Origin of the sequence: Pseudomonas sp. 7-41 (genome assembly GCF_021233075.1) — a bacterium.
In the GTDB taxonomy this organism is placed as follows: Bacteria; Pseudomonadota; Gammaproteobacteria; order Pseudomonadales; family Pseudomonadaceae; genus Aquipseudomonas; species Aquipseudomonas veronii.
Genome location: NZ_CP089551.1, coordinates 5,488,467 through 6,200,000, shown reverse-complemented (window position 1 = coordinate 6,200,000; position 711,534 = coordinate 5,488,467). Strand labels below are relative to the sequence as shown.

Sequence of the window (711,534 nt, the reverse complement as noted above, 5' to 3'; positions counted from 1 at the left end):
GCTGGAGGTATCAGAAGTGCGAATGCTGACATGAGTAACGATAATGGGTGTGAAAAACACCCACGCCGAAAGACCAAGGTTTCCTGCGCAACGTTAATCGACGCAGGGTTAGTCGGTCCCTAAGGCGAGGCTGAAAAGCGTAGTCGATGGAAAACAGGTTAATATTCCTGTACTTCTGGTTATTGCGATGGAGGGACGGAGAAGGCTAGGCCAGCTTGGCGTTGGTTGTCCAAGTTTAAGGTGGTAGGCTGGAATCTTAGGTAAATCCGGGATTCTAAGGCCGAGAGCTGATGACGAGTCATCTTTTAGATGACGAAGTGGTTGATGCCATGCTTCCAAGAAAAGCTTCTAAGCTTCAGGTAACCAGGAACCGTACCCCAAACCGACACAGGTGGTTGGGTAGAGAATACCAAGGCGCTTGAGAGAACTCGGGTGAAGGAACTAGGCAAAATGGCACCGTAACTTCGGGAGAAGGTGCGCCGGTGAGGGTGAAGGACTTGCTCCGTAAGCTCATGCCGGTCGAAGATACCAGGCCGCTGCGACTGTTTATTAAAAACACAGCACTCTGCAAACACGAAAGTGGACGTATAGGGTGTGACGCCTGCCCGGTGCCGGAAGGTTAATTGATGGGGTTAGCTAACGCGAAGCTCTTGATCGAAGCCCCGGTAAACGGCGGCCGTAACTATAACGGTCCTAAGGTAGCGAAATTCCTTGTCGGGTAAGTTCCGACCTGCACGAATGGCGTAACGATGGCGGCGCTGTCTCCACCCGAGACTCAGTGAAATTGAAATCGCTGTGAAGATGCAGTGTATCCGCGGCTAGACGGAAAGACCCCGTGAACCTTTACTATAGCTTTGCACTGGACTTTGAATTTGCTTGTGTAGGATAGGTGGGAGGCTTTGAAGCGTGGACGCCAGTTCGCGTGGAGCCAACCTTGAAATACCACCCTGGCAACTTTGAGGTTCTAACTCAGGTCCGTTATCCGGATCGAGGACAGTGTATGGTGGGTAGTTTGACTGGGGCGGTCTCCTCCTAAAGAGTAACGGAGGAGTACGAAGGTGCGCTCAGACCGGTCGGAAATCGGTCGTAGAGTATAAAGGCAAAAGCGCGCTTGACTGCGAGACAGACACGTCGAGCAGGTACGAAAGTAGGTCTTAGTGATCCGGTGGTTCTGTATGGAAGGGCCATCGCTCAACGGATAAAAGGTACTCCGGGGATAACAGGCTGATACCGCCCAAGAGTTCATATCGACGGCGGTGTTTGGCACCTCGATGTCGGCTCATCACATCCTGGGGCTGAAGCCGGTCCCAAGGGTATGGCTGTTCGCCATTTAAAGTGGTACGCGAGCTGGGTTTAGAACGTCGTGAGACAGTTCGGTCCCTATCTGCCGTGGACGTTTGAGATTTGAGAGGGGCTGCTCCTAGTACGAGAGGACCGGAGTGGACGAACCTCTGGTGTTCCGGTTGTCACGCCAGTGGCATTGCCGGGTAGCTATGTTCGGAATAGATAACCGCTGAAAGCATCTAAGCGGGAAACTAGCCTCAAGATGAGATCTCACTGGGACCTTGAGTCCCCTGAAGGGCCGTCGAAGACTACGACGTTGATAGGTTGGGTGTGTAAGCGCTGTGAGGCGTTGAGCTAACCAATACTAATTGCCCGTGAGGCTTGACCATATAACACCCAAGCAATTTGCGAACTCGAAAGAGACCAGATTGCGGTGTGTGAAGACGAAACGAACCGAAAGTTCGACTCTTACAAAACACCGAAAGCTATCACATACCCAATTTGCTGAAGCGAGGCCAACAGGCCACGACTCAGTACCCGAATTTCTTGACGACCATAGAGCATTGGAACCACCTGATCCCATCCCGAACTCAGCAGTGAAACGATGCATCGCCGATGGTAGTGTGGGGTTTCCCCATGTGAGAGTAGGTCATCGTCAAGATTAAATTCCGAAACCCCTGTTTGCTCGCGCAGACAGGGGTTTTGTTTTGGGCGGTCGAAAAGGTCAAGTGGCTCTTTGCGACGGACGTCAGTGCTAAGGCCCGGCCTTTCTATGCAATGACCCTGCGCATGGCTATCATGCGTGCCTCATTGTGAGGCGATACTTGCATGCTGACGTTGTTAAAACTTCTGAAAGATGGTCGATTCCACTCCGGGGAAGCGCTGGGCGCTGCCCTGGGCGTCAGTCGCAGTGCTGTATGGAAGCAGCTTCAGCATCTTGAGGCTGAGTTAAACCTGCCCATCCACAAAGTGCGTGGCAGGGGGTACCAGTTGGCATCGCCGCTGGTGTTCTTGAATGCCGAAGACATCGCGCTGAAGGCGCCTTCTCTGGCATGGCCCGTCCACATATCCGATTCTATTGACTCCACCAATGCTGAAGCCTTGCGCCTTGTCGATGCGGGTTGCGCGGCACCATTCCTGGTGCTCGCCGAGCAGCAGAGCGCCGGGCGAGGTCGACGGGGGCGCAAGTGGGTCAGCCCGTTCGCTCAGAATGTGTATTACAGCCTCGTGCTGCGCATCGAGGGCGGTCTGCGGCAGCTAGAGGGGTTGAGCCTGGTTGTGGGGCTTGCGGTCATGCAGGCCTTGCGCGAGTCGGGCGTGCAAGGAGCCGCCTTGAAATGGCCAAACGATGTCTTGGTGGGGCAGAAGAAAATTGCCGGTATCCTGCTGGAGTTGGTCGGCGATCCTGCTGATATCTGTCACGTTGTGCTCGGGATCGGCATCAACGTAAATATGCAGAAAGTCGCGGCAATCGATCAGCAGTGGACGTCGGTGCAGCTTGAAACGGGCTCTCCCGTAGATCGCAATCTACTGGTGGCGCGGCTGGGGCTGCAGCTGCAACGTTACTTGGAGCGACACGCCGCCTCCGGCTTTGCGGCGCTTCAGGAGGAGTGGGAGCAGAATCACTTGTGGCAGGGCAGGGTGGTGTCCCTCATTGCTGGAGTCAATCAGGTTGACGGGGTGGTTCTGGGGGTCGACCGCCAGGGTGCGTTGCGTTTGAGCGTCGATGGTGTTGAAAAAATATACAGCGGTGGTGAGCTAAGCCTGAGGTTGCGTGATGATTCTTGAGCTCGACTGTGGGAATAGCTTTATCAAATGGCGCGTACTTGAATCGGATCAGGCGAAAGCTTGCGCCGAAGGTGTTGTGGGGTCGGACCTCGCATTGATTGAAAGCCTGGCAGCGCTACCAGGCCTGTCGTTGGCGCGTTGCCGATTGGTGAGTGTTCGGGCTTCAGAAGAGACCAATAAGCTGGTCGAGGCTTTGCAAGGGGCTTTCGGTGTTGTCGTCTCCTGTGCTGTCCCCGCGCGTGAGATGGCTGGCGTGCGCAATGGCTACCAAGACTTCGAACGCCTTGGTCTTGATCGCTGGCTGGCGATGCTGGGCGGCTTCAAGTTGGCTCCGGGCGCGTGCCTGGTACTCGATTTTGGTACCGCAGCCACCGCCGATTTCATCGCGGCAGACGGCCAGCACCTGGGCGGCTTCATTTGCCCCGGCATGCCATTGATGCGCAACCAGTTGCGCACGCACACCCGCAAGATACGCTACGACGACGCGGCGGCTGAGCGTGCCCTGGAGCGGCTCTCCCCCGGGCGCACGACCGCGGAGGCTGTCGAGCGTGGTTGTACGCTGATGCTCAGGGGGTTCGTGTTGACCCAGCTCGAGTTGGCCCGCAGCTACTGGGGTGATGATTTCACCGTATTCCTGACGGGTGGGGATGCTGATCTGGTCTCGGACGCCGTGCCGCAGGCGCGGTTGATCCCGGACCTGGTTTTCGTTGGTCTGGCCATGGCGTGTCCATTGTCCTGAGGTGTTTATGCGTTGGCTGTTTTTGCTTTTACTCGTTCTTAATGCCTTCTATTACGTTTGGCATCAGCAAGAGGCGCCGTTGCGCGCCAAGGATGTCACGCCCCTGAGTCTGTATCGTGGCCCTCAGCAGGATATTCGGCTGCTAAGCGAGTCCTCGGACTCGGTGTCCCGGCGTGACCGAGCAAAAGCGCCCGAGGCGCAGAATACCTGCTTATACATCGGCGGCTTTGCCGACCAGCGCCAGGCGCAGTCGCTTGAGCAGCGCCTCACGAGCCTGGATATAAAGGTCAAGGTTCAACTGTTGAGCACATCTGAGGCGTCCGGTTACTGGCTTCGTGTGGCCCCTGAAAGCCGGCGTCTGGCTGAGGATCTGCCGTTTGAAAACCTTGCTAAGGAATTCAATGAGTTAAAACATAAAATAATGCTGTGCGAAGGCATTGCAACTCTCGAATAGTTTGCATAGAATGGCGCCCGCTTCGCAGTGAAGACCTTTAAGGCCTACAGTGTGAAGCGAAGGTCAATGCAGCTAACCTCATATTTTTAATGAGAAAATGCTTGACAGAAGGCTGGCATGATGTAGAATGCCGGCTCGCTTAGGAGGGGTTCCCGAGCGGCCAAAGGGATCAGACTGTAAATCTGACGTCTACGACTTCGAAGGTTCGAATCCTTCCCCCTCCACCATTTTTAGCGTGAGCTGCAGGCTCCGCGGGTATAGTTTAGTGGTAGAACCTCAGCCTTCCAAGCTGATGATGCGGGTTCGATTCCCGCTACCCGCTCCAAGTTTGCAGGTTGTGCAGCGTGTTTTGCTCTTGTAGCTCAGTTGGTAGAGCACACCCTTGGTAAGGGTGAGGTCAGCGGTTCAAATCCGCTCAAGAGCTCCATATAACAAGGCAGATATGAAAATATCTGCCTTTGTTTTAACGGCTATCTCGGCTTGATTCTGTTGTAACGGGCGTTTTCGCCGGTTGGTTTCAAGTCTCTAGGGGTTGGCTGTTGTAAAGTCTTTTTCAGGCCTGCATAATGGTCGGCCTGATTTTGTTTTAGGTCAGTAGCTCAATTGGCAGAGCGACGGTCTCCAAAACCGTAGGTTGGGGGTTCGATTCCCTCCTGACCTGCCAGATTCACGTGGTGTATCTGGCTTTCTTTTCACAGGATCTTCATAGATGACTCCTAAGGCTGAAGCTCAAAGCTCTCGTTTCGATCTGGTCAAGTGGCTCGCCGTAGTCGCATTGGTGGTCGTAGGCGTTGTTGGCAATCAGTACTATTCTGCTTCGCCGATCCTGTACCGCGTACTCGCTTTGCTCGCCCTCGCTGCTGTAGCTGCCTTTGTAGGCCTGCAGACTGCCAAAGGCAAGTCTTTCGCGGTCCTGGTAAAGGAAGCTCGCACCGAAATTCGTAAAGTCGTTTGGCCGACTCGCCAAGAAACCACGCAGACCACGTTGATTGTTGTGGCTGTTGTTCTGGTTATGGCGTTGCTGTTGTGGGGGCTTGATTCCCTGCTCGGCTGGCTTGTTTCCTTGATTGTTGGCTAAGGGTGTCCCGTGGCTAAGCGTTGGTACGTTGTGCATGCTTACTCGGGTTACGAGAAGCATGTTATGCGCTCTTTGCTGGAGCGCGTAAAGCTGGCAGGCATGGAAGATGGCTTCGGCGAAATTCTGGTTCCCACTGAAGAAGTGGTTGAAATGCGGAATGGGCAGAAGCGCAAGAGTGAACGCAAGTTCTTCCCAGGCTACGTGCTGGTTCAGATGGACATGAATGAAGGTACTTGGCACTTGGTCAAGGATACCCCTCGTGTCATGGGCTTCATTGGCGGTACTGCCGATAAGCCTGCTCCGATCACCGACAAAGAAGCAGAAGCGATTCTGCGTCGTGTTGCTGACGGTAGCGACAAGCCTAAGCCGAAGACGTTGTTCGAGCCAGGTGAGGTTGTTCGTGTCACCGATGGTCCGTTTGCTGATTTCAACGGCACCGTCGAAGAAGTTAACTACGAAAAGAGCCGGATCCAAGTGGCAGTGCTCATTTTCGGACGCTCTACTCCGGTAGAGTTGGAGTTCAGTCAGGTCGAAAAGGTCTAACTGAGCAAGCATCCCAACCCCGCAGCCTAGGCTGTGGGGTTTTGTCGTCACTGGGATAAACGCGCAAGTAACCGGGGAGCCTTTCGAGGCGTTCGAACCCGTAATTGGAGTGCCTCATGGCCAAGAAGATTACCGCTTACATCAAGCTGCAAGTGAAGGCCGCTCAGGCCAACCCTAGCCCACCCGTCGGTCCAGCTCTGGGTCAGCACGGCGTGAACATCATGGAATTCTGCAAGGCCTTCAACGCCCGTACTCAGGGTCTTGAGCCAGGTCTGCCGACTCCAGTGATCATCACTGTATACAGCGACCGTAGCTTCACCTTCGAAACCAAGTCGACCCCGGCTTCGGTTCTGTTGAAGAAAGCTGCTGGTCTGACTAGCGGTTCCGCTCGTCCTAACACCGTTAAGGTTGGCACCGTGACTCGTGCTCAGCTGGAAGAAATCGCGAAAACCAAAAACGCGGATCTGACTGCAGCTGATATGGATGCAGCCGTGCGTACCATCGCCGGTTCTGCTCGTAGCATGGGCCTTAACGTGGAGGGTGTGTAATGGCTAAGCTGACCAAGCGCCAAAAGGCTATCGCCGGCAAAATCGAAGCAGGCAAGGCCTACAACTTTGTAGACGCTGCTGCCCTGCTGACCGAGCTGTCGACTGTCAAGTTCAGCGAGTCGGTTGACGTTGCTGTGAACCTGGGTGTTGACCCACGTAAATCCGACCAGGTCGTTCGTAGCGCTACTGTGCTGCCACACGGTACTGGCAAGACTGTACGTGTTGCTGTCTTCACCCAAGGTCCAGCAGCTGAAGCTGCTCTGGCCGCCGGCGCCGATCGCGTTGGCATGGACGACCTGGCTGCCGAAATGAAAGGCGGCGACCTGAACTATGACGTCGTTATTGCTTCCCCGGATGCAATGCGCGTTGTAGGTCAGTTGGGTCAGATCCTTGGTCCACGTGGCCTGATGCCTAACCCAAAAGTCGGCACCGTAACCCCAGACGTCGCTACCGCGGTTAAAAACGCCAAGGCTGGTCAGGTTCGTTATCGCACCGACAAAAACGGCATCATTCACACTTCCGTTGGCAAAGTCGGCTTCGATGCCGTCAAGCTGAAGGAAAACGTTGAAGCCCTGATCGCTGATCTGAAGCGTATCAAACCAGCTTCCTCGAAAGGCATCTACGTCAAGCGCGTTACCCTGAGCACCACTATGGGCCCAGGTCTGGTCATCGACCAAGGCTCGCTGGACGTATAAGACACAAGTTGGCGTGAGCGATCGCGCCAATTGAAAAAATTGGGGTCCCTGCCTGGCGGGGGCTATCCAAGACCGTAGGCGACGCAAGTCTTAAACCTCAAGCCTACGCAGATGGTGCTCCCGGTTCCTTACCGAATCAGACACCAAAACGACATCCGGCTTCGGCCAGATGAAACGGTAACAAGCAGGAGTTAAACCCGTGGCAATTAATCTCGAAGACAAGAAGGCCATCGTCGCTGAAGTCAACGAGGCTGCCAAAGCTGCTCTGTCCGCTGTCGTGGCTGATGCCCGTGGTGTGACAGTAGGCGCTATGACCGGACTCCGTAAAGAGGCTCGTGAAGCTGGCGTATACGTACGTGTTGTACGTAACACCCTGCTCAAGCGCGCTGTTGCTGACACTGAATACAGTGTCCTCAACGACGTGTTCACCGGCCCGACTCTGATCGCGTTCTCCAAAGAACATCCAGGCGCTGCTGCCCGTTTGTTCAAGGAATTCGCCAAGAGTCAGGACAAGTTCGAGATCAAGGCAGCTGCGTTCGAGGGCAAGTTCCTCGCAGCTAACCAAATCGACGTACTGGCAACACTGCCGACCCGTGACGAAGCTATTTCGCAACTGATGAGCGTGATTCAAGGCGCTACCAGCAAGCTGGCTCGTACTCTGGCTGCAGTTCGCGAGCAAAAAGAAGCTGCCGCAGCCTAAGGCTGAGCATTTTCTCTCGCGTATTTTTGTTTATTTCGATGGCCGCGTAGGCCGTCCCCCAATTCAGGAAATACAGTAATGTCTATCTCCCAAGAAGATATCCTCAACGCCGTAGCTGAAATGTCGGTTCTGCAGGTTGTTGAGCTGATCAAAGCTTTCGAAGAAAAATTCGGCGTTTCTGCTGCCGCTGCTTCCGCTGGCCCAGCCGCTGTTGCTGCTGTTGCTGAAGAGCAAACCGAATTCAACGTCATGCTGCTGGAAGCTGGCGAGAAGAAAGTAAACGTGATCAAGGCAGTTCGTGAACTGACCGGTCTGGGCCTGAAAGAAGCCAAGGCTGTAGTTGACGGCGCTCCTGCCTTGGTTCTGGAAGCTGTTGCCAAAGACGCAGCTGACAAAGCCAAAGCATCTCTGGAAGAAGCAGGCGCTAAAGTCGAGCTGAAGTAAGCATCGACCTTGCGTCTCCAGCCCAAGCGTTAAGCTGAAGGCTGATGGCTGGTGGCTCTTGCCACCGGCCTTTTTCCGTTCTTGGCTGTCGACTCGGTCGCCGCCATTAACGTGCTGTAGCCACCCGGTGCGGTGGTGCAAACCAAGGGGTTTGCAAGATTTTCTGGCTGCTCCCGTCGGGAGGGCCAAACAAGCAGGTGACCAAGCTGGGGAACGCTGATGGCTTACTCATATACTGAGAAAAAACGTATCCGCAAGGACTTTAGCAAGTTGCCGGACGTCATGGATGTCCCGTACCTTCTGGCTATCCAGCTGGATTCGTATCGTGAATTCTTGCAGGCGGGAGCGACCAAAGATCAGTTCCGCGACGTGGGCCTGCATGCGGCCTTCAAATCCGTTTTCCCGATCATCAGCTACTCCGGCAATGCTGCGCTGGAGTACGTCGGTTATCGCCTGGGCGAACCGGCATTTGATGTCAAAGAATGCGTGTTGCGCGGTGTTACGTACGCCGTACCTTTGCGGGTAAAAGTCCGTCTGATCATTTTCGACAAAGAATCGTCGAACAAAGCGATCAAGGACATCAAAGAGCAAGAAGTCTACATGGGCGAAATCCCATTGATGACTGAAAACGGTACCTTCGTTATCAACGGTACCGAGCGTGTTATCGTTTCCCAGCTGCACCGTTCCCCGGGCGTGTTCTTCGACCACGACCGCGGCAAGACGCACAGCTCCGGTAAGCTCCTGTACTCCGCGCGGATCATTCCGTACCGTGGTTCGTGGTTGGACTTCGAGTTCGACCCGAAAGACTGCGTGTTCGTGCGTATCGACCGTCGTCGCAAGCTGCCGGCCTCGGTACTGCTGCGCGCGCTCGGCTATACCACTGAGCAAGTGCTTGATGCTTTCTACACCACCAACGTGTTCAGCCTGAAGGACGAAACCCTCAGCCTGGAACTGATCGCTTCGCGTCTGCGTGGTGAAATTGCTGTCCTGGATATCCAGGACGAAAATGGCAAGGTCATCGTTGAAGCCGGCCGCCGTATCACTGCGCGCCACATCAACCAGATCGAAAAAGCCGGTATCAAGTCGCTGGAAGTGCCTCTGGACTACGTCCTGGGTCGCACGACCGCCAAGGTCATCGTTCACCCGGCCACAGGCGAAATCCTGGCTGAGTGCAACACCGAGCTGAACACCGAGATCCTGGCAAAAATCGCCAAGGCCCAGGTTGTTCGCATCGAGACCTTGTACACCAACGATATCGACTGCGGTCCGTTCGTCTCCGACACCCTGAAGATCGACTCCACCAGCAACCAATTGGAAGCGCTGGTCGAGATCTATCGCATGATGCGTCCTGGCGAGCCACCGACCAAAGACGCTGCCGAAACCCTGTTCAACAACCTGTTCTTCAGCCCTGAGCGCTATGACCTGTCTGCGGTCGGCCGGATGAAGTTCAACCGTCGTATCGGTCGTACCGAGATCGAAGGTTCGGGCGTGCTGTGCAAGGAAGACATCGTTGCGGTCCTGAAGACTCTGGTCGACATCCGTAACGGCAAAGGCATCGTCGATGACATCGACCACCTGGGTAACCGTCGTGTTCGCTGCGTAGGCGAAATGGCCGAGAACCAGTTCCGCGTTGGCCTGGTACGTGTTGAGCGTGCGGTCAAAGAGCGTCTGTCGATGGCTGAAAGCGAAGGCCTGATGCCGCAAGACCTGATCAACGCCAAGCCAGTGGCTGCGGCGGTGAAAGAGTTCTTCGGTTCCAGCCAGCTCTCGCAGTTCATGGACCAGAACAACCCGCTCTCCGAGATCACCCACAAGCGCCGTGTATCTGCACTGGGCCCGGGCGGTCTGACCCGTGAGCGTGCTGGCTTCGAAGTTCGTGACGTACACCCGACGCACTACGGTCGTGTTTGCCCGATCGAAACGCCGGAAGGTCCGAACATCGGTCTGATCAACTCCCTGGCCGCCTATGCGCGCACCAACCAGTACGGCTTCCTTGAGAGCCCGTACCGTGTGGTGAAAGACGCTCTGGTCACCGACGAGATCGTATTCCTGTCCGCCATCGAAGAAGCCGATCACGTGATCGCTCAGGCTTCGGCCACGATGAACGAGAAGAAGGTCCTGGTCGACGAGCTGGTAGCTGTTCGTCACTTGAACGAGTTCACCGTCAAGGCGCCGGAAGACGTCACCTTGATGGACGTATCGCCCAAGCAGGTAGTTTCGGTCGCCGCGTCGCTGATCCCGTTCCTGGAACACGATGACGCCAACCGTGCGTTGATGGGTTCCAACATGCAGCGTCAAGCTGTACCGACCCTGCGTGCTGACAAGCCGCTGGTAGGTACCGGCATGGAGCGTAACGTAGCCCGTGACTCCGGCGTTTGCGTCGTGGCTCGTCGTGGCGGCGTGATCGACTCCGTTGATGCCAGCCGTATCGTGGTGCGTGTTGCCGATGACGAAGTTGAAACTGGCGAAGCCGGTGTCGACATCTACAACCTGACCAAATACACCCGCTCGAACCAGAACACCTGCATCAACCAGCGTCCGCTGGTGCGTAAGGGTGATCGCGTTCAGCGCAGCGACATCATGGCTGACGGCCCGTCCACCGACATGGGTGAACTGGCGTTGGGCCAGAACATGCGTATCGCGTTCATGGCGTGGAACGGCTTCAACTTCGAAGACTCCATCTGCCTGTCCGAGCGTGTGGTTCAAGAAGACCGCTTCACCACGATCCACATCCAGGAACTGACCTGTGTGGCGCGTGATACCAAGCTTGGGCCAGAGGAAATCACTGCAGACATCCCGAACGTGGGTGAAGCTGCACTGAACAAGCTGGACGAAGCCGGTATCGTTTACGTAGGTGCTGAAGTTGGCGCAGGCGACATCCTGGTCGGTAAGGTCACTCCGAAAGGCGAGACCCAACTGACTCCGGAAGAGAAGCTGTTGCGTGCCATCTTCGGTGAAAAAGCCAGCGACGTTAAAGACACCTCCCTGCGCGTACCGACCGGTACCAAAGGTACTGTCATCGACGTACAGGTCTTCACCCGCGACGGCGTTGAGCGTGATGCTCGTGCACTGTCCATCGAGAAGACCCAGCTCGACGAGATCCGCAAGGACCTGAACGAAGAGTTCCGTATCGTTGAAGGCGCGACCTTCGAACGTCTGCGTTCCGCTCTGGTAGGCCACAAGGCCGAAGGCGGCGCGGGCCTGAAGAAAGGTCAGGACATCACCGACGAAGTCCTCGACGGTCTTGAGCACGGCCAGTGGTTCAAACTGCGCATGGCTGAAGACGCTCTGAACGAGCAGCTCGAGAAGGCCCAGGCCTACATCGTCGATCGCCGCCGTCTGCTGGACGACAAGTTCGAAGACAAGAAGCGCAAACTGCAGCAGGGCGATGACCTGGCTCCAGGCGTGCTGAAAATCGTCAAGGTTTACCTGGCAATCCGTCGCCGCATCCAACCGGGCGACAAGATGGCCGGTCGTCACGGTAACAAGGGTGTGGTCTCCGTGATCATGCCGGTTGAAGACATGCCGCACGATGCCAATGGCACCCCGGTCGACGTCGTCCTCAACCCGTTGGGCGTACCTTCGCGTATGAACGTTGGTCAGATCCTCGAAACCCACCTGGGCCTCGCGGCCAAAGGTCTGGGCGAGAAGATCAACCGTATGATCGAAGAGCAGCGCAAGGTTGCTGACCTGCGCAAGTTCCTGCACGAGATCTACAACGAGATCGGCGGCCGCAAAGAAGAGCTGGATACCTTCTCCGACCAGGAAATCCTGGATCTGGCGAAGAACCTGCGCGGCGGCGTTCCAATGGCTACCCCGGTGTTCGACGGTGCCAAGGAAAGCGAAATCAAGGCCATGCTGAAACTGGCAGACCTGCCCGAAAGCGGCCAGATGCAGCTGTTCGACGGCCGCACCGGCAACAAGTTCGAGCGCCCGGTTACTGTTGGCTACATGTACATGCTGAAGCTGAACCACTTGGTAGACGACAAGATGCACGCTCGTTCTACCGGTTCGTACAGCCTGGTTACCCAGCAGCCGCTGGGTGGTAAGGCTCAGTTCGGTGGTCAGCGTTTCGGGGAGATGGAGGTCTGGGCACTGGAAGCATACGGTGCTGCTTACACTCTGCAAGAAATGCTCACAGTGAAGTCGGACGATGTGAACGGTCGGACCAAGATGTACAAAAACATCGTGGACGGCGATCACCGTATGGAGCCGGGCATGCCCGAGTCCTTCAACGTGTTGATCAAAGAAATTCGTTCCCTCGGCATCGATATCGATCTGGAAACCGAATAACACGTGACGCGAATCGAGAGCGGGGCTATTTGGCCCGCTCTCTGCTCCGCCAGGAGGAAAGGCCTTGAAAGACCTACTGAATTTGCTGAAAAACCAGGGTCAAGTCGAAGAGTTCGACGCCATCCGTATTGGACTGGCATCGCCTGAGATGATCCGTTCGTGGTCGTTCGGTGAAGTTAAAAAGCCGGAAACCATCAACTACCGTACGTTCAAACCCGAGCGTGACGGCCTGTTCTGCGCCAAGATCTTTGGCCCGGTAAAGGATTACGAGTGCCTGTGCGGTAAGTACAAGCGCTTGAAGCACCGTGGTGTGATCTGCGAGAAGTGCGGCGTTGAAGTTGCACTGGCCAAGGTTCGTCGTGAGCGCATGGCGCACATCGAACTGGCTTCGCCGGTTGCCCATATCTGGTTCCTGAAATCGCTGCCGTCCCGTATCGGCTTGCTGATGGACATGACCCTGCGTGATATCGAACGCGTTCTCTACTTCGAGAGCTATGTCGTTATCGATCCAGGCATGACCACCCTTGAAAAAGGTCAGCTGCTGAACGACGAGCAGTACTTCGAAGCGCTGGAAGAGTTCGGCGACGATTTCGATGCCCGCATGGGTGCCGAAGCTGTCCGCGAACTGCTGCACGCTATCGACCTGGAACACGAGATTGGCCGTCTGCGTGAAGAAATTCCGCAAACCAACTCCGAAACCAAAATCAAGAAGCTGTCCAAGCGTCTGAAGTTGATGGAAGCCTTCCAGGGTTCCGGCAACTTGCCAGAGTGGATGGTGCTGACCGTTCTGCCGGTTCTGCCGCCAGACCTGCGTCCGCTGGTACCGTTGGACGGTGGTCGTTTCGCGACGTCCGACCTCAACGACCTGTACCGCCGCGTGATCAACCGTAACAACCGCTTGAAGCGCCTGCTCGATCTGTCCGCTCCGGACATCATCGTGCGCAACGAAAAGCGTATGTTGCAAGAAGCCGTCGATGCCCTGCTCGACAACGGTCGTCGTGGCCGCGCTATCACCGGTTCGAACAAGCGTCCTCTGAAATCCCTGGCTGACATGATCAAGGGTAAGCAAGGTCGTTTCCGTCAGAACTTGCTCGGTAAGCGTGTTGACTACTCCGGTCGTTCGGTAATTACCGTAGGCCCGACCCTGCGTCTGCATCAGTGCGGTCTGCCTAAGAAGATGGCCCTTGAGCTGTTCAAGCCGTTCATCTTCGGCAAGCTGGAAATGCGCGGTCTCGCGACCACGATCAAAGCGGCCAAGAAAATGGTCGAGCGCGAACTGCCAGAGGTTTGGGACGTTCTCGCTGAAGTGATCCGCGAACACCCGGTTCTCCTCAACCGTGCACCGACCCTTCACCGTCTGGGTATCCAGGCGTTTGAACCGGTACTGATCGAAGGTAAGGCTATCCAGCTGCACCCTCTGGTCTGTGCTGCGTACAACGCCGACTTCGACGGCGACCAAATGGCCGTGCACGTACCGCTGACACTGGAAGCCCAGTTGGAAGCGCGTGCGTTGATGATGTCGACCAACAACATCCTGTCGCCAGCCAACGGTGAGCCAATCATCGTTCCGTCGCAGGACGTTGTACTGGGTCTGTACTACATGACCCGTGAAGCGATCAACGCCAAGGGCGAAGGTCGTGTGTTCGCTGACCTGCAGGAAGTTGACCGTGTGTTCCGTGCCGGCGAAGCCGCACTGCACGCCAAGGTCAAAGTGCGGATTCACGAAACCGTGAACGACCGTGACGGCGGCAGCGTGAGCAATGTCCGTATCGTCGACACCACTGTCGGCCGTGCGCTGTTGTACCAGGTTGTGCCAAAAGGTTTGTCTTACGACGTCGTCAACCTGCCGATGAAGAAAAAGGCGATCTCCAAGCTGATCAACCAGTGCTACCGCGTGGTTGGTCTGAAAGAGACCGTGATCTTCGCTGACCAGTTGATGTACACCGGTTTTGCCTATTCGACCATTTCCGGCGTTTCCATCGGTGTTAACGACTTCGTTATCCCGGATGAAAAAGCCCGCATCATCAGTGCTGCCACCGATGAAGTGAAAGAGATCGAAAGCCAGTACGCCTCCGGCCTGGTAACCCAGGGCGAGAAGTACAACAAAGTGATCGACCTTTGGTCCAAGGCCAACGATGAAGTGTCGAAGGCGATGATGGCTAACCTCTCGAAAGAGAAGGTTATCGACCGTCATGGCGTAGAAGTCGATCAAGAGTCTTTCAACTCGATGTACATGATGGCCGACTCGGGCGCACGGGGTTCTGCTGCGCAGATCCGTCAGCTCGCCGGTATGCGTGGCCTGATGGCCAAGCCGGACGGTTCCATCATCGAAACGCCGATTACTGCGAACTTCCGTGAAGGTTTGAGCGTACTTCAGTACTTCATCTCTACTCACGGTGCTCGTAAAGGTCTGGCGGATACCGCGTTGAAAACCGCTAACTCCGGTTACCTGACTCGTCGTCTGGTAGACGTTGCACAAGATCTGGTTGTAACCGAGATCGATTGCGGCACCGAGCACGGCCTGCTGATGACACCGCACATTGAAGGCGGTGACGTTGTAGAGCCGCTGGGTGAGCGCGTATTGGGCCGTGTTATTGCCCGTGACGTATTCAAGCCGGGTACCGAGGAAATTATCGTTCCTGCCGGCACCCTGGTTGACGAGAAGTGGGTCGAGTTCATCGAACTCAACAGCATCGACGAAGTGATCGTTCGTTCGCCGATCAGCTGCGAAACCCGCTTCGGCATTTGCGCCAAGTGCTATGGCCGTGACTTGGCTCGTGGTCACCAGGTGAACATCGGTGAAGCGGTCGGCGTTATCGCTGCCCAGTCCATCGGTGAGCCGGGTACCCAGCTGACCATGCGTACATTCCACATCGGTGGTGCGGCAAGCCGGACCTCCGCAGCCGACAGCGTTCAGGTGAAGAACGGCGGTACCGTCCGCCTGCACAACCTGAAGCACGTTGAGCGAGTGGATGGTTGCCTGGTTGCGGTGTCCCGTTCCGGTGAGCTGGCAATCGCTGATGACTACGGTCGTGAGCGTGAGCGCTACAAGCTGCCGTATGGTGCTGTGATTTCGGTTAAAGAAGGTGACAAGGTCGACGCTGGCGCAATCGTGGCCAAGTGGGATCCGCACACTCACCCAATCGTTACCGAAATGAAAGGTACCGTGACCTACGTGGGCATGGAAGAAGGCATCACGATCAAGCGTCAGACTGACGAATTGACCGGTATGACCAACATTGAAGTCCTCGACGCGAAAGATCGTCCAGCTGCCGGTAAAGACATCCGTCCTGCCGTGAAGATGGTCGATGACAACGGCAAGGATCTGTTGCTGCCAGGCACTGACGTAATCGCTCAGTACTTCCTGCCAGCCAACGCCCTGGTCGGTGTAGCGGATGGTGCGAAGATCGCGATCGGTGACGTTATCGCGCGTATCCCGCAAGAGACTTCGAAGACCCGTGACATCACCGGTGGTCTGCCGCGTGTTGCCGACTTGTTCGAAGCTCGTCGTCCGAAAGAAGCGTCGATTCTGGCTGAAGTCAGCGGCACCATCGCGTTCGGTAAAGAGACCAAGGGCAAGCGCCGTCTGGTCATTACCCCGAACGACGGTAGCGATCCGTATGAAGAGCTGATTCCGAAGTGGCGTCACCTGAACGTGTTCGAAGGCGAACAGGTAAACCGCGGCGAAGTTATCTCCGACGGTCCGAGCGATCCACACGACATCCTGCGTCTGCTGGGTGTGAGTGCGCTGGCCAAGTACATCGTTAACGAGATCCAGGACGTTTACCGTCTGCAAGGCGTGAAGATCAACGATAAGCACATCGAGACCATCCTGCGTCAGATGCTGCGTAAAGTTGAAATCGCTGAATCCGGCGATTCCAGTTTCATCAAGGGCGACCAGATGGAACTGACTCACGTACTGGTAGAAAACGAACGTCTGGCAGCCGACGAGAAATTTGTTTCCAAATTTACTCGTGTACTGCTGGGTATCACCAAGGCGTCGTTGTCCACTGAGTCGTTCATCTCGGCGGCCTCCTTCCAGGAGACCACTCGCGTACTGACCGAAGCAGCGGTAACCGGCAAGCGCGATTACCTGCGCGGCCTGAAAGAAAACGTGGTTGTGGGTCGTCTGATCCCAGCCGGTACCGGTTTGGCTTACCACAGCGAGCGCAAGCGCCGCCGTGATGCTGACAAGCCGTTGCGCGTAAGCGCCAGTGAAGTGGAAGCTGCACTGACCGAAGCGCTGAACTCAAGCGGTAACTGAGTTCTGCGATAAATAAGTCTGGGCCCTGGCAGCCCCCATTCGTCGGATCGAGGCAGTTTTGCCCCGGTTCGTTGAGAGGGGAGGTCGGGGCCTTGCCTTGACTGGGGGCAAGATCCTCTTTAGACTCTTGTACCCCTAAATTTGGCGGGAATTCGTTCCTGCCATTTTGCTTTTCTTGCAAGACAATAGCGTCGCAAGACAACAGTGGAGCTAGTAGATGGCAACTATCAACCAGCTGGTACGTCAGCCGCGTAAGCGTATCGTCGAGAAATCCGACGTACCTGCGCTGCAGAACTGCCCGCAACGTCGTGGCGTATGCACTCGCGTGTATACCACTACGCCGAAAAAACCTAACTCGGCACTGCGTAAAGTATGCCGTGTGCGTCTGACCAACGGTTTCGAGGTTTCCTCGTACATCGGCGGTGAAGGCCACAACCTGCAAGAGCACAGCGTGGTACTGATCCGCGGCGGTCGTGTAAAAGACTTGCCAGGTGTTCGTTACCACACCGTACGCGGCTCCTTGGATACTTCCGGCGTTAAAGGTCGTAACCAGGGTCGTTCGAAGTACGGTACCAAGAAGCCTAAGTAGTAGCGGCTTTTTGTAAAACTGAATCATCTTATTTTCTGAGTCGATAAGAGTAAGGTCGGAGGCGTCCCGAAAGGGCACCGATTCCGAGCGAACCTGAAGACCGTTTGAGGGCTTATCCATGCCAAGAAGACGCGTAGCAGCCAAGCGCGAAGTGCTTGACGATCCAAAATACGGAAGCCAAATCCTGGCCAAGTTCATGAACCACGTGATGGAAAGCGGCAAGAAAGCCGTTGCCGAGCGTATCGTTTATGGCGCGCTGGAAAAGGTTAAAGAACGCAAGAACAGCGACCCCCTGGAAATCTTCGAGAAAGCTCTCGACGCCATCGCTCCGCTGGTCGAAGTGAAGTCGCGCCGTGTAGGCGGTGCTACTTACCAGGTTCCGGTTGAAGTTCGTCCGTCCCGTCGTAACGCCCTGGCAATGCGCTGGTTGGTAGACTTCGCCCGTAAGCGTGGCGAGAAGTCTATGGCTCTGCGTTTGGCTGGCGAACTGTTGGACGCTGCTGAAGGTAAAGGCGCTGCTGTTAAGAAGCGTGAAGACGTGCACCGTATGGCTGAAGCTAACAAGGCTTTCTCGCACTACCGCTTCTAAATCCAGCGTCACTCAATTTGCGAGGGCTTTATGGCTCGTACTACACCGATTAATCGCTACCGTAACATTGGTATCGTTGCTCACGTGGATGCTGGTAAAACCACCACCACCGAGCGCGTCCTTTTTTACACCGGCAAAAGTCACAAGATGGGCGAGGTGCATGACGGCGCCGCGACCACAGACTGGATGGTTCAGGAGCAGGAGCGTGGTATTACCATTACTTCTGCTGCTATTACCGCCTTCTGGAAAGGTTCCGAGAAGCAGTACAAAGACGAGCACCGCTTCAACGTTATCGATACCCCAGGCCACGTAGACTTCACTATTGAAGTTGAGCGTTCCCTGCGTGTACTCGACGGCGCTGTCGTTGTGTTCTGCGGTACCTCGGGTGTTGAGCCTCAGTCGGAAACCGTATGGCGTCAAGCCAACAAATACGGCGTTCCACGTCTTGTTTACGTAAACAAGATGGACCGTGCTGGTGCCAACTTCCTGCGCGTGATCGGTCAGATCAAGCAGCGTCTGGGTCACACTCCGGTGCCAATTCAATTGGCAATCGGTTCCGAAGATAACTTCCAGGGCCAGATCGATCTGATCGCCATGGAAGCCGTCTACTGGAATGACGCCGACAAAGGTATGGTTCCTGTTCGTAAGCCTATCCCTGCTGAACTGCAGGAGCTGGCTGACGAATGGCGTAACAACATGGTTGAGGCTGCTGCCGAAGCCAGCGAAGAGCTGATGAACAAGTACCTCGAAGGTGAAGAACTCACCAACGCGGAAATCAAGGCCGCTCTGCGTCAGCGTACTATCGCTGGTGAGATCGTCTTGGCTGTTTGTGGTTCTTCCTTCAAGAACAAGGGTGTTCCCCTGGTTCTCGACGCCGTTATCGACTACCTGCCTGCTCCAACCGACATTCCTGCTATCAAGGGTACCAACCCTGATAACGAGGAAGAAGAGATGGAGCGTCACGCCGATGACAGCGAGCCGTTCTCGGCTCTGGCGTTCAAGATCGCAACCGACCCATTCGTGGGTACCTTGACTTTCGTCCGCGTTTACTCGGGCGTGTTGGCCTCCGGCGACGGCGTGATCAACTCGGTTAAAGGTAAGAAAGAGCGCGTGGGTCGTATGGTGCAAATGCACGCAAACGCCCGTGAAGAGATCAAGGAAGTGCGCGCTGGTGACATCGCGGCCCTGATCGGCATGAAGGACGTCACCACTGGTGAAACTTTGTGCGACGCTGCTAAGCCAATCATCCTGGTTCGTATGGACTTCCCGGAGCCGGTTATTTCGGTTGCCGTAGAGCCTAAGACCAAGGATGACCAGGAAAAAATGGGTATCGCTCTGGGCAAACTTGCTCAGGAAGATCCATCTTTCCGCGTCAAGACTGATGAAGAGACTGGTCAAACGATCATCTCCGGCATGGGCGAGTTGCACCTGGACATCCTGGTTGACCGGATGCGCCGTGAGTTCAACGTCGAAGCCAACATCGGTAAGCCTCAGGTTTCCTATCGTGAGCGCATCACGAAGAACTGTGAAATCGAAGGCAAGTTCGTTCGTCAGTCCGGCGGTCGTGGTCAGTTCGGTCACTGCTGGATCCGTTTTGCTCCTGCTGACGAAGGTCAGGAAGGTCTGCAATTCGTGAACGAAGTAGTAGGTGGTGTTGTTCCTAAGGAATACATCCCTGCTATCCAGAAGGGTATCGAAGAGCAGATGAAGAACGGTGTTGTCGCCGGCTATCCGCTGATCGGCCTGAAAGCAACCGTTTTTGACGGTTCTTACCACGACGTCGACTCCAACGAGATGGCGTTCAAGGTGGCTGCTTCCATGGCAACCAAGCAACTGGCCCAGAAGGGCGGTGGTGAGTTGCTTGAGCCAATCATGGCGGTAGAAGTTGTTACACCTGAAGACTATATGGGTGATGTCATGGGCGACCTTAACCGTCGTCGCGGCATGATCTTGGGTATGGAAGACACGGTTTCCGGCAAAGTGATTCGCGCCGAGGTTCCGTTGGGTGAGATGTTCGGTTATGCGACCGACGTTCGCTCCATGTCCCAGGGTCGCGCAAGCTACTCTATGGAATTCAAAAAATACAACACAGCTCCGGCGCACATCGCTGAAACTGTATCCAAAAAACAAGGCTGATTCAGTCCTTTAGGCAAGGAGTTAATTGTCGTGGCTAAAGAAAAATTTGATCGTTCCCTACCGCACGTCAACGTTGGCACCATCGGTCACGTTGACCACGGTAAAACCACTCTGACTGCTGCTCTGACTCGCGTTTGCTCCGAAGTATTCGGTTCCGCAATCGTTGATTTCGATAAAATCGACAGCGCACCAGAAGAAAAAGCTCGTGGTATCACCATCAACACCGCGCACGTCGAGTACAACTCGAAGATTCGTCACTACGCTCACGTTGACTGCCCAGGTCACGCTGACTATGTGAAGAACATGATCACTGGTGCTGCCCAGATGGACGGCGCGATCCTGGTTTGCTCGGCCGCTGATGGTCCGATGCCACAAACCCGTGAGCACATCCTGCTGTCCCGTCAGGTAGGCGTTCCGTACATCGTGGTTTTCCTGAACAAGGCTGACCTGGTAGACGACGCTGAGCTGCTGGAACTGGTTGAGATGGAAGTGCGCGATCTGCTGAGCACTTACGACTTCCCAGGCGACGACACTCCGATCATCATCGGTTCTGCTCGTATGGCGCTGGAAGGCAAAGACGACAACGAAATGGGCACCACTGCCGTTCGTAAACTGGTTGAAACTCTGGACAGCTACATCCCAGAACCAGTTCGTCTGACCGACAAGCCATTCCTGATGCCAATCGAAGACGTATTCTCGATCTCGGGTCGCGGTACTGTTGTGACTGGTCGTATCGAGCGTGGTATCGTTCGCGTTCAAGACCCACTGGAAATCGTTGGTCTGCGTGACACCACCGTTACCACTTGCACCGGTGTTGAAATGTTCCGCAAGCTGCTCGACGAAGGTCGTGCTGGCGAGAACTGCGGCGTACTGCTGCGCGGCACCAAGCGTGATGACGTTGAACGTGGTCAGGTTCTGGTTAAGCCAGGTACCGTTAAGCCGCACACCAAGTTCACCGCAGAAGTTTACGTTCTGAGCAAGGAAGAAGGCGGTCGTCACACTCCGTTCTTCAAAGGCTACCGTCCACAGTTCTACTTCCGTACTACTGACGTGACTGGTAACTGCGAACTGCCAGAAGGCGTTGAAATGGTAATGCCAGGCGATAACATTCAAATGACTGTTACCCTGATCAAAACCATCGCAATGGAAGACGGTCTGCGCTTCGCTATCCGTGAAGGCGGCCGTACCGTTGGTGCTGGCGTTGTAGCTAAAATCATCGAGTAAGCTCTTTTTTGAGTTAGCTTCGAGGTTTTGAAAAAGCCCCCGCTCAGCGGGGGCTTTTTTTATTGGGTTGACACCTATCTGGGGCGTCTATAGAATTGCGCCTCCTTTTAACGGGCGTATTGCGCTCGCTGGGAATAGCAGCCGGAGTCTGAAATCCAATGCAAAATCAGCAAATCCGTATCAGGTTGAAGGCTTTTGACCATCGCCTGATCGACCAATCCACCCAGGAAATCGTGGAAACCGCGAAACGTACTGGTGCTCAAGTGCGTGGTCCAATTCCACTGCCTACCCGTAAAGAGCGGTTCACCGTTCTGGTCTCCCCGCACGTCAACAAAGACGCGCGTGACCAGTACGAGATCCGTACTCATAAGCGCGTACTGGACATCGTCCAGCCAACGGATAAAACCGTTGATGCACTTATGAAGCTTGATCTGGCGGCCGGTGTGGAAGTACAGATCAGCCTCGGCTAAGACTTGGGTCTTAGTCGTGTAACGCTCTGAAATGGGCGGCCATAGCGGGTGAAAGCCCCGTACACTCATGAGGTTTACAACATGACTATTGGTGTAGTCGGTCGTAAATGCGGTATGACCCGTATTTTCACCGAAGAAGGTGTCTCCATTCCGGTCACGGTCATTGAGATCGAACCGAATCGCGTCACCCAGTTCAAAACTGAAGAAACCGATGGCTATCGTGCAGTGCAAGTCACTGTCGGCGAGCGTCGTGCTTCGCGCGTGACTGCTGCTCAAGCAGGTCACTTCGCTAAAGCAAACGTTGCAGCTGGTCGCACTGTTATGGAGTTCCGTCTTGAAGAAGGCGACTACCAGGCTGGCGATCTGATCAACGCTGAAATCTTCGCCGCTGGTCAACTGGTTGATGTAACCGGTCAGTCCAAGGGTAAAGGCTTCCAGGGTACGATCAAGCGTTGGAATTTCCGTGGCCAAGACAACACTCACGGTAACTCCGTTTCCCACCGCGTCCCGGGCTCTATTGGCCAGTGCCAGACTCCTGGTCGTGTATTCAAGGGCAAAAAAATGTCCGGTCATATGGGCGCTGAGCGCGTGACCGTGCAGTCCCTCGAAGTAGTGCGCGTCGACGCTGAACGCAATCTGTTGTTGGTCAAGGGTGCTGTTCCTGGCGCTACTGGCGGCAACCTGGTTGTACGTCCAGCGGCCAAGGCTCGCGGTTAAGGGGAAGCTGACATGCAATTAAATGTAAATGACGCTCAAGCGATCGAAGTTTCCGAACTGACATTTGGCGGCGAATTCAACGAGACGCTCGTTCACCAAGCAGTCGTGGCCTACATGGCCGGCGGCCGTCAAGGTAGCAAGCAGCAAAAGACCCGTTCCGACGTTCGTGGTGGCGGTAAGCGCCCTTGGCGTCAGAAAGGTACTGGCCGTGCTCGTGCCGGTACTATCCGTAGCCCAATCTGGCGCGGCGGCGGTACCACTTTCGCAGCTCGTCCGCAGGATCACACTCAGAAGCTCAACAAGAAGATGTACCGCGCAGCACTGCGCTCCATCCTTGCTGAACTCGTGCGTACTGATCGTCTGGTCGTGGTTCAGGACTTCGCTGTTGAAGCACCGAAAACCAAAGATCTGCTGAACAAGCTGAACGGCATGGGCCTGACTGACGTCTTGATCGTGTCTGAAGCTGTTGATCAGAACCTGTACCTGGCTGCTCGCAACCTGCCACACGTTGATGTACGTGACGTGCAAGGTTCCGATCCAGTTAGTCTGATCGCATACGACAAGGTGTTGATCACCGTGTCGGCCGTGAAGAAATTCGAGGAGCTGCTGGGATGAACCAGGAACGCGTATTTAAAGTTCTGCTTGGCCCGCACGTTTCCGAAAAGGCTACGGTTCTGGCTGACAAGAAAGGCCAGTTCGTTTTCAAGGTTGCAACTGACGCAACCAAGCTGGAAATCAAGAAGGCCGTCGAAAGCCTGTTCAGCGTGAAAGTAGAGCGTGTTACTACCCTGAATGTTCTGGGTAAGAGCAAGCGCACTGCTCGCGGTCTGGGCAAGCGTAATGACTGGAAGAAGGCAGTTATCTCCCTTCAGCCAGGCCAAGATCTCGATTTCAGCAGCAGTGCTGAGTAAGGAAGGGGTGCATCATGGCAATCGTTAAATGCAAACCGACTTCCCCTGGCCGCCGTTTTGTGGTCAAGGTGGTCAACCAGGAGCTGCATAAAGGCGCTCCTCACGCACCGCTGCTCGAGAAGAAATCGAAGACTGGTGGTCGTAACAACAATGGTCGCATTACCACTCGTCACATCGGTGGTGGCCATAAACAGCATTATCGTCTGGTCGACTTCCGTCGCAACGACAAAGATGGCATCGCTGCCACTGTCGAGCGTATCGAATACGATCCAAACCGTACTGCTCACATCGCTCTGCTGCTGTACGCAGATGGCGAGCGTCGCTACATCATCGCCCCTAAAGGCGTGAGTGCTGGTGACCAGCTGATCGCAGGTGCTCTGGCACCGATCAAGCCGGGCAACGCTCTGCAACTGCGTAACATTCCAGTTGGTAGCACCGTACACGGCATCGAATTGAAGCCAGGTAAAGGCGCGCAAATCGCTCGTTCCGCTGGTGCTTCGGCTCAGCTGATCGCTCGTGAAGGTGTCTACGTGACCCTGCGTCTGCGTTCTGGTGAGATGCGTAAAGTGCTGGCTGAATGCCGCGCGACCCTGGGTGAAGTCTCGAACTCCGAGCACAGCCTGCGTTCGCTGGGTAAAGCTGGTGCCAAACGCTGGCGTGGCGTTCGCCCAACCGTTCGTGGTGTTGCCATGAACCCGGTTGACCACCCACACGGTGGTGGTGAAGGTCGTACCTCTGGTGGTCGTCATCCGGTATCGCCATGGGGCTTCCCGACTAAGGGCGCGAAGACTCGTGGTAATAAGCGTACCGACAAAATGATCGTCCGTCGTCGCAAGTAAATAGAGGGATACGACAGTGCCACGTTCTCTGAAAAAAGGTCCTTTTATTGATCTTCACCTACTGAAGAAGATCGAAGTGGCGGCGGAAAAGAACGATCGCAAACCAGTTAAGACCTGGTCGCGTCGTTCGATGATCCTGCCACAAATGGTCGGTCTGACCATCGCAGTACACAACGGTCGTCAACACGTCCCAGTTCTCGTTAACGAAGACATGGTCGGCCACAAACTAGGCGAGTTTGCCGGTACCCGCACTTATCGTGGGCACGTGGCAGACAAGAAAGCCAAGCGTTAAGGGGTAAGGAAATGGAAGTAGCCGCTAAGTTGTCGGGCGCTCGAATCTCCGCCCAGAAAGCCCGCTTGGTCGCCGACCAGATCCGCGGGAAGAAGGTGGGCGAAGCGCTCAACCTGTTGGCTTTCAGCAGTAAGAAAGCCGCCGAGATCATGAAGAAAGTGCTGGAGTCGGCCGTAGCCAACGCCGAGCATAACGAAGGCGCAGACGTTGATGACCTGAAGGTCAGCACCGTTTTCGTCAACGAAGGGCGTTCGCTGAAGCGTATCATGCCGCGTGCCAAAGGCCGTGCTGATCGCATCGTCAAGCGGTCTTGCCATATCACTGTCAAGGTTGCTGACAAGTAACGGAGTCGAAGAGATGGGTCAGAAAGTACATCCCATTGGCATTCGCCTGGGAATCGTCAAGGAGCACACCTCCGTCTGGTACGCAGACGGTCGGACTTATGCGGACTATTTGTTCGCTGATCTGAAGGTGCGTGAGTATCTCCAAGACAAACTAAAAAGCGCGTCCGTAAGCCGTATCGATATCCATCGTCCGGCACAAACTGCACGTATCACCATCCACACCGCTCGTCCAGGTATCGTTATCGGGAAGAAAGGTGAAGATGTTGAGAAACTGCGTCAGGACCTGACCAAGCAAATGGGTGTGCCTGTGCACATCAATATCGAAGAGATCCGCAAGCCGGAGCTCGACGGTATGCTGGTTGCGCAGAGCGTAGCTCAGCAGCTGGAGCGTCGCGTCATGTTCCGTCGCGCTATGAAGCGCGCCGTACAGAACGCCATGCGTATTGGTGCCAAAGGCATCAAAATCCAAGTGAGCGGTCGTCTCGGCGGTGCTGAAATCGCACGTACTGAATGGTATCGCGAAGGTCGTGTGCCACTGCACACCCTGCGTGCCGACATCGACTATGCCAACTACGAAGCTCACACCACTTATGGTGTGATCGGTGTAAAGGTTTGGATCTTCAAAGGCGAAGTAATTGGTGGTCGCCAAGAAGAACTGAAACCACAAGCACCAGCGCCTCGTAAAAAAGCTGCTAAGTAAGGGGTACGCCAAATGTTGCAACCAAAGCGTACGAAGTTCCGCAAGCAGATGACAGGCCACAACCGTGGTCTGGCTCAGCGCGGTAGCAAAGTCAGCTTCGGCGAATTCGCGCTGAAGTCTGTAGCTCGTGGTCGTCTCACCGCTCGTCAGATCGAGTCAGCGCGTCGTGCTCTGACCCGTCACGTAAAACGTGGCGGCAAGATCTGGATCCGTGTATTCCCGGACAAGCCGATCTCCAAAAAGCCCCTCGAAGTTCGGATGGGTAAAGGTAAGGGTAACGTGGAATACTGGGTAGCCCAGATTCAGCCAGGCAAAGTCCTGTATGAAATCGAGGGTGTAACTGAAGAGCTGGCGCGTGAGGCTTTTGCCCTGGCTGCTGCAAAGCTGCCGCTCGCCACCGCCTTTGTTAAACGGACGGTGATGTGATGAAAGCGAATGAACTTCGTGAAAAATCCGCACAGCAGCTGAACGAGCAACTGCTCGGCCTGCTGCGCGACCAGTTCAATCTGCGCATGCAGAAAGCAACTGGCCAGTTGGGGCAGTCTCATCTGCTCTCGCAAGTTAAGCGTGACATCGCTCGCGTGAAGACTGTGCTCAACCAGCAGGCAGGTAAGTGATCATGGCTGAAGCCGAAAAGACTGTCCGTACGCTGACTGGCCGTGTTGTCAGCGACAAGATGGACAAAACCATCACCGTTTTGATCGAGCGTCGCGTTAAGCACCCGATCTACGGTAAATATGTTAAGCGTTCGACTAAGCTGCACGCGCACGACGAAACCAACCAGTGCCACATCGGCGACAAAGTCACTATTCGTGAAACTCGTCCGCTGGCCAAGACCAAGTCTTGGGCACTGGTTGATGTTCTCGAACGCGCTGTGGAAGTCTAAGGACTAGGGGTCGGAGAAATTATATGATTCAGACTCAATCCATGCTCGATGTGGCCGATAACAGCGGCGCTCGCCGTGTTATGTGCATCAAGGTGCTGGGTGGCTCCCATCGTCGTTACGCTGGTATCGGTGACATCATCAAAGTTACCGTGAAGGAAGCAATTCCTCGCGGTAAAGTGAAAAAAGGCCAAGTGATGACTGCTGTTGTAGTCCGCACTCGTCACGGCGTTCGCCGTGCAGATGGCTCCATTATCCGCTTTGATGGCAACGCTGCTGTTCTTCTGAACAACAAGCAAGAGCCGATCGGCACCCGTATCTTTGGGCCAGTGACGCGTGAACTTCGTACTGAGAAGTTCATGAAGATCGTCTCGCTCGCCCCAGAAGTGCTGTAAGGAGATCCGACATGCAAAAGATTCGTCGTGACGACGAGATCATCGTGATCGCCGGCAAAGACAAAGGTAAGCGCGGTAAGGTGCTGAAGGTTCTCGCTGACGACCGTCTGGTCGTCGGTGGTCTGAACCTGGTCAAGCGTCATACCAAGCCTAACCCTATGTCGGGCGTACAAGGCGGTATCGTCGAGAAAGAAGCGCCACTGCACGCTTCTAACGTCGCCATCTTCAACGGCGAAACCAACAAGGCTGACCGCGTTGGTTTCAAAGTAGAAGACGGTAAGAAAATTCGTGTCTTCAAGTCGACCCAAAAAGCGGTTGATGCTTGAACACTGCTAGGTAGATAAGACCATGGCACGACTACAAGAGATTTACCGGAAGGAAATCGCCCCCAAGCTTAAGGAAGAACTTAAGCTCGGGAACGTGATGGAAGTTCCGCGCGTTACCAAAATCACCCTGAACATGGGTCTGGGCGAAGCGATCGGCGACAAAAAAGTCATCGAGCACGCTGTTGCTGACCTGGAAAAGATCACCGGTCAAAAAGTCGTTGTGACTTACGCTCGGAAATCCATCGCTGGCTTTAAAGTCCGTGAAGGTTGGCCGATCGGCGTCAAAGTGACTCTGCGCCGTGAGCGTATGTACGAATTCCTGGATCGTCTGCTGTCGATCTCCCTGCCTCGGGTCCGCGACTTCCGCGGCCTGAATGCCAAGTCCTTCGATGGTCGTGGTAACTACAGCATGGGCGTGAAAGAGCAGATCATCTTCCCGGAAATCGACTACGACAAGATCGATGCTCTCCGCGGTCTGGACATCACCCTGACCACCACTGCCAAGAACGATGATGAAGGTCGCGCCCTGTTGCGTGCTTTCAAATTCCCGTTCCGCAACTGATTGGAGTAGGACCATGGCCAAGATGAGCATGAAAAACCGCGAGCTGAAACGTCAGCTCACGGTTGCCAAGTACGCCAAGAAGCGTGCAGCACTGAAAGCAATCATCGTTGATCTGAACGCAAGTCCAGAAGCACGTTGGGAAGCCACAGTAGCTCTGCAGAAGCAGCCACGTGACGCAAGCGCCTCGCGCATGCGTAACCGCTGCCGCCTGACCGGTCGTCCACACGGCGTTTACCGCAAGTTCGGCCTCGGCCGTAACAAACTGCGTGAAGCGGCAATGCGTGGTGACGTACCAGGTCTGGTTAAAGCCAGCTGGTAAGTACTTTCAAAGTCCGGACGGTCTGAATCGCAAGATACTGACCGCCGGTACCTTGAATCTGGAACAAGCCCCTTTTGGGGCTTGTTTCATTTCCGGAGTGTGTCTAGAATACCCGGCTCGCCTGAGCCCGTGTTTTCTATGCCCGGAGATACTCAGCGACATATGTAGCCGCAAGGCTAATTTTTTTGTATTAGGAGCGTCTAGCCCATGAGTATGCAGGACCCGTTAGCGGACATGCTAACTCGTATCCGTAATGCCCAGATGGCTGAAAAGTCCGTCGTAAGCATGCCATCTTCCACGTTGAAGGTAGCTGTTGCCAAAGTCCTGAAAGACGAAGGCTACATTGCGGGTTATCAGATCAGCAGCGAAATCAAACCACTGCTGTCCATCGAGCTGAAGTACTTCGAAGGCCGTCCGGTCATCGAGGAAGTGAAGCGCGTTAGCCGTCCAGGCCTGCGTCAGTACAAGTCCGTTGAAGATCTGCCGAAAGTTCGTGGCGGTCTTGGCGTGTCTATCGTCTCCACCAACAAAGGTGTGATGACGGATCGTGCTGCGCGCGCTGCCGGTGTCGGCGGCGAAGTTCTTTGCACTGTGTTCTAAGGGGGGATAAGCATGTCTCGCGTCGCTAAGAACCCCGTTAAGCTGCCAGCCGGTGTCGAAGTAAAATTCGCAGGCCAACAGCTTTCGGTGAAGGGTGCCAAGGGTACTCTTGAACTGAACATCCATTCGTCCGTTGAGATCGTTGAAGAAGCTGGTGAGCTGCGTTTCGCTGCTCGCAATGGCGATCAACAAACTCGCGCAATGGCCGGTACCACGCGTGCGTTGGTAAACAACATGGTCCAAGGCGTAAGCCAAGGCTTCGAGCGTAAGCTCCAGCTGGTCGGTGTTGGTTACAAAGCGCAAGCAAAAGGCACGGTTTTGAACCTGGCCCTTGGCTTCTCGCACCCAGTGGATTACGAACTGCCGGAAGGCATCACCGCTGAGACCCCTAGCCAAACCGATATCCTGATCAAGGGCATCGATAAGCAGCTGGTAGGTCAGGTGGCCGCTGAGATCCGCGACTTCCGTCCACCAGAGCCGTACAAAGGCAAAGGTGTGCGCTACGCGGACGAAGTCGTCCGTCGTAAAGAAGCCAAGAAGAAGTAGGGCATAGCAAATGACCGACAAAAAAGTTACTCGACTGCGTCGCGCTCGCAAAGCACGCCTGAAAATGCACGAACTCGAAGTCGTGCGTCTCTGCGTGTTCCGCTCGTCGCAGCACATCTACGCCCAGGTCATCTCGGCCGACGGCAACAAAGTCCTGGCAAGCGCCTCGACTTTGGATAAAGAACTGCGTGATGGTGCCACCGGCAACATCGACGCGGCCACTAAGGTTGGCCAGCTGGTCGCTACGCGTGCTAAAGCCGCTGGCGTCTCGCAGGTGGCTTTCGACCGCTCTGGCTTCAAGTATCACGGTCGCGTCAAGGCGCTGGCTGATGCTGCTCGTGAAGCTGGGCTGGAGTTCTAAGTTATGTCAAATAACGACCAAAAGCGCGACGAAGGCTACATTGAGAAGCTGGTTCAAGTTAACCGCGTAGCCAAAACCGTTAAAGGCGGCCGTATCTTCACTTTCACCGCGTTGACCGTGGTGGGTGATGGTAAAGGGCGCGTTGGCTTCGGCCGTGGCAAGTCACGTGAAGTGCCTGCTGCGATCCAGAAGGCAATGGAAGCTGCTCGTCGCAACATGATCCAAGTTGATCTGAACGGCACCACTCTGCAGTACGCAATGAAGTCCGCCCATGGCGCTTCGAAGGTGTACATGCAGCCTGCTTCTGAAGGTACCGGTATCATCGCTGGCGGCGCTATGCGTGCTGTCCTCGAAGTTGCTGGCGTTCAGAACGTTCTGGCCAAGTGCTACGGCTCGACTAACCCAGTAAACGTGGTTCACGCCACTTTCAAGGGTTTGAAAGCAATGCAGTCTCCTGAATCCATTGCCGCCAAGCGTGGCAAAAGCGTCAAGGAGATCTTCTGATCATGGCTACCGTTAAAGTAACGCTGATCAAAAGCATGACCGGCCGCATCCCTAACCACAAATTGTGCGTTAAGGGTTTGGGTCTGCGTCGCATCGGTCACACTGTAGAAGTCCAGGATACTCCCGAGAATCGCGGGATGATCAACAAGGCTTACTACATGCTGCGTGTCGAGGGTTAATCGATGAAACTCAATGATCTGAGTCCAGCGCCGGGTTCCCGTCGCGAAAAGCATCGTCCGGGCCGTGGTATCGGTAGCGGTTTGGGTAAGACTGGTGGCCGTGGCCACAAAGGTCAAACCTCCCGCTCCGGTGGCACCATTGCTCCAGGCTTTGAAGGCGGTCAACAGCCGCTGCATCGTCGCCTGCCTAAGTTCGGTTTCGTATCCCTGAAAGCCATGGACCGCGCAGAAGTGCGTCTGTCCGAGCTGGCTAAAGTGGAAGGCGACATCGTTACTGTGCAGACCCTGAAAGATGCCAACGTGATCAACGTCAACGTACAGCGTGTGAAAATCATGCTGTCCGGTGAAGTGACTCGCGCTGTCACTATCGGCAAGGGAATCGGCGCCACCAAAGGTGCGCGTTCGGCTATCGAAGCAGCTGGCGGCAAGTTCGAGGAATAAATGGCTAAGCAAGGTGCTCTCTCAGCGCTCGGCAAAGGCGGTATGTCTGAACTTTGGGCTCGTCTGCGTTTTCTGTTCCTGGCGATTATCGTCTACCGAATAGGCGCACACATCCCGGTTCCAGGTATCAACCCGGACCGACTCGCAGACCTGTTTCGACAGAATGAGGGGACCATTCTTAGCTTGTTCAACATGTTTTCCGGCGGCGCGCTGGAACGGATGAGCATCTTTGCACTGGGGATCATGCCGTACATTTCGGCATCGATCATCATGCAACTGATGACCGCCGTCAGCCCGCAGCTGGAGCAGTTGAAGAAGGAAGGTGAAGCTGGCCGTCGCAAGATTAGCCAGTACACCCGCTACGGCACTGTCATCCTCGCCCTGGTTCAAGCTATCGGCATGTCCGTTGGCCTGGCGGGGCAGGGTGTTGCGTTCACTGGTGACTTTGGCTTCCATTTCGTCGCGGTATCCACGTTTGTGGCTGGTGCGATGTTCATGATGTGGCTGGGTGAGCAGATTACTGAGCGTGGTGTTGGTAACGGTATCTCGATGTTGATTTTCGCAGGTATCGTCGCCGGTCTTCCGAGAGCGATCGGGCAGTCTTTCGAGTCTGCACGTCAGGGTGATATCAACATTTTCGCCCTGGTCGCCATCGGTTTGCTGGCAGTAGCGATTATCGGTTTTGTGGTGTTCATTGAGCGTGGCCAGCGTCGTATTGCTGTTCACTACGCCAAGCGTCAGCAGGGCCGCAAGGTCTTTGCCGCGCAGACCAGCCACTTGCCGCTGAAAGTGAATATGGCCGGTGTTATTCCGGCGATTTTCGCGAGCAGCATCTTGCTGTTTCCGGCTTCGTTGGGTACCTGGTTTGGTCAGTCTGAAAACATGGGCTGGCTGCAGGACCTCTCTCAGTCGATCGCTCCTGGTCAGCCGTTGAATATTCTGCTGTTTAGTGCAGGGATTATTTTCTTCTGCTTCTTCTATACGGCGTTGATGTTCAATCCGAAAGACGTAGCGGAAAACCTGAAGAAGTCCGGTGCCTTTATTCCGGGCATCCGTCCAGGTGAGCAGTCTGCACGCTACATTGATGGCGTTCTGACTCGTTTGACCCTGTTCGGTGCTCTATATATGACGGCCGTGTGCTTGTTGCCCCAGTTCCTGGTGGTTGCAGCAAACGTTCCGTTCTACCTTGGCGGGACCTCGTTGCTGATCGTGGTCGTGGTTGTGATGGACTTCATGTCCCAAGTACAATCGCACCTCGTTTCGCACCAGTACGAATCCCTGATGAAGAAAGCCAACCTGAAGGGTTACGGCAGCGGCATGTTGCGCTGAGTACCCATAAGGTTCGAGGAGTTGGTGATGAAAGTTCGTGCATCGGTGAAAAAGCTGTGCCGTAACTGCAAGATTATTCGCCGCGAAGGTGTTGTTCGAGTAATTTGCAGCGCGGAACCGCGTCACAAACAGCGCCAAGGCTGAGTGTGATCCGCTTGAAGCCCGGCAGCTAGTGCGCTGCCGGGTTGATTATTTGTTATTACAGCGATATTATCTCGCGCCCTATTTCTTGGCTTCCGGGGCGTAGGTAGCTGTCAATTGGAGTCCCACTGAATGGCCCGTATTGCAGGCGTTAACATTCCAGATAACAAGCACACTGTTATCTCGCTGACCTACATCTATGGTGTTGGTCGCACTACTGCGCAGAAAATTTGCGCGGTCGCTGGGGTAAACCCAGCCGCTAAGATCAAGGATCTGAGCGACGAGCAGGTTGAATTGCTGCGTGGCGAAGTGGCGAAGTTCACCACTGAAGGTGACCTGCGTCGCGAAATCAACATGAAAATCAAGCGTTTGATGGACCTCGGTTGCTATCGCGGTCTGCGTCATCGTCGTGGTCTTCCAGTACGCGGTCAGCGTACCAAGACTAACGCGCGTACCCGTAAAGGTCCGCGTAAGCCGATCCGCAAGTAATCGCCCCCGCGAATCGACAGGAAAATTATCATGGCAAAACCTGCTGCTCGTCCTCGTAAAAAAGTTAAAAAGACAGTGGTTGATGGCATCGCCCACATCCATGCTTCTTTTAACAACACCATCGTGACCATCACCGACCGTCAAGGTAACGCGCTTTCTTGGGCTACCTCCGGTGGTTCGGGTTTCCGCGGTTCCCGCAAGTCCACCCCGTTCGCTGCTCAAGTAGCTGCTGAACGTGCTGGTCAAGCTGCGCTGGAATACGGCCTGAAAAACCTCGACGTTAACGTCAAAGGTCCAGGTCCAGGTCGTGAGTCCGCTGTCCGTGCTTTGAACGGCTGTGGCTATAAGATCGCCAGCATCACCGACGTGACGCCAATCCCGCACAACGGGTGCCGTCCGCCGAAGAAGCGCCGCGTGTAATCCAGGAGATTGTAAAGAATGGCTCGTTACATTGGTCCAAAATGCAAACTCGCTCGTCGCGAAGGCACCGATCTCTTCCTGAAGAGCGGCGTGCGCGCGATCGAATCGAAGTGCAACATTGAAGCAGCACCTGGTATCCACGGCCAACGCCGCGGTCGCCAGTCCGATTACGGCACCCAACTGCGTGAAAAGCAGAAGGTCCGTCGTATCTACGGCGTTCTCGAGCGTCAGTTCAGCGGCTACTACAAAGAAGCTGCTGGCAAGAAAGGTGCAACCGGTGAAAACCTGCTGCAACTGCTCGAATGCCGTCTGGACAACGTTGTATACCGTATGGGCTTTGGTTCTACTCGTGCCGAATCCCGTCAGCTGGTATCGCACAAGTCGATCAGCGTTAACGGCCAGACCGTAAACGTTCCGTCCTACCAGGTTCGTGCTGGTGACGTGGTCGCTGTTCGCGAGAAAGCAAAAAACCAACTTCGCATTGTCCAAGCTCTCGATCTGTGTGCCCAACGTGGCCGCGTAGAATGGGTAGAAGTAGACACTGAGAAGAAGTCGGGCGTTTTCAAGAACGTTCCAGCTCGCAGTGATCTGTCCGCCGACATCAACGAAAGCCTGATTGTCGAGCTCTACTCCAAGTAAGGGCTAGAAAATAGGTGCATCCATGCAGATTTCGGTAAATGAGTTCCTGACACCCCGCCACATTGATGTGCAGGTTGTCAGTCCAACCCGCGCCAAAATCACACTCGAGCCTCTCGAGCGTGGTTTTGGCCACACCCTGGGCAACGCGCTGCGCCGCATCCTGTTGTCCTCAATGCCCGGCTGTGCAGTAGTCGAGGCCGAGATTGACGGTGTGCTCCACGAGTACAGCGCCATCGAAGGTGTACAGGAAGACGTAATTGAAATCCTGTTGAACCTTAAAGGTCTGGCTATCAAGCTGCACGGCCGTGACGAAGTTACGCTGACCTTGTCGAAGAAGGGTTCGGGGGTGGTTACCGCTGCCGATATTCAGCTGGATCATGATGTCGAGATCGTTAACCCCGATCACGTAATCGCTAACCTGGCGTCTAACGGCGCCCTGAACATGAAGCTCACTGTAGCTCGTGGTCGTGGTTATGAACCGGCCGACTCGCGTCAGAGCGATGAAGACGAAAGCCGCAGCATTGGTCGCTTGCAGCTTGACTCTTCGTTCAGCCCGGTTCGCCGTATCGCATACGTGGTGGAAAACGCCCGTGTCGAGCAGCGTACTAACCTGGACAAGCTGGTTATTGATCTGGAAACCAACGGTACTCTGGACCCTGAAGAGGCTATCCGTCGCGCTGCAACCATTCTGCAACAGCAGTTGGCTGCGTTCGTCGACCTCAAAGGCGACAGCGAACCAGTGGTAATCGAGCAGGAAGACGAGATCGATCCGATCCTGCTTCGCCCGGTTGACGATCTGGAACTGACTGTACGTTCGGCTAACTGCCTTAAGGCGGAAAACATTTACTACATCGGCGACCTGATTCAGCGTACCGAAGTAGAACTGTTGAAGACTCCGAACCTGGGCAAGAAATCCTTGACTGAAATCAAGGACGTTCTGGCCTCCCGCGGTCTGTCCCTCGGCATGCGCCTCGACAACTGGCCGCCTGCAAGTCTTAAGAAGGACGACAAGGCGACTGCCTGATCGTCGTAATCACCGAACGTGAGTTTGGTAAGGAATGAACCATGCGTCATCGTAAAAGTGGACGTCACCTGAGCCGTACCAGCTCGCACCGTAAGGCCATGTTCCAAAACATGGCGGTGTCGCTGTTCGAGCACGAGCTGATCAAAACTACACTGCCGAAAGCTAAAGAACTGCGTCGCGTTGCTGAGCCGCTGATCACTTTGGCTAAGACAGACAGCCTGGCTAACCGCCGTCTGGCCTTCGACCGTACTCGTTCGAAAGCTATCGTTGGTAAGCTCTTCAACGACCTGGGCAAGCGTTACGCTACCCGTGAGGGTGGCTACCTGCGCATCCTCAAGTGCGGTTTCCGCGCTGGCGACAACGCGCCTATGGCGTATGTCGAGTTGGTTGATCGTGCTACTGCCGGCGAAGCTGTAAGCGCCGAGTAAGACGACAGTCTGTAACGAAGAACCGGGCCTAGCGCCCGGTTTTTTGTGCGCGTAAGAAAAGCGCCATGGATACAAGCGTGCATCGATCTGGCCGCGGCATTATGGGCGTCGGGTGTATTGGTAGTAATTTTCTATTGATGTCCACAATTTAATGAATTTGTAGACGTCATGTTGATGATCAATACTCACTGCAAGCCGATTAGCCGGCAGTTCCAAGTCCGACCTGAGGAAGATTGAACATGAGCCAGAACAAAATTCTTACCACCGCCAGCGGCGCTCCCGTGGCGGACAACCAGAACTCCCGTTCCGCCGGCCCGCGTGGCCCGTTGTTGCTCGATGATTTTCACCTGATCGAGAAGCTCGCTCACTTCAACCGCGAAAACATCCCTGAGCGTCGCGTACACGCCAAAGGTTCGGGTGCTTACGGCACGTTCACCGTCACCCGGGACATTACTCAGTACACCAGCGCCAAGCTGTTCGAGGCCGTTGGTAAACAAACGCCGACCTTTCTGCGTTTCTCCACGGTCGGTGGCGAACGTGGTTCGGCGGATACCGAGCGCGACCCTCGTGGCTTTGCCTTGAAGTTCTACACCGAAGAAGGCAACTGGGACATCGTCGGTAACAACACCCCGGTGTTCTTCATCCGCGACCCACTCAAGTTCCCTGATTTCATCCACACTCAAAAACGCCTGCCGCAAAGCAATCTGAAAAGCGCGCAGATGATGTGGGATTTCTGGTCGCACTCCCCGGAGGCGCTGCACCAGGTCACCATCCTGTTTTCCGATCGTGGTATCCCTGACGGTTACCGCCACATGCACGGCTTCGGTAGCCACACCTACAGCTTGATCAACGCCAAGGGCGAGCGGCACTGGGTGAAGTGGCACTACAAGACCAAGCAAGGCATCAAGAACCTGGCACCGGCCGAGGCGGCACGTTTGGCCGGTACCGACCCTGATTACGCACAGCGCGATCTGTTTGGTGCGATCGAGCGCGGGGATTTCCCGAAATGGCGCGTCTGCATTCAGATCATGACCGAGGCCCAGGCCAACGCACATTACGAGAACCCCTTTGACGTGACCAAAACCTGGTCGCAGAAGGAGTTCCCGCTGATCGAAGTCGGTGAACTGGAGCTCAACCGTAATCCGCAGAACTACTTCGCCGAAGTGGAACAAGCGGCGTTCGGCCCGAGCAACATGGTCCCGGGTGTTGGCCTGTCGCCGGACCGCATGCTGCAAGGTCGCGTCTTCGCTTACGCAGATGCCCACCGCTACCGTATCGGCACCAACCACCAGCAATTGCCGGTGAATGCCCCACGTAGCCCGGTCAACAGCTACCAGCGTGATGGCTCGATGGCCTTCGGCAGCAACGGCGGTGGGGCGCCCAACTATGAGCCAAACAGCTACGCCGACGCGCCGAAACAAGCGCCACAGTACGCCGAGCCCGCATTGGCCCTGAGCGGTGCCGCGGATCGTTACGATCACCGCGAAGACACCGACTATTACAGCCACGCCGGTGCGCTGTTCCGCCTGATGAACGATGAGCAGAAAGCCTTGCTCACCGGCAACATCGCCGGCGCCATGGCGGGGGTTTCCAGTGATGTGGTCCAGCGTCAGTTGCAGCACTTCTTCAAAGCCGATCCGGCTTATGGAGAAGCAATCGCAAAGGCGCTGGGTGTATCGATTAACTGACTCTAAACGATAAGTAGAACCGCCCTCATTTGGGCGGTTTTTGCGTTAATTCAGCCGCTTTTCTCAGGAAATCTTCACTTTTCTGCCGTTGGCTCCGTGACCTATGGGTCAGCATGGTTCAAACTAAAGACTTTCAAGCAGGGAGATGTAGGGCGATGCAAGGTCACCCCGACGTAATCGATTACCTCAACACGTTGCTGACGGGCGAACTCGCGGCTCGTGACCAATATTTCATCCATTCGCGTATGTACGAAGACTGGGGCTTTACCGAGCTCTACGAGCGTATCAACCACGAGATGGAAGAAGAGACCCAGCACGCCGACGCACTGATGCGCCGTATCCTGATGCTCGAAGGCACGCCACGCATGCGTCCCGACGACTTGGACGTAGGCACAACGGTGCCTGAGATGCTCGCCGCTGACCTGCGCCTCGAGAACAAGGTCCGTGCCGCGCTGTGCAAGGGCATCGAGCTGTGCGAGCAGCACAACGACTATGTCACCCGTGAAATTCTGCGCGTGCAGTTGGCCGACACCGAAGAAGATCACACCTACTGGCTGGAAAAGCAGCTGGGCCTGATCAAGCTGGTCGGCCTGGAGAATTACCTGCAATCGCAGTTCTGATTCCCGGCTGTAAAAAAGCCCCTGTCACCGTTGAAGTGACAGGGGCTTTTTATTGGGCCGGATAAATCAGGCCCGGTCGCGCGCGAGCAACGGTTTCAAGTAGTAACCCGTGTGCGATTGCGGCATCTCGGAGACCTGCTCCGGTGTACCTACCGCGATGATCTGACCGCCCTTGGAACCGCCTTCCGGCCCGAGGTCGACCAGCCAGTCGGCGGTCTTGATCACATCCAGGTTGTGCTCGATCACCACCACGGTGTTGCCGTGGTCACGCAGGCGGTGCAACACATCCAGCAATTGCTGAATGTCCGCGAAGTGCAGGCCCGTGGTCGGCTCATCGAGGATATACAGGGTTTTACCGGTATCGCGCTTGGACAGCTCACGGGACAGCTTGACCCGTTGCGCTTCACCACCGGACAGCGTGGTCGCCGATTGCCCCAGCTTGATGTACGACAAGCCCACATCCATCAGCGTCTGCAGCTTGCGCGCCAACGCCGGAACCGCGTCGAAGAACACCCGCGCTTCCTCGATGGTCATCTCCAGGGTTTCGTGGATGTTCTTGCCCTTGTATTTGATCTCAAGGGTTTCGCGGTTGTAGCGCTTGCTCTTGCACACATCGCACGGCACGTAGATGTCCGGCAGGAAGTGCATCTCCACCTTGATCAAGCCATCGCCCTGGCACGCTTCGCAGCGCCCGCCCTTGACGTTGAACGAGAACCGGCCCGGCCCGTAGCCCCGCGAGCGGGATTCCGGCACGCCGGCGAACAACTCGCGAATGGGCGTGAACAGCCCGGTATAGGTCGCCGGGTTGGAGCGGGGGGTACGGCCAATCGGGCTCTGGTCGATATCGACCACTTTGTCGAGGAGCTCCAGGCCCTTTATGCTGTCATGTGCTGCCGCTTCCAGCGTGGTCGCGCCGTTCAGGGCGGTGGCGCTCAACGGGAACAGCGTGTTGTTGATCAGCGTCGACTTGCCCGAGCCGGAAACACCCGTCACGCAGGTCAGCAGACCCAGCGGAATTTCCAGGTCGACATTGCGCAGGTTGTTGCCGCGCGCGCCCTTGAGGTGCAACGCCATCTTCTTGTTGCGTGGCGTGCGCTTGGACGGCACTTCAATCCTCACGCGCCCGGACAGGTACTTGCCGGTCAGCGAGTCTGGATGAGCCATCACCTCGGCAGGCGTGCCTTGGGCGACGATATGCCCACCATGCACGCCAGCGCCCGGGCCGATATCGACCACATAATCGGCCAGGCGAATCGCGTCTTCGTCGTGCTCGACCACGATCACCGTGTTGCCGATGTCCCGCAGGTGTTTCAGCGTGCCCAGGAGGCGATCGTTATCGCGCTGGTGCAAGCCAATCGACGGCTCATCGAGGATATACAACACGCCCACCAGACCGGCGCCGATCTGGCTGGCCAGGCGGATGCGCTGGGCTTCACCGCCCGACAAGGTATCGGCGCTGCGGTCCAGCGACAGGTAATCCAGGCCGACGTTGACCAGGAACTGCAGGCGCTCGCGAATCTCCTTGAGGATCTTGTCGGCAATCTCCCCACGGCGTCCGGTCAGCTTGAGTACGCCGAAATATTCACAGGCGTCGCCAATCGGCAGGTTGGTCACCGCCGGCAGGGTCTTCTCGCCAACCCATACGTGCCGCGCCTCACGGCGCAGGCGGGTGCCTCGGCAATCCGGGCAGGGCTGGGTGCTGAGGAACTTGGCCAGTTCTTCCCGCACGCTCGCCGACTCGGTCTCGCGGTAGCGGCGTTCGAGGTTGGGCACGATGCCTTCGAACGGATGCGAGCGCTTGACGATATCGCCACGGTCGTTGAGGTATTTGAAGTCGACGTTCTGCGAACCGCTGCCGTTGAGAATGACCTTCTGCTGATCCGCCGGCAGTTGGTTGAACGGTACTTCCAGGCTGAACTTATAGTGCGAGGCCAATGAGCCGAGCATCTGGAAGTAATAGACGTTACGCCTGTCCCAGCCGCGTATCGCACCTTCCGCCAGCGTCAGCTCGCCATTGACCAGGCGCTTGATGTCGAAAAACTGCTTCACGCCCAGGCCATCGCAGGTCGGGCAGGCGCCGGCCGGGTTGTTGAAGGAAAACAGCTTGGGTTCCAGCTCGCTGATGGCGTGGCCACAGATCGGGCAGGCAAAGCGTGCGGAGAAGATGATCTCTTCGCCCGGTTCGTCGTCCATCGGCGCGACCAGGGCGATACCGTCCGCCAGCTTCAGGGCTGTCTCGAAGGATTCCGCCAGGCGCTGCTGCAAGTCGGCGCGTACTTTGAAGCGGTCGACCACGACATCGATCGAGTGCTTCTTCTGCTTGTCGAGCTTCGGCGCTTCGTCCAGCTCGTACAGCTTGCCGTTGATCCGCGCACGCACGAAACCTTGCGCGCGCAGTTCTTCAAACACTGAAAGGTGTTCACCCTTGCGCTCGCGAATCACCGGCGCCAGCAGCATCAGCTTGGCGCCTTCCGGCTGGGCCAGCACCAGGTCGACCATCTGGCTGACGGTCTGGGCTTCCAGCGGGATGTCGTGGTCCGGGCAGCGCGGGATACCGACGCGCGCATACAGCAGGCGCAGGTAGTCGTAGATCTCGGTGATGGTGCCCACGGTGGAGCGCGGGTTGTGGGAAGTCGACTTCTGCTCGATGGAAATTGCCGGCGACAGGCCTTCGATGGTGTCGACGTCGGGCTTTTCCATCATCGACAGAAACTGGCGGGCATAGGCCGACAGCGACTCGACATAGCGCCGCTGGCCTTCGGCGTACAGCGTGTCGAACGCCAGCGACGATTTGCCGGACCCGGACAAACCGGTGATGACGATCAGTTTGTCCCGGGGCAGGGTCAGGTCGATGTTCTTCAGGTTGTGGGTTCTAGCCCCACGAATCAGGATCTTGTCCAAGATGGCCTCGCACGGCGGGCGTAAATAATGCCGGAGTATACGGCTAAAGACTGGATGAATATACACTGTCAAGGTGCCAGGTGCAGCCTTACATGAAACCTGCGCGGCAAACCGCCGCATATACCCTCTCAATCGATGGGACTGGTAGAATCGCCGCCGGTTCACACGAGGTTTTTCCATGCACGATCCCCACAGCGAACGCATGAGTAGCGGCGAGACCCGAGCAGCAAGCGGTCTGGCCCTGGTGTTCGCCTTCCGTATGCTTGGCATGTTCATGGTGTTGCCGGTGCTGGCGACCTACGGGATGGATCTCGCAGGCGCGACCCCCGCCCTGATCGGCCTGGCCATTGGCGCTTATGGCCTGACCCAGGCAATTTTCCAGATTCCGTTCGGGATCATTTCCGACCGCATCGGCCGCCGCCCGGTGATCTACCTCGGGTTGATCGTGTTTGCCCTCGGCAGCGTACTCGCGGCCCAGTCCGATTCGATCTGGGGCGTGATTGCCGGGCGTGTCCTACAGGGCGCCGGCGCGATTTCCGCAGCGGTCATGGCCTTGCTGTCGGACCTGACCCGCGAACAACACCGCACCAAGGCCATGGCCATGATCGGCATGACCATCGGCCTGTCGTTCGCCGTCGCGATGGTGGTCGGCCCGTTGCTGACCCGCGCCTTCGGTTTGCACGGGCTGTTCCTGGCCACCGGCGGCATGGCGTTGTTCGGTATCGTGATCGTGGCCTTCATGGTGCCGCGTTCCACCGGCACTCTGCAGCACCGTGAATCCGGCGTCGCGCGCCAGGCGCTGCTGCCGACCCTCAAGCACCCGGACCTGCTGCGCCTGGATTTGGGTATCTTCGTGTTGCACGCGATGCTGATGTGCAGCTTCGTGGCCTTGCCCCTGGCCCTGGTGCAAAAAGCCGGGTTGCCCAAGGAACAACACTGGTGGGTCTACCTGACCGCGCTGCTGATTTCATTCTTCGCCATGATCCCGTTCATCATCTATGGCGAGAAGAAACGCAAAATGAAACGAATTTTGCTCGGCGCCGTCGTGACGCTGATGCTCACTGAGCTATTCTTCTGGCAGTTCGGCGACAGCCTGCGGGCGCTGGTAATCGGTACGGTGGTGTTCTTCACCGCGTTCAACCTGCTGGAGGCTTCGCTGCCTTCGCTGATCAGTAAAGTTTCACCGGCCGGCGGCAAGGGCACGGCGATGGGGGTGTATTCCACCAGCCAGTTCCTGGGCTCTGCACTGGGCGGCATCATGGGTGGCTGGATGTTCCAGCACGGCGGTTTGTCGGTTGTGTTCCTCGGATGCGCAGGTCTGGCTGCCCTCTGGCTAGCCTTTGCTGTTACCATGCGCGAACCTCCCTATGTGACGAGTCTGCGCTTGCCGTTATCGCCTGAAGCGATACGCGAAGCTGGCTTGGCCGAGCGCCTTAAGGCCGTTACAGGGGTTACCGATGCTGTGGTTATTGCTGAAGAAGCCGCCATCTACATCAAATTGGACACCGAATTATTGGATCGCGCGACGCTCGAGCAACTGGTCAACCCAGTGCCGACAGCGCGCCCAGCTTAGGAGAACGTTATGGCCCGTGGGGTTAACAAAGTCATATTGGTCGGTACATGCGGCCAGGATCCCGAAGTTCGCTACTTGCCTAACGGTAACGCCGTGACCAACCTGAGTCTGGCGACCAGCGAACAGTGGACCGACAAGCAGACCGGCCAGAAGGTCGAGAAAACCGAATGGCACCGTGTGTCGATGTTCGGCAAAGTGGCAGAGATCGCCGGTGAATACCTGCGCAAAGGTTCGCAGGTCTACATCGAAGGCAAACTGCAGACCCGCGAGTGGGAAAAAGACGGCATCAAGCGTTACACCACTGAAATCGTGGTCGACATGCAAGGCACCATGCAACTGCTCGGCGGCCGTCCACAGGGCGACCAACAGGGCCAGGGCGGCATGTCCAACTCGGCACCGCGTCCACAGCAGTCGCGTCCGCAGCCAAGCCAGCAACCACAGCGTGAGTCGCGCCCAGCGCCACAGCAGGCCGCTCCGCAACCGGCTGCGGATTTCGACAGCTTTGATGACGATATTCCGTTCTAGGCCATACCAACGCACCCCGCAGCAAACTAAAAAAACCGCGCCGCCGACAAGGCCGCGCGGTTTTTTATGCGCCTTACATCGTCTAAAACTGCGCGAAGCGCAACATATCGGCGTTGACCCGCTGCTTGTGAGTGTCGGTCAACCCATGAGGGGCGCCTGAATACACCAACAACTGGGCGTCTGGAATGAGGCGTTTGCTTTCCAAGGCTGACGCCTGGATCGGCACGATCTGATCGTCGCCCCCATGGATAATGAGCGTGGGGATATTGAAATGCTTCAGGTCATCCCGAAAGTCGGTTTCAGAAAATGCCTTGATGCTGTCGAAGGTATTTTTGTGCCCTCCCATTACACCCTGCATCCAGAATGAATTGATCAAGCCTTGCGAGGGTTTGACGCCTACCCGGTTGAATCCATAGAAAGGGCCGCTGGCCAGATCAAGGTAGAGCTGCGAACGGTTGGCAATAGAGTCGGCACGCATCCCGTCAAAAACTTCGATCGGCGTCCCTTGGGGGTTACTGGGGGTTTTCAGCATCAATGGCGTTACCGCGCAGATCAAGCCGGCTTTGGCCACGCGCGAAGTGCCATGACGAGCGATATAGCGTGCAACTTCACCGCCTCCGGTGGAAAAACCGAAGAGGATCACGTTGCTCAGATTCAGGTGCTCAATCAGTTCCGCCAGGTCGTCCGCGTAGTGGTCCATGTCATTGCCGCCCCACGGCTGGCTTGAGCGGCCATGCCCTCGGCGGTCATGCGCGATGGCGCGAAAACCGTTGTTGGCGAAATGCAGCATTTGCGATTCCCAGCTGTCGCTGTTCAGTGGCCAGCCGTGGCAGAACATAACAGGCTGGCCGCTGCCCCAGTCCTTATAGTAAAGCTCGTTGCCTTCGCGAGTTGTCAGATAAGTCATGGCGTAGCTCCATTGACGTGTACAGACTTGGCGGTGAAGGCCAGAAAACCGTCCGTAGACACTACGCTGGCATGGGTATTAACGACCCGCAGAGGACTTGGCTCGTGCAGGTCTAATCTGATCTTAGTTCGGTTTTGCGCGCGCTGCGTAAGGGCGTTGGCATCTTCCGATGGTAAGGTGATCCCTGGCGTTTGTTCTCGCGGCTCACACGATTTAGGCTGTGGCCAACCTTTAAACACAAGGAACGCCGCGATGACCTGGTCCGCCAAGCAATACACGCTGTTCGAACAACAGCGCACACGCCCCGTCCGTGATCTGGTCGCGGCCATTCCCAATACCGCGGTGCAAACCGCCGTCGACCTGGGCTGCGGCCCCGGTAATTCCACGCAAGTGTTGGCCGAGCGTTTTCCGCAGGCTCGCGTCACCGGCATGGACAGCTCCGACGACATGCTGGCCGACGCCCGCAAGCGCCTGCCGACGCTGAACTTCGAACGGGCGGATATCGGCGCCTGGAGCCCGGCGCAACCGTTCGATGTGATCCTGGCGAATGCTTCCCTGCAATGGCTGCCGGACCACGCCACGCTTTACCCGCACCTGGTCAGCCAGTTGACCTCCGGCGGAACCCTGGCGGTGCAAACCCCGGACAACCTCGACGAGCCCGCCCATCGGCTGGCGCGTGAAGTCGCCGCCGATGGCCCATGGTCCGCCAGGATCGGCGCGGTCAAACACAATGAACGGCACACGGCGAGCTATTACTACGAACTGCTGAGCAAACACTGCAGCGCCGTCGACGTGTGGCGCACCACCTACCTGCACCCGCTGGCGGATCACGCGGCTGTGGTGGAGTGGTTCAAGGCCTCGGCATTGCGGCCGTTCCTCGCACCGTTGAGTGACGACGAAAAAGCCGCTTTCCTGCAGGACTATCAGGCGCGAATTACCCAGGCTTATCCGGCCCTGGCTGATGGCACCGTGCTGCTGCCTTTCCCGCGCCTGTTCATCATCGCAACCCGCTAGCCCCACGCCCGCACGTGGCGGTCAGGCCGCCGCTTGCGCCTGCAAGTATTCCTGCGTCGACACCACGCTCGCATACCCAAATGCCAGCGATGCCATATACGCCCCATGCACCTGCGCCGCCGGAATCACTTGCCCGTTGAACTCCTGATCCCGCGTGGCGCAGGCGTCATGGAGCACGGTGACCTTGTAACCGAGGTCCGCCGCCGCCCGTACCACGGCGTCGATGCACATATGGCTCATGCTGCCGACCACCACCAGGTCAGTGATGCTGCGTTGTTCCAGCACGGTGCGCAGTTGGGTTTCGCGAAACGCATTCACGAAATGTTTAAGCACCACCGGCTCACTGCCTTCGTTCAGCACCTTGGGGTGCAGATGCGCGCCTTCGGAGCCTGGGGTGAAGAACGGTGCACCTTCCGAGGTGAACTCATGGCGCACATGAATCACTGCATCGCCCGCCTGGCGAAATGCCTGCAGCGCCTGCGCGGCCTTGTCTGCCGCGGCTTCCACGCCGTCGAGCGGCCACTTGCCGTGGGGGAAGTAGTCATTCTGGATATCGATTAGGATGAGCGCTTGCTTGGCCATGTGTGTTGCCTCGTGATGGGTTGATGGGCGCCAGTATCGTAGCTGGCGCACCGACCGGGGATTGGCTGCACCGACAATAGCAGGGGGAAAACTGACAATGGCCGTGGAACGCTCGATCATCGAGTTGGGTGTGTTGATCTATCAGGGCGCGCAACTGGCGGCGGTGCATGGCCTGACCGATCTGTTCGGGGTGGCCAACCGGATCGCTGCCGCGCACCAATCCGCGCAATTGCCGCTGCTGCGGGTCAGCCATTGGCAGGTGGCGGCAGATGGTACGCCCGCGCGCGTATTCGCCAGCCATCCCGGCCCCGGCCAACCGCTGATGGCTGTGCTGGTGCCACCGTCGATTGGCGAATTCACCGAGCAACAGACGCCACCCGCGTTGTTGCAATGGCTACGCCAACAACACGCGGCGGGCACCGTGCTCGGTGGCGTGTGCATCGGCTCGATCATGCTGGCGCGCAGTGGTTTGCTGGACGGGCGCAGCGCCACCACCCATTGGTCTTCCGCCAGTACGTTCGCAGAGCATTACCCTGCGGTGCGTCTGGAAGCGGATAAGCCGATCGTCGATGACGGCGACCTGATCACCACCGCCGGGCTGATGGCGTGGTCCGAACTGGGCCTGCGCCTGGTCGACCGCCTCATGGGGCCGAGCGTTGCGGCGGACACGGCGCGCTTTCTGGTGATCGAACACAGCGACAGCGCCAGCCAGTGCGGCAGCAACTTTGCGCCGATTCTCGGGCATGGCGACGGCGCGATCCTGAAAGTGCAGCACTGGTTGCAAGCCAGTGGCGCGGTGGATGTCTCGGTGGCGGCGATGGCGCAGGAAGCCGGCCTCGAAGAACGCACGTTCCTGCGGCGCTTTCGCGGCGCGACGGGTTTGAAACCCACCGAATACTGCCAGCACCTGCGAGTGGGCAAAGCCCGGCAAATGCTCGAGTTCACCAACGGCACCATCGACCATATCGCCTGGACCGTGGGCTATCAGGACCCCAGCGCGTTTCGCGCCACCTTCAAGAAAATCACCGGCCTAGCGCCCAGCGAGTATCGCAGCCGGTTTGGTGTGTGAAGAATGTTTCGTCGTCACCGCCCTCGCTCGCCTCGTCAGCTTCCTATAGGCCTGATAATGGACGGGGCTCTGATCCTGGAAAATAAAGAGTTACAAACAGTGTTGAAATGCCACTACTGACGTGATCAAATTCCGCGCGCTCTGATTTTCAATTAGAAGTGAGTGCAGGGCCTGTTCATGGATGATGCCGCTGACGCCTTTCTGGCGTTGGCAGTGGGTCGGCGGCTCTTTTTTTATAAAGGCCGGAACCCATCACGTGAAGACTTCCATTACTCGAAGAATCAGTCTGCTTGCCGGTGCTGTTGCGCTGAGTGGCTGTGCAACGCTCAACGACGCCGGCAAAAACTATGGCACGGCGATCGGCTGTGCCGGTGGTGCGCTGATCGGTGCGGGCCTGACGTATGCGATTACGGGCGATGCGAAAAAAGCCCTCGTGGGGGGCGGTGTCGGCGGCGCCGCTGGCTGTGTGGCGGGCAACCTGTGGCAGAACCGTTTGCAGGAGCTGGAGCGAGTCGCCCGGGAAGAAAACCTGAATATCCAGGTGCAAACGCTACAGAGCCAAGAAGTGGCCACCGGCACTGCCCGCGCGCCGGCACCGACAGCAGCGGGCATCGTCGCCCAGGTGCAGGACGAAGGCATGTTCGCCACCGGCAGCGCCCAGTTGAGCGCGGATGGCCAGCGGCAGGTGCGAAAGCTGGCGGCAGCCTTTGCGCCTAAGCCTGGGCAGAATACCCAGGCGGCGATTCTGGTCGTGGGGCACACCGATGCCACTGGCAGCGCCACCACCAATCAACGGCTTTCCGAGCAGCGCGCCCGCGCCGTGGCATCCATTCTCGCCGAGCAAGGTATCGCCCCACAGCGCATGTTTTTCCAGGGCGCGGGCGCTTCCCGGCCCGTCGCCGACAACAGCGACAGCCAGCAACGCGGCAAGAACCGTCGGGTTGAAATTGTCGAAGTGACCGACCGCAACATGCTGGTCAAGCGTGTCAATGCCGAACAAAACAACACCAAGTACCTGGCGCACGGCACCTCGACCGAGCCTGCCCGCACCGTCGCCAGCGTGCGCAAAACAAAACCCAGCATCGCGGCCAAATCCACCGAGCAGAGCAAACCTGCCGAGGTGGGAACCGCCCTGGTCGATTTCGGCGGCCAACCGGCCAGCGAATCCCGCTGGACCCTGGGGCAAACCATTGCGCCGAAAAAAGCCGGCTTTGCCCTGGTGACCAGCGCTCACGCCAGTGACCTGCCGTCCAGCAGTTGCGAGGCGGACCGGCCGCGGGAAGGCGGCAAGGTGTTCAACCTCGCCAGCGGTCAGGCGCTGGATACGCAAGTCACCACCGAATACCTGCCGGGTTACAACAACCGGGTGTGGGCCAATGTGGTCAACGGTCACCTGGTTACGTTGTCGCCGGTGTCGATCCTGCGGGACGGCGCCAGCGTCGACCGCCAACCCTTCATCGAAGTGGTCAAGGGGTACGACCAAGGCAATCGCAAGTCGATCAAAAGCAAAGCCGTGGCCAACACATACGAAGGCGAGGACCTGGTGCTCTATCGGGTCTTCACCCAGGACCCCAAAGCGCCGGTTTCGTGCATTGACGTGGTGTTCAGCAAGAAAAATTCCGAAGCCACCGACGGTGCGTTGTTCTATTCCCGCAGCCGTGAAGCCTTCACCACTCGTTTCGTGCCGATTCGCGCGTAAGACTCAAGGAACTACACCATGGAAGAGTTCAGCTTCAATGCGCTGACAGCCCTGCTCTGGGCAAACAAGGTGATCACCGGATTGGTGATCTCCACGCTGCTGGCAGCCATCCTGATTCAAGCGTATTGGGACAAAGTGGGTTATTTCATGATGCGCGTGTGGCATGGCGTGCCCCTGATCGGCAAGGTGGCGCGCTTGTCCAAGCAAAGCTTGATGCTCGACGCCCATGGCTGGCCGAAATCGGAAAGCGAATTGTGCGACGCCTACTACTCACGCTACGAAAAGATCGGCGCGAAAAACGTCGATTTCTTCAATAAAAGCGAATCCTACCTGCGCACCATCGGTGAGCGCGGTCGCCGCGAGCGGCCGTTCTGGGTGTTTGCCCTGATTTTCATGCTGATCATGTTCGAGGCCGTGGGTTTTGCGTATGTGCTGGTGCCGTTCATCAACCAGAACCTGTCGGCCAACGATCAAAGCTGGATGGGTTGGTTGTTCGCCTTCCTGCTGGCCGTCGCCTCGGCGATCCTTGCCGAAGTGACCGGTCGGACAGTGCATAAGAACGCGCTGATCAGCAAGGCTCGCCACTGGTGGGAAAACGATCCCGAAAGCGATCGTCCGTCCCAGCTCAAGGAATTGCCCGGCATCGGCATCAAAGACACCGACAGCGATAAGGACGGTAAGGATTACAGCCGCATTCTGGCGCGTATCAACACCAACCACACCGTGACGCCGAGCCATGGCTGGATGATCACCACGGGGATCTGGATTGCGATTATCGCGGTCGCGGCGTTCGGTATCCGCACCATGCAGCTCAAAAGCATCGAGACCGAAATGGTCGGCAGCCCCCATGCGTTTGCCCAGCAGAATTACGATTCCGCCAGTCCGTTTGAGTTGCCTGCCGATTCGGCGGCGCTCAACGATCAAGCGGACAAACAAACCCTCACGGACAAGATGGACGCGATTCGCAAGGCCTCGCTGATTACCTTCATCGTACTGTCGGTGATCTACATCGCGATTCAGATCACCAGCATCTGGTTGGCGTCGATCTTCGGCTTTGCCGGGGTGGAGTCCAAGACCGCCTGGGAGCACACCCATAAATTCTCCAGTGGCCAGGCCCTGGAAAACTGGATGCAGAGCCAGCGCGTGGAAATCGCCTCCCATGCCGATCACAAATTGAGCAAATTACAGCTCAAGCTGGCCGGGCGCACGACCACCAACGCCCAGCAACAGGCCGCGTTGACCAGCGCGCACAATCGCAACTTCGAGACTTTCCTGGCCCGTAAACAGGCGCTGCCGGCGACCACCGAAGCCCTGGTCAAACCGCTCGGCGCCCCGGCTGTCGCGGTGGTGACTGAAGCGGCGGCCCCTGTTCAGGCCCCGGCTCCCGTTCCGGCCTCCCAGCCGGCGCCTTTGGCCGTACCCGTGAGTATCGACGCCCTGCGCGGCAAGGACCTGACGGCCTACAGTGAAGAGCAATTGGCGACCATCAGCCGTGCCAAGGGCCATGCGCTGGAAGACGTGTTGGCGCTACGGGCCGAACAGCAGTTGCTTAAAGACTTTGACGCCACAGGTGCCTGAATGAATATCCTGCGGTTTTTCCCTGCTCTGTTGCTGGCACCGTTGCTGGCGGTGGCCGGTGAGCGTAACGACATCCCGGATTGCTATGCCTACGCCAAGGTCGGGGAGTTTCGTCCGGTCGAAGCCGGCAGAGAGTTAACGGTGATCATCGACCAGACGATCCCGATGCCCGAGGCCATTCAGAAGGCGACCTGGGCCCAGGTGCAGCGCTTCGTGCAGCCGGGCGACAAGGTGCGGCTGTATAGTTTTTCAGCGTTTTTGCCGGGCCAATTCATGCAAGTGCGCTTTGCCGGTGAGCTGAATCGGGGCATCGATGAACACGTGCGTGACCGGGTCGGCATGCAATCGCTGCGCGCCTTCGAATCCTGCCTTGGCGAACAGCGCAGCTACTTCAACAAGACCTTGGGCAAGGTGTTCGTGACGACGTTGCGTGAGGCGTCCGAGGATATCGCGCGCAGCGAAATCTTCCACTCGTTGCGCGAGATCGGCAAGGACCTGGGCCAACAGCCGGCCCAGGAACGAGTGGTGTTGTTGATCTCCGACATGCTTGAAAACAGCGACTTCGGCAGCTTCTACGCGAACAACCGGATTCGTGACCTGCAGCCGGAGGCCGAGCTGAAGCGCGTGGCGCAAAAGGGCCTGTTCGCAGACTTGCAGGGCGCGCGGGTGTACGTCACCGGCGCGGCCTTGGTGACCAAGGACGTCAAGCAGGCCTACCGCTCCGGCAAGACCATTCAAGCGCTGGAAGAATTCTGGAAAGGCTATTTCGCCGGTTCCAACGCGCAATTGGTGGCGTTTGGTGCGCCCAGCCTGAATGTCGACTTGAAGTAAAGCGCCCCGGCGGCCGTAAAGGGTGAACGATCGCACCTGAAACCCGTCAGTTCCTTACAGAACCTTCTGAAGGAGCCGGTGTTTTGCTGAATCTCAAGACTGCATTATCGGGCGGCGGATGAAGTCGGCCGTCTGGTCGACCAGACGGCCCAGCGTTCGCCGTGGAGCGTGGCCGGGGACTTCCTGCTGCTGTCCGCGGTATGGATCGGCGCTTTTGCGCTGCTGACGGTGCTCGGGCGCTTTATCGTGCAGCGCCTGAGCCGACGATCATTGATCAAGCCGCGCAAACGCCTGCAAGGGGGGCTGGGGTATGTGCTGCCCTATACGCTCCCCACGCTGATCTGCCTGCCGCTGACCCTGTATGCCAGCCACTTTTTACCCACGTCCATAGGCCGCGCGCTGGTGGTGCGCCTGCGCCGCCCGGTCGCGCACCTGATCCGCAATCGGCCGTTGGCCCAGCGCCTCAAGCACACGGCGTTGCAGCAGTCGCTGCGGGTGTTTCCGGGCTGTGGTACTGGCCGATTCTATTGATGAGGATGCTGGCTGTTCTGGCCTCATCGGGGGCAAGCCCCCTCCCACATTTGATTGTGTTCACAGATCAACGTGTGGGAGGGGGCTTGCCCCCGATGAGGCCTTCAAAGTCACCCCGACTCAATGCCTGATCAGCCTCTCCTGCACCGCCTGCTGATCCACATCCAGCAGTATCTGTTGCTTGCCAGCCACCATCACCGCCGCCGGCAGCCCATCGCGATACACAATCCGGTTACCACTCACCGCCGGCACCTTGCTGCCCGGTAGCAGCGTGCCCACCAGGTTCAGCGGATCAGCCCCGCACACCGCGATCAGGCTTCCATCATGGGCCCGCCGCCGCACCTCACGCAGCAGCGGGATCGCTTCCGGCAACGCAAACTGCTCGCCCGCCAACCCGCTGACGAACCGCCCGCCGCGAATCTCCCCGCGTGCCTCCAGGCGGTGAAAGGTGCGCAACAGTTCGCGCCAGTTTGGCAGCCAATCCGCCTCGCGCTCCAGCAGTCGCCAGAACACCACGCCGTAGCGACGCAGCAAGGTCATCGCCACATGCTCCAGGGTTTCGGCCGAGTGCGGGCCGGCGGCGGTCGACGGGCGCCGGATCAGCGCCCAGCGCCCGGCATCGTCCATGCCGCCGACGAATGCACCGCGCCCGCGCCGGCTGCTGCGCGCCTGGCGTTTACTCGCGGGTGTGGTCAGCGCACGCAGCCCGGCGAAGCTGTCGGCGTTCACCAGGCCGGCGCCGACCAGTTCCTGCAGCGCCGTTTCCAGCTCGCTGCGCAGCAGATGGGCTTCGTGGGCCAGTTCATCGAAAAACAACGCGCCGTGCTCGCGCAGGGTCTGGTGGACTTTCTGCGCCTTGGGCGACAACGTCGTGCTGTCGGTCTGTTCGGTCAGCCCGCTCCACAACGGCACCTGGCTGCGCGGCAGCAGCACCACGGGCGTGCTGCGCAGGGCGGTGGCGCCGGGCTTGTTGCTCAGGCGTGTCCACACCAGCTTGCCGCTGCGGCACAGGTCGTCGAGCCAGGTTGATGTGTAATCCTTGAGCCGCGCGCTGAGCAAGTCACTGTCCCAGGCCGAGGTGGCCGCCGCGTAGCCTTCGAACTGGGCGACGATCTGCGGCAACATCGCGCTGCCCTGGCCACGCGTACCGTCGGACAGGTGCTGCCAATCGAACAGAAAGCGCATGAAGTCCTGCAACGCCACAGGCTCGATTTCCCGGCGCAGGCGCTTGACCGTGTAGCGATGAATCCGCGCCAGCAGGTGCCGTTCGCACCATTGTTCCTCGCGGGCGCCGGGGCTGAAACGCCCGCGCAACACATAGCCTTCCTGCTCCAGGCGGGCCAGGGCCTGGGCGATGTCGGTCACCGGCAGCCCAAGGGGCGCGGCGATTTCGATCAGGCTCAGCGGGCCGAACCCCCCGAGGCGCGCGCGCAGCACTTCCACCAGCGCGTCATCGAAGGTCCAGGGCTCATCGAAGCCGGGCAACAGCGGCAAGTCGTTGGGGTAAATCGCCCGCAAGCAACTCAGGCGTTCCACCGCCACCCACTGGCCTTGGGGCAGAGGACAGGCGCGTCCGCCCTTGGCCAGCGTTTGCAACCACTGCCGCCATTGCGGCGTGACCTCGCTGTCGACGATGCACGCCAGGCTCATCAACGCCTCATGCATTTCATCCAGGCCATGGGGCGCCGGCCAGGCCTCTTCGCGCACGCCGGCGATGGCGTCGGCGTCCAGCGCGCCAAGGTCGTCGGTGCTCTGCGGGTCGCTCCAGCGCCGGTTGAGCACGGCCTGGGTGCGGCGTTCTTCCAGCGGCGCGTCGTCGAGAAAGGTGTAGGGCCGCGCGCTGAGAATTTCCGCGGCCATGGGCGAGGGCGCCGGCAGGTCGCGGCTGATCAGGCGTACCTCGCCGCGCTCGATGCGCCGCAACAGGGCCAGCCAGGCGTCGCTGTCCATCGCTTCGTGCAGGCAGTCATCCAGGGTTTGTTCGACCAGCGGGTGGTCGGGTACTTCGCGCTCGCCGGCGAGGTTTTCCAGGCACGCGATCTGGTCGGGAAACACGCTGGCGATCAGGTCTTCGCTTTTCATTCGCTGGATCTGCGGCGCCACCTTGCGCCCGCCGGTAAAACGCGGCAACGCCAGGGCCACCCCGGCGTTCCAGCGCCAGCGCACGCCGAACAGCGGCGCGTCGAGCACGGCCTGGATCAGCAGGTGCTCGGCGGTCTGGCTGTTGAGATAACGCCACACCTCATCCAGCGCGAAACTGTGGCTGGTGGACAGCGACAGCACGATCGCATTCTCGCTGGCCGCCGCTTGCAGTTCGAAGTTGAAGGTGCGGCAGAAACGCTTGCGCAGCGCCAGGCCCCAGGCGCGGTTGATGCGGCTGCCGAACGGCGTGTGGATGATCAGTTGGGTGCCGCCGGACTCGTCGAAAAACCGCTCCATGATCAGCGTGTCTTGGGACGGCAGCGCGCTGAGCGCCAGGCGCGCGCGGGCCAGGTAATCCACGATCTGCTCGGCGCTGGCGCGGTTCAGGCCCAGGGTGTCGGTGAGCCAGGCGAGGGTGGGCTGCAGATCGCCGGGCGTGGCGCCGAGCAGTTCGTCCAACTGGCCCTGCAAACGCGCGACCGCCGCCGACAGTTCGCGGCTGCGCCCCGGCGCTTCGCCGAGCCAGAACGGGATGGTCGGCGGCTGGCCATGGGCGTCCTCGACCCGCACCTTGCCGGCTTCGACCCGCAAGATCCGGTAGGACGTATTACCGAGCTGGAAGACATCCCCGGCGATGCTTTCCACCGCGAAGTCTTCGTTGACGCTGCCGATGTTCAGGCCCTGAGGCTCGAGCAACACGCTGTAGTCGGCGTTGTCGGGGATGGTGCCGCCGCTGGTCACGGCGGTCAGCCTGGCGCCCCGACGGCCGCGCAGGGTGCCGGTCACGGCGTCGCGGTGCAGGTAGGCGCTGCGGATGCCCTGGCGGCCGTTGTAGCCGTCGCAGAGCATCTGCACCAGCGCCTGGTAATGGCGTTCATCCAGCTCGGCATAGGGCGCGGCGCGGTGGATAAGTTCGAGCAGCGCCTGTTCCGGCCATTCCCGTGCGCTGACTTCGGCGACGATTTGCTGGGCCAGTACGTCCAGCGGCGCGACCGGAATGTGCAAGGTGTCCAACTCGCCCCGGCGCACGCAGTCGAGCAGGGCGGCGCATTCGATCAGGTCATCGCGGGTGGTAGCGAACAGGCGCCCCTTGGGCGTGCCGCCGACCTGGTGCCCGGAGCGGCCGACTCTTTGCAGAAACCCATTGATGGAACCGGGCGAGCCGATCTGGCACACCAGGTCGACCTCGCCGATATCGATCCCCAACTCCAGGGATGCGGTGGCGATCAGCACTTGCAGCGCGCCGGCCTTGAGCCGTTGTTCGGCGTCCAGGCGCAACTCCTTGGCCAGGCTGCCGTGGTGCGCGGCCACGGCGGACTTGCCCAGGCGCTCGCTTAAATGCCGCGCCAGGCGTTCGGCCAGGCGCCGGGTGTTGACGAAAATCAGCGTGGTGCGGTGTTCGCGGGCGAGGGCGGCGAGGCGGTCGTAGACCAATTCCCACACGTCGTTGGCCATTACCGCTGACAGCGGCACCGGCGGCACTTCGATATCCAGGTCACGCGGGCGCGCATGGCCGATGTCGACGATCGCGCACGGACGTGCCGTGCCCACCAGAAAACGCGACACCGCCTCGATGGGTTTTTGCGTGGCCGACAGACCGATGCGTATCAACGGCTCGGCGCACAAGCCTTGCAGGCGTTCGAGGCTCAGGGCCAGGTGACTGCCGCGTTTGCTCGCCGCGATCGCATGGATCTCATCGACGATCACCGTGCGCGTGCTGGCGAGCATCTGCCGGCCGGAGTCCGAGCCCAGCAGCACGTAGAGCGATTCCGGCGTGGTCACCAGAATATGCGGCGCACGCTTGCGCATCAGCACGCGGTCTTTTTGCGGCGTGTCGCCGGTACGCACGGCGGTGCGGATCGCCAGCGGTGGCAGGCCCAACTGCTGTAAATGCGCGGTGATCCCGGTCAGCGGGGTTTGCAGGTTGATCTGGATGTCGTTGGACAGCGCCTTGAGCGGCGACACATACACCACCTGGGTTTCATCCGGCAGTTGCCCGCCGTTGGCCAGGCCTTGATGAACCAGGTCATCGAGCACCGCGAGGAAGGCCGTCAGCGTCTTGCCGGAGCCGGTGGGCGCGGCGATCAGCGTCGAGCGGCGCTGGCGGATCAGCGGCCACGCCTGGGCCTGGGCGTGGGTCACCGAGGGGAAGGTGCTGCGGAACCAGGCGCTGACGGCGGGGTGAAAGCCGTTCAAGACCGTATTGGTTGTTTCAGGAAGGTTCATGATCCCTATATGCAACCGCCCGGGCCAAGTTGCAAGCCCGCACTTTGTCCGTGACGGTTGCGCTACAAACCCGCAAAATGCAACGATTCTGGCAAATACCCACGGCAAGGCTCAAACGCCTGTCGATACTAGCCATCGTTCCAAACAGACCGGGCCAGCTCAATCTATGCGAATGCGCCTTATGTTGTTGGGCGGCGGGAATGCCCTCGGGCAGGCGCTGATTCGCCTCGGTGCAGAGGAAGACATCGGTTTCCTCGCCCCCAAACCGCCCCAAGACGGCTGGGATGCCGCGAGCCTTACCCAATTGCTCGACGACACCCGTCCCGATGCGTTGATCAACCTCGCCTACTATTTCGATTGGTTCCAGGCCGAAACGGTCAGCGAAAGCCGTCTGGCCGCCCAGGAGTCGGCGATCGAACGCCTGGCCGAACTGTGTCAGCACCACAGCATCACCTTGCTGCAACCGTCCAGCTACCGCGTGTTCGATGGCTCCCGCGCCACTGCCTACAGCGAAAAGGACGAGCCGGTGCCCCTGGGCCTGCGCGGCCAGGCGTTGTGGCGTATCGAACAGAGCGTGCGCGCCACCTGCCCGCAGCATGTGTTGCTGCGCTTTGGCTGGCTGCTGGATGACAGTGTCGACGGCACCCTCGGGCGTTTCCTGGCGCGGGCCGAGCAGACTGAAGAACTGTTGATGGCGGACGACCGTCGCGGCAATCCGACGCCGGTGGACGATGCGGCGCGGGTGATCATCTCCGTGCTCAAGCAACTCGACTGCGCGGCGCCGCTGTGGGGCACTTATCACTACGCCGGTCACGAGGCGACCACGCCGTTGGCGCTGGGCCAGGCGATCCTCACCGAAGCGCGCAGTTTCCGTGCGCTGGTGATCGAAGCCCCCACCGCCCAGGCCCATGCGGCTCGGCCGGATGCCGGTGAAGAACCACAACACGCGGTGCTGGCCTGCAAGAAAATCCTCCACACCTTCGGCATCAAGCCGCGGGCGTGGCGAGCAGGGTTGCCGGCGTTGCTGGATCGGTTCTACCGCCGTAGCTGAAACACCCCAAAGCAAAATGTGGGAGGGGGCTTGCTCCCGATAGCGGTGGCTCAGTCAATGAATCTGTTGACTGACGCCGCGCTATCGGGGGCAAGCCCCCTCCCACATTGGTTTTGCGGTGTTTGTTAAATATCGCTTAGAACTTGTAGCCAGCACCGATCATGACAACCAGCGGATCAACGTCCACATTGACCTTGGCGCGGGTGCCTTGGCCCAGGGCGTTGTTGTCCACGGTGGCCGTGGTGCTGATGTCGATATAACGTACCTGGCCGTTGATCATCCATTTGTCGTTGATCATGTAGTCGGCGCCGATCTGCGCGGCCCAGCCCCAGGAGTTATCAGCCTTGAAGTTGCTGAAACCGTTTTGTTTCGCGGTGCCGCTGAGGCTCTCGTCATAGATCCAGGTGTAGTTGATACCGGCACCTACATACGGTTGGAACTTCGACGCGCTGTCCAGCGGGTAGTACACGACGCTCAGGGTTGGCGGCAGTTGTTTCAGGGAGCCGAGCTTACCGTTGGCTGCGCCTACGGAAGTGCCCTTGAGTTTCACGTCATGCGAGAACGGGGTGGCCGCCAGCAGTTCGATACCCCAGTGGCTGCTGAACATGTAGGCGAAGTTCAGACCCAGTTGCGTGTCGCTGCTCAAGGTCGCCTTGCCGCCCAGGTTGGCGCCGGTCGATGGGCCCTGGTCAACTTTGACGTTACCGCTGTCTGTGTTCGGGTTCACGGTAATCGCACCGGCACGAATCAGGATGTCACCGGCCTCGTAAGCGTGGGCAACGGGGGCGGCGAGGGCGAGCGCGAAGAGTGACGCGCCGAGCAGAGACTTATTGTTCATGGGAGCTCCAGAGGACGTTTAAAGGTTGTACATCCAATGGTAAAGATCGTTCCGTTCGGTCTTTTGACGCAGCTCAATGAATGGGTGATAAGCGCTATTCCGGCAATTCGTAGACGTAAATCTTCTCGGCATCCATCTGATAGCCGGCGTCGGCCAGCTCACTGGAGGACGGTTTGACCTGCATCACGCCCTCGATCCAATACGGCTGATACAGCTCGTCGAGCTTCACGCCGACTTCGCTTTTCACATGCACGATCTGGTTCGACGGCGGCGGCGGTACGTGAATGCACGCGCCGAAATACGGCACCAACAGAAACTCGGTGGTACGGCCTTCTTCACTGACTTCCAGCGGCACGATATAGCCCGGCAGGCGGATATGCCGGCCGTCGAGGCTTGGCACCACCGGTGCGTTGGGCAAGTCCTGCTTGGCCGCTGGCGCGGCCTCCACCGACAACGCATCGGCCATTTTCGACAGGTCGTGCAGCGGTTTCATATTGGGGATTTCCGGCGGCGCGTCCGCCGGGATCATTTCCTGCCAGGACAAATCCTTGGGCTGATCCTCCGCCCAGGCGGGCGCGGCCAGCAACAACAACAGGGCAAACAGGGCACGACGCATCGAAGCCTTCCTCATAAACGTATGGACAGGCCATCGGCCAAGGATTGTCGATAGGCCCGCCACGCCGGCACGCTGCCCATCAACAGCGCCGCCGCGAGGATACCGGCGAGCAAGCTCCATTCATACTCGCTGGGCCAGGCCATCGGCAGGTCCAGGCCGTAGTTGGCCTGCAGGTACCCGCGTGAAGCGGCGATGCACACGTACAGCAGACCCACGCCGGCGATCACACCGGACAGCGCCAGGGCGAAGGCTTCGAAGATCAGCAACGTCGCGATATGCCACGGCCGCGCGCCCACCGAACGCAGGATCGCCATTTCGCGACGGCGCTCGTTGAGGCTGGTGAGGATCGCGGTGAGCATGCCGATCAAACCGGTCAGCACCACGAACAGCGAGATCACGAACAGCGCTTTTTCGGCGGTGCCCATCATGCTCCACAGCTCTTGCAGCGCCACGCCGGGCAGGATCGCCAGCATTGGTTCGCCACGGAATTCATTGATCTCGCGTTGCAGGGCGAAGGTGGAGATCTTGTTGTTCAAGCCGAGCATGAAGGCGGTGATCGCCTGCGGGGTCAGGTCCATGTTGCGCGCCTGATCGGCACTGATGCGGCCTTTGCCCTGGGCCGGCACGCCGTTGTGCCAGTCGATATGGATCGCCTCCATGCCGCCGAGGCTGATATGCAGTGTGCGGTCCACCGGGGTGCCGGTGCGCTTGAGGATGCCGACCACGGTGAACGGTTTGTCATCGTGCTTGACCAGGCTCACCACGGCCACGCCATGGGCCAGCACCAACTGATCGCCGAGCTTGTAGTGCAGCGCTTCGGCCACTTCGGCGCCGAGTACCACTTCGAACGGATCGGTGGCGAAGGCGCGGCCGCTGGCCAGTTCGAGGTGTTGCTTGCGGCCGTACTGGTAGTGCTCGAAATAGGATTCGTTGGTGCCCATCACCCGGTAGCCGCGATGGGAGTCGCCGAGGGAGATCGGAATCGCCCATTTCACCTGCGGGTTGGCGGCGAAGTGTTCGTAGCTGTCCCAACGGATATTGTTGGTGGCGTTGCCGATGCGGAACACCGAATACAGCAGCAGGTTGACCGAGCCGGAGCGCGCGCCGACGATCAGGTCGGTGCCGCTGATGGTGCTGGCGAAACTGTTGCGCGCTTCAACACGTACCCGCTCCACCGCCAGCAGCAGGCACACCGAAAGGGCGATGGCGAAGGCGGTGAGGATCGCGGTAAAGCGGCGGTTAGCCAGGCTGGCCATGGCTAGACGGAACAGATACATCTCAAACCTCTGCGGGCGTGGCGGCGCGATTGAGTTCGGCCAGCGACAGGTGACGGTCGAACAGCGGAGCCAGGCTCTGGTCATGGCTGACAAACAACAGGCTGGCGTCGGCCTCGCGGCATTCGGCGAACAACAGTTGCAGGAAGGCTTCACGGGCGTCGTAGTCCAGCGCCGAGGTGGGTTCGTCGGCGATCACCAGCTCCGGCTGGCCGATCAGCGCACGGGCGGCGGCCACCCGTTGTTGCTGGCCGATCGACAGCGAGTCGGCGCGGCGCTCCAGCAGGGCGCTGTCCTTCAACCCCAGGTGCGCCAGCAACGCCGCGGCGGCCTGGTCGACACTGCCGTGGCGCTGCTTGGCCCGCTGCGCGCGCAGCTTGGAAAAGTGGCACGGCAACTCGACGTTTTCGCGCACCGACAGGAACGGCAGCAGGTTGAACTGCTGGAAGATGTAGCCGGTGTGGTCGACGCGAAAACGGTCGCGGGCACCGGCCGAGAGGTCGGTCAGTTCCTGGCCGAGCAGACGGATGCTGCCTCGGCCGGGTGTCTGCACGCCGCCCAGCAGGCCGAGCAGGGTGGTCTTGCCACTGCCGCTGGGGCCCTTGAGAAACAGGGTCTCCCCCGGTTCCAGGCGGAACGCGGGGATGTCCAGCAACGGCGGGTGTCCGGGCCAGTTGAAGCCCAGGTCGGACAGTTCGATCAATGCGTGGCTCATGGCTACTCAGAACTTCAGGGTGGCTGCTGTGACCGTCGCTTCCACACCTTGCTGGCCGCTCGGGCCGATCAGTTGTACCTGAATTTTCTGGGTGGCGGGGAAGGTCTTGAACACCTGGCTCAGGTCGAGGTTGCTCAAGGCCGTCGGCGTGGCGCAGGTGAACTGGTAGTGGGCGTGGATTTCGCTGTGGTCGTGATGATGCTCGTGGGCGGCCGCGTCTTTGTCGGCGGTGGCGTGGTCGTCATCGTCGTCATCATGCTCGGCTTCGGGCTTGTCGCCGAACAGCGGGCTGTTGAGTTCCTGGGTGCTGACCACGCAACCGGCGGCCTTGGGCAGGTTGAACAGGGCGGCTGGGTTTTCCAGCTGTTTGCGCACGGCGGCGACCTTGGCTTTGTCGGCGGCGCTGGTGGCCGGGTGTTCGAACCCCACCAGGTTCATCGCCGGGCTGTCCAGCTCAAGCTCCAGGGCCTGGCCGTCGAGCACTGCGTTGAGACGGCCGACCCCGTGTTCATGGGCTCCCAGACTGGCATGCTCATGATCATGCTCGTCAGCGGCGTGGGCGATAGCCAGTGGCAGCAGGGCAAACGGCAAAGCAAGCAGCAGACGGCGCATGGGGAAGCTCCAGAACATGAAATTTATGTTATGTGATCTTATAACAATAGTGTCGAGAGTTTGACCGTCCGCTTGGCGTTGCGCAAGCCGCATGGGAGCATGCCCGTCGGAAAAAATGCAGGAGTAGGGACGATGTTGCGGATTCGTGGAACTGTCGGCGACCTGCCGGTGGACTTGACCCTGGAGCTGGATGACGCTGATTGGGCACGCCTGCGCGCGCAGTTGCAGACGACGCCGGTGCCCAGTGCCACCGCTGCGCCGGTTGTTGCGGTCAAGCAGAACGATGACCTGTGGCAGAACGCCCAGGACCTGTTGCGCGCCGCCGGCCAGCTCAACGGGCTGGAATTGCTCGATCAACTGGAAGGACTGGCCGGCGACGCCGCGGCGGGCAAGCGCCTGCTGGTGCGCCTGCGCCATAGCGGCCAGGTCAAGGTCAGCAGCGGCGGTGATACGCCGCTCTATACCTGGATTGACCCGTTGTAGGAGCGAGCTTGCTTGCGAAGAGCGTCAACCACAACGCGCCCATCCTGAATGAATGCGGTGTCCTTGAGTTTTTCGCGAGCAAGCTCGCTCCTACAGGGCGATTAGTACAGCGCGGCGAACAGCTTGCGGCGGTACGCGGTCACCAGCGGGTGATCGTTGCCCAGCAGTTCGAACACCTGCAGCAAGGTCTTGTGCGGTAAGCCTTCGCTGTAGCTGCGGTTGCGGATGAACAGTTTGAGCAAGCCTTCCAGCGCGGCATCGTACTGCTGGCGTGCCAGTTGCTGAATGGCCAACTGATAGGCCGCTTCGTCGTCCTGCGGGTTTTGCGCCAGGCGGCTTTTCAGGTCGGCGGGGTCGGGCAGGTCGGCGGCCTGGCGCAGGAAGGTGATTTGCGCCTTGGCGCCAGCGAGGGCGGCCTTGTGCTCGTCGCTCTTGACGGCGTCGAGAACGGCCTGGGCTTCGCCCAATTCACCGCGTTCGGCCAGGCAGCGCGCGTACAGAATCAGCGCGCCGGCGTTGCTGTTGTCTTCGCCCAGCAGCGCGACCAGCACGGCTTCGGCTTCACTGATACGGCCCTCGGCAAACAGCGCCTGAGCCTGCTCCAGCGGGTCCGCCGCAGCCGGCGGCGGCATCTGCACGTGAGGTTCGAGCATCGCCCGCACCGCCGACTCCGGCTGCGCCCCGGCAAACCCGTCCACCGGTTGGCCGTCCTTGAACAGCACCACCGTCGGCAGGTTGCGAATACCAAAGCGCGCAACGATGTCCTGCTCGGCCTCGCAATCGACCTTGGCCAGCAGCAATTGGCCCTGATAACTCTCGGCGATCTTCGCCAGCATCGGCATCAACGCCTTGCACGGCGCGCACCACTCGGCCCAGAAGTCCACGAGCACGGGCTTTTCGAAGGAGTTCTGGATCACCGCCTGGTCGAACGTGGCGGTGGTGGCGTCGAAGATATACGGCGTGGGCTCACTCATGGGGCGTCTCGAATAAAGCGGGAATGGGGCAACTATAAGGGCTGGCGCCGCGAATGGTACAGGCTCACCTTGCGAAACTCCCAAGGCTCGGCCAAGTCCGGCAATGTCAGGGCATCGAGTATCGCCAGGCGCTGATAATCCGGATGCTGAAAGTCCCGCACCCGTGAGTCCGCCACCAGTGCTTTACGCCCGCGCGTGAGGAATTGGTCGAGCAGCGGCAGGTTGGCGCGGTCGTAGAGCACGTCGGCCACCAGGATCAGGTCGAAGCGGTCGGCCTCGGCGAAAAAGTCCGTCGAATAGCCCAGTTCAACCCCGTTGAGTTCGGCATTCGCACGGCAGGACGCCAATGCCAGTGGGTCCAGGTCGCAGGCCACCACTTCCAGCGCGCCGGCCTTGACCGCGGCAATCCCGGCGACGCCGGAGCCGGCGCCGAAATCCAGCACGCGCTTGCCCGCGACCCATTCCGGGTTCGCCGCCAGGTAGCGTGCGAGTGCCAGGCCGCTGGCCCAGCAAAAACTCCAGTAGGGCGGCTCATGCAGGATGCGCCGGGTTTCTTCGGGGCTGAAGGCGCGGTCCATGTTGTCGGCGTCGAGCAGCCACAACGCCAGGTCGGTGCCCGGCAACGGGCAGGGCACCAGCTGTGCGTCGCCGATCAGGGCGCTCAGCGCCCGTTGCAGGTCGAGCGGTGGCGTCATGGTGCCTTGACGAGTTGCAGGGGGCCGGTGGTCTGGGTGATGGCCTGGGTGATGCGTACTGCGGGCAGGTGCAGGATCAGTTGGCCGGACTGGCTGGCGCGCCCGCGCAGTTCGACCCGCGCACCGGCCGGGAACGCGTCGGGGCTGAAGCGCAGGCGGAAGGCCAGGGGCTTGCCGTTGCCGCTCAGCACGCTGCTGGCGAGCAGTTGTTGCGGGCGGCTGCGGTCGTCGATCACCAACAGCGCCATTTCGACTTCGGCGCCGGCGGGCACGTTGGTCAGGCTGCCGTTGATCTCACGCTGGTAGGCCGGCAGCGGGCCGAGGTCTTCGATGCCGGGGACTTTTTTCTCTTGCGCCGGCTGAGGCTGCGGCGTCGAAGGTTTTGGGGCTTCGCTGCTGCAGGCGACCAGAAAACCGAACAAGGTGAGTAAAACGAGTGGTCGTAACTGCATGTACGGCTCCAGAAAGGACAAAATCCGTGGCTTAAAAAACACGAAACATAATCGTCAGCCTATATACCGTAAAGGCTATGGCTTGTCTTGCCACGGGGATGCGCTACCATGGCCCTCCCTTTTTTTGTTGCCTGCCACCATGCACTGTCCCTTCTGCGGTGCCAACGACACCAAGGTCATTGACTCGCGTCTGGTCGCCGAGGGCGATCAAGTGCGTCGCCGGCGCGAATGCCTGGCCTGCGGTGAACGTTTCACCACCTTCGAAACCGCCGAACTGGTATTGCCGCGCCTGATCAAGTCCGACGGCAGCCGCCAGCCTTTCGACGAAGACAAATTGCGCGCCGGTATGCAGCGCGCCCTGGAAAAACGCCCGGTGAGTGTCGAGCGGCTGGAGGCGGCGCTGGCGCATATCAAGCACAAGTTGCGCGCGACCGGCGAGCGCGAGGTCAAGTCCCTGGTGGTTGGAGAGCTGGTGATGGGCGAGCTGCAAAAGCTCGACGAAGTCGCCTATATCCGTTTCGCTTCGGTGTATCGACGTTTCCAGGACCTCAATGAGTTCCGCGAAGAGATCGACCGCCTGGCCCGTGAGCCGATCAAAAAATGAACCCACCGTCTGCTGAACAGGCCATCCTCGACGCCCATTACATGGCCCGCGCCCTCGAACTGGCGCGCAACGGCCTGTACACCACCCATCCCAACCCGCGTGTGGGGTGTGTGATTGTGCGCGATGGGCAGATCGTCGGCGAAGGTTGGCATGTACGTACCGGCGAGCCCCATGCAGAAGTGCATGCCTTGCGCGCAGCCGCTGACAAAGCCCGTGGCGCCACGGCCTACGTCACCCTGGAACCCTGCAGCCATTACGGCCATACCCCGCCGTGCGCCGATGCGCTGGTGAGTGCCGGGGTGGCGCGGGTGGTCGCGGCGATGCAGGACCCCAACCCGGACGTCGCCGGGCGCGGTATGCAGCGTTTGGCCCAGGCCGGCATCGAAGTGCGCAGCGGTGTGCTCGAAGTGGAAGCGCGGGCGCTCAATAAAGGTTTCCTCAAGCGCATGGAACACGGCCTGCCGTTTGTGCGGGTCAAGCTGGCGATGAGCCTGGACGGCCGCACCGCGATGGCCAGTGGCGAGAGCCAATGGATCACCGGCCCCGCCGCCCGCGCCGCCGTGCAGCGCCTGCGCGCCGAGGCCAGCGTAGTGCTGACCGGCGCCGACACCGTGCTGGCCGATGGTGCGCGCCTGACCGTGCGCGCCGCCGAACTCGGCCTGGACGCAGAAACCACCGCGCTGGCCATGTCGCGTCCGCCGCTGCGCGTATTGATCGACGGCCGCCTGCGGGTGCCGCTCAATGCGCCGTTCTTCAAGGCCGGCCCGGCGCTGGTCATCACCTGTGTCACTGCGGAAAACCAGTTCCCCCGTGGCCCCGAGTGCCTGGTGGTGCCCGGTGTCGATGGTCAGGTCGACCTGCGCTCGGCGCTGGTGGCGTTGGCGGCCCGTGGCGTCAACGACGTGCTGGTGGAAGCCGGGCCAAGCCTGGCGGGCGCGTTCGCCCAGCAGGGCCTGGTGGACGAATACGTGATTTTCGTCGCCGGCAAGTTCCTCGGCTCCGCAGCCCGGCCTTTGCTGGACTGGCCGCTTGAGAAACTGGCCGACGCGCCCCAACTCAAGATCACTGAAATGCGCGCTGTGGGCGATGACTGGCGAGTCACTGCCATCCCTGTGCCAGCAGCGAGCGTATAATTCTGACCGGGCGCTCAAACGCCCGCACCGTTTTCCAGGAGAAGGCCATGTTCACCGGCATTATCGAATCCATCGGCAGCATCCGTGCCATGACCCCCAAGGGCGGCGACGTGCGCCTGCTGGTTGACACCGGCAAGCTCGACCTGGGCGACGTCAAGCTGGGCGACAGCATCGCCGTCAGCGGCGTGTGCCTGACCGTCGTCGACTTGCCGGGCAACGGCTTTGCCGCCGATGTCAGCCGCGAAACCCTGGACTGCACGGCGATGAGCGACCTCAAGGCCGGCAGCCCGGTCAACCTGGAAAAAGCCCTGACCCCGACCACGCGCCTGGGCGGTCATCTGGTCAGCGGCCATGTCGACGGCGTCGGCGAAGTAGTGGCGCGCAGCGAAAACGCCCGCGCCGTGGAGTTCCGCATCCGCGCGCCCAAGGAGTTGGCCAAATACATCGCCCACAAAGGCTCGATCACCGTCGATGGCACCAGCCTGACCGTGAACGCCGTGGATGGCGCCGAATTCGCACTGACCATCATTCCCCACACCCTGAGCGAAACCATCATGGCGTCGTACCAGCCAGGTCGCCGGGTGAACCTGGAAGTCGACTTGCTTGCCCGTTACCTGGAGCGCCTGCTTATGGGCGATAAGGCCGCAGAGTCTGACTCTCGACAAAAGCCTGCCAGTAACATCACCGAAAGTTTTCTGGCCGCTAACGGCTACCTGAAATCCTGACCAAGGGGGTGCCCTGTGGCGCTCAATAGCATCGAAGAACTGGTTGAAGATATCCGCCAAGGCAAGATGGTCATCCTGATGGATGACGAAGACCGTGAGAACGAAGGCGACATCATCATGGCCGCCGAGGCGTGCAAGCCGGAGCACATCAACTTCATGGCCAAGCACGCCCGTGGGTTGATCTGCATGCCCATGAGCCGCGAACGCTGCGAGTTGCTCAAGCTGCCGCTGATGGCGCCGCGCAACGGTTCCGGGTTTGGCACCAAGTTCACCGTATCGATCGAGGCCACCACCGGCGTGACCACCGGGATCTCCGCCGCCGACCGTGCGCGCACCGTGCAAGCGGCCGCCGCGAAAGACGCCAAGGCCGAAGACATCGTCAGCCCGGGCCACATCTTCCCGCTGATGGCCCAGCCGGGCGGCACCCTGGCCCGCGCCGGCCACACCGAAGCCGCCTGCGACCTGGCGCGCATGGCCGGTTTCGAGCCGAGCGGGGTGATTTGCGAAGTGATGAACGACGACGGCACCATGGCCCGTCGTAGCGAACTCGAAACCTTTGCCGCCCAACACAACCTCAAGATCGGCACGATTGCCGACCTGATTCACTACCGGATGATCCACGAACGTACCGTTCAGCGGATTGCCGAGCAGCCGCTGGACAGCGAACTGGGCCAATTCAACCTGGTGACCTACCGTGATTCGGTGGAGGGCGACGTTCACATGGCGCTGACCCTGGGCACCATCTGCGCCGACGAACCGACCCTGGTGCGCGTGCATAACATGGACCCGCTGCGCGACCTGTTGATGGTCAAGCAACCCGGGCGCTGGAGCCTGCGCGCCGCGATGGCCGCGGTGTCCGAGGCCGGCAGCGGGGTGGTATTGCTGTTGGGCAACCCGGTGGATGGCGACGTATTGCTCGCGCATATTCGTGAGTCCGCCGAGCAAACCCAGGTCAAAACGCCGACCACCTACAGCATCGTCGGTGCCGGTTCGCAGATCCTGCGTGACCTCGGCGTGCGCAAAATGCGCCTGATGAGCGCACCGATGAAATTTAATGCGATATCCGGTTTCGACCTGGAAGTTGTAGAATACGTGCCCTCCGAATAAAGGCTGGCGATTTTCGCCCCTTGTTCGCGGTTAAATCATCACTGAGGGACGCACTTTTCGCGTCCCGGCTCTTTAAGAGATTTGTCGAATGACCCTGAAGACCATCGAAGGTACCTTCATCGCCCCCAAAGGCCGCTATGCCCTGGTGGTTGGCCGCTTCAACAGCTTCGTGGTTGAAAGCCTGGTAAGCGGTGCCGTGGACGCCCTGGTTCGCCACGGTGTGAGCGAGAGCGACATCACCATCATCCGTGCCCCTGGCGCCTTCGAAATTCCACTGGTTGCGCAAAAAGTTGCGCAACGGGGTGAATACGCGGCGATCGTCGCCCTGGGCGCGGTCATTCGTGGCGGTACGCCGCACTTCGAATACGTGGCTGGCGAATGCACCAAGGGCCTGGCCCAGGTGTCCATGGAGTTCGGCGTACCGGTTGCATTCGGCGTGCTGACCGTGGATTCGATCGAACAAGCCATCGAACGTTCCGGCACCAAGGCCGGTAACAAAGGTGCTGAAGCTGCCCTGTCCGCCCTGGAAATGGTCAGCCTGCTGGCGCAGTTGGAGGCCAAGTGATTTCCGACGAGAGCGATCGTTTCAACCCGCGCGACCCACGCCCAGCCGACGCCGGCAAGCCGTCCAAGAGCGTCAAGCGTCGCGAAGCGCGTCAACTTGCGACCCAGGCGCTGTATCAGTGGCACATGGCGAAAACCTCGCTGAACGAAATCGAAGCGCAATTTCGCGTCGATAACGATTTCAGTGACGTCGATGCCAGCTACTTCCACGACATCCTGCACGGCGTCCCGGCCAATAAGACCGAGATCGACATCGCGCTGGCACCGTGCCTGGACCTGACCCTCGACGAGCTGGACCCGGTTGAACTGGCCGTACTGCGCCTGTCCACCTGGGAGCTGCTCAAGCGCGTCGACGTGCCGTACCGCGTGGTGATCAACGAAGGCATCGAACTGGCGAAAGTCTACGGTTCGACCGACGGTCACAAGTTCGTCAACGGCGTGCTCGACAAGCTGGCCCCGCGCCTGCGCGAAGCCGAAGTGAAGGAACACAAGCGCTGATCCGCGCTTGAGTTCTCGATGGGCGAGTTTGAGCTGATCCGCAAATACTTCGCCGCCGCGCCTTGTGCGCAGGGCGGCGAGGGCATTGCCCTGGGGATCGGCGATGACTGCGCCTTGCTGGCGCTCCCCGCCGGGGAGCAGTTGGCAATCTCCACCGATACCTTGGTGGCCGGCGTGCATTTCGCCGACCCCTGTGATCCGTTCCTGCTCGGCCAGCGCTCGCTGGCCGTGGCGGTGAGCGATCTGGCCGCCATGGGCGCCGACCCCATCGCGTTTACCCTGGCCCTCACAACCCCCACCGTCGATGCCGATTGGCTGCAACGCTATGCCCAGGGTTTGAACGCCATGGCGCAGAGCTGTCGGGTGGGCCTGGTCGGCGGCGACACCACGCGCGGGCCGCTGAGCCTGACCATGACCGTGTTCGGCCGTGTGCCGGCCGGGCAAGCGTTGACCCGCAGCGGTGCGCGGCCGGGTGACTTGCTGTGTGTGGGCGGGGAATTGGGCAACGCGGCGGGAGCGCTGCCGTTGGTGCTGGGCCAGCGCAGCGCCGAGGCCGGCATCGCCGACCCGCTGCTGGCGCATTACTGGTCGCCGCAACCGCAGTTGGCCCTGGGCGTTGCCCTTCGGGGCAAGGCGACGTCTGCAATGGATATTTCCGACGGGCTCCTGGCCGATTGTGGGCATATCGCTAAGGCATCGGCTGTCAGCCTGCTGGTCGAGCGCCAGCGACTGCCGTTATCCAAGGCCTTGCTCGCGTTTGTCGGCGATGACGCGGCGCGGGTGGCGGCCTTGAGTGGCGGCGACGACTATGTGTTGGTGTTCACCCTGCCACCGGCCGCGCTGGCACCGTTGCTGGCGGGCGGCTGGCCGGTGCATGTGATCGGCCGGGTCGAGGCGGGGCAGGGCGTGACGCTGCTCGACGCGAACGGGCGCGACATCACCCCGGCCGTTCGCGGTTATCAACATTTTCGCGAGACGCCCTGAGTCAGCATTCAGACCTGCATAGAACCGAGACGAAGGCCAATCGAGCCGATTGATCTTTATCAACGATAATTCAGCTTAAGCGTCTGTAGGAACGTGCTGTTACAATGCCCGCCTCTGTGAAATCTGAAATCAGGAGCACACGGTGCCCGTCGTTTTCGTCGCTGCTTCCAAGCTGCCTACCCCTTTTGCCATGTTCACCATGCATGGCTTCCTCGAAGAAGCCAACGGGCGCGAGCACGTCGTGCTCAGCCTGGGCGATATCGCCGATGGCGCGCCGGTACTGGGCCGCATCCACTCCGAGTGCCTGACCGGCGACGCGCTGTTCAGCCAGCGCTGCGACTGTGGTTCGCAACTGGAAGCGGCGATGCGCGCCATCGCCCATGAAGGCCGCGGCATCTTGCTGTACTTGCGCCAGGAAGGTCGTGGCATTGGCCTGCTGAATAAAATCCGCGCCTACGAGTTGCAGGACGGCGGCGCGGACACCGTTGAAGCCAACGAGCGCCTGGGCTTTGCCGCCGACCAGCGTGACTACGGCATCTGCCTGCCGATGCTGGAGCACCTGGGCGTGAAATCCCTGCGCCTGATGACCAACAACCCGCGCAAGGTCAAAGCCTTGACCGAGATGGGCATCACCGTCGCCGAGCGCGTGCCGCTGCACACCGGGCACAACCCGCACAACAAGCTCTACCTGGCGACCAAAGCCAGCAAGCTCGACCACATGATGGGTAACGAGCACCAGGGCGAGGTCGACCGCGCGTGACTCGAGGCCAGGTGAAACGGCGACTGTCCTTCAATTGGTGGCAGTACCTGGCGCTGGCGTTGCTGCCATTGTTCGTGATCAACCTGGTGTTCGCTCAGGCCGAACCGCTGTTGCCGGTGCTGGCCATGCCGTTCTTCATTGCCGGCGTGGCCTCGATGTTTCTCAGCCTGCGCTATTTTCATGGTTATAAACATGCGTTGATCGCCACCTCTAAAGCCCTCGATACCGCAGAAGAGCCGGCGGCCTGGATCACCCTCGCCGCCCGTCGGCGCACGGCGTTGCTGATTGCCTCCGTGCCGGCCTGGGTCGGTGCGCTGGCGGTATTCGTCGGCCTGGAAGCGGTGCCGTTGTTCCTGCTGGCATTGTCGACCCTGGTGTTGTTTTACCTCTACCGCATCCCGCGTCAATTGGGATGAAGCCTCGCTGGCTGGCGCTCCTGCTGCTGGCGTTCGCTGCCCAGGCCCTGGCGGTCGAGCGGGTGGTCAGCCTGGCGCCGTCGCTGTCGGAAATCGTGGTTGAACTGGGCGCTGCCGACCTGTTGGTGGGCGTGCTCGACGGCGGCGAGCGGCCAGCGGCGCTGGCGAAGGTCGCGTCGGTCGGGCGCTATGGGCAATTGAACATCGAGCGCTTGCTCAGCCTCAAGCCCGACCTGATCCTGCTCTGGCCCGGCAGCATCGACCCGGCCCAGCGTGAACAGTTGCAGCGCCTGAATATCCCGGTCTACGTCGCCGAACCCCATAACCTCGAACAACTGACCCAGCAGGTCCAGGCCATCGCCGAGCAACTGGGGCGCGCCGACGCCGGCCGGCAATTGTCTGCGCAGTTGCGCCAACGCCTGGCCGGGTTGCGCCAGCGCTATCAGCGTGCCGAACCCCTGCGGGTGTTTTACCAAGTGTGGAGCCCGCCTTTGTACACCGTGGGCGGTGGGCAGATCATCAGCGATGCGCTGAGTGTGTGCGGCGCGCGCAATGTGTTCGACGACCTCACGCTGCCCGCGCCGCAGGTCAGCGTCGAGGCGGTGCTGCAGCGCAACCCCGGGGTGATTCTGGCGGCGGATCAACCGCAGTTGGATGCCTGGAAAGCCTGGCCGCAGCTGGCGGCGGTGGCGCAGGGGCGTTTGCTGTTGGTGCCGGACAAAGGCCTGGAACGGCCGAGCGGGCAGATGTTGGAAGCCTTGGCGCGGTTGTGTCAGGTGATTGCGCCGAACCGCTGACGCAATCGCAGGCACGCCGACGTTTCTATCAGAGCGTCGGCGTCCAGGTCACGCCAACCCTCCACACCCGACCTTCTTCCCGATAGTCCTGATTGTTCAGGAACGCCGGATCGTCATAGCTGTAACGTGCCCGAGCGTAAGTCTTGTCCAGCACGTTATCGACTTTCAGCGACAGCGCCACTTCCCGGCTGAGCGCCCAACTGCTGCGCAGCCCGAGCAAGGCATAACCGCTCAGGCGATTGCGATTGGCTTCGTCGTCGTAGCTGCTGCTAATCGCCTGCCAGCTCGCACCGACGCCGAGTTGATCGAATTGCCGATCCAGGTCCAGGTTCAGGGTGCGCCGCGCACGGCGGGCGAGGGTGTGGCCGCTGTCGCGGTCGCGCGGGTCGATCAGCGAAACGCCCAGGTTGCCCTGCCAGCCGAACAGCTCGTGCTTGAGCGCGGCTTCAAAACCATTGATCCGCGCCGCTGCGACGTTCTGCGGTTTGCCGCCGTCGAGAATGATCGCGTCGCTCAAGTCGGTGCGGTACAGCGAGGTTTCCAGGCGCGTGTGGTCGCCGAGCTGGCTGCGCCATTGCAGTTCGTAACTCTTCGACGTCTCGGGCTGAAGGTTGGGGTTGCTGTTGCTGTACTGCGTTTCCGGGTAATAGAGGTCATTGAAGGTCGGCGCACGGAAGCCTTCGCTGTAGCTCAGCAGCACATCATTGTCGGGATTGATCGGCACGGTGAGGGTGCCGCTCCAGCTGTTCTGGCTACCGAACTGTTGGTTCTGGTCATGGCGCAGGCCCAGTTCGGTGGAAAACCATTCGCTGTGGAAACGATGCTGCACAAACGCGGCGCGGTTCCAGCGGCTGTTTTCGGTGAAGGTGGTGGAGCCGTGGAAGCGGTCTTCGTACCAGTCACCGCCGAGGATCAGGCTGTTGCGGTCATTTAGCGTCAGGTCGTTCTGCCAGTTGAGCGAGTCGCGGTAGGTGTTGAACACGCTGAACTCATCGCTGAGCGTATCGCGCTTGGTATCGCGGTTCTCGCTGTGGCCCAGCTCCAGGCGCGATTGCCAGCGCTCGGTGAGGCTCGCGTCGACATAGCTGCTGGCGCTGCTCACGGCGTAGTCGGTGTAGGGTTTCTGGCCGAAGCTGACGTCGTACTCCGACTTGCCGCGGCTATCCAACAGATTGAAACCGGCTTCGAGCTCGTCACTGAAACTGTGGCTGAGGTTCAGGCTAACGGACTGGTTGCGGTAGGCATCATGGTCGCCATCGCTGGGAAACGAGGTGTGTGTCGAGTTGATGCCGGCGCTTTCATCCAGGCTCGCGCCCAGGTTGAAGCGCGTGTGTTCGTCGCCGCCGGACAGCCCGAGGCTACGCTCCCAGCTCTGGTGGCTGCCGAAGCCCAACCGCAGGCGCGGTTGCAGGCCCTGTTCGGCGTTGCGCCGGGTAAACACCTGGATCACCCCGCCAATTGCATCGCTGCCGTAGATCACCGAGCGCGAGCCGCGCAGCACTTCGACGCGCTCGATCTGGTCCACATTCAGGTATTGCAGGCCGCTGTCGCCGGAGGTGGCGTTGGCGATGCGCTGGCCGTCCACCAGCACCAGGCTTTGCGCGGACTTGGTACCGCGCAGGTAGATGCCCGGCAAACTGCCACGGCCGCCGGTGGGCGCCACTTGCACGCCGGGCACGCGGCTGAGCAGGTCGGTCAGGCTGGTGGGTTGCAGGCGGTCGATGTCGTCGCGGGTGAAGACGGTGTTGGCGGCGCTGCTGTCGTTGCGCGCCTGGACCTGGCGGTTGGCGCTGATGACCACGTCGGGGAGTTTCAGCGCGGCGTCGCGGCTGTCGGCGAGCAGGTCGTGGGCTGGCAGAAGCAGCAAGGGCAGGGCAAGGCGCAGGTGATTCATAGAGCGGTCCATAGCTTTTTGTAGGAGCGAGCTTGCTCGCGAAAAACCTGAGGACGCCGCGTGCATACAGAGTGCACGCGTCATCGTTGACGTTTTTCGCGAGCAAGCTCGCTCCTGCAGAAGTCTCGGGGGGTTATAAACCCAGGAGTGTCATGCGTTCGCGGACCGACGCCTCGATACCCGCCTCGTCGAGCCCGCACTCGGCGAGCATCTGCGCCGGCTTGGCGTGTTCGACGTACACATCCGGCAAGCCCAGGTGCAGCACCGACTTGAGGATGTTCTCGCGCGCCAGGAACTCGCTGACCGCCGCACCGGCACCGCCCATGATGGCGTTTTCTTCGACCGTCACCAGCAGTTCGTGGCCGGCGGCGATCTCGCGCACCAGCGCTTCATCCAGCGGTTTGACGAAACGCATGTCGACCACGGTGGCGTCGATCTTCTCGGCGACTTTCAGCGCTTCGGCCAGTTGCACGCCGAACACCAGGAACGCGGTCTTGCTGCCTTGGCGTCGCACAATGCCCTTGCCGATTTCGATCGGCGCCAGGTCTTTTTCGATCACTGCGTTCGGGCCGGTGCCGCGCGGGTAGCGCACGGCGGCCGGGCCGTTGTAGAGGTGGCCGGTGCTGAGCATCTTGCGCAGTTCGTTTTCGTCGCTCGGCGTCATCACCAGCATGCCGGGGATGCAACGCAGGTAGGACAGGTCGAAGCTGCCGGCGTGGGTCGGGCCGTCTTCGCCGACCAGGCCGGCGCGGTCGATGGCGAACAGCACGTCGAGGTGCTGCACCGCGACGTCATGCACCAACTGGTCATAAGCGCGCTGCAGGAAGGTGGAATAGATCGCCACCACCGGCTTGGCGCCTTCGCAGGCCATGCCTGCGGCGAATGTCACCGCGTGCTGCTCAGCGATGGCGACGTCGAAGTAGCGCAGCGGGAAACGCTCGCTGAACGCCACCAGGTCGGAACCTTCCTTCATCGCCGGGGTAATCCCCACCAGGCGCGGGTCGGCGGCGGCCATGTCGCACAGCCATTCGCCGAACACACCGGAGTACTTTGGCCCGCTGGCTTTTTTCGGCGCGGCGGCGGGGGCGTCCAGGGGGTCGAGCTTGGTGATCGCGTGGTAACCGATCGGGTCGACTTCCGCCGGGGCGAAGCCTTTGCCTTTCTTGGTGACGATGTGCAGGAACTGCGGGCCTTTGAGGTCACGCATGTTGCGCAGCGTGGCGATCAGGGTCGGCAGGTCGTGGCCGTCGATGGGGCCGATGTAGTTCCAGCCCAGCTCTTCGAACAGCGTGCCGGGCACCAGCATGCCTTTGGCATATTCTTCGGTGCGGCGGGCGATTTCCCACGCGCCGGGCAAGCGCGACAGCACTTTCTTACTGCCTTCGCGCATGCTGGCGTAGGTCCGGCTGGAAAGGATCTTCGCCAGGTAGTTGGACAGGCCGCCGACATTGCGCGAGATCGACATGTCGTTGTCGTTGAGGATCACCAGCATGTTGGCGTCCACTTCCGGCGCATGGTTCAGCGCCTCGAAGGCCATGCCGGCGGTCAGCGCGCCGTCACCGATCACCGCAATCGCCTTGCGATCGCTGCCTTGCAGGCGCGAGGCAATCGCCATGCCCAGCGCGGCACTGATCGAGGTGCTGGAGTGGCCGACGCCAAAGGTGTCGTACTCGCTCTCCGAGCGACGCGGGAAGGCGGCGATGCCGTCCTTCTGGCGCAGGGTGCTCATGCGCTCGCGACGGCCGGTGAGGATTTTATGCGGATACGCCTGATGGCCTACGTCCCACACCAGCCGGTCGTCCGGGGTGTCGAACACGTAATGCAGCGCGATGGTCAGCTCGATGACGCCCAGGCCGGCACCGAAATGCCCACCGGTCTGGCCGACCGTGTAGAGCAATTCCAGGCGCAATTCATCGGCCAGGGTTACCAGCTCGGCTTCACCCAGACGACGCAGGCCGTCCGGCGTGACAGCACGGTCGAGCAGAGGCGTGGACGGGCGTTTGCGGGGAATCTCTTGAAACGTCGTGGGCATCAGGCGAATCGTTATAGGTATAGAAGAGGCGGCAGTTTACCTCAAGCATCGCAAACTGCCCACGCAGAGCACCGAACTTGACCGATATGTGGCTGTAATGGCCGCGGTTATCAGTGACGACGTTCGACGATGTACCGCGCCAGGTCTCGCAGGGGCTCGGCTGCTGCGTCGAAAGGTAGCAGGGCGGCCAGGGCCTGGTCGCGCAGTTCCAGGGCATAGGCCTTGGCGGCATCCAGCCCGAGCAGCGCAGGATAAGTCGGTTTGTCCCGTGCGATATCGGCGCCCTGGCGTTTGCCCAGGGTGGCGGTGTCACTTTCTACGTCGAGAATGTCGTCCTGCACCTGGAACGCCAGGCCGATGGCCCCGGAGTAAACCTGCAAGGCCGCCAATTGCGCGGCTTCGGCACGCCCACTGGCCAGGGCGCCCAGGTGGACGGCGGCTTCGATCAGGGCGCCGGTCTTGTGCCGATGCATGTGTTCGAGGGCCTGTTGATCGAGCTTCTGGCCCACCGAGCCGAGATCGATGGCCTGGCCACCGACCATCCCGGCGGGGCCTGCGGCGACCGCCAGGGTGGTGACCATGCGCAAGCGGATCTCGGCATTCACGCTGCTCAAACTCGGGTCGAGCAATGCGCTGAACGCCAGGCTTTGCAGGCCATCGCCGGCGAGGATCGCGCAGGCTTCGTCAAAGGCTTTATGGGTGGTCGGCTGGCCGCGACGCAGGTCATCGTCGTCCATCGCCGGCAAATCGTCATGCACCAGGGAATAGGCGTGAATCAACTCCACCGCGCAGGCCGCGCCGTTGGCCTGTTCGGCAGGCGCGCCGAGGGCTTCGCAGGCCGCATAGGCCAGCAACGGGCGCACCCGCTTGCCGCCATTCATCACGCTGTAGCGCATGGCCTCGTAGAGCCGTTTCATTTCCGGGCTTGGCGCAACAAACAAGGGCTCCAGCGCCGCATTGACCCGGGCTTGGCTACTGGCCTGATACGCGTCGATCATTCGGGCTGTTCCGCATCGAAAGGTTCTTCGGCCAACTCCCCGTCGCGTTCGAGCAACACCTGGACCTTCTGCTCCGCCTGCGCCAACGCGCTCTGGCAGTCGCGGGTCAGGCCGATGCCTTGTTCAAACGCCGTCAGCGAGTCTTCCAGCGACAACTCGCCGTTCTCCAGACGCTCGACCAGGGTTTGCAGGTCGGCGAGGGATTGTTCGAAATCGAGTGCAACTTTTTTGCGGGCCATGGCGGCTATTCCGGTAGACGGTAAACCGGCGCGACACTAGCAGACATGGGGGATGGGGGCAAATGAACGGGGCGACTGAGCCGATTGCGCGGTCGCCTGTTACTGCGCCGCCGCGGCGCGCAAATAGTTATACACACTGGCCCGGGAAATCTTGAAGTAGTCGCCGACGTAGTCGACAAAGTTACGCACATCCAGCAGGCCGTGCTCCCGCGCCTGCACCAGCACCTGGATGATTTCGCCACGGCCGAAATCGGCGGGTTTCAAATGATTTTCGGCGGCGAGGGTTTCGATGATCTCATTGAGTTTTTCCCGCCAATCGCCGCTGAACAGCGATTCTGGGCGCCCCTGGGACTGCTGGCCTACGGCAAAGCCGCTGATCAGTTTCTGCACTTGGGCCAGGGCGGTCACATCGAAGTTCAGGCACAGCAAGGCGCAGGGTTCACCGTTGGCGGCACGGGCGACGAGGGAGATCGAACGCAACTGACGGCTGTTGATCCCGGTCTTTTCATACGGCCCGACGGTGTCGGGTCCGGCAGCCAACTCAGCCAGGTCAGTGATCAGCGATTCATCCCCGACCTGACGTCGGGAAAAGCCATTGGCGATGTGGGCAATGCGCCCGGTGTACAGGTCGTGTACCACGGCTTCCAGGTCCGGATAGAGCAGGGCGGCGATGCCGTCGGCGGTTGCCTTGATGAATGCGATATCGACCATGGGTTAACCGGGCACAGGAAAAAGGAACGGTGATTGTACGCAGGCGTCCGAACAGTTGTCAGTCCACGGCCTGCATGCGCTGCACCGCGAGAGTCGCCAGTGCGATGTCCTGAGCGGCCAGCCCGGTCAGGTCGGCGATGGTCAGGTCATCGTCGCGGAAACGCCCGCGTGCCTTACCGGCCAGCACATGGCCGAGGGAAACGTCGGCCTGGTCGCTGATCAAATGGGCCCGTACTGCGTGGCTCATTTCGCCATGGTCCAGGCATTGGGCACGGTCATCGGTCATGAGCACCCGTGCCCTCTGCAGCAGCAACGGGTCCAGTTCCTGTTTGCCTGGGCTGTCTGCGCCCAGGGCGACAATATGAGTGCCTGTACGCACCACGTCGGCCGGTACGATTGCCTGGGTCGACGGCGTGCAGGTAATCACCAGATTGCACTGTGCGAAAACAGCCTCAACGCTGTCGGCTGCTTGGGCTTTCAACCCAGCTTGCTGCAGTGCGTTGGCGAGGTGTTGTGCCCGCTCGGGAGAGCGTCCCCAGATCACCACACGCTCGATTCCCAGCAGTTCGCAGGTCCAGCGCGCCTGCAGTTGCGCCTGATGCCCGCTGCCGAGAATGCCTAGCGCGCTCACCCGTGCGGGCGCCCCGGCCCGTGCGGCCAAGGCACCGGCGGCGGCAGTGCGGCAACTGGTCAGCCAGCCTTCGTCGTTGAGGATGGCGCGGGTCTTGCCGGTGTGAGAATCGAACACCAGCACCAGGCCATTATTGGTCTCCAGGCCGCGGGAAGGATTCTCATAAAAGCCCATGGCCAGCTTGACCACAAACACCGAACCGTCTTTCGCGTAGCCGGACTTGATATGACAGTCCCCCGGCGGGTTTTCAAACAACAACACCCCCGGCGGCGGGGCCACGATGCGGCCGTCGGAGTGACTGATCAATGCCTGTTCCACCGCGTGCAGCATGTCTTGGCGCGACAGCGTGGCGCGCAATGCGCTGAGTTCGTAAACCGCCAGTGGCACCGCGCTCATCACGCACGCTCCTGCAGGGGAACGCAGGTTTTAAGCTTGAAGTCCGAGAGTGTGGTCATGGCGCGCTCCTGAATATCAACGGGACGAAAGCGCGACACTAACCTGATTTATATTTATTGTCTAATTTGTACTTATCGTGCAATTCTGGTTTGAGTGTTTAAGCATCGCGTCAAACTCGACCAGCCCGGCCTGCATCTTCTGCAGTGCCGCCATCTGCAGCGCCAGCTCCTCCTGCTTGCGGGCAATCGCCTGGCTCGCGCGCGCCCAGGGCAGCGCGTCGCCCTGGTGCCCGTGCAAAATGGCCTGTAGCTCCTTGAGCTTGAAACCCAGTTGCTGAGCACACTTGATCAACATCAGCAGCTCGACACTCTGCGCCGAATAGACCCGATACCGCCCCGCTCTCTGCGGGCTGGGAAGCAGGCCGATCGCTTCATAGTGACGAATCGCCTTGATGGTCGTGCCCGACAGTTGCGCCGCTTTGCCGATGAACATGAAAACGCCCTTTTCCAAATAATCCGCCGGCCCGCGTCAGCCAACGAGCGCGTTGCGCGGGCGTGGAACCCAGCACCGGCCCGAGCAACAAGGTCTTGGTCACCGTTATGCCGCAAAACGCCAGCGTCGTCTTGCGCATCTGATGAATACCCGGCATGCGGTAGAACCAGCGGTAATACCATGGCGGCGTATCGAGCGTCACCAGCAAGTGCGCGGTTCGGCCATGCAGCAGCTTGTCAGGAAATGCCTTGCCTGCACGGTACTTGAAGGCGAAGCCGGGTAGGAAAACTCTATCGATAAAGCCCTTCATCAACGCCGGAATACCACCCCACCAAATCGGCAAGACAAACGCCAAATGGGTGGCCCACAGGATATCTGCCTGGGCACCGAGCAAATCGGCTTCCAGGGCTTGAATGTCGGTGTAACCGTGATGCAGCACCGGGTCGAAAGCCAGCGTGCCCAGCCGTAGGACGCGTACTTCATGGTCGGCGTTTTTGGCCGATTGGATGTAGGTGTCCGCCAGTGCCGAACAGAAACTGGTGCTGGAGGGATGGCCGAGGATGACCAGAATGCGCTGAGCCATGGGGATGAGTCCTGAAACGGGGTTGCAGGGTAGGGGCTGCCGTATAGGGGAGAGTCAAGGGCAATAGCGCGATGCGGCTTGCCCCACGTTTTGCCCGGTTACTCATAAAACCCCGGTCTCAAGTGCTTGAGATTCGTCACCGATGAACAGCGGCTGGAACGTTTTGCTTGGCACGTAGCCGGTTATTTTTTTGTCATGTGTAAGGTTTTGAGGCGCATGTTCGGTGATGTGCATATTGATGTCGTTGGCGGCCTGCCGGCGTTTGCTACCAACGCTCTGGATCAAGTGCCCCGTGGTCTGCCGGCCCTCCTGCCGGGCGCCAATCTCGATCAAGCAGTGGCGAAGTGCCAGTCCCGAGCAAACCTGTTCAATGGAATGCATGCGTTCCATCCCCTCGTGACGTGTGCGAATACTTTACCTGTATAAGTCTACATTCTAGACCTGTCGTCTATTGCTACATATCGTGTGGCTGTCGTTTAAACAAATCGAGTACACGCAAGGAAGTACGCATGACTATGGCAGAAGCAGTGTCGACAGGGGCATTGGTAGTGTTGGGGAGCATCCTGCTGGTGCTCCTGTTGCAATACTTGAGGCTGCGTGAACTCTGGAAAATGGCGCTTACCTGCCGCCGGAACGCGCGCTGGGGGCGGATCTATGAGGCTGAGAACCGGGAGTTGCGTTCTGCGCTGCGCGCTGAGAAGGCGCATATCAAGCAGTTGCAGAGGAAGGTGGGGATTTTGCAGGGGATGATTGCGCAGGAAGAGTAGGCTGGGAACGTCTTAGCCGGACCGCCGCTAATTGGATCTTGCAGTGTACTGCCGATCAACTTGACACCGATGATGGCAAAATGCAACTTAGCCACCTGAAGCGTAGTACACCTGGATACATTATTAAGGGACGATATGAGTAAGGCTCAGGATTTCTCCAAGCTGTATGCGCGTGTGGCGAGTGATATCGCCACTGCACTGGAAGACGTTTCCAGGCTTGATGTCAGTAACGACAAGGGCAATGCCCACCTCGCCAGCGTTAAAGAAAAACTCGGCGAAATGAAGTTGCGGTTCGACTCCGAGATTACCTATCTCGAGAAACATGCCGAGTGGGACAACTTCACCATCGCCTTCTTCGGCGAAACAAACGCTGGGAAAAGCACGATCATTGAAAGCCTGCGCATTCTGTTTGAAGAAAAGAAACGCCAGGCGCTGATCAAAAGAAACCAGGCCACCGTCAGTGATATCCAGGCGGTGTTCTCGGAGAAAAGCGACGCGCTTATTGACGAACTCAGTACGCGTTATGTCAGCTTCTGCGAAGACGTTGCCGCGCTGGGGGACGACATTGGCGCCCTGGTCAACCAGACCCAGCGCGACCTGTTAAGCACCCGCCAGCAACTTGAGCATACCCAGCAGGATTACACCTTCTGCAAAGAGCGGCTTAATCATGCCCAGAGCGATTTGGATAACACGCGCCAAGCGCTGCAAGGCACCGAAACGCGCCTGAGTGAAAGCCAGAGCATGCTGGGCCAGGTCCGGGGTGAACTGCAACAGGTTGGTCAGCAGTTACAAGGCGCACGCAGCGACTGCCAGCGCAGTCAGCAGCAACTGACGGAGCAAAGTGCTCAGTTGCAAGCCAGCCAATCGCAATTGCTCGAAAGTCAGCGCCAGGCTGAGGTTGCGCGCATTGCTTCAGAGCGGCGTGCAACAGTGAAACTGGTGATCGGTCTGGCCGTGGGTTTGGCGTTCGGTGTCATCGCGGGAGTCTTGGGTTACGCCCAATTGCTTTAAGGTCGGCGTCTTTTTGCCCGGCACTTATTTCTCATTCGTCGACTCCCGGACACCACCATGCGCGAACAACATTCCTTGAGCGAGTTGGTCAGCGACAGGCTGCCGACCCTGCTGAAACAGCAGAAAGAACTGGAGCGCCTGCAGCGCTGTGCCGAACAGATCGACGGTGAAATCGTCGGGACTGGTCGTGCGGATTTCACCCAGGATAATGTGATCTACGAGTTCAACCATCAGGGCAAGAGCTTCCACCTGATCGACGTTCCCGGTATCGAGGGTAACGAAAGCAAGTATGAAAAGATGGTCCAGGCGGCTATCGCCAAGGCCCACCTGGTGTTTTACGTCAACGGTACCAATAAGAAACCGGAGGCCGAGACGGCCCAAAAGATCAAACACTACCTCAACCGTGACGCCAAGGTTTACGCCATCTGCAACCTGCGCGGCAAGGCGGACTCCTATGAGTTCGACACCGATCGCGAGTCGCTGGAGCGTACCCACAAGGACGCACTCGCAACCCGCCAGCAGACCCGCGAGGTGCTCGAAGACATTCTCGGCGCCGAATTGGTCAGTGGTTGCCAGAGTCTGCAAGGGTTGCTCGGCCTGACCGGCGTAGCATTTGATGAGCGCGGCCTGACCAGTATCCACCCCAGCCGTACTGACCTGCTGAAGTCGCAACGAGCCTATCAGCAGGACTTCTCCAGCCGCCAAGCTATGCGCAGTTTCAGCCAGCTGGACCAGTTGCACGAAGTCATCGGCCAGGCGTGCGCCAACTTTGAGGTTGATATCGTTGAAAGCAACAAGCGCAAAGTGCTGCGTTTGCTGCAAGACACCGTGAATGATCTGAAGAAACAACGGGATGAGCACCAGGCATTTTCCGACAAGATCAGTGCGGAAATCCTAGAGTGTCAGAAATCCATTCGGCTCAGTTTTGAAGAGCTGAAAACCAGCTTCACCAAACGCCGCAGCAATGCCCTCGGTATTTTTTTCAATGACCTGAGTAGTGCCGCACGTGCAGCGGTCGAAGAGCACTTCAGTGATAAGGATGAAGTAGAGCGGGTGATCCAGGTACACGTCAGTGCGGGCCAAGAACAGCTTGCCAAACGTCTGGAAGAGAGCCAGGAAGAGGTTCTGCAGCAACTGTCACAAAATATTGAGCGGGCACTCAAGCGTCTGCAAGAGAACGCGGAGCGGGTTAGTTTTCAACAACGCTTGAACACCGCGGCCAGTAGTTCAATTTCGCTATCCAGCGCGATGGATGCAATCGACTTCAACTTTTCCGACTTCGGCGGCTTCCTACTGAGTATCGGAGGGTATGCCGCGAGTGGTTTCACGATCGGTACGTTCTTCTTCCCTGGGGTGGGTAACATCATTGGCGCCGTGATCGGCGGTGTCGTCGGAATCCTTGCCGCAGGGTTGAGTTACCTCTTCGGCGGACGCAACAAGAAGATCACCGAAGCACAAGCCAATATCACCGAAGCCATCAAGAAAGAACGCGTTGCGAGCGAAAAGACGTTCGAACGGGATACCCAGGCCATGCTGGAGCAAATCAAGACCCAGATTGAAGGCTCAACCCTGAGCCCGCTGGATGATGAGCGTCGCAAAATGGCTGACGTCGGCGCCTTGTTCGACGAAAAAATTGCCTCTATCCAGGCGTTGAAAAATCAAGTGGAAGCTAAGCCCCATGGAACAATTTAAGCAGTTCAACGCCAGCAAGACCGAGGTGATTCACTCGCTCGACAACCTCCAGAACCTGGTAGGTGAGCTGGAGAAACTGGGGTTGGACGTGGCCCAGGATATCGACAAGATCAAAAAAGCCATTGGTGATGTCCAGGCCGATACGCTGCGCATCGCCCTGCTGGGCGCGTTCTCCGATGGCAAGACCAGTGTAGTTGCCGGCTGGTTGGGCCAGGTGATGAAGGACATGAAGATCGACACAAACGAGTCTTCGGACGCGCTCGCGATCTACCGGCCCGAAAACCTGCAAGACCGCTGCGAAATCGTCGATACCCCCGGTCTTTTTGGTGACAAGGAAAAAACCGCGGAAAACGGTGCTCTGATCCAGTACGGCGATATCACCAAGAACTACATCTCCGAAGCACATCTGATTTTCTACGTGGTCGATGCGACGAACCCACTCAAGGAAAGCCACCAGGACATCGTCCGCTGGGTATTGCGTGACCTCAATAAATTGAGCTCGACCATCTTCATCATTAATAAGATGGATGAAGTGGCCGACTTGCGCGACGCTGAAGAATTTCAGCAACAAAGCACCATCAAGAAGACCAACCTACTCGACAAACTACAGCGTTTTGTTGACTTGACACCCGCCGAGCGCAAAGCTGTCAACGTGGTCTGCGTCGCGTCCAACCCCAACAGTCGTGGTCTGGAGTTTTGGCTGGAACAAAAGGATCTGTATGACCAGCGTTCGCGGATCAACGAGCTTAAACGAGTGACCCAACACGTTCTTGACGGCAGCGGGCGTGAAACCCTGATCAAGAAAACCGGAATCGATGTGGTCCGTGATGTGCTGGGCAAAAAAATCAGTGTCGCCAAGGATGAACTGATCAGGTTCGAACTTCTTGCTGCCAACCAGCGTCGTGACTCGGCACGTATTCAGGAAGATATTGACGAAGGCAAACGCAAAGTCCTGGCCACCGTCGGTAATCTTTACCAGGAGCTCAGTAACCTGGAAAAAGACCTGCTCAACAGCATTCGCACCTTGCCGCGTGATCAGGTTCATGCCTTTCTTGAAGCGGAAATCGGCTTCACCAAGAACGACATCGGAGAGAAGTTGCGATTCCGCATCGACCTCCTGTTCAGCACTGCATTCAACCAGTCCTCGACCATCATGAATGGCATCAGTGCCAGCATCGAACATCAGTTGGACTGCTCGTCGGACTTTGCCGACAGCATCACTGCATCGGCCTTATCTGCCTCTAGCAGGGCGTTGAGTGCTGTCTCGAAGATCCCGGTCGAAAGCATTAAGAACGGCGTGTTCCTTGCCCGTGAAACCCTCAAGAACCTCACCGGATATGTCTACAAGTTCAAACCCTGGGAAGCCACCAAACTGGCCGCCAACATCAGCCGCTGGGCGGGGCCCATCGGCGCGGGCATCCAGGTACTGACCGACGTCATCAGCGTTGCCCAGCAGCAGCGCGCGGAAACCGAACTCAAACAACTGCAGAATGACCTTGCCGAAGTGGTCAAGAGCCACTTCGCTGAACCCATGAAACTGCTCAAAGACCACGACAAGGTGATGGAAATCTTTGCACCGCAGATCAAGGGGTTCGAGAAGATTCTAGTGGAACAAGAAGGCAACCTTGAGCATTTGCGCAAACGTCAAGCGCAACTGACAGAGGTGGAAACGCACCTGAGCCAAGCGTTTGGTTCAAGTGAGGTGATTGAAGGGGAGTATCGGGTGATTTGACGACATGAGCCTGGCCAGCGGTGCTGGTCAGGCTTGTCCTGACAGGCGGCCTTACTGAGCCTGCTGCGCCGTCAGCGCCGCATAACCATTCATCAAGTTGCGATAGTTCGGAATACGCTGGGACAACAGATTGCCCAGGCCTTCGATATCGTTGCGCCAGTCGCGATGCAGCTCACACGCCACCGAAAACCAGTTCATCATCTGCGCACCGGCCTGCGTCATCCGGCTCCACGCCGCCTGTTGCACCGTGGCATTGAAGGTGCCCGAAGCATCCGTCACCACAAATACATCAAACCCCTCCGCCAGCGCCGACAACGTCGGGAACGCCACGCACACGTCCGTCACCACACCGGCAATGATGATCTGCTTACGCCCGGTGGCCTTGATCGCCTTGACGAAGTCTTCGTTGTCCCACGCATTGATCTGGCCAGGGCGAGCGATGTACGGCGCGTCCGGGAACATCTCCTTCAACTCCGGCACCAGCGGGCCGTTAGGGCCTTGCTCGAAGCTGGTGGTGAGGATCGTCGGCAGGTTGAAGAACTTGGCCAGGTCCGCCAGGGCCAGCACGTTGTTCTTGAACTCGTTGGGCGAGAAGTCCTGCACCAGGGAGATCAGGCCGGTCTGGTGGTCGACCAGCAGGACTACGGCGTCGTCTTTGTTCAAGCGGTTGTAGGTTGGCGTGCTCATGGTTGAATCCTTTTTTGTTTAAGTGGGTTGGGCGTTGCGTTCAACATGGGCACAGATTAATGGGCGGGACGTGGGGGATAAATCGGCTGGGAGGCGTCTTACTGTCAACTTAAAAGGGACAATTGGTTGAGCTACCCGCAGTATCGGTCCTTTTCACTTGCGGGATGTTTCCTAGAGAACTCCAGGAGCGGTATGAGGGTGTTCTTCAAAAGAGCGGGCGTCAGTGCTCTGCGTGATTAACGGTGTTCTATTCGAGCTCCACCTTTTTCAGGTGAAGCCAGGCTGTACTCACCTTCATCACAATGACCCCCAACAGCAGCAAGCCGGTGAGCGTCATGGCGAGCCCTTGCAGCAAGATGTTTGCCGGTACCTTATCGGCCACGACGCCTGTCAGCATGACCGAAACAAGAAAGGCCGCGCCTGTGCCGGTATCCAGCAATGCAATCACACGGGCATAGAAATCCCCAGCAACCTGCTGATAGATGCGCAACAGGCTCAGGGTAATGACCAGCCCCTCCGCCAGCCCCGTCACAGCCACCAACGGCAATGCCAAACCGAGGCTGTCGACTTTCGATACAACCCAGATAGAGGCACATATCAGGGTCAGACTGATCAACATCCATGCGCCATATTGCTGCCCGACACGGGGCCATGACGACAAAGCAAGTCCAGCCAGCATGCCGACACCATAGGCGCCGAACAGCAACCCGACATCGGCCGGTGGACGCTCCAGCACCTGGACCACATAGACAAGCGCAAGAATCTCAAAACTGCCAAGGGCCAGCATCACCAGCATACTGGCCGTCATGGGCAGTATCAGGCTGGTTCCATAGCGTGAAACCGCCGTGCGCAAATCGCGCCAGATACCTACTTCATCGGCCTGCTCCCGCTTGACATGGGACGAGGGCAACAACACACACAAGACACTGGCGATGAGCAGCAGCACGCCAATTACCACAACCGCCACCCCATGCCCGTAGTGGCTGGCCAGCACGCCAGCCAACAGCGTACCGATGGCCATCCCTGACATGCGCGCGGCCATGATGATGGCGTTGGCAGCGGGTAGCCTATCTGCCGAAACCAGGCTGGGTAACAAGGCACTGGCACCCGGCACGAAGAACCGGTTGCATGTCGCCGCCAGGGCAGCAATGGCAAGGATCGGGATAAGCTGCCCACGCATCGCCGGCAGCAAGAGTGCCAGGATGATGAACAGACGCGCCACACAGGCCCAGACCAGTACCCGTTTGAGATCGGTGCGATCGGCCACTGCACCGGCCCATGCGCCGAACAGCAGCATCGGGATCAACTCGCATATGACCAGCAACATGATGTTGAACGCCGACTGGGTCAGATCGAATACCACGATCTGCAGCAGTACGATCAGCATCCAATCCGCCACCGAAATCACCCATTGCAGACCGGTCAAGAGCAAAAGACCGGCGCCATGTTTGTGTAGCAGCCGCTTCACCGCTGGTCTTCCACAGTCAGGTTTTCCTGCGCGAGCTTGTCCTGGTCGTGCTTGAGCACAAATCGATGCAGGATCATGCGAAGCAGTCGTCCGAGCCACTTGGGATTGGCTTGCATCCAGGCGTAACAGGCTTGCAGGCGACAGCCCATTTCGACTTTGCCCTGCTCGTTGGAAATACCAAAGTTAATGCTGCGCAGTCCTTTGCCGATGGCGTGGCGAACGATGTGGTAGCCCATTGCGCGGTGGATGGACAGGCGACTCGTTGCCTCCAGATCCACGCCGCAATAGGTGGATTCCAGATGGTCGCCCAGAACAAAACAGAGGTCGAACGCATCAATGCGTCCTTCCTTGCGCAGCAGCAACCACACCGCATGGTCGAGCTGGCTCATTTGCAGAAAGAAATCTTCGGTGACCATGATCTGGTCAGGCGAGTGATGTTTGCGATACAGCTGTAACCATAAGGCGTGCAAGCGCTGCGCTTCATCAGTCGACAGTGCCTGACCCTCGCGAATGTCGAGACAGTAGCCTGCCTTTTCAAGCGACCGCAGATCACGGCGTATGCTTTTGCGCTTGGGGTGCTGCTCCAGATACTGCTCAAAGTCTGTCCAGGGCAGCTCCAAATGCGCGCAGCTGTAGAGCTTGTCGAGCGCCTGCTTGTGGAGGTAATCGGATGTCGGAAAATCCCGCCCGACGAACAGTCGGACGCCGCGCTTGATTGACGCCCGCTCCAGCGCAGCCACCAGACCATATCGCAGGCTTATGGAATTCGCAGTCACCGCTAACATCAGCGGCAACCCCGTATTGACCGGCGTTCCCAGGGTTGTGACGCGCAATGACATCCCATATGGCAGATGAATCCGCCATAGGGTGGCTACAGCAGCGCCGACCAGTTCACCGTTTGAAATGGCCAGCGCATAAAGGTACTGGCATTCCAGGCCGCTGGCCTCCAGGGCAGCCATATACTCATGGCTGCAAAACTGATGAGGCTTGCACAGTTGATTCCAGGACGTTCGGTCAATCGTCGCAATCGAGTCCTTGATTTCAATATGTTCCGCCGCCCAAGTGGTGTCATTTGTGCTGGCCGGCAAGCCGACCCGCACCACCTGTTCCATGCGTGTCATATGCGACTTCCTGACCTAGTTCGCTGCCGCTAGCAGGCTCTCGCCCAATCGACTGGATGAATCATCGCAACCGAGCAGATTTTCCAGGCTTTGGGCAAACCTCTCGATTTCCGCGTCGGTGTGGTGCCGGTGCAGGATCAGCCGTATCAGTGCCTGATTGGGCTTGACCGCCGGATAGCGGAAGATCGGTACGCAGAAGCCTTGTTGCTCCAACTGCTCCCGAACTTGCTCGGCCTTGCTGTCCTTGCCGATCAACACGGAGGTGATGTAAGACGGTGTGCTATTGAGCTGCAGGCCACCGTCAAGCAATCGCAGGCGAAACGCCAGGCTTCTGCGCAGGAAGTCATCCATGATGGAAGGGTCGCGCTTGAGGCGCTCGATGATGGATGCCGCTGCGTCTGCCGTTGGCGGTTGAATGGCGGCTGTGAAGATCGACGTTCCACTCAGTACTTCAAAGGCGTCGATGTACTCCGCGTTGGCGCTGATCGCACCGCCTTCCAGGCCAACTGATTTCGATAATGAGATCATGATGAAATCGGCGCGGCGAAGGTGCTGGAACTCTTCGTAGAAATTGCGCTGCGGCTCGCCATACACCATGAAGCCATTGGCGTCGTCGATATAGCTCAGGGCATTGAATCGTTCACACAGATCCAGGATCGTACCGATAGGCGCCACGCTCCCGTCGGAGGAGTAGACACTTTCGAAAACCACAATGGCCTTTCGATCTCCGATATTTTGCAGAACACGTTCAAGGTCGGCCACATCGTTATGCTTGAACGACAGCAGCGATTCGCCGTACTTAAGGTGCGCGGCGGCTTTCCAGAGACTCCAGTGGCAATCACGGTCAAAGATCAGCACGGCATCGCGGTTGTCAATGCCGCTGCTGGGGGAGAAATTGAACTTCGCTGTCATGGCATTGATGAAGCCAAGGTTGGCCAGCATGCCTGAGGCAAACGTGAGTGTTTTGTCTTTGCCATGATGCTCGCTGAGCAACGTTTCCAATCGGAAATGTGGCTCGCAGACACCCTGCGTCGCCCGCGACCCACCGGTGGAAAGCCCATAGCGTTTGACCGACTCACAGAACGCATCGAGCACTTGCGGGTCCTGTTGCCAGCCGAGGTAGTTGATCCCCGAAAAATTCACATACGGCAGGCCATTGCGCGTGATGCGCGAACCAGACATTCCTTCCATCAGGACCGGCTCGCGCAGGAACCCTTCTGACACCGACGACTCAACGAAGCGCTGAAAACCCCAGCGATCCACATTTGGTGATATTTCCATATGTCCCTCCTCCATTCATCCTGATTGCCAACACTTGATAGAACTTGACAAATTTCAAAAAATAAGCTTGTCGATTTTGTTTCAAGTGGTAGCGTTTAGTCGTCTCAACGATTTACGGCCGCATTCAGAAGCGCAATTATCGTTGCACCGAAATATCAAGTAACGATCAACAAGCCATCAAGATCGCATGAAGGAGTGACCTGTGAGTTTAGGACGAGTACTGATCGTCGAGGATGATTTCGATGGGGCTGAAGTACTGGAGGCCTATCTTGGCCGGGATGGATTCCAGACGCGACATGCAGCAGATGGCCATAAAGCCTTGGACTACCACGCGCGTTGGCGGCCGGATCTGGTGCTGCTGGACATCATGTTGCCGGGACTCAGCGGCAACGAGGTTTTGACTGCCATTCGCCAACACTCAGCGACCCCAGTCATTATGGTGACCGCTGTTGGGCACGAACCCAGCCGCATCAACTCCCTGCTGTACGGTGCTGATGACTATGTGGTCAAACCCTACAACCCAGGGGAAGTGGTTGCTCGCGTGCATGCGGTGCTGCGGCGTTGGCGTGGGGGTGGTCAGGGTCAGTCGACCTTGCTACGGCATAATCACTTGGTCATTGATTTGAATGCGGCACTGGCGACCATTGAAATCAATGGCACCAATCAACCCCTGGAGTTGACGCGCACCGAGTTCAATCTACTGTCCATGATGATGGCCGCGCCATCGCGCATGTACACACGTGCCGAGCTGCTCGCCAACTGTCTGCCCGAAAGTGATGCGATGGAGCGAGTGGTCGATGCCCACCTGTACAACCTGCGACGCAAGCTGGAGCGAGTAGGCATTCACGATGTCGTTCTGACGGTGCGGGGGCTGGGGTATCGCTTCAGCAATCCGGCATGAGCACGGCAAAGAACGGACTCTCCCGCCAACTCTGGTACTGGATCAGCCTGCGCATGATCGGCCTGGCACTGGCGGCCATGCTGGTGGTGGGGGCTGGCATGTGGTTACGCTTCTTCTCGTGGGAAACCAAACTGCGAAACGCACTGCCCGAGGCCGTGCGCCAGGAACTCAAGGTCCTGGAAGTCGACCATGCCGCCAATGCCGAGCGCCTGCGTGAAATCTATGGGCAATACCTCTATGGCGATTACTTCACGCCAGAGGTCCTCCGGGCGGACCTGCTGTGGTTCAGCGGGCTGGCGCTGATTGCGCTCCCCCTGATTATCGGCGGCGGCATCTGGGTCTCGTTGCGCCTGTCGCGCCAACTCAGCGCCGTTGCGATCTCGGCAATGCACATCGCTGGCGGAGACTTCCGGTCACGAGCAGGCAACGTGCGCGATGCCCCCGCAGCGCTGTATAGCCTGATGGCCGATTTCAACCACATGGCTGAGCGCCTGGAGCGGCAGGAGCGGGAATTACAGGCATCCAGCGCCGCCATCGCCCACGAGCTGCGCACGCCCCTCACCGCTGCCAAGGGGCGGCTACAGGGTCTGATCGATGGCGTATTCGAGGCCTCGCCGCAACAGTTGGTCATGATCATGCGACAGCTTGATCAGCTCAATCGGCTCATTGATGATCTGTACTTATTGTCGCTGGCCACAGCCGACCAGTTGCAACTGATGCCCTCAAGCTTCGCACTCAAGTCCCTGATGGAAGAGCGAGTGGCTTGGGCGGCGCCACGCTTGCAACAGCAACCGGTGAACATCGTCCTCGACTGTCCGGACGGTTTGATGTTGATCGCCGATCGCGACCGCTTAGGCCAGGTACTGTCGATCCTGCTCGACAATGCCCTGTGCTACGCAGCATCCGGGGGGTATCTGGCGCTGCGGGCCAGCAAGCGGCAAGACCGGGTGCTGCTCGACGTCGAGGATGCTGGCCCGGGCTTCGCACCGGAGCATATCGAGCGCTCGTGCGACCGTTTCTGGCGTGCCGAACATTCGCGCTCTCGCCATGCAGGCGGCAGCGGGCTGGGGCTGTCGGTGGCAGTCGCTATCTGCCAAGCCCATAGTGGCAAGTTGAGTGTCCATAATCGTGCCGAGGGCGGCGGTCGCATCCATATCGAGTTGCCAGGCTGACTCAAGGCGAAGGCTGCGCCAGCCTGAAAGCGGGCGCAGGCAAAACCTGGTCCGTTGTCCTTGACGAAGTCTTCACCGTTTCTTGGCGCGACCTTGAATCGAAGGCGGCTCACTACCGGGGTACTGAACCTCAAAGGATGAACCGCCATGAGCAAGCCCGTTTCTCGATACAAACACAAGCAACACATGACCAGCGCTGTCTCGGTTTTCATTACCGGCAGCCTCTGCTTGCTGATGCCGCTGAAAAGCCAGGCCCAGCAGCAAGTCGCTGACGTATCCACCCGCTTGTTTGGCGAAAAAACCGAGGTCACGGTGGGACTGGGTGCCGCCTATACCCCTCGCTATCTGGGCGCAAAACAATCGCGAGCCATGCTGGTGCCGACACTGAGTATTTATCGCGGCATTTTCTTTGCCGATTCCATGCGCGGCCTTGGCGCGGAATACCTGACTCAGAGCGGGTTTTACTCCAGCGTGGCAATCGGCTACGACTTTGGCCGTACTGATGAAGACAGCGTTTGGCGCCCTGGCTCCAAGCGACTCCAGGGGATGGGTGAAGTCACAGGCGCGACCACTGCCACGTTTCAGCTGGCACAGGATCTGACCTCCTGGCTGTCGATCAAGGGTGAAGCAGAGCTGCGCGTTGCTGGTTATAAGCGTGGTAATCGTTACCGGTTGGGCCTGGAAAGCACCGTACTGAAAACGGCAGGTGATGTGATTACCCTTGGCATGAACGTGCATGCCGGGGATAAGCGCTACAACCGCACCTACTTCGGGGTGAGCGATGCCCAGGCCCAGGCTTCCCGGTTCTCTCGTTTCGATGCCGACTCCGGCGTCTATGCCTACTCGTTGTCAGCGGACTGGCAACATAAATTCAATCAGCATTGGGCGATGTTGGTCGGGTTGAATGTCATGGAGTTCCGCGAAGAGGCGAACAAAAGTCCTGTGGTGGAAGAAAAAACCGGCGTCACCAGTTTTGCCTCATTGCACTATTCATTCTGAGGCGAATAGACATCCACCGTGCGCTTACGTAGACAGCTCATCCCGGCGCGGAGGCCAGGGTGCCGGAAACTGATTTGGTTGGCCTGCACCGTGGCGGCAGTCTTGTTATTGGTGGCGGGCGCTTGGCTGCTCATGAGCGAGCCGCCCATTTCAGTGCTGACGACACCGCTACAGCCTCCAAAATAATCTCAGACGCTCAAGGCGAGGTTGCGCCGTGGGCGTCTGTTCCGCAGACCGGTATTTGGCCGCACTTGATGAAATCTTGATTAAACCTTGAAAGACGATTGACGCGTGAAGAGCACACTTCCCTCCATGCCTCCTCTGGATCGGAAACTTCACGCCATGTCACGACAGTGCAATGCAGCATTTGTGGTGGTGCTGCTATCAGGCTGCACTACGCTAATACCGCCGTATACAACCCCCGACAACAGCACCTTGCCTGCGCATTACCAGCAAAGGAGCGGTAAAAAATCCGAGGATGCCGCACTAACCTCGGCGGCCGATAAAACCTGGCAGAGCTATTTTCCAGATCCTCATCTACAGGCTTTGATCCGCCAGGCGCTGCTTCACAACCACGACCTGCGCAGTGCCGCTTTGCGGGTTCGGCAAGCACAGGCGGCCTACCGCATCGAGCGCAGCGCCCTGACGCCCACGGTTGCCCTGGGAGTCGATGCGAAACGCTCGCGCACGCCTGCAGATCTGACGGAAATCGGTCAGACCTCGACGGGCAACGAATTCAAGGCAGGTGTGGGTATCAGCAGTTGGGAGATCGACTTCTGGGGACGTATCACCAGCCTGAACGAAGAAGCCTTGCAGCAATTCCTGGCGACCCAGGCCGGGCATCAGGCAGTGACGATCAGCCTGGTGGCGCAGGTGGCCGACGCCTGGATTAGCCTTCGCGAGCTGGATAAGCGCCTGCACCTGGCTAATGTCGCTCAGGCCAACCAGAGCGAATCGCTGCGCATCTTCACACGTCGGTTCGAGATGGGGTCAGTGACCAAGCTGGAACTGACCCAGGTGCAGACGCTGCTGACCCAGGCCGAGGCATTGACGCTGCAACTGCAACAGCAACGTGACCTGCAACACAATGCCGTGAATCTGCTGGTCGGACAGGTTGACCTCGTCGATGCCAACTACAGGCCTGTCGCCGATCAGACCCTGGTCCAGCCCCTGGATGCCGGCCTGCCATCCGACCTGCTGATCAACCGCCCGGACATCGTCGCAGCAGAGCATCGCCTGCGTGCCGCCAATGCCCATATCGGCGCGGCCCGCGCGGCCTTCTTCCCGCGCATTAGCTTGACCGCTTTCGGCGGCCTGGCCAGCGCAGAACTGAGTGACTTATTCAGCGCAAGCAGCCGTGCCTGGAACTTCGCGCCAAGCCTGTCGTTGCCGGTCTTCGATGGCGGACTGAACCAGGCCAACCTGGATTTGGCGAATGTGCGCAAACACCTTGCCGTCGTTGAGTACGAGCAAACCATCCAGAGCGCCTTTCGTGACGTAGCGGATGCCCTGGCCAACCAGCACTGGCTGCAACAGCAACTATCAGTGCAGCAGCAAGCCGTCGAGATCCAGGAGGAACGCAGTCGGCTGGCGCTCCTGAGCCATGACCGTGGCCGCTCCAGTTTCCTGGAGGTGCTTGACGCCGAACGTGATCGTCTGCAGGCCCAGCAACAAGAGGTACAAGCGCAACACGCACTGCTACGCAACCGGGTGGCGCTGTATGCCGCACTGGGTGGCGGCTCACGGCATGTGCCGAACGCCCCGTTACTCGACCAGCCGTCATCCACCCTGTTTTCAGATATTGCAGAGGAATAACCCAGCCATGAGCGCCTCCATCAAGAAGAAAATCACCGCAGTTGCCATCGTGGCGGCCATTGCCGGTGCGACCTGGATCGGCTGGGACTGGTTCGATCAACGCGCTGTGCCGGACGGTCTGATGGTCAGCAATGGACGCATTGAAGCCACGGAGGTGGACGTGGCCGCCAAATTTAGTGGTCGCGTCGCGCAGATCCTGGCCGATGAAGGTGACGAGGTGCAGGCTGGGCAGGTGTTGGCACACATGCATATCGATTCGCTGCTGGCCCAGATGCGCGAGGCCCAGGCGCAATTGCAACGGGCAGAACATGCCGTGAAGGCCACTCAGGCGCAGGTGAGCATGCGCCGCAGCGAGCAGGCCGCCGCCGAGGCTGTCGTGGTTCAGCGCCATACGGAACTGAATGCCGCCCAGCGTCGACTGGTACGCACCGAGGTATTGGTCAAGGACGGCGCCACAACAGGCCAGGAGTTGGACGATGACCGCGCCAGAGTGGCGAATACCGGCGCTGCGCTCAATGCCGCGCGCGCGCAGGCTAACGCCGCCAGATCGGCCATCGAAGCCAGCGACGCCGAAGTCACCGGCGCAACATCGACCGTCGCGGCAGCGCAGGCCACGGTCGAGCGCATCCAGTCCGAGTTGGACGACAGCACTCTCAAGGCCCCGCGCAGTGGCCGCGTGCAGTATCGCCTGGCCCAGCCCGGCGAAATGCTCAGCGATGGCGGCAAGGTGCTTAACCTGATCGACCTGTCAGATGTCTACATGAGCTTCTTCTTGCCCACCGAAGCCGCCGGGCAAGTGGCCCTGGGCAGTGAAGTGCGCGTCGTGCTGGACACCGCGCCGCACTTGCCGATACCCGCCACGGTCACCTTTGTCTCGCGCCAGGCCCAGTTCACCCCCAAATTCGTGGAGACAGCCAATGAGCGGCAGAAGCTGATGTTCCGGGTCAAGGCTCGGATCGACAAAGCATTGCTGAGCAAGTACCAGGATTATGTAAAGTCCGGCCTGCCCGGCGTTGCCTGGATCAGGACCGATCCTCAGGCCCAATGGCCTGAAGCCTTGCAGCTTAGGGACTTGCCATGAACAGCCTCGCTGAGCCCGTGGTTCGCCTGCGGGACGTAAGCCTGCACTACGGCAAGACCCAGGCGCTGTCGGGCATCACCCAGGACATCCCTGGCGGTTGCATGGTAGGGCTGATCGGCCCGGATGGCGTAGGGAAGTCCAGTCTGCTGTCGTTGCTCTCCGGCGCGCGTCGGGTACAGCAAGGCACAGTAGAGGTGCTGGGCGCCGACATCGCCAGCAAGGCCCACCGCGACCAGATCTGCCCGCGTATTGCCTACATGCCCCAAGGCCTGGGCAAGAACCTGTACCCCACACTGTCAGTGGAAGAAAACCTGCAGTTCATCGCACGGTTGTTCAGTCAAAACGCCAGCGAACGGCGCCGACGCATCGACGATTTGACCCGTAGCACCGGCATGTATCCATTTCTTGCGCGACCCGCCGGGAAGCTTTCGGGGGGCATGAAGCAGAAACTGAGCCTGTGCTGCGCTCTGATCCATGATCCCGACCTGCTGATCCTCGACGAACCCACTACGGGTGTCGATCCGCTGGCGCGCGCGCAGTTCTGGGAACTGATCGCCCGTATCCGTCGCCAGCGAGTCGGCATGAGCGTGATCGTCGCCACCGCCTACATGGATGAAGCTCAAGGCTTTGACTGGCTGGCAGTCATGGATGAAGGTCGGGTGCGGGCCACCGGCACGCCTGCCGAACTGCTCGCACGCACCCATTGCGATTCGTTGGAATCGGCCTTCATCAGTTTGCTGCCGGACGAGAAAAAGCAAGACCATGAGCCCGTGGTCATTCCTCCCTTGCAGACCGACCCGGATGATATCGCCATCCAAGCCCAGGGGCTGACAATGCGCTTCGGCGACTTCACGGCCGTGGATCACGTGAGCTTTCGCATCCGTCGCGGAGAAATCTTCGGGTTTCTCGGCTCCAACGGCTGCGGCAAGAGCACTACGATGAAAATGCTCACCGGCTTGCTACCCGCCAGCGAAGGCCGTGCCTGGCTGTTCGGCAAGGAGATCGACTCTCACGACCTTGCCACACGCAGTCGCGTAGGCTACATGTCGCAATCGTTCTCGCTCTATAACGAATTGACGGTAAAGCAGAACCTGGTCCTGCATGCCAAACTATTCCATGTGCCCGCCACAGAGATCGACGCTCGCGTGCAGCAAATGGCCGGGCGTTTTGAATTGCTGGACGTCATGGATAGCCTGCCGCCTAGCATCCCCATGGGCATGCGCCAGCGCCTATCGCTGGCCGTGGCGATGGTTCACAAGCCCGAACTGCTTATTCTGGACGAGCCGACTTCGGGCGTCGATCCGGTGGCGCGCGACAAGTTCTGGCGCTTGTTGGTGCAACTGTCGCGGCGCGACCATGTGACCATCTTCATCTCCACCCACTTCATGAACGAGGCCGAGCGCTGCGACCGCATGTCGATGATGCATGCGGGCAAGGTGCTCGACAGTGATGCGCCAATGCAGTTGGTGGAAAAACGCGGTGCCGCCAGCCTGGAAGAGGCCTTTATCGGTTATCTGATCGAGGCCGATAACAATGCCGCGCATGTGCCGGATGAGAGCGCTCCCACACAGCACGGCACGGCCGCAACAGCAGCCGAACAGGCTCAGTCGTTCAGCCTGCAGCGTCTACTCAGCTACGCCTGGCGCGAGTCGCTGGAACTGCGGCGCGATCCGGTACGCGCCACACTGGCGCTACTGGGATCGCTGCTGCTGATGTTTGTTATCGGCTATGGCATCAGCACTGACGTCAATGACCTGCGCTACGCCGTGCTTGACCGTGATCAGACCGGCCTGAGCCATGACTACACCCTGGCGCTCTCCGGTTCGCCGTATTTTCTTGAGCGCCCGCCGTTGCACAGTTACGCAGAGCTGGACCGACGCATGCAGACCGGCGAACTGAGTCTGGTCATCGAGATCCCGTCCGGCTTTGCCCGCGACGCGACGCTGGGGCACAACGCCCAGGTCGGTGCCTGGATCAACGGCGCCATGCCCAGCCGCGCCGAAACCGTGCAAGGCTATGTGCAGGGCATGCACCTGCTCTGGCTGACGCAAAAATCCCAGCGATTGAACGGCGAAACCTACACCAACCCGGTCGAAGTGCAGACGCGCTTTCGCTACAACCCGGACATCAAGAGCCTGCCCGCCATCGTCCCGGCGGTGGTGCCATTGCTGCTGTTGATGCTGCCGGCGATGCTGACCGCGCTAGCCGTGGTGCGCGAGAAGGAACTGGGCGCAATCATCAACTTCTACGTCACCCCTGTCACCCGCACCGAGTTCCTGCTTGGCAAGCAACTGCCCTATGTGGCGCTGGGAATGCTGAACTTCCTGTTGATGAGCGTGCTGGCGGTGACCGTACTGGACGTGCCCATGAAGGGCAGCTTTGCCACCCTGGCGCTGGCCACCCTGGTGTTTCTGGTGATCTCCACCGGCATGGGGCTGGTCGCATCGGCCGTCACGCGCAGTCAGATCGCCGCGATGTTCGCTGCGCTGATCGGCACGCTGGTGCCTGCCACCCAGTTCGCCGGACTGACTACACCCGTTTCCTCGTTGGAGGGCATCGGCAAGCTGATCGGCGAAGCCTACCCGGCCACCCACATGTTTCTCATCAGCCGTGGCGTATTCGCGAAGGCTTTGGGGCTGGCTGATCTGCAGCAGTCCTTCATTGCCTTGTTGGTGGCCCTACCGCTGGTGATGGGTCTGGCGATTGCGATGCTGCACAAACAGGAGCGCTGAGATGAAACGCACTTTTTCCAATATCTGGCAACTGGGCGTCAAGGAGCTTCGCAGTCTGTGGCGCGATCCGGTCATGCTGCTGCTGATCGTCTTCAGCTTCACGGCGATGGTCTACACGGCCGCCTCGGCCATTCCAGATACCCTGAACAACGCACCGATCGCCTTCGTCGACGAAGATGATTCGCCCCTGTCGCAGCGCATCGCCACCGCTTTCTACCCGCCTCAGTTCACGCAACCAGAGCACATCAGTGTTGCCGAGATGGACGCCGGTCTGGACTCCGGCCGCTATACCTTCGTGCTGTACATGCCGCCCAACCTACAGCGCGATGTTCTGGCGGGTCGTCCCGCGCAGGTGCAGCTCAACGTCGATGCCACACGCATGGATCAAGCCTTCAGCGGCAGCGCCTATGTCGAGCAGATCGTTACCGATGAGGTCAAGACCTTCGTGCAGCGTTATCGCGGCAATTCGGCCCCGTCGGTGGAACTGGCGCTGCGCGCACGCTTCAACCCGGCGTTGGACAAGACTTGGTTCAGCAGCCTGCTGCAGATCATCGACAACATCACCATGCTGGCGATCATTCTGACCGGAGCCGCGCTGATCCGCGAACGTGAGCACGGCACTATCGAACACCTGTTGGTGATGCCGGTCACCCCCACGCAGATCATGCTGGCCAAGGTCCTGGCGATGGGCACGGTGGTGCTGGTGGCGGCGGCGTTGTCGTTGCAGTTCGTGGTACGCGGGTTGCTCGCCGTACCCATCGAAGGCTCGATCTGGCTGTTCCTGGTCGGCGCCGCGCTGAGCTTGTTCGCCAACACCGCCCTGGGCATCTATCTGGCCACCGTGGCCCGCAGCATGCCGCAGTTCGGCCTGTTGCTGATGCTGGTGCTGTTGCCGTTGATCCTGCTCTCCGGCGGCGCCACTCCGCGCGAAAGCATGCCCACGCTGGTGCAGTACCTGATGCTGGCCGCACCCACCACCCACTTGGTGCAGTTGGGAGAAGGCGTGCTGTACCGCGGCGCGGGGCTGGACGTGGTGTGGGTTCAACTTCTTGCGCTACTACTCATCGGCAGCGTGCTGTTCGCACTTTCGTTGCAGCGTTTTCGCCGGATGCTTGCGCAGATGGATGGAGGCTGATTGATGCCTCGCCCATCACATCGCCGGATGAGGTTAGGTGGCGTTAAACCCCATTGGACAGAGAAATACCTTATGGCCTCTGAATAGAGACGCTATCAGTTGATTTCTCAGAATGGATAGGCTTGTTTCGGACAATTAAAAAGCCGGCTTGTGGCCGGCTTCTCGGGGACCGCCTCAGCTTGTTTTTGACAAACCTCACCAGCCTTCAAATCGCTCAGCCAACATCGCGTCTGGCTGAATAGTCAGGGCATCCGCGGGAGTTTTTCCGCATCGCCTGGCAGGGTGAATGGCCTAAAACCAGCCCCTGCCAAATGTGCGGCGCATGATACCCACATTCACCTCAGTTGCCCACCTCCGTATCCGATTTAGAGCCTTCCCAGCCCAGCAGGTGTTCATCCAGCGGCACGGGTGGGCGGCGGTTGTTGAGGGTGGACCACCAGAACACCCAGCCGACGATCTGGAAGTTCTGTTCGAAGCGTTGATCGAAGGTCAGGTATTCGTCGGGGTGTTCGCCGGCGTTGTGGCTGCGCATGCGCAGGCCGCCGCCGGGGCGGTTGTAGAGGTATTTGATGCGCAGCATGTCGTCGTGTTCGACGGCGTAGATTTCGCCGTCGATGATTTGGGTGCGGCCGCGGTCGATGGCGAGCGTGGCGCCTTGTTGGATGATGTCGACCATGCTGTTATCGACCATGTAGGCGCCGAGGGCGCGGTCGGGGTTTACGTTTAAGGTCTCGAGGGTGTGACGGGAGAGGCGGATGCGTTCGGTTGAGGTGAAGGACGGATGGAGGGTGATCTCCACATCGATTGTTTCCGGGGAACGGGCCGGGCCTGTGAGGTATTTGCCGCTTTCTTCGCGGGTGGGCAATGCTTTCCTTGCATCTTGAGCGTCCAACAGGAAGTTGGCCGGTGGGTGTTTAGGGCCTACACCGGCGTGCAGCCAGCGGCTGGAGACGCACAGCAGTTCTGCGATTTCGTTGAGTCGGCCCATGGGAACACCGCGTTTGAACCAGTTGTTCACGTGCTGAGGCGTGACGCCGCGGTTCTTGGCGAAGTCGGAAGCGGAAAGATGAACTTCCCGTAATAGCGCTTTTAAGCGATCACCTGATGTATTCATAAACGCTGAGTTTACTGGCCGGGAAAATAGATCAAATAAACTATGCGTTCAATTGCCGGTGTAGGTTTTTACTTAGTTGTGGCCTGATCTTTCGTTGGCGCTGCTTAGTTCAACATAGAGTGTTAATAATTGAACTTGGCGTTTAATTTTTTCCACAAAAAAAGCCCCGAATGATCGGGGCTTTTTGATTGCCGCAGCAATGAGGAGCCGGTATCAGCCTTTGTAGGCGGCGACCGACTTCATGATCTCGGCGCGGGCGGCGTCTGCGTTGCCCCAACCGTCGATCTTCACCCATTTGCCTTTTTCGAGGTCTTTGTAGTTCTCGAAGAAGTGCTTGATCTGTTCCAGCAGCAGTGGCGGCAGATCGGTGTATTCCTTCACGTCCACGTACAGCTGGGACAGCTTGTCGTGGGGCACTGCGATGACTTTGGCATCGCCGCCGCCGTCGTCGGTCATGTTCAGGATGCCGACTGGACGCGCGCGGATAACCGAGCCTGGAGTAACCGGGTAAGGGGTTACGACCAGCACGTCGAGGGGGTCTCCGTCGTCAGCCAGGGTGTTGGGGATGAAACCGTAGTTGGCCGGGTAGAACATCGGGGTGGCCATGAACCGGTCAACGAACAGGCAGTCGCTGTCTTTGTCGATTTCGTATTTGATCGGCGCGTGGTTGGCCGGAATCTCGATGGCGACGTAGATGTCGTTCGGCAGGTCTTTGCCAGCCGGAATCTTGCTGTAGCTCATTGGGCGTTGCCCCCGTAGTTGGCCATGTACATGGCCGGATTGGCCTAAAAGTGGCGGCGATTATAGGCATATTCTGACGCCGATGCCATGCACCAGACGTCGTACAGTCATTCGCCTTGTGGCTGATAACGCGGGTCGTGCGCTTGCAGCTGCGCGAGGCGGGCCAGAGGGTCCTGGCGGTAAAAATGACTGAGTTGGGCGTACACCTGTGGATAACTTTCCACCAATAAATCTGGCGCGCTGAAAAAATATTCGCTGGTGACCGCGAAAAATTCCGCCGGGTTTTCGGCGGCGTAGGGGTCGATGGCGGTTTCGGCGTCGGGGTTGGCGTCCAGTTGACGGTTAAGCTCATCGTAGGCGCCTTGCATCACGCGGGCCCAGTCTTGCACGCGCATGTCGTGGTGCAAGGGCGGCAGGCCGTTGGCGTCGCCGTTGAGCATGTCGAGCTTGTGCGCCAGTTCGTGGATCACCAGGTTGTAGCCTTCCCAGTTGCCGCTGGCCAGCACGCCGGGCCAGGCGAGGATCACCGGGCCTTGTTGCCAGGCTTCGCCGCTGTGCTCGCCGTCCCACTCGTGCTCGACGCCACTGGCATCGCGATGACGTTGCGGGCTGAGGAAGTCGTCGGGGTACAGCACGATCTCGTGGAAGCCCTGATACCAGTCGAGGTCGCCGAGGTTCATCAGTGGCAGTTGCGCCTGGGCGGCGAGCAGCAGGCGTTGTTCCTGGTGCAGCTCGACGCCGGGCAGGGCGGTGAGGTGTTTTTCGGCGAGAAACACCACGCAGGCTTCGCGCAGCCACTGGTCTTGCTCGGCGCTGATGCCGTCGAGGAAGGTCAGGTGCTCGCGCACCCGCTGCCAGGTGTCATCGGCAATCGGGTGCTTGGTCAGCAGGCGCCGGCGACGCCAGGCGCTGAGGGACCACATCGCAGGTTACTGCGGCTTGGCTTCGGAAGATGCGCGACCAAAGCGGCTGCGGAACACGCTGATGATCATCGGCACCAGCGACAGCAGGATGATGAACACCACCAGCAGCGAGAGGTTTTTCTTGATGAACGGCACGTTGCCGAAGAAGTAGCCCAGGGTTACCAGGCCGCCGACCCAGAAGACGGTGCCCAGCACGCTGAAGCCGAAGAAGCGCGGGTAGGGCATTTTCGCGATACCGGCGACGAACGGCGCAAAGGTGCGCAGGATCGGCAGGAAGCGCGCCAGGGTCACGGTTTTGCCGCCGTGCTTGTCGTAGAAGTCGTGGGTTTTTTGCAGGTAGTCGCGGCGGAAGATTTTCGAGTTCGGGTTGCTGAACAGGCGTTCGCCGGCTGTTCGCCCGATCACGTAGTTGGTGCTGTCGCCGAGGATCGCCGCCAACATCAATAGACCGGCGAGCAAGACCGGGTCCATGCCGCCACCCGCCGCCACCGCGCCGGCAATGAACAGTAATGAATCACCCGGCAGGAACGGCATGACCACCAGGCCAGTTTCGCAAAAGATTACAAGGAACAGAATGGCGTAGATCCACAGACCGTAATTTTTTACCAGCAGGTCGAGGTAGACGTCGAGATGCAGGATAAGGTCAAGCGGGTTGAAATCCATGGATGGCACCTGTGTGAATGGCCCGACTCAGCAGGCCTGTGCGGAGGCTCGGGTAATAAGGCTACAAGTATTTGTCGCGCTTCTTACAACCCTGAAAGGTCGGCATTATACGGATTGAGAAGTGAAAAGAGTGTGTGGGTTTTGTAGCGGGGGATGTCATGGCACTCTGCTCCCAGAGCACCACAGAACCAAATGTGGGAGGGGGCTTGCCCCCGATGGGCGCGTGTCAGTTATAAATAGTCTGACGGGTCCACGGCTATCGGGAGCAAGCTCCTCCCACAGGAATTTTGGGGGGCTTGGGGGATGGGGTCAGTCTTCGCTGATCGGCAACACGTAGTTCTTGAACTCGCTGTCTTCGCGAAAACCCATCGACTCATACGTCTTCTGCGCCACGTTATTGTTGCTGCTGGTCGACACCCGCAGCCGCACTGCATGGGTTTCCTTGGCCATCTTCTTCGCTGCGCGCATCAGGTTGTCCGCCACCAGTTGCCGGCGCGCGTCTTCGGCGACATAGATGTCGTTGAGGATCCACACCCGTTTGAGCGACAACGAAGAAAAGCTCGGGTACAGCTGACAGAACCCGAGCAAGCGTTTGTCGTCGTCATCGGCCAGGGCCAGGTAGATCACCGATTCCTTGCGGCGCAGGCGTTTTTCCAGGAAGGCCCGCGAAGAGTCCGGGAACGGCAGCGCCCCATAGAACTCGCGGTATTTGACGAATAACGGGGTCAACAGGTCCAGGTGTTCCAGGGTCGCTTGAGTGATCCGCATGCCAGGCCTCAACTTCCAGATGGTATATGACCACGCGAGCGGCCGTGACTCGATGCTGCCTAAAGACGTGAAAAAGCGCAATCGTGCGGGGATCAGTCGGTGGGCGGGCTGAGCAGGAAATTGCCTTTCACCAAGTCCGGGTCATCTGACTCGATGGTCTGAACCTGCGCCTCATCCTTGAGGTTGACCCCCGACAACTGCCGACGGCAGGCCTCCCGCATCAAGTACAGCAGGCGATGGGCCGCCATGCCATAACTCAAACCCTCCAGGCGCACGTTGGAGATGCAGTTGCGGTACGCGTCGGTGAGGCCAACCTTGGGGTTGTAGGTGAAATACAGGCCCAGGCTGTCCGGCGAACTGAGCCCCGGTCGTTCACCGATGAGGATCACCACCATCTTGGCGCCGAGTAACTGGCCAATCTCATCGGCCACCGCGACGCGGCCCTGTTCCACCAGGATCACCGGTGACAAGGACCAGCCTTCGGCGTGGGTCTGTTCCTCCATGCGCGTGAGAAACGGCAACGTGTGTTTATGCACCGCCAACGCCGACAAACCATCGGCCACCACCACGGCCAGGTCGATACCGCCGGGGTTGGCCGCCGCATGGTCGCGCAGCGCCTGGGCTGACTCATCGCTCAGACGCCGCCCCAGGTCCGGGCGTTGCAGGTAGCTGTGGCGGTCGACGGCGGCGCTGTGCAGCAACAGGCTGTCACGCCCGCGTTCGGCGAGCTGAGTGCTGAGGCCGACGTGGTCGAAGGGCAGGTGGACCGCGTCCCGCGCCTGGGCGTGGGCGAATTGGAAGTCCAACTGTGCGCTGGTGGGGATGCTGGTGCCAGTACGGCCCAGGGCGATGCGCGCCGGGGTCAGGCGACGCAGTTCCAGCCACGGGTTTTCGGGTAAGTCTGGTTGCACGGGCGGCTCCTTCATCCCAATTGCGCCAAGGCGTGGCGAAATGCCGGTGGCAGGCTGTTGCCGAAGCGCACTTTGCCGTCGGCTTGCGTGAAAATGCCCATGTTCGCCAGCCACTGTTCAAACTCCGGCGCCGGCTTTAGACCCAATGTCTGGCGGGCGTACAGGGCGTCGTGGAACGAGGTGGTCTGGTAGTTGAGCATGATGTCGTCGGAACCGGGAATGCCCATGATGAAGTTGATCCCGGCCACGCCCAGCAGGGTCAGCAGGGTGTCCATGTCGTCCTGGTCGGCTTCGGCGTGGTTGGTGTAGCAGATGTCGCAACCCATCGGCACCCCCAGCAGCTTGCCGCAGAAGTGGTCTTCGAGGCCGGCGCGGATGATCTGTTTGCCGTTGTACAGGTACTCGGGGCCGATAAAACCGACCACGGTGTTCACCAGGAACGGCTTGAAGTGCCGGGCCACGGCGTAGGCGCGGGTTTCACAGGTTTGCTGGTCGACGCCGAAGTGCGCGTTGGCCGACAAGGCGCTGCCCTGGCCGGTTTCGAAATACATCAGGTTCTGCCCGAGGGTGCCACGGTTCAGGCTCAGGCCTGCTTCGTAGCCCTCCTGCAGCACGCTCAGGCTGATGCCGAAACTGGCGTTGGCCGCCTCGGTGCCGGCGATCGACTGGAACACCAGGTCCAGCGGCACGCCACGGTTGATGGCTTCGATGGAGGTGGTGACGTGGGTCAGCACGCAGGCCTGGGTGGGGATTTCGTAACGCTGGATGATCGCGTCGAGCATCTCCAGCATGGCGCAGATCGAGGCGATGCTGTCGGTGGCCGGGTTGATGCCGATCATGGCGTCGCCGTTGCCGTACAACAGGCCGTCGAGAATGCTCGCCGCGATGCCCGCCGGTTCGTCGGTGGGGTGGTTGGGTTGCAGGCGGGTCGACAAGCGGCCGCGCAGGCCCATGGTGCCGCGAAACCGGGTGACCACGCGGATCTTCTGCGCGACCAGCACCAGGTCTTGCACGCGCATGATCTTCGACACGGCGGCGGCCATTTCTGGTGTCAGCCCTGGCGCCAAGGCGCGTAGGGATTGTTCATCGGCTGCGTCACTGAGCAGCCAGTCGCGCAGGCCGCCGACGGTCAGGTGGCTGACGGCGGTAAACGCCTGTTTATCGTGGGTGTCGATGATCAGTCGGGTGACTTCGTCGCTTTCATAGGGAATCAGCGCCTCTTGCAGGAAGTGCTTCAGCGGGATATTCGCCAAGGCCATTTGCGCCGCCACCCGCTCGCCATCGTTCTGTGCGGCGACGCCAGCGAGGAAGTCGCCTGAACGGGCGGGGCTGGCCTTGGCCATCACGTCCTTGAGGCTGTCGAAGCGGTAGGTCGATGCACCCACCGCGTGGGAAAAACTTGCCATACAGTGTCTCCTTGATGACGCGGGCAAATATGGGTAAGGCGCCCGCGTCGAGGTTTACGGCAGTCAGTGCAAGGCGGCCTCTGCGGCCTGGATCGCCGCGAACTCTTCTTCCGGCGTGCCTGCTACCAAGTGATGCCGGCTGTAGAAAGCAAAGTAAGCAATTAATACTCCATAGATGATTGCAGCGCCAATCACCACTCGCGGGTCGACCAGAAAGCCCGCCACCACGGCCACGCAGGCCAGTACCAGGGCCACGCCGGAGGTAAAGATGCCGCCTGGCGTGCGGTACGGACGATCCATTTTGGGGCGACGGATGCGCAGGGTGATGTGCGCGGCCATCATCAGCACGTAGGAAATGGTCGCGCCAAACACCGCCACCAGAATCAGCAGGTCGCCCTGGCCGGTCAGCGACAGGCCGAAACCGATAATGCCGGGGATCACCAGCGCCAGGACCGGCGCCTTGCTTTTGTTGGTCTGGGACAGTTTGCGCGGCAGGTAGCCGGCGCGGGACAACGCGAAGATCTGCCGCGAATAGGCGTAAATAATCGAGAAAAAGCTGGCGATCAAGCCCGCCAGGCCGACCAGGTTGACGAAGCTGCCCATCCAGGTCGAGCCGCCATACGACAGCGCCAACGCTTCAACCAGCGGGTTGCCGGACTTGATCAGCGCGTAGGTGCCAGCGCCGCCCGGTGCAATCACCAGGATCAGCAGGGCAAAACTGGTCAGCACCACAATGGCGCCGATCAGGCCGCGGGGCAGGTCGCGCTTCGGGTTCTTGGTTTCTTCGGCGGCCAACGGTACGCCTTCGACTGCCAGGAAGAACCAGATCGCATACGGAATCGCCGCCCACACGCCGACGTAGCCGAATGGCAGGAAGGTGCTGGCGCCCTTGGCGTCGGTCACCGGGATGTCGAGCAGGTTGGCGACGTTGAAGTGCGGCACCATCGAGACCAGGAACACGCCCAGTGCAATGGCGGCGACGGCGGTGATGACAAACATCAGCTTCAAGGCTTCACCCACGCCAAAGATATGGATGCCGATGAAGATGATGTAGAACGCCAGGTAAATCATCCAGCCGCCGATGCCGAACAACGACTCGCAATAGGCGCCGATGAACACCGCGATGGCGGCGGGGGCGATGGCGTATTCGATCAGGATCGCGGTGCCCGTCAGGAACCCGCCCCAAGGGCCAAAGGCGCTGCGGGCAAAACCGTAGCCACCGCCGGCAGTAGGAATCATGGAAGACAGTTCGGCCAGGGAAAAGCACATGCACAGGTACATGGTGGCCATCAGCAATGTGGCGAGGAACATGCCGCCCCAGCCACCCTGGGCCAGGCCGAAGTTCCAGCCGGCGTAGTCGCCGGAGATCACGTAGGCAACGCCAAGGCCGACCAGCAGCACCCAGCCGGCGGCGCCTTTTTTCAGTTCGCGTTGTTGGAAGTATTGGGAATCGACTTTTTCGAAGTCGACGGAGGATCCAGTGGGTTCGCTAGGCATGGGAAAGTACCTTTCATTCTTATTGTTTTGGTCCCGACAAGTTGTCGCCGGGTAATGTAGGAGCGAGCTTGCTCGCGAAAAACTTCAGAGCACCGCGCAGAGCCAGGCTATCCGCGTAATCGTTGAGGTTCTTCGCGAGCAAGCTCGCTCCTACGGGGGCGGTTATCGCCCCGGCGGTGTTGGGTTAGAAGAAGCCCAATGGATTGATGTCGTAGCTCACCAGCAGGTTCTTGGTCTGCTGGTAGTGATCCAACATCATCTTGTGGGTTTCACGACCGACGCCGGACTTCTTGTAACCGCCAAACGCGGCATGCGCCGGGTACAGGTGGTAGCAGTTGGTCCACACGCGGCCCGCCTTGATCGCCCGGCCCATGCGGTAGGCGCGGTTGATGTCGCGGGTCCACAGGCCGGCGCCGAGGCCGAACTCGGTGTCGTTGGCGATCGCCAGGGCTTCGGCTTCATCCTTGAAGGTGGTGATGCTCACCACCGGGCCGAAGATTTCTTCCTGGAACACCCGCATCTTGTTGGTGCCCTTGAGCAGGGTCGGCTGGATGTAATAGCCGGTGGCCAGATCACCTGTCAGCTTCTCGACCTTGCCGCCGGCCAGCAACTCGGCGCCTTCGCCCTTGGCGATTTCCAGGTACGACAGGATCTTGTCGAACTGCTGCTCGGACGCCTGGGCGCCGACCATGGTGTCGGTGTCCAGCGGGTCGCCACGCTTGATCGACGCGACCTTCTTCATCACCACTTTCATGAAGTCGTCGTAGATCGACTCTTCCACCAGCGCGCGGGATGGGCAGGTACACACTTCGCCCTGGTTGAAGAACGCCAGCACCAAGCCTTCGGCGGCTTTCTCGATGAATTGCGGTTCGGCTTTCATGATGTCGGCGAAGAAGATGTTCGGCGACTTGCCACCCAGTTCAACGGTGGACGGAATAATGTTCTCGGCCGCGCAATGCATGATGTGCGCGCCCACCGGGGTAGAGCCGGTGAAGGCGATCTTGGCGATGCGCTTGCTGGTGGCCAGGGCTTCGCCGGCTTCTTTGCCGAAACCGTGGACCACGTTCAGCACGCCCGGCGGCAGCAGGTCGCCGATGACTTCCATCAGCACGTTGATGCCCAGCGGGGTTTGCTCGGCCGGCTTGAGCACCACGCAGTTGCCGGCGGCCAGGGCCGGGGCGAGTTTCCAGGCGGCCATCAGCAGCGGGAAGTTCCACGGGATGATCTGGCCGACCACGCCCAGGGGCTCATGGAAGTGATAGGCGGCGGTGTGTTCGTTGATTTCGGCGCTGCTGCCTTCCTGGGCGCGGATGCAACCGGCGAAGTAGCGGAAGTGGTCGGCGGCCAGCGGGATGTCGGCGTTGAGGGTTTCACGCACGGCCTTGCCGTTGTCCCAGGTTTCGGTGATGGCAAGCAGTTCGAGGTTCTGTTCGATACGGTCGGCGATCTTCAGCAGCACCAGCGAGCGGTCCTGGGCAGAGGTTTTGCCCCAGGCGTCGGCGGCGGCATGCGCGGCGTCCAGCGCCTTGTCGATGTCTTTGGCGGTGGAACGTGGGAATTCGGCGATGGGCTTGCCGTTGACCGGGGAAGTGTTGGTGAAGTAGTTGCCATCGATCGGCGCCACGAATTCGCCGCCGATGTAGTTGCCGTACTTGGCCTTGAACGAAACGATGGCGCCTTCAGTACCGGGGTGTGCGTAACGCATGGTGGGTATCTCCTGGCTTTTTATGTTTATTGGAGTGCAGCGCGGCAAGCGCTTGATAAAGCGTAGAGCAAAGGTCGGGCCACTGCCTTGCAAGCCAGTTAAATCAGGGGGTTGGCGAGAGCCAAAAAGTGCGGCTGTGCCAGCCTTGGTACAGTTTGTGTGACAGTTTGTGCCATGCACGGTACAACCTGTGACCGGTGGGGCGGCGCGGGATTGCAATGGCCGGGTGGCTGGGGGATGCTGGACGTTCTCACGCAGGGAGAATAATAAGAACATGCATCACGATCATTTCAGTCGCCATGCCCAGCAAGTCTTGACCGTGACCCGTGGGCAAGACCTTTCCCAGGGCCCCGGCAGCGACCCGTCCATCGCCCGCTCCTGGCTGCGTTGCCTGGAGGATTATCACCTCGACCCTGCGCTGAGCATCGCCCCCACCGTGCTCGAACATGGCCGTCTGCTGGAAAGCCGCGAGCGCCTGCAGCAGGTGCTGCACATCGCTGGCGGCGAGATGAACAGCCTGCATCAGCAACTTTCGGGCGCCGGTCACGCCGTGTTGCTCACCGACGCGCGCGGGGTGATCCTCAACTGCGTCACCGCGCCGTCCGAGCGCAAGATTTTCGAGCGCGCCGGGTTGTGGCTCGGCGCCGACTGGAGCGAGGCCTGCGAAGGCACCAATGGCATCGGCACCTGCCTGGTGGAGCGCCAGTCGTTGACCATTCACCGCGATGAGCATTTTCGCGGGCGCCACACCGGGCTGACCTGTTCGGCGAGCCCGGTGTTCGATCCCCATGGTGAGTTGCTGGCGGTGCTGGACGTGTCGTCGGCGCGGGAAGCGGTGTCGCGTCAGAGCCAGTTCCACACCATGGCGCTGGTCAACCTGTCGGCGAAGATGATCGAGAGTTGTTACTTCCTGCGTCACTTTGAACACCACTGGCTGCTGCGTTTTCACTTGCAGGCGGAGTCCGTGGGCTTGTTCAGTGAAGGGCTGCTGGCGTTCGACGGCGAAGGGCGCATTTGCGCAGTCAACCAAAGTGCCCTGAACCTGTTGGGGCAGATGCGTGGTGGCTTGCTGGGGCAGCCTGTGGAAGCGCTTTTCGAATGCACCCTGGATCAACTGCTGGGCCGCGCCAGCGCCAATGCCACAGCGAGTTGGCCGCTGCGGACGCGGGACGGTCGACATCTGTTTGCCGCGTTGCGCGGCCAGCCGCGCAGTGTGCCGGTGCCCGTACCGCCGCAGCCGGTGGTTGCCGCCAAGCCCGAGCGTCTGCTCGGTATCTGCTTGGGCGATTCCGCGTTGCAAAGCGATTTTCGCAAGGCGTTGCGCGTGTTCGAGCGTGATGTGCCGCTGCTGGTCAACGGTGAAACCGGTTCCGGCAAAGAGGCCTTCGCCAAGGCCGTACACCAGGCCAGCCAGCGTGCGGACAAGGCTTTTGTTGCGCTCAACTGCGCCGCCATCCCGGAAAGCCTGATCGAAAGCGAACTGTTCGGCTATCGCGGCGGCAGTTTCACCGGTGCCCGCAAGGAAGGCATGCGCGGCAAGCTGCAACAGGCAGATGGGGGCACGTTGTTCCTGGATGAAATCGGCGACATGCCCCTGGCTTTGCAAACCCGGCTCTTGAGGGTGCTGGAGGATCGCCTGGTAGTGCCCATCGGCGGCGAGCCCCAGGCGGTAAACGTTAGAGTCATCAGCGCCACCCACCGTGATTTGTTGCAGCGTGTGCAGGCCGGCAGCTTTCGTGAAGATTTGTACTACCGACTCAATGGCCTCGAAATCGGCTTGCCGCCGTTGCGCGAGCGCAGTGATAAGCCGCAATTGCTGGATTTTCTGCTGGCCCAGGAAGCCGGGGAGCAGACGATAACGCTCGATGCCGGCGCGCGTCAGGCATTGCTGGCGTTCGCTTGGCCGGGCAATGTGCGGCAGTTGCGCACGGTGTTGCGTACCCTGGTTGCACTGTGTGACGGCGCGTTGATCGGTGTCGATGATTTGCCGCCGATGATCCGCCCGGCGTCCTTGACTACGCCTGCTGCGGATGTCCCCCCGCTGTCGCTGCTTGAGGATGCCGAGCGCCTGGCATTGTTGAAGGTCCTGACGCAGCAGCGCTGGCATATGACCCTTGTGGCTGAACGGTTGGGGGTGAGCCGCAACACGTTATATCGAAAGTTACGCAAACATGGCATTGAACTGCGTTCGGCGTTGTAATTCGTAAGTTGTTGTCGAATGTGTGGGGGCGGTTTTTAATTGTTGGTTGTAGGGGGATTTACTGTTTTTGCTTTTGTGGGTTAATTGTTGAAAAAGTATGTCCTGGCTGGCGCGGAAGTAAATGCATGTAATGTTGTTTCGGTGGAACTGAGATAGATATTTTTGTCACCCAGTGAATGCAAGTTTTTATTGACTGACTAAGGTGATGATTATGAATGTTACAGGTGTTCCAACTTATACTACAGTACCGTCCAGTGACGTTTCAGCTGATGTTACTCAAGCTGCCAATAATACTGGATCGACCGGTAACCCGCGCAACGCCGCTTCGGCTACTTGGCAAAATGATCGCTCCGAGCTTACTTATGATGCTGAACGTTTGAACTCGGACACGCAGGTTCGTAGCAAAAGGGGAATTGATTTCGGACGTTTTTTCCGCAGGCCGACGCATAGCACTTCCCGCGTGCCGTCTGGGACGCCCGGTCAATATACTCAGGTTAATAAGGGACCGTTTTTCTCAAACCCACCTTCCACTCATGCATCTAATAAGCCCTTTCGAGATCTGATTAATAACAACCGGTTCGGGGGCTCTACCCTTCCTTCCAGGTCTCACCCCGTTCCCAAGACGTTTGGCGAGGTGGCGCAAAACCTCGTCACTGCCGATCGCCTGGTCAAGGCTGGCGTGTTCAAGACCGGGCCAGATCTGAAAACCGTGACACGGGACGCTTTCGTGAATGCCGCAGTCAACGGCTTGGTCAGTACGCCATTGAGTATTGGTACTTACGCAGGCTCCGTATGGAGTGGCGAGCAGATCAAGGGGGCGTTCAGCGCCAATACCCCCTTACTTCCTCCCGCGCACCAGCCCGCGCCGAGTCAACAGAACGGTGTGGCGGGATCGGCGCCGAGTCCTTCATCGCCGCAAGACCTGGCGTTGCACTTGGACAATGCGGAATTAAAACTGCTCTTGGTCAGTAATACGATCCAGGCCTATACCGAAGGGAGCGAGGGTCAAGCCTTGGATAAAAGCCCCGATTGGCCAACCGAGACAACTGCCCGACTTGATATGTTGGAAAAGCAATACGACACCGTCGAGTCGAACTTGGAATTAATCTCTAAGGAAAATGATTTTATATTCAGGCCTTTTAAAAGTGATACCGCCGCCACCGAGAAAGACCCTGTGCGCCGCCTTGAAACATTGGATCGACGCAATCAGGCTGTTTTAAACCAGATCTCCCGTATCAATACGGTGTTGGAGCCGAAGGGGCCGCCATCCTCGATGCAGTTTGTCTGATGCGGGTTATTAATTGACACCCCATAATGACCCCTCGTATACGCTGAGTCCGGTGCAGTCACGGCGGGTGACGGCACCGGGCTCAACGACCGCACTGCCGGCCGAATTCAGACGATTGAGCTGGCGTGTACCGCTAAAAGAGTGCGATTTCCCCCTCCCTGCGCTAACCTGCCTCGATGTTTTACGAGGTCGACCATGCACATTCATATTCTCGGTATTTGCGGTACTTTCATGGGCTCGATGGCGGTTCTGGCCAAGGAGTTGGGCCACCATGTGACGGGTTCCGATGCCAACGTCTATCCGCCCATGAGTACGCAACTGCAAGCCCAGGGCATCGAATTGACCCAGGGCTATGATCCATCCCAATTCGATCCGGTCCCCGACCTGGTGGTGATCGGCAACGCCATGTCTCGGGGCAACCCGGCGGTCGAGTACGTACTGAACAAAGGTTTGCCGTATGTGTCCGGCCCCCAATGGCTGGCCGACCATGTGCTGCAAGGCCGTTGGGTACTCGCGGTAGCCGGCACCCATGGCAAGACCACCACCAGCAGCATGCTGGCCTGGGTGCTGGAGCACGCGGGCATGAGCCCGGGTTTTCTGATCGGCGGCGTACCGCAGAACTTCTCGGTGTCGGCGCGCCTGGGCGATACGCCGTTCTTCGTGATCGAAGCCGATGAATACGACAGCGCGTTCTTCGACAAACGCTCCAAGTTTGTCCACTACCGCCCGCGCACGGCGATCCTGAATAACCTGGAGTTCGATCACGCGGATATCTTCCCCGATCTGGCAGCCATCGAGCGGCAGTTCCACCATTTGGTACGCACCATCCCGAGTGAGGGCCTGGTGATCCACCCGACCACCGAGCCGGCCTTGCAGCGCGTCATCGACATGGGCTGCTGGACGCCGGTGCAAACCACCGGCGCGGGCGGGCAGTGGCAGGTCAGGTTGCTCAGTGAAGACGGTTCGACATTTGAAGTGCTGTTCGAAGGCGAGGCCCAGGGTGTGGTCGACTGGGACATGACCGGCCAGCACAACGTTGCCAACGCCTTGGTCACCCTGGCGGCGGCACGGCATGTTGGCGTGGTGCCTTCCATGGGCATCGCGGCCTTGAGTGCGTTCAAAAGTGTGAAACGACGCATGGAAAAGGTTGCCGATGTGAATGGGATTACCATCTACGACGACTTTGCCCACCACCCGACGGCGATTGCCACCACCCTTGATGGCCTGCGCAAGCGGGTCGGTGATGCGCCGATCATTGCCATTATCGAACCGCGCTCCAACTCCATGAAGCTCGGCGCGCACCGCGATGGCTTGCCGGAGAGCGTCAATGATGCGGACCAAGTGGTCTGGTACGCACCGGCCAACCTCGGCTGGGACCTGCCCGCCATTGCGGCGCTGTGTCACGTGCCGTCGACGGTCTGCGATTCGATCGAAGGCATCATTGAACACGTCAAGCAACAGGCCACGCCCGGCACCCACGTGGTGGTCATGAGTAACGGCGGCTTCGGCGGCCTGCACGGCAAATTGGCCGAGGCCCTGAAATGAGCGGGCCCGAGCGCGTGACGCTGGCGATGACCGGCGCATCCGGCGCGCCCTATGGCTTGCGCCTGCTCGACTGCCTGGTGCGCGAGGAGCGTGAAGTTCATTTCCTGATCTCCAAGGCCGCGCAACTGGTGATGGCCACCGAGACCGATGTCGCGCTGCCGCCCAAGGTGCAGATGATGCAGGCGTTCCTCACCGAGTACACCGGTGCGGCGGCGGGGCAGATCAAGGTTTACGGTAAAGAGGATTGGATGTCTCCGGTGGCCTCCGGCTCCGGCGCGCCGGCGGCGATGGTGGTGGTGCCGTGTTCCACCGGTACGTTGTCGGCGATTGCCACGGGCGCCTGCAACAATTTGATCGAACGGGCCGCCGATGTGACGTTGAAAGAGCGGCGCCAGCTGATTTTGGTGCCGCGTGAGGCGCCGTATTCGAGCATTCACCTGGAGCACATGCTCAAGTTGTCGAACATGGGCGTGACCATCTTGCCGGCGTCGCCCGGTTTCTATCACCAGCCGCAGACCATCGATGACCTGGTGGATTTTGTGGTGGCGCGGATTCTCAACCTGCTGAACATTCCCCAGGACATGCTCCCGCGTTGGGGTGAGCACCATTTGAGCAGCGATGAATAAGGCGCTGTTGGTGTTGCTGGCGTTGCAACTGGCGGGCTGCGCCACCGCGCGCACGCTGGATGCGGCGAAGCCTGGCGCGCCGGTGGTGTATGCCGGCACGCGGCTGGACCTGTATGCGATGAACGGCGGCTGTTGCGCGATGGACCGTTTTGGCGCCGAGGCGCCGAGCTATCCCGGCGTCGACCTGCCAGCCAGCGCGTTGCTCGATACCCTGCTGTTGCCGCTGTCGGTGTTGACGGTGTTGGGGGTAGGGTTCAACGCCACGGGTGGGCTGTGACTCCGCGCTCAGGCCCCATCTGAACCCACATGTTGAGCTGGCAGCTCGGTTGGCAGGGTTTATTTACCCAGCTTGCGCAACTCGTCCGATTCGACCACGCGCACACCATCTTGCTCTTCCAGCGCCAGGCGCCACATGGCGCGTGCCAGTTCGCACACTTCGATGCCGTGGTACTTGCCTGGAATCAGCCGTGACAACGGCCCGGCCAATTGCTCGGCCAGGCGCGGTTCGAGGCGCTCCCCCAGCAACAGCGACGGCCGCACGATGGTCAGTTGCGGCCAACCCTGGGCTTTCAAGGCGTCTTCCATTTGCCCTTTGATCCGGTTGTAGAAGATCGAGGATTTCGGGTCGGCGCCAATCGCGCTGATGACAATCAGGTGCCGCGCGCCCATTTCCCGTGCGCGCTTGGCAAAGGCCACGACCAGGTCCAGGTCGATCGCGCGAAAGGCTTCCTCGGAGCCGGCTTGCTTGATCGTGGTGCCCAGGCAGCAGAAGGCGATATCGACCTGGCCACGCAGTTGCGGCAGGACCACCGCCGGGTCGCCCACTGGGTTTTCCAGGCGTGGATGTTCGGCCAACGGCTTGCGGCTGGGCGCCAGCACACGGGTCACGGTGGGTTCGTTGAGCAGGCGATCGAGCAGGTGTTCGCCGGTCAGGCCAGAGGCTCCTGCGAGCAAAATATGCTGAGGCGTCAGGTACATGGTGTTTCCCCCTTTGTTACACGTTACAGCTTAGTTGCCTTTAGCTTCCTTGCTATTCATTGAGACGCTTTCGAGCGCCTTTCGTGCTTGCTGCTTGCGTAATAGTTGCCAATGGGCGATCACGCCTTTGGGGGCCCAGATCTGCGGTTCGGAGGCTTCGAAGTTGTCCGCCTGTTCGCGTTCGGTCACGTGCAGTTGCGCCAGCTTGAAGGCTTGCTGCAAGTCGTCGGTCTGGTTGAAGGCTTGGGCGAAAAGGGCATCGCCGAAGTAGGTGAAGTCGGCTTCCTCGGAACAGCCAAACGACACGCGGTCGGCGCGGGAAGCGGTCATGATCAAGGTGTGCTCGTCTTTCAGCGCGGGAATGAAACCGCCGGAGTAGCACGCGGAAATCACCACGACCTTGTCGCGGTTCTTCAACGGCGTGAGTACTGCGGCGAGCTCATCGGCCGGCAGGTCGGCCAGCTCCATGCGCGGCTGATCGAGCACCAGTTCGCTTTCGTGGGTGCCGTGGCTGGTCAGGTAGATAAACACCAGGTCCTCCGGCCCGCTGCGTTCGGCCAGGGTCTGCACCGCACGGCGCAGGCTTTCGCGGGTAGCCAGGGGGCGGTCGGCGATATGGTCGCGGTGGTTGACCAGGCGAATCTGCCCGCGCGCACCGAAGCGGCTGGCGAGCATATTGCTGACGTAATCGGCTTCGCGCAGGAACACGCTCTGTTTGCCGTCGCCCGCGAGTACCAGGGTGTACAGTTCCACGGCTGGGGTCGAGGGCGGCACGGCGGCGAGGGCAGCATCGAGCAGGCGGCCCTGGGCCAGCACGCCGATTTCCAACGGGTCGGGCAACAGCTTGCCGTCGGCGTCGCGCACGCGCATGCCGTTGACCCAGGTGCCGGCTTGCACGGTGCCGTCGGCGAGCACCAGGGTGCCGCGGCCCTGGTAGTTGTCGCTGTCGAAACCGCCGATATAGAAGCTGCCGTCGGTGAGGTTCAGGCGGCCTTCGCCGCTGAAGCGCCAATCGCTGAACTGGCCAATGTAGTGGCTGCCATCGACGCCGATCAACTCGCCCTTGCCGCCGAGGGCGCCTTCCTTGAACTGGCCGATCCACACGTCGCCGTCGGCGTTTTCGTAGCGACCCTTGCCGTTCAATTGGTTCTGTTTGAACTGGCCGACGTAGATGTCGCCGTCAGCGCTGTTGAAGGTGCCGTTGCCTTCCAGCTGGCCATCGACGAAGTGGCCGCTGAACTGGTTGCCGCTGTCGTCGTTGCGCTGGCCTTCGCCGTTGGGCTTGCCGTGGGCGAACTGGCCCTGGTATTGGCTGCCGTCGGCCAGCTCCAGGCGCCCGAGGCCGGAATACTGGTCGTCCTTGAATTCGCCGCGATAGGTCATTTGCCCCTCTTTGAGGGTGCCTTCGCCGTTGCGCCGGCCTTGCTTGAAGCCACCGACATAGTGGCTGCCCGCAGTGGTCAGGCTGCCCTGGCCGTCAAACAGGCCTTGCTGGAACTGGCCTTTATAGACTTCGCCGTTGCTGCCATGCCATTCGCCCTGGCCGTGCCACAGGCCTTTGTCGAACTGGCCGGCGTACCAACTGCCGTTGGGGTAGTCCACGCGGCCCTGGCCTTGCAGCAAGCCATTGACCACATCACCCCGGTAACGGCCGCCGTCGGGCAGGCGCGCATCGGGCGGCAACAGCGATTCGCCGTCTCCGCAAGCGGTGAGCAACAGGACAAGGGCAAGGGGAGCGAGTGGGCGCATAGCGGGATCCGGATAATTGAGCGCCGAGTATGCCGCAGCGAAGGAGCCATACCTAGTGGTCTGTTGGGGAATGATGACCTGTAGGAGCCGGCTTGCCGGCGAAGGTGGTCAACGAAAACGCGAGCATTCAGGGGGAATGTGGCGTCTGGGGGCTTTTCGCTGGCAAGCCAGCTCCTACAGGGAACAAGGAGGCGGTTACACGAAGCAGAGCGACAACGACTCGGCAATGTAAGCGGGTTTCTCCTGGCCTTCGATTTCCAGGGTGGCGGTGGCCTTGAACAGCCATTGGCCGGGTTTTTTCTCGGTGACGTCGGTGAGGGTCACGTTCAGGCGGACCTTGGAATTGACCTTCACCGGCTGGATAAAGCGCACGCTGTCCAAGCCGTAGTTGACCGCCATTTTCAGGCCTTCGGGCATGATCAGGATGTCTTCCATCAACTTGGGCATCAGCGACAGCGACAGGAAACCGTGGGCGATGGTGCTGCCGAACGGGGTTTGCGCGGCCTTGACCGGGTCGACGTGGATGAACTGATGGTCGCCAGTGGCTTCTGCGAACAGGTTGATGCGGGCCTGGTCGATGGTGAGCCAGTCGGAACGTCCCAGTTCCTTGCCGACATAATCTTTGAGCTGCGCTACGGGTACATAGGGCATTGCGTCTCTCCTTGGTTCATCGGTTTTTATTGATGTGCGAGAACCATGTTAGATCATCATGGGCAACCAGCCCGGTCAACCCACCATGCTTATGGCGAATGCCGGAGCATAGCGCGGGCATGCTTATAATGCGGGTGGGTCTTGAGGGGGGAAGGACGGATGCTGTTACGCGGTCTGACATGGCTGGTGCTGTTTCAATTGATCGGCACGGCGATCAACCATTTGCTGCTGCCGGTGTTGCCGGGGCCGATCATTGGTCTGCTGCTGATGCTGGGTTACCTGGTGTGGCGCGGCGAAGTCGGCGAGCCGCTGAGCCTGGCGGCCAGCAGCCTGCTGCGTTACTTGCCCTTGCTGCTGGTGCCGCCGGCGGTCGGGGTGATGGTGTATGCCAAGGACATCGCCGCAGACTTCTGGGCCATCGTCGGCGCCTTGGTGTTGTCGCTGGTGATCGCCATGGGGTTCGTCGGCGTGCTGATGCAAAAACTGGTCAAGCGCCAGGCGCAGCAGGAGGAGCAATCATGACCTTCGACTGGCAAGGCGCATGGGCGGCGGTGATTCATCATCCGCTGTTCGGCATCGGCATCACCCTCGGTGCCTATCAACTGGTGCTCGCGGGCTTCGAGAAAACCCGCTGGATCTTCCTGCAGCCGGTGCTGGTGTCCATGCTGCTGGTGATCGGCGTGCTGCTCACCTGTGGCCTGAGTTACGCCGAGTACCGCAAGAGCACCGAGATCATGAGCATCCTGCTGGGCCCGGCGACTGTGGCCCTGGCGGTGCCGCTCTATCTGAACCTGCGTCGGATTCGTCAATTGTTCTGGCCGATTTTTACTACGCTGGTGATAGGTGGTGTGTTGGCCACCGGCCTGTGTGTGTTGCTGGGCTGGTGGTTCGGTGCCGAACACAGGATGTTGATGACCATGGCACCCAAGTCGGTGACCTCGCCGATTGCCATGCTGGTGGCCGAGCAGATCGGCGGCGTGGCCGCGTTGGCCGCGGTGTTCGTGCTGATCACCGGCGTGATCGGGGCGATGATCGGCCCGGCGTACTTGTCGCGCCTGGGCGTCCACAGCCCCGAGGCGCGCGGTATGGCGCTGGGCATGACCGCTCACGCCGTCGGCACGTCGGTGGCCCTGCAGGAAAGCGAAGAGTGCGGCGCCTTTGCGGCGCTGGCCATGAGTCTGATGGGCGTGGCGACGGCGGTGTTCCTGCCGCTGGCCGTGTCGGTGATTGTTTGAACCAGGGTTAAGGAAACCTTTATGAGTCTGGCGCTGTTCCCGCTCAACACCGTGCTGTTCCCTGGCTGCACCCTCGACCTGCAATTGTTCGAGGCGCGCTACCTGGACATGATCAGCCGCTGCATGAAAAAGGGCGAAAGTTTCGGCGTGGTGTGCATCTTCGACGGCAAAGAGGTGGGCGCGGCCCCGGATGGCTACGCGCTGATCGGCTGTGAAGCGCTGATTCGCGACTTCAAACAGCAGGATAACGGCCTGCTGGGCATTCGTGTCGAGGGCGGGCGGCGCTTCCGTGTCCGCGATGCCGAGGTGCAGAAGGACCAGTTGCTGGTGGCCGAGGTGCAATGGCTGGAAGAGCGGCCGGACCACGCGCTGGAAGAGGCGGACGCCGACCTGCAGGCCTTGCTCCAGGCCCTGGCCGAACACCCGATGGTGGCCTCGCTGGACATGGGCGCCGATGCCGACGGCCAGCAGGCCCTGGGCAATCAATTGGCGTATTTGCTGCCGTTCACCGAGGCCGACAAGATCGACCTGCTGCAACTCGACGATCCGCAACAACGGCTGGATGCGATCCAGAGGCTGCTGGATGAACTGCAAGGTGAGCTGTTCACCTGATCTTCAGAATTGTCTGGTGCTGCTTTCAGACATTTCTGCGTTGCTCCCATCGCGCGGGCTGAAATAGTTTCCGATCACACAACCACTGATCAGGGGATGAACATGATTCGGCTAGCGCAATCGGAGCAGGCGGCCTGGGACGCTTTTTTTGTCAGCATTACCTCACAACTGCTCGCGCAGGATGCACAGCGCGGCCCGGAATACATCGCCGAGCGTGCCGCAGAAATTGCCGATGAAATGCTGCTGGAGCGGCGCGAACGTTGCGTTGAGCGCCGAACCGCGCCAATCGATTGGATCGGCCCGGCCAAGGGTCAGTAGGCATACCTGAGCAGGGCGTGCGAGGTGCCGCTGAAGGCGATGAAGCCGAGCACCGCCACCACGGCAGGCAATACCAGCCACCAGGCTTTCTGCGACATCGGCGGCAGCGGGCTGCGGTATTGGATTGCGCTCAGGCTCAATGCACACACGCTCATCGCCAGCAGCATTCCGGCGAGGATGTCGGTGGGCCAGTGGGCACCCAAGTAAACCCGCGACAACGCGATGAATGCCGCGGGGATGCAGCCCAGCAGCAGCCAGGTCAGGCGCAGGCGCGTGGGCTGTCCGCGCCCGGCCAATACCGCCAGCGCCAGGAAAAACGCGAATGCGCCGGAGGCGTGGCCGCTGGGCATGCTGAAGCTGGTCAGCGGGTCGGTGAGGATTTCCGGGCGACCGCGGGCAAAAAACAGCTTGGTGGCGGTATTGATCACCGCGGCCACGCCCAGCGTGATGCCGACAAACAGCGCGTGGCGCCATTGGCGTGCGAGTAACAACAGGCCGGTGAACAGGGCGCTGGCGACAAACATCTTCTTGAACTCGCCCAGTTGGGTGAGCCTCACCATGGTCTCGTCCAGCCAGGCGCTGCGATGCTCCTGCACCAGGGCGCTCAGCCCCTGGTCGAAGTCGTTGAGGTGCGGGTAGCCGATAAACAGGGCGATCAACAGGGTCAGGCTGGCGCAACCTATCCACCCTGTGACACGGCGATGGCCGCGCAGGCTGCTGTTCAAGCTCAGCCCCAGCAACACCGCCAGGCATGCCGCGACAATTCCCGCCTCGGGCCAGAACCCCGCCGGCAATGGCAGGCGGAAAGCCGCGCCGGTCGCCCAGCCCGGCAGCAGGTACGCGACTGTCCAGCCGGCCGCCGCGAGAATGCTGACCAGGGCAAAGCGTGGGAACGGCATGTCGCACATGCCAGCCACCATCGGCAGCATGGGGCGCAACGGGCCGATGAAACGTCCGACCAGCAGGCTGGCGATGCCATACTTGTGGAAGTAGGTCTCGGCGCCGTTCATCCATTCAGGGTGATGCCGCAGGCCGGGCAGGCGCCGGATGTTCTGGTGGAAATGGCGTCCAAGGAAGTAGGACACCCCATCGCCCACCAGGCCGCCGAGAAAACCCAGCAGCAGGGTTTCACTCAGCGACAGCGCACCGTTGCCGGCCAGCACGGCAATGGCGAACAGCAGCACGGTGCCGGGCACGATCAAACCGGCAATGGCCAGGCATTCCACGCACGCCACGATAAACACCGCCGCCGCCAGCCATTGGGGGTTCAGGGTCAGCCAGCCGGTGATGCTATCGAGCCATTGGCCCATGATTCTTCACTCCCTCGTCACCGTTTCAAATCAAAAAATAGTCGCGGCCTTCGACCTGGCCCCGGCGCAGCGGGTTCCGCGTGCAATAAGGCGCATAGCCTGCATCGACGAAGCGGTACATCAAGTGTTCGTCCCGGCCGCCGGGAATGCCCAGGCGGGTGGTCTGGATAATGTGCGTCGGCACCTGGCCGACGTCTTCTACATAGAGCCGCTCCTGGTCGAAGCGCTTGGCATCCCACATCGGCACTTTCAGGCCCAGCGCCTTGCACAATAAGGTCTGGCCGGCGCAGAGCTTCTGCGAGGCGCGTGGCCTGCCATTGGCGTCCGGGTTGTTCAGCAGCATCTGCGCCAAACTGGCCGGGCCGGAGGTCTCATCGACCCAGGGATAGGCGGATTTGATCAATACTGCATTGCCCGGGCCCTGGGCGCTGAAGTTCAGCGAATCGCCGCCACGGGCGTAGTACATATAGATATGACCGCCATCCAGAAACAAAGCCTTACGTTTTTCTGTGTAGCCCAGTGAGGCATGGCTGCCTTTTTCGGCCACGTAATACGCTTCGGTTTCAATAATCCGCGCCGAAAGCCAGAGATCGCCGACCCGATGACGAATGATTTTGCCGAGCAATTCCCGCGCAAGCAGTTGCGCGTCGCGGTCGAAGAAGCGGTCGGGCAGGGCGCTGGCGGGGAGTTGGGGGGGGAAACTCGACATGGCCTTCAGGGTTAATACGGCTAAATGTGACGGAATAATAACAACTCCCACCTTAATTACGGCTGAACCCCAGGTTTTTACAGTTCATTTCGACCATCCGCCCCTCACCGCTGTCAGTCGGGCGGCGTCACAGCTATAATCTGCCGCTTTCCTCTTTGCCAAGACTCCCTGACCATGACTGAGTCCGTTCTTGACTACATGACCCGCCTGGGTCGCGCTGCCCGTCAGGCCTCGCGGTTGATCGCCCGTGCGAGCACCGCGCAGAAAAACCGTGCCTTGCTGGCCGCCGCCGATGCTCTGGATGCTTCGCGCTCCGAGTTGACCGCCGCCAACGAACTGGACCTGGCCAACGGCCGCGCCAATGGCCTGGAACCGGCGTTGCTCGACCGCCTGGCGCTGACCCCGGCGCGTATCGACGACATGATCGAAGGCCTGCGTCAGGTGGCCAAGCTGCCTGACCCCATCGGTGAAATCCGCGATATGCGTTACCTGCCGTCCGGCATCCAGGTCGGCAAGATGCGCGTGCCCCTGGGCGTGATCGGCATCATCTATGAGTCGCGCCCGAACGTGACCATCGACGCCGCGAGCCTGTGCCTCAAGTCTGGCAACGCCACCATCCTGCGCGGCGGTTCCGAGGCGATCCACTCCAACCGTGCGATTGCCGCCTGCATCCAGCAGGGCCTGGCCGTGGCCGAATTGCCGGCCGAAGTGGTGCAAGTGGTGGAAACCACCGACCGCGCCGCCGTCGGCGCGCTGATCACCATGCCGGAATTCGTCGACGTGATCGTGCCGCGCGGTGGCAAGAGCCTGATCGAACGCGTCAGCCGTGATGCCAAGGTGCCAGTGATCAAGCACCTGGACGGCGTCTGCCACGTTTACATCGACATCGCCGCCGACATCGACAAGGCGATCCGCATCGCCGACAACGCCAAGACCCACCGTTACGCGCCGTGCAACACCATGGAAACCCTGCTGGTGCACGCCGGCATTGCCGATCGCGTGCTGCCGCCGCTGGCTGCCATCTACCGCGACAAGGGCGTTGAGCTGCGCGGTTGCGAGCGCACCCGTGCGCTGCTCGGCGCGGACGTGATCGAAGCCACCGAGCAAGACTGGTACACCGAGTACACGGCGCCGATCCTGTCGATCCGCATCGTCGACGACCTGGATCAGGCCATCGAGCACATCAACAAATACGGCTCCAAGCACACCGATGCCATTGTTACCGAGCATTTCAGCGATGCCCGGCGTTTCCTCACCGAAGTGGACTCCGCTTCGGTGATGGTCAACGCCTCGACGCGTTTTGCCGACGGCTTCGAGTATGGCCTGGGCGCGGAGATCGGTATCTCCACCGACAAGCTCCACGCACGTGGCCCGGTTGGCCTGGAAGGCCTGACCAGCGAGAAGTACGTAGTGTTCGGCGACGGGCATGTGCGCGCTTGATGGGTAAACGCATCGGGTTGCTCGGCGGCACCTTTGACCCCGTGCATATCGGCCATTTGCGCAGTGCCCTGGAAGTCGCGGATGCCCTCGCGCTGGATGAATTGCGCCTGACCCCCAATGCCCGGCCGCCGCACCGCGATACGCCGCAGGTGTCAGCGCAGCAGCGCCTGGAAATGGTGCGCCTTGCCGTAGCTGGCATACCGCCGCTGGTGGTGGACGACCGCGAGCTCAAGCGCGATAAACCGTCCTACACTGTCGACACCCTGGAACTGATGCGTGCCGAGTTGGCCGCGGACGACCAGTTGTTTCTGCTTTTGGGCTGGGACGCATTTTGCGGCCTGCCCTCTTGGCATCGCTGGGAGGAACTCCTCCAGCATTGCCACATCCTGGTTTTGCAACGCCCGGATGCCGACAGCGAACCGCCGGATGCCTTGCGCAACCTGCTGGCCGCGCGGTCGGTAAGTGACCCCTTGGCCCTGACCGGGCCGAACGGGAATATTGCATTCGTCTGGCAGACCCCGCTTGCGGTGTCCGCCACCCAGATCCGTCAACTGCTGGCCAGCGGGAAGTCGGTACGTTTCCTGGTGCCTGACGCGGTCCTGGCCTACATCGATGCGCACGGGCTTTACCGTGCGTCGAACTGAAAAGGCGCGCTTGAACGCACGAACAGTCGTGCAGCGAGCGCCCGAACATACGAGCAAAACGAGTTTTATATGACGAACAAAGACGTAAGCAAAGTTAAGCGCAAAGGCACCTTCAAGAGCGCGCCACTGCCGGTTGAAGCCCACGTTGGCCCGGAACTGGCTGGCGAAGAACTGGTGAAAGTCGCCGTGGCGGCCCTGGAAGACGTCAAGGCCCAGGACATCCAGGTGCTGGACGTGCGCGACAAGCAGAGCATCACCGACTTCATGATCATCGCCACCGGTACCTCCAACCGCCAGATCGGCGCGATGCTCGACAAAGTGCGCGAAGCCGTCAAAGCCCAGGGCGTTAAGCCGCTGGGTGAAGAAGGCAAGGGCGACAGCGACTGGGTGCTGCTGGACATGGACGACGTGATCGTTCACATGATGACCTCCAACGCCCGTCAGTTCTACGACCTGGAGCGTCTGTGGAAAGGCGCCGAACAGAGCCGTGCCGCTGATGGCAAGCACCACAGTCCGGAAGTGGGCCACGCGCACTTCGACAAGCTCAACAAAGACCAGGAATAAGGAACGGCTGTGCGCCTGCGTCTGATCGCTGTCGGTTCACGCATGCCCAAGTGGGTGGAAGAAGGCTGGCATGAATATGCCAAGCGTCTGCCCGCCGAGCTGTCGCTTGAGCTGGTGGAAATTCCGCTCAATACCCGGGGCAAGAACGCCGACGTGGCGCGCTTTATCCGTCAGGAAGGCGAAGCCATGCTGGCCAAGGTCGGTCCCAACGAGCGCATCGTCACCCTCGAAGTCCACGGCAAACCCTGGAGCACCGAGCAATTGGCGGTGGAACTGGATCGCTGGCGCCTGGACTCGCGCACCGTCAACTTCATGGTCGGCGGCCCCGAGGGGCTGGCGCCGGAGGTCTGCGCGCGGGCGGACCAACGCTGGTCGCTGTCGGCGCTGACGTTGCCGCACCCGTTGGTAAGGATCCTGATCGGTGAACAGCTGTATCGCGCCTGGACAGTTCTGTCCGGGCACCCTTACCACAAATAGTCTGCGCCCCTCCCGATGACTCAGCCGATCCGCATCAAGGACCACGAGAAAGACGCACGTCTGGTGCGCTCGCGCGTGGTTTTTGGCGCGATCATGGTGGTGACGTTGATCGGGGTGTTGATCGCGCGCCTGTATTTCCTGCAGGTGATCCAGTACGACTATCACTCCACTCTGTCGGAAAACAACCGGGTGCATGTGCAGCCGATTCCGCCGACCCGTGGCCTGATTTTCGACCGCAACGGCGTGGTGGTCGCGGATAACCGGCCCAGCTTCAGCCTGAGCATGACCCGCGAACGCTCCGGCGACTGGCAGCAGGTTCTCGATGTGATCGTCGACGTGCTGCAACTGACCCCGGAAGACCGGGCGATCTTCGAAAAGCGCATGAAACAGGGGCGTCGGCCGTTTGAGCCGGTACCGATCCTGTTCGAGCTGACCGAAGAGCAGATCGCCCGGATCGCGGTGAACCAGTTCCGCCTGCCGGGCGTGGAAGTGGTGGCGCAGTTGGTGCGGCATTACCCGCAAGGGCCGCACTTCGCGCACTCCGTCGGTTATATGGGGCGGATCAACGAGAAAGAGCTGAAAAGCCTCGATCCGGTCAATTACAGCGGCACCCACCATATCGGCAAGACCGGCATCGAGCGTTTCTACGAGCCCGAGCTGCACGGCCAGGTGGGTTACGAAGAGGTCGAGACCAACGCCCGCGGCCGCGTGTTGCGGGTGCTCAAGCGTACCGATCCGGTGCCGGGCAAGGACATTGTGCTGAGCCTGGACATCAAGTTGCAGGAAGCGGCCGAGATGGCCTTGGGCGGGCGCCGTGGCGCGGTGGTGGCGCTGGACCCGAGTACCGGCGAAGTCCTGGCCATGGTCAGCCAGCCCAGTTTCGACCCCAACCTGTTCGTGACCGGGATCAGCTTCAAGGCCTACGCCGAGCTGCGCGATTCCATCGACCGGCCGCTGTTCAACCGGGTGTTGCGCGGCCTGTATCCGCCGGGTTCGACGATCAAGCCGGCGGTAGCGATTGCCGGCCTGGACGCGGGCGTGGTCACGGCGTCGAGTCGCGTGTTCGACCCCGGCTACTACATGCTGCCTAATTACGATCACAAATACCGTAACTGGAACCGCACCGGTGACGGCTATGTCGACCTGGACACCGCGATCATGCGGTCCAACGACACCTATTTTTACGACCTGGCCCACAAGCTGGGGATCGATCGCCTGTCGGCCTACATGGGCAAGTTCGGGCTGGGTCAGAAAGTCTCCCTGGACATGTTCGAAGAATCCCCAGGCCTGATGCCGTCGCGCGAATGGAAGCGTGCGACCCGCCGCCAGGCGTGGTTCCCCGGCGAGACTCTGATCCTGGGCATCGGCCAGGGCTATATGCAGGCGACACCGCTGCAACTGGCCCAGGCCACGGCGTTGGTGGCCAACAAAGGCATCTGGAACCGTCCGCACCTGGCCCGCACCATCGAAGGCGAAAAGCCGGTGGATGAAAACCCGATCCCGGACATTGTGCTGCGTGACCCGTCGGACTGGACCAAGGTCAACCACGGCATGCAGCAGGTGATGCACGGCGCCCGGGGCACGGCGCGCAAGGCGGCGATCGGCGCGCAATATCGCATTGCCGGCAAGAGCGGTACGGCCCAGGTGGTCGCGATCAAGCAAGGCGAAAAATATGATCGTTCCAAAGTCCAGGAGCGCCACCGCGACCACGCCCTGTTTGTCGGCTTCGCTCCGGCGGACGACCCGAAGATCGTGGTCGCCGTGATGGTCGAGAACGGCGAGTCCGGTTCGGGCGTCGCCGCGCCGGTGGTCCGTCAAGTGATGGATGCCTGGCTGTTGACCGATGACGGCAAGCTCAAGCCCGAATATGGCGGCCCCCCTTCAAGCACCGAGGTTACGGCCAGTGAAGAGTAATTTTGACCGCATCCTCTCCAGTGAGGATGTGATGCGTCGCCGCGCGACGTTGCTGCAGCGCATGCACATTGATGGCCCGTTGTTGATCCTGCTGCTGACCCTGGCGGCCGGCAGTCTGTTCGTGCTGTATTCGGCCAGCGGCAAGAACTGGGACCTGCTGATCAAGCAAGCGTCGTCGTTCGGCCTGGGCCTGTTGTCGATGGTGGTGATTGCCCAGCTGGAGCCGCGTTTCATGGCGCGCTGGGTGCCGCTGGGGTACGTCGCCGGCGTGTTGTTGCTGGTGGTGGTGGACGTGATGGGCCACAACGCCATGGGCGCGACCCGCTGGATCAACATTCCGGGGGTGATTCGCTTCCAGCCGTCGGAATTCATGAAGATCCTGATGCCGGCGACCATCGCCTGGTACCTGTCCAAGCGCACCTTGCCGCCGCAACTCAAGCATGTGGGGATCAGCCTGATCCTGATCGGCGTGCCGTTCATCCTCATCGTGCGCCAGCCGGACCTCGGTACATCGCTGCTGATCCTGGCGGGCGGTGCGTTCGTGCTGTTCATGGGTGGCTTGCGCTGGCGCTGGATTCTCAGCGTGCTCGCCGCTGCCGTGCCGGTGGCCGTGGCCATGTGGTTCTTCTTTATGCATGACTACCAGAAGCAGCGGATTCTCACGTTCCTCGACCCGGAGAGCGACCCGCTGGGCACCGGCTGGAACATCATCCAGTCGAAGGCGGCCATCGGTTCCGGCGGTGTCTTTGGCAAGGGCTGGCTGATGGGTACCCAGTCGCACCTGGACTTTTTGCCCGAGAGCCACACCGACTTCATTATTGCGGTGATGGGCGAAGAGTTCGGCCTGGTGGGTATTTGCGCGTTGCTGCTGATCTATTTACTGTTGATTGGGCGTGGCCTGGTGATCACCGCGCAGGCGCAGACGTTGTTCGGCAAATTGCTGGCGGGCTCGTTGACCATGACTTTTTTTGTTTACGTTTTCGTCAACATCGGTATGGTCAGTGGCCTCTTGCCGGTGGTTGGGGTGCCGTTGCCGTTCATTAGCTACGGCGGAACTTCGCTGGTGACATTGATGTCAGCGTTTGGGGTTTTGATGTCGATTCACACGCATCGCAAATGGATCGCACAGGTTTGAATAAGGTGAAGATGTCAATGCAAGTATTGCGCGGCTGGGCGACTCGGCATGCGTCCTGGATGAGCCTGATCGGGCTGCTGGGCGCCATGCACGAAGCGCAGGCCGGTGACTACGATGGCTCACCTCAGGTCGCCGAATTCGTCGGTGAGATGACCCGTGACTATGGCTTCGCCGGTGAACAGCTGATGGGCGTGTTCCGCGAGGCCCAGCGCAAGCAGGCGATCCTCGATGCCATCTCCCGCCCGGCCGAGCGCGTGAAGCAGTGGAAGGACTATCGCCCGATGTTCCTGACCGACGCCCGCGTGGCCCGGGGCGTGGACTTCTGGCGCCAGCACGAAGCCGCGTTGGCTCGCGCCGAGCAGGAGTACGGCGTGCCTGCCCAGGTGATTGTCGCGATCATTGGCATTGAAACCTTCTACGGGCGCAACACCGGCAGTTACCGGGTGATCGATGCCTTGTCGACCTTGAGCTTCGATTACCCGCCCCGCGCTGAATTCTTCCGTAAGGAACTGCGTGAATTCCTGCTGCTGGCCCGCGAAGAGCAGGTCGACCCGCTGACCCTCAAAGGCTCCTACGCCGGTGCGATGGGTTTGCCGCAGTTCATGCCGAGCAGTTTTCGCGCCTACGCGGTGGATTTTGACGGCGACGGCCATATCAATATCTGGAGCAACCCGGACGATGCCATCGGCAGCGTGGCCAGCTACTTCAAGCGCCATGGCTGGGTGAGCGGCGAACCAGTCGTCAGCCGTGCCGACGTGAGCGGCGAGCGCGCCGATGAAGGCCTGACCCAGGGCATCGAGCCGGCCAAGACGGTCGGGGAGTTGCGGGCGCTGGGCTGGTCAAGTCATGATGCGCTGCGCGATGATATGCCGGTCACGGCTTTCCGCCTGGAAGGCGAAAACGGCCCTGAATACTGGATGGGCCTGAAGAATTTCTACGCAATCACGCGTTATAACCGCAGTGTGATGTACGCCATGGCCGTGCATCAACTGTCTGACATGCTGGTCCAAGCACGGGGCAACAAGTAATGCGGGCATCGCCGTTGAAAAAACCGCTCAAGCTGGTGGCGTTTGCCGCGTTGTCCTTGCTGGTTGTCAGTTGCTCCACCAGTCGCGCGCCGACGCAAAAGTCCGGCGGCACCGCTATTCGTTCCCAGCCGGGGCTGGACATCAACCGCGCGCATAAAGACGGTGCGCCGTGGTGGGACGTCGACGTGTCGAAAATCCCGGATGCCACGCCGACCCTGCACACCGGCCCGTACAAGGCCAACCCCTATACCGTGCTGGGCAAGAGCTACTTTCCGCTGCAGGACTCCAAGACCTACGTGCAGTCGGGCACGGCGTCGTGGTACGGGACCAAGTTCCATGGCCAGAACACCGCCAATGGCGAGGTCTACGACCTGTACGGCATGAGCGCGGCCCACAAGACCCTGCCGCTGCCCAGCTATGTGCGCGTGACCAACCTGGACAACAACCGCACGGTGATCCTGCGGGTCAACGATCGCGGGCCGTTCTATTCGGACCGGATCATCGACTTGTCCTACGCCGCCGCGAAGAAACTCGGTTATGCCGAAACCGGCACCGCGCGGGTCAAGGTCGAAGGGATCGACCCCGCGCAATACTGGGCCCAGCGTGGCAAACCGGCACCGTTGATGCTCAACGAGCCGCAAGCCGCGCAACCGCAAGTCACAGCCTCGACCGGCAAGATCGAGCAGTGGACGCCACCCGCGCAACAGCACGCGCCCGACACGGTCGTGGTGCCTCGCGCCGCACCGGGTGCTTCGGCTGCCGGTGGGCAATACCTGCAGGTGGGCGCTTTCGCCAACCCGGATGCGGCAGAGCTGTTAAGGTCCAAGCTGAGCAGTATGGTCAATGCGCCGGTCTTCATCAGTTCCATCGTGCGTAATCAACAGACCCTGCACCGTGTGCGTATGGGCCCGATCGGTTCGCCGAGCGAGGTCGCGCAAGTGCAGAACAGCGTGCGCCTGGCCAACCTGGGGCAACCCAGCGTGGTCAGCGCCGAATAAACCGTAAAGGATTGATGGTTCAGGTCCGTGCGCGGGCCTGGGCCCTGGTTGTTGGCTCGTTGAACAATAAAACCCAGGGGCAAGGGGTGAGCAGGCAACCGAACACGCGACAGACCGGTAACGGGCTGTCTGAATAAGTTTTGCCCGCGAGGGCAAGTTTCCATACGTAATTTCGAGAGACGGATGAACATCATCACCTTAGCCAAACGCACGTGCCTGCTTATCTCGCTGATCATCACCCCGGCCGCCTGGGCGGTTGAAATGGTGCCGGCTTCACCGCAACTGGCCGCCAAGGCCTGGGTCCTCATGGATGCCGCCAGTGGCAACGTGCTGGTGGAAAACAACGGTGACCAGCGCCTGCCGCCCGCCAGCTTGACCAAGCTGATGACAGCCTATATCGCGACCCTGGAAATCCGTCGCGGCCAGATCGGCGAAAACGACCCGGTGACCGTCAGCGAAAACGCCTGGCGCACCGGTGGTTCGCGGATGTTCATCAAGGTCGGCTCGCAGGTGACGGTCAGCGACCTGCTGCACGGCATCATCATCCAGTCCGGTAACGACGCCAGCGTCGCCCTGTCCGAGCACATCGCCGGCAGCGAAGACGCGTTCGCCGACATGATGAACAAAACCGTGGCCGACCTGGGCATGACCAACAGTCACTTCATGAACCCGACCGGTCTGCCGAACCCAGAGCACTACTCGTCGGCTCACGACATGGCGATCCTGGCGCGCGCGATCATTCGTGTCGACCCGGTCCACTACGCGATCTACTCCCAGAAGGAATTCTTCTGGAACAACATCAAGCAGCCTAACCGCAACCTGTTGCTGTGGCGCGACAAGACCGTCGACGGTCTGAAAACCGGCCACACCGAAGAAGCCGGCTACTGCATGGTGTCGTCCGCCGTGCGTGATGGCCAGCGCCTGATCGCCGTGGTCTTCGGCACCAACAGCGAGCAGGCCCGTGCGGCCGAGACGCAAAAACTGCTGACCTACGGTTTCCGCTTCTTCGAAACCCAGACCTTCTATCAGAAGGGTGCTGAACTGGCGACCGCGCCGGTATGGAAAGGCGCAACCTCGCAAGTCAAGGCCGGCCTGGCTGAAGACCTGACCCTGACCATGCCTAAAGGCCAGCTGAAAAAGCTCGCGGCCAGCATGACCATGAACCCGCACCTGGTTGCGCCAATCGCCAAGGGCGACGTGATCGGCAAGGTCGAAGTGAAGCTGGACGATAAAGTGGTACACAGTGCCGACCTGATCGCCCTGGATGCCGTCGACGAGGGTGGTATCTTCCGCCGCGTGTGGGATAGCATCCGCCTGTTCTTCTACAGCTTGTTCAACTGATAAGTGTGCACCTGCAAAGCCCCGTGTTGATCCGACGCGGGGCTTTGCCCGTCGCCACGGCTTACGCTTACGAGGCCGTTACGCCATGACCGATAAAGAAGTAAAGGCGCCAAAGATCGAATTCCCGGTGACGGATTATCCCGTCAAGGTGATCAGCGATACCGGTGTGGGCAACAAGGACAAGATTCTCGACATCGTGCGTAAACACGCGACGATCAACGACAACCGTGTGGATGAGCGTTCGAGCACCAACGGTAAGTACACCACGATCCAGTTGCACATCGTTGCGACCGGTCAAGACCAGCTTTACGACATCAACAGCGAACTGCGGGCCACCGGCTTCGTACATATGGTGCTGTGATGCCACAGGTCCTGGGCTTTCGCGAGCTCGGCCGGATGGACTACGAGCCCGTCTGGCACGCGATGCAGCGCTTCACCAACGAGCGCGGCACCTCGGCACCCGATGAGATCTGGCTGGTGGAACACCCGCCGGTGTTCACCCAGGGCCAGGCCGGCAAGGCCGAGCATCTGCTACTTCCGGGTGATATTCCGGTGGTGCAGGTCGACCGAGGGGGTCAAGTGACTTACCATGGGCCCGGTCAACTGGTGGCGTATCTGCTGCTGGATGTGCGCAAGCTGGGGTTTGGCGTGCGCGACCTGGTGAACCGTATGGAGGCTTGCCTGATCGAGCTGTTGGCCAGTTACGGCGTGAGCGCCGTGGCCAAGCCCGATGCACCCGGTGTGTATGTGGATGGTGCGAAAATCGCTTCCCTGGGGCTGCGCATTCGCCACGGTTGTTCGTTTCATGGTCTGGCGTTGAACGTGGACATGGACCTGGCGCCGTTCCGGCGCATCAACCCGTGCGGTTATGCCGGGTTGGCGATGACCCAGTTGAGCGACCACGCCACACCGATTAAATTTGCCGAGGTAAGTGCCCGGCTGCGTGCGCAGCTCGTCAAACACCTCGACTATGCTGAGCAGACGACCCTTACGGGCGGAATCGACTGATTATGACTACTGATGCAGTGCAAACCATGATCCCGACGCTGGACGTCACCGAACGTCCGGCCCAGGCCCCGCGTGCCAAGGTGGAAGCCGGCGTCAAGCTGCGCGGCGCCGAGAAGGTTGCACGCATCCCGGTCAAGATCATCCCGACCACCGAACTGCCGAAAAAACCTGACTGGATTCGCGTGCGTATCCCGGTCTCGCCGGAAGTCGACCGTATCAAGGCGTTGCTGCGCAAGCACAAGCTGCACAGCGTGTGCGAAGAAGCGTCCTGCCCGAACCTGGGCGAATGCTTCTCCGGCGGCACTGCCACGTTCATGATCATGGGTGACATCTGCACCCGTCGCTGCCCGTTCTGCGACGTCGGCCACGGCCGGCCGAAGCCACTGGACGTCAACGAGCCGGAAAGCCTGGCCATCGCCATCGCCGACCTGAAACTCAAGTACGTGGTAATCACTTCTGTCGACCGCGACGACCTGCGTGACGGCGGTGCCCAGCACTTTGCCGACTGCATCCGCGAAATCCGCAAGCTGTCGCCGGACGTGATGCTCGAAACCCTGGTGCCGGACTACCGTGGCCGCATGGACGTCGCGCTGGAAATCACCGCCGCCGAGCCGCCGGATGTGTTCAACCACAACCTGGAAACCGTGCCACGCCTGTACAAGGCGGCGCGTCCAGGTTCGGACTACCAGTGGTCGCTGACCCTGCTGCAGAAATTCAAGCAGATGATGCCGCACATCCCGACCAAATCCGGCCTGATGCTCGGCCTGGGCGAAACCGACGAGGAAGTGATCGAAGTCATGCAGCGCATGCGCGAACACGACATCGACATGCTGACCCTCGGCCAATACCTGCAACCATCGCGCAGCCACTTGCCGGTACAGCGTTTTGTTCACCCGGACACCTTCGCCTGGTTCGCCGAGGAAGGTTACAAGATGGGCTTCAAGAACGTCGCGTCGGGCCCGCTGGTACGTTCCTCGTACCACGCCGATGAGCAGGCCAAGCTGGTCAAGGCTAGCCTGATTTCGTAATACAGATCTGCGCAACACCGCAGATCCAATGTGGGAGGGGGCTTGCCCCCGATGGCAGTGTGTCAGTCGCTACAGGTACTGGCTGATTCAGTGCTATCGGGGGCAAGCCCCCTCCCACATTTCGTTCCGCGTCATATAGGGAGAATCAGGGATGACCAGTCGACTAGCCGCCGCCGTACCTGCATTGCGTTCTGAAGCCACCATCGGCCTGATCGCACCCGCCGGCCCTGCCGCGCTGGACGTGGAAAAAGCCGGGCAGTGGATGCGCGCCCGTGGCTATGAGCTACGCATCTTCCCCGGAGTATATGAACGCGACGGCTACCTGGCCGGCAGCGATGACGTGCGCTTGCGCGACCTGCACGCCGCCTTCGCCAACCCTGATATCGATGCGATCTTCTGCCTGCGCGGCGGCTACGGCACGCCCCGCCTGCTGGACCGCCTGGACTTCGACCTGCTGCGCGCCAACCCCAAGCCTTTCGTGGGTTACAGTGATATCACTGCGTTGCACCTGGCAATCAACCGCTATGCCGGTTTTGTGACCTTCCACGGCCCGATGCTGAATGCCGACCTGCTCGGCGACAAGCAGCCCCCCACCGAGTCGTCGTTGTTCAACATGCTGCGTGGCCAGGTGGGTGCAGGCAGCGTGCTGGCGCACCCGGTGGCCTACCCATTGACCACGATCGAGCCCGGTATCGCCTGTGGGCGCTTGCTCGGCGGCAACCTGTCGATGATCGCGGCCATGATGGGGACGTCCTACGAAATCGATGCCGAGGGCATCATCCTGTTTATCGAAGACGTCAACGAGCCGATCTACCGCATCGACCGCTTGCTGACGCATCTGCGCCTGACCGGCAAGCTGGCTCAGGTAGCGGGTGTGTTGGTGGGGGACGTGGCGGGGGTGGATAGCACCGCGCTGGAGCGGCTGCTGAAGCAGACCTTCGAACCGCTGTGCATTCCGGTGCTGTCTGGCTGGCGCAGTGGGCATTGCGATCCGAACGTGACGCTGCCGATGGGCGCGCGGGTGCGGTTGGATGCGGGGGAGCAGCGGGTGGTGTTGGAGCAGGATGTGGTGTTCAACCGCTGAATCTGTCGTCTGCTAAACCGCTATCGGGAGCAAGCTCCCTCCCACATTTTGACCGCATTTCAAAGGATGTACGCGGTCAAAATGTGGGAGGGGGCTTGCCCCCGATAGCGGTAGTCGCCATAAGCCGATCTAACGGTTCTGCAACGACTCCAGCAACTTCACCGTCGGATAACCATCCGCCGGCCAGCCCAGTGACTGTTGCGCCGCACGGATCGCCTTGCGCGTGTTGGCGCCGATAATCCCGTCCGGGTTGCCCGCGTCATAGCCATTGCTGCTGAGTACGGTCTGCAGGTCGATGCGCTGGGAACGACTCAGCGGCAGTTCATCTTTCGGCCAATCGCCACGAATCACACCACTTCCGCCGAACCGTTCCGACAGCAGGCCCACGGCCAGTGCGTAGGACGACGAGTTGTTGTACTTGAGGATTGCGCGGAAGTTATCCAGCACCAGGAACGCCGGGCCACGGTAACCCGCTGGCAGCAGCAGGGCGGCGGAGAGCTGGTCGACGTTAGGCGGCATGCTCGCTCCCGGTGGCAGCTGGATGCCCAGCTTCAGCCAGTCGGCGACGGTCTTGCGCACGCCACCGTCGGCCAGGGTGTAATCGAAGTTGGCCGGCAGTTGTTTGACTTCGAAACCCCACGGCTGGCCTTTCTGCCAGCCGGAGCTTTGCAGGTAATGCGCAGTGGAGGCGAGGGCGTCGGCCGGGCTGTTCCAGATGTCGCGGCGACCGTCGCCGTCGAAGTCCACGGCGTGGGTGTTGTAGGTGGTCGGGATGAACTGGGTCTGGCCCATGGCGCCGGCCCACGAACCGCGCATCTGGTCGGCCTGGATATCGCCGTGCTGGATGATTTGCAGCGCCGCAAGCAATTGCGCCTGGGCAAAGGCCGGGCGCCGGCCTTCGTAGGCCAGGGTCGCGAGGGAACGGATCACCGAGTTATTGCCCTGGAACTGACCGAAGTTACTTTCCATGCCCCACACCGAGACCAGCGCCTGGCGGTCGACGCCATAACGTTGCTCGATGCTTTGCAGGATGTCGGCGTACTTGACCAATAGTGCCTGGCCATTACGCACACGTACTGGCGACAGGGCGCCGTCGAGGTATTCCCACACCGGGCGGGAAAATTCCGGTTGGCTGCGGTCGGCGCGGATCACCGCCATGTCCGGGGTGACGTTGGCGAAGGCGATATCAAACACGGCTGGGGTAATGCCGGCCTTCAAGGCTTGCGCACGGAAACCGGCCTGCCATTCGGCAAAGGTCTGGGTGGGCTGGATGTCCAGGTTATCCACAGCCAGCGGGGCCACGACAGCGGGCGCTACGACCGGTGCGGTCGACAGTGTCGGCAAGGGTTGAGCATCTGCGGCGGTAGGTTTTTCCGCGCAGGCGACAAGCAGAATGAGGCTGGAGGCAGCGATCAATTGGCGAAGGTGCCAACGACGGGAAAGACTAGAGGGCATGCACAGGTCCAGGGATTACAAATCAAGTGCTGACCTTATCATGCCGGAGGGGCGCTTGCCTTCAGGCGGCCAGAAAGTAAGAAGCCTCCCAGCTATTAGACTGGAAGGCTTCGCGGCGGTAGCTGCCTTTGCCCTTGCCGGCGCGTTCCTGACGGCTGCGGAACAGTGGCTGGGCGATGATGGATTTGGCCTTGTTGGGGCCATGCTTAGATGGCTTTTTGCTCATGGTCGTTACTCTCTTCAGGTGGGATGCAGCGGTGCAAATCATCTGCCGAAGTCTGGCCGCTGTAAAGCCCGGCAAGTTTTTTGAAATAAAAATGCAGCCAACATGTGGGAGGGGGCTTGCCCCATTCCACATTGGTTTTGCGGTGTTTTTAAGCGGGGGGTTATTCGGCAGGTAATGTCAGGCGCTGGCCAGACATCAGCAGTGACAAACGGCTCAGGCTCATCCACGGCGAACCCGCTGCCTGGCCCTTGATTTGCGCATCGATGCGCTGGGCTTCGAGCAACAGTTGCGCCCAGCGTTGCGCCGAGTGCCGCTGCAGGGCTTTGCTCATCAGCGGTTTGCGCTTGTCCCAGACCGGCGGTCTGGCTTGGCTGAAGCATTTGTCCAACGGCGTGCCCTGGCTGTATTGCAGCGCAATATTGGCCAGTACCCGCAACTCGCGAGCCAGCGCCCAGAGAATCACCGGCGGTTCCACGCCTTCACCGCGCAACCCTTCGAGCATGCGCAGGGCGTGTGCAGGCTCGCCGTTGAGGATGGCGTCCACCAGCCCGAACACGTCAAAACGCGCGCTGTCAGCCACCGCGCCTTGCACGGTTTCGACGGTGATCTGCCCGTCTTCGGCCATCAGCTTGAGCTTTTCGATCTCTTGGGCGGCGGCAAGCAGGTTGCCTTCGACCCGGGCGGCGATCAGTTCCACGGCGTCCTGCGTGGCCGACAGCCCCGATTGGGACAGGCGCTGACGAATCCACTGCGGCAACTGATTGCTGTCCACCGGCCAGATCTGGATGAACTGGGTCTGTGCCCCTTCCACCAGCGCTTTGCCCCACTTGGTTTTCTGCGCGCTGCCGTCGAGCTTGGGCAGGCTGATCAGCAACACCGTGTCTTCGGCAGGCCGCGAACAGTACTCGATGAAGGCCGCCGCGCCCTTGTCGCCGGGCTTGCCCGACGGCAGGCGCAGTTCCAGCAGGCGTTTTTCGGCAAACAGCGACATGCTCGCGCCGGCTTGCAGCAGCGTGCCCCAGTCGAAACTGGCGTCGGCGCTGAACACCTGGCGTTCGTCGAAGCCTTGCTGGCGCGCGGCGGTGCGAATGGCGTCTGCCGCTTCCTGGCACAGCAACGGGTCATCGCCGCTGACGATATAGACAGGCGCGAGAGCACCTTGCAGGTGTTTGGCGAGTTGGGCGGGGGCGAGTTTCATAGGCGCGATGAACGGGGCGCCTGGGGCGCCCCGTCTGGCTTAGTCTACAGGGACTTCAACAGGCGATTGTTTCGGCGTGTTGTTTTCGTACTCTTGCGCGGCTTTCAGGGCGTCGGCGTCAGCCTTGGCCTTGTTGTCGGCGGTCTGTTGCAGCAGTTCCAGTTTTTCCGGCGTCAGCTGTTGCAGGCGCAGCATCACGCGTTGGACCAGCTCACGACGCATTTCTTTGCGCACCTGGGTCATTTCCGAGTCCGAGCCCACCAGGTTGTTGCCATCGTGGCTCACGACCTTTTGCACTTCGATCTTGTCACCCATCAACGGCAGATGGTCGCGGCCCTGCATTTCAAACGTCAACGAAGTGATCAGCTCGATATCGGACGCACGGCCAGCGCTGGCGTAGCTGAGGTTACGCTGGGTTTCTTTCTCGTCGGCCAGGAACAGCTTGTAGGTCGCGCCGGTGTAGACGTGTACGCCACTGTTTTTCAGGGTGTCGCGCAGTTGCACAACGGTTTCGCCGTAGGCGTTGCGGGCGCTGACGTCCAATTCCTTGATGGTCAGTTCATTGGTGCCGGTACCGCGCAGCTGGAAGCCGCAAGCGCTCAGCAGCACAGCAAGGCCCATCACCAGCAAATTGCGTTTGATCATTTTATTGCTCCCCTTGAAACCATGCGGGCCTTATCGAGGCCCTGAAGGTTTAGTTCGGCGCAGCGCTCAAGCCCTGCGCCCGATCCGATTTAGCTGGCGACGATGTTGACCAGTTTACCCGGCACGACGATCACTTTGCGGATCGTCAGGCCTTCGGTAAAGCGCAGCACGTTCTCGTTGCAGCGCGCGGCCGCTTCGACGTCTTCGCGGCTGGCGCTGGCCGGCATGTCGATCTGGCCACGCAGTTTGCCGTTGACCTGAATTACCAGTTGCAGCGTGTCCTGAACCAGCGCGCTGTCATCCTGCACCGGCCAGCGGGCGTCAATGACGGCTTCGCTGTGGCCCAGGCGGTGCCACAGTTCGTGGCTGATGTGCGGCGTGATCGGGGCCAGCAGCAGGGTGACCGTCTCGAGGCCTTCGTGAACCAGCGCACGCTCCTGTTCGGTGGCTTGCGGGGCTTTTTCCAGCACGTTCATCAGTGTCATCACCTGGGCGATGGCGGTGTTGAACTTGTGGTTCTGGCCCACATCCTGGCTGGCTTGCTTGATGGCCAGGTGGGTGCTGCGGCGAATGGCTTTCTGCTCGTCGCTCAAGGCGGCCACATCCAGCTTGCCCGGCAGGCCCTGGCTGACATGGGCATGGGCCAGGCGCCAGACGCGCTTGAGGAAACGGTGCGAACCTTCGACGCCGGAGTCGGACCATTCGGCGCTCATGTCCGGCGGCGAGGCGAACATCATGAACAGGCGGCAGGTGTCGGCGCCGAACTGGTCGATCATCGACTGTGGGTCGACGCCGTTGTTCTTCGACTTGGCCATCTTCTCGGTGCCACCGATTTCCACCGGCAGGCCGTCGGCGATCAGCTTGGCACTGATGACCTTGGCTTTGCTGTCGCGCTCGAGCTCGACATCCGCCGGGTTGAACCAGGTGTAGCTGCCATTGGCTTCGCGACGGTAATACGTCTCGGCGATCACCATGCCCTGGGTCAGCAGGTTCTTGAACGGCTCGTTGGAACTGACCAGGCCTTCGTCGCGCATCAGCTTGTGGAAGAAGCGCGCGTACAGCAGGTGAAGAATGGCGTGTTCGATACCGCCGATGTACTGATCCACCGGCAACCAGTGGTCGGCCGCCGATTTCTCGACCAGGCCACCCTCGTAGTGCGGCGAGGCATAACGGGCGTAGTACCACGAGGACTCGACGAAAGTGTCCATGGTGTCGGTTTCGCGCTTGGCTGGCTGGCCGCATTTCGGGCAGCTGCACTCGTAGAACTCAGGCATGCGCGCCAAAGGCGAACCGGCGCCGTCCGGCACCACGTCTTCCGGCAGGACCACCGGCAACTGGTCTTCCGGCACCGGCACGTCACCGCAGGTTTCGCAGTGGATGATCGGGATCGGGCAGCCCCAGTAACGCTGGCGGCTGATGCCCCAGTCGCGCAGGCGGAACTGGGTGCGCGAGGCACCGAGGTTTTTCTTGATCAGCGCGACTTCGATGGCGTCGAAGGCGCCGGCGAAGTCCAGGCCGTCGAACTCGCCGGAGTTGATCAGTTCACCGTGCTCGCCGTAGGCGTCTTGCCACGGGGCCGGGTTGGTGTCGCCCGAGCTGGTGCGTACCACGGATTTGATCGGCAGGTTGTACTGGGTGGCGAATTCGAAATCGCGTTCGTCGTGGGCCGGCACAGCCATTACTGCGCCATCGCCGTAGTGCATCAGCACGTAGTTGGCGACCCATACCGGCAATTTTTCGCCGGTCAGCGGGTGCTCGACGAACAGCCCGGTCGGCAGGCCTTTTTTCTCCTGGGTGGCGACGTCGGCTTCCGCCACGCTGCCGCCTTTGCATTCGGCGATGAACGCCTGCAGCTCAGGGTTGTTCTGCGCGGCCTGGCTGGCCAGCGGGTGTTCCGCGGCCACGGCGACGTAAGTCGCGCCCATCAGGGTGTCCGGACGGGTGGTGAAGACTTTGAGGGTGCCCGCTTCGCCGATCGAATCGACGTTGTACGGGAACTGCACTTCCATGCCCTTGGACTTGCCGATCCAGTTGCGTTGCATGGTCTTGACCTGTTCAGGCCAGCCCGGCAGGTCGTCGAGGCTCGACAAGAGTTCATCCGCGTAGGCGGTGATCTTGAAGTAGTACATCGGGATTTCGCGCTTTTCGATCAGCGCGCCGGAACGCCAGCCGCGACCGTCGATCACCTGCTCGTTGGCGAGCACGGTCTGGTCGACCGGGTCCCAGTTCACGGTACCGTTCTTGCGGTAGATCACGCCTTTTTCGAACAGGCGGGTGAACAGCCATTGTTCCCAGCGATAGTAGTCCGGCTTGCAGGTGGTCACTTCGCGGGACCAGTCCACCGCCAGGCCCAGGCTGCGCAGCTGGGTCTTCATGTAGGCGATGTTTTCGTAGGTCCACTTGGCGGGCGCTACGTTGTTCTTCATCGCGGCGTTTTCCGCCGGCATGCCGAAGGCGTCCCAACCCATGGGTTGCAGGACATTCTTGCCTTGCATGCGCTGGTAACGGGAAATCACGTCGCCGATGGTGTAGTTACGCACGTGCCCCATGTGTAGCTTGCCGCTGGGGTAAGGGAACATCGATAGGCAATAGAACGTCTCCTTGCCCGGCTGTTCACTGACTTCAAAGGACTTTTGCTCGTCCCAGAAGGTTTGGGCGGCATTTTCTATTTCACGGGGCTGATATTGTTCGTGCATGGCTACTTTTGAACTGAATAGGGGTGGCCTAATCCTCTTCGGTGCATTGTCCGAGCTGGCCGACACCATAAAGCGCCGCGTCCGTGCCCAAACCCTGCGGGAAGTGGAGTTACAGGAAGCGCCGTAGCATACATGACCCCACTCTATCGAGGGAAACCCTGATTGCGCGGTCGAGGCCGTCTGTCGCGGCGCCGGGCAGGCGCAGCCATGGGGGCTACGCTGTTTATTGGGGAGTGAGTCTTATCTTCAATGAGGTGAGGGGATGGTGGAATCGCAGCGAATGTTATCTAAACCGGATGTGTACCAAGGACTCATCGACCGTTTGGGTCGTGCATTGGATGCAGCAAGTACGGCGGGTCGATTGCGTGATGAGCAGCCCGTCGAGTTGGAACTGCGAGGCTTGAGCCACGCGGAGCTGGAACTGATCAAGGCTTACCTGGCAAGGAACGAGCGTTCGGCTTTTACCGGCGTGGCGAGCACGCCGCCCAACGAGCCCGTGCGGTCGGCCAAGGTGGTGTGGCTCAAGGATGTGTCAGCCGCTCGCGGCCCGGAAAAACATCGGTCCGTGCGGTTCAAGTAATACATGCCCCTTAGTTTCCTGATCATCGCTGACACTGCTTCGTTCTTGTAAAGATTGTCGCTAAACCCCGTTACACCTTAGGCTTCGGGCATCTATGGAGATGCTCGATGCCTATTCGTTATTTCATCAAACAACTGCTGTTGCCGCCCGGCATTCTCTTGCTGTTGCTGGCCCTTGCCTGGTGGTTTCGCCGCAGCCGCCCGCGCCTGGCCGGCTGCTGCTTTGCCCTCGGCCTGGGCGGGATGTGGCTGATGAGCCTGCCGATCATCGTGGAGTGGGGCGCGCGCGCCCTGGAGACGGCGCCGCCGTTGGCCCGGGAGGACTGGTCGAGCCTGGCCCGGCGCGCCGATGCCATTGTGGTGCTGGGTTCGGGGCGCGAGCGTGGCGACCCGGCCTGGGGTTCGGACCAGCCAACCGGCATCGGGCTGGAGCGTCAGCGCTACGCCGCGCGATTGGCCAAGGCCTCCGGGCTGCCGGTGCTGACCAGCGGCGGTTTGCATTATGGCACACCGCCCAGCGAAGCTGAGTTGATGGCGGTGTCGATGCGGGACGACTTCGATGTGGCGGTGCGCTGGAAGGAAGAGCGCAGCCGCACCACCTGGGAAAATGCGCAGATGAGTGCCGAGATTCTGTTGCCCGAGGGGGTCAAGCGCGTCGTGGTGGTGACCCAGGCCTGGCATATGCCGCGTGCGGTCTGGAGCTTTGAAAAAGCCGGTTTCAGCGTGGTGCCGGCGCCGGTCGGCTTCCTCGGCGAGGATAACGCGCGGCCGCTGGGCGGTTGGATGCCGGAGTTCAAGTCGGTGTGGCAGAGCGGGCAGTTGCTCAATGAGGCGGTGGGGCAGGTGGGGTATCGGTTGTTCTACCGATAGCACCGCAAATCAAAATGTGGGAGGGGGCTTGCCCCCGATTGCGGTGTATCAGTATCAAATGTACTGACTGACACACTGCTATCGGGGGCAAGCCCCCTCCCACATTTGATTCTGTTAGACGGTTTTGGACATTCGGCCGGCCAGCAGCGCCCAACCAAACAACACCAGGCACACCACGATCAGCGGCCACGAACGCCATTGCAGGTACGGCGTGAGGTTGTGCATCGGCACCACTTCGCCATAGAGGATGCCGCGCTCGAACTGCGGGATCTGCGCGGTGATCTGCCCATACGGGTTGATCAGCCCGGTCACGCCGTTGTTGGTGGCGCGGATCATCCAGCGACCGGCTTCCAGCGCACGCATCTGCGCCATTTGCAGGTGCTGCAAGGGGCCGATGGAGGTGCCGAACCAGGTGTCGTTGCTGATGGTCAGCAGCAAGTCGCTCTGGGCCGAGAGGCTGGCGGCGAATTCCGGGTAGACCACTTCATAGCAAATGAACGGCGCAATCTGATAGCCCTTGGCCTGTAGCATCGCCTGGTCGGACGGGCCGCGGGCGAAGTCCGACATGGGCAGGTCGAAGAAGGCAATCAAGCCGCGCAGCATGTCCTGCAGCGGCACGTACTCGCCGAAGGGCACCAGCTTCTGCTTGAGGTAGGTGCCGTCACCTTCGCCCACGACGGTGATGCCGTTGTAGTAGCGCTTCTGGTGATGCACTTCCTGGCGAATCGGCACGCCGGTAATCAGCGCGGTGTGCCGTTCGGCGGCGAACTTGCCCATCATCCCGAGGTAGCCCTCGACGGACTCCTTGAGCACCGGCACGGCCGTTTCCGGCCATATCAGCAGGTCGACCCGCTTGGAGCTGAAGCTCATGTCGCGGTACAGCGCCAGTTGTGCATTGAGCTGCTCGGGGTCCCACTTCATGCTTTGTTCGACGTTACCCTGGATCGCCGCCACGCTCAGCGGGTCGCCGGACGGTGAGGTCCAGGCGTGATGCTTGAGGGCCAGGCCGATGGCCCAGGGCGCCACCAGCAGCAACAGGCCAGCGCCGATGAAGGCGTTGCGCTGGGTCGCCAGCAGGCGCGGCAGGTTGCACAGCAGGGCGGCGGTCAAGGCCAGGGCGAAGGAAATCAGCCACATCCCACCCAGCGGCGCGAGGCCGGTGAGGGGGCCGTCAAGTTGGCTGTAACCGGAGTACAACCAGGGAAAACCGGTCAGGAACCAGCCCCGGAACGCTTCCTGGCCGACCCACAGCGCCGCAAACGTCAGGGCATCGGCCAGTGGCGCTTCATTGCGCCGCAGCCAGCGCGCCCACAACCAGGCGGGCAGGGCGAAGAACAAGGCAATGGCGGCGGTGAACGCCAGCATCAGCAAGCCAGCCAGCAACACCGAAGCGCCGCCGAAGTGGTGGATGCTGTAGTAGATCCAGCTGGTGCCGGCGCCAAACAGGCCGAAACCGAAACACCAGCCACGGCCGAGGGCCTGGCGTGGGGACAACTCGCGCAGCCCGATATAGAACAATCCGGCCGCGACCAGCGCAAGCGGCCACAGATCGAATGGCGCCAGCGCCAGGGTGGTGATGGCGCCAGCCACCACGGCCAACAAGTTGCCGGGCCAGCCGGGAGCGATGAAACGGCGCATGTCAGTCCTTAACGGGCAATAGGTGTCAGGCGAATCAGATGAATCCGGCGGCTATCGGCATTCAGGATGCGGAAGCGATAAGCGCCGATCTCGGTGGTCTCGTTACGCTTGGGCAAGTGCCCGAACGCACTCATCACCAGGCCGCCGACGGTGTCGAACTCGTCGTCGGAAAATTCGCTGTCGAAGAACTCGTTGAAGTTCTCGATCGGCGTCAACGCCTTGATCAGGAAGTCACCGCTCGGCAGCGGCTTGATGTAGCTGTCTTCTTCGACGTCGTGCTCGTCTTCGATATCGCCGACGATCTGTTCCAGCACGTCTTCGATGGTCACCAGGCCGGCGACGCCGCCGTATTCGTCAATCACGATGGCCATGTGGTTGTGGTTGGCGCGAAACTCGCGCAGCAGCACATTCAGGCGCTTGGATTCGGGGACGAAGGTGGCCGGACGCAGCAGGTCCTTGATGTTGAAGCTGTCGCCGTTCTCCTTGAGGATCAGCGGCAGCAAGTCCTTGGCCAACAGGACACCCATGACGTCGTCATGGCTTTCGCCGATCACCGGGTAGCGCGAGTGCGCCGAGTCGATCACGGCCGGGAGGAATTCCCGTGGGGTCTGGGGCGCCTTGATGCTGATCATCTGCGAACGCGGGACCATGATGTCCCGAACTTGCAGGTCAGCCACCTGGATGGCGCCTTCGACGATGGCCAGCGCTTCGCTGTCCAGCAACTTGTTCTGATGGGCCTCGCGCAGCAGCTCCAGCAGCTCCTGGCGGTTTTTCGGCTCGTGGGCAAAAGCCTGGGTCAGTTTACCCAGCCATGACTTTTGCCCGTTGCTCGATCGGTCTTCGCTCATAGCGATTACTCTAAATCCTTTGATGTTTCAGTTGAGTGTTGATCAGTTTTCGTCATCTGCATACGGATCAGGGTGACCCAATTCTGCAAGCAACGATCGTTCCAGTGCTTCCATTTCTTCGGCTTCGTCATCGTCTATATGGTCGTAACCCAACAGATGCAAGCAGCCGTGGATGACCAGATGAGCCCAATGGGCTTCAAGGGCCTTGCCTTGTTCCTGCGCCTCACGCTCGACGACTTCGACGCAGATCACCAGGTCGCCCAGCAACGGGATATCCAGCAGTTCGTCGGGTACGTCGGCGGGGAAGGACAGCACGTTGGTCGCGTAATCCTTCTGGCGCCAGGTGTGATTCAGTTCGCGGCCTTCGGGTTCGTCCACCAGGCGGATGGTCAGCTCCGAGTCGGCGGTGCGCTGGCGTAGGGCCAGGGCGCACCATTGACGGAACTGCTCTTCACTGGGGGCGGGCGCGTCGGTTGCCAGTTGCAGGTCAAGCTCAAGCATCGCGGCGGGTGTCCTTGGCCGGGGCGTCGTCGCGGTGCTCGAAGCGCTCGTAGGCTTCGACAATGCGCTGGACCAGCGGGTGGCGGACGACGTCCTTGGGCATGAAGTGCGTGAAGCTGATCCCCGGCACGTCTTTGAGCACCTCGATCACCTGGGCCAGGCCCGACTTGGTGCCCTTGGGCAGGTCGACCTGGGTGACGTCGCCGGTGATCACGGCGGTGGAGCCGAAACCGATACGGGTGAGGAACATTTTCATCTGTTCGACGGTGGTGTTCTGGCTTTCGTCGAGAATGATGAAGCTGTTGTTCAGCGTCCGGCCGCGCATGTAGGCCAGCGGGGCGATCTCGATCACCTGGCGCTCGATGAGCTTGGCCACGTATTCAAAGCCGAGCATCTCGTAGAGCGCGTCGTAGAGCGGGCGCAGGTACGGGTCGATTTTCTGTGCCAGGTCGCCGGGCAGGAAGCCGAGCTTTTCGCCGGCCTCGACCGCCGGGCGCACCAGCAGGATGCGGCGCACTTGCTCGCGCTCCAGGGCGTCGACGGCACAGGCCACGGCCAGGTAGGTCTTGCCGGTACCGGCGGGGCCGATGCCGAAGTTGATATCGTTACCGAGGATTTCTTTGACGTAGCGCTGCTGATTCAAGCCGCGTGGGCGAATCATGCCCTTTTTGGTGCGCAAGGCCACGCTGGCTTCGGCCACCGGGTTGTTGGCCAGGTCTTCCACGGCCGATTCCTGCAGGTACAGGTGGACCGTTTCCGGCGACAGCTCACTACCCTTGGTTTCGCGGTAGAGGCGGCGGAGCAGGTTTTCTGCAGACGTGGTGTGCTGGGGTTCACCAATCAGCTCGAATTGATTGCCGCGGTTGCGGATCTCGATGCTCAGGCGTTGTTCGATCAGGCGCAGGTGCTCGTCGAACTGTCCGCACAAATTGGCGAAACGGCGAGCCTCAAACGGCTCGAGGAGAAAACGATGGGGTTCGATGGGTGCGTTCAAGGTCGCTTTTAGCCGCCCTTTGGCTGTTGAGGTGAAAGAGAGGATAACGCCACGCGCCAGTGTGCGAAAGCACTTATCCAACCCGATCCAGTGTGGGAGGGAGCTTGCCCCCGATAGCGGAGTGTCAGGCAGCTCATGTGCTGCTGATGTACCGCAATCGGGGGCAAGCCCCCTCGCACATTTATTACACCAGAGAGCCGCGCAACGAGTGCGGTTGCGCCGCATCGATGTGGACATCGGCGAACTGGCCGATCAGGGTCGGGTTGTCGCAACGGAAGTTGACGATGCGGTTGTTCTCGGTGCGCCCTTGCAGTTCGCCCGGGTCTTTTTTCGAGTAGTCGGTGACCAGGATGCGCTGGGTGGACCCGACCATTTGTCGACTGATCTCGAACCCCTGCTGGTTCAGGCGATGTTGCAGGGCGTTCAGGCGCTCTTTTTTCAGCTCTTCCGGGGTCTCGTCCAGCAGGTCGGCGGCAGGCGTGCCGGGGCGCTGGCTGTAGACAAACGAGTAGGAAAAGTCGAAACCGACGTCTTCAATCAGCTTCATGGTCTGCTGGAAGTCTTTCTCGGTCTCGCCGGGGAAGCCGACGATAAAGTCCGAACTGATGCAGATGCCCGGCACTGCCGCGCGTAACTTGCGCAGTTTGGATTTGTATTCCAGGGCGGTGTGGTTGCGTTTCATCGCCGACAGGATGCGGTCCGAACCCGATTGCACCGGCAAGTGCAGGTGCTTGACCAGCTCCGGCACTTCGGCGTGGGCCTGGATCAGGCTGTCGGAGAACTCCAGCGGGTGCGAGGTGGTGTAGCGAATGCGCTCGATGCCATCCACCGCGGCGACAACCCGGATCAGCTCCGCGAGGTCGGCCAGGCGCCCGTCGTGGGTCTGGCCGCGATAGCCGTTGACGTTCTGGCCCAGCAGGGTCACTTCACGCACGCCGTTTTCGGCCAGGTGGATGATTTCTGACATTACATCGTCAAACGGCCGGCTGACTTCTTCACCACGGGTGTAGGGCACCACGCAGAAGGTGCAGTACTTGCTGCAACCTTCCATCACCGACACGTAGGCGCTCGGCCCATCGATGCGCGGCTCGGGCAGATGGTCGAATTTTTCGATTTCCGGGAACGAGACGTCGACCTGGGGCAGCTTGGTGAGGCGTGCGGCGTCGATCATTTCCGGCAGGCGGTGCAAGGTTTGCGGGCCGAAGACCACGTCCACGTAGGGCGCGCGGTCGCGGATGGCTGCGCCTTCCTGGCTGGCGACGCAGCCGCCGACGGCAATCACCATCTCCGGGTTGGCCAGTTTCAATTCACGCCAGCGGCCCAGCTGCGAATACACGCGGTCCTGTGCCCGTTCGCGGATCGAGCAGGTATTGAGCAGGATTACGTCGGCATCTTCGGCGCGGGCGGTGACTTCCAGAGCCTGATGTTCACCCAGCAGATCGACCATGCGCGAGCTGTCGTACTCGTTCATCTGGCAACCGTGGGTTTCAATGTAGAGCTTCTTGGCCATGGGAATCGTCAACTGGTGGTAAAGAACCGCGCATTATAGGGGTCATGTCCATCGGTTCCTAGCACTGTGCATCGGGTGCCATGCTATAGTTCGCGCCCTCTTTTATATCCCCGATGTGTTCCCCGCCCACCATGACCAAACGTGAAGCTCCAATCTATAAGGTGATTTTCCTCAACCAGGGCCAGGTGTTCGAAATGTACGCCAAGCAGATCTATCAAAGTGATCTGTGGGGCTTCCTGGAAGTGGAAGAGTTCGTCTTTGGCGAGCGCACACAGCTGGTCGTCGACCCGGGCGAGGAAAAACTCAAGGCCCAGTTCGAAGGCGTGGTGCGCAGTTTTGTGCCGATGCATTCGATCGTGCGTATCGATGAAGTCGAGCGCCTGGGCACGCCGAAGATCAGCGAAGCGCGTGGCACGAGCAATGTCATGCCGTTTCCGATGCCGATGCCTGAGAAGTAGGGCGTTTGTAGCGAGGGCGCTGGCTCCCTCGTCACCGGTCGATCAGGGCAGGGGCGAGAACGGTGAGCGCCCATCCGCACTCTGCAGTTCCTGCAGATAATTGCGGAAGATCTGGCCCAGCACCTGGGTCGCCAGTTCCAGTTCATCGCGCTGCATGTGTTCGGCAACTTCGTCGGCGGTGTCCAGCGCGTCTTCGGCGCCGTTGACCGCGGCCATTTTCAGCACGATATACGCCTGGACGTTATTGGCCGGCACCCCTTCGCCTTTGAAGAACATGGTGCCCAGCTGGAATTGCGCCTGGGCGTGGCCCTGCAGCGAGGCTTTTTCGAAGTAGTTCAACGCTTTGTTGAGGTCGCGCGCGGGGTTCTTGCCGTCGTGGTAGTACTCGCCCAACTCGTATTGCGCCTGCGCATCCCCGCCGTCGGCCTGTTTCTGGCACGCGCTCAGGGCTTCGGCCTGGCTGTCTGGCTGGGTATTGAGGGTGCAACGACCCATCGCTGGGATTAACAACGAGTTGCCGCCTGCTTGTGCATGTGCCAGCAGCGGCTGAAGGAGCAACAGGCAGCCCAGGACCAGGGTGCGGCCGGTGCGTTTCATGGGAATCGACTTACCTCTGACGGGGCACGCGGACCCTCGGGGGTCCAATAAGCGCGCATTATGAAATAAGCAGACCTCTGCTTACAAAGTCTTTACTCGTTTTTCTGCCGGTTGGGCAAGTTATCTGCCGGATTGCAGGTGATTTCTCGAGAAAACCAGGAAAAGTCTGTAAGCAAAGTAGCAAATCTGACGCCGCCGGGGGCGACGTCAGAATGCTGTGCCGGTTATTTCAGGGCGGCGAAGGCGCGCTCGGCAGCATCCAGGGTCAGTTTCAACTCGGCGTCGCCATGGGCGATCGAGGTGAAGCCGGCTTCAAAGGCGCTCGGTGCCAGGTACACGCCGCCGTCCAGCATCAGGTGGAAGAAGCGCTTGAACAGGCCGGCGTCGCTGCCCATCACGTCCTCAAAGGTGACGATATCGTCGGCGCCGCTGAAATACAGGCCGAACATGCCGCCTGCTTGCGTGGTGACAAACGGAATGCCAGCGGCATCGGCGCGCTGTTGCAGGCCGTCGAGCAGGCGGGAGGTGTAGTCGGTCAGCTCGGCATGGAAGCCCGGGCGGCTGATCAGGCGCAGGGTGGTCAGGCCGGCGGCCATGGCCAGCGGGTTACCGGACAGGGTGCCCGCCTGGTACACCGGGCCCAGCGGCGCGATGTATTGCATGATTTCGCGCTTGCCGCCGAAGCAGCCCACCGGCATGCCGCCACCGATGATCTTGCCGAAGGTGCTCAGGTCCGGCGTTACGCCGTAATGCGCCTGGGCGCCACCGAGGGCCACGCGGAAGCCGGTCATCACTTCGTCGAAAATCAGCACCACGCCATGCTTGTCGCACTGTGCGCGCAGGCCTTCGAGGAAGCCCGGGGCCGGCGGTACGCAGTTCATGTTGCCAGCGACCGGCTCGACGATGATGCACGCCACCTCCTGGCCCACTTCATTGAGCATCTGCTCGACGGCGGCGATGTTGTTGAACGGCAGGGTCAGGGTGTGTTTGGCGAAGTCTGCCGGCACACCGGCCGAGCTTGGCACGCCCTGGGTCAGCGCGCCGGACCCGGCCTTGACCAGCAGGCTGTCGGAGTGACCGTGGTAGCAGCCTTCGAACTTGATGATGCTGTCGCGGCCGGTGAAACCGCGGGCCAGGCGAATCGCGCTCATGGTGGCTTCGGTGCCGGAGCTGACCATCCGCACCATCTCCATCGACGGCACGATCGAGCAGACCAGATCGGCCATCTCGGTTTCCATCGAGGTCGGGGCGCCGTAGGACAGGCCGTGTTGCAACTGCTGGCGCACGGCGTCGAGTACGTCCGGGTGGCTGTGGCCGAGGATCATCGGGCCCCAGGAGCCGACGTAGTCCACATAGCGCTTGTCGTCTTCGTCGGTGACGTAGGCGCCTTCGGCATGCTTGAAGAACAGCGGCGTGCCGCCGACGCTCTTGAACGCACGCACGGGGGAGTTCACACCGCCGGGGATGTGTTTCTGGGCATCGGCAAACAGGGTTTCGGAACGGGACATGATCGGGCTCTCTAAACTGAAGATTTAAGAAGATCGTTGAAAGCGCGGGCGCGGCGCGTGACTTCCTGGGTGCTGTCGGCACCAAACAGGCCGTGTACCACGGCGAGCAAGTCGGCCCCGTGGGCTACCAGCGGTTCGGCATTCTCCAGGGTGACGCCGCCGATCACGCAGATCGGCAACTGCAGGCGCGCGCGGGCCTGGGCCAGCATTTCGAGGCTGGCGGCGGGGGCGCCGGGCTTGGTGCTGGAGTTGAAGAAGCGGCCGAAGGCGACGTAGCTGGCGCCTTCTTTCGCGGCCTGTTCGGCCAGTTCGATCTGGCTGTGGCAGGTGGCGCCGATGATCGCCTTGGAGCCCAGCAACGCACGCGCCGTGGTCAGGGGGCCATCGGTCTGGCCCAGGTGGACGCCGACGCCCAGGCGCGCGGCCAGTTCGGCGTCATCGTTGATGATCAGTTGGGTCTTGTAGCGCGAGCACAATTCGCGGAGTTTTTCCGCTTCACGTAGGCGCCGGGCCTCGTCGCTGCTTTTGTCACGGTACTGCAGCAGGGTCACGCCGCCATCCAGCGCCGCTTCGACGTAGGCGAGGAATTTGCCGGCCAATAATTGGCTGTCGGTAATGGCATAAAGGCCACGTAGTTTCATCGGGCAGGCCTCTTGGTGTTACGAGCAGAAATCCAGCGGCAGCCGGCGAGGCACGAACTGGCCCTGGCCGAGTTGTTCGGCGTCACGCAGGGTGCGCCAAGTGTAGTTGAGGGCCGATTGCACGGCGCTGACCAGGCCTTCACCCTGGGCGATCCGGCCCGCCAGCGCGCTGGCCAGCGTACACCCCGAACCGTGATAGCTGCCGGGCAGGCGCTGGCAGGTAAAGGTCTGGCGCGTGCCGTCGCGGCTGTACAGGCGGTTGTGGACTTGGTGCTCATCGCCATGGCCGCCGGTAATCAGCAGGTGCTTGATAAACGGCAACAGCTTTTCCGCGCATTCGTCCGCCGTGCCCTCAGGCAGTTCGGCAAGGATGCGTGCTTCAGGCAGGTTGGGCGTGGCGATCAGCGACAACGGCAACAGCCGCTCGCGCATGGCGTAGCCGACTTCGTCCTTGCCCAGGCTGCCGCCGCCGCCGGCGCGCAGCACGGGGTCGCACACCACCGGCAGGTGCGGGTGCGCCTGCAGCAGTTCGACCACGGTGTCGACCATCGCGGTGGAGCCGAGCATGCCCAGCTTGACCGCCGCCACTGGCGAATCGCTGAGCACGGCGTTGGCCTGGGCCAGCACCCACTCGCGGTCGAGCACGCGGAAATCACTGACGTTGACGGTGTTCTGCACCGTCAGCGCGGTAACGGCCGGGGCCGCATGGCAACCCTGGGCGAGCAGGGCTTCGATATCTGCCTGCAAGCCGGCGCCACCACTGGGATCATGGCCGGAGAGACAGAGGACAACGGGGCGAGAGCTGTAGATATTCATGGTGCGCGAGCTTACCACCAAACGCTTTTGGCGTGGCCGTCTGGCGATGGCTGAATTTTGCCCGGATCCATGGGCGGTTATGGCTGTTTGCTAGTATCGGATTTTAGTTGTGAAGTCTGCTGAAAGCCTTGTTCTAGAGCCTTTAGAAAAATTATATCAATGGTGTCTAATGGCCTTTAGCAGCTATGCTAAAGTGATTCGAAACAACTTACTGTATCGCCGGTATACGTCTTCTCAAAAGGAATGGGGGGCTTTTTGACATGACCGGACAGGTCACGCTGGGGCTCTATGCGTTATTTGCTGATTTTATTATTGTGCGGGCTACCGCTGCTCGCCGACGCCATTGAGTTCACCCAAGACACTCGAAGCCTGCCGCTGGGCCGGGCCATGCAAGTGCTCGAAGACCCGACCAACACCCTGACCATCGCTGATGTGAGCGCTCCCGCCGCTGCCACACAGTTCAAGCCCCACGACAAAGACACCCTCAACGCCGGCTATTCGCGCTCGGTGTTCTGGCTCAAGGTCAACCTGCGTTACCAGCCCAAGCCGCCTGAAACCCAGCGCACCTGGCTGCTGGAGTTGGCCTATCCGCCCCTCGACCACCTTGACCTGTACTTGCCCGACAGCACCGGCAACTATCGCCTGGCCGGTCGCACCGGGGACGCCTTGGCGTTCTCCAGCCGCGAGATTCGCCAGAACAACTATTTGTTCAAGGTCGACTTCACGCCGGGCGAAACCAAGACCGTCTACCTGCGCCTGCAAAGCGAAGGTTCGATCCAGGCGCCGCTGACGCTGTGGTCCAGCACTGCCTACCTGGAACAACAACCGCTGCGCCTATATGTATTGGGCCTGATCTATGGCGTGTTGCTGGGGATGCTGGTGTACAACCTGTTCATCTACCTCAGCGTGCGCGACACCAGCTACCTTTATTACATCTTCTATATCGCCTCGTTCGGTCTGTACCAGCTGTCGGTGAACGGTGCGGCGGTGGAGTATTTCTGGCCGAACAACCCCTGGTGGGCGAATGCCGCGACGCCGTTCATGATCGGCTCGGCGGCGTTGTTCGGCAGCTTGTTCGCCCGCAGCTTCCTGCACACCGCCCAGCACAGCCGCTGGATCAATCGCCTGTTGCTGGCGCTGGTGGCCTGTGGCGCGGTGGTGATGCTGCTCTCACTGATGACCAGCTACGCCCTCGCGCTGCGCCTGGCCACCGGCCTGGCGCTGGTGTTCACCGTGACTATCTTCGTCGCCGCCATCAAGGCCTGGTACTGCGGCCAGCGGGTGGCGCGTTATTTCATCATCGCCTGGTCGGCGTTCCTGCTGGGCGGCGTGGTCAACACCTTGATGGTGCTGGGTTACCTGCCGAATGTGTTCCTCACCATGTACGCCAGCCAGATCGGCTCGGCGATCGAAGTGGCGCTGTTGTCCCTGGCCCTGGCGGACCGCATCAACGCCATGCGCGAGCAACAGGCGCAGATCCTCTACGATGCGAGCCAGAAGCTCGAAGTGCTCAACCAGCAGTTGGCCCGCAGTAACCGGCTCAAGGACGAATTCCTCGCCACCCTGACCCACGAACTGCGCACGCCGATGAATGGGGTGATCGGCTCCCTGGAGTTGATGCAGACCGTGCCCCTGGACGACGACCTGGCGAACTACCAACAAACCGCCGCCGGCTCGGCGCGGGACATGATGCGGATGGTCAATGGCATCCTCACCCTCACCGAGTTGCAGGCCGGGCGCCTGAGTGCCCAGCCCAGGGTGTTCAGCCTGCGCGGCGTGCTCGACACCTTGCGCCAGCAGTTCAGCGCCAGCGCCCAGAGCAAAGGCCTGGCCTTTTCCATCGATATCGCCGACGACTTGCCCGATCGCCTGCGCGGCGATGCCGACAAACTCAGCCAGTGCCTGGATTGCCTGTTGGACAACGCCTTCAAGTTCACCCACGAAGGCGTCGTGCGTCTGCGGGTGGTCGGCGTGCCCCTGAGCGATGGCACCGTGCGCCTGAGTTTTATCGTCACCGACACGGGCATCGGCTTTGCGTTCCTCGACGAGGCCACCCTGTACCAGCGGTTCTTCCAGCTCGATGGCTCGACGACCCGCGAATACGGCGGCCTGGGGATTGGTCTGGCGATCTGCCGGCAACTAATCGAATTACTCGGCGGGCGCCTCACCCATCATTCCGAACCGCGCAAGGGCAGTCGTTTTCAGCTGGAGCTGGCGGTCACCCCGCTGCAGCCCGAGCCACGCCCGGCAAGCCCCGCGCACGCACGCACGCCTGCGCAGTGTGCGGTGCTGCTGGTGGACGACAACAGCGTCGGCCAGTTGGTGGTGCGCGGCATGTTGCTCAAGCTCGGTTATCGGGTGAAAACCGTCGACAGCGGGCCGGCGGCGTTGGCGGCGTTGCAGGGGGAAACCTTCGACGCAGTGTTGCTGGATATACCGGAAGGCGGTTTCTCGTTGTGCTGTCAGATTCGCGCGTTGCCCGGCTGCGGCGAGTTACCGGTGATCGCCCTGAGCACCACGTTGAATGTGTCCGAACGCGAGCGCTGCCATGGCATCGGCATCACCGAGCGCCTGGTCAAGCCGGTACGTTTCGACGCGCTGCAAGCGCTGCTGGAACGTCGGCTGCTGTGTCCGTCAGAGGGCGAAAGCGCCGGACATTCGGCGCGTATGCCACTTTTTTAAGCGAGATGACGGTGCTTAACTGAAATTCGGGCCGCAACTCCAGGTGGCCTTTTTTCCAGGAGGCCCGTCATGAACCTGCACCAGTTCGCCGAAACCCACGACGTCACCAACCAGCCGCCCTCCCTGGACGGCATCAACCTGTACCGCATCGATGTGCCGCTGCAAGACTGGTCGCACCGCTTCGGTGCCGGCTGGGCAGCACCGCGCTTCGATGCCTATGGCGCGTTGGCCGGTGGGCCGCTGATGGCGGCGGGGTTCTTGGCGAACCAGAACAAGCCGCAGTTCAGCAGCCATGACCGCTATGGTCACCGTGTCGACCTGGTGGAGTTTCACCCGGCCTACCATGAGCTGATGCACACCGCCGTCGAGCATGGCCTGCCGTCGCTGCCGTGGGCTCATCCACAATCCGGCGCCCATGTGGCCCGCGCTGCCCTGACGTACCTGCACAGCCAGGCCGAGGCCGGCACCGGCTGTCCGTTGACCATGACCTTCGCCTGCGTCCCGGCCCTGCGCCTGCAACCGGACCTGGCGCAGACCTGGCTGCCGAAAATCCTCAGCACCGACTACGACCCGCGCAACGTCGGCATCGCCCACAAGGCCGGTGCCACCATCGGCATGGCGATGACCGAGAAACAGGGCGGCACCGACGTGCGCGCCAACACCACCCGTGCTTACCCCGTGGGCGCGGGCGGTCCCGGCCAAGCCTATGAACTGGTGGGGCACAAGTGGTTCTGCTCGGCGCCGATGTGCGATGCGTTCCTCACTCTGGCCCAGACCGACAAGGGCCTCACCTGTTTCCTGCTGCCTCGGCACCGTCCGGACGACACGCGCAACCAGTTCTATATCCAGCGTCTGAAAAACAAACTCGGCAATTGCTCCAACGCGTCCAGCGAAGTGGAGTTCCGCGGCGCCCTGGCCTGGATGGTCGGCGAAGAAGGCCGTGGCGTGCCGACCATCATCGAGATGGTCGCCATGACCCGCTTCGATTGCATGGTCGGCTCCAGCGCCTTGATGCGCCAGGCGCTGACCCAGGCCAGCCATCATTGCGCCCATCGTTCGGTCGGCGGTCGCGTACTCAGCGAGCAGCCGCTGATGCAAAACGTGCTGGCCGACCTGGCGCTGGAAAGCGAGGCCTCGCTGGCCTTGAGCCTGCGCATGGGCCGCGCCCTCGATCATTTGGGCGATGAGCAGGAAGCCAAGTTCTCCCGGCTGGTGACGGCGGTGGGCAAGTATTGGATCTGCAAGCGCGCGCCGGCGATGATCAACGAAGCCGCCGAGTGCATGGGCGGTGCCGGTTATGTGGAGGACAGTATCCTGCCGCGCTTGTATCGTGAGGCGCCGGTGAATTCGACGTGGGAAGGTTCCGGCAATGTGCAGTGCCTGGACGTGCTGCGCGCCTTGTCCAAAGAACCGGGCGTGCTGGAAGCGCTGTTCGTCGAACTGGGCGACGGGCATGGCGACAGGCAGTTGGCGCGGCATGTCGAGCAACTGAAATCGGCGTTCATGGACACCCAGGATATCCAGTACCGCGCGCGGCAACTGACCGAGGATATTGCCGTAGCGTTGCAGGCCAAGTTGTTGCTGGAGGCCGGGAACGCGGCGGTCAGCGATGGGTTTATCGCCAGCCGTTTGGGCCAGTCGTCGGGACGGGTGTATGGCACCTTGCCGCGTGGCGTGGATGTTGAGGCGATTGTCGCGCGGTCCACGCCACAGGCCCTTTGAATACACGCGGTCAACATGTGGGAGCTGGCTTGCCTGCGATCGCGGTGTGCCAGCCTCCCGATATGGCAATGACCCACCGCTATCGCGGGCAAGCCCGACTCCCACAGGGACTGAGCTCTTCTTGAGTAGGAATGCCAATTCAAAGTTTGCGTCTGGCCGGGATACAGGCAAGATAAAGGTCTGCAAGTCAGCACACAGGATGCTTACCGTGACCGAAGCTTTTGTTGTCGTTCAAACCGCCGAAGAAGCCGTGGACCGGCTGGCGGCTCTGCATGAGCGTGCTACCGGCGCGCTCAATCAGGCCCTCAAGCAATACCTCAAGGACCGCGTCGAGCCCGACGCCGAACAACGCGCGATGTTTCGTTACCCGGAGCTGCGCCTGACTTACCAATGCCATGGCGAAGTCCCACAGACCACCCGGGCGTATGCCAAGGTCCAACTGCCGGGGACTTACAGCGTCACCGTCACCCATCCGTCGGCATTCCGTAAATACCTGCTGGAGCAATTGGTGCCGCTGATGCACGACTTCACCGTGACGGTGGAAGTCGGCGTCAGCCAGCAGAATATTCCTTACCCGTATGTGGTCGAGCAGGGCGACGAACTGGCCGGCTCCGGCGTGACCGCCGCGACCCTGGCGCGGGTGTTCCCCAGCACCGACCTGTCGGCCGCCACCGATGGCATCGCCGACGGCCTGTACGACTGGGAAAACACCGACCCGCTGCCCCTGGCCCTGTTCGATGCGGCCCGCGTGGACTTTTCCCTGCGCCGCCTGGTGCATTACACCGGCAGCGATTGGCGCCATGTACAGCCGTGGATCCTGCTGACCAACTACCACCGTTATGTCGACCAGTTCATCGTGCATGGCCTGGAGCAACTGCGCAGCGACCCGCGTTTTATCCGCATGGTGTTGCCGGGCAACGTGATCATCGACAAGAGCATGGACCACGGCGAAGCGTCCGCCATTGCCGCAGGCGTGGTCTGGCACCGTTACCAGATGCCGGCCTACCACCTGCAGGCCAGTGACGGCCACGGGGTGACGCTGGTGAACATCGGCGTCGGCCCGTCCAACGCCAAGAACATCACCGACCACCTGGCCGTGCTGCGTCCGCATTGCTGGCTGATGATCGGCCACTGCGGCGGCCTGCGCCAATCCCAGACCATCGGCGACTATGTCCTGGCTCACGCCTATATGCGCCGTGACGGCATTCTCGACCGCGTAGTGCCGCCGAACATCCCGATCCCGGCCCTGGCCGAAGTGCAGATGGCCTTGCAGCAAGCAGCGGCCAATGTCACCGGCGAAAAAGGCGAAGAGCTGAAAAAGCGCCTGCGCACCGGCACCGTGCTGACCTACGATGACCGCAACTGGGAACTGCGCTGGGCCCAGGAACGGCCGCTGATCAACCTGTCCCGCGCCGTCGCGGTGGACATGGAGAGCGGCACCATCGCCGCCCAAGGCTACCGTTTGCGCGTGCCTTACGGCACGTTGCTGTGTGTCTCGGACAAGCCGTTGCACAGTGAGATCAAGCTGCCGGGCTCGGCCAACGCGTTCTATGAGCGGGCGGTCAGCCAGCACTTGAAGATCGGCATCGAGGCGGTCGACCTGTTGCGCACCGAGCTCAACTCGCTGCACTCGCGCAAACTGCGCAGCTTCGACGAGCCGCCGTTCCGCTAAGCGGTTGGGATGGTCATTTAGCGGTCAGGCCACTAGCATTGTCGGTCCTGACCGTTAGATGTTCCTTCGCCATGTCCCGTCCCAGCCGTCCCGATTCGCGTCGCCCTGGCGTGAAAGCCCCGTATTCCGCAGCCCGTCGCGTCGCCAAGGCGCCACCGGCCGAGCCGAAGCTGATCCTGTTCAATAAACCGTTCGACGTGCTGACCCAGTTCAGCGACGAAGGCGGGCGGGCGACCCTCAAGGATTTTATCGACATCCCCGGCATCTACCCGGCGGGCCGCCTGGACCGTGACAGCGAAGGCCTGCTGCTGTTGACCAACGACGGTCAATTGCAGGCGCGGATTGCCGACCCCAAGCACAAGCTGGCGAAAACCTACTGGGTGCAGGTGGAAGGCGAACCTACCGAAGAACAACTGCAACGCCTGCGCGACGGGGTGGAGCTCAACGACGGCATGACCTTGCCCGCCGAAGCCCGGCAACTGGACGAGCCTGAGTTATGGCCACGCAACCCGCCGGTGCGTTTTCGCAAAAGCGTGCCGACCCACTGGCTGGAGTTGGTGATTCGTGAGGGGCGAAACCGCCAGGTGCGGCGCATGACCGCGGCGGTGGGGTTGCCCACCTTGCGCCTGGTGCGCGTGCGGATTGGCGATTGGTCCATCGACGGCCTGGAGCAGGGCCAATGGAAGGCCGTGCCGGCGCGCTTATAAGGCGCCGGACTCGATCAGGCCGATCACCACGCTCTTGATGACGAACGCGGCCACGCCCAGGCCCAGCACGAAAAACAGAATGAACGAGCCGAAACGCCCGGCCTTGGATTTCTTCGCCAGGTCCCAGACGATGAAGCCCATGAAAATGATCAGAATCGTGACCAGGCCGGTCATCATCCATTCTTCGAATAGTGCGGGGTCAATCGAGTTCATTGGTTTCTTCCGACAGGGCAGGCGGCAAGTATACGGCAGTGCTCGGGCTGGGCATTGACCTGCGTCGGTGCGTCGCAGGCAGACTTCACGGTTGAAACACAGGCTGAATGTGGGAGGGAGCAAGCCCCCTCCCACCTTTGACCGTCACCGATCTCAAGTACGCAGGTGGGTCAGCGGCAGCTCGGTGCTGTTCAATACCTGGTTCAGCACAAAGCTCGAGCGCACGCTGGTCACGCCTTCGATCCGAGTGAGGTGGCCCAGCAGCAGCTTCTGGTAGTGATCCATGTCGGGCACCACCACTTTCAACTGATAGTCGGCATCCATTCCGGTCACCAGGCTGCATTCCAGCACCTGCGGCAGGGTGCGGATGGCGGCTTCGAAGTTCTCGAAGCGCTCGGGGGTGTGGCGGTCCATGCCGATCAGCACGTAGGCGGTGAGGCTCAGGCCGAGCATCTTGCGGTCGAGCAGCGCGACCTGGCGGGCGATGTAGCCGTCGTCCTCCAATTGCTTGACCCGGCGCGAGCAGGGCGACGGCGACAGCCCGATACGCTCGGCCAACTCCTGGTTGGAGATCCTCGCGTCGCGCTGCAATTCCGCCAAAATACTCAGGTCGTATCGGTCAAGTTTGCTCATGGGGCTGGCCTTTGTCGTAACTATTGCGGTGAATTATCCCTTAAGGGTTAAAAATTGCGCAAGCACTGTTTATTGACGCAATCTTCGCAATCATCTGCCGGGGCGCTGCGCCTATGATTACCAACAGAATCACCGCCTGGACATAGTCCACTGCAGCTCGCCCAATCAGGCCCGCTGCGGCCGCCACCCCAGCAGGGTTGAGCCGGCCTCCAGGCTGCACACTGTCCACAAGACGGCGTGAGGTGAGCCAACGTCATAAGCGTTGAGCCAGGACGAAGTTCTCAAGGGGCGGCCGACGGGCTGCCCCTTTCTTTTTGCCTTAAGAAAATAGTTCTCGTGACTGATAACCTGTTCCAGAACCGGGCGAGGCTTTTCCAGTCTCATTGATAAGCCCTAAACCGCAGTGAGGAAGAGCATGAAGCGCATCTGGCGAATGGCAGGTGTTGGTTTGTTGGTGGTCAGCGTCAGCGCGCAGGTAACAGCGGACGAGCGCGATAATTCACCCGAACGGCCGCAGGGCGGCGGGCAGCATGAACGCGGCCCTGAAGGTGGCGGGCGGCCCGAGAATAATCAGCCGCGCCCGCAGAGCCCGCCGTCACGGCCCGAGAATAATCAGCCGCGCCCGCAGATCGCGCCGCCTCGGCCTGAGAACAATCAGCCACGCCCGGAGAACCCGCATTTTGATCGCGGCGGCCCGAACGGCGGCGGTCAGGGGCAAGGCCGGCCCCAGGGCAATGAGCCGGGTCGCCCGGCACCGCAGCCACAACCGTCGAACAGCCTGCCGATCCAGGGGCGGCCCGATACGGTGCGCCAGACCCAGGAACCGCGTGAGGGTTACTACCGCGATATCCCGCGCCGCAACGACGGCAATCAACATTGGGAGGCCGGTGGCCCCGGTTCACGTCCAGGCAACGACGGCGGTTACCACAATGGGCGTCCCGGTGATAATCGCTGGCCAGGTCGCCCCGATGGGCACGGCAACGGCTGGGGCCCCGGCCCGCAGTATCGCCCGGGGTATATGGTGGATCGTTTTCCCGAGCGGAATTACCGAGTGCCTTACCGTGGCCAGGATTATTTCTTCTCCGGCGGCTACTGGTATCGCCCGCAAGGCCCGCGCTATGTAGTGGTGGCGCCGCCGTATGGCATCCGCGTGCATTACTTGCCGGACTACGCGCGCGAAGTGTGGGTGGGCGGTGCGCTGTTCTTCCTCGCGGCGGGTGCCTATTACACCTACGAAAACAGTACCCAGCAGTACGTGGTGGTGGAACCGCCGACCGCCGTACCGGCACCGCAGCCAGCACCCCAGGGTAACGGTTATGACGTGGTGGCCTATCCCGCCAACGGCCAGTCACCGGCGCAGGTGCAGCAGGATGGTTACGACTGTTATCGCTGGGCCGTGCAGCAAAGTGGCTTTGACCCGCAAGCGGTCACCTACGCTCCGGCCCCGGCAGTGGTGCAAGCCTACCGCCAGGCCCAGGGCAACTGCCTGAGCAGTCGCGGCTATCAGGTGCAGTACTAGGCCTGGGCGCCACTCACCACATCCAACGGGTCGGCGTGTACCAGCACTTCGGCCCGCGGGTAGGCTTTGTGAATGGCATCGGCGGCCTGGTCGCTGATGCCGTGGGCGACAGACAACGTCAATTCCCCCGGCAATTCCAGGTGCAGCTGCACAAACCAGTGGTTGCCGGAAATCCGCGTGCGCAAGTCGTGTGCGCCCAGCACGCCGGGTACGCCACGCGCCAATTCCAGCATGTGCTGGCTGACGTCCGGCGGCAGTTCTTCGTCCATCAGCACGGCAAAGCTTTCCCGGGCGATCTGGATCGCGCTCCACAGAATGTAGGCCGCGATGCCCAGGCCAAACCAGGCGTCGATCTGATGGAAGCCGAAACCGGCCAGGATCAGCGCAATCAAGATACTGCCATTGAGCAGCAGGTCCGAGCGGTAGTGCAGCGAGTCGGCGCGCACGGCGCTTGAGCCGGTTTCCCGCACCACGTGGTGTTGCAGGACCAGCAGGGCCACGGTCAGCGCCAGGGACAAGATAATCACGCCAATGCTCAGCCACGGCGCGCCCACCGGTTCGGGATGCTTGATCCGTTCGAATGCCTGCAACGCAATCAGCACCGCACTGCCGGCGATAAACAGCGCCTGCGCCATCCCGGCCAGCGACTCGGCCTTGCCATGCCCGTAACGGTGATCGTCATCGGCCGGGCGCAGGGCGTAATGCACCGCCAGCAGATTGAGCAGCGAGGTGACACCATCGAGTAGCGAATCGGTCAACCCGGCGAGCATGCTCACCGAGCCGCTGAGCCACCAGGCGATGGCCTTGGTCACAATCAGCACAGAGGCCACGCCCACCGAGGCGCGCGTGGCCAGGCGCAAGAGCCGGGCGTGTTCGGGACTGCTGGTCATAAGCGGGTCAGATCCTTAGGCGGACGGTTGTAAGCCGAGGGCCGCCAGTTGTTGCACGCTGCCCTTGAACTGGATCATGCGCGGGTCGTCCAGCGGCAGCGTGCGACCGGTTTCCTGCTGGATGATGGTCTGCAGCTTGGCAGTGTCGACCTTGCCGTCGGCACCGATGGCTTGCTGCAGTTTCTCCGGGGCGACTTGTGCGGTCTTGCCCGGTTCGAAGTAGATCGCGCCGGTGGCGAAGTCGACGCCGAAGGCGATCAGGCCAGGGATCACGTAGAACAGCAGGCCCACGGCATCGAGCACGGCAATCGTCGGGTCGATCTTGCCGTCGATCTGGCCGCGGCGATCGGGATAGAAAATCGAACCGCAGGCCGTCAGTTGGCTCAGCAGAGTGACGGCGAGGACACCGCCGATGACCCGGGAAGCGATACGCATGGAAAATCTCCTGTCAGTCACTGTAGGAGCGAGCTTGCTCGCGAAAGACGTTAACGATACCGCGTGCTGCCTGAATGTGCGTGGTGCTCTGTGATTTTTCGCGAGCAGGCTCGCGCCTACGGGAGACCACCACCGGTATCCGACAGTTCGCCGTTATACTCGCCGCTCTGCTTTGGAGCCAGTATGAATTCGTTGCCGATCGATGATGTTTTACCCGCCCTGCGTGACGCCTTGGCGAATCGCCATGAAGCCGTGCTGGAAGCACCGCCCGGCGCCGGTAAAACCACCCGCGTACCCTTGGCCTTGTTGAATGAGCCTTGGCTGGCCGGGCAGACCATCCTGATGCTCGAACCCCGACGCCTGGCCGCGCGCGCCGCCGCCGAGCGCCTGGCCAGCGAGCTGGGGGAAAAGGTCGGTGAAACCGTCGGCTATCGCATCCGCCTCGACAGTAAAGTGGGGCCCAACACGCGCATCGAAGTGGTCACCGAAGGCATCCTCACCCGCCGCCTGCAGGACGACCCGGCGCTGGACGGCGTGGGGCTGCTGATCTTCGACGAATTCCACGAACGCAGCCTCGACGCCGACCTGGCGCTGGCCCTGAGCCTGAATGGCCGCGACCTGTTTCGCGACGAGCAGCCGCTGAAAATCCTGCTGATGTCCGCCACCCTCGAAGGCGAGCGCCTGGCCGCGCTGCTGGACAACGCGCCGATCCTGCGCAGCGAAGGGCGTATGTTCCCGGTGCAGATGCGCTGGGGGCGGCCGTACCAGGCCGGTGAATTCATCGAGCCGCGCCTGGTGCAGACCATCCTCGACGCTTTGCATGACGAAACCGGCAGCGTGCTGGTGTTCCTGCCCGGCCAGGCGGAGATCCGCCGGGTCAACCAGCAACTGGCGGACGCGCTCGGTGATCGCCGCGATGTGCTGCTCTGCCCGCTGCATGGCGAACTCGACCTGAACGCCCAGCGTGCCGCCATCGACCCGGCGCCCGCCGGCAAGCGCAAAGTGGTGCTGGCCACCAACATCGCCGAGACCAGCCTGACCATCGATGGCGTGCGCGTGGTGATCGACGCCGGGTTGGCGCGTGTGCCGCGTTTCGACCCCGGCAGCGGCATGACCCGCCTCGACACCCAGCGCATCTCCCGCGCCAGCGCCACTCAGCGTGCCGGCCGGGCCGGGCGCCTGGAACCGGGCGTGTGCTATCGCTTGTGGTCCGAGGACCAGCACGAAGGCCTGGCCGCCTATGGCAGCGCGGAAATCCTCGCCGCCGACCTCGCCGGGCTGGCCTTGCAACTGGCGCGTTGGGGCGTTGCGCCCGCGCAGTTGGTGTGGCTCGACATGCCGCCCGCTGCCGCGTATGCCCAGGCCCAGGACCTGCTGCAACGCCTCGGCGCCTTGAATGACGACAAACTGACCGCCCACGGCCAGAAGATGGCCGAGCTGCCGGCCCATCCGCGCATCGCCCATCTGCTGCTGCGCGGGCAGGATCTGGGGCTGGCGGCCACTGCGTGTGATGTCGCCGCGCTGCTGGGTGAGCGCGACATCCTGCGCGGGGGCGGCGCGGATCTGCACAGTCGCCTGGCGTTATTGTCCGGTGAAGAACGCGCGCGGGGCACTCAGGGTGGTGTTCAGCGCGCCAAGCAGTTGGCCCGGCAATATCGCGGCTATTTGCGCGGCCAGGCGACCAGGCCGGTGGCCGACCCCGATCACCCGCGTTGGCTCGGCGCGCTGCTGGCGTTGGCGTATCCCGACCGCGTGGCCCAACAACGCCGCCCCGGCGGCGCCGAATACCGCCTGGCCAATGGCCGCGCCGCCTTGTTCGCCGAGGCCGATAGCCTGATGAAACAAGCCTGGCTGGTGATTGCCGACCTGGGCAGCCGCCAGGGCCAGCGCGAAGAACGCATCTACCTGGCGGCGGATTTTGATCCGGCGCTGTTCGACACGGTCCTCGCCGAACAAGTACGCACCGTCGACCAATTGGATTGGGACGAGCGCGAAGGCGTGCTGCGCGCCGAACGCCAGCGCAAAGTCGGCGAACTGGTGCTCAGCCGCGAACCCCTCAGCGGCCTCGACGAAAACGCTCGCAGCCAGGCGCTGGTCAACCTGGTTCGGCGCAAAGGCCTGGAGCTGTTGCCCTGGACGCCGGAACTGCGCCAATGGCAGGCTCGCGTGATGTTGCTGCGCCAGCTGGACACCGGCACCACCAGCGAATGGCCCGACGTCAGCGACAGCGCCTTGCTCGCCAGCCTGGAGCACTGGCTGATGCCTTACCTGGGCAAGGTTTCGCGCCTCAGTCATTTCGCCAACCTGGATATTTCCAGCTACCTGCACAACCTGTTGCCCTGGCCGTTGCCCCAACGCCTGGACGAACTGGCACCGCACCATTTGAAAGTGCCTTCGGGTTCGTCGGTGCGCTTGGACTACAGCGAGCATCCGCCGATTCTGGCGGTGCGCCTGCAGGAATTGTTCGGCCTGGCGGATACACCGCGCATTGCCGGCGGGCGCCAGGTGGTCAAGTTGCACCTGCTGTCCCCGGCGCGACGGCCGGTGCAGGTGACCCAGGATCTGGCGAACTTCTGGCGCAGTACCTACGCCGAGGTGAAGAAAGATCTGAAAGGGCGCTATCCCAAGCATTACTGGCCGGATGACCCGTTGGTGGCCGAGGCCACCGCCCGAATCAAACCACGCAAGTAAGCGTGACCGCGATTCAAATGTGGGAGGGGCGGTTATTGCGCGGCGGGCAGCAGGAAGCGCGCGATGACCGGCAAATGGTTGGAAATGCGCAACGTATCCGCCTGGCGCACCTTGGCTTCTACACGCTTGATCCGCGAGCTGTAGAACAGGTAATCGACGGTGCGATCCGGCCCGTCCAGGCTCGGGTCATTCGGAAAGTGCGTCAGCCACTGCTCACGATCAATCCCGCTGGATTCGCTGTTGCTCGGGATCATCGGGTATTTGTCCCACAGCAGATGCAGTTCGCTGTCCGGTGAATATTGCCCGCGTTTACCGGCATCCAGGCGCAGGAATTGCCCCAGCGGCAGCAAATTGAAATCCCCACCGATCAACCACGGCGTACCGCGGCTTTCGAACTTATCCAGCAGTTTCACCGTGGCCTGGACTTGTGCTTGCACCGCACTGCGCCCGGGTGCGTCGCCCTCCAGGCGAGTGTTGAGCACCGCCAGTTGGCCGCCGTCGCTCAAGGGCAGATAGGTCAGCAGCAACGCCGGTTTGGGTTGGAACTGACGGCTGATGAAATCAGCGGGCGGTACGGGCAGTTGCAGGCGTTCGGCGTGTTCGATCTGGTAGCGGCTCAGGGTCACCAGCTTGCGGCCGACGCTGCCGAAAATATGCAGGTTGGGGATAAAGTCGGCTTTCCAGTCGAAGGCCTGGGCGCTGCAGGGGTAGAGATCGACGAGCCGCTCTTGCAGCAGCGCCACCTGATCCTGGTAGTGGGAGGGCTTGGCGCCTTCGTCGAGTTCCTGCAACAGCAGGATGTCGGGCTGTTCGTCGCGAATCACCCGGGCCACTTCGTCGAGGCTGAAGGCCATGTCTTCGACGGTGGGGCGGTCGTCCGGGCCGCTGCCGTCGGCGGTGTCGTACCAGAACACGTAGTTCTTGCCGGCCAGGTACTGCACGTTCCAGGTCATCACCTTGAGCGCCTGCCCGGGCAGCAGGGTCGGTGCACGGGGCGCGATGCAGCTCACGGGAAGGGTTTGCTTGTCGGCGGGGCGCCAGGTCAGGCTGTAGATCAGGGCCGTCAGCAGGCCCGCGATGATCAGCAGGCCCAGCAAGGTGATGCGCAATAAACGGGTCATCGGCTCGGCTTATAGCGTGTCAGGGGTGACACGGAGCATATCACCGCACGTCGGCGTCGCCACCGATCAGCATAAATAAACGGAACAGCACCACACTGGTAAACAGCTGCAGGAAGCTGTGCGCGCTGTCGATCAGCACGCCCAGCAAAGGCGCGGGCTCGGGATACGCCGCCATGCTGGCGCCTTTGAGCAGCCACAGTGGCGTCATTACGCACAGCAGGCACACCAGGATTCGCCAGAAATGCCCGCGGGTCAGGCGCAAACTTTCCTTCATCGCCGCCAGTGCAGGCATGCCGCGCAGCACCAGCAGGTATTCGGCGAACGCCAGCACCACCATCAGCCACAGGCCCGGCAGGAAATACAGCGACAGCCCGAGCAGTATCAGCAGGGTGCTCATCGCCGTCAGCAGGGCGAAGCGCGGCCACAGCGTCAGGGCCATGGCCCACACATCCTTGGTGCGCGGCGATTCGCCACGGGTGCGGGCGTCGAGAAACAGGATCAGCGCCCCGGTGTACAGCGGATACACCAGCAACCCCACCACCACGCTGTAGCCGGGGAAGGCATCCGGGCCGAGCGTGTGGTCGAGCACCTGTTGCAGCAGGGCTTCGAGGATCACCAGCGGCAGGCACAGCTGGACGATGGCGCCCAGGTTGCGCTGGGTGAAACGGAGGGAGTCGCGCAGCACATCTAACGGATTCATCAGAGTCATCACAGGCCGAAAAAAAGCAGGGGCACACTTTAACCGATAGGTGCCGTGAGCAAGCAAACGTAAACCTTGAGTAAAGACCATTGAAACAACTGGTAACACCCCCATAACTAGCAGGACCGAGCCTGATCACAGGCCGGACCATGATTTCTACCGGCAATCTAACGAGGTCGCCATGAACAGCGAAGAGCAAACCCTGATCGATGGACTGTTTTCACGGCTGCAACAGGCCGAAACGGACTCAGCCCCCCGCGACGCGCAGGCCGAAGCGCGGATCAAGGAGCATATGACGCGCCAACCGGCGGCCGGGTACTACATGACCCAGTCAATCCTGGTGCAGGAACACGCGCTCAAGAACCTCGACGCGCAGAACAAGCAGCAGGCGCAACAGATCCAGCAATTGCAGGACGAGCTGCAGCGGGCCAAGTCCCAGGCGGCACAACCGGCGCCGAGCAGCGGTGGCTTTCTGTCGAGCATTTTCGGCGGCGGTTCCCGTGACGCGCAACCGCCACAGAGCGCTCCGGCCTCATCCGGCGGCGGTTGGCGTGAACCGGCTCGGCCGTCTTTCGGTCAACCTGCGCCGCAACAAAACTACGCCGCCCCACAGCAGAATTACCAACAGCCGCAACAACCCGCCGCCGCCCCCATCGGCAGTGGCTTTCTCGGTGGCGCCCTGAAAACCGCAGCGGGTGTGGCCGGTGGTGTGATGCTGGCGGAAGGTATCAGCAGCCTGTTCAACCACAACTCGCAACAGCCGCAAGTGGTGGAAGAAATCATCCGTGAAGTGCCCGCGCCTGCCAGTGACAACAGCAACTGGGGCAACGATGACCAGAAGTTTGCGGGCAATGACAACTGGGGCAGCAACAATTCCGACAGCTTCGCGGACAGTGATTATTCCGACAACTCGTCCTCCTTCGACGACGACGATTCCTTCGTCTGACGCATCCAGGCCGGGGCGCTTTGCCGCCCCGGGCTGATTTTTCCCGGAAACTTTCCCGTGGCTGGCATACTGGCAACCTTTGCGGACCTTCGCGTCCGGGGTCCAAGCGGCAGTCATGGGGAAGTGCGGTGAAGAAAATTGCAGTGTTCGCCGATGTACAAAACCTCTACTACACCGTGCGCCAGGCGTATGGCTGCCATTTCAACTACGCCGCCTTGTGGGCTGACATCAGCTCGCGCGGGCAGATCGTCGAGGCGTATGCCTATGCCATCGACCGTGGTGACAGCAAGCAGCAGCAATTCCAGCAGATCCTGCGCAACCTGGGCTTTACCGTGAAGCTCAAACCCTACATCCAGCGCAGCGACGGCTCGGCCAAGGGCGACTGGGACGTGGGCATCACCATCGACATCATGGACGCCGCCGCTAACGTCGACGAAGTGGTGTTGGCTTCCGGCGACGGTGATTTCGACATGCTGCTCGACCGCATCATCCACAAGCATGGCGTCGAAGCCGTGGCCTACGGCGTGCCGGGGCTGACGGCCAACTCACTGATACGCGCCGCCAGCCGCTACGTGCCGATCGAAGGCGCGTTGCTGCTCAAATAAGCGCTGCGGTTCAATAGATAAATGCTTAGACGGAGTTGGAACAGGTTTGGAACGTATAGCGGTCATCGACTTTGAAACCACCGGCATCACCCCGAGCAGCCACTGCCGGGCCACGGAAATCGCGGTGGTCATCCTCGAACGTGGCCAGATCGTGGACCGCTACCAGAGCCTGATGAACGCCGGCGTGCGCGTGCCGGGCTTTATCGAACAGCTCACCGGCATCAGCAACGCCATGCTGCGCAGCGCGCCGCCGGCCGAGCGGGTGATGAACGAAGTCAACGAGTTCGTCGGCACCACACCGCTGCTGGCGCACAACGCCGCGTTCGACCAGAAGTTCTGGGACTTCGAACTGGGCCTGATCCGCCGCACCCGCCTGCAAAAATTCGCCTGCTCGCTGCTATTGGCCCGCCGCCTCATGCCTGCTGCACCCAACCATAAACTCGGCACCCTCAACAGCTATGCCCAACTGCCCCACACCGGCCAGGCTCACCGGGCCATGGCCGATGCGGAGATGGCGGCTAACCTGACGGCGCACCTGGCCGAGCAACTGCGACGGACCCATGGCTTGCGCGAGCTGTCCCACGACCTGCTGTGTACCTTGCAGAAAGTCCCGGCGGCGAAGATCAATGAGCATTTGAAGAAGCATCGCGGGTTCTGATAGAACAACGCCGTTCAAAATGTGGGAGGGGGCTTGCCCCCGATAGCAGTGGATCAGTCAGCTTATGTGTAGCTGACCCACCGCAATCGGGGGCAAGCCCCCTCCCACATTCGTTATGTGTGGTTCAACGAGGTTGCACACACTCCAGCGCCCGATCCACCACTCCCTTCGCCATTTCCACCAAATGCATCACCGCCCGTTGCTGCGCGTTCATCGCCTCACCCGGCAAGTGCGCAGTTTTCACCGCGCAATGCAGCAAGTCCGCCGCATGGGCGAGGGCATCTTCGAGGCTCAGGTTGTCATTCAGGATGAAGGTGGGCGCATCCGGGGCGGACGCTTTGAGGTAGTAGTCGATGGCGCTGCGGTTGAGCAGGGCGTCTTCGCTCAAGAAGTCTGGTGGATCGGGGGTGACTTTGACCATGGTGTAATTCCTCTGAAGTAAGAGGCCGTCACCGTTCGCTTGCACGCGAATGAGGGTGGCAGCTGTACGCAGGTGTGCAAGACCGGGGCAAAGGAAACCCGGCAGACCCCGAAGGTCTCCAGCGCACAGCCGCCATAACAGATAAACGCCGACCACTAAAAACCAGGCGTTGAGATGTAGGGCGCTAGTGCACCTTTGCGAACCGGACTTGCACGTCCGATCATCGATGATTCGATGACGAGGCGAGACTAGCTACCTGATCCGAGGGGCGCAAGGCCGTGGAATTCTCTAGGAAACGTCCCGCAAATGAAAGGGATTGGTCTTGCTTGCCACTAAAACATCAGTTCTTTGTGGAGGCTTTTAGCGGTCTTCTGAAACGTCAGTAGGCTAAGCGCTACTGCTTCGTCGGACCTTTCTGGTTTTTCCCGCCAACCACCAATCGCCCTTTGCTGAAACTTACTATCCGCCTGTCATTTACGTACAGGGACTACGGCATGCAGGAAAGCGATCTTCATACAGCAATCATGCGAAGCAAGTTTGAGCTCGAAAGCAAGGGCATCGATTTCGGCTCAACTTCAAGCATGGCGTTTCATATGGGAAACACAATGACAAGCTGCCCGGCAGTCATGGCTTTGCCTAATTCGCCAGGCTGGACCCATGGCACCAGTTATCAGTTACTCAAGCCCATTCATGCGGAATCCTCGGTGCCGAGCACTACTTTTGACGAACTCTGGAAGTGTACAAAGCAACACTACGGCTTGACGACTGCAACGCTTCTCACTGGTGCGGCGGGCATACCGATAAGCAAAATTGCCGTGGGCACTTGGGTTCAAGTCGGCTCCAGCAAAACGACGAACCTGGCTAGCCTCATCGGAATGCGCTTCTTCCCTCGTACATTGATCAGGCAGCCAACCGTGGCCAGAATGGCGAAAGCAACATTTGGAACTGTCAGGGTATTTGGCATTATCGGGCGAGGCATTCCCTTCGTGGCTGCGGGGTTGGCTGTCTTTGATCTAATCAGTATTGGTAAGTGTGCCTACGAGGCAAGAAATGGAAAGTAATCTGACCCGAGCCGAGATCAGCGAAAAGGTCATTCAACTGTTCGTCGATATCATCGGCTTCATCGACCGCAGCCAGGTGACGGAACAAACGGATTTCATCCATGACTTCAAGATCATCGATGACGATTTGACTTGCTTTGTCATGCAGATCAAGTGGCAATTCAAACTGCGCGCGACGCAGGCAGATTGGGATCACATCACCACCCTTGAGCAAATTGTCGACTTGATCGTTCAGCGTTCAAATCTGCAGTGCGGGCTCTGACGCCATCGGGGGCAAGTCGAATCGTCGCACCGCCCCTCCCACATTTTGATGTGTGAATACATGCAAACTGTGGGAGGGGGCTTGCCCCCGATGGCGCTGGATCAGCCACCACTTTTCCCATTCCCCTCCAACTGCCCCAACGGCACCCGCCGCTCTATCGCGCTCGACAAAATGATCGAGGTCTTGCTGAACCCGAACTTCGCTATCCGATTAATCAAACTCTCCAGCTCCGGCATGGTGCCTACCGCCGCTTGCATGATCACGCACGGATCGCCCGTGACCCGGTGGCATTCGGTCAGTTCGGGGATTTCGGCCAGGGCGTCGTACACCTTCTGGCTGCCATGGTTGGTCAGGCGCAGTTCGATCACGCACTGGATCGGCAAACCCACTTTGGACAGGTCCACCTTGGCCTGGTAGCCGGTGATCACGCCGCTGGCTTCCAGCTTGGCCACGCGCTCGGCCACGGCGGGGGCGGAGAGGTTGACCGTGCGCGCGAGTTGCGCGTAGGACGCGCGGCCGTCTTCGAGCAGGGCGCTGAGGAGCATGCGGTCGTATTTGTCCATGAAAAGGCTCCAGCGTCAGGTGGCTTTCGAAAGCATGGTTTATAGCCCTCATAACCATGCTTTGAAAAGTGTATGGGCGGTTTAAACAGGTTTTGTAACTTATGTTTATGCACCTGTCTTTTTAGAATAAGCCTCTCTTTTTCTGCCGCAGAGCTGCCCAATGCCTGGCCCACGTCGCTTTCCCTTACCGTTGATCGCCGCCTTTTTTGCGTTGTATGTGATTTGGGGGTCTACCTACCTGGTGATCCGGATCGGTGTGGAGTACTGGCCACCGCTGTTGCTGGCGGGGATTCGGTTCTGTACGGCGGGGGCGCTGATGTACGCGTTTTTGCGCTGGCGTGGAGTGCCGGCGCCGACGTGGGTGCAATGGAAGTCTGCCGGGATGATCGGGATTTTGCTGCTCACTTTCGGTAATGGCGGCGTCACGTTGGCGGAGCACGCGGGGGTGTCGTCCGGTGTCGCTGCGCTGGCCGTGGCGACCGTGCCGCTGTTCACCTTGCTGTGCGGTTACTTCTGGGGCGCGCGTAATACCCGTCTGGAGTGGGCGGGGGTGATCCTGGGCATTATCGGCATTGCCATGCTCAACATGGGCAGCACCTTGCAATCGAGCCCGATCGGCGCGGCTTTACTGCTGTTCGCCGCCGCTTCGTGGGCGTTCGGTTCGGTGTGGAGCCGGCAACTGCCGCTGCCCCAGGGCGCGATGGCCAGTGCGGCGGAGATGCTGGTGGCCGGTGCGGCCCTGTTGCTCGGCAGCGCGGTGTCCGGTGAGCACCTGCAAGCCATGCCGCCGCTGGAGGGCTGGCTGGCCCTGGCCTACCTGACGGTGTTCGGTTCGATCATCGCCTTCAACGCGTATATGTACCTGCTCAAGCACGTGCGTCCGGCTGCCGCGACCAGCTATGCCTATGTGAACCCAGCGGTGGCGGTGTTGTTGGGGATCGTGTTTGTCGGCGAGTCCATCGGCATCGAAGAGGCACTGGCCATGTTGGTGATCATCAGCGCCGTGCTGTTGATCAGCCTGCCCCAGTGGCGAAAGCCTGGGCCGAAAATAAGGTAAACTGCCGCGCATAACGCCTTTTTACCCGCTTAGGCGCTGAATTTCCCCTACGGTAACCACATGACTTTCGCCACACTTGGCCTGATCGAACCCTTGCAGCGCGCCCTTGAGACGCTCGGCTACCAGACCCCGACGCCGGTGCAGGCGCAAGCCATTCCGGCGGTGCTGGCCGGCCGCGACCTGATGGCCGCTGCCCAGACCGGCACCGGCAAGACCGCCGCTTTCGCCGTGCCGCTCCTGCAACTGCTGACCATGGAAGGGCCGAAAGTCGCCGCCAACTCGGCGCGCGCGCTGATCCTGTGCCCGACCCGCGAGCTGGCCGAGCAGGTTCACGCCAGCGTTGCTGAGTATGCCCAGCACCTGCCACTCACCACCTACGCGGTGTACGGCGGCGTGAGCATCAACCCGCAGATGATGAAGCTGCGCAAAGGCGTCGACGTGTTGGTCGCCACGCCTGGCCGCCTGATCGACCTGTTTCGCCAGAACGCGCTGAAACTCAATCAGCTGCAAACCCTGGTGCTCGACGAAGCCGACCGCATGCTCGACCTGGGCTTCTCCGAGGAGCTGGCGAATATTTACCGCATGCTGCCGAAAAAGCGCCAGACCCTGCTGTTCTCCGCGACCTTCTCCGATGAAATCCGCACGCTCGCCGGGCAAATGCTCAACGACCCGCTGAGCATCGAAGTCAGCCCGCGCAACGTCGCCGCCAATACCGTCAAGCAATGGGTGGTGCCGGTGGACAAGAAGCGCAAGCCGGAGCTGTTTGTCCACCTGATGCGCAAGGGCCGCTGGAAGCAGGTGCTGGTGTTCGCCAAGACCCGTAACGGCGTGGACGCGTTGGTGGATAAGCTGCAGGGCCTGGGCATCAATGCCGACGGCATCCACGGCGACAAGCCGCAGGCGACCCGTCAACGCGCGCTGGACCGCTTCAAGTCGAGCGACGTGCAGATCCTGGTGGCCACCGACGTGGCGGCCCGTGGCCTGGATATCGAAGACCTGCCGCTGGTGGTCAACTTCGACCTGCCGATTGTGGCTGAAGACTACATCCACCGTATCGGCCGCACCGGCCGCGCGGGCAACACCGGCGAGGCGATTTCCCTGGTGTGCGCCGATGAAGTGAACATGCTGTCGGCCATCGAGATGCTCACGCGTCAGACCTTGACCCGCAAGATGGAGCAAGACTTCGAGCCGGAACACCGCGTGCCGGACACCGATGCCAGTGGGCAAGTGGTGAAGAAACCGAAAAAGCCGAAGAAGCCCAAGGCTTCCGGTGGTGGCGGCAAGCGCAACCTGGGCAAGTGGGTGGACAGTGGCGAGGTCGCGCCTGCCGAGCCGTCGATCAAGCCGGTGCGCAAGGTGCCGGTGTTCAACACCGGGCCGCGTAAGAAGAAGTGATTTTGCGGCGCTGCTGATGGCCTCATCGAGGGCAAGTCGAATCGTCGCACCGCCCCTCCCACATATTGATCGGGTTCACATAGTCAAAATGTGGGAGGGGGCTTGCCCCCGATGACGGCTTTGAATTCACCGCAGATCTCAGCGCTTAAGCCACTCCAACATCCCCCGCCCGGCCGCTCTGCCACTGGCAAAACACCCCGTCAGCAGATACCCGCCGGTCGGCGCCTCCCAGTCCAGCATCTCCCCCGCACAAAACACCCCTGGTAATTGCTTGAGCATCAACCGCTCATCCAGCGCCTCAAACGGCACACCGCCCGCCGTACTGATCGCTTCATCCATCGGCCGGGTTTTCACCAGGCTCAGGGGCAATGCCTTGATAGCCACAGCCAATTGCGCCGGGTCGTTGAAATGTTCGGCGGGTGCCAGCTCACGCAACAACGCCGCCTTGACCCCATCCAACCCCAACTGACTGTGCAGATGCTTGCTCATCGAGCGCGACCCACGCGGCTTGGCCAAGGCGGCCTGGACCTTGTCCAGCGGCTTGCTCGGCAGCAGGTCGATGTGCACCGTGGCGGCGCCATTGCGATTGATCGCCTCACGAATCGGTGCCGACAGCGCATAGATCAGGCTGCCCTCGATACCGCTGGCGGTGATCACGCATTCGCCGAGGCGCGGCTTGTCATCTCCCAGGCCGATAGCGACGTTTTTCAACGGTGCGCCAGCGAATTTGCTGACCATCAGTTCGCTCCAGGCCGACACCTCGAAGCCACAATTACTCGGCTGTAACGGCGCGCAGGGCACGCCTTTAGCTTCCAGCCGCTTGAGCCAGGTGCCGTCGGAGCCCAGGCGCGACCAACTGCCGCCGCCAAGGGCGAGCAGCACGGCGTCGCTGTGGATGGTTTTTTCGCCGTCCGGGCTGTGGATAAGTAAACCGCCGTCCGCGCTCCAGCCCAGCCAGCGATGGCGGGTGTGGATAACCACGCCGTGGTCGCGTAGGCGCTTGAGCCAGGCACGCAACAGCGGGGCGGCTTTCATGTCTGTGGGAAACACCCGGCCGGAGGTGCCGACAAAGGTATCGATACCCAGACCATGAATCCATTCGCACAGTGCTTGCGCACCGAACGCACGCAGCAACGGCGCCATCTGCGGCGCACGTTCGGCATAGCGTGACAGGAACGCCGGGTAAGCCTCGGAATGGGTGATGTTCATGCCGCCCACGCCGGCCAGCAGGAACTTGCGCCCCACCGAGGGCATGCCGTCGTACACCTCCACCCGCAGGCCCGCCTGGCTCAGGATTTCAGCGGCCATCAGGCCGGCAGGGCCGCCGCCGATAATGGTGACGTGTTGGGCAGGGGTGTGAGGCATGGGCAGGGCTACGGTCGCGTGAATAGGTCGAGCATTCTACCCGAGGACGGCGCAAGTTCCTGATCAAAAAACGTACAGCTTCCTACAGGCTATGCGGTTACTGGCTTTCAGACGTTTACGCTCAAGTTATCCACAGGCCGTTCCACAGGCATTGTGGGTAACGCCCATATTTCAATGACAACCTGATGACGTCCACACCCGTTGCGCGCTGTGGTGCAGGATGCCGTGGCGGCGGGCCAAGGCCACACGGTCTTTGCTGTAGCCGCCGCCGATCACGCCCATCACCGGAATGTCGCGGCCCAGGCAATGGCGCATCACGCTCTCATCGCGGGCGGCGACGCCCTCGTCCGTCAGCTTGAGGTAGCCGAGGGCGTCGTCCTTATGCACGTCGACGCCTGCGTCGTACAGCACCAGGTCCGGTTGGTACAGCGGCAGCAGGTAGTTGAGCGCGTCGTCCACCACCTTGAGGTAATCGGCGTCGCCCATGCCCATGGGCAGCGGGATGTCCCAGTCGCTCTGGGCCTTGCGCGCCGGGAAGTTCTTTTCGCAGTGCAGCGACACGGTGATCGCGTCCGGCGTGTCGTGGAGGATGCGCGCGGTGCCGTCGCCCTGGTGGACGTCGCAGTCGAAGATCAGCACGCGGTTGACCCGGCCGCTGGCCAGCAGGTAATGGCTGATCACGGCCAGGTCATTGAAGATGCAAAAGCCCGCCGGGTAATCGTAGTGGGCGTGATGGGTGCCGCCGGCCAGGTGGCAGGCCAGGCCGTGCTCCAGCGCCTGCTCCGCCGCCAGGATCGAACCGCCCACCGCACGCACGGTACGCCGCGCCAGGGCTTCGCTCCAGGGCAGGCCGAGGCGCCGTTGGTCTTCGCGGGACAACTCGCCGCTCATGTAGCGTTCGATATACCCAGGTTCATGGGCCAGGGCCAGAATGTCCGCCGGGCACAGCGGTGGGCGCAGTAATTGGCTGTCCTGGGTCAGCCCGGTGGACACCAAGTGGTCACGCAACAGGCGGAACTTGTCCATCGGGAAGCGGTGGTCCGCCGGGAACTCGGGGCTGTAATCATCGTGGTAGATCAATGGCAAAGGCATGGGATTTTCTGACGGGAACCTGCGACGGATCTTAACAGCGCGGTACACTCACGCACATGGCAAGGGAGGGGGACCCATGGAGCCGATACTGGAATTGCACAGCGCACGCCTGGTGCTGCGCCAATGGCGCGATGCCGACCTGCCGGCGTTTGCGCACATGTGCGCCGACCCGCAGGTGATGCGTTATTTCCCGGCCCGATTGGACCGCCTGGAAAGCGCCGCGTTGATCGGCCGGATTCGTGGGCATTTCGCCGAATACGGCTTCGGCCTGTGGGCCTTGCAGCGCAAGGACAGCGGCGAGTTCATCGGCCTGACCGGGTTGCAGAATGTCAGCTTTGAAACCGCCTTCACCCCTGCGGTGGAAATTGGCTGGCGCCTGGCGCGTGAGCATTGGGGCCTGGGGTATGCCAGCGAGGCGGCATGGACCGCGTTGCGTTGTGGTTTCGACCGCCTGCAGTTGGACGAAATCGTCGCCTTCACCACCCAAACCAATCTGCCATCACAAAAAGTCATGCAAGCCATCGGGATGCATTACGATCCCCAGGCAGATTTTGAACACCCCAAGGTCGCGGCCGATGACCCGCTGCGCCCGCATGTTTTGTACCGCATCACCCGCGCCCAATGGTTGGACACGCTGCACGGATAAGCAGCCCGGAATGCCCCATAGATTGTAGGAGTTGCTCTATGAGCCAAGTATTGGAAGATCTGGTGGACTTGCTGACCCTGGAGCCGATCGAGGAAAACCTCTTTCGCGGCCGCAGCCAGGACCTGGGTTTTCGCCAACTGTTCGGCGGGCAAGTGCTCGGCCAGTCGCTGTCGGCTGCCAGCCAGACCGTAGAAGCCGAGCGGCACGTGCATTCTTTGCACGGTTACTTTCTGCGCCCCGGCGATGCCGCATTGCCGGTGGTGTATTCGGTGGACCGCGTGCGCGATGGCGGCAGCTTCAGCACACGCCGCGTGACGGCGATCCAGAAGGGCCACCCGATTTTTACCTGCAGCGCGTCGTTCCAGTACGACGAAGCCGGCTTCGAGCACCAGACCAGTATGCCTGCGGTGGTCGGCCCGGAAAACCTGCCGTCGGAGCTGGAGCTGACCAAGCAGCGCGTCCACCTGATCCCCGAGCACATGCGCGACAAGTTGCTGTGCCCCAAGCCGATCGAAGTGCGCCCGGTGACCGAAAAAGACCCGTTCAACCCGCAGCCGTCCGACCCGGTCAAGTACGTGTGGTTCCGCGCCGATGGCGCCCTGGCCGACACGCCGGCGCTGCATAAGTACCTGCTGGCCTACGCCTCGGACTTCGGCTTGCTGACCACGTCGCTGCTGCCCCATGGCAAGACCGTGTGGCAGAAAGACATGCAGGTCGCCAGCCTTGACCACGCGCTGTGGTTCCACGCCGACCTGCGCGCCGATGACTGGTTGCTCTATGCCATGGACAGCCCGTGGGCCGGCAATTCCCGTGGTTTTTCGCGGGGCAGCGTGTACAACCGCGCTGGGCAACTGGTGGCCTCGGTCACTCAGGAAGGCCTGATCCGCCACCGTAAGGACTGGGCATGAGCCTGGCGCAGATTAAACATTGGGTGTTCGACATGGACGGCACCCTCACGGTGGCCGTGCATGATTTCGCGGCCATTCGCGTAGCGCTGGATATTCCGCCCGAGGATGACATCCTCACCCACCTCGCAGCATTGCCGGCGGATGTCGCGGCGGCCAAACATGCCTGGTTGCTGGAGCATGAGCGCGAGCTGGCGCTGGGTTCGGTCGCGGCGCAAGGCTCGGTGGAACTGGTGCGGGAATTGGCCGGGCGGGGTTGTCGCCTGGGCATCCTGACCCGCAACGCGCGGGAGCTGGCGCATGTGACGTTGGAAGCGATTGGCCTGGCGGACTGCTTTGCCGTCGAGGATGTACTGGGGCGCGATGATGCGCCGCCCAAGCCCGACCCAGGCGGCCTGCTGAAACTGGCGGCGGCCTGGGATGTATCGCCCAGTGCGATGGTGATGGTGGGGGATTACCGCTTTGACCTGGATTGCGGCCGGGCGGCGGGGACCAGAACGGTGTTGGTCAACCTGCCGGAGAACCCGTGGCCCGAGCTGGCTGATTGGCATGCCGCAGACTGCGCGGTACTGCGCCGGATGATCCAGCCCGGGCAATAGAGATCAAATGTGGGAGGGGGCTTGCCCCCTCCCACAGGTTGAGCCGGTTTCTGCAGGTATTACTGAGAGAACAGTGCCTTCTGCCCTTCAGGCGAAGTGAAGATCCCATCGCCGTTATGCCCAACCCCCGGCACTTCCACCAGCTTCTGGGTCAGTTGCGGGTGGCGCTGCTTGAGGTAGTCGAAATAGTTGTGCCCGCGAATCAGGCGGTACGCGCCCTGGGTCTCGGCTTCGCAGCTTTTATCCAGCGCCGGGTGGTTCGGGTCGGTGTCTTGCCGGCCCAACAGGTAGGTGATGTCACGCGACACATAGGCCTGTTCCAGTTGCTCGGCGCTTTGCCCCTTGGCATAGGCGGGCAGGTGTTGCATGCCGTACTTCCAGTCATTGAAGCCAGGGCAGTCGGCGACCTTGAACGGCACTGGGCGCTGCGGGCTGAAGTAGGCGTAGGACGACGGGTTGGCCACCACATAGCGCAGGCGGATGCCCGCGCTTTGCAGGCTCGGTTGAGCCTGGCCGGTGAGCGCGAAGCGCTGCACCACCTGGCCGCCGCCGGAATGGCCGGCCACCACAATCTCTTTCAGTGCCGGGAACACGGTGCGGTTGCCCAGGTGCTCGATAATCTGGTCCAGGGCGCCGTAGGAACTGACCTGGCCGGGGCCCGTGGAGGGCTCGCCGGCCATCCAGTCATTGCCGTTCCAGCGCAGCACTTGCGGGGCCAGGTGATGGCGTTTCACGTCCGAGTCATTGAGAAACTGCGGCGCGACCACCAGCGTCGTGCCGCCAACCCCGGCATGTTCGGCGGCGTCTTCAGCGCTCTGCAGGTAGGTCTGTGCGTTGCGCAGGCGACCATGCACGATGATCAACGCACGGGTGACGTTGGGCAGGGGTTTACTCCAGTCCTGGCTCAAGCCGAGGCTGAGGTCGCCGGCCGTCAGGTGAAAGCGCTCGGAGCTGACCGCCTTGACCCCCTGCTCGGCGGCCCAGGTGGAGGCGCTGCAGGCGACCAGCACACCCAGCAGCATTCGCAATCGCGTATGCATTTAAAGACTCTTGGCCGCGAAGGTGTCGCATTGAGTGATCTGGCCTTGGGCAAAGCCGGTCTTGAACCAACGCACGCGCTGCGCCGAGGTGCCGTGGGTGAACGAGTCTGGCACGACACGGCCCTGGCCCTGTTGCTGCAAACGGTCATCGCCAATCGCGTTGGCCGCATTCAGCGCTTCTTCGATATCGCCGGGTTCCAGCCAGTTCAGGCGTTTTTGCGCGCGGTTGGCCCACACGCCGGCAAAGCAGTCGGCCTGTAGCTCCTGACGCACCAGCAGGCCGCCGTCGCCTTGCATCTGCCGGCCTTGCTGGCGCGCAGCCTGGATCTTCGACGAGATGCCTAGCAAGGTCTGCACGTGGTGCCCGACTTCGTGGGCGATCACGTAGGCCTGGGCAAAATCGCCGGCGGCCTGGAAGCGTTGCGACATTTCCCGGAAGAAATCCAGGTCCAGGTACACCTGCTGATCCGCTGGGCAATAGAACGGGCCGCTGGCGGACGTGGCGCCACCGCAGGCGGAATTGACCCGGCCACGGAACAGAATCAGTTTCGGGTTCTTGTAGGCCAAGCCGTTTTCCTGGAACACCTGGGCCCAGGTGTCTTCGGTATCGCCGAGCACTGCACGGACAAAGTCGGTTTGCTCATCATTGGCCGGCGGCGCCTGGCGCGACGGGGTGCTCACCGAGGGCGCCTGCTCCAACTGGCCGGTCAATTGGCCGAGGATCTGCAGCGGGTCCTGGCCGGTCAGCCAGCCGATGCCGACGATCAACACAATCGCGGTCAGGCTCAGGCCCTTGCCGCCGCCAAAACGCATGCCGCCACCACCACCGCCACTGTCATCGCGGGCATCCACCACGTTGTCGCTGCGTCGGCCTTTTTTCCATAGCATGGGGCAATCCTCTGTGTGCTAAGCGTGATTGATTATGGTCGTGATTAACGGCAATAGCCTTCGCCGGTGGCGACGATCAGGCAGTTCTTTTTATCCGCCAGCCATTTCAACCCGGTTGCCGCACCGTCACCGGCGCGCAGCTGTTGCGGGCCATCGGGGCGGGTGAAGGCGATGCCGTCTTCGGCCGCTTCACCTTTGAAGGTGCCGGCGGCGTCGGCGTCGAGGCCGTATTGCATGGTAAGAAGGTAGTGGCCACGGCCGATGCTGTCGTCCTTGGCGATGGTCAGGTGCAAGCCTTCGACGCCGATCCATTTGCCAACCCAGCTGTCGGTGGGTGGGGTTTGCGGCACCAGGGTCGCTTGCACGGAAGGCGGCGCCGGTTTGGCGGGCGCCTTGGACTCTTGGTTGCACGCGGCGAGCAGGGCAAGGGTAGACAGAAGAAAGACAGTTTTTTTCATAGCGGCAAGGCCTTGGTTAAAAAGTGTGCAACGCCGGGGCGAACGTGCAGCGTTGGACTCGATTGCAGTGATTTAGTGCGCTGTTCGCACTGTGTTTGGTTATGCTCTTGGGGCAGACGCATGCCCGACTGCTAGATTAACGGGTTGAGTACCACCGCGTTCAGCCCGCCACGCAAGAGAATTCAATGACTGTCAGCACCCCACTTTCCGGCGTCAACCATCCCTTCAAAGGCATTCTGCTGATTGTGGTGGCGACTTTTCTGTTCTCCAGCCACGACGCCTTGTCCAAATTCCTGGCCGGGTTCTACCCGATCGTGATGGTGGTGTGGGCGCGTTACCTGGTGCATACCTTGTTGATGGCCGGGATTTTCCTGCCGCAATCGGGCCTGCGCGTGCTGCGCAGCAAACGGCCGGGGATGCAGGTGGTGCGGGCCTTGTGCCTGTTGGGCACCAGCCTGTTTTTTACCGCCGCGCTGCATTACATCCCGCTGGCGGAAGCCACCGCAGTGAACTTCCTCGCACCGATCCTGGTGACGGCGCTGTCGGTGCCCCTGCTCGGTGAACACGTGACGCGTGGCCAATGGCTGGCGGTGATCTGCGGGTTTGTCGGGGTGCTGGTGATCATCCACCCGGGCGGTGAACTGTTCACCCCGGCGGTGCTGCTGCCGCTGTGCTCGGCATTGTTCTTCTGCTTCTACCAACTGCTCACGCGCATCCTCAGCCAATACGACACGCCCACCACCAGTAACTTCTTCGCCGGCCTGTGCAATACCTTGGTGATGAGTGCGATGGTGCCGTTCTTCTGGCAAGTGCCAACCCTGTGGCACAGCGTGTTGATGCTGGCGTTGGGCACCTGCGGGATGACTGCGCACTTGCTGCTGACCCAGGCCTTCCGCTTCGCGGCGCCGGCCTTGCTGGCGCCGTTCGGCTATTGCCAGATCGTGTTTGCGGGCGTGTTGGGCTGGCTGGTGTTTGCGCATACCCCCGACTTGACCACGGTGGTCGGCATCGGGGTGATCTGCATGAGCGGGTTGGCCGCTGCCTGGCAGCAGCGGCGGCGCTGAATCAGGCGTCGACCCTGGGAATCTTGCGCGGTGCCATGAAGTACATCCAGGTCAGCGCGATGAAGTACATCGCCGGGATCAGGGTGAACAGCACGGTGTAGTTGTTGTTCGTCACGGTCAGGATGTGGCCGACAATCTGGGTCATGAACATGCCGCCGATGGCCGCGCACATGCCGCCGAAGCCGAATACCGTACTCATCATGTGCTTGGGCGTGTAGTCCATCACCAGGCTCCAGATGTTGGCGGTCCAGGCCTGGTGTGCGCCAATCGCCAGGGAGATGGCGAACACCGCGACCCACAACTGGCTGGAACCGGCGGCCATGATCACCCCGATGATGCAGCAGGCGAACAGCAGCATCGACAGCAGCCGCGCCTTGATCGAATTCATCCCGCGGCCGATCAGGAACGACGACAGAATCCCACCGCCCACGCTGCCGAAGTCGGCGGTCAGGTAAATGATGATCAGCGGGATACCCATCTGCGTGACGTTGATGCCCAGGTTGTATTGCTGGTTCAAGAACGGCGGCAGCCAGTACAGGTAGAACCAGAACACCGGTGCGGTCAGCGAGTAGGCGATGGCGAAGGCCCAAGTGCCGCGCATGCGCAGGATACGGCTGAAGGGGACGCGGGGCTGTTCCGGTTCGACTTCCCGTTGGATGTAGTCCAGTTCGGACTGCTTAACCGTCGGATGCTCTTCCGGGTTGTAGTACTTCAAGCCCCAGAACAGCAGCCAGATCCCACCGAGTGCCGACATGCACAGGAACGCCGCTTGCCAGCCCCACACATGCAGAATCAACGGCAGCAGCATCGGCGTCATCATCGCGCCGACGTTGGTGCCGGCGTTGAAGATGCCGGTGGCCACTGCGCGCTCGCCGGCAGGGAACCACAGGCGGGTGGTCTTGACGCAGGCCGGGTAGTTGGCGGCCTCGGTCAGCCCGAGGATAAAGCGGCAAACCATGAAGCCGACGGCCGAGGTGGCCAGGCCGTGGGCGCCGGTAGCCACGCTCCACAGCAGCACCGCGCAGAAGAACACGCGCTTGACACCTACGCGGTCGATCAGCCGGCCTTGCAGCACAAAGCCAATCGCGTAGCCGACCTGGAACCAGAAGTTGATGTTGGCGTAGTCCATCGCCGTCCAGCTCATTTCTTTGGCCAGGATCGGTTGCATCACGCCGAGGGCGGCGCGGTCGATGTAGTTGAGTGTGGTCGCGAAGAACACCAGGGCCAGCATGCCCCAGCGAGTTTTACCGACGGCCATTGCACCGCGGATCTTGTCGCCGATGCCGGCGTGCGGGTTGGCCGGGCGCGCAGCCAGGACTGAGTTTTGCGAAGGCATGAGGGTTTACCCGTTTTTGAAATTTTTATGGTGTGTTCTGGGTTTTGTTACGGAATCGATGGTGCGCAGTGGCTAAAAAATCGTCAATTCGCCAATGCCCATTGTGTTCGATAATCGCCCTGAAAACTAACTGGTTCGTACATTTCAATTGCTGCATTAGGCTAGGGGGCGAATAATTTACTGTAAATAACAATTGCCGGGAGTCGCCCCATGCAACGTTCCATCGCCACTGTTTCCTTGAGCGGCACCCTGCCGGAAAAGCTCGAAGCCATTGCTGCCGCCGGGTTTGATGGGGTCGAGATCTTCGAGAACGACCTGTTGTATTACGACGGCAGCCCGCGGGAAGTCAGGCAAATATGCACTGACTTGGGTCTGGCTATCACCTTGTTTCAGCCATTCCGCGACTTTGAAGGCTGCCGCCGCGACCGTCTGACGCGCAACCTGGAGCGCGCCGAGCGTAAATTCGACCTGATGCACGAGCTGGGCACCGACCTGGTGCTGGTGTGCAGCAACGCCTCGGCCGATTGCGTGGGCGATGAACGTATTCTACTCGATGACCTCAGCCTGCTCGCCGAACGCGCCGGCAGCCGTGGCTTGCGCATCGGCTATGAAGCGCTGGCCTGGGGCCGGCATGTGAACACCTGGCAGCAGGTGTGGAACCTGGTGCGTCAGGTCGATCACCCGAGCCTCGGGGTGTTGCTCGACAGCTTCCACACCCTGTCGCTCAAGGGCGACCCGAGCGCCATCGCCGAGATCCCCGGCGACAAGATCTTCTTTGTGCAGATGGCCGATGCACCGATCCTGGCCATGGATGTGCTGGAGTGGAGCCGACACTTCCGTTGCTTCCCCGGCCAAGGCGAATTCGACCTGGCGGGTTTTCTCGCGCCGATCATCAAGAGCGGCTATACCGGGCCGCTGTCCCTGGAAATCTTCAACGACGGCTTCCGCGCCGCGCCAACCCGAGCCAACGCGGCGGACGGCCTGCGCTCGCTGCTCTACCTCGAAGAGAAAACCCGCCAACGCCTGGCGCAGGAACGCCCTGCCGCACCGCTGGATATTCTCTTCGAAACCCCGCCCGCCAGCGAATACGACGGCATCGAGTTCCTTGAGTTTGCCGTGGACGAAGACCTCGGCGCCAAGCTCACCCAATGGCTGGAGCGCCTGGGCTTCGTCAAGGCCGGCCAGCATCGCTCCAAGAGCGTCAGCCTGCTGCGTCAGGGCGATATCAACCTGATCCTCAACTGCGAGCCCTACTCCTTCGCCCACAACTTTTTCGAGGCGCATGGGCCGTCGCTGTGCGCCACCGCGATTCGGGTCAAGGACAGCGCCAAGGCCCTGGAGCGGGCGGTGGCCTACAAGGGCCAGCCGTATCGTGGCCTGGTCGGGCCGAATGAGCTGGAATTGGCGGCGGTGCGCGCGCCGGACGGTAGCCTGATTTACCTGGTGGACCCAAGCGAAGGCGTATACGACACCGATTTCAATCTGCAACCGGCCGCTGCCACCAGCGGCGGGCTTTTGCGCATCGACCACATGGCGATGGCCTTGCCTGCCGACAGCCTCGACAGCTGGGTGCTGTTCTACAAGAGCTTGCTGGATTTCGAGGCCGATGACGAAGTGGTGCTGCCTGATCCGTATGGCCTGGTGAAAAGCCGTGCGCTGCGCAGCCGTTGCAGCTCGATTCGTTTGCCGCTGAATATTTCCGAAAACCGCAATACCGCGATTTCCCACGCGCTGTCGAGCTATCGCGGCTCGGGTGTGCATCACATTGCCTTCGACTGCACGGATATTTTCGCCGAAGTGCGCCGGGCCAAGGAGGCGGGTGTGCCGCTGCTGGATATCCCGCTCAACTACTACGACGACCTGGCGGCGCGCTTTGATTTCGACGACGAGTTCCTCAGCGAGCTGGCGTACTACAACGTGCTGTACGACCGCGACGCCCAGGGCGGTGAGTTGTTTCATGTGTACACCGAGCCGTTCGAAGGGCGGTTTTTCTTCGAGATCATCCAGCGCAAGCATGGCTACGCCGGCTACGGTGCGGCCAATGTGGCGGTGCGTCTGGCGGCGATGGCCAAGTCGCGCAGTGGTGCGGTACGCCAGGCACGGTTGTGACGGCAGGGCCGGTGCTTCCTTCGGGGCGCGCCGCGGCCCATAATCGCGGCCTGCACAATAAAAAACGGCCGTGAGCGCACCATGACCTTGACTCCCGATCTCTCCGCAGTGTCAGACGCACCGCGCAAGAGTCGCAAGAACAACCCGGAAAAGACCCGCGAAAACATACTGCAAGAAGCCATTGTCGAGTTTGTTCAGCAGGGCCTGTCCGGCGCTCGCGTGGATGCGATCGCCGAGCGTATCCACACCTCCAAACGCATGATCTATTACTACTTCGGCAGCAAGGAGCAGTTGTACGTCGAGGTGCTGGAGAAGCTCTACGGCGATATCCGCAACACCGAATCACGCATGAACCTCACGGCCCTGGAACCGCGCGAAGCGATCAGTCGGCTGGTGGAATTCACCTTCGATCACCACGACCGGAACGTGGATTTCGTGCGTATCGTTTGCATCGAAAATATCCACAATGCCGAGTACGTGAAGCGCTCCGATTCAATCAAGGCGATGAACAGCAACATCCTGGATGCGCTGGGCACGACCTTGCGCCGTGGCGCCGAAATGGGGCTGTTCCGCGAGGGGCTGGAGCCGCTGGACGTTCACCTGCTGATCAACTCATTCTGTTTTTATCGCGTATCCAACCGCCATACGTTCAGTGAGATTTTTCAGATCGAACTGTCGGACAAGGCCGTTAAGCAGCGGCATCGACAGATGATTTGCGAGTCGGTGCTGCGTTACCTGCAAACCTGAGGTTGGCGCGGATTCACGGTGGGAGGGGCAAACTCCCTCCCACATTTGGATGCGGTTTCGGCCGTCAGCTCTTCATGCTCTGGAAGTGCGCCAACATCCTGTGTGCATCCGGCACTACGCCACTGAACAATTCGAACGCCTTCACCGCCTGAAATACTGCCATGTTGCCGCCATCCAGAGTGCGGCAACCCAAGGCGCGGGCGTTGCGCAGCAGTTCGGTTTCCAGTGGGAAATACACGATTTCCGCGACCCACAATTGCGCGTGCAGCAAGGCCGGCGGCACGGGCGTGCCGGGCAGTTTGGCCATGCCCATCGGCGTGGTGTTCACTAACCCGTCGGCCTCGGCCATGGCGTTTTCCAGATGGGTGCCGACCTGGGCCCGTCCCGGGCCGAAACAGTGTGCGAGGTTATCCGCCAGGTCCTGGGCACGGCTGGCGTCCACGTCGAAAATGCTCAAGTGCTCAACGCCTTCCGCCAGCAGCGCATGGGCCACCGCCGCGCCTGCGCCGCCGGCACCCATCTGGACCACGCGTCGCCGAACGACATCCTGCAAGTTGCGTCGGAAACCTTCGGCGAACCCCAGGCAGTCGGTGTTATGGCCGATGCGTTTGCCCGCTTTGAACACCACGGTGTTGACCGCCCCAATGCCCCGGGCCTCGTCGGACAATTCATCGAGTAAAGGCAGGATCGCCTGCTTGCACGGGTAGGTAATGTTCAACCCGGTGAAGTTCATCTGCTCGGCGGCCTGCAGCAGGTCGGGCAGGGCATTGATGTCCAGCTGCAGCGGTTCCAGGTCGATCAGGCGATACAGGTAGCGCAGGCCTTGGGCGTCACCTTCCTGTTCATGCAGGGCGGGCGTGCGGGAGGCCTGGATGCCGGCGCCGATCAGGCCGGCGAGGACGCGCGGTTTCATCAGGCTCATCCTTTCACCGTGCGGCTGAAATGTTCCAGGGCCAGGTGATAGCCGTGGCTGCCAAACCCGGCGAGTACCGCCTTGGCGATGGGCGACACGAACGAGTGATGACGAAACGGCTCGCGCGCATGCACGTTGGATAAATGCACCTCGATCACCGGCACTTCACTGGCCACCAGCGCATCGCGAATCGCCACCGAGGTGTGGGTCCAGGCCGCCGGGTTGATCACGATACCGGCGCAACGGGCGCGGGCGCCGTGAATCCAGTCGAGCAATTCGCCTTCGTGGTTGGTTTGGCGAAATTCGATGGTCAGCCCCAGTTGCTCGGCACTGCGGCCACACAGCGTGGCGATGTCGGCCAGGGTTTCATGGCCATAGGTGGCGGGCTCACGGGTGCCGAGCAGGTTGAGGTTGGGGCCGTTGAGCACCAGCACGATGGGCGGCATAAGGGGATCTCCACAGTTATTGTTCGTTGTGCGGATAAAATGTACTGAATGGTTAATTTGGTCAATCGATGGCGGTAGATGTGTTCGATTATCGAACCGTTAATCAGTGAGACCGGGCATTTCCAGGTGCTGCCATGAGTCGTTACAAGACCGTATTCGACGGTTTGCCCGCTGTTACTACGCTGTGAAAAACGCCCTGATCAAGGAGCCGGTTGTCGGGTGATGTATGGAAAAGTGTTACCCGGCGGAAAATAACCTAACGGATGGGTTACGATGAAAGTAGGCACTTACAAAGGACATGTGATTGCGGTGTTTCTCAGGGATGAGCATTGCCCGCCTCACGTGCATGTCAGGGGAAAGCAATGGGATGCGCGTTTTCGTTTCAGCTTTCTGGATGGGCGAGTGGAGCTTTGGGATGTAGACCCCGAACGGCGGCGGCCACCCCCCGGGATTCTGGAGGGCATTCGCCAGACGTTGATGCAGCGACACGTCCTGGCTCGTGTACGAAGGATCTGGTGGGAAAAACTGCAAACGGTTTGCCTGGAGAACCATTCCTGGGATTGGGACGCCGACGAGGTGGTGCCGGGGTTGATCATTCGGCGTGGCGTCTATGTGATTGCAAACGCCCGACACGATGTGGCGGGGCAGCGAACCCTTTTGAATCTGGTCAGGGCGCCAGATTGTGTGGAGATTGATCTATGAAAATCGTAAAAGCCAAAACCTTGCCCGATGTACCGATCACTGAGGCCGATATCGATAAGGCCATAGTGCGGGGGCGCAAACTGAAGCGTGTGTACGCCAATGCCTGCTCGGTGCGTTACGAGGATGACTGCATCTCCATCGGCTTCAGCGATGGCAGTCGCATCATGTTGCCGGTGGCCGGTCTTCCGGAGTTCGAAGGGTTTTCCGCGCAGGACTTCGAGCAATTGGAGGTCGGCTTTGGCGGCAAGGCGCTGTGCTGTGAAGCCCGCGACCTGCATGTTTCCATCACCGGCCTGATTGCGACCAGCCAGCCCTTGATGGATCTGGCCGTGAGCCTGGTGGCGTCGCACAACGGCCGTAAAAGCAGCGCGGCCAAATCCGCCGCCGCCCGAGCCAATGGCAAGAAGGGCGGTCGGCCGCGCAAGGAACCGTAAGGGAGGTTATCGACGGGTCAACAGCACCCCGGACTCCATATGGTGCGTCCATGGGAACTGGTCGAACATCGCGCATTGGGTAATCCGGTGCGTGTCATGCAGTTGCGCAATGTTCGCCGCCAGGGTTTCCGGGTTGCAGGAGATGTAGAGGATGTTGTCGAAGCGCCGGGTCAGTTCGCAGGTGTCCGGGTCCATGCCGGCGCGCGGCGGGTCGACGAAGACGCTGCCGAATTCGTAGCTTTTCAGGTCGATGCCGTGCAGGCGTCGGAACGGGCGCACGTCGTTCAGCGCTTCGGTGAGTTCTTCGGCGGAGAGGCGCACCAGGGTGACGTTATCCACTGCGTTTTCATCGAGGTTGCTCAAGGCTGCGTTCACCGAGGTCTTGCTGATTTCGGTGGCGAGCACGTTGCGCACGCGGGTGGCCAGCGGCAGGGTGAAGTTGCCGTTGCCGCAGTACAGCTCCAGCAGATCGTCCGGGCGATCGCCAAGTGCGTCGTATGCCCAGTTGAGCATCTTCTGGTTCACCGTGCCGTTGGGCTGGGTGAAGGCGCCTTCGGGTTGGCGATAGCTGAAGGTGCGGCCACCGACGTCGAGTTTTTCCACCACGTAGTCATGGCCGATCACATCGCGTTTGCCCTTGGAGCGGCCGATGATGCTCACGTTCAAGTCGGCGGCCAACTGGTTCGCGGCGGTGTGCCAGTGCTCGTCCAGCGGGCGGTGATAGCACAGGGTGATCATCGCGTCGCCGGCCAGGGTGGTCAGGAACTCCACCTGGAACAGCTTGTGGCTCAGGGCGGCGCTGGCTTGCCAGGCGGCCTTGAGCTGCGGCATCAACTGGTTGATGCGCTGGCTGGCGATGGGGAACTCGTCGATCAGGATCGGCGTGCGCTTGTCGTCCTGGGAGAACATTGCGTAGTGGCGTTCCCCCGCTTCGCGCCACAGGCGGAATTCCGCGCGCAGGCGGAAGTTCTGCAGGGGCGAGTCGAAGACCTGAGGCTGTGGTGCGTCGAACGGTGCCAGCAGGTCACGCAAGCGCGTGACCTTGTCTTGCAGTTGAACGGTGTAGCTTGCGGCGTCAAAAGTCATGCGTTGAACCAGCCCAGCTTGATCACAAACAGAATCGACAGAATCACCAGCGCCGGGTTCAGCTCACGGTAGCGGCCCGAAAGCAGCTTGATGGCGGTCCAGGCGATGAAACCGAAGGCGATGCCGTTGGCGATGGAGTAAGTGAAGGGCATCGCCAGGGCGGTGATCACCACCGGCGCTGCAACAGTGATGTCATCCCAGTCGATTTCCGCCAGGCCCGAGGTCATCAGCACGGCCACGAACAGCAACGCCGGTGCAGTGGCGAAGGCCGGTACGCTGGAGGCCAGTGGCGAGAAGAACAGCGCCAGCAGGAACAGGATCGCGACCACGACCGCGGTCAAACCGGTGCGGCCACCGGCACTCACGCCCGCGGCGGATTCGATGTAGCTGGTGGTGGTCGAGGTGCCCAGCAGCGAACCGGCCATGGCGGCGGTGCTGTCGGCGATCAGCGCACGGCCCATTTTCGGCATGTGGCCATCCTTGTCCATCAACCCGGCGCGCTTGGCCACGCCGATCAGGGTGCCGGAGTTGTCGAACAGGTCGACGAACAGGAACGCGAAGATCACGCTGACCAGGCCGATGTCCAGCGCGCCCTTGATATCCAGCTGCAGGAAGGTCGGGGCCAGGGACGGTGGCATCGAGGTCACGCCGCCGAACGGGGTCACGCCGAGCAGAATGGAGACAATGGTCACCGCCAGGATGCCGATCAGCACCGCGCCGCGTACCGCCAGGGCTTCCAGCGCGACGATCAGCGCGAAACCGAGGGCGGCGAGGATCGGTGCCGGTTGTTTCAGGTCGCCCAGGCCGACCATGGTGGCCGAGTTGCTCACCACGATCCCGGCGTTGTGCAGGGCGATCAGCGCCAGGAACAGGCCGATACCGGCAGCAATCGCCGAGCGCAGGGGCAGGGGGATGCTGTTGATGATCCATTCACGGATGCGGAAGATCGACAGCATGAAGAACAGCACCGCCGAAATGAACACCGCCCCCAGCGCCACTTGCCAGGTATGGCCCATGTGCAGGACCACGGTGTAGGTAAAGAAGGCATTGAGGCCCATGCCCGGCGCCAGCGCGATCGGGTAGTTGGCGATCAAGCCCATCACGGTCGAACCGATGGCCGCTGCCAGGCAGGTGGCGACGAACACTGCGCCCTTGTCCATGCCGGTTTCGCCGAGGATGCTCGGGTTCACGAACAAAATGTAGGCCATGGCCAGGAATGTCGTGATGCCCGCGAGGATCTCGGTTCGCACGTTCGTGTTGTGTGCTTTGAGTTGAAACAGCTTTTCCAGCATGCCTGCTCCCTGTGACGCTATGTTGCGTCGTTATTTGTTGACCTCTAAGTCAAAGCACAAATTGCGCCAAGCGCCTGTGGTTTCAGAGAGGATCGGAAAAAGCGGCGCATCATACCAGCAGCCGAGGCCGTGTGGCGCACGGGCTTGGCTTTGTGGCGCATGGCTGTGAATCATGGCCTTGAGGCATACTGCGCCGATGTTTAATTCAGGGTCATCGACAGCATGAAAAAAGCCAACCGGTGGAGTCTAGCTCTGATCGCTTGTATCAGCGCGTGGTTAGGCGCGGCACCGGCGTGGGGCGCGACTGCACCGGCCTTGAGCGAGGTGCGGGTGTTCAAGGTCGAGTCGGCCGGGTGTGTGGAAACGATTCCGGAGCGCTCCCAGAGCACACAGATGTGTACGCACCGTGGGCCCACCCAGGTGTCGGTGATGGAGGTTGGCCTGGGCAACAACCCGATGGGTCGCTTCAATGGCGCAGTACTCAACGGGCAACGCACCGCGGTGTGCCAGGTCGGCAACGTCAGCCAGGCCTGCAATGGCGCGGGCACGTTGATGGGCTACATCTATGTGTTCGACCTGAACGTCGAAGCCCAAGGCTGGTTCGAATACAGCAACACGTCGATCAACGCGCCGCGAAATACCTTGAATACCCAGCTCAATATCCGCTGATCAATGGCCCTGAACGTCACGGATATCCGCACCGGCTGGTGGTGAGGTTCAGCCCTTGGCTTCGTCCAGCGGCACATGCATGCGGTCGCGGTGAGCCAGGGTCGGGAACAGTTTGATCCACGTCCCGGTCACCACCAACGTGCCGATCCCGCCCATGACCACGGCGGGCACGGTGCCGAACCAGTGGGCGGTGATCCCGGATTCGAACTCGCCCAGTTGATTCGACGCGCCGATAAACAGGCCGTTGACCGCACTGACCCGCCCGCGCATGTCGTCCGGGGTTTCCAATTGCACGAAGGATGCGCGGATCACCATGCTGATCATGTCGGCGGCGCCCAGCACCACCAGCACCGCCAGGGAAAACCAGAACGAGGTGGACAGGCCGAAAGCGATGGTCGCCACCCCGAACACCCCGACGGCGGTAAACATCACACGGCCCACGTGTCGGTCGACCGAGAAGCGCGCCAACCACAACGACATCAACAGCGCGCCCACCGCCGGGGCCGAACGCAGCAGGCCCAGGCCCCAGGCGCCGGTCAGCAGGATGTCCTTGGCGAACACCGGCAGCAACGCGGTGGCACCGCCGAGCAGCACGGCGAACAGGTCGAGGGAAATCGCCCCGAGGATGTCCGGGCGGCTGCGGATAAAGCGAATCCCGGCCAGCAGCGAGTCCATCGTGGCCTTGGCCTTGTTCAGCGGCGTCTGGCGCGCGGGCAGGTTGAGGGTCAGCGTGCAGGCAATGAGGTACAGCACCACGGTCGGGCCATACACCCACACGCTGCCGAACGCATAGAGCAAACCGCCGAGGGCCGGGGCGACGATGGTTGCCAGTTGCTGGGCCGATTGCGACGAGGCCACGGCGCGCGGGAACAGCGTGCTGGGCACGATGCTCGGGAGCAGCGCTTGGGTGGTGGGCATTTCAAAGGAGCGCGCGGCGCCGAGCAGGAAGGCGAGGATAAAGATCATCTCGCGGGTCACATTGCCGGTCAGGCCGCCAATGGCCAGGGACACGGCAATCAGCGCCTGCACGGTCTGACAGATAGCCGCCACCTTGCGCCGATCATAGCGGTCGGCCACATGCCCGGTGTGCAGCATGAACAGCACGCGGGGAACGAATTCCACCAGGCCGACCAGGCCAAGGTCCAGCACGTTGCCGGTCAGTTGATAGAGGTTCCAGCCGATGGCCACGGTGAGCATTTGGAAGCCGCTGGCGGTGAAGATCCGCGCCAGCCAGAACGCGATGAAAGGGCGGTGGTGACGCAACAGCAACGCGGGTTCATTGGGCATCGGGAGTTCGGGCCAGCGCGGTAGGGAAACCCGAGATTAGCATCAAGCTGTAACAAACAGTTGCAGAAACTGCGCTGAGGCAAGCTGTCACGCGGCAAAAGACCACACAGGCCAATTACCAAAATGGGACTACTCTTTTGACTGTGATTGATCCAGATCAAAGCTATTTCAGGATTTGTTCTGGCGGCCGCAAGGCCTGACTCCCTACGTGGTTGGTAAAAAAAGAAACGAATTGAAATTCGCCACACTCCATATCCGTGGGGGCAGTGGATGCGGCCTCCAGCCAGCATTCGGTATTACCTGACAGAGGAAGACTTATGTTCGGTTTGGAGGCGCTAGATCTCGCCCGAATTCAGTTCGCGTTTACTATCTCGTTCCACATCCTGTTCCCGGCGATCACCATCGGCCTGGCGAGTTACCTTGCGGTGCTGGAAGGCTTGTGGCTCAAGACCCATAACGATACCTACCGTGACCTCTACCATTTCTGGTCGAAGGTCTTTGCCGTCAACTTCGGCATGGGTGTGGTCTCCGGCTTGGTCATGGCGTACCAGTTCGGCACTAACTGGAGCCGCTTCTCGGACTTCGCCGGCTCCGTCACCGGGCCGCTGCTGACGTATGAAGTGCTCACGGCCTTCTTCCTCGAGGCCGGTTTCCTCGGCGTGATGCTGTTCGGCTGGAACAAGGTGGGGCGCAAGCTGCACTTCTTCGCGACCGTGATGGTGGCCGTAGGCACGCTGATTTCGACCTTCTGGATTCTCGCCTCCAACAGTTGGATGCAGACTCCCCAGGGCTTTGAAATCATCGACGGCCGCGTGATCCCCACGGACTGGCTGGCCGTGATCTTCAACCCCTCGTTCCCCTACCGCCTGATGCACATGGCCACGGCGGCGTTTGTGGCGACGGCGTTCTTCGTCGGTTCTTCGGCGGCCTGGCATTTGCTGCGTGGCAAGGACAACCCGGCGATCCGCAAGATGCTGTCGATGGCCATGTGGATGGCGCTGATCGTCGCGCCGATCCAGGCAGTGATCGGTGACTTCCACGGCCTCAACACCCTGCAGCACCAGCCGGCGAAAATCGCCGCGATCGAAGGCCACTGGGAAAACATCGGCAACGAGCCGACGCCGCTGATCCTGTTCGGCTGGCCCGACATGAAGGCGGAAAAAACCAAGTACGCGGTGGAAATCCCCTACCTCGGCAGCCTGATCCTGACCCACTCCCTGGACAAACAGGTACCGGCGCTCAAGGAGTTCCCGCCTGAGGACCGCCCCAACTCGACCATCGTGTTCTGGTCGTTCCGGGTCATGGTCGGCCTGGGTTTCCTGATGATCTTCACCGGCCTGTTCAGCCTTTGGCTGCGTCGGGGCGGCAAGATGTATACGTCCCGGCCGTTCCTGTACCTGGCGTTGTGGATGGGCCCATCCGGCTTGATCGCGATTCTCGCCGGTTGGTTCACCACCGAGATCGGCCGCCAGCCGTGGGTGGTCTACGGGCTGATGCGGACTGCGGATGCGTCCTCCGGGCATAGCCTGGCGCAGATGAGCATCACCCTGGTGCTGTTCGTGGTGGTGTACTTCGCGCTGTTCGGCGCCGGTTTGGGCTACATGATGCGCCTGGTGCGCAAAGGCCCGGTGGCCCACGACGGCATCGAGCCAACCCACGGTGGCCCAGGCCAGAAACGCACACCGGCGCGGCCGTTGTCGGCGGCCGATGACGGCAGCGATGACGATCACGTCGACCTCCAGCATAAGGGGCATTGAGATGGGTATTGATCTTCCGCTGATCTGGGCCGTGATCATCATCTTCGGCATCATGATGTACGTGGTCATGGACGGTTTCGACCTGGGCATCGGCATCCTCTTTCCGTTCATCCCCGGCAAGACCGACCGTGACGTGATGATGAACACCGTCGCCCCGGTCTGGGACGGTAACGAAACCTGGCTGGTACTGGGCGGCGCGGCATTGTTCGGCGCGTTCCCGCTGGCCTATTCGGTGGTGCTGTCGGCGTTGTACCTGCCGCTGATGCTGATGCTGATCGGGCTGATCTTTCGCGGCGTGGCCTTTGAATTCCGCTTCAAGGCCAAGGACCACAAGCGTCACCTGTGGGACAAGGCGTTCATCGGCGGGTCGCTGGCGGCCACGTTCTTCCAGGGCGTCGCGTTGGGTGCGTTCATCGACGGCATCCCGGTGGTCGATCGCCAGTTTGCCGGTGGCTCACTGGATTGGGCGACGCCGTTCACGATGTTCTGCGGCGTGGCGCTGATCGTGGCCTACGCGTTGCTCGGTTGCACCTGGCTGATCATGAAGACCGAAGGCAAGTTGCAGGAGCAGATGCACGACCTGGCGCGGCCATTGGCCTTCGTGGTGTTGGCGGTGATCGGTATCGTGAGTATCTGGACGCCGCTGTCGCACCCGGAAATCGCCTCGCGCTGGTTCACCCTGCCGAACCTGTTCTGGTTCCTGCCGGTGCCGATCCTGGTGCTGGTGACCATGTACGGGCTGATCCGTGCCGTGGCGCGCAACGCGCACTACACGCCGTTTCTGCTGACGCTGGTGCTGATCTTCCTCGGCTACAGCGGCCTGGGGATCAGCCTGTGGCCGAACATCATCCCGCCGTCGGTATCGATCTGGGACGCTGCCGCGCCGCCGCAAAGCCAGGGCTTCATGCTGGTGGGCACGTTGTTCATCATCCCGTTCATCCTGGGCTACACCTTCTGGAGCTACTACGTGTTCCGCGGCAAGGTCACCCATGAAGACGGTTATCACTAGGAGGGTCGTTTCATGTCCGGCAAACCTTCGTTGCACGAGATTGAACAGGCTGAGAAGCAACCGCTGTGGCGGCGCCTTGGTTGGTTGGCGATGATCTGGAGCGGCAGCGTGCTGGCCCTGTTCATCGTGGCCAGCCTGATGCGCCTGTTCATGAGCGCGGCCGGCCTGACCACGCACTGACATCCCATCCCGTTGCCTTGCGGCACGGTTTTTTGACCCTGCCCCTCTTTGGAGGGGCGGGGTCTTTTTTTATTTGCGCGCTTTGAGAATGACGAATTTGGGCGTGGCGGCCACTTGCTCGACGCCCCGGAACAGCCGCGCCAACTTGCTGTGATAACCCAGGTGACGGTTGCCGACTATATAAAGGGCACCGCCGACCACCAACGCTTCGCGCGCCTGCTGGAACATGCGCCAGGCGAGGAAGTCGCCGACCACCTGTTGCTGGTGGAACGGTGGATTGCACAGCACCACATCCAACGATTGCGGTGCCTGCCCGGCCAGGCCATCGTCGGCGCGGACGATGACCTCGCGATCACCCAGGGCCGCTTGCCAGTTCTCGGCGGCCGATTGCACGGCCATGTAGGACTCGTCCACCAAGGTGTAATGCGCGTCCGGGTTCAGCAGGGCGCTGGCAATCGCCAGTACGCCATTGCCGCAACCCAGGTCGGCGACTCGCGCACTGCCAAGGCCCGTGGGCAAGTGTGGCAGGAAGGCGCGGGTGCCGATGTCCAGGCTTTCGCGGCAGAACACGTTGGCGTGGTTGAGCAGGGCGATGGCTGGAGTGTCCAAGGCGTAACGGGTGGGGTAGGGCGAGACGGCGGCCGGGCGCTCCCCAACGGTGGCGATCAACAGCCGCGCCTTTTTGATCGCGAGGGACGCGTGCATCGGCCCGATGTACTGCTCCAGCAATTCACCGGCGGCCCGTGGCAGATGCTTGACCATCGCTGCGGCGATAACTTCAGCGTCCGGCGCCAGTTGGCCCTGCAGGCGGATCAACTGTTCTTCGAGCAGCGCCAGGGTTTTCGGCACGCGGATCAGCACCCGGTCGAATGGCCCGACAGGCACTTGGCTGGCGGGGATGAACGACACCGCATCGAACGCCTTGCCGTTGCGCAGCAGGTTTTTTTCCAGGCCTTGGGCGGCGAGAAACGAGTCGCCGCTGGATGTCACCTGCACATGGCCCTCAAGGCTGGCGGCCAATGCGCCAAAGCTATCGTTAAGCACCAGCACGCGAGTTGCGGCGTTCGGTTGCTGTTCGGCCAGGTAGCTGAGCAGATACTCGTCGGCGGCGTCGAAGGCCTGCAGCGGATCATTGTGCTGCTCGGGTTGGCGGATCAGATCGAGCTGGGCGAACGGGCTTTCGAGCAGGGGCATGGCGGGGGAGGCTCTGGGTAATCGATGGGTGTTCGGCAGGCGCTGTGGCGGCCGGCGGAACCGTCTGAGTGAACTGCGAGGCGGCACCGAGGGGCTGCGTCAACACTCAGAGTTGGCCGTAAATGTTACTTTTTTTTTGGAGTGATTACATGCGGTGTTTCAAAGCGGGTTAAAACAAGCCTGCTTTCGAGGCACAGAGCACCGCAGCGATTTTGTTATTGACGCCCATTTTAGTGAAGATGCTTTTGAGATGAAAACCAATGGTGCGTTCCGACAGGCACAGTATGGCGGCGATATCGGCAGCCGTTTTGCCCAGGGCTGACCATTTGAGGATTTCTGTCTCCCGTGGTGTCAATTTGCAGGCCGAAGGCGCGTTGGGCTTGTCGGCATATTTCTGTGCGACCACCGCATGCATCGCATGACAGAGCCACAATACCTGGCCGGCCTTTTCGTACAGCTCTTCCGGGCTGACCTCGCCCTTGCTGCGTCCCAGAGTCAGCATGCTGAACACACCCTGGAAATCGTGGACCGCCTGGGTCCATCCAAGATGCACGCCAGAGGACCGGGCCAGTTCCCACAAATTCGGCGCGGCGCCGAACACTTTTTCCTCCCAGACAATCGGTAGTACGCAACGTTTGCAGTGGGTGACAACCGGGTCTACGTCGAAAAAGTGGGCCTGGTCGTACAGGGAGTTCCATTCATTTGGGTAGTTGTTGAGGCAAATCGGTTTGCATGGGTGTGTGGGTCGTTGTGAACTCATCGTGAAGGAACAGAATTGGAAGCCAAGCTCGTAGGTTTTGTTGATGACCATTTCAAATACACTGGTGATCTTGTCCTCGCCTTCCAGTTTAGGGAGTCGTGTATTGCGCCAGTTGACCATCGGAAGCTCTCCATGGAATTCTTTGTGACTTGGGTACGTCCTGGCCCCCAATGTTGCACGCAAATTAGTGTAGGACACGGACTACACTTGCAGCGGAAATTTTCGTTCTTGTTCGTCGTGTTCTAAGACTCTTTAAGCAGGTGTGCAACTTCCGTCCGCAACTTTTTGCGAAGGTTTGCCCTTTTTTAGTGGGTTTTAGCGTCTGTAATGCGTCACTGACAATCGCACTATGGGGCGATGTTGTGATGTGTCTTGGACTAATAGCCAAATGTTTAGTAGTGCAATTAAATAGCCATCAACTTGTGGTTTTTTTTGCTCTATTCACAATGCCACTACCGACTGCGGGTGTTTCCGCACGTGACTTTGGGGGACACTAGGGCACCTGTAGAACGGAGCTCCCCATGACGGCCAGTGCTGAGAAATTTACCCGCCAGACCCTGCTCGACGTGCAATCGCTGACCCCCAGCCTCTTCACCCTGCGCACCACCCGTGACCCGGGCTTTCGGTTCACCGCCGGCCAGTTCGTGCGCCTGGGGGTGACCAAGGCCGATGGCAGCACGGTATGGCGCGCGTACTCCGTGGTGTCGTCGCCGTTTGATGAGTACCTGGATTTTTTCTCGATCGTGGTGCCCGGTGGCGAGTTCACCAGCGAGCTGAGCCGTCTGCGCGTCGGTGATACGTTGATGGTCGAGCGTCAGGCCACAGGCTTCCTGACCCTGAACCGGTTTGTCGACGGTCGTGACTTATGGTTGCTGGGCACTGGCACCGGAGTGGCGCCGTTCCTGTCGATCCTGCAGGACTTCGAGGTCTGGGAAAAATTCGAGCGCATCATCCTCGTGTACAGCGCCCGGGAAGCCAGGGAGCTGGCCTATCAGTCGCTGATCCAGGGGCTGGCGCAGCGTGAGTACCTGGCCGAGTACGCCCACAAGCTGACCTATCTGCCGCTGGTCACCCGCGAGCAGTACCCTGGTGCGCTGCACGGGCGCATTACTACCCTGATCGAGAATGGCGAGCTGGAGCGCGCAGCCGGCGTCGCGCTGACCCCAGAGCATTCGCGCGTGATGATTTGCGGCAACCCGCAGATGATCGACGACACCCGTCAGTTGCTCAAACAACGCGATATGCAATTGAGCCTGTCCCGGCGCCCCGGCCAGGTGGCGGTGGAGAACTACTGGTAACAAAAAAGGCGCCCCTAGAGGCGCCTTCGTTCAAACCGATACGGCTTATTGCGGTTTGTCGTTCTGTGCCTTGAGCAGATCGCGGATCTCACCCAGCAACACTTCTTCCTTGCTCGGCGTCGGCGGCAGGCTGGGGGCCACGGCTTCTTCGCGTTTCAGGCGGTTGATGGCCTTCACACCCATGAAGATCGCAAACGCGACGATCAGGAAGTCGATCACGCTCTGGATGAACTTGCCATAGGCCAGCACGACCGCCGGGACATCGCCCTGCGCAGCCTTGAGCGTCACCGCCAGATCAGCGAAGTCCACACCGCCGATCAACAGACCGATCGGTGGCATCACCACGTCGCCTACAAACGAGGAAACAATTTTGCCGAAGGCGGCGCCGATGATAATCCCGACGGCCATGTCGACCACATTACCTTTGACCGCGAAGGCCTTGAACTCACTGATCACGCCCATAGGTTATTCCTTGTTACAGATGAGAAGGGTGGAAGTCAGTGTAAGTCAGTCGTAGCGGGCTTGCCTGACACAACTGTTAACACTGTCGGTTTTTATCGACACATTAAATCGCAAATAGTTTGCAAAGTGCCATCAATCGCGCGCGAAATACCCGCGATTTCAGTGAGTTACCAGATTATTTTCTCAATCGACCCGTTGGGGTTTTTCTATTTATCTTCTGACTCGCGGGTCACTAGCCTCTGGCAAGCACAACTGAATGTGCATTAAAAAAACCAGAGGAAACCTCGATGAACAACCCAATGAGCCGCGCGCCCGTTCTGGCGCGACATGCGCTGGTGCTGGCAACCGTCAGCCTGCTTTCGCTGTCTGTGCAGGCCGCCAACCTGACCCGTGACAATGGTGCCGCCGTCGGCGACAACCAGAACTCGCAAACCGCGGGCGCCAACGGCCCGGTGCTGCTGCAAGATGTGCAACTGATTCAGAAGCTGCAACGCTTCGACCGCGAACGCATCCCCGAGCGCGTGGTACATGCCCGTGGCACCGGCGCTCACGGCACGTTTACCGTCACCGATAACCTCAGCGACCTGACCAAGGCCAAAGTTTTCGCCGCCGGTGAGGCAACCCCGGTATTCGTGCGGTTCTCGGCGGTGGTACACGGCAATCACTCCCCGGAAACCCTGCGCGACCCTCGCGGCTTCGCCACCAAGTTCTACACCGCCGACGGCAACTGGGACCTGGTCGGCAACAACTTCCCGACGTTCTTTATCCGAGACGCCATCAAGTTCCCGGACATGGTCCATGCCTTCAAACCCGACCCGCGCACTAACCTGGATGATGACTCGCGTCGTTTCGACTTCTTCTCCCATGTTCCCGAAGCCACCCGCACCCTGACCGAGCTGTACTCCGACTCCGGCACGCCGGCCAGTTACCGCGAAATGGACGGCAACGGCGTACATGCCTACAAGTTGATCAACGCCAAGGGCGAAGTGCATTACGTCAAGTTCCACTGGAAGAGCCTGCAAGGCATCAAGAATCTTGATCCCAAGCAAGTCACCGACGTACAGGGCCGTGACTACAGCCATATGACGAATGACTTGGTCACCCATATCAACAAGGGCGACTTCCCCAAGTGGGACTTGTACGTGCAGGTGCTCAAACCTGAGGAACTGGCCAAGTTCGATTTCGACCCGCTGGACGCCACCAAGATCTGGCCCGGCATACCCGAGCGCAAAGTCGGGCAGATGGTGTTGAACCGCAATCCGGCCAATGTCTTCCAGGAAACCGAGCAAGTGGCCATGGCCCCGGCCAATCTGGTGCCGGGCATCGAGCCGTCGGAAGACCGCCTGCTGCAAGGCCGGGTGTTCTCCTATGCCGACACGCAGATGTACCGCCTGGGCGCCAACGCCCTGCAACTGCCGATCAACGCGCCACGGGTCACCGTCAACAACGGCAACCAGGACGGCGCGATGAATTCCGGCAAGACCAGCACCGGCGTGAACTACCAGCCAAGCCGCCTGCTGCCACGGGAAGAGCCGCAAACCGCGCGCTACAGCCAGTCGCCGCTGGCGGGCAGTACCCAGCAGGCGAAGATCCAGCGTGAGCAGAACTTCAAGCAGGCCGGTGATCTGTATCGCTCTTACAGCAAGAAAGAACGTCAGGACTTGATCGACAACTTCGGCGGCTCCCTGGCCACCACCGACGACGAGAGCAAGCACGTCATCCTGTCCTTCCTCTATAAAGCCGACCCGGAATACGGCGCCGGCGTGACCAAGGTCGCCAAAGGTGACCTGGCCCGCGTGAAAGCGCTGGCACAAAAACTCACCGACTAACCCCACCCCCCCTGTAGGAGCGAGCTTGCTCGCGAAGATCTGCCAGGCAACGCGTGCATCCAGGATGCACGCGTCATCGTTGACGTTTTTCGCGAGCAAGCTCGCTCCTACAAGGGTTTTGTAGAGGAGTTGAATCAATGCGTACCTTCATCGGCGCGCTGCTGGCCTGCTGGTCGCTGAGCGGGGTTGCCGGGCAGCCTGCGCCCAATGACGCAGCGGCGCTCAAGGCGCAATTGCAAGGCTACTATTTCGATGCCGCACGTCGCGGCGACCTGCCCATGCTCGATACCTTCATCGACGCCGGCTTCCCCCTCAATACCCAGGACGACAAGGGCTACACCGCACTGATCCTCGCCGCCTACCACGGCGAAAGCGCCTACGTTGAGCGTCTGCTCGCCGCCGGCGCCGATGCCTGTGTGCAGGACAAGCGCGGCAACACCGCGTTGATGGGCGCGATTTTCAAGGGCGAGCTGAAGATTGCCCAGCGCCTGCTGGCCACCGACTGCAACCCCGACCAGCGCAACGGCGCCGGGCAGACCGCCGCCATGTACGCCGGGCTGTTCAAGCGTCTCGAACTGCTCGACGAATTGAAGGCCAAAGGCGCCGACCTGAATGCCGAAGACCCGATCGGCAACAGTGCTTCACGATTGGCCGGCGGTGAAATCCGGACCCCGGCGCCGCGCTGAGCTATCATCGCGGTTTTTCGGTTGGAGGTTCTCAAATGGCAAAGGCCAAGCGCATGTACGGCTGCACCGAGTGCGGCGCGACCTTTCCCAAGTGGGCCGGCCAGTGTACCGAGTGCGGGGCGTGGAACACCCTCACCGAAACCATGATCGAAAGCGGCGGCGCCGCGGCCCCCAGCGGCCGTGCCGGCTGGACCGGGCAACAGGCGCAGATCAAGACCCTGGCCGAAGTCAGCGTCGAGGAAGTCCCGCGTTTCTCCACCGCGTCCGGTGAGCTCGACCGCGTGCTGGGCGGTGGCCTGGTGGACGGTTCGGTGGTGCTGATCGGCGGCGACCCCGGTATCGGCAAGTCGACCATCCTGTTGCAAACCCTGTGCAGCATCGCCAGCCGCATGCCGGCGTTGTACGTCACCGGCGAAGAATCCCAGCAACAAGTGGCCATGCGCGCACGCCGCCTGGGCTTGCCCCAGGACCAACTGCGGGTGATGACCGAAACCTGCATCGAAAGCATCATCGCCACCGCGCGGATCGAAAAACCCAAGGTCATGGTGATCGACTCGATCCAGACGATTTTCACCGAACAACTGCAATCGGCTCCGGGCGGCGTGTCCCAGGTGCGTGAGAGCGCGGCGCTGCTGGTGCGCTATGCCAAGCAGAGCGGCACGGCGATTTTCCTGGTCGGTCATGTGACCAAGGAAGGCGCGCTGGCCGGGCCACGGGTGTTGGAGCACATGGTCGACACCGTGCTGTATTTCGAAGGCGAGTCCGACGGCCGTTTGCGTTTGCTGCGCGCCGTGAAGAACCGCTTCGGTGCGGTGAACGAGCTGGGCGTATTCGCCATGACCGACCGCGGGCTGAAAGAAGTCTCCAACCCCTCGGCGATTTTTCTGACCCGTGCCCAGGAAGAAGTCCCCGGTAGTGTGGTGATGGCAACGTGGGAAGGCACCCGGCCGATGCTGGTGGAAGTCCAGGCGCTGGTGGACGACAGCCATTTGGCCAACCCACGTCGAGTGACCCTGGGCCTGGACCAGAACCGCCTGGCAATGCTGCTTGCGGTACTCCATCGGCACGGCGGCATCCCGACCCATGACCAGGACGTGTTCCTTAACGTGGTGGGCGGGGTCAAGGTGCTGGAGACCGCGTCCGACCTGGCGTTGATGGCGGCGGTGATGTCTAGCCTGCGCAACCGGCCGCTGCCCCACGACCTGCTGGTGTTCGGCGAAGTTGGCCTGTCGGGCGAGGTGCGCCCGGTGCCCAGCGGTCAGGAGCGTTTGAAGGAAGCGGCCAAACACGGCTTCAAGCGTGCGATCGTGCCCAAGGGCAACGCGCCGAAGGAAGCGCCGCCGGGGTTGCAGGTGATTGCAGTGACGCGGCTGGAGCAGGCGTTGGATGCACTTTTCGAGTAGCCCGCAACACCGCAATACAAATGTGGGAAGGAGCAAGCCCCCTCCCACCGGTGGTCAGTGCTCCAGCAGCGCGCCCAACTGCCGCTCCAGTTCTGCCTGATCCCCCAGGTTCAACTCGATCAAGCGGCGCAAATGGCTGATCGATTCCAGACTGATGTGCTCGCATTCAAACCCCAGTTGGTCAGTCTGGTCATGGGTCAGCCTGACCCGCATCTGCACATCGGTATTGGCATCCAGGTGGATATCCACATCGAACGACTCAGTACCGATGCCGAGCCAGGGCGTCGGTTTCTGCACCAACAAGCCCTTCAGCGATAAGTCCACCAGTTGCACCGACCATTCCCGACCGTTCTGCCGGAGTTTGGTCTTGGCATCAAAGGCTATCCGGCGAAAACGACGGCGATCAGACGCATGCTCGGTCATGGTGAAACCCTCTGTGGATGAAGGGATTGTAGCCCTACGCCATTATTGAGGCTTTATTTCTGCTTTTTTTGCCATGGGAAGGCTCTAGACCAACGTAGGGGGCTGGCCTTTAAGGCCAGTAGCGCTAAACTCGAGCTGGTTGTCCTTTCTGTCCACCCTGGCTGGAATACAAAAAATGAAAAATAATAATAGCCTGCTACGCCACTTACCCTGGCTGGTACTGGCCATAGTAGGTGCGTGCGCTCTGGGCGTAGTGGCCTTGCGCCGCGGCGAGGCGATCAATGCCTTGTGGATCGTCGTCGCAGCAGTGGCGATCTATCTGGTCGCCTATCGTTACTACAGTCTGTTCATCGCCAACAACGTGATGCAACTCGATCCACGACGGGCCACCCCCGCAGTGGTCAATAACGACGGTCTGGACTTCGTACCGACCAACAAACACATCCTTTTCGGTCACCACTTTGCGGCGATTGCCGGTGCAGGCCCCTTGGTCGGCCCGGTGCTGGCGGCGCAAATGGGTTATCTGCCCGGAACCCTGTGGCTGATCGCCGGCGTGGTACTGGCCGGTGCGGTGCAGGACTTCATGGTGCTGTTCCTGTCTACCCGTCGTAACGGCCGTTCCCTGGGGGATATGGTCCGCGAAGAGATGGGCCGCATTCCCGGGACCATCGCGCTGTTCGGCTGCTTCCTGATCATGATCATCATCCTCGCGGTGCTGGCACTGATCGTGGTCAAGGCCCTGGCCGAAAGCCCGTGGGGCATCTTCACGGTGATGGCGACCATCCCGATCGCGATGTTCATGGGCATCTACATGCGCTACATCCGCCCGGGCCGCATCGGTGAAATTTCGATCGTCGGCGTGTTGTTGTTGCTCGGTTCGATCTGGCTGGGCGGGCAGATTGCCGCCGACCCGGTCTGGGCCAAGGTCTTCAGTTTCACCGGCATCCAGATCACCTGGATGCTGATCGGCTACGGTTTCGTCGCGGCGGTACTGCCGGTGTGGCTGATCCTGGCCCCGCGTGACTACCTGTCCACCTTCCTCAAAATCGGCACTATCGTCGCCTTGGCCATCGGTATCCTGGTGACCATGCCCGACCTGAAAATGCCGGCGCTGACCCAGTTCATCGATGGCACCGGCCCGGTGTGGAAGGGCGGTCTGTTCCCGTTCCTGTTCATCACCATTGCCTGCGGTGCGGTCTCGGGCTTCCACGCGCTGATCGCTTCGGGCACCACGCCGAAGTTGCTGGCCAGTGAAGGCCACGCCCGGTACATCGGGTATGGCGGCATGTTGATGGAGTCGTTCGTGGCCATCATGGCGATGGTTGCCGCTTCGGTGATCGAGCCGGGTGTGTACTTCGCCATGAACAGCCCGGCGGCGATCGTCGGCTCGGACGTGGTTACCGTCGCTCAAACCGTCAGCAGCTGGGGCTTTGCGATTACGCCTGAGGCGCTGTCGGCCGTTGCCCATGACATCGGCGAAACCACCGTGCTGGCTCGTGCCGGCGGTGCGCCGACGCTCGCGGTGGGTATCGCGCAGATCCTGCACAGTGTGCTGCCGGGTGAAAACACCATGGCGTTCTGGTACCACTTTGCGATCCTGTTCGAAGCGCTGTTCATCCTGACGGCCGTCGACGCCGGTACCCGTGCCGGGCGCTTCATGCTGCAGGACCTGCTGGGCTCCTTCGTGCCGGCGCTCAAGCGCACCGAGTCCTGGACGGCCAACCTGATCGCGACCGCCGGTTGTGTGGCGATGTGGGGTTACCTGTTGTATCAAGGCGTGATCGACCCGCTGGGCGGCATCAACACCTTGTGGCCGCTGTTCGGTATCTCCAACCAGATGCTGGCAGGTATCGCGCTGATGCTGGCGACCGTCGTGCTGATCAAAATGAAGCGCCAACGCTACATCTGGGTGACCATGCTGCCGGCCGTCTGGCTGCTGATCTGCACCACCACGGCGGGCTTCATCAAGCTGTTCGACGCCAACCCGGCGATCGGCTTCCTGTCGCTGGCGAAGAAGTACAGCGATGCGCTGGCCAACGGCCAGATCCTCGCCCCGGCCAAGAGCATCGACCAGATGCAGCATGTGATCTGGAACGCCTACACCAACGCAACGCTGACGGCGCTGTTCCTGTTCGTGGTCTTCAGTATCCTGTTCTATGCGCTCAAAGTCGGCGTCGCCGCCTGGGGCAACAAAGAGCGCACGGATAAAGAAGCCCCGTTCCAGGCCGTACCGGACGCATGATCGAGGATTGCAGCCATGTTCAATGACATCAGTCGCCTCGGTAAATACCTCGGTCAGGCCGCGCGCCTGATGGTCGGCATGCCCGACTACGACACTTACGTCGAGCATATGCAAACCAAACACCCGGACAAGCCGATGATGGACTACAAGACGTTCTTCCGGGAACGCCAGGAAGCCCGTTACGGCGGCAAGGGTGGGCCCAAGTGCTGCTAAGTTGGTAAAACCGCTTTACCTGTAGGAGCGAGCTCGCTCGCGAACAACGCAAGGACACCACGTGCATCCAGATAGCACGGGTTATCGTTGACGTTCTTCGCGAGCAAGCGCGCTCCTACAGTTGTTTTTACCTCCCCATTTTCAGGAGAACTGTCTTTGTCCTCTCCCATTCCCGTCACGGTCCTCAGTGGCTTCCTCGGCGCCGGCAAGACCACGTTGCTGCGTCACCTGCTCAAAGCCGAGCACGGCTTGAAAATCGCCGTGATCGAAAACGAATTCAGCGACGCCGGTATCGACACCCAGCTATTGGGCAACGAGCCCGTGCAAGTCATGACCCTGTCCAACGGCTGTGTGTGTTGCACCATCCACACCGACCTGACCAAAGCCCTGTATCTGTTGCTGGAGCGTCTCGACAGCGGCGAAATCGCCTTCGACCGCCTGGTGATCGAATGCACCGGCCTGGCCGACCCGGCCCCCGTGGCCCAGACCTTTTTCATCGATGAAGAGCTGCGCGAGCGCTACATCCTCGACGGCATCATCACCCTGGTGGACGCGGCCCACGCCGAGCACCACCTGACCCAAACCATCGCCCAGGCACAGATCGGGTTTGCCGACCGCCTGCTGGTGAGCAAGCGCGACCTGGTGGACGAAGCCAGCTTCGATGCCCTCAGCCAGCGCCTGACCCGCATCAACCGCCGCGCGCCGATTCGCGTGGTCGACCACGGCGCCATCGACCTGGCCGAGCTGCTCGACGTGCGCGGCTTCAACCTCAACGCCGGCATGAACCTGCGCCCGGTCAGCGCTGCGCCGTCCATCGACCGCATCTCCAGCCTGGTGCTGCGCACCGAACAGCCGCTGGATATCGACCGCCTCAGCGAGTTCATGGACGAGTTGTTGGAAGACCACGGCAAGCAACTGCTGCGCTACAAGGGCGTGCTGAACATCGCCGGCGACGATCGGCGCATGGTGTTCCAGGGCGTGCTGAAGCTCTACGGTTTCGATTGGGATACCGAATGGGCCGAGGGCGAAACGCGGGAGAGTGTGATCGTGTTTATTGCCGATGAGTTGCCGGAAGACAAGATTCGCGAGGGTTTTGCGAAGGTCTATCAAGCCTAACTTGGAAATGCGATCAAAAATGTGGGAGGGGGCTTGCCCCCGATAGCTGTGTGTCAGCCATACATGTGTCGACTGACCCACCGCCATCGGGGGCAAGCCCCCTCCCACATTGGCCGGTATTCCAAATCCTGATCTGCATAAAAAAGCCCGGCTCAAGAGCCGGGCTTTTTATTCAAGCAACTGCAATCAAGCGCCGTACACCGGCAGCTTTTTGCAGATGGCCTTGACCTTCTCACGGACCGCGTCGATCACGGCGTCGTTGTTCAGGTCAGCCAGGATGTCGCAGATCCAGCCGGCCAGTTCCTTGCACTCTGCTTCCTTGAAGCCACGAGTGGTCACGGCCGGGGTGCCGAAACGCAGGCCCGAGGTGACGAACGGCGAACGTGGGTCGTTCGGCACGGAGTTTTTGTTCACGGTGATGAAGGCTTTGCCCAGGGCAGCGTCAGCATCTTTACCGGAGATGTCCTGCTTGATCAGCGACAGCAGGAACAGGTGGTTTTCAGTCCCACCGGATACCACGTCAAAACCGCGTGCGATAAACACTTCGGCCATGGCCTTGGCGTTTTTCACCACTTGTTGCTGGTAAGTCTTGAACTCAGGCTGCAGGGCTTCTTTGAAGCAGACCGCTTTGGCGGCGATCACGTGTTCCAGCGGGCCGCCTTGGGAGCCTGGGAATACCGCAGAGTTGAGCTTCTTCTCGATCTCGGCGTTGGCGCGCGCCAGGATCAGGCCGCCACGCGGACCGCGCAGGGTCTTGTGGGTGGTGGTGGTGACCACGTCAGCGAACGGCACCGGGTTCGGGTAGACGCCAGCGGCGACCAGACCGGCCACGTGGGCCATGTCGACGAACAGGTACGCGCCCACTTTGTCGGCGATGGCGCGGAAACGTGGGAAGTCGAGGATCTGCGAGTAGGCAGAGAAACCGGCCACGATCATTTTTGGCTTGTGCTCGACCGCCAGGCGCTCGACTTCGTCGTAGTCGATCAGGCCGTTGGCATCGATACCGTATTGAACGGCGTTGTACAGCTTGCCGGAGGACGAAACGCTGGCGCCGTGGGTCAGGTGACCGCCGTGGGCCAGGCTCATGCCCAGGATGGTGTCGCCGCCTTGCAGCAGGGCCAGGTACACGGCGCTGTTGGCTTGGGAGCCGGCGTGTGGCTGGACGTTGGCGTAGTCGGCGCCGAACAGTTGCTTGGCGCGGTCGATGGCCAGTTGCTCAACCACGTCGACGTATTCGCAGCCGCCGTAGTAGCGCTTGCCTGGGTAGCCTTCGGCGTATTTGTTGGTCAGAACCGAACCTTGAGCCTCCATTACCGCAGGGCTGGTGTAGTTTTCCGAAGCGATCAGCTCAATGTGCTCTTCCTGGCGCACGGCTTCTTGCTCCATGGCGGCGAAGAGATCGGCGTCGTACTTGGCAATGGTCAAATCACGGCTGAACATGGCGGTCCTCAAGGATCGGGGGGCAGAAAAGGAAGGCATTCTAACCTAATGGGTTTTAGATGGCATATGAAAGGACGTCATGTCGCGGACAAGTGGTGTTCATCTGGCGGGGGGGACTGTGCCGCCGCCATCGGGAGCAAGCTCCCTCCCACATTTGAATGTATTCACAAATCGAAGTGTGGGAGGGGCGGTGCGACGATTCGACGTGCTCCCGATGAGGCCGCCGGCTTCACCACAAACTCTCAGTCGAACATGAACAGCGCATCATTGCTGAACTGCGCCGCGAACCGATTCGGCGGCATCGGCCGCCCGAACAGATAACCTTGCACCTCATCGCAGCCATGCTCGCGCAGGAAGTCCAGTTGCTCATGGGTCTCCACGCCCTCGGCGATCACCGCCAGGTTGAGGCTGTGGGCCATGGCGATGATCGCACGGGCGATTTGCGCATCCTGCTCGCCGGACGGCAGGCCGTCGACGAAGGTGCGGTCGATCTTGAGCACGTCGATGGGGAATTGCTTGAGGTAGTTGAGCGACGAATAACCGGTGCCGAAGTCGTCCACCGCAATGCTCAGGCCGAGGTTTTTCAGGCTGGCGAGGATCTGCATGGCTTCGTTGACTTCGCGCATCAGGATACTTTCGGTCAGCTCCAGCTCCAGGCACGCCGGCGGCAGGCCGGTGTCCTCAAGGATGCTGGCGATACGCTCACCCAACTGACCATCGGAGAATTGCCGCGCCGAGATGTTCACCGAGACTTTCGGCACCCGCACCTTGTTCTGGTGCCAGCTCTTGAGCTGGCGGCAGGCTTCGCTGATCACCCAGTCGCCCACATCCACCACCAGGCCCAACTCTTCCAGCACTGGAATGAAGTCCCCTGGCGGCACCAGGCCACGGCGCGGGTGACGCCAGCGCAGCAAGGCTTCGGCGCCGGTCAGGCGTTTGCCGTCGCCACTGAATTGCGGCTGGTAATAGAGCACGAATTCGTTCTGGTCGAGGGCGTGGCGCAGGTCGCTTTCCAACTCCAGGCGCTCCAGGGCGCTGGCGTTCATGTCGGCCTGGTAGAACTGGAAGTTGTTCTTGCCACGCTCCTTGGCGTGATACATCGCAGTGTCGGCGTTTTTCATCAACTGGCTCAGCTCGTTGCCGTCCTGCGGGCTGAGGGCGATGCCGATACTTGCGGTGACGAAAAACTCGCGGCCTTCCAGCACGAACGGTCTGACCAGGCTGGCGAGGATTTGCTCGGCCACGTGAATCGCGCGGTTCAGCGCCATTTCGCGGCTGATCCGCGGCTGCAGGAGCAGGGTGAACTCGTCACCGCCCATGCGCGCCACGGTGTCGTCTTCGGCCACGCAACCGAGCAGGCGGGTAGCCATCTCCTTGAGCATGCGGTCGCCGGCGGCGTGGCCCAGGGAGTCGTTGATCGGTTTGAAGCGGTCGAGGTCGAGGAACATCAGCACCACCCACGACTTCTGCCGTTCGGCCGACTGCAGCGCAGTGTGCAGGCGGTCCTGGAACAGCGTGCGGTTGGGCAGGTGGGTCAGGGCGTCGTAATAGGCCAGGCGGTGGATGCGCTGTTCGCTGGCCTTGCGCTCGCTGATATCGCTGAAGAAGCAGACGTAGCTGGCCAGGTCGCCTTCATCGTCGAACACGGCGGTAATGCCGACCCAGGCCGGGTAATGCTCGCCGTTGCGGCGCTTGAGCCACACTTCGCCTTCCCAGGTGCTGTGCTGGTGTAACTGCTTGAGCACATAGCGCAGGTGGGCTTCCTGCTGCTCGTCGACGGTGAGCATGTTCGGCAACTGGTCGAGCACGTCCGCCACGGCGTAGCCACTGACGCGGCTGAACGCCTCGTTGGCCTGCACGATATAGCCGGCCGGGTCGGTGATCAGGATCGCCGACGTGGAGTGCTCGAATACCGTGGCGGCCATGCGCAGGTCTTTCTCGGCGCGGCGCTGCTGGCTGATATCGCGGCCGACGCCGAGGATGCCCTCGAAGGCGCCGTGCTCGTCCCACACCAGCACCAGGCGCAGCTCGATCGGAACTTTACGCCCGTCGGCGCGCAGGCAGTCGAACAGGTACAGTTGGGTGTGGATGTCATCGCGCAGCTTGGCCAGCGCCTCGGCGTCGCCCAAGGCCCGGCTGACTTGCTCGACCAGGCTGTAGATGCCGGCCAATTGCTGCGGGTTGGCGATGATTGACTGCCAGCCATTCTTGAACACCCAGTCCACGTCATAGCCCAGCACGGCGTTGACCGAGGGGCTGATGTAGTTGAGGGCGAGGCGGCTGTCGGTGGAGCAGATCACGTCGCTGATGCTTTCGGCCAGCATGCGGTAGCGCTGTTCGCTGTCACGCAGGGATTCGCTGGCCTCGATCTGATCGGTAATGTCCTTGGCCACGCCGATGATGCGCGTGACCTGCGCGGTCTTGTCCCCGGCCAGGGCTTGCTCGCGGATATCGAAGCGGCGCCATTGATTGTTGCGGTGGCGAAAGCGCAACTGGCATTGCAGTTGGCTCGAATAACCGGCCTGGCGCTGCTGCTGGCGCAAGTCGTGGTAATGCTCGGCGTCCTCGGGGTGCAGCAGGATTTCCCAGAAGTACTCGCCCATTTGCTGCAATTCGGCCTTGTTGTAGCCGAGGGTGTGGCCCAGGTGGTGGTTGCTGAAAATCATCCGCTGGCTGATCACATCCTGCACATACAGGTGATCGGGCACGGTTCGCACCACGTCCGACCAGAAACTTTCGCGCTCCACCAGCGACAGTTCGATCAGCTTGCGGCTGGTGATGTCGCTGATGCTGAGGATCACCGCCTTGAAGTCGTCGCGCTGTTCCGGCAGGCGCATCACCAGCCACAGGTATTGGTTGTTGCCAAGCACATCGTTGAGCTGGATTTCCAGTTCCAACTGGTTCTGTTGGGTCAGCACCGCCTCGAGCACCTGATAGCCGATAGCCGTGGCGTTGCGTGGGCAGTCATCGATCAGGCGTTCCCAGGCTTGCTCGCACGAGCTGACGTTCAACAGGCGCACCGCCACCTGGTTGACCTCGGTGACGCGCAGTTCCTTGAGCAACTGGCGACGCGCTTCGGGGTTGCCCTGCAGCCACCCGTGCAATTGCTCGCGCGTGCGGATCTTGGCCTTGTCGAAGAACGCGTTGAGCCCCGACAGGTCAAGCACGCACAGGGCCACGCCGGTGCCTTCGAAAATATCCTGATAACGCCGCCGACCTTCGTTCACCTGGCGCTGGCGGCGACGCATATTCAACAGCACGATCACCGGCACCAACGAGAAGGCCAGGCCCAGCAGGCACTTGCCGATAAACGCCGGCAGCAATTGTTCCAGCACGGCGTTACGGTCGAAGAGGCCGCGCAGTTGCCAGTCGCTTTTGCTCAGTGGCGTGACCAGCACGCTTTTTTTCAACTCGTCCGGGGTCAGGGCGGCGGCCAATTGTGTCGGCATGCCGCTGTCACGGCTGACCACGTGGTGGTTCAGGCGATTCTCGACGGCCCACATCGGCCGCTGGCCCTGGCCATCCTGGCGGGTAAGGTTGGCCAGGTAGTTCGGCGCCAGGCGCAGCGCCCAGTACATTTTCGAATCGCCACTGGGCTGATGCAGCAGCAGATAAATGATGGTGCCGTTGTTGTCGTTGCTCAGGTAGTAGGGCTGGGAATGGCTGCGCTTGACCAGTTCCTCGAGGAAGTCGCTGTCCTGGCTGTCTTTGGCCGTGTCGCGGATTATCGCGCCGCTGGGGGCGAGCAGCGCGAAGCTGCGCAGTTCCGGCAGAGAGCGTTGCAAGCTGAGCATCAACGCCTGTTGCTGTTCGTCGTTGCGCGGCGGCTCGACCATCGGCAGCAGATTCAGCGCGATCTGTGCGCTCAGGGCCATGTTCAGGCTGATCTGTTCCGCCAGGTCGGCGCTGTAGTCGATGGTGTATTGCTGCTGGTTTTTCTGGTTCTGCTGCAGTTGGTCGAGCAGTTGCCAGAACAATAACGCGAGCAACATGAGGACAAGCGTCGCCAATGCGCCTTTGAGGGTGCCGTGCAGGGGCGCTCCCGGCGCTATGTGAGCGGCGCGCAGGGGAGTGGGCGGCGTGACGTTGGACAAACTGTGATCCTGCGGTTTGGCTGGACTGGCGCGCGACATGCACTATAAGCCGGACGCCCGGAGGGCGGCTAGCATGCCTTGACTTGTGGCAAAGTGCCAGTCCTGCCTGGCTGGACTGCCCTGGCGCATTCAGGTAGCTTTGCCGGTTACGCGGGGGCGTTCCAGCCCCAGACAATCAGGCTTTTTCCGCTCGCAGGCATTGATCAAGGTCAACGGCCCGCGCGGCGCATGGTCTGGCACGGGCTTCGCCCGCTCAATTCATCAGTCACTGACGCTAGGTTCACCATGGCTCAATACGTCTTCACCATGCATCGGCTGGGCAAAGTTGTTCCGCCGAAGCGGGAAATCCTGAAAAACATTTCGCTGTCTTTTTTCCCCGGCGCCAAGATCGGCGTGCTCGGCCTCAACGGTTCGGGTAAATCCACCCTGTTGAAAATCATGGCCGGCGTCGATACCGAGTTCGAAGGCGAAGCCCGCCCGATGCCCGATCTGAACATCGGCTACCTGCCGCAAGAACCGATCCTGGACCCGGCCAAGACCGTGCGCGAAGTGGTCGAAGAGGCCGTCAGCGTGATCAAGGACGCCCAGGCCCGGCTGGACGAAGTCTACGCCGCCTACGCCGAACCGGATGCCGACTTCGACAAGCTGGCCGCCGAACAGGCCAAGCTCGAAGCCATCCTGCAGGCTGGCGACGGTCACAACCTCGATCGCCAGCTGGAAGTCGCCGCCGATGCGCTGCGGCTGCCGGCGTGGGACGCCAAGGTTGAACACCTGTCCGGTGGTGAGAAGCGCCGTGTGGCCCTGTGCCGCCTGCTGCTGTCGGCTCCCGACATGCTGCTGCTCGACGAACCGACCAACCACTTGGACGCTGATTCCGTCGCCTGGCTGGAACATTTCCTTCACGACTTCCCGGGCACCGTGGTTGCGATCACGCACGACCGGTACTTCCTGGACAACGTCGCCGGCTGGATTCTCGAACTCGACCGTGGCGCCGGCATCCCTTACGAGGGCAACTACTCCGGTTGGCTCGAAGCCAAGTCCGACCGTCTGGCCGCCGAATCCAAGCAGCAATCGGCCCACGAAAAAGCCATGAAGGAAGAACTGGAGTGGGTGCGCAAAGGCGCCAAGGCCCGCCAGTCCAAATCCAAGGCACGCCTGCAACGCTTTGAAGAAATGCAGTCGCAGGAATTCCAGAAGCGCAGCGAAACCAACGAGATCTACATCCCGGCCGGCCCGCGCCTGGGTGACAAGGTCATCGAATTCAAGAACGTGTCCAAAGGCTATGGCGACCGCGTGTTGATCGACAATCTGTCGTTCTCCATGCCAAAAGGCGCGATCGTCGGCGTTATCGGCGGTAACGGTGCGGGTAAATCCACACTGTTCCGCATGCTGATGGGCAAGGAAACCCCGGACTCGGGCACCATCGAAGTCGGTGAAACCGTGCAACTGGCCTGCGTGGACCAAAGCCGCGAAGACCTCGACGGCAGCAAAACTGTGTTTCAGCAGATTTCCGACGGTTCCGACCAGATCCGTATCGGCAACTATGAAATCCCGTCGCGCACCTACGTCGGCCGTTTCAACTTCAAGGGTGGTGACCAGCAGAAGTTCGTCAAGGACCTGTCCGGTGGTGAGCGTGGTCGCTTGCACCTGGCCCTGACCCTGAAAGAGGGCGGCAACGTCCTGCTGCTCGACGAACCGTCCAACGACCTCGACGTTGAAACCCTGCGTTCCCTGGAAGAAGCCCTGCTGGACTTCCCGGGCGCCGCCATTGTGATCTCTCACGATCGGTGGTTCCTCGACCGCGTCGCGACCCACATCCTCGCGTATGAAGATGACTCGCAGGCGGTGTTCTTCGAAGGTAACTACACCGAGTACGAAGCGGATCGCAAGAAACGCCTGGGCGAAGCCGCTGCCCAGCCGCACCGTGTACGGCACAAGAAACTGGCCTGATTCGGGTCGGTTTGGAAAAGCGGAGCCTTCGGGCTCCGTTTTTTTTGCCCATGACTTCCTGACGAACATCGATCAAATGTGGGAGGAGGCTTGCCTCCGATAGCGGTTTTTCAGTTGGTGCATGGCGCCGTTTTGAAATCCCCTTTTAGGTGCGATAAATGCCTGTTTTTCAGGTTTATTTATATCCAATGCACCATTTAAATTCACAAAGGCGACATTTTGCCCTGTCGCGGTGCGACATGAATTGATAAAGTCCGGCTCAATCGCCCTTAACGACAATAAATTTGCCGAGACTTTTCATGATCGAATCCGTTGAATCCTTCCTTGCCCGCCTGAAGAAACGCGACCCCGACCAGCCGGAATTCCACCAGGCTGTAGAAGAAGTCCTACGCAGCCTGTGGCCGTTTCTTGAAGCCAATCCTCACTACCTGACCTCGGGCATCCTGGAGCGCATCTGCGAGCCGGAACGTGCGATTACTTTCCGGGTGTCGTGGGTCGATGATCACGGCAAGGTTCAGGTCAACCGCGGTTTCCGTATCCAGATGAACAGTGCCATCGGCCCGTACAAGGGCGGCCTGCGCTTTCACCCGTCGGTCAACCTGGGCGTATTGAAATTCCTCGCCTTCGAACAGACCTTCAAAAACTCCCTGACCTCGTTGCCCATGGGCGGCGGCAAAGGCGGCTCGGACTTCGACCCCAAGGGCAAGAGCGACGCCGAAGTGATGCGCTTCTGCCAGGCGTTCATGAGCGAGTTGTACCGCCATATCGGCGCGGACGTGGACGTCCCGGCCGGCGATATCGGCGTGGGCGCCCGCGAGATCGGTTTCCTGTTCGGCCAGTACAAGCGCCTGAGCAACCAGTTCACCTCCGTGCTGACCGGCAAAGGCATGACCTACGGCGGCAGCTTGATCCGCCCCGAAGCCACCGGTTTTGGTTGCGTGTACTTCGCTGAAGAAATGCTCAAGCGCGATGGCCTGCGGGTCGAGGGCAAGCGCGTGGCGGTCTCCGGCTCCGGCAACGTGGCGCAATACGCGGCGCGCAAGGTCATGGACCTGGGCGGCAAGGTGATTTCGTTGTCCGACTCCGAAGGCACCCTGTACGCCGAAAACGGGTTGACGGAGGAGCAATGGTCGGCGCTGCTGGAGCTGAAAAACGTCCAGCGCGGTCGCATCAGCGAACTGGCGGCCCGTTACGGCCTGGAGTTCCGCGCCGGTAAAACCCCGTGGGAACTGGTGTGCGACATCGCGCTGCCATGCGCCACCCAGAACGAACTCAACGCCGACGCTGCCCGCGCCCTGTTGCGCAACGGCTGCCTCTGCGTGGCCGAAGGCGCCAACATGCCGACCACCCTGGAGGCTGTGGATATCTTTATCGACGCAGGCATTCTGTTCGCCCCGGGTAAGGCGTCCAACGCTGGCGGCGTGGCGGTGAGTGGCCTGGAAATGTCGCAGAACGCCATGCGCCTGCTGTGGACCGCCGGTGAGGTGGACAGCAAACTGCACAACATCATGCAGTCGATCCACCACGCGTGCGTGCATTACGGTGAGGAAAACGGCCGGATCAACTACGTGAAAGGCGCGAATATCGCCGGCTTCGTCAAAGTCGCCGACGCGATGCTGGCCCAAGGCATCGTCTAGGTCTCGGCCTCGATGCGCAGCACTTCGATCAACTGATCGCCGACGGGGCGCTGCCACAGCACCTCGTCGCCCACCCGCGCCCCGAGCAGCGCCCGACCCAGGGGCGAACCCCAGTTGATCAGGCCCGCACCGGCATCGGCCTGGTCTTCACCGACCAACTGAATGCGCTGTTGCTCGTCCTGCTCATTGGCAAAGGTCACCCAACTGCCGATCTGCACCTTGTCGGTGGACACAGCCGGCGCCACCACCTGGGCACTCTGTAGCCGCTGGTTGAAGTAACGCAAATCCCGCTCAAGGTCGGCCTGGCGCTGTTTGTCGGCCTGTTCGCCCTTGGCGGATTCGACGCTGTATTCCTGCTGCAACTGCGCGACCTTGGCCTGTAACTGCGCCAACCCGCGCGCGGTGAGGCGATTGGGTTGCTCGCTGACCTGACGCTCGACCGGTGGGTCGGCCTGGGCGGCGGCGCTGTCTTCATTCACAAAAGCTCGGCTCATGACAGGCTCCCTCTATAGCGTTTGGGCCATGTTCGCCGCACTTTAGTTTCGACGAATGTCTGAAAGCGACCTATTGCGAGCGATAAGCCTTGGCTGCGTCGCGATCCTTCTCCTGCTGCCAGGCGCGCTCGCGCTCGTCCCAGTGATGGTCTTTGTAGTCGCGCAACTCTTCGTTTTCGCGCATGGCCTTGCACTGGCGAAAGCCATCTTCCCAGCCTTCGGCGTATACGCGGTCTTTCAGATAACGCGGCACATTCTTGCGAAACTCCCCGGTAATCACCCCCGCGGCCTGGCGACCACTGCTGCAACCGTCATCGAAGCCATCGGCAAACGCCGGTGGATAGCCCTTGGCCAGCAACTCCTGATGGGTCGATTGGCAACCCGACAACCCCAGCACCGCACACAGCATTACTGCATACCGCCACATTACTCGCTCCCTGGCCGTTTCACGGCTGATAGGGGAAGTTTAGAAGGGGATTCGTCGGGGGGATGTGAAAGGGGGGTGAGAAAGGTGTTGGGTGCTATGTCGTCTGATGGCTGGCCAGCGCAGCATGCTCAGCCAATTCTTGCTGGATAAACGCCGCAATCATCGCGCGGTACACCTGTTCGGTGACGTCGGGATTGGCGCCGACCGTTTGGGACAGATTGCGCACTTTGCTGATCACCTGTTCGACGCGCTGTGGTGCCTTGACGCCGTCGGTGTCTTTTTTGAAGCGTGCCGCCTGGGAAACGTAGTGGCCGCGTTCGGCCAACAGGCTGACGATTTGCTGGTCGAGGCGGTCGATGTTGCTTCGGACTTCTTCAAGGGTGGTGCAGGTAACGGCCATGTTGAGTGAGCTCCTGATTCTGGTTGGGCGTTGGTCAGTAGTGATACCACTTCATCTCAAGCATTACCTCATTCACCGGCGTCGACAAGTGGCTGTACTCGCGTTGGGCGCTCAGGCGCAGGCCGAGGTTGCGCGACAATTCCCACTGCTGGTTCAGGCTGATGCTGCGCCGTACTTCGCCATTGGTGAAGAAATCTCCCTTGGCTTCCAGGCTCAGGTTGCCCAGCGGGTTTTTCCACAGTACGCCGGTGTTGAAACCGGCGGCGGGGGAGATGGCTTCGCTGAAGTCGTTGTTGTGTTCCACGCGCACGGTGCCGAGGGCGAAGCCGAGCATGTCGTCGCGCAGTTGCCAGGTGCCGCCGGCGCCGCCGTTGACGTGGGCGACCAGGGTTTCGTCGTCGTGTTTGCCCGGCACGCGTTCCAGGCCGCCGGTGACTTGCCATGACCAGGGTTGCAGCAACGCGTTGCGCGGAGTCAGGGAGCGGATGGTGGCCAGGTCCAGTTGCTGCAGTTGCCAGTGGTTGCCTTCGTACTGGCGCAGTTTCATTTGCAGGATCTCGATCTGCGCGCCGAGGGGGAAGCCTTCGGCGTTGTCGTTGAGGTCGTGGTAGGCCATGCGCAGGCCGTATTCGCCGAAGGCTTTGTCGCCACGCGTGCCGATGCCGGCTTGCCAGGTGCGTGATTCATGGCCGGTTTCCGGCAGGCCTGGGGGCGTGATCTTCAGGTCGGGCGCGGGGTTCTGGTTGATCGCACGCAGCAGTTCGAAGCTGCGTTGGGAGCGTTCGGTGTTGCGCTCCAGGCCATTGGCGCGGTAGCGGCCGAGGCGGTAGGCGGCGTCGATGATCAGCGCCTGGCGCTCGCGCGGCAACGCTTTAAACGCAGGCGCCTGCAGTTGTTTCTGGTCGTCGCTGACTTTCAGCACCCATTGCTGCTCGTCGCTGTCCAGCGGTTTGGCGCGTTCCAGCAACTCGCGCTCACGGGACGGGCGATAGTCGATCTTCTCGACCAGGCCGGCGTCTTTCACGGCCTTGACCGTGTCGGTGGGGATCGCAGTGAGCGGGAATTGCTCGGTCAGGCGCAGGCCGGGGCGGGCCACTTGCAGCAACTCCAACAGGCGGTAGGAGCAGTTTTCGTCGAAGAAGAAGTAGTCGAACTGGATCTGCTTGAGTTCCCACACGTGCTCGACCATGCGCTCGGTCTCGACCTGGGTCAGGTTCAGGCGGTATTCCCACAGGTCGCGGTTCTCCAGGCTGCGGTATTCGGAGAGTTTTTCCTGGTAGGGCACCAGGGCGAACAGGCCGGGGTAGCCGCCCATCAGGCCTTTCCAGGCGTAGAGGATGCTGTTGTCCGAGCCTTCGATGTACGCGCCGAAGTTGATCGCATAGCTGAGCAGCGCGGTGTTGTTGCTCTGCACGTCAGCCTGGTCGATGCGCAGCAGGGTGTGGCCGAACATCGATGAAGGGCTGTTGAGGTAGGCCGCCGGGAAGATCATCACCGCGCTATGGGGCGCGACGTCCTTGAACCATTGCTTGAATTCGTTGCAGCCCACGGCGGGCAGGTCGGTCAGTTGCAACCGGTCCTTGAGCCAGCGGGTACGTGCGGGGTAAACGCATTGTGCGTGTTTTTCACCCAGGCTGGCCGGCGCGTAGAGCGCGTCGACGGTGGCCTTGAGTTCGGCATCCGGGTGATGGGCGCCATCGGCGGCGAGGAAGAATTTTTTGTCGCTGACATAGCTGCGCCAGCCACTGACTTTGCCGGCTTCGTAATGGCCCAAGGACAACCAGAACGGATCGTTGGCCAATTGCTGCAAACGTTGATCATCAAGATGCGGCGCCGCATACAACGGGGCGCAGGCGAAGAGTGCCATCCAGGCAAGGCGTTTGAGCATAGGGGCAACTTAAGTCGGAAAAAGTGAGACCCAAGCGGGGAGGCGGGTCCAAAAATAAGACCCGCGCCTTGGAGGGCGCGGGCGGCTCGAGCTTAAGCCTGGGTTGCGTATTTCGCCAGGCGGGCATCACTTTTCAGTACAGCCAGGGTGTTGTTGTGGACATCGTCAGCGGTCACGTCGGCCTTGCTGAAGATTTGCTGGAAGTGCTCGTGGGTCACGGCAGCAAAGTGCTCGCGATCTTCTGGTGCAACGCCCAGTACCACGGCGTAGGTGGTCAGCGCCTCGCCATTGCCTTTGGCCATGTCTTCGGACAGCTCGTTCATCATGCCATTCATGGCAATCCACGATTTGCCGCCGTAGGTCAGGGCGCTGTTGGTGCTGCAACCGTTGGTGCCCGAGGTCATGCCGAAGGTAGCGTTGCCCGAGGTGCCGTTGGTGGTGGACGCCAGGAAGTGCGCCGGCGTGCCGCGCTGGCCTTCGAACAGCATGTTGCCCCAACCGCAGTTCGGGCCACCGGGTGATTCAGCCATTGCGTTGAGGGAAACGACGGTGAAGAGAGTACCGAGAAGGATCCGTTTCATAGCTTTGTTCTCTTTGTGTGCAAACCAATGGACAAGGGTTCAGGCGCAGTAACGCGCCTTAGGGGCCGGTTATTAGTCCAGCCCGCGCAGTTTGGAGTTTAGGCAGGTTCCAGGGGTTCCGTGATTTTTAATAAAACAATCAGAGATATCTCGATTTTTTTGTAGGACGCAGCCCGTGTCTATGCTTTACCTCAGGCGCGCCTTGCCAGAGCGCGTAACAGAGAGCCAGAATGCCGCCATCTGCCCCGCCTGATGTAAGGAAGCCCGATGCCTGATCCTGTTGCTGCCAGCTTGCGTCTAGCGCCCGAAGCGCTGACTCGCCCTTTCTCCGCTGAACAGTTCAGCTTCTCGACCACCAATGATTTGGAGCCCTTTCGCGGTGTGCTTGGCCAGGAACGTGCGGTTGAAGCCTTGCAGTTCGGTGTGGCCATGCCACGCCCCGGTTACAACGTGTTTGTCATGGGCGAGCCGGGCACCGGCCGCTTTTCGTTCGTCAAACGCTACCTGAAGGCCGAAGGCAAACGCCTGCAGACCCCGTCGGACTGGGTCTATGTGAATAATTTCGATGAACCCCGCGAACCCCGCGCCTTGGAACTGCCGGCAGGCGGCGCCGCGGCGTTCATCAGCGACATCAACGGCTTGATCGACAACCTGGTGGCGACCTTCCCGGCAGTGTTCGAACACCCGACGTATCAACAACGCAAAAGCGCTATCGACCGCGCGTTCAACCAGCGTTACGACAAGGCATTGGACGTGATCGAACGCCTGGCCCTGGAAAAGGACGTGGCGCTGTACCGCGACAGTTCCAACATCGCGTTCACCCCGATGCTCGACGGCAAGGCGCTGGACGAGGCCGAGTTCTCGCAGTTGCCGGAAGTCGATCGCGAGCGCTTCCACACCGATATTTCCGAACTGGAAGAACGCCTCAACGAAGAGCTGGCCAGCCTGCCGCAGTGGAAGCGTGAGTCGAACAACCAACTGCGTCAGTTCAACGAAGAAACCATCACCCTGGCCCTACAGCCATTGCTGTCACCGTTGTCGGAAAAGTACGCAGAAAACGCCGCCGTATGCGGTTACCTGCAAGCCATGCAGGTGTACTTGCTGAAAACCGTGGTCGAGCAATTGGTGGACGACGCCAAGACCGACGCCCAGGCCCGCAAGCTGCTCGAAGAACAGTACTGCCCGAGCCTGGTGGTCGGCCATCCGGTCAACGGCGGCGCCCCGGTGGTGTTTGAACCGCACCCGACCTACGACAACCTGTTCGGCCGGATCGAATACAGCACCGATCAGGGCGCGCTCTACACCACCTATCGTCAGTTGCGTCCGGGCGCCTTGCACCGGGCCAACGGCGGGTTCCTGATCCTCGAAGCCGAGAAGATGCTCAGCGAGCCGTTTGTGTGGGACGCCCTCAAGCGTTCCCTGCAGTCGCGCAAGCTGAAGATGGAGTCGCCGCTGGGCGAACTGGGCCGCCTGGCCACTGTGACGCTCAACCCGCAGATGATTGCGTTGCAGGTCAAGGTGATCATCATCGGTTCCCGCCAGTTGTACTACGCGTTGCAGGACGCCGATCCGGACTTCCAGGAAATGTTCCGCGTGCTGGTGGATTTCGACGAAGACATCCCGATGGTCGACGAAAGCCTCGAGCAGTTCGCGCAGTTGCTGAAAACCCGCACCTCGGAAGAGGGCATGGCGCCGCTGACCTCGGACGCGGTGGCGCGCTTGGCCACTTATAGCGCACGCCTGGCCGAACACCAGGGGCGGTTGTCGGCGCGCATTGGCGACTTGTTCCAACTGGTCAGCGAGGCGGATTTCATTCGCCACCTGGCGGGCGACGAAATGACCGACGCCGGCCACATCGAACGTGCGCTGAAGGCCAAGGCCACGCGCACCGGGCGGGTGTCGGCGCGGATTCTCGACGACATGCTCGCCGGGGTGATCCTGATCGACACCGCCGGTGCGGCGGTCGGCAAGTGCAACGGGCTGACGGTGCTGGAAGTCGGCGATTCGGCGTTCGGCGTGCCGGCGCGGATTTCCGCCACGGTGTACCCGGGCGGCAGCGGCATCGTCGACATCGAGCGTGAGGTCAACCTCGGCCAGCCGATTCACTCCAAGGGTGTGATGATCCTCACCGGTTACCTGGGCAGCCGTTATGCCCAGGAATTCCCGCTGGCGATCTCGGCGAGTATCGCGCTGGAACAGTCCTACGGTTATGTGGACGGCGACAGCGCGTCCCTGGGCGAGGCCTGTACCTTGATTTCGGCCTTGTCGAAAACCCCGCTCAAACAGTGTTTTGCCATCACCGGTTCGATCAACCAGTTTGGTGAAGTGCAGGCGGTGGGCGGGGTCAACGAGAAGATCGAAGGTTTCTTCCGCCTCTGCGAAGCGCGTGGGCTGACCGGCGAACAAGGCGCGATCATTCCGCAGGCCAACGTCGCCACGCTGATGCTCGATGAGAAGGTGTTGCAGGCCGTGCGCGCCGGGCAATTCCATATCTATGCGGTGCGCCAGGCGGATGAGGCGTTGAGCCTGCTGGTCGGCGAGCCGGCCGGTGAGCCGGACGCAGAAGGGCAATTCCCCGAAGGCACGGTGAATGCGCGTGTGGTCGAGCGTTTGCGCGCGATTGCCGAGATGATCAGCGAGGAAGACTTGAAGGAAGCTGAGAAGGAACTGGCGCTGCACGCGCAGGCGGAAGCCAAACCGAGCTGATCGGTTAGCCCGCCACTAAATTGACTCCAGGTTGGGGATCAACGCCCGTTGGTCCCTACAACCTTGGTTTATCGCGTTTTTCTTCTATTCTGAGCACTAGGGATATCCACCGGAGTCGCAGGATAGAAACAGTCTCGCCGTGCTTGAGGCTGAACGCCGATCTACCGAGGGTCGCCGCCATGCCGCGCAACCTTTGCCTGACCCGCCAGTGTCTGGGCCTGGGCACTCGCATCGAATGCTCCATTCGCCCTCTCGCGGGGGATAACGGAATGTGGACGTTGTTGTTTGCCGCTGGAATGACCGGTGAGCAGCCTTCGACCATCAAATCCCAGGGACCGTTTCCCGGGCCGTTCGTGGCCGAAACCTTCCTGCAATCAATCGTCGAAAACCTGACCCAGCAAGGCTACGAGCTGGCGCAGGAGCCGCAGATCTGGTGCCTGCATCTGCAGGCCCACCTGCGCCAGCTCAATAACGGGCAGGAATGCCTGGCCCTGTAGTCCCGGTTATTTGCCTTCGGGCTTGTCCAGCTTGACCTCGAAGCCGTATTGCACGGTGCTCAGGTTGGTACGCTGGTAGCTTTCCAGCTGGGTCGGCTGGCCGTAGAAGTAGTGCACATCAAACAACGCCGTGCCGTATTCCTCGGCGTGGTGGCTGACCCCGAGGATTTCCTTGAGGTAGTTGCCGCTGGCGTCCTTGGCATAGAAGCGCCAGCTGTCGGACGGGAACTGCGCCTGGTCGACGATCAGCGCGTTGTCCTTGAGCGACAGGCCCTTGGGCAGCTTGGCCACGTCGATCGTGGCTTGGTCGATGCTGGCCAGGAACAGCGGAATCGAGCCCACCACAAACGCCGGGTTCTCCGGGAACAGGTTGAGGTCGTAGGTGAGCGTGCCGCGTGCAGGGTTCAGCTCGAAGGCTTCGCTCGGCAACTCGATGGGCTCGCCGCGCTCGCCTTTTTCATTGGCTGTGAAAAACGTCACCGGGGCTTCGTCGCTGTTGCGTTCGGTGCCCGCCAATTCGTCGTTGAAGGTGTAGGGGTGGTCAAACACGATATGCGCGGCGCTGGCATCTTCGACGGACTGGCTGATGGTCACGCTGTTTTTCAGTTGGTCCTCGGTCATCGTCGCGGTTTTCAGCCAACTGGCGGTGCTGTCGTCATACACCGTTACCGCCATCGGCAAGGCTTGCACGGTTTTCTGCAGGCTGTTCTTGTCGAAGCGCAATACGGGCAGGTCGAGGTCCTTGCGGGTCAGCGTGGCCTTGGAAAAGTCCAGCACGTCGACCTGCAGCGTGTCGATCAGGCCATTGAAGTAGACCTTGGCGTAATGGCTGCTTTGCTGGTGTTCGAAGGCTTTCTGCTCGTCCGTCAGTTGTTTCCCAAACGCGTCCGACCAGGCTTTCTGCTTTTGCATCTGCGCCAGTTGTTTCTCGTAGAACGCCACCTGCGCGGCATTTTCGTTGATCGAGCCCGAGCGCGTGAGGAACTGCCCGGTACTGTCGCGGGCCTGCACCAGCAACGGGTCCGGTGATTCGTCGCCGACCTCCGCCGCCAGCGGTTCGTGGTTGGTCAGTTCGATCTCGGCGTAGTTTTTTTCCAGGCTCAGCAGGTTGAGGGTGATATTGCCCTCGGTGCGTGGGTGGCCGAGGTCTTTTTTCGACAGGTCGAACGTCAGCACCTTGCCCGGCGCGACCACCTCGACTGTACCTTTGAGGCTGACGGGCTGCGGCTGGCTCTTGTTGTCGGTCTCGATGCCGTCGATGAACGGGTAGGTCACCGTCAGGTCATCGGGGTTGGTCAGGTTGGAACTGCTGGGGCTCAACTGGATGCCGGGATCGGTTTCCGACCATTCCGGCTGGAAGGGGATGACTTTGCTGTTGCTCAAGGTCACCGACTGCCATTCCAGGCCGTGGGGGAACGGGAACTGGTCGGGGGTGTTGAAGTTGAACGGGAACACCGGCTGCAGATCGGTCAGGTAGTCGGAGTGGGAGGTCTTGCGCAGCACGAACAGGCCGTTGATGTAGGTGTCGACCAGGGCCTGGGGCGTGGGGTAGTGCTTGAGCAGGGCCAGGCTGTCTTCGCCGTATTCGGCTTCGATGGGCTTGCTGGCGAGCTTGACCCGCGCCCGTTCCAGCAACAACAGCGAACCGCCGAGGTCGGCGATGGCGTCGCGCAGTTTGGGGTCCTGGATACTGTCGAGCGACTGTTCGAACTGCTTGGTTTTCTCTTCGAGGGTGGTCTGCTTTTGCTCGTCGCTGGGAGAACAGCCACCGGCCAGCAGCAATGCCGCACACAGGCCGATGCTGGCCCAAGGGGAACGCACATCCATCATCTTGAGTTTTCCTGTCCGACGTCTTTGAGCCGAGTTGATGGCCTCGACACTAGCAGAAAAACGCTCTTACAGATGCCACTCAGGTCAGTTTTCTCGCGGTCACAGGTGTTGGGTAGCGGCTGGTATACTCGCCGTCATTTCTAACCACGCTGTGTGAGATTCAATGGAACGCTTTATCGAAAATACGATGTACGCCTCGCGCTGGTTGCTGGCGCCGATCTACCTGGGGTTGTCCCTGGGCTTGTTGATCCTGGCATTGAAATTCTTCCAGGAAATCATTCACGTCGTTCCCAATATCTTCAGCATGCTCGAATCGGAAGTGATCCTGCTGCTGTTGTCGTTGATCGACATGGCACTGGTCGGCGGCCTGCTGGTGATGGTGATGATCTCCGGCTACGAGAACTTCGTCTCGCAGCTGGACATCGATGAAAACAAGGAAAAGCTCAACTGGCTGGGCACCATGGACTCTTCCTCGCTGAAGATGAAAGTGGCCGCCTCCATCGTGGCGATTTCCTCCATCCACCTGCTGCGCATCTTCATGGATGCCAAGAACGTCGATCCGCAGCATTTGATGTGGTACGTGATCATCCACATGACCTTTGTGGTCTCGGCGTTCGCCATGGGTTACCTGGACAAGCTCACCAAGCACTGATCCCCCGCGCCGGCCTTACTGCCCGATGAAGTAGTAAGGCTGGCGATTGATTGCCATCTCCTTGATCACCGTGACCTTGCCGGTCAGTTGCTCCGTGTTATCCAGCAGCGCGACGTTGCCGGGGGCGGCGGCCAGGTAACTGTGCAGTTCGGGCTCGGTTTGCAGAATCGGCAAGTAGGCCTGCAGATAGAACACGCTGGCGCCATCGATACGCTCGTTGGGCCGGAACAACGCGACCTTTTTGCCTTCGGCCTGTAGCGCCTGGATCTGGCTCATCACGGGCACGAAGGACTGTTTTTTGTCGGCTTTTGGCGCGAACCAGAAAGCAGCGCTCAGGTAGCAGGCGATGAGCACGGTGAACACGCCGCCAATCACGATTTTATGCCGCTTATACAGCGCCGGTTTGTGATCTTTCAGCCAGTGCAGCAGCACCTGCGCATATTCCGCAGCCAGTACGGCGGCGGCTGGCGTCAGCGCCATCAGGTATACGGTGCGCTTGCTGGAAGCCAGGGTCAGCAGGGTGAATTGCGCCACCAGCCAGACGCAGAAAAACAGACGGTAGCGGTTGCGCACCAGGCTTTTACGGAAGTGCCACAACCCCAGGTACACCAGGATATTCCACGGCAAAAAGGCTTCGGGCAGTTTGGCGATGTAGTAGTAGAAGGGTTCGTAGTGCCCGGCTTCGACAAACGAGCCGCTGAACCGCCCGACGCTGTTGGTCCACAGCACTTCGCCCACCGCCTGCAGCCCGCCGCGCTGGAACAGAAACCCCAGCCAGATCAGCAGTGGCACCAAGGCCAGCAGGGTAAACAGTGCCGGCCGCAGCCAGTCGCCGATGCGCAGGCGTTTGTCCATCCAACTGGTGCAGGCCAGGTACACAAAGATCACGATGCCCGGCATCGCCAGGCCCAGCACGCCTTTGCTCAGGGTGGCGATCACCATCCCGGCCGTGAACAGGGCCCACGCCCAGGCGGTTGAGCCCTGGCGCTCGGACGCCGGCCGCATGGCCTGGTAGAACGCCAGCAGCGCGGTGGTCACACCCAGGCTGAGCAATGCATCTTCACCGACGCCGCGCACATTGCTCCAGTAACTGGCCATGGTCGCCAGGATCAGCGCCGCGCAGAACGCCAGTGTCTTTGGCCGCCCGAACGTGCGCAGCATCCCGTAAAGCAGCATCACGCTGAACAACCCGGCGAACGCCGAGGCCAGGCGCACGGCCCCGGGCGTGCCGCCAAACAGGCGGATCGCGCCGGCGTCGAGCCACAGGCTCAGGGGCGGTTTTTCCAGGAACGGCTCACGGAACAGCCGTGGCACCACCCAGTCGTTGTCCAGGTGCATGGCCATGGCGATCCCGCCGACGCGGGCTTCAGTGGAGCCTTGCAGTTCATGGTTACCAAGGGCGAAGAAGAACAACAGGCCAGCAAGCAGGAGCAGCAGAGGAACGGGACGCGTCATGGGGGCTGGTTACCGGGGCAGGGGGCCGTTCGAGGGAACGGCTCGCAATCGGTGAGTATAGGGGGGCGATTCTTAATATTTCATGAATGGGTACGAGGTTTGTGCAGGGGGACCGGGGCGGTGGTTTATTTCCGCCCCGGCTTCATTGCGGATGGGGGTTATGTCGCTTTGACTTTAAACCGGCTCAACCCTTGTTGCATGGAGCTGGCCCGTTCCGACAGGTCGCGGGCAGCCACCGCGCATTGTTGGGAGTTGGCCTGATTCTGCTGGGTGACTTCGTCGATCTGCTCCAGGCCGATACTGGCTTGCTGCAAGCCGGACGCCTGTTCACTCGAGGCTTGGTAGATCAGCGACACCAGGCTGGAAACGGTGCTGGTGCCGGTGACGATGTTTCGCAACGAGTCGGCCGTGCGACCGGCGATGACCATGCCGCGCTGTGTCTTGGTCGACGAGTCGGCGATCAGCGCCGCGGTTTGCTGGGCCGCTTCGGCACTGCGGGCGGCGAGGCTCCTGACTTCATCGGCGACGACGGCAAAGCCACGGCCCAATTCGCCGGCACGTGCCGCCTCGATCGCCGCGTTCAAGGCCAGCAGGTTGGTCTGGGCGGCGATGTTGTCGATGGTGGTGATGATCGCGGTGATGTCTTTGCCCGAGTTGTCGATTTCGGTCATGGCGGCGATCAGTTCGCTCATCAGCTTGTCACTTTCCCCGGCGTCGGCGCGTGAGGCCTGGGATTGTTCGTCGGCCTTTTTCGCGTTGGCGGCGTTGTCGGTGGTCTGCGCGGCCATTTGCGTCATGACGGCACTGATCTCAGTGATGGACGACGCCGAGTTGGACGCCCCGTCGGACAACGACTGGCTCAACTCGGTGACTTGTGCGGAGCTGCCGGTGATTTGCGTGGCGCTGGCCTGCACCTGGGAAATCAAGGTGTTCAAGTTGCCGACCATTTTTTCCAGGGACTTGCCCAACGTGTCGTTGGGGGAAGACAAACGCACTTCCAGGTCCAGATCGCCTTCGGAGATACGTTCAGCCACACGGACCTGACGCTGCAGGCTTTCGGACATCTCGTTCAAGGCCAAGGACAACTGGCCGACTTCATCGTCGGATTTTTGCACCAGGCGACGCGAGAAATCCCCCAGGCTGATGTTGGCAGCCAAGGCGGCGGCTTCACGAATCGGCCCGACGATTTTTGCGGTGGCGAACCACAGCGCCAGCAATGCCAGTACCGAGATACCCAGGCCGACCGAGACCTGCCAGATACTGCTGCTGACACCACGGGATTGCAGTTCCTTCTCCAGGGCAATCGCCTGGCTCATGACCACCGCCTTGGGCAGGTGGATCAAGATGGCCCAGGGTTTTTCGGTGCGGCCCAGGATGATCGGCATCTGTACTTCGATTTCCTGGGACTCCTGGTTGAGGCGACTGTCGCCCTGGCCTTTCTGCACATTGGCCAGCACCTTGTCCCAGGTGTCGGGTAGCAATGCCTTCAATGACTGGCCGATCAGTTCCGGCCGTTTACTGTCGGCTACCACCAAGCCCTGGTTGCTCAGGATCGACACCGAACCTTTGCCGCCGTAGAGGTCGGCGGACATTTGCTCGCTGAGTTTCTGGATAAACGAGATGTCGAAGTCTGCGCCGACCACGCCGTAAAACTTGCCATTGGCGGTGATCGGCACCGAGAGCGTGGTCAGCCACACATTTTTGCCTTGCACCACGTAGGGAAGGGGGTCGAGCACGCTTTCTTTCAGGGTGTCCCGGGGGCCGCTGTACCAGCCGCCCTTGAGCACGCCATTGGGGTGGCGGGCATCGGAGTCGTATTCGACCAGCGGTTGCACGGCGATATGGCCGTCCGAGCCGCGTGTCCAATAGGGCGTGAAGCGGCCGGTCAACGGGTTGTTACCGCCTTCGTTGTTACGAAACGCTTGGTCCTGGCCGTCCACCGCATCCGGCTCCCAGCACGAATACGTGCCGTTGAAGTCGGGGTTGTCCTTGAGCACGCTGAGCAACATTGTATTGATTTGATCGCGGCCCAGTGCCAGCGGGCTTTGTGCACTTTTACTCGCGCCCAGCGTATTGGCCAGCGTGCGTGCCGAGTCCAAGGCATTTTGCAGTTTCGCCCTGATCGCATTGGCACGGGACTCCGCCAGGTTTTGTACTTCGCGAATGGTGCCGCTTTCGATCAATGTTGAAACTTCGGTGCCCACGTAGGCTTGATTGGCGGTTGAGGAGTACAACCCATATAACACCAGGCTTGCGCAAGAGATTAACAGGCAGAGTCCGGCGGTGAAGCAAATCCGAGTCTGTAATGAGTTGAATTTCATGGTATTTCCTGCCCACGCTAGTAGTTGCCGACATAATTGGATGGCGGCATTTCAGTTTTTTTGTTCGCAAGGCTTACTGCTTGATCATGGGCTGCTTGAGCATATAAATGCAGTACAGCTGGGGCGTCGCTTAGTTCTGCTCGGACGCCTCATCGTCGAGCCAGAGACGTTCGGTGTTTTTAAAGCCATAACGCTGTGACGGCACGCGCGCAATGATGCGATCGGTTTGTTCGGGATCACTCAGGTCGATTATTTTTGGGGTGATATAAATATTCAACACCGGCACGAAGAACAACTTAATCTTTGGCGTCAATAAAGAGTCGGGGTGTTGTTCGATCACCACGCCGATACTGCCACTTTTCAACTGAACGATAGACCCCACCGGATAAATACCCACGGACTTCAAAAACGCGCGGAACACCTCGTCGTCGAAATGCCCGTCCCATGTCGACATTTGCTGGATGGCGACCGCGGGGTCCCAGCCTTGGTTGTAGGAACGATCCGAGGTGATTGCATCGTAGACATCGCAAACGGCGGCCATTCGCGCAAAAAGACTGATCTGGTCGCCGACCAACTGATGGGGGTAGCCGCTGCCGTCCACCCGCTCATGGTGATGCAGGCAGACATCCACGACCATGTCGCACATCTGCGAAGTCGCCAACAGGGTTTTTTCACCTTCCAGCGGGTGCGTGCGTATCAGTTGCAATTCGTCACCGCTCAAGCGCCCGGGCTTGTTGAGGATCGCGCCCGGTATGGCCATTTTGCCGATGTCATGCAGCAGGCCGGCCATCCCGACCCGGCGAATCAACACGGCGGGCAGGTTCAACTGGTTGCCCAGGGCAATCATCAGTGCACACACGGCGACCGAATGCATATAGGTGTAATCGTCGAGGCTTTTCAGGCGTGCCAGGCTGATAAAGGCATTGGGATGGCGGGCGATCGACGCGGAAATGTCGTCGACCAGTACGCTGATATTCTCCAACTCCAGGGCGCGGCCCATGCGGACATGGCTGAACATCTCGACCACGGCGGTCTTGGCGCGGGCACAGATTTCCTGGGCGGCAACGAGCTCGTTGTTCATGCAGGTGGGAGTGATCGTCGCCGCTGCGGGCGCAGGGGGCGGCTCTGCTGACTGGGGCGTCTCGGGTAGCTGCGCGCCGCAGCCCATGGCGCATTGGATATCCGCCTGCGCGTCGCGTGCGCGGCCTTGCCAGAAGGGCCTGGCCTCGCCGTTGTCTGGCGCCAGATGATAGAGCTCATTACATTTCAACATGATTTGCCCTCTGTTGATTTTGTTCTTATTCGTTTCCTTGCAGCCTCCTTGGCTTGAGTGTTGTTGTCGTAGAGCGTCAGTTCGTGTTGACGGCTTTGATACGTGAGACGACGCGGCCGGCCAGGTCATCGGGGCGGAACTTGGCCAGGAAGTCGTCGGCCCCGACTTTCTTGACCATGGCCTGGTTGAAGCCCCCCGAGAGCGAGGTGTGCAGCACAATGTGCAGGTTGGCCATGCGCGGGTCGTTGCGGATCTCGGCGGTCAAGGTGTAGCCGTCCATCTCCGGCATCTCGATGTCGGAGATCATCATCAGAAACTCCTCATCCGGCTTGCGCCCTTCGTCGAGCATGGCGCGCAGGTAGTCCAGCGCTTGTCGGCCATCGTTCAAGGCCACTACCTCGACGCCCACGGTTTCCAGGCAGCGGGTCACCTGTTTGCGCGCGACCATCGAGTCGTCCACGGTCAACACCCGCAGGTGTCGCGCCTGCTGGGTGACTTCGTGATCGATTACGCCGCTGGATATTTCCTCGGACGATGGCGATATTTCTGTCAGCACCTTTTCAACATCGATGATCTCGACCAGGCGGTCGTCCGTGCGGGTGACGGCCGTCAGGTAATTGTTCTCACCACTGCCCTTGGGCGGCGGATGGATGTCTTCCCAGTTCAGATTGACGATGTGTTCGACCGCGTAGACGAGGAAACCCTGAACGCGATTGTTGTACTCCGTAAGTATTATAAAAGCGCTTTCCTGATCCTCGACTCCGGGCAGTCCCGTTGCCATGGCCAGGTCAAGAATAGGGATGCAGACACCCCGGATATTGGCCACGCCACAAATATTGTTATTAGACTTTGGTATCGATGATAACTTCGGGCAGCGGATAACTTCACGAACTTTGAATACGTTGATCCCGTACAGTTGGTGGTTGTTGAAGCGGAACAGCAACAGTTCGAGCCTGTTCTGCCCGACCAGTTGTGTGCGGCTGTTAACGGAGGCCAATACACCGGTCATACACACTCCTTAAACCTGGTTGAACAGCGCTGATGTCGTAATGACATTAGCATATGTAGGGGGATGTAAAATATATGTGAAAATAAAAGAATGCCAGGCTTGGTCGTTAAAGCGATATGAAGTCAGCTGAATGTCTTTTCGCACAGTTGTTTTAAATGCTTAGTTGGCTAACTTATTGTTTGTTATTGTTGAGAATGATTTAGATCGAAGGTTTTAGATGATCTGCAACATTCGATAGTTCATATAGCCCAAGTCGGAGTCGAGGCATGACCGCCGCTGATGATCCTTGCGGGTGCCGGGCACATCGATCTCGCGCATGCGTTGCAAAGGCACGTCGATGCATAAGTCGATGGGCCGCGTGTAAACAGAAGCGGGGTGGCTGAACCGTTCATATATCTGTTTCGGCCGAACCCTGGCGATGGTCGAGAAGCGTCTAGTCCGGGCCTGAGAACCTGCTCCATTTGTTTACCTGTACGGACAAACATCGTGGACGGGGTCGCTGATTTTGCTTAGGGTGTGGCCATTCGATATTACTGGCAAGGTGGTCTGCATGCAGCGCGAACAGTTCCTGGCGCAACCTGAAGTTGAGTCCTTCATCGCATGGCTTGCAGCGAACTTGCCGACGCTGACCTTCAAGCTGCGCTTCAAGTCGAGCAAATTCGTGCCTGGCGGTTTGACGGCTGATGTCCAGGGCATCGAGCAGGTGCTGGGGCACTATCGCTGGAAGGCAAGCTGGCAGGATGCTCACCAATGCTCGGTGGATTCACGCACCTGGGCTGAAACCCAACGCTCTCTCGGGCAACTTCGCGAATGGCTGACGAGTGCGGTCAATCAGGGGAATGACCAGCAAGCGCTTCAAGCCTGCCTGCAGATTCTTCGTTGGGGCGGTGTGCGGGGCGCCATTCCGTTTTTGCACCGGCTGGCCGCAAACGGCAAGCTGTCGAGCTATCTGCAAAAGATGGCCGGGCTGATGTCGCTCGATGGCAAAAATGACCTGGATGATCTCGATGCGATCAGCGTCGAGCGTTTCGATGCGGGCCTGACCAAGATTCATGCGTTGTTTGATTCGTCGGGCTCCCCCATCTATGACAGCCGCGTCGGCGCAGCGATAGGCATGCTGTATTCACTGTTTCGCCAGCAATGGACCGGGAGCGGCAAACCCTTGTTGGCTTTCCCGTCCGGAGCCGCTCGTGGCAGCCAGATCCGCAACCCCGGAGCATTTTTGAACGGCCTGGCCGCGCCTCAGTTCTCTTCGATCAGCTATGAGACATGGGCCCGCTGGCAAGTGCGGTTGGGCTGGATTATCCGCGCCGTGCTTGAGCGCACCGGCTGGTTCGCCGAGCAAGGCGCGCTGCCTGCGCGGTGCCATGCGTTCGAGGCGAGCCTGTTTGTGCTTGGCTATGACCTGCGGTGCTTTGGGTGGACGCCTAAGTCAGCCGTGCCGGTGGTTGACCTGCCGGAACCCGAAGAACGTGACAGCACGGGCTGGGTGCCGACGGGGAACCCTTTCAGTCAGGTCATCAACGACTATCTGCTGTTCCGTCGCCAGGGTGGAAAAAGCGATAAAGCCTCGTTCGTTGACTGGTTGTCGACTCATCCGCACCACGCACGTCCGATCTCGCGGGCTACCGCTCAGGACTACTGTTTTGCGTTTTCGATGCAGGAGTTCGACCTCTTCGACCGCTCCCTTGAAGCGCTGGAGCGGATTGTCGCCGGTGGCGAGGACGGCTTGCGTGCCGTCTTGGCGAGCGAGGCGCTGGAGCCTTTCACCTTGGGCGATGAGCGCGTCAGCGTGTGTCTGGTAGACGTCATGATCACGGGGCGGGCGTATCAGCGAGAGTCGACCGGTGACGCGCGCGTCGAGTCGATCTTGAGCGCCGGGTACGCCGGCACGAAAAACAGCGCAAACACACTGATGGCCCTGGGACGCAACGTGGGCAAGCACTTCGGTCTGTTGGACGACAAGCATTTGCCTACGCCGCTCTTCGAGCGTTTCTTCGGCGCATGTTCGCTCGAGGCGTGACGCTCACGACGTTGTGTGTGGGGCGGCCGATCACTCTGTTTGAGCGCATCGATGATCGCGCCGAGCTTGGCCTCAGCGACTGGCACCTCTGCGTGCTGTTCGATGAGGCGCCGCCTCTCGATCCGTCCGGCTTGAATCAGCGTGACCTGGCGGGTGACACGCCGCTGGACATGGCTTACCGGCTGAACCGCAGCGGCCTGATCGACACGCTGGAGTCACTCGGCGCCCAGGGCAACCCGCAGATTCGCGGCTGGGCCGGCCTGGGCAGCTTCATGCCCCACGACAAATACATCCACCTGCCTGCGCGATACGGCAATGTCAAAACCCTGCAAGCCCGCTACCGCCTGGGTGCCAGCCTCAATGACCGCGATGGGCTGGGGAACACGCCACTGCATTGGCTGCTGCTCAATGGCCACTTGAAGGCCGCGCGGTACTTCATCGACCGCGCCATGACGTTCGGTCTTGATCTGGGCGCGAAGAATCACCAGGGCAATACGCTGCGCAATATTGCTCTGCTCAACGGCCAGCATGAACTGGCACAGCGCTTACTCGCGGCCGAGATCGACAATTGCCTGCGTGCGCTGCGCCTCTGGCAGGACATGCGCCTCAATCATGCATCAACCACGGTCTCAACTCTTTGAGATTGGTGACCACGATCTGCTGGGCCTCGGGGTTGGTCGCCTGGTTGCGCGGGTCGACCTGATAGCGGCGCAAGACGTACTTCACCAGTGCCTTGCGACTGGACACCACCAGTTGCCCGTCGGTCATGCCGAAGTCGGTTTCGATGATGGCCTGCTGCGCCGCGTTCAAGCGGCCATCGGGGGCGAAGATGATTGGCACTTCGGTATTCCAGTCTTCGTCCAGTTCCCGTGTGTTCTGCGACGCGTCGAGCAGGTCCGGCTCACCGCGCAGGCGGCTCAGCACAAAGTCGCGGTACTGCCGATTCTTCTCGCAGTAAGCGCGCACATGCCAGCGCATCCCGGTGTACACCAGGGTGTGAGGGGCAATCAGGCGGATTTCCACGTTCGGGGTATTGAGCGATACGTACTCGGTCTCCAGGCGCAGACCGTCGCGGCATGCCGCGAGCAAGGGGCGCAGGATCTCTGGCCGGATCGGCCGGTCCGGCACTTCGAGCACCTTGGTATGGGCATATGCCAGGGCCAGGCCTTCGATGTGCGGCGCCCGTTCATTGTTCTGGTAAAGCAGGTGCAGGTAGGCACTGGCGCTGTCATCGATGAACAGCGGCTTGAAGTGTTTGCTCGGTACATAGCCCTTGCGTTGCTTGTCATATGTCAAGTTTCGGGGCGCATGTTCATTGATGTAGGTATTGATGTCCTTGGAGGCTTGCTGGCGGCTGATGCCGAAGCTCTGGATCAAGTGCCCCGTGGTCAGGCGGCCTTCCCACCAGGCGACGGTCTCGATCAAACGATAGCGAAGTGCCAGGTCCCAGCGCACTTGTTCGATGGATTGCTTGCGTTTCATACCTGCTCCATGTGCGTGAATACTTTACCTGTATAAGTCTACATTCTAGACCTGTCGTAAATCACTACATATCGTGTCGCTGTCTTCGGAATATCTCGAAGGGATGGAAGGATGTGAACATGAGTATGTCGGAAGTGGTTTCGACGGGGGCATTGGCGGTGATGGGGATCATCCTGCTGGTGCTGGTACAGCATTGTTTGAAGTTGAGCGAGCTTTGGAAAATGCTTGCCCATTATCAGAAGGATCTGCGTTTGGCGCAGATCTTGGACATGGAAAACCGCGAGCTGCGGTCGGCGTTGCGCGCCGAGCGAGAACACGTCGCGCAGTTGCAGCGCAAGCTGGAATTGCTGCAAGCGCTGCTCCCGGTCACAGAATAATCCGCAGTATCGCCATCCAGGAGAACCCATTCATGCCGATAAAACCCAGACCCTTCACCTTTGTGTGTGAAGACTGCAAGTGGAAGAAAACCATTGCGCCGCGCAGTGACGCGCTGATGCCCGGCGACTGGTTCGCGAGCTGTCCGAAATGCGGAAGCACAGCCCTGAAAATGCGCGCGGCCGGTTGGCTGGAGGCAGCGCTGGCGGAGTGTGTGGCGCGGCGCTAGGCGTCGACAGCTACAGGCTGAACGCGTGGATCTTGTCGACGATCTGGCGTGAAGCCGTCCTGATTGCCGTTGCGGTATTGCCCGCGATATGCGGCGTCAGTTGTGCGTTGGCAATGCCTGCCAGCGGTGAGTTGAAGCGGTCCTTTTCTTGGGCAAAGGTATCGATGGCGACTGCTTTGATATGCCCGGGAAAGCGGGTCATGAACGCTGCCAGTTGGTCCTCGTCGACGATGCCACCGCGGGCGGTATTGATTAGGATCGAGCCCGGGCGCATCTGGCTGAACGCTGTACTGCCGAACAGGCCCCGTGTGAGCGGCGTGAGTGGTGTATGGATCGAGACGACATCGGCTTCGCCGAGCAACTGCGAGAGGGTTGGTCTTCGATCAAGCCCAAGGTCCCGTGCGACCTGATCGGTAAAGCGCTCCGAACCGGTGGCGATGACCTTGATGCCGAGTGCCCGCGCCTTGCGAGCGACCTGTTGGGCAATGCCGCCAGTGCCCACCAGCCCCAGCGTCAGCTCGGAGAACTCCTGGCCGGGAGGTAGGCTGCCCTTGGACCAGTGGCCTTTATGGGTTTCGGTGTTGTAGTGGCTGAGGTCCCTGGATAAAAACACCGCTTGGGCCACCACGTATTCAGCGACGGCCGTGGCGTTGGAACCTGGTGTGTTCAGTATCGTCACGCCAGTGCGCTCGGCCTCTTGCCGGTCGATGTGGTTAAGCCCTACGCCTGCCTGGGCGATGGCGCGCAACGGTGTTGCCAAGGCAGGGGAGGCGGCGGCGCTGATCAGTTCGCCATCGAGGGGGATGTTCAGGCGCGTCTTGAACACGCTGTAGCCCCCAGCCTGGATTACCGCCGCGATGAAGGCGGACTTGTCGTGGCAATTGATCTGGGCGTATTGAATGCGCTCGCCGTAGTGGTTCCTGATGCTGTCCTGGTCGGTGAAATAATGAAGGTTCAGGGTGACGGCCAGCCCCAGTTCAAGGAATCGGTCGATTTCCTCAAATAGCAGCGGCGGGCCAGGGGCGTCCAGTATCAGGGTGGTGAATGCCATGCGCGTGATCCTCTTGAAAGAGTGCCTGAGTCCCCCGGCCGCCTCGATGACGTCCTTGTTCGCATTCCACCATAGAGCGTGAAGCCGCGTTATTCACGTTCCAGGCATAACGGGAGCGTTGTCTGCGCTTCTGAGAGTGAGGCTCCTTTTGGCCGTAGCCGAAGCACTGCACTTCACACGCGTAGCAAAGACACTGTATCAGGGCGGTGTGCCACCTGGACGGTTGCGTGCGCTCAGCCGATCACCGTCTATACACCAGCGTATTGATACACCGTCGCGCTCCAATATTGGCTGCCATTGTGCTGTTGGCGGGTCCAACCGTCTGCGAGCAGGTGTTTGGCGATCATTCGATTCATCACGCCATGACCGAGCAGCAGAACCGGCCCTTCACCGGCGAGGGACTGCAGTCGTTGAGCGGCCGTGTTGGCGCGCAACCTTGCGGCGCCAGCGGATTCGATATTGCGTGAGTAACCGCACAGCCATAAGACCCGGAAGATAAATGCCCAGGTAAACGGCGATAGCCGGGGCAATCGCCAACGGCCATAAGGCAGTTGCGCTTCGCAGAAAAGCGCGTCGACGACAGCAGGCTTCAGCCCGAGCACCTCGACCGAGGTCAGCGCACGAGGCGCGCTGCTTGAAACAACCAGGGTGGCGGCTGCGGCGAGTTGCTGGCTGGCGTCCGGAGCCGGATGGCGGATGATTTCGGATCGGTTGTATTGCTCGATCCAGTCTTTCATCTCGAACATTGAGATTCTTTCGCGCGCGGCCATCTTGGGCTGGCCGTGACGCATCAGGATGATGGTTTTGCTCATCGTGTGTTTTCGTCCTTGTTTGGCTTAACCACGCCATGTTTCCGATACCACGCCACAGTGTCAGAAACGGTCTGCTCCAGCACTCGAAAACTCAGGCCAAGCTCCTGTTCGCTCTTGTGGTGGTTAAAACAGGTACGGTGCTCCTCTCGTATCAATAGGCGCAACGTCGCCATGCTCAGCAAAATAGGCTTGCCGGTAATGCGCGCGTAAACCTCCTGCGCCGCCGCCAACAGGTACAGCGCGGGCACTGGCAGTTGCCGAACAGGGGTTTTGACGCCCGCGATACGCCCCAGCACAGGTACCAACTGGCGCATGGTCAAGTTGCGACCGGCCGCGAGGTAGCGCTCTCCTCGCCGCCCATGTTTGGCGGCGGCGATCTGGGCACATGCCACATCGCGGGCATCGACCACGGAGAAGGTGCCGGGGATCAGCCCGGGTAACTTGCCGTTGATCACGTCCTTGACCAATTGTCCTGAGGAGGTCGGGCCCATATCGCCCGGGCCCCACATCCAGCCGGGCAGCACCATGCAGGCATGCATTTGGGGATGGGTTTCAAGGAACGTCAAGACGACACGCTCGGCGAGGATCTTGCTGCGGTAGTAGTCATCCGCATCGGCTTCGGCCCGCAGGCATGTCTCGTCGATAGAGGTGCCGGGGGCTCCGTCGAGCACGGCAATCGACGAGGTATGCACGAAGCGGCGGACCCCCGCGCGGTAGGCCTGGTGAAGCAGGGCTTGCGTACCGGCGACATTGATCTTTTCGAGCGCTTCCCAGTGGCTGCCGCCCTTGTAGTTATCGCGAAAGAACGCCGCGGTATGAAACACCGTATCGCAGCCTTGCAACGATGTTGCGAACGCGTCGGTGTCGGCCATATCGCCAACGACCAGTTCCACGCTCGGCAGGTCGTTGAACTGCTGCTCACCCTTGGCCCGTGAGCGGACCAGGGCTTTGACGGCGTAGCCGTGTGCGACCAGTTCCCGCACCAGGTTGTTGCCCAGCAAGCCGGTTGCGCCAGTGACGAATGCGTTGCGCATGGGGTCCATAGTCATACATTTCATTCCAGTCGTTTCGAAGGCCGGTAGATATACCGTTGAGGCTGCGCCTGAAAAACAGCGACTACTGCATAATGGCTTTGCATATATGCAAACCCTGGAGGATGGGAGGTATGGCGTTGCAGGCAAATTGGGACGATCTTCGTCTGCTGTTGGCGGTCTCGCGGCGTGGCAGTTTTCTTCAAGCTGGCCAACTGCTGGGGATCGCGGCGTCTACCGTGTCCCGTCGCCTGACCCAGCTGGAAGCGGCCCTGGGTGAGCCGCTCGTTGAGCGCGGCGTTGAAGGCTGCTGGTTGACCTCGCGGGGCCAAGCCCTGGTGGACGTCGCGGTGGCAGCAGAGGCGGGCTTGAGGCGTCAGACGGCGGCGGAGTTGTCCGGGGAACACGCAGCGCTATGTGGCAGCGTGCTGGTCAGTGCCGGCGAGGGGTTTTCTTCTTGTGTGCTGGACGCCGCGAGCCGGTTTACGGCCCTGCATCCGCGCTGTTCCGTGGAGTTACTGGTCGCCACCGACTTTCACAAGATCGTCCGCGGGGTGGCGGATATCGCCATACGCACAGCGCACCTGGGCGAGCCGTCGTTGATTTATCGACCCATCGGCAAGCTCGCCTATGGCGTCTTCGCTGAGGCCGGGTACCTGAAGCGATCTCCCGGAGTGACCCTGGCTACGGCGGTCAACATCGCCTTGCTTCCTCCGCTGGATATGTTGCCTCAAATGCGTGCCGCAAAGGCTGCGGGCCTGGACCGTGCGCAAATCAGCGTGAACTCGTTCGCCGTCCAACTGGAGTCGGTGCGGCAAGGCATGGGCGTGGCTGTACTGCCGCGTATTCTGGCGAAGGGCCTGACGGAGTTGTTCCCGGAGCTGGAACTTCCAGAGATGGAGGTCTATCTGGTAACCCGGCCTCAGGCGTTGAAACAGGCGCACATCAGATGTTTCTTCGACATTCTGGAGCAGGTATTGCTCGAAGTCCTCTGCGTCGGCACGCATCAAAGGGCGAGCTGACAACGTCGCAGTGCGGATCGCGAAGAGGCACCGCTGATGGTTCTCGTCCGTTTCAGTCGATGAGTTGTCTTGACGGAACATTTCGCTCATCCAGGCGGTTACGTAACCTGATCCCAGGTAAATGCCGTGAAGGGATCGGTTATGAAGAGTGTTACTCGCGCCTCTTTGCGAGATGAGAATGATCATGTGCAGCGCCAACGCTCGCTGAGCGTTCTGGCGGTGCTCGTCGTGTTGTTTCTCGCGGCGATGGACAGTACTGCTGTCAGCACGGTACTGGCGCAGATCAATGCGCAAATGCAGGACGCGACGCTCTATCCCTGGGTGGTCTCAGGCTTCCTGCTACCCCTGGCACTCATTGCCCCGCTGGCCGGCGCACTGGCGGATCGGTTCGGGGTTTCGTCGATGATGAAGGTCAGCCTGCTGATCTTCATCGCCGCGTCGGCGCTGGTTGCCGCTAGCCAGAGCATGGTCATGCTGATTGCCGGCAGAGCGCTGCAAGGCGTCGGGGCGGGTGGCATCATCGTTCTTTCCTACTCGATGCTGGCGTCGCTCTTCGACGGGCCCAAGCGTGCCAGCATGCAGGGCATGCTCAGCAGTGTCTGGGGGCTGGCGGCTGTGTTGGGCCCGGTTGCCGGTACGGTGCTGGGCAACACCCTGAGTTGGCGCTGGGTATTCTGGCTCAATCTGCCGCTGGGCTGTTTGGCATTGGCGGTGTTGTGTTTCACACCAGCTATCGGTCGAGGTCAATCGACCAGGACGGTAGACCCGATAGCGCAGGGCCTTTTGGCCATTGCTGCTTGTGCGGGGCTGTTCATGTTGAGCAGTCAGCGTCTGGATATGATCCCATACCCGATAGCGACGCTGGCGTTTGTGGTGCTCATCAGTCTGGTCGCGCTGATAGCTCGCGTGCGTCAGGTACCTGCCGGTAGCCCAGTGCCGTTTGGTTTCTTTGAACGGCCTGCACTGGGAGCGGTCATGGCGTTGGTGGTGATCTCCAGTATCGGCTTGTACGCCACGGTCAGCGTGTTGCCAATTGCCCTGAGCCATTCGCCGGGCAGCGCATTGTCGACCGGCGGGCTGATCATGCTGGCCGCGTTGGGCTGGGTAGGCGGTGCCACCGTCTGTGGCAAGCGTCTGGCGAATGTCGGGTTCAAGTCCATGGCTATCGTTGGGATGGCCATGCTGATGCTCGGTTGTCTGGGGGTGGCTGCGGGGTTGCACTGCTCGCAGTGGCTGCTGATGGGCATCGGTCAGATTCTGGTCGGGCTGGGTATGGGCTTTACAGCCACAACGACCCTGGTACTCGCACAGAACAGCGCCCCGCCTGATCAGTTGGGAGCCTATACCTCCACGGTGCAGTTTCTGCGCAACCTTGGCGCGGCGTTTGGCGTCAATGCACTGGTGGCTGTTGCGTTGTACCTGCCGCCAGACCAGTCCTACCCGGACACGTTCCTGTTGCTTGGTCTTTTGATGGCACTCGGTTTACTCTTTGCCTTCAAGCTGCCTGCGCGCGGTGGACCGCAGAAAGGGTAAGCAGAGTCGCAATGAGTTTCGTCGACCTGGATCACACCGCACTGGTTGTTGAACGGCAGTTAACCAAGCTGCCCGAGGCGGAGCGTCATGCTCATCAACACCCCTTCGGGCAGTTTGTGTTAGTCAAAAACGGTGTGCTTCATGGCAACGCCATCGAGCAACGCTGGTTGCTCAAACCGGGAATGGCGGTCTGGATTCCGCCACAGACCTTGCACTCGGGCGAGGCGTATAACCCGGTAGACCTCACGGTCTTGTACCTTGACCCTGACCTGTGCAAACACATCTCCCCGAGCGTCAAGCTGATCGATGCATCCCCGCTGATCATCGCCCTGTGCGAGCGGTTGGCCGAGCAGGGCACTCGACCGCTTTGCGAACAACGGCGCGCCTGCATGTTGCAGTTGTTGTTCGAGGAGATCGAAGAGCGGGTGCCCAGCAACATGGTCCTGCCTTTGCCGAGCGACGCACGGCTCAAGCGTGTGGCCGAGCAACTGATCGCCAGGCCTGGGATGCGCAAGAGCCTGACCGAATGGGGGCACGAGGTAGGCGCTACGGAGCGGACGCTGGCGCGGCTGTTTCGCAAGGATACCGGATTGCGCTACACGGACTGGCACAACCGCCTGCTCCTCGTGGAGGCATACCGCGGCCTGGCAGGCGAACACTCCAACGAGACCCTGGCGCAGCACCTGGGATTTGCGTCGGGGGATTCCTTTGGTCATTGGTTTCGGCGCATCACCGGCAGCAGCCCAGGCAAGGTGCGTAGCTCTTTGCAGGTTGCCAGCGCGTAAGTGCGGCCGCTGGCCCCATGAGCCCGCGCCCCTGAAGGGCGCGCGCTCATTTCTCGCTTGACCGCTCAACGGGCAAAAAAACGAGGCGCGCAAGGCTCATCCGGCGATGTACAGCCCGCCGTTCACGTGCAGTACTTCGCCGGTCATGAAACTTGAGCCGTTGCTGCATAGAAAGGCGATCACCGAGGCGATTTCGCTCGGTTGACCCAGGCGTTTGAGCGGGGTCTGCTCCACCGAATCGCTGCCGCGGCTCGCGATCAGGTGCTGGGTCATCGGGGTTTCGATGATCCCGGGGGACACCGCGTTCACCCGGGTCTGCGGCCCCAACTCCCGCGCCAGGGCGCGGGTCAGGCTCAATAGGCCGCCCTTGGAGGCGCCATAGTGCGCGTTAGAGAACGCCCCCCGATGTGCGGCCACCGAGGTTAGGTTGACGATTGCGCTGTTGGCACGCAGTACCGGGATTGCCCGCTGGCACAGGTAGAACACGCCGTCGAGGTTGATGCCCAGCGTTTGGCGCCATTGCTCATCGGTCATTTGGCGAATCGGCTGCGACTGGTACAAACCGGCCGATGGCACCAGGAAGTCGATGCCGCCGAAGCGTTCGACGGCCAGTTGCACAGCCTTGGCCGAATCGGCAGGGTCGGCCGCATTCATCCGCAGGGTGGCGACGCGCTCGCCGCTGGCGTCCAGTTCCCGGGCGAAATCCGCCAGGCCGTCGCCGTCCAGGTCGGCGAGCACCATCGAGGCGCCGTACTGATAGAACAGCCTTGCCACTTCGCGGCCGATGCCACCGTTGGCACCCGTCAGCAGCAGGACGCGATTGTTGAAATCATACATGGTCGTTGTCTCCGAAAGAGTGCCTGGGTTCATGGGCCGAGAATGCGCGCCAGATGTTCGTGTTGCAGGTCAACGCCGAGAAAACGACAGATCTGCACGATCTGGCCATAGATCATGTGTTGTCCATGGTGAACGCGGCAGCCGCGCAGTCGAGCCGCGGCCAACAGGGGGGTGTCGCCGGCGCGCATCACGGCTTCGCAGACCAGGGCATCAGCCCGCAGGGTGCTGGGGTCCAGCGGCAGGGCATCGTCGTCCTTGAGGCCCAGGGAGGTGGCGTTGATGATCACGTCGAAGTCCTGCGCATTGCCGTCGCTGGTGCTTAGCTCGACCTTGGGGAACTGCGTTTTCAGGCGTTCCAACAGGGCTTCGGCGCGGGCAGGGGAGCGATTGTAGATCGCTAGCCGTGCCGGTTCCTGCCGGGCAATCGCTGCGGCGATCGACTTGCCGGCTCCACCGGCGCCCACCAGCAGCACGCGTTTGCCTTCCAGCCTATGACCTTGCTGATGCAGCCCGGCGAGCATGCCTTCGCCGTCGAAGTTGCCACCGATCAAGCGGCCGCTCTCGGGGTCGATCCGCACCGCGTTGACCGAGCCGACCTGGCGTGCGGTCTCGGTCAGTTCGTCGCAGTATTCAACGATGCTTTCCTTGTACGGGATGGTCACTACCAGGCCGTGCAGATTGGCGATGCCGGATACGCCGAGCAGCACCTTGTGCAGGTTCGACCCTTGCACGTGCAGCGGCACGCAGACCAGGTCGAGGCCCTGGTTGGCAGCACTGTGGTTGATCACTTGCGGAGTTTTTACATGGGCGATCGGATCGGCAACGATGCCGATCAGTTGCGTCTGGCCACTGATGTGCATGGGAAACCTCAACGGTAGGAGTGGGTACGGGCGGTCGTGCCGAGGCGCTTCTCATAAAGAGCCGGGCCGAAAAAGGGATCGAGTGGAAGCTGGAATACCGCAGGGTGGGCGGTCGTGCCGAGGGCAGGAGGGGTGTCGGAGGTGCGGATCAATGAAGCCAATGCTTGTAACAGTGCGCTGATAGAACTCATGAGCAGTAACCTGTCTGACATATTTTATTGTTGTCTGACAGGATGGTAGAAGGCTTCGCTTTTCGGTGTCAAGGGTGCTGCCGGGAATCAGGCCTGCAGGTACATGTTCATCCGCTTGGCGGCATTGCGCAGATGGCGCTCGGCGGCTTCGCCGGCCAACACCGGATCACGGGCCTGGATGGCCTGGAAGATGGCCTGGTGCTCGTCCTGCACGTCCTGGATCAGCTCGTTGTAGATTTCGGCGGTGTTGCTGCGAGCTTCGCGAATCAGGCGCCGGACGCTGTGGTCGAGGTACTCGTTGAGCGATTTGAAATGCGGGTTGTGCGTGGCCGCGACAATCGCTTGGTGGAAGGCATAGTCTTCTTCGTCCCCCAGTTGATCATTGACCATGGCGTATTCCATACCAACCAGTGCCTGGCGAATCTTCTTCAGGTCTTCGGGGGTGTGGCGCAAGGCTGCCAGGCGTGTGGCGCCCACTTCAATGGTGATCAGGAATTCGAGGATATGCAGCAATGCGTCCCCTTCACCCAGCGAGACTGCTTTCAAGCGAAACGCATGGCGCTCGCCACGCTTGGCGACGAAGGCACCCTTGCCTTGCTGAGTGGTGATCAGCTCTTCGAACTTGAGCTGCGACAAGGCTTCGCGCACCACCGCCCGGCTGACCGAAAACTGTTCGCACAGTTGCCGTTCGCTGGGCAGTTGATCGCCAGTGGCCAGCCGCCCGGATTGGATCTCGCCACTGAGCCAGTGAACGATTTCCATGGGCAGGGGCTGGTTGGGGTGCGCGTTGTCGCTTTTCATGGTTCGGTCCTCTGCCAGGGGGCAGCACGGGTACGGGCATTGATGTGATGAGCTGTTGATAGTGACGGATTGAGCTGTGGTCTTACAAGTGTTTGAAAAAATAATCCAGGGTGGAGTTGTCTGTTTTAAAGGCCCGCAGGTGCATTTATAAAAAATAAATGCATAAATCGTGGTAGGAGTGCTTTGACTTCGCGGCAGGCTTGACGTAATTTTCGCCAACTGGTCAGACATGTACTTGCTGATGTACTACCAGATTGCAAATAACAATAAAAATTCGAGGTTTCCATGCACACCAAGACCACGCTGCGTCTGCTCACCCTCGGCACGACCCTGTTCGCCGGTATCGCCTGCGCTGATCCTTTGAAAGTGGCGTTGGTCGAGACCCTGTCGGGGCCGTCGGCCGCCACCGGGCAAATGTTCCGCGCCGCCACGCGTTTTCAGATCGAACGGCTGAATGCCGAGGGTGGTTGGAACGGCGAACCGATCCAGCTCCTTGAGTTCGACAGCCAGGGGACCCCCGCGGGCGCCTCCGAGAAACTCAAGGCCGCCATTGGCAGCGGCGCGCAAATGATTGTCCAAGGGGCTTCGTCAGTGGCTGCCGGGCAGATCACCGAAGACGTGCGCAAGTACAACCTGCGCAATAAGGGCAAGGAGGTGGTGTTCCTCAACGTCGGTGGTGAAGCGCTTGAACTGACCGGCAGCAAATGCCACTTCTATCACTTCCGCTTCAACGGTAACGCACCGATCCGGGTCAAGACCCTGGTCGCGGCAATGAAAGAGGCGGGCACCCTGGGCAGCAAAGTCTATTCCATGAACCAGAACTACAGCTGGGGCCAGGACATGGAAAAATCCATCACTGAAAACGCCGCGGCTGGCGGTTATCAGTTGGTGGGTAAAAGCCTGCACGACACGCAGAAGGTGCAGGATTTTTCGCCCTATATCGCTCGCATCCAGGCCTCCGGCGCAGAAACCGTGCTGACCGGCAACTGGGGCAACGACCTGTTGCTGCTGATGAAAGCCAGCCGCGCCGCCGGCCTGAAGCTGCGCTTCGGCACGGCCTTTCTCGATCAGCCGGGCAACCTCGCCAACGCCGGCGATGTCGCGCTGGGGCACTACGTTTCCCACCCGTTCAACATTGAGGCGGCGGGCGAGCAGGGCGAAAAATTTGCCAGCGAGTATCAGGCCAAGACCGGGCACCTGCCAGCCTACATCGAGCCACAGACGGTATTTGCCTTGCAGATGGTCGGCAATGTGCTGAAGAAGCTGCCGGCCGAAGATGGCCGTCTCAATACCCGCAGTTTCGCCCTGGCCCTGGAACAGGCCAGCGACCGCAACCCATTGGGTGACGTGCGGATGCGTGCCGAGGATCACCAACTGCTGATGCCGTTCGTGGTGTCGGTGGTGTCGAAGGAGGCGCGCTACAAGGTTGACGGCACCGACATGGGCTTTGTGCCGATCAAGTCGTTCAGTGCCGATGAAGCCGCAGCGCCTGTCCAGGATGCCTGCCGGATGCAACGACCCGAGTGACGCCGCCTGGCGTGCCGAGCGGCACGCCTTCCTGCCCATCGCGAACGCTGGAGTCGCCTATGGAATTTCTCACAGTTTCACTGCTTAACGGCGTGATCTACGGCCTGCTGCTGTTTATGGTTTCCGCCGGCCTGACGCTGATTTTCGGCATGATGGGCGTGCTCAATTTCGCCCATGCCTCCTTCTATATGGTGGGCGCCTACCTGGCCTACACCCTGCAGAAGGTTGTCGGCTTCACGACTGCGGTAGTGCTCTCGACCGTGCTCGTGGGCCTGCTCGGCGTGATCGTCGAGCGCTTCTTCCTGCGCCGCGTACACAAACATGGCCATGCTCATGAACTGCTGCTCACCTTCGGCCTGACGTTCATCATTGCTGAACTGATCAAGTTGTTTTACGGCAACTTTTCCGTCGAATACCGAGTTCCAGAGTTCCTCAACTTTGCCGCCTTCCAGGTGTTCAGCACCGACTATCCGTTCTATCGCTTGTTGATGGGTGTGGTCTCGCTGCTGGTGTTCGGCCTGATCTACCTGCTGTTGACCCGCACTCGGGTCGGCATCGTGGTGCGGGCGGCGATTCATCGTCCACAAATGGCCGAGGCCCTGGGGCACAACGTCCCGCTGGTGTTCATGGCCGTGTTCGGCATCGGCGCGGCACTGGCCGGCCTGGCCGGGGCTCTGGCTGGGGCGTTCTACACCACCAACCCGAACATGGCCCTGGAGCTGGGGGTCATCGTGTTTGTCGTGGTGGTGGTTGGCGGCCTGGGTTCGATGGCCGGGGCCATGATCGCGTCGCTGCTGATCGGGCTGATTTCTTCGTTCGCGGTGGGTGTGGACCTCAGCCTGGCTTCACTCCTGGGTTTGCTGGGGGCAGGTGACTGGGCGCAGCAGATGGGCGGGTTGATGACCCTCAAGGTATCCAGTGTGGCGGCAACCATTCCGTTTGCGCTGATGCTGCTGATTTTGCTGATCCGGCCGTCCGGGTTGATGGGCGAGAAGGGGTAAACCATGAAACTGACGAATATCCTCCTGGCGGTGCTGTTGCTGGCCCTGCTGGTGCTGCCCGCCATCCTGCCGGCGGCGATGGTCAACGCGGCCATCCAGATGCTTATCGCGGCCTTGTTTGCCTGTGCCTTCAACTTGTTGTGCGGGCAGGGCGGCATGCTTTCGTTCGGTCATGCGGCGTACTTCGGCGTGGGGTCGTTCGCTACATTGCATGCGATGAGTGCGCTCAATGGCCAAGGCCTGCTGCCGACACCGTTGCTGCCGCTGATCGGTGCCATGGGCGGCTTTATCTGCGGCCTCTGCGCCGGTTGGTTCGCCACTAAACGGGCAGGCGTCTACTTCTCCATGATCACCCTGGCGCTGGCCGAGTTGCTGCATTCCCTGGCCCCGCACCTGAATACGCTGTTTGGCGGCGAGGCGGGTATTTCGTCCATGCGCGCCCCTGCCTGGGGCCTGGATTTCGGTGACGCGACCCAAGTGTATTACCTGACGCTGGGTTGGGTGGTGCTGTCGATTGCCTTGCTCTACGCCTTCACGCTGACGCCCATGGGGCGCCTGACGTTCGCCTTGCGCGAGAACGGCCACCGCCTGCAGTTCCTGGGCTACAACGTTCACCGCTTGCGAGTGCTGGTGTTTGCCTTGTCGGCGATGTTTGCCGGTATTGCCGGTGGCTTGCAAGCACTGAACCTGGAGTCGGCCAACTACGTGCTGTTCGACATGCGTTTTTCTGCCGAAGTGGTACTCAACACCTACATCGGCGGCGTCAACGTGTTCCTCGGGCCGGTGCTCGGCGCTGCCCTGATGACGTTCTTTGGCAACGCCGCCTCTGACCTCACGCAATCCTGGTTGCTGTATCAGGGCCTGTTGTTCGTACTGGTGATGATGTTCATGCCCAGCGGCCTGGCCGGGCTGGTGCTGTGCTGGAGCGCGCAGATCCGTCGGCGCGGTTGGCTGGCGATCATCCCGGCGGCGTTCTCGGCGCTGCTTGGCGCTGGGGTGTTGAGCCTGGCGGTGGTGTTTTTGATCGAGACGTTGCAACGCGTATTCAGCCAGGACTATCAGGCCCTGTTGATGACGGACCAAGCCTGGCCGGCGATCAGCCTGTTCGGCCGCGAATGGCTGCCGGGCGCGCTGCTGACCTGGGCCACGCCGTTGCTCTTGGGGGTGGCCGGGCTGTTGGTCCTGAAACTGGCCCGCCACCAATGGCTGCGCCTGCTGGATGACGAACCGGTGGTCAACGCCGCCGCACTCAGGCCTCGGGTCGAAGGAGAACAACCATGAGCGATGCGATCCTGCAGTTACGCGATGTGCATAAGTCGTTTGGCGAGGCTCACATCATTCGGGGTGCGCAGCTTGAATTGCGTGCCGGTGAACGTCATGCGGTGATCGGTCCCAACGGGGCCGGCAAATCGACCTTGTTCCATCTGATCTCCGGGCAGTTGCAGCCCAGTAGCGGGCAGATCCTCCTGGGCGCGGAAGCGATCCAGGGCTACTCGCCACAGCACATCAATCACCTGGGGTTGTCGCGCTCGTTCCAGATCACCAACATTTTTCCCGGGCTCTCGGTGTTCGAAAACCTGCGCATCGCGGTGATGCGCAAGCACCGGATGCAATACCACTTCTGGCGCTCCGTGCAGCGTTACCCCGAGGTGCGCGAGCAGACTGAGCAACTGCTCGAACAGGTGCGGCTACAGGACAAGCAAACGGTGTGCGCGGCCGAACTCTCTTACTCCGAACAGCGCGCCTTGGAGATCGGCATGACCCTGGCCTGTGACCCTCGGGTGATCTTGCTCGACGAGCCGATGGCGGGCATGTCCCATGAAGAAACCGATTACGCCCTGAACCTGATCCGCGAGGTGACCCAGGGGCGTTCGCTGCTGATCGTCGAACATGACATGGACGTGGTGTTCTCCCTGTGCGACCGCATCAGTGTGCTGGTCTACGGCGAAGTCATCGCCACCGGTACACCGGACCAGATCCGCGCAGATCGTCGGGTGCAGGAAGCCTACCTGGGTGAGGAGCAATGTGCATGAACCCTACTTCGCAAAACCTGCTGTCGATCAGCGACCTGCATGTGCATTACGGCAAGAGCCATGTATTGCATGGGGTCGATCTGCACATCGGTCACAACGAGGTGGTGAGCCTGCTCGGGCGCAACGGCGCCGGGCGCTCGACCACCATGAAAGCGGTCATGGGCCTGGTGCCGCCCAGTGCCGGCAGCGTGCAGTTGGCCGGGCGCGAGTTGACCGGGCTGCGCCCCTATCGCATCAGCCGTGCCGGCATCGGGTTCGTCCCGGAGGAACGTGAGGTCTTCGCCAACCTCAGCGTCGAGGAAAACCTGCGCATGGGCCAGCAAGCGCCCACCGACGGCGCCACTGCGTGGACCGTCGAGCAGATGTTCGAGTTTTTCCCGCGGCTGCGCGAGCGCCGTAACACTGGCGCGGGCAACCTTTCGGGGGGCGAACAGCAGATGCTCACCCTGTGCCGGTCGTTGCTGGGCTGCCCCAGAGTGCTGCTGATCGATGAACCCACCGAAGGCCTGGCGCCGAAGATTGTGGCCGTCGTCGCCGAGGCTATTCGCGAGATCCACCGACGTGGGGTTTCGATCCTGCTGGTGGAACAGAAGCTGACCATCGCGCTTAAGGTCTCGTCGCGAGTCTGCGTGATGGGGCATGGGCGGATTGTCTTCGAGGGCACGCCGCAGGCGCTGACCGACGATGCGAATTTGATGAAGGAATGGTTGGCGGTCTAGACCGACCGCCAGCATGTTCAACCCGGCAGGTTCGCCTGCCAATTTCCCCCCCGATTGTGTGGCAGCACGTGTGCTTGCCAGGGGGTTCTGCGTTTTAAATCCACCGGGAAAAACAATAAAAATGAGCCTGCCTAACTACATCACCGTACAACCCCTGCTGTTGCTCAGCGTCTTGCCGGGCCTGGTCCTGGCCCAGGAGCAGGGCTTTATCGAAGGTGCAACGGCCAACGTGCTGATGCGCAACTTCTACTTCAACCGTGACTTTCGCGACAGCGGTGCCGCCCAGGCCAAGAGCGAGGAGTGGGCGCAGGGCTTTCTGCTTAACGCACAGTCCGGCTACACCCAAGGCACCGTGGGTGTCGGCGTCGATCTGATCGGCCGTCTCGGGGTCAAACTCGACAGCGGCAGTGGGCGTGCTGGCAGCCTGTTGTTGCCGGCGGACGGCAAAGGCTCGGCGGATGATTTCTCCAGCCTGGGCGCTGCGCTCAAACTGAAACTGTCGAAGACCGAGCTGAAAGTCGGGGAGCTGCTGCCGAGCCTGCCCATCCTCCAGTACAACGATGCGCGGTTGCTGCCGCAAACCTTTCAGGGGGCGATGCTGACTTCGAAAGAAATCACCGGGCTGACCCTCAATGCCGGGCAGATGCGCTCATTCACTCAGCGCAACTCCAGTAACCGCGAAGACCTGTTTATTGATGGCCGCTCGTTCGCCACGTCCGACCGCTACAACTACCTGGGTGGCGAGTACCGCTTCAACCAGGAGCGGACCATGCTCGGCCTCTGGGGCGCAGAACTGGAGGATATCTATCGCCAACGCTTAGTCCAGTTCGCCCACAAGCAACCGGTCGGTGCCTGGACGCTTGGGACCACCGTCGGCCTGCTCGACTCCGAGGAACAAGGCCAGGCCAAGGCCGGCAAAATCGACAACCGCTCGTTCTACAGCACCCTCAGCGCGGCACATGGCGGGCACACGCTGATGGCCGCCTGGCAGCGCATGTACGGCGAAGACGGGACCATCTGGCTAAGCCCGACCACCACCGTGCTGCCCAGTGATATCCAGGTGCGCAATTTCGCCTCCGCCCAAGAGAAAGCCTGGCAGCTGCGATACGACTACAACTTTGCCGCCATGGGGGTGCCAGGGCTGACGACCTTCGTGCGTTACGTCAGTGGCGACAACGTACTGGTGGCGGGCAGCAACGACGGCAAGGAATGGGAGCGCGATTTTGACGTGTCCTATGTGATCCAGAGCGGCGCGCTGAAGAACCTGGGCCTGCGCTGGAGAAACGCCATGGTGCGTTCCAGTTTCGGTCCGTCAGTCGACGATAACCGACTTATCGTCAGCTACAGCCTGGCGCTGTTCTGATCGATATGCCGACTATTCCGGTAACAATTTCCTTTGACAGACCCCGCAGTGCGGGTTAGTTTTTCTGAGCTGGTCAGACAAGTTGTTTTAAATGTATGACCAGCTACAAAAATAAGTGAGAACCTCATGTCCTACTCAGATAGCTCAGCACCTGCGTCCGTACAACCACAGCCTGAAACGGCTGTTTTCCAGCACAGCGCCTATGCCGGCATCCATGACAAGGTGGTGGTGGTCACCGGTGGTGGCAGCGGTATCGGCTTGGCACTCGCCAAAGGTTTTGCTCGCAACGGCGCGCACTTGCTGCTGATCGATATCAACGCTCAAGCCATGGCCGACGCCAAGGGCGAGTTGCAGGAAGCCTTCCCCAATAGTCGAGTCGAATGCTTCCAGGCTTCGGTTGCTGACGAAGACGCGGTTGAAGCGGCCTTTGCCCACGCCAAGGCCTGTTTCGGGCGTATCGACGTGCTGCTTAACAACGCCGGCGTATCGATCAACAAACCGTCGCTCGATATCAGCCCGGCCGAATGGCGTCGGGCCGTCGAGATCAACTTCAACAGCGTGTTCTTCTGCGCCCAGGCGGCGGCCCGGCACATGATCGAGCAGCAGGCGGGCGTGATCATCAACACCTCGTCGATGTGGGGCGTGTCCCACTCCGCCGATCGCACGGCGTACTGCGCGACCAAGGCCGCCGTGGTCTCCATGACCAAGTGCCTGGCAGTGGAATGGGCCCGCCATGGCATCCGCATGAACGCCATCGGTCCTGGCTATACCCGCACACCGCTGGTGGAAGAACTGCAACGGGCCGGACGCCTGGACGTCGAGGCCCTGCGCAAGCGCACGCCGTTGCAACGCCTCGGTGAGCCGGGCGAGATGGCCGAGTTGGCGCTGTTCCTGGCGTCCAGCAGCGCGACGTTCATCACCGGGCAGATCTACGTGTCGGACGGCGGCTGGACCGCCAACGGTTTCTAGTTCGCCTTCGTTGTGGCGGCCCGCCGTGGCCCGTCGATTCGAGTTCTTTGTGGAGAAGTGAAATGCCGAAAAGTGTTGCCTTGTCGCCGGCCTCGCCGTGGGTCGAGCTCAGTTCCACCGATGCCGACTGGAAGCAGGCCGACCCTGCGTTGCTGGGCACGATGCTCAGCCAGTTGCACCTGATCCGCGCCTTCGAGGAGACCGTGCTGGAACTGGCCGGAGAAGGCCTGGTGCATGGTCCGGCGCATTCGAGCATCGGTCAGGAAGGGGGCGCGGTAGGTTCGATCGTTGCGCTGGGCGCGGCGGATGAAGTCAACGGCTCGCACCGTGGTCATCACCAGTTCCTGGCCAAGGCGTTGGTCTACCTGATGCCCGAGGGTATCGACCCGAAAGCGCCGGTCACTGCACCCATCCAGGATCTGCTGCAACGTACCCTGGCGGAAATTCTCGGCCTGGCCCAAGGGTTCTGCAAAGGCCGGGGCGGTTCGATGCACCTGCAGTGGGCCGAGGCCGGCGCCCTGGGGACCAACGCCATTGTGGGCGGTGGTGTGCCGCTGGCGGCCGGTGCCGCCTGGGCACACCGGCATGCCGGGACCGACACCGTGGCGGTCACCTATTTCGGTGACGGCGCGGTGAACATCGGTTCGGTGCTGGAGACCATGAACCTGGCGGCGGCCTGGAAACTGCCGCTGTGTTTCTTCATCGAGAACAACCTGTACGCGGTGTCCACCACGGTTGAGGAAGCCACTGCCGAGCCGCGCCTGTCGGCACGCGGGCTGGGTTTCAATATTCCGAGCTGGAAGGTCGACGGCATGGACCCGCTGGCGGTTTACCTGGCCATGCAGCAAGCCCTGGCGCACATGCGCGCCGGCAACGGACCGACCGTCATCGAGGCCGATGTGTACCGGTTCTTCCATCAGAACGGTCCGTTCCCCGGCAGCGCATTCGGTTACCGCAGCAAGGAAGAAGAGCAGAGCTGGCGCGCCCGTGATCCGCTGGAACGCCTGGCCCGCGAAATGAAAAAGCGCGACCTGATCGACGACGCCGGCCTGGCCGATCTGCGTGAAACCATCAAGCTGGCCATGGCCCAGGCGGCGGCTGAATTGCTTGAAGCCGACCCGGCGGGCAAACCGGGCAAGCGACGGATCCGTCCCCAGTTGTGGCCCTCGCCGGACTTTCGCGATGTCGGGATTCGTGGCGACCTCAGCGAACTGGCCACGGCCCGGACCTGTGAACTGGCGACCTATCGCGGCGGCCTGCAGCAACGCAAGTTCATCGATGCCATCGCCGACGTGATGAACCGGCGCATGGAAACCGATGACAGCATCGTGGTCATGGGTGAGGACGTACACCGTCTCAAGGGCGGTACCAACGGCGCCACGCGCGGCCTGAAAGAGCGTTTTCCGCAGCGCATTCTCGGTACCCCGATCAGCGAGAACGCCTTCTGCGGGCTGGGTGGCGGCATGGCGTTGGACGGGCGTTTCAAACCGGTGGTGGAGTTCATGTACCCCGACTTCATGTGGGTCGCCGCCGACCAGGTGTTCAACCAGATCGGCAAGGCGCGGCACATGTTCGGCGGGCAGAGTGACGTGCCGCTGGTGCTGCGCACCAAGATCGCCATGGGCACCGGCTACGGCTCGCAGCATTCCATGGACCCGGCCGGCATCTACGTCACCAACCCGGGCTGGCGCATCGTTGCCGCGTCCACGCCGTTCGACTACATCGGCCTGATGAACACCGCGTTGGCCTGCAAGGACCCGGTACTGGTGATCGAGCACGTCGACCTGTACAGCCACAGCGGCGAAGTGCCGGTGGACGACTTGGACTATCAGATTCCATTCGGGACCGCCGCCGTGCGCCGAGAAGGCCGTGACCTGACCATCCTCACGTACCTGAGCATGGTCGGACACTCCCTGGAAGCCGTGGAGCAGACCGGCATCGATGCCGAAGTCATTGACCTGCGTTTCCTCGACCGCGCCAGCTTCGACTGGGCCACGGTCGAGGCGAGTATTCGCAAGACCAATAATGTGCTGATCGTCGAGCAGGGCGCCCGAGGGACGTCCTATGGCGGTTGGCTGGCCGACGAACTGCAGCGCCGTTGCTTCGACTGGCTCGACCAGCCGATCCAGCGCGTGACCGGTGGCGAAGGCTCACCGAGTATTTCCAAAGTCCTGGAGCGCGCCGCCTGTGCCCGCACCGAGGAAGTGATCGAAGGCCTGCAACAGGTCATCCGTGAAAAAGGGGCACACCAATGAGCGTGAAGATGCTGGTTCCAATGGAAGTGGGGATTTGCTGCGTCGATCTCCCGGCCCTCAGCCGTTTCTATCAGGACGTGCTGGGTTTCACCTTTGTCGCACAGGTGCAAATGCCGGCCGCCGCCGCGCAGTTGGTGGGCCTGAGCGAAGGCGGCTACAGCGTGGTGCGTCTGCAGACGCCTTACGGTGAACGGATCAAGTTGCTGGCGCCTGAGCGGGCGCCGGTCCGGCCTGAACCGGGGCTGATTCTCGACCGGCAGAATGCGAGTTACCTGACGTTCATCGTCGAAGACATCGCCAGCCTGGTGGACGACCTGAAAAATGCCGGTGCGAGCTTCTGCGCCGAGGCTGCCCCGATCCAACTGCGCCCCGATGTGAAGGCGCTGTTCTGCCGCGACCCGGAGGGCAACGTGCTGGAACTGGTGGAGTACGCCGATATCGCCGCCTACCGTCCCGATCTGTTCAGCGACAGGAGCGCCTGATGGCCAAGCTCTTACATATGCCGGAAGTGTCGGCCAACGCCACCCACGCCGCGATCCAGAACTGGACCCTCAAGGAAGGCGACACCATCAGCGCCGGTGATTGCATTGCCGAGATCGAGACCGAAAAGGCCTTGGTCGAACTGGCCGCCGAGGAAGATGCGGTGCTGGGCAAGATCCTGGTCGAACCGGGGCGCGAAGTGGAAGTGGGCGCGCCGATCGGGGTGCTGTTTGCCAGAGGCGAAACCGATGTCGACATTGCCGCGCTGTTGGCCAAGGCCGGTGCGCTGGCGGCGGCCAATGAGCCGGTGGTGGATGACGCACCGGTGCTCCAGCCTCGGGCCGAGGTGACGCCTGCGATTGACGCGCACAGCGGGCGGATCTTCGCCAGCCCTCTGGCCCGCCGCCTGGCAGCGGCCAAGGGGCTTGACCTGGCGAGCCTCAAGGGCAGCGGGCCGAACGGGCGCATCGTCAAACGCGACGTCGAGGCGGTCGCCGTTGCCGCTGCGGTGGCCGCACCGACGCCCGTGTCGACCGTCGACTTTGATGAAATCCCCCACAGCAGCATGCGCAAGACCATTGCCCGGCGCCTGGTGGAGAGCAAGGCCACGGTCCCGCATTTCTATCTTGATGTGGAATGCCGGATGGAACCTCTGCTGGCCCTGCGCGAGCAGGTCAACCGGACCGCAGCGAGGAAGATTTCGATCAACGACTTCATCGTCAAGGCGGCGGCTGTCGCCCTCCAGCAAGTACCGGCGATGAATGTGACCTGGACCGAGACGGCGCTGCGCCGCTACCACCAGGCGGATGTCTGCGTGGCGGTGTCCACCGAGAGCGGCCTGATCACCCCCGTGGTGCGCAATGCCGACAGCAAGGCCCTTTCGCAGATCAGCGCGCAGGTGGCGGAGTTGGCCGGGCGCGCCCGCGACGGACGTCTGCGCCCCGAGGAATACCAGGGCGGCAGTTTCACCATCAGCAACCTGGGGATGTTCGGCGTCGAGCAGTTCAGCGCGATCATCAATCCACCCCACGCCGCGATTCTGGCGGTGGGTGCGACGCAGCAAAAACCGGTGGTTGAAAACGGTGAGCTGAAGGTCGGTGCGGTACTGCGTTGCACGTTGTCGGTGGATCATCGGGCCGTGGATGGCGCACTCGCTGCGCAATGGTTGGCGGTGTTCAAGGGCCTGATGGAAAACCCGCTGGGCATGCTGATTTGAGAGAGTACCCATGAGCGAAATGAAATTTGATCTGATCGTCGTCGGTGGCGGCCCCGGCGGTTACGTGGCGGCCATTCGCGCCAGCCAGTTAGGGCTGCGCACGGCGTTGGTGGAAAAGGCGCAACTGGGTGGGGTCTGCCTGAACTGGGGCTGCATTCCGACGAAGGCCCTGTTGCGCAGTGCCGACGTGTTGCGCCTGATCGGCAGCGCGGGCAGTTTTGGTATTGAGGTCGGGCCGGCCAGGCCGGACCTGAAGGCCATCGTCAAGCGCTCCCGCGATGTCGCCGCCCAGTTGCACCGTGGGGTCAGCGGGTTGATGAAAAAGCACCGCGTCCAGGTGTTCAATGGGCATGCGCGGCTGGATGGGCCGCAGCGCCTGAAAGTCAGTGGGGAGCAAGGCGAGCTGAGCCTGAATGCGCCGCATATTATTCTCGCCACCGGGGCCCGGGCCCGAGTGCTGCCGGGCATGGAGCCGGATGGCAAGCATTTCTGGAGCTACCGCCAGGCGTTGGTGCCGGACAGCGTACCCAAGCGGCTGGTGATCATCGGCGGCGGTGCGATCGGGATCGAGTTCGCCAGTTTCTATCACGCGCTGGGCGCCCAGGTCAGCGTGGTGGAAATGGCGGAGCGGATCCTCCCGGTAGAAGACCACGAGGTCAGCGCCCATGTGGCGCAGGCCCTGGTTCGCGACGGTATCCGCCTGTACACCGGCTGTGCGCTGCAAGGTAGCAAGGTGGAGCAGGGCGCCGTGCAGTTGCGCCTCGAAGGCAACAGCAACGAGACGCTGCAGGCTGACGTGGTGCTGGTGGCCGCGGGCATTGTCGGCAATGTCGAGGAGCTGGGGCTGGAGGGCACAGGGGTCAAGGTGCAGCACACCCATGTGTTAGTGGATGAGTTCTGCCGCACGGGCGAGCCGGGTGTCTACGCCATTGGTGATCTGGCCGGGGCGCCGTGGCTGGCGCACAAGGCCAGCCACGAAGCCGTGATCTGTGTCGAAAAGATCGCCGGTCAGAACCCCCACCCACTGGACCCCCGCAGCGTGCCGGCCTGTACCTACAGCCACCCGCAAGTCGCCAGTGTCGGCTACACCGAAGCCCAGGCGTGTAGTGCCGGCAAGACCCTCAAGGTCGGCAAGTTCCCCTTCGCCGCCAACGGCAAGGCGATTGCCATGGGCGCCACGGAGGGCTTCGTCAAAGTGGTGTTCGACGCAGACAGCGGCGAGTTGCTCGGCGCGCATATGGTCGGCGAGGAGGTCACCGAAATGATCCAGGGCTACACCATCGCGCGAGGCCTGGAGACCACCGAGGCCGAACTGATCGAAAGCATTCTGCCGCACCCGACGATGTCCGAAGCCATGCATGAGGCCGTGTTGGCCGCCTATGAACGCGCCCTCCATTGCTGAGCACTGATCCACGAGCGATTGCCGAACTGTACGAGGTTGAGTCGTGTCAGTTCGGCAGGCGCCGGGAGCGTTCGGGGCTGCCTAGAAGTACGAGGAAAGACCGCGTGATGCTCAACGGCCTCAACCGATCGGAAGACCCGTCTTCGGTCACGCGTCATTCCCGGTGTCGCGGGTTTGGGGCTCAGGGATGGTGATGTTTGTATTCCTGGCTCACGCCGCCATACCCATACGCACTGGCCCTGCAATCGATGAGGTGGATGTTGGAGTGTGGATGCAGGTTGCCGATTTCCTCGGCCAATAGCGCGAACGCCTCGCGCTGAAAGCGGGCCTTCTGCGCTTTGGTGTTTGTCTCATCGGTGATGGTGACCTCCAGCCGGAACGAGTTGTAACCCAGTTCGGCCAGCGAGCAACTGTTGATGAACCATTGCTCATGAGGCACGAAATGCACCATCACCAGCGTCTGCTCCGGGCGTTTCTCCAGCACGTCGCAGGTTAGCGCGGTGAGCTGGGAAACGATCCCCTGGACTCGCGCAAGGTCAGGTTGGCCAGAGATTTTGAGTGTGATGCCGGGCATGTTGGAGACCTCGTAGGACGTTAATGTCCGGCTCAGAGTAAGGAATGGGTTGAGTGCTGAAAAGCCGGAAGATATGATCGTATCCTTCGGAAAAACGGCAGGATGAGCATGCGCCCCTTTGACCTGGAACTTTTGCGAGCCTTCGCGGTTGCGATGGAGTCGGGCAGCCTCGCGCAGGCGGCGCCTAAGTTGTGTCGGTCGCAGTCGGCGTTAAGCGAGCAATTGCGCAAGCTCGAGGCCTTCACCGGGGTTACGTTGCTGGAGCGGGGTAAAAAAGGCGTCAGGCCGACACCGGCTGGCGAACGCTTATTGGTCCACGCACGCGACATGCTTGCCTTGAGTGAGCGTGCCCTTGAAAGCGTGCGTGGCGTGACCTTTGTCGGCGAGTTGCGGCTGGCCATCACCGACTACTTTCTGCCCAGCTCGATCGCCGACCTGTTGAAGAAACTGCGAGTGCGCTATCCGCACCTTCGCCTGCATGTGTCGGTACGCAAGAGCATGCAAATCGAGAGCGGGGCGGATTCGGATGAATTCGATATCGGCCTTTCCATGCGAATTCTCGACGGGCGCAGCCTGCCTGAGGGCTTGCCGGTGCGACGGGAGGCGTTGCGTTGGGTGTCGGTCGCGGGGTTCGAGGCTGAGCGGGAGGAAAACACCCCGTTGCCACTTTTGGTACTGCCGCAGGGGTGCAGCCTGCAGCGCCTCGCCAGAGAGACCTTGGAGGCTCACGAGGTGCCTTATGTGGTTGCGCATTCGGCGTCCGGCGTCGCGGGGCTGCAATCAGCGTTATTGGCAGGTTTGGGCGTCGCTTGTCTGAATGCCTCCGCAGTACCGATGGGCGCGCAGGTCTGCCAGTCGGCGCACCATTTACCGGGATTGCCGGATGTTGAGTTCAGCCTGTTGCCCCCTCGTCCTGGCGAATCGCCCTTGGTCGGGGCCGTCAGGGAAATGCTTGCGAGCCAGTTCAGTTAATCGTCCGAGAAGCCAGCAGCGCCGCTAGGGCGCTACGGGGCGTTGCGAAATGCATGCACTGCGTCAGGGATTGGCACTGAGATTCGGGCCTGTCAGCCGGGACTCTTTAAAGGAAAAAAAGGAGTGACTATGCATAAAGAAATCTGGATGAAACGTTACCGCGTAAAGTTGATTGCCGTCGTTTGTCTCATCGTGGCTATCGCGTTGCTTGTTCTCGCGCGGCTTGACACTTATGGTCTGGATCGCAGAGCCAGCGAACCGTTTGCATTCGACGCAAATGGACTGCGCCTGGCCGGCACGCTCTGGCTGCCCGACCACGCAGCAACAGCGGCAGTGGTTCTGGTTCACGGGGATGGCCCCCAGGATCGCACGTCGCAGCAGGGTTACGATCCACTCATCAACGCGCTTCTCGATGCCGGCATTGCGGTTGTTTCGTGGGATAAACCGGGCGTTGGGGATTCGCCGGGGAATTGGCTCAGCCAGTCGATGACGGACCGCTACGTGGACGTGCGCAGCGCGTTGTCTGCCCTGCGCAGTAAGTTGCCAGCAATTCCTGTCGGTGCGCTTGGGTTTTCACAAGCCGGCTGGGTACTGCCCCGCCTGGCGTCGGGGGATGCGGACTTTCTGGTGCTTGTCGGCGGCGCGGTATCCTGGCAACGGCAAGGTGACTATTACACGCGGACACGGTTGCAACGCACGGGGATGTCCGAGCCCGACATCGACGCAACGATGGCTCGGATCGCCGCCGCCGATGAGCGTTTGTTTGCCGCTGCGCAGGTGCCGCCGGTTGCCCTTCTGGACGGTATGAGCCCAGAGCGATGGGCGTTTGTGCGGCGCAATCTTCACGAAGATGCAACCGGTGCCTTGGAAAAACTCGACATTCCACTGCTTGCGCTGTGGGGCGCGGACGATCTGAATGTCGATCCCGAAGCCAGCGCAGCCCTCTACCGAAAGGCGCTCGGCGGCAACCATCCCGCCAACCGGATTGAAGTCATACCGGATGCAACCCATGGGCTGCTCAAGGCCGCGGCTTACAACACGCAACTCACCAGCGAGTGGTCCTGGTTCACCACGATGAGGTTCCTCATGGAAGGTCGTCTTGCCTACGCCCCAGGCGCCCTTGAAACGATAAACGCGTGGGTTCACGCCAGAGCCAGCCAGTGAATGCACTGGCGGCCAGCGTTGGCAATCAATGCGTGCGGGCAACCACTCGACAAGCGATGTTGGAGCATCAAGGTTCCTGAGTTTCGAGACGCCGTTTAAACGCGCCGAGCGCAGTATGGATCAACGGGCCCATCACCGGGTCGGCGGCAATGCCCTCGGCGCTCGACTGGCTGGACAGGAGGTTAACCGTGATTGACGCTTGCTCGATGATGCTCGCCGACATCGTTTCCAGGACCAGCCGCAATGCCGCTTGCGCGTGGCTGGCTCTGGGCGATGCGTTGAACAGCGCGACAGGCTTGCCCGGAAACTCTTCACTGCTCACCAGCCAATCGAGCATGTTCTTGAATGCGCCGGGAATACCTCGAGCGTACTCGGGGCACGAAACCAACAGCCCATCCGCCTGCCCGATAATTGCGCGCAACGCCAAGACTGACTCGGGGGGATCCTCGAGCAGGTCCGGGTTGAAGTGAGGCAATTCAGCGATGCCTTCGTAATGTGCGACCTGTACCCCTTCGGGGCATAGATGCTCAACTGCGCGTAGCAAAATTGAGTTGGAAGAGGCCTGACGCAGACTTCCCGAGACAGCAAGCAAACGCACCATTTCAACACCGTTCGTGATTCGTGAGTCGGTGAAGTTTCGCACGAGCTGAGCTTCGTTCACCATTGCGGCATAGCCATCCAGCGCTCAGCGGGGAGCTTGGCGGCACCCGATGTTGAGGTCTCGACCTCTCGGTGCCGAGACCTCAACCGCACTGAAGCCGGACGCAATATCCGGTTTTAGATCCAGCGTCGGAACAGCACGCTGGCGTTGACCCCGCCGAAACCGAAGCCATTGGACAGCGCATATTCCATGGGCAGGTGCTGGGCCTGGCCGCGAATCAGGTTCAGGCCTTCGGCAGCGGCATCCGGAGTTTGCAGATTGAGTGTTGCCGGAACTACCTGATCGCGCAGCGCAAGTACGGTGAAGATCGCCTCGATCCCCCCCGCAGCGCCCAGCAGGTGGCCAGTGGCGGACTTGGTCGAACTGATCGCAAGGCCGCTGTCTGTGCCGAACAGGGCTTTGATTGCCGCGAGTTCGCCTTTGTCGCCCACCGGGGTCGAGGTGGCGTGGGCATTCAGGTGCTGAACCTGGGATGCGTCCACGCCGGCTTGGCGCAATGCCTGCTGCATGGCCCGGCGGGCGCCGTCGCCATCTTCGGGCCCGGCGGTCATGTGGTACGCGTCGGCGCTGGTGCCATAGCCCACCAGCTCGGCGATGGGTGTGGCGCCGCGTGCCAAGGCATGTTGCAACTCTTCGATGACCAGCAGGCCGGCGCCTTCACCCATGACGAAACCATCGCGGGCCTGATCGAAGGGGCGCGAGGCGCGCTCCGGGGTGTCGTTGTAATCGCTCGAGAGGGCGCGTGCGGCAGCGAAGCCAGCCAGGCTGACCCGGTGAATGGCCGCCTCCGTCCCGCCGCAGAGCGCTACGTCGATTTCCCCCGCGCGAATCATCCGTGCAGCGTCGCCGATGGCCTGGACGCCCGCCGCACATGCGGTCACCGGAGCCCCCAGTGGCCCCTTGAGACCATGGCGGATGGAGACATGCCCGGCGGCCATATTGCTGAGAAATGACGGGATGGTGAAGGGTGACAGGCGCCGTGGCCCCTTGCTGTCAGTCGTCCGCACGGCTTCGGCAATCGCCGGAAACCCGCCCACGCCCGAAGCGATGATGGTGGCGGTGCGCTCCTGCGCCTCAGGGGTTTGCGGCGCCCAGCCGGCCTGTGTCAACGCTTCATGGGCCGCTGCCAGGGCGAACAGAATGAAGCGGTCCATCTTGCGCTGTTCTTTGGGGGCCAGCAGTAGATCCGGATCGAAGCCGGCCTCCGGGTCTTGGATGCGGTCGGGAACCTGGCCACCGATGCTGATCGACAGATCGCCGATCAGCTCCGGTGGCAACCGGCGGATCCCCGACTGCCCTGCCAGCAGGCGTTGCCATATTTGCTCGACTCCGCAGCCAAGTGGGGTCAGCGCGCCCATGCCTGTAACGACGATGCGTTTGTTCATGATGATCCAGTTCTTTGTGCTTAAGGGAGGGGTAACGACATATGGACGTCACTATCATTATGAAAGTAACATGCCTGGCCACCAAATGTTCGAACCCCGTAAGGAACTGTCATGCAGCGCAAGACCCTCATTCATGCCGAATGCCCGATCGCCCGTAGCCTGGAACGGGTTGGCGAGTGGTGGAGCATTTTGATCATGCGCGACGCCCTGCATGGCCTGCGACGCTTCGAGGAGTTTTCCCGCAGCCTGGATATCGCCCCGAACATGCTCACCAGACGCTTGAACTCGCTGGTGGAGGCGGGCCTGCTCGAGCGTCAGCCTTACAGTCAGCGCCCGTTGCGCTACCAGTACGTGCCGACGGCCAAGGGCGAAGATTTCCGTGTGGTGCTCATGGCCTTCGTGGCCTGGGGCAATCGCCATTACGCGCCAGAAGGGGAAAGCGTGCAGATTGTCGAGCGGGAGACGGGGCGGCCGGTGCTGCCGATGATGGCGGATATCGCCGATGGCCGTCTTGTGCCCCTGGACCAGTGCAGCGTGCAGGCCGGACCCGCGGCCAGCGCGGGCATGCGTCAGCGGTTCGGGTGCATGGCTGACCGGATTGAGTGAGGCGCCGTGCAGCGGAGGAGTGCGGCACTCAAGGGCTGCCAGCGGTTAGAGCTTACTGGCGCAGTTGTTTTGGCGAGGCGTTCAACAGGCGGCGCATGAGTCGCCGCAGGGCCGTGGCATCTTGGTATCCCACCTGCGCGGCGATAGATTCAACGGAGTGCCTGCTGGTTTCCAGCAGCACGCGGGCTCTGTTCAATTGCACGCGTTGGATCAGATTGCGAGTTGAAAGACCGGTTGCTTTTCGAAGGTGCCGCGACAGCGTTCGCTCAGACATGCCGACGTATGCCGCAAGGCTCGGCACACTGGGGGGATGGGGCAGGCGTGCTTCGATGTAGGCGGTGAGGTTGGCGACCAGCGTATTGCCCTGGGCCATGATTGCCGGGTTGATGAAGGGGGACTGCAATTGCCGGCCATCGAGCAGCAGGGCCTTGCCCACCGCGTCGGCGAGTTCCGGCGACAGACGTCTGCGCAGCAGGTGCAGCATCAAGTCGGTTTGTGCGAAGGCTGCACCGGCGGTCGTCAGCGGCGGATCGCGGAGCACCATGACGTTGGGGTCGACAATGCAGTCAGGCGCCATGCTCGACAGCCAAGGGGCGAGCCACCAGGAAGTCGTCACCCGTCGCCCCGTGAGCAACCCGGCGGCATGCAGGAGAAAGACCGCCGAGCATGAGGCGGCAATCTCCTTGCCTTGATTCACATGTGCCTTCAGCGCTGGCAGGGTCTGAAGGACCACGTCTTCCTCAAGCCGCTGCCGCAGCACGTCGAAGTCGCTGATGCCGAGGCCCGGAATGACCCAGCAGGAGTTGTCCTCGACATCTGTGGTCAGCGCGTCGACCTGCAGCAGCATGCCTTGGCCCAGCGTACTCAACCCTGGCTGCGGCCCACACACGCGCCAGCGCGGCACGGCAAGGCCGCGGCGCTGCGCAAGTATTGCGGCGGTGCCGAGGATGTCCAGGGTGGCTGCGACGCTCGAGGCGAACGCCCCTGGAAAGACGAGGACAGTGAAATCGTACATTGTCCGATTATGCCCGAAAGAAGACGAATCAGTCACTTATCGAGGGAAGGGATAACTGGCCCAATGGCGCTTCCAGTTAACCGCGAGGTTTCGCCATGCCAAACATCCTGATCAAGGTGCCTACCGGCGCTTTCAACCTGCCACAGCGCCACCAGTTGCTTCGAAGCGTGAGCGACGTGGCGATGATTAATGAACACATGGGCGATGCCCCTCAGCAACGTATGTTGTGCTGGGTGTTGATTGAGGAAGTGCAGGCCGATCAATGGCTGTGCGGAGGCGTTGCTCCTCATGCCCAGGTTGTCCCGTGCATGGTCATCGTCAAGGTGCCCGCCGGCGTCCTTGATGCACCGATGCGCCAGCGCTACGTGAGTGAACTGCATGGCACCCTACAATCGAACCTGGCGGCGGGGGATCAGCGCCGGTTGCTGAGCTCGATACAGATCGAGGAGGTTGTCGACGGAACGTGGGGGGCGAACGGTGAGATCTGGCATTTGGCCGACTTCACCCGTGCAGCCGGATACGGACATCTCGCTGACTAACGATAGGCGCCCGCCAGAAAGCGTACACCTGTACGCTTATTCGTCCCCCGGTCGAACCGTCGGTTGTTTCAGTCCCTGTCGAGAAAAACGGTTGGCGGTAGTGTTGCGATTCGCGGTGGGGCAGGGGGGGATGCTCGTCTGCCGCCAGCTCGATGCTGAACCTGCGTCACATCCCTGACCGCACCGCGAGCCGCGTTCGATGTCAGTGCCGCGTAGGCCTGAAGTGCCGCCGACACTTTTCGCGCCCGTGCGGCGGGCTGCCAGGCTTGCCCTTCCTTGGCATCCATCGAGTGGTAACGCTGGTTCAACGTTGCCTCGTCGACCCTCAGTTCAACGGAACGGTTGGGAATATCGATCTTGATCACGTCCCCTGTTTCCACCAGGCCTATCAGTCCACCTTCCGCCGCTTCCGGTGAGACATGGCCGATGGACAGGCCGGAGCTGCCGCCCGAAAATCGCCCGTCGGTCAAAAGCGCGCAGGACTTGGCCAGCGCTTTGGATTTGAGATAGCTGGTGGGGTAGAGCATTTCCTGCATGCCAGGGCCGCCCTTGGGGCCTTCGTAGCGGATGACCACCACATCGCCAGGCACCACCTGGTCGCCAAGGATGCCAGCCACCGCCGCCTCCTGACTTTCGAAAACCACCGCTTTGCCTTCGAACACCAACATGGAGGGGGCGACGCTGGCTGTTTTGACGATACAGCCCTCCGGCGCCAGGTTGCCAAACAGCACCGCGAGGCCGCCGTCCTTGCTGAAAGCCTGTTCAGCGCATCGGATCGCGCCCGTTGACCGGTCTGTGTCCAGGTCATCCCAGCGCGCTGACTGACTGAAGGCTCGCTGGGTGAGGGCATTGCCTGGCGCTGCGCGGAAAAATGTCTGCACTTGCTGGTCTGGGCTACGGGCGATGTCCCAGCGATCCAGCGCATCTTTCAAGGTGGGCGCGTGGATTGTCGGCAGGCTTGTGTCGATCAAGCCTGCGCGGTCCAACTCGCCAAGTATCGCCATGATGCCACCGGCGCGATGCACGTTCTCGATGTGTACATCGCTGCAGGCGGGCGCGACTTTGCACAGCCACGGGACTTGGCGAGACAGCCGGTCAATGTCGGCCATGTTGAACGCCACGCCGCCTTCGCGCGCAGCTGCCAACAGGTGAAGGACCGTGTTGGTCGAGCCGCCCATGGCGATGTCCAGGCTCATGGCGTTTGCAAACGCCGCGCGGTTGGCAATGTTGCGCGGCAACGCGCGTGCGTCGTCCTGTTCATACCAACGTTTGGCTAACTCGACAATCAGCCGCCCGCTCTGGCGAAACAAGCCCTCACGCTCAACATGAGTCGCCAGCACCGTACCATTGCCGGGCAATGCCAGGCCAAGCGCTTCTGTCAGGCAGTTCATTGAGTTGGCGGTGAACATGCCGGAGCATGAGCCGCAGGTGGGGCAGGCGGCGCGTTCGACCGCGGCGACTTCCTCGTCGCTATAGGCGTCGTCGGCGGCGATCACCATCGCGTCGATCAGGTCCAGAGACTGGCGCGTGCCTTTGATTACCGCTTTCCCAGCCTCCATCGCCCCGCCAGAAACGAACACGGTCGGAATGTTTAGGCGCATGGCAGCCATCAACATGCCGGGGGTGATTTTGTCGCAGTTGGAGATGCACACCAGCGCATCGGCGCAATGCGCGTTGACCATGTATTCAACGGCATCGGCGATCAGTTCCCGCGAGGGCAGTGAATAAAGCATGCCGTCATGGCCCATGGCGATACCGTCGTCGACGGCGATGGTGTTGAACTCCTTCGCCACGCCACCGGCCGCCATCACTTCGCCGGCAACCAGTTGGCCGAGGTCCTTGAGGTGTACGTGGCCTGGAACAAACTGCGTAAAGCTGTTGGCGATGGCAATGATGGGTTTGCCGAAGTCGTCATCGGTCATACCTGTGGCGCGCCACAGGCTGCGGGCACCGGCCATGTTGCGGCCATGGGTAGTGGTTCTCGAACGATAAGCGGGCATTGAGTCCTCCTGGGCTGACGGTATGGACTCAGGCTAAAGATCGGTTGGAAGGCTGTGAAATATATTATTTAATGCTTATTAAGTCTCTGGAGGTATAAGAAATGGATGTTCGCCAGCTCAGGCATTTTGTCGCTGTCGCCCAGACTTTGCATTTCAGCCTGGCAGCGCAACGCCTGTGCATGACCCAGCCGCCGTTGAGCCAGTCGATCATGGCGCTGGAGCGCGAAGTCGGTGCCTCGCTGTTTGTACGGACCAAACGCAGCGTGGCGCTGACCCCGTTCGCCGAGCAATGGCTACCTCAGGTGCGGGCCGCGCTGGGGGCTATCGATGCGCTGGGTCATACAGCGCAAGCCATCCTTCGCGGCGATGCCGGCGGGTTGGAACTGTCGTTTGTCAGTACCGCTGACTACAGCATTCTTCCCGTGCTGGTCCAACGGTTCCGCAGCCTGTACCCGGCGGTGGAGCTTTCGTTGATGGAGGCTACCAGTGATCTTCAGATCGCTGCGCTGCTCGAGGGCAAGGGGCACGCAGGCATTGTCATTGCCAACCCGTGGGCCACGATCCCCGATCAATTGGCCTACCGGTCTTTGGTCGTCGAGCCACTGATTGCCGCTGTGCCGCAAGCGTGGATGGCGGACGGGCGCCTGGTCGATGTGGAGGGCCGGTTATCTTCGGACGCGATGATATCTTGCCCGCTGGTGGTCTTTCCCAGGCGTGCGGCACCGGCGTTCTATGACCTGGTCACCGGCTACTACGCCGCGTGCGGCGGTAGCCTGCATATTGCCCAGCACGCTATTCAGATGCAGACGATCATTAGCTTGGTATCGGCAGGCATGGGCATCGCGCTGGTGCCGGCGTCATTGCGCCATCTCGCTCGCTCGGGGGTGTGCTATCTCGCGTTGGAGGAAAATGCGCCACATCTGGAAACCGGCCTGGTTTACCGCCGCGACGATACGACACCGACGCTTGCCAACTTCCTGAACATGGCCAGTCAATTGCTCGAACTGGACATGAGTTGATCCGATGCAGCGGGCGAGTGAGGTTGTTAACCTGTGGCCGCATGGTTGGGCAATCAACGCCTGGGATTAAAGGGAATTAACGATGGAAGTGGATCACATCTTTATTTGTGTGAATGATGACGGCCAAGGCGCTGATGCTTTGAAAGCCCTCGGGCTTGCTGAAGGGACGCCAAACGTCCACCCCGGCCAAGGCACGGCCAATAGAAGGTTCTTCTGGCGAAACTCATTCATTGAGCTTTTGCATCTCACCGATGAGTTGGAAGCTCAAAGTCCGTTAACCGCGCCAACCCAACTCTTTGACCGCCTCACGTGTACGGATGGGGTCGCTTCGCCCTTTGGCATTTGCTTCAGGCCCTCCAGCGTCGACGAGAAGCCACTGTTTCCGGTCTGGGAGTATCGACCTGTTTACTTACCCGCCGCGCTGAAAGTCGACGTAGGGCATGCGCCGATATCCGAACCGATGTGGTTTTTTCTTTCGTTTGCCAAGAGGCCAGATGAGGCGCCTGCTGAGCGAGCGCAGCCGTTTGAACATCCCAACGGCTTTCGCGAGATGACATCGTTGCGCGTTATCACGCCCGACCACCAAGCGTTTTCGACCGCTGCCACCTGCGCAAACCAGCTGAAAGAGTTTGAAATTGTTCAGGGTGATGAACACCTGCTCTTACTGGAAATCGATCATGGCGCCAGCGGCCGGACACACGATTTCCGTCCCGGGTTGCCGATGATTGTGAACTGGTGATGCATTGGCCTGGAGGGCCCGTTCTATCTTGATGATCTGGAGCCCACGGTGGTCGGCGCTGCCATAGACCGTGCGGTGGGTTACAACACGGGCAATGACGAATATCACCCGACGGCGGGGGATTTCCCTGGATGCAACATGACGCCGATGTACGTGCTAGTCCGTGCTCGATAGTTCGAAATTGGCGAATCCATAGAGTTTATTGGTGAGAGAGTCAATACCGGCGCTGGGCTGTTTGCATGTTTTTAGAGTGTGTTCAGCTGATGTTCAGAACTCGCATGCTAGTTGATTAGTTGAGTCAATAGGTCGCATGTGTTTAACAAGTTTTCACTGTTTTTGTCTGGATGGCGCAAAAAGCAAAATGCTAGCCTGCGAGTTTTTTGGGATAGCAGGTCCACATGAAAGTGCTAAAGGAAATGGCTGTAAAAAAGCCATGCTCATTTATTTTTATATTGACATTTCTCGTGTTTGCAGTACTGCAATACAAGCCTGCTGTGCTCAATTACACAACGCGCTTTGTCGATTTTGCTCAATATATGCTCGCGCATGGGGTGACGCTGTTTCCAATTGCGGATGATCTGCGGCCATATCCCGATTACACGGTGATCAATACGCTCCTTGTTTATCTGGTTTCTTTGCCGTTTGGTCGTGTATCGATTCTTTCAATGGGTCTTCCTTTCTGTGTTGCCGCGGCCTTGATGCTGGTGTTTGTTTACAAGCTCGGTGCATTGCATGAGAAAAAATGGGGCGCATATGGTGTTGTATTTGCCCTGTTCACCTGGTCATTTCTGGACGGCGTGAACTCCTTGGCACTGGATATATACCCCGCGCTTTTTACAGTGGTGTGTTTTTATCTGGCCTACACGGGAGAGGTATACAAACAACGTTTCCGCGTGCTGCTTGTGCTCGCAGGCCTTGCGCTGGGCTTTGCATTTCGTGGCCCCATTGGGCTGATCGGCCCCGCCAGTGTGGTCGCCGCTTATTATTTTTTGAGCAAGCAATGGCGCATGCTGGTTGTGTTTTGCTTGCTGGCAGGCTTGGTCCTGGCCACAGGCATTGCGGTGCTGACATGGGCTGCCTACGTACAAGGTGGAGACGCGTTTCTACAAGAGGTATTGATCATGCAAGGGCTGGGGCGGTTTGGCAGTGACCACGCGCCTCGTTATTACTTCTATTTCTCTGCCGGCTTGCTGACCTATGGCGTAACAGCTCTTATCGCTTTGAGCGTTATCGCCAAGAAGGGGAAGTGCTTTTTTGAACGCTCACCTGATCCAGCCACGAACATGCTCTTGTATCTCTCGGGCTGGCTCCTTGTGGTGATCGTACTGTTCACGATTCCAAGCTCCAAGAAGGCGCGTTACATACTTTCAATTACACCCGCTATTTCCTTGTTGGCTGCCTACATCTTCGTGGATCGCAGCGCTCTCTTTGCAAGTATCCGAGACAAACTGCTGAGGTTTTGCTTAAACCTGCCAGTGGTTGGCCTGGGAGTGTTACTGCTCGCGTTTATTCATGGTCTGTATGCGACGACTCCACTTCAGCCGAACTATCTCGGTGCGTCCATGGGGTTGATTGCCCTTGTTGCCGTTAGGCCCTGGATGGTGACACGTTTCAGCGTGCATCCACATCGTGAATTTGTGATTTTCTCTTTTGGTGCTGTCGCCTTCCTTATATTGGACATGTTTTTCTTTAACTCTGTTACTTACCACCTGGAGTTGGCCAATGAGCCGACACCCAAGTTTTTGCCGTATTGGTTTTGGTGAGGTCTGAATCGCCCCGGGTTTTCTAGATACTTTCCAACCATCGCCGGATGGCTGGCAGCTATCACAACCCTTTGAGCAAGAGCTTAGGGAGAAATTGCTCAGACATCGCGATACGCGTTCTTGCACGTCCAGAGGGGGCGATCAAGTCAAGACAGTCGCACGACTGCATCCAGCGTCGTGCGACTTGTTAATGTCTCTGATATGACCTCTTTAAGAATATTCCGGAACCAAATGGAGCGGCCATCCATTTGATCAGTGCGCCTATACAACATCGAGATTTGCTCCATAGGCAGTTCGAAGGGCGCGGCGGTGACCTCAAGGCCGTAAAGCGGCGCCATGCAATAAGCCGTGATCTCGGGAACAGTTGCAATCGCCGGTACCGACAGCAATAACGGCGCAATTGACGCGTGCCTCGACACGCCTGCGACGATGTTGCGCCTGACCCCGGCAGCGCTGAGCACGCTGTCCAAGTTTGTCGCGCCGTCGCCTTCCGACGACACGATGACATGTTGGGCCTTCGCGTAGCTTTTGATGCTCAGCGGCAATGTCAGTTTTAGCTGCCTGGGGTCATAAAGGCAGACAAGACGTTGTTGGAATAGCAACTCACACATGTGCCACGAAGGTGGGTTTTCGTGAGCGGAAACGCTGACGTCGTAAGCGCCCTGCTCTAAAAGTTGAACCGAATCGCGCTTCGTCGAGGCAACTGCCAATACGCGCGAGCGCGGTGCGAGTTCGCGGATTCGAGCCGCGAGGGCCCCAAGTAGTGCTACCTCGAAGTTGTCACACATGCCAATGCGGAATTCACCTTCCCATGTGGCGGGATCGAACACCCCTGGCGCCCGCACTGCGTGTTCGATGGTAGATAACGCCTTGGCGATCTCCGGTGCAATCGCGAGTGCCCTGGGCGTTGGCTGCAGACCTCGTCCAACACGTACAAACAACTCATCGTCCAACGTCTCTCGCAGGCGTCGCAGCGCGCCCGAAAGACCCGGTTGGCCAATAAATAGTCGTGCAGCGGCCTTACTGACACTTTTCTCCTCCATGAGCACGGAAAACACATGCAGGAGATTTAGATCGAGGGTCCGAAGGGTTGTCATTTACATCTCTCGCAGAGATAGATGCCATCACGAACAGCAATTTGTCAGATATGTATCGATCGGTCAATATCTCACGCATCGCACCCAGGCATTGGTATGGAGCCTTGGTTTAGACGTGCTTGCGGACCAAATCGGATATAGGAACGTGACGTGATGAAAGTAGCAATTCTTGACGATTACCAAGGCGTCGCGCTGTCCGCTACGAATTGGTCGGAAGTCGCAGCGAGGGCCGATCACAGTCTTCCAGGACCCATTGGCAGGCCGCGTTGCGGCAGGGCGTCCTGATCAGTGCGACGGGCGGCCGCGCGAGTGGCGCACCGGAACTGACCTGGGCCTTGATGATGTATCGATAAATCCTGCGGACAAACGAGTTTTGTTCGGCATGCCTCTCAGCCGCCGCTAAGGCTGTAAGCGCAACAAACCACATACCCCGAATTTTTGCTTGCCTGAGTTTTACCTCAGGTAACGGCACCCCGCTGCCTGGAGGATCATGTTATGAACGCCCCATCTATAGAGCTCAAGCAGGAAACTGAGGGCGCAGGCATGAGCCGGGGGCTTGTACTGTTACTTGCAGCAGCGACCGGCTTGTCAGTAGGCACCCAGTATTACAACCAGCCTTTGCTCGGGCTGATTGCGGACGGCTTCGGGATAGGTACCAAGGTCAGTCTCGTCGCGATTGCGACACAGATTGGTTACGCGTTGGGCTTGGTTCTGCTGGTGCCACTAGGCGACAAGATCGACCGTCGACGGCTGATCCTCATTCAATGCATAGGGCTCACGGTAGCGACGCTTTGCGCGAGCGCGGCCCCCGAGCTGTATAGCCTTGCAATGGCGTCCATCATGATTGGGGTGTTCGCGACGATTGCCCAGCACATCATCCCGCTCGCATCTGAATTATCCCCGCCAAGCAGTCGGGAACGAGTTCTCGCATCAATCACCAGCGCGCTGCTTGTTGGGGTGTTGCTGGCTCGGGTGATCAGCGGCTTCGTGGGCGCCTATTTCAGCTGGCGCGCGATGTTCCTCTTGGGCGCTGTGCTTTCTCTGATGATGCTTGCAGGGCTCGCGGCGAAACTTCCAACCAGCCAACCGCAATCCCGCGCTTCATACATTGAGTTGCTTGTTTCATTGTTTGGGGTCGTGCGCGATGGCGCTGAACTTCGCCAGGCCGCACTGGTGCAAAGCCTCGTTTTCTTCGGCTTCAGTGCGTTCTGGACAATTCTCACGCTCCTGCTGCAAGGCCCTGGGTTTGGGTTGAACAGTGGGACTGCGGGGCTCTTCGGCGTGGTGGCACTCGGCGGGGTGATGCTTGCCCCACTGGGGTTGCGCCTTGCTGGCCAGTACGCCGGTCACGTCGGTATCGGCCTTGTCGTGGCGAGCTTTGTCGTAATGATCGCGTTCGTGAATCTGGTGGGGCTTAGCGTCGGAGCCATTCTGATGACGACCGGTTTGCAGATGTCTCTTATCTACAACCAGTCGCGAATCCTCGCACTCGCCGGCACCGCCCGAGGCCGCTTCAACACCATTTTCATGGCTTCCCAATTCGCCTTCGGCGCCATCGGTTCCGCCGCAGGCAGCATCGGCTGGCAGTCCGGCGGCTGGACCGCGGTGATGGCCATGGCCTTGATCGCCTCCGCAGCTGCGTTGCTCGTGCAATTTACCCACCACTCGAAGGTTGGAGCGCGAGCGTAAAGACGCTTGCGGCGTACCTACCCTGGTCAATCTGGAGAATAAAGAAATGATTGAAGAGCACACTATCGGTGAATTCACACTAGTCACGTTACTGGACGGGATTTTTCTATGCAGTACGGACATGATTAAAGCTGCGGCCTCGGAAGAGGGGGCTGCATTATTCAAAAGTGCAGGTCTCCCCGCATCGGGGCCGGTCCCTGAGCCGATCAACGCATTCCTTTTGAAGAAAAACGACGAGCTTTGGTTGATCGATGCCGGTTGTGGTCGCGAGTTGGGACCTCGCTTCGGAAAAGCATCGGCGGCGTTGCTGTCTGCTGGCTACGCGCTTGACCAGATTCAAGGCGTTATTATTTCTCATATGCATGAGGACCATGTTGGCGGTCTTATCAAAGAGGACGGTAGTGCGTTGTATCCCAACGCGACGCTCTTTCTTTCGCACGAGGAGTTGGCGTTCTGGACCGACCCGACGGCTCCTGAAAAACATCCTCAGATGTCGCAGGCTGGCCTGTTCAAATTGGCAAACTCGGCATTGACGGCCTATGCGCCACGTATCAAGGCACTACCTGCCGATGCACACGTCATTCCTGGCGTCAGCTTGATCCCACTTCACGGGCATACGCCAGGTCACAGTGGCATCCAGATTGAGAACAGTGGCCAGCGTGTGCTGATCTGGGGAGATGTCATACATTCGACACTCTTGCAATTGCGCTATCCGCATTGGAGCATCGGTTTTGACATGGACCCAGTCCAGGCCCTCGACACGAGAGTTCGATTGCTGGAGCGGCTCGCGCAGGAGGACATGCTGGTGACGGGACCGCACGTAATGGGAATTGGACACGTCCACAGCTGTTGCGCAGGCGGTTATGAATTGAAGCTGGTCAGCAGAACCTAAGTGTTCAGTTGCAGGCGAAGTTGCCCATCACCACGTGGAAGGTTCCTGACGTTTGAGAGTCTGGCTCATTGACCGTCGGGAACAATACACAGGCTATCCCATATCCCCATCACTTGAGTCACTGCGGCATCCAGCGTGGCATGTGGAAGACCATCGCGCGCCAATGTAGACAAGCCCAGAAGGAAACTGTCGAACACCGCGGCGAGGGTGTCTGGGGTAATGGTCGCCGGTAGCACGCCCTCCGCGATAGCACGTTCGATACAGGCAACCATGCCTGCGCGGGTTAAGCGCCTGGCCTGTGCGAGAGGTTCTGAAATGGCCTTGCTTTCGTCCGAGCAAGCGCTCATCAGGCCCAACGACACCAGACAGCCCTTGGGATGATCGGGCTCACATTGCATTTTCGCTGACCGGCGAAGGGTGAGTTCAATCGCCTCCTTGGGTGGTAGGGTCGTATCAAACAGGCTGTCGGTGACCCGACCGTGCGTAGTGAGGTAGCGCTCCATTACCTCGTTGAACAAGGCTTGCTTGGAGCCAAACGCTGCGTAAAAGCTCGGCGCGGTGATGCCTCCACCAATATTAGCCTTAAGCTGACTCAGGGATGTCGCATCGTATCCATGCTCCCAAAATAAATGCAGTGCCTGAGTGATTGCCAGGTCACGGTCAAACGTGCGCGGGCGTCCCATCTGTGCCATGTCGGATCTCCTCCAGAGTTACTTAAATACTAATCGATACATAAGTTATTGACTACCCTGCGGCCTCTCCCTATATTTGTACCGATCAGTATATTAGTGGGAGTGATCGAATGACTACAGATGAGCCGCAGAGCGGGAAACTTCCGCTTGGAGCATTACTGGCACTGGCGATGACAGGTTTCATTTGCATTGTGACTGAGACATTGCCCGCGGGTTTGTTGCCCGAGATCAGCAGCGGGCTTGGTATTTCGGCATCTTTGGCTGGGCAGATGGTGACCGTTTATGCCTTGGGGTCATTGCTGGCAGCAATTCCGCTGACTATTGCCACGCAAAGCTGGCGCCGCAGGACGGTGTTGCTGCTAACAGTTGTCGGCTTCCTGGTATTCAATACCCTCACGGCGCTGTCTTCCCACTATTGGCTTACTTTGATTGCGCGGTTTTTTGCCGGCGCTTCTGCGGGGCTGGCCTGGAGCCTCATTGCGGGCTATGCGCGACGGATGGTTGCTCCACAATTGCAGGGACGCGCATTGGCAGTAGCGATGGTGGGAACGCCCATCGCATTGTCGCTGGGCGTGCCTTTGGGAACCTGGCTGGGGGGATTCATGGGCTGGCGCATGGCGTTCGGATTGATGTCCGGGATGACCTTGCTGTTGATTGTCTGGGTGCTGATCAAGGTGCCGGACTACCCTGGCCAATCCTCCTCACAGCGCATGGCGTTGCGTCAGGTCTTTTTCACACCTGGCGTACGTTCGGTGCTGGGGGTCGTCTTCACCTGGATGCTGGCTCACAACATTCTTTATACCTACGTCGCGCCGTTTGTTTCCAGGGCTGGGTTGGCCGATGAGGTTGGTTTGGTTCTGCTGGTATTTGGTGTTGCCGCTTTGGCGGGCATCTGGATAACGGGGCGGCTGGTTGATCGGCATCTGCGCAAGACAGTGTTGGCCAGTCTCGCAACCTTCGCAGCCGTTTCGGTTTTCTTCGGCTTGTTTTCAGGCTCTGCCGTGGCGATTTATCTAGGTGTTTTTATCTGGGGCCTGACCTTTGGTGGCGCCGCGACGCTTCTACAAACCGCGCTTGCCGACGCCGCAGGCAAGGGCGCCGATGTTGCTCTCTCCATGAACGTCGTCGTCTGGAACAGCGCTGTCGCTGGCGGGGGACTCTTGGGTGGCGTGTTACTCGGCCAGTGGGGAGTGGGTTCCTTTCCCTGGGTGTTATTGATACTGCTACTCCTCAGTCTGGTCATTGCATCTAGAGCGCGGGTCCACGGCTTTGCGCAAGGTGACAGGCAGTCCAGCCAAGTGGTCGCTGGTCATTGATGTGTGGGCAGCATTGCGCTGCATGCTCAAGCTTCCAACGCATTACAACGAGTGAACAGCATGAATACGTGATTTAAGCTGCAGCGGCGACTTGCTATAGATTTACCGGGCTTGGGCGAGTCTGGATCGCCCAAGACGAGGGGCTGGTTTTTTGCTTTAGTTTAGATACCGTTCCACTAGGCGCGCCCAGTAGGCAGCACCGATTGGCAAGTTTTTGTCATTGAAATCGTAGGCCGGGTTATGAACCATACAACCATCTTCGCCAACGCCATTGCCCAGGCGTAAAAAACAACCTGGCCGCTGCTCAAGCATGTAAGCGAAGTCCTCGCTGGACATGAGCTGATCGGCATGGGCAATCACATGCTCATCACCCACCAGTTCCCGTGCTACTTGCAGAGCAAATTCGGTTTGCGCTCGGTCGTTGTCGATCACCGGGTAACCTTCCATATAGTCGATCGTGGCCGTGGCTCCATAGCTGTTTGCTTGGGCGTGGACCAGTGCTTCGATGCGCTCTTTCAACTGGCTACGGACCCGCTTGCTGAACGAGCGGATACTCAGCTCAAGGTAGGCGCTGCTGGAAATCACATTGTTAGCAACCCCCGCCTGAAGCAAGCCGACCGTGACTACAGCGGGTTCAACAGGGTTGATATTGCGCGCGACAATGGTCTGCAGCGACATGACGATGCTGGACGCCACCACAACCGGATCTACCGTAAGGTGTGGGCGAGCCGCATGGCCTCCGAGACCATGAATGGTAATCGCGACCTTGTCGCTCGCCGACATGAACGGTCCGCTTCTAAACAGGAAGGTGCCCGGAGCCTCGCCGGGGTGGTTGTGCATTCCGAACACGGCATCACAGGGAAAGCGTTCGAACAAGCCATCATTTACCATGCGTTGCGCACCGCTATCGAAGCCCTTCTCCTCTGCGGGTTGAAAATAGAGGTGCACCGTTCCGCGGAAGTTTCGTGTGCGCGCCAGATATTCAGCGGCCCCAAGCAGCATGGTGGTATGGCCGTCGTGGCCGCAGGCATGCATTTTTCCCTGATGGACACTGGCGTAAGGCAAGCCGGTCTGCTCGGTCAACGGCAGAGCATCCATGTCTGCTCGTATGCCAATGTTCTTGCCGGCGCCTACCGTCAGACTGCCTACCACACCGGTCTCACCAACGCCTTCGGTTACGCTGAACCCCCAGGCCCGTAAGCGCTCTGCAACGAGTTTGGCGGTTTGAAACTCCTCGTAGGCCATTTCCGGATGCTGGTGAATATGGCGGCGAATACGTGTCAGCTCCTCAGCTTGAGGGCGTAAATCATCGACTTTGCAGTAGTGAGGTTCAGTCTTCATCACAGTGAGTTCCTAGCGGTGAATAATGGAGTGCAGGAGTGCCGTCAGTTGGGACGCATCCCCGGCTCCTACGGTTGAGCCTGGGCCGGTAAACGCAGTGCCAACGTGCAAAGACCGCCGATCACTAAAAGGACGGCCATTACGGCCATCCCCGCAGCGAACGAGCCGGTGAAGGTCTTCAGAGCACCGATGATGGAAGGACTGACAAAGCCACCGAAGGCACCGATGCTGTTGATCAGGGCTATGCCTCCAGCGGCGGCAGTACCTTTGAGGTAGCTGGAGGGCACAGCCCAGAACACGGCATAGGCCGAGTATGTGGATAGCGTTGCGAGGGTAATACTGCACAGCGCCAACGTCAGGTTGCCGGAACTGAAACCGGTCAGCACTAAGCCTATTGCGCCCAGAAAGGCGGGTACTGCGCCGTGCCAGCGGCGCTCGCCCAGGCGGTCGGAACTCCGAGCATTGATCAGCATCGCGAAAATGGCGGCGCTGTAAGGGATCATTGAATAGAGCCCGATCTCGAAAATATTCTTTACGCCAGCGTCCCGCAGTATGCTCGGCAGCCAGAAACTGACGGTATACAGACCGCAGATCAGACAGAAGTAAATGAGGGCCATCAGGTAAATTCGCCAGTCTTTCAAGGCTGCAGCGAAAGTATGTTGTTTTGACGCCTGCACCTGCTCCAGATCATTCGCCAGCAGCCGTTTTTCTTCTTGGCTCAGCCATTTGGCCTGTTCCGGCGAGTCACTCAAAAAGAAGAACGCCGCGATACCCAAAAGAATGCAAGGCGCCCCTTCGAGGATGAACATCCACTGCCATCCCGCCAAACCATGAATGTCGGCGAAAGTCCCCATAATCCAGGTCGACAATGGTCCACCGATGACGTTCGAGACTGGCCCTGCCAACAGGACGCACGCCATTACTTGAGCGCGACGCTTACCTGAAAACCAGAAGGTCAGATAGAGGATCATGCCCGGAGCAAATCCAGCCTCAAATACCCCTAGAAAAAACCGCAGGACATAAAAGGTAGTGCTGTCATGGACAAACAGCATCGAGGTTGAAGCCACCCCCCACAACAACATGATGCGACTGAGCGTCTTACGTATTCCTACCCGCGCCAGCCAGAGATTGCTCGGCACTTCGAACATTACATAACCGATAAAGAAAATCCCTGCCGCCAATCCATAAGCTGCATCGGTCAGACCGAATTCCTGCTGCATCGCAATCTTGGCGTAACTGATATTGACCCGATCTAAATAGGCGAGGACGTAGCACAACAACAGAAAGGGCAATAGGCGCCAACTGATTTTGCGATACATCTTGCGTAGGGCGAGGTCATCGGGGGAGGTCGGTGTAATCAGTATTGCGGCCTGAGCCATAGTGAAGTCCTCACAAGTTCCGCATTTTTTTTATTGTGTCGATTAAATGAGCTTGGCATCGCCCAATTGACAGAAAGTATGGGGAGCGCAGAAACTTCAAACAATAGCGATCTTCGCTTGCGAGTGTTGACTTTAAGTCAACAGACAGGAGAGCCCTAATTGCAAAAAATCGGCCTTAATGAACGGCGACTTCACTATTTTTCAGAGGTCGCAGAAGCCGGCTCGATCCGAGGCGCAGCGGATCGTCTGAATATCGAGCCCTCAGTTGTCAGCCGGCAAATCCACCAGTTGGAAAGCGAGTTGGGGGTGCAACTCCTACAGCGCCACGGCAGGGGTATCGTCCCTACGGAAGCTGCCAAACTGGTGATCAACCATTGTCGTGAGCGGCGATCAAGCGAAGCATTGCTGCTGACTCAGATTTCCGAACTCAAGGGTCTGGAGAGAGGTGAGATTCACATTGTTGCGGGCGAGGGTTTCCGCGAGGAATTAGTCCGCTGGGTGCTTCAGGACTTCAGCCAGCAGCACCCCAAGCTGGTGGTTACGCTGGAGTTCGCCAATGCCGTCGACACAGTGCGGATGCTGGCAAGTGATCAGGCTCACATCGGCTTGGCCTACCGTCCGCCTATCGATCCCGCCGTGCGTACGGTGATGTTGCGCAAACAGCCAATGTGCGTCATCACCTGGCCCGGCCATCCCCTCACCGAGAAGCAGCAGCCGCTGGCATTGAGTGATGTTTGCCCCTATCCGGTGGGCTTGATGTCCAACGGCTTTGGCTTAAGCAATCTGGTTAAGCTGGCGCAATTCCACGATCGCATTCAATTCGAATCCAATCTGGTCACCAACTCAATCGCCACCCTCAAGAGCTATGTAAAAGCCCATCTCGGGGTGACCTTCCTGTCCTCGCACGCAGTAGCCAATGAAATCGCGGAAGGTACGCTTGTAGCGCTCAGGACCCGCAGCGAAGTATTCGAAAGTGCCGAGGCACACCTGATGGTCCGAGCGGGTCGGCAACTGTCAGTTGCCGCTGAAAGGTTGTTGGCCATGTTGAAACAGAAGGCCGTTTTTGAAGTCTCTGAATAATCTTGACCCAACTGCCCCGAAAACCGGTGCATGAGTTTAAACATGGAAGATTCTGGCCCTGGGCTAATGGTCGCCAAATCACCCGCGCGCTGCGTCTTGGCGCAGAGATAGTCCGTGTCTTTCGGTTTCACCGCTTTGAGCTGGCGGTCAGAGAGGCGGGGGCTTGGGCGCACATGAGGTGTTCCATGGCGTTAATTGGTGTTCCAAAAATGACCACTGGTACTATTTGGAGTACCCGGTAATGTGGGGTGGGTCGGATGTCTAGGGGTACTGATGGCCTATAGGGATTTGATTTTGTTGGGTTTTAAGGTGCAAAAAAGACGTCTGTGGACGTCTTTAGTTGATCAAAAGGTGGGCCGGGGTAAGTTGAATTGGCTTAGCAAATTATTGATTTGTGGCGTTAATCGCGATTTTTATATTTTGCTGGAATACCAATTGGAATACTTCACTTGACCACCGGTACCTCCAATACAATTCGGCCAGCCACGCTTTGCACATCGTTGCCGGTGGCGATGGGGCAGAAGTCGACTGTGGGTTACCCGACCGTGCGTGATGTTGATACCCGCATTTTGCGGCTGTGAAATTATCTAGCGACTTGCTCGCTGATAGAGCACAGCTGAGCTGTGAACAATTCACCAGCCCGATAATCTCGAAATGGATAGGTTCACTGCTCAGCCGCAGGTAACATTCCCTCCTCATTTCATACGATCGTCGAGCCTCTGTATTGCGCCAACGCCTTGGGCATTTCCCCGGGCAGCAACGAGTGCTGCATGTCCACGTATTCTTCACCTCAGCTAGGATTGCCGATGGCCATCAAGAAATCCGATCTTTACTCCTCCCTCTGGGCCTCGTGTGACGAGTTGCGCGGTGGGATGGATGCCAGCCAGTACAAGGACTACGTCCTGTTCATGCTGTTCATCAAGTACATCTCCGACAAATACTGCAACTCCGATGACTTCGCATCACCGGTGACCATCCCGGCTGGTGCCAGTTTCAAGGACATGGTTGCTCTCAAGGGCAACGCCGATATCGGCAACAAGATCAACACACAGATCATTCAACCGCTGATTGACGCCAACGCCCGGCTTGCCCGCAGTGACTTTCCCGACTTCAACGACCCGAATAAGCTCGGCGAGGGGAAGGACATGGTGGAAAAACTCACTAATCTAGTGTCCATTTTCCAGAAGCCCGAGCTGGACTTTTCGCAGAATCGTGCCGACAACGACGACATTCTCGGCGATGCCTATGAATACCTGATGCGTCACTTCGCCACCGAAAGCGGCAAGAGTAAGGGACAGTTTTATACGCCGTCTGAGGTCAGCCGCATCATCGCGAAGGTCATCGGGATAAGCCCGACCAATGCCGTAGCCAAGACTACTGTATATGACCCTACCTGCGGTTCAGGCTCGCTGTTGCTGAAAGTGGCCGACCAAGCGGGTACGCACATCACCCTGGAAGGGCAGGAGATGGACGTGACCACCGCCGGTCTCGCCCGTATGAACATGATTCTGCATGACTTTCCGACCGCCAACATTCTGCAGGGCAACACGCTGTCCACGCCGAAGTTCAAGGATGGCGAGCAGCTGCGTACCTATGACTATGTAGTGGCCAATCCGCCGTTCTCGGTCAAGTCCTGGAGCGTAGGCCTGACACCCGCTAAAGATCCGTACCAGCGTTTTGCCTGGGGCGAGCCGCCGGCCAAACAGGGCGACTATGCCTTCTTGCTGCACATCATCCGTTCGATGAAACGTACCGGTAAAGGCGCCTGCATTCTGCCCCACGGCGTACTGTTTCGCGGTAATGCCGAGGCGGTGATCCGTGAGCAACTGGTGCGATCCGGCTACCTCAAAGCCATTATCGGCCTGCCGGCCAACCTGTTTTTCGGCACAGGCATCCCCGCCTGCATTCTGGTATTGGACAAGGAAAACGCCAGCGCCCGCAAAGGCATTTTCATGATCGATGCCGCCAAAGGCTTTATCAAAGACGGGCCGAAGAACCGTCTGCGCGATCAGGATGTGCACAAGATTGTCGATACCTTCCTCCGACTGGATGAAAGCGACTCGCGCTACGCGCGCATGGTGACCTTCGACGAAATCAGCGATCCGAAGAACGACTTCAACCTGAACCTGCCGCGCTACATCGACAGTACCGAGCCTGAGGACATTCAGGACATCGACGGTCACTTGCGCGGTGGCATTCCCGAGCGTGATATCGATGCCTTTGACCGCTACTGGCAGGTGATGCCAGCGCTACGCGCGGCGTTGTTCAAACCGGCCCGCCATCCCGGTTACTTTGAGCTGGTCAGCCCTGAGGTGAAATCGGTCATTTTCGGCCATCCGCAGTTCAATGCCTTCAAAGCGGGTATCGATAAGCTGTTCAACCAATGGCTGGTGGACAGCACCCCTCAGTTGAAAAGCTTTGCAGTCAACAGCCACCCTAAAGAGCTGATTGCCACACTGTCCGAAGACCTGCTCAGTGTCTTCGCCAAAGCGCCGTTGCTTGACCATTACGACATCTATCAGCACCTGATGGACTACTGGGCCGAGACCCTGCAGGACGACTGCTACCTGATCAGCGCCGACGGCTGGAAAGCCGCCGCTAAAGCGCGCGAAATCTTCAAGGTAAAGGATAAGAACAACAAGTTGGGTTGGGCTGAGAAGCATGACTACTGCCTGGGCAAGCGCCGCTTCAAGTCCGACCTGATTCCGGTCGAGATTCTGATTGGCCGCTATTTCATGGCCGAGCGCAACGCCATTGAAGACCTTGAAACCCGGCTTGCCAGCGTCGAGCAGGGCTTGAGTGAAATGCTTGAAGAGCACTGCGGGGAGGATGGCTCGCTTAGTGAAGTGGTCGAAGGCGAGGGCGACAAGCAGAAGGTCACCGCCAAAGCGATCAAGACACGTCAACGCGAGATTGGCCTGGATCCGGATTATGAGGATGAACTCAAGGTATTGGCCGAATACGATGCATTGATCGATCAGCAAAGTAGCCTCAAGGCCAAGCTCAAAAAGGCAGAGGAAGACCTCGAGAACAAGATCCACGCGAAATACCCGCTGCTTGGCGAGGACGAGATCAAAAGCCTGGTGGTGGATGATAAATGGTTGGCTACCTTGGCCGCTGCTGTGCAGGGCGAACTCGACCGAGTCTCTCAGACTCTGACCGGACGCATCCGCGAGTTGAGTGAGCGCTACGCCACCCCGTTGCCACAACTCACCGATGAAGTAACAACCCTTGCCAGTCGTGTGGCAGAGCATTTGAAAAAAATGGGGGCGGTATGGCAGTGAAGCCGGGGTTCAAACAGACAGAGGTTGGGGTTATTCCGGAGGATTGGGAGGTTAAGTCGTTAGGCGAGCTTGGAAGCGTCGTCCGCGGGGGCTCGCCACGTCCTGCTGGAGATTCACGATATTTCGGCGGAAATTTTATTCCATGGCTCACCGTTGCCTCCATGACTAACATCGCCGAGCATCAACTCAACGTTACTGAAACGGCGGGGTTTCTGACAGAAGAAGGCTCGAAGCGCAGTCGTACTTTAGCTCACGGAACGCTGATTATTGCAAACAGTGGGGCGACCCTTGGTGTTGCCAAAATCCTTGGTATGGATTGCTGCGCTAATGACGGTATTGCCGCGCTTGTAAACCAGCGAACTGGGGACAAGGAATATATTTCTCACTACATAAATACATGTACAAAGAATCTGAGGGAGGTCGTCGCTACGGGCAACGGCCAGCCAAATCTCAATACAGCTTTGATTCGTGAAATATCGATACCTTTTCCGCCGATGCCCGAACAGCGTGCCATTGCAACGGCGTTGAGTGATGTGGATGCGCTGTTGGGGGCGCTGGAGCGGCTGATCGCCAAGAAGCGCGACCTCAAACAGGCCACAATGCAACAACTCCTAACCGGAAAAGTCAGGCTACCTGGCTTTCACGGTAAGTGGGATTTTAAGGCTCTTGGTGAGCTTGGCTTCATATTCGGAGGGTTGACGGGCAAGACCAAGGCGGACTTCGGTGAAGGTTCAGGTCAGTACATCACCTTTATGAATGTGATGAGCAATGTGGTCATTAACTGCGATGCATTCGAGCGTGTGAAAGTCTCGCCAACTGAATCGCAAAACCGCGTTATGAAAGGTGATTTGTTGTTCAACGGTTCATCAGAGACGCCAGAAGAGGTCGCCTTGTGTTCCATATTAGCCGAGGACGTTTCCAACCTTTTCTTGAACAGTTTTTGTTTTGGCTTCCGTTTTCGCGAAGCAGTGGAAGCGGATGGTTTGTTCTTAGCCTATTACTTCAGAAGTAAATCGGGCCGCGAAATGATGAAGTCACTGGCTCAAGGCTCGACTCGCTACAACCTGTCAAAGGTGGCGATGCTAAAGTTACTGCTTCTTTTGCCCCGCATGCCTGAACAGAAGGCTATCGCCGCCGTGTTGGCCGACATGGACGCCGAGCTGGCTGCGCTGGAACAACGCCTAGACAAAACCCGCACCCTCAAGCAAGGCATGATGCAAGAGCTGCTAACCGGAAAAACCCGACTGCTATGACAAACCTGAGCATGGACGCGACTCAAATACAACAGGCTACTGAACTATCCAGCAAGATCATCAGCGTTTACGAACTGCTCATGGATTCTGCGCTGGATATCCCCCAGTACCAACGCCCTTACAAGTGGACCGGCAAGAACATCAATCAACTGTTCTCCGATATCGCCATCCATAAGGACAAGTCCGCCTACCGCTTGGGCACCATCGTGTTTCACCAGGAAGGTTGGATCAGGAACATCGTCGATGGCCAGCAGCGCACTATCAGCCTGCTGCTGGCGGTCCGAGCGTTGATCCAGCGGAACAAAGAAGAAAAACTCAAACGCAAAGACTTGCAGGATCGCTTGCTTAATCTTGAACAAGCGATGGTGAACCCAACCTTTACCAGCGAGATATCGCAGAAGAACATCCATAGCAATTACCTTGAGGTGGCTCGCATCGTTTCCCGTGCGGACTTCACCGAGGCGCATATCGACTTCTTCCTGACCAAGTGTCAGGTCGTGGCGGTGGCCTTGAACGATGTGTCGGAAGCTTTTCAGTTCTTCGATTCGCAGAATGCGCGTGGCCGGGATCTGGAGCCTCATGACTTGCTCAAGGCGTACCATCTGCGTGAGTTTAGCCCGCGTGACGAGCCATTGAAGGCGGCCGCAGTGGCGCATTGGGAAAACAGTGACACTGAGGCGTTGGCCACACTGTTCTCGCAATACCTGTACCGCATCCGTAATTGGTCGAAAGGGGGGTCGGCGCGTTACTTCAGCAAGGATGACAGTGACTTATTCAAGGGCGTGAATATCGATACGGTGGCCAGCTACCCCTATATGGAGCAGCTGCGTATCGCCCACCATTTTGTCGATAACTACAACGGGCAATACGAGCGCAGGATCGATTCGCGCGAGCGTGGTTTTCCCTTCCATCTGGATCAGATCATCATCAATGGCCGGCGCTTTTTTGAGCTGATTAGCCACTATCAGGTCAAAGTGACGCGGATCAGCGCCGAGTCCTGGAGTGGGCATGAACTGGTTGGCCCTGAAGGACTCGATGGCTATGCGCAAACCATCTTGAAAACCCTCAATAGCTACTCGGCAAGAACTCGCACCGGCGATTGTTATGTGCGGGCGATGTTCGATTGCCTGTTGATCTATTACATCGACAAGTTCGGTCACGCGGATATTTCCCGCGCCATCGAGAAGATTTTCATATGGGCCTACAGCCTGCGCCTGAAGATGCAGGTGGTACAGCTGGCCAGCATGGATAACCACGTGTTGGAGAACAATCTGTTCCGGTTGATCAAGGACGCTACACGTCCTGCTGACTTTATTAACTGCACCCTGCTGGTATTGAGCGGCCAGAAGTCAACCAAAACCGTTGAGATCGAAGCTCTGTTCAAGGCGATGAAATATTATGAGTAGCGAAATCAGTCAGCTCTCCATCAAGGCGCTGCTCAGCGGTCGGGACGAGTACGTGATCCCGATGTATCAGCGCAATTACGCCTGGGAGGAGGGCGAAATCACGCAGCTGATTCAGGACGTGATCGATTACCTGCCGAAGAAGGACGATAAAGCGCGCAATTACTACATTGGCACCTTGGTGGTGTATGAGCGCCCGGACAGTAAAACTCCGGTATTTGAAACCATTGACGGTCAGCAACGCCTGACGACCCTGTCGTTGCTGACGTCGTATCTGAAAAACACAAAGGCTGTCGAGCTTGCCTGGTATTCAAACCTGAGTATCCACTTCGATAGCCGCGAGCATTCGCGCGCAACCTTTGCCGCCATCTTCGAGAAGAAGTTCAACGACGACCCCGCAGAGGTTTTGACTAAGACGCAGATCAATACCGGCATCCTCAATGGCTACCGCCTTATCCAGAAAGTCTTGCCCCTGAAGCTGAAAGAAAACGGAGTTTCACCTCAGCAATTTGCCGATTACTTGTTTGGCTACGTGCAAATCATGCGGGTGAAGGTACCGACGGATACGGACCTGAACCATTACTTCGAGATCATGAATAACCGCGGCGAGCAGCTGGAAAAACACGAGGTGCTCAAGGCGCGGATGATGAAGGAGTTGCAGGGCTGCGAGCAGAGTCAAAACTGCCTGCATGCAGTATGGGAAGCCTGCGCGAACATGGAGCGTTATGTGCAAATGGGCTTCACGCCTGGCCAACGTGGCAGCATTTTTGGCGAAGGGGACTGGGGACAGTTTCAAATCGCTGACTTCGATTCGCTTCGGGCTGCACTGCACAAAACTCAGGAGGTGACTGCTCGGCAGGACACTCGCATGACTCTTGATCAGATCATTGCCAAGGTCCCGGTCGCTGCGAAGCAGGGTGAGTCAGGTGAGGAGGCGCCAGATCGCTTCAACACGGTGATTAATTTTCCCAACTTTCTGTTGCATGTACTGCATGTCGATACGCGAGCGGACATCCCATTGGATGACAAACGCTTGCTCGATACCTTTGAGGCTCATGTGCTCAAGCAGCCAGACCCTGTTGCGGCAGTGAAGCGTTTTACTTTTAGCCTGCTGCGCTGCAAGTATCTGTTTGACCAATATGTAATCAAGCGCGAGTTCATCAAGGGCTCGGATGGTTGGAGTCTTAAACGCCTCAAGTGGAACAAAGGCGGCGATCATAGCAGCGCTGGTCGCGGGAGTTATGTGAACACCTTCGGCGAAGAGGACGGCAATGAAGGCATCAACCGCCGCGTCCTGATGTTGCTGTCAGCGTTTCATGTTTCTACGCCAACGCTGGTTTACAAGCACTGGCTGAACGCGGCGCTGTTTCACCTGTTTTATGTTGAACAGATTGAGGCTCAGGTTTATCTGCAGCATATGGAGTCGATCGCCAAGGCGTTTGTCTTTGATCGCTTTCTGGCTCCAGACGCAGGTCTGGATTACTTTGCAATGATCTATACCAACCGGGGCGTCTTTCAGACACGCCGCGAAAGCATTGCGGCAGACAAAGTTGAGTCCAAATTGACGTTCGGCAACATTGAAAACAATCTGGTGTTCAACTTTCTGGACTACCTGCTTTGGCTTGAACATAGGGCAGAAGAGTCGGTTAAATCCTACAAATTCACCTTCCGTAGTTCGGTTGAACATTACTATCCTCAGCATCCGCTAGACGGACAAGTTCAGCTCGATACTGACACGCTTAATTCGTTCGGCAATCTATGCCTGATCAGCCACGGCAAGAATTCTCGCTTGAGCAATTTCATGCCTGCGGCGAAGAAAGAGTTTTATAAGAACAACACCATCGATAGCGTTAAACAGTATCTGATGATGGAAACAGAATCTTGGGGTGCCGACGCCATACGCGCCCATTCCGAACAAATGAATAACGTGTTGCTCAACAGTCTCGTCAGCAAACACATAACCGAATAAACCCTGCAGGATGCACCTGATGATTCAACAACCTCGCTCCGAACGTCGCACCCAGAATCGCACTGTGGCCTTGTTTACGGACACGTCGCGGCCTGATTGTCTTGGCTACAACTACCTGGGTGAGTGGAGCAAGCGTGGGCAAAATCGCAACGTCGAAGTCGAGCTGTTGCGGGCAAACCTGAAGCAGCGGGGCTACTCCGATGCGCAAATATCAGCAGCGTTGCAAAAGCTGATGGCTGCGGCTGATTCCACCGGTATCACGCTGTATCAGGCTAATTTGCGTACCTACCAACTGCTGCGTTACGGCGTGCAAGTACAGGTAGCCGTTGGGCAGGCCCACGAAACGGTGCATCTGGTCGATTGGGAGCACCCTGAACGCAATGACTTCTCCATTGCCGAAGAAGTGACCTTGCGCGGTGGTCATGAGCGTCGCCCTGATTTGGTGATTTATCTGAACGGTATCGCCATCGGTGTGATTGAGCTCAAGCGTAGTTCGGTAGAGGTGGGCGATGGTATTAACCAACTGATCACCAACCAGGAGGAAATCTTCAACAAAGGTTTCTTCAGCACAGTGCAGATGGTCTTTGCTGGCAGTGACTCTCAGGGCTTGCGCTACGGGACGGCGACTACCCGCGCCGAGTTTTTTGTCGAGTGGAAGGCGTCTTCCCTGAACGCTGGGCCTGAGGAGTTGAATACCCTGGCGGAGATGCCTGCTCGCTACCAAGTGCTACCGGGCGCAGAGGTGCTACAGTCTGGTTACTTGCTGGACGACCCGCTGGCGCAGATGTGTGAGAAGTCTCGTTTACTCGATCTGATTCGCAACTTCATCATCTTCGATGCAGGTATCAAGAAGGTGCCGCGCCCTCATCAATACGCTGCAGTGAAGGCCGCACAGGAGCGGGTTCGGCGTAAAGAGGGCGGGGTTATCTGGCATACCCAGGGCAGTGGCAAGAGCATTCTGATGGTGCTGATCGCCAAATGGTTGCTGGAGCATGATCCTGAGGCGCGCATTCTGGTCATCACGGATCGCGATGAGCTGGACAAGCAAATATCCGGGGTGATGCGTAATGCCGGGGTCATCGGCAACGACTCGCCCTCACCACGCATTACCTCTCGCGCCGATCTTGTGCAGAAACTCTCGGCTGCCGCACCACGCCTGCTATGTGCCTTGCTACACAAGTTCGAGCCTGATTTGAGCGTACCGGCACCGTCCATGCATGGGCGTTTCTATGTATTCGTGGATGAATGTCACCGCACCCAAGGCGGTGACATGAACAAGCAAATGAAGCAGTGGCTGGCCACTGCCCTGTTTATTGGCTTTACCGGTACACCGTTGCTGCGTAAGGACAAGCAGACTACGCGCGATGTGTTCGGCACTTACATCCATACCTACAAATTCCATGAAGCCGTGGCGGATAAGGTCGTGTTGGACCTTAAGTATGAAGCGCGCGATGTGCCGCAGCGTTTGACTTCGCGGGACGGAATCGATGCATGGTTTGAACGAGCAACCAAAGCTCTGAATAATTACCAGAAATCGATCCTGCGCAAACGATGGGCCACCATGGAGTCGCTCATGAGTGCTGGTGAGCGTAAGCAGCGCATTGTCGCAAGCATCATTGAGGATTTTGGCTTAAAGCCACGACTGAACAATGACCGAGGGACGGCCATTCTGGTGGCCGCCAGCATCTACGATGCCTGTCACTACTTCCGGTTGTTTAAGAACACCTATTTCGGCACATATTGCGGCATCGTTACGTCCTATGAGCCGAACCACAACGCAATCTCCCGCGAGCCGGCGCAAAGCGATGAGCGTTACAAGTTCGATACTTACACGCAGTACGTGTTGAAGCCTGGCCAGACCACCACCGCTTATGAAGAAGAGACCAAGCGTCGCTTCATTGAAGAACCGGCCAACCTGAAGCTACTCATCGTGGTCAGCAAGCTGCTGACTGGCTTCGATGCACCTAGTTGCTCCTATATCTATCTGGATAACGAGCTGCGGGACCATAACTTGTTCCAGGCAATTTGCCGTACCAATCGGCTCGACGGTGATGACAAGGACTTTGGCTATATTGTCGACTTCAAAGAGCTGTTCGGCGACGTACAAGACGCCATTTCGGTGTACACCTCTGACGAGCTGGATGTCGACGCAGGCAGCGGGGGCAATAACAACGTTGAGCTGAAGAACTGGCTGGTCGAAGGGAAGAAGCAACTGGACGCTGCCCGCGAGGCATTGAGCTACTTGTGCGACCCCGTGGCACCACCGCGCGCGATTGAGCAGTTTATCTATTACTTCTGTGGTGCTGCCGCTAACGCCAATGGGCTGGATGAGACCGAAGCACTGCGGGTGTCCTTCTACAAGGCGGTGGCTTCATTTGTGCGGGCGTTTGCCGACTTGGCGCAGAACCTCACCGAAGCCGGTTACTCGGCTGCTGAAGCCGGCAGGCTTCAGACAGAAGTGCAGTTCTACGCTGACGTTCGTGAGGCGATAAAGAAACATTCCGGCGAAGAGCTGGATATCAAGCCTTTCGAAGCGGACATGCGGCATTTACTCAACACCTATATTCAGGCAGACCCTGCCGACCCGATGAGCACGGTCGATAATTTCTCGCTGGTTGAGTTGATTGTTCAGACTGGCGTTCATGATGCTATCGCCAAAAAGCTCAACGCAAAAGGCAACCTCTCCAAGGGGGCGATTGCCGAAGGTATTATCAACAACGTACGGAAGACCATCATTCGAGAGCAACTGACAGACCCGAAGTTCTACGAGGGTATGTCGCGGTTGCTTGAGGATCTGATCAAACAGAGTCGTGACGATGCAGCCGCTTATGAGGAGTTTTTGCGTAAGGCCGAGGCGCTGGTCAGACAGTTGGGGCAGAAAGGACCAGGTAACTCCCCGGCTGCACTTAACGGCCATCGGGAAGCGACTGTGCTTTTTAATAATCTGGACAGCATTGCAACGACCACCTTCCAGTGCCCGACAGATGAAGGGGCAAAGGTGAAGCTGGCTTTGGATATTGACCTGGCCATGCGCGGATCGGCCCCTTCATCCTGGCGAGGAGACTCTGCGCGGGAAGCGCAGGTTCTTAATGCGCTGTTTCCGCTGATGGGGCGTGACCGTGTAGCGACTTCGGCAATATTCGAGATCATCAAGAACCAACAGGGATATTGATGAACGAGATTATTGAACTGGGTGACATTTCAATTTCGGTAACCAGGAAAGACATCAAGAATGTCCACCTGAGCGTGCACCCGCCCGAGGGGCGGGTAACGTTAGCTGCCCCAACGAACACGCGGCTTGAAGTTGCTCGGGCTTATGCTATTTCCAGGCTGGGCTGGATTCGCGAGCAACAGAGCAAACTGGAAGCGCAGGCGCGTGAAGCGCCGCGTCAGTTTGTGGAAAGAGAAAGCCACTATGTCTGGGGTCGACGCTACCTGATGGTGGTTAACAACCGGGACGCCAAACCATCAGTGGTGCTCGACCACAAACGCATCACCTTAACTGTTCGCCCAGGCAGCGATGCACAAAAACGCGCAGAAGTGATGCATGAATGGCAGAAGCTGCAAATGCACGCCGTTGTGCCTGTATTGATCAGGAAGTGGGAGTGCAAGCTGAAGGTGAAGGTGGCGGGTTATTACCTGCAGCGGATGAAAACCAAGTGGGGCAGCTGTAACCATCAAGCAGGTAACATTCGACTGAACACCGAGCTGGTGAAGAAGCCAAAAGACCTGCTTGAGTACGTGGTCGTCCACGAGATGGTTCACCTGCTCGAACCCACCCACAACGATCGCTTTATCTCTATCCTAGGGGAGCATTTTCCAACGTGGCGTGAGGCCCGTGCCGAGCTAAATGAGCTGCCGTTGGCTGCTGAGGTTTGGAAAGAGTGAGGTTGCACTAGCCGGTTGTAAGTGCGACTGGTGGGCTAGGCTAGGACTCGTCGAATATCACATCAGCAGCTCTCGAACTCTCCCTAATCGCTTCCAGAGCAATAGAGCTGTGAGTCGATAGTAATACCGGGTGGCGTCGGTATGGTCTTTCAGGTGATGAGTGAGAAACCAGCGCAAATGCTTGAGCTGCCAGGTCCAAGGATTATCTCGCTGCCATCGCTGTTGAATGGCAGCTTGCATGATTCGGGCTTGTCGTAGATGTCGTTGCTGGGTGGCCTTGGAGCCAGTCAGTACGCCGCTCAGGAACAGCGCCATATCGAAGGGCTTGGTCACGCTCGACCTCCAATGTAGGCCGAAACCACATCGATCCGGTTATGTCCAATCTCAAGGCTGATCTGTTGGCGCGCCAGTTGATCAAGGTCGCGGTCAATGCGATAGCAGTGGCCACGATTTACCGGGGCGGCATGGCCCGTGAGCTGCTCGTAACGCTCGCAAGCGTAGGCCGCTCGCAGTTCATGAAAACCCTTCAGTCCTTGCTCATGCAGCGTTTCACGTGCGATGCGCACGGTCTTTTGCAGGAACGCGGCGTAGCTTTCGCCTTGGGCCAGCAAATTGCGGCAGTGGGGTGGCGAAGCGTGACGAGCCATCTGCAAGGCTGCCTTAACCTCGTTATTTGCGATGATCCAGCGCGGTGCTGAAGCGCCAGCCCGGCCGCCTTTGGTCCCATCCTGAATATTGATGCGGCCTAAGTGTTTAGCCTCACGTTGCAAACGTGGCAGGTCAGCCAAGATCGTTTCGCGCAAGCGCATGCCGATTGCCCGGGCCAAGCAGACAATCGCAGCGACGCGGTAGTGTTGCTGTTCGCGAAGAGCTCCAATCACTCGACTCAGTTGCTGGTGGTCTTGGCCATCCGGTGCTCGGGTGCGTACGCTTGATCGCTGCATACCGAGTGCCTTGCTGGGGCTGGCGATTTTCACGTACTGATCACCGCGTAGCGCTGCGAGGGTGCGGTTGACGCTACTTAGGCGGTTCTGCGCGGTGGCGATGCAGATTTCACCTTGTTGGATTTGTTGACGTAGGTGTGTGGCGTAGCAGTGCAAGGTACTGCGATCTATTTGGCGGGCATCGTTGTAACCGGGACCATCTGTTGACCGACACCACTTCACAAACGCTTGCCAGCGATCACTGTGTGCTTTGACCGTAGCGAAGTGGCCGCCGGCAAACATATCGTTCAACGCTTGTGGGCCGGCATAGCTGAGCTGACGGCCGTAGCCAAAGTTGCGCCCGTCACGCCGGCCGACCAATGCCATCGGCTTCACCGTTTTCCATGTCTTGCAAAAAGCGCAGCACCGCTTTCCAGTGGGCGCTGATCTTGTCCGTCTGATGCCAATGTGTGGGACGAATAATCAGGGCATTTTGCTGATGCCGCAGCATTGCTCCCTCTTCGCGCAGTTGGTGGATCAGTTGGCCGATGTCTACAGGCCCTAAGGCGGGTGTGGCGACAAGGGCGACAGTGGCGACAACCCTTGTAGTTGCTGGTCTGAAGCATGGCGACAAGGCGGCGACGGAAGTGGCGACACTCCGCAACGCAGGTCGGGTCTGATGCTGCGCCTGGTAACGGCGCACCGCGTCATTGAGGCGGAACATGGCGCACCTCGAAGGTCTTTCCGTCAGGAGAGTCCAGCCAGCTATGTGAGATCAATTCGACCAGCAGCGTAATTGCGTGATGACTGCTCTTGCGGGCAAAGCGGGGGCCATTGCGATTGAGGTCGCGGACGGTAAATTGGGTCCAGCCTTTTTGCGTCAGCCAGCGCAGCAGTCGATCCGCCTCCTCGCGTAATGTGTTGATGGGCTCTTGCTCCGTCAGGCGCTGGATTTCGGCCAGGTAGTAATCCATTAGCGTCGAGGCGCGCTGGATATGGGGTTCGTCCACTACATGCGCGTCTTCAATCACCGCCAATACCCCGGCGATACGCAGTAAGTTGGCGGCTGCTTTCCCCGCGACGGATTGAACGCCGGACAGCTCGCCAAACTCACCAGATTGGCATTCAATGGTGTCGTGAATATCGATCCAGGCAGTGCGCGCGCTGGGTGTCAGTTCCAGCCTGTCAGGGTTAAGTGAGCCGTCGTTGTGTAGCGACATCGGCTTATCCAACAGAGCGGTGATGCGCGCTTGATAGCGCTGGATCTTGGCATCTCGCGTCAGGTCGACGGCCTTGTACAAGCGCCGCCCCACCAGGCGTTCCGGCCAACTGATCAGGCAGCGCCCAAGAATGCCTTGGCCGTTGATCATTCGATCTGTGAGTAGCTGGTTGGCCAGGTAAGGTTGCAGCATCAGATGCAGACTGAGACGGCGATCATACGCTCGTAGACTTTCGCCAGGCATGGAGCGCACCCGGTCGATGGGGCTGCCATCCCAGAGCGCTGACAGGGTGGTGATGGCCTTGAGTTGGTTCTCTTTGCTCATCGTGCTGCTGCCCAAAAACTGGCCGCCCTCATCGTTGAATAACCCCATGCTGGGCAAGCCCTGGCATAGGTTTTTGATCAGCGCCTCAATGGTGGGCTCGGCGATGATCAACCTAGGCGGCACGGGGTCGGATAACTCACGAGCGTCGTGCTTTCCTCGAATGGCGGCGCGATTGGCTTTCAGTTGCTCCAAGTACAGCATCCACTGCCGTCGCTCCCACTCACGCGCAGCCGCCAGCGCAAGATGATCCACTGCGCTTTTCCGATCACCCGACGATGCCACCGTAAGCATGTATAGGGACAACGGATAAACACGGCCATCGAGATGCACATTGGCGTGCGACTGGGCCACTAGGGCGGCAGTGGCCAACACCGATTGCGCAGCCATGGCGCAGGGCACGCCGATCACCTCGGCCATGCGTTCGACGGCTGGCCCTAAGATCTGTCCCAACTCTTCGACTGGATACGCAAGCGGCTCGGGCCGGTATTCCAGCAGCGGCTGTGGCAGGTCGAACACTTCGCACAATTGCATCGTCATTCTCCTGGTGCTTCGAATTTCCCCCTCACTCTCCCCGCCACGGTTGTTGAGTGTTATCAGGGATCAAGGCCCCTGCAGCCTGTGAGGGTTGTCCACTTACGCGGGACGGGCGGCTCTTTACAACCGGGAGCTTGGGCATCTCATGATCTGGCCTCCTGAACACCGATAGCGGTGGGCGGGTGGAGGCTGCGTTGGCTGACGAGACCAGCGCCGCGAGATCCTGAGTCTGTTGCAGGCAGTGATGCGATGACCGGGGCGTGCCTGACTGTCAGTCAGGTGCAGTCCATTCCGTGGACTGCGGCACCATCATCTGCATTGCTGCTGCGGGTGACATCGGGGTTTGTCACGCCGATTGTCACAGGCACAAATGCTGCAATGTGTTGCCCGGCAAGGGCTGCGGCAGTGATTTCGGCGCCCGTCTCTTTCCTGGAGAAAGAGACGGGCGTGGGCTGCCGCATTTGCACTGTGGATAAGTTGGCTTCGATCACGTTGGGCGTGACTGCGCACCTAATTGGAAGCGAGCGCGCATGGGCTGGGACCACCACTCTAGGGCGTAGCCTTAAAGGTCCCTGGCTACCTGGGCAATGCTGTCGATGACAGCGCTATACGGCTTTGGTGTAACGCGTGCTCGGAGGGTGGTCAACTGGGGGGGCGGTGGGCTTTTTAGGCGTTGGACGTGAGTGGAAGAAGGTGGCCTTGAATGGGCGATTGGCCGTTCGTCGGTTTTTAAAGTGAGCCCCTGAGGGCAGGAAGGCGAAGCCTTCCTGCCCTCAGGGGCTGGGCCTTAAAAGCTTATGGGCGATGCAGATGGTGGCGACTGTCGCCACGTTGTCGCCATACGAAGGACCGCTAAATACGTGGGATGTCGCCAGTGTCGCCGCTATCGCCATCAAGAACTAATTAACGAAACGGGATGACGTTCCCGTTTTTGTTTTCATGAATGGCCGTCACCGACAAATTGCCGGTGGCAGCTTTTTGAATGTACTCGCTCCACCAAGTCATCATCGGGCGTCTTCGCTCAATGTAGTCAGCTCGGTTGTACGCGCTTCGGACTTCGTCTTTATCAACGTGGGCGAGTGCGACTTCAATCAACTCAGGGTCCCATCCATGTTCGTTGAGGATGGTGCTGGCCATTGATCGCAGGCCGTGGCTGACCAACCGATCTTGGAAGCCCATACGCTTTAATGCCATGTTTGCGGTCTGGCTGTTTGCGTGGGTACGCGGATTTCGGTCGGCCGGAAATACGTGTTCCCGGTGGCCGCTGTAGGGCTTGAGTGTCTCCAGCAGCGCGAGCGTCTGGTCGCTTAGGGGGATGGGGTGCACACGGCGTTTTTTCATGCGCTCCTTTGGGATGGTCCAGATGCGTTTCTCGAAATCAATTTCTGCCCAGGCCGTTCCAGCAGCCTCGGCAGGGCGGGTCATGGTGTGCAGTTGCCATTCGATGAGGCAGCGGGTGATGCGTTTAATGCTGGCGTTGGCAATTGCCACCATGAGGTCGGGTAGTTCTTCGGGGGGAAGTGCCGGCATGTTTTCTTTTTGCGGCTTTTTGAAGGCTGCGCGAATGCCGCTGAGCGGGTTCGCGAAGATCAGTCCGCAGTTGACGCCGTAGGCCATGATTTCGTTGAGACGTTGGGAAAGTCGCTTGACCGTCTCCAGGCTGCCTTTGGCCTCGATCGGGCGTAGGAGCTTGATGATCATGGGAGCGGTGATGTTTGCAAGGGGTGTGGCTTTGAGGCTAGGGAAAACATGCAGCGTGAGTGAGCGCCAGATGTCTTCGGCGTAGGCCGTTGTGACGGAGTGTTTTTTCAGTTCGAACCAGGCGGTGGCCACCTTCTCGAATGTGTGTTCGGTCTTCGCCAGCTTGGCTTGTCTGAGCTCATCGCGGTGAGCCTTGGGATCAATGCCTAGCGCCAGTAGTTCACGTGCTTCTTGAGCTTTCTTTCTGGCGTTCGCCAACGAGAGAGCCGGGTAAGGGCCCAGCGCCATATTGAGGCGGTTTTTGGTTACCGGCTCGCGGTAGTTGAAATTCCATATCATCGAGCCACTGGCTCTGACTCTGAGTTGAAGGCCGTCGCCGTCAGTGAGAACGAAGTCTTTTCCTGTTGCCTTGACTGCCTTGAGTTGGCGGTCTGAGAGGCGGGTTGCATTAGTAGGCATGAGAGCTACCTCCGACACCGTTTTGGTATCCCCAAAATAACACCGGTGGGTCCGGGATACCAAATGGGATACCAAAACGCCTGGAACTCTAAATGCATCTGCGGAAGCCAATGGCCCTGAAGCCCGTGATTTCACTGGATTTCAGGCACAAAAAAAGACGTCCGTGGACGTCTTTAGATGATGAAGTGGTGGAGCCGGGGGGATTTGAACCCCCGTCCGCCAGTACTCCGCTGTCGGTACTACATGCGTAGCCGTGTCTATTAAGTTAACCCTCAGCGACCCGACGGGCAGGGTGCTTTGGGCGAGTTGTGTAAGTTTTAGCCGCTTCGTCCACAACGTACTGCACGGCGATTCTGTTCTATATGACAATCATTTTGGGTTTACAGACATCCCCTGATGATTGCTGGACCCGAAGGTACCAGGAGGGAAGGGCTAAGGCTGCTTACGCAGCGAGAGCGTATTCCCCGTAGGTTTCGTCATTGGCAACTATAGAAAGTTGCAACAGTGGATTTACGAGTTCTGTTACCAACTCGGCATGCACCTAAAGTTTCGCGACCGGCGTCGAATCCTAAACGGCCCCGTGCTTGTAACTCGTTGTTTCTTAGTGAGTGACAAGCCTGTGCAGTGTACGCCAAACGGTCACAGAAGGCCAACCCGAAGGTTGGCCATGAGCGTCGGGTGTTACTGATTGGCGCCTTTGTCGCTGTTCTGTAGGTCTTGCAGGGCTTTGGACGTGATCTCTATGCACCTCTTGTCATCACCTGCTGCTTGGGCGGCTTTGGCTTGAGACACGGCGGTGTCGATTTCGCCGCTTTTGCCAGTGGTGTCGGTGGCGAGCAGGGCTTTGCCGTTGTTGATTTTGTCGAGATTAATCTGACAAAGCTGGTCGGTTTTTCCGGCGGCAAACGCCGGTGAGGCCAGCATCGCAGCGGCAATGAACACGCCAGCAAGAGCGGAATGCTTCATAAGGGTATCTCCTTGCGAAAAAGGGCTCGACGTTGCTGGCGTTCAAGGGCTGCCAGCGACATCACTGATGAGCCTCGATCGCCGAGGCCTATGCAGATGACTACGTCGCCGCGCAGGGGTTCTGTTTTTGTGCCGGATTAGTGCGCCCTCGGTCGGGTTACGCGGTCCACGAGGTAGACCAGCCCGTGGTAATCGATGCCGCCATGCTGGCTCAGGCCGATCTCGCAGGTGCGGCTGGTGGAGATGCCTTCGCTGCAATATTGCACGGCGTCTTTCAGCGAGCGCAGGGAGTGGGCGTTGAGTTCCGGGGTGGTGAAGCCTTTGTCGCCGGCAAAACCACAGCAGTGGATGCCTTCCGGGATCACCACGGTTTTCGCGCAGCGGCGGGCCAGGTCGATCAGGGCCTGGCTTTCCCCGAGGTGCTGGGTGCTGCAAGTGACGTGTACGGCGATCGGTGCTTCCTGCGGTATGAAGTCGAGGCGGTCCATCAGGTGCGTTCGGATAAATCGTACCGGGTCGTACAGGTCCAGGCGTGTTTCGCCCAGGTCTTGCACCAGGCGCAGGGTGCAGGGGCTGGTGTCGCAGTAGATCGGGTCGAGGCCGCCGCGGCTGGCGTGGAGCAACGCGCCGATCAGTTCCTGGCGTTTGTGTTCGGCCTGTTCGGCATAGCCCTTGGAGGCGAAAGGCTGGCCGCAGCACAGGTTGTCCTGGTTGTCGGGGAAGACGACTTGGTAGCCGGCTTTTTCCAGCAGGCCGCGGGTTTTGTCGTACAGCGACGTTTGCTCTTTATCGCCAGCCGCCGGGCCCATGGCGCGTGAGACGCATGCCGCGAGGTAGACCACGCGTGGCCGCTCATCGGTCACCGCCGGACTGAAGCGAATGGCTTTTTCCGGTTGCGGCATGGCGTTGGTCCATTGTGGGATTTGTCCCTTGGACAACTTGCTCACTGTGGCCGACAACTTGGCCAGGCGCGGCGCGCCCAACAGCATGCGTGCGCCGTTGGCGACGTGCAGGGTAAAGCGCGCGCCTTGCAGCGCGGTGGCGAAGTGGGTGGCCAACCATTCGGCAGTTTTCGTATGGTCGGCGTCGCGGGCCCGGAGTTTTTTCACCAAGTCGCCGGTGTTGATTCCCACAGGGCAGCGCTGGGCGCATAACCCGGTGGCGGCGCAGGTGTCGATGCCCTGGTAGTGGTAGGCCGTTTCCAGTTCAGTGGTGTCGATGCCGGCGCGTTTCTTCGCCTGGATATCGCGCCAGATCACGATGCGCTGGCGCGGGCTCAAGGTCAGGCCTTTCGACGGGCATACCGGCTCGCAGAAACCGCACTCGATACACTTATCCACAAGCTCGTCGGCGGCAGGCAGCGGCTTGAGGTGTTTAAGGTGGATCTGCGGATCTTCGCTGAGCACCACGTCCGGGTTGAGAATACCGTTGGGGTCGAGCAGGCGCTTGAGTTGCCACATCAGTTGATAGGCGTCGCTGCCCCATTCCAGCTCGACGAACGGCGCCATGTTGCGGCCGGTGCCATGCTCGGCTTTCAGTGAGCCGCCAAACTCTACGGCCACCAGTTGGGCGACGTCGTCCATGAACGCTTGGTAGCGTGCGACTTCTTCGCTGCTGTTGAAGCCTTGGGTGAACACAAAGTGCAGATTGCCTTCCAGAGCGTGTCCGAAAAGGATGGCTTCGTCGTAGTGGTGTTTGTCGAACAGCTCGATCAAACGGTTAACGCCGATGGCCAACTGCTCGACCGGGAACGTCACGTCTTCGATGATCACCGTAGTGCCGGTTTTGCGCACGGCGCCGACGGCGGGGAAGGTGTCTTTGCGGATCGCCCACAGGCGGGCGTTTTCCACCGGGTCTTCGGTGAAGTCGACCTGTTTTTCCACCGGGAACGCCGCCAGGGACGCCATGATCAGCGCCAGTTGCTCCTGGAGCAAAGAGGGCGATGCCGCACGGGATTCGATCAACAGTGCGCAGGCATTTTCCGATAGATGTTGTACGAAGGCGGGCATGCCGGGTTTGTCCTGCACCGAACGCATGCTGCGTCGGTCGAGCAGCTCAACCGCTGAGACCGGTTGGGTTTTCAGGACGGTCACCGCATTGCAGCAGGTCTCGACATCGGGGAATACGATCAGCGCCGAGGCTTTGTTCGGGTGGTCGATGACGGTGTCGTAAGTCACTGCGCTGATAAAGCCCAGGGTGCCTTCGGAGCCCACCAGCAGGTGGCTGAGGATATCCAGCGGCTCATCGAAATCCACCAGGGCGTTGAGTGACAGGCCGGTGGTATTTTTCAGACGGTATTTGTGGCGGATTTTGGCGGCCAGTTCAGCGTTTGCCCGCGTCTCCCGCCCGAGTGTGGCCAGGCGTTCAAGCAGCGCGCCGTGCTGCTGACGAAATGCTGCGACGCTGGCGGCATCTTCGGTGTCCAGGCGGCTGCCGTCGGCCAGCACCAGGCGAATCCCGGCCAGGGTGTGGTAGGTGTTTTGCGCCGTACCGCAGCACATGCCGCTGGCATTGTTGGCGACGATGCCGCCGATTTTGCAGGCGTTGATCGACGCCGGATCCGGCCCGATCTTGCGCCCGAATGGCGCCAGCCAGGCGTTGGCCTGGGCGCCGATCACGCCGGGTTGCAGGCGGATCTGCGTGCCTTGCCCACGAATTTCGCGGCCGTTCCAGTTGTCCCCCAGTACGATCAGCACCGAATCGCTGATGGCCTGCCCGGACAAGCTGGTGCCCGCTGCGCGGAAGGTCACCGGAACATGATCGCGCTGGGCCAGTTTCAGCAGCGCCACGACTTCGTCTTCCGACTCGACGCGAATCACCAGCTGTGGGATCAGTCGGTAAAAGCTGGCGTCTGTGCCAAATGCCAAGGTGGAAAGTGGGTCGTCGAAGCGACGAATTTTCGGGATCAGCTGTGCGACGTCAGCAAGGAAAGCGGCAGGCAGACTCATTGGTCCTCCAGGATCAGCACCACCAGGTCCTTCGGACCGTGGGCGCCATAAGCCAGAACTTGTTCGATGTCAGCGGTCTTCGACGGGCCGGACACCAGCAGGGCATTGGTGGGCATGCCTTGGGCCCAGGCGAATTGCTGCTGGACCTGATAAAAGTTGTCGTAAATCTCGCTGGCCTTGAGCAGTGCAAAGTGTACCGGCGGCACCAGGCTCATCAGTCGCGGTTCTTCCCGCGTGGGCCACAGAATCAGGCTACCGGTGGCGGCGATGGCGCCGAGGGTCGTGGTCAGGCTGGCCGGTGTGTCATTAAACAGCTCGGCTTTCCATTCTTCCACAGGGCGGTCGTAGGCTTTGAGCTGCGGCAATTGCGGATGGTTCGACCAGTGCTCGGTGATGCGCCGCCCATGCTCGGTTGTCGGCGCGATGAGCAGGCTGGGCAGCTCGCGTTTTTGCAGCAGCTGCGCGAGTAAAGCTGGCCATTCGGCGCCGCGGGTCAGGTGGATCTCGGTATGCACCGCCTCCATCAGCTTGCGCAATTGTGCGATGCGCTGCTCTGGCGGGTAGGTGTAGATCTGTGTGACCAGGGCCTCATCGAAGTTGTCGGGCACTGGTGTTGTGCCCGTCAGGCTGTGGCGCAATTTGCCGAGGATATTTTGCTTGGCGCTCATCAACGCGCTCCCTGTTTGGCCAAATGCTCGCGTGCCAGGTCATGCAGCGAACGGGCGGCGGGTTTAGGCGCGCTATGGTTTTGCGTCCATGGCCCGACGTTGTTCGGTACGAGGGCGCGCAGGCGCGTGGCGGCGAATGTGAACAGGCGGTACAGCGTCGGTGAGCTGTGGAGCTTGGCCCAGGCGTTCCAGATGAACCGCTCCTGGCGCGAATACTTGCTGCCTTGGCCGCGCATCACGGGGTGTGGGCTATCCGGCGCTTTTACGTTCTCTTCCCGCAGACGGCGTAGCAAGGCCGGGATCGGAATTTTTACCGGACACACTTCTCCACAAGCACCGCACAACGAAGACGCACTGGGATGGTCCGGTACTTTTGCCAGGCCGACCATATGCGGTGTGATGATTTTTCCGATAGGGCCGGGGTAGACCTCGCCGTAGGTGTGGCCACCGATTCGGGTATACACCGGGCAATGATTCATACAGGCGCCGCAGCGAATGCAGTTGAGCGTCTGACGCAATTCGCTGTCGGCAAACGCCTGGCTGCGTCCGTTGTCCAGCAGCACCAGGTGGACTTCTTCGGGGCCGTCGAGCTCATCGGCCTTGCGCGGGCCGGAGATCATATTGACGTAGGTGGTGATCGGCTGGCCGAGCGCGGAGCGGGTCAGCAGCGACAGTAACGGCACCACGTCGCGCAGGTTTTCCACGACCTTCTCGATGCCGGTCACGGCGATATGCACGGGTGGCACCGTGGTCGACATACGCCCGTTGCCTTCGTTTTCCACCAGCAGCAGCGTGCCGGTTTCGGCCACGGCGAAGTTGACGCCGGAGACGCCGATATCCGCTTCGAAGAACTTTTCCCGCAGCACGCGGCGACCAATCTGAATCAACTGGTCGACATCCTTGGTGTACTCCACGCCGAGTTTTTCGTGGAACAGCGACGCGACCTGGCTGGCGTTCTTGTGGATCGCCGGCATGATGATGTGGGACGGCTTCTCATGGTCGAGTTGAACAATAAACTCACCCATATCCGACTCAAGGCATTCGATGCCTTGGGCGGCGAGTACGTGGTTCATCTCCATCTCTTCGCTGACCATGGATTTGCCTTTGATCACCTGCGTGGCTTCGCGCCGGCGGATGATCGACAGCACGATCGCATTGGCCTCTTCAACCGTTTCTGCCCAATGCACGGTCACGCCGTTTCGGGTCAGGTTGGCTTCCAGTTGTTCGAGCAGGTCGGGCAGCTTCGACAGGGCGCGGGCGCGCACCGCGTTACCGAGGGCGCGCAGGTGTTCGCGTTCGTGGGCGTCGCTGAAAGACGCCGCCCGTTTGCTCATCAGGGAATCCATGGCATTGCGAAAGTTGTTTCGCAGTTGCGCGTCGCCCAGTGCCTGGTGGGCGCGGGTGCGGAAGTCTTCCGACACCTCGACGGTGGGAATCAGCGCGGCGTTCATCGTTCACCCCCGGTGCGTTGCCAGAGAAAGCTGGCCAGGTGTTGCCCGCGTAAGGCCGCCTGTTGTTTCTCCAGAGCGCCATTGATGTTCATCAGGCAACCGCAATCAGCACTCAGTACTTGATGGGCGCCGGAGTCCTGCAAGGCTCGGGTCTTGTCGGCCACCATTGCGCCGGAAATGTCTGGCATACGCACGCTGAACGTCCCACCAAAGCCACAGCATTCGCTTTCGTGGCTGTGGTCGACGCGTTCGACATTGCGCAATTGGGCAAGCAGTTCGCGGCCGTGAAGGTGGGTGTTCATTTCCCGACGCGCGGAGCACGACGTGTGCAGGGCGACCTTGACCGGCGCCCCGCTGTCGTTGAGTTGCACCTTGCACACGAACAACAGGAACTCCGCCAACTCATAAGTCCGGGCCGCGAGGGCCTGCACTTGTTTGAGGGTGTCGGGTTCGTCCTTGAAGAGGTCGGCGTAGTGCTCACGTAACATGCCGGCACAGGAGCCGGATGGCACCACCACCGGGTAGTCGCCGGCGAACAGCGCCAGTTGCGCGCGTGCCACTTGTCGGGCCTGGTCGGTATAGCCCGAGGTGTAGGCCGGTTGCCCGCAGCAGCTTTGCCCTTGGGGATAATCCACGCAGATCCCTTCGCGTTCCAGCAGGTGGATCGCGTCCATGCCGGCTTCGGGATAAAACAGATCGACCACGCAGGTGCCGAACAGGTAGACCTTCTGCGGTTTTTCGTGGGGGTATTCGCGTGGCTCGGCCAGAGGCGGCGCGACACGGGTGGCATTCGGCACGGCGTTGTAAAAAAGCTCGCTCATCAGGCGCGTTCTCCGGGTGGTCCCGGTTGTCCGTCCGTCAGGGCCGCAGCGTGTTCAGCGGCCCGGCAGAAGGGTTGTGGAGAGCTGACGCCGAAATCGCGGTTCGGCGTCGGTTATTGCGTGATTACCTGTGGTCTCAATGCACCAGCATGCCGGTGAACCAGTAGGCCTGGGCCAGTGTGATCAGCCCGACGATGGTGGCGAAAAACAGGCTGTGCTTGAGGGTGAAGCGGAACAGGTCGGATTCCTTGCCGACCAGGCCGGTAGCGGCGCAGGCCACAGCGATCGATTGCGGCGAAATCATCTTGCCGGTCACGCCGCCGCTGGTGTTTGCCGCGACCAGCAGGACGTCGTTGACACCGATCTGGTGGGCGGTGGTGGCTTGCAACGAGCTGAACAGGGCGTTGGACGAGGTGTCGGAGCCTGTCAGGAAAACCCCCAGCCAGCCGAGGAACGGCGAGAAGAACGGGAAGGCTGCGCCGGTGCCGGCCAGGACCAATGCCATGGTCGAGGACATGCCCGAGTAGTTGGTGACGAACGCGAATGCCAGCACCATGCCGATGGACAGGATCGGCCAGCGCAGTTCGTAGAAGGTCTCTTTTAAAGTGGTAAGACCAGTTTTGATGTCGATCTTCAATACCAGCATCGAGATCAGCGCGGAAAAGAAAATCGCAGTGCCGGTCGCTGAAATCGGGTCCAGTTTGAATACCGCGGGGATGGCCGTCGGGTTGGTCACGATAGGCGCAACCTTGACCACCAGTTGGTCCAGGTGCGGGATCGCAAAGTTGAACACCCAGCTGTACATCGAGCCGCCTGCGGCGAACATCGCCTTGAAGGGCTTGAGGGTCCAGATGGTCACCAGCACAGTCAGGATCAGGAACGGCGACCAGGCTTTGAAGATTCGCCCCAGGCTGTAGGGCGAAGCGACAGTGCTGCGTGGCAGGCCGAAGCCGCCGGCGCTGGCGGTGATCGTTGCGCTGGAGGTCGCACCGGCAATCTGCGCGCCGGCGGTGCGCTTGGGTTGCCAGATTTTCAGGAACAGAGTCAAGGAAACCAGGCTGGCCAGGGCCGAGGTGATGTCCGGCAGTTCCGGGCCGATGAAGTTGGAGGTGAAGTATTGGGTGATGGCAAAGCTCAAGCCTGCCACCAAGGCGGCCGGCCAGGTTTCGCGCACGCCGCGCAGGCCGTCCATCATGAACACCAGCCAGAACGGAACGAACAGCGACAGCAGTGGCAATTGGCGACCAGTCATGGCGCCGATCTTGAACGCGTCGATGCCGGTCACTTGCCCGGCGACGATGATCGGAATCCCGAGGGCACCGAAGGCGACGGGCGCGGTGTTGGCGATCAGGCACAGGCCGGCGGCGTACAGCGGGTTGAAGCCCAGGCCGACCAGCAGCGCGGCGGTAATCGCCACAGGAGCACCGAAGCCGGCGGCACCTTCCAGGAAGGCGCCGAAGCAGAAGCCGATCAGCAGGACCTGCAGGCGTTGGTCGTCGGTGATCGACAGTACCGAGCTGCGGATGATCTCGAACTGGCCGCTCTTGACTGTCAGTTTGTAGAGGAATACCGCAGCGACGATGATCCAGGCGATGGGCCACAGGCCGTAGGCAAAGCCATAGCCGGCAGCGGCCAGTGCCATGTCTACCGGCATCTGGAAGGCAAAGATCGCCACCAGGATCGACAGCGCCAGCGTGATGCTGCCGGCGACGTGGCCTTTAAGGCGAAACACGGCCAGAGCCAGGAAGAAAAATACGATTGGAATAACGGCGGCCAGTGCGGACAGGCCGAGGCTGCCGAGCGGGCTGTAGAGCTGTTGCCAGGTTTGCATATGGGGTGGCCCCTAATTGTTGTTGGTCAGGCACATTTTAGTCGGCTTGGATAATTGGTAATACCAATTTACAGCCGCTGTTGGCTAGAGTAAAAGCCTAGGCAGGGATGTGTCAATTTGCCGCCTGCGAAACTTTGGTCTTAAGCGGGAGGGCGGGCGCTCTGATCGCATCAATCGAAGATGTTCTGATGGGTGCTGCAAGCGTTGCGATAGGCCAGAATAGAGGCCCCGGCGAGTGGTCGGGATCGTGGAGAGAGAGTTATGGGGTTTGATCAGGTGCGTCAGCGCCGTTTGTCTGACGATATTGTCGAGCAGCTTGAGGGCATGATCCTTGAGGGCACGCTGAAATCGGGCGAGCGCTTGCCGGCCGAGCGCGCGTTGGCTGAAAAGTTCGGCGTTTCGCGCCCCTCGCTGCGTGAGGCGATCCAGAAACTGGCGGCCAAGGGGTTGCTGGTCAGTCGCCAGGGCGGTGGCAATTATGTGTCTGATTCGTTGGGCTCGACGTTCAGCGATCCGTTGTTGCACCTGCTGGAAAACAATCCCGAGGCGCAGCGTGATTTGCTGGAGTTTCGCCAAACCCTCGAAGCGTCCTGTGCCTATTACGCGGCATTGCGCGCTACCGAAGTCGACCGTGAGCGGCTGACGGCGGCCTTTGAAGCGCTACAGGATTGTTACGCGCGCGACGATAAGGTCAGCCGCGCAGAGGAGGGGGCCGCGGATGCGCGGTTTCACTTGGCCATTGCCGAGGCCAGCCACAATGCTGTGCTGTTGCACACCATCCGCGGGTTGTTCGACCTGCTCAAGCGGAACGTGGTGACCAACATTGGCGGCATGTACCAGCAGCGCACGGAAACCCGCGATATGCTGATCAGTCAGCACCGGGACTTGTACCTGGCGATCATCGAGGGGCGGGCCGAGCAAGCGCGGGAAGTCTCAACACGTCACCTGTTGTATGTGCAGGAGGTGTTGGAGGAGGTACGTCAGGAAGTTCAGCGCGTGGCCCGGGCGGCGCGGCGCAAGGGCATGTAGCCAGGGGCGAAGCGCCCTAGGCTAGGCTACAGCGGCGCAAGGATTATTCTTCCTTGCCCTTGTTGCGCACGGCGCGATGCAGTTCACGGTCGGAATCGCGCTCGCGCTCGGTGTCACGCTTGTCGTATTCCTTCTTGCCTTTGCCCAGTGCGATCTCGCACTTGACCAGATGCTTGCTCCAATACCAGGACAGGCAGACGCAGGCATAGCCTTTCTGCTGTACGGCAGCGGCGAGCTTGTCCAGTTCGCGGGCATTGAGCAGCAGCTTGCGCGTGCGTACCGGGTCGGCAATCACGTGCGTGCTCGCGGTGGTCAGCGGGGTGATATGACTGCCGAGCAGCCATGCCTCGCCATCCTTGAGCAGCACATAGCTGTCGACCAGTTGCAGCTTGCTGGCACGCAGACTTTTTACTTCCCAGCCGGCCAGGACCAGACCAGCCTCGAACCGATGTTCGATGAAGTAATCGTGTCGCGCTTTTTTATTCTGCGCGATGGTCCCTGTGGGGTGTTTCTTTTGTTTAGCCATAGGGGCGGCATTATAGGGCGTTGCGAGCGTGTCGGCTACGGTCAACCTGCGTGCTTGAGCGTGTTGGACGAATCCCGGACAATACCGGCAGTTCTTTGGTTTTTTTCTCTCGCGGATCGGGTTGTTCTTTCGCGATGTTTGCCGCTCAGCTGTGGAAATAACGCTCACATGACGACGCATATTCAACGTTCGGCCCTGCTGCCCTATCCGGCCCAGGTGCTTTATGACCTGGTCAACGACGTGGCGCGTTACCCGGAATTCCTGCCTTGGTGCTCGACCGCCGAGGTGCTGGAAGGCAGTGATGAGCACATGGTTGCCAGTGTCGGGGTGGCCAAGGGGGGGCTCAGCCAGCACTTTGTGACACGCAATGTCCTGGTGCCGGGCAAGTCCATTGAAATGAATCTGCAGGAAGGGCCGTTTACCCAATTGCATGGTGTCTGGGTGTTCAAGGCGTTGACCGAGAAAGCCTGCAAGATCAGCCTGGATCTGTCCTTCGATTATGCGGGGCCCATTGTGCGGGCGACGTTGGGGCCTTTGTTCAATCAGGCGGCCAATACCCTGGTCGACGCATTCTGTCAGCGAGCCAAGCAACTGCATGGTTGAGATTGAAGTGGTGTATGCCGGCGTGGATCGCCAGGTGTTGGTGGCGGTCGCGGTGCCAGCGGGTACGAGCCTGCGGGCTGCGGTGCAGGCGTCGGGGATTGCTACGCACTTTCCTGAGGTGAACCTTGCTGATTGCCCGTTGGGGGTATTCGGTAAGGCAGTGGTCGACCCCGATACCTGCACCGTGCAGTCAGGTGATCGTATCGAGATTTACCGCCCGCTGCTGGCCGACCCCAAAGAAGTGCGGCGGCTGCGTGCGGCCAAGGCGGCGTTGGTCAAGCAACAGCGTTCATAGGCCGGCGAATCTGCAGGCAACAAAAAGCCCGGCATGCCGGGCTTTTATCGAGCGCCGCAAACTTACTGCGGGCTGGTGTCCAGAGGCTGTGGCGTCGGGACTGGAACTGTTTGTACGCGGTCGACGTCTTTCTGGATCTTGTCGAGCAATGAGCCAGGCTTGGCCGGTACTTCGGATTTCGGCTTCTCGGCTTCCTGCGCAGGCGCAGTCACGTTGGTGCCGTTATCCTTGCCCAGCAAGGCTTCATCGCGGCTTACGCCGGGCATGAAATCGCCGGACAGGCTGACCAGTTGATCATTGCCATTGAAGATGACGCTGACGCGCTCCTGTTGGCGTTCACCGCCCCCAGGCTGGATGCTGTAGAGATAATCCCAGCGATCGGCGTGGAAAGTGTCAGTCAGCAGGGGGTTGCCCATAATAAACCGTACTTGCCGTCGGGTCATTCCCGGGCGTAACTGGTCTATCATGTCCTGCGTGACGACATTGCCCTGCTGGATGTCGATTTTGTAAACCCCGGGGAATGAACAACCGGCGAGTGCGAGCAGTCCCACAAAGGTGAAACTGGTTAGCAAGAGCTTGGTGTTTTGCATCGGTGGGCGACTTCCACTATCTTGGCTGGGACAACGTAAACGCCGATCATACCCGTATTAAGAGAAGCTGCGAAGCAGCATCCGCGAGAAAGCTAACCATGGTTGAAAATAGCGAACTACGCAAAGCCGGTCTTAAAGTGACTCTGCCACGCGTCAAGATTCTACAAATGCTCGATTCTGCTGAGCAGCGCCACATGAGTGCCGAGGATGTTTACAAGGCGCTGATGGAGTCCAATGAGGACGTTGGCCTGGCCACGGTTTACCGCGTGCTGACCCAGTTTGAAGCCGCGGGGCTGGTGGTTCGTCATAATTTCGACGGCGGTCACGCAGTGTTCGAATTGGCTGATGGTGGTCATCACGACCACATGGTCGACGTGGACACTGGTGAGGTTATCGAATTCACCAACCCGGAAATCGAGCGGTTGCAGAAGGCAATTGCCGAGGAGCATGGCTACGAGTTGTCGGACCACAATTTGGTTCTTTACGTACGTAAGAAAAAGTAAAAATCGACGCAGATTCGCTCTGCGGAACGATTGAAGGCGACCCCCGGGTCGCCTTCGTGCTTTCTACAGAGAGAAAATTGCCGGTTCGGTCAGGCCTTCGCCGCCACCACCATTTTCTTCGCGTGGGCCAGGGACTCCTTGGTCAGGTCGATGCCGCCGAGCATGCGCGCGACTTCCTCCACGCGTTCCGACTTGTTCAGCTTGGACACCGCCGTGTGCGTCGCATCGCTGCCCCGTACTTTGTGTACAAACAAATGCTGATGCCCTTGGGCGGCTACTTGCGGTAAGTGGGTAACCGTCAGCACCTGGCCGCGATCCCCCAGGCGACGCAGCAGTTGGCCGACAATTTCTGCGGTCGGGCCACCAATGCCAACGTCTACCTCGTCAAAGACCAGCGTCGGAACCCGTGAGGTTTGGGCGGTGATCACCTGAATCGCCAGGCTGATCCGCGATAGTTCGCCCCCGGAGGCGACTTTTGCCAGCGCTTTGAGCGGCTGCCCTGGGTTGGCGCTGACCAGCAGTTCTACCTGTTCCAGGCCGTGGGGCTGCAGTTCGGCGCTGGTATTGCTGTGCAGTTCGATGGTGAAGCGGCCGCCGGGCATGCCGAGGCGCTGGATTTCCTGCTCGACCGCGCTGGCCAGGCTCGTGGCGGCTTGATGGCGCAGATCGCTCAGTTCGCGGGCCTTCTCTTGGTAATGGCGGGCGAAAGAAGCCAGCTCGTCGCCCAGGCGCTCAATGGACTCGTCATTCGCGTTCAGGGTTTCGATTTCATCCAGCAGCTTCTGCTGCATCGTTGCCACTTCAGTCGGCTGGATCCGATGTTTGCGCGCCAGGGTGTAGATGGTGTCCAGGCGTTCTTCTATTTCCTGCAGGCGTGCCGGGTCGGCGTCGAAGTGATCGAGGAAACGGTTCAGTTCGCCTACGGCTTCTTCTACCTGGATTTGCGCACTGGTCAGCAAGGTCGTGGCTTCATTCAGCGAGCCGGACGCATTGTTCACGCTGGACAGCCGATTGAGGCTGACGGTCAGTGCATTGAGCACATTGCCCGAGTCGCTCTCGCTGCATTGCTCCACCACCTGGCGGCAAATACCCAGCAGGGTTTCGGCGTTGGTGAGGTTCTTGTGTTCCTGCTCAAGCTGTTCCAGCTCACTTTCGCCGAGGCCAAGGCTTTCCAGCTCTTCGAGTTGATAGCTGAGCAATTGGTGGCGTGCGCGTTGCTCGTCGCCGGAATTGGAGAGGCGCTCCAGTTCCAGGCGGGTCTGGCGCCAACGTTGGGCGGCGAGCTGGACCTGGCGGGCGAGGTCGGTGGCGCCGGCGTATTCATCGAGCAGGCGGCGATGGGTGTCGGTTTTGAGCAGGGATTGGTGTTCGTGCTGGCTGTGGATATCGATCAGCAGCTCGCCCAGGGCCTTCAAGTCACCCAGCGGGCAGGGCGTGCCGTTGATGTAGCCACGGGAGCGGCCTTCGGCGGTGATGACCCGGCGCAGGATGCACGGCCCTTCATTATTAAGGTCGCGCTCGGCAAGCCAGGCTTCGGCTTCGGGGATGTCCGCCAGGTCGAAGGTCGCCAGGATGTCGGCCTTGTCTGCGCCGGGGCGTACCACGCCACTGTCGGCGCGGTCGCCCAGGGTCAGGCCGAGGGCGTCGAGCATGATCGACTTGCCGGCGCCGGTTTCGCCTGTGATTACGCTCATCCCGCGATCCAGTTCGAGATCCAGATGTTCAACGATGGCGTAGTTATGTACGGACAGGTGCACGAGCATGACGGCCGCTCCCAGGCTTTAGGTCTGGTTATTTATACAGTGTTTTGTTCCGGGCTGACAATCCTGGCGCTTAGCTCGATTTGCTTGCTTCGATGTTTTTTTTAGTGCGAAGAGGAATGAATGGGTCGGAATTGATCTGGATCAGATGAAAGACTTTTGGTGACGCCCGCACCCTTGAACCTGGAAATTGTGGCCCCATATACCGGAACAGAAGCGCGAGTTGAATTCGCGCATGATTTTGAAAGGAGAAATCTATGGCTGACGAACAGACGCAGGATACGCAAACTCCAGACGCCAATTCGGCTGCCGGTGATGAGCTGGCGACTCGTGTGCAAGTGCTCGAAGAGCAATTGGCCGCTGCGCAGGATCAATCTTTGCGTGTTGCCGCCGATCTGCAGAACGTCCGCCGCCGTGCCGAGCAGGATGTAGAAAAGGCCCACAAGTTCGCGCTGGAAAAATTCGCCGGTGATCTGTTGCCGATCATCGACAGCCTGGAGCGCGGCCTTGAGTTGTCCAACCCGGATGACGAAAACATCCGCCCGATGCGTGAAGGTATCGAGCTGACCCTGAAAATGTTCCAGGACACCCTGAAGCGTTATCAGTTGGAGGCTGTCGATCCGCAAGGCGGCGAGCCGTTCAACGCCGAGCATCACCAGGCCATGGCGATGCAGGAAAGTCATGACCTTGAGCCAAACAGCGTGTTGAAAGTATTCCAGAAGGGATACCAGCTCAACGGTCGCCTGCTGCGTCCGGCAATGGTCGTGGTCAGCAAGGCGCCTGCACCGGTTTCACCTTCGATTGATGAGCAGGCTTGAAATACGCCGCAAGGCCCCCATTTATAAGTCAAGCGTTTAAGTGCTACCGCAGTTAGCCACCACTGCTGCGGCATCCAAATTCAAGTTTCGGGAGAGTAAATCATGGGCAAAATTATCGGTATCGACCTGGGGACCACCAACTCCTGCGTCTCCGTGCTGGAAAACGGCGTTGCAAAAGTCATCGAAAACGCCGAAGGCGCGCGTACTACGCCGTCGATCATTGCTTACGCCAACGACGGCGAAATCCTCGTCGGTCAGTCGGCCAAGCGTCAGGCGGTGACCAACCCGCACAACACCCTGTACGCGGTGAAGCGTCTGATCGGGCGTAAGTTCGAGGAAGAAGTCGTACAGAAAGACATCAAGATGGTCCCTTACAAAATCGCCAAGGCTGACAACGGTGACGCCTGGGTTGAAGTGAACGGCCAGAAAATGTCGCCGCCACAGATCTCGGCTGAAATCTTGAAAAAGATGAAGAAAACCGCCGAAGACTACCTCGGTGAAGCGGTGACTGAAGCGGTGATCACCGTTCCGGCCTACTTCAACGACAGCCAGCGCCAGGCGACCAAAGACGCCGGCCGCATCGCGGGCCTGGACGTAAAACGTATCATCAACGAACCAACCGCAGCCGCTCTGGCCTACGGCATGGACAAAGCCAAGGGCGACCACACTGTCATCGTTTATGACCTGGGTGGCGGTACCTTCGACGTGTCCGTGATCGAAATCGCGGAAGTTGACGGCGAGCACCAGTTCGAAGTGTTGGCCACCAACGGCGACACCTTCCTGGGTGGTGAAGACTTCGACATCCGTCTGATCGACTACCTCGTTGACGAGTTCAAGAAAGAAAGCGGCATGAACCTCAAGGGTGACCCGCTGGCCATGCAGCGTCTGAAAGAAGCTGCCGAGAAAGCCAAGATCGAGCTGTCTTCGGCTCAGTCGACCGACGTTAACCTGCCGTACATCACTGCAGACGCTACCGGTCCTAAGCACTTGAACGTGAAGATCTCGCGCGCCAAGCTGGAAGCGCTGGTTGAAGACCTGGTTCAGCGCACCATCGAACCTTGCCGCATCGCGCTGAAAGACTCCGGCATCGAAGTGAGTGCGATCAACGACGTGATCCTGGTCGGCGGTCAGACCCGCATGCCACTGGTTCAGAAGTTGGTGACCGAGTTCTTCGGCAAAGAAGCACGTAAAGACGTGAACCCGGACGAAGCTGTTGCCATGGGTGCTGCCATCCAGGGTGCGGTACTGGCCGGCGACGTGAAAGACGTATTGCTGCTGGACGTCAGCCCGCTGACCCTGGGTATCGAAACCATGGGTGGCGTGATGACTGCGCTGATCGAGAAAAACACCACGATTCCTACCAAGAAATCGCAAGTGTTCTCGACGGCCGATGACAACCAGGGCGCCGTGACCATTCACGTGCTGCAAGGTGAGCGTAAGCAAGCGGCGCAGAACAAGTCCCTGGGCAAGTTCGACCTGGCCGAGATTCCACCAGCACCACGTGGCGTGCCACAAATCGAAGTGACCTTCGACATCGACGCCAACGGCATCTTGCACGTAGGCGCCAAAGACAAGGCTACTGGCAAAGAGCAGAAGATCACCATCAAGGCCAACTCTGGTCTGTCTGATGAAGAAATTCAGCAGATGATTCGTGATGCGGAAACCAATGCCGAGGCTGACAAGAAGTTCGAAGAGTTGGCGGCTGCCCGTAACCAGGGCGATGCACTGGTTCACTCGACGCGCAAAATGATCGCTGAAGCTGGCGACAAAGTGACTGCCGAAGAGAAGACCGCAATCGAAGCGGCCTTGGTTGCCCTGGAAGCCGCAGTTAAAGGCGACGACAAGGCGGCCATCGAAGCCAAGGTTGAGGAACTGTCGAAGGTCTCCGCGCCGGTTGCTCAGAAAATGTACGCCGAGCAAGGTCAGCCAGCTGACGGTGCTGCGCATCAGGCAGAGCCTGAAGCCAAGCACGATGATGTTGTCGATGCCGAGTTCGAAGAAGTCAAAGAGCAGAAGTAATCTGCTTGGCCGGTTGACCGCTATCAAGCGGTGACTGGTAGGATGTCGCCGCGCGGGAGCTTGCTCCCGCGTTGGCGTGTCTGGGGTATGCGAATTTTTACAGCATGCGACAAGGCTCGGATGCTGGCGGTGTGATCGGGAATGCTCCTGCTTTCCGGCGACAGTCACCGCGTTTTTGGCCGGGTCCCTGGCTGAAAGCTGTTATGACCAGGATCGTTGAATTGACGTGAGTTGGGTCCGGGCCTGTATTGGGGCTCAACGAGTTCGGCAAGGCTCAGGAGGGTCTGGCTGAACGTCCTTAAGAGTGCAAAGACTTATGGCAAAGCGTGACTATTACGAAGTATTGGGTGTGGAGCGCGGTTCCAGCGAGGCGGACCTGAAGAAGGCTTACCGTCGCCTGGCGATGAAGCACCACCCGGACCGTAATCCGGATAACAAAGAATCCGAAGAAATGTTCAAAGAGGCCAACGAGGCCTACGAATGCCTGTGTGATCCCAACAAGCGTGCGGCCTACGACCAGTACGGTCACGCCGGCGTCGACCCGAGCATGGGTGGCGGCGGTGCCGGCTTCGGCGGCCAGAACTTCTCCGATATTTTCGGCGATGTGTTCAGCGACTTCTTCGGCGGTGGCCGCGGTGGTCAGCGTGGCGGTGCCCAGCGCGGCAGCGACCTGCGCTACACCCTGGAACTGAACCTGGAAGAAGCCGTGCGCGGCACCAGCGTCAATATCCGCGTGCCGACGCTGGTCAACTGCAAGCCGTGCGATGGTTCGGGGGCCAAGAAAGGCTCCTCGCCGATCACTTGCCCGACCTGCGGTGGTATCGGTCAGGTCCGCATGCAGCAGGGCTTCTTCTCGGTGCAGCAAACCTGCCCGCGGTGCCAAGGCCAAGGCAAGATCATTTCTGACCCGTGCGATTCCTGCCACGGTGAAGGGCGTGTCGAAGAGTACAAAACCCTGTCGGTCAAAGTGCCGGCGGGCGTGGATACCGGTGACCGCATTCGCCTGTCGGGCGAAGGCGAGGCGGGGACTCAGGGTGGCCCGACGGGTGACCTGTATGTGGTGATCAATGTGCGCGAGCACTCGATCTTCCAGCGCGACGGCAAACACCTGTTCTGCGAAGTGCCGATCAGCTTCGTCGACGCGGCCCTGGGCGGCGAGCTGGAGATTCCGACTCTGGATGGTCGGGTCAAGCTCAAGATCCCTGAGGGGACGCAGACCGGCAAGCAGTTCCGTATCCGTGGCAAAGGCGTGGCGCCGGTGCGTGGTGGCGGTGCGGGCGACCTGATGTGCCGTGTCACGGTGGAAACGCCGGTCAACCTGGGCCGTCGCCAACGCGAGTTGCTCGAAGAGTTCCGGAGTTCGCTGGAAGGTGACGACTCCCACTCGCCGAAAACCACGGGCTTCTTCGATGGCGTGAAGCGCTTCTTCGGCGACTTGTAAGGAATTGAGTATGCGACGTATAGCCGTAATGGGCGCTGCCGGGCGCATGGGTAAAACCCTGATCGAAGCGGTACAGCAGCGCTCGCCGGCCTCCGGCCTGACCGCGGCGATCGTTCGCCCAGGCAGTACGCTGATCGGCGCCGATGCCGGTGAGCTGGCTTCGCTGGGGCGTATCGGGGTGTCGTTGTCCGGCAACCTGGAGCAGGTGGCGGACGAGTTCGACGTGCTGATCGACTTTACGCTGCCGGACGTGATGCTGAAAAACCTGGCGTTCTGCCGCAAGGCGGGCAAGGCCATGGTGATCGGCACCACCGGCTTGAGCGCTGAGCAGAAGCAGTTGCTGGTCGAGGCGGGCAAGGATATTCCCATCGTGTTTGCCGCCAACTTCAGCGTGGGCGTGAACCTGTCGCTCAAGCTGCTGGATCTGGCGGCGCGCGTGCTGGGCGATGAGGCGGATATCGAAATCATCGAGACCCATCATCGCCACAAGATCGATGCGCCGTCGGGAACCGCGTTGCGCATGGGTGAGGCTATCGCCGATGCCCTGGGTCGCGACTTGTCGAAGGTGGCGGTGTACGGGCGTGAAGGTCATACCGGCGCGCGTGCGCGTGACACCATTGGTTTTGCCACCGTTCGTGGTGGCGACGTCGTCGGTGATCACACCGTGCTGTTCGCCACTGAAGGCGAGCGCCTGGAAATCACGCACAAAGCCTCCAGCCGCATGACATTCGCCAAGGGTGCGGTGCGTGCCGCGCTGTGGCTGGATGGGCGTGCGCCGGGTCTGTATGACATGCGCGATGTGCTGGATCTGCACTAATCAGTAGCTAAAATGGGGCCTCGGGATTATCCTAAGGCCCCGTTTTTACCCGCTAAGCGACGTCCTGTCGCATTCTCCTGCCTTTAAGGCTCATTAGCGGTGGACCAAAACAGCCTTTTTCTGTAAGCTACAGCTTTAGTGTGTCCACTAAAAGCGCGCAGAATAATTCAGTGAAGAAGCGGGGTGACGTGTCCATACGTCACTCCGCTTTTTTACAACCTGCGATCGCCCTTTCAGGCTTTATTTACGGGAGGTCTTCTTGACTAAGCCAGCCATACTCGCCCTTGCTGATGGCAGCATTTTTCGCGGCGAAGCCATTGGAGCCGACGGTCAAACCGTTGGAGAGGTGGTGTTTAACACTGCCATGACCGGCTATCAGGAAATCCTTACCGATCCTTCCTACGCCCAACAGATCGTTACCCTGACTTATCCGCACATCGGCAACACCGGTACTACGCCGCAAGACGTCGAGTCCAATCGCGTCTGGTCCGCGGGCCTGGTGATTCGTGACCTGCCACTGGTTGCGAGCAACTGGCGTAGCACGATGTCGCTGTCCGATTACCTGAAAGCCAACAACGTTGTGGCGATCGCCGGTATCGATACGCGCCGCCTGACACGCATCCTGCGTGAAAAAGGCTCGCAGAACGGCTGCATCATGGTCGGTGAGAATATCTCCGAGGCTGCGGCAATTGCTGCGGCGCAAGGCTTCCCTGGCCTGAAGGGCATGGACCTGGCGAAAGTCGTCAGCACCCAGCAACAGTACGATTGGCGCTCCACTGTCTGGGACTTGAAGACCGACAGCCACGAGACCATCGACGCTGCTGATCTGCCCTACCACGTAGTGGCTTACGACTACGGCATCAAGTACAACATCCTGCGCATGCTGGTCGAGCGCGGTTGCCGCGTGACCGTGGTGCCGGCGCAAACCCCTGCCAGCGACGTCCTGGCGTTGCAGCCGGACGGCGTGTTCCTGTCCAACGGCCCGGGTGACCCTGAGCCATGCGACTACGCCATCAAGGCGATCAAGGACGTGCTGGAGACCGAGATCCCGGTGTTCGGTATCTGCCTGGGCCACCAACTGCTCGCTCTGGCCTCCGGCGCCAAGACCCTGAAAATGGGGCACGGCCACCACGGCGCGAACCACCCTGTACAGGACCTGGACACCGGCGTAGTGATGATCACCAGCCAGAACCACGGTTTTGCGGTGGATGAAACGACCTTGCCGGCCAACGTCCGTGCGACCCACAAGTCGCTGTTCGACGGTTCCCTGCAAGGCATCGAGCGCACCGACAAGAGCGCGTTCAGCTTCCAGGGCCACCCTGAAGCCAGCCCGGGCCCGAACGACGTAGCGCCGCTGTTCGACCGTTTCATCAATGAGATGGCCAAGCGACGCTGACTGAGCGGCCTGCGGGCGGCCCCGACTGTCGGTGGCCCCCGCAGGCTCTTCAAAGATTGTTCAAGACGGCTTGCCGACTGACCTGCGGATTTGAGTGACAAACCCATGCCAAAACGTACAGACATAAAAAGCATCCTGATTCTCGGCGCTGGCCCGATCGTGATCGGCCAGGCCTGCGAATTCGACTACTCCGGCGCCCAGGCCTGTAAAGCCCTGCGCGAGGAGGGTTACCGCGTCATCCTGGTGAACTCCAACCCGGCCACCATCATGACCGACCCGGCCATGGCCGACGCCACCTACATCGAGCCGATCAAGTGGCAGACCGTTGCCAAGATCATCGAGAAAGAGCGTCCGGACGCGCTGCTGCCGACCATGGGCGGCCAGACCGCCCTGAACTGCGCCCTCGACCTGGAGCGCGAAGGCATCCTGGAAAAATTCGGCGTTGAGATGATCGGTGCCAACGCCGACACCATCGACAAGGCCGAAGACCGTTCGCGCTTCGACAAGGCGATGAAATCCATCGGCCTGGCGTGCCCGCGTTCCGGTATCGCCCACAGCATGGAAGAAGCCAATGCGGTCCTCGAGACCCTGGGCTTCCCGTGCATCATCCGTCCGTCCTTCACCATGGGCGGTACCGGTGGCGGTATTGCGTACAACCGTGAAGAGTTCGAAGAAATCTGCGCCCGCGGCCTGGACCTGTCGCCGACCAAAGAGCTGCTGATCGACGAATCCCTGATCGGCTGGAAAGAATATGAGATGGAGGTTGTCCGCGATAAGAAGGACAACTGCATCATCGTCTGCTCCATCGAGAACTTCGACCCGATGGGCGTGCACACCGGTGACTCGATCACCGTTGCTCCGGCACAGACCCTGACCGACAAGGAATACCAGATCCTGCGTGACGCCTCCCTGGCGGTACTGCGCGAGATCGGCGTGGAGACTGGCGGTTCCAACGTGCAGTTCGGTATCTGCCCGAACACCGGCCGCATGGTCGTGATCGAGATGAACCCGCGTGTGTCCCGTTCGTCGGCCCTGGCCTCGAAAGCCACCGGTTTCCCGATCGCCAAGGTCGCGGCCAAGCTGGCTGTGGGTTACACCCTGGACGAACTGTCGAACGACATCACTGGCGGCAAGACCCCGGCGTCCTTCGAGCCGTCCATCGACTACGTCGTGACCAAGCTGCCACGTTTCGCCTTCGAGAAGTTCCCCAAGGCTGACGCGCGCCTGACCACCCAGATGAAGTCGGTCGGCGAAGTCATGGCCATTGGCCGGACCTTCCAGGAATCCCTGCAGAAAGCCCTGCGCGGCCTCGAAGTCGGCGTTTGCGGCCTGGACGAGAAGCTCGACCTGAGCAATCCGGAAAGCATGAGCGTGCTCAAGCGCGAGCTGACCGTGCCGGGCGCCGAGCGTATCTGGTACGTCGCTGACGCGTTCCGCGCCGGCATGACCGTCGAAGACATCTTCGGCATGAACATGATCGATCCGTGGTTCCTGGTGCAGATCGAAGATCTGATCAAGGAAGAAGAGAAGGTCAAGACCCTGGGTCTGGCCAGCATCGACCGCGACACCATGTTCCGCCTCAAGCGCAAAGGTTTCTCCGACCAGCGCCTGGCCAAGTTGCTGGGTGTGACTGAGAAAAACCTGCGCACTCATCGCCACAAGTTGGACATCTTCCCGGTCTACAAGCGCGTTGACACCTGCGCCGCCGAGTTTTCCACCGACACCGCCTACCTGTACTCCACCTACGAGGAAGAGTGCGAAGCTGCGCCGTCGGGTCGCGACAAGATCATGATCCTGGGTGGCGGTCCGAACCGTATCGGCCAAGGCATCGAGTTCGACTACTGCTGCGTACACGCCGCCCTCGCCCTGCGCGAAGACGGGTACGAGACCATCATGGTCAACTGCAACCCGGAAACCGTTTCCACCGACTACGACACTTCCGACCGCCTGTACTTCGAGCCGGTCACCCTGGAAGACGTGCTGGAAATCGTGCGCGTCGAGAAGCCTAAAGGCGTGATCGTCCAGTACGGCGGCCAAACCCCGCTGAAACTGGCCCGTGCCCTGGAAGCCGCCGGCGTGCCGATCATCGGCACCAGCCCGGACGCCATCGACCGTGCCGAAGACCGTGAGCGCTTCCAGCAAATGGTCGAGCGCCTGAACCTGCGTCAGCCGCCGAACGCTACCGTGCGCAGCGAAGACGAAGCCCTGCGTGCGGCCAGCAAGATCGGCTACCCGCTGGTGGTGCGTCCGTCCTACGTACTGGGCGGCCGGGCGATGGAAATCGTCTACGAAGAAGAAGAACTCAAGCGTTACCTGCGTGATGCGGTGAAAGTGTCCAACGACAGCCCGGTGCTGCTGGACCACTTCCTCAACTGCGCCATCGAGATGGACGTGGATGCGGTTTGCGACGGTACTGACGTGGTCATCGGCGCAATCATGCAGCACATCGAACAGGCGGGCGTTCACTCCGGTGACTCCGCGTGCTCGCTGCCGCCTTACTCGCTGCCGCTGCACATCCAGGACGAGATGCGCGAACAGGTCAAGAAAATGGCCCTGGAACTGGGAGTGGTCGGCCTGATGAACGTACAGTTGGCGCTGCAAGGCGAAGACATCTACGTCATCGAAGTCAACCCGCGCGCCTCGCGTACCGTGCCGTTCGTGTCCAAGTGCATCGGTGTGTCCCTGGCCATGATCGCTGCCCGCGTGATGGCCGGTAAGACCCTGAAGGAAATCGGCTTTACCAAAGAAATCATTCCGAACTTCTACAGCGTGAAAGAGGCGGTGTTCCCATTCGCCAAATTCCCTGGCGTGGACCCGATCCTGGGCCCAGAGATGAAGTCCACCGGTGAAGTGATGGGCGTGGGCGATACCTTCGGTGAAGCGTTCGCCAAGGCCCAGATGGGCGCCAGCGAAGTGCTGCCGACCGGCGGTACTGCTTTCATCAGCGTGCGCGACGATGACAAGCCGCTGGTTGCAGGCGTGGCCCGTGATCTGATCAACTTGGGCTTCGAGATCGTGGCCACCGCCGGGACCGCCAGGCTGATTGAAGCGGCGGGTCTGAAAGTGCGTCGCGTGAACAAGGTGACGGAAGGCCGTCCGCATGTGGTCGATATGATCAAGAATGACGAAGTCACTCTGATCATCAACACCACTGAGGGTCGTCAGTCGATTGCGGATTCTTACTCCATTCGTCGTAATGCCTTGCAGCACAAGATCTACTGCACCACGACCATTGCTGCTGGCGAAGCTATCTGCGAAGCGCTCAAGTTCGGTCCGGAAAAGACCGTGCGTCGCTTGCAGGATCTACACGCAGGATTGAAGGCATGATCAAATACCCAATGACCGTTCGGGGCGCCAAGGCCCTGGAAGAGGAGCACGCCCATCTGACCAAGGTCGTACGTCCAAAGCTGAGCCAGGACATCGGTACGGCCCGCGAGCTGGGTGACTTGAAGGAAAACGCCGAATACCACGCTGCCCGCGAGCAGCAGGGTATGGTCGAGGCGCGGATCCGTGACATCGAAGGCCGTATGCAGAATGCGGTCATCATCGACGTCACGACCATCCCGCACACCGGCAAAGTGATTTTCGGCACCACGGTGGAAATCGCCAATGTCGAAACCGACGAAAGCGTGGTGTACCACATCGTCGGTGAGGACGAAGCTGACTTCAAACTCGGCAAGATCTCCGTCGGTTCGCCACTCGCCCGTGCCTTGATTGCCAAGGAAGAGGGTGATGTGGTGGTTGTGAAAACGCCCGGTGGCGTGATCGAGTACGAGATTGTTGAAGTTCGCCATGTCTGAAAGGCGGCGCCCGCTTCGTGCGGGCGCCATGCTTTGGCAGTTTGCCCAGATGCTGTGGGTGGGCGGCCTGTGGTTGTTGCATATTGGCGTGTTACCGGCGTTGGGCCTGATTGGCCTGGCGCCGTTGTTGATCGATGAGATCGATGGATTACTGAGTGCGCTGCTGGTGGGTTTTGCGGCGGCGTGCGTGACGCTTCAGGCGCTGGTGCTGATCAAGGCCGAAGGCTTGGGGAGTTTGTGGCGGGATATTCGCGGCCAACTGCTGTTGATGGCGCTGTATGCGTGTGCAATGTATTGCATCGTGCATGTGTGGCTGCCGGAAGCGTTGCGCTGGCAGCTATTCAGCTATCTTGTGCTAGGGTTTTCCGGCCTGGTGCTGGTGATGCAACCGGCGCCTGGGTGGAGTGGCGGGGCGCGCGAAGCACGCCCGTGACCCTTGTTGTCATTTGAAGCGATGAACGTTCGACAGTTGCTTGTTGACGCTGAAGTTCTTGCGATACAGCAGTGCCATCTTGCCGATGACCTGAACCAGGTCTGCCTTGCCAACCTTGCACAGTTCTGCAATGGCGGCCAGGCGCGCTTCGCGGTCAAGGATGTTGACCTTGATCTTGATCAGTTCGTGATCGCCCAATGCGCGTTCAAGTTCGGCTAACACACCTTCAGTCAAACCGTTGTCGGCCACGATCAAAACTGGTTTCAGATGGTGGCCAATGGATTTGTACTGTTTCTTCTGCTCTTGAGTGAGCGGCATAATCTGACCCCTGCGTCTGATCTTGTAAAAAGCGGCGGCCAGTTTACCCGAGCGAGTCCGGGACCGCCCAGTTAATCACGACCCGTTTTATTTTCGAGGTGGCCCGTGGCCCGTTCCAAAACTAGCCTTAAGTGGCTGCAAGAGCATTTCAACGACCCTTACGTCAAAAAGGCGCAAAAGGACGGCTACCGTTCCCGGGCCAGCTACAAGCTGCTGGAGCTTCAGGACAAGGACAAACTGTTCCGTCCCGGCATGAGCGTGATCGACCTGGGCGCCGCCCCGGGTGGCTGGTCCCAGGTGGCCAGTCGTCTGATTGGCGGGCAAGGCCGGTTGATCGCTTCCGACATCCTGGAGATGGACAGCATCCCGGATGTGACCTTCGTCCATGGTGACTTTACCCAGGATGCGGTGTTAGCTGAGATCCTGCAGGCTGTGGGAAATTCGCAGGTGGACCTTGTGATTTCCGACATGGCCCCCAATATGAGTGGATTACCGGCTGTTGATATGCCGCGAGCCATGTTCCTGTGCGAGTTGGCGCTGGATCTGGCGGGGCGGGTATTGCGTCCGGGTGGTGATTTCCTGGTCAAGGTCTTCCAGGGCGAAGGTTTCGACGAGTACCACAAGAACATCCGCAAGCTGTTCGATAAGGTGCAGATGCGTAAACCGGACTCCTCACGGGACCGGTCTCGCGAGCAATATCTGCTGGCGCGGGGGTTCCGCGGTATCGAAGGTGCAGCGAGTGATGAGCGCCTTTGAAGGTTTGAGGGGAGTCGATAGGTTTTTTTATATCGCTTTCGTCACGAAGCTTTACGAATATTGTGTAGTCAAAGTTTCACAAAGGGTTACAGACGGCGCCTGCCAGAGTTGTAGGTAATGTAGTAAGTTAGGCCGGTGAATATCATGCGAAGCGCGCGCCAGTAGCGGAGCTTGCTTCAGAGGGTAGTTAATTGAACGATATGGCAAAGAATCTGATCCTGTGGTTGATCATCGCGGCTGTCCTGGTGACGGTGATGAACAACTTCTCCAGCCCTAACGAGCCGCAGACCCTCAACTATTCCGACTTCATCCAGCAAGTTAAGGATGGCAAGGTCGAGCGCGTAGCGGTTGATGGCTACGTGATTACCGGCAAGCGCAACGATGGCGACGGCTTCAAGACCATTCGTCCGGCAATCCAGGACAACGGTCTGATCGGCGACTTGGTGGATAACCACGTGATCGTCGAAGGCAAGCTGCCTGAGCAGCAGAGCATCTGGACTCAACTCCTGGTGGCAAGCTTCCCGATCCTGGTGATCATCGCCGTGTTCATGTTCTTCATGCGCCAGATGCAAGGCGGTGCAGGAGGCAAGGGCGGGCCGATGAGTTTCGGCAAGAGCAAGGCGCGCCTGCTCTCCGAAGACCAGGTGAAGACCACCCTGGCTGACGTCGCCGGTTGCGACGAAGCCAAGGAAGAAGTGGGTGAGCTGGTCGAGTTCCTGCGTGATCCGGGCAAGTTCCAGCGCCTGGGTGGCCGCATTCCACGCGGTGTGCTGATGGTCGGCCCGCCGGGTACCGGTAAAACCTTGCTGGCCAAGGCGATTGCCGGTGAAGCCAAGGTGCCGTTCTTCACCATTTCCGGTTCGGACTTCGTCGAAATGTTCGTCGGCGTCGGTGCCAGCCGTGTTCGCGACATGTTCGAGCAGGCCAAGAAGCACGCGCCATGCATCATCTTCATCGATGAAATCGACGCCGTTGGTCGCCATCGTGGTGCTGGCATGGGCGGTGGTCACGATGAACGTGAGCAGACCCTCAACCAGTTGCTGGTGGAGATGGACGGCTTTGAAATGAATGACGGCATCATCGTCATTGCCGCAACCAACCGTCCGGATGTGTTGGACCCTGCATTGCTGCGTCCAGGCCGTTTCGACCGTCAGGTTGTGGTGGGCTTGCCGGATATCCGTGGTCGTGAGCAGATTCTGAAAGTCCACATGCGTAAAGTACCCATGGGCGACGACGTGGCTCCGGCCGTGATTGCCCGCGGTACGCCTGGCTTCTCCGGTGCCGACCTGGCCAACCTGGTGAACGAGGCTTCGCTGTTTGCGGCCCGTACCGGCAAGCGCATCGTGGAAATGAAAGAGTTCGAACTGGCCAAAGACAAGATCATGATGGGCGCCGAGCGCAAATCCATGGTCATGTCCGAGAAAGAGAAGCAGAACACCGCTTATCACGAAGCCGGTCACGCTATCGTAGGGCGCGTCGTGCCTGAGCATGACCCGGTCTACAAAGTGTCGATCATTCCTCGTGGTCGGGCGCTGGGCGTGACCATGTTCCTGCCGGAAGAAGATCGCTACAGCCTCTCCAAGCGTGCGTTGATCAGTCAGATCTGCTCGCTGTACGGCGGCCGGATCGCTGAAGAGATGACCCTGGGCTTTGACGGTGTCACCACCGGTGCTTCCAACGACATCATGCGTGCCAGCCAGATTGCGCGGAACATGGTGACCAAATGGGGTCTGTCGGAAAAACTCGGTCCTTTGATGTACGCCGAGGAAGAAGGCGAAGTGTTCCTGGGGCGTGGCGGTGGCGGTCAAAGTGCCAGCTTCTCCGGTGAGACAGCCAAGCTGATCGACTCCGAAGTGCGCAGCATCATTGACCAGTGCTACGGCACGGCCAAGCAGATCCTCACCGACAACCGCGACAAGCTGGATGCCATGGCGGATGCGCTGATGAAGTACGAAACCATTGATGCCGATCAGATCGACGACATCATGGCGGGCCGTACACCGCGTGAACCTCGCGATTGGGAAGGTGGTTCGGGCACCTCTGGCACGCCGCCAGTGGTTCAGAACGAACGCCCTGAAAACCCGATCGGCGGTCCTGCAGCTGACCACTAAGGTTTGAAATGACTTTTGCGTCGTCCTCCACCCGGTTGCCTTGCGGCAGCCGGGTTCTTGATTTGGCCCATACGCATGTCATGGGCATTCTTAATGTAACCCCCGATTCCTTTTCCGATGGTGGTCGCTTCAATCAGCTCGATGCTGCGTTGCGTCACGCCGAGGCGATGGTGGCGGCGGGTGCGACCTTGATCGATGTTGGCGGCGAGTCGACCCGGCCCGGTGCTCGCGTGGTTTCTCCCGTGGAGGAACTGGAGCGGGTGGCGCCGATCGTCGAGCGCATCGCTCGCGAGCTGGATGTGATCATTTCCGTGGATACATCGACCCCGGCGGTGATGCGCGAAACGGCGCGCCTGGGTGCGGGGCTGATCAACGATGTGCGTTCGTTGCAGCGTGATGGTGCGCTGGACGCCGCCGCGGCGACCGGCCTGCCGGTGTGCCTGATGCATATGCTGGGCGAGCCCGGCACCATGCAGGACAATCCGCACTACGATGATCTGGTTGGCGAAGTGAGCGGGTTCCTGGCTGATCGCATTGCTCAATGCGCCGCCGTAGGGATCGCTGCCGACAAGATCATCCTCGATCCGGGGTTTGGTTTCGCCAAGACCCTGCAGCACAATCTAAGTCTGTTCAAGCATATGGAAGCCTTGCATGCCCTGGGTCGACCTTTGTTGGTCGGCGTTTCGCGCAAGAGCATGATAGGTCTGGCGCTGAATCGCCCGGTGGGCGAGCGGCTTTATGGTGGGTTGGCGCTGGCGGCACTTGCTGTGACCAAGGGTGCGCGTATCTTGCGTGTGCATGATGTCGCTGAGACCGTGGATGTTGTCCGCATGATTGCCGCAGTAGAATCGGCCGAATAAGAATGATGGAGCACTTATGACAAAGAAATACTTTGGCACCGACGGTATCCGTGGTCGGGTCGGCGAGTTTCCGATTACCCCCGATTTCATGCTCAAGCTGGGTTGGGCGGCAGGCATGGCGTTCCGCAGCATGGGCGCGTGCCGCATCCTGGTGGGCAAGGACACGCGTATCTCAGGCTATATGTTTGAGTCTGCGCTGGAGGCCGGTTTGTCCGCCGCCGGTGCCGATGTAATGCTGCTGGGCCCGATGCCGACCCCGGCGATCGCTTACCTGACGCGTACCTTCCATGCCGAAGCCGGCATTGTGATCAGTGCTTCGCACAATCCTCATGATGACAACGGCATCAAGTTCTTCTCGGGGCAGGGCACCAAGCTGCCGGATGAGATCGAGCTGATGATCGAAGAGCTGCTGGATGCGCCGATGACGGTGGTCGAGTCCAGCAAGCTGGGCAAGGTGTCGCGGATCAACGACGCCTCTGGCCGTTATATCGAATTCTGTAAGAGCAGTGTGCCAAGCAGCACCAATTTCGCCGGGCTGAAGATCGTCGTCGACTGTGCCCATGGTGCGACCTATAAAGTGGCGCCGAGCGTGTTCAAGGAGCTGGGTGCGGAAGTGACGGTGCTGTCGGCCCAGCCAAACGGGTTGAACATCAACGAAAACTGCGGCTCCACGCATATGGAGCAATTGCAGGCTGCCGTCCTGGCCGAGCATGCCGACCTGGGTATTGCCTTTGATGGCGACGGTGACCGCGTGCTGATGGTGGATCACACCGGCGCCGTGGTTGATGGCGATGACTTGATGTTCATCATTGCCCGCGACCTGCATGAGCGTAACCGCTTGCAGGGCGGTGTTGTCGGTACGCTGATGAGCAATCTCGGGCTGGAGTTGGCACTGGGCGAGCTGGGCATTCCTTTTGTGCGTGCCAATGTCGGGGATCGTTATGTGATTGCCGAACTGCTGGAGCGCAATTGGCAGATCGGTGGCGAGAACTCCGGGCATGTCGTGTGCTTCCAGCACACCACCACGGGCGACGCGATCATTGCCGCGCTGCAGGTGCTGTTGGCGTTGCGCCGTCGCCAGGAAAGCCTGGCCCAGGCGCGTCAAGCCCTGCGTAAGTGCCCGCAAGTGCTGCTCAATGTGCGCTTTGCCGGTGGCGACAACCCGATCGAACACCCGGCTGTCAAAGCGGCCTGCGAGCGCGTGACCCTGGCAATGGCGGGGCGTGGGCGCGTGTTGCTGCGCAAGTCCGGCACAGAGCCGCTGGTGCGCGTCATGGTCGAAGGTGAGGACGAAACCCTGGTTCGCGGGCATGCCGAAGACCTGGCAAAACTAGTAACTGAAGTTTGCTCCTGAATTCGGCTTGCCAGTGATGGTGTGGTTGGGTAACATCTGCGCCCACTTTGACCGACGAGGTACAGCATGCGTCGCACTATGGTAGCTGGTAACTGGAAGATGCACGGTACCCGCGCCAGTGTCGCTGAGCTGATCAATGGCCTTCGTCACTTGGCCTTGCCGAGCGGTGTTGATGTCGCGGTTTTTCCATCTTGCTTGCATATCAACCAAGTGGTTGATGGCTTGAAAGGTAAGTCGATTCAGGTCGGCGCGCAGAATTGCGCAATGGAACCCATGCAAGGTGCGCTGACAGGTGAGATTTCGCCAAGTCAGTTGGTTGATGCGGGTTGTTCCTACGTGCTTGTCGGGCACTCCGAGCGCCGTCAGTTGATGGGCGAGCGGGATGGGACACTCAATCGCAAGTTCGCAGCGGCACAGGCTTGTGGCTTGATTCCGGTGTTGTGCATAGGGGAGACCCTTGAACAGCGCGAATCGGGCAAGACTCTTGAAGTTGTCTCGCGTCAGCTGGGCAGCATCATCGAGGAGCTGGGTGTTGGTGCGTTTGCGAAGGCAGTCATCGCTTACGAGCCGGTCTGGGCCATTGGCACCGGGCTGACTGCAACACCGCAACAGGCGCAGGATGTGCATGCAGCTATCCGCGCGCAGTTGGCGGCAGAGAATTCTGAGGTCGCACAAGGTGTGCGGCTTCTATACGGCGGCAGCGTGAAGGCGGCCAATGCGGTCGAACTGTTCGGCATGCCGGATATCGATGGGGGGCTCATTGGTGGAGCTTCCCTGAATGCAGATGAGTTCGGTGCGATTTGTCGCGCCGCGGGAAACTGAAAAAATGCTGGAAACAGTCGTAGTCGTTTTTCATCTGTTGGCTGCCCTGGGCGTAGTTGCCCTGGTTTTGTTGCAACAGGGTAAAGGTGCGGATGCTGGTGCGTCTTTCGGTGCAGGTGCTTCAAATACTGTGTTCGGAAGCCAAGGTTCCTCTACCTTTCTTAGTAAGTTTACTGCTATACTTGCCGCAGGTTTCTTCATAACCAGCTTAGGGTTAGGTTACTTTGCTAAAGAGAAAGCTCATGTGCTGACTCAAGTAGGTTTGCCAAACCCAGCAGTGTTGGAAGTACCAAAAGCAAAACCGGCTTCTGATGATGTCCCGGTGCTTCAAGAGCAAAAGTCGGCTACTCCAGCGACTGACGTGCCTCCAGCTCAAGAGCAGAAGTAAGAAGGGTTGTAAACGCTGTATTGCCGAGGTGGTGGAATTGGTAGACACGCAACCTTGAGGTGGTTGTGCCCATAGGGTGTAGGGGTTCGAGTCCCCTTCTCGGTACCAATTATCAGGAGAGCCCGCTGTTGCGGGCTTTCTTGTAGGTGGAAGGTTACATTGACCCTGTAAGGGATCGGTCGTATACTTCCGCCCCAGCTTTGTCGCGGGGTGGAGCAGTCTGGTAGCTCGTCGGGCTCATAACCCGAAGGTCGTCGGTTCAAATCCGGCCCCCGCAACCAGTTTTAGCGGAGCCCCTTATTAAGGGGCTTTTTGTTAGCTGGACACTTTCAACGCCGCTATTCGACGGCGTTTCAAGGATGGGCGTTTCGCCCATTTTTTTATTTTGCACAGCATGCACATACATGCACGAGGGGGTTCAGGTGTCGAGCAAGCTAGAAGAGTTGCAGGCCTTGCTGGCCCCGGTGGTCGTGGCCCTGGGCTATGAATGCTGGGGTATTGAGTTTTCGGCTCAAGGTCGCCACTCAATGTTGCGCGTTTATATTGATAAAGAGGGCGGCGTGCTGGTGGACGATTGTGCCATTGTCAGCCGTCAGATCAGTGGTGTCCTGGATGTTGAAGATCCAATCGCCGTTGAGTACACCCTCGAAGTTTCCTCGCCTGGCATGGAACGCCCACTGTTCACTCTCGAGCAGTTTGCAAAATTTGCCGGTGGACAAGTGAAAATCAAGCTGCGATCTCCCTTTGAAGGGCGACGCAATTTTCAGGGCCTTCTGCGCGGTGTAGAAGAGCAGGATGTCGTGGTGCAAGTAGAAGACCATGAGTTCCTGTTGCCGATCGATATGATCGACAAGGCCAACATTATTCCCAGTTTTGACTGAGACGCGGATCCCGCGGATCCAATGGCTTGCGAAAGGCGAGGCGTACGATGAGCAAAGAAGTACTGCTGGTTGTTGAGTCGGTATCCAATGAAAAGGGCGTACCGGCAAACGTGATTTTTGAAGCGCTGGAGCTGGCCCTGGCCACTGCGACCAAAAAGCGTTTTGAAGACGAAGTTGATCTGCGTGTGGAAATCAACCGCCACACCGGTGCCTATGAAACTTTCCGTCGCTGGACGGTCGTTGAAGAAGCCGATCTTGATGATCCGGCCATCGAAACCTGGCCGAGCAAGGTCGCTGAAACGCACCCTGGCGCCAAGGTCGGTGATGTTGTCGAAGAAAAGATCGAGTCGATCGAGTTCGGCCGTATTGCTGCACAAACTGCCAAGCAGGTCATTGTGCAGAAGGTTCGCGAGGCCGAGCGCGCTCAAGTCGTTGACGCCTATCGCGAGCGCCTGGGTGAAATCATCTCCGGCACCGTGAAAAAAGTTACCCGCGACAACGTGATCGTCGACCTGGGCAACAACGCCGAAGCGTTGCTGGCCCGCGAAGACATCATTTCTCGCGAAACCTTCCGTGTCGGCGTGCGTCTGCGTGCGCTGCTCAAGGAAATCCGCACCGAGAACCGCGGTCCTCAGTTGATCCTGTCGCGTACCGCGCCGGAAATGCTGATCGAACTGTTCCGCATCGAAGTGCCGGAAATCGCCGAAGGCCTGATCGAAGTCATGGCTGCGTCCCGCGACCCGGGTTCGCGCGCCAAGATCGCGGTCCGTTCCAAGGACAAACGCATCGACCCGCAGGGCGCTTGCATTGGTATGCGCGGTTCGCGCGTCCAGGCAGTGTCGGGCGAGTTGGGCGGTGAGCGTGTGGATATCGTCCTGTGGGACGATAACCCGGCGCAGTTCGTGATCAACGCCATGTCGCCGGCTGAAGTGGCGGCAATTATCGTTGACGAAGATGCCCATGCCATGGACATCGCCGTTGGCGCAGACAATCTGGCTCAGGCCATTGGTCGTGGTGGTCAGAACGTGCGTCTGGCCAGCCAACTGACCGGCTGGACCCTGAACGTGATGACCGAATCGGACATCCAGGCTAAGCAGCAAGCTGAAACCGGTGACATCCTGCGCAACTTCATCGACGAGCTGGAAGTCGACGAAGACCTGGCGCAGGTGCTGGTAGATGAAGGCTTCACCAGCCTGGAAGAGATTGCCTACGTACCGTTGGAAGAAATGCTCAACATCGATGGCTTTGACGAAGACACCGTCAACGAGCTTCGCGCTCGGGCCAAGGATCGTTTGTTGACTAAAGCCATCGCTACTGAGGAAAAGCTGGCAGACGCCCATCCGGCCGAAGACCTGCTCTCGCTTGAGGGTATGGACAAGGATTTGGCGATGGAACTGGCGGTGCGCGGCGTAATTACCCGCGAAGACCTGGCCGAGCAGTCTATTGACGATCTGCTCGACATCGACGGCATTGACGATGATCGTGCCGGCAAGTTGATCATGGCCGCCCGAGCCCATTGGTTCGAGTAATTAGGCGCGGCCTGAGGAGAGAAGTGCATGACGCAAGTCACGGTGAAACAACTGGCCGATGAGGTCAAAACACCGGTAGAGCGCCTGTTGCAGCAGATGCGTGAGGCAGGTCTGCCGCACACCGCCGCCGATGAAGGTGTGAGCGATAGTGAGAAGCAGTCTTTGCTGACTCACTTGAAGAGCAGCCACAAGGCGAAAGTGGAAGAACCGCGCAAGATTACATTGCAGCGCAAAACCACCAGCACCCTGCGTGTTGCTGGTAGCAAGAGCATCAGCGTTGAAGTACGCAAGAAGAAAGTCTTCGTACAGCGCAGCCCGGAAGAAATCGAAGCCGAGCGCAAACGCGAACTGGAAGAACGTCGCGCAGTAGAAAATGCTGCTCGTCAGAAGGCTGAAGAAGAAGCCAAGCGTCGCGCCGAAGAAGAAGCGCGTCGCCAGCCTGCTGCTGCGCAACCTGCTGCCACTGATGCGGTCGCTGCTCCTGCTGCCGCGCCTGTAGAAGCTGTGCGTGAGGCCGCTCCGGTGGCCGCCGCACCAGCACCTGCTGCTGATGCGCGTAAACGCGACGAACCTCGTCGTCCGGACAAACCACGTGCCGACGATAACAGTCGTCGCGGTGGCGGCGGTGATGGTGAGCGCAAAAACGCTCCGCATCGTGCTTCGGTCAAAGAGAAAGCGCCTGCGCCACGCGTTGCCCCACGTACCACCGACGAAGAAAGCGACAGCTTCCGTCGTGGTGGTCGCGGCAAGGCCAAGCTGAAAAAACGCAACGCCCACGGTTTCCAGAGCCCAACCGGCCCTGTCGTGCGTGAAGTGAAGATCGGCGAGACCATCACTGTGGGCGATCTCGCCCAGCAGATGTCGGTCAAGGCAGCTGAAATCATCAAGTTCATGTTCAAGCTGGGCACTCCGGCCACCATCAACCAGGTACTGGATCAGGAAACTGCCCAACTGGTTGCTGAAGAGCTGGGCCACAAAGTGACCCTGGTCAGCGACACTGCCCTGGAAGATTCCCTGGCCGAGTCCCTGAAGTTCGAAGGTGAAGCCGTTTCCCGTGCGCCGGTCGTGACCGTAATGGGCCACGTTGACCACGGTAAGACTTCCCTGCTCGACTACATCCGTCGTGCCAAGGTTGCGGCAGGCGAGGCTGGCGGTATTACCCAGCACATCGGCGCCTACCACGTTGAAACCGATCGCGGCATGGTGACGTTCCTCGACACCCCTGGTCACGCCGCGTTTACCGCGATGCGTGCCCGTGGTGCCAAGGCGACCGACATCGTGATCCTGGTCGTTGCAGCAGACGACGGCGTGATGCCACAAACCATCGAAGCCGTTCAGCATGCCAAGGCAGCTGGCGTACCGTTGGTGGTTGCGGTGAACAAAATCGACAAGCCGGGCGCCGATCTCGATCGCATCCGTAGCGAACTGTCGGTTCACGGCGTGACTTCCGAAGAATGGGGTGGCGACACTCCATTCGTACCGGTCTCGGCGAAAGTCGGTACTGGCGTTGACGAACTGCTCGAAGCTGTTCTGTTGCAAGCCGAAGTCCTGGAACTGACCGCTACGCCATCGGCTCCTGGCCGTGGTGTTGTGGTTGAGTCCCGCCTCGACAAGGGCCGTGGCCCGGTGGCGACCGTTCTGGTTCAAGACGGTACCCTGCGCCAAGGCGACATGGTGCTGGTCGGTTCGAACTATGGCCGTGTACGTGCCATGCTCGACGAGAACGGCAAGTCCATCAAGGAAGCCGGTCCGTCCATCCCTGTCGAGATTCTCGGCCTGGACGGTACCCCGGACGCTGGCGACGAGATGAGCGTGGTTGCCGACGAGAAGAAAGCCCGTGAAGTGGCTCTGTTCCGTCAAGGCAAGTTCCGCGAAGTCAAGTTGGCCCGTGCTCACGCCGGCAAGCTGGAAAACATCTTCGAGAACATGGGCCAGGAAGAGAAGAAGACGCTTAACATCGTCCTCAAATCTGACGTCCGTGGTTCCCTCGAAGCGTTGAACGGCGCCTTGAACGGCCTGGGTAACGACGAAGTGCAAGTGCGTGTCGTCGGTGGCGGTGTCGGTGGTATCACCGAGTCCGACGCCAACCTGGCACTGGCTTCCAACGCTGTACTGTTCGGCTTCAACGTGCGTGCCGATGCTGGCGCTCGCAAGATCGTCGAGCAGGAAGGCCTGGACATGCGTTACTACAACGTCATCTACGACATCATCGAAGACGTCAAGAAAGCCCTCACCGGCATGCTTGGCAGCGACGTCCGGGAGAACATCCTGGGTATCGCCGAGGTGCGTGACGTGTTCCGCTCGCCGAAATTCGGCGCGATCGCCGGCTGCATGGTTATCGAAGGCACCGTTCACCGTAACCGTCCTATCCGTGTACTGCGTGAAGACATCGTTATCTTCGAAGGCGAGCTGGAATCCCTGCGCCGCTTCAAGGATGACGCTTCCGAAGTACGTGCCGGCATGGAATGCGGTATCGGCGTCAAGAGCTACAACGACGTCAAGGTTGGCGACAAGATCGAAGTCTTCGAGAAGGTTCAGGTTGCTCGCAGCCTCTAACTCGCGCACTTCAGGAGCCACGCCGCGTGTGGGCATGCAAATGCCCCGCGCAACGTCCGGACTCTAAACGCAACGCCCGGTCTGGCTTTTGTCAGGCCGGGCGTTTGCCGCTTTCAGACCCCACGGGTTTCACCGTGTGGCAGTAACAGGTAACAAGACATGGCAAAAGAATACAGCCGTACCCAACGTATCGGCGATCAGATGCAGCGCGAGCTGGCCCAACTGATCCGTCGCGAAGTCAAAGATCCTCGTGTTGGCCTGGTCACCATCACCGCCGTTGAAGTGAGCCGTGACGTAGGTCACGCAAAAATCTTCATCACCGTGATGGGTGAGGACAGCAGCGAAGAAATCGCGCAAAGCATCAAGGTGCTCAACTCGGCCGCAGGTTTCCTGCGCATGCAGTTGGCCCGCGAAATGAAGCTGCGCAGCGTGCCTCAGTTGCACTTCCACTACGACGAAAGCGTCGTGCGTGGCGCGCACCTGTCGGCATTGATCGAGCGCGCCGTGGCTGAGGATAATCAGCATCCGTCCACACCTGAAGACGCCAAGGAGTAAGCGGTGGCTCAGGTCAAACGTATCCGTCGCAACGTCAGCGGCATCATTCTGCTCGACAAGCCCATTGGCTTTACCTCCAATGCCGCCTTGCAGAAGGTCCGCTGGCTGCTCAATGCCGAGAAAGCCGGGCACACCGGCAGCCTCGACCCCCTGGCCACCGGTGTGTTGCCGTTGTGCTTTGGCGAGGCCACCAAGTTCTCGCAATACCTGCTCGATTCCGACAAGGGTTACGAAACCCTGATGCAACTGGGCAAGACCACCACCACGGCCGATGCCGAGGGTGATGTTTTGCAGGTTCGCGACGTGACCGTTGGTCGTACTGATATCGAGGCTGCTTTACCCGCTTTTCGTGGGCAAATCAGTCAGATACCGCCGATGTACTCGGCGCTCAAACGCGATGGGCAACCACTTTACAAGCTGGCTCGTGCGGGTGAAGTAGTGGAGCGCGAACCGCGTTCTGTTACTATTGCGCGCTTGGAATTGCTCGCCTGTGAAGGCGACACCGCACGCCTGGCCGTGGACTGCAGCAAAGGCACCTATATCCGTACCCTGGTGGAAGATATCGGTGAAAAGCTCGGTTGCGGCGCGTATGTCGCAGAACTGCGACGCACCCAGGCCGGCCCTTTCAGCCTGGCCCAGACGGTGACGCTGGAAGAGTTGGAAGCGGTACACGCCGAAGGCGGCAATGAAGCGGTCGATCGCTTCTTGATGCCATCGGACAGCGGTTTGCTCGATTGGCCATTGCTGCACTTCTCGGAGCACAGCGCGTTCTACTGGCTCAACGGCCAGCCGGTACGTGCCCCGGACGCGCCGAAATTCGGCATGGTGCGGGTACAGGATCATAACGGTCGCTTTATCGGTATCGGTGAAGTGAGCGAAGACGGGCGCATCGCGCCGCGTCGACTGATTCGGTCAGAATGACCGAAACCAGTTTGTGGTAAAAGCGTATCAGCCTTTACGCAAACTGGAACGAGGGTGGCTGTTAACAGGCACGGTCACTACTCATTTTTAGATACAGGGATTTGTCCCTGGCCTGTTGAAACTGCCCTTTGGGTGGTTTCCTGAAAAAAGGATTGCCTCATGGCTCTCGACGTTCAAGAAAAAGCACAAATCGTAGCTGACTATCAGCAAGCTGTTGGTGACACTGGTTCGCCAGAAGTGCAAGTTGCACTGCTGACCCACAACATCAACAAACTGCAAGGTCACTTCAAGGCCAACGGTAAAGATCACCACTCCCGTCGTGGTCTGATCCGCATGGTAAACCAGCGCCGTAAGCTGCTGGACTACCTGAAAGGCAAGGATCTGGGTCGTTATCAGGCTCTGATCGGTCGCCTGGGTCTGCGTCGCTAATAAGCGATTGCGCTAGAGGTTGGTTGTTTGCCGTGTGTCAGTGGGATTCCCGCTGGCCCATGGCAGGCTTCCAGCCTCAAGTTTTATCTGGATACACGTTTTACCCCTGGACAAGGGTTGGGCCGATTCCCGACATTGCCCAAGAATTTCGCAAGAAGACAAGTTCCCCAAGAGCCACAAAGAAGGTAGGACACCGTGAACCCGGTTATCAAAAAATTTCAGTTCGGTCAGTCGACCGTTACCCTCGAGACAGGCCGTATCGCCCGTCAAGCCTCCGGCGCAGTGCTGGTTACCGTTGACGACGACGTTACCGTACTGGTGACCGTTGTAGGCGCCAAGACTGCAGACCCAAGCAAGGGCTTCTTCCCTCTGTCTGTTCACTACCAGGAAAAGACTTACGCTGCCGGTAAGATCCCTGGCGGTTTCTTCAAGCGCGAAGGCCGTCCTTCCGAGAAAGAAACCCTGACTTCCCGACTGATCGACCGTCCGATCCGTCCGCTGTTCCCAGAAGGCTTCATGAACGAAGTGCAGGTTGTCTGCACCGTCGTCTCCACCAGCAAAAAGACCGATCCGGACATCGCTGCGATGATCGGTACCTCGGCTGCCCTGGCTATCTCCGGCATTCCTTTCGATGGCCCGATCGGCGCCGCGCGCGTGGCTTTCCACGAAAGCACCGGCTACCTGCTGAACCCGACTTACGAGCAACTGAAAGCCTCGAGCCTGGACATGGTCGTTGCCGGTACCTCGGAAGCCGTACTGATGGTTGAATCGGAAGCCAAAGAGCTGACCGAAGACCAGATGCTGGGCGCGGTACTGTTCGCTCACGACGAGTTCCAGGTTGTGATCAACGCCGTCAAAGAACTCGCTGCCGAAGCCGCCAAGCCAACTTGGGCCTGGGCTCCGCAAGCCGAAGCCACCGAACTGCTGGGCGCGATCCGTGCCGAGTTCGGCGAAGCGATCTCCCAGGCCTACACCATCACCGTCAAGGCCGACCGTTACGCTCGCCTGGGCGAGCTGAAGGATCAGGTCGTTGCCAAGCTGTCCGGTGAAGAAGGCCAGCCTTCTGCCAGCGACGTCAAAGCAGCATTCGGCGAAATCGAATACCGCACCGTTCGCGAAAACATCGTTAACGGCAAGCCACGTATCGACGGTCGCGACACCCGCACCGTGCGTCCGCTGAACATCGAAGTCGGTGTTCTGCCGAAGACTCACGGTTCCGCGCTGTTCACCCGTGGCGAAACCCAGGCCCTGGTCGTTGCGACCCTGGGTACTGCCCGCGACGCACAGCTGCTGGACACCCTGGAAGGCGAGAAAAAAGACCCGTTCATGCTGCACTACAACTTCCCGCCGTTCTCGGTGGGCGAATGTGGTCGCATGGGTGGCGCCGGTCGCCGCGAAATCGGTCACGGCCGTCTGGCCCGTCGTTCGGTTCAGGCCATGCTGCCAGCCGCCGACGTGTTCCCGTACACCATCCGTGTAGTGTCGGAAATCACCGAGTCCAACGGTTCCAGCTCCATGGCTTCGGTCTGCGGTGCTTCCCTGGCACTGATGGACGCTGGTGTGCCGATGAAGGCGCCGGTTGCCGGTATCGCCATGGGCCTGGTCAAAGAAGGCGAGAAGTTCGCCGTCCTGACCGACATCCTGGGTGACGAAGACCACCTGGGCGACATGGACTTCAAAGTAGCCGGTACCGCTAAAGGTGTTACCGCGCTGCAGATGGACATCAAGATCAAAGGCATCACCGAAGAGATCATGGAAATCGCTCTGGGCCAAGCCCTGGAAGCGCGCCTGAACATCCTCGGTCAGATGAACCAGATCATTGGTCAGTCCCGCACCGAACTGTCGGAAAATGCTCCGACCATGATCGCGATGAAAATCGACACCGACAAAATCCGTGATGTCATCGGTAAAGGCGGCGCGACCATTCGTGCGATCTGTGAAGAGACCAAGGCTTCGATCGATATCGAAGACGACGGCTCGATCAAGATCTTCGGCGAAACCAAGGAAGCTGCAGAAGCGGCGCGTCAGCGCGTTCTGGGCATCACTGCCGAAGCCGAGATCGGCAAGATCTACGTCGGTAAAGTTGAGCGCATCGTCGACTTCGGCGCATTCGTCAACATCCTGCCGGGCAAAGACGGTCTGGTTCACATCTCCATGCTGAGCGACGCTCGTGTTGAGAAAGTGACCGACATTCTGAAAGAAGGCCAGGAAGTGGAAGTGCTGGTACTGGACGTGGACAACCGCGGCCGTATCAAGCTGTCCATCAAAGACGTGGCAGCAGCCAAGGCTTCGGGCGCTTAAATACCCGCAGGCTTCACGCTGAAAAAAGGACTCTTCGGAGTCCTTTTTTTATGCGTGCAGGAAAATGCCGAAAAATCAGACGCTTAATCACAGCCAAAAGCCGCAACTTGCATGCAGGCACGCTCTGCTTCATGCAAATTGCACGAATCCGAAAATTCGCTCAATCTATAACTCATTGTTTTTAAGGGGTTTATTTGAAGAGTTCGACTTGGCACAGTGCCTGCAATAGTCCTGTTAATGCTGCAGCATCAAGGTTCACACACTGCAGACTTTTAATAAAACAGGAGTTACTCGTATGAAGAAGTTCGCTCTCGCTACCGCAACTGCTACCGCCCTGACCCTGGCCATGGCCAACGTTGCCTTCGCTCAAACCGCGCAGGCGCCGATGACGCTGGCAGCTGGCGAAATGACCAAAGCCAAAGAGTCCACCTCGGACACTTGGATCACCACCAAAGTCAAAGCTGACCTGCTGACCGAAAAGGGCATTCCAGGTTCGGACATCAAGGTTGAGACCAACAAAGGTGTGGTTTCCCTGTCTTCGACCGTTGCCATCTCTGACTCGCAGAAAGCTACCGCTGTCGCCATCACCAAGCGTATCAAAGGTGTGACCGCTGTATCCGCTGACGGCCTGCTGGCTGGCGGTGCGGTAAAAGCCGACAACATCGACAAATCCAAAGAGGCCACTTCGGACACTTGGATCACTACCAAGGTGAAGGCTGACCTGGTTACCGAGAAAGGCATTCCGGGTACCGACATCAAAGTCGAAACCAACAAGGGTGTAGTTTCCCTGTCTTCTTCCGTCGCAGTGACCGAAGCGCAGAAAACTACCGCGGTGAACATCACCAAGAAAATCAAAGGCGTGAAAGCTGTATCGGCCGATGGCCTGAAAGCAGAGTAACGCCCAACCAATCGCTGAACTAGGCGGCGGCGGCAACGAGTGAGTTAGATATCCACTCAATGCACCTCACGGGTTCATGCGACCGACCATAGGGATGTGGTCATTACAGGCCCCGGCACATGTGTCGGGGCCTGTTCTATTCCGGCCAGGAATGCTTTCGAAGTGGGCGCCAGCTTGCGATGGCGCGTGGGGTCATTCGGCGTCCAGATGCATCTGCGTTACCACCCGGCCATCCTTCTCGGCCTGGCCCAGTTTGGCGTCGACGAAGTACACCCGGTCATCTTCCAGCTGCCCTTTGTCGACCAGGTAGTCCTTGATGGTGCTTGCGCGGTCCTGACCGAGCTGGCGCAACAGCACGTCGCTGCTGCTCCAGAACGTGATCACGCCGCCCTTGAGTTTGGCCGTGCGTTCATCGTCGCTCAGGTTTTTCCACTCCGCCGGTGGTTGTTGTTTCAGGCGGGTGCGGTAGATACCTTCGAGCAAGGGGGCTTTTTCCTTTTCCGGTACTTGCAGCAAGGACGCCTGGGCCGGAACCTTGTCGCCACGGCGCTGCAGGATCTTGTAGTAGTTATATTGGTATTCGCGCTCCAGGCGCTGCTCGGCGAGGAACTTGCCGTCACTGTCGGCCGCCGCCGTGCCTTCGATTTCCAGGCGCAGGGTAGGGCGTTCTTTGAGGGCCTTGGCCAAGGTGTTCAGGGCGCCCTCGGCGTCTTTGTTCAGTTCGCTGGAGCCTGCGGCGAACGAGACATTGCCGAGGTCTTCCGAACCGCCGCCGCTCACCAGCCCACCGATAAACTTGAACGGCGCCGTTGCCGCGCGCACCACCAGGTTGCGCAGAGTCTGCCAGACGATCGGCATCACGCTGAATTGCGGGTTGTTCAAGTCGCCGCTGATGGGCAGTTCAATCGAGATCTTGCCGTCAGAGTCCTTGAGCAGGGCGATCGCCAGGCGAATCGGCAGGTCTACCGCATCGGCACTGTCGACTTTCTCACCCAGTTGCAGTTGCTCGACCACCACTTTGTTCTCGGCCTTCAGCTGGCCTTTGGTGATCACGTAATGCAGGTCGAGGTTGAGGCGGCCCTTGCGAATCCGGAAACCGGCGAACTTACCCGAGTAGGGCGTCAGGGTCGTCAGCTCGACACGTTTGAAGCTGGTGGCGATATCCAGTGCCGCCATCGGATCAAACGGGTTCACGCTGCCTTTGATGGTCACCGGTGCATAGCGATCCACCTTGCCCTTGATGTCGACAGCTGCCGGTTTGGCCTGGCGGCTGTCAATGGTGCCGATCTGCCCGTTGAGCTGTTGGATCGCGGTGGCGAAGTTGGGCGTGAGGCTGAAGTCGGCGAAGTTGGCCGAACCGTCGTTGATCGCGATCTGCCCGATATGAATGCCCAGCGGTTTTTCTTTGCTTGTGGCCGGCTTGGCCGCTGGCTTGGCGCCGCTGTCGGCCGGCTGGGGAATCAGCAGGTCGTCGACGTTGGTGGTGCGATCATCGTTGATCATGAAGCGCACATAGGGCTGTTGCAGGTTGACCTTGTCGATCGACAGGCTGTCGCCATGCTGGTAGTTCAGCCCTTCCAGCACCAGGCGCTGCCATTTGAGGAAGTCGCGGGTCTTGAGGGTGTCGAGGGTGTGCAACTGATCGACCTGCGCCCGGCCGGTGATCTGTAGGGCCAGCGGCTCGGTGCTTTTGAGGTTCACATCGAGGTTGCTGCCGAGCATGCCGCTACGCAGTTCCAGGCGGATGAACGGGCTGATATAGGACTGCGCGACCCGCAGGTCGATGTCCTGGGTGTTCACTTTCAGTTTGGCGCTGACCGGGTTGAGGTTGACCTCGCCGGTTGCCTGGATCTTGCCTTGCTTGCCCAGGCCGGTGTCGACCTTGAGGGTGAAGGGGCTGCCGTTGAGGCTGTCGAAGTTCTGCACATCGACGTTCAGCGGGCCGAGTTCCAGCGCGACCGCAGGTTTGGCCTGGCGGTCGGCCAGGTGCACCTGATAGTTGCGCAGTTGCACATCCTTGAGCAGCACTTGCCAAGGCTTGCTCGGCGCTGCAGGCGCGGCTTTGGGCGAGTCGGCAGCTGCTGGCGCGCTGGCTGCTTCCGGCGCCTTGGCCGGCTTGCTCGGCTGGCTGGCGAACAGTTTCTGCCAGTCCAGTTGGCCATCGGCTTCGCGGGCGGCCCAGGTTTCCAGCTTGTTGCTGCGGATCTTGCCGACCACCACCTGCTGCTTGGCCAGGTCGATCGTGGTTTCGCTGACGTCCAGGCGCTCCAGGCGCACCAATGGCCGGCCATCCGGCGCCTTGATGGCGAACGGCGCGATGCTGGCGGCGGTGTTGGTCAGGTTCAGTTCGGTTTCTTTGGCCAGGCTGAACGTGTAGTCCGTGCTGAAGTTGAGCACGCCGTTTTCGAGGACCAGGGGCAGGGCGTCGCGCACATAGGGCCACCAGGCTTTCATCTTGCCATCGGTGATTTTCAGGGTGCCTTTGGACGTGATCGGCACCAGGCTGACGTTACCCTTCCAGTCGATCTGCCCGCCTTCCGGGCCGGCGGCGACCAGGGTCATGTCGGCATTGTCTTCCGGCAGGGTGCTGAGGTTTTTCAGCTCGAAGTCGAGTTTGTCGTAGAGGAACTCGATCGGCTCGCTGGGGCGCAGGTCTTCAAAGTGCAGATAACCGCCCGCCAGCTTGATCCGCTCGATCCGCAACGGGAACGGCTTGGCGTTGGGGTCTGCCGGTGTCGGTTCGCTGGGTGGCAGTTTGAACAACTGCGCCAGGTTCAACTGGCCGGACTTGTCGAACAGCAACTCGGTCTTGGGTTTGTCGAGTTGCACATCGGCCAGGTGCAGGGCGCGGGTCCACAGGCTGTCGAGCTGCAGGTTGGCGTAGAGCCGCTCGAAACCCACTTGTTCCTTGCCGGGATCGCCGATCTTGAGGTCCCACAGCGTCACTTCCAGGCTGAACGGGTTGAGCTCGATACGCTCGATGCGGGCCGGCACCGTGGCGTAGTTGGCCAACTGTTGGTTGGCTATGCGAAGGGCAATGCCGGGCAAAATCAAAAAGCCCAGCAAGCTGTACAGGGCAACGGCAGTCAACAAGGCGCCAGTGGCGCGAATCAATCCTTTGGGCATGGGGCGGCGCCATCTATGTCGAACAGGAGTGCCTTGGAGTATGGCACGGGTTTTCGGTTCCGAAGAGCCACCCTCTTTCAGAAAATTCCTATAACTGCAGGATCAGAGTCTTCAACGGAGGTTGCTGGTCTTGCGACGGAAAGTCGGCGCCAGGAGGCATGATTTGCCAGTCGCGCACCGGACGCCCGGCTTTCTCGGCGCAACGTAGCACCTGCTCACGCCAATCGTCCATGCTCACTTTTGCCAGGTTGTTGCAGCAGATCAGCACGCCGTCATCGGCGGTTGCCAACAGCGCCGGCTTGAGCAGGCTTTGATAGTCGCGCAACAGGTCGACGGTGCCGAAGGCGCTCTTGGCCCAGGCCGGCGGGTCAAGCAACACCAGGTCATATTGACGCGGTTCCAGGCGCGGATAGCTCGGCAGTTTCTGCCCGCGCCGCTGAGTGATCGGCAGGCCGGCCAGCTGGCGAATCGCCGGGAAATAATCGGATTGCACGAACGTCATGGGTGCCAGTTGCGGGTTGAGCAGGCCGTTTTCGCGGCCGACCGCCAGGTTGCCTTCGGCAAAATCCAGGTTGCACACGTCACGGGCACCGCCGGCCGCGGCGCTCAGGCCCACGCCACAGGTGTAGGCGAACAGGTTCAGTACGCTTTTGCCGGCACTGTGTGTCTTGACCCAGCCGCGGGTGTTGCGCAGGTCGAGGAACAGCAACGGGTCTTGCCCGGCATGGCGCCCGCGCACGCGGTAATTGAGGCCCCATTCGTGGCCGACCAGGTCCTGCAGCGCTTGCGGTGTGGCGCGGTAGACCGTGTCTTCGCGGTCGATCCGCGAGTTGCCACGGGAACGGTCGTTGTACACCAGCAGCAATTCCAGGCCCATGTACTGGCTGATCAGTTGATGCAGGTCCAGCAAGTCTGCGCTTTCCAGCGGTTGGTGGAAGCTCTGCACCAGCAGTTGCGGGCCATAGCGGTCGATGGTCAGGCCACCGGCGCCTTCCTGGCTGCCGTGGAACAGCCGGTAACAGTCGGTGCCTTGGGCGTGCAACTCGCTGATCAGGCCTTGACGATGATCGAGGGCGGCGCGCAGCGCCTGGTTCAGGGGAGACATGGAGCGCGCCTTGCTGGGTAAATGTGGGCGCGGAGTTTAGCAGTTATGGAGCGTCGCCTACATCAACCCCATCCGCCGATGCGCGCGCTGCACCGAGCCATTGCGCATCGCCCAACGCAGCACCGGCGCGCTGCGCTTGACCCCGGCACGCACCAGCTGGCGTTGCAGCGGGCTCGGGTGTTGCCCCAGCATGTCGGCGGCCCAGGCCGGCAGCAGGTCGATCCCGGCCTGCATCATCAGGGCGCCAAAGGGTTTGGCCAGGGTGCTGGGCGCCGGGGCTTCGAGCAGCAGGCGCAGCACTTCGCGGCTGCGCGCGTCGCACAATAATTGTGGACGGATGCGCGCCAGATAATCCGCAATTTCCTCGCGTGAGCGCGGCACATTCCGCGCGCCCAGGCGTTCGGCGACCAGGGCGATTTCGTTGTAGTAACGATCCTGATCGCGCCCCGACAGCTGCGGGTTGCGATAACGCACGTGCGCGGCGAGGAAGCTGCTGACCTCCGCCACATGCACCCAGGTCAGCAACTGCGGGTCGCTGGCCGCGTAGGCGCGGCCGTCGGGCGCATGGCCGACAACCTGCAGGTGAATGGTGCGTACTTTCTCGATCAGCCAGTCGGCGTCTTTGCGCGAGCCGAAGGTGGTGCCGGAAATGAACTGCGACGTGCGGCGCAGGCGCCCGAGCATGTCCTGGCGAAAGTTCGAATGGTCCCACACGCCAGCCAGCGCCAATGGGTGCAAGGCTTGCAGCATCAAGGCGCTGATGCCGCCGATGAGCATGCTGCTGAAATCGCCATGCACTTGCCAACTGACCGAGTCCGGGCCGAACAGGCCGGGGTCGCCCTTGGGGTTTTCCAGGTCCAACTGGCCCAGCGACAAGCCGGTGAGGCTCATCAACTGGGTTTCGATACGGCTGCGGATAAATTCCATGGCGACGCGCGGGTTCCTATCGGTTCAGGCGTTTGTCGATCAGGCCGGCGACCACGCTGGGGTCGGCCAGGGTGGAGGTATCTCCGAGGCTGTCCAGCTCGTTGCAGGCTATTTTGCGCAAAATGCGTCGCATGATCTTACCCGAGCGGGTTTTCGGCAAGGCCGGGGCCCATTGGATCAGTTCCGGTTTGGCAAAGCTGCCGATTTCCTTGCTGACCAGTTCGAGCAGATGTTTTTTCAGTGTATCGCTGGGCTCCACGCCATTCATCGGCGTGACGAACGCATAGATGCCCTGGCCTTTGACGTCATGGGGATAGCCCACCACCGCAGCCTCGGCGACCCAGTCATGCAACACCAGGGCACTTTCCACCTCGGCGGTGCCGATACGGTGGCCGGAGACGTTGATCACATCGTCGATGCGCCCGGTGATCCAGTAGTCGCCGTCTTCGTCACGCCGCGCGCCATCGCCGGTGAAGTAATAACCGGGGTAGGGTTTAAAGTAGGTGTCGATCATGCGCTGCGGGTCGCCATAGACACTGCGGATCTGCCCCGGCCAGCTGGATTTGATCGCCAGCACGCCGCTGCCCGGGCCGTTGATTTCCTTGCCGTGCTCATCGAGCAGCACCGGCAGCACGCCGAACATCGGTTGGGTCGCGCAGCCGGGCTTGATGCGCTGGGCGCTGACCAGCGGGCTGAGCATGATGCCGCCGGTTTCGGTCTGCCACCAGGTATCGACAATCGGGCAGCGTTGTTCGCCGACGGCGTTGAAGTACCAGTCCCAGGCTTCCGGATTGATCGGCTCGCCGACGCTGCCGAGCAGGCGCAGGCTGGCGCGGGAGGTGTTCTCCAACGGAGCGTGGCCCTCGCGCATCAATGCGCGCAGGGCCGTCGGCGCGGTGTAGAAGATATTGACCTGATGCTTGTCGATGACCTGCCAGAAGCGCGAGCTGCTCGGGTAGCTGGGCACGCCTTCGAACATCAGCGAGGTGGCGCCGTTGGCCAGCGGGCCGTACACGATGTAGCTGTGGCCGGTGACCCAACCCACATCGGCGGTACACCAGAACACTTCGCCGTCGCGGTAGTCGAGCACGTACTTGAAGGTCATCGCGGCTTGCAGCAGGTAGCCGCCGGTGGTGTGCAGCACGCCCTTGGGTTTGCCGGTGCTGCCGGAGGTGTAGAGGATAAACAGCGGGTCTTCGGCGTCCATCGGCTCGGGTGGGCAGTCATCGCTGGCGGCATCCACGGCCTGTTGATAGTTGAGGTCGCGGCCTTCGCTCCAGTTCACGGCGGCCCCGGTGCGCGCTACCACCAGCACGGTGCTGACGTTCGGGCAACTGGCCAGGGCCTTGTCGACATTTTGTTTCAACGCCACCGGCTTGCCGCCGCGCACGCCTTCATCGGCGGTGATCACCGTGCGGCAGTCGGCGTCGAGAATGCGGTCGCGCAGGGCGTCGGGTGAAAAACCGCCAAACACCACCGAATGCACCGCCCCAATCCGCGTACAGGCGAGCATGGCGTAGGCCGCTTGCGGAATCATCGGCATGTAGATGCACACCCGGTCGCCTTTTTTCACGCCACGGCTTTTCAGCACATTGGCCAGGCGGCTGACGTTTTGATGCAGTTGGCGGTAGGTGATGGTGGAAGACGCTGTCGGATCATCGCCCTCCCAGATGAAGGCCGGTTGCTCGGCGCGTTGCGCCAGGTGGCGGTCGATGCAGTTGTAGCTGACGTTCAATTGGCCGCCGGCAAACCATTGGGTGGCGCCGGTCTGGATGTCCGAGGTATTGACGGTGTGCCAGGGCGTGGTCCAGTCGAGAAAGCGCCTGGCCTGTTCGGCCCAGAACGTGTCCGGCTGTTCGATGGATTGGCGATAGAGGCGCTGATAGTCCTCTTGACTCAGTTGCGCAGCCCGGCGGACGGCATCGGCGATGGGAAACATGCTGATATCGAACATGAGCGATCCTTATTCTTGTTTTTGCGACAAGTCATAAAGATGCACCCAGTCGGGGGCGGGTTCAAGGCCGACGTCCGAATGGACGCCGGCCCTGTGTGACCGACGTCAGCCGCGGTGACGACCGCGGAAGTAGTTGATCAGGCCCTGGGTCGACGCATCGTCGGCCAGGCTTTCTTCGGCGCCGGTCAGGCGGTTGTAGACGCCCTTGCCCAGTTCCTTGCCCAGCTCCACGCCCCATTGGTCGAAGGCGTTGATGCCCCAGATCACGCTTTGCACGAACACTTTGTGTTCATACATCGCGACCAGTGCGCCCAGGCGCCGCGGGCTGATGCGCTCGACCACCAGGGTGTTGCTCGGACGGTTGCCCGGGATCACCTTGTGCGGGGCCAGCTTCTGCACGTCGGCTTCCGGCAGGCCCTTGTCGCGCAGCTCGGCTTCGGCTTCGCTGCGGGTCTTGCCGAGCATCAGCGCCTGGCTCTGGGACAGGCAGTTGGCGTACAGCCACTGATGGTGGTCGGAGACCGGGTTGAAGCTGACGATCGGCACGATAAAGTCGGCCGGGATCAGTTGGGTGCCCTGGTGCAGCAACTGGTGGTACGCGTGCTGACCGTTGCAGCCCACGCCGCCCCAGATCACCGGGCCGGTATCGGTGGACACCGGCGTACCGTCCTGGCGCACGCTCTTGCCGTTGGATTCCATGTCCAGCTGTTGCAAGTGTTTGGTGATGTTACGCAGGTAGTGGTCGTAGGGCAGGATCGCATGGCTCTGCGCGCCCCAGAAGTTGCCATACCACACACCCAGCAGGCCGAGCAGCACCGGCATGTTCTGTTCGAACGGCGCGTTCTGGAAATGCTGGTCCATGGTGTAGGCACCGGACAGCAGCTCCTTGAAGTTCGACATGCCGATGGCCAGGGCGATGGGCAGGCCGATGGCCGACCACAGCGAGTAACGGCCGCCGACCCAGTCCCACATCGGGAAGATGTTTTCTTCGCGGATACCGAAGGCCACGGCGGCCGCGTTGTTGCTCGATACGGCGATGAAGTGGCGATACAGCTCGGCTTCCGAGCCGCCCTGGGCCAGGTACCAGGCGCGGGCGGCCTGGGCGTTTTTCAGGGTTTCGAGGGTGTTGAAGGATTTCGACGAGACGATGAACAGCGTGGTCTCGGCGCGCAGCTTCATGGTCAGTTCGTGGAACTCGCTGCCGTCGATGTTCGCCAGGTAGTGGCAGCGCACGCCTTTGTGGGCGTAGGACAGCAACGCTTCGGAGACCAGCTCCGGGCCGAGGAACGAGCCACCGATGCCGATGTTCACCACGTCGGTGATCGGCTTCTCGGTGTAGCCGCGCCACAGGCCGTCGTGGATGCGGCCCACGAGGTCGGTGATCTGGTTCAACACCTTGTGTACGTCCGGCATGATGTTCACGCCGTTGACCGACAACTTGTCGCCCACTGGGCGGCGCAGGGCGGTGTGCAGGGCAGGGCGACCCTCGGACGAGTTCACCGGCTCGCCGGCATACAGCGCGTCGATCGCGGCTTTAAGGTCGACTTCCTTGGCCAGGTCCACGAGCAGGTTGCGGGTTTCGCTGGTGATCAGGTTTTTCGAGTAATCGAGGAAAAGCCCGCAGCTGCTCAAGGTGAATTGGGAAAAACGCTGAGGATCGGCATTGAACGCGTCGCGCATGCTGAAATCCTGCATGGCTTGGCGATGTTGATTGAGCGCTCGCCAGGCGGGCAGAGCGGTAACGTCATGAGGGGTGCGGTAGTACGCCATCGCTGCGGGTTTCCTTTTATTACGGGGACTGCCTTTAGGACACTTCAAAGCCCGAAACATCCAGTCTTTCATCAAGCAATGGGTTCCGGACAGCGCTAACCATAGCGCAGGGCGAATACATTAAACCTAGCGTGTCGATATGTCTTGGCTTTGTCTGCGCTGTGGCCGGTACTTTTTTATACCGGCGCATCAGGCTGGGCAACGGGCAGGGGGTCAGTCGAGGGTCAGATGCAGGTTGTCGATCAGACGCGTCGCGCCCAGGTAGGCCGCGACCAGGATCACTACATCGCGATCCTCGGCCATAGCCGGGCGCAGGTGGACGCCTTGGCGCACTTCGAGGTAATCCACGCGCATGCCGGCGGCTTCGATCTGCTGGACCTGTTCGGCACGCAGTTTGGCGAAGTCGCGGTCGCCGCCTTTGATGGCGGCGGCAATCTGACTCAGGCTGCGGTACAACGTCGGCGCAACGGCCCGCTGCTCGGCGGTGAGGTAACCGTTGCGCGATGACAGCGCGAGGCCATCCTCGGCGCGCACGGTCGGTTCACCGATGATCTGGATCGGCATGTTCAGGTCATGGACCATGGCGCGAATCACGGCCAGTTGCTGGTAGTCCTTCTGACCAAACACGGCCATATCCGGCTGGACCATGTTGAACAGCTTGTTGACCACCGTGGCCACACCTTCAAAGTGCCCGGGACGGCTGGCGCCGCACAGGCCTTCGGACAATTGCGGCACGCTGACGCGGGTCTGGCCGGTCATGCCGCTGGGGTACATTTCCTCGACGCTTGGCGCGAACAACAGGTTGCAGCCGGCTTGCAGGAGTTTTTCCTGGTCGGCGGCGAGGGTACGCGGGTACTTGTCCAGGTCTTCGCCGGCGCCAAATTGCAGCGGGTTGACGAAGATGCTCGCGACCACGAAATCCGCCTGTTGGGCCGCCTTGGCCACGAGGGCCGCGTGGCCGCTGTGCAGGTTGCCCATGGTGGGCACAAAGCCGATACGTTTGCCGGCGCTGCGGGCATGGGTAACGGCGGCCCGCAGTTCACGTAGGGTTTTTACGGTGTTCATGCAGAGAATCCGTGTTCGGCGCCTGGGAAGGTCACGCCTTTGACTTCGGCGACGTATGCGCTCAACGCGGCGTGGATGCTGTCCTGGCCGGTCATGAAGTTTTTCACGAACTTCGGTACCCGGCCGGTCATCGACAGGCCGAGCATGTCGTGCAGCACCAGGACCTGGCCGTCGGTGGCCGACCCGGCACCAATGCCGATCACCGGCACTTTGACCGCATGGGTGATCTCCGCGGCCAGTTCGCTGGGCACGCATTCGAGCACGATCATCGCGGCGCCCGCTTGTTCCAGGGCGATGGCATCGGCACGCATCTGGCGCGCCTGGGCTTCGTTGCGGCCCTGGACTTTATAGCCGCCGAGGATGTTCACGGACTGCGGTGTCAGGCCCATGTGCGCGCACACCGGCACGCCGCGTTCAGCCAGCATGCGGATCGAGTCGGCGAGCCAGGCGGCCCCTTCGAGCTTGACCATGTGCGCGCCGGCTTGCATCAATTTGCCGGCGTTGTGGAAGGTCTGTTCGACGGTGGCGTAACCCATGAACGGCAGGTCGGCGATGATAAAGGCGCCGTCGTTACCGCGCTTGACGCTGGCGGTGTGGTACGCAAGTTCATCCGTGGTGACGGGCAGGGTGCTGTCATGCCCTTGAAGCACCATGCCGAGGGAGTCGCCCACCAGTAACACCTCGACACCGGCTTGGCAGCAGGCGTGGGCGAAGGTGGCGTCATAGCAGGTCAGCATCGTGATTTTTTCACCTTTGAGCTTGAGGCTCTGCAAGGTGGTCAGGGTAACGTCTGGCATGAAAAGGGTCCTCGTTCAGGCGCATGGAAACAGCGAGTAACGCGCGTGAGTCTTCGTTTATACAGGCGCACTTTCTTGAGAGCAGTGCTTATAAGGCCTGGATTGCGCCCTTTAGCGCCGGTTGGCGGCAGCGGGACGCCTATAGTCGTGAGGAGGACACGGGAAGTCAATTGCATGTGTTACCGCATTGTTACGACGGTGGTGTTACCGCTGTTACTGATGCGATTCAGCAGTGGCTGATCAACGCTGGGTGCTGAGCGCAGGCATGCGTTCCAGGCCGACAAACGGGCAGGCTGCGAGCAGGTCGCTGAGGCGCCGGCCATCGGGCAATTGCAGGGTGGCTGGGGCCAGTTCGGCCAGCGGGTACAGCACGAAGGCGCGCAGGTGCATCTGATAGTGCGGCACTTGCAGGCGTGGTTCGTCGATCAGGCGGTCGCCGAACAGCAGGATATCCAGGTCGAGCGTGCGTGGGCCCCAACGCTCAAGGCGCTCGCGGCCTTGGTCGTTCTCGATGGCTTGCAGCGCATCGAGCAGTTCCAGTGGCGCCAGGCAGCTGTCCAGGGCCGCGACCGCATTGGTGTAGCGCGGTTGGCCGGGGAGCAGGGAGTCGCTTTGATAGAAGGCCGACACCCCGGCGACGGTAGTGCCCGGCAATTGCGCCAACGCCTCGATAGCATTGCGCAATTGTTGCTCCGGGGCCGCCAGGTTGCTGCCCATGCCGATGTAGATGCGTTCCACGTTTATTCGCCTGCGGCGCCCGAGGCATCGGCGGCGCTGCGCTTGCGTTTGCTCCCGCTGCGACGGCGCTTCTTGGGCCCTTCGCCGACGCCATCGCCTTTGCTGCCGAGTTCACGAATCATCTCGCGGCGCTCGCTGTCATTGGCGTCCTGGTAGTCGGTCCACCATTCGCCCAGGTCGTCGGTCTGCTCGCCGGCGCTTTCACGCAGCAGCAGGAAGTCGTAGCCGGCACGGAAGCGCGGGTTCTCCAGCAACAGGTCGGCGCGCTTGCCACTGCGACGCGGCAGGCGTTCCTGCATGTCCCAGATCTCGCGGATCGGCAGGGTGAAGCGTTTCGGGATGGCGATGCGCTGGCACTGCTCGGCGATCAACTCGTGAGCGGCTTCCTGCATGGCCGGGATCGGCGGCATGCCACGGTCCTGCAGGCGCAGTACGCGTTTGGGCAAGGCCGGCCACAACAGGGCGGCAAACAGGAACGCCGGGGTGACCGGTTTGTTCTGTTTGATGCGCAGGTCGGTGTTGATCAACGCTTCGCTGATCAGGGTGTGGGTATACGTCGGGTTGTATTCCAGTGCTTCGGCGCTCGCCGGGAACAAGGGATCGAACAACTGCAGGTCGACGAGCATTTCGAAGGTATCGGCGGCGTAGCCCGAGAGGAACAGCTTGAGCACTTCTTCGAACAGGCGCGCCGAGGGGATTTCCCGCAGCATCGGCGCCAGTTCGCGAATCGGTGCAGCCGTGTGGCGCTCGATACCGAAGTTCAGCTTCGCGGCGAAACGCACCGCCCGCAGCATGCGTACCGGGTCTTCCTGGTAGCGCTGCGTCGGGTCGCCGATCAGGCGGATCAGGTTGTTGCGAATATCGTGTACGCCGTTGGCGTAATCGAGGATGCGCTCGCTGACCGGGTCGTAATACAGGGCGTTGATGGTGAAGTCGCGGCGCTGCGCGTCTTCTTCCAGGGTGCCGTAGACGTTGTCGCGCAGGATGCGTCCGCTTTCGTTGCGGGAAGACTGATTGGTGTCTTCTTCCTCATCGTTTTGCGGATGACCGGCACGGAAGGTCGCGACCTCGATGATTTCGCGGCCAAAGTGAATATGCACCAGCTTGAAGCGGCGGCCGATGATGCGCGCATTGCGAAACTCGGCGCGCACTTGCTCGGGCGTGGCGCTGGTGGCGACGTCGAAGTCCTTGGGTGTGATATTGAGCAACATGTCGCGTACACAGCCGCCCACCAGATAAGCCTGGTAACCGGCGTTCTGCAAACGTTCGACGATGTTCACTGCATAACGGCTGAACTGAGCGCGTTGCAGCGAATGTTGGCTGCTGTTGAGCACTTCAGGCGTGCTGCGTTTGTGTTGCGTTCGACGCAAGGGAGAACGGAATGACTGGAACAACTTCTTCAGCATGGGATGCACTGTTTGAAGGAATGTTCGGCCATAACGAAGAATGACCGCATGATGGGCCGGGATTCTAGCATTTAGTCGGGGGATGGTGTAGGAACAAGCTACAGGCCTTGCGCCATAAGCCTAAAAACGTCAAATACCGGAAACTACAAGGGGAGCCGAAGCTCCCCCAGAAGTAGTTGCGTGCTCTATTTTTATTATTGGTTTCGGGCTTTTTGTTTTTGTTGATCGCCCTCGCCATGAAGTGTGACCTTCATGACACTCCCAATCGGGAGTCAAGAGCAAACGGATTGCTTTGGTCGCTGTGTTGCTGATCTACGATCCAACCAGTTCAGGCTCTGCCTTAGGGCAGTTTTTGTTGTTCTCGGCCTGGTTGCGGGGCAAGCCCCAAATGCAACGCCTCTCCAAAAGAATCAGTTAGCTGCGCCTCCGCCGTGTTGTTTTTATTGTGCGTGAGTCGATTCGTCTTATTTTTATTGTCTTGTACAAAGCTTGTTATTGTTTTTGTACTAAGCATATAGCAGGGTGCGTGCCAACTTTTGCGCCGACCAGCAAAACCAGGGGGTTGAGGGGTTTTTGGCTGTTTGGCGGCGAAAAAAAAGCCGGGGCTTCGTTACCGTAAGCCCCGGCTTTTGTTACGCGAAATATCCGCGGTAACAGTTTTTTCACATTGGTGGGTGTTACCTGCGGGCGCGCGCCCTCAGCTTTCGCTGGCCACTCCGGTCTTGCGCCGTGGAATGCCCAGGCGCTGGCGCCGTTCCCACAGGCACTTACGGCTTACGCCCAGCTTGCGCGCCAGTTCGGTCTCGGTCATGTGGTCCTGGTGCTCGAGGACGAAATGCTGGAAGTAGTCTTCCAGTGACAAATCTTCCGTCGGTTCATGGCTGGTATTGCCGGCGGCGCCCTGTTGCGGGGCCAGGCCGATGAAGTCGTCGTCTTCCAGGTCACTGAGCTCTATATCGATACCCAGCAGTTCGGCGGAAATTTCCGGGCTCTCCGACAGAATCACCGCACGCTCGACCGCATTCTCCAACTCCCGCACGTTACCCGGCCATGAGTAGTGCCGAATCGCCTGCTCGGCGTCTGCGGCGAACCGCAGGTCGGTACGGTTGATGCGCGCGCTCTGGCGCAACAGGAACGCATTGGCGATCTCGTTGACGTCGGCACCCCGTTCCCGCAGGGCCGGCAGCTTGAGTGCGATCACATGCAGGCGGTAATACAAGTCTTCACGGAACTGGCCGATCTTGGCCAGGCTCTTGAGGTCGCGGTGAGTGGCCGCGATCAGGCGCACATCGACCTTCTGCGATTGCACCGAACCCACCCGGCGGATTTCGCCTTCTTGCAGTACACGCAGCAGGCGCGCCTGGGCTTCCAGGGGCAGTTCGCCGATTTCGTCGAGGAACAGCGTGCCGCCGTCCGCCGCTTCCACCAGGCCCGCGCGTCCGGCGCTGGCGCCGGTAAACGCGCCTTTCTCGTGGCCGAACAGTTCGGACTCGATCAGGGATTCGGGGATTGCCGCGCAGTTCACCGAGATCATCGGTGCCTTGGCGCGCTTGGACAGGTTGTGCAGGGCGCGGGCCACCAGTTCCTTACCGGTCCCCGACTCGCCCTGGATCAGCACATTCGAGTCCGTCGGCGCCACTTTGCGGATCTTGCTGTACAGGTCCTGCATCGGTGGGCAGGAGCCGATGATGCCGATCTCGCCATTGCTGTTGTCGACGCCCGGCTTGTCGGCGCCGTTGGCCGCCTTGCCAGCGGGACGCTGTTCGGCCGTAGCGCTGCTGGCCGACTGGCGGTCACGCAGGATACGGGCCACGGCCTGGAGCATCTCATCGTGGTCGAACGGCTTGGCGATGTAGTCCACCGCGCCCATCTTCATGGAATCCACCGCCGAGCGCAGGCTGGCGTAGCTGGTCATGATCAGCACCGGGGTGCCCTGGCCGAGCTTGATCAACTCGGTGCCCGGCGCGCCGGGCAGGCGCAGGTCGCTGACAATCAGGTCGAACGTGGGAATACTGAACCGCTCTTGGGCTTCCTGCACCGAGCCGGCTTCGCTGACCTGGTACTGATTACGTTCAAGCAGGCGACGCAAGGCAGAGCGGATAATGGTTTCGTCTTCGACGATCAAAATGTGCGGCATTGATTCAATTCTCTCGACGGTCTCAGTTCACAGCGGACGTCGCTTCGACATGACGCGGCAAGGTCACCCGAATACGGGTGCCGCGTTGGCTTTCTGTGTCAGCCGGGCTGTCGATGGTGATTTGTCCATAATGCTCTTCAACGATGGAATAGACCAGTGCAAGGCCCAGACCGGTGCCTTCACCGGGGTCCTTGGTGGTGAAGAAGGGTTCGAACAAGCGGTCCTTGATGTTCTGTGGAATGCCGCTGCCTTCGTCCTCCACGATCAGGTCGACCGTGTGCTCGAAAGCCTCGCTCTTGACGCGTACCGCACTGCCGGCCGGGGACGCGTCGCGGGCGTTCGACAACAGGTTGATCAACACCTGCGCCAAGCGCTGGGAGTCACCGTCGACCCAGTGGTCCGGATCGCATAGGTTGAAGAACTGTACTTCGAAATTGCGCCGATTCAAGGCCAGCAGCCCAATGGCATCCTGTGCCACTTCGGCCAGGCACACCGCTTCGTCGTGGTTCTGATGGGCGCCGGCGTGGGCGAAGCTCATCAGCGACTGCACGATGCGCGACACGCGCTTGGTCTGTTCGAGGATCTGCCCGCTGATCTCGGTGATTTCGCCGTCTTCCTCGCGCTCTTCGCGCAGGTTCTGCGCCAGGCAGGCGATACCGGTGATCGGGTTGCCGATTTCATGGGCCACGCCGGCCGCCAGGCGACCGATACTGGCCAGGCGCTCGGAATGCACCAGCTTGTCTTCGAGCATCTGGGTTTCGGTCAGGTCTTCGACGAGCAACACCAGGCCGCTGTTACCGGGGGCCAGGGGCTCGTCGATCGCCGCCTTGTGCAGGTTGAGCCAGCGGGTCTGGCCGTCGAGGGCCAGGTGCTGCTTGTGCAAGTGTTCGTCGGGCAGGTTGATAAAGCCTTGCAGCAGTTCCTTCCACGGGTCGCCCAGGGTATTGAGGCGCGAGCCCACGACCCGTTGCGCGGCAATGCCGGTGAGTTCTTCCATGGCCTTGTTCCACATCAGAATCTCCTGGTCCTTGGCCAGGGAGCAGACCCCCATCGGCAGTTCCTGCAAGGTCTGGCGGTGGTAGCGGCGCAGGGCATCGAGTTCGGCGGCCAGGCCAGTGAGGCGTGAGTGATAATCCTCGAGCCGGCTTTCGATGAAGTGGATGTCTTCAGTGACGTAGTTTTCGCCGCTCGCCTTGTAGGGCAGGAACGTTTCCACCATGTCCTGCGACACGCTGGGGCCCATCAGCCCGGACAGGTTGGCTTCGATTCGGTCGCGCAGGCGGCGCAGGGCGTAGGGGCGGCGCTCGTCGAACGGCAGATAGAGGTCGCGCAGCGCTTGTTCGACTTCCTTTTGCGCGGCCTTGGCGCCCAGGGGCTTGGCCAGTTGCGTGGCGAACTCCTGGGGCGAGGCGGCATGCAGTTCGCGGCGTTGCGGGCGGCGCACGTTGTCCACCGCGCAGGCTTCGGCGGCGCTGGTTTCTTCCGGGCTGGCGTTGGTGAACAGCGAGATCAGGGTGAACATCAGCACGTTGGCGGCCAGCGAGGCGATCGCCGCCATGTGCCAGCTGGTGTCGTCGAGCACGTAGATCATGTTCAGCAGCGGGATGTAGAAACCCTGCAGGTTGCCGACCAACGGCAGCAACATGGTCACCAGCCACACCAGAATCCCAGCGAGCAACCCGGCGATAAAGCCGCGCCGATTGGCCGTCGGCCAGTACAGCACCGACAACACCCCCGGTAGGAACTGCAAGGTGGCGACAAACGCGACGATCCCCAGGTTGGCCAGGTCTTGCCCGGCGCCCAGCAGCAGGTAGAAACCGTAGCCGGCCATGATGATCGCGACGATCAGCGCGCGGCGGGTCCATTTCAGCCAGCGGTAGATATTGCCTTCGGCCGGCGGCTGGTACAGCGGCAGCACCAGGTGATTGAGCGCCATGCCCGAGAGCGCCAGCGTGGTGACGATGATCAGGCCACTGGCCGCCGACAACCCGCCGACATAGGCCAGCAGCGCCAGGGCCGGGCTGTTGGCGGCGATGCCGACGCCGAGGGTGAAATATTCGGGGTTGGTGGTGGCGCCCAACTTCAGGCCGGCCCACAGGATCAGCGGCACCGCCAGGCTCATCAACAGCAGGAACAGCGGCAAGCCCCAACTGGCGCTGACCAGCGAGCGCGGGTTGAGGTTCTCGGTGAACGTCATGTGGTACATGTGCGGCATCACGATGGCCGAGGCGAAGAACACCAGCAGCAACGTGCGCCACGGGCCTTCCTGCAGCGGGGTGTGCAGCGCGGCGAGGGCGGTCTGGTTTTGCAGCAGCCACAACTCCAGCTGTTGCGGGCCGTCGAATACGCCGTAGAGCGCATACAGGCCGACGCCACCGATGGCGATCAGCTTGATCACCGACTCGAAAGCAATCGCGAAGACCAGGCCTTCGTGTTTCTCACGGGTGGCGATGTGGCGTGAGCCGAAGAAAATCGTGAACAGGCTGATCAGCGCGCAGAAGGCCAGGGCGACGCGATACTGCACCGGCTCACGGGTCAGGATGCTGATGGAGTCGGCCACTGCCTGGATCTGCAGGGCCAGCAAGGGCAACACGCCGATCAGCATGAAAATCGTGGTCAGCGCGCCCGCCCAGGTGCTGCGAAAGCGGAAGGCGAACAAGTCGGCCAGGGACGACAACTGATAGGTGCGGGTGATCTTCAGGATCGGGTACAGCAGCACCGGCGCCAGCAAGAAGGCCCCGGACACCCCGAGGTAACTGGACAGAAAGCCATACCCATACTGATAGGCCAGGCCCACCGTGCCATAGAACGCCCAGGCGCTGGCGTAGACGCCCAAGGACAAGGTGTAGGTCAACGGATGGCGAATGATCGCCCGCGGAATCATTCCGCGCTCACTGATCCAGGCGACACCGAACAGCGCGGCCAGGTAGGCGGCGCTGATCAGCAGCATCTGGGTGAGGCTAAAGCTCATCGGCATCTTTTTGGCTCTGCAGGATGAAAGTCACGACGATCAGGATCAGCCACAGCAGATAGGGGCGATACCAGGCGCCCGTGGCGTCGATCCACCAATCCATGATGGCGGGGGAAAACAGGTAGATCCCGACGACCAGCAGCAGGACCAAGCGATAGATGTACATGTTGGCCTCTGATTGAATAACTGCGGCGATGGTAACGGATGCCTGGCCGGCTGCAAGCGCCTTCAGCGTAACTGCGCTTCGGCCAGCGTGAGTGTGCGCGGGATCAGCTGCGCATCCCAGTGGGCAATGCCCCAATCCAGCAGTTCCCGTGGGCTGGCGTGCAGCAGTTCGTCGCCGGGTTGCTGGCCGAGGGCGCGCAGGGCTCTCAACAGCAAAGGCGTGGCCTGGTCCGTGGTCAAGGGCGGGGAACGATAGGATTTGCCCAACTTGTTACCGTCCGGCTGGACGATCAGCGGCACGTGCAGGTAACGCGGTTGGCGCAGCCCCAATAATTCTTGCAGGTACAGCTGGCGCGGCGTGGAGTCGAGCAGGTCGGCGCCGCGCACGATGTCGGTAACACCTTGCCAGGCGTCATCGAGCACCACGGCCAGTTGGTAGGCGTAGAGACCGTCACGGCGACGGATGATGAAGTCACCCACTTCGCGGCCCAGGTGTTGTCGGAATTCGCCTTGTACGCGGTCGGTAAAGTGGTACTCCAGCTCCGGGACGCGCAGGCGGATGGCCGCATCGTGCTGCTCATGACCGGCATTACGGCACAAGCCAGGGTAGATCCCGTGGTAGGGCTCCAGCTGTTTGCGCGAGCAGGTACAGGCGTAGGCCAGGCCGTGGTTGAACAGGTCGTTCAGCACCTTGGCGTAGGCATCGTGCCGGTCGCTTTGTCGGACCAGTTCACCGTCCCACTCGAAGCCATAGCTTTCCAGGGCATGCAGGATTGCCGCCTGGGCGCCGGGTTCTTCGCGGGGAGGGTCGAGGTCTTCCATACGCATCAGCCAGCGGCCATGGTTGGCGCGGGCGTCAAGGTAAGAGGCGAGGGCGGCGACCAGCGAGCCGAAGTGCAGGTGGCCGCTGGGCGTGGGGGCGAAACGCCCGATATAGGGAGAGGCTGTCATGGGCCGGATACTACTGGAAAATCGCTAAACGCCAGAAACAAAAATGGGGCGTTTGTACGCCCCATTCGTTCAGCTCGGCAGGGGTTACTTGCCGACCTGTTTTTCCTTGATTTCTGCCAGGTTCTTGCAGTCCACGCACATGTCGGCGGTAGGACGTGCTTCCAGGCGGCGAATACCGATTTCGATGCCGCAGCATTCGCACCAGCCGTATTCTTCGTCCTTGATCAACTGCAGTGTCTTGTCGATCTTCTTGATCAGCTTGCGTTCGCGATCACGGGCACGCAGTTCAAGGGCGAACTCTTCTTCCTGGCTCGCACGGTCGGCCGGATCAGGGAAGTTGGCTGCTTCGTCCTTCATATGGTCAACGGTGCGGTCGACCTCCTGCATCAAGTCTTGTTTCCACTTGTTAAGGATCTTGGTGAAGTGCTCGCGCATGGGCTCGCCCATGTACTCCTCACCTTCCTTCGTGACGTAAGGTTCGAAGCCGCTGAGGCCTGGGGATTGCTGTTGCTTTGCTTGGGTGGACATGAATAGACCGCCTCTCACTCTTCTAATCCATTGCGCAGGATTGCAACGTCACCGACACCTGCCGGCCCTGCGGCTGCAAGCGGGCGAACTTACCAGATAGATTCAGGGTGCGCCACTCCCGGTTGTCGAGGCCCATCACGCAGGGGTTGCAAACAGCAGCAACCCGCTGTGGCTGGGTATGAATCGTCTCGAAGGTTGATTTTAGTCGTTTTGCAAGCGCTTGCCGGGTTCATCGTGGACGGCCTGGCAGGCAATAGAGCATGTTTTACCGCGAGGGTTCGGTAGAATCGCTGTTTTTGTCCTCACCGTTAAGGAAGGCTAATGGCTCAGCCCTACAGTGCGCGCAGTCGCGCCATCGAACCTTTTCATGTCATGGCGTTGCTGGCGCGAGCCAATGAGCTGCAAGCGGCAGGCCATGATGTCATCCATCTGGAAATCGGCGAACCGGATTTCACCACCGCCGAGCCGATCATCCAGGCCGGCCAGGCCGCGCTGGCCAATGGCAAGACCCGCTATACCGCAGCCCGCGGCCTGCCGGAACTGCGCCATGCCATCAGCGGTTTCTACCAGCAACGCTACGGCCTGAGCGTGGACCCCGAGCGCATCCTGATCACTCCGGGCGGCTCCGGCGCGTTGCTGTTGGCCAGCAGCCTGCTGGTGGACCCAGGTAAACACTGGCTGTTGGCCGACCCGGGTTACCCGTGTAACCGCCACTTCCTGCGCCTGGTGGAAGGCGCGGCGCAGTTGGTGCCCGTGGGTCCGGACGTGCGTTATCAATTGACCGCCGACCTGGTGGCCAAGCACTGGAACCAGGACAGCGTGGGCGCGCTGGTCGCATCGCCGGCCAACCCCACCGGCACTATCCTGACGCGGGACGAACTGGCCGGGTTGTCGAGTGCCATCAAGGCGCGTAACGGCCATTTGGTGGTGGACGAGATCTACCACGGCCTCACTTACGGCACCGAGGCGGCCAGCGTGCTGGAAGTCGACGATGATGCGTTTGTCCTGAATAGTTTTTCGAAGTATTTCGGCATGACCGGCTGGCGCCTGGGTTGGCTGGTGGCACCGCCCGATGCCGTCGGTGAGCTGGAGAAGCTCGCGCAAAACCTCTACATCAGCGCTCCGAGCATGGCGCAGTACGCGGCGTTGGCTTGCTTCACCCCGCAAACCCTGAGCATTCTGGAAGCGCGTCGTGCCGAGTTCGGGCGCCGTCGCGACTTCCTGCTGCCGGCCCTGCGCGAGTTGGGCTTCGGTATTGCCGTCGAACCGGAAGGGGCGTTCTATTTGTACGCCGATATCAGCGCGTTCGGCGGTGATGCCTTCGCGTTTTGCCGTCATTTCCTTGAGACCGAACATGTGGCGTTCACCCCTGGGCTGGATTTCGGTCGTTATCAAGCCGGCCACCATGTGCGCTTTGCCTACACGCAAAACCTTGATCGGCTGCAAGAGGCGGTAGAGCGCATCGCCCGTGGGCTGCGGAGCTGGCAGGGCTGATGCGCTTTCATCCTCCCCTCGAAGAGGCGCGGCTGATTCGCCGCTACAAGCGTTTTCTCACCGATATCGAAACCGTTACCGGCGAGTTGTTGACCATTCACTGCCCCAATACCGGTTCGATGCTCAATTGCATGGTCGAGGGCGGGCAGGTCTGGTTCAGTCGCTCCACTGACCCCAAGCGCAAGTTGCCCGGCACCTGGGAAATTGCCGAGACGCCTCAAGGCCGCCTCGCGTGCGTCAATACGGCGCGTGCCAATCAACTGGTTGAGGAGGCGTTGCATGCCGGGGTCATCACCGAACTCAACGGCTTTAGCGCGTTGAAGCGTGAAGTGCCTTACGGTCAGGAGAACAGCCGCATTGATTTTCGCCTGGATTACCCCGAGGGGGCGGCCTATGTCGAAGTCAAAAGTGTGACGCTGGGGTTCGATGGCACCTCGATTGCGGCGTTTCCGGACGCCGTGACCCAGCGCGGTGCCAAGCATCTACGCGAGCTGGCGCACCTGGCCCGGGATGGTGTGCGGGCGGTGCAGCTGTATTGCGTCAACCTGTCCGGGATCGAGGCCGTGCGCCCGGCCGTGGAAATCGACGCGGCCTACGCTGCCGCCCTGCGCGAGGCCAAGGCCGCGGGGGTGGAAGTGCTGGCGTATGGTGTGCGCGTCACGGCCGAGGAAATTTACGTCGAACGCCGCTTGGACGTGCTGCTCGGCGACTAGAGTTCTACCCACAGGCCCTGTTCGTCTTCGCGGCCGGGCAGGGCAGTGAGGCTTTGACCCGCGCAGGGGCCGGCGATGCATTCGCCGCTCTCGATCAGGAACAACGCGCCGTGGGTGGCGCATTGGATCAGGCTGGCGCTGGCGTCGAGGAAGTGATCGGGCTGCCATTCCAGGGGGACGCCGCGATGGGGGCAGCGATTGCGATAGAAGTAGGCGATGCCATCCCGGCGCACGGCCAACAGTTTGTGCCCGTCGATATCAAAACCACGGCTGCTGTTGGGGGCGAGGGTGTCGGAGGGGCAGAGAAACTTCATTCCAATCCTTAAGTGCCTTGACGTTCAAATGCAAACAATTATCAAATGCAGGCTTCGCCCGTTAGCTGACTGGGCGCTCAGTACGATGCCCGGCAAGAGGTATCTGTCACATCCATGAGTGTTTCAGCAGCCCCGCCCCTGGAAGGAAACCCTGTTATGCGCTTGAGTGCCAGCGCTATCGCGCTTGTTGTCGGACTGATGCTCAACCCTGGGGCGCACGCCTCGGAACTGCCGCAACGCTGGGTGAGTGCTGGCGGCGCGTTATCGGAGTGGGTGACGGCCCTGGGCGGTGAGTCGAAGTTGGTGGGCGTCGACACCACCAGCCAGCATCCGGCTTCGCTCAAGGCATTGCCGAGCGTCGGTTATCAGCGGCAGTTGTCGGCCGAGGGCATTCTCAGTCTGCGCCCGCAGGTCCTGGTGGGCACCGAGGAAATGGGGCCGCCGCCAGTGCTGGCGCAGATTCGCAACGCCGGGGTGCAGGTGGAAATGTTCTCGGCGCAGCCGGATTTGCCGACGTTGAAAGGCAACCTCGAACACCTGGGGAGGTTGTTGGGCAGTGAGGCCAAGGCCCATGCATTGTTTACCGCGTATGAACAGGCGCTTGACCGGCAGAAACGTTGGGTTGCCACGGCCCAGGCCGCACACAAGGCCCCGGGGGTGTTGATGCTGCTCGGCAATGCCGGCGGCAAACCGCTGATCGCTGGCAAAGACACGGCGGCTGACTGGATGTTGCGGCAGGCGGGCGGGCGCAACCTGGCGACCCACAGCGGTTATAAGCCGTTTTCCATGGAGTCGTTGGCCGGGTTGAGCCCCGAGGTGCTGGTGTTTGCCGACCGTGCGCTGACCGGCGAGGCGGCGCGTGCGGCCTTGTTCAAGGAGAACCCGATCCTGGCGTCCACGCCGGCGGCTAAACAGGCACGGGTGTTTGAGGTGGACCCGACGCTGCTGGTCGGCGGGCTCGGGCCGCGTCTGCCGCAAAGCCTGGTGCAGTTGTCGGCCGACTTCTATCCGTCCCAGGCCACGTCTGCCCCATGAGTACGCTGGTGAAACCCCGAACGCTGTTTATCAGCCTGACGCTGTTGTGTGTGCTGGCGATCTGGCTTTCATTGGCGCTGGGGCCGGTCAGCCTGCCGTTGCTGGATACGCTCAGGGCGGCCTTGCGCCTGATGGGCGTGCCGATCGAGGCCAGCGGCCTGGAGCAGGCGGAGCTGATTCTCGGGCAGATCCGTTTGCCGCGGACCTTGCTGGGGCTGGCGGTGGGCGGTGTATTGGCCTTGTCGGGCGTAGCGATGCAGGGGTTGTTTCGCAACCCGTTGGCCGATCCGGGGTTGGTCGGGGTATCCAGCGGCGCGGCACTCGGTGCGGCCTTCGCCATTGTCGGTGGCTCGTTTCTGGGTGGGTTGCCGGAGGTGTTCGGCCCGTATCTGTTGTCGTTGTGCGCGTTTCTCGGTGGGTTGGGGGTGACGGCGCTGGTCTACCGGCTGGGGCGGCGCAACGGCCAGACCCATGTCGCGACCATGCTGCTCGCCGGCATCGCCCTCACGGCGCTCGCCAGCTCGGCGGTGGGCTTGTTTACCTACCTGGCCGATGACACCACCCTGCGCACACTGACGTTCTGGAACCTGGGCAGCCTCAATGGCGCCAGCTATTCGCGCCTGTGGCCGTTGCTGCTGGTGAGCGCTGGCGTGGCGCTGTGGCTGCCGCGGCGGGCGAAGGCATTGAATGCACTGTTGCTCGGCGAATCCGAGGCCGCTCATCTCGGGGTCGATGTCGAGCGGCTCAAGCGCGAATTGGTGTTCTGCACCGCATTGGGCGTGGGCGCGGCGGTGGCGGCAGCGGGGATGATCGGCTTCGTCGGCCTGGTGGTGCCGCACCTGGTGCGATTGTTGGCCGGGCCGGATCATCGTGTGCTGTTACCCGCCTCGGTGCTGGCGGGGGCGAGCTTGCTGCTGTTGGCGGATCTGGTCGCGCGCCTGGCCTTGGCGCCGGCGGAGTTGCCGATCGGTATCGTCACCGCGTTGATTGGTGCGCCATTTTTTCTTTACCTGTTGTTGCGAGGGCGCGCCTGATGCTGCGAGTGGAAGGGCTGAGGATTCGTCGCGGTCGCAAAACCGTATTGGCGGATGTCACGTTGGACCTGTTGCCCGGCCAGGTGCTTGGCGTGCTGGGCCCGAATGGCGCGGGCAAGAGCACGTTGCTGGGCGCGTTGTGCGGGGAACTGCACCCGGATCAAGGCCAGGTGTGGCTGGATCAGCACGAACTGAAAGACTGGAGCGGGTCGCAACGCGCGCAACGCCTGGCCGTGTTGCCGCAGGCTTCAACCCTGGATTTCGCCTTTCGTGTCGAAGAGGTGGTCGGCATGGGCCGCTTGCCCCATCAGACCGGGCGCGTGCGGGATGACGAGATTATCGATGCCGCGTTGCAGGCCGCGGATGTCGGGCACTTGAGCGGTCGCAGTTACCTGGCCTTGTCGGGCGGCGAGCGGCAGCGCGTTCACCTGGCGCGGGTGCTGGCGCAGTTATGGCCCGGGCAGGCGGGGCAGACGTTGCTGCTGGATGAGCCGACCTCGATGCTTGACCCTTTGCATCAACACACGACCTTGCAGGCGATACGCCGCTTTGCTGACCGTGGCGCAGCAGTACTGGTGATTCTGCATGACCTGAACCTGGCGGCGCGTTACTGCGACCGGATTCTGTTGCTCGACGCGGGCCGCCCCCATGCGCTGGATACCCCGGCACAGGTTCTGCGGCCTGAGCCGCTCAAAGCGGTCTTCGGGCTGGATGTGCTGGTGCAGCCGCATCCGGAGCGCGGGCATCCGTTGATCATTGCGCGCTGAGGCTTTTTACCGGCAAAAAAAGACCCGGCAAGAGCCGGGTCAAATAACCGTGATTAGCCTGATGAGGAGATAATCTGAGAGTCCGAACCAATGGTCTTTCAGTTATCGGCTGATCTCGCGACCAGTTGTGATAATCATAACGATTCTCATTTGAGAGTCAAGATTTGTTTTCACAGGCCCTTGTCCGGAATCTTTGTCAGCGGCGGGTGGGGTCGTCGATCTAATTCTTCTGGCGCGCCGAGATAGCATCCAATTGGCGGTTCAGCGCCTCCTTGCGTTCGGCAGGAATGTCGTTCCAATGCACATCCATCAATGCCCCTTCGATTGCATACAGCAAGACTTTCGAGGCACGGAAGCCACGCGTGCGAACGGCTCGATAAGCATCGACCGCGCCCAGGCGCCGCAGGTCTGACGCACTGTGGATGCCCGCCGCATGCAGCCATTGCGCCGAGGTCTTGCCAAGGTTTCTCAGGTGTTGCAGCTCATCGTTCATCGAGCCTCCTTGCGACGGCCGAATGGTGCGGTGGGTGTCGTGACCAGGCAAGCCTGAAAAGGAGTGTAGCGCTCAGTAGGAAAAGCGTAGTTCTTTGGTCAGGAATGGCGCAAAAGCTTATAAGGATGGCGTCGACGTTTTATTGCGGGCAGGCGCGAAGTCCCCGGTCCGTCTTGCACGAGACCGGGGGCTTGGGAGGGCGTGTTACTTGGTGCGGTAGCGCAGGCGCGTGCCGAAATTGACCGACATGAGGATCTCGTCGGCCGTCAGTTCCGGCGGGAAGTAGGTGCCCGAAATCTGCGCATGGGCCAGGCTCGCGCCTTCCAATGAACAGTCGCGCAAGTCCAGCCCGCGCAAATCGGCGGAACGGAAGTACGCATCGGTGAAATCCACGCCGCTGGCGTTCAGATCGCGCAGATCCAGCCCGCGGAAGTCGCCACCGCGCATGTCGATGACGCCGTCTTTGGGGCGTTCCTGGTTGAAACCGCGGATATCGTCTTTATGCAGAAGCGAATAGAGCGGGGTATCAAGAAGCTTGGGCTGACTCATGATAGCGACACCTGTTGGATTTATGGCGCCATTATAGTGCCGCTATTGCTTGGCCGCTCGCCTAAGGTGACGACGCGACCAAGAAGTTTTTCTTACAGACCAGGCATGCGCTGGCGAATTTGCTCGACCAGTGCATCGAGGGTTCCGCTTTGATTGGTCTCGACGCGCTTGCTCAGCAACAGCTCTTCGGCTGTCAGCGGTTCGCGTTGGGCTTGCTGCTCTTCAATGATCGTCAATGTAGCGTCAGACGGATCGTTCTTGTCTGCCTGACGTTGTGCCAGCCAACTGGCGATAACGGCCTGCGGCGCATTGCAGTCCAGGATCAGGAACGGCGCGCCCGTCGCTTCGGCGACTTTGGCGGCGGCATCGCGTTGTGCGCGTTTCAGGAAGGTCGCATCCAGTACCACCGGGAACCCGGCGCGCAGCACGGTCTCGGCGATCTCGTTCAGGCGGGCGTAGGTTTTCGCGCTGGCGTCGGCAGCATAGATGCCGGCCTGGGGCGTGTTTTCCACCTGTTGTTCACCAAACAGGCGCTTGCGCTCCACGTCCGAACGCAGGCGAACGGCGCCCAAGGCTTCCACCAGACGCATGGCCACGTGGCTTTTGCCTACAGCGGAAACGCCGTGGGTAATCGCCAGGAAGCGCGACGGAATAATGCTGTAGCTCTCCGCCAGGTTGGCGTAGTTGCGGTACTGGCGCAGGGTGGTGGCGCGCTGCACCGGGCTCGCTTCGCTGGGCATGCTGAACAGCGCGACTTTGGCCCTGACCAGTGCGCGGTAGGCTTTATAGAAGTTCAGCACTTCCAGGCCCTGGTAGTCGCCGGTCAGTTCGAGGTACTGGCTGATGAACCGGCGTGCCAGGGATTTGAGGCCGCGGTCTTCCAGGTCCATGGCCAGGAAGCCGGTGTCGGCGTACACGTCGGTGAAGCGAAATGGTTCGTTGAACTCGATGCAGTCGAAGATCACCACGTGACCATCGATCAAGGTGGCATTGCCCAGGTGGATATCGCCGTGGCACTCGCGGGTGAAACCATCGTGCTTGCGCTGTGCCAGCAGCGGCTTGAGGCGTTCGAAGCTGCTTTCGGCCCAGGCTTGCAGGGCTTCGAGTTGCAGCAGGTCGGCTTTGTCGCTGAGGAACGGGCGGATCTGATCGAAGTTCTGGCGTACCGGTGCCATCACCTCGTCCGGGGTGCCGGCCGGGTGCTCTTGCGGCACTTTCGGTGCGGTGAGGTGGAAGTGCGCGATCTGTTTGGCCATCTCGTCGATGTGCGCGCTGGTCAGCTCACCGTTGGCTTGCAAGGTGCTGAGCAACTGGCTTTGCGGGAATTGACGCATTTTCAGCGCGTATTCGATGACCGGGCCGTCACCGCCCAATTGCGGCGCTTCGGCCGTGCCGGTGATCGGCAACACTTCAAGATACAAATCTTTGGTCAGGCGCTGGTTCAGGCGCAGCTCTTCGTTGCAGAAATGCCCGCGATCTTCCAGTTTGGTGAAGTCCAGGAAGCCGAAGTTCACCGGTTTCTTCAGTTTATAAGCGTAAGGGCCGGTCAGTATGACCCAGGAAATATGGGTCTCGATGACTTGGAACGCTTCAACCGGATGGGGGTATAAAGCCGGGTTCTGCAGGGCGGCAATCAGGGGCTGGCTCACGGGCGATCCTTCAAAGTCAGGGGAAATCATGGCGGGCATTATGGCTGCTGACGCCTGCTGTGCAAACCGCTGTCCGGCTCATGTTGATCCTCGATAAAGTGCGTATAATCCGCCGCCATGACTCGAACCCGATCTCCCCGTTCCCGTAAAAAACCTCCTTCCCGCGGCCTGCGCCCGTGGCTGGGCTGGGCGCTCAAGCTCAGCCTGGTGGGTCTTGTGGTGCTCGCTGGCTTTGCGGTGTACCTCGATGCCGTGGTCCAGGAAAAATTCTCCGGCAAGCGCTGGACCATTCCGGCCAAGGTGTACGCCCGTCCGCTGGAGCTGTTCACCGGCCAGAAGCTGAGCAAGGATGACTTCCTCACCGAACTCGACGCCTTGGGCTACCGCCGCGAACCTGTGAGCAATGGTCCCGGCGCTGCGGCTGTCAGCGGCAATACCGTGGACTTGAACACCCGCGGCTTCCAGTTCTATGAAGGCCTGGAAAAACCCCAGCCGGTGCGCGTGCGCTTCTCCGGCGACTACGTGGCCGAGCTGTCGTCGCTGAATGGCTCGAAGCTGCCCGTGGTGCGCCTGGAACCGTTGATGATCGGCGGGATTTACCCGAAGAACCTGGAAGATCGCATCCTGATCAAGCTCGATCAGGTGCCGCCGTATCTGCTTGAAACCCTGGTTGCCGTGGAAGACCGCGATTTCTACAGCCACTGGGGCGTGTCGCCGAAGTCCATTGCCCGTGCGATCTGGGTCAACACCTCCGGCGGCAAAATGACCCAGGGCGGCAGTACGCTGACCCAGCAATTGGTGAAGAACTTCTACCTCACCAACGAGCGCAGCCTGACCCGTAAACTCACCGAAGCCATGATGGCGATGCTGCTGGAGCTGCATTACAGCAAGCAGGAAATCCTTGAGGCCTACCTCAACGAGGTGTTCGTCGGCCAGGACGGCCAGCGCGCGGTCCACGGTTTCGGGCTGGCGAGCCAGTTCTTCTTCGGCCAGCCGCTGTCCGAGCTGAAGTTGCATCAGGTCGCGTTGCTGGTGGGCATGGTCAAGGGGCCGTCCTACTACAACCCGCGGCGCAATCCTGAACGCGCGCTTGAGCGGCGTAACCTGGTGCTCGACGTGCTGGAGCAGCAGGGCGTGGCCACGGCGGAACAGGTTGCTGCGGCGAAGAAAATGCCACTGGGCGTGACCACCCGCGGCAAGCTGGCGGACAGCTCCTTCCCGGGCTTTATCGACCTGGTCAAACGCCAGTTGCGTGAAGACTACCGCGACGAAGACTTGACCGAGGAAGGCCTGCGCATCTTCACCAGTTTCGACCCGATCCTGCAGATGAAAGCCGAAGCGTCGGTCAACGACACCTTCAAGCGTCTGGCGGGGCGTAAAGGCTCCGACGAAGTCGAAGCAGCCATGGTGGTGACCAACCCGGAAACCGGTGAAGTCCAGGCCATGATCGGCAGCCGCCAGGCCAGTTTCGCCGGTTTCAACCGTGCGCTGGACGCGGTGCGGCCGATCGGCTCGCTGGTCAAGCCGGCGGTGTACCTGACGGCGTTGGAAAAACCGAGCAAATACACCCTGACCAGTTGGCTGTCGGACGACCCGCTGTCGGTCAAAGGTGCTGACGGCCAGGTCTGGACCCCGCAGAACTTCGATCGTCGTTCTCACGGTACGGTGTTCCTGTACCAGGGGCTGGCGCATTCCTACAACATCTCGACCTCGCGCCTGGGGCTCGAAGTGGGCGTGCCGAACGTCCTCAAGACCCTCGCGCGCCTGGGCATCACCCGCGAATTCCCGGCCTTCCCATCGATGCTTCTGGGCGCCGGTGCCATGACGCCGATGGAAGTGGCGACCATGTACCAGACCCTCGCCAACGGCGGTTTCAACACGCCGATGCGCGGCATTCGCAGCGTGCTGACGGCCGAAGGCGAGCCGCTCAAGCGCTATCCGTTCCAGATTCAGCAGCGTTTCGACGCGGGCTCCATCTACCTGATCCAGAACGCCATGCAGCGTGTGATGCGTGAAGGTACCGGTAGCTCGGTGTACAAGGTCCTGCCTTCCAACCTGACACTGGCGGGCAAGACCGGTACCAGTAACGATTCGCGTGACAGTTGGTTCGCCGGCTTCGGTCAGGATGTGCTGGCCGTGGTCTGGCTGGGGCGTGATGACAACGGCAAGACGCCGTTCACCGGCGCGACCGGTGCGTTGCAGGTCTGGACCAGTTTCATGCGCAAGGCCGATCCGTTGCCGCTGAGCATGCCGCAGCCGGACAACATCGTGCAGGCCTGGATTGATCCGCACACCGGCCAGGGCTCCGATGCCAACTGTCCGGGCGCGGTGCAGATGCCGTATATTCGCGGCAGCGAACCACCTCCCGGTGCCGCGTGCGGTGGCAGTGCCCCTGCAAGCGCGGAATCGGTGATGGATTGGGTCAAGGGCTGGATGAATTAAGCAAAGAGGGTTTCAAGTGAACAAGTGGTGGATTCCAGCTATTACAGCTCTGGCTTTGCTCGGCGGTTGCTCCAGCGTTCAGCGCGGCTCCATTCCCGTGGTGGACTCGAGCACAACCGTCTCCAATAACGATCGGATCTCGGCCAATGGCGGTTTCCGTCAGACCGTGACCAAGCGTCCTGCCCAGGCCGCGACCCGCGCCGTGCCGCAGGATTCGGGTGTGGTGGTGATGGTGCCGGGCGCCGGTGCCGCGACATCGGCGCCGATCAGCGCCGAGCCGTGGACGCCAGGGCCTAGCACGTCGGGGCCGATTGACTCCACGCCGGTCCAGGCCGCGCCGATCAACCAGAACACCTACACCATGCCGTCGACGCCAAGCGGCATTCCGTCGTCCTCCAGCGCGGGCGGCCTGTCGGCTGACGAGCAACTGGACGGCCCGGTACTGGCCTTGCTCACCACTGCCCAGCAACAGCAGGCCGGTGGCGACTTGAACGGTGCATCGTCGAGCCTCGAGCGCGCCCAGCGCGTTGCGCCGCGTGAACCGCAGGTGCTGTATCGCCTGGCCCAGGTGCGGATGGCCCAGGGCGATGCGCCGCAAGCCGAACAGTTCGCCCGTCGCGGCCTGACCCTGGCCAACGGCCGTCCTGACCTGCAGGCCAGCCTGTGGGCCTTGATCGGTGATGCGCGTGCCGCACAAGGCGACGCTGCCGGTGCCGCCCAGGCTCGGCAGAAAGCCAAGGTCAGCCTCTGATGGATGCGCGTTTTCCAGCGATTGCCGAACAGCTGTTGCTGATTGAGCGCGAATTGCGCCTGCAGGGCTGGTGGGACGAGGTGTCCCCCAGCGCCGAGGCGCTCAGCAGCGTCGAGCCCTTTTCGGTCGACACCCTGGACTTCCACCAGTGGCTGCAGTGGATCTTCCTGGTGCGAATGAAGCAGATCCTCGAACAGAACCTGCCGTTGCCAAATGCTTCCGGGATCATGGAGATGGCCGAGATGGTCTACACCGACCGGCCGCTGGAAAGCCAGGGTTTGCGCAATGCGCTGAAAAAGTTCGACCAATTGATCGTCGACGCTCGTTAATTGCCTGGCTGCCGGTTTTTCCGGCAGTCTTGCGCACATTTCTACCGCTTGACGACATTCAGGCGAGTTTTATCCCTCCTCAAAGCCCTTTCTTCTACGTTCTCATGCGCTTAGTTGGAAAAAAGCGCAATTATTGCTTGACTTGAAGGGCCTGAAACAGAAGAATCCAAAGTCCGCTGTATCGGGACTGCCAGAAGCAGGCCCGCTCAGCAGATCATGAGGCGCACATCCGCGCCGACCTGTTACACCCGCAACGCGTTACCTCGCGCTGGGTGGGAAGAGCCCGCAACACTTGGGACGATCCCAATACTTGCTCAGTCAGTGCTGACGTAGTCGGCGACCACCGTCGCTCATGCTCTGTTGAGAAGTAAACCTATTAAGACCCGTCGGTTTTTAACGGACGGTATTCTGGCGTTTTAGAGGTGAACAACGTGGAGCTTTTATCTGGCGGTGAGATGCTCGTCCGCTTTTTGCGTGACGAAGGCGTTGACTATATCTACGGGTACCCTGGTGGTGCTCTGCTGCACGTCTATGACGCACTGTTCAAGGAACCGGCTGTTACCCACATCCTGGTTCGCCACGAACAGGCTGCAACCCATATGGCTGACGGTTATGCCCGTGCCACCGGTAAAGCCGGCGTGGTACTGGTAACGTCCGGTCCAGGCGCAACCAATGCCATTACCGGCATCGCGACTGCTTATATGGACTCCATCCCGATGGTGATCATTTCCGGCCAGGTCGCTAGCACCATGGTCGGTACCGATGCATTCCAGGAAACCGACATGATCGGTATCTCCCGGCCGATCGTGAAACACAGTTTCATGATCAAGCATGCCTCGGAAATCCCGGAAGTCATGAAAAAGGCGTTCTACCTCGCACAGTCCGGTCGCCCGGGCCCTGTAGTGGTCGATATCCCGAAAGACATGACCAACCCGGCCGAGAAATTCGAATACGTCTTCCCGAAGAAAGCCAAGCTGCGTTCCTACAGCCCGGCCGTTCGTGGGCACTCGGGGCAGATCCGCAAGGCGGCAGAAATGCTCCTGGCGGCCAAGCGTCCGGTGCTGTACTCGGGCGGCGGCGTGATTCTGGGCGGCGGTTCCGCACCGTTGACCGAACTGGCCAAGCTGCTCAACCTGCCGGTGACCAACACCCTGATGGGCCTCGGCGCATTCCCGGGTACGGACCGTCAGTTCGTCGGCATGCTCGGCATGCACGGCAGCTACACCGCCAACCTGACCATGCACCACGCCGACGTGATCCTGGCCGTGGGCGCGCGGTTCGATGACCGGGTGATCAACGGCGCGAGCAAGTTCTGCCCGAATGCCAAGATCATCCATATCGACATCGACCCGGCGTCCATCTCCAAGACCATCAAGGCCGACGTGCCGATCGTAGGTCCGGTGGAAAGCGTGTTGACCGAAATGGTCGCTGCGCTGAAGGAAATCGGCGAGACGCCGAACAAAGAAGCTGTCGCCAGCTGGTGGAAGCAGATCGACGAATGGCGCGGTGACCGCGGTCTGTTCCCTTATGACAAGGGCGACGGCAGCATCATCAAGCCACAAACCGTGATCGAGACCCTGTGCGAAGTGACCAAGGGCGATGCCTTTGTGACCTCCGACGTGGGCCAGCACCAGATGTTCGCCGCGCAGTACTACAAGTTCGACAAGCCTAACCGCTGGATCAACTCCGGTGGCCTGGGCACGATGGGCTTTGGTTTCCCTGCGGCCATGGGCGTCAAACTGAGCTTCCCGGACAGCGACGTTGCATGCGTCACCGGCGAAGGCAGCATCCAGATGAACATCCAGGAGCTGTCGACGTGCCTGCAGTACGGCCTTCCGGTGAAGATCGTGTGCCTGAACAACGGCGTGTTGGGCATGGTTCGTCAATGGCAGGACATGAGCTACGGTAGTCGTCACTCCCATTCCTACATGGAATCGCTGCCCGACTTCGTCAAATTGGTCGAGGCTTACGGCCACGTCGGTATTCGCATCAACGATCTGAAAGATCTGAAGCCGAAGATGGAAGAAGCGTTCGCCATGAAGGATCGCCTGGTGTTCATCGATATTCAGGTGGATACCAGCGAGCACGTCTACCCGATGCAGATCAAAGACGGCTCTATGCGTGACATGTGGCTGAACAAGACGGAGCGTACCTAATCATGCGGCACATAATCTCCCTGCTTCTGGAGAACGAACCCGGCGCTCTGTCTCGTGTTGTCGGCTTGTTTTCGCAACGCAACTACAACATCGAAAGCCTGACCGTGGCACCGACCGAAGACCCGACCCTGTCGCGCCTGACGTTGACCACCGTGGGCCACGATGAGGTGATCGAGCAGATCACCAAAAACCTCAACAAGCTGATCGAAGTGGTCAAGCTGGTCGACCTGTCGGAAAGTGCCCACATCGAGCGCGAGCTGATGCTGGTTAAAGTCAAGGCCACGGGCGCCCAACGTGCCGAGATCAAGCGTACTACCGACATTTATCGCGGGCAGATCGTCGATGTGAGCGCCAGCGTTTATACCGTGCAATTGACCGGTACAAGCGACAAGCTGGACAGCTTCATCCAGTCGATCGGGACGGCCTCGATTCTGGAAACCGTACGCAGTGGTGTCACCGGGATTGCCCGTGGCGACAAAGTACTCAGCATCTAACCCAAATTAGTGAATGGCCTTAAGGCCTGGATATATAGAGGAACCTCATGAAAGTTTATTACGATAAAGATTGTGACCTGTCGATCATCCAGGGCAAGAAAGTCGCCATCATCGGCTACGGTTCCCAGGGCCACGCGCAAGCTTGCAACCTGAAAGATTCCGGCGTTGACGTGACTGTTGGCCTGCGCAAAGGCTCGGCCACTGTTGCCAAGGCTGAAGCCCACGGCCTGAAAGTGACTGACGTTGCTTCTGCCGTTGCCGCTGCCGACCTGGTCATGATCCTGACCCCGGATGAGTTCCAGTCCGCGCTGTACAAGAACGAAATCGAGCCGAACATCAAGAAGGGCGCCACCCTGGCCTTCTCCCACGGCTTCGCGATCCACTACAACCAAGTCGTGCCACGCGCTGACCTCGACGTGATCATGATCGCGCCGAAAGCCCCGGGCCACACCGTGCGTTCCGAGTTCGTCAAAGGCGGCGGTATCCCTGACCTGATCGCGATCTACCAGGACGCGTCGGGCAACGCCAAGAACGTTGCGCTGTCCTACGCTGCCGGCGTTGGTGGCGGTCGTACCGGCATCATCGAAACCACTTTCAAGGACGAGACTGAAACCGACCTGTTCGGCGAACAAGCCGTTCTGTGCGGCGGTACCGTTGAACTGGTCAAAGCCGGTTTCGAAACCCTGGTCGAAGCCGGCTACGCGCCGGAAATGGCCTACTTCGAATGCCTGCACGAACTGAAGCTGATCGTGGACCTCATGTACGAAGGCGGTATCGCCAACATGAACTACTCGATCTCCAACAACGCCGAATACGGCGAGTACGTGACTGGCCCGGAAGTGATCAACGCCGAGTCCCGTCAGGCCATGCGCAACGCCCTGAAACGCATTCAGGACGGCGAATACGCCAAAATGTTCATCAGCGAAGGCGCTACCGGCTACCCTTCGATGACCGCCAAGCGTCGTAACAACGCCGCTCACGGTATCGAAATCATCGGCGAGCAACTGCGCTCCATGATGCCGTGGATCGGTGCCAACAAGATCGTCGACAAAGCCAAAAACTAAGTCGGATGCATCTAGAAAAAACGCGGCTTAGGCCGCGTTTTTTCGTTTGGGTGGCTGGTTCTGGTATAAAGCTGCATCGTTTGCGGGCGAACACTCGCCGCAAGTATCTGTCGAATTTTTTCACACCGTTGCAAGGTAAAGTCCATGAGCGAACGTCCCGAAGAGCCAAACCAGGCTTCTGACGCCGATAGCCTGCTACCGATCGATGAACATGTTGAAGAAGGGCATGACGCGGAAGGCCGCAAGGTCCGGCATCGCGGCATCTATCTCCTGCCCAATCTGTTCACTACGGCGAACCTGTTTGCCGGGTTCTACTCCATCATCAACTCCATGAGCGCCCAGAGCGCGCTGGCGGCGGGTGATGCGGTGAGTGCCAGCAAGTACTTCGGTTTTGCGGCGATCGCCATCTTCGTCGCCATGGTGCTCGACGGTCTCGATGGGCGCGTGGCGCGCATGACCAATACCCAAAGCGCCTTCGGTGCCGAGTATGACTCGCTGTCGGACATGGTTGCCTTTGGTGTCGCGCCTGCGTTGCTGGCGTTTGCCTGGGCCCTGGGTGACATGGGCAAGGTCGGCTGGATGGTGGCCTTCATCTATGTCGCGGGCGCCGCGTTGCGCCTGGCGCGCTTCAACACCCAGGTGGGGACCGCCGACAAGCGTTACTTCATCGGCCTGGCCAGCCCGGCTGCTGCGGGCGTGGTGGCGGGGATCGTCTGGGCGTTCAGTGACTACGGCATCCAGGGATCGAAGATGTCGTTCCTGGTGGCCTTGATGGTTGCGGCCGCCGGCATGCTGATGGTCAGTAACATCAAGTACAACAGCTTCAAGGAGCTCGACCTCAAGGGGCGCGTGCCTTTCGTGGCCATCCTTGCGGTGGTGCTGGTGTTCGCCGTGGTCTTCAGCGATCCGCCGCGTATTCTGCTGCTGGTGTTCCTGGTGTATGCCGCTTCCGGGCCAGTTCAGTATCTGCTGCAACTGCGTCGGGACAAAACATTGCCTTAATGTAATTTCCCCCATACTCCGCAGTCTATTGGTGCATCAGTTCTCCAATGCTGCGGAGTTGCCATGTTAATCAAATTGCCCAAAGCGTCCGATTGTCATGAATCGGACGTCACTCCTGAATCCTTCTACCTGTCTCGCCGTAGCTTGCTCGGTGGTGCGCTGGCCGGTGTTGCCGCCAGCAGCTTGCCGCGCTGGGCCAGCGCTGACGATGCCGCGCGCTATGCGGATGTCGAGCCAGGCAAGGCGCCAGGCTGGTTTGCCGAAAAACTGCCGGGTACGAAATGGCAGGCGGTAACCGTCAAGGACGAAGCCATCACCCCGTTCAAGGACGCGACCCACTACAACAACTTCTATGAGTTCGGCACGGACAAGGGCGATCCTGCGGCGAATGCAGGTTCGCTCAAGACCGAGCCCTGGAGTGTGGTGATCGATGGCGAGGTCGCAAAGCCGGGGCGTTACGCCCTGGAAGACTTCATGAAGCCGTATCAATTGGAAGAGCGAATCTACCGTCTGCGCTGTGTAGAGGCGTGGTCGATGGTCATTCCATGGATGGGCTTTCCCATTTCGGCGTTGCTCAAGCAGGTTGAGCCGACTTCCAAAGCCAAGTACATCCGCTTCGAAACCCTCCAGGACCCAAAAAGCATGCCGGGCCAGCGCTCGAGTTTTGGCTTGATCGATTGGCCCTATGTAGAAGGGCTGCGTCTGGATGAGGCGATGAATCCCCTGGCGATTCTGGCGGTGGGGATGTATGGGCGCGAGTTGCCTAACCAGAATGGCGCGCCGTTGCGTTTGGTGGTGCCATGGAAGTATGGCTTCAAGAGCGTGAAGTCCATCGTGCGTATCAGCTTGGTGAGCGAGCAGCCGAAAACCACCTGGCAAAGTATTGCGGCGAATGAGTACGGGTTTTATGCGAACGTGAACCCGACGGTCGACCACCCTCGTTGGACCCAGGCGCGTGAACGGCGCTTGCCGAGTGGTCTGTTCAGCCCGAATGTGCGCGAGACGCAGATGTTCAACGGTTACTCGGATGAGGTGGCGGCGCTCTATACCGGCCTCGACCTGCGGAAGAACTACTGATGCGTTTCCCGATCTGGCGCATCGGCGTGTTTATCGCCACCGCGGTATGGCCGTTGCTCTGGCTGTACGAAGCGTGGCGTTCTGCCTTGGGGCCGGACCCAGGCAAGGTGCTGGTTGACCGGCTGGGCTTGGGCACGTTGATCCTGCTGCTGATTACCCTGGCGATGACACCGTTGCAGAAGTTGAGCGGTTGGGCAGGGTGGATCGCGGTGCGGCGCCAGTTGGGGTTGTGGTGCTTTGCTTATGTGGTGCTGCACCTGGCGGCATATTGTGTGTTTGTCCTGGGGTTGGATTGGTCGCAGCTGGGGGTGGAATTGAGTAAGCGCCCCTACATTATTGTGGGGGCCCTGGGTTTCCTGTCTTTGTTGGTGCTGGCGCTGACGTCGAATCGCTACAGTCAGCGTCGGTTGGGCAGCCGTTGGAAGAAGTTGCATCGCCTGGTGTATGGCGTGCTTGGGCTTGGCTTGCTGCATATGTTGTGGATCGTGCGGGCGGATCTGAAGGAGTGGGCTATCTATGCTTCTATAGGTGCGCTGCTTCTTGTCCTGCGGATACCGCCGGTGATGCGGCGAATTCCGCGCCTTATTGCGAAAAAAGCACCTTCTGCAACAAAAGCGTAATTAACCCTTGACGGCAAATCCTGGACGTCTATAATTCGCCCCACTTCCGGCGCAGTCGAAACGGAAAACTCCTTGGTAAACAAAGAGTTACACGAGATTCGACAGCGGCCTGCTTCAGTTCATCGAAGCCTGGAAGGAGTTGGTAGAGCAGGGTTGTTTGGCTCTATTAACGTTTCGATCTTCTCGGTCGAAAGCGGAGAAAAAGAGGTGTTGACAGCAGCGTGTAACGCTGTAGAATTCGCCTCCCGCTAACGAGAGATCGGAAGCGCAAGTGGTTGAAGTTACAAAGGAAACTTTGAAAACTTCTTAAAATAATCACTTGACAGCAAATGAGGCTGCTGTAGAATGCGCGCCTCGGTTGAGACGAAAGATCTTAACCAACCGCTCTTTAACAACTGAATCAAGCAATTCGTGTGGGTGCTTGTGGAGTCAGACTGATAGTCAACAAGATTATCAGCATCACAAGTTACTCCGCGAGAAATCAAAGATGTAACCAACGATTGCTGAGCCAAGTTTAGGGTTTCTTAAAAACCCAAAGATGTTTGAACTGAAGAGTTTGATCATGGCTCAGATTGAACGCTGGCGGCAGGCCTAACACATGCAAGTCGAGCGGTAGAGAGAAGCTTGCTTCTCTTGAGAGCGGCGGACGGGTGAGTAATGCCTAGGAATCTGCCTGGTAGTGGGGGATAACGTTCGGAAACGGACGCTAATACCGCATACGTCCTACGGGAGAAAGCAGGGGACCTTCGGGCCTTGCGCTATCAGATGAGCCTAGGTCGGATTAGCTAGTTGGTGAGGTAATGGCTCACCAAGGCGACGATCCGTAACTGGTCTGAGAGGATGATCAGTCACACTGGAACTGAGACACGGTCCAGACTCCTACGGGAGGCAGCAGTGGGGAATATTGGACAATGGGCGAAAGCCTGATCCAGCCATGCCGCGTGTGTGAAGAAGGTCTTCGGATTGTAAAGCACTTTAAGTTGGGAGGAAGGGCAGTTACCTAATACGTGATTGTTTTGACGTTACCGACAGAATAAGCACCGGCTAACTCTGTGCCAGCAGCCGCGGTAATACAGAGGGTGCAAGCGTTAATCGGAATTACTGGGCGTAAAGCGCGCGTAGGTGGTTAGTTAAGTTGGATGTGAAATCCCCGGGCTCAACCTGGGAACTGCATTCAAAACTGACTGACTAGAGTATGGTAGAGGGTGGTGGAATTTCCTGTGTAGCGGTGAAATGCGTAGATATAGGAAGGAACACCAGTGGCGAAGGCGACCACCTGGACTGATACTGACACTGAGGTGCGAAAGCGTGGGGAGCAAACAGGATTAGATACCCTGGTAGTCCACGCCGTAAACGATGTCAACTAGCCGTTGGGAGCCTTGAGCTCTTAGTGGCGCAGCTAACGCATTAAGTTGACCGCCTGGGGAGTACGGCCGCAAGGTTAAAACTCAAATGAATTGACGGGGGCCCGCACAAGCGGTGGAGCATGTGGTTTAATTCGAAGCAACGCGAAGAACCTTACCAGGCCTTGACATCCAATGAACTTTCTAGAGATAGATTGGTGCCTTCGGGAACATTGAGACAGGTGCTGCATGGCTGTCGTCAGCTCGTGTCGTGAGATGTTGGGTTAAGTCCCGTAACGAGCGCAACCCTTGTCCTTAGTTACCAGCACGTAATGGTGGGCACTCTAAGGAGACTGCCGGTGACAAACCGGAGGAAGGTGGGGATGACGTCAAGTCATCATGGCCCTTACGGCCTGGGCTACACACGTGCTACAATGGTCGGTACAGAGGGTTGCCAAGCCGCGAGGTGGAGCTAATCCCAGAAAACCGATCGTAGTCCGGATCGCAGTCTGCAACTCGACTGCGTGAAGTCGGAATCGCTAGTAATCGCGAATCAGAATGTCGCGGTGAATACGTTCCCGGGCCTTGTACACACCGCCCGTCACACCATGGGAGTGGGTTGCACCAGAAGTAGCTAGTCTAACCTTCGGGGGGACGGTTACCACGGTGTGATTCATGACTGGGGTGAAGTCGTAACAAGGTAGCCGTAGGGGAACCTGCGGCTGGATCACCTCCTTAATCGACGACATCAGCTGCTCCATAAGTTCCCACACGAATTGCTTGATTCATTGAAGAAGACGATAAGAAGCAGCCCGAAATTGGGTCTGTAGCTCAGTTGGTTAGAGCGCACCCCTGATAAGGGTGAGGTCGGCAGTTCGAATCTGCCCAGACCCACCAATTTTGTGTGGGAACCTGTAGAAATACGGGGCCATAGCTCAGCTGGGAGAGCGCCTGCCTTGCACGCAGGAGGTCAACGGTTCGATCCCGTTTGGCTCCACCACTACTGCTTCTGAAGTTTGAAAGCTTAGAAATGAGCATTCCATCGTGATGATGGTGAATGTTGATTTCTAGTCTTTGATTAGATCGTTCTTTAAAAATTTGGGTATGTGATAGAAAGATAGACTGAACGTTACTTTCACTGGTAACGGATCAGGCTAAGGTAAAATTTGTGAGTTCTCTTAATTGAGAAATTCGAATTTTCGGCGAATGTCGTCTTCACAGTATAACCAGATTGCTTGGGGTTATATGGTCAAGTGAAGAAGCGCATACGGTGGATGCCTTGGCAGTCAGAGGCGATGAAAGACGTGGTAGCCTGCGAAAAGCTTCGGGGAGTCGGCAAACAGACTTTGATCCGGAGATGTCTGAATGGGGGAACCCAGCCATCATAAGATGGTTACCTTACACTGAATACATAGGTGTAAGGGGCGAACCAGGGGAACTGAAACATCTAAGTACCCTGAGGAAAAGAAATCAACCGAGATTCCCTTAGTAGTGGCGAGCGAACGGGGACTAGCCCTTAAGTGGCTTTGAGATTAGCGGAACGCTCTGGAAAGTGCGGCCATAGTGGGTGATAGCCCTGTACGCGAAAATCTCTTAGTCATGAAATCGAGTAGGACGGAGCACGAGAAACTTTGTCTGAATATGGGGGGACCATCCTCCAAGGCTAAATACTACTGACTGACCGATAGTGAACTAGTACCGTGAGGGAAAGGCGAAAAGAACCCCGGAGAGGGGAGTGAAATAGATCCTGAAACCGTATGCGTACAAGCAGTGGGAGCCTACTTTGTTAGGTGACTGCGTACCTTTTGTATAATGGGTCAGCGACTTATTTTCAGTGGCGAGCTTAACCGAATAGGGGAGGCGTAGCGAAAGCGAGTCTTAATAGGGCGTCTAGTCGCTGGGAATAGACCCGAAACCGGGCGATCTATCCATGGGCAGGTTGAAGGTTGGGTAACACTAACTGGAGGACCGAACCGACTACCGTTGAAAAGTTAGCGGATGACCTGTGGATCGGAGTGAAAGGCTAATCAAGCTCGGAGATAGCTGGTTCTCCTCGAAAGCTATTTAGGTAGCGCCTCATGTATCACTGTAGGGGGTAGAGCACTGTTTCGGCTAGGGGGTCATCCCGACTTACCAAACCGATGCAAACTCCGAATACCTACAAGTGCCGAGCATGGGAGACACACGGCGGGTGCTAACGTCCGTCGTGAAAAGGGAAACAACCCAGACCGTCAGCTAAGGTCCCAAAGTTATGGTTAAGTGGGAAACGATGTGGGAAGGCTTAGACAGCTAGGAGGTTGGCTTAGAAGCAGCCACCCTTTAAAGAAAGCGTAATAGCTCACTAGTCGAGTCGGCCTGCGCGGAAGATGTAACGGGGCTCAAACCATACACCGAAGCTACGGGTATCACGTAAGTGATGCGGTAGAGGAGCGTTCTGTAAGCCTGTGAAGGTGAGTTGAGAAGCTTGCTGGAGGTATCAGAAGTGCGAATGCTGACATGAGTAACGATAATGGGTGTGAAAAACACCCACGCCGAAAGACCAAGGTTTCCTGCGCAACGTTAATCGACGCAGGGTTAGTCGGTCCCTAAGGCGAGGCTGAAAAGCGTAGTCGATGGAAAACAGGTTAATATTCCTGTACTTCTGGTTATTGCGATGGAGGGACGGAGAAGGCTAGGCCAGCTTGGCGTTGGTTGTCCAAGTTTAAGGTGGTAGGCTGGAATCTTAGGTAAATCCGGGATTCTAAGGCCGAGAGCTGATGACGAGTCATCTTTTAGATGACGAAGTGGTTGATGCCATGCTTCCAAGAAAAGCTTCTAAGCTTCAGGTAACCAGGAACCGTACCCCAAACCGACACAGGTGGTTGGGTAGAGAATACCAAGGCGCTTGAGAGAACTCGGGTGAAGGAACTAGGCAAAATGGCACCGTAACTTCGGGAGAAGGTGCGCCGGTGAGGGTGAAGGACTTGCTCCGTAAGCTCATGCCGGTCGAAGATACCAGGCCGCTGCGACTGTTTATTAAAAACACAGCACTCTGCAAACACGAAAGTGGACGTATAGGGTGTGACGCCTGCCCGGTGCCGGAAGGTTAATTGATGGGGTTAGCTAACGCGAAGCTCTTGATCGAAGCCCCGGTAAACGGCGGCCGTAACTATAACGGTCCTAAGGTAGCGAAATTCCTTGTCGGGTAAGTTCCGACCTGCACGAATGGCGTAACGATGGCGGCGCTGTCTCCACCCGAGACTCAGTGAAATTGAAATCGCTGTGAAGATGCAGTGTATCCGCGGCTAGACGGAAAGACCCCGTGAACCTTTACTATAGCTTTGCACTGGACTTTGAATTTGCTTGTGTAGGATAGGTGGGAGGCTTTGAAGCGTGGACGCCAGTTCGCGTGGAGCCAACCTTGAAATACCACCCTGGCAACTTTGAGGTTCTAACTCAGGTCCGTTATCCGGATCGAGGACAGTGTATGGTGGGTAGTTTGACTGGGGCGGTCTCCTCCTAAAGAGTAACGGAGGAGTACGAAGGTGCGCTCAGACCGGTCGGAAATCGGTCGTAGAGTATAAAGGCAAAAGCGCGCTTGACTGCGAGACAGACACGTCGAGCAGGTACGAAAGTAGGTCTTAGTGATCCGGTGGTTCTGTATGGAAGGGCCATCGCTCAACGGATAAAAGGTACTCCGGGGATAACAGGCTGATACCGCCCAAGAGTTCATATCGACGGCGGTGTTTGGCACCTCGATGTCGGCTCATCACATCCTGGGGCTGAAGCCGGTCCCAAGGGTATGGCTGTTCGCCATTTAAAGTGGTACGCGAGCTGGGTTTAGAACGTCGTGAGACAGTTCGGTCCCTATCTGCCGTGGACGTTTGAGATTTGAGAGGGGCTGCTCCTAGTACGAGAGGACCGGAGTGGACGAACCTCTGGTGTTCCGGTTGTCACGCCAGTGGCATTGCCGGGTAGCTATGTTCGGAATAGATAACCGCTGAAAGCATCTAAGCGGGAAACTAGCCTCAAGATGAGATCTCACTGGGACCTTGAGTCCCCTGAAGGGCCGTCGAAGACTACGACGTTGATAGGTTGGGTGTGTAAGCGCTGTGAGGCGTTGAGCTAACCAATACTAATTGCCCGTGAGGCTTGACCATATAACACCCAAGCAATTTGCGAACTCGAAAGAGACCAGATTGCGGTGTGTGAAGACGAAATGAACCGAAAGTTCGACTCTTACAAAACACCGAAAGCTATCACATACCCAATTTGCTGAAGCGAGGCCAGCTGGCCACGACTCAGTACCCGAATTTCTTGACGACCATAGAGCATTGGAACCACCTGATCCCATCCCGAACTCAGCAGTGAAACGATGCATCGCCGATGGTAGTGTGGGGTTTCCCCATGTGAGAGTAGGTCATCGTCAAGATTAAATTCCAGAACCCCTGTTTGCTTACGCAGACAGGGGTTTTGTTTTGGGCGGTCGGAAAGGGTCAAGTGGCTCATCGGACGGCCTTCAGTGCTAAAGTCCATGCCTCGATTTTGCTTTTGCCAAGGAAGCCGTTATGCCGGATGCGATGCCTCTCAGCGCAGGATTCATGGTGGTTCACGGTAACCGCCTGGACGAACTGCGCAGCCTGGTGGTCAGTTGGATGCGCCGTTATCCCCTGGCCCCTCTGGAAAATGAAATCGCCCTGGTCCAGAGCAACGGCATCGCCCAATGGCTCAAGCTGGCCCTGGCCGAAGATCCGGAAGATGACGACATGGGTGGCTGCGGCATTGCTGCGGCGATCGACGTGCAACTGCCCGGCAGCTTCATGTGGCAGCTCTATCGCATGGTCCTGGGGCGCGACGAGATCCCGCCCAAATCCCTGCTCGATAAAGCCCCGCTGACCTGGCGTCTGATGCGCCTGCTCCCCGAGCTGATCAATCAACCGCACTTCGAGCCGCTGCAGCGCTTCCTCACGGACGACTCCGACCTGCGCAAACGCTACCAACTCGCCGAGCGATTGGCCGACCTGTTCGACCAATACCAGGTCTACCGCGCCGACTGGCTGGAAGATTGGGCCGCCGGCCGCCATCAGTTGCGTAACGGCCGCGGCGAATCCAAACCCCTCGACCCCGCCAACTGCTGGCAAGCCGAGTTATGGCGCGCCCTACTGCTGGATGTGGGCGAAGCCGGCATGGCGCAAAGCCGTGCCGGTGTGCATCAGCGCTTTATCGAACGGATCAATAGCCTTGAGCAAGCACCGCCAGGGCTGCCTTCCCGAGTGATTGTTTTCGGCATTTCCTCATTGCCCGCCCAAGCACTCGAAGCGCTCGCCGGCCTGGCGCGCTTCAGTCAGGTCCTGCTCTGCGTCCACAACCCCTGTCGCCACCATTGGTCCGACATCGTGGCCGACAAGGACTTGCTGCGTAACGAATACAAACGCCAGGCACGCAAAGCCGGCATGCCGGTCACCATCGACCCGCAAACCCTGCACCAGCATGCTCACCCGTTGCTCGCCGCCTGGGGCAAGCAAGGTCGCGACTACATCAGCCTGCTCGACAGCTACGACGATCCCAACAGCTACCGCGCAGCCTTCCGCGACGGCCGCATCGACCTGTTCAGCGACGGCGAACCGACCACACTGCTCAACCAGCTCCAGGACGATATCCTCGAACTGCGCCCGCTCAACGAAACCCGCGACCTCTGGCCCGCCGTCGATCTGCAGCGCGATACCTCGATCCGCTTTCACATCGCCCACAGCGCCCAACGCGAAGTGGAAATCCTCCACGACCAATTGCTCCAACGCTTCAGCGCCGATCCGGCGTTGCGTCCCCGCGACATCATCGTCATGGTCCCCGACGTCGACAGTTACGCGCCGCACATTCGCGCGGTGTTCGGCCAGTTGGACCGCAATGATCCGCGCTTCATCCCCTTCACCCTCACCGACCAGGGCCAACGCGGCCGCGACCCGCTGTTGATCGCCGTCGAACACCTGCTCAAGCTCCCCGACAGCCGCTTCCCGGTCAGTGAAATCCTCGACCTGCTCGACGTCCCGGCCCTGCGCGAACGCTTCGCCATCAAGGAGCGCGACCTGCCGACGCTGCATCGCTGGATCGAAGGCGCCGGCATCCGCTGGGGCCTCAATGCCGAACAGCGCGCCGGTCTCGGTCTACCCCACGAGTTGGAGCAAAACAGCTGGCGATTTGGTTTGCGCCGTATGCTGCTCGGTTATGCCGTGGGCACGGGTGTCGCCTGTGACGGCATCGAGCCCTACGACGAAATCGGCGGCCTCGACGCCGCCTTGATCGGCCCGCTGGTCGCGTTGCTCGACGCACTCAGCGACGCCCACCAAGCCTTGTCGCAACCTGCGGCTCCGCAAGAATGGGGCGAGCGCCTGCAACGCTTGATGCAGCTGTTTTTCCTGCCCAGCAGCGAACACGACGACTACCTGTTGGGCCAGCTCGAACAGCTCCGCGAAACCTGGCTGGAAACCTGCGAATCCGTCGGCCTGCAGGACGAGTTACCGCTCACTGTAGTCCGCGAGGCGTGGCTAGCCGGTCTGGACCAAGGGCGCCTGTCCCAGCGCTTCCTCGCCGGAGCTGTCAATTTCTGCACCCTGATGCCGATGCGCGCGATCCCGTTCAAGCTGGTCTGCCTGCTCGGCATGAATGACGGCGACTACCCACGCGCCCAACCACCGCTGGATTTCGACCTGATGGGCAGCGACTACCGCCCCGGCGACCGCTCACGCCGCGAAGACGACCGCTACCTGCTGCTCGAAGCCCTGTTGTCAGCCCGCGACCAGCTCTACATCAGCTGGGTCGGCCGCAGCATTCGCGACAACAGCGAGCGCCCGGCATCGGTATTGATCGGTCAACTGCGCGATCATCTCGCCAGCGGCTGGCAGTCAAGCCAAAGCGACGCACCGCTGCTTGACGCGATGACCCAGGAACACCCGCTCCAACCCTTCAGTGCGCGCTATTTCCACGCCGGTGACCCGCTGTTCAGCTACGCCCGCGAATGGCAGTTGCTGCACGAAGTCACGGATGCGCCGCCAGACAACACCGAACTGGCGGCCCATCGACAGGAAGAACCCCTGAGCCTCGGTCAGTTGCAGGACTTCCTGCGCAACCCGGTCAAACACTTCTTCAGCCAGCGTCTGAAAGTATTCTTCGAGGCTGCCGAAGTGCCGCTGGCCGATGAGGAACCCTTTGTCCTCGACGCCCTGCAACGCTACAGCCTGAGCGACAGCCTGCTGAACGCCGCGCTGAGCCAGCCCGATCATGTCGACCAGGCGCTCAGCGCCCAGGCCCGTCGCCTGCAAGGCAGCGGCCTGCTGCCGATGGTTGGTTTCGGCGAGTGCCTGCGCAACGAACTGATCGAGCCCTTGCCCGGGCTGCTGCAACGCTATCAACAACTGCTGGCCCTCTGGCCCACTCCGCACACCGGCGCGGAACCGATCAGTTTCGAGCATCAAGGCATTCAGCTCGAAGGCTGGATCAGCGGCCTGCATCGGCGCAGTGATGGCGGATTGTTGAGCGTCACCACCATCCCCAACAGCATCGGCTCGATCAAGACCCGCAAGTGGCATCGGCTGATTCGCCCGTGGGTCAACCACTTGGTGGCCTGCGCCTGCGGCCTGCCGTTGAGTACCGCGCTGGTGGCCAGCGACGACACCTTGTTGCTGGCCCCGTTGGAACCCTCCAGCGCCCAGGACATCCTCGGCGACCTGCTGCTGGCCTGGCACGTCGGCATGGCCAAACCGCTGCCCGTCGCGGTTAAAACTGCGTTCGCCTGGCTCGGTCAGACCGACCCGGCCAAAGCCGCGGCGGCCGCGAGCAAAGCCTACGAAGGTGATGGCATCAACACCGATGGCGAACGCCGCGAAAGCCCCGCGCTGACCCGGCAATTCCCCGACTATGCGGCCCTGGTGGCCAGCGAAGCATTCGAAGGTTGGTGCGAAACCTTGTACCGGCCCCTGATCAACGCCGCCTGGCGATCACTCACTGGCGAGGAGGCCGGCGCATGAGCAGCAAACCCTTGGCCCTGGCCTTCCCGCTCAAAGGCAGCCAGCTGATTGAAGCCAGCGCCGGCACCGGCAAGACCTTCACCATTTCCGCCCTGTACCTGCGCCTGGTGCTCGGCCACGGTGGCGATGACGCCGGCTTCGGCCGCGAACTGCTGCCGCCGCAGATCCTCGTGGTGACCTTCACCGACGCCGCCACCAAGGAACTGCGCGAACGCATCCGCATCCGCCTGGCCGAAGCCGCGCGGTTCTTTCGCGATGAGATCCAACAGCCCGACGCCCTGATCGCCGAACTGCGCGATCAATACCCGCCTGCGCAATGGCCGGCCTGCGCCAACCGTCTGGACATCGCCGCGCAATGGATGGACGAAGCCGCCGTTTCGACCATCCACAGTTGGTGCCAGCGCATGCTGCGCGAACACGCCTTCGACAGCGGCAGCCTGTTCACCCAGACCCTGGAAACCGACCACAGCGACCTGCTCGGCGAAGTGCTGCGCGACTACTGGCGGCTGTTTTGCTACCCGATGCACGACGATGCGCTCAACTGGGTGCGCAACAACTGGGGTGGCCCGGCCGCGCTGATGCCACGGGTGCGCGCGCTGTTCGGCAGCGAACGGCCCAGCGGCGAAAGCCGCGAACCGGCCGAGTTGATCACTGCGTGCCTGCAAGAACGCCGCGCCGCCCTGGTCGCCCTCAAGGCGCCGTGGCAGCAATGGGCCGACGAGTTGCGCGAGATCTGCCTGCAAGCCGTCGCCGCCAAAGCCGTCGATGGGCGCAAGATGCAAGCGCGTTACTTCGAACCCTGGTTCGAAAAGATCAGTGCTTGGGCCGCAGACGAATCCCTCGAACAACTGGACATCGGCACCGGCTTCACCCGCCTGACCCCGGACGGCATGGCCGAAGCCTGGAAGGGCGAGCCGCCGCACCACCCGGGCATCGACGCCATGGCCAGCCTCAAGGCCAGCCTGGATGCGCTGCCCACCCCCGACGCCGCCGTGTTGCAACACGCCGCCGCGTGGGTCGGCAAACGCTTCGAAGATGAAAAACGCCGGCGCGCCGAAATGGGCTTCGACGACATGCTGATCCGCCTCAACGCCGCCCTGCAAAGCGACGGCGGCGAGCGTCTGGCGAGCGTGATCCGCGAACAGTTCCCGGTCGCCCTGATCGACGAGTTCCAGGACACCGACCCGGTGCAATACAGCATCTTCGACAGCATCTACCGCATCGAAGAAAACCACCTCGACAGCGGCCTGTTCCTGATCGGCGACCCCAAGCAGGCGATCTACGCCTTCCGTGGCGCCGACATCTACACCTACCTGCGCGCGCGCCAATCCACCACCGGCCGGCATCACACCCTGGGCACCAACTTCCGCTCCAGCCACGCGATGGTCGAGGCGGTCAACCATGTGTTCCAGCGTGCGGAAACCGGGCGTGGCGCGTTTCTGTTCCGTAAGCCGAGTGGCGAAAACCCGGTGCCGTTCCAGCCGGTGCTGTCCCAAGGCCGCAAGGAGCAACTGCAGGTCGATGGTCAGACGCTGCCCGCGCTGAACCTCTGGCACCTGCCCACCGATCAGCCGATTTCCAACGCGGTTTATCGCCAGCAACTGGCGGCTGCCTGCGCCACACAGATTGTCGAATTGCTCAACGGCGGGCAGCAAGGCCGCGCTGGTTTCCTACACGCCGACGGCAGCTTCGATGGCGTGTTGCCGTCGGACATCGCCATCCTCGTGCGCGACGGTAAGGAAGCCCAAGCCGTGCGCGGTGAGTTGGCCGCCCGTGGCGTGCGCAGCGTGTACCTGTCGGACAAGGACTCGGTGTTCGCCGCCCAAGAGGCGCACGACCTGCTGGCCTGGCTCAAGGCCTGTGCCGAACCGGACGTCGAACGCCCGCTGCGCGCCGCGCTGGCTTGCGTCACCTTGAACCTGTCACTGCCGGAACTTGAGCGTCTGAACCAGGACGAACTGGCGTGGGAAAGCCGCGTGATGCAGTTCCGTGGCTACCGTGCGATCTGGCGCAGCCAAGGCGTGCTGCCGATGCTGCGTCGCCTGCTTCACGACTTCAAACTGCCGCAAACCCTGATCGCCCGCAGCGATGGCGAGCGCGTGCTGACCAACCTGTTGCACCTCAGCGAACTGCTGCAACAGGCGGCCTCCGAATTGGACGGCGAACAGGCCTTGATCCGCCACCTGGCCGAACACCTCGCGCTGTCGGGGCAGGCCGGTGAAGAACAGATCCTGCGCCTGGAAAGCGACGAGCAACTGGTCAAGGTGGTGACCATCCACAAATCCAAGGGCCTGGAATACGACCTGGTGTTCCTGCCCTTCATCTGCTCGGCCAAACCGGTGGATGGCAGCCGCTTGCCGCTGCATTACCACGATGCCAACGGCAAGTCGCAGGTGAGCCTGCGCCCGACCACCGAGTTGATCGCCCAGGCCGATGACGAGCGCCTGGCGGAAGACCTGCGTCTGTTCTACGTCGCCCTGACCCGCGCCAAACATGCGTGCTGGCTGGGCATTGCCGACCTCAAGCGCGGCAACAACAGCAGCTCGGTGCTGCACCTGTCGGCGCTGGGCTATTTGCTCGGTGCCGGCGCCGCGTTGGCGGAGTCCGCCGGCCTGGCGCGCTGGTTGCTGGACCTGCAGGCAGGCTGTGCCGCCGTGCATTACGCGCCGATGCCCGAAGCCCACGCCAGCGTCTTCCACCCGCCGCGTAACGAAGCCACGCTGCTCGCGCCCTTGCTGCCCAAACGCAAGGCCGCGGAAAACTGGTGGATCGCGTCCTACAGCGCCTTGCGCATCGGCGACAGCATGAGCGCCGCCAACCTTGAAGCGCCGGAAAGCCCGCAAGCCCAGAAGCTGTTCGACGACGAACGCCTCGACCCTGACGCACCGCGTGAAGCGGCTGCGTCCGGCAGCGATATTCACCGTTTCCCACGCGGCCCTAACCCCGGCACCTTCCTCCATGGCCTGCTGGAGTGGGCGGGCGAAGACGGCTTCGACGTGACCCCGCAGGCTATCGAAAAGGCCGTGGGCGCGCGCTGCAACCGCCGCAACTGGGAAGGCTGGATCATCGCCCTCAGCGGTTGGCTCGGCCATCTGCTGCAAACACCGCTGCCGCTGGATAACGATCAGGTCACGCTCAGCGGCCTGCAGCACTACCAGATCGAAATGGAGTTCTGGTTCGCCAGCCATAAAGTCGACGTGCTCGCCCTCGACAAGCTGGTGTGCCAGTACACCCACAACGGCGTCTCCCGCGTCGCAGCGGAACCGGTGTTGCTCAACGGCATGTTCAAGGGCTTCATCGACCTGACCTTCGAGCACGACGGCCGTTATTACGTGGCCGACTACAAATCCAACTGGCTCGGCCCCGATGATTCGGCCTACACCCAGGACGCCATGGAACAGTCGATCCTTGAGCATCGGTACGACCTGCAATACGTGCTTTACCTGCTGGCCCTGCATCGCCAACTCAAGGCGCGCCTGCCGGATTACGACTACGACCGCCATGTCGGCGGCGCGCTCTATCTGTTCCTGCGCGGCACTCGGGCCGCCAGCCAGGGGGCGTACTTCACGCGGCCGCCACGGGCGCTGATCGAGAGCCTGGACCTGATGTTCCAAGGCCAATCGTTACCGCCCAAGGCTGAGCCCGCCTGGGAACAAGGAGTGTTGCTATGAGCCTGTCGCCGTTACCGCTGGAGGCACTGATGCCCCTCAGCCGCGCCGCCGATCTGGTGCAACTGTTCGAACGTTGGGTCGAGCGTGGCTGGCTGCGCGCGCTGGATAAGGCGTTCGTCGGCTTTCTGCACGAACTCGACCCGCAGGCCGACCCCTTGGTGTTGCTGGCCGCGGCCCTGACCAGCCATCAACTGGGCCACGGCCATGTGTGCCTGGACCTGTTCGAGACCCTCAAGGCACCGGATTTCGCCCTGTCCCTGCCGCCGGAAGGCGACCTGCAAACCGGCGCCATGCTGCTGCCGTCGCAACTGCTCGCGGGCCTGGACGGCGCGCATTGGTGCCACGCCCTGGCCGCCAGCCCCTTGGTCGCGTTGGCCGTCGACGGCAGCGAGGCCGCGCAAAGTCGCCCGTTGGTGCTGTCCGGCAAACGCTTGTACTTGCGCCGCTATTGGACCTACGAACGACGCATCGACACGGCCTTGCGCCTGCGCCTGGCCACAGCAGAAAGCCTCGCCGCCGATCTGCCCCAGCGCCTGAACGGCCTGTTCGACCAAGCGCCGCCCGATGGCGTGATCGACTGGCAGAAACTCGCCTGCGCCCTGGCCACTCGCGGGGCGTTCAGTATCGTCACCGGCGGCCCCGGCACCGGCAAGACCACCACCGTGGTGCGCTTGCTCGCGCTGTTGCAGGCGCCGGCCGTGGAGGCCGGCAGCCCGTTGCGCATTCGTCTGGCGGCGCCCACCGGTAAAGCCGCCGCACGGCTTACCGAGTCCATCAGCCAGCAAGTGCTGTCGTTGAATGTGCCTGACAACGTGCGGGAAAAAATCCCGACCCAGGTCACCACCGTCCACCGCCTGCTCGGCAGCCGCCCGGGCACCCGCCACTTCCGTCATCACCTGGGCAATCCATTGCCGCTGGATGTGCTGGTGGTGGATGAAGCCTCGATGATCGACCTGGAAATGATGGCCAACCTGCTTGATGCCTTGCCGCCCCACGCACGCTTGGTGCTGCTGGGCGACAAGGACCAACTCGCCTCGGTCGAGGCCGGCGCCGTACTCGGCGACCTGTGCCGCGACGCCGAGGCCGGCTGGTACAGCGCCGACACCCGCCGATGGCTGCAAGCGGTCAGCGGTGAAGACCTGGGCAACAGCGGCCTGCAGGAGGACCTCGATGGCAGCCACCCGCTGGCCCAGCAAGTGGTGATGCTGCGCTACTCGCGGCGCTTCGGCGAAGGCAGCGGCATCGGCCAACTGGCGCGTTGGGTCAACCAGCAGAACGCCGAAGAAGCCCGACGGTTACTGGCCGCGGGCAGCCACCGCGACTTGTTCTGCGTCAGCCTCAAGGGCGAACACGACCACGCATTGGAACGCCTGGTGCTGGACGGGCCGGGCGATGGCGCCGAGGGCTACCGTGCCTACCTGAACCTGCTGCACGCCGCGCGCCCGTCTCTCGACACCCCGCGTGACGACCCCGCCTGGACCCATTGGGCGCAACAACTGCTGCACGCCTTCGACGCCTTCCAACTGCTCTGCGCCGTGCGCAAGGGCCCTTGGGGCGTGGAAGGGCTGAACCTGCGCATCACCGCCGCCTTGCGCAAAGCGCGGCTGATCGACGGTGACGAGCAGTGGTACGAAGGCCGCCCGGTGCTGATGACCCGCAACGATTACGGCCTGGGCCTGATGAACGGCGACATCGGCATCGCCCTGAAATTGCCCGAAAGCGCCGGCGGCCCCCACGTGTTGCGCGTGGCCTTCCCGCGTAACGACGGCCAGGGCGGCGTGCGCTTTGTGCTGCCCAGCCGGCTCAACGATGTGGAAACCGTGTACGCCATGACCGTGCACAAATCCCAGGGCTCCGAGTTCACCCACACCGCGTTGATCCTGCCGGACGCGCTGAACCCGGTGCTCACCAAAGAACTGATCTACACCGGCATCACCCGCGCCAAGCGCTGGTTCAGCCTGATCGAGCCACGCGGCGGGGTGTTCGAAGAAGCCGTGCGGCGCAAGGTCAAGCGCTTGAGCGGGTTGATGCTGGAGTTGGGGCATGAGCCCGGGAAACCTGACTGATCGGTCATTTGGTATTTCGGATTTGAGTGTCATATTTTTCTGAAAAAATAGCGGGACCCTTCGAGGCGTAGCCTCGCGGGGCTTTCCGCCGCTGTGCTATCGTTGCGGCATCACCCCTCGTTGACACCTGAGAGAATCGCTGCATGAACGTGGCTGTCTCGTCCACAGAGCATCGCTTGAGCTGGAGACGCATGTTACTGGTGGCCGTGCTGTGCCTGCTCGCGCCGCGTGCTTTTGCCCAGACGGCCAGCCCCGTGGGCATGGCCGACTCCCGTGCCCAGGCGGTGACCCAGGTGGTGCTGGGTATCCTCAGTTATGCGCGCTGGCCGGTGGAACCGGCGCAACTGCGCCTGTGCGTCGTCGGGCCGACCCAATACACCGACGACCTGGTCAAAGGCACCACCCAAGCCACCGGTCGCCCGGTGGTGGTGCAGCGCCTGCTGGCCGACAACCCCGATATCGTCAATGCCTGCGACGCTGTGTACATCGGCGAACTCAATACCGATGAGCGCAGCCGCTTGTTTGCGTCATTGATGGGCCACCCGGTACTGAGCATCAGCGAAGGCGGCGACCAATGCACCGTCGGCAGTCTGTTCTGCCTGCGGGTGGGCGATGAGCAGGTGTCGTTCGAGGTCAACCTCGACTCCGTGGCCCGCAGCGGCGTGCGTATTCACCCCAGCGTGTTGCAGCTGTCGCGCCGTCGAGCGCCTGCGTCATGAGATGGACGAAAGCGCAACCGACCCTGCGCTCGGTCATCGGCCGCGGGCACTTGATCCTGGCGTTGGTGGCGGTGACGCTGGCCAGTGTGTCCCTGACCTTGCTCGGGGTGCTGGCGCTGCGCGTGTATGCCGAACACAACCTGCACCTGATCGCACGCTCCATCAATTACACCGTGGAAGCGGCGGTGGTGTTCAACGACCGTGCGGCGGCCACCGAAGCCCTCAGCCTGATCGCCTCCACCGAAGAAGTGGCCCAGGCCCAAGTCTTCGACGCCAACGGCCGGCTGCTGGCGCAGTGGCTGCGGCCGGACACCGGGATGTTGTCCCGGGTCGAGCTGCAACTGGCCCATTCGCTGCTCGAACAGCCGATCAGCCAGCCGATCATTCACCAGGGGCGCACCATCGGCAGCATTCACCTGACCGGTCACGGCGCCAGCCTGTTGCGCTTTTTGCTCAGCGGCCTGGCCGGGATTCTGATCTGCACCGTCCTCAGCGCCTGGGTCGCCGTGCATTTGGCGCGGCGCCTGTTGCAGGGGATTACCGGGCCGTTGCACAGCCTCGCGGCGGTGGCCCACGCCGCGCGCATCGAGCGCGACTTCGACCGCCGCGTGCCACGGGCACAAATCGCCGAACTCGACAGCCTGGGCAACGACTTCAATGCCCTGCTGGAAGAAATGCAAGCCTGGCAAAACCACCTGCAAAGCGAAAACGAAAGCCTTGCCCACCAGGCCAATCACGACAGCCTGACCGGCCTGCCCAACCGCGCGTTCTTCGAAGGCCGCCTGATCCGTGCCCTGCGCAGCGCCGCCAAGGCCAACGAGCGGGTGGCGGTGCTGTTTCTCGACAGTGACCGCTTCAAAGACATCAACGACAACTTCGGTCACGCCGCCGGCGATGCGGTGCTGGTGGCGGTTGCCACGCGCGTGCGCGCGCAATTGCGCGAAGACGACCTGGTGGCACGCCTGGGCGGCGACGAGTTCGCCATCCTGCTCTCGCCGCTGCACAAGGTGGAAGATGCCCAGCGCATCGCCGACAAGATCATTGCCAGCATGGACATACCGATCCCGGTGCCGGGCGACACCCACGTGTTGACCTCCCTGAGTATCGGCATCGCCATCTACCCCGATCATGGCGTCACCCCCGGCGCCCTGCTCAACGCCGCCGATGCGGCGATGTACCAGGCCAAACGGTTGTCACTGGGCGGCCAGCAAACGGCGGAGGCGGAGCTCCCCGTCGTCAACGTTCACCACAGGAGTTGATCCCTTGTTCTCGACTGCACGCGTTGTGTTTATCACCTTATTCGTGGCCCTGCTGGCCCTGAGCGGCTGCCAGACACCCCCTCCCAAAGGCCTGAGCCCGGCGCAAGTCGCCGTCCTCAAGCAACAAGGCTTCGAACTGACCGACGACGGCTGGGCGTTCGGGCTGTCGGGCAAAGTGCTGTTCGGCAGCGACGTCGAAAGCCTCAACGCCCCCAGCACGGTCATTGTCGAGCGCATCGGCAAGGCGTTGCTGGGCGTGGGCATCGACCGCGTGCGGGTAGACGGCCACACCGACGCCTCGGGCAAAGAGAGCTATAACCAGCAACTGTCTCTGCGCCGCGCCAAAAGCGTGGCCACGGTGCTGACCCGCGTGGGGATGAAGGAGGAAAATATCCAACTGCGCGGCCTGGGCAGCAGCCAGCCGGTCGCCGCCAACGACACCGCCGCAGGGCGCACCGAGAATCGTCGGGTGTCGATTGTGGTAAGTACCGACTAAGCGACTTCGCCCATTCCAATGCGTGAAATGCAATCAAATGTGGGAGGGGGCTTGCCCCCGATAGCGGTCGGTCAGACAGATGCATGCTGACTGACACACCGCCATCGGGGGCAAGCCCCCTCCCACATTTGTAAAGTGTTCGCTTAACTGCTCGGCGTCAGCGCCTGCGTCAAGTCATCCACCACCGCCTTGCCCATCTCACACAGATAATGCGCCGCCCAGGCGTATTGCTCGCCGCGCACATCCATGGCGGCTTCCATCGCGAGTTTCTTGGCGTAGTAAAGCAGGGTAGAGGCGTGTTCCAGCGCTTCGCCGAGCGGCATGCCCGCGTTGACGCGGAACAGTGGTTTTTCGTTTTCGCCGTAGTCGCCGAAGGTGACGACGCCGAGGGTGGTGAAGGCAGAAAGCGGTGGATCGGGGACGATTTTGGTCATGGTGTTTCTCTTAGGTTAAGAAGTAGAAACCGCCACGGCATGTCGCTAAACATGGAGAGGTGGCAGCTGTACGCAGGTTAGCGAACCGGTAACCTAGGAACCCGGTAGACCCCGAAGGTCTCCCGCGCACAGCCGCCATAACACGATAAAGCTGGCAAAAAATGCCAGCCAAAGTAGTGGAGGAGGTCATACCTACGTTTCTCGGGTCGCTAAACCCAACCGCTGTTTTGCAGCGACCCGAGGAGGCTAGACACTCAAATTCTATGGCGCAATAGGGTGGAGATTCTCTAGGAATCGTCCTGCAATTTAAAGCGAATCGTCGTTGCTGGCCCTTTAATCCGCAAACCGCATCTCCCGCGTCTCCCCCATCAACAACCCCCGATTCTGCTCCGTCACCTCGCGTATGTAATCCCACAACAACGTAATCCGTTTCAACTTCCTCAAGTCCTCCCGGCAATACATCCAAAACTGCCGCGTAACCGCAATCTGCTCCCCGAGCACCGGCAATAGCCGTGGATCCTGCGCCGCCAAAAAGCACGGCAGAATCGCCATCGACCGTCCTTGCTGCGCCGCCACGTACTGCGCGATCACGCTGGTGCTGCGCAGGCTGGCGCTGGCGCCGGGGACTACGTTGGCCAGGTACAACAGCTCCGAGCTGAAGGCCAGGTCGTCGACGTAGCTGATGAACGGATGCTCGGCCAGATCCGTCGGGCGGTGGATGGGTGGGTGTTGGTCGAGGTAGTCCTGGGTCGCGTACAGCTGCAACTTGTAGTCGCACAGTTTGCAGCACACATACGGCCCGTGTTCCGGGCGTTCCAGGGCGATGACGATGTCGGCTTCGCGCTTGGACAGGCTGATGAAGTGGGGCAGGGGCAGGATGTCGACCGAGATCGCCGGGTAGGTGTCGACGAAGTGGCTCAACTGCGGGGTGACGAAGAAGCTGCCGAAGCCTTCGGTGCAGCCCATGCGGACATGCCCGGACAGCGCCACGCCGGAGCCGGAGACTTGTTCGCAGGCCATGTGCAAGGTGCTTTCGATGGATTCGGCGTAGCCGAGCAAGCGCTGGCCTTCGTTGGTGAGGACGAAACCGCTGGTCCGGGATTTTTCGAACAGCAGGGTGCCGAGTGATACTTCCAGTGAACTGATGCGCCGCGACACGGTGGTGTAGTCCACCGCCAGGCGCTTGGCAGCGACGCTGGCCTTGCGGGTGCGGGCCACTTCGAGGAAAAACTTCAGGTCGTCCCAGTTCAGGGAACCCAGTGATGTGATGTTTTTTTGCATATTGGACCGGCTTTTATGTGCGTTCTTATTAGAAGTTTGCACATCTATACTCCAAAAACAGTCCGAACGCCTCATCCTCAAGGCGATTCAACGCCTTGGTTCTCTGCCTATAAATACAAATTGGAGACCACATGAACGCATCTGCCGATATTTCCGTGCAACAGGTCAAGTTGTTGATCAACGGTGAATGGGTCGAGTCCAAGACCACCCACTGGCAAGACATCGTCAACCCGGCGACCCAGCAAGTGCTGGCCAAAGTCCCGTTTGCCACCGCTGAAGAAGTCAACGCTGCCATCGACGCCGCCCATCGTGCCTTCCAGACCTGGAAGCTGACCCCGATCGGCGCACGCATGCGTATCATGCTCAAGCTGCAAGCCTTGATCCGCGAGCACTCCAAACGCATCGCCGTGGTCCTCAGCGCCGAGCAGGGCAAGACCATTGCCGATGCCGAGGGCGATATTTTCCGTGGCCTGGAAGTGGTGGAGCACGCCTGCTCCATCGGCACCCTGCAAATGGGCGAGTTTGCTGAAAACGTCGCCGGTGGTGTCGATACCTACACCCTGCGCCAACCCATCGGCGTGTGCGCCGGGATTACTCCGTTCAACTTCCCGGCGATGATTCCGCTGTGGATGTTCCCGATGGCGATTGCCTGCGGTAACACCTTCGTCCTCAAGCCTTCCGAGCAAGACCCGCTGTCCACGATGCTGCTGGTGGAGCTGGCGCTGGAAGCCGGTGTGCCGGCCGGCGTGCTCAACGTGGTACACGGCGGCAAGGACGTGGTGGATGCGCTCTGCACGCATAAAGACATCAAGGCAGTGTCGTTCGTCGGTTCGACCGCCGTGGGCACCCATGTGTACGACCTGGCCGGCAAACACGGCAAGCGCGTGCAATCGATGATGGGCGCCAAGAACCATGCGGTGGTGCTGCCGGATGCCAACCGTGAACACACCCTCAACGCCTTGGTCGGTGCCGGTTTCGGCGCGGCGGGCCAGCGTTGCATGGCCACTTCGGTGGTGGTGTTGGTGGGCGCTTCCAAGCAATGGCTGCCCGATCTGAAGGCGCTGGCGCAGAAGCTCAAGGTCAATGCCGGCAGCGAAGCGGGTACGGATGTCGGCCCGGTGATTTCCAAGCGTGCCAAGGCGCGCATTCTGGAACTGATCGAAAGCGGCGTGAAAGAAGGCGCCAAGCTGGAGCTGGACGGGCGTGACATCCAGGTGCCGGGCTTCGAGCAAGGCAACTTCGTCGGCCCGACGCTGTTCTCGGGCGTGACCACCGACATGCAGATCTACACCCAGGAAATCTTCGGACCGGTGCTGGTGGTGCTGGAAGTCGACACCCTCGATGAGGCCATCGCGCTGGTCAACGCCAACCCATTCGGCAACGGCACCGGCCTGTTCACCCAGAGCGGGGCGGCGGCGCGTAAGTTCCAGAGCGAAATCGACGTCGGCCAGGTCGGCATCAACATCCCGATCCCGGTGCCGGTGCCGTTCTTCAGCTTCACCGGTTCGCGCGGTTCCAAGCTCGGCGACCTCGGCCCGTATGGCAAGCAAGTGGTGCAGTTCTACACTCAGACCAAAACCGTCACCAGCCGCTGGTTCGATGACGACACGGTCAACGATGGCGTCAACACCACCATCAACCTGCGCTGATTCCGGGAGACGAGCATGAAGATTGCATTTATCGGCTTGGGCAACATGGGCGCGCCCATGGCCCGCAACCTGATCAAGGCCGGCCACGCGCTGAACCTGTTCGACCTGAACCAGGCGGTACTCAAGGAACTGGCCGAACTGGGCGGCAGCATCAGCGGTTCACCGCGCGATGCGGCCACCGGTGCCGAGCTGGTGATTACCATGCTGCCGGCCGCTGCCCATGTGCGCAGTGTCTGGCTGGGTGAAGACGGCGTTTTGGCCGGCATCGGCCAAGGCGTGCCGGCGGTGGATTGCAGCACCATCGACCCGCAGACCATCCGCGATGTCGCGGCGGCGGCAGCCAAGCAAGGGGTGGCCGTCGCCGATGCACCGGTCTCCGGCGGCACTGGCGGCGCGCAAGCCGGGACGCTGACCTTCATGGTCGGCGCCAGCGCGGACTTGTTCGCCACCCTGCAACCGGTGCTGGCGCAGATGGGCCGCAACATTGTGCGTTGCGGCGACGTCGGCACCGGCCAGATCGCCAAGATCTGCAACAACCTGCTCCTGGGCATCAGCATGGTCGGCGTCAGCGAAGCGATGGCCCTGGGCGATGCGCTGGGCATCGACACTCAGGTGCTGGCTGGGATCATCAACAGTTCCACCGGGCGCTGCTGGAGTTCCGACACGTACAACCCGTGGCCGGGCGTGATCGAAACCGCGCCGTCATCGCGGGGTTATACCGGTGGTTTCGGTGCCGACCTGATGCTCAAGGACCTGGGGCTGGCCACCGAAGCTGCGCGCCAGGCGCACCAGCCGGTGATCCTCGGCGCTGTGGCCCAGCAGTTGTATCAATCGATGAGCCAGCGCGGGGAAGGGGGCAAGGACTTCTCGGCGATCATCAACAGCTACCGCAAGCCCAAATAGATACCGCCTGTGGCGAGGGCGCTTGCTCCCTCGCCACTATTTATTGCGGTTCAGGCAAACACAAAATACTTACGCACCGTCTCGACCACTTCCCACGTCCCCTTCATCCCCGGCTCCACCACAAAAATATCCCCCGCGCGCAAATGGATCGGCTCCAGGCCTTCTGGGGTGATCACGCAGTAGCCTTCCTGGAAATGGCAGTATTCCCACTTCACGTATTCCACGTACCACTTGCCCGGTGTGCAGATCCAGGTGCCCATGATCTTGCTGCCGTCTTCGCTGGTGTAGGCGTTGAGGTTGACGGTGTGCGGGTCGCCTTCGAGCTTTTCCCATTTGCAGGCATCCAGGACCGGCAAGGGGTGGGTGTCGCGCAGTACGGTGATGGGTTTGGACATGATGACTCCGAGGCAGGTGAACGAGAGTCGAACCCTATAGCGTCGCAGGCAGGGTCAATGGTCTGAACTCGACATCGAGATGCCCAGAAGCGCAGGCGAATACCACTGCTCAGGCCAAGTGCAGTTCATGTGGGAGGGGGCTTGCCCCCGATGGCTGCGGATCAGCTAGCACATGTGTCAACTGACACACTGCCATCGGGGGCAAGCCCCCTCCCACATTAACCCTCGGTGGCAGCGTCACTGTGGCTCGGCGACACTTTCGAGCGTAGATAAGCCATTTCCTCGCATTAAGTGCGAAAGATTTCCCGCTTGTCGCAGGAATTCGCAAGAAAATTCACGGCTGGCCCTCGTATCATTCACTTCAGTCACGACCGAGAGCCTTGATATGAACCCAATAAAAACGTGGTGGGACATCAGCCCGCCCTTGAGTACGGCGACCCCGACCTGGCCGGGGGATACGCCGTTCCAGGAAGAGCGCGTGTGGCAGTTCGGCCCGGAGTGCCCGGTGAATGTCGGGCGCGTTACCTTGTCGCCGCACACCGGCGCCCATGTCGATGCGCCGCTGCATTACAGCGCGGACGGCGCGCCGATCGGCGAGGTGTCGCTGGACGTGTACATGGGCCCGTGCCGTGTGTTGCATTGCCTGGACAGCGGCGCGCTGGTGCAGCCGCAGCAGTTGCAAGGGCGTGTGGATAACTTGCCGGAACGTGTGTTGCTGCGCACTTATCCACAGGCGCCGCTGACCGAATGGGATGCGAACTTCACCGCCATCGCCCCGCAGACCATCGAGCTGCTCGCCAGCCTGGGCGTGCGCCTGATTGGTATCGACACGCCGTCCCTGGACCCGCAACAGTCCAAGACCATGGATGCCCACAACGCCGTGGCCCGTCATGGCATGGCGATTCTCGAAGGCATCGTGCTCGATGACGTGCCGGAGGGCGACTATGAACTGATCGCCCTGCCGCTGCGGTTTGCCCACCTCGACGCCAGCCCTGTCCGCGCAATCCTGCGCCCGCTTGTGGAGCCCGCACGATGAGCCAATGTCCCTTCTCAGAGGATTACCAGCCGCCGGAAGAATGGCATAACGCCGAGTTGAATTTTTCCGAGTCCATGAGCTACGGCGACTACCTGGACCTGGGCAAAGTCCTCAGCGCCCAGCACCCGCTGTCGCCGGACCACAACGAGATGCTCTTTATCATCCAGCACCAGACCTCCGAGCTGTGGATGAAACTGATGCTCCACGAGCTCAAGGCCGCCCGCGAACACCTGCGCCTGGGCGAGTTGCCGCCGGCGTTCAAGATGCTGGCGCGGGTCTCGCGGATCTTCGATCAACTGGTACACGCCTGGGCGGTGCTGGCGACCATGACCCCGTCGGAGTACAAGGCGATTCGCCCGTTCCTCGGCCAATCGTCCGGGTTCCAGTCGTTCCAGTACCGTGAGATTGAATTCATCCTCGGCAACAAAAGCCCGGCGCTGTTGCGGCCCCACGCCCATCGCCCGCAATTGTTGCAAGAACTGCAAGTGGCGATCGCCACGCCGTCGCTGTACGACGAGGCGATCAACCTGATGGTCAAGGCCGGCCTGACGATCGACCCGCAACGCGCCGAACGCGACCCGACGGCGGCGACGGTTCACGATGCCTCCGTGGAAGCGGCGTGGCGCGAGGTCTACCGCGACCCGAGCCGTTATTGGGACCTGTACCAGTTGGCCGAAAAGTTTATCGACCTGGAAGACTCCTTCCGCCAATGGCGCTTTCGCCATGTGACCACGGTGGAACGGATCATCGGCTTCCAGCCCGGCACCGGCGGCACCGAGGGCGTGGGTTACCTGCGCAAGATGCTCGACACGGTCCTGTTCCCCGAGCTGTGGCGAGTACGTTCCACGCTCTAAACAAAAAGCCCCGGATCACCGGGGCTTTTCATTTGGAATGCAACCAAATGTGGGAGGGGGCTTGCTCCCTCCCACAGGAGTATTACTGCGCGGCGGCTACCGCTTTCGCGTTTTTGACGCGCAAGCGGTAGGCAATGTAGATCACCCCCACCCAAACCGGCATCGCATACACCGAATCGCGAACGCCCGGAATCGCCAGCATCACGCTGATGATCATCAGCATGAACGCCAGGCACAGGTAGTTGCTGAACGGGAACCAGAAGGTCTTGAACGACGGCACCACGCCTTGCTCGGCCATGGCCTTGCGGAACTTGATGTGGGTCAGGCTGATCAGCGCCCAGTTGATCATCAGCGAGGCGACCACCAGCGCGAACAGCAACTCCAGCGCGCTGTGCGGCGCGACGTAGTTGACCACCACGCACAGCAGCGTCACCAGCGCCGAAATCGCCAGGGCCCGCAGCGGCACGCCTTGTTTGTTGAGTTTCATCAGCGCTTTCGGCGCGTCGCCTTGCTCGGCCAGGCCGAACAGCATGCGGCTGTTGCAGTACACGCCGCTGTTGTACACCGACAGCGCCGCGGTCAGCACCACAAAGTTGAGGATGTGCGCGGCGGTGTCGTTACCGATCAGCGAGAAGATCTGCACAAACGGGCTGCCGCTGTAGGCATCGCCCGACGCGCCGAGGGTCTGCAGCAGTTGATCCCACGGGTACAGCGAGAGCAGCACGGTCAGCGCGCCGACGTAGAAAATCAGGATGCGGTACACCACCTGGTTGATCGCTTTCGGGATCACTTTACGCGGCTCGTTGGCCTCGGCGGCGGTGATGCCCACCAGCTCCAGGCCACCGAACGAGAACATGATGAACGCCATGGACATCAACAACCCCATGCCGCCATTGGGGAAGAAACCGCCGTGGCTCCACAGGTTGCTGATCGACGCTTGCGGGCCGCCGGTGCCGCTGAACAACAGGTAGCAGCCGAGCACGATCATGCCGACAATCGCCACCACCTTGATGATCGCGAACCAGAACTCGGTCTCACCGAAGAACTTCACGTTCAGGGTGTTGATCAGGTTCACCGCGACAAAGAACACCAGCGCGCTGACCCAGGTCGGAATCTCCGGCCACCAGAACTGGATGTACTTGCCCACGGCCGTCAGTTCGGCCATGCCCACCAGCACGTAGAGTACCCAGTAGTTCCAGCCCGCCAGGAAGCCCGCGTAACCGCCCCAGTACTTGTGGGCAAAGTGGCTGAACGAACCGGCCACTGGCTCCTCGACGATCATCTCGCCGAGCTGGCGCATGATCAGGAACGCGATAAAACCGGCAATCGCGTAGCCGAGGATCATCGACGGCCCCGCCGACTTGAGCACGCCGGCCGAGCCGAGGAACAGCCCCGTACCGATCGCGCCGCCCAAGGCAATCAGCTGAATATGCCGGTTCTTCAGGCCACGCTTGAGGCCTACCGGGTTAATCATGTCATCCGCCATTAACATTCCCTTCTACTTGTTTTTCTCGGGGTTGATTGCACGCCGCGCCCAACCCCTCAGAAGTGCTGAGGGGTCAGATATTACTCTGCGTGAACTTTTCGTAATACAACTGAACGCCATCAAGTGCCTGATCCGCCAGCCATTGTTGGATGGATTCGACCATCGGAGGGGGCCCGCACACGTACATATCGGCCGAACTGTCCCGCCATTCGGCCAGGTCGAAATGCTCGGTGAGGTAGCCACGCTTGCCGGACCATGCGGGCGGCGGGTCGCTCAGTACTTCGGTGTAGCGAAAATCCGCGAGCGTGGACGCGTAACCCTCGATGCGCGCCGCTTCGCACAGGTCCTCGGCGCCGCGCACGCCGTAGTACAGGTGGACCGGCCGTTCGCAGGCGTTGGCCGCCAGTTCATCGAGCATGCCCAGCAACGCCGACAACCCGGTGCCGCCGGCGACCAGCACCAGCGGTCGGCTGACATGGCGCAGGTAGAACGCACCCAGCGGCGCCTCCATCAGCAGCGGATCGCCGACCTGGCAACGTTCGCGCAGGTAGTTGCTCATCACCCCGTCGGGCAGCAGGCGGATCAGAAACCGCAGCTGATTGCCCGGCCGGTTGGCGAAGGAATATGCGCGCCAACTGTCGGTGCCCGGAACCGCCAGGCGGGCGTATTGGCCCGGCAGAAAGTCCAGCGCCTGGTCCAGCTGCACTTGCAGGATCGCCGTGCCGGTCGAGACCTGCCGCACCTCGCTCACCGTGCCGCGCACCTGCACCGGCCCCGGCGCGTTGCACAGGCTGGAATCGAAGTCGAAGTAGAACGTCGCATCCGACTTCACCCGGGTCTGGCAACTGAGCATCTTGCGCTGTTGCAGGTCGCGGCTGGAGAGGGCGTCCTCGTCCACATAGTCCTGGCTGTATTCGCCGCTCTCGCAGCGGCCCTGGCAGGTGCCGCACACGCCTTCGCGGCAATCCAGCGGAATCTTGATGCCATTGCGCAGGGCCGCATCCAGCAGGATTTCATGCGCGCCCACCGGGAAAAACAGCGTCTTGCCGTCGGCAAAACTGAAGGCCACTTTGTGATTCATCCCCAGTACTCCGTGGGTTCATGTGTGAACCCCTGTAGGAGCGAGCTTGCTCGCGAAAAACTCAAGGACGCCGCGTGCATTCAGGATGCCCGCGTCATCGTTGACGTCCTTCGCGAGCAAGCTCGCTCCTACAAGGGGCGTTCGCCAGCGTTACAGGTGATAGAAATCCAGCACCGAGTTGATGGTGTCGTTGAGCAACAACGCGTGCTTGCTGGTGATCAGCCAACTGTCGCCATGGGGCTTGAGGCGATAGGTCGCGTGGCCGTAGAACTGCTCCGACGTGGCCAGGCGATAGAACAGCGTGTGCCAGTTCAAGCGCACCTCCAGTGTGCCGTCCGCCTGCTCGGCGATACGCACGTTGTGGATCAGGTGCAAGGTGCGCGGCATGGGCGTGGCCGACGCCGCCTTGCCGGTGCGCAGGCGGAACACGCGGTCTTCCAGGCCCGAGCGGTTGGCGTAATAGATCAGCGACATTTCGCGCTTGGGGTCGCGGGTGTAGACGTGTTCGGAGTCCCATTGCGGCAGGTGGAATTCGCTCTGCGGGTCGAACAGCTGCACGTAGGCGTCCCAGTCCTGGGCGTCGCACAGCTCGGATTTGCGATAGAAAAATTGCTCGATCCGGTACTGCAATGGCGCATTCATCATTCCACCTCCCGCAGCTTCAGCGCGCGTTGGTCGAGGCCGTTGAGCAGGAACTGCTGCCAGTTGCGGTGCTGGTTGACGTACAAGCCTTCGTGGGTAAATTCGGTGCCGGTCATGGCGGGCTGGATGCCGAGGGCTTCGCTGTTCGGCGTTGGCCCGGTGGCCCAGCGGTGGCTGCCGCGTGAGATATCGCTCCAGCGCTCCAGGCGGCCCTGGAAACCGCGCTGGGCCTCGCGAAACTCCACCAGATCGTCCGGCGTGCCCATGCCCGAGACGTTGAAGAAGTCCTCGAACTGGCGGATGCGGTTTTCCCGGTCGGCGTCGGACTCGTGCTTCACCCCCAGGCACTGGCTGATGATCTCGGTCTTGTTCCACGCCAACGGGCGGATGATGCGCAACTGCGAGCTGATCTGGTCGAGGAAGAACAGGCTCGGGTAGATGTTCAGGTTGCGCAGGCGATGCATCATCCACTCGGCTTTTGGCTGGCCGTGTTCTGCCACCAGGCGCGGCATGATGGTGGCGTAGCCGGAGCGTACCGTGGGGTTGGGCATGTCGCTGAACAACAGGCTGTGGCCATTGTTGAAGGCGAACCAGCCGTCGTCGGTATTCGCGTCGCCGGCGCCGAGTTTGCTGTAGTCCAGCGTCGTGCCGGCCGCGGTGCCGTTCGCGGTATTGACCTGCTGGCGGTGCTGCACCGTGGCCACATAGTTGTAGTGGACGGTGCTGACGTGATAACCGTCCAGGCCGTTTTCGTTCTGCAGCTTCCAGTTGCCGTCGTAGGTGTAGGCGGACTTACCCGGCAGCACCTCCAGCTCACCGGTGGCGGACTGGGCGACCATCATGTCGAAAAACACTTTGGCGTCGCCGAGGAAGTCTTCCAGGCTGTCGGTGCCGTTCACGTCCAGGCTGATGAACACAAAGCCTTTGTAGCTGTCGATGCGCGCCTTTTTCAGGCCGCGCGTGGCCTTGTCGAAACCTTCCGGGTATTCCCCCGGCGCCTTGACCTTCACCAGCCGGCCGTCGCTCTTGTAGCACCAGGCGTGGAACGGGCAGGTGAAGGTCGACTGGTTGCCCTTGCCGACGCGGGTGAGGGTGGTGCCGCGATGTTGGCAGGCGTTGACCAGCGCGTTGAGCTGGCCGTCGCCGTCGCGGGTGATGATCATCGGCTGGCGCCCGGCGCGCATCGTCACGAAATCGTGGTTATTCGCCAGTTCGCTTTCGTGGCAGGCGTAGATCCAGTTCTTCTCGAAGATCAGTTCCATCTCCAGGTCGAACAATTGCGGCTCGGTGAACATGTCGCGGGCGATGCGGAACACTTCATCGGCGGGGCGGAAATCCAGGCAGCTGTCGATGAAGCTTTTCCATTGCTCGACGCTTCTTGCACCACTCATGGGACGCACCTTTTGATAATGGCTGAACGGGTCAGCCATTAAGCGACTGCGCCGAGGCGGCGGGCTATCCGCTTAATGGGCGAAGGCGGGCCGGATAGTTGGGCATGAAATACCCACGCCGGTGCAGGGCGGTGACGCGATGCGCTACTGTCATGCAGGGCGGTGCGCGCAGAAGTCGGTGGTTTATCCACATAGTCGAGCGTTGTTATCCACCCAGCAGTGAGACTGCCGCCGTGGCGCAGAACTTGCTGTCGATCTGTCACGACGCGCCGCCAGAGCGCGCAACCGCCTAACCGCCGTGGGTGCAGCCTGATGAGTAGCCATACACGCGATATCCGTATCGAACGCTTCGACCTGGAGGGCGCCCGCAGCTGGATGTCCGGCATCTGCGGGCCGCACCGCCTGGCGACGGCCACGCCCGAGCGCCTGCGTTTCCATCACAGCGCCAACGTGTTCAAGTCCCGCGCCACCACCTTGGGCGTGATCGAATACGGCACCGACGTGACCATCGACATCGAGGACGCCGAACACTTCAGCAGCTACAGCCTGAGCCTGCCTCTGGTAGGCGAGCAGGAGTTGAGCAAGAACGGCGAGCGCTTGAGTTCCAACCGCGATCAAGGCGTGATCATCTCGCCCAACGAGCACCAGGTGCTGGCGATTTCCGGCGATTGCCGCAAGTTGCAGGTGGTGATTACGCGGGCGGCGATGAGCGAGTCGCTGGAAGGGTTGCTGCAACGGCCGATCGAGGCGCCGCTGCGTTTCGAGCCGGTGATGGATGCGGTGGACGGCGCCCCGGCCTCGTGGTGGCGCATGGCGCGTTATTTCATCGCAGAGCTTGCGCGCAGCAGCGAGTTGTACGAGCAGGCGGCGTTTACCCGCGACCTGGAAAGCTCGTTGATCAAGGGCCTGATCCTTGCCCAGCCGAATAATTATTCAGAGGAACTGCGCGACGTGCTTGGCGTGAAGCTGCCGCACTACTTGATCCGCGCCCGCCAGCACATTCACGACAACGCCCGCGAAGCGGTGCATCTGGAAGACCTGGAAGCCGCCGCCGGGGTCTCGCGGTTCAAGCTGTTCGATGCGTTTCGCAAATACTTCGCGCTGTCGCCGATGGCTTACCTGAAAAAGTATCGGCTGGGGGCGGTGCGCCAGGAGATCCTCGAACACGGCTCCACCCGCACCATCTCCGAGATTGCCCTGGGCTGGGGCTTCACCCACCTGGGGCGGTTCTCGGCGGAGTATCGCAAGCTGTTCGATGAGTCGCCGAGCCAAACTTTGCAGCGCAAGCGCCTGCGCACTGTCTAAAAAACACCGCAGATTAAATGTAGGAGGGGGCTTGCCCCCGATGGCGGTGTGTCAGTCAGTAGATGTGTGGGCTGTCACACCGCTATCGGGGGCAAGCCCCCTCCCACATTAGATTTGCAGTGCCTGGGAGATTTCAGATCAGTTCTTCAACCAACTGCAAACAATGATTCAGCCCCGGCGACTGATCATTCACCCGCCGGCTGAGAATAATCGGCGAGGTCTCGGTGGCTTCCACCACCGGCGTGTAGCCGATGTCCGCGCGATGCAGCACCTGCACCGACGCCGGCACCAGCGTCACGCCCATGCCCGCGCCGACCAGGCCGATGGCGGTCTGCAACTCGTTGGTCCACTGCGCCACCTTGAGGCTCAAACCATGGGCGTCGAACAGCGCGATCACATGGTCGGCATAACTGGGCCGCGGGTTGCCGGGGTACAGCACAAACGGCTCGGCGGCCAATTGGGCGAGGGTGGCGGGCGCGCCCAGCAAGGCGTGGCCGGTGGGCAACACCGCAACCAGGCGGTCCTCGACCAGCACCCGCTGGACGATGGCCGGGTCATCGATGCGAATCCGCCCGAAGCCCACGTCGATCCGCCCGGCCTTGAGCGCTTCGACCTGCTGCAAGGTGGTCATTTCCGACAGCCCCAGTTCCAGCTCCAGCGCTTCATTGTTGCGCAGCCGCCGAATCAGCTCGGGCAGCACGCCATACAAGGTCGACGGCGCAAAGCCGATGCCCAGCCAGGTCTTCTCGCCCTGGCCGATACGCCGGGTGGTGTCGCAGACCTTGCCCAACTGCTCCAGCAGCACAGTGGCGTGTTCATAGAAAAACCGCCCGGCCTCGGTCAGCCGCAGCGGTCGGCCGCGCTCGAGCAGTATCACGCCCAATTCATCCTCCAATTGCTGGATCTGCCGGCTCAACGGCGGCTGGGCGATGTGCAGGCGTTCGGCGGCGCGGGTGAAGTTGAGGGTTTCGCCCAGCACCTGGAAATAGCGCAGATGTCGCAGTTCCATGACAGCTCCTTTGATACCTTGAAGGTATTGTGCGAGACCAATTCTATATTGGAAGCCACGAAAAATGCGGCACAGAATCGGCTCAAATCTATAAAGAACCCAACGGGTATAGCCATGCCGATTTGTGCCATCGAGTCGATCGAAACCATCATCGTCGACCTCCCCACTATCCGCCCGCACAAGCTGGCGATGCACACGATGCAGAACCAGACCCTGGTGATCGTCCGCCTGCGTTGCGCCGACGGCATCGAAGGCCTCGGCGAAGCCACCACCATCGGCGGCCTGAGCTACGGCAACGAAAGCCCTGACAGCATCAAGATCAACATCGACCGCCACTTCGCCCCGCTGCTGATCGGCCAGGACGCGAACAACATCAATGCCGCCATGTTGCGCCTGGCGCGCAGCATTCGCGGCAACACCTTCGCCAAGTCCGCCATCGAAAGCGCGTTGCTCGATGCGCTGGGCAAACGCCTGCACCTGCCGGTCAGCGAGCTGCTCGGCGGCCGCGTGCGCGATGCGTTGCCGGTGGCCTGGACCCTGGCCAGCGGCAACACCGAGCAGGACATTGCCGAAGCCGAGAAGATGCTCGACCTGCGCCGTCACCGCGTCTTCAAATTGAAGATCGGCGCCGGTGAGGTCAGTGCCGACCTGGCCCATGTGATCGCGATCAAAAAAGCCCTGGGCGAGCGCGCCAGCGTGCGCGTCGATGTCAACCAGGCCTGGGATGAAGCCGTCGCCCTGCGCGCCTGCAAGGTGCTCGGCGACAACGCTATCGACCTGATCGAACAGCCGATCTCGCGCAACAACCGCGCTGGCATGGCCCGGCTTCAGCTGTCGAGCCCGGTGCCGATCATGGCCGACGAATCCATCGAATGTGTCGAGGACGCTTTCAACCTGGCCCGCGAAGGCGCGGCTTCGGTGTTCGCCCTCAAGATCGCCAAGAACGGTGGCCCGCGCGCGGTGTTGCGCACGGCCGCGATTGCCGAAGCGGCCGGGATCGGCCTATACGGCGGCACCATGCTCGAAGGCGGCCTCGGCACCCTGGCCTCGGCCCATGCGTTTCTCACCCTGGACACACTGGCGTGGGGCACCGAGCTGTTCGGCCCGCTGCTGCTCACCGAAGACATCCTCACCGAGCCGCTGGTGTACCGCGATTTCCAGCTGCATGTCAGCACCGCACCGGGCCTGGGCCTGGCCATCGATGAAGAGCGCCTGGCGTTCTTCCGTCGTGACAACCACTAAGAGGCGCCTGCCATGTTGTTCCACGTAAAAATGAGCGTACACCTGCCCATCGACATGAACCCCGAACGTGCCGCCAGCCTCAAGGCCGACGAAAAAGCCCTGGCGCAGCGCCTGCAGCAAGAGGGCAAATGGCGCCATCTGTGGCGCATCGCCGGGCTCTACGCCAACTACAGCGTGTTCGATGTCGACAGCGTGCAGGAACTGCACGACCTGCTGATGCAACTGCCGCTTTATCCCTACATGGCCATCGAAGTGAATGCGCTGTGCCGGCACCCGTCGTCGATCCACGCGGACGACCGCTGAGCCTGTTTTATCCCCAATAATTACAAGATGAGGATTGCACCATGTCCATCCGACTGTCCCAGACTGCCCATGCCCAACAGTTTCTCGAAGAAGCCAGCGGCCACCGCAGCGAAAGCGGCAACCCGCGCACCAAGACGCTGATTTACCGGATCCTGCGGGACACGGTGAACATCATCGAAGACCTGGAAGTCACCCCCGAAGAGTTCTGGGCGGCGGTCAACTACCTCAACGAATTGGGTCAACACCAGGAAGCCGGTTTGCTCGCCGCCGGGCTTGGCCTGGAGCATTACCTGGACCTGTTGATGGACGCCGCCGACGAAGAAACCGGCAAAACCGGCGGCACCCCGCGCACCATCGAAGGCCCGCTGTATGTGGCGGGGGCGCCGCTGTCGAAATACGAAGCGCGCCTGGACGACGGCCAGGACCCGGGCGTGCCGCTGTTCATGCGCGGCCAGGTACGGGACACGCAGGGCAAGCCGTTGGCCGGGGCGATTGTCGATGTGTGGCAGGCCAATACCGGCGGCACTTACTCCTGGTTCGACACCGCGCAGTCGGAATTCAACCTGCGCCGCCGCATCGAGACCGATGCCCAGGGCAACTTCCGTTTTCGCAGCATCGTGCCGTCGGGTTATGGCTGCCCGCCGACCGGGCCGACCCAGCAGTTGCTCAATCAGTTGGGACGCCACGGGCAGCGGCCGGCGCATATTCACTTCTTCATCTCGGCGCCGGGGCATCGGCACCTGACCACGCAGATCAACCTGTCGGACGACCCGTACCTGCACGATGATTTTGCCTACGCGACACGGGATGAGTTGATTGCCGAAATTCGCTTCAGCGACGATCAGCACCTGGCGCGGGAACTGGGTGTGGAAGGGCGTTTTGCGCAGATCGATTTTGACTTCGAGGTGCAGCTTGCCGATGCGCCGCTGGAGCAAAAGCGCATGCAGCGCGTGCGTGCATTGGAAGATTGATCAACGCGGTCAAAAAATGTGGGAGGGAGCTTGCTCCCGATAGCGGCGGATCAGTAAACATTTAACTGACTGACACACGGCTATCGGGGGCAAGCCACCCTCCCACATTGTTTTGTGGTGTGGCTGACTATTTGCGCAGCACCAGGTCCAACACTTCATCGCGATCCTTGATCTTCTGCAACACGATCTCCGAGCGGATATCCATCACCCCCGCCGTGCGGTTCAGGTGGTTCACGATAAAGTCCGAAAAGTGCTTGAGGTTGCGCGCCTGCACCCGCAGCACGTAGTTGCTGGCGCCGGTGATCACGTAGGCGCTGGCCACTTCCGGCCAGCCTTGCACCTTCTGGATAAACGTCTCGTGCCAGTCCTCCACGTCCTGGCGCACCGACAGGTGGACGATGGCCTCGAGTTCGATCCCCAACCGCTCGGCATTCAACACCGCCCGATAGCCGCTGATGATGCCTTCGCTTTCCAGCAGGCGCAGACGGCGCAGGCAGGCGGAGGGCGACAGCGCGACTTTTTCTGCGAGTTCCTGGTTGCTGATACGGCCGTCCTGTTGCAGGAAATGCAGGAGGCGCAGGTCGGTGGCGTCGAGAATCATGCTTAGAATAAATCCGCGTGTTTTCGGTTGAACTTCGAATTTCCTACAGCTTAATTAGCCTGTTGCCCACAACTTTGCACGAAAATTCTCTAAAACTTCGCTCATTATTTACGGCATCTTCACTTATAAAAACCAGGACAGCCCATGATCACTCGAAGCCATTGCCAAGCCCTTGACGACCAGGACCGGTTGGCGCCGCTGCGTCACCAGTTCGCCTTGCCGCAGGGGGTGATCTACCTCGACGGCAACTCCCTCGGCGCACGTCCGGTGGCCGCGCTTGCGCGGGCGCAGCAGGTGATCGCCGAGGAGTGGGGCAATGGCTTGATTCGCAGCTGGAACAGCGCGGGTTGGGCGGACTTGTCCCAGCGCCTGGGCAATCGCCTGGCGCCGTTGATCGGCGCGGGGGAGGGCGAAGTGGTGATCACCGATACCACTTCCATCAACCTGTTCAAGGTGCTCAGCGCCGCCTTGAGCGTGCAGCGCCAACGCGCGCCGCAGCGCAAGGTGATCGTCAGCGAAGCGAGCAACTTCCCCACCGACCTGTACATCGCCGAAGGCCTCGCCGAACTGCTGCAACAGGGCTATTCGCTGCGCCTCGTCAACAGCCCGGACGAACTGCCCCAGGCCATCGACCCGGACGTGGCGGTGGTGATGCTCACCCACGTCAACTACAAGACCGGCTACATGTACGACATGCACGCGCTCACCACGTTGAGCCACGAGTGCGGCGCGCTGAGCCTCTGGGACCTGGCGCATTCGGCAGGTGCGGTGCCCATCGACCTGCATCGGGCTGGCGCCGATTATGCGATCGGTTGCACCTACAAATACCTCAATGGCGGCCCTGGCTCCCAGGCGTTCGTGTGGGTCAACCCGGCGCTGGTGGACGTGGTGCGCCAGCCGTTGTCGGGCTGGTTCGGGCATACCCGGCAGTTCGCCATGGAGACGCGTTATGCACCGAGTGCCGGCATCGCCCGTTACCTGTGCGGCACCCAGCCGATCACCTCGCTGGCCATGGTGGAGTGCGGCCTGGAGATTTTCGAACAGACCGACATGGCCAGCCTGCGCGGTAAATCCCTGGCCTTGACCGACCTGTTTATCGCATTGGTCGAAGCCCGCTGCGCCGCCCATGGCCTGGTGTTGATCACCCCGCGCGAGCACGCCAGACGCGGCAGCCATGTGAGTTTCGAACACCCTGAAGGTTATGCGGTGATCCAGGCACTGATTGCCCGTGGAGTGATTGGCGACTACCGCGAGCCGCGCATCATGCGTTTTGGTTTTACGCCGCTGTACACCTGCTTTACCGAAGTGTGGGACGCCGTGGAAATCCTCGGTGAGATCCTCGACAACCGCACCTGGGACCAGGCGCAATTCAAGGTCCGTAACAGCGTCACTTGAATAAACACAGACAACAATGGGGGGAGGGAGCTTGCTCCCGATAGCGCTGTATCAGCGTGTGAATCCGGCGACCGACACACCGCCATCGGGGGCAAGCCCCCGATGGCGGCGGATCAGTCACCGAGGTATCGACTGAAAGACTGCTATATGGGGTCTGCGGTGTTCATCCACTGAGTGTCTGACGCAGGCTCAATGTGAGAGGGGGCTTGCCCCCGATGGCGGCGGGTCAGTCACCTAGGTATCAACTGAAAGACTGCTATATGGGGCTGCGGTGTTCATCCACTGAGTGCCTGACGCAGGCTCAATGTGGGAGGGGGCTTGCCCCCGATGGCGGCGGGTCAGTCACCTAGGTATCAACTGAAAGACTGCTATATGGGGCTGCGGTGTTCATCCACTGAGTGCCTGACGCAGGCTCAATGTGGGAGGGGGCTTGCCCCCGATGGCGGCGGATCAGTCACCTAGGTATCAACTGAAAGACTGCTATCACCAGCAAGCCCCCTCCCACAGGGGATCTGTGGCAACAGACAAATCGTGCAATCACAACAATAAGGGGCACACCACGTGACCACGCCAAACGACGGCTTTGCAGAAATCACCCACCGCGAACTGGGCCTGAGGCGCCAGCTCTCTTCCGGCCAGATGAGCATGATCGCCATCGGTGGCGCCATCGGCACCGGGCTGTTCATGGGCAGCGCCTATGCCATCGGCTATGCCGGGCCCAGCGTGCTGCTGAGTTACGCCATCGGAGCGTTGATCACCTTGCTGCTGATGGGCTGCCTGGCGGAGATGACGGTGGCCCATTCCACCTCCGGCTCCTTCGGGGCCTACGCCGAGTTCTACATCAGCCCGCTGGCCGGGTTCCTGGTGCGCTACGCCTATTGGGCGGCGATTGTGCTGGCGGTGGGCGCCGAGGTCACGGCGGTGGCGATGTACATGAAGTACTGGTTCGCCAACGTGCCGGAGTGGGTGTGGATCGTGTCGTTCTCCAGCGTGCTGATCCTGCTCAATGCCATCAGCGTGAAAACCTTCGGCAACTTCGAATACTGGTTTTCGACGATCAAGATCAGCGCCATCGTCGGTTTCATCCTCCTCGCGGTGTACGTGGTGTTCGGCTCCGGCAACCCGCAGTACGGGGTGCAGAACTACACGGCCCACGACGGCTTTTTCCCGCATGGCTTGAGCGGTATGTGGATCGCAGTGATCGTCTCGATCTTCAGCTACTTGAGCGTAGAGATGATCGCCGTCGCCGCCGGTGAAGCGGCCGACCCGGAGCAGGCGGTGAAGAAAGCCTTTCGCGCGACCATCGTGCGCCTGGTGGTGTTTTACCTGCTGACCCTGGCGCTGATGCTGGCCATCGTGCCGTGGAACCAGGCCGGGCAGACGCAGAGCCCGTTCGTCACAGTGATGCAGACCCTCGGCATTCCCGGCGCCACCGGGGTGATGAATTTCGTGATCCTGATCGCGGCGCTGTCGGCGATGAACAGCCAGCTCTACATCACCACGCGCATGATGTTCAGCCTGTCCCGCGCCGGCTTTGCGCCCAAGTCCATGGGCGCGTTGAGCAAGAGCGGCATCCCGCTGAACGCCTTGTTGCTGTCCAGCTCGGGCATCGGCCTGGCGACCTTGCTTAACGTGGTCTACCCGGAAAGCTCGTTCACGCTGATGATGGCGATCTCGATGTTCGGCGCGATCTTCACCTGGTTCATGATCTTCCTGACGCACCTGTTCTTCCGCCGTTATCGCAAGCGTCATGGCGGGGCGAAGTTGTCGTTCCAACTGCGCCTGTTTCCCTACAGCACGCTGCTGGGCCTGGTGCTGATGGGCGCGGTGATGATCACCACGTATTTCACCGACGCGTTCAAAATGACCTTGGTGTTCGGCGTGCCGTTCCTGCTGATTCTGTCGGCGGTGTATTACGGGTTTTTCCGCAAGGGCAGGGCCAAGGCGTCGAGCAAGGCCCTGGCATAACCCGGCAGGTGTTCGAACGAGCGCGCGCATAACAGCAGCGTTCGACAGGCCCAAGCTTCTCGCAACGGCTGGGCCTTGACGCGCTGCGCCCACGGCCAGCGCGCCAGCGCCGCCTGGGGCACGATCCCCAGGCCCGCGCCGCGTGCGACCATGCGCAGCACGCCGTCAAAACCTTCGGCGCGGATCCGCGTGTGCAAGCGAAACCCCGCGTGCAACGCCTGTTCTTCCAGGTACACCGCCAGCGCGCTGTGGGCGGCCAGGCCCACATAGTCGTAATGCAGGCTGTCGATAAAACTCACCGTACTTGCCGCCAACGGATGTTCCAGCGGCATGACCAGCACCAGCGGATCGTCGCGAAACGCCAGGGTCTGCAAGCCGTGGGTGTCCACCGCGTCGGAGATGATCCCGAGGTCTGCGGTGCCCTGGCGCAAGGCCTGGGTGATGCGCAGGCTGGGCAGTTCCTGCAGGTCGATGTCCAGGTTGGGGTGGTCGCGCAGGAAATCCGCCAGCAGTTCCGGCAGGTATTCGCTGAGGGCGGTGGTGTTGCACAGCAGGCGCACCTGGCCTTTGACGCCGTTGGCGTATTCCGCCAGGTCCTGTTGCAGGTGCTCGGCCTGTTGCAGCAACAGCCGGGCATGACGCGCCAAGGCCTGGCCCGCGGCCGTCGGCGTGACGCCACGGCGGCCGCGTTCAAGGCATTCAACCCCGAGCGCAGCTTCCATCGCGCGGATGCGCGCGCTGGCGGCGGCCAGGGACAAGTGGCTGCGGCTGGCGCCGGCGGTGATGTTGCCGGCATCTAGGACGTGCAGGTAGAGGCGCAGGTCGATCAGGTCAAAGTGCATGGCTGGAAGATTTCCTTTCGCTGGACTGGCGCTATCGCGAGCAAGCCCGCTCCCACACTTGGAATGCATTTCAACAGTGGGAGGGGGCTTGCCCGCGATGGCGGCATCAGCCTCATGCAAAACAAGAGGCTGCCTCAGTATATGGTGAATTTTCGCGCCCAGCGAAAAGCCCCACACTCGGCCGATGACAACCTTCCTCGCGTTCTACCAAAACCTCGGCCCCGCCCTGACCCTGCTGGTGATCGGCACCTTCCTGCTGGCCGGCACCGTCAAAGGTGTGATCGGCCTGGGCCTGCCCACCGTCGCCATGGGCTTGCTCGGCCTGGCTATGTTGCCGGCGCAGGCTGCGGCGTTGCTGATCATCCCTTCGACGGTGACCAACCTTTGGCAACTGGCCTTCGGCGGCCACTTGAGCGTGTTGCTCAAGCGCTTGTGGCCGCTGTTGCTGTTGATTGTCCTCGGCACCGGGTTGGGCACGCTGTGGCTGGGAATGGGCAGTGGCGCCGGGGTGGTGCGCGCGTTGGGCGCGGCCTTGCTGGTGTATGCGTTGAGTGGGCTGTTCCTGCCCGCATTCAAGGTGACGCCCGCGACCGAGCGTTGGTTGGCGCCGGTGTGTGGGCTGGTCACCGGCCTGATCACCGCGGCCACCGGCGTCTTCGTGATTCCGGCGGTGCCGTATCTGCAAGCGCTGGGGTTGAATCGCGATCAGTTGGTGCAGGCGTTGGGGCTGTCGTTCAGCGTGTCGACACTGGCGCTGGCGGCCGGGTTGGCCTGGCGCGGCAGCCTCGGCGGCGGCGAGATCAATGCCTCGTTGTTGGCGCTGGCGCCGGCCTTGTTGGGCATGTGGCTGGGGCAGGCGTTGCGCCAACGGATCGGTGCCGTGTTGTTCAAGCGGGTGTTTTTTATCGGCATGGCGCTGTTGGGCGCGCATCTGTTGATCAGTGGATAAAGGCAACAATAGAGTTAGATTCGTGACTTTTAGTCAAATGTATTTTGCCGCGCCAAGGCTTATTCCGCGCAAGGCACATCGATACCCTGCCTTCAGACATTTTTAATCTCAAGGCGCTCCCTCCATGAAAAAAGTCCTGCTGCTCAACGGCGGTAAAAAATTCGCCCACTCCGACGGTCGCTACAACACCACCCTGCATGACGCTGCCGTGGCTGTGCTCGACCGTGGCGGTATTGACGTCAAGGTCACGCATATCGATGAAGGCTACGATGTGGCCGAAGAAGTCGCCAAATTCCTCTGGGCCGACGTGATCATCTACCAGATGCCCGGCTGGTGGATGGGCGCGCCATGGATCGTGAAGAAGTACATCGACGAAGTCTTCACCGAAGGCCACGGCAGCCTCTACGCCAGCGATGGCCGTACCCGTTCCGACGCCTCGCAGAAATACGGCAGCGGCGGCCTGATCCACGGCAAGCAATACATGTTGTCGCTGACCTGGAACGCCCCGCAGCAAGCCTTCGACGACCCGAGCGATTTCTTTGAGGGTAAAGGCGTGGACGCGGTGTACTTCGCGTTTCACAAGGCCAATGAGTTCCTCGGCATGACGGCTTTGCCGACGTTCCTCTGCGTGGACGTCATGAAGCGCCCGGCCATCGACGCCGATGTGGCGCGCTACGAGCAGCATCTGGCGCAGGTGTTCGACCTCTCGGTGTAAGCTGCGCTGAACCGAGAAAGAGGACAGCCTGTGAAAGCCCGATCCGATGAGCTACAGATCTTCGTCAACGTGATTGAGTGCGGCTCGATTTCGGCGGCGGCGGAGCAGGTCGGGCAGACGCCGTCGGCGGTCAGCCGCACCTTGTCGCGCCTGGAAGCGAAGCTCGACACCACGCTGATCAACCGCACCACGCGGCGCATGGACCTGACCGAGGAGGGCAAGTACTTCTTCGAACAGGCCAAGGTGATCCTGGCGCAGATGGATGATCTGGAGGAGCGCTTGTCGTCGCGCCAGAAGAAACCGGCGGGGCGCTTGCGCATCAACGCCGCCGTGCCGTTCATGCTGCATGGGATCGTGCCGTACATCGCCGAGTTTCGCGGGCTGTACCCAGAGATCCAGCTGGAGTTGAACAGTGATGACTTGATCATCGACCTGTTGGAGCAGAGTACCGACATTGCGATTCGCATCGGCGCGCTGGCCGATTCCACCCTGCATGCGCGATCCCTGGGCTGCACCCCGCTGCATATCCTCGCCAGCCCCGCTTACCTCAAGCAGTACGGCACGCCGACCACGGTCGCCGAGTTGGCCGAGCACACCTTGCTCGGCTTCACCCAGACCGAGACGCTCAACCACTGGCCGTTGCGCCACGTGGCGGGTGACCGCTGGCTGATCGAGCCCGGCATTGCCGCGTCCAGCGGTGAAACCGTGCGCCAACTGGCGCTCGAAGGGCAGGGCATTGGCTGCCTGTCGAACTTCATGACCAGCGACGACATCGACGCCGGGCGCCTGGTGCCGCTGCTGGAAGCCTTCAACAGCGGTTATCGCCAGCCGATCCACGCGGTGTTTTACCGCAACTCGCAACTGGCCTTGCGCATCCAATGCTTCCTGGACTTTATCCAGGCCAAGCTGGCGCGGTACGCCTGCTGATTCGTGACCTGCGCGCAAGATTGAATTGGGCAACACGGTCTTATTCGCCAGGGATGGGGGCTTGATACTGGGCCCATCACTTACTCAGTCAGGAGAGACCTCCATGAACGTATTCGTTACCGGCGCCGCCGGATTTATCGGCGGCTCCATCGCCACCGGCCTGGTCAAGGCCGGCCACCATGTGACGGGCCTGGTGCGCAGCGCCGAGCAAGCCGCCGAGATGACGGCCCTGGGCATCACCCCGGTCATCGGCACCCTGGATGACCGTGCGGTGTTGACCGAACAGGCCAGGCAGGCCGACGCGGTGATCAACGCCGCCAGCAGCGACCATCGCGCGGCGGTGGAAACGCTGTTGGCCGCCTTGAAAGGTTCGAACAAACCGTTCCTGCACACCAGCGGTTCGAGCATCGTCGGCGATGCATCGGGCGGCAAGGCCAGCGATGTCATCTACGTCGAAGACCACCTGCCGGAACCGACCGTCGACAAGGCCGCACGTGTCGCCATCGACAACCTGATCCTGGCGGCCGCCCAAGACGGGGTGAACTCGGCGGTGATCTGCAACACCCTGATCTACGGCCACAGCCTGGGCGTGAAGCGCGACAGCGTGCAACTGCCGCGCTTGCTCAAGCAGGCGCGCAAGAGCGGGGTGGTGCGCCATGTCGGCACGGGGCAGAACATCTGGTCCAATGTGCATATCGAGGACGTGGTCGCGCTCTATCTGCTGGCGCTGGAGAAGAATGTGCCGGGCACGTTCTACTTCGTGGAAAGCGGTGAAGCGGCGTTCATCGACATGACCACCGCCATCGCCGAAGCCCTGAACCTGGGCAAGCCGCAGGACTGGCCGTTGGCCGACGCAGAAGCCGAATGGGGCTATGAAATGGCCAACTACGGCCTGGGCTCCAACAGCCGGGTGCGCGGCAAGCATGCCCGTGAATTGTTGGGGTGGGTGCCCAAGCGCACATCGGTGGTGGAGTGGATTCGCCGCGAAATGGTCTGATGTCGGCGTGAGACCGTGGTGCACCCTTCGCGGGCAAGCCCACTCCCACATTTGACGGTGTTCACACCTCGATAACGGGTGCACCGATCAAACCATGGGAGTGGGCTTGCCCGCGAACGGGGCATCCCGGTCAATCTGCCCTGACGCTTCACTGGCCCCACCGCCCGCATTTCCGTACCATTCCCTGCCTTATTCCCCGCAATGCCCGGTACCTCATGAACCTCACCCGTCTTCGCGCCGACGCCCTGGCCGGCCTCACCACGTCTTTTGCCTTGCTGCCCGAGTGCATCGCCTTTGCCCTGGTGGCGCATCTCAACCCGCTGATGGGGCTCTACGGCGCGTTCATCATCTGCACCCTCACGGCATTGTTCGGCGGGCGGCCGGGGATGGTCTCTGGCGCCGCAGGGTCGATGGCGGTGGTGATCGTCGCGCTGGTGGTGCAACACGGCGTGGAGTATTTGCTCGCGACGGTGCTGCTGGGCGGGCTGATCATGCTGGTCTTCGGCCTGCTGCGCCTGGGCAAGCTGGTGCGGATGGTGCCGCACCCGGTGATGCTGGGGTTCGTCAACGGCCTGGCGATCATCATTGCCTTGGCGCAGTTGGAGCATTTCAAGAGCGGTGATACCTGGCTCAGCGGCACGCCGCTGTATGTGATGAGCGGCCTGGTGCTGGTGACCATGGCCATTGTCTACCTGTTGCCGCGCCTGACCCGTGCCGTGCCGCCCGCCCTGGTGGCGATCCTCGGCGTGGGCCTGGCGGTGTACCTGCTGGGCTTGCCGACGCGCACGCTGGGCGACATGGCCCACATCGCCGGTGGCCTGCCGAGCTTCGCACTGCCGCAGATCCCCTGGAGCCTGGATACCCTCGGCATCATCGCGCCCTACGCGTTTCTGATGGCAATGGTCGGCCTGCTGGAAACCCTGTTGACCCTCAACCTCACCGACGAAATCACCGAGAGCCGCGGCTACCCCGACCGCGAAAGCATGGCCCTGGGCGCGGCGAATATGCTCTCGGGCCTGTTCGGCGGCATGGGCGGTTGCGCAATGATCGGGCAAACCGTGATCAACCTCAGCTCCGGCGGGCGCGGGCGTTTGTCCGGGGTCTTGGCTGGGGTGATGATCCTGTTGTTCATTCTGTTTCTGTCACCGCTGATCGAGCGCATTCCGCTGGCGGCGCTGGTCGGGGTGATGTTCGTGGTGTCGCAGCAGACCTTCGCCTGGGCGTCGCTGCGGGTGATCAACAAGGTGCCGCTCAATGACGTGCTGGTGATCATCGCGGTGACCGTGATCACCGTGTTCACCGACCTGGCCACGGCGGTGCTCTGCGGGATCGTGATCGCGGCGCTGAACTTCGCCTGGCAACAGGCGCGTGAACTGTACGCCGATGAATATCTGGAAGCGGACGGCAGCAAACTCTACCGCGTGCATGGCACGTTGTTCTTTGCCTCGACCACGCCGTTTTTGAATCAATTCGACCCGGCCAACGACCCGGCCGCGGTGACGCTGGATTGCCGCCACCTGAGCGTTGTCGACTACTCCGCGATTGCCGCGCTGATGACCTTGCGCGAGCGTTACAGCAAGGCCGGCAAGCATCTGCGCGTGCTGCATTTGTCCGAGCGCTGCAAGAAGCTGCTCAAGCGCGCCAAGGTCCATCACGACTGACCGCAACCTCTGTAGGAGCGAGCTTGCTCGCGAAAAAACCGAGAGCGCCACGTCTATCCAGGCAACACGCGTCATCGTTGACGATTTTCGCGAGCAAGTTCGCTCCTACGGGAGGGCGAGGGTTTTCATTCATTACGGCCCGACCAGGTCTTCCAGTTCCTGGGCGCGGGTCTGGGTCATGTCCAGCACACAGGCGGAGCCGTTGACCTGATCGATGCTGCCGCCGGTGGCACTGCCGGCAAAGGCGCAATTGGCATCGCGGTATTTGATCCACAGGCGCTGCACGTCCTGCAATTGCTGCTTGCGCGCGCCTTCCTGGGCGGCGAGGGCGGTCTGGTAGGCGGTGTTCAGGCGTTTGTCCTGCACCTTGGCCTGCTGGGTGTTGCACTTGACCATGTCGACGGTCGTGTTGGCGCTGTCCATGCATTTCTTCAGTGCGGCGTTGTCGGCGGCCGACGCGCTGCCGCACAGGGCGAGCAGCAGGGCGCAGGCGGTGAGAGAGGTGCGGGTCATGATCGAGTGTCCTGGATGTTCGTGGGGGCGCATTTTAAGACTCAAGCGTGCGCGTTGAGTTTCCGGTCTTTTCTGAATTTGATGTAAGAACACCCCCCGAATTTTCATGCACGGCCGTTGGGCATGTCCCAACGCGACAGCGCTTATCTGTGGGCGAAAATTACTTTCATAAAAATTGAAAATGCTCCTCGGTAATGATTTATGAGTTTCACAACCAATTCGACGTGACCCTTTCCGAGGAGTACCGCATGGCCGCATCACCGGGCTTCGGGCTATTGGCATACGCCGCCATCGCCATCATTGCTTTGATCGTGCTGATTGCACGTTACCGACTCAACCCGTTTATCGTCATCACCCTGGTGTCCATCGGCCTGGCGCTGATGGCCGGGATGCCGGCGGACACCATCATGGGCTCCTACGAAGCGGGCGTCGGCAAAACCCTGGGGCATATCGCTCTGGTGGTTGCGCTGGGCACCATGCTCGGCAAGATGATGGCTGAATCCGGCGGCGCCGAGCAGGTGGCACGCACGTTGATCAACCGGTTCGGCGAGCGCAACGCCCATTGGGCGATGGTGTGCATTGCCTTTCTGGTGGGGCTGCCGCTGTTTTTCGAGGTCGGTTTTGTGTTGCTGGTGCCGATCGCCTTTACCGTGGCGCGGCGTGTGGGGGTGTCGATCCTGATGGTCGGCTTGCCGATGGTTGCCGGCCTGTCGGTGGTGCATGCGCTGGTGCCGCCGCACCCGGCGGCGATGATGGCGGTGCTGGCGTATAACGCCTCGGTCGGGCAGACCGTGCTCTATGCGATTTTGATCGGCATTCCCACGGCGATCATCGCCGGCCCGCTGTACGCCAAGTTCATCGTGCCGCGCATTCACCTGCCGGCGGAAAACCCGCTGGAGCGCCAGTTCATCGAACGCGAGCCACGCAGCCGTTTGCCGAGTTTCGCCCTGACCATGGGCACCATTCTGTTGCCGGTGGTGCTGATGATGATCGGCGGCTGGGCCAATCTGATTTCCACGCCCGGCAGCGGTTTCAACCAGTTCCTGTTGTTTATCGGCAACTCGGTGATCGCGCTGCTGGTGGCGACCCTGGTGAGTTTCTGGACCCTCGGCCTGGCGCAGGGTTTCAACCGCGAGTCGATCCTCAAGTTCACCAACGAATGCCTGGCGCCGACCGCGAGTATCACCTTGCTGGTGGGCGCGGGCGGCGGGTTGAACCGGATTCTGGTGGACGCCGGCGTGACCAACGAAATCCTCGGCCTGGCCCATGCGTTCAACCTGTCGCCGCTGGTGATGGGCTGGTTGTTCGCCGCGTTGATGCGTATCGCCACCGGCTCGGCCACCGTGGCCATGACCACCGCTTCCGGGGTGGTTGCGCCGGTTGCGCTGGGCCTGGGTTATCCACACCCTGAATTGCTGGTGCTGGCGACCGGGGCGGGTTCGGTGATCTTTTCCCACGTCAACGACGGCGGCTTCTGGCTGATCAAGGAATACTTCAATATGACTGTGATCCAGACCTTCAAGACCTGGACCGTATTGGAGACCCTGATTTCGCTGGTCGCCTTCGGTCTGACGTATGGTCTGTCCTGCGTCCTGTAACCCGGAGCCTCCATGGACATCCTCTACCAGATCCGCGCCCGCCAGGCGTCTTTCAGTGCCGGCGAAGGGCGTATCGCCAAGCTGATGCTCGATGACGTGGGCTTTGCCGCGTCGGCTAGCCTGGAGGCGTTGTCCCAACGCGCCGAGGTCAGCACCGCCACGTTGTCGCGGTTTGCGCGCAGCGTCGGGTGCCGGGATTTGCGCGACTTGCGCCTGCAACTGGCCCAGGCCAGTGGCGTGGGCAGCCGCTTCCTCGACCCGGCGGGCAAGCCTGAGCAGTCGGGGTTTCATCGGCAGATTCTCGGCGATATCGAAGCGACGTTGCGCCAGCACCTGTCGGGGTTCGATCAGGCCGGCTTCGTCGATGCGGTCAGCCTGCTGGGCAAGGCGCGGATGATCCACGCGTTCGGCATGGGCGGCCCGTCGAGCCTGTGCAGCGAGGAGTTGCAAGTGCGTCTGGTGCGCCTGGGCTATCCGATTGCCGCCTGCCATGACCCGGTGATGATGCGCGTCACGGCGGCGACGCTGGGGCCCGAGCAGGCGCTGATCGTCTGTTCGCTCAGCGGCCTCACCCCCGAGTTGCTGGACGTGGTGGCCCTGGCGCGCAACTACGACACGCCCATCGTCGCCATCACCCTGGCCGCTTCACCCCTGGCCGGGCTGGCGGATGTGGTGCTGGCGCTGCAACCGGCCGAAACCAGCTTCATCTACAAACCCACGGCGGCGCGCTACGGCATGCTGCTGGCCATCGACCTGCTCGCCACCGAGCTGGCGCTGGCCATGCCGGACGACAACCAGGAACGCCTGCGCCGCATCAAGCTGGCCCTCGACGACTATCGCGGCGGGCCCGACAGCCTGCCGCTGGGAGACTGATATGCAGTACGACACGCTGATCCGCCAGGCGCTGGTCATGGATGGCCGCAACACGCCTGGGTATGTCGCCGATGTGGGGCTGCGCGACGGGCGTATCGAGGCGATCGGCGACTTGTCGGCCGCGCTGGCCACGCACGTGATCGACGCCCGCGGCCGGGTGTTGGCGCCGGGGTTTATCGATGTACACACCCACGATGACACGGTGGTGATCCGTCAGCCGCAGATGCTGCCCAAGCTCAGCCAGGGGGTGACCACGGTGATTGTCGGCAACTGCGGCATCAGCGCCTCGCCGGTGAGTTTGCGCGGTGAGCCGCCGGACCCGATGAACCTGCTGGGCCCGCGTGAAGCGTTCACCTATCCGCGTTTTGCCGATTACCGCGCCGCCGTGGAACGCGCCCAGCCGGCGGTCAACGTCGCGGCGCTGATCGGCCACACGGCGCTGCGCAGCAACCATATGGACGACCTGCATCGCAGCGCCACTTTCGATGAAATCGCCGCGATGCGCGCGCAGTTGCGCGAAAGCCTGGAGGATGGCGCCCTTGGCTTATCCACCGGCCTGGCCTACGCCAGCGCGTTCAATGCCGAGACCGATGAAGTGCTGCAACTGAGCGAAGAACTGACGGCGTTCGGCGCGGTGTACACCACCCATCTGCGCAGTGAGTTCGAGCCGGTGCTGGCGGCCATGGACGAGGCGTTTCTGATCGGTCGGCATGCTCAGGTGCCGGTGATCATTTCCCACCTCAAATGTGCCGGTGCGGGTAACTGGGGGCGTAGTCCGCAGCTGTTGGCGGCGCTGGAGCAGGCGGCGAAAACCCATCTGGTGGGGTGTGATTGTTACCCCTATGCGGCGAGTTCTTCGACCCTGGATCTCAAGCAAGTCACCGATGCATTTCGCATCACCATCACCTGGTCGACCGCGCACCCGGAAATGGGCGGGCGCGACTTGCAGGCGATCGCCGCCGAGTGGGATGTTTCGCTGATGGACGCGGCCCGTCGCCTGCAACCGGCGGGGGCGGTGTATTACGGCATGGACGAAGCGGATGTGCGCCGTATCCTCGCGCATCCGCTGTCGATGGTCGGGTCGGATGGGTTGCCCGAAGATCCGTTCCCGCATCCGCGCTTGTGGGGCGCGTTTCCACGGGTGTTGGGTCACTTCAGTCGGGACGTCGGGCTGTTCCCGCTGCACACGGCGGTGCATAAGATGACCGGCTTGTCGGCGGCGCGGTTCGGCTTGTCGGAGCGGGGCGAAATCCGTGTAGGGCACTGGGCCGACTTGGTGCTGTTCGATCCGCTGCGCGTGCGCGATGTGGCGGATTTCAAGGCGCCGCAGCAGGCGGCAGAAGGGATTGATGGCGTGTGGGTCAACGGCGTGTTGAGCTACAGCGACGGGCAGCCGAATGGTCAGCGGCCGGGGCGGTTCCTGGCGCGCAGTGGGGATTTGCGGGCTGGGTTTTCGACTCTATAGTGGGTGCTCTTACACACGGAGCGGTTGCCATGCACTTAGGAAAAGTCACCCCCATCCTGCGGATTTTCGACGAGGCCAAGGCGTTGGAGTTTTATGTCGACTTCCTTGGGTTCAAGGTCGATTGGCAGCATCGCTTCGAGGCGAATTTTCCGTTGTACCTGCAGGTGTCGTTGGGTGAGTGCGTGCTGCATTTGTCCGAGCACCATGGCGATGCATCGCCGGGTGCGGCGGTGCGGATTCAGGCGCAGGGTGTAGACGCCTATCAGCAGCAATTGCAGGGCAAGGACTATCGTTTTGCCAAGCCAGGCGTTGAAGAAATGCCCTGGGGTTCGCGGGAGATGAGCATCCACGATCCGTTTGGCAATCGGCTGGTGTTTGTCGAGGAAGGCGAGGGCTGAGGGGTAAAGCGCAGGCAATAAAAAACCGCCTTAGTAGGGCGGTTTTTTTGTGCAAACCCGGTTTGCGGCTGGGGTTGCGATCTCACAGGAAGCACTGACGTGTTGGCGATACTACTGCCGCTTCGGGGCTTTATGCAAGGCCTGACGATAGGTGGTCTTTCACTTGAGCCCCGCAAAAAACAGCAACAACTTTTAAGGGGAATTGGCCGTTGCTTGTCACACCTTGGCGTAGGGGACTGAGCTTGTATCGCCCTCGTTCTGCGTTCATCGTGAGGTAGGTTGGCTGGGTTCGCGCGCAAATTTTGGACCGACTGCCACGGGCTAGTAATCCGTGCCGGATTCATGCAAGAGGACCATAAACCCAGCCGCCTCACAGGAGCACTGACGTGCGTCCAAAGGCTCACATGTTCCGGTAAGTGCGCTGGAGGTAAGGCCCAACTCATGGAGGGCCGAGTATGTCTAAGTTTGCACGACGTGCGTGGAACCTCGTCATGAATGCCTTGCGTGTTTATCACGTATGGACATTCCTGCGAGACAGCTTCGATGACCGCTAAGGTCTGAGAAGTGGAGCCGCCCCGGTGCAGACCGAGGCGGCTTTTTGGTTTTTACACCCGGAAGTGGCTGACCATCTGCTGCAACTGGCTGCCCAAGCGCGCCAGTTCCACACTCGATTTGGCTGTCTCGTCACTCGCGGTGGCGGTCTGTTCCGACACATTGCGCACGTTGACGATGCTGCGGCTGATCTCTTCGGCCACGGCGCTTTGCTCTTCGGCCGCCGCGGCGATCTGCTGGTTCATCGACTGGATGTTCGACACCGTGCGGGTGATGTTTTCCAGGGATACGCCGGCCTTGCGCGTCAGTTCGACGCTGCTGTCGGTGAGGTTGCGGCTGTTGTTCATCACCACGGCCACCTGCTGGGTGCCGTTCTGCAAGCCGGCCACCAGGCCTTCGATTTCTTCGGTGGATTTCTGCGTGCGCTGGGCCAGGCCACGCACTTCGTCGGCGACGACGGCAAAGCCGCGACCGGCTTCACCGGCACGCGCTGCTTCAATCGCGGCGTTGAGCGCGAGCAGGTTGGTCTGCTCGGCCACGGCCTTGATCACGTCCATCACGCTGCCGATTTTGTTGCTCTCTTGTTGCAGATGGCTCATGGCGTCGGTGGAGCGCGCCACTTCGGCGGCCAGGCGTTCGATCTGGGCGATGGCTTCGGCCACCACTTTGTCGCCTGCGCGGGCTTGGCCATCGGCATCGGCAGCGGCCCGGGAGGCTTGCTCGGCGTTGCGTGCGACTTCCTGCACGGTGGCGGTCATTTCGTGCATGGCGGTGGCGACTTGATCGGTCTCGATCTTCTGGCTGTTCACCCCGGCACTGGTCTGTTCGGTCACGGCCGACAACTCTTCGGCGGCGCTGGCGATCTGGGTTACGCCGTCGCGAATACCGCTGATCAACTCGCGCAGGGTCGTGCCCATGCGCTGGATGCCTTGTTGCAGTACGCCCAGTTCATCGCGGCGGGTGACCTGGATATTGTGGCTCAGGTCGCCGGAGGCAATGCGCTCGACCACGGCCAGGGTTTCCTGGATCGGGCGTGTGATCTGGCGGGTGATCACCAGTGCCGCGACGATGCCGACCAGTAACGCGAGCAGCGTGCTGATCAATTGCAGGCTGCGGGCTTGGGCGCTTTCGGCGTCGCGGCGGGCGAGCTGGATGTCGTAGAGCTTATCGCTGATGGTGACGATATCCGCCCCTTGGGTGGTCATTTCGGCGCGCGCGGCGACGATATTGGCGTTAGCCGCCTTGTAGTTCTGCACCGCACTGCGATAGGCGCCGAGCGCGCTTTCCAGGGCGCTGAGCGCGACCTGTTGGCTGCCGCCGAACGCCGCGCCGAGGCCTTTCAAGCCGTTGATGGCTTTTTCGATCTGGGCGGCGGCGCGGGCTTCGGTGTCGGCGTTGACGTTGCCGGTGTAGCCGCGCACTTCGTAGCGGGCCAACTGGAACTCTTGTTTGGCATGAGTCACGGCCTGGTACTGGGTGAAGCGCTCGGGGTTGTCGGGCGTCTGCTGCACACTGCTGTCCAGTGCGTCGATCTGGGCGTTGGCGATGTCGGCCTTATCGCCCATGACCTGGCGCGCAGCATTGCCGGTACGGTAGGCCTCACGCATTTTGTTCAGCGATTGCTGATACGCCGTGATGACGGCTTTCTGCTCGTTGAGCAGTTTGACGTTGTCCGGGCTCTTGAAGCTGTCCAGGAGTGTTTGCTGCTGGGCGGCGAAGGCATCCAGGCTGGTTTGTACGTTCTGCGCCACGCTTTCATCGCCGTTGGCCAGCATGTATTGCAGGCGCACGATGCGCAGCTTGGTCAGGGAGGCGTTGAGCTGGGTGATGTCGCTCATCCAGTTGCTACGGTCGATCAGGCCGCCGAGGCTGGTCCAGCCGGTCAGCGCCAGGATCGAGGTGAGGACAAGCACCAGGCCGAAGCCCAGGCCCAGTTTGAGGTTGACGCTGATGTTACCGAACCAGCTGTTCATCGAGTGCTCCGCAAAAATGATGTTTGTCTGCTGGACGGTGTTGTTGTTTGAGCCAGCCAAGGTGTTTAGGCCATATCGGCGGGCGCAGGGGAAACTGAAACGATTAATTAGTCCGCGCGATGTACGGGACCCTGCATCACCGAGCATCGGCGCCAGGCAGGCATGACGTGGGCGGGGCTCATTCCGCACGCGCATTCTGTGCTAGTCTGCTGGCCCTTTTAGTTCTGGGCGGTGCGGGAAAACCGTGTTTTCAGCGCTGCCCTACAGCGGAGCCTCTTCATGTCCGAAGTTAATCTGTCCACCGACGAAACCCGCGTCAGCTACGGTATCGGCCGTCAGTTGGGCGACCAACTGCGCGACAACCCGCCACCGGGCGTGAGCCTGGACGCAATCCTGGCCGGCCTGACCGACGCGTTCGCCGGCAAGCCAAGCCGTGTTGATCAAGAGCAAATGGCCGCGAGCTTCAAGGTCATCCGCGAAATCATGCAAGCCGAAGCGGCTGCCAAGGCGGAAGCGGCTGCAGGCGAGGGCCTGGCGTTCCTGGCGGAAAACGCCAAGCGTGACGGCATCACCACTCTGGCTTCCGGCCTGCAATTCGAAGTGCTGACTGCCGGTGAAGGCGCCAAGCCGACCCGTGAAGACCAAGTGCGTACTCACTACCACGGCACCCTGATCGACGGCACGGTGTTCGACAGTTCCTACGAGCGCGGCCAGCCTGCAGAATTCCCGGTTGGCGGCGTGATCGCCGGCTGGACCGAAGCCCTGCAACTGATGAATGCCGGCAGCAAATGGCGCCTGTTCGTGCCGAGCGAACTGGCTTACGGCGCTCAAGGCGTTGGCAGCATTCCGCCGCACAGCGTTCTGGTATTCGACGTCGAGCTGCTCGACGTTCTGTAAGACCTGCTTTTGATTACCTGTAGGAACGAGCTTGCTTGCGACAAACGTCAACGATGACGCGAGCATCCTGGATGAACGCGTTGCTTGTGCGTTCTTCGCGAGCAAGCTCGCTCCTACAGGGTTTTGCGCGGTCGCTCATGGGTGAAACTTGCCATTGAGTTCCGTCGCCGGGCGCAATGCTCGGGCATAGCAGAACAGAAACAGGTTGCGCACCACTTCCTTCAGTACACCGGGTTCACTGGAACTCAGGCCATTCACGTCCAGGTCGCCCTGGTCCTGCAGTTCGTTCAGCGCTTCTTCCTCCAGCACCGCACAGACTTCCCCGGTTTCCCGATGGAGGATGCGCAGGTAAGGGTGTGGGCGGTCCAGCCAGGCATCTATCAAATAAGTCATGTCGTTCTCCTTGATGGGTTTCAATGAGAATAATTCTTATTCGTAGAATAGCAAGTGCCTATTGGCGGTTTGCGGATTTTTCTGCGTGGGTCGTGCGAGGGATCAACAGCCAGGGCGAAACGCCATCCCGCGGCGGGCGCGGGATGGAAGCAGCAGGATCAGACCTTGCGGACGAACTCGGACTTGAGTTTCATCGGGCCGATACCGTCGATCTTGCAGTCGATATCGTGGTCGCCGTCGCACAGGCGGATGTTCTTGACCTTGGTGCCGACCTTGACCACCAGGGAGGTGCCCTTGACCTTGAGGTCTTTGATCACGGTGATGGTGTCGCCGTCCTGCAGGACGTTGCCTACAGAGTCTTTCTTCACGGTTTCATCGCTGGCCACTTCGGCCTCGCCAGTGGCGGACCACTCATGGGCGCATTCCGGGCAGATCAGTTGGGCGCCGTCTTCGTAGGTGAATTCGGAATTGCATTTCGGGCAGGGTGGCAACGTGCTCACTAAAGCTCCTTAAAGGTCAGGATGGCTAAAGTCGCACATTATATAGGGAATTGTAGGAAGACAGGGCGCGGTCTTGGATTGGTAATACAAACTAAATGTGGGAGGGGGCTTGCCCCCGATGGCGGTATTTCAGTCTAAGCATAAGTTGACTGATCCACCGCTATCGGGGGCAAGCCCCCTCCCACATTTGGTATTTCTAGTGCGTGCGCGCGACCGCGAACTCGCTCAGCTCGACCAGGGCGTCCCGGTATTCGCTGGCGGGGAGGGCGTCCAGGCACTTGATCGCACGGGCCACGTAGTCACGCGCCAGGTGGGCGGTGTAGTCCAGGGCGCCGGAGGCTTCCACGGCGGCGCGGATGCTTTCCAGGTCTTCGATCCCGCCTTTCTGGATCGCCTTGCGTACCAGGGCCGCCTGTTCCGGCGTGCCTTCGCGCATGGTGTAGATCAGCGGCAAGGTCGGCTTGCCCTCGGCCAGGTCGTCGCCGACGTTCTTGCCCAGGGTCTCGGCGTCGCCACGGTAGTCGAGCAGGTCGTCCACCAGTTGGAACGCCACGCCCAGGTGGTCGCCGAAGGTGCGCAGGGCTTCGGCCTGCTCGGCCGTGGCTTGGCACAGGGCGGCGGCGCTGTGGGTCGAGGCTTCGAAGAGCATCGCGGTTTTGCCGCGAATCACTTCCATGTAGGTTTCTTCGGTGGTGCTGGCGTCACGCACCTTCGACAACTGCAACACTTCGCCTTCGGCGATGATGCGCGTGGCCTGTGAAAGAATCTTCATCACCGGCATCGAGCCCAGTTCGACCATCATTTCGAACGAGCGCGAGTACAGGAAGTCGCCGACCAGCACGCTCGGGGCGTTGCCCCACATCGCGTTGGCGGTCTCGCGACCACGGCGCATGCCGGACATGTCGACCACGTCGTCGTGCAGCAGGGTCGCGGTGTGCAGGAACTCGATGGTGGCGGCCAGCAGGCGCAGGTCATCGCCTTCGCGGCCCAGGGCCTTGCCGCACAGCAACACTAATAAAGGACGCAGGCGTTTACCGCCCGCCGACGTAATGTAGTCGCCAATTTTGGAGACCAGCGGCACTTTAGACGTCAGCTGCTGCTTGATGATGCCGTCGACGGCGCTAAAATCGTCCGCGACCGCGCGGTAGAAAGCTTGGGGTTGCATCAGCGACAGTCGCTCCAGAAGGGTTGCGCGGCATGCTAGGACCCTGACCCCGCAGTGTCAAGGCGCGATAGACGGCCTCTTGCAACGTATCCGCGCCTTGCGTACAATCGCGCACCCTGAACTTCCTGGGCAGCACCTGCCTTACGCAATTGCATTCGGGACGTCCATCCCATGCAGCCATGCCAGCCAATACCTCTTCTTATAAAGCGCTGGGTGAGCAGGATTATCGGAGAAATACCATGTCGTACGCAGTAATTGTTACTGGTGGCAAGCAATACAAGGTCGCCCCAGGTGAATACCTGAAGATCGAAAAACTGGAACTCGCTACCGGCGACTCCGTGACTTTTGATCGCGTTCTGTTGGTCGCCAATGGCGATGACGTGAACATTGGCGCTCCAGTTGTTGCTGGCGCTACCGTTGTGGCTGAAGTGATCTCCCAAGGTCGTCACGATAAAGTCCGCATCATCAAGTTCCGTCGTCGTAAGCACCACATGAAGCGTATGGGCCACCGCCAGTGGTACACCGAGATCAAAATCACCGGTATTCAGGCTTAATTTCAGCCTAATTCCTCACTAGGAGAATTGACTCATGGCACACAAAAAAGCTGGTGGTAGTACCCGTAACGGTCGCGACTCAGAAGCCAAACGCCTTGGCGTGAAGATGTATGGCGGCCAGGTTATCATTCCGGGCAACATCATCGTGCGTCAGCGCGGCACCCAATTCCACGCCGGTTACGGTGTTGGCATGGGTAAAGATCACACTCTGTTCGCTAAAATCGACGGCGTGATCAAGTTCGAAGTAAAAGGCGCCTTCGGTCGCCGTTACGTGAGCATCGTCCCGAAGACTGACGTCGTCGCGGCATAATTACGTAGTTGCTGGAAAAGCCCTGTCTCGCGACGGGGCTTTTTCGTTTGTGGAGTGAGTCTCTTGCAAAGCTGTTTGTAATGAGCTCAAGCGCTGGATTCGCGGTCGTTGATTGAGGTCGCTGCGCTCATTTTTGCAAGAGTCTTATGTCTTGGTTTCTTAAGCTCGTCCGTGCGGCGAGAGGCGTTTTGTTATGAAGTTCGTTGATGAAGTTTCCATCCGAGTAAAAGCAGGCGACGGCGGTAACGGTTGCATGAGTTTCCGTCGCGAAAAATTCATCGAAAACGGTGGCCCCAACGGCGGTGACGGCGGTGACGGCGGTTCCATCTACATGATGGCCGACGAAAACCTCAACACCCTGGTGGACTACCGTTACACCCGGCACTTCGATGCCGAGCGTGGTTCCAACGGCGGCAGCACCGATTGCACCGGTAAAAAAGGTGAAGACATGGTGCTGCGCGTACCGGTCGGCACCACGATCATCGACTCCGCGACCCAGGAAGTGATCGGCGACCTGACCAAGGCCGGCCAGAAGCTGATGGTTGTGCAGGGCGGCTGGCACGGTCTGGGTAACACCCGTTTCAAGTCCAGTACCAACCGTGCGCCACGCCAGACCACGCCAGGCAAGCCGGGCGAGCAGCGTGACCTCAAACTGGAAATGAAAGTACTGGCCGACGTGGGCCTGTTGGGCCTGCCGAACGCCGGCAAAAGTACCTTCATCCGCTCGGTCTCGGCCGCCAAGCCGAAAGTCGCCGACTACCCGTTCACCACCCTGGTGCCAAACCTGGGCGTGGTCAGCGTCGACCGTTGGAAAAGCTTCGTGATCGCCGACATTCCCGGCCTGATCGAAGGGGCTTCCGAAGGTGCGGGCCTGGGTATCCGTTTCCTCAAGCACTTGTCGCGTACCCGTTTGCTGCTGCACCTCGTCGACATGGCGCCGCTGGATGACACCAGCGCACCGGACGCCGCCGAAGTGATCGTCAACGAACTGACCAAGTTCAGCCCGTCCCTGGCTGAGCGTGATCGCTGGCTGGTGCTGAACAAGTGCGACCAGATCCTCGAGGAAGAGCACGAGGAGCGCGTCAAGGAAATCGTCGATCGCCTGGAGTGGACCGGTCCGGTCTACGTGATCTCGGCCATCGCCAAAGAAGGCACCGAACGCCTGACCCGCGACATCATGCGTTACCTGGAAGACCGCGCCGACCGCCTGGCGGCCGACCCGGTGTTCAAGGCCGAACTCGCCGAGCTCGACCAGCGCATCGAAGACGAAGCCCGCGCCCAGCTGCAAGCCCTGGACGACCAGCGTGCCTTGCGCCGCAGCGGCGTGAAGTCGGTCCATGACATCGGCGACGATGATTGGGACGAAGAAGACGTGGATGATGAAGACGGTCCGGAAATCATTTACGTGCGCGACTGATTCGTTGCAGTAAACTTAAGCGCCGCTCACTCGAGCGGCGTTTTGGTATCTGGGGATACCTGCAGTCACGAATGTAGTCACGAATAACGTTATGGGCGGCGCTGGGTCGCGTCCCGCCCTCTAACTAAGGTTGAAGATGATGCGGAGCAAAGTGACAGGTGCGCAGCGCTGGGTCGTAAAGATCGGAAGTGCGTTGCTGACGGCGGATGGCAAAGGGCTGGATCGCGCAGCCATGAGCGTGTGGGTCGAGCAGATGGTGGCCTTGCATGAGGCCGGCGTCGAGTTGGTGCTGGTCTCGTCCGGAGCGGTTGCCGCCGGGATGAGCCGCCTCGGCTGGACCGCGCGACCCAGCGCGATGCACGAACTGCAAGCCGCTGCCGCCATTGGTCAGATGGGCCTGGTGCAAGCCTGGGAATCCAGCTTCGCCGAGCACGGCCTTCACACCGCGCAGATCCTGCTGACCCACGACGACCTGTCCGACCGCAAGCGCTACCTCAACGCCCGCAGTACGTTGCGCGCGCTGGTGGAGCTCAAGGCGATCCCGGTGATCAACGAAAACGACACGGTGGTCACCGACGAAATCCGTTTCGGCGACAACGACACCCTGGCCGCCCTGGTGGCCAACCTGGTGGAAGCCGATCTGTTGGTGATCCTCACCGACCGTGACGGCATGTTCGACGCCGACCCGCGCACCAACCCCGACGCCAAATTGATCTACGAAGCCCGCGCCGATGACCCGGCGCTGGACGCCGTGGCCGGCAGCGTCGGCGGCGCGCTGGGCCGTGGCGGCATGCAGACCAAGCTGCGTGCGGCGCGCCTGGCGGCGCGTTCGGGAGCCCACACGATCATCGTCGGCGGGCGCCTGGAGCGCGTGCTCGACCGCCTCAAGGCCGGTGAGCGCATCGGTACGCTGCTGTCGCCGGAACGCGGCATGCTGGCCGCGCGCAAGCAGTGGCTGGCCGGGCATTTACAGACCCGCGGCACCCTGGTACTCGACGATGGTGCCGTGGCGGCGTTGTCCCTGGGTCACAAGAGCCTGCTGCCGGTGGGCGTCAAGTTGGTGCAGGGCAGCTTCCGCCGTGGCGAGATGGTGGTGTGCGTGGCGCCGGACGGTCGTGAGATCGCCCGCGGCCTGGCCAACTATAGCGCGCTGGAAGCGCAGAAAATCATCGGGCAGTCGTCTGAGGCGATTGTCGGTCTGTTGGGTTACATGGCGGAACCGGAACTGGTCCACCGCGACAACCTGATTCTGGTTTAAACGAAAGGAATACACGATGCGTGTGATGAAGGGATTGCTCGGCCTGCTGTTGGCCATGCCGTTGCTGGCGTCGGCCGAAGAGATCGGCCAGGTGTCGACGGTGTTCAAGTTTGTCGGCCCCAACGACCGGATCGTGGTCGAAGCCTTCGACGACCCCAAGGTCGATGGCGTGACCTGCTACCTGTCCCGCGCCAAGACCGGCGGCGTCAAAGGCGGCCTGGGCCTGGCCGAAGACCGCTCCGAGGCGTCGATTGCCTGTCGCCAGGTCGGGCCGATCCGCTTCAAGGGAGAACTCAAGGATGGCGACGAAGTGTTCAAGGAACGCACGTCGCTGGTGTTCAAGACCATGCAGGTGGTGCGCTTCCTCGACAAGAAGCGCAATACCCTGGTGTACCTGGTCTACAGCGACCGCCTGATCGAAGGCAGCCCGCAGAACGCCGTTACCGCGATTCCGATTTTGCCGTGGCCGACCGCGCAGTGATCCGCAGGCGAGTTTTGTAATCGGCGTCTATGATTGCAGGCTTGCGGGTTGTAATCTCGAAGAGCCGCAATGCAAAGAACATGGGATATCTGGAGTTCGTCATGAGTGCTTTCCACGACCTGAAACTCAAAGCGTTGGACGGACAAGAGCTGCCACTGGCGCCCTTCAAGGGCAAAGTTGTGCTGGTGGTCAACGTGGCCTCCAAATGTGGCTTGACCCCGCAATACGCGGCGTTGGAAAACCTCTATCAGCAGTACAAGGACCAGGGGTTTACCGTACTCGGCCTGCCCTGCAACCAGTTTGCGGGCCAGGAACCGGGGACCGAGAAAGACATCCAGGAATTCTGCAGCCTCAATTACGGGGTGAGCTTTCCGCTGGGCAGCAAACTCGATGTGAACGGCCCTGAGCGTCACCAGTTGTACCGCTTATTGGCGGGCGAGGGCGCCGAGTTTCCTGGGGACATCACCTGGAACTTCGAGAAATTCCTGCTGGGCAAAGACGGGCGGGTGCTTGCGCGTTTCTCGCCGCGAACGGCACCGGATGATCCGGCCGTCGTCCAGGCCATCGAAAAAGCCCTGAGCTGATCCCCTGAACTGTAGGCGTGAGCGTGCTCGCGAAAAATCCAGGCGCACCGCGTTGATCCAGTATGAACGCGTTATCGTTGACGATTTTCGCGAGCCAGCTCGCTCCTACAGGTGTCCGGCATTTCTAAGCCTTAATCACCCTGATCAATAGTGCTACTCAGCACGCTGCACGCGCCATATTATCGGCATCATAAAAACCGTCTTTCGTGGAGTGTTGCCATGCCTGTCCAAGCCTTGTTCAAACCGTTCCACCTCGGAACGCTGCAACTGTCGAGTCGTGTGGTAATGGCGCCGATGACCCGTTCGTTTTCCCCGGGCGGTGTCCCCAATTCCAAAGTCATCGAGTACTACCGCCGCCGCGCCGCGGCGGGTGTGGGCCTGATCATCACCGAAGGCACCGTGGTCGATCACCCGGCGTCCAACGGCTATCCCAATGTCCCGCACTTCTATGGTGAAGCGGCGCTGGCGGGCTGGAAGAAAGTGGTCGATGCCGTGCATGCCGAAGGCGGCAAGATCGTCCCGCAGTTGTGGCATGTGGGCAGCGTGCGACGCATCGGTACCGAGCCGGATGCCAGCGTACCGGCCTACGGACCGATGGAAAAACTCAAGGATGGCAACGTGGTTGTCCACGGCATGACCCATCAGGACATCAAGGACGTGATTGCCGCCTTCGCCCAGGCGGCCAGGGACGCCCAGCGCATCGGCATGGACGGCGTGGAGATCCACGGCGCCCATGGTTACCTGGTGGACCAGTTCTTCTGGGAAGGCAGCAACCAGCGCAGCGACGAATACGGCGGCAGCCTGGCCAACCGTTCGCGCTTTGCCATCGAACTGATCCAGGCCATCCGTGCCGCCGTCGGCCCGGATTTTCCGATCATCCTGCGTTTTTCCCAGTGGAAGCAGCAGGACTACACCGCGCGCCTGGTGCAAACCCCCGAGGCTTTGGGCGAGTTTCTCAAGCCGCTGTCCGACGCCGGCGTGGATATTTTCCACTGCTCCACCCGGCGCTTCTGGGAGCCGGAGTTCGAAGGTTCCAACCTCAACCTGGCCGGCTGGACCCGCCAGCTCACCGGCAAGCCGACCATCACTGTCGGCAGCGTCGGCCTGGATGGCGAGTTCCTGCAGTTTATGGTCAACACTGACAAGGTTGCGCAACCGGCCAGCCTGGAGAAGCTGCTGGAGCGTTTGAACAACGATGAGTTTGATCTGGTCGCCGTCGGCCGCGCCCTGCTGGTGGACCCGGATTGGGCGGTGAAGGTCCGCGAACACCGCGAGGGCGACATCTTGCCGTTCAGTCGTGAGGCGTTGACGACCCTGGTGTAACGGGCCGGGCTCCCGGTGGTTGCCACCGGGAGCTGTTCAGTTGGAGCGGTCAATACTCTACTGACTTGCGCAGCTCCTGGCGGTGATCGGTCTTGTGCCCGTCTTGGCGCGCAGCCTGGTCATAAGTGGGCGGTGCTGCTCGAGACTGATCCAGCCATTGTTGCTGACGCGTCCACTCTGCGGTTGGCATGTTGATGCCATTGCGCACTCCCATTCCGTAAATTGCCATATCTCAGGGTCTCCATTGATCTAAGGGACCTGCGTTAGCAGCAGGTATCTATGATTGGTCATCCACCGTTCGCCGTTCCAGGGGGAAATATCGAGTAAACCTTGCGCAACCTATGGCAATCGGTGTGCAACACGGTCCGCTAGCTCGGGCGGGAGGCCGGGTAGACAGCGCCCGGCCTCCCGCCGGTTTTCAGCGCGTTGGGTTTTTCAAGGCCTATTGTCTTGTTGTTGGCCTATCCGGATTAACCGTAGTAGGCATCTTCCGCCCGTTCGGAATGGACCGCTGCATATTGCGTGGTGGCGTAGGATGCTTGACCGTCATGCGTTGACGGGCGGTCAGTGAACTGTGGGCGATAGCCGCTGCCGTTGTGCGGACGTTCCCATTGATTCTGCGGCGGCTGCCAGTTGTTTCCAGGGTGTGTGGGTTGCGGGCGATAGCCGCCGTTCTGTGGCGGGCGTTGCCAGTCGTTCTGCGGCGGCTGCCAGTTGTTTCCAGGGCGCGTGGGTTGCGGGCGATAGCCGCCGTTCTGTGGCGGGCGCTGCCAGTCGTTCTGCGGCGGCTGCCAATCGTTTCCAGGGCGCGACGGTTGCGGGCGTTGCCACTGGTTGCCCGGACGTGCCGGCTGCGGGCGGTTCCAGCCGTGGTTCGCGTTATAGGGCTGTGGGTGTGACGGTCGTCCGTGATCGTACTGGGCGCTGTTGGATGGGCAGGTGTCTGTCGCCCCTTGAGTGGGCGTGTTGAACGGTTGGAATCGCAGCGCCATTGATCCATTTATCAGTGTCGACATAGTGCTCTCTAATTAATGTTTCATCATGAATGACCTGCCTTTTTTGAGTGCGTCCAGAGACAGACACCTCTTCCTTGGCAGGTGTCATGTAGGTGGCGATAAATCGCGCGACGTTCCGGAAATATCCTGTTGTGGCGCGCCGACTCCGATGGCTTCAGGTAAAAAATCCTAATGTTGAAGCCGTTATTCAGGGGGAAGTCTGGAGGGAAGGCGAACTAACTGACGTTATTCGCAGATCGTTCAACGAACATAAGGCTGCGTTGGAGCGGCCAACGGTTCTGCGCACACATCGCGTAACTGGTTCTCGAACTGCTCGATGATCGCCGGCCAGCCCTGGTGACTGGCATGATGGCGCGCATTGAGGCGGGCCCTGCGCAAATGCTCGCGATCTTCCAGCAGCCAATTGGCCGCGTCGCAGAACGCTTCCTCATCGCCGGGCATCGCCAGCACGCCGTTGTAACCGTGGCGGATATGCTGGGTCGCGGCCGCCTGGTCATATGCCACCACCGCGAGTCCGGAGGCCATGGCTTCCAACACCACGTTGCCGAAGGTTTCGGTCAGGCTGGGAAACAGGAACAGGTCTCCCGAGGCGTAGTGTCGCGCCAGTTCTTCGCCGCGCTGGGTGCCGCAGAATATGGCGTGCGGCAGGTCGTGCTCGAGCAGCGCGCGTTGCGGTCCGTCGCCGACCACGATCAGTTGCAGGCGACGCTGTGGATAAGTACTGCGCAAGGCATCGAAGCAGCGCTTGAGCATGCCCAGGTTCTTTTCCTGCGCCAGGCGCCCGACGTGCAGCACTGCAATATCGTCATTGCCCAGGCCCCAGCTTTCGCGCAAGGCGTTATCGCGCTTGGCCGGGTGGAACAACTGGCTGTCGACCCCGCGCGACAACATCCCCAGGCGTTCGAAGTGGCGGCGCTCCAGCTCCAGGCGTTGGCTGGCGCTGGGTACCAGGGTCAAGGTCGAGCGGTTATGAAACCAGCGCAGGTAGTGCGTGACCACGCGGCTCAACATGCTCAGGCCGTACTGGTTCGAGTACTGCTGGAAATTGGTGTGAAAACCGCTGACCACGCTGATCCCCAAGCGACGCGCTGCACGTAGTGCCGACAACCCGAGCGGTCCTTCTGTGGCGATGTACAGCACATCCGGGCGTTGGCGTGTCCAGCGGCGCAGCAGCTTGTGCATCGACGACTGGCCCCATTGCAGGCCTGGATAGCCGGGCAACGGCCAACCGCGGCACAGCAGCAATTCGTTGTCGCTGGGGCGGCTTTGGTCAATGCCTTGGCGCGGGCGCACCAGTTCGACCTGATGGCCGCGCGCGCGCAAACCCTCGCACAGGCGACCCAATGTATTGGCCACCCCGTTGATCTCTGGCGGGAAGGTTTCGGTAATCAGAGTGATGTGAAGCGAAGCTGTCGTCATGACCCACAGTGTCGCTGTGGGCTGTGTCGCCGATGTGTCATACAGATGATGGATTTATGACGGGCATTGGCGGCAGGCGGCAATGCGCCAATCCTTTAAGCACAGAGCCCTTCGGCTCTGTGCAGATCGCTGGCCTGGGGGGCTCAGAAGGTGATTTTAGACGGCGTGACATAGCTCGTATCTTGCACACCGAGCACTTTATTTTGCGGGCCGAATTCACGGTCGCCAGGGTTCAGAGTCCCGTTCGCGTTTGGGGGCACGCTGATCGAGCTACTGTCTGTTGGTTTTGTATTCTGGTCCCTGGATGGATAGTCGGGAAGCAGTGGCCCGGACCAGGGTCCTGGTTTTGATGGCGGGACGCTGGGTGGGGTGCGGGGTGGCCCGCTGGGAGGCGCGTCGGGCCTGGGTGCTGGGTTTCTTGACGGGGGGCGGGATGGCTGCCATTTGTGACGCTGGCCGGGCCTGGGTGCTGGGTTTGTTGGCGGGGTGGGGGATGGCCCGATGGGAGGCGGGTCGATCCTGAGTCCTATGTTTGTTGGCAGGTTGGAAAGCGTGCTGATCATTGTGAGGCTCCTGTTGTCACGGGTTTGGTTGCCGACCTCGGTTGCCCCAAGGTCGGCTCAGGTTGTGTGGCCTCAAAAAACAATCAGTTCCGGCACCGGTCGACCGGCCAGCGTACCGTTATCGCGGTGTGTTCAACGCCGTCTCGGCACCTTGCTCGCGCACCCAGAACAACGTCGCCCCGGCCACCGCCGCCGGCATCATCAACAGGTTGACCACCGGCACCAGCAGCACCAGGTAGACGCTGCCGCCGAAGCTCATGCTCTGCCAGCGTTTCTGGCGCAGCCAGGCGAGCATTTCGTTCCAACCCAGCTTGTGGTTGTCGGCCGGGTAGTCGATGTATTGGATCGCCATCATCCACACGCCGAACAGCAGCCACAACGGCGCGGCGATCAGGTTGACCACCGGAATGAACGACAGGATAAACAGGCCGATGGCCCGCGGCAGGAAGTAGCCCAGCTTGCGCATCTCCCGCGCCAGGGTGCGCGGGACCATCGCCACCAGCTCGGCCCAACTGAACGGCGGGAAATCGTCGGTGCCACGCACCACCACTTCAACTTTCTCCGCGAGAAAACCGTTGAACGGCGCAGCGATGACATTGGCGAGCATGGTGAAGGTGAAAAACACCATCAACACCACCAGCACCACGAACAGCGGCCACAGGATATAGCTGAGGAAACTCAGCCAGCCGGGCAGCGTCGGCATCAACGCGTCGACCCACAGGCTGAACTGATGGCCGGCGAAATAGATCAGGCCGACGAACAGCACCAGGTTGATCGCCAGCGGCAGCAGCACAAACAGGCGCAGGCCGGGGCTCAACACCAGTTTGAGGCCTTCACGCAGGTATTGCGGACCGGAAAGAACAGGGGCGGGCATGGAGAACTCCGAGCAAAATGACGAACGCGCCGACCTTACCGGCTTTGCCTTCAGGACGAAAGCATGCGCAATGCCAGGACATCAGCAGAAACAAACGCGTCGATCAACTGGGCCTGCTGCATAGATACTGCCTATGAGCTGGATTGTTATTCCGTATTTCCTTAATCTTGCCCCCCTCTATACGCTGCACCCATTATTTTCAGGATCTGCGAGTTCAAGCCTTCCCCAAGTGCTTCGCGGTCCTTTTTTATTCCAGCCGCCTTGTTGTCCGGGCGGTCGACAGGAGCGAGTCATGTCTGATACCCGTCATTCGCGAGTGATTATTCTCGGTTCCGGCCCTGCCGGTTACAGCGCTGCCGTCTACGCTGCCCGAGCCAACCTCAAGCCACTGCTGATCACCGGCATGCAGGCGGGCGGTCAGTTGACCACCACCACTGAAGTCGACAACTGGCCGGGCGACGTCCACGGTCTGACCGGCCCGGTGCTGATGGAGCGTATGAAAGAGCACGCCGAGCGCTTCGAAACCGAGATCGTGTTTGACCACATCAACCAGGTCGACTTCTCGAAAAAGCCTTACAGCCTGACCGGCGACAGCGGCGTCTACACCTGTGACGCGCTGATCATCGCGACCGGCGCCAGCGCCCGTTACCTGGGCCTGCCGTCGGAAGAAGCGTTCATGGGCAAGGGCGTGTCCGCCTGCGCGACGTGCGACGGTTTCTTCTACCGCAACAAGCCGGTCGCCGTGGTCGGCGGTGGCAACACGGCCGTGGAAGAGGCGCTGTACCTGGCCAACATCGCCAGCACCGTGACCCTGATTCACCGTCGCGAAACCTTCCGCGCCGAGAAGATCCTGATCGACAAGCTGCACGCGCGTGTGGCTGAAGGCAAGATCATCCTCAAGCTCAACGCCACCCTGGATGAAGTCCTCGGCGACAACATGGGCGTGACCGGTGCGCGCCTGAAAAACAACGACGGCAGCTTCGACGAGCTGACAGTCGACGGCGTGTTCATCGCCATCGGCCACACCCCGAACACTTCGCTGTTCGAAGGCGTGCTGGACGCCAAAGACGGTTACCTGGTGGTGCAGGGCGGTCGCGAAGGCAATGCCACGGCGACCAACATCGAAGGCATCTTCGCCGCCGGTGACGTGGCTGACCACGTGTACCGCCAGGCCATCACCTCGGCCGGCGCCGGTTGCATGGCGGCCCTGGATGCCGAGCGTTACCTCGACGGTTTGCAGAACGCTTAGGTCTGAACCCGCTGAAATGAAAAAACCGGCGAAAGCCGGTTTTTTTTGCGCGGGATTTGATGATCCATCGCTATCTCAATTTGGTAATCCAATCACTGTGGGAGCTGGCTTGCCTGCGATAGCGGTGTGTCAGCCAACGTCTATGCAGGATTTACCGTCGCCATCGCAGGCAAGCCAGCTCCCACATTAAATCGGGTTTGCACGTTGGATCAGCGGCGAGTCAGTGGTTGCTGGTCAAACTTCACACCCGCCAACCCATGCGCGATCAACGCCCGAATATTGCCATGGTCACTGCCCTCAGGCGTGGCGACCACCGAACGGTAATGCTCGCCAAACGCCAACAAGGCGTGCTGGTCGCTCAACCCTTCCAGCAAGGCCAGGCCCAGGGTCTTGCACGAACCTTCGTTCTGCCCGGCGGCGTTTTCCACGGTGCCGTTGGTGAAGGCTTGCGGCTGGTAGTCGTAACCGGCGGCAACGAAGGCCAAGGTGTCGGCGAAGAGATGTTCGCCGCTGTCGAGGCTGGCGCGCAGGGTATTCAGGTCAGTCATGGGGTTTTCCTTTGGCGAACGCCGCCTGTTGTTCGGCGCTGGCTTCTTGCTGGTATTGGGCTTTCCACTCGGCATACGGCATGCCGTACACCACTTCACGGGCGTCATCGAGGCTCAGCGCGATCTGGCGCTCGTCGGCCTCGGCCTTGTACCACTTGGACAGGCAGTTGCGGCAGAAGCCGGCGAGGTTCATCAGGTCGATATTCTGCACATCCTTGCGGCTGTCCAGGTGTGCGACCAGCCGCCGAAAGGCGGCGGCTTCGAGTTCGAGGCGTTGTTGATCGGTCATAGGGCTCACGTAAATCCAGGGGTTAGCGGCTGGCCGCCAGGGTAATCGAAACCGATTCGGCAAAGCGCAGCGCGTGGGGCTTGTCCACTTCGACTTCGGCGTACAGCACCGACTCGTTGCTCATCACCAGGTCCAGCAGTTCCTGGGTCAGGCGCTCCAGCAGGGCGAAGCGGTTGCCTTCGACGTGGGCAATGATCGCCTTGGTGATGGTGCGGTAATTCAACGCGTGGTCGATATCGTTGTCGCGCACGGCGTCCTGGGCGGCATACAGGATGGTCAGGTTGATCAGCACATCCTGCTTGTTGAGGATTTCATCCTCGTTGATGCCGATATAGGTGCGCAGGCACAGGTCCTTGACCCGGATGCGCGCCATGCCTGGTTGAAGTTGTGGCATTGCTACTTGCTCCGTCCAATCAGTTGCAGGAACTCCATGCGCGTGGTGTTCGACTCGCGGAACGCGCCGAGCATCACCGAGGTGTTCATGGTTGAATTCTGTTTTTCCACGCCGCGCATCATCATGCACATGTGCTTGGCTTCGATCACCACCGCCACGCCGGAGGCCTGGGTCACGTCCTGGATGGCGTCGGCGATTTGCCGCGTGAGGTTTTCCTGGATCTGCAGGCGCCGCGCGAACATGTCGACGATGCGCGCCAGCTTCGACAGGCCCAGCACTCTGCCGGTCGGAATATAGGCCACATGGGCCTTGCCGATAAAGGGCAGCAGGTGGTGCTCGCACAGCGAGTACAGTTCGATGTCCTTGAGGATCACCATCTCGTCATTGTCGGAGGCGAACAGCGCGCCGTTGACGATCTCTTCGAGGTTTTGCTCGTAGCCATGACACAGGTATTGCATGGCTTTGGCGGCACGCTTGGGGGTGTCGAGCAGGCCTTCGCGTTCCGGGTCTTCACCCAGGCCTTTAAGGATCTCGCGATAGTGGTGGGGCAGGGATAAGGTCATACAACATCCTCACAAACGGCTTACTTGATATGCCGCCCACCGTTGACGGTCAGGGTGGTACCGGTGACGTAGGGGTTGTCCAGCAGGTAACGCACGCTCTGGTAAATCACCTCGGGCCCGGGCTCGATGCCCAGTGCCGACTTGGCCAGTACTTGGGTACGGTAGGCCGCGTCGTCGCCTTCGTTGAACATCACCATCGCCGGGGCGATGCCGTTGACTTTGATCAGCGGCGCAAACTGCGCGGCAAACGACAGCGTGAGGCTGTCGAGCCCGGCCTTGGTGGCGCAGTAGGCGATGTGCTGGCGGCTGCCCTTGCGCACCACATCATCGCTGATATGCACGATGTCGGCGGGTGAAGAGCGATGCAGCAAGGGTGAACAATGCAGGTTGATCAGGTACGGCGCAAGCATGTGTACGCTGAACATGTCGGTAAAGGCACGGCTTTCGTCGCCTGGGGTTTCCGCGATCCAGGCCGAAGCGTTGTGGATGATCGCGCGCAGGCTTTGGGTATGACGCTTCAACTCGGCGATAAACGCAAGAATCCCGGCTTCGCTGGAGAAGTCGGCAAACACGCCGATCGCGCCACGCTCGCGTAGCGCCTGCACGCCGGGGCGTTCGCTGCGGTAGCTGAAAAGCACCGAGTGGCCCTCGTCGAGCAGGCGTTCGGCACAATGCAGGCCGACGCGCTGGCCGGCGCCGGTGATCAGGATCGGGGCGTTCGTTGCAGTCATGGGAGGCTCAAGTCGCTGGCAGGGTCAAATCATACCAGTGACGAGCCCCCCTGTACTCACGCCGCGGCTTCGCTGGCCTTGGCGCGTGGCGGCGAAGGGTGCAACCAGTTGGCCAGCAGGTGGGTCGAGAGTGGAATGAACAAGTAGACCATCAGCGGAGTGAGCGCCAAGGTGCTGACCAGCACGCGGCTGAACAGGTCCAGCCCGCCGAGCAATGGCCCCAGGCCGAAGTTGAACAGCAACGACACCGGGAAAAACGCCAGCCAGATCGCCACCGCCTGTTTCCAGCGCGGCGGCCGTGTACCCGCAGCCCCGAACCAGCCATCGATGCCACGCACGCGATGCTCGGACGGGTCGGCAAACAGCTCGCTGCCCCGGCTCAGCCACGCGCTGCGTGAGGCGGAAAATTCCCAGGCATGCAGGGTTTTTTCGTCGGCGAAGCGGAAAATAATCTGAAATTCATCATCAAGGGGCGGTGGTGCGAGGACGCCGGAGCCCAGGTAGCCGGGGAAGTCAGTGGCCAGTCGCTCGCCTTCGCGCAGCCAGGCCATCAACTCTTCGTAGCGGCCCTTGGCCACGCGGCGCGCAACCATCAGGGTGACGGGTGAGGTAGACATTGTGTATCTCCAAATAGAACGGGTGCGCTGAACCGGGTAGGTGGCACACAGACGACGCTGCGGGGGTGTTGCAGCGACGCTTTATCGGTAAGCAAGGATTATTCCTGTTTTGCAGAAATACACCAGCAGCATTGGTCCGATAGGTACACACCTTGATATACATCGCGGTAAAGGCGTTAAATGGGACTCACTTTCAAACGGACGTTCATGACCTCTGATGCCCGAAATCATTGCTCCTATTCGCGAATCCATCGCCCCCAGCCCTGCCGATTCCGATGAGTTGTTTCCGATTCGTGACGTGTCGAGATTGACGGGCATCAACCCGGTCACCCTGCGTGCCTGGGAGCGGCGTTACGGCCTGATTCAACCCACGCGCACCGAAAGCGGGCATCGTCTGTACTCCAAGGCCGATATTCAAACGGTTCATCGCATTGTCGATTGGATCGAGCGTGGCGTGGCCGTGAGCAAAGTGGGCAAGATCCTTGCGCGTGACGATCAGCAGGCCGCCGCCGTGCGTGTCGAGCACGACACGGTCGAGCTAGGCGAATGGCCGCAATGGCAGGCGCGCCTGGTGCTGGCCGTGGGCGCGTTCGATGATCGTCAACTGGAGCAACTGTACAACCAGGTGATCGCCACCTACCCGCTCAACGTCGCGTTCCAGGACATCCTGATGCCTCTTTGGAACGACCTGTTGCGTCATCAGGGGCGCTTCGGCCAAGCCAGTGAATGGCTGTTCTTCGACAACTTCCTGCGGGTGCGGGTGTTGCAGCGTTTGCAACTGGCGTGTGCGTCAGCGGCGCCACGGGTGTTGCTCGCGGCCATTCCCGGCGAGTGCCGTAAATTGGAATTGCTGGTGGCGGGGCTGTTGATCGGTCGAGACGATCTGGCCGTGAAGGTGCTGGGGATGGGGCAGCCTTTCGATGAATTGACGCTGGTGTGTGAAAAGACGCAACCCGAGGCGCTGGTCCTCTTCTCCAATTACTCACACACCCAAGCGTTGGCCGGGCGTTTGAACCGCCTGGCGTTGACCCTCGATTGCCCGCTGTTTCTTGCCGGTGCCGCGTCAGACCTGGCCCAGGCCGATCTGACGGGCTCCGCCGTTGGCTGCCTGGGCAATGAAGGACGCTTGATGCAACGGCGCTTGCAGCAATTTCTCAGCGGTAACCTGGATACCTGAAGATCAGGCGTGCATCTGCGGATGTACCAGGCGGTGCTGGTGCAGGATGAATTGGCGCAGGCGCTCGGTCTCATCCGGGTTGTTCTGGCCCAGGCGATAGGCAAACAGTCCCCGTGCGGTTTCCCGCTCCAGCGTGCCGCGCAGTGCAATGCGTTCATAGCCGGAAGGGCTGAACCACAGGGCAAAGGTCTTCGGCGTCTTGATCCGGCCGCGGATCTCCACCAGCACGCCCTTGAACGAAACCTCATGCACCCACAGCGCACTCGGGTTGCCCCTGACATTTTCCAGCGCCACCGGCGTTTCAAGAGCCAGGCGCCACGGACGAATCATCGGCCCGTCTTCAAAAATGCTCGGCACGCCCAGGCGTAAATGCACAGCATGAAACTCGTCTTCCACCAACTGCAGCGGGAAGGTGAGTTGCTGGTTGTCGAATTGCGCCTGGAGGGTGACGTGATCGTGGGCGGCCAGCCGAGTGAGCAAATCGCGAAGCTGCGCAGCGCCGTTGACGGTCAGGCTCGACGATGCATCCCGCAGGTTGAGTTGGGGGTTGTGCTGCATGTCCTGAATGAAATCCAACTCGTCCTGAGTCAGAAGCGCGTCGCGTTGCATTGATCTTGCTCAAGGGGGAGAGTGTTAAAACGCCATTATCCGCTCTAAAGACATCATTTTCTAAGTTTTGTTAGATCCGCTCGTCGCCTTGATCGCTGCCAGCTCGGCCTTGACCTGCGCCAACTCCGCCTCCAATTGCGCGACGCGCTGCTGGGCCTTGACCTGCAAGGTCACGTCCTTTTGCACGCCGACGAAATAGGTCTGCTTGTCGGCATGGTTGTACACCGTTGAAAGCGACAGCTCGTTCCAGAAGTGGCTGCCGTCCTTGCGATAGTTGCGCAGGATTTCCCGGCAGGCGCCGCCGCTGTCCAGTGCTTCGCGAATGGCCATCAGCGCCGGTTGGTCACGGTCGCCGGACTGCAGGAAGCGGCAGTCCTGATACAGGACGTCGTCCAGGGTGTAACCGGTCAGGCGCTCGAATGCCGGGTTGACGTAGATCAGCGGTTTGTCCCGGCCTTCCCGCTCGGCCACGACAATCCCGTCGTTGGAAGCGTTGACGACCATTTGCAGCAGCTTGGCGTTAATCATTGCGCGGTCCCTGGCGTGTGCTTGAACTGCCAGTTTATGGCAAGTCTTGAATGTTGCACGGCACGCGCCGAAATATTTGCCCCAGCTGGTAATATCCCAGGCTTTCGCTCAATGACAGGATCAGTATTGATGAGAGTCGCCATTCTTTCCGGCTCGGTGTACGGCACGGCTGAAGAAGTCGCCCGCCACGCTGCCGGCATCCTTACATCGGCCGGCTTCGAGGCCTGGCACAACCCGCGCGCGACCCTGGCGGACGTGTTGGCCTTTGCCCCGCAGGCGTTGCTGGCGGTGACGTCCACCACCGGCATGGGCGAACTGCCGGACAACCTGCAACCGCTGTATTCGAGCATTCGCGACCAGTTGCCCGCAGCCTGGCGCGGTTTGCCGGGCGCGGTCATCGGCCTGGGCGACGCCAGCTATGGCGATACCTTCTGCGCCGGCGGCGAGCACATGCGTGAGCTGTTCAGTGAGTTGGGCGTGCGCGAAGTGCAGCCGATGCTGCGCCTGGACGCCAGCGAAAGCGTCACCCCGGAAACCGACGCCGAGCCCTGGCTGGCCGAGTTGATCACTGCCCTGCGCGGCTGACCGGGAACTCCCGCAACAACGCCAGCCAGGCCTGGGCGGCTTTCGACAGATAGGCGCCCTCACGCCAGACAAACGCGATGTCCCAGCGCAGGAAGTCGGGCGCCTTCAGCGTGAGGCGCACCACCCCGGGCCGCACCAGCCCGCGAGCGACCACGCTGGGCAACAGCACCACGCCTTGACCGGCCGCGACCAGGGCGGCGAGAAAATCCGCCTGGCCGCTGCGGCCTCCTTCCTTCGGCGTAAAGCCCACTCGCTGACACGCCTGCGTCAAGCGGTCGTTCAAGACAAAGCTGCGCTGATACATCAGGAACGGTGTGTCTGCCAATTCTTCCAGGCGCACCTGGGCGTTCTGTGCCAAGGGGTGGTTCATCGGCAGCAAGGCATCCAGCGGCTCATCGCAGAAGTCTTGCCAGGCGAATGCTGGGTCGCTGGGTTTCAAGCTGCCGCCCACTTCCAGCTCGCCGCTCAAAATCGCCTGCTCGATACTGCGGCTGCCGCCCTCCAGCAACTGGATGGTGACGTTCGGATAGCGCCGGCGGTACTCGGCGAACAAGTCGGCAAACAGCGTATCGCCGCCCAACTGCGGCAAGCCCAGGCGCAACTCGCCACGGGTCAGGTGCTGCATGTCGTCCAGCTCGCTGAGCAACTCATTCTGCAGGCGCAGCATGGCTTCGGCGCGTTGCAGCACAACCTGGCCGGCGGCAGTCAGGCGGATCTGCGAGCCGATGCGGTCGAGCAACGGCGTGCCCAGGCTGTGTTCCAGCTGTGCGACCTGTTTGCTCACGGCGGACTGGCTGATGTGCAGGGTTTTCCCGGCCTGGGTAAAACCGCCGCGGTGGATGACTTCGACAAAACTGCGCAGCTGTTTGAATTCCATGGGTACGATTCCAGTTTGGAATAGTTGGCAGTCTAACAATTCGCTGTGGGGATGGAAGCGGTCTCTCTAAAATGGAGGCCTACGAGGACCCAAAGCCCATGAAACGTTTAAGCTTCAAACACGTCGGCCGTCTGCTGACTGAATTGGTCGTGCTGCTGGCCATCTACCTGCTCGGTACGCAACTGGTGGCCTGGTTGGCGTGGCCCATCCCCGGTGGGGTGATGGGCCTGGGCCTGTTGCTGGCGGCTTTCGCCACCGGTCTGGTCAAGCCGGCGGCCCTGCAACTGGGGGCGGGCGTGTTGATGGCGGAAATGTTGTTGTTCTTTATTCCGGCCTTGATGAGCCTGCTGGACTACGGCGGCCTGGTGCGCAATGACGGTTGGCGGATTCTGCTGGTGATCGGCTTCAGCACCCTGGCGGTCATGCTGGTGACGGCCTTCACCGTGGAACTGGTGTGTCGCTGGAAGCTGCGCCATGAAGCTTGAACTGATGCCAGTGTTCTGGCTTGCCCTGACCCTGGGCGCGTATTTCTTCAGTCGCTGGATCTACCGTCGGACCGGGCGCTACCTGTTGTCGCCGCTGATCCTGGTGCCCGCGCTGCTGCTCGCGGTGGCCGTGCCGATGCACACCGCCTATGCCGAATACGCCAGCGACACCCATTGGCTGATGCTGGTGCTGGGCCCGGTGACGGTGGCGTTCGCGGTGCCGATCTGGCAGCAGCGACGTTTGCTGGCGCGGTATTGGTCGGCCTTGCTGCTGGGGATGCTGGCCGGCAGCGCGGCGTCCATCGGCACCTCGTTCGGCCTGGCCAAGGCGCTGGCGCTGGACAGTGCGGTGACGATGTCGCTGGTGCCGCGTTCGATCACCACACCGTTTGCCATGCCGATGTCTTCTGACCTCGGCGGCGTGCCGGAACTGACGGCGGTGTTCGTGATGTTCACCGGCGTGTTCGGCGCCATGCTCGGGGGTGTGCTGCTCAAGTGGCTGCCGCTGCGCACGCCTTTGGCACGCGGGGCATTGTTTGGGGTGGGCGCGCACGGCGCGGGCGTGAGCCGGGCCCATGAAGTGGGGGGCGAAGAGGGCTCTGTCGCAGGCCTGATGATGGTGTTGACGGGGCTGCTCAACCTGTTTGCCGCGCCTTTGTTGGCGGCACTTCTCTGACGCGACTTGGACAGATTTAAACTATTCTCATGGCTGACTCGTGCGGCCATCAAGCTGGCTGCGAAGGCAACTACCTGCGCCACGACGTCTGACTACACTGACCCTTCACTTAAAAAATAATAAGAAAGTGCGTCAAGGAGGTCGTTGCCGTGAGCCTAGCCCCCGTTGTATCGCCACAGAGTGTCAAAGATCAGGTCAGCGCCGCCGAATGGCAGACGCGCGTCGATCTGGCTGCGTGCTATCGCCTGGTCGCCCTGCACGGCTGGGATGATCTGATTTTCACGCATATCTCGGCCAAGGTGCCGGGCACCGATGATTTCCTGATCAACCCCTATGGGATGATGTTTCACGAGATCACGGCGTCGAGCCTGATCAAGGTCGACCAGGCCGGCAACAAACGGATGGACAGCCCCTACGACATCAACCCGGCCGGCTACACCATCCACAGCGCGATCCACGAAGTGCGCCACGACGTGGAGTGCGTGCTGCATACCCATACGGCGGCGGGGGTTGCGGTGTCTGCGCAGAAGCAGGGCGTACTGCCGATCAGCCAGCAGTCCTTGTTTGTGTTGTCCAGCCTGGCCTATCACGCATACGAAGGCGTGGCGCTGAACCACGAGGAAAAAGCCCGTTTGCAGGCCGACCTCGGCGACAACAATTTCCTGATGCTGCACAACCATGGCCTGCTGACCTGCGGCGCGACCATCGCCGACACCTTCTTGATGATGTTCACCTTTCAGCGCGCCTGTGATATCCAAGTGCTTGCGCGCAACGGCGGGGCTGAATTGATCGCCATCGACCCGCAGATTCTCGCCGGGGCCAGGGCGATGGTGGCGGCTGTCACAAAGAGCGCCCAAGGTATGGGGGGCGCGCTGGCCTGGCCGGCGCTGCTGCGTAAATTGGACCTGCAAGATCCAGGGTATAAAAGTTGATGCCTCTCGCCGAAATTCCGCTCAGAGCCTGGCGCAAGTGCGGCCAGAGTTTTGTTTTTCGTGGCCACACCATTCGCTATTGGGTGGCCGGGCAGGGTGAGCCGCTGCTGCTGATCCATGGCTTCCCGACCGCCAGTTGGGACTGGCATTACCTGTGGCAGCCCCTGGCCCAGCGCAACCTGGTGATCGCCTGCGACATGCTCGGGTTTGGCGATTCGGCCAAGCCGCTGGATCACGACTATTGCCTGTTGGAACAGGCGGATCTGCAACAGGCGCTGCTCGACCACCTGCATGTGCGACAACCGGTGCATGTGCTGGCCCATGATTACGGGGACAGCGTCGCCCAGGAGTTATTGGCGCGGCATCACGAAGGCCGCTTCCAGATGGCCAGTTGCGTGTTCCTCAATGGCGGGTTGTTCCCCGAAACCCATCGCCTGGCCCTGGTGCAGAAACTGCTGCTCAGCCCCTTGGGCTGGATGATCGGTCGCACGTTTGGGCGCAATGCCCTGTCCGACAGCTTCAGCCAGATCTTCGGCGCACAGACCCGCCCCAGTGAGAGCGCCCTCGATGATTTCTGGAGCTTGATCGACTGTAATGACGGGCCGCGCATCCTGCATAAACTGATCAACTACATTCCCCAGCGCCGTCGCCTGCGTGAGCGTTGGGTGGGCGCCCTGCAACGTGGCGACGTGCCGCTGCGGGTGATCGACGGCGAGTTCGACCCGATTTCCGGCGCGCACATGGTCGAGCGTTACCGCCAGTTGGTGCCCCACGCCGACACGGTATTGCTGGCCAATATCGGCCACTACCCGCAGATCGAAGCGCCGGTGCAGGTGCTCAAGCATTACCTGGAGTTTCGACAGCAGATCGCGCACGCGCCGCCGCGCATGGCCTATTCCTGAAACAGGCGATCATCCTGCTGCCTTATCGCGCACCATTCAGCCGTGGCCGTATTTATTGTGACCGCAGGCGCCGTGCCTGACACTCGAGCCATTCCCATCGTCGCCATTGGAGTTCGGTATGAGTGAGTCAGTGCAGTTCCAGGATAAGGTCGTGATCGTCACCGGTGCCGGCGGCGGGTTGGGCCGGGCCCATGCGCTGCTGTTCGCCAGGCACGGGGCCAAAGTGCTGGTCAACGATCTCGGCGGTTCCACCCAGGGCGAGGGCGCCAATGCGTCGGCGGCCGACCGTGTGGTCGCACAAATCCGCGAAGCCGGCGGTATCGCCGAAGCCAACCATGATTCCGTCACCGACGGCGAGAAAATCGTACAGAACGCCCTGGATGCCTTCGGCCGTATCGACGTGGTGGTGAACAACGCCGGCATCCTGCGCGACAAGACCTTCCACAAAATGGACGACAGCGACTGGGACTTGGTTTACCGGGTGCATGTCGAAGGTGCCTACAAAGTCACCCGCGCCGCCTGGCCTCATCTGCGTGAACAAAGCTATGGGCGGGTGATTTTTACTGCGTCCACGTCGGGCATCTACGGCAATTTCGGGCAGTCCAACTACGGCATGGCCAAGCTCGGCCTGTATGGCTTGACCCGCACCCTGGCGCTGGAAGGGCGCAAGAACAACATCCTGGTCAACGCCATCGCCCCCACCGGCGGCACGCGCATGACCGAAGGCCTGATCCCGCCGCAGGTGTTCGAGCGCCTCAAGCCGGAACTGGTCAGCCCGCTGGTGGTGTACCTGGGTAGCGAGGCGTGCCAGGAAACCTCAGGCTTGTTCGAAGTGGGCGGCGGCTGGATCGGCAAGACCCGCTGGGAACGCAGCCTGGGTGTGGGCTTCGACCCGGAAGCCGGGTTCTCGCCGGACGACGTGGCCGCGCACTGGCAACAGATCTGTGACTTCGAAGGCGCGGTGCATCCCAAGGACACAATCGAGGCTTTGAAGGAGATGATGGCCAATTTGCAGAAGTTCAGCCTCTGATCATTGCCGGATACACCATCAATACTGCGGGGCGCTGACGGCGCCCCGCTTTTTTTCAGGCATAAAAAAGGCCGCTGCAAAGCAGCGGCCGAAGTAAGACGTTGGATCAAGGAGCGACAGACTCAACGTCAGTGAACACCGGTAACAGATTGAATACAGTAGCCAATCCGTCGAATTTCAGCTGTTCTCCCGAAGGTGGGAGCGGGCCGTTTGCCCTGAAAGCCAGGCAAGAATAGAGGGTTGTAACAAAATGAGTAATAGCGCTTCAGGACAAGGACTGTTACGGATATGACAACAGTCACCCCCTGGCGCCATCCACCGGCCTGATAACCCGCCATCCATGGGGCGCATGCCCCCGCGCAGAGCCGCGCCAGAGCGGCGTTAATCCTTTCGGGCGACAACACGAATACCTCCTTGGTGCGCTTATCGCTCCCGAAGGGCGGCAGTAGGGTGGGGCCTTCTGTCACTCACCGGGGAAGACGCATGACAAAAACAACAATGCGCGCCATCTTCACGCCGCAGGCGCTGGCCGCCGCGGTTGCGTTGGGATGCTGTGCCCAGGCACAGGCTGTTTCGTTCAACATCGGCGAGATCGAAGGGCAATTCGATTCCTCGCTGTCGGTCGGCGCCAGCTGGGGCATGCGCGATGCCGACAAGAAACTGGTGGGCGTGTCCAATGGCGGCACGGGGCAGGCTTCCACCGGGGATGACGGGCGACTGAACTTCAAGAAGGGCGAGACCTTCTCCAAGATCTTCAAAGGCATCCACGACCTGGAACTCAAATACGGCGACAGCGGCGTGTTCGTGCGCGGCAAATACTGGTACGACTTCGAACTGCAGGACGAAGACCGCGAGTTCAAGCAGATCAGCAATCACCATCGCGACGAAGGTGCGCGCTCCTCCGGTTACGAGCTGCTGGATGCGTTCGTCTATCACAACTATTCCATCGCCGACCTGCCGGGCAACGTGCGCGTCGGCAAGCAGGTGGTGAGTTGGGGCGAGAGTACGTTTATCGGTAACTCCATCAACAGCATCAACCCCATCGACGTATCGGCCTTCCGCCGCCCCGGCGCCGAGATCAAGGAAGGGCTGATACCGGTCAATATGCTGTTCGCCTCCCAGAGCCTGACCAACCAACTGACGGTAGAAGGCTTCTACCAGTTGAACTGGGAAAACACCGTGCTGGATAACTGCGGCACGTTCTTTGGTGGCGATGTGGCGGCCCACGGTTGCAACGGTAACTACACGGTCGGCAGCCCGGCGATTGCGCCGTTGCAACCGGTGGCCGCAGCGTTCGGCCAGGGCTTTGAGGTCACGCGTGAAGGCGTCGTGGTGCAGCGCGCCAAGGACCGTGATGCCCGCGATGGCGGCCAATTCGGCGCGGCCTTGCGCTGGCTGGGCGACGACACCGAGTACGGCCTGTACTTCATGAACTACCACAGCCGCACGCCGACCGTCGGCACCCTCACCGCCAACACCAACCTGGCCACCATCGGGCGCATCGTCAACACCGCCAACGCCATTGCGCCAGGCACCGGCTCGGCCCTGGCCCAGAGCACCATGCTCGGCCGTGGCCAGTACTATCTCGATTACCCGGAAGACATTCGCCTGTACGGCGCCAGCTTCTCCACCACCCTGCCCACCGGCACGGCCTGGACCGGGGAAATCAGCTACCGCCCGAATGCGCCGGTGCAACTCAACACCACCGACCTGACCCTGGCCCTGATCAACCCGATTGCCGGCAACACCGCCTCGCCGATCCACAGCTCGTTCGGCGCTGACAACGCCGGTTACCGGCGCAAGGAAATCACCCAGATCCAGAGCACCATGACTCAGTTCTTCGACCAGGTACTCGGGGCCGAACGCCTGACCCTGGTGGGAGAGGCCGCCTTCGTCCACGTCGGCGGGCTGGAAGCGAAAAGCAAACTGCGCTACGGCCGCGACTCGGTATACGGCGCCTATGGTTACGGTGGCGACACCGACGGTTTCGTCACGGCCAATTCCTGGGGTTATCGTGCCCGCGCCATCCTCGACTACAACAACGTGTTTGCCGGGGTGAACCTCAAGCCCAACCTGTCCTGGTCCCACGACGTCAACGGCTACGGCCCCAACGGCCTGTTCAACCAGGGCGCCAAGGCGATCAGCGTCGGCGTCGATGCGGACTACCGCAACACCTACACCGCCAGCCTGAGTTACACCGACTTTTTTGGTGGCGACTACAACACCCTGACCGACCGCGACTTCCTCGCCCTCAGCTTCGGCGTGAACTTCTGATTTGGCTTAAAGAAGGACAAGACTCTATGCGTAAGTTAATTGCTGTGATGGCCCTGAGTGTGTTGGCCGCCAACGTCATGGCGGCCGTGTCGCCCGAAGAAGCCGCCAAGCTCGGCACCAGCCTGACCCCGGTCGGCGCCGAAAAGGCCGGCAACGCCGATGGCTCGATCCCGGCCTGGACCGGCGGCATTCCAAAAAATGCCGGTGCGGTGGACAGCAAGGGCTTCCTCGCCGACCCGTTCGCCAATGAAAAACCGCTGTTCGTGATCACCGCCGCGACCGTCGACAAATACAAGGACAAACTCTCCGACGGCCAGGTGGCGATGTTCAAGCGTTACCCCGAGACCTACAAGATCCCGGTGTACCCGAGCCACCGCACGGTCAACCTGCCGCCGGATATCTACGAGTCGATCAAGCGCAGCGCGCTGAACGTGCATGCGATCAACGACGGCAACGGCCTGGAGAACTTCACCGGCAACCGCTACTACGCGTTCCCGATCCCCAAGAATGGCGTGGAGGTGCTGTGGAACCACATCACCCGTTACCACGGCGGCAACCTGCGGCGCATCATCACCCAGGCCACCCCGCAGACGAACGGCAGCTACACGCCGATCCGCTTTGAAGAAGAAGTCGCGGTGCCGCAGGCGATCCCGGATATCGACGCCGCCAAGGCCGCCAACGTGCTGAGTTTCTTCAAGCAATCGGTAACGGCCCCGGCGCGGCTGGCGGGCAACGTGCTGCTGGTCCACGAGACCCTCGACCAGGTCAAGGAACCGCGCCTGGCCTGGATCTACAACGCTGGCCAGCGCCGTGTGCGCCGGGCGCCGCAAGTGTCCTACGACGGCCCGGGCACCGCGTCCGACGGCCTGCGTACCACGGATAACTTCGACATGTTCTCCGGCGCCCCCGATCGCTATGACTGGAAGCTGGTGGGCAAGAAAGAGATGTACATCCCCTACAACAGCTACAAGCTCGATTCGCCGAACCTCAAGTACGACGACATCATCAAGGCCGGGCATATCAACCAGGACCTGACCCGCTATGAGCTGCACCGCGTGTGGGAAGTGGTCGGCACCGTCAAGCCGAGCGAACGGCACATCTATGCCAAGCGCCACATGTACATCGACGAAGACAGCTGGCAGGTCGCGCTGGTGGATCACTATGACGGCCGCGGCCAACTGTGGCGTGTCGCCGAAGGTCATGCACAGTTCTACTACGACCATCAGGTGCCGGCCTACACCGTGGAAACCCTGTACGACCTCATCGCCGGACGCTACATCGCCCTGGGCATGAAGAATGAGGAGAAGAGCAGTTTTGTGTTCGGGTTTGCGGCCAAGGCGGCGGACTACACGCCGGCGGCGCTGAGGGCTTCGGGCGTGCGTTGATGCCTGTTTGAAATGCAATCTTAATGTGGGAGGGGGCTTGCCCCCGATAGCGGTGGATCAGCTACAGAGAGCTGACTGATCCACCGCCATCGGGGGCAAGCCCCCTCCCACATTGGGTTTTGTGCATGGTCATTAATCACCCTGCTGAATACTTCTTCAAGAATCGCCGAGCACGGGGCTAGGGTAGGTGTCAGGTTGCATAACAATAAAAACGCAGGATGCAGCAATGACCGCCATGACACGCTGCCTGGACCGTCCTGGATTCATGCCACGGCTGTCCGCCCATCATCTGTTGCGCCCGCGCCTGGCCGAGCCGTTGTTGGCGGCGCAGGCGCGGGTCAAGTTGCTCTGTGCCCCGGGCGGCAGTGGCAAGAGCGCGTTGCTCGCCGAGTGCGCCTTGCAGGCGCCGGCGGGTTGTCAGGTGTACTGGCTACCGCTCAATGGCGTGCCGCTAAGCCCGCTGGATTTGTGCCGGCGCCTGGCGCACAACCTGGGCCTGGCGTTTACCGATGAAGCCACGCTGCTGCAGGATCTCAGCCGCTGGCAGACGTCGGCGTGGCTGTTTCTCGATGATTTCAGCCGGCTGCCCGCGCCCGAGCTGGATGCCTTGCTCGACCGCCTGCTCAGCGCCAGCCACCCGGCGCTGACCTGGTGGCTGGGTGCGCGGCGGCGCCCTGGGTGCAACTGGCCGCGGCTGCTGCTCGACGATGAGCTGCTGGAATGCAGCGCGGCCGAGTTGATCTTCAGCGCCGAGGAAGTCCAGGCCCTGCTCGGCGAGGCGCCGGGTCACAGCGTCGAGCGCGTGATGCGGTTCAGCGCCGGTTGGTGCGCCGGGGTTCGCATTGCCTTGCTCGGCGACGGCCATCCCGACAAGACCTTGCTCGACTACCTGCAACACGAGCTGTTCAGCACCTTGCCGGCGGAACTGGAGGAAGCCTGGCGGGTGCTGGCGCATTTGCCGCGTTTCAATGCGGGCTTGTGCGAGCACCTGTTCGGCTTTGGCGATGGCGCTCAGTACCTGCGGGACTTGCAGGCGCTCGGCGCATTTATCCAGCCCTGGGACGATGCCGCCGACTGGCTGCAAGTCTTCGCGCCGCTTGCGCAGTTGATACGGGAGGAGCCCTGGCCGGCCAAACGCTCCTGGCACCGACGGGCCTGCCAATGGTTCAGCGCCGAGGGCGACTGGCAAGCCGCGTTCGAGCAGGCGCTGCTGGCCGAAGAATACGAAGTGGCCGTCAGCCTGTTGCAGCACTTCAGCTTCGAAGACCTGTTCCGCCAGCAGAATGCCGTGCTGTTGTTGCGCCTGCATGAACAACACGGTGACGAGCTGATGCTGTATTCCGCGCAGTTGGTGGGGCTGGTCACGGCCGCGTTGCTGTTCGCCGGGCGCTTCGAGCAGGCCGCGTTGTGCATCGGCCAACTGGCGCGTTTCGCCCCGCAACCGTCGGCGCCGCAGCAACGCCTGTTGTTGGCGCGCTGGCAGGCGCAGTGGGGGTGGTTGCTGCATCTGGCGGGTGATGCGCAACGTTCTCGCGAGCATTTCCTCGAGGCCTTGCAGGCGTTGCCCGACAGTGCGTGGACATCACGTCTGATGTGCTTGTCGGGGCTGACCCAGCAAGCCTTGCTGCGCGGTGAGCTGGAGGCGGCCCAGACCCTGAACCGCGAAGCGCTGTGCCTGGCGCGGGCCCATGGTTCGCTGTTGCTCGAAGCCCTGCTGGAGCTGGATCATGCGCAATTGCTCGAACAGCGCGGCGCGCCGTACCGCGCGCAAAACCTATTGGAGCAGGTGCAGGCGATGTTGCTCAAGCAGCGGCTGAAGGCTGGGCCGCTGGTCGGACGTATCGCCTTGCGGCGTGGGCATCTGGCCCTGCGCCAGGGGCAGGACGCGTTGGCTGCCGAGTGCTTCGAGACGGGCTTGAGCATGTGCCTGCACAGCCAGGACAAGCGCGTGTTGTATGGCTATCTAGGCCTTGCGTTGTTGGCGGCCAATCACGGTGATTACGCCCAGGCCTTTATCCAGTTGCGCGAGGCCGAGCGCCTGATGCAGCAGCGCCAGGTGCCGGACACGGTGTACCGCGCGGTGTTGCTGCTGGTCAGCGGGCACTTCTGGTTGCAACAGGGTCGCGCCGAATTGACGGTGGCAGCGCTGCGCCGGGTGCTCCGCCATTTCCGAGGGCCCGACGCCAAGCAGGCGCCGCCGGCCACGCTGGAATTGATCCCGCGTCTTGAATACCTGCTGGTGTTGGCCGAGGTCAAACTGGGCGTCGCCGATCAACCGCTGGCGCGGCTCAACGCGTTGCTGGACGCTTCCCGCCAACGCGGCATGCTGTGCCTGGAGGCCGAATTGCACCTGGTGCTGGGTGAAGTGGCCTGGCAACTGGGCGAACCGGCGATGGCGCGTCGTTCACTGCAACACGGCCTGGAACTGGCAGGGCGTTGCCAGGTGCAGCAAGCGATCCGCGAGCTGCGTTTACGCTCGCCCGGGCTGTTGAGTGAGCTGGGCCTGGAACCGCAGGCCTCGCCGACCGGCACGGCGGACAACCCGCTGAGCCAACGCGAGCTGGAGGTGCTGCAACTGATCGCCCTGGGCAACTCCAACCTGGAAATCGCCGGCCGCTTGTTTATCTCGCTGCACACCGTCAAGACCCACGCGCGGCGCATCCACAGCAAGCTCGGCGTGGAGCGACGCACCCAGGCGGTGGCCAAGGCCAAGACGTTGGGCTTGATGGTTTAAGCGCAGAACGCCTGACGGTATTCGCCGGGCGTCGCGCCCATGGCCTGGCGAAAGCGATGGGTGAAGTGGCTGGCGCTGGAGAAGCCGCACATCAACGCGATGTCACCCACGGGCAGGCTGCCGCTGCGCAGCAGGTTCTGCGCGCGGGCCAGGCGCCGGGCCAGCAGGTATTGATGGGGCGGCAGGCCGAAGCTTTGGCGGAACATCCGCGCAAAATGGTATTCCGACAGCGCACACATCCCGGCCAATTGCCCGAGGCTGATGGGGTCGTCCAGGTGCTGGTCGATGTAGTCCACCAACAACCGCCGCTGATGCGCCGCCAGCCCGCCTTTCAAACGCAGCCCGTCGCGCGCGCCGACTTGGCAGAGCAAGGTGTGGCTGAGCATTTCATGGGCCAGGCTGCTGGTCAGCAGGCGTTCGGCGGGCTCGTGCCAGTTGAGGGCGATCAACTGGTGAAAGCGTCGCGCCTGGCTGGGGTCTTCGAGGAAGGTGCTTTCCTGCAATTGCAGCGCGCGCGGTTCGCGGTCGAGCAGGGTGATGCAGCCCAGGGCGAATTGCGCCTGGCTGAAATACACATGGGCCAGGCGGATGTCGCCGTTGATCACCCAGGCCGACTGATGCTCGGCCGGCAGGATGCACAACTTGTCGGGCCCGCCCTTGGTGCCCGGCTGGTCGCGACGAAACGTGCCGGTGCCGCCGCCGATGTAGCAGGACAAGGTGTGATGGCCGGGCGCCTGGTAGTCCTGGGAGTCGTGGTGGTTGCTCCACAACGCCGCAGACAAGCCGTCACCGAGCTCGGCGCAGGCTTCGAGGCGAGCGTGGGGCGAGCGGTTGAGGGCTTGAAAGACTTGCAGGGATTCCAGCGTTGACATGGTGTGTACTCTCCGACGCCTTGCATCCTACTCCGAGCCGCTGGCGCTGTGAGCCCGCCGTGCGACAAAAGCGCAAGAATCTGCAAGCGCCGGCCAGGGCTTGAAGGCGACACTGTGGCTCAACCAGTGGAGCCTGTTATGAACCTTTTCCTGTATTTACTCACCGTGCTGATCTGGGGCACCACCTGGATCGCCCTCAAGTGGCAACTGGGCGTGGTGGCGATTCCCGTGTCGATTGTCTATCGCTTCGCCCTGGCGGCGTTGGTGTTGTTTGTGCTGTTGCTGCTCAGCCGCAAGTTGCAGGTGATGAACCGGCGCGGGCATCTGATCTGCCTGGCCCAGGGGTTGTGTCTGTTCTGTGTGAACTTCATGTGTTTTCTCACGGCCAGCCAGTGGATTCCCAGCGGGCTGGTGGCGGTGGTGTTTTCTACGGCGACGCTGTGGAATGCCCTGAATGCGCGGGTGTTTTTTGGCCAGCGGGTCGCGCGCAATGTGTTGATGGGCGGCGGCCTTGGCTTGCTGGGCTTGGGCCTGTTGTTCTGGCCGGAGCTGGCGGGGCACACCGCGAGCCCGCAGACCTTGCTCGGGCTGGGTTTGGCGCTGTTGGGGACGATGTGTTTTTCGGCTGGCAATATGCTTTCGAGCCTGCAGCAGAAGGCGGGGTTGCGGCCATTGACTACCAATGCCTGGGGCATGGCATATGGTGCGGTGATGTTGGCGACCTATTGCGTGGTGCGCGGTATTCCGTTCGAGATGGACTGGAGTGCGCGGTATGTCGGGGCGTTGGGGTATTTGGTGATTCCGGGGTCGGTGATTGGGTTTACGGCGTATCTGACGCTGGTCGGGCGTATGGGGCCTGAGCGGGCGGCGTATTGCACGGTGTTGTTTCCGGTGGTGGCGCTGAATGTGTCGGCGTTTGCCGAGGGGTATCAGTGGACTGCGCCGGCGTTGGTGGGGTTGGTGTTGGTGATGGTGGGGAATGTGTTGGTGTTTCGTAGGGTTAGGGTGGTTCAGGCGGGGGAGGCGGTGTTCAGGGCGAAGCAAGTCTGAGGTGGGAAGGGGGGTTAAGGTGGGAGGGGATTGCTTTAGGTGGGAGGGTGTTGCTTTAGGTGGGAGGGGGCTTGCCCCCGATAGCAGTGGGTCAGCTACAAATAAGTGACTGACCCACCGCTATCGGGGGCAAGCCCCCTCCCACATTTTCAGTATTTCAGTATTTCAGTATTTCAGTATTTCAGTATTTATTGGGTTTGATTGGGGGATCTGGGTTATTTGAGGCCTAGGCGTTTGGCCATGCGGCCTAGGTTGGCGCGGTCCAGGCCTAGTTCGCGGGCGGTGCTGGCCCAGTTGTGTTGGTGGCGTTCCAGGCAGGCGTTGATGACTTGGCGCTGGTAGTGTTCGGTGGCCTGGCGCAGGTCGCCGCCGGCGATGGCGGTGACTTCGGGTGGTGGGGCGATCGGCGCTGCGCTGACGTCGGGCAGGTCCAGGTCTTGGGCGCTCAGGCTGAGAATCTTCGGACGTTCGCGACAGTTTCCCAGGGCTTTCAGTGCGCTGCGTCCGATCAAATGTTCCAGCTCGCGCACATTGCCCGGCCAGTTGTAGGCCAGCAACGCGGCTTGGGCGTCGCTGGTCAGGCGCAGGCTGCCCAGGCCCATGCGCGAACGGTTCTGTTCGAGAAAGAACCCGGCCAGCAGCAACACATCGCGCCCGCGTTCGCGCAGTGCCGGCACTTGCAGCGGGTAGACGCTGAGGCGGTGGTAGAAGTCGGCACGGTAGCGGCCGTTGCGCACTTCTTCGGCCAGGTCGCGGTTGGTGGCGGCGATCAGGCGCACGTCCACTTGATGTTCCTTGTCCGAGCCCAGGCGCTGCAACTGGCCGCTTTGCAGGACGCGCAGCAGCTTGGCCTGCACCGTCAACGACAGCTCGCCGACTTCGTCCAGAAACAACGTGCCGCCGTTGGCCAGTTCGAATTTGCCCCGGCGCTCGTTCAGCGCGCCGGTGAAGGCACCGCGCACGTGGCCGAACAGCTCGCTTTCCACCAGGGTTTCCGGCAGGGCGGCGCAGTTGAGGCTGATCAGCGGCTTGTCCGCGCGGGACGACGCGGCGTGGATCGCCTGGGCCACCAGTTCCTTGCCGACCCCGGTTTCGCCGGTGATCAACACGGTGAGGTCGCTGCCGCCCACCAGGTTGATCTCTTCGACCAGGCGCTTGTGGGGCTTGCTCTGGCCGATCATCTCTTTGTGCTGCTGGCCGCTGGCCTGGCGGTAGATCTCGGCACGCTGGCGTTCGTCTTCGGCGCGCAATGCCAGGTGTTCAATGCGTTCGGCGACATTGACCGTGGCGGCGGCGAGGCTGGCGAAGGCTTGCAGGGCATCCAGCTCGACCCGTTCGAAGCGCTCGGTGTCGAGGGCGTCCAGGGTCAGCAGGCCCCACGGTTTGTCATCGACATACAGCGGGCAGCCCATGCAGTCGTGAATTTCGAGGTGCCCGTGCAGGCCGTCCACCAGGCCGTCGTAGGGGTCGGGCAATTCACTGTCGCTGTCGAAACGCGTCGGGCCGGGGCTGCCAAGCAGCACGGCGAAACGCGGGTGTTCGCTGACCTTGAAGCGTCGGCCCAGGGTATCGGCGCTCAAGCCGTCCACTGCCAGCGGCACCAGCGACTCACCGTCCAGGCGCAACAGCGCGGCGGCGTCGCACGGCAGCAGGGCGCGCATGGCTTGCAACAGGCGGCGGTAACGCTCGCCTTCGGGCAGTTCGCGGGACAGGTCGGCGACCAGGGGGAGCAGGGTGGTGAGCAGCGATTGCGCAGTCATAATGACTCCTTGTAGTCCTTATGACTATAAGGCGTAGGAGGTCATACTGACTACTGGTAATTTAACTTATTGAAATTAAACGATTTATTAGTTGGCATGAATACTGAGTACTCCAAGGCAATCAGTAAAGAAGCCCAGGAGGCTCCATGCTTAGTGCCCAAGACCGTGCCATCATCAAATCCACCGTGCCCCTGCTGGAAAGCGGCGGCGAAGCGCTGATCACCCATTTCTACCGCATGATGCTCTCCGAGTACCCGGAGGTGCGCCCGCTGTTCAACCAGGCGCACCAGGTCAGCGGCGACCAGCCCCGTGCCCTGGCCAATGGTGTGTTGATGTATGCACGACATATCGACCAGTTGGATCAACTGGGTGATCTGGTGGCGAAGATCATCAACAAACACGTGGCCTTGCAGATCCTGCCGGAACATTACCCGATCGTGGGAGCCTGCCTGCTGCGTGCGATTTCCGAAGTGTTGGGCAGCGAGATTGCCACTCCCGAGGTGATGAGCGCCTGGGGCGCGGCCTACGGTCAGTTGGCGGACATCCTGATCGGCGCCGAAGCTGCGATCTATGATGAGAAAGCCCAGGCGCCGGGCGGCTGGCGGGGTGCGCGGCCGTTCAAGCTGGTCAAGCGCGTGGAGGAAAGTGCCGAAATCACGTCCTTCTATTTCGCCCCGCTGGACAACGGCCCGATCCTCGCCGCCGAGCCCGGTCAGTACATTGGTATGACGCTGCTGCTCGATGGCGAAGAAGTGCGCCGCAACTATTCCTTGTCGGCCCTCAGCGATGCCGGCCAATACCGCATCAGCGTCAAGCGTGAAGCCGGTGGGCGGGTGTCCAACTACCTGCATGATCAATTGCAGGTCGGCGCGACGATCGACCTGTTCCCGCCAGCGGGCGAGTTCACCCTGGCCGCCAGCGATAAACCGCTGGTGCTGATCAGCGGCGGGGTGGGCATCACGCCAACACTGCCGATGCTCGAAGCGGCCCTGGCCACCCAGCGTCCGGTGCATTTTATCCACTGCGCGCGTAACGGCGGGGTGCATGCGTTTCGGGAATGGGTCGACGCCCTGGCGGCCAAGCATCCGCAGCTCAAGCGCTTCTACTGCTATGACGAGGACGATGGCGTGAGCCCGGCAGGCGACACCGTGGGCCTGCTGAGCCAGGAACAACTGGCGGCGTGGTTGCCTGAGCAGCGCGACCTGGATGCGTACTTCCTCGGCCCTAAAGGCTTCATGGCCGCAGTCAAGCGCCACCTCAAGGCCTTGGGCGTACCCGAAAAACAAAGCCGCTACGAATTCTTCGGCCCGGCCGCCGCCCTCGAATAACCCCCCACACACCCACACACCCACACACCTGTAGGAGCGAGCTTGCTCGCGAAGAACGTCAACGATAACGCGTGCATCCTGGATGACCGCAGCGTCTTTGAGTTTTTCGCGAGCAAGCTCGCTCCTACAAGTGGCATATTAAACGCCACCTCAAAGCCTTGGGCGTACCCGAAAAACAAAGCCGCTACGAATTCTTCGGCCCCCCCACACACCCACACACCTGTAGGAGCGAGCTTGCTCGCGAAGAACGTCAACGATAACGCCTGCATCCTGGATGACCGCAGCGTCTTTAAGTTCTTCGCGAGCAAGCTCGCTCCTACAAGTGGCGTATTAAGCGCCACCTCAAGGCCTTGGGCGTACCCGAAAAACAAAGCCGCTACGAATTCTTCGGCCCGGCCGCCGCCCTCGAATAACCCCCCCACACCCCCACACCCACACACCTGTAGGAGCGAGCTTGCTCGCGAAGAACGTCAACGATAACGCCTACATCCTGGATGACCGCAGCGTCTTTGAGTTCTTCGCGAGCAAGCTCGCTCCTACAAGTGGCATATTAAACGCCACCTCAAGGCCTTGGGCGTACCCGAAAAACAAAGCCGCTACGACTTCTTCGGCCCCCCGCCGCCCTCGAATAACCCCCCCACACACCCACACCCATACACCTGTAGGAGCGAGCAAGCTCGCTCCTACAAGTGGCGTATTAATCCGCCGTTAACCCCCTTCTGTTTAAACCACTCTCTGTGTGTAAACTTGCCGCCACAGGCACAACCAAACAAAGGGATACGGAGATGAGTGACGAATTGCGTTTAGGCAGGGAGCGGCGCTTTCTGGTGTTGCTGGGCATCATCTGCCTGGCGCTGATCGGCGGTGCGCTGTACATGCAGGTGGTGTTGGGCGAAGCGCCGTGCCCGCTGTGTATCCTGCAGCGCTATGCCTTGCTGTTGATTGCCGTTTTTGCGTTTATTGGTGCGGCTATGCGCAACAAAGGGGCGATCACGCTGTTTGAAGGGTTGGTGGTGCTCAGTGCCTTGGGCGGTGTGGCGGCTGCCGGTCACCATGTGTACACCCAGTTCTTCCCCGAGGTCAGTTGCGGCGTGGATGTGCTGCAACCGATCGTTGACGGCCTGCCCCTGGCCAAGGTGTTTCCGCTGGTCTTCCAGGTCGACGGCTTCTGCAGCACGCCGTACCCGCCGGTGCTCGGTCTGTCGCTGGCGCAGTGGGCGCTGGTGGCGTTCGTGCTGACGGTGATCCTGGTGCCCCTGGGTATCTATCGCAATCGCCAACGCAAAGCCTGAGCCGTTCACTGAAACGCCCCGGTCTTTCTCAAGGGAAAGCCGGGGCGTTTTTGTTTGTAGGGATTTTTGAAGGGACAGTGACGCGGGACAATTTTGACGGCGCGCGGTGTGCGACATGTTGTCACACAGGCGCTGTCGCAGGGCGTTTCCGAGCCGTCACAACGCCGCGTGAATTTGCCCATGGCCGTTAATGTGTGCTGTCAGTTCATCGTTTGAGCAACACCGCGAATAGCGCGCCGTTCGCGGCTTTCGGTGGTCAGCGAGTGCCCTGTTTTATGGGGGCTTGGAGCGCTTTTTCAGGCCCTTACGGCGGGTAAGGGGTGTGGCAGTTTGCCCTATAACACGGCATTTTTTGTGGTTTTTGTTGAGAATCCAACGCGATAAGATCGCGAACCTTTGCAAAATAGGTGAAGGATTATTGCTGGAATCGATAAAAATTATTTCTTTATAAGACATGGTTTATACATCGCTAGCTAACTACAATCGCCCGCACTGAATGTCCGGTGCTGTTCAATATTTGAGCATTGGAGCGGTCGAGGGGCAGATGGATGGCTCTGTGCGACCCCAGGTTCCGGCAGCCTTTCAACTATCCGCACCAAATGGAATTGGTCTGTAACAAGGCCTTTAACCACGAAATCGAATAAGAACTCACCGCAGGTCCGCGAACCGTCCAATTAGGGCGCACGGGCAGGCTCTTATTCAATCGAAGAGAAATGCCAACCCTTGGCAGGGTGAAGTGTTGGCGATCAAAACCCAACTGCATTGCGCAAGCTGCTTTAGAGGTCGTGAGATGAGTAAAAACAGGTACCCCCGATTACTAGGCTTTTTGCCGCTGCTTGGCATGATGTTAATGCTGGGAGGCTGCAAGTGGTCCTTGCTCGACCCAAAAGGACAGGTCGGTCTGGATGAACGCAACCTGATCATCACTGCCACCCTGCTGATGTTGCTGGTCGTGGTCCCTGTGATCATCATGACCTTCGCCTTCGCCTGGAAATACCGCGCGTCGAACACCAAGGCGACTTACGCGCCGAAGTGGTCGCACTCCACCAAGATTGAAATCGCGGTGTGGCTGGTTCCGATCCTCATCATCATTGCCCTGGGTTATGTGACCTACAAGTCCACCCACGCGCTGGACCCATACCGTCCGCTGGACTCCGAGGTCAAGCCGATCAACATCGAAGTGGTCGCGCTGGACTGGAAGTGGCTGTTCATCTACCCGGACCTGGGTATCGCCACCGTCAACAAGATCGTGTTCCCGGAACATACCCCGGTTAACTTCAAGATCACCTCCGACACTGTGATGAACTCGTTCTTCATCCCAGGCCTGGGTGGCCAGATCTACGCGATGGCCGGCATGCAGACCAAGCTGCACCTGATCGCCAACCAGAAAGCTGAAATGGACGGCATCTCCGCCAACTATAGCGGCGCAGGTTTCACCGGCATGAAATTCAAAGCGATCTCGACGAGCCAGGAAGAATTCGACGCCTGGGTAGCCGAAGTCAAGGCCGCACCTAAACAGCTTGATCAAGCTGAATACGAAGCCCTTGCCAAACCAAGCCAGAACAACCCAGTCGCGCTGTACTCCACTTACACGCCTGACCTGTTTCAGAAAGTCGTCGACAAGTACGAAGGCATGAAACCAGGCAAGCCGGTCAAGCACGAGAAGAAAGAAGTGGCTGCGGTTGAAGGTTCTGACACGGGCTCGCATTCAACTGCTGGGGCAGAGGAGTAAACGATGTTTGGTAAATTAAGTTGGGATGCGGTCCCGTTCCACGAGCCGATTGTGATGATTACCATCGCCATGATCGCGCTGGGTGGTCTGGCACTGGTTGGGGGTATCACTTACTTCAAGAAGTGGACCTACTTGTGGACTGAGTGGCTGACTTCGGTCGACCACAAGAAAATCGGTGTGATGTACATCGTCGTTGCCATGGTCATGCTGCTGCGTGGTTTTGCCGACGCCATCATGATGCGTACCCAGTTGGCCATGGCCACTGAGGGCGCGCCAGGCTACCTGCCGCCTGAACACTATGACCAGATCTTCACCGCTCACGGTGTGATCATGATCATCTTTATGGCGATGCCTTTCTTCACCGGCCTGATGAACCTTGCAGTGCCGCTGCAGATCGGTGCCCGCGACGTTGCCTACCCGTTCCTGAACTCCCTGAGCTTCTGGCTGCTGGTGTCTGGCGTGGTGCTGATCAACGTGTCCCTGGGCGTCGGCGAATTCGCCAAGACCGGTTGGGTTGCGTATCCGCCATTGTCGGGCCTGAAATACAGTCCGGGCGTGGGTGTGGACTACTACATCTGGGCGCTACAGTTATCAGGGCTCGGGACGACGCTGACGGGGGTCAACTTCCTGGCCACCGTGCTGAAAATGCGCGCCCCTGGCATGAAGATGATGGACATGCCGATCTTCACCTGGACCTGCACCTGGGCCAACGTGCTGATCGTGGCTTCGTTCCCGATCCTCACCGCTACGCTGGTACTGCTGTCGCTTGACCGTTACCTGGATTTCCACATTTTCACCAACGAACTTGGTGGCAATCCAATGATGTACGTGAACCTGTTCTGGGCATGGGGTCACCCTGAGGTGTACATCCTGATCCTGCCAGCGTTCGGTATCTTCTCCGAAGTGATCTCGACCTTTACCGGCAAGCGCCTGTTCGGTCACCACTCGATGGTCTACGCCTCCGGTGCGATCTCGGTACTGGGCTTCATGGTGTGGCTGCACCACTTCTTCACCATGGGTTCGGGGGCCAGCGTCAACGCCTTCTTCGGCCTGGCGACGATGCTGATTTCGATCCCGACGGGGGTGAAGCTATTCAACTGGCTGTTCACCATCTACCACGGCCGTCTGCGTATGACCAGCCAGGTCGTGTGGACACTGGGCTTCATGGTGACCTTCGCCATCGGCGGTATGACCGGCGTACTGCTGGCCATCCCGGGTGCTGACTTCGTGCTGCACAACAGCTTGTTCGTGATCGCTCACTTCCACAACGTGATCATCGGCGGTGCGGTATTCGGTTACATCGCTGGTTTCAGCTTCTTCTTCCCGAAAGCGTTCGGCTTCAAGCTGCACGAGGGTTGGGGCAAGGCTGCATTCTGGTTCTGGATCTCGGGCTTCTTCGTCGCGTTCATGCCGCTCTATGCACTGGGCTTCATGGGCATGACCCGTCGTCTGAACGCCACCACCAACCCTGAGTGGGTGCCGTACCTGTACGTCGCCATGATCGGTGCGGTGCTGATCGCGGTGGGTATCGCCTGCCAGCTGATCCAGCTGTATGTCAGCGTGCGTGATCGCAAGCAGAACATGTGCGAGTCGGGCGACCCATGGAACGGCCACACCCTGGAATGGTCGACTTCGTCGCCACCTCCGTTCTACAACTTCGCCGTGATTCCTACCGCGAACACCATCGATGCGTTCACCGAAGCCAAGGAAGACGGTACTGCGTACCAGCGGCCTAAGCACTACGAACCGATCCACATGCCAAACAACACCGCCACTGGCGTGGTGATGGGTGCGCTGTTGACCGTGTTCGGTTTCTCGATGATCTGGCACATCTGGTGGCTGGCAATCGTGAGCCTGGTGGGCACCATCGGCTACTTCATTGTCCACGCTGCACGTGATGATCAAGGCTACATGGTGCCGGTCGAAACGATCGAGCGCATCGAAGCCGAGCAGCACGCTCGCCTGGTGGCCGAGAAGAAGATCCCGGCCAACCGTGTAGAAACCTCGTTGGAACAGGCTTAAACCATGTCGAACTTAGTGACCAATGCTGGACACGCCCATGTCGATGACCATGGGCACGATGACCATCACCACGACTCGGGCCCGGTAACCGTCTACGGTTTCTGGCTCTACCTGATGACCGACTGCATCTTGTTTGCGTCGATCTTCGCGGTGTACGCGGTACTGGTAAACAACGTAGCGGGTGGCCCGGCGGGCCACGACATCTTCGAACTGCCTTACGTGCTCGGCGAAACCGCCTTGCTGTTGTTCAGTTCGATCACCTACGGCTTCGCCATGTTGTCCTTCTACAAGGGCAACAAGCAGGGCGTACTGACCTGGTTGGGCCTGACCTTCCTGTTCGGCCTGGGCTTCATCGGCATGGAGATCAACGAGTTCCACCTGCTGATCTCCGAAGGCTACGGCCCTAGCCGCAGCGGCTTCCTGTCGGCGTTCTTCACGCTGGTGGGGACCCACGGTCTGCACGTGACATCTGGCCTGATCTGGATGGCGATGATGATGTATCAGGTCAATAAACACGGCCTGACCAACACCAACAAGACTCGCCTGAACTGCCTGAGCCTGTTCTGGCACTTCCTGGATGTGGTCTGGATCTGCGTATTCACCGTCGTCTACTTGATGGGGACCCTGTAATGGCTAATGCACACTCCCATGACAGCCATGATGCGAGTCACGGCAGCGTAAAGACTTACGCTATCGGCTTCATCCTGTCGGTCATCCTGACCCTGATCCCGTTCGGCCTGGTGATGTACCCAACCTTGCCGAAGTCGATCACCTTGATGATCGTCCTGGCGTTCGCGGTGATTCAGGTCCTGGTTCACCTGGTGTACTTCCTGCACCTGGACCGCTCCGAGGCCCAGCGCGAGAACGTGATTGCGTTCGTGTTCGCAGGCCTGGTGATCGTTCTGCTGGTTGGTCTGTCGCTGTGGATCATGTTCAGCATCCACACCTACATGATGGCGAAGTGAGGTAAGACCCGATGTCGCTTAAGCACTTTATCCAAATCACCAAACCGGGGATCATTTTCGGTAACGTGCTTTCTGTGGCAGGCGGCTTCTTCCTGGCCTCCAAGGGACATGTCGATCTGGCCATCTTCCTGGCCGCCATGATCGGCACGTCCCTGGTGGTAGCTTCCGGTTGTGTGTTCAACAACTGCATCGACCGCGACATCGATATCAAGATGGAACGCACCAAGAATCGCGTGCTGGTCCAGGGCCTTATCTCCCTGAAACTGGCACTGCTGTTCGCGACCGTCCTGGGTGTTGCCGGCGTGGTGTTGTTGTACAAGGTGGCCAACCCGTTGGCGGCGCTGTTTGCCGTGATCGGCTTTGTCATCTACGTCGGCCTCTACAGCCTGTACCTCAAGCGCAAGTCGGTTCACGGCACGCTGGTGGGCAGTCTGTCGGGGGCGATGCCGCCGGTGATTGGTTATGTGGCTGTGACCAATAGCTTCGACATGGCCGCGCTGGTGCTGCTGGTGATGTTCAGCCTGTGGCAGATGCCGCATTCCTATGCCATCGCGATCTTCCGTTTCAACGACTACCTGGCTGCGTCGATTCCGGTTCTGCCGGTCAAGCGCGGCATCCAGGTGGCCAAGAAACACATCCTGCTGTACATCCTGGCCTTCCTCGTGGCGACCTTGATGTTGACCTTCAGTGGCTACGCCGGCATGAGCTACCTTGCCGTCGCCGCCGCCATGGGCATGTACTGGTTGTACATGGCCTGGACCGGTTACAAGGCGGTGGACGACACCGTCTGGGCACGCAAGCTGTTCGTGTTCTCGATCTTCACCATCACCGCGCTCAGCGTGATGATGTCCCTGGATTTCCAGGTGCCGAGAGAGCTGTTGCTGACCTACGCGCCCTGAGTGGTTCCAAGCAGTGAACAAGCCCCGCCTTCGTGAGAAGTGCGGGGCTTTTTCTTGGGCGCGGGATTAAATCGGCCGGCGCCTTTCTCGTCATACCTCACTGTACGAGCTGTGCGAATCCATTACCCGCGTACAAGGAGTTGTCACCATGGTCAGCGTTAGTCGTCGGTCCCTTCTCGCCTTGGGCGCGGCCTTGCCCTTGCTGGGGCGCCTGGACTGGGCAGTCGCCAGCCCACCACCGGCAGAGGCTGAGAAGGTACGGCTCAACTATAACGAAAGCCCCTACGGCCCCTCGGGCGCCGCCCGCGAGGCGATGCAGGACGCGATTGCCACGGCCGGGCGTTATCCCTACGGCCACATGTACGCCCTGGCCGCGTTGTTTGCCCGGCAGCAGGGGATTGCCGAAGCACAGGTGGCAGTGTTTTCCGGCTCCATGGCGGCGCTGCGCTACGCGGTGTTGGCGTTTACCGGCGAAAGCCGCGGCCTGGTGATGGCCACGCCGTCCTACGAGGTGCCGCGCCAGGCGGCCGAGGCGAGCGGGGCGCCGGTGCAGGAAGTGAGCCTCACGGCCGAGCACGCCCACGACATTCCCTCGATGCTCGCCGCCGATCCCCAGGCGGGCATGCTCTACCTGTGCAACCCGAATAACCCCACCGGTACCCTGACGTCCACCGAGGCCATCCGGCACGCGCTGGCGAACAAACCCCAAGGCAGCGTGCTGGTGGTGGACGAGGCGTACATCGACTTCGCCGACGCTCCCAGCTGTGTCAGTTGGGTCAAGGAACACGACGACCTGCTGGTGTTGCGCACCTTCTCGAAAATCTACGGCATGGCCGGCGCGCGCGTGGGCCTGGCGATCGGCGCCCCGGCGTTGCTGGCACGCCTCGCGGTGTTCGGGGGCGATAACGTCCCTGCCGGCAGCGGCTTGCTCGGCGCGCAGGCCAGCCTCGAAGACGTCAAGCTGTTGCCGCAACGCAAGGCCCTGAACGCGCAACTGCGCGAGGAGACCGTCGCCTGGCTCAAGGCCCGCGGGTTCACCTGCACGCTGTCGCAGAGCAACTGCTTCATGATCGACGTGAAGCAACCGGCGGAGCAGGTGATCGAGAAACTGGCCGCGCAAGGTGTGATGATCGGCCGCGTATGGAAGAGTTGGCCGCAGTGGGTGCGGGTGACGGTGGGGAACAAGCACGAGATGGAGCGGTTTCGCGAGGTGTTTGCGGCGCAGGTCCAGCGCAGCGTTTAACCCAATACAAAACCAATGTGGGAGGGAGCAATCCCCCTCCCACATTGGGTTCTGCGGTACTACTGCTGCGCGATGCTGTACCCATCGAACGCGGTCTGCTGCTGCAACGCCGTGATCACGCTCTTGCGGCTCAACGGCTGTTCGGCGCCGGCGTTATCCACAAAGCTTTCGACTTCCAGCTCGGCGTCATCGCCTTCACCCACGAAGCTGAAACCCAGGAACTCGAACGCTTCACGGTCGACATTGAGCTTCGAGCGCGGCGTGCGCAGCGGCAGGGTGACGCTGATGCCATCCTTGCTGATCACAAACACTTCGGCTTCTTTCTTCGGCCGCGCGGCCTTGCCCTTGCCGGCGCTCGGGTTGCTGATGGCCTGGTGGGACTGGTTCAACACCTTGAGGGCCAGGCCGTAGACCAGCTCCTGAAACGCCGGGTCGTCCTTGAAGCTGGACAGGATGCGGCTGATCGAGAACTTGCTGCTCAGGTCTTCCAGGGCGATGTTGTCGGCGGCTTCGGCGTCCTTGAGCTGCTTGAGCTGGCCCATCAGATCGTAGGCCTTGTCGTCGTCGAAGGCATCGTGGGCCTGGCGGATGGCCACGCGCAACTCGCGGATCTGGTCGCTTTCCTTGGAGGTGTGGAACGCGTCCAGCACCATCTCGCTGATGATCTTGGCCGCTGGCACATGCTGTGAAAGATTGATGGCGTTTTCGTATTCAGCTTTGGATTGCAAGGCGACTACGGATTCTTCGGCGGATTCAGCGGTGTAGGAATCGGGCATTGAAATTTCACTACTTCAGTAAACAGGGACAAAAAAGCGTCGGGCATTTTCGGCGGGGAGGGGGGGCAGGTCAAGGCAGCACAATGCCCTTATTGCGATGCAAGGCGGCCAGCGCCCGCAAAACAGACCTACGGTCAACCCGCATGCCCAGCAGGCTGCCGATCACCATGCCGCCCGCCCAGGCACCGCTCGACAGTATCGACGGTGCCAGCGCCAGTGTGCTTCCCTGCAGAAAAGCGTCGGATGTTTTCAGGCGCGGACCAGGGCAGTCGGCTTCAACAGGTAATCCCCGTTAATAGTGATAACGACACATCAAGACCTGAGTCTCATCATCCTCTATGCCATAGACCAAGCGATGTTCGGCGGTGATTCGCCGAGACCAGAAGCCACTGAGGTTGTATTTGAGTGGTTCGGGGCCGTCTCTTCAAGGGCATTGAATTCCGATAGCGAGATCATCACCACGGGCTCACCTTTTTGCCGGGTGAGCAGCAACGGGATGTGATCGTCATTGACCCGATCCATTGTCTCGGAGAGATGGGCACGGGCATTGGTGTAGTTGATTGTTTCCATGGGTATGTCCTCGCTTGATGGTACGAAACGTCCAGAAATACGTACATGTGTTCAAGGGTTTCCTTATCAACGGTCAATGGGTGGCACCCTTACGGTTTGAGCCTGACCCACATCAAAACCCCGCAGCGCTAAACCCGTTACAACACAAAGGTCTGATGAACCCATAAAAACGACAACGGACCTGCGCCGAGGGGGCTTCCCCACGCGAGGTCATTAAAGGACTAATGCAATGGCGCTTTCTCTGTCACGCCTGGCCTTGCTGGGAGCGACGTTTGGTCTGACGCTACCCCTGCACGCCAATTCCGCCGATACCGCACTGATCGAACACGGCAAATATGTCGCGCAATTGGGCGACTGCATTGCCTGCCACACCGCCAAGCCAGGCAACGCGATGGCCGGCGGGCTGGAGCTGAGCACGCCGATGGGCACGATCTATTCGAGCAACATCACGCCGGACCGCGAGACCGGCATTGGCGCCTACAGCTTCGAACAGTTCGACCGGGTCATGCGTGAAGGTGTCACACCTGCGGGTATGAACCTGTACCCGGCGATGCCGTATCCGTCCTACGCCAAGATGAACGAGGAGGACATGCGCGCCTTGTACGCCTACCTGATGCAAGGCGTGGAACCCGTGCGGCAGGCCAACCTCGAGGCGGACATGGGCTTCCCGTTCAACCAGCGCTGGGGCCTGGCCTTGTGGAACTTCGCCTTTCTCGACAAGCAAGCGTTCCAGCCCGACCCCGGCCGTGACGCGCAGCTCAACCGTGGCGCGTATCTGGTCCAGGGCCTGGGCCACTGCGGCTCCTGTCATACCCCGCGGGGCATCGCCTTCCAGGAAAAGGCCATGAGCGATGACGGGCGCGGTGGCCAGCATTACCTGGCCGGCGAAACCGTCGAGCATTGGCGCGCCCTGAGCCTGCGCAACCTGTGGACCGTGGAAGACACCGTGCAACTGCTCAAGACCGGGCAGAACCGTTTTGCCACCGTCGCCGGCAACATGGCCGATGTGATTCACCACAGCACTCAGCATTTCAGCGACGACGACCTGACCGCGATTGCCCGCTATCTGAAATCCTTGCCGCCCGGCCCGGACGATCTGCCGATGCCGTCGGTGGCCCGCGCACCGGCCGCGCCACCCGCCGACCTGTTCACCAGCCGTGGCGGCCTGGGTTATATGCAGTTCTGCAGCGACTGCCACCGCAGTGATGGCGCGGGGGTGAAAGGCTTGTTCCCGCCGTTGGCCGGCAACCCGAGCATCGTCTCGAACGACCCGACATCCCTGCTGCACATCACCCTCACCGGTTGGGAGACCGCACAAACGGCCACTCACCCACGGGTCTACACCATGCCCGGGTTTGCCCGGCTGGCGGACCAGGAGGTCGCTGAAATCCTCAGTTTCGTTCGCACGCGCTGGGGCAACCAGGGCACGTCGATCAGCGCCGCGCAGGTCAAGACATTGCGCGATCAGCTCAACCCGGCCACGACCGACTCCTCCACTTTCGAAACCCCGCGCCTGGCCGACCTGCTCGCGGCGCCGAACGCCGACCAGGTGGTGCGCGGCATGCGCCTGCACCTGCAAACCAAGGCATTGCTGCCCGACAACGTCGGCAACGCGCTCAATTGCACCAGTTGCCACCTCAACGCCGGCACCGTGGCGGACGGTTCGCCCTTCGTCGGCGTGTCGGCCTTCTTCCCCAGCTATGCACCGCGCGCGGGCAAGGTGGTGAGCCTGGAAGAACGCATCAACGGCTGCTTCCGGCGCTCGATGAACGGCAAACCGTTGCCGCCGCAATCGGCGGATATGCAGGCGATGGTCGCGTACTTCGACTGGATGAAGAACAACACCCGCCCCGAAGACAAGGTGGCCGGGCGCGGTGTAGGCAAGGTCGACCCGGCGATCAAACCGGACCTGGCCAATGGCAAGGCGGTCTACGCCAAGCAATGCGCGGTGTGCCATGGCGACAACGGTGAGGGCCTGGCGCGTGCCGACGGCGAGCGGGTGTACCCGCCGCTGTGGGGCGATCAGTCGTTCAATATCGGCGCCGGCATGGCACGCACCTACACGGCGGCGGCGTTCGTCAAACGCAACATGCCGATCGGCTTCCACGAGCAGTTCCCGTTGGGCCAGGGCGGTTTGTCCGACCAGGAAGCGGTGGACGTCGCAGCGTATTTCTCGGGGCAACCTCGCCCGGACTTCCCGGACAAGGTCAAAGACTGGCCCAACGGCGGCAAGCCGGTGGATGCGCGTTACTAGTCCAGTTGCTTGAGGCACGCCTGGAGGATGTCCAGGCCTTCCTCCAACACCGCCGGCTCAATGGTCAGCGGTGCCAGTAAGCGGACGATGTGCCGCGACTTGCCGCTGGGCATCAGCAGCAAGCCGGCGTCCCGCGCCAGGCTCAGCAACTGGCTCAGTTGCTGGGGCGCGGGCGTGCCGTCGGCGTGGGCCAACTCGATGCCACGCATGGCGCCGACGCCGGTCAGTCGGCCCAGGTAAGGCGACAGGCGTTGCGCGCGCCAGGTTTCGTAGCGGCGCAGGATGGCCTCTTCCTGTCGCGTGCCCCAGGCCTGCAACTGTGCATCCGTCATCACCTCCAGGGTGGCCAACGCCGCCGCGCAGGCGATGGGATTGCCCGAATATGTGCCGCCCAGCCCGCCTTTGGGCAGGTTGTCGAGTAACGCCTTGCGCCCCACCACAGCACCCAACGGCACACCGCCGGCGATGCTTTTGCCGAGCAGGATCAAGTCCGGCGTTATGCCCAGGCGCGAGAAGGCAAAACGTTGCCCGGTGCGGCCGAAACCGGACTGGATTTCATCGACGATCAGCAGGATGTTTTTCTCATCGCAGAAGCGGCGGAGGGCCTGGGCGAACGCGATATCCAGCGCGAGGAAGCCGCCTTCACCCTGCACCGGCTCAATGATGAAGCAGGCTACATCGTTGACGTCGATTTCCACGCTGAACAAGCGGTCCATAGCCTTCAGCGCTTCGGCGCAGGTCACGCCGTTGTCGGCGCTGGGGTAGGGCAGGTGATACACCGGGCCCGGCAGGACACCAACTTTTTGCTTGTAGGGCGCGACCTTGCCATTCAGGTTGAGGGTGGCGAGGGTGCGGCCGTGGAAGGCGCCGTCGAAGGCGATCACCGCGGTGCGGCCGGTGGCGCCGCGCACGATCTTCAGGGCGTTTTCAGCGGCTTCCGCACCGCTGTTGGTGAGCATCCCGCTGACCGGGTAGTCCACCGGGATAAATGCACTCAGACGATCCATCAGCTCGATGTAAGGCCTGTGCGGAGCGGCGTTGAAGGCGTAGTGGGTCAGTTGGGTCGCCTGCTGGCGAATCGCCTCGACCACCGCCGGGTGGCAGTGCCCGAGGTTGAGCACGCCGATGCCGCCGACAAAGTCGATGTAGCGCTTGCCCGCGGTGTCCCAGACTTCGGCGTTCTTGCCGTGGCTGAGGCTGATGGGGTGGACGATGGAAATCGACTGGCTGATGGTTTCGCGGCTCATGAATCTCGGACTCGGCAGTGGCGGGCGTCTTTTTATCTAAGCCGTGAGCCGGGCCGGGCCGCAAACGAAATAAAGTCGCCGGGTCATTCCAAATCGGAAGGAGCGCTTGCCAAGCAGCCGTTCGGGGCCACAAACCCGCGCATTCATTCCGAGACGATGTCCTTCCCCGCCGCCTTGGAGCGATACAACGCCTGATCGGCCCGCGCCATCAGGGCGTCGGGGCCTTCACCCGCATGACGCTCCACCACCCCCAGGCTCAGGGTGATTTTGAAGTCGCCCACGGTGGGGACTTCGCTCATGCTTTGGCGAATGCGCTCGGCCAGGTTTTTTGCGCTCTCCAGGGTGCTTTTGGGCAGCACCACCACGAACTCATCGCCACCCCAGCGCGCGAGCAAGTCACCGGGGCGCACGCAGGCCTCCAGGCTCTCCACGACGCTCATCAGGGTCTGGTCGCCGACGCCGTGGCCGTGTCGATCATTGATCGGCTTGAAGTCATCGATATCCATGGCGACCAGGGCCAACGGCAGGCGAAAGCGTTGGGCGCGCTCACATTCTTCCAGCAGCACTTTCTCCAGGCGATAACGGTTGGCCACGCGGGTCAGGGCGTCACGCTCGGCCAGGGAGCGGTTCTCGTCCAGTTGCAACTGCAGTTGCTGGTTGACCCGCGACAACTCGCGTGTGCGTTCGGCAACCAAGGCTTCAAGGGATTGGTTGCGCCGTTCGAGCTGTTCGATCGCGCACTTGCGCGTATTGATGTCGCGATGGGCGCCGACCATGCGCGCTACCGAGCCGTCGAGATTACGCGCAACCACATAGCCGCGGTCTTCGATCCACAGGTAGCTGCCGTCTTTTTTGCGGCAACGGTATTCGATTTGGTAATAGGGCGAGCGACGGTTGATGTAGTCATCGAACACCGTCATCACGCGGGAGTAGTCGTCGGGGTGGATGATGTTCTCCCAGGTGAACACGCTGTTCTCCAGGGAGTGGCGGGGGTAACCGAGCATTTCGTACCAGCCCGGGTTGCGATAAACGAACCCCGTATTCGCGTTCCAGTCCCAGACCCCGTCGCTGACCAGTTCCATGACGGCATGCAACATGTCCGCATTGAGGTCAGTTGACGGTTTGTTGCCGGCTGTATCGTCCATGTGCGCGCTCCCTGCGTGGGCCTCAAGGCCGGTCAAATTGACGCCGATACTCCGTGGCTGGCGCTACTGTACAACGGGGCTTGCACGCTTTGAATAGAGCGACTGTGCGGTTGTCGATGTGTGGCGATGGGCCATTATTTCGGCGCCCGCATCCTCGTCGGTGCCTTCCCGTTGGCGTTGTGCTGGTAAATGGCCTCGGGCTGGCCTTGCTCGTTGAAAAATACCTGGCCGATCCCCGCCGAGTTCCACAAGCGTTCACCGGCTTCGGCGTGTTCCGGGATATGCGGCACCACCTGCATGGTGCGGCGGCGGGTGAACCAGTTGAGTGGGGAGCGCGGCGAGTAGAGCCAGCGGTTGAGGCGGTCGAACCATTCCAGCAGGCGCGGCGGGAATTCGTTCTTGATGCCGCTGCTGGTGATCTGCCAGAGCTTGGGGCCAGCGTTGCGATGGCGGATTAGCACTTCGTAGACGAACGAGTAATGCACGTCGCCCGAGAGGATGACGTAGTTACCCGGTGTGCGGGAGTGGCGGAAGATATTCAGGATCACCTGGGCGGCGCCGCGATGCGCCATCCAGTTTTCGGCGTCGACCAGCAGCGGGTAGCCGCACCAACTGAACACTTTTTGCACGGTCTCGATCAGCTTGACGCCAAAGATCGGCGCGGGGGAGACGATGATTGCCGATGGGTGGTCCAGCAGCGCTTGTTGCAGTTCGCTCAAGGCTTCCCAGTCCAGCAGGCCGGACGGTTGCTTGAGGTTGAATTCGCTGCGCCAGCGGCGGGTGCGGGTGTCGAGCACCACCAGCGCGGGGGTGGTCGGCAGCACGTAATGCCACTGTTGGAAGGCCAGCAGCGTGTCGATCAGTTGATCCTGCGCACCCGCGTTCAGGTGGTTGTGCGGTGCCTGGGCGACAAGCGCCTGGGTCTGGTTGATCAGCGGGCCAAATACCTGCGGCTGGTTGCCCCAGCCTTGGCACAGCAGGTAAGCCAGCAGCGCGTTACCGATGATGCGTTTGGAGAACGGATGGCCGTAGGCGGTTTCTTCCCACTGCGCGCTGAGGTTCCAGTCGTCGGTGATGTCGTGATCGTCGAAGATCATCAGCGTGGACAGATGGGCAAACACCCGCGCGGCGCCGGGCAGGCCGTTGCGGAAGCGATCGATCTGCACCTGTTCGCGGGCATAACGCTGTTGCGCGTCGGCGCTCAGTTGCGGCGGCTGTGGCGCGATCAGCGTCCAGGGGGTGGGGGACCAGACCAACAAATACATGGCCATCGCTTCGGCGAAGGTCACCAGGTGATTGTCGGCGGTGCTGCTGGTGAAAATCGGCTTCTTCACGCCGCCGAAAAAACGCTCGCGCAAGGTCTCGTTGCTGTCCAGCGCGGGGAGCAGTTCGGCCCGTTGGTAATAACTGGCGTGATGCCCGTAGAGGCTGGCGCTGTCGTCCACCACGGCGCCTTCCAGGTATTCGTCGAACAGCCCCAGGCGCGCGATCAGCCCATGAATCGCCCGCAGCATCGGCCCGGCGACATCGTCGGCGTACACCTGGTCGCCGCTCATCATCAACAATGCCGGGCGTTGGGCCGGGGTCTGGGCGTCGGCCAGCAGGCGATCGACGCACAGCAAGCCTTCGTCCGCCGGGTGATGAGGCTTGCGGCAGGAGCCGTGGACCAGTTGATGAATACGGCTATGCAGCACGAAACTCGGCGATTGCGCGTCGCAATAGAGCAGGTGCGCTGCCCAGTGGGCGATGCCGCGCCCGTCGATCAGCAGGTCATAGCCGATCAGCGCGTCCTGGGGCAGGGCCTCGTCCAACGGGATGTCGATCAAGTGGATAAAGGCCTGGCGCCCCACCGGCACGATTTGGCACTGGCCTTGGTCCAGCACGATGTCGCGGCTCTGTCCGGCGACGTGCAGCCTGAGGGTCAAAGGCAGTTGCCGCGTCCCCACCAGCCACATTACCAGGCGCTGGGGTTCAAGGCGCCGCAGCAGCGGGCCGGCGAGGACGTCGGGCAGGGTGCCGGCGTGAGGCATAGGGTTGAAAGCTCCGCGCAGGATGATCACGAAGGTTAACCCGGCGGATGTCAGTATTGTGTTAAGGCCGGGCGGATCGAAAGGAGGAAGAGGCTGCAGGTCGGCAGCCTCTGGTTGGGCGCCTCAGATGATGTTTCCCCGACCCAGGCTGTCCAGCCCGCTCACGGCGCGGTCTTTTTTAGGCGACTGCTCGCCATTGACGTCAATGGCCGCTCCCTGAGGAGGCGTTTTTGAGGGGGAGTGGTGGTCTACCTGTGTGTTCAAGTAGGTCGGCAGAAACGAATTTTCGAAGTTCAGATGGCTGTAGAAAATATTCATCACGGTTTCCTCTGTAAGTTCGGTTTGCGGCGAACACTGTCGACGCGAACCGAACTTACAGCGGGTAAGAAGGCAGTCGCTATAAACCTATTGAGTCAAAACGAGACTACTCAGGAGTGGGAATCTTCATTCACCGTGGGCACCGTAAATCGGAGCCCACTGCCAGCCCGTCGTGACGTTGAGCAAAGCGATATCGCGAAGCTATCAATGCATCGACGCGCCCTGCCGGGTCAGTGCGGTTTGTACGCATTCGAGCAGATGTTCGGTGCTCCACGGCTTGGGCAGGAAGCGTACCGATCCCCCCAGCTGCGCCGCCAGCCCGGTGTTGCCGGACGTCAGCAGCACCGGCACCGACGGCCAGCGATGGGCCACCACGCGACTCAGGTCATAGCCGTTGAGTAAACCAGGCATCTGGATATCACTCACAATCAGGTCCACCGGGTCATCGGCCCGCTCCAGGTAGATCATGCCTTCATCCGCCGAAGGAAACGAGGTGACATGTGCGCCGAAATCCTCCAGCACGTCCACCATTAACGTGCGAATGATTTCGTCGTCTTCCAGCACTAAAATCGATGGCTGAGCCATGATCCTTACTCCACCATCAGGGTTCAGTAGGGTGGAGTGGGGCGGAGCGGATTAGGTTCGATCCGATATGCACTGAGCGATGGATGGTCGTTTTGCGCGTCTAGGTTGCGCATTTGCCGGGTGCTGCTGCACGATACCGGCGCTTTTCCACCCACTCCCGGTCCGCTTGCTTGAGGCCGAATTGCGACGACGGGGTTACCGCCGCTGCCGCAGTTACTGGCTATGCGGTCTCGGCGGCCTGGTACTGGGGCTGATCACCGGCCTGTGCGGCCGCAAAGCGATTGTTGCCACCACGGTTGCGGTCGAGAGTGTGGTCCTCTGGCACCTGGCCCATCAACTCCACACATTGCGTGATATCGACCCGCTGGCCGTGGCCGCGATTGCCACGATCGTCGAGGAGGAACAGCACCACCATGATCACTCGGCCGCGCAGATCGAGCGGGACGACCCGTGGTTCAGGGCGCTGGCGCCGGTGGTGACGGCGTGGACCGAAGCGGTGATCTGGATGGGCATGCGTTCCTGACAAACCGGCATAATTACCCGTATCACCCGATGTGGAGCCCTTATGAAGTACCGCGCGTTACTGACCTTCGTCCTGATCCTCAACACCGGCGCAGCCTTCGCCGCCGGCGATGCCGAAGCGGGTGGCAAGCTCTTCGCCAAAACCTGCGGCGGCTGCCATAGCATCGGCGAGGGCGCGCGCGGCGGCTTTGGCCCCGAACTCAACGGCATCATCGGCAGGCCAGCCGGCACCACTCCCGACTATCAGTATTCAGATGCGATGAAAAACTCCGGGGTGGTCTGGACCCGGGAAAAACTCGCGGCCTATATCGAGGCGCCGAAGAAGGTAGTGAGCGGCACGCGCATGATCTTCTGGGGTATCAGCGATCAGGAAAAGATCGACAACATCCTGGCCTACCTGGCGACGTTTCAACCTGAGTGATCGCCTGACCCCATGTGGGAGTTGTCGAGCCCCGGCGAGGCTGCGATGGGATCACCGCGTGACACCTGCCAGACCGCAGCGCCTGCATCGCAGCCTCGCTGGGGCTCGACAACTCCCACATAAAACCTGCGTCGTTCTGAAGCCCTTACACCGATAAGGACATCCCCTCAAATGTGGGCGCGGTGCATCAGCCCCGCCCCAAATACCTGCAATACCAAACCACCCCACCCACAACCGCCCCCACAACAGTGACCCCGTTCCCCACCAACCAAATCCCAAAGTTCCGAGTCTGCTCCGCATCCCCCTCATAAAACGGCCCAAAGTACGCCGCCACCGCCATCACCACACCGTTAAACACCCCAACAGCGACGGCAACCACCAAAAACACGAACACGACCGCCTTACATACCTTCATATAACCCTCCAAAACCATATTTCCCTGGAGTCGTGATAATCCGAGAACGTCCCTTCGATCGAGAACCCCAACTGAATTCGCGGGTAGCTCAGCCAATCCGTCAATCGCCGTCCATTCCATAAATCAATGTGGTCACCACTGCGATTGCCAAACGTCTCATTCCTCCTGCGCCAAGGTCTTTTTCTGCCCGCTGATCACGCCAGCAGGTGCTTGGAAATGATCCGCGAGATTTCAACAATCGAAGTCTTCCCCGTGAACTCGAATTTCACTTTCCCCAGCGACGAAAAGTAAATCTCCAACTCTGAATCCAGATCGAACGTCCCAGAGGTTTCCACCGAATACGCCACGATGTTTTTGTACGGCAGCGAGGTGAAGTCCTTCTTGCTGCCGGTAATCCCCTGCACGTTCACCGCGATGATGCGCTTGGTGGTGAAGACCACGCCGTCGCGCATGGCTTTGTAGGCATCGATCACTTCTTCGCCGTCCAGCAGCAGGGCGGCAACGCGTTCGGCGTATTCGTTGTTTTGCTTGAGTTTGAAGAAGCCTTTGTTGTTGAAGTCGATCATGTGCCTGTCCTGGGTGAGTGAGCCGGTAATCGCCAGCCGGTGTATGACGTTTTGCTCGTGGATCTGTATCTAACGCCCTGCTTTTCAACGCCCTACCATGGCGCCTGACACTGCAACGTCGGCGAAGGATTTCACGCCGGCAGAATAAAAATCCAGGAGCTAAACAATGCCCGATATGTCCAGCTTGCTTGCCTACGCGCTGATCTCACTCGGCATGGTGCTGACGCCCGGGCCGAACATGATTTACCTCATTTCCCGCTCGATTTGCCAGGGACGCATGGCCGGGATGATCTCCCTGGGCGGGGTGGCGTTGGGGTTTATCGTTTACATGCTGTGCGCGGCATTGGGTATCACCGCATTGGTGATGGCGGTTCCCTTGGCGTATGACGCGCTGCGGCTCGGCGGTGCGTTGTACCTGGTCTACCTGGCCTGGCAGGCGGTCAAGCCGGGTGGTCGTTCGCCTTTTCAGGTGCGGGACCTGCCCCTGGATAGCCCGCGCAAGCTGTTCATGATGGGCTTTGTGACCAACCTGCTGAATCCTAAAGTCGCGGTGATGTACCTGTCGTTGCTGCCTCAGTTCATCGACCCGAACGGCCACGGCAGTGTGCTGACGCAATCCCTGGTGCTGGGCTTTACGCAGATTTTCATCAGCGTGAGCGTCAACGCAATGATTGCCATGATGGCGGGTTCCATCGCGGTGTTTTTCGTCACCCGGCCCGGTTGGCAGGTGGTGCAGCGCTGGCTGATGGGCTCGGTGCTGATGGGCTTGGCCGTGCGGATGGCGGTTGAAGGGCGGCGCTAACCGGGCATGCGCTTTTGGCCGCGGCCGGCACGCTGATCACCGATTCACAGGATGTCTTTCAAATAGTCCTTGAGGGTGGTTAGCGGCGTGGGCAGTGCGTCGAGTTGATGGACGTTTTGCACGTCAGTCGCCAACCGCCGCAACTCCCGCCCCAGCACCGTGTGGGCGCCGCCCAATGCCTCCAGCGCCTGCACCACGCATTCCTCGATCTTGCGTTGAATCGCAGCCAAATCCCGCTGCCGTACCAGTAACCCAAACACTTCCCGCTCGTACCCGTCCATCACCAGATCGTCGCGCAAGACCGGGCTGCCGCCGTCGGTCTCGTACACCAGTTTCAGTGCGAAGAGCGCAACCGCTTCCAGCGTCAATTCCATGGTCTCGCTTCCTCGGGGTTTGGTGGGGAGGGCGATGATCACTGTTCTGCGCCGGAAAAAAAAGACCCACGCGTCAGCGCTCCAGGATCAGCTCCACGCGGCGGTTGCGGGCGCGGCCTTCGGCGACGGCGTTGTCGGCCAGGGGCCGGGTGTCGGCGTAGCCGATGGCGGCGAGACGGTTGGGCTGGATGCCGTTGCTTTGCAAGTAGCGGACTACGCTGCCGGCGCGGGCGCCGGAGAGTTCCCAGTTGGAGGGGAAGCGCGAGTTGCGGATGTCTTGAGTATCGGTATGGCCGGCGACGATGATTTTGTGCGGCACGCTGTCGAGTACAGGGATCAGATGGCGCAGCACGGCGAGGCCGCCCAGGCTGAGGTCGGACTGGCCGGAAGGGAACAGGATTTCGCTGCTGATCCGAAAGCTCACGCTGCTGTCGTTGGTGACCACTTCGATGTCATTGCCCAGCTTGTCCAGTGGCAGTTCGTTGAGCAGGTCTTGCGTCGTGGGCTTGGGCGGCTCGGGCTCAACGACAGCGACGGGGTCTGGCTCGGGTTCGGGCTCAGGTTCCACAATGGGGGCCGGCGCCTGAGGCACCAGCAACAACGCACCCGGCGGGTCCAGCGTGGTCAGGCGTTTTACGCTGAAAACGGCGGGGCCATTGGACTTGGCACTGTGCCGTGCAAGCTCATGGCTCTTGCCGGCCAACGCCAGCATGGCCATGGTCACCACCAGCAGCAGGGTCATCATGTCCAGGTAGGTCATCATCCACGTTTCGCCACCGGGGTCTTCGACGGCCGGCGTGCCGCTGGCGATCGCGGCCGCCTGGTTGCGGGTGATGGTCGTCATGCCCGGGTTTTCCACTTCAATGCAATCAGGGCGCGCGCCGGGCGCAACGGTTCGTCGCGCAAGTCGTTCTGGTAATGGGCCACGAACGACTTCAAGGTTTCACGCATCAGCCCTGGGCTGCGTTTGTTGGCCATCATCGCCACGCCCTGCAACACCATGTTCATCACCACCACGCGCTGTTCGGTGCGGCGTTCCAGTTTCACCGCCACCGGTTTGCACAGCAGGTTGGCCAGCAACACGCCGTAGAGCGTGGTCATCAGGCCCACGGCCATTTGTCGGCCGATGGTCACCATGTCGCCGTCGCCCAGCACGAACATCAGGTTCACCAGCCCTACCAGGGTACCGAGCATACCGAAGGCCGGCGCATAGCTGGCCATGACCCGGAACAGCTGGGCCTCGGCATGTTCCTTGGCACGCAGCCGCGCGATACGCCATTGCAGCAGGTCGAGGATGTCGTCCAGCGGTGTCTTGTCGATCACCAGTTGCACGCCGGAGCGCAGGAAAGGGTTTTTCACCCGGTCGAGGACGTCCTCCACCGCGCGCAGGTCGCCGTCGATCCACAGGCGCGACAGGCTCACCAGTTCGTCGATGTCTTCCTGGGTGTATTCGCGCTCGTGACGCACCACGGTCTTGATCAGGCTAAAGACGTGCAGTACTTCGCGCAGCGGGTAGCTGATGAAGGTCGCGGCAAACGTGCCGACCACCACAATGCCGAGGGCCGGCAGGTCAATGAACAAGCCGGGTTGTTGCGCGCTGAACATGAGCAGCACCGTCAGCAGTAGCAGGCTGGCGAGCATGCCGATCAGGGTTGAGGGGTTCATGCAGCACTCCTGTTGTGGGCCAAGGCAGGCTTTATAACGCGGTGGGTGCTGATTCAAATCGGCTAATACAGGCACTTTGCGTGGCGAAATCGGACGGCTGCGCAATTTTTTTTGGGGGCTGCCTAAAGACGCCTGATCGGATCGCCGATGTTCGCTTTGTCTGTACGGCAACGGCGGTGATGGCATCAACGCCGGGCCTCTCATCTGTTCAAGCGGCTCACCCACGAAAAGGAACTGCACCATGTCAGTTATCAATACCAACATCACGTCCATGATCGCTCAACAAAACCTGAACTCCTCGGAGAACAGCCTGAGCACCTCGATCGAACGCCTGTCGTCGGGCCTGAAAATCAACAGCGCATCCGATGACGCCGCGGGCCAGGCAATTGCCAACCGCATGACTTCGCAGATCACCGGCCTGTCGCAGGCGAGCAGTAACGCCAGCGACGGCATCTCTCTGGCGCAGACCACCGAAGGCGCGCTGGACCAGGTGAACGACAACCTGCAGCGCATCCGTGAGCTGTCGGTGCAAGCGTCCAACGGCACCAACTCCCAGTCCGACCTGCAATCGATCCAGGACGAGATCACCCAGCGTCTGGACGAGATCGACCGTATCTCCTCGCAAACCGCGTTCAACGGCGTGGACGTGCTGTCCAAAGACCAGACCATCACCATCCAGGTCGGCGCCAACGATGGTGAAACCATCGACATCAAGCTCAGCGAAATCAATGCCAAGACCCTGGGCCTGAGCAGCTTCAACGTGAACGGCTACGACACCACCCTGACGGCCAGCACCCTGTCGGATTCCTCGGGCACTGCGATCACGTCGACCAACACCAGCTATGTCGACAAGTCCGGTACCACGGTCACCGGTGGCACGCTGTCCACCGACGCCGACGGCGACTACTTCCTGACCGTGGGCGGCAAGACCTACGCGGCCGAAGTGACCCTGACCACCAGCGGCACCACCACCACGGCCAGCGTCAGCATCGACACCGAAAACGAGGTGACCAAGAAGTCCACCAGCACCCTGACCACCCTCGACAACGCCTTGAACACGGTGGACTCGATGCGTTCGGACCTGGGTGCGGTGCAAAACCGTTTCGACTCGGCGATCACCAATATTTCGACCACTACCACCAACCTGACTTCCGCCCGTTCGGGTATCCAAGACGTGGACTACGCCACGGAAGTGTCGGCCATGACCAGCGCCCAGATCCTGCAACAGGCAGGTACCTCGGTATTGGCCCAAGCCAACTCCATGCCGCAGCAAATGCTGTCGCTGCTGCAATAATCGCGACGGTGCGGTACGAAGGGGCCAGCGCACGCTGAGCCCCTTTTTTTGTGCGCGTTCGCTGCGCCATCTTTGGTAATCGTGGCATTGAGGTGGGTTTATCCGGGCTTTGGTGGGGAGGGTGGCGCGATAGCATTTCGCCTAGTATCTCTCTGCACAAGGCTGCTCCTGAATGCCAAGATCCCCGCGCCACGGCGCGCCCAGCCATATTGCTGCCCATACGCTTGCCCAGGCGCGACGACGCACCGAGCAACGCCCCCGTGACCCACAGGCATGGAAAGACCTGGGCAATCAGCAACTGCACAGCGACCCCGAGCAAGCGCTGGCCAGTTTCGAGCGTGCATTGCAGTTGCTGCCCGATGAGCCTCAGGCATTGGAGTGGGTGGCCAAGGCCGCGCAAAAGCTCGGCCAGGCGGATCGTGCCCTTGAACTCGTCCACAAGGCGCTGGGCATCGACCCGGATTTCGCCGTCGGACATCACCGCCTAGCCACGCTGTATTTTGAAAAAGGCCAGTTCGCCAACGCCCTGTCGCATATCGATCAGGCACTGGCGTTGGCGCCCCATGACTGTCATATGCTCTCGCGCAAAGGCTTGATCCTCAATCGCCTGGAACGCCATGGCGAAGCCATTAAGGTGTTCGACAAGCTGATCGAACGCGAACCCGGGGATTACAGCCACTGGAACAACGCGGCCAACCTGTACAAGGACATCGGCCAACTGGCCACCGCCGACACCTATTATCAAAAGGCTGTGGCGCTGGCCAAGCGCAAGGACGTGCTGCCGTATTCCAACCGGCTGACCTCGCTGCACTACGACCCCGAGCGCAGCCGCGAGTTTATCTTCGAGGTGTGCAAGGAATGGCAATCGCGCTTTGGCCCCAAAGCCGTGCCGCCGCGCCCCGAAGTGCTCGATCGCGCGCCCGACCGTTGCTTGCGCATCGGCCTGGTATCCGACGGCCTGCGCCAGCACCCGGTGGGCAACATGATCGTGGGCGTGCTGGAAAAACTGCCGCGTCATCAGTTCCAGTTGTTCGCCTACAGCACCAGTCAGGTGTGCGATCACCTGACCCGGCGCATCCAGGCGTCGGTGCAGCAATGGCTGGCGATCAAGCATATGGACGACGTCACGTTGGCCCAGCGCGTCCGCGACGATCGCATCGATATCCTGATTGACCTCTGTGGCCATAATGCCGGCAACCGCATGGGCACCATGGCGTTGCAGCCGGCGCCCTTGCTGGTGAAATGGGTCGGCGGCCTGATCAACACCACCGGGTTGGATGCCATCGATTACCTGCTCACCGACCGCATCGAGTCACCGGAGGGGGAAGACGCGTTCTACACCGAAAAGCTCATCCGCCTGCCCGACGACTACATTTGCTACGACCCGCCGCCCTACACGCCGGACATCAAGCCCTTGCCCGCGCTGGCAAACGGCTTTGTCACCTTTGGCTGCTTCAACAACCCGAGCAAGGTCAACGATGTGCTGCTCGGGCGCTGGGCCGAATTGCTGCGGGCCGCACCTGATTCGCGCCTGTTGCTCAAGGGCGGAGCCTTTGGCAATGACGAGTTGCGCGCCCATGTACACGGCATCATGGCTGCCCACGGTATCGCCCGGGAGCGGGTGCTGATCGAAGGGCCGGTGGGGCACAAGACCCTGCTGGAAACCTACAACCGCATCGACATCGCGCTGGACCCTTGGCCTTATTCCGGCGGCCTGACCACCTGCGAAGCCTTGTTGATGGGCGTGCCGGTGGTCACCTTCCCCGGGCCGACCTTTGCCGGGCGTCACTCGGCCACCCACTTGGTCAACGCCGGTCTGCCGGAGTTGGTGGCGCACAGTTGGGCGCACTACCAGCAACGTGTCATTGAATTGGCCAATGACCTGGACAGCCTGGCGCGCATCCGCAGCCACCTGCGCGAGGTACTGATGGGCTCGCCGGTGTGCAACAGCCAGCGTTTCGCCAACCACTTCGGCACCGCCATGCGTGCTATCTGGCAGCGCTACTGCGCGGGCCAGCCGGCTGCCGCCCTGACATTGAACCCGCAAGGGCTGGCCAGGTTCGAGGGGGAGGCCACCGCTGTCGTGCTTCAGCACCCGGCGGCACCGGCCAGGGACGAGGGTTTTGGTTTCAAGTTCCAGGGCAAAGTAGTGACCCTGGACCACGGCGGCACGCTGATCGCATCGGCGCAGTTTGTTGCGCTGCAAAAAATGGCGGCGTTTTCCACGGTGGCCTTTGATCCCGCCAGCCGTATCGACAATGCCCGACAACTGGCGCAACTGGGTGAGTTGCATTACTACCCCCATGCGGCGCTGGGCAATGGCCAGCCCGCCACGCTCTACGCCTGCCTCGATCCGGCCATGAGCGCCACATTGGCACCGCTGGCGGCATCCGCGGTACTGGCCAAACTGGCGGTGCCCACCCTCAAGCTGGATGCGATCAACGGCTTGCCGTCGGTGGACTGGCTGTTGCTCGACAACCTCAACGACAGCCTGGCCGTGATCGAACATGGCCAACGTACCCTCGCCGATACGCTGTTGGTGCAAGCGCGGGTCAACTTCGCGCCGACGCATGATCAGCAGGCCGATGTGGGCTTGATCAGCCGCTGCCTGGCGCGGCGCGGGTTCAGTTTTTACCGGCTCAATAACCTGCAGCACATCAGCCATCCGGCCGAAGGGCAAAGCCTGGATCAATTGCGCGCTTCTCACCTGGTGTGTGCCGATGCGCTGTTTTTGCCGGACGCAACACGTATGGCAGCACTGTCCGATAACCAGCGCCTGAAGCTGGCCTTTTTACTGCACACGGTCTACGCCGCCTTTGACGTGGCGACGCAACTGCTCAACACAATCGATAGCGACCTGGCCGCGCAGTACCTCAAGCACTGCCGGAACCCGAGCGCCATGCCGCAACCGCTCGAACTGCCGCGGGCGCCGATGCAGGCCCCCCAGGTGACCTTTCCGGCAGAAGTGGCCGCCTATGTGAAAAAACTCTACACCCAGGCCTCGGTGATTCTGGAATATGGCAGCGGCGGTTCCACCCTACTGGCCGCCAACATGCCGGACAAAACCGTGATCTCGGTGGAAAACGACGCCCGTTGGGCGCAGGACATGCAAGCCTGGATCGCCAACGCGGTGCTGCCTTCACGGCCGATGATTTACCCGGTGGATGTGGGCGAGACCGGTAAATGGGCACGGCCGAAGAACGCCCGGCACTGGAAGAAATTCCACACCTACCCGCTGAGGGTCTGGGATGAGCCGTTCTTCGAGCAGCCCGATGTAATCCTGATCGATGGGCGATTTCGCATTGCCTGCTTTGTCACCGCGTACCTGCGGGCGACCAAGCCGGTCATCGTGTTGTTCGACGATTATCTGGACCGCCGACACTACCATGTGGTCGAACGGTTGTTGGCCCCGACCGCGTTTGTCGGGCGCATGGCGCGGTTCGATCTGCAGCCGCTGACGCACCTGCCGCGTGAGGAACTGACCTGGCTGATCGCCAGTTTCAATGAAGTGGCTTACGCCGAGGGGGAAGACCTGCCCTGATGCAAGGCAGGCTCGGGAACGCCGTCGATTAAAGGCGGGCGCTGGCGTGCCTGCCCCCACCTTGGATCGTCGGCGCTATTCCTTCATTCTGACCTGCAGTCGCGCGATCGCCTGGGCATGCAATTGACACACGCGTGATTCGCTCACCTCCAGCACCACGCCAATCTCGCGCAGGTTGAGCTTTTCGTGGTGACAGAGCGCAAGCAGCAGGCGTTCGCGCGCCGGCAGGGCGTCGATGGCGCGGGTGAGGTTGGCGCGGTTGCGGTCGTTGATCAGTTCGGCAAACGGCGTGCGCAGCCGCGAACTGGAGCCCTCGCTGTGCTCTTCGTCCACATCGTCAAAGGGCAGCATCTGGCTGCCGTTGGTGTCATCGAGCACCTTCTGGTACTGCTCCAGCGTCAGGCCCATGGCCGAAGCGACTTCCCGCTCCCGCGCCGGCCGCCCGAGATTCTGCTCCACGCGGTGCATGGCATCCTCCACCGCCCGCGCGTTACGGCGCACGCTGCGGGGCACCCAATCGCGGGTGCGCAGCTCGTCGATCATCGCCCCGCGAATGCGTTGCGAAGCAAAGGTGGCGAAGGTTGCGCCCACACTCACGTCGTAGCGCGTCATGGCATCGAGCAGGCCGATGCTGCCGGCTTGAATCAAGTCGTCCAGTTCAATATTGGAAGGCAGCCGGGTCTTCAATCCCAGTGCCTGGCGCCGGACCATGGGGAGGTACTGCTGGAGGACTTCCTGCTGGTTAATCTTGCCCTGTGCCGTATACATCGTGCGCGCCTGCGAAAGACAGAAAATCCACGGGATTATTACCGCTCGCCCTGGCCGCTTAAGCGCGGAACAGCTGTACGCCAGGTGACGTGTTCGCCCTTTAAGCCGGGCCGACACCGATGCTATGTGGGGGGCGGCTTGATTGGCGGTGCGCGCAGGTCTCGTCGATCAACAACAATCGTGTCCCCAGATACCGCTGCGCCGCTTCACGCAAATTGTTGAGCAGGCCGTGTTGGGAAAACCCGCTGTGCAGCGCCAATACCTGCCGGGGGCCATTCTGTTCGCGGAGCTGGCTCAAGGTGTCGAACGTGCGGCGGAAGGCGCCGAGGTCGCTGTCGACCCACACGCCCCAGCGTTCGGGCAGGTCGCGGTGATAGTTATCCACAGCCTGAACGCGCCAGCGCGCGGGGTCGCCCACCCAGCGATGACCTTGGCGGTGCCAGCGCTCCAGGGTGTTGTGTGCCTGGACAGCCGCCTGCGCCGCGCCGAACAGCATCAAGGTGCGATCCATCACGGGGAGCGGGCGCTGACTGGCCCAATGGCGCAGGCCGGCGGCTTGATCGTGCATGGTCAGAGGCTTTCCGTGATGGCGCAAAAGTGCAGCACGCCTTCGAGGATTTCAGCGGCATGGCCCCTGGGTTTTTTCGGCAACAGCCCCAATAGTTGGGCACGGGCCTGGAAGGCCCAGTCATCACTGGCATTGCTCAGGAGCACGGCACTGGCGGCGATGCCGGCGGCCAGGTACCGCTGCAGTTCGGCGTGCAGGTGCGGGTGCATGTCGAGCAACAGCGTCTTGCCGCGCGCAGCCAGGCTGGCCAGTTCATCATGTTTCAACTGCTGCACGAGGTCGCTGACCTGTTCATGCAACCCATGGGGTTCCCGGGCCAGCCAATAGCGTTGCCCCAGGCGTTGGCCGCTGTGGCTGTCCTGCAGGGTGCCGAACCAGGCGCGAACCGCCCCGTCTTTGAGCTCCACCGGCAGATGACTCAAGGTCAACCGCGCAGTGCGGTTGCGGTAGCGCAACTCGCGGAGGCCGAAGGCTTCAGCGTGCCCGGCCAGGTTGCCCAGGCGTTGGCGTTCACCTCGATACACCACGTGCTGGTTGCCCTGGGTCGCGGCGGCTTTCGCCGCTGTAACGGGCGCGCACGGTGCTTGCGCGCTGACAAAGGCGTCCCAGCGCGCAGGTTGCTGCGCCGTCGGTAACGCCATCAACGGCCAGGCGTCGAGCAATGGGCCGAAGCCGTCGACGTGTGCGACCAGGCTGTCGCGCAATGCCAGCATCGCCTTGCGCTGCCCCACCAACCCGCGCACCAGCGCATTCAGGCGTTGGCTCGTCGGCTTGCCGGGGGCCGAGGCGAACCGCGAAGGCCGGGACGTATCCAGCGCTTGCTGCAAAAAGTTCGAAGCGCCGGGCAGTTGCAAGTCTTCCGGCACTTGCTGGCCCGCCGACAGGTAGTTCAATCGCAAGCCGTGTCGAATCAACGTATCGAGCACCGGGCCCAGCCTGGCAGCCTCGTCGCATTTACTGATGATGCAATCGTCCAGGCAGCAACCGGCGGCATGCGCGGCGTCCCGGTAGGTGTGGACCACTTCATCGAGCGTGTCGCCATGGCTGGCGGCGTTGAGCACCAGCATCAGGCGCAGCGCCCGGCCGCTGGCGCCCAACTGGTTGATTTGGGTGAGCAGGCGTTGGTCGCGCTGGCTCATGCCCACGGTGTCGATGATCACCAGGCGCTTGTCGGCCAGCCTGTCCAGCAGCGGCCCGAGCGCGGCATCCGGCCCCAGGGCGTGCAGCTCAACCCCGAGCAATTGCGCGTAAATGTTCAGTTGTTCGTGGGCGCCGATGCGAAAACTGTCGGTGCTGACCAGCGCCACCGGGCCGGGACCGTGGCGCATGACATAACGCGCCGCCAGCTTGGCGGTGCTGGTGGTCTTGCCCACGCCGGTGGGGCCGACCAGGGCAATGATCGTGGGGGCGCTGAACAGCTCGGCTTCATCGGCCAGTTGGATCAGTTGGCTGTCCAGCCGTTGCGTCAGCCAGGCCTTGAGCCGCGCCGGTGTGGCATCGGGCAGCGGGGGCGGGCTGTGGTCGAGCAGCTCCTGGCTGAGGCTGGCGCTGAAACCGGCGTCGAGCAGCCATTTGAGCAAGGGCGAGGGTTTCCCCCGGCCATCGATCAACTGGCGCATAGCCTGGATTTCACTCAGCAGGCGTTCACTCAACGCGGCGAAATCCGCCGTGGCGGGCGTGGGCGGCGCTTCGGCCAGCGCCAGGATTTCCACCCCGACATCGGTCATGCGGCTCGACAGGATCAGCGCGTCTTCACCCAGGGCCAGGCGCACCTGGTTCATGGCTTCGCGGCTGTTGGCGCCGATAAATCGTTGAGCGCTCACTTGGGTTTGCCTCCGATCACGTTAGTCATGCGCAGGGTGCGGTCGTCGGGTATTTCGCTCAGGGCAATCACCGTGAGCTGGCGCAGACGCCGCCGCAGGAAACGCGACAACACCGGGCGCAGCTTGTTGGGCACCACCAGCACCGGCGGCTCGGTGCTGTTTTCCTGGCGCTTGAGGGTCAAGGTGGTTTGCTGCATCAGGTTGTCCGCCAGGCTCGGCTCCAGCGCGCCGCCGTTGCCCACCGCCTGCATCAAGACCTGCTCCAGGTTGAAGTCCAGGCCGATGACTTTCAGTTCGGTTTTGTTGCCAAACAGCTGATTGACGATGGAGCGTCCCAAGGCCACGCGCACGACAGCCGTCAGTTCTTGCACATCCGGCGGTTGTTGCACGCCACCGTGTTCGGCCAGGGCGTCGAGGATGGTCCGCATGTCGCGGATCGAGACGTTTTCTTCGAGCAGGTTCTGCAGCACGCGCTGCAACACCGTCAGCGACACCAGCTTGGGCACCACTTCGTCGACCAGGCCCTTGCTGTCGGGGCCGAGCTTGTCCAGCAGCTTCTGCACTTCGCCACGGCCCAGCATGTCCTTGGCGTGCTGATGCAGCAGGTGGTTGAGGTGCGTGGCGGTCACGGTGCTGGCGTCGACCACGGTGTAGCCATAGATCTGCCCGTGCTCGCGCAGGTTCGGTTCGATCCAGATCGCCGGCAACCCGAACGCCGGGTCCACCGCCGCCGTGCCTTCCAGCTCATGGGTGACCTTGCCGGGGTTGATCGCCAGCCACTTGCCGGGGAACACTTCGCCGCGGCCGATTTCCACGCCCTTGAGGCTGATGATGTAGGTGTTGGCGGCCAGTTCCAACTTGTCGCGCACATGCACCACCGGCGGCAGAAAGCCCACGTCCTGGGCGAATTTTTTGCGCAGGCTTTTGATCCGGGTGATCAGCTCGCCTTGTTGGCGCGCATCCACCAGTTGGATCAGGCGATGGCCGACGCGCAGGCTCAGGGTGTCGACCAACTGCACATCGTCCCAGGAGGCTTCGCTGCTTTGCGAGGCGGATTTGGGCAGCAGGGTCTGCACCGGTGAGCCCTCCGGGGCCAGTTCCTCCTGTTTGGAGAACCACCAGCCCAGCCCGGCCAGCAGCCCGGTAAGGATCAGGAACACCAGGTTGGGCATGCCCGGCACCAGCCCGAGCAGGCCCATCACGCCTGCGGTCATCATCAGCACTTTCGGGCGGCTGAACAGCTGGCCCATCATCTGTTGGCCGACGTCCTGTTCGGTGTTCACGCGCGACACCGTGACACCGGCGGCAATCGAAATCACCAGGCCGGGAATCTGCGCCACCAGACCGTCGCCGATGGTCAGCATGGTGTAAGTGTGGGCTGCGTCGGAGAAGGCCATGCCGTGTTGCAGGATGCCGATGGCCAGGCCGCCGATGATGCACACGCCCATGATCACCAGCCCGGCCACGGCGTCACCGCGCACGAACTTGCTGGCGCCGTCCATGGAGCCGAAGAAGTCCGCTTCCTGGGCGACTTCCTTGCGCCGCTGGCGGGCTTGCGGTTCGCCGATCAGACCGGCGTTGAGGTCGGCGTCGATCGCCATCTGCTTGCCGGGCATCGAGTCGAGGGTGAAGCGTGCGCCGACTTCGGCGATACGCCCGGCACCCTTGGTGATCACCATGAAGTTGATGGTCACCAGGATCAGGAACAGCGCCAGGCCCACGGCAAAGTTGCCGCCCACCAGGAACTCACCGAAGGCTTCGATCACCTTGCCGGCCGCGTCGGGGCCGGTGTGGCCTTCCATCAGGATCACCCGCGTGGACGCCACGTTCAGCGACAGGCGCAGCAAGGTGGTGAACAGCAGCACCGAGGGAAACGCCGAGAAGTCCAGCGGCTTTTCCGTGAGCATGCTGACCATCAACACCATGATCGCCAGGGCGATATTGAAGGTGAACAGCAGGTCGAGGATGAACGTGGGCAGCGGCAGGATCATCATCGACAGGATGAGCACGATCAGCACCGGGCCGGTCATGATCTTGAGGTCGGTGGTGGCCAGCCAGGAGTCGGGGCCGAATAAATCGGTCATGCCTTTCATGCGTTCGGGTCATCCTCAGGTGTCGGGGTACGCGGGCCACGCTGGTCCATGCCTGGCGGTACAGTCAGGTTCACCGGGGTCGGCGGCAGATCGCCGCCGTGTTCACTGACACGCTTGAGGCGGATGGCCCAGGCCACCACCTCAGCGACCACGGTGTACAGCTCGATGGGAATTTCTCGGTCCAGGTCGACGTGGAAATACAGGGCCCGTGCCAGCGGCGGTGCTTCCAGCATCGGCAGGTGATGTTGCGCGGCGATCTCGCGAATGCGCAGCGCCACGTCATCCGCGCCCTTGGCCACCACACGGGGCGCGCCGTTCTTTTCTTTCTGGTACGACAAGGCCACCGCAAAGTGGCTGGGGTTGGTGACGATTACGTCGGCCTTGGGCACTTTGCTCATCATGCGGCGCCGCGCGCGGGTCTGTTGCATCTGGCGAATCTTCGCCTTGATATGCGGGTCGCCGTCGGCGTTCTTGTGTTCCTGGCGCTGCTCTTCCTTGGACATGCGCAGGTTCTTGGCGTAAGTCCACAGTTGGTAAGGCACGTCCATGCCCACCACGATGATCAGTGCCGCGACGCACATCGTGCAGGCGCTGGCGGTCAGGCTCAGCATGGCGGCCAGGGCTTTGGGCGCGGGCATGTGCGGCAAGTTGAGCAACTGCTCGATATGGCTGCGCAGAAAGAAGTAGATCACCGTACCGATCAGGCTGGCCTTGGCGATGGCCTTTGCCAACTCCACCAGCACCTGCACTGAGAACAAGCGCGCCAGCCCGCTCATGGGGTTGACCCGGGAAAACTGCGGGCGCACGGCCTTCAGGGTGATCACCAACCCACCCAGCAGGGCCGGCGCGGCGAGGGCGGCGAAGGTCGTCAGGGCAAAGAACGGCGCCAAGGTCAGCAGCGCGGTCTGGCTCAATGTCCACAGCGTACTGAGCATGCGCGCGGTGTCGAACAGCTGTGCGCGGTCGAACAACAGCGCCTGTTCCATCACCTGGCCAAGGTTGTCATAGAGGGTGCCGCCCATCAGCCACAGCCCGCCAATGCCGGCCAGCAGCATGACGAAGGTGTTCATTTCACGGGAACGTGCAACCTGGCCTTCTTCGCGGGCCTTTTCGATCCGTCGCGGCGTTGCCGCTTCGGTCTTGTCTTCTCTGCTGGTCTCGGCCATGGCTCTCCGGGCGCCTGCGGCAACCCGCGCGACCTGTCAAAGCCGCTATTGTGCGCAGGCGCCCGGGCCGCCGATCGCACGAACACCCGGCACAATCGCGCGTTAATGAGCGGATGGTTCCTCTGGCGCGTATTCATCCTGGGACAGGATGCGTTCGGCCACGCGGTTGTCGAGCACGATGATTTCGATGCGGCGATTGGCGGCATCGTAGGGGCCGGCGCCGTGGAAGCGGATGCGGTCGGCCATGCCGGAAACGCGCAGCAGCTTGTTGGAGTCCAGGCCGCCGGCCACCAGCTCCTGGCGCGAGGCCTTGGCGCGGTCGGCGGACAGGTCCCAATTGTTGTAGCCGGCATCGCCGCCGGGGTAGGGGTGGCTGTCGGTATGCCCGCTGATTTGAATGCGGTTGGGCAATTCGTTGAGCACCGGGGCGAACGTCTTGAGCAGCTTGCTCAGGTACGGCGCGACGTTGGCACTGCCCAGCTCGAACATCGGGCGCTTGTCGGTATCGATCAACTGCACGCGCAGGCCTTCGGGGCTCAGTTCTATCGCGATCTGCTGCTTGAGTTCGCGCAATTGCGGGTCGCGATCCACGGCGTTGTTCAGCCGCTGCTTGAGGGATTCCAGGTGACGCCGCTCATCACCGGAAAGCGGCGAAGGGCGCGTCGTCTGGCGCGCGCGCTCGCCTTCGGAGAAGCGTTGGTCAGGCCCGCCGCCGGGGATCGCGCTGGTGCTGGACGTGCTGCGATCGCCTTTGCTCATGGCCACCAACAACGGCGTGCTGAAGTACTCGGCAATCGCGTCCTTGTCGTTTTTGCTGGCATTGGACAGCACCCACAGCACCAGGAACAGTGCCATCAGCGCGGTCATGAAGTCGGCGAAGGCGATCTTCCAGGCGCCGCCATGGTGGGCGTGCCGGGCGGCTTTTTTACGCCGGATGATGATCGGTTGATCGCTCATGCTCAGTCGATTCCCGGCTGGCCGCTGCCGCTGCGCACATAAGTTTCCAGCTCAAGGGCACCAGGGCGTTCGCTGGTGTGCAGCGCCTTGCGGCCGAACTCCACGGCCAACTGCGGCGGCATGCCCTGCACGCTGGCCAGCAGCGTGACGCGGATGCATTGCAGCATCTTGGCGGATTCGGCGGCTTGCCGGTCGATGCGGCTGGCCAGGGGGGCGACCAACCCATAGGCCAGGTAAATGCCCAGGAACGTACCGACCAAGGCATGAGCGATCATCTGGCCCATCAAGTCCGGGCCGACGTTTACCGCGCTCAAGGCTTTGACCACACCCATCACCGCCGCGACGATGCCGAAGGCCGGCAGGGCGTCGCTGACTTTGTAGAGGGCATCGGCAGGCAAGTGGGCTTCGTGTTCGAAGCCTTCGATCTCGTGCAGCATCAGCTCGTCAAGTTCATGGGCCTGCATGGCGCTGCTGACCAACAGACGCAGGTAATCGGTGATGAACAGGATGATCAGCGGGTCAGCGATCAGTCGTGGGTATTGGGAGAAAATCGGGCTTTGCGCGGGTTCTTCGATATCCCGTTCCAGGGCGAGCATGCCTTCGCGGCGGGCCTTGCTCAGCAAGGCATAGAGCATGGCCATCAATTCCAGGTACAAGGTTTTGTCGTATTTGGCGCTGCGCTTGAAACGTGACACGGCGGTGAGCGTGGCCCTGATGGCCTTGCCGTTGTTGGCGGCAATGAACGCACCGACACCGGCCCCGGCAATCATCAGTAACTCGGTGGGTTGATACAGCGGGCCAAGGGCGCCGCCGGACAGGACAAAGCCACCGAACACCGATAACAGTACAACGATAAGCCCGGATACGATGAGCACGTGGTCGTTCCTTAGATTCAAGCAATGGATGACTTGCTGAATATCGGCAACGGCGAGGGACGAATTGAGGGGGTTTTTGCAGACGGTGAAATTGAAAACGCCACAGATCCAATGTGGAAGGGGGCTTGCCCCGATGGGGGTGGATCAGCCAAACAATGACTGACTGACACTCCCTCATCGGGGGCAAGCCCCCTCCCACATTGGATTGGGTTTACAGCTCAAGGGCTGGGCAGGTTGTCGACCCGGTAATGCATGAAGGGTATTGAAGATGTCCCTGTTCAAATACCTCTAAAGAACAACCGGATCAAATGTGGGAGGGGGCTTGCCCCCTGGACTTGCCCCTATCAAGCCGGACACCAACTCCCCGTTAAATTGATGCTGCTGCCAAGCGCCTAAACTCTCTTGGTGACCGATATTTCAGCGCGCTGTGCGGATGCTGCTCGTTGTAATGCTCGAAGGCAATCGTCAGATTGCGCAGCGCCGTTTCTCGATCCGGTTTGGGCATATGCGCAACGTAATCACGCTTGATCGTCTTCACGAAGCTCTCTGCCATACCGTTGCTCTGGGGGCTTCGCACCGGTGTAGTTACCGGCTGTAAGCCGATCTGGCGAGCAAACAGACGCGTCTGCTCGGCGATATAAGCCGAGCCGTTATCGCTCAGCCACTGCACCGGTGTGCTTGGCAGTTGATCGCCAAAACGCTTCTCCACGCTTTCCAACATCAAGTCTCGGATGTCATCACCGCTGTAGCCTGTTGGGCTGGCGACCCAGCCGATGGCTTCTCGGTCACAGCAGTCCAGAGCAAAAGTTACACTCAACTTCGCACCATCGTCACAGCGGAACTCGAAGCCGTCCGAGCACCAACGAGTGTCGCTGGTTTGAACGGCGATGCGGCCTTCATGCCGGCGTTGCACGCCAGGTTGCTTGATGCGTCGTTCCAGCAACAGATTGTGGTCGCGCATGACGCGATAGACCCGCTTTACGTTGATCGGTGGCCGCGACCGGGTTTCACGTTCGCGGCGTAACAAGCCCCAAACGCGGCGGTAGCCATAGCTTGGTAGCTCGCTGACTTGCTGCTTGATCTCAGCGACCAATTCCGTATCGTTCACGAGCCGAAGTCGCCGTACTTTGGGCGATACCGATTGCTTGATTCGAACCGTTAGTTGCGAGCGCGACACACCGAGACATTTGCTGACCAGTTTCACTGGTCGTCCCCCGGCAACAAGGGTGAGTGCGCAATCCATTTTCGCGACCGGGCAATCTCCACGGCCTCTTTTAGGACTTCGGCTTCCATCGTCTTCTTGCCCAGCATCCGCTGCAATTCGCGGATCTGCTTGAGCGCATCGGTCAGTTCCGACGCCGGTACAACGGCTTCGCCAGCACTGACCGCCGACAGACTTCCGTCCTGGTACAGCTTGCGCCACAGGAACAGCTGATTGGCGTTGATGCCGTTGCGTCGGGCCACCACGGACACGCTTTGTCCCGGCTCAAGACTCTCGCGAACCATGGCCAGCTTCTGGTCGGTGCTCCAGCGGCGTCGGCGTTCCTGGCCGAGCAGCTCACCACCCTTATCGTTGCTGTTAGTCATAAACATACCCGTTTGCCTATCCCTTATCGTAAGGGGGAAACGGTGTCCTGTCTTTCATGGGGCTCGTTCAGGCAGGTTGTCGACCCGGTAATGCATGAAGGGTATTGAAGATGTCCCTGTTCAAATACCTCTAAAGAACAACCGGATCAAATGTGGGAGGGGGCTTGCCCCCGATGGGGGTGGATCAGCCAAACAATGACTGACTGACACTCCCTCATCGGGAGCAAGCCCCCTCCCACATTTGATCCGGTTCGACTTAAGCCTTGCGTATCAGCAGTTGTGCGTCGATATCCCGGCGCTTCAGCGTCTTGCCCGCCCGTGACGGCGGCTGGCAAATCCCGCACACATACTGCTGCGCCGGCGCATGGGAGTGGGCAACGAATTCGCCGGAGCAGCACGAGCAGCGGATCAGTTCAAGCATGTCGCTTTCAAAAAAACGCACCAGGGTCCAGGCGCGGGTAAGTCCCAGCACCAGTTCTCCTTCCTGGTCACCCACCTGTTCCAGGTACAGGCGATAGGCTTTGACGAAGGCGTCGATACGGTGCCCACTGATTTCCATCAAGCTGCGATAGATACCGTAGAACAGCGACGAGTGAATGTTCGGCAGCCATGTCACGAACCAGTCGGTGGAGAAGGGCAGCATGCCTTTGGGGGGTGAGGCGCCGCGAACTTCCTTGTAGAGCCGGATCAATCGACCTCGGCTCAGCGACGTTTCCGTTTCCAGCACCTGCAGCCGTGCGCCCAGTTCAATCAGTTCGATTGCCAGTTGCACTTGCTGCATTTCGGTGACCAGGCTTTTGTCTGACATGGATCAGCCTTCCCCGATGCGCAAATCGCCCGTGCGGTCGGCGGCGGCCATCAGCAGTGCGGAATGAATTTCCACCATGCCCAGTTCGCGCGCGTTACCCAGCACCCGGGATAGCCGATCGGTCTCTTCGAACACCGGACGACAAATCAACTGGTTGACTCGCGCCAGTTGGGTCATTTGCTTGCTGCTGAGTTTGGTCAACAGGTCAGCCATTTGCTCGCTGAGTTTCAGGCGAAAAATCGCGATCTCACGGTCTTTGCGCAATAGGTTTTGGGCCAGTAATAAATACGAAAGATTCAGGTCCTGGATGTCTTCAAGCTCAGTGTTGGTATTTGGCAACTTTCTACCCCTCCCGTTGGGTACTACAGTTCGGCACACCTAGTGGTGCGACCTCTGGCAGACAGTGCTGCAAATCGACAAGTACTAAAGTCAGGCTTTTATAGTTGTACAGCGAGTGCCTGGTTGTAGCGTTACTCGGTTATCCATGCTCCCGGCCATCTGCTCAAAGGCCGTGAATACCGAATTTTTTAATTTTTTCTAAAGTATCAAGTAATTTGTACGATAACAGACTGAGGAATGTTATTTCTTGTCTGTTTTCAGTACTTTACTGTACATAGTCGATAGTTTCATAATTATGTGTCTCGCGTAGATACAGCGTGTAAGTATTTGTTATTTTTTTCGATACAAATAATGGCTTATTGGTATCACTTGGTTGGATGAGGCTCGGTAGGCCGTGTTTAAATTGCTCTTTTTGCGGTTGATCTGCATCAACTCGCCCAAATCATTTTGTCGCGCATGCAAAAACCAACTTACTTGTTCTTCCAGCGCCAGGATCTGGCTGAGTAGTTCAAGCTTGTATTGCTGACCGCTTGCATCAAGATCAACTTGGTCCTGCGCGCGGCGTAAGTAAGCGGCGTCGATCAGCCCCTGGGACTTCAACGCGAAGATGCCGTCCCAATCGGCTTTTTTGGCGTATTCGAGCAGGCGTTGGGATTGTTCGAGCAGTTGTTCATAAGCGGCGATCAGTTGTGCTTGCATCATGTCTACCGCTCTTCCTCGATATGCGAACCGATGGCCAGCCAGGCGGCGGCGACGTTTTCCAGTAACGTCGCGGCCGTGGTCAGTGCGGTCTCATCATTGTTCAGGTTTGCGCGAAGCAGCACACGAACCACGTAGTCGTAGAGTTGGTCCAGTTGCACGGCGATGTCACCTCCTTGTTCAAGGTCCAGCGAAGCGCGTAAACCCTGGCTGACGATATTGATTGCCTTGGTGATGGCCTTGCCTTTTTCGGCGGTATGGCCGGCCTGCATATGCAGGCGTGCGATACGGATCGAAGCCTGGTAACTGTCGAAGAGCATCACGATTCTTTGGTGAGGGGAGGCCGCCAAAATGCCGCTTTCTACGCCAACCTTGGCGTAGGCATTCGCGTCTCGAAGGGAACTCATCTGATTTGCTCCAGGTGTGGTCGTCAATCGCTGCTGTTAAGTGCATCGAACTGGGTCGTCAGGTAATCGGACGTGGAGTTGAGCGACGAGATCAAGGTGTCGAGCTGGGTGAACTCGTCGGTCCAGCGCGCCATCTCGGAGTCGATCAGCGCCTGCTTTTCGACATAGCGCTCTTCAAGTTGCACCAGTTTGGATTCCAGGCTGTCGGTCCTGGCGACGATCAGGCCGCTGTCTTCGTCCAGGTAGTTGTCGAGGTCGTCCGTCATTTGGCCAATGAAGCCGGAGGTGCCGTCGGTACCGATAAAGAACTCCGACACGGCGTCGATGTTGTCGGTGATGGCGCTGGTCAGGGTGTCTTCGTCAACCAGCAGAGTGCCATCGACCTCCAGGGAAATACCCAATTGCGACAGATAGCTGAAGGTGCCGCTGCCAATGGCGGTGTACAGGTCGCTGCTCAATTCTGTGCTGATGCGGCGGGTGGTCGAGTCGCCCAGCAACTCGCCTGCGGTGTCGGAATCGGCATTGTAGGCAGTGAGGGTATCCACGCTGGAAACGTAGCTGTTGTAGGCGGTGACGAATGTGGAGATGGCGTCGTAGATCGCGTCGGTGTCCTGGGAAATCGTCAGGGTCTGCGAGCTGCTGGTGGCGGACAGGTTCAGCGTGACGCCCTGCAGTGCGCCCTCCACGGTGTTGCTTTGGCTGGTGATCGAGATGCCGTTGAGGGTCAGCTCGGCGTCCAGCGCTTTCACGGTCTGGGTCATGTTGCCGCTGCTGCCGTCGTAGCCGAGTAGGCTGGACGCCTGGTCGGTGCTGTCGGTGCCGGTGTAGGTCACGGTCATTGCCGATTCGGTGCCGGTGCTGTTAGAGGTCAGCACCAGGCGGTACGGCGTGTCGCTGCCATCGTTGACGATCGAGGCGGTCACGCCGGCCCCCGAGGCATTGATGGCGGTACGAATGCCTTCAAGGGTGTTGTTGCTGCTGTCCAGGGTAATCGACACCGCGTCCGCCGTGCCCACTTGCAGGGTCAGGGTGCCGGTGCCCAGGGCGGTGGTCTTGCTCGCGACACCGTTGGTGCTCAGGCTTTGGGCCTGGGCCAGTTGGGTGACTTCCAGTTTATAGGTGCCGGCTTCGGCTTTGCTGGTGGTGGCGGCGGTGACACCGGTGCCGGACAGGCTGGTGGTCAACGATTCATACAAGCTCGAGTCGGCCAGTGCTTCTGCCGCCGTTTGCAGTTTGGTCAGGGCGCTGGTCAGGGTGCCGTAGGCGGATATTTCCGCATTGACCGAGGTTTCCTGGTTGGTGATGGGCGTCAGCAGACTGGTTTCCTTGGATTCCTCCAGGCTGGTCAGGATGCTGTCCAGGTCGAGCCCGGAGCCGACCCCGAGGGAGGTGATGGATGCAGTCGAGGTGGTGGAAGTCGTGGTTGCCATGTGAATGCCTGTCCTGGTTTGTGTTCACACTCGATGGGGTGCGGTTGAACCCAACATCGGCAAACGGCTGACCCGTCTTTAGGCGTGCCTCGGAGTTTTTTACACCTGCATGGCCATCACGTCTTTGTAGGCGCTGAGCAGACGGTTGCGTACCTGCACGCCCATCTGGAAGGCCACGCTGGCCTTTTGCGAATCGGCCATCACATCGCTCAGCGACACCGCCTCACTGCCGGCCTGGAAGGCGTTGGACTGGCGGGTGGCGGTCTGTTGCAACTGGTTGATGCGCTGCAAGGACGACTGCAACTCGCCGGCAAACCCCGTGGCCGGGGCGAAACGTTGCGTGCCGCTGCCTTCGGCCTGTTCGGCCAGCAGCGACAGTTGTTGCAGGGCGTTGGTCAGTGCGGACGAATTCATGCTGCAGGTTCCATTGGAAGCGATCAGGCCAGCAGATTACCAAGGCTGCCTGCCTGCACATTCGCCCAATTGAGCACAAAAGCGGTGGCTTTTCCGGCGTTTAGCTTTTGGCATTTTCGCCAGAATGAAGCCCTGCCAGCTGTTCCTCTCTGCGAGGGGAGGCTGATCGACTAATAATACTGTTACCGGACTCTGCAATGTCTTTCGTACAGGCCCTACCCTCGCCATCGAGGTGTTCGTGAGTACCGCAGTCCTGGCCAAAGGCGCGCAAAAGAACCTGGCGACCCGTGTTCCAACCCAGCCGTTGGAGGCGTTGACCACGCTGTTTCGCAACCAGCCCCTGGTGCCTCTGCTGCTGGCGGCAGCCGCCGCGGTTGCCGTCGTGGTGGCGTTGCTGCTGTGGGCGCGCGAGCCGGAATATCGCGTGTTGTTTTCCGGGCTCGGCGAAGCGGACGGCGGACAAATCATCAGTGAGCTGGACAAGCGTGCGATTCCCTATCGCCTGAGCGAAGGCGGCAACACCATCCTGGTGCCCGGCGACAAGATGAACGCCCTGCGCCTGCAGCTGGCCGAGCAAGGTTTGCCCAAGGGCGGCAGCATCGGCTTCGAGTTGCTCGACAAGCAGGCCTTTGGCGTCAGCCAGTTCGCCGAACACCTCAACTACCAGCGCGGCCTTGAAGGCGAGCTGGCGCGCACCATCGAATCCCTGGGGCCGGTGGCCAAGGCGCGGGTGCATCTGGTGATGGCCAAGCAATCGGTATTCGTTCGCGACCGCGAGGCCGCGCGCGCCTCGGTGGTTCTGACCCTGCAACCCGGCCGTGAATTGGGGCAAAGCCAGGCCAGCGCGATTGTGCATCTGGTCACCTCCAGCGTGCCGGAACTGAGTGTCGATGCGGTAACCGTGGTCGACCAGAACGGGCGCCTGCTGTCCCAGGTCCACGGCGATACAACCGGCCCCGACGGCACGCAACTGGACTATGTGCATGAGATCGAGCGCTCCTACCAGCGGCGTATCGAAGACATCCTCACGCCGCTGCTCGGCAGCCAGAACGTGCATGCCCAGGTCGTTGCCCAAGTGGATTTCTCCACCCGCGAAAGCACCGCCGAACGCTATGCGCCCAACCAGGACAGCCATGAAGCGGCGGTGCGCAGCAAGCAAACCTCCGAACATGTGGTGGAAGGCGATGATGCCGGTCGCGGCGTGCCTGGCGCGCTGACCAACTCGCCGCCCAATACCCCGGCGCCGACCAAAGCCACCGCACCGACGCCGGCGGGCGGCACGGCAACCGCCGCCGATGCCAAGGCCAGCAAGCCGGCGAATGCCACTCAAAGCGAGCGGATGATCAACTACGAGGTCGACCGTAACGTCGAGCACGTCAAATCGAGCCTGGGCACGATCCAGCGCCTGACCACCGCCGTGGTCGTCAACTACCGCACGGTGCTCAAGGACGGCGCGCCGACCGCGGAGCCGCTGAGCAAGGAAGAGCTGGAGAACATCAATAACCTGGTGCGCCAGGCCATGGGCTTTACCGAAAGTCGTGGCGATGCGTTGCAAGTGATCAACAGCCCGTTCGTGACCGAAGACACCTCGGTCGCTGAGCCGCCATGGTGGAAAACCCCCGAGGCCTACAACCTGCTGATCAGTGGTTTGCGTTACCTGCTGGTGGCCTTTGCCGCGCTGCTGCTGTGGTGGCTGGTGCTGCGACCGATGCAACGGCGCAACGCCAGCCGAAACGCCCAGATGCTCGCGGCCAGTGCCGAGCCGGGCACCGCGCTGATGCCGACCAGCACCGGTACCAGCGTGGTGGTCGCCGGCCAGGACAACACGCCGCACACCCTGCCGCGCAAGTCGGCGGTGTACGAGCAGAACATGCAGAGCCTGCAACAGATTGCCGCCGAAGACCCGCGGCTGGTCGCCATGATCGTGCGCGGATGGATGAAGAAAAATGACTAGCAAAATGAACGGCTCGCGCCGCAGTGCGATTTTGCTGCTGTCCCTGGATGCCGACAGCGCGGCGGAAGTGTTCAAGTTCCTGCCCAGTGGCGATGTGGAAGCCATCAGCATGGAAATGGCGCGCCTGAGCCAGGTCTCCCATGAAGAAATGCGTCAGGTACTCGAAGAGTTCATGGACGAGACCGACCAATACGCGGCCATCAATATCCAGACCAGCGACCATATCCGCGCCGTGCTGACCAAGGCCCTGGGCAGCGAGCGTGCCGCCAGCCTGATCGACGACATCCTCGAAAGCACCAACACCGGCTCCGGCATCGACAAGCTAAACCTGATGGAGGCCTCGATGGTGGCCGAAATGATCCGCGACGAACACCCGCAGATCATCGCGACCATCCTGGTCCACCTGGAGCGTCACCAGGCCTCCGACATCCTGCAATTGCTGCCCGACCGCCTGCGCAACGACATCATCCTGCGTATCGCCACCTTCAGCGGCGTGCAGCCGGTGGCGCTGCAGGAACTGACCGAAGTGCTCGGCGTGATGCTCGACGGTCAAAGCCTCAAGCGCAGCAAAATGGGCGGCGTGAGGACGGCGGCGGAGATCCTCAACCTGATGAGTTCCACCCACGAGGAACTGGCCATTGGCACGGTGCGCGAGCACAGCGAAGACCTGGCGCAGAAGATCCTCGACGAGATGTTCCTGTTCGAAAACCTGATCGACGTCGACGACCGCGGCATCCAGACCCTGCTGCAACAGGTGGAGCACAACTCCCTGGCGATCGCGCTCAAGGGCTCGCCGCCGGCGTTGCTCGAACGCTTCCTGCACAACATGTCCCAGCGTGCCGGGCAGTTGTTCCGCGAAGACATGGAAGCGCGCGGCCCTATCCGTATGTCGCAGATCGAAACCGAACAGAAGGCCATCCTTGCGGTGGTGCGGCGCTTGTCCGACAGCGGTGAAATCGTGACCGCGCGCGGTAATGACACTTATGTCTGATTGGCAGCCCTGGCAGATGGACCCGTTGGGCAGCCCTGCCTCGCTCGGCGATGATCCGCAGAGCAGCCACCGCGAGCGCGTGCGCAAGCAAGCCTTCCAGCGCAAGCTGGAGATGCAGGTGCTGCGGGAAAAGACCCTCGCCGAAGCCCAGCAGGTCGGCCATGCCCAAGGCGTGGAGCAGGGCTATGCACAAGGTTTGAGCGAAGGGCGCCAGGCCGCCGCCGTGGAGTTGCACCAGCAGGTGCGGCAGACGTTGCAACCGCTGCTGGAACTGTGCCGTAACTTCGACGAGGCCCTCAAGGCGATGGATACGCACATTGCCCGCCAGTTGGTGGGCATTGCGCTGGAGGCCGCCCGACAATTGGCCGGTGATGCGCTGGCCGCCCAGCCGGAGCAGGTGCTGGTATTGGTCAAAAGCCTGCTCGACAGTGACCTTGAACTCACCGGCAAACCCAAGCTGTGGCTCCACCCGGAGGATCTGCAACGCGTCCAACACAGCCTCGGCGAGCAGATCGAAGCGGCAGGCTGGGCCTTGCATGCGGACTCGGCGATGTTGCCCGGCGGGTGCCGTGTGGTCAGTGCCGGCGGAGAGCTGGATGCCACGCGGCCTTCGCGGTTGGGCCTGCTCAATCGCAGCGTCGAGCGCGCCCTGGATGAACAGCCATGAACGCGCACCTCGAGCGCTGGAGCCAGGTCCTGGCGTCGGTGCAGGGCAAGCCCTTGCAGGTCGCGCCGCACCTGCGCAGCGGGCGCATCACCCGCGCCACCGGCATGGTGCTGGAAGCGGTGGGCCTGCGTCTGCCGCTGGGAGGCGCCTGCCGTATTGAGCTGACGTCCCATGAAGGCGTATACGCCGAGGCTGAAGTGGTCGGCTTTGCCGGGGACACGTTGTACCTGATGCCCCTGGCGGAAATCCACGGCCTGCAACCGGGGGCGCGGGTGTTTGCCGCGCAGGACGGCCAGACCGGCGTCGGCGGCAATCGCAGTTTTCCCCTCGGCATGGCCTTGCTCGGCCGCGTGCTCGACAGCGGCGGCCAGCCCCTGGATGGTCGCGGCCCGCTGCTGGGCGCCCACCACGCTAGTCTGCACACCCAACCGCTCAACCCGCTCAAGCGTGCGCCGATCGACCGTCAGATCGACGTGGGCATCCGCGCCATCAATGCCTTGTTGTGTGTCGGGCGTGGCCAGCGCCTGGGCCTGTTTGCCGGTTCTGGCGTGGGCAAGTCGGTGCTGCTGGGCATGATGGCCCGCTACACCCAGGCCGATGTGATCGTGGTCGGGCTGATCGGCGAGCGGGGCCGCGAGGTACAGGACTTTATCGACAACATTCTCGGCGAAGACGGCCTGCGTCGCTCCGTGGTGGTCGCCGCGCCGGCCGATACCTCGCCGCTGCAACGCTTGCAGGGCGCGTTGTACGCCACGCGGGTGGCCGAGGACTTTCGCGACCAGGGCAAAGACGTGCTGCTGATCATGGATTCGCTGACCCGCTACGCCATGGCCCAGCGCGAAATCGCCCTGGCCGTGGGCGAGCCGCCGGCCACCAAGGGCTACCCGCCGTCGGTGTTCGCCAAGCTGCCCAAGCTGGTGGAACGCACCGGCAACGGGCCGCCCGGCGGCGGCTCGATCACTGCGTTTTACACGGTGCTCAGCGAAGGCGACGACCAGCAGGACCCGATTGCCGACTCGGCGCGGGCGATCCTCGACGGGCACATTGTGCTGTCCCGGCACCTGGCCGAAAGCGGGCACTACCCGGCCATCGATATCGAAGCGTCGATCAGCCGGGCGATGACGGCCATTGCCAGCGACGCCCAGCAGCGCAAGGCGAATCAGCTCAAGCAGGCGCTGTCGCGCTACCAGCGCAATCGCGACCTGATCAGCGTGGGCGCCTACACCCAGGGCCACGACGCGCAACTCGACCGCGCGGTGGGTTTGTACCCGCATATCGAACGGTTCCTGCAGCAGCGCATCGACGACCGTGCCAGCGTTGACGAGACCCTGCACGGCCTGACCCTGTTGTTCCCCGGCAACTGACCTTTTCGAGTAACCATCGATGGCTGACCAATCGCTGCACCTGCTGATCGAACTGACCGCCAAGGCACGCGACATCGCGGCCCGCGCCCTGGCGCAAAGCCGCACTGCCGAGCAACTGGTGATCAACCAGTTGCGCACCCTGGACCAGTACCAGCAGGAGTACCGCCAGAACCTGCAATTGGAACTGGCCAAGGACGGCATGAGCCCTTCGGCGCTGACCAACTACCGGGGCTTTTTGCAGTCGCTGGAAGAGGCCGTGGAGCGTGCGCAAAAAAGCCTGGAGCGCCACCGCAAACAGGTGGCGCACCACCAGATCACCTGGATGGCGCAGTGGCGCAAGGTCAACGCGATTGAAGCGTTGTTGAGCCGCCGCGCCCAACAGGCGCAAGTGCGCGCCGGGCGTGTCGAGCAACGCCAGATGGACGAACTGGCCAGCCAATTGCGGCGCCGGGCGGCAGCGTTTCCAACTTCCATCGATAGCAGCCTCTAAGGGACACCATGGACATTCTCGCGTCGTTAGCGCCATCGACCGCAGCGCCTGCGCCGGCCAGTCTTCCCGCTGAGGCGACGGTTGCGCCGAGTGAGTCGTTTGCCGCGGTATTAAGCCAGGTCGATGCGCCAGTGGCTGACCCGCTGCCGGTGGTTCAGTTGGCACCGGCCCCGACATTGGCACCGGCATTGGCGGCTGCGGACACCGCCCCGGTCATGCCGGAACCGGCTGCGGCTGCACTGCCCACGCCGGTGGTCGCAGCGCCAGTGCCGCTGGCTGAGCCAGAGCCCGTAGCGGTGGACGAGGTGCCGAATGCCTGGCCCGATCAACCCGTGACAGCGGTTGAAGAACCTGAGCCGACGACCAAGGGCGACAGCTCGCTGGACGACATTCGCCAGCGCATGGCCCTGATCGAAAGCGCCGGCCAGCTGGATACCGCCGCAATGATCATGGCACCGCCGACGCCTGTCAGCGTGCCGCTGCCTGTGGTGGTCAGCGCTGAGTCAGCCGAGCCCGCCCCGCTGATCAGCAGTCGTGTATCGGCCCAGGCGACCAGCCTGCCTGCGGCGGATGACGAGGCGGATACGCCGCAACCGATCGACCTGCCCGACGCCATGCCGACGCTGGTCGCCAGCGTCGCCGACAGCGTGCCCAGCGTGCGCGCGCAAACGCACGACAACCAGGCGCAGAGCCAGCCCGATCCGCAGAGTGTCTTCAGCCTTTCAGCGGCATCCTTCAGCCCGACGAATCTGGCCGTCGCCGACACGGTTGCGAGCAATGGCCTAGTGCTCACGGCCGCCATCGGCAGCGCCGATTGGCAGACTGACCTGGGCCAGCAGATGGTCGACATGGTCACGCGTGGCGAGCAGCAAGTGGACTTGCGCCTGCACCCGGCCGAACTCGGCCCGTTGTCCATCAGCCTCAACCTGAATGACGGCACCACCCAGGCGCAGTTCCAGGCCGCCCATGCGTCGGTGCGGGCGGCGGTGGAGCAGGCGTTGCCGCAGTTGCGCGAGGCGCTGGCCACCCAAGGCATCGCGTTGGGGCAAGCCTCGGTCAGCGACCAGTCTTCACGCCAGGCCGCGGGCGGCCAGACACCGCGTGATCCGCAGGCCCAGCCGTCCAGCGCAGCGGTCAGCCGCGACGAAGCACTCCCGACGCACGTCCAGCAGGTGGTGCTGCGCAGTTCGGGCGTGGACCTGTACGTCTGATTCTCAAATCAAAACAGCGAGATACCGCCGTTACCCTGGTCTTATCGCGCCATGGGCGGAGCAGGGCGATGGTCATACTTGAGCCCTGCCTAACCGTTTTCCTTCATTCCATGGTTCCAGCCAATGACCACCACCCGCAAAACCCCCTGGCTCTTGATTCTGCTGCTGGCGCTGGTCGTCGTCGCCGCCAGTTCCGGCGGCACCTACCTCTATTTCAGTCAACATGGCATGGCGGCTGAGGCAGTGACGGTCGAGCCCGTGGCGCAAAAGCCCCAGGCGCCGCGGTTGGTCACCATCGCCCCGATGACGGTCAACCTGGTGAACGAGCGCGATGAGCAAAGCCTGCTGTACGTGGGGTTTGCCCTGGAAGTGGCGGATGACGCGACCCAGGCCCTGCTGCAGCAATACATGCCGCAAATACGCAGCCAGTTGTTGACCCTGTTGAGCGGGCAGAACACCACGCAGGTGATCACGCCCCAGGGCAAGGCGGCGCTTGCCGGCAAGGTCCTGGAAACTCTCAAGCAGCCCCTGGCGCCGCAGCAACCCGCACCTGCGGTGCTGCGCGTGCTGTACACCGACTTTATCGTGCAATAACCCATGGCCATTGACGATTTGCTCTCCCAGGACGAGATCGACATGTTGCTTCGCGGGGGCGACGACGGCGACGCTGCGGCGGATGACGCCGACACCCTGGACGCCGCGCGGGTGCGCCCTTACGACCCGGCGACCCAGCACCGGGTGATCCATGAGCGTTTGCACGCCCTGGACATCATCAACGAACGCTTCGCCCGTTACTTTCGCATGAGCCTGTTCAACCTGATCCGGCGCAGCATCGATATCACCGTCAAAAGCGTGCGTTACCAGAGCTACAGCGAATTCTCGATGCACATGCCGATGCCCACCAACATCAATCTGTTGGCCATGAAACCGCTGCGCGGCACGGCCCTGGTGGTGTTCCCGCCCAGCGTGGTGTTCATGGTGGTGGACAACCTGTTCGGCGGCGACGGGCGTTTCGTGACCAAGTCCGAAGGTCGCGAGTTCACCCACACCGAACAGCGCATCATCCGGCGTTTGCTGGGGTTGTCGGTGGATGCCTACAAGGACGCCTGGAAGTCGGTCTACCCCCTGGAAATCGAATACCTGCGTTCCGAGATGCAGGCCAAGTTCGCCAACATCACCAGTTCACCGAATGAAATCGTGGTGAATGCCACCTTCCACCTGGAGGTCGGCAACCTGTCCAGCGATTTCAACATCGTGATCCCGTACCTGATGATCGAGCCGATGCGCCAACTGCTCAACGGCCCGCTGACGGATACCAATCCCGAGGAAGAGCGCCACTGGAACAAGCGCATGGCCGGCGAGATCACCCATTCCGAGATTGAGCTGATCGCCGACTTTGTCGAGCTGGATGCGCGGATGGGCCAGGTCATGGCGCTCAAGGTCGGCGATGTGCTGCCTATCGACCTGCCCGAGATCGTCAGTGCGCGGGTCGACGGCGTGCCGGTCATGACCTGCGAATACGGCAGCCAGAACGGCGTGCGCGCGTTACTTGTGAAGGACCTGGTCGATCACTCGCTGAGTCTTTCCTCCTCTTCTACCAGCCGATTCGTGAAGGGCCACGTGTCCACTGCCAAGGAATCCGATCATGACTGATTCAAACACCCTCGAGCCCCAAGAGCCCGATGAATGGGCTGACGCCCTGGCCGAACAGGCCGCCGAGGCCGGTGACGACGACCCGTGGGCGGCGGCCTTGGCCGAACAGGAGCAAGCCGACGCGGCGGTTGCCGGCCCGGCGCCAAGCGTAGGCTCGAGCCTGTTCAAGCCGTTGCCGGTGCCAGCACCTGCGGCGGCTGCGCGTGAGCTGGAAATGATCATGGATATTCCGGTCAAGCTCAGCGTGGAACTGGGCCGCACCCGAATCACCATCAAGCAATTGCTGGAACTGGCCCAGGGCTCGGTGCTGGCGCTGGACGGCCTGGCGGGGGAACCGATGGACATCCTGATCAACAGCTACCTGATCGCCCAGGGCGAAGTGGTGGTGGTGGATGACAAATACGGCATTCGGATCACGGAAATCATTACTCCGTCCGAACGCGTGCAAAAGCTCAACCGATGAGCCTGGTCAGCGCAACACCCGCGCCCCTTGGCGTGCCCTCGGACAACGTGATGAACCTGGCATTGCTGGGCAAGACCGGCCTGGCGCTGGTGGTGGTGCTCGCCTGCGTGCTGGTGTGCGGCTGGCTCGCGCGGCGCATGGGTTCACGGCCGTTGGCACCGGGGAAGATGCTGCGGGTGGTCAGCAGCACCGGGCTGGGCCAGCGTGAAAAGGTGGTGATTGTGGAGGTGCGCGGCCAATGGCTGGTGCTGGGGGTGACGGCCCAGCAAGTCACCGCCCTGGCGCAAATGGACGCGCCGGCAGCCGAGCCTGAGCCGGCGGCGGTCGCACCGGGCGACAGTTTTGCCGAACGCCTCACGCATGCGCTGAAGCACAACCTGCGCAAGGGGCGCGCCTCATGACGGCCCTGGAACCGGCGATGCAGGGCCTGAACGCCTTCACCGGCCAGGCCGGCGGCCAGCAATGGTCGCTGAGCCTGCAGACCCTGCTGCTGCTCAGCGCCATGGCGTTCCTGCCGGCGGTGCTGCTGATGATGACCGGGTTCACCCGCATCATCATTGTGCTCGGCCTGCTGCGCACGGCCATCGGCACCACCTCGGCGCCGCCGAACCAGGTGCTGCTGGGGCTGGCGCTGTTCCTGACGTTTTTCGTCATGTCGCCAACCCTCGACCAGGCATACGAAACCGCCTGGCAGCCGTTCTCCCGGGACGAGATCACGGTGGAGCAATTTCTCGACAAGGGCAGCCAGCCGTTTCGCGCCTTCATGCTGACCCAGACCCGCCAGGGCGACCTCGCATTATTCGCACGGGTGGCGCGCATCGGCGACCTGCAAGGGCCGGAGGATGTGCCCATGCGTGTGTTGCTGCCGGCCTTTGTCACCAGTGAATTGAAGACCGCGTTCCAGGCCGGTTTCACCATTTTTATCCCGTTCCTGATCATCGACCTGGTGGTGGCGAGCGTGTTGATGGCGCTGGGCATGATGATGGTGCCGCCGTCGACCATCTCGCTGCCGTTCAAGTTGATGCTGTTTGTGCTGGTAGACGGCTGGCAGTTGCTGCTCGGTTCCCTGGCGCAGAGTTTTTATACCTGATGAGGACGTAGACGATGACGCCGGAAATGGTCATGGATCTGGCTTACAAAGGCATGCGGATGAGCATGATCGTGGCCGCGCCCGTGTTGTTCGTGACGCTGTTTGTCGGCTTGCTGGTGAGCCTGTTCCAGGCGGCCACGCAGATCAACGAATCGACCCTCTCGTTTATCCCCAAGATCATCGGTGTGTGCGTGGTGCTGGTGATCGCCGGGCCCTTGATCATGGAAATGCTGGTGGACTACACCCGCGCGCTGTTCACCAGCCTGCCCACGTTGATTGGCTGACGCACCTTGATCGAGGTCAGTTCGGCGCAACTGCAACTGTGGCTCACCAGCTTTTTCTGGCCGTTCTGCCGCGTGCTGGCGTACCTGATGAGCGACCCGATCCTCGGCCACAAAAACGTGTCGAGCCAGGTGAAGGTCGGCCTGGCGATGCTGCTGGCTTTCTTGCTGGCGCCCAATTTGCCGGCGCTGCCGGAGGTGTCGCTGTTTTCCTGGGCCGGCCTTGGGGTGACGGTGGAGCAGGTGCTGATCGGCATGTCGCTGGGCATGGTGATGCGCGTGACGCTGGCGGTGGTGGAGATGACCGGCGATATCTGCGGCATGCAGATGGGGCTGGCGTTTGCCACATTCTTTTCCGCCGATACCAGCACCAACAGCCTGGTGCTGTCGCGCTACCTGGGCATGATCACGATCCTGATGTTCCTCGCGCTGGACGGCCACCTCATGGTGCTCGAACTGCTGGCGACCACGTTCAAGACGCTGCCCATCGGCCACCTGCGTTTTGACCCCAACGCCTGGAACCTGATTGCGCGCTATGGCAGCACGATCTTTCTCACTGGCCTGTTGCTGGCTTTGCCGATGGTCGCCACGCTGCTGATCATCAGCCTGGCCATGGGCATTCTCAACCGGGTGTCGCCACAGTTGACGGTGTTCTCGGTAGGCTTCCCGCTGACCTTGTCCGTGGGCCTGATCCTGCTGATGGTGGTGATGGGCGACCTGGGACCGTTTCTGGCCAGCCTGCTCACCAACACCCTGCACTTCATGCAGTACCTGGTCGACAACATGACCCTTGCTTGACTCATGCACCCTGGTCCAACTGTGGGAGGGAGCTTGCTTCCGATGGTGGTGTTTCAGCCCATGCATCTGGTGACTGATCCAGCGCTATCGGGAGCAAGCTCCCTCCCACAGTTTTTGATGTGTTTGAACAGTGACATGGGGGCGTCGCAGTTGATGGGCTTCTGTGGGCTGGGTTTAGGACTATTTTTGGCCAGTCAGCTGCCACGGTCCAACTGTGGGAGGGGGCTTGCCCCCGATGGTGGTGTTTCAGCCCATGCATCTGGTGACTGATCCAGCGCTATCGGGAGCAAGCTCCCTCCCACAGTTTTTGATGTGTTTGAACAGTGACATGGGGGCTTCGCAGTTGATGGGCTTCTGTGGGCTGGGTTTAGGACTATTTTTGGCCAATCAGCTGCCACGGTCCAACTGTGGGAGGGGGCTTGCTCCCGATAGCGGTGTTTCAGCCCATGCATCTGGTGACTGATCTATCGCTATCGGGAGCAAGCTCCCTCTCACAGTTTTTGATGTGTTTGAACAGTGACATGGGGGCGTCGCAGTTGATGGGCTTCTGTGGGCTGGGTTTAGGACTATTTTTGGCCAATCAGCTGCCACGGTCCAACTGTGGGAGGGGGCTTGCCCCCGATGGCGGTGTTTCAGCCCATGCATCTGGTGACTGATCCAGCGCTATCGGGAGCAAGCTCCCTCCCACAGTTTTTGATGTGTTCGAACAGTGACATGGGGGCGTCGCAGTTGATGGGCTTTTGTGGGCTGGGTTTAGGACTATTTTTGGCCAATCAGCTGCCACGGTCCAACTGTGGGAGGGGGCTTGCCCCCGATAGCGGTGTTTCAGCCCATGCATCTGGTGACTGATCTACCGCTATCGGGAGCAAGCTCCCTCTCACAGTTTTTGATGTGTTTGAACAGTGACATGGGGGCGTCGCAGTTGATGGGCTTCTGTGGGCTGGGTTTAGGACTATTTTTGGCCAATCAGCTGCCACGGTCCAACTGTGGGAGGGGGCTTGCCCCCGATGGCGGTGTTTCAGCCCATGCATCTGGTGACTGATCCAGCGCTATCGGGAGCAAGCTCCCTCTCGCAGTTTTAGATGTATTCGAACAGCGACATCTTTTGGATGCTGACGAAGGTCTGCTGCGCCGCCTGCAAGGCCACTTGCAGTGCGGTGTACTCGGTGACCGACTCGGTGTAGTCGGCATCCACCAACCCCGACAGGCGTTCGGTGTAGCTCAGCGCCAGGTCGTCGCCGATGGTGTCGAGCACGTCCAGCTGGTTAAGCCGCGAGCCGACAGAGGTCTGCACTGTGAGTACGTTGTCCTGGGCATTGCTCAGTTGGCGACTGGCGGTGGACAGGGTGTTGTCCAGGTTGGCCTGGTCGGCGTCGGTTTCCACCGGGGTCTGCAGCACCGAGATCAGGTTTTTCAGGGTCGCGAACAGGTCCGGGTCGGCGTCGGCGGCCTTGCTCACGGTAACCGTGTCGCCGTCCACCGGGGTGCCGCTCAAGGTCAGGGACAGGCCGTTGACTTCCAGCGTGTCGCCCGAGGTGTACGTCACCGGGGTGGCGCCGTCGAGGCTGTATTGCGCGGTGCCGTCGGCGGCGGTGCTGAAGGTCAGGCTGAAGCCGCTGCCGTAATTGGCGTCCTGGGTATCGGTAATGGTCGGGCCGCTGTAGGTCACGCTGCCGCTATTGTCGCCGGCCTCGGCGATAAACCCCGCCGAACTGCTCACCGAAAGGAAAATCGTCGCCCCGGTATCGCCGCTGGCCATGCTCTGAGTGGAGCTGACCTGTTGTGTGACCGCGTTGTTGTCGCCCTGATACACCAGATCGCCATTGGCATCGGTGGCAAACGCCGGGCTTTGGCTCTGGTAGCCGGAAAACAGATAGTTGCCGTTGCTGTCGGTGGCGTTGGCCAGTGTCACCAGCGTGTCGTACACCCCTTGCAGCGAGGTGGCGATGGACTCGCGGTCAGCGTCGCTCAAGGTGCCGTTGTTGGCTTGCACGATCAGCGCCTTGGCGCTGGTGATGGCATCGTTGATGCTGTCCAGGGTGCTTTCTTCCTGGGACAAGGACGTGCTGATGGTGCTGCGCGAGTCGGCATATTGCGTATTCGCGGCGATGGCCTGGCGCACGTTGACGGCCTGGGCGGCGGCCAGCGAATCATCCGAAGGGTTGACCACCCGGGTGCCGCTGGACACTTCCTGGGCGGCGTCCTGATAGGCGCTTTCCTGGGCGAGCATCGAGTTCAGGCTTTGGTTGTAAATCGTCGCACTGCTGAGGCGCATGGCGTCGCTCCGCTCAGAAAGTTATCAGTTGATATCGAGGAGGGTGTCGAGCAGGGACGTGCCCACTTCGACCACCTTCGCGCAGGCCTGGTAATACTGCTGGTAGACGATCAGGTCGGCCGCCTCTTCATCCAGGTTCACCCCCGATTCCGACTGTTGCAGCGTGGTCAGTTGCTCGGTGAGGCCCGACTGGGTTTCCAGTTGCCCGGCGACCTTGCTGGCGGTGCTGCCCACGTCGCTGACCAGCGCCGAGTAGGTCTGGCTGAGGGTCTTGCTGCCGCCGACGATGCTGTCGGTCTGCAGGTTGAGCATCGCCAGGGCATTGCTGTTGTCGCTGCTGCCGGTGGAGGTGCCTGCCGCGATCAGGCTGCCGTCGCTGGTCAAGGTGCTGAAACTGCTGGCGGCGTTGCGTGTGGGCAGTACCAGGAAACTGTCGCCGTCATCGGCGGTGCCGCTGATGGCCACGCTCATGCCGGCGAAGGTCAGGGTGTCGTTATTGGCGTCGTAGGTCGAGGTGACGCTGGCGCCGCTGTCGTTGCGGGTCACCATGTAGCCGTCGGTGGCGGAATACTTGACGGTGTAGTCGGTAGCGCTCAGGGCGCTGACATCGTCGGTAAAGGTCGCGCTCAGCGTCGCGTCGCCGGTGTTCTGGGTGTTGCCGTAGATGCTCGGGTCATCCACCGAGAAGAACGCGCTGCCGCTGTCGCCATTCAGGTCGATGCCTGCTGCCTGCAAGGTGTTGAAGGCTTGGGTCAGGCTCACTGCCAGGATGCCCAGCTGGTTTTGCGCGTCGCTCAGGCTGGTGTCGCGAAAGTCCATCAGGCCGCCCAGGGAGCCGCCTTCGAAGGTGGAGTCGTCGAGCACGGTGGTGTGGCCGGCGGCGTCGACGTAGGTGACCACGGTTTGCGTCGGGTCGCTGGCCGAGACGGCGGTCTGCAGATCGAAGCTGTCATTGCCCGACACCAGCGCCAGGCCGTTGCTCAGTGCCACGGTGTAGCTGCCGTTGCTTTGGGTGGTGACATCCACGTCCACCAGTTCACTGAGCTGGCTGACCAGCAGGTCGCGCTGGTCGAGCAGGGCGTTGGACGTCGAACCCAGGGCGTCGGACAGGCTGATCTTTTTGTTGAGGCCGGCGATCTGTTCGGTGAGGTCGTTGACCTGGGTGACCTGGTCGCTGATCTGGCTGTTCACGTCGCTGGCCATGTCGTCCAGGTAGCTGCCCAACTGGGTGAACTGCGAGGTCAGGGTTTGCGCGGCGCCGACCACTTCTTCGCGCGCGGCGGTGTCGCTGGCGTCGGAGGTCAGGGTCTGGATCGACGAGAAGAAGCTTTGCATCAGGGTGTCGAGGCTGGCATCGCCATCGGCCAGCAGGCTATCGATCTGGTCGACTTCGGTCTGGTAGGTCGACAGCGCGCTTTCGGCGCTGATGGAGCTGTTGAGCTGGCTGGTGACGAATTGGTTGTACTGGCGGTCGACGCTGGCGATCTGCACGCCGCTGCCCGAGGTGGATTCGGAGAAGTTCGCCACCTGCAAGGTGTAGCCCGCCGTGTAGGCGTTGGTGGTGTTGCTGCTGCTGGTGCTGAGGGCGATCTGCGCGGCGGTCAGGCCGCTGACGCCAATGGAAATAATGCTCATCGAGAAGCTCCTGGGCTACATGGTTGGCACTATCGGCCCGGCAAAAGGGCAACTTGACCCCTGTTCTATAAATCGTTTTGCAGTTGCGCCACGGCCGGCACGTTGCGCAGCGGACCGATGGTGGCCATCACCGAAATCAGCTTCTGTGCATAGCGCGGGTCGGTGGCGTAACCGCCCTGTTGCAACGCGATGGCGGCCTGGGGCGCATCGACGGCATTGCGCACGGCGGCATAACCGGGGCGGTTGCGCATCAGGCGTGCATAGTCGTTGAAGGCAGCGTCGTCGCAGGTATAGACACGAAACGCTTCCAGCTGTTTTTGCGCTTGGGCGTCGGTGTATTCGGTGGTCATCACCTGGGTCGTCGCGCCTTGCCACTGGCCGCCGGCCTTGATGCCGAACAGGTTGTGGCTGTCGGCGCCCTGGGCGGTGGTGATGGTGCGCCGGCCCCAGTCGGTTTCCAGGGCGGCCTGGGCCAGGATCAACTCGGCGGGTACGCCACTGGCGCGGGCGGCCTTTTGCGCCGGTTCGCTCAAGCGCGCGATAAACGCCTGTACATGCTCGGGCTGGTCCTTGTCGGCGCCGCTGACTTCACGGCGTTTCCAGGCATCGAACGCCGGGCTGGCAAACGGCGAGGGGCGCGAGGGCGGCAGGTCGAGGAAGGCTGTGGTGGCGCTGTCCAGTTCAGGCGCCTGCCGGGTGGTGTAGCCGCTCAGTTGTCGGGTCAGTTGCTCGGCCAGGCCGATACCTTTGCCCGCTAGGCTCTGGGCCCACTGCTGGTCGAGCATCTCGGTGTACATCTCGGTCTGCGAGTTGTTCGACATCTCCGACTTGGGCACCGCCGCCCGCATGCTCTTGAGCATCATCTGCAGGAACAGCGCCTCGAACTGCTTGCTGGCTTGCTTGAGCCCCGATTGCGGGTCCAGGTGCGCGCTGTTGCGCAGCCGGTCCAGGCCTTGCACATCCAGGGCAAAGCCATCGGTACTGCCGCCTTTGTTCATCAGATGATCTCCAACTCGGCCCGCAAGGAACCGGCCGCCTTGAGCGCCTGCAAGATCACCATCAGGTCCTGTGGCGTGGCGCCGAGCGCATTCAGGCCCTTGATCACGTCCATCAGGTTCGCCGTGCCTTCGAGCAAATGCAGCGAACCGCCTTGGGACTCGATGGAAATATTGCTCTGGGAGCTGGTCGTCGTCTGGCCGCCACTGAAGGCGCCGGGCTGGCTGACCGTGTTGGTGGTGTCGATGATCACCGACAAATTGCCGTGTGCCACGGCGGCGCGGTACAGCTTCACCGAGCTGTTGAGCACAATGGAGCCGGTGCGCGAATCGAGGATCACCTTGGGGCGCGCCTGGATCGGCAACACTTCGATGCTCTCGATGCGCGCCATGAAGTTGGTGCGCTCATTGGGCGACACCGGGCCCTGAATCTCGATCATCCCGCCGTCCACCGCCGAGGCCACGGTTCGACGCATTTCCAGGTTGATCGCATACACCACGCGTTGTGCCGTGGCCGAGTCCGGTTCGTGCAGGGACAAACCAAGCAGGCCGTGGTCGTTGTTCAAATTCAGCGCCACCGTGCGCTCGATAATCGCGCCTCGGCTGATGCGCCCGCCGGCCAACTGGTTGACCGTCACGCTGCTGCCGTTGGCCGACGCGCCGGCGCCGCCCACCAGCAGGTTGCCCTGTGCCATGGCGTACACCTCGCCGTCGGCGCCCTTCATCGGGGTCATCAGCAAGGTGCCGCCGCGCAGGCTTTTGGCGTTGCCGATGGACGACACCACCACATCGATCTGCTGCCCCGGGCGCGAGAGGGCCGGCAGGTTGGCGGTGACGATCACCGCCGCGATATTGCGCATCTGCATGTTCGCGCCGGCCGGCAGGGTCACGCCCAATTGCGACAGCATGTTGGTCAGGCCCTGTTCGGTGAACGGGCTCTGGGTGGTCTGGTCGCCGCTGCCATCCAGGCCGACCACCAGGCCGTAGCCCACCAGGTTGTTGGGGCGGATGCCGGCGAAGTCGGCGATGTCGCGAATCTGCTCGGCGTGAACCGTTGCCCCCAGCCACAACGGGCAGCTCAGCAGCAGGGTGCGCAACGTTCGGGCGGCTCTAGTGAACATGGCGTGGGTACTCAGAAAGGGGAAACGTTGAGGAGGATGCGATGGAGCCAGCCCATCCGCTGCGCTTCGTTGATGTAGCCATCGCCCACGTATTCGATGCGCGCCTGGGACACCTGGGTCGATGACACGGTGTTCTCGCCGGTGATGCTGCGCGGGTTGACCAGCCCGGAAAAGCGGATGAACTCGGTGCCCTGGTTGATCGCGATCTGTTTGTCGCCGCGCACACGCAAGTGCCCGTTGGGCATCACCTGCATCACCGTCACGGAAATCGTGCCGGTGAACGAGTTGTTCGCCTGGGAACCGCCGGCGCCCAGGAAGTCATGAGTCGTCGAAGCATCCAGCCCAAAGGAGCCGACCTGGCTGGCGCGGCTGGAGGTGGTCGCCAGGCTCAATCCCATGGAGCCGGCGCGGCTGGCATTGGAGGAGGAGTTCTTGCTGGCGCTGACCTGTTCTTCCAGCTGGATGGTCAGGGTGTCGCCGACCATGCGCGGGCGGCGGTCTTCGAACAGCGGTTGCGAGCGGCTGCTCTGGTAGATCGAGCCGTTGGCCAGGCGCGCGGGGTAGCCCTGCGCCTGGACTTCTTCGTCGGGCACCACCGGTTTGTGGGGCAGTTGATCGCAGCCGGCGAGGGCCAGCACGCCGGCCAGAAGATACTTGTGAGCCATAAAGGGAGTCTCGAACCGGGCGCTCAGAGCTGGGTCAGACGCTGGAGCATCTCGTCCGAGCTTTCGACGGCCTTACTGTTGATTTCATAGGCGCGCTGGGTCTGGATCATGCCGACCATTTCTTCCACCACGTTGACGTTGGAGGTTTCCACGTAGCCCTGGGACAGCGTGCCGCCGCCGTTCAGGCCCGGCGTGGTTTCGGTGGGCGAGCCCGAGGCATCGGTTTCCAGGTACAGGTTCTGGCCGATGCTTTCCAGGCCGGCCGGGTTGATGAACAACGCCAGGTTCAATTGGCCGACCTGGGTCGAGGTAGACGCGGCGGGCGTGGTCACCGAGACGATGCCGTCGCTGCTGATCGTGATGGCTGTGGCGTTGGCCGGGATGGTCACGCCGGCCGACAGCTTGTAGCCGTTGGAGGTAACCATCTCGCCATTGGCATCGAGCTGGAAGCTGCCGTCACGGGTGTAGCCGGTGCTGCCGTCGGGCATGTCCACCTGGAAAAAGCCCTGGCCGTTGATGGCCAGGTCCTTGGAGTTGCTGGTCTGCTCCAGGTTGCCCTGGGTGTGCAGGCGCTCGGTGGCGACTTCGCGCACGCCGGTGCCCACTTGCAAGCCGGAGGGCAGGCGCGTGTCCGTGCTGCTCTGGGCGCCGGGCTGGCGCACGTTCTGGTACACCAGGTCTTCGAACACTGCCCGCGAGCGCTTGAAGCCGTTGGTGCTGACGTTCGCCAGGTTGTTGGCGATCACGTCCATTTGCCCCTGCTGGGCTTCCAGTCCGGTTTTCGCCGTCCACAGTGATCGGATCATCGTTCGGTTCCTTGTCTATTCAACCGGGAGGTCAGCCCTGCAGGGAAAGCAGGCTGTTGGCGCGTTTGGCGTTTTCGTCGGCGGTGCTGATGGCTTTCATCTGCATGTCGTAGCGCCGCGAGTTGTCGATCATCGCGACCATGGCGTTGGTCGGGCTGACGTTGCTGCCTTCCAACGCACCGGGCGCCACGCGCAGGCTGTCGTCGGCCGGCAGCGGCTGCGCGTTCGCGCTGCGGAACAAGCCGTCGGTGCCGGCCTGCAAGGTGCCGGGCGGCGCCGACACCAGCTTCAACTTGCCCACCGGGCTCAAACCGCGGGGTTCCATGCCCAGCTCGCGCACGCTGATGGTGCCGTCGCTGCCCAGGGTGACCTCGCTGCCCAGCGGCACGCTGATCGGCCCGCCGTCACCGATCACCGGGCGCCCACCCACGGTCATGGCGCCGGTGCCGTCGACCTGCAGGTCACCGCGCCGGGTGTAGGCTTCCTGGCCGTTGCCGGCCTGCACGGCGAGCATCACGTTTGCGCCAAGGGCCACGTCCAGCGCGCGGTCGGTATGCACGATCGGCCCTTCGCTCCAGTCCACGCCCACGCCGTTGGCGGCCACCGACACGCGGGTCGGCAAGCCTTCGCCCGCCACCGGCGAAGACTGCATCTCCACCAGTTGCGCGCGAAACCCCGGGGTGACGATATTGGCCAGGTTGTTGGCCACGACGGCCTGCTGTTCGAGCGCCTGATTGGCCCCGCTCATGGCCGTGAAGAGCATGCGATCCATAGGGTCAGGAACCGATATTCACGGCTTGCTGCAACACTTCGCTTTGCGCCGTCACCGACTTGGCGTTCGCCTGGAAGTTGCGCTGGGCAATGATCAGGTTGACCAGTTCGGCGGTCAGGTCGACGTTGGAGTCTTCGGTGGTGCCGCTCAGGATCGAGCCCAGCGAGCCGCTGCTGGCCACGCCGAGCAGCGCCTGGCCGGAGGAGGTGGTGGCCAGCCAGGTGTTGTCGCCGTTGGCTTTGAGGCCGTTTTCATTGCTGAAGGTGGCCAGCTGGATCTGGTCGATGTTTTTGGTCTGGTCGTTGGAGTAGGTGGCGACCACCGTGCCGGTCTCGTCGATGGTGAAGCTCACCAGGCTGCCGGAGGTGTAGCCGTTCTGGGTGATGTCGGACACCGAGGAGTCGTTGCCGAACTGGGTCGTGCCGGTCAGGTCCAGGGTCAGCGACAGGCTGGCCGCGCCGTTGGCCGGGTCGTAGGTGTAGGTGCCGGTTTCGCCGCTGGTGATCAGGCCGCTGGAACTGAAGCTGACGGTCTGGGAGTCGGTCAGCAGGTTGCCGTCGATGGCGGTGTGTACGTCCCAGGTGTTGTCGGCGGTCTTGCTGAAATACAGGGTGCTGGTGTGGCTGATGCCCAGGGAGTCGTAGAGTGTCGCGCTGGTGGAATAGGAGTAGGTCGACGAGTCGGTCTGGTCGAAGGTGGTGGTGATGATGTCCTCGCTGGCGTCCAGGTTCAGCTCTGCGTCCAGCTCGGTGCTGGCGCTGGCTTGCATGCCGGTGGTGGGGATCTGGATCACGCCGTTGACCCCGAGCAGTTGATCGCCGGCGGCGTTTTCCAGGTAACCATCGGCGGTCAGGGTCAGTTGGCCGTTGCGCGAGTACACGGTTTGCGTGCCGTCGGAGAAGGTGAAGAAACCGTCACCGTTGATCGCCAGGTCCAGGGCGTTATCGGTGGTGGTCAGGCTGCCGGATTCGAAGTTCTGCACCACGCCCGAGACCTGGGTACCCAGGCCGACGTCGGCGCCGGAGTACACATCGGCGAACTGCGTGGTCGAGCTTTTGAAGCCCACGGTCTGGGAGTTGGAAATGTTGTTGCTGACCACGTTGAGGTCGGTGGACGCTGCCGACAGACCACTGAGCGCTTGGGAAAAAGCCATGGTGTTTCTCCTTCGTTAGGTAGAGGGTCAGAGGACAAGACTGATGTCGCTGAGGGCGACGTTGTCGTTGACGCCCCCCAGGTCCAGCGCGACTTCGTTGCTGCTGTCGGTGGTGACGCCGGTGACCAGCGCGTATTTCAGGGCGGTGCTGGCCACGGCGACGTCGTCGGTGGTAGCGCTGATAGAGAAGGTGTAGGCGCCGTCGGCGGCCGTGGTGCCGTCGTCTTGCAGGCCGTCCCACGACAACGCCTGGGTGCCGGCGCTCATGCTGCCCTCGTCCAGGGTCCGCACGACGGTGCCGCTGCTGTCTTTGATGGTGACGCTGACGCTGTCGGCATCGCTGTCCAGAGTGACGCCAAACGTGGTCGCCACGCCGCTGTCGACCTGGATCACATTGCCGTCGATCAACACGCCGTTGCCCACCAAGGCCGAGGCTTGCAGGGTTTCGGAGGCGCTGATCTGGCTGGAGATGCCTTCCAGGGTGCTGGTGACGTCTTCGATGCTGCTGATGGTGCTGATCTGCGCCAGCTGGGTGACCATCTCACTGTTGTCCATCGGGTCGGTGGGGTCCTGGTTCTGCAGCTCGGTGGTCAGCAGCGTGAGGAACTGGTCCTGCAAATCGTCCGCCGCCGAAGTGGTGCTTTCGGCAGTGGTGCTGGTGCTGTTCATCGTCGACAGCACCGAGCTGGCAATCGTACTGGTCATGGTTTACGCCTCACCTAGGGTCAAAGTTTTCAGCATCATTTCCTTGCTGGTGGACATGACCTCGACGTTGGCCTGGTAAGAGCGCGACGCGGAGATCATGTTGACCATTTCGCCCACCGGCTCGACGTTGGGCATGGTCACGAAGCCCGATTCGTCGGCCAATGGGTCGCCGGGGCGGTATTCCTGGCGCATCGGCGAGCCGTCTTCGACCACCTGGCTGACGCGCACGCCACCGATGCTGCTGCCGGCCTGGTATTGCGACTCGAACACCACCTGCCGCGCCCGGTAGGCTTCGTTGTCCGGGCCGCTGGTGGTGTCGGCGTTGGCCAGGTTGCTGGCGGTTACGTTCATGCGCTGGGACTGGGCGCTCAGCGCGGAGCCGGCGATATCGAAAATACTGAACATCGACATGGTGGTTTCCCTGGGTTATTCGGACTGCATGGCGGTCTTGAGCGACTGCAGGCGGCTGCTCAGAAAGGTCAGGCTGGCCTGGTACCGCACGGCGTTATCGGTGAACTGCGCGCGTTCGCGGTCCATGTCCACGGTGTTGCCGTCCAGGCTCGGTTGGTCCGGCACGCGGTAGAGCAGGTCGCGGCTGGCGAAGCGGCTGGAGTCGGCGTGCAGGTGGCGGTCGGACGTGGTGGCCAGGGTCATGCCGCGGCCCTGGGTGTGGGACTTTTGCAGGGAGCTGGCCAGTTCGGCGCTGAAGTCGAAATCCCGCGCGCGGAAGTTGGGTGTGTCGGCGTTGGCGATGTTATTGGCCAATACCTGCTGGCGCTCAGCCCGCAAACTCATTGCGTCCTGCTGAAAGCGCAGCTCGTTGTCGAGCTTGTCGATCATGGTTGCGGACCTGTGCATCAAATAAATGAACGGCTCGCAGGTTAGTCCCAAGGCTGCCCCGGCAAAGGCCGAAACAGGCCGCTATTTGACGACCAATTCAGGCCTTGCCTCGCTGGCGGGGCGACTAGAATTCTGCGCTGGGTAGCGCGGAGGGCGGGATCGATGACAAGACGGATGTGGGGCTTGATGGGCCTGTTGTGCTGCACCCTGGCCCAGGCGGACGGCCTGCAGGAGCAGGTGCGCGAGGTGATTGCGCCACGCTTGCCCGCGCGCGCCCAATTGGTTGCCGTGGACATCGGCCAGCCAGCGGCGCGCATCGCGGCCTGCGCCCACCCGCGGCCGTACCTGGTGCGCCCGGAGCAAAGCGTGATCGGTCGTGTGGCCGTGGGCGTGCGTTGCCTGGACGAGGTCGCGGGTTACCTGCAAGTCAGCGTGCGCGTGGTCGGCGACTACGTGGTCAGCCGTCAGCGGATTGCCGCGGGTGAGGTGATCAAGGCGCCGATGCTGGAACTCAAGCGCGGCCCGCTGGAGCGCCTGCCCAAAGGCAGCGTGTTCGAGCCTTCGCAGATCATCGGCCGCCAGGCCAGCCGCAACCTAAGCCGGGGCATGGTGATCACCGTGAATCACGTGCGCGAGCGTTGGCTGGTCGAGCGGAACGCCCGCGTGGTCCTGCAGGCCCGGGGCGCTGGCTTCACCATCCGCCGCGAAGGCAAGGCACTGGACAACGGCAGCCTGGGCGGCAACGTGCGCGTCATGGGCAACGACGGCAAAATGCTCAACGCCCAGGTGGTGGGCCAGAACGAATTGCAACTGCGCTACTGATTTTTTCAGCAAAACCCGATTACCGGTCAAAGTTTGCCGTCGCGATTGCCGATAGTTGACCCAACCACAGCCAATTGAAGCCTCTAACGTGAAAATCATAAGTGCAAACCTGACCAACACCCTGGCGCCCGCTGACAGCAAAGCAGGCGGTAATCAACGCGTGGAACTGCAACCTCTCGAAGCCACTCTCGACGACGGCGTGCAAGTCTCCAGCAGCACCGCCAGCTCGCAGGTCGCAACGTCGGCGGACGTGGACATGGAGAAAGTCGCGGCGCTGCGCCAGGCCATCGACAGTGGCACCTATCAGGTCAGCGCGGATTCGATCTTCGACGGCCTGGCCTCCAGCGTGCGCGAAACCCTTCCATGAGCGTTGGTCGATGAGCAGCAGGTACCTATGAGTCTGGCGAAACACTTGGAGTTGCAGCAGCAGGCGATCGTCGAACTGATCGACTGGCTGGAACTGGAACGGCGTGCATTGGCCCAGGCCAAGGTCGACGGTGAAAAGCTGCAGGAACTGACGGCGTGCAAGCAGGCGGCGTTGCAGAAGCTGGAGCAGTTGGAAGCGATTCGGTCTGGGGCGCAGTTGAAGCTCGGCTATGGGGCAGGGCGGCAGGGGGCGCTGAAGGCGGCGCAGGATGCCGATTGCGTCGCGGCCTGGCGGGAAGTGCAGGCACTGGCGCGGCGGGCGCGGCAGCTTAATATCGCCAATGGCGAGGCGTTGGGGCTGCGGATGGCGAGTAATCAGCGGGTTGTCGGGTTTTTGAATTCGGTTATTGGTAACAAGTTGTATGGGCCGGATGGGCGCAGGCTGCGCGGCGTTGATTGAGTAGTGATGTTGTCTGTGTGATCGAAACAAACTTAGGCAGCAAACCGACGAGAAGGTTAAACGCGAACAAGAGGCCGCTAAGTCGGGCCCCTATGAAGGTGATTGGTCATCCGGTAAGACCCTTCGGGGTAAAACCTAGATCACTGTGCCGGCCGGCAAGCCTCCAGTGATTTATGTCCGCGTGGCTCATGACACTAACTGCATGGTCATTGCGCTATATACCTTCAGCCCCTGCAGATCGCTGGCCCTTGCCTGAGTGCAGCCCAGTTTGGCCAGCCAACGGTGTGCAGGGTTCTTGTCCAACGCAACCGCGTGCAGCGCTACAGGTGTAAGGCCTAATCCAATCAGTACTTGAGGGCCTTGTTCACTGACCAACAGGAATTCGTCCGCGCCCACGCCAACTGCCCGGTCCAGCCCGGCATAGAGGTTGCGCTTCCAATCAGTGATGTGCGACTGCCAACGGGCAAAATTGCCTCCCCCTTTTTGGCGGTACTCGTCGCTCTGCAATACGGCAAGCGTGTCGACTGAATGCAGGGCCAGGTAGGCCGGGCAATCGCCGCTCAAGGCTTTGAACCGCTGCGAGGAGCTGAATCCGCTCACCGAGATCAGCGCTGGCAGTTTTTCCAGGCTGTAAAACGCATTCCACTCAGCTTCGCTGGCGGAGTCAGCGTAGTTGCATTCGACTGTATAAATCATCATGTCACTTCGTTGGTTGATGTTTAATCATGCTAGTGACACGGTAATGATCCATAAAACGACTTTTCGGCACTCTTCAGTGATTAAACATCAAGGTGGAGGCCTTGACTTGAACCAGGAATGCCCATGCGTCGAAAGCTCCCGAGTAACGCTGCCCTGATGGCCTTTGAAGCCGCAGCCCGGCATGGCAGTTTCGCCCGTGCCGCAGACGAGTTGGCCCTGACTGAAGGCGCCATCAGCCGGCAGATAGGCCGTCTGGAGGCGTTTCTGGGGGTCACGTTATTCGAGCGTGTTGGCAACCGTGTGCGGCTCTTGCCCAACGGTGAGCGCTACGCGGCCCAAGTGCGCGAACTACTCGACCGGCTCGACAGGGACAGCCAGTATTTGATGGGCCAGCCCAGCGACGGCGCCAGCCTGGATATCGCCGTCAGCCCAACCTTTGCCCTGCGCTGGCTAATTCCGCGGTTGGCCGGCTTTGGCCAGCAACACCCGAATATCTGCGTGCACCTCTCGGAACGTATGGAACCGTTCGTGCTAGCCGGCAGCGGTTTTGATGCCGCCATCCATTTTGAGCACCCGGCGTGGACGGGCATGCAGACGCACCGCCTGTTGAACGAAGTGTTAATTCCGGTTTGTCACCCTGGCCTGCTGAAGCCGGGCAAGCAGGCAACGGCTCTGGATTCATTGCCGCGATTACACCGACGACAGAACCCGGATGCCTGGCAGCGTTACGCCCAGCAAACCGGGATTGTCCTGAGCAACGCCGCGATGGGCGCGCGTTACGATTTGCATGCGATGCTGATCGAAGCCGCGCTGGCGGGGCTCGGCGTGGCACTCGTACCGCGCCTGTACGTGGAAGCCGAACTGGCGCAAGGCCGGCTGGTCGCGCCATGGCCACAAGAGAAGAATGTCGCCAAGGCCTTTTGCCTCGTGCTACCCGAACCGCTTGAACTGAGCCGCGCGCCCATCCAGGTATTTGCGCGTTGGCTGTTGGAGGAAGCGCAGGTGACGTAGGGGACGCGGTGGGGCCTGTACCGGATTGGTTCAGACGCTGAGCGACTCAGAACTTCACATTGAAACCGGCATGCATCAGCGCAGTCGATGGCCACGCAGGGCACCAGGTCGAAATTCACGGTATCGCGGAACGCTTCATTGATCCGCACACCATTGAGATAAACCGCCAGCCCCTTTGGAGTTCCTTATTCCTGGCGGGATAAATGCGTCAACGTCTGTTTGCAAAACCACGACCTATTAGTAGGGAGTTAAGACTTTTGGATGAGTTGAAGGGGCGTGCAATGTGTTTTTTTGATTTTGTGTAATAAGGAAGAGGGGGTTAGTTGGTTTAATACAGTAGTCGAGGTTTTATTTTTATGGAGGTGTAAATGCCGTTGCGGTCTACATTGATAGACGCCCGTCATCAGGCACAGAGTTTTGGACAGATTTGTGGGGCTCCCGTCGGACCTTAACGTGCCATGACGTTGACGATTACATGCAGGATGAAGGCGGGTCCATAACAAGGCTGGCCCTGTTCATCTTCGATACGCCAGATCGACGTGAGTGTGCAGGTCTCCCTTGGGGCGCCGAACTCCACGCTGATACGTACCGGCTGGCCGGGCAGGGTGTCGGCGATGGGGATTTCGTTGTTCAGGCTGCGCAGGTGGGTGTCCATCACCACTTCCAAGGGAACGCCGGACGCGCTGCGGCGAGCGATTACGTATTCGCCGTCGACCCGTACCAATTTCCGACCGCGCCACGGGCGGGCGCCAAGGTTCTGGATCTCCCAGGTTTTCTGAAACGTCTCACCGGGCAGCACCACGGTCTGGTCTGGGGTGGTGACATCCGCGTTGAAGACAGCTATGTCGCTGGGGTCACGCAGGCCGGTGGCGCGATTAGTGGTTGCCATTGAACAGGCATCGCCCGGTGCGCCAGCCAGGTCGGCGAAGTAGCGGAATAACAGCAGCGGCGAAACCTGCAACGCCTTGGCCAGTTTGATCAGGGTGCGTACTGAGGGATCTTGTGAGGCTCCGCCGGTCAATCCGTAGAGGTAGGTTCGGGAAATGCCGGCTTCTTTGGCCAGGGCTGTCAGGGGCTTTCCCAGTTCTCGGCTGCGTCGCATAACCAAGGCTCGAAGCGTATCGCGTGTTCTGATGTTCATATTCGAGTGTTGATCTCCGGTCCTTGGTGATAGTCGTCACGTTGTTCGCCAAAAAGGACAACCTGCTCGCCGCTACGTATATCGAGCGATGCACACTTGCGACCTGCTAGCGACGTGGTGAAGGACATGGATAGGTCCCTTTTGGGTTGGCTACATCCAGTGTCGTGGTTTCTCGCATGCTTGCGAACCTTGTGTGTGTTGCATTCCTTTACAATCATCTTTGGATATAGCGATGACTCAAATAAAAACGTGCTGTGAATCCATTGTTCGATCAGGCTTCGGCATCCTGCAAATGTCTGATGCCATGCTGCAGGACTACAAAAAAATTGTTGATGGATATTCAGCAATCTCTCAGGCCACTAAAGATTCATTTTCCTTTGTTCAAACGCTGCTAAATTTTTCCCGCTCGCAACCATCAATTTAAATAGTGCCATAAACGTCCGCACACCAAGTTCGGTAATCAACCGATTCAACTTCTCTAATATTCTAGCGGGTTCGAACATCCCATGCTTCTAAACTTCAACGCTCTTTACCTCGAAGGCTTGCTTTTGGGCATGGGGCTGTTCGCCGCGCCTGGTCCGAAAGACACCTTGGTCATCCGCCAAGGTGTGGGCCGGGGTCCGATCTGGGCCGTGGTTGCTATCTGCGTACTCGCCGATGTCCTACTGATCGCTGTTGGCGTCGCAGGGTTGGGTTCATTGCTGGGAAGTCGGCCGGGTGTGGTGGCGCTGTTGCTGCTGTCCGGTGCGGCGTATTTGCTTTGGTTTGGCGGTCAACGCTTGCTGGCCTGCCTACGTAACCAGTCCATGCCCAACACGCAAGGCGGTCACTCGCAACGAGGCTTGCTGCGCACCGCACTGGTGCTCGGGTTTGCCAATCCTTACGCCTGGCTTGATACCGTCGTGCTGATCGGCTCGATCGGCGCAGCCAAACCCACCGGCCAACAAGCACTGTTCGCGAGTGGCGCGATGACGGCATCGTTGGTGTGGTTTGTGATACTGGCGCTGGGATGTCAGCGTTTGACGCGGCTGTTCCAGGCGCCAGTGGTGTGGCGCTGGTTGGATGCGGGTGTGGCGGTGTTGATGGTGTACCTGGCCGGGATGTTGATCACTGATTCAGTGGGTGTCTTTCAGCAGGTAATCGGGGTCAGACTCTGAAGAGTCCAAAGGGCTGCGAACGCCTCAATGTCGTCTTTCACCAAGTCGGCTTGGACGTATCGCGCTGGAGAAAGAGTAATCTGCCGGTTGCGATAGGCCGAAGTCGGCCAGAAGCGGACGCTTAGTGCAGAAAATAAATCTGTCCCCCCCTTTTATTGCAAGCAGACACTGGAACAGTCCATGACAGCAGGACGGCTCATTAGGCTGCATCGCGCCCGTAGCGAATGGTCAGGTGCTTTCTGCTTCTGACAGGGCCTTGGCCACTACGGCAGGTAAGCTTCCGGGCGCCCTTATACGCATTTGCTTGTTCAAATTAAAACGACCGAACACAACCGTGATGTCAGAAACCGAGACGTCAAACTCTCGGGCGAGAAACTTAACCATATGGTCAGTCGCCCTGCCTGCTACGGGTGCGGCGGTGACGCTGATCTTGAGTTGACTTCCTTTCGCCTTGCCGATGGCATCCTTTTTGGCGCTCGGAGTTCCAAGTATGTTCAGAACTAAAGTCTCTCCATCCCACCCACAAAACGAGGACATCTCAAAGCCACGGCCGGATGATTTCTTTTTGGTAATCGCTTTTGCTTTCTTCACATGGATCCTGCGTAGGTCGGATAAAAATGCCTAACTATAAATAGACATCAATGGGTGCATAACATTTTTGGGCGGACGTGCGCTGCCGCTCTGGAGTGCAGTATTTACGAGGAGGGCGGAAGTAAAAACGGTTAGACACCATTGCAGCAATTCCTTTTGCGAACGGTGTTTAACAGTGTCGAGGGTAGCGCGGGGCTTGGAGGAAAGACAAGAGGGCAGCAGCCGTAGCACCGGCGCTTGGGGAAAAGACGAACGACTGCTTCTTGCCCGTCCCGGCCTATTGCGACCGGCAGAAGTCGACCCAAGCGGGCTTCTACACTCTCTGATTGAATAAGCTATCGTCCACCGCACGATACTGATCAACACTCGGACTTGAACGAATGACAGACAATCCTTTTCGTATTCCAACAGATGCTGAAATTGCTGACGCAGAGAGCAGGCTCAATTTTCGCTTTCCCGATGAATATATCCGCTTCCTGAAAGGTGGCAGCGATGTCGCAAACGCCGCATTTGAACCCGCGGTGATTTTGGGAGGATGCAGCCATCTGGATATTTTTGAAATTACCGAAGCCGCCTGGGCCCAGGGAGTGCCTCGGGATTGGTTGCCTTTCATTGAGGACAACAGCGACTACTTCTGCATATCGCAGGCTGGTGTTGTTCGATACTGGTCCCACAACGGAAGTACAGACGAAAGTTGGCCAACCTTTGCCGCCTGGTTCGAACAGGTCTGTATAGCTCTTGAGTAGTGTATGTACGATATCCGCGATCCATACCAAGTGTCCGCTGCTGGCCCAGAGTGTGTAAAAACGCTTCGCCAAAATTGAAGTGGGCGCATCTACGTTAAATCTGAAATTTTGAACGGCAGTCAGCGAAGGCGAACCTTTTATTCTGCTTATGATCAAGGATGAATAAACGTCGTTTCAATTAGGAGGTCCTGATGGCCACTGCACATGTTTTCATCGCCGTCAGCCTGGACGGCTTCATCGCCCGGCCAGATGGCGACATTGATTGGCTTTTGCAGCGTGATGATCCGACTGAAGATCATGGCTACTGCGCCTTCATTGCCGACAAGGATGTGATCGTGATGGGGCGAGGCAGCTATGAGAAGGTGCTGACCTTCGACACATGGTTCTACGACCGGCCCGTCGTGGTGCTGTCTGAACAACTGGCCGCTACGCCGGTGCCCGAGGCGTTGAAGGGCAAGCTGCGCTTCTCAAACCTCGCACCAGGGGACCTGATGGCCGAACTGGATGGGCAAGGCGTGCATCGTGTCTATGTCGATGGCGGGCAGTTGGTGCAATCCTTCCTGCGCGATGGATTAGTCGCCGATATGGTGATTACCACTGTTCCCGTACTGATCGGATCGGGAAGGCGATTGTTTGGGGCCCTTCAGCAGGACATTGACTTGGAACTGGTATCCAGCTGCAGCTTTGCTTCGGGGTTGGTGCAGTCTACCTATCGGTTGACGGTATGACCGGTTCGCGAGGATGTTCGATCTAGAGCAATGAGGGGAGAGGGGGGATTTATTTGCCGAGGCCGATTCTCGTGAACGTTGCCTTTTCTTCTGGCTGGCAGTCAGTTAGTGGTCGACTTCTGCCGGATATGACAGGCAGAAATCGGCCAGAAGCGGGCATTGGGTGGCACATGGCGATATATTCCGGGCATAGCAATCCACCTTCATTCACGATACTCGCTAAAGACAATGGTCAGGAAAGACATGAACTTCACCGACGAATTAGTAGCCGCCTTCCCGGCAAGCAATCCGGTACCTCCAGTATTACGACAGACCATGGAATTCCTGGAAGCACTAGGCTGCGTCCGTCACTATCGGACCGGGGGCCGCTACATGACTTTGCATCCCGAACCTGAATACAACAACAGCGCTATCACCGCCTTTCACGTTCCGGACTCCGCCGATACTGCTCGATGGACGGCCTGCGAAGATCCCAGAGTAAACGAGCGGCTATCAATATTCCTCAGGACTGGTGGCGATGGATCGTGGGCAGGGTTATGGCTGGACGACCACGATCAGCAGCGAATCGTCCATCTTGGCTCGGGCTCGGGATCAGACATGCTCTGCGTCTTGACCAATAGTACGCAAGACCTGATTCGCTTACTGGCCATCGGTTACAACGAGCACTGCTGGCCAGAGGAGTTTACGAGAACACCGGCCGAACTGCGGGAGCAGCAATACGCAGATGATGACTACCCCGCACCACCTAGGGCATTGCGGGCTTACGTGGAACGCACGCTTGGCCTCAGCGTCCCGGCGCGCGCATCAGATCTCATCTCAAGCACAACAAGCATGGACGCGCATGAATCCAGTGATCCTTTCTGGAACTGGCTCAAACAGGTAAGAAATGATTGAAAGGTCCCGTCACTATCTCGACCACCAGAAGGTCAGAGAATCGCAGGATTTTTCATCAAGCCTTGGATTAATTGGCCGCTCGCAACGGGCGTAGACCAGCAAAAAATCGACGTTAGACACGTAATCGCGAGCTGCCTAATCCAAGCTTCGAAGCCACGATAGGGGAAAGATATGGCAGGAGGGAACATCATCTGCGGCACCTTCCAAAGTGCTGACAAATCCGGATCAGCCTTGGAGGTTGTGTTAGAGGCACTCCCGTTGCAGGCTCACGAACTGGTCGAAAATGTTAAACAGCAACTCGATACAGCAGAATTTGTCCTCATAGAGGTTGAACAAGCGAAAAGCTTGCTTCCATTCTTACAGGTCTACCAGGCTCAATTGATCGCTGAGATCGGGCACGATGATTGGGCTCGCGCAACGCAGGAGGAAGAGTCTTCGCTTGAACCTGTCGCGGCAAAGTGGGGATCAGGTAAGGGATGGAGACTTTACTGTGTGCGAGATCTCGTAGGGGCCTGTGAAAATTCGTTGGTAGAGATGGAACCAGTCTGCATCACGTTTAGTTAACTGCTTCCAGCTCGTTTTCACACAACCTGGGTCGATAGCAGCCCTTTGCCAAAGGCAGCCATCGACCAACAGCACCCCCTGGGCTCCTTCCGCGTTGCGGGTTCAACAAAGGCGAAACCGCTCCGCGAAGACACCCAGGGGTAAAGCATGGCCCTTCGGCCGATGCTTACAGACCGACCGCTATCGGCCAAAAGCCGCCTGTCGATTGCCTTGACGCTGAAACCATGGACTCTCAATCTGTTATCGAACCCAACGCACTGTAAAGCTCTTGTCGAGCGAGAGGAAAATCCTCAAGCCTTGTCCTGGCTTCCAGCGTTGCGCGTGCTTTGGCAACAGACGCGGGCCCCAGGATACCAATGGCGCGTATGGCAGCCCAACGAGTGAAATGGTTCTCGGGATCTGAAACCAGCAAAAGTATTTTTTCAAAGTCTGCATCATCGGACGCATGCTCTGCCAGCAATCTGGCAATACCAAAGATATCAATTGGGTATGCAACCTGGTGCACGCCCAGATACATCGCCCTATCGATCAATTCGTCAAATGAAGAGTCCATGGTGTCTCGTAAGGTAGTCGGGGTTTCCACGTAGCTGAGCCAAGACAAGACTTTGTCAGAACTCATTAAACGTGCAGGGTGCAGCCGTCAGGTTACACGACCGTTTAGCCGAGGGCTGATAAACAGTTGTGGATTTTTGTCGGTGTCGGAAGCCGCTTTTGAGTCGATTCTGCCTGTCGTCTATGACAGAAAACAGCTATGATGCGGACGACGGTAGTAGGCTACATCAAAGTGCTGCCAGAGTTACTTACAGGCTGATTAAGCACTGAGGTCTATGGAAGCGACTCCACTATAATTTATTTATAAATGAACTGATACCCAACAATATAAGAGCCTATCTTATTGGAGTGTGCAGTCACCAAAACGACATCCATGCCTTTTTTCCTTCGTTCGTTGAACTCCAACTCAGTGGTGCACAGCTCAATCCAGCGCTCAGTATTTAAATCCTTAAACCGCAAGCCCGCCTCACACCGGCCAGACCTTCCAAAGGAAGGTCCCGGAATATGTAGCTCATAAGCTGATTCATAATGAACAATCTCGCCAGGCAACAGATAAGTAAAAACCTTATAACTATTTAAAGATAATACAAGACCCAGACAAACGCCCCCCACAAAAGAGTCGGCAACTCGCTTCAAATCTCTTCCGTCAGGGCGATAGTAAATTGCTCGTCCGGCAAAAACGAGTCCAACCAAACAGCCAACGACTATATAGGTGGTCCACTCAGGAATCGACGCCATTAAAACGATTCGAGTCCCAATGCGACTAGCCCAAAGCATATAAATAATCCAGCCCACCACCAAAATCAGGCACGTCGCCGCCCAGAAAGCTTTTTTCTTTGGCTCGTTTTCAAATGAAGGATATTCCATTCCCTGAATGCTCTATTTTTTATTTCCAACATGAGTCGAAGGCAGCGCAGCTCAACAGCCACAGGCTTGTCACGACGCCCCTCAAGATATTCACGGCTTTCGCCGAGGTGTGCAATAGCACCGAGACCAGAGTGCCGGCGTGCGCGCCCGGAACGACGCCAGGGTGATTGAGAGCGTGCCGACCATCAGGCACTCATCTGAATAGCCCCCACTCTAGTGGACACTTTAGATTTCTGCTTTTGGACAACCTCTGCCTGTCGCCGCGGACGACAGTCGCCCGATCGGATTAGACTACACCGGGGTCCTGTCAGAGATTATTTCCATGCTGATTAAATGCCAAAGGTGCGGTCAAGGTGACGTTCGAGCAATGCGGGTCTGCTCTACACAACTTTTACTGTGGGTGTGCGACGAGTGTGAAGCAACGTGGGCGAGCCAGATTGAGGTGAATGTCTGCAATTTTGAAGACTTCGGGACATTAATGGCCGGCATGGGACGCAAAGGTTTATGGTCAGAATTAGAGCCACAGTGATAATTTCGTCATCAACTACTGTCTATCAAAGGCCCCTTTTGGCCGTTTTTTGCCCGTCGCGCAGAACGGCAACCGACCCTAAGCTGTCCTTCGCGACCGGCAAAAAACGACCCGTTGCGGACGTTCAGAAACCTTTCGACTAAGTACTTACGATCACAACGGCACAACCAGTTATCGTTCTAGCGCCTGCTTCAAGCCGAACGCTTAGACCAGATCAACAGCCCTGACCTCTATAGCTCGTTGAGGGACAAAGCTGGCACCCTGTACTGTGCAGGATCTGAATCAACGTACAAGGAGGTGCTTCTAACTCTCATGACCCCTCGGTTGCCCGCTCGGGCAGCCGTTCTACAAGCCCCTCGCGGTAGCCCTGCGCTACGGTAACGATACTTAGTCGTCAGTCGATTAGACGCTAGACTCCCCGAGCAAGTTGAAAACGTTTGCGAATACAAAATTAAGAATAGAGTTTTGATTCGAAAACAATGGGCAGCAGTTATAGATCATGCTACTTGGCGAATGCACGGCTGCCCAAATAAGTATCAAACTCAGTCATTCGGCATGCGCAAACTTTTTCTATGAACGGACGCAGGGGAAGTAATGCTATGACTGACAACGACATCCGCTATTTTGGTCGCGACCTTATAGAACTCATTGACGTTAAATCCGCCAGAGACGTTTTATTATCCAGCGACATGTTCAAACACTCTCCGCGCATGAGTCGCCTGCTCAACTATCTTGTTGAACAGGCCATCGTCGAGTCGGTGCGCGACACCAGCGAATACGCCATCGGCATCAGCGTATTTGACCGCGACCCATGTTCGTACAGCACGGGCGAAGACCCGGTCGTTCGGGTACAGGTGGGGCGCTTGCGGGCAAAGCTGAGGAATTACTACGCAACATTCGGGCGTAACGCCAAGGTCAGGATCGTGATTCCCCTGGGTTGCTACATGCCCACCTTCCAGCGCCAGTCAGCAAACGCCACCGGGGTTGCGCCCAGCCATGCGTTTTGTATCTGCCCGTTCAAATGCCTGTCTTCACAAACGAGGTGGGAATGCTTTACCGAAGGGCTGCATGAGGAATTGACCCACCACCTGTACAAAAAGCTCGACAGGAAAATCATCGTCGAGTCCGCAGCTACTTGTGCAGGCATTCACCCTGCGCAATCACTCGACAGTGTGCCCTGCAACGGCATCGGTCACCGTCTGGAGGGCAGTGTCCACGTGGACGCGGAACGGATCAGAACGTCAGTACGCCTGATTGATGTAACAACAGGCTATGTGGCCTGGTCGGAACAGTTCAATCGCGCGGCGTATACGGCCATTGCACATCAACAAGAACTGGCGTCGTCTATTTGTTATGCACTACAAGGCTTCCTGGCAATGCATGCGAGTATTCTTTCGGAGCACTCAGCCCATAACAGCGGCACGGCGTTACTGTAACGATACTTATAAAAACATCGCGTTATTCATACGCTCCCCCTCGAACCACTGGAATGCGCTAACCACTGATTAGCCTCCCGGCGATTCAAATAGCCAGTCGCGCGGAATGAACGACTGACAAACTTTAATGTGTTAGGGATTAACAGGTGAAAAAATGACTACGTACACTATTGAGTTCAACTTTGAAAATTCCGAACAACAGGCCGTGCTCGCGGCTTTACAGGCGCAGGGTTATAATCTGCTGGCTTATAAAGGCGCCGTTGGCCCCAACCAGCTAACCACTGGCGTACCGACCTGGTTTTCGGTCCCTTACGGCGACCAGTTCGGCATCGTCGACATTTATTACAAACCTAAATACAAGTTGTACGTCAGCACCCAGGCCGATATCGCTGCCAATACAACGATTCTCATGAAATCCCTGTCCCGGCCCCTCGAACTTGGCATTGCGCAAACATTCAACTCTGACGGCACCTTCGTTTCAGGCGGGGTCAGCAATGTTCCCGCTGATAGCCTGGGGCTGTTCAATAATCGGCCTGCGGGTACGCCACCGCTGACAGTGGGCCTTGCCGGCCTTGTCACTACCCCTTCAGGAGGCGAACAGTACTTGCCGTTCTGCGCATTTACCTTGAACCCACAGGGTTCAATCATGATGAAGCCGCTGGAAACCATTTTGCTGGTTGCAGCGCAACAGAGCCTGGAGTCAGGTAATGTCCAAGCCAGCGTTTCGGCGCCTGGGTGCACCTTCTCGTTCTCCGCGAGCGTGGGCAAATATGACATGCAAGTGCTGCCCAGCACCTTTGCCATTACCAACCTGAAAGGTAAACCTTCGGTTTCCCCCGTAAGTTCCGGCTCGACCATTGGCACCATCGTCAACTCGGCCAAGTGACCGGATTTTAAATAGGTGCACTACACCCGTGTCCGTCCTGGCGGAAACGGGTGTTTTTCTATCTGGCGGGAGATGCCTGTGTGTGAATACAGACCGTACGTACTGTTGTGTGCCTGCTTGATAACAGGCCTGTTGACTCAGGTTTGCCACGCGGCGCCGTTGCGGCTGACGCTTTATCTGAACATTGAAGCCCGGCAATTTTTGAATGCCACTAACCAGTCCATTGTCATCGTTGTACCCGACCCCTCGTCTGAAGGAGACAACAGCGTAGTGGCTATTAATTTACCGCCGCCTATCACGGACTCGATGGTGGTGGTCATTGAACCGAAGACCAGCATTTATGTTGCCCACGGTGTCGTCAGCTCCGCACAGGCTTTTAAAATCGGGGTGTCCAGCCCTGTCTTGTATGGCAACGCGTACAGCTTCAACGGTTATAAAATTAACGGAAACGGCAAAGGCAAGGACGGCAGCGTGGGTATCTACTACGACGCACCCCCTAACGCGAAACCGCTGATCACGGGGCAGGCGTTATTTATCTATGACAGTGACACAGGAAAGCCTGCTTCACCGTCGCCGATCAATGGCTTCACCCTCAACCCCTTTCAATCTCGCTATATCTCGCAGCCGGCCGCCGTTATATGGGCGCTGATCGGCAGCAATATCAGCAGCGGCAGCGTATTGCCTAACAGCGTGCTCAAGTCTGTATCGCCGTATCTGTCCTATGCCAACGCATCGACACAAGGGCGTTCGTCCTTTCAAATCAGTCGTTACCTCGAAGTACCCTTCAATGAACAGAACCAGGCCAGTATTCATTTTGACTTATCCCTTAACGCCTTCGAATGTGGGCCCTACCCGAAGTAGCGCTACGGTAACGATACTTACCCAGGTTGTGCCACTAACGTGCTACTGCGTCAGAAAAATGGGTCGATTCTGGAACAAATGCAGTGACAAGTAATTCTTGCAGTGTGGGACGAATTTGCGGTGACGTCCATTTCTGCTGGTTTTGGAGAGAGCCAGACTGAAGCCTATGAAAAAACGTTTATCAACGACTTAGCTCAAGCTGACAAACGCTCCAATTGAACGAGCCCCATGAAAGACAGGACACCGTTTCCCCCTTACGATAAGGGATAGGCAAACGGTTATGTTTATGACTAATAGCAACGATAAGAGTGGGGAGCTTTTGGGCCAGGAGCGGCGACGCCGCTGGAGCCCGGAGCAAAAACTGGCCATGGTTCGCGAGAGCCTTGAGCCAGGGCAAAGTGTGTCGGTCGTCGCTCGGCGCAACGGCATCAATGCCAACCAGTTATTCCTGTGGCGCAAGCTGTATCAGGACGGCAGCCTGTCGGCGGTCAGTGCTGGCGAAGCCGTGGTGCCGGCCTCCGAGCTGAGCGATGCGCTCAAGCAGATCCGTGAACTGCAACGGATGCTGGGCAAGAAAACGATGGAAGCCGAAATCCTCAAAGAGGCCGTGGAGATCGCCCGGTCGCGAAAATGGATTGCGCACTCACCCTTGTTGCCGGGGGACGACCAGTGAAGCTGGTCAGCGAATGTCTCGGTGTGGCGCGCTCGCAATTAACGGTTCGAATCAAGCAATCGGTATCGCCCAAGACACGGCGAAGCAGACCTGTGGACGACGCTGAGTTGGTGGTTGAAATCCAACAGCAGGTCAGCGAGTTGCCCAGCTATGGCTACCGTCGTGTCTGGGGATTACTGCGTCGGGAACGTGAAACCCATTCGCTGCCGGCGATCAATGTGAAGCGGGTTTACCGGGTCATGCGTGATCACGACTTGCTGCTGGAGCGTCGACTCAAACAGCCCGGCGTGCCGCGTCGGCACGAAGGCCGTATTGCCGTGAAAACCAGCGATACGCGTTGGTGCTCGGACGGCTTTGAGTTCCGCTGCGAGGATGGCGCCAAACTGAGCGTGACCTTCGCCCTCGATTGCTGTGATCGCGAAGCCATCGGCTGGGTGGCAAGCCCGACCGGGTACAGCGGCGATGATATCCGCGACTTGATGCTGGAAAGCGTGGAGAAGCGCTTCGGTGATCAATTGCCCGCGACGCCGGTGCAATGGCTCAGCGATAACGGTTCCGCCTACACCGCCGAACAGACGCGGCTGTTTGCTCGGCAGATCGGTTTGCAGCCGGTGACCACGCCAGTTCGCAGCCCGCAGAGCAACGGGATGGCGGAGAGCTTCGTGAAGACGATCAAGCGTGACTACGTGGCGCACATGCCCAAGCCGGATTGGGAAACGGCGCTGCGTAACTTGGCAATTGCCTTCGAACACTACAACGAGCAGCATCCGCACAGCGCTTTGAACTATCGCTCGCCGAGGGAGTTCAGGCGCTTGGCGGCAGCATCAATTTAACAGGGAGTTGGTGTCCGGTTTTGTAGGGGCAAGTCCACCAATAGACTGATTTTTAACTACAGAGAGCATGGTGTTGGCGCCGACGCCGAATTGCCCTAGTTGCCGATATATCTCTGACCCGGTCAGACTCCTCGCGAGCCACTACCTTTGCTAGATTTGTGTTGATTTAAAGGTGGGTCAGTCTCACGTCAGCTCGCGGGTCAATTCTGCATTGGCGTTAACACATATGGGCGGTCTGTCGCGTAATTTCAGAGTCGTCTTTAGTGTTTCATTACTATTGGTCTTGCTTATTTTTCACAAATTAGCGTGGTTTAAGATTGGAACTTTTTAGGGTGATCTTACGAAAATTATCTAGTGGTTTATCTGTGATGAAAATATTAATGCACCTCTGGCTCGTAGCCACCGAGTCACCCATTGCTACGCTTGTTTTTAGTGGGTAACAGCCGAGCTGTTACACGGTGTATCTGTAACGTTACTTACCAGAAGCAGGGGAGTTCGCGAATCTCAAATGGTCGCAGCCAATGACGGCAACGACGGTCAGCCGCGGTAGTGATTGCAGGACATTGCGATCCAAGCCAGCGGAGGCCTTATCACTTGGAGATTTCTAGAATGTCTGATGATCTGATTTGTCTCGACTTAAGCCCTAAGGAATGGACATGAAAAGTAAAAATCTGATTGTGCTGTTTTGTGCCGGTTCGCTGTTCAGCACGCTGGCGACTGCGGATGTTAACGTGTTCCGAGCGATCGATAGAAAAAACGCCACTTATGCGAAGGTAGCAGATGCGCAATGGAGGATTGACGAGGATGGTCTGTCCACATTTGAAGCAGCAAACTTCATTGTGCCCGGAAAGCCTTGCAAGGTCCGGTTCACTGTCGTTGGGGTCAACCCGCCGTTCAATCAGGGCGACCAGGGTCCGATCCACAATATGGCCGGATATATTGGCGTTTACTCTCCTCAGCACGGAGGGCTGGGGCATTGGAGCATTACCAAGGACCCCGCGCCGGCTGTCCCGGCTGATATCACGAACTTTGTGATTGCAAACAATGCGTCGGAGGTAAATGTCGGCTATACCGGAGGCAGTCCTTCTCAATGCCTCACTCCGGCACAGCCAAATTAGTACTGCCAGAGCGCAATTGATATTGTGATGACTGATTAGAACTACAGTCAATTGAGAAGAGGTGTCTGGTTAGCACCTCTTCTTTTTTTAGGAGAGTCTTATGGCTGTTCTGCATTATTGTTATTCATTCACAAGCGATGTCCTCAAAAAAGATCTCGCTGGAACCCCAGATGAAGTCATTGCTCGGTTGCACCAAAAATCAGCTGAGGCGTGCAGAAAGCCGTCCCATGTGATGGCGGAGGCTTTAGAGGCAGTGCGTTTTAGCCCTTCTTGGCTTACCGATGAGGAAGAGAGTGATCGCCCGGCAAAGCAATTGCTGGTATGCCTACTTGGGCATTGTCATCCAGTACTCTCGCTAGGTCGAAGCGGTGAGCTTCCGTATCATTTGATTCTGAAGGCTCTACTGACGGATGCGGGGTGGAGTAACGAGCGAATCACTGACCTTATTCGTGGAAAGCCAGCAACAATCTTGTTTTCTATGGCGGAGAGAAAAGATTTGGAAGCGATATTCACTGGCCTCACTGATATCGTAGGTATTCTCGGTCCCGATGAATGCGCCAAGCTGACCATGGAGTTGAATTCAACTCGCGATTATTTCTTCATCGATCATGCGCGTCACGAAGAAGTTCTCGGCGGCATTGTTCCGAATTGGTCAGGTCAAGGGGCTGTGCTGGCGAAGTCTGCATGGTCAAGGGCGGTTGACATGCTGAGCAGTCGAGCCTCCGAGCGTGACGCGCTGATTTTGATACTGGATTGATTGTTTAGGTCAGCGGTAAAACCCGACGGGCGGCCAGACAGATAGAAGCAGCGACCTCCTGCTGCCACTCCATGGTCTGGGGGCCTGTTTCTCATCAAACTGGTCCACCCATAACAAACGTCCGCTTTGGCAGCTTGTAAGCTTGGCCGTCAGCCTCAGCTTGCAATCATGGAAGCGAAACCGAGCTGTAATCAGGTAGTCCAGAGCGTTGTGGTTAACGGTTTCAACCGGCACCACGAGCACGAACGTGGTCGAAAAGTTTTGGTATGCCTGGTATGCCAACAGACGTGTAACAGAACTGTCTTGACCTCTGCCTTTTTTTATCGCAGATCTGCTCATCCAACCGATTGGACAGATAGCTGAAAATTTTCTCAAGTCACCAAGGCCTTTGTGATTGGTGGGAAGCCTATTGTGCGATTGGGCACGGTAAAGTCGTATGCGAACGGCAGCAGTGGGTCGATTTCAGCCGGTCGCCACTGGCTGAAATCGGCCAGAAGCAGACATTCAAACCGCTAGCCAAATACACTGTCGAGAAGATCGCACTCAAAAATTTTGGTGCAAGTGTGCAGCCATGGAAAAGGGAGGATTCATGAGTCTTGATCTGTGCTTGGAAGCTGATAGTACGCTCACAATTTCGACGCTGAGCAAAGCACTTGCGAATGCTGGTGCTTGGGAAATAGAGAAAACGCAGCGGCCAGTGCAGTTCAAGATTACTGAACAAACACAGTCCATCTATCCACTCGCCAATACGCTCGTATCGTCAAAGGCTGGGTGAAGGCCGTTGGCCTTGATCCAGCCATGTATGGCACTCATGAGATGAGACGTACGAAGGCATCACTGATCTATCGCAGGATGAATAACCTGCAGGCGGTTCAACTGCTGCTCGACCTGTACGAAGACCTGAACGGCAAACACCGCGACATCGCCCTGGCGATCCATCAACTGAGCGAACTGGGCGTACTCCTCACCGCCAAATTGCTCGATCGTGAAACGCCTTGCCCTGGCCAACCCGCCCAACAAGCCGTCTCAGGCCACCTGCAACGGCTTGCCGCGATCAATTGACCCCAGGCCAGCTCTCCACATATTCAATAGTGAAGTCCGGATAGGAATCGACGATCTGGATCTTGTAGTCGGGGTAGCTGTCGACGGTTTGCCATTTGCCAACAGAGTCCGGCCAGGAAACCACCTTCTTTACCTTAAGGTCGGGGTACTGATTCACCACTTTCACCTTGTAGTCGGGATAGCTGTTCACGAACTGGATCTTGCCGTAAATCTTCGACACATCGACCGTCGTACCGGCGTGAGTGCAAAAAGTGCAGGTCAACAGCAAGGAAGCGAGGGCAGCTTTGAACATGAGCATTTCATCCTAAAAAATCGAAGCGTCCAGTCTATCGATATCCACGCGGGCCGTTTCAACTCACCTGCCCGATTGCTGGCGGCGTCATCATACGGCACATACAACGGCTCGGCGATCTGGCTTGTGATGGCTTTGGTCAACCCCCTCAGCCTTGCCGACTGCGCGATTGAGCTCAAACGCCATCGATGGCGTCGAGCTGCTTGGCAGCGTGAAGGCCCACGCCTTATCGCTCTAAAGCGATCACTGTAGTCCGCTATCCAAATCTAGCGGTTCGGAATTCTATTTCGCGGGAAGAAAGTGACCAGCTACTCGTTTTATACTTGGCCGGTTCAGGCTTGCTCATGCAGTCATTTCACCAGCCAGCCCATAAAGTGAGAGAAGCTGAATTCAACTCAAATCTGTCACCTTGATTGAGCGCCCATAGCTTTCCAACAAGGCTGTCATCAAGTACCACCTCTTCAGCTGTCTCGATCAGATGCCGTGTATGCAGTTTTTTTTGAAGCCTAACGCTTCTGACCATGGATCAACCTACCAATAAATAGTCCGAAGATCGGCATGATAATACTGGAACGCGGAGATGACCGCTCTGGGGCTATTTCAGCCGGTTCCGACAGGCAGCTATTGGCCGGATGCGGCCTATTCCGAATCCCCGCTCTCGCCCCATAGCTACTGGTCGTGATCGCCCGCTTTAGGCCGTAAACCATTTCGAGTGAAGAGAATTAACTCGTCTGATTTTCACCTGTGCAACTAGATCAAGGAGGGATTTTAACGAATGCGTCGTTAGAGATATGGGCTCTTATCGCTTGCTCGATTTTGCGTTATGCCATGCAGCTGCATGGCATAACGATAGTGGCTGGTGAATGCGATGCGCTCACGCCCCTAAACGATGCGGCACGCGGGAGTTGCGTTACAGCGCTCGCACTGGAATGCAGATGTCGCAACTAAACTCACCGGTGTGGGGGTCAAGTGCCGTGGTCGCAGAAAACATCTCGAAGCAAGGCCTATCGTCGCATTGTAGTCCGCTGGACGGCATCCATTCACGCGTCAGCCACATCCAGGCGTTACCTAAAACCTCAGCTTTCCCTTTGAAACTCGCTACGGCATAACGGCCGCCCGGCAGAGTTAGAATATCTACCTGGCCGCTAGCAACAAAATGAGCGGGTACTTCGACGCACGCGTCATAGCGGCACTTGTTGGCTGGAGTGAGAGACGGGTCGTCATGACCTATGCCATAACACGTTTCATCACTGAGGCCATTTGAGTGCATCCACGGGGCAATGGTGCCGCGCCAAAATTCGCCGATGGCGGGCCCATATGGTCCGATCAAACGTTGATACGCGACGCGTGCTTTTGGTAAATCAACGATACGTACATCCATGGCACAAGTTTCCGTTAGCCGATAAGAGACGTCAGATTCACCGAGCGCGGGCTCGCCTTCCTGATGGATATTGCTGAAGACCTGATCAGGATTGCTCTCTTGGTTGCCTGGTTGCTGTCCGATCGCGGACGCCTGCATTTTCAGCCGCTGAAGAGTCGTGGAGCGCCAGGTCGATGGCGTGCAGCCGAACTTGAGTTTGAAGGCTCGCGCAAACGCTTCACCCGAATGGAAGCCGGTGGCCAACGCTGTTTCAAGTACTGTTTCATGGCTACCACAGGACAGCCGGAAGGCCGCCTTCTCGAGCCGTCGACGCTGTGCATAGCTGCCAAGCGTTTCGCCCATCCATGCGGCGAAAATTCGATGAAAATGGAAGCGCGAGAAATTGGCGATGTCGGCTAACTGCGCGCCATCTAACGGCTGATCGAGGTGAGCATCGATGTAGTTGAGTACACGATTTATCCGTCGCGCGTACTCAGCGCGGGATACTTGCGCAGAAGGCTTGGTCGTCATGTTAGCTATTCTAAAAATCACCGTTCATGTGGCTGTTGAGCCGTTGAGTTCCTGCGATAACCGCAGCGCGTTCTTCGTTTCTTTCTCGGCAGCCTGCAGCTCCAGCGTAGGCCAATCTGTAGCAAAGGTATCGAGTTTGAACTGTTGGCAGAGCGCTTAAAGCGTCATGTCAATCCACGCAGACAGCACAGGACCAGGCACTTCGACGGTCATCGGGTTTTTGAAATAACGCCACCCATGTATTGATTTAAATCGCGAAAATCCTTAACGCTCCATGAGTGCGGCGATAGCTTTACTCCGTTCTCACGCAAGGTCCTTGGAATTAAGTCGCCATTTGGGCGAAGTATTATCGAAGACACAATCACGCCCGGATAATCATTTAATCGTTTTTTGAAAGCGAGCGTTGTTAGATCAGGCGTCGGCGGATTACTTTTTTTAGCCAGCGGTCCTGTTGCTTTGAGATCCATTCCATGGCACATGCTGCATCGCTGTAGATAGAGATTTTTTCCATTAGCATTATCCGCGAAGGATAGTGATGTTTGAGTCAGCGACAACATTCCTAGCGAAGCGATGAGCACTACTTTCATTGTTTTTATCTTCCTTGATGGGACCGGCGTCGATTGGACGCGATTGGGCGCGCGGGAAAGATATCAGCCATCGCGTCGGCGCACACGGTCATTTCTGATGCCCATTAAACCAACACGTTTTCCCGGAGGTAATCGGGGGCAGACCCCGGTTGTTTCCTGCATCTGGGGGGATCGGCGTCCCCGACCGACCTAACGGAAATTTTTCGCCACAGATACTGACTTTCAACCCCAATCGCTCCTGCGCTAACTTCCTCCCCGTCGCTTCCAACCCAGCGACCGGACTTGAGAATCCGAGAAACAATAGGCTCACTATATTAGGAGCTTAAGCAATGAGCATTTCTGACAGGCCATACCCTCACAACCCCACCACCCACACCTCCGCCCATCCAGGAGGTGCCCAATGATCAACCCACCCCTCAACAAAACCCTCGGCGTCATCACCTTTTCCACCTGTGGCAAGCAGCCCAACCTTCACCGACTATTCCGCGTGAACGCCGGCGTGCCCATCCGCGATGCGCTGGAGCATGCCTCCGAACTTCTCCACTGTTCAAAACTGCTGGCGTTGGATGCCGCCATGGACACGGGCGCGGATCGTTATGCCTGGGCGGCGCATTATTTGGGGGAGATGGCGAAGGCGGTGGTGGATGATTTGGCGAATGGGATGTTGGCCAATGGGGTGACAGAGGAGGGTGAAGTGGCGGGTAGTTAGTCTGGTGGTTTGAGGGTGTTGCGGCTGACGCTATCGCAGGCAAGCCAGCGCCCACAAGGGGCTGTGTTTCAAGTTGATGTTGCGCTGGTCGGGGATTTTGCTGGTTGCCCACTTTTCGACAGGCGAAAAAAAAGACCTTGAATTTCAAGGTCTTTTTTTAAGATGGTGCCCCGAGGGAGACTCGAACTCCCACTCCTTTCGAAAACGGATTTTGAATCCGCCGCGTCTACCAATTCCGCCATCAGGGCTCAATGGCGGCGAAGTATAGAGATGAGATTACCGTTGGTCAATCACGTTTCATGGTCAATTTTGACTATTTCCGCTAGACTTCCCGGCCCTGCTAGACGAACCCCATCATGCGCGTTGCTGACTTTACTTTTGAGCTCCCTGATTCGCTGATCGCCCGCCACCCTTTGGCCGAGCGTCGAGCCAGTCGACTGCTGACCCTGGACGGGCTCAGCGGTGCCCTCGCACACCGTCAATTCACTGATTTGCTTGAGCATTTGCGCCCAGGCGATTTGATGGTGTTCAACAATACCCGGGTGATTCCGGCGCGGCTGTTTGGCCAGAAAGCTTCCGGCGGCAAGCTGGAAATTCTGGTGGAGCGGGTGCTGGACAGCCATCGCGTGCTGGCCCATGTGCGCTCCAGCAAGTCGCCGAAACCGGGTTCGACTCTGCTGATCGATGGCGGTGGCGAGGCCGAGATGGTGGCGCGTCATGATGCGTTGTTCGAGCTCAAGTTTGCCGAGGAAGTGTTGCCGCTGCTGGAGCGCGTCGGCCATATGCCGTTGCCTCCTTATATAGACCGCCCCGACGAAGATGCGGACCGCGAGCGCTATCAGACGGTGTATTCCCAGCGTCTCGGTGCTGTCGCCGCGCCGACGGCCGGGCTGCATTTCGACCAGCCGCTGCTGGATGCGATCGCCGCCAAGGGCGTCGAGAGCGCGTATGTGACCCTGCACGTGGGGGCCGGCACGTTTCAGCCGGTGCGTGTGGATAACATCGAAGACCACCATATGCACAGCGAATGGCTGGAAGTCAGCCAGGACGTCGTGGACGCGGTCAACGCGTGCAAGGCGCGCGGCGGGCGGGTGATTGCCGTGGGCACCACCAGCGTGCGTTCCCTGGAAAGCGCGGCGCGTGATGGCGTGCTCAAGCCGTTCAGCGGCGACACCGATATCTTTATTTACCCAGGCCGGCCGTTTCATGTGGTCGATGCGCTGGTGACCAACTTCCATTTGCCGGAATCCACGCTGTTGATGCTGGTGTCGGCATTTGCCGGTTATCCGGAAACCATGGCTGCTTATCAGGCTGCCATCGACAATGGATACCGTTTTTTCAGCTACGGTGATGCGATGTTTATCACCCGTAATCCGGCGCCACGCGGCCCAGAGGAACAACTATGAGTCGTATGTCGTTTGAATTGCTGGCCACTGACGGCAAAGCCCGTCGCGGTCGTCTGACCTTTCCGCGCGGTACGGTAGAGACCCCGGCGTTCATGCCGGTCGGCACCTACGGCACCGTCAAAGGCATGCTGCCGCGCGATATCGTCGCCACCGGCGCCGAAATCATCCTCGGCAACACCTTCCACCTGTGGCTGCGCCCGGGCACGGAAGTGATCAAGAAGCACGGCGACCTGCATGACTTCATGAAGTGGCAAGGCCCGATCCTCACTGACTCGGGTGGTTTCCAGGTGTTCAGCCTGGGCGCCATGCGCAAGATCAAGGAGGAGGGCGTGACCTTCGCCTCGCCGGTCGACGGTTCCAAAGTGTTCATGGGCCCGGAAGAGTCGATGCAGGTCCAGCGCGACCTGGGCTCCGACATCGTGATGATTTTCGACGAATGCACGCCGTACCCGGCCGATGAAGACGTCGCGCGGGTTTCCATGGAGTTGTCGCTGCGTTGGGCCCAGCGCTCGAAGAACGCCCACGGCGACAACACTGCGGCGCTGTTCGGTATCGTCCAGGGCGGCATGCATGAAAGCCTGCGCAAGCGCTCGCTGGAAGGCCTGGATAAGATCGGCTTCGACGGCCTGGCCATCGGCGGTCTGTCGGTGGGTGAGCCCAAGCACGAGATGATCAAGGTGCTGGATTACCTGCCAGGCCTGATGCCTGCTGACAAACCTCGTTACCTTATGGGCGTTGGCAAACCGGAGGATCTCGTAGAGGGTGTGCGCCGCGGTGTGGACATGTTCGATTGCGTGATGCCAACCCGTAATGCCCGCAATGGGCATCTGTTCATCGATACAGGCGTGCTGAAGATCCGTAACGCGTTCCATCGCCATGATGATTCGCCGCTGGATCCCACCTGTGACTGCTATACCTGCCAGAACTTCTCCCGTGCTTATCTGCACCATCTGGACAAGTGTGGGGAAATGCTGGGTAGCATGTTGAATACCATCCACAATTTGCGTCATTACCAAGTCCTGATGGCTGGTTTGCGCGAGGCTATTCAACAGGGTACATTGGCCGCCTTCGTCGATGCCTTCTATGCCAAGCGCGGGCTCCCTGTGCCGCCCTTGGACTGAGTTTTCCGACCCTAAGATTCACTATTTGCAACTGGAGTGCTAAATGAGCTTTTTTATCTCTAACGCCATGGCTGATGCCGCTGCGCCTGCTGCTGCCGGCCCTATGGGCGGTGGTTTCGAGTGGATTTTCCTGGTCGGCTTCCTGGTCATCTTCTACCTGATGATCTGGCGTCCACAGGCCAAGCGCGCCAAAGAGCAGAAAAACCTGCTCGGCAGCCTGCAGAAAGGTGACGAAGTCGTGACCACCGGCGGTATCGCGGGCAAGATCACCAAGGTTTCCGATGCTTTCGTGGTTCTGGAAGTCTCCGACACCGTCGAAATGAAGTTCCAGAAGGGCGCCATCGCCGCCACGCTGCCTAAAGGCACGCTCAAAGCGATCTGAGTAACAACTTTTACCAATCGACGGGGCGCGCAAGGCGCCCCGCGTTATAAGCGGGCGGCGTGATGCTGAACAAATACCCTCTGTGGAAATACCTACTGATCCTGGCGGTGCTGGCGATCGGTTTTATTTATTCCGCTCCCAATCTCTATCCTGATGACCCTGCGATCCAGATCTCTGGCGCCAGCACTTCGCTGAAGGTCAATCAGGCTGACCTGGAACGCGCGAGCAAAGCGCTCACCGATGCGGGCATCCAGGTCAAAGCGGCAACGTTGGCAGCTGATGCGAAGGGCGGCTTGTTGCGCCTGACCAAGCAAGAAGACCAATTGCCGGCCAAAGACGTCGTGCGCAAGGCCATGGGTGACGACTACGTTGTCGCGCTCAACCTGGCACAGACCACGCCAAAATGGCTGCGCAGCATTGGCGCGCACCCGATGAAGCTGGGTCTGGACTTGTCCGGTGGTGTGCACTTCCTGCTGGAAGTCGACATGGACAAAGCCCTCGACGCGCGCCTGAAAGTCTACGAAGGCGACGTGAAGAGCCTGCTGCGTAAAGAGAAGTTGCGTTATCGCAGCCTGCCGCAGCTCAACGGTGCCATCCAGCTGGGCTTCTCTGACGAAGCTTCCCGCGAGCAGGCCCGTGCGCTGATCCGCAAGAACTTCAACGATTTCGACATCGTACCGGCCGACCTCAACGGTCAACCTGTACTGCGTCTGGCGATGACCCCGGCCAAGCTGGCGGAAATCCGCGAATACTCCATCAAGCAGAACTTGACCACGGTGCGTAACCGCGTCAACGAGCTGGGTGTGGCCGAGCCGATCGTTCAGCGCCAGGGCGCCAACCGCATCGTGGTTGAGCTGCCGGGCGTGCAGGATACCGCTGAAGCCAAGCGTATCCTCGGCAAGACCGCCAACCTGGAATTCCGTCTGGCCGCCGAGCCGGGTGCTTCCAAAGCCACTTCCGAGACCTTCGAGTTCCGTGAAGGCAACCGCCCTGCGGCGCAGATCGAGCGTGGCTTGATCATCACCGGCGACCAGGTGACTGACGCCAAGGCCGGTTTCGGCGAGCACGGTACGCCTGAAGTGAACATCCGCCTGGATGGCCATGGTGGCGAACTGATGAGCCGCGCCACGCGCAGCAACGTCGGGCGCAGCATGGCGGTGATCTTCATCGAGCAACGCCCGATCACCACCTACACCAAGCAAATGGTCAACGGCGTCGAGAAAGACGTGCCGGTGCAGACCTTCAAGGAAGAGAAGAAGATCATCAGCCTGGCGACCATCCAGTCGCCGCTGGGTGCTCAGTTCCGCATCACCGGCCTGAACGGCCAGGGCGAATCGTCCGAGCTGGCCCTGCTGCTGCGTGCCGGTGGCCTGGCTGCGCCGATGTACTTCGCTGAAGAACGCACCATCGGCCCGAGCCTGGGTGCCGACAACATCACCAAGGGTATCGATGCGGCCTTGTGGGGCATGCTGTTCGTGTCGCTGTTCATCATCGCCATCTACCGCTTCTTCGGCATCATCGCCACCGTGGCCCTGGCGGGCAACATGGTGATGCTGCTGGCCTTGATGTCGTTGCTGGGCGCTACGCTGACCCTGCCAGGCATCGCCGGTATCGTCCTCACCATGGGGATGGCGGTGGACGCCAACGTGCTGATCTTCTCGCGGATTCGTGAAGAGATCGCCGCCGGCATGACCGTGCAGCGCGCAATCAACGAAGGCTTCGGCCGGGCATTTACCGCGATTCTCGACTCCAACCTGACCACATTGCTGGTCGGCGGGATTCTCTTTGCCATGGGCACCGGCCCGGTCAAAGGTTTTGCGGTGACCATGTCCCTCGGTATCTTTACCTCGATGTTCACGGCCATCATGGTGACCCGCGCAATGGTCAACCTGATCTTTGGCGGGCGTGACTTCAAGAAGTTGTGGATTTAAGGGGCTGCCATGTTACGTACAATCAACTTCATGGGCGTTCGCAATATTGCGTTCGGCGTCACCGTGCTCCTTACCGTTCTGGCGTTGTTCAGCTGGTTCCATAAGGGCCTGAACTACGGTCTGGACTTCACCGGCGGTACGCTCATCGAGCTGACCTACGAGAAGCCGGCCGACGTGACTCAGGTGCGCGAAGAGCTGGTCAAGGCCGGCTATCACGAAGCCATCGTACAGAGCTTTGGTGCGACCACTGATCTGCTGGTGCGGATGCCGGGCGAAGACCCGCAACTGGGTCACCAGGTTGCCGAGGCCTTGCAGAAGGTCGGCGGTGATAACCCGGCGGCGGTCAAGCGCGTCGAGTTCGTCGGCCCGCAAGTGGGTGAAGAGCTGCGCGACCAGGGCGGCCTCGGCATGCTGATGGCGCTGGTCGGCATCATGATCTACCTGGCGTTCCGCTTTCAGTGGAAGTTCGGTGTCGGCGCCATTGTCTCGCTGATCCACGACGTGGTCGTGACCGTGGGCATCCTGGCGTACTTCCAGATCACCTTCGACCTGACCGTGCTGGCCGCGGTGCTGGCGATCATTGGTTACTCGCTCAACGACACCATCGTGGTATTCGACCGGGTTCGCGAGAACTTCCGCGTACTGCGCAAGGCGACGTTGATCGAGAACATCAACATCTCCACTACCCAGACCCTGTTGCGCACCATGGCGACGTCGATCTCCACCTTGCTGGCGATCGCAGCACTGATGATCTTCGGTGGCGATAACCTGTGGGGCTTCTCCCTGGCGCTGTTTATCGGCGTTCTGGCGGGCACCTACTCGTCGATCTACATCGCCAACGTGGTGCTGATCTGGCTGAACCTCAACAGCGAAGACCTGATCCCTCCGGCCGCGACTGGCAAGGAGGTCGACGACCGCCCTTGATGGGTGTTTGTTGATCTGCTGTTACAAAGAAGGCGCGAGTATTGAACTCGCGCCTTTTTTTTTGCTCCAAGGCTGGGTATAGCGCGGATCTTTCGGTCCGTTTGTGATGGTCAGGAGGTTCAACGTGAACAAGTCGTTACTGGTTGGTGCGGTATTGGGTGCTGTCGGTGTGACTGCCGGGGGTGCTGTTGCCACCTACAGCCTGGTAAAAAGCGGCCCTGAGTATGCGCAAGTGCTGGCGGTGCAGCCGGTGAAAACCCAGATTAAGACCCCGCGCGAGGTCTGCAAGGACGTCGCCGTGACCCGGCAGAAGCCGGTGCAGGATCAACACCAGATCGTCGGTACGGTGGTCGGTGCGCTGGCCGGTGGCCTGTTGGGCAACCAGGTCGGTGGCGGTAACGGTAAGAAGCTGGCCACCGTGGCCGGTGCGGTCGGTGGCGGTTATGCCGGTAACAAGGTGCAGGAGGGTATGCAGAACCGTGATACCTACACCACCACGCAAACCCGTTGTAACACCGTCAACGACATCAGCGACAAGGTCGTCGGTTATGACGTGCGTTACACCTTGGATGGCAAGGAAGGTTCGGTGCGTATGGACCGTGACCCGGGCGGCCAGATCCCGGTGGATAAAGAGGGGCGTCTGATCCTCGGCCAGAACCAGCAATAACCCCGGGCCTGGCACAGTTCACAATGTGGGAGGGGGCTTGCCCCCGATGGCGGTGTGTCAGTCAGCCTATCTGTAGCTGAAACTCCGCTATCGGGGGCAAGCCCCCCTCCCACAGTTGGCTTGTGGTGTTGCTGGTATTTAAGCTCACACCAAATTCCAGGCATAAAAAAAGCACCGAAGGGTGCTTTTTTGTGCTCGCTCGCTTAGCGCTTCAGCGAAGCCGGCAGGTGCGGCTGGATCGCCGTCAGTACTGCCTTGAAGCATTTGGTGTTGCCGGCTACCACGTGGCCTTTCTCCAGGAAGTCATGCCCGCCGGTGAAGTCGCTCACCAGGCCGCCGGCCTCTTGGATCAGCAGGGCGCCCGCTGCCATGTCCCACTCGGACAGGCCCGATTCCCAGAAGGCATCGAAACGACCGGCGGCGACGTAGGCCAGGTCCAGGCTGGCTGCGCCGGCGCGGCGGATGCCGGCGGTCTGGCCAACCAGGGCGCGGAACATACCCAGGTAGTTGTCCAGGTTGTCCATCTGGTCGTCACGGAATGGGAAGCCGGTGCCCAGCAGGGCGCCGTCCAGGCTGGTGCGGCCGCTGACGCGCAGGCGACGACCGTTCAGTTGGGCGCCACGGCCACGGCTGGCGGTGAATTCTTCCTGGCGAACCGGGTCCAGCACAACGGCGTGTTCCAGGCGGCCACGGTATTTGCAGGCAATGCTCACGGCAAAGTGCGGGATACCGCGCAGGAAGTTGGTGGTGCCATCCAGTGGGTCAATAATCCACAGGTAGTCTTCGCCTTCACCGCTGCCTTTGTGCAGGCCGGTTTCTTCGCCGAGAATGCCGTGGGTCGGGTAGGCCTTGCGCAGGGCGTCGATGATTTTCTGTTCGGCGGCGCGATCCACCTCGGACACATAATCCTTGGCGTCTTTTTCGTCGACCTTGATGGTATCCAGGCGCTCGATGGAGCGGAAGATCAATTCACTGGCGCTGCGGGCGGCGCGCAGCGCGATATTCAGCATGGGCTGCATGGATGTGTCACCTAAGGTTGTTAAAGAAAGCCGAGCATTCTAGCAGAAACTTTCTTCAGGTGAAGGACGGCGTGAGCTTTCGTGGCATAACCTTAGGCTGTTCTGTAAGATTTGCTCCCCTTTCCCGTGTCCGAGAGCGCCTCCCTTGCTGCAAAACATTCGTGTCGTCTTGGTCAATACCAGTCATCCCGGCAATATCGGCGGGGTGGCGCGAGCCATGAAAAACATGGGGCTGACGCGCCTGGTGCTGGTCGAGCCGCGCGTGTTCCCGCACCACGAGGCCGATGCCCGCGCATCCGGCGCCAATGACATCCTTGAAAAAGCCCAGGTCGTCGCCACTTTGGAAGACGCATTGGTCGGCTGCAACCTGGTGCTCGGCACCAGCGCCCGCGACCGGCGCATCCCCTGGCCATTGCTCGATCCGCGTGAATGCGGGACCAAAGTGGTGGAAGAGGCCGCCGGCGGCGCTGAAATCGCCCTGGTGTTCGGTCGTGAAGACTCCGGCCTGACCAACGAAGAGCTGCAGCGATGTCATTATCACGTGCATATTCCATCAGACCCGGAGTTCAGCTCGCTGAACCTCGGGGCGGCGGTGCAGGTGTTGAGTTACGAAGTACGCATGGCCTGGCTGGCCGCTGAAGGGCAGCCGAGCAAGGTTGAGAAGGATGAAGTGGCGTCGACCAAGAGTGGCGAGTTGGCCACCATGGACGAGCTGGAGCGGTTCTATGAACACCTGGAGCAAACTCTGGTGGCCATCGAATTCCTCGATCCGGAAAAACCGCGGCACTTGATGGCGCGCCTGCGTCGTCTGTACGGACGCAGCTCGGTCAGCCGGGCGGAAATGAATATATTGCGTGGCATCCTCACGGAAACCCAGAAAGCGGCCCGTGGCGAGCTTCTTAAGCGGAAGGATTAAAAATGTTCGAGCGTTTGCGAGAAGATATCCAGAGTGTTTTCCACCGTGACCCGGCGGCGCGCAACGCCTTTGAAGTACTGACCTGCTACCCGGGCATGCATGCGATCTGGATTCATCGCCTGTCCGGTGCCTTGTGGGGCATGGGCTGGAAATGGCTGGCGCGGGTGGTGTCCAACTTTGGGCGCTGGTTGACCGGCATCGAGATTCACCCGGGCGCCAAGGTCGGCCGCCGCTTCTTTATCGACCATGGCATGGGCATCGTGATTGGCGAGACCGCCGAAATCGGTGACGACGTGACCCTGTACCAGGGCGTAACCCTGGGCGGCACCAGCTGGAACAAGGGCAAGCGTCACCCGACCCTGGAAAACGGTGTAGTGGTCGGGGCGGGCGCCAAGGTGCTGGGTCCGTTCACCGTGGGGGCGGGGGCCAAGGTCGGCTCCAATGCGGTGGTGACCAAGGCGGTGCCGCCGGGCGCAACCGTGGTCGGCATTCCGGGGCGCATCATCGTCAAGCCGGAAGTCGGCGATGAGCAGGAAGCCAAGCGCAAGGCCATGGCTGAGAAGATCGGCTTCGATGCCTACGGCGTCAGCGAAGACATGCCCGACCCGGTGGCCCGTGCCATCGGCCAGTTGCTCGACCACCTGCAGGCGGTAGATGGCAAGCTGGACGGCATGTGCGGCGCGCTGAAGGAGCTGGGCAGTAACTATTGTGCGAAAGACCTGCCTGAGCTGCGCGAAGAGGACTTCGCCGAGATCAAAGACGAAGCCGCCACCAAGGCTGGCTGAAGCCTCGCGATCACCAAAAGTCCCCTGTGGGAAGGGGCTTGCTCCCGATAGCGGTGGGGCAGTCACCCATACATTGACTGGTCCTTCGCCATCGGGAGCAAGCCCCCTCCCACAGGTTGTTCTCCATTGGTCTTGGAATTCCTGCTTGGCCGCTGTTCCTTCTGTTCGTCCCCACCCCATCCTGCTATTATTTGCGCGCCCTTTTTACGGGTAATCCTGACTAAAGTACTAGGTCTTATAGTTGACTTAAATACTCGGGAATAGCATACTTGCTCCCATTCTGAAACACCTTGGTACTTGTCCATGAGACTGACTACAAAAGGCCGATACGCGGTGACCGCCATGCTTGACTTGGCTTTGCACGCGCAAACTGGGCCGGTGTCCCTGGCCGATATCTCCGAGCGCCAAGGCATTTCCCTGTCCTACCTCGAGCAACTGTTCGCCAAATTGCGCCGCAGCAATCTGGTCTCCAGTGTGCGTGGGCCGGGTGGTGGCTATCAACTGTCCCGCGACATGCAGGGCATCCAGGTGGCCCAGGTGATCGACGCGGTCAACGAATCCGTCGATGCCACCAAATGCCAGGGTTTGGGTGATTGCCATGCCGGCGACACCTGCCTGACCCACCACTTGTGGTGTGACTTGAGCCTGCAGATCCATGAGTTTTTGAGTGGTATCAGCTTGGCTGATCTTGTGACTCGCCGTGAGGTGCAAGAAGTAGCCCAGCGTCAGGACCAGCGCCGTTGCAACACCAAGGCGCCGCGTCTGGACAAGATTGAAGCGTCCGCCGTCGAGTGACAGCCGAAGAGCTAACGGCACGCCAGCCAGCCTGATTTAGGAGAAAGTCCATGAAATTGCCGATTTACCTTGATTACTCAGCGACCACCCCGGTTGATCCGCGTGTCGCGCAAAAGATGAGCGAATGCCTGCTGGTTGACGGAAACTTCGGCAACCCGGCGTCGCGTTCCCACGTATTCGGCTGGAAAGCCGAAGAAGCGGTTGAAAACGCTCGTCGCCAAGTCGCCGACCTGGTGGGTGCAGATCCACGCGAAATCGTCTGGACCTCCGGTGCCACCGAATCCGACAACCTGGCAATCAAGGGCGCCGCGCATTTCTACGCGACCAAAGGCAAGCACCTGATCACCACGAAGATCGAGCACAAGGCGGTCCTCGACACCATGCGCCAACTGGAGCGTGAAGGGTTCGAAGTCACCTACATCGAGCCGACCACCGACGGTATCGTGACGCCGGCGATGATCGAAGCGGCCATGCGTGAAGACACCATCCTGGTTTCCGTGATCCACGTGAACAACGAAATCGGCACCATCAACGACATCGCTGCCATCGGCGAGCTGACCCGCTCCAAAGGTGTGTTGCTGCACGTCGACGCGGCTCAGTCCACCGGCAAGGTCGACATCGACCTGTCGAAGCTGAAAGTCGACCTGATGTCGTTCTCGGCGCACAAAACCTACGGCCCCAAAGGCATCGGCGCCCTGTACGTGAGCCGCAAGCCTCGCGTTCGCATCGAAGCCACCATGCACGGCGGCGGTCACGAGCGCGGCATGCGTTCGGGCACCCTGGCGACTCACCAGATCGTCGGCATGGGCGAAGCGTTCCGTATCGCCAAGGAAGAAATGGCTGCCGAAAACGTGCGTATCAAGGGCCTGAGCGATCGCTTCTACAAGCAGGTCGAAAACCTTGAAGAGCTGTACATCAACGGCAGCATGACTGCCCGTGTACCGCACAACCTGAATTTGAGCTTCAACTACGTCGAAGGCGAGTCGCTGATCATGGCGCTCAAGGACCTGGCGGTTTCGTCCGGTTCGGCCTGCACCTCGGCCTCCCTTGAGCCGTCCTACGTGCTGCGCGCCCTGGGCCGCAACGACGAACTGGCGCACAGCTCGATCCGCTTTACGTTTGGCCGTTTCACCACCGAAGAAGAAGTCGACTACGCCGCGCAGAAAGTCTGCGAGGCCGTCACCAAGCTGCGCACCTTGTCGCCGCTGTGGGACATGTACAAAGACGGCATCGACATTTCCAAGATCGAGTGGGCGGCACACTAACTATAGAAGCCGCCACCCCAGCTCTGTAGGAACGTGGCGGAAAACGCAGACGTTTTTACAGGGTTCCAGAGCGGCCCTGATGAGTGAGGATTCAGTACCATGGCTTACAGCGAAAAGGTCATCGACCACTACGAAAACCCGCGCAACGTCGGCAAGATGGACGCGGAAGACCCTGATGTCGGCACCGGCATGGTCGGCGCTCCGGCGTGCGGCGATGTGATGCGCCTGCAGATCAAGGTCAACGAACAAGGCATCATCGAAGACGCCAAGTTCAAGACTTACGGCTGCGGTTCGGCCATCGCCTCCAGCTCCCTGGCGACCGAGTGGATGAAAGGCAAGACTCTGGATGAAGCAGAGACCATCAAGAACACTCAGCTGGCCGAAGAACTGGCCTTGCCGCCAGTGAAGATTCACTGCTCCGTACTCGCAGAAGACGCCATCAAGGCGGCCGTTCGCGACTACAAGCAGAAGAAAGGCTTGATCTAAAGCATTTGGCGACGAGTAAGGAGTCAACGATGGCTATCAGCATGACAGAAGCGGCTGCGCGGCACGTGCGACGCTCCCTGGATGGGCGCGGTAAAGGTGAGGGGATTCGTCTGGGTGTTCGCACCACGGGCTGTTCCGGCCTTGCCTATGTGCTGGAGTTCGTCGACGAGGTAGTGGCGGAAGATCAGGTGTTCGAAAGTCACGGCGAGAAAGTGATCATCGACCCGAAAAGCCTGACCTACCTGGACGGCACCGAACTCGATTTCGTCAAGGAAGGGTTGAACGAAGGCTTCAAGTTCAACAACCCCAACGTGCGCGGTGAATGTGGCTGCGGCGAAAGCTTCAACATCTGAGGCTACTTGTGGGCACTCCTTGTCATTTCGCTTTATTCGAGTTGCAACCGAGCTTTCGGCTGGACCTCGAGCAGCTTGCCACGCGCTACCGTGAATTGGCGCGTGGCGTGCATCCGGACCGCTTTGCCGACGCTTCCGAGCGTGAACAGCGCCTGGCGCTGGAGCAGTCGGCCAGCCTCAACGAAGCCTATCAGACCCTCAAAAGCCCCCCCAAGCGCGCGCGTTACCTGCTCGCGATGAACGGTGGTGAGTTGCCGCTGGAAGTCACGGTGCATGATCCTGACTTTCTGATGCAGCAGATGCAGTGGCGCGAAGAACTCGAAGACTTGCAGGACGAAGCCGATCTGGCGGGTGTCGCAGTCTTCAAGCGGCGTCTGAAGGTGGCCCAGGATGAGCTCAACGAAAGCTTCGCAGCCTGTTGGGACGATGCAGCGCAACGTGAGCAGGCCGAACGCCTGATGCGGCGCATGCAGTTCCTCGACAAGCTCTCCTACGAAGTGCGCCAGTTAGAAGAGCGCCTCGACGATTAACCCAGCGCTGCCCCTGTTGCACGCCTGAAAGACAGATAAGACCTGATTACCATGGCCCTACTGCAGATCGCCGAACCCGGCCAAAGTCCTCAACCGCACCAGCGTCGCCTGGCGGTCGGGATTGACTTGGGCACCACCAATTCCCTGGTCGCCGCCTTGCGCAGCGGCCTGTCCGAGCCGCTGCCCGATGCTGATGGCCAGGTGATCCTGCCGTCGGCGGTGCGCTATCACGCCGATCGCACTGAAGTCGGTGAGTCGGCCAAGCTGGCGGCGTCCACCGACCCGTTGAACACCGTGCTGTCGGTCAAGCGCTTGATGGGTCGTGGGTTGTCCGACGTCAAGCAATTGGGCGATCAACTGCCGTACCGCTTTGTCGGCGGCGAGTCGCACATGCCGTTCATCGACACCGTCCAGGGCCCGAAAAGCCCGGTGGAAGTGTCGGCCGATATCCTCAAGGTGCTGCGCCAGCGCGCAGAGACCACCCTGGGCGGCGAACTGGTGGGGGCGGTGATCACCGTGCCGGCGTATTTCGACGACGCCCAGCGCCAGGCGACCAAGGACGCGGCGAAACTCGCCGGCCTGAACGTACTGCGCCTGCTCAATGAGCCGACCGCGGCCGCCGTGGCCTATGGCCTCGACCAGCAGGCCGAAGGCCTGGTCGCCATTTACGACCTGGGCGGCGGTACCTTTGATATTTCGATCCTGCGCCTGACCGGCGGGGTCTTCGAGGTGTTGGCCACCGGCGGCGATACCGCCCTGGGCGGCGATGACTTCGACCATGCGATCGCGCGCTGGATCATCAGCAGTGCCGGTTTGTCCGATGACCTGGACCCGGGCGAGCAGCGCCATCTGCTGCAAACCGCCTGCGCCGCCAAAGAAGCCCTGACTGACGCGGCCTCTGTTGACGTTTCCTACGGCAATTGGTCGGCCCAGTTGACCCGCGAAGCCTTCGATGCGCTGATCGAGCCGATGGTCGCCCGCAGCCTCAAAGCCTGTCGCCGCGCTGTGCGTGACTCCGGCGTAGAACTCGAAGACGTGGCTGCCGTGGTCATGGTCGGTGGTTCGACCCGCGTGCCGCGCGTGCGCGAAGCCGTTGCCGAAGCGTTCGGTCGTCAGCCGCTGACAGAAATCGACCCGGATCAAGTGGTGGCCATTGGTGCTGCGATCCAGGCCGATACCCTGGCGGGCAACAAGCGCGACGGTGGCGAACTGTTGCTGCTCGACGTGATTCCGCTGTCCCTGGGCCTGGAAACCATGGGCGGCCTGATGGAGAAGGTGATTCCGCGCAACACCACCATCCCCGTCGCCCGCGCCCAGGACTTCACCACCTACAAAGACGGCCAGACGGCCATGATGATTCATGTGCTGCAGGGCGAGCGCGAGCTGATCAGCGACTGCCGCTCCCTGGCGCGCTTTGAATTGCGCGGTATCCCGGCGATGGTCGCGGGCGCGGCGAAGATTCGCGTGACCTTCCAGGTCGACGCCGATGGCCTGCTCAGTGTGGCTGCGCGTGAATTGGGCTCGGGCGTTGAGGCCAGCATCCAAGTCAAGCCGTCCTACGGCCTGACCGACGGCGAAATCGCCAAGATGCTCAAGGATTCGTTCCAGTATGCCAGTGACGACAAGGTCGCCCGCGTGCTGCGCGAGCAGCAAGTCGATGCCCAGCGCCTGCTCGAAGCGGTGCAGGGCGCCCTGGATGTCGACGGCGAACGCCTGTTGGATGCCGAAGAGCGCATGGTCATTGACCTGCAGATGCAGGAACTGGCCGAATTGATGAAAGGCTCCGATGGCTATGCCATCGAGCAGCAGACCAAGCGCCTGTCGCAAGTGACCGATGCCTTCGCTGCCCGCCGCATGAACCAGACGGTAAAAGCCGCCCTGGCGGGCCGCAACCTGAATGAAATTGAGGAGTAATTGATGCCGCAGGTCATTTTTCTGCCACACGCCGAGCATTGCCCGGACGGTATGGTCGTGGAGGCTGAGACCGGCAAGTCCATCCTCGAAGTTGCCCATGACAACCACATCGAGATCGAAAGTGCCTGCGGCGGTGTCTGCGCTTGCACCACTTGTCACTGCATCATTCGCGAGGGTTTCGACTCTCTGGAAGAAGCTGACGAGTTGGAAGAAGACTTTCTTGACCGTGCCTGGGGCCTGGAGCCGACTTCTCGCCTAAGCTGTCAGGCCAAGGTCGGGACCGAAGACATCACCGTCGAAATTCCGAAATATTCGCTCAACCATGCGGCCGAAGCGCCGCATTGATTCAAGGAAGTGTCATGAGTCTTAAATGGGTTGATGTGCAAGAGATCGCTATCCTGTTGGCCGATGGCAATCCGGATATGGATCCCTACTCGCTGAACTTTGTCGCTTTGCGTGACATGGTCATGGCTTTGCCTGGGTTTGACGATGAGCGCGACCGCGGCGGTGAAAAGGTCCTGGAAGCGATCCAGACTGCCTGGAAAGAAGAACAGGACTGACGCCTCCTTTACGCAGTTAGGCAATACCCAAGAACCCGCGTATAATTCGCGGGTTTAATTTTTCGCAAATTACCGTTTCTGGAGTTACACCATGGCTGTTCAACGTACTTTCTCCATCATCAAGCCTGACGCTGTTGCAAAAAACGTCATCGGCGAGATCACCACTCGTTTCGAAAAAGCCGGCCTGAAGGTTGTAGCCTCGAAACTCAAGCAACTGTCCAAGGCTGAAGCTGAAGGCTTCTACGCTGAGCACAGCGCTCGTGGCTTCTTCGGCGACCTGGTTGCCTTCATGATCTCCGGTCCTGTTGTCGTTCAGGTTCTGGAAGGCGAAAACGCTATCGCTCTGAACCGTGAGCTGATGGGCGCTACCAACCCTAAAGAAGCAGCTGCCGGCACCATCCGTGCTGATTTCGCTGATTCCATCGACGCCAACGCTGTACACGGTTCGGACTCCGAAGCCGCTGCTGCCCGCGAAATTTCGTACTTCTTCGCAGCTACTGAAGTAACCACTCGCTAAGCATTGGCTTAAGAGTGAAGGTGAATCCATGACTACATCGACTGTAAAAACCAACCTGCTGGGTCTGACTCAACAGGAAATGGAAAAATTCTTCGACTCGATCGGGGAGAAGCGTTTCCGTGCCGGTCAGGTAATGAAATGGATTCACCACTTTGGCGTCGATGATTTCGACGCCATGACGAACGTCAGCAAGGCCCTGCGCGACAAGCTCAAGGCTATTGCCGAGGTCCGTGGTCCCGAAGTTGTCAGCGAGGACATCTCCAGCGACGGCACCCGTAAGTGGGTGGTGCGCGTGGCGTCCGGCAGCTGCGTCGAGACCGTCTACATTCCCCAGGGCAAACGTGGCACCTTGTGCGTTTCGTCCCAGGCAGGCTGTGCCCTGGACTGCAGTTTCTGCTCCACCGGCAAGCAAGGCTTCAATAGCAACCTCACCGCCGCCGAAGTCATCGGCCAGGTGTGGATTGCCAACAAATCCTTTGGCAGCGTCCCGGCGACCGTCGACCGTGCCATCACCAACGTGGTGATGATGGGCATGGGTGAGCCGCTGCTGAACTTCGACAACGTGATCGCGGCCATGCACCTGATGATGGACGACCTGGGTTACGGCATCTCCAAGCGCCGTGTGACCCTGTCGACCTCCGGCGTGGTGCCGATGATCGATGAGCTGTCCAAGCACATCGACGTCTCCCTGGCGTTGTCGCTGCACGCACCCAATGACGCATTGCGTAACCAATTGGTGCCGATCAACAAGAAGTATCCGCTTAAGATGCTGCTTGAGTCTTGCCAGCGCTACATGTCGTCCCTGGGCGAAAAGCGCGTGCTGACCATCGAGTACACCTTGCTCAAGGACATCAACGACAAGGTCGAACACGCGATCGAGATGATCGAGTTGCTCAAGAACATCCCGTGCAAGATCAACCTGATTCCGTTCAACCCGTTTCCCCATTCTGGCTACGAGCGGCCGAGCAACAACGCCATCCGCCGTTTCCAGGATCAACTGCACCAGGCCGGCTTCAACGTCACCGTGCGTACCACCCGTGGTGAAGACATCGATGCCGCCTGTGGCCAATTGGTAGGACAGGTGCTGGATCGCACCCGTCGCAGCGAACGTTATATCGCCGTGCGCGAACTGAGCGCCGCCGACGATGTGCCGCAAAGCGCCGCGACTCGAACCTGAGAGAGGATCTCTATGCCCTTGCGCCTTGCGCTGCTTTTGCTTGTTACCGGTCTCGCGACCGGTTGTGTTTCATCGGGCTATGACAGCCCTTTGCAAACCGGCAAGGGCCGCGAAGAGGCGCGAGTGGCTTATGTGCAACTGGGCTTGGGTTACCTGCGCCAGGGCATGAGCGAGCAGGCCAAGGTGCCGTTGAAAAAGGCCCTTGAACTGGACGGCGACGATGCCGAGGCCAATGGCGCACTCGCCCTGGTGTTCCAGGCCCAGGCCGAGCCTGAGTTGGCCGAGCAGTATTTCAGCAAGGCCCTGGCTTCCCGTCCTGCCGATCCCCGGCTGCTGAACAACTACGGCAGCTTCCTGTTCGAGCAGAAACGCTATGACCAGGCTTCCCGTTATTTCCAGCAAGCCAGCGCCGATACCCTCTACCCAGAGCGGTCGCGCGTGTTCGAGAACCTTGGGGTGGCCTCCAAGCGTCTCGGCCAGCGTGACATCGCGCGCCAACACCTGGAAAAAGCCCTGCACCTGAACAGTCGCCAGCCTCGCGCTTTGCTCGAAATGGCTGAGTTGTCTTACGAAGACAGGCATTATGTGCCGGCACGTGACTATTACGAACGTTTTAGCCTGCTCAGCGGGCAAAATGCACGTAGTCTATTGCTCGGTGTGCGCCTGGCGACGGTTCATGAAGAACGCGACACGGCCGCACGTTATGGCCAGCAACTCGAACGACTCTATCCCGGTACGCCGGAATATCAGCAATACCTGTCGGAGCAATGATGAAAGCGGCGCACCCGGAAGTTGTAGCAGCTAATCGCGTAAACCCAGGCGACACCTTGCGTCAGGCCCGCGAAAGCAATGGTTGGTCGCTGGCGGAAGTGGCCCTCAAGCTCAATTTGACCACCACGTCCCTGGGCAACCTGGAAGCCGGCGCGTTCGACAAGCTGCCTGGGCATACCTTCGCCCGCGGCTATATCCGCGCCTACGCCAAATTGTTGGGTATCGACCAGGCCATCTTGGTCCAGCAATTCGACCAGGTCACCGGCACCGACTCCCAGGGCAGCAACGTCCATGGCCTGGGGCGCATCGAAGAGCCGGTGCGGGTGTCCCATACGATCCTGCGCATCGTCAGCCTGTTGCTGCTGATCGCCGTGATTGGTGGCGGTTTCGTCTGGTGGCAGGACCAGGCCTCCCAGCGCACCAAGGACCTGACCAGCAACGCCATGGAGCACGTCGAAGTCGAAAGCGCCGACGGCACCACGCAGATTCACCCGTTGGACGAGCCGGAAGACCAGGCTGTCGCCGAAGGCCAGGCTGCGCCCGAAGCGCCAGTGACGGCCGAGCAACCCGCGGCGGAATCGGCCCCGGCGGCCACCACTGCTGCGGTGCCGGCTCCAGCCGTACCGGCGCACGCCCCGGTCGTACCGGCTGCACCGGCGCACACTCCGGCGGCGCCTGTGGCGCAAGCCACCGCCCCGGTCGCTCCCGTGCAGGCGCCAGCGCCTGCCGCCGCCCCGACAGCCCCCGCGATTTCGCCGCCGACCACTCCCGTGTTGATCGCCGGTGACGGGCACGTACAAATTACCTTCGTTGCTGACTGCTGGACGCAACTCAGCGATGGCAATGGCAAAGTGCTGTTTAGCGGTCTGAAGCGTAAGGGAGATACGCTCGACCAGGGCGGCAAGCCTCCTTTGACGCTGCGTCTGGGCTTTGCCCGTGGCGCGCAAGTGGCCTACAACGGCCAGCCTGTCGACGTAGCGCCGTTCACCAGTGGCGAAACTGCTCGCCTGAAGTTGGGACAATAGTCATGCACGGCGAATCTCCAATCAAACGTCGCGTATCGCGCAAGATCTGGGTCGGCTCGGTGCCGGTGGGTGGCGACGCCCCCATCGCGGTACAGAGCATGACCAACAGCGACACCAACGATGTCGCTGCCACCGTCGCCCAGATCAACCGTCTGGAAGCCGCCGGTGTCGACATCGTGCGGGTTTCCGTACCGGATATGGATGCCGCCGAAGCCTTCGGCCGCATCAAGCAACTGGTCAAGGTGCCGCTGGTTGCCGACATCCACTTCGACTACCGGATCGCTTTGCGCGTGGCCGAACTGGGCGTCGATTGCCTGCGCATCAACCCGGGCAACATCGGTCGCGAAGACCGTGTGCGCGCAGTGGTGGATGCTGCCCGTGATCGCGGGATTCCGATCCGCATCGGCGTCAACGCCGGTTCCCTGGAAAAAGACCTGCAAAAAAAATACGGCGAGCCGACCCCGGCCGCGCTGGTTGAATCGGCGCTGCGCCACGTTGAACACCTTGAGCGTCTGAACTTCCAGGACTTCAAGGTCAGCGTAAAGGCCTCCGACGTGTTCATGGCGGTAGAAGCCTACCGCCTGCTGGCCAAGGAAATCGTGCAGCCGCTGCACCTGGGTATCACTGAAGCGGGCGGTTTGCGCTCAGGCACAGTGAAATCTGCGGTGGGTCTCGGTATGCTGCTCGCCGAAGGGATTGGCGATACTATCCGCATCTCCCTGGCGGCAGACCCGGTAGAGGAAGTGAAGGTCGGTTACGACATTCTCAAATCCCTGCATTTGCGTTCCCGTGGCATCAACTTCATTGCCTGCCCGAGCTGCTCGCGGCAGAACTTCGACGTGGTGAAAACCATGAACGAACTGGAAGGGCGCCTCGAAGACCTGCTGGTGCCGCTGGATGTCGCGGTGATCGGTTGTGTGGTCAACGGGCCGGGTGAAGCCAAGGAAGCCCATATCGGCTTGACCGGCGGCACGCCGAACCTGATTTACATCGACGGCAAGCCGTCGCAGAAACTGACGAATGACAATCTGGTGGATGAGCTCGAAAGACTGATCCGCCAGAAAGCGGCCGAAAAGGTCGAGGCTGACGCTGCAGTTATCGCGCGCGGCTGATCCAGCGAATTTAAGGAATAGATGTGAGCAAGTCTCTGCAAGCCATTCGTGGCATGAACGACATCCTTCCGGAGCAGACGCCGCTGTGGCGCTACTTCGAGAACACCGTTGCGCGTCTGCTGGATAACTACGGTTACAAACAGATCCGTATGCCGATCGTCGAGTTCACCGAGCTGTTCAAGCGCTCCATCGGTGAAGTGACCGACATCGTCGAAAAAGAGATGTACACCTTCGAAGACCGCAACGGTGATTCCCTGACCTTGCGTCCGGAAGGCACCGCCGCGTGCGTGCGCGCCGTGCTCGAGCATGGCCTCACCGGCGGTGGCCAGCCGCAGAAGCTGTGGTACATCGGGCCGATGTTCCGCCACGAGCGCCCGCAGAAAGGCCGTTATCGCCAGTTCCACCAGATCGGCCTGGAAGTGTTCAACCTCGACGGTCCGGACATCGACGCCGAACTGATCGTGCTGACCTGGCGCCTGTGGGGCCTGCTGGGCATCCGCGATGCGGTCAAGCTTGAACTCAACAGCCTGGGCACCAGTGAGTCCCGGGGCCGCTATCGCGTCGCCCTGGTCGAGTACCTGTCTGCCCACCTGGACAAGTTGGACGAAGACAGCCAGCGCCGTCTGAAAACCAACCCGTTGCGCGTCCTCGATACCAAGAACGCCGACACGCAGGCCGTGCTGGTCAATGCGCCGAAGATGGCTGATTACCTGGACGACGAATCCCGCACCCACTTCGAGGGGCTCAAGGCGCGCCTGGAAGCCGCCGGGATTCCTTACGTGATCAACCCGAAACTGGTGCGCGGCCTCGACTACTACAGCAAGACCGTGTTCGAGTGGGTCACCGACAAGCTCGGCGCCCAGGGCACCGTGTGTGCCGGTGGCCGTTATGATGGCCTGGTCGAGCAGATGGGCGGCAAGCCGACCCCCGGCGTGGGTTTTGCCATGGGTATCGAGCGCCTGATCCTGCTGCTGGAAACCCTGGAACAGGTTCCGGAAGAAATCTCCCGTCAGGTGGACGTGTACCTGTGCGCCTTTGGCGAGGCCGCCGAACTGGCTGCCCTGGCCCTGAGCGAAAAAGTGCGCGACCAACTGCCGAACCTGCGCCTGCAGATCAATGCCGGCGCCGGCAGCTTCAAGAGCCAGTTCAAGAAGGCCGACAAGAGCGGTGCGCTGTACGCGCTGATCCTCGGCGATGACGAATTGGCCCAGCAAGTGATAGGTTTCAAACCCCTGCGTGGCCAGGGCGAGCAACAGAACATTGCCTTTGATGCGCTCGCCGCGCACTTGGCCACCTGCGTCGTGCAGGGTTGAAGCTGTCGAACAGCCGAATTTAGCGATTAAGGAGTGTTGGGGTGTCGAGTACTGATGATGAGCAGCTGGCCGAGTTCAAGGACTGGTGGCAGCGTAACGGCAAGCCCCTGGTTACCGGCGGCCTGCTGGCTTTAGTGGTGGTGTTCGGCTGGCAAGCCTGGCACAAGTATCAGGCCAACCAGTCCCAAGGCGCCTCGATCCTCTATCAGCAATTGCTGGAAAGCACGCTGACGCCGAGCGGCAAGCCCGATCCTGCGCAAGTGGCAGACCTGGCCGGCAAGCTCAAGAGCGAATTTGGCGGTAGCACCTACGCCCAATACGGCAGCCTGTTCGTCGCGAAAGTCGCGGTCGACACCGGCAAGCTGGATGACGCCGTCGCCGAACTGAAGGCCATCGCCGACAAGCCGACCAACCCGACCCTGGGTGAAATCGCACGTCAGCGCCTGGCTCAGGTATTGGCGGCACAGAACAAGGCCGACGAAGCACTCAAACTGCTCGACGGCGACGCTGACAAGGCATTTGTAGCCACTCGCGAAGAGCTCAAGGGTGACCTGTTGGTCCAATTGGGTCGTACCGACGAAGCCAATGCTGCGTACAAAAAAGCCAAGGCGGCGCTGTCTGATGAAGCGGCGGTCGGTGGCTTACAAATCAAGCTCGACGACTTGGCCAAAGGGGATGCGTGACGTGATCCGTTGGAAACATGCAGCATTGCTGGCTCTGGCCGTTCTGGCCGCGGGTTGCAGCAGCAACAGTAAAAAAGAACTGCCTCCGGCCGAGCTGACCAGCTTCAAGGAAGAAGTGGTCCTGCAAAAGCAGTGGAGCCGCTCCATCGGTGACGGTCAGGGCGAAACCTACAACATGTTGGTACCGGCAATCGACGGTGACAACATTGTGGCCGCTGACGTGACCGGCGTGGTGATCTCCATGGATCGCATGAATGGCGACGTGAAGTGGAAGAAAGACCTCGAACTGCCTGTATCCGGCGCCGTCGGCGTGGGTTACGGCATGGTCATGCTCGGCACGCTCAAGGGCGAAGTCGTGGCGCTGGACTCCAGCACCGGTGAAGAGAAATGGCGCGCTCGCGTGACCAGTGAAGTTCTCGCACCGCCTGCCACCAACGGCGACATCGTCGTGGTGCAAACCCAGGACGACCGTGTGATCGGCCTCGACGCCAGCACCGGCGCCCAGCGTTGGTTGTACGACAGCACCCCTGCGGTGCTGACCCTGCGCGGTACCAGTGGTCCGGTTGTGACCAATAATCTGGCCGTTGCGGGCCTGTCGACCGGTAAAGTGGTCGCCCTGAATACCCAGAACGGCGTGCCGATCTGGGAAACGCGTGTGGCGATCCCGCAAGGTCGTTCGGAACTGGATCGTGTCGTCGACATCGACGGTGGCTTGCTGCTGTCCGGCGAAACCCTCTACGTCGCTACCTACCAGGGCCGTGTCGCGGCACTGGACCTGCAAAGCGGCCGCGTCAACTGGCAGCGTGATGCTTCCAGCTACGCCGGTGTCGCCCAAGGGTTTGGCAGCGTCTACGTAAGCCTGTCGTCCGGCACCGTTGAAAGTGTCGACGAACGTTCCACCACTGCGCTGTGGAGCAACGACTCTCTGGCCCGCCGTCAACTGTCGGCACCGGAAGTGTTCTCCAGCTACGTAGCGGTAGGCGACTTCGAAGGCTACCTGCACCTGCTGAGCCAGGTAGACGGTCGCTTTGTGGGTCGCGAGCGCATCGACAGCGACGGCCTGCGTGCTCGTCCGCTGGTCGTGGGTAACATGCTTTATGTGTTTGGCAACAGCGGCAAGCTGGAAGCCCTGACCATCAAGTAAAGGTTTGACTATGCTTGGGGTTACCCCCAGGCGGCCCTGCTTCATTGCTTAATGTAGGAGCGAGCTTGCTCGCGAAGGACGTCAACGCTCACGCGGGTTTCTGGATAAACGCGGCGTCCTCAGGTTTTTCGCGAGCAAGCTCGCTCCTACAGGAACCAGTGTCGGGCAGGGTATGTGGCATTTCAAATGCCGCCCCGAGCACCAGCCGCTGCCTTGCAGCGGCTTTTGTATTTTCTGAAATAACGAAGTGGAGAGCCGCATGGTTCCCGTAATCGCCCTGGTGGGCCGACCTAACGTCGGCAAGTCCACCTTGTTCAACCGCCTGACCAGGACTCGCGACGCCATTGTCGGCGACTTGTCCGGTCTGACCCGTGATCGCCAATACGGTGAGGCAAAGTGGCAAGGGCGCTCCTACATTATTGTCGACACCGGTGGTATCTCCGGTGACGAGCATGGCATGGACGAAAAGATGGCCGAGCAGTCGCTGCTGGCCATTGAAGAAGCCGATGTCGTGTTGTTCCTGGTGGACGCCCGCGCGGGCTACACCGCTGCCGACCAGATGATCGGCGAGCACCTGCGCAAGCGCAACAAGCGTTCCTACGTGGTCGCCAACAAGATCGACAACATCGATCCTGAAATGGCCCGTGCCGAATTCAGCCCGATGGGCCTGGGCGACGCGATCCCGATCGCCGGTGCCCACGGTCGCGGCATCACCCAGATGTTGGAAATCGCCCTGCGCGACTTCCCTAAGGATGACGCCGAGGAAGAAGAGGGCGAAGAAGAGGTCGTCGCCGAAGGTGAGGAAGCCAAGCGCATTCCGGGCCCGAGCGAAAAAGACGGTATCAAGATCGCCATCATCGGCCGTCCCAACGTCGGCAAGTCGACCCTGGTCAACCGTATGCTCGGTGAAGACCGGGTCATCGTGTATGACCAGCCCGGCACTACTCGCGACAGTATCTACATCCCGTTCGAGCGTAACGACGAGAAGTACACGCTGATCGACACCGCTGGTGTGCGCAAGCGCGGCAAGATCCACGAGGAAGTTGAAAAGTTCTCCGTGGTGAAAACCCTGCAGGCGATCAAAGACGCCAACGTGGTGATCTTCGTGATGGACGCCCGCGAAGGCGTGGTGGACCACGACCTCAACCTGCTGGGCTTCGCCCTTGAGGCTGGTCGGGCGCTGGTGATCGCGATCAACAAGTGGGACGGCATGACGCCGAGCGAGCGCGATTTCGTCAAGATCGAACTGCAGCGTCGTCTGTTCTTCGTCGAGTTCGCCGATATCCACTTTATCTCGGCACTGCACGGTACCGGCGTGGGCAACCTCTACGCGTCCGTACAGAACTCGTTCAAGTCCGCGGTCACCCGCTGGCCGACCAACCGTCTGACCCAGATCCTCGAAGACGCGGTCGGCGAGCACGCACCGCCGATGGTCAACAACCGCCGGATCAAACTGCGTTACGCCCACTTGGGTGGTGCCAACCCGCCGATTATCGTGATCCACGGTAACCAGATCGAGAAGGTGCCTAAATCCTACGTGCGTTACCTGGAAAACACCTACCGCCGTGTCTTGAAGCTGGTCGGTACGCCGATCCGCATCGAGTTCAAGGGTGGCGAGAACCCATACGAAGGCAACAAGAACACACTGACTGACCGTCAGGTGAACAAGAAGCGTCGTTTGATGACTCACCACAAGAAGGCCGACAAGAAGCGCCGCGACAAGCGCTGATTCCGACCTCGCAAAAAGGGCTCTTTACGGGCCCTTTTTTGTGCGCGGTGGTTTGCGCCTTGACCCGATGCAGTTGGCAGCTTAAAACTTGCGGTTCACCTGCAGGGGCCTCCGATGATCAACAGCAAGCTGCCAAATGTCGGCACGACCATTTTCACCACGATGTCGCAACTCGCTGCCGAAACCGGCGCGCTCAACCTGTCCCAGGGCTTCCCTGACTTCAATGGCCCGCAGGGTTTGCTCGATGCCGTGGGCAAGCATGTCGCCAGCGGCCATAACCAATACGCACCGATGACCGGCCTGCCAGCCCTGCGCCAGCAAGTAGCGGCCAAGATCGCGCGCAGCTATGGCGCCACGGTCAGCCCCGACAGCGAAGTGACGATCACGCCCGGAGCCACGGCGGCGATCTTCTGCGCGATCCAGGCGGTGATCCGCAGCGGCGATGAGGTCATCGTGTTCGACCCGTGCTACGACAGCTATGAGCCTTCGGTCGAGTTGGCCGGCGGTCGCTGCGTGCATGTGCAACTGAACCTGGAAAACTTCAGCCTCGACTTTGAAAAGATCCAGGCGGCGTTGTCTGCGCGCACGCGCATGATCATCCTGAACACGCCGCATAACCCCACCGGCGCACTGATCAGCCGTGCCGAACTGGACCTGTTGGCGGCCTTGATCCGCGACCGCGATATTTACCTGGTCAGCGATGAGGTCTACGAACATCTGGTGTTTGACGGTGTGCCTCATGTCAGCGTGCTGGCCCACGAAGAACTGTATCAACGTGCGTTCGTGGTCAGTTCCTTCGGCAAGACCTATCACGTCACCGGCTGGAAAACCGGCTACGTGGTCGCGCCACCGGCACTGACCGTCGAATTGCGCAAGGTGCATCAATATGTCAACTTCTGCGGCGTGACCCCGCTGCAGTACGCGTTGGCAGACTTCATGGCCGAACACCCGGAACACGTCGAAGAACTGCCGGCCTTTTACCAGGCCAAGCGCGACCTGTTCTGCGACCTGTTGACGCCGTCGCGTTTCAGCTTTACCCGGGTCACCGGTACTTACTTCCAACTGGTGGATTATTCAGCGATTCGCCCAGACCTGGATGACGTCGCCATGTCGTTGTGGATGACCCGCGAGCATGGCGTAGCGACGATCCCGGTTTCGGTGTTCTACCAGCATCCACCCCAAGGCCAGCGCCTGGTGCGCCTGTGCTTTGCCAAACGCGAGGAGACGCTGCAACAAGCAGCTGAGAAACTATGCGTGATCTGAATGCACTACCCGACCTGAACATCGCCCTGGTCCAGACCAGCCTGGCCTGGCACAACCGCCAGGCCAACCTCGATCACTTCGAACTGTTGCTGGAACAGGCTCGTGGCGCTGACCTGATCATCCTGCCGGAGATGTTCACCACCGGTTTCTCCATGGACTCGGCCACCCAGGCCGAACCGGAAAATGGCCCGACCCATCGCTGGCTCCAGAGCCAGGCGGCGAAGTACAACGCGGTGATCACCGGCAGTGTGATCATCCAGGCCGCTGACGGCAGCCACCGCAACCGCCTGTTATGGGCGCGGCCGGATGGCGAGGTGCTGCATTACGATAAGCGCCACCTGTTCCGCATGGCCGGCGAGCACAATCACTACACGCCCGGCGAGCGCCAGGTGCTGTTCGAGATAAAGGGCTGGCGTATTCGCCCATTGATTTGCTACGACCTGCGTTTTCCGGTGTGGAGTCGTGACGCCCAGGATACTGACCTGCTGCTGTACACCGCCAACTGGCCGGGGGCGCGACGCCAGCATTGGAACCGGTTGCTGCCAGCGCGGGCGATCGAGAACCTGTGTTATGTGGCGGCGGTGAATCGGGTGGGTACCGACGGCAAAGGCTTCGCTTATACCGGGGATAGCCAGGTGCTGGACTTCCAGGGTGAGAGCCTGTTGAGTGCGGGGGAGGCGGACGGGGTGTTTACGGTGTGCCTCAAAGCGGATGAATTGGCGGCTTACCGCAGCAAATTTCCGGCGAACCTGGATGCCGATACTTTTCAGTTTGTCTGACAGACCGCTATCGCGGGCAAGCCCACTCCCACATTCGAGCCGAACACGGTCAAAATGTGGGAGTGGGCTTGCCCGCGATGAGGCCCCAACAGACCACACACATCCAAAGCCCAACAAAAAAGGCCCCTGAGTTCTCACCCAGGGGCCTTTTGCATGTCAGCGCTCAGTGTTTACGCCGCTTTCGCTTCCAGATGGCTCAACGAGCGGTTCAGGGCGCTGAATACCGCCTTGAAGCTGGCCGTGGTGAAGTTTTCATCAATGCCCACGCCATGCACCGGACGCTCACCGTTCACTCGCAGCTCGATGTAGGCCGCAGCCTTGGCGTTGGTGCCGGCACCGATCGCGTGTTCGTTGTAGTCCATGATTTCCACACCAATCGGCAGGCTGGCGACCAGGGCTTCGAGCGCGCCGTTGCCCTTGCCGTGCCAGCGCAGGTTGGTTTCGCCCTGGCCTTTGCCCGAGACTTCCACTTCCACGGTGCTGTTACCGTTTTCTTCCTGCAGACGATGGCTGACCAGCGCGTAGGGCGTGTTGGCTTGCAGGTATTCACGCTGCAACAGCGCGTGAATCTGCGAAGCGCTCATCTCCAGGCCCACGCGGTCGGTTTCGGCCTGAACCACTTGGCTGAACTCGATCTGCATGCGACGCGGCAAGCTGATGCCGTATTCCTGCTCCAGCAGGTAGGCGATGCCGCCTTTGCCCGACTGGCTGTTCACCCGGATCACCGCCTCGTAGCTGCGGCCGATGTCGGCCGGGTCGATTGGCAAGTACGGCACTTCCCACAGGGCGTCGGGTTTCTGCTGGGCGAAGCCCTTGCGGATTGCGTCCTGGTGGGAGCCGGAGAATGCGGTGTGTACCAGGTCGCCGACATACGGGTGACGTGGATGCACCTGGATCTGGTTGCATTCCTCGACCACTTTGCGCACGCCGTCGATGTCGGAGAAGTCCAGCTCAGGGTTCACGCCCTGGGTGTAGAGGTTCAACGCCACGTTGACCAGGTCGACGTTACCGGTACGCTCACCGTTGCCGAACAGGCAGCCTTCGACACGGTCGGCGCCGGCCATCAGGCCCAATTCGGTGGCGGCTACGCCGGTGCCACGGTCGTTGTGGGTGTGCAGGCTGATGATCACGCTGTCACGACGGTTGACATGACGACCGAACCACTCGATCTGGTCGGCATAGATGTTCGGCGTGGCGCATTCAACGGTGGCCGGCAGGTTGAGGATCATCTTGTGCTCGGGCGTCGGGTTCCACACCTCGATCACTGCGTCACACACTTCCTTGGCGAATTCCAGCTCGGTGGCGCTGAAGGTCTCTGGCGAGTATTCGAACGTCCACTGGGTTTCCGGCTGCTGGGCGGCGTATTTGACGAACAGTTTGGCCGCGTTGACCGCGATGGCCTTGATCCCGTCCTTGTCCTGGTTGAACACGATGCGACGGAAGGACGGCGAGGTAGCGTTGTACAGGTGGACGATGGCTTTTTTCGCGCCGCGCAGGGATTCGAAGGTGCGCTCGATCAAGTCTTCACGGCCCTGGGTCAGCACCTGGATGGTGGTGTCCTCGGGGATGTGGTTGCCTTCGATCAGGGTGCGGACGAAGTCGAAGTCGGTTTGCGAAGCGGCCGGGAACGAGGCTTCGATTTCCTTCACGCCGACGGCGACCAGGGTCTTCCAGAAGCGCAGTTTTTTCACTGCATCCATCGGTTCGATCAGCGACTGGTTGCCATCACGCAGGTCGGAGCTGCACCAGATCGGCGCGGTGGTGATGGTTTTCGACGGCCAGGTGCGGTCCGGAATATCGATGGTCGGAAACGCGCGGTACTTCGAAGACGGGTCTTTGAGCATGCTCATCGGGAAATCCTTTGGTGGAGGGGCCGAAAAAGGGCGGCCTGCCGGAAAATTGTTATGGGGTATAAAACAAGGGACGAGGCAGATCGATTCAGCCTGGCAGTCGTGCGCTGACAAGGCACAGGCTGCGGTGCTGGCGGAGCAAAATGAGTGTGTGAGAGGTTTTCATAAGCTCAACCCTAACCGCCGGGGTGAAAGATGGCAAGTAGTCCAGAAAAATTGAGATAAGTTCTTCTGTGGGCGTAGGAAACGAGATTTTATGCTTGGTAAATAGTCTGTGGCTGGTTTTAATTGCGCAGCCTTTATCGGCTGCGCAATCGAGTCGGTCAAGGTTGAAATGCGCCGATAAAGATCGCGGGATCCACCCGTGCATCGTTCAGGCTGACATTCCAGTGCATATGCGGCCCGGTCGCGCGACCCGTCGCGCCGACCTTGCCCACCACCGCGCCGCGTGCCAGTTGCTGGCCCGGGCTGACATCGATCTTCGACATATGGCAGAACATGCTGATAAAGCCCTGGCCGTGGTCGACGAACACGGTGTTGCCGTTGAAGAAGTAGTTGCCGGTCAGGATCACCTTGCCCGCCGCCGGGGTCTTGATCGGTGTGCCGGCGGGGACGGCGAAATCCAGGCCGGAATGCGGATTGCGTTCTTCGCCGTTGAAGAAGCGACGCACGCCGAACTTGCTCGACAGCGGCCCGTTGACCGGTTTGTCCAGCAGCAGGTTGCTTGGCAGATTAGGGCTGAAACTGCGGTAAGCCTTGATCTGCACCGCCAGCTCGGCCTCGATGCGCTTGAGTTGCGCCGGGGCGGGGTTGACCTGGCTTTTGTTCTTCAGGGTGATGCGCTGTTCCGGGTACTGCTTGTAGCCGACGATAAACGGCAGGTTGCGCCCGCCGCTGCTGATGCGTTCGTTGCCCGGTTTGACCGTCAACGGAATGCCGACAATCGCCAGCCAGTTGGCCTGTTCCTTGACCACCAGGACCGGCTTGCCCTGGTAGGTGGCTTTTGGCGCGGCCGCCGCGGGGCCGAGGTCGACGACGGCCACACCGCCGGGCACCGGCTTGTTCAAGGCCCGGATGATGAAGCTGTCGGCGTGGGCGTTGACGGTCAGGCACAGCAGCATCAACAGGCTGAAAAAACGTGGCATCGATCAATCCAATAACGAAAGGGTGACGGGTGTCAGGTGGTTGTCTTCCACCCGCACTTGCAATTGGCCTTCACCGAGGCGCGCAGTCAGGCGCTGGCCGGTGTGGGTCTGCGCGGCATTGCGAATCGCCTGGCTGCGCTCGTCGAGCAGGATGCTGTAGCCGCGGCCGAGAGTCGCCAGCGGGCTGACCACTTGCAGCGTCTGCACCTGGCTTTGCAGTTGCAGGCGGCGCGCCTTGAGGCCTTCGCGCATGGCGCGGGGCAGGCGTTCGGCGAGGCTGTCCAGGCGTTGGCGCAGCAAGGCCAGTTGGCGCCCGGGGTGTTGGCCGGCGAGGCGGGTTTCCAGGCGGATCAAGCGTTCGCGGCGGGTATTGAGGCTGCGTTCGAAGGCGCGGCGCAGACGCATGTCCAGGTCGTCCAGGCGCTGGGCCTGTTGGCGCAGACGTTCGCCGGGGTGGCGCAGGCGGCGGGCCATGCCTTCGAGGCGCAGGCGGTCGTGGCTTAGCCGGTTGCGCATCAGCATCACCAGGCGGCGGTGCAGGCTGTCGACCTGGCGCACCAGGTTGCTGGCGTCCGGAGCGAGCAGTTCTGCGGCGGCAGACGGTGTCGGCGCGCGCACGTCGGCGACAAAGTCGCTGATCGACACATCAGTCTCATGGCCGATGGCGCTGACGATCGGCGTCACGCACGCATCCACCGCGCGGGCCACGGCTTCTTCGTTGAAGCACCAGAGGTCTTCCAGCGAGCCGCCGCCACGGGCCAGGATCAATGCGTCGAAGCCACGCGCATCGGCCAGCTTCAGCGCGCGCACGATCTGCGCCACCGCTTCGCGACCTTGTACGGCCGTGGGGATCAAGGTGAGCTGCACCTGCGGCGCGCGGCGGCGGAACACGCTGATGATGTCGCGGATCACCGCGCCGGTCGGCGAGCTGATAATGCCGATGCGCTGCGGATGGGCCGGCAACGCCACCTTGCGGTCGGCGCTGAACAGGCCTTCGGCGCTGAGTTTTTCCTTCAGCGCATCGAAGGCCAGGCGCAGCGCGCCATCGCCGGCGGGCTCGACGGTGTCGAGGATCAGTTGATAGTCGCCACGGCCCTCGAACAGCGAGACCTTGCCGCGCACTTTCACCGCCAGGCCGTCCTTCAAGGCCTGGCGCACCCGCGCGGCGTTCTGCCGGAACAGCGCGCAACGCACTTGGGCGCCGCTGTCCTTGAGGGTGAAGTACACATGGCCGGACGCCGGGCGGGCGAGGTTGGAGATCTCGCCTTCGACCCAGATATTGGTGAACACGTCTTCCAGCAACACCCGCGCACGGCCGTTGAGTTGGCTGACAGTCAGGACCTCGCGGTCCAGGCCCAAGCGGGCGAACGGATCTTTAATCATGGAAAGGGATCTTTAATCATGGGCGGCAGTTTATAGGCATTCGCGCAAGGTTTGGCAGAATTGCTCCACCAACGCGCTCGGTGTGTGCGGGCAGGCCAGGGCTACGGTACTCAGGCAGTCCGGGTCGGCCAGGGGTAAAAAATGCACGGCGGCCGGGGCGATGTCCTGCATCGATTTTGGTAACAAGGCAATACCGAAGCCGGCCTGGATCAACTGCAACTGCGTGGTCTTGCGCGACATGACCCGTGCAGCCTTGGGGAAAAATCCGGCACGCATGCACAACTCGGCCGACAGATAGCTCAGCCCGCCGCGCTGGGGGTGGGGGACCGAGATAAACGCTTCGTCCTTGAGTCGGGCCAATTCGACCGGTGCCTGGCAGCGGGCTAGCGCGTGGTTCGGCGGTACGGCCAGCAGTAACTGCTCACTGTATAAAGGCACCACACGCACGCCTTCGCGCTGGCGTAGCACCGGCAGGCGCAGTAGGCCGACGTCCAGGCGACCGTCGGCAATTTCTTCGAGTTGGGCTTCGGAGGACAGTTTGGCGATATCCATCGATACGCCGGGGCAGCGCTCCAGCCAGGTGCTGATGCCGCGCAGCAGCGCGCCGCTCATCGGCACGGTGCTCGAATGGCTCAAGCGCAGGGTGCCGACCTGGCCGTTACCCACTTGCGTCGCCATCTCGCTGGCCTTGTGCAGTTCACTCAGCAGGTTGCGCGCCCGCGGGTAGAAGGCTTCACCGGCGGCGGTCAGCCGAGGCTGGCGCGCGGTGCGTTCGAACAACGGGGTGTGCAGTTGGTTTTCCAGTTCTTTGATCTGCCGGCTCAGGGCCGATTGCGCGACAAACAGGCGCTCGGCGGCGGCGCTGAAGCTGCCGCTGTCGGCGATTTCGACGAAGTAGCGCAGTTGGCGGGTGGAAATCACACGTCATGCCTTTTCGAGATGGGTAGAGGGCTTTGAAGATATTAGTCGCAACTCTCACCGATGGCTAAAGTGATGGACATCTCTTTCAAGGAATTACCCATGAGCCCGGTTGAGCTGATGAGTCAGTGGTCGTTTGGCGGTACAGATTGGCTGGTGATCGGCCTGGGCGTTGCCGTGGCCTATATCGTGTTTGGCATCGCCGGGTTCGGTACGGCGCTGGTGGCGGGGCCGATCCTGCTTATGTTCATGCCGCTGTCGAAGATCATCCCGCTGCTGGTGTTGCTGGATTTTATCGCGGCCTTCGGCAACCTGCTGCAATCGCGACGGGATGTGAACAAGCCGGAGCTGTTGCGACTGCTGCCGTGCATGGCGATCGGTTGCACCCTGGGCGTGGTGTTTTTGCTCAACCTGCATTCGGATCTGTTGCTGTTGTTGATGGGGCTGTTTATCAGCGCCTACGCGATTTACACCTTGGCGGTGAAGGCCCGGCCGGCGCAACTGGCGGCGGGCTGGGCGGTTCCCATGGGCACCGTCGGCGGTTTGTTCGGTGCGTTGTTCGGCAGTGGCGGCTTTCTATATGCGATCTACTTGAGCAGTCGTTTGCCCAAGGACGCCGCGCGCGCCACGCAAAGCGCGTTGATCAGTTGCAGCACCGTGGTGCGCCTGAGCCTGTTCCTGATCGCCGGGGTGTATGCCGACATGCCGCTGTTGCTGCTGGCGGTTTGCCTGCTGCCGGCGATGGCCCTGGGGTTGTGGTGTGGGCGGCGGCTGACGTTGCGCATGTCCCGTGAGGCGTTTGTGCGATTGGTCACGTGGCTGGTGCTGGCCAGCGGCATTGCCTTGATTGGGCGGTACCTGAGTACTTGACCTGTGTTGGGCAGGGATTAAGCTGCCTGCCTTCAGGGCTTCTTCGCGAGCAAGTCCGCTCCCACAGTCGATCGCATTGCAAGGTGGGAGCCGGGCTTGCCCGCGACGGCGCCAGACGTCATACCGCAGGGCTCCCATGAATTCCCAAAGCATCCTTGTCCCGAAAATCTCCACCTTGCCCGTCCACGAACCCCGTGCCCGGGCGATCGTGCGCTGGCTGGTGCGCAAGAACATCATCAAGGAAGAGCTGACCACCTGCGGGCGCACCGGCAACCGCATGGCCTACGCCCTGGCCGACGGCGCCCGCGCCGTGGTGCTGCACCCGGATGCGCTGCCGTTCAACGAACCCGTCAATGGCCTGGAAATCATCTACAAGCGTTGCATCTATACACCGGCCAAGGGTTTTCTCGAAGAAGCCGGCTGCCCGGAATGCCTCAAGGAAATCGGCGAGGCGCTGTTCGACAGCCTGGAAGAGTGGATGCCCGGCCACACCGACAACTTCACCTGCCCGCTGTGTGGGCATGAGGATGACATCAACGGTTTTCTGTTCCTGCAGGAATGTGGGTTTTCCAACCTCGGATTCATCTTCAACAACTGGGCGGAGGCGGGGTTCAAGCAGAGCTTTATCGACGAATTTGCCGATTGGTTGGACCAGAAGATCAGTTGGGTCAAAGTCGAGTTGTAGGCTGCAAGCTCAACCCTTTGTAGGAGCGAGCTTGCTCGCGAAAACCGTCAACGATAATCCGGGTAGTCTGGTTAAACGCGGTGTCTTGGTGTTCTTCGCGAGCAAGCTCGCTCCTACAGAAAAGCAGCATCTTTTCTCCATCTATCAGTATTACCAAGTTTGTCAGAGTTTTACGTTGAGACCTGAGGGGTGTCTGAGTATAATGGCGCGCTTCCATTTTCCCGCTCGGGAGCCCCCGCGATGCTGCGTATCAGCCAAGAAGCTCTGACATTCGACGACATTCTCCTAGTGCCCGGTTATTCCGAGGTGCTTCCTAACGAAGTCAGTCTCAAGACCCGCCTAACCCGTGGCATCGAGCTGAATATTCCCCTGGTTTCCGCTGCCATGGATACCGTCACCGAAGCCCGTCTGGCCATCGCCATGGCTCAGGAAGGCGGTATCGGCATCATCCACAAGAACATGACCGTCGAGCAGCAAGCTGCCGAAGTGCGCAAGGTCAAGCGTTATGAAGCCGGTGTGGTGAAAGATCCGATCACCATCGACGCTGACGCCACCGTGCGCGACCTGTTCGAACTGACCCGCCTGCACAACATCTCCGGCGTTCCGGTGCTGCACAATGGCGACCTCGTCGGCATCGTCACCTCCCGTGACGTGCGTTTCGAGAACCGTCTTGAAGTCACCGTCCGCGAAGTGATGACGCCTAAAGAGCGTCTGGTCACGGTCAAGGAAGGCGCCAACAAGAACGACGTGCGCGAATTGCTGCACAAGCACCGCATCGAGCGCGTGCTGATCGTCGACGACAAATTCGCCCTCAAGGGCATGATGACCGTCAACGACATCGAAAAAGCCAAGGCTTACCCGCTGGCCAGCAAGGATGACCAAGGTCGTCTGCGCGTCGGCGCGGCAGTCGGCACCGGTAAAGACACCGGTGATCGCGTAGCAGCCCTGGTTGCTGCCGGTGTGGACGTGGTGGTGGTCGACACCGCCCACGGTCACTCCAAGGGCGTGATCGACCGCGTTCGCTGGGTCAAACAGAATTTCCCTGAAGTCCAGGTGATCGGCGGCAACATCGCCACCGGTGCTGCCGCCAAGGCCCTGGCCGAAGCGGGCGCGGATGCGGTCAAGGTCGGTATCGGCCCTGGCTCGATCTGCACCACGCGTATCGTCGCCGGTGTGGGCGTGCCGCAAATCAGCGCCATCGCCAACGTCGCCGAGGCCCTCGAAGGCACGGGCGTTCCGTTGATCGCCGACGGCGGTATCCGGTTCTCCGGTGACCTGTCCAAGGCCATCGTCGCCGGTGCTTCCTGCGTGATGATGGGCTCGATGTTCGCCGGTACTGAAGAAGCCCCGGGCGAGATCGAACTGTTCCAGGGTCGTTCGTACAAGGCTTACCGCGGCATGGGTTCGCTGGGCGCCATGTCCCAGGCGCAAGGTTCTTCCGACCGTTACTTCCAGGACTCTTCGGCAGGCGCCGAGAAACTCGTTCCGGAAGGCATCGAAGGCCGTGTGCCGTACAAAGGCACCCTGAGCGCGATCATCCATCAACTGATGGGCGGCCTGCGTTCCTCGATGGGCTACACCGGTAGCGCCAACATCGACGAAATGCGTACCAAGCCAGAGTTCGTGCGGATCACCGGCGCCGGTATGGCCGAATCCCACGTCCATGACGTGCAGATCACCAAGGAAGCGCCAAACTACCGCGTAGGTTGAGGCTTCCAGCATAAAGTTAAGTAACCGGGGCTGTCTTATTCAGCCCCGAGTTGTTTCTGATTCATTAGACGAGACTGATCTCATGGCCCTCGACATTCACGCCCACCGTATCCTGATCCTCGATTTCGGTTCCCAGTACACCCAACTGATCGCCCGTCGCGTGCGTGAAATCGGCGTGTACTGCGAACTGCATCCGTTCGACATGGACGACGCAGCGATCCGCGAATTCGCACCGAAAGGCGTCATCCTCGCCGGCGGCCCCGAGTCGGTACACGAAGCCAACAGCCCGCGCTGCCCGCAAGCCGTATTCGACCTGGGCGTGCCCGTGTTCGGTATCTGCTATGGCATGCAGACCATGGCCGAGCAGTTGGGCGGCAAGGTTGAAGGTTCCGAGCTGCGTGAATTCGGTTATGCCCGTGTCGACGTGGTCGGCAAGAGCCGCCTGTTGGACGGCATCGAAGACCACGTCGACGCCGACGGCCTGTTCGGCCTCGACGTGTGGATGAGCCACGGTGACAAAGTCACCAAGATGCCGCAAGACTTCCACATCCTGGCCAGCACCCCGAGCTGCCCGATCGCCGGCATGTTCAACGACGAGCGTGGTTACTACGGCGTGCAGTTCCACCCGGAAGTGACCCACACCAAGCAAGGCGGGCGCATCCTGTCGCGCTTCATCCTCGACATCTGCGAGTGTGAAGCCCTGTGGACCCCGTCGAAAATCGCTGAAGACGCCATCGCCAACGTGCGTGCCCAGGTCGGCACCGACAACGTCCTGCTCGGCCTGTCCGGCGGCGTTGACTCCTCCGTGGTTGCTGCGCTGCTGCACAAGGCCATCGGTGATCAACTGACCTGCGTATTCGTCGACAACGGCCTGCTGCGCCTGCACGAAGGCGAGCAAGTGATGGCCATGTTCGCCGAGAACATGGGCGTCAAGGTGATCCGCGCCAACGCTGAAGATCAGTTCCTGAACAACCTGGCCGGCGAGTCCGACCCGGAGAAGAAGCGCAAGATCATCGGCCGCACCTTCATCGACGTATTCGATGCCCAGTCCAACAAACTGGACAACATCAAGTACCTCGCCCAAGGCACCATCTACCCCGACGTGATCGAGTCGGCTGGCGCCAAGAGCGGCAAGGCCCACGTGATCAAGTCCCACCACAACGTGGGTGGCCTGCCCGAGGAAATGAACCTCAAGCTGGTCGAACCGTTGCGTGAGCTGTTCAAGGACGAAGTCCGCCGTCTCGGCCTGGAACTGGGCCTGCCCTACGACATGGTCTACCGCCACCCATTCCCGGGCCCGGGCCTGGGCGTGCGGATCCTCGGTGAAGTGAAGAAGGAGTACGCCGACCTGCTGCGTCGCGCCGACCACATCTTCATCGAAGAACTGCGCAAGGCCGACTGGTATCACAAAGTCAGCCAGGCGTTCGTGGTGTTCCAGCCGGTGAAATCGGTGGGCGTGGTCGGTGACGGCCGTCGTTACGCCTGGGTCGTGGCCCTGCGAGCGGTGGAAACCATCGACTTCATGACCGCCCGTTGGGCACACCTGCCTTACGAACTGCTGGAAACCGTCAGCGGCCGTATCATCAATGAAATCGAAGGCATCTCGCGCGTGACGTATGACGTGTCGAGCAAGCCGCCGGCGACGATTGAGTGGGAATGATCCTGCCCTAGCAGGTGGATGCTGAATAACAGAACCCCGGCCATGTGCCGGGGTTCTGCGCATCTGAAACACGATAAATCAAACGCCGCAGCAAAAGTGTGGGAGCGGGCTTACTCGCGATAGCGGCCCGCGGCTACGTTTGAGCTTCGCTCGGCCTTAGCGCCGCGCAATATCCGAAAAGTAGAACTTATCCAACGTATGCCGCGACTCGGTGTACTCGAACTGCCGCCCGTCCTGCAGAAACGTCTGGTTGCTTACCACGATCACATGGCTTTGCCCCTCGAGGTCGAGGTGTGCCTGGTCGTCTTTGCCGCGGGGCAGGGCTTCGATGGTGCGTTGGGCGTAGCTGATGTGCAGTTGCAACGTCTGTTCGATGAAGGCGTAGATCGACTGCTCGGCGATGGTGCGGTCCAGGCCGGGGATCAGGTCGGCGACGAAGTGGTTGATGTCGAGGATCACCCGTTTGCCGCCGATGCGCCGCACCCGTTTGATGCGGGTGATCAGGGTGCCGGGTTCGGCCTCGATATGCTGCAGCAGTGAGCCTTCCAGCGGGAACTGGGTGAATTCGACGACGTCGGTGTGGACGTCATCGCCCAGGTCGGCGTGGGTTTCGTGGAAGCTGACGATGCCGCCCAGTTGGAACTCGATGGGGTTGGGCGATAACACAAACGTGCCTTTGCCATGGATTTTCTGCGCAAACCCACGCTCCTGCAGCTGCTCGATGGCCCGCCGCACGGTGCCACGACTGGCCTGGTAGGCATCCATCAGTTCGGTTTCAGAGGGAAGACGGGTGCCGCGTTGCAGGCGTTCGGTGGTGATGTTGGCAAGCAGATCGGTATAGATCTGGTTGTATTTGCTCATGGGGATGGCTCTGTGCCGCGTTTGCGTTCAAGGCAGGAACCTTAGTGGCACGGCTGGGGTTTGTCCATTGGGCCCATGGAAATCTGTGGGCTGTGGCGGGGCCTGATCCAGAAAAAATAGACAATATGTAACTCGTACAGACGAGTTGTTGCTTTAACTCGTCTGTACGAGTACTTTTGCCTTCGGCGTGCTGCCAATGACTGCCCCCCAAATAAAAAAATCAAAGTGGAAACCAAGCATGAGCCACGACTATTCGAACATCGCCCGCGAAATTCTCGAGCACCTCGGGGGCCGCGATAATCTTGAGCAAGCCGCCCATTGCGTGACCCGCCTGCGCCTGGCGCTCAAGGACCCGAGCCTGGTCAACGGCAGCGCGTTGAACCAAGTCGACCTGGTCAAGGGCTCGTTCTTTACCGGTGGCCTGTTCCAGGTGGTGATCGGCCCCGGCGAAGTGGAAAAGGTCTACGCCGCCCTGCGCGAACAGACCGGCCTCGCCGCCGCCACCATCGCCGACGTCAAGAAGAAGGGCGCCGACAAGACCAACGCCATGCAGCGTCTGGTGCGGGTGTTCTCCGATGTGTTCATGCCGATCCTGCCCGCGTTGATCATCGCCGGCCTGTTGATGGGCGTGAACAACCTGATGGGCGCCAAGGGCATGTTCATCGAGGGCAAGACGCTGCTGGAGGCCTACCCGAACCTGGATGGCCTGTGGAGCCTGATCAACCTGATGGCCAACACCTCGTTCGTGTTCCTGCCGGCGCTGGTGGGCTGGTCGGCTGCCAAGCGTTTTGGCGGCAGTGAAATCCTCGGCATCGTGCTTGGCCTGATGCTGGTCCACCCGGACCTGCTCAACGCCTGGAACTACGGCAAGGCGGTGGCCGGCCTCGATGGCCAGAGCCTGCCGTACTTCGATATTTTCGGATGGTTCAAGATCGAGAAAGTCGGCTACCAGGGGCAGATCCTGCCGATCCTGATGGCGGCGTATGTGATGAGCGTCATCGAGAAATGGCTGCGCGCGCGAGTGCCGAATGCCATCCAACTGTTGGTCGTGCCGATCACCACCATCGTCGTCACCGGCGTGCTCGCGCTGGCGATCATCGGCCCGGTGACCCGTCACCTCGGCATCCTGATCACCCAGGGCGTGGTCACCCTGTTTGACCTGGCGCCGATGCTCGGCGGGGCGATTTTCGGCCTGTTGTATGCGCCGCTGGTGATCACCGGCATGCACCACATGTTCCTGGCGGTGGACCTGCAACTGATCTCCACCCAGGGCGGCACGTTTATCTGGCCGATGATCGTCATGTCCAACCTGGCCCAGGGCAGCGCCGCGCTGGCGGTGTTCTACATGGCGCGCAATGCGCGGGACAAAAGCATGGCCTCGACTTCCGCTGTCTCCGCGTATTTCGGCATCACTGAACCGGCGATGTTCGGCGTGAACCTGCGCTTCAAGTTCCCGTTTTATGCCGCGTTGCTGGGCTCGGCACTGGGCAGCATTTTCCTGTCGCTGAACAAGGTGCAGGCCTCGGCCATCGGGGTCGGCGGCTTGCCCGGGTTTATCTCGATCGTGCCGCATGCCATCCCGATGTTTGTGATCGGGATGGTCATCGCGATGGTCGTGCCGTTTGTTCTGACCTGTGCATTGAGCATGAAGATCGTGCGGCCTGGGTATCGCGTTGCCTGAATTACCGCGTTCGCGAGCAAGCCCGCTCCCACAGTTGAATGCGTTCCCCCTGTGGGAGCGGGCTTGCTCCCGACGAGGCCCGAGCGGCGGGTACACAATTTTACTGAAGGAACCCACCATGCAAAACTGGCAACACTCGGTGATCTACCAGATCTACCCCAAAAGCTTTCACAGCCACGCGGGTAACGCCACCGGTGACCTGCTGGGTATCGTGGACAAACTCGACTACCTGCAATGGCTGGGCGTCGACTGCCTGTGGATCACCCCGTTCCTGCGCTCGCCGCAGCGCGACAACGGCTACGACATCAGCGACTACTACGCCATCGACCCGAGCTACGGGACCATGGCCGATTGCGACCAACTGATCAGCGAAGCGGCCAAGCGCGGCATCAAGTTGATGCTCGACATCGTGGTCAACCACACCTCCATCGAGCACGAGTGGTTCCAGCAGGCGCGCAGCAGCCTCGACAACCCGTACCGCGACTTTTACATCTGGCGCGACCAGCCGAACAACTGGGAATCCAAATTCGGCGGCTCGGCCTGGGAATACGAAGCGCAAACCGGCCAGTACTTCCTGCACCTGTTCGATCACACCCAGGCCGACCTGAATTGGGACAACCCCAAGGTGCGCGCCGAGGTGTTCAAGCTGATGCGTTTCTGGCGCGACAAAGGCGTCGGCGGTTTCCGCCTGGATGTGATCAACCTGATCTCCAAGCCCGCCGACTTCCCCGAGGACGCCAGCGACGGTCGGCGTTTCTACACCGACGGTCCGAACGTACACGCGTACCTGCAGGAAATGCACCGCGAAGTCTTCGCAGGTCATGACTTGATCAACGTCGGCGAGATGTCATCCACCAGCCTGGAACACTGCATCCGCTACTCGCGGCCGGAGTCCAAAGAACTGTCGATGACCTTCAACTTCCACCACCTGAAAGTCGACTACCCGAACCTGCAGAAGTGGGTGAAGGCCGACTTCGATTTCCTGCAGCTCAAGCAGATCTTTTCCGACTGGCAACTGGGCATGCAGGCCGGCGGCGGTTGGAACGCGTTGTTCTGGTGTAACCACGACCAGCCACGGGTGGTCTCGCGCTTTGGGGATGACGGTGAGCATCGTGTGGTCTCGGCCAAGATGCTCGCCACGGCGCTGCACTTCCTGCAGGGCACGCCGTATGTGTACCAGGGCGAGGAGTTGGGCATGACCAATCCGGGCTTCGACACGATCGAGCAGTACCGCGATGTCGAAACCCTCAACATCTACCGCCTCAAGCGCGATGCCGGTGAGTCCGAGGCGTCGAGCATGGCGGCGATCATGCAGAAGTCGCGGGACAACGGGCGCACGCCGATGCAGTGGAATGCCCGCCAGCATGCCGGTTTCAGCAGCGGCGAACCGTGGATCGGCATCCCGGCCAACGCGGCGCAGATCAACGTCGACAGCCAACGGGATGACCCGGATTCGGTGCTGCATCACTACCGCAGCCTGATCGCCCTGCGTCGCCAGGAACCGCTGATTCAAGACGGCGTTTACCGCGAACTGTTGCTGGGCCACCTCCAGGTCTGGGCCTACCTGCGCGAAGGCCATGGCGAGCGCCTGCTGGTGCTGAACAACTTCTACGGCAAACCCTGCGAAATCCAGCTGCCCGATCACGTCCTCAACGCCGCTACCCGACAACGCCTGCTGATCAGCAACTACCCCGATTGCCAGGTCAGCACGGGCCCGCTGCTGTTGCGGCCTTACGAATCCTTTGTGCTGCACCTCAAGGACTGACGGCTGGAACGTCGTTGCAACTGCCCCGCGCGACGCGAAGCAGAAGGTCAATTCCCGGTGTGGGAGCACCGGGCGCTTCACACAAACATAATAAAAATATCGGAGTACTTCATGAAAACAACAATAAAGCTGGGCCTCGTTGCATCGTGTCTGAGCTTGCCGTTCGGCGCTCAGGCCCTGGAGTTTGCCGGTTACTTGCGTAGCGGCGCGGGGACGTCGACCGGCAGTGGCAAGCAGCAATGCTTCCAACTGCCGGGCGCGCAATCCAAATACCGGTTGGGCAACGAATGCGAACAGTACGCCGAACTGGAACTGCGCCAGGACCTGCTGACCCTCGACGACGGCTCCGTGCTCAGCGTCGACGCCATGGCTTCGCTCTACAACAAGTACGACCGCGCGCTTAAATTCCAGGGCGAAGACAACGGCTCGGCGCGCATGCCGCAGATGTATGCACAGTGGTCCAACCTGCCCAGCCTCAACGGCGGCTCGCTGTGGGCGGGGCGGCGTTACTACAAGCGTAACGACATCCATATCTCCGATTTCTACTACTGGAACCAGAGCGCCACGGGCGGCGGCATCGAGGATGTGCTGATTGGCGACCTGAAATACAGCTACGCGCTTTCGCGCAAGGACAACCTGTACCAGAAGGAATACGCCACGCGTCACGACTTCAACGTGGCCGGCTTCAAGACCAACCCCGGCGGCGAGCTGGAACTGGGCTTGAGCTACATCGAAAAAGCCGGTGGGCGTGATGCCAACAGCGGTTGGGCGCTGACCGCGCAACATGTGCAAAAACCTTTCCTTGGCGGCAAGAACAAGTTCGCCCTGCAGTATGGCGAAGGTCCCGGCACCGGCCTTGGCTACACCGGCAATACTGCCCTGGATAACAGCAGCAAAAGCTACCGCGCCGTGGAGTTTTTCGACTGGCAGGTGACCCCGCGTTTCGGTGGGCAGATCGAGGCCGTGTACCAGAAAGACATTCGCCCCGGCAGCCAGGACCAGACCTGGATGTCCATCGGTGTGCGTCCGGCCTATGCCATCAGTGAACAGTTCAAACTGGTCACCGAGCTTGGTCATGATCAGGTCGACGCCACCGGCGGTACGCGCAAACTGAGCAAATTCACCTTCGCCCCGACCTGGTCGCCCAAAGGCCCGGATTTCTGGGCGCGCCCGGAAGTGCGTCTGTACTACACCTATGCGAGCTGGAACGCAGCGGCCAAACGCGCGGCGAATGAGCTGGCGGCTGGGTCGGCGTTGTCTGACACCGGCGCCTACGGCACCGCGCGGCATGGCTCGAACGTCGGTGTGCAAGTCGAGTACTGGTGGAAGTGAATCTTCGGATGTAGACAGGCTTAAATGGGGGAGGGGGCAAGCCCTTCCCACATTTGATCTTTGTCACCTCGGGATTTGTATCCACCCAATGATTTTTACAGAACAAAACAGCAGGTGAAGTCATGACCGCAACTCAACCCCTGGAATTGCTTGCGCCCTTGTCGGGCGTGCTGCTGGCACTGGACAAGGTCCCCGACCCGGTGTTCTCCAGCCGCCTGATCGGCGACGGCCTGTGCATCGACCCGACCTCGCAGACCCTCTGTGCACCGTTGGCCGGGGTGATCAGCAATATCCAGGACACTGGCCATGCGGTGAGCATCACGGCTGACAATGGCGTCCAGGTGCTGCTGCATATCGGCCTGGACACCGTGAACCTGGCGGGCAAGGGGTTCAGCCGTTTGGTCGGGGAAGGCCAGCGGGTGGAGGCCGGGCAGCCGTTGATCGAGTTCGACGCCGACTACGTAGCGCTCAATGCCCGGAGCCTGTTGACCTTGATGCTGGTGGTCAGCGGCGAGCCGTTTGCGCTGCTGGCGTCGGACAGCGGCCCGGTCACACTGGGCCAGCCGCTGGTGCGCCTGTCGCCAGGCGAGGCGGCTGAAACCGAGGACGAAGAGGAGGGCGACGCACTGTTCTCCAAACCGTTGACGTTGCCCAATGCCAACGGTTTGCACGCGCGCCCGGCGGCGGTGTTTGCCCAGGCAGCGAAGGGGTTTGACGCCAGTATCTACCTGCACAAGCAAACCCAGAGCGCCAACGCCAAGTCGCTGGTGGCGATCATGGCACTGCAAACCGTGCAGGGCGACACCTTGCAGGTGAGCGCGGCGGGAGAGGATGCCGCCGCGGCGATCAAGGCGTTGGTGGCGCTGTTGGCCGAGGGGTGCGGCGAGAGCGTCGCGGCGCCGGTCGAGGACGTCGAACCGCGTGTGTCGCTGGCGTCCACGAGCCTGCTGCGGGGCGTGTGTGCGTCGCCGGGCTCGGCGTTTGGCCAGGTGGTCCAGGTGGCAGAGCCGGCGCTGAGCATTCCCGAAACGGGCGGCGGCGAAGCACTCGAACGCGCGGCGTTGGACCGTGGCCTGCACGCCGCTACCGAGGCCTTGCAGAGCTTGCAGGCCAAGGCGGTCGGCAGTGCCCAGGCGCAGATCTTCCGCGCCCATCAGGAACTGCTCGAAGACCCGACCCTGCTGGAGCAAGCCCACGACCTGCTGGCCGTCGGCAAAAGCGCCGCCTTTGCCTGGAACAGCGCCACGCTCGCCACCGCCCAACTGTTCCAGGGCCTGGGCAATGCCCTGCTCGCCGAACGTGCGGCGGACCTGGCCGACGTCGGCCAGCGCGTGCTGAAACTGATCCTCGGCATTCACGACCGCGCCTGGGAACTGCCCGAGCGCGCGATCCTGATCGCCGAGCAACTGACGCCGTCGCAGACCGCCAGCCTCGACACGCACAAGGTGCTCGGGTTCGTCACCGTCGGCGGCGGGGCGACCAGCCACGTCGCGATCCTCGCCCGGGCGCTGGGGCTGCCGGCGATTTGCGGGGTGCCGCCGCAGGTGCTGGCGTTGGCCGACGGTCGGCAGGTGTTGCTGGACGCCGACAAGGGCGAGCTGCACCTGGACCCGGACCTGGCCGAGATCGAGCAATTGCAGGCCACCCACCGGGAGCAAATAGTGCGGCGCCAACGCGACGTCGCGCAGGCACGCCTGGCGGCCATCACCCGCGATGGTCATCACGTCGAAGTCACGGCCAACGTCGCGTCGCTTCAGGAGGTCGAGCAATCCCTGAGCCTGGGCGGCGAAGGCGTGGGGCTGCTGCGATCAGAGTTTCTGTACCTGGACCGCCATCGCGCACCGAGCCCCGAGGAGCAAGCCGGCACCTACAACGCCATCGCCCGCGCCCTGGGCCCGGAGCGCAACCTGGTGGTACGCACGTTGGATGTCGGCGGCGATAAGCCGTTGGCCTATGTGCCGATGGATGCCGAGACCAACCCGTTCCTGGGCTTGCGCGGTATTCGTTTGTGCCTGGAGCGCCCCGAGTTGTTGCGCGAACAGTTCCGCGCGATCCTCGCGAGTGCCGGGTTGACGCGGCTGCACATCATGCTGCCGATGGTCAGCCTGCTCTCGGAGCTGCGCCTGGCGCGCACGATGCTTGAAGAGGAAGCGTTGGCGCTGGGGCTCACCGAGCTGCCGAAGCTGGGCATCATGATCGAAGTGCCGTCCGCGGCCTTGATGGCGGACGTGTTCGCGCCCCATGTGGACTTCTTTTCCATCGGCACCAACGACCTGACCCAGTACACCCTGGCGATGGACCGCGATCACCCGCGCCTGGCCAGCCAGGCCGACAGCTTTCACCCGGCGGTGCTGCGTCTGATCGCCACCACCGTCAAGGCCGCCCATGCCCACGGCAAGTGGGTTGGCGTGTGCGGGGCGCTGGCGTCTGAAGCGTCGGCGGTGCCGGTGTTGATCGGGCTGGGGGTGGACGAGCTGTCGGTCAGCGTACCGCTGATCCCGACCATCAAGGCCACCGTGCGCGAGCTGGACCTGGCGGATTGCCAGATCATCGCCCATCAGGTGCTCGGCCTTGAAGAAGCTGCGCAGGTGCGCGAGGCCTTGCGCCTGTACCACGCGGCCACCGTTGAAACCTCACCTGTCGTGGAGCACTGAGCATGTTCGAGAAATTGCAGCGGGCGTTCTGGAAAGCCCTGACCCCGGACTTGATCGCCGAAACCGTCGCGGCGCCTGTGCCGGCGGCGGAGAACCTGTTGTCCGCCGATGTGCTGAATGCCCTCGGTGGCGCGGATAACCTCCAGTCGCAACAACGCGTGGCGCTGACGCGGGTGCGTGTGCAACTGCGGGATGCGGCGCGGGTGGATGCGGCGGCGTTAAAGGCAGCGGGAGTGTCGGGAGTGATGGTGCTGGCGGGTGGGATCGTGCATCTGATCACTGGTCTTCAAGGCCAGTAGCGATTCAAATGTGGGAGGGGGCTTGCCCCCGATGGCGGTGGGTCAGTTATAAACAAGCTGACTGTCACACCGCTATCGGGGGCAAGCCCCCTCCCACATTGGGCGGTGGTGTTTGGGGGCTTCGGGTTTACAGCTGCGGGTTCTCTTCCGGCGGCTTGGTCTTGTTGACCCCTGGCACATGCAGGTTGCCTTCGACTACCTGGTTGCCTTCCAGCTGTGGCTGGGTCACCCAGGTGAGGATGTCGTAGTAGCGCCGGATGTTCGCCACGAAGTGTACCGGCTCGCCGCCCCGTGCATAGCCGTAGCGGGTCTTGCTGTACCACTGCTTCTGCGACAGGCGCGGCAGCATTTTCTTCACGTCCAGCCACTTGTTCGGGTTCAGGCCGTCCTTCTGCGCCAGCTTGCGTGCGTCGTCCAGATGCCCGGTGCCCACGTTGTAGGCGGCCAGGGCAAACCAGGTGCGGTCCGGCTCGGCGATATCGTCGTCCAGCTCGTCCTTGATCTTCGCCAGGTACTTGGCGCCGCCCATGATGCTTTGCTTGGCGTCCAGGCGGTTGGACACGCCCATCGCCTGGGCGGTGTTCTGGGTCAGCATCATCAGGCCGCGCACGCCGGTCTTGGAGGTGACCGCCGGTTGCCAGAGTGATTCCTGATAGCCGATGGCGGCCAACAGGCGCCAGTCGACCTTTTCTTCCTTGGCGAAGGTCTTGAAGTGTTTCTCGTACTTGGGCAGGCGCTGCTGCAAGTGCTGGGCGAAGGTGTAGGCGCCCATGTAGCCGAGTACATCGACGTGCCCGTAATAGCGATCTTTCAGGCGCTGCAAGGTGCCGTTCTTGCCGACCTTGTCCAGGTAGCTGTTGACCTCGTTGAGCAGGCTGTTGTCTTCGCCGGCGGCCACGGCCCAGCTTTGGTTGCTGGCATCGCCGAGGTCGAACGCCACGCGCACGTTGGGAAAGTAAACCTGGTTCATCGCCACTTCGTTGGAGTCCACCAGGGTCAGGTCGATCTGGCCCTCGTCGACCATGCGCAGCAGGTCGACCACTTCAACGGCGTCGGATTCTTCGTATTCGATCGCAGGGTTCTGCTTTTTAAGCTCGGCCAGTTGTTCGGCGTGGGTGCTGCCCTTGAGCACGATGATCTTCTTGCCCGCCAGGTCTGCCGCGTTGGTGGGGCGCGACTGGCCGTTGCGGTAGATGATCTGCGGGGTGACTTCCAGGTAAGGGTGGGAAAAGCGCACCTGCTGCTTGCGTCGCTCGCTGCTGACCAAGCCGGCGGCGGCGAGGACCGGGCCGTTGGGTTTGCCCAACTGGCCGAACAGGTCGTCGAGGTTGTCGGCGGTCTCGATTTCCAGCTTCACCCCCAGGTCGTCGGCAAAGCGCTTGACCAGTTCGTATTCGAAACCGGTTTCACCGTTGCGGTCCTGGAAATACGTGGCCGGGCTGTTCCGGGTAATCACCCGCAATACGCCATCCTCCTTGATTCGCTCGAGCGTGCTGGGTTTATCAACACAGGCGCTGAGCATCAGGAAGAGTCCGGTGGCGATGAGCCATTTGGCGCATCGCGGGCGCAAAGCAGTTGGGGAGAACATCTGCGCAGTATACGCAAACGGCCCACGGCGCCATATCTCGACAGCGGGGGACTTGTCTGCTAGCCGCCTTGAAACTGTGCTGCAGCCCGCAGAAACGTGGCTTGGAGAGCGATTGTGACGGTTAAAATAACTGTGCCCGCCGCCCCGGATAACGCCCCGGCACCGTGCAAACCCAGCCAACTGACGTTCGGCAGCGGCCAGCGTTAGTGTTTCGGGTGCCGTTGACGACGGTTTACGTTAGAATGCACGGCCTCAAAGCACACCCCTTCCCGAGGCTGTCCCGAAGATGTTGATCCTGCGCGGCGCTCCTGCCCTTTCTGCCTTTCGCCACAGCAAACTCCTTGAGCAACTGAGCCAGAAGGTTCCAGCTGTTACAGGCCTGTATGCTGAATTTGCTCATTTCGCCGACGTGACCGGCGTCTTGACCGCCGACGAACAGCAAGTGCTGGCACGCCTTCTGAAGTACGGCCCAAGCGTTCCCGTTCAAGAGCCGACTGGCCGCTTGTTCCTGGTTCTGCCGCGGTTCGGCACCATCTCGCCCTGGTCGAGCAAGGCCAGCGATATCGCCCGCAACTGCGGCCTGGAAAAAATCCAGCGCCTGGAACGCGGTATTGCCTTCTATGTCGCGGGCCAGTTCAGCGAGGCCGAAGCCGAGCTGATCGCCGGCAGCCTGCACGACCGCATGACCCAGATCATCGTCAGCCAGCTGGAACAGGCCGGTGCTCTGTTCAGCCACGCCGAGCCCAAGCCGCTGACCGCGATTGACGTGCTCGGCGGTGGCCGCGCCGCCCTCGCGAAGGCCAACACCGAGCTGGGCCTGGCCCTGGCCGAAGACGAGATCGATTATCTGGTCAACGCCTTCAACGGCTTGAAGCGCAACCCGCACGACATCGAACTGATGATGTTCGCCCAGGCCAACTCCGAGCACTGCCGTCACAAGATCTTCAACGCCAGTTGGGACATCGACGGCGAAAGCCAGGAAAAAAGCCTGTTCGGCATGATCAAGAACACCTACGTGATGCACAGCGAAGGCGTTCTGTCGGCTTATAAGGACAACGCTTCGGTCATCGTCGGCAGCGTCGCCGGCCGTTTCTTCCCGGACCCTGAAACCCGCCAGTACGGCGCGGTGCAGGAACCGGTACACATCCTGATGAAAGTCGAGACCCACAACCACCCGACCGCGATTGCCCCGTTCCCGGGCGCAGCCACCGGTTCCGGCGGCGAGATCCGCGACGAAGGTGCCACCGGCCGTGGCGCCAAGCCCAAGGCCGGGCTGACCGGTTTTACCGTGTCCAACCTGCAGATCCCGGGCTTCGAACAGCCGTGGGAAGTGCCCTACGGCAAGCCGGAGCGCATCGTCACCGCGCTGGACATCATGATCGAAGGCCCGCTGGGCGGCGCCGCGTTCAACAACGAATTCGGCCGTCCGGCGCTGACCGGTTATTTCCGTACCTTCGAACAGTCCATCACCACCCCGCGTGGCGACGAAGTGCGCGGTTACCACAAGCCGATCATGTTGGCCGGCGGCATGGGCAACATCCGTGAAGAACACGTCAAGAAAGGCGAGATTCTGGTCGGCTCCAAGCTGATCGTGCTCGGCGGCCCGGCGATGCTGATCGGCCTGGGCGGCGGCGCGGCTTCCTCCATGGCCACCGGCACCAGCTCGGCAGACCTGGACTTCGCTTCGGTACAGCGCGAAAACCCAGAGATGGAGCGTCGCTGCCAGGAAGTCATCGACCGTTGCTGGCAGTTGGGTGACAAGAACCCGATCAGCTTCATCCACGACGTCGGCGCCGGCGGTTTGTCCAACGCCTTCCCGGAACTGGTCAACGATGGCGAGCGTGGCGGCCGTTTCGAACTGCGCAACATTCCAAACGACGAGCCGGGCATGGCCCCGCACGAAATCTGGAGCAACGAGTCCCAGGAACGCTACGTCCTGGCCGTCGGTCCTGAAGACTTCGCGCGCTTCCAGGCCATCTGCGAACGCGAGCGTTGCCCGTTTGCCGTGGTCGGCGAAGCCACTGCCGAGCCGCAACTGACGGTCACCGACAGCCACTTCGGCAACAGCCCGGTGGACATGCCGCTCGAAGTGCTGCTGGGCAAAGCCCCGCGCATGCACCGCTCGGCGGTACGTGAAACCGAGCTGGGCGATGACTTCGACCCAAGCACACTGGAATTGGCCGACAGCATCGAACGCGTGCTGCACCACCCGGCGGTCGCGAGCAAAAGCTTCCTGATCACCATCGGCGACCGCACCATCACCGGCCTGGTTGCCCGTGACCAAATGGTCGGCCCATGGCAAGTGCCGGTGGCCGACGTTGCCGTCACTGCCACCAGCTTCGACGTCTACACCGGTGAAGCCATGGCCATGGGCGAACGCACGCCGCTGGCCCTGTTGGACGCTCCGGCGTCGGGCCGCATGGCCATTGGTGAAACCCTCACCAACATCGCCGCGTCCCGTATCGGCAAGCTGTCCGACATCAAATTGTCGGCCAACTGGATGTCCGCTGCCGGTCACCCCGGCGAAGACGCGCGCCTGTACGACACCGTCAAGGCTGTCGGCATGGAGCTGTGCCCTGAACTGGGGATCACCATTCCGGTGGGCAAGGACTCCATGTCCATGGCCACCCGCTGGAACGACGAAGGCGTGGACAAGAGCGTCACCTCGCCACTGTCGTTGATCGTCACCGGTTTCGCGCCGGTCACCGACATCCGCCAGACCCTGACCCCGCAACTGCGCATGGACAAGGGCACCACCGATCTGATCCTGATCGACCTGGGCCGTGGCCAGAACCGCATGGGCGCCTCGATCCTCGCGCAAACCCATGGCAAGCTCGGCAAACACGCGCCGGACGTCGATGACGCCGAAGACCTGAAAGCCTTCTTCGCCGTGATCCAGGGCCTCAACGCCGACGGCCACCTGCTGGCCTACCACGACCGGTCCGACGGTGGTCTGTTGACCAGCGTGGTCGAGATGGCCTTCGCCGGTCACTGCGGCTTGAACCTGGTGCTCGACAGCGTTGCCGAGGACGCCTCTGAACTCAACGGCATCCTGTTCAACGAAGAGCTGGGTGCGGTGATCCAGGTGCGCCAGGACGCGACGCCAAACGTATTGGCACAGTTCAGCGCCGCCGGCCTGGGCGATTGCGTGGCCGTGATCGGCCAGCCGATCAACAACGGTCAGATCGACATCGTCTTCAACGGCGACACCGTGTTCGAAGGCCAGCGCCGTCTGCTGCAGCGCCAGTGGGCCGAGACCAGCTACCAGATCCAGCGCCTGCGCGATAACGCCGACTGCGCCGAGCAGGAATTCGACGTGATCCTGGAAGAAGACAACCCGGGCCTGAGCACCAAGCTCAGCTTCGACGTCAACCAGGACATCGCCGCGCCGTACATCAAGAAAGGCATTCGCCCACAGGTTGCCGTACTGCGCGAGCAGGGCGTCAACGGCCAGGTGGAAATGGCGGCCGCGTTCGACCGCGCCGGCTTCAATGCGATCGACGTACACATGAGCGACATCCTCGCCGGTCGCGTCGACCTCAACGAGTTCAAAGGCCTGGTGGCCTGCGGCGGTTTCTCCTACGGCGACGTGCTGGGTGCCGGTGAAGGCTGGGCCAAGTCGGCCCTGTTCAACAGCCGTGCCCGCGACGCGTTCCAGGGCTTCTTCGAACGCAACGACAGCTTCACCCTGGGTGTGTGCAACGGTTGCCAGATGATGTCCAACCTCCACGAACTGATCCCGGGCAGCGAGTTCTGGCCGCACTTCGTGCGTAACCGTTCCGAGCAGTTCGAAGCCCGTGTCGCCATGGTGCAGGTGCAGGAGTCCAACTCGATCTTCCTGCAAGGCATGGCCGGTTCGCGTATGCCAATCGCCATCGCTCATGGTGAAGGCCATGCCGAGTTCGCCAGCGAAGAAGCCTTGCTCGAAGCCGATGTGTCCGGTTGCGTCGCCATGCGTTTCGTCGACAACCACGGCAAGGTCACCGAAAGCTACCCGGCCAACCCGAACGGCTCACCGCGCGGGATCACCGGCCTCACCAGCCGCGACGGTCGCGTCACCATCATGATGCCGCACCCGGAGCGTGTATTCCGCGCCGTGCAGAACTCGTGGCGCCCGGAAGAGTGGAACGAAGACGGCGCGTGGATGCGGATGTTCCGCAACGCGCGCGTGTGGGTGAACTAAGGCGGTGTACAAGCTCAGCTTCTTCGTGCCCGGCAGCCATGTGGAGGCGGTGAAAGCCGCCGTCTTCGCAGCCGGCGGCGGGCGCATCGGCGACTACGACAGCTGCGCCTGGCAAGTGCTGGGCCAGGGCCAATTCCGCGCGTTGGACGGCAGCCAGCCGTTTCTCGGGCAAGTCGGCCAGGTTGAAGTGGTTGAAGAGTGGAAGGTTGAGCTGGTGGTGGCGGATGAGCTGATCGTGGCTGTTGTGGCTGCGTTGAAGCTGAGCCATCCCTATGAGACACCGGCGTATGAGGTGTGGCGGTTGGCGGATTTCTGATTCGTTGATTGCATGAACGAGAAACCCGCTGGGCCAGTTTGGTCAGTGGGTTTTTTGTTGGCTGTAAGGGCCTCATCGCGGGCAAGCCCGCTCCCACATTTGACCGAGTTCCAACGCTGGAATGCGGGCAAATGTGGGAGGGGACTTGCCCGCGATGAGGCCAGAACAACCACTACCTCTCTTAAACCCTGGCGCCGACCTCATGGCCGCTGACCAGTCGCTCCAATACCTCACTCAAGCCCGAGGCCTTGTCACCAATCAGCAGGTGCCAAACACCGCTATCAAGTTGGCTGATGCCTTGGCAACCAAGCGCCGTCAGTTGAGCCTCGGACACCACCGAATCATCCCCCAATTCCACCCGCAACCGGGTCATCGCCACCGCTTCCAGCTGGCGCACATTCCCCCGGCCGCCCAATGCACTCAACCATTGCTCGGCTTCCTGCACATTGACCGCGACCGGCTTATCCACCGGCGCGGCGGCCACAAACGCTGGCATCGCCAGGCGAATCTCATCGGCAATGCTGTCGGCCATCGGCCCGACCACCACCTGCAAACTGCCGCCGTTGCCCGGCCGCACCACGGCCATCGCGCCGAGGGCTTTCAACTGTGCATCCACCGCTTTGTTGCGGTCGACCATGTCCAGGCGCAGGCGCGTGGTGCAAGCCCCCACGCTGAGCAGGTTGTCCGCCCCTCCCAGCGCGTGGATGTAAGCCGTGGCGCGCTGGTTATCGCTCATCGCTTCGGCCTGCGCTACCGGGATATCTTCGCGGCCCGGTGTCTTCAGGTTGAAGCGGCGGATGCAGTAGCTGAACACGCTGTAGTAAATCGCCGCATAAGCCAGGCCGACCGGTACGACCAGCCAACCGTTGGTGGACTTGCCCCAGCCCAGCACCATGTCGATAAAGCCGCCGGAGAAAGTAAACCCGAGGTGGATATCCAGCAGGTTGGTGACCGCCATCGACAGCCCGGTCAGCAGCGCATGCAGCAGGTACAGGAACGGCGCGAGGAACATGAAGGCGAATTCGATCGGCTCGGTCACGCCGGTCAGGAACGAGGTCAGCGCCATCGACAGGAAAATCCCGCCCATCACTTTGCGTCGTTCCGGCAGGGCATTGCGGTACATCGCCAGGCACGCGGCGGGCAGGCCGAACAGCATCACCGGGAACATGCCGGTCATGAACTGGCCACCTTTCGGGTCGCCAGCGAAGTAGCGGGTCAGGTCGCCGGTCACCACCGCGCCGGTCACCGGGTCGGTAAAGCTGCCGAACACGAACCACGCCATGTTGTTGAGGATATGGTGCAGGCCGGTGACGATCAGCAGTCGGTTGAACACGCCAAACACGAAGGCCCCCAGGCTGCCGCTTTCCATCAGCAACACGCCGAAGCTGTTGATGCCGTGCTGGATCGGCGGCCAGATCAGGCCAAAGATCACGCCCAGGCCGACCGCGCTGAACCCGGTGACAATCGGCACGAATCGCCGCCCGCCGAAGAACGCCAGGTACTCCGGCAGCTTGATGTCCTTGAAGCGGTTATACAGCCCGCCTGCCATCAGGCCGCTGGCGATCCCGGCGAGCATGCCCATGTTGATGGTCGAGTCCATCACCTTGAGCGTCGAGATCATCACCAGGTAGCCGATGGCCCCGGCCAAACCGGCCGTGCCGTTATTGTCGCGGGCAAAGCCCACGGCGATGCCGATGGCGAAGATCAGCGCAAGGTTGGCGAAGATCGCCTGCCCGGCGTCGTGCATCACCGCGATGTTGAGCAGGTCGGTGTCGCCCAGGCGCAGCAGCAGGCCGGCGATCGGCAGGATCGCGATCGGCAGCATCAGCGCACGGCCCAGGCGTTGCAGGCCTTCGATAAGGTGTTGGTACATGGCGTGTCTCCCTTTTCTTGTTGTTGTCAGCTCAGCGGCCAGTGGTGTTGACAGGCTTGGCGTACCGCCTTGGCGCTGCTCAGGTCGAGCAGGCCCAGGCTCAGTTGCCGGCATTGCGCCGCGTCCAGATGGCGGACGCGGTCCTTGATTTCGCCGATCTGCGGCGGGCTGACCGATAGCTCGCTGACCCCCAGCCCGACCAACACCGGCGTCGCCAGCGGGTCGGATGCCAAGGCGCCGCACACGCCGACCCAACGCCCGTGTTTGGCCGCGCCCGTGCAGGTCTGGGCGATCAGCCGCAGCAGCGCCGGGTGCAGCGCATCGACCCGCGCGGCGAGGCCGGCGTGGTCGCGGTCCATGGCCAGGGTGTACTGGGACAGGTCATTGGTGCCGATGGACAGGAAGTCCGCATGCCTGGCCAGTTGTTCGGCCATCAGCGCGGCGGCGGGCACTTCGATCATCACCCCCAGTTCCGGGCGTTGGGTCAGTTGCAGCTCGGCGCACAGTTCATCCAGGCGTTGGCGGATCTGCAGCAGTTCGTCGACTTCGCTGACCATCGGCAGCAGGATGCGGCAGCGCGCCAGCGGACTGACTTGCAGCAGTGCGCGCAGTTGTTGGTCGAGCACGTCGGGGCGCACCTGGGCCAGGCGAATGCCGCGCAGGCCCAGCACCGGGTTGGCCTCGACCGGCAGCGGCAGGTAGTCGAGCTGTTTGTCGCCGCCCACGTCGATGGTGCGGATGATCACCGACTTGTCGCCCATCGCATCCAGCACGGCTTGATAGGCCTGGCGCTGTTCCTGTTCATCCGGCGCGGTGCGGCGGTCGACGAAGAGGAACTCGGTGCGCAGCAGGCCGATGCCATCGGCGCCGTTTTCAAACGCCACCTGGGCCTCGGCGCTGGAGGCGACATTGGCGGCGACTTCGATGGTCATGCCATCGCGGGTGTTCGCTGGCAGTCGGGCCTGGGTCTGTTGTTCCTGGCGACGCAGGTTCTGTGTTTCGCGAATCCGCTCGACTTCGGCGTGGCGCGTCGCGCTGGGCGCCAGCTCCAGGCGACCGTTGGCCGCGTCGAGCACCACGCGTTGGCCTTGGGGCACATCGAGCACTTCGGCGCCCAATGCCACCACGCACGGCAAGCCTTTCCCGCGGGCCAGGATCGCGACATGGGAGGTGGCGCCGCCCTCGGCCATGCAAAGGCCGGCGGCGTGTTGCGCGCTCAGTTGGAGCAGGTCCGACGGCGTCAGCTCGTGGGCGCTGACAATCGCCCCGGCAGGCAACTCGACGTGCCACGCTTCGCCGAGCAGCACGCGCAGTACCCGTTGTTGCAGGTCGCGCAGGTCGTTGGAGCGCTCGGCCAGCAACGGCTTGCCCAGGCCCAGCAACACCGCGCATTGCGCCTGGATCGCATCGCGCCAGGCGTGGGTCGCGGCGCTGCCGTGCTCGATGGCGCGGGTGGCGGTGTCCAGCAGGGCGGGGTCTTCCAGCAAGGCGAGGTGGGCGGCGAAGATGTCTTCTTCTTCGGCATTTCGGCGTTGGCGGGCGAGGTCCAGGGTGGTGCGGATTTCGCCGCGCACTTGCTCAAGGGCCGCGTCCAGCCGTTGCAACTGTTCGTCGGCGCAGTGGTTGCCGGTATCGGCCGGCAACTCGATCGTGCTCAGGCGGAACAGCGGCCCGCACACCAGGCCCGGTGCCGCACAAACACCTTGCAACACACCGACCTCGGTATTCGCGCGGCGTGGAGCGGCCGCCATCGGCGTGTGAGGTTCTTCGCCGATGGCGACAGACAGCGCGGCGACCAGCGCCTGCAACGCCGCCGCGCAGTCCTTGCCGCGACAGGTGACACACACCTCATCGCCCTCACCGATGCCCAGCCCCATCAGGCCGATCAAGCTGTCGCACGCCGCCGACTTGCCGGCGAAATGCAACTGCGTCTGGCTGCTGAACGCTTGTGCGGTCTTGCGGATCAATGCCGCCGGACGCGCATGCAAGCCGCCGCGATGGGTGATCCGCACGTTGGCGCTGGCTTGCGCGACGGAGTTATCCACAGTGGTTTGCAGCGCGGCGCCGGAACGCAGCGCTACGCGCGCCAGCGGTTCACCGTGTTTGACTGAGCGCAGCGGCAGCGGTGTCAGTTCGAAGCGCTCGCTGTTGGTGAGAATGATCAGGCTGACCAGGCTTTTGCACTGGCGCGCAATCCGGTCCAGATCGAACTGTATCAGCGCCTGGCCCTTGCTCACCTGCGCACCGTTCTTCACCAGCAGGGCGAACCCTTCGCCGTTCAACTCCACGGTGTCGATGCCCACATGCATCAACAGCTCGGCGCCGTTCTGCGCGCGAAGCGTCAGCGCATGCCCGGTGCGCGCGACATGGATGATCTCGCCGTCGCACGGTGCGTACAGGCTATCGTTCAGCGGATCGATGGCCAGGCCGTCACCCATGGCGCCGCTGGCGAATACTTCGTCGGGGACGTTGCCCAGGGCCAGCACCGGCCCGCTGAGGGGGGCGCCGAGGGTCAATGCATTATTGTTGTTGGACATGGGCACGGTACTCATCAGGAAATCGCAGCACGCCACTCAGTGGGTGCGGGTCACTTTGCTCAGGTGGCGCGGCTGGTCCGGGTTCATGCCACGGGCGAGCGCCAGGCCGGCGGCCATGACATAGAAACTCTGGATGGCCAGGATCGGGTCCAGGCTCGGGTGTTCGGCGCGGCTGAGCGGCAGGTCGCGTTCGGCGATATCGTCCGGCGCGGCCAGCAACACGCGGGCGCCGCGTTGGCGCATATCGGCGGCCAGGCTCAACAGGCCGGCTTGCTCGGCACCGCGTGGGGCGAATATCAGCAGCGGGTAGTTGTCGTCGATCAAGGCCATCGGCCCGTGACGCACCTCGGCGCTGCTGAAAGCTTCGGCCTGGATCGCCGAGGTTTCCTTGAGCTTGAGCGCGGCTTCCTGGGCGATGGCAAAACCAGCGCCACGGCCGATGACCATCAACTGCTGGCAGTCGCGCAGGGCGTCGATGGCGTTCGTCCAATCCTGTTTGGCCGCCTCGCGCAGGCCATCGGGCAACGCACGGCAGGCGTGCAGCAGGTCGGTTTCCTGGTTCCAGTGGCCGACCAACAGCGCGCTGGCGCTGAGGGTGGCGATAAAGCTCTTGGTCGCGGCCACACTGAGTTCCGGCCCGGCGCACAGCGGCACATGGAATTCGCAGGCGGCTTCCAGGGGCGAGTCTTCGGCATTCACCAGCGAGATGCTCAAGGCGCCGCGTTGGCGCAGCAGGCGCAGGCTGTCGACCAGGTCCGGGCTCTGGCCCGACTGAGAGAAGCCGAATGCGACCTGGCCGCTGACCTTCAACGGCGCGTGCAGCAGGGTCACCACCGACATCGGCAACGACGCCACCGGAATGCCCACGTGCTGCATGGCCAGGTAGGCGAAGTAGCTCGCGGCGTGGTCGGAACTGCCGCGAGCGACAGTCATCGCCACGTGCGGCGGCTGACGGCGCAGGCGCTCGGCGATGTCTTGCAGGCGCGGGGCCAGGCGTTGCAACTGCGCCGCGACCGCGTCGCTGGAGGCGAGGGCCTCTTCAAGCATTTTTGAAGACAATGGTTTCTCCTTCGACCATGACGTCGGTGAGGTGCAGGGAGCGGTCCAGGCGCACGCAGTCGGCAAAGCTGCCGGGTTGCAGGCGGCCGCGTTGTTCCAGGCCCAGGTAGTCCGCCGGAAATTGCGACAGGCGTTGTGAGGCTTCGCTGATGGGCAGGCCGATCTTCACCAGGTTGCGCAGCGCCTGATCCATGGTCAGGGTGCTGCCAGCCAGGGTGCCGTCGGCCAGGCGCACGCCGCCCAGGCATTTGGTCACGGTGTGGCTGCCCAGCTTGTATTCGCCGTCGGGCATGCCGGCGGCGGCGGTGGAATCGGTGACGCAGTACAGGCATGGGATCGCGCGCAGGGCCACGCGCATGGCGCCGGGGTGTACGTGGAGCAAATCCGGGATCAATTCCGCGTACTGCGCGTGGGCCAGCGCCGCGCCGACGATGCCGGGCTCACGGTGATGCAGCGGGCTCATGGCGTTATACAAATGCGTGAAGCTGGTGGCGCCGGCGGCGAGGGCGGCGACGCCTTCCTCATAGCTGCCCAGGGTGTGGCCGATCTGCATACGCACGCCGCGTGTACTGAGGGCGCGGATCAGGCGGTCATGCCCGGCGATTTCCGGGGCGATGGTGATCACCCGGATCGGCGCCAGGCGCAGGTAGGCTTCCACTTCTTCCATCAATGCGGTGTGGGCGAAGTTGGGTTGCGCGCCGAGTTTGCCCGGATTGATGTAGGGCCCTTCCAGGTGTACGCCGAGGACCCGGGCGCTGCCGCTCGGGCGTTGCGCGCAGAAGCTGCCGAGCTGGCCGAGCACGCTGGAGATTTCATCCACCGGCGCGGTCATGGTGGTGGCCAGCAGCGACGTGGTGCCAAAGCGCACGTGGGTGCGGGTGATGGTTTCGAAGGCGTCGGCACCTTCCATGATGTCTTTGCCGCCACCGCCGTGGACGTGCAGGTCGATAAAACCCGGCAGCAGGTAGGGCAGGTCGTTGTCGGCCGGGTCGCAAGGTGCGCCTTCAATGGCGATCACCTTGCCGTGTTCATGCACCAGGCGGCCGCGAATCCAGCCATGGGGTGTGAGGATATTGTCTTCGGACATGGGCAGTTCTCTAAGGCCGCGGTGCGCGGCAAAGGCCTATCGACGCAGCTCGGCGACAAAGTCGTAGTAGTCGTTGCGGCAGTAGGTGTCGGTGATTTCGATCGGGGTGTTGTCGGCGGTGTAGCCGACACGGGTCATCAACAGCATGGCGGTGCCGGGGGCGATGCCGACCAGCGCGGCGAACTCGTCCGAGGCGTTGATCGCCTGGATATGCTGCAGGGCGCGCACGATGGGTTTGCCGATGCCTTCGAGGTACTCGTAGAGGGACTGGCCGATGGCTTGCGGGTGCGGCAGCACCGCGGCGGGCATGGTGGTCATTTCGATGGCCATCACCGTGTCGTCCGCCTTGCGCAGGCGCTTGAGCCGCGCCACTTTGTCGGTCGGCGACAGGCCCAGGCGGATCAGCTCTTCGTGGGTCGGCGCGCTGATGTCGCGTTCCAGCCACTGGGAGCTGGGCACAAACCCCTTGAGTCGCAGCATCTCGCTGAAGCCCGACAGGCGCGACAGCGGTTGTTCCAGGCGTGGCGTGATAAAGGTGCCGGAGCCTTGGCTGCGACGGATCAGGCCTTGGGCAAACAAGACTTCCAGCGCCTTGCGGGCGGTGACGCGCGAGATGCTCAACTGCTCGCTGAGGGCGCGTTCCGACGGCAGGGCCTGTTCGGATTTCCATTGGCCGGCGTGGATCGCCGCTTCCAGGTTGCGGGCCAGTTGCAGGTACAGCGGCGTGGATTGCTTGTCGTCGGGACGCAGCGTCAGGATGGGGTTCATCTGTCAGGTTTCCGATGCGGTTATTAGTGTGTTGTCGCCCGGTATTGGCCGGAAACTAATACCACTTAAATACCATGTCAATGCTGCCAAAACGCTTCGGCTCCTGGTTTCAGGGCGCATTAACGGTGTCTGGTATCAAGTGGTATTAGAGAGGTCTTTAAGGCGCGCAGAGCTGCGCAGCCTGCGGGGTGAATTGGTATTCACCGGCAGGCGCTGTCGAGGGCAGGAAACTTTTTTTAGTTAATTGACCGAGGGGCGAAGGTTACGGGCGGATCTCGACCAGGGTGCCGTCCTTGACCAGGTTCCAGACTTCGCGCATGTCGACGTTACGCATGCCGATGCAGCCGTCGGTCCAGTCCAGGGTGTGAAACCACTGCTCCGGGTACTCCGCGGTGTCGGGCGTGCCGTGGATCATGATCATGCTGCCGGGGTTCACGCCTTGGCGGCGGGCACGGGCCGAATCGCTGATATTGGGGTAGGAGATGTGCATGGACAGGTTGTAGCGGTCGCTGGTTTTGCGCCAGTCGATCCAATACAAGCCTTCCGGCGTGCGACGGTCGCCCTCGATCAGCTTGGTGCCCTTGGGGTTTTTGCCCAGGGAGATACGGTAGGTCTTGAGGGGTTTGCCGTCGTTGATCAGTTGCAACTGATGGGCGGACTTGAGGACCAGAATTTTCTCGACCGTTTTGCCGCCCAGGGTTTCCAGGGTGGTGGCTGAGGACAACGTGGCGAACGACAGGCAGAGCAAAGCAAGCAACCAACGCATTAAAACGATTTCCCTTGGACGACGATCTGCCGGTTTGTTATTGGGCGGGCTGGGACAGCGGCGGCACAGCTTCGTTGCGCACCGGGAACGACCGTAGGCGACGGTCGGCGAAGAAGTATTCTAAGGTACGCCCGACTGTGCGGAAAGCCAGCTCGGACCAAGGGATATCGGCCTCGTCGAACAGTCGCACTTCCAGGCTTTCGGGGCCAGCGGCGAAGTTCAGGTCAATCAGCTCGGCGCGGTAGAACACGTGCACCTGGCTGATATGCGGTACGTCGATCAGGGTGTAGAGGCTCAGGTTGCGTACATGGGCGCAGGCTTCTTCCATGGTCTCGCGCATGGCGGCCTGTTCCACGGTCTCGCCGTTCTCCATGAAACCGGCGGGCAGGGTCCAGTAACCCAGGCGGGGCTCGATGGCGCGGCGACACAACAACACTTGATCGCCCCACACCGGCACGGTGCCGGCGACGATATTGGGGTTCTGGTAGTGAATGGTATGACAGTGATCGCATACAAAACGCAGGCGTGCGTCGCCTTCGGGAATGCGTTGGGTGACCGGTTTACCGCACTGGCTGCAGAAATTCATGCTGGGGTTCCTGGAAAGTCTGCCTATCTTGGCGTGGGCGGCAGGGCCCTGCAAGTTGTCGTTTCGCGACAGCCCTTCGGTTTTGGGGTTGGGCGCCCGCGCGCTTTGGTGCATGATGCAAAGTAGCCAACAGACCGAGATGACTCATGCTGGACGAGCTACTTCGCCGGGTAAGCAATCACACACCGCAACGGCTTGAGACCGACGGGCGTTTCCCCGAGGCCGCCGTGCTGGTGCCGATTACCCGCAGTGACGAACCTGAGCTGATCCTGACCCTGCGCGCCAGCGGCCTGTCGACCCATGGTGGCGAAGTGGCCTTTCCCGGCGGGCGTCGCGACCCCGAAGACCCGGACCTGATCTTCACCGCCCTGCGCGAAGCCGAAGAAGAAATCGGCCTGCCGCCCGGCCTGGTCGAGGTGATCGGCCCGTTGAGCCCGCTGATTTCCCTACATGGCATTCGGGTCACGCCCTACGTTGGCGTCATCCCGGACTACGTCGACTACCTGGCCAACGACGCCGAAATCGCCGCCGTCTTCAGCGTGCCCCTGGAGTTTTTCCGCCAGGACCCGCGCGAACATACGCACCGCATCGATTACCAGGGCCGCAGTTGGTACGTGCCGAGCTATCGGTTCGGCGAATACAAGATCTGGGGGCTGACGGCAATCATGATCGTTGAGCTGATCAATTTGCTCTATGACGATGCCAACATCAGCCTGCACCAGCCGCCCAAGAGCTTCATCCATCTATAAGCCATCGTTTAAATGGCCAGTCGTGAGGACATATCATGAAATACCGCCTGGGCGACGCCCGCGTCGAGACGCACCCACACAGCTGGGTGGCGCCGAATGCCACGCTGGTGGGCAAGGTCAAGCTGGAGGAGGGCGCCAATGTCTGGTTCAACGCGGTGTTGCGTGGCGACAACGAACTGATCCTGATCGGCAAGAACAGCAATGTGCAGGACGGCAGCGTGATGCACACCGACATGGGTTACCCGCTGACCCTGGGCACCGGCGTGACCATCGGCCATAACGCCATGCTGCATGGCTGCACCGTCGGCGACTACAGCCTGATCGGCATCAACGCGGTGATCCTCAACGGCGCGAAGATCGGCAAGCACTGCATCATCGGCGCCAATTCGCTGATCGGCGAAGGCAAGGAGATTCCCGATGGCTCCCTGGTCATGGGCTCGCCGGGCAAAGTCGTGCGCGAATTGACTGACGCGCAGAAGAAGATGCTCGAGGCCAGCGCTGCGCACTATGTGCATAACGCCCAGCGTTATGCGCGGGATCTGGTCGAGCAGGAAGAATGAAGCCGCCAGAGCGCCCCGTCGCCTCGCCGTGCGTAAGCATTTGCGCGCTGGATGACGACGACATTTGCACCGGTTGCCAGCGTACCGTGGAAGAAATCACGCGTTGGAGCCGCATGGACAACGCCGAGCGTCGGGTGGTGTTGGGGTTGTGTCATGAGCGGGCGCTGGCGGGTGGGTTGGTGTTTATGGCGTCCGGTAAATCCGTTGGCTGAATCATCGCTATCGGGGGCAAGCCCCCTCCCACATTTTGACCGCGTTCCTACAGATTAAACGCGGTCGAATGTGGGAGGGGGCTTGCCCCCGATGGCGCCATCCCAGACGACATCCCTGTAATTGTGTACCCTGTGCGGCATTACCCACAGGTCCATCCCCCCATGCTCTTCCTGATCGCCTACATCAGCAGCGTCGTGCTGATCAACTTCGCCTTCTCCACCGCGCCGCACCTGGATGTGATCTGGTCCGCCTGGGGCGGCCTGGTGTTTATCCTGCGCGACATGGTGCAAACCCGCTTCGGCCACGGCGCGATCCTTGCCATGCTGGCGGCGCTGGCGCTGTCGTATATCACCTCCGACCCGTCCATCGCGCTGGCCAGCGCCACTGCGTTCGCGGTGTCCGAGTGCATTGACTGGCTGGTGTTCAGCATCACCAAGCGCCCGCTCCACGATCGCCTGTGGATAAGTTCGGCGCTGAGCATTCCCCTCGATACCTTTATCTTTTTCGGCTTGATCGGTGCGCTTACGCCTGCCGTGGTGGGCACCGCGCTGGCGTCGAAATTCGCCGGGGTCACGGCGGTCTGGCTGATCATGGCCTGGCGTATCCGCAAACGTGCCGTCGCCAACTGAAGCCAATCTGTGCAGTTCATGTAAAATGCCGGCCTTTCTCCCCATGATCCGCTCCCCTGAGGACCTGAGATGACCCGAATCGGAACTCCATTGTCGCCAACCGCGACCCGCGTTTTGCTGTGTGGCTGCGGTGAGCTGGGCAAGGAAGTGGTAATCGAACTGCAACGCCTGGGCGTTGAAGTGATTGCCGTGGATCGCTACGCCAACGCGCCGGCGATGCAGGTGGCTCATCGCAGCCATGTGATCAACATGCTCGACGGCGCGGCCCTGCGTGCGGTGATCGAGGCGGAAAAACCGCACTTCATCGTGCCGGAAATCGAAGCCATCGCCACCGCCACCCTGGTGGAGCTGGAGGCCGAAGGCTTCACCGTGATCCCGACCGCGCGCGCCGCGTCGCTGACCATGAACCGCGAAGGCATCCGGCGCCTGGCCGCCGAAGAGCTGGACCTGCCGACCTCGCCGTACCACTTCGCCGATACCTTCGAAGACTACAGCAAGGCCGTGCAAGACCTGGGCTTCCCGTGTGTGGTCAAGCCGGTGATGAGTTCGTCGGGCAAGGGCCAGAGCCTGCTGCGCAGTGCCGACGACGTGCAGAAAGCCTGGGATTACGCTCAGGAAGGCGGGCGTGCCGGCAAGGGTCGGGTGATCATCGAAGGCTTTATCGACTTCGACTACGAAATCACCCTGCTGACCGTGCGCCACATCGGCGGCACGACCTTCTGTGCGCCGGTCGGCCACCGTCAGGAGAAAGGCGATTACCAGGAATCCTGGCAGCCTCAGGCCATGAGCCCGATTGCCCTGGCGGAATCCGAGCGCGTGGCCAAGGCCGTCACGGAATCCCTGGGCGGCCGCGGCCTGTTTGGCGTGGAGTTGTTCATCAAGGGCGATCAGGTGTGGTTCAGCGAAGTGTCGCCACGCCCGCATGACACCGGCCTGGTCACCTTGATTTCCCAGGACTTGTCGCAGTTCGCCCTGCACGCGCGCGCCATCCTGGGCCTGCCGATCCCATTGATCCGTCAGTTCGGGCCTTCGGCGTCGGCGGTGATCCTGGTGGAAGGGCAATCGACCCAGACCGCTTTTGCCAACCTCGGCGCGGCCCTGAGCGAGCCGGACACGGCGTTGCGTCTGTTCGGTAAGCCGGAAGTCAACGGCCAGCGCCGCATGGGCGTGGCGTTGGCGCGGGATGAGTCGATTGAAGCGGCTCGCGCCAAGGCGACCCGTGCGGCTCAGGCGGTTGTTGTAGAGCTCTAAACCGCGTCGTGCCTATCGGGGGCAAGCCCCCTCCCACACTTAACCGCGTTTAATCTGTAGGAATGCGGTCAAAATGTGGGAGGGGGCTTGCCCCCGATAGCGATCTATCAGGCAACCTTGTTCAAATCGTTATCCCGCGTCTCTTTCAAGCACAGCACCGCAATCAAGCTCAGCAACGCTGCCGCCGACACATACCCGCCGACATAACTCAGCCCGCCCATCGCCACCAGCTTGGTCGCGAAGAACGGTGCCGCCGACGCACCGACGATCCCACCCAGGTTATACGCCGCCGAAGCGCCGGTATAACGCACGCGGGTCGGGAACAGTTCCGGTAGCAACGCGCCCATTGGGGCGAAGGTCACACCCATCAGGAACAGCTCCAGGGCCAGGAACAGCGCCACGGCCCAGGTCGAACCGTGGGTCAGCAACGGCTCCATGGTGAAACCCGACAGAATCGCCAGCAGCGCACCGACAATCAGCACCGGCTTGCGCCCGAATCGATCGCTGGCCAAGGCTGCCAGCGGCGTCGCCAGGCCCATGAACAGCACGGCAAAACACAGCAAGCCGAGGAATGTCTCGCGGCTGTAGCCCAGGGTCGAAACGCCGTAGCTCAGGGAAAACGCCGTGGTGATATAGAACAGCGCATAACACACCACCATCGACGCGGCACCCAGCAGCACCGGCAGCCAATGCTGGCTGAACAGTTCCACCAACGGCACTTTTACCGGTGCTTCCTTCGCTACCGCACTGGCGAATACCGGGGTTTCATGCAGCTTCAGCCGCGCATACAGGCCGACCATCACCAGCGCTGCGCTGAGGATGAACGGGATGCGCCAGCCCCAACTGCGGAACTGCTCGTCGTTCAGGTTCATGGCCAGGATCAGGAACAGGCCGTTGGCCGCCAGGAAGCCAATCGAAGGACCGAGTTGCGGGAACATGCCGAACCACGCGCGTTTGCCCTTCGGCGCGTTCTCGGTGGCGAGCAGCGCCGCACCGCCCCATTCCCCGCCCAGCCCCAGGCCTTGGCCGAAACGCAGCACGCACAACAGAATCGGTGCCCAGGCGCCGATGCTGTCATACCCCGGCAGCAAGCCGATCAGCGTGGTACACACCCCCATCAGCAGCAACGAAGCCACCAGCGTCGATTTGCGGCCGATACGGTCGCCAAAGTGGCCGAACAGCGCCGAACCCAGCGGGCGGGCGATGAACGCGATGCCGAAGGTCAGGAACGACGCGAGCATCTGCGCCGTGCCGGAGGTCTGCGGGAAGAACACCGGGCCGATCACTAGCGCGGCCGCAGTGGCATAGATATAGAAGTCGTAGAACTCGATGGCCGTGCCGACGATGCTGGCGGTGGCGACGCGGGCGGTCGAGTTGGTCGGGGCGGCGGTCGCAGCCTCGTTATAGGTGGTGCTCATGGCGGTATCCCTGAGGGGCAGTGCGCGTTTGGACGCGGATTATTATTGGTCGAACACCCATGGATCAGGGTTGTGGGCGGAGCGGCTCGGGATGAGAGCGGGCACCGGTCGTACAGGGCAAGGCAGTGCCTGGACGCGGTCCGTGCGGATAGCACGCGGTCGGGCGCGGCTTGGGTAAGCCGACCCGATTATAGGAAGGGGGTTGCGCATCCAACAAGGGGGAAAATCTGATCGTCTGCACACAGTGGATCAGTGTGTTCCGTCAGCGAGGCTACGTGGCAACCGGCACGCGGCTGGTGTGCCAGATCAGCACCTTGCTCACGCGGTTGTCTTCGGTCTCGAGGATTTCCAGGCGGTAGCGGCCGATCTTCAGGCACACCGCGCAATCGGGAATGGTTTCCAGCGCTTCGGTCACCAGGCCGTTGAGGGTCTTGGGCCCGTCGCTGGGCAGGTGCCAGGCCAGGCTCTTGTTCAATTCGCGGATCGAGGCGGTGCCGTCGACGATGTAGCGGCCGTCCGGTTGCGCTTCGATATGCGGGTTGTCGGCACTCTGTTCGCTTTCGAATTCGCCGACGATTTCTTCGAGAATGTCTTCCAGGGTGACGATGCCCAGCACTTCGCCATACTCGTCCACCACCATGCCCAGGCGCCGCTGTTGCTTGTGGAAGTTCAGCAGTTGCAGTTGCAGGGGCGTGCTTTCCGGGACGAAGTAGGGTTCGTAGCAGGCCTCGAGCAAGGTCTCCTTGGTCAGGCTGGCATCCGGTAGCAGGTGCTGGATCAGCCGGGTGTTGAGCACGGCTTCGACCTGGTTGATGTCGCTGTGGAACACCGGCAGGCGGGTGCGCTGGGAGTTGCGCAGTTGCTCGAGGATCGCGTCGAGCGAGTCGTCCAGGTTGATGCCGTCCACTTCGCTGCGCGGCACCAGGATGTCGTTGACGGTGATGTTGTCCAGCGCGTGGATACCGGGCATGCCGGGCGTGCGACGTTCATCTCCCTCTGGCTCGGGTTCGTCATCATGGTCGGGCTGCGGGTCGTCGCTTTTTTTCACCATGCCCGGCGGGCGGGCAAAGGGGCGCAGCAACAGCAGGCTGATGCCATTGAGCAGCCAGGCGAGGGGGTAGATAATTTTCAGCGGCACGCCCAGCAGGGCATTGCCGAAGCCCAGCACCGCTTGCGGATGGCGGGTGGCCAGGGCGCGCGGCAGGTAATCGGCCAGCACCAGCAGGATCGTGCAGGAAACCAGCCAGCCCAGCCACGCGCCGTTTTGCGCCCAGGCATAGATCGCCAGCAGGGTGCAAAGGATCACCACGCCAGCACGGCACAGGGTGTTGCAGAGGATCATGCTGTGGCGCGGGAAGTGCAGACGGGCGGCAGCTTTGTCGCCCTGGCGGGTACCGGGGCGCAGGGCCAGCAGGTGCTGTTGTGCGGCTTCGATGGCGGTAAACAGCGCCGCCCACAAAATCAGCAAGGCGATTACCGCGAGCATCGGCCCTAAGGGCAAGTTGTCCATGATCGCTGCCCGTCAGATATGCAGGATGTATTCGCGAACCAGCTTGCTGCCGAAGTAGGCCAGCATCAGCAGGCAGAAACCGGCCAGGGTCCAGCGGATCGCCTTGTGCCCGCGCCAGCCAAGGCGGTTGCGGCCCCACAGCAGCACACTGAACACCACCCACGCCAGGCACGCCAGCAGGGTTTTATGCACCAGGTGCTGGGCGAACAGGTTCTCGACGAACAGCCAGCCAGAGATCAGCGACAGCGACAGCAGCGTCCAGCCGGCCCACAGGAAGCTGAACAGCAGGCTTTCCATGGTTTGCAGCGGCGGGAAGTTCTTGATCAGGCCCGACGGATGCTTGTGCTTGAGCTGATGGTCCTGCACGAGCAGGAGCAACGCCTGGAACACCGCGATGGTGAACATGCCGTAGGCCAGGATCGACAGCAGGATATGCGCAAGGATGCCCGGCTCTTCGTCGATCACCTGCACCGTGCCGGTGGGGGCGAATTGCGCCAGCAGCACCGTCAGCATGCCCAGGGGGAATAGCAGCACCAGCAGGTTTTCCACCGGGATGCGTGCGCAGGCGATCAGCGTGAGGGCGATCACTGCGGCGGCGATCAGGCTGGCGGCGCTGAAAAAATCCAGGCCCAGGCCGACCGGCGTCATCAAGTGGGTGAACAGGCTCGCGGCATGGGCCAGCAGGGCGAGCACGCCAAGGCCTGCCAGCAGGCGAGTGTCGGCCTTGGCGCCTTGCGCCAGGCGAGTGCCTTGGTAGAGGGTCGCAGCGGCATATAAAAAGGCGGCGGCGAGACTGGGTAGCAAACTGGGTGACAAAGGGAGCATAAATCCTGTTAGGCAAGCCCGAAAGGCGCTGAGTTTGGCATACACCTGCGTTCCACGAAAGACTTCAGGGCCAGACAGCGGGTGTGCATGGGCGCAGTCTTCGCTATAATCCGCGACCTGCCCACGCCGCAGGCTCGCCGAGCGCTGTTTTTAATAGCGATTTATCACAGCCTGGGCCGCCATTACCTCGGTCTACCATAGGGCCTGAAAGGATCGCGCATGTTTGAAAACTTGACTGACCGTCTCTCGCAGACGCTGCGCCATGTAACCGGCAAGGCCAAGCTGACCGAGGACAATATCAAAGACACCCTGCGTGAAGTACGCATGGCGTTGCTGGAAGCCGACGTGGCCTTGCCTGTGGTCAAGGACTTCGTCAACTCGGTCAAGGAGCGCGCGGTCGGCACCGAAGTGTCCCGCAGCCTGACGCCGGGCCAGGCTTTTGTGAAGATCGTCCAGGCCGAGCTCGAGAGCCTGATGGGCGCGGCCAACGAAGACCTGAACCTCAGCGCCGTGCCGCCGGCCGTCGTGCTGATGGCCGGTCTGCAAGGTGCGGGTAAGACCACCACCGCCGGCAAGCTGGCGCGCTTCCTTAAAGAGCGCAAGAAAAAAACCGTGATGGTGGTGTCGGCCGACGTGTACCGTCCGGCGGCCATCAAGCAGCTGGAAATGCTCGCGGGCGAAGTGGGCGTGACCTTCTTCCCGTCCGACCTGAGCCAGAAGCCGGTCGACATCGCCAACGCGGCGATCAAAGAAGCCAGGCTGAAGTTCATCGACGTGGTCATCGTCGATACCGCCGGTCGCCTGCACATCGACGAAGAGATGATGGGCGAGATCAAGGCGCTGCATGCCGCGATCAACCCGGTCGAGACGCTGTTCGTGGTCGACGCCATGACCGGCCAGGATGCGGCCAACACCGCCAAGGCCTTTGGTGACGCACTGCCGCTGACCGGCGTGATCCTGACCAAGGTCGACGGCGACGCCCGTGGCGGTGCCGCGCTGTCGGTGCGCGCCATCACCGGCAAGCCGATCAAATTCATCGGTATGGGCGAGAAGAGCGACGCGCTCGAACCGTTCCACCCTGAACGTATCGCTTCGCGTATCCTCGGCATGGGCGACGTGCTCAGCCTGATCGAGCAGGCCGAAGCGACGCTCGACAAGGACAAGGCCGATAAACTGGCCAAGAAGCTGAAGAAGGGCAAGGGCTTCGACCTCGAAGACTTCCGCGATCAGTTGCAACAAATGAAGAACATGGGCGGCCTCGGCGGCCTGATGGACAAGCTGCCGAACATCGGCGGTGTGAACCTGGCGCAAATGGGCAATGCCCAGGGCGCGGCAGAGAAGCAGTTCAAGCAGATGGAAGCCATCATCAACTCCATGACCCCGGCCGAGCGCCGCGACCCTGAGCTGATCAGCGGTTCGCGCAAGCGTCGGATCGCCATGGGCTCCGGCACCCAGGTGCAGGACATCGGTCGCTTGATCAAGCAGCACAAGCAGATGCAGAAGATGATGAAGAAATTCTCCGCCAAGGGCGGAATGGCCAAGATGATGCGCGGCATGGGCGGTATGTTGCCCGGCGGCGGCATGCCGAAAATGTAAAGTATTCGAGCGGGAGCGTGCTCCTGCTCCGCCCCACAGGGATGTGGGATCTCCAGCAAACCCGCCGTCTGGCGGGAGCTGACTTGCCGTTTTAACCGACGGCTCTATAGCAGATCTGAATGGCACGCTGATAGGCGCCAGAAAAAGACATTTGCAAAAGTCCGGATATTCCTTAGAATATGCGGCCTTTCGGGCACCTATGCCCGCTGTGCATTTAGATTTGCAGCACCGACTACAGGAACGATGTTCACATGCTAACAATCCGTCTTGCCCTTGGCGGCTCCAAAAAGCGCCCGTTTTACCACTTGACCGTAACCGACAGCCGCAACCCGCGTGACGGTTCGCACAAGGAACAGGTTGGTTTCTTCAACCCTGTTGCTCGTGGTCAAGAAGTTCGTCTGTCCGTGAACCAAGAGCGCGTAGCCTACTGGCTGAGCGTTGGTGCACAGCCTTCCGAGCGTGTTGCCAAGTTGTTGAAGGACTCGGCTAAGGCCGCAGCCTGAGCAATATGAACGCGACGCCAGCTGTTGCTGATGATTTGATCGTTATCGGCAAGATTTACTCTGTTCATGGCGTTCGCGGCGAAGTGAAGGTGTATTCCTTTACTGATCCGACTGAAAACCTGTTGCAGTACAAAACCTGGACGCTCAAGCGCGAGGGGAATGTGAAACAGGTCGAGCTGGTCAGTGGACGCGGGAACGATAAGTTCCTGGTCGCAAAGCTCAAGGGTCTTGATGATCGTGAAGAAGCTCGTCTTCTGGCCGGTTATGAGATCTGCGTGCCGCGCAACCTGTTCCCTGAATTGACCGACGGCGAGTACTACTGGTACCAGCTGGAAGGTCTGAAGGTTATTGATCAACTCGGGCAATTGCTCGGGAAAATCGATCATCTTCTGGAAACCGGCGCCAATGATGTAATGGTGGTCAAGCCTTGCGCTGGCAGCCTGGATGATCGCGAACGCCTGTTGCCCTATACCGAGCAATGCGTGTTGGCCGTCGACCTGGCCGCGGGCGAGATGAAGGTGGAATGGGACGCGGACTTCTAAGCGTGGCTAATTTGCGCATTGAAGTGATCAGTTTGTTTCCCGAGATGTTCTCCGCCATCAGCGAGTACGGCATCACCAGTCGGGCGGTGAAACAGGGGCTCTTGCAGCTCACCTGTTGGAACCCGCGAGACTACACGACGGATCGACATCACACTGTGGACGATCGCCCATTTGGCGGTGGCCCGGGCATGGTGATGAAGATCAAGCCCCTGGAAGACGCGTTGGCTCAGGCCAAGGCTGCCGCCGGGGAGAAGGCGAAGGTAATTTACCTGTCCCCTCAAGGCCGTCAGCTGAAACAGGCGGCGGTACGCGAACTGGCGAATGAGGAAGCACTGATCCTGATTGCCGGTCGCTATGAAGGCATTGACGAGCGTTTCATTGAAGCTCATGTCGATGAAGAGTGGTCGATTGGGGACTATGTCCTGTCTGGCGGTGAGCTGCCGGCGATGGTCCTGATAGATGCGGTTACACGACTGCTGCCTGGAGCTTTAGGGCATGCGGACTCCGCGGAGGAAGATTCCTTCACGGATGGTTTGCTGGATTGCCCGCACTACACCCGACCGGAGGTGTATGCGGATCAGCGTGTTCCCGACGTATTGCTAAGTGGCAATCACGCACACATCCGGCGTTGGCGTTTACAGCAGTCCCTTGGTCGGACCTATGAACGACGCGCCGATCTTCTGGAAAGCCGCTCGCTTTCTGGAGAAGAGAAGAAGCTGCTCGAGGAATACATCCTCGCGCGGGACGATAGTTAACAACGTATCGATGGTAGGTCCATTGACTTACCTTAGGAGCACAGCATGACTAACAAAATCATCCTTGCACTCGAAGCAGAGCAGATGACCAAAGAGATCCCTACCTTTGCCCCGGGCGACACCATTGTCGTTCAGGTGAAAGTGAAGGAAGGCGACCGTTCGCGTCTGCAAGCGTTCGAAGGCGTGGTAATCGCCAAGCGTAACCGTGGTGTGAACAGTGCTTTCACTGTTCGTAAAATCTCCAACGGTGTTGGCGTAGAGCGTACTTTCCAGACCTACAGCCCGCAAATCGACAGCATGGCTGTTAAGCGTCGCGGTGACGTGCGTAAAGCCAAGCTGTACTACCTGCGTGACCTGTCCGGTAAAGCAGCTCGCATCAAGGAAAAACTGGCTTAAGTCCAGCTTCCCGATGCAGAAAAAAAGCAGCCTGCGGGCTGCTTTTTTTGTGCCTGGGATTTATTGACGGGGGCGGGTCGGCGGCGCGCCTATCGCAGGCGGGCCAGCTTCCACACTTGATCATTAGTGGTCATAAAATCGATGCACGACACAAATCCAATGTGGGAGCCGACTTGCCTGCGATAGGATCTACCAGACACCTCCGTCATCTGCCTGAGCCCCCATGCCCGCCATCGACCACCCTCTGATTGACCGCTTCCTCGACGCCCTCTGGCTGGAAAAAGGCCTGTCGGACAACACCCGCCAGGCCTACCGCAGCGATCTGGCGCTGTTCAACGGCTGGCTGCAGGAAAAAAACCTCGAGCTGATCAATGCCGGCCGTGAGTTGATCCTCGATCACCTGGCCTGGCGCCTGGAGCAGAACTACAAGCCGCGCTCCACAGCGCGCTTCCTTTCCGGTGTGCGTGGCTTTTATCGCTACCTGCTGCGGGAAAAGCTCATTACCCTCGACCCGACGTTACAGGTCGACATGCCGCAATTGGGTCGGCCATTGCCCAAATCCTTGTCGGAAGCCGATGTCGACGCCTTGCTCGCCGCCCCGGACTTGAGCGAAGCCATCGGCCAGCGCGATCGTGCCATGCTCGAAGTGCTGTACGCCTGCGGCCTGCGGGTGACCGAGCTGATCAGCCTGACCCTTGAGCAAGTCAACCTGCGCCAGGGCGTGCTGCGGGTGATGGGCAAGGGCAGCAAGGAGCGGCTGGTGCCGATGGGCGAAGAAGCGATTGTGTGGGTCGAGCGCTACATGCGCGATGCGCGCGGCGAACTGCTCGGTGGGCGCCCCAGCGATGTGCTGTTCCCCAGCCAGCGCGGTGAGCAGATGACCCGCCAGACTTTCTGGCATCGCATCAAGCACCAGGCCAAGGTGGCAGGGATCGGCAAGAGCCTGTCGCCGCATACTCTGCGCCATGCATTTGCCACGCATTTGCTCAACCACGGCGCGGATTTGCGCGTGGTGCAAATGCTCCTTGGCCACAGTGACTTATCCACAACCCAGATCTACACCCATGTGGCACGGGCGCGCTTGCAGGATATGCACGCCAAGCACCATCCGCGAGGCTGAAAACCGCCAAATTATCCCGCCACGGGCTGCCCTGCGGCCCAACTGTGGTAGGCTTTGCCGGTTAGCAAAGGGGACGGCGTGACTTGTGATTACAGTGCCGTGTTTCCAGATCGGTGTTCGACACACCCGTCCCTGCATCTGCCTTCAGGAGTTCCCATGCGCTTGACCCAGATTATTGCCGCCGCAGCCATTGCGTTGGTTTCCACCTTTGCCGTCGCCGATGACGCTGCCGAGCAGACTATTCGCAAGAGCCTGGCCAACCTGCAACTCGACACACCGATCGAAAGCATCAGTGCCAGCCCGATGGCCGGCCTGTACGAAGTCAAGCTCAAGGGCAGCCGCGTGTTGTATGCCAGTGCCGACGGCCAGTACATTGTCCAGGGCTACCTGTTCCAGTTGAAGGACGGTAAGCCGGTCAACCTGACCGAGAAAGCCGAGCGCCTGGGCGTGTCCAAGCTGATCAACGGCATTCCGGTTGCAGAAACCGTGGTCTACCCGGCCATCGGCGAGACCAAGACGCACATCACCGTGTTCACCGACACCACCTGCCCGTACTGCCACAAGCTGCACGCCGAAGTGCCGGCGCTGAACAAGCTCGGTGTGGAAGTGCGCTATGTCGCGTTCCCGCGTCAGGGCCTCGGTTCGCCGGGCGACGAGCAGTTGCAGGCGGTCTGGTGCTCGGCCGACAAGAAAGCGGCGATGGACAAGATGGTCGACGGCAAGGAAATCAAAGCGGCCAAGTGCGCCAATCCGGTTTCCAAGCAGTTCGCCCTGGGCCAGTCCATTGGTGTAAACGGTACACCGGCCATCGTTTTGGCTGACGGCCAGGTGATTCCGGGCTATCAGCCGGCACCGCAAGTTGCCAAACTGGCGCTGAGTGCCAAATAAACCAGCATCGTCGAACCTTTGACGATCATGGCCCTTCGATAAGTCGATGGGCCATTAATTGAAAGCCGCGGTTGTGCGGCTGTTTTCCACGGCCGACCTCGCGTCGGCCGTTTCATGGGGAGTTCTTCAGTGAAACCGGTCAAAGTAGGCATCTGTGGGTTAGGGACCGTCGGTGGCGGCACCTTCAACGTACTTCAGCGTAATGCTGAAGAAATTTCCCGCCGTGCAGGGCGCGGGATTGAAGTGGCGCAAATTGCCACGCGTTCGCCAAAGCCTCAGTTCGAAACGACCGGTATTGCGATTACCAACGATGTCTTCGCCGTGGCGACCAACCCAGAAATCGATATCGTCATCGAGCTGGTGGGCGGCTATACCATTGCCCGCGAGCTGGTGCTCAAGGCGATCGAAAACGGCAAGCACGTGGTCACCGCCAACAAGGCGCTGATCGCCGTCCACGGCAACGAGATCTTCGCCAAGGCGCGTGAGAAGGGCGTGATCGTCGCGTTCGAAGCCGCGGTGGCCGGTGGTATCCCGGTGATCAAGGCGATCCGTGAAGGCCTGTCCGCCAACCGCATCAACTGGGTGGCCGGCATCATCAATGGCACCGGTAACTTCATCCTCACCGAAATGCGCGAGAAGGGCCGCACCTTCGAAGACGTGCTGGCCGAAGCCCAGGCCCTGGGTTACGCCGAAGCCGACCCGACCTTCGACGTTGAAGGCATCGACGCGGCGCACAAACTGACCATCCTTGCGTCCATTGCCTTTGGCATCCCGCTGCAGTTCGACAAGGCCTACACCGAAGGCATCACCCAGCTGACCACCGCCGACGTGAATTACGCCGAAGCCCTGGGCTATCGCATCAAGCACCTGGGCGTGGCGCGCTGCACCGCGGCCGGTATCGAGTTGCGCGTACACCCAACGCTGATCCCGGCCGACCGCCTGATCGCCAACGTCAATGGCGTGATGAACGCCGTGATGGTCAACGGTGACGCCGCCGGTTCGACCCTGTTCTACGGTGCCGGCGCCGGTATGGAACCGACCGCTTCGTCGGTGATCGCCGACCTGGTGGACGTGGTTCGCGCCATGACCAGCGACCCGGAAAACCGCGTGCCGCACCTGGCCTTCCAGCCGGATTCGCTGTCGGCCCACCCGATCCTGCCGATCGAGGCGTGCGAAAGCGCCTACTACCTGCGCATCCAGGCCAAGGATCATCCGGGCGTACTGGCCCAGGTTGCCAGCATCCTGTCGGAACGTGGCATCAACATCGAGTCGATCATGCAGAAGGAAGTCGAGGAGCAGAACGGCCAGGTGCCGATGATCCTGCTGACTCACCGCGTGCTCGAGCAGCACATCAACGATGCCATCAAAGCCCTGGAAGCCTTGCAAGGCGTAGTGGGCCCGGTGGTACGGATTCGCGTCGAACACCTGAACTAACCGATTTGTTCCAGGGGCCCCGTGTGATCGGCGGCCCCTGTTCGAGAATGTTTTAGAGGAGCCAGTCATGCGTTACATCAGCACCCGCGGCCAGGCACCGGCCCTGAATTTCGAAGACGTCCTGTTGGCAGGCCTTGCCACCGACGGCGGCCTGTACGTGCCGGAAAACCTGCCACGCTTCACCCAGGAAGAAATCGCTTCCTGGGCCGGCCTGCCGTATCACGAACTGGCGTTCCGGGTGATGCGCCCGTTCGTCACCGGCAGCATTCCGGATGCGGATTTCAAAAAGATCCTGGAAGAGACCTACGGCGTGTTTTCCCACAACGCCATCGCGCCTCTGCGCCAACTGAATGGCAATGAGTGGGTTTTGGAGCTGTTCCATGGCCCAACCCTGGCGTTCAAGGACTTCGCTCTGCAACTGTTGGGGCGCCTGCTCGATTACGTGCTGGAGAAGCGCGGCGAGCGCGTGGTGATCATCGGCGCCACTTCCGGTGATACCGGCTCGGCGGCCATCGAAGGCTGCAAGCACTGCGAAAACGTCGACATCTTCATCCTGCACCCGCATAAGCGCGTGTCGGAAGTACAGCGTCGGCAGATGACCACCATCTTCGGTGAAAACATCCACAACATCGCTATCGAAGGCAACTTCGACGACTGCCAGGAAATGGTCAAGAACAGCTTCGCTGACCAGAGCTTCCTCAAGGGCACGCGCCTGGTTGCGGTGAACTCGATCAACTGGGCGCGGATCATGGCCCAGATCGTCTACTACTTCCACGCTGCGCTGCAGCTGGGCGGGCCGGCGCGTTCGGTGTCGTTCTCGGTGCCGACCGGCAACTTCGGCGACATCTTCGCCGGCTACCTGGCGCGCAACATGGGCCTGCCGATCAATCAGTTGATCGTCGCCACCAACCGCAACGACATCCTGCACCGCTTCATGAGCGGCAACCAGTACGTCAAGGAAACCCTGCACGCCACCTTGTCGCCGTCGATGGACATCATGGTGTCGTCGAACTTCGAACGCCTGCTGTTCGACATGCACGGCCGCAACGGTGCGGCGATTGCCGGCTTGATGGACACCTTCAAAAGCGGTGGCGGTTTCAGTGTCGATGAAGAGCGCTGGACCGAAACCCGCAAGCTGTTCGACTCCCTGGCCGTGGACGATGCACAGACCTGCGAAACCATCGCAGAAGTCTATGCCCAGACCGGCGAACTGCTCGACCCGCACACCGCGATCGGCGTGAGGGCTGCACGCGAATGCCGTCGCAGCCTGGATATCCCGATGGTGATCCTCGGCACCGCGCACCCGGTCAAATTCCCGGAAGCGGTGGAGAAGGCCGGCGTTGGCAAGGCGCTGGAGTTGCCGGAGCATCTGTCCGACCTGTTCGAGCGTGAAGAGCGTTGCACCGTGCTGCCGAATGACCTGAAGGCGATGCAGGGGTTTGTCAGCCAGCATGGCAATCGCGGTAAGCCGCTGTAAGGCAAACTGCCGGCGCCCTGGCGCAGACAAAAACGCCGCTTTCCCTTCCGTGGGTCAGCGGCGTTTTTCGTTTCAGGCAGGCCCGGGTTGCTGAGCGTTATGAGAGTAGTTTCTGCGCCACGACAATCACGGTGCCGACAGCGGCGTAGAAACCCGTGGCGATACCCACGGGGTACCAGAAAGTCTCACAGGTTATCTTCAAGGACTCCGCGTTGAGCTTGCCTCGCTCGGCATGCATGCGTGAAATCTCGGCATAGATGCGAGATACGTCAGCATGCATCTTCTCCATCGACGCTTGTTGTTCGTTGTGTTCCACCATCATGTTCATCCTTAGCAATAAGGGCCTTTGACATGCACTTCTAGCTGCGTGACAGCGTGATCAGCGCTTACCGAATATAGGGTTCACCCTCGGCCGCGCTGCAGGGCGAACCCTGAAACGGCCGCCCATTGCGTAAGCAGTTATGTGCGGCCGTTTTTTCGTTGTCATGTTGCAAGCGCATGCTGGATCAAGTCACTCCCTGACGGCTCCATAAACACGAAAAAGCGAACTTTCCTACGTTACAAACAGTCACTTAGGAGAGAGGCAACCCCCATTGAAACGATTGTTCCCGAACTATTGAGTGGTGATCGAAATGGAAAGTATCAGCCTATTGCTCGAAGAAGCGCTGAGCCCTTATCAGGTTACGCTGACCACCGCTGGTGTGCAGGGCGAGTGCCTGGTAACCGTAAAGAATCCTGCTGGTGCCATCGTGGTCGAGCGTGAAGTCGACCGGGCGCAACTGACCGACAAGCGCGTCCTGGTGGATGTCGTGGATTGCTTGCTGCGCGATCTGAAAATCGCCGAAGGGCGCCTGGAGCCCTCGGTCATCGCTGCCTTGCGCAATGCGGCCCAGACCCGCAGCAGCGCCCTCGCATGAAGAATTGTTTATCCGCGGAAACTTCCTACGGCGTGGCCGGTCAGATTTAGTAACAGCAAGAGCAGACATTGTGCTCCGGTGTTTGTGACTTGCTGTACTGGTCTTTGTAGGCCACGTTTAACCCCGAAGTGTCTCCCCACTCTTCGGGGTTTCTTTTTGCCCGCGATTTATCACGGGGTGGGCACTTCTTCATAGAATCGCGAATGGTCCAGCAGGTATTGCTCGCGCAGGGCCGGGTCGAGCCATGACGCGTAGGAACGCAGCAACTGCGCCTGCGGCAGGTCGCCCAGCAACTGGTTGATACGCGCCATGACCTCGCGCCCCTCGGGCGTATCCGAACAACCGATATGGATGTGCTGATAGGGCGCGGTGCCGGCAATCGGATAGAACGCCAGCCCTTCGGGATCGATACCTTGCTGCAATGCGTGATAGCGAATTTCGGTCCAGTAACCCAGTACGCCTTCCAGGCGTCCCAGGCGCTGCATTTGCAGCAGGCTGCCCAAGGCGTCGGTGCCGTAGTGCATCACTCGATTGTGCGTGTCGCCTTGCTGCAACATGCCGTCGATGAATGGCCCGTAGCTGCGCTCGGCGATGATGCCCAGGCGTGTGCTCTTGTCTCGTAGCATCGCGTCCAGGTCGACCTTGCCTTGCACGATAAAGGGCGCCAGGACTTCACGGTTTTGCTGGCGGACGACCACGCCATTGCTCACCACGGGAAACGCCTGGCCGGAATACACAATCCATTGGGTCCGCTCCGGCGTCCACAGCAGGGTAGGGTCGCAGGTGAGGGAGGGCGCCTGGAGCATCTGCATGCCCCGCGCACGGTTGACGTGCTGGACCTGGTGCTGATACTCCGGCAGGTGCTCCATCAGCATCGGCAACAATTCGTCGATGGCGCCCTGGCCTTTTTGCGGGCCTTCGAAGATCGTCAGCGGCGGCAGGTCGCGAACCAGCCAGATCAAGGTCTGCGCCGCCTGGGTCGGTAGCGGCAATAGCCCCAACAAGGGCGCGCACAGGTGCAATAGCCAGCGGCGAGTCATTATCTTGAACGCGCCATCAGATCGCCCCTTGTTCACGCAAGCGGATGATGGCCGCCGCGTCATAGCCCAGCTCACCGAGTACCACGCTGTTGTGTTCGCCCAGTTGCGGCCCCACCCACTCGCAACTGCCAGGGGTGTCGGAGAGCTTGGGCACGATGCCTGGCATCTTGAAGTCCTTGCCGTCGGGCAGTTGCGCCTTGAGGAACATTTCCCGCGCCAGGAATTGCGGGTCCCCGAGCATGTCTTCGGCGCTATAGATGCGGCTGGCCGGCACCTCGGCCTTGTTGAGCTGCTCGACCACCTGTTCCAGCGGCAGCGAATTGACCCAGCGATCAATCACGCCATACAGCTCGTCGCGGCGCTCGTCACGCCCGTCATTACTGGCCAATTGCGGGTCGTTGGCCAGATCCTCACGGCCGATGGCGGACATGAAGCGCTTGAAGATCGCATCGCCGTTGGCGCCGATCTGCACATGCTTGCCGTCCGCGCTGGTGTGGATCGAGGACGGAGTGATGCCGGGCATGATGTTGCCGGTGCGTTCGCGGATGAACCCGAACACATCGAACTCCGGGATCATGCTTTCCATCATGGCGAAGATGGCCTCATACAGTGCTACATCCACCACTTGGCCCAGCCCGCCGTTGACCTCGCGGTGACGCAACGCCATCAGCGCGCCGATCACCGCCCACAGAGCGGCAATGGAGTCGCCGATGGAAATCCCGGTGCGTACCGGCGGGCGGTCTTCAAAGCCGGTGATGTAACGCAGCCCGCCCATCGATTCGCCGACCGCGCCAAACCCCGGCTGGTCTTTCATCGGGCCGGTCTGGCCAAAGCCCGAGAGGCGCACCATCACCAGCTTGGGGTTCAGCGCGTGCAGGGTGTCCCAGCTCAGGCCGAGCTTTTCCAGGACGCCGGGGCGGAAGTTCTCGATCAGGATGTCGGCGTCCGCCAGCAACTGCTTGAGGATGGCCAGGCCGTCGGGGTGCTTGAGGTTCAGCGTCAGTGATTTTTTGTTGCGTGCCTGTACGAACCACCACAGCGAGGTGCCTTCGTACAGCTTGCGCCATTTGCGCAGCGGGTCGCCGCCGTCCGGGGATTCGACCTTGATCACTTCGGCGCCGAATTCGGCGCAGATGCGTGAAGCGAACGGGCCGGCGATCAGGGTGCCGAGTTCGATGACTTTCAGGCCGGCAAGCGGTTTGGCGTTAAACGACATGAGGAACCTTTCATACGCAGCACAGTGGTGTAATGCCTTTTAACATAGGCGAGTCGCGCAGGGATAAGGATGATGCAGCGCAGGATTCGTTGAATAGCCCTACCATCGGTTAGACTGCCCGCCTTTCCCTGTCTCTAGAAGCCCGTTCATGGCCCAGCCGTCCACGACCTACAAGTTCGAACTCAACCTCACCGACCTCGATCGCTCGGTGTACGAGAGCGTCAAACAGACCATTGCCCGCCACCCTTCGGAAACCGAAGAGCGCATGACCGTGCGTCTGCTGGCCTACGCCCTTTGGTACAGCGAGCAGCTGTCGTTTGGCCGTGGTCTGTCAGATGTAGACGAGCCAGCCCTGTGGGAAAAAAGTCTGGATGATCGGGTTTTGCACTGGATCGAAGTCGGCCAGCCCGATGCCGACCGCCTGACCTGGTGCTCGCGTCGCGCCGAGCGTACCAGTCTGCTGGCTTACGGCAGCCTGCGCGTGTGGGAAGGCAAGGTGATTCCGGTGGCGAAAACCCTGAAGAACGTCCACATCGCCGCCGTGCCGCAGGAAGTCCTCGAGACCCTGGCCAAGGACATGCCCCGCGTGATCAAGTGGGACGTGATGATCAGCGAAGGCACGATCTTCGTCACCGATGATCGTGGCCAGCATGAAGTGCAACTGCAATGGCTGATCGGCGAGCGCGGTTGAGCTAGCGCTTGTAGCTTGCCGCTAATATTTCCCCTACAGAGAATTTCCCAGCGTCCCATGCGTATCGATCCCCGCCCGTTGCCTGCTGTCCTGCCGTTTCTCGGTGAATTGCCACCGCTGTTGACCCGCCTCTACGCTGCGCGCGGGGTGCGCTCGGAGGCTGAGCTGGACAAGAGCCTGGCGCGGTTGATCCCTTATCAGCAGCTCAAGGGCATCGACGCCGCGGTAGACCTGCTGGTGACGGCCTTGGAGCAACGCCAGCGCATCCTGATCGTCGGCGACTTCGACGCCGATGGCGCCACTGCCAGTACGGTGGGCACCCTGGGCCTGCGCTTGCTCGGTGCGGCCCATGTCGATTACCTGGTGCCCAACCGTTTCGAATACGGCTACGGCCTGACGCCAGAAATCGTCGCCGTAGCGCTGCAGCGCGAGCCGCAGTTGCTGATCACCGTGGATAACGGCATCTCCAGCGTCGAAGGCGTGGCGGCAGCGAAGGCGGCGGGGCTCAAGGTGCTGGTCACCGACCACCACTTGCCGGGGGATGAGTTGCCGGCGGCGGATGCCATCGTCAACCCGAACCAGCCCGGCTGTGAGTTTCCGAGCAAGGCGTTGGCCGGGGTCGGGGTGATCTTTTATGTCTTGATGGCCCTGCGTGCCCGTTTGCGCAGCCTGGGCTGGTACGAGAACACGCAGCAGCCGAACATTGGCGAGTTGCTTGACCTGGTCGCCCTGGGCAGCGTTGCCGACGTGGTGCCGCTGGACGCCAATAACCGCATCCTGGTCCACCAGGGCCTCGAGCGTATCCGTGCCGGTCGCGCGCGGCCGGGGATCAAGGCGATCCTCGAAGTGGCCAAGCGTGACCACGCTCGCCTCACGTCCACCGACCTCGGGTTTATCCTCGGGCCACGGCTCAATGCCGCCGGGCGCCTGGACGATATGAGCCTGGGCATCGAATGCCTGCTCACCACGGATTTCGCCGCTGCACGGGAAATGGCCGCGCAACTGGACGGCATGAACCAGGACCGCAAATCCATCGAACAAGGCATGCAGCGCGAGGCCCTGGCCCAGCTCAAGGACTTGCCGCTGGAGTCGATGCCGTATGGCTTGTGCCTGTTCGACCCGGAGTGGCACCAAGGTGTGATCGGGATCCTGGCGTCGCGCATGAAAGAGCGCTATTTCCGTCCGACCATCGCCTTTGCCGACGCCGGTGATGGCCTGCTCAAGGGCTCAGGCCGCTCGGTGCAGGGCTTTCACATCCGCGATGCGCTGGCGGTGGTGGCGAGCCAGCATCCCAACCTGATCAGCAAATACGGCGGTCACGCCATGGCGGCAGGCCTGACATTGCCCGAGGCGAATTTCCCGTTGTTTGCCCAGGCCTTCGATGCCGAAGTGCGTCGGCAACTGCGCGAAGAAGACTTGACCGGCCGGCTATTGTCCGACGGCACCCTGGCGGTGGAAGAGTTTCACCTGGAGCTGGCGCGCGCGCTGCGGCATGCCGGCCCCTGGGGGCAGCACTTCCCCGAGCCGTTGTTTCACGGGGTGTTTCAGTTGGTCGAGCAGCGTGTGGTGGGGGAGCGGCACCTGAAAGTGGTGCTCAAGAGCGAATGCGGCTCCGTGAAGCTCGATGGCATTGCGTTTGGGGTTGACCGTGAAGTCTGGCCGAACCCGACCGTGCGTTGGGTGGAGTTGGCCTACAAGCTGGATGTGAACGAGTTCCGTGGGCAGGAAACCGTGCAGTTGATGATTGCGCATATCGAGCCGCGCTAGTTCCAACCCCAATGTGGGAGGGGGCTTGCCCCCGATAGCGGTATGACTGACCTATCGCTATCGGGGGCAAGCCCCCTCCCACATTGGGTTTTGCGTACAGCGCGGAATTACTCGGCCTTGGCCTGGTGCTTGACGATGATATCCACCAAACGCTTGGCCAGCGCCGGGTAGTTCTCATCGAAGTGGTGCCCGCCCGGCAGCTTGATCGCTTCGCCGACGGCGGTCTTGTCGGTGCAGCCGCTTTCGTCGACCTCTTCGGCACCGTAGATGCACACTACCTTGGCCGCTGGCAGCTTGGCCATTTCCGGGCCGGTCGCGGCTTCTTTGCCGGCGTTGCCCAGCCAACCTTCCACTTCGATTTCAAAGCTGCCGGTGCGTGCGAACGCCAGCAGGATGATTGCGTCGACGCGCTGCTGCTCGCTTTCCGGCATGCGGTTGTAGATGGCGGGCAACACGTCGGCGCCGAACGAATAGCCGGTCAGTACGAAGCGCTTGGTGCCCCATTTCTGCCGATAGTGCTGCATCAGCTCGCTGAGGTCCTTGGCGCTTTGTTCCGGAGTCTTGTGCTGCCAGTAGTAGCGCAGGGTGTCGATGCCCACGACCGGGTAGCCGATCTTGGCCATTTCACCGGCCACGTCGCGGTCGAGGTCACGCCAGCCGCCGTCACCGGAGAGGAACAGGGTCACGGTGTCCTTGGCCTGGCCAGCCGGGACTTCCACGACCGGAATCGCCAGGCCGCCGTTGTCCGAACCGACCAGTTGCTTGCGCAGTTCGTTATTCAGCACTTGTGGGTAGTGAATGTCGTAGTCGCTGATGCTGGTGGTGGCGCGGGGGGTGTCGCGCACGAAACTGGCGCTTTCATCGTCAGGGTTGTCGTTCCACGCCACCAGCCAGTTGCCGTGGGCGGCGGTTTTCGGCAGCGGGTCTTTGCAGCCTTCCTGCACCAGGGCGAAGCCGACGGAGATGGCATTGGCCTTGTCGTCGTTCTGTGTGGCCAGCCAGCGCCAGGCGAGGGCTGCGCCAGGGCCGATGCCGCTGACCAGCGTCGCAGGGCCCTTGAGCTGGCTCAGGGCGCCTTGCAGTGCCTGTTGCTGCAGTGTGCAGTCATCCTTGGGCAGGATCACCTGCACGATCTGCGCCTTGCCGCCCTGGCTGAGGGCAATCAGTTGGCTGTCGGTCAGGGTCTCGTCGGCCATCACCGCCACGGCCACGCGGGCTTTGGGGGTGCCGGCCGGGGTGACGCGGGTCATCACCGAGCCATCGGCCTGGGGCAGTTGCTCCAGGGTCGGCTGTGGGGCAGGGCGGTTCCAGTACCAATAGCCGCCACCCAGGACCACGGCGAGCAGCACCACAAAGGCTAATACATACCGCCAGGAGCGTCGAATCATCAGCGTTTCACCAATCCAGTCAAGCCGCCTGCGATCAGGGCGGCGGTATCGGCCAGTGCCACCAGCGGATCAAGTCCTGCGGGCACGGCCATGTAACGGGGTTCCCAGTCAGGCTGGAACTTGTCTTTGAAGCGGCGCAAACCTTGGAAGTTATACAGTTGCTCGCCACGGCGGAACACCATCGAGCCCAGGCGTTGGGTCAGCGGCGCGCCACGACGCGGTTGCAGGCCAGACAATGGCACCATGCCGAGGCTGAAGCGAGCATAACCGTGGCTCTTATAGTGTTGAATCAGGCCGACCATCATGAATTCCATGGTCAGCTTGGGCGCATCGGGGTGGGCGCGCATCAGGTCGAGGCTGGCCAGGTCGTGGCTGTAGGTCTCGAGCAGGTTGGCGAAGGCCACCGGGTGCCCTTCGAAGCGAATGATCGCGATGCGAAAGTGCTTGAGGTAGTCGTCGCTGAAGCGTCCCAGGGAAAACCCCTTCTCCCGCACGTTCTTGCCGGTCAGCCAGGCGTCGGAAATAACCTTGAGTTCGTCCATCGGCGCCGTGCCCGGTTCGTGGATCTCCAGGGACAAGCCATCCCGGGTGCCACGGTTCCAGGTGTAGCGCAAATCCTTCATCTCTTTGCCCTTGGCTTCCAGGTCAAAGCGTTTCAGGTCGACGCGGGCTTCTTCGCCCAGCTTGATCGCGGTCAGGCCGATGTCCATGTAGTACGGCAGGTTTTCCGCGCGTACCTGGTAGAACACCGGGCGCGCATGGTGGATGTCGCACAGGTCGCGGAACTGCCAGATCATCTCGGCGCGGGGTTGGGTCGGGCCGATCGGGTCGTACAGGGCTACCAGGCTGCGCCCGCGACGGGCGTACATCAGGAAGGCTTCGTCGTTGGGGTGGAACAGCAGCGCCTTGTCGCCGGTCAGCGCCAGGCCGCCGTCGGGTTGCGATGAGGCCATCAGGATCTTGGTGGCGCGTTCCAGTTCTTCGGCTGTCGGCAGGTGGATCACCGGGCGCGCGGTACGCAGCAGCCAGGTCAGCGACACGATCACCAGCAGCACCGCAGCCCCCAACAGCGAGCGCAGGCCGCGCGGGGCGTTGGCGTCGAGGGTGAACTGCCACCACAGTTGGTGGCTATACGGGACGTCTTGATAGGCAAACAGCAGCAGCCAGATCGAAGCCCCCAGCACGCACACGCTGGCTACCAGATACAGCGGCGAGAACGGCAATTCGGTCAGTCGGCTGGCGCGGTAGAAGGAGCGGCGGAAGATCGCCAGCAGCACGGCGGTCATAGTCATCAGGCTGGCTTCTTCCCAGTCGAAGCCCTTGAGCAGCGAGAGCAGGGCGCCGGTCAGCAGCAGCACCATGGTCAACATCCAGGCCGCCGACAAGCGTCGACGCAGGCCTTGGGCCAGCAACAGACACAACACGCCGATCAGGCTCGCGCCAAAGTGCGAGGCGTCAATCAGGCGGTGGGGAATCAGGAAGCCGATGTTTTCCAGGCGTGAGTCGATCTCCGGCGTGGCGCCGGAAAACAGCAGGACCACGCCGGACAAAAAAACCAGTACGGCCAGCACCGGCGCGGCGAAGCCCGACGCCACGCGCAGGCTCTGCTGGGTCTGGAACAGGCGCTGGGCCTCGTTGACCAGCAGGAACACACAGGCGATCAGCAGCGGCAGCACCACATAGATCATGCGGTACAGCAGCAGGGCGGCGGCCAATGGCGCGGCGCCGAGCTTGTCGGCAAAGGCCGCGAGCAGGATCGCCTCGAACACCCCGACGCCACCCGGCACATGGCTGAGTACGCCAGCGGCCAGCGCCAGCAGGTACACCAGCAGGAACGGGCCGAACGGTGGCGCTTCCGGCAGCAGCATATAAAGGACGGTGGCGGCAGCGGCGACGTCCAGCGCGGTGATGATCAGTTGCAGGAACGTCAGGCGTCGACCGGGCAGGCGCAGGGTGCGGCGGCCGACCTTGACCAGCAGGTTGTCCGTGTAGGGCTGTTCCGGCAGGCGACGGCGATAAATCCCGATGCACAGCGCGGCCGACAACAGCAACACGACGCCGGCAATCGCCCCCAGCAAGCCTTGCGACACATGCAGCGCAGTGGACGCGGCGGGCAAGTTGCTCAAGGTGGCCAAGGCCGCCAGCGGCGGCAGGGCGCAGCCCAGGGAGAGGCTGGCGAACACAGTCATGCGGGCGACTTCCGAAGCCCCGATGCCATGGCGCGCATATAAACGGTAACGCACCGAACCGCCCGAGAGCATCGACAGGCCAATGGCGTTGCCGATGGCAAAGGCGGTAAAGCCGCCGAGGGCGAGGGTCTTGCGGGGCAGTTTCACCCCGGCATAGCGTGCGCCGGAGAACTCATAGCCCAATAGAATGACGAAGCCGGCGATGGCGGCGACGAACGCGCCCAGCAACGCCGGTTTGGGTACTTCCAGGATCGAGTCGTGGAGGGCGTAGAGATCCAGTTCCAGCAGCAGGTGTCGGCAGGCGATCAGGGCGATTGCGAACAGCAACAGCGTCACGGCCAGCCCGATGGGTTGCCGATACTTGCTTAACAGATCCAGCCAGCGCAAACGGGTGGGAGTGATCGGTTGTGTCGCTGTGACAGGGTCTTGTGGTTCAGACGAGTTGGCGCGCATCAATCACCTCGTGGATTGTGCGCGACAGGATGGGGGTATCCAGCCAAGTTACCAATCCCTATGGACAAAATAATTACAAATATTAACGCGGATCACCGGATGCGGCGACTGCGGCCATTGGTCGTAGAAGGATCAAGCATAGCGTGCGATGAAATGGACTCCACGAAACGTCTAGGGTTTCATGAAAGATGCCATGTCATTGTTTCAGAAGAACTTTTTTGCCAGATACAAAAAAGGCCACTCTTTCGAGTAGCCTTTTTTGATGTTTGGTTGCGGGAGCCGGATTTGAACCGACGACCTTCGGGTTATGAGCCCGACGAGCTACCAGACTGCTCCATCCCGCGTCTGTGGCCGGCATTCTACAGCCCAGCGGCGGAGTGTCAACCGTTAATGGTCCGTTGGGTCAAATAAGTGCAAATTGGCCGTTGAATCTCAACGAAATGCGCTAAGTGCGCGCTCGGGCAAGGTTTTTTGTCGGACAATCGTCCACGCCTGACGCGGGCAGGCGCAAAAAAGCCTTAGCGCAAGGTCGCAACAGACTGGCGGAACAGTAGCAAACTCATCGCGATAAATGTCACGCCCATCACCAGGACCGTCACGAACTCTTTCCACACGATATCGAGGCCCGCGCCTCGATACACGATCGCCTGCATGAAGCTCACATAGTGCCGCGACGGGAAAAACCACGTCACGTACTGGACCCATTGCGGCTGGCTCTCGATGGGCGACATGCCGCCCGACAGCATCATCATCGGCATGACGGCCATCATCATCAGCAGGGCAAATTGCGCCATGGTGCGGGCGAGGGTGCCAAGAAAGATGCCGATCGCTGCCGTGGCGAAGATATAGATGAGGGTGCCGAGCAGCAGCACACCGCGCGAGCCGGCAATCGGAACGTCGAGAAGGCCCTCGACCACGAACAACAGGGAACAGATGAAGCCGATGAAGATCACCAGCCCGCTCGACCACACTTTGGCGAGCGCTATCTCGAAGGCCGTCAACGGCATCACCAACAAGTGCTCGATCGTGCCGTGCTCGCGCTCGCGCAAGAGCGCCGCGCCGGTCAGGATAATGATCAGCATCGACAACTGATCGGCAAGGCCGACGATCGCGCGGAACCAGGATTGTGTGCCGTTGGCATTGAAGGCGCGGCGCACGACGAGATCGGAGGGCAGCCCGGTGGTTTGCTGCGCCTCCTGTCGGTAGCGCGTGACTTCGTCGGTCACCATGTTCTGGATATAGCCCGACCCCAGGGACGCCTGCTGGACTGCGGTGGCGTCTGCGTTGACCTGGACTTCGATATCGCGGCCCTTTCGCACATCCGCTTCAAAGTGCGGAGGAATCACGATGACGAGGGTGTAAAGGCCGTTGTCCATGCCGCGATCGATGTCGGCGGCGCTGATCATCTTGGCTGCCTGGAAGTACGGCGGATAGAACAGTCCGGCAATCGATCGCGACAGGCTGGAGTGGTCCTCGTCGACGATCGCCACGGAGGCATTGTTGACGGTCTCGCCGGCTCCGGTCGACTGCATATAAATGCTGAGGCCGAAGGAATAGATGATGAAGAGGATCATCATCAGGTCCTTCGAGAGGGTGCGCAGATCTTTGACGCCGAGCCAGAAAATGTTGGAGAGACTCTGCATCTTATTTCTCCTGTTTGCGCAGGAGCAGCGCGGACAGCAATAAGAAGGCCGGGCAAAACAGGCTCAGCGCGAGCAGGTCGGTCACCATGTCGGTGAAGCCAAGCCCCTTGGTGAACGCACCGACACTCATGTGCATGTAATAGCTCGTCGGCCAGAGGTACCCCATGAGGCGCGCGCCGCCCTCCAGCGTCGAGACGGGCTGCATCATGCCGGAGAACTGCATGGTCGGCAGCATCGACAGCACCGCTCCGGCGAACACCGCTGCGACCTGGCTTGAGGTGAACGTCGAGATGAACAGCCCGTAGCCGGTGGCCGCCGCCACATAGAACAGCGCGCCCAGGGTCAGCGTGAGGCCGTCGCCCTTGAGCGGAACATCGAAGAGGAACCGCACGGTCACGGTCATGATGAAGAAATTGATCATGCCGACGCCAATATAGGGCAGTTGTTTGCCGATCAGGAACTCCAGGCGCGTCGTGGGCGTGGCGTAGAAGTTCGTGATCGTGCCGATCTCCTTTTCACGGGCAACGCTGACGGCTGTGAGAATGGCGAGAAACATCATGAGCAGCATCGCCGGCACGGCCGGCCCGATCGCATAAATGCTCTCGGCCGTCGGGTTGTAACGGTTGCGGATCACGATGCTGGTCGTCGGTTTCTTGCTCGCTACGTCGCTGGACTGGCGCTTTCTCTCTTCGGCGAAGAGGTTGTGCGCCGACTCGACGTAACCCTCGATGGTGGCGGCACGCGAGGTGTTGGCGCCGTCGATCCAGGCCGATACCTGCCAATCCGAGTCGCGCTTTACCAGGCGCCCGAAGCCAGGTGGGATTTCGATGGCCAGCGTGATGTCGTTCGACTTCAGGCGCCTTTGCATTTCGTCGACGCTGTGGATCGGCGTCTTTTCGGTGAAATATCGGGAGCTCGAGTAGTTGGCGAGATAGGCTCTGCTCTCCGGCGTGTCGTCGTGGTCGAACGCCGCATAGGTGAGGTTGGTCACATCGCTGGAGACGCCGAAGCCGAAGATCAACAGCATGATGAAGGAGCCGAGGAAGGCGAAGGCGAGCCGCACCGGATCGCGCATAAGCGACAACGTCTCGCACTTGGTAAAGGCCAGGAGGCGGCGCAGCGGCATGAAGGTCGAGCGGCTGGGCGACAACGCCGCTGCATCGCGCTGGGTCTGCGCCTCGGCATCCGCCACGGAGGGCGCGGGCGCGGCGGGCTCGGCATCCTCGATATAGGCGATGAACGCCTCTTCGAGATTCGCGCTGCCCTTGGCGGTAATGACGTTTTGCGGTGTGTCGCAGACGAGGACGCGACCTGCGTGCATCAATGAGATGCGGTCGCAGCGCATGGCTTCGCTCATGAAATGCGTGGAGACGAAGATCGTGACATTGCGGGTTCGCGAGAGATCGCCGAGCAAACGCCAGAATTCATCGCGTGCCAGCGGATCGACGCCCGAGGTCGGCTCGTCAAGGATCAGCAACTCGGGGTCGTGAACGATCCCCACGGCCAGCGAAAGGCGCTGTCGCACGCCGAGCGGCAGCGAGTTCGCTTCGGTGTCGGCATAGTCGACAAGGCCGACATCGACCATGAGCTGGGCGATACGCGCGTTAGCGTGGTCCGCGGCCAGATGAAAAAGGCGTGCATGAAGACGCAGGTTTTGCCGCACGGTGAGTTCGCCATAGAGCGAGAACGATTGCGACATGAAGCCGACGCGCTGGCGGACCGACAGGTCGTTGGCATCGACAGGTTTGCCGCAGACCTCGGCCTCTCCCTCGCTTGGCGCCAGGAGTCCGGTCAGCATCTTCATGGTGGTGGTCTTGCCGCTGCCGTTCGAGCCGAGGAAGCCGAAGATTTCTCCGCGCTCGATGGCGAAGCTGACGTTATCGACCGCGGTGAAACTGCCGAAACGACGTGTCAGATTCCTCGCGACAATGACCGGCGCCTCGCTGCCTGGTTGGCGCGGCGGAATGACGAAGCGCTGCGCCGTCGATTTGTGCCCCGGCTGCAGGGCGGCAAACACCGCTTCGATGTCTTGTTGGCCGGTCTTCTCGCGCAGCTCATCCGCGGTGCCGCAGGCAAGCACGCGGGCGTGATCCATTGCGATGAGCCAATCGCATTGGCCGGCCTCGTCCATATAGGCGGTGGAGATGACGACACTCATCGTCGGTCGCTCGCGCCGCAGTTCGCTGATCAGGTCCCAGAACTGTCGACGCGACAACGGATCGACGCCGGTCGTCGGCTCATCGAGAATGAGCAGGTCGGGGTCGTGAATGAGCGCGCAGCACAGGCCGAGCTTTTGCTTCATGCCGCCCGACAGCTTTCCGGCCGGCCGCTCGAGAAACGCGAGTAAGCCTATCGCCGCCGCCAGGCGCCGGGTGCGTGCGTCACGTTCCGATGCGGACAGGCCGAAGAGGGTGGCGAAGAAGGCCAGGTTTTCGCGGACGCTGATCTCCTGATAGAGGTTTTTGCCGAGCCCTTGCGGCATATAGGCAATGCGTGTGCAGACGGAGCGGCGGTGCCGGGCATTGCTCATGCTGCCGCCGAGGACCTCGACCGATCCGGTCTGCATCTTCCGCGCACCGGCGATCAGGCCGAGCAGCGTGGACTTGCCGGCGGCGTCAGGGCCGATGATGCCCGTCATCTGGCCGCTCGGCAGTGCGAGCGAGACATTGTCGAGCGCTAGAACCTTGCCATAGACATGGCTCGCGTTGGAAACCTCGGCAATCAGCGCTGCGCGAGTCTCCATTATCAATCCTCGGCGTCGACAGGATCAGCCTGAATGCGCTTTTGCAGGGTGTCCGGCCAATTGGGCGGGTTCGGATCGAGGCGCACATAACCGATGCCGCGGGTGCCCGTTTTCACTTGGTTGAGGTGGCGCGCGATGAGGCTCGGCGGGATGCGCAGCTTGACCCGGAACATAAGCTTGTCGCGTTCGCTGCGCGTCTCGACCTGCTTGGGCGTGAACTGCGCGTCCGGCGACACGAAACTCACTTTGGCCGGCACGGCGAAGTCGGCACCGTCGAACACAATTCGCGCGGCCGACCCGATCGTTACGCGCATGGCCTGTTCGGAGGGGAGATAAATCTCCATGTAGATTTCGGACAGGTCGATGATCGTCAGCACCTTTCCGCCCGCCGAAACGACTTCCCCGGGGTTGACGAGACGATACAGAACACGCCCCTGCACGGGCGCCACAAGAATGGTGTCGGCGATCTGGGCGTCGGTCTGATTAACCAGGGCTTGTGCGGCCACCACCGAACGCTCGCGCGCGGTCACGGTCCGCTGCGCGGCGTCGAGAACGGCGCGCGCAGAATCGCGTTCGCCCTGCGCCTCATCGCGGTTGTCCTCACTGATCGCCCCGGTGACGATCAGCTTGAGGGCGCGGCGCAGCTTTGCTTCCTTGAGGGTCAGTTCTGCCTGCCGTTGCACGACAGTCGCCTTTGCCTCGAGCATCGAGGCCTCCTCGGAAGCCACGTCGGCGGCATATTTGGCGCGTTGCGCTTGCAACTCCGTGGTATCGAGGCGGGCGAGCACCTGGCCTTCGGTGACGAGATCGCCTTCCCGGGCCAGCACCTCGCGCACGCGTCCGGCCAGCTTCGCGGCGATGTCGATTTGGTCGGATTCGATGCGACCGTTCCCGGAGACAATGCCCTCGGGCAACTTGCCTTGCTGGCTTTGCCACCAGTACCAGGCGCCACCGGCGCCGGCTGCCAAGACGATGACAAGGATCAGAACAATCCTTGTGACACGCCGCCAAGACCACTTTGCATCGTTACTCGGGATGGCCGTCATGATCCGATCCTTGAGTGGGGAGGCGTGAAGATCGATTGAGGCGTACACCAGCACCTGTCAGGCCGCGAGACGCAAACGCGGGCGCGTTATTTCATCCGTGGCGGCAGGTGAATTCCGATGCTTGCCCATCCGGGTAAACGTTACCAACCAAGGGCTGTACATAACGTTGATTTTTATCAAGCAATCGAGCCGAAACCGGGCGCGACCATCGCCCTCAGTCTCAGTCATTAAAATCAGCACAAACGAAAACACCGCCGCGACGGTGAGGTCGTGGCGGTGTTTGACGTGTACTTAAAACTGGTTGCGGGAGCCGGATTTGAACCGACGACCTTCGGGTTATGAGCCCGACGAGCTACCAGACTGCTCCATCCCGCGTCTGTGTGTCGGCATTCTACAGCGCAACGCAGGGGTGTCAACCTATGAATCGAAGAAAAGCGCTTGTGCTTCAATCGGTTAGCTCTCCATCACAGCCAGGTTGAGCCTTCGGGGCCAGTCTGGCCGAGGGTTTCAGCTCTATTGGCAGGTTAAATTCGATTGAGAAAATAAATTCATCTGAGAATTTTCCTACCGCTCAAGCGGAAGATTCAAACTACTGGTGCTATATACAGGGGTGAGTGCGATACTGCCCATCCGTTGGATTGCTCCCCTTCTTATATATGACGCAGCGCAAAATCATCCACGTCGACTGTGATTGCTTCTACGCCGCCATCGAGATGCGCGATGACCCGAGCCTGGCGCAAAAACCGCTAGCCGTCGGCGGCTCGGCGGATCGGCGCGGGGTGATAGCAACCTGCAACTACGAAGCGCGGGCCTATGGGGTGCGTTCGGCGATGTCATCACGCCATGCCTTGAAGCTCTGCCCCGACCTGACCATCGTCAAGCCGCGCATGGATGCCTATAAGGAAGCGTCGAAGGAAATCCACGGCATCTTTCGCGACTATACCGACCTGATCGAGCCGCTTTCCCTGGATGAGGCTTACCTGGACGTCTCCGACAGCCCGCATTTTGGCGGCAGCGCCACGCGTATTGCCCAGGACATCCGCCGCCGGGTCTCGAATCAATTGCATATCACCGTGTCCGCCGGTGTGGCGCCCAACAAGTTTCTGGCCAAGATCGCCAGTGATTGGAAGAAACCCAACGGCCTGTTTGTGATCACCCCGGACCAGGTCGAAGACTTTGTGTCGATATTGCCGGTGAAAAAGCTGCATGGCGTGGGCAAGGTGACCGCCGACAAGCTGGCGCGCCTGGGGATCGAAGACTGCCTGCAGTTGCGCGAATGGAACAAGCTGGCGTTGGTGCGCGAATTCGGCAGTTTTGGCGAGCGACTGTGGAGCCTGGCGCGTGGGATAGATGAGCGCGAGGTGCAGAACGACAGTCGTCGGCAATCGATCAGTGTGGAAAATACCTACGATGTGGACCTGCCAGATCTTTCAAGTTGCCTGGCGAAACTGCCTGAACTGATGGAAACCCTGGCTGGACGCATCGCGCGCATCGACAGCAGTTACCGCGCGGGGAAGCCGTTCGTGAAGGTAAAGTTTCATGACTTTACCCAGACGACCCTGGAGCAGGCGGGGGCAGGGCGGGACCTGGAGAGTTATCAACAGCTGATGACCCAGGCGTTCAATCGCGGTGGCAAGCCGGTGCGGTTGCTGGGGATTGGGGTGCGGTTGCTCGACCTGAGCAGTGGCAATGAACAACTCGAACTCTCCTGGTAGAACCCGGAAACCAAATGTGGGAGGGGGCAAGCCCCCTCCCACATTTAGATCTACAGCGTTTTCGAAGGCTCAGCGTGCGCCAGGATCCGCGACGAGTCGCCCCGCGTCCTTGGTCAGCGCTTGCAGGAATTCCTGCTGCAACTCCGGATCATTGTGGGTCAGTTCGATCAGGCTCTGCTCCAGTTCGCTGGCTTCTTCCTCCAGGCCCAGCTCCGACAGGCGCTTGACCCGGTGGACCCACTGGCTGACTTCGTCGTCTTCCAGGTCGTCGTAGATCAGGCCGTGGGCTTCGAGCAACTTGCCGCGCAGTGTGTGGCTCACCGCCAGGGTCGAGTCCGAATGTACGTCGTCCTGGCCATCTTCCACGCTGATCTTCAAGGTGCTGATGCGGTTCAGATCCTGCTCGGCAAACGGGCTGTCCAACAGGTTCAGGCGCAGTACGCCGTTGCGGTCGGTGGTCATTTCATACACTTGCCTGCCGGCGGTGACCTGCACCGGGCGTTCGCTCCAGGGCAGGCTCGAATACTCCACGCGCTTGTCGCGCTGGACTTCATCGATACCCGCCAGGTTCTGTTGCGCACGCCCGTGGGATTGCACGTTCATGAACGGGTTGATGCCGTCGATGCCGTAGCTCAGCCAATCGTGGGTGATGCTGGTCGGCAGGTTGCCGAGGGCGAAGATATTCGCCACGTTGGCGCCCGCGCCGGCCACCAAAGCGACCGCGCCCAGCGGCATCTCATAGAGTTTGCGCCAGGGTTGATAGGGGGTGTAGCGGTCGTAACGACGGGTGACTTCGAATTCGGTGACCTCGAAGGTCTTCTGCTCGTGAATGCGAACCCGGCGTTGCGGCAGCTCCAGCACTTTGGGTTCGCCTACATCGATCTGCAGGCTGTGGTCGAGCAACTTACGCTCGACCCGCTCCTCGTGCTCACTGCGTTGCGACATCTGGTTGGCGCAGCCGCTGACCAGCAGGGCGCCGCACAAGGCGGCGCCCCCCAGGGCTCTGGTGTTTCGCTTGAACATGACTTCTCTTGATCTGGTTTTCAGCGACGAATACGCGCCTGAAGGAAAGACAGCACGTCAGCCACCGGCAACGGTTGGGCTTCGGCTTCGGTCCGGCTCTTGTATTCCAGATTGCCATCGGCCAGGCCACGGTCACTGACCACGATCCGGTGCGGGATGCCAATCAGCTCCATGTCGGCGAACTTGATGCCCGGGCTGGTTTTCTTGTCGCGGTCGTCCAGCAACACTTCGAAACCGGCGGCCGTCAGTTCGGCATACAGTTTGTCGGTGGCTTCACGGACTTGCTCGGTTTCATAGCGCAGCGGCACCAGGGCCACCTGGAACGGCGCCAGGGCGTCACTCCAGATAATGCCTTTCTCGTCGTTGTTCTGCTCGATGGCAGCGGCAACCACGCGCGATACGCCAATGCCGTAGCAACCCATTTCGAGGGTGATCGGCTTGCCGTTTTCGCCCAGCACTTCGCACTTCATCGCCTTGCTGTACTTGTTGCCCAGCTGGAAGATGTGCCCGACTTCAATGCCGCGCTTGATTTCCAGGGTGCCCTTGCCATCCGGGCTCGGGTCGCCGGCGACCACGTTACGCAGGTCGGCCACGGTCGGCACCGGCAAGTCGCGTTCCCAGTTCACGCCGAAGTAGTGCTTGTCGTCGATGTTCGCGCCGATACCGAAGTCGCTCATCAGCTCGACCGAGCGGTCGATGATGATCGGCAGCGGCAGGTTCAACGGGCCCAGGGAGCCGGCACCGGCGCCAATGGCGTCGCGCAGTTCGGCATCGGAGGCCATGACCAGCGGGCTGGCCACGCCCGGTTGCTGGGCGGCCTTGATTTCGTTGAGCTCGTGGTCGCCACGGATCACCAGGGCGATCAGCTTGCCGGCTTCCTCGGCGTGAACGATCAGGGTCTTGATGGTCTTTTCAATCGGCAGATTGAATTTTTCCACCAGGGCCGCGATGGTCTTGGTGTCCGGGGTGTCCACCAGGCGCAGTTCTTCAGCCGGGGCTGGACGGGCGGTTTCCCGTGGCACGGCTTCGGCTTTCTCGATGTTCGCCGCGTAGTCGGAACCGTTGCTGAACACGATATCGTCTTCGCCGGACTCGGCCAGCACGTGGAACTCGTGGGAGCCGGCGCCGCCGATGGAGCCGTTGTCCGCTTCAACCGGGCGGAATTTCAGGCCCAGGCGCGTGAACACGTTGCAGTAGGCGGTGTGCATGCGGTCATAGGTGACCTGCAAGGACGCCTGGTCGGCGTGGAACGAATACGCGTCCTTCATGATGAACTCGCGGCCGCGCATCAGGCCGAAGCGTGGGCGGATCTCATCACGGAACTTGGTCTGGATCTGATACAGGTTGAGGGGCAGCTGTTTATAGCTGCTCAACTCGTTGCGCATCAGGTCGGTGATCACTTCTTCATGGGTCGGGCCAGCGCAGAAGTCGCGGCCATGACGGTCCTTGAAGCGCAGCAATTCAGGGCCGTACTCTTCCCAGCGCCCGGATTCCTGCCACAGCTCGGCCGGTTGGGTGCTCGGCATCAACACTTCCAGAGAACCGGCAGCGTTCATTTCTTCGCGAACGATGGCTTCGACCTTGCGCATCACCTTCAGGCCCATGGGCAGCCAGGTGTACAGGCCAGAAGCCAGCTTGCGGATCATACCGGCGCGCAGCATCAGCTGATGGCTGATCACAACCGCGTCGGAAGGCGTTTCTTTCAGTGTGGCGAGCAAATATTGACTGGTACGCATGGTAGGCCGTTGTCGGTTGCTTGGACTTGAAGTGACTTGGGATTGTACGGGCGCAAACTGCCGCCGTACAGGCATCAGGACGCAGAGCTGTTTGTAGGAGCGAGCTTGCTCGCGAAGATCGTCAACGATGACGCGGGAAACCGGGATAAACGCGGTGTCTGTGACTTCTTCGCGAGCAAGCTCGCTACAGCTACAAGGGGAGGCTCTGTCAGTCTTCTGCCGGTGGATTCAAGCGAATCCGTCGGCTTTCCTGGAACCAATGCAGCGCAATCAGCAGCAAGGTCGGCACACCCAGCATGCAGGTGATCAGGAAGAAGTTGTGATAACCGAACTTCTCCACCATCACCCCCGAATACCCGCCGATCAGGCGCGGCAGCAACAGCATGATCGAACTCAGCAGCGCGTATTGGGTGGCGGAGAACTTGAGGTTGGTCAGGCTCGACAGGTAGGCGACAAACGCCGAGGTGGCAAGGCCTGAGCTGAAGTTGTCCAGGGAGATGGTGAAGATCAGCATCTGCAGGTCCGGGCCCATGTCGGCGAGCATCACGAACAGCAGGTTGGTGCCGGCCGAGGCGATGCCGCCGATGAGCAGGATCGGAAGGATGCCGAAGCGCACAATCAACAGGCCTCCCATGCCGGCGCCGACCAGGGTCATGATCAGGCCGAAGATCTTGCTGACCCCGGCAATCTGGTCCTTGGTAAAGCCCTGGTCGATATAGAACACGTTGGCCATCACGCCCATCACGGTATCGGACATGCGATAGGTGGCGATCAGCCCAAGCAGCAGCAGCGCCTGCCAGCGATAGCGCAGGATGAAGTCGTTGACCGGCGTCAGCACCGGCGCCAGGCCTCGGCGGCCCATGGCCGACAGGCACAATGTTGTCAGGGTTATGTAGAGGATGGCGCGCAGGAAGGCGCGGTCTTCCATTAACAGTTCCCACAGGCTGACACCGTGGAACAGCACGCTGGCGAAATCGGTGTTGTACAACTGGGTGAACGTCGCCGGCACCGACACCAACAGCACGATCAGCACAAACACCGACACCAGCTGATGCACGAAACTGTAGCGTCCGGCCTGCAACTGGGTGCGCAGTGGCACATTGGGCTCGCGCATGAACAGGGTGGTCAGCAGCGCCGGAATCATCAGCACGCCGAACAGCACATAGGTGCCGGTCCACGCCGAGTGTTTATAGTTGAAACCGGTAGAGCCGAAACCTTCGGCAAAAAACAGCGCGCCGGCCGTGGCGAGCAGGGCGGCGATGCGGTAACCGGACATATAGCTGGCGGCCAGGGCAGCCTGGCGGCTGTCATCGGCGATTTCCAGGCGATAGGCATCGACTGCAATATCCTGGGTAGCCGAAGCGAAGGCGACGATCACCGCAATAGCGATCAGCCAGGACAAGTGTTTCTGCGGGTCGCAGAAGCCCATGCCGATCAATCCGAGGATCACCAGCGATTGGGCCAGTACCAGCCAGGAGCGACGACGTCCGAGTTTGCCCAGCAGCGGCAGGCGCCATTGGTCGAGCAATGGCGACCACACCCATTTGAAGGCATACGCCAAACCGATCAGGCTCGCATAGCCGATGGTCTCGCGGGCCACACCGGCCTCACGCAACCATACCGAAAGCGTCGAGAACACCAACATGTAAGGCAAGCCGGCGGCAAAGCCAAGCAACAACAGCACTAACGTCGAGGGGCTGGCATAGGCGGCGAGCGCGGCGCGCCAGGTTTTACGGGGCATGGGCTGGAGTCTGCCTCAGATTCACGGAAACAAAGCGCGCACTCTAACCGCTGTGCTCTACCGGGCGCCAGCCATGACGCTGAATATCCACGCGATTGTTCAGGATAGCGACACCTTCGTTGCGTAAACGCGCACGTTGTTCGTCGCCTGAGGCGCTGCCCGCCGGCAGGCTTATCCGACCGCCGGCAGCCAGCACGCGGTGCCAGGGCAAGCGGGTATCGTCGGGCAGTTGGCTCAGGGTGCGCCCGACCCAACGCGCCGCGCGCCCCAGCCCGGCGAGGTGGGCCAGTTCGCCGTAACTCACCACGCAACCTTCGGGGATTTGCGCCAGCGTCAGGTACAGCGCGGTGCGGCGCATCTCGGCAGGGCTTTGCGGGGCTTCGGCGGGTTGCTTCACGGTGGATATATCCGTTCAGATCGTCGGTTTCTTGTAAGAAACGTCTGTAAATATGCAGATGAGAACTGAACTCAACACAATTCATTGAGTCAGTCCTAGCTATCTAACACGATAACGCCCCTATTTCGCCAATCCTGAGCCCCTTATCCGCTTATGTTGTCCAGAACCCTGCTGTGCCTTGCTGTTTTCAGCGCTTCCACCCCCTTGCTCGCCGACACCGTCTGGTTAAAGAACGGTGACCGCCTGTCCGGCAAGATCAAGCTTTTCGACGGTGGCAAGCTGCTGATCCAGACCGACTATGCGGGGGCTATCCCGGTGGATTGGAAACAGGTGAAAACCCTGGAGAGCGATCAGGAGTTGTTGGTCAAGCAGGATGCCTACACCGGTGAGAAAGCCAAATCCTTGCAGGCTGCGGCTGATGGCAAAGTGGTGCTGGCCAATGGCGAGGCGCCCAAGACCGTGGAACTGGCCAGCATCCAGCAGATCATCAAGCCCAAGCCGGTGATCGAAGACCTGGTGTGGAAAGGCAATGTCGACATGGCGCTGGACTACAGGCGCGCCGAGAAAGACACCAACGACTACGACATCGACTTCAAAACCTCCGCCCGCCACGGCCAATGGCGCCACACCGGGCAGGGCGAGTACAACCGCGAGTTCCAGGACGACGTCACCACCACCGACAACTGGTCCCTGGAATACGACCTCGACCGCTTCATCACCGAGCACTGGTTCTGGCAGGGCCGCTTGACCTACAAGCGCGACAGGGTCGAAGACCTGTCCCGCCAACGCACTGTCGGCACCGGCCCGGGCTACCAATTCTGGGACGATGAGCTCGGCGCGTTCTCCCTGGGTTCGTTGGTCAACCGCACCGATTACGAATATTCCGATGGCGGCAAGGACAACTTCTATTCCCTGGCCATGAAGTGGGACTACAACCGCTACCTGATCGGCAAGACAGTTGAATTCTTCACCTCCGGCGAGTTGGGCAAGCCTATCGGCGGGCCGGCCGAGTATGCCCTCGATGCGGAAATGGGCCTGCGCTACAAGGTCACCGAGTGGGCGTCGCTCAATCTCAAGGCCGAGCGTGACGTGATCAGCGGCGACTCGGAAAGCAGCTTGAGCAAGACCCGCTACACCGCAGGGTTTGGCGTGGCCTGGTAATCCGCTTCGTGCCCGCTGGCAACCTGCGCGGATATTGATTACCTTGGCTTGAGATCCATTCCCATACGCTATGGGCGACTGAATTCCCGAGGAGTCATACGTTGAGCGCGCACGTTGCCAAGAACGCCCGAGAGCTGTTGCTCAAGGAATACCGTGGGGCCCTCTCCACATTGTCCAAAGCCATGCCCGGCTTTCCCTTCGGTTCGGTCGTGCCGTATTGCCTGGACGAGCAAGGCCGGCCGTTGATCCTGATCAGCCGGATCGCCCAGCACACCCATAACCTGCAGAAAGACCCCAAGTGTTCGCTGCTGGTCGGCGAGCGTGAAGCGGATGACGTGCAGGCAGTGGGGCGCCTGACCTACCTGGCCGAAGCCGAGCAATTGCACGACGCCGCCGCGATTGAAGCGGCCGCCGAACGCTATTACCGCTACTTCCCCGAATCGGTCAACTATCACCAGGCCCACGACTTCGACTTCTGGGTACTCAAGCCGGTACGTCACCGCTATATCGGCGGCTTTGGCGCGATTCACTGGCTTGACCGGTTGACCCTGGCCAACCCGTTCGCCGGCCCGGCCGAGCGCAGCATGGTCGAGCACATGAACGCCGACCACTCCAAGGCCATCGCCCATTACGTCGGGTTGGCCGGTTTGCCCACACACGAGCCGGCGCAACTGGCCGGGATCGACAGCGAAGGCATGCACCTGCGCATAGGGCATGCGCTGCACTGGTTGCCGTTCGCCGAGTCTTGCAACACGCCGACACAAGTGCGCGAGGCCCTGGTTTCCTTGGCTCATGCTGAGGTCTGGCCGAAAAAAAGCGCCGCTGAAGCTTGAATTCACGAAATGGCGACGTCATCTAAGGTGGACTGGCAAGGCAATCTTGCGTTGAGGAAACCATTTGATGCGCCCTTTTTTATTGCTCTTTCTGCTGTTCCCGGTGTTGGAGCTGTTCGTATTCGTAAAAGTCAGTGGTGCGATCGGGTTTTTCCCGGCACTGCTGCTGATCATTCTCGGCTCGATGCTCGGCGTTCTGGTGCTGCGCGTCGCCGGTCTGGCCACGGCGCTGCGTGCCCGTGAAAGCCTGAATCGCGGCGAATTGCCGGCTCAAACCATGCTCGAAGGGCTGATGATGGCCCTGGCCGGTGGCCTGTTGATCCTGCCAGGCTTCATCAGCGATGTGCTCGGCCTGGTCATGCTGCTGCCGTTCACCCGCAAGCTGCTGGCGGGCAAGATGCGCCAGCGCGCCGAAGAGGCTGCGATTCGCCAACGGGCGTTCGCCGACGACCTGCAACCCCGTGGCGGCCCGGCTCCGCGCCAGCCGTTGGGGCGAGAAGGTGATGTGATCGAAGGTGAGTTCGAGCATCGCGACAGCAAATAACCGCTTCACTGGCGCGGCCCCTTCGGGGGCTGTGTTGTTTTTAAGGGCCGGCAGACGCAAAAAAATTCATCGCCGGCCCCTTGTAATAAGCTGATGCGCCCTTATGTAACGGTCACCGCAAGGTTTCTGGTGGCGACACCAGACAGACTTCCGCGTTTCGCCCAGCGAACCGCGACCGGCCCCGCCGGATTTAACCTGCCGGTACTGACACCGGCCGATGAAAAACACAATTAGGAGAGATCGACAATGAGCAAGCTTCGTCCTCTGCACGACCGCGTCGTTATCCGTCGCAGCGAAGAAGAAAAGAAAACCGCTGGCGGTATCGTTCTGCCAGGTTCGGCTGCTGAAAAAGCCAACCACGGTGTGATCGTCGCTGCAGGCCCAGGCAAGACTCTGGAAAACGGTGAAGTACGTGCGCTGGCCGTTAAAGTCGGTGACAAGGTTGTATTCGGTCCTTACTCCGGCAGCAACACTGTGAAAGTCGACGGCGAAGACCTGCTGGTCATGGCTGAGAACGAGATTCTCGCCGTTCTGGAAGGCTGATTTCCCCGCTCATTTTCCCGTTACTACAAAGTATTTAAGGAATATCGATAATGGCTGCTAAAGAAGTTAAATTCGGCGATTCCGCCCGCAAGAAAATGCTCACCGGTGTCAACGTCCTGGCTGACGCAGTAAAAGCGACCCTGGGCCCTAAAGGCCGTAACGTGATCATCGAGAAGAGCTTCGGCGCTCCGACCATCACCAAGGACGGCGTTTCCGTCGCCAAAGAAATCGAACTGGAAGACCGTTTCGAGAACATGGGCGCGCAGCTGGTCAAAGACGTTGCCTCCCGTGCCAACGATGACGCAGGCGACGGCACCACCACCGCTACCGTTCTGGCTCAGTCGATCGTCAACGAAGGCCTGAAAGCCGTCGCTGCCGGCATGAACCCGATGGACCTCAAGCGCGGCATCGACAAGGCGACCATCGCCATCGTCAAAGAGCTGAAAAACCTGTCCAAGCCATGCGCTGACACCAAGGCTATCGCTCAGGTGGGTACCATCTCCGCCAACTCCGACAACTCCATCGGCGACATCATTGCCGAAGCCATGGAAAAAGTCGGTAAAGAAGGCGTGATCACCGTTGAAGAAGGCACTGGCCTGGAAAACGAACTGTCGGTTGTAGAAGGCATGCAGTTCGACCGTGGCTACCTGTCCCCGTACTTCGTCAACAAGCCAGAAACCATGGTTGCCGAGCTGGAAAGCCCGCTGATCCTGCTGGTCGACAAAAAAATCTCCAACATCCGCGAAATGCTGCCGGTGCTGGAAGCCGTTGCCAAGGCCGGCCGCCCACTGCTGATCGTTTCCGAAGACGTTGAAGGCGAAGCCCTGGCGACTCTGGTTGTGAACAACATGCGTGGCATCGTCAAGGTTGCAGCCGTCAAGGCTCCAGGCTTCGGCGACCGTCGCAAGGCCATGCTGCAGGACATCGCCGTTCTGACCGGCGGTACCGTTATCTCCGAAGAGATCGGCCTGAGCCTGGAAAGCGCCACCCTGGAAAACCTGGGCAGCGCCAAGCGCGTGACCATTTCCAAGGAAAACACCATCATCGTCGACGGTGCTGGCGTAGACGCCGACATCCAGGCGCGCATCACTCAGATCCGTGCCCAGGTTGCCGAAACTTCCTCGGACTACGACCGTGAAAAACTGCAAGAGCGTCTGGCCAAGCTGTCCGGCGGCGTTGCAGTGATCAAGGTTGGCGCTGGCTCCGAAGTTGAAATGAAAGAGAAGAAAGCCCGCGTTGAAGACGCCCTGCACGCAACCCGCGCAGCCGTTGAAGAAGGCGTGGTACCTGGCGGTGGTGTTGCACTGATCCGCGCCCTGGAAGCCATCCTGGACCTGAAAGGCGACAACGCCGATCAGGACGTGGGTATCGCTGTACTGCGTCGCGCCGTTGAAGCACCGCTGCGTCAGATCGCTGCCAACAGCGGCGACGAGCCAAGCGTTGTGGTTAACGCTGTGAAGAACGGTAAAGGTAACTTCGGTTACAACGCGGCAACCAGCGAATACGGCGACATGATCGAAATGGGCATCCTGGACCCTACCAAGGTGACTCGTTCGGCGCTGCAAGCAGCTTCCTCCATCGGCGGTCTGATCCTGACCACCGAAGCAGCTGTTGCTGAAGCACCGAAGAAAGAAGGCTCGGCTGGCGGCGGTATGCCAGACATGGGCGGCATGGGTGGCATGGGCGGCATGATGTAAGCCAGCCTTACCCGGCGACTGAAAAACCCCGCCTGCAGCGATGCAGGCGGGGTTTTTTTATGCGGGTGCGTAATAAGGGAGGGAGGTAACTGAAGTGGTTGGCCGGTCTACGTATTCAATGCACGCACTTCTGACACCCTGACCTTCGATGGCCGATAGAGCATCAGGCAGTACAGCCCCAGGCAGATCAGCCAACAGAAAATCGCCGTCCACACGTTGTGGGAAAAGAAGTGCGCGCCCTGCGCCATGCGGCTCACGGAAAACACGCTGCCCAGCGCCACGGCAAAGATGAACGCCTTGCGTGCCATCCGCGGCCGGCGATCCCGTAGCGCAAAGAACCAGGCGAACAGGGCGAACCCGGTTGCCGCATGCCCGCCGGGCCAGCAGCGCCCAGGTTTATCGGTGGGCGGGCGAGGGCTCAGCAGTTCGCTGTAGGTTTCCTGGCCACCGAACTCCTTGAGGCTCCACGGGCATTGCACGGCGGTGACGGTTTTCAATGGCGAGACGAACGCCGTGGCCAGCCCCAGGGACAACACCAGGCAGCCCAGTTCGCGGCGGTACGGCTTGAGGCGCTGGAGGATAAAGGTACCGGCAAACCCCAGAATGGCCAGCACCGAGAACAGGATGACCAACTGTTTGGCGCGGTCATGCAGGATGTCTTCGAGGAAGAAGCTGTAACGCCCGATGAAGCCGCCATCCGCAGCGCTGTAGAACTGCTTGGCGAGGTCCATGTCCAGCGATGTCAGCTGCAGCAATAGCATCAGCAGCGCAGCACCGGCGGGGATGCCCAGGCACAGCCAGAAATTGAGAGGTTTGGAAACCGGAACAACAGGAGGGGATTGCATGGTAAACCCTGATAAAAAAGTCCCGTACTTGGCTGTACGGGACGTTTTGGTTAGCGCGTGCTTAATGCTGGGGCCTCTTCCTTGGGCGCTTTCCAGCTCAGCAGTTGTTGTTTGAAACCATAACTGGCGGCCTGGTAATAGGTGATCGCCCGCAGGATCAGCGGGTCATCGCTGCCGACCCGCAACTCCTGGCTTTCACCCAGCGCCTCGTCGTGGCGACGCAGGCCCTGGCGTGGGCTGAGAATCGCCAGGTCTTTGCCGTCGAACAGCCCCAGGTGCTGGTAGTTGCCGACCACGACCCGAGGGGGCAATGGGTTGTCCTGCAACAGGTCGCGGCCAAAGAAGGTCGATTCATAGCTCAGGTTGATCAGGCCCAGCAGGGTCGGCGCCAGGTCTATCTGGCTGGCCAGTTGCGCCGATTCCCGTGCGTCGATCAGCTTCGGCGCATAGATGAACAGTGGAATCTGATAGTTGGTGATGGGCAGGTCTTCCTTGCCTGCACTGCCGGCGGTGTGGTCGGCGACGAAGACGAAGATCGTGTTATCGAACCATGGCTTCTGACGCGCCGCTTCCAGGAACTGGCCGATGGCATGGTCGGTATACTTCACCGCGCCGTCGCGGCCATTGCCGGATTTGATATCGATGCGCCCGTCCGGGTAGGTGTAGGGGCGATGGTTGGAGGTGGTCATCAGTTGCAGCAAGAACGGCTGCTGCTTGGCGTAGTCGGCATCGGCCAGCTTCAGGGTCTGTTTGTACAGATCCTCGTCCGCCATGCCCCACGCATTCTTGAACGAAATTTCCGACTCGGGCACGCTGCTCTGGTCTACGACGCGATAACCGTTGCCGCTGAAAAACGCGTTCATGTTGTCGAAATAACCGCGCCCGCCATACACAAACACGCTGTCGTAACCGATGGCCGTGAGTTGTTGCCCCAGGCTGGCGAAGCCGCTCTCCCGACCAATGCGCTTGACGATGGAGCGTCCCGGCGTCGGTGGGATGGCCAGGGTGATCGCCTCCAGGCCACGGTCGGTGCGGGTGCCGGTGGCGTAGAAGTTGTTGAAGTACAGGCTTTGTTGACGCAAGGCGTCGAGATTCGGCGTGAGGTTGCGTCCGTCGCCATTGCTGCCCATGTATTTGGCGCTGAAACTTTCGATGGTCACCAGCACGATGTTGGGTTTGCGCAGCGTGCCCGGGTGGGTGATGGCACGGCGGATATCCAGTGGGTCCTGGCCGATGAAGCGCGCATTGGGCTCGCTGAGTTCGGCGCGCAACTGCTTGGCCACGATTTCGGTTGGCAGGCTCTTGTAGAACTGTGAGTAATCCAGCTCGTTGTTACGGAACGCGGCGAAAAACTGATACGGGCCATTGCTCGCCAGTTCGTTCTTGTAGGCATTGCCACCTTGGGCGCGTGGGCTGTCCTGGCTGATCAGTTGCAGGCTCAGGCCCGCGACGACCAACAGCGCCAAGGCATTCAACAGACGGCCGCGCATGGGCGGCAGCGGGGCGTTCATTGCCGCATTGAATGGCTTGCGCAGGGCCAGGCTCAGCACGACAGCCAGCATCGCCAGCAAACTGAGCAACTTGCCGATGGGGTAGGATTCCAGCAGGTTGTTCAGTACTTCGTCGGAGTACACCAGGTAGTCGACAGCGATAAAGTTGAAGCGCACGCCGAACTCATCCCAGAACAACCATTCGGCCACCGAGGTGAACAGCATCGCGAACAGGCTGACGGTGAGCACCGCCTGCAGGAACCAGCGATGGCCGCGGCGACGCCACAGCGCGGGCGGGCACAGCAGCAGGTACAGCCCCAGAGGAAGGGCGGCATAGGCTAGAAAGGCCAGGTCATAGAGCAGGCCCACACCAAACACCGGCAGCAGATTGCCGCCGACTTCATTCAGGTGAGTAATGAGCAATACGCTACGTGTGAGCAGGAAAATAACCAGCCAGGCACCGGTTACCAATAGCAAATAGCGCATAGGCGCTGTTTTGAAAAAACCCATGTACAGCTTCCTTATATCGATGCGCGCGATGTTCACCCCGCTACTGTAGTGAGTTTGTGAAGCTATAGTGAAAAACTCGTTCAACTCTTTAGTCGGTTGAAATCGTTTATCTGCCTAGCGCTCAGCTCTATCCCTGAGCCCTACTTGGCCTTAAGCTGCGCGGGCCAACACACGGCTGGCACGAAAGTACGGAGACACTGCCCATGCGAATTTTATTGGTTGAAGACAACCGCGATATTCTGGCCAATCTGGCCGATTATCTGGGGCTCAAAGGTTACACCGTGGACTGCGCGCAGGACGGCTTGTCGGGCCTGCACCTGGCTGCCACCGAGCACTACGACCTGATCGTGCTCGACATCATGCTGCCTGGCATCGATGGCTACACCTTGTGCAAGCGCCTGCGCGAAGATGCGCGCCGCGATACGCCGGTGATCATGCTCACCGCCCGCGATCAGTTGGATGACCGCCTGCAGGGCTTCAAGTCCGGGGCCGATGACTACTTGCTCAAACCGTTCGCCCTGTCGGAACTGGCCGCGCGCATCGAAGCCGTGCTGCGCCGCGCCCACGGCGGCGGGCGCCGTGCCCTGCAGGTGGCCGACCTGCATTACGACCTCGATACCCTGGAAGTCACCCGCGAAGGGCGCCTGCTCAAGCTCAACCCGGTGGGCCTGAAGCTGCTGGCGGTGTTGATGCAGAAAAGTCCCCATGTGCTGCGTCGGGAAATTCTCGAAGAAGCCCTATGGGGGGATGATTGCCCCGACAGTGACAGCCTGCGCAGTCACGTCCACCAGTTGCGCCAAGTGATCGATAAACCTTTCGCCAAGCCATTGCTGCAAACGGTACACGGTGTGGGTTACCGCCTGGCCGAGGGTCGTGATGGAGTTTAAGCAAAGCCTTGCCCAGCGGATCATCATCGCCTTTGCCTTGATGAGCGCATTGGTGGCGGGCGCCTTCGCGATGGGGATCATCGCGACGGTGCATCTGGTGGAAGAGAAGCTGATTTCGGCAGGGTTGGGCGGCGACTTGCAGCGCCTGCTGCTGATGGACAGCGTCGAGGACTGGAGCCACCGACCCGAGCCGGACCAGCTGTTCTATTTCAGCGGCGGGCGCGGGGATTTCGAGCTGCCCAAGGACCTGCGGCACCTGGAACCGGGTTTTCATGAAGTGTTCCGCGAGGCGTTGTCGTACCACGCCATGGTCGAAGTGGTCGATGGTCGGCGTTACGTGCTGCTGCAAGATCAGAGCGATTTCGAAGAGCGTGAGCGCGTGCTGTTCGCGGTGGTGCTGGTGGGCTTCGTGCTCAGCCTGGCGCTGGCGGTCTTCCTCGGCTGGGTGCTGGCCCGCAAGGTGATGGCACCGGTGGTGCGCCTGGCGCGCCAGGTGCGTCATCGTGACCAGTTGCTCGGCCTGGCGCCGCCCCTGGCACCGGATTACGCCGCCGATGAAGTGGGCGAGCTGGCTGTGGCCTTCGACGCCACATTGGGCCGTCTGCGCCAGGCGCTGTCCCGCGAGCAGTTGTTTACCAGTGATGTGAGCCACGAATTGCGCACGCCGTTGATGGTATTGGCCAGTTCCTGCGAGCTGCTGCTGGAAAACCCGGCCATCGACGAGCGTGGGCGCAACCAGGTGCTGCGCATCGCCAGGGCCTGCGAAGAAATGCGTGAACTGGTGCAGACCTTCCTGATGCTGGCACGCGCCCAACACAACGACGCCACCATGTCCCCCCGGGTAACCCTCACCCAGGTGGCGGATGATTTGCTCGGCCTCTGGCGTGAGCCGATCGAGCAAAAAGGCCTGCAACTGATCTACCAGCCGGGCAACCCCCTGGATACGCGCTATAACACCACCTTCCTGCATGCGGTGATGGGCAATCTGCTGCGTAATGCACTGCATTACACCGAGCAGGGCTTTATCCGGCTCACCCTGGAACCGAGTGGTTTTGTGGTGGAAGACTCCGGCGTCGGCATTCCTGAAGACAAGCGCGAAGCCATGTTCGAGCCCTTCGTGCGCGGCAGCGAAAAACGCGGTGAGGGCCTTGGCCTGGGGCTGTCGCTGGTGCAGCGGATCTGCGAGAACCAAGGCTGGAGCGTCAGCCTGAGCACCATGGAACCCAATGGTTGCCGCTTTCATGTCCAGTTGAACCAAGTCAAACCCTGACTTGCCGTGCTACCGCTATGCTGGCAACGATCAGTGTAATTCGTCGAAGATGGCCCTGTGCCATCAATCGTGTCGGTAAAGTCTTGAAATGTATGAGTCTGGACAGGACAAGTTTTTCACAACGAGTTGACCTATTGATCACAGTTTGCAACCTAAGGTCGTAGGCATCAGTAAACGGAGACGTAAGATGCCTACCCCGATCAAGCTCGAATTTTCCGATAAGTACGACGAAGAGCATGCACAGAATTATTTGCTCAAACATCAGGATAATTTAGCTCGCCGGCTGTCCCACAAACGTGACGAGCAGTTGGCGCGCGGTGCGCTGGCCATGGCCGGTGAACCTGGCCTGGTCTTGGACTTGCCTTGCGGGGCGGGGCGTTTCTGGCCGTTGCTGGCGGAAAAACCCAACCGGGTGATCATCGGCGCCGATAATTCGGAGTCGATGTTGAAGGTCGCGATGGTCGCCCAGCCAGCGGATGTGGTCAAACGGGTACGCCCTTTGCAGACATCCGCCTTTGATATCGATTTGCCTGATAACGCGGTCGACAGCATCTTCTGCATGCGCCTGATGCACCACATTGGTGAGCCTGAGCACCGCTTGGCGATATTGCAGGAGTTTCATCGTGTTACCCGCGACAGCGTGATCATCTCGCTGTGGGTGGATGGCAACTTCAAGGCCTGGAAACGCAAGCGTGCTGAAGTAAAACGTCGTAGGAAAGGTGAGCAGGAAGGTTACCAAAACCGGTTCGTGTTACCGGCTGCTACTGTCGAGGCAGAGTTTGAGCAGGCCGGTTTCCGAGTTCAGGAGTCCCTGGACTTTATTCCGTTCTACGCCATGTGGCGGGTATACGTATTGCGCAAGAGGTAACAGGATGGCAGTTGAGTGCGTAGCAGGCAGTCATGTAGCTCCCGAAGAGCGATTTGAGTATTTCTGGCGCCAGCAGGGCGAGTGGGTCGAAGAGCCTAATCGTCGGCGTGGCGGTGAAAGTGGCGTGCAGCGTGTGATGGGCCCCACCGGGCGTTTGCTCTACAGCAAACGTCAGACCGGGCATATCTACCGCAGTTTGCTGCATCCGTTTGGGCGCCCGACGGTGTTGCGCGAACGGGATGCTCTCAAAGGCCTGCGCGCGCTGAATGTACGGGTACCGGAGATGGTGTTCTGCGAGGCGCGTCGTGATCCGCAACACCAATGGAAAGCATTGTTGGTGACGGCTTCGCTGGACGGTTTCGACGAAATCGAAAAATGGTACGCCGCCGGTGGCCGTGAACAGTACGGCGAAGCGGTACACGAGCGTGTACTCAAAGAGGTGGCGGCGACATTGGCGCGCATGCACAAAGGTCGCTGGCAACACGGTTGCTTGTACATCAAGCATATCTTTGTGCGCGTCACGGGTGAGCCCGACTCGGCCAACGTGGAAGTCGCGCTGCTGGACTTCGAGAAATGCCGCCAGCGCCTGACCGCTTATCGAGCCGCCTCCCATGACATGCTGCAACTGCGCCGCCATTCGTCGTGGAGCGATGGCGACTGGGCAAAACTCAGCTACTTTTACGAGACGGCGTTTGGCAGCGCTATCAAGGGTTTAACCAAATGAAGCTAGAAATAGCTCGAGGTCTGTTTCTGGTCGGGGCGTTGGGCATTGCTGCCCTGGCCCTGGCTGCATGGGAACAGCCTCGGACACAGGTCCTCAGTGCGGTGCAAGGCAGCGGGCAATGCCTGCTGCCGCGCATCGCCAAGGCGAGTGCGACGGTCAAGCCCGATCATGACCTGCTGTTGTTCATGTTCGGGATGTCTCGAGGGATGGGGCCACAAAGTTGAAACGATCGAAACCACCCAAAAAGGGCCTTGTGAAACGAGGCCCTTTTTTTTCGCCGGCGATTTGGCCGTCGGGCGCAGCGTTGGCCGAGCCTGACCGTCAGACCAGATGCAGATGGTTATCCCAAAGCCCGGCCGGCAATTCCAACGGTGTTGCGCTCAGCTGTGCCTGGCGGCAGTCATAGAACCGGCAGCGCCCCTGGCCGGAGGTCACGACAAACCCATCCGCCACCGCACCCACGCCCGCACAGTCCGGCAACGGCCCATCCAGGCGCAGCTCGCCACTGTCCATGTGCCAGATAAACAAGCGGTTACCGCGCGGTGCGGTCAACGCGACCAGGCGCAATTCGCTGTGTACCGCGACGCTGGCGGTGTAGTGCGCCATCGCCTGTAGCTGCTCGTCGGCCACTGCAAACGCCATGAATGGCTGCCCCGGCCGCTTGATCGCGAGCAACTCGGAGCGCTCCTGGGACGGCCCCATGAACTGCTGCCCGGTAAGGATGGTGCCATCGCTGGCGATGCCCATATGGCGCACGCTGTTCATCTGCTGGCCGAGGGTTTCCTTGCTGATCAGGCTGCCGTCGCGTTGCATCAGCACCAGGCTCGGTTCCATGGCGTTGAGGTTCATTTCCACGCGGCTTTCGGCTTCGGTGCGGATGCCGCCGTTGGCCACCACCAGGGTTTCGCCGTCGGGCATCCACGCCACCTGGTGCGGGCCGATGCCATGGGTGGAAATCTCGCCGCTGTGCACCAGCCGTTCGCCTTCGAACCGGTACACCCCGAGCAGGCCACGGCCCGGATCGGAGGTGTCGTTTTCGGTGGCGTACAGCCAGTCGCCACTTTTATGGATTACCGCGTGGCCATAGAAGTGGCGGTTTGCATTCGCGGTGATGGTTTGCAGCAGCGCGCCATCACGCAGGTCGATCAGGTAACTCTCGGTGCCTGGGCGACGGGCGACAAACAGCGCGATCGGCAGCGTCGGGTGGTTGATGATGTCGTGGCAGCGCTGGCCGACCTGGGTGGCGAACACCCGCTGGCCGTCCAGGCGATAACCGACAGCATAGTGTTTGCCGTCTGCATCATCCCGCGCCGACAGCAGCAGCGGGCCCTTGTCTTTCTGCTTGAACAACGTCCAGCCGCCCAGCGTGAGTGCGCCGAGCAACGCGCTGCCAATGGCCAAAGCCTGTCGCCTGAGCATCATCAGTCACCGTCGTTGGCGTTGAAGCCCAGTTGGATGCCCAGCGCCTTGGCCAGCTCGCCTTCGTGCAGGCGGTGGACGACGTTGAGACTGTCGTAGAGATCGTTGAGCTGCTGGCGTCCGGCGTCATCGGCGAGCAATTCGTTGAGGGTGCGCTGGTTGCTGGCGAACAGTTTCAGGGACGCGGCATAGGCGGCGTCGATCTTCTCGGCCAGGGCCTTTTGATCGGCCGGCAACAAGCCACGCAGGCCTTTGTTGTCGACGCCGACCCACACGGTCTGGGCCGCGGCAAGGCTGGCTTCCAGGCTTCGCAGGGACGACTGGCTGCGCCATGCATCGGCCTGGAACGGCTGCGGGATGCCCTTGGTCTGGCGGCCCATCGGCGTGCCGAGTTTTTTCTTCAGGGTGTCCAGTGCGGTCACTTGTACGCGCAGCAGGTCGGCAATGGCCTCGTGGGAATCAGCGTAGCGCTGGTTGGGAAACTTGCTCATCTGCGCGAGCATGCCGTCGGTGCTGTTCCAACTGGCCAGGATCTCTTCGGCCAGGGCTTTCTGGCGCTCGCCGATGGCCGTCAGCAGCGGGCAGTAGCGGGCTTTCTGCGCGGCGTCGGCGATATCGGTCTTGGCGTCGTAGAGGATGTATTCATAGGCCGACAGGCCTTGCACCACCACGCTGGATTTGGCCAGGGCGGCCGCATCGATCTGCGGCTGGGCGGCGACCAGTTGCTCGACCTGACGACCCACCAGGTTTTTCTTGTCCGGCCAGAACTGCACCTGCCACGAACGGTTACCCTCGGCCAGCGGGCCGATCAGCAGCGGTTGCAGTTCGGCCCAGGCTTTTTGGGCGTGAAGGAAGTCGGCGCGAGCGGTGTCCAGGCTTTCCTTGCCCTGGCAGTACGCCAGGGCGCTGACGGCCAGTTGACGGTCGGCTTCCACCCAGCGGCTGTAGGTCGGCAAGATCACTTGCTTGGCGATGGCGGCCGAGGTCACCGCTTGCGGGTCTTGCGGCGAGCAGGCACCGAGCGCGAGGGCGGCCAGGCTGGTGAACAACAACTTGGGACGGAACATGTCGAGCTCCCTTCTGTAAGTGGGGCGAAGCTTATAAAGAGTTCAGGAACGCCAGCAGTGCAGCGCGCTGCTCGGCATTGAAGGACAACACATGCTGCTGCGCCGCTTGTGCTTCACCGCCGTGCCAGAGCACGGCTTCCAGCAGGTTGCGGGCGCGGCCGTCATGCAAGAACTGGGTGTGGCCACTGACGGTTTGCGTCAGGCCGATGCCCCACAACGGCGACGTGCGCCAGTCGCGGCCACTGGCCTTGAATTCGGTGCGGTGGTCGGCCAGGCCGTCGCCCATGTCATGCAACAGCAGGTCGCTGTAGGGGCGAATCACCTGGTTGGCCAGTTCAGGTTCGGCAGCATTGGCCGCCGTGGTGAACGACGGCGTGTGACACCCCTGGCAACCGGCCTGGTAGAACAGGTTCTTCCCGGCCAGCACCTGTGGTGCGTCGACGTCGCGGCGCACGGGCACCGCCAGGTTGCGGGTATAGAACAGCACCAGGCGCAGGATGTTATCGCTGACTTCCGGCTCGCCATCGGGGCCATTGCCGTTGGGCGCCTGTTTGCAGGCGACCTGGGCGTCGGTGCAGTCATCGAACGGTCTCAGCGACGTGGTGAGGCCCATATCCCCCGAAAACGCGTGAACGTTCTGTTGATTGAGGTTGGGTTGCCCGGCTTTCCAGCCGAAGCGTCCGAGCACGGTTTTTTGCCGGGCGTCATCCCAGACCCAGTTCGCGCGGCCGACGATGGCGTCTTTGTCGGCGGTCTTCGGGTCGGTGTTGCGCAAGATATCCGCGTCGGCAATCGCTTCGAGCAGGCCCAGGCCGATCATCGGCGGGGCGATGCGTGCGGAGAAGCGCGTGTCCGGGTGCATCGGGCCGTAACCGAGTTGGGTGATCTGCAGGTTGGGCTTGCGCAGTTCGACGACGCTGCCGTCCGTGAACGTGACGTTGACCGGCGTGTAGTCGACCCGCACCTTGCCCTCCGGCGTCACGCCGGGTACGGCCATGTCCTGCAACTGCCCGCCGTAGACCGGCTCGGGCACTACGCCGAGTTGCTCGATGAGCTTGGCATATGGCGGCGCATCCGGGATCGACAGGCGCACCAGCATCGACACGGCGTTCTGCGCGTCGGCCAGCGGCGGGTGGCCACGGCCGTCCTTGATATGGCAGTTCTGGCAGGCATTGGTGTTGAACAGCGGCCCCAGGCCGTCGCGCGCGGTGGTGGTGGAAGGCGCGATCACCCAGGGGCTGCGAAAGAAACTGTTGCCGACGCTGAAATCCAGGCGGCGGGTTGGCGACAGGTTGGCCGAGGGCAGGGAAAAGGCGTTCTGGCCGTGTTTGTTCACCGTCGTTGCCCCGCCGGCCCGCGCTTCCCCCGGCTCAGCCTGGGTAAACCGGGGGGCGTCGTCGCAGGCAACCAGGCTCATGGCCATCAGTCCTGCAGACAGGCGAAGAAGCGAACGGAGCATCGAGTTTCCTGAGCAAAGGCGGAAAATAAGGTCGCAAAGTCTAACAGGGCGGGGCGGTTTGAATAAGAGCAATTATCGTTTGATGGCATCCCGGTCCATTCCCGCTAGAATGACCGCACATTTTTTTCTGGAGGTGGCCAATGCAGGCTCTCGACGCTTTGCTCAACCGTGTTTCCGTGCCGCGCCTGCTGGAACCGGCACCGACCCAGGAGCAGCGTGATGTGCTGTTCGCCGCGGCCATGCGTGCGCCCGACCACGGCCAGTTGCGTCCTTGGCGGTTCCTCACCGTGGAAGGCGCGGCCCGTGAGCAGATGGGCACGTTGCTGGTCGAAGCCGCCCGCCTGCAAGACCCCGACGCGCCGCAGGCCGTCCTCGACAAGGCCCAGAACGGCCCGTTGCGCGCGCCGCTGGTCGTAGTGGTGATTGCCCGCCTGCAGGAACACTTCAAGGTGCCGAAATCCGAGCAGTTGCTGGCGGCGGCTTGTGCCGCCCATGGCATCCTGCTGGCGGCCTACGCCCAGGGGATTGGCGCGGTGTGGCGCACCGGGGACTTGTCCTACTCGGCCCATGTGGCCAAGGGGCTGGGACTGAAAGAGGGCGAGGAAGTCATTGGCTTCCTCTACCTGGGCACCCCGCAGAACCCGCCGCGTACCGCGCCGAAAGAGGATGTAGCGGCGTTTGTCACGGCCTGGACCGGCCTGTAGGAGCGAGCTTGCTCGCGAAAAACTCAAGGACACCGCGTTCATCCAGGATGCACGCGTGATCGTTGACGTTCTTCGCGAGCAAGCTCGCTCCTACAGCGAAAAACTCAAGGACACCGCGTTCATCCAGGATGCACGCGTGATCGTTGACGTTCTTCGCGAGCAAGCTCGCTCCTACAGTGTTGTTTACACCCTGAACTGGTCCATCAACGTCATCTGTTGAGTCGCCAGTGCATTGAGTTGGCTGCTGATTGCCGCCGATTCCGTGGCCTGGCCGGTGAGGGTTTCGGTCACGGTGCGGATCGCCGACACATTGCGGTTGACCTCTTCGGCCACTGCGCTCTGTTGTTCGGCGGCGCTGGCGATCTGCAGGTTCATGTCGCTGATCACCGTCACCGCGTCGCTGATCTTGCCCAACGCCTGCACGGCCTGATGGATCTGTCCGGCATTGCTCTGGGCCTGCTGTTGGCTCGAATGCATGGTCGCCACCACGCCACGGGTGCCGCTCTGGATGCGTTCGATCACCTGGCGGATTTCCTCCACCGAATCCTGGGTGCGCTTGGCCAGGTTGCGTACTTCGTCGGCCACTACCGCAAACCCGCGCCCGCTTTCCCCGGCGCGTGCCGCTTCGATGGCAGCGTTGAGCGCCAGCAGGTTGGTCTGCTCGGCAATGCTGCGAATCACTTCCAGCACTGAACCGATCTGCTCGCTGTTGACGGCCAGTGCTTCGACTTCGCTTACGGCCTTGCTGACTTCGTCGGCGAGGGTGGTGATATCGCGGGTGCTCTGCTCGATGATCGACATGCCTTCGCGTGCCGACTGATCGGCCCCGCGCGCCGCGCTGGCGGCGTTGGAGGCGCTGTTGGCGACGTCATGGGCGGTGGCGCTCATTTCATTGGACGCCGTGGCCACCTGGTCGATCTCGCGGAACTGCACCTGCATGCCTTCGCTGGTCTGGCGTGCAATGGCCGAAGACTGGTCCGCCGTGCCACGGGCTTCGCTGATGCTTTGCTTGATCTGCGCGATGGTCGGTTGCAGCTTGTCGAGGAAACGGTTGAACCAGGTCACCAGTTCGCCCAGCTCGTCTTTCTTGGAGTAGGCCAGGCGCTGGGTGAGGTCGCCGTCGCCGCTGGCGATGTCCTTGAGCATGGCGGCCACGCTGTTGATCGGCCGGGTCACGCCGGTGGCGGTCAGCCAGACCAGCAGCAGGCCGAGCAATGCGGCGACGGCCGCGACCAGCAAGGCCTTGAGCGTGCCGCTGGCCTGGGCCTTGTCGAGTACGGCTTGCAGCTTGACGTTGTCGGCCAGCAGTACCGCCTTGGGCAGCTTGATCACTATGCCCCAGGACTTGGCGTCGGCAAGCGGTTTGACCGGGTACACCGCGCGGATGGTGTTGTCCTGTTCGAGAATCGTGCGGTTGTCGCTGCCCAGCAGTTGCACGATCTCTTTGCCTTCGGCGCCCAGGGTGTCGATCAGGTTCTTGCCGACCTTGGCCGGTTCGCCACTGTAGGCGGCGATCAAACCGGTGCTGGAGAGAATCTCCAACTGCGCCATACCGTTGAACAGGTCTTTCTGCGCGGCATCGGTGCTGGCTTGCAAGGCATTGAGGGCAATGTCGACGCCCAGGACGCCGATGAGTTTGCCGTCCACCAGCAACGGCAGGGCGATGGTGGTCATCAGTACAAGCTTGCCGCCCACCGTGTCTTCATACGGGTCCAGCAGGCAAGCGCGACGGGTGTCCCGTGGGCAGGTGTACCAGATGTTGTAGGGGGTGCCGTTGAGGTTGAGGGTGGTTTTATTCAGGTCCTCTTCGACCATGATGGTGTTCAAGCCTTCGCCGCCGGCGCGGCTCCAGTAGCTGGAGAAACGGCCTTTATCGTTGGAGACACGCGCCTTGTCGTCGACAAACTCACTGTCCTTGCCATCCAGCGCATTGGGTTCGAACGACATCCAGATCCCCAGCACCTTGCTGTTGCGTTCAAACGCGGTTTTCAGGCTCTGGTTGAGTTCTTCACGCAGCGCGCCGGGTTCGAGGGAGCGCTTGGCGGCCAGGGTGCGCAGGTCTTTGACCTGGTCGGCGAGGGCGGTCAGCGCCACCAGGCTGTCGCCGAAGGTTCGCTGCAGTTGTACCGCCTGTTCGGCAGCCTTGGCTTGCAGCAGTTGTTGCACACTGTCGGTGAGCATCCGTGAGCTTGAGTCGCTGACCAGCGCATTGTTCTGCGCGGTATTGTAAATATTCATGCCGACCACCAGCGCAATCACTCCCAGCAGGCAGAGGCCGGACAGCAGCACGATTTTCAAGCGGATGGAGAGGGTATCGAACATAGGTTCACTCACGGATGGGCTTGTTGGTATGCGAGCCGGGCCAAGTCCATTCGGCGCCTTATCCGGAGCATCGGCGTAGCCAGGGGTTTCATGAGAGGGAGGCGATGAACGGTAGGAAAACGCCTACATCCCGCGTTATACGGGGCGTGCAAGCCGTTCCGGGCGGGACCATATCCACAGGTTGCCCAGGCTCATTCCGGCGATGGTCAGGTAGATCGGCCAGCCGTGATCGAGCGTCAGCAGCATCAGTAGGGCACAGAGCAGCATGCTGACGGTGGCGCTGATTTTGGCGCGGCGCGCAATGATCTTGCCGTTGCGCCAGTTGAACAGGATCGGCCCGAACAGGCGGTGGTTTTCCAGCCAGGCGCTGAGGCGCGGCGAGCTTTTGGTGGCGGCCCAGGCAGCCAGCAGGATGAATTCGGTGGTGGGCAAACCCGGCACGACAATCGCCACCAACCCGATACCCAGGCTGACGTAGGCCAGCAGGCCGAAGAGGAGCCGGGCGATTCTCGAGGTGGATGGGGATTTGCCGGTCATGGGTGTGTGCAAGTCGGGGAAAACAATTATTCAGCTTGGCATGAGATCCAAGTGTGGGGGGGCGTGTCAGCCACCACTTTCATGGCTGACCCATCCCTATCGGGAGCAAGTCGAAACGTCGCACCGCCCCTCCCACCGAATACGCATTTCAATCGAATATCAGGCCAGCTCAGGGGCGGTAGCGTATGCCTGTTCGAGCAACACCGTGAAGCGCATAAACGCATTGAGCGCACCTTTTTCCACATCGGCTTCTTCTTCGGCGCTGAATTCCAGGCCGTCGAGGGTGCGGGTGAAGCGCTTCCAGCCGTCGGCGCGGCCGCCGGCCGGCTCGCCGAGGTGGCGGGCGCCGAAGGTTTCGCTCAGGCCCAGGGCCACGGCGCGCTTGATCAGGAACGCCGCGCCCAGCTTGGAGCCTTCGGAGACGAACAACCAGCCCAGGGCTTCGGCTTGGTTCGGGTTCTGCACGGCGCCGGGGACGGCGGCCGGCACGTCAGTGTCCAGGTCGGCCAGGTCCAGTCTGGCGGCGTCGGCGCGGCAGCGCTCGGCCAGGTCGGGGACGATCTTGATCAGCGCGGCATCGTTGTACAGCGCCACCAGTTCCGATTGGAACAGGTACTGCGCCACCACGAAGCGCGCGAAGTTGGGCTGGGTTTCAAACGGCGCGTGCGCCTTGACCAGCGCATCGAGCCGGGTGTGCGGCTCGCTGGTGATCTGGTTCAGGCGCTGGGAGCGCAGGCTTGGGCGTTCTGCGGAAGGCGAAGCGGTCATGACAAAGTCCTTGTGAAGGGAGCGCCGTGTTGCCCTGAGGCATGGCTGGGCGGTTAGTAACTAGACGAACAAGAAGACGCGGCACAGTAAAAAATCCTCACCTCGCCGGTGATTGATTCCGGCGAGGCGAGGCGGATTGATCAGATGTCCCAGATCACATTGATCGCAAAGTTGCGACCGGGCTGGGTCAGGCGGTCGAGGTTGGCCGGGCCGGTGACACCGGCTTCGCCGACGCTGTCGTAGCTGCGCACGTCATCCCAGTTCCAGTACTTCTTGTCGGTCAGGTTGTAGAGGCCGGCGTTGAGGGTCACGTCGTGGGTGACTTTATAGAAGCCGGTCAGGTCGAGGATGCCGAAGCCTGGGGTCTTGAACGGGCCGTTGGCGCTGTCGCCGTCGGGCGCGAAGAAGGTCTTGCTGTCGACACGGTCTTGTTTCTTCACCAGGGTCCAGCTCAGCAGGCCACCGTAGTTGTCCTGTTCGTAACCCAGACCGAATACGCCTTTGAGTGGGTTGACGCTGTTCAGCGGCTCGCCGCTGTCGTCGTTGCGCCCGTAGGCGTAGGCAATCGACCCCTGGGTATACAGGCCCTGAGGCGCCCCGAAGGCGTCGAGGTTCAAGCGGCCCTTGGCTTCCGCACCCTTGATGGTTGCGCGCTTGATATTGACGGCCTGGAACTGTTCGACGGTGCCGCCGACGACCGCGTTGTCTTCGTCGATAAAGTCGCGGTACTTGTTGTAAAACACCGCGATGTCGAAGGAGCCTGCGGCGAACTTGCCGCGAATCCCGGTTTCGATGCCTTTGCTGGTTTCCGGCTTGAGGTCGGGGTTGGGCTCGACGGTGTAGCCCAGGTTCAGGTTTTCGAAGCGTCCGTACAGCGCCTTGGCCGAGGGGGTGCGGAAGCCTTCGGCGTATTGGCCAAACAGGGTGTAGTGATCGGTCAGGGCATACGTCAGGCCAAACTTGGGGGTGACACGGTGCCAGGTTTTTTCCTTGTCGCTCACCGGGTATTGGCCGGTTGGGTTGACGGTACTGAGGAACGCTTGAGTCAGCTTGGGTTTGAGCTGGGTGTAGTCATAACGCAGGCTGGGCAGGAAGGTCCATTTGTCCCAGGCGATCTGGTCCTGGGCAAACAACGAATAGGTGTTGATGGTCGGGTCGGGGAAGTCGCTGGCCTTCTTCACGCTGTCGCTGGCCGTTGGGCTGGGCGCGCCAATGGCTGTGCAACCGGCGCCGACGGCAAGGCAAGTGGCCGCGCCCTCGCGGGAGCCGGTGACTTTCTGCTGCTTGAGCGTGGTGCCGTAGGTCACTTGGTGATCGGTTTCGCCGAGGCTGAATGCCTTGTCCAGCTGGGCATCGAATACCCACTGTTTTTCTTCATAAAGCGTGTCGCGGGTGCGCAATACCCGACGGCCGGCCTGGTAGATTTCTGCGGTGCTCTGGTCGGTCTTGGCGATCTGGTAATTGAGACTGGTCTTGATGCGATCGGTCACGGGCGAGTCGAGGGCGAAGGTGTTTTCCAGGCCGAAACGTTCGCGGGTGATGGTGTCGTTGCCTCGGCGATCACGGTAGAGATTGAAACCTTGACCACCGACGAACGGGCCACCCACGGCATTCTTCAGGTTGACGTCGCGATCGTCCTTGTACTTCTCGTAAGTCAGGCCCAGACGGTTGTCATCGCCATAGTTCCAGCCCAGTTTGGCCAACACGTTGGTGGTGCGCGCCTCCTCGGGGTTGGCGCCGGTGCGGGCCAGGCCGGTGGCATTGTTGCCGTCGTAGGCTTCGGTTTCATGGCCGTTGCGCTGGCTCAGGTGCAGCAAACCGTCGACGTCCTGTACGCGACCGGCGACGGTGGCGGAGGTCAGCCAGCTCTCGTCGGCGGAGCTGTAGCCGGTCTTGAGGCGGGCGCCGACGTCCTGGCCGGGCTTGATGATGTCGTCCGGGTCGAGGGTGAAATAGCTCACCGCGCCGCCGATGGCGCTGCTGCCGTACAGGGCCGACGCCGGGCCGCGCAGGATTTCCACGCGCTTGACGATTTCCGGGTCGACGTAGTTGCGACGGGTCTTGGCGTAGGGGCCGTTGAAGAAGTTGTCCGGCACTTCCACGCCATCGACCTGGGTGAGGATGCGGTCGCCGTCGATACCGCGAATGTTGTAGCCCGCATTGCCGGCACGGGTGCCGGCGCCACCGACCGAGACGCCGGGCTCGTAACGCACCAGCTCGCGGATCGTGTTGACGTTCTGGCGGTCCAGCGTTTGGCGATCATGCACGCTGACGGTGTTCGGTACGCTGTTGACGTCCTGCTCGTTACGGGTGGCGCTGATGGTCACCTGTTGCAGGTTGAGGACACCGCCGGCAGCGCGCTTTTCCAGGACGATGTTGCTGTTGCCGAGTTTGCGGTAGCCCAGGTTGGTCCCCACCAACAAGCGCTCCAGGGCTTTTTCCGGCGACAGCGCACCGCGCACGCCAGGGGACGACACGCCCTGGCCCAGCTCCGCCGGCAGGCCGACTTGCCAGCCGGTCACGGCGGTGAAGGCATTGAGTGCCGAAACCAGTGGCTGCTGTTCGATGCTGAAGCTGTAGTTGCCGTGGCTGCGGGCGGTCGGTTCGGCGGCGGCGACCGTCAGCGGGGTACCGGCCAGCAGGAGGGCGGCGGTCAGCAAGGACAGCACGGGTGAAGAAGACCGGCGATTGAAACGAGAGGACATCGAGAGCGCTCCGGAAGTACGAGTCTTATAGTTGCGCACTGGTTCAAATAGGAATCAGTTGCATTGGCTAAGACGAGACGTACAGCCGAGGTCTATCGAGTAAAAATAATTCTCATTTAGTTCAGGATCACCAAGGCCGGGTATTCAGAGAGCTTGGCCGAGGTGATGTGGGCCAGGGAACGCACTACGTCCAACGGTTGGTCGAGGCGGTAGTTGCCGGTGACGGCGACGCTGGCGAGTTGGTCGTTGGTGTTGACGATCCAGCCGGGGTAGTAGCGGCGCAATTCGGCGAGCACTTCGCTCATCGGGCGGTTTTCGAAGATCAGCCGGCCCTGGACCCAGGCCAGGTCCTTGTTGGCGTCGAGCCTGGCGGGTTGACCGAAGCCGTTGGGACCGATGCGGATGCTTTGCCCGGCGCTCAGGCGCACGCGGGCATCGTCGAAGGTGTTGCTCAGGTCGACGTCGCCGCGCTGCACCTGCACCTGCGCTTCGCCGTTGAGGTAGCGCACGGCGAATGCGGTGTCGCGCACGCTGGCGCGCACCGGGCCGGCCTCGACTTCCAGGGGCAGGCCGCGGTTGGGCGTTACCTCGAAAAACGCTTCGCCTTGGTAGAGGCGGGCGATGCGCTGGTGATCCCGGGTGGTGCTGGAGAATGCCGAATCGGTGTTCAACAGGACGTTCGAGCCCTCATCCAATTGCAGGCGCTGGCGCTCACCCACCACGGTGAGGTGGTCGGCTTGCAGACGTACCGGCAGGTTGCTGAAGCTGAACAGCCCGAGCATCAACACGGCGGCGGTGGCCAGTGGTTTCCAATGCGGTTTGATACGGCGCCAGGCCCCGGGTTTGCGCGGTGCGGCCAGCGCGACGGCGGCGCTGTGGACGGGCGCCCCGCCCCAGGCGGCCTGGGCTTTGCCGAAGGCACGGACGCGTGCCGGATCGCCGGCCAGCCAGGCTTCGAACGCGGCCTGCTGCCCGGGTTGCGGGCACTGCAAGGCGATCAGCCAGTCGAGGGCCTGGTCCATCGCCGGGTCTTGCAACACCTCATGAGCCAGCGCGTGGGGGCGCAGTTTATTCGGGTCGGTCACGGTGTGCCTCGGGTCTTCGCCACGTTCTATTTATCTTTCCTACAGCCTGGGTCGACATTTCTGTCGGGTGAAGCTTAAGGCTGATCCAGCCGTTCGGCCACACCTACACAGATGGCCATGATCAATTTCAGTTCCTTTTGCACCGTGCTCAAGGACACTTCCAATTGATCGGCAATCTCCTGGTAACTGCAACCGTGCAGGCGGCTGAGGATGAAAATCCGTTGCTGGCGGGCACTCAATTGGCCGAGGCTGATGCTCAGGTGCTCAAGCAGTTGCTCGGCCTGGGTCGCGTCTTCGGGCGTGCTGATGGGGGCGGCGACGCTTTGCAGGACGTCCAGCGGGACATCTTCCTGCAGTGTGCGCGCCTGTATCCTGCGGGAACGCAAGTGATCCAGCGCGAGGTTGCGCGCGGTCTGGTAGACGAAGGGTTCGAGGTGATCGATCGGCCGCTCGCCCAGGGCCCGGGTCACGCGCAGGTAGGTTTCCTGCAACAGGTCCTCGGCGGTGCTGTGGTTGTTCACCATCCGCTGCAAGGTGCGTAGCAGAATCACCCGTTGGGTGAGAAAGACTTGGTTGAAGCGAGATTGGCTCACAGCGATACCGGACCGATTTGTAGTTAATGATAATGCGTATCATCAGCACAAATGGCAAGTGGCTGTTTCTCTAGGCCTCTACCGATCAAATGTGGGAGGGGCTTGCTCCCGATTACGGAATGTCAGTCAACACATGCATGACTGATACACCGCCATCGGGAGCAAGTCGAACCGCCCCTCCCACAAAAGATTATTCGGCGTTGCAGAGCGCCAGGCAGTTGTCCAGCATGCGGTTGGAGAAGCCCCACTCGTTGTCGTACCAGGCCAGCACTTTCAGCAGTTTGCCGCTGGACTTGGTGTGGTTGGCGTCGAAGATCGACGACAGCGGGTTGTGGTTGAAGTCACTGGAAACCAGCGGCAGGGTGTTGTAGCCGAGGATCTTCGAGTGCTGGCTGGCTTCCTTGAGCAGCGCGTTGACTTCCTCGGCGGTAGCGTCTTTCTTCAACTGCACGGTCAGGTCCACCAGCGATACGTTGATCACCGGCACCCGCACGGCCATGCCGGTCAGCTTGCCCGCCAGTTCCGGCAGCACCAGGCCGACCGCTTCGGCGGCGCCGGTCTTGCTCGGGATCATGTTCTGGGTGGCCGAGCGCGCGCGGTAGGGGTCGGTGTGGTAGACGTCGGTCAGGTTCTGGTCGTTGGTGTAGGCATGGATGGTGGTCATCAGGCCGCTTTCGATGCCCAGCTCGCGGTGCAGCACCTGGGCCACGGGTGCCAGGCAGTTGGTGGTGCAGGAAGCATTGGAGATGATCTGGTGGGATTGACGCAAAATGTCATGATTTACCCCGTAGACCACGGTGGCATCCGCGCCTTTGGCCGGGGCAGAGATGATCACCTTGCGCGCGCCGGCGCTAATATGGGCAGCAGCCTTGGCCCGGTCGGTGAACAGGCCGGTGCATTCGAACACCACGTCGATATTGTGCGCAGCCCAGGGCAGCTCGGCCGGGTTGCGAATGGCACTGACGGCGATCCGGTCACCATTGACGGTCAGGCTTTCCTGATCGTGTGCGACTTCTGCATCGAAAGTACCGTGGACGGTGTCGTATTTGAGCAGGTGGGCATTGATCGAGCTGTCGCCCAAGTCATTGATCGCGACGATCTGCAAATCCTGGCGATAGCCTTGGGTATACAGTGCGCGCAGGACATTGCGGCCGATACGGCCAAAACCATTGATTGCGATTCGAAGAGTCATTGAAGAGTGCCTGTCGTCGATTTGTTGTAAGAATTACAAGATTATTCGCATAAAAATAGAAAACAAGCCTTTTTAGTGGCAATATTTTGTTCAATCTACAACGAGTGACCTGAATCAACTGGTCCGATGATCCAAACGACTCTCTGCCATCCCATGTGCCGCGGGCGTTTGATCAGCATAGACACTCAGGTCGCCACATCCGTTAGCCTGGAGTTCTACACATGCATCCCCGCGTTCTTGAGGTCACCGATCGGCTTATCGCCCGCAGTCGTGCAACCCGTGAGGCTTACCTTGCGCTCATTCGCGGCGCCGCCAGCGACGGCCCGATGCGCGGCAAGCTGCAATGCGCCAACTTTGCCCACGGCGTGGCCGGTTGCGGCACCGAAGATAAAAATAGTCTGCGTATGATGAATGCCGCCAACGTGGCAATTGTTTCGTCATATAACGACATGCTCTCGGCGCACCAGCCGTATGAACATTTCCCGGACCAGATCAAAAAAGCCCTGCGCGAAGTCGGCTCGGTCGGCCAGTTCGCCGGCGGCACGCCCGCCATGTGCGACGGCGTGACCCAAGGCGAGCCGGGCATGGAGCTGAGCCTGCTCAGCCGTGAAGTCATCGCCATGTCCACGGCGGTAGCGCTGTCCCACAACATGTTCGACGCCGCGCTGATGTTGGGCATCTGCGACAAGATCGTCCCCGGCCTGATGATGGGCGCCCTGCGCTACGGCCATCTGCCGATGATCTTCGTTCCTGGCGGGCCAATGCCGTCGGGCATCTCCAACAAGCAGAAGGCCGACGTGCGCCAGCGCTACGCCGAAGGCAAGGCCAGCCGCGAAGAGCTGCTGGAGTCGGAGATGAAGTCCTACCACAGCCCCGGCACCTGCACCTTCTATGGCACCGCCAATACCAACCAGTTGCTGATGGAAGTGATGGGCCTGCATTTGCCCGGCGCCTCGTTCGTCAACCCGTACACGCCGCTGCGTGACGCGCTGACCCGCGAAGCCGCGCATCAGGTCACGCGCCTGACCAAGGCCAACGGCAACTTCACGCCGATCGGCGAGATCGTCGACGAAAAATCCATCGTCAATGCCATCGTTGCGCTCAACGCTACCGGTGGTTCCACCAACCACACCCTGCACATGCCGGCCATCGCCATGTCGGCGGGGATCATCCTGACCTGGCAGGACATGGCCGACCTCTCCGAGGTGGTGCCGACCCTGTCCCACGTCTATCCAAACGGCAAAGCCGACATCAACCACTTCCAGGCGGCGGGCGGCATGTCGTTCCTGATCCGCGAACTGCTCGAAGCCGGCCTGCTTCACGAAGACGTCAACACCGTGGCCGGCAAAGGCCTGAGCCGCTACATCCAGGAACCGTTCCTGGTCGACGGCGAACTGATCTGGCGCGACGGCCCGATCGAAAGCCTCGACGAAGCCATCCTGCGCCCGGTGGCCCGCGCGTTCTCGCCCGAAGGTGGCTTGCGCGTGATGCAAGGCAACCTCGGCCGTGGCGTGATGAAAGTCTCCGCCGTGGCCCCCGAGCACCAGGTCGTCGAAGCCCCAGCGGTGGTGTTCCAGGACCAGCAAGATCTGGCCGATGCGTTCAAGGCCGGCCAGTTGGAAAAAGACTTTGTCGCGGTGATGCGCTTCCAGGGGCCGCGCTCCAACGGCATGCCCGAATTGCACAAGATGACGCCGTTCCTCGGCGTGTTGCAGGACCGTGGCTTCAAAGTGGCGCTGGTAACGGACGGGCGCATGTCCGGCGCGTCGGGTAAGATCCCCGCCGCGATCCATGTCAACCCCGAAGCCCAGAGCGGCGGGCCGCTGGCACGGGTGCGCGATGGCGATATCATTCGTGTGGATGGCGTCAAAGGCACCTTGGAGCTTAAGGTGGACGCCGAAGAATTTGCAGCGCGCACACCTGCCACGGGCCTGTTGGGCAATAACGTGGGGGCCGGTCGCGAGCTGTTTGCATTTATGCGCTTGGCCGCAAGCTCCGCAGAGCAAGGCGCCAGCGCCTTTACCTGTGCCTTGGAGACGCTTAAGTGAAGCTTGCGCTGGTCGGTGATATTGGCGGTACCAACGCCCGGTTTGCGTTGTGGCGGGATCAGGCACTGCATTCGATCCGGGTGCAGGCCACCGCGGATCATAAAAGCCCTGAGGACGCGATCAAGGTCTACCTCAAGGAAGAAGGCCTGGCGATCGGCGACATCGGCGCGGTGTGCCTGTCGGTGGCCGGGCCGGTGAGCGGCGATGAATTTAAATTCACCAACAACCACTGGCGCCTGAGTAAGACTGCGTTTTGCAACACCTTGCAGGTGGATGAACTGCTGCTGGTCAATGACTTCTCGGCCATGGCCCTGGGCATGACCCGCTTGAAGCCCGACGAATTCCGCGTGGTCTGCCCTGGCACGCCGGAACCGTTGCGCCCGGCGGTGGTGATCGGTCCGGGCACCGGCCTGGGCGTCGGCACCTTGCTCGACCTGGGCGGCGGCCGTTGGGCCGCGTTGCCGGGGGAGGGCGGCCATGTCGACCTGCCCCTGAGCAGCCCGCGGGAAGCCCAGCTGTGGCAGCACATTTACAATGAGATCGGCCATGTCAGCGCCGAAAGCGCCTTGAGTGGTGCAGGTTTGCCACGGGTGTATCGGGCGATCTGTGCGGTGGATGGTCACTCGCCGGTGCTGGATACGCCGGAAGCGATCACGGCGGCAGGCCTGGCCGGCGACCCGGTGGCGATGGAAGTGTTGAACCAGTTCAGTATCTGGCTGGGCCGCGTAGCCGGTAACAACGTCCTGACCACCGGCGCACGGGGCGGTGTGTATATCGTCGGCGGGGTGATCCCGCGGTTTGCCGACTTCTTTATCCACAGCGATTTTGCCAAGAGCTTCAGTGACAAAGGCTGCATGAGCGACTATTTCAAGGGCATTCCGGTATGGCTGGTGACGGCGCCGTATTCCGGGTTGACCGGGGCGGGTGTGGCGCTTGAACAGGCATTCGCCATGTAGGAGCGAGCTTGCTCGCGAAGAACGTTGACGATAACGAAGCGCATCAGGTGATACGCGGCAGCCTCAGGATTTTCGCGAGCAAGCTCGCTCCTACAGCATGGCCATAACAACAAGGAGGACCCCGTGAGCGTAATCAGTAAATCGATTCTCCTCGTCGACGACGACCAGGAAATCCGCGAATTGCTGCAAACCTACCTCAGTCGCGCCGGTTTCCAGGTGCGTGGCGTGCCGGACGGTGCGGGGTTCCGCCAGGCGATGGACGAGGCGCCGTGCGACCTGGTCATCCTCGATGTGATGTTGCCGGACGAAGACGGCTTCAGCCTGTGTCGCTGGATTCGCCAGCACCCGCGCCAGGCGCAGGTGCCGATCATCATGCTCACCGCCAGTTCCGACGAAGCCGACCGTGTGATCGGCCTGGAGCTGGGCGCCGACGACTACATCGGCAAGCCTTTCAGCCCCCGCGAGTTGCAGGCGCGGATCAAGGCACTGTTGCGCCGCTGCCAGTTCGGCCAGGAGCGCGGCGGCAATGGCGACGTGTTGGCGTTCGATGAATGGCGCCTGGACACGATCAGCCACCGACTGTTTCACGTCGACGGTGAAGAGGTGATCCTCTCCGGGGCCGACTTTGCCCTGCTCAAGCTGTTTCTCGACCACCCGCAACAGATCCTCGACCGCGACACCATCGGCAACGCCACCCGTGGCCGCGACCTGATGCCGCTCGACCGGATCGTCGACATGGCCGTCAGCCGCCTGCGCCAACGCCTGCGCGACACGGAAAAACCGCCGAGGCTGATCCGCACCGTGCGCGGCAGCGGTTATCAACTGGCAGCCAGCGTGGTTGCCGGCAGTGTCCACTGAACACCTGAGCGAACGTCGCCGCCGCTTCCCGGTGCCGCGCTCGCTGCTCGGGCGCATGCTCCTGCTGACGCTGCTCGCGGTGCTGTTCGCCCAGGCGCTGTCCAGCGTGATCTGGGTCTCGCAATTGCGCGCCACCCAGCTCGAAGGCCTGGTCACCAGCGCCCGCAGCCTGGCGCATTCGATGACCGCCAGCGTGAGCTATTTCCGTTCGTTGCCGGTGGCTTATCGCCCGTTGGTCCTCGACCAATTGCGCAGCATGGGCGGCACACGGTTTGTGGTGACGCTCAACGACCGCCCGCTGGACATGGCGATCTTGCCGCAGACCCCGCGCAAGCAAGCGGTGCTCAAGGCGGTCGATGAAGTGTTGCGCCAGACCTTGGGCGCCGATGTGCATATCTCGGTGGAATTCGTCAGCGCCGAAGACCTGCGCATCTTCAATGCCGGGTTGAAACTCGATGAGCTGCCACGCTCCTGGGCGCATTACGCGCTGACCCTGGAACCGGTGAACCCGCCCGTGCTGGTCACCCAGATCCAACTCGCCCCCGGCGAATGGCTGTACATCGCCTCGCTGTTGCCCGAGCCGTACACCAGCCTCGAAGAACAAGGCCTGCCGTCGCAGCAAGTGTGGTTTATCGTGCTGACCAGCGGCTTTTTGCTGCTGTTCATCGGCCTGTTGGTCCACTGGCAGAGCCGGCCGCTCAAGCGCCTGGCGCGGGCGGCGCGGGACATGTCGCTGGGCGCCGACGTGGAGCCGGTGGCCGAAGGCGGCGGCAGTGAAGTGGTCGAAGTCGGGCGCGCCTTCAATGCCATGCGCGAGCGCATCAGCCGTTACCTCACCGAACGCAGCCAGTTGTTCAGTGCAATTTCCCACGACTTGCGCACACCGATCACACGCCTGCGCCTGCGGGTTGAATTGCTTGAAGATGAAAACCTGCAAACCAAATTCGGCCGCGACCTGGACGAGTTGGAGTTGCTGGTCAAAGGCGCGCTGCAATGCGTGAAAGACACCGACATCCACGAAAACATCGAGCCGGTGGACCTCAACCATGTGCTCGACTGCCTGGTGGAACCGTACCTGGCGCCCAACGGCAACGGCCGCGTGACCCAGCATGGGCGCGCGTTGGCGCCGTACCCGGGCAAGCCGCTGGCGCTCAAGCGCTGCATCGGCAACCTGATCGACAACGCATTGAAATACGGGCAGAACGCCCATTTGCATATCGAGGACGATGGCGCGGAGTTCATCCTGCACGTCGACGACGAAGGCCCCGGCGTGCCGGAACAGCGCCTGGAGCAAGTCTTCGAACCGCACTTCCGCCTCGCTGGCCAGCAGCAGGGCTACGGCCTGGGCCTGGGCATCGCGCGCAACATAGCGCACAGCCATGGCGGCGAAGTGAGTTTGCAGAATTTGCGCGAGGGTGGTTTGCGGGTCACCTTGCAACTGCCCCGCACCCTCGACTAAGCAGCGCCGCCGATCAAATGTGGGAGGGGCGCTGAATCACACGCTCTGACGCAACCTGGCCAAATCCCGCAGTGGCGGCGCACCAAACAGCCGGCTGTATTCGCGGCTGAACTGCGACGGGCTTTCATACCCCACCCGATACCCCGCCGCGGAGGCTTCCAGCCCTTCGGCAAGCATCAGCCGCCGCGCCTCCTGCAAGCGCAACTGCTTCTGGTATTGCAGCGGGCTCATCGCGGTGATGGCCTTGAAGCGGTGGTGCAAGGTCGAGACGCTCAGGTTCACTTCCCTGGCCAGGTCATCGATGCGCAGCGGTTGTTCGTAGTTGCCATTGAGCCATTTGATCGCCTGGCTGACCCGATGACTCTGACTGTTGGCTACGGCAATTTCATACAGCCGATAGCCCTGCGGCCCACGTAACAAGCGGTAGAGAATTTCACGGTTGATCAACGGCGCCAGCATGGCGATGTCTTTGGGCGAATCGAGCAAGCGCGTCAAGCGCAGTACGGCGTCGAGCAGTTGGTTGTCGAGGCGGTCGACGTACATCCCACGCGCAGTCGGGCGCGATGGCACGCCCATCGGTCCGGCTTCTGCGATCAGGGCGGTGAGCTGCGCCGGGTCGATGTTGATGCGGATCGACAGGTTCGGGTCTTGCGCGGTGGCATCGATGATCCGCCCGGCCACGGGCATCGACACCGAAAACACCAGGTAATTGAGCGGGTCATAGGCGAAGATTTCATCGGCCAGGCGCACTTCCTTGCGGCCATTGGCCAGGATGCACAAGGCGGGCTCCACCAGCACCGGGCTGAAGTCGCGCGGGGTGTTGTGGCGGTTCAGGAACAGTGACGTGATCGCCGTACCGTAGGAGCCGTCTTCCCAGGTATGCCGACGCACGATGCTGGCCAGTTCGGCGCGCTGTTTTTCCATCTCGGCATCGAGGGGCACGGGCTTAGGTTCGGGCGACGACATAGGGCGTCCTCTGCAGGCTTCTTTGATGGGCTCAGCTTAGCGGTGGCGGTGCAAACCGTGTTATGTCGATTCTGCTCGATCCTTGCCTGATCCTGCGAAGCTGCGTGAATCAGGCAAGCGCGGCGGTTGTCACGTCCCTGAAACAAGGCGTTTGCCGGTGGAATAAAACCGGCGGGCAATCGTCCTGTCTACGCTTTTCGCAGGATTGTGCAATAAGCCGGCAGGAATCGACTAACCGCGCCTCGACCCGCGCCGTTATCTTTGATCCTGTGGCAACACACCCTCACAGTGTTTGCCGAGCATCACTTCTCAACGGGAGAGTCGAACATGTCCACCCCCATTCCCGCGAGCCATATGGCCTTTATCCGCGCCCGTAGCGGCTGCAGCACCGAACTCGGTGCTCGTTTGAGCAGTTTGATCGAACCGGGCCGTCAGGCTCAGGGTTGCCTGCAATTTTCGTTGCAGCATTCCCAGGTCGACCCCGATGTCTGGCTGGTCTCGGGCCTCTGGAGCAGCGAGCAGGCGATGAGTGCCTACTTCAACTCGCCAGCCCTGATGATCTTCACCGAGCTGTTGAACGACGCAGTCGTTCGCAGCATGGATTTCCAGACCTTCACCGATGCATCCGCCGCCAGTGCTTACGGCGAGTACCTGCAACTCGCCGGTTAGGGTTTAGAATGGCCGACTTTCCATTGGCCAGGACCTGCAACATGGCACGTAAACAATTTGCCCACCACGAAGCCGTTTCCGCCGTAGTACCGGGCGAAGGGGGCTACAGCGCCGCCGTCGCCGTCAAGGCACTCGATGGCATGGGCGCACCGCAGTTTCACAAGATCCTGGATGGACAGAAGTTCAAGACGGCATCCGATGCCGATGATGCGGCGACGCTGCACCTTGAGTTGTTGACCGACGTCGACGCAGAAGGTCAGTTGACCTGGGCGACTGCCACAAACTAACGCACGCCGCTGATCTAATGTGGGAGGGGGCTTGCCCCCGATGGAGGTGTGTCAGTCAGCCTATCTGTAGCTGAAACACTGCTATCGGGGGCAAGCCCCCTCCCACATTTTTATTGCATTGCAGTCAGGCTTGGGTGACGCCTGGGCGATACATTTTGAACAGCGCCTCGGGGCCCAGTTGGAAGTAATCCGCCGGGCCGCCGCCACGCAGGATCGGCTCGGCGGCGGCGGTGTCGTAGATCCCATCCTTGAGCAGCCACTTGGCAATATGCACCGCGACCACCTCGCCCAGCACCAGCCAGCTGGGTACCAGCACATGGTCGGCACGCTGCAGCTGAATGATCTGCGTGACCTTGCACTCGAACGCCACCGGGCTCTCGCCCACCCGCGGCACGCCGACGATCTTCGAGGCCACCGGCGTCAGGCCGGACAACTCGAACTCATTCACCTGCGGCGGCACGGCGGCACAGCTCTGGTTCATCTGCTCGGCCAACGGACGGGTGGCCAGGTTCCACACAAACTCGCCGGTCTGTTCGATGTTGTTCAGGCTGTCTTTGCGCCCGACACTGGAAAACCCAATGATCGGCGGAATGTAGTTGAACGCATTGAAGAAACTGTAGGGCGCCAGGTTCAGGTGGCCCTCACTGTCGTGGGACGAAATCCAACCGATCGGTCGCGGGCCGACGATGGCGTTGAACGGGTCATGGGGCAGGCCGTGGCCCTTGGCGGGTTCGTAGTAGTAGCTGTCGTCAGACATGGCTGGGGTTCCTGCTGCGCTTTTCTGGGAGGCCGTCATAGTGCAAGCCATGGCGGCGAATTTCCATCGACCCTATGGAATTTTCATTCAGCGCCCACCTATTTTTCACAGCGTCCCGTTCAGTCTGCGCGCGCGGTCGACACCCCCTATAAGTCGGCCCATTGATAGATTGAGCTTCGGAGCCTTCCACTGCATGAACAAACTTCCTCAGATCACCCTGGCGTTCTGGGTCATGAAAATCTGCGCAACCACCCTGGGCGAAACCGCCGGGGATTTGCTGTCGATGACCCTTAACGTCGGTTACGCCATCAGCTCGATGATCCTGATCAGCGTGTTCCTGGTCACCCTGGTGACGCAACTCTGGTCGAAAGCCTACAACCCGGTGCTGTACTGGATCGTGATCCTGTCCACCAGCACCGCCGGCACCACCATGTCCGACTTCATGGACCGCAGCCTCGGCCTGGGCTACGCCACGGGGTCGATGATCCTGATCGTGATCCTGATGATCATCTTCGCGTTATGGCACCTCAGCGGTGATTCGCTGAACGTGAACAAGGTGCAGACCTTTCGCGGCGAGTTGTTCTACTGGATGGCGATCCTGTTCTCCAACACCTTGGGCACCGCCCTCGGCGACTTCCTTGCCGACGATTCCGGGCTCGGCTTCGCTGGTGGCGCGTTGTTGATCGGCTCGACCATCGCAGTGGTGGTGGCGCTCAAGTACTTCACACGGATCTCGTCGGTGCTGCTGTTCTGGGTGGCGTTCGTGTTGACCCGGCCGTTTGGTGCGACCCTGGGCGACTTCCTGACCAAGCCCCATGCCAAGGGCGGGCTGGACTTCGGCACCATCGGTTCGTCGGCGGTGTTGGCGGCGGTGCTGGTGGTGATGATTATCGGGGCGTCGTATGCGCAGCGGCGCTATGTGCGGCGCGAAGTGGCAGAGTTGTCCTGATTCCACATGTGAGAGGGGGCTTGCTCCCGATGGCGGTGGGTCAGCTTGAGACAAGTTGACTGATACACCGCGATCGGGAGCAAGCCCCCTCCCACATTCGTGACTGCGTTCGGCGGTTAGTTCGTGGTGATCCGCGAGTGCTTGCGGGTGTCTTTCATGGTCACGTAGACCACCAACGACACCGCGATACATGCGGTCACGTACCAGTAGTAGCCGGTTTCCATGCCGATGCTCTTGAACCACAGCGCGATGTATTCAGCGGTGCCGCCGAAGATCGATACGGTCAGCGCATACGGCAGGCCCACGCCCAGCGCGCGGATTTCGGTGGGGAACAGCTCAGCCTTCACCACCGCGTTGATCGAGGTGTAGCCGCTGACGATGATCAGCGCCGCCATGATCAGGAAGAACGCGCCCCACCAGGTCTGGATGGTGTGCAAGGTGGTCAGGATCGGCACGGTGAACAGCGTGCCGAGGATGCCGAAGGCGATCAGGATCGGACGGCGGCCGACTTTGTCCGACAGCGCGCCGACCAGGGGTTGCAGGCACATGAACAGAAACAGCGTCGCCGCCGAGATGGTGGTGGAGTCGGAAATGCTCATGCCGACGGTGTTCACCAGGTACTTCTGCATGTAGGTGGTGTAGGTGTAGAAGGCCAAGGTGCCGCCCATGGTCAGGCCGACCACGGTCATCAGTTCCTTGGGGTGGCGCATCAAGGTACGCATTGCGCTTTCCTTGGCTTTTTCCTTCTTGGTGAACGACTCGGTTTCTTCCATGCCGCGACGCAGGTACAGCGCGACCACTGCACACAGGGCGCCGATGGCGAACGGGATACGCCAGCCCCAATCGTACAGTTGCTCGGTGGTGAGCACTTGTTGCAGCACGATCAGCACCGCCAGGGCTATGAGCTGGCCGGAGATCAGGGTCACGTACTGGAAGCTGGAGAAGAAACCGCGACGCTCCTTGGTCGCCATTTCACTCAGGTAAGTGGCCGAGGTGCCGTATTCGCCACCCACCGACAAGCCTTGCAGCAGACGGGCGAACACCAGCAGGATCGGTGCGCCGACGCCGATGGTTTCATAACCCGGGCTCAGGGCGATGATCAGCGAGCCGAAGCACATCAGCAGCACCGAGGCCATCAACGCGGCCTTGCGACCGGCGCGGTCGGCATACAGGCCCATCAGCCAGCCGCCGATCGGGCGCATCAGGAAGCCCACGGCGAAGATCGCAGCGGTGTTGAGCAGTTGGGCGGTGGTGTCGCCTTTCGGGAAGAAGGCTTTGGCGAAGTACAGCGAGAACGCCGCGTAGACGTACCAGTCGTACCACTCGACCATGTTGCCGACCGATCCGCTGAAGATCGATTTGATGCGGCTGGTGGTGGTGCGTTCTTTCGCCGGCGCAGCCGCCGACCCCAGAGGCAAAGTATTGGAGTTATCCATTGAAGGAACCTTCAGATAGTTGTTTTTATGGAGCGTGCCTGAGCACAGCCTGACTGGGGCTATAGCAGGAGCTGTGCCAGGTGGGGGAAGGTCCGATCTAGAAGGGTTTGCAGCTTTTTTTGAGCGGAAAGCCGCCGATGGTTCTGGGGTGGGTGAGCGGAAATCCGCTTATGACGTGCCTGCGATGGCGTCTTTGAAAACACCACAAAGAACGCCCTAGAGAAACATCTCGCGCACCAACCCATGCCGCTGCATTTTCTCGTTGAAGGTGCGCCGGGGCAGTTGCAGCTCGGCCAGTACCGCCTTGATATCGCCTTTGTGTCGGGTCAGTGCGGCTTTCAGGCAGTGGGCCTCGAAGGCTTCCTGTTGCGCCGCCAATGATTGCCCGGCCTCGATGCCTTCGGGCTCCGGTTCGCCCAGCCCCAGCACCTGGCGTTCGGCGACGTTGGCCAGTTCGCGCACGTTGCCCGGCCAGTCATGGCTGAGCAGGCGCCCCAGTTGCGCGCCACTCAGCGGTTCAACGGTGCGGCCCAGGCGTTCGGCGGCGCTTTGCGCAAAGTGATCGAACAGCAGCGGTATATCTTCACGGCGCTCGCGCAGGGGCGGCAGGCGCAGTTGTGCGACGTTCAGCCGATAGGCCAGGTCTTCGCGAAAGCGTCCGGCGCGGGCTTCTTCCAACAGGTCCGGTTTGGTCGCAGCGATGATGCGCAGATCGACGTGGATGCTCTGATTGGAGCCCAGGCGCTCTAACTTCTGCTCCTGCAACACCCGCAGCAATTTGACTTGCTGGGCCAGGGGCATGCTTTCGATTTCATCCAGAAACAGCGTGCCGCCGTGGGCGTATTCCAGCTTGCCGATACGCTTGCCCTGAGCGCCGGTAAACGCGCCGCTCTCGTGGCCGAACAGCTCGGCTTCAAACAGCTGCTCGGGGATTGCCGCGCAATTGAGCGCGACAAAGGCTTTCTTCGCCCGCGGGCCGAAGTCGTGCAGGCAGCGGGCGACCAGTTCCTTGCCGCTGCCGGTCTCGCCGCGGATCAGCACATTGACCGGCAACGTCGCCAGGTCGAGCACCTGGCGGCGCAGGTTCTGCATGCTGCGGGACACGCCCAGCAGGCTGTTTTCCAGTTGTGTCCGATGATCGGCCTGTTGATGCAGGCGGCGGTTTTCCAGGATCAGCCCACGTTTATCGAGGGCGCGACGCAGGCTGTTGAGCAGGGCTTCGGGGCTGAAGGGTTTTTCCAGGAAGTCGTAGGCCCCGTCGCGCATGGCCTCGACGGCCATCGGCACATCGCCATGGCCGGTCAGCAGGATCACCGGTAAGTCGGCGTCGCGCCGCCGCACTTCGGCCAGCAGTTCCAGGCCGCTGAGGCCGGGCATACGCACGTCGCTCAACACCACCCCGGGAAAGTCCTTGGGCAGTTGCGCCAGGCAGGCCTCGGCGCGACTGAACAACTGCACGTCAAATCCCGACAGGCTCAACCATTGCTCAACGGCTGTGCGAATGCTGGCTTCGTCATCGACCACAATCACCGCATTCAACATAGCTCCGGCGTCTCCAGCGCGATAGGCAGGGTCAGGGTAAACACCGCGCCGTCGCCACGGTTAGCGACGCACAGGCGTCCACCCAGTTCATGCACGATAGCGTAGGACACCGCCAGCCCCAAGCCGAGTCCATCACCCACGGGCTTGGTGGTGAAGAACGGGTCGAACACGCTGTTCAGGTGTTCTTCGGCGATGCCGCCGCCGCTGTCGCTGACGGTCAGTTGCCACAGTTGCTCATCGGCGTGCAGGCGGATTTCCAGGCGTTTGCGCGGCTTGTTGGCCATGGCGTCGAGGGCATTGCGCAACAGGTTGATCAGTACTTGTTCCAGGCGGATCGCGTCGCCACGGACCCAGGCGGGGCGGGTCAGGTCCAGCACGGTGCCGATGCCTTCATCGCGCAGGCGTGCGTCGAGCAGTTGCAGGGCCTGGTCGACCACACTGGCCAGGTCCAGGCGCTCGCGCAGGCCGCTGGGGCTTTTGCGGGCGAAGGTCTTGAGGTGGCCGGTCAGCGCGGCCATGCGGGTGAGCATGTCGTCCAGTGGTGTGAGCGCCTTGTAGGCATCTTCCACGCGGCCATGGTCGAGCAGCAGGCGCAGGGTCGCCAATTGCATGCGCTGCGCGGTCAGCGGCTGGTTGATTTCATGGGCGAGGGCGGCAGACATCTGCCCCAGCGCCGCCAGCTTGGCCGATTGCACCAAACCATCCTGGGCCGTGCGCAGGGCCTGGGTGCGCTCCTCGACAAGCTGTTCGAGCTCTTCGCGGCTGCGCTGGCGCATGCGGGCCAGGCGCCAGCGCTGGGTCAGGAACAGCACCAGGAACACCAGCGCCAGCCATGAACCGGCGGCGGCGAGGCCGGCGTTGCGTTGGTCTTCGAAGGCGAACTGGGGTTTGCGCAGCAGGTGCAAGGTCCAGCCTTCGCCCTTCAGCGGCAGGGATTCCCAGATGTACCGGGCGTTGCCGTCGGGGCCGTTGACGCGCATCAGGTGGCTGTTTTCGTCGAAACGTTGCAGGGTCTGGGTCTCCAGCGATTGCAGCTGTTTCTTGTCGTACTGGCGGGTGGCCGTGAGTTCGGCGAGGTCGCTGGCCGACAGCGGGCGCAGGTTGCGATAACGCCAGCCCGGCTGGTTGGCGATAAACACAATGCCGCGTGCATCGCTGACCAGCAGTAGGTCGTTGCCCTGGGCCCATTCGCGCTCGAGTTCGGGGAACTCCAGTTTGACCACCATCGCGCCGAGGAACTGCTCGTGTTCATCGAGCACCGCGCTGGATAGGAAATACCCCGGCACGCCGGTGGTCACCCCGACCGCATAAAAGCGCCCGGTGCCCTGGCTCAGGGTCTGCCTGAAATAAGGCCGGAACGCATAATTGTGCCCGACGTAACTGCTCGGCAGCTTCCAGTTGCTCGCGGCCACGGCCAGGCCGGTGCGGTCCATCAGTTCCAATGTGGAGGACTGCGCGGCGTTGTTGATACGTTCCAGTTTACGGTTGAGCAGGTCCTGGGTCGCGGCATCCAGCGGGCCTTTCAACGCGCTGATCATTTCCGAATCCAGTGCCAGCACGGCGGGCAGGGCGCGGTAGCGTTCGATCAGGGTGTGCAGCGAGTTGGCGTACAGCGCTAATTGCTGATTGGCACGGGCGGCATCGTCCACCAGGGCCTGGCGTTCAGCGTGGCGGGTGGCCAAGGCAGCGGCCAGCACCGCACCGGCGATGATCAACAGGGAGTAGAAGGTCAGGCGCAGGGGGCGAGGGATCGCGATCATACGGAGATGAACAGCTGCAATTAGGGGGGAGCACCATAGCATGCGCGATAAAAAAGGCGACTGGGCTGTGTAGCCGCAGTCGCCTTTATCGGTGCGAAGAAGCGCTTACTGCACTTCTACCGCCAGGCTTTCACTGATCTTTTTCTGCCAGATGGCAGGACCGGTGATGTGGACGGATTCGCCTTTGCTGTCCACCGCAACGGTGACCGGCATGTCTTTCACTTCGAACTCGTAGATCGCTTCCATGCCCAGTTCGGCGAAAGCCACCACGCGCGACTTCTTGATGGCTTGCGCCACCAGGTAAGCAGCACCGCCTACGGCCATCAGGTACACGGCCTTGTAGTCCTTGATCGCTTCGATGGCGGTCGGGCCGCGCTCGGATTTGCCGATCATGCCCAGCAGGCCGGTTTGTTCGAGGATCTGACGGGTGAACTTGTCCATCCGCGTCGCGGTGGTCGGGCCGGCAGGGCCAACCACTTCGTCGCGCACCGGATCAACCGGGCCGACGTAGTAGATGAAGCGACCCTTGAGGTCCACCGGCAGGGTTTCGCCCCTGTTCAGCATCTCGACCATGCGCTTGTGCGCCGCGTCGCGACCGGTCAGCATCTTGCCGTTGAGCAACACGGTTTCGCCCGGCTTCCAGCTCTGCACGTCTTCCGGGGTCAGGGTGTCGAGGTTGACGCGACGGGCCGAAGGGCCGGCTTCCCAGACGATTTCCGGGTAGGCGTCCAGCGGTGGCGCTTCCAGCGATGCCGGGCCCGAACCGTCGAGCACGAAGTGCGCGTGACGGGTGGCGGCGCAGTTGGGGATCATGCACACCGGCAGGGAGGCGGCGTGGGTCGGGTAATCCATGATCTTCACGTCGAGCACGGTGGTCAGGCCACCCAGGCCCTGGGCGCCGATGCCCAGTTGGTTGACCTTCTCGAACAGCTCCAGGCGCATCTCTTCGATACGGTTGGAAGGGCCACGCTTTTTCAGCTCGTGGATGTCGATGGATTCCATCAACACTTCCTTGGCCATCACGGCGGCTTTCTCGGCGGTGCCGCCGATGCCGATGCCGAGCATGCCCGGTGGGCACCAGCCGGCGCCCATGGTCGGAACGGTCTTGAGCACCCAGTCGACGATCGAGTCGGACGGGTTGAGCATGGCCATTTTCGACTTGTTCTCGGAACCACCGCCCTTGGCGGCCACGTCCACTTCCACGGTGTTACCCGGGACGATGGAGTAGTGGATCACCGCCGGGGTGTTGTCCTTGGTGTTTTTACGCGCGCCCGCCGGGTCGGCGAGGATCGAAGCACGCAGGACGTTTTCCGGCAGGTTGTAGGCGCGACGCACGCCTTCGTTGATCATGTCGTCCAGGCCCATGGTGGCGCCGTCCCAGCGCACGTCCATGCCTACGCGCACGAACACGGTGACGATACCGGTGTCCTGGCAGATCGGGCGGTGGCCGGTGGCACACATGCGCGAGTTGATCAGGATCTGGGCGATGGAGTCACGGGCTGCCGGCGATTCTTCGCGCAGGTAGGCTTCGTGCATTGCCTGGATGAAGTCAACGGGGTGGTAGTAGGAAATGAATTGCAGGGCGTCGGCAACGCTCTGAATCAGGTCGTCTTGCTTGATCACGGTCATGAGTCGCGCTCCTCTATAAGGGAACATTCAATAAAGGTGGCTTCAGTGGGGTGTATCGGTCGGCTGAAACCACCTTTCCAAGGCACGCCGAGTGATGCTGGCGCGACGCTAAAAAGGCGCGGCAGTATAACCCGGCACGGTGGCCGATACACCCGACTATGGTCAAACTCTGCCGGGCGTGATTCCCTGTGTAGGCTTTTTTGATCCGAGACCTTGTATGCCTGAACTGTACGTCGGCGAACGCCACTGGTCGGTCTCCACCGGCAGCAACCTGTTGGATGCCCTGAACCAGGCCGGCGTTGCCGTGCCCTACAGTTGCCGCGCCGGCAGTTGCCATGCGTGCCTGGTGCGTTGCCGGGGCGAGGTCGAGGATCAGCAGCCCGACGCCCTCAGCCCGGCGCAACGCGAGAACGGCTGGCGCCTGGCCTGCCAGTGCCGGGTGACGGCGGACCTGCACGTCGAAGCGTTTGACCCGAGCCGTGACGGCGTGCCGGCCGCGGTGGTCGGCGTGGAGTGGTTGAGCACGCATGTGCTGCGCCTGCGTCTGCAACCGGAGCGCGGCCTGCGCTACCGGGCCGGGCAGCATCTGGTGTTGTGGGCGGGGCCGGTGGCGCGCCCGTATTCCTTGGCCAGCCTGCCCGAGGAAGATCCGTTCCTGGAGTTTCATCTCGACTGCCGTCAGCCCGGCGCGTTCAGCGATGCCGCTCGACAGTTGCGCGTCGGTGACCGTCTGCGCCTGGGCGAACTGCGCGGCGGCGCTTTGCAGTACGACCCCGACTGGCAAACCCGGCCACTGTGGCTGTTGGCGTCCGGCACCGGCCTGGGCCCGTTGTGGGGCGTGTTGCGTGAGGCGTTGCGCCAGGACCACCAAGGCGCGATCCGCGTGATTCACCTGGCCCACGATGCCAGCGGTCACTACTTGGCCGAGCCCCTGGCAGCGCTGGCCGAGCGCCATCCGAACCTGACGGTGGAGCTGTGGACGGCGGCGCAGTTGACCCCGGCCTTGGCGCAACTGCGGCTGGTTTCCCGGCAAACACTGGCCTTGCTCTGCGGGCATCCGGCCAGCGTCGAGGCGTTCTCCAAGCGCCTGTTCCTGGCAGGGCTGCCGCGCAATCAACTGTTGGCTGATGTGTTCCTGTCCAGGTCGATCAGCGGGTGCTGATGACGTTTCCACAGGCAAGCCCATCACTGTGAGCCGCAAAGCAAAAAGCCCCGCCATTCACAGGGCGGGGCTTTGTTTTTTCAGCAGATTACTCAGACCATTGGGTCGCCAACGTGCAGGATCTTCATGCCGTTGGTGCCGCCGATGGTGTGGTAGCTGTCGCCCTTGGTCAGGATGACCCAGTCGCCTTTCTCCACCACGCCACGCTTGAGCAGTTCGTCGATGGCAGCCTGGCTGACTTGCTCAGGCGGCAACGACGCCGGGTCGAACGGTACGGTGTAGACACCACGGAACAACGCCGCGCGGGCCTGGGTTTCGCGGTGCGGGGAGAACGCGTAGATCGGTACCGAGGAACGGATACGCGACATGATCAACGGCGTGTAGCCACTTTCGGTCAGGGCGATGATCGCTTTGACGCCAGGGAAGTGGTTGGCGGTGTACATGGCGGCCAGGGCGATGCTCTGGTCGCAGCTTTCGAACACTTTGCCGATGCGGTGGCTGGAGGTCTTGCTGGTCGGGTGCTTTTCGGCACCGATGCAGATACGCGCCATGGCCTGGACGGCTTCCAGCGGGTACGGGCCAGCGGCACTTTCAGCCGAGAGCATCACGGCGTCGGTGTAGTCGAGCACGGCGTTGGCCACGTCGGACACTTCGGCGCGGGTCGGCATCGGGTTCTGGATCATCGACTCCATCATCTGGGTCGCCACGATCACCGCTTTATTGTGGCGGCGTGCGTGCAGGATGATTTTTTTCTGGATACCGATCAGCTCGGCATCACCGATTTCCACGCCCAGGTCGCCACGGGCAACCATCACCGCGTCGGACGCCTTGATCAGGCCGTCGAGGGTTTCGTCATCGGCCACGGCTTCGGCGCGTTCGATCTTCGCCACCAGCCAGGCAGTACCACCGGCTTCGTCGCGCAGTTTGCGCGCGTATTCCATGTCGGCAGCGTCGCGTGGGAAGGACACCGCGAGGTAGTCCACTTCCATTTCGGCGGCGAGCTTGATGTCGGCCTTGTCTTTTTCAGTCAGGGCCGGCGCCGTCAGGCCACCACCGCGACGGTTGATGCCTTTGTGATCCGACAGCGGGCCGCCGATGAGCACGGTGCAGTTCAGTTCGGTAACGCTGGCGGTGTCGACTCGCATGACCACGCGACCGTCGTCCAGCAGCAGTTCGTCGCCGACGCCGCAATCCTTGACCAGGTCCGGGTAGTCGATACCCACGACGTGCTGGTTGCCGTCGGTCAGCGGGTGGCTGGTGGAGAAGGTGAACGTGTCACCGATCTTCAGCTCGATCCGTTTGTCGGTGAATCTGGCGATGCGGATTTTCGGGCCTTGCAGGTCACCCAGCAATGCGACGAAGCGACCGTGTTTGGCGGCCAGGTCACGCACCAGCTTGGCGCGAGCCTTGTGCTCGTCCGGGGTGCCGTGGGAGAAGTTCAGACGGGCAACGTCCAAACCAGCCAGAATCAGCTGTTCGAGGACTTCCGGCGAGTTACTGGCCGGGCCAAGGGTGGCGACGATTTTGGTACGACGGACGGACATGCACAGACTCCTGAGTTCAAGCGCTGAGGAAGGCTACTATGCTCTTTGGTTGTAGTCATTGTTCGTTTGCACTACTTATCGGCGATTCGCTTTTCGCTCCGGTTGAATAGCTGAACAACCTTGAAGATTTTTGACGAGGGGTCGATACACTGCACAAGACAGGAGAACCCTCATGCGAATTTTGCTCATTGCTGCCCTGGCCGTCAGTGTTGTCGGCTGTACCCGCTGGTCGATGGACCACCATTTGAACAACGCCTACCGTGCGTATGGGGTTGGTGACTGCGAGCGCGTGACCCTGGAATTGTCCCAGGTCGACCGGGAAAGTCGCACCCGGCGCTATGTGCAGCCGGAGGTCTCGATGTTGCGCGGGCAGTGCCTGGAGCGACAGAAGTTGTTCGTCGACGCGGTGCAAACCTATCAGTTCATCATCAACCAGTACCCGTCCAGCGAGTACGCCTACCGGGCCCGTGCGCGTCTCGACACCCTGCAACAACTGGGGCACTACTCCGGCGCGAGCGTTGCGCAGCCACGTCCGGCGTCGTTGTGATGGTATTTGTCGTTGCGTAGCTGGCCCGTTGCCAGTCTTAGGCTATTCTTTGAATGTCCGTTTGTACAAGTTTGTGTCCAAACGGATGGAACACTTGGGATTGGCAGGCTGTAGAGTGGCAAAGCGCTAGCTGTTGTCGCACCGATCTCCAGGGAGAGCGGGGGTGTTTGGCCCGTTCCGAATCACTGGCGTGGCCAGAGTTATGGCCAATGGATGGCGATATCATCATGTTTACCGACCGACGAATTGAGCGGCATCAATTGTCTTGTTTCCTGCAAGTGTTCAACCGGCTTACGGATAAGCCCATTGGTTACTTGGGTAACGTATCCGCAGAAGGACTGATGTTGATCAGTCAATTGCCGATGATGGTCGACGTGGCGTTCGAGCTGCGCTTGAAGATTCCCACGGTCGACGGTGATTTCCAGGCAGTTGATTTCACGGCGACCTGTTTATGGAGTCACGAGGACATCAATCCCCAGCATTACGACTCGGGTTTCAGCGTGGCTGAGGCGCCTGCCGAATACGGCCAACTGATCAATGCCTTGCTGCAGTATTTCAGCTTTGACCCCTTACAGGCGTCCGCTTAGACATAGCGCGCAGTCGCCCCGGCTTGGGTGTAGCGACCCAAGCCGGGGTGTGCGCTGTTTTCACAGAACGCCGGCTTTTTTCCAGCCCAGGTAACGTGTCACCAGGGCGGCGCCCAACTCCGAGGGGCGCGTATCCAGTACCGACAACCCATGGGCGTTCAGGCGGTCATGCAGTTCGTCGCGTTGATTGAGGTAGTCGACGGTGCCGCTGTAGGCCAGCGCTTCGGGCAGGGTTTGCACCGGCGAAAGGCGCAGTTGGTCGAGTACTTCTTCGCGCAGGCTGGCGACCAGTACCCGGTGTTGCCGGCTGATGCGTTTGACCGCGGTCAGCAGTGCCTCATCGTCCTCATCCCGCAGGTTACTCACCACGATCACCAGCGCCCGGCGTTTCTGCCGAGCCAGCAACTGGTTGGCCGCGGCTTCGTAGTCGGCCGCGCGTCGCGTGGTGTCGAGGTCGTAGACGGTGTTGAGCAACAGATTCAACTGCCCGGTGCCCTTGACGGGCGCCAGGTAGCGCGGCTGGTCGCAGGCAAAGGTGCATAGGCCGACGGCATCGCCCTGGCGCAAGGCAACATAACTGAGCAGCAGGCAGGCATTGAGCGCGTGATCGAAGTGGGACAGCTCTGCGTCCTGGCTGCGCATGCGCCGACCACAATCGAGCATGAACACGATCTGCTGGTCGCGTTCGTCCTGGTATTCCCGGGCGATCGGCGTGCGTTGGCGTGCGGTGGCTTTCCAGTCGATCTGCCGCAGGCTGTCGCCCTCGCGAAACTCGCGCAGTTGATGAAACTCCAGCCCCAACCCCCGGCGCTGGCGTTGACGCACGCCCAACTGGCTCAGCCAGTTATCCACACCCAAGAGCTGCGCGCCATACAGGCGGGCGAAATCCGGATAGACCCGGGTGGCATCGCTGACCTCAATAAAGCGCCGTGCGGACCACAACCCCAAGGGGCTGGGCAGGTGCAGCTCGCAGCGACTGAAACTGAAGTGCCCACGCCGCAGGGGGCGCAGCCGATAGCCCAGTTCGCTGCGTTCGCCGGGGCGCAGTTCGATCGACTGCGGCATGTGTTCCAGGCTCAGGCCGTCGGGGACGTGATCGAACACCTGCACCGTCAGCGGTTGTGGGTAATCGTGTTCAAGCGTCAGGCGTACTTCGCCCCAGCGTCCCAATGCCAGGCTGCCGGGCATCTGCCGTTGTACTCGCGCGGACGGACGACGGCGCAGGCGCATCGCGTCCAATAGCGCCAGCAACAACAGCGCCAGCAGCAGACCCCAGGCCACCGAATGCAGGCTGTCGGGCACCGGGAGCTGCAACGCCTGTGCGGCGCCCAGCAATATATTCAGGCCCAGCAGCACGCCGAGCCAGATCAACAGCAGACGGGTCGGCTTCATGGATGGGTCATTGCCGAGGTGCCGAAATCTGGTCCAGCAGTTGCTGGAGGACCTGGTCCACTTCCAGTCCGTCGATATCCAGCTCGGGGGCGATGCGAACGCGATGACGCAGCACCGCCAGGGCGCAGCCCTTGATGTCGTCCGGGGTGACGAACTCGCCCCCGCGCAGCAAGGCGCGGGCACGGGCGCCGCGCACCAGGGCAATGGATGCGCGTGGGCCGGCACCGATGGTCAGCCCCGGCCAACTGCGGGTGGCCCGTGCCAGGCGCACGGCGTAGTCGAGCACTTGCTCGTCCAGCGCCAGTTCGCTGGCGATCTGTTGCAGTTGCAACACGTCCTCGGCTTGCAGCACGGTGCGCAGGGGTTGTACGTCGAGCATGTCGGCCCGGGATGAGCGCGTGACTTCGCGCACCATCTCCAGCTCTTGTTGGGAGTCGGGGTAGTCCATCCGCACCTTGAGCATGAAACGGTCCAGTTCGGCCTCGGGCAGCGGGTAGGTGCCTTCCTGCTCGATGGGGTTCTGGGTGGCCAGCACCATGAACGGTTGGCCGATGGGCAGCGCTTCGCCCTCAAGGGTCACTTGGCGCTCCTGCATGGCCTCGAGCAAGGCGGCCTGGGTCTTGGCCGGCGCGCGGTTGATCTCGTCGGCCAGCAACAGGTGGGTAAACAACGGCCCCTTGCGCAGCTTGAACTGCTCGGTGTGCAGGTCGTACACGGCGTGCCCGGTGACATCGCTGGGCATCAGGTCCGGCGTGAACTGGATGCGCGCGAAGTCGCCGCCGAAGCAACGGGCCAGGGCCCGAACCAACAAGGTCTTGCCCAGGCCGGGTACGCCTTCAAGCAGCACGTGGCCGCCGGCGATCAAGGCGGTGAGGACGTCGTCGATCACCTGGTCCTGGCCAATCACCGCCTTGCGCAGCTCAACGCGCAACGCCTGGGCTTGGCGGCTGGCGTGTTGCAGGGTTTCGGTGGTCAGGGCAGTGGCCGTTGGAAATTCGCTCATAGTGCATTCCTGAGAGTTTGCAGGCAAGCCACCTGGCGGCTGAAATCGGCGCTGGAAAGCCGTTTTGCCGCAAGTGGGCCAAGGGCCTGGCTGATCACGTGAGAGGGTTGGCGCGTCAGGTGTTCAAGCACCTGCCACTGGTCTGCGGTGTTTAGGTGTTCAAAGCCAGGGTGGCGCCGCCTTGCGGCGCGCAGGATATCGCGCTGCAAGGCGTGCAACAGGGCGCCCTGGCCGCTGCGGCGCAGCAGGAAGTCGGCGCTGGCCTGCAAGTGTTCCTGCAGTTGTCGGCGTGCTCTGGGCGCTGGCGCGTGGATCGGGCCTTGGCGCATGCCGGCCTGCCAGAGCGCCAGGGCGATCAGCGCGGCGAGCGCCACCAGCGCCTGGGGGAAATAGCGCATCAACAAGGTGAACAGGTCGTCCACGTCGCTGTTGAACAGCAGGCTCACGTCGGTGCCCTGGTTGAGGTACCACAGCAGCCAGGCGTTATCGTGTTGGCCGATTCCCGGGGTTTTCCATAAGTCGCTGTCGGTGACGACTGTCACACGGCCTTGGCCGAGATTGAGTTGCATCAGGTGGCTGGACCTGGCGCTGTTGGCGGAGAACTGGGCCAGGTGCTTGGGGTCGGTGAGATTGAAGTCGGTATCGAAGCTGAAATACGCCGGGGCGGTTTCATTGTCGACATAGAGTTTGGTCAGGTCCGGTTTTTTCTGTTTGCGTGCCGGAGCGGGTTGCTCGGATTCGTCGCTCAAGGTCTGCTGGATATGCAGGCGGTCGAGCAGCAGGTCGCCGCTTTTAGCGGTTTCTTCATCCCACAGCGCTTCGGCCACCACCAGCAGGTGGCCACCGGACTTTGCCCAGTCCAGCAGTTGATCCACCTGGCGCGGGGTCATGTTGTCGCGTTCGCCCAGCAGCAACAGGCTGCGGCCTCTGGGGGGCAGATCGGAGAGCCGTTCAAGGCCGCTGGCACGCTCCACCGCCAGGCCTTGCTGGCGCAGAAAGTGTTCGGCCGCCAGGTAGGGATTGCCCAATGCTTCGGGTGAAGGGCCGCGATCCACCACTTCGTCATAAGGCATTGCCTTGTGCCACACATACAGGCCGCCCGCCCCCAGCAGGCAAGCAAGCAGCAACCCCACCCACAGCAATGGCCGCTTCATCGGGCGACTCCCGAGCTGAACAGGGTGCGCCAATCGTTGCACAACTGCTGCTGTACCACCGCGGGCGGAAGGCGGTGCCCGTAGGCGAGGTTTTGCCAGTGCCGGGTCAATTCGTCGCTGAATGCCAGCAATTGTGGTTGTTGCAAGCGTTGAACGCGTTCCAGGACCTGGCCTTCGGTGTCGGCGGTTTTCAGTGGCAGGTTGAAGTCGTGCAGTAACCGGCTGAGCAGCCCGCGATACAACAGGCCCAGTGCTTCCCTGGGGTGGTTGGGCCATAGTCGCTCGGCGGCGCTGGCAATGTCATCGGGCAGGGTTTCGGCGCCCAGCTCCAGGCCGAACAGTTGGGTGGGTGTCGGTTTGGCGAGCTTGGGTTGGCGTGGCCCGCGCCGGCTGACAAAGGTGCGCAGCCACTCGCGATAACGCCAGGCGAGCAACGCCACGCCGCCCGCCAACAGACTCCACAGCAGCACCTCCAGGCCTTGGGCGAGGTGCTTGAAGGCGTCGCTGTTGAAGTTGTCCAGCAGTGCTTGCAGCCAGGCCGGTAGTTTGCCCTCACCGCGTGCCTGGGGCTTGGTGTTGGGTTTTTCGTCAGCAAAGCGATAGCGCGTGACGGTTTCCGGATTTTTGAACGGAGGCTTGTCCAGCAGCGCCTTGATCGATTGGCTGGCGGATTGGGGGGTGACTTGCCGGGTGGGGGGCGAGTCATCGGCCATCGCGGGTCGGCCCAGCGGCAGCAGCATCAGCCCGATCACCAGCAGTAGCAACGGGGCCGCGCTGCTCAGGCGCTGGCGCAGGCGGCGAAAAACCAGCTCAAGGTCCCACGCTTCCAGCACGGTGCGACGGTTGAGGTACAAGCTGAATCCACAGGCGACGTAGATCGGTTCCCAGAACACCAGGACCAGCGCGTAGAAGGCGTTGCTCAGGTGTTCCAGCCACAACCCCTCCGGGCCGGTTGCCAGGGCCAGCCGTTGCCAGTCCCAATCCAGTTCAACCTGCTGGGGGATGAACAGATAGAACAGCGCCATGCAGCCGAACCACAGGCCGATTTCCAGGTGTACACCGAGCGTGGTCAACCAGCGGGCCGCGCCGGCGTTGTGTTGTTGCAGCACGCCCAGGCGTTTTTGGCGTGCCTGACCATCCAGGCCCTCGAGTTGGCTGACCGGCATCAAAAAGCTGCGGCTCAGGCTCAGTCGCCGCCAGGTCAGGCTGGCCAGGAGTTGGCCCTTGAGCAGGCGCGGCCAGTGACGCACGGCCTGTTTCAGGCTGGGCGTCTCGCCAAACAGGGCCTTGGACAGGATATACAGGGGCAGCCGGTCGAAGGCCGGCTTCAACCACCAGAACACAAACAAGGCCGTGGACGGGTATTGCCACAACAGAACGCTAAGCGCGATGAATATCGGCAGGCTCACCAGCGCCCAACTGGCCATCAGCAGCAGTCGGTGTTCCTGGGCCATTAACACGCCCAGGTCCATGGCTTCCCATGATGTTCGCGGGCGAATCACTACGCTGGCATCACTCAGGCGCATGGCGAGTCCGTCCGGCAAGGGTCAGGTAGGCGGCCACCAGTAGCCAGAGCCCCGCGCCCACCAGGTATTTGACCCAAGGCGCGATCGCGGTGGTGGAAGACCAGTAGGCTTCGATAAATGCTGCGATCAGCAGGAACAGCATGACGCCGCAGAGCATCTGCACGCTTTTACGTGCCGCCAGCCGCAGGGATTCACCGCGTGTCAGGTGCCCCGGAGCGATCAACGCCCAGCCCAACTGCAAGCCTGCCGCGCCAGCCAGGGCAATTGCGCTGAGTTCGAAGGCACCGTGGCCGATGACAAACGACCAGAAGGTCTGGCCGTAGCCGATTTCAGTGAGGTGCCCGGAGATCGCACCGATGATCAGGCCGTTGAATATCAGAAAGAACACGCTGCCCAGGCCGAACAGCAAGCCCGCGGCAAAGGTCTGGAAGGCGATGCCGATGTTGTGCATCACGTAGTAGCCGAACATCATCCAGTCTTCACTGGATGCACGTTCGGCGACGCGGCCCAGGCGACTGGCGTCCGGGTCGTACATGCTATGCATCTCGGCCACCTGCTGGGGGCTGACGACGCTGTAGATCAGTTCGGGAAACAGGTACACCAGCAGCGCAATACCCACCAGGCTGCCGAAGAACAGCAGGCTGGCGATCAACACGAAGCGCCACTGTTCACGCACCAGCCGGGGGAAACCGGCCAGCAGGAAAGCCAATACGTTCGCACCCAATTGGCTGCGGTGGCGATACAGCTGTTGGTGGCCGCGCAGGGCCAGTTGTTGCAGCGGGTCCACCAGGTAACTGCTGTAGCCGCGCTCCTGGGCCATGGCCAGGTGCTGGCACAGGCGTCGATACTGATGAGGGAAATCAGCCAGCTCAGCGGCCTTGGCCTTGCCTTGTTCCAACTGCGTCAGTTGTTCGGCGAACGCTTGCCATTGGGGCTGATGACGGCTTTCGAACAGGCTCTGTTTCATGTCGGCCCCAGCAAGCCACGGGCCACGCCGTTGAGCTGCTCGACAGCGCGAGCCGGGGACACCTGCAGGGGCGTGGCGAGGATCGAGGCCAGTTCCTGTACTCGCTCGGCGGACAGTTCGCCCTGGCGCTCGGCGAAATTGAGGATGGCGCGCTGTTCGCTCAGGTCCAGGGCAAATGGCAGGCGCAGGGCAGGGGCCTGCGGCACCTTGGGGCGTGCCAATGGCAGTTCGCGGTAGACCACCAGCGTGCCGGCCGCCAGATCACCGAGCCGTTTGAAGTTAGGGTGCTGCAGGCAACTGATGGCGCCGAGGAAGTAGCCGAACGGCAGCATATCGACAAAGCGCAGCAGGTTGCGGATGAGTGAGGCCGACCAGCCGATGGGCGTGCCGTCATCCTGTACCACGCGCATCCCCATGACCTGCTTGCCCGGCGAGCAGCCCTGGTTGAGTACTTCAAACAGCACCATGTACCACCAACTGACCAGGAACAGCAGCAATGAGCCCAGCCCTATGCCGATGTTGCCGAGCAGGGCCAACGGAACCAGCAGGATGCCCATGAGCAACCCGCGCACGCCCAGGTCGAAGGCGAAGGCCAGTGCACGTGGCAGCAGGCCAGCCGGGCGCAAGGGCAGGTCGATGCCCTCCGGGGTCTCGATCTGGTAACGGGTATCCAATGGAGCTGATGGCATCGCGATCCTTGGCAGCGCAGAGCGGTTGGAAGACACGGATGCTAGCAGTGTCGGCGATGGAAGCAACCATTCAAGGTTTTGCTGGATGTTTATACAGTTGAACTGGCGCTGGCCTCAGGCACCTTCCAGCGCCTAGACTTCGTCGATCTTCAGCACAGGAATAGCCCGTGACCACTCTTTTCTGGTACGACTATGAAACCACCGGCATCAACCCGCGCAGCGATCGCCCCCTCCAGGTCGCCGGTATTCGCACCGATGTCGACCTCAACGAGGTTGGCCCGCCGGTCAACCTGTATTGCCAACCCAGCGACGATATCCTGCCCCATCCGGCGGCCTGTGCGATCACCGGCATCACCCCGCGCATGCTGGCGGAAAAGGGCTTGGCCGAAGCCGATTTCATGACGCGGGTGCATGCCGAACTGGCGGTCCCCGGTACCTGTGGGGTGGGTTACAACACCCTGCGGTTTGACGATGAAATGACCCGTTACAGCCTCTATCGCAATTTCTTCGACCCTTACGCGCGTGAATGGCAGGGCGGTAACAGCCGCTGGGACTTGATCGATGTGATGCGTACCGCCTACGCGCTGCGCCCGGAGGGAATCGTCTGGCCCGAGCAGGATGGGCGTGTCACCCTCAAGCTGGAGCGTTTGACCGAGGCCAACGGGATCGCCCATGGCCAGGCCCACGATGCGTTGTCCGACGTGCGCGCGACCATTGCCCTGGCCCGATTGGTCCGTGAAAAACAGCCCAGGTTGTACGACTGGCTATTCCAATTGCGCAGCAAGCAACGGGTGATGGACCAGGTGCGGCTGCTGCAACCGATGGTGCATATCTCCGGGCGCTTTTCAGCCGAGCGCCATTTCCTCGGCGTCGTACTACCGCTGGCCTGGCACCCGCGCAATCGCAACGCGTTGATCGTCTGTGACCTGGGCCTTGATCCGCAAGGGCTGCTGGACCTCGACGCCAATACCTTGCGTCAGCGCCTCTACACCCGTCGTGATGATCTGGCCGCAGGCGAGTTACCGGTACCGCTCAAGTTGTTGCATATCAACCGCTGCCCGGTGGTGGCGCCATTGAATGTGCTGCGGGCGCAAGACCGTGAACGACTGCAATTGGATATGGACGCTTATCAGGCGCGGGCGCTGCGGCTAACTGACGCACAGGAAGTTTGGCGCGACAAGTTGGCGGAGATTTATGCCGAGGAAGATTTTGCACCGAGTTCGGACCCGGAGCAGCAGCTCTATGATGGTTTTATCGGCGACCGCGATCGTCGTTTGTGCGAACAAGTCCGCGCGGCAGAGCCGGCGCAATTGGCGCGGCAGCAGTGGCCCTTTGATGATCAGCGTTTGCCGGAATTATTATTTCGCTACCGTGCGCGCAACTTTCCTGCAACCTTGAACAGCGAGGAGCAACAACGCTGGAAACTTTTCTGTCAGCAACGCTTGTCAGATGGCGAATGGGGTGCACCCAATACCTTGGAGGCATTTAAACGTGCTCGTATTGAATTGGCTGTTAGTGCCACGCCGTTTCAGCGTCAGGTGCTGGATCAATGGCAGGAGTATGCTGACTCTTTAGCCGTTCGGTTCAATCTGTAATCAGGCAATTGCAGATTATTCAGACAATAAAAAAACGCCAGCAAGCTGGCGTTTTTCGTCTGTCGCGTATCAGGCAAGAGCCTGGCGAGGCTTAGCCCAGCAGGGTAGCCCAGCCTTCAACCACATCACCGCCCCACTTGGCTTTCCACTCTTTCAGCGTCTTGTGGTTGCCACCTTTGGTTTCAATCACTTCGCCGTTGTGCGGGTTTTTGTATTGCTTGACCTTGCGGGCACGCTTGGTGCCGGTAGTTTTCACTGCGCCGCGCGGTGCTTTAACTTTAGACTCTGGGTCCAGCAGCGCGATGATGTCACGCAGGGATTTGGAGTATTCACCCATCAGGGTACGCAGTTTGCCTTCGAATTCCAGCTCGGTTTGCAGTTTGTCGTCTTGGGACAGATTCTTCAAACGGGCTTGCAGCTCTTTGATAGCTTCTTCGGTGGCACGGTATTCGTTGATCAGGGACATGTGGACTACCTTATGTAGAGCGCTGATTGACAGGGATAGTGGCCCAATAATAGTCAGGCTATTTCCCCAAGTAAACATTTAAGGGAACATTTATGTGAATTACTTTGAATGTTTGTGGCAAATCTATGCAAACGAGTTAATTAGTAGCGGGTATGGGCAAAGACTACCTGCTTAATTTCCGCTAACTGCCTGAGCGTGCCGATGCACATGCATATAGCGGTGGTAAAACCCTACGTTATTAAGGGGTGTGGTCAAGGCGAGGGCAGAATAAGCGTCAACGGATACTGCAGTTTTTCTGCGTAATCGCTAGAATGACCGCCTTTGCGAAGTTCTGGAGTTCCCCCCTAATGCACACTTTTCGGCTGGTGATCGCTTGCCCGGACCGGGTTGGCATCGTTGCCAAAGTCAGTAACTTTCTGGCCTCCCACAACGGCTGGATCACCGAGGCGAGCCATCACTCGGACAATCTCAGCGGTTGGTTCTTCATGCGCCACGAAATCCGTGCCGATACGCTGCCCTTTGGCCTTGAGGCGTTTCGCGAGGCGTTTGCGCCGATCGCCGAAGAGTTTTCGATGATCTGGCACATCAGCGATACCGAGCAGAAAAAACGTGTGGTGTTGATGGCCAGCCGTGAATCGCACTGCCTGGCGGACTTGCTGCACCGCTGGCACAGCGACGAGCTGGACTGTGAGATCGCCTGCGTGATCTCCAACCACGACGACCTGCGTAGCATGGTCGAGTGGCATGGCATCCCGTACTACCATGTGCCAGTCAACCCGCAGGACAAGGAACCGGCGTTCGCCGAGGTGTCCCGCCTGGTCAAGCAGCATGAAACCGACGTCGTGGTGCTGGCGCGCTACATGCAGATCCTGCCGCCGGAACTGTGCCGCGAATACGCCGGCAAGGTGATCAACATTCACCACAGCTTCCTGCCGTCGTTTGTCGGTGCCAAACCGTACCACCAGGCTTCCCTGCGTGGCGTGAAGTTGATTGGCGCAACGTGCCATTACGTCACCGAAGAACTGGACGCCGGCCCGATCATCGAGCAGGACGTGGTGCGTGTCAGCCACAGCGACAGCATTGACGACATGGTGCGCTTCGGCCGTGACGTCGAGAAAATGGTCCTGGCCCGTGGCCTGCGCTATCACTTGGAAGACCGCGTGCTGGTACACGGCAACAAAACAGTCGTGTTCTGATCAACGCGTTTTGATTGAAGAATGAAGGGCCTGGGCGTTAAATCGTCCCAGGCCTTTTTTCATTGATCTGCCCAGCAGGACAAGCCCATGACCGATCCACTCGATAAAGCTACGTCCAGGGCGCCCGCTACGTTGGGCGAGGGGTGTCTGAGTCGCTATGACCCGGATGAGCTGGAGGCCGAGGATGGTACTGACTTTCCTGGGGCAGCCCAATTGTGGGACGAGTTGCAGAAACGGCCGGCGTCCCCTGAAACAGACGCTTGAGCAGCGGCCTGCCGAGCATCAGCAGAAACACCGGCCCACCGGCCAGCAGATAGAAATAGTAGGTCACCGCCCGCCAGATCAGAATCGCCGCCGCTGCGCTGGATTTGCCCAGCCAGGGCGCCAGCAAGGCCGCTGACGTCAACTCCGCCGCACCGGCCCCGCCGGGCATAAGGCTGAACTGGCCCGCCGTCAGCGACAGCATCTGGATCAGGAAACTCCAGGCCCACTGCACATCGCCTCCCAACCCTTGCACCGCAAGGTAAAGCACGCTGTAGCGCAGTATCCAATGCAGGCTGGTCAAGGCAAACACGGCGGACAGGGTGCGCCACGGCAATTTCAGCGTTTGGGTAAATGCCGCCAGGAAGCGCAATACTTTGCGCGCCCAGCGCCGGCGAGTCGCGGCGCTTACCTTGCATCGCTGGAGCAAGGTGCCGCTCAGGCGTATCAGGCGGCGATGAAAGCGCACCAGCAGCACAGCGCTGAACACTGCGCCCACCATCGATGCCGCACTGAGCCCCAACAGCCACTCCAGGCGTGGGCTGAGGCTGTGGAACACTGCGTACAACGCGATCCCCACCAGTGCGCAGAAAAAAAACAGCAGGTCGCTCAACTGATCCATGGCGAACACCGCGCTGCCATGGGCCGGACGTATGCCGTTGCGCGCCAGCAGGACCATCAGTGTCAGTGGCCCGCCGCTACCTCCGGGCGTGGCGCACATGGCGAATTCGGTCGATATCACCACGCCCAGGCTGTTGAGTCGCCCCAGTTGGCCGCGTTGCTCGCCCAGTAATAAGCGGATACGCACGCTGTTGATCAGCCAGCACAGGATAATCATGCCGAACATCAGCGACAGTTGGGGCAGCGGGAATTGCTTCAGGCGCGTAACGGTTTCGCCACCTCCCAGCCACACGGGAATCGCCAGCGCCAGCAGCAGGCCCAGCAGCAGCCAGATCACCCGGCTCATGGCTGGGTGGCCAGCCAAGCGGCCTTGGTCAGTGGTGTGCGTCCGGTGTTGAGCAGGCGTTGTAGGGTTTCAAGCCAGTAGCGGCGGGAAAATTCGTGGCGCATGTCCACCGGGTGCAGCCCCAGGCGAATCACCGGGGCCGCCTGCCAGCGCTGTTCCCGTCGGTCGCTGAGACACTTGGACAGCCCTCGGCGCCAGGCACTGCGCGCACTCCACACCAGCCCCGGGGCGTTGACCGGCGTGAAGTCGGGTAGCCGGTACAGATGCTGCGGGTCGCTGGTGTAGGTCAGCGGCAATTGGCGCAGTGCCTGGCGGGTGCCGCGGCTCATCAGCCAGGCGGGAGCGACAAAGCCTTGCAGCGGCCAGTCGTAGCGACGGAATACCGCGATGCCATCGCTGATACGCTGCAGCGCCTGATCCTGGCGCAGTTGGTAGAACTCACCCTCATGGGTATACAGGCGCCGCATGAACCAGGCTTTGGGGGTGCGCGGAGCCGGTTGATCGTCGCAATGGTAGTAGCCGTGCAAGGTCAGCTCATCGCCCTTGGCCACGCGGCTGTCCAGCAGACGGCGAAAGTCGCCATGGGCGGTCAGGGGGGCATGATGATGAAACTCCGGCACCACCAGCCAGGTGATGGGCACGCCGCCCAACGCGTCGACGGCTGCGACGAATGGGCGGTAGTCGGCCCAGGTCTGCGGCGCTACATCGTGCAGCACCAGCAGCACCGAACGCTCATCCATGGGCGAGCATCGGCTTGTGGCTGCCCAGCACCGCATAATAGTGCGTCAACAGGCTGTCGACGACCGTCTCCCAGGCGTAATGCTGTTCGACATGACGCCGAGCCTGCGCGCCCAGGCGACGGCTGTCGGCACCGAACAGCTCGCGCACCGCATCGGCCATGGCCCGTGGATTATTGGGCGTACACAGCAGGCCGCAGCGCTCGTCAATGATCTCGGTAAATGCGCCGGCCGCCACGGCGACCACCGGTATGCCGCAGGCCATGGCCTCCAGTATTACCAGGCCGAAGGTTTCCTGATCGCCGCCATGCAGCAGCGCGTCGGCGCTGGCCATCAGCCGGGCGACATGCTGGGCGGGGCGGAACCCATCGATCACGGTGACGTTGTCCGGCACGCTGGCCGGCATGCCGGAGCCCACCAACAGCAAGTGGTAGTTGTCCCCCAGGCGTTTCATGCAGTTGAGCAGCAGCGGCAGGTTTTTTTCCTTGGAACCGCGCCCGGCGAAGATCAGCAGCCGGGTATCCGCGGCGATCCCCAGTTCGGCGCGCAAGCCCGGGTCGCGGACGTCCGGGCAGAACGTCTGCAGGTCGACCCCCAGCGGCTGCACGAAGACATTATTCACCCCAAGCCCGATGAGCTTGTCAGCCATCACTTGGCTGGGCGCCAGTACCCGGTCGAAATTCCCATAGAGTTTGCTGACGTAGGCTTCAGCGTTCGGGGTAAACCACGACCCCATGCGGTTACTCACCAGCAGCGGCAGATCCGAGTGATAAAAACCAATGACGGGCACATCCAGTTGGCGTCGTGCATCCAGCGCCGCCCAGGCGGTCAGGTACGGGTCGCCGACTTCGATCAGATCGGGCTGTAAATCGTGCAGGACATTTCGCCAAGGCGCGAGCCGAAGGGGGAAGCGGTAGCCTTTGCCGAAGGGGAGGGCGGGGGCCGGCACCTTGAATATCCCATCCCGTTCGTTCAAGTGCGCGCCGGGGACCAACAGGCTGTGGCGAATACCGGGCTTGAGCGTCAGACGCCGGTGCTTGGCGTCGAGATAAGTGCGTACGCCGCCGCTGGCGGGGGCGTAGAACATGGTGATGTCCGCGATATGCACGATGAACATTCCTCCGATCCGTAGCTCTCCTTACGTGGACCTGAGGTAATGATAGATGTTCGATCGGAATTGGGGGCGCGCGCGCTCAAGTTGATAAAGGTCAATGTGGGCGCAAGGCGGACCTGTGCTCCCACAAGGTTCTGTGGTGTCGGTCAGATACGGAAACTGCCCACCAGATGCTTCAGCCGTGCCGCCTGCTGTTCCAGGTCGGCGCAGGCGCGCAGGGTCGATTGCAGGTTTTCCACGCCTTCCTGATTGAGTGTGTTGATCTCGGTGATGTCCATGTTGATCGACTCGACCACCGAGGTCTGCTCCTCGGTGGCGGTGGCGACCGACTGGTTCATCCCATCGATCTCGCCGATGCGCTGGGTCACGCTGTTCAGGCGTTCGCCGGCCAGGTTGGCGATTTCCACGCTGTCGAGGCTGTGGCGCTGGCTTTCGCTCATGGTACTGACCGAATCCCGGGCGCCGACTTGCAGCTCCTCGATCATCGTTTGCACCTGTTGTGCCGATTCCTGGGTGCGGTGCGCCAGGTTGCGCACTTCGTCGGCCACCACCGCAAACCCACGTCCGGCTTCCCCGGCGCGCGCCGCCTCGATGGCGGCGTTGAGCGCCAGCAGGTTGGTTTGCTGAGAGATGCTGGTGATCACTTCGAGGATTTGCCCGATATTCACCGTTTTGCTGTTAAGTGCTTCGATGTTGCTGCTGGAAGCGCTGATCATCGCGGACAACTGAGTCATTGCCTTGATATTGCGTTCAACCACCTGCTGACCGTCTTCGGCCAAGTGCCGCGCATCGCTGGCCTGGTTCGAGGCTTGTGCGGCGTTACGCGCGATTTCCTGGGCGGCGGCCCCCAATTGGTTGATGGCCGCGGCGACGCTGTTGGTGCGGTTGGCCTGCTCGTCGGAGTTGATCATCGACGAGTTGGACGCGCTGACCACCCGCAGGGCGACTTCATTGACCTGCCCGGTGGCCGAGGACACTTCGCGGATCGACGTATGAATCCGCTCCACGAAGCGGTTGAACGCATTACCCAGGATGCCGAATTCGTCGTGATTCTGGATGCTCAGGCGACGGGTCAGGTCGCCCTCGCCATCGGCGATGTCCTGCATGGCGCGAGTCATCACGTGCAGCGGTTGCATCAGCACTCGGATCAGCATGCCGAGCAAGGCGATGATGATTACCACGGCAATGATCGTGGCGATGATCGCCGAGGTGCGGAATTCGCTGAGCATGGCGAAGGAGGTGGCTTTATCCACGGAAATACCAAGGTACCAGTTCACCGACGGCAGGCCCTTGATCGGCGTAAAGGTCACGATGTTGTCCTTGCCGTTGGCCTCGACTTCACTGAAGTCGCTGCTGATCTTCGGCGTGTGTTTCGGGTAGACGTCGGCCAGGGTTTTCATCACCAGGTTTTTGTCCGGGTGGACCAGCACCTTGCCGTCGGCGCTGACCAGGAACGCGTAGCCCATGCCGCCGAAGTTCAGCGCGCCGATGTTGTCCACCAGGGTTTGCAGGCTCAGGTCGCCGCCGACCACGCCGATGCTCTGGCTGCCCTGGGCGCTGGGGGTCGCGATGGAAATGATCAATTGCCCCGTCGCGGCATCGATATAGGGTTCGGTCAGGGTCGAACCATTGCTGCTCTGGGCGCCTTTGTACCAAGGACGAACGCGTGGGTCGAAACCGTCCGGCATCTTGGTGTCGGGGCGGATAGTGAACGCGCCCTGGCTGTCGCCCACGTAGGTTGCCATGAACGAGGAGGTCAGGGCTTTCTGTTCCAGCAGGCTGGCGACCACCTTGGGGTCGGGATTGATCGCAATATTTTGTGCCGCGTTTTCCACCAGGACAATGCGCCCGGTGAGCCAGGTTTGAATGTTGCTGGCAGTGACATCACCCATTTCATGCAGGTAATTGTTGAGATCTTCGCGAATTGCGTTGCGTTGCAGGTAGTCGTTATAAAGCGTAAACAGCGCGAAGGCGGCGATGACGATAAGGGAGGCAGCAAGCAGGATTTTGTGGCTGAAGCGCAGGTTTTTATTCATGGCCTGAAGGGTCCGCTAAGGTCTTAATATCCAAAACGCGTCCTTATGGGATGCGCAGAATGGTAGCGTCAAAAAAGGTGTGATATTTGTGGCGATAGCCCTGTGAGGTCCCTGTAGGAGCTGTCTGACCTGTTTTTAGACTTTGTGGGTCTTACATTGATGTGTATCGACCTTGCGGCACGAAAGATTAACCATAGGTGACGAAATGCCTGACTCCACGCAACTCCTTATCGGCGCCGGCCTTGATGGCCAGCCCATCGCCCAGGCCATGCGCCTGGCCAATCGTCACGGGTTGGTTGCCGGTGCCACGGGCACTGGCAAGACCGTCACCCTGCAACGCCTGGCAGAAGCGTTCAGCGATGCGGGCGTGGCGGTATTCGCCGCGGATATCAAGGGCGACCTTTGTGGTCTCGGCGCTGCGGCCAACCCCCAGGGCAAGGTGGCCGAGCGCATCGCCGGCATGCCTTTCCTGAATTACACGGCCAAGGCGTATCCGGTCACGCTGTGGGATATTCACGGTCAGTCCGGTCATCCATTGCGTACCACCATCAGTGAAATGGGACCGTTGCTGCTCGGCAGCCTGCTGGAGCTCACCGACAGCCAGCAGTCAGCGTTATATGCCGCCTTCAAGGTGGCGGACCGCGAAGGCCTGTTACTGCTGGATTTGAAGGACCTCAAGGCGCTGCTCAATCACTTGCGCTACCACCCGGAACTGCTGGGTGAAGATGCGGCGCTGATGACCACCGGCTCCAGCCAGGCGCTGTTGCGGCGCCTGGCGGTGCTGGAGCAGCAGGGCGCGGAAGCGTTGTTCGGCGAGCCGGCGCTGCAGCTCGAGGATATTTTGCAACCCGCCAGCGATGGTCGCGGGCGTATCCACCTGCTCGACGCCAGCCGCCTGGTCCACGAAGCCCCCAAGGTGTACGCAACCTTCCTTTTATGGCTGCTGGCTGAACTGTTCGAGCAGTTGCCCGAACGCGGCGATGCCGATAAGCCGCTGCTGGCGCTGTTTTTCGACGAAGCGCACTTATTGTTTGCCGATACGCCCAAGGCCTTGCAGGACCGCCTCGAACAGGTGGTGCGGTTGATTCGCTCGAAAGGCGTGGGTGTGTATTTCGTCACGCAATCGCCCGGGGACTTGCCTGACAGCGTGTTGGCGCAACTTGGCTTGCGTATCCAGCATGGCCTGCGCGCATTCACCACCAAAGAGCAGAAATCACTGCGCGCGGTGGCGGACGGTTTTCGGCCCAATCCGACATTTGATGCGTTGTCGGTCCTGACAGAGCTGGGCACCGGTGAAGCACTGGTGGGCACTTTGCAGGAAAAGGGCACGCCGGAAGTCGTCCAGCGCGTGCTGGTCGCGCCACCGCAATCGCGGATCGGCCCGCTCAGCGACGCCGAACGCGCCGCCCTGATTGCCAGTTCGCCGTTGCAGGGCCGCTATGACAAGCCGATTGACCGCGAATCGGCCTATGAAGTGCTGATGGCGCGCAAGGCGTTGGGCCCGGCCGAAGCCGAAGAAGCCAAGCCAGTGAGCGAAGAGCCGAGCTTTACCGACAGGGCCGGGGCGTTCCTCGGGACTGCGGCCGGCAAGGCGCTCAAGTCAGCCATGCAACAGGCCGCCAATCAGGTGGGGCGCCAATTGGTGCGGGGCTTGCTGGGGTCGTTGCTGGGCGGCAGCAAGCGTAGATAGCCGATCAGGCTTTGGGCTTGGCGTGCGCGGCGAGGCGTTCCAGCGCCGCGCGTAAACCCGGATCGCTGATGCCGTCGGCCGTTGCCTGAATGGTTTCGGCCGCATTCGCCGATAAATCCATGGTGTGCCCCGCCGCGCCTTGCGGAACGGTCGGCGGTTGCACCTTGAATTGGATACGCGTCAGGCTGGCAAACTCGTCAAACGCCATCAATTGTCGCTGCAAGCGTTTTTGCTGATAGCGCAAGCGTGTCGCCCAATGGCCGTCTGTGACAATAAGCAGCAGGTTGCCCTCGCGCCACGAGGCGACATGGCAATGTTCCCGCGCTGCCGGTTGCAATTGGCTTTCAACCAGGCGTTGCAGGTGGCCCAGGCGTTGCGCATGGCTGAAGATGGCTTTCAACGGCTTGGCTTCGCGAAGCAACACGCTGGGCGCGCGGGCTGTAAGAGGGCGAAACGCCATGATCAGACACCTTAAGTAACAGAGCCGCCATCTTAGCAGAAAGCGCCTGTGGACCCCCAGGCAATGCATTGGCGGGGCTTTATCTGCGAAATCAATGCACTCCATGGGTTGAAGTTCCGGTAAAAGCCCTTATTTTAAATGGGCCCTCTCACGGGCTCATGCCTGCATTGGGGAACAACGCCACTTTCCTCACCCACGATTCCGGGTAGAATGCGCGTTCGCATGCGCCCGTGAGGGCCGCTCGGGCCACTCACGGTGCGCCCTCCATCCCTATGTGTGGAAGAACCTGCCGATATGTTTGCGCCTTTGTTAAAGAAACTTTTTGGAAGCAAGAATGAGCGCGAAGTCAAACGCATGCTCAAGACGGTGCAGCTGGTCAATGCCTTCGAAGAGCAGATGGTTGCCCTTTCGGACGAGCAATTGCGCGCCAAGACCGAAGAGTTCAAGGCCCGCATAGCCAAAGGTGAAACCCTCGACAAGTTGCTTCCCGAAGCCTTCGCGGTCGCCCGTGAAGCCGGTAAGCGTGTCATGGGCATGCGCCACTTCGACGTCCAGCTGATCGGCGGCATGACCTTGCATGAAGGCATGATTGCCGAAATGCGTACCGGTGAAGGCAAGACCCTGGTAGCGACCCTGGGTGTTTACCTCAACGCGCTGTCCGGCAAGGGCGTGCACGTTGTGACGGTGAACGACTACCTGGCCCGCCGTGACGCCAACTGGATGCGCCCGCTGTATGAATTCCTCGGCCTGACCGTCGGCGTCGTGACGCCGTTCCAGCCGCCGGAAGAGAAGCGTGCGGCCTATGCTGCCGACATCACCTACGGCACCAACAACGAATTCGGTTTCGACTACCTGCGCGACAACATGGCGTTCAGCATGGAAGAAAAATTCCAGCGCGAACTCAACTTTGCCGTGATCGACGAAGTCGACTCCATCCTCATCGACGAAGCCCGTACCCCGCTGATCATCTCCGGCCAGGCCGAAGACAGCTCGCGCCTGTACACCGAGATCAACAAGTTGATCCCGCGCCTGGAGCAGCACATCGAGGAAGTGGAAGGCGTGGTGACCAAAGAAGGTCACTTCACCATCGACGAGAAGACCCGTCAGGTCGAACTCAACGAAGCCGGTCACCAGTTCGTCGAAGACATGCTGACCCAGATCGGCCTGCTGGCCGAGGGCGAAAGCCTGTACTCGGCCCATAACCTGGGCCTGCTGACCCACGTGTATGCCGGCCTGCGCGCGCACAAGCTGTTCCATCGCAACGTCGAATACATCGTCCAGGACGGCCAGGTCGTCCTGGTTGACGAACACACCGGGCGTACCATGCCGGGTCGTCGTCTGTCCGAGGGCCTGCACCAGGCCATCGAGGCCAAGGAAGTGCTCAACATCCAGGCCGAAAGCCAGACGTTGGCTTCCACCACCTTCCAGAACTACTTCCGTCTGTACAACAAACTGTCCGGCATGACCGGTACGGCCGACACCGAAGCGTTCGAATTCCACCAGATCTACGGTCTGTCGGTTGTGGTCATCCCGCCGAACAAACCGCTGGCGCGTAAAGACTTCAACGACCTGGTGTTCCTGACCGCCGAAGAGAAATACGCGGCGATCATCAACGACATCAAGGACGGCATGGCCCAGGGGCGTCCGATCCTGGTGGGTACCGCGACGATCGAAACGTCTGAGCACGTGTCCAACCTGCTCAACAAGGAAGGCATCGAGCACAAGGTCCTCAACGCCAAGTTCCACGAAAAAGAAGCCGAGATCATCGCCCAGGCCGGTCGCCCCGGCGCACTGACCATCGCCACCAACATGGCCGGTCGTGGTACCGACATCCTGTTGGGCGGCAACTGGGAAGTGGAAGTGGCTTCCCTGGACAACCCGACTCCCGAGCAGATCGCCCAGATCAAAGCCGACTGGCAGAAACGCCACCAGGCGGTGCTGGAGTCCGGCGGCCTGCAGGTGATCGCGTCCGAGCGTCACGAATCGCGCCGTATCGACAACCAGCTGCGTGGTCGTGCCGGTCGTCAGGGTGACGCCGGTTCCAGCCGTTTCTACCTGTCCCTGGAAGACAGCCTGATGCGTATCTTCGCCTCGGATCGGGTGAAGAACTTCATGAAAGCCCTGGGCATGCAGTCCGGTGAAGCGATCGAGCACCGCATGGTGACCAACGCCATCGAGAAGGCCCAGCGCAAGGTCGAAGGCCGCAACTTCGACATTCGTAAGCAACTGCTCGAGTTCGATGACGTCAACAACGAACAGCGTAAAGTGATCTATCACATGCGTAACACGTTGCTGGCCGCCGACAACATTGGCGAGACCATCGCCGATTTCCGTCAGGACGTGCTCAACGCCACCGTCAGCGCACACATTCCGCCACAGTCCCTGCCAGAACAATGGGATGTTGCTGGCCTGGAAGCAGCGTTGAAGAGCGACTTCGGTGTCGACTTGCCGGTTCAGCAGTGGCTGGACGAAGACGATCACCTGTACGAAGAAACCCTGCGCGAGAAGCTGATGACCGAGCTGCTGGCCGCGTACAACGAGAAAGAAGAGCAGGCGAGTGCCGAAGCGCTGCGCACCTTCGAGAAACAAATCGTACTGCGCGTGCTGGACGACCTGTGGAAAGACCACCTGTCGACCATGGATCACCTGCGTCACGGTATCCACTTGCGTGGCTACGCCCAGAAGAACCCGAAGCAGGAGTACAAGCGCGAGTCGTTCACGCTGTTCTCCGAACTGCTGGATTCGATCAAGCGCGATTCGATTCGCGTGCTGTCCCACGTTCAGGTGCGTCGCGAAGACCCGGTCGAGGAAGAAGCGCGCCTGCGTGAGGAAGCCGAGGCACTGGCGGCGCGCATGCAGTTCCAGCATGAGGAAGCGCCAGGTCTTGAAGCGCCTGAGGTCTTGGGCGAAGAGGTCGATGTGGCCTTGGCTCAGACTCCGGTGCGCAACGAGCAGAAGCTGGGCCGTAACGAGCTGTGCTGGTGCGGTTCGGGCAAGAAGTTCAAACACTGCCACGGCGAAATCAACTAAGATTTTCGCCTGACGCTGCAACACCCCGCGCCGCGACCGGCATCAGCCGTCGCGGCGTTTTGCCATTAATTCCCACCGTCGAACGCGACGGCACAGACATCATCTATTTTTAAGGAGCGCATTCATGGCTGTTGGTCTTGGTCCTTTGCCCACATTGCACCCGGTTGCCGGTTTTGAACTCGGTATCGCTTCGGCCGGCATCAAACGCCCGGGGCGCAAGGATGTCGTGGTGATGCGCTGTGCTGAAGGCTCGACCGTCGCCGGTGTGTTCACCCTCAACGCCTTCTGCGCCGCGCCGGTGATCCTGGCCAAGCAGCGCGTGGCCGGTCCGATTCGTTACCTGCTGACCAACACCGGCAACGCCAACGCCGGTACTGGCGAGCCTGGCCTGGTCGCCGCCGCGCGGACCTGCGCCAAACTGGCACAACTGGCCGGCGTCGACGCCAGCCAGGTGCTGCCGTACTCCACCGGTGTGATCGGTGAGCCGCTGCCGGTGGAAAAAATCGAAGGCGCCCTGCAAGCCGCGCTGGATGACCTGTCTGTGGATAACTGGGCGGCCGCCGCCACCGGCATCATGACCACCGACACCTTGCCCAAGGGCGCGAGCCGTCAGTTTGTGCATGACGGCGTGACCATCACCGTCACCGGCATCAGCAAGGGTGCGGGCATGATCCGCCCGAACATGGCCACCATGCTTGGCTACATCGCCACCGACGCCAAAGTCTCCCGCGACGTGCTGCAGCGCTTGATGCTGGACGGCGCCAACAAGTCGTTCAACCGCATCACCATCGACGGCGACACCTCCACCAACGATTGCTGCATGCTGATCGCTACCGGCCAGGCCAACCTGCCCGAAATCACCTCCACCAGCGGCCCGCTGTTCGCCGCGTTGAAGCAAGCGGTGTTCGAAGTGTGCATGGATGTGGCCCAGGCCATCGTGCGTGACGGCGAGGGTGCCACCAAGTTCGTCACGGTTGAAGTCAACGGCGGCGGCAACCACCAGGAATGCCTGGATGTCGGTTACACCGTGGCGCACTCGCCGCTGATCAAGACCGCGTTGTTCGCCTCCGACCCGAACTGGGGCCGTATCCTCGCCGCCGTCGGCCGTGCCGGCGTGCCGGACCTGGACGTGAGCAAGATCGACGTGTTCCTCGGTGACGTGTGCATCGCCAGCCGTGGTGCCCGCGCCGAGAGCTACACCGAAGCCCAGGGTTCGGCGGTGATGCAGCAGGAAGAAATCACCATCCGCATCGAGCTGGGTCGCGGCGAGTGCAGCGAAACCATCTGGACCACGGACCTGTCCCACGAGTACGTGAAGATCAACGCGGAATACCGTACCTGAAGCCCGGAGGATAAACGCGGTGAAACGAGTGCATGTAGCAGCAGCGGTGATCCGCGGCGTCGACGGCAGAATCCTGCTGGCGCGCCGTGCCGATACCCAGCATCAGGGCGGCCTCTGGGAGTTTCCCGGCGGTAAGGTGGAGGCCGACGAGTCGGTCGCCACGGCGCTGTCCCGCGAGTTGCAGGAAGAGCTGGGCATCCAGGTCACCACGGCGCGACCGTTGATCAAGGTGCAGCATGATTACCCGGATAAGCAGGTGTTGCTGGATGTCTGGGAAGTCTCGGCCTTTACCGGCGAGCCACACGGCGCCGAAGGTCAACCCCTGGAATGGGTCGCGGCGCGTGACCTGCTCAACTATGAGTTCCCGGCGGCCAATGCGCCGATCGTTGCCGCCGCACGGTTGCCCGGCGACTACCTGATCACACCGGGCGAGCTGGAAACCGCGCCGCTGTTGCGCGGTATCCAGAAAGCCATCGCGGGCGGCATCAAGCTGGTGCAACTGCGCGCCCCTAACGGTTACGACCCCAAGTACCGTGACCTGGCGGTAGACGCCGTGGGCCTGTGTGCCGGCAAGGCGCAACTGATGCTCAAGGGCCCGTTCGAATGGCTGGGGGATTTTCCTGCGGCCGGTTGGCACATGACCTCGGCGCAACTGCGCAAATACGCAAGCAAGGGCCGACCGCTGCCGAAGGATCGCTGGTTGGCGGCGTCTTGCCATAACGCCGAGGAACTGGCGCTGGCGGAATTGATGGACGTGGATTTTGTCACGCTGTCGCCGGTGCAGCCGACCCAGACCCATCCCGATGCC

Annotated in this window: 657 protein-coding genes, 11 tRNA genes, 5 rRNA genes, 1 other RNA gene and 9 pseudogenes (2 of these 683 running past the window's edge); 401 read left to right on the top strand and 282 right to left on the bottom strand. The window is 60.6% G+C overall.

The genetic code is table 11. The features are described 5' to 3' along the window. From LQ249_RS28325 to bfr, 51 genes are all read left to right on the top strand, one after another. Positions 1-1,673, top strand: a 23S ribosomal RNA gene (locus LQ249_RS28325); it begins 1,219 nt to the left of the window's first position. Between the two features lie 156 nt (positions 1,674-1,829). Next, positions 1,830-1,945, top strand: a 5S ribosomal RNA gene (gene rrf, locus LQ249_RS28320). Between the two features lie 167 nt (positions 1,946-2,112). Then, positions 2,113-3,072 (top strand): bifunctional biotin--[acetyl-CoA-carboxylase] ligase/biotin operon repressor BirA, encoded by a 960-nt coding sequence (gene birA / locus LQ249_RS28315; RefSeq protein WP_169882233.1) that lies wholly within the window; start codon positions 2,113-2,115, stop codon positions 3,070-3,072. Continuing rightward, positions 3,062-3,811 (top strand): pantothenate kinase, encoded by a 750-nt coding sequence (locus LQ249_RS28310; RefSeq protein ID WP_046381876.1) that lies wholly within the window; start codon positions 3,062-3,064, stop codon positions 3,809-3,811. The genes birA and LQ249_RS28310 overlap by 11 nt, the downstream gene beginning before the upstream one ends. A gap of 7 nt (positions 3,812-3,818) precedes the next feature. After that, the gene (locus LQ249_RS28305) at positions 3,819-4,265 is read left to right on the top strand and encodes a hypothetical protein (RefSeq protein ID WP_126586793.1); all 447 of its coding nucleotides are present in this window, start codon (positions 3,819-3,821) and stop codon (positions 4,263-4,265) included. Positions 4,266-4,407: 142 nt separating this feature from the next. Then, a tRNA-Tyr gene (locus LQ249_RS28300) sits at positions 4,408-4,492 on the top strand. Positions 4,493-4,516: 24 nt separating this feature from the next. After that, positions 4,517-4,590, top strand: a tRNA-Gly gene (locus LQ249_RS28295). Between the two features lie 26 nt (positions 4,591-4,616). Further along, positions 4,617-4,692: transfer RNA gene (locus LQ249_RS28290), tRNA-Thr, on the top strand. Positions 4,693-4,853: 161 nt separating this feature from the next. After that, positions 4,854-4,929: transfer RNA gene (locus LQ249_RS28285), tRNA-Trp, on the top strand. A 45-nt stretch (positions 4,930-4,974) separates the two neighbouring features. Beyond that, entirely contained in the window at positions 4,975-5,343 is a 369-nt protein-coding gene (secE, locus tag LQ249_RS28280; RefSeq protein WP_003194658.1) for a preprotein translocase subunit SecE, read from the top strand. Between the two features lie 9 nt (positions 5,344-5,352). After that, positions 5,353-5,886 carry a transcription termination/antitermination protein NusG gene (gene nusG / locus LQ249_RS28275; RefSeq protein ID WP_003176436.1) on the top strand — a complete coding sequence of 178 codons (534 nt, stop codon included), beginning with the start codon at positions 5,353-5,355 and terminating at the stop codon, positions 5,884-5,886. Positions 5,887-6,002: 116 nt separating this feature from the next. Continuing rightward, positions 6,003-6,434 (top strand): 50S ribosomal protein L11, encoded by a 432-nt coding sequence (rplK, locus tag LQ249_RS28270; RefSeq protein WP_003176435.1) that lies wholly within the window; start codon positions 6,003-6,005, stop codon positions 6,432-6,434. After that, positions 6,434-7,129, top strand: coding sequence for a 50S ribosomal protein L1 (rplA, locus tag LQ249_RS28265; protein WP_003232403.1), 696 nt, complete (start codon positions 6,434-6,436; stop codon positions 7,127-7,129). The genes rplK and rplA overlap by 1 nt, the downstream gene beginning before the upstream one ends. Before the next feature lie 199 nt (positions 7,130-7,328). Continuing rightward, positions 7,329-7,829 (top strand): 50S ribosomal protein L10, encoded by a 501-nt coding sequence (gene rplJ / locus LQ249_RS28260; protein WP_016969477.1) that lies wholly within the window; start codon positions 7,329-7,331, stop codon positions 7,827-7,829. A gap of 78 nt (positions 7,830-7,907) precedes the next feature. Then, positions 7,908-8,273 (top strand): 50S ribosomal protein L7/L12, encoded by a 366-nt coding sequence (gene rplL / locus LQ249_RS28255; RefSeq protein WP_057005470.1) that lies wholly within the window; start codon positions 7,908-7,910, stop codon positions 8,271-8,273. A gap of 219 nt (positions 8,274-8,492) precedes the next feature. Beyond that, positions 8,493-12,566, top strand: a complete 4,074-nt coding sequence (rpoB, locus tag LQ249_RS28250; protein WP_017848798.1) for a DNA-directed RNA polymerase subunit beta — start codon at positions 8,493-8,495, stop codon at positions 12,564-12,566. A 64-nt stretch (positions 12,567-12,630) separates the two neighbouring features. Beyond that, entirely contained in the window at positions 12,631-16,830 is a 4,200-nt protein-coding gene (gene rpoC / locus LQ249_RS28245; protein WP_017848799.1) for a DNA-directed RNA polymerase subunit beta', read from the top strand. Between the two features lie 217 nt (positions 16,831-17,047). Continuing rightward, a complete protein-coding gene (gene rpsL, locus LQ249_RS28240) occupies positions 17,048-17,419 on the top strand; it encodes a 30S ribosomal protein S12 (protein ID WP_002555494.1) in 372 nt (123 codons plus the stop codon). A gap of 118 nt (positions 17,420-17,537) precedes the next feature. Next, positions 17,538-18,008 carry a 30S ribosomal protein S7 gene (gene rpsG / locus LQ249_RS28235; protein ID WP_002555493.1) on the top strand — a complete coding sequence of 157 codons (471 nt, stop codon included), beginning with the start codon at positions 17,538-17,540 and terminating at the stop codon, positions 18,006-18,008. A gap of 30 nt (positions 18,009-18,038) precedes the next feature. Then, positions 18,039-20,144: an elongation factor G gene (fusA, locus tag LQ249_RS28230; protein ID WP_017848800.1), complete on the top strand. Its 2,106-nt coding sequence runs from the start codon at positions 18,039-18,041 to the stop codon at positions 20,142-20,144. 30 nt (positions 20,145-20,174) lie between these two features. Then, entirely contained in the window at positions 20,175-21,368 is a 1,194-nt protein-coding gene (gene tuf, locus LQ249_RS28225; protein ID WP_017848801.1) for an elongation factor Tu, read from the top strand. Positions 21,369-21,526: 158 nt separating this feature from the next. Next, a complete protein-coding gene (gene rpsJ, locus LQ249_RS28220; protein ID WP_003186070.1) occupies positions 21,527-21,838 on the top strand; it encodes a 30S ribosomal protein S10 in 312 nt (103 codons plus the stop codon). Between the two features lie 81 nt (positions 21,839-21,919). Further along, positions 21,920-22,555: a 50S ribosomal protein L3 gene (gene rplC / locus LQ249_RS28215; RefSeq protein ID WP_007253310.1), complete on the top strand. Its 636-nt coding sequence runs from the start codon at positions 21,920-21,922 to the stop codon at positions 22,553-22,555. A gap of 12 nt (positions 22,556-22,567) precedes the next feature. Then, complete coding sequence (rplD, locus tag LQ249_RS28210; RefSeq protein ID WP_003210082.1) at positions 22,568-23,170, top strand: 50S ribosomal protein L4; 603 nt, start codon at positions 22,568-22,570, stop codon at positions 23,168-23,170. Further along, positions 23,167-23,466, top strand: coding sequence for a 50S ribosomal protein L23 (rplW, locus tag LQ249_RS28205; protein WP_002555488.1), 300 nt, complete (start codon positions 23,167-23,169; stop codon positions 23,464-23,466). Before rplD ends, rplW begins: the two co-directional genes overlap by 4 nt. A 14-nt stretch (positions 23,467-23,480) precedes the next feature. After that, positions 23,481-24,305: a 50S ribosomal protein L2 gene (gene rplB, locus LQ249_RS28200; RefSeq protein WP_003210080.1), complete on the top strand. Its 825-nt coding sequence runs from the start codon at positions 23,481-23,483 to the stop codon at positions 24,303-24,305. A 16-nt stretch (positions 24,306-24,321) separates the two neighbouring features. Further along, entirely contained in the window at positions 24,322-24,597 is a 276-nt protein-coding gene (rpsS, locus tag LQ249_RS28195) for a 30S ribosomal protein S19 (protein ID WP_002555486.1), read from the top strand. 11 nt (positions 24,598-24,608) lie between these two features. After that, complete coding sequence (gene rplV, locus LQ249_RS28190; RefSeq protein WP_003103908.1) at positions 24,609-24,941, top strand: 50S ribosomal protein L22; 333 nt, start codon at positions 24,609-24,611, stop codon at positions 24,939-24,941. Positions 24,942-24,954: 13 nt separating this feature from the next. Beyond that, positions 24,955-25,641 (top strand): 30S ribosomal protein S3, encoded by a 687-nt coding sequence (gene rpsC / locus LQ249_RS28185; RefSeq protein WP_003176422.1) that lies wholly within the window; start codon positions 24,955-24,957, stop codon positions 25,639-25,641. Between the two features lie 12 nt (positions 25,642-25,653). Beyond that, entirely contained in the window at positions 25,654-26,067 is a 414-nt protein-coding gene (gene rplP / locus LQ249_RS28180; RefSeq protein WP_003232424.1) for a 50S ribosomal protein L16, read from the top strand. Continuing rightward, positions 26,067-26,258 (top strand): 50S ribosomal protein L29, encoded by a 192-nt coding sequence (rpmC, locus tag LQ249_RS28175; protein WP_002555481.1) that lies wholly within the window; start codon positions 26,067-26,069, stop codon positions 26,256-26,258. The genes rplP and rpmC overlap by 1 nt, the downstream gene beginning before the upstream one ends. Before the next feature lie 2 nt (positions 26,259-26,260). Continuing rightward, entirely contained in the window at positions 26,261-26,527 is a 267-nt protein-coding gene (gene rpsQ / locus LQ249_RS28170) for a 30S ribosomal protein S17 (protein ID WP_003176419.1), read from the top strand. A 23-nt stretch (positions 26,528-26,550) separates the two neighbouring features. Then, the gene (gene rplN, locus LQ249_RS28165) at positions 26,551-26,919 is read left to right on the top strand and encodes a 50S ribosomal protein L14 (RefSeq protein WP_002555479.1); all 369 of its coding nucleotides are present in this window, start codon (positions 26,551-26,553) and stop codon (positions 26,917-26,919) included. A gap of 11 nt (positions 26,920-26,930) precedes the next feature. Next, positions 26,931-27,245, top strand: a complete 315-nt coding sequence (gene rplX, locus LQ249_RS28160; protein WP_007896770.1) for a 50S ribosomal protein L24 — start codon at positions 26,931-26,933, stop codon at positions 27,243-27,245. A 22-nt stretch (positions 27,246-27,267) separates the two neighbouring features. Then, positions 27,268-27,807, top strand: coding sequence for a 50S ribosomal protein L5 (gene rplE, locus LQ249_RS28155; protein ID WP_003194642.1), 540 nt, complete (start codon positions 27,268-27,270; stop codon positions 27,805-27,807). A 13-nt stretch (positions 27,808-27,820) separates the two neighbouring features. Then, positions 27,821-28,126 carry a 30S ribosomal protein S14 gene (rpsN, locus tag LQ249_RS28150; RefSeq protein WP_003176414.1) on the top strand — a complete coding sequence of 102 codons (306 nt, stop codon included), beginning with the start codon at positions 27,821-27,823 and terminating at the stop codon, positions 28,124-28,126. A 207-nt stretch (positions 28,127-28,333) separates the two neighbouring features. After that, positions 28,334-28,726: a 30S ribosomal protein S8 gene (rpsH, locus tag LQ249_RS28145; protein ID WP_017848802.1), complete on the top strand. Its 393-nt coding sequence runs from the start codon at positions 28,334-28,336 to the stop codon at positions 28,724-28,726. Positions 28,727-28,738: 12 nt separating this feature from the next. Beyond that, a complete protein-coding gene (gene rplF / locus LQ249_RS28140; RefSeq protein ID WP_003176412.1) occupies positions 28,739-29,272 on the top strand; it encodes a 50S ribosomal protein L6 in 534 nt (177 codons plus the stop codon). 10 nt (positions 29,273-29,282) lie between these two features. Beyond that, a complete protein-coding gene (gene rplR, locus LQ249_RS28135) occupies positions 29,283-29,633 on the top strand; it encodes a 50S ribosomal protein L18 (RefSeq protein WP_003186037.1) in 351 nt (116 codons plus the stop codon). Positions 29,634-29,636: 3 nt separating this feature from the next. Continuing rightward, positions 29,637-30,137, top strand: coding sequence for a 30S ribosomal protein S5 (rpsE, locus tag LQ249_RS28130; protein ID WP_003186035.1), 501 nt, complete (start codon positions 29,637-29,639; stop codon positions 30,135-30,137). Positions 30,138-30,139: 2 nt separating this feature from the next. Continuing rightward, positions 30,140-30,316, top strand: coding sequence for a 50S ribosomal protein L30 (rpmD, locus tag LQ249_RS28125; protein WP_003176408.1), 177 nt, complete (start codon positions 30,140-30,142; stop codon positions 30,314-30,316). Positions 30,317-30,319: 3 nt separating this feature from the next. Continuing rightward, a complete protein-coding gene (rplO, locus tag LQ249_RS28120; protein ID WP_003176407.1) occupies positions 30,320-30,757 on the top strand; it encodes a 50S ribosomal protein L15 in 438 nt (145 codons plus the stop codon). Beyond that, on the top strand, positions 30,758-32,086 hold the full coding sequence (gene secY / locus LQ249_RS28115) for a preprotein translocase subunit SecY (RefSeq protein WP_003176406.1): 1,329 nt from the start codon (positions 30,758-30,760) through the stop codon (positions 32,084-32,086). Positions 32,087-32,113: 27 nt separating this feature from the next. Continuing rightward, the gene (gene rpmJ / locus LQ249_RS28110) at positions 32,114-32,230 is read left to right on the top strand and encodes a 50S ribosomal protein L36 (RefSeq protein WP_002555468.1); all 117 of its coding nucleotides are present in this window, start codon (positions 32,114-32,116) and stop codon (positions 32,228-32,230) included. A gap of 129 nt (positions 32,231-32,359) precedes the next feature. Next, the gene (gene rpsM / locus LQ249_RS28105) at positions 32,360-32,716 is read left to right on the top strand and encodes a 30S ribosomal protein S13 (RefSeq protein ID WP_017848803.1); all 357 of its coding nucleotides are present in this window, start codon (positions 32,360-32,362) and stop codon (positions 32,714-32,716) included. A gap of 30 nt (positions 32,717-32,746) precedes the next feature. Continuing rightward, a complete protein-coding gene (rpsK, locus tag LQ249_RS28100; protein ID WP_002555466.1) occupies positions 32,747-33,136 on the top strand; it encodes a 30S ribosomal protein S11 in 390 nt (129 codons plus the stop codon). Positions 33,137-33,154: 18 nt separating this feature from the next. Next, complete coding sequence (gene rpsD, locus LQ249_RS28095) at positions 33,155-33,775, top strand: 30S ribosomal protein S4 (protein ID WP_003176404.1); 621 nt, start codon at positions 33,155-33,157, stop codon at positions 33,773-33,775. Between the two features lie 22 nt (positions 33,776-33,797). Beyond that, positions 33,798-34,799, top strand: a complete 1,002-nt coding sequence (locus tag LQ249_RS28090) for a DNA-directed RNA polymerase subunit alpha (protein ID WP_003176403.1) — start codon at positions 33,798-33,800, stop codon at positions 34,797-34,799. Positions 34,800-34,840: 41 nt separating this feature from the next. Next, entirely contained in the window at positions 34,841-35,227 is a 387-nt protein-coding gene (rplQ, locus tag LQ249_RS28085; protein ID WP_003176402.1) for a 50S ribosomal protein L17, read from the top strand. 239 nt (positions 35,228-35,466) lie between these two features. Then, positions 35,467-36,915, top strand: a complete 1,449-nt coding sequence (locus tag LQ249_RS28080; RefSeq protein ID WP_017848804.1) for a catalase — start codon at positions 35,467-35,469, stop codon at positions 36,913-36,915. 155 nt (positions 36,916-37,070) lie between these two features. After that, entirely contained in the window at positions 37,071-37,535 is a 465-nt protein-coding gene (gene bfr, locus LQ249_RS28075; RefSeq protein WP_017848805.1) for a bacterioferritin, read from the top strand. Between the two features lie 66 nt (positions 37,536-37,601). Here bfr and uvrA read toward each other — a convergent pair whose 3' ends face one another. Further along, a complete protein-coding gene (uvrA, locus tag LQ249_RS28070; RefSeq protein WP_017849544.1) occupies positions 37,602-40,436 on the bottom strand; it encodes an excinuclease ABC subunit UvrA in 2,835 nt (944 codons plus the stop codon). A gap of 178 nt (positions 40,437-40,614) precedes the next feature. Here uvrA and LQ249_RS28065 point away from each other — a divergent pair, with 178 nt between their 5' ends. Together LQ249_RS28065 and LQ249_RS28060 are read left to right on the top strand one after the other, a co-directional pair. Then, positions 40,615-42,009: an MFS transporter gene (locus tag LQ249_RS28065; protein ID WP_046381879.1), complete on the top strand. Its 1,395-nt coding sequence runs from the start codon at positions 40,615-40,617 to the stop codon at positions 42,007-42,009. Between the two features lie 9 nt (positions 42,010-42,018). Beyond that, positions 42,019-42,534 (top strand): single-stranded DNA-binding protein, encoded by a 516-nt coding sequence (locus LQ249_RS28060; RefSeq protein WP_017849542.1) that lies wholly within the window; start codon positions 42,019-42,021, stop codon positions 42,532-42,534. Positions 42,535-42,616: 82 nt separating this feature from the next. Here LQ249_RS28060 and LQ249_RS28055 read toward each other — a convergent pair whose 3' ends face one another. Then, on the bottom strand, positions 42,617-43,441 hold the full coding sequence (locus tag LQ249_RS28055) for an alpha/beta fold hydrolase (RefSeq protein ID WP_057005471.1): 825 nt from the start codon (positions 43,439-43,441) through the stop codon (positions 42,617-42,619). Positions 43,442-43,693: 252 nt separating this feature from the next. On the opposite strand from LQ249_RS28055, the gene tam reads away from it, so the two are divergent. Beyond that, positions 43,694-44,455, top strand: a complete 762-nt coding sequence (gene tam, locus LQ249_RS28050; RefSeq protein ID WP_046381880.1) for a trans-aconitate 2-methyltransferase — start codon at positions 43,694-43,696, stop codon at positions 44,453-44,455. A gap of 21 nt (positions 44,456-44,476) precedes the next feature. Here the strand turns inward: tam and LQ249_RS28045 are convergent, their stop codons facing one another. Next, positions 44,477-45,037 carry a cysteine hydrolase family protein gene (locus LQ249_RS28045; RefSeq protein ID WP_126586797.1) on the bottom strand — a complete coding sequence of 187 codons (561 nt, stop codon included), beginning with the start codon at positions 45,035-45,037 and terminating at the stop codon, positions 44,477-44,479. A gap of 97 nt (positions 45,038-45,134) precedes the next feature. Between LQ249_RS28045 and LQ249_RS28040 the strand changes: the two genes are divergently transcribed. From LQ249_RS28040 to LQ249_RS28020, 5 genes and pseudogenes are all read left to right on the top strand, one after another. Further along, the gene (locus LQ249_RS28040) at positions 45,135-46,106 is read left to right on the top strand and encodes a GlxA family transcriptional regulator (RefSeq protein ID WP_046482562.1); all 972 of its coding nucleotides are present in this window, start codon (positions 45,135-45,137) and stop codon (positions 46,104-46,106) included. A 256-nt stretch (positions 46,107-46,362) separates the two neighbouring features. Beyond that, complete coding sequence (locus LQ249_RS28035; protein WP_218168448.1) at positions 46,363-47,805, top strand: OmpA family protein; 1,443 nt, start codon at positions 46,363-46,365, stop codon at positions 47,803-47,805. Positions 47,806-47,823: 18 nt separating this feature from the next. Continuing rightward, on the top strand, positions 47,824-49,383 hold the full coding sequence (locus tag LQ249_RS28030; protein WP_169881742.1) for a hypothetical protein: 1,560 nt from the start codon (positions 47,824-47,826) through the stop codon (positions 49,381-49,383). After that, positions 49,384-50,214 (top strand): hypothetical protein, encoded by an 831-nt coding sequence (locus tag LQ249_RS28025; protein ID WP_169881743.1) that lies wholly within the window; start codon positions 49,384-49,386, stop codon positions 50,212-50,214. A gap of 108 nt (positions 50,215-50,322) precedes the next feature. Then, a pseudogene (locus tag LQ249_RS28020) lies at positions 50,323-50,780 on the top strand (hypothetical protein); the annotation flags it as partial. Between the two features lie 85 nt (positions 50,781-50,865). On the opposite strand, the gene LQ249_RS28015 reads toward LQ249_RS28020, so the two are convergent. Beyond that, positions 50,866-55,113 carry a DEAD/DEAH box helicase gene (locus LQ249_RS28015; protein WP_232566051.1) on the bottom strand — a complete coding sequence of 1,416 codons (4,248 nt, stop codon included), beginning with the start codon at positions 55,111-55,113 and terminating at the stop codon, positions 50,866-50,868. A gap of 166 nt (positions 55,114-55,279) precedes the next feature. On the opposite strand from LQ249_RS28015, the gene LQ249_RS28010 reads away from it, so the two are divergent. Then, positions 55,280-56,164, top strand: coding sequence for a sugar nucleotide-binding protein (locus LQ249_RS28010; RefSeq protein ID WP_026140363.1), 885 nt, complete (start codon positions 55,280-55,282; stop codon positions 56,162-56,164). A 136-nt stretch (positions 56,165-56,300) separates the two neighbouring features. Here LQ249_RS28010 and LQ249_RS28005 read toward each other — a convergent pair whose 3' ends face one another. The 5 genes from LQ249_RS28005 to LQ249_RS27985 form a co-directional block, all read right to left on the bottom strand. Continuing rightward, complete coding sequence (locus tag LQ249_RS28005; RefSeq protein WP_169865484.1) at positions 56,301-57,002, bottom strand: OmpW/AlkL family protein; 702 nt, start codon at positions 57,000-57,002, stop codon at positions 56,301-56,303. Between the two features lie 94 nt (positions 57,003-57,096). Further along, entirely contained in the window at positions 57,097-57,618 is a 522-nt protein-coding gene (locus LQ249_RS28000; protein WP_046482555.1) for a DUF3299 domain-containing protein, read from the bottom strand. A gap of 11 nt (positions 57,619-57,629) precedes the next feature. Beyond that, complete coding sequence (locus LQ249_RS27995) at positions 57,630-58,895, bottom strand: ABC transporter permease (RefSeq protein ID WP_026140362.1); 1,266 nt, start codon at positions 58,893-58,895, stop codon at positions 57,630-57,632. 1 nt (position 58,896) lies between these two features. Then, the gene (locus LQ249_RS27990; RefSeq protein WP_232566050.1) at positions 58,897-59,607 is read right to left on the bottom strand and encodes an ABC transporter ATP-binding protein; all 711 of its coding nucleotides are present in this window, start codon (positions 59,605-59,607) and stop codon (positions 58,897-58,899) included. 6 nt (positions 59,608-59,613) lie between these two features. Further along, entirely contained in the window at positions 59,614-60,219 is a 606-nt protein-coding gene (locus tag LQ249_RS27985) for a DUF2796 domain-containing protein (RefSeq protein ID WP_046381887.1), read from the bottom strand. A gap of 132 nt (positions 60,220-60,351) precedes the next feature. Here LQ249_RS27985 and LQ249_RS27980 point away from each other — a divergent pair, with 132 nt between their 5' ends. Continuing rightward, positions 60,352-60,702, top strand: coding sequence for a hypothetical protein (locus LQ249_RS27980; RefSeq protein WP_128191662.1), 351 nt, complete (start codon positions 60,352-60,354; stop codon positions 60,700-60,702). Positions 60,703-60,803: 101 nt separating this feature from the next. Here LQ249_RS27980 and trxA read toward each other — a convergent pair whose 3' ends face one another. Genes trxA through LQ249_RS27965 form a run of 3 tightly spaced genes read right to left on the bottom strand, consistent with a single transcriptional unit; the run spans position 60,804 to position 62,823 of the window. After that, on the bottom strand, positions 60,804-61,676 hold the full coding sequence (gene trxA, locus LQ249_RS27975; RefSeq protein WP_057005478.1) for a thioredoxin: 873 nt from the start codon (positions 61,674-61,676) through the stop codon (positions 60,804-60,806). A 32-nt stretch (positions 61,677-61,708) separates the two neighbouring features. Beyond that, positions 61,709-62,371, bottom strand: a complete 663-nt coding sequence (locus tag LQ249_RS27970; RefSeq protein WP_232566049.1) for a class I SAM-dependent methyltransferase — start codon at positions 62,369-62,371, stop codon at positions 61,709-61,711. Then, complete coding sequence (locus tag LQ249_RS27965) at positions 62,368-62,823, bottom strand: YbaY family lipoprotein (protein WP_017849582.1); 456 nt, start codon at positions 62,821-62,823, stop codon at positions 62,368-62,370. The genes LQ249_RS27970 and LQ249_RS27965 overlap by 4 nt, the downstream gene beginning before the upstream one ends. A 139-nt stretch (positions 62,824-62,962) precedes the next feature. Here LQ249_RS27965 and nrdR point away from each other — a divergent pair, with 139 nt between their 5' ends. The 10 genes from nrdR to LQ249_RS27915 all read left to right on the top strand — a co-directional run bounded on the left by nrdR (position 62,963) and on the right by LQ249_RS27915 (position 70,411). Then, complete coding sequence (gene nrdR / locus LQ249_RS27960) at positions 62,963-63,427, top strand: transcriptional regulator NrdR (protein ID WP_026140361.1); 465 nt, start codon at positions 62,963-62,965, stop codon at positions 63,425-63,427. After that, positions 63,424-64,560 (top strand): bifunctional diaminohydroxyphosphoribosylaminopyrimidine deaminase/5-amino-6-(5-phosphoribosylamino)uracil reductase RibD, encoded by a 1,137-nt coding sequence (gene ribD / locus LQ249_RS27955; protein ID WP_046381891.1) that lies wholly within the window; start codon positions 63,424-63,426, stop codon positions 64,558-64,560. The genes nrdR and ribD overlap by 4 nt, the downstream gene beginning before the upstream one ends. A 47-nt stretch (positions 64,561-64,607) precedes the next feature. Further along, positions 64,608-65,285: a riboflavin synthase gene (locus LQ249_RS27950; protein ID WP_017849579.1), complete on the top strand. Its 678-nt coding sequence runs from the start codon at positions 64,608-64,610 to the stop codon at positions 65,283-65,285. 15 nt (positions 65,286-65,300) lie between these two features. Beyond that, on the top strand, positions 65,301-66,392 hold the full coding sequence (gene ribBA, locus LQ249_RS27945; protein ID WP_046381892.1) for a bifunctional 3,4-dihydroxy-2-butanone-4-phosphate synthase/GTP cyclohydrolase II: 1,092 nt from the start codon (positions 65,301-65,303) through the stop codon (positions 66,390-66,392). An 88-nt stretch (positions 66,393-66,480) separates the two neighbouring features. Next, positions 66,481-66,957 (top strand): 6,7-dimethyl-8-ribityllumazine synthase, encoded by a 477-nt coding sequence (ribH, locus tag LQ249_RS27940; protein WP_017849577.1) that lies wholly within the window; start codon positions 66,481-66,483, stop codon positions 66,955-66,957. After that, positions 66,954-67,454, top strand: coding sequence for a transcription antitermination factor NusB (nusB, locus tag LQ249_RS27935; protein WP_017849576.1), 501 nt, complete (start codon positions 66,954-66,956; stop codon positions 67,452-67,454). The genes ribH and nusB overlap by 4 nt, the downstream gene beginning before the upstream one ends. 18 nt (positions 67,455-67,472) lie before the next feature. Next, entirely contained in the window at positions 67,473-68,438 is a 966-nt protein-coding gene (gene thiL / locus LQ249_RS27930; RefSeq protein ID WP_079444802.1) for a thiamine-phosphate kinase, read from the top strand. A gap of 142 nt (positions 68,439-68,580) precedes the next feature. Next, positions 68,581-69,198, top strand: a complete 618-nt coding sequence (gene ribA, locus LQ249_RS27925; protein WP_017849574.1) for a GTP cyclohydrolase II — start codon at positions 68,581-68,583, stop codon at positions 69,196-69,198. Further along, on the top strand, positions 69,195-69,614 hold the full coding sequence (locus LQ249_RS27920; protein WP_046482536.1) for a nuclear fragile X mental retardation-interacting protein 1: 420 nt from the start codon (positions 69,195-69,197) through the stop codon (positions 69,612-69,614). The genes ribA and LQ249_RS27920 overlap by 4 nt, the downstream gene beginning before the upstream one ends. Beyond that, positions 69,611-70,411 (top strand): cobalamin-binding protein, encoded by an 801-nt coding sequence (locus tag LQ249_RS27915; protein WP_232566048.1) that lies wholly within the window; start codon positions 69,611-69,613, stop codon positions 70,409-70,411. The genes LQ249_RS27920 and LQ249_RS27915 overlap by 4 nt, the downstream gene beginning before the upstream one ends. A 28-nt stretch (positions 70,412-70,439) precedes the next feature. Here LQ249_RS27915 and LQ249_RS27910 read toward each other — a convergent pair whose 3' ends face one another. The 9 genes from LQ249_RS27910 to LQ249_RS27865 form a co-directional block, all read right to left on the bottom strand. Next, positions 70,440-72,305 (bottom strand): TonB-dependent receptor domain-containing protein, encoded by a 1,866-nt coding sequence (locus tag LQ249_RS27910; protein WP_232566047.1) that lies wholly within the window; start codon positions 72,303-72,305, stop codon positions 70,440-70,442. Positions 72,306-72,438: 133 nt separating this feature from the next. After that, positions 72,439-74,337, bottom strand: a complete 1,899-nt coding sequence (dxs, locus tag LQ249_RS27900) for a 1-deoxy-D-xylulose-5-phosphate synthase (protein WP_046381896.1) — start codon at positions 74,335-74,337, stop codon at positions 72,439-72,441. A 110-nt stretch (positions 74,338-74,447) separates the two neighbouring features. After that, positions 74,448-75,335, bottom strand: coding sequence for a (2E,6E)-farnesyl diphosphate synthase (ispA, locus tag LQ249_RS27895; protein ID WP_232566046.1), 888 nt, complete (start codon positions 75,333-75,335; stop codon positions 74,448-74,450). Next, complete coding sequence (locus tag LQ249_RS27890) at positions 75,332-75,574, bottom strand: exodeoxyribonuclease VII small subunit (protein ID WP_003176346.1); 243 nt, start codon at positions 75,572-75,574, stop codon at positions 75,332-75,334. Before LQ249_RS27890 ends, ispA begins: the two co-directional genes overlap by 4 nt. 99 nt (positions 75,575-75,673) lie before the next feature. Next, entirely contained in the window at positions 75,674-76,285 is a 612-nt protein-coding gene (locus LQ249_RS27885; RefSeq protein ID WP_232566045.1) for a helix-turn-helix transcriptional regulator, read from the bottom strand. 58 nt (positions 76,286-76,343) lie between these two features. Beyond that, positions 76,344-77,312, bottom strand: a complete 969-nt coding sequence (locus tag LQ249_RS27880; RefSeq protein WP_232566044.1) for an ornithine cyclodeaminase — start codon at positions 77,310-77,312, stop codon at positions 76,344-76,346. Positions 77,313-77,432: 120 nt separating this feature from the next. Further along, complete coding sequence (locus LQ249_RS27875) at positions 77,433-77,804, bottom strand: MerR family transcriptional regulator (RefSeq protein WP_057005484.1); 372 nt, start codon at positions 77,802-77,804, stop codon at positions 77,433-77,435. Continuing rightward, positions 77,743-78,387 (bottom strand): NAD(P)H-dependent oxidoreductase, encoded by a 645-nt coding sequence (locus tag LQ249_RS27870; protein WP_046381898.1) that lies wholly within the window; start codon positions 78,385-78,387, stop codon positions 77,743-77,745. The genes LQ249_RS27875 and LQ249_RS27870 overlap by 62 nt, the downstream gene beginning before the upstream one ends. Positions 78,388-78,489: 102 nt before the next feature. After that, on the bottom strand, positions 78,490-78,768 hold the full coding sequence (locus LQ249_RS27865; protein WP_442962248.1) for a hypothetical protein: 279 nt from the start codon (positions 78,766-78,768) through the stop codon (positions 78,490-78,492). 128 nt (positions 78,769-78,896) lie between these two features. Between LQ249_RS27865 and LQ249_RS27860 the strand changes: the two genes are divergently transcribed. The 4 genes from LQ249_RS27860 to LQ249_RS27845 all read left to right on the top strand — a co-directional run bounded on the left by LQ249_RS27860 (position 78,897) and on the right by LQ249_RS27845 (position 83,589). Next, entirely contained in the window at positions 78,897-79,154 is a 258-nt protein-coding gene (locus tag LQ249_RS27860; protein ID WP_232566043.1) for a hypothetical protein, read from the top strand. Positions 79,155-79,289: 135 nt separating this feature from the next. Next, positions 79,290-80,165 (top strand): DUF745 domain-containing protein, encoded by an 876-nt coding sequence (locus LQ249_RS27855; protein WP_046482516.1) that lies wholly within the window; start codon positions 79,290-79,292, stop codon positions 80,163-80,165. Positions 80,166-80,240: 75 nt separating this feature from the next. After that, positions 80,241-81,857, top strand: coding sequence for a GTPase (locus LQ249_RS27850; RefSeq protein WP_232566042.1), 1,617 nt, complete (start codon positions 80,241-80,243; stop codon positions 81,855-81,857). Further along, positions 81,844-83,589 carry a LeoA/HP0731 family dynamin-like GTPase gene (locus tag LQ249_RS27845; RefSeq protein ID WP_046482512.1) on the top strand — a complete coding sequence of 582 codons (1,746 nt, stop codon included), beginning with the start codon at positions 81,844-81,846 and terminating at the stop codon, positions 83,587-83,589. The genes LQ249_RS27850 and LQ249_RS27845 overlap by 14 nt, the downstream gene beginning before the upstream one ends. A gap of 51 nt (positions 83,590-83,640) precedes the next feature. On the opposite strand, the gene ycaC is transcribed toward LQ249_RS27845, so the two are convergent. The 4 genes from ycaC to LQ249_RS27825 form a co-directional block, all read right to left on the bottom strand. Next, positions 83,641-84,276 carry an isochorismate family cysteine hydrolase YcaC gene (gene ycaC, locus LQ249_RS27840; RefSeq protein WP_232566041.1) on the bottom strand — a complete coding sequence of 212 codons (636 nt, stop codon included), beginning with the start codon at positions 84,274-84,276 and terminating at the stop codon, positions 83,641-83,643. Between the two features lie 247 nt (positions 84,277-84,523). Further along, the gene (locus tag LQ249_RS27835; RefSeq protein WP_057005489.1) at positions 84,524-85,744 is read right to left on the bottom strand and encodes an MFS transporter; all 1,221 of its coding nucleotides are present in this window, start codon (positions 85,742-85,744) and stop codon (positions 84,524-84,526) included. Continuing rightward, positions 85,741-86,865 carry a GNAT family N-acetyltransferase gene (locus LQ249_RS27830; protein WP_057005490.1) on the bottom strand — a complete coding sequence of 375 codons (1,125 nt, stop codon included), beginning with the start codon at positions 86,863-86,865 and terminating at the stop codon, positions 85,741-85,743. Before LQ249_RS27830 ends, LQ249_RS27835 begins: the two co-directional genes overlap by 4 nt. A gap of 15 nt (positions 86,866-86,880) precedes the next feature. Then, positions 86,881-88,128, bottom strand: a complete 1,248-nt coding sequence (locus LQ249_RS27825) for an aminotransferase class I/II-fold pyridoxal phosphate-dependent enzyme (protein WP_200806983.1) — start codon at positions 88,126-88,128, stop codon at positions 86,881-86,883. A gap of 220 nt (positions 88,129-88,348) precedes the next feature. Between LQ249_RS27825 and LQ249_RS27820 the strand changes: the two genes are divergently transcribed. The 7 genes from LQ249_RS27820 (at position 88,349) to LQ249_RS27790 (ending at position 97,981) form a co-directional block, all read left to right on the top strand. After that, positions 88,349-89,047, top strand: coding sequence for a response regulator (locus LQ249_RS27820; RefSeq protein ID WP_046381909.1), 699 nt, complete (start codon positions 88,349-88,351; stop codon positions 89,045-89,047). Next, positions 89,044-90,219, top strand: coding sequence for a sensor histidine kinase (locus tag LQ249_RS27815; RefSeq protein ID WP_046381910.1), 1,176 nt, complete (start codon positions 89,044-89,046; stop codon positions 90,217-90,219). Before LQ249_RS27820 ends, LQ249_RS27815 begins: the two co-directional genes overlap by 4 nt. 147 nt (positions 90,220-90,366) lie before the next feature. Continuing rightward, the gene (locus LQ249_RS27810) at positions 90,367-91,218 is read left to right on the top strand and encodes a MipA/OmpV family protein (RefSeq protein ID WP_052735746.1); all 852 of its coding nucleotides are present in this window, start codon (positions 90,367-90,369) and stop codon (positions 91,216-91,218) included. A 342-nt stretch (positions 91,219-91,560) separates the two neighbouring features. Continuing rightward, a complete protein-coding gene (locus LQ249_RS27805; protein WP_169865507.1) occupies positions 91,561-93,033 on the top strand; it encodes an efflux transporter outer membrane subunit in 1,473 nt (490 codons plus the stop codon). A 7-nt stretch (positions 93,034-93,040) separates the two neighbouring features. Next, the gene (locus LQ249_RS27800; protein ID WP_046381912.1) at positions 93,041-94,114 is read left to right on the top strand and encodes an HlyD family secretion protein; all 1,074 of its coding nucleotides are present in this window, start codon (positions 93,041-93,043) and stop codon (positions 94,112-94,114) included. After that, positions 94,111-96,846: a ribosome-associated ATPase/putative transporter RbbA gene (gene rbbA, locus LQ249_RS27795; protein WP_169865508.1), complete on the top strand. Its 2,736-nt coding sequence runs from the start codon at positions 94,111-94,113 to the stop codon at positions 96,844-96,846. Before LQ249_RS27800 ends, rbbA (LQ249_RS27795) begins: the two co-directional genes overlap by 4 nt. Position 96,847: 1 nt before the next feature. Next, entirely contained in the window at positions 96,848-97,981 is a 1,134-nt protein-coding gene (locus LQ249_RS27790; RefSeq protein ID WP_046381914.1) for an ABC transporter permease, read from the top strand. Between the two features lie 340 nt (positions 97,982-98,321). Here LQ249_RS27790 and LQ249_RS27785 read toward each other — a convergent pair whose 3' ends face one another. The 9 genes from LQ249_RS27785 to exaC all read right to left on the bottom strand — a co-directional run bounded on the left by LQ249_RS27785 (position 98,322) and on the right by exaC (position 107,709). Beyond that, complete coding sequence (locus LQ249_RS27785) at positions 98,322-99,095, bottom strand: LexA family transcriptional regulator (protein ID WP_046381915.1); 774 nt, start codon at positions 99,093-99,095, stop codon at positions 98,322-98,324. 213 nt (positions 99,096-99,308) lie between these two features. Then, on the bottom strand, positions 99,309-99,836 hold the full coding sequence (gene ppa, locus LQ249_RS27780; protein WP_003176323.1) for an inorganic diphosphatase: 528 nt from the start codon (positions 99,834-99,836) through the stop codon (positions 99,309-99,311). A gap of 107 nt (positions 99,837-99,943) precedes the next feature. Beyond that, on the bottom strand, positions 99,944-100,759 hold the full coding sequence (locus LQ249_RS27775; protein ID WP_232566040.1) for a zinc-dependent peptidase: 816 nt from the start codon (positions 100,757-100,759) through the stop codon (positions 99,944-99,946). A gap of 6 nt (positions 100,760-100,765) precedes the next feature. Next, positions 100,766-101,422, bottom strand: a complete 657-nt coding sequence (locus LQ249_RS27770; protein ID WP_057005938.1) for a DedA family protein — start codon at positions 101,420-101,422, stop codon at positions 100,766-100,768. Between the two features lie 309 nt (positions 101,423-101,731). Beyond that, entirely contained in the window at positions 101,732-102,190 is a 459-nt protein-coding gene (locus LQ249_RS27765; RefSeq protein ID WP_017848365.1) for a GNAT family N-acetyltransferase, read from the bottom strand. A 92-nt stretch (positions 102,191-102,282) separates the two neighbouring features. Further along, entirely contained in the window at positions 102,283-103,116 is an 834-nt protein-coding gene (eutC, locus tag LQ249_RS27760) for an ethanolamine ammonia-lyase subunit EutC (protein ID WP_017848364.1), read from the bottom strand. Continuing rightward, complete coding sequence (locus LQ249_RS27755) at positions 103,113-104,507, bottom strand: ethanolamine ammonia-lyase subunit EutB (protein ID WP_017848363.1); 1,395 nt, start codon at positions 104,505-104,507, stop codon at positions 103,113-103,115. Before LQ249_RS27755 ends, eutC begins: the two co-directional genes overlap by 4 nt. A 63-nt stretch (positions 104,508-104,570) precedes the next feature. Next, positions 104,571-106,004, bottom strand: a complete 1,434-nt coding sequence (gene eat / locus LQ249_RS27750; protein ID WP_017848362.1) for an ethanolamine permease — start codon at positions 106,002-106,004, stop codon at positions 104,571-104,573. Positions 106,005-106,188: 184 nt separating this feature from the next. Next, entirely contained in the window at positions 106,189-107,709 is a 1,521-nt protein-coding gene (gene exaC / locus LQ249_RS27740) for an acetaldehyde dehydrogenase ExaC (RefSeq protein ID WP_017848361.1), read from the bottom strand. Positions 107,710-107,983: 274 nt separating this feature from the next. Here exaC and LQ249_RS27735 point away from each other — a divergent pair, with 274 nt between their 5' ends. From LQ249_RS27735 to LQ249_RS27715, 5 genes are all read left to right on the top strand, one after another. Further along, the gene (locus tag LQ249_RS27735; RefSeq protein WP_057005937.1) at positions 107,984-109,909 is read left to right on the top strand and encodes a sigma-54-dependent Fis family transcriptional regulator; all 1,926 of its coding nucleotides are present in this window, start codon (positions 107,984-107,986) and stop codon (positions 109,907-109,909) included. A 211-nt stretch (positions 109,910-110,120) separates the two neighbouring features. Next, positions 110,121-111,197: a hypothetical protein gene (locus LQ249_RS27730; protein WP_134939558.1), complete on the top strand. Its 1,077-nt coding sequence runs from the start codon at positions 110,121-110,123 to the stop codon at positions 111,195-111,197. 195 nt (positions 111,198-111,392) lie between these two features. Beyond that, positions 111,393-112,742 carry a UDP-N-acetylmuramate:L-alanyl-gamma-D-glutamyl-meso-diaminopimelate ligase gene (gene mpl, locus LQ249_RS27725; protein ID WP_017848358.1) on the top strand — a complete coding sequence of 450 codons (1,350 nt, stop codon included), beginning with the start codon at positions 111,393-111,395 and terminating at the stop codon, positions 112,740-112,742. Further along, complete coding sequence (ubiX, locus tag LQ249_RS27720; protein WP_010206807.1) at positions 112,739-113,368, top strand: flavin prenyltransferase UbiX; 630 nt, start codon at positions 112,739-112,741, stop codon at positions 113,366-113,368. The genes mpl and ubiX overlap by 4 nt, the downstream gene beginning before the upstream one ends. Continuing rightward, the gene (locus LQ249_RS27715; protein ID WP_017848357.1) at positions 113,361-113,645 is read left to right on the top strand and encodes a YceK/YidQ family lipoprotein; all 285 of its coding nucleotides are present in this window, start codon (positions 113,361-113,363) and stop codon (positions 113,643-113,645) included. Before ubiX ends, LQ249_RS27715 begins: the two co-directional genes overlap by 8 nt. 59 nt (positions 113,646-113,704) lie before the next feature. On the opposite strand, the gene LQ249_RS27710 is transcribed toward LQ249_RS27715, so the two are convergent. The 3 genes from LQ249_RS27710 to LQ249_RS27700 all read right to left on the bottom strand — a co-directional run bounded on the left by LQ249_RS27710 (position 113,705) and on the right by LQ249_RS27700 (position 116,746). Then, positions 113,705-114,346 (bottom strand): oxidoreductase, encoded by a 642-nt coding sequence (locus LQ249_RS27710; RefSeq protein ID WP_046381921.1) that lies wholly within the window; start codon positions 114,344-114,346, stop codon positions 113,705-113,707. A 30-nt stretch (positions 114,347-114,376) separates the two neighbouring features. Continuing rightward, positions 114,377-116,095 carry a C13 family peptidase gene (locus tag LQ249_RS27705; protein WP_128191677.1) on the bottom strand — a complete coding sequence of 573 codons (1,719 nt, stop codon included), beginning with the start codon at positions 116,093-116,095 and terminating at the stop codon, positions 114,377-114,379. 195 nt (positions 116,096-116,290) lie between these two features. Beyond that, positions 116,291-116,746 carry a MaoC family dehydratase gene (locus LQ249_RS27700; protein ID WP_017848354.1) on the bottom strand — a complete coding sequence of 152 codons (456 nt, stop codon included), beginning with the start codon at positions 116,744-116,746 and terminating at the stop codon, positions 116,291-116,293. A gap of 159 nt (positions 116,747-116,905) precedes the next feature. Here LQ249_RS27700 and LQ249_RS27695 point away from each other — a divergent pair, with 159 nt between their 5' ends. The 4 genes from LQ249_RS27695 (at position 116,906) to LQ249_RS27680 (ending at position 118,911) form a co-directional block, all read left to right on the top strand. Continuing rightward, the gene (locus LQ249_RS27695) at positions 116,906-117,268 is read left to right on the top strand and encodes a CidA/LrgA family protein (RefSeq protein ID WP_017848353.1); all 363 of its coding nucleotides are present in this window, start codon (positions 116,906-116,908) and stop codon (positions 117,266-117,268) included. Further along, positions 117,265-117,981 (top strand): LrgB family protein, encoded by a 717-nt coding sequence (locus LQ249_RS27690; protein ID WP_017848352.1) that lies wholly within the window; start codon positions 117,265-117,267, stop codon positions 117,979-117,981. The genes LQ249_RS27695 and LQ249_RS27690 overlap by 4 nt, the downstream gene beginning before the upstream one ends. 21 nt (positions 117,982-118,002) lie before the next feature. Further along, positions 118,003-118,593 carry an LON peptidase substrate-binding domain-containing protein gene (locus tag LQ249_RS27685; protein WP_017848351.1) on the top strand — a complete coding sequence of 197 codons (591 nt, stop codon included), beginning with the start codon at positions 118,003-118,005 and terminating at the stop codon, positions 118,591-118,593. A gap of 102 nt (positions 118,594-118,695) precedes the next feature. Next, the gene (locus tag LQ249_RS27680; RefSeq protein ID WP_026140195.1) at positions 118,696-118,911 is read left to right on the top strand and encodes a hypothetical protein; all 216 of its coding nucleotides are present in this window, start codon (positions 118,696-118,698) and stop codon (positions 118,909-118,911) included. Here LQ249_RS27680 and LQ249_RS27675 read toward each other — a convergent pair. Together LQ249_RS27675 and LQ249_RS27670 are read right to left on the bottom strand one after the other, a co-directional pair. After that, complete coding sequence (locus tag LQ249_RS27675) at positions 118,905-120,221, bottom strand: bifunctional DedA family/phosphatase PAP2 family protein (RefSeq protein ID WP_128191679.1); 1,317 nt, start codon at positions 120,219-120,221, stop codon at positions 118,905-118,907. The genes LQ249_RS27680 and LQ249_RS27675 overlap by 7 nt on opposite strands. A 25-nt stretch (positions 120,222-120,246) precedes the next feature. After that, entirely contained in the window at positions 120,247-120,930 is a 684-nt protein-coding gene (locus LQ249_RS27670; protein WP_232566039.1) for a DNA-3-methyladenine glycosylase, read from the bottom strand. A gap of 174 nt (positions 120,931-121,104) precedes the next feature. On the opposite strand from LQ249_RS27670, the gene LQ249_RS27665 reads away from it, so the two are divergent. The 13 genes from LQ249_RS27665 (at position 121,105) to LQ249_RS27605 (ending at position 133,591) form a co-directional block, all read left to right on the top strand. Next, positions 121,105-122,370, top strand: coding sequence for a glutamate-5-semialdehyde dehydrogenase (locus LQ249_RS27665; protein ID WP_046381926.1), 1,266 nt, complete (start codon positions 121,105-121,107; stop codon positions 122,368-122,370). Further along, positions 122,370-123,014 carry a nicotinate-nucleotide adenylyltransferase gene (nadD, locus tag LQ249_RS27660; protein ID WP_017848346.1) on the top strand — a complete coding sequence of 215 codons (645 nt, stop codon included), beginning with the start codon at positions 122,370-122,372 and terminating at the stop codon, positions 123,012-123,014. The genes LQ249_RS27665 and nadD overlap by 1 nt, the downstream gene beginning before the upstream one ends. Positions 123,015-123,083: 69 nt before the next feature. Next, positions 123,084-123,578: a ribosome silencing factor gene (rsfS, locus tag LQ249_RS27655; RefSeq protein WP_003176298.1), complete on the top strand. Its 495-nt coding sequence runs from the start codon at positions 123,084-123,086 to the stop codon at positions 123,576-123,578. A 9-nt stretch (positions 123,579-123,587) separates the two neighbouring features. Further along, a complete protein-coding gene (gene rlmH / locus LQ249_RS27650) occupies positions 123,588-124,055 on the top strand; it encodes a 23S rRNA (pseudouridine(1915)-N(3))-methyltransferase RlmH (protein ID WP_003176297.1) in 468 nt (155 codons plus the stop codon). A gap of 15 nt (positions 124,056-124,070) precedes the next feature. Further along, positions 124,071-125,969 carry a penicillin-binding protein 2 gene (gene mrdA / locus LQ249_RS27645; RefSeq protein WP_046381927.1) on the top strand — a complete coding sequence of 633 codons (1,899 nt, stop codon included), beginning with the start codon at positions 124,071-124,073 and terminating at the stop codon, positions 125,967-125,969. Between the two features lie 31 nt (positions 125,970-126,000). Further along, positions 126,001-127,104: a rod shape-determining protein RodA gene (gene rodA / locus LQ249_RS27640; protein WP_017848344.1), complete on the top strand. Its 1,104-nt coding sequence runs from the start codon at positions 126,001-126,003 to the stop codon at positions 127,102-127,104. Between the two features lie 17 nt (positions 127,105-127,121). Then, positions 127,122-128,132 carry a lytic murein transglycosylase B gene (gene mltB / locus LQ249_RS27635; RefSeq protein ID WP_046381928.1) on the top strand — a complete coding sequence of 337 codons (1,011 nt, stop codon included), beginning with the start codon at positions 127,122-127,124 and terminating at the stop codon, positions 128,130-128,132. Beyond that, positions 128,132-129,130: a septal ring lytic transglycosylase RlpA family protein gene (locus LQ249_RS27630; protein ID WP_017848342.1), complete on the top strand. Its 999-nt coding sequence runs from the start codon at positions 128,132-128,134 to the stop codon at positions 129,128-129,130. Before mltB ends, LQ249_RS27630 begins: the two co-directional genes overlap by 1 nt. Positions 129,131-129,313: 183 nt before the next feature. Further along, on the top strand, positions 129,314-130,471 hold the full coding sequence (locus LQ249_RS27625; protein ID WP_046381929.1) for a D-alanyl-D-alanine carboxypeptidase family protein: 1,158 nt from the start codon (positions 129,314-129,316) through the stop codon (positions 130,469-130,471). A gap of 85 nt (positions 130,472-130,556) precedes the next feature. Beyond that, a complete protein-coding gene (locus LQ249_RS27620; RefSeq protein WP_017848340.1) occupies positions 130,557-130,832 on the top strand; it encodes a DUF493 domain-containing protein in 276 nt (91 codons plus the stop codon). After that, positions 130,832-131,479 (top strand): lipoyl(octanoyl) transferase LipB, encoded by a 648-nt coding sequence (gene lipB, locus LQ249_RS27615; RefSeq protein WP_046381930.1) that lies wholly within the window; start codon positions 130,832-130,834, stop codon positions 131,477-131,479. Before LQ249_RS27620 ends, lipB begins: the two co-directional genes overlap by 1 nt. 26 nt (positions 131,480-131,505) lie before the next feature. Further along, positions 131,506-132,507 (top strand): lipoyl synthase, encoded by a 1,002-nt coding sequence (lipA, locus tag LQ249_RS27610; protein ID WP_162231495.1) that lies wholly within the window; start codon positions 131,506-131,508, stop codon positions 132,505-132,507. Between the two features lie 151 nt (positions 132,508-132,658). Continuing rightward, positions 132,659-133,591, top strand: coding sequence for a S66 peptidase family protein (locus LQ249_RS27605; protein ID WP_057005929.1), 933 nt, complete (start codon positions 132,659-132,661; stop codon positions 133,589-133,591). Between the two features lie 129 nt (positions 133,592-133,720). Here LQ249_RS27605 and LQ249_RS27600 read toward each other — a convergent pair whose 3' ends face one another. The 5 genes from LQ249_RS27600 to leuS form a co-directional block, all read right to left on the bottom strand. After that, positions 133,721-135,046: a lytic murein transglycosylase gene (locus LQ249_RS27600; protein WP_046381931.1), complete on the bottom strand. Its 1,326-nt coding sequence runs from the start codon at positions 135,044-135,046 to the stop codon at positions 133,721-133,723. A gap of 61 nt (positions 135,047-135,107) precedes the next feature. Next, complete coding sequence (arfA, locus tag LQ249_RS27595) at positions 135,108-135,272, bottom strand: alternative ribosome rescue factor ArfA (protein WP_003176285.1); 165 nt, start codon at positions 135,270-135,272, stop codon at positions 135,108-135,110. A 160-nt stretch (positions 135,273-135,432) separates the two neighbouring features. Then, complete coding sequence (holA, locus tag LQ249_RS27590; RefSeq protein ID WP_046381932.1) at positions 135,433-136,470, bottom strand: DNA polymerase III subunit delta; 1,038 nt, start codon at positions 136,468-136,470, stop codon at positions 135,433-135,435. 39 nt (positions 136,471-136,509) lie between these two features. After that, positions 136,510-137,115: an LPS-assembly lipoprotein LptE gene (locus LQ249_RS27585; RefSeq protein ID WP_017848334.1), complete on the bottom strand. Its 606-nt coding sequence runs from the start codon at positions 137,113-137,115 to the stop codon at positions 136,510-136,512. 89 nt (positions 137,116-137,204) lie between these two features. Then, positions 137,205-139,811 carry a leucine--tRNA ligase gene (gene leuS / locus LQ249_RS27580; protein ID WP_046381933.1) on the bottom strand — a complete coding sequence of 869 codons (2,607 nt, stop codon included), beginning with the start codon at positions 139,809-139,811 and terminating at the stop codon, positions 137,205-137,207. 262 nt (positions 139,812-140,073) lie between these two features. On the opposite strand from leuS, the gene LQ249_RS27575 reads away from it, so the two are divergent. Both LQ249_RS27575 and LQ249_RS27570 read left to right on the top strand, forming a co-directional pair. Next, positions 140,074-140,391 carry a hypothetical protein gene (locus LQ249_RS27575; protein ID WP_046381934.1) on the top strand — a complete coding sequence of 106 codons (318 nt, stop codon included), beginning with the start codon at positions 140,074-140,076 and terminating at the stop codon, positions 140,389-140,391. Positions 140,392-140,498: 107 nt separating this feature from the next. Then, positions 140,499-141,260, top strand: a complete 762-nt coding sequence (locus LQ249_RS27570) for a YdcF family protein (protein ID WP_128191681.1) — start codon at positions 140,499-140,501, stop codon at positions 141,258-141,260. Positions 141,261-141,374: 114 nt separating this feature from the next. On the opposite strand, the gene lnt is transcribed toward LQ249_RS27570, so the two are convergent. The 5 genes from lnt to miaB all read right to left on the bottom strand — a co-directional run bounded on the left by lnt (position 141,375) and on the right by miaB (position 146,751). Further along, entirely contained in the window at positions 141,375-142,898 is a 1,524-nt protein-coding gene (lnt, locus tag LQ249_RS27565; protein ID WP_017848329.1) for an apolipoprotein N-acyltransferase, read from the bottom strand. A gap of 8 nt (positions 142,899-142,906) precedes the next feature. After that, positions 142,907-143,746, bottom strand: coding sequence for an HlyC/CorC family transporter (locus LQ249_RS27560; protein WP_017848328.1), 840 nt, complete (start codon positions 143,744-143,746; stop codon positions 142,907-142,909). Between the two features lie 42 nt (positions 143,747-143,788). After that, the gene (gene ybeY / locus LQ249_RS27555; RefSeq protein WP_017848327.1) at positions 143,789-144,247 is read right to left on the bottom strand and encodes an rRNA maturation RNase YbeY; all 459 of its coding nucleotides are present in this window, start codon (positions 144,245-144,247) and stop codon (positions 143,789-143,791) included. After that, positions 144,240-145,241 (bottom strand): PhoH family protein, encoded by a 1,002-nt coding sequence (locus tag LQ249_RS27550; RefSeq protein WP_017848326.1) that lies wholly within the window; start codon positions 145,239-145,241, stop codon positions 144,240-144,242. Before LQ249_RS27550 ends, ybeY begins: the two co-directional genes overlap by 8 nt. A 184-nt stretch (positions 145,242-145,425) precedes the next feature. Then, positions 145,426-146,751, bottom strand: coding sequence for a tRNA (N6-isopentenyl adenosine(37)-C2)-methylthiotransferase MiaB (gene miaB, locus LQ249_RS27545; protein WP_017848325.1), 1,326 nt, complete (start codon positions 146,749-146,751; stop codon positions 145,426-145,428). Positions 146,752-146,882: 131 nt separating this feature from the next. Here miaB and LQ249_RS27540 point away from each other — a divergent pair, with 131 nt between their 5' ends. Then, positions 146,883-147,209 carry a DUF1820 family protein gene (locus LQ249_RS27540; RefSeq protein ID WP_003194436.1) on the top strand — a complete coding sequence of 109 codons (327 nt, stop codon included), beginning with the start codon at positions 146,883-146,885 and terminating at the stop codon, positions 147,207-147,209. Between the two features lie 42 nt (positions 147,210-147,251). Here the strand turns inward: LQ249_RS27540 and LQ249_RS27535 are convergent, their stop codons facing one another. The 4 genes from LQ249_RS27535 to LQ249_RS27520 all read right to left on the bottom strand — a co-directional run bounded on the left by LQ249_RS27535 (position 147,252) and on the right by LQ249_RS27520 (position 150,771). Then, entirely contained in the window at positions 147,252-147,806 is a 555-nt protein-coding gene (locus LQ249_RS27535) for a tetratricopeptide repeat protein (protein ID WP_017848324.1), read from the bottom strand. A 224-nt stretch (positions 147,807-148,030) separates the two neighbouring features. Then, positions 148,031-149,314: a glutamate-1-semialdehyde 2,1-aminomutase gene (hemL, locus tag LQ249_RS27530; protein ID WP_046381936.1), complete on the bottom strand. Its 1,284-nt coding sequence runs from the start codon at positions 149,312-149,314 to the stop codon at positions 148,031-148,033. 11 nt (positions 149,315-149,325) lie between these two features. Then, the gene (gene thiE, locus LQ249_RS27525) at positions 149,326-149,955 is read right to left on the bottom strand and encodes a thiamine phosphate synthase (protein ID WP_017848322.1); all 630 of its coding nucleotides are present in this window, start codon (positions 149,953-149,955) and stop codon (positions 149,326-149,328) included. An 18-nt stretch (positions 149,956-149,973) separates the two neighbouring features. After that, the gene (locus LQ249_RS27520) at positions 149,974-150,771 is read right to left on the bottom strand and encodes a hydroxymethylpyrimidine/phosphomethylpyrimidine kinase (protein ID WP_026140190.1); all 798 of its coding nucleotides are present in this window, start codon (positions 150,769-150,771) and stop codon (positions 149,974-149,976) included. A 288-nt stretch (positions 150,772-151,059) separates the two neighbouring features. Between LQ249_RS27520 and LQ249_RS27515 the strand changes: the two genes are divergently transcribed. From LQ249_RS27515 to LQ249_RS27500, 4 genes are all read left to right on the top strand, one after another. Then, positions 151,060-153,453 (top strand): hybrid sensor histidine kinase/response regulator, encoded by a 2,394-nt coding sequence (locus LQ249_RS27515; protein WP_177029864.1) that lies wholly within the window; start codon positions 151,060-151,062, stop codon positions 153,451-153,453. A 69-nt stretch (positions 153,454-153,522) separates the two neighbouring features. Next, entirely contained in the window at positions 153,523-155,175 is a 1,653-nt protein-coding gene (locus LQ249_RS27510) for an acyl-CoA dehydrogenase family protein (protein WP_046381939.1), read from the top strand. Positions 155,176-155,374: 199 nt separating this feature from the next. Then, positions 155,375-156,847 carry an AMP nucleosidase gene (amn, locus tag LQ249_RS27505; protein WP_162231494.1) on the top strand — a complete coding sequence of 491 codons (1,473 nt, stop codon included), beginning with the start codon at positions 155,375-155,377 and terminating at the stop codon, positions 156,845-156,847. Between the two features lie 71 nt (positions 156,848-156,918). Continuing rightward, positions 156,919-157,554, top strand: a complete 636-nt coding sequence (locus LQ249_RS27500; RefSeq protein ID WP_046381941.1) for a pseudouridine synthase — start codon at positions 156,919-156,921, stop codon at positions 157,552-157,554. Here LQ249_RS27500 and LQ249_RS27495 read toward each other — a convergent pair. Continuing rightward, complete coding sequence (locus tag LQ249_RS27495) at positions 157,549-157,758, bottom strand: DUF2788 domain-containing protein (RefSeq protein ID WP_026140189.1); 210 nt, start codon at positions 157,756-157,758, stop codon at positions 157,549-157,551. The genes LQ249_RS27500 and LQ249_RS27495 overlap by 6 nt on opposite strands. 162 nt (positions 157,759-157,920) lie before the next feature. After that, on the bottom strand, positions 157,921-158,400 hold the full coding sequence (locus LQ249_RS27490) for an Lrp/AsnC family transcriptional regulator (RefSeq protein ID WP_003194418.1): 480 nt from the start codon (positions 158,398-158,400) through the stop codon (positions 157,921-157,923). 415 nt (positions 158,401-158,815) lie between these two features. Here LQ249_RS27490 and LQ249_RS27485 point away from each other — a divergent pair, with 415 nt between their 5' ends. Beyond that, positions 158,816-159,919 (top strand): DUF6515 family protein, encoded by a 1,104-nt coding sequence (locus tag LQ249_RS27485; protein ID WP_232566038.1) that lies wholly within the window; start codon positions 158,816-158,818, stop codon positions 159,917-159,919. On the opposite strand, the gene LQ249_RS27480 is transcribed toward LQ249_RS27485, so the two are convergent. Together LQ249_RS27480 and LQ249_RS27475 are read right to left on the bottom strand one after the other, a co-directional pair. Beyond that, positions 159,916-160,809 carry a cation diffusion facilitator family transporter gene (locus LQ249_RS27480; RefSeq protein ID WP_017848314.1) on the bottom strand — a complete coding sequence of 298 codons (894 nt, stop codon included), beginning with the start codon at positions 160,807-160,809 and terminating at the stop codon, positions 159,916-159,918. The genes LQ249_RS27485 and LQ249_RS27480 overlap by 4 nt on opposite strands. A gap of 15 nt (positions 160,810-160,824) precedes the next feature. Continuing rightward, on the bottom strand, positions 160,825-161,244 hold the full coding sequence (locus LQ249_RS27475; protein WP_017848313.1) for a hypothetical protein: 420 nt from the start codon (positions 161,242-161,244) through the stop codon (positions 160,825-160,827). Positions 161,245-161,427: 183 nt separating this feature from the next. On the opposite strand from LQ249_RS27475, the gene hrpB reads away from it, so the two are divergent. After that, entirely contained in the window at positions 161,428-163,935 is a 2,508-nt protein-coding gene (gene hrpB / locus LQ249_RS27470) for an ATP-dependent helicase HrpB (protein ID WP_108525533.1), read from the top strand. Between the two features lie 32 nt (positions 163,936-163,967). On the opposite strand, the gene LQ249_RS27465 is transcribed toward hrpB, so the two are convergent. Continuing rightward, positions 163,968-165,056, bottom strand: a complete 1,089-nt coding sequence (locus LQ249_RS27465; protein WP_079444772.1) for an endonuclease/exonuclease/phosphatase family protein — start codon at positions 165,054-165,056, stop codon at positions 163,968-163,970. Between the two features lie 40 nt (positions 165,057-165,096). Further along, the gene (locus tag LQ249_RS27460) at positions 165,097-165,756 is read right to left on the bottom strand and encodes a YciC family protein (protein WP_046381956.1); all 660 of its coding nucleotides are present in this window, start codon (positions 165,754-165,756) and stop codon (positions 165,097-165,099) included. Positions 165,757-165,937: 181 nt separating this feature from the next. On the opposite strand from LQ249_RS27460, the gene LQ249_RS27455 reads away from it, so the two are divergent. The 3 genes from LQ249_RS27455 to LQ249_RS27445 all read left to right on the top strand — a co-directional run bounded on the left by LQ249_RS27455 (position 165,938) and on the right by LQ249_RS27445 (position 167,965). Beyond that, positions 165,938-166,702: a DUF2076 domain-containing protein gene (locus tag LQ249_RS27455; RefSeq protein ID WP_017848309.1), complete on the top strand. Its 765-nt coding sequence runs from the start codon at positions 165,938-165,940 to the stop codon at positions 166,700-166,702. A gap of 128 nt (positions 166,703-166,830) precedes the next feature. Further along, complete coding sequence (locus LQ249_RS27450) at positions 166,831-167,307, top strand: LabA-like NYN domain-containing protein (RefSeq protein WP_017848308.1); 477 nt, start codon at positions 166,831-166,833, stop codon at positions 167,305-167,307. Between the two features lie 46 nt (positions 167,308-167,353). Then, positions 167,354-167,965, top strand: coding sequence for a 3'-5' exonuclease (locus tag LQ249_RS27445; protein ID WP_017848307.1), 612 nt, complete (start codon positions 167,354-167,356; stop codon positions 167,963-167,965). 124 nt (positions 167,966-168,089) lie between these two features. On the opposite strand, the gene LQ249_RS27440 is transcribed toward LQ249_RS27445, so the two are convergent. Continuing rightward, complete coding sequence (locus tag LQ249_RS27440; protein ID WP_232566037.1) at positions 168,090-168,386, bottom strand: DUF6124 family protein; 297 nt, start codon at positions 168,384-168,386, stop codon at positions 168,090-168,092. Between the two features lie 494 nt (positions 168,387-168,880). Here LQ249_RS27440 and LQ249_RS27435 point away from each other — a divergent pair, with 494 nt between their 5' ends. Together LQ249_RS27435 and LQ249_RS27430 are read left to right on the top strand one after the other, a co-directional pair. Next, the gene (locus LQ249_RS27435; protein WP_232566036.1) at positions 168,881-169,447 is read left to right on the top strand and encodes a hypothetical protein; all 567 of its coding nucleotides are present in this window, start codon (positions 168,881-168,883) and stop codon (positions 169,445-169,447) included. Next, positions 169,437-169,709, top strand: a complete 273-nt coding sequence (locus LQ249_RS27430; protein WP_017848306.1) for an acyl carrier protein — start codon at positions 169,437-169,439, stop codon at positions 169,707-169,709. Before LQ249_RS27435 ends, LQ249_RS27430 begins: the two co-directional genes overlap by 11 nt. A gap of 101 nt (positions 169,710-169,810) precedes the next feature. On the opposite strand, the gene LQ249_RS27425 is transcribed toward LQ249_RS27430, so the two are convergent. After that, positions 169,811-170,272: an Lrp/AsnC family transcriptional regulator gene (locus tag LQ249_RS27425; RefSeq protein WP_046381959.1), complete on the bottom strand. Its 462-nt coding sequence runs from the start codon at positions 170,270-170,272 to the stop codon at positions 169,811-169,813. A gap of 160 nt (positions 170,273-170,432) precedes the next feature. On the opposite strand from LQ249_RS27425, the gene yedA reads away from it, so the two are divergent. Both yedA and LQ249_RS27415 read left to right on the top strand, forming a co-directional pair. Then, on the top strand, positions 170,433-171,329 hold the full coding sequence (gene yedA / locus LQ249_RS27420) for a drug/metabolite exporter YedA (protein WP_057005123.1): 897 nt from the start codon (positions 170,433-170,435) through the stop codon (positions 171,327-171,329). 60 nt (positions 171,330-171,389) lie between these two features. After that, on the top strand, positions 171,390-172,724 hold the full coding sequence (locus LQ249_RS27415) for a DEAD/DEAH box helicase (protein ID WP_108525529.1): 1,335 nt from the start codon (positions 171,390-171,392) through the stop codon (positions 172,722-172,724). Positions 172,725-172,862: 138 nt separating this feature from the next. Here LQ249_RS27415 and LQ249_RS27410 read toward each other — a convergent pair whose 3' ends face one another. Next, positions 172,863-174,089, bottom strand: a complete 1,227-nt coding sequence (locus LQ249_RS27410) for a TIGR03862 family flavoprotein (protein ID WP_232566035.1) — start codon at positions 174,087-174,089, stop codon at positions 172,863-172,865. 171 nt (positions 174,090-174,260) lie between these two features. Further along, positions 174,261-175,181, bottom strand: a complete 921-nt coding sequence (locus tag LQ249_RS27405) for a histone deacetylase family protein (RefSeq protein ID WP_046482194.1) — start codon at positions 175,179-175,181, stop codon at positions 174,261-174,263. 76 nt (positions 175,182-175,257) lie between these two features. Here LQ249_RS27405 and LQ249_RS27400 point away from each other — a divergent pair, with 76 nt between their 5' ends. Genes LQ249_RS27400 through LQ249_RS27390 form a run of 3 tightly spaced genes read left to right on the top strand, consistent with a single transcriptional unit; the run spans position 175,258 to position 177,331 of the window. After that, positions 175,258-175,827 (top strand): GNAT family N-acetyltransferase, encoded by a 570-nt coding sequence (locus tag LQ249_RS27400; RefSeq protein ID WP_046381964.1) that lies wholly within the window; start codon positions 175,258-175,260, stop codon positions 175,825-175,827. A 38-nt stretch (positions 175,828-175,865) separates the two neighbouring features. Then, entirely contained in the window at positions 175,866-176,735 is an 870-nt protein-coding gene (tesB, locus tag LQ249_RS27395; RefSeq protein ID WP_046381965.1) for an acyl-CoA thioesterase II, read from the top strand. Next, positions 176,732-177,331: an HAD family hydrolase gene (locus LQ249_RS27390; protein ID WP_046381966.1), complete on the top strand. Its 600-nt coding sequence runs from the start codon at positions 176,732-176,734 to the stop codon at positions 177,329-177,331. Before tesB ends, LQ249_RS27390 begins: the two co-directional genes overlap by 4 nt. Before the next feature lie 59 nt (positions 177,332-177,390). On the opposite strand, the gene LQ249_RS27385 is transcribed toward LQ249_RS27390, so the two are convergent. Genes LQ249_RS27385 through LQ249_RS27375 form a run of 3 tightly spaced genes read right to left on the bottom strand, consistent with a single transcriptional unit; the run spans position 177,391 to position 179,717 of the window. Then, a complete protein-coding gene (locus tag LQ249_RS27385) occupies positions 177,391-178,371 on the bottom strand; it encodes an alpha/beta hydrolase (RefSeq protein ID WP_128191692.1) in 981 nt (326 codons plus the stop codon). Beyond that, complete coding sequence (gene ypfJ, locus LQ249_RS27380; RefSeq protein WP_017848295.1) at positions 178,372-179,259, bottom strand: KPN_02809 family neutral zinc metallopeptidase; 888 nt, start codon at positions 179,257-179,259, stop codon at positions 178,372-178,374. It lies immediately after the preceding gene. Between the two features lie 44 nt (positions 179,260-179,303). Further along, the gene (locus LQ249_RS27375; protein ID WP_046381968.1) at positions 179,304-179,717 is read right to left on the bottom strand and encodes a lipoprotein; all 414 of its coding nucleotides are present in this window, start codon (positions 179,715-179,717) and stop codon (positions 179,304-179,306) included. Positions 179,718-179,902: 185 nt separating this feature from the next. Between LQ249_RS27375 and LQ249_RS27370 the strand changes: the two genes are divergently transcribed. Then, positions 179,903-180,781: a DMT family transporter gene (locus tag LQ249_RS27370; RefSeq protein ID WP_232566034.1), complete on the top strand. Its 879-nt coding sequence runs from the start codon at positions 179,903-179,905 to the stop codon at positions 180,779-180,781. 1 nt (position 180,782) lies between these two features. Here LQ249_RS27370 and LQ249_RS27365 read toward each other — a convergent pair whose 3' ends face one another. Next, positions 180,783-182,117: an MFS transporter gene (locus LQ249_RS27365; RefSeq protein ID WP_046482183.1), complete on the bottom strand. Its 1,335-nt coding sequence runs from the start codon at positions 182,115-182,117 to the stop codon at positions 180,783-180,785. 210 nt (positions 182,118-182,327) lie between these two features. Here LQ249_RS27365 and quiC point away from each other — a divergent pair, with 210 nt between their 5' ends. Both quiC and LQ249_RS27355 read left to right on the top strand, forming a co-directional pair. Further along, positions 182,328-184,226, top strand: a complete 1,899-nt coding sequence (quiC, locus tag LQ249_RS27360) for a 3-dehydroshikimate dehydratase QuiC (RefSeq protein WP_232566033.1) — start codon at positions 182,328-182,330, stop codon at positions 184,224-184,226. An 81-nt stretch (positions 184,227-184,307) separates the two neighbouring features. Then, positions 184,308-184,973: a TetR/AcrR family transcriptional regulator gene (locus tag LQ249_RS27355; protein ID WP_057005119.1), complete on the top strand. Its 666-nt coding sequence runs from the start codon at positions 184,308-184,310 to the stop codon at positions 184,971-184,973. Between the two features lie 64 nt (positions 184,974-185,037). Here LQ249_RS27355 and LQ249_RS27350 read toward each other — a convergent pair whose 3' ends face one another. Both LQ249_RS27350 and aroQ read right to left on the bottom strand, forming a co-directional pair. Next, the gene (locus tag LQ249_RS27350) at positions 185,038-185,886 is read right to left on the bottom strand and encodes a shikimate dehydrogenase (protein ID WP_046482177.1); all 849 of its coding nucleotides are present in this window, start codon (positions 185,884-185,886) and stop codon (positions 185,038-185,040) included. A 5-nt stretch (positions 185,887-185,891) separates the two neighbouring features. Continuing rightward, positions 185,892-186,332: a type II 3-dehydroquinate dehydratase gene (gene aroQ, locus LQ249_RS27345; RefSeq protein WP_232566032.1), complete on the bottom strand. Its 441-nt coding sequence runs from the start codon at positions 186,330-186,332 to the stop codon at positions 185,892-185,894. Positions 186,333-186,605: 273 nt separating this feature from the next. Here aroQ and LQ249_RS27340 point away from each other — a divergent pair, with 273 nt between their 5' ends. Further along, positions 186,606-187,034, top strand: a complete 429-nt coding sequence (locus LQ249_RS27340) for a hypothetical protein (protein ID WP_046381972.1) — start codon at positions 186,606-186,608, stop codon at positions 187,032-187,034. Continuing rightward, a complete protein-coding gene (locus tag LQ249_RS27335) occupies positions 187,031-187,468 on the top strand; it encodes a DUF2442 domain-containing protein (RefSeq protein WP_046381973.1) in 438 nt (145 codons plus the stop codon). Before LQ249_RS27340 ends, LQ249_RS27335 begins: the two co-directional genes overlap by 4 nt. A gap of 6 nt (positions 187,469-187,474) precedes the next feature. Here the strand turns inward: LQ249_RS27335 and trmA are convergent, their stop codons facing one another. Together trmA and LQ249_RS27325 are read right to left on the bottom strand one after the other, a co-directional pair. Further along, complete coding sequence (gene trmA, locus LQ249_RS27330) at positions 187,475-188,554, bottom strand: tRNA (uridine(54)-C5)-methyltransferase TrmA (RefSeq protein ID WP_046381974.1); 1,080 nt, start codon at positions 188,552-188,554, stop codon at positions 187,475-187,477. Continuing rightward, on the bottom strand, positions 188,551-189,846 hold the full coding sequence (locus LQ249_RS27325; protein WP_017848284.1) for an NCS2 family permease: 1,296 nt from the start codon (positions 189,844-189,846) through the stop codon (positions 188,551-188,553). The genes trmA and LQ249_RS27325 overlap by 4 nt, the downstream gene beginning before the upstream one ends. 222 nt (positions 189,847-190,068) lie before the next feature. On the opposite strand from LQ249_RS27325, the gene LQ249_RS27320 reads away from it, so the two are divergent. Beyond that, entirely contained in the window at positions 190,069-190,515 is a 447-nt protein-coding gene (locus tag LQ249_RS27320; RefSeq protein ID WP_046482566.1) for a DUF4879 domain-containing protein, read from the top strand. Between the two features lie 48 nt (positions 190,516-190,563). On the opposite strand, the gene LQ249_RS27315 is transcribed toward LQ249_RS27320, so the two are convergent. Further along, the gene (locus tag LQ249_RS27315; RefSeq protein WP_017848282.1) at positions 190,564-191,802 is read right to left on the bottom strand and encodes an MFS transporter; all 1,239 of its coding nucleotides are present in this window, start codon (positions 191,800-191,802) and stop codon (positions 190,564-190,566) included. 317 nt (positions 191,803-192,119) lie between these two features. Between LQ249_RS27315 and LQ249_RS27310 the strand changes: the two genes are divergently transcribed. The 3 genes from LQ249_RS27310 to LQ249_RS27300 are packed head-to-tail and all read left to right on the top strand — an operon-like array spanning position 192,120 to position 194,748. Then, positions 192,120-193,559: a cytochrome ubiquinol oxidase subunit I gene (locus LQ249_RS27310; RefSeq protein ID WP_017848281.1), complete on the top strand. Its 1,440-nt coding sequence runs from the start codon at positions 192,120-192,122 to the stop codon at positions 193,557-193,559. Between the two features lies 1 nt (position 193,560). Beyond that, complete coding sequence (cydB, locus tag LQ249_RS27305; protein WP_046381977.1) at positions 193,561-194,568, top strand: cytochrome d ubiquinol oxidase subunit II; 1,008 nt, start codon at positions 193,561-193,563, stop codon at positions 194,566-194,568. 12 nt (positions 194,569-194,580) lie between these two features. Next, complete coding sequence (locus LQ249_RS27300; protein WP_017848279.1) at positions 194,581-194,748, top strand: DUF2474 domain-containing protein; 168 nt, start codon at positions 194,581-194,583, stop codon at positions 194,746-194,748. 69 nt (positions 194,749-194,817) lie between these two features. Here LQ249_RS27300 and LQ249_RS27295 read toward each other — a convergent pair whose 3' ends face one another. Both LQ249_RS27295 and LQ249_RS27290 read right to left on the bottom strand, forming a co-directional pair. Next, a complete protein-coding gene (locus tag LQ249_RS27295) occupies positions 194,818-195,942 on the bottom strand; it encodes a methyltransferase (RefSeq protein ID WP_177029914.1) in 1,125 nt (374 codons plus the stop codon). A gap of 169 nt (positions 195,943-196,111) precedes the next feature. Further along, the gene (locus tag LQ249_RS27290) at positions 196,112-196,822 is read right to left on the bottom strand and encodes a helix-turn-helix transcriptional regulator (RefSeq protein WP_046381979.1); all 711 of its coding nucleotides are present in this window, start codon (positions 196,820-196,822) and stop codon (positions 196,112-196,114) included. Positions 196,823-197,223: 401 nt separating this feature from the next. On the opposite strand from LQ249_RS27290, the gene LQ249_RS27285 reads away from it, so the two are divergent. After that, positions 197,224-198,000, top strand: coding sequence for a ferredoxin--NADP reductase (locus LQ249_RS27285; RefSeq protein ID WP_057005114.1), 777 nt, complete (start codon positions 197,224-197,226; stop codon positions 197,998-198,000). 45 nt (positions 198,001-198,045) lie between these two features. Here the strand turns inward: LQ249_RS27285 and mscL are convergent, their stop codons facing one another. After that, the gene (gene mscL / locus LQ249_RS27280; protein ID WP_017848275.1) at positions 198,046-198,462 is read right to left on the bottom strand and encodes a large-conductance mechanosensitive channel protein MscL; all 417 of its coding nucleotides are present in this window, start codon (positions 198,460-198,462) and stop codon (positions 198,046-198,048) included. Positions 198,463-198,749: 287 nt separating this feature from the next. Between mscL and katB the strand changes: the two genes are divergently transcribed. The 3 genes from katB (at position 198,750) to radA (ending at position 202,380) form a co-directional block, all read left to right on the top strand. Then, positions 198,750-200,291, top strand: coding sequence for a catalase KatB (katB, locus tag LQ249_RS27275; RefSeq protein ID WP_232566031.1), 1,542 nt, complete (start codon positions 198,750-198,752; stop codon positions 200,289-200,291). Positions 200,292-200,428: 137 nt separating this feature from the next. Further along, the gene (locus LQ249_RS27270; RefSeq protein WP_104904399.1) at positions 200,429-200,977 is read left to right on the top strand and encodes an ankyrin repeat domain-containing protein; all 549 of its coding nucleotides are present in this window, start codon (positions 200,429-200,431) and stop codon (positions 200,975-200,977) included. A gap of 35 nt (positions 200,978-201,012) precedes the next feature. Beyond that, positions 201,013-202,380: a DNA repair protein RadA gene (gene radA / locus LQ249_RS27265; protein WP_017848272.1), complete on the top strand. Its 1,368-nt coding sequence runs from the start codon at positions 201,013-201,015 to the stop codon at positions 202,378-202,380. Positions 202,381-202,434: 54 nt separating this feature from the next. Here the strand turns inward: radA and LQ249_RS27260 are convergent, their stop codons facing one another. Beyond that, positions 202,435-202,803, bottom strand: a complete 369-nt coding sequence (locus tag LQ249_RS27260) for a PilZ domain-containing protein (RefSeq protein ID WP_046381983.1) — start codon at positions 202,801-202,803, stop codon at positions 202,435-202,437. A 175-nt stretch (positions 202,804-202,978) separates the two neighbouring features. Between LQ249_RS27260 and LQ249_RS27255 the strand changes: the two genes are divergently transcribed. The 3 genes from LQ249_RS27255 to yjiA all read left to right on the top strand — a co-directional run bounded on the left by LQ249_RS27255 (position 202,979) and on the right by yjiA (position 206,374). After that, the gene (locus LQ249_RS27255; RefSeq protein ID WP_057005111.1) at positions 202,979-205,045 is read left to right on the top strand and encodes a carbon starvation CstA family protein; all 2,067 of its coding nucleotides are present in this window, start codon (positions 202,979-202,981) and stop codon (positions 205,043-205,045) included. 15 nt (positions 205,046-205,060) lie between these two features. Beyond that, positions 205,061-205,258, top strand: a complete 198-nt coding sequence (locus tag LQ249_RS27250) for a YbdD/YjiX family protein (protein ID WP_017737420.1) — start codon at positions 205,061-205,063, stop codon at positions 205,256-205,258. Positions 205,259-205,414: 156 nt separating this feature from the next. Then, positions 205,415-206,374, top strand: coding sequence for a GTPase (yjiA, locus tag LQ249_RS27245; protein WP_232566030.1), 960 nt, complete (start codon positions 205,415-205,417; stop codon positions 206,372-206,374). A gap of 186 nt (positions 206,375-206,560) precedes the next feature. On the opposite strand, the gene glyA is transcribed toward yjiA, so the two are convergent. Together glyA and LQ249_RS27235 are read right to left on the bottom strand one after the other, a co-directional pair. Next, positions 206,561-207,814 (bottom strand): serine hydroxymethyltransferase, encoded by a 1,254-nt coding sequence (gene glyA, locus LQ249_RS27240; RefSeq protein WP_017848268.1) that lies wholly within the window; start codon positions 207,812-207,814, stop codon positions 206,561-206,563. Positions 207,815-208,056: 242 nt separating this feature from the next. Next, entirely contained in the window at positions 208,057-211,908 is a 3,852-nt protein-coding gene (locus LQ249_RS27235; protein ID WP_057005133.1) for a sensor domain-containing protein, read from the bottom strand. 285 nt (positions 211,909-212,193) lie between these two features. Here LQ249_RS27235 and ettA point away from each other — a divergent pair, with 285 nt between their 5' ends. Together ettA and gdhA are read left to right on the top strand one after the other, a co-directional pair. Continuing rightward, on the top strand, positions 212,194-213,858 hold the full coding sequence (gene ettA / locus LQ249_RS27230; RefSeq protein ID WP_017848266.1) for an energy-dependent translational throttle protein EttA: 1,665 nt from the start codon (positions 212,194-212,196) through the stop codon (positions 213,856-213,858). Between the two features lie 299 nt (positions 213,859-214,157). Further along, entirely contained in the window at positions 214,158-215,495 is a 1,338-nt protein-coding gene (gdhA, locus tag LQ249_RS27225; RefSeq protein WP_232566029.1) for an NADP-specific glutamate dehydrogenase, read from the top strand. Here gdhA and LQ249_RS27220 read toward each other — a convergent pair. The 5 genes from LQ249_RS27220 to LQ249_RS27200 all read right to left on the bottom strand — a co-directional run bounded on the left by LQ249_RS27220 (position 215,492) and on the right by LQ249_RS27200 (position 219,285). Then, complete coding sequence (locus LQ249_RS27220; RefSeq protein WP_017848264.1) at positions 215,492-215,989, bottom strand: GreA/GreB family elongation factor; 498 nt, start codon at positions 215,987-215,989, stop codon at positions 215,492-215,494. The genes gdhA and LQ249_RS27220 overlap by 4 nt on opposite strands. 70 nt (positions 215,990-216,059) lie before the next feature. Further along, positions 216,060-216,416, bottom strand: a complete 357-nt coding sequence (locus LQ249_RS27215) for a hypothetical protein (RefSeq protein ID WP_046381987.1) — start codon at positions 216,414-216,416, stop codon at positions 216,060-216,062. 94 nt (positions 216,417-216,510) lie between these two features. Further along, positions 216,511-216,816 (bottom strand): chorismate mutase, encoded by a 306-nt coding sequence (locus LQ249_RS27210; protein WP_079444759.1) that lies wholly within the window; start codon positions 216,814-216,816, stop codon positions 216,511-216,513. A 34-nt stretch (positions 216,817-216,850) separates the two neighbouring features. Continuing rightward, positions 216,851-218,704 (bottom strand): Lnb N-terminal periplasmic domain-containing protein, encoded by a 1,854-nt coding sequence (locus LQ249_RS27205; RefSeq protein ID WP_232566028.1) that lies wholly within the window; start codon positions 218,702-218,704, stop codon positions 216,851-216,853. 92 nt (positions 218,705-218,796) lie between these two features. Further along, complete coding sequence (locus LQ249_RS27200) at positions 218,797-219,285, bottom strand: DUF3015 domain-containing protein (protein WP_046381990.1); 489 nt, start codon at positions 219,283-219,285, stop codon at positions 218,797-218,799. 267 nt (positions 219,286-219,552) lie between these two features. Between LQ249_RS27200 and LQ249_RS27195 the strand changes: the two genes are divergently transcribed. After that, positions 219,553-221,991, top strand: coding sequence for a Lon protease family protein (locus LQ249_RS27195; protein WP_017847320.1), 2,439 nt, complete (start codon positions 219,553-219,555; stop codon positions 221,989-221,991). Between the two features lie 179 nt (positions 221,992-222,170). Beyond that, entirely contained in the window at positions 222,171-222,488 is a 318-nt protein-coding gene (locus LQ249_RS27190; protein ID WP_017847321.1) for a PA4575 family protein, read from the top strand. A 6-nt stretch (positions 222,489-222,494) separates the two neighbouring features. Here the strand turns inward: LQ249_RS27190 and LQ249_RS27185 are convergent, their stop codons facing one another. Beyond that, positions 222,495-224,318, bottom strand: a complete 1,824-nt coding sequence (locus tag LQ249_RS27185) for a hypothetical protein (protein ID WP_232566027.1) — start codon at positions 224,316-224,318, stop codon at positions 222,495-222,497. 163 nt (positions 224,319-224,481) lie between these two features. On the opposite strand from LQ249_RS27185, the gene LQ249_RS27180 reads away from it, so the two are divergent. Beyond that, positions 224,482-224,970 carry a TIGR00645 family protein gene (locus tag LQ249_RS27180; protein WP_017847323.1) on the top strand — a complete coding sequence of 163 codons (489 nt, stop codon included), beginning with the start codon at positions 224,482-224,484 and terminating at the stop codon, positions 224,968-224,970. Between the two features lie 15 nt (positions 224,971-224,985). On the opposite strand, the gene LQ249_RS27175 is transcribed toward LQ249_RS27180, so the two are convergent. The 5 genes and pseudogenes from LQ249_RS27175 to LQ249_RS27160 all read right to left on the bottom strand — a co-directional run bounded on the left by LQ249_RS27175 (position 224,986) and on the right by LQ249_RS27160 (position 231,028). Next, complete coding sequence (locus LQ249_RS27175; RefSeq protein WP_057005107.1) at positions 224,986-226,425, bottom strand: ArnT family glycosyltransferase; 1,440 nt, start codon at positions 226,423-226,425, stop codon at positions 224,986-224,988. A 158-nt stretch (positions 226,426-226,583) separates the two neighbouring features. After that, complete coding sequence (locus LQ249_RS31880) at positions 226,584-227,372, bottom strand: methyl-accepting chemotaxis protein (protein ID WP_442439546.1); 789 nt, start codon at positions 227,370-227,372, stop codon at positions 226,584-226,586. A 111-nt stretch (positions 227,373-227,483) separates the two neighbouring features. Further along, positions 227,484-228,434 (bottom strand): annotated as a pseudogene (locus tag LQ249_RS31875) (PDC sensor domain-containing protein); the annotation flags it as partial. A gap of 442 nt (positions 228,435-228,876) precedes the next feature. After that, positions 228,877-230,019 (bottom strand): HD-GYP domain-containing protein, encoded by a 1,143-nt coding sequence (locus LQ249_RS27165; RefSeq protein ID WP_232566026.1) that lies wholly within the window; start codon positions 230,017-230,019, stop codon positions 228,877-228,879. 76 nt (positions 230,020-230,095) lie between these two features. After that, positions 230,096-231,028 (bottom strand): chemotaxis protein CheV, encoded by a 933-nt coding sequence (locus tag LQ249_RS27160; RefSeq protein WP_057005104.1) that lies wholly within the window; start codon positions 231,026-231,028, stop codon positions 230,096-230,098. A 550-nt stretch (positions 231,029-231,578) separates the two neighbouring features. Between LQ249_RS27160 and LQ249_RS27155 the strand changes: the two genes are divergently transcribed. Beyond that, the gene (locus tag LQ249_RS27155) at positions 231,579-233,051 is read left to right on the top strand and encodes a hypothetical protein (protein ID WP_232566025.1); all 1,473 of its coding nucleotides are present in this window, start codon (positions 231,579-231,581) and stop codon (positions 233,049-233,051) included. Beyond that, positions 233,033-233,692, top strand: coding sequence for an ankyrin repeat domain-containing protein (locus tag LQ249_RS27150; protein ID WP_186355083.1), 660 nt, complete (start codon positions 233,033-233,035; stop codon positions 233,690-233,692). Before LQ249_RS27155 ends, LQ249_RS27150 begins: the two co-directional genes overlap by 19 nt. Here LQ249_RS27150 and LQ249_RS27145 read toward each other — a convergent pair. Beyond that, positions 233,658-234,533 (bottom strand): WYL domain-containing protein, encoded by an 876-nt coding sequence (locus LQ249_RS27145; protein WP_017847330.1) that lies wholly within the window; start codon positions 234,531-234,533, stop codon positions 233,658-233,660. The two genes, LQ249_RS27150 and LQ249_RS27145, sit on opposite strands and share 35 nt — an antisense overlap. Positions 234,534-234,652: 119 nt before the next feature. On the opposite strand from LQ249_RS27145, the gene LQ249_RS27140 reads away from it, so the two are divergent. Together LQ249_RS27140 and LQ249_RS27135 are read left to right on the top strand one after the other, a co-directional pair. Continuing rightward, positions 234,653-234,910: a hypothetical protein gene (locus LQ249_RS27140; RefSeq protein WP_126587249.1), complete on the top strand. Its 258-nt coding sequence runs from the start codon at positions 234,653-234,655 to the stop codon at positions 234,908-234,910. A 32-nt stretch (positions 234,911-234,942) separates the two neighbouring features. Further along, positions 234,943-235,137, top strand: a complete 195-nt coding sequence (locus tag LQ249_RS27135; RefSeq protein WP_046381997.1) for a hypothetical protein — start codon at positions 234,943-234,945, stop codon at positions 235,135-235,137. A 10-nt stretch (positions 235,138-235,147) separates the two neighbouring features. On the opposite strand, the gene LQ249_RS27130 is transcribed toward LQ249_RS27135, so the two are convergent. From LQ249_RS27130 to LQ249_RS27120, 3 genes are all read right to left on the bottom strand, one after another. After that, entirely contained in the window at positions 235,148-236,188 is a 1,041-nt protein-coding gene (locus LQ249_RS27130) for an NAD(P)-dependent oxidoreductase (protein WP_108525491.1), read from the bottom strand. 248 nt (positions 236,189-236,436) lie between these two features. Continuing rightward, complete coding sequence (locus LQ249_RS27125) at positions 236,437-237,000, bottom strand: histidine phosphatase family protein (protein ID WP_017847333.1); 564 nt, start codon at positions 236,998-237,000, stop codon at positions 236,437-236,439. After that, positions 236,997-238,034, bottom strand: a complete 1,038-nt coding sequence (locus LQ249_RS27120) for an SDR family oxidoreductase (protein WP_057005130.1) — start codon at positions 238,032-238,034, stop codon at positions 236,997-236,999. The genes LQ249_RS27125 and LQ249_RS27120 overlap by 4 nt, the downstream gene beginning before the upstream one ends. A 131-nt stretch (positions 238,035-238,165) precedes the next feature. On the opposite strand from LQ249_RS27120, the gene LQ249_RS27115 reads away from it, so the two are divergent. The 3 genes from LQ249_RS27115 to LQ249_RS27105 all read left to right on the top strand — a co-directional run bounded on the left by LQ249_RS27115 (position 238,166) and on the right by LQ249_RS27105 (position 241,371). After that, on the top strand, positions 238,166-239,053 hold the full coding sequence (locus LQ249_RS27115; RefSeq protein ID WP_017847335.1) for a LysR family transcriptional regulator: 888 nt from the start codon (positions 238,166-238,168) through the stop codon (positions 239,051-239,053). 126 nt (positions 239,054-239,179) lie between these two features. Further along, positions 239,180-240,586, top strand: a complete 1,407-nt coding sequence (locus tag LQ249_RS27110) for an MFS transporter (protein WP_232566024.1) — start codon at positions 239,180-239,182, stop codon at positions 240,584-240,586. An 11-nt stretch (positions 240,587-240,597) separates the two neighbouring features. Next, a complete protein-coding gene (locus tag LQ249_RS27105; protein WP_046382001.1) occupies positions 240,598-241,371 on the top strand; it encodes an AraC family transcriptional regulator in 774 nt (257 codons plus the stop codon). Positions 241,372-241,467: 96 nt separating this feature from the next. On the opposite strand, the gene LQ249_RS27100 is transcribed toward LQ249_RS27105, so the two are convergent. The 4 genes from LQ249_RS27100 to LQ249_RS27085 form a co-directional block, all read right to left on the bottom strand. Further along, on the bottom strand, positions 241,468-242,208 hold the full coding sequence (locus LQ249_RS27100) for an SDR family NAD(P)-dependent oxidoreductase (RefSeq protein WP_046382002.1): 741 nt from the start codon (positions 242,206-242,208) through the stop codon (positions 241,468-241,470). A 29-nt stretch (positions 242,209-242,237) separates the two neighbouring features. Then, positions 242,238-243,068 carry a shikimate dehydrogenase family protein gene (locus tag LQ249_RS27095; RefSeq protein ID WP_046382003.1) on the bottom strand — a complete coding sequence of 277 codons (831 nt, stop codon included), beginning with the start codon at positions 243,066-243,068 and terminating at the stop codon, positions 242,238-242,240. Positions 243,069-243,076: 8 nt separating this feature from the next. Beyond that, positions 243,077-243,259: a hypothetical protein gene (locus LQ249_RS27090; RefSeq protein WP_126587246.1), complete on the bottom strand. Its 183-nt coding sequence runs from the start codon at positions 243,257-243,259 to the stop codon at positions 243,077-243,079. A gap of 87 nt (positions 243,260-243,346) precedes the next feature. Continuing rightward, positions 243,347-244,060, bottom strand: a complete 714-nt coding sequence (locus LQ249_RS27085) for a FadR/GntR family transcriptional regulator (protein WP_046382004.1) — start codon at positions 244,058-244,060, stop codon at positions 243,347-243,349. Between the two features lie 285 nt (positions 244,061-244,345). Between LQ249_RS27085 and LQ249_RS27080 the strand changes: the two genes are divergently transcribed. From LQ249_RS27080 to lpdA, 11 genes are all read left to right on the top strand, one after another. Next, positions 244,346-245,587, top strand: a complete 1,242-nt coding sequence (locus LQ249_RS27080) for a branched-chain amino acid ABC transporter substrate-binding protein (protein ID WP_052735750.1) — start codon at positions 244,346-244,348, stop codon at positions 245,585-245,587. Positions 245,588-245,646: 59 nt separating this feature from the next. Beyond that, positions 245,647-246,588 (top strand): branched-chain amino acid ABC transporter permease, encoded by a 942-nt coding sequence (locus tag LQ249_RS27075; RefSeq protein WP_046382005.1) that lies wholly within the window; start codon positions 245,647-245,649, stop codon positions 246,586-246,588. Between the two features lie 3 nt (positions 246,589-246,591). Continuing rightward, the gene (locus LQ249_RS27070) at positions 246,592-247,869 is read left to right on the top strand and encodes a branched-chain amino acid ABC transporter permease (RefSeq protein WP_108525485.1); all 1,278 of its coding nucleotides are present in this window, start codon (positions 246,592-246,594) and stop codon (positions 247,867-247,869) included. After that, complete coding sequence (locus LQ249_RS27065) at positions 247,866-248,621, top strand: ABC transporter ATP-binding protein (RefSeq protein ID WP_046382007.1); 756 nt, start codon at positions 247,866-247,868, stop codon at positions 248,619-248,621. Before LQ249_RS27070 ends, LQ249_RS27065 begins: the two co-directional genes overlap by 4 nt. Then, positions 248,618-249,340, top strand: coding sequence for an ABC transporter ATP-binding protein (locus LQ249_RS27060; protein WP_046382008.1), 723 nt, complete (start codon positions 248,618-248,620; stop codon positions 249,338-249,340). Before LQ249_RS27065 ends, LQ249_RS27060 begins: the two co-directional genes overlap by 4 nt. A gap of 115 nt (positions 249,341-249,455) precedes the next feature. After that, positions 249,456-250,703 carry an OprD family porin gene (locus LQ249_RS27055; protein ID WP_371928143.1) on the top strand — a complete coding sequence of 416 codons (1,248 nt, stop codon included), beginning with the start codon at positions 249,456-249,458 and terminating at the stop codon, positions 250,701-250,703. A 126-nt stretch (positions 250,704-250,829) separates the two neighbouring features. After that, positions 250,830-251,672 (top strand): SDR family NAD(P)-dependent oxidoreductase, encoded by an 843-nt coding sequence (locus tag LQ249_RS27050; protein WP_079444744.1) that lies wholly within the window; start codon positions 250,830-250,832, stop codon positions 251,670-251,672. A 62-nt stretch (positions 251,673-251,734) separates the two neighbouring features. Next, positions 251,735-253,927 (top strand): alpha-ketoacid dehydrogenase subunit alpha/beta, encoded by a 2,193-nt coding sequence (locus LQ249_RS27045; protein ID WP_057005097.1) that lies wholly within the window; start codon positions 251,735-251,737, stop codon positions 253,925-253,927. Continuing rightward, a complete protein-coding gene (locus tag LQ249_RS27040) occupies positions 253,924-254,409 on the top strand; it encodes a VOC family protein (RefSeq protein WP_046382011.1) in 486 nt (161 codons plus the stop codon). Before LQ249_RS27045 ends, LQ249_RS27040 begins: the two co-directional genes overlap by 4 nt. Continuing rightward, positions 254,409-255,623: a pyruvate dehydrogenase complex dihydrolipoamide acetyltransferase gene (locus tag LQ249_RS27035; RefSeq protein ID WP_046382012.1), complete on the top strand. Its 1,215-nt coding sequence runs from the start codon at positions 254,409-254,411 to the stop codon at positions 255,621-255,623. Before LQ249_RS27040 ends, LQ249_RS27035 begins: the two co-directional genes overlap by 1 nt. A gap of 10 nt (positions 255,624-255,633) precedes the next feature. Continuing rightward, a complete protein-coding gene (gene lpdA / locus LQ249_RS27030; protein WP_169882190.1) occupies positions 255,634-257,025 on the top strand; it encodes a dihydrolipoyl dehydrogenase in 1,392 nt (463 codons plus the stop codon). 181 nt (positions 257,026-257,206) lie between these two features. Here lpdA and LQ249_RS27025 read toward each other — a convergent pair whose 3' ends face one another. Continuing rightward, on the bottom strand, positions 257,207-257,599 hold the full coding sequence (locus LQ249_RS27025; protein ID WP_017847336.1) for a tautomerase family protein: 393 nt from the start codon (positions 257,597-257,599) through the stop codon (positions 257,207-257,209). Between the two features lie 108 nt (positions 257,600-257,707). On the opposite strand from LQ249_RS27025, the gene LQ249_RS27020 reads away from it, so the two are divergent. Both LQ249_RS27020 and LQ249_RS27015 read left to right on the top strand, forming a co-directional pair. Beyond that, positions 257,708-258,571 (top strand): LysR family transcriptional regulator, encoded by an 864-nt coding sequence (locus LQ249_RS27020; RefSeq protein WP_128191713.1) that lies wholly within the window; start codon positions 257,708-257,710, stop codon positions 258,569-258,571. Positions 258,572-258,700: 129 nt separating this feature from the next. Next, on the top strand, positions 258,701-259,735 hold the full coding sequence (locus LQ249_RS27015; protein WP_232566023.1) for an alpha/beta hydrolase family protein: 1,035 nt from the start codon (positions 258,701-258,703) through the stop codon (positions 259,733-259,735). Between the two features lie 67 nt (positions 259,736-259,802). Here LQ249_RS27015 and LQ249_RS27010 read toward each other — a convergent pair whose 3' ends face one another. Continuing rightward, a complete protein-coding gene (locus LQ249_RS27010; protein WP_232566022.1) occupies positions 259,803-260,399 on the bottom strand; it encodes an NADPH-dependent FMN reductase in 597 nt (198 codons plus the stop codon). Between the two features lie 113 nt (positions 260,400-260,512). Then, positions 260,513-261,781 carry a beta-ketoacyl-ACP synthase II gene (gene fabF / locus LQ249_RS27005; protein WP_046382015.1) on the bottom strand — a complete coding sequence of 423 codons (1,269 nt, stop codon included), beginning with the start codon at positions 261,779-261,781 and terminating at the stop codon, positions 260,513-260,515. Positions 261,782-261,892: 111 nt separating this feature from the next. Between fabF and LQ249_RS27000 the strand changes: the two genes are divergently transcribed. Then, the gene (locus LQ249_RS27000) at positions 261,893-262,387 is read left to right on the top strand and encodes a winged helix-turn-helix transcriptional regulator (RefSeq protein WP_057005095.1); all 495 of its coding nucleotides are present in this window, start codon (positions 261,893-261,895) and stop codon (positions 262,385-262,387) included. A 52-nt stretch (positions 262,388-262,439) separates the two neighbouring features. Here the strand turns inward: LQ249_RS27000 and LQ249_RS26995 are convergent, their stop codons facing one another. Further along, a complete protein-coding gene (locus tag LQ249_RS26995) occupies positions 262,440-263,402 on the bottom strand; it encodes a GlxA family transcriptional regulator (protein ID WP_079444738.1) in 963 nt (320 codons plus the stop codon). 95 nt (positions 263,403-263,497) lie between these two features. Between LQ249_RS26995 and LQ249_RS26990 the strand changes: the two genes are divergently transcribed. Then, on the top strand, positions 263,498-263,941 hold the full coding sequence (locus LQ249_RS26990) for a tautomerase family protein (RefSeq protein ID WP_108525475.1): 444 nt from the start codon (positions 263,498-263,500) through the stop codon (positions 263,939-263,941). A gap of 68 nt (positions 263,942-264,009) precedes the next feature. On the opposite strand, the gene ilvD is transcribed toward LQ249_RS26990, so the two are convergent. Beyond that, positions 264,010-265,941, bottom strand: coding sequence for a dihydroxy-acid dehydratase (gene ilvD / locus LQ249_RS26985; protein ID WP_046382018.1), 1,932 nt, complete (start codon positions 265,939-265,941; stop codon positions 264,010-264,012). A 101-nt stretch (positions 265,942-266,042) separates the two neighbouring features. On the opposite strand from ilvD, the gene LQ249_RS26980 reads away from it, so the two are divergent. From LQ249_RS26980 to LQ249_RS26970, 3 genes are all read left to right on the top strand, one after another. Beyond that, positions 266,043-266,960: a LysR family transcriptional regulator gene (locus LQ249_RS26980; RefSeq protein ID WP_046382019.1), complete on the top strand. Its 918-nt coding sequence runs from the start codon at positions 266,043-266,045 to the stop codon at positions 266,958-266,960. 82 nt (positions 266,961-267,042) lie between these two features. After that, positions 267,043-267,699 carry a VOC family protein gene (locus tag LQ249_RS26975; RefSeq protein ID WP_232566021.1) on the top strand — a complete coding sequence of 219 codons (657 nt, stop codon included), beginning with the start codon at positions 267,043-267,045 and terminating at the stop codon, positions 267,697-267,699. 398 nt (positions 267,700-268,097) lie between these two features. Then, entirely contained in the window at positions 268,098-269,462 is a 1,365-nt protein-coding gene (locus LQ249_RS26970) for a hypothetical protein (protein ID WP_232566020.1), read from the top strand. 146 nt (positions 269,463-269,608) lie between these two features. On the opposite strand, the gene LQ249_RS26965 is transcribed toward LQ249_RS26970, so the two are convergent. Then, positions 269,609-270,559 carry a LysR substrate-binding domain-containing protein gene (locus tag LQ249_RS26965; RefSeq protein WP_232566019.1) on the bottom strand — a complete coding sequence of 317 codons (951 nt, stop codon included), beginning with the start codon at positions 270,557-270,559 and terminating at the stop codon, positions 269,609-269,611. A 495-nt stretch (positions 270,560-271,054) separates the two neighbouring features. Here LQ249_RS26965 and LQ249_RS26960 point away from each other — a divergent pair, with 495 nt between their 5' ends. Next, complete coding sequence (locus LQ249_RS26960) at positions 271,055-272,248, top strand: MFS transporter (protein ID WP_177029903.1); 1,194 nt, start codon at positions 271,055-271,057, stop codon at positions 272,246-272,248. A gap of 46 nt (positions 272,249-272,294) precedes the next feature. Further along, positions 272,295-273,140 carry an MBL fold metallo-hydrolase gene (locus LQ249_RS26955; protein WP_232566018.1) on the top strand — a complete coding sequence of 282 codons (846 nt, stop codon included), beginning with the start codon at positions 272,295-272,297 and terminating at the stop codon, positions 273,138-273,140. Positions 273,141-273,205: 65 nt separating this feature from the next. Here LQ249_RS26955 and LQ249_RS26950 read toward each other — a convergent pair whose 3' ends face one another. Continuing rightward, entirely contained in the window at positions 273,206-273,832 is a 627-nt protein-coding gene (locus tag LQ249_RS26950) for a TetR/AcrR family transcriptional regulator (protein ID WP_057005089.1), read from the bottom strand. 110 nt (positions 273,833-273,942) lie between these two features. On the opposite strand from LQ249_RS26950, the gene LQ249_RS26945 reads away from it, so the two are divergent. Then, complete coding sequence (locus LQ249_RS26945; protein ID WP_232566017.1) at positions 273,943-275,148, top strand: MFS transporter; 1,206 nt, start codon at positions 273,943-273,945, stop codon at positions 275,146-275,148. A 156-nt stretch (positions 275,149-275,304) separates the two neighbouring features. On the opposite strand, the gene LQ249_RS26940 is transcribed toward LQ249_RS26945, so the two are convergent. Together LQ249_RS26940 and LQ249_RS26935 are read right to left on the bottom strand one after the other, a co-directional pair. Continuing rightward, on the bottom strand, positions 275,305-276,489 hold the full coding sequence (locus LQ249_RS26940) for a M20 aminoacylase family protein (RefSeq protein WP_108525469.1): 1,185 nt from the start codon (positions 276,487-276,489) through the stop codon (positions 275,305-275,307). A 68-nt stretch (positions 276,490-276,557) separates the two neighbouring features. Beyond that, complete coding sequence (locus tag LQ249_RS26935; protein WP_079444731.1) at positions 276,558-277,868, bottom strand: MFS transporter; 1,311 nt, start codon at positions 277,866-277,868, stop codon at positions 276,558-276,560. Between the two features lie 159 nt (positions 277,869-278,027). Between LQ249_RS26935 and LQ249_RS26930 the strand changes: the two genes are divergently transcribed. From LQ249_RS26930 to LQ249_RS26900, 7 genes are all read left to right on the top strand, one after another. Next, positions 278,028-278,948, top strand: coding sequence for a LysR family transcriptional regulator (locus LQ249_RS26930; RefSeq protein WP_046382026.1), 921 nt, complete (start codon positions 278,028-278,030; stop codon positions 278,946-278,948). Between the two features lie 806 nt (positions 278,949-279,754). Then, entirely contained in the window at positions 279,755-282,232 is a 2,478-nt protein-coding gene (locus LQ249_RS26925) for an HsdM family class I SAM-dependent methyltransferase (protein WP_232566016.1), read from the top strand. Then, the gene (locus LQ249_RS26920; protein ID WP_232566015.1) at positions 282,223-283,485 is read left to right on the top strand and encodes a restriction endonuclease subunit S; all 1,263 of its coding nucleotides are present in this window, start codon (positions 282,223-282,225) and stop codon (positions 283,483-283,485) included. Before LQ249_RS26925 ends, LQ249_RS26920 begins: the two co-directional genes overlap by 10 nt. An 11-nt stretch (positions 283,486-283,496) precedes the next feature. Beyond that, a complete protein-coding gene (locus LQ249_RS26915; RefSeq protein ID WP_232566014.1) occupies positions 283,497-284,891 on the top strand; it encodes a DUF262 domain-containing protein in 1,395 nt (464 codons plus the stop codon). Continuing rightward, complete coding sequence (locus tag LQ249_RS26910; protein ID WP_232566013.1) at positions 284,884-286,857, top strand: DUF262 domain-containing protein; 1,974 nt, start codon at positions 284,884-284,886, stop codon at positions 286,855-286,857. The genes LQ249_RS26915 and LQ249_RS26910 overlap by 8 nt, the downstream gene beginning before the upstream one ends. Before the next feature lie 19 nt (positions 286,858-286,876). After that, positions 286,877-290,029 carry a type I restriction endonuclease subunit R gene (locus LQ249_RS26905; RefSeq protein ID WP_232566012.1) on the top strand — a complete coding sequence of 1,051 codons (3,153 nt, stop codon included), beginning with the start codon at positions 286,877-286,879 and terminating at the stop codon, positions 290,027-290,029. Further along, entirely contained in the window at positions 290,029-290,745 is a 717-nt protein-coding gene (locus tag LQ249_RS26900; protein ID WP_232566011.1) for a M48 family metallopeptidase, read from the top strand. The genes LQ249_RS26905 and LQ249_RS26900 overlap by 1 nt, the downstream gene beginning before the upstream one ends. 57 nt (positions 290,746-290,802) lie before the next feature. Here the strand turns inward: LQ249_RS26900 and LQ249_RS26895 are convergent, their stop codons facing one another. The 12 genes from LQ249_RS26895 to LQ249_RS26840 form a co-directional block, all read right to left on the bottom strand. Then, positions 290,803-291,078: a hypothetical protein gene (locus tag LQ249_RS26895; RefSeq protein WP_232566010.1), complete on the bottom strand. Its 276-nt coding sequence runs from the start codon at positions 291,076-291,078 to the stop codon at positions 290,803-290,805. Then, positions 291,075-292,055 carry an integrase domain-containing protein gene (locus LQ249_RS26890; RefSeq protein WP_232566009.1) on the bottom strand — a complete coding sequence of 327 codons (981 nt, stop codon included), beginning with the start codon at positions 292,053-292,055 and terminating at the stop codon, positions 291,075-291,077. Before LQ249_RS26890 ends, LQ249_RS26895 begins: the two co-directional genes overlap by 4 nt. Beyond that, entirely contained in the window at positions 292,033-292,392 is a 360-nt protein-coding gene (locus tag LQ249_RS26885; RefSeq protein WP_232566008.1) for a hypothetical protein, read from the bottom strand. The genes LQ249_RS26890 and LQ249_RS26885 overlap by 23 nt, the downstream gene beginning before the upstream one ends. After that, on the bottom strand, positions 292,376-293,743 hold the full coding sequence (locus LQ249_RS26880; protein WP_232566007.1) for a YfjI family protein: 1,368 nt from the start codon (positions 293,741-293,743) through the stop codon (positions 292,376-292,378). Before LQ249_RS26880 ends, LQ249_RS26885 begins: the two co-directional genes overlap by 17 nt. A gap of 906 nt (positions 293,744-294,649) precedes the next feature. Continuing rightward, a complete protein-coding gene (locus LQ249_RS26875) occupies positions 294,650-295,906 on the bottom strand; it encodes an integrase domain-containing protein (RefSeq protein ID WP_232566006.1) in 1,257 nt (418 codons plus the stop codon). Positions 295,907-296,092: 186 nt separating this feature from the next. Next, positions 296,093-296,486, bottom strand: a transfer-messenger RNA (tmRNA) gene (ssrA, locus tag LQ249_RS26870). A gap of 101 nt (positions 296,487-296,587) precedes the next feature. Further along, a complete protein-coding gene (locus tag LQ249_RS26865; protein WP_017847396.1) occupies positions 296,588-296,872 on the bottom strand; it encodes a hypothetical protein in 285 nt (94 codons plus the stop codon). Positions 296,873-297,009: 137 nt separating this feature from the next. Next, positions 297,010-299,820: an FAD-binding and (Fe-S)-binding domain-containing protein gene (locus LQ249_RS26860; protein WP_046382032.1), complete on the bottom strand. Its 2,811-nt coding sequence runs from the start codon at positions 299,818-299,820 to the stop codon at positions 297,010-297,012. After that, positions 299,817-300,488: a LutC/YkgG family protein gene (locus LQ249_RS26855; RefSeq protein WP_057005461.1), complete on the bottom strand. Its 672-nt coding sequence runs from the start codon at positions 300,486-300,488 to the stop codon at positions 299,817-299,819. The genes LQ249_RS26860 and LQ249_RS26855 overlap by 4 nt, the downstream gene beginning before the upstream one ends. After that, on the bottom strand, positions 300,488-301,939 hold the full coding sequence (locus tag LQ249_RS26850) for a LutB/LldF family L-lactate oxidation iron-sulfur protein (protein ID WP_017847399.1): 1,452 nt from the start codon (positions 301,937-301,939) through the stop codon (positions 300,488-300,490). The genes LQ249_RS26855 and LQ249_RS26850 overlap by 1 nt, the downstream gene beginning before the upstream one ends. Then, a complete protein-coding gene (locus LQ249_RS26845; RefSeq protein WP_046382035.1) occupies positions 301,936-302,760 on the bottom strand; it encodes a (Fe-S)-binding protein in 825 nt (274 codons plus the stop codon). The genes LQ249_RS26850 and LQ249_RS26845 overlap by 4 nt, the downstream gene beginning before the upstream one ends. 136 nt (positions 302,761-302,896) lie before the next feature. Continuing rightward, the gene (locus LQ249_RS26840; protein WP_017847401.1) at positions 302,897-304,591 is read right to left on the bottom strand and encodes a lactate permease LctP family transporter; all 1,695 of its coding nucleotides are present in this window, start codon (positions 304,589-304,591) and stop codon (positions 302,897-302,899) included. 261 nt (positions 304,592-304,852) lie between these two features. On the opposite strand from LQ249_RS26840, the gene LQ249_RS26835 reads away from it, so the two are divergent. Then, positions 304,853-305,620, top strand: coding sequence for an FCD domain-containing protein (locus tag LQ249_RS26835; RefSeq protein ID WP_017847402.1), 768 nt, complete (start codon positions 304,853-304,855; stop codon positions 305,618-305,620). Positions 305,621-305,663: 43 nt separating this feature from the next. Here the strand turns inward: LQ249_RS26835 and smpB are convergent, their stop codons facing one another. Beyond that, positions 305,664-306,146, bottom strand: a complete 483-nt coding sequence (gene smpB / locus LQ249_RS26830; RefSeq protein WP_017847403.1) for an SsrA-binding protein SmpB — start codon at positions 306,144-306,146, stop codon at positions 305,664-305,666. Positions 306,147-306,314: 168 nt separating this feature from the next. On the opposite strand from smpB, the gene LQ249_RS26825 reads away from it, so the two are divergent. Further along, on the top strand, positions 306,315-306,749 hold the full coding sequence (locus tag LQ249_RS26825; protein WP_046382036.1) for a type II toxin-antitoxin system RatA family toxin: 435 nt from the start codon (positions 306,315-306,317) through the stop codon (positions 306,747-306,749). Next, positions 306,742-307,044 (top strand): RnfH family protein, encoded by a 303-nt coding sequence (locus tag LQ249_RS26820; protein ID WP_126588585.1) that lies wholly within the window; start codon positions 306,742-306,744, stop codon positions 307,042-307,044. The genes LQ249_RS26825 and LQ249_RS26820 overlap by 8 nt, the downstream gene beginning before the upstream one ends. A gap of 62 nt (positions 307,045-307,106) precedes the next feature. Here LQ249_RS26820 and LQ249_RS26815 read toward each other — a convergent pair whose 3' ends face one another. Continuing rightward, positions 307,107-307,634: an outer membrane protein assembly factor BamE gene (locus LQ249_RS26815; RefSeq protein ID WP_046382038.1), complete on the bottom strand. Its 528-nt coding sequence runs from the start codon at positions 307,632-307,634 to the stop codon at positions 307,107-307,109. A gap of 98 nt (positions 307,635-307,732) precedes the next feature. Here LQ249_RS26815 and fur point away from each other — a divergent pair, with 98 nt between their 5' ends. Next, positions 307,733-308,137 (top strand): ferric iron uptake transcriptional regulator, encoded by a 405-nt coding sequence (gene fur, locus LQ249_RS26810; RefSeq protein ID WP_046385174.1) that lies wholly within the window; start codon positions 307,733-307,735, stop codon positions 308,135-308,137. An 89-nt stretch (positions 308,138-308,226) separates the two neighbouring features. Here fur and recN read toward each other — a convergent pair whose 3' ends face one another. Continuing rightward, complete coding sequence (recN, locus tag LQ249_RS26805) at positions 308,227-309,900, bottom strand: DNA repair protein RecN (RefSeq protein ID WP_046382039.1); 1,674 nt, start codon at positions 309,898-309,900, stop codon at positions 308,227-308,229. 254 nt (positions 309,901-310,154) lie between these two features. Between recN and grpE the strand changes: the two genes are divergently transcribed. The 8 genes from grpE to LQ249_RS26765 all read left to right on the top strand — a co-directional run bounded on the left by grpE (position 310,155) and on the right by LQ249_RS26765 (position 320,621). After that, the gene (gene grpE, locus LQ249_RS26800; protein ID WP_017847409.1) at positions 310,155-310,715 is read left to right on the top strand and encodes a nucleotide exchange factor GrpE; all 561 of its coding nucleotides are present in this window, start codon (positions 310,155-310,157) and stop codon (positions 310,713-310,715) included. Between the two features lie 102 nt (positions 310,716-310,817). Then, a complete protein-coding gene (gene dnaK, locus LQ249_RS26795; protein ID WP_017847410.1) occupies positions 310,818-312,734 on the top strand; it encodes a molecular chaperone DnaK in 1,917 nt (638 codons plus the stop codon). Between the two features lie 316 nt (positions 312,735-313,050). Next, the gene (gene dnaJ, locus LQ249_RS26790) at positions 313,051-314,175 is read left to right on the top strand and encodes a molecular chaperone DnaJ (protein WP_057005459.1); all 1,125 of its coding nucleotides are present in this window, start codon (positions 313,051-313,053) and stop codon (positions 314,173-314,175) included. Between the two features lie 10 nt (positions 314,176-314,185). Further along, positions 314,186-314,992, top strand: coding sequence for a 4-hydroxy-tetrahydrodipicolinate reductase (dapB, locus tag LQ249_RS26785; RefSeq protein ID WP_026140082.1), 807 nt, complete (start codon positions 314,186-314,188; stop codon positions 314,990-314,992). Positions 314,993-315,251: 259 nt separating this feature from the next. Beyond that, entirely contained in the window at positions 315,252-316,388 is a 1,137-nt protein-coding gene (carA, locus tag LQ249_RS26780) for a glutamine-hydrolyzing carbamoyl-phosphate synthase small subunit (RefSeq protein ID WP_108525435.1), read from the top strand. Between the two features lie 105 nt (positions 316,389-316,493). Next, positions 316,494-319,715: a carbamoyl-phosphate synthase large subunit gene (gene carB / locus LQ249_RS26775; protein ID WP_017847414.1), complete on the top strand. Its 3,222-nt coding sequence runs from the start codon at positions 316,494-316,496 to the stop codon at positions 319,713-319,715. Next, positions 319,712-320,188, top strand: coding sequence for a transcription elongation factor GreA (gene greA, locus LQ249_RS26770; protein ID WP_017847415.1), 477 nt, complete (start codon positions 319,712-319,714; stop codon positions 320,186-320,188). The genes carB and greA overlap by 4 nt, the downstream gene beginning before the upstream one ends. Before the next feature lie 28 nt (positions 320,189-320,216). Next, the gene (locus tag LQ249_RS26765; protein ID WP_017847416.1) at positions 320,217-320,621 is read left to right on the top strand and encodes a hypothetical protein; all 405 of its coding nucleotides are present in this window, start codon (positions 320,217-320,219) and stop codon (positions 320,619-320,621) included. A gap of 9 nt (positions 320,622-320,630) precedes the next feature. Here the strand turns inward: LQ249_RS26765 and LQ249_RS26760 are convergent, their stop codons facing one another. Further along, a complete protein-coding gene (locus LQ249_RS26760; protein WP_017139256.1) occupies positions 320,631-320,939 on the bottom strand; it encodes a YhbY family RNA-binding protein in 309 nt (102 codons plus the stop codon). Positions 320,940-321,044: 105 nt separating this feature from the next. Here LQ249_RS26760 and rlmE point away from each other — a divergent pair, with 105 nt between their 5' ends. From rlmE to LQ249_RS26680, 16 genes are all read left to right on the top strand, one after another. Beyond that, a complete protein-coding gene (gene rlmE, locus LQ249_RS26755) occupies positions 321,045-321,695 on the top strand; it encodes a 23S rRNA (uridine(2552)-2'-O)-methyltransferase RlmE (protein WP_017847417.1) in 651 nt (216 codons plus the stop codon). Positions 321,696-321,895: 200 nt separating this feature from the next. Continuing rightward, positions 321,896-323,806, top strand: coding sequence for an ATP-dependent zinc metalloprotease FtsH (gene ftsH / locus LQ249_RS26750; RefSeq protein ID WP_017847418.1), 1,911 nt, complete (start codon positions 321,896-321,898; stop codon positions 323,804-323,806). An 8-nt stretch (positions 323,807-323,814) separates the two neighbouring features. Further along, complete coding sequence (gene folP / locus LQ249_RS26745) at positions 323,815-324,666, top strand: dihydropteroate synthase (protein ID WP_026140085.1); 852 nt, start codon at positions 323,815-323,817, stop codon at positions 324,664-324,666. A gap of 16 nt (positions 324,667-324,682) precedes the next feature. Beyond that, positions 324,683-326,020, top strand: a complete 1,338-nt coding sequence (glmM, locus tag LQ249_RS26740) for a phosphoglucosamine mutase (protein WP_017847420.1) — start codon at positions 324,683-324,685, stop codon at positions 326,018-326,020. A 66-nt stretch (positions 326,021-326,086) separates the two neighbouring features. After that, complete coding sequence (gene tpiA, locus LQ249_RS26735) at positions 326,087-326,842, top strand: triose-phosphate isomerase (RefSeq protein ID WP_046382042.1); 756 nt, start codon at positions 326,087-326,089, stop codon at positions 326,840-326,842. Between the two features lie 4 nt (positions 326,843-326,846). Beyond that, complete coding sequence (secG, locus tag LQ249_RS26730; RefSeq protein WP_010206600.1) at positions 326,847-327,230, top strand: preprotein translocase subunit SecG; 384 nt, start codon at positions 326,847-326,849, stop codon at positions 327,228-327,230. A gap of 22 nt (positions 327,231-327,252) precedes the next feature. Further along, a tRNA-Leu gene (locus LQ249_RS26725) sits at positions 327,253-327,338 on the top strand. 96 nt (positions 327,339-327,434) lie between these two features. Then, positions 327,435-327,511, top strand: a tRNA-Met gene (locus LQ249_RS26720). 141 nt (positions 327,512-327,652) lie between these two features. After that, positions 327,653-328,111 carry a ribosome maturation factor RimP gene (gene rimP / locus LQ249_RS26715; protein ID WP_026140087.1) on the top strand — a complete coding sequence of 153 codons (459 nt, stop codon included), beginning with the start codon at positions 327,653-327,655 and terminating at the stop codon, positions 328,109-328,111. Between the two features lie 47 nt (positions 328,112-328,158). Next, complete coding sequence (nusA, locus tag LQ249_RS26710) at positions 328,159-329,640, top strand: transcription termination factor NusA (protein ID WP_008057419.1); 1,482 nt, start codon at positions 328,159-328,161, stop codon at positions 329,638-329,640. Positions 329,641-329,667: 27 nt separating this feature from the next. Beyond that, a complete protein-coding gene (gene infB, locus LQ249_RS26705) occupies positions 329,668-332,196 on the top strand; it encodes a translation initiation factor IF-2 (RefSeq protein ID WP_046382043.1) in 2,529 nt (842 codons plus the stop codon). Between the two features lie 159 nt (positions 332,197-332,355). Next, positions 332,356-332,751, top strand: coding sequence for a 30S ribosome-binding factor RbfA (gene rbfA / locus LQ249_RS26700; RefSeq protein ID WP_017847424.1), 396 nt, complete (start codon positions 332,356-332,358; stop codon positions 332,749-332,751). Positions 332,752-332,754: 3 nt separating this feature from the next. Continuing rightward, entirely contained in the window at positions 332,755-333,672 is a 918-nt protein-coding gene (truB, locus tag LQ249_RS26695; protein WP_232566005.1) for a tRNA pseudouridine(55) synthase TruB, read from the top strand. A gap of 159 nt (positions 333,673-333,831) precedes the next feature. After that, positions 333,832-334,101 (top strand): 30S ribosomal protein S15, encoded by a 270-nt coding sequence (rpsO, locus tag LQ249_RS26690; RefSeq protein ID WP_003176135.1) that lies wholly within the window; start codon positions 333,832-333,834, stop codon positions 334,099-334,101. A 195-nt stretch (positions 334,102-334,296) separates the two neighbouring features. Beyond that, the gene (pnp, locus tag LQ249_RS26685) at positions 334,297-336,402 is read left to right on the top strand and encodes a polyribonucleotide nucleotidyltransferase (protein ID WP_017847425.1); all 2,106 of its coding nucleotides are present in this window, start codon (positions 334,297-334,299) and stop codon (positions 336,400-336,402) included. Positions 336,403-336,697: 295 nt separating this feature from the next. Continuing rightward, positions 336,698-337,300, top strand: a complete 603-nt coding sequence (locus LQ249_RS26680; protein ID WP_046382044.1) for a BON domain-containing protein — start codon at positions 336,698-336,700, stop codon at positions 337,298-337,300. Between the two features lie 192 nt (positions 337,301-337,492). Here the strand turns inward: LQ249_RS26680 and LQ249_RS26675 are convergent, their stop codons facing one another. The 14 genes from LQ249_RS26675 to dksA all read right to left on the bottom strand — a co-directional run bounded on the left by LQ249_RS26675 (position 337,493) and on the right by dksA (position 356,940). Beyond that, complete coding sequence (locus LQ249_RS26675; RefSeq protein WP_232566004.1) at positions 337,493-340,426, bottom strand: DUF748 domain-containing protein; 2,934 nt, start codon at positions 340,424-340,426, stop codon at positions 337,493-337,495. 88 nt (positions 340,427-340,514) lie between these two features. After that, positions 340,515-341,531, bottom strand: coding sequence for a class I SAM-dependent rRNA methyltransferase (locus LQ249_RS26670; protein ID WP_046382046.1), 1,017 nt, complete (start codon positions 341,529-341,531; stop codon positions 340,515-340,517). A 57-nt stretch (positions 341,532-341,588) separates the two neighbouring features. Continuing rightward, on the bottom strand, positions 341,589-342,458 hold the full coding sequence (locus LQ249_RS26665) for an oxygenase MpaB family protein (RefSeq protein ID WP_046382047.1): 870 nt from the start codon (positions 342,456-342,458) through the stop codon (positions 341,589-341,591). A 16-nt stretch (positions 342,459-342,474) separates the two neighbouring features. After that, entirely contained in the window at positions 342,475-344,412 is a 1,938-nt protein-coding gene (gene acs / locus LQ249_RS26660; RefSeq protein WP_126588582.1) for an acetate--CoA ligase, read from the bottom strand. Positions 344,413-344,517: 105 nt separating this feature from the next. After that, the gene (gene pgi / locus LQ249_RS26655; RefSeq protein WP_017847431.1) at positions 344,518-346,182 is read right to left on the bottom strand and encodes a glucose-6-phosphate isomerase; all 1,665 of its coding nucleotides are present in this window, start codon (positions 346,180-346,182) and stop codon (positions 344,518-344,520) included. Between the two features lie 213 nt (positions 346,183-346,395). Next, positions 346,396-347,247 (bottom strand): pantoate--beta-alanine ligase, encoded by an 852-nt coding sequence (gene panC, locus LQ249_RS26650; protein ID WP_057005455.1) that lies wholly within the window; start codon positions 347,245-347,247, stop codon positions 346,396-346,398. Continuing rightward, positions 347,244-348,044, bottom strand: coding sequence for a 3-methyl-2-oxobutanoate hydroxymethyltransferase (panB, locus tag LQ249_RS26645; protein WP_046382049.1), 801 nt, complete (start codon positions 348,042-348,044; stop codon positions 347,244-347,246). Before panB ends, panC begins: the two co-directional genes overlap by 4 nt. 240 nt (positions 348,045-348,284) lie before the next feature. Beyond that, positions 348,285-348,782, bottom strand: a complete 498-nt coding sequence (gene folK / locus LQ249_RS26640; RefSeq protein ID WP_017847434.1) for a 2-amino-4-hydroxy-6-hydroxymethyldihydropteridine diphosphokinase — start codon at positions 348,780-348,782, stop codon at positions 348,285-348,287. A 2-nt stretch (positions 348,783-348,784) separates the two neighbouring features. After that, positions 348,785-350,188, bottom strand: coding sequence for a polynucleotide adenylyltransferase PcnB (locus tag LQ249_RS26635; RefSeq protein WP_046382050.1), 1,404 nt, complete (start codon positions 350,186-350,188; stop codon positions 348,785-348,787). Positions 350,189-350,885: 697 nt separating this feature from the next. After that, positions 350,886-352,325 carry a sigma-54-dependent transcriptional regulator gene (locus LQ249_RS26630; protein ID WP_017847436.1) on the bottom strand — a complete coding sequence of 480 codons (1,440 nt, stop codon included), beginning with the start codon at positions 352,323-352,325 and terminating at the stop codon, positions 350,886-350,888. Positions 352,326-352,347: 22 nt separating this feature from the next. Continuing rightward, positions 352,348-355,302, bottom strand: a complete 2,955-nt coding sequence (locus LQ249_RS26625) for a sensor histidine kinase (RefSeq protein ID WP_164887002.1) — start codon at positions 355,300-355,302, stop codon at positions 352,348-352,350. Continuing rightward, positions 355,286-355,462, bottom strand: a complete 177-nt coding sequence (locus LQ249_RS26620; RefSeq protein ID WP_003176118.1) for a hypothetical protein — start codon at positions 355,460-355,462, stop codon at positions 355,286-355,288. The genes LQ249_RS26625 and LQ249_RS26620 overlap by 17 nt, the downstream gene beginning before the upstream one ends. A gap of 62 nt (positions 355,463-355,524) precedes the next feature. Continuing rightward, positions 355,525-356,412, bottom strand: a complete 888-nt coding sequence (gluQRS, locus tag LQ249_RS26615; RefSeq protein WP_017847438.1) for a tRNA glutamyl-Q(34) synthetase GluQRS — start codon at positions 356,410-356,412, stop codon at positions 355,525-355,527. A gap of 84 nt (positions 356,413-356,496) precedes the next feature. After that, complete coding sequence (gene dksA, locus LQ249_RS26610) at positions 356,497-356,940, bottom strand: RNA polymerase-binding protein DksA (protein ID WP_017847439.1); 444 nt, start codon at positions 356,938-356,940, stop codon at positions 356,497-356,499. A 321-nt stretch (positions 356,941-357,261) separates the two neighbouring features. On the opposite strand from dksA, the gene LQ249_RS26605 reads away from it, so the two are divergent. Continuing rightward, positions 357,262-358,434, top strand: coding sequence for a pyridoxal phosphate-dependent aminotransferase (locus tag LQ249_RS26605; RefSeq protein WP_046487535.1), 1,173 nt, complete (start codon positions 357,262-357,264; stop codon positions 358,432-358,434). Then, positions 358,434-359,147 carry a DNA/RNA nuclease SfsA gene (gene sfsA, locus LQ249_RS26600; RefSeq protein ID WP_017847441.1) on the top strand — a complete coding sequence of 238 codons (714 nt, stop codon included), beginning with the start codon at positions 358,434-358,436 and terminating at the stop codon, positions 359,145-359,147. The genes LQ249_RS26605 and sfsA overlap by 1 nt, the downstream gene beginning before the upstream one ends. Here the strand turns inward: sfsA and LQ249_RS26595 are convergent. Then, positions 359,144-359,461, bottom strand: coding sequence for a Rieske (2Fe-2S) protein (locus tag LQ249_RS26595; RefSeq protein ID WP_046382054.1), 318 nt, complete (start codon positions 359,459-359,461; stop codon positions 359,144-359,146). The genes sfsA and LQ249_RS26595 overlap by 4 nt on opposite strands. Positions 359,462-359,617: 156 nt before the next feature. On the opposite strand from LQ249_RS26595, the gene LQ249_RS26590 reads away from it, so the two are divergent. From LQ249_RS26590 to LQ249_RS26580, 3 genes are read left to right on the top strand one after another with little or no spacing between them, the layout of a single operon-like run. Further along, positions 359,618-360,496, top strand: coding sequence for a heme/hemin ABC transporter substrate-binding protein (locus LQ249_RS26590; protein WP_232566003.1), 879 nt, complete (start codon positions 359,618-359,620; stop codon positions 360,494-360,496). 50 nt (positions 360,497-360,546) lie between these two features. Then, positions 360,547-361,530 carry a FecCD family ABC transporter permease gene (locus LQ249_RS26585; RefSeq protein ID WP_169864297.1) on the top strand — a complete coding sequence of 328 codons (984 nt, stop codon included), beginning with the start codon at positions 360,547-360,549 and terminating at the stop codon, positions 361,528-361,530. Continuing rightward, positions 361,530-362,297 carry a heme ABC transporter ATP-binding protein gene (locus LQ249_RS26580; RefSeq protein WP_046382057.1) on the top strand — a complete coding sequence of 256 codons (768 nt, stop codon included), beginning with the start codon at positions 361,530-361,532 and terminating at the stop codon, positions 362,295-362,297. Before LQ249_RS26585 ends, LQ249_RS26580 begins: the two co-directional genes overlap by 1 nt. 220 nt (positions 362,298-362,517) lie before the next feature. Here the strand turns inward: LQ249_RS26580 and LQ249_RS26575 are convergent, their stop codons facing one another. The 3 genes from LQ249_RS26575 to LQ249_RS26565 all read right to left on the bottom strand — a co-directional run bounded on the left by LQ249_RS26575 (position 362,518) and on the right by LQ249_RS26565 (position 364,988). Beyond that, a complete protein-coding gene (locus tag LQ249_RS26575) occupies positions 362,518-362,790 on the bottom strand; it encodes a TfoX/Sxy family protein (RefSeq protein WP_017847446.1) in 273 nt (90 codons plus the stop codon). A gap of 204 nt (positions 362,791-362,994) precedes the next feature. Then, positions 362,995-363,339, bottom strand: a complete 345-nt coding sequence (locus LQ249_RS26570) for a pentapeptide repeat-containing protein (RefSeq protein WP_017847447.1) — start codon at positions 363,337-363,339, stop codon at positions 362,995-362,997. A gap of 92 nt (positions 363,340-363,431) precedes the next feature. Continuing rightward, entirely contained in the window at positions 363,432-364,988 is a 1,557-nt protein-coding gene (locus LQ249_RS26565) for a bifunctional aminoglycoside phosphotransferase/ATP-binding protein (protein WP_017847448.1), read from the bottom strand. A 117-nt stretch (positions 364,989-365,105) separates the two neighbouring features. Between LQ249_RS26565 and mrcB the strand changes: the two genes are divergently transcribed. The 20 genes from mrcB to LQ249_RS26465 all read left to right on the top strand — a co-directional run bounded on the left by mrcB (position 365,106) and on the right by LQ249_RS26465 (position 392,477). Continuing rightward, entirely contained in the window at positions 365,106-367,430 is a 2,325-nt protein-coding gene (mrcB, locus tag LQ249_RS26560) for a penicillin-binding protein 1B (protein WP_026140090.1), read from the top strand. A gap of 16 nt (positions 367,431-367,446) precedes the next feature. Beyond that, complete coding sequence (locus tag LQ249_RS26555; RefSeq protein WP_057005452.1) at positions 367,447-368,181, top strand: tetratricopeptide repeat protein; 735 nt, start codon at positions 367,447-367,449, stop codon at positions 368,179-368,181. After that, positions 368,181-368,510 (top strand): YqcC family protein, encoded by a 330-nt coding sequence (locus tag LQ249_RS26550; protein WP_128191749.1) that lies wholly within the window; start codon positions 368,181-368,183, stop codon positions 368,508-368,510. The genes LQ249_RS26555 and LQ249_RS26550 overlap by 1 nt, the downstream gene beginning before the upstream one ends. A 431-nt stretch (positions 368,511-368,941) precedes the next feature. Further along, positions 368,942-370,666: an acetolactate synthase 3 large subunit gene (locus LQ249_RS26545; RefSeq protein WP_046385175.1), complete on the top strand. Its 1,725-nt coding sequence runs from the start codon at positions 368,942-368,944 to the stop codon at positions 370,664-370,666. Between the two features lie 2 nt (positions 370,667-370,668). After that, the gene (gene ilvN / locus LQ249_RS26540; protein ID WP_003176102.1) at positions 370,669-371,160 is read left to right on the top strand and encodes an acetolactate synthase small subunit; all 492 of its coding nucleotides are present in this window, start codon (positions 370,669-370,671) and stop codon (positions 371,158-371,160) included. 47 nt (positions 371,161-371,207) lie between these two features. Then, the gene (gene ilvC / locus LQ249_RS26535) at positions 371,208-372,224 is read left to right on the top strand and encodes a ketol-acid reductoisomerase (RefSeq protein ID WP_003212125.1); all 1,017 of its coding nucleotides are present in this window, start codon (positions 371,208-371,210) and stop codon (positions 372,222-372,224) included. 144 nt (positions 372,225-372,368) lie between these two features. Further along, complete coding sequence (gene pssA / locus LQ249_RS26530; RefSeq protein WP_017847454.1) at positions 372,369-373,226, top strand: CDP-diacylglycerol--serine O-phosphatidyltransferase; 858 nt, start codon at positions 372,369-372,371, stop codon at positions 373,224-373,226. A 63-nt stretch (positions 373,227-373,289) separates the two neighbouring features. After that, positions 373,290-374,303, top strand: a complete 1,014-nt coding sequence (msrP, locus tag LQ249_RS26525; RefSeq protein WP_017847455.1) for a protein-methionine-sulfoxide reductase catalytic subunit MsrP — start codon at positions 373,290-373,292, stop codon at positions 374,301-374,303. Beyond that, complete coding sequence (gene msrQ / locus LQ249_RS26520) at positions 374,303-374,923, top strand: protein-methionine-sulfoxide reductase heme-binding subunit MsrQ (protein ID WP_046382059.1); 621 nt, start codon at positions 374,303-374,305, stop codon at positions 374,921-374,923. Before msrP ends, msrQ begins: the two co-directional genes overlap by 1 nt. A gap of 544 nt (positions 374,924-375,467) precedes the next feature. Then, positions 375,468-377,004 (top strand): 16S ribosomal RNA (locus tag LQ249_RS26515). Between the two features lie 82 nt (positions 377,005-377,086). Then, positions 377,087-377,163: transfer RNA gene (locus tag LQ249_RS26510), tRNA-Ile, on the top strand. 27 nt (positions 377,164-377,190) lie between these two features. Then, a tRNA-Ala gene (locus tag LQ249_RS26505) sits at positions 377,191-377,266 on the top strand. Positions 377,267-377,513: 247 nt separating this feature from the next. Further along, positions 377,514-380,405: ribosomal RNA gene (locus tag LQ249_RS26500) — 23S ribosomal RNA — on the top strand. 156 nt (positions 380,406-380,561) lie between these two features. Continuing rightward, positions 380,562-380,677, top strand: a 5S ribosomal RNA gene (gene rrf / locus LQ249_RS26495). Together the 16S, 23S and 5S rRNA genes with 2 tRNA genes alongside form the textbook arrangement of a ribosomal RNA operon. 136 nt (positions 380,678-380,813) lie before the next feature. Then, complete coding sequence (recC, locus tag LQ249_RS26490) at positions 380,814-384,266, top strand: exodeoxyribonuclease V subunit gamma (RefSeq protein ID WP_017849494.1); 3,453 nt, start codon at positions 380,814-380,816, stop codon at positions 384,264-384,266. Then, positions 384,263-387,937, top strand: a complete 3,675-nt coding sequence (gene recB / locus LQ249_RS26485) for an exodeoxyribonuclease V subunit beta (RefSeq protein WP_232566002.1) — start codon at positions 384,263-384,265, stop codon at positions 387,935-387,937. The genes recC and recB overlap by 4 nt, the downstream gene beginning before the upstream one ends. Continuing rightward, complete coding sequence (gene recD, locus LQ249_RS26480; protein WP_104904453.1) at positions 387,934-390,003, top strand: exodeoxyribonuclease V subunit alpha; 2,070 nt, start codon at positions 387,934-387,936, stop codon at positions 390,001-390,003. Before recB ends, recD begins: the two co-directional genes overlap by 4 nt. A gap of 143 nt (positions 390,004-390,146) precedes the next feature. Beyond that, positions 390,147-390,722, top strand: a complete 576-nt coding sequence (locus LQ249_RS26475) for a YfiR family protein (protein ID WP_046382063.1) — start codon at positions 390,147-390,149, stop codon at positions 390,720-390,722. Beyond that, positions 390,719-391,981: a diguanylate cyclase domain-containing protein gene (locus LQ249_RS26470; protein WP_232566001.1), complete on the top strand. Its 1,263-nt coding sequence runs from the start codon at positions 390,719-390,721 to the stop codon at positions 391,979-391,981. Before LQ249_RS26475 ends, LQ249_RS26470 begins: the two co-directional genes overlap by 4 nt. Before the next feature lie 4 nt (positions 391,982-391,985). Then, positions 391,986-392,477, top strand: a complete 492-nt coding sequence (locus tag LQ249_RS26465; protein ID WP_079444696.1) for an OmpA family protein — start codon at positions 391,986-391,988, stop codon at positions 392,475-392,477. 143 nt (positions 392,478-392,620) lie between these two features. On the opposite strand, the gene LQ249_RS26460 is transcribed toward LQ249_RS26465, so the two are convergent. Together LQ249_RS26460 and LQ249_RS26455 are read right to left on the bottom strand one after the other, a co-directional pair. Further along, positions 392,621-392,911 (bottom strand): DUF3077 domain-containing protein, encoded by a 291-nt coding sequence (locus LQ249_RS26460; protein ID WP_017849488.1) that lies wholly within the window; start codon positions 392,909-392,911, stop codon positions 392,621-392,623. A 333-nt stretch (positions 392,912-393,244) separates the two neighbouring features. Further along, positions 393,245-394,192: a LysR family transcriptional regulator gene (locus tag LQ249_RS26455; protein WP_046382067.1), complete on the bottom strand. Its 948-nt coding sequence runs from the start codon at positions 394,190-394,192 to the stop codon at positions 393,245-393,247. 131 nt (positions 394,193-394,323) lie between these two features. Here LQ249_RS26455 and LQ249_RS26450 point away from each other — a divergent pair, with 131 nt between their 5' ends. Together LQ249_RS26450 and mmsB are read left to right on the top strand one after the other, a co-directional pair. Then, positions 394,324-395,841 carry a CoA-acylating methylmalonate-semialdehyde dehydrogenase gene (locus LQ249_RS26450; protein ID WP_057005303.1) on the top strand — a complete coding sequence of 506 codons (1,518 nt, stop codon included), beginning with the start codon at positions 394,324-394,326 and terminating at the stop codon, positions 395,839-395,841. A 15-nt stretch (positions 395,842-395,856) separates the two neighbouring features. Further along, positions 395,857-396,744, top strand: a complete 888-nt coding sequence (mmsB, locus tag LQ249_RS26445; RefSeq protein ID WP_017849480.1) for a 3-hydroxyisobutyrate dehydrogenase — start codon at positions 395,857-395,859, stop codon at positions 396,742-396,744. 50 nt (positions 396,745-396,794) lie between these two features. On the opposite strand, the gene LQ249_RS26440 is transcribed toward mmsB, so the two are convergent. After that, on the bottom strand, positions 396,795-397,139 hold the full coding sequence (locus tag LQ249_RS26440; RefSeq protein WP_010566207.1) for a cupin domain-containing protein: 345 nt from the start codon (positions 397,137-397,139) through the stop codon (positions 396,795-396,797). Between the two features lie 385 nt (positions 397,140-397,524). Here LQ249_RS26440 and kynB point away from each other — a divergent pair, with 385 nt between their 5' ends. Together kynB and kynA are read left to right on the top strand one after the other, a co-directional pair. After that, positions 397,525-398,175 (top strand): arylformamidase, encoded by a 651-nt coding sequence (gene kynB / locus LQ249_RS26435; protein ID WP_046382069.1) that lies wholly within the window; start codon positions 397,525-397,527, stop codon positions 398,173-398,175. Then, on the top strand, positions 398,172-399,029 hold the full coding sequence (kynA, locus tag LQ249_RS26430) for a tryptophan 2,3-dioxygenase (RefSeq protein ID WP_046488227.1): 858 nt from the start codon (positions 398,172-398,174) through the stop codon (positions 399,027-399,029). Before kynB ends, kynA begins: the two co-directional genes overlap by 4 nt. A gap of 82 nt (positions 399,030-399,111) precedes the next feature. Here the strand turns inward: kynA and LQ249_RS26425 are convergent, their stop codons facing one another. The 4 genes from LQ249_RS26425 to antA all read right to left on the bottom strand — a co-directional run bounded on the left by LQ249_RS26425 (position 399,112) and on the right by antA (position 403,629). Next, the gene (locus LQ249_RS26425) at positions 399,112-400,515 is read right to left on the bottom strand and encodes an amino acid permease (protein ID WP_201021539.1); all 1,404 of its coding nucleotides are present in this window, start codon (positions 400,513-400,515) and stop codon (positions 399,112-399,114) included. A 73-nt stretch (positions 400,516-400,588) separates the two neighbouring features. After that, a complete protein-coding gene (gene antC, locus LQ249_RS26420) occupies positions 400,589-401,596 on the bottom strand; it encodes an anthranilate 1,2-dioxygenase electron transfer component AntC (RefSeq protein WP_177030510.1) in 1,008 nt (335 codons plus the stop codon). 150 nt (positions 401,597-401,746) lie between these two features. Continuing rightward, entirely contained in the window at positions 401,747-402,238 is a 492-nt protein-coding gene (gene antB, locus LQ249_RS26415; protein WP_232566000.1) for an anthranilate 1,2-dioxygenase small subunit, read from the bottom strand. Beyond that, the gene (antA, locus tag LQ249_RS26410) at positions 402,238-403,629 is read right to left on the bottom strand and encodes an anthranilate 1,2-dioxygenase large subunit (RefSeq protein WP_046382073.1); all 1,392 of its coding nucleotides are present in this window, start codon (positions 403,627-403,629) and stop codon (positions 402,238-402,240) included. The genes antB and antA overlap by 1 nt, the downstream gene beginning before the upstream one ends. A gap of 312 nt (positions 403,630-403,941) precedes the next feature. Between antA and LQ249_RS26405 the strand changes: the two genes are divergently transcribed. After that, positions 403,942-404,934: an AraC family transcriptional regulator gene (locus LQ249_RS26405; RefSeq protein ID WP_046382074.1), complete on the top strand. Its 993-nt coding sequence runs from the start codon at positions 403,942-403,944 to the stop codon at positions 404,932-404,934. 133 nt (positions 404,935-405,067) lie between these two features. On the opposite strand, the gene LQ249_RS26400 is transcribed toward LQ249_RS26405, so the two are convergent. Beyond that, the gene (locus tag LQ249_RS26400) at positions 405,068-405,943 is read right to left on the bottom strand and encodes a LysR family transcriptional regulator (protein WP_232565999.1); all 876 of its coding nucleotides are present in this window, start codon (positions 405,941-405,943) and stop codon (positions 405,068-405,070) included. A 114-nt stretch (positions 405,944-406,057) separates the two neighbouring features. Here LQ249_RS26400 and LQ249_RS26395 point away from each other — a divergent pair, with 114 nt between their 5' ends. The 3 genes from LQ249_RS26395 to catA are packed head-to-tail and all read left to right on the top strand — an operon-like array spanning position 406,058 to position 408,459. After that, positions 406,058-407,185 (top strand): muconate cycloisomerase family protein, encoded by a 1,128-nt coding sequence (locus LQ249_RS26395; RefSeq protein ID WP_057005299.1) that lies wholly within the window; start codon positions 406,058-406,060, stop codon positions 407,183-407,185. A gap of 12 nt (positions 407,186-407,197) precedes the next feature. Then, positions 407,198-407,488: a muconolactone Delta-isomerase gene (gene catC, locus LQ249_RS26390; RefSeq protein ID WP_232565998.1), complete on the top strand. Its 291-nt coding sequence runs from the start codon at positions 407,198-407,200 to the stop codon at positions 407,486-407,488. A 41-nt stretch (positions 407,489-407,529) separates the two neighbouring features. Then, positions 407,530-408,459 (top strand): catechol 1,2-dioxygenase, encoded by a 930-nt coding sequence (gene catA, locus LQ249_RS26385; RefSeq protein WP_128192635.1) that lies wholly within the window; start codon positions 407,530-407,532, stop codon positions 408,457-408,459. A 127-nt stretch (positions 408,460-408,586) separates the two neighbouring features. On the opposite strand, the gene LQ249_RS26380 is transcribed toward catA, so the two are convergent. After that, a complete protein-coding gene (locus LQ249_RS26380; protein ID WP_017849466.1) occupies positions 408,587-409,060 on the bottom strand; it encodes an Lrp/AsnC family transcriptional regulator in 474 nt (157 codons plus the stop codon). Positions 409,061-409,204: 144 nt separating this feature from the next. Here LQ249_RS26380 and kynU point away from each other — a divergent pair, with 144 nt between their 5' ends. Continuing rightward, entirely contained in the window at positions 409,205-410,455 is a 1,251-nt protein-coding gene (gene kynU / locus LQ249_RS26375; protein ID WP_046488213.1) for a kynureninase, read from the top strand. 561 nt (positions 410,456-411,016) lie between these two features. Next, complete coding sequence (locus LQ249_RS26370; RefSeq protein WP_232565997.1) at positions 411,017-412,423, top strand: amino acid permease; 1,407 nt, start codon at positions 411,017-411,019, stop codon at positions 412,421-412,423. Here LQ249_RS26370 and LQ249_RS26365 read toward each other — a convergent pair. Beyond that, positions 412,369-413,265 (bottom strand): LysR substrate-binding domain-containing protein, encoded by an 897-nt coding sequence (locus LQ249_RS26365; protein WP_046488209.1) that lies wholly within the window; start codon positions 413,263-413,265, stop codon positions 412,369-412,371. The two genes, LQ249_RS26370 and LQ249_RS26365, sit on opposite strands and share 55 nt — an antisense overlap. 184 nt (positions 413,266-413,449) lie before the next feature. On the opposite strand from LQ249_RS26365, the gene LQ249_RS26360 reads away from it, so the two are divergent. The 5 genes from LQ249_RS26360 to LQ249_RS26340 all read left to right on the top strand — a co-directional run bounded on the left by LQ249_RS26360 (position 413,450) and on the right by LQ249_RS26340 (position 418,514). After that, complete coding sequence (locus tag LQ249_RS26360) at positions 413,450-414,214, top strand: sulfite exporter TauE/SafE family protein (RefSeq protein ID WP_232565996.1); 765 nt, start codon at positions 413,450-413,452, stop codon at positions 414,212-414,214. Positions 414,215-414,338: 124 nt separating this feature from the next. Next, entirely contained in the window at positions 414,339-414,929 is a 591-nt protein-coding gene (locus tag LQ249_RS26355) for an NAD(P)H-dependent oxidoreductase (RefSeq protein ID WP_017847735.1), read from the top strand. Positions 414,930-414,959: 30 nt separating this feature from the next. Continuing rightward, positions 414,960-415,856, top strand: coding sequence for a LysR family transcriptional regulator (locus LQ249_RS26350; protein ID WP_017847736.1), 897 nt, complete (start codon positions 414,960-414,962; stop codon positions 415,854-415,856). A gap of 103 nt (positions 415,857-415,959) precedes the next feature. Next, entirely contained in the window at positions 415,960-416,853 is an 894-nt protein-coding gene (locus LQ249_RS26345) for an NAD-dependent epimerase/dehydratase family protein (protein ID WP_232565995.1), read from the top strand. 215 nt (positions 416,854-417,068) lie between these two features. Next, complete coding sequence (locus LQ249_RS26340; protein WP_079444687.1) at positions 417,069-418,514, top strand: SulP family inorganic anion transporter; 1,446 nt, start codon at positions 417,069-417,071, stop codon at positions 418,512-418,514. 132 nt (positions 418,515-418,646) lie between these two features. On the opposite strand, the gene LQ249_RS26335 is transcribed toward LQ249_RS26340, so the two are convergent. Beyond that, positions 418,647-419,027 (bottom strand): lysozyme inhibitor LprI family protein, encoded by a 381-nt coding sequence (locus LQ249_RS26335; RefSeq protein WP_017847739.1) that lies wholly within the window; start codon positions 419,025-419,027, stop codon positions 418,647-418,649. Positions 419,028-419,275: 248 nt separating this feature from the next. Between LQ249_RS26335 and LQ249_RS26330 the strand changes: the two genes are divergently transcribed. The 4 genes from LQ249_RS26330 to LQ249_RS26315 are packed head-to-tail and all read left to right on the top strand — an operon-like array spanning position 419,276 to position 423,361. Next, positions 419,276-420,625 (top strand): GntT/GntP/DsdX family permease, encoded by a 1,350-nt coding sequence (locus LQ249_RS26330; RefSeq protein ID WP_198718519.1) that lies wholly within the window; start codon positions 419,276-419,278, stop codon positions 420,623-420,625. 12 nt (positions 420,626-420,637) lie between these two features. Further along, positions 420,638-421,498 (top strand): MurR/RpiR family transcriptional regulator, encoded by an 861-nt coding sequence (locus tag LQ249_RS26325; protein ID WP_046488199.1) that lies wholly within the window; start codon positions 420,638-420,640, stop codon positions 421,496-421,498. A gap of 1 nt (position 421,499) precedes the next feature. After that, positions 421,500-422,963, top strand: a complete 1,464-nt coding sequence (locus LQ249_RS26320; protein WP_126588789.1) for an N-acyl-D-amino-acid deacylase family protein — start codon at positions 421,500-421,502, stop codon at positions 422,961-422,963. Between the two features lie 29 nt (positions 422,964-422,992). After that, the gene (locus tag LQ249_RS26315; RefSeq protein WP_017847743.1) at positions 422,993-423,361 is read left to right on the top strand and encodes a glyoxalase superfamily protein; all 369 of its coding nucleotides are present in this window, start codon (positions 422,993-422,995) and stop codon (positions 423,359-423,361) included. 605 nt (positions 423,362-423,966) lie between these two features. Here LQ249_RS26315 and LQ249_RS31870 read toward each other — a convergent pair. Next, positions 423,967-424,563: pseudogene (locus tag LQ249_RS31870) on the bottom strand (methyl-accepting chemotaxis protein); the annotation flags it as partial. Positions 424,564-424,821: 258 nt separating this feature from the next. Next, positions 424,822-425,886 (bottom strand): annotated as a pseudogene (locus LQ249_RS31865) (methyl-accepting chemotaxis protein); the annotation flags it as partial. Between the two features lie 279 nt (positions 425,887-426,165). Here LQ249_RS31865 and LQ249_RS26305 point away from each other — a divergent pair. After that, positions 426,166-426,783, top strand: coding sequence for an FKBP-type peptidyl-prolyl cis-trans isomerase (locus tag LQ249_RS26305; protein ID WP_017847745.1), 618 nt, complete (start codon positions 426,166-426,168; stop codon positions 426,781-426,783). A gap of 135 nt (positions 426,784-426,918) precedes the next feature. Here LQ249_RS26305 and LQ249_RS26300 read toward each other — a convergent pair whose 3' ends face one another. From LQ249_RS26300 to LQ249_RS26290, 3 genes are all read right to left on the bottom strand, one after another. Further along, on the bottom strand, positions 426,919-427,176 hold the full coding sequence (locus LQ249_RS26300; protein WP_003194088.1) for a PA4570 family protein: 258 nt from the start codon (positions 427,174-427,176) through the stop codon (positions 426,919-426,921). Positions 427,177-427,334: 158 nt separating this feature from the next. Then, complete coding sequence (locus tag LQ249_RS26295; RefSeq protein ID WP_017847746.1) at positions 427,335-427,676, bottom strand: zinc ribbon domain-containing protein YjdM; 342 nt, start codon at positions 427,674-427,676, stop codon at positions 427,335-427,337. Positions 427,677-427,872: 196 nt separating this feature from the next. Next, entirely contained in the window at positions 427,873-428,841 is a 969-nt protein-coding gene (locus LQ249_RS26290; protein ID WP_017847747.1) for a polyprenyl synthetase family protein, read from the bottom strand. Between the two features lie 239 nt (positions 428,842-429,080). Between LQ249_RS26290 and rplU the strand changes: the two genes are divergently transcribed. The 7 genes from rplU (at position 429,081) to LQ249_RS26255 (ending at position 434,768) form a co-directional block, all read left to right on the top strand. Continuing rightward, positions 429,081-429,395 carry a 50S ribosomal protein L21 gene (rplU, locus tag LQ249_RS26285; RefSeq protein WP_017847748.1) on the top strand — a complete coding sequence of 105 codons (315 nt, stop codon included), beginning with the start codon at positions 429,081-429,083 and terminating at the stop codon, positions 429,393-429,395. A gap of 34 nt (positions 429,396-429,429) precedes the next feature. After that, the gene (gene rpmA / locus LQ249_RS26280; RefSeq protein ID WP_007901871.1) at positions 429,430-429,705 is read left to right on the top strand and encodes a 50S ribosomal protein L27; all 276 of its coding nucleotides are present in this window, start codon (positions 429,430-429,432) and stop codon (positions 429,703-429,705) included. A gap of 193 nt (positions 429,706-429,898) precedes the next feature. Continuing rightward, complete coding sequence (cgtA, locus tag LQ249_RS26275; protein ID WP_017847749.1) at positions 429,899-431,122, top strand: Obg family GTPase CgtA; 1,224 nt, start codon at positions 429,899-429,901, stop codon at positions 431,120-431,122. A 139-nt stretch (positions 431,123-431,261) separates the two neighbouring features. Continuing rightward, complete coding sequence (gene proB, locus LQ249_RS26270; RefSeq protein WP_057005288.1) at positions 431,262-432,380, top strand: glutamate 5-kinase; 1,119 nt, start codon at positions 431,262-431,264, stop codon at positions 432,378-432,380. Positions 432,381-432,396: 16 nt separating this feature from the next. Further along, positions 432,397-432,861, top strand: a complete 465-nt coding sequence (locus LQ249_RS26265) for a CreA family protein (protein WP_017847751.1) — start codon at positions 432,397-432,399, stop codon at positions 432,859-432,861. Positions 432,862-432,962: 101 nt separating this feature from the next. Next, the gene (locus tag LQ249_RS26260) at positions 432,963-433,445 is read left to right on the top strand and encodes a glutathione peroxidase (protein ID WP_017847752.1); all 483 of its coding nucleotides are present in this window, start codon (positions 432,963-432,965) and stop codon (positions 433,443-433,445) included. A 219-nt stretch (positions 433,446-433,664) separates the two neighbouring features. After that, positions 433,665-434,768 (top strand): NADH:flavin oxidoreductase, encoded by a 1,104-nt coding sequence (locus LQ249_RS26255; protein ID WP_017847753.1) that lies wholly within the window; start codon positions 433,665-433,667, stop codon positions 434,766-434,768. Positions 434,769-434,817: 49 nt separating this feature from the next. On the opposite strand, the gene LQ249_RS26250 is transcribed toward LQ249_RS26255, so the two are convergent. From LQ249_RS26250 to cysZ, 4 genes are all read right to left on the bottom strand, one after another. After that, positions 434,818-434,997 (bottom strand): hypothetical protein, encoded by a 180-nt coding sequence (locus LQ249_RS26250; protein WP_032804636.1) that lies wholly within the window; start codon positions 434,995-434,997, stop codon positions 434,818-434,820. Between the two features lie 241 nt (positions 434,998-435,238). Next, positions 435,239-435,760: a hypothetical protein gene (locus LQ249_RS26245; protein WP_232565993.1), complete on the bottom strand. Its 522-nt coding sequence runs from the start codon at positions 435,758-435,760 to the stop codon at positions 435,239-435,241. A gap of 264 nt (positions 435,761-436,024) precedes the next feature. Beyond that, the gene (locus tag LQ249_RS26240; protein ID WP_017847755.1) at positions 436,025-437,203 is read right to left on the bottom strand and encodes a glycosyltransferase family 4 protein; all 1,179 of its coding nucleotides are present in this window, start codon (positions 437,201-437,203) and stop codon (positions 436,025-436,027) included. 681 nt (positions 437,204-437,884) lie between these two features. Beyond that, a complete protein-coding gene (gene cysZ / locus LQ249_RS26235) occupies positions 437,885-438,640 on the bottom strand; it encodes a sulfate transporter CysZ (RefSeq protein WP_017847757.1) in 756 nt (251 codons plus the stop codon). 292 nt (positions 438,641-438,932) lie between these two features. On the opposite strand from cysZ, the gene trxB reads away from it, so the two are divergent. Next, entirely contained in the window at positions 438,933-439,889 is a 957-nt protein-coding gene (gene trxB / locus LQ249_RS26230; RefSeq protein WP_017847758.1) for a thioredoxin-disulfide reductase, read from the top strand. A gap of 209 nt (positions 439,890-440,098) precedes the next feature. Here trxB and LQ249_RS26225 read toward each other — a convergent pair whose 3' ends face one another. Genes LQ249_RS26225 through LQ249_RS26200 form a run of 6 tightly spaced genes read right to left on the bottom strand, consistent with a single transcriptional unit; the run spans position 440,099 to position 443,031 of the window. Beyond that, the gene (locus LQ249_RS26225; protein ID WP_017847759.1) at positions 440,099-440,437 is read right to left on the bottom strand and encodes a HopJ type III effector protein; all 339 of its coding nucleotides are present in this window, start codon (positions 440,435-440,437) and stop codon (positions 440,099-440,101) included. Beyond that, positions 440,430-440,726, bottom strand: a complete 297-nt coding sequence (locus LQ249_RS26220) for a DUF1244 domain-containing protein (RefSeq protein ID WP_017847760.1) — start codon at positions 440,724-440,726, stop codon at positions 440,430-440,432. Before LQ249_RS26220 ends, LQ249_RS26225 begins: the two co-directional genes overlap by 8 nt. A 22-nt stretch (positions 440,727-440,748) precedes the next feature. Continuing rightward, positions 440,749-441,120 carry a dihydroneopterin triphosphate 2'-epimerase gene (folX, locus tag LQ249_RS26215; RefSeq protein WP_026140129.1) on the bottom strand — a complete coding sequence of 124 codons (372 nt, stop codon included), beginning with the start codon at positions 441,118-441,120 and terminating at the stop codon, positions 440,749-440,751. Positions 441,121-441,122: 2 nt separating this feature from the next. Then, positions 441,123-441,683, bottom strand: a complete 561-nt coding sequence (gene folE / locus LQ249_RS26210; RefSeq protein WP_017847762.1) for a GTP cyclohydrolase I FolE — start codon at positions 441,681-441,683, stop codon at positions 441,123-441,125. A gap of 20 nt (positions 441,684-441,703) precedes the next feature. Continuing rightward, entirely contained in the window at positions 441,704-442,414 is a 711-nt protein-coding gene (folM, locus tag LQ249_RS26205) for a dihydromonapterin reductase (RefSeq protein ID WP_046382094.1), read from the bottom strand. A 56-nt stretch (positions 442,415-442,470) separates the two neighbouring features. Then, positions 442,471-443,031, bottom strand: a complete 561-nt coding sequence (locus tag LQ249_RS26200) for an antibiotic biosynthesis monooxygenase (RefSeq protein WP_046382095.1) — start codon at positions 443,029-443,031, stop codon at positions 442,471-442,473. Positions 443,032-443,248: 217 nt separating this feature from the next. On the opposite strand from LQ249_RS26200, the gene LQ249_RS26195 reads away from it, so the two are divergent. Further along, the gene (locus LQ249_RS26195) at positions 443,249-444,208 is read left to right on the top strand and encodes a MerR family transcriptional regulator (protein WP_128192589.1); all 960 of its coding nucleotides are present in this window, start codon (positions 443,249-443,251) and stop codon (positions 444,206-444,208) included. 3 nt (positions 444,209-444,211) lie between these two features. Here the strand turns inward: LQ249_RS26195 and LQ249_RS26190 are convergent, their stop codons facing one another. Further along, complete coding sequence (locus LQ249_RS26190; protein WP_017847766.1) at positions 444,212-444,817, bottom strand: hypothetical protein; 606 nt, start codon at positions 444,815-444,817, stop codon at positions 444,212-444,214. A 60-nt stretch (positions 444,818-444,877) separates the two neighbouring features. Next, entirely contained in the window at positions 444,878-445,345 is a 468-nt protein-coding gene (locus tag LQ249_RS26185) for a PAS domain S-box protein (RefSeq protein ID WP_017847767.1), read from the bottom strand. A 129-nt stretch (positions 445,346-445,474) separates the two neighbouring features. On the opposite strand from LQ249_RS26185, the gene LQ249_RS26180 reads away from it, so the two are divergent. Then, on the top strand, positions 445,475-445,930 hold the full coding sequence (locus LQ249_RS26180) for a flavodoxin (RefSeq protein WP_017847768.1): 456 nt from the start codon (positions 445,475-445,477) through the stop codon (positions 445,928-445,930). Here the strand turns inward: LQ249_RS26180 and LQ249_RS26175 are convergent. After that, complete coding sequence (locus LQ249_RS26175) at positions 445,911-446,807, bottom strand: LysR family transcriptional regulator (protein WP_046382098.1); 897 nt, start codon at positions 446,805-446,807, stop codon at positions 445,911-445,913. The genes LQ249_RS26180 and LQ249_RS26175 overlap by 20 nt on opposite strands. A gap of 98 nt (positions 446,808-446,905) precedes the next feature. Here LQ249_RS26175 and LQ249_RS26170 point away from each other — a divergent pair, with 98 nt between their 5' ends. The 8 genes from LQ249_RS26170 (at position 446,906) to LQ249_RS26135 (ending at position 457,225) form a co-directional block, all read left to right on the top strand. Beyond that, positions 446,906-447,292, top strand: coding sequence for a CidA/LrgA family protein (locus tag LQ249_RS26170; RefSeq protein WP_046488242.1), 387 nt, complete (start codon positions 446,906-446,908; stop codon positions 447,290-447,292). Beyond that, positions 447,282-447,968, top strand: coding sequence for an LrgB family protein (locus LQ249_RS26165; RefSeq protein WP_017847771.1), 687 nt, complete (start codon positions 447,282-447,284; stop codon positions 447,966-447,968). Before LQ249_RS26170 ends, LQ249_RS26165 begins: the two co-directional genes overlap by 11 nt. A gap of 149 nt (positions 447,969-448,117) precedes the next feature. Then, positions 448,118-448,900, top strand: coding sequence for a class II aldolase/adducin family protein (locus tag LQ249_RS26160; protein WP_057005283.1), 783 nt, complete (start codon positions 448,118-448,120; stop codon positions 448,898-448,900). Further along, the gene (locus LQ249_RS26155; RefSeq protein ID WP_057005282.1) at positions 448,900-449,802 is read left to right on the top strand and encodes an alpha/beta fold hydrolase; all 903 of its coding nucleotides are present in this window, start codon (positions 448,900-448,902) and stop codon (positions 449,800-449,802) included. Before LQ249_RS26160 ends, LQ249_RS26155 begins: the two co-directional genes overlap by 1 nt. 118 nt (positions 449,803-449,920) lie before the next feature. Then, on the top strand, positions 449,921-450,832 hold the full coding sequence (locus LQ249_RS26150; RefSeq protein WP_017847774.1) for an SDR family oxidoreductase: 912 nt from the start codon (positions 449,921-449,923) through the stop codon (positions 450,830-450,832). A gap of 483 nt (positions 450,833-451,315) precedes the next feature. Continuing rightward, positions 451,316-453,106: a DUF1302 domain-containing protein gene (locus LQ249_RS26145; RefSeq protein WP_046382100.1), complete on the top strand. Its 1,791-nt coding sequence runs from the start codon at positions 451,316-451,318 to the stop codon at positions 453,104-453,106. Between the two features lie 26 nt (positions 453,107-453,132). After that, positions 453,133-454,491, top strand: a complete 1,359-nt coding sequence (locus LQ249_RS26140) for a DUF1329 domain-containing protein (RefSeq protein WP_046382101.1) — start codon at positions 453,133-453,135, stop codon at positions 454,489-454,491. A 226-nt stretch (positions 454,492-454,717) separates the two neighbouring features. Then, the gene (locus LQ249_RS26135; RefSeq protein ID WP_232565992.1) at positions 454,718-457,225 is read left to right on the top strand and encodes a LuxR C-terminal-related transcriptional regulator; all 2,508 of its coding nucleotides are present in this window, start codon (positions 454,718-454,720) and stop codon (positions 457,223-457,225) included. On the opposite strand, the gene LQ249_RS26130 is transcribed toward LQ249_RS26135, so the two are convergent. Further along, positions 457,222-458,097, bottom strand: coding sequence for a helix-turn-helix domain-containing protein (locus LQ249_RS26130; protein WP_046382103.1), 876 nt, complete (start codon positions 458,095-458,097; stop codon positions 457,222-457,224). The two genes, LQ249_RS26135 and LQ249_RS26130, sit on opposite strands and share 4 nt — an antisense overlap. Positions 458,098-458,235: 138 nt before the next feature. On the opposite strand from LQ249_RS26130, the gene LQ249_RS26125 reads away from it, so the two are divergent. Then, entirely contained in the window at positions 458,236-459,147 is a 912-nt protein-coding gene (locus tag LQ249_RS26125) for a DMT family transporter (RefSeq protein WP_057005279.1), read from the top strand. A gap of 215 nt (positions 459,148-459,362) precedes the next feature. Here the strand turns inward: LQ249_RS26125 and norR are convergent, their stop codons facing one another. Continuing rightward, on the bottom strand, positions 459,363-460,907 hold the full coding sequence (gene norR / locus LQ249_RS26120; RefSeq protein WP_057005278.1) for a nitric oxide reductase transcriptional regulator NorR: 1,545 nt from the start codon (positions 460,905-460,907) through the stop codon (positions 459,363-459,365). Positions 460,908-461,053: 146 nt separating this feature from the next. Here norR and hmpA point away from each other — a divergent pair, with 146 nt between their 5' ends. Both hmpA and LQ249_RS26110 read left to right on the top strand, forming a co-directional pair. After that, a complete protein-coding gene (hmpA, locus tag LQ249_RS26115; protein ID WP_017846720.1) occupies positions 461,054-462,235 on the top strand; it encodes an NO-inducible flavohemoprotein in 1,182 nt (393 codons plus the stop codon). A gap of 785 nt (positions 462,236-463,020) precedes the next feature. Beyond that, positions 463,021-463,527 (top strand): disulfide bond formation protein B, encoded by a 507-nt coding sequence (locus LQ249_RS26110; RefSeq protein ID WP_017846721.1) that lies wholly within the window; start codon positions 463,021-463,023, stop codon positions 463,525-463,527. A 473-nt stretch (positions 463,528-464,000) separates the two neighbouring features. Here the strand turns inward: LQ249_RS26110 and LQ249_RS31630 are convergent. After that, positions 464,001-464,290 (bottom strand): annotated as a pseudogene (locus tag LQ249_RS31630) (hypothetical protein). A 27-nt stretch (positions 464,291-464,317) separates the two neighbouring features. On the opposite strand from LQ249_RS31630, the gene cyoA reads away from it, so the two are divergent. The 6 genes from cyoA (at position 464,318) to ptaA (ending at position 470,388) form a co-directional block, all read left to right on the top strand. Next, entirely contained in the window at positions 464,318-465,259 is a 942-nt protein-coding gene (cyoA, locus tag LQ249_RS26105) for a ubiquinol oxidase subunit II (RefSeq protein ID WP_026139992.1), read from the top strand. 3 nt (positions 465,260-465,262) lie between these two features. Beyond that, positions 465,263-467,281 (top strand): cytochrome o ubiquinol oxidase subunit I, encoded by a 2,019-nt coding sequence (cyoB, locus tag LQ249_RS26100; protein WP_232565991.1) that lies wholly within the window; start codon positions 465,263-465,265, stop codon positions 467,279-467,281. Positions 467,282-467,284: 3 nt separating this feature from the next. After that, on the top strand, positions 467,285-467,911 hold the full coding sequence (locus LQ249_RS26095; protein WP_017846724.1) for a cytochrome o ubiquinol oxidase subunit III: 627 nt from the start codon (positions 467,285-467,287) through the stop codon (positions 467,909-467,911). Next, positions 467,911-468,246: a cytochrome o ubiquinol oxidase subunit IV gene (cyoD, locus tag LQ249_RS26090; RefSeq protein WP_017846725.1), complete on the top strand. Its 336-nt coding sequence runs from the start codon at positions 467,911-467,913 to the stop codon at positions 468,244-468,246. The genes LQ249_RS26095 and cyoD overlap by 1 nt, the downstream gene beginning before the upstream one ends. Before the next feature lie 11 nt (positions 468,247-468,257). Continuing rightward, a complete protein-coding gene (gene cyoE / locus LQ249_RS26085) occupies positions 468,258-469,145 on the top strand; it encodes a heme o synthase (RefSeq protein WP_017846726.1) in 888 nt (295 codons plus the stop codon). Between the two features lie 148 nt (positions 469,146-469,293). After that, positions 469,294-470,388 carry a pyoverdine biosynthesis transaminase PtaA gene (ptaA, locus tag LQ249_RS26080; protein ID WP_232565990.1) on the top strand — a complete coding sequence of 365 codons (1,095 nt, stop codon included), beginning with the start codon at positions 469,294-469,296 and terminating at the stop codon, positions 470,386-470,388. A gap of 59 nt (positions 470,389-470,447) precedes the next feature. Here ptaA and LQ249_RS26075 read toward each other — a convergent pair whose 3' ends face one another. The 3 genes from LQ249_RS26075 to LQ249_RS26065 form a co-directional block, all read right to left on the bottom strand. Next, complete coding sequence (locus LQ249_RS26075) at positions 470,448-471,164, bottom strand: hypothetical protein (protein WP_057005274.1); 717 nt, start codon at positions 471,162-471,164, stop codon at positions 470,448-470,450. Between the two features lie 292 nt (positions 471,165-471,456). Further along, positions 471,457-471,534, bottom strand: coding sequence for a type II toxin-antitoxin system YoeB family toxin (locus LQ249_RS26070; protein WP_141123716.1), 78 nt, complete (start codon positions 471,532-471,534; stop codon positions 471,457-471,459). Further along, positions 471,501-471,734 (bottom strand): type II toxin-antitoxin system Phd/YefM family antitoxin, encoded by a 234-nt coding sequence (locus LQ249_RS26065; RefSeq protein WP_227778728.1) that lies wholly within the window; start codon positions 471,732-471,734, stop codon positions 471,501-471,503. Before LQ249_RS26065 ends, LQ249_RS26070 begins: the two co-directional genes overlap by 34 nt. A 229-nt stretch (positions 471,735-471,963) precedes the next feature. Between LQ249_RS26065 and LQ249_RS26060 the strand changes: the two genes are divergently transcribed. Continuing rightward, positions 471,964-473,988: a c-type cytochrome gene (locus tag LQ249_RS26060; RefSeq protein WP_232565989.1), complete on the top strand. Its 2,025-nt coding sequence runs from the start codon at positions 471,964-471,966 to the stop codon at positions 473,986-473,988. On the opposite strand, the gene LQ249_RS26055 is transcribed toward LQ249_RS26060, so the two are convergent. The 5 genes from LQ249_RS26055 to LQ249_RS26035 all read right to left on the bottom strand — a co-directional run bounded on the left by LQ249_RS26055 (position 473,985) and on the right by LQ249_RS26035 (position 479,313). Next, positions 473,985-475,235 (bottom strand): 2-aminoadipate transaminase, encoded by a 1,251-nt coding sequence (locus tag LQ249_RS26055; RefSeq protein ID WP_169866047.1) that lies wholly within the window; start codon positions 475,233-475,235, stop codon positions 473,985-473,987. The genes LQ249_RS26060 and LQ249_RS26055 overlap by 4 nt on opposite strands. 143 nt (positions 475,236-475,378) lie before the next feature. Continuing rightward, positions 475,379-476,380, bottom strand: a complete 1,002-nt coding sequence (locus tag LQ249_RS26050) for a sensor domain-containing diguanylate cyclase (RefSeq protein WP_046382112.1) — start codon at positions 476,378-476,380, stop codon at positions 475,379-475,381. Positions 476,381-476,514: 134 nt separating this feature from the next. Further along, positions 476,515-478,410, bottom strand: coding sequence for an alkaline phosphatase D family protein (locus tag LQ249_RS26045; protein WP_232565988.1), 1,896 nt, complete (start codon positions 478,408-478,410; stop codon positions 476,515-476,517). A 123-nt stretch (positions 478,411-478,533) separates the two neighbouring features. Beyond that, positions 478,534-478,728, bottom strand: coding sequence for a hypothetical protein (locus LQ249_RS26040; RefSeq protein WP_046382114.1), 195 nt, complete (start codon positions 478,726-478,728; stop codon positions 478,534-478,536). Positions 478,729-478,932: 204 nt separating this feature from the next. Then, entirely contained in the window at positions 478,933-479,313 is a 381-nt protein-coding gene (locus tag LQ249_RS26035; RefSeq protein WP_046382115.1) for a response regulator, read from the bottom strand. A gap of 181 nt (positions 479,314-479,494) precedes the next feature. On the opposite strand from LQ249_RS26035, the gene LQ249_RS26030 reads away from it, so the two are divergent. Then, on the top strand, positions 479,495-479,836 hold the full coding sequence (locus LQ249_RS26030) for a demethoxyubiquinone hydroxylase family protein (RefSeq protein ID WP_232565987.1): 342 nt from the start codon (positions 479,495-479,497) through the stop codon (positions 479,834-479,836). Positions 479,837-479,878: 42 nt separating this feature from the next. Beyond that, on the top strand, positions 479,879-480,256 hold the full coding sequence (locus LQ249_RS26025; RefSeq protein ID WP_169866050.1) for a c-type cytochrome: 378 nt from the start codon (positions 479,879-479,881) through the stop codon (positions 480,254-480,256). A gap of 411 nt (positions 480,257-480,667) precedes the next feature. Here the strand turns inward: LQ249_RS26025 and LQ249_RS26015 are convergent. Both LQ249_RS26015 and LQ249_RS26010 read right to left on the bottom strand, forming a co-directional pair. Further along, positions 480,668-480,814: pseudogene (locus LQ249_RS26015) on the bottom strand (hypothetical protein); the annotation flags it as partial. A gap of 51 nt (positions 480,815-480,865) precedes the next feature. Continuing rightward, positions 480,866-481,237, bottom strand: coding sequence for a PH domain-containing protein (locus LQ249_RS26010; protein WP_017846739.1), 372 nt, complete (start codon positions 481,235-481,237; stop codon positions 480,866-480,868). Between the two features lie 166 nt (positions 481,238-481,403). Here LQ249_RS26010 and LQ249_RS26005 point away from each other — a divergent pair, with 166 nt between their 5' ends. Next, a complete protein-coding gene (locus LQ249_RS26005) occupies positions 481,404-482,039 on the top strand; it encodes a LysE family translocator (RefSeq protein WP_046382117.1) in 636 nt (211 codons plus the stop codon). A 44-nt stretch (positions 482,040-482,083) separates the two neighbouring features. Here LQ249_RS26005 and LQ249_RS26000 read toward each other — a convergent pair whose 3' ends face one another. The 3 genes from LQ249_RS26000 to LQ249_RS25990 all read right to left on the bottom strand — a co-directional run bounded on the left by LQ249_RS26000 (position 482,084) and on the right by LQ249_RS25990 (position 484,078). After that, positions 482,084-482,413 (bottom strand): hypothetical protein, encoded by a 330-nt coding sequence (locus LQ249_RS26000; protein WP_017846741.1) that lies wholly within the window; start codon positions 482,411-482,413, stop codon positions 482,084-482,086. 73 nt (positions 482,414-482,486) lie between these two features. Next, positions 482,487-483,257 carry an OmpA/MotB family protein gene (locus tag LQ249_RS25995; protein WP_232565986.1) on the bottom strand — a complete coding sequence of 257 codons (771 nt, stop codon included), beginning with the start codon at positions 483,255-483,257 and terminating at the stop codon, positions 482,487-482,489. After that, positions 483,254-484,078, bottom strand: coding sequence for a motility protein A (locus tag LQ249_RS25990; RefSeq protein ID WP_046382118.1), 825 nt, complete (start codon positions 484,076-484,078; stop codon positions 483,254-483,256). Before LQ249_RS25990 ends, LQ249_RS25995 begins: the two co-directional genes overlap by 4 nt. 241 nt (positions 484,079-484,319) lie before the next feature. Between LQ249_RS25990 and LQ249_RS25985 the strand changes: the two genes are divergently transcribed. Both LQ249_RS25985 and LQ249_RS25980 read left to right on the top strand, forming a co-directional pair. Continuing rightward, on the top strand, positions 484,320-485,372 hold the full coding sequence (locus LQ249_RS25985) for a flagellin N-terminal helical domain-containing protein (RefSeq protein ID WP_046382119.1): 1,053 nt from the start codon (positions 484,320-484,322) through the stop codon (positions 485,370-485,372). A gap of 172 nt (positions 485,373-485,544) precedes the next feature. Next, positions 485,545-488,913 (top strand): O-linked N-acetylglucosamine transferase, SPINDLY family protein, encoded by a 3,369-nt coding sequence (locus LQ249_RS25980; protein ID WP_052735754.1) that lies wholly within the window; start codon positions 485,545-485,547, stop codon positions 488,911-488,913. A 75-nt stretch (positions 488,914-488,988) separates the two neighbouring features. Here the strand turns inward: LQ249_RS25980 and LQ249_RS25975 are convergent, their stop codons facing one another. From LQ249_RS25975 to fliE, 14 genes are all read right to left on the bottom strand, one after another. Next, complete coding sequence (locus tag LQ249_RS25975) at positions 488,989-489,681, bottom strand: RNA polymerase sigma factor FliA (protein WP_046382120.1); 693 nt, start codon at positions 489,679-489,681, stop codon at positions 488,989-488,991. A 100-nt stretch (positions 489,682-489,781) separates the two neighbouring features. Then, positions 489,782-490,249 carry a hypothetical protein gene (locus LQ249_RS25970; RefSeq protein ID WP_232565985.1) on the bottom strand — a complete coding sequence of 156 codons (468 nt, stop codon included), beginning with the start codon at positions 490,247-490,249 and terminating at the stop codon, positions 489,782-489,784. Between the two features lie 2 nt (positions 490,250-490,251). Further along, positions 490,252-492,072 (bottom strand): flagellar biosynthesis protein FlhF, encoded by a 1,821-nt coding sequence (locus LQ249_RS25965; protein WP_232565984.1) that lies wholly within the window; start codon positions 492,070-492,072, stop codon positions 490,252-490,254. After that, on the bottom strand, positions 492,069-494,165 hold the full coding sequence (gene flhA / locus LQ249_RS25960) for a flagellar biosynthesis protein FlhA (RefSeq protein WP_046382123.1): 2,097 nt from the start codon (positions 494,163-494,165) through the stop codon (positions 492,069-492,071). The genes LQ249_RS25965 and flhA overlap by 4 nt, the downstream gene beginning before the upstream one ends. Then, positions 494,162-495,331, bottom strand: coding sequence for a flagellar biosynthesis protein FlhB (gene flhB / locus LQ249_RS25955; protein WP_046382124.1), 1,170 nt, complete (start codon positions 495,329-495,331; stop codon positions 494,162-494,164). The genes flhA and flhB overlap by 4 nt, the downstream gene beginning before the upstream one ends. Positions 495,332-495,433: 102 nt before the next feature. Then, a complete protein-coding gene (gene motB, locus LQ249_RS25950) occupies positions 495,434-496,288 on the bottom strand; it encodes a flagellar motor protein MotB (protein WP_046382125.1) in 855 nt (284 codons plus the stop codon). A gap of 2 nt (positions 496,289-496,290) precedes the next feature. Next, on the bottom strand, positions 496,291-497,163 hold the full coding sequence (gene motA, locus LQ249_RS25945) for a flagellar motor stator protein MotA (RefSeq protein ID WP_108524554.1): 873 nt from the start codon (positions 497,161-497,163) through the stop codon (positions 496,291-496,293). 367 nt (positions 497,164-497,530) lie between these two features. Then, a protein-coding gene (locus LQ249_RS25940; protein WP_199918165.1) for an IS3 family transposase occupies positions 497,531-498,750 on the bottom strand; the annotation gives its coding sequence in 2 pieces (ribosomal slippage) (positions 497,531-498,405 and positions 498,405-498,750; 1,221 coding nt in all). Between the two features lie 256 nt (positions 498,751-499,006). Further along, positions 499,007-499,558 (bottom strand): flagellar transcriptional regulator FlhC, encoded by a 552-nt coding sequence (flhC, locus tag LQ249_RS25935; protein WP_046382127.1) that lies wholly within the window; start codon positions 499,556-499,558, stop codon positions 499,007-499,009. Between the two features lie 3 nt (positions 499,559-499,561). After that, a complete protein-coding gene (gene flhD / locus LQ249_RS25930; RefSeq protein ID WP_046382128.1) occupies positions 499,562-499,897 on the bottom strand; it encodes a flagellar transcriptional regulator FlhD in 336 nt (111 codons plus the stop codon). Positions 499,898-500,227: 330 nt separating this feature from the next. After that, positions 500,228-500,599 carry a flagellar protein FliT gene (gene fliT / locus LQ249_RS25925; RefSeq protein WP_169866060.1) on the bottom strand — a complete coding sequence of 124 codons (372 nt, stop codon included), beginning with the start codon at positions 500,597-500,599 and terminating at the stop codon, positions 500,228-500,230. A gap of 2 nt (positions 500,600-500,601) precedes the next feature. Continuing rightward, positions 500,602-501,003, bottom strand: coding sequence for a flagellar export chaperone FliS (fliS, locus tag LQ249_RS25920; protein WP_046382130.1), 402 nt, complete (start codon positions 501,001-501,003; stop codon positions 500,602-500,604). A gap of 23 nt (positions 501,004-501,026) precedes the next feature. Then, positions 501,027-502,433 (bottom strand): flagellar filament capping protein FliD, encoded by a 1,407-nt coding sequence (gene fliD, locus LQ249_RS25915; protein WP_169866062.1) that lies wholly within the window; start codon positions 502,431-502,433, stop codon positions 501,027-501,029. A 99-nt stretch (positions 502,434-502,532) separates the two neighbouring features. Continuing rightward, positions 502,533-502,847, bottom strand: a complete 315-nt coding sequence (gene fliE, locus LQ249_RS25910) for a flagellar hook-basal body complex protein FliE (protein WP_046382132.1) — start codon at positions 502,845-502,847, stop codon at positions 502,533-502,535. Positions 502,848-503,085: 238 nt separating this feature from the next. Here fliE and fliF point away from each other — a divergent pair, with 238 nt between their 5' ends. From fliF to fliR, 13 genes are all read left to right on the top strand, one after another. Then, positions 503,086-504,801 carry a flagellar basal-body MS-ring/collar protein FliF gene (gene fliF / locus LQ249_RS25905; RefSeq protein ID WP_108524550.1) on the top strand — a complete coding sequence of 572 codons (1,716 nt, stop codon included), beginning with the start codon at positions 503,086-503,088 and terminating at the stop codon, positions 504,799-504,801. Then, complete coding sequence (fliG, locus tag LQ249_RS25900) at positions 504,794-505,792, top strand: flagellar motor switch protein FliG (protein WP_046382133.1); 999 nt, start codon at positions 504,794-504,796, stop codon at positions 505,790-505,792. The genes fliF and fliG overlap by 8 nt, the downstream gene beginning before the upstream one ends. Then, entirely contained in the window at positions 505,785-506,459 is a 675-nt protein-coding gene (locus LQ249_RS25895) for a flagellar assembly protein FliH (protein WP_232565983.1), read from the top strand. Before fliG ends, LQ249_RS25895 begins: the two co-directional genes overlap by 8 nt. After that, positions 506,456-507,823 carry a flagellar protein export ATPase FliI gene (fliI, locus tag LQ249_RS25890; protein ID WP_079444659.1) on the top strand — a complete coding sequence of 456 codons (1,368 nt, stop codon included), beginning with the start codon at positions 506,456-506,458 and terminating at the stop codon, positions 507,821-507,823. The genes LQ249_RS25895 and fliI overlap by 4 nt, the downstream gene beginning before the upstream one ends. 19 nt (positions 507,824-507,842) lie before the next feature. Next, entirely contained in the window at positions 507,843-508,313 is a 471-nt protein-coding gene (gene fliJ / locus LQ249_RS25885) for a flagellar export protein FliJ (RefSeq protein ID WP_046382136.1), read from the top strand. Positions 508,314-508,321: 8 nt separating this feature from the next. Beyond that, positions 508,322-509,524 carry a flagellar hook-length control protein FliK gene (locus tag LQ249_RS25880; protein ID WP_232565982.1) on the top strand — a complete coding sequence of 401 codons (1,203 nt, stop codon included), beginning with the start codon at positions 508,322-508,324 and terminating at the stop codon, positions 509,522-509,524. A 123-nt stretch (positions 509,525-509,647) separates the two neighbouring features. Then, a complete protein-coding gene (fliL, locus tag LQ249_RS25875; RefSeq protein WP_046382138.1) occupies positions 509,648-510,118 on the top strand; it encodes a flagellar basal body-associated protein FliL in 471 nt (156 codons plus the stop codon). 3 nt (positions 510,119-510,121) lie between these two features. After that, positions 510,122-511,177, top strand: coding sequence for a flagellar motor switch protein FliM (fliM, locus tag LQ249_RS25870; RefSeq protein ID WP_046382139.1), 1,056 nt, complete (start codon positions 510,122-510,124; stop codon positions 511,175-511,177). After that, positions 511,170-511,640 carry a flagellar motor switch protein FliN gene (fliN, locus tag LQ249_RS25865; RefSeq protein ID WP_046382140.1) on the top strand — a complete coding sequence of 157 codons (471 nt, stop codon included), beginning with the start codon at positions 511,170-511,172 and terminating at the stop codon, positions 511,638-511,640. The genes fliM and fliN overlap by 8 nt, the downstream gene beginning before the upstream one ends. Then, entirely contained in the window at positions 511,637-512,041 is a 405-nt protein-coding gene (fliO, locus tag LQ249_RS25860; protein WP_046382141.1) for a flagellar biosynthetic protein FliO, read from the top strand. The genes fliN and fliO overlap by 4 nt, the downstream gene beginning before the upstream one ends. Then, positions 512,038-512,730 (top strand): flagellar type III secretion system pore protein FliP, encoded by a 693-nt coding sequence (fliP, locus tag LQ249_RS25855; RefSeq protein ID WP_232565981.1) that lies wholly within the window; start codon positions 512,038-512,040, stop codon positions 512,728-512,730. The genes fliO and fliP overlap by 4 nt, the downstream gene beginning before the upstream one ends. Positions 512,731-512,744: 14 nt before the next feature. Next, positions 512,745-513,014: a flagellar biosynthesis protein FliQ gene (fliQ, locus tag LQ249_RS25850; RefSeq protein WP_046382143.1), complete on the top strand. Its 270-nt coding sequence runs from the start codon at positions 512,745-512,747 to the stop codon at positions 513,012-513,014. Between the two features lie 6 nt (positions 513,015-513,020). Next, positions 513,021-513,809 carry a flagellar biosynthetic protein FliR gene (gene fliR / locus LQ249_RS25845; RefSeq protein ID WP_079444656.1) on the top strand — a complete coding sequence of 263 codons (789 nt, stop codon included), beginning with the start codon at positions 513,021-513,023 and terminating at the stop codon, positions 513,807-513,809. 1,078 nt (positions 513,810-514,887) lie between these two features. Here fliR and flgL read toward each other — a convergent pair. The 11 genes from flgL to flgB all read right to left on the bottom strand — a co-directional run bounded on the left by flgL (position 514,888) and on the right by flgB (position 524,776). Beyond that, entirely contained in the window at positions 514,888-516,084 is a 1,197-nt protein-coding gene (flgL, locus tag LQ249_RS25840) for a flagellar hook-associated protein FlgL (RefSeq protein WP_232565980.1), read from the bottom strand. A gap of 24 nt (positions 516,085-516,108) precedes the next feature. Then, positions 516,109-517,719: a flagellar hook-associated protein FlgK gene (gene flgK, locus LQ249_RS25835; protein WP_232565979.1), complete on the bottom strand. Its 1,611-nt coding sequence runs from the start codon at positions 517,717-517,719 to the stop codon at positions 516,109-516,111. A 65-nt stretch (positions 517,720-517,784) separates the two neighbouring features. Next, the gene (gene flgJ / locus LQ249_RS25830; protein WP_232565978.1) at positions 517,785-518,717 is read right to left on the bottom strand and encodes a flagellar assembly peptidoglycan hydrolase FlgJ; all 933 of its coding nucleotides are present in this window, start codon (positions 518,715-518,717) and stop codon (positions 517,785-517,787) included. Then, positions 518,717-519,835, bottom strand: coding sequence for a flagellar basal body P-ring protein FlgI (locus LQ249_RS25825; RefSeq protein WP_108524538.1), 1,119 nt, complete (start codon positions 519,833-519,835; stop codon positions 518,717-518,719). The genes flgJ and LQ249_RS25825 overlap by 1 nt, the downstream gene beginning before the upstream one ends. Positions 519,836-519,846: 11 nt before the next feature. Further along, complete coding sequence (locus tag LQ249_RS25820) at positions 519,847-520,500, bottom strand: flagellar basal body L-ring protein FlgH (RefSeq protein ID WP_232565977.1); 654 nt, start codon at positions 520,498-520,500, stop codon at positions 519,847-519,849. A gap of 23 nt (positions 520,501-520,523) precedes the next feature. Then, on the bottom strand, positions 520,524-521,306 hold the full coding sequence (flgG, locus tag LQ249_RS25815; protein WP_108524536.1) for a flagellar basal-body rod protein FlgG: 783 nt from the start codon (positions 521,304-521,306) through the stop codon (positions 520,524-520,526). Between the two features lie 31 nt (positions 521,307-521,337). Next, positions 521,338-522,078 carry a flagellar basal body rod protein FlgF gene (locus LQ249_RS25810; RefSeq protein WP_046382151.1) on the bottom strand — a complete coding sequence of 247 codons (741 nt, stop codon included), beginning with the start codon at positions 522,076-522,078 and terminating at the stop codon, positions 521,338-521,340. 4 nt (positions 522,079-522,082) lie between these two features. Beyond that, positions 522,083-523,231 carry a flagellar hook protein FlgE gene (flgE, locus tag LQ249_RS25805; RefSeq protein ID WP_046382152.1) on the bottom strand — a complete coding sequence of 383 codons (1,149 nt, stop codon included), beginning with the start codon at positions 523,229-523,231 and terminating at the stop codon, positions 522,083-522,085. Between the two features lie 27 nt (positions 523,232-523,258). Next, positions 523,259-523,936, bottom strand: coding sequence for a flagellar hook assembly protein FlgD (locus tag LQ249_RS25800; RefSeq protein WP_046382153.1), 678 nt, complete (start codon positions 523,934-523,936; stop codon positions 523,259-523,261). A gap of 3 nt (positions 523,937-523,939) precedes the next feature. Continuing rightward, positions 523,940-524,347 (bottom strand): flagellar basal body rod protein FlgC, encoded by a 408-nt coding sequence (gene flgC, locus LQ249_RS25795; protein WP_108524530.1) that lies wholly within the window; start codon positions 524,345-524,347, stop codon positions 523,940-523,942. A 15-nt stretch (positions 524,348-524,362) separates the two neighbouring features. Further along, positions 524,363-524,776 (bottom strand): flagellar basal body rod protein FlgB, encoded by a 414-nt coding sequence (flgB, locus tag LQ249_RS25790; RefSeq protein WP_046382155.1) that lies wholly within the window; start codon positions 524,774-524,776, stop codon positions 524,363-524,365. A gap of 162 nt (positions 524,777-524,938) precedes the next feature. Here flgB and flgA point away from each other — a divergent pair, with 162 nt between their 5' ends. The 3 genes from flgA (at position 524,939) to LQ249_RS25775 (ending at position 526,424) form a co-directional block, all read left to right on the top strand. Further along, the gene (gene flgA, locus LQ249_RS25785) at positions 524,939-525,598 is read left to right on the top strand and encodes a flagellar basal body P-ring formation chaperone FlgA (protein ID WP_227778721.1); all 660 of its coding nucleotides are present in this window, start codon (positions 524,939-524,941) and stop codon (positions 525,596-525,598) included. Between the two features lie 88 nt (positions 525,599-525,686). Then, a complete protein-coding gene (flgM, locus tag LQ249_RS25780) occupies positions 525,687-525,965 on the top strand; it encodes a flagellar biosynthesis anti-sigma factor FlgM (RefSeq protein WP_046382157.1) in 279 nt (92 codons plus the stop codon). Positions 525,966-525,992: 27 nt separating this feature from the next. After that, the gene (locus LQ249_RS25775; protein ID WP_046382158.1) at positions 525,993-526,424 is read left to right on the top strand and encodes a flagella synthesis protein FlgN; all 432 of its coding nucleotides are present in this window, start codon (positions 525,993-525,995) and stop codon (positions 526,422-526,424) included. 186 nt (positions 526,425-526,610) lie between these two features. Here the strand turns inward: LQ249_RS25775 and LQ249_RS25770 are convergent, their stop codons facing one another. Then, the gene (locus tag LQ249_RS25770) at positions 526,611-527,120 is read right to left on the bottom strand and encodes a sugar ABC transporter (protein ID WP_332840625.1); all 510 of its coding nucleotides are present in this window, start codon (positions 527,118-527,120) and stop codon (positions 526,611-526,613) included. A 126-nt stretch (positions 527,121-527,246) separates the two neighbouring features. On the opposite strand from LQ249_RS25770, the gene LQ249_RS25765 reads away from it, so the two are divergent. After that, positions 527,247-528,134, top strand: coding sequence for a LysR substrate-binding domain-containing protein (locus tag LQ249_RS25765; RefSeq protein WP_057005268.1), 888 nt, complete (start codon positions 527,247-527,249; stop codon positions 528,132-528,134). Between the two features lie 448 nt (positions 528,135-528,582). On the opposite strand, the gene LQ249_RS25760 is transcribed toward LQ249_RS25765, so the two are convergent. After that, positions 528,583-529,236, bottom strand: a complete 654-nt coding sequence (locus tag LQ249_RS25760; protein WP_232565975.1) for an NBR1-Ig-like domain-containing protein — start codon at positions 529,234-529,236, stop codon at positions 528,583-528,585. A gap of 545 nt (positions 529,237-529,781) precedes the next feature. Here LQ249_RS25760 and LQ249_RS25755 point away from each other — a divergent pair. Next, positions 529,782-530,432: a LysE/ArgO family amino acid transporter gene (locus LQ249_RS25755; RefSeq protein ID WP_057005266.1), complete on the top strand. Its 651-nt coding sequence runs from the start codon at positions 529,782-529,784 to the stop codon at positions 530,430-530,432. A gap of 228 nt (positions 530,433-530,660) precedes the next feature. On the opposite strand, the gene LQ249_RS25750 is transcribed toward LQ249_RS25755, so the two are convergent. Then, positions 530,661-531,023, bottom strand: coding sequence for a DUF167 domain-containing protein (locus LQ249_RS25750; protein ID WP_017846747.1), 363 nt, complete (start codon positions 531,021-531,023; stop codon positions 530,661-530,663). 380 nt (positions 531,024-531,403) lie between these two features. On the opposite strand from LQ249_RS25750, the gene LQ249_RS25745 reads away from it, so the two are divergent. The 4 genes from LQ249_RS25745 to LQ249_RS25730 all read left to right on the top strand — a co-directional run bounded on the left by LQ249_RS25745 (position 531,404) and on the right by LQ249_RS25730 (position 533,955). After that, entirely contained in the window at positions 531,404-531,769 is a 366-nt protein-coding gene (locus LQ249_RS25745; RefSeq protein ID WP_017846748.1) for an SMI1/KNR4 family protein, read from the top strand. A 191-nt stretch (positions 531,770-531,960) separates the two neighbouring features. Beyond that, complete coding sequence (locus LQ249_RS25740; RefSeq protein WP_232565974.1) at positions 531,961-532,497, top strand: dihydrofolate reductase family protein; 537 nt, start codon at positions 531,961-531,963, stop codon at positions 532,495-532,497. A 243-nt stretch (positions 532,498-532,740) separates the two neighbouring features. After that, a complete protein-coding gene (locus LQ249_RS25735; RefSeq protein ID WP_052735757.1) occupies positions 532,741-533,391 on the top strand; it encodes a hypothetical protein in 651 nt (216 codons plus the stop codon). A 171-nt stretch (positions 533,392-533,562) separates the two neighbouring features. Continuing rightward, the gene (locus tag LQ249_RS25730) at positions 533,563-533,955 is read left to right on the top strand and encodes a hypothetical protein (RefSeq protein WP_046382162.1); all 393 of its coding nucleotides are present in this window, start codon (positions 533,563-533,565) and stop codon (positions 533,953-533,955) included. A gap of 232 nt (positions 533,956-534,187) precedes the next feature. On the opposite strand, the gene LQ249_RS25725 is transcribed toward LQ249_RS25730, so the two are convergent. Further along, positions 534,188-534,508 (bottom strand): hypothetical protein, encoded by a 321-nt coding sequence (locus LQ249_RS25725; RefSeq protein WP_017846753.1) that lies wholly within the window; start codon positions 534,506-534,508, stop codon positions 534,188-534,190. Positions 534,509-534,804: 296 nt separating this feature from the next. Next, positions 534,805-535,374 (bottom strand): hypothetical protein, encoded by a 570-nt coding sequence (locus LQ249_RS25720; RefSeq protein WP_017846752.1) that lies wholly within the window; start codon positions 535,372-535,374, stop codon positions 534,805-534,807. 1,128 nt (positions 535,375-536,502) lie between these two features. Here LQ249_RS25720 and LQ249_RS25715 point away from each other — a divergent pair. The 9 genes and pseudogenes from LQ249_RS25715 to LQ249_RS25680 all read left to right on the top strand — a co-directional run. Further along, positions 536,503-537,339 carry a hypothetical protein gene (locus tag LQ249_RS25715; RefSeq protein WP_046382163.1) on the top strand — a complete coding sequence of 279 codons (837 nt, stop codon included), beginning with the start codon at positions 536,503-536,505 and terminating at the stop codon, positions 537,337-537,339. Positions 537,340-537,493: 154 nt separating this feature from the next. Continuing rightward, a complete protein-coding gene (locus tag LQ249_RS25710; protein ID WP_046382164.1) occupies positions 537,494-538,225 on the top strand; it encodes a hypothetical protein in 732 nt (243 codons plus the stop codon). A 117-nt stretch (positions 538,226-538,342) separates the two neighbouring features. Continuing rightward, positions 538,343-539,086, top strand: a complete 744-nt coding sequence (locus tag LQ249_RS25705; RefSeq protein ID WP_227778716.1) for a hypothetical protein — start codon at positions 538,343-538,345, stop codon at positions 539,084-539,086. 286 nt (positions 539,087-539,372) lie between these two features. Continuing rightward, positions 539,373-540,592 (top strand): IS3 family transposase gene (locus LQ249_RS25700; RefSeq protein ID WP_442962247.1). Its coding sequence is split into 2 segments (ribosomal slippage): positions 539,373-539,718 and positions 539,718-540,592, totalling 1,221 coding nucleotides; the frame shifts between segments, so codons are not numbered across the junction. 656 nt (positions 540,593-541,248) lie between these two features. Beyond that, positions 541,249-541,710 carry a hypothetical protein gene (locus LQ249_RS25695; protein WP_232565972.1) on the top strand — a complete coding sequence of 154 codons (462 nt, stop codon included), beginning with the start codon at positions 541,249-541,251 and terminating at the stop codon, positions 541,708-541,710. Between the two features lie 100 nt (positions 541,711-541,810). Continuing rightward, positions 541,811-542,467 (top strand): hypothetical protein, encoded by a 657-nt coding sequence (locus tag LQ249_RS25690; protein WP_046382167.1) that lies wholly within the window; start codon positions 541,811-541,813, stop codon positions 542,465-542,467. Positions 542,468-543,056: 589 nt separating this feature from the next. Next, entirely contained in the window at positions 543,057-543,242 is a 186-nt protein-coding gene (locus LQ249_RS31860) for a hypothetical protein (RefSeq protein WP_376740630.1), read from the top strand. Beyond that, positions 543,197-543,352 (top strand): annotated as a pseudogene (locus tag LQ249_RS31855) (integrase); the annotation flags it as partial. The gene LQ249_RS31860 and the pseudogene LQ249_RS31855, both read left to right, overlap by 46 nt. Next, positions 543,344-543,529 (top strand): annotated as a pseudogene (locus LQ249_RS25680) (DUF6124 family protein); the annotation flags it as partial. The pseudogenes LQ249_RS31855 and LQ249_RS25680, both read left to right, overlap by 9 nt. Here LQ249_RS25680 and LQ249_RS25675 read toward each other — a convergent pair. The 3 genes from LQ249_RS25675 to LQ249_RS25665 all read right to left on the bottom strand — a co-directional run bounded on the left by LQ249_RS25675 (position 543,522) and on the right by LQ249_RS25665 (position 546,299). Next, on the bottom strand, positions 543,522-543,821 hold the full coding sequence (locus LQ249_RS25675) for a hypothetical protein (RefSeq protein WP_232565971.1): 300 nt from the start codon (positions 543,819-543,821) through the stop codon (positions 543,522-543,524). The pseudogene LQ249_RS25680 and the gene LQ249_RS25675 overlap by 8 nt on opposite strands. Before the next feature lie 910 nt (positions 543,822-544,731). Continuing rightward, the gene (locus tag LQ249_RS25670) at positions 544,732-545,712 is read right to left on the bottom strand and encodes an AraC family transcriptional regulator (protein ID WP_046382169.1); all 981 of its coding nucleotides are present in this window, start codon (positions 545,710-545,712) and stop codon (positions 544,732-544,734) included. A gap of 209 nt (positions 545,713-545,921) precedes the next feature. After that, positions 545,922-546,299: a cytochrome c gene (locus LQ249_RS25665; protein WP_232565970.1), complete on the bottom strand. Its 378-nt coding sequence runs from the start codon at positions 546,297-546,299 to the stop codon at positions 545,922-545,924. 400 nt (positions 546,300-546,699) lie between these two features. Between LQ249_RS25665 and LQ249_RS25660 the strand changes: the two genes are divergently transcribed. Continuing rightward, positions 546,700-547,008: a DUF3077 domain-containing protein gene (locus LQ249_RS25660; protein ID WP_017846211.1), complete on the top strand. Its 309-nt coding sequence runs from the start codon at positions 546,700-546,702 to the stop codon at positions 547,006-547,008. A gap of 163 nt (positions 547,009-547,171) precedes the next feature. Here the strand turns inward: LQ249_RS25660 and LQ249_RS25655 are convergent. After that, positions 547,172-547,256, bottom strand: a tRNA-Leu gene (locus LQ249_RS25655). Positions 547,257-547,364: 108 nt separating this feature from the next. Here LQ249_RS25655 and queA point away from each other — a divergent pair. The 6 genes from queA (at position 547,365) to LQ249_RS25625 (ending at position 553,439) form a co-directional block, all read left to right on the top strand. Continuing rightward, positions 547,365-548,414 (top strand): tRNA preQ1(34) S-adenosylmethionine ribosyltransferase-isomerase QueA, encoded by a 1,050-nt coding sequence (gene queA / locus LQ249_RS25650; protein WP_017846191.1) that lies wholly within the window; start codon positions 547,365-547,367, stop codon positions 548,412-548,414. 5 nt (positions 548,415-548,419) lie between these two features. Next, complete coding sequence (tgt, locus tag LQ249_RS25645) at positions 548,420-549,535, top strand: tRNA guanosine(34) transglycosylase Tgt (protein ID WP_010565220.1); 1,116 nt, start codon at positions 548,420-548,422, stop codon at positions 549,533-549,535. 43 nt (positions 549,536-549,578) lie between these two features. Continuing rightward, positions 549,579-549,917 (top strand): preprotein translocase subunit YajC, encoded by a 339-nt coding sequence (gene yajC / locus LQ249_RS25640; RefSeq protein WP_003175975.1) that lies wholly within the window; start codon positions 549,579-549,581, stop codon positions 549,915-549,917. Between the two features lie 62 nt (positions 549,918-549,979). Further along, positions 549,980-551,848 carry a protein translocase subunit SecD gene (gene secD, locus LQ249_RS25635; protein WP_057004584.1) on the top strand — a complete coding sequence of 623 codons (1,869 nt, stop codon included), beginning with the start codon at positions 549,980-549,982 and terminating at the stop codon, positions 551,846-551,848. Between the two features lie 9 nt (positions 551,849-551,857). Next, complete coding sequence (secF, locus tag LQ249_RS25630; protein WP_017846188.1) at positions 551,858-552,772, top strand: protein translocase subunit SecF; 915 nt, start codon at positions 551,858-551,860, stop codon at positions 552,770-552,772. A gap of 124 nt (positions 552,773-552,896) precedes the next feature. Continuing rightward, positions 552,897-553,439 carry a glycine zipper 2TM domain-containing protein gene (locus LQ249_RS25625; RefSeq protein ID WP_053257883.1) on the top strand — a complete coding sequence of 181 codons (543 nt, stop codon included), beginning with the start codon at positions 552,897-552,899 and terminating at the stop codon, positions 553,437-553,439. A 203-nt stretch (positions 553,440-553,642) separates the two neighbouring features. Here LQ249_RS25625 and suhB read toward each other — a convergent pair whose 3' ends face one another. After that, positions 553,643-554,458 carry a type III secretion system regulator SuhB gene (suhB, locus tag LQ249_RS25620; protein WP_017846186.1) on the bottom strand — a complete coding sequence of 272 codons (816 nt, stop codon included), beginning with the start codon at positions 554,456-554,458 and terminating at the stop codon, positions 553,643-553,645. A 145-nt stretch (positions 554,459-554,603) separates the two neighbouring features. Here suhB and trmJ point away from each other — a divergent pair, with 145 nt between their 5' ends. The 21 genes from trmJ to LQ249_RS25515 all read left to right on the top strand — a co-directional run bounded on the left by trmJ (position 554,604) and on the right by LQ249_RS25515 (position 573,575). Next, a complete protein-coding gene (trmJ, locus tag LQ249_RS25615) occupies positions 554,604-555,374 on the top strand; it encodes a tRNA (cytosine(32)/uridine(32)-2'-O)-methyltransferase TrmJ (RefSeq protein ID WP_003210307.1) in 771 nt (256 codons plus the stop codon). Positions 555,375-555,376: 2 nt separating this feature from the next. Beyond that, positions 555,377-556,159 carry a serine O-acetyltransferase gene (gene cysE, locus LQ249_RS25610; protein WP_046382172.1) on the top strand — a complete coding sequence of 261 codons (783 nt, stop codon included), beginning with the start codon at positions 555,377-555,379 and terminating at the stop codon, positions 556,157-556,159. A gap of 303 nt (positions 556,160-556,462) precedes the next feature. Further along, positions 556,463-556,954, top strand: a complete 492-nt coding sequence (iscR, locus tag LQ249_RS25605) for a Fe-S cluster assembly transcriptional regulator IscR (protein ID WP_003194020.1) — start codon at positions 556,463-556,465, stop codon at positions 556,952-556,954. Between the two features lie 50 nt (positions 556,955-557,004). Next, positions 557,005-558,219, top strand: a complete 1,215-nt coding sequence (locus tag LQ249_RS25600) for an IscS subfamily cysteine desulfurase (RefSeq protein WP_046382173.1) — start codon at positions 557,005-557,007, stop codon at positions 558,217-558,219. A 99-nt stretch (positions 558,220-558,318) separates the two neighbouring features. Continuing rightward, on the top strand, positions 558,319-558,705 hold the full coding sequence (gene iscU / locus LQ249_RS25595) for a Fe-S cluster assembly scaffold IscU (protein ID WP_003443374.1): 387 nt from the start codon (positions 558,319-558,321) through the stop codon (positions 558,703-558,705). 29 nt (positions 558,706-558,734) lie between these two features. Next, complete coding sequence (gene iscA / locus LQ249_RS25590) at positions 558,735-559,058, top strand: iron-sulfur cluster assembly protein IscA (protein ID WP_010565230.1); 324 nt, start codon at positions 558,735-558,737, stop codon at positions 559,056-559,058. An 8-nt stretch (positions 559,059-559,066) separates the two neighbouring features. After that, positions 559,067-559,588 carry a co-chaperone HscB gene (gene hscB, locus LQ249_RS25585; protein WP_046382174.1) on the top strand — a complete coding sequence of 174 codons (522 nt, stop codon included), beginning with the start codon at positions 559,067-559,069 and terminating at the stop codon, positions 559,586-559,588. Between the two features lie 51 nt (positions 559,589-559,639). Then, on the top strand, positions 559,640-561,502 hold the full coding sequence (gene hscA / locus LQ249_RS25580; RefSeq protein ID WP_017846182.1) for a Fe-S protein assembly chaperone HscA: 1,863 nt from the start codon (positions 559,640-559,642) through the stop codon (positions 561,500-561,502). Positions 561,503-561,505: 3 nt separating this feature from the next. Further along, on the top strand, positions 561,506-561,847 hold the full coding sequence (gene fdx, locus LQ249_RS25575; RefSeq protein ID WP_104904502.1) for an ISC system 2Fe-2S type ferredoxin: 342 nt from the start codon (positions 561,506-561,508) through the stop codon (positions 561,845-561,847). Positions 561,848-561,861: 14 nt separating this feature from the next. Next, positions 561,862-562,062 carry a Fe-S cluster assembly protein IscX gene (gene iscX / locus LQ249_RS25570; protein WP_017846180.1) on the top strand — a complete coding sequence of 67 codons (201 nt, stop codon included), beginning with the start codon at positions 561,862-561,864 and terminating at the stop codon, positions 562,060-562,062. A 91-nt stretch (positions 562,063-562,153) separates the two neighbouring features. Further along, positions 562,154-562,579: a nucleoside-diphosphate kinase gene (gene ndk / locus LQ249_RS25565; RefSeq protein WP_017846179.1), complete on the top strand. Its 426-nt coding sequence runs from the start codon at positions 562,154-562,156 to the stop codon at positions 562,577-562,579. Positions 562,580-562,607: 28 nt separating this feature from the next. Next, complete coding sequence (rlmN, locus tag LQ249_RS25560) at positions 562,608-563,756, top strand: 23S rRNA (adenine(2503)-C(2))-methyltransferase RlmN (protein ID WP_017846178.1); 1,149 nt, start codon at positions 562,608-562,610, stop codon at positions 563,754-563,756. Positions 563,757-563,768: 12 nt separating this feature from the next. Beyond that, positions 563,769-564,527 (top strand): type IV pilus biogenesis/stability protein PilW, encoded by a 759-nt coding sequence (pilW, locus tag LQ249_RS25555; protein WP_046382178.1) that lies wholly within the window; start codon positions 563,769-563,771, stop codon positions 564,525-564,527. Beyond that, positions 564,527-565,552: a RodZ domain-containing protein gene (locus LQ249_RS25550; protein WP_057004579.1), complete on the top strand. Its 1,026-nt coding sequence runs from the start codon at positions 564,527-564,529 to the stop codon at positions 565,550-565,552. Before pilW ends, LQ249_RS25550 begins: the two co-directional genes overlap by 1 nt. A 2-nt stretch (positions 565,553-565,554) precedes the next feature. Further along, entirely contained in the window at positions 565,555-566,664 is a 1,110-nt protein-coding gene (gene ispG / locus LQ249_RS25545) for a flavodoxin-dependent (E)-4-hydroxy-3-methylbut-2-enyl-diphosphate synthase (protein WP_017846175.1), read from the top strand. 23 nt (positions 566,665-566,687) lie between these two features. Further along, entirely contained in the window at positions 566,688-567,977 is a 1,290-nt protein-coding gene (gene hisS / locus LQ249_RS25540) for a histidine--tRNA ligase (protein WP_017846174.1), read from the top strand. A gap of 41 nt (positions 567,978-568,018) precedes the next feature. Then, positions 568,019-568,660, top strand: a complete 642-nt coding sequence (locus LQ249_RS25535; protein WP_046382180.1) for a YfgM family protein — start codon at positions 568,019-568,021, stop codon at positions 568,658-568,660. Next, positions 568,653-569,804, top strand: coding sequence for an outer membrane protein assembly factor BamB (bamB, locus tag LQ249_RS25530; protein WP_017846172.1), 1,152 nt, complete (start codon positions 568,653-568,655; stop codon positions 569,802-569,804). Before LQ249_RS25535 ends, bamB begins: the two co-directional genes overlap by 8 nt. Before the next feature lie 259 nt (positions 569,805-570,063). Further along, positions 570,064-571,533, top strand: a complete 1,470-nt coding sequence (der, locus tag LQ249_RS25525) for a ribosome biogenesis GTPase Der (protein ID WP_017846171.1) — start codon at positions 570,064-570,066, stop codon at positions 571,531-571,533. Positions 571,534-571,647: 114 nt separating this feature from the next. Next, the gene (locus tag LQ249_RS25520; protein ID WP_057004578.1) at positions 571,648-572,796 is read left to right on the top strand and encodes a pyridoxal phosphate-dependent aminotransferase; all 1,149 of its coding nucleotides are present in this window, start codon (positions 571,648-571,650) and stop codon (positions 572,794-572,796) included. Then, a complete protein-coding gene (locus tag LQ249_RS25515) occupies positions 572,784-573,575 on the top strand; it encodes an amidohydrolase (RefSeq protein WP_017846169.1) in 792 nt (263 codons plus the stop codon). Before LQ249_RS25520 ends, LQ249_RS25515 begins: the two co-directional genes overlap by 13 nt. 170 nt (positions 573,576-573,745) lie before the next feature. Here LQ249_RS25515 and leuA read toward each other — a convergent pair whose 3' ends face one another. The 4 genes from leuA to LQ249_RS25495 form a co-directional block, all read right to left on the bottom strand. Beyond that, positions 573,746-575,425, bottom strand: coding sequence for a 2-isopropylmalate synthase (gene leuA / locus LQ249_RS25510; RefSeq protein ID WP_057004577.1), 1,680 nt, complete (start codon positions 575,423-575,425; stop codon positions 573,746-573,748). A 323-nt stretch (positions 575,426-575,748) separates the two neighbouring features. Beyond that, the gene (locus LQ249_RS25505; RefSeq protein ID WP_046382182.1) at positions 575,749-576,570 is read right to left on the bottom strand and encodes a M23 family metallopeptidase; all 822 of its coding nucleotides are present in this window, start codon (positions 576,568-576,570) and stop codon (positions 575,749-575,751) included. A gap of 3 nt (positions 576,571-576,573) precedes the next feature. Next, positions 576,574-577,953, bottom strand: a complete 1,380-nt coding sequence (xseA, locus tag LQ249_RS25500) for an exodeoxyribonuclease VII large subunit (protein WP_232565969.1) — start codon at positions 577,951-577,953, stop codon at positions 576,574-576,576. A gap of 30 nt (positions 577,954-577,983) precedes the next feature. Then, positions 577,984-578,874: a LysR family transcriptional regulator gene (locus LQ249_RS25495; RefSeq protein ID WP_177031647.1), complete on the bottom strand. Its 891-nt coding sequence runs from the start codon at positions 578,872-578,874 to the stop codon at positions 577,984-577,986. 99 nt (positions 578,875-578,973) lie between these two features. Here LQ249_RS25495 and LQ249_RS25490 point away from each other — a divergent pair, with 99 nt between their 5' ends. From LQ249_RS25490 to guaA, 4 genes are all read left to right on the top strand, one after another. Continuing rightward, the gene (locus tag LQ249_RS25490; protein WP_046382185.1) at positions 578,974-579,741 is read left to right on the top strand and encodes a sulfite exporter TauE/SafE family protein; all 768 of its coding nucleotides are present in this window, start codon (positions 578,974-578,976) and stop codon (positions 579,739-579,741) included. A 136-nt stretch (positions 579,742-579,877) separates the two neighbouring features. Further along, positions 579,878-580,426, top strand: a complete 549-nt coding sequence (locus LQ249_RS25485; RefSeq protein ID WP_017846163.1) for a hypothetical protein — start codon at positions 579,878-579,880, stop codon at positions 580,424-580,426. A 240-nt stretch (positions 580,427-580,666) separates the two neighbouring features. After that, positions 580,667-582,136 carry an IMP dehydrogenase gene (gene guaB / locus LQ249_RS25480; protein WP_017846162.1) on the top strand — a complete coding sequence of 490 codons (1,470 nt, stop codon included), beginning with the start codon at positions 580,667-580,669 and terminating at the stop codon, positions 582,134-582,136. An 82-nt stretch (positions 582,137-582,218) separates the two neighbouring features. Further along, positions 582,219-583,796 (top strand): glutamine-hydrolyzing GMP synthase, encoded by a 1,578-nt coding sequence (guaA, locus tag LQ249_RS25475; protein WP_046382186.1) that lies wholly within the window; start codon positions 582,219-582,221, stop codon positions 583,794-583,796. A gap of 156 nt (positions 583,797-583,952) precedes the next feature. On the opposite strand, the gene treR is transcribed toward guaA, so the two are convergent. After that, positions 583,953-584,657, bottom strand: coding sequence for a trehalose operon repressor (gene treR, locus LQ249_RS25470; RefSeq protein WP_017846160.1), 705 nt, complete (start codon positions 584,655-584,657; stop codon positions 583,953-583,955). Positions 584,658-584,895: 238 nt separating this feature from the next. Between treR and treP the strand changes: the two genes are divergently transcribed. The 5 genes from treP (at position 584,896) to LQ249_RS25445 (ending at position 592,388) form a co-directional block, all read left to right on the top strand. Then, on the top strand, positions 584,896-586,338 hold the full coding sequence (gene treP / locus LQ249_RS25465; RefSeq protein ID WP_017846159.1) for a PTS system trehalose-specific EIIBC component: 1,443 nt from the start codon (positions 584,896-584,898) through the stop codon (positions 586,336-586,338). A gap of 118 nt (positions 586,339-586,456) precedes the next feature. Then, positions 586,457-588,103, top strand: coding sequence for an alpha,alpha-phosphotrehalase (gene treC / locus LQ249_RS25460; protein WP_057004574.1), 1,647 nt, complete (start codon positions 586,457-586,459; stop codon positions 588,101-588,103). A gap of 111 nt (positions 588,104-588,214) precedes the next feature. Continuing rightward, the gene (locus LQ249_RS25455; RefSeq protein WP_026139927.1) at positions 588,215-589,435 is read left to right on the top strand and encodes a maltoporin; all 1,221 of its coding nucleotides are present in this window, start codon (positions 588,215-588,217) and stop codon (positions 589,433-589,435) included. A 122-nt stretch (positions 589,436-589,557) separates the two neighbouring features. Beyond that, entirely contained in the window at positions 589,558-592,089 is a 2,532-nt protein-coding gene (ptsP, locus tag LQ249_RS25450; protein ID WP_232565968.1) for a phosphoenolpyruvate--protein phosphotransferase, read from the top strand. Between the two features lie 2 nt (positions 592,090-592,091). Beyond that, the gene (locus LQ249_RS25445) at positions 592,092-592,388 is read left to right on the top strand and encodes a PTS transporter subunit EIIB (protein WP_046382190.1); all 297 of its coding nucleotides are present in this window, start codon (positions 592,092-592,094) and stop codon (positions 592,386-592,388) included. 127 nt (positions 592,389-592,515) lie between these two features. Here the strand turns inward: LQ249_RS25445 and mltF are convergent, their stop codons facing one another. Further along, a complete protein-coding gene (mltF, locus tag LQ249_RS25440; protein ID WP_046382191.1) occupies positions 592,516-593,976 on the bottom strand; it encodes a membrane-bound lytic murein transglycosylase MltF in 1,461 nt (486 codons plus the stop codon). Between the two features lie 286 nt (positions 593,977-594,262). Here mltF and purL point away from each other — a divergent pair, with 286 nt between their 5' ends. Both purL and LQ249_RS25430 read left to right on the top strand, forming a co-directional pair. Continuing rightward, positions 594,263-598,159 (top strand): phosphoribosylformylglycinamidine synthase, encoded by a 3,897-nt coding sequence (gene purL / locus LQ249_RS25435; RefSeq protein WP_017846153.1) that lies wholly within the window; start codon positions 594,263-594,265, stop codon positions 598,157-598,159. 4 nt (positions 598,160-598,163) lie between these two features. Next, positions 598,164-598,475 (top strand): NIF3 1, encoded by a 312-nt coding sequence (locus LQ249_RS25430; RefSeq protein WP_017846152.1) that lies wholly within the window; start codon positions 598,164-598,166, stop codon positions 598,473-598,475. A 181-nt stretch (positions 598,476-598,656) separates the two neighbouring features. On the opposite strand, the gene nagE is transcribed toward LQ249_RS25430, so the two are convergent. The 7 genes from nagE to LQ249_RS25395 form a co-directional block, all read right to left on the bottom strand. Beyond that, positions 598,657-600,348 (bottom strand): N-acetylglucosamine-specific PTS transporter subunit IIBC, encoded by a 1,692-nt coding sequence (nagE, locus tag LQ249_RS25425; protein ID WP_046382194.1) that lies wholly within the window; start codon positions 600,346-600,348, stop codon positions 598,657-598,659. A gap of 26 nt (positions 600,349-600,374) precedes the next feature. After that, positions 600,375-602,885, bottom strand: coding sequence for a phosphoenolpyruvate--protein phosphotransferase (gene ptsP / locus LQ249_RS25420; RefSeq protein ID WP_232565967.1), 2,511 nt, complete (start codon positions 602,883-602,885; stop codon positions 600,375-600,377). Positions 602,886-602,921: 36 nt separating this feature from the next. Then, entirely contained in the window at positions 602,922-603,932 is a 1,011-nt protein-coding gene (locus tag LQ249_RS25415; RefSeq protein WP_372340287.1) for an SIS domain-containing protein, read from the bottom strand. Beyond that, the gene (gene nagA / locus LQ249_RS25410) at positions 603,925-605,031 is read right to left on the bottom strand and encodes an N-acetylglucosamine-6-phosphate deacetylase (RefSeq protein ID WP_017846148.1); all 1,107 of its coding nucleotides are present in this window, start codon (positions 605,029-605,031) and stop codon (positions 603,925-603,927) included. Before nagA ends, LQ249_RS25415 begins: the two co-directional genes overlap by 8 nt. A 36-nt stretch (positions 605,032-605,067) precedes the next feature. Then, entirely contained in the window at positions 605,068-605,799 is a 732-nt protein-coding gene (locus LQ249_RS25405; RefSeq protein WP_017846147.1) for a GntR family transcriptional regulator, read from the bottom strand. Between the two features lie 262 nt (positions 605,800-606,061). Then, complete coding sequence (locus LQ249_RS25400) at positions 606,062-606,565, bottom strand: L,D-transpeptidase family protein (protein ID WP_017846146.1); 504 nt, start codon at positions 606,563-606,565, stop codon at positions 606,062-606,064. Positions 606,566-606,602: 37 nt separating this feature from the next. Further along, the gene (locus LQ249_RS25395) at positions 606,603-607,151 is read right to left on the bottom strand and encodes an NUDIX hydrolase (RefSeq protein ID WP_017846145.1); all 549 of its coding nucleotides are present in this window, start codon (positions 607,149-607,151) and stop codon (positions 606,603-606,605) included. A 146-nt stretch (positions 607,152-607,297) separates the two neighbouring features. On the opposite strand from LQ249_RS25395, the gene LQ249_RS25390 reads away from it, so the two are divergent. The 5 genes from LQ249_RS25390 to purT all read left to right on the top strand — a co-directional run bounded on the left by LQ249_RS25390 (position 607,298) and on the right by purT (position 610,553). Further along, on the top strand, positions 607,298-607,900 hold the full coding sequence (locus tag LQ249_RS25390) for a CoA pyrophosphatase (protein WP_017846144.1): 603 nt from the start codon (positions 607,298-607,300) through the stop codon (positions 607,898-607,900). Positions 607,901-607,935: 35 nt separating this feature from the next. Beyond that, a complete protein-coding gene (locus tag LQ249_RS25385) occupies positions 607,936-608,460 on the top strand; it encodes a gamma carbonic anhydrase family protein (protein WP_017846143.1) in 525 nt (174 codons plus the stop codon). Next, positions 608,457-608,672 carry a DUF1289 domain-containing protein gene (locus LQ249_RS25380; protein ID WP_046382197.1) on the top strand — a complete coding sequence of 72 codons (216 nt, stop codon included), beginning with the start codon at positions 608,457-608,459 and terminating at the stop codon, positions 608,670-608,672. Before LQ249_RS25385 ends, LQ249_RS25380 begins: the two co-directional genes overlap by 4 nt. 162 nt (positions 608,673-608,834) lie before the next feature. Then, positions 608,835-609,302: a VUT family protein gene (locus tag LQ249_RS25375; RefSeq protein WP_017846141.1), complete on the top strand. Its 468-nt coding sequence runs from the start codon at positions 608,835-608,837 to the stop codon at positions 609,300-609,302. A gap of 69 nt (positions 609,303-609,371) precedes the next feature. Next, the gene (gene purT / locus LQ249_RS25370; protein ID WP_026139924.1) at positions 609,372-610,553 is read left to right on the top strand and encodes a formate-dependent phosphoribosylglycinamide formyltransferase; all 1,182 of its coding nucleotides are present in this window, start codon (positions 609,372-609,374) and stop codon (positions 610,551-610,553) included. Positions 610,554-610,660: 107 nt separating this feature from the next. Here purT and LQ249_RS25365 read toward each other — a convergent pair whose 3' ends face one another. The 3 genes from LQ249_RS25365 to LQ249_RS25355 all read right to left on the bottom strand — a co-directional run bounded on the left by LQ249_RS25365 (position 610,661) and on the right by LQ249_RS25355 (position 614,306). Further along, the gene (locus tag LQ249_RS25365; RefSeq protein ID WP_017846139.1) at positions 610,661-611,971 is read right to left on the bottom strand and encodes an MFS transporter; all 1,311 of its coding nucleotides are present in this window, start codon (positions 611,969-611,971) and stop codon (positions 610,661-610,663) included. Between the two features lie 271 nt (positions 611,972-612,242). Then, entirely contained in the window at positions 612,243-613,481 is a 1,239-nt protein-coding gene (locus tag LQ249_RS25360) for a transporter associated domain-containing protein (RefSeq protein WP_108524503.1), read from the bottom strand. 12 nt (positions 613,482-613,493) lie between these two features. Further along, positions 613,494-614,306: a cytochrome C assembly family protein gene (locus LQ249_RS25355; RefSeq protein WP_026139922.1), complete on the bottom strand. Its 813-nt coding sequence runs from the start codon at positions 614,304-614,306 to the stop codon at positions 613,494-613,496. Between the two features lie 219 nt (positions 614,307-614,525). Here LQ249_RS25355 and ffh point away from each other — a divergent pair, with 219 nt between their 5' ends. The 9 genes from ffh to thrC all read left to right on the top strand — a co-directional run bounded on the left by ffh (position 614,526) and on the right by thrC (position 623,017). Beyond that, complete coding sequence (gene ffh / locus LQ249_RS25350; RefSeq protein ID WP_017846136.1) at positions 614,526-615,902, top strand: signal recognition particle protein; 1,377 nt, start codon at positions 614,526-614,528, stop codon at positions 615,900-615,902. Between the two features lie 251 nt (positions 615,903-616,153). Continuing rightward, positions 616,154-616,405 carry a 30S ribosomal protein S16 gene (gene rpsP / locus LQ249_RS25345; RefSeq protein WP_003175899.1) on the top strand — a complete coding sequence of 84 codons (252 nt, stop codon included), beginning with the start codon at positions 616,154-616,156 and terminating at the stop codon, positions 616,403-616,405. A 5-nt stretch (positions 616,406-616,410) separates the two neighbouring features. Further along, positions 616,411-616,947 (top strand): ribosome maturation factor RimM, encoded by a 537-nt coding sequence (rimM, locus tag LQ249_RS25340; RefSeq protein ID WP_008014731.1) that lies wholly within the window; start codon positions 616,411-616,413, stop codon positions 616,945-616,947. Beyond that, entirely contained in the window at positions 616,929-617,702 is a 774-nt protein-coding gene (trmD, locus tag LQ249_RS25335) for a tRNA (guanosine(37)-N1)-methyltransferase TrmD (RefSeq protein ID WP_169864091.1), read from the top strand. Before rimM ends, trmD begins: the two co-directional genes overlap by 19 nt. A 45-nt stretch (positions 617,703-617,747) precedes the next feature. Then, positions 617,748-618,098: a 50S ribosomal protein L19 gene (gene rplS / locus LQ249_RS25330; protein WP_003175895.1), complete on the top strand. Its 351-nt coding sequence runs from the start codon at positions 617,748-617,750 to the stop codon at positions 618,096-618,098. A 223-nt stretch (positions 618,099-618,321) separates the two neighbouring features. Beyond that, the gene (xerD, locus tag LQ249_RS25325; RefSeq protein WP_079444621.1) at positions 618,322-619,218 is read left to right on the top strand and encodes a site-specific tyrosine recombinase XerD; all 897 of its coding nucleotides are present in this window, start codon (positions 618,322-618,324) and stop codon (positions 619,216-619,218) included. A gap of 156 nt (positions 619,219-619,374) precedes the next feature. After that, positions 619,375-620,106 carry a thioredoxin fold domain-containing protein gene (locus LQ249_RS25320; RefSeq protein ID WP_003175893.1) on the top strand — a complete coding sequence of 244 codons (732 nt, stop codon included), beginning with the start codon at positions 619,375-619,377 and terminating at the stop codon, positions 620,104-620,106. Between the two features lie 129 nt (positions 620,107-620,235). Next, positions 620,236-621,540 (top strand): homoserine dehydrogenase, encoded by a 1,305-nt coding sequence (locus LQ249_RS25315; RefSeq protein WP_017846133.1) that lies wholly within the window; start codon positions 620,236-620,238, stop codon positions 621,538-621,540. A 67-nt stretch (positions 621,541-621,607) separates the two neighbouring features. Further along, entirely contained in the window at positions 621,608-623,017 is a 1,410-nt protein-coding gene (thrC, locus tag LQ249_RS25310; protein WP_128191963.1) for a threonine synthase, read from the top strand. A 97-nt stretch (positions 623,018-623,114) separates the two neighbouring features. Here the strand turns inward: thrC and LQ249_RS25305 are convergent, their stop codons facing one another. Continuing rightward, a complete protein-coding gene (locus LQ249_RS25305; protein ID WP_017846131.1) occupies positions 623,115-623,336 on the bottom strand; it encodes a hypothetical protein in 222 nt (73 codons plus the stop codon). Between the two features lie 313 nt (positions 623,337-623,649). Between LQ249_RS25305 and LQ249_RS25300 the strand changes: the two genes are divergently transcribed. Next, positions 623,650-623,934 (top strand): DUF3509 domain-containing protein, encoded by a 285-nt coding sequence (locus LQ249_RS25300; RefSeq protein WP_017846130.1) that lies wholly within the window; start codon positions 623,650-623,652, stop codon positions 623,932-623,934. A gap of 170 nt (positions 623,935-624,104) precedes the next feature. On the opposite strand, the gene LQ249_RS25295 is transcribed toward LQ249_RS25300, so the two are convergent. Together LQ249_RS25295 and LQ249_RS25290 are read right to left on the bottom strand one after the other, a co-directional pair. Beyond that, entirely contained in the window at positions 624,105-624,974 is an 870-nt protein-coding gene (locus LQ249_RS25295) for a TIGR02285 family protein (RefSeq protein WP_057004565.1), read from the bottom strand. 16 nt (positions 624,975-624,990) lie between these two features. Next, positions 624,991-626,190 (bottom strand): CaiB/BaiF CoA transferase family protein, encoded by a 1,200-nt coding sequence (locus LQ249_RS25290; protein ID WP_046382203.1) that lies wholly within the window; start codon positions 626,188-626,190, stop codon positions 624,991-624,993. Positions 626,191-626,338: 148 nt separating this feature from the next. On the opposite strand from LQ249_RS25290, the gene LQ249_RS25285 reads away from it, so the two are divergent. Next, the gene (locus LQ249_RS25285) at positions 626,339-626,881 is read left to right on the top strand and encodes a YaeQ family protein (protein WP_017846127.1); all 543 of its coding nucleotides are present in this window, start codon (positions 626,339-626,341) and stop codon (positions 626,879-626,881) included. Positions 626,882-626,938: 57 nt separating this feature from the next. Then, positions 626,939-628,648: a single-stranded-DNA-specific exonuclease RecJ gene (gene recJ / locus LQ249_RS25280; RefSeq protein ID WP_046382204.1), complete on the top strand. Its 1,710-nt coding sequence runs from the start codon at positions 626,939-626,941 to the stop codon at positions 628,646-628,648. Between the two features lie 107 nt (positions 628,649-628,755). Here the strand turns inward: recJ and LQ249_RS25275 are convergent, their stop codons facing one another. The 7 genes from LQ249_RS25275 to LQ249_RS25245 form a co-directional block, all read right to left on the bottom strand. Beyond that, positions 628,756-630,036, bottom strand: a complete 1,281-nt coding sequence (locus LQ249_RS25275; RefSeq protein ID WP_046382205.1) for a virulence factor family protein — start codon at positions 630,034-630,036, stop codon at positions 628,756-628,758. Beyond that, the gene (gene mprF, locus LQ249_RS25270) at positions 630,036-632,678 is read right to left on the bottom strand and encodes a bifunctional lysylphosphatidylglycerol flippase/synthetase MprF (protein WP_128191965.1); all 2,643 of its coding nucleotides are present in this window, start codon (positions 632,676-632,678) and stop codon (positions 630,036-630,038) included. Before mprF ends, LQ249_RS25275 begins: the two co-directional genes overlap by 1 nt. 267 nt (positions 632,679-632,945) lie before the next feature. After that, a tRNA-Met gene (locus tag LQ249_RS25265) sits at positions 632,946-633,022 on the bottom strand. 174 nt (positions 633,023-633,196) lie between these two features. Next, positions 633,197-634,321 (bottom strand): ABC transporter permease, encoded by a 1,125-nt coding sequence (locus LQ249_RS25260; protein WP_046382207.1) that lies wholly within the window; start codon positions 634,319-634,321, stop codon positions 633,197-633,199. Position 634,322: 1 nt separating this feature from the next. Beyond that, positions 634,323-637,064, bottom strand: coding sequence for a ribosome-associated ATPase/putative transporter RbbA (gene rbbA, locus LQ249_RS25255; protein ID WP_079444617.1), 2,742 nt, complete (start codon positions 637,062-637,064; stop codon positions 634,323-634,325). Positions 637,065-637,066: 2 nt separating this feature from the next. Continuing rightward, the gene (locus LQ249_RS25250) at positions 637,067-638,110 is read right to left on the bottom strand and encodes an HlyD family secretion protein (protein WP_079444616.1); all 1,044 of its coding nucleotides are present in this window, start codon (positions 638,108-638,110) and stop codon (positions 637,067-637,069) included. A gap of 298 nt (positions 638,111-638,408) precedes the next feature. After that, positions 638,409-638,485: transfer RNA gene (locus tag LQ249_RS25245), tRNA-Met, on the bottom strand. 281 nt (positions 638,486-638,766) lie between these two features. On the opposite strand from LQ249_RS25245, the gene dinB reads away from it, so the two are divergent. Further along, on the top strand, positions 638,767-639,825 hold the full coding sequence (gene dinB / locus LQ249_RS25240) for a DNA polymerase IV (protein ID WP_046382209.1): 1,059 nt from the start codon (positions 638,767-638,769) through the stop codon (positions 639,823-639,825). Between the two features lie 69 nt (positions 639,826-639,894). Here the strand turns inward: dinB and LQ249_RS25235 are convergent, their stop codons facing one another. The 4 genes from LQ249_RS25235 to LQ249_RS25220 all read right to left on the bottom strand — a co-directional run bounded on the left by LQ249_RS25235 (position 639,895) and on the right by LQ249_RS25220 (position 644,683). Next, positions 639,895-640,848: a hypothetical protein gene (locus LQ249_RS25235; protein ID WP_108524500.1), complete on the bottom strand. Its 954-nt coding sequence runs from the start codon at positions 640,846-640,848 to the stop codon at positions 639,895-639,897. Positions 640,849-640,868: 20 nt separating this feature from the next. Further along, entirely contained in the window at positions 640,869-642,584 is a 1,716-nt protein-coding gene (locus LQ249_RS25230; RefSeq protein ID WP_017846118.1) for a proline--tRNA ligase, read from the bottom strand. Between the two features lie 208 nt (positions 642,585-642,792). Beyond that, on the bottom strand, positions 642,793-644,325 hold the full coding sequence (locus LQ249_RS25225; RefSeq protein WP_108524498.1) for an AmpG family muropeptide MFS transporter: 1,533 nt from the start codon (positions 644,323-644,325) through the stop codon (positions 642,793-642,795). A 43-nt stretch (positions 644,326-644,368) separates the two neighbouring features. Next, on the bottom strand, positions 644,369-644,683 hold the full coding sequence (locus LQ249_RS25220) for an MGMT family protein (RefSeq protein ID WP_186355047.1): 315 nt from the start codon (positions 644,681-644,683) through the stop codon (positions 644,369-644,371). A 192-nt stretch (positions 644,684-644,875) separates the two neighbouring features. On the opposite strand from LQ249_RS25220, the gene LQ249_RS25215 reads away from it, so the two are divergent. The 5 genes from LQ249_RS25215 (at position 644,876) to groL (ending at position 649,500) form a co-directional block, all read left to right on the top strand. Further along, positions 644,876-645,883, top strand: a complete 1,008-nt coding sequence (locus LQ249_RS25215; RefSeq protein ID WP_057004560.1) for a DUF481 domain-containing protein — start codon at positions 644,876-644,878, stop codon at positions 645,881-645,883. Positions 645,884-645,984: 101 nt separating this feature from the next. Further along, positions 645,985-646,716: a HugZ family pyridoxamine 5'-phosphate oxidase gene (locus LQ249_RS25210; protein ID WP_232565966.1), complete on the top strand. Its 732-nt coding sequence runs from the start codon at positions 645,985-645,987 to the stop codon at positions 646,714-646,716. A gap of 67 nt (positions 646,717-646,783) precedes the next feature. After that, positions 646,784-647,260 (top strand): FxsA family protein, encoded by a 477-nt coding sequence (locus tag LQ249_RS25205; RefSeq protein ID WP_017846113.1) that lies wholly within the window; start codon positions 646,784-646,786, stop codon positions 647,258-647,260. A 246-nt stretch (positions 647,261-647,506) separates the two neighbouring features. Then, complete coding sequence (locus LQ249_RS25200; protein WP_017846112.1) at positions 647,507-647,803, top strand: co-chaperone GroES; 297 nt, start codon at positions 647,507-647,509, stop codon at positions 647,801-647,803. Between the two features lie 50 nt (positions 647,804-647,853). Continuing rightward, positions 647,854-649,500 carry a chaperonin GroEL gene (groL, locus tag LQ249_RS25195; protein WP_057004558.1) on the top strand — a complete coding sequence of 549 codons (1,647 nt, stop codon included), beginning with the start codon at positions 647,854-647,856 and terminating at the stop codon, positions 649,498-649,500. A 107-nt stretch (positions 649,501-649,607) separates the two neighbouring features. Here groL and LQ249_RS25190 read toward each other — a convergent pair whose 3' ends face one another. Beyond that, the gene (locus LQ249_RS25190; RefSeq protein WP_057004557.1) at positions 649,608-650,345 is read right to left on the bottom strand and encodes a phosphatase PAP2 family protein; all 738 of its coding nucleotides are present in this window, start codon (positions 650,343-650,345) and stop codon (positions 649,608-649,610) included. Between the two features lie 50 nt (positions 650,346-650,395). Then, on the bottom strand, positions 650,396-652,345 hold the full coding sequence (locus LQ249_RS25185; protein WP_177029684.1) for an LTA synthase family protein: 1,950 nt from the start codon (positions 652,343-652,345) through the stop codon (positions 650,396-650,398). A gap of 203 nt (positions 652,346-652,548) precedes the next feature. On the opposite strand from LQ249_RS25185, the gene colR reads away from it, so the two are divergent. The 5 genes from colR (at position 652,549) to LQ249_RS25160 (ending at position 656,318) form a co-directional block, all read left to right on the top strand. Continuing rightward, on the top strand, positions 652,549-653,232 hold the full coding sequence (gene colR, locus LQ249_RS25180) for a two-component system response regulator ColR (protein ID WP_046382217.1): 684 nt from the start codon (positions 652,549-652,551) through the stop codon (positions 653,230-653,232). Then, positions 653,222-654,502, top strand: coding sequence for a sensor histidine kinase (locus tag LQ249_RS25175; protein WP_057004555.1), 1,281 nt, complete (start codon positions 653,222-653,224; stop codon positions 654,500-654,502). Before colR ends, LQ249_RS25175 begins: the two co-directional genes overlap by 11 nt. A 187-nt stretch (positions 654,503-654,689) precedes the next feature. Next, on the top strand, positions 654,690-655,370 hold the full coding sequence (locus tag LQ249_RS25170) for a class I SAM-dependent methyltransferase (RefSeq protein WP_057004554.1): 681 nt from the start codon (positions 654,690-654,692) through the stop codon (positions 655,368-655,370). 4 nt (positions 655,371-655,374) lie between these two features. Next, a complete protein-coding gene (locus LQ249_RS25165; RefSeq protein ID WP_057004553.1) occupies positions 655,375-656,094 on the top strand; it encodes a lipopolysaccharide kinase InaA family protein in 720 nt (239 codons plus the stop codon). Then, the gene (locus tag LQ249_RS25160; protein WP_057004552.1) at positions 656,091-656,318 is read left to right on the top strand and encodes a hypothetical protein; all 228 of its coding nucleotides are present in this window, start codon (positions 656,091-656,093) and stop codon (positions 656,316-656,318) included. The genes LQ249_RS25165 and LQ249_RS25160 overlap by 4 nt, the downstream gene beginning before the upstream one ends. A gap of 97 nt (positions 656,319-656,415) precedes the next feature. Here LQ249_RS25160 and LQ249_RS25155 read toward each other — a convergent pair whose 3' ends face one another. From LQ249_RS25155 to LQ249_RS25145, 3 genes are read right to left on the bottom strand one after another with little or no spacing between them, the layout of a single operon-like run. Next, positions 656,416-657,513 (bottom strand): DUF1513 domain-containing protein, encoded by a 1,098-nt coding sequence (locus tag LQ249_RS25155; RefSeq protein ID WP_057004551.1) that lies wholly within the window; start codon positions 657,511-657,513, stop codon positions 656,416-656,418. 2 nt (positions 657,514-657,515) lie between these two features. Next, positions 657,516-658,580: an imelysin family protein gene (locus LQ249_RS25150; protein WP_057004550.1), complete on the bottom strand. Its 1,065-nt coding sequence runs from the start codon at positions 658,578-658,580 to the stop codon at positions 657,516-657,518. A 31-nt stretch (positions 658,581-658,611) separates the two neighbouring features. After that, a complete protein-coding gene (locus tag LQ249_RS25145; RefSeq protein ID WP_126588776.1) occupies positions 658,612-660,039 on the bottom strand; it encodes a di-heme oxidoreductase family protein in 1,428 nt (475 codons plus the stop codon). 140 nt (positions 660,040-660,179) lie between these two features. Between LQ249_RS25145 and LQ249_RS25140 the strand changes: the two genes are divergently transcribed. Together LQ249_RS25140 and LQ249_RS25135 are read left to right on the top strand one after the other, a co-directional pair. After that, positions 660,180-660,743 carry an NAD(P)H nitroreductase gene (locus tag LQ249_RS25140; RefSeq protein ID WP_017846101.1) on the top strand — a complete coding sequence of 188 codons (564 nt, stop codon included), beginning with the start codon at positions 660,180-660,182 and terminating at the stop codon, positions 660,741-660,743. Next, on the top strand, positions 660,718-660,963 hold the full coding sequence (locus tag LQ249_RS25135; protein WP_232565965.1) for a hypothetical protein: 246 nt from the start codon (positions 660,718-660,720) through the stop codon (positions 660,961-660,963). The genes LQ249_RS25140 and LQ249_RS25135 overlap by 26 nt, the downstream gene beginning before the upstream one ends. On the opposite strand, the gene LQ249_RS25130 is transcribed toward LQ249_RS25135, so the two are convergent. The 7 genes from LQ249_RS25130 to gap all read right to left on the bottom strand — a co-directional run bounded on the left by LQ249_RS25130 (position 660,927) and on the right by gap (position 669,945). After that, positions 660,927-663,065, bottom strand: coding sequence for a methyl-accepting chemotaxis protein (locus LQ249_RS25130; protein ID WP_177029681.1), 2,139 nt, complete (start codon positions 663,063-663,065; stop codon positions 660,927-660,929). The two genes, LQ249_RS25135 and LQ249_RS25130, sit on opposite strands and share 37 nt — an antisense overlap. A gap of 135 nt (positions 663,066-663,200) precedes the next feature. Next, positions 663,201-663,602: a YbaN family protein gene (locus tag LQ249_RS25125; protein WP_057004547.1), complete on the bottom strand. Its 402-nt coding sequence runs from the start codon at positions 663,600-663,602 to the stop codon at positions 663,201-663,203. Positions 663,603-663,761: 159 nt separating this feature from the next. Further along, on the bottom strand, positions 663,762-664,370 hold the full coding sequence (locus LQ249_RS25120) for a biliverdin-producing heme oxygenase (protein WP_128191967.1): 609 nt from the start codon (positions 664,368-664,370) through the stop codon (positions 663,762-663,764). Positions 664,371-664,510: 140 nt separating this feature from the next. Further along, positions 664,511-667,075 (bottom strand): TonB-dependent receptor, encoded by a 2,565-nt coding sequence (locus LQ249_RS25115; RefSeq protein WP_232565964.1) that lies wholly within the window; start codon positions 667,073-667,075, stop codon positions 664,511-664,513. A 116-nt stretch (positions 667,076-667,191) separates the two neighbouring features. Further along, entirely contained in the window at positions 667,192-668,160 is a 969-nt protein-coding gene (locus LQ249_RS25110) for a FecR family protein (protein ID WP_232565963.1), read from the bottom strand. A gap of 74 nt (positions 668,161-668,234) precedes the next feature. Then, positions 668,235-668,753: an RNA polymerase sigma factor gene (locus LQ249_RS25105; protein WP_017846095.1), complete on the bottom strand. Its 519-nt coding sequence runs from the start codon at positions 668,751-668,753 to the stop codon at positions 668,235-668,237. A 190-nt stretch (positions 668,754-668,943) separates the two neighbouring features. After that, positions 668,944-669,945 carry a type I glyceraldehyde-3-phosphate dehydrogenase gene (gap, locus tag LQ249_RS25100; protein ID WP_057004545.1) on the bottom strand — a complete coding sequence of 334 codons (1,002 nt, stop codon included), beginning with the start codon at positions 669,943-669,945 and terminating at the stop codon, positions 668,944-668,946. A 221-nt stretch (positions 669,946-670,166) separates the two neighbouring features. Here gap and edd point away from each other — a divergent pair, with 221 nt between their 5' ends. From edd to LQ249_RS25080, 4 genes are all read left to right on the top strand, one after another. Continuing rightward, positions 670,167-671,993 carry a phosphogluconate dehydratase gene (edd, locus tag LQ249_RS25095; protein WP_046382228.1) on the top strand — a complete coding sequence of 609 codons (1,827 nt, stop codon included), beginning with the start codon at positions 670,167-670,169 and terminating at the stop codon, positions 671,991-671,993. Next, positions 671,990-672,949: a glucokinase gene (locus LQ249_RS25090; protein WP_079444606.1), complete on the top strand. Its 960-nt coding sequence runs from the start codon at positions 671,990-671,992 to the stop codon at positions 672,947-672,949. Before edd ends, LQ249_RS25090 begins: the two co-directional genes overlap by 4 nt. Positions 672,950-673,072: 123 nt before the next feature. Next, positions 673,073-673,807, top strand: a complete 735-nt coding sequence (locus tag LQ249_RS25085) for a response regulator (protein WP_046382230.1) — start codon at positions 673,073-673,075, stop codon at positions 673,805-673,807. Positions 673,808-673,838: 31 nt separating this feature from the next. Beyond that, positions 673,839-675,266, top strand: coding sequence for an ATP-binding protein (locus LQ249_RS25080; RefSeq protein WP_162231530.1), 1,428 nt, complete (start codon positions 673,839-673,841; stop codon positions 675,264-675,266). 36 nt (positions 675,267-675,302) lie between these two features. On the opposite strand, the gene LQ249_RS25075 is transcribed toward LQ249_RS25080, so the two are convergent. Continuing rightward, the gene (locus LQ249_RS25075) at positions 675,303-676,232 is read right to left on the bottom strand and encodes an AraC family transcriptional regulator (protein WP_057004543.1); all 930 of its coding nucleotides are present in this window, start codon (positions 676,230-676,232) and stop codon (positions 675,303-675,305) included. A gap of 327 nt (positions 676,233-676,559) precedes the next feature. On the opposite strand from LQ249_RS25075, the gene LQ249_RS25070 reads away from it, so the two are divergent. Further along, positions 676,560-676,901, top strand: coding sequence for an antibiotic biosynthesis monooxygenase family protein (locus tag LQ249_RS25070; protein ID WP_046382232.1), 342 nt, complete (start codon positions 676,560-676,562; stop codon positions 676,899-676,901). A 41-nt stretch (positions 676,902-676,942) separates the two neighbouring features. After that, positions 676,943-677,188 carry a hypothetical protein gene (locus tag LQ249_RS25065; protein ID WP_017846087.1) on the top strand — a complete coding sequence of 82 codons (246 nt, stop codon included), beginning with the start codon at positions 676,943-676,945 and terminating at the stop codon, positions 677,186-677,188. 124 nt (positions 677,189-677,312) lie between these two features. Here the strand turns inward: LQ249_RS25065 and LQ249_RS25060 are convergent, their stop codons facing one another. Then, the gene (locus LQ249_RS25060) at positions 677,313-677,945 is read right to left on the bottom strand and encodes a flavin reductase family protein (protein WP_046382233.1); all 633 of its coding nucleotides are present in this window, start codon (positions 677,943-677,945) and stop codon (positions 677,313-677,315) included. A gap of 193 nt (positions 677,946-678,138) precedes the next feature. Here LQ249_RS25060 and LQ249_RS25055 point away from each other — a divergent pair, with 193 nt between their 5' ends. Further along, a complete protein-coding gene (locus tag LQ249_RS25055) occupies positions 678,139-678,894 on the top strand; it encodes a COG4705 family protein (protein WP_057004542.1) in 756 nt (251 codons plus the stop codon). Between the two features lie 116 nt (positions 678,895-679,010). Here LQ249_RS25055 and LQ249_RS25050 read toward each other — a convergent pair whose 3' ends face one another. From LQ249_RS25050 to LQ249_RS25035, 4 genes are all read right to left on the bottom strand, one after another. Next, positions 679,011-680,330, bottom strand: coding sequence for an MFS transporter (locus LQ249_RS25050; protein WP_046382234.1), 1,320 nt, complete (start codon positions 680,328-680,330; stop codon positions 679,011-679,013). Positions 680,331-680,546: 216 nt separating this feature from the next. Continuing rightward, the gene (locus LQ249_RS25045; RefSeq protein WP_193039586.1) at positions 680,547-681,872 is read right to left on the bottom strand and encodes a sigma-54-dependent transcriptional regulator; all 1,326 of its coding nucleotides are present in this window, start codon (positions 681,870-681,872) and stop codon (positions 680,547-680,549) included. Next, positions 681,866-683,632: an ATP-binding protein gene (locus LQ249_RS25040; RefSeq protein ID WP_057004541.1), complete on the bottom strand. Its 1,767-nt coding sequence runs from the start codon at positions 683,630-683,632 to the stop codon at positions 681,866-681,868. Before LQ249_RS25040 ends, LQ249_RS25045 begins: the two co-directional genes overlap by 7 nt. 105 nt (positions 683,633-683,737) lie before the next feature. After that, complete coding sequence (locus LQ249_RS25035) at positions 683,738-685,261, bottom strand: fumarate hydratase (protein WP_017846082.1); 1,524 nt, start codon at positions 685,259-685,261, stop codon at positions 683,738-683,740. A gap of 217 nt (positions 685,262-685,478) precedes the next feature. Between LQ249_RS25035 and LQ249_RS25030 the strand changes: the two genes are divergently transcribed. Continuing rightward, complete coding sequence (locus LQ249_RS25030) at positions 685,479-686,423, top strand: iron-sulfur-binding ferredoxin reductase (protein ID WP_201021479.1); 945 nt, start codon at positions 685,479-685,481, stop codon at positions 686,421-686,423. Positions 686,424-686,515: 92 nt separating this feature from the next. Here LQ249_RS25030 and pyk read toward each other — a convergent pair whose 3' ends face one another. Further along, a complete protein-coding gene (gene pyk / locus LQ249_RS25025) occupies positions 686,516-687,967 on the bottom strand; it encodes a pyruvate kinase (RefSeq protein ID WP_046382238.1) in 1,452 nt (483 codons plus the stop codon). Positions 687,968-688,139: 172 nt separating this feature from the next. Between pyk and LQ249_RS25020 the strand changes: the two genes are divergently transcribed. Beyond that, complete coding sequence (locus LQ249_RS25020; RefSeq protein ID WP_017139782.1) at positions 688,140-688,514, top strand: tetratricopeptide repeat protein; 375 nt, start codon at positions 688,140-688,142, stop codon at positions 688,512-688,514. Positions 688,515-688,741: 227 nt separating this feature from the next. Next, positions 688,742-689,101 (top strand): PilZ domain-containing protein, encoded by a 360-nt coding sequence (locus tag LQ249_RS25015; RefSeq protein WP_046385190.1) that lies wholly within the window; start codon positions 688,742-688,744, stop codon positions 689,099-689,101. Positions 689,102-689,161: 60 nt separating this feature from the next. Here LQ249_RS25015 and LQ249_RS25010 read toward each other — a convergent pair whose 3' ends face one another. From LQ249_RS25010 to LQ249_RS24985, 6 genes are read right to left on the bottom strand one after another with little or no spacing between them, the layout of a single operon-like run. Then, positions 689,162-690,493, bottom strand: a complete 1,332-nt coding sequence (locus LQ249_RS25010; RefSeq protein WP_057004539.1) for a DUF58 domain-containing protein — start codon at positions 690,491-690,493, stop codon at positions 689,162-689,164. A 7-nt stretch (positions 690,494-690,500) separates the two neighbouring features. Further along, positions 690,501-691,496, bottom strand: a complete 996-nt coding sequence (locus tag LQ249_RS25005; RefSeq protein WP_057004538.1) for an AAA family ATPase — start codon at positions 691,494-691,496, stop codon at positions 690,501-690,503. Continuing rightward, positions 691,493-692,650: a DUF4350 domain-containing protein gene (locus LQ249_RS25000; protein WP_057004537.1), complete on the bottom strand. Its 1,158-nt coding sequence runs from the start codon at positions 692,648-692,650 to the stop codon at positions 691,493-691,495. Before LQ249_RS25000 ends, LQ249_RS25005 begins: the two co-directional genes overlap by 4 nt. After that, positions 692,647-694,176: a DUF4129 domain-containing protein gene (locus tag LQ249_RS24995; RefSeq protein ID WP_046490046.1), complete on the bottom strand. Its 1,530-nt coding sequence runs from the start codon at positions 694,174-694,176 to the stop codon at positions 692,647-692,649. Before LQ249_RS24995 ends, LQ249_RS25000 begins: the two co-directional genes overlap by 4 nt. Next, positions 694,163-695,143 carry a stage II sporulation protein M gene (locus LQ249_RS24990; protein ID WP_017846071.1) on the bottom strand — a complete coding sequence of 327 codons (981 nt, stop codon included), beginning with the start codon at positions 695,141-695,143 and terminating at the stop codon, positions 694,163-694,165. Before LQ249_RS24990 ends, LQ249_RS24995 begins: the two co-directional genes overlap by 14 nt. Continuing rightward, positions 695,140-695,832, bottom strand: a complete 693-nt coding sequence (locus tag LQ249_RS24985; RefSeq protein ID WP_026139913.1) for an RDD family protein — start codon at positions 695,830-695,832, stop codon at positions 695,140-695,142. Before LQ249_RS24985 ends, LQ249_RS24990 begins: the two co-directional genes overlap by 4 nt. A 167-nt stretch (positions 695,833-695,999) precedes the next feature. Between LQ249_RS24985 and sbcB the strand changes: the two genes are divergently transcribed. Next, positions 696,000-697,427: an exodeoxyribonuclease I gene (gene sbcB, locus LQ249_RS24980; RefSeq protein WP_108524485.1), complete on the top strand. Its 1,428-nt coding sequence runs from the start codon at positions 696,000-696,002 to the stop codon at positions 697,425-697,427. A 91-nt stretch (positions 697,428-697,518) separates the two neighbouring features. Here the strand turns inward: sbcB and mvaT are convergent, their stop codons facing one another. Continuing rightward, positions 697,519-697,893: a histone-like nucleoid-structuring protein MvaT gene (gene mvaT / locus LQ249_RS24975; protein ID WP_005790963.1), complete on the bottom strand. Its 375-nt coding sequence runs from the start codon at positions 697,891-697,893 to the stop codon at positions 697,519-697,521. A 347-nt stretch (positions 697,894-698,240) separates the two neighbouring features. Between mvaT and purU the strand changes: the two genes are divergently transcribed. Continuing rightward, positions 698,241-699,089: a formyltetrahydrofolate deformylase gene (gene purU / locus LQ249_RS24970; RefSeq protein ID WP_017847102.1), complete on the top strand. Its 849-nt coding sequence runs from the start codon at positions 698,241-698,243 to the stop codon at positions 699,087-699,089. A gap of 127 nt (positions 699,090-699,216) precedes the next feature. Here the strand turns inward: purU and LQ249_RS24965 are convergent, their stop codons facing one another. The 5 genes and pseudogenes from LQ249_RS24965 to LQ249_RS31845 all read right to left on the bottom strand — a co-directional run. Next, complete coding sequence (locus LQ249_RS24965) at positions 699,217-700,317, bottom strand: lysylphosphatidylglycerol synthase transmembrane domain-containing protein (RefSeq protein ID WP_057004534.1); 1,101 nt, start codon at positions 700,315-700,317, stop codon at positions 699,217-699,219. Further along, positions 700,314-701,057, bottom strand: coding sequence for a DUF2334 domain-containing protein (locus LQ249_RS24960; RefSeq protein ID WP_232565962.1), 744 nt, complete (start codon positions 701,055-701,057; stop codon positions 700,314-700,316). Before LQ249_RS24960 ends, LQ249_RS24965 begins: the two co-directional genes overlap by 4 nt. Continuing rightward, positions 701,050-702,171: a glycosyltransferase family 4 protein gene (locus LQ249_RS24955; protein WP_232565961.1), complete on the bottom strand. Its 1,122-nt coding sequence runs from the start codon at positions 702,169-702,171 to the stop codon at positions 701,050-701,052. The genes LQ249_RS24960 and LQ249_RS24955 overlap by 8 nt, the downstream gene beginning before the upstream one ends. A gap of 143 nt (positions 702,172-702,314) precedes the next feature. Further along, a complete protein-coding gene (locus tag LQ249_RS31850) occupies positions 702,315-703,079 on the bottom strand; it encodes a methyl-accepting chemotaxis protein (RefSeq protein WP_370737559.1) in 765 nt (254 codons plus the stop codon). 93 nt (positions 703,080-703,172) lie between these two features. Continuing rightward, positions 703,173-704,204: pseudogene (locus LQ249_RS31845) on the bottom strand (HAMP domain-containing protein); the annotation flags it as partial. Positions 704,205-704,409: 205 nt separating this feature from the next. Between LQ249_RS31845 and LQ249_RS24945 the strand changes: the two are divergent. Then, a complete protein-coding gene (locus LQ249_RS24945) occupies positions 704,410-705,894 on the top strand; it encodes a helicase HerA-like domain-containing protein (protein WP_057004532.1) in 1,485 nt (494 codons plus the stop codon). A 4-nt stretch (positions 705,895-705,898) separates the two neighbouring features. Here the strand turns inward: LQ249_RS24945 and LQ249_RS24940 are convergent, their stop codons facing one another. Beyond that, complete coding sequence (locus LQ249_RS24940; RefSeq protein ID WP_017847108.1) at positions 705,899-706,354, bottom strand: DUF721 domain-containing protein; 456 nt, start codon at positions 706,352-706,354, stop codon at positions 705,899-705,901. Positions 706,355-706,648: 294 nt separating this feature from the next. Between LQ249_RS24940 and secA the strand changes: the two genes are divergently transcribed. The 3 genes from secA to LQ249_RS24925 all read left to right on the top strand — a co-directional run. Beyond that, positions 706,649-709,384, top strand: coding sequence for a preprotein translocase subunit SecA (secA, locus tag LQ249_RS24935; protein ID WP_017847109.1), 2,736 nt, complete (start codon positions 706,649-706,651; stop codon positions 709,382-709,384). A gap of 124 nt (positions 709,385-709,508) precedes the next feature. Then, positions 709,509-710,726: a bifunctional glutamate N-acetyltransferase/amino-acid acetyltransferase ArgJ gene (argJ, locus tag LQ249_RS24930; RefSeq protein ID WP_026140046.1), complete on the top strand. Its 1,218-nt coding sequence runs from the start codon at positions 709,509-709,511 to the stop codon at positions 710,724-710,726. A 19-nt stretch (positions 710,727-710,745) separates the two neighbouring features. After that, positions 710,746-711,534: the 5' portion of a Nudix family hydrolase gene (locus LQ249_RS24925; RefSeq protein ID WP_046382249.1), read on the top strand. It continues 156 nt past the right edge of the window; only the first 789 of its 945 coding nucleotides appear in the window; its start codon is at positions 710,746-710,748; the stop codon falls past the right edge of the window.

Bases quoted from the DNA above. Each gene is read 5' to 3' on its own strand.
- birA (WP_169882233.1), top strand. From the start codon at position 2,113: ATGCTGACGTTGTTAAAACTTCTGAAAGATGGTCGATTCCACTCCGGG.
- LQ249_RS28310 (WP_046381876.1), top strand. From the start codon at position 3,062: ATGATTCTTGAGCTCGACTGTGGGAATAGCTTTATCAAATGGCGCGTA.
- LQ249_RS28305 (WP_126586793.1), top strand. From the start codon at position 3,819: ATGCGTTGGCTGTTTTTGCTTTTACTCGTTCTTAATGCCTTCTATTAC.
- secE (WP_003194658.1), top strand. From the start codon at position 4,975: ATGACTCCTAAGGCTGAAGCTCAAAGCTCTCGTTTCGATCTGGTCAAG.
- rplK (WP_003176435.1), top strand. From the start codon at position 6,003: ATGGCCAAGAAGATTACCGCTTACATCAAGCTGCAAGTGAAGGCCGCT.
- rplA (WP_003232403.1), top strand. From the start codon at position 6,434: ATGGCTAAGCTGACCAAGCGCCAAAAGGCTATCGCCGGCAAAATCGAA.
- rplL (WP_057005470.1), top strand. From the start codon at position 7,908: ATGTCTATCTCCCAAGAAGATATCCTCAACGCCGTAGCTGAAATGTCG.
- rpoB (WP_017848798.1), top strand. From the start codon at position 8,493: ATGGCTTACTCATATACTGAGAAAAAACGTATCCGCAAGGACTTTAGC.
- rpsL (WP_002555494.1), top strand. From the start codon at position 17,048: ATGGCAACTATCAACCAGCTGGTACGTCAGCCGCGTAAGCGTATCGTC.
- rpsG (WP_002555493.1), top strand. From the start codon at position 17,538: ATGCCAAGAAGACGCGTAGCAGCCAAGCGCGAAGTGCTTGACGATCCA.
- fusA (WP_017848800.1), top strand. From the start codon at position 18,039: ATGGCTCGTACTACACCGATTAATCGCTACCGTAACATTGGTATCGTT.
- rpsJ (WP_003186070.1), top strand. From the start codon at position 21,527: ATGCAAAATCAGCAAATCCGTATCAGGTTGAAGGCTTTTGACCATCGC.
- rplC (WP_007253310.1), top strand. From the start codon at position 21,920: ATGACTATTGGTGTAGTCGGTCGTAAATGCGGTATGACCCGTATTTTC.
- rplD (WP_003210082.1), top strand. From the start codon at position 22,568: ATGCAATTAAATGTAAATGACGCTCAAGCGATCGAAGTTTCCGAACTG.
- rplW (WP_002555488.1), top strand. From the start codon at position 23,167: ATGAACCAGGAACGCGTATTTAAAGTTCTGCTTGGCCCGCACGTTTCC.
- rplB (WP_003210080.1), top strand. From the start codon at position 23,481: ATGGCAATCGTTAAATGCAAACCGACTTCCCCTGGCCGCCGTTTTGTG.
- rplV (WP_003103908.1), top strand. From the start codon at position 24,609: ATGGAAGTAGCCGCTAAGTTGTCGGGCGCTCGAATCTCCGCCCAGAAA.
- rpsC (WP_003176422.1), top strand. From the start codon at position 24,955: ATGGGTCAGAAAGTACATCCCATTGGCATTCGCCTGGGAATCGTCAAG.
- rplP (WP_003232424.1), top strand. From the start codon at position 25,654: ATGTTGCAACCAAAGCGTACGAAGTTCCGCAAGCAGATGACAGGCCAC.
- rpmC (WP_002555481.1), top strand. From the start codon at position 26,067: ATGAAAGCGAATGAACTTCGTGAAAAATCCGCACAGCAGCTGAACGAG.
- rpsQ (WP_003176419.1), top strand. From the start codon at position 26,261: ATGGCTGAAGCCGAAAAGACTGTCCGTACGCTGACTGGCCGTGTTGTC.
- rplN (WP_002555479.1), top strand. From the start codon at position 26,551: ATGATTCAGACTCAATCCATGCTCGATGTGGCCGATAACAGCGGCGCT.
- rplX (WP_007896770.1), top strand. From the start codon at position 26,931: ATGCAAAAGATTCGTCGTGACGACGAGATCATCGTGATCGCCGGCAAA.
- rplE (WP_003194642.1), top strand. From the start codon at position 27,268: ATGGCACGACTACAAGAGATTTACCGGAAGGAAATCGCCCCCAAGCTT.
- rpsN (WP_003176414.1), top strand. From the start codon at position 27,821: ATGGCCAAGATGAGCATGAAAAACCGCGAGCTGAAACGTCAGCTCACG.
- rpsH (WP_017848802.1), top strand. From the start codon at position 28,334: ATGAGTATGCAGGACCCGTTAGCGGACATGCTAACTCGTATCCGTAAT.
- rplF (WP_003176412.1), top strand. From the start codon at position 28,739: ATGTCTCGCGTCGCTAAGAACCCCGTTAAGCTGCCAGCCGGTGTCGAA.
- rplR (WP_003186037.1), top strand. From the start codon at position 29,283: ATGACCGACAAAAAAGTTACTCGACTGCGTCGCGCTCGCAAAGCACGC.
- rpsE (WP_003186035.1), top strand. From the start codon at position 29,637: ATGTCAAATAACGACCAAAAGCGCGACGAAGGCTACATTGAGAAGCTG.
- rpmD (WP_003176408.1), top strand. From the start codon at position 30,140: ATGGCTACCGTTAAAGTAACGCTGATCAAAAGCATGACCGGCCGCATC.
- rplO (WP_003176407.1), top strand. From the start codon at position 30,320: ATGAAACTCAATGATCTGAGTCCAGCGCCGGGTTCCCGTCGCGAAAAG.
- secY (WP_003176406.1), top strand. From the start codon at position 30,758: ATGGCTAAGCAAGGTGCTCTCTCAGCGCTCGGCAAAGGCGGTATGTCT.
- rpmJ (WP_002555468.1), top strand. From the start codon at position 32,114: ATGAAAGTTCGTGCATCGGTGAAAAAGCTGTGCCGTAACTGCAAGATT.
- rpsM (WP_017848803.1), top strand. From the start codon at position 32,360: ATGGCCCGTATTGCAGGCGTTAACATTCCAGATAACAAGCACACTGTT.
- rpsK (WP_002555466.1), top strand. From the start codon at position 32,747: ATGGCAAAACCTGCTGCTCGTCCTCGTAAAAAAGTTAAAAAGACAGTG.
- rpsD (WP_003176404.1), top strand. From the start codon at position 33,155: ATGGCTCGTTACATTGGTCCAAAATGCAAACTCGCTCGTCGCGAAGGC.
- LQ249_RS28090 (WP_003176403.1), top strand. From the start codon at position 33,798: ATGCAGATTTCGGTAAATGAGTTCCTGACACCCCGCCACATTGATGTG.
- rplQ (WP_003176402.1), top strand. From the start codon at position 34,841: ATGCGTCATCGTAAAAGTGGACGTCACCTGAGCCGTACCAGCTCGCAC.
- LQ249_RS28080 (WP_017848804.1), top strand. From the start codon at position 35,467: ATGAGCCAGAACAAAATTCTTACCACCGCCAGCGGCGCTCCCGTGGCG.
- bfr (WP_017848805.1), top strand. From the start codon at position 37,071: ATGCAAGGTCACCCCGACGTAATCGATTACCTCAACACGTTGCTGACG.
- LQ249_RS28065 (WP_046381879.1), top strand. From the start codon at position 40,615: ATGCACGATCCCCACAGCGAACGCATGAGTAGCGGCGAGACCCGAGCA.
- LQ249_RS28060 (WP_017849542.1), top strand. From the start codon at position 42,019: ATGGCCCGTGGGGTTAACAAAGTCATATTGGTCGGTACATGCGGCCAG.
- LQ249_RS28055 (WP_057005471.1), bottom strand. From the start codon at position 43,441: ATGACTTATCTGACAACTCGCGAAGGCAACGAGCTTTACTATAAGGAC.
- tam (WP_046381880.1), top strand. From the start codon at position 43,694: ATGACCTGGTCCGCCAAGCAATACACGCTGTTCGAACAACAGCGCACA.
- LQ249_RS28045 (WP_126586797.1), bottom strand. From the start codon at position 45,037: ATGGCCAAGCAAGCGCTCATCCTAATCGATATCCAGAATGACTACTTC.
- LQ249_RS28040 (WP_046482562.1), top strand. From the start codon at position 45,135: ATGGCCGTGGAACGCTCGATCATCGAGTTGGGTGTGTTGATCTATCAG.
- LQ249_RS28030 (WP_169881742.1), top strand. From the start codon at position 47,824: ATGGAAGAGTTCAGCTTCAATGCGCTGACAGCCCTGCTCTGGGCAAAC.
- LQ249_RS28025 (WP_169881743.1), top strand. From the start codon at position 49,384: ATGAATATCCTGCGGTTTTTCCCTGCTCTGTTGCTGGCACCGTTGCTG.
- LQ249_RS28015 (WP_232566051.1), bottom strand. From the start codon at position 55,113: ATGAACCTTCCTGAAACAACCAATACGGTCTTGAACGGCTTTCACCCC.
- LQ249_RS28010 (WP_026140363.1), top strand. From the start codon at position 55,280: ATGCGAATGCGCCTTATGTTGTTGGGCGGCGGGAATGCCCTCGGGCAG.
- LQ249_RS28005 (WP_169865484.1), bottom strand. From the start codon at position 57,002: ATGAACAATAAGTCTCTGCTCGGCGCGTCACTCTTCGCGCTCGCCCTC.
- LQ249_RS28000 (WP_046482555.1), bottom strand. From the start codon at position 57,618: ATGCGTCGTGCCCTGTTTGCCCTGTTGTTGTTGCTGGCCGCGCCCGCC.
- LQ249_RS27995 (WP_026140362.1), bottom strand. From the start codon at position 58,895: ATGTATCTGTTCCGTCTAGCCATGGCCAGCCTGGCTAACCGCCGCTTT.
- LQ249_RS27990 (WP_232566050.1), bottom strand. From the start codon at position 59,607: ATGAGCCACGCATTGATCGAACTGTCCGACCTGGGCTTCAACTGGCCC.
- LQ249_RS27985 (WP_046381887.1), bottom strand. From the start codon at position 60,219: ATGCGCCGTCTGCTGCTTGCTTTGCCGTTTGCCCTGCTGCCACTGGCT.
- LQ249_RS27980 (WP_128191662.1), top strand. From the start codon at position 60,352: ATGTTGCGGATTCGTGGAACTGTCGGCGACCTGCCGGTGGACTTGACC.
- trxA (WP_057005478.1), bottom strand. From the start codon at position 61,676: ATGAGTGAGCCCACGCCGTATATCTTCGACGCCACCACCGCCACGTTC.
- LQ249_RS27970 (WP_232566049.1), bottom strand. From the start codon at position 62,371: ATGACGCCACCGCTCGACCTGCAACGGGCGCTGAGCGCCCTGATCGGC.
- LQ249_RS27965 (WP_017849582.1), bottom strand. From the start codon at position 62,823: ATGCAGTTACGACCACTCGTTTTACTCACCTTGTTCGGTTTTCTGGTC.
- nrdR (WP_026140361.1), top strand. From the start codon at position 62,963: ATGCACTGTCCCTTCTGCGGTGCCAACGACACCAAGGTCATTGACTCG.
- ribD (WP_046381891.1), top strand. From the start codon at position 63,424: ATGAACCCACCGTCTGCTGAACAGGCCATCCTCGACGCCCATTACATG.
- LQ249_RS27950 (WP_017849579.1), top strand. From the start codon at position 64,608: ATGTTCACCGGCATTATCGAATCCATCGGCAGCATCCGTGCCATGACC.
- ribH (WP_017849577.1), top strand. From the start codon at position 66,481: ATGACCCTGAAGACCATCGAAGGTACCTTCATCGCCCCCAAAGGCCGC.
- thiL (WP_079444802.1), top strand. From the start codon at position 67,473: ATGGGCGAGTTTGAGCTGATCCGCAAATACTTCGCCGCCGCGCCTTGT.
- LQ249_RS27915 (WP_232566048.1), top strand. From the start codon at position 69,611: ATGAAGCCTCGCTGGCTGGCGCTCCTGCTGCTGGCGTTCGCTGCCCAG.
- LQ249_RS27910 (WP_232566047.1), bottom strand. From the start codon at position 72,305: ATGAATCACCTGCGCCTTGCCCTGCCCTTGCTGCTTCTGCCAGCCCAC.
- dxs (WP_046381896.1), bottom strand. From the start codon at position 74,337: ATGCCCACGACGTTTCAAGAGATTCCCCGCAAACGCCCGTCCACGCCT.
- ispA (WP_232566046.1), bottom strand. From the start codon at position 75,335: ATGATCGACGCGTATCAGGCCAGTAGCCAAGCCCGGGTCAATGCGGCG.
- LQ249_RS27890 (WP_003176346.1), bottom strand. From the start codon at position 75,574: ATGGCCCGCAAAAAAGTTGCACTCGATTTCGAACAATCCCTCGCCGAC.
- LQ249_RS27885 (WP_232566045.1), bottom strand. From the start codon at position 76,285: ATGGTCGATATCGCATTCATCAAGGCAACCGCCGACGGCATCGCCGCC.
- LQ249_RS27880 (WP_232566044.1), bottom strand. From the start codon at position 77,312: ATGAGCGCGGTGCCACTGGCGGTTTACGAACTCAGCGCATTGCGCGCC.
- LQ249_RS27875 (WP_057005484.1), bottom strand. From the start codon at position 77,804: ATGTTCATCGGCAAAGCGGCGCAACTGTCGGGCACGACCATCAAGGCG.
- LQ249_RS27870 (WP_046381898.1), bottom strand. From the start codon at position 78,387: ATGGCTCAGCGCATTCTGGTCATCCTCGGCCATCCCTCCAGCACCAGT.
- LQ249_RS27865 (WP_442962248.1), bottom strand. From the start codon at position 78,768: ATGCATTCCATTGAACAGGTTTGCTCGGGACTGGCACTTCGCCACTGC.
- LQ249_RS27860 (WP_232566043.1), top strand. From the start codon at position 78,897: ATGACTATGGCAGAAGCAGTGTCGACAGGGGCATTGGTAGTGTTGGGG.
- LQ249_RS27855 (WP_046482516.1), top strand. From the start codon at position 79,290: ATGAGTAAGGCTCAGGATTTCTCCAAGCTGTATGCGCGTGTGGCGAGT.
- LQ249_RS27845 (WP_046482512.1), top strand. From the start codon at position 81,844: ATGGAACAATTTAAGCAGTTCAACGCCAGCAAGACCGAGGTGATTCAC.
- ycaC (WP_232566041.1), bottom strand. From the start codon at position 84,276: ATGAGCACGCCAACCTACAACCGCTTGAACAAAGACGACGCCGTAGTC.
- LQ249_RS27830 (WP_057005490.1), bottom strand. From the start codon at position 86,865: ATGACACGCATGGAACAGGTGGTGCGGGTCGGCTTGCCGGCCAGCACA.
- LQ249_RS27815 (WP_046381910.1), top strand. From the start codon at position 89,044: ATGAGCACGGCAAAGAACGGACTCTCCCGCCAACTCTGGTACTGGATC.
- LQ249_RS27810 (WP_052735746.1), top strand. From the start codon at position 90,367: ATGAGCAAGCCCGTTTCTCGATACAAACACAAGCAACACATGACCAGC.
- LQ249_RS27805 (WP_169865507.1), top strand. From the start codon at position 91,561: ATGTCACGACAGTGCAATGCAGCATTTGTGGTGGTGCTGCTATCAGGC.
- LQ249_RS27800 (WP_046381912.1), top strand. From the start codon at position 93,041: ATGAGCGCCTCCATCAAGAAGAAAATCACCGCAGTTGCCATCGTGGCG.
- rbbA (WP_169865508.1), top strand. From the start codon at position 94,111: ATGAACAGCCTCGCTGAGCCCGTGGTTCGCCTGCGGGACGTAAGCCTG.
- LQ249_RS27790 (WP_046381914.1), top strand. From the start codon at position 96,848: ATGAAACGCACTTTTTCCAATATCTGGCAACTGGGCGTCAAGGAGCTT.
- LQ249_RS27785 (WP_046381915.1), bottom strand. From the start codon at position 99,095: ATGAATACATCAGGTGATCGCTTAAAAGCGCTATTACGGGAAGTTCAT.
- ppa (WP_003176323.1), bottom strand. From the start codon at position 99,836: ATGAGCTACAGCAAGATTCCGGCTGGCAAAGACCTGCCGAACGACATC.
- LQ249_RS27775 (WP_232566040.1), bottom strand. From the start codon at position 100,759: ATGTGGTCCCTCAGCGCCTGGCGTCGCCGGCGCCTGCTGACCAAGCAC.
- LQ249_RS27770 (WP_057005938.1), bottom strand. From the start codon at position 101,422: ATGGATTTCAACCCGCTTGACCTTATCCTGCATCTCGACGTCTACCTC.
- LQ249_RS27765 (WP_017848365.1), bottom strand. From the start codon at position 102,190: ATGCGGATCACTCAAGCGACCCTGGAACACCTGGACCTGTTGACCCCG.
- eutC (WP_017848364.1), bottom strand. From the start codon at position 103,116: ATGAAGGAGCCGCCCGTGCAACCAGACTTACCCGAAAACCCGTGGCTG.
- LQ249_RS27755 (WP_017848363.1), bottom strand. From the start codon at position 104,507: ATGGCAAGTTTTTCCCACGCGGTGGGTGCATCGACCTACCGCTTCGAC.
- eat (WP_017848362.1), bottom strand. From the start codon at position 106,004: ATGCCTAGCGAACCCACTGGATCCTCCGTCGACTTCGAAAAAGTCGAT.
- exaC (WP_017848361.1), bottom strand. From the start codon at position 107,709: ATGCGTTACGCACACCCCGGTACTGAAGGCGCCATCGTTTCGTTCAAG.
- LQ249_RS27735 (WP_057005937.1), top strand. From the start codon at position 107,984: ATGCATCACGATCATTTCAGTCGCCATGCCCAGCAAGTCTTGACCGTG.
- LQ249_RS27730 (WP_134939558.1), top strand. From the start codon at position 110,121: ATGAATGTTACAGGTGTTCCAACTTATACTACAGTACCGTCCAGTGAC.
- mpl (WP_017848358.1), top strand. From the start codon at position 111,393: ATGCACATTCATATTCTCGGTATTTGCGGTACTTTCATGGGCTCGATG.
- ubiX (WP_010206807.1), top strand. From the start codon at position 112,739: ATGAGCGGGCCCGAGCGCGTGACGCTGGCGATGACCGGCGCATCCGGC.
- LQ249_RS27715 (WP_017848357.1), top strand. From the start codon at position 113,361: ATGAATAAGGCGCTGTTGGTGTTGCTGGCGTTGCAACTGGCGGGCTGC.
- LQ249_RS27710 (WP_046381921.1), bottom strand. From the start codon at position 114,346: ATGTACCTGACGCCTCAGCATATTTTGCTCGCAGGAGCCTCTGGCCTG.
- LQ249_RS27705 (WP_128191677.1), bottom strand. From the start codon at position 116,095: ATGCGCCCACTCGCTCCCCTTGCCCTTGTCCTGTTGCTCACCGCTTGC.
- LQ249_RS27700 (WP_017848354.1), bottom strand. From the start codon at position 116,746: ATGCCCTATGTACCCGTAGCGCAGCTCAAAGATTATGTCGGCAAGGAA.
- LQ249_RS27695 (WP_017848353.1), top strand. From the start codon at position 116,906: ATGCTGTTACGCGGTCTGACATGGCTGGTGCTGTTTCAATTGATCGGC.
- LQ249_RS27690 (WP_017848352.1), top strand. From the start codon at position 117,265: ATGACCTTCGACTGGCAAGGCGCATGGGCGGCGGTGATTCATCATCCG.
- LQ249_RS27685 (WP_017848351.1), top strand. From the start codon at position 118,003: ATGAGTCTGGCGCTGTTCCCGCTCAACACCGTGCTGTTCCCTGGCTGC.
- LQ249_RS27680 (WP_026140195.1), top strand. From the start codon at position 118,696: ATGATTCGGCTAGCGCAATCGGAGCAGGCGGCCTGGGACGCTTTTTTT.
- LQ249_RS27675 (WP_128191679.1), bottom strand. From the start codon at position 120,221: ATGGGCCAATGGCTCGATAGCATCACCGGCTGGCTGACCCTGAACCCC.
- LQ249_RS27670 (WP_232566039.1), bottom strand. From the start codon at position 120,930: ATGTCGAGTTTCCCCCCCCAACTCCCCGCCAGCGCCCTGCCCGACCGC.
- LQ249_RS27665 (WP_046381926.1), top strand. From the start codon at position 121,105: ATGACTGAGTCCGTTCTTGACTACATGACCCGCCTGGGTCGCGCTGCC.
- nadD (WP_017848346.1), top strand. From the start codon at position 122,370: ATGGGTAAACGCATCGGGTTGCTCGGCGGCACCTTTGACCCCGTGCAT.
- rsfS (WP_003176298.1), top strand. From the start codon at position 123,084: ATGACGAACAAAGACGTAAGCAAAGTTAAGCGCAAAGGCACCTTCAAG.
- mrdA (WP_046381927.1), top strand. From the start codon at position 124,071: ATGACTCAGCCGATCCGCATCAAGGACCACGAGAAAGACGCACGTCTG.
- rodA (WP_017848344.1), top strand. From the start codon at position 126,001: ATGCGTCGCCGCGCGACGTTGCTGCAGCGCATGCACATTGATGGCCCG.
- mltB (WP_046381928.1), top strand. From the start codon at position 127,122: ATGCAAGTATTGCGCGGCTGGGCGACTCGGCATGCGTCCTGGATGAGC.
- LQ249_RS27630 (WP_017848342.1), top strand. From the start codon at position 128,132: ATGCGGGCATCGCCGTTGAAAAAACCGCTCAAGCTGGTGGCGTTTGCC.
- LQ249_RS27625 (WP_046381929.1), top strand. From the start codon at position 129,314: ATGAACATCATCACCTTAGCCAAACGCACGTGCCTGCTTATCTCGCTG.
- LQ249_RS27620 (WP_017848340.1), top strand. From the start codon at position 130,557: ATGACCGATAAAGAAGTAAAGGCGCCAAAGATCGAATTCCCGGTGACG.
- lipB (WP_046381930.1), top strand. From the start codon at position 130,832: ATGCCACAGGTCCTGGGCTTTCGCGAGCTCGGCCGGATGGACTACGAG.
- lipA (WP_162231495.1), top strand. From the start codon at position 131,506: ATGATCCCGACGCTGGACGTCACCGAACGTCCGGCCCAGGCCCCGCGT.
- LQ249_RS27605 (WP_057005929.1), top strand. From the start codon at position 132,659: ATGACCAGTCGACTAGCCGCCGCCGTACCTGCATTGCGTTCTGAAGCC.
- LQ249_RS27600 (WP_046381931.1), bottom strand. From the start codon at position 135,046: ATGCCCTCTAGTCTTTCCCGTCGTTGGCACCTTCGCCAATTGATCGCT.
- arfA (WP_003176285.1), bottom strand. From the start codon at position 135,272: ATGAGCAAAAAGCCATCTAAGCATGGCCCCAACAAGGCCAAATCCATC.
- holA (WP_046381932.1), bottom strand. From the start codon at position 136,470: ATGAAACTCGCCCCCGCCCAACTCGCCAAACACCTGCAAGGTGCTCTC.
- LQ249_RS27585 (WP_017848334.1), bottom strand. From the start codon at position 137,115: ATGATCAAACGCAATTTGCTGGTGATGGGCCTTGCTGTGCTGCTGAGC.
- leuS (WP_046381933.1), bottom strand. From the start codon at position 139,811: ATGCACGAACAATATCAGCCCCGTGAAATAGAAAATGCCGCCCAAACC.
- LQ249_RS27575 (WP_046381934.1), top strand. From the start codon at position 140,074: ATGGTGGAATCGCAGCGAATGTTATCTAAACCGGATGTGTACCAAGGA.
- LQ249_RS27570 (WP_128191681.1), top strand. From the start codon at position 140,499: ATGCCTATTCGTTATTTCATCAAACAACTGCTGTTGCCGCCCGGCATT.
- lnt (WP_017848329.1), bottom strand. From the start codon at position 142,898: ATGCGCCGTTTCATCGCTCCCGGCTGGCCCGGCAACTTGTTGGCCGTG.
- LQ249_RS27560 (WP_017848328.1), bottom strand. From the start codon at position 143,746: ATGAGCGAAGACCGATCGAGCAACGGGCAAAAGTCATGGCTGGGTAAA.
- ybeY (WP_017848327.1), bottom strand. From the start codon at position 144,247: ATGCTTGAGCTTGACCTGCAACTGGCAACCGACGCGCCCGCCCCCAGT.
- miaB (WP_017848325.1), bottom strand. From the start codon at position 146,751: ATGGCCAAGAAGCTCTACATTGAAACCCACGGTTGCCAGATGAACGAG.
- LQ249_RS27540 (WP_003194436.1), top strand. From the start codon at position 146,883: ATGACCAAACGTGAAGCTCCAATCTATAAGGTGATTTTCCTCAACCAG.
- LQ249_RS27535 (WP_017848324.1), bottom strand. From the start codon at position 147,806: ATGAAACGCACCGGCCGCACCCTGGTCCTGGGCTGCCTGTTGCTCCTT.
- hemL (WP_046381936.1), bottom strand. From the start codon at position 149,314: ATGTCCCGTTCCGAAACCCTGTTTGCCGATGCCCAGAAACACATCCCC.
- thiE (WP_017848322.1), bottom strand. From the start codon at position 149,955: ATGAAACTACGTGGCCTTTATGCCATTACCGACAGCCAATTATTGGCC.
- LQ249_RS27520 (WP_026140190.1), bottom strand. From the start codon at position 150,771: ATGAATATCTACAGCTCTCGCCCCGTTGTCCTCTGTCTCTCCGGCCAT.
- LQ249_RS27515 (WP_177029864.1), top strand. From the start codon at position 151,060: ATGCGTTATTTGCTGATTTTATTATTGTGCGGGCTACCGCTGCTCGCC.
- LQ249_RS27510 (WP_046381939.1), top strand. From the start codon at position 153,523: ATGAACCTGCACCAGTTCGCCGAAACCCACGACGTCACCAACCAGCCG.
- amn (WP_162231494.1), top strand. From the start codon at position 155,375: ATGCTTACCGTGACCGAAGCTTTTGTTGTCGTTCAAACCGCCGAAGAA.
- LQ249_RS27500 (WP_046381941.1), top strand. From the start codon at position 156,919: ATGTCCCGTCCCAGCCGTCCCGATTCGCGTCGCCCTGGCGTGAAAGCC.
- LQ249_RS27490 (WP_003194418.1), bottom strand. From the start codon at position 158,400: ATGAGCAAACTTGACCGATACGACCTGAGTATTTTGGCGGAATTGCAG.
- LQ249_RS27485 (WP_232566038.1), top strand. From the start codon at position 158,816: ATGAAGCGCATCTGGCGAATGGCAGGTGTTGGTTTGTTGGTGGTCAGC.
- LQ249_RS27480 (WP_017848314.1), bottom strand. From the start codon at position 160,809: ATGACCAGCAGTCCCGAACACGCCCGGCTCTTGCGCCTGGCCACGCGC.
- LQ249_RS27475 (WP_017848313.1), bottom strand. From the start codon at position 161,244: ATGCGTATCGCTTCCCGGGTCATCGGCGGTGTCCTCGCCGTCACTCTG.
- hrpB (WP_108525533.1), top strand. From the start codon at position 161,428: ATGAATTCGTTGCCGATCGATGATGTTTTACCCGCCCTGCGTGACGCC.
- LQ249_RS27465 (WP_079444772.1), bottom strand. From the start codon at position 165,056: ATGACCCGTTTATTGCGCATCACCTTGCTGGGCCTGCTGATCATCGCG.
- LQ249_RS27460 (WP_046381956.1), bottom strand. From the start codon at position 165,756: ATGAATCCGTTAGATGTGCTGCGCGACTCCCTCCGTTTCACCCAGCGC.
- LQ249_RS27455 (WP_017848309.1), top strand. From the start codon at position 165,938: ATGAACAGCGAAGAGCAAACCCTGATCGATGGACTGTTTTCACGGCTG.
- LQ249_RS27440 (WP_232566037.1), bottom strand. From the start codon at position 168,386: ATGGTCAAAGTCACCCCCGATCCACCAGACTTCTTGAGCGAAGACGCC.
- LQ249_RS27435 (WP_232566036.1), top strand. From the start codon at position 168,881: ATGCAGGAAAGCGATCTTCATACAGCAATCATGCGAAGCAAGTTTGAG.
- LQ249_RS27430 (WP_017848306.1), top strand. From the start codon at position 169,437: ATGGAAAGTAATCTGACCCGAGCCGAGATCAGCGAAAAGGTCATTCAA.
- LQ249_RS27425 (WP_046381959.1), bottom strand. From the start codon at position 170,272: ATGGACAAATACGACCGCATGCTCCTCAGCGCCCTGCTCGAAGACGGC.
- yedA (WP_057005123.1), top strand. From the start codon at position 170,433: ATGCCTGGCCCACGTCGCTTTCCCTTACCGTTGATCGCCGCCTTTTTT.
- LQ249_RS27415 (WP_108525529.1), top strand. From the start codon at position 171,390: ATGACTTTCGCCACACTTGGCCTGATCGAACCCTTGCAGCGCGCCCTT.
- LQ249_RS27410 (WP_232566035.1), bottom strand. From the start codon at position 174,089: ATGCCTCACACCCCTGCCCAACACGTCACCATTATCGGCGGCGGCCCT.
- LQ249_RS27405 (WP_046482194.1), bottom strand. From the start codon at position 175,181: ATGCCTTTGCCATTGATCTACCACGATGATTACAGCCCCGAGTTCCCG.
- LQ249_RS27400 (WP_046381964.1), top strand. From the start codon at position 175,258: ATGGAGCCGATACTGGAATTGCACAGCGCACGCCTGGTGCTGCGCCAA.
- tesB (WP_046381965.1), top strand. From the start codon at position 175,866: ATGAGCCAAGTATTGGAAGATCTGGTGGACTTGCTGACCCTGGAGCCG.
- LQ249_RS27390 (WP_046381966.1), top strand. From the start codon at position 176,732: ATGAGCCTGGCGCAGATTAAACATTGGGTGTTCGACATGGACGGCACC.
- LQ249_RS27385 (WP_128191692.1), bottom strand. From the start codon at position 178,371: ATGCATACGCGATTGCGAATGCTGCTGGGTGTGCTGGTCGCCTGCAGC.
- ypfJ (WP_017848295.1), bottom strand. From the start codon at position 179,259: ATGCTATGGAAAAAAGGCCGACGCAGCGACAACGTGGTGGATGCCCGC.
- LQ249_RS27375 (WP_046381968.1), bottom strand. From the start codon at position 179,717: ATGAAAAAAACTGTCTTTCTTCTGTCTACCCTTGCCCTGCTCGCCGCG.
- LQ249_RS27370 (WP_232566034.1), top strand. From the start codon at position 179,903: ATGACTGTCAGCACCCCACTTTCCGGCGTCAACCATCCCTTCAAAGGC.
- LQ249_RS27365 (WP_046482183.1), bottom strand. From the start codon at position 182,117: ATGCCTTCGCAAAACTCAGTCCTGGCTGCGCGCCCGGCCAACCCGCAC.
- quiC (WP_232566033.1), top strand. From the start codon at position 182,328: ATGCAACGTTCCATCGCCACTGTTTCCTTGAGCGGCACCCTGCCGGAA.
- LQ249_RS27355 (WP_057005119.1), top strand. From the start codon at position 184,308: ATGACCTTGACTCCCGATCTCTCCGCAGTGTCAGACGCACCGCGCAAG.
- LQ249_RS27350 (WP_046482177.1), bottom strand. From the start codon at position 185,886: ATGAAACCGCGCGTCCTCGCCGGCCTGATCGGCGCCGGCATCCAGGCC.
- aroQ (WP_232566032.1), bottom strand. From the start codon at position 186,332: ATGCCGCCCATCGTGCTGGTGCTCAACGGCCCCAACCTCAACCTGCTC.
- LQ249_RS27340 (WP_046381972.1), top strand. From the start codon at position 186,606: ATGAAAGTAGGCACTTACAAAGGACATGTGATTGCGGTGTTTCTCAGG.
- LQ249_RS27335 (WP_046381973.1), top strand. From the start codon at position 187,031: ATGAAAATCGTAAAAGCCAAAACCTTGCCCGATGTACCGATCACTGAG.
- trmA (WP_046381974.1), bottom strand. From the start codon at position 188,554: ATGACTTTTGACGCCGCAAGCTACACCGTTCAACTGCAAGACAAGGTC.
- LQ249_RS27325 (WP_017848284.1), bottom strand. From the start codon at position 189,846: ATGCTGGAAAAGCTGTTTCAACTCAAAGCACACAACACGAACGTGCGA.
- LQ249_RS27320 (WP_046482566.1), top strand. From the start codon at position 190,069: ATGAAAAAAGCCAACCGGTGGAGTCTAGCTCTGATCGCTTGTATCAGC.
- LQ249_RS27315 (WP_017848282.1), bottom strand. From the start codon at position 191,802: ATGCCCAATGAACCCGCGTTGCTGTTGCGTCACCACCGCCCTTTCATC.
- LQ249_RS27310 (WP_017848281.1), top strand. From the start codon at position 192,120: ATGTTCGGTTTGGAGGCGCTAGATCTCGCCCGAATTCAGTTCGCGTTT.
- cydB (WP_046381977.1), top strand. From the start codon at position 193,561: ATGGGTATTGATCTTCCGCTGATCTGGGCCGTGATCATCATCTTCGGC.
- LQ249_RS27300 (WP_017848279.1), top strand. From the start codon at position 194,581: ATGTCCGGCAAACCTTCGTTGCACGAGATTGAACAGGCTGAGAAGCAA.
- LQ249_RS27295 (WP_177029914.1), bottom strand. From the start codon at position 195,942: ATGCCCCTGCTCGAAAGCCCGTTCGCCCAGCTCGATCTGATCCGCCAA.
- LQ249_RS27290 (WP_046381979.1), bottom strand. From the start codon at position 196,822: ATGGTCAACTGGCGCAATACACGACTCCCTAAACTGGAAGGCGAGGAC.
- LQ249_RS27285 (WP_057005114.1), top strand. From the start codon at position 197,224: ATGACGGCCAGTGCTGAGAAATTTACCCGCCAGACCCTGCTCGACGTG.
- mscL (WP_017848275.1), bottom strand. From the start codon at position 198,462: ATGGGCGTGATCAGTGAGTTCAAGGCCTTCGCGGTCAAAGGTAATGTG.
- katB (WP_232566031.1), top strand. From the start codon at position 198,750: ATGAACAACCCAATGAGCCGCGCGCCCGTTCTGGCGCGACATGCGCTG.
- LQ249_RS27270 (WP_104904399.1), top strand. From the start codon at position 200,429: ATGCGTACCTTCATCGGCGCGCTGCTGGCCTGCTGGTCGCTGAGCGGG.
- radA (WP_017848272.1), top strand. From the start codon at position 201,013: ATGGCAAAGGCCAAGCGCATGTACGGCTGCACCGAGTGCGGCGCGACC.
- LQ249_RS27260 (WP_046381983.1), bottom strand. From the start codon at position 202,803: ATGACCGAGCATGCGTCTGATCGCCGTCGTTTTCGCCGGATAGCCTTT.
- LQ249_RS27255 (WP_057005111.1), top strand. From the start codon at position 202,979: ATGAAAAATAATAATAGCCTGCTACGCCACTTACCCTGGCTGGTACTG.
- LQ249_RS27250 (WP_017737420.1), top strand. From the start codon at position 205,061: ATGTTCAATGACATCAGTCGCCTCGGTAAATACCTCGGTCAGGCCGCG.
- glyA (WP_017848268.1), bottom strand. From the start codon at position 207,814: ATGTTCAGCCGTGATTTGACCATTGCCAAGTACGACGCCGATCTCTTC.
- ettA (WP_017848266.1), top strand. From the start codon at position 212,194: ATGGCTCAATACGTCTTCACCATGCATCGGCTGGGCAAAGTTGTTCCG.
- gdhA (WP_232566029.1), top strand. From the start codon at position 214,158: ATGATCGAATCCGTTGAATCCTTCCTTGCCCGCCTGAAGAAACGCGAC.
- LQ249_RS27220 (WP_017848264.1), bottom strand. From the start codon at position 215,989: ATGAGCCGAGCTTTTGTGAATGAAGACAGCGCCGCCGCCCAGGCCGAC.
- LQ249_RS27215 (WP_046381987.1), bottom strand. From the start codon at position 216,416: ATGTGGCGGTATGCAGTAATGCTGTGTGCGGTGCTGGGGTTGTCGGGT.
- LQ249_RS27210 (WP_079444759.1), bottom strand. From the start codon at position 216,816: ATGGCCGTTACCTGCACCACCCTTGAAGAAGTCCGAAGCAACATCGAC.
- LQ249_RS27205 (WP_232566028.1), bottom strand. From the start codon at position 218,704: ATGCTCAAACGCCTTGCCTGGATGGCACTCTTCGCCTGCGCCCCGTTG.
- LQ249_RS27200 (WP_046381990.1), bottom strand. From the start codon at position 219,285: ATGAAACGGATCCTTCTCGGTACTCTCTTCACCGTCGTTTCCCTCAAC.
- LQ249_RS27195 (WP_017847320.1), top strand. From the start codon at position 219,553: ATGCCTGATCCTGTTGCTGCCAGCTTGCGTCTAGCGCCCGAAGCGCTG.
- LQ249_RS27190 (WP_017847321.1), top strand. From the start codon at position 222,171: ATGCCGCGCAACCTTTGCCTGACCCGCCAGTGTCTGGGCCTGGGCACT.
- LQ249_RS27185 (WP_232566027.1), bottom strand. From the start codon at position 224,318: ATGATGGATGTGCGTTCCCCTTGGGCCAGCATCGGCCTGTGTGCGGCA.
- LQ249_RS27180 (WP_017847323.1), top strand. From the start codon at position 224,482: ATGGAACGCTTTATCGAAAATACGATGTACGCCTCGCGCTGGTTGCTG.
- LQ249_RS27175 (WP_057005107.1), bottom strand. From the start codon at position 226,425: ATGACGCGTCCCGTTCCTCTGCTGCTCCTGCTTGCTGGCCTGTTGTTC.
- LQ249_RS31880 (WP_442439546.1), bottom strand. From the start codon at position 227,372: ATGGTCGGCAACTTGAACACCTTGATTTCCCAGGTGCAGGCCAGCGCC.
- LQ249_RS27165 (WP_232566026.1), bottom strand. From the start codon at position 230,019: ATGTTGAAATGTAATGAGCTCTATCATCTGGCGCCAGACAACGGCGAG.
- LQ249_RS27160 (WP_057005104.1), bottom strand. From the start codon at position 231,028: ATGACCGGTGTATTGGCCTCCGTTAACAGCCGCACACAACTGGTCGGG.
- LQ249_RS27155 (WP_232566025.1), top strand. From the start codon at position 231,579: ATGCAGCGCGAACAGTTCCTGGCGCAACCTGAAGTTGAGTCCTTCATC.
- LQ249_RS27150 (WP_186355083.1), top strand. From the start codon at position 233,033: ATGTTCGCTCGAGGCGTGACGCTCACGACGTTGTGTGTGGGGCGGCCG.
- LQ249_RS27145 (WP_017847330.1), bottom strand. From the start codon at position 234,533: ATGAAACGCAAGCAATCCATCGAACAAGTGCGCTGGGACCTGGCACTT.
- LQ249_RS27140 (WP_126587249.1), top strand. From the start codon at position 234,653: ATGAGTATGTCGGAAGTGGTTTCGACGGGGGCATTGGCGGTGATGGGG.
- LQ249_RS27135 (WP_046381997.1), top strand. From the start codon at position 234,943: ATGCCGATAAAACCCAGACCCTTCACCTTTGTGTGTGAAGACTGCAAG.
- LQ249_RS27130 (WP_108525491.1), bottom strand. From the start codon at position 236,188: ATGGCATTCACCACCCTGATACTGGACGCCCCTGGCCCGCCGCTGCTA.
- LQ249_RS27125 (WP_017847333.1), bottom strand. From the start codon at position 237,000: ATGAGCAAAACCATCATCCTGATGCGTCACGGCCAGCCCAAGATGGCC.
- LQ249_RS27120 (WP_057005130.1), bottom strand. From the start codon at position 238,034: ATGCGCAACGCATTCGTCACTGGCGCAACCGGCTTGCTGGGCAACAAC.
- LQ249_RS27115 (WP_017847335.1), top strand. From the start codon at position 238,166: ATGGCGTTGCAGGCAAATTGGGACGATCTTCGTCTGCTGTTGGCGGTC.
- LQ249_RS27105 (WP_046382001.1), top strand. From the start codon at position 240,598: ATGAGTTTCGTCGACCTGGATCACACCGCACTGGTTGTTGAACGGCAG.
- LQ249_RS27100 (WP_046382002.1), bottom strand. From the start codon at position 242,208: ATGTATGATTTCAACAATCGCGTCCTGCTGCTGACGGGTGCCAACGGT.
- LQ249_RS27095 (WP_046382003.1), bottom strand. From the start codon at position 243,068: ATGCACATCAGTGGCCAGACGCAACTGATCGGCATCGTTGCCGATCCG.
- LQ249_RS27090 (WP_126587246.1), bottom strand. From the start codon at position 243,259: ATGAGTTCTATCAGCGCACTGTTACAAGCATTGGCTTCATTGATCCGC.
- LQ249_RS27085 (WP_046382004.1), bottom strand. From the start codon at position 244,060: ATGAAAAGCGACAACGCGCACCCCAACCAGCCCCTGCCCATGGAAATC.
- LQ249_RS27080 (WP_052735750.1), top strand. From the start codon at position 244,346: ATGCACACCAAGACCACGCTGCGTCTGCTCACCCTCGGCACGACCCTG.
- LQ249_RS27075 (WP_046382005.1), top strand. From the start codon at position 245,647: ATGGAATTTCTCACAGTTTCACTGCTTAACGGCGTGATCTACGGCCTG.
- LQ249_RS27070 (WP_108525485.1), top strand. From the start codon at position 246,592: ATGAAACTGACGAATATCCTCCTGGCGGTGCTGTTGCTGGCCCTGCTG.
- LQ249_RS27065 (WP_046382007.1), top strand. From the start codon at position 247,866: ATGAGCGATGCGATCCTGCAGTTACGCGATGTGCATAAGTCGTTTGGC.
- LQ249_RS27060 (WP_046382008.1), top strand. From the start codon at position 248,618: ATGAACCCTACTTCGCAAAACCTGCTGTCGATCAGCGACCTGCATGTG.
- LQ249_RS27050 (WP_079444744.1), top strand. From the start codon at position 250,830: ATGTCCTACTCAGATAGCTCAGCACCTGCGTCCGTACAACCACAGCCT.
- LQ249_RS27045 (WP_057005097.1), top strand. From the start codon at position 251,735: ATGCCGAAAAGTGTTGCCTTGTCGCCGGCCTCGCCGTGGGTCGAGCTC.
- LQ249_RS27040 (WP_046382011.1), top strand. From the start codon at position 253,924: ATGAGCGTGAAGATGCTGGTTCCAATGGAAGTGGGGATTTGCTGCGTC.
- LQ249_RS27035 (WP_046382012.1), top strand. From the start codon at position 254,409: ATGGCCAAGCTCTTACATATGCCGGAAGTGTCGGCCAACGCCACCCAC.
- lpdA (WP_169882190.1), top strand. From the start codon at position 255,634: ATGAGCGAAATGAAATTTGATCTGATCGTCGTCGGTGGCGGCCCCGGC.
- LQ249_RS27025 (WP_017847336.1), bottom strand. From the start codon at position 257,599: ATGCCCGGCATCACACTCAAAATCTCTGGCCAACCTGACCTTGCGCGA.
- LQ249_RS27020 (WP_128191713.1), top strand. From the start codon at position 257,708: ATGCGCCCCTTTGACCTGGAACTTTTGCGAGCCTTCGCGGTTGCGATG.
- LQ249_RS27015 (WP_232566023.1), top strand. From the start codon at position 258,701: ATGCATAAAGAAATCTGGATGAAACGTTACCGCGTAAAGTTGATTGCC.
- LQ249_RS27010 (WP_232566022.1), bottom strand. From the start codon at position 260,399: ATGGTGAACGAAGCTCAGCTCGTGCGAAACTTCACCGACTCACGAATC.
- fabF (WP_046382015.1), bottom strand. From the start codon at position 261,781: ATGAACAAACGCATCGTCGTTACAGGCATGGGCGCGCTGACCCCACTT.
- LQ249_RS27000 (WP_057005095.1), top strand. From the start codon at position 261,893: ATGCAGCGCAAGACCCTCATTCATGCCGAATGCCCGATCGCCCGTAGC.
- LQ249_RS26995 (WP_079444738.1), bottom strand. From the start codon at position 263,402: ATGTACGATTTCACTGTCCTCGTCTTTCCAGGGGCGTTCGCCTCGAGC.
- LQ249_RS26990 (WP_108525475.1), top strand. From the start codon at position 263,498: ATGCCAAACATCCTGATCAAGGTGCCTACCGGCGCTTTCAACCTGCCA.
- ilvD (WP_046382018.1), bottom strand. From the start codon at position 265,941: ATGCCCGCTTATCGTTCGAGAACCACTACCCATGGCCGCAACATGGCC.
- LQ249_RS26980 (WP_046382019.1), top strand. From the start codon at position 266,043: ATGGATGTTCGCCAGCTCAGGCATTTTGTCGCTGTCGCCCAGACTTTG.
- LQ249_RS26975 (WP_232566021.1), top strand. From the start codon at position 267,043: ATGGAAGTGGATCACATCTTTATTTGTGTGAATGATGACGGCCAAGGC.
- LQ249_RS26970 (WP_232566020.1), top strand. From the start codon at position 268,098: ATGAAAGTGCTAAAGGAAATGGCTGTAAAAAAGCCATGCTCATTTATT.
- LQ249_RS26965 (WP_232566019.1), bottom strand. From the start codon at position 270,559: ATGACAACCCTTCGGACCCTCGATCTAAATCTCCTGCATGTGTTTTCC.
- LQ249_RS26960 (WP_177029903.1), top strand. From the start codon at position 271,055: ATGAACGCCCCATCTATAGAGCTCAAGCAGGAAACTGAGGGCGCAGGC.
- LQ249_RS26955 (WP_232566018.1), top strand. From the start codon at position 272,295: ATGATTGAAGAGCACACTATCGGTGAATTCACACTAGTCACGTTACTG.
- LQ249_RS26950 (WP_057005089.1), bottom strand. From the start codon at position 273,832: ATGGCACAGATGGGACGCCCGCGCACGTTTGACCGTGACCTGGCAATC.
- LQ249_RS26945 (WP_232566017.1), top strand. From the start codon at position 273,943: ATGACTACAGATGAGCCGCAGAGCGGGAAACTTCCGCTTGGAGCATTA.
- LQ249_RS26940 (WP_108525469.1), bottom strand. From the start codon at position 276,489: ATGAAGACTGAACCTCACTACTGCAAAGTCGATGATTTACGCCCTCAA.
- LQ249_RS26935 (WP_079444731.1), bottom strand. From the start codon at position 277,868: ATGGCTCAGGCCGCAATACTGATTACACCGACCTCCCCCGATGACCTC.
- LQ249_RS26925 (WP_232566016.1), top strand. From the start codon at position 279,755: ATGGCCATCAAGAAATCCGATCTTTACTCCTCCCTCTGGGCCTCGTGT.
- LQ249_RS26920 (WP_232566015.1), top strand. From the start codon at position 282,223: ATGGCAGTGAAGCCGGGGTTCAAACAGACAGAGGTTGGGGTTATTCCG.
- LQ249_RS26915 (WP_232566014.1), top strand. From the start codon at position 283,497: ATGGACGCGACTCAAATACAACAGGCTACTGAACTATCCAGCAAGATC.
- LQ249_RS26910 (WP_232566013.1), top strand. From the start codon at position 284,884: ATGAGTAGCGAAATCAGTCAGCTCTCCATCAAGGCGCTGCTCAGCGGT.
- LQ249_RS26905 (WP_232566012.1), top strand. From the start codon at position 286,877: ATGATTCAACAACCTCGCTCCGAACGTCGCACCCAGAATCGCACTGTG.
- LQ249_RS26900 (WP_232566011.1), top strand. From the start codon at position 290,029: ATGAACGAGATTATTGAACTGGGTGACATTTCAATTTCGGTAACCAGG.
- LQ249_RS26890 (WP_232566009.1), bottom strand. From the start codon at position 292,055: ATGGCATTGGTCGGCCGGCGTGACGGGCGCAACTTTGGCTACGGCCGT.
- LQ249_RS26885 (WP_232566008.1), bottom strand. From the start codon at position 292,392: ATGTTCCGCCTCAATGACGCGGTGCGCCGTTACCAGGCGCAGCATCAG.
- LQ249_RS26880 (WP_232566007.1), bottom strand. From the start codon at position 293,743: ATGCAATTGTGCGAAGTGTTCGACCTGCCACAGCCGCTGCTGGAATAC.
- LQ249_RS26875 (WP_232566006.1), bottom strand. From the start codon at position 295,906: ATGCCTACTAATGCAACCCGCCTCTCAGACCGCCAACTCAAGGCAGTC.
- LQ249_RS26865 (WP_017847396.1), bottom strand. From the start codon at position 296,872: ATGAAGCATTCCGCTCTTGCTGGCGTGTTCATTGCCGCTGCGATGCTG.
- LQ249_RS26860 (WP_046382032.1), bottom strand. From the start codon at position 299,820: ATGAGTCTGCCTGCCGCTTTCCTTGCTGACGTCGCACAGCTGATCCCG.
- LQ249_RS26855 (WP_057005461.1), bottom strand. From the start codon at position 300,488: ATGAGCGCCAAGCAAAATATCCTCGGCAAATTGCGCCACAGCCTGACG.
- LQ249_RS26850 (WP_017847399.1), bottom strand. From the start codon at position 301,939: ATGAACGCCGCGCTGATTCCCACCGTCGAGGTGTCGGAAGACTTCCGC.
- LQ249_RS26845 (WP_046382035.1), bottom strand. From the start codon at position 302,760: ATGAGCGAGCTTTTTTACAACGCCGTGCCGAATGCCACCCGTGTCGCG.
- LQ249_RS26840 (WP_017847401.1), bottom strand. From the start codon at position 304,591: ATGCAAACCTGGCAACAGCTCTACAGCCCGCTCGGCAGCCTCGGCCTG.
- LQ249_RS26835 (WP_017847402.1), top strand. From the start codon at position 304,853: ATGGGGTTTGATCAGGTGCGTCAGCGCCGTTTGTCTGACGATATTGTC.
- smpB (WP_017847403.1), bottom strand. From the start codon at position 306,146: ATGGCTAAACAAAAGAAACACCCCACAGGGACCATCGCGCAGAATAAA.
- LQ249_RS26825 (WP_046382036.1), top strand. From the start codon at position 306,315: ATGACGACGCATATTCAACGTTCGGCCCTGCTGCCCTATCCGGCCCAG.
- LQ249_RS26820 (WP_126588585.1), top strand. From the start codon at position 306,742: ATGGTTGAGATTGAAGTGGTGTATGCCGGCGTGGATCGCCAGGTGTTG.
- LQ249_RS26815 (WP_046382038.1), bottom strand. From the start codon at position 307,634: ATGCAAAACACCAAGCTCTTGCTAACCAGTTTCACCTTTGTGGGACTG.
- fur (WP_046385174.1), top strand. From the start codon at position 307,733: ATGGTTGAAAATAGCGAACTACGCAAAGCCGGTCTTAAAGTGACTCTG.
- recN (WP_046382039.1), bottom strand. From the start codon at position 309,900: ATGCTCGTGCACCTGTCCGTACATAACTACGCCATCGTTGAACATCTG.
- grpE (WP_017847409.1), top strand. From the start codon at position 310,155: ATGGCTGACGAACAGACGCAGGATACGCAAACTCCAGACGCCAATTCG.
- dnaK (WP_017847410.1), top strand. From the start codon at position 310,818: ATGGGCAAAATTATCGGTATCGACCTGGGGACCACCAACTCCTGCGTC.
- dnaJ (WP_057005459.1), top strand. From the start codon at position 313,051: ATGGCAAAGCGTGACTATTACGAAGTATTGGGTGTGGAGCGCGGTTCC.
- dapB (WP_026140082.1), top strand. From the start codon at position 314,186: ATGCGACGTATAGCCGTAATGGGCGCTGCCGGGCGCATGGGTAAAACC.
- carB (WP_017847414.1), top strand. From the start codon at position 316,494: ATGCCAAAACGTACAGACATAAAAAGCATCCTGATTCTCGGCGCTGGC.
- greA (WP_017847415.1), top strand. From the start codon at position 319,712: ATGATCAAATACCCAATGACCGTTCGGGGCGCCAAGGCCCTGGAAGAG.
- LQ249_RS26765 (WP_017847416.1), top strand. From the start codon at position 320,217: ATGCTTTGGCAGTTTGCCCAGATGCTGTGGGTGGGCGGCCTGTGGTTG.
- LQ249_RS26760 (WP_017139256.1), bottom strand. From the start codon at position 320,939: ATGCCGCTCACTCAAGAGCAGAAGAAACAGTACAAATCCATTGGCCAC.
- ftsH (WP_017847418.1), top strand. From the start codon at position 321,896: ATGGCAAAGAATCTGATCCTGTGGTTGATCATCGCGGCTGTCCTGGTG.
- folP (WP_026140085.1), top strand. From the start codon at position 323,815: ATGACTTTTGCGTCGTCCTCCACCCGGTTGCCTTGCGGCAGCCGGGTT.
- glmM (WP_017847420.1), top strand. From the start codon at position 324,683: ATGACAAAGAAATACTTTGGCACCGACGGTATCCGTGGTCGGGTCGGC.
- tpiA (WP_046382042.1), top strand. From the start codon at position 326,087: ATGCGTCGCACTATGGTAGCTGGTAACTGGAAGATGCACGGTACCCGC.
- secG (WP_010206600.1), top strand. From the start codon at position 326,847: ATGCTGGAAACAGTCGTAGTCGTTTTTCATCTGTTGGCTGCCCTGGGC.
- nusA (WP_008057419.1), top strand. From the start codon at position 328,159: ATGAGCAAAGAAGTACTGCTGGTTGTTGAGTCGGTATCCAATGAAAAG.
- infB (WP_046382043.1), top strand. From the start codon at position 329,668: ATGACGCAAGTCACGGTGAAACAACTGGCCGATGAGGTCAAAACACCG.
- rbfA (WP_017847424.1), top strand. From the start codon at position 332,356: ATGGCAAAAGAATACAGCCGTACCCAACGTATCGGCGATCAGATGCAG.
- rpsO (WP_003176135.1), top strand. From the start codon at position 333,832: ATGGCTCTCGACGTTCAAGAAAAAGCACAAATCGTAGCTGACTATCAG.
- LQ249_RS26680 (WP_046382044.1), top strand. From the start codon at position 336,698: ATGAAGAAGTTCGCTCTCGCTACCGCAACTGCTACCGCCCTGACCCTG.
- LQ249_RS26675 (WP_232566004.1), bottom strand. From the start codon at position 340,426: ATGCCCAAAGGATTGATTCGCGCCACTGGCGCCTTGTTGACTGCCGTT.
- LQ249_RS26670 (WP_046382046.1), bottom strand. From the start codon at position 341,531: ATGTCTCCCCTGAACCAGGCGCTGCGCGCCGCCCTCGATCATCGTCAA.
- LQ249_RS26665 (WP_046382047.1), bottom strand. From the start codon at position 342,458: ATGGAATTTATCCGCAGCCGTATCGAAACCCAGTTGATGAGCCTCACC.
- acs (WP_126588582.1), bottom strand. From the start codon at position 344,412: ATGTTCGATATCAGCATGTTTCCCATCGCCGATGCCGTCCGCCGGGCT.
- pgi (WP_017847431.1), bottom strand. From the start codon at position 346,182: ATGGCGTACTACCGCACCCCTCATGACGTTACCGCTCTGCCCGCCTGG.
- panC (WP_057005455.1), bottom strand. From the start codon at position 347,247: ATGAACACCGTAAAAACCCTACGTGAACTGCGGGCCGCCGTTACCCAT.
- panB (WP_046382049.1), bottom strand. From the start codon at position 348,044: ATGCCAGACGTTACCCTGACCACCTTGCAGAGCCTCAAGCTCAAAGGT.
- LQ249_RS26635 (WP_046382050.1), bottom strand. From the start codon at position 350,188: ATGCTGAAGAAGTTGTTCCAGTCATTCCGTTCTCCCTTGCGTCGAACG.
- LQ249_RS26630 (WP_017847436.1), bottom strand. From the start codon at position 352,325: ATGCCGCACATTTTGATCGTCGAAGACGAAACCATTATCCGCTCTGCC.
- LQ249_RS26625 (WP_164887002.1), bottom strand. From the start codon at position 355,302: ATGCCGATGAGCTTTAGCCTCACCCAGATGCTGCTGATCAGCGCCGCC.
- LQ249_RS26620 (WP_003176118.1), bottom strand. From the start codon at position 355,462: ATGTACATCTATCGCTTGGTCCTGCTGCTGGTCGTCGGGATCTACCTG.
- gluQRS (WP_017847438.1), bottom strand. From the start codon at position 356,412: ATGACAGCCTCTCCCTATATCGGGCGTTTCGCCCCCACGCCCAGCGGC.
- dksA (WP_017847439.1), bottom strand. From the start codon at position 356,940: ATGTCCACCCAAGCAAAGCAACAGCAATCCCCAGGCCTCAGCGGCTTC.
- LQ249_RS26605 (WP_046487535.1), top strand. From the start codon at position 357,262: ATGGCTCAGCCCTACAGTGCGCGCAGTCGCGCCATCGAACCTTTTCAT.
- sfsA (WP_017847441.1), top strand. From the start codon at position 358,434: ATGCGCTTTCATCCTCCCCTCGAAGAGGCGCGGCTGATTCGCCGCTAC.
- LQ249_RS26595 (WP_046382054.1), bottom strand. From the start codon at position 359,461: ATGAAGTTTCTCTGCCCCTCCGACACCCTCGCCCCCAACAGCAGCCGT.
- LQ249_RS26590 (WP_232566003.1), top strand. From the start codon at position 359,618: ATGCGCTTGAGTGCCAGCGCTATCGCGCTTGTTGTCGGACTGATGCTC.
- LQ249_RS26580 (WP_046382057.1), top strand. From the start codon at position 361,530: ATGCTGCGAGTGGAAGGGCTGAGGATTCGTCGCGGTCGCAAAACCGTA.
- LQ249_RS26575 (WP_017847446.1), bottom strand. From the start codon at position 362,790: ATGAACGATGAGCTGCAACACCTGAGAAACCTTGGCAAGACCTCGGCG.
- LQ249_RS26570 (WP_017847447.1), bottom strand. From the start codon at position 363,339: ATGAGTCAGCCCAAGCTTCTTGATACCCCGCTCTATTCGCTTCTGCAT.
- mrcB (WP_026140090.1), top strand. From the start codon at position 365,106: ATGACTCGAACCCGATCTCCCCGTTCCCGTAAAAAACCTCCTTCCCGC.
- LQ249_RS26550 (WP_128191749.1), top strand. From the start codon at position 368,181: ATGGATGCGCGTTTTCCAGCGATTGCCGAACAGCTGTTGCTGATTGAG.
- ilvN (WP_003176102.1), top strand. From the start codon at position 370,669: ATGCGGCACATAATCTCCCTGCTTCTGGAGAACGAACCCGGCGCTCTG.
- ilvC (WP_003212125.1), top strand. From the start codon at position 371,208: ATGAAAGTTTATTACGATAAAGATTGTGACCTGTCGATCATCCAGGGC.
- pssA (WP_017847454.1), top strand. From the start codon at position 372,369: ATGAGCGAACGTCCCGAAGAGCCAAACCAGGCTTCTGACGCCGATAGC.
- msrP (WP_017847455.1), top strand. From the start codon at position 373,290: ATGTTAATCAAATTGCCCAAAGCGTCCGATTGTCATGAATCGGACGTC.
- msrQ (WP_046382059.1), top strand. From the start codon at position 374,303: ATGCGTTTCCCGATCTGGCGCATCGGCGTGTTTATCGCCACCGCGGTA.
- recC (WP_017849494.1), top strand. From the start codon at position 380,814: ATGCCGGATGCGATGCCTCTCAGCGCAGGATTCATGGTGGTTCACGGT.
- recB (WP_232566002.1), top strand. From the start codon at position 384,263: ATGAGCAGCAAACCCTTGGCCCTGGCCTTCCCGCTCAAAGGCAGCCAG.
- recD (WP_104904453.1), top strand. From the start codon at position 387,934: ATGAGCCTGTCGCCGTTACCGCTGGAGGCACTGATGCCCCTCAGCCGC.
- LQ249_RS26475 (WP_046382063.1), top strand. From the start codon at position 390,147: ATGAACGTGGCTGTCTCGTCCACAGAGCATCGCTTGAGCTGGAGACGC.
- LQ249_RS26470 (WP_232566001.1), top strand. From the start codon at position 390,719: ATGAGATGGACGAAAGCGCAACCGACCCTGCGCTCGGTCATCGGCCGC.
- LQ249_RS26460 (WP_017849488.1), bottom strand. From the start codon at position 392,911: ATGACCAAAATCGTCCCCGATCCACCGCTTTCTGCCTTCACCACCCTC.
- LQ249_RS26455 (WP_046382067.1), bottom strand. From the start codon at position 394,192: ATGCAAAAAAACATCACATCACTGGGTTCCCTGAACTGGGACGACCTG.
- LQ249_RS26450 (WP_057005303.1), top strand. From the start codon at position 394,324: ATGAACGCATCTGCCGATATTTCCGTGCAACAGGTCAAGTTGTTGATC.
- mmsB (WP_017849480.1), top strand. From the start codon at position 395,857: ATGAAGATTGCATTTATCGGCTTGGGCAACATGGGCGCGCCCATGGCC.
- LQ249_RS26440 (WP_010566207.1), bottom strand. From the start codon at position 397,139: ATGTCCAAACCCATCACCGTACTGCGCGACACCCACCCCTTGCCGGTC.
- kynB (WP_046382069.1), top strand. From the start codon at position 397,525: ATGAACCCAATAAAAACGTGGTGGGACATCAGCCCGCCCTTGAGTACG.
- kynA (WP_046488227.1), top strand. From the start codon at position 398,172: ATGAGCCAATGTCCCTTCTCAGAGGATTACCAGCCGCCGGAAGAATGG.
- LQ249_RS26425 (WP_201021539.1), bottom strand. From the start codon at position 400,515: ATGGCGGATGACATGATTAACCCGGTAGGCCTCAAGCGTGGCCTGAAG.
- antC (WP_177030510.1), bottom strand. From the start codon at position 401,596: ATGAATCACAAAGTGGCCTTCAGTTTTGCCGACGGCAAGACGCTGTTT.
- antB (WP_232566000.1), bottom strand. From the start codon at position 402,238: ATGAATGCGCCATTGCAGTACCGGATCGAGCAATTTTTCTATCGCAAA.
- antA (WP_046382073.1), bottom strand. From the start codon at position 403,629: ATGAGTGGTGCAAGAAGCGTCGAGCAATGGAAAAGCTTCATCGACAGC.
- LQ249_RS26405 (WP_046382074.1), top strand. From the start codon at position 403,942: ATGAGTAGCCATACACGCGATATCCGTATCGAACGCTTCGACCTGGAG.
- LQ249_RS26400 (WP_232565999.1), bottom strand. From the start codon at position 405,943: ATGGAACTGCGACATCTGCGCTATTTCCAGGTGCTGGGCGAAACCCTC.
- LQ249_RS26395 (WP_057005299.1), top strand. From the start codon at position 406,058: ATGCCGATTTGTGCCATCGAGTCGATCGAAACCATCATCGTCGACCTC.
- catC (WP_232565998.1), top strand. From the start codon at position 407,198: ATGTTGTTCCACGTAAAAATGAGCGTACACCTGCCCATCGACATGAAC.
- catA (WP_128192635.1), top strand. From the start codon at position 407,530: ATGTCCATCCGACTGTCCCAGACTGCCCATGCCCAACAGTTTCTCGAA.
- LQ249_RS26380 (WP_017849466.1), bottom strand. From the start codon at position 409,060: ATGATTCTCGACGCCACCGACCTGCGCCTCCTGCATTTCCTGCAACAG.
- kynU (WP_046488213.1), top strand. From the start codon at position 409,205: ATGATCACTCGAAGCCATTGCCAAGCCCTTGACGACCAGGACCGGTTG.
- LQ249_RS26365 (WP_046488209.1), bottom strand. From the start codon at position 413,265: ATGCACTTTGACCTGATCGACCTGCGCCTCTACCTGCACGTCCTAGAT.
- LQ249_RS26360 (WP_232565996.1), top strand. From the start codon at position 413,450: ATGACAACCTTCCTCGCGTTCTACCAAAACCTCGGCCCCGCCCTGACC.
- LQ249_RS26355 (WP_017847735.1), top strand. From the start codon at position 414,339: ATGAAAAAAGTCCTGCTGCTCAACGGCGGTAAAAAATTCGCCCACTCC.
- LQ249_RS26345 (WP_232565995.1), top strand. From the start codon at position 415,960: ATGAACGTATTCGTTACCGGCGCCGCCGGATTTATCGGCGGCTCCATC.
- LQ249_RS26340 (WP_079444687.1), top strand. From the start codon at position 417,069: ATGAACCTCACCCGTCTTCGCGCCGACGCCCTGGCCGGCCTCACCACG.
- LQ249_RS26335 (WP_017847739.1), bottom strand. From the start codon at position 419,027: ATGACCCGCACCTCTCTCACCGCCTGCGCCCTGCTGCTCGCCCTGTGC.
- LQ249_RS26330 (WP_198718519.1), top strand. From the start codon at position 419,276: ATGGCCGCATCACCGGGCTTCGGGCTATTGGCATACGCCGCCATCGCC.
- LQ249_RS26325 (WP_046488199.1), top strand. From the start codon at position 420,638: ATGGACATCCTCTACCAGATCCGCGCCCGCCAGGCGTCTTTCAGTGCC.
- LQ249_RS26320 (WP_126588789.1), top strand. From the start codon at position 421,500: ATGCAGTACGACACGCTGATCCGCCAGGCGCTGGTCATGGATGGCCGC.
- LQ249_RS26315 (WP_017847743.1), top strand. From the start codon at position 422,993: ATGCACTTAGGAAAAGTCACCCCCATCCTGCGGATTTTCGACGAGGCC.
- LQ249_RS26305 (WP_017847745.1), top strand. From the start codon at position 426,166: ATGTCCGAAGTTAATCTGTCCACCGACGAAACCCGCGTCAGCTACGGT.
- LQ249_RS26300 (WP_003194088.1), bottom strand. From the start codon at position 427,176: ATGACTTATTTGATAGATGCCTGGCTGGACCGCCCACACCCTTACCTG.
- LQ249_RS26290 (WP_017847747.1), bottom strand. From the start codon at position 428,841: ATGCAACCCCAAGCTTTCTACCGCGCGGTCGCGGACGATTTTAGCGCC.
- rplU (WP_017847748.1), top strand. From the start codon at position 429,081: ATGTCGTACGCAGTAATTGTTACTGGTGGCAAGCAATACAAGGTCGCC.
- rpmA (WP_007901871.1), top strand. From the start codon at position 429,430: ATGGCACACAAAAAAGCTGGTGGTAGTACCCGTAACGGTCGCGACTCA.
- cgtA (WP_017847749.1), top strand. From the start codon at position 429,899: ATGAAGTTCGTTGATGAAGTTTCCATCCGAGTAAAAGCAGGCGACGGC.
- proB (WP_057005288.1), top strand. From the start codon at position 431,262: ATGCGGAGCAAAGTGACAGGTGCGCAGCGCTGGGTCGTAAAGATCGGA.
- LQ249_RS26265 (WP_017847751.1), top strand. From the start codon at position 432,397: ATGCGTGTGATGAAGGGATTGCTCGGCCTGCTGTTGGCCATGCCGTTG.
- LQ249_RS26260 (WP_017847752.1), top strand. From the start codon at position 432,963: ATGAGTGCTTTCCACGACCTGAAACTCAAAGCGTTGGACGGACAAGAG.
- LQ249_RS26255 (WP_017847753.1), top strand. From the start codon at position 433,665: ATGCCTGTCCAAGCCTTGTTCAAACCGTTCCACCTCGGAACGCTGCAA.
- LQ249_RS26250 (WP_032804636.1), bottom strand. From the start codon at position 434,997: ATGGCAATTTACGGAATGGGAGTGCGCAATGGCATCAACATGCCAACC.
- LQ249_RS26245 (WP_232565993.1), bottom strand. From the start codon at position 435,760: ATGGCGCTGCGATTCCAACCGTTCAACACGCCCACTCAAGGGGCGACA.
- LQ249_RS26240 (WP_017847755.1), bottom strand. From the start codon at position 437,203: ATGACGACAGCTTCGCTTCACATCACTCTGATTACCGAAACCTTCCCG.
- cysZ (WP_017847757.1), bottom strand. From the start codon at position 438,640: ATGCCCGCCCCTGTTCTTTCCGGTCCGCAATACCTGCGTGAAGGCCTC.
- trxB (WP_017847758.1), top strand. From the start codon at position 438,933: ATGTCTGATACCCGTCATTCGCGAGTGATTATTCTCGGTTCCGGCCCT.
- LQ249_RS26225 (WP_017847759.1), bottom strand. From the start codon at position 440,437: ATGACTGACCTGAATACCCTGCGCGCCAGCCTCGACAGCGGCGAACAT.
- LQ249_RS26220 (WP_017847760.1), bottom strand. From the start codon at position 440,726: ATGACCGATCAACAACGCCTCGAACTCGAAGCCGCCGCCTTTCGGCGG.
- folX (WP_026140129.1), bottom strand. From the start codon at position 441,120: ATGCCACAACTTCAACCAGGCATGGCGCGCATCCGGGTCAAGGACCTG.
- folE (WP_017847762.1), bottom strand. From the start codon at position 441,683: ATGACCTTATCCCTGCCCCACCACTATCGCGAGATCCTTAAAGGCCTG.
- folM (WP_046382094.1), bottom strand. From the start codon at position 442,414: ATGACTGCAACGAACGCCCCGATCCTGATCACCGGCGCCGGCCAGCGC.
- LQ249_RS26200 (WP_046382095.1), bottom strand. From the start codon at position 443,031: ATGTCTACCTCACCCGTCACCCTGATGGTTGCGCGCCGCGTGGCCAAG.
- LQ249_RS26195 (WP_128192589.1), top strand. From the start codon at position 443,249: ATGCCCGAAATCATTGCTCCTATTCGCGAATCCATCGCCCCCAGCCCT.
- LQ249_RS26190 (WP_017847766.1), bottom strand. From the start codon at position 444,817: ATGCAACGCGACGCGCTTCTGACTCAGGACGAGTTGGATTTCATTCAG.
- LQ249_RS26185 (WP_017847767.1), bottom strand. From the start codon at position 445,345: ATGATTAACGCCAAGCTGCTGCAAATGGTCGTCAACGCTTCCAACGAC.
- LQ249_RS26180 (WP_017847768.1), top strand. From the start codon at position 445,475: ATGAGAGTCGCCATTCTTTCCGGCTCGGTGTACGGCACGGCTGAAGAA.
- LQ249_RS26175 (WP_046382098.1), bottom strand. From the start codon at position 446,807: ATGGAATTCAAACAGCTGCGCAGTTTTGTCGAAGTCATCCACCGCGGC.
- LQ249_RS26170 (WP_046488242.1), top strand. From the start codon at position 446,906: ATGAAACGTTTAAGCTTCAAACACGTCGGCCGTCTGCTGACTGAATTG.
- LQ249_RS26165 (WP_017847771.1), top strand. From the start codon at position 447,282: ATGAAGCTTGAACTGATGCCAGTGTTCTGGCTTGCCCTGACCCTGGGC.
- LQ249_RS26155 (WP_057005282.1), top strand. From the start codon at position 448,900: ATGCCTCTCGCCGAAATTCCGCTCAGAGCCTGGCGCAAGTGCGGCCAG.
- LQ249_RS26150 (WP_017847774.1), top strand. From the start codon at position 449,921: ATGAGTGAGTCAGTGCAGTTCCAGGATAAGGTCGTGATCGTCACCGGT.
- LQ249_RS26145 (WP_046382100.1), top strand. From the start codon at position 451,316: ATGACAAAAACAACAATGCGCGCCATCTTCACGCCGCAGGCGCTGGCC.
- LQ249_RS26140 (WP_046382101.1), top strand. From the start codon at position 453,133: ATGCGTAAGTTAATTGCTGTGATGGCCCTGAGTGTGTTGGCCGCCAAC.
- LQ249_RS26135 (WP_232565992.1), top strand. From the start codon at position 454,718: ATGACCGCCATGACACGCTGCCTGGACCGTCCTGGATTCATGCCACGG.
- LQ249_RS26130 (WP_046382103.1), bottom strand. From the start codon at position 458,097: ATGTCAACGCTGGAATCCCTGCAAGTCTTTCAAGCCCTCAACCGCTCG.
- LQ249_RS26125 (WP_057005279.1), top strand. From the start codon at position 458,236: ATGAACCTTTTCCTGTATTTACTCACCGTGCTGATCTGGGGCACCACC.
- norR (WP_057005278.1), bottom strand. From the start codon at position 460,907: ATGACTGCGCAATCGCTGCTCACCACCCTGCTCCCCCTGGTCGCCGAC.
- hmpA (WP_017846720.1), top strand. From the start codon at position 461,054: ATGCTTAGTGCCCAAGACCGTGCCATCATCAAATCCACCGTGCCCCTG.
- LQ249_RS26110 (WP_017846721.1), top strand. From the start codon at position 463,021: ATGAGTGACGAATTGCGTTTAGGCAGGGAGCGGCGCTTTCTGGTGTTG.
- cyoA (WP_026139992.1), top strand. From the start codon at position 464,318: ATGAGTAAAAACAGGTACCCCCGATTACTAGGCTTTTTGCCGCTGCTT.
- cyoB (WP_232565991.1), top strand. From the start codon at position 465,263: ATGTTTGGTAAATTAAGTTGGGATGCGGTCCCGTTCCACGAGCCGATT.
- LQ249_RS26095 (WP_017846724.1), top strand. From the start codon at position 467,285: ATGTCGAACTTAGTGACCAATGCTGGACACGCCCATGTCGATGACCAT.
- cyoD (WP_017846725.1), top strand. From the start codon at position 467,911: ATGGCTAATGCACACTCCCATGACAGCCATGATGCGAGTCACGGCAGC.
- cyoE (WP_017846726.1), top strand. From the start codon at position 468,258: ATGTCGCTTAAGCACTTTATCCAAATCACCAAACCGGGGATCATTTTC.
- ptaA (WP_232565990.1), top strand. From the start codon at position 469,294: ATGGTCAGCGTTAGTCGTCGGTCCCTTCTCGCCTTGGGCGCGGCCTTG.
- LQ249_RS26075 (WP_057005274.1), bottom strand. From the start codon at position 471,164: ATGCCCGATTCCTACACCGCTGAATCCGCCGAAGAATCCGTAGTCGCC.
- LQ249_RS26065 (WP_227778728.1), bottom strand. From the start codon at position 471,734: ATGGAAACAATCAACTACACCAATGCCCGTGCCCATCTCTCCGAGACA.
- LQ249_RS26060 (WP_232565989.1), top strand. From the start codon at position 471,964: ATGGCGCTTTCTCTGTCACGCCTGGCCTTGCTGGGAGCGACGTTTGGT.
- LQ249_RS26055 (WP_169866047.1), bottom strand. From the start codon at position 475,235: ATGAGCCGCGAAACCATCAGCCAGTCGATTTCCATCGTCCACCCCATC.
- LQ249_RS26050 (WP_046382112.1), bottom strand. From the start codon at position 476,380: ATGGACGATACAGCCGGCAACAAACCGTCAACTGACCTCAATGCGGAC.
- LQ249_RS26045 (WP_232565988.1), bottom strand. From the start codon at position 478,410: ATGCCTCACGCCGGCACCCTGCCCGACGTCCTCGCCGGCCCGCTGCTG.
- LQ249_RS26040 (WP_046382114.1), bottom strand. From the start codon at position 478,728: ATGAATATTTTCTACAGCCATCTGAACTTCGAAAATTCGTTTCTGCCG.
- LQ249_RS26035 (WP_046382115.1), bottom strand. From the start codon at position 479,313: ATGGCTCAGCCATCGATTTTAGTGCTGGAAGACGACGAAATCATTCGC.
- LQ249_RS26025 (WP_169866050.1), top strand. From the start codon at position 479,879: ATGAAGTACCGCGCGTTACTGACCTTCGTCCTGATCCTCAACACCGGC.
- LQ249_RS26010 (WP_017846739.1), bottom strand. From the start codon at position 481,237: ATGATCGACTTCAACAACAAAGGCTTCTTCAAACTCAAGCAAAACAAC.
- LQ249_RS26005 (WP_046382117.1), top strand. From the start codon at position 481,404: ATGCCCGATATGTCCAGCTTGCTTGCCTACGCGCTGATCTCACTCGGC.
- LQ249_RS26000 (WP_017846741.1), bottom strand. From the start codon at position 482,413: ATGGAATTGACGCTGGAAGCGGTTGCGCTCTTCGCACTGAAACTGGTG.
- LQ249_RS25995 (WP_232565986.1), bottom strand. From the start codon at position 483,257: ATGACGACCATCACCCGCAACCAGGCGGCCGCGATCGCCAGCGGCACG.
- LQ249_RS25990 (WP_046382118.1), bottom strand. From the start codon at position 484,078: ATGAACCCCTCAACCCTGATCGGCATGCTCGCCAGCCTGCTACTGCTG.
- LQ249_RS25985 (WP_046382119.1), top strand. From the start codon at position 484,320: ATGTCAGTTATCAATACCAACATCACGTCCATGATCGCTCAACAAAAC.
- LQ249_RS25980 (WP_052735754.1), top strand. From the start codon at position 485,545: ATGCCAAGATCCCCGCGCCACGGCGCGCCCAGCCATATTGCTGCCCAT.
- LQ249_RS25975 (WP_046382120.1), bottom strand. From the start codon at position 489,681: ATGTATACGGCACAGGGCAAGATTAACCAGCAGGAAGTCCTCCAGCAG.
- LQ249_RS25970 (WP_232565985.1), bottom strand. From the start codon at position 490,249: ATGCACGATCAAGCCGCCGGCCTGCGCCATTGGGCCAGTCAGCGCCCG.
- flhA (WP_046382123.1), bottom strand. From the start codon at position 494,165: ATGAAAGGCATGACCGATTTATTCGGCCCCGACTCCTGGCTGGCCACC.
- flhB (WP_046382124.1), bottom strand. From the start codon at position 495,331: ATGGCCGAGACCAGCAGAGAAGACAAGACCGAAGCGGCAACGCCGCGA.
- motB (WP_046382125.1), bottom strand. From the start codon at position 496,288: ATGAGCGATCAACCGATCATCATCCGGCGTAAAAAAGCCGCCCGGCAC.
- flhC (WP_046382127.1), bottom strand. From the start codon at position 499,558: ATGTCAGACAAAAGCCTGGTCACCGAAATGCAGCAAGTGCAACTGGCA.
- fliT (WP_169866060.1), bottom strand. From the start codon at position 500,599: ATGATGCAAGCACAACTGATCGCCGCTTATGAACAACTGCTCGAACAA.
- fliS (WP_046382130.1), bottom strand. From the start codon at position 501,003: ATGAGTTCCCTTCGAGACGCGAATGCCTACGCCAAGGTTGGCGTAGAA.
- fliD (WP_169866062.1), bottom strand. From the start codon at position 502,433: ATGGCAACCACGACTTCCACCACCTCGACTGCATCCATCACCTCCCTC.
- fliE (WP_046382132.1), bottom strand. From the start codon at position 502,847: ATGAATTCGTCCGCACTGACCAACGCCCTGCAACAACTGTCGCTGCTG.
- fliG (WP_046382133.1), top strand. From the start codon at position 504,794: ATGACTAGCAAAATGAACGGCTCGCGCCGCAGTGCGATTTTGCTGCTG.
- LQ249_RS25895 (WP_232565983.1), top strand. From the start codon at position 505,785: ATGTCTGATTGGCAGCCCTGGCAGATGGACCCGTTGGGCAGCCCTGCC.
- fliI (WP_079444659.1), top strand. From the start codon at position 506,456: ATGAACGCGCACCTCGAGCGCTGGAGCCAGGTCCTGGCGTCGGTGCAG.
- fliJ (WP_046382136.1), top strand. From the start codon at position 507,843: ATGGCTGACCAATCGCTGCACCTGCTGATCGAACTGACCGCCAAGGCA.
- LQ249_RS25880 (WP_232565982.1), top strand. From the start codon at position 508,322: ATGGACATTCTCGCGTCGTTAGCGCCATCGACCGCAGCGCCTGCGCCG.
- fliL (WP_046382138.1), top strand. From the start codon at position 509,648: ATGACCACCACCCGCAAAACCCCCTGGCTCTTGATTCTGCTGCTGGCG.
- fliM (WP_046382139.1), top strand. From the start codon at position 510,122: ATGGCCATTGACGATTTGCTCTCCCAGGACGAGATCGACATGTTGCTT.
- fliN (WP_046382140.1), top strand. From the start codon at position 511,170: ATGACTGATTCAAACACCCTCGAGCCCCAAGAGCCCGATGAATGGGCT.
- fliO (WP_046382141.1), top strand. From the start codon at position 511,637: ATGAGCCTGGTCAGCGCAACACCCGCGCCCCTTGGCGTGCCCTCGGAC.
- fliP (WP_232565981.1), top strand. From the start codon at position 512,038: ATGACGGCCCTGGAACCGGCGATGCAGGGCCTGAACGCCTTCACCGGC.
- fliQ (WP_046382143.1), top strand. From the start codon at position 512,745: ATGACGCCGGAAATGGTCATGGATCTGGCTTACAAAGGCATGCGGATG.
- flgL (WP_232565980.1), bottom strand. From the start codon at position 516,084: ATGCGCCTCAGCAGTGCGACGATTTACAACCAAAGCCTGAACTCGATG.
- flgK (WP_232565979.1), bottom strand. From the start codon at position 517,719: ATGAGCATTATTTCCATTGGCGTCAGCGGCCTGACCGCCGCGCAGATC.
- flgJ (WP_232565978.1), bottom strand. From the start codon at position 518,717: ATGAACAAAGGCGGCAGTACCGATGGCTTTGCCCTGGATGTGCAAGGC.
- LQ249_RS25825 (WP_108524538.1), bottom strand. From the start codon at position 519,835: ATGTTCACTAGAGCCGCCCGAACGTTGCGCACCCTGCTGCTGAGCTGC.
- LQ249_RS25820 (WP_232565977.1), bottom strand. From the start codon at position 520,500: ATGGCTCACAAGTATCTTCTGGCCGGCGTGCTGGCCCTCGCCGGCTGC.
- flgG (WP_108524536.1), bottom strand. From the start codon at position 521,306: ATGATCCGATCACTGTGGACGGCGAAAACCGGACTGGAAGCCCAGCAG.
- LQ249_RS25810 (WP_046382151.1), bottom strand. From the start codon at position 522,078: ATGGATCGCATGCTCTTCACGGCCATGAGCGGGGCCAATCAGGCGCTC.
- flgE (WP_046382152.1), bottom strand. From the start codon at position 523,231: ATGGCTTTTTCCCAAGCGCTCAGTGGTCTGTCGGCAGCGTCCACCGAC.
- LQ249_RS25800 (WP_046382153.1), bottom strand. From the start codon at position 523,936: ATGACCAGTACGATTGCCAGCTCGGTGCTGTCGACGATGAACAGCACC.
- flgC (WP_108524530.1), bottom strand. From the start codon at position 524,347: ATGTCGATGTTCAGTATTTTCGATATCGCCGGCTCCGCGCTGAGCGCC.
- flgB (WP_046382155.1), bottom strand. From the start codon at position 524,776: ATGATCGACAAGCTCGACAACGAGCTGCGCTTTCAGCAGGACGCAATG.
- flgA (WP_227778721.1), top strand. From the start codon at position 524,939: ATGACAAGACGGATGTGGGGCTTGATGGGCCTGTTGTGCTGCACCCTG.
- LQ249_RS25775 (WP_046382158.1), top strand. From the start codon at position 525,993: ATGAGTCTGGCGAAACACTTGGAGTTGCAGCAGCAGGCGATCGTCGAA.
- LQ249_RS25770 (WP_332840625.1), bottom strand. From the start codon at position 527,120: ATGATTTATACAGTCGAATGCAACTACGCTGACTCCGCCAGCGAAGCT.
- LQ249_RS25765 (WP_057005268.1), top strand. From the start codon at position 527,247: ATGCGTCGAAAGCTCCCGAGTAACGCTGCCCTGATGGCCTTTGAAGCC.
- LQ249_RS25760 (WP_232565975.1), bottom strand. From the start codon at position 529,236: ATGCGACGCAGCCGAGAACTGGGAAAGCCCCTGACAGCCCTGGCCAAA.
- LQ249_RS25755 (WP_057005266.1), top strand. From the start codon at position 529,782: ATGCTTCTAAACTTCAACGCTCTTTACCTCGAAGGCTTGCTTTTGGGC.
- LQ249_RS25745 (WP_017846748.1), top strand. From the start codon at position 531,404: ATGACAGACAATCCTTTTCGTATTCCAACAGATGCTGAAATTGCTGAC.
- LQ249_RS25740 (WP_232565974.1), top strand. From the start codon at position 531,961: ATGGCCACTGCACATGTTTTCATCGCCGTCAGCCTGGACGGCTTCATC.
- LQ249_RS25735 (WP_052735757.1), top strand. From the start codon at position 532,741: ATGAACTTCACCGACGAATTAGTAGCCGCCTTCCCGGCAAGCAATCCG.
- LQ249_RS25730 (WP_046382162.1), top strand. From the start codon at position 533,563: ATGGCAGGAGGGAACATCATCTGCGGCACCTTCCAAAGTGCTGACAAA.
- LQ249_RS25725 (WP_017846753.1), bottom strand. From the start codon at position 534,508: ATGGACTCTTCATTTGACGAATTGATCGATAGGGCGATGTATCTGGGC.
- LQ249_RS25720 (WP_017846752.1), bottom strand. From the start codon at position 535,374: ATGGAATATCCTTCATTTGAAAACGAGCCAAAGAAAAAAGCTTTCTGG.
- LQ249_RS25715 (WP_046382163.1), top strand. From the start codon at position 536,503: ATGACTGACAACGACATCCGCTATTTTGGTCGCGACCTTATAGAACTC.
- LQ249_RS25710 (WP_046382164.1), top strand. From the start codon at position 537,494: ATGACTACGTACACTATTGAGTTCAACTTTGAAAATTCCGAACAACAG.
- LQ249_RS25695 (WP_232565972.1), top strand. From the start codon at position 541,249: ATGAAAAGTAAAAATCTGATTGTGCTGTTTTGTGCCGGTTCGCTGTTC.
- LQ249_RS25690 (WP_046382167.1), top strand. From the start codon at position 541,811: ATGGCTGTTCTGCATTATTGTTATTCATTCACAAGCGATGTCCTCAAA.
- LQ249_RS31860 (WP_376740630.1), top strand. From the start codon at position 543,057: ATGAGTCTTGATCTGTGCTTGGAAGCTGATAGTACGCTCACAATTTCG.
- LQ249_RS25675 (WP_232565971.1), bottom strand. From the start codon at position 543,821: ATGTTCAAAGCTGCCCTCGCTTCCTTGCTGTTGACCTGCACTTTTTGC.
- LQ249_RS25670 (WP_046382169.1), bottom strand. From the start codon at position 545,712: ATGACGACCAAGCCTTCTGCGCAAGTATCCCGCGCTGAGTACGCGCGA.
- LQ249_RS25665 (WP_232565970.1), bottom strand. From the start codon at position 546,299: ATGAAAGTAGTGCTCATCGCTTCGCTAGGAATGTTGTCGCTGACTCAA.
- LQ249_RS25660 (WP_017846211.1), top strand. From the start codon at position 546,700: ATGATCAACCCACCCCTCAACAAAACCCTCGGCGTCATCACCTTTTCC.
- queA (WP_017846191.1), top strand. From the start codon at position 547,365: ATGCGCGTTGCTGACTTTACTTTTGAGCTCCCTGATTCGCTGATCGCC.
- tgt (WP_010565220.1), top strand. From the start codon at position 548,420: ATGTCGTTTGAATTGCTGGCCACTGACGGCAAAGCCCGTCGCGGTCGT.
- yajC (WP_003175975.1), top strand. From the start codon at position 549,579: ATGAGCTTTTTTATCTCTAACGCCATGGCTGATGCCGCTGCGCCTGCT.
- secD (WP_057004584.1), top strand. From the start codon at position 549,980: ATGCTGAACAAATACCCTCTGTGGAAATACCTACTGATCCTGGCGGTG.
- secF (WP_017846188.1), top strand. From the start codon at position 551,858: ATGTTACGTACAATCAACTTCATGGGCGTTCGCAATATTGCGTTCGGC.
- suhB (WP_017846186.1), bottom strand. From the start codon at position 554,458: ATGCAGCCCATGCTGAATATCGCGCTGCGCGCCGCCCGCAGCGCCAGT.
- cysE (WP_046382172.1), top strand. From the start codon at position 555,377: ATGTTCGAGCGTTTGCGAGAAGATATCCAGAGTGTTTTCCACCGTGAC.
- iscR (WP_003194020.1), top strand. From the start codon at position 556,463: ATGAGACTGACTACAAAAGGCCGATACGCGGTGACCGCCATGCTTGAC.
- LQ249_RS25600 (WP_046382173.1), top strand. From the start codon at position 557,005: ATGAAATTGCCGATTTACCTTGATTACTCAGCGACCACCCCGGTTGAT.
- iscU (WP_003443374.1), top strand. From the start codon at position 558,319: ATGGCTTACAGCGAAAAGGTCATCGACCACTACGAAAACCCGCGCAAC.
- iscA (WP_010565230.1), top strand. From the start codon at position 558,735: ATGGCTATCAGCATGACAGAAGCGGCTGCGCGGCACGTGCGACGCTCC.
- hscA (WP_017846182.1), top strand. From the start codon at position 559,640: ATGGCCCTACTGCAGATCGCCGAACCCGGCCAAAGTCCTCAACCGCAC.
- fdx (WP_104904502.1), top strand. From the start codon at position 561,506: ATGCCGCAGGTCATTTTTCTGCCACACGCCGAGCATTGCCCGGACGGT.
- iscX (WP_017846180.1), top strand. From the start codon at position 561,862: ATGAGTCTTAAATGGGTTGATGTGCAAGAGATCGCTATCCTGTTGGCC.
- ndk (WP_017846179.1), top strand. From the start codon at position 562,154: ATGGCTGTTCAACGTACTTTCTCCATCATCAAGCCTGACGCTGTTGCA.
- rlmN (WP_017846178.1), top strand. From the start codon at position 562,608: ATGACTACATCGACTGTAAAAACCAACCTGCTGGGTCTGACTCAACAG.
- pilW (WP_046382178.1), top strand. From the start codon at position 563,769: ATGCCCTTGCGCCTTGCGCTGCTTTTGCTTGTTACCGGTCTCGCGACC.
- LQ249_RS25550 (WP_057004579.1), top strand. From the start codon at position 564,527: ATGAAAGCGGCGCACCCGGAAGTTGTAGCAGCTAATCGCGTAAACCCA.
- ispG (WP_017846175.1), top strand. From the start codon at position 565,555: ATGCACGGCGAATCTCCAATCAAACGTCGCGTATCGCGCAAGATCTGG.
- bamB (WP_017846172.1), top strand. From the start codon at position 568,653: ATGCGTGACGTGATCCGTTGGAAACATGCAGCATTGCTGGCTCTGGCC.
- der (WP_017846171.1), top strand. From the start codon at position 570,064: ATGGTTCCCGTAATCGCCCTGGTGGGCCGACCTAACGTCGGCAAGTCC.
- LQ249_RS25520 (WP_057004578.1), top strand. From the start codon at position 571,648: ATGATCAACAGCAAGCTGCCAAATGTCGGCACGACCATTTTCACCACG.
- LQ249_RS25515 (WP_017846169.1), top strand. From the start codon at position 572,784: ATGCGTGATCTGAATGCACTACCCGACCTGAACATCGCCCTGGTCCAG.
- leuA (WP_057004577.1), bottom strand. From the start codon at position 575,425: ATGAGCATGCTCAAAGACCCGTCTTCGAAGTACCGCGCGTTTCCGACC.
- LQ249_RS25505 (WP_046382182.1), bottom strand. From the start codon at position 576,570: ATGCCACGTTTTTTCAGCCTGTTGATGCTGCTGTGCCTGACCGTCAAC.
- xseA (WP_232565969.1), bottom strand. From the start codon at position 577,953: ATGATTAAAGATCCGTTCGCCCGCTTGGGCCTGGACCGCGAGGTCCTG.
- LQ249_RS25490 (WP_046382185.1), top strand. From the start codon at position 578,974: ATGAGCCCGGTTGAGCTGATGAGTCAGTGGTCGTTTGGCGGTACAGAT.
- LQ249_RS25485 (WP_017846163.1), top strand. From the start codon at position 579,878: ATGAATTCCCAAAGCATCCTTGTCCCGAAAATCTCCACCTTGCCCGTC.
- guaB (WP_017846162.1), top strand. From the start codon at position 580,667: ATGCTGCGTATCAGCCAAGAAGCTCTGACATTCGACGACATTCTCCTA.
- guaA (WP_046382186.1), top strand. From the start codon at position 582,219: ATGGCCCTCGACATTCACGCCCACCGTATCCTGATCCTCGATTTCGGT.
- treR (WP_017846160.1), bottom strand. From the start codon at position 584,657: ATGAGCAAATACAACCAGATCTATACCGATCTGCTTGCCAACATCACC.
- treP (WP_017846159.1), top strand. From the start codon at position 584,896: ATGAGCCACGACTATTCGAACATCGCCCGCGAAATTCTCGAGCACCTC.
- treC (WP_057004574.1), top strand. From the start codon at position 586,457: ATGCAAAACTGGCAACACTCGGTGATCTACCAGATCTACCCCAAAAGC.
- LQ249_RS25455 (WP_026139927.1), top strand. From the start codon at position 588,215: ATGAAAACAACAATAAAGCTGGGCCTCGTTGCATCGTGTCTGAGCTTG.
- ptsP (WP_232565968.1), top strand. From the start codon at position 589,558: ATGACCGCAACTCAACCCCTGGAATTGCTTGCGCCCTTGTCGGGCGTG.
- LQ249_RS25445 (WP_046382190.1), top strand. From the start codon at position 592,092: ATGTTCGAGAAATTGCAGCGGGCGTTCTGGAAAGCCCTGACCCCGGAC.
- mltF (WP_046382191.1), bottom strand. From the start codon at position 593,976: ATGTTCTCCCCAACTGCTTTGCGCCCGCGATGCGCCAAATGGCTCATC.
- purL (WP_017846153.1), top strand. From the start codon at position 594,263: ATGTTGATCCTGCGCGGCGCTCCTGCCCTTTCTGCCTTTCGCCACAGC.
- nagE (WP_046382194.1), bottom strand. From the start codon at position 600,348: ATGTACCAACACCTTATCGAAGGCCTGCAACGCCTGGGCCGTGCGCTG.
- ptsP (WP_232565967.1), bottom strand. From the start codon at position 602,885: ATGTCCAACAACAATAATGCATTGACCCTCGGCGCCCCCCTCAGCGGG.
- LQ249_RS25415 (WP_372340287.1), bottom strand. From the start codon at position 603,932: ATGCTTGAAGAGGCCCTCGCCTCCAGCGACGCGGTCGCGGCGCAGTTG.
- nagA (WP_017846148.1), bottom strand. From the start codon at position 605,031: ATGTCCGAAGACAATATCCTCACACCCCATGGCTGGATTCGCGGCCGC.
- LQ249_RS25405 (WP_017846147.1), bottom strand. From the start codon at position 605,799: ATGAACCCCATCCTGACGCTGCGTCCCGACGACAAGCAATCCACGCCG.
- LQ249_RS25400 (WP_017846146.1), bottom strand. From the start codon at position 606,565: ATGCGTTGGTTGCTTGCTTTGCTCTGCCTGTCGTTCGCCACGTTGTCC.
- LQ249_RS25395 (WP_017846145.1), bottom strand. From the start codon at position 607,151: ATGAATTTCTGCAGCCAGTGCGGTAAACCGGTCACCCAACGCATTCCC.
- LQ249_RS25390 (WP_017846144.1), top strand. From the start codon at position 607,298: ATGCTGGACGAGCTACTTCGCCGGGTAAGCAATCACACACCGCAACGG.
- LQ249_RS25385 (WP_017846143.1), top strand. From the start codon at position 607,936: ATGAAATACCGCCTGGGCGACGCCCGCGTCGAGACGCACCCACACAGC.
- LQ249_RS25380 (WP_046382197.1), top strand. From the start codon at position 608,457: ATGAAGCCGCCAGAGCGCCCCGTCGCCTCGCCGTGCGTAAGCATTTGC.
- LQ249_RS25375 (WP_017846141.1), top strand. From the start codon at position 608,835: ATGCTCTTCCTGATCGCCTACATCAGCAGCGTCGTGCTGATCAACTTC.
- purT (WP_026139924.1), top strand. From the start codon at position 609,372: ATGACCCGAATCGGAACTCCATTGTCGCCAACCGCGACCCGCGTTTTG.
- LQ249_RS25365 (WP_017846139.1), bottom strand. From the start codon at position 611,971: ATGAGCACCACCTATAACGAGGCTGCGACCGCCGCCCCGACCAACTCG.
- LQ249_RS25360 (WP_108524503.1), bottom strand. From the start codon at position 613,481: ATGGACAACTTGCCCTTAGGGCCGATGCTCGCGGTAATCGCCTTGCTG.
- LQ249_RS25355 (WP_026139922.1), bottom strand. From the start codon at position 614,306: ATGCTCCCTTTGTCACCCAGTTTGCTACCCAGTCTCGCCGCCGCCTTT.
- ffh (WP_017846136.1), top strand. From the start codon at position 614,526: ATGTTTGAAAACTTGACTGACCGTCTCTCGCAGACGCTGCGCCATGTA.
- rpsP (WP_003175899.1), top strand. From the start codon at position 616,154: ATGCTAACAATCCGTCTTGCCCTTGGCGGCTCCAAAAAGCGCCCGTTT.
- rimM (WP_008014731.1), top strand. From the start codon at position 616,411: ATGAACGCGACGCCAGCTGTTGCTGATGATTTGATCGTTATCGGCAAG.
- trmD (WP_169864091.1), top strand. From the start codon at position 616,929: ATGGGACGCGGACTTCTAAGCGTGGCTAATTTGCGCATTGAAGTGATC.
- rplS (WP_003175895.1), top strand. From the start codon at position 617,748: ATGACTAACAAAATCATCCTTGCACTCGAAGCAGAGCAGATGACCAAA.
- xerD (WP_079444621.1), top strand. From the start codon at position 618,322: ATGCCCGCCATCGACCACCCTCTGATTGACCGCTTCCTCGACGCCCTC.
- LQ249_RS25320 (WP_003175893.1), top strand. From the start codon at position 619,375: ATGCGCTTGACCCAGATTATTGCCGCCGCAGCCATTGCGTTGGTTTCC.
- thrC (WP_128191963.1), top strand. From the start codon at position 621,608: ATGCGTTACATCAGCACCCGCGGCCAGGCACCGGCCCTGAATTTCGAA.
- LQ249_RS25305 (WP_017846131.1), bottom strand. From the start codon at position 623,336: ATGGTGGAACACAACGAACAACAAGCGTCGATGGAGAAGATGCATGCT.
- LQ249_RS25300 (WP_017846130.1), top strand. From the start codon at position 623,650: ATGGAAAGTATCAGCCTATTGCTCGAAGAAGCGCTGAGCCCTTATCAG.
- LQ249_RS25295 (WP_057004565.1), bottom strand. From the start codon at position 624,974: ATGACTCGCCGCTGGCTATTGCACCTGTGCGCGCCCTTGTTGGGGCTA.
- LQ249_RS25290 (WP_046382203.1), bottom strand. From the start codon at position 626,190: ATGTCGTTTAACGCCAAACCGCTTGCCGGCCTGAAAGTCATCGAACTC.
- LQ249_RS25285 (WP_017846127.1), top strand. From the start codon at position 626,339: ATGGCCCAGCCGTCCACGACCTACAAGTTCGAACTCAACCTCACCGAC.
- recJ (WP_046382204.1), top strand. From the start codon at position 626,939: ATGCGTATCGATCCCCGCCCGTTGCCTGCTGTCCTGCCGTTTCTCGGT.
- LQ249_RS25275 (WP_046382205.1), bottom strand. From the start codon at position 630,036: ATGATTCGACGCTCCTGGCGGTATGTATTAGCCTTTGTGGTGCTGCTC.
- mprF (WP_128191965.1), bottom strand. From the start codon at position 632,678: ATGCGCGCCAACTCGTCTGAACCACAAGACCCTGTCACAGCGACACAA.
- LQ249_RS25260 (WP_046382207.1), bottom strand. From the start codon at position 634,321: ATGCAGAGTCTCTCCAACATTTTCTGGCTCGGCGTCAAAGATCTGCGC.
- rbbA (WP_079444617.1), bottom strand. From the start codon at position 637,064: ATGGAGACTCGCGCAGCGCTGATTGCCGAGGTTTCCAACGCGAGCCAT.
- LQ249_RS25250 (WP_079444616.1), bottom strand. From the start codon at position 638,110: ATGACGGCCATCCCGAGTAACGATGCAAAGTGGTCTTGGCGGCGTGTC.
- dinB (WP_046382209.1), top strand. From the start codon at position 638,767: ATGACGCAGCGCAAAATCATCCACGTCGACTGTGATTGCTTCTACGCC.
- LQ249_RS25235 (WP_108524500.1), bottom strand. From the start codon at position 640,848: ATGTTCAAGCGAAACACCAGAGCCCTGGGGGGCGCCGCCTTGTGCGGC.
- LQ249_RS25230 (WP_017846118.1), bottom strand. From the start codon at position 642,584: ATGCGTACCAGTCAATATTTGCTCGCCACACTGAAAGAAACGCCTTCC.
- LQ249_RS25225 (WP_108524498.1), bottom strand. From the start codon at position 644,325: ATGCCCCGTAAAACCTGGCGCGCCGCGCTCGCCGCCTATGCCAGCCCC.
- LQ249_RS25220 (WP_186355047.1), bottom strand. From the start codon at position 644,683: ATGCGCCGCACCGCGCTGTACCTGACGCTGGCGCAAATCCCCGAAGGT.
- LQ249_RS25215 (WP_057004560.1), top strand. From the start codon at position 644,876: ATGTTGTCCAGAACCCTGCTGTGCCTTGCTGTTTTCAGCGCTTCCACC.
- LQ249_RS25205 (WP_017846113.1), top strand. From the start codon at position 646,784: ATGCGCCCTTTTTTATTGCTCTTTCTGCTGTTCCCGGTGTTGGAGCTG.
- LQ249_RS25200 (WP_017846112.1), top strand. From the start codon at position 647,507: ATGAGCAAGCTTCGTCCTCTGCACGACCGCGTCGTTATCCGTCGCAGC.
- groL (WP_057004558.1), top strand. From the start codon at position 647,854: ATGGCTGCTAAAGAAGTTAAATTCGGCGATTCCGCCCGCAAGAAAATG.
- LQ249_RS25190 (WP_057004557.1), bottom strand. From the start codon at position 650,345: ATGCAATCCCCTCCTGTTGTTCCGGTTTCCAAACCTCTCAATTTCTGG.
- LQ249_RS25185 (WP_177029684.1), bottom strand. From the start codon at position 652,345: ATGGGTTTTTTCAAAACAGCGCCTATGCGCTATTTGCTATTGGTAACC.
- colR (WP_046382217.1), top strand. From the start codon at position 652,549: ATGCGAATTTTATTGGTTGAAGACAACCGCGATATTCTGGCCAATCTG.
- LQ249_RS25175 (WP_057004555.1), top strand. From the start codon at position 653,222: ATGGAGTTTAAGCAAAGCCTTGCCCAGCGGATCATCATCGCCTTTGCC.
- LQ249_RS25170 (WP_057004554.1), top strand. From the start codon at position 654,690: ATGCCTACCCCGATCAAGCTCGAATTTTCCGATAAGTACGACGAAGAG.
- LQ249_RS25165 (WP_057004553.1), top strand. From the start codon at position 655,375: ATGGCAGTTGAGTGCGTAGCAGGCAGTCATGTAGCTCCCGAAGAGCGA.
- LQ249_RS25160 (WP_057004552.1), top strand. From the start codon at position 656,091: ATGAAGCTAGAAATAGCTCGAGGTCTGTTTCTGGTCGGGGCGTTGGGC.
- LQ249_RS25155 (WP_057004551.1), bottom strand. From the start codon at position 657,513: ATGCTCAGGCGACAGGCTTTGGCCATTGGCAGCGCGTTGCTCGGCGCA.
- LQ249_RS25150 (WP_057004550.1), bottom strand. From the start codon at position 658,580: ATGTTCCGTCCCAAGTTGTTGTTCACCAGCCTGGCCGCCCTCGCGCTC.
- LQ249_RS25145 (WP_126588776.1), bottom strand. From the start codon at position 660,039: ATGCTCCGTTCGCTTCTTCGCCTGTCTGCAGGACTGATGGCCATGAGC.
- LQ249_RS25140 (WP_017846101.1), top strand. From the start codon at position 660,180: ATGCAGGCTCTCGACGCTTTGCTCAACCGTGTTTCCGTGCCGCGCCTG.
- LQ249_RS25130 (WP_177029681.1), bottom strand. From the start codon at position 663,065: ATGTTCGATACCCTCTCCATCCGCTTGAAAATCGTGCTGCTGTCCGGC.
- LQ249_RS25125 (WP_057004547.1), bottom strand. From the start codon at position 663,602: ATGACCGGCAAATCCCCATCCACCTCGAGAATCGCCCGGCTCCTCTTC.
- LQ249_RS25120 (WP_128191967.1), bottom strand. From the start codon at position 664,370: ATGACCGCTTCGCCTTCCGCAGAACGCCCAAGCCTGCGCTCCCAGCGC.
- LQ249_RS25115 (WP_232565964.1), bottom strand. From the start codon at position 667,075: ATGTCCTCTCGTTTCAATCGCCGGTCTTCTTCACCCGTGCTGTCCTTG.
- gap (WP_057004545.1), bottom strand. From the start codon at position 669,945: ATGACTCTTCGAATCGCAATCAATGGTTTTGGCCGTATCGGCCGCAAT.
- edd (WP_046382228.1), top strand. From the start codon at position 670,167: ATGCATCCCCGCGTTCTTGAGGTCACCGATCGGCTTATCGCCCGCAGT.
- LQ249_RS25075 (WP_057004543.1), bottom strand. From the start codon at position 676,232: ATGTCGTCGCCCGAACCTAAGCCCGTGCCCCTCGATGCCGAGATGGAA.
- LQ249_RS25070 (WP_046382232.1), top strand. From the start codon at position 676,560: ATGTCCACCCCCATTCCCGCGAGCCATATGGCCTTTATCCGCGCCCGT.
- LQ249_RS25065 (WP_017846087.1), top strand. From the start codon at position 676,943: ATGGCACGTAAACAATTTGCCCACCACGAAGCCGTTTCCGCCGTAGTA.
- LQ249_RS25060 (WP_046382233.1), bottom strand. From the start codon at position 677,945: ATGTCTGACGACAGCTACTACTACGAACCCGCCAAGGGCCACGGCCTG.
- LQ249_RS25055 (WP_057004542.1), top strand. From the start codon at position 678,139: ATGAACAAACTTCCTCAGATCACCCTGGCGTTCTGGGTCATGAAAATC.
- LQ249_RS25050 (WP_046382234.1), bottom strand. From the start codon at position 680,330: ATGGATAACTCCAATACTTTGCCTCTGGGGTCGGCGGCTGCGCCGGCG.
- LQ249_RS25045 (WP_193039586.1), bottom strand. From the start codon at position 681,872: ATGTTGAATGCGGTGATTGTGGTCGATGACGAAGCCAGCATTCGCACA.
- LQ249_RS25040 (WP_057004541.1), bottom strand. From the start codon at position 683,632: ATGATCGCGATCCCTCGCCCCCTGCGCCTGACCTTCTACTCCCTGTTG.
- LQ249_RS25035 (WP_017846082.1), bottom strand. From the start codon at position 685,261: ATGACCGTGATCAAGCAAGACGACCTGATTCAGAGCGTTGCCGACGCC.
- LQ249_RS25030 (WP_201021479.1), top strand. From the start codon at position 685,479: ATGCCTGAACTGTACGTCGGCGAACGCCACTGGTCGGTCTCCACCGGC.
- pyk (WP_046382238.1), bottom strand. From the start codon at position 687,967: ATGTCCGTCCGTCGTACCAAAATCGTCGCCACCCTTGGCCCGGCCAGT.
- LQ249_RS25020 (WP_017139782.1), top strand. From the start codon at position 688,140: ATGCGAATTTTGCTCATTGCTGCCCTGGCCGTCAGTGTTGTCGGCTGT.
- LQ249_RS25015 (WP_046385190.1), top strand. From the start codon at position 688,742: ATGTTTACCGACCGACGAATTGAGCGGCATCAATTGTCTTGTTTCCTG.
- LQ249_RS25010 (WP_057004539.1), bottom strand. From the start codon at position 690,493: ATGAAGCCGACCCGTCTGCTGTTGATCTGGCTCGGCGTGCTGCTGGGC.
- LQ249_RS25005 (WP_057004538.1), bottom strand. From the start codon at position 691,496: ATGAGCGAATTTCCAACGGCCACTGCCCTGACCACCGAAACCCTGCAA.
- LQ249_RS25000 (WP_057004537.1), bottom strand. From the start codon at position 692,650: ATGAAGCGGCCATTGCTGTGGGTGGGGTTGCTGCTTGCTTGCCTGCTG.
- LQ249_RS24995 (WP_046490046.1), bottom strand. From the start codon at position 694,176: ATGCGCCTGAGTGATGCCAGCGTAGTGATTCGCCCGCGAACATCATGG.
- LQ249_RS24990 (WP_017846071.1), bottom strand. From the start codon at position 695,143: ATGAAACAGAGCCTGTTCGAAAGCCGTCATCAGCCCCAATGGCAAGCG.
- LQ249_RS24985 (WP_026139913.1), bottom strand. From the start codon at position 695,832: ATGCCATCAGCTCCATTGGATACCCGTTACCAGATCGAGACCCCGGAG.
- mvaT (WP_005790963.1), bottom strand. From the start codon at position 697,893: ATGTCCCTGATCAACGAATACCGTGCCACCGAAGAAGCTATCAAAGAG.
- purU (WP_017847102.1), top strand. From the start codon at position 698,241: ATGCACACTTTTCGGCTGGTGATCGCTTGCCCGGACCGGGTTGGCATC.
- LQ249_RS24965 (WP_057004534.1), bottom strand. From the start codon at position 700,317: ATGAGCCGGGTGATCTGGCTGCTGCTGGGCCTGCTGCTGGCGCTGGCG.
- LQ249_RS24960 (WP_232565962.1), bottom strand. From the start codon at position 701,057: ATGGATGAGCGTTCGGTGCTGCTGGTGCTGCACGATGTAGCGCCGCAG.
- LQ249_RS24955 (WP_232565961.1), bottom strand. From the start codon at position 702,171: ATGTTCATCGTGCATATCGCGGACATCACCATGTTCTACGCCCCCGCC.
- LQ249_RS31850 (WP_370737559.1), bottom strand. From the start codon at position 703,079: ATGATCAACTCCGACGAGCAGGCCAACCGCACCAACAGCGTCGCCGCG.
- LQ249_RS24945 (WP_057004532.1), top strand. From the start codon at position 704,410: ATGCCTGACTCCACGCAACTCCTTATCGGCGCCGGCCTTGATGGCCAG.
- LQ249_RS24940 (WP_017847108.1), bottom strand. From the start codon at position 706,354: ATGGCGTTTCGCCCTCTTACAGCCCGCGCGCCCAGCGTGTTGCTTCGC.
- secA (WP_017847109.1), top strand. From the start codon at position 706,649: ATGTTTGCGCCTTTGTTAAAGAAACTTTTTGGAAGCAAGAATGAGCGC.
- argJ (WP_026140046.1), top strand. From the start codon at position 709,509: ATGGCTGTTGGTCTTGGTCCTTTGCCCACATTGCACCCGGTTGCCGGT.